Genomic DNA, 922,746 nt, shown 5'->3' with positions numbered 1-922,746 from the left:
GAACCAAAAGTCTATTCTCTTTACTCTATTTTCTTTACTCTTTACTCTATTCTCTATTGCTCAGGAACAAGATTCTACCAAAGTAAATTCTCTTGATGAGGTGTTGGTTTCAGCAGTTCGTGTTACTACAAAAACGCCGGTTACATTTAGTAATTTGGATAAAAAAGATATTAAATACAGAAACCTGGGTCAGGATATTCCAATTTTAATGAATTATCTGCCATCTGTCGTGACAACTTCTGATGCAGGAAACGGAATGGGTTACACCGGAATTCGCGTCCGCGGAAGCGATGCAACACGTGTTAACGTGACTATAAACGGAATTCCATACAATGATGCTGAAAGTCAGGGAACATTTTGGGTAAATATGCCCGATTTTGCTTCTTCTGTAGAGAGTCTGCAATTACAGCGTGGTGTCGGAACATCAACAAACGGTTCTGCTGCTTTTGGCGCCAGTTTAAATATGCTGACAGATAATTATGCTTCAAAAGCAAATGGTGAAATTTCAAGTTCTTATGGAAGTTTCAATTCTCAAAAAAATACAGTAAAATTCAGTACAGGTTTATTAAATGATCATTTTGAATTAGCCGGACGTTTGTCCAGAATTAAATCAGATGGTTATGTAGACAGGGCGAGTTCAGATTTGAAATCTTATTTTTTACAGGGAACTTATGTTGGTAAAACTACTTTAATTAAAGCATTAGTTTTTGGAGGAACAGAAAAAACATACCAATCATGGAATGGGATTGATGCTGAAACCCTAAATTCAAATCGTACTTTCAATTCTGCCGGAATGTATACAGACGAATCTGGAAATGTTCGTTTTTACGATAATGAAACTGATAACTATCAGCAGGATCATTATCAATTGCATTGGAGTGAGGCTTTGTCTGATAAATGGAGCTCAAACTTGGCGGTTCATTATACTAAAGGAAAAGGATATTACGAAAACTACAAGGAAGATGCTGAAATGGCCGACTATAGTTTACTGCCAGTTGGAGTAATAACAACAACCGATTTAGTACGTCAAAAATGGTTGGATAATGATTTCTACGGAACAACATTTTCTGTCAAATATAAGGATGAAAAACTTGATGTTATTTTTGGCGGAGGCTGGAACAAATATGAAGGAGGTCATTTTGGGAAAGTGATTTGGGCGAGATATGCTTCTCAATCAGAATTGGGAGATCATTATTACGATGATTTTTCGACTAAAACGGATGGAAATATTTTTGCGAAAGCCAATTATCAATTTACAGAAAAATTAAGCTTTTATGGCGATTTGCAATATAGAAATGTAAAATACAAAGCCAATAGTGCAGAAACTGGTTTAGTTGATGACAATTTCAATTTCTTTAATCCGAAAGCGGGTTTAAATTACGAAATCAATCAAAAAAACACGCTTTATTTTTCATACGCAAGAGCGAATCGTGAGCCAAACAGAACGGATTACGAAGGCGGAAATGTAAAACCGGAAAAACTAAATGATTTTGAATTAGGCTGGAGATTTAATTCAGAGAAATTTCAACTGAATTCGAATTTCTATTATATGGCTTACAAAGATCAGTTGATCTTAACCGGAACATTAGATGATGTTGGAGCTCCAATTCGTTCAAATACGGATAAAAGTTACCGTTTAGGATTTGAAGTCGATGCAACGATTAAATTATCAGAGAAATTTATGCTTCGACCAAACTTTACTTTAAGCAGTAATAAAAATGTTGATCTGGCTGTTGAAGGTCAGAATTACGGAACGACTAAAATTGCCTATTCACCAGAAGTAATTGCAGGAAATATTATTGTTTATAGCCCACTTGAAAGTTTGCATATTTCATTATTACAGAAATATGTTGGTGAGCAATACATGAATAATATCGAATTGCCATCAGCAAAACTGGCTGATTACTTTGTAAACGATTTGAATGTATCTTATGAAATTAAGCCAAAATCTGTTTTTAAATCGATAATGATTACAGGTTTGGTAAATAATATTTTAGATAAAAAATATGTTTCTAATGGGGCAATGTGGGATATTTATCCTTATTATTATCCACAGGCAGGAATCAATTTCTTAGCCGGACTAACTTTGAAATTCTAAAATATCCTAAAAACAAAAAAGCCTGAAAATTAACTTTCAGGCTTTTTTGTTTTTAATTATAAACGTGAATCAGTGTTCCTGTAACTTCTACTTTGTATTGTTTCAGCGGATATTCCTTACCTCCAAGTCCGGTAAATAAACTGTATGCAGTTTTATCGCAAGAGCAAACGGCATTAATACCATCAATGGTCATAGCTGTGCAGGAATTTAAAGCCTGATTTGGGCACGCAGCATCAAAAGCGTTGTATCCGCTTCCAGCGTTAAAAATGATAACCCCTTTTGCTCCAAAATTCGGAACAATAACACCATTGCTTACAAATTTAAGATTTGAATATGCCGGGAGATTCATATCTACCGATAAATTGACAGAGTAATTAGGTATGTTTGGATTATTATTGCTTCTTTCATTGCCACTACAAGAGAAAAGAACAGAAACAAATACGATTAAGAGCCAGAATTTTTCCATTATTTTAATAAGAATTAGTTAAACAAAAATAAATTATTTAGTTTTGATTTTTATATGATTAACATATAATTATGTACTATTAAAAATAATAGTATATTTGTAATACAAAATCCCGTCCCGATGGGATTTTTTGTATTTATATAAACGATGAAGTTATGAGTAATGTATCTTATTATACAGCAGAAGGATTAAAAAAATTAAAAGAGGAGTTGGAGCATTTAAAAAGTGTAATGCGTCCTAAGGCATCTCAAGATATAGCAGAAGCAAGAGATAAAGGTGATTTATCTGAAAATGCCGAATATGATGCAGCAAAAGAAGCGCAGGGCTTATTAGAAATGAGAATTGCTAAACTGGAAGAAGTGTATTCTAACGCCAGATTAATAGACGAATCACAATTGGATGTTTCGAAAGCATTGGTGCTTTCTAATGTAAAAATTAAGAACCAAAGCAACGGAATGGAAATGAAATATACACTTGTTGCTGAAAGTGAAGCCGACCTTAAAACTGGAAAAATCTCAGTAACATCTCCTATTGGAAAAGGTTTACTTGGAAAATCTGTTGGGGAAGTTGCCGAAATTACGGTTCCAAACGGAGTTCTGAAATTTGAAATTCTTGAAATTTCCAGAGATTAAATTTTTTAGTTTAACTGTTTAATCGTTCAATCGGTTAAACGATTAACCAAATAAATGATTACACAATGAGCTTATTCACGAAAATAGTAAACGGAGAAATTCCTTCTTATAAAATTGCCGAAAACGATAATTATTTGGCTTTTTTAGATGTAAATCCAAATGCAAAAGGGCACACGCTTTGTATTCCAAAACAAGAAATCGACAAGATTTTTGATATGGATGATGAATTGTATTTAGGGCTAATGAAGTTTTCTAAGAAAGTTGCAATTGCTTTAGAAAAAACCGTTCCTTGCAAAAGAGTTGGTATGGCAGTTGTTGGTTTAGAAGTTCCTCACGCACACGTTCATTTGATTCCTTTAAATCATATGGATGAGATGCGTTTTCAAAATAAAGTCTCACTTTCTAAAGAAGAATTTGAAGCTTTGGCTAAAAGCATTCAGGCGAATTTGTAAAAATATAATGTCAGACTGAGCGAAGTCGAAGTCCCGCTTTATCAAAAGGTTTCGACTTCGCTCAACCTGACAAAAATAAAAAAGAGCAGTAAATTTTTACTGCTCTTTTTTATTTAGTAAAATCTGAAATGTAGTTCCTTTTCCAATCTCAGAATGCAAAACTTTTATTTTGCCACGGTGATATTCTTCTACAATTCTTTTGGTTAAAGAAAGCCCTAATCCCCAACCGCGTTTTTTAGTTGTAAAGCCAGGTTCAAAAATGGTTTTGAATTGCTTTTTTAAAATTCCCGTTCCTGAATCTTTGATATTTATTTTAACATGATGCGCATCTTGTTCAATTTGAAGATCTAAAGTTCCTTTTCCTTTCATAGCATCAATGGCATTTTTAACAAGATTCTCAATCGTCCAGCTATGAAGCGTTGGATTTATCATGGCTAAAACAGGTTCCTTTGGAGCGTCATAAGAAAAAGTGACTTGTTTTGAAAATCGTGATTGCAGATATTCATAACTACTTAAAGTTTCAGAAACGATATCATGAACTTCTAAAGCAGGAATAGAACCAATTTTAGAAAAACGATCTGTAATGGTTTGCAATCGGTCAATATCTTTTTCAATTTCCACCGTTATGGATGGATCAATTTCTTCTGTTCTTAAAATTTCAACCCAGCCTATTAAGGAAGAAAGAGGCGTACCAATTTGATGAGCCGTTTCTTTTGCCATACCTGCCCATAGCTTATTTTGCGTAGCCATTTTGGTGCTTTTGTAAAAATTGTAAATCAATGCACCAAACAAAAAGATAATCAGTAGTAAAGCAATCGGATAATATTTGAGTTTATTGATTAACTCAGAGTTTCCATAATATAATTTCTGAAATTTCCCCGGAGCATATTCAATAACAATCGGATCATTTTCTCGCTTTAAATTTTTTAAATAGGACAGTGATTTTTCCTCGTCTTCCATTATTTTTTCCGGCACATTGACAGAGCTGATAATCTTATCGCCATACATCGTTAGCATTACCGGAACTGAGTGATTGTTGTTTAAAATTTCAAGTGGTAAATCTAAGTCTGTGTTTTCATCAGCATTAACTAAAGCCTTCTGTGCATTAGCTAAAAGATTCATTTTTAACCTTTCTTCGTTTTTGAAAACCTGAAAAAAGATATAGGTATTCCAAAGAATCAGAGAAATGATTAAAAAGGAAATGGAAATGATAATCCAGCGGGTAGTATTTCTTCTTTCGGAAAAAGACATAGGTATTTTTTTGAGGTATAAATATAACGAAATAAACACATTTTATATTTTGTTATTTGCTAAAGATTTTTGTTTTTATGTCCTAAAGTATTTCTTTGGATTAAACGATTTCTCTACTTTTGCAGATACCGAAATGAGATTCGGTTAAAAAGAAAAAATATGATTAGCATTAATCCAAAAGAGATTCCAACGGCAAAATTACATGGTTATCTGCAAAGTGCTGTAGGGCCAAGACCAATTGCTTTTGCCAGTACAATAAGCGCAAAAGGAATTCCGAATTTGTCACCCTTTAGTTTCTTTAATGTATTTAGTGCCAATCCCCCAATATTGGTTTTTTCGCCGGCACGACGTGTACGTGACAATACGGTGAAACATACGTTGATTAATGTTGAGGCAACTCGTGAAGTTGTTATAAATGTGGTTAATTATGATTTAGTACAGCAAACTTCATTGGCAAGTACAGAATATGGAGAAGGTGTAAATGAGTTTATAAAGGCAGGATTAACACAGATTCCGTCGGATTTGGTAAAACCATATCGTGTAAAAGAGTCTCCGGTGCAGTTTGAGTGCAAAGTCACGCAGATTATTCCTTTAGGAACAGAAGGTGGAGCTGGAAATCTGATACTTTGTGAAGTGGTGAAAATGCATATTCATGAAGCTGTTTTAGATGAAAATGGAGCTATCGATCAACATAAAATTGATTTGGTTTCAAGACTTGGAAATAATTGGTACTCAAGATCGAACCAGGGACTTTTTGAAGTGCCAAAACCGCTAACGACTTTAGGGGTTGGAGTAGATGTAATTCCTAATTTCATCAAAGAAAGCTCAGTCTTTAACGGAAATGATCTCGGAAAATTAGGCAATATAGAAGCCTTGCCTACAACGGAAGAAGTTAGTATATTTGTGAAAGAAAATTTTTCAGTGAAAGGAGTTTTAAGCTCAGATGATCAGGAAAAGATTCATTTAGAAGCCAAAAAATATCTCAATAAAGATGATATTGCATCGGCCTGGAAAGTGCTTTTAGCCAAAAAATAAGAATAGAAACAATAATTAATATAGACGAAGATGGAAGTTACAGGAAAAGTAAAAGTGGTTAACCCAGAGCAACAAGTTAGTGCTGCATTCAAAAAAAGAGAATTGGTTGTTACTACAGACGAGCAATATCCTCAACACATTTTGATTGAATTTACTCAGGATAAATGTGATTTATTGAGCAGCTACAAACAAGGTGAAGCGGTAAAAGTTTCTATCAATTTAAGAGGAAGAGAATGGGTTAATCCACAAGGAGAAACTAGATATTTTAATAGTATTCAAGGTTGGAGAATCGAAAGATTAGCACCAGAAGGTCCTGGACAAACGCCTCCAATGCCAGCTGCAGAAGCTTTTGCTCCGGCAACAAACTTAAACGAAGACGAACCAGACGATTTGCCTTTCTAAAAGTTTAAATTCCAAAATATAAATTCCAAATTCCAAATCATTCTGTGTATTGGGATTTGGAATTTTTTATATTGATCTCATTTTTGTCATTTCGACCGAAGGGAGAAATCACACAAGTAATTCCGCAAACAAAATCGCCAAACTTTGTAGAGTTTCGAGTGTGATTTCTCCCTTCGGTCGAAATGACAAGATTGTGAAAATTGGAAATTGGAATTTAAAAATTGTTTATTTTTAAAGATGTATTATTTATCTCAAGAACTTTTCTTTCCTCCCGTTTCAGAAGCCGATGAAGATGGCATTCTGGCAATTGGTGGGGATTTAAATACAGAAAGATTAAAGCTGGCTTACAAAAACGGAATTTTCCCTTGGTTTAATGAAGGAGAACCTATTTTGTGGTGGTCGCCAGATCCCAGAATGGTTTTGTTTTTGGATGAATTAATTGTGTCTAAAAGCATGCGTAATATTTTGAATAGAAATCAGTTTAAAGTTACCTTTAATCAAAATTTTACAGCTGTAATTTTGAATTGCCAAAAAATAAAACGCGATGGTCAGGACGGAACCTGGATTTCAAACGAAATGATCGAAGCCTATTGTAAACTGCACAATCAGGGAGTTGCAAAATCTGTTGAGGTTTGGCAGGATGAGGTTTTAGTTGGCGGTTTATACGGAATTGATTTGGGTGATATTTTTTGCGGAGAAAGTATGTTTTCAAAAGTTTCTAATGCCTCAAAAGTTGCTTTTATCGCTTTGGTAAATAAATTAGAAAAAGAAAATTATAAGTTATTAGATTGTCAGGTTTATAATCCGCATTTAGAGAGTTTAGGCTGTCGCGAAATCGATCGTGATGAATTTATAGCTATTTTAAAAAGTAAGTAAAATGAGTGCAATTCATGTTGTAAAAGAAATTTATATTTATCCGATAAAAAGTTTGGCTGGAATTAGCTGTAAAAATGCTAAAGCTGAAGAAATGGGCTTTGAAAATGATCGTCGTTGGATGTTGCTGGATGCAGAAAATCAAATGATAACGCAAAGAGAATATCCTGTTATGAGTCAGTTTTATCCGCAAATTGCTGATGGAAAAATTAGTATTTCTTTTAAAGATCAAAAGCATGAATTTTCTACAACGGAAAATTTAGATAATCCAATACAGGTGAATGTTTGGGATGATAAAAGCGAAGTTGTTGAGGTAAATAAGTCAACTTCAAAATGGTTTAGTGACCAATTGGGTTTCAAATGTAAACTGGTCAAAATCATTAAAAATGGAGATCGCAAACATGAAAGTTCCCGACTAAAAGAAACCTTTAATGTAAGTTTGGCTGATGGTTATCCGTATTTATTAATTGGAACAGAAAGTCTTGAATTTTTGAATAATAAATTGACTGAAAAAATTACAATAAAAAGATTTCGTCCAAACATTGTGATCAGTACTCAAAAAGAACATGAAGAAGATGGATTCGATACATTCAAAATTGGCGAAGTTCAATTTAAAAATGTAAAACCTTGCGGAAGATGTATTATGGTAAATAATGATCCGCAGAAAGGGATCGTCAAAAAAGAACCTTTGAAAACCTTAAGCAAGTATCGAAATGTAAATAACTCTGTTTTATTCGGAACTAATATTGTTAGTTTGAATTCTGGAATAATTACCGTTGGCGATGAGGTGGTTCTTTAGAAATTTAACTTTGTAAAACCCCAATTTAATGTGTTAAAAAGGACCAATTCATTTTTTAGGGTTGGTAATTCTAAAATTAATTTGAGTGTTTCATGCGCCATCATGGTACCAATGATCCCAGGCAATGTTCCTAAAACGCCATTCAAATTACAATTCGGAACCTCTTTTGGATCTGGCATTTCAGGAAATAAATCACGAAGGTTTTTGCTTCCGTTATGATTAAAAACCGCAACCTGGCCTTCAAATTTTAAAATACTTCCGTATACCAATGGTTTTTGAAATAGTACACACGTATCGTTTACTAAATAACGTGTGGCAAAATTATCTGATCCATCAACAATAACATCGTATTGCTGAATGATTCTAGCTGCGTTTTCAGTTGTCAATTTTACATTAATAGCTTCAACCTCTATTAAGGGATTCAATTTAGAAACGACTTCTTTCGCAACAAGCGCTTTTTCTTTTCCAATTTCAGTTTCAGTATATAAAATCTGTCGGTGTAAATTGTGAATTTCGATACTATCAAAATCCATAATTCCAATAAAACCAACTCCGGCCGTTGCAATATATTGTAAAATAGGGCAACCCAAACCACCGGCACCAATAACCAAAACTTTGGATTTTTTGAGTTTTTCCTGACCTTCATCGCCAATTTCAGGAAGGATGGTTTGTCGGTTGTAACGTAGAAATTCTTGTATAATACTCATTTTTTTTTTAGTCTTAAAGTTTGAAAGTTGTAAAGTCGAAAGTCAAAAGGTATACGTCAAAAGTCGATAGACTTTATGACTTGCGACTTTAAGACTTTTGACTAAATGTTCTGTCCCAATCCTTCCAGACTGGTTCGTAGCCTGATTTTTTTATGATTTCTGATATTTCTTTTGCAGATCTTTCATCGCTGATTTCAAATTGCTCTAAGGATTGCGGATCTACCACATAACCACCGGGGTTTGTTTTAGAACCTGCACTCATACTGGTTACTCCAATCGGAATAATATTGTTTCTGAATTTTTCGTTTTCACGGGTCGAAATGGAAATTTCCAGATCTTCATTCCATAGGCGATAAGCACAAATAAGTTGTGTTAAATCTTTATCATCCATAATGAAATTGGGTTCGATAATGCCTTCAGCAGGACGCAATCTTGGAAATGAAACCGAATATTTCGTCTGCCAATATTTTCTCTGTAGATAATCTAAATGCAGCGCGTTGAAAAAACTATCGATTCGCCAATCTTCCAAACCTAATAGAACCCCTAAACCAATTTTATGAATTCCTGCAGTTCCGATTCTGTCTGGGGTTTCTAATCGATAATCGAAATTTGATTTTTTTCCTTTGGTGTGATATTTTTTATAAACTTCCTGATGGTAGGTTTCCTGATACACCAAAACGGAATAAACGCCCGCTTCATGCAAACGTTCATAATCTTCGGTAGATAGCGGCTGAACTTCAACAGAGATAATCGAAAATTGTTCTCGAATTAAAGCAATTGCATTCAGAAAATAATTAATATTTACCGTGTAATTTGCTTCGCCGGTAACTAGTAAAACATGATCAAAACCAACTTTTTTTAATTCTTGGACTTCGAGCTTAATTTCTGCGTCAGTAAGTGTTTTTCGTTTGATTTTATTGTCTAAACTGAAACCACAATAGGTACAAATGTTCTGGCATTCGTTGCTTAAATAAAGCGGAGCATACATCTGAATGGTTTTTCCGAAACGTTTTTTGGTTAGTTTATGACATTGCTGTGCCATTTGCTCCAAATAATTTTGGGCAACAGGAGAAATCAAAACTAAAAAATCATCAAGACTCCGGTTTGTTTTAGCCAACGCACGTTCGACATCCAGAGAAGTTGTCTGGTATATTTTAGATTGAATGGAATCCCAATTGTAATTGTCAAAAACGGATTTAAATGTTTTCATTGGATTGTGTGTTTTTGTTTCACGCAGATTTTGCAGATTTAAGCAGATTAAAATTGATTTAATTTGCTATACTTATACCTTATTTGCAATTCGTTTTATATCATCTAGTATGTTTAGAGTATTGAAATTAACAAGTAGACCTAATTTTTTATTCGAGAGTCTCAAATAAGTAGAAAGCTGTTTATAATGTATTGATGCCAATTCTTCAACAGATTTTAATTCAATTATTACTTTATCTTCAACTAAAAGATCAATTCTAAAAGCAGGATCTAATATTATTTCTCCGTAAGGAATTATAATTTCAACTTGTTTCTGAACTTTTAAATCTGTTTTTGTTAATTCATAAAACAGGGCACTTTCATAAACTGACTCAAATAATCCAGGTCCTAAATTATTATAAACTTTAAAAATTGCTCCTCGAACTACATACGATATTTCATTTTCAGTCAAAATTAAAGAATTTTCTTTCTTTTTTAATTGATTTTTAGTATCCAATTTTTATAGTATTCAACATATAAAAATCATTTTTAATCTGCTTAAATCTGCAAAATCTGCGTGAAATAATTTACTCATATAAAAAAGATGTCAAAGGACTAGAAGCAACAGCATAATTTTGCTGATGAGCAATTTTAGCTTCAAAAGCTTTTCTTCCTGCAATAATAGCTTCTCTAAAAGCTTCAGCCATTAATTTTGGATTTCCGGCGACGGCAATTGCAGTATTAACCAAAACAGCGTCAGCACCAATTTCCATTGCTTTTGCAGCATCTGATGGTGCTCCAATTCCGGCATCTACAATTACCGGAACATTACTTTGTTCGATAATAATTTCAAGGAAATCAATAGTTTTTAAGCCTTTGTTACTTCCAATTGGGGAGCCCAATGGCATTACCGCCGTAGTTCCTGCACTTTCTAAATGTTTGCATAAAACAGGATCGGCATGAATGTACGGTAATACAAAAAATCCCAGTTTTGCTAATTCCTCCGTTGCTTTTAATGTTTCAATCGGATCTGGCATTAAATATTTTGGATCCGGATGAATCTCAAGTTTTATCCAATTTGTTTCGAGTGCTTCTCTTGCTAACTGTGCTGCAAAAACAGCTTCTTTTGCATTTCTTGCGCCAGAAGTATTGGGTAATAAATTAATTTTAGGATGTTTTAAATGCGACAAAATAGCATCGGTATCCGTTTCAAGATCGATACGTTTTAAGGCCACCGTCACCAATTCACTTTCTGATGCCAAAATCGCTTCTTCCATCTGGACATTAGAACCAAATTTTCCTGTTCCTAAGAATAGACGAGATTTAAAAGTTTTATCCCCAATATTAAACAATGACGTTTGCATATAATTTTTCGTTGAGTTGTTGAATTAATTTTTCTTTTTGATCACTTTTTGTAATCATCCCGGAGACAGCTATTCCATGAATTCCGGTTTCCATTATTGGATTGATGTCATTTAATGTAATTCCTCCAATAGCATAAACCGGAGTCTTTATTTTATGATCTTTCATTTTCTGAAGAATTGTATAATAACTGGACAGACCTAAAATTGGGCTTAATTTTTCTTTTGTACTGGTAAATCTAAACGGTCCTAATCCGATATAATCACAACCATTTTTTACGTGATTTTCAACATCTTCAAAGGTGTTGGCTGTTCCTCCAATAATTTTGGTATTTCCTAAAATCGCTCTTGCTTCCGCAATATTCATGTCGGTTAAACCTAAATGCACACCATCTGCTGCGATTTGTTGTGCGAGATATAAATTGTCATTTACAATAAAATTGGCGAGATATTCTTCGCATAAAAATTTTACCGCTTCTGCTAAAGCAAAAGTGTTTTTGGCTGTTTGATTTTTGAAACGCATTTGTATCCAGTCGCACCCGGCATCTAAGGCGTGATGAATATTATACAATTGTTCTTCGATTGTATTTCCTTGCGAAATGTATTGCAGTTTATTGTACATAGTGATATCCGATTAAAGTTGATGTTGAACTCAGGTATTTTTCTATGTAGGTTTTTGCATTTTTACAAGCTTCTTGCAAAGTTTGATCTAATGCCAGATTTGAGGCGATTGCTGCTGATAATACACAGCCGGAACCATGTTTTTCAAAGCATTTTTTTTCTGAAGGGGCTAAATCAATAATTCCGGTTTTTAGGAATAAACGATCAGTACCAATTTCTGATTCGTTATGTCCTCCTTTAAGTAAAATGTTGGTTGGAATTTCATTTTGGAGCCATAGTTTGTTTGGAATAAAACCGGGGAATAAAATTTCAATTTCGTTGTAATTAGGCGTAATCAAATCAATTTTTGAAAGGACTTTATTAAGATCAGAATCTTCTTCGACTTTTAAAAATTCGAATTTTGTTGTGGATTTTAAAACCGGATCCCAAACAATTTTAGTAGTGGGAGACAACAGTTTTATCGTCGAAAGAATCCGGTTTAAGTAATGCAGACTTGGTATAATTCCAATCTTTACCGTTTTGATTTTATAACTTAGAAACAGTGTTTCAATGGAACGGATTACAAAACTCAAATTGATCCATTGAATTTCATAAAAGCCATTTTCTGTCTGAATTGTATTTGCAGTTATAACAGCAAAACCAGTCACCTGATGTTGTTCGAATGTTTTAACATCTGCCAAAACACCCGCGCCACCACAAGGATCAAATCCTGCTATGCTTAATACGATTGGGCGATTTGCTGACATAATTTAAATTGTTTTACAGGGTTTTCACTATTCCAGATGCTTCCTAAAAGGGCGACATCATTAAATCCGTTTTCAAGTGTTTTTTTGATGTTTTCAGAATCGATTCCACCTAAACCGATAACTTTTGTTTTGAAATTTGTTCTCGATTTTAAAGCAGCAAAAAGATCCTTTTCCGGATGATAATTTTCTTTAGAAATGCTTTTAAAAACAGGACTTAAAAAGGCATAGTCAAAATTATTCTCTAAAGAATTGAAATCTTCAATGGAATGAGTTGATGTTGATTTAGAACTACAAGGTTTTGAAAACCTTACAGCAAAGTCATGAGAATGGTTTCTATATTTTTCAGAAAAATGAATTCGGTTAATTCCAAAATCTTCTGCCAATTGATGCTGACTATGTAAAACTAAATTAGATCTAAATTCTACTTTTATCTGATCAATAAATTGCGCCATTTCAACCTCACAAAAATCAGGTTTCCGAATATGAAGCAAAGACAATCCTTCCTCAAATAAAGAATCAATAATGTTGATTTCATTAGAAATGGCAGAAGGATTTGTAATCACAATCATATCTTTTTTCTTTCTTCTTGACTCTGTTTTCTTTTAAATATAAATCTCTTTCCCCTGTTCAATAAATTCTTCTGATTTCTCCTGCATTCCTTTTTCGGCGGCAGCCACATCCCTAATTTCCTGAGATATTTTCATAGAGCAGAATTTCGGACCACACATTGAACAGAAATGAGCCACTTTTGCGCCATCAGCAGGAAGAGTTTCATCATGGAATTCTCGAGCTGTATCAGGATCTAGTGACAAATTGAATTGATCTTCCCAACGGAATTCAAAACGGGCTTTACTCAAGGCATTGTCGCGATATTGTGCTCCCGGATGACCTTTGGCCAAATCTGCAGCATGTGCTGAAATTTTATACGTGATTACACCATCTTTTACATCTTTTTTGTTCGGTAAACCAAGATGTTCTTTTGGCGTTACATAACACAACATTGCGCAGCCGTACCAGCCAATCATAGCAGCTCCAATTGCCGAAGTAATATGATCGTAACCTGGAGCGATATCGGTTGTTAATGGCCCTAAAGTATAAAACGGTGCTTCGTGGCAATGTTCCAATTGTTTGTCCATATTTTCTTTGATCATGTGCATCGGTACATGCCCTGGACCTTCGATAAAAACCTGAACATCATGTTTCCAGGCAATCTTTGTTAATTCACCTAATGTTTCTAATTCGGCAAATTGAGCAGCGTCATTGGCATCGGCAATAGAACCCGGACGTAAACCATCTCCTAGAGAAAAAGCAACATCATATTGTTTCATGATTTCGCAGATTTCTTCGAAATGCGTGTATAAGAAGTTTTCTTTATGATGAAATAAACACCATTTTGCCATGATAGATCCACCACGGGAAACAATTCCGGTAACACGATCAGCCGTTAAATGAATGTAGCGTAGCAAAACTCCGGCGTGAATTGTGAAGTACGAAACACCCTGTTCTGCCTGTTCGATTAAAGTATCGCGGAAAACTTCCCAGGTTAAATCTTCAGCAATTCCTTTTACTTTTTCCAAAGCCTGATAAATAGGAACCGTACCAATTGGAACCGGTGAATTTCGAATAATCCATTCTCTGGTTTCGTGAATGTTTTTCCCTGTTGATAAATCCATTATCGTGTCGGCACCCCAGCGACAAGCCCAAACTGCTTTTTCAACTTCTTCTTCAATGCTTGAAGTCACGGCGCTGTTACCAATATTGGCGTTTATTTTAACTAAAAAATTACGACCAACGATCATTGGTTCGCTTTCAGGATGATTGATGTTGTTTGGGATAATGGCTCTTCCGCAGGCAACCTCAGATCGAACGAATTCGGGTGTGATTTTACTTTTTGGTGTATTTGCTCCAAAACTATGTCCGTTGTGTTGGCATCGCATGGCGCTGGTTTGCTCGTTTAAAAGTTCAATTCGTTGGTTTTCACGAATCGCAATATATTCCATTTCAGGAGTTATAATTCCTTGTTTGGCGTAATACAATTGCGTTACATTTGCACCTTTTTTGGCACGTTTTGGCTGATGTAAATATTCAAATCGAAGATGATTTAAACTTTCGTCTTTCAATCGGTTTTGACCGTAATCGGACGTAATTTCTTCCAGGATTTCGACATCATTTCGATCCAGAATCCAGCTTTCGCGTAAGCGTGGAAGCCCTTTTCTAATGTCAATTTCAATATTTGGATCTGTGTATGGTCCTGAAGTATCGTAAACCGTTACAGGTGGATTTTTCTCGATTCCGCCATTTGAAAGTTTGGTGTCGCTTAAAATGACTTCGCGCATCGCCACTTTTATGGGATGAATTTCGCCATTGACATAAACTTTTTTAGAATTCGGAAAAGGTGTTCTGGAAATTTGTTCTTCTGTTGTCATAGTTTTTTGTTTGCTTCGCCTGTTCGGGCAAAGCTCTCGAGTCAGGTTTCAAGTTGATCTTGATTGTGTTGAATGTTAGATGTAAAAGGTTAGATGGTTCCGTAGAGACGCACAGCAGTGCGTCTAAATTCTGTATATAATTGGAATTTGGTCCCGAAGCTTCGGGATTAAAAAATTGGAATTTATTTCTATCCTCCCTGAGTGGCAGAAATAATCAGAATTTCGTCGGTTTCTTGTACGAAATGTTGGTTCCAATTGATTTTTGGAACAACGGTGTTGTTAATGGCAACGGCAATTCCGTTTTGTTTGTTGGGAATTTCGAGATCGAGCAATGATTGAACGCTTAGCGATTCAGCATTGAACTTTTTGATTTGTTGGTTGATTTTTAGTTCCATTCCATCTGATTTAGAGATTATAAAGATTCACTACAATGAATCTCTACCTTAGGAATGGCTACAAAAACGCATAAAAATGCGCGCAGAAGTCATCTTACTTTTCCCTACGCTAGTATGAACTAGATCAGGTTCAGAGGGTAAAATCTCAGCCTGCTTTTTTAGCAGACACCCCTAAAGTGTGAAGCAAATATATATAATTTTTGTTTAAAAGTTTCAAGTTTTAAGTTTCAAGTTTTGAAAATCTGAAAACTGTGACTGAAAACTGCGACTGTTTATTTACCTCTTTTCCAGCAATCTTCGGCGTGATCATTGACCATTCCGGTGGCTTGCATGTGTGCGTAAATCACGGTTGAACCAACAAATTTAAAACCTCTTTTTTTTAAATCTTTACTGATTTCGTCTGAAAGGGGAGTAGTGGCCGGAGCGTCTTTTGAAGTTTTGAGGTTATTTATAATGGGTTCTCCATTAGTATATTTCCAAATATAATCAGAGAAACTTCCAAATTCTTCCTGTACTTTCATAAAAGCCTGAGCATTGGAAACTGCTGCTTTTATTTTAGTTTATTTCTGATGATTCCGGGATTTTGCATTAATTCTTCGATTTTATCTTCAGAATAATGGGCTATTTTTTTATAATCGAAATGATCAAAAGCGTTTCTGAAATTCTCTCTTTTGTTTAAAATAGTGATCCAGCTTAAACCTGCCTGAAAGGTTTCCAAAATTAAAAATTCGAATAAGGTGGGATCGTCATAAACAGGAACGCCCCATTCTTCATCGTGGTATTTTTTATATAAATCGCTGGAAGTGCACCAGCCACATCGAATTAAATTTTCGTTTTCCATTATTTACCAATTTGCCAATGATACCCTTTTACGCTTGGTATATAAGCGGAATGACCTATAATTATTAAATCATTATAGATTTTTCTGTTGTATTTAATGCCAATTGCTTTGCCGGACATGAACATTTTATTGGCCTGAAATCTAACTTTCATATTGCCATCTTCAAGTTCAGCATCAGATACTTTTTCTACAAGCCAGGTCGAACGCCATTTTACAGCTAGTTCATCGTGAGCCGTTCTGGTAACACTTTTAACGAGTTTAACGGCTTCTTCGGGAATTTTAAAATTTTGAGTTAAATCTTTCTGACTCATGGTTTGACCAATTTTAGTTCCTGAAAAGATTTTGCGTAGATTAACAAAATTCATTAAGTCGTTCTGTTCCTTTTTTGCCGGAGTTAGGGCTTTTCCTGTTGTAGTTGTTTTCACAACAGGAGTTTCTGCTGTTACAATAGGTTTAGTGACAGTAAAAGTCTTTTTTTGATTAAGAGGAGAATTATCATTTCTATCTTTTGCGACTGCTATTTTAGACGGAATTGGATCGAGTGGTTTTTGAGGAACAGGTTTTAAAGAGCTAACAGGATATACTTTTTTATTTGGTTGCTTTTTTTCATCACTACCACAGCTATAAAAGAAACAACTTATTGAAAATAGTACTATTATATTAGCTTTTTTCATAACAATAAATATTTTTAATCCTTATGAGAAATGTCTCCTTCCAAATATTTTTTAATCAAATGATGTCCTGCGTAAATTAATGGTGTCAATAAAATAGCTATGGATAATTTAAATGTATACCCAATTAAAGCTGAGGAAAGAAACGTATCAAAGTCGATTTTTCCCGGTAGCCAAAACGCTATTCCAAGTACAATAAACGAATCAAATAATTGCGAAATTATAGTTGATCCTGTAGTTCGAAGCCATATTTTTTTATCGCCTGTTCGGTTTTTAAAGAACCAAAATATACTCACGTCTATAAGTTGAGAAACCATAAAAGCTATAATACTTCCAACAATAATCCACATACTTTGTCCAAAGACAGCCTGAAATTGTTCGTCATTTACAGGGCTTATTCCTTTTGCTGCAGGAATCACAATTGCCATGAATAAAATCAAAAACGCATATGCAATTAAACAAGCCGTTATAAAAGAAAGTTTTTTAACTCCCTTTTCTCCAAAATATTCATTTATTAAATCGGTTGTCAGGAAAACTATTGGCCATGGTAAAATACCAATACTCATTACAAACGGTCCAATTTGAATTAATTTCCCTCCAATGAGCTCTGCGACAACTGCATTTGTTATAAAAATTCCCGCCAGAATTACAAAAACAATTTCTTTTTTGGTTTTGAACATAAATACGTACTATAAAATCTGATAATTCAAAGTTAACTATTTTATGCTGAAAATTAATTTAATATTCTCCGCCAAGTGATAACTCCTCTTCTTCTTTTTCTTTTTCAAAACTCGCTCTGATATGATCTCCATTCAAAGTTTCATTGATAATAAGAGCATATGTTTTCTCTGGATTTTCTTCAATATTTATTGTTTTTATAGGAGCAGTTTTGTAGGCCAAAGGATTTATTTTTTTGTTTTCGTTTAAAAAAGCAAGAGTATACAATTGTTTTTTGACTGCCTTTGTTTCGTCATTCTTTCTTTGGATTTGATAAAAGTAAAATGAAATTTCATGATTGTCCTTTTCAACAATTTGTTTTTTTAATAAAGTTATAGAATCCTTTTTAGACAAATTTTGAAAATTTAAAGCAGCAGATTTTGCAATCTCATCGTCTGTAAAACGAATCAGTTCTTTTTTATTTTGATTCAACAATAAATTGATTGTTACAAATTTAGTTTTAGGATCGTTTAAAAAACCTTCAATTTCCGAGGTGTTTAATGTGTTATGTGTAATCCCTAATCGGGCTAATTCTATATTTAATTCCGGAATTTCGAGGCTTTTTATTTTTTTTAATACATCTTTTACAGTATTGTCATCGGCATAATTATAGATTAAATTTGTGTAATTTATCAAATCAGTCAATGATGTTGATGCTTCAGAATAAAAATTTACTTCATCTTCTGCTGTTATAGCTTCTTGCGCGGCCTTGTTTTTTTTCATTCCAGCTTGCTACTCTTTTGTATTCGAGTTTTGTGTTGGTCAGGATTATTTTTTTAAATTCTTTTAATTTTTTAACCGAAATCAATTTTTGTTCTAATAATGAATTACAAAAGTTAATGATTGGTCTATTGTATTCTTTGATACTGTAATATTGAAAAATTTCGGGAAATAATTCTTTACTGTTTTCCGGATCTTTTTCAAACGCATAAAAAAGACTTCCTATTTCATATTGTAAATCTGAAATGGGTAAATCGTACTCTAATAATTCATTGATTTTTTTGTACGCTGCTTTTGATTTTTGGTACGAAATACTTTTTAAGATACTAATCTGTACATCTGTTTTAGTTGATTCTTTTTTATAATAATTCTCCAGATACGGAATTACTCTTTCATCATCTATTTTACCAATTTTTTCCAGCAATGAAGTTACAGCATCGGTTTCACTTTCTTTAAAATTAAAAGTGTTGATGAAATTGGTAATAGTTTCAAAATCATTTTTTGTAATATTCAGATTGGCTATTGTGTTTAAAGCCGAATAACGAATGGTGTCTTTTTCACTTTTAGCATCTTCTATAAAAATTTTGACTTTGTCTTCAGCGGTATCCGTTTTGATATTTTCGACAAAATCTAATGAGTTAAAGGCTTTCTCTATAAAAGGATCGTCATTTTTGTAGTTCTTGGTAACCAGCGTATTCAGTAAATAATAAGCATTGTTTTTGTAAAGAACTTTATATTTAACGGCCTGAGTCGCATTTGACTTAGAAACTAAAGCATTAATGGTATAACTATCTTGGTCTTTGTTATAAGTTGTATTTTGGGATAAAAACTCATAATTATCTTTTTGTCAGCAAGAATTTCATCCCATAGGGATCTTGAAAATCCTTTTTTAAGGAATAACTCAGAACTTAATAAAGAAGTTGCAGTTTCATAACTTTCATCATCTTCCGCTTCAAAATAATTTTGTTGAGGATCTTCAACGTATTGATTTAAAAACTCTTTTTTAAGCATACGCTGAACAGAGTCAATAGATAATGTTCGTTCGTATTTTGGAAATTTATGATAAGCCAGTTTAATTTTTCTACCCGTTTCAGAATTAAATGCCTGATAATGATTTACAACCTTAAAAGCATTTTTTGCTTCGCGTTGATTTTTGTTTAATTTTAAAAATAGATTTTCGTTTTCCTTTTCCGGAATTTCGATTTTATAGTTTGCGATTGAATCTATTAAAACTTTAGCTTTAGATTTATAATCAAACGGAGTTAATACAAATGAAGTAAAGAATCGATTGGCGTTCACTGCTGATGCATTTACCGATCCCAACATGTAATATTTGTTTCCGGAAATAACAGTTTTTAATTTGATATTTCGGTCACCAATTTTAGAGGATGAAACAAAAGAATTTTCGATTTTGTTATATTGAGTGGCAGTCGAATCCTGATTTTGTTGCAGATAAAATTGATAGTGAATTTGCTTTTGCTCATATTCAGAATTTTCGAGGAAACTCGTGTCATTCAACGTTTTTTCTCTTAAAAAGTAATACGCTTTTTCCGGATTATCATACGCCTGAATGTCAATATTAGTTCCTTTTTCTACACTGTTTCCAAAGACAAAATTAAACGAAGGAATTTCTGCTTCAAAACCTCCTTTCAAAGGTTTGATCTTTTCCCATTCATTTTTAAAAGGTTTTATTTTAATATTCTCAAAAACTTCATTTTCATATTGTCGAACATAATTTGCAGGTCCGGTCATTGCAATGGAAATGATTTCTAAAGGCGTGATGTAAAATTTAGAATGCTGGGCGTTTCCTGTTTTTGTAATATTTTTTATGTCATAACTCGCATAATTGGCTTGTTCAACATATTTTTTTTCAATAATATCTCCCGGAATTTTTTCGAAAAATAAACTGTCCAATGATTTCGGATTATAAGTAGTAGTGTTGTTTTTTAAGAAATAGTTTAACGGAATTCTCTTTATCGTGATCGCACCACCATTAGTAAAATCTGGAGATCCCATGCTTTCGTTTTCTTCGATAGTGGTTTTGTATAATGGCAATTGTACCATTTTATCTCTGGTGTTCGAAACAGAAAAATTAGGGTTAGGAAAATAATCTTCAATAGTTTTCTTCTGATTTTTTCCGTTTTCAGTAAAAGTGTCAATTATAGGTTTTACTGTATATCCTTTCTGTCTTAAAAGTTCGATTATACCGTCATTTCCTGCTAGATGTGCTGCTCCAACGGCTGAAAACAAACTTCCTGTTTTAGCAATCGAATCAATGCTTTTAGTCATGATTTTGTTGCGATTAACAATAAGGGCATCGTGTGCTTTTTTTGAAAATAGTAGTTTATAAACCGAGTCAAGCATAATAATATCCTTCTCTCTGTAATATTCTTTTAGAACCTCCTGAGGATTTCTGTTTTTTAAGATTTTTACTAAAGCGAGCTTATTTTCTTCCTTTGGTTTTGCGTCCTCATCAATAATTTGTAGTATCGATAGCATGGATTCTTTGGCATCTTCAAGGCCAACAATTTTCTTTTTGTATTTTTTTCCGGTTTGAAAAATAAACATGTCCAATACGGTATCTTCCTGAAAATCTGCCTGATCTCCTTCAGCTCCGGATAACATATTTCTGAAATATTTGGCATTGTCATTAATAAAAATGGTCTGAATATTCTCTTTTGTTGTTGGGAAGAGATAGAATTCAGTATAAAATTTTTTATAAGAATTAAAATCATTGTTCTTCATCAAATCATTCAAATCTCCCCATGTTTCAGGATTACTTTCGTTAGCCACAATATCTGAGTTCAAAAGATTTTTAAAGAACGAATCTGACAGATGAAAAGAGATTTTATCATTGACATGCATTGTGCCGTACAAGTAAGAGTTTTTAGTTAAACCGTTTCCGGAAATTTCCCAAAATAAACTTTTGTTTTGTGCCTGAAGGACCGAAGTTATTAGTAATGAGATATAAAGTAGTTTTTTCAAGAGGATTGGTTTAGTGGTTTTGCTAAACAAATATAAAATACATTGCGGTCTTTTCGTTTATGAATTTTACTTTTTCTTTGTTTTTTATCAGGTATTTTCTTAAAAACCAAAAATGACTTTTGTGAACTGTGATGGTTTATGCAATCAATCTTTTTTAAGGTAATTGAATTTGCTTTGATTGGTAATTTTTAGGTACTTTTGGAATAAGAACAAGTTCTATTATTTAAAATCAAATTAATGAGAATGAAAAAAATAATGTCAATTTTTATCATGGGTACAACCTTTTTTGCGGCTACCGCACAAAACAATTCTGACAACCCGTTGCTTAAACCATGGACTGGCCCTTATGGAGGAGTTCCTGCTTTTAATGAGTACAAGGTGTCAGATTTTAAACCGGCAATTGAATTTGCTATTCAGGAGAAATTAAATGAAGTCGATGCTATTGCCAATAATCCAAAAGCACCAACTTTTGATAATACGATTGTAGCTTTGGAAAATTCTGGTAAAACAATTACGAGAATTTCTACATCTTACGGAATTTACAGATCTACTTTAAGTACCCCGGAATTTAATGCTATTGACAGAGAGATGTCTCCAAAATTTTCTGCGTTTTCTGATAAAATCAATCAAAACAAGAAATTATTTACCAGAATAGAAGCGCTTTACAATTCGAAAGAAAGTAAAAAACTGACGAGTGAGCAGCAACGTCTAATATGGTTGTATTACACTAATTTTGTTCGCCAGGGCGCTAAGCTAAATGATGCGGATAAAGAAAAAGTAACTAAGATTAATCAGGAACTGGCTACGCTTTTTACTCGTTTCAGTCAGAATCTATTAGCTGAAGAACACAATCAATATCTGGCTCTAAAAACAGAAAGTGACTTTGATGGTTTGCCATTAGAAGTAAAAAATGCTGCCATTGCAGAAGCAAAAGATAGAAAATTGGATGTTATGGGATGTATTGCTAATACACGCTCGTCTATTGAACCATTTGTGACTTTCTCAACCCGTAGAGATTTAAGAGAAAAAGCATTTGATATTTTTGTGAAACGTGGAGACAACGGAAATGCAAACGATAACAACTCGACACTAGTTTCTATTTTAGAATTACGTACTCAAAAGGCTAAATTACTTGGATATCCAACTTTTGCGAATTGGAGCTTGTCTAATAAAATGGCAAAAGATCCTCAAAAGACATTAGATTTAATGATGTCAGTTTGGGAGCCAGCTGTAGAAAAAGTACATCAGGATGTCGCTGAAATGCAAAAAATCGTTGATGCAGAAGGAGGGAACTTTAAAATTCAGCCTTGGGATTATCGTTATTATGCTGAAAAAGTTAGAAAAGCAAAATATGATTTAGATCAAAATGAGGTTAAACCATATTTACAATTAGAAAATTTACGTGAAGGGATGTTTTGGGTTGCAGGAGAATTGTTTAATTTAAATTTCAAACAAATTACAAATGTACCAGTATATCATCCTGATGTTCGCGTTTGGGAAGTAAGTAATAAAGTTACCGGAAAAGTAGTTGGATTATGGTATTTTGATCCTTATGCTCGTACTGGAAAACGTTCCGGAGCCTGGATGAATGCGTATCGCGATCAACAAAAGTTAGGTGGAGATGTACTTACTATCGTATCTAACAACTGTAATTTTATTAAAGGAACTGCAAACGAGCCGGTTTTAATCTCATGGACAGATGCAACAACTTTGTTTCATGAATTTGGTCATGCGCTTCACGGGTTGTGTTCAAATGTTACTTATCCAAGTTTAGCCGGAACAGCTGTAGCAAGAGATTATGTTGAGTTTCCTTCGCAATTGTTAGAGCACTGGTTGTCTACTCCTGAAGTATTGAACAAATTTGCTTTGCATTATAAAACAAATCAACCGTTGCCACAGTCTTTAGTTGACAGAATCAAGAAAGCAGCTAATTTTAATGAAGGGTTTTCTACTGTAGAAACCATTTCAAGTTCTTTAGTTGATATGAAGCTGCATTTGACAACAACGCCTATTGATCCTCATAAATTTGAAAAAGAAACCTTAGACGCGCTTCATATGCCGTCAGAAATTGTAATGCGTCACCGTATTCCACAATTTGGGCATATTTTTTCAAGTGATGGATATGCTGCCGGATATTATAGTTATTTATGGGCCGATGTAATCAACGCAGATGCCTGGGAAGCTTTTACAGAAGGAAAAGGAGCTTATGATAAAGCAGTAGCAAAAAGATTGTATGACAATGTTTTCAGCGTTGGAAATACGATTGATCAGGAAAAAGCATATGAGAACTTTAGAGGAAGAGCGCCTAAATCTGATGCTTTAATGCGTGCAAGAGATTTTCCAATTGTGGCGAAAAAGAAATAAGGCAAATATATTCAAATAAAAAAAGAGCCCGAATAAATTAATATTCGGGCTCTTTTATATTGAAATAATAATATATTAACCTAAAGTAACTCTTTTGAAACCTGTAATTTCAACGTTGTATCCTTTAACATAGTCACCAACTTTTTTACTATCATCTTTGATGAAGTTTTGATCTAATAAAGCTTTTTCCTGATCTAAAGTAGTGTTGTCAGAAATGAAACGTTGTACTTTTCCTGGAATAATTTTATCCCAAATTTGTTCTGGTTTACCTTCAGCTTTTAATTCAGCTTTAGCATCTTCTTCAGCTTGTTTTAAAACTTCTTCAGTCAATTGAGAGAAAGAGATATATTTAGGAACATTTTTTAAAGTTTTTCCTAAACGTTTTGCTTCTTCATTATCCTTTTCGATTACAGCAATACGAGCAGCAAGTTCAGATTCAACGAAAGCAGGATCAAAATCTTTGTAAGATAATGTATCAGCTCCCATAGAAGCAACTTGCATAGAAACATCCTTAGTTAAAACGTCAGCGTTAGGAATTGCAGCAGAAATTGCAGTTAATGCAGCAATTTTGTTAACGTGAACATAAGATCCAACAAAAGCACCTTCTAAAATTTCGAAACCACCGATTTCGATTTTTTCACCGATAACACCAGTTTGCTCGATTAATTTTTCAGCAACAGTAATTCCATTGAAATCTGAAGCTAAGAATTCTTCTTTAGAAGAGAAGTTGATAGCTCTTTCTACTAATTCTTTAGCCAAAGTTACGAAAGCCTCATTTTTACCTACGAAATCAGTTTCGCAGTTTAAAGTGATGATAGCTCCTCTAGTATTGTCAGCATTGATAAAAGAAACAGCAGCTCCTTCAGAAGACTCACGGTCAGAACGGTTAGCAGCAACTTTTTGTCCTTTTTCTCTAAGGACTTGTATAGCTTTATCGAAATCTCCGTCAGCCTCAACTAAAGCTTTTTTACAGTCCATCATTCCGGCACCTGTAGTTTGTCTTAATTTATTTACGTCTGCAGCAGTAATTGTTGCCATAATATTTTGAATTTTAATGTTAAAAGTAAAAATTCCATCTTTTAAATCCCAAACTCCAATTTTAATAAATTATCAACATAACGTTTTTAATTATTCTTGGATTTTGGAATTTAAAATTTGGAATTTAAATGTTTATTTATTCTTCAGTTGCAGGTGCAGCAGCCTCAACAGCTGGAGCAGCTTCAACAGCCGGAGCAGCAGCTTCAGTAGCTGGAGCTTCTTCTGTGAAAACTTCAGTTTCTTTGTCAGAACCTCTGTCAGAAAGACCGTCGATTACAGCAGCAGTAACTAAAGATAAAATTTTGTCAATTGATTTAGAAGCATCATCATTTGCAGGAATAACGTAATCAACCTCTCTTGGGTCAGAATTCGTATCAACCATTGCGAAAACTGGAATGTTTAATTTTTGTGCTTCTTTTATTGCGATGTGTTCAGCTTTGATATCTACTACGAACAATGCAGCTGGTAGTCTGGACATGTCAGCGATTGAACCTAAGTTTTTCTCTAATTTAGCACGTAGACGATCAACTTGCAAACGCTCTTTTTTAGATAACGTCATGAAAGTACCATCTTTCTTCATTTTATCAATAGAAGACATTTTTTTCACTGCCTTTCTGATAGTTACGAAGTTAGTTAGCATTCCACCAGGCCATCTTTCAGTGATGTAAGGCATGTTTGCAGCCTTTGCTTTTTCAGCAACGATGTCTTTAGCTTGTTTTTTGGTAGCTACGAATAAGATTTTTCTACCTGATGCAGCGATTTTTTTCAAAGCTTCGTTAGCTTCTTCAATTTTTGCTGCAGTTTTATATAGATTGATAATGTGAATACCATTACGCTCCATATAAATGTAAGGGGCCATGTTCGGATCCCATTTTCTAGTCATGTGTCCAAAGTGAACACCTGCTTCTAGTAAGTCTTTTACTTCTATTTTGTTTGCCATTTTTGTACTAGTTTACGTTCTGTTGATTAGCAATGTATAAATGGCGGTTTCCCAGGCTTTATACATTTAGATGCTAAACTATTTCCTACCTCGATAGGAGAGCAACAACAACTGTGTTTTTTAATTTCAATAAATAATTGATGTCTTGTACCATGTGTACAAGACAGGTAATATTAACGTTTAGAGAATTGGAATCTCTTACGAGCTTTCTTCTGACCGAATTTCTTACGTTCAACCATTCTTGGATCTCTTGTTAATAAACCTTCTGGTTTTAAGATAGCTCTGTTTTCAGCATTTACTTCACACATAACGCGTGCCAATGCCATTCTTACAGCTTCTGCCTGACCAGTTGAACCACCTCCGTAAACGTTTACTTTAACGTCAAAGTTGTTTACATTTTCTGTCATAGACATTGGTTGTAAAACTTTGTATTGTAAAGTTGCAGTTGGAAAGTAAGTTGCGAATTCTTTTTTGTTTACAGTGATTTTTCCTGTTCCTTCAGAAACATAAACACGTGCAACAGCGGTTTTTCTTCTACCGATTTTGTGAATAACTCCCATTACTTAAGATCGTTTAGGTTAACAGTTCTAGGTTTTTGAGCTCCGTGAGTATGCTCAGCACCTACAACAACATTTAGATTTCTAAAAAGTTCAGCTCCTAATTTGTTTTTAGGTAACATTCCTTTTACAGCTTTTTCTACTAATAATGCAGGGTTTTTAGATTGCAATACTTTAGCAGTTAAAGTTCTTTGTCCTCCTGGGTAACCTGTATGACGCATGTAAATTTTGTCATTCATTTTTGTACCTGTAAGGTTAATTTTTTCTGAGTTGATAACAATTACGTTATCTCCACAGTCAACGTGTGGTGTGTAACTTGGTTTGTACTTACCTCTTAAGATCATCGCAACCTTTGAAGCAAGACGACCTAAGTTATGACCCTCAGCGTCTACAACGATCCACTCTTTCGTTACAGTGGCTTTGCTAGCTGAAATTGTCTTGTAGCTTAATGCGTCCATAATATTATTTTAATTAAACATTCCATCCCCAATAAAGGGGATGCAAAAGTACAATTAATTATTTTAAAACCAAATACCTGAAAAGAATATTTTATCTGTTGAAAATCAGGCCTTCAGTTTTTTATTTAAAAGAATAAAAAAAACCACCTTCACAATTACGCGAGGGTGGTTCCGTTTTTGAAAATATTTTTTGCTATACAATAAATATATTGGCGATATCTACAACTTGTTGTGTTGTAAGTGGCTCATCATAAGCTTCTGATCCTGCGGCTGCCCCAAATAAACTGGCAGTATTATAACCCGCCTGCATGGTAACACCTTCGCCGTCATATACTGCTTGTGTGGCTGCGGGCATTCCGGCGCCTCTTTCAGCATTTGAGATCCAGCCTTTTAATCCTCGTAATCTTCGTACTTCTGAAGCGTGTCGCGCTTCAACAGAATGAATCTGCAATGCTGCAGTTAATAAATCCGGAGTTGAAATTAAATTAGCAGCCTGGCCTTTATAAGCTCTCACTCCTGTATCTTCAAAAGCTTGTGCCAATGCCAGAAAGGTTGGATAATCTCCAAAAGGATTAAATGCACCTCCCACAGTGAAATCAAAAGTAGGTTTCGGAACAAAATTAGCACTCATTGTTCCGCCCAATCCTGCAATTAAAAATTTCACATGATCTGATTCGTGTGCCGCAATTTGTTGGAAAACCTTTCTGTCTCGTCCGCCGTTTTCAGAAGCCGGTATTACTCCCGAATCTAAAGCCATCGCATAAAATTCATTTTCAAGATATTCTAAGGTCAGCGCAAATTGCAAAGCTCCTATTGGAGTGGCTGGTGTTGCCGTGATGTCTTTTGCTAATGCCTTATTGGCTAAAGCCGATAATCCGAATGGGATAGAAGCCATTACCAGATTTTTTCCCATATTTCCAAACTGATTAAAACTGTCTCTTCTTGAACCAGTACTATTCATTAAACTATCATCAGTGAAGGTTTCTATAAATTTTAAAATATTCATAATTTCTAAGTTTTAGCTAGTTAAGATTAAGGTAAATATTTGGCAGTAAATTTTGTAGTAATGAAACCTCCGGCAATTGGTAAAATTTTAGAAGGATCACTGGCAACGTCTAAACCTGTAGATGTATTTACAATATCATCTCCGGCAAAGTCACTAGAATTTGGGTTAATCAAACTTCTTATTGCTGAAGCATGTCTGGCTTCTACCGAAACAATTTTTCCGGCCAATAATAAATAGTCGGCACTTTTAATCAGCTTTCCGGCTCCGTTGTACGCGGCAACTCCGGTATCTTCCAAAGCTTTTGCTGTAGCAAGAACTTCGGTACGGCTGTTGAAATTTAAAGAGCCATAATTAAATGCGAGAGAAGGAAGTAATTGTGAACTTGGGTCAGGAAGCGCACCGGTTAAAGCAGCTTTGAAGAAATCTCGATGAATTACTTCATGATGATATAAATCAGTCAGAACTTGTTTTTCGATAGTATTAAAAGTCGAGTTAAAATTTGAGGCATTTACAACTTTGGTATAAAAATCAGCTTCTAGTTGTTCCAGGGCATAAGCATAAGTCAATACTCCAAAATCGCCGGAGCCTAAATCAAATACACCATTTTTTATTCCGGGCAGGGTATTGTCCTGCATATTATCTTCATTATCATTATCGCTGCAGCCAGCTAAAACCAAACCTGCACCAACTAGTGTTAAGCCACTGAGCTTTAGAAAGCTTCTTCTGTTATTCAGTGAAGGGTCAACTTCATGAATTTTAACTTCGTTTTTCATAATCAAGGTCTTTTAAAAGGTTAATAACATATATTAAGGTATTAACGAGATTTAACGACCCACGGTTTTGAAAAACGGATGTATTTTTAATTTATTCTAAAAAGCCTTATAATTTTAAATACTGGTAGGTGTTTTTTGTTTTATTTTAGGTAATTCTACTATATTTGTATTAATTACATAAAATTTTAATAGATGAAAGCTAAAGCAACTCTAAAACAAATTGCGAAAGAACTTGGTGTTTCTGTATCTACGGTGTCTAAGGCATTAAATGATAGTCCGGAAATTAGTGAGCAAACGAAGGTGAAGATTAAGGAGTATGCCAAACTCAAAAATTATAAGCCAAATGTTATTGGTCTGAATCTGAAGAATCGTAAAACCAAAACGATTGGCGTAATTATACCTAATATATTAAACTCCTTTTTTGCTAAGGTTTTTAGTGGTATCGAAAAAGTAGCTGATAAAAAAGGATACAATGTAATTACCTGTATTTCGAACGAATCTTTAGAGAAAGAAATTCATACACTTGAAATGTTGAGCAACGGAACTATTGACGGATTTATTCTGTCAGTTTCAGAAGAAGCTCAAAAATTACAAGATTATAGCCATTTTTCTGCTATTATCAATGACGGAACTCCAATTGTAATGTTTGACCGAATTGCAGATGAAGTAGAATGTGATAAAGTTGTAGTTGATGATTTTGATTCGGCTTTGAATTCGACACAGCATTTAATCAATTTAGGATGTAAAAATATTGCCTTAATTTCTTCAGTAGATAATTTAAGTGTTGGGAAATTAAGAGCTGATGGATATTTGAAAGCTTTAGCAGATAATAATATTCCGGTAAACGAAAAAATTATCCTTCGTACCGATTCGGAAGATGATATGAAAAGTAAAATTGATGCCATTTTTGACAACAAGATTGACGCGATTTTTGCTTTGGATGAAAATGATTCAGTTGCCGCTTTAAGAGTGAGTTTGAAAAAAGGGTATAAAGTTCCGGAAGATATTTCTATAATTGGTTTTGCGGACGGAATTTTAGCTTCAAGACGTTTATCGCCAAGTTTGACAACCGTAAGCCAACACGGAATTGAAATTGGAGAAGTTGCTGCCAAAAAACTAATCGAAAGACTGGAAGAGTCTGAAGATGAAACTTCGGATTACGAAACGATCGTTATTAAAACAAAATTGAAAGAACGAGAGTCTACAAGAAAGGCTTAAATTATAACAAAAAACCATTCGCCGCGGCGAATGGTTTTCTGTTATAATGAATATGGAAATTTAGAATTTTTATACTTTTTTAATTTTTCAAAAGGTACTAAAAAAGATTCTTCACAAGATCTGTCTACTCTGGGAAAGTAAGGCGTGAATTCGATGCCTTTTTCAGTATAGTTCCAGGAAATAAAATCCCAATATTCGGTGTTGGTATAATCGCAGGAATCATCTCCGTCTTTTGGTTTTACAAAATGCTCAATTGAAGTAATAACGGCAAGTAAATTTGGTGCAAAATAAGTCGATCGATATTTTGAAAAGTTTGAAAAATCACTTTGTTTCTCTGTTGTTGCACTTTTGTCAAAAGCAATGATATCATCGATTTCATAGTTTCTTCCGTTGTTCAGATCAATTAGAAAACCATTGCTTCCAAAATCGGGATGAGCACCTCCACAGTCCCAAAATCTTGAAATTTCAAAACCTAATAAATTTTCATTTAAAAAGTTTATGGTCGAATTTCCTTCAATTCCTTTCCCTTCGCTATATTCAAAACTAGACGCGCAATTAAGTTGTGCTAATGTGTTTTCAATATGTATATTTTCTAAAATAGGATTAATGAGAGCTTTGTTTTTCTCTGAGAAATTATTTCCTAATCTAAAGAAATCCGAATTACAATGTTTCTCAGAATACCAGATAAATTCTTTGTGATTGTAGAGGGTAGTTTTTTGCTTTTTGAATTCCAAAAATTTACATTTTACGAGATTTAATTTGTCATCTGCATAATATGGGTCCAGATTTGATTTGTAATTTGAAAAGTTGATAGGTTGTAATTGAACTGGAAGTTGCTTTCCGTCAGTATTATACCAAGATCCTTCAAAGTGGTTATTAGCCACTTTTTTCAAATAAAATTTTTCAGTTATTACATTGTCCGGCTTAAAGAAGAAAGTATAAATGTCGTTTTTTAAAGCAGCTTCTAACTTGATGTCTTTTAGCGAATTCTGATAAAAATAAGTAGCACTTAAGTTTGTTTCTTTCCCATCTTTATAAACCTCAATTTTCATATAGATTTTACTTTTTGCCAAAGTTCCTTCCAAATAAAAGGTTTCCTGACAAAAAGTAATTGTTGAATAAAATACAAAAATCAGGAAAAAAGCTTTCTTCATTATTCGTTTATCATGTAGTGGTTATAAGAAAATCTAAAATTTCTTAATGAGCTGCCAACCAATCTGCACCCAAACCTAATTCAACATCTAAAGGAACGCTCATCATAAAAGCATTTTCCATTTCGTGTTTAATCATCGACTGGATTTTTTCTAACTCGTCGTTGTGCACATCAAATACAAGCTCATCATGAACCTGAAGTAACATTTTAGATTTCCAGTTTTCTTCTGTTAATTTTTTATGGATATTGATCATCGCGATTTTAATCACATCGGCGGCACTTCCCTGAATTGGCGCGTTTACGGCATTTCGTTCCGCGGCACTTCTAACTACAGCATTTGCCGAGTTGATGTCTTTTAAATAACGACGACGACCTAAAATCGTTTGTACGTATCCTTTTTCGCGGGCAAATTCTATTTGTTCATTAATATAGGATCTTAATCTCGGATACGTTTTATAATAGGCTTCAATCAAAGCAGCGCTTTCGCTTCGTGATAATGAAGTTTGATTACTTAATCCAAAAGCAGAAACTCCGTAGATAATTCCGAAGTTTACAGTTTTAGCATTGCTTCTTTGTTCACGTGTTACTTCCTCCAAAGGCACGTCAAAAACTTTTGAAGCTGTTGCTTTATGAATGTCTTCTCCATTTTGAAAAGCGGCAATCATATTTTCCTCACCACTTAAAGCGGCAATAATTCTTAATTCTATCTGAGAGTAATCCGCAGAAATTAAAGTATGATTTTCATCGCGTGCAACAAAAGCTTTACGAATCTGACGACCTCTTTCCGTACGAATCGGAATATTTTGCAAATTCGGATTATTAGAACTCAAACGACCTGTTGCGGCAACGGTTTGCATATAATCGGTATGAACACGTAACGTTTTTTTTGTCTACTTGTTCCGGCAAAGCCAAAATATAAGTGCTTTGTAATTTTACCATTTGACGCCAATCCAAAATTTCTTTTATAATCGGATTGTCATTGGCTAAATAGGTTAAAACATCTTCGCCAGTTGCGTATTGACCGGTTTTGGTTTTCTTTTGTTTGGCACCGCCAATTTTCATTTTATCAAATAAAATATCTCCCAATTGTTTCGGTGAAGCCAAATTGAATTTCTCCCCGGCTGTTTCGTATATTTTTTGTTCCAAAGATTTAATCTCAACCTCCATTTCAGTCGACATTTGCTTCAGAAAATCAACATCCAAACGAATTCCTTCCGTTTCCATAGCGGCTAAAACGCTTACTAACGGAATCTCGATTTCGTCAAATAATTTTTTGGTTTCGGTTTTATCTAATTCGGTTGTGAAGAGCTCTTTTAATTGAAAAGTCACATCAGCATCTTCAGCGGCATATTCCTTAATATCTTCAAGGGCAACATCGCGCATTGTAATTTGATTTTTTCCTTTTTTACCAATTAAAGTTTCAATTGATTTTGGAGAATATTTCAAATAGGTTTCAGATAAAATATCCATATTGTGACGCATATCCGGATTAATCAGATAATGTGCAATCATCGTATCAAAAAGTTTTCCTTTCACAGTAATACCGTAATTAGAAAGGATTTTTAAATCGTATTTTAAATTCTGGCCAATTTTTTCGATGCTTTCATTCTCAAAAAATGGTCTGAATTTTTCAATTAAAACCTGAGCTTCTTCCTGACTTTCCGGAAAAGGAACATAATATCCCTTTCCTTTTTCATATGAAAAAGACATTCCGACTAACTCTGCATTTAAAGCATCCAGACCGGTAGTTTCAGTATCAAAGCAAACAGAAGTTTGTTTTTGTAAATTTTGCAAAAGTAATTTAATTCCTAAATCACCTTCAATAGCCTGATAGGAGTGAGGTGTGTTTTCTAAAGTATTATAAAATGAATTTCTGGAAGCTTCAATATCTTCATCAGAAGTTCCTCCGCCTCCAAAAAGATCAAATTGATCTTCATTTTTAGGTTGTGGTTTTTTGTATAATTTGGCATCAGAAGCAGGAGTTGCTGAAGCAGCTAATTCATTCCCGCCACCTACTTTAAATAAATTATCAAATTGTTCTGCCATTCTTCTGAATTCCAGTTCCTGAAAAATAGCGTCTGTTTTTTCGATATCCGGACGTGAAAGTTCATAGTCGTTTTCATTAAAGACAACATCGCAATCGCAGATAATAGTGGCTAGTTTTTTAGATAAAACTCCTTTTTCTTTATTGGCTTCAATGTTTTCTTTCATTTTGCCTTTCAGTAAATGTGTATTTTCCAAAAGGTTTTCCATTGTACCAAATTCTTTCAGGAACTTTTTGGCTGTCACTTCACCAACACCAGGTAATCCCGGAATATTATCAACAGCGTCTCCCATCATTCCAAGAAAATCGATAACCTGATCTGGTCTTTCGATTTCAAATTTGGCCAAAACTTCAGGAACACCCCAAATTTCTATTCCATTTCCCATTCGGGCTGGTTTGTACATAAATATGTTTTCAGAAACCAATTGTGCGAAATCCTTATCAGGCGTAACCATAAAAACTTTGTAGTTTTCTTTTTCGGCTTGTTTGGCTATGGTTCCAATCAAATCATCAGCTTCACAACCTTCTATTTCAATAATCGGAATATGCATTGCTCTTAACAGTTCCTGAATATAAGGTACAGCAATTTTAATCGCTTCCGGAGTAGCATCACGATTGGCTTTGTATTCGACAAACATTTCGGTTCTCACGTGGCTTCCGCCTTTATCAAAAGCAACGGCCAAATGATCTGGTTTTTCACGTTTAATAACATCCAAAAGCGAATTCATGAATCCCATGATTGCTGATGTATCCATTCCTTTAGAGTTAATTCTCGGGTTTTTTATAAAGGCGTAATAACCACGAAAAATTAGAGCATAAGCATCGAGAAGAAAAAGACGTTTTTGAGTTGACATAAAAAAAATATTAGTCTGTAAAAATAAACAATTGGGTTCTCAAAAATAAACTAAAAAGATTTTTTTTCCACCATATAAATTCATTTTAGTAGAGACGCACAGCAGTGCGTCTTCTCGGCTTAGAAAAAATGTCATGAAGCAGATCTTTTACGATGATCAAAAATACATTCGGGCCAGATTCTGTAAAATTGATTAAATGAACTTATATGGTGGAAAAGTTTTGAATAGTTAATATCAAGTTAAAGTATTTATTATGATAAGATTCTTCATTTTACCTTCATTTTGCAGAGGTACTTTTGATCTGTAAAATAAAAGGTATTAATTTAAAATTTAGAAATCATGAGAAATTTATTGATGTTACTAGTAGCCGTTTTAGGAACAAGTGCAATGGTACATGCATTTCCTCCTGCTGTAAAAGTAGGTCCTGCAAAAGAAGTAAAAGCGCTTCCTGCAAAAGAAGTTAAATCTACGAAACATCCTAAACACAAATCTGAAAAAAAAGCGAAAACTGTGAAAAGTGAAACTTCAAAATCAGAAACAGCAAAAGTGAAAAAATAAGTATTGCTTTTGTTTTGTTTTCAAATCATGGTAGAAGGAAACAAAACAGGAATAATGGTTATGGAATGTGGATGAGAAAGCTGACGAAGAAATTTGTCAGCTTTTTTTGATTCGTTAATTTTTTAATAATACGCATCAACACTTTTTTTAATTGCTTAAATTTAGTTGCGCTTAAACGCTGTTTTTATGAATATTTTAATTGTTGAAGATAATAAGGAGCTTGCCGTAGAAGTTTACGATTTTTTGTGTAACGTGGGTTATATATGTAAAATAGCAAATAGTTGCAGTGATGCTCTTGAAGAAGTGGGAAGTAATGATTATGATGCGATGCTGCTTGATCTTGGTTTGCCTGACGGAGATGGTTTTGAAGTTCTGAAAACCATTCGTAAAACAAAATCTAAAATAGCTGTAATTGTCCTGACAGCTCGCGGAGAATTAGATGACAGAATAAATGGATTGCATTTAGGTGCTGATGATTATTTGACAAAACCATTTGCTTTGACCGAATTAAGCGCAAGATTATTTGCGGTTATTCGCAGAATTCATGGTTTTACTTTGAACAATTTAGAAGTGCATGGTTTCTTACTACAGTTGCAGGATTATAAAGTGAGTTATGATGAAATTCCAATTAATTTGACTAAAAAAGAGTTTGACATTTTTCAATATCTTGTATTGAATAAAAATCGTGTCATCACCCGGCTACAACTTACAGAGCATATTTGGGGAGATATTTTGGAAGTTAATTCCGATTCAAATTTTATTGATGTTCATGTTCGAAATCTCCGAAAAAAACTTGATAAGCACACTCCAATAAATTGGTTTGAAACCGTACGAAATGTAGGTTATCGTATAAATGAGTAAATAAATTTCTGTGAAAATAAAACACCAATTGGCTATTTTTAATGCACTGACAAGATTGTTGGTGATTTTGATTTTATGGCTGATGTTGCCCATTTTAGTCGAAAATGTGGTGTACAGACATATTAATAATGGATTGGTGGAGAAAAAGAAAAAATTTATTGATCATTTGAATCAAAATGAGATCAATGATTTTATCGAAAATTCAGATGATTCTACCGAAACGTATTCGCAGTTTTCTACTTTACACAGCGAATTTTTAGTGCTTTCTAAAATTCTTTTAAAACCAAATCAGAAGAAAACAACTTTCAGCAATGATTATCGGGTGATTGAAGGTGAAGAAAATGAATATCGAATTTTGCAATATCATTTTACCTATGAAAATCAAGGTTATCAGCTGGAAATAGGAAGTAGTTTAAGTGAAGTAAAAGATCTTACTTTCATAATTCGGTTCTTCATTATTATCGTTTTGGTCGTTATTCTTTTAGTGACTTTTTTAGCCGATACAGTTTATATCGAATACCTGCTCAAACCTTTCTATAAAATTATTGATACGAAGATCAGGCGTGTTAACGAACCGGAAGCTTTTGATCATACTCCAATTAATGCAAGATCAAGAGATTTTCGCGAACTGGATTTGGTTTTAAATCAAATGATGGATAGAATTGCGGAACTTTTCAAAAAAGAAAAACAATTTATTTCGAATGTTTCTCATGAATTGTTAACCCCAATTGCTTTGCTGAAAAATAAGTTTGAAAATTTATTGCAGAATGAATCTTTAGACGACAATGCTTTTGATAAAATCGCAGGTGCGTTGAGAACGTTAGACATGCTGAAAAAAATCATCAATAACTTATTGCTGATTTCCAGAATCGAAAATAATCAGTACGAAGCTAATGAAAAAATCAATTTCAAAGATATTTTAAAAAATTTAGAGGATGATTTACAAGATAGAATTGAAGACCGGGAAATTCAGTTTTTAAACAATATAAACCATGATTTTATCTTCACTGGAAATAAAACCCTGATTCATATATTGATTTATAATTTAGTGACGAATGCTATCAAATATAATAAACCAAAAGGGAGTATTATAGTAGAAGATAGGTTTTATAATAATCAATATTGTATAGTCATAAAAGATTCCGGTATTGGAATGAATGCCGCACAAATCGAAAAGATATTCAACAGATTTGCCCGAATAAGTTCTGATCAGGACGGGCAGGGGCTGGGACTTGCTATTGCTGAGAGTATTGCTCTTTTTCATCATATTGAGATTAAAGTTACTTCCGAAATAAATGAAGGAACAAGCTTCACACTTTTGTTTCCTGAAGCGCATTTACACAATTAAAAGTTAAATTTTGAGAACTGCTTCAATCTTCATTTTGTCTTCATTTTCCGATTATATCTTTGGGCTATAAATAATAAGATAATAATCATAAAACTTAAAATCATGAAAAAATTAGTAATGTTAGCAATCGCTGTTCTAGGAACAACTGCAATGGTAAGCGCTCAAACAACTCCAGCTCAAACAGCTCCGGCAAAAGAAGCTAAAGTTTCTAAAAAAGATAAAAAAGCAGATAAAAAAGCTAAAAAAGCAGAAGCTAAGCCAGAAGCGGCAAAAGCTCAAAAATAAGAAAGCATAAGTTTATTTATAGACTTTATTGTGGATTAAAAGGTTTTAAAAAATTTGGTAGAGAAAAAGCTGGTGGAGAAATTCATCAGCTTTTTTTGTTGTTATTTGAGTTAAATTTTTGATAATAAAAAGTGATAAGATTTTCATTCTTTGTTACTTTGCTTAAAACTACACCTACATGATCCTTCGTTTTGTAATTCTATGTGCTCTATTTCTATTTATTGAGTTTTATGCTTATCAGGCTTTCCGAACTTTAATCAAGTTAAGATGGGTTTTGATTAGTTATCAGGTTATAAGTTTACTTCTTCTGCTTTTTATTGTTTACTCATTTACACAGTTTGATCGTTCTGTTGGACAAACTAAGCAAACCATGTTTACAATGGGTTTGATGTTGTTAGTGTATGTGCCAAAAATTGTACTGACACTTGTAATGTTTGGAGAAGATATTTTTAGAATAGGCGCAAGTCTCTTAAATTATTTTATGTACAATGCTCCAAGAAAAGAAATGATGCCAGACAGACGAAAGTTTATCAGTCAGATAGCATTAGGTTTGGCGGCAGTTCCATTTTTATCTCTGATTTACGGAATCTTCGAAGGAAAATATAATTTCAAAGTATTTAAGCAAACCGTTTTTTTTCCTGATTTACCAGATGCTTTTGATGGTTTTAGAATCACTCATATTTCAGATGTTCATAGTGGAAGTTTTGATGACCCCGAAAAGATAAATTACGCCATTGATCTGATAAATGAACAAGAAGCTGATATGATTTTGTTTACGGGAGACATTGTAAATACCCATGCAAAGGAAATGCATCCCTGGCTGGAAACCTTTAATCGAATTAAAGAGTATAAATACGGTAAGTTTTCTGTTTTAGGGAATCATGATTATGGAGAATATGTTACGTGGCCATCTGAAAAACAAAAAAACGAAAATTTTCAGGAGATTAAGAGTCTTTATGGAAAAATAGGGTTTCAACTTTTGCTAAATGAACATACTTATATTCAAAAGGGGGACGATAAAATTGCCTTAATTGGAGTGGAGAATTGGGGAGTTAATTTTAAAAAGGCAGGCGATTTAAATAAAGCATCAGAAAATGTTCATCAGGATGATTTTAAAGTTCTAATGAGTCATGATCCTAGTCATTGGGAAGCTGAAATTAAAGAGCATCCTAAAAACTTCCATTTAACATTGTCAGGCCATACACATGGTATGCAATTTGGAATAGAAATTCCGGGATATTTTAAATGGAGTCTGGCGCAGTATATTTACAAACAATGGGCTGGTCTGTATGAAAATGTTGGCCGATATGTTTACGTGAATCGCGGATTTGGTTTTCATGCATATCCGGGACGAGTTGGTATCATGCCGGAAATAACAGTCATTGAACTAAAAAAAGGCAACAATGTGGCTTAATTCGTTAAAAATGCTACATTTGTATTAATTATCTCTTTTTAATAGATTAAAAGAATTAAATTTTTGGTTTATGTCAAAATTTGGAGAACTTATAAATGCTCAGGTTCCAGTGTTAATAGACTTTTACACAGATTGGAACGAATCATCTGTATCAATGCATCCTGTTATTAAGGATGTAGCTGCTGCACTAGGCGATAAAGCCAAAGTAATTAAAATTGATGTAGATAAAAATCAGGAACTTGCTGAAGCCTTGCGTATAAAAGGACTTCCTACTTTAATGATTTATAAAGAAGGACAAATGATCTGGAGGCAATCAGGAGAACTTGATGCAAATACGATTATAGGAATTGTCCAGGATCAATTTAGTATTTAAAACTCCTCTCAGTTGGTATTGTTAATGAATAATATCAAACGTATATCCATTTTCTTTTAAAAAGTGTAAAGTTTTAGGTAACGCAAATTTTAAATTCTGCGATGCTTTTATACTGTCATGAAAAACGATTACACTTCCAGATGTTACATTTTTAGTTACGTTTTCAAGACATTTTTCAGGTGTAATACTCTGATCAAAATCAGCACTTAAAACATCCCACATTACTATTTTGTAGCCTAAGCTTCGTAAAATTTTAGATTGCGCTTTTTTTATTTTTCCATAAGGGGGGCGAAATAGTAAGCCATTCAGCCTTTTCTCATTTGATAAAATAGAAGCACAAGTTTTTACATTCTCAATATAATCGTTTGTTTGGCTTTTCCATCCATTGATATGGTTCATGGTGTGATTTCCAATAGAATGTCCTTCTGCGATTAATCTTTCAAACAAAGATGAATTTGCGTTAATGTTTTTTCCAATACAAAAGAAAGTGGCTTTTGCATCAAATTTCTTTAATTCAGATAAAACCCAATCTGTAACTTCAGGAGTTGGGCCATCATCAAAAGTGAGGTATATTTTCTTTTCTTGATTTGGAATATCCCAACAATACTTAGAAAACACCCTTTTTATAAATGAATTTGTTTTTACCCAATAAAAGCTCATTGTGAAATGATTTAGAGATATGTAAAAATAAAAAATGCAGCGCTATTTAACTAGAAGCGCTGCATTTTTTTAATCAGTATATTTTCCGTATCTTATTATTCTTTTTCGCGTCCAAAACGTTCGAAAACATTTACATACGTATTAAAAGTAACTTTATTCTTTTCGTAGAATGCCTTGTCTTTGTTGTGCTCCATAACCTGTAGCAGACTTCTGTAACGCTCAATATCAGTAATAATATCCATAGCCAAATCGGTTTGATCGCCTGGAGTCAAGGTTGCATAATAATTTAAGTTCTCTTTGTATTTCTGAACTAATTTATTTAACAAGTCATGTGCTTTCGCAGTTTCACCAACTTTGTAATATCCATTTGCAAAAGGTTCTACTAATGAATAATATCCAAATTTATCCACAGGTAATTTTGTCATAGCCAAATTAATTACATTTTTAGCTTTGTCTATTTTACCTTCTGCAATTAATTGATCACTTAAACGAGATAAATTAGTGCGGTATGTAATGCTGTTTCTTCTGGTTTCAGGGTCATGGTAGATTTTACCACTATCGCTGTTACCCCAGTCCCATTTCATTACAATATTATACATTTTATCTGCATCAATTTGTCCCATATCCATTGGTCCGCCTTCTTTTGAAGGGACATTTCTAATAGGAACTAATTTGTATACCATTCCATCTAATTGTAGATAATCTTTTAACCATAAATAATCTTCATCGTCAAAAGCACCACCACTAAAATAAATTGGTCTTTTCCAGTTGTTATTTGCTAAAATATCAAGCATCATTAAACGATTTTTGTAGATCGCACTTCCTTTAATGTCGATATCCATATACGGAACGATAGAGTCGTTGTATTTAGCATTAACAACTTTGTTCTTGATAATTAGATTTTTATCAACAGGAACTCTAATTTTATTAGTTGGATAAAAATGAATCGTTTGTCCGTTTTGTAAACCTACAGTCGATTTTGGGTTTTTAATAAAACTAATGAAGTCATTTATGTTCCAACGTGTATCAATTTTCTGAATGTAAGCTACATAATCCAGTTTATCACCTACATACTCATCATGAGTGAATGATATTGGTAATGGATCAGATTCATATGATTTTGCCTTCATTTGATCAATATACCAATCCGTCATAAATAGACTTGTATTTACAATTTTCACGTCTGTTCGAATACCTTCGATTTCCTGGGCATACCATAATGGGAAAGTATCATTATCGCCAATGGTAAACAGAATTGCATCTTTATCGCATGAAGTTAAATATGCTTTAGCCATTGCAACTGCAGTATATTTATTTGATCTGTCGTGATCGTCCCAATTTTGAGACGCCATTAAAATAGGCGCCGCTAATAAACTTCCGGCAATAATAATTGGCCCGGCAATTTTAGGAGTAATATAATTTTGAATGGTTTCGTATAGGGAATAAACTCCAAAACCTATCCAAATCGCAAATACATAAAAAGAACCTACCAGGGCATAATCTCTTTCGCGAGGTTCAAAAGGTCTTTCATTTAAATAAATTTTCAAAGCAATACCAGTAAATAAGAACAATGCTAAAAGCACATAAAAGCTTTTAAGATCTTTATTAGCATGATACATTATTCCAATAAGCCCTAAGATAAATGGAAGGAAAAAGTAAACATTTCTTCCTTTGTTGTTTAAAACATCAGAAGGTAAATTGTCCTGAGAACCAAGATGCAATGAATCAAGAGCTTTGATTCCGCTAATCCAGTTTCCGTCTAAATTATCGTATTTTCCTTGTTCGTCACTTTGACGTCCAACAAAATTCCACATCAAATATCTCCAGTACATATATCCAAACTGATATTCGAACATAAAGCTGAAGTTATCTGCAGTTGATGGTTTTTCTATGATTAAATAATCTTTATAACTATTTAAGAACTTAACATAACCTTCATTGTCAATTTGTTTTTGCGCGTAAGCTTTTCTGAATTCAGAAACGGTTTTTTCAACTTCGTTTCTCAATTGAGCTGTAGCTTTATTGTATTCTTCTTCGCTTAATTGACTTGCGTCAATACCGTATTTAGCTAAATCATCTTCATAAGGATAATTTGGGTTTATTTTAAAGGCAGGAGGATTAGTAAAGCTGATGTAATTTTGAATGTGTCCGGTTTCGGTGCTCCACATTCTTGGTAAAATCGTTTTTTGATTGTCATCAGAATTTTGATCTGCGTTTTTATAATTGTTGGTAATGATATACTTGCCAGTTTTATAATCTCTTTCGTAGTTAGGCTTTTTATCTAAATAAGGAGTTTTTTCGTCAAGTCCGGAAAAAACTTCAGTGTATTGAGGACCATAAAATAATGGATTTACTCCATATTGTTCACGGTTGTAATAGGCTAAAACCTCGGTAGCATCTGATGGTTTGTTTTCATTGATAACGGTATTGGCATTTGCACGAACAGGTAGCATTATCCAGGTTGAGAAACCAATCAGGATAAATAAAACACAAAGAATAATAGTATTGTAGAAAACCAAGCCTTTTTGCTTTGTATATTTTAATCCAAAATAAAAGAAAGCAATAAAAAGTAAAGCAACAAAAATGGTTCCTGAATTAAAAGGAAGTCCCATACTGTTTACCATGAAAACTTCTGTTTTTCCAAAGAAAGCCATCGTTAAAGGCAAAAGTAATTTGAAAATGAATAACAAAATAGCAATTACAACAGCATTCGCAATAATGAAATTTTTAACAGTGATTTTTTCGTAATGTTTAAAATAATATAGAAAACCAATTGCAGGAATTGTCAATAAAGCCATAAAGTGAACTCCAAAAGAAAGTCCAATAACAAGAGAAATAATTAATAACCATTTGTTTCCTTTTGGCTGGTCCATATCCTGTTCCCAACGAAGACCAAGCCAGAAAAGCAATGCTATTAATAAAGAAGCCATTGCGTAAACTTCGGCTTCAACAGCATTAAACCAAAAACTATCAGAGAAAGTATAGGCCAGTGCGCCAACAAATGAACTTCCTAAAATAACAATTGAATTGTTTTGATCAATTTCTGCAAAACGAGCTACAATTTTTTTCAAAATCATAGAAGATGACCAAAACATAAATAAAATAGTGAAAGCACTAGAAAAAACAGACATCATATTTACCATCACCGCTACATGTTGATTGTCTATAGCAAACATGGCAAAAAAAGCTCCCATCATCTGGAATAAAGGGGCTCCCGGAGGGTGGCCAACTTCTAGTTTAGCGGCTGTAGCAATATATTCGCCACAATCCCAGAAGCTCATAGTAGGTTCGACAGTCAGTGTATAAGTAGTTAAAGCGATTGCAAATGCAAACCAACCAATAATTGTATTCCATTTATTGAAATTGAATTGTGCCATATTTAGGTGTTAAAATTTTGTATGTTTCTATTCTACAAAGAAAATGTTTTTTTGTGTAAAGAAACGAGCATTAACAAAAAATTCTGCAAAACTATTTGATTAAAGTAACATATTGTTTGTGAAGTACTTGTGTGATTATTACGAGTTTTTGAAGAAAAAAAAAGAGGAAAAAAGATTTTTTTTCGCAAAAAAGTTTGTGTAAACTAAAAAAAGCTTTAAATTTGCACTCGCTTAACAGCATTGCTGGTCTATGGTGTAATGGTAACACAACTGTTTTTGGTGCAGTCTTTCAAGGTTCGAGTCCTTGTAGACCAACATAAAAGCCTCTCATTCGAGAGGCTTTTTTTATGCAAAAAAGTTTTCTTTAAATTTGTATAAACTAAATAAAGTTTTAATTTTGCACTCGCTTAACCGCACTGCTGGTCTATGGTGTAATGGTAACACAACTGTTTTTGGTGCAGTCTTTCAAGGTTCGAGTCCTTGTAGACCAACATAAAAGCCTCTCATTTGAGAGGCTTTTTTTATGGAATAAATTTAAAGAATCCTGATAAATTTGATTTAAATTTTTAAAGTAATAACAGGCCGAACAGCATGATTGACCAAGCCTTCGCTGATACTTCCGTTAAAAAAGTGTGCAAAACCGGTTCTTCCGTGAGTACACATTCCTATGATGTCTGCATTTATACTATTTGCGAAATTGATAATTCCTTTTTCAATATTAGTGTCGTTGTAAATTTGAGTGGTATAATTGGTAATATTGAATTCGGTTATGAAATTTTTCATCGCTTTTTCGATAACATGTGTCGGTTTGAAGCTGTTTGGTGTGCAGATTGTAACCAGGTGTATTTTTGATTCAAAGAATTTGGTGAAGTTTAGGAGTTTTTCGAATGGTTTTTTTGTTTCTGCAGAAAAATCAGAAGCAAAAACAATATTGGATACATTAAAATTAGAAATGTCTTTTTTGATAACCAGAACAGGGATTTCTGAATTCCGAACAACTTTTTCAGTGTTGGAACCAATTAATAATTCTTCAACACCGGAAGAACCATGTGATCCCATGATGATTAAGTCAACATCATAATCCTTGCTAACTTGTGTGATTCCGTGAATGGGTTTGTCCATTTTTACAATTTCAGTCACAGGAATTTCATCTAAGTAAGGCTTTGACGAGATCTTATCAAGCATTTCGTTTGCTTTTTTCATGAAAAGCATAGTTTCCGGAATGCTTGAGCCGCCAAGTATGGCGTCGTTCATTTGGTGTGGTAGTTCAAGCATGTGTAAAATGATGATTTCTGAATCGTTTTTTCTAGCGATTTGAGCGGCAACTTTTAGGGCGTCTTCTGCGTGTTCTGAAAAGTCAGTAGGGACTAAAATTCGTTTCATAATTTTTTGAGGTTAAATTATTTGAATAATCCGTGATTTTAATGCTTCTATAAAGATAAGAAATATTTTTAGAGCAATCAATTTATTTTGATTTATAAAAAAAACACTATATTTGCACCGTTATTTATTAAAATCTAAATAATGAGGGGACTAAGTGTCCCCTCTTTTTATAAAATTATGACATTTAAAGAAAAAGTAAACACATTAATCGCTGAGGCTCTTTTAGAAAAGCCTTCAATCTTTTTGATTGATCTGTCTATTTCGGACTCCTTTAAAATTAGTGTTGGTTTAGACGGAGATAATGGAGTGGCGCTACAGGATTGCATTGATGTTAGTCGTGCAATCGAGAATAATCTGGATCGTGAAGAGCAGGATTTTTCGCTTGAAGTGGCATCGGTTGGAGTAGGTTCTCCTTTAAAATTGACAAGGCAATACATCAAAAATATTGGTAGAACATTGATTGTTACTACAAATACTGAAAAAATTGAAGCAGAATTAGTGGAAGCTAACGATGTTTTTATAATTTTGTCTTGGAAAGCAAGAGAACCGAAAAAAGTAGGAAAAGGAAAAGAAACAGTTCAAAAAGAGCAACAAATACCTTATACAGAAATTAAAGAGGCAATTGTTACAGTAACATTTTAATTAAAGAATTCGCATGGAAAATTTAGCATTAATCGATTCATTCTCAGAGTTTAAAGATAATAAACTTATTGATCGTGTAACGCTTATGGCAATTTTAGAGGACGTGTTTAGAAATGCATTGAAGAAAAAATACGGTTCTGATGATAACTTCGACATTATTATAAATCCTGATAAAGGAGATATGGAGATCTGGAGAAGGAGAGTAATCGTTGCTGACGAAGATCTTGATTTTGAAAATGAAGAAATTACCCTGACTGAAGCTAGAATGATCGAAGCGGATTTTGAAATTGGTGAAGAAGTTTCTGAAGAAGTTAAATTGATTGATTTAGGAAGAAGAGCTATTTTGGCATTACGTCAAAACTTAATATCTAAAATTCACGAACACGATAATACCAATCTTTACAAGCAATTTAAAGATATTATCGGTGATATCTATACTGCCGAAGTGCACCACGTACGCCCTAGAGTAGTCATCTTAGTTGATGATGAAGGAAACGAAATTGTACTTCCGAAAGAAAAACAAATTCCATCTGACTTTTTCCGTAAAGGAGATAATGTTCGTGGAATTATTGAAAGCGTTGAATTAAAGGGAAATAAGCCTCAAATTATTATGTCCAGAACTTCTGAGAAGTTTTTAGAGAAATTATTTGAGCAAGAAATTCCTGAAGTATTCGACGGATTAATTACAGTTAAAAATGTAGTTCGTATTCCTGGTGAAAAAGCAAAAGTAGCGGTAGATTCTTATGATGACAGAATCGATCCTGTTGGAGCTTGTGTAGGTATGAAAGGATCTCGTATTCACGGAATTGTTCGTGAACTAGGAAACGAAAATATTGACGTAATCAATTACACAAGTAATATTCAATTGTTTATTACAAGAGCATTAAGCCCTGCGAAGGTTTCTTCTATCAAAATTGACGAAGAAAACAAAAGAGCTGAAGTTTTCTTGAAATTAGAAGAAGTTTCTAAGGCAATTGGTAGAGGAGGTCACAATATTAAATTAGCAGGTCAGCTAACAGGTTACGAATTAGATGTTATTCGTGAGGGAGATGTTGCAGGAGCAACGGCTGATGAAGACGATGTTGAATTGACAGAGTTTTCAGATGAAATCGAAGACTGGGTAATTGAAGAATTTGCTAAAATAGGTTTAGATACTGCAAAAAGTATTCTAAAACAAGAAGTAGAAGATTTAGTAAGAAGAACGGATTTAGAAGAGGAAACTATTCTTGACGTTATGAAAATACTAAAAGAAGAGTTTGATAACTAATTATCTGCTCTAACAACACAACGAAAAAGGTAATAATAAAAAGGTTATATGTCTGAAGAGAGAGTAATAAGAATAAACAAGGTTTTAAGGGAATTAAATATTTCGTTAGAAAGAGCTGTTGATTATCTAAAAGATAAGGGAATTGCTATTGATGCAAATCCAAATGCGAAAATTTCTGATAGCGAATTTAATATCCTACAAAGCCAATTTGCGGGCGATAAGGGGAATAAGGAAGCTTCTAAAGAGGTAGGAGAAGAGAAAAGAAAAGAAAAAGAGGCTTTGCGTGTTGAACGTGAGAAAGAAATTGAAGACAAACGCAGACAAGACGAAGAACGTCAAAAGCAACAAGAGGTTATAAAAGCGAGAGCTGTTGTAACCGGACCTGTTCAAGTTGGTAAAATTGATTTAAATCCAAAGAAACCTGCAATTGTTTCTACTCCTGTTGAGGAACCTGCTAAAGCAGAAGAGCCAAAAGCAGTTGTTACTCCAGCTCAACCAGAAAAACCTGTTCAAAAAGAAATTGTACAGTCTGAGGCAGTTATTGCTCCTGTCGTTTCTGAAGAAAAAAAGGTAGAAAAGCCTATTATTACAGAGAAAAAAGAAGCAAAAGCTAGTCCGGAAGTTTCAGTGCCAAAAGTAGCGCAAGAGCCTGTTGTTTCAACAGATCCTGCAACTGCTGAAGAGACTATCACTACTCAATATCAAAAATTATCAGGAACTACTTTGACTGGGCAGACAATTGATTTATCTCAATTTAATAAGCCTAAGAAAAAGAAAGAAGATCCAAAAATAACTCCTAATAAACCAGGAGCTCCGGGTGCAAATAATAACGCTAATAAAAATAAGCGTAAAAGAATTGCTCCTAAACCAGGAGCGCCAGGTGCACCAAAACCTGCTACGGGAAATGCACCGGGAACTCCAAATCCTAATAAAATTACACCAAATACTGGTGGAGGAGGCTTTAATGCTAACAGAAGTGCAAGGCCTGGTTTTGTAAAAGGAAACCGTCCTGCAATTGTAGCTAAGGTTGAGCCTACTGAAGAGGAAGTAAAAAACCAAATTAGAGAAACTCTTGAAAAACTTCAAGGGAAAGGTGGAAAATCTAAAGCTGCTAAATATAGAAGAGATAAAAGAGATACGCACCGTCAGAAATCTGATGAGGAGCAAAGAGCTATAGACGAAGGAAGTAAAACTATAAAAGTTACCGAATTTGTTACTGTAGGTGAAATTGCAATAATGATGGATGTGCCGATTACTAAAGTAATTGGAACTTGTATGTCACTTGGTATCATGGTTACCATGAATCAACGTTTAGATGCTGAAACATTAACTATTGTGGCTGATGAATTTGGTTACGAAGTTGAGTTTATCACTGTTGATATCGAAGAAGCTATTGAGGTAGTTGCTGATAGAGAAGAAGATTTAGTTGTTAGAGCGCCTATTGTTACTGTAATGGGTCACGTCGATCACGGTAAAACATCTTTACTGGATTATATTCGTAAAGAAAATGTTATTGCTGGGGAGTCTGGAGGTATTACACAGCATATTGGAGCTTATGGAGTGACTTTAGACAACGGTCAAAAAATCGCATTCTTAGATACACCAGGTCACGAGGCGTTTACTGCGATGCGTGCACGTGGAGCTCAGGTTACCGATATCGCTATTATTGTTGTTGCTGCGGATGATGATATCATGCCACAAACAAAAGAAGCAATTTCTCACGCACAAGCTGCGGGAGTGCCAATTATATTTGCAATCAATAAAATTGATAAACCAAATGCGAATGTTGAGAAAATCAAAGAGCGTTTGGCTGGTATGAATTTACTTGTTGAAGATTGGGGTGGAAAAATTCAGTCACATGATATTTCTGCAAAAGTTGGAACAGGAGTAAAAGAATTGTTAGAAAAAGTTTTATTGGAAGCTGAGATTTTAGATTTAAAATCGAATCCAAACAAAGCAGCTCAGGGAACTGTAGTTGAGGCTTTCTTAGATAAAGGAAAAGGATATGTTTCTACAATTTTAGTTCAACATGGAACTTTAAAAATTGGAGATTATATGTTAGCTGGAAAACATCATGGTAAAATTAAAGCTATGCATGATGAAAGAGGGCATATTGTTTTAGAAGCTGGTCCTTCTACTCCGGTATCTGTTTTAGGTCTTGATGGTGCTGCAACTGCAGGTGATAAATTCAACGTTTTTGAAGACGAAAAAGAAGCAAAACAAATTGCATCTAAACGTTCTCAATTAATGCGTGAACAATCTGTACGTACACAAAGACATATTACGCTTGACGAAATTGGTCGTCGTATCGCTCTTGGTCAGTTTAAAGAACTTAATGTTATTCTTAAAGGAGACGTTGATGGATCTGTTGAAGCATTATCAGATTCGTTCTCTAAACTTTCTACTGAAGAAATCCAAATTAATATTATCCATAAAGGTGTTGGAGCAATTACAGAGACTGACGTTATGTTGGCTTCTGCATCTGATGCAATCATTATCGGATTTAACGTTCGTCCTGCAGGAAATGCGAGACAATTGGCTGATAAGGAAGAAATCGATATCCGTTACTACTCTATTATCTACGCAGCTATCGACGACTTGAAAGATGCAATGGAAGGAATGTTAGCTCCTGAGATGAAAGAAGAAATTTTAGGAACTGCTGAAATTCGTGAGATTTTCAAAATTTCTAAAGTAGGTTCAATTGCAGGATGTATGGTGATGGATGGTAAAATCATGAGAACTTCTAAAATTAGAGTTATCAGAGAAGGAGTAGTGGTGCATACAGGTGAGCTTGTTGCATTGAAACGTTTCAAAGATGATGTGAAAGAAGTTTCTAAAGGTTACGATTGTGGTATTCAGATTAAAGGTTACAACGACATCGAAGAAAGAGATGTTATTGAAGCATACCATGAAGTTGCAATTAAAAAGAAATTGAAATAATATTCAATAATTATATTTTAAAGCCCCAATGAAAATTGGGGCTTTTTTTATAGCACTGTTTTAAGAATGTTTGTTTTTTGGAGAATTGATTGAGCTTAAAAATTATATTTTACTTTTCTCAAATTTTAATATTATTTTTGATGAAATTATTTAAATATGAAAGTATTAGTATATTCAATTATCGTTTTTGTAAGTTTTTCAACTATTTCTTTTGCGCAGGAAGCTGTAGAAAAAGTGTCACCTCCTATGGGTGATGCTATAATTGGGGATTATTATGGTGTAGATATTTCTGAAGTTTCAGAAGGTTCAGCAATCTCAGTTGAGAAATTGGAGAATATATTGCAGAAAGAAAAGAAGGTAGAAAGGGTTGCAGTTAAAGGCGAAGTAACGGACGTCTGTGAAAAAAGAGGGTGTTGGTTAACTGTTAAAACAAAAGATGGAGCTTCTTTTTTTGTGAAAATGAAGGATTATGCATTTTTTGTGCCCACAGCTTTAAAAGGTAAAAATGTTGTTTTAGAGGGTGTTGCTGAGAAAAAAATCACCTCTGTTGCAGAGTTGAAACATTATGCAAAAGATGCCAAAAAATCGCAATCAGAGATAGATGCAATTAAGGGGCCTAAAGAAGAGATTCGGTTTTTAGCAGATGGAATTAAGGTGGTGAATTAAATTAAGCTTTCAGTTTCAACACTCATAATTATATTGAAAGTCTCAATGAAGTTGGGACTTTTTTTTTAGTACTAGTTTCTTCCTGTAATTTTAGTTATGAAAATGACGAAAAGAATGTTTCAGTTCAGGGACAGGGTTCCGAATTAGGAGTATTTAAAACAGTATCATTAAGAATTTGGTTGACTTTTTTACAAAATTAAACAGTGATCTGCTACCGAAGATATAGTGATGATTTTGGTTTGAAAATTGACTTAGAATCATGCCAATAAGTTGATTTAGAAGTCATGGATGCTAAAGTTAATTTAGATGATTTATTATTATGAAAAAATATAAATTTATTGTTTTAGTATTTGTTTGCTTGTTTTTTATGATTGGGTATTCTTTTGCGCAAACAAAATTAATTCCAACTAATAATAAAGGTGGGTATACTGTGACCATAGGTAAAGGGCAATTGAATAATAAACAAGAAACTGTTGAGGTTCTGATAAGGGATGGGAAAAGTGTGACTATTCGTGGACACGTTTTTGATGTTAAAACCGGCAAGCCCCTAAGTAATGTACAATTGACTGATGGTTGTTTTAAATTTTTTACAACAGATGAAGGAGAGTATTCTTTTAGAACCCGAAATCTAGAGGGAAATTCATTTTATATGCGAGCAGTTGTCTATCCATTTTTAGCAGTTGAGACAGATTATATTGATATATACAATAAAAAGGAAGTAATAGTAGATTTTTATTTAATGATGGATGAAAGACCTCTGTTTGATTGTTCGGGAATAGGGAGTGATAGGCATAAACGAATACAAGATGAGCTTAATGATTTAAAATAATACAATTTTTAATCTAATTTAAACAAAAAAGCAACTCAATTGAGTTGCTTTTTTGTTTAAATGATTTTGAGAAATTATTTGCTTGGTTTGATTAAAAATACAAGCTTGTATCTCTTTTTAATTTCAGCTAAATTTCGTTCTGCTTCGATTCTGGTTTTAAAATTTCCAACAATTACTTTATAGTTTGGTGTGTTGAAAATAATAGTACCATCGATGTTGCTATTTTCTCGTTTGAAATCGGATAAGGTTTTTTTAGCCTCATCACTTTTTCCGCTAAAAATTTGAATTTTATAAGTATCGTTTGTGCTTATTGACGTGTTAATTTTGCGCTTGTCATTCAATAACTGGTCAAATTTAGGATCCTGATTTAGTGTTAAATTTTGGTCTTGAGCATTAATGTTATAGGCTAATGTTAACATTGTTAGTGTTAAGAAAACTCGTTTTGAAGGGGTTAAAATTCTCATAATGTGATGGTTTTTATGCAAAAATAGTATTTAAAGTTTGTATGGAAAATTTTAATATTATTTAGAATTGATATAAATTGATATTTAAGACTATTTTAAGGTTTTGAGAATAGTTCATAAGTCGTATTTTTGTGCAAGTTTTAAAAGAGGGTATTCGTTTTTTATTGTTTTACTACAGTAAAAATCATACCAAAAATTAGTAGATAATTATTATACTATATGAAAAAGGTGGGTAACCATAATTCGATCTCAAGAAAATTGCTGCTTAGCTTATCGCTAACGCTTATTTTCTCCCTAACTTCATTTGCTCAAGATGCTGCTGCTCCGGCGGCGCCTGAAGCTGCTGCTCCGGCTGCAACTGCAGGTGGTGATTCAGTAAAAGGGAAGGAACTTTTTAATGCAAATTGCGCTGCATGTCACAAATTAGATGCTAAATCAACAGGTCCTGCTTTAAGAGGTGTTGCTTCAAAGCATGATATGGCTTGGATTTACAAGTGGGTGCACAACAGTTCTGACATGATTAAGTCAGGCGATCCTGTCGCTGTTAAACTTTTTGAAGAAAACAATAAGTCTGTGATGACTTCTTTTCCTCAATTAGCTGAAGCTGATATTGATAATATTATTGCTTATACTTCTGAAGTAAAAGCTGAGCCTGTAGCTGGTGCGCCTGGTTCTGCTGCCCCTCCAGGAACAAAAGTTGAAGAAGGTGGTATTTCTAATAATATCATTTTAGGTGCTCTTGCTCTTGTGATGGCTATTTTGGTTGTCATGTTAGTGATGGTAAATAAGGTGTTGACAAAAGTTGCCAGCAAAAATGGTATTGAGATTCCTGCTAGAGAGGCTAGAACTCCAATTTGGAAAGCTTTTGCTAAAAACCAGTTTTTAGTATTAGTTACGTCTATATTTCTTCTTTTGGCAAGCGGTTATTTTGTTTATGCTTTCTTGATGCAAGTTGGTGTTGATCAAAATTATGAGCCGATTCAGCCAATTCACTATTCTCATAAAATTCACGCTGGAGATAACGAGATCAATTGTAAATATTGTCACTCTGCAGCTCGTGTAAGTAAAAATGCTGGTATTCCTTCTTTGAATGTTTGTATGAACTGTCATAAAAATATTTCTGAAGTTGCTGAATCTACTGCTACTCCAGAGTACAGCAAAGCATTTTATGATGCTCAAATTCAAAAATTATATGATGCTGTTGGATGGGATAAGGCTAAACAGGCTTACACTGGAAAAACGCAGCCAGTTAAATGGGTTCGTATTCATAATTTACCTGATTTCGTGTATTTCAATCACTCTCAGCACGTAAATGTTGCTGGAGTTGAATGTCAGACATGTCACGGTCCGGTACAGGAATTTGAAATCATGAAGCAATATTCTAAATTAACAATGGGATGGTGTGTTGATTGCCATAGAAAAACTGATGTTAAAATGGAAGGAAATGCATACTATGATAAAATTCATGCTGAACTTTCTAAAAAATACGGTGTAGAGAAATTAACTGCAGCGCAAATGGGAGGTTTAGAATGCGGTAAATGCCACTATTAATCGAATTATTAAGATTTTAATATTTATATACAATGTCATCAAACAAAAAATACTGGAAAAGTGTTGAAGAACTAGAGAATAGTTCTATTGTTGAGGCGCTTAGAAATAACGAATTTGTTGAAGAAATTCCTACAGAAGAATTCTTAGGGAATGCAGATGCTTTAGCTCAATCTGGAACTTCACGTCGTGACTTTTTAAAGTACGTAGGGTTTAGTACTGCAGCGGTTACACTTGCTGCTTGCGAAGGTCCTGTTCACAAGTCTATACCTTATGTGTTACAACCAGAACAAATCATTCCTGGTGTTGCAGATTATTATGCAACTACTGTTTTTGATGGTTTTGATTTTGCTAACTTATTAGTAAAAACTCGTGAGGGTCGTCCAATTAAAATTGATAACAACACTATTTCTGGAGCTAAATTTTCGGCCAATGCTAGAATTCATGCGTCTATCTTATCATTGTATGATAGTATGCGTTTGAAAGAGCCTAAATTGGAAGGAAAAAATAGCAGCTGGTCTGCTGTTGATTTAAAAATTAAATCAAGTCTTGCTGATGCAAAAGCAAAAGGTGGACAAGTAGTTTTGTTGACAAATACTTTAGCAAGTCCATCTACTGAAAAGCTAATAGGTGAATTTATCACTAAAAACCCAAATGCAAAACATGTTGTTTATGATGCAGTTTCTTCATCAGACGCATTAGATGCATTTGAAACAGTTTATGGTGAAAGAGCTTTAGTTGATTATGATTTCTCAAAAGCTTCTTTAATTGTTTCTGTTGGAGCTGATTTCTTAGGAGACTGGCAAGGTGGTGGATATGATTCTGGATATGCAAAAGGACGTATTCCTCAAAATGGAAAAATGTCTCGTCACTTTCAGTTTGAATCAAATATGACATTATCCGGAGCTGCTGCTGATAAGCGTGTTCCAATGACTATTGCTGATCAAAAACAAGCATTAGTTCAAATATATAATATAGTTGCAGGTGCTTCTGTTGCCGTTTCTTTAGATGGTAATTTTAAAGCAGAAGTTGTTAAAGCTGCTCAGCAGTTAAAAGCTGCTGGTTCTAAAGGAGTTTTAGTATCTGGAATTGAAGATAAAAATGCACAATTACTAGTTTTGGCTATCAATCAGGTATTGGCTAGTGAAGCTTTTAATACTGCGGGTACAAGACAAATTAGAAAAGGTTCTAATGCGCTTGTATTTCAATTAATAAAAGATATGAATGCTGGAAGTGTTCATACCTTAATCATGAGTGGTATAAATCCAGTTTATACATTAGCTGATTCAGCTTCTTTTGTTTCTGGATTGAAAAAAGTAAAAACTTCAGTTGCTTTCTCTTTAAAAGAAGATGAAACTGCATCGATTACTACAATTGCTGCTCCTGCTCCTCATTACTTAGAATCATGGGGTGATGTTATACTTACTAAAGGAACTTATAGTTTGACTCAGCCAACTATTCGTCCTATATTCAATACAAAACAATTTCAAGACGTTTTATTATCATTAAACGGAGTTCCTGGAAATTTCTACGATTATCTAAAAGCTAGTTCAGCTGGGATTATTGCAGGTTCTTCCTGGAATAAAGTTCTACATGATGGTGTTTTTGTTATTGGTTCTACTGCTTTAGCTGCTGGTTCTTTTGATTATACTGCTGCTGCAAGTGCAGTTTCTAAATCAAGATCTGCTGGAGATTTCGAGTTAGTATTGTATACTAAAACCGGTATGGGTGATGGACAACAAGCAAACAATCCTTGGTTGCAAGAGTTTCCAGATCCAATCACAAGAGTTTCCTGGGATAATTATGTAACTATTTCTAATGCTGATGCTAAAAAGCTTGGTTTAACAAATGAAATTGTTGCTAATGGTGGTTTGAATGGTAGTTATGCTACAATTACAACTGCTGATGGAGCTAAATTAGAAAATGTTCCTGTAATTGTTCAACCTGGACAAGCTATTGGTACAGTTGGTTTAGCTGTAGGATATGGTCGTAAAGCGGCTTTAAAAGATGAAATGCAAGTAGGTTTAAATGCCTATGCTTTATATAAAAACTTCAATAGTGTTCAATCTGTTTCTATTGCGAAAGCAAATGGAGTTCATGAGTTTGCTTGTGTTCAGGGACAGAAAACATTAATGGGTAGAGGAGATATTATTAAAGAAACTACTCTTGAAATCTTTAATACTAAAGATGCTGAACATTGGAATGAAAAACCAATGGTATCTTTAGATCACCAGGAAGTTGAAGCTACAACTGTCGATTTATGGGAATCATTTGATCGTAGTACCGGGCATCACTTTAATCTTTCAATTGACTTAAACGCTTGTACTGGTTGTGGCGCATGTGTTATTGCTTGTCATGCTGAGAACAACGTTCCGGTTGTTGGTAAAGCAGAGGTAAGAAGAAGTCGTGATATGCACTGGTTGCGTATTGACAGATATTATTCTTCTGAAAGTACCTTTGAAGGTGATAATGAAAGAAAAGAAAATATTGCTGGTTTATCTAGTTCATTATCTACATTTAATGAAATGGAAAAAGCTGGGGATAATCCACAAGTTTCATTCCAGCCAGTTATGTGTCAGCATTGTAATCACGCACCATGTGAGACAGTTTGTCCTGTAGCTGCTACATCTCACGGTCGTGAAGGTCAAAACCATATGGCATATAACAGATGTGTTGGAACTCGTTATTGTGCAAATAACTGTCCATATAAAGTACGTCGTTTTAACTGGTTTTTGTACAACAAAAACACAGAATTCGATTACCATATGAATGATGATTTAGGACGTATGGTGTTAAACCCAGACGTAAATGTTCGTTCTCGTGGAGTTATGGAAAAATGTTCTATGTGTATTCAAATGACACAAGCAACTAAGTTAAAAGCTAAAAATGAAGGTCGCCCAGTTGCTGATGGTGAATTCCAAACAGCTTGTTCTAATGCTTGTTCTTCTGGAGCAATGATATTTGGTGATGTTAATGATGCTGATAGTAAAGTTGCTAAATTAGCAGCTGATGAAAGATCATATCACTTGTTAGAGCATGTAGGAACAAAACCAAACGTGGTTTACCATGTTAAAGTTAGAAATACTTAGTAAAATTATTAATTAGAAACAATATAAAGGATTATGTCGTCTCACTACGAAGCACCCATTAGAAAACCTTTAGTTATAGGTGATAAATCTTATCACGACGTAACAGTAGATGTAGCTGCACCTGTTGAGGGGCCTGCAAACAAACAATGGTGGATTGTATTTTCAATCGCATTAATAGCCTTCCTTTGGGGATTAGGTTGTATAATTTACACCGTATCTACCGGTATCGGAACATGGGGATTAAATAAAACAGTTGGTTGGGCCTGGGATATCACGAACTTCGTTTGGTGGGTTGGTATTGGTCACGCTGGAACATTAATTTCTGCGGTATTATTACTTTTCCGTCAACGTTGGAGAATGGCTATTAACCGTTCTGCAGAGGCTATGACCATCTTCTCAGTAGTTCAGGCAGGTTTATTTCCAATTATTCACATGGGACGTCCATGGTTAGCATACTGGGTTTTACCTATTCCAAATCAATTTGGATCTTTATGGGTAAACTTTAACTCACCATTGCTTTGGGACGTATTTGCAATTTCAACTTATCTTTCGGTATCATTAGTTTTCTGGTGGACTGGTTTATTACCTGATTTTGCAATGCTACGTGATAGAGCGGTAACTCCTTTTACAAAAAGAGTATATTCTATCCTAAGTTTTGGATGGAGTGGAAGAGCAAAAGATTGGCAACGTTTTGAAGAAGTATCTTTGGTATTAGCTGGTTTGGCTACTCCTCTTGTACTTTCTGTACACACGATTGTATCGATGGACTTTGCTACTTCTGTAATTCCAGGATGGCATACAACAATTTTCCCTCCATACTTTGTTGCTGGAGCGGTTTTCTCTGGATTTGCAATGGTAAACACATTGTTGATCGTTATGAGAAAAGTTTCTAATCTTGAAGCATATATTACTTTACAACATATCGAACTAATGAATATCATTATTATGATTACTGGTTCTATTGTTGGGGTAGCTTATATTACTGAGTTATTTGTGGCTTGGTATTCAGGAGTAGAGTATGAGCAATATGCGTTCTTAAACAGAGCTACCGGACCTTACTGGTGGGCATATTGGTCAATGATGACTTGTAACGTTTTTTCTCCACAATTTATGTGGTTCAAAAAATTAAGAACTAGTATCATGTTCTCTTTTATTATTTCGATTGTGGTTAACATCGGAATGTGGTTTGAAAGATTCGTAATTATTGTTACTTCTTTACATAGAGATTACCTTCCATCTTCTTGGACAATGTTCTCACCAACATTTGTTGATATTGGAATTTTCATTGGAACAATTGGTTTCTTCTTTGTATTGTTTTTATTATACTCTAGAACATTCCCTGTAATTGCTCAGGCAGAGGTTAAAACAATTTTGAAAGGAACAGGAGATAATTACATTAGAGAAAGAGCAAATAAAGATTCACATCATGAGTAATAAAGTAATATACGCCATTTATAATGACGATGATATTTTGATGGATGCAGTAAAGAAAACCAGAGCTGCTCATCATCATATTGAAGAGGTTTTTACTCCATTCCCAGTTCACGGATTGGATAAAGCTATGGGTTTAGCACCAACAAGATTAGCAATTTGTGCTTTTTTATATGGATGTGTTGGTATTTCTGTTGCAACAACAATGATGAGTTATATTATGATTCATGACTGGCCACAGGATATTGGTGGAAAACCAAGTTTCAGTTTCATTCAGAATATGCCAGCTTTTGTGCCAATTATGTTTGAAATGACTGTGTTTTTCGCTGCCCACTTAATGGTAATCACTTTTTACATGAGAAGTAGATTATGGCCATTTAAGCAGGCTGAAAATCCTGATGTAAGAACAACAGATGACCATTTCTTAATGGAAGTTGCTGTAAACGATAACGAAGCAGAACTAGTTTCTTTTTTCGAAGGTACAGGAGCTGTTGAAGTTAAAGTAATTGAAAAGAATTAATTGTAGCTATGAAAAGGATATATAAAATAACACTTTTAGTTGGTATAACTATTTTAGTTTCATCTTGCCACAATAATTCGGCACCAAACTATCAGTATTTCCCAAATATGTATGAGTCTGTAGGTTATGAAACTTACTCAGAAGCAAAGATATTTAAAGGTGGAAAAGAGGGACAGCTTCCTGTAGAAGGAACGATTAATAGAGGTTTTGAACCTTATGAATATGAAAATTCAACTGCTGGTTATGAATTAGCAAAAGCTAATTTGAAATCACCTTTAAGTGAGGAAGATAGAAATTCTGGAAAAGGAAAAGAACTTTTCGAAATTTACTGTATCAGTTGTCATGGAGCAACTGGAAACGGTAAAGGTAAATTGGTTGAAAGAGAAAAATTTCTTGGAGTACCTAGCTATAAAGACAGAGTAATTACTGAAGGAAGTATCTTTCACGTTGAAACTTATGGTTTAAATGCAATGGGTTCACATGCAAATCAATTAAGTGCCCACGAACGTTGGTTAGTTGCTGACTATGTTCTAAAACTAAAAAGCCAATTATAATTGTTGAACAAACTGATCGTAATAGATATGTATACATTTTCAAGTAAATTAAAAACTTTTTCTATCATCCTAATGGCTCTTGGTATATTAGGAATTGGATATGGTTTTTTAACTGCTCCTAAAAATATTGAAGAGGTAGAAACTCTTCTGGCAAAAGAAGCATCAGAACACGGTGGAGGACATGGTGAGGCCGGTGCAGCACATCATGAAGAAAAAGCTGAAGCAACTCAACACGCAGAAACAGTTGAAGCAGTTCATCATGAGGAAGCTAAAGACGCAAATAGTGTAGAGGCTGTAAGCAAAGACTCAATTGTTGCTAATGAAGAAATTACTCATGAAGTAAAATCTGAGGTAGCACACGAAACTGAAACTGCAGTTGCACATGATATAAAAGCGGATAAACATGCTGATGCATCTCATGAACATGATCCTAAAGCACATGCAGAACACGTTTTGCATCAATTGCAAAACAAACCTTGGTCTGCTTTATATGTAGCTTGTATTTTCTTTTTACTACTTTCTATGGGAGTTTTAGCATTTTATGCTATTCAACAAGTTGCTCAGGCAGGTTGGTCTCCGGTATTGTTTAGAGTTATGCAGGGAATTACAGCTTATTTGCCTGTAGCTTCTGTGATTTTCTTTATCATTTTAATTTTATGTGGATTGCATTTTAATCACATATTTGTATGGTTAGGTGAAGGTGTTACAGATCCTAAAAGTGCAAATTATGATGAGATTATTGCTGGTAAAGCGGGTTATTTAAACTTTCCTTTTTGGATTGTTAGAGCGGGAATCTTTTTATTAGGATGGAACTTATACCGTCACTATTCAAGAAAGAATTGTTTGGCTCAGGACGAAGCAAATGATGATTTAAATTATAAAAAGAACTTCAAGTTATCTGCTGGATTCTTAGTTTTCTTTATCGTATCTGAATCTATTATGTCTTGGGATTGGATTATGTCATTTGATCCACACTGGTTTAGTACTTTATTCGGATGGTATGTTTTTGCTTCTTTCTTTGTAAGTGGTATTACTGCTATTGCATTAGTTACGATATATTTAAAATCTAAAGGATATTTAGAATATGTAAATACAAGTCACATTCACGATTTAGCTAAATTTATGTTTGGTATTAGTGTTTTTTGGACTTATTTATGGTTCTCTCAATTCATGTTAATCTGGTATGCTAACATTCCGGAAGAGGTTACTTACTTTGTAACAAGAATTCAACTATACAATTTACCATTCTTTGGTGCTGTGGTGATGAACTTTGTGTTCCCATTATTAATATTAATCAATACTGACTTTAAACGTCTTAGCTGGGTTATAGTAATGGCTGGTACTGTTATTTTATTGGGTCACTATGTTGATTTCTTTAATATGATTATGCCGGGTACAGTTGGAGATAGATGGTTTATTGGAATTCCTGAAATTGCGTCTATACTTTTCTTCTTAGGTTTGTTTATTTTTGTTGTATTTACTGCATTAACAAAAGCTCCTCTGTTAGCAAAAAGAAATCCTTTCATTGAAGAAAGTAAACATTTTCATTATTAATATTTAAAGAAGTAAACAGATGACAAGTTTGTTGGTAATTATAGTTTTAGTTTTATTAGCAGTTGCATTATGGCAATTGACCAAGATATTTGATCTTACTCAGGTAGGATCTTCTTCGGACGATTCTCAGGTTGCATCAGATAATGATAATAATATTCAGGGATATATTATGTTTGGCTTTTTGGCATTCATCTATATATTTACAATTTACGGTTTACTTAAATGGGGTGGTTTAGCGCTTCATACTCCTGCTTCAGAGCATGGACTTTTAGTAGATAATTTAATGGATATTACTTGGGTTTTAATTTTTGTAGTTCAATTTATTACACAAGGTTTATTATACTGGTTTTCTTTTAAATATAAAGGAAATAAAAATCAAAAAGCTTTGTTTTTTGCTGATAGTAATAAGTTAGAAGCAATTTGGAGTATTATTCCATCTGTAGTTTTGGCTTGTTTAATTCTTTATGGATTGTATGCTTGGAACAACATTATGTTTGTTGATAAAGATGAAGATGTAATTGAAATCGAATTATATGCTCAACAATTTAAATGGACTGCCAGATATGCTGGACAAGATAATGTTTTAGGTAAAGCTAATGTACGTTTAATTGAAGGTATAAATACATTAGGAGTTGATATGTCAGACCCTAATGCTCAGGATGATATTATTGTTAGTGAATTGCATATTCCTAAAGGTAAAAAAATACATTTCAAAATGCGTTCTCAGGACGTATTACACTCAGCTTACATGCCTCACTTTAGAGCGCAAATGAACTGTGTTCCTGGAATGGTTACTGAATTTGCCTTTATTCCAACTTACACTACTTCTGAATACAGAGAATTGCCATTTATGGTTGAAAAAGTGTCAAATATCAATAAACTTAGAGCTGAAAAAAGCGCTGAGTTAGTTGCTAAAGGAGGTACGGCTTTAGATCCTTATACATTTGATTATTTATTACTATGTAATAAAATTTGTGGAGCTTCTCACTATAACATGCAAATGAAAGTAGTTGTTGATACTCCTGAAGATTATAAAAAATGGTTAAGCGAAAAAACAACTTTAGCTCAGGATATTAAAGCGGCAGCCGCTGCTGAAAAACCAGCCGAAGGAGTTGAGCCTACTACAGATAGTACTGCTAAAGATACTGTTAAAGCAGTTATTGATACTGTAAAAGCGGTTGTAGCTAAAGTTGCTATGAGATAATATTTATTAAGAAAATTTAAAGTACACATATATGTCAGCAGAAGCGCACGGTCACGATCACGGTCACGATCACGGACACGATCACGAGCACGAACATCATCATAAAGACACGTTCATTACTAAGTATATCTTTAGTATTGATCACAAAATGATTGCTAAGCAATATTTAATTACCGGTATTATTATGGGTATAATTGGTATTGCAATGTCTTTGCTTTTCAGAATGCAATTAGCATGGCCAGAGGAGTCTTTCAAAATATTTAATGTTTTATTAGGAGATAAATTTGCACCTGATGGTGTAATGGCGAATGATATCTACTTGGCTTTGGTTACAATTCACGGTACTATCATGGTATTCTTTGTGCTGACAGCAGGTTTAAGTGGAACCTTTAGTAATTTACTTATTCCTCTTCAAATTGGAGCTAGAGATATGGCTTCCGGATTTATGAATATGATTTCATATTGGTTGTTTTTCTTATCTGCTGTAATAATGTTAAGTTCATTATTTGTTGAAGCCGGACCAGCTTCTGCAGGTTGGACAATTTATCCACCATTAAGTGCTTTACCACAAGCAATTCCAGGATCTGGAACAGGTATGACTTTATGGTTAGTTTCGATGGCGATCTTTATTGCATCTTCTTTAATGGGATCTTTAAATTACATCGTTACTGTAATCAACTTAAGAACTAAAGGGATGTCTATGACTAGACTTCCACTTACTATCTGGACATTTTTTGTAACAGCTATTATTGGTGTTATTTCTTTTCCAGTATTATTATCTGCTGCATTATTATTGATTTTTGATAGAAGTTTTGGTACTTCATTCTTCTTGTCTGATATTTATATTGCAGGAGAGGTTTTACACTATCAAGGTGGTTCTCCGGTATTGTTCGAACATTTATTCTGGTTCTTAGGACACCCTGAGGTATATATTGTAATTTTACCAGCAATGGGTCTTGTTTCTGAAATTATGGCTACGAACTCTCGTAAACCAATCTTTGGATACAGAGCGATGATTATGTCAGTTCTTGCAATTGCATTCTTATCGACAATTGTTTGGGGTCACCATATGTTTATTTCAGGTATGAATCCTTTCTTAGGATCGGTATTTACTTTTACTACATTATTGATTGCAATTCCATCTGCTGTAAAAGCGTTTAACTGGATTACAACTTTATGGAAAGGTAACTTACAATTCAACCCTGCAATGTTATTCTCTATCGGAATGGTTTCTACTTTCATCACTGGAGGTTTAACTGGAATCATTTTAGGAGATAGTACTTTAGATATTAATGTTCACGATACTTACTTTGTAATTGCTCACTTTCACTTAGTAATGGGTATCTCTGCACTTTACGGAATGTTTGCTGGTATCTACCACTGGTTCCCTAAAATGTACGGAAGAATGTTGAATAAAAATTTAGGTTATATTCACTTTTGGGTAACAGCAGTTTGTGCTTACGGAGTATTTTTCCCAATGCACTTTATTGGATTAGCTGGTTTACCAAGACGTTATTATACAAATACAAACTTCCCATTATTTGATGATTTGCAAAATGTGAATGTTTTAATTACAACATTTGCTCTTGTGGGTGGTGCGTTCCAATTAGTATTCTTATACAACTTCTTTAGCAGTATATTCTACGGTAAGAAAGCTGTTCAGAATCCATGGAAATCGACAACATTAGAGTGGACAACTCCAGTAGAACATATTCACGGTAACTGGCCAGGTGAAATTCCTCATGTATACCGTTGGCCATATGACTACAGTAACCCAAATCATGATGTAGATTTTGTACCGCAAAATGTACCAATGAAAGAAGGTGAAGAAGTTTTACACCACTAAAAATATTTGAAAAGACTATCAGAAATGATAGTCTTTTTTGTTTTAATAAGTTTCAGTGAGAAAGATATCTCAATGTTTTAAAATCCGAATTCCAGGTATTTTTTTTACCTATTGGAATTTGGCTTTTTTGTTTAGAATTAAATCGGAGTGAAAAAGGATATAGAGGCTTCGTCTTACTTTACTCTCATTGTAAGGATTTCTCTTTTGTCGGAAAAACAAACCTGGTGAATTTATCTTTTCATATAATTTATTACTACTTATAAGTTAGACATTGATTATCCTTTCTGATAAAGCAGGATAGGAGTGAAATTTAACAGGAAAGAAATCTGCAGATAACTTGATATTTAATGGAATTGAGCTTAAAGAAATTGAGATTTAAGTGCTGTAACGTGTTGTGTTTTCAGGAGATTAAAAAATATTTAAAAAAAAAGTGCTTTTCTAAGGTAACAAATACTGTAGTGCTGTATCAAAAGATAAACTTTAATCATATAAACATTATGAAAACTAAATCAATTCTAATTATCGTATTCATGCTTCTTATTTCAAAATCTGTTTTTTCTCAAACTGCATTTAAGGTAAATGTTAAAGGAAAAGGGGCTCCGGTTTTATTATTCCCGGGTTTTGGTTGTACCGGTGAAGTATGGAATGAAACTGTAGCTGAGCTCTCTAAAAATTATGAATGCCACATTTTTACTTTCGCGGGATTTGGCAACGTTCCGCCAATTGAAAATCCCTGGCTTTCTACAATTAAGAACCAAGTTATCTCTTATGTTAAAACGAATAAAATAAAAAATGCAACATTAATTGGTCATAGTTTAGGAGGAACTTTAAGTTTGTGGCTGGCTTCAACAGAAACGGATCTATTCAAAAAAGTAATTTTAGTTGATGCATTGCCTGCGACCGCAGCTCTGATGATCCCAAATTACAAAGGAGATGTAATTCCTTATGATAATCCACAAAGTAAAATGATGCTGGACATGAATCAAAATGCATTTGACACAATGAATTCCCAGTCTATCTCTTATATGTGTTTAAACAAAGAAAAGCAAAAGACAATTAGCGAATGGATGAAAATTGCTGATAGAAAGACCTATGTTTATGGTTATATTGATATGCTAAATTTAGATTTGCGTAAAGAAATTGCCAAAATTAAAATTCCGGTCGTAATTTTAGCAGCAACAAATCCGGATCTTAATACCGTGCAAAAAACATATAAAACGCAATATGAAAATCTGCCGTCTGTTAAAATTTATTATGCGGCAAACTCGGCTCATTTTGTAATGTACGATCAGCCGGAGTGGTTCATGGAAAAAGTAAAGTCAGAAATGCAATAAAGTGATCAAAAAAGAACAATTTAACAATATATACGACAAACATTACAGCAAGGTTTTTCGTTTATGCAAAGGTTACTTTTGTGGAGATATAGCATTAGCTTCTGATGCCACTCAGGAAATTTTTATTAAAGTATGGGAGAATTTAGATACATTCCGAAACGAATCGAGTATTAGTACATGGATTTATAGAATAGCGGTAAACACTTGTCTTCTTTATTTGCGAAAATCATCTTCCAAAAAAGAAATTAGAACGGATATTCTTCCTCAGGTTATTTCAGAAACTTATTCAGTAGAAAAAGAAGAGCAGCTTCAGCAGATGTACCAATGCATACAAAAACTCGAAGAAACAAACAAAATGATCATTCTGATGACTTTAGACGGCATAGAATATCCGGAAATAGCTCAAGTAATCGGGTTAACCGAAGAAACACTTCGCGTCAGAATCCATCGAATTAAAAAAAGTTTAACTCAATGTGTACAAAATGAAAACATTTGAAGAATTACAAAATATCTGGGATCAGCAAACAGAATCCAACACAAAACCAGCTGGCGCAGATATTATTAAAAAAGCAGAGGCGTATACCAGAAAAATTAAACGCAATCATTTTTGGACCGGGATAATTTTAGGTCTGACCTCAATTATATTAATCGCTTATTATATCTGGGTTGGAGCTTATAGACAAACACTCTTTAGTTTGGGTTTAGGTATTATGATTGCAATGCTGTTATTCCGTGTGATCTTGGAATGGCTTAGTATCAAAAGATTTAAGGAGTTAAGAACAGATATTTCATTAATGGAATACAGTAAACTGACACATCAATTTTACCAATGGAGAAAAAAAATCCACTATAGCATTACACCTGTAGTTTACCTGACCTATATTGTCGGTTTTGTGATTGTTTTACCCGTTTTTAAGGAAAGCTTCTCTAAAGGTTTTTTCCTTTACATAGTATTGAGCGGATTTGGCTTTTTACTGTTTTTCGGATTATTGATGATCAGAATAATTAAAAAAGAAATCCAGCTTTTAGATTTCTTAAAAAACATTTCTTAGGAAAATTACCTCACGCTTTTATTTTTTGTTGCAAATATATTTTTCTAAAGAAACTTGAAAAATCGAAAAACCAATCTTTAAGGATCGATGAAGTAAGAGAATCCAAATTCCAATAAGATGATGATTATTGTTGGGGTTTGGATTTTTTATTTAAAATTTTACTGTTTTACAAACTGATTTCTTTGTCTATCTTTGTAAAATGAATGAAAACTTAGATCCCACCACAAAAGGATACAATCCGGAAGAACTTGATCTTGAAAAAAGATTACGTCCGCTGTCATTTGATGACTTTGCCGGACAGGATCAGGTTTTAGAAAACTTAAAGGTTTTTGTTGCCGCCGCTAATCAACGTGGTGAGGCGCTAGATCATACTCTTTTTCATGGACCTCCGGGATTAGGAAAAACTACTTTGGCAAATATTCTGGCCAATGAGCTGGAGGTGGGAATTAAAATCACATCGGGGCCAGTATTGGATAAACCGGGTGATTTGGCAGGTTTACTTACTAATCTTGACGAAAGAGACGTTCTGTTTATTGATGAGATTCATCGTTTGAGTCCTATTGTTGAAGAATATTTGTATTCGGCGATGGAAGATTTTAAAATAGATATTATGATTGAATCGGGGCCAAATGCCAGAACGGTGCAAATCAATCTGAATCCTTTTACTCTTATAGGTGCTACAACGCGTTCGGGATTGTTAACCGCTCCAATGCGGGCCCGTTTCGGAATTTCATCACGTTTACAATATTATACTACTGAACTTTTGACCACTATTGTCGAAAGAAGTTCTTCAATTTTGAAAATGCCAATTTCATTAGATGCCGCTATCGAAATAGCCGGCAGAAGCCGTGGTACACCTCGTATTGCGAATGCATTGCTGCGCAGAGTGCGCGATTTTGCACAAATAAAAGGAAATGGAACGATTGACCTTGAAATTGCACGTTATGCCTTAAAAGCACTAAATGTCGATGCACACGGATTGGATGAAATGGATAATAAAATTCTGTTGACAATCATTAATAAATTTAAAGGAGGACCGGTAGGACTTTCAACTTTGGCAACCGCTGTCTCTGAGAGCAGTGAGACGATTGAGGAAGTTTACGAGCCCTTTTTAATTCAGGAAGGATTTATTATGCGAACTCCGCGTGGACGAGAAGTTACGGACAAAGCTTATAAACATTTAGGAAAAATAAACACCAATATTCAGGGCGGCTTATTTTAATATTTTTTCAATGTCTGAAAATAAAAAATATAGTTACCCCAATAAGCTTCCAATTTTCAGATTTTTTTTGGATGCTGAAGGAGTGCGCAGAAATCCTATTCCATTTCATAAAAAGTACTTTGATACATTTGGAGATTCTTTTTCTCTTAAAATTGGATTATCAAAGCATTTAATTTTGTCAAGAGATAATGAAATTGCACAATATATTTTACAAAAAAATCAGAAGAATTATTATAAATCAAAGTTTCAGTCGGTTTATCTTTCTAAATATTTAGGAAAAGGACTTTTGACTCTTGACGGTGATTTATGGCTGAAGCAAAGAAGACTTATTCAACCTGCTTTTCATAAACAAAAGATGAATCAGTTGGTTGAGAACATGAATAAGACTATTATTTCTGAATTAGATGTTTTAGTCGAAGATAAATCAATTGATCTTTTTCCTGTAATGAGCCAATTGGCATTTAATGTTGTGGCTAAATCTTTATTTGAGCTTTCAATTTCGGAAGAAAAATTAAATCGTATAAAAGTTATTATAGAAGAAGTTCAGAATTTCTTAATCAAAGAAATAAGACTTCCTCATAAAGCATGGTGGTTTTCTGCAACTGGCCAGGTTCAAAAACATCTTAAATTGGCAGAAGAAAATAATGGCATTATTAGAGAAATTATTGAAGAGAGAATTTCTTCAAATGCAGAGACTAACGATCTACTCGATATGCTTTTAGAGACCCGTTATGAAGATACAGGTGAAGGAATGTCTGTAAAGCAATTAATAGATGAAATTAAAGTGCTCTTTATTGCCGGACATGAGACAACTGCAAATGCATTAACTTTCACGCTTCATCTTCTGGGAAAAAACCCTGAAATACAACAGAAGGTTTTTAATGAAATTATTGAAATTGAATCAGCAACTGAAAATGTAGTTGAACAACTTCAAAAAATGACTTATACAAATGCGGTTTTAAATGAAGCTATGCGTTTGTATCCTCCGGCATGGATTACAGACAGACAAAATGTCGAAGATGATTACATTGGATCATATCATTTGAAAAAAGGCACTTTAATTGGAGTTTCTTTTTATGAATTGCATAGAAATTCTAAATATTGGGAAAATCCAAATGAATTTATACCTGAAAGATTTTTGGGAGAACAAAAGAAACGTTCAATGCAGTATTTTTATCCTTTTGGTGCCGGACCAAGAATGTGTATTGGTGCTGGATTTGCTATTTATGAGATGTGTCTGACCATTTCTTATATTGTAAAAAAATATACAATTAGATCTGTTAATTTGGATATTAAGCTCAATCCATTAATTACATTGAAACCTGTCGGAGTGGAAGTTATATTCTCTAAAAGATGACAATCAATTCTAAAGAAATATATTCGAAATTTATAAAATCTGAAGCAAAACGACTTGGGTTTCTTTCATGTGGGATATCTAAAGCTGGATTTCTTGAACAAGAAGCGCCCCGACTTGAAAAATGGCTAAATAATAATCAAAATGGCCAAATGGCTTATATGGAAAACCATTTTGATAAGCGATTAGATCCGACCATATTAGTTGATGATGCTAAAAGTGTAGTTTCACTTTTACTAAATTACTATCCTGCGGAAGTACAAAATAAGGAAAGTTTTAAGATTTCTAAATATGCTTATGGTCAGGATTATCATTTTGTAATCAAAGAAAAATTAAAAGAATTTCTTCATTCTATTCAAGAGAACATCGGTGAGGTTTCGGGCCGGGCTTTTGTTGACTCTGCACCCGTGTTAGATAAAGCGTGGGCTGCTAAAAGCGGATTAGGCTGGATTGGTAAAAACAGCAACCTGCTAACTCAAAAAGTAGGTTCTTTTTATTTTATCGCAGAGCTTATTCTTGATTTAGATCTAGAATATGATCACGCTACCACAGATCATTGTGGTTCCTGTACTGCCTGTATTGATGCTTGTCCTACACAGGCGATTGTTGCTCCCTATGTTGTTGATGGAAGTAAATGTATTTCCTATTACACCATTGAGCTAAAAGAGAATATTCCTTATGAAATGAAAGGGAAGTTCGATGAATGGATGTTTGGTTGTGACACTTGTCAGGATGTATGTCCATGGAATCGTTTCTCAAAACCACATTCAGAACCTTTATTTAATCCAAATCCCGAATTGCTCGCTTTTTCAAAAAAAGATTGGATTGAAATAACGGAAGAAACTTTTAAAACAGTTTTTAAAAATTCTCCAATTAAACGAACCAAGTTCGATGGCTTAAAACGCAATGTTAGCTTTTTAGAATAAATAATAGGATGTTTATATTTCTTCTGATTCGCAATATTTAGAAACAAAATTACTTCACATTCAGATGAGCTTTTTTGATTTACGAAAAGCTACAATTAAAAAGACATCTGAACCTCAATTTCAAAACGTCATAGATTATAGGAACCTTCTTTACGATTTAGAGAAGGTTTTTTAATTTGATAAAGTGTTGAAAATCAAATATGATGTATTTTTCACAAAAAAACATTCAAAATCATCCTTTTATTTGTGATAAAAATCTGAAAATATATAATTTCATTTATTATGTTTAAAATGAATGTGTTAACTTTTAAAAATTGTTTTTTATCTGCATTTTTTTTTAACTTTATAGTCCTAAAATTTTTCAGATATGACTGTAAATCAAATACTAAACGCAAAAGGGAAAAATGTTTATTCCGTACGTTCAACAACAACCGTGTATGAAGCACTGAAAGTAATGGGAGAAAAAAACATAGGGGCCATTCTTGTAATTGATGGAACCGACTTAAAAGGGATACTGTCTGAAAGAGATTATGCCCGAAAAATTGTTTTAAAAGATAAATCTTCAAAAGAGACTTATGTTCATGAAATTATGGAAAGTAACGTTTTTTCCGTAAATCTTTCAAATAATATTGAAGATTGTATGGAACTGATGAGCACAAAAAGAATCAGACATTTACCAGTTTTAGAAGAGGGAATTGTGGTGGGGATTATCTCAATTAGCGATGTTGTAAAAGCAATTATAGAAATTCAAAAGGACACAATTAATCATTTAAACTCTTATATTTCACAGTAATTAAAGTTTAAAAATAAAATTTATTAAATAGTCCAAATTGTATTGGACTATTTTTTTTGATCTTTCAAAAATGTTATTTTAAGAAAAGAAAGCTGTAAAAAGACGCCATTTTAAAACAAGACTTATATCTTTGTAAGCTAGAATAAAAGCTAAAAATAATGAACAAAGAGAGTAAAAGAAGAGAAGCGTTACTGTACCATTCAGAACCAACTCCAGGAAAAATTCAGGTAGTTCCAACAAAAAAATACGCGACCCAAAGAGATTTATCTTTGGCCTATTCCCCAGGTGTTGCGGAGCCATGTTTAGAAATTGCAGCAAACGTAGAAGACGTTTATAAATATACAGCAAAAGGAAATTTAGTTGCTGTTATCTCAAACGGTACAGCCGTTTTAGGTTTAGGAAATATTGGTCCGGAAGCCTCCAAGCCAGTAATGGAGGGAAAAGGATTACTCTTTAAGATATTCTCTGATATTGACGTTTTTGATATTGAAGTTAATACAGAAAATGTTGAAGAATTTATTCAGACAGTAAAAAATATTGCTCCAACTTTTGGAGGTATAAACCTGGAAGATATTAAAGCACCGGAATCTTTTGAAATCGAAAGAAGACTGGTTGAAGAATTAGATATTCCGGTAATGCATGACGATCAGCACGGTACAGCAATTATCTCTTCGGCAGCATTAATCAATGCACTTGAATTAGCAGGAAAAAAAGCAGAAGATGTAAAAGTAGTAGTTTCAGGTGCAGGTTCGGCTGCAATAGCCTGTACTGATTTATATGTTTTGTTAGGCGTAAAAGTCGAAAATATACAAATGTTTAATAGTAAAGGACTTTTAACAAAAGATAATCCTGCACTATCAGAATTGCAATTAAAGTATGCCGTCGATGGTCCTAAAATTGAGCTGGCAGAAGCTGTAAAAGGCGCTGATGTTTTCATAGGATTGTCTTCAGGAGGTATTTTGTCGCCTGAAATGTTATTGACAATGAAAGATAATCCGATTGTTTTTGCAATGGCAAATCCAAATCCGGAAATCGATTATAATTTAGCGGTAGAAACACGAAAAGATGTTATTATGGCTACAGGCCGTTCAGATTTTCCTAATCAGGTAAATAACGTTTTAGGTTTCCCATATATTTTTAGAGGAGCACTAGATGTCAGAGCGACAAAAATTAACGAAGCGATGAAAATGGCTGCTGTAAAAGCATTGGCAATTTTGGCCAAAGAACCAGTTCCGGAGCAGGTTAATGTGGCATATGGTGCGACGAAATTAGGTTTTGGTCAGGATTATATTATTCCTAAACCATTTGATCCAAGATTAATTACAATTGTAGCTCCAGCTGTCGCAAAAGCAGCAATGGAATCCGGAGTTGCAAAAAATCCTATTACGGATTGGGCGGCATATGAAGATGTGCTTCGCGAACGTATGGGGAACGATAATAAGATGGTTCGTTTAATGACAAACCGTGCTAAAATGGATCCAAAACGAATTGTTTTTGCAGAAGCAGATCAATTAAACGTTTTAAAAGCGGCACAAATTGTTCACGAAGACGGAATTGGTTTCCCTATTTTATTAGGAAATAAAGAAGTTATCTTAGAACTTAAGGCAGAATTAGGTTTTGATGCTGAACTTGAAATCATAGATCCTAAAACGAACGACGAAGAAGCAAGAAGAAATAGGTTTGCAAAATCATATTGGGAGACAAGAGAACGAAGAGGTGTTTCTTTACTGGATTCCCAAAAATTCATGCGCGAAAGAAATTATTTTGCTGCCATGATGGTTAATGAAGGTGAAGCAGATGCATTGGTAACGGGGCATACAAGAAGTTATCCAAGTGTTGTAAAACCAATGTTACAGTTAATTGAAAAAGCACACGGAGCTTCATTAGTTGCAACCGCAAATATGATGTTGACTTCTCGTGGACCAATGTTCCTGTCAGATACCGCAATTAATATAAATCCATCTTCTGAAGATTTAGTTAATATTGCAATTATGACTGCAAAAACTGCAAAAATGTTTGGAGTTGAACCAGTTATAGCAATGGTTTCGTATTCTAATTTTGGATCTTCAACAAGTCAGAGTGCTTCAAAAGTTAGAGAAGCGGTGGCTTATCTGCATAAAAATCATCCGGACTTGATTGTTGACGGAGAAATCCAGGCAGATTTTGCTTTGAATCAGGAAATGCTTGCCGAAAAATTTCCGTTTTCTAAATTAGCAGGTAAAAAAGTAAATACATTAATTTTCCCTAACTTAGAATCGGCTAATATTACTTATAAATTATTGAAAGAATTATATAAAGTAAATTCAATTGGTCCAATTATGATGGGAATGGGTAAACCGGTTCACATTTTTCAATTAGGAGCAAGTGTTGAAGAAATGGTTAATATGGCTGCAATTGCAGTTATTGATGCTCAGGAAAAAGAGAATAAAAAAAATAAATTAGCTAAATAGTCGATTTAATAAGGATCAAATAATATTGTCTTATTTTTATTGCATTTTTATTATATTTGATACTATAAATTATATTATGATAGCACATTTGCAGGGGAAGTTAGTTGAAAAAAATCCCACAGAGGTTGTAATTGATTGTGGTGGAGTGGGATATCATGTAAATATTTCTTTACACACCTTTTCATTAATTCCCAATGCTGATTTTATAAAATTGTATACGCATCTTCAAATCAAAGAAGATGCGCATACATTATTTGGTTTTGTTGAAAAATCAGAACGCGAAATATTTAGAATGCTATTATCTGTTTCAGGTATAGGTGCTAATATTGCGAGAACAATGTTATCTTCGATTGAGCCCAGACAAATAATAAATGCAATTGCTTCCGGAGATGTTGGTATTATTCAGTCAATTAAAGGGATTGGAAATAAAACCGCTCAGCGGGTTATACTTGATTTAAAAGAAAAAGTGTTAAAGTTATACGATTTAGATGAAGTTTCGGTAGTTCAAAACAATACAAATCGAGATGAAGCGTTATCTGCTTTGGAAGTTTTAGGGTTTATTCGAAAAACTTCAGAAAAAGTTGTCGAAAAGATCGTAAAAGAAGACCCTGAAGCAACCGTTGAAACCATCATCAAAAAAGCCTTAAAAAGTCTATAAATCCAATTAAGACCAATTAATTATATGCGTAAAATTTGTATTTTAGTACTGTTTTTATTTTGCGGTAACTTTTTGCGTGCGCAGGTAAATCAGTCAGTTCAGGATACAACTAAAACGCAGTTTTCTGTAGGTAAAGTAGAGCTTAAAAACCCACCAAGTATTTTATCCGCTTATAAATACGATCCGGTTACGGACCGATATATTTATACCAATTCTGTCGACGGTTTTTCAATTGACTATCCAATTATTTTAACACCTAAAGAATACGAAGATTTAGTTTTGAAAGAATCCAGAAGAGATTATTTCAGAAAAAAAATGGACGCTATCGACGGTAAAAAAACAGGAAGCGAAGCAGCCAAAAAAGATTTGTTGCCCCGCTACTATATCAATTCAAGTCTTTTTGAAAGTGTTTTTGGTAGTAATACTATCGACGTAAAACCCACAGGTTCTGTCGAAATGGATTTAGGAATTCGTTATACGAAACAAGACAATCCTTCATTTTCACCAAGAAACAGATCAAGTCTAACATTCGACTTTGATCAGCGAATTAGTATGAGTTTGATGGGGAAGGTGGGAACGCGTCTTGAAGTAAATGCGAATTATGATACTCAGTCAACATTTGCATTTCAAAACCTATTTAAATTAGCCTATACTCCATCAGAAGATGATATTATTCAAAAAGTAGAAGTCGGAAATGTTAGTATGCCGCTGAATAGTACTTTAATTCGTGGCGCACAAAGTTTGTTTGGTGTTAAGACACAATTGCAATTTGGAAAAACTACTGTTACCGGTGTTTTTTCAGAACAAAAATCGCAAACAAAGAGTATTGTAGCCGAAGGAGGTGGTACCGTTCAAAACTTTGATTTGTATGCTTTGGATTATGATAATGACAGACACTTTTTCTTATCTCAATATTTTAGAAACAAATATGATGCTTCCTTAAAAGGATATCCATTTATTGATAGCCGTGTGCAGATCACCCGAATAGAAGTTTGGGTTACCAATAAACAAAACCGTGTCAGTACAACCAGTAATAATTTAAGAAACATTATTGCACTTCAGGATTTAGGTGAAGGACAAATTACTGGAATTCCAGATAATGAAGTGGTTGTTATTAGTTCGTCAGCAGGATTTTTTAATAATCAAATCGATTCTCCAACAGATAACAATAATAATAAATACGATCCGGAGACCATTGGTCAGGCTGGTTCTTATTTGAACTCCAATATTAGAGAAATTGTAACGGCAAAATCAGGATTTAATAATACCAATGTTAGCGAAGGAACTGATTATTCTATATTAGAGAATGCCAGAAAATTAACTACGAATGAATTTACTTTTAATCCACAATTAGGATATATTTCTTTGCAACAACGTTTGGCAAATGATGAAATTTTAGCAGTTGCTTTTGAATATACCGTTGGAGGTAAAATTTATCAGGTAGGAGAATTTGGTAGTGATGGTGTTGATGCAACTGTTGTTACAGGAAATAACAATTCGAATCAGGCTATTATTTCTCAAAGCTTGGTTTTAAAAATGCTGAAAAGCAATTTGACCAACGTTCAAAATCCGGTTTGGAATTTGATGATGAAAAACGTGTATCAAATTCCACAAGCGTATCAGATAAAACAAGATGATTTCAGATTAAATATTCTCTATACGGATCCTTCTCCAATAAATTATATTACGCCTGTTCAGGGATCAAGTTTTCCGGCAAATCCAACACCAGATAACAAAGTAGATCAAACACCATTATTAAATGTGTTTAATCTGGATCGATTAAATTATAACAATGATCCGCAAACCGGTGGAGATGGTTTCTTTGATTATCTTCCGGGTATAACGGTTGATGTTCAAAATGGTCGAATTATTTTTACTACCAAAGAGCCTTTTGGGGAATTGTTATTCCAAAAATTACAAAATTCAGGTTCTGGCGAAAACTATAATGATCCAAATACATACAATGCGAATCAGCAAAAATATGTGTTTAGAAATATGTATCGCAACACACAATCAGGGGCTTTACAGGATAGTGACAAAAACAAATTCTTATTAAGAGGAAAATATAAATCATCAGGAAGCAATGGTATTCCGATTGGGGCATTTAATGTGCCGCAAGGTTCTGTTGTGGTTATGGCGGCCGGAAGAAGACTGGTAGAAGGAATCGATTATAGTGTCGATTATCAGTTAGGAAGAGTTCAGATTCTTGATCCTTCTCTTCAGGCATCCAATACCCCAATCGAGGTTTCGTTAGAAAATAATTCTATTTTCGGGCAACAAACCCGAAGATTTATGGGGTTCAATGTTGAGCATAAGATTTCAGATAACTTTGTTGTTGGAGGAACTTATCTTAAAATGACCGAACGACCTTTTACACAAAAATCAAGTTATGGTCAGGAATCTGTAAACAATACAATTTTTGGTTTTAATGGAAATTATGCGACAGAAGTTCCCTTCTTTACCAGATTAGTTAATAAACTACCCAATATAGATACAGATGTTCCTTCGAATCTTTCAATTAGAGGTGAAGTTGCATTCTTAAAACCTGATGCTCCAAAAGCAAGTGATTTTGAAGGAGAAGCGACTATTTATGTGGATGATTTTGAAGGTTCGCAATCGACAATTGATATGCGATCTGCATATGCCTGGAGTCTGGCATCAACACCTTATTTAAATTCTATAAACGATAATACTTTTAATGCTAATTCGAATACATTAGAATACGGATATAAACGTTCAAAATTAGCATGGTACACTATTGATCCTATTTTTTATTCTTCAAAACCATCCGGAATTTCAAATGACGATTTGTCTTTAAATACGACAAGAAGAATTTATAGCAGAGAGTTATATCCAAACACGGATATTGCTCAGGGACAGATACAGGTTATTAATACATTAGATTTAACCTATTTCCCTACTGAGCGTGGACCTTATAATAATAATCCAACTTTCGCCGCAGGTCCTGCAGCTTCAAATTTTGGAGGAATTATGCGTTCTTTAAATTCTACTAATTTTGAGCAGGGAAATGTAGAGTACATCCAGTTTTGGGTTCTTGATCCTTATGTTGGAAATGGAGAAGCACAACCAAATAACACCGGAAAAATTTATTTCAATTTAGGAGAAATCTCTGAAGATGTTTTAAAAGACGGAAGAAAACAATATGAAAACGGATTGGGACCTGATCAGGTAGTGGTAAATCCACAACCAATTTGGGGAGATGTTCCTGCATCTCAATCCTTAATTTATGCATTTGATACTAATGCAAACAACCGCCAAAATCAGGATGTTGGTTTAGACGGTCTTCCAAATTCAAAAGAAGCAAGTGTTTACAATAATTATGCAGGAGAAGAAGATCCTGCAGCAGATAATTACACTTATTATTTAAATACAGATGGAGGAGTTTTAGATCGTTATAAAAAATATAATGGAGTTGAAGGAAACTCAGCCGTAAGTATTGATGATCCTAATCGTGGAGCAACGACATTACCAGATGTGGAGGATATCAATCGTGACAATACAATGAGTACAATTAATGCTTATTATGAATATAGTATTGATGTAAGACCGGGAATGCAGGTAGGACAAAATTACATTACAGATATTCGTGAGGTTACGAATGTTGAATTACCAAATGGCGGAACAACTAATGCAAGATGGATTCAGTTTAAAATTCCGGTTTCTCAGCCTCAGAATACAATTGGGAATATTACAGATTTTAGATCTATTCGTTTCATGCGTATGTTTATGACTGGTTTTAATAATCAGATGACCGTGCGTTTTGGAGCATTGGATTTAGTAAGAGGTGAGTGGAGAAGATATACAGGAACACTTGATGCTAATGATACAAACCCTGATGATGACGGTACTGAATTTGATGTCGCAGCTGTTAATATTCAGGAAAACAGTACAAAATGTCCTGTGAATTATGTTATCCCGCCAGGAGTTCAGAGAGAACAACTATATAATAATAATACAATTATCAATCAAAATGAGCAATCATTGGCATTGAGAATTGGAGGGACAGGTTTGCAATATCAGGATTCCAGAGCCGTATTTAAGAATGTTAGTGTTGACATGCGTCAATACAAAAAACTTAAAATGTTCCTGCATACTGAACAATTACCTAACGGAAACACATTACTAGATGATGAAATGGTTGGATTCATTCGTTTTGGAAATGATTTTACGCAGAACTATTATCAGGTCGAAATTCCTTTAAAAGTGACCAGAACAGGAGGCTCATGTTCAATAAGCCCCGATCAGGTGTGGCTTGAAGATAATGACATTGATTTGGCAATGGAACTACTTACCAAAATGAAAATTAAGGCGATGAGTATCGATATTAATTCTACATTAAGAGATATAAATGGGGTTTATTACCCGGATGACGATTTGAGTTTAAACGGAGGTGATGGCGATGGCAGATTAAAATTAGGAATTAAGGGAAATCCTAATTTTGGTTTGGTAAGGAATTTAATGGTAGGTGTAAAAAGTAGAGCAGATCATAAGGATATCACAGGAGAGGTTTGGTTTAATGAACTTCGCATGTCAGATTTGGATAACAAAGGCGGTATGGCTGCTATATTAAATGTTGATACCAATATGGCTGATTTTGCAACAGTTTCTGCGGTTGGAAGAAAAAGTACCATTGGTTTTGGATCTTTGGAACAGGGAGCCAATGAAAGAGATCGTGAAGATATTCAGCAGTATAATATTGTAACAAATCTAAATTTAGGAAAATTATTGCCTCAACGATGGGGGATAAATTTACCTTTTAATTACGCGATTGGAGAAGAAGTAATTACACCGGAGTATGATCCTTTTAATCAGGATATAAAGCTAGACCAGTTGCTAAAAGAAACAACTGATCCGGATGAAAAAGACAATATCAGAACTCGTGCTGTAGATTATACAAAGAGAAAAAGTATCAATTTTATTGGAGTAAGAAAAGATCGTGCACCAGAACAGAAACCACATGTTTATGATGTAGAAAATCTGACGTTCTCGCAATCCTACAATCAGGTAGAACGCCATGATTACGAGGTTGAAGATTACGAAGACGAACAGTCAAATACAGCTGTGAATTATGCTTACACCTTTCAGCCAAAAGAAGTAGTTCCTTTTAAGAATACGAAGTTCATGAAGAAAAGTGAATACTGGAAGATGTTAAGTGATTTCAATTTTAATTATTTACCGTCCAATATAACTTTTAATACCAATGTTTTAAGACAAAGTAATCGCCAGCAATATAGAGATGTGGAGGCACAAGGAATTGGTCTTGACCCGCTTTACAGGCGAAATTTTGCCTTTAATTATCAGTATGGTTTTGGTTATAACCTGACAAAATCATTAAAAATAAATTATAACGCTGCTTCAAATAATATTGTGAAAAATTATTTGAATGAAGATAATTCTCCAAAAGAAGATTTTAATATCTGGGATAGTTATTGGGATGTAGGAACGCCAAATCAACACTTACAGCAATTAGTGTTGAACTACGATATTCCTATTAATAAAATTCCGCTTTTAAGTTTTGTAAAGGCGAGTTATTCCTATACAGCTGATTATAGCTGGCAACGATCTTCAACCGCATTGTCTCAATATGTTGATCCGGATGGTAATATGTTTGATTTAGGGAATACAATTCAAAATGCGAATTCAAACACGCTGACAACTACTCTTAATATGAATTTGTTGTACAAGTATTTAGGTTTAACACCAGGTGCAAAATCTGCTGCAAAACCTAAACCAACAGCACCGCCAAAACCGGGAGAGAAAATTGTTAATACAGCGAAACCAGTAACTAAGAGTAGTCCGTTTTATGACGGTATGATTGGCGTTTTAACGAGTGTAAAAAATATTCAGGTAAATTATACTAAAAACAGCGGTACCGTGTTGCCGGGTTATACACCTGGTGTTGGTTTCTTCGGAACAGCAAAACCATCATTAGGATTCGTATTTGGAAGTCAGGATGACGTACGTTATGAAGCAGCTAAAAATGGCTGGTTGACCAATTATGATAATTTCAATCAGAACTTTACGCAAGTAACTAATAAGCTTTTAAAAATAACAGCCAATATTGATTTGTTCCCTGATTTAAAGATTGATTTAGCAATGGATCGTGCTTATTCTGAAAATTCATCAGAACAATACAGCGTTGTAAACGGAGAATATTTGCCTTTGTCGCCTTACACTTATGGGATGTTTTCTATTTCGACTGTATTGATAAAAACATCTTTTTCGACTAGTAATGAAATTGAGTCTGCTGCATTTGATGAATTTAGAAGTAACCGTTTGATTATTGCGAATCGTCTTGCCGAAGAACATTATGGTTCAGGAGCTGCAATCCCGAGATATGGAGATTCAAATAATCCAATTCCGGCAGAAACAGATCCGAAGTATGCAATTTATGTGGCTAACCAAGGATATCCAATAGGTTTTACAAAAAGTAATCAGGCTGTTCTTTTGCCTTCATTTTTAGCGGCCTATTCCGGAGGAAATGCTTCGAGTACTTCAACAGATATTTTTAGAAGTTTTCCGATTCCAAACTGGAGTGTAAAATATAATGGTTTAATGCGATATAAATTTTTTAAAGATAAATTTAGACGTTTTTCATTACAACATAATTACAGGGCATCCTATACTATAAATCAGTTTAGATCTAATTTTGATTATAATGAAAAACCAGGTGGACAGGATGTAAATACCAATTTCTATAACCAAACCATTATGTCTAATGTCAATTTGGTAGAGCAGTTTAGTCCACTTATCCGTATGGATTTTGAATTGAAAAGCTCTTTAAGAGTATTGACTGAAATTAAAAAGGACAGAGCGTTGTCAATGAGTTTTGATAATAATTTATTGACAGAAGTTAAAGGTTTGGAATATGTAGTAGGTTTAGGATATCGTTTTAAAGATGTTATTTTCTCTTCAAGACTGGCAGACAACCCAACCGGAATTATAAAAAGTGATATCAATATAAAAGCTGATTTCTCTTATAGAAATAATGAAACTATGGTTCGTTATTTAGATTATGATAACAACCAATTAGCAGCAGGACAAAATATTTGGTCACTGAAACTAACGGCTGATTACGCATTTAGTAAAAACCTGACTGCAATATTTTATTACGATCATTCGTTCTCAAAAGCTGTAATATCAACGTCATTTCCGTTAACTAATATTCGATCAGGTTTTACACTTCGATATAACTTCGGAAATTAATTTTTTCGTTTTCTAAACGGGATTTAATTAGAAGATTGTTACATTTGTGGCTTCAAAATTCAATTATCAATTTCAAACATATTATTATGAGCATACCAGCAAATTTAAAGTACACAAAAGATCACGAATGGGTTAGCATCGAAGGAGATGTTGCAACTGTAGGAATTACTCATTTTGCTCAAAAAGAGTTAGGAGATATCGTATATGTTGAAGTAGAAACTTTAGATCAAACACTTGATAAAGATGAGGTTTTCGGTACAGTTGAAGCTGTAAAAACAGTTTCTGATTTGTTTTTACCTTTAACAGGAGAAATTATTGCTTTTAATGAAAGTTTAGAAAGTGCACCGGAAACAGTAAATTCTGATCCTTACGGAGCCGGATGGATGATTAAAATTAAGATTGCTGATGCATCAGAAATAGATTCTTTATTATCTGATGAAGCTTATAAACAACTTATAGGTGCCTAAACAACTTCTTTTAATTTGGGCAATTATTTGTTCAGGTATCATTACTTATTTTTGTTTGACAAATTCAAGTAATATTCCGGCAATAAATTTTCCAAGCGCTGATAAAATTGTTCATTTTTGTTTTCATTTCGGATTTACGGTTTCCTGGATTTTGTTTTTTAAAAAAGAACTAAAAGGAAAACAGGCTAACGATTATAAAGCCTATCTTATTTCGTTTATATTTTCAGTTTTTTTTGGAATTACAATCGAAGTTTTGCAAGGTGTATTAACGACAACCAGAACGCCTGATGTAACTGATGTTTTAGCAAATACAATTGGTGCAACCACCGCTGTTTTTTGTGCTATAGCTTTTAGGAAACAAATAGATAAAATAATAGGAATATAATTACCCACTTCGGTGGGTTTTTTGTTGTCAAAAAATCAAGCTTACTAAGTAATGTTTTTTTACGAATTTTAAATGTATTTTTGTCGAAATTCGATGTAACATCAAGATCATGAATATTAAACAATATTTAGATTCAACCTATTTGAAAACTGCTTCTCAGGCCGGACTTTCGGAAGAGCAAAATAGCGACGTTATTAAAAAGGCGATTAATGACGCAATTATTGAAGGTTTTAAACTAATTATGATAAGGCCTGAGCATGTTGTTTTAGCTAAAGAAATGATTTTAAAAGCCAATTCAAATTTACTTGTTGGTACCGTTATAGATTTTCCCGAAGGTAAATCGTCAATTGAAGATAAAATTAAAGAAGCGAATCAGGCAATAGAAGATGGGGCGGACGATTTAGATTTTGTTTGTAATTATGAAGCTTTTAAAAATGGTGAAATTCCCTTAGTAAAAGAAGAAATTATAATAGGTACACAAATTGGATTGGCCCACAATAAAACAGTAAAATGGATAATTGAAGTTGCTGCTTTAAGCGATAAAGAAATTATCCAACTCTCTGCGTTGATAAAAAATGTTGTTATATCAAATTTTAAAGAAGATGATTATGCCTCTGTTTTTGTAAAGTCATCAACAGGGTTTTATAAAACTGAAAATGATTTGCCAAACGGAGCAACAATCCCTTCTATTATAATGATGCTGGAAAATGCATCACCTTTGCCTGTAAAAGCAGCTGGTGGAGTAAGATCTTATAAAGATGCAATCGAAATGATTCGTTTAGGTGTTAAACGAATTGGAACTTCAGCAGCAATAGAAATTGCAAATGGTGAAAATGCCCCAAATGAATATTAAATGAAAACCAAAATTTACGTGAATAAGATTTTTTTAACCTTTATTTTTACACTAGCTACTTTATTTGTTTTTTTCGCAAGAGACTAATAATTCTTCTGTAAAGCCCGGTTTTACAACAGAACAGTTTCCTGTTTTTCCAAATTGCGAAAATTTAGAATCTAAAAAACTGGAAAATTGTTTTTACAAGGAAGTTCAGGATTTCGTGTTTCAGAATTTTCAGGTTCCTGAAAATTTAAAACAAACCAATTACAAAGGTGAAGTAAAAGTACTTTTTGAAGTTGATGCTACCGGTGTCTTTAAGGTGATTTATGTAAATGCTGCAAATGATGCATTGTCTGAAGAAGCAAAAAGGGTTTTTGGTCAATTTCCCCAGATTAAACCATCAACTTATAATGGAAAACCAACTTATTCAAAATATACAATTTCAATTGGTATTCCGCTAAAAAGCGCAGAACAAATTGCTTCTGAAGCGCTGGAAGCTGCGGAAATTTTAAAACCAGTCGAAAAGCCAATGACAGAACTTGATAGTATAGTGTATAAAAAATACAATAATCCTGAGTTCGAAAGTCATTTAAATATTCCGTTTTCTCATAGTTATTATGCACAATTCGATGGTGCCATGAATCAGGTTGGAAGCAATAACCACACCGCATCAAAACCGTATACTTATGCTGAGGTTTCAAAATATTATAATTTGAAAACAGTTAACGAGTCGCTTCAAAAAAAGGTTTCAACCTGGTTAGGAAGAAAATGGTGGAACGAAAATTTGGTTCAGATTCAGGGTGAGGATTATTGGTTGACTTTAAATCCTGTAGTCGATTTGCAAATGGGTAAAGCATCAGATCTAGATGCCTCCTATACCTATGTGAATACAAGGGCCTTAAATTTCAGAGGTGGTTTAGGAAAACAGATTAATTTTACAACCACGGTTTTTGAAAGTCAGGGAAGGTTTGCAGGTTATTTTAATGATTATGCCGAAACATTAAAACCTTCAGGAGGAAACCCGGCAATTATTCCCGGAGTTGGTATTGCAAAAAGATTTAAAACAGATGCATACGATTTTCCTTTAGCGGAAGCTAATATTACCTATGTACCAAGTAAATTTTTTGATTTACAATTAGGTTACGGGAGGAATTTTATTGGAGATGGTTATCGTTCATTATTAGAAAGTGATGGAGCAAGTCCATATCCTTATTTTAAAATCAACACGACTTTTTGGAAAATAAAATATACGAACACCTATATGTGGTTAAAAGACGTTCGTCCTGACGTTACTGTTGAGAAAACATACGCATCAAAATTCATGGCAAATCATTATTTAAGCTGGAATGTTTCAAATAAATTAAATTTAGGTTTTTTTGAATCTGTAGTTTGGACCGATAGTAATAATAGAGGTTTTGATGTTAATTTTGTAAACCCAATTATCTTTTATCGTACTGTTGAGTTTGCATCGTCTTCTAAAAGTGGTAATGCGCTTTTAGGATTTACTGCTAAATATAAATGGAATAATAATGTTAATTTATACGGTCAGTTTTTGCTGGATGAATTTTCGGTTGGAGATATGGCGGCAGGAGAGCAAAGTTGGAAAAACAAGTTTGGCTACCAATTAGGAGCAAAATACTTCAATGCTTTTAAAGTAAAAGATTTATTAGTGCAATTAGAATACAATCATGTACGTCCTTACGTATATTCGCATAGTGCTGTTATAACAAATTATGGTCATAATAATCAAAGTATTGGGCACCAATGGGGAGGGAATTTTAATGAACTTTTAGTAATTGGCCGATATCATAAAGGGCGTTATTTCGGTGATGCTAAATTTACAATTGGCACCAGAGGTCTTGATTTTGATACCGCTCAGGACAGCTATAATTATGGGAGTAATATTTATAAAAGCTACGATGAAAAACGACCTTACGATAAGGGAGTTGAAGTGGGGCAGGGGAATAAAACAAGTGTTTTTATTGCTGACATTCAAGGAGGATATTTGATAAATCCAATGACAAACCTTAAATTATTTGGTAGTTTTATTTATAGAAATTTTGATCCGACACAAGAAACAGCCACCACATTCAAACAAAGTACAACCTGGTTTACAATCGGATTGCGTACTGATGTCTTTAATTGGTATTTTGACTACTAGTATTTAATAAGATTTTTCGAAATAATTGTGTTAAAGATTTGCAAGTCCTTATTTTATAAAGGTTTTATTGAAAAAAATCTAAATTTATAGTCAGGAATTGTACAATCTAATTTGTACATTTGCACCACTCAAAAAAAACATACAAACAATAACGGTTTGAATACTACAAAAAATACATTTTCATTAAAATCAATATTTCAGGATTTCAAAGAAATAACTAAAGCAGGATTAGCTATTAGTGTTTTGTTTTCTTCAATTGCGGGATATTTGTTGGGTGTAAATGATGAACATCCTTTTAAATGGAGTGTTTTGGCGATTTTGTCAATTGGTGGATATTGTATGGTTGGAGCATCAAATGCTTTTAATCAGGTGATTGAAAAAGATATCGATTCATTAATGGATCGTACTAAAAATCGCCCTGTTCCATCTGGAAGAATGTCTCCAAATATGGCTTTGTTTGTTGCAGGTTTATTGACTATTTTAGGTATTGGCTTATTATATTCAATAAATGCAAAGTCGGCAATGTTTGCTGCGATTTCAATATTTTTATACACAAGTATTTATACGCCATTAAAAACGGTAACTTCGTTATCGGTTTTTGTTGGTGCTTTTCCGGGTGCAATTCCATTTATGTTGGGCTGGGTAGCAGCTACAGGAGAATTCGGTATCGAAGCCGGAACCTTGTTTTTGATTCAGTTTTTCTGGCAGTTTCCTCATTTTTGGGCTATTGGATGGTTTTTGTATGAAGACTATGAAAAAGCGGGAATCTTCATGCTTCCAACAGGTAAAAAGGATAAAGGCACTGCGTTACAGGTTATTTTATATACAGTTTGGTTGATAATAGCTTCGTTGTTGCCTGTTTTAGGTTACACAGGACAGTTGTTTATTAGTCCGATTGCTGCAGTTATAGTTTTTTTATTAGGATTGTGGATGTTGCTTTATGCTGTAAAGCTGTATCAATTAAGAACTGCAAAAGCAGCGAGAACATTAATGCTGGTAAGTGTTTCGTATATATCGTTGCTTCAAATAGTATATATAGTAGATAAATTTTTAAGATAGTTATGGAAATGACAATGACAACAGGCGAGGAACAATTAAAGAAATCAAAATCGGCTAAACTGATTTTGTTATTCGCCATGGTAAGTATGACCATGATGTTTGCCGGACTTACAAGTGCATTTGTGGTAAGTAAATCAAGAGCTGACTGGTTGAAGAATTTTGAATTGCCAACGGCATTTTATTACAGTACAGTAGTTATTATTGGTTGTAGTGTTACTTTTTATTTGGCGAAAAAAGCCATTCAAAAAGATAACAGAAGTGCAACAACGGCATTGCTTTTAGGAACATTAGCGTTAGGCGTTTTATTTGTGATTTTGCAATTTGTTGGTTTCGGACAAATCGTAGAAAGTGGTTATTATTTTACGGGAGAAGGTAGTTCAATTACTACAACTTTCCTTTATGTAGTAACGGTTACACACTTATTACACTTGGCTGGTGGGCTAATTTCACTTTTAATTATAATTTATAATCATTTTAAACAAAAATACAATTCGACTCAAACTCTTGGTATAGAACTAGGTGCGATGTATTGGCACTTTTTGGATTTATTATGGGTATATTTATTTTTATTTTTATATTTCTTTAAATAAGAAAAAAACGTAAATTTGGGAACTTTTTAACGAATATCTTTTATGGAAGCGACAGTTACTACTGCAAATAACGACGAAAAAACTTGGGGAGGCGGAGACATTCAGCCATTAGGAGCAAGTTATGGTAAAATGATGATGTGGTTTTTTATCGTATCAGATGCCCTGACATTCTCTGGATTCCTTGCTGCTTATGGTTTTTCAAGATTTAAATTTATTGAAACATGGCCTTTGGCTGATGAAGTGTTTACTCACTTCCCATTTATGCATGGCGTTTCGGCTCCTATGTATTATGTAGCCTTAATGACTTTTATTTTGATTTTCTCATCTGTAACAATGGTTTTGGCCGTTGATGCAGGTCACCAATTGAAAAAGACAAAGGTTGCTATTTATATGTTCTTAACTATTATTGGAGGTTTGATCTTCGTTGGTTCTCAAGCCTGGGAATGGAAGAACTTCATTAAAGGAGAATATGGTGCAGTAGAAACAGCAGGTGGAAGTTTATTGCAGTTTGTTGATGCACAAGGAAACAGAGTAGCTCTTGAAAAGTTTGCTGTAAAATTACCGGAACAGAGACAAGCGCTTACAAGAGCAGAAGGGATGTGGTTTGTAGAAGATGCAGAAACACAACCTACTTATTCAGTTGCTGAAGTACAGGCTGGTTTTAAAGCACATCCTGAATTATTGATAAGAACTGAGCAGCTTACTGATAAAAAGAAGAAAACAGTATTGACAAGAGCAGAATCTGAGTCTCGTCTAAGTACTGCAAAATATGTAGTAGAAGGAGCTAACTTAACCAGAAACGAATACGGAAGTAAATTATTTGCTGATTTCTTCTTCTTCATTACAGGATTCCACGGATTCCACGTATTTTCTGGAGTTATCATCAATATCATTATTTTCTTTAATGTATTATTGGGAACTTACGAGAAAAGAAGAAGCTACGAAATGGTAGAGAAAGTTGGTTTATACTGGCACTTTGTCGATTTAGTTTGGGTATTTGTATTTACAGTTTTCTACTTAGTTTAATTTTAGATTTTAATTATTATGTCACACGAACACGTATCAAATACAAGAAGAATCTGGTTTGTTTTTGCATTACTTTCAGTAGTAACTACAGTAGAAGTTATTCTTGGTATTGTTAAACCTGGGTTTTTAGAATTTAATCATTTTGTAGGTTTGAATTTGTTGAACTGGATTTTCTATATCCTTACAATTTTCAAAGCTTATTATATAGTATGGGCATTTATGCACATGGAGGGTGAAAAAAGCAGCCTTAGATGGTCTGTTGTATCGCCTGTCATTTTCCTAGTTTTATATTTATTGTTTATTCTATTGACAGAAGGGCATTATATTTATGGGGTTTTTAAAGATTCTACTATTAAATGGAATTTTTAACATGATATTAATTCGAAAAGAAGCTCCGTTTAATGGAGCTTTTTTTATTTTTGTACTTCAATAACTTCCGTTAATAAAATGAAAAAAAATATAGTTCTCTTTGTACTTTTTGTTCTGCCGATTGTAGCTTATTTGTTTTTTGCTTCAGGAGTAAATAGTTTTACCAAACTTCCAACGATAACTCCTAAAATTGCTGATCTTGGTAATTGGAAATCACTAAAAGGCGAAAAAGTAACCTTAAATAATAAGATAACTATTCTTGGTTTTTCTGGTTCTGAAATTTTAAAAAACAGAGGAAACTTTTTCAATCTGAATGAAAAAATCTACCAACGTTATAATGGTTTTAAAGATTTGCAGTTTGTAGTGGTTTGTCCTTTAGGAACAGAAAATGATGCACAAAAAATTGTTGAGTCTCTCGGTGCCTTTACTGATGTTTCAGGCTGGCATTTTGTTTTTGCTTCCCCTGAGGAAATTAAAACCTTCTACGATCAATTGCACTTAAAAGGAAAATTAGATCAAAATCTTGGAACATCAAATGTTTATATAGTAGATAAAGAGCGAAATTTACGAGGGAGAAAAGGCGCTTCAAAAGATAAAAAAGACGAGTACAAAGAAGGTTATAATACTTTTCATCCGTCTGAGTTAAGCAATGAGATGCTGGATGATTTTAAAATCATATTATACGAATATCGGGCAGCTCTTAAAAAGAATCATAATGCCACAAAAGAACTTTAATCTTTAAAATATGTTTAAAAACAAATCATATATCGGAATTTCGTTCATCATTTTAATCTTCGGAATTTACGCAGTGCCAAAAATTGTTGACAGGATAAAAAATGGCGAAGTTGTAAAAGGAAATCGCCTGGATAATGTAGATTTGAAATCTTCAAAATCAGATGCTAAATTACTGACTATAGGTCCGGTTCCTAAGTTTGAATTAACAAATCAGGATAACGCTAAAATATCAAATGAAACTTATAAAGGAAAAGTGTATGTGTTGGAATTTTTCTTCACAACTTGCCCATCTATATGCCCAAAGATGAATTTAAGTATGCTGGAAATTGAGAAAACTTTTTTTGGAAATCCAAACTTTGGAATTGTTTCTATTACAATCGATCCTGCTCATGATACGCCACAGGTTTTAAAAGATCATGCAAAATTATTAGGAGCGAAATCATCGAACTGGAATTTTTTAACAGGTGATAGGGCAACCATCATGGATTTATCAAACAAAGGGTTTAATTTGTATGCTGGTGAAAATGCTAAGGTAAATGGTGGTTTTGAGCATTCTGGTTTATTTGCGTTAATTGATAAAGACGGAAAAATTCGTTGTAGAAAAGATGAATTTGGAAATCCAATTTTATATTACGACGGTTTAGATAAAAAAGGAGTTAGAGATATTCAGGAAGACATTAAAATATTATTAGAAGAATAAAATGGAAGATCATTCATTAGAAAAAAAATACAGCAAGTTTATTGTTGCTGTATCAATTATAATTCCGGTTGTCGTGGCTATATTATTTGGAGTTAAACTTAAAGACTTCGGAATTAATGTTGAACCGCTTTCATTTTTACCTCCAATTTACGCTACGATAAACGGAATTACAGCAATCGTTTTAATATGGGCTGTTTTGGCTATTAAAAATGGAAAGCGTAAACTTCATGAACAATTAATGACTTCAGCAATTGCTTTGTCGGTAGCCTTTTTGGTGATGTATGTTGCGTATCATATGACTGCAGATTCTACTAAATTCGGCGGTGAAGGTGTAATACGTTATGTTTATTTCTTTATTCTAATTACTCACATTTTATTGTCTATTGCAATTATTCCTCTTGTATTAATTACTTACGTAAGAGCTTTAGCGCAACGTTTTGACAGACACAGAAAAATAGCTAAAATAACTTTTCCACTTTGGTTGTATGTTGCGGTGACAGGCGTTGTAGTTTACTTAATGATTTCTCCATATTATGCGTAAAATAGAAAACAGAATAAAGAATAAAGAAAATAGATTGAAAAATAGAAGCGGAGTTGGAAATTTAATCTCAACTAAATGTTTCTATATTCTTTTCTCTATGTTCTTTTCTCTTGCAGCTAATGCTCAATGCGCCATGTGTCGTGCAGCGCTTGCGGGGGATTCTAATACAAAAAAAGCTGAAGCAGTAAATGATGGTATCGTTTATTTGATGGTAATTCCGTATTTACTTGTTGGAATTATTGGTGTTCTGATTTATAGAATGTACCAATCAAAAAAGAAAAAAGCAGTATAAATTTTATACTGCTTTTTTCTTTTTATTCTGACTTCTATTTTAATCCGTCAACAGAAACATTCACTGTTCCGTTTATTTTTATAAAAGCAATAATAGCCTGATTAGTTAACTGTATTTTATCAAACTGAATGTCTTCCATTTTTCCATTTACAAACACACCTGGCATTGGAGAATAGTTTTTAAGATAAGATGCCATGCTTTTTTTGCCTTCTTCTAAATTGGGCTGGATCGAATAGCGACAACTTTGTTCCATTTTTCTTAAAATATAACCTTGACCTAACCAGCTTGCAGTACGCATTAATTTGCTTTTGGTGTCTAAAACATAATCAAGTTTCTCAAAATAGATTTCTTTTGTCTGCGCATTATATTGTGGAAATCCATTTAGATAAAGCGTTCCGTTTATAGATCCCAAAACATCCAGTGCAATCACCATTTTTCCATCCTTATGCCAGATCGTAACATTTTTTACCGTTATTTTTTTGCTTCCTGAACCAAATTCCTGACCTGCAAAATTTTTGGTCATTATTTTAGAAGCATCAATATAAGTTGAAATTGCAGCGATATTCGCTGAAATCTGATTTGGAATTTTAGCAACAGGTTTCAAAACAATTTTATTAGCATTGAATTTAGATTCAGGTTGTTTGCCAACAATAGTTTCCATATTACATTTCACTCCCATATCCAATAAAAACAAATCATTTTTAAGTTTTGCATTGGTTGAATAAATTTCAACAGGAGTAATTCTTAACCAGCTTTCATAAGTATCACTCATTTGAAATGGTGTACATATTTTTTCTAAGGCTGATAAAACATTTGGCTTGAAATCCATTGATTTTTCTATCGCTTCATCAATTTTCTTTTCAATTTTAGATTTAAAAATAGTAATTGCTGGATTAACCAAATAAGTTATCGGCATGCTTTTTCCAAAAACTAACATTGTCGGACTTTCATTCCAGTCTAGAGATTTTAATTCAGTTTTGGTGTTTAATTTCCAATTTGTTAAAGCCACTTCGCTGGATAAAGTTATAACTCCATTCAAATTAAATTCACGAGTATCATAAAGTTCAACGCCTAGTTTTTTGGTTCCAATTCTATATTTAATAGTTGCTTTTAAAGGCAGAATTGTTTTTATCTTTTTATCCGGATTTGCCGGATCATTTTGGATTTTTATTGGAGCCTGTTTCCAAATCTTCATCTCAATATCATCATCTTCGATATTATTGTCTTCATAAATTAATCCTGTTAAAATCGAGTTGGTCTGATTCTCTATATCAGTCAATTTTACCGTTATTGGCAGGTTAATAAAGGATGGATTCGCATCATAAACCAAAGGACTTGCATCATCTGGCTCAGGTTTTAAGGTTTCTAATTTTTGAGATGCTGAGCATCCTGAAAACAGTGCAAGTGCCGTGAATAAAGAGAAAATGGATAAAAACTTCATCATTAAGATTTTTTTGAGTGATACAAAATTAAGAAAACAATTATATTATCTTAAAATGTGTAACATTTGATAAAGAATCGAGTCTTATTGTAATATCAAAACGAAATTATTAACGTTTTCTTACCATAAATTACTTAATAAAAATGTTATTATTGTTTTAAAATTTAACAGTATCATGATCGAAATCAAAGATTTACATAAATCCTATAAAATGGGAAGTTCAGAATTACATGTATTAAAAGGAATAAATTTTAATATTGAAGAAGGCGAGCTAGTTGCTATCATGGGATCTTCTGGTTCAGGTAAATCGACACTTCTTAATATTTTAGGAATTTTGGACGAGGCTGATTCTGGTAGTTATATTTTAGATAAAACTCCTATTAAAAAGCTGAATGAAACGATCGCTTCTAAATACAGAAATAAATTTTTAGGATTTGTTTTTCAATCTTTCAATTTGATCAATTATAAAACTGCACTAGATAATGTGGCGATGCCATTATATTATCAGGGAGTAAAGAGAAAAGAGCGATATGAAATTGCAATGAAATATTTGGAAAAAGTGGGTCTGGGTTCACATTCACACCATTTACCAAATGAACTTTCCGGAGGTCAAAAGCAACGTGTTGCAATCGCCAGGGCATTGGCTTCAAACCCAAAAGTTTTATTGGCAGATGAGCCAACAGGAGCTTTAGATACCAAAACTTCATACGAGGTTATGGAACTTATTCAAGGAATTAACGATGAAGGTAAAACTATTTTGATCGTTACACACGAGCCTGATATTGCCGCAATGTGCAAAAGAAATGTGGTCCTGAAAGATGGATTAATTATCGATGATAAAAAGGTAGAACAAGTTAGAGCTTCATCTTATGTTTAATATTGAGCGTTGGCAAGAAATATTCGAAGCAATTTCTAAAAACAGATTAAGAACATTCCTGACCGGAGTTTCCGTGGCCTCAGGTATTTTTATTTTAGTGATTTTGCTTGGTGCAGGTAAAGGACTTCAGAATGGAATTGAAAAACAATTCGAACGTGACGCCGCCGGAATTATTGAAGTTTGGTCCGGAACAACTACAAAAGAGTATAAAGGGTTGAATCCCGGAAGACAAATTCAGTATAGAGACGCAGACTTTAATCAATCTGTACAGAAATTTGATGATAAACTAGATATGAGAGCATCAACCTATAATTTTTGGGGAGCTCCATTTTCGTACGGAAAAGAATCAGGAAGTTATCAATACAGAGGTGTTACGCCCGATTATGGCGGAATCGAAAATCTAAATATAGTTCAGGGAAGATATGTAAATAGTTCAGATTTGGCCAATAATGAGAAGGTAGCCTGTATCGGGATGAAAATTAAAACGGATCTTTTTAAAGACAAAGATGCTTTAGGTAAAGAAATCATAATCAATGGTATTAATTTTAAAGTAGTTGGCATTTTTACTGATCCTGGAGGAGAAAGAGAAGAAGCGAGAGCTTATTTACCTTTAACGACAGTGCAAAGAGCTTTTGGCGGCGGAGATAAAATAAGCAATTTGTTTTTTACAATGAAAAAAACAAATGATTATGACGAAGCTTTAGCACAATCTAAAAAATTCACACAAGATTTGAAGAATCTGCTGAAAAGTAGAAATATGGTAGCTCCTGAAGATGACGGTGGTGTTGGTGTTTATAATTCGGTTGAAGATGCTAAACAGTTTTATGATTTAAATCTTTATATAAGATTGTTCTTTTGGTGGGTAGGAATTTGTACTATCATTGCCGGGGTTGTTGGTGTGAGTAATATCATGCTTATTATTGTAAAAGAAAGAACAAAAGAAATTGGAATTAGAAAAGCACTTGGTGCATCTCCGTTTTCAATTATTTCAATGATACTTCATGAGTCGATTTTTATTACTACGATTGCTGGTTTTGTTGGGCTTTTGGCAAGTTTGTTATTATTGGAATTTGTTGGCCCGATGGTGCAGAGTGAATATTTTCAACATCCCGAAGTCGATTTCAGCGTGGCATTGACAACACTGGCTCTACTTGTATTTGCCGGAGCAGTGGCAGGATTTTTTCCGGCATACAGAGCCGCCAAAATTAAACCTATTGTAGCACTTAGAGACGAATAATTATGTTTAAGAAAGATAATTGGGACGAGATTTTACAGGCCTTAACAGCCAATGTTTTCAGAACAACTCTAACTGCATTTGGTGTGTTTTGGGGTATATTTATTTTGGTAATATTATTAGCAGCCGGAAATGGATTAGAAAATGGTATCAAAAAAGGTTTTGACGGAATTGCCACAAATACTATGTTTATGTGGAGTCAGACAACATCAAAAGCCTATAAAGGTTTGCCTAAAACCCGTCGTTATGATTTTAGAAATAGTGATGTAGCAGCATTAAAAGCAGCTTTGCCCGATTTATTATATGTTTCACCAAGAAATCAATTAGGCGATTTTAATGGGACAAATAATGTGGTGCGTGGTACAAAAACTTCAGCATTTACGGTTTATGGTGATTATCCGGAGTTGATTAAACAACAACCAATGGATATCATAAAAGGTCGTTTTATCAACCAGCAGGATATTCTTGAGAGAAGAAAAATTGCTGTGATTGGAAAAGGTGTTATTAGTGAATTGTATGGAAAAGAAGAAGAAGCGATTGGGACCTACATAAAAGTAAATGGAATTAATTTCATGGTAGTTGGCGTTTATCATTCTAAACAGCAAGGCGGAAATGCGGAGCAGGAACAAAAGAATATTTTCGTCCCGTTTACGACTTTCCAACAAGCGTTTAATTATGGAGATAAAGTGGGTTGGATGGCGCTTACGGCAAAAGATGAAACTTCAATAACCGATTTAAAACCGAAGATTCTGGAGCTTATAAAATCACTTCATTCCATAAATCCGAAAGATGACAGAGCCGTGGGTAATTTTGATTTGTATGAGCAATTCAACAAAGTACAGAGTTTGTTTAACATCTTAAAAATCATTGCTTATTTCGTGGGAACACTGGTTTTAATTTCAGGTGTGATCGGAATTTCGAATATTATGCTTATTGTAGTTAAAGAACGTACCAAGGAGATTGGAATCCGCAGGGCTTTAGGCGCAACGCCTGGTGCTATTCGTGGACAAATTTTGTCTGAATCTATATTTTTAACTATTATTTCGGGTATGTTTGGAATTGCCGTCGCAACAGGAATCATTGCTATTTTAAATATGGTTTTAGATTCGATGCCCCCCGGAAGTAACACTATGTTTGCTAACCCAAGTGTTGATTTGGGAGTAGTATTTGTAGCATTATTAATATTAGTAGGATCTGGTTTGCTGGCAGGATTTATTCCGGCGCAGACCGCAATTAATGTGAAGCCTGTAGATGCTTTGCGAACAGAATAAATTATCAATCAAAATATAATCGATTAAACCAAAAACAAAATGAAAAAAGGAGTAACCGTAACCATTTTAATCTTTATTGCTTTAGTTTTCTTTGGCGCACTTTACTATTTGTATGCGAAAAATCAAGAGTCTCCAATCGTTTTTAAAACGGAGAAAGCAGAGATTAAAACGATCGTAAAAACCACCATTGCAACTGGTAACATTCAGCCTGACGAAGAGGTCCTAATCAAACCAAATATCTCAGGTATTATTGAAGAAGTATATATCAAAGCTGGTGAGAAAATTAAAGCAGGCGACATGATTGCTAAAATTAGAGTTGTTGCCAATGTATCTAATGTAAGCAGTACTCAAAATCAGGTACAGACAGCTAAAATCGCTTTAGATAATCAGGAGAAAATTTATAAAAGACAAAAAACCTTATTTGAAAAAGAGGTAATCTCCGCTAACGATTTTGATGCAGCTCAATTAGCTTATACTCAGGCGAAACAAAATTATTTAGCTGCAAGACAAAGTTTGGATATTGTAAAAACAGGAACAACAACTTCGTTAGGAAGTTATGCTAATACTTTAATTCGTTCAACTGTAAACGGAATGGTTTTAGCGGTTCCGGTAAAAGTTGGAAATCAGGTTATTGAAAGTAATAACTTTAATGAAGGAACTACAATTGCCAGCGTTGCAGATGTTGGAAGAATGATTTTTATTGGAAAAATAGATGAATCTGAAGTAGGGAAAATCAAAGTTCAGATGCCAATTGAAATTACTGTTGGTGCAATCGAGAATAAAAAATTCGATGCTGTTCTGACGGATATCGCTCCAAAGGGTGTAGTAGAAAATGGTGCAATTCAGTTTGAAATAAAAGCTTCTTTAGAAAACAGAGATGCTACTTTTATCAGAGCCGGATTAAGTGCAAATGCTTCTATTATTTTAGAAAAAGCAGACAAAGTTTTGGCAATTAAAGAATCATTAGTTCAATTTGACAAGAAAACTCAAAAGCCTTATGTTGAAATCGAAACAGCTCCACAGAAGTTTCAGAGAAAAGATTTAGTTCTGGGTGTTAGTGACGGAATATACGTTCAGGTTAAAAGCGGTATCAAAGATTCAGATAAAATTAAAATCTGGAATCAGGGCTTGATCAGTGAAGGAGAGGAAAAAAAATAATTTGAAAGTATAAAGAGTTTTTTGGGTTTATAAAATGTTAAATTTGCATGGTTCATTTACTGTGCTTTGATTCAAAATATATGAAAATAAATAAATATAATAGTCTTGTTTTTGCTATACTTTTAGGGTTTGGATTATCAGCCCAGGCGCAAACAAAACAATGGACACTGGAAGAATGTGTACGATATGCACTAGACAATAATATCACGATAAAATTATCAGAACTAGACGTAAAAAATGCTGATATAGATAAAAAAGATGCTTTTGGAAATTATCTTCCGTCAGTAAATGGAAATGCTTCACACTCTTGGAATATTGGTTTGAATCAAGATGTTACGACAGGTCTTTTGCGTAATCAGACAACTCAATATTCATCAGTAGGTTTAAGTGCCGGAGTTGATATTTACAAAGGTTTACAAATCCAAAATACGTATCGAAGAACGAAACTTTCTATTATTGCATCGCAGTATCAATTATTGAAAATGCAGGAAGATATTTCGCTGAATGTTGCGAATGCTTTTCTTCAAATTTTATCTTATAAAGAAGAGCTAAAAGTAAAAAAAGAACAATTATCGATTGATGAAAAGCGATTAAAACGTTCTGAAGAAATGGTAAATGCAGGAACAATTCCAAGAGGAGATTTGTATGATCTAAAAGCTACTATTGCAACAGACCAACAAGCGATTACTGTTTCAGAGAATAATTTACTGATCTCAAAATTAAGTTTAGCGCAGCTTTTACAATTAAAAGAATTTGCAGATTTTGATGTTATTGATGATACAAATGCTAAAGATGAAAATAATATCATGGCCCAAAGCCCAATTGATATTTACAATAAAGCAAAAGAAACAAGAACAGAATTAAAACTGGCGCAGACTAATCTTGAAATTGCTCAGAAAAATGTAGCCATTGCAAAAGGAGCTTATCAGCCAACTTTAAGTGCTTTTTATAATTTTAATACCAGAGCAAGTTACTCTGATATTGTAATAGGAGCTACTCCAAATACTGCAAATCCAACATCTCAGATTGGTTTTGTTGAAGGAACAAATCAGGCAGTATTACAAGACAATTTTACGCCTGTTTTAGGTGGGCCTCAGCCTATTTTAGATCAATTTAGTGACAATAAAGGACAATCATTTGGTTTTCAGCTTTCTGTTCCAATTTTCAACGGTTTCTCAGTTCGAAATAATGTAGAAAGAAATAAAGTTAATTTAGAAAAATCTAAAATAGATTTAGAGCAAAAAAGTTTAGATTTGCAACGCAACGTTTATACTGCTTTTACAAATGCAAAAGGAGCGTTAAATACATATGAGTCATCAACTGTAACTTTAGAAGCGAGACAGCAGGCTTATAATTATGCTAAAGAAAAATACGATGTAGGTTTAATGAATTCATTCGATTTTACACAAGCTCAAACATTGTTGACGAATGCACAGTCTGATGTTATCAGAACGAAATATGATTATATTTTTAAAATAAAAATACTTGAATTCTACTTTGGAATTCCAATTGTCCCAATTATTACAAAATAATTTATTATGTCAAAAAAAACAGTTTATTTCTTAATAGGAGGCGCCGTAGTTATTATTGCAGTTTTAGTAGGTCTTTCGAAATCGGGAGTAATAGGAAATAAGGATGAAGGAAAAGAGGTAGAAATTTCAAAAGTAGTGGCTTCAACCATTGTAGAGACAGTTTCGGCAACGGGGAAAATTCAGCCGGAAATTGAGGTAAAACTTTCATCAATGGTTTCAGGTGAAATTATTGCATTAAATGTAAAAGAAGGGCAGGTTGTTAAAAAGGGAGATTTATTGGTAAAAATAAATCCGGATTTATATACCTCCGGATTAGATAGATCTGTTGCTAATTTATCTGGAACCAAAGCCAGTTTATCGCAATCTGAAGCAAACTTTAAAGAAGCAAAAGCAAGCTACGAACGTAATAAAACATTATACGATAAAGGTGTAATTTCAAAATCGGATTGGGATAAATCAATTGCAACTTTTGAGGTTGCAAAAGCTACCAAACAAAGTTCTTATTACAATGTTCAAAGTGCCTCGGCGTCTGTAACAGAAGCTAAAGATAATTTAGGTCGTACTTTAATTTATGCTCCTGCAGACGGAACTATTTCTGTCTTAAATGTAGAATTAGGAGAGCGTGTTTTAGGAACGCAACAAATGGCTGGAACAGAGCTTTTGAGAGTGGCAAACCTAAACAACATGGAAGTTGAAGTTGATGTTAATGAAAATGATATTGTGAAAGTAAAAATTGGAGATGAAGCCAATGTTGAAGTAGATGCTTATTTAAAAAAGAAATTTAAAGGAACTGTAACAAGTATTTCTAATTCGGCAAGCTCTACACTAACATCAGATCAGGTTACTAATTTCAAAGTTAAAGTTCGTATTCTAAAAGAATCCTATCAGGATTTGTTAGAAGGCCAGCTAAGCTCTTATTCTCCGTTTAGACCCGGAATGACAGCAACAGTTGATATTTTGACAAAAACAAAAGCAAATGTATTAGCAGTGCCTATTAGTTCAGTAGTTGTAAAATCAGATACAGCATCCGTTAAGGATTTTACAGTAGAAGATCCTAATGAGAAAAAAGTAGTGCCAAAAAGTGATAAAAAATTCGAATGTGTTTTTGTGAAAGTAGGTGATAAAGCTAAAATCAGAATCATTAAAACAGGAATTCAGGACGATACCAATATCGAAGTAATGTCAGGATTAAAATCAGGAGATGTTGTGATAACAGGACCTTATACGACGGTTTCAAAAGAATTGAATTCTGGAGATAAGGTAAAACTTAAAAAAGCAGATGCTCCCAAAAAATAAATATTATAATCTTAAAAAATAAATACTTTGTCTTTTATTCTCAATATCGAAACTGCTACAAAAAACTGTTCTGTAGCAATTGCAAAAAATGGTGAAACAATTTTATGTAAGGAAATTGCAGAAGAAGGGTATTCGCATGCCGAAAAACTCCATGTTTTTATTGAAGAAGCAATTTCAGAAGCAGGAATTACAGTTCGGGATTTAGTTGCAATTGCGGTAAGTCAGGGGCCTGGTTCTTATACAGGTTTACGAATTGGGGTTTCGGCGGCTAAAGGATTATGTTTTGCATTAAATATTCCGTTGATTGCTGTCGATACTTTGAAGACTTTAGCATCGCAAGCTAAAGTTTCTGACGGAAAAATAATTCCAATGCTGGATGCCAGAAGAATGGAGGTTTACAGTGAAATTTTTAATGCCGATCTGGAAGTTGAAAGAGAAATTCTGGCAGAAGTTATTACAGAAGATTCTTTTGCAGCATATACGGATATAATTTATTTTGTTGGAGACTGTGCAGACAAATGCAAACCAATTTTGACGAAAGATAACTTCATTTTTTTAGAAGATATAAAATACCCTTCAGCTTCGGCAATGAGTAAAATCAGTTTCGATAAATATCAAATAAGCGACACTGAAGATGTCGCTTATTTTGAACCTTATTATTTAAAAGATTTTATGATGGCACCTCCATCAAAAAAACAATAAAACCTTTTTATTTTTGAAGCGTATACGGCTGGACTGAAATTCCGGCTTCATCTAAAGCCGTTTTGCAATTCTCCAGAGTTTCAGAGAAAACAGCACCATAGTTTACATTTTTAGCCCACGGACGAACTGCAAATTCTACTGCACTAGCAGTCAGGTTTTTTACAAAAACTTCCGGAGCAGGTTTTTTAAGTACTTTAGGGTTTTTATTTAGAACATCTATAAGTATATCTTTCGCTTTTTTAATATCTGAATCATAAGAAACCGCAAAAGTCAAATCTGCTCTTCTTTCTCCCTGCATAGAGTAATTAATAATTGTACCGTTTGACAAGGCGCCATTTGGTACAAAAACAGTCTGATTATTAGCAGTGAGCATTTTAGTAACAAAAATCTGGATTTCGCTTACAGTTGCAATAACTCCTTGTGCCTCGATAGTATCTCCAACCTTAAAGGGTTTAAAAAGAATAATTAACATTCCGCCGGCAAAGTTAGAAAGTGAGCCCTGCAATGATAAACCCACAGCAAGTCCCATGGCTCCTAAAATGGCTACAAATGAGGAAGTATCAATACCCAGTTTTGAAATAAAAATCACAAACAATAAGATTCTTAGTGCCCATATTAAAATGTCCGACAGGAATTTGGTTAAGGTAGGATCCAGGTTTCGCTGAACCATTACTTTTGTTATAATTCTATTTATAAATCGGATGGCATAAATACCAACAAATAAAATTAGAAATGCCGAAATTAATTTTGCCGAATAATTAACTAATATGTCAACGATTTTTGTGGTATAATCGCTAAGTTGTTCTGGACTCATCATGTTTATTAAATAAAAAAACCTTCTCAAAAGGAGAAGGTGTATTAGTTGTGCAAATATAAAGATATTTCTTCTATAAGAAAAATAAGTATCTATTCTTTGTCAGCAATTTCATCAGTAGCTTTATCTTCGATAGTGGCTGCTGTTTCGCTAGCGTCAACCACAGTTTCTGAGGCAATTGCTTTAGTGTCGCTGGTTAATTCACTTGTTTTTTCTTTTACAGAATCGATTACATCACTTATAGAATCAGTTGCTTTTTCAACATACTCACTAACAATATCCTTAGCCTGACCTGCGTATTCAACTGCGCTGTCAAATATTGGTTCTGAAGCTTCTTTGGCTTTAGCGATCGTCTCTTCTGCAAAAGTCTCTGCTTTTTCAATATAAGGTGTAGCAGCTTCTTTGGCTTGCTCAAAAGTAGTTTCAGCCTGATTGGCTAAGTCTGTCGCAGATTCTTTGGCTGAGCCAAATAAATTCTTGAAAAATGAAGATAATCCCATAGTTTTATAATTGATTGGTTAATAATACAATATTAGACTTTTTTACAGGATTATAGCATTAATGTTAAAATAATTTATTGAAAGTTAAGTAGATAAGAGGTAATAAAAAAAGCGCCCAACAATGGCGAACGCTTTCTGTATTTCCTAATGTTATTTTTTTATGCATTTACAGCTTCAACTTTAATAGCCTCATCATTTAACATGCTTTTTAACATGTTTTCAATACCACTTTTTAGAGTAAAAGTAGAGGATGGACATCCGCTGCAGGCACCTTGCAAAATAACTTTCACTGTCTTGTCATTTTCATTATACGAATCGAATGCGATATTTCCTCCATCGGCAGCAACGGCTGGTTTTACGTATTCCTCTAAGATGTTAATGATTTGTTGTGAAGTTACGTCCAGTTTGTCAAAAGCTTCATCTTTAGTAACATCATTTTTTGTAGTCACTTCAATTAGACTTTCATCTAAAACAGTTCCTCCGTTTTCGATAAATTGTTTGATAAATGTTCTAACTTCCAAAGTGATTTCATCCCAGTCGTTAATATCATATTTGGTAACTGAAATATAATTTTCATCAATAAAAACCTCTTTTACATATGGGAATTTGAATAATTCTTTTGCTAATGGAGAAGAAGCAGTCTGGTCAATATTTTTATATTCTACCGGATTTCTGGTTAACATTCTGCTTACCACAAATTTTAATGCCGCCGGATTTGGAGTTGTTTCTCCATATACAGTAATGGGTTGTTTTTTAGCTTTGTTTTCGTCGATTTTAATAATAACCCCACCTTTGTCTACAAATGCTGCAATTTGTTCCGCAACCGCATCTTGTACATCTTCCCATTCTACAATACTGTATCTTTCGATAGCGATAAAGTTTCCTGAAATGTAAACTGTTTTTACAAACGGTAAATAAAATAATTGTTGTGCTAGTGGTGATTCCTGTGCCTCATCAATATTCTTAAATTCAAAATTTTGATTTTGAGTAATGAAATCTTCAAATTCAAATTTTAATATAGTGGGATTTTGAGTTTCCTTTATGGTGATTTTTGTCATGATTTGTAATTTTTTACAAATTTAGTAAAGTTATTTTCTACTAATAGCTATATTTGGTTTTTTAATAAAATAATTAAGATTCTTATTGTAACTATTCGCATTAAATTTGGAGTCTATAATTTATTCAAACAATATTGGCTTTATGGAATTTAGAATCAGAGTTTTATTTATTTTTTTATTAACTTCATTTTACTCTTTTTCGCAGGAAGGCATTCCTGTTTATTCAGACTATTTATCAGACAATTATTATTTGATTCATCCTTCTATGGCTGGAGCAGCAAATTGTGCGAAAATAAGATTAACAGCCAGAAAACAATGGTTTGGCCAGGATGATGCACCGGAACTTCAAACGTTGAGTTTTAACGGTCGAATAGGCGAGAGATCCGGAGCCGGAATTATTGTTTTTAATGATAAAAATGGATATCATTCTCAAAAAGGAGTAAAGCTTACGTATGCACATCACATTATGTTTTCGAGAGATGAGATCGATTTGAATCAATTATCTTTTGGTATTAGCGGAGGAGTAATTCAAAATCAATTAGACGAAACAACATTTGGAACAACATTTGACCCAATTGTTTCGGGACAGATTCAAAAAGATTCTTATTTTAATGTTGATGTTGGTGCGTCTTATAATTACTTAAATTTTTATGCTCACGCTACAGTTCAGGGGCTGATCGAAACAAGAAGAGAATTGTATACGGATTATGAAAGTGATAATGTTCGAAAATATCTTTTGAGCGCCGGATATGTTTTTGGCAAAAGTGAAAATATTACCTGGGAACCTTCAATATTATTTCAAATGTTTGATCAGACGAAAGAAAAATCGATCGATTTAAACATGAAAGCTTACAAAAACATGGATTTTGGAAGTTTATGGGCGGCGTTATCGTATAGAAGAAGTTTTGATGGTGCACAATATCTTAGCGGAAGCGGAGTTTCATCTCAAAAATTGCAATATTTTACACCAATTATAGGTGTGAATTTTAAAAATTTTATGTTTGCGTACACATACTCTCAAGTAATGGGAGATGTAAAATTTGATACTGGAGGGTACCATCAAATAACTTTAGGAATCAATTTATTTTGTAAAAAGGAACGTTACGATTGTAATTGTCCGGCTATTAATTAATTTTTTATGCTTATTAAATCTGTAAACGGAAAATCACCTTCAATTCCAGAGGATTGTTATGTTGCCGAAAATGCTACCATTGTTGGCGATGTTACATTTGGTGAATCTTGCAGTGTTTGGTTTAATGCTGTAATTCGTGGCGATGTTCACTTCATTAAAATCGGAAACAAAGTTAATATCCAGGATGGAGCAATTATTCATTGTACCTATCAGAAACATCCAACTATTATAGGAAACAATGTTTCAATTGGTCATAATGCAATTGTACATGGTTGTACAATTCATGACAATGTTTTGATAGGAATGGGAGCTATTGTAATGGATAATTGTGTAGTTGAAAGCAATGCAATTGTGGCCGCCGGAGCAGTTGTAACACAAAATACTATTGTGACATCAGGAAGTATTTATGCAGGTGTTCCTGCCAAAAAAGTAAAAGACATTGACCAATCTGATTTTGCAGGTGAAATTGAGCGTATTTCAAACAATTATGTAATGTATTCGGGCTGGTTTAAAAACGAAGAATAAAATAATAAATAATTCAAAAGTAAAAATCCAAATTCCAATGTGTTTTATACTTTATTGGAATTTGGAATTTTATTTTTTTTGGAATTTTAAAAATTTACAGATTGATCTTTTCAAAGAAAGTACTTTTATAACTTTCACTAATCGGAATTCGTTTATCGCTAATCAAAACCTTATTTTTCTGAATTGATTTTACATGTTTTATATTGATAATATAAGACCTGTGAATTCTCGAAAACCCTTTGCTTGACAGTAAGTTTTCCAGTTTTATTAAACTAATTAAGGTTAGGGTAAACTTATTGTCTGTTGTATAGATTTTTACATAATCTTTTAGGCCTTCAATAAATAAAATATCCGCAAAATTCATTTTTACATTCTCATATTCAGCTCTGACGAACATAAAATCCTGTTCTAATTCGGGAGCAGTAGTGTTTTCAGAAATAGCCTGAACCGTAGCTGCAGGATTGAAAATTTGCTGTGCACGTACTACTGATTTTAAAAAACGATGAAACGGAATTGGTTTTACCAAATAATCAACAGCACCAAGATTAAATCCTTCAACAGCATAATCAGAATAGGCTGTTGTAAAAATGATTAAAGGCTTTTTTTCTATGGTGTTTAAAAATTCAATTCCGGAAAAATGAGGCATCTGAATATCCAAAAAAATCAAATCAACATTCGTCTGATTGATAAATGAAACGGCATCGATGGCATTATTAAAAGTGCTAACCAATTCCAGCGAATCTACTTTTCGGACAAAATCTTCTAATAACTCAACTGCTAGAGGTTCATCGTCGATAATTACACATTTCATCTGTTTCAGTATTAGATTGTTAAATTAGTTTTGGTCTTCAAAAGTAGTTTTAAACCAGTAAATTAAGTTCTAAAGTTTTCATAAATTACGGGTTTAAGTTTTAAATTATGCACTCACCGTTATCGTTTTGCTTAAGGTATAGCCATCAGTTAGATTACCGGTCAATGTCGCAAGCTCATCAGCTAAACTATCTGAAAAAACATTGTCTTTCGTGTTTGAAGTATCAGCTTGACCATGAGCAACATAATTTGTACTCGAATACACTTCGCTGGAAACATTTTCAGGAAAAGCAATTTGTGTTACCAACAATGAAGTACCACTTGCCGTCAACACTTCAATATGCACATGTGGCGCTCTGCCCTGGTACCAGCCTGGGAAAATGGAAATAAATGAAACTTCTCCTTTTGCATTGGTAGTTTGCCTTCCTCTTAAAAAATGAACCGTTGTGTAATTAGTTTGCTGCATCGAAGTTCCTCCGTATTCGGAGTAATTTCCATCTTTATCACAATGCCATACATCTACGAGAACACCTTCCAGAGGAGCGCAATTATTGCTCTTATTTTCAATTGTTAAGTTAATAAGTAAAGCAACACCAATCCGGTCTGATTTTATATTCTCTAAAACCAATTGGCTAGGAGTTTTTATCGGAAACGGACCTTTTGTTTCAGTTGGAGAAACAGTGCAGCTTCCGTCAGTTGAAGAATCAGAGTCCGAATCATCATTGTCGCTTTTAGAGCATGATTCCAGTAATTTTGAAGCTGTAGCAAGCGAGGCAATTCCTAAAATGCCATTTCGTATGAATTTTTTTCTGTCCATAATCAATTGTTATTAATTTATTGGTGTTTGAATTTCATCTAATTTTAAATTTAAATGCACACGGTAATACTGATTGTCCTGCGTTATATCTAATTCGTGGGCGTTTGGATAAAGCAAATCCAGACGATTTTTTATATTAGCCAATCCGATTCCTGAATTTTCAGGATCTTTTGTATAATCTTCAATAGTATTTTCTATCCAAAAATCAAGACTGTTTTCATGTATGAAAATTTTAATTTTTACGTGAGCCGCACCTTTATAATCGGTTCCGTATTTAAATGCATTTTCAACAAACGAAATCAGTAACAAAGGTTCTATAAATTTGTTTCGGGTATCACCATGAACGTTTATAACAATGTCTTCAATATCGTTGAGCCTTAGTTTTTGTAGCTCAATGTAATTCTGGATATAATTAATTTCTTTTTCTAAAGCCACCGTTTTATTGTCAGTTTCATACAGCATATAGCGCATTAATTCAGACAATGTTACGATGGCGTCAGGGACCAAATCAGATTTTTTGTGTGCCAGTGAATAAATACTGTTTAAAGAATTAAATAAAAAATGCGGATTTGTTTGCTTACGCAGATAAATTAATTCAGTATTTGTTCGATGTGTTTCGGCAATTAGCTTGTTTTGTTGATTGTTGTAAAATTCTGTTAGCGTTCTAATTATGGCACTTATAGTTAAAATTAATATATAAAATAACGAAGGACCAATTTTAAAAAACAAAGGCTGTCTTCTTGCCATTATAATACGCCTTTCCCCTCTCATAAAATCTGTTGGGCCTTCGGGCATTATTTTAGGAGGCAGCATGTTTGGTGGTCTCACATGATTGAATTCAGGGATGAAATAATTAATCCTGATTATCATAAAAAGAAGAATGAGTGCTAAAACAAAAGCAAAATAAAGCCAGTATTTTTTTTCTAAAAGCAATGCAGGTACCAAATAAAAATAGTTCAGATAAAACAAAACAATCCCTGTAAACCATTGTACATAAAAATCATTGTTGATTCTGAACGGGCTTTCGTAAAATTGAATTAATGAGGTCAAAATAAAGAAAGTCCATATAATACTATGGAACAAAATTTTGTTTGAGCTGGTATTTTTGATGGTATCTATATTCATTTAGAATTTTATTTTTAATAAAATTAAATCATTTTTTGTTACCGTCGGTGATAAGTCTTTATTGAGTTTTTCGATTACCAAATTGCCAACTTTTAAGGCATCTTTTTCTGTTCTAAAGCTTTTTGTTTGGTTTATTACAGGTATAATAGATTGTTTGATTAAAACTCTGTCCCTGGAGGCAATTGTATAACCCCAACCGGTTGTTGTTTTGAATGATCCGATTTTGAATGTGCTCTTTCCTGTACAGGCCGTAACTACCAAAGCCAGTAAAAGAAAGAACAAATTCTTCTGGATTTTATTCCAGAAGAATTGCTTTATTGTATTAATTGTCATCATCATTTTGCTCGTCTAAAGGCTTAAATTCCCAGGCATCATCAAAATAGGTTGAACCTATTCTTCCAAGCATATAAAAGCCACGATTATTTATGGCAAAACCAACAGCGTCTGTTCTGGTAACACCTTCCATTGGTGTTCTTTCAACCCATAAATCTGTAGATGGATTATACTCCCAAACGGTTTTAATACTTTCTCCACCTACAAGATATCCTAATCCATTCATGGCAAAACTTGAGGCATTTGCACGAACAAGCGCATAATCATCATTGAATGATTCATCATCATCATCGTCTTTATCGATATCACGTTTTCTTGTCCAGGTATCTGTAGAAGGATCAAATTCCCAAAAATCTTCCTGATAAGTTCCGTTGTTAATTCCGGTTCCTAAGTAAGCCTTGTCTCCAATTACAAAAACGGTAGCATTACGTCTTTTATTTCCGCTAAATCCGTTTACAAGTGTCCAGGTATTGGCCTGATCATTGTATTGATAAAAATCTTTAAGATAATTTCCATCATATCCGGTGCCAAAGTAAGCTTTTCCGCCAACCTGAAAACCTAACGCGCCATAGCGACCAGTTCCGGCAAAATCTGTTTTTTGAGTCCAGCTGTTACTTGTAGGATCGTATTGATAAAAATCTTTTAATTTGTTAGTTCCGTCATAACCAAGGCCAACATATCCTTTTTCATTTAACGCAAAACTTGAAGCAGAACTTCTTCCTACTCCTGTAAAATCAGCTTTTTGTTCCCAATAATCTCCATTAGAGTTGTAAGCCCATAAATCTTTCAAATAAACATCTCCGGTATAGCCTGTTGCAATATATGCATAATCTCCAATAACAAAACTAGTAGCACTAGATCTCGCAGGTCCGTCAAATGCTGATTTTTTGATCCAGTTTCCTATTAAATCATCATCGTCATCATCGTTGCTACAGCCTATAAAAAAGAGACTTGAAAACAGTGCAGCGAATAATATTCCTTTTTTAAAATTATTCATAGTGTATTAAATTTATTTATTGTTTGTATTTGATGCCAATGCCTAAAATATACCCGTTACCAGTATTAAAATCGTACACTTCGTGATTATCACGATCAATCAGCGTATACTTTTTATTAAAATTATACCCTCCTTTAAAGTTTAAAAACCAATTGCTGTCTACATTTCTTTCGTATTCAAAAGCTGAGGTCATTTGTGATAAACTCACTTTTGTTGCCTCTTTATTTAGATTGATTTGTGAATCTAAATTGTAAAAACTGCCATTAAAAGTGTTGGTGAAGTTGAACTTATTCCGGCTATTATTTGAATATGATATTTTAGAATCCGGAAACCCAATCAGCAAACTACTTCTGTCATTCAGTTGATAGTTTAAAGACAAAACAGGCATGAATTTAGGATATCCAAAAACCATTGTTCTGGCAGCACCAAAATTTAAATCTGTTTTAGAACCTAATTTTTGATGCACTTCGAAACTCCCTAAAATTGTTACATCAGACATATCTAAATTTTGCTGAAAATTGGCAGTTGGTGTAATGGTAAAATTCAATACTGTTGTTTTTGAAATATTCTGCGAAAATTCAAATTGGTTTTGCAATTGATTAAAACGATCCGGATTTTCAAATGATCCGGAACTTCCTAATTGATAATTGATATTCAAATGAGAATATTCTAATGTATTTGTTACTTTACTTTTGGCATTTATTCCTTTATTGATTTTAAAGCTAATATTGGTCTCGTTAAAATTAATTTTATCGGTAGGCTCTGTTTTTAAATTCATATCTACAGATAATTTTTCCTGTGCTTTCATATTATAAAATGAAATTGTAAAAAGCGAACATATTAAAAACAGTATTTTCATTGCTTATTTATTGGTTCAAAAGTATGTTCCTAATGTTTTTAAAAAAAAGAAGATATATGTATGGCATGTTTTGATAGACAAAAGAGCCCTTTTGATGGCTGAATGAACAATTTGGTGCTATAATGCTATTGTAGATGTTTTAATGCTATTTATAGTGTAAAAATGGCGGGCTGTATATGTTATAGTGTAGTGCAGAAGAGTGCATTTTATATTTGTTCAAAAATTTATTATGCACAAGTTTATATTGATGTTGTTTTTCGCTGTCACTATACTTTCATGCGGTACAGATACAGATGCCGGCGAGTTTGTTGTAGGATCAGATTATTTAGCTTTAAATAATAAGGTTGTTTTGATTGATACTGTAACAGTAGATATGTCAACTATAAATTTTGATTCTCTCGTTACGTCTAATCAACAACGAATTTTAATTGGTAATTATGACGATCCTATTTTCGGAAAAATAAAATCAAATAGTTATTTCCAGGTTACACCTAATACTTATAGTTTGAATACTGGTGGTTCAGATACAGAAACAGTAAACTATGTTTTTGATTCTATAGTAATGACATTGAAATATGATAATTACTATTATGGCGATACGACAAAAGTGCAAACTTTTGATATTCATCGTCTGACCCAGAAAGTTAAGCCTAATGTCGATGATAAAAGTTTTTACAATAATTCTTCCTTGACTTATAATGATGAAAGTATTGGATCAATTTCATATAAACCAAGGCCAATCGAAAAGGATTCTATCACAATTAAAATGAGCGATACTTTTGGATCCTCACTTTTTCAAAAAATGAAAAAAAGAGAAGTGACGGACTTTGATAGTTTTACTGAATACTTAAAGGGACTTGTAGTGGTACCTTCCACTTCTAATTCTTCGAGTGTTATCGGTTTTAATGCGGCAACAAGTGTTATACGCTTGTATTATTCAAAATCTCCAAAAGATATCGATGAAGAGCCTTATGAAGTCGAGTTTACAATTTCCGATGTGACAAAACAATTTAATTCTATTTCTTCAGATAAAACAGGAACCTTACTCCAGAATTTACCCGCCTCGAATAGTAAACTGTCAAGTTCACTCACAAATCGACAGGGTTTTATTCAATCTGGTACAGGAGTAGCCTGCAGAATTGATTTTCCAAATATCAAGCAACTCAAATATATAGCAGAGAAAGGTGCTATTGTTGACGCACAATTGCTTTTAAAACCGGTTAATAATTCGTATTCGGAACAATATCCATTGGCAGATTCTCTAAAAATTTATGTGGCAGACAATTTAAATAGAATGAGTGGCTCTTTAGTAAATTCTGCAGGAGCCTCTGTCTATGGTATTTTAAATAAAAAGACCGATGAGTTTAATGAGAATGTTGGATACACGATTCCTATTGGATGGTTTCTACAAAAGGAAATGTGGAAACAGTCTGATTCCAGATCTTCTTTGATTATAACATTACCTGTTATTTCGAAAGCGGTAAACAGAATTGTTCTCGGAGATCAAAAACATCCAAACAATAAAATTCAGTTGAAAATTTATTACATCTCTTATTAAATGAAAAATAAAATAGTTTATTTAAGTTACTTCATATTGATGTCGCTAACTTCATTTTCACAAAGCATTTCAAGTTCTCCTTATTCGCTGTATGGTGTAGGAAGTCTGTACGATTCTGATTTTGGTGTAATTCCATCCATCGGATCATCGGGAATTGCCTTGCCTTCCGCCACATTTATTAATAATCTGAATCCGTCGTCATTAGGTTATTTACCTCAAAATCATTTTATGTTTGATATTGGAGGAAAAGCTATCGCAACAACTTATCAGAGCGGTTCGAGGGCGGAGAATCGTAATAATTTTCAATTTTCACATATTGCTTTTGCTTTTCCTGTCACAAAGAATTCGGGCTTTAGTGTGGCTTTGAGGCCTTATTCAAGTGCAACATTTAAAATTTCTAATTTGAAATTACCAATCGAAAATAGTCAGGAATATTATTATATGACTGCCGCTGGTTCTGGCGGATTAAATAATTTTGATTTCTCATACGGATATCGATTTGGAAAGAAAATATCAGTTGGAGTTTCTGCTGCCTTATTATTTGGGAACACAGTTGATGACCGAAGTTTTTTAATATTAAATTCAATTACAACCATTCATAAAAAAACAGATTATAATGGTTTGCGTGCGACTTTGGGAGCGCAATATAAAATTGATTCAACTTTAACAATTGGTTCAACGTTTAAAATGCCAACCCAAATAAAAGCTTCTAAAGTACAGACGGTTCAAACTATTGCTGATGAGGTTGTGACTAGTATAGAATCAGATGTTGTTTCAGATACAGATGATTATTATATGCCTTTGGAAATTGGAGTGGGGATTAGCAAACGTTTTAAAAATAATTTGAACATGACTTTAGATTATGAAAAAAGTTTATGGAATGATTCCAATCAATCTGAATTATATGGAGATTTCGTGAATCAGGATCGATTTGCACTTGGATTTACTTATAGGGCTAAAAAAAATATTCGGAAATATTGGGATAGCGTTCAATATTCGGCTGGGGCAAATTTTGATACCGGTTATCTTGAAGTTGACGGCAAGCGCGTCAATAACGCAGCTATCTCTATTGGTCTTTCGCTGCCAATAGAAAACACTTTTTCGGCTTTAAATATTTCCTATTCCTATGGACAAAAAGGAAGAATTTCAGATAATCTGATAAAAGAAAACTACCATAAAATATCCCTTAATTTATCACTCGATGGAATTTGGTTCCTTAAACGAAAAATAGAATAGGGGAGCTAAAAATCCTTTTGTATTACCGGATATTTATAATTTAATATGGACTCTAAAACTGCGGGATTTGAATTGACATAAAATTCAGGCTCGCTTTTTTGGTTGTCTGTAAAACCAACTTTTTCACGCAGAATATTTTGCGTTTGACGAGCTACGGCTTCCCCCGAATCAATAATCTGAATGTGATCAGGCAGGATTTTTTTTATTTGCGGAATCAAATAAGGATAATGACTACATCCTAAAACGAGATAATCAATATTGGCATCAATCATCGGTTGTAAATAAGACTCTAGTAATTGTGTCATTTCTGGCGAGTTCAGGTTTCCATCTTCAATAAGCTGAACAAGTCCGTGACCAACCTGCTCAACAATAGTAGTGTGCTGAAACATTTCGGCAGTCTTATTAAACAGTTCACTATTCAATGTTCCTTTAGTAGCTAAAATTCCAATTACTTGTGTTTTAGAATTATTAGCAGCCGGCTTTATAGCGGGTTCGATTCCTATAAACGGGATATCATAAGTAGTACGAAGTTCTCGAATTGCATTTGTTGTAGCGGTATTACAAGCTACAACGATTAATTTGCAGCCCATTCCGAGTAACAAATCAACATTCTTTTTGCTTAAGGCAACAATTTCTTCTTTAGTTCTTTGACCATAAGGAGCATTTTTGCTATCCGCTAAATATATCGTTTTTTCGTTTGGAAGTAGATCATGAATGGCGCTCCAAATGGAAGTTCCTCCAATACCGGAATCAAAAACGCCTATAGGATTGTTGTTCGTCATACTACAAATTTAGTATTTTTTGAAATAGATTTATACTGTTAGTAAACTGAAATTATAGAATACTATTGTTTTTTAATCATAATTTAATATACAAAAAAACTGCCCAAACTTTTTAAAAATTTGAGCAGTCTTGATACTAAGAAATTCATTTTTTAGAATCCTAAATCTTTTTTTACATCAGCAGTAATGTTTGGACCATCAGCTAAGATTAAAGTAGATCCGTCTAATACGTATTGGTATCCTTTAGCTTTTCCAACTTTTTGGATAGAAGCTTTTACTTTTTCCATGATTGGTTTTACGATATCAGAATCTTTTTGTTGTAATTCTTTTTGAGCATTGTCTCTGTAAGAAGTAATTCTACCTTGCATATCCTGAACTTCTTTAGAACGTTCTCCGTTTACAGCTTCAGTTACAGTTGCAGCTTCAGCTTCGTACTTTTTGATTTTAGTTTGATATTCTTCAATCATTTTTTTGTATTCAGCATCATATGTAGCACTTAATTTTTGTAGTTGATTTTGAGCATCAAGCATTGCAGGCATTTTCGACATAATCTCGCTAACATCAACATGGGCTACCTTAGCCTGTGCATTCATTGTGTTACTTGCTCCTAAAATTAGTATGGCAGCAATTAGTAAAGTTTTGATTTGTTTCATCATTTTTAAAAATATTAATTAATTATTGGTCGTATTTGATTTTTGTGTTTCGGCTTCTTTTGCTTTTTTAGCCGCTTCTCTTTCTTCTATTATTTTCTTTCTTCTTTCTTCTAATTCTTTTTTACGTTGCTCGTAAAGTTTTTGTCTTTCTTCTGCCTTATTCACAGTTGGCTCAGCAGGTGGTGTTGTTTCATTTGCTGCAGCTGGTTTAGCAGTTGCATCTGTCTTACCAGTTTCAGTTGTTTTAGCGGCTTCAGTTGTTTTAGCAGATTCAGAAACCGTGCCATTTTTTTTGGCTTCTCTTTCTGCTAATATTGCTTTTCTTCTGTCGTCGTATTCTTTTTTCTTCGCTTCTTGTTCTAATCTTCTGTCTTCAATCAGCTTTTCTCTGGCTGTCTTTTTCTCGTCAAGTGCTTTTTGTCTGTCTGCCATTGCCGGATTTTCGTCAATTGCATTTTCTTTACTTTCTTTAGCTTCCTGATCTTTCAATTGTTTTTTAGTCAATTGCTCACGTTTATCAGTTCGGTTTAAAACACGAATAACCTGATCGCTAATATCAAATTTCTTATTACTGAAAAGCATTGTCAAATCTGATGATTTGTCGAAAATGAAATCATAATTTTTAGCTTCGGCAATATCCTGAACGGCAGTAAAAACCTGATCCTGGATTGGTTTTGCCAATGCTGCTTTTTGATGAATTAAATTTCCATTAGAACCAAATTGCTTTTGCTGATAATCCAGCATTTCATCTTCCAGAAATTTAATTTCTGTTTCTCTTTCATCAATAAGCTCTTTCGTTAATAAAGCTTTTTCAGCTTTAAGACCTTCTTTAAGCGTATTTATGTCTAATTTTTTGGCTTCTATTTCCTGTTTCCATTTTTGAGCTTTTAACTCTAATTGAGCTGTGGCTTCCTTATAATCAGAAACATTTTCCAAAATGTATTCCATGTCGATATAGCCAATTCGCGTCGTTCTTGTCTGAGCCTGACTTGTATTTGCTACAATCAGGGCTAAAAATATAAATAAAAATTGTTTTCTCATAACATTAGTTTATTTTCGAATTTCTAGCCAAATGTACTAAAAATTGGACTAAAATTGCTGACCAATTATAAAGTGCGTTTCCCAACCGTTTGCTTTATTAGTAACAGATCCAGGAAGAGCATCAAACCCATATCCTAAATCAATTCCTAACAATCCAAATGCCGGCATAAATACACGTAAACCAAAACCTGCTGAACGACTTAAGTCAAACGGGTTATAATCTTTAAACGTTGGATAGGATGAACCTGCTTCTAAAAACGTCAAGGCATAGATAGATGCTGATGATTTTAATGTAATTGGATAACGCAACTCCATCGAGAATTTGTTATAAATTGTTGCACCAATTTGTTCTCCTCTAGAGTTTACTGGAGTCAAAGAGTTATTTGGATAACCTCTCAACTGGATTGTTTCTCTACCGTCCATCGAGTAGTTTGCCATTCCGTCTCCACCTAAATAAAAACGTTCGAAAGGTACAACTCCTCTTGCCTGATCATAAGCTCCTAAGAAACCAAATTCTGTCAATGTTCTTAAAACTAATTTGCCATATACTTTAGTATACCAATCAGCTTTAAACTTAATTTTATAATATTCTAACCAATTGTATCTTTTCTGGTCAACTTTACCCTGATCCGTATCAGCACTTGCATAATCAGATCCAACACTATTATATAAAACTTGACCTGATGAGTTTGTACCAGCAGCTTTCATATAATCACCTTTGTTTAAAGGTTGTCCATCAGCACCAGAGGTATTTTCTCCGGTGTATTGCATTTTATATTCTTTTTGATTTGGCAGGTCTGCATAGTTAATACCATTAAACAATGAATATGGAGGTGTTACTTTTGCAGAAATACTAAACTCAGAACCATAAGTCGGGAAAATTGGATTTACCCCTTTGTTACTTCTTGAAAGTCCAATTGTATAGGCTAAGTTTCTTGACGCTCCGTTACCAAATGTAAATAAACCAGTATTGTAATTATTCAAATCATAATGTTGGTAACTTACCGATTGTGATAAAACAAAATAATCATCCGGTACAGTTAACCTTTTTGCTAAACCGACTTGTACAGTAAAAATATTAAAACTTTTGCTTTTGTCTACATCTCTTGTGATATAATTATTCAGGTATTGTGTACTATAAGAGATAGATGAACTGAATTGTACTGGTTTTTTTACCTCCAAACCATGGCTCAGAGAATGATAAACTGTAGGTTTGGAAATAAGTACTTCCTTGCAAACGAAGTGCTACTTTTTGACCATCTCCCATTGGCAGCGGTTTATATGCTTCCTTGTTGAATAGATTTCGTGCAGAAAAGTTATTGAACGAAAGTCCTAACGTTCCAATAAAACCACCTCCGCCGTAACCTCCCTGAAGTTCAACCTGACTAGATCCTTTTTCAACAACCTGGTATTCGATATCAACTGTTCCGGCTCCTGCATCAACATTTCTAAATTCAGGTTTGATCGCTTCAGGATCAAAGAATCCTAGCTGACCAATTTCACGAATAGTTCTAACCAATTGTTCTTTACTGTATTTTTCACCTGGTTTGGTTCTTAATTCGCGGTAAATAACATGGTCATTAGTTTTATCATTTCCTGTAACATATATTTTATTGAAGTATGCAATTGGCCCTTCAGTAACTCTGATTTCAAAATCAATTGTATCATTAACTGTTCTTACCTCTACAGAGTTAATTTTTGAGAATAAATAACCATTGTTTTGATATAGATTGGTAATATCTTCTGCGTCTGGTTTTGTATTATCGGCAATTCTTTTTTCTAATAAAACGCCGTTGTATACTTCACCTTTTTTAATCCCTAAATAACGGTTTAAAAGTTGGTCAGAGTAGACAGTATTTCCTAAGAATTTAATATTTCCAAAGTAGTATTTATTTCCTTCTTCCATATTAATCTTGATAGCCAGCATGTTTTTCTCCTTGTTATAAGTAACAGAGTCATAAATTATACGGGCATCACGATATCCTTTTTCCTTATAAGCGGCGATAACTTTTTCTAAGTCGGTTTTGTATTTTTCAGGAATAAATTTTGATGCTTTTAAAACACGCAAAATATTCTTTTGTTTCGTGTCCTTCATTGCAGATCTCAATTGGGTATCAGTAAGTTGTTTGTTTCCGATGAAATCAATACTGCTGATTTTTACCTTATCACCCTTGTCAATCCGAACGAGCATATTAACCTGATTTCCGGCTGTAGTATCGGGAGTATTTGTTATAGTAACTTTTGTATTATAGAAACCTTCTTTTTTGTATTTGTTTTCGATGTAATTTTTGGTCGTTGTAATTAAGTTTTCGTTGACAATTTTATTCTTTGTCAGGTTATTATCCTTAATTAATCCTTCTACTTTACTCTTTTTAATACCAACAAATTTAACTTCATTTAATTTAGGAAGTTCAACGATATCCAAGTCTAAATAGATACTGTCATTTTCAATTTTATTTACATAAAAAGAAATTTCATCGAATAGGCCAAGTTTACCTAATTTTTTAATAGCGCCACTGATTTCTTCACCAGGTACGGTTATTTCCTGTCCTTTTTGAAGACCGGAAAAAGTAACAACAGTTTGTTCATTGAAGCTTATTTTACCAACAACAGAAACTTTAGCAAGAATATATTTTTTTCCCTGATCAAAAGGAACTCTTTCTTGTGCTTTTATTTGTGAAAAACTACCCAAAAGAAGTAGGGTAAGTACTATTTGTATTCTTTTTTGTAACACTAAAAAATTATTTAATTTGTTCACTGGTTTTTCCAAATCTACGTTCTCTTTTTTGATAACTAATAATAGCCTCATATAAATCTTGATCTTTAAAGTCTGGCCACAAGACATTAGTAAAATATAATTCTGCATAGGCGATCTGCCATAGCAAAAAATTACTTATTCTATGTTCTCCACTTGTTCGTATTAATAAATCTACGTCAGGTAAATTTTGCGTGTAAAGATGCTCATTTATAATTGAATCGTCAATAGCGTCTAATGAAATTATATTATTTTTAACTTTATCACTGATGATTCTAACAGCATTTACCAATTCTTCACGTGATCCGTAGCTTAAGGCGAGAGTTAGAGTGAGACGCGTATTATTTTTTGTCTTATCGATAACGTCTAAAAGTTCCCTTTGAGCTGATTTTGGCAGCTTTTCGAGATTTCCAATAGCGTTAAGTTTTATATTGTTTTCTTGCAGCGTAACAAGTTCTTTTTTTAATGAATTAATCAATATTTTCATTAATGCTTCAACTTCTAGTTTAGGACGATTCCAGTTTTCTGTTGAAAAAGCATAAAGCGTTAAATACTCAATACCAAGTTTGGCGCAAGTAGTAATTGTTTTTTTTTACCGATTTGGTTCCATTTTCATGACCAAAGGCACGTAAAAAGCCTTGTTGTTTGGCCCAACGCCCATTTCCGTCCATGATAATGGCTAAATGTTTGGGTAAATTTGTTTGATCTATAGAGTCTAGTAAGTTCATTTTGTTATTCTGCGCAATAGCAAGGTTTTTGTCCAAAGGTATAGGTTAAAGTAATACCAGAGAAAACATACCAATCATTATTATTTAAATTTCCGAAACGCAACGATTTTAAATTATCATTGCCCGGATTACTTCCGTCCAAATCATCAGTAAAGGTATAACGGGCACCAACCTCTGCTCCAATAACAAAGTGAGGAGTGATGTTTGATTTTATACCTAACGTCATAGGGATAGCAATTGAACTTGAATTTTTATCTTTTCTGGTTTGCCCTCCGCTTATATACAATTCGTCATATAAAAAGTAACTTAATCCCGAATATATATAAGGAGTAACTTTTGGATGATAATCATGAAGATTAAAATCGAAGAAGTTAAATTCTAATCCGGCAGAAAACTCTTTTACAGTATTTTCAAAACTATAACCTCTGTTGCTTCTTCCTGTTTCTTCTGAATCTTTGTCGTTTCCTGCAATTGTAGATTGAGTGTAGGAGAAGCGATACGCATGGCGTGGGCTTTTGTTCCATTTATACAAAATACCAAAAGCTAGTTTTTCAGGAGCAATATAAGTTGTGTTTCCTACGTCGCCTACAAAGTTGCTTCCGCCTAGAAAAACACCTATCTCATTGATTTGAGCATTTAGTGTGATAAAGGGGAAAAAACATAACAATAAATTAAAAATTTTCTTCATTTAATTCAAAATTGCGTGCAAATATAATAATTATCGATACGAATCAACGTTCCTTTGGTTAAATGTGCTTTTTTTTCAATTTACGATATGATTTTGAGACATTTAATGATGATTCACTACATGCAGAACGAGAAAATGTGGTATTATCGTATAGTAGAGAATAAGAAAAAAGCCTAATTCCTTTTATCTTCTCCCCAAAGTAATTTATTTCTAAGGGTTTTTAAGAAAGTTTCGCCTGGAATTTCGACCATTTTTATTTTGTAATCTGTTTTTTTGATGGTTAAAACCGATTCGTTTTTTACAGATGAAATTCTTGAATCTAACGAAATTAAATACTGATCTTCTCTTCCGGAAACACGAAGCTTTATTTCGGTATCATCAGGTATTACTAAGGGTCTTGCTGTTAAGTTGTGTGGTGCAATTGGTGTAATTACTAAACTTGCAACATTAGGAGTTAATATCGGGCCGCCACAACTCAGAGAATATCCGGTAGAACCTGTTGGTGTTGAGATGATTAATCCGTCTGCCCAATAAGAATTTAAATACTCATTATTCAGGTAAGTTTCAACAGTAATCATCGAAGTTGTATCTTTTCGACTGACAGTTACTTCGTTCATGGCAAAATTCATTTCTGCAATTGCATCATTTTGAGGTTCACAAGTCAGACTCAATAATGTTCTTTCTGAGGTAGTGTATTTTTTATCTATTACAAATTGTAAAAAGCTGTCAATTTTTTCTTTTTGAACGGTAGCTAAAAAACCTAATCTTCCAGCGTTGATTCCTAAAATGGGTACTCCCGAATTACGAACTAAAGTTGCTGCTCTCAAAATTGTTCCGTCACCACCAATACTAATCAGCATTTCAAAACTGCTATCCAGAGACGTACTCGATGAAAAAGTTTCATATTCTTTTTTTATCAGCTCTTTTTCGTAAAGCATTTTCAGGAAAGTTTCTTCAATTACCATTTCTACATTATTGGAATTGAAAAACTGAAAAATATCTTTAATAATAGGTTCTGTACTGTTTTGGTAATACTGTCCGTATATGGCTACTTTCATTCTTTTTAATTAGATAATGTGTCAATTAGATAATGTGTCAATTAAAAATAGATCGCATGTCAGCTGTTAAAGAATTATCTAATTGACACATTATCTAATTTTCTAATTTATATGTTCAGGTATTTGTCTAAATAATCAGAGCGTTCTTTTAAACTATTGATATAAGCATCTTCCTGGTGTTCTGAAATGATTTCATAATTGTATCGTCTGAATGTCTGAATAATTTCATTCATTGGTCCAATACCAATTTTTAATGTTATCTGGACATTTTCTAAATCAGCTTCAGATATAAAACAGCCAAGGATTTTACCATTGTTGCTTTCTACGATTTGAGTAACCTGACCCATAGAATAATCTAAAAGTCCTTTTTGAATAATTATAATTCCGCCTTGTTCTTTTAAAAATGGAGTTTCCTGAAAAAATTTCATGATGTCTTCCATTTCATAATAGCCTATATAGGTATTATTTTCATCAATAACCGGAACTGTATTGGTGTGATTTTTCGCAAAAACTTCTAAAACATCTAGCCACATCATAGATTTTCTGGCAAAAAAACGTTCTAAAGTGTATTTGTAGTCAATCGCTTTTTTGTCAGTATCAAAAGTTTCAACATCATCAGAAGCAATACTTCCAATGAAAATACTGTTTTCCAAAACCGGAAAATGCGAAAAATTAACATCGGCAAAAAAGTTCTGAACCGAGGCTATCGTTTCCTGACTATCAATTGCTCGAAAATCGTTTGTGATATAGTTGGTAATTTCTGTCATAAATCAGTTGGAGATATTTGATGCAAAATAATCAAAAAATAGCAAAAACTGCTACGTTTTACTTTGTATTTTTGTCGTAACAAATATAGTGTTACTAGAATTAATTATCTATTTATATGACAAAGTTAAGTGTAAATATCAATAAAATTGCAACCTTACGTAATGCAAGAGGCGGAAATGTTCCTGATTTATTAAAAGTAGCCACCGATATTCAGAAATTTGGCGGACAGGGAATTACCATTCATCCGCGTCCGGACGAGCGTCACATACGTTATCAGGATGCCCGTGATTTAAAACCTATTGTTTATACCGAATATAATATTGAAGGAAATCCGCAGCATAATTTTATTGATTTGGTTTTAGAGTGTAAACCAACTCAGGTTACATTGGTTCCGGATGCAATTGGTGCAATTACCTCTTCGGCAGGTTGGGATACCATAAAAAATCAGGATTATTTGACGGAAGTTATACAGGAATTTCAACAAAACGGAATTAGAACTTCAATTTTTGTTGATCCGGTTTTGGAAATGATAGAAGGTGCAAAAAAAACTGGAACTGACAGAATTGAATTATATACAGAAGCTTTTGCGCATCAATATGATTTGGGGAATAAAAACGGAATTGATCCTTATGTAAAAGCTGCAGAATTAGCAAATGAATTAGGTTTAGGAATCAATGCCGGTCATGATTTAAGTTTGGATAACATTCAGTTTTTTAAACAAAATATTCCTGGTTTATTAGAAGTTTCAATTGGACACGCTTTGATTGCTGAAGCACTTTATCTTGGTTTGGATAATGTGGTGAATATGTATTTGAATAAACTGAAATAAGATTTTGTCTGGCTGTAAAATCTTTGTGGATCTTCGGAAGTAGCTATTACACAAAGTTGCACAAAGATTTCGTGGAGAATCTCAAAGAATAATGGATTTAAAACCAAAATATAAATGTTATACTCAAAAATAGAAGGCGAAGGAAAACCATTTATCATCATGCACGGTTTTCTCGGGATGTCTGATAACTGGAAAACACTTGCCGGACAATATGTTGAAGCCGGATTTCAGGTTCATATTTTAGATTTAAGAAATCATGGTCGCAGTTTTCATTCAGATGAATGGAGTTATGAAGCGATGGTTAAAGATGTATTTGAATATTGTCAGGCAAATCAATTAAATAAAATAGATATTTTAGGACATTCGATGGGTGGAAAAGTAGCAATGCTTTTTGCGACAACGCATTCTGAAATTGTAGATAAACTGGTTGTGGCAGATATTGGTCCGAGATTTTATAAACAACACCATCAGGATATTTTGGCAGGTTTAAATGCAGTTGACTTTTCTGTAAAACCAAGTCGAAATGATGTTGAAGCAATTGTGGCGCAATACGTTCCTGATTTTGGAACACGTCAGTTTCTGTTGAAGAATTTATATTGGAAAGAACCGGGACAATTGGCTTTTAGGTTCAATTTGGAAGTTTTCAATAATAATCTGGAAGCTATTGGAAAAGCTTTGGCAGATGATTTGATTTTTGATAAGCCAACCTTGTTTATTCGTGGAGGAGACTCAGGTTATATTTTAGATTCTGATTTTGACTCGATTCGTCAACATTTCCCAAATGTTACCTTCGAAACGATTCCAAATGCCGGACATTGGCTTCATGCCGAAAATCCTAAAATGTTTTTTGAATTGACAACTGAGTTTTTAAAAGAGTAGTTTTTTTGACAAAAATTTTATTACTTTTATTAAAACTTTTAAATCAAAAACTATGAAATTATTACTCAGACTTCTTGTCACCGCGGCTTTAGTTTTGCTAATTGCTAATTTTCTGCCAGGAGTTCATGTTGCCAGTTTTGCCACGGCTGTAATCGTTGCAGTAGTTCTGGGATTATTAAATCTATTTATAAAACCAATTTTGGTAATCTTAACATTGCCTGTAACATTCATTACTTTAGGATTGTTTTTATTGGTAATTAACGCTATTATTATTTTGCTGTGTACTAATATAGTAGGAGGTTTTGCAGTAGATACATTCTGGACAGCTTTGTTCTTTAGTGTCATCCTGTCTATTCTTCAGTCTATTACTTATAAAATATTAGGAGACGATAAATAAATTGAAATAATAGGAGCTTAAAAAACAGCTTCAAATACAATACATTAAAAACTTGGTTGGGTTGCAAAAATTTTATAATTTTGCAACCCAATTTTATTATGTAAATTAAAGAAGAAGATGGATATTAAAAGAGTAGCAATAGACGCTGTGAATGAAACGATTGTAATGACAGTTGTTCACATGGATTATAAAGGTCAAGTAGCAAAAAGAATAAACGAAAAAATGCCTTTGGCTACCGTTAAAGGTTTTAGAAAAGGACAAGTTCCTAAAGACCTTGTTGAAAAACAATACGGAAAAGCTATCAAACAGGAAGAAGTTAAGAAAGTAGTTGATTTGGCTTTAGAGCGTTTCATTCAATCTGAAAGATTAAATCTTTTAGGAACTCCTCTTGCTAAAGAAAACGAAAACTTTGATTGGGATGCTGAAGAACTAACTTTCGAATACGAAATTGGTTTGGTTCCTAACTTCGAAATTGATTTAGAAGCAAAAAATAATATTGTAAAATATATCGTTACGGCTGATGATAAATTAATCGACGGTCAGGTAGAACGTATCCAAAAACAATTCGGAAAAGCAATTCCACAAGAAGTGGTGTCTGCTGATTCTGATTTGACTGGAACTTTCTCAAACGAAGAAAAAGGGATCAACAATACAACTACAATTTCTGTATCTACATTCAACAAAAAAGCAGGTGATAAATTCATCGGTAAAAAAGTTGGTGATGTTGTAACTGTAAGTACAAAAGGTTTATTTGAAGATGATCACCAATTAATGGATTACTTAAAAGTAGCTCATGATGATGTTCACGGTTTAGATATCGAAGTAAACTTTACTATCGAAGCGATCAACGGAGCTGAATTGGCTGAATTAAACCAGGATTTATTTGACAAACTTTTTGGTGAAGGAAAAGTGGCTTCTTTAGAAGATTTAAAAGCTAAAATTAAAGAAGATGCTGAAGCGCAATTCGCACAGCAAGCTGACCAGAAATTATTATTAGACGTTCAGGATTTCCTGATCGAAAGCACAAAATTTGATTTGCCGGCTGAATTCCTTAAAAAATGGTTGCAAACTGTTGGAGAGAAAAAACTTTCTGCAGAAGAAGCTGAAGTTGAATACGCAAGATCTGAAAAAGGTTTACGTTTTCAATTAATCGAAGGAAAAGCAATGGCTCAAAGTAATATCCAAATTACATTTGAAGATTTGAAAGCTTTTACAACAAACGCTATCAGACAACAAATGGCTCAATTTGGTCAGACAAACCCAACTGACGAAGAAGTTCAGGCAATTGTTGCAAGAGTTTTATCTAACCAGGAAGAGGTAAAAAGATTATCTGAGCAAGTTGTTGCTGAAAAATTATTGGAAGTGTTCAAAGAAAAAGCAAATCCAACAACTAAAGAAGTAACTTACGAAGAATTTATCGCTGCGTCTTACGGAGAATAATTTCTGAAAAAACAAGTATATTTGAGCGTCAAGATATTTTTCTTGGCGCTCTTTTGTTTTAATTTATTTTTGATTACTTTTCAGGAGCTAATCCAGCTATCCGTTACAAGTTTTTTCATGGACACCTTTTTTTGTAAGGCAAAAAAAGAGCTTCCGCTGGTCGCTTTTTTTTACTAACAAAAAATAGTTGTCATTTCAAAAAGCTTTTCACTGCTATCTGGGCTAGAAATAAGACAAATTGACATCCTTTGTAAAGAGGTATAACCTTTGATGGAAGAATATACAGATATAACGTAAAACTTAGAACACTTTAAATATGAACTACGGTAAAGAATTCAAAAAATTTGCTACAAAGCACCAGGGAGTAAACGCAATGTACTACGATAAAATCGTAGCAGCAATGAACCCAACAAACATGACTCCATACATTATCGAAGAGCGTCAGTTGAATGTTTCTCAATTAGATGTTTTTTCAAGATTAATGATGGACAGGATTATCTTTTTAGGAACTGGTATCGACGATCAAATCGCTAATATCGTTCAGGCTCAGTTATTATTTTTAGAAAGTGCTGATGCATCAAAAGATATTCAAATTTATCTAAATTCTCCTGGAGGAAGTGTTTACGCAGGGTTAGGAATTTACGACACCATGCAATACATCAAACCAGACGTAGCGACAATTTGTACAGGTATGGCAGCTTCTATGGGAGCAGTATTATTATGTGCAGGAGCTGCAGGAAAACGTTCGGCTTTACCACATTCAAGAGTAATGATTCACCAGCCATCAGGAGGAGCACAAGGTGTTGCAACTGATATGGAAATCAACTTACGTGAAATGTTGAAATTGAAAGATGAATTATATCATATCATTTCTCAACATTCAGGACAAACTTTTGATAAAGTACACAAAGACAGTGAGCGTGATTACTGGATGAAAGCTGACGAAGCAAAAGAATACGGAATGATTGATGAAGTGTTGAGAAGAAGCTAAAATTTTTAAGGTTCAAAGTTGCAAAGGGACTAAGGTTCAACGGTTAACTTGAAACTTGAAACATTTTAACTTGAAATAAAAAAATAAGTTAATAGGTTGCTAAGTTTTTGAGGTTTTAGTGATAAATCTCAAAAACTTAGTAACTTTGCAACTTAGTAACTAAAAGAGAATGGCTAAAGTAGTATTAGAATGTTCGTTTTGTGGAAGAAAAAAGCCAGAAACTAATTTATTGATTGCTGGTATTAATGCGCATATCTGTGATAAGTGTATTGAACAGGCACACGGAATTGTATTAGAAGAATTAAAATCAAGCGGAAGCGCGAAATTGGTTGGGGACTTAATTTTAAAGAAACCAAAAGAAATCAGAGCTTTCTTAGATCAATATGTTATTGGTCAGGATCAGACTAAAAAAGTAATGTCAGTTGCGGTTTACAATCACTACAAACGTTTAATGCAACAGCAATTAGATGATGAAGTAGAGATTGAAAAAAGTAACATTATTATGGTGGGTCAAACCGGAACCGGAAAAACATTAGTAGCAAAAACTATTGCCAAAATGTTAGATGTTCCTTTGGCTATTGTTGATGCAACTGTATTAACAGAAGCTGGTTATGTAGGAGAAGATGTCGAAAGTATTTTGACACGTCTATTACAAGCTGCTGATTATGACGTAACCAAAGCCGAAAGAGGAATTGTATTTATTGATGAAATTGATAAAATTGCCCGTAAGAGCGATAACCCATCTATAACTCGTGACGTTTCTGGTGAAGGGGTTCAACAAGCTTTATTGAAATTATTAGAAGGAACTGTTGTTAACGTGCCGCCAAAAGGAGGACGTAAACACCCTGACCAAAAATTTGTTGAGGTAAATACTCAAAATATCTTGTTTATTGCCGGAGGTGCTTTTGATGGAGTTGAACGTATTATTTCAAAACGTTTGAACCGTCAGGCTGTTGGATATTCTACTTCTAAAAATGTAGATAATATTGACAAAGACAATTTATTGCAATATATTATTCCAAAAGACATTAAAGATTTTGGTTTGATTCCGGAAATAATTGGTCGTTTACCAGTATTAACACACATGGATCCTTTAGATAAAGAAACTTTGCGTGCGATCTTGACTCAACCTAAAAATGCATTGATAAAACAATATCAAAAATTATTTTTAATGGATGATGTTGAATTTACAATTACAGATGAAGCATTAGATTTTATTGTTGACAAAGCTCTTGAATACAAATTAGGTGCTCGTGGATTGCGTTCGTTATGTGAAGCAATTTTAACTGATGCTATGTACGAATTGCCAAGTTCAGATGATAAAGCTCTTGTTATCGATGAAGATTATGCAAAACATACTCTAAGTAAAAACTTATTGAAAAGAATGGAAATTGCTTCTTAATTAGCAATTGACTTTTATAATAGTTAAAACCTGTTCATTTATTTGGACAGGTTTTTTTTATATCATTTTGGATCTGTTTTTCGTTTCTATTTTTATGTAAATTGTAGGCATGAAAAAAATAATCTTTGGGTTAGTTTGTATTCTTCTGTTTTCTTGTAATAAGAGAAAAGATGTTCAGCAAACGAGTGTTTCGAAAACAAAATATAAGACGGAAAGCATTTCAAATGATAAACCTCGCAGCGAAATTAAAGACATTGATTACAGCCCATATTTTCAGGAAGCAAAACAATATTGCAAAAACAATAATTTGAATCAAAAGAAATTTATTCTGATCGATTTAGGATTGCATTCTGGTTTAAAAAGATTTTTTGTTTATGACTTCAAAAAGAATAAGATTTTAAACTCCTATATGGTAAGTCATGGTTGCGGTGATAACCAATGGGGAAGGACTTCTTCAAAAGAGGATGTGCCGGTAAGTAATGAATCCGATTCACATTGTTCTTCTGTTGGTAAATATATTATTTCAGATCGTGGTGTAAGTCAATGGGGAATTAAAGTGAATTATCTATTGCAGGGCAAAGAAAAAACAAATTCAAATGCTAAAAATCGTGCGATTGTTTTGCATTCCTGGGAAGCAATTCCAAACAATGAAGTTTATCCTGAAGGAACTCCTGAAGGCTGGGGTTGTCCGGCAGTTTCTAATGAAAGTATGTTGGAAATAGATGAAATTTTAAAACAGAATAAAAATGTTTTAATGTGGGTTATAAAGTCTTAACCTTTTTATATTGCAAGTAGCTTTAAAATTATGAAAACGAAATTTCTATTTTAGCCCTGATCGAAACGGTATCCTTTTGCTGTGGGGTTCACAGCAAAAGATATAGTGTAGAGCAGGACTGGACATTATTTTGAAAACTAAAATTGCTGCTTCTGAAAAAATTACTGAACTCTAAATTTTTCGCGATACTCAATCGGTTTCATTCCGACCATTTTATAAAATACTTTCCTAAAAGCTTTCGGGTCATTGTACCCTGTTTTTTCAATAATTTCTGAAATCGAAAGCTGGGTTTGTTCTAAATATTTCTTAGAACTCTCCACTCTAATATTCTGCAAATATTCAATTGGCGGAATCCCGGTAACTTGTTTAAATCTTCGTGTCATGTTTCTGGCACTTGTTGGAATATCTTTTGTGATTTCTTCCAGTTTTTCAATGCTGTGATATTGATTTTCAATTTTTTGTTGCAGCATTGCAACTAAAGTATCATTATGTAAATGATTTGGCCTGAAAGTGCTAAAATAACTTTGCTTGTATCTGTTTAAATCAATAGAAAATATTTTGGCAATCTGAACCGCAATTTCATTTCCACAATATTTCTGAACCAAAAGAATCAGTAAATGAAATGTTGAGGTTGATCCTCCACTAGTGTATAAACTTCCATCTGCCGTTAAGGTTTCTTCTTGTTTTAATTTTACTAACGGAAAAGCTTTTGTAAACGCACTGCAGGCGTCAACATGAGTTGTAGCTAATTTTTCGTTTAATAAACCCGATGCTGCAAACAAAAAAGCTCCTGTGCAAAAACTAGCCAATTCAGCTCCGGATTGATGCTGTTTTTGTAACCACGGAATAAATCTTTTGTTCTTCGAGATCATTTCGCTCATATCATCAGTTGTAAAAGCGGGAATCAAAATCAGTTCCAGATCTATATCCGAAGTTTCAATCGAATTAACCTCATAGCCAAATAAATGTTTTTGTTCGATCTGCTCTGTCGATTGAAATATCATAATTTCAAAAGGTCTTTCAGTTCCTTTTGCCAGTTTATTGGCGGTTTCAAAAACTTCCAAAATCGCAGCTATACTCAATAATTTATAATCATGCGGCACAATTAAAGCTATTTTCTTACTCATGGCTTTTCATTTAAGGTTTACACAAAAATAACTATTTTGTCTTAAATGACCCTAAAGTTGACTTTTAATGTATCAAAAAGCCTATCCTAATATTCTAAATTTGTGTCAGATAATTTGTAATTTTATAAATATGAAAACAAAAATTTTCTTAAATCTTCCTGTGAAAGATTTAAATAAGTCGATATCGTTTTTTAAGCAGTTAGGTTTTTCGTTTGACTCAAAATTCACAAATGAAAAAGGAACTTGCCTGATAATTGGTGAAAATATATTTGTAATGCTTTTGTTAGAAGAATTTTTTAAAACATTTACTCAAAAACAAATTTGCAATACAACGACAAGCACAGAAATGATTACCGCTATTTCTGTTGAAAGTAGGAGCAAGGTTGACGAAATTATTACAGCGGTTGTTACGGCTGGAGGTAAAGTACACAATGAAGCTAAAGATTATGGCTGGATGTATCAAAGAGATTTTTTTGATTTGGACGGACATCATTGGGAGTTTTTTTATATGGATGAAAGTCAGATTCCGACCGAAATGTAATTGATTTAAATTGATACGGAAACATTTGAACCAGAAACAAAGAATTCTGAAAAAATGCAAGAACAATTTTGTAGTGTCGTTATCCAAAATTTTAAAGAATATGCTAAAAACAATAAACACTAAACAGAAATATAATGATCACAGTACAAAACACAATCAACACATCAATAGACAAAGTATGGAATTTCTGGACATTGCCGGAGCATATTACAAAATGGAGTTTTGCTTCGCCGGACTGGCACACGCCTTTTGCAGAAAATGATTTGACAGAAGGCGGGAAATTCAAATCGACTATGGCGGCAAAAGATGGCAGTATGAGTTTTGATTTTGAAGGAGAATATATTTTGGTAAAACAAAATGAAGCCATTGAATATGTGATGGCTGACGGAAGAAAAGTTGAAATTACTTTCAAAGAAACACCAAACGGAGTTGAAGTAATTGAAAGTTTTGATCCTGAAACAGTAAATCCGGAAGAAATGCAACGCGGAGGCTGGCAGGCAATCCTGGATAATTTTAAAAGTTATGCTGAAAAGAATTAATTCTTTTTAGGTTCAAAGCAACATAGGTTCAAAGGTTTAAAAAAAACTTTGTGTCTTAGGGCTTTCGTGGTAAAAAAAATGTTAACGAAAAACAGTAAAAAAATGACAAAACAAATATGGCTGAATTTGCCGGTAAAAGAGGTGGCAAAATCAAAAGCTTTTTTTTCGAAAATAGGATTCTCTTTTAATGAAGAACATGACACGCCAAGCTCAACTTGCATGGTGGTTGGCGAAGGGAAATTTGTTGTAATGCTTTTTGAAGAGTCATTATTTGCCAGTTTTTCTCAAAACAAATTGACGGATACACAATCGAGTTCAGAGATTTTGATTTCAATTGATGCAGAAAGTAAGGAAGAAGTTGATGAATTAGCGAAAAAGGCATCAGAAGCAGGAGGAAATGTTTTTGCTTTGCCCGCTGAAAGCCAGGGCTGGATGTACGGCTGTGCTTTCGCCGATTTAGACGGTCATCGTTGGAATGCTTTATACATGGATTTTAGTAAATTATCATAGTTTATGGAAACAATTGAAACATTAGAATTTAAAATTAGAATTAAAGCTGCTGTAGAAAAAGTTTGGTCCGTTTTATGGGATGACGAAACGTATAAAAAATGGACAGGAGCTTTTTGCGAAGGATCTTATGCAGTAAGTGATTGGAATGAAGGTGATAAAATACATTTCATGTCTCCAAACGGAGAAGGAATGAATAGTATTATCGAAAAGAAAATTCCAAATGAATATATGGCTTTTAAGCATTTAGGAGAAATAAAAGATTTCAAGGAATTGCCTATCGACGACGAAACATTAAAGTGGAGTGGCGCTATGGAAACGTATCGATTAACATCAGACGACGAGTTTACAGATTTGGTTGCTCAGGTTGATGTAGTCGAAAAATATATCGATTATTTTAAAGAAGCTTTCCCGAAAGGATTGGAAACAGTAAAAGAGCTTTCTGAAAAATAGAAGAAAGAAAATAGAAGAAAGAAAATAGAAGAAAGAAAATAGAGGCAAGAGAATAGAAAATAGAACAAAGAATATAGATTAATAACAACAAACAAAAAAACAAAATATCATGGCAACATCAGTAAACCCTTATTTAATTTTTAACGGAAATTGCGAGGAAGCATTTCTGTTTTACAAATCAGTTTTTGGAGGAGAATTTCCGTACATCGGAAAATTTAAAGATATGCCGGCTGCCGAAAACGGAGGCTGCGCTGAATTTTCAGAAAAAGATGCCAACCGAATAATGCACGTTTCATTACCAATTGGAGGCAGTATTTTAATGGGAAGCGACAGTAGTGAACAATCCGGAGATGTGAAATTTGGAGGAAACTTTTCTGTTTCAGTTAATGTCGAAAGCAAGGAAGAAGCAGATAGAATTTTCAACGGACTTTCAGCAGGTGGAAATGTTTTCATGCCTATGGACAACACTTTTTGGGGAGCTTATTTCGGAATGTTTACCGATAAGTTTGGTGTCAATTGGATGGTGAATTTCGATGTGAATGAACCTAATAAGTAATAAAAAAGTTAGGTTATTTTAATACCGGGACATAATTGTTAAATTAATTCAAAAAGCACATGATTATGTACTTTTTGTTTATAAAAAAACAAACATTATTCTTTTTTATCAAGGATAGATTGCCGATTTTTGTCGCTTCAAAACAATAAGCATAAAATGGCAATAGAAGATAAAGAGATTATTTTATTAAAAGTTTCAGGACACGATAAAATAGGGGTTACAGCAGGTTTAACAGCTGTATTGGCGACATATGATGCTAATATTTTAGATATTGGTCAGGCCGATATTCATGACACGCTTTCTTTAGGGATCTTATTCGAGATTGAAGCCGGTTCTTCTTCTGCACCTGTTTTAAAAGACTTGTTGTTTAAAGCTTACGAATTAGAAATTAAAGTTAAGTTTATTCCAATTTCTATTGAAGATTATGAAGTATGGGTAAAATCACAATCGAAACAACGCTACATTATCAATATTTTAGGCGAAAAACTCGCAGCGTCTCAATTGGCTGCCGTGACTAAAATAATGTCAGACCAAAACCTAAATATCGATTCGATTATCCGATTGACAGGCAGAACTTCTGTCGTTGATCTTGAAGAATATCCGCGTTCTTGTATACAATTGTCTGTAACAGGCGAAATTGTAAATAAGATCCTGATGACAGCCAGTTTTATGGAGATTTCCAGAACTTTAAATGTCGATATTTCATTTCAGGAAGACAATATTTACAGAAGAAACAGACGTTTGGTTTGCTTCGATATGGATTCGACTTTAATTCAGACTGAAGTAATCGACGAATTGGCAGAACTAAATGGAGTAGGAGATCAGGTAAGAGCAATCACTGAATCAGCCATGAACGGCGAAATAGATTTCAACGAAAGTTTCAAACAGCGCATGGCGTTGTTGGAAGGTTTGAGTGAAGAAGTTTTACAAAAAGTAGCCGAAAATTTACCGATAACGCAAGGTGCACATCGTTTAATGAAAGCGTTAAAATATTACGGTTACAAAACCGCTATTTTGTCTGGAGGATTTACCTATTTTGGAGAATATCTGCAAAAAGAATTAGGTATCGATTACGTTCATGCCAACCAATTAGAAATTAAAGACGGTAAACTAACCGGAAAATATATAGGAGATATTGTCGATGGTTTAAAGAAAGCCGAACACTTAAAAGCCATTGCCGAAAAAGAAGGAATTCACATCAATCAAACGATCGCAGTTGGCGATGGCGCCAACGATTTACCAATGCTAAACTTAGCTGGCCTCGGAATCGCTTTTCACGCCAAACCCAAAGTAAAAGAAAGTGCTTCTACATCAATTTCAAGCCTTGGTCTTGATGGTGTTTTATACCTTTTAGGATATCACGATAGGTATATTGATATGATGTAATAATCAATTTCACAGTATTTTTGTCATTTCGACGGAAGAGACTCGAGCGATAGCGACAGGCGAAGCAAATCCTCGCAAGTAGCTCGACAATCAAAATAAAAAACAAAACCTTAATTCATGTTCTGAATTAAGGTTTTTTTATGGGCATGTCCCGCCGAAAAAGGCGGGTCGGGCTATCCGTTCCGCACGAGCGATAGCGAACTGACGAAGTAATCTTTTTGTCCGCCGCGGCGGACAAAAAGGATTTCCACTGCTATCCCTCATGCGGTTTAGTGGAGTTATCGTTTTTACAAGAAGTAAAAAAATTTAAAAGAAGTTAGGACTGAATTGCCTCCTGCTTTAGCTGGAGGGATATAATTAAGATTTACAGATTTTCTAAAAGTTAGATTTGTGAAAATCCGTGAAATCTGTGTTTAAAACCTACATCTCCTTCAACTGCTCCAAATAATCCCTCTGATTCGAAAGTCTCGGAATCTTATGTTGTCCTCCCAATTTATCTCTTTCCTTTAACCAATCATAAAATAAATTTTCACGCGCGACATTAATCACTAAAGGATTTAATGTCATATTGTTTTGGCGCTTGGCTTCGTAATCTGAATTTAAAGTTTGTAAAGTTTCATCGAGAACTTTTTGAAAAAGACCAACATCAGCTGGTTTTTTCTTGAATTCGATCATCCATTCGTGTGCACCTTTTTCTTTATCCTGCATAAAAATAGGAGCAACCGTATAATCGATAACTTCAGTTTGAGTAATCTGGCAAGCCTTGGCAATTGCCTGATCCGTGTTTTCTACCATTAATTCTTCCCCAAAAACATTAATATGATGTTTGGTTCTTCCTGTAACTCTAATTCGGTACGGATTTAAAGAGGTAAAACGAATCGTATCTCCAATCAAATAACGCCATAAACCAGAGTTGGTGGTAATTACAATAGCGTAGTTTTTATTCAATTCAACATCGGCTAAGCGAATTACTTTTTGGTTTGGAGTATCAAAAGTGTCCATCGGAATAAATTCGTAGAAAATACCATAATCCAGCATCAGTAACAAATCACTGGAATTATTTAAATCCTGAATGGCAAAAAAACCTTCAGAAGCATTGTATATTTCGTAGTATTTAAAATCTTTGCTAGGCAGAATTTTCTTGTATTGTTCTTTATAAGGAGAAAAACTTACGCCACCATGAAAGTAGACTTCCAGATTTGGCCAAAGTTCAAGCAGGTTACCTTTTCCGGTATCTTCTAAAACCCTATTCATTAAAACGAGCATCCATGATGGAACGCCGGCAAAACTGGTCACGTTTTCGGTTTTAGTTTCATTTATGATAGCGGCAATTTTAGCTTCCCACTCACTCATCAACGAAGTTTTACTGCTTGGCGTACTGCTAAATTCAGCCCAAATAGGCATGTTTTCTATTAATATCGCTGACAAATCTCCGAAGAAAGTATTGTTGTTTTCGTAAATTTGAGAGCTTCCTCCCAGACGAAGACTTTTCCCTAAAAACAATTCAGAATCTTCATTATTATTCAAATACAAACAAAGCAAATCTTTACTTCCTTTATAATGACAATCTTCTAAAGCTTCATTGCTTACCGGGATAAATTTACTTTTGGCATTGGTTGTTCCGCTCGATTTTGCAAACCATTTTATTGGGGTTTCCCAAAAAACACCCTGTTCACCCTGGCGTGTTCGCTCAATTAAAGGTTGTAATTCTTCATACGTAGCAATTGGTACTCTTTCAGTAAATGTCTGGTAGGAATTGATCGATGCAAAATCATATTTTCTTCCTATAACAGTATTTTCTGAGGAGGTCAATAAATTATGCAATAGCTCTTCCTGAACTTCATTCGGGTATTTTAGAAAAAGTTCTATTTGATGTATCCTTTGTTTCAGGACCCAGGATGCGAAAGAGTTAATGATTGATACGGGCATGAATAATTTTAGATTTTAGATTGTTGATTTTAGATTACTGATTTTGTGTTATTGTAAAAATCAAGAATTTAAAATTTGAATATCATTAGACAAAGATTAACTTTGCCTTTGTATCAAAAATAGTCTTTTTTTGTAAAAAACAATTCTATTTAAAGTAAAGATTCCAGTTCGGAAGTGGAATTTTAACAATAAAAGTTCACTATCCTGAGCAAATCTAAAATCTAAAATCAGCAATCTAAAATACAATGACATATCAAGGTGTACTTACAAAAATGCAGACAGAAATCGGGAATCCTATTCAGTATTATCTGGTTTTTGAGGACAGTTTTCTTAGTATGAACCAGTTATTGAATAAGGAGATCGAAATCAATTGTACCGGTTTTCAATGTTTGAATTGTAGTAAAAAGAAAAAGATCTATAGACAGGGTTTTTGTTATGATTGCTTTTATTCAAGTCCGGCTGTGGGTGATTGGATTATGAGACCAGAATTGAGTACGGCTCATTTGGGTATTGCAGATCGTGATTTAGCTTATGAAGAAAAAGTACAATTACAGCCTCATATCGTTTATTTGGCTTTGTCAACCGAGATAAAAGTGGGAGTAACACGCAAAACCCAGATTCCAACCCGATGGATTGATCAGGGCGCAACCCGTGCTATTGCTATTGTCGAGGTTCCAAATCGATATTTGGCCGGAATTACCGAAGTCTCTTTAAAAAATCATTATACGGACAAAACCAATTGGAGAAAAATGCTTCAGGACACTGAAATTGCCTTTGACCTGATTGCTGAAAAAGCAAAAGTCGAAAGTTTACTTCCACTACAAGTTCAGGAGTATTTTTGTACAAAAAGCGACGATTTATTTGAATTGAATTATCCGGTTGTAAGTTACCCGGCTAAAATTGCCAGTTTAAACTTAGACAAGACGCCTACTTTCAGTGGAAAATTAGTTGGAATTAAAGGCCAGTATTTAATTTTCGAAGACGGAACAGTTTTTAATGTTCGTGGTTCAGAAGGTTATGTCGTTACAATAAACGTCTAGATTTATTAGGTATTCGTCTATTTGTATTGGTTAACTGTCTAGTATTTTGTTGTTTGAATAATATTTTTTGTATTTTTATTTCTCTTTCAAGATGTAAATATTGAAACATTTGCTTACAATTTTGTAATAATTGTTTAATCAAAGAATTTACATTTAGAAAAAAATAGAGTCTAGTTTTGAATTAGTTCAAACTTTGTTTTTTTTGAATTTAAATGAAGATTTAATAATACTTTAAGTTATTCGATAAGATGGGTATTTTAAAAAAAGTAAATGTTTTTAGGCGCAGTTTAATGCGCAGTGTTACTAAGAATATTGGAAAAGCAAGCTTACAAAGCGATATTATTTTAGCTGATAAAGCGGCAATAAAAAGAATCCTTATCTGTAGACCAAATGGAAGATTAGGAAATCTATTATTGATTACTCCTCTTATTCAGGAAGTCACCGATATATTTCCAAATTGTAAAGTCGATTTGTTTGTTAAGGGAACATTAGCTCCAATAATCTTTGAGAATTATGAAAGCATTGATAAAGTAATTGATTTGCCTAAAAAGCCGTTTAAAAATTTGCTGAAATACCTTAATGTATGGGTTTCGATAAAAAGACAAAATTATGATATGGCGATCAATGTCGATCAAAATTCTTCTTCAGGACGTTTAGCGGTTCAATTTTCAAATGCTAAATATAAATTCTATGGAGATTCAAATGAAGAAACTCTATTTATAAAAAAGGATTATGCCCATATCGCAAAATATCCCGTTTATAACTTCCGTAATTATTTAACCAAGCTTAGATTTCCAAAAAGAAACAAAATTATACCTCCATTAGATCTTAAATTGTCTTCTGCTGAAATAGCTGAAGGCAAGAAAGTTTTGAATGACCTGATAAAAGATGATAAAAGAACAATTTGCATATTTACCTATGCAACCGGAGAAAAATGTTTATCAGAGGAATGGTGGGATAATTTTTATACAGAACTTACAAAAGAATATAAAAACTATAATATCATTGAAATTTTGCCTGTAGAGAATGTTTCGCAAATAGGATTTAAAGCTCCAACATTTTATAGTAAAGATATTCGCGAAATAGGATCTGTAATTGCCAATACTGATTTATTTATTGGTGCAGATAGTGGTATTATGCATTTGTCAAGTGCTGTACAGACTCCAACAATAGGATTGTTTTCTGTTTCAAACCTAAAAAAATATGAGCCTTATGATAATTGCAGTATTGGAATAGATGTTAATTTATATACAAGTAAGGATTATTTAAAAACAATAAATTCAATTTTGAATAATGGAAAATTAAATATTTATTCAAATGCGATATAACAAGATATCAGTTGAAAGAAAAAAAAGGCATCCGTTATAGGATGCCTTTTTTTTCTTTTAATTTTTCTTCTTAAACAAACCATTTATTAAATCGCTTGCTTTTTTAGTCGTTTCCTGAGTTTTTTGCTCTTTTTCTGTTTTTGCAGCTTGCGTTGTATCTTTCGGTTTGGTGTTTTTATTAATCAAATCATTAAGCGCTGATGTACCTTTTTGAGTTAATTTTTCCTTTTGCTGATTTGCAACCTGCGAAGCTAAACTGCTAACAGCACTTTTCATATCTGTTGAAACTTTCGGATTAGAAAAGTTTCCTGTAATCATCGCGTTAATCGGAATGTTTTGCAGTTTTGCCTGGTCTGCAGGAGACATTTTAGCTAGAAACGCATTAGCTTCACTTCCTAAATATTTAGCAGGAACATCTAATTTTAAGTTGTAATTCATCGTTTGATCAAAACCATGAGTTCCGCCAACTGTGATTTTAATATCCTGATATTTGATGTCAAATGGTTTTACATTTACTTTTCCGTTGTCAAAAGTTAATGCCGCTTTAATATCGTTCAAATTCACCTTATTCATATCAATGAATTTAATATTCGAACCTAAAGCATTCAATAAAGTTGAGTTTTTAGAATTTATGGTAGTCGAAAGTAATTGCCCTAACAAATCTCCTGAAATTGATTTCAGGTCCGGAGTTAATTCATTAGCATCTAAATTTCCATTTAGTTTAATTGTCGAATTCAATTTTCCGTTGATGATTCCTGCTATTGGTGCAATTTTTTTCATCATTTCTAATTGCGTAAATGTCTGTGCAATATCAACCTGATTAAACCCTAAATTCATATCAAAAGTGGGTACTTTTTCTTTTGTAGAAACCGCTCCTGTTAAACCAATTGTTCCTCCGAAGATTGATGTTTTGAAGTTTTGTAAAAATGCTTTTTCATCTTTAATAATCAATTTTCCGGAAACGTCTTTTAGTTTTAAATTGTCATATAAAACAGTGTTTGCTTTTGCATTCAAAGTACAATTTAAGAAAGCTGGAATCTTCATTGCTTCAGTTGGTTTTGCTGCGGTTTTTTCTGTTGCAGGTTCACCTTGGGTCATAAAATCGTCAACAGCCAATTGGTTAGAACTCATATTGAAGTTCCCTCTCAATTCTTGTTTTTTAAACATAAAACCGTAGAAATTTTCCAAAACTCCGTTGATCGCAATATCAGATTTTCCTGTAGTCGCATTAAATTGTTTTAAGTTGATTTTACTCGGATTAAACTCAACCAAAGCTGTGCTAATGTTCATTGACTTATTGTTTTCATCAGTATATTTAAATCCTGATAAACTCATAGTTCCGGCATTTTTAATGTTTTCATATTGGCTTTTTTCTACCGAAGCCATATCAAATTCTGTAGTAACATCCGCTTTTAAAATACCTGCCAAAGGTTTGTCTATTTTTATTGGATACGCTTTTGAAAGGTTAGCTAAATTGATAGTTCCTTTTAAAGCTGCATTTACGTATGGATTTACCGTTATGTTTTTAATATTCGCTTTAGCGCTAAAAACGTCCTGATCAATTCGGAATGAAAGTTTATCTAAATTAACGTAGGTGTCATTTAGAATCCCGGTTTCATTGATGATTTTAGTATCAATTACAATATTCTGAACCGATTTTGGCAAGTTTGGATATTGAAATGATGCATTATTTGATGCAATTGCAATATTGAATTTAGGAACCGTAGTATCTGTTAATTCTCCTTTTGCGAAACCAGCAACAGTAAAGTCTCCGGTTGTTTTTACACCATCTAAACCAGAAGCATAAGCTGAAGGAATTAACCCCAAGAAGTTGGTAAAAGATGAGGTTGGAGTTTTAAATTTCAAATCATAAATCTGACCAGCATCAACCATTTGAATAAATCCGTCAAATTCTAAAGGCAATTGGTTAATTAAAGCTTTATTCTCTTTAAAAGTATATTTGCTTTTTTCTAAGTCAATTCCTAAAACAGCGTCTAAAGTCAGTTTTACATTTTTCATGTAATTGATTTTATCCATATCCAAAGATACTTTTGCAGTAGATTTTGTCGTTAAATCCAATTTTGAATTGGTAAAATCTCCGGTGCCTTCATGATTTAAACTGTCGATTACCATTTTAATTTTCGAACCCTGATCAATGTATCTGAAAGTGAAATTCTCGATTTTGTAGTTCTGAATTTTTAAAGAAAGCGGTTTGCTTTTGTCATCTTTAGTATCTTCTTTTTTGTCTTTCAAAGCAATGTCAAAATTACCAACACCATCTTTATTGAAGATGATATTGATTAATCCATTTGTAGAACTAATTCCCTGAATGTTCAAAGGTTCATCTTTTCCTTTAAAAATTTCTTTGATACTCATTTTAAGGTTCAGTTCACCCAATGAAACCAAAGTATCACCTTCAAAAGGAGCTTTGTTGATAATGACTAATTTTTCAATTCCTACTGTTGCATTAGGAAAATTTTTAAACAAGCTTAAATCGGCATCGGCAAAACTCACTTTGGCATCGACACTTTCGTTGATGGCTTCTGCAATTTTTGCTTTTATCTGATCTTTAAAAAAATAGGGGATGGCAAATAATGCCGCAACAAATACCACGAGAACAATTGCGGTAATCTTTAAAATTTTCTTAAGCATAATTATTTATAGATTTGAGGGTTTATGTTGCTATTAACTGGTTACAAAAATAATTTTTTTATACGAGTTTAATAATAATTTTTTCACAAAAGCATAAGAATGTACAGGCTATTTGTTAAAATTAAAAAATCCGTTTTGACTATATATATCAAACGGATTTTTAATGGTTTTATGATTCTTAATTATTTTTTAATAAATGAAACAATCTTAGTAGTCATGATCTCAGAAAGAGGTAAGCTTTCGTTATTGTAACTTTCTAAATTCGCTTGTTTGTCACCTTCAACAATTTTCATAATATGATTCATTTTATCGACAATCAAAAGTTCAGCATTTTTATTGGATTGTGATAAAGTTTCGGCATCTTTTACAGTTACTTGCAAATCGTTATTTCCTTGTACAATTAAAATTGGAACATTTAATTTTTTAATTTCTGCTTGCGGATTGTATTTAAACCATGAAATCAAATAGGGTTGAATACTAGGTCTGAAAAGAGCATTAAGCATTGGATCTACCTTTTTTACCTTATTTCCACTTTTCAGACTATCAATAATTGGGAAAGTAAGATCGTTCAATTGTTTGTTCGCTTTTGATTCGATTTGTGTTTTGATAAGCTTATCTGCCGATTCACCCGGACCTGCAATAGAAATAAATTTATTTGCTTTCGCTCCGGCAATCATTCCAATCAACGAACCTTCGCTATGCCCGATTATAACAACTTCTGAAAAACGTTTATCCTGTTTCAATAAATTAATCCAGCTTTTTGCATCTTCTGTATAATTTTCAAAAACCAAACTTTGTTCAGAAATGGCAGAAGCTTTGCTTTCTCCAATTCCTCTTTTGTCGTATCTTAATGAGGCGATTCCGTTTTTTGCCAAAACTTCAGCCAGCATTTTCAATGAATTGTTTTTCATCATTGGGTTATTGCCATTTCGGTCTGTTGGCCCGGAACCGGCAATGATTAAGGCTACAGGATATTTCTTTGTTAAATCCGGAGTTGTCAATGTTCCAAAAAGTTGGTCTGTATTAATTTTTAAGATTATCGGAGATTCTTTAAAAGTAACTGCACTTTTATCCTGAGCGTTTACAAAACTCAAAAATAAAATGCTCACAATTAGAAATATCTTTTTCATTTTTTGAATGGAATTACTTAATATTTAATCCGAAAGGAAGCATTGCCTGAACGCCTTGTTGTCTCTGCAATCTTTTCACCTGTTCGATCAAAAGATAGTTTTCTTCGCCAATTTCTTCTTTTATAAAAGCTTCTTTAGATTGTGCAAAAGGCAAATTTGATATAAGATCACCAAATGTTTTTTCATATTCAGGATAATTCTGTGTGCTGTATGATTTTATTTTTGCAATTTTGGCGGCTTCAGCAATAGCGTCATTCAATCCTCCAATTTTATCAACCAAACCAATTTTTAGTGCCTCACTTCCAGACCAAACTCTTCCTTGGGCAATGGCGTCTACTTGTGCAAATGTCATTTTTCGGCCTTGAGCCACATGTGTTACAAAAGTGTTGTAAATGTGTTCAACTCCTTCAAGTGTAAATGCTTTGAATTTTTCGTCAACAGGAACAAATGGACTATAATTAGCTGAATTCTCATGTGTTTTTACTTGTTCGGAATGGATTCCTAATTTAGTAGCCAAAGGAGAAAAATTTGGTAAAATTCCAAATACTCCAATCGAACCTGTAATGGTATTGCTTTCGGCAAAAATTTTATTGGCATTACAAGCAATATAATAACCACCCGAAGCAGCATAATTACCCATAGAAACTACAATAGGTTTTACTTTTTTAGTTATCTCAATTTCTCTCCAAATTAAATCGGAAGTTAAAGCACTTCCTCCAGGGCTGTCAATTCTTAGAACGATTGCTTTTACATCTTCATTTTTTCTGGCTTCCTGTAACGAACGGCGCATTGCACCTTCACCAATTACGTTAACATCGCCTTCTCCGCCTGTAATTTCACCTTGCGCATAAATAATCGCAATCTGGTCGCTGGCAGTATTGGTTAAAGCTGTAGTGATATTATTTTGTGTATAATCTAAAATTGAAATTTTGTTGTAATCGTCATCACCTGTTACTTTTAAAGCTTTTTTGATTGCATTGTGATAAACATCTTCATAAGCAACAATATCTACCAGTCCTTCTTTTTTTGCCATTTCAGGCGTTCTTGCCAATAAACCATTTGCAATTTCATTTAATTTCGGAAGCGGAATATTTCGGCTTTTTGAAATGTCAGTAGAAACAGTTGTCCAGATAGAATTCAAAAGTGCTGTAACCTGTTCTCTATTGGCATCGCTCATTTTATTTTCTAGAAAAGGTTCAACGGCACTTTTATATTTCCCATGACGAATCACTTCCATATGAATACCTGATTTATCCTGAAAATCCTTAAAGAACATTACTTCAGACGAAAGCCCTTTAAAATCTAAATCTCCCGCAGGATTTAAATAAACTGTATTAGCTACTGAATTTAGATAATATTCTTTTTGAGAATAAGTATTGGCGTAAGCCCAAACAAATTTCCCTGATTTTTTGAAACTTTCAAGTGCATTTCTTAAATCTTTATATTGAGCTAATCCTAAAGAAGACTCATCATTTAAGATTGAAATCCCTTTAATATTATCATCTGTTTTTGCCGCTTCAATAGCGTTGATAACATCGCTTAAACCAATTCCTTTTTGTTCAGAAAAAACAGTTACCCAAGGGTCTTTATATTTTCCGGCATAATCATTTTGGATTTCTTTTAAGTTTAATTCGATAACAGAATCATTTTTCACAGAAACTGTATCATCTCCGCCAAAAATAGCTGTGATTAGAATTACTCCGAAGAAGAACAACATAATGAATACAAAAATACCAATCACTGTGGCAATTACATTTCCTAAAAACTTCATAATTATATTTTTTTAATAAGTCGTGAAAAAGGTTGGTTTGTTACAAATATAAACTAAATGGAATTAGTTCTCCTATATGATTTAACGAAATATTTGTTGTTTTTACATTGTCATTTTTCAGTATAATATTTCATTTTTTTAAAATGAATTTAGAAAAATAAAGAAAAAAAGGAGTTTGAAATAATTGGAAACTTCTGATTCTTGAGACAAATAATGTGAGTAATTCTGAAATAGTTTTAGTTAATTTGCATTATGAAGTCACAGCATCAAATCGTTTTATCTATAGGCAGTAACCAGGGAAATCGGTTAGAAAATATTGAGAGTTGTATTGCTCTGATACATCAGGAAGTAGGAACGGTTATTCAGGTTTCAAAATTATATGAAACTCCTGCCTGGGGATTCGAAAGTGATGCTTTTTATAATTGTGCGTTGCTGTTGCATAGTGCTTCATCGGCACACAAAATATTGAATCAGATTTTAAAAGTCGAAAAACAATTGGGTCGTATACGTTCCAATCAGGAAGGTTATCAATCCCGAATTATAGATGTTGATTTGATTGTTTTTGATGATGAAATTATTGATTCAGAAAAGCTTCAGGTTCCGCATCCGTTAATGCAAAACAGAAAATTTGTATTGATGCCGATGGAGGATTTAAAATTAAACTGGAAACATCCTGTTTTTCAAAAATCTATTTCAGAATTAATTGCCGTTACACCAGATGATAGTGTTTGTACAGTTGTTCAGAAGTTAAAAAATCCTTTGCAGGAAATTCCACTGGAAAGGTTTAATTATATTGCTTTTGAAGGAAATATTGGTGCAGGAAAAACAACGTTAGTAAATAAAATTGCAGATGATTTTAATGCCAAAACTGTTCTGGAACGTTTTGCAGATAATCCGTTTTTACCCAAATTTTATAAAGATCAAAATAGATATGCTTTTCCGCTTGAAATGTCTTTTTTGGCCGATCGCTATCAGCAATTATCAGATGATCTGGCTCAATTTGATTTGTTTAAAGATTTCGTAGTAGCCGATTATCATATTTTTAAGTCATTGATTTTTGCTAAAATAACGCTTGCCGAAGATGAATATCGTTTGTACAGAAACTTATTCGACATTATTTATAAAGAAATGCCAAAGCCTGATTTGTATATTTATTTATATCAAAACACGGAGCGTTTGCTTCAGAATATTAAAAAGCGTGGCAGAAATTACGAACAGAATATCGAGGCAGCATATTTGGATAAAATCAATACGGGCTATTTAGATTATATCAAATCCCAGACTGATTTAAATGTTTTAATCATTGATGTTTCCGATCGTGATTTTGTAAAAAAACACGAAGATTATCTTTTTATATTGAATGAAATTCAGAATAAAATAGGATAATGTGTTAATTCGCCAATTAGAAAATTAGATAATTGTTTTAGTATTCCAGGCCATTACCTAATTATCAAATTGACACATTGTCTAATTAGTATCATCTTTTTAAAGAAAAATGACCTCTCAAAACGGGTTGAGTATTATCAATTTTTAAGGCATACCAATAATCAGAAGCTGGTAACGGAGTTTTGTTGAAAGTTCCATCCCAACTCATCCTTGAAATACTTAATTGTGCTAATAATTTTCCGTAACGATCAAAAATAGTGACTTGTGCTTGTGGATAGTTTTCCATTCCGGTTACTTCCCAAAAATCATTAAAAGTATCATTGTTTGGAGTAAAGAATGCAGGAAAAACAAGTACTACGAAGTTTTTAGCAGTACCGCCACATCCACTTTTCTCTCTTACATATGCAGTCTGTAGTCCACCCGGAACATCATAAAAGACATTAGAGTCCTGAAAATTTGTTCCGTCAACAGAATACTCAAAATAATCTTGTTCTTTCTTTAGGTAAATGACAACTCTGGTTCCATTAACATCGATACGATCTATTTGCGGAATTTCATGCTCTTCAACTTTAATTGTTTTTCGGCTAGTACAACCTTCAGGTGCAGGACTTGTAACATCTACAGTATAAGTTCCGCCTGTGCCAACTTCAATAGTTTGAGTTGTAGCTCCTGTAGACCATAAATAAGTCATTCCGGATATTCCGGCATCTATTATTTTCTTTTGATTTTGACATAATGGAACTTCTTCATCGGTAACAACAGGTGGTGTGTAGATACTAATATTAACTGCTGTACGATTGGTGTTGAGACAGCTATTATTTGAAGCCTCTGCGTAATATACAGCATTGGATGAAATGGTAGGTGTTGTAAAATTATTTCCACTGAAAACTGGTATTCCTCCTGTTGCATTGGTGTACCAATTGATAAAGCCAACATTTGTTGTTGCTTGTAGATTTACACTTCCGGGGCCACATCTCGAAACATTAGATGAAGCGACAGCTGGTGTTGTGGGCGTTTTATTTACAACAGCAACAACTGATTTACGATTTGATTCGCAACCAGCATCGACATAATAAGTCGTAGTAGTATTAATTACAGGAGTTGTAAAAGAACTTCCAGTTGCCAAAGGAGTACCTCCTGTTGTCTGATCGTACCAACTAATTGTAGCGCCAGAAGTTGCAGTTGCATTTATGGTAAAACTTCCTGAATCACAAATTGGGTTTGGAGTAAGTGCAGTCGCAACCGGAATTGTAATTTTGGTACTTGCAGCTATTTCTAACGGAAGTTCGCCGGGAGATCCTCCATATTCAACCACATAGCCTTTAGGTTGATAGTTGTCTCCCGGAGTTAATGATCCGCTATTTGATAAGTCATTCCAGGAGCCTCTAATTCCTACTCCTGGTTGTGTAATGTGGGCATAATCTTCATTGCCTAAGTTGTTTGGTTCGTTGGTATTCCAGAAAGTATAGGACATTACTGTTCCGGCTTCAGGGCCGGTTACCCATTTCCAGACACCTTCAGTTTCCTGATCGCTTCCTCCAATCCATCCTGTTCCTGAGGCTTGTTCTCCGCTTAACTTGGCTTCATCAGCTGATAAAAGAGTTGCCAGATATCCTTTCAGACCATAATAATTACTTGTTTCAGCTGCTATTTTTGCAGCCGTCCATGTAATGCCAATACTGGGTACATATAAATAATAATGTCCAGTAGAAGGTAAATAATTGGCTTGGCCAACTGTTATCGAAAAAGTTCTGGTTCCTGAGGCTGTAGCTGATGAATTAGAAAACACTACATCTTTAATAGCAGCTTCTAGGTCAGAATATAAAACATCTCCTCCGCCTACTTTTGATAATGTTAATTTTCCGGCAACAGGATCCCAATCCGTTACGATTGTTGGATGCGCTAAAGTATTAGAAAGTGATAAAATGTCAAAACCACTAGAGTAACCGGAAGAAACTTGAATATAAGCAGCTTGAGTGCCTGTTTCCAGAGGATCATGGGTTAGTGAGAATGTTTCAACAATCTTTATGTTAGTTTGAGGGCAATATAATTGATCTCCGGTTGCTTTAAGTACAGGAGGAGTGACTGCAAAGGTAACTTTTGTATTTTTTCGTTTATTTAATTTAAGGGTATCATTGACAGGTTTTGTCTTGGCCTTATCCAATGTGTTAACTCTTTCATTTGCATGAGATTGATTAAAACATAAAACAAAAAATAAAATGGTTATTTTAAAGAAATTGATAGTTTTCATTTTATAAAAGTATCAATTTTATAATAATAAAAAAATATATTTCAATTTCTAACATTTAAAGGCGAGATATGCTGAAAAATAACATTACTCAACACTTGGCCAGTTTAATTTCTGGAATAAATCCCAAACTACGATTCCCGCACTAACAGCAATGTTTAGGGAGTGTTTAGTTCCTAATTGCGGAATTTCAATACAGCCATCACAAATAGCCACGGCTTCTTGTGCAACGCCATATACTTCGTTCCCAAAAACCAATGCATATTTTTGATTTTTCACAACTTTAAAATCCTGAAGAAAAACGGAACTTTCCACTTGTTCAATGGCGAGCGTCAACACGTTTTCTTTTTTAAGATTTTCAATAACTTCTAGTACATTTTCATGATGTTCCCAAGCTACGGTTTCTGTAGCACCAAGGGCTGTTTTGTGAATTTCTTTGTTTGGAGGAGTTGCAGTAATACCGCATAAAATGATTTTTTCAATCAAAAAAGCATCGGCAGTTCTAAATACAGAACCAATATTGTGCAAACTGCGAATATCATCCAAAACTAAAATTAGAGGTGTTTTGTCTGATTTTTTAAAATCTTCAATCGATTTGCGATCCAGTTCGCTATTTTCAAGTTTTCTCATTGGTGTTGCATTCAGGTCATAAAAAAAGCTTCCAAAGATAAGGAAGCTTTTTCGATTATTTTATTTCTTTTCAGATTAGCTTTTTACCGGATCTGGTAAAACAGTACCTTTGATAGTAAGTACTTTTGTAGGTTGTCCTTCTGCGTTAGAAGTAACTGTTACTGTTTTTGTAAAAGCACCAACTCTGTCAGTAGCATATTTTACACCAATAATACCTTTAGCACCTGGAGCGATTGGCTCTTTTGGTGTTGTAGGTACAGTACAGCCACAAGATCCCTGAGTGTTTGTAATGATTAATGGTTTTGTTCCGTTATTTACAAAAACAAACTGACGGTTACCATCAGCATTGTGAGCGATAGTTCCGTAATCAATTGTTTCGTTTTCAAAAACCATTCCGGCTCCTTCAACTTTAGCAACTTTAGCTTTTTTAGTGCTTTGAGCGTTTGAAGCTGTAATTCCAATTACAGCAACCATAACAAATAAAATTATTTTTTTCATCTTAAAAGAGTCTTTGTTTAATTATGAACAAATCTATATAAAATTCTTATATCTCAACTTAAAAAATTCTTAAAATATTTTAATTTTTGAAGCCCTTCTATATGCCGCTAAAATATTATAAATTCGCTGTCATAAATTTTCATTTAAAACATTACAATTTGGCAGCGAAAGAGAAAGAGGTGAAAGAAACACCCTTAATGAAACAGTACAACGAAATCAAGAGAAAATATCCTGATGCATGTCTGCTTTTCAGAGTAGGTGATTTTTACGAAACGTTTGGAGAAGACGCCATTAGAGCTTCTAAAATTCTTGGAATAACCTTAACTAAAAGAGGTGCAGGTTCTGAAACTGAAACAGCTTTGGCCGGTTTTCCGCATCATTCTATTAATACGTACTTGCCAAAATTAGTCAAAGCCGGACTTCGTGTTGCAATTTGTGATCAGCTTGAAGATCCAAAAATGACTAAAACTATTGTGAAACGTGGTGTTACTGAATTGGTAACCCCAGGAGTTTCTTTAAATGATGAGGTTTTACAATCTAAATCCAACAACTTTTTAGCATCTGTTTATTTTGCTAATAAAAATATCGGAATTTCCTTTTTGGATGTTTCAACAGGAGAGTTTTTAACAGCTCAGGGAAATGCGGAATATATTGATAAACTGTTGCAGAATTTTAATCCGAGTGAGGTTTTAGTTCCGAAGAATAACAAAGGTGATTTTAAAGCTGCTTTTGGAGATGATTTTCATAGCTTTTATTTAGAAGACTGGATTTATAAAGAAGATTATGCTTTAGAAACTTTGACCAAACATTTCCAAACGGTTTCCTTGAAAGGTTTTGGAGTCGAAGAATTAAAAGAAGGAATCATTGCTTCCGGAGCAATTCTGTATTATTTATCCGAGACACAACACAATCGTGTGCAGCATATTACAGCAATTCAGCGTATTGCTGAAGATGCCTATGTTTGGATGGATCGTTTTACCATCAGAAACTTAGAATTATATCATAGTTATAATCCAAACGCCGTAACGCTTTTAGATGTAATTGACAGGACGCTTTCGCCAATGGGTGGGCGTTTGCTGAAACGCTGGCTGGCTCTTCCTTTAAAAGATAGTAATAAAATAAAAGGGCGTCATGATGTGGTTTCATATTTGAAATCAAATCCTGAAGTGCTTCATAATATTCAATATCAAATCAAGCAAATTTCAGATTTAGAGCGTTTGATTTCTAAAATCGCAGCCGGAAAAGTTTCACCTCGCGAAATTGTTTATTTGAAAGAATCTCTCGATGCTATTATTCCGATCAAAACCTTAGCATTGCAAAGTCCGCAGGAAGCGGTAAAAATTATTGGAGACAGTTTGCATGCTTGTGATTTGTTGAGAGAAAAAATCAAAGTAACTTTAAATCAGGATGCACCGGTTGCTATTGCGAAAGGAAATGCTATTGCAAAAGGAATTAGTGAAGAATTAGATGAATTACGTGCAATCTCAACTTCCGGAAAAGAATATTTAGAAGGAATTGAAAAAAGAGAATCGGAACGAACTGGAATTTCGTCTTTGAAAATCTCTTTCAATAATGTTTTTGGATATTACATTGAAGTTCGAAATACGCATAAAGATAAAGTTCCGACAGAATGGATTCGTAAACAGACTTTGGTAAATGCTGAACGTTATATTACAGAAGAATTAAAAGAATATGAAACCAAAATTTTAGGTGCTGAAGAAAGAATCCATAAAATTGAAACAGATCTTTTTGAGCAATTAGTAGCCTGGATTGCGACTTATATCAAACCGGTTCAAATGAATGCTAATTTAGTGGCACAACTGGATTGTTTGTGTTCATTTACACAATTAGCGGTTGAGAATAAATATGTATGTCCTGAAATTGATGAAACTTTTGAGTTAGATATTAAAAATGGAAGGCATCCTGTGATTGAGAAACAATTACCAGTTGGAACGCCTTATATTGCTAATGATGTTTATTTGGATAGAGAAACCCAGCAGCTTATTATGATTACCGGGCCGAATATGTCGGGTAAGTCTGCTATTTTGAGACAAACGGCTCTTATTGTCTTGTTAGCTCAAATGGGTAGTTTTGTTCCTGCAGACAGCGTTCGAATGGGAATTGTAGATAAGATCTTTACAAGAGTAGGAGCGTCAGATAATATTTCGATGGGAGAATCTACTTTTATGGTTGAGATGAATGAAACGGCTTCTATTCTGAATAATATCTCAGATAGAAGTTTGGTTTTATTGGATGAAATCGGAAGAGGAACGAGTACCTATGACGGAATCTCGATTGCCTGGGCTATTGCCGAATTTTTGCACGAGCACCCGGGAAGAGCAAAAACATTGTTTGCGACGCATTATCATGAATTGAATGAGATGACAGAATCACTTCCTAGAATTCAGAATTATAATGTTGCGGTAAAAGAATTAAAAGATACCGTTCTTTTTGTTAGAAAGCTGGTAAAAGGAGGAAGTGCTCACAGTTTTGGAATTCACGTAGCAAAAATGGCAGGAATGCCTCAAACTGTTATTTTGAAAGCACAGAAACTTTTAAAGAAATTGGAGAAGAATCATTCGAGCGATGCCTTAAATGGGATCAAAACTCCTAATGATGAAATGCAGATGAGCTTCTTTAATTTAGATGATCCTTTATTAGAAGAAATAAAAGAAGAGATCTTAAGTCTTGATATAAACTCAATCACACCGGTTGAAGCATTGATGAAACTCAATGAGATTAAAAGGATGATTGTTAAGAAATAAATTTTCAGATTTAAAGTTTAGGTTATCAGAAGGTTATAAAATAAGTATAATTTTTTTTCGAAAAAGGCTTGTATAATTGAATAAATGTCCTAAATTTGCACTCGCAATACGGAACAAGTTAAGTGTTGTAGTTCTTACTAGAATTTGAAACGCGAAAATAGCTCAGTTGGTAGAGCGCGACCTTGCCAAGGTCGAGGTCGCGGGTTCGAGCCCCGTTTTTCGCTCAAAACCATATAATGCTCGGATGGTGAAATTGGTAGACACGCTGGACTTAAAATCCAGTGAACAGCAATGTTCGTGCGGGTTCAAGTCCCGCTCTGAGTACTAAAGCCTCTTCTTTTGAAGAGGCTTTTTTTATTGTGTAAACTTACGTAGTATAAAATAAATTTGCGAAGTAAATTTATTTAGAAGAATCTAAGAATCTATCCCGATGGCTATTGGGGCTAAAATCAACAATCTAAAATCTAAAATCGTAAATGGGTGCTTTTGTAATTAGTAAAAGATTTAATGATGAATATAAATTTGTATTTACTTCCAGGAAAGGGAAAGTGATTTTTACTAGTTTGAGCTATGAGTTGAAATTTGAGTGCGAAGAGGATATTGAGAAATTTAAAGTAAATATTGAGCAGGCTAGATTTTTGAAATTTAAAGGCTCGGGAGGAAAGTATTTTTTTAAATTGATGTTGGGTGAGCTTCACTTCGCTACAAGTCGAAAATATACAACAGAATTGCTTTTGCAAAAGGGAATAAAAGAAATTGTTGCTTATGCTTCGCGATCAGAAATTTTAGATTTCTCTTCCAGTGAATCGATTTTTGAGGATGAAGAAGTGGTTGAAGATGAAATGGAGTGAGAAAATAAATTCCAATATTTAAAAATCCAAATTCCGGTAATACAATGTGTGTAATTGGAATTTGGATTTTTTTTATATTGGAATTTATTAAATTTTGAGCAAAAAAAAACCATCTCTAGGATGGTTTTAAAATTTTTAGAACTAAGTTCTAATTATTTTTTTACTTCTTCTACTTTAGCAGCAGCAGAGTCAACTTTAGCAGCAGCAGAGTCAACAGTTGCAGCAGCAGAATCAACTACAGCAGCAGCAGAATCAACAGCAACAGCAGTAGAGTCTACAGCTGGCTCAGCAGCAGCATCAGCTTTTTTACAAGAAACAACAGTTAAAACAGCAACAACAGCTAAACTTAAAAATACTTTTTTCATCTTACTTTATTATAAAAGGTTAATTATTAATTCGTGGCAAAGATATAAATTTTTTAATATGTAAAATATTTTTTCACTTTTTTTTTAAAATATTTTCCTTACTCACGATTATCTTAGTTATCAAAGAATATGCCAAAATACTAAAAAAATGTTATATTATTGATTTTTTCGTCTTAATTATTTTTTGTTGAATATTCCATAAGAGAATTGGCTATTTCGATTCTCTTATTTACAGTTTATTTTGCTTTTGGTTGATTATTGTATAAGCGTGTGGAGTTAAAATAATGCGATTTAAGCGATTTTTAGGTTGAGTTTGGTACGGAAATCTGTTTTTGTTGCTTTTGGGCTCTTACAAAACGATTTTCATTATGCTTTCGGTGGCGCCTTTGTTGTCTTGAATATATGACTTACAGATTTGGCTTTTTTCTTTTAGATATTTTTCATCTAAAAGTAAACGGTCAAAACTTTGTTTTAACTCTGCATCATTAGAAACTACAATACAACCTCCGATTTTTACCAATTTAACAGCTTCTGCAAAATTCGAATAATTGGGTCCAATTACAATCGGGATTCCAAATGTCGCAGGTTCTAAAATGTTATGAATGCCAGGATTTCCAAATCCTCCACCAACATAAGCGATGGTTCCATAACTATATATTTTTGTCAATAAGCCAATGGTATCTATAATAAAGACATTAAATTTTGATAAGTCGGAAACACTATCTTTTTCAGAGAACAAAACCGTTGCCTTTGTAATTTGAGATTTTAAACTTGAAATCTGGTCTTGTTTGATGTTATGTGGAGCAATAATAAATTTTACATTCTCTGAAGTCTGATTAATATATTCGGCTAATAAAGCTTCATCTTTTGGCCAGGAACTTCCAATAACGATGGTTGGAGTATTGTTTTTGAATTTTTCAATAAAAACGACAGTGTTATCTCTTTCTAAAATTGCTGCAACCCGGTCAAAACGAGTGTCGCCGGAAACAATAACATTTTTAAATCCGATAGCTTCAATTTTTTCTTTTGATTTTTCATTCTGTACAAAAAAATAGGTAAAAGCTGTTAATGCTTTTCGGTAAAAACCGCCATACCATTTAAAAAACATCTGATTGTCTCTGAAAATTCCGGAAATCAAATAAGTTGGAATTTTGTTGTTTTCCAATTCTTTTAAATAATTCAGCCAAAATTCATATTTAATAAAAAAGGCTAATTCAGGATGTGCTAATTGCAGAAATTTTTTGGCGTTACTTTTAGTATCCACTGGCAAATAAATAGTAACATCAGCAACATTGTTGTTTTTGCGGACTTCATAACCCGAAGGAGAGAAAAAAGTAACAATGATTTTATGTGAAGGGTATTTTTCTTTGATTTTTTCGATCACTGGCAAACCTTGTTCATATTCTCCAAGTGACGCAGAATGAAACCATATTGTTTTATCTGTTGGTTTTATTTTTTCTTCTAAGATAGTAAATACATCTTTTCTTCCTTCAACAAAAAGCTTGATTTTCGGACTAAAAAGTGCTACAATTTTCAGAAAAACCCCCGCAATAGAAACGACTAAATTGTATAGAAAAAGCATATATTTAATTTTGGCGCTAAATTACGCTTCTTTCGATTATTTTCATTGCCCAAAGGTATTAAATAACTATTTTTGTTCTTCGTTTTCGAGATTGGTTTTAAAATCTAATCTCAAAGTTTTAAATAAATAAAGACAAATGAAAAAAATTCAAATGGTTGACTTAAAAAGTCAATACGAGAAAATAAAATCTACCGTTGATGCCTCAATTCAGGAAGTTTTAGATACAAATACTTATATAAACGGACCGTTGGTTCATCAGTTTCAAAAAAATCTTGAAGATTATTTAGGGGCAAAACATGTAATTCCGTGTGCAAATGGTACTGATGCATTGCAAATAGCCATGATGGGTCTGGATTTAAAACCGGGTGATGAGGTAATTACTGCCGATTTTACTTTTGCAGCTACTGTTGAGGTAATCGCTTTGTTGCAATTAACGCCAGTTTTAGTTGATGTTGATATGACGAATATGAATATTGATATCGAGGCAATTAAAAAAGCGATTACACCAAAAACAAAAGCAATTGTTCCGGTGCATTTATTTGGCCGTGCAGCGAATATGGATGCAATTATGGAAATTGCTGCCGAACATAATTTATATGTAATTGAAGATAATGCACAGGCAATTGGAGCTGATTATATTTCTAAATCAGGGACAAAAAGCAAAGTTGGTGTAATTGGACACGTTGCTGCAACGTCATTTTTTCCTTCTAAAAACTTAGGTTGTTATGGAGATGGTGGAGCAATTTTTACTAATGATGATAAATTAGCGCACATTATCCGTGGAATTGTAAATCACGGAATGTATGAGCGTTATCATCATGATGTTGTAGGTGTAAATTCACGTTTAGATAGTATTCAGGCAGGGGTTTTAAACGCAAAATTGCCGCTTTTAGATGAATATAATGCAGCACGTCGTTTGGCAGCTTCAAAATACAATGCAGCTTTTGCCGGAAATGCACACATTATCACACCAGAATTTGATGCAAACGAAAATGATCATGTTTTTCATCAATATGTGTTGAGAATTGTTGATGCAGACAGAAATGCTTTAATGCAACATTTGTTGGATAAAGGAATTCCATGTGCAATTTACTATCCAATTCCGTTGCATTCACAAAAAGCTTATGTTGATACTCGTTATAAAGAAGAGCAATTTCCGGTAACCAATCAATTAGTAAAAGAAGTTATTGCTTTACCAATGCACACTGAACTTGATGATGAGCAAATTAAATTTATTACAGATTCTGTTTTAGAATTTTTAAATAAATAAATTATGAAGAAATTAGGTGTTTTAATTTTGATGTTTCTTATTCAGTTTTCGGGCTTTGCCCAAAAATCAAATACCAAAGATGAAACGGCTGTAGGTAATCAGGTTGAAGTTTTGCGTAAAGCAATGATTGATGCTGATGGAACTAAATTAAAATCGCTGACTTCTGAAAAATTGGATTATGTTCATTCGAATGGTAATTTTCAAAATCAGGCAGAATTTATAGATGGAATTGTTAGCGGAAAATCAGATTTTGAAACTATTGAATTTCAGGATCAAACCATAACAATTCAGAATGGTGTTGCGATAGTGAGACATGTCCTTGCAGCGCATACCAAAGATGGAGGCGGTGATAAAGATATTAAAATCGGAATAATGCTTGTTTGGCAAAAACAAAAGAATAATTGGATTCTTATTGCAAGGCAGGCTTACAAATTAACTACATAAAAAACAACCAAAAAAATGAAAGTATTAGTAACAGGAGGATTAGGATTTATTGGTTCTCACACCGTTGTCGAATTGCAAAATGAAGGCTTTGAAGTTGTGATAATTGATAATCTTTCGAATTCTTCAGAAGATGTTTTACAAGGAATTACAAACATTACAGGAAAAACACCTTTATTCGAAAAGTTAGATTTAAGAGAAAAAGCGTCAGTTCAGGATTTCTTTAAAAAACACAGCGATGTTACAGGGGTAATTCATTTTGCAGCTTCAAAAGCGGTTGGAGAAAGTGTTGAAAATCCGTTGTTGTATTACGAAAACAACATCAGCAGTTTGGTTTATCTTTTACAGGAATTACAGCAAAAAACTGAAGCAAGTTTTATTTTCAGTTCGTCTTGTACTGTTTACGGTCAAGCCGAAAAAATGCCAATTACCGAAGATGCTCCCGTGCAGGCAGCAATGTCTCCATATGGAAATACCAAGCAAATTGGAGAAGAAATTATAACAGACACTACTAAAGTAACTAATATAAGCGCAATTTTATTGCGTTATTTTAACCCGGTGGGAGCGCATTCTTCCAATGAAATTGGAGAATTACCATTAGGCGTTCCTCAGAATTTAGTTCCTTTTATTACTCAAACTGGCATGGGACTACGTAAAGAGTTATCTGTTTTTGGAGATGATTATCCAACTCCTGATGGAACTGCAGTTCGTGATTACATTCACGTAGTAGATTTGGCAAAAGCACACGTTATTGCATTACAGCGTTTATTCAATAAAAAGAATTTACAAAAAGTAGAAACTTTTAATTTAGGAACCGGAAAAGGAAGTTCAGTTCTTGAAGTAATCAATAGTTTCGAAAAAGTAAGCGATAAAAAATTACCATACAAAATTATGCCGCGTCGTGAAGGTGATATTACTGAAGCGTATGCTAATACAGATAAAGCAAATAATGTTTTAGGCTGGAAAGCAGAATTAAGTTTAGACGAAGCAATGGCAAGCGCCTGGAAATGGGAACAAAAAGTTCGTTCTTAATTTTTAGTTTTCAGTCTCGGTCGCAGTTTTCAGTCGAAAAACTAACGTAAAAAAATCCCAAATGATTATCATTTGGGATTTTTATTTTGATTCGATTTATTTTGTAAATTTGTAAGATTAAAATGTAGGAATGATGGATTCAGAAAAAAATAATAAAAAAAATAATAAGGTTGAGGAGCCTAGAGTAGAATATGAAGTTCAGAAACCTAAATTTAAAGGAATAGACCGCGAGACTTTTGATTTTGATGCTGAGTTTGCAAAAGGATTAACACCAGAGGAATTTAAAGCTGAAATGTCTAAAAGAATAAAAGCATATCCTTGGAAAAAATAATTTTTGAAAAGGTAGTTCTAGAATATTTTGATGATCTAGTTTTTTCGCTTTTTGAAGACGAATATTTTGGTTTCCCTGAATCGGCACAAAATTATGTCGATAAAATAGTTGGTTTTGTTATTTCGAGTGTTTCCAGTTTTCCTCACAAGAAAACTCCAATTGCACTTCAATATTTAGGTTTGAATTATATTTTTTATAAAACTAATGCCAGAACAACTTGGTATATCTTCTTTGAAAAAAGAAATCAAAATTATTTGATCACTGGAATCGTAAATAATTATTCTATTGAAGCGAAAGAACTTTAGTTAATGTCGGTCAAAAGTTGGTGGGATTTTTTGTGATTCAGTTTCTTTGTCAAATATCCAGGATATAATCCACCATCTATTTTCATCAAAATAAAGCTGAATACTGTTAATTCCTCTTCGGGCAACCGGACCATTCTTTACTAATCTCGTTTCGTATGTACTCCATACATGAGCAATGTTTCCGAATATTTGTACTTCGCGATTGATTTCGTTTTCATAAAACGCAGTTGTTAATACCATATCATCTGTTAATTTATGAAAATCACTGATGGGCATAACGGTCTGTTTAATTTCATCTTCTGAATTTACCGCAGGAAAGCAATAAATTGCCTTTGAATTATGAAGCGAAAGATCTCTTTTCCATTGCCTTTTTTCTCCAATATCTCCTGAAACTACTTCATAAGAAGCTTTTATGATCCCGTCTATTGAAGTTACGTCTTCTTTTAATGGATATTGAATCTCTTGTCCACTTAAGAATGCTGTATTTGCTATCATAATTAATGTGATTTTAAAAATTGATTTTATCATTGCTGCGTTTTTAGGTTCAGGCAAATAAAATCATAGCAAATCGTATAAGAAACTTTTTTATACAGATGTGGGTAAATAGTATGCAGGCACAGTCTTTTTTTATGTTGATAGTTACAGCATGAATTTATTGATTGCTTTTGTTAGGCAATCTTTATAAGTCTTGCCAATAGTTATTTTATTTCCTTTGGCCATAATATGATTGTCTTCTATGCTATCTATATTGGTTAAGTTGATTATAAATGAATTGTGAACCCTCATAAATTCATTAGGTAATACATCTATTAAGTCTTTTAAAGATTTGTAATAGGTGTGTTTGATATTTTCTATTGTTATAATCTGAACATAGTTTCCAAGGCCTTTAATTACCGCTATGGAATCAAAATGTAGTTTTACAATTTTTTTATCCGTTTTTATGAATGTAAATTTTTCTTTCATCATATTTAATCTCATTTTAAGGGATTGAGATTCTGGAGTAAATTTAATTGGTTTTATATAAAAAATCCTCATAAACAAGCTGTTCATGAGGATTTTATTTATATCGTCAATAACTGAAAACTGAAACTGCGACTGATTACTAAAAATTAAGCATTCGCCGTAACCGCTTCCTTGTCGATTTTATTAATCAAACCTGCTAACACTTTTCCGGGACCAACTTCAGTAAATAAAGTAGCGCCGTCAGCAATCATTTGCTGTACAGATTGTGTCCATTTTACAGGAGCAGTCAATTGTATAATTAAGTTCTTTTTGATTTCGTTTGCATCAGAAACTGCATTTGCAGTTACGTTTTGGTAAACGGGACAAATAGGAGTAGAGAAAGTTGTAGCTTCAATTGCAGCTGCTAATTCTTCTCTTGCTGGTTCCATCATTGGAGAGTGAAATGCTCCTCCAACAGGTAAAATTAAAGCACGTTTTGCTCCTGCGGCTTTCATCGCTTCACAAGCTTTTTCAACTGCTGAAGTTTCTCCTGAAATTACTAATTGTCCAGGACAGTTATAATTTGCAGCAACAACAATTCCATCAATAGAAGCACAAACTTCTTCAACGATATTATCAGCTAATCCTAAAACTGCAGCCATTGTAGACGGAGTAATTTCGCAGGCTTTTTGCATTGCCAAAGCACGTTGTGAAACTAATTTCAAACCATCTTCAAAAGATAAAGTTCCGTTGGCAACCAATGCTGAAAATTCACCTAAAGAATGTCCTGCAACCATTTCTGGTTTAAAATCTTCTCCTAAAGTTTTAGCTAAAATTACCGAATGTAAAAATACTGCCGGCTGTGTAACTTTAGTTTCTTTTAGTTCTTCGGCAGTACCTTCAAACATAATATCTGTAATTCTAAAGCCTAAAATTTCGTTAGCTTTTTCGAATAATGCTGCGGCTAAAGCCGATGATTCATATAAGTCTTTGCCCATTCCTGTAAACTGTGCGCCCTGACCTGGAAATACGTATGCCTTCATTTGTCTAATTTATTTTTTTATTTTTTTTGAAATTGAAAATTAGTTTCAATTGAAAGGCAAAAATAGTATTTTTTTAGCTCGTATAATCCTTAAACATATAAATCCATGCTAATCTTGAAAATCGGAGATTGAAAGAAGTGAGTAAGGTAATTACAACAGCAATAATGGGAATGATTCGTAAATCGAATGTTTGGTCGAAGAAAAACTGAGCAATACAATAAGTAGCAATACCTTGTGCAACTGTCAGTCCGTAGTTTACGTACATTGCTCCAAAGAAATACCCTGGTTCTTTTTGGAATTTGTAGTTACAATGACTGCAATATTCATTCATTTTTGGAAGACCAAAATTCAGGAAAATGTTTTTGTCTTTAAAAACTTTTCCTTTATGACAAACTGGACATTCGTTGCTTAAAATATGAGTTAATGTATTTGACATGACTTTGTTGTTTTTAGATATACAAAGGTAATTTGGAGTAGGATAAAAGTCTTTTTTATATCTTCGCTTATTATAGCACAATAAAGACATTTGTCATGAAGAAATATCCCGTTTATAGTGTTCAGAATTTTAGCTGTAATGATGTTCATCGCGATTTTTATGTCAATACTTTTGCTGAACATTTAAAAAGCCACAGTTTTGTAGAAGAACCGCATCGGCATGATTCGTATTTAATGGTGTTTTTTACAAATGGATCCGGATTGCATGAAGTCGATTTTGATCAATTCGAAATAAAAAGAGGAAGTTTGTTTGTTCTTCAGCCGGGACAAATGCATCACTGGAGTCTGTCTGAAGATATTGAAGGTTTTGTGATTATCTTTTCGCAGGAACTTTATAATTTATATTTTGGACAGAAAAAAATCAACGAGTATAATTTTTATCATTCTATTCACAATCGGCCCGAAATGGTTTTTGAAGAAAATGAAATGCTAAAAATCTTACCGTATTTTGATTTACTCATTCAGGAGAATAATCAGAATAATAAATTGCAATTGGATAAAATGCTTAATTTGCTTGATTGTATTCACATTGAAATTTCCCGAAAATACAGTGAAACGTATTCGCATCAAACACATTCGTACAATATTAAAATCAACAAATTTGAATTGCTTTTGGAGCAATATTTCAGACAAGAGAAATTGCCTTCTTTTTATGCAGAAAAATTAAATATCACATTAAAACATTTAAATAGAATCTGCAATGAAATTCTGCAAAAGACAGCCACAGAAGTCATTATGGATCGCGTGATTCTGGAAATAAAACGAATGTTAATCGATAAACAATTGGCTGTAAATGAAGTGGCTTTTGCTGTCGGCTACGAAGATTATTCTTATTTCTCGAGATTTTTCAAAAAACAAACAGGAATGTCTCCCACAGAATTTCGGAATACTTTGCGATGATTTTTTTGTCTGCCACGAATTTCCCGAATTTCCACGAATTAATTTTTTATAGATTTTGTACATAAAAAAATTAGTGAAAATTAGTGAAATTCGTGGCAAACCCAAAAAAAAGAAAAAACCCTGCACTTTCTAAAAAGTACGGGGTTTTTAACTAACCAAATTAAAACCTATTTTTTATAAGATTAAGCTTGTTTTGCAAATTGTAATTCAATGTTCAAACGAACTTCTTCTCCAACTAAAACACCACCAGTTTCAAGAGCTGAGTTCCAGTTTAATCCCCAATCTTTACGATTGATTTTGCCTTCAATGTTTAAACCTACTTTAGTATTTCCCCAAGGATCAGTCATAGTTCCGCTAAATTCTACAGGAAATTTTACTGTTTTTGAAACACCTTTGATAGCTAAATCTCCAGTTAATTCATATTCGCCATCATTGATTTTTTTGAATGATGAACCTTTGAAATTTAATTTTGGATGATTTTCAGCATCAAAGAAATCTCCACTTCTTAAATGACCATCTCTGTCTGCATTTGCAGTGTCAATAGAAGCGATATCTCCGGAAAATTGGATATCAGCATTTTCGAAGTTATCTCCTTCTGTAGTAATTGTTGCGTCGTATGCTCCAAATTTACCTGAAACATTTGTAAACATCATGTGTTTAACTTTAAAACCAATTTCTGAATGTGTTGGGTCAATTGACCATTTTGTAGTTGCCATAATTTTTATTTTTAAATAATTAATTTCATTTTGATAGGACAAAGTTACGGTGGTAGTAAGCGTAACGCACTTAACCTAGATTAAGAAATAAAAAATGTGTTTTTTTATTTCTTAAATTGATTGTCTAAAAAAAAACAATTCTCAATTAGGTTAAAATTATCCTATAGGAAAAGGTTAATAAAAAAAGAAACGATAATAATCTGAATTTCAAATTGATTACCGTTTCTTGAAAAAAAAGTATTAGTTGTGTTGTATGAATTAATAGTTCATCGGAATGTCCATCAATAAGAATTCAGCATCCGTATTTGCTTTTATGTTTAAAACATCAGTACCTGAAATTCCAACAGCATCACGAGTGTTTAATTCCTGACCATTGATAGTTACGTTTCCTTTTAAAATGAAAGCGTAAACGCCATTTCCTTCTTTTTGAATTTTATATTCTGTTGCAATTCCGGCATCAAAATTACCCATATTGAACCAGGCGTCCTGATGAATCCAAACGCCTTCATCGTCAGCATTTGGTGATAAAATTTGAGATAATTTATTGTGTCTGTCCGCCACGTCCAAAGTAATTTGTTGGTAACGAGGTGCAACATTTCTTTTATTTGGAAACAACCAGATTTGCAATAATTTTGTTTGCTGATCTGCATTTGGGTTAAACTCACTGTGTTGAACTCCGGTTCCGGCACTCATAACCTGAATATCACCATTTTTAATGATTTCAGTATTTCCCATGCTGTCTTTATGTGCTAAATCGCCTTCTAACGGAATTGTAATGATTTCCATATTATCGTGCGGATGCGTTCCAAAACCCATTCCGCCCGCAATCGTATCATCGTTCAAAACACGAAGCGCTCCAAACTGAATTCTATCCGGATTGTACCAGCTTGCAAAACTAAAACTGTGATAAGCATTAAGCCATCCGTGATTTGCATTTCCTCTTGTTTCTGCTTTATGTAATACTATATTTTCCATGATGTATGTGTTTTGTTATTTTTATAGTACAAATTTACGATCAACATGGAGGAAAAGCACTTAATGTAGATTAAGAAAAAAGGGGCTAAGGTTCTGAGGGGCTAAGTCGCTTAGGTTTTTCTTTTGACCAAAATAAAAGAAAGTCCCAGCGGGACAATATGTTTATAGAAAATGATTGATTCTAATCATCAAGCCCCATTGGGGCGAAATGTTACTATTGGGAAAAATATCGCTACGCTGAATCTTTGATGTTGCATTGGATATTTTCTAAGGTTTTTTCTGGAGCAGAAATTTTGGTTTTCAAAAGGCGTCTAGTCCCGCTATCCGTTTCAATTTTTTGTGCCGAACCCCGGCACAAAAGGATTTCCACTTCTATCGGGGCTAAATTAGAAGTTTTATTTTTATAAGAAGGTGCAAAGGTTTAAAGTTGCAGAGGTTCAAAGCTTTTTTGTGCTGAATCATTATTTGAAAGTAATAAACCTGAATTATTTAATCCGAATCAATTTGCCTTTTCCAACCACTTCATCAAGGTAATTAGCAGCCGAACTTTGCTTATCATGCATATAAAATGGAATAGTATCTTTTTTGATTTGATCTTTAGAAATACTAATAATTAAATCAGTATTTATGAAATTTTCCAGGAGTATTATATTTCCATAAGAGATTTTTCCTTTTGGCATGTACTTGCTATCAAACACAAAAACACTATCGTTAAAAGTGATTTTATCTCTTTGGACATACGAGTTATTGTCTTCTATTAAATAATTATAACGGCCATTAAGTTTATCTGTTTTCTGGTTTAAGCTAATAGAAAGCAGCGTTACTATTATAAATAAATATTTCATGTTTTCTAACTATATTGGTTAATAAACTGCTGCACAACGGCATCCGTATTCTCGTGGCGTTTTTTCTGTTCTAAAGCAATCGGCGGTGCAGCTCGCTCCAAACAATTTTTTACATCACAGGTTTCACAGGTTACGCCTACAATTCGTTTTACGAGAGGTTTTCCTTCGATGAATTTGAATTTCTTTTTCATTGTCGGATTAATTAAAATACCAACAGAAATACTTCGGATAGTATCGTGTAAAAAAGGATCTTTTGTAGCCGATGAAAAAACCAAATATTCATTACCACTGTGAATATAACTTGAAATTTGGGCGTCAAAGAAATGTGGTTTATTTTGTCTGATGGCCTCGTTTATAGTTTTTACTGAAACCCATCTTCTGCAATAATGCTCATTGGTTTCATTCGCATGCGGTTCTTGCTGATTGGTAATGTGTAATTCTTTTTTGATTTGATAAATATCCGAGCCAAGCGGATGCGACATTCTTAAAAAGAATAAATTTTTTAGCTGAAAGTCTTTTGGAAGCAAATTGGTTAACCTCTGATAAAAGGATTCCGGAGAAACCTCAAAACTTTCAATCAAAGCAACAAATTCCTCTGGATTTGGATTTGCATTTTCAAGGAAACGATTGATTTTGCTGACCATAGATTGTCGCGGCAATAATAAAGCACCTGCAAAATAAGAAGCATAAAAATTGTGTAGAACCTGATCGAAATTTTCAAATTTAATCCAGCTGAAAGTCAGCAGACGATCTGAAATTTTTAAATAATTATAAGCAATTTCCTTAGCTAATATAAAAGCTTTCTGTGGTTCATCTATTTCTGTTGAAAGTAATAAAGTCTTGCTTTTTGGAACATAGATAGAGCGTAAATCTCCCAAAGCTTCCTGATCTGTAAAAGCGATTTCCTTAATTATATAATCGTATTCTTCTTTTAAAATCGCTTCTAATTCTTCAATAGTGATTTTTGAATCTAAATTGATCTGAAAGGATTTCGAAAATGCGATTACCTTCTCTTCTAAATCTTCAAAATAATTACTGTGCGCTTCCTGATAAGAACGCAATGCAGCCAGAAAGAAACTTTCTCTGCTTAAGTTATAATGCTGGGCAATTTCGATAATGGTACTGATAAACGCATTGACCTTGGCTGGAGCATTGGCGATTATATCAATTAAATCGGCTTCCTGAATGCCAAAAAGCTCAAGCGGAATCTCTTTTAAAATTCCGGATTTTAAAATTTCTCCGATCGGAGCGAGGTTATTATCGAGTTTTAGGGATACTAATTGATCGTAAGGAACATCCAAATGTGCGCACAAAAGTAAAATTTTATCTGTTTTTGGATATTTTTTTCCCTTTTCAATTTCGTTTAAATACGATTTTGAAAGATTTGTCAATTTGGCTAAGCCAAAAAGGGAGAGATTTTTTTGAGTTCGAACCTGCTTTAGTTTTAGCCCAAATATCAGCTTTATATAGTCTTTTTCGATATCCATGATTCAAATATAACCATTAAAAAAATAATCGCCAAAAAATTATTTTTAATATTTAGCGAACGTTCGCTTGTTTTGTAGAAAACTTTTTTCTAATATTGTGGTGTAGAAATTATTAGATAACAGATTGTCATAGTTATATCTTTTGAAAAAGATATTAAACGATGCAATTGTTGCTAATTAAAATAAAATTCACAGCTATGAAAAACCAATTAGAGATTACCGAGACGGCAATGGAATTTTTAGCCGAAAAGAACCTTTCTTATCCAAGTATTTGGACAGAAGAAGCAATTGCTTTTATAACCGATTTGCATCGAAAATTCGAATCGCAACGAAAATTGTTGCTGTTGCAACGCGACCAAAAGCAAGTCGCTCTGAATCTTGGTATAATGCCTTCTTTTCCTTCAGAAACTAAAACCGTTAGAGAAAGTAATTGGACAGCTGGAGAAATTCCGAAAGATTTATTAGACAGGAGAGTGGAGATTACCGGACCAGTTGATCGCAAAATGATTATCAACGCATTGAATTCTGGAGCCAAAACCTTTATGGCCGATTTTGAAGACAGCACTTCTCCAACCTGGCAAAATTTGATGGAAGGACAAATGAACTTAATTGATGCTGTAAACAAAACGATTTCTTATACCGATTCGGTTAAAAACAAATCGTATCAGTTAAATGAAAAAATAGCAACGTTGATTGTTCGTCCCAGAGGATTGCATTTGCCTGAAAAACATCTTTTAATTGATGGAAAGGAAGTTTCAGGTTCTTTGGTAGATTTTGGATTGTATGTTTTTCATAATCATAAAAAGCTTTTAGAAAACAATTCAGGACCGTATTTCTATATTCCAAAATTAGAACATTATCTGGAAACGCGTTGGTGGAATACCGTAATTGATTTTACCGAGAATTATTTAAGATTGAAAAGGGGAACTATAAAAGTGACGGTTTTAATTGAAACGATAACGGCAAGTTTTCAATTAGATGAAATTATCTACGAATTGAAAGAACATATTGTTGGCTTGAATTGTGGGCGTTGGGATTATATTTTCTCTTATATCAAGAAATTCGGTAAGAACGCGAAGTTCATTGTTCCGGATCGTGATCAGGTAAATATGACTTCACCTTTTATGAATGCCTATTCAAATTTGGTAATTCAGAGATGTCATAAAAGAGGAATTCATGCTATTGGCGGAATGGCCGCTCAAATTCCTATCAAAAATAATGAAGAAGCCAATGCACTTGCTTTCGCAAAAGTAAAAACCGACAAAGAGCGTGAAGTTCGAAACGGTCATGATGGAACCTGGGTAGCACATCCGGATTTAGTTTCCTTAGCAAAAGCTGTTTTTGATGCCGGAATGCCAACTGCAAATCAAATTCATATTAAAAGAGAACATCTCAAAATAACGGAGTCTGATTTGATCGAACCGCCAATCGGAATCATAACAGAAAACGGCGTTCGAAAAAATATCAACGTAGGTGTTTTGTATTTGGCTTCATGGCTGAACGGGCAAGGCGCAGCAGCGTTACATAATTTGATGGAAGATGCAGCAACCGCCGAAATTTCGAGATCGCAATTGTGGCAATGGCTTCAGCATAAAGTGACTTTAGATAATGACAGAAAATTAGATTTGGCTTATTACCACGAATTGGCTTTAGATGAATATCAAAAAATTAAATCGGAATTGGGAGAGGAAAACTACGAAAAACGTCAATTTCCTTTAGCTGAAAAAATATTGGAAAGATTAGTAGTAAATACTGATTTCGTAGACTTTTTGACTATTCCGTGCTACAAATATTTATAAAACTATTGATCTTATTTTTAAATACATAGAAAAAAAACTTTTTGAGTCTCAGCTGAATACTGAAAACCGAGACTGCAAACTTTACTTACTAACCAACTTAACTATATTATTTATGAAAACAACAGAAGACAGAATTCAGGAATTGATTAACGATTGGATCACGAACCCAAGATGGAAAGGTGTTGAACGTCCTTACACGGCGACAGAAGTAGTTACGCTTCAGGGTTCCTATCAAATTGAGCACTCTATTGCAAAAATGGGAGCGCAAAAATTATGGAGAAAGTTAAAAAGTCAGGATTATGTTGCTGGTTTGGGCGCATTGACAGGAAACCAGGCGATTCAGGAAGTCGATGCTGGTTTAGAAGCGATTTATTTAAGTGGCTGGCAAGTTGCGGCCGATGCAAATTTGGCTGGAGAAATGTACCCGGACCAATCGCTTTATCCGGTGAATAGTGTGCCAATGGTGGTTAAAAAAATTAATAATGCTTTGTTGCGTGCTGATCAAATTCAGACCGTAAATGAAGTTGAAGATAAAAAAGATTACTTAGTTCCTATTGTGGCTGATGCCGAAGCTGGTTTTGGGGGAAACCTAAATGCTTTCGAACTTATGAAATCTATGATTGAAGCTGGGGCTTCCGGAGTTCATTTTGAGGATCAGTTGAGTTCTGCCAAAAAATGTGGCCATTTAGGCGGTAAAGTTTTAGTTCCAACGCAGGAAGCCATTAATAAATTGATTGCCGCTCGTTTGGCAGCAGATGTTATGGGAGTTTCGACTTTAATTGTTGCAAGAACCGATGCTGATGCGGCTAATTTATTAACCAGCGATGCTGACCCAAGAGATGCAAAATTTATTACAGGTGAAAAAACAAACGAAGGTTTTTTCTATGTAAACAGCGGTATCGATCAGGGAATTGCAAGAGGTTTAAGTTATGCTCCTTATGCCGATTTAATTTGGATGGAAACAAGCAATCCGGATTTGGTTTATGCTAAAAAATTCGCTGATGCCATGCGAAAAGAATTCCCGGATAAAATGCTGGCATACAATTGTTCTCCGTCATTCAATTGGGCTGCAAAATTATCAGTTGCTGAAATGGAAACGTTCAGAGAAGATTTGGCAGCAATGGGGTATAAATTCCAGTTCATTACTTTGGCAGGATTCCATGCTTTGAATACCAGCATGTTCGAATTGTCAAAAGCTTACAAAGAACGTGGCATGGCAGGTTACTCTGAATTGCAGGAAAGAGAATTCGCGCTACAGAAAAGCGGATTCAGAGCAGTAAAACATCAGGCTTTTGTAGGGACTTCTTATTTTGATGCTGTACAGAATACGGTTATGATTGGAAAATCAACAATAACAGCGATGGAGCATTCTACGGAGGTTGAGCAATTTTAATTCAATAAAAAACACGGTTCTTGATTGAGCCGTGTTTTTTTTTGCCAAAGATATAAGGATTGAAAAAAGGTTGCCACGAATTTCACGAATTTACACGAATTTTAGTTTGATTATTAAGTCAAATAAATTAGTGTAAATTCGTGAAATTCGTGGCAAACAAATCTTTTTAATCCGTAAAATCTATGGCCATTATTTTTTTAAAAGCCTGGCTTTCATTTTGCTGAAAAATTCTGGCGTAACGCCTATGAAAGAAGCGATTTGCTTTTGAGGAACTTTGTGAACTAGTGTTCCATATTTGGTGGTAAACTTCTCGAAACGTTCTTCGGCGGTTAAACTCAGATTATCCATTAATCTTTGCTGATTGGCAACTAATGAATTTTCAATTAAAATTCTGAAGAAACGCTCTAATTTTGGGATATCGTGATATAACTGTTCCTGGTTTTCTTTTGAAAGAGAAACTACTTCGGCATCTTCTAAAACTTCGATAAAAAGCTGTCCCGGTTTTTGCGAAAAAAAACTATACATATCGCTCATCCACCAGCCTTGACAGGCAAATGATAAAACATGTTCGACAATATTATCGTTGATATTGAAGCTTCTTAAAATTCCGGAATTTACAAAATATGAATGTTTGCAAACTTCGCCGGCATTCAATAAAATGGTTTTGGTTTTATAGGTGTTTGTTTCTAATTTGGATAAAAAATGCGCCTGTTCTTCAGGTGTCAGCGAAACGTGTTTGGCAATATTTTCAAGAATCAATTCCATTATTTTTGTTTTACTAAAGTGAATGAAGTCGCTTTAAAACGATTGTTTTCTACTTTTCCAGTAACGGATGCTTTGCGGATTGCATTGCAAAAACCATCTTTTGCATGTGCGTCACCATGTTCATCAATTGTAGTTCCGTCCACGAAATAAGCTTTTCCGTCAATGCGAACGGCTAAATCACAACCGTTGCCTTTCATTCCAAATTGACATTCGCCACAGGCCGTTTCTACGATTTGAGGTTTTTCGGTTGTTTTTTTATCCTGAGCCTGAGTTGCTATTCCAATAAACAGCAATATAAATAAGATAAGTTTTTTCATTTTTAAGAATTTACAGTTATTAATTTAGAAGTGGTTTTGGCACGTTCTACTATTTCTTCGATGGGTGTTGCTAGTGAATCGTGACTTAAAACAACTCCCATTCTACGATAAGGTCTTGAAGTTGGTTTTCCGAATATTCTGAAATCAGTTTTGGGTAAAGCGGCTACTTTTTCGATTCCGCTAAAAGTTGGGTTCGCTGAATCTTCAGAAGCTAAAATTACAGCGCTTGCTCCGGCTTTTTCTAAAGTGATTTCGAAAATGGGAAGACTTAAAATCGCACGTAAATGTAGTTCGAATTCGTTAAAATTCTGAGTTCCGGCTAAAGTTACCATTCCGGTATCGTGTGGGCGGGGAGAAAGTTCAGAGAAATAAACACCTTCATTGGTTAAGAAAAATTCTACCCCAAAAAGTCCTGCACCGCCAAGCGCTTCGGTAATTTTTTCGGCCATATCCTGCGCTTCGTACAAATCTTTTTCTGAAACTAAAGCCGGCTGCCAGCTTTCCTGATAATCGCCTCGTTCTTGTCTGTGACCTATTGGAGTGCAAAATAAGGTTGGATTATCATTTTGAGTTATTGTCAAAAGCGTAATTTCCGAATGAAAATCAACAAAAGCTTCTACAATTACTTCAATAACATCGCCACGCGAACCTGCAACAGCATACTGCCAGGCTTTTTCGATATCGCTTTCTGCTTTAATCGTCGATTGTCCTTTTCCGGATGAAGACATTAAAGGTTTGACTACACACGGAATTCCGACTTCCTGAACTGCTTTTTGCAATTCCTCTGCTGAAGTTGCATATTCATATTTGGCTGTTTTTAAACCTAATTCTTTTGCTGCTAAATCACGAATAGCTTTACGATTCATGGTAAAGTTTGCCGCTTTCGCTGAAGGAACAACGGTGATTCCTTGTTTTTCGTAATCATAAAAACGTTCGGTGCGAATGGCTTCTATTTCAGGAACTATAAAATCGGGTTTGTGTTTGGCTACGATTCGGTCAAGAGCTTCGGCATCGAGCATATTGATCACCTCAAAACCGTGAGCGACTTGCATGGCCGGAGCATTTTCGTAACTATCAACAGCAATTATAGTTTGTCCGATTCGTTGTGCGGCAATGACAAATTCTTTGCCTAATTCGCCTGAACCGAGGAGTAGTATTTTCATTTTGTTTGATTTAAAGTTTTGGTATTTTGGCATGCTTTAACAATAATTAAACTGCTTATAAAAGTTAAAATCATTAATATAAATGATAGGAATAAAATCATTAATAATGAAAATAAAATTTGATAAGGAATTTGCACGTTAAATACTGATGAAATTCCGTTTACGAATAATCCAATAACATATATTGTAAAAAGTGCGGTTATAATTTTTGAACTTACGCCGAATGAAAATTGAGAACAAGCTTTGAAATAAGTTATTTGATTTAATGAAAAGGTTAGTTTTTTGGCGGTGTTCCAAAAGAGAAAAACAATTAATAAAGGAAATAGGATCCCCCAGAATAGCGGGTTCCAAAAAATACCAAAATCGCATATTTGGATGCATTGAAAAACAAAATAGCTATCTGAAAATATCAATAAAGGAAAAAAAGTGCACACAAATAATCCAGCAATAATTGAATATTTTTGGATGCTATTTTTTGTTTCCATTTAAATTTAGTTTTGAGAGTAAAGATAAAAAAATGGATTTTAATCTCACGCAGATTTTGCGGATTCAACAGATTTAAATTGTTAATAGATACTTTCTCGTTTTACGGTTTGCGTGAGGGATAGAAGTGGAAAGCCCACAGCCGTGAGGAACGAACAGGCGAGGACTTGTAACGGATAGCCCGACCCGGAGGGACACGCCCAAAATAAAAAACCGATACTTCTTTTAAAAGCATCGGTTTGTATTTTAATGAAAATGATCTTCCTCAATTTCAAATTCGGCGTCTTTTTCCCAAATTTCCATTTCACAAGGCTTACAGTTGAATTTTAGTTTGTATTCAAGTTCACCTTGTTTTAATACTAATGGTTCTTTTACCTTGACACCTGCTATGTCTTTTTGGTGTATCGGACATTTTTTTAATTCGTATTTGATGCAATATTTGGTTGTCATTACACGAGATTTTCCCGGATCCCATTGTAATTCGAATGCTTTTTCGATTTCGGTAACACCATGACGTTCGTAGAATTTACGAGCCGTTTTGTTCGAAACGTTGTACATGAAATCTAATTTGGTTTCAGGATACGGATGTGACGTTTTTACCAATTGGTGTTCTTCGCGTTTGTAATTTTTCAAGCGAATTTCGGTTAACTGATCGTAAACCGTTCTTCGCATTTCGTTGATTTTTGAAATAGGAAGGAACCAGTTTTGAGAAAACATGATATTAATTTCATCAGCAGTGTAAGGCGTAAAACCTGTTTTTGCCAATTGTGTTTTGATGTTTTCTTCAATTAATTCACCAGTTTTAGTCTGCTCTTTTACATGTTCTAAATTTACGATGCTTACATTTCCGTCTTCATCGGTAGCGATTAATTCGAAGCCAGTTTCATTTTCTGTAAGCAATAAAGTCGTGCTGATTTTTCGAACTGCACTATCTTCTCTTTCTACAATTTTAATGAAAGCTGCATCATTATTTCTGTAGATAAAAGTTCCGTCTTTTATTTCTTTTAAAACGTTCGGATATATTTTACCGTTTTCTGCTTTGTTTACGTAAATTCCGTCAGCTTCATTGTTTTCGTTGATGAAACAAAGTCCGTCACCGTTGTTTAAGAATTCGCCGTTTTCGATTTCGTAAGCGTTTCCAACAGTTCTGATTAATTTACCAATATATTGACCTTTTGATTTTGGACTTTCCCAAGAACCAATGGAGCTGTGTCTTTCGTTTACAAAATAATCGGTGTAACCGCGGTTGAAAGTTCTGCTCAAAGACGAATCGAAAGTATAAGTGCATTTTCCAGACGAAGCTTTCGTGTATTTATCGCTTCCTTCGCCTTCTAAATAACTATCTAGTTTCTGGCGTAAATACGATACATTGTTTTTTACATAAACAACATCTTTTAATCTTCCTTCGATTTTAAAAGAAACGATTCCTGCTTCAATTAAATTCGGAATCTGCTCTGAAATATCTAAATCTTTTATAGAAAGTAAGTGACTGTTTTTGATTAAAGTTTCTCCGTTTCCGTCGATTAAGTTGTAAGGCAAACGGCAGTTTTGTGCGCAAGAACCGCGATTGGCACTGCGTTCTCCGTTGGCTACACTCATATAGCAGTTTCCGCTGAAGGATACACATAATGCACCTGTCACGAAAAATTCTAACTCAACATCTGCTTCGTCGTAGATTTGTTTTATTTGATGCAGGTTTAATTCGCGGGCTAAAACTACACGTTTGATTCCGGCATCTTTAAGGAATTTAATTTTGTCTGCGTCACGGTTATTGGCTTGTGTGCTGGCATGAAGTACGATAGGAGGAAGCTCCATTTCCATAATCGCCATATCCTGAATGATCAGGGCATCAACACCAATATCGTATAATTCCCAAATCATTTTGCGGCAAGTTTCCAATTCGTTGTCATATAAAATGGTATTCATAACGACAAAAACCTGAGCATTAAATAAATGCGCATATTGTACTAAAGCGGCAACATCTTCAATGGAGTTGTTGGCATTTGAACGGGCGCCAAATTGCGGTGCACCAATATAAACGGCATCGGCGCCACTATTTATGGCAGCCATTCCCCCAATTAAATCTTTTGCTGGAGCTAATATTTCAATCTTCTTCTTCATTTCTAGTGCTTTAGGCTTTTGTGGTATTCACGCAAAAAAGTTTGCAAAGTTCTTATAAATAATTTGAGTTTGCTAATACTGAAGTGGTTTTTTTTGAAATAGTTAGGTAATATGGAATGATGATGGTTAATAATTATGATTATTGATTTAATGGAAAAGTAAGTCCAAAAGCTGCCGCTCCACAATATTGATCTGCTGCTGAATGAAAATAATAGGTAAAAGCAATATCTACATTATGTTTTGGGCCTAATGCTAATCCCAAAGTAAAAGGAACATGCATTAAAATACCACTTTTTTTGATGTTGGTAAAGGGTGTATAAGTTTCGAAAGAACCTATAGAAGCACCAATTCCACTTTCAATATACGGAGCAATCCAAAGAATTGGAGCACAAATTCTGGCTTTTCCACCAAATAAAAAAGCTTTAGAAGTTACCTTATATTCTGGTTGATTTTGATTCTCATTTTTGTCACAGGATGTTACTATAAATCCGGCATAGGGTCTCAAGCCAAACCATTTGGTTAATCCGAAAACATATTCCCCTTGTGCATAAAAACCAGTGCCATCTATATCTGCATTATCATCCGGTGCGCTTAATCCCAGACCTATAGATGCATTTATAAATTCGCCTTTTCTTGGTTGAGCTTTTGCCAGATTAGAAAAAAATAAAGTAAAGATTATAATTAAAAAAGAATTGCGTAAAGTTCGGTTCATAAATAGTTTTTGGTTAAGATTTATTAGTATTGGTTGAAACGAAAATAAAGATTTATTTTTAATTTTTATTAAATAAAAAAAACTACCCGGTTTTACAACCAAGTAGCTTTCTTCTCAAAAAAATAGCATCAATTATTATGACGATCTTTTCGTTTTAATTTTATCCAATGTACTTTGGATGCTGTTTAATTGTTTTGAAACAATGGCAATTTGACTTCCGTCCAATTGATTTTTCTCAAGTGCCATTTTGAATTTTTCAACAGCAGCTTTTTCTCCGGTAATACAAGCATTGATAATAGCTTCAGTATCTCCACCGGTAAATGATGATTTGATGTCAATCCAGGTACGGTGCAAAGCTCCTAATGGACCTCCGCCAGAAGTATCTGTTGATTTTCCCAGTTTGTTGATTTGGTCCTGCAATTCAACTATGAATAAGGCGCGTTCGCGAGCGTACTCTAAAAAATCAGCTTTGATAATAAGATCTTCTGCATGTTCCGCGGCATTGGTATATCCTAGTTTTCCGTCTTCCAAAATAGAAATTAATCCTTCTAAAGTATTAATTGCTTCTGTTGTGGTTTCTTCTGTATGTATCATAACTTTTAATTTTAAATTAATGTATAATACAAAGTTGGGATTTTATAGAGCCGTATGTCTTATAGAATTATAGAGTCATTTTATAAGATTGTGGAATGGGAATTTTGAAAGGTTTAAATTTTGTTTGCTACGAATTTCGCGAATTTTCACGAATTATTCTGTGCTGGATTAAAGTTTAAAATTGTTTGCCCGTCCGCCGCCGCGGAACGTCCATAAAAAAACAGCTTAAAGTATAAAGTGATGAAACTTTGAACCTTAAGCCGTTTTAATAAAACTATCTATATTTTTATACAGTCAAAGCTTCTTTGATTCTGCGTAATGCTTCTTTTAAAATATCATCGCTTGTCGCATAAGAGAAACGAATACAATTTGGATTTCCGAAAGCGTCACCTGTAACAGTTGCTACGTTAGCCTCAGCTAAAAGATACATTGAAACATCGTTTGCATCTTTAATTTCAGTTCCTCTTAAAGTTTTTCCGAAGAAAGAAGAAACGTCTGGGAATACATAAAAAGCTCCTTCCGGAACGTTGATTTTTACACCAGGAATTTCTTTTAATAATCCAACTACCAAATCTCTACGAGTATGGAAAGCCTGAACCATGTGGTTTAATACGCTTGGATCAGCATCTACAGCAGTAATTGTAGCGCGTTGTGCTACAGAATTTGCTCCTGAAGTTACTTGTCCCTGAATTTTTGTACATGCTTTTGCAATGAATTCCGGTGCTCCAATGTAACCAATTCTGTATCCTGTCATGGCGAATGCTTTTGCAACTCCGTTTACAGTGATTGTTTTTTCTAGCATTCCAGGAATTGAACCGATACTGCAGAAAGTACCTGAGAAATTGATGTGCTCATAAATTTCGTCAGCAACTACATATATATTTGGGTGTTTTTCTAGAACTTTTGCAAGCGCTGTTAATTCTTCTCTACTGTAAACAGAACCTGAAGGGTTACATGGAGAACTGAACCACATCATTTTTGTTTTTGGTGTGATAGCAGCTTCTAATTGTTCCGGAGTGATTTTGAAATCAGTATCTACAGAAGTTGGAACCTCAACTGGAATTCCGCCTGAAAGTTTTACAATTTCGAAGTAAGATACCCAGTAAGGTGCTGGTAAGATAACTTCGTCACCATCGTTTAACATTACTTGTGCAATGTTGTATAAAGATTGTTTTGCTCCTGTAGAAACTACGATTTGAGTTGGTTTGTACTCTAATCCGTTGTCTCTTTTGAATTTTCTTGAGATTGCTTCTCTCAATTCCAAATAACCTTCAACTGGAGAATATGTGCTATAATTTTCGTCAACTGCTTTTTTAACTGCTTCTTTAATAAAGTCTGGTGTATTGAAGTCTGGTTCACCTAAACTTAAACTGATAATGTCTTTTCCTTGTGCTTTTAATTCGCGTGCTAAAGCAGCCATTGCTAAGGTTTGTGAGGTCGCTAAGTTGTTAATTCTGTCCGAAAGAATATGATTCATTATAAAAATTTTGAATGTCCTTAATTTCAACTTTAATTAAGGAAGGTTAATTATTAATAGATTTTTTATGCTAGTTCAGGTTTCATTCCAAGTTCTTTTAAGTGCTTGTAATGCGCAATAATGGCACCTCTCATGGTTCTGAATTCATGATAAGGCAAATTGCATTCGATTGCAGTTTGTTTTACAATTTCAGCAATTTTCCCATAATGTATATGACTGATATTTGGAAAAATATGGTGTTCAATTTGGTGATTTAATCCCCCGGTAAACCAATTGATAACTTTGTTTTTTGGCGCAAAGTTAGCAGTTGTGTATAGCTGGTGAATTGCCCAGGTGTTTTCTATTTCACCTTCTTCATTCGGAACAGGGTTTGAAGTTTCTTCCACAACGTGTGCCAATTGAAAAACAATACTTAAAATTAATCCTGCCGTGTAGTGCATTACAAAAAATCCAATCACAACTTTCCACCATGTTACGCCCAAAATCATTGGCAAAGCCATCCAGATTAAAACGTAAATTATTTTTGTAATTACTAAAACAGTCCATAATTTAGTTGGACTTTGAGGAGCTCCGTAAGATAATTTTCTTTTTAAGTAATTTTTCATTTGCTTAAAATCGGTTGTTAATGCCCAATTAAAAGTCAATAGTCCATATAAGAAAAAAGAATAATAATGTTGAAATTTGTGAAAACGGTGCCATTCGGCATTTTGTGTAAAACGAATAATTCTTCCCGCATCCAAATCTTCATCGTGACCGTGAATATTAGTATAAGTATGGTGAAGTACATTGTGTTGTACTTGCCAGTTGTGTACATTTCCGGCTAAAACGTAAATGCTTCCACCCATAATTTTGTTGATCCAGGATTTAGAAGAATAAGATCCATGATTCCCATCATGCATAACGTTCATTCCAATTCCGGCCATTCCAACTCCCATCAGGATGTTTAATAGCAATTGTGCCCAAAAAGGCATATTAAGAGTTAATATCAAAAAGTACGGCGTTAGAAAAACGGCAAAAAGAATAACAGCTTTTAAGTGTAGTTTCCAGTTTCCGGTTTTTTGAATGTTATTCTCCTTGAAGTAATTGTTTACTCGTGAGTTAAGTGTTCTGAAAAACTTCAGATTGTCTTGTTTAGCAAATGTAGGCGCAATGTTATTCATAATTAATTTAAATAGTTTTCAAAGGTAATTATTATAAATTTTCAATTTGCAAAATTGAGTTAAATATTTCAATCGTAAAGTAGTACTTTTGTTAAAAAATTACTACAATGGATGAGATATTGAAATATTTTCCGGATTTGACCGAACTTCAAATCGAACAATTTCAAAAATTAGACTTTTTATACCACGATTGGAATGAAAAAATCAATGTAATTTCAAGAAAAGACATTGATGCCTTATATACAAAACACATATTGCATTCGCTTGGAATTGCAAAAATTATGAAATTCGAACCGGGATCAACCGTTTTGGATGTTGGAACCGGTGGAGGCTTTCCCGGGATTCCGTTAGCGATTCTTTTTCCAGAAACCCGTTTTTATTTGATTGATGTTATTGCAAAGAAAATAAAAGTGGTTCAGGGTGTTGTTGACGCATTAGAATTAAAAAATGTAAAAGCAGAACAAAAACGTGCTGAATTAGTAAAAGGTGATTTCGATTTTATCGTGAGTCGTGCCGTGACCAACATGCCGGATTTTGTTTCGTGGATAAAAGATAAAATTAAAAAACAACACAAGCATACTTTAAAGAACGGAATTCTGTATTTAAAAGGAGGTGATTTGACCGAAGAATTAAAAGATTTTCCGAAAGCGACCTTATACGACTTGTCTGAAATTTTTAAAGATGAGTTTTTTGAAACTAAAAAAGTGGTTCATCTTCCCTTGAAGTTTACTGTGTAACATCCAAAAACTAATAAAAAAACCGAATACTGATGAAGAATTAGTTTTTTTTATTAGTTTTTCGAGTTGATAAAATTCATAAAATATTGTTGGTCAACTGCAAAAGAAAAAATATCTTTTATCAAATAGTAATTTTTAGGATCAGTGCAAGATGTGTAGGCACTTTTTACAAATTTCATCTGATTTTGGGAAAAAGATAATGTTTTAGCAATCTGTGCAATTTGATCTGTTCTTAAACAATTATTTAAAATAATATTTTGAGCGATGGATAATTTCTGATCATCAAAACTCTCTTTTTTTATTGTTGTGATTGCAATTTCAAAATCTTTGGAGTTTAATTCGGGACATCGTTTTTCTATTGATTTTTTGTGATTATCTCTTGATTCGGGTTTACTGTTGTTTATATTAATATTTATACCATTATTAATTATAATATTTGGATTAGAGGGCTGCTCGTGAATTACAAAAACATCTGAGGCGGGTACATAATTAGGAAATATTGGTGCACTGGAAAAATAAATTAATTTCATTTTTTTGTTTTTGTCTACTTTAATTTTATAAGTACTTTCTTCAAAGGTAGCTCCGTCATTGGCAATGACAGAAACATGTTTGTTTATAATATCTTTTAAGCTTTTATTTTCAAAAACAATTCTTACGTTATAATAGCGCTGATTCAAATTTTCTATTCTTACATTAGTTTTTGATTCGCTGTTTTGTAATTCTCCATTTAAATAAACGTAGAACCTTTCAGGATTATCAGAGAATATATTTAGGTTCCCGCTTGCAGGATAATATTGCTGAGCAAATGCAGTAAACGATACAAGAATAAAATAAAGGAAATGTGATTTTTTCATGATAGATTCTTTTTACTAAATGTTATATAATAATGAAGCCAATCATTTCTAGATTGGCTTCATTGTTTAAATACTAATTAGCTTTTAACTCTTTAAACTGTGAAGTGTACATGTCTTTTACCTCAACTTCAGTATTATCTTTTAGCCTGCGTATCTTGTAGGATATAGGAGCAGATGAAGAAACGAGGTCAGCAGAAGTAGGTGCTTTTAGAAACTCAACAAAGCTATTGTAATCGCTTACTTTTCCTCCTAATGCTAATGGGCCTCCCACGATCATAACTTTTATTTTATTTTGTGCAAATAATTTTTTAAACTCTTCTGAGTAGCTTACATCTAAGCCAATATTGACAACTTTAAGAGCAACTCCTACTGATGCTTTTACCATCATATTATTATAAGTTTCATCTTTAGTGGTTTCAATCAATATATAGGCAACTCGTCCATAATCTACATTGCTTACATATACAGGTTCATGTGTGCCAAAATTGTTTGTACTAATATCGCCATCAATCCAATCTGTATAGTATTTTGGATTAATGGTCATGCTGTACAAACGTTGTCTCACTTTTACCATAACGTAAGATTTTGTATTGGTTGATCCGCTATTTTGGGTGTAACCAAAGTTAGCCTTCACTAAACCGCCTAAAACATTAACATTTAAATGCGCATCAAGTGCTTTTTTAAAACTGTTTTCGGTTGTGATCTCATCACTTTGATATTCATAGTAAGTTGGAATAGCTTCGTAATCAATTAAATTTTTATTTTTACTCACTAAACCATTTATAACAGTGTTTATTTCACTAGGATTAGGTAAAGCATTAGCACTAACTGATAGATCCCCTCTTAAAGACATCGATAAAGTAACAGGCTTAAAAGCATTTTTTAAAACAAGAGGGTCGTAAGTTGCATTCATAAAACTAGATCCTCGCAAAATACTTCCAGGATAAATTACATCCAGATTAGCCTCATTGATGATAGAAAGTGGAGACAGTGTGGTTTGTTTTTCGACAGTGGTCAGGTAAACATATTCGTTATTTCCTGTTGTAGGATTTAATTCTTGTGTTCCTGTTTTTACAGAACTTAGTACTTTATCCGGTTTGGCGGTAAAAGTAACTTGCTGTAAGTCATTAAGAGTTTTTTCAGGATTGTTTTTGCTTTCGTCATTGCTACAAGAAATAAGTAATGCACTGGCCGAAAAAAGGAAAAATGCTGTTTTTTTCATAGGGTTTCTCATATTCATTTTTTTAAGATTATTATTTTTGTTGTATACTGACATTATTATAGACAATAATGTTGTCGGGTTCATGATCTCTTTTTTGTATTACTTTGAGTTCACTTAATATCCATTTTGGCACAGTTTGAGGGCCGCTTTCTGTGTCTACTTTATTGCTAAAAGTCATTTTTTCATTAATAAGGATAGTGCCTTCATATTTTTTTTTATTATAAAGGGCGGTGTAAGTATTTTTTTTAGACTCGCTGTTGGTTAAATAAGTGTCATTTGTCTGGTCTCCATCATCTACAGTAAATTCATAGTAACGACTGTGCTCAGATGCTCTAAACATAGTAGGATTCTGAGTTTGTTCACTCCAGGTGTAAAAGTCAAATTGTACTGCCGAGAATAACAATTCTTGCGTGGATCCCGCGAGATATTTGTTTAATTTCATTTTGTGTAATTCATACTGCTGAGTAAAATTTCCTGGTTTTAGGATTAAAACAAAAAAGGAAGAATTTGCTTTTTTGAGGATAATGCTGTCCCTTGTTTTTTTAGTGGGGATACTGTCTTTTCCAACGCCAAATGTGCTTGAAAATGGTATTTTTATTTCTTCCTGAAAATTATAATCAATCTTATTACGCTGGTGTTTCGTTGCATCTGTGGTTATAGGTTTTAAAACATACACTACATCTGGAGCATTGTCGAAATTTTTGATTTTGATATCAAATTTTAAATTTTCACCTACTTGAATATTACCCCAATCTGCTCTTTCAATATTTTTTGACAAATTAAAATTGGCTTCATTTTGCTCAACAGTATGTGATGAGCTGTTATCTTCACTACAAGAGGCTAGTGAAATTAGGATAAAAAACAAATATTTTTTCAGGGCTTAATTTTTTTGCAAGAAACCACTTTACAATATTATTTTCGTTTGCAATAAGTCTTTAAACTATTAAAATAGGATACTTTGCTATGTGCCTTGTGAAGAGAATTTTAGTCAAAAAAATCGATAATTTATTATTATCGGGGCTTTTCATTTTAAATGGTGAATTATAATTAAGATGCTTTATTTTTTAAGCGTAAATACGGATTTGCTTTAGAATCCAGATGCGTAATAAAATCATTTAAGGCATTTTCTGAGTTTTCAATGCTGTACTGAAATTCAGGATCAAAGAAGAATTCACGACAAATTACAGGTTCATTAGAAGAGTCATAAAAGACTTCTTCTTTTTTATTTGCATCGGTATCAGAATAAGGGTAAGGAGATAAATGACCTAATTCATTTATTATAGTAAACCATTTAAACTTGAAACTTGAAATTTTAAACTTGAAACCTCGTTCATCCTCTGATATTTTTCGCTCATGTACTTTTATTTGTTCAATCTGTAATAGACGAATATCTTTACTACAATACTTAAAACTTTTGGATTGAAAATAATTACAAAAATATCGACATACTGGACAATTCAATTAATCGGTTGGATTACAACTTCCTTGTATTGGGGATTTTTGGCTTTTTTTGGCGGTACTTTTATATGGAAAATTGGCATAGCTGATTTAATACTTGATGTGACGATTGGTATTGCACTGACACATATTTACAGAAACTTCGCTTTAAAAAACCGATGGAATAAATTAAGTTTAAAAAAGTTAGTTCCAAGAATTGCAATTAGTGTTTTGGTACTCTCTTTACTCTACATGCTTTTAATTGTTGGTAAACTTTATCTGGTACGTTTAATTGTTTTAAAAAGCAGTCCTGCATCATTTATGGTATTTTTAAAGTCCACACAATTGCAAGTTTTTATCACTGGTACGAGGTTAATGTCTATTTGGGTATTGGCTTACCATCTGTATCATTATTCAAGACTTGAAATAGAAACGGTAAAAGAAAATGCCCGATTATCACTTATAATGAAAGAAACACAACTGAATAATTTGAGTGCTCAGTTAAATCCGCATTTCTTTTTTAACTCATTAAATAATATAAAATTTTTGATCTTAGAAAATCCAGATTCGGCCAGAAGAGCAATTGATTTATTGTCTGAATTGTTGCGAAATTCGTTAAACAATAATGCTGGAAGATTAATACCCTTAAATGAAGAGATTAATCTCATCAGAGATTATTTGGAATTAGAGAAAATTCGGTTTGAGGAACGTTTGCAGGTAAAAATTGAAACTAGTGTGGACTTATTGAAATACTTAATTCTGCCTTTAAGTATTCAGTCTTTGGTTGAGAATGCCATAAAACATGGAATCGAAAAAAGAAAAAGTGGTGGATTTATTACTGTAAAAGTTGAAATGGAGCACAATTTTATAAAGATCAGTGTTCAAAATTCAGGTAAACTAAGTAAGGAAATAAAAGATTCCGGTATCGGGTTGAGTAACCTGAAAGAACGATTGCTGCTGCAGTATAACGGAAATGCTTTTTTTGAAATTAAAGAGATGAATGATGAAACAGTTTTGACAACAATTTTACTTCCAGCGAAATGAAAAAGATTAAAGTTATAATAGTAGATGATGAACGATTATCGCGGGAAGAATTGAAAAGGGCTTTATTGGTTTATAAAGATTTTGTGCTAATAGGTGAAGCAGAAAATGCTGATGATGCAAAAGATTTAATTGAAGCAAATAAGCCTGATCTAATTCTTTTAGATATTCAGATGCCTGAGAAATCCGGCTTCGATTTATTAGAATCTTTAGATTATTTACCAGCCGTGTTATTCACTACCGCTTTTAATCAATACGCGGTGAAGGCATTTGAAGTTAATGCTTTAGATTATTTAATGAAACCTATACGGGAAGAACGATTCACACAAGCAATTGAAAAAATAAGAAATACGATAAACTTAAAATCTTGTTCGAATAATTCATTAACAAGCAATCGAAAAATTTTTATTAAAGATGGAGAGAAACGGTTTTTTGTGCAATTGGATGAAATTTATTTAATCGAATCACTTGAAAATTATACCAGACTTTATTTTCAGGAGAAAAAAGCATTTCAAAGACGTTCTCTTCGTCAATGGGAAGAGATGTTGGATGAAAATATTTTTTTCAGAATAAATAGGACCGAAATTGTAAATATAAATTATATACAGGAAGTAAAAAAGACAGTTGGGGGAGGGCTGGAAGTAAAACTAAAGACAGGTGAATTACTAAAAGTTTCAAACCGTCAATCAGTTAAATTCAAAAACAGCAATGAGATTTAGTGAAACCGTCAATAAAACGATTCAATGAAAACAATTTTAAATTTTGCATTTCTTATTTTATTAATATCAAATACATTCTCACAACAAACAAGTGCAACAAAATTAGGAGATTTAAAAAGCATCTATAATATTCAGGATAGTGTGATGATTAAAACACGAGATGGTGCTTTTATATCGGCAATTGTTGTTAGAAAAAAAGGAGTTTCTGTTCCGAAACCTGTAATACTTCAATATACTATTTATGTCAGGGATAAAGGAAGAGATATTAAATCTTTAAAAGAAGCAGCTGATAAAGATTATATTGGGGTTATTGCCTATTCGCGAGGCAAGCGATTTAGTCCTGCTGAAATATTTCCTTATGAAAACGAAGCCAACGATACCTATGATGTCATCGATTGGATTAGCAAACAAGAATGGTGTAATGGAAGTGTAGGAATGTATGGCGGGAGTTATAACGGATTTACCCAATGGGCGGCCTGTAAAAAAATGCACCCTGCGCTTAAAACAATTGTACCATATGTTGCCAACAGACCCGGAATGGGCCTGCCAATGGAAAGTAATGTTTTTATAAATCCCAATTATGAATGGTCTTTTTATGTTGGGAATAACAAGTACCTGGATACAATAGCGGGAAATGATAGACAGCGTTTTAGAAAGATGCAGTTTAAATGGTGGGAAACCGGAGTAGCTTATAAAAGAATAGATAGTATTGACGGTAGTGCGAACAGACTCTTTCAAAGATGGATAAAACATCCTTCATTTGACGAATATTGGCAGAAAATGGCACCTTATAAAAAAGATTTTGAACAAATAAGCATTCCGGTTTTAGCTTTTGATGGTTATTATAATGATTCTCAAAATTCAAGTTTGTATTATTTAAGAGAACTTCAGAAATACAATCCAAAAACTCCAATGTATTTAATTATTGGACCATATGATCATTTTGGTACTCAAATTGGAGGTAAAATTGATTTACGGGATTACAAAGTTGATTCAACAGCAATAATCGACATCAAAAAAATAACGTATCAATGGTTTGATTATATACTGAAAAATGGAACAAAACCAGAATTTCTGAAAGATAAAATTAACTACGAAGTTATGGGAGCAAACGAGTGGCGAAGTGCTTCTTCTCTGGATAAAATGAATAATGGTTTCTTGCAGCTGTATTTAACAGATAGTAAATCAGGAAAATACTATTCTTTAGATTTCAAAAAGCCAGTTAAAAAAGCTTATTTGTTTCAAGAAGTAGATTTTTCAGACAGGCAAATAGCAAATAACGATTATTATCCGGATCCTATTATAAGAAAAGAAATTGATACAATTAACGGGTATATTTTTATAAGTGAACCGTTAAAAGAACCACTCTTAGTAAATGGTTCGTTCTTTGGAGAAATAAAAGCAAGTATCAATAAAAAAGATATGGATATAGGAGTTACACTATATGAAGTAACGCCAAATGGAGAGTATTTTCATTTGTCTTATTTCATTGGTCGCTCCAGTTATGCCAGAGACATCACAAAAAGAAATTTGTTGAAACCAGATAAAATAGAAGCTATTCCTTTTTCAAATACACATTTAATAAGCAAGCAATTGAGTAAAGGAAGTCGTTTGCTTGTGGTTATTAATGTTAATAAGAATGCATTTTCTCAGTTAAATTATGGAACAGGAAAAGAAGTTAGTGATGAAACTATTCAGGACGCAAAAGAACCATTAAAAGTAAAATGGTACAATGATAGTTTTATAAAAATTCCGATTTGGAAATAAAAAAAAGCAAAAGCCGAATCTAAATTTAGATTCGGCTTTTTATATAGACTTTAAGACTTTCGACTTTCCAACTTTAAGACTATCCTAAAAACGGATATCTGTAATCTTCCGGAGTTACAAAAGTTTCTTTGATCGTTCTTGGAGAAGCCCAACGTAATAAGTTCAATGCAGAACCTGCTTTATCGTTCGTTCCTGAAGCTCTTGCTCCACCAAAAGGCTGCATTCCAACAACTGCTCCGGTTGGTTTATCATTGATGTAGAAGTTACCAGCAGCATTTTGCAATTTCGTAGTCGCTACTTCAATAGCATAACGATCCTGGCTAAATACAGCTCCTGTTAAAGCGTACTCAGAAGTAGTATCAACTAATTCTAAAGTCTCTTCCCATTTTGCATCTTCGTAAACGTAAATAGTAATAACTGGTCCGAATAATTCGGTTTCCATTGTAGTATATTTTGGGTTTGTAGTTACAATAACTGTTGGCTCAATAAAGTAACCTACAGATTTATCGTAATTTCCACCAACAATAATTTCTGCGTCAGCATCTTTTTTAGCCTGATCAATATAACTGGCTAATTTATCAAAAGAACCTTCGTGGATAACTGCAGTAATGAAGTTTCCAAAATCTTCCGGAGAACCCATTTTCATAGATTTTACATCAGCAATTAATTGTTCTTTTACAGCTGGCCATAAACTTTGTGGAATATAAGCTCTTGAAGCTGCAGAACATTTTTGCCCTTGAAATTCAAATGCACCACGAGTAATACCTGTAGTCACTTGTTTTACGTTAGCGCTTGGGTGGGCAATGATAAAATCTTTACCACCCGTTTCTCCAACGATTCTTGGATATGTTTTATAGTTGTGAATGTTTGCACCAATTTTAGCCCAGATATCTTTAAATACATGAGTTGATCCTGTAAAGTGAACACCAGCGAAATCGCGGCTTGCCAAAACAGTATCAGTAATCATTAAAGCATCTCCAAAAACAACATTGATAACGCCATCAGGAACACCCGCTTCTTTGAAAACTTCGATGATGATTTTTGTAGAAAAAACCTGGCTGTCACTTGGTTTCCAAATTACAACGTTCCCCATCATTGCAGCACTTGCAGGAAGGTTTGCAGCGATAGCAGTAAAGTTAAAAGGAGTAATCGCGTAAACAAAACCTTCAAGAGGTCTGTATTCTAAACGATTCCATGTTGTAGAATCAGATTTTGGCTGATCTCCGTAAATTTGGGTCATGAATTCTACGTTGTAACGTAAAAAGTCAATTAATTCACAAGAAGCATCAATTTCTGCCTGGTGAATATTTTTAGATTGTCCAATCATAGTAGCAGCGTTGATACGAGCTCTGTATGGACCTGCAATAAGTTCAGCAGCTTTTAAGAAAATAGCAGCACGCTGTTCCCATGCCATATTTGCCCATGCTTTTCTTGATTCAAGTGCATTGGCGATTGCTTTTTCGATATGTTGTTTTTCAGCTAAATGATACGTCCCAACAATATGTTTGTGATCGTGTGGAGCTGAAATAGTTTTTGTATTTCCAGTTTTGATTTCTTCACTTCCAATGTATAATGGAACATCAATTTTTGAGTTCCACATTGTAGTGTAAGCTGCCTGAACAGCTGCTTTTTCTGGTGAGTTTGGTGCGTAACCTTTTACAGGTTCGTTTACCGCTTTTGGTACATGAAAGAATCCTTTTAACATGGGATAAATTATTTTAAAATTACGAATTGTCTAATTTTTTACAAAAGTACAAATGATAATTTGAATATATCACAATACAATATTAAAAAGTTGTAATTTAATAAACTAATCACGTGAAACTGTAAAACAGCTTGATTGATAAATAGTTAAATTTGATAGAATGTGCCAAAACGGTTTATCAATATTAAAAATGGTAACAACATGAAAATCCCTCTTCTAGCTTTTAATGATAATGGAATTTACTGTCAACAGGCCGATGTTTATCTCGATCCATGGCGGCCGGTAAAAAATGCAATTATTACGCATGGACATTCTGATCACGCGCGTTGGGGACATCAAAATTATATTACTCATCACTCCAATATTCCAATAATCCGACATCGTTTGGGCGAAATAAATGTTACGGGAAAAGACTGGAACGAAACTTTTGTAATTAATAACGTAAAATTCTCTTTTCATCCCGCCGGACATATTATTGGTAGTGCCCAAATTCGGGTTGAACATAAAGGAGAAGTCTGGGTTTTTACAGGAGATTATAAAACAGAAGACGATGGAATTTCTGTTCCTTATGAAGTGGTGAAATGCCACACTTTTATAACCGAATGTACTTTTGGTTTGCCAGCGTTTAACTGGACTCCGCAGGCTGAAGTAATGACAGATATCAATAATTGGTGGGCAGAAAACAAAGCAGAGGGAAAAACTTCTGTTCTTTTTGGATATTCTTTAGGAAAAGCACAACGACTTTTAAAATATTTAGACACAGATCTCGGAACAATTTATACACATGGTGCTATTGAGAATATGACAAATGTTGTCAGGCCTTTAGTGGATCTTCCTCCAACTACTTTAGTGACCTACGAAACCAAAAAAGAAGATTTATTGGGGAATATTGTTCTAGCACCACCAAGTGCGCACGGAAGTGTCTGGATAAGAAAAATGACTCCCTTTGTTACTGGTTCAGCAAGCGGATGGATGGCATTTCGCGGAGCGAGACGCAGACGCGCGATTGACAAAGGTTTTGTTTTGAGCGACCATTGCGATTGGTTTTCTTTGTTGAACAGTATTAAAGCGACGGGCGCCGAAAGAGTAATTTGTACGCACGGCTGTACCGATATTTTTTCTAAATATTTAAGAGAATTGGGTTATGACGCCAGAACGGAGAAAACGCAATACGAAGGTGAAACAATAGAAATGGAAAAGGAAGTTGAAACCGAAAAAGAAATTCGAGAATGAAAAATTTCGCCCAACTCATAAAAGTCCTTGACAGTTCAAACAAAACGAATGTAAAAGTCGATGCACTGACCCTGTATTTTAAAAACGCATCGCCGGAAGACAAAGTGTGGACGATTGCTATTTTATCGCACCGTCGTCCGCCGAGACCTGTTAATACCACTTTATTGCGTAATTGGGCAAATGAATTAGCCAATATTCCGTTATGGCTTTTTGAAGAAAGTTATCATATCGTTGGTGATTTGACCGAAACAATAGCTCTGATTATTCCAACTACAAAAGAACATTCTGATAAAAGTTTAACCGAATATCTTCAGGAGATTATTGCCTTAAAAAAGAAATCTGATCCTGAGAAAAAAGAATATTTGCAGGAAAACTGGTTGGCGTTGAATTATTACGAACGTTTTGTTTTTACGAAATTAATCACTGGAAGTTTCAGAATCGGCGTAAGCCAAAAATTAATGACAAGGGCACTTTCTAAAGCAGAAGATGTTGATGAAGATGCTTTAGCTTATAAATTAATGGGGAATTGGGATCCTAATACAATTACTTTTCAGGAATTGATTTTAGACGAAAAAAGTAGTGATTATTTATCGAAACCGTATCCGTTTTATCTGGCGTATCCAATTGAAGGTGAAGTTAACAATTTAGGAAATCCGGAGGACTGGTCCGTCGAACATAAATGGGATGGAATTCGATCTCAAACGATTATCCGCGAAAGCGAAATTTATGTCTGGTCAAGAGGCGAGGAGTTGGTAACCGATAAATATCCGGAGTTTAAATCTTTTGTCGGTTTAATTCCCAACGGAACTGTTATTGATGCCGAAATTTTAGCTTTTCCCGAAGGAGAAATTGGAACTTTCAATGATTTGCAAACTAGGATTGGTCGCAAAACGATATCAGTCAGTTTGCTCGAAAAAGTTCCAGTAATCTTAAAAGCGTATGATATTTTAGAATGGGAAGGTCAGGATATTAGAAATCTACCGTATTCAGAAAGAAGATTACTATTAGAACAATTATATGATTCGATAAAAGATAAAACTAAAAATTTTCAGTTATCAAAAAGAGTTTTGCTCCATTCCTGGGAAGATGTTGCGGTCGAAAGAATGCGTGCCCGCGAAATGAAAAGCGAAGGTTTGATGATAAAACGCAACAATTCGACTTATCAGGTTGGAAGAAAAAAAGGCGATTGGTGGAAATGGAAAATAGAACCTTTGGTAATTGATGCGGTTTTAACGTACGCCATGCGAGGTCACGGTCGAAGATCGAATTTATTTACCGATTACACTTTCGCACTTTGGCAAACGAATGAAAAAGACGAAAAGGAACTGGTCACTTTCGCAAAAGCCTACTCCGGTTTAACCGATGCCGAATTCCGACAAGTAGATGATTTTATAAAGAAAAACACATTAGAAAGATTTGGTCCGGTTAGAAGTGTAACCCCAAAATTAGTTTTCGAAATTGGTTTTGAAGGGATCGCACTTTCAAAAAGACATAAAAGTGGCGTTGCTACGAGATTTCCAAGAATTCTGAGATGGCGACACGATAAAAAAATTGAAGATGCTAATTCGATTGAAGATTTGAAAAGTATGATTTCATAAAAGGTTCAAAGGGACAAAGCAACAGAGTTTCAAAGAAAAAAACTTTAGGAAACAGCTAAACTTTGTCCCTCTGAACCTTTGAAACTTTGAACCTTATAAAAAAAATGAACAGAGACGAATTATATGTATTAGCGGAAAACTGGTTTAAGGATCAGGGATGGAAATCTTTTCCATTCCAGACTCAAACCTGGACGGCATTTCTGCAAGGCAAAAACGGTTTGTTAAATGCACCAACCGGTAGCGGAAAAACCTATGCCTTATGGTTTCCGATAGTTCTTGATTACATCAAACAAAATCCTGATTATAAAACCACCCGAGGCAAAGCCGAACGGAGCGTAGCTAAACATAAGTCAGGATTGAAAGCCATTTGGATTACACCTCTACGAGCGCTTTCTGTTGAAATAAAACAAGCTGCTGAACGAATTATTACAGATTTAGATTTGTCATTAACAGTGGGAATTCGTTCTGGAGATACTTCGCAAAACGAAAGAACAAAACAGAGCAAAAAAATGCCTGACTTGCTGATTACAACTCCTGAAAGTTTACAATTGCTTTTGGGATCAAAGGAATTTGCAAAAACTTTTGCCAATTGTTCTGCCATTGTTGTTGATGAATGGCATGAATTATTAGGCACAAAACGAGGTGTTCAAATGGAATTGGCTTTGTCAAGATTAAAAACAGTTGCCCCAAAAATGAAAATTTGGGGAATTTCAGCCACCATTGGAAATTTGGAATTGGCACAACAAGTATTGTTAGGTTTGGATTCTGAAGCGTATAAAAATTCAGTTTTGATAAAAGCAAATATCAACAAGAAAATAAAAGTGCTTTCAATTCTTCCGGAGAAAATGGAGAGCTACCCCTGGCGTGGTCACTTAGGTTTGCATTTAATTGATGAGGTGGCCAAAATCATTAGGAGAAGCAAAACCACTTTAATTTTTACCAATGTTCGTTCCGTTTGCGAAATGTGGTATCAGGCAATTCTGGAGAAATATCCTGAATTTGCCGGCGATATGGCCATGCATCACGGAAGTATCAGTAGAGAGGTTCGGCAATGGGTTGAAAATGCGATCAGAAATGAAGAATTAAAAGTGGTAGTTTGTACCTCAAGTCTGGATTTGGGGGTTGACTTTGCACCGGTTGAAACGATTATTCAGATTGGCGGACCAAAAGGCGTTGCACGTTTTCTGCAAAGAGCAGGAAGAAGCGGTCATCAACCGGGGAAAGAGAGTGTTATTTATTTTCTTGCCACACATGCAATTGAATTAATTGAGGCATCGGCACTAAAAAAAGCGGCTGCAAAAACGATTGTCGAAGATCGTATTCCGTACTTGAACAGTTGGGATGTTTTGGTTCAATATTTAAATACGCTGGCCGTTTCTGAAGGATTTTCCCCGGATGAGATTTACAAGGAGATAAAACAAACTTTCTGCTATCAAAATATGACTAAAGAAAATTGGAACTGGATTCTCAATTTTATTACTAACGGAAGTCAGAGTTTACAAGCTTATGATGAATTTAAGAAAGTAGAAATCGAAGAAGACGGACGTTTTAAAATCAATAGCAGATTAATAGCTATGCACCACAGAATGCAAATTGGGACTATTGTTGGAGATGCAGTTCTTAATGTTAAATATTTAAGTGGAGGTTATATTGGAACTATTGAAGAATGGTTTGCCTCTAAACTTAAACCAGGAGATGTTTTTACGTTTGCCGGAAAAAGACTCGAATTATTCCGTGTCAAAAATATGCAGGTTTTGGTTCGGAAAGCAGATCTGAAAAAAAGTTCTAAAACAGTAAGTTGGATGGGAGGCCGTATGGCGTTGTCTGTACAAATGAGTGAATTATTACGTGAAGAATTATATGCGGCAAACACTGACAATCTAACTCCCGAATTAAAAGCATTAAAACCTATTTTTGACAGACAGCGGAAAGAAAGTATTGTTCCTGATGCCAATGAATTTTTAATTGAAACATTTAAAACCAGAGAAGGATTTCATGCTATTTTTTATCCTTTTGAAGGAAGGTTTGTACATGAAGCCTTAGCGAGTATGTTGTCTTACCGAATTAGTCTGTTGTTCTCCATCACGTTTTCATTAGCCTATAATGATTACGGTTTTGAACTACTTTCCGATCAGGAAATTGATATGGAAGCTATTTTTGATAATGATTTATTTTCTACGGAATATGTACATCACGATTTACAAAAAAGTCTGAATTCGACCGAAATGGCAAGAAGAAAATTCAGAGATATTGCTGTAATCGCCGGCCTGGTTTTTACAGGAATGCCTGGCCGACCAGTTAAAACCAAACATTTGCAAAGTGGTTCCCAATTACTTTTTGAAGTCTTTCGGGATTTTGAGCCTGACAATTTATTGCTGCATCAGGCGTTTATAGAAACATTCGAACATCAGTTAGAAGAAGGACGTTTGATTCAGGCTTTAGAAAGAATTAACCGGCAAACGATTGTGTGGAAACAGTGTAATAAACCAACGCCTTTTAGTTTTCCAATCATTACAGATCGACTCAGAGAGAAATTATCAAGTGAAACACTACAAGAAAGAATCAAAAAAATGACAGCCAGTTACATGAAATAATTGTTTATGAGAATATTAATTAATAATCAGAAATTCATTTTACATCAATCTGGTGCCGTTTTTTGGGAAGAAAAAAAGATGCTTTTAATTTCGGATGTTCATTTAGGAAAAGTGACCCATTTTAGAAAACATGGAATCGGAATTCCGAAAGAGGCTATTTTTGAAAATTTTAATCGTTTAAAAACGGTTTTAGAAATATTTGGTTCAGAAACCATTATTTTTTTAGGAGATTTATTTCATAGTAAAATCAATACCGAATGGAATTTTTTCACGGATTGGATAAAAGAGCATTCACAGAAAATAATTTTAGTGGAAGGGAACCACGATATCATTTCAAAAAGTAATTACGAAGACCTGAATATTGAAATTTACAGTGAATTGATTATTGATGATTTCTTGTTAACGCATCATCCAACAGAAAAAGAAGAATTTTTTAATTTTTGCGGACATATTCATCCTGCCATACAATTAAAAGGATTGGGAAGACAGTTTTTAAGTTTGCCTTGTTTTTTTCGAAAACCAAATCAGCTGATTTTTCCCGCTTTTGGAGAGTTTACTGGAAATTCCTATATGACTCCGACAGAAAATGACAAAGCATATGCAATCACAAGAGAGGGTGTAATAGAAATTTCGATAAATTAATTTAAAGCAAATGGAGCACACATTCTAAAAGTCGGAACAATAACTTTGAACGTTTTGGTAGTAGTAAAATTGATCATATTAAAATGACCTTTCATCGCACCATAAGGAGATGAAAGCAAGCAACCAGAACTATAGGTGTGGTTTTCTCCAGGTTTTAAAACTGGTTTTTTTCCAATGACACCTTCTCCATCAACAACTTCTAAGTCGTTAAGAGAATCAAAAATTTCCCAGTGACGAGAAGTTAATTGTACTGAATCTTTACTGTGGTTTTCAATCGTAACTACGTAACTAAAGGCAAAGTGAATCTTATAGTTCTTGAAGTAAGTACCTTCAAAACTAGTCAAAACAGATATTTTTATGCCTCTTGTGATCTGAGAAACCATACTAACGTAGTATATATGTGTGTGTTATAGATGCAAACTTACGAAAAAAAATCGTTCAACGAAATCCTTTAACAATGTTTTAATTAGTGATGTTTATTGAGTTTGCATTTCCTTTTCCGATTACTCTTTCGTATCGATCTGAACTATGTTTGTAATAAACCAGGACAGTGTACTCGTTTTCTGTCTGATAGAAATTACCATCAATAGCATTTTCATAATCAATCATACCTTTTTTATCGGCCACGCGATACTCAAAATTGGTAAAACCTTGTTTGATCATGACTGCTTTTTCGTAGACTCCTTTTTTTTCATTGTAGTCCATTTTGTATTCTGGAGATAAGCTGTAATTGTTGAACATTCCAACAATATAAATGTCTTTATTTAACTGGAAAGCCGGAGCTGAAAGACTAAAATAAACCCAGGCATAATCAGCTTCAATTTCATTATTAGAGGCGTTTATGTTTTTTACAACAAAATTTCCGTCTACATCTTCATATAAGGTATAAATCTGGTTTGCTCTCGCCTGATTGGTATATAAAAAGGAACTGTAAATATCGTTCGCCGAACCTACTTTTGCAACATTATTACTTGCGGCACGAATGTCTTTATTTTCAAAATATAAAAACTCATTTCCTGCCCAAAATTGTGTCTCTTTATCGTATTTATAAACCATTTGATTTCCTATTGTGTATTGTGGAACAATATTTTTGATACTAGTATTAAAATCCCCATTTTGCAATAACAGCACTTTTAAGTTTTGCAAAGGGGTCTGAAAAACAATATCATTTGAAAGCACAGTAAATTCAAGATTTTGCTTGTAATCAATATTGCTGAGGTTTCGGCTTCGTTTTACTAAAGCTCCAACCGTTGAATGATCTTCAAATAAAATGAATTTTCTGGAGAAAACAACTTCTCTGTCTTCATTCAAAATTCTCAGCATATAATTCCCTGAAATTCTCAATTGCGTAGTAAACTGGTTCGGAAAAGAAAGGCGATAATGAGAAAAAGCCTGAAGCGTATTAAAGGAATTAGAGTAATCTGTAATTCTCTGATTGTCAAAACCGCGAACATAATCCGTTTTCGGAATATCAGTTGGAATCCAGTTATAATCGCAATGAATTAAATCAAAATAATAATTGGCTTCATTTCCAAACAAATCATCAAATTGTAATTCAAATGTCGAACCTAATTCGAAAATCGGCACGACATTATTTCCATTCTGAACAAATGAAACGGTTTTGATATTATAGGGAGGAGTAACTTCGGTTTGTACTTCCTGGGCTTTCGCCGAAGTAAAAATGAAAAGTAAAAGTAAACTTTGAAACAAAAATTTTGGCATCTTATTACGTTGTAAGATTGTAAATATAACAATTTATACAACGAAAAATAAGTCGTTTTATTGGTTTTAAGAACAATTTGTTATGAACCAAGTATGTATTTCAAATTAACTTCGATTTCGTCGTTGATATAACTTTCTTCCAAAAGTGAATCAGATAACAGCTTTTTGTTTTCCTGCAGTTTGATTATTTTTTCTTCTACTGTATTTTTCGAAATAAAGCGAATTACATTTACCTTATTTAATTGTCCGATTCGGTGCGCCCTTCCAACTCCTTGTTTTTCTGCAAAAGGATTCCACCACGGATCTAAAAATAAAACATAAGAAGCCTTGGTAATATTCAAACCAACGCCACCTGCTTTAAGTGAAATAAAAAATAACAAAGGCTCTTCTTTTTCCTGAAATAGTTTTACCTGATGTTCTCTTTTACTGGCAGGAGTTTCGCCTGTAATTTCACAATATCCTATTTTATTTTCCTTGCACCAAGTAGTGTAAAAATTCAAATTAGTAACAAAGGAGCTGAAAATAATAGTCTTTTGTTTTCCTTTTACTAAATTTTCCAGATAATTAGTAACTGCAATGTATTTTCCCGAATCAATTTCAGACTCATGATCGATCATTTTTGGATGATTGCTCAACTGTCTCAACTTCATCAAAGTGTTGATAATGCTAATTTTATCAGGACTGGTTCCATCAGTTTTTAATAAAAAATTACGAGCTTTTGACTTTTCTTTCTCATATAATTTTTCCTGTTCAGGATCCATATCGCAATAATAAATCTGCTCTGTCAATTCCGGTAAATCCTTTAAAACCTGTTCTTTTGTTCGTCTTAAAATATAAGGCTGAACCAGATTTTTTAATTCAGCTAAACTATTTTCGTCTTGCTTTTTCTCAATCGGAATTTTAAAATTTTCTGCAAAAAAAGCATAAGTCCCCAAAATATCGGGATTTATAAACTGCATTTGAGACCATAAATCTTCCAGCGAATTTTCGATAGGGGTACCGCTTAGTGCGATTTTATGAGCTGTATTTATTTTATTGATGGCTTTAAAAATCTTAGAATTTTTATTTTTAATGTATTGGCTTTCGTCCAAAATTAAATATCGGAAATTATATTTTTCTAAAATTGAAATATCACGATGAACAATACTGTAGCTGGTAAAAATTAAATCTGTTGATGCTAATCTATTTGTTAACAGTTTTCTGTCGTTACCAATATATTGCATTTTTGAAAAATGCGGTGTAAATTTTGAAGACTCGTTATACCAGTTAAAAACCAATGATGAAGGCAAAACAATCAGGGTTTTTAGAGGCTCTCTTTCAATAGTCGTTTCATTTTGAAACAAATCAAAATTCGTGGTTTTAGTCGTAAATCCTAATTGTTCCTGCACAGCAACCAGAACGGCTAAAGTTTGTAATGTCTTTCCGAGTCCCATATCATCAGCGAGACAAGCACCTAAGTTGGAGTTGAAATGACCTAAAAGCCATTTTACACCCTCAATTTGGTATGGTCTCAAAGTTGCTTTCAGTAAATCAGAAGGGGTATATTCTGCTTTTTGGATTACATCATTTTTAATTTCCGAAATAGTGTCTAAAGCAGTGAAATTACTTTTACGCAAAAGAAGATTTTCATTTTCTGTTTTGGCTAATTTGGCCAGCGAACTGTATTTGCTGAGCCATTCTAGCGGAATCAGGAAATAGTTTCCATCAGGCAATAAAAAGAGTCTTTCTTTGCTTTTTATATTCGGAATGATTTCGCTGAAATTGATGGTAAAAACTCCAATCGTAATCATTATTTTGATGTCAAACCAATCTTCTTTTGTTTCTTCTTTTGAAGCTAAGACAGTATGACTTTCTGTAATGATTTCTTTGCTTTCCAGTTTCAGATTTTGGATGGTAAAACCTAAGTTTTCAAGCTCTTCTTTATGGTCAATAACAAATTGGATATTAGCGTAAGGATCGTGCGTTTCGGCATCTGAATTCGATCCGAATAATTCGTTTTTGATTTTTATCAAACTAAGTTGTAGCAATTTATCTGTATATAAACTTTCGTCAGAACTTCGTTTAAACTGAATTATTTTAGGTTCATTGGCAACGCTGAAATCCACAAACGAATGTGTCTTTTTGGTTTTACTGGCATCAAATGAATATCCATTATAATCAAAATAAAGGTTGAGATAATAACAGTTTTTGAAGAAATCATAAACAGGCTGAATCGTACAGGAAACTATTTTGTCACGAAGTTCAATTTCAAAGCCTGTAGCTTGAATGTCGATTTTTTTAGCTATTTCAGGAATAAAACTTTTAAAGTAATCATCAACTAATTTTGAAGGTATTTCGATCGATTTTTTCTTTAGAAAAGGAGAAAGTTTTTTAGAATTAAGCTCTTTTAATTTTCCTAATTTTTTATCGATAATTAACCAGCCCGGCTCATCCAGCAGCATATCCACGCTACTATTCATTGGTGAAAATGTAGTTTCATTTTCTTTTAAAGAAAGAGTATAGGTAATTCCTTCGGTGTGTTTATCGAATTGAATTTGTGGTTCAAAATACAGTGGACTAATATCAACTTTTGAGCGATAAAAATCCTTTTCAGGTCCGATGTTGATTGACAACGGAAATTGTTCCTGTACAATTAAAGTATAAAAGGAATCTAAATTTAATTTTAAATGCTGACGAATGGCAAAATCAATTTTCGAATCTTTTTGCAAGTCAGCAATTGTCTTGGCCGATTTGATTTTTGCACTGAATTTTTTGAAAATAAAATCAGACTTTAAAGATTCGCAAACCGTCAGTATTTTTTTTGTATTGGAATCTAAATTTTCAAAAATAATTCCGAAACTTTCAAGTATGCTGGCTGTTGCTTTTTTGTCCAGATATTTAATTTCAGTAGTATTCTCAACAATATAAGCAGTTGGAATAAAGGCATTAAGATTTTTGTCAAAACTGATGTCAAAACAAAATTGAAATGATTTTGTAGGTTCCAAGATTTGAGGTTTGGTTTGTATGATTTTGGTTAGGCTTATAAAAGTAAAAAGTTTTCAAAATTGGGCTATTCTGAAAACTTTTTAAATGAACTTATATTACTTATATGGTGGAAAAACTAATTTTCCTGTTTGAAGCAAAGTGGAATAATTTCTCCTTTTGCCAAACAATATTTCTCTACCAATTCTGGTGTAATTTTATTGGTGTAATCTTCTTCGATTACTATGAAACCAATGCTTCTTAATTTGTCAAAATAATCGCGACCATAAATACGAACGTGATCGTATTGACCGAATATTTTAGCACGTTCTTTTTGGTCTGTAATAGAGTCATCAGCAAAAGTAACTTCTCTAGATAAATCCTGTGGGATTTGCAAAACGGCCATTCCACCAGGTTTTAAAACCCGGAATAATTCCTGCATTGCTTTTGTGTCATCCGGAATATGTTCTAAAACGTGATTACACAAAATCACATCATATTCATTGTCTTTAAAAGGCAAATTACATATATCTGCTTTTACATCTGCCAAAGGCGAAAACAAATCGGTTGTAGTATAATCAAGGTTTTTTTGCTTGCGGAATAATTTATAAAAAGCTTGTTCCGGAGCAAAATGAAGAACCTTTTTTGGCGCTGTAAAAAAATCAGTCTGATCGTTTAGATACAGCCAGAGCAAACGGTGTCTTTCTAATGAAAGTGTACTTGGTGAAAGCACATTATTACGTTGTTTTCCATATCCATAAGGCAAAAACGATCTGAAACTTTTCCCATCGATAGGGTCAGTAAATTTGTCTCCTTTTAAAGATAAAGCTAAAATTGGACGAGCCACATAACTCAAACGAATTAATAATGGACGTGGTATTGTATTAAGTACTAATTTGAATAGTTTCTTCACGGTTTAATAGATTTGAACACGAATTTCACAAATTGGCACTAATTAATGTTGTGGTGAAATTTCACGAACCTTTGATTTGGGTTAAAGTATTACTCTTTTATATTTTAAACTGTCTTCACCAAAATTAACCAGTAAACCTAGTTTGTTTTTTGATGCAGCCAGATAATTTAATGTTTGTTTAATTTCGCTACTCGAAAGAGTTGCAATTGCTTTTAGCTCTAAAATGATTTCATTAAAAATCACGAAATCTGCAAAATAGTAACTTGATAATATAATGTCTTTGTAAGCGATATTGTATTTTAATTCTCTACTATAAGGAATTTCATTTCTTTGAAATTCATATTCTAATGCATCACCGTAAACTTTTTCACTATGTCCCTTGCCTAAAATTTTATGGACTTCCATACAAATCCCTATAATTTTATAAGACTCTTCTTTTAAATATAACTCATTCAGCATCATCATAAATCGGTGAAATTTTTAACAATATAGTATTTTCGTGCAAATTTGTGAAATCTGTGTTATAATACTAAAGGCACTTTTCTGAATTCGTCTTCTTCGTTGCTTTCGATTCCTAATGCTTTGTAGATGTATTGAAAAGTCGATAATAATTCTGGTTTTCCATCAATTAGCGCCACATCGTGTTCGAAATGCGCACTTGGTTTTCCGTCAGCAGTTAAGATTGTCCAGCCGTCTTTTAATTGTTTAATGTTTTTGGTTCCCATATTGATCATAGGTTCGATTGCAACGACCATTCCTTCAACGAAAAGTTTTCCACGACCGCGTTTTCCGTAGTTCGGCATTTCTGGTTCTTCGTGCATTTTTTGCCCTACACCATGACCAACTAGTTCACGAACAACGCCGTAACCGTGAGATTCCGTATATTTTTGAATCGCATTTCCAACATCTTCAACGCGATTTCCAGCTTTAAATTCTCTGATACCTACATAAAGAGATTCTTTAGTTACTTTCAAAAGCTTTTTAACTTCCGGAGCAACTTCTCCAATTTCGAAACTATAAGCATGATCACCGTGATATCCGTTTTTGAACGCACCACAATCTACTGAAATAACGTCTCCGCTTTTCAAAGGTGTATTGTTAGGAATTCCGTGTACAACCTGTGCATTTGGACTCATACAAAGAGAATTCGGGAAATCATACAATCCAAGAAAACTTGGTACTGCACCATGATCACGAATAAATTCCTCGGCTAATTTGTCAAGATATAATGTGGTAACTCCTTCTTTAATTTCAGAAGCAATCATTCCTAATGTTTTAGATACGATCAAAGCACTTTCGCGCATTAATTCGATTTCTTCCCTACTTTTTTGGATAATCATATTTTTCAGATTTTCAGTTCGCAAAAGTACAATTTAAATATTATTTTTTTGCCACGAATTTCACGAATTAGCACGAATTCAGTTTTTAGATAAAAACCGAATTCAGAATTTCATTTGTTGAAAATTGCACCAAAATAATTAGTGGAAATTAGTGCAATTCGTGGCAAACCTTTACATGTCATGGATTTCTTTAAAACTAGAAGCTTTTTCAAATTTCTATTTGACAGAAAAACCGTAAATTAGTAATAAAAAGTTTAAATACATGGAAACTTCTACAGATCAGGATATAGTTAAAGTAAAAGCTCTAAAGAAAATGAAGGCAAATGCTTTGTCGCTTTTAGGCATTGCGGTGTTACTGTTTATAATTGCCATTTATTTTAAAATTCCGATGCTTCAGGCATTTAGTGAAGCCGCAATGGTGGGCGGAATTGCTGACTGGTTTGCGGTTGTGGCTTTATTTCGCCATCCGCTTGGAATCCCGATTTGGCATACTGCAATTATTCCAACCAAGAAAAATGAGATAGGAGAAAATTTGGGGAATTTTGTTTCGGAGGAATTTCTGAACCGTGAAAAATTAGAAATTAAATTAGAAGAATTCAACTTTGCAACAAAAGCTTCAGATTGGCTTTCGGAAGTAGAAAATGCCAATAAAATTGCCAATTTGGTTGCTGTAAATATTATTCCGGGCGTTTTAAAAACGATCAAAGATGAAGATATAAAACGATTCATTCAGGTTCAGTTTAAAGAAAAATTAGAAGCAATTAATTTTGGAGATTGGGTAGCACTGGCATTAGAACCTTTGCAAAAAGGAAATGTAAAAGATCAATTGCTAACTAATCTTCTGGAAGTTATGAGTTCAGAATTAGCAAATAATAAAGATCTGATTCGGAAAAAAGTGAAACAATCAACGCCTTTTTTGAGTTTTGGCCTGGCCGATAAAAGCATTTCAGAAGGAATTTTTAAAGGTTTACAAGAGTTTTTAGATGAAGCGAAAAAACCTGAAAGTGAAATCAGAATCAAAATTGATGAATATGTTGCTGATTTTCTGGATAAAGTAAAAAACTCCGAAGAAATGAGAATTAAAATCAATAACTTAATTCTTGGTTTTGCCGGTAAAAAAGAAGTTCAGGATTATATCAACGGAATTTGGGATGAAATAAAACTATCAATTTCAAATGATTTAGAGAAAGGGGATGAATCTTCCATCAAAAATAATATTTCAAGCTTAATTCAACGTTTCGGAAACGGATTAAAACAAGATCCGGTAATGATTGACAAGATTAATAATTTCATCAAAAACGATTTATTATCAGTGCTTCTGAACAATAAAAAAAGTAATTGGAGATTTAATTTCTTCAACCGTAAAAAGCTGGGATGGAAAAGAAGTTTCTGAAAAATTAGAATTAGAAATCGGAAAAGACCTTCAATACATCAGAATTAACGGAACATTAGTGGGAGGCTTAATCGGACTCGTAATTTATGCCGTGGAATGGACGTATCATTATTTTGTAATGTGATTAATTTTATAAACCATATAAGTTATATAAGTAATGCTTTTAAGTGTTCTTTTTAAATGAACTTATATAACTTATATGGTGAAAATCAATAAAACAAAAAAGAGACAAATCCGAAAACTTGTCTCTTTTTCTATTAAAAAAAAGTGGTTTCTATAATAATGAATGACAAGTCATTGCGTTAGGTTGAGGAACTCCCATTAATTCTAAAATAGTTGGGGCAATATCTCCTAAAACACCATTTTGAATGTTTTTCAAATTCTTGTCAACTAAAATAATAGGCACAGGATTCGTTGTGTGAGCTGTATTTGGACTTCCATCAGGATTAATCATTGTTTCACAATTTCCGTGATCGGCAATCACAATTGTAGTATAATCATTGGCAAGAGCTGCTTCAATTACTTGTTTTACACAAGCATCAACTGCTTCACAAGCAAGGATTGCAGCACTCATAATTCCGGTATGACCAACCATATCTCCATTAGCAAAGTTAAGACAAACAAAATCTACTTCGCCTTTGTTTAATTCAGGAACAAGTGCAGTAGTTAGTTCATAGGCGCTCATTTCTGGCTGTAAATCGTAAGTTGCTACTTTAGGAGAATTTCTTAAGATACGAGATTCGCCTTCAAAAGGAGTTTCTCTTCCGCCGGAAAAGAAAAATGTTACGTGCGGATATTTTTCTGTTTCAGCAATACGGATTTGCGTTTTACCCGCTTTCTCTAAAACCTCACCAAGCGTTTCGGTAATATTATCTTTATTATAAACAACTTTTACGTTTTGATATGTTTCGTCGTAGTTGGTAAGCGTTACATAATACAAGTTCAATTTGTGCATGTTTTGCTCGTGGAAATCATGTTGTGAAAGTGCTTCTGTAAGTTCACGGCCTCTGTCAGTTCTGAAATTGAAGAAGATTACAACATCACCTTCAACAATTGTTGCTAGCGGTTTTTGTTCTTCGTCAACCATTACAATAGGTGCAATAAATTCGTCAGTAACATCGTGTGCATAACTGTCAAGAACACTGGCAACTGCACTTTGAGAAGGAATTCCGGTACCGTTAACGACTAAATCGTAAGCTAATTTTACACGCTCCCAACGTTTGTCACGGTCCATTGCATAATAACGACCAATAATTGATGCGATTTTTACCGGAGTATCTTTAATATGCTCTTCTAAGTCGTGAATGTATTTAGCTCCTGATTTTGGATCAACGTCACGTCCGTCTGTAAAAGCATGAATATAAACCTGGTCTAAACCATATTCCTGAGAAGCATCGATCAATCCACGTAAGTGCGAAGTATGAGAGTGAACACCTCCATCAGAAACTAATCCTAAAAAGTGTACTTTTTTATTGTTTTCTTTAGCATATGTAAAAGCATCAACCAAAACTTGTTCTTTGGCTAATGTTTGATGTGCTACGGCTAGGTTAATTTTGGCTAAATCCTGATACACAATTCTTCCGGCACCAAGATTCATATGTCCCACTTCGCTGTTTCCCATCTGACCTTCAGGTAAACCTACGTTTAATCCATCGGTACGAAGTTGAGCGCTTGGGTAATTTTTGTAAAGACTGTTTATAAAAGGAACATTTGCATTGTCTATTGCGGATACTTTAGGGTCAGGAGATTTCCCCCAACCATCTAAAATCATAAGTATTACTTTTTTATTCATCATTTTTGTTTTGCACAAAGATAAGCCATTTCTAAAAACGTGGAAGAAGGAAATGTTACATTTATGTTTAATAAAATGAAGCCTATTAAAAAATATTAATTTAATTGAAGAAGGTCTTATTTTTTAAAATTAATTCACGCTAAGCTCTCTTTCTGAGCTTATTTTTGACAGCATTGTAGTCGATAAAATATTTCACACTGACTGAAAAAATGTGTTTTAAAGCATCATTGTTAAGTAATGCAGTTACATTGCCCTTAAATTCTTTATCGATAATGCGTTCAAAATTGGAAGCGGTATTACGGTATAAAACCGAAACCTGACTTCCCGGGGCAAACCACCATGAATAGGATAAGTCAGCATTCCAGGAATAAAAACTCGAATTTTTGTTCTTAATATATTCAGGGTACGGTGTTAAAGTTCCGTCTTGCTGAAGTTCAAGAATATCTTTGTTTTCAGCATAAGACCAATATTGGCGAAGTGCTAAATTTAAAGTCATCGCACTGTTTAGCGCATATTTTCCGGTAATTGTATTCGAATAGGTAATTACATTTCGATTGGCAAAAACAATAGTTTTCGGAGTGCTTTCATTATCATCATCATCATAACCATCGATATAGCCTTTGTTGTTGTTTTTTCTAAAATAACTAAAAGTATAGACCATTAAAAGTTTATCACTAAAGCGATATCTCGGTCCAATATCAAAGCCATATGCCATTCGTCTATGTTCGTCAGCAATAGCAATTGACGGATTTAGATCTAAAGCAAATTTATGATTGTAATTTGTAGAAATGCTACCCCACGCCTCAACTCTTCTCGGAATAATAACATAACGATTGTCTGCTCTTGGCTCATAATAATCATGAGACACTAAAGGAAAAACTGTGATTCCTCCGCCGTAATAATTATTTTTTACCGTGCTCAGGTTTACATTTGCTTCAATATTATTATCCTGCACTTTTCCGGATTCTTTATTGAATTCTACATACATATTATAGTTTACCTTAAAGCTGTTAAAAAGCTTTGTTGGGTTTAGAATTCTATAATTAGCATTTCCGTAGAAATTGTAATAATTAGTATAAAAGTTAATTCCGAGATCGTTAGGATCGTACCCTTTTGTGACAAAATCGGTACCTACGCTGTAACGGTATTTTCCAGTAGTTTCGGCAAAACCGATAGTGGAGAAGACACCCGTTTTATCTTCAGTTTGATTGATAATACTGTATTTCACATTTCCAGATAAATTATAGGTATTTGCTTTGGTATTTAAATCCCAGGCTAAGCCCGAAACATTGGCATCTCTGTAATGTGCATTTCTTGTAACGTTTGTATTTATAAAGGTCACGGAAGAATTTTTCCGAAAGCGCTGATCTATAACCAAAACATTATAATTAGTCAGGGGTTCAACAACTATTTTTCTTGTGTCTCCTGAAATCGTATCTTTTACAGTGGCAAAAGTTTTTTCGGTAACGGCATTTAAAACTCCAATTCCCAATCCGTTTTTCGTTCTTCCCGAAACCTTCAGAGCATTAATCAGATTCACATTTTGAACAGTTTCAATCACTTCTTCATTATCATTTAATTCAGGATCTATAGAAGGTGCACCTCCAATTCTTCTGGAGTAAAAGATGTTTCCTTTATTAAATAAATCGGTTCCTTCTGTAAAAAAGGCCCTGTTTTCGTTGAATTGCTGTTCGAACGGACTCAAATTCAAAATTTGATCGTCGTATTTTGTTTGCCCAAAGTCAGGAACCAGAATTGCATCCAAAGTAAAGGCGTCTGTAATTCCGTACTTAATGTCCATACCGCCTTTCATTGTTCCGTAGGTTTTTTGACCGTCAGCAGCATTTAAATAATAGGAAGCATACGGCATAAAAAACAATCTGGTAGGAGGTTTGATGTTTTCAATTCCTGTTAATTCACCATTTTGTTGGGTAAATGTTCCTATTTTGGTATTAATTAGTGTCCATGTATATTTCCTGCGTTCTCTTTTTACTTCCCTGAAAAAATTAATTCCCCAGGTTTGCTTATTTTCTGCGGAGAATCGCAAAGCGGCATACGGAATTTTAATCTCCACAATCCAGCCTTTATCGGTTATTTTTGCTTTGCTAATCCAGACAGCATCCCAGGAATAATCTTCTCCAATGACATCTGTCATGATACAATCTCCCTGAACATCGGCTGCTGAAACAAAAAACTCAAAGTTTTGTTGTCCGTCATTAAAGCCGTTGATGAAAACACCAAAAATATCAGCAGTTCCAAAATTATCACGTTGTGAAATCTCTTTTAAAATTTTGTTTGGCTGATCATCATACATCATGGCACCTATGTAAATAGCGTCGTTGTTGTATATAACTTTGATTTCTGTTTTTTGAGATTCAGGAATTGGTTTTCCGTTGTCGGGTTCAAACATGATAAAATCAGAAGCAATCGGGGCATTTTCCCACGCAGTCTCGTCTAGTTTTCCATCAATAATAATAGGTTGCGAGGTAGATTGTGCCTGTAGGGTTTTCTTTTGGCTGTAGCCAAAAGATACACAGAGCAGAAAATAAAGGAAAACTACTTTTTTCATTTTGTATGATGAAGGATGCTTGAGATAATATAGACATTCAAATCTGTTAAATGTTACACTTTAAAAGCTGAAAATTATATCTTTTCAATATTGTAGGTATATCGCTACGCAATAAAAGTTAAAATAATCTCCAAAAATAAGATTTTTACGTCAATATGCCAATATTTTGTTTTTGATCTGTTAAATTTTAAACAAAACGTGCCTGATTTACAGACATTTATTTTGTGTGGAATATTTTTTTTATACTTTTGTCAAACCCAAATTTGTTATTAACCTAAAGAAATTCAATGATTTACAAAATTTATCCACTGCTAGTGTTTTTGTTATTATCTTTTGGTAAAGATTCAACAAGCACTCCCGAAACTAAAAAAGAAGCAACTAAAAGTATCGCCAAAGTTGAAAAACTTACAGTCGAGGCTAAAATTGAAGGTGTATATCATGCCTTGAATCCAAACAATTATCAGTTGCCTGAACTTAGAACTTTTTCTGAAGCCTTAAAAGGATTTTATCTATTAAAGGAAAGAGGAGTTGTTCAAAAAGATATCCTAACATTAATTGATTTCAGTTTGTCATCTAATACCAAGCGTCTTTGGGTAATTGATTTGGCAACAAATACTGTTTTGTTTCAATCTTTGGTTGCTCACGGAAGAAATACTGGTGAAGAATATGCATCTGTTTTTTCAAACAATAATTCATCGAACCAAAGCAGTCTTGGTTTTTATGCTACAGGCGAAATTTATCAGGGAAAACACGGAGTTTCTCTTCGTTTAGATGGTTTGGAAAATGGTGTAAATGATAACGCTCGTGAAAGAGGTGTTGTAATGCATGCTGCTGACTATGTTTCAGAGTCTTTCATCAGAAATAATAAAAGATTAGGTAGAAGCCAGGGTTGTCCTGCAATTCCGTTTGAATTAAGAGACAAAATAATCGAAACTATAAAAAACAAATCGTGTTTGTATATCTACCATCCGTCAAGGAGTTTTGCGATGGAGCAAAAGCTAATTTCTTAATTTAGCATACAAATCCGAATCTAAATTATAAATATCAGCTCTGAAAATGAGCTGATTTTTTTTGCTCCATGCCGTCCAATACCATTGGTATAAAGCGTACTTTTTAATAATTTTGATATAAGTAGTTTTCTTTGAAGCAATAATAGTATCTATTTTCTCTTGCGAATATTTATCAGGATCATTTAAAATGTGTTCCGCCAGTTCTAGCGGATTTTCAATACGAACGCATCCAGAACTCAGTGAACGGTTATTTCTTCCAAAATAATTACGATGGTTGGTGTCGTGCAAATAAACGCTATGATGATTTGGGAATAAAATTTTCATCAATCCCAATGAATTATTATAGCCCGGACTTTGCACATATTTATAATTACCTGGCTTGTTTTCATTCCAGTTACTTGGATCAACTTCATTGCCTGTAGTATCATAAATCGTTATATTTTTATTTTTTAAATAATTACGATTGCGTTTCATCGCAGGAACTACATCTTCTTTTAAAATGGTAGGAGGAACGGTCCAGGTAGGGTTAAAAACAACTGTCTTTAACATCGAAGTAATAATTGGTGTTTTTCTTTTACTGGTTCCAACGACTATATTTCGAGTTAAAGTAGTGTCTTGACTTTCAACAACGTCCAGGCTGTAATTTGGAATGTTGATGATGAAATAATTTTCGGCCAAATCATTACTAAACCATCTCCAACGTTCTAAATTGGCTATTATTTGCTGTTTTCTTTTTTCTTTAGAATAATTTAGTGCGCTTATTGTTCCTTGTCCAATTACCCCATCAGACGCCAAACCATGTCTCTCCTGAAACCTTTTTACCGCTTCAAATGTCTTTCGATTATACGTAGTAGTTAAACTATCTTTTCCGGACATATCGCCCCAAAACAAAAGCCTTTTTTTGATATTAACTAAAGCTTTGTTGCTTTCATTTAAAGATATTTTCTTGGTCAGAGAATCAATAGCAATCATTCCGATATCGTCTTCCGGAAACGTATCAATAATTTCAAGTGCTTTTAAAAGCTGTTTGTAAATGTCTGATTTTGGTTGGATGTTTTCAACAATACTGTCTAATTTGTTTTTATTAAATGCTTTTATCAAAACACTATTGACATCTAGTTTTTTTTCTTGAAGATCCCAGTCCGTGTATAGTTTTTTAGGATCTAGTTTGCCTTTATGCAAATGATTTAGATACAATTCAAAATTATAAGTAAGCAAAATGTCGAAAGTTGCTAATTCTTTATCATTAAGTTTGCTGACTCTCTTTTCGTATTTTTCAAGTACTACAGATTTGTAATCGTCCGGATCCAGACCTAATTTGTCACAATTTTTTAATTGAGACAAAACATAGGTTCTTTTTTTTAGATTTCCCCAAACGGTTTGATTGTTTGAAGAATTATAAAACTCCTGAAGCGTTTTACTTTTAAAAACACCAATTAAAGCAGTATCGATAGAAACTTTTCTTTCATCAGTAAGTATGATCGTTGGGGGTGGGGTTACTTTTACAGGAATAACTTTCGGAGTCTCCTTTTTGCAACTAATAAAAATACATGCGATTATAAGAAAGTAAAGTTTTCTCATTTTATAATTTTTTATACATCAAATAGTGTTCGCCAACATTTTTAATATCAAATGGTTTACCCAGGGGTTGGTATTCCATTTTTTTTGTAAAAGCCTACAGCGGCAGTTCTGGCGTTAAACTAAATCAAATCGACTTTGTTCTCATTGCAGTAGGTTTCACAATGTTTGACTAAAGCCTCTCCAAATTCTTTTTCTGATGCGTTTCTAAAACGGCCATCCTGCGAATTTGTGCTTGATTCTGTTCGGCAAATATAGTATTGATTTTTCCTAGTAGCGAAATAATTCCTATTAAATTTTCATTATCAAAAAGACCAAAATAATATTGTTTCTAAATCCTCTCCCTCGAAGATACAACTTTCTATAAGTTTCCCTTTTCTGAAAACAGGTTGACGAACGATATAAGTTTCTTTTGAAGGTATTTCCTTAATCTGAATCATAATTTATGAAAAATAATTGGCTCTTTAACTTTTTAGTTTTAAATAGGTTATAAGAAAATATTACTTTTAAATCATTTTTTTTGAAAAAAAGCTTGTTTTGAACTGAACTTATTTTTTATATTTGCACCAGTAATGCGAAAGTAGCTCAGTTGGTAGAGCTCCAGCCTTCCAAGCTGGTTGTCGCGAGTTCGAGCCTCGTCTTTCGCTCTAAAAAACCGAAACTTAATTGTTTCGGTTTTTTTATCAAAGTTAAATAATTATTGATTTTTATTTTTTTAAATGATTTAATTATTTATATTTGCACCCTGTTAATGCGAAAGTAGCTCAGTTGGTAGAGCTCCAGCCTTCCAAGCTGGTTGTCGCGAGTTCGAGCCTCGTCTTTCGCTCTTCAAAAATCCTCAAACAATTTGTTTGGGGATTTTTTGTTTTTAGACCGAATGTAAATTCCAAATATTTTAAATTCCAAATTCAAATCTTTGTAACAAAAGTGTTTTTAAAATTGGAATTTGGAATTTAAAAAATTGGAGTTTTTATTTTAAGTTGCTCAAATCGCTTTCCGTTTCTAATTCTGTCGGAATTTCGTTTTGTTTGAACAAACGAGCGGTCAAACTTCCTTTCAAAGTGATTTTGTCGCCTTTTACTTCAAGCCAGCTTCCTTCTCTTAAACCTAAAACTGGGATTGCATTAAAAGCATGAAATTCCTTAATTCTGGTTTCGCGAGTTTCACCCATATGTTTCGATTGTAAATCCGGATCCAGGTAATGTGGATTTAAATTGAAAGGTATTAATCCTAAAGTTTGAAAACTTGGCGGATAAACAATTGGCATATCGTTGGTTGTCTGCATGGATAAACCGCAGATATTGCTTCCTGCGCTGGTTCCTAAATAGGGAGTTCCGTTTTTTACAGTTTCAGAAAGAAGCTGCATGATATTGTGTTTGTATAATTGAGTAACCAGTAAAAAAGTATTTCCACCACCGGTAAATATTCCTTCTGCATTTTTTATGGCATTTTCAGGATTTTCAAACTCATGTATTCCTTTTACAGAAATGTTAATAGTTGCAAATGCCTGTGCTACTTTTTCAGTGTAATCGTTATGTGAGATTCCGCCAGGGCGAGCAAATGGAATAAATAAAATGCTTTTGCATTTTTTAAAATGTACTTGTAAAGTAGGTAATAAATACTCTAAATAACTGCCTTCGTGCAACGTAGAAGTGCTGGCAATAATAATGCTTTTCATAAATTTTGTACTCAGATTGTTTAGGTTAAAGGTATTAAAAACTCTTTTTTTACAAGAAAAAACACGAGTTTAATTAACATATTTTTACCAAGCCGTTAATACTAAATTTGGAACACATTAAGATATTTTTACACTTTTAACTATAATTTAATTTTTTTATTTTGATTAACAAAGTTTTATGCGTTTTGGTTGTTGTTTTGAGTCAGACTGCGTGGTCTCAAAATCAGGATCGTGCTATTGTAAACGGCAAAATCGTTTCGAATACAAATGATTTGGAAGGTGTTTATGTAGTAAACGCGCAAACTGAAGTTATGGTGACTACAGATGCTGAAGGTGCTTTTTCTATCATGGCTAAGCCAGGAGATACACTGGTTTTTTCTTCTATTCAATTTAAAGAAAATCGGGTTTTGTTGACCAGTGAAAACTTTACGGACCTTAATTTTACTGTAAAACTAAGTCTTGTAATGCATCAATTGCAGGAAGTGATTGTAAAACGATACGATAATATCAATGCTGCGGCAATGGGAATTGTTCCGGGAAATCAAAAAACATATACAGAAAGTGAGAGAAAATTACGCACCGCTACCGCGTTAGACGCTACTGCAAGTGCAAGCGGAATGGCAGGTGGCTCGATTTCTGCAGATCCTTTTTTGAATTTTTTATCAGGCAGGACAAAAATGCTTAAAAAAGAACTGGCAGTTGAAAAAAAGGAATTTTTTATGAAGCTTTTAGAGAATATGTTTAGTCTCGATCATTTTGTAAACAGATTAAAGATTCCGAATGAGTATGTGAAAGGCTTCGAGTATTATGCCGTGGAAAATGATAAGTTTACGGTTATTTTAAATTCTAAAAATAAAACTTCAACAGAATTCTTATTAGCTGAATTAGCTGTTAAATACAAAGAAATACTGGCTGGTGAGAACAAATAACACTTTAATAATCCTACTTTTATTAATTGCTCAAATTTCATTTGGACAAACTTCAGGTGCCAAAGAAATTCTGGGGCAGGTATTTGAACAATCGTCTTCCGTTGAAGGTGTGAATATCATCAATAATAATACTCAGGTCACTACTGTTACGGATGAAAACGGAATGTTTTCGATTATGGCGAAAGAAGGAGATGTTTTGGTTTTTTCTTCTGTTAATATGGATCCTTTAAAACGTAGAATTTCTACAGAAGATTTGAATTCTACTTCGATTCAGATCAAAATGACCGCAAAACAAATTGAGCTGAAAGAAGTTGTTGTAAACGACAATGCAGGTATTAATGCTGAAAATCTTGGGATTGTTCCTCATGGGCAAAAGACATATACTCCAGCTGAAAGAAAACTTTATACGGCCAAATCAACTTCGGTAGATAAGTTGCTAAATGCAATGTCGGGGCGAACTTCAATGCTGAAAAAAGAGATAAAAGTAGAGAAAAAGGAGATGCTTTTCAGGAAACTGGAATATCTTTTTGATGAAAATTATTATACAGAAAGATTAAAGATTTCCTTAGAAGATATTAAAGGATTTCAATTATATTGTGTAGAGGATTCTGAATTTGCCGTATCTTTGAATAGTAAAAACAAAACAATGAGTATGTTTTTAATCACTGAATTAGCCAGAAAATATCTTAAAATCCTCGAAAATGAAAAATAGCCTAAGAATACTCGTTTTGTGCCTTTTTTGTCAAATTTCATTCGGACAAAATGCAACAAGGAAATCATTACACGGACAAGTAACAAACACATCGCTTGCTATCGAAAGTGGGTATGTAATGAATATAAATGCCAATGTTAGAACTTTTATTGGTTCTGGCGGATTGTTTGATATTATGGCAAAACCTAAGGATACTTTGCTGTTTACAGGAATGGCATTTCAGTCTAGAAAGATTGTTTTGACAGAAAAAGATTGTGCTCAAATTCTCTTTACTGTTCCGTTAGATTTAGTAAACAATCAACTTAAAGAAGTTTTGGTTCATAAAGATTTAAAAGTAAAAGCACTGGGAGGTGGTTCTCAGGCAATAGTCGATTTGCAGTTTGAAGATGACAAACAGTCGACAGCAAAAAATACTGTAATGTATTCTGATCAAACCATTAAATACGGAACTGATTTTGTCCGAATATTTAAAGATGTTAAGAAACTTTTACGTAAAAATGATGAAGTACAGGAGGAAGTGATAAGTGATATTGCTTTTACGGCTTATGCGAGAGATAATTTTACTCCCGATTTTTTCAATAAAACATTGAATTTAAAAGATGATGAAATAGAGTTGTTTTTAATGTACTGCTCCAATGATCCTGAATCAAAGCGCTATTTAAAACCAGATGATAAATTTCAGTTAATCGATTTTATGATTAACAAGAATAAAGATTTTAAGAATATTACTGTTTCCAAAAATGAAAAATAAATTAATCTACCCCTTAATTGGGGTATTATTTTTATCGCTATCCTCGTTTGCTTTTCACAAATTTTATATGGGTGTTTTTCAGGTGAATTACGCGGCAGAAAAGAAAATGATTCAAATTACATCCCGTATTTTTATTGATGATCTGAATAACGGAATGGAGAAAAAATACCATAAAAAAACCTTCGTCGGAACAGAAAAAGAAACGCCTGAAGATTTAGAATTATTTAAAAAATACCTTTCAGAAAATTTTACAATAAAAGTAAATAGTCAGCCAAAACCAATTACTTTTTTGTCTAAAGAAGTTGAGGCTGGTGATGTATTAGTTTGTTATTCCCGAATAAAAGACATCGATAAATTCAAGACACTTGAAATTTCAAACACTATTTTAGTAGATTGGAATGCTGAACAGCAAAATATTACACATATTTCAGTATTCGGTACTAAAAAGAGTGTTCTCTTTACAGAATCTTCAAGGAAAGAAGTGTTAAAGTATTAATGAATAGATAAAATTATCATTATAATTGTTATTTTCACACCCTGATAAAATTACCTATTGCATTTTATGAAAAAACTTTCATTATTATTAATTTTTCCTGCCTTATTAATGGCTCAGGAAAAAAATACCACAGTTGCCCCAAAACAACAAGGTAAGTACGATACCAACAAATTCAGTCAAATGTACGATTTGCTGGCAACACCAAATATGTTTCGTACGGCGTCCGGAGCACCAGGTCCGGCGTATTACCAACAACAGGCAGACTATAAAATCGATATCGAATTAGACGATAAAAATTCAAAATTAACAGGTTCTGAAGTGATTACGTATTCAAACAATTCTCCGGATAGTTTAGAATATTTATGGATTCAGTTAGATCAAAATCAGGCTAAAGCAAATACTCAGACACCATTGGCTGAGAGCGAAAAAATCAATCAGGTATTGCCGTTGGATGGTTTTTCAAGCAAATATCTGAAGAAAGATCTAGAGCGTGGTTTCAACATTGAGCAGGTAAAAGATGCGAAAGGAAGCCCGATGTCTTATACGATCAATGAAACAATGATGCGTATTAATCTGGCTACTCCTTTAAAACCAGGTGAAAAAATTTCATTGGCTATAAAATGGTGGTACAACATCAATAATTATAGAAAAGAAGGCGGGCGTTCAGGGTATGAATTATTCGAAAAAGGCGGAAATAAATTATATGTGATTGCGCAATTCTATCCAAGAATGGCGGTTTATAATGATGTTGAAGGATGGCAAAATATGCAATTCTGGGGAAGCGGAGAGTTTGCTCTTCCTTTCGGAAACTTCGATGTAAACATTACGGTTCCTGCAGATCATGTTATTGATGCAACAGGAGAATTAACAAACAGAGCTGAAGTTTTTACTGCAGAACAGGTAAAACGTTACGAACAGGCTCAAAAATCATTTGATAAACCTGTTGTAATTGTTACGCAGGCTGAAGCTGAAGCTGCTGAAAAAGGTTTCTCTGAAAAGAAAAAAACATGGAAATTTAGTGCTAAAAATGTACGTGATTTCGGAATCGCTTCTTCAAGAAAATTCATTTACGATGCAATGGCTGTGAAATTGGGTGGTAAAATCGTTATGGCAGAATCTGTTTATCCTAAAGAAGCAAATCCGCTTTGGGGAGAAACTTCTACAATGACAGTAGCGCATACCTTAAAAAGCTATTCATCTCATACTTTTGATTATCCTTATCCAAAAGCGGTTTCAGTTTCGGCAGAAGATCAGGGAATGGAATACCCAATGATTTGTTGGAATTTTGGTCGTCCTGATGAAAATGGAGTGACGAGCAAAGAAGTTAAAAACGGAATGATTGGTGTTGTAATTCACGAAGTAGGACATACTTTCTTCCCAATGATTGTAAATTCAGACGAACGTCAATGGACTTGGATGGATGAAGGATTAAATTCATTTTTAGAATATTTGGCTGAACAGGAATTAGATCCAACTTTCCCTTCAAGACGCGGACCAGCAAAAAACATTGTTCCTTATATGAGTGGGGATCAAAAGTTTTTAGAGCCAATTATGTCTAACTCTGAAACAATTGCGCAATTTGGCAATAATGCGTACGGAAAACCGGCTACAGGTCTTAATATCCTGAGAGAAGTAGTAATGGGAAGAGAATTATTCGATTATGCTTTTAGAACTTATGCCAACAGATGGAAATTCAAGCATCCAACTCCTGAAGATTTCTTCAGAACAATGGAAGATGCATCTGCAGTAGATCTAGATTGGTTTTTCAGAGGATGGTTTTACTCCACTGATTTTGTAGATATCGGAATTAAAGAGGTAAAACAATATTACGTTTCAGATACTCCAACAGCTGATTTAAAAGATGTAAAAGTGAAAAAAGGACGTTTCGGTTTTGATAAAGGACCATTCGTTTATTTAGTTGCAAGTGATAATGCAGAAGTTAACGCTTCAAAGAAAAAAGCTTTGAAAGTTGACGACGTAAAATTATTGGCTGATTATGTAAATCAAAGTTTTACTGCTGAAGAAAAAGCAGGTTTAAAATCACCTAAATATTTCTACGAAGTTGAGTTTAATAAACCTGGCGGAATGATTATGCCAATTTTGGTTGAGATCACTTATGAAGATGGTTCAAAACAAAACTTCCAGTATCCGGCTCAAATCTGGAGAAAAAATAATGATACGGCTAAGAAAGTTTATGCAACTGAAAAAGCAATCAAAAGCATTCAGATAGATCCAAAATTGATGACTGCTGATATTGATGTAACCAATAACTCTTGGCCAAAAACTGACGAAAAATCAAAATTTGATTAAGAATAAAACTAAAAAAGACTCTGAAAAGAGCTACCGTCTGGACACAAATATTTTTTTTAATTATATTTGAGAAAAAGTGCAGACTAGATATTTTGAAAATTTAAAAGACAAGCGATTGTTGAATAGAGGTAATTCTATTCTCAATCGCTTGTTTGCTAATAGTATTTATTCGATAAGACAATTAGCAGAAAGTGACGCTGAAGCCAAAGCGATTTACCGATTTTTGCAAAATGATAATGTCAGTGAGGCTGATATTATAAAGAACATGTCTCTTAATTGTGTAAGCTGCGTTGAAGATAAATCTGTTTTGTGTATTCAGGACAGTAGTGAAATAAACCTTTATAATCACAGAAACAGGATCAAAAAGGATGAGTCAATTGGACTGACCAATGCTTCTGTTGGTGGACTTGGCTTTTTTATTCATCCGAGTTTTATCATAGATGCAGATACTTTAATGCCATATGGTTTTTCAGATGTGAAAATATGGAATAGAAGTCATGAACTGCCACCTAAAATGAAGACCAATACTCACAATCGTATACCCATTGAAGAAAAAGAGTCTTACAGATGGATCGATTCTTCTCTTGAAACTAAGAAAAGACTAAGTAAAGCAAAAGAAATAATCATTATTCAGGACAGAGAGGGAGATATTTTTGAACAATTTTGCCTTGTCCCAGACAGTAAAACACATTTATTGATTAGATCCCGATTTAATCGATTGTTGGGTAATAAAATCAAACTTTTCGATCATCTAAGTTCTCAGCCGCTTCAAGGGATGTACACAATTGAACTAGAAGGAGACAAAAGGAGAAATATCCAGAAAAGAACAGCTACTATAGAAGTACGCTTTTCAGAAATAACAATAGGCAAACATCAATATTCAGGTAAACATCTTCCTGATAAAATCAAGCTTTACGCTATTGAGGCAAAAGAGGTTGGAGAAAACATTGAAAACCCAATACTTTGGAGATTACTAACGACAAAGAAAGTTGAAGATCTGCAAACTGCATTACTTTGTATCCAATGGTATACCTACAGGTGGACTATCGAAGAAGTATTTAGAATTTTAAAGAAAGAGGGCTTCAACATAGAAGCTAGCGAATTATCCCAAGGCAAAGCAGTTCGTAAACTATGTCTTTTGATGCTGGAGACTATTATAAAGCTCTTTATTATGCAAATCGCCTATGGCTGCGAAGAAGAGACTGAACCCAGAAGCTGTTTTTCAGAGCAAGAAATGGAATGTTTAGAATTGCAAATCACACAATTAGAGGGTAAAACAGAAAAACTAAAAAACCCATATAAATCGTCAGATTTGAAACGATATATATGGGCTATTGCTAGATTAGGAGGATGGAAAGGTTATCTTTCAGAAAGAAAACCAGGCATCACAACCTTTTGGATTGGCCTGCAAAAATTCAATTCAGTCATGCAAGGTTGGATACTCTTTAGAGATGTGTCCAGACGGTAGCTCTGAAAAGAGTCTTTTTTTTTTAAGTAAATTTTAAAACAGTCGGCTGCAAAATTTAATATCTTTGTGGCACACAAAAATAAAAGTTATGTTTGGTATAGGAGGAGGAGAATTAGTTTTTATATTGTTTATCGTACTAATGCTTTTTGGTTCTGATAAAGTGCCTGAAATTGCTCGTACAATGGGTAAAGCTATGGCGCAATTAAAAAACGCAACCAACGACATTAAAAGTGAAATTCAAAAAGGAGCAGAGGCAAATGGTTTTGATACAAAATCTTTAACGGATATCACAGGAAATATTAACGCACAAATTAACGATGCAAAATCAAACCTTTTACGTGATACTACCAGTTTATCAGGTAATTTATTAGGCGATACTGCAACAGAAATAGACAAAGTAAAAGAAGACATCGATTCAATTTCCGGACCTGTAAAACGCCAAATGTAATATGCTTGAAAAAATACAAGAATTAGATACCAATCTCTTTGTGTATCTTAATGGTTTAGGTTCTGAAACATACGATAAACTTTGGCTGATTATCACCAATCAACTGTATTGGACACCATTTTTTTTATTCCTGTTTTTTCTTATTTATAAAAAAATAGGTATAAAACAAACTTTATATATTCTTCTTTTCATTGCAGTTTTAATTGCTTTTACAGATCAGATGACTAATTTGTTCAAACATACTTTCGAACGTTTACGCCCATGTAATAATCCAGAAATAAATTCATTTATTCGTGTTGTGCAGGTTCGTACATCTTATAGTTTTTTCTCAGGTCATGCGGCTAACACAATGGCTGTTGCAACCTTTTTATTCCTGATTTTAAAACGCCATTTCAAATATTTAGGATTCTTGTTTTTATGGCCGTTAATCTTCGCTTATAGCCGAATTTATTTAGGATTACATTATCCTGGAGACATTCTTACCGGTTATTTCTTCGGAGCACTTTTCGGATCTTTACTTTATTTGGTTTATCGAAAACTAAAACCTTTATATTTTCCGGGATAATTTTCAGGAGCTATTTCCAGCCATCCGCTGTATCTTTTACGTCCGCCGTGGCGGACACAAAAGGATTTTCCCTTCAATCCGGGCTAGGGCACCTATTTTCAAAAGAAAGTTTAGTTATTAAGGATCGTTTTCTCGCTCCATTCTAATCCATCAGGAAGAATTTGATTGCTAAATTCAATATGAATAACTCTTCGTCTTTCGTTATTAGTCGTTTTGTTTGAAGCATGAAAAAGCAGAGGTTTCATAATCATGATTCCACCCTTCTCAACTTCGCAAATAGTTTCATTTTCAATCTGTAGATTCTCAACTCTAAAAATTCCTTTTGAATGCGAATTGTTAATGACTTTTAGAGCACCGTTATCTTTTGTGGTGTTATCAAGATGTATTCTAATAGTGAAATTATTTTCCAGAATTTTTGTTGGAGGCTGAACCGCAAACTGATTTTGTTTTATAGTCCAGTTTTCGAAGTTTTCGATTTCAATTTTCTTATCAACCGAAATCGTTAAATCCTGGTGATAAGCCACAAACCAATTTGATTTTTCCGGTTTATCGAAATAAATAGACTTGGTTATGAAATAGCCTTCTCCGAAATTATATTTGAGAATATTGTTTAAATTTTGATTGAAAATATGAGGAAGAGTTTCGGGGATTTCTTTATGAAATTGTCTAATAGCGAACAAATCCTGAGATTTTCTGAATGTTGCATTGTCACTATCATTTTTGGTTAGATTTTCAATTAAGGAAATCAATTTTTCAATTTCATTTTCAGTATAAACTTTATTTATAATTGTAAAACCTTCAGTATTTATTTCGTTTAAACAATTCATTTGAAATCAAATTTTATATAATTACAGATTCTAGAAAAAAAACTCAGAACCTCAGTATCTTAGAGCCTTAGCAACTTTTTTTAAAGAACCCTGCTCACAGTAAGCCCATCACGAATTGGCAACAAAACCGTCTCTACTCTTGGATCATTTTTCAAAAGTAAATTATATTCTAAAAGCACTTTTGTACTAACATCATTCGGGTGAACTGGTTCGAGGATTTTTCCACTCCATAAAACATTATCAGATAAAATAATACCGCCTTTATTCATCTTTGGAACAATCATTTTCCAATAATTTAAGTAGTTTTCTTTATCGGCATCAATAAAAACCAAATCAAATTTCACATCCAGAGTCGGAATAATGTCAATTGCTTCTCCTAAGTGCTGAAAAATTTGTTTTCCCCAAGGGGAGGCATCAAAATATTTACGCTGAAAATCAATTAATTCTTCTTTAATATCTATTGTATGCAATTGACCATTTTCCTGCATTCCTTCACACAAACACAAAGCGGCATAACCCGTATAAGTTCCGATTTCCAGAATATTTACCGGACGAATTAATTTGGATAACATGCTTAAAACTCTTCCTTGAAAATGTCCGCTCAACATTCTTGGTAAAAGAATTTTCTGATACGTTTCTTTGTTCAGTTTTGCTAACAATTCTGGTTCGTTTTCAGAATGCTGTTCGATATAATCTTCTAAGTCTTGTGAAATAAAATGCATGTTGTAGTATCTTCTAATTTAAAGCAAAAATACAAAAAATATTCGCTCACTTTTTTGCATAAAAAAACCATCCGCCGTGGGATGGTTTTAGTTTGTGAATTCTTTAACAATTATTTCTTCAATGCCTCATTAACGTCTTTAGCAGTTTTTACTGTTCCGTCTTTGGCAGCTTTTGCAGCAGCTTCTGCCTTGTCTGCAGCTTTTTTAGTGGCTTCTTTTACATCTTGTGCAGCTTTGGTTGTAGCGTCTTTTACATCCTGAGCAGCATTTTGAGAAGCTTCTTTCGCATTTGCGGCAGCATTTTCAGCCTTAATTACAGCACTATCCTTTGCCTGTTCGATATCTGTAGTCAAGGTGTCAACTTTGTTTCCAAGCGTTAATTCATCTTCTCCTGGTTTTGGTTCTTTCTTCTCACAAGATTGAACAGCGAATGCTAACAAAGCAACTACAGCTAAGCTTAAAATTTGTTTTTTCATAATGAATCAATTTTTTTTAGGTTATAAAATTTAAAGGTTATAAAGCTGAAAAATAAAGATACAAATTTTAAAATGATTGCGCGCTTTGTAAGATTATTTTCCTTTTGACTAGAAGACAATTCCCGTGCCAAAAATTATGATTTAAAAGTTTACTCCTAAAGTTTTTTAAGAATTAAAAGGTTTCCATAAATACTTAGTAACTTTGCACCATGCAAATCGAGAAAAAAGACATAAGAGCCTTATCAAAAGATCAATTACGAGATTTTTTTGTCGCAAATAATGACAAAGCTTTTCGTGGAAATCAAGTCTATGAATGGTTGTGGAGCAAGGGAGCACATAGTTTTGAGGATATGACGAATGTTGCCAAAACAACTCGTTCTATGCTTGAAGATAATTTTGTTATCAATCACATTAAGGTTGATACCATGCAGCGTAGTAGTGACGGAACCGTAAAAAATGCAGTTCGTCTTCATGATGGTTTGGTAGTCGAATCGGTTTTGATTCCGACCGACACCAGAACAACAGCTTGTGTTTCTAGTCAGGTGGGTTGTAGTTTAGATTGTAATTTCTGCGCAACTTCAAGATTGAAAAGAATGCGGAATCTGGAGCCAGGCGAAATCTACGATCAGATTTTAGCAATCGATAAAGAAAGTCGTTTATACCACAATCACCCCCTTTCAAATATTGTTTTTATGGGAATGGGAGAACCTTTAATGAATTATAATAATGTCATTAAAGCGATTGATATGGTTACATCAACAGAAGGTTTAGGAATGTCACCAAAAAGAATCATGGTTTCGACTTCCGGAATTCCTAAAATGATTAAGAAAATGGCTGATGATGATGTGAAATTTAAATTAGCCGTTTCATTGCATTCGGCAATTGATGAAATTCGTGCCCGAATCATGCCGTTCAGTAAAAATTTCCCTTTATCCGAATTACGTGAAGCCTTAGAATATTGGTATAGAAAAACCAAAAGTAAAATCTCTTACGAATATGTGGTTTGGAAAGGAATTAACGATGACAAAGCTTCAATTGATGCTTTGGTTAAATTCTGTAAATATGTGCCTTGTAAAGTCAACTTAATTGAATATAACCCAATTGACGATGGCGAGTTTCAACAAGCCTCGGAAGAATCTATTTTGGCTTATATAAAAGCTTTGGAGAACATTGGAATCGTGGTAAAAGTACGTCGCAGTCGCGGAAAAGATATTGACGCTGCTTGTGGGCAATTGGCCAATAAAGAAGCTGATGCATAGTTCGATCGTATAAAACAAGATATACTCCGCCAGGAGTTATAGATTGGTAGTAAGTCGCAGTCGCGGAAAAGATATTGACGCCGCTTGTGGGTAATTAGCAAATAAAGAAGCTGATGCATAGTTCCATCGTATAAAACAGGATATACTCCGCTAGGAGTTATAGATTGGTAGTAGCAGTCGCGGAAAAGATATTGACGCTGCCTGTGGGCAATTAGCAAATAAAGAAGCAGAAATGTAATATTCCGTAGGAATATATCTCATCGATAGAAAAAAAATATTGACAATGCGGATGATGTTCCATAGGAACATTTGATATACAAAAAAGCATTAAAAACGAGAGGTCTTCTTGTTCTTAATGCTTTTTTTCTGGGCAAAAAGGGTTATTATTTTTTTAAATCAACCTCTTCCGTTACTCCGTCTTTTGTGATTTTTGCAAGGGTATCGCAACTTCCATCCCCATAATCAACAACTGCTGAGGCTCCATTTTTAGTTACTGTTACAATTCCTTTTACAGCAAATGATTTTTTACATACTGCTTTAAATTGTAAAGGTGTTGTAATTTCAGCTGTATAAGTATCTCCATTAGGGAAAGTAGTAGTGCCACTTCCAGTTACCAAATAAGCATTATCTTCCCAATTAAACCAGGTATCATAACCTTCTACCATTTCTTTAACCAAGGAGCCTTTTCTGGTGTAAATACCTCCGTCATCAAAAGTAATGGTCATATCAATTGCGGCTGTCAAAACTGGATGTGCCGTTGCTAGTAAATCTGTAGTTTTTACAGTTCGAACAATGCTTTTACTACCCTGAAGTTTTTTGCCATTGTGATAAAATCCATCAAAAGTATAACTAATGGTCTGTGTTGAAGCTGAAAAGTCATTAGAGAATGAAATAACCATTTTTCCTTTTACTGTATTTCCGTTTTCAAGTGTACAGCCTTCAACTCCAAAATCGACAGTTCTTGTCCAGGTACTGTTAGTTAAGATTGTTGTGATAACAGCACAACTCGGAAGGAAATTTTTTACCGGCCCGCTAGGTTTATTCGTTACATTTTGTTGTGCGCTAAATTGATCTTCAGCAATATTCGTTACATCATCTATTGAGGCGTCAATTTTAGAATTTGTAATAATTTCGTCTTTTGTAATTGCTGCGGATGATCCGTTATTTGTTTTTTCATCAGAATTACAGCTGATAAAAAAAGATAAAGCCACTAATGTTCCAATAAATAAAAATTTTGTTTTCATAATAATTCGTTTAAGTGATTTTTAAATTAATGAATTCAAATTAGGCTTTAATCAGATTATGTTTTTTTGGTGATTTTTTAAATTAGTACATATTTATTGATATACTAACTTAAAATACACAACGTTTTTTTATTTAAAATAGTATATTTGGAGTCGAAATGAATATTACTTCTCAAATAAAACAACCCATTTTTAACGAGATGGAACTTTTTGAAAAAAAGTTCCATGAATCGATGACTTCAAAGGTTGCATTACTAAATCGTATCACCTATTACATTGTAAATCGAAAAGGAAAACAAATGCGTCCGATGTTTGTTTTTTTGACTGCAAAGATGGTTTCCGGAGGTATTGTAAACGAAAGAACCTATCGTGGTGCATCTGTAATTGAGTTGATTCATACTGCGACTTTAGTTCATGATGATGTGGTAGACGACAGTAATCGCCGTCGCGGATTTTTCTCAATCAATGCGCTTTGGAAAAATAAAATCGCTGTTTTAGTTGGTGATTATTTACTTTCGAAAGGATTATTGCTTTCTATAGATAATGGCGATTTTGATTTGCTTCGAATCATTTCAGTTGCCGTTCGCGAAATGAGTGAAGGAGAATTGCTTCAGATAGAAAAAGCCCGAAGACTTGATATTACCGAAGATATTTATTATGAAATTATCAGAAAAAAGACCGCTACACTTATTGCGGCTTGTTGCGCGCTAGGTGCAAAATCGGTAATTGAAGACGATATTCAGGTGGAGAATATGCGAAAATTTGGAGAGCTAATCGGAATGGCATTTCAAATAAAAGATGATTTATTCGATTATAGCGAAGAAGCAATCGGTAAACCAACCGGAATCGATATTAAAGAGCAAAAAATGACTTTGCCTTTAATTCACGTTTTAAATACTTGTACCCCGCAAGAAAAAAAGTGGCTGATCAACTCCATCAAAAACCACAACAAAGACAAAAAACGTGTCAAAGAAGTTATTGCTTTTGTAAAAGATAATAATGGTTTGGCTTACGCTGAAGACAAAATGGTCGAATTCCAGCAAGAAGCACTTTCTCTACTTCAAAACTTCGAAGATTCTGAGTTTAAATCTGCACTTATTTTAATGGTGAATTACGTTATTGAAAGAAAAAAATAATTTCCTTAATTAGATAATTAGAAAATTTGTTAATTAGATAATTAGTTTTAATTATCTGTTATTCAATGTTTTGTTTTTGTTTTTGGAATTTGGAGATTAAAAAGTTTTAATTTATTTTATTCTCATGCAACCATTTCTCAACCCAACTCGTCTATGCTAATAGAAGTCTGTTAGTAAACCAAAAAACCAAAAGCTTATAAATGAAAATTATTCATTTACATCAAGAAGAAACCAAACTTATAAAGTTGGCTGTCGAAAATAATCGACAAGCACAACAACAGCTATATAGTCGGTTTTCTTCAAAAATGCTGAGTGTTTGTCGACAGTATATTAAAGACATTCAATTGGCCGAAGATGTAATGATTACGGCTTTCATGAAAGTGTTTACTAATCTAAACAAATTTGAACATAAAGGAAGTTTTGAAGGCTGGATTCGCAGAATTATGGTCAACGAATGCATTTCGTATTTAAGAGTTCAGAAGAAAGTCAAATTTGTTGAAGATGAGATTTATGTCGAAGAAAGTTTCAATGCAACAGACAGTCAATTTTCGATAGATCAGATTCAGTTTTTAATTGATGCATTACCCGATGGTTATAAAATGGTTTTCAATTTATACGCCATTGAAGGTTACAAACACAATGAAATTGCTAAGATGTTAGATATTAATGAAGGAACATCGAAATCGCAATTATCGCACGCCAGAAAAATGCTGCAAACACAAATTACTATTTTAAAAAAACAAGATAATGGAACCGAATAATTTTGAAAAGGATTTCCGTGAAAAGCTAAACGAGCGTAAAATTGAACCAAGCGATAAAGCCTGGGATCGGTTAGATGCCATGTTGAGTGTTGCTGAAGAAAAAAAACAATCTACAGTTCGATTTCGCTCGCTGCAAGCTTCGAAAAATAAATGGATTTATATCGCAGCAAGTGTTGTTGGATTTTTATTGGTTGGTACTTTCTTTTTTAATCAGAAAAAAACAGTCGAAAGCCCTAAAAATTCAGTTGTTGTTGAAGAAAAAACAAAAGAAGATTCAGCAATAAAACCTGCATTGAATATAATAGATTCAGTTAAGACGGAAATTGCCGTTTCTCAAAAAGATGGAACTCAAACTTCAGCCAAAATTTCAATTGCAAAAAAAATAAATCCTCATCAAAACCCAATTATAAGCATTAAAAATGAATCAAATCAAATAGCGGAGTCTTCAATCATCGCCAAAAACAATCAGGAAAAACAATCAATCAATAATCAAACTTCAATTGTCGAAAATTCTAAAAGGGAAAATGTAGATCAAATGCTGAATGCAGCCGACAAAACTGTTGTCGCTGAAAATTCGGCTAAGCCAAAATCAAAAGTAAAAGTAAATGCCAACGATTTATTAAATCAGGTCGATGGCGAATTAGAACTTTCCTTTAGAGAAAAAGTCATTACAAAAGTCAATAAGAATTACCAAACGGTAAAAGTGGCATTGGCAAATCGAAATCAGCAAGAATAAAGAATAAAGAATAAAGAATATAGAATAAAGAATATAGAATATAGAATATAGAATATAGAATATAGAATATAGAATATACCAATTAACAATTACATTTTTTAATTAGACATCATCAATCAACAATCAATTTAAAAAATCAATCATGAAAAATTTTACTATTTATCTCGTAATTCTAATCTTTTTGTTTGTTAGCAAAGTGCTTGGTCAGGAAACTTTTGAATCAAAAGCAAAAGAAATCGCCAATAAAATAGAGAAGATTACCAAAGAAGAAAAAGCAACTTTAAAAGAAGAAGTTGAAGCTGTAAACGTGCAGTTGTCTGAAGGAAAAATTACGCAGGAGCAGGCTGACAAACGTAAAAAGGAATTGGCAGAAGCAAGAGCTGTAATTATTGAAGAAAAAGTGACTTTGTCCCAAAATGAATTAAACGATTTGGTCCAACAAAAAGTGGACGGAAAGATAAAAGAACAGGATTCAACAAGAAAAAATAGATTAGTTATCTACTGGGATGAAAAAAACTGGAATAATAAAAAAAGCAAAGACTCGATTCACGGTGAGAGAAGAACGACTTCGCAGTTTGTATTTGCAATGGGTTTGAATAATATGATTGTCGACGGGAAACTTCAGGATTCGAATTATAGTTTTATAGGTTCGCATTTTTACGAATGGGGTTTTACTTATAATTCAAGATTAATGAAAAACGATAATTTATTGCATGCAAAATACGGGCTTTCATTAATGTACAACAACATTCGTCCAACAGACAATCGCAGTTTTGTAGTTAACGGCGAACAGACAAATTTAGAAGTAAATACTATAAATCTGGATGAATCTCGTTTTCGAAACGTATATATTGTATTACCGGTTCATTTAGAATTTGATTTTACAAAACCTAAAGTAAGTAACGGAAAAACCTATTTCAAGACACATGAAAGCTTCCGTTTCGGAATTGGGGGGTATGCAGGAATCAACGTCAAATCGAAACAAATTTTAAAATACGATCAGGACGATTTAGATTATAAAACAACCATTAAAGGAGATTATAATGTAAATAATTTCATTTATGGATTAAGTTCTTACGTGGGTTACAAAGCTTTAAGTTTGTATGTAAAATACGATTTGAATCCATTATTTCAGGATAATTTAGTGGATGAAAAAAATATCTCCTTAGGATTACGTTTGGATTTAAACTAAGAATAAAGCTTGAGTTTAGTTAGTGGAAAAAGCGCTTTGAGAGAGGCGCTTTTTTTATGATTTTCCCTAAAATTTCTTTTATGGAAAACCATAAATTTCAGGATGGATTTATGTATTTTTACAAGCTTTCAACTTTAAAAATATTTTACGTTTTGATCTCACAAAGTACAATTGATTCTGTTTTTGAAACTGCTCGTGTAGAGGAGGTTATTGGTGATTTTGTTAATTTAAAACGTGCCGGAAGTAATTTTAAAGGTTTGAGTCCTTTCTCAGATGAGCGCTCTCCGTCGTTTATGGTGTCGCCGGCGAAAGGGATTTGGAAAGATTTTAGTACAGGAAAAGGAGGGAACTCAGTTAAATTCCTGATGGAACATTCTCAATTTACCTATCCGGAAGCCATTCGCTATTTAGCTAAAAAATACAATATCGAGATTGAAGAGACCGAACAGACTGATGCTGAAAAAGCCATAACAGATGTTCGCGAAAGTATGTATTTAGTTTCGGAATTTGCAAAAGATTATTTTCATAAAACACTTTTAAATTCAGAGGAAGGAAAAGCAATTGGACTTTCTTATTTTAAAGAGAGAGGCTTTACCAATGAAACCATCAAAAAATTTAGTTTAGGATATTCGCCGGAAACCTGGGATGCTCTTACCAAAGAAGCATTGGGTAAAGGATATAAACTGGAATTTCTGGAAAGCACAGGTTTGACAATTCCTCGGGAAGATCGTCCTTTTGATCGTTTTAAAGGGCGCGTAATGTTTCCGATAGAAAGTATGTCGGGGCGTGTTTTGGGTTTTGGAGGACGTATTTTAACGAATGATAAAAAAGCGGCGAAGTACCTAAACTCGCCGGAAAGTGATATTTACCATAAAAGTAAAGTCCTTTACGGGATTTTTCAGGCCAAACAATCCATCGCAAAACAAAATAATTGTTATTTAGTTGAAGGGTATACGGATGTAATCCAGTTTCATCAGGCCGGAATTGAGAATGTTGTAGCGTCTTCAGGAACAGCATTAACGCCAGATCAGATTCGATTAGTGAATCGTCTAACCAGAAATATTACCGTACTTTTTGATGGTGATGCGGCGGGATTAAGAGCTTCTATCCGTGGAATCGATTTGATTTTGGAAGAAGGAATGAACGTAAGGGTTTGTTCTTTTCCTGATGGAGAAGACCCGGACAGTTTTGCCCGAAAAAATTCTCATGATGATTTAGTAGCTTATTTAGAAGAAAACAGCAAAGACTTTATCCAGTTCAAAGCTTCAATTTTGATGAAAGAAGCCAAGAACGATCCTATTAAAAAAGCAGATTTGATTCGGGATATGGTAACGAGTATTTCTAAAATACCAGACCGTATTCAGCGAGAGGTGTATACCCAGGAATGTGCCCGAATAATGGATATCTCGGAGCAGGTTTTAGTAAGTACATTGGCGCAGTTGATTCAAAAAGATCTTGCAGAAGTTAATAAAAAGCAAAAGCAGGACCAAAAACCTTTTCAGGTTTATAGAAACCAAAACCCAAATGCTGGTTTTTCAGGAGGAGACCCGGAAGATCCACGAACAGGGCCGCCAGAGGGTTATCCTGGAGAGTCAGGATATCCGGAACAGCAACAAGCTGAAAAGGTTGATATATTATATCGTTTAGAGCGAAAAGTAATTGAAATTCTATTGCTTTACGGAGATAAAACCGAAGAATTTGAAGATGTCCTTTTGAAAAGCAATGACGAAGGAGAAATCGAAATGGTTACGGAAAAGAAACAATATAAAGTTCACCAGCGTATTTATTTGAGTTTGCAGGAAGATGAAGTCGAGCTTTCTAATAATTTATTCCGTGATATTTTTACAGATATAATGGCATTTTATCACCAAAATGAAAAATTTAGCCTGGAGCAATATTTAATGCGTTTACAGCCTGATTTTGCTCAGGAAGTAACGGATATTTTGATGGAAGATGAAAAAGTAACACTGCACAACTGGGAGGGGCAGAATATTTTCGCAAAAGATAAACAATCAGGTATAGCGCAATATGTTACTGAAACAATTATGTCTATGCGCTGGTTTTTGGTAGATCGAATTATTGAAGAATTAAAAAGCTCTATACAACCTGATAATTCAGATAATACAGAGCTTTTGTCTATGGTTGTCGATTACTCAAAACTAGTTAATTCATTCTCGAAAAAACTCGGAAGAGTAATGTCGAGATACCATTAAATAATTTCTAAAGTCTTCGCTTTGTTAACTAAGTCAACTAAATTAGTAACATTCAACTTAGTCAATAATCTTAATTTGTAGGTACTGATCGTTTTTTCGTTCAGATTTAAGATTTTAGAGATTTCATTGTTCTTTTTACCATCACTTAAATAACGTAAAACTTCAATCTCGCGATTTGACAGTTTTCTGTACAAACGTTCGCTTTTGCTTTGTTTAGCAATTAGAGCCATGTTTTTACGAACAGTTTCGTTGATGATAATTTTTCCTTCGTGTACTTTAATAATAGAAAGACCTAAAGTTTCAAGTTTTTCTGTTTTGTGCACATACCCGGAAACTCCTGCTTTAATAGCATTTGGAGCATACATTTGTTCAGCGAGGTCACTAAAAATTACAATTTTTGTTTTTGGGAAGTTTTTCAGGATTGATTTAACTTCAAAGATGCTCGAAAGACCTTCTAACTCTAAATCTAGAATTAGGATGTCGATCTCCTTCGTTTGAAGAATATCTCTAACCATTGAAAAATTGCCTACATTGGCAACAATTGAAATTTGATCGTGGTCTTTAAAATAAGACTTAACGCCAAAGTGAGTCACAGGATGATTGTCTGCAAGACATACTTTAATCATAATTTTACCTTTTTAGAATTGTTTTATCATGTTTTTGGAGCTGTAAAATTAATAAATAAATTCTGTAATTAATCGAAGGTAAATGTTAAAAAGTTTTATTTTAACGTTTTTGGTATTATGCAGACCGGTATTGCATCCATTTTATGCTTGTTGCTGGTGTTTAACCTTTTATAAATTTCAAAGACAGATTTTTCTCTCCCATTGAAGTCAGCTACCGTCTTTCCTGACTCCGCCACTAACATGGCCCATTCAAGTTCATCATAACTTGCTCCTAATTGGTCTTCATCGGTTCTGTTGTCACCAAATAATCCATCTGTTGGAGCTGCTGTTAAAATTGATTGCGGAATTGCTAAAAATTCGCCAAGAGCGTAAACATCTGATTTCATTAGATCGGCAATCGGGCTTAAATCGACACCTCCATCGCCATATTTAGTATAAAAACCTACTCCAAAATCTTCGACTTTGTTTCCTGTTCCGGCAACTAATAGTCCATGCAATCCAGCTAAATAATATAATGAAGTCATTCGCAAGCGGGCGCGTGTATTAGCCAAAGACAAGCTTACCTTGGCTTCATCATCAGTTTTTGGAACGGAGCCTTTAAAAGCTTCAAAAGTGGCGGTCAAATCTGTTTTTATATCTGAAACGTTTGGAAAACGTTTTTTTAATTGTTCAATATGCTCTCTTCCTCTCGAAACCTGACTTTCAGCCTGATGAATTGGCATTTCTACACATAAAACCTGTAAGCCGGTTTGAGCACACAAGGTAGAGGTTACTGCCGAATCAACTCCGCCGGAAATTCCGATTACAAAACCATTTACTTTTGCGCTGCTAGCATAATTTTTTAACCACTCTACAATATGGGTATTTACTTTTTCTGTCTGAATAGTGCTTTTTTTAGTCATAATAGTTCAAGTTTTAAGATACAGGGATGTATATTTGCACAAATATTTTAAATAAGTGTTTATTTAAATTTATGCAACACAAATCTAATTAAAATAAAATGAAAATATATCGCTTTGCAGTGGTTCTGTGCTTGTTTTTTTTGTCTTGCGATCAAAAAAGTAAAGTAGAAAAAGAAGTTGAAGAAATTCCTGTTGATATTAAAGTAGAACGTTTTGATAAGGCATTTTTTGAGACAAAACCAGAAGATCTCGCGAAAGTAAAAAGACAATATCCTTTCTTTTTTCCAGCAGGAAATAGCGATGCTGTTTGGTTACAGAAAATGCAGGAACCAATTTGGAGAGAAGTATATGAAGAAGTACAGAAGAAATATTCGAATTTTGAGCCTGTACGCGAGGAGTTCAATTCTCTTTTTCAGCATGTGAAATATTATTTCCCTAAAACTAAAACACCTAAAGTAATTACAGTAATTGGAGAAATGGATTATAATGCCAAAGCAATATATGCAGACAGTCTGGTAATTGTTGCTTTGGAATTGTACTTAGGAAAAGATCATAAGTTTTATGAATTCCCGAATTATCTGAAACAGAATTTTGAAGAAAAGCAAATTATGCCAGATGTGGTTTCAAGTTTTGCCTACAGAAATATTCCAGCTTTTCCGGATAGGAATTTAGTTTCTCAAATGATTTTTGAGGGCAAACAATTGTACGCTAAAGATTTGCTTTTGCCTGCATATTCAGATGCTGATAAAATTGGGTATACACCTGAACAGATAAAATGGTGCGAAGAAAATGAAGCGTATATGTGGCGTTATTTTATGGAAAAGGAAATCTTATACAGTGATGATCCTAAATTAACAACCCGATTTATGAAACCAGCGCCGTTTTCTAAGTTTTATTTAGAAATAGATAATGATTCGCCCGGAAGAGTTGGTGCATGGATTGGATGGCAAATGGTACGCTCGTACATGAAGAACAACAATGTTACTTTGCCGGAATTATTAAAAACAGATAATAAAGAGATTTTTGAAAAGTCAAAATATAAACCTAAGAAATAATGTCAGATACAATAAACTCAGAAATTAAATTCAATATAGAATTAGACGAAAACCGTGTTCCGGAAAAATTAACATGGAGCGCACAAGATGGCGGAGTGCAAGCTGAAGAAGCAAAAGCAATAATGTTGTCTATTTGGGACAGCAAAGCTAAAGAAACAATGCGTATTGATTTGTGGACAAAAGATATGCCGGTTGATGAAATGAAAATTTTCTTTCACCAGACTTTAGTGGCAATGTCAGATACTTTTAAGCGTGCAACAGACGATGAAAAAATGTCGGACACAATGAAAGATTTCTGTGATTATTTTGCAGAAAAACTGGAACTTACGAAGTAAAATTTCTTTAAAATTCCAATATAAAAAAATCCCAAATTCCAAGATTTACAATTGGAATTTGGGATTTTTATTTGATTATTTTCTAATGAATAGACCTTTTATTTAAATCTTTAAAAATTCGTTTTAAAGCCCCCAACATTAGGTTATCGGCATTTTTGTAGAACGTTATATTATCTGCGAGTTTATCTGATTTTTCTGTTTGCCACATCGATTCGGTACTTGCTTTTCCGGTAATGCCTACAATATTTTGTGAGTAAATGATTTGTTGCAGGTTTAAATCATATATTTCAAGAGTTACTTCTGCTTCATTTTTTCCAGATTCACTGTCGTATTGGTAAAGTTCTATAGTAGAAAAATCGTTTTTGTTTTTTTTGGTAGAGATATTAATAAAAAAATCAAAACCGGTTCCGTCTTTGAGTTCTTTTAATTTTACATTATTCGGATTGAGGTGAATTTTCCTTGTAACCAATAACCCATTTACATCATTGATGTAGAATACTCTTTCACCTAAGTTTTTTCTAAAGAATTTCAACGATTCAGCTGTCATTTTTTCTTTAGAGTTTTTCGGAGAATCTACTTCGTTTAAAAGCCATTTTCCGGTTGTAAAATCAACGCCGGTTCTTTGTCCGGTCATAAACATATAATGAGGCGTCTGGCATGAAGATAAAAGTAAAGCAAAAACAATTGATAGTAATTTAAAATTCTTCATAACTGTGATTTTATTATTTCAAATGTACCTTAAAAAATAAAACAAATTCTAAATAAAAAAAATCCCAAATTCCAATCTGTAAAATTGGCATTTGGGATTTTCTATTGATTATTTCCTTTTTATTGAAATTTGGAATTTCTAAATTTGGAATTTTAAAATTGACTATTGTTTTTAAAAACCTCTTGATTTACTTCATCAATATACGATAAAAGATCTTCTTTTCCAGTTGACTCTGTAGATGAGGTTACGAAATATTGAGGCATTTCTTCCCAGTTATTGGCAAACATTTGTTTTTTATATGCTGCAATATGGGAGTCAATTTTGGTCTTACTGATTTTGTCTGCTTTTGTAAAAATAATGCAAAAAGGAATTTCGCTTTCACCCATGTACGACATAAATTCAATATCGATATTTTGAGCTTCGTGGCGAATATCAATCAAAACAAAAGCACAAACCAATTGTTCTCTGGTTTCAAAATAATCAGTAATAAATTGCTGGAAAACTGATTTTGTTTTTTTTGATACCTTGGCGTACCCATAACCGGGTAAATCCACTAAAAACCAATTGTTGTTGATTTTGAAATGGTTTATTAATTGTGTTTTTCCAGGTCTGCCTGATGTTTTTGCTAAATTTTTATGATTGGTAAGCATATTGATCAACGACGACTTGCCCACGTTTGATCTTCCGATAAAAGCATATTCCGGCAAAAATTCTGCAGGGCATTTTGCCACTTCAGAATTGCTGACAATAAATTCGGCGGTTGTAATTTTCATGTTTTTTGTTTTTAAACCTCCTAAAAGTCGAAAGTTAGATGCTATAAATTCTTTTTAACGAGCCATTCTTCAAGAAGTTTGTTGAATTCCTGAGGATGTTCCATCATAGCAGCGTGTCCACATTTGTCTATCCAATACAAAGTTGAATTAGGCAATAATTTATCAAATTCTTCGGCAACATTTGGTGGCGTAACAGCGTCATTTTTACCCCAAATAATACAGGTTTCCACTGTCATTTTTGGTAAATCTTTGGCCATATTGTGACGAATTGCGCTCTTGGCAATCGTTAAGGTTTTAATTAATTTGATACGGTCATTAACAGTTGCGTAAACTTCATCAATAAGTTCGGGAGTAGCAATTGACGGATCATAAAACACATCTTCTGCTTTCTTTTTGATGTATTCATAATCACCTCTTTTTGGGTAACTGTCTCCCATAGCGCTTTCGTAAAGACCAGAACTTCCGGTAATTACAAGTCCCGCCACTTTTTCAGGATATAATTTTGTATGATAAAGTGCAATATGTCCACCTAACGAATTACCTAATAAAATTACCTGATCAAAGCCTTTAAAAGTGATGAAGTCTTTTACGTATTTCGCAAAGCTTTTCACATTGGTTTTCAAAATGCTTTGAGTATATATTGGCAAATCCGGGATGACAACTTTGTATCCTTTTGTTGGGAAATATTCGGCTACAGCATCAAAGTTGCTAAGGCCTCCCATTAAGCCATGTAAAATAACGATAGGAGTTCCTTCTCCAGCTTCATAATAGCTGTATTTGCCTTCTTTTTTGTAGTGTTTGTCCATCTAATTTAATGCCAATTTCAATTTGGACAAATATAGGGTTTAATAAATAAAAATGAATTTTTGCTATCGTTTTTTAACTAGATAATTTTCGTAGAATATCTAAGTGCTTAAAAATCAGATTTTAGAGGTGTTTTTGGTGGAATTGCTAAATGTTAAGAAATATGTATAATAGACATTTTTTTAAGAAAAATGGTGCGTAATTTTTTTGATTGATTAATGTAATTGGGAATTCAGTAATAATTAGCTAAGGGATTGATTGATCGTAATTTAGGCGTAGTGGTAGGAAAGTGGTTAAACTTATTAACAAAGTGGTATATTGTGGTAAAATGTGGTAATATTTTTATATTTTTGTCCTATAACATATTAATTGATTTTTCTTGAACACAATTGTTGGAACATATGAGTGTAAAGTCGATGCTAAAGGAAGGCTAATGATGCCTGCGCCTTTGAAAAAGCAATTGGCTTCTTCTCTTCAGGACGGATTCGTTTTGAAGCGCTCTGTTTTTCAACCGTGTTTAGAATTGTATCCGATGGATGAATGGAATCTGATGATGCAAAAAATAAATAAGCTGAATCGTTTTGTAAAAAAGAACAACGATTTCATTCGAAGATTTACTGCCGGTGTTAAAATGGTAGAAATTGATGCATTAGGAAGATTATTGGTGCCAAAAGATTTGGTAGCTTTTTCAGGTATTGCTAAAGATGTGGTTTTTTCATCTGCGGTTAATATTGTGGAAATTTGGGATAAGGATTTATATGAAAAATCAATAAGCGGCGAAGATATGGATTTTGCAGATTTAGCCGAAGAAGTAATGGGAAATATTAATGACGACGACAATGGAATATCATAATCCGGTTTTACTTCATCCTACAGTTGATGGTTTAAATATTAAACCTGACGGCATTTATGTAGATGTTACGTTTGGAGGCGGTGGTCATTCAAGGGAAATTTTGAAGAGATTGGGACCAAACGGAAAATTATTTGCTTTTGATCAGGATGAAGATGCGCTTGTAAATGCATTGCCGGACGAAAGGTTTACCTTAATTAATGAGAATTTTAGATTTATAAAAAGGTTTTTACGTTTTCACGGAGTAAAAAGTGTTGACGGAATCTTGGCTGATTTAGGGGTTTCATCACATCAGTTTGATGTTCCGGAAAGAGGATTCTCCACAAGATTTGATGCCGAGCTTGATATGCGGATGAGTCAGAAAAATGATTTGAATGCTTACCGGGTGGTTAACGAATATGAAGAACAGGATTTACGTCGTGTTTTTTTTGATTATGGGGAGTTGAAAAATGCACCAGTTTTAGCAAGAACAATTGTAGAAGCAAGAGAGAAATACCCAATCAAAACGACAGATGAATTAAAAGATGTTTTGGCAAAATATTTACCTGAAAGAGTAAAGAATAAAATATTAGCTCAGATTTATCAGGCGATTCGAATTGAAGTAAATCAGGAAATGGATGTTTTAAAAGAGTTTATTGAGCAATCATTAGAAATTTTGAATCCGGGTGGAAGATTTTCAGTTATCTCATATCATTCTTTAGAGGACAGATTGGTAAAAAGATTTATCAAAAACGGAATGTTTGAAGGAGAGCCGGAACGTGATTTTTATGGAAACTTTTCAGTTCCATTTAAAACGATCGGAAAATTGATTGTTCCGGATGATGCAGAGATCAAAATAAACAATAGAGCAAGAAGTGCGAAATTAAGAATTGCAGAGAAGATATAATATTAAGGTAGAAAATGAAAAGTGGAGTATTTGGCATATTAAAGGCAAGATTTCTAATCAATGATGATGCAGTAAAAAACTGGCGCTTCATTGTTTTTATAATTCTGTTAGCTATTCTGATGATTGCCAATACACAGCGTTACGAGCAAAAGGTTTTCGAAATAGCAAAACTGAGCAATGAAGTAAAAGAATTGCGATCTGAATTTGTAGACCGACGTTCAGAATTAATGAAATTGAAAATGGAATCAACGATATCAGATAAAATGTTAGAAAAACAGATTTTTCCATCGACAGTTCCTCCAGTAAAAATAGAAGTTAAAAAAGAAGAAGAAAAAAGTTTCTTTAAAAGAATATGGCAGTAGACGATAAATATATATCCTACAGAATTTACCTCGTAGCAGTTTTCATCTTTGTGATGGCAATTGCTATTGTCGTTAAATTAACCAATATTCAATGGGTTGAAGGAGATTATTACAGAAAACTGGCAAAACAGCGTACGGTTAGAAATTTTGTGATTCCGGCAAACAAAGGAAATATTTACTCGGCAGACGGAAGTTTACTCGCAACATCAATTCCTAACTATGAAATTAGATTTGATGCAAAAGCGCCAAAAACAGAAACTTTCGAGAAATACGTAAAAGCATTATCAGATTCATTGGCTACTGTTTTGGATAGACCGGGAGGTTATTACGAACAGGAATTAAGAAAAGCAAGAGCAAATAAAAATCGTTATTATTTGATTGCCCGTAAGTTAAGTTATACGGAATATGTGAAAATTAAAGGTTTTCCATTATTCAATTTAGGAGCTTTCAAAGGTGGGATTATAATCGAACAGGAAACGGTAAGAAAACACCCGATTGGAAAAATTGCTGAAAGAACGATTGGTTATGACCGAATAGATCCGGCAACTGGAGTAGAAGTTGGAAAAGGAATTGAATGGGCATTTAAAAGTTATCTGAACGGTAAAGACGGTAAAATTCTAAAACAAAAAATTGCAAAAGGGCAATGGAAACCTATTCGTGATGTCAATGAAGTTGATCCTCAGGATGGTTATGATGTAATTTCAACAATTGATGTTTTTATCCAGGATATAGCGCACCACGCTTTATTAAAACAGCTGGAAGATTACGAAGCTGATCACGGTTGTGTGGTGGTAATGGATACAGAAACAGGTCATGTAAAAGCGATTTCGAATTTAGGAAGAGCAGAAGACGGATCATATTTTGAAACTACAAATTATGCGATAGCAGAATCTCATGAACCTGGATCTACTTTTAAATTGGTCGATTTGATGGCAATTTTAGAAGATAAAGTAGCAGATACAAGCACGGTTTATGATAGTCACGGTGGAGAAATCAGATACTACGGACGTGCAGTTCGTGACTCGCATAAAGGTGGTTATGGAAAAGTTTCATTAGCCCGCGGATTCGAACTTTCGTCAAATACAGTAATGGTTCAGGCGGTTTATGAAAATTACAAAAATAACCCCTCTAAGTTTGTAAATCATATTAATGGATACGGATTAAATAAGACATTAGGATTGCATTTTAAAGGAGAAGGAAGGCCTTATATTCCGCAGCCCGGAGACAAACATTGGTCAGGAACTACGCTTCCGTGGATGGCTTTTGGATATAATGTTTCGGTTACGCCAATGCAGACTTTAACATTATATAATGCAGTTGCAAATAATGGCGTAATGGTAAAACCACAATTTGTATCAGAAATTAAAGAATGGAATAAAACCATTAAAAAGTTTGATACAGAAGTGATTAATTCAAAGATTTGTTCGCCTGAAACGCTTAAAAAAGTAAAAGCAGTTTTGCAAAATGTGGTTAAAAAAGGAACAGGTTCTAAGTTATATTCAAAAGATTTTCCGATGGCAGGAAAAACAGGGACAGCCATGGTAAATTATAGTAAGGCAGGAAGAGAAGGAATGTATTATGCTTCTTCTTTTGTTGGATATTTTCCGGCAGATCATCCTAAATATTCATGTATTGTGGTAGTGCATAAACCAAATACATCTAAAAATAATTATTACGGAGCAGATGTTGCGGGACCGGTTTTTAAAAGAATTGCCCAAAAGATTTTTACAGATGCGCCTTCAACCAATAAAATTAAACAGCTGGATTCTAAAATTCCAAAACAGGAAATCAGTTATGATAAGTTTGATAAAGAATCAAATAAAAAAACGAATCAGATTCCGAATTTAAAAGGAATGCCAGGAATGGATGCTATTGCTTTATTAGAAAACTTAGGTTTGAAAGTGAAAGTAAATGGAGTAGGAAAAGTAAAAAAACAGTCTTTACAAGCTGGACAAAATATTAGTAAAAACACAATTATAGTATTAGAATTATCGTGAAAATACTGAAAGACATATTATATAAAGTAGCGATTGAATCTGTAACAGGTTCGACAGAAATCGGAGTGCACAAAATTGATTTTGATTCAAGAAAAATTGAAGATAATGATGTTTTTGTAGCTATTCGCGGATCACTTTCAGATGGACATGATTATATTGAAAAAGCAATTCAGCTTGGGGCGACTGCAATTCTCTGTGATACGCTACCTGAAAATATTGAAAAAGGAATTACCTATATAAAAGTAAAGGATACCAATACGGCTTTGGCTTTTATGGCGGCTAATTATTTTGGAAATCCATCGGAAAAGCTAAAATTGGTAGGAGTTACTGGAACAAATGGAAAAACAACAATTGCATCGTTATTGTTTCAGTTGTTTCAAAAAGCTGGTTTTAAAGTAGGTTTGTTGTCTACCGTAAAAATTATGGTGGATGCAACTGAATATAATGCAACGCACACTACTCCGGATTCAATTACAATTAATCATTATTTAAATGAAATGATTGAAGCTGGTGTTACGCATTGTTTTATGGAAGTGAGTTCGCACGGAATTCATCAAAAAAGAACAGAAGCATTGCATTTTGTTGGAGGGATTTTTACAAATCTTTCGCACGACCATTTAGACTATCATCCAACATTTGCAGAATACAGAGATGTAAAAAAGTCATTTTTTGATTCATTGCCAAAAACAGCTTTCGCCTTATCAAACATTGATGATAAAAATGGAACTGTAATGCTTCAAAATACGGCTGCCAGAAAATTTACATACGCCTTAAAATCTTATGCAGATTTTAAAGCAACAATATTAGAAAGTCAATTGTCTGGTTTATTATTGAAAGTAAATGACAATGAAGTTTGGGTTAAACTGATTGGAACTTTTAACGCTTATAATGTTTTGGCAATTTACGGAACAGCAGTTGAACTAGGAATGGATAGCTTGGAAGCATTGCGTTTACTGTCTGACTTAGAAAGTGTTTCGGGTCGCTTTCAATATATTGTTTCAGAAGGAAACATTACTGCAATTGTAGATTATGCACATACGCCGGATGCATTGGATAATGTTTTAAAAACGATTAATGATATCCGTACCAAAAACGAGCAATTGATTACAGTTGTTGGTTGTGGCGGAAACAGAGATAAAACCAAAAGACCAATTATGGCTAAAATTGCTTCAGACTTGAGTGATAAAGCAATTTTAACTTCTGATAATCCAAGAAACGAAGATCCTGAAGTGATTTTAGATGAAATGGAAAAAGGAGTGGAAGCTCATAATTATAAAAAGATATTGAGAATAACCGACAGAAAACAAGCTATAAAAACGGCTTGTCAATTGGCTCAGCCAAATGATATTATTTTAATTGCCGGAAAAGGCCATGAAACGTATCAGGAAATAAATGGTGTTCGTCATCATTTTGATGATATGGAAACGGTAAAAGAAATTTTAGATCAACTAAGAAAATAACAAAAATGAAAATTCCAAATTCTAAAATTCCAATTGAAATGTTGGAATTTGGAATTTAAAAAATTGGATTTTAAAATAGAAAGATATGCTATACTATTTATTTGAATATTTTGACAAAACATTAGATATACCGGGAACAGGAGTTTTTCAGTACATCACTTTTAGATCGGCTTTAGCATTAATGCTTTCGTTGCTTTTATCTACGATTTACGGTAAGCGAATCATCAACTTTTTGAGAAAACAACAGGTAGGTGAAACGGTTCGTGAACTTGGTCTTCAAGGACAAAATGAAAAAGCGGGAACGCCAACAATGGGGGGACTAATAATCATTTTTGCAACACTTGTGCCTGTTTTGTTATTTGCTCGTTTGCATAATATTTATATCGTATTGCTAATTGTAACCACACTTTGGATGGGAACGATCGGTTTTATTGATGATTATATTAAAATATTCAAAAAAGATAAAGAAGGTCTTAAAGGAATTTTTAAAGTAATTGGTCAGGTTGGTTTGGGACTTATTGTTGGAACAGTACTTTATTTTAATCCGGCTGTAACGGTGCGAACTGATACAGGAAGAACTGACATTTATAAAACCGGAACAAATACAACGGTTGTTCTGCCAACTCCAATTGAAGAGAAATCAACTGCAACTACAATTCCTTTTGTAAAAAACAATGAATTTGATTATGCTGAAATATTAGCCTGGACAGGTGAAGGATATGAGAAATGGGCTTGGTTGATCTTTATTCCGGTTGTGATTTTCATTATTACAGCGGTTTCTAACGGCGCTAATTTAACAGATGGTATTGATGGTCTCGCGGCCGGTACGTCGGCAGTGTCCGTCCTCGCGCTCGGGATATTTACATTCGTTTCGGGAAATATTATTTTTTCTAATTATTTGAATATCATGTATATCCCAAATTCAGGGGAAATGACAGTTTTTATATCTGCTTTTGTGGGAGCTCTAATAGGGTTTCTTTGGTATAATTCGTATCCCGCATCTGTTTTTATGGGTGATACAGGAAGTTTGACCATTGGTGGAATCATTGCAGTTTTAGCTATTGCAGTTCGTAAAGAGTTATTGATTCCGTTATTGTGCGGAATCTTTTTAGTGGAGAATTTCTCAGTTGTTTTACAAGTGAGTTATTTCAAATTCACTAAAAAAAGATACGGTGAAGGACGCAGAATTTTCCTGATGTCGCCATTACATCATCATTATCAGAAAAAAGGATATCACGAAAGTAAAATTGTGACCCGTTTCTGGATTGTTGCCATCATGTTAGCCATATTATCAATCGTTACGTTAAAATTAAGATAGGATTTCAATTAAAAATTGAGAATTAAAAATTAAAAGTTACACGTTCTTGTAAATGAAAGAGAATATTATTCAGGATAAATCATTTGATTTTGCAGTTAGAATAATCAATTTATATAAATATCTGACCAGTACAAAAAAGGAATTTGTTTTAAGTAAACAAATTTTAAGATGTGGAACTTCAATTGGAGCAAATATCGAAGAATCAATTGGAGGACGTTCTGATAAAGAGTTTTTATTTAAGCTTGAGATTTCATATAAGGAAGCAAGAGAAACTATTTATTGGTTGAAATTATTAAAAGCAACAGATTATATCTCTGTAAATGAATTCAACAGTATCTATATGTCGGCTGATGAAATTTGCAGAATATTAGCAAAAATTATAATAACCCTAAAAGGAAAATAAAGAATTAGAATATAAGGTCACAAGTGATTTTTAATTTTTAATTCTCAATTTTTAATTAAATAGAGTATGAGATTAGTTGTTTTAGGAGGAGGAGAAAGTGGTGTAGGTACTGCTATTCTAGGGAAGAAAAAGGGATACGATGTTTTTGTATCCGATTTTGGAAAGATAAAAGAGAGTTATAAAGAAGTTCTTATCATTAATAAAATAGCCTGGGAGGAAGAACAACATACCGAAGATCTGATTTTGAATGCGGATGTGGTTATGAAAAGCCCGGGGATTCCTGAGAAATCTCCCATAGTAAAAAAGCTGATTGAAGCCGGAGTAAAAGTTATTTCGGAAATTGAATTTGCTAAACCTTTTACAGAAGCACTTACAATTGGAATTACAGGAAGTAATGGTAAGACAACAACAACAATGTTGACCTATCATTTATTGAAATCGGCTGGTTTGAATGTAGGTTTAGGAGGAAACATCGGAAAAAGTTTTGCCTGGCAGGTTGCTGAAAATAAATTTGATGCATACGTTCTTGAACTCAGTAGTTTTCAACTTGATGGAATTGTAGATTATAGGCCAGATATTGCCATAATTACAAATATTAGTCCGGATCATTTAGACCGATATGAGTATAAATATCAAAAATATATTGATGCGAAGTTCAGAATAACAATGAATCAGACCGAAAGCGATTATCTTATTTACGATGCAGATGATGAGGCAAGCGCAGAATGGTTAAAAAACAACACAACAAAAGCAAAATTAATTCCTTTCTCGCTGACTAAAAAATTCGATGAAGGGGCTTCTATAAATAACAACAAAATGGAAATAAAGATCAACCAAGAAGAGTTTACAATGGAAACAGAATACATTGCGTTAGAAGGAAAACATAATATGAAAAACGCAATGGCAGCAAGCTCTGTAGCAAAATTGATGCAAATTAGAAATGCAACAATTCGCGAAAGTTTATCTAATTTTCAAGGTGTAGAACACCGCTTAGAAAAAGTATTAAAAATTCAGAATGTTCAATATATCAATGACTCAAAAGCAACAAATGTAAACGCTACTTTCTTTGCTTTAGACAGTATGAACGTTCCAACCGTATGGATTGTTGGTGGTGTTGATAAAGGAAATGATTATAACGAATTGATGTCACTAGTTCGTGAAAAAGTAAAAGCTATCATCTGCTTAGGAATCGATAATCGTAAAATTATTGAAGCTTTTGGCAACGTAGTTGATATCATGGTGGAAGTGAACAATATGAATGATGCTGTAAAAACAGCACAGAAATTAACAGAAAAAGGTGATGCTGTTTTATTGTCTCCAGCCTGCGCAAGTTTCGATTTATTCGAAAACTATGAAGATCGTGGAAAACAATTCAAACAAGCTGTACATAACTTGTAGAAAAAAAGTTTCAAGTTTCAAGTTTCACGTTATGTGGGAACTTGAAACCTGAAACAAGAAAAACTTGAAACTAAGCACTATGAAAGAATTGGTTAACAAATTAAAAGGAGATAGAGTAATATGGTCATTCGTGGCTTTATTAGCGCTGTTTTCGTTTATGCCTGTTTTTAGTGCGAGTAGTAATTTAGCCTACATCGGTCACGGAACCGGAAATACTTTGGGTTATTTGGTAAAACACCTGGCTCATATTTGTATCGGTTTCCTGATTATTTATTGGGTTCATAAAGTGCCTTATCATTATTTCCGGGCGATTTCAAAAATAGCTTTGCCGATTGTTTGGTTTTTGCTTCTTTATACATTGTTGAAAGGAACCGTAATTGCCGGAGCAAATGCAAGTCGTTGGATTCAGGTGCCGTTTATCGGAATCACATTTCAGACTTCAACTTTGGCTGCTATTGTGCTGTTTATTTTTGTAGCACGCTATTTGTCAAAAAAGAAAGAGGAAAATGAACCTTTTCAGGTTTCATTCATACAGCTTTGGGTACCGGTTTTTATCACATTGGTACTTATTTTGCCTGCGAACTTTTCGACCACAGCGTTGATTTTCGCTATGGTTATGATGTTAACATTTATTGGTAAATATCCATTAAAGTATATTGGTTTTATTATAGGTTCAGGAATTGCAATGCTGGCGTTTTTTCTTTTGGTAGCTAAAGCTTTTCCGGATTCAAGATTCTTTAGCAGGGTATCAACCTGGGAAAGTCGTATTACGAACTTTACCACAGACAAGCCTGATGAAGATGATTACCAAATTGAAAAAGCGAAAATTGCGATTGCATCTGGAAGATTAGGCGGATTAGGACCAGGAAAAAGCGTTCAGAAGAACTTTTTGCCACAATCTTCTTCCGATTTTATTTATGCCATTATAGTTGAAGAATATGGTTTAGTGGGAGGGGTTTCGATATTGCTTTTGTATTTATTATTGCTGTTCCGATTTGTCATTGCATCTCATAAAGCAACTACGTTATTTGGGAAGTTAGTCGTCGTTGGGCTCGGTTTTCCAATGATATTTCAGGCGATGATCAATATGGCGGTTGCAGTTGAATTATTACCGGTAACGGGGCAGACACTTCCGCTGATTAGTAGTGGAGGTAGTTCAATTTGGATGACTTGTTTCTCTCTCGGAATTATCATCAGCGTAACTAAAAAAGATGAAGAAATAGCCGAAGAAAAAGAAGAGAAAGAAAGAAGAAAAGAAGCACTTCAAAGATTAATTGATAAAGAATTGGCAGAAGAAGATTTACCTGCTGATGAAAAAACATATGAAGAAGAAGGAATGATGTATTCAATTGAGGACAATTCGAGAAATCCTATTAATGCCGTTTTAAATAAATAAGTTAAGAACAGAATAGTTTTTAAAGAGTAAAATTTTTAAAAGATGACAAATTATAAATTCATACTAAGTGGTGGCGGTACAGGAGGGCATATCTATCCTGCGATTGCGATTGCAAATGAATTAAAATTACAATTTCCTGATGCTGAATTCCTTTTTGTAGGTGCAAAGGATAAAATGGAAATGCAAAAAGTGCCTCAGGCAGGTTATGAAATAAAAGGGCTTTGGATTGCAGGTTTACAAAGAAAGCTGACATTGCAAAATTTGATGTTTCCATTAAAATTGGCAACAAGTTTATTAGAGTCAAGAAGAATCATCAGACAATTTAAGCCAAATGTAGTTATAGGCACAGGCGGTTTTGCCAGTGGGCCTTTATTGCAAGCTGCAGGTCAGGCAGGAATTCCAACAGTGATTCAGGAACAAAATTCTTTTCCTGGAATTACGAATAAATTACTAAGCAAAAGGGCAAATGCCATTTGTGTTGCGTATGAAAATTTAGAACGGTTTTTTCCAAAAGAAAAAATCGTATTGACTGGAAATCCGGTTCGTCAGGATTTAATTGATATCGAAAGTAAAAAGGAGGAAGCAATTGCTTTTTATGGTTTAGATCCGAATAAGAAAACGCTTTTGGTTTTGGGCGGAAGTTTAGGCGCCAGAAGAGTGAATCAGTTAATTGAAAAAGAACTGCAGAGTATGCTTTCGCAGGATGTTCAGATTATTTGGCAATGCGGGAAATTATATTTTGAAGATTATAAAAAACACAATCAGCAAAACGTACGAGTAGTTGATTTCATTGAAAGAATGGATTTTGTTTATGCTGCTGCAGATGTGATTATTTCACGTGCCGGAGCATCATCGGTTTCGGAGTTGTGTATTGTTGGGAAACCAGTAATTTTTATTCCGTCGCCAAATGTAGCCGAAGATCATCAGACAAAAAATGCACAGGCAATTGTAGAAGCAAAAGGCGCTATTTTATTGAAAGAATCAGAATTGGACAGTCAATTTAGTATTGTTTTTGAAGCTCTATTGAAAGATGACGGAAAGCAGAAACAATTAAGTGCAAACATTAAAAAATTGGCAATGCCAAATGCAACAAAAGTTATCGTAGACGAAATTAAAAAGTTGTTATAATATAAATTTTGCCCAAAATTATAGAACACGAGAAAGAAAACAGAATGCTATTTTAGGTATTTTGGGTTATTAAAGAAGATAAAGTACAAAGGCTTAATAGCTAGTTTTTTACAAAATAAAACTAGATGTAAATAGCCCAAAAAATAAAATTAAAATGAATTTAAATCAAATACAGAACGTTTATTTTATTGGCATTGGAGGCATCGGAATGAGTGCGCTGGCCCGTTATTTCAAATATATCGGGAAACAGGTTTCAGGTTACGATAAAACGCCGTCAATGTTGACAAATGAATTAATTGAAAGCGGTATTGATATTCATTTTGAAGATAATATTAATTTGATTCCAAGTGATTATTTTATAGAGAATACGTTGGTGATTTTTACCCCTGCAGTTCCAAAAACACATTCGGAATGGAATTATTTTATCGAAAGAAATTATGAAATTAAAAAGCGCGCTGAAGTTTTAGGAATCATTACTAAAGATACTTTTAGTTTCGCAGTTGCCGGAACACACGGAAAAACAACAACATCAAGTATTCTGGGTCATATTTTATATGAAAGTGGTGCAGATGTAACTGCTTTTGTGGGCGGAATTGTAGAGAATTATAATTCAAATTTAATTGGAACCGGAAAAACAGTAACTGTTGTAGAAGCTGATGAGTTTGACCGTTCATTTTTACATTTGCATCCAAATATTGCCTGTATCACTTCTATGGATGCTGATCATTTAGATATTTACGGAACGAGCGATGCTATTGAGGCTTCGTTTGTAGAATTTGCTTCGAAAGTTGAAGACAAAAGCAAACTCTTTATAACCAAAGAATTGCCTCTTGAAGGAGTTCAATGTGCTATAAATGAAGATGCTGTATATAAGGCGTTCAATGTTCGTATTGAAGATGGAAGTTATGTTTTTGATGTGCAGACACCATCAGAAATCATGAAAGACCTGCATTTTGGATTGCCTGGAAAACACAATTTAATGAATGGACTGATGGCTATTGCAATGGCTAAAACGTTTGGCACCCCGACCGACTCCATTGCAAAAGCCATTGCTTCATTTAACGGAATCAGAAGACGTTTTTCTTACCAGATTAAATCTGATAATTTGGTTTATATAGATGATTATGCACATCATCCAACAGAAATAAATGCTGTGCATCAGGCTGTTACGGAATTGTATCCAGGGCGTAAAGTTTTGGCAATTTTTCAGCCGCATTTATTTAGCAGAACAAGAGATTTTGCTGATGGATTTGCTGAAAGTTTATCACAATTTGATGAAGTGTTTTTAATGGATATTTACCCGGCACGCGAATTACCGATGGAAGGAATTACATCTGATTGGCTGTTAGGAAAAATGACAAGTTCGAACAAAAAAATTGTTGCAAAAAATGATTTATTAGCGGAAATCAAAGCCAGTGATGCGCCAATAATTGTGACAATAGGAGCTGGTGATATTGGTGAAATGGTTCCGTCAATTAAAAAAATGCTAAATGAAAATATTTAATTGGACAAATATTCGATTGATTCTCATTTTTGGGCTTGTACTTTTTTTGTATTCGTTCGCTCAACATCGAAATGGCGATCGAAAATTGAAAAAATCTATGGTTGTTTTTGTGGGAGAAAACACACTGTTTGTTAAGCCGGAATCGGTTAATAAATTGTTAATAGAAAATAAAAGAGACGCTTCCAGTATCCGAAAAGATGAGTTAGATTTGAATAACATAGAAAAAACCCTTGATACGCAAGACATGATTGAGAAGTCAGATGTTTTTGTAAGTATCGACGGGGTTCTAAAAGCGATAGTAAAACAGAAGACACCAATAGCGAGAGTTTATGATGGTGATAACTCTTTTTATATTGACTATGAGGGTAATAAAATGCCTTTATCAGACAATTTTACGGCGCGGGTTCCTCTTGTTTCGGGGGCAATAAATGAAAAAAATAACGAAGATTTAGCTACCTTATTTCGCACAATTTATGACGATGCGTTTTTGAAAAAAAACATCATTGCAATTCAAATTATGCCTAATGGTAGCCTAAAAATGTTTAATAGAAATTATGATTACTTCATCGATTTTGGCAGAACGATGAATGTTGATAAGAAATTTAAAAACTATAAAGCCTTTTTTCAAAAAGCAGTTTTAGATAGTTCGTTATACAAATACAAAAAAATTGACCTTAGGTTTACGGAACAAGTAGTTTGCACAAAATAATAGAAAATGGAAAAAGATAACATTGCAGTAGGTCTAGATATTGGAACAACCAAAATCGTTGCCATGATAGGCAAAAAGAACGAGTATGGCAAGTTGGAAATTTTGGGTATTGGGAAATCCAAAAGTTTGGGTGTTGCGAGAGGTGTTGTAAACAACATTACACAAACTATCCAATCAATTCAACAAGCTATTTTAGAAGCAGAAAACAATTCAGGTTATAAAATAAAAGATGTTGTTGTGGGTATTGCCGGACAACACATCAGAAGTATTCAGCATACAGATTACATCAGCCGTAGCAATCCGGAAGAAGTAATTGGCGAAAAAGATATTCAGCTTTTGATTGACCAGGTAAATAAACTGGCCATGTTACCGGGAGAAGAAATCATTCACGTTTTGCCTCAGGAATTTAAAATTGACGGACAATCTGAAATTAAAGAACCAATCGGAATGTACGGTGGAAGACTGGAATCTAGTTTTCACGTTGTAGTTGGGCAGGCCTCTTCTATCAGAAATGTTGGAAGATGTATTCAGAGTTCAGGAATTGAATTATCAGGATTGACATTAGAACCATTGGCTTCGGCAGATGCTGTTTTGAGTCAGGAAGAAAAAGAAGCTGGTGTTGCGCTTATCGATATTGGTGGCGGAACAACAGATTTAGCCATTTTTAAAGATGGAATCATTCGTCATACTGCTGTAATCCCTTTCGGAGGAAATGTAATTACAGAAGACATCAAAGAAGGATGTTCGATTATTGAAAAACAGGCAGAGCTTTTAAAGATAAAATTTGGATCGGCCTGGCCGGGTGAAAATAAAGACAACGAAATTGTTTCTATTCCAGGATTAAGAGGCAGAGAGCCAAAAGAAATTTCGCTTAAAAACTTATCTAAAATTATCCACGCCCGTGTGGTGGAAATTATTGAACAGGTTTTTGCCGAAATTAAAGCGTACGGACACGAAGATCCTCGTAAAAAATTAATTGCCGGAATCGTTCTTACAGGTGGTGGAGCTCAACTAAAACATATTAAACAATTAGTAGAGTACATTACCGGAATGGACACCAGAATTGGATATCCAAATGAGCATTTAGCAGGAAATTCAAGCGAAGAAATTTCCAGCCCGTTGTTTGCAACTGCAGTTGGTCTGGTAATGAACAGCATCGAAAACAGTACACAAAGCGCTGTTAGAATGGAGTTGGTTAACGAACAGCCAAAAGTGGTTTACAGAAATGTTCCACCTCAGGCACAACAACCGGTACAACAACGATACGAAGTTGAAGAAAACTACGTTGAAAGAGTAGAAACTATAGAGCAGTCAAGAGAAGTTAGAAATAATACTACAGTTGAAGCAGAATCTACCGAAACAAAAATAAGAAGATCATTTTTTGATCGTTATGTCGATAAAATCAAAGATTTTTTAGACAACGCAGAATAAAATAATAATAGACGAAAAGGATTACTATTGGCCCCAAGTCAAGAAGTAAAAAATGTATTTAATAAGAATTTCAAAACCAAAAAGATGATGAGCAACTCAGAATTTGGAAGTATTTCATTTGATTTACCAAAAAACCAATCAAATGTAATCAAAGTAATAGGTGTAGGAGGAGGCGGAAGTAACGCAATCAACCACATGTTTAAACAAGGTATTAAAGGGGTAGATTTTATCGTTTGTAATACAGATTCGCAAGCACTTCAGAATAGTGCTGTACCAAATAAAATTCAGTTAGGGATGAACTTAACAGAGGGTCTTGGAGCAGGAGCAAATCCTGATGTAGGACAACAATCTGCTATTGAAAGTATCGCTGATATCGAAAAAATGTTAGACCGTGGTACTAAGATGGTATTTATTACCGCTGGTATGGGTGGTGGAACAGGTACGGGTGCTGCTCCGGTAATTGCACAATTAGCAAAAGAAAGAGAGATTTTAACGGTTGGTATCGTAACAATTCCGTTTCAGTTTGAAGGGAAAGTTCGTCAGGAACAAGCCCTTTTAGGAATCGAAAAATTACGTAAACAAGTCGATTCGTTAATCGTTATCAATAATAACAAGTTAAGAGAAGTATACGGAAATCTTGGTTTTAAGGCAGGATTCTCTAAAGCGGATGAAGTTTTGGCAACAGCCTCAAGAGGTATTGCTGAAGTAATTACGCACCACTATACTCAAAATATCGATTTACGTGACGCAAAAACTGTTTTGTCAAACAGTGGAACTGCGATCATGGGATCTTCTGTTGCTACAGGTGAAAACAGAGCAAAAGAAGCTATTATTTCAGCATTGGACTCTCCGTTATTAAACGACAACAAAATTACAGGAGCCAAAAACGTATTGTTGCTTATCGTTTCTGGATCTAATGAAATCACGCTTGATGAAATTGGAGAAATCAACGATCACATCCAGGCAGAAGCAGGTTATAATGCTAATATTATCATGGGAGTTGGTGAAGATGAAACTCTTGGCGAGGCTATTGCGGTAACTATTATTGCGACTGGTTTTGATGTTGAACAACAAAATGAAATTGTAAATACAGAACCTAAGAAAATCATTCATACGTTAGAAGATGAACAAAGAAGTGTTCATAATTTAACGAATAAAACGGTTACCTCTTTTGATTTAAATGCTGAAACACCTACTGCGAAATCAGAAGAAAAAGTTGTTTTTGAATTAATGGAAGATGAGCCTTTTGCTAATACGATTGCTCCAATAGTTCCAACTCCTGTTGCTCCAGTTGCAGTTGCTCCAACTATCAATCAGGAAGAGTTAGTAGTGATGTCAGAGTTTATCAAAAATCTTGATGTAACTTTTGAAATCGTTTCGCCAATTACAGATATCGATTTTACTATTTCAGCTCCGGCAGCAGAATTTGTTCAGGAAGTAAAACCAGTTCAGCAAAGGACTTTTGAAAGAGAAGAACAAACAACTTTCTCTTTTGATTTGCCTCTTTTCAGAACTGAGCCAGAAGTAAAAAAAGAACCGGTTGTTGAAGAGACTAAGATTTTATTCGAATTAACAAACGAAACACGTAATATCAAAGTTAACGATCCTGTACAATTCGTACCGGTAACAGAAGTTGCTGAAAACGGAGTTATAAAATATTCTTTAGAAGAATATATGGAGGTTGAAAATGATTTGATGACATCAAAACCAATTGAAAAAGCGGTAGAAGATGTAATTCCTGCTGAATTGAATATTCAGTTGAAACAAAAGGTTGATTTTGCTCAGGAAGCTGATTTCTCAACGACTTCAAATGTTTCTCCAATGGAATTGACTATCGAAGAAACGTTACGTTTAAGAGCTGAAGAAAGAAGAAAGAAACTAAAAGAATTTAACTATAAATTCCATAATAATGTTTCGAGAATTGATGAACTTGAAAAAGAACCTGCTTACAAAAGATTAGGTATTGATCTTTCAAATAATCAGTCGAATACAACCAATTCAAGAATATCTGTTGGTACTGATAGTAATAACGATTTACAATTGCGTTCAAACAATTCATTTTTGCACGACAACGTAGATTAATTTTACATTCATAATATTAGGATAACCCGAAAATTGGATTTAATTTTCGGGTTATTTTTTTTATCTTCGCACAGAATTTTAAAATTTGACTTTTAAAAGAATGTTTTAAAAGAAATATTGTCACCCTGAGCGAAGTCGAAGGCTTACCTTAAAAGGGCTTTGACTCCGCTCAGCCTGACAACTGATCATAGTCAAAACAATTCAAATGATCATAACAATAATATATAAGCCTGGCTTATTTAAATAAAATAAAACAATGAGTTTACAAACATTAATCATGGACGAGATCAAAACTGCCATGAGAGCAAAAGATACAGTAGCATTAGAAGCATTAAGAGCAATTAAATCTGAAATGTTATTGGCTGCAACAGCTTCAGGATCAAAAGAAGAATTAACTGAAGATGATGAAGTTAAATTACTTCAGAGACTGGTTAAAACCCGTAAAGAAAGCGCCAGAATTTTTACAGAGCAAAATCGTCCTGATTTAGCTGAACCAGAATTGGCTCAGGTTGCTGTAATCGAGAAATTTTTGCCAGCTCAATTAAGCGAAGAAGAAGTAGAAGCAGTAGTAGCCAAAATCATTGCTGAAACAGGAGCTTCGGGAATTGCTTCAATGGGTAAAGTTATGGGATTAGCATCTGCTCAATTAGGAGGAACTGCTGAAGGAAAAACCATCTCTGCAATCGTTAAAAAGTTATTGGTTTAAAATTCCAAATTCCAATACACTTTGGAATTTGGAATTTTAAAAAATTGAAAATTTAAGTTTTTGACCGCGTAGTTCAACTGGATAGAATATCAGATTTCGGCTCTGAGGGTTGGGGGTTCGAACCCCTCCGCGGTCACTTTAAAAATGAAAAAGCCTGAGGATATAGATTCTCAGGCTTTTTTAATTGCTACTCTTCACAAATTTCTTTCAGCTTGTCGAGTGCTTTGGGATAGTTATCATTCATATAATCTATAAAATCTTCTGTTGTGTCTAAGTCAACAGTAACGGTTGTAGTCCCATTGTTTTCTTCGAAGGTATAGTTTTCAAATCCGTTTGCCCATTTTTCTACTTCTGGTCCTTCTGTTATTTCCTTATCCGCTTTTAAAAGCCCATAATGTTGAATAGAGACAAACTGATGTGGAACGTTTATAGCTATCTTGGAAACCATGCCTCCTTTTTCTCCTTTTTCATCTACACCAATAAACAGCATTTTACTTCCCTTGTCCCAACTTCCTTCATAGGTTGATGTGGGGTTAAACAAGGAAGTCCATTGTTCGTAAGTTGATTTACTGTTAATGCCAAGCATAAAATCATATATCTTGGTTACAGGGGCATTGATGCTTACTTTAAATTGTAACTTTTTCATAATGTTTAATATTTGGTTAGATTAATCTTTCAAATTGTTATTATCTGTAATACTAGCGGTCGTTTTACATAACATAACTTCCTGCGCTTCAATCGATTTGCGAACTTTGTAGCGGTTAATATGACACAAAACAAATTGAAGGTTAATAGAGTTTTCTATTTCTCAGTTCCCTTTTTAGAATTTTTTACCAGAATAAAAACTGCAAATGCAAAACACAGTAGGTATATAACTGCCAGTGCAGGCTTCTCAAATTTAAAAGTTTCAAAATCGAATTGCTTGAATAATGTTACACCTAAAATGATGGCAACAATCCAAAAGATAAAGTTTACTACTTTTTTATTTTCCATGATTTCAATGTTTTATATATTGTTTCTATATGATTTCAAAGATTAACCAAGTAACGAAGATAAGAAAGAATAAGAAATTATTTATGTTTTGATATACATCTAATTAAAACCAAAAACCTCTAATCTAGCCCCGATAGTCCCGAGGCTTCGGGAGGAAATCCTTTTGTCCGCCGCGGCGGACAAAAGATTGAAAGGGATAGCGGGACCAAACGTGTTTTGAAAACGAAATTCTTCTGCTCCAAATAAAAAACAAAGACAAGAAAAAAGGTCTTAATGACATACTTTCATATGTCAATTAAAACCTTTTTCGGTAAAATGAATTCAATAATTAATCAATCACAACTTCTGCAAGGTTTTGATTTTCTTTGATTTTACCAAGCTGAATCGTTTGTAGTTTTCGCTCTGTAACACCATTTTTAGAGGTGTAAACTTCAACCATAACCGTTGTTGGACCGTTTTCGGTTAGGGTTGTTTCTCCAAAATAATTCGATTTGATGATGTATTTTCCTTTAACTGCATTTCGCAATAAATATTGTTCCGGACCATAACCTTGTGTGAAATCTTTAGAGAAACGAGCGCCAATTTCGGTGTCGCGATGTCCGTAATAACATTCTTCGCTGGTTGGTTCTATGATGTGCAGGTCGATATCCGTATCCATTTGATTCCAGTTTAGAATAATACGGATCGCAACGGGCATTTTATTCAAATATTTTTTATCCAGTTTGTCTGTTTTAATGCCGCTGTGTTCCTGAATCATTCTGTTCAAATCCATTAAAATAATGTCTTCAACACCAGAATATTGTCCGCTCATTTCGCCAAAATAATTTACTTCTAAGGCTTTAATCAATTCATCAAAAGCAGCCTGATATTGTTTGTTGTCTTCCAGAGTCAAAGCTAAATCACGATGTGCCTGCGGTTCCTGTTCTCTCCATTTTGCAACCTGAGAAGCGGTAAACAAGGCATCTTCATACGTTCCCCATTGGCGTAATACATAAGTCAGCGATTTGTAAAGTTGATGATTCTCTAAACCTAAATCGGCAATGTTACTTAATACTAATAAGGCTTTTTCTTTGTCGCCATTATCATAAAAGTAATTGGCAACATCAAAATAAAAATTCGGATTGTTGATTTGGTCGGCACGCAATTCAAGATATACACTGTATCTTTTTTCTGCCGGAGCATTGGCTAAAGCTTTCAAATAAATTCTGTCCGGATTCCAGGTATTGACTTTGGTTTGATTAAAGCCAGAATAACCAACGGTAACATCCAGATTGGAATCTACCACATTTTGATTCTGAATAGTATTATCAGCAACAATTGCGGTACCGGTACCAACAGCAACTCCCGCAACTTGCCCAGCCAATGCTTTTTGAGTGTTTGGAGCTGGAAGTGTAATACTCTCAGAGCGAACCATCATGGCAGAAGAAGTAGTGTAACTTCTTTTTTCTTTTTTATCTGATTCTTCGTCTTCTTCAACATCATCTCGCTGACTACGGCTTATTCCCATTGCAGTAACAACAACAGATTCTAATTGTGCGCCTGCATTATCCGTCATGGTTATTCTATAATTTCGGGTTCTTCCGGCTGTAACTTCCTGAGTATTCATTCCGATATAAGAAAAGACAAGAATTTGTCCGGAAGCTGCGTTAAGACTAAATTTTCCGTCAAAATCTGTCGCTGTACCAAGTTGAGTACCTTTTATAGTAACATTAACACCAGGCAACGGAATACCGCTTTGATCTAAGACAATACCTCTCACGTTCCCATTTACATTAGCTCCTGTTTTTTGGATTCTTTGGCACAGGCATCGGTTTCGGAATATTATATTTAGTGTTTTTATCCCACCATGTTTTAAGCTGTTCGTAATAACTAGCCACATTTTCCCAATTACTAAATTTCTTTGCCTGTGCACTTGCCATTTGCTGTTTCATGACGTTATCAAACTCCGCTCTTAATTCGGCAGGCGGAATAATGTCATATTGAATATAATCGTGCAGGCTTTCTAAAACGATAAGCGAGGTATTTTGCGTTACAATTCCGTATCGTTTTCCAAGGGTTTCAATCTCATCAGCATTTGTTTTGTATTGAATTTCGAGATTGGCAATTTTCTTTTGTGCCCACAATTTTTCGATGCTAATTTCTCCCGAAACCGAAATTGTAGCATCAATATGAATTGTTTTTTCTAAAACAGGTTTCTCATCGTAACCAAAAAGCAATACCACATCATTTTTGCTTTTCAATGAAATTCCGGCAACGCTAAAACTTCCTGAAACCGGCGTTCCGGTCATTGGGTATAAATCGGTTACCAGATAATTTTCTTTGATCCCCAGAAATTTCAAACTCTGATACATCAATTTATCATAAGCCTCTTCAACTTTTAACTGATTCAGATTAATAAAATTTCCACCCGTTTTTATCGCATTATAATTCAAAAAAGCATAATCTGATGAACCCAGAGAACTTATCGTATAAATTGGTTTTTTGGTTGTAGTCAGGAGGTTACTGCTTAAAGAAGATAAGCCATCCGTAAAAAACATATACTCGTCATGAACCGGCAGTTTGATTTTTGAGAACCGGGTACCGCCATCATAAACCACGTTTTCTAAAACAGATTTCAGGGCAGACCAGTCGCCATTCTGAATGACATAAGTATTCTTTTTTTCAAAATTGTAACCCGCAAAATACAAAGTCACTGACACGTTTTTTAACTGATTAAAATACGCTGCAAGCAATTGCAGTTCTTTCTTAACGTTTCGGTTTTTGTAGCTTAGTGAAACATCCCAGATTAAACCAATATTAGCTGGGTTTTTCTTTAGTATTTTGGGATTATCCAAAATCGTATTGGCATAAAAATAATGTTGGTCATTAACACTTTGTGCCACAACACTCTGAATTTCAGCACGAATCGGAATCGTGATTACTAATTTATCCTTAAGCTGATAATTTTCTCTTTTAATAGAAGTCAAATAAGCCTGATTCTGATTTTCTAAAGCCAGAATCCCTTCATCATTGGCAATGGTTGGTGCCGCGGTTGCCCCCAAAACCGCGACATTCAACTCAAAAACATCCAGTTTCCCTGAATAATTGCTCAGCATTTGATACGACAAATGGGTTGCATCAAAACTGCTTAATTCTTGTTCATAGCCAATAATTACAATGCGTTCTTTGCCCGGCATTAGAGGATAAATACGGGTTCTGAAATTATTTCCTTCTACTTTTTCGAGTAATCCCGGATCAACACGACGATGTTCAACGGCTTCAAAAACCTGTTTTCCTTTGTTCTTGTTTACCGGAACCGCTTCACGCATTTTTCCGTTAATATCAATCGCATATCTTGAAACTGAAACCCCTTCCGGTAACGGAAACATAAGTTCGGCTTCCATCTGACGATTGGTTCCGTTATAAAAATGCATTTCAGTTGTTGTGTACGCAATATTGCCCACAATTTTTACAGCGACCTTAAGTTGGTTTAGTCGGACTAAAGAAGAATCTTTACCTTTTACATTCAATTGCGGACTTTGTGCCTGAGTAAAAAATCCGAAGAATAACAGCGAAATTAGAAGTATGTTTTTCATAAAATATAGTTTTAAGTTTTCCATAAGAAACTTCTCTATTACTATAGAGTACTATTTTTATAAAAAGGTTGGGACGAATGAAAAAACTTCTTTATAAAAAGCCTTATAAAGAAGTTTTTTTTAATTTTTAGTAGTTTTTTAAGGAGCTGTTTCCTGCTGTCCTTCCAATCTTTTGTGTCCGCCGCGGCGGACACAAAAGGATTTTCCCTCCCATCAGGGCTAGGGGACTCGTTTTCAAAAGAAATATCATTTTCCTATTTTATAATATTTCGATTTATTTCGAATTTTCCAGAAAAGCATGAATATAATTCACCACCAAATTCACATGCTGATGCTGAGGCGCATGCCCCGTTTGTGGTAAAACAATAAGTTGTGCTGTTGGTAATTGTCGTGTTAGCGGATACCAGTTTTCGACCGCAAAACTAATATCGTGATCTCCACAAATAATCAAAATGGGTGTTTTGGTAGTTTTAAGTTTTCCTTTAAAGTCATCTTTGTCTTCGGTTAAACCTGCGCTGCCCTGAAAATAAAGCTGAAAAACATCCATAGTCGACGGAATTTTAGAAACATCAATTCGCTTTGCAATTCGGTCGTGTGATGCTTTGGCTTCAATTTTACTTGCTTCTGATAGCGGTTCAAAAAACAAAACAATTTCGTCATCAAAATCATTTACTGGTTTTAAAGCCGAGTCCAGAAAAGCCTGCTCTAGCGGAACAACTCTTTCACCCGGAGGCCCTGTTCCTAATAAAACCGTTTGGGTAATAAGATCATCAAATAGGAGAGTGGCAACTTGTGTTACCAATCCTCCGTAAGACCAGCCCATAATGATCGTTTTTTTGATTTTCAGAAAATCTGCCAGATCTTTTACATCTTTGGCAACTTCTTTTAAATCGGTTGCTAAAGTTCCGGTTGAATAACCAATTCCGCTGTAATCAAAAGTAATTACCTGATAGTTTTCGGCCAATTGATCTAAAAATAATGGATCCCACGTATCAAGTGTACCTCTAAAGCGGTTTACCAAAATAATTGGCGTTCCTTGTCCAATAGAACGATACGCAATTTTTCGGCCCGGAACATCGGCAAATTCGGTAGTTGAATTTAGCGCGCTACTCTTTTGTGCATTCATAATAGATAAATTTGTTATAAGCATCAAAAAAACAAATGAAGATGTAAGTGTTCTCATTGCTTTTGAATTTCTGGTTAATGATAAACTTCAGAAACAATTTTAATGCCTTGATTAAAAATATTTATAATCCTGTGTTTTTTGAGATATGGAGCTGTTTAACAGTTTTGTTTTCTGCTTTATTTCGTTAAGTGAAAATGTTTTTTAGCGATATTTAGAAAAATTATATTTCAATTGTACTACCAATTTTTGGTAAATAAAGGTGCAGACTGGCATTTGTAAAAGCAGTTGTTGCTTTTTCATGATCCATTACAATGAAGCCAAAAGTGTCGTAATGAACGCCCAGAATTTTAGTAACTCCAACCAATTTTGAAGCTTCGATAGCTTCTTCAACTCCCATTGTTAATCCGTCGCCAATTGGGAAAACGGCAAAATCAAGTTTGGTGAATTTCGGAATAAGCTGCATGTCTAAAGTCAGGGCTGTATCGCCGCTGTAATAGAAATTTCCGTCTGATGTTGTGAGTACAAAACCGCAGGCAATTCCGCCATAACTTCCATCCATAAAACTACTCGGATGCTGTGCAATCACGCATTTCACGCGTCCAAAATCGAAATCAAATTTTCCACCCGGATTGATCGGATGTGCATTTTCGATGCCGTTTTTTAAGAGCCAGTTATAGATTTCGAAATTCCCCAAAACCTTAGCTCCGGTATTTTTGGCGATCCTTTCGACGTCTAAAATATGATCATAATGCGCGTGGGAGATAAAAATATAATCGGCTTTTATAGCGTCAACATCAATGTCTTTTGCCAGTTCGTTGGGCGTAATAAAAGGGTCGAAAAGAATGTTTTTTCCATTGGCATAAACGGAGAAACAAGAATGCCCGTAATAAGTTACTTTCATAATACATAGCGTTATAAAATTAATAATGGTCTATATTCAAAATAGTTAACTTCTTTTATCCAAAAAATATACCACTGAAATTTCTTCCTGCTATCCTAATAACAAGTGGCTATTCCTCAAATACTTTTTCGGTATCCACAGGATTATTTTCCTGATATAGTTTTTTACCAATTTCACCGCTGTCACCTAAAGCGCGACCTTTAATCAGCCAGGCGATTCCGAAAGCAAAGAGGGCAAGAGCCTCTAAAATTAAAGTGGAATAACGGAAGAATTTAAAAGTCTCAGAAATGGGAACCAGAACCACAAAAACAATAATCGAATAACCGCAAAAGCGATAAATATTGTTTTCGTTTAAAATGCTTTTAGGATCTCGCGTTTCTTTTTCATGACCAATTGTAAAAACATTAATGGCTAATAAAGCCATGATTAAAAAAAGTACAGCCGCAAAAGCATAATGAAGCCAGCCCAGTGCTTTTTCAGCATATGGAATTAGCGTATAAATTTTAGTAGCAAAATCATCGGGGTTCATAGGGAATAATGCTACGCCAATCGCCATAATTCCAGCGATATTGGTCAGCAGATTGTCATTTTTCCAAAAGGAAGCATTGCCGTGGCCTCTGTACCGAATCATAAATAATCCGACAGCGGCCAAAGTTCCGGTAAAAATTTCCCTGAGATTGGTATAATAATAATTGCTTATGGAAGGCTGAAGTGACGTTTTAAAAAAAGAGATATAAGATAACCCAACTAAAAGTATCGGCAGACTAATGCCCAAATAACCAATAGCGCGCCTGATTCTTCTGTAGGTGAAAATATCATAACTTTCAATTTTAACCTCTTTGTTATCTATCCTCATAGCCAATTGATTTGGTTTTTTTAGAAAGATAAAGTTAAGAGATTATTTATTAAGCTTGAAAATTAAAGATTAATAGATTTTGAACCGTTATTTTTTAATCTGTTTGTCATTTCGAGGAACGAGAAATCCTCGCGGGAAGCTCGACAAAGATTGGATTTTCTTTGCGGAGTTACTTGCGAGGATTTCTCGTTCCTCGAAATGACAAGCTTGCGCAAAAAAAATCAAAATAAAAAAACCACCATAACCCGTATCATCCGCGTGCCATCAATCAGTATTCAAAAACCTATTTTCTCGAAAACAAATTCTCCACAACCCAGGCCGGTCCAATCATTAAAAACTGAAGATCTTTTAAGAAAGAAGGTTTTTTGCCTTCAATATTATGTCCGTAGAACTGCCCAATCCAGGCGATTACAAAAACTCCGATGGAGAACATCCACAATGGAACAAATTGGCCGATATAATAATTCACAACCAGACAAATAGCGGAGAAAATAGCAATCTTAATTGCCATCGCAACTGATAATCGAATGTAAAAAATAAGTACAAAAAGCAATACAACAACCGCCCAGTTTTCGATAATTGGCGCGTTTAATTGTAATGTATTGGCAATTATTCCATTCGGAATACTCATCAGTAAACCCACTATAGAAAAGTAAATAGCAGGTACGCAAACATAGTGAATAGCCTTGTTTTTAGGGTTCTGATGACTTACTGCATATTCTTCAAACCATTGTTCTAATGTTCTCATTTTTTTGGATTTAGGTATGTAAATCTAATAAAATTTTCTTCAGTTTATCAGGAGTCTGAAAGAATTGTTCAGGCAATTAAAAGATATTATTACTATCCGTAACCTGAATTAATTTTTTAAATCGGCTTCTGTCATAATCAATTCGGCTGGCTTTAACCGCAATCGGAAAAGAGACGCCTACATTAGATGTCATTTTTAGTTTATTTAAATTGCTTGTCGAGAAATCAAGTTTACCTTCGGCAGTTTCATTTAGGCTGGCAACAAAGGCGGCGTTCAAAGTAAAATCGGTTTCAATATCGACCACCAGATTTTGGGCAAAAACAGTTCCTGTTGTCAATAAAAGATAATTTTGGTTGATATTTCTTAAAAGAGAAGGATTCGGATGCAGGAAATCAGCACTGTAAAAATATTCTTCAAGATTTCCGATCGTATATTCTCTGGTAACCGAATTTCCATAGCTGATCGTTACCGTTTTTCCGGATTGTATTTTTGATGTTATTCCGAATGTTCCGAGTCCAAGTGTTTTCAATATTTCTCCCAAAAGTGTAATCCCGATGTTAAATACGTAATCATCTTTTTTGGTATAATCGACATTCAGGGCTGCGTTCTCGATTTCTGTCAATACAATATCGCTCTTAAAGGCATGGCTGATATTGTCATAGTAAAGCTGAGCCTCATCAAAAGGTTTTTTCAGCCATAATTGCAATGGTTTATGATTTCTAACAGGCCCTTCAATTAAGTCATAACCTTGTTCGCTTAAAAAATTGGTAAGTTTCATTTTAGTGGTATTTAACGTTCTTAGTAGTTTGGGTTATCCGATAAAATTTGCTTTTGGCTACTCTTTTTTAAAAAATTAACTGGCTTGTAATATTCTCATTTATAGGATTTAGCTAGTACAAATTTATTAAATATTTATAAGTTAATTCGCAATTTTGTGATTGTTTTATATGCTATTGTCTGATAAATAGTAACTTGAAAAATAAGAGTTATTCAGAGCCAAAATTTATTAGAAATTGTGAATATCTATTTCACAATTAATCGATTTTATTTCCGTTAAAATCTATCTTTGACATCCTTAAAAATAATAGAAATGAGCGCAGTTTGGTACGAATGCAAGGTAAAATATAGAAAAACAGATGATATTGGAACACAAAAGGTTACGACAGAACCTTATTTGGTAGACGCCGTATCTTATACAGAAGCAGAGAGCAGAATCAACGAAGAAATGGCGGCGTATGTAAGTGAAGAATTTAAAATCACGAACATAAAAGTGGCCAATTATGCTGAGATTCATCCATTCGAAAATGCCGATCGTTGGTTTAAATCAAAAGTTTCTTTAATCGCTTTTGACGAAGAAAGCGGAAAAGAACGCAAAACCAATATGTATTTGCTGGTACAGGCCAATGACGTAAAAGAGGCCTACGACAACACCGTTTCAGTAATGAAAAATACTATGGGAGATTATACAATCCCAGCCATTTCAGAATCGCCAATTATGGATGTTTTTCCTTATTTCAGTGGAGAAGAGGGAGATTTAGAACAAATCGAAAGATTCAATGCATTAAAAGGTTCAAAACCAGAATTAGTAGCCGTAGGAGATATGGGCGAAAATGTAGAAGATTTGATAGAAGCTGATAGTGAGTAAAGCTTTCACAATTATAATAGAGAGAGGACTTGAAAAGTCCTCTTTTTTTGTTTGTCATCCTGAGGAACGAAGGATCGCACTAGAGACTCGACACAGTGCGGTTTGTCATCCTGACAGGAAGGATGACAAAATTGCGATTACCTCAGGATGATAAAGCGGTCTGTATATATGATCGTCTTACATAACCTATAACTCAGGACCCATAACTCATAACTCAAAATTCTCAATTATATTCAAAAACCCCATCCCACAAAGCATCAATGATAACAAGTGCTTTTTCTAACGAAACCACTTTCCATTTTCCATTTGTTTCTACACCAAGACCAGTATTTTTTAGTTTATCCAAAGCATCTTTCACATCAAAATCAAGATCTGTTTTTAATGTTTTTTCAAACCACGATTCAATCTGTGTATCGAGCTCTTCGGCAGTCAGTGGTTTTTCGCTTTTGTATAAAAAAGTATACGCCAGAATCGTTTCCTTAAGCACTTCTTCTTCAGATGAATTTAGTAGCGAATAAAAAGCGCCGCTGTTATTTCCGAGATTCTTGAAATACAAACTATCCGAAAGTATTTTAGAATATCTGATTTTCTTGTTTACAAAATTGTTGTATTGACGGAAGCAATAAATAGATAAGATTCCCAAGGCGATTAATCCCTGATTTAAGGAAGTTTTACTATTCAATAAATCAATCGCTTCGCCGGTTTCATAAGCCTTATACATATTGACTAATGCCGGAATTACTTTCGCGCTTAATAATGAAATTCCACCAAAAATTCCAGGAACCCAAAGTAGCAGTTTATCTTTCAAAGACATTCTCGGAATCGCGTTTGGAAAAATGGTTTCCAAATCATTTTTCGGAACACGTTTAAAGATTTTCAAAACGACTGACCCAGGCTCAATTGGCATCTTTCCTAATTTAACCTTCTTTTCCTTCAGGAAATTCGTGTCATTGTAATGCAGGTAAATCATGACACGGTCGTAGTATTCAATATCAATCTTTTTCTTCCAGAAGAAATAGTTTGAAACCTTTTCTGTAGATTTATGATGTCCGCGAACATACAATTCGTAATCCTTAAAAGCATTAAAATCTATAGAAAGATTTAGCCCAATCAAGTCAGAACCTTTAAATGCCTCCTCTAAAGTTTTCTGATTAATTCGCCTGTAATTACCCTGCTCTAAAACCGTCAGTAATGTTGCCTTAAAGATTGAAAAATCACTTTTGCCAATAAAGCTTTTTCGTTCTTTAACACTCAAATCGGGATCAAACAAAGCATAATTTTGTTTTAGATTTTGGTTTAAATTAAATGCTTCGTAATGAAAATAATGTTCGATAATATCAAACAATTTTTTAAAATCATCAACCTTTTTAGGATCTTCGGCGAAAGAGGCAATTTGTTGCTCGAGTAGGAATTCCTTATTAAAGGGAATGTAATGTTCTCGTGTCATGTGGATTTTGGGCTTCTAATAGGTTGAAGAAAGCAAAGATACAAAAGGTTTTACTTTTTTTTAGGAGTTTATTCTAAGCTTTATAGTAAACATATTTGCAAAGAGGTTTATATAAAAAAAGCTGCAGCTCAAAAGAGTGCAGCTTTTTAGATCCTATTTGATGAAAAATCAGGAAATTAGATTATCTGTTTTGATTAGTCATCAGCATCATTATTCTATTACATTACATTTCATTTTGTCTAACGTTGAACGTTCTGGGTACATTTCCTCTATTGGTAATTATGATTGATGCGCCAGATTTTTTAATGTCGAAATCGAATTGTGTACTACCGCCACCATCTTCGCAATTAACAACTCCAACAGCATTTAAGGAGACAGCATTTCCGCTATTATCAAGAACAGTACTTGTAAAAGGCACATTTCTTGCCTGTCCACCCAAAAAGGCAAGAACATCTCCATTGCAAGTAAAAGTAGTTAGCGCATTTCTCATGCAGAGATTGCTTGATCCTATAATTATAGAGGCATATTGAGGATTAATAATTAAATTTATGGTGGCAGATTCTCCAGGATCTAAATTTGCTGTTCTATAAGTGGCTCTTGAAAATGATGTTTTAACTACACCATTATCATCTATCACCAAAAGTGCATTAGTATCATCTGTTTTTGCAGCCAAACCTTCTATTTTAAGAGGATCTGTTGCAGCCTTAACGTGCAGCGTATTAGTAGGAATCGCTGAACCAATACCAATTCCAACATTATTGGTTGTTTCGCTAATTGTTAAGGCATGAGTGTTTTTCAAACTATTCCAAATTCCAAACAAACCATTATTTTTATTGATTCCAAAATAATTAGTATTACTCGTTATACGATCTGCAAATTGTGCGTCATTTTTAATATACGCATTATTAATATTCAAAATGTTTTTAGATGACATATTCAGATCCTGAGTTGCAATATGATTTCCTAAATTGTCGCCAATTGTAGAAGCATTTACCCATGTTGGGGTTGTTCCTACTGTTTGTAAAACTTGCTTATCTGTACCTGCGGTCAAACTAATATCAGTATTTTTAAATGCATTATTGGCACCTGCAGAAATTGCAATCAGGTTCTTACCTGTTATTGTACCAGCGCCTGTAGTAGGTGCGGCACCAGCAGGCCCTGTTGCTCCAGTCAAACCTTGAATTCCTTGTGCTCCGGTATCACCTTTTGGACCTGTCGCTCCGGTCAAACCTTGAATTCCTTGTACTCCGGTATCACCTTTTGGACCTGTTGCACCTGTTAAACCTTGTATTCCCTGCGCTCCAGTATCACCTTTTGGACCTGTTGCTCCGGTCAAACCCTGAATTCCTTGTGCTCCGGTATCACCTTTTGGACCTGTTGCACCGATCAAACCTTGTATTCCTTGCGATCCTGTATCACCTTTTGGACCTTGTGGTCCCGTGGCTCCTGCAATAGTTGATGGAGCTGCCCATCTAATATTACCATTTGCGTCTGTAGAAACTGCTACTGAACCTGCTGCCGGAATTGATCCGTCTGTACCTTTGGCAATTTGTGCCGAAGTAAGTGTGGTTTTGTTTGTAGTTTCATCAATAGTTAAGGCATTTGTACTTTTTAAATTATTCCAAATACCTAAAGAGCCGTTATTTTTATAGATTCCAAAATAATTAGTATTGCTTGTTATACGGTCTGCAATTTGTGCTTCATTTTTAATATACGCATTGCTGATATTTGTAATGTTTTTAGATGACATATCTAAATTTTGCGTTGCAATATGATTTCCTAAGTTGTCGCCAATTGTAGAAGCATTTACCCATGTTGGGGTTGTGCCTATTGTTTGCAAAACTTGTTTATCTGTACCTGCAGTCAAACTAATATCAGTATTTTTAAATGCATTATTATCACCTGCGGAAATTGCTATCAGGTTCTTGCCTGTTATTGTACCGGCACCTGTTGTAGGTGCAGCACCAGCGGGCCCTGTTGCTCCTGTATCACCTTTTGGACCTGTTGCTCCGGTCAAACCCTGAATTCCTTGTGCTCCGGTATCACCTTTTGGACCTGTTGCACCAATTAAACCTTGTATTCCTTGCGCTCCTGTATCACCTTTTAGACCTGTTGCACCAATCAAACCCTGAATTCCTTGTGCTCCTGGATCACCTTTAGGACCTGTTGCACCGGTCAAACCCTGAATTCCCTGTGCTCCTGTATCACCTTTTGGACCTTGTGGTCCCGTGGCTCCTGCAATAGTTGATGGAGCTGCCCATCTAATATTACCATTTGCGTCTGTAGAAACCGCTACCGAACCTGCTGCTGGAATTGATCCGTCTGTACCTTTGGCAATTTGTGCCGAAGTAAGTGTGGTTTTGTTTGTAGTTTCATCAATAGTTAAGGCATTTGTGCTTTTTAGATTATTCCAAATACCAAAAGAGCCGTTATTTTTATAGATTCCAAAATAATTAGTATTGCTTGTTATACGGTCTGCAACTTGTACTTCATTTTTAATATACGCATTATTAATATTCAAAATGTTTTTAGACGACATATTCAGATCTTGAGTTGCGATATGGTTTCCTAAATTGTCGCCAATTGTAGAAGCATTTACCCATGTTGGAGTTGTGCCTACTGTTTGTAAAACTTGCTTATCTGTACCTGCAGTCAAACTAATATCAGTATTTTTAAATGCATTATTATCACCTGCAGAAATTGCAATCAGGTTCTTACCTGTTATTGTACCAGCACCTGTAGTAGGTGCAGCACCAGCAGGACCTGTTGCTCCTGTATCACCTTTTGGACCTGTCGCTCCGGTCAAACCTTGAATTCCTTGTACTCCGGTATCACCTTTTGGACCTGTTGCACCTGTTAAACCTTGTATTCCCTGCGCTCCAGTATCACCTTTTGGACCTGTTGCTCCGGTCAAACCCTGAATTCCTTGTGCTCCGGTATCACCTTTTGGCCCTGTTGTTCCGGTCAGACCCTGAATTCCCTGCGCTCCTGTATCACCTTTTGGACCTGTTGCACCAGTCAAACCTTGTATTCCTTGTGATCCTTGTGATCCTGTATCACCTTTTGGACCTTGTGGCCCCGTGGCTCCCGCAATAGTTGATGGAGCTGCCCATCTAATATTACCATTTGCATCTGTAGAAACCGCTACCGAACCTGCTGCCGGAATTGATCCGTCTGTACCTTTTGAAATCTGAGCAGAAACCAGAGTAGTCTTATTGGTGCTTTCATCAATTGTTAGTGCATTGGTGTTTTTTGAGTTATTCCAGATGCCAAACAGTCCATTATTTTTATAGATCCCAAAATAGTTTGAATTGGTAGCTACACGATCAAATATTTCTAAGTCATTTTTAATGTAGGCGTTAAAAATATTTGCAATATTTTTATTAGACATATTTAAATCCATTGTAGCAATATGATTTCCCAGATTATCCGCTCCGGAAAAACTAGATCTCAATACAAATTTTAAAACACCGTTTGCATCGCTGACCAAAACGTTGTCTGAAGCGCTTCCCGCCTGTAATCCTGTAATGGCTAAAGTATAAGCTGAGGTTGTAGTTAAAACAGACGCCTTAGTTAAAGCGCCGCCTAATTGGGTGTAACCATTATTTTGTGTTAGTCCGTTGTTGGCAAAAGGGCTGATGGTTACTTTTTCTCCGTGTTGTGTAACGACTGTTTTTGTTTGTGCCATCATAAATCCGCCATGAATTAGCAACAGCATGCAGGTAATTTTTCTCATTTTAAATTATTTTAACTATTATGATTTTTTAAAGTCCTATTTATGAGACAAAAAGGCTTTTTTGAATCCTTTATTTGTTTATCATAAAATCAACTGCAAAATTAATTGCATCATACAGAACCTTTTACCACCAAAAGTTCTAGTTATAATAAAATAGGACTAATCCTTGCTGTTGTGTCTTTGTGCTCCATTTATGCGGCAAAGACAATATTTAAATGCATCTTAGTTAATAATAATTTAGGTATGTACTTCTTTTCTTCTTAGAATAAAGGAAGAAACGGTCTTTTTTAAAAGCTGAAAAATCAAAGTAAAGAACATTATTGGAACAAATAATCTGCTTAATTCTGCTATGGAAAATTTAACGCCTTCAGAAAATAAATTGTGTATAAGATTTTTTACGTTTTGAGGGAAATATAAAATAGAACCAGGATCTTTTATAATCACATAATAAATAAAAGCCGCTAGAAAAGCATAGCTGATTATGCCGTAAAACAGTAAAAAGTAATCCAGTTTTTGCCACTTTATTTCAGGCTTACCTAATTCTTTTATTTTAAATAAGGCATGAAACATCATATTGGGTTTTTCAATAGCATCTGATAATACCCAATACCCATCACTTCTAACAAATGGATTAATGTTGTTTAATGTGGATAATAAGAAAACGCAAGCCAGAATAATTAAAGTCTGATAATTTAAAACTAGTCCTGCACCAATTAAAAAAACAGCATAGATCATTTCAAAATACAGACCGGCTAAATTCACTGTAATTCTTTCTTTTTTTGGCAGCTTCCAAATATCGGTGACGTCAGCAAAATATACGGGCATCAATAAATAGAACCCACCCCCAATTCCGCCATGTTTTGCACCAAAATAATGAGCAGCAGCTGCATGGCCAAACTCGTGAAACGTTACACCAATAAAGCTTAGTAAAAAAAATAAACCCCATTCAGCTTTGCCAATGCCTACATAAAATATCTCATTTCTAAAAATATAAAAAGAGATTGAAAGTACGATTAAAGCCAAAACAGAAACACTTTTTATTATTTTAGGTAAAAAAAGATACTTTAGATATTGCGTTATTTTTGATGCTCTTTTTTCATTGATGAGTATAAAACTTAATTTTAGATAACCGGGTTTTAAGTTTGGTTTTACAACAACATTTTCAGCTTCGATGATTCCGAATTTAGCCAGTTTGTTAAATAAAAACTCATAGGCAAACTCATTGGTCAAAAACGAATTGAACTTGGTATTATAATCTGAAACAAGATTTTTTAATTCCTTTTTATTGTCAATCAATTGCATGAAATCATACAAATCACGAGAAATTTTTACTCTATGATCATAGGTTTCCTGATGAATAAAATAATCCTCACCATTAATGGGATTAAATGTAATGTCATTAGAAAGTATGGGTATTGTATTTATATTCATGAATTGATGTTTTAACTATCGGTATTACTATCTAAGAAGTTAGCGCTTTTAAATAATTGTCAATTTCTAAAATGGCGTGCCTGAATGTGGTTTGGGTATGTACTAAAGTATTTTTCCATTCCGGGACATCTATATTTTCTACAATACTTAATGCTTTGTCACAATATTGAATTCCTAATTGATACATTTCTTTTGATATGCCTCTGATATAAAGATATTTCTCCAATAAATCAGGATCTGTATGGGACAGGTTTTGCTTTTGCAAAAGATATACTGCCCAGTTAAATTGTCCTTTTCTTAAGTCTTCCTTAAAATCCTGAATATCATCATTCAGTTGAAAAGCTACTGAAAAGTATTTATGAGAAAGTAATAGTTTCTGATACAAATCTTCATCTTGATTATCAATAGTAAATAAGCAATCGAGTGCCACTTTTCCAAATGCGGACTTTTTATCAGCTAGTGTTTCATATTCTTCAAGAGCAACATTTTCTTTTTTTTGCAATTCTTTGTCTATAAAAAGAGCTTGTAGATATTCCTCTTTTCGTTTATTCCAGAGTTTCCAAAAGTTACTTTTTAGGCCATAGATACTGGTTAGAATTTTAATGCATTCTTCCTGGCAAATAGTTATTAGTGGAAACTGTTCTATTTCTTTTTCATCTATTAAACAATCTGTAAATAGTGTTGCCTGATAGTATAAATAACCTGCAATATTGAGATAATCGAGATCATTTTTTTTGAACAAAAAAGCTTTTGAAAAAAGGACAGGATAATTTTGATAATAAGCTGGATTACTGTCCCTGAAATTTTGATCTAAAATCAGATTTTTGAAATCTTCAGCAATAGGCAAACTTTTAATATAATCTTCAAATCGCATAAGTACACATTATAAAAAAGCAAAAATTATTTTCGTATTGTTCTTTAATTAAAGAGGGGTAATTTTATACCCCTCTTAAGTTGCAGTTATTTGTAAAGTGAACTTTTGCAGATAAGCGAGAATGTTCACAATATGAATTACTACACGTTAGGTTTTACGACTATAGTAGTTGTAGTTCCTTTTCCGGGAGTAGTACAGCACCAGCAGAATTCGTATCTTTTTTCCAATTCTTCAACTTGGAATTTTTCTAATAATTCATTTTCCTGATTCATTATTTCTATTTTTAAATTAAACAATTACTTTTCTTTCTGTTTCGGCCTATAGTCTCGTCCTTATGTTTTGTTTTTAGGGTTACAAATTATCTGAATCATTCCCTGTATTACAACAATAAACTATCTGAAATTATTGGTGCTTGAAGTTTTTTAAACGCTATAGATAGATTAGTTTTCTTTTCCTGTTTCAAGCTGCCTTTTTTGTTTGACAGTTAATAGCTTGGCTATTTTATCTGAAGTTTCGGTGTTGAGTTTGCCAATCTGTTGCTTAATGTCTTCGTCACTTGTTGAGCTACTATTTATAATTGTCTGCTGTTTATCGAATGATTGTTCACAGATACTTTCTATTTGTTCTTCCTGATTTTGAGATAAATTAATTTTTTGTTTTAATCCACTGGTATAATTTTCTTTCATCTCAAATTTTCTCATCTTAACCTTTTGTATAGGAGATAGTAAATTGTCAATACTGTCTTGTGTGGTTGCCATATTTAACACCAAACTATTTTGAGCCTCAGGAACATCTTTCAGAACTTTCCAATTAGCTTTTCCATTTTTTCTAATAGCTTGCATTTTGACTATTTGTTCTTCGGACAAGTTTAGATATTTAAACATTTTTTCATCATCATTTTTTTGTGATGATATGATTTTATCGCTACTTGTATTGTCCTTGCGTTGTGCATAAATATTGGATTGCATTAAAAGCAATGCAATCATTAGTATTAAAAACTTGCATTTCATAATCCATTTGAATTTTGAGAATATACTTTTTGATTTTTAAATATGATTCTCTATTTATTTTGATTGAGCTTGATTATAAACTTTCAATTTATAGTGTTCAATGCTTATTTGGTAATAAGCATTCCCATTATGGTAGAAGGAGAAGAGTAAGAAGTCCAAGTAAATGTACCAACATAAGCACCTGCGGTGTTTGATTTCCAGACATCTCTTGCTTGCACATTAAAAGTATATGTAGTCCCTTTAATAACAGAAAATTTAGCTATAACAGTAGTGCATTCTGGATTAAATCCTGCTCCGGAAACACCTATTGGTGTTGACATACCATAAGCTACAGCAGTTCCATTAACTGTGAATTGCATTTGGGTATTGGTCATTGCAGGTGTCCCCGCTGAAGGATTTTGATTTAAAGCAGAATATAAAATTATGGTAACAACCATGTCCCCATCTGCCGGAGCTTTATAAGTCATATTTGCAAAACCAGGCACGTTGTTCCATGTTGTTGATCCTTCTGTGCTTTTGCCAGTACTTTGTTGAAAGAATTGGATACTTGAAGTTCCGGAAACTTCAGCTAAAGGCCTCCATACTACATTTCCATTATTGTCATTTGCCATTGCAACATAACCTGCTAGTGGAGCCAAGCCATCTGTGCCTTTTGCAATTTGTGCTGAAGTCAGCGTAGTTTTATTTGTGCTTTCATCAATTGTCAGGGCATTTGTAGATTTTAAATTATTCCAAATTCCAAAAAATCCATTGTTTTTATAAATTCCGAAATAGTTGGTATTTGTAGTTACACGGTCTGATATCTGTGCTTCGTTTTTAATGTAGGCATTTTGTATGTTTAAGATACTTTTGGTTGACATATTCAAGTCCATGGTCGCAATGTGATTACCTAAGTTGTCAGCGCCACCAAAACTTGATCGCGACACATATTTTAAAACACCATTTGCATCGGTTACTAAAACATTGTCTGCAGTGCTGCCAGACTGTAATCCTGTAAAAGCTAAAGTATTGGTCGATGATGTGGCTAAAACAGAAGGCGTAATTAATGAACCTCCTAATTGTATAAAGCCGTTATTTGCTGATAAGCCGTTGTTGGCATAGGGACTAATAGCCAATTTTTCGCCATTTTGCGTAACTACTGTTTTAGTTTGTGCGTTAATAAATCCAAATTGAATTAGTAATAGCAGGCATGTAATTTTTCTCATTTCTTATAATTTAACAATTTTATTTTACTTTATATTTTGATTAAAGAGCAGGACTAAAAAAGTTTTCATTTCATTATTTGTTGTAAATAAAGAGCTACAAAATTAACAATTCATAAAGAGTCCTTTGCCCTTAAAAGTTCTACTTGTATCAGAATACGACCAATACTTACCATTAAACAGAAGGTTATTGTAATCCAGTTTGATTATCCAGAGCAGATTTGATTTTTTTTTCATTGTAATTGATTTGACCTTTTCTGTTAATAAGCCTTATAGTTTATGGATTTTACTTTCTATTGCTTTTTTAGATTCGTTATGTAGCTTATAGTATTCGAACTTTTGTTCTAGTTGTGATGCAATAGGGCTATTTAAAAAAGTTAATAATGAAAAGCTTTATTGATAAGATTAGTAAAGTTTTTGGATACAATTCTTACTATTCAGAAATAAAGTACCCGCTTAGATAAGAGATTGAAGGATGTGATGCAGTGTCTCCTGCTATATTTGTATTTCCCGCAATACCAGAAGCCGTTTTAAAATTATTGAAAAAATTCACACTTACTCGTTGTCCTGCAGTAAGCTTATTGATAGTTGTAATCAGTTGCGGACTCCAATAAAAGGGTTGGATAGAATACATATAAATTTCATTTGTACCGATAATTTCAGAAGTTGTTTCATCAACAAGTTGAATTCTTCCTCGAAACATTCGGGCTGAGACTGTGGTAGTGCTGGACAAGAATTGGTATACGCTGACCGTAATAGCATAATAGCCTGTTTTAGGGACTGTAAATACAGAATACGAACCACTATTATTGACTAACTTGCCAGATGTTACATTGCTTTTATCAACAATTTCTTTATTGAATTTTATTTTTCCGGATTCGGCATTTATACTTATATCTGTTGATAAAGTATATTTAAAAAATGCTGTTCCAACGGGTGCAGCTTCAGATGGCGTGTGCCAGGTAATATTTCCGTTGACATCGGCTGCGGTTGCAAAATCTCCAGGTTTGGGTGCATTGCCATCAGAACCTAAAGCTATGGCTGCTTTTCCTGTACTTGTCTTTCCGGTTGCTGTAATATCATTAGCTGATGCAATGTTGTTCGAATTCATATTCAGATCCTGGGTCGCAATATGATTTCCTAAATTATCAGCACCTGCAAAACTTGATCTAGCAACTGTTTTTAAAACACCATTTTCATCAGTAACCAAAATATTGTCCGCTGTACCGCCGGTCTGTAATCCTTCGATCGCTAAGGTAAAAGCTGAAGTTGTTGTTAAAACAGATGGTTTTGTCAGAGCACCGCCTAATTGTATAAAGCCATTATTTGCTGATAATCCGTTGTTGGCATAGGGGCTAATATCCAATTTTTCGCCATTTTGCGTAACTACTGTTTTTGTTTGTGCGTTAATAAATCCAAATTGAATTAGTAATAGCAGGCATGTAATTTTTCTCATTTTATATTGTTTTAATTTTTCTTTTCGGCTTATAATTTAGTAGCGCGAATCTCTATGGCTTTTATAGATTCATTATTCAGTTTGATGTATTCAGCTTTCAACATATCGCAAATAATACCAACCCGGTCGCCGCGAATGCATTTTCGGATATAATCAAACGAGTAGCCATGTCTGTCTTTTATAATCTTTAGGACTTCTTGATTATAACTTGGTTTTGTTTTTATACTTTTGTCCATTGCTGTGTTTGTATTAATATTAGGACAAACATAGTAAGATATTTCTTAAAATAATAACAGAATAGGACATTTTCTAAAATATTTTTATTTATGACTGAAAACACTTTAAAAAGAATAAAACAATACATTGATTTAAAAGGTATTAAAATTAGCGCATTTGAAAGAGAGATTGGTATGTCTAACGGTTCTTTTGCCAGTCAATTAAAAAATGACAAAACGATTGGTGTCGATAAATTAGAGAAAATCCTAAGAATATATTCAGATATTAATGTCGAATGGCTTTTGACAGGCACCGGAGATATGCTCAAACTGAATATTTTAAATGAAGAAACTGCCCCGTATACTAAAATTGATACGAAAAATCCAGAGGAAGCCCTTAATTATAAAGATCTTGCAGAAGCGAGAAAAGAGACTATTGAAAGTCTTAAAAAAATAATTTTATATCTGGAGACTCAAATTGCAAAAAATAATCAAAAGAAAGACTAAGATTTCATATTGATATAAAGGAGTACTTATATTCTTTTAAAACATACAAAAAGCGCAAATGTCTATGACGTTTGTGCTTTTTTTAAAGAAACTATTTGGAAGTTGGTATGGCATAAAACTAAAAAGTGAGATCTTAAATCGTTGTCGATTGTGATCTCACTTTTTGCCCCAAAAAATAGTATTAAACAATCAAGGTTTCCTACCTACAGAAAAACCATGATAAAAATATGTTCCACCATACTGATAGCAAGTTTAAGAATTAATATGGACTGGGCACCACGTATTTATACGTGTTTTTAATATTAGGCCGTAAATTTAATATTAGGGATGCATTTTATTAAACATAAAAAAGCTACAACTCTGTGCACATACAGTTTTTTGAGGTTTGTTTTAGCCGAATTAACGTGTCTTATCTTTGCGGGCAAGGATTGCAAATCTGCATTATCGGTAGAGACACTTCGCAGAAGTAGATAATTGGAGCAAATCTAAAATCTTCCCAATAAAACTACAATTGTAACAGTAGCCATTTCTATTAGCCTACCTTACAAAAAAACAAATGTCAATAGAAGAGAAGGTTGGGCAGGTTGAAGCATTGTTTGATCGTCTTGAAATTGAAATTACGGCCTTCCAGTCTGAAACGTATTTGCATTGCAAAGCAGGTTGTGGCAAATGCTGTTCGACACCCAACATAGACGCTTCGCCCTTAGAATTTTTACCCTGGGCCTTTCATTTGTTTCTGAATGGCAAAGCTGAGGTAACTTTAAAAGAATTAAGCAGCATTTCGACTAAGAATTGCTTTTTATACCGCTCGCTTTCGGTTTTGGAACATCATAAAGGAAGCTGTAGTAATTATCGTTACCGTGGTTTAATTTGCCGACTTTTTGGTTACGGTGCTACCACAGATAAATTTGGGAAACTGCGATTGGCTACCTGTAATATCATAAAAGAAGAACAACAGGAAAACTTTACTAAAGCGGAAGTAGCGATTAACAAAGGAAAATACGTTCCCATTTTTTCTGATTATTATATGCAGTTGGCCCAAATCGATTTAAGAATGGGTGTTAGCTTGCTTCCTATAAATGAAGCTTTAAAAATAGCTATTGAGGAGGTTTTGCATTATTATGCTTACAGGCCATTTCCGGGTGGGCTGGAGAATATTGCTTAAAGAAATCATATGGTTATTACACAACGATACTGTTAGAAAGTACAAAGTATTTTAGGATTGATTACGTAATTTTGAGATGGAACACTTGTAATAATACACAGACATTCAAATCAAATCGCAACTAAAATATCAACAGATGGAAAATAGGACTACGACCAAAACTCAAAATTTCTTCCGAATCCTTTTGGGAATCTTTATGATAACGGCTGCAATGGGACATTTTACTTTTCAGCGAACTGATTTTCAGGCGCAGGTGCCGAATTGGGTTCCAATGGATAAAGATCTCGTGGTGATACTTTCCGGGATAGTCGAAATGGCAATAGGTTTGGCCCTAATTTTCCTAACCCGTTATAAAATACAAATAGGGATTTTTCTGGGCGTATTTTATGTATTGGTTTTTCCGGGTAATATCGCCCAATATTTAAACGGAACGGACGCTCTGGGCATGAACACAGATCAAGCCCGTTTGATTCGATTGTTTTTTCAGCCTGTTTTGATTTTGTGGGCGTTATGGTCTACGAGGGCGATTGCTGTTCTGTTTAGGAAGAGATGATTTTTGGGGTGAAAACTTTTCGCTAGTGAAGTCAGCGATATTCGCGTAGCATTTTTTTTAATTAGATAATGTGTCAATTAGAAAATAGATTGCGCGCATAATCATTGTCAAATTTTCTAATTCCAGAACTGTCATATTATAAAAGAATCTGATACTTTCTTCCTACAGGGATGATTTCTCCGTTTGAGAGGGTTAATGTCTTGGAGGTTTTGGTGGTTATTTCTTTTTTATTTACAATATAGGAACGGTGTACCTGCACAAAATCTTTGCTGTTGATTTCGTCGCTTAGACTGGAGAGTGAACCGTAAATAATAAGGGGAGATTTTAATTTTTTGCTGTACAATTTCATGTAGTTGCCCAGGCTTTCTATATAGAGAATGTCACTCAAAAGCGTGTCGATCATTTGGCCGTTGGCGCGGTAGGAAAGTGTTCTTTCTGTGCCGGTATTTTCTTTTTTGATGCTATTTCCTGAATAATAGGTTTTGGCTTTTTCTATCGCTTTAGAGAATTTTTCGAACGAAATAGGTTTCAGCAAATAATCAATTGCATCGTTTTGATAGGCCGAAAGTGCAAAATCAGAATAAGCCGTGGTAACAATCGTAAGCGGACGGTTGGGCTGTAATTCCATTAATTCGACTCCGGAAATCACGGGCATATTAATGTCCAGAAAAATAATATCGTATTGGTTTTCGTTGAGCATTTTTACCGCTTCCATTCCGCTGAAAGCACTTCCTGAATGCTCCAGATCATCGCATTTTGCAATATGCGAAGCAAGCGCTTTGTGAGCCGGCGTTTCGTCGTCAATAATCAGGCAACGGTAGGTAAGTCCCATATATTCAGTTTTACTCTATAGGTGTTTTTTTCTTTTTTGCAGCTCAGTTCGTGTTTAAGACCGTAAACTTCTAAACGTCTTTTTAGGTTTTCAATTCCAATTCCGGTGCCCGAAAGTCTTGAACCCGAATCTAAATAATTGTTTTTTAAGGTAAACGATAAATGTTGGCATTTTACTTTTAAATCCACTGCTATAAACGGTTCTTGTGTTTCTCCCGAAAACTTCACAGCATTTTCTACTAAGGGCAAAAAGAATAAAGGAGGAATATCGATGTTTTTAAAATCGCCTTCATAGTTTTGGGTCACTTTTAGTCTTTCGTTTCGAAATCTATAGTATTCAATGTATTTTTTAACAAAGTCAATTTCTTCATCAATCAATACATAATCTTTTTTGGTGGCTTCAATCTGATAACGGAGCATGTCTGAAAGATTCAGAATTCTGTCCGGTAGTTTGTCCGGTTCGGTCAGCGATTCTCCGTACAAATTATTCATGGCATTCAGTAAAAAATGCGGATTGAGCTGTTGTTTTAAAAATGAAAGTTCTGATTTGTAATTCATAATATCCTTGTCTGACTCCGAGACTTTTTTCATGATTACGGCATGCAGGAAATACAGGAAAGTTCCGTTGGAGATTAAAGACAAAATCGATAATGTTTTCATTCTTCCCAACCCAACATAATAGAAATAATAGGTCATGGAAACATAATAACATGCCCAAAAAGCAAGAAATAAAACCCAAAAGGTTTTGATTTTCTTCGTAAAAAGAAATTTCCTGATTATAAAAAGATTACTGAACAAAACACCCATATACATGGGCAGATAACCCAGGCAGATATTTTGTAAAAGCAGCAAGTAATTTTTGCCATTGTAATTGAACTCATCATAGACACAAACAAAAATAATACCTATGACAATGGTATTTACAATGAGGTTGCGGAGGAAAAAGTTCTGGTATATTTTGAGCATCGTCATAACGGCAAAATTAGCGAAATAGTACAGTTTTTGTTTTTTTCTGATCCAAAATTATACAAACGCCATTGGTATAAATAATACGCCACTGGTATAATTAAGTTATTATAATCAAGACTTCACTATTATTTTTGCCTTGAGTTCTAAACGTTTTTCTTCAAAACAATTTTTAAATTTTTATTGGCTTATGAGAACAAAAATCATTTGTGTTTTAGTGGTATGTGCGTCTTTCAAAGCAATGGCACAGGAAAAAGAACCAGCCATGAAAACTTTGGGGAAGGCAATAGTAGATAAATTTCCGACAACGCGAACTTTTGATGTGCAATACGAACAATTGGGACCGTCAAATTACGATTCTGATTTATTTGGAAATAAGTTTGAAAGAGGACGAATTGAAAATCATAGTCGTTTTAAAGCTGCTTTTAATCTGCCTTTTTATGCTTCAGAATCGAAGAGGTTTGTTTTAACGAGTTCCCTTCGGTACAAATATGAACGCTATGATTTTGGAAATATTTACAATTATAATAGCACGCAGACGTATACCAGAAGTACTGAAGATTTTCATTATTGGGCAGGTGCTGTAAGTGCGACTTATATAACATCACTTTTTAAAAAGCCGGTTATTTACAATGCAACGGTAAGTGTGGATGGAAATGAAGATAAACTACAGCGCTTAAAAGGATTTGTCTCAGCAGTTATAGTGGTTAAGCGAAGCCCAAATACTACCATTACCGTTGGTGCACTGGGCATGTTGGATCCGTCGTCAATTGTTCCGATAACGCCGGTCCTGACAATAAACCATAAATTTAAAGATTCAAAATGGGATGTGGATTTCATTTTGCCACAACGACTTTTATTTCGAAGAGAATTGCTGGAAAACGGAAGAATTTCGTTTGGAACCGAATTAAATTCCGAAAGTTTTTATTTGAATTTAAATAACTCCAATTTACAGGGTATTTACGAGCTGAACCAACTGGAACTGAAATCCGGAATTACCTATGAATATTGCTTTACGCCAAAAATAATTGCATTTGTAAAAGCAGGAGCTAATAATGTTTTGAGTACGCGCATTACTGAAAGAGGCGAACGGACCAACCGCTATGTGTATGATCAAAGTGAAGATACGCAAGGTTATTTTAGGGTTGGGATATCGTACAATCTCTTTCAGCGAAAATGATTTAAGAGTAATTAAAATTAATAATTATGGTGGTTGAGATTTTTAAAACAAATGTTGAAAAAGAATCAGATACAAATTATATTATTGCCTTTATTCGGCGACAATTCCCAACGTATAAAGTCAATTTTGATCTGGAAGACTGTGATAAAATATTGCGGATTGAAGGCGTGAATTTACAATTGAATCCTATTATAGAATATGTAAATCGTCTGGGATTTATTTGTATAATACTTGATTAGTTGTGAATTGTAGATCTTAAGTTATAAATTGAATTAATAATTCACAATTCACAAAATCAGGTATAAATACGCAGCTGTTTATCTCGCGGTTATTGATAATTTTGTATCGCGATTTTTTGAAATTAATTCCCAAAATTACATTATGATAAGTTTCATTCTTACCGTTTTAGTTTTTCTTTTGAAACAGTTGACTTAGTACAACAGTTTATCTTCATTATTACTTTTTCTTTGAGGGAAATAGGGTTCCTGTGAATAAAGATCCCGTTGTAATATTTTCCGGAATTGTCGAAAAGGCAAATAGGTTTGGCTCTGATTTTTCTAACACGTTATAAAATAAAAATGAGCTTCTTGAAATAATAATATCATTTCCACATTAGAATAAAATCTAGTAAAGTTTCGACTATTATTTTGAGCCAGTTTTTATTTTTATTTGTTGTTTGAGAGTTTTTCATACTTGTATAATCTTAACGTTTATGGAAATTATGATGGCGCGAATTTGCAAATCGTGCCCGTAAAGTTATTTATAACAAGGTCAAAACGATAACTTCGAGCTCATTAGTTAAATCCGCATAATTTCTAGCCGAGCTAAAATAATAATCTTCAGGCAATGTAACGATTTTGTAAACAACGGGATTATTATAAATGTAATTTACTTTTTGTTTAATAAACCAATTGCTTTCTACAATTTCAGCATGATAACCATTTTGCCACACTTTATATTTTTGATCTCTTTTGAGATGTTCACAGGCTTTCTCGAAATGCGGTAAAAGCCATTCTCTTCGGCTTTCTGGTTCTTCAATTATGGTTTGAATAATTTTCTTCGAGGTAAATTTTTTTAAATCTCTTATGACATCAGATAAAATAAAGCCATCTACTGCCTGACAAAGTAGATGAATATGACTTGACATTATGCAATAGGCATAAATTTCTAAACCTTTATTTTTTTGACAATATTGCAAAGCATTAATTATGGTATAATTTTGATTGACTCGTGTAAAAACGTCAACCCAGCCAACAGTTGTTAAAGTTATAAAATAAGCATTTCCAGATGTAGTAGCTTTGTATTTTGTAGACATGTTTTTTAATTTAACATAGTAAAAAAGCTACAAAAATAATTTTTATCTTTTATTTAACCACAACGATAGCGCGGATTTGTAATCCGTGCCCGCACAGTTTTTCAAGTTTTTTTAATATAATAGTTGAGTCTTTGCGGTAACAAAATATTAAAATGTTTTAGTGTCAATTAGTATATATAATCAATAACTTGATATATGTTATGTTAAAGACACCACTTGCGCACAGATAGCGCGGATTTGCAATCCGTGCCCACACAGTTTGTCAAGATTACTTTGTAAAATACTTGTGTCTTATCTTTGCGGGCACGGATTGCAAATCCGCGCTATCGTCGCGTGGTGATGTCTATATCTGCGCGATCGGGATTTGTAATCCGTGCCCGCATAGTTTTTCAAGTTTTCTTAATATAATAGTTGAGTCTTTGCGGTAACAAAATATTAAAATGCTTTAGTATCAATTAGCATATATAATCAATAACTTGATATATGTTATGTTAAAGACACCACTTGCGCACAGATAGGCACAGATAGCGCGGATTTGCAATCCGTGCCCACACAGTTTGTCAAGATTACTTTGTAAAATACTTTGTGTCTTATCTTTGCGGGCACGGATTGCAAATCCGCGCTATCATCGTGTTGGTTGGGGGTAGATCCGCGCGATCGGGCATAATTTTTTATTTTAATTATTATGCTTGTAAACTTAAAAGGCGGGTTGAGTAAGTAATACTTTGATCAGGTTTAGTTGTGTTAGTTGAGGTTTTTTTTAAAATTAGATAATGGGGCAATTCGAAAATTAGATAATTTTGTTGTTATTTAATCAATTGTAAAATATAGGGCACTAGTGATCATATACATCATGTCTTCATATTTAACCCAAGCCATATTTCTTTCGTCACCCCAGATTTCATAATTGTTTTTTATTAAAAATCGTCCAAAATATTTTGAACTAGAATCGTCATCGTAGCCTATAATACATATGTCGTGTGCCGTTTTAGATTTTTTTTCATGTTTTAAAACAGGTAATGTCTCATTGCAGTTGCGACCAAGTCGTGAAAAATCATCAGTCATATTTAAGACAATTAAAACTGGAGTTTTTTTTGATAATATCTCTTTGATATTTGAAATGGCTTCTTGTGAAGTATCTGGTTTATCCTGAATGTATTTATATTCTTTAAGAGCTGTTTCTTTTGCTTTTTTAAAAACTTCATTGGGAATTTTGGTTGTACAATCCTTACTAAAATCTTTTAGTTTAGGACATCCATATTTTTGAAAAATTTCTATATCAACATCATATGATCCATTCATTCCGCATTTAGGATTAAAAAAAGATTGTTTTCTATGTATGCTGGCAATAAATCCTGAAGAAAAAGCATTTGTTTCTACTAGCTCTCGATCTGTTATATTGTTTTTCACGCAATAACTAATTGATAGAGCTGTATATGCAAATGCGTATGCATAGCATGTTGCTTCAAATTGAGTTTTACTGTACGGGCAGTAGTTTGATAAATCTACCTTATTTAGCTGCTCTTGACTTTTAACAGAAAATATTGAGAAGAATAAAAATAAGATTAAATATGTTTTTTTCATTGTATTTTTTTTAAATTAACAGCACTTAAAGGAATTAGATGTTTATATCCGTTCTAATGTCGTTTTGAGGTAGTTACTTTTATCTGCTCTATTGTGCACCCGTCAGAACAGCAGGATTATCTTTATCGTTTTTAGAATCCTGCAAAATGGCCTCCCCTTTAACTAACCATGAAAATCCAAACGCTTCTACTGCTACAACTTCCATCCAAAACGTTATTGGATAGGAAGAGTATATATCATTAAAAAATTGTTTGCAAATTATGATTGTAAGTATTGCCAAGACTATTAGAACAGCACATGTTCGATATATTCTATTTCTAATTTTTTTTCGCTTTCCTCGCATTTTGGAAGGGACATCTGATTTTGTAAACAAAAAAGCGGACATATAAGCCAGTGCCATGAGAAAAATTCCCGCACATGCGAAATGAAAATACATTCTGAAATCACTTATATTTAGTGTAGTTACCGAGACAGAATAGATTTCTTTATCTAAATTGTCAGTAGGGAATAATAGAAGTAAAAGGGACGATATTCCTGCAATAGCTGAAACATAGAAGTCTTGAGATTTTTCGCCTTTATATATCAAAAGAAAAACAGAAAGCATACTTATTATTATGATGAAAATTCCACATGCCCGAGTGAAATAATAGTGACTAATTGATGGCAAGACAGTCGAGAATCTACTGTCAATTTCTACAAAAAGATATAAAGCAATAGGAAGAAGCATTCCCAAAACACCAACAATTTTGCGTAGTGTATTTTGATTTTTTAAGGCTATATCGCCTGTTTCACTATAATTGAGTTTAAACATTTTTTTTTACTTTTAGTTGCTATGAAATTTAGAATCACTCTTATTCAATTTAAGTATGCATAATTTTTAATTAGGTATAATTGTAAAAGAAATTGTTGCGGGAAAATTTTTGTTTACAAAACTATCTCCATAATAATAATTCCAGCTAATTCTAAATGTAGAATTAAAAGCAATTCCAGCGGAAAGTTGACCAAAAAAGAATGGTTTACTTTCTTTATTAAGATATTTGTAAAACATATCATTACCACCTATGATAGAGCCTTTGAAATTTGTATAAAAAGTTAGAATGTCTAATATTCCTGTATAAAATATACTTCCTTCAAGTCCAGCATCATAATTAATAGAATAATCTTTGTTTTCTGTGCCAAGTATTGGAACGTCACATGAAAGTTTGAGGGGTAAAATAAGTTTAAAGGCAAATGAGTTATTATTGTTTTCATAACCTAGTAAAGGATAGCTACCATTAATAGATATATTGCCACCGCCGCCTAAAAGTCGTTGTACCGCATCTTTTTGAATACTCACGGAATCAATTATGGGAATGCCCACTGAATCTTTTTTTACAGTTGGTTTATTACTAACTAAAGCTCCAATTCCAACACGTACTCCTCCAAAATAATCTGCAAATAATTCGTTATATATAGAAGCGTTTCCTCCATCAGAACTAAAAGATATTACGGAGTTTTTTAGAAATTGAGTTTTTTTATCTTTCGCATAATAGTCATAATATAATTGTGCATCAACAGATGAATTAAATCTCACAGGAAAGCGTTTAAATTTTTCAAGGTTTCTTGATTTATATTCCATTTCTTCTGAAGCTTCTATTAAATTACGTACAATCTTTTTTGCAGCATACATTTCATCATCTAATCCTTCAAGTTGTGTTCTAATTTTTAAAAGTTCTTTTTCATTAAAATCATTTTTTTCTAATGAATCTAACAGTTTCGTTCTTTCATGCTCGTATAACTCATCTATTTCCTTTTCTTTTTGTTTTGCTAGAGTTTCAAATTTATTTTTTAGAATTTTGTAGTAATCTTTTACTGTGTCATTTTGTATTAGTTTTTCGCCTTTATCTCTCAAGCTGTCTTTGTATTTTCTAAAAGCTTTTAGGTCAGGTTGAATGATGTTTTTTTCGTCTCTCGCATTTTTAAATTTAAAAGGAATAGTTTGAGCAATGGAAAAAGCAGACATCAATAAAAAAATAAATAGTAAAGTTTTTTTCATAATCATTAGGTTTTGGTTTGATAAATTTGTTTGGGCAATATTAACATTTGTTTAAGAATTCTGACTAGGTATTTATACGTGTTTTATTACAAAAAAAACAAACATATTATAGTTTAGTTGTTTAGTTTTAGCTGAATATGGTTTGTTTAAATAAAAATCTTGTAAGTATTGCTCCACACAATGTTTTGTCAAGATTTTTGAAGCCTTTGATTATTTAAGTTAGAATAGTTGCCCAACAACACAAATTATCTAATTGCCACATTTTCTCAATTCTCTAATTTCTAACCCCCAAATTCCCTAAATTTGCGCCCGTATGAAAAAAGCTTTCCAACTCTTTGACTTTACTCAAAAAGTCAATTACAAAAACGAAATTTTAGCCGGTTTAACAGTTGCCATGACTATGATTCCAGAATCGTTGTCGTTTGCTATTTTGGCTGGGTTTCCGCCTTTGGTGGGTTTGTATGCTGCTTTTATTGCGGGTTTGGTAACGGCAATTTTTGGAGGAAGACCCGGAATGATTTCGGGTGGGGCAGGAGCTACTATTATTGTTTTGATCGCCCTGATGAAATCGCACGGAATGGAATATGTTTTTGCCGCCGTCGCATTGGGTGGTGTAGTGCAAATTTGTATTGGGCTTTTTAAACTCGGGAAATTTATTCGGTTAGTGCCACAGCCTGTTATGTTTGGTTTTGTAAACGGTTTGGCGGTGGTGATTTTCATGTCGCAATTAGAACAGTTTAAAACTATGTACAATGGACAAGTTGCCTGGTTGCAGGGAACACCTTTATATATTATGTTGGGTTTGGTGGCGTTGACCATTGGTATTGTTTTGCTTTTTCCTAAAATAACTAAAACGGTTCCGGCTTCTTTAGTAGCGATTATGGTGGTTTTTGCCATTGTCCTTATCTTTAATATTGATACTAAAACAGTTCAGGATATCGCTTCTGTTCAGGGCGGTTTTCCACCTTTTCATATTCCGGAGATTCCTTTGTCTTTTGAGACTTTCAAAGTGATTTTTCCGTATTCTGTTATTGTCGCAGCGGTTGGATTGACAGAAGGTTTGTTAACCTTAAATCTTGTAGATGAAATCACCGGAACCCGTGGAAACAGCAACAGGGAATGTATTGCGCAGGGAAGTTCGAATATCTTAAACGGTTTCTTCTTCGGAATGGGAGGCTGCCCCATGATCGCACAGACTTTGGTGAATCTTGGTGCCGGTTCAAGAGCCAGACTTTCGGGAATCATAGCTGCGTTGACTATTTTAGGAATCATTCTGTTTGGAGCGCCTGTAATTGGCAAATTACCTATGGCCGCTTTAGTCGGCGTTATGATGATGGTCGCCATTACAACCTTTGAATGGGCAAGTTTCAAAATCATCAACAAAATGCCAAAACACGATATTTTCGTTGGAATTCTGGTGGCTGTTGTAACTATTTTGCTTCATAATTTAGCTTTGGCCGTATTGATCGGAGTAATAATTTCAGCCTTGGTTTTTGCATGGGAAAGTGCCAAAAGAATCCGCGCGCGTCACTTTATTGATGAAGCAGGAGTGAAGCATTATGAAATTTATGGACCATTATTTTTTGGTTCGATTGCCGCTTTTATGGAAAAGTTTGATATACAAAACGACCCAAATCACGTCATTATAGATTTCAAAGAAAGCCGTGTCGCTGATATGTCCGCAATAGAAGCCCTGAATAATCTAACGAAGAAATACAGTCAGCTTAATAAAGTTGTCGAACTCAAACATCTTAGCGAAGACTGCAGAACTTTACTCAAAAATGCCGAAGCGGTTATAGAAGTGAATGTAATTGAAGATCCTACGTATAAAGTGGTTTCTTAACTGTTGCCACGAATGCTTTGTGAAAAGGTTTGCCACAAATTACACTAATTTCCACTAATTTTTTGCCACAGATTAAAAGATTCACACAGATTATAATCTATTTAATCCTTTAATCTGTGGCAAACTTTTTTTCACAAAGCATTCGTGAAAATTAGTGCAATTTGTGGCAACCTTTATTTCCTATAGATCGGTCCGCATAAGACGCACTGCTGTGCGCCTCTACGATAACCTTTATGTAATAAAATTTATATTACGGTTGCAAATTTTTTGCCACAGATTAAAAGATTCACACAGATTATAATCTATTTAATCCTTTAATCTGTGGCAAACTTTTTTTTACAAAGCATTCGTGAAAATTAATGGAATTAGTGGCAAACCTTTATTTCCTATAGATCGGTCCGCATAAGACGCACAGATGTGCGCCCCTACGATAACCTTTATGTAATAAAATTTATATAGTACGGTTGCAAATAAATTATCTAATTTTCTAATTGCCACATTTTCTAATTAAAAAGATTGATTTTTGTAACTTTGTAAAATGAAGCTAACAGAAACCTTAGAAGATTTTTATACCATTAAAATAAACGGAATGCCCGAGAATCTTAAAAAGGGAATCGGTCATTTTAATGTTTTTAAATTGGATGATTATGTTGGGAGTACTTGTAATCCATTACCTTATACCCGAAAAGACTTTTATAAAATGAGTTTAATCATCGGCAAAAACAAAGTGCATTATGCTGATAAAGTGGTTGCGATTGAAGATCAGGCTTTGTTTTTTGCGAATCCACAAATTCCGTATAGCTGGGAGCATATTGATGAAAATCAAACGGGTTTTTTCTGCATTTTTACCGAAGCTTTTTTTAGTCAGTTTGGGAATTTAAAAGAATATCCTTTATTTCAGCCCGGCGGAAATCCGATTGTTCCAGTCTCAATGGAATTGGCGGAATCCTTAAAAGTGGTGTTTTTAAAAATGTTTGATGAAATCAATTCTGATTATGCTTTTAAATATGATGTGCTGCGAAATCTGGTTTTCGAAATTATTCATTTAGCTTTAAAAACACAAACGGTAACTACTTCATTATATAGTAAATCGAATGCGACGATTCGGGTTTCTTCTTTGTTTTTAGAATTATTAGAAAGACAATTTCCTATTGAATCCATATCGCAACAAATTAATTTCCGTTCCCCTTCAGAATTCGCAAGTCAGTTAAATGTGCATGTAAATCATTTGAATAAAGCGTTGAAAGAAACCACCGGGAAAACAACTTCGCAAATTATTTCTGAAAGAATTGTCCAGGAAGCCATGATTTTACTCAAACAAACCAATTGGAATATTAATGAAATTGCCTGGTGTTTGGGCTTCGAAGAATTGTCTCATTTTATCAATTTCTTTAAGAAAAATGTTCAGGTTTCACCTAAAACCTATCGCGTAACCGAAATTGTTTGATTTTTGTAACTTCTTGTTTGATTGCTTTAAGTTTCTGTGAGCACTTCGCTGATACCTTTGTACCATAATTAAATGTAAAAATTGAAATCATGGAAAATAACAAAGTTTGGTTTATCACAGGTGCTTCAAAAGGACTTGGATTAGAATTAGCTAAAAAATTATTGGCTGAAGGTTATAAAGTAGCCGCAACTTCAAGAAGTGAAGAATCGTTGGTTAAAGCATTAGGAAATCCGTCTGCAAATTTTCTTCCTTTAGAAATGGATTTGACAAACGAGCAAAGTGTTAAAAATGCAATTGAAGTAGCAGTAAGTCATTTTAAAACGATCGATGTTTTGGTAAACAATGCAGGTTATGGTTTGCTTGGGGCACTGGAAGAATTAACAGATGAAGAATCCAGAAAAAATTACGAGGTAAATGTCTTCGGATTATTAAATGTGATCAGAAATACTATGCCTTATATGCGTGCTAACAGATCAGGACATATTTTTAATATTTCTTCAGTTGGAGGCTATAACGGTGGTTTTCCGGGTTGGGGAATTTATTGCTCTACAAAATTTGCTGTTGCTGGTTTAACAGAATCTTTAGCTGCAGAAGTAAAAGAATTTGGCGTGAATGTAACGTTGGTTTATCCGGGCTATTTTAGAACAGATTTCTTAAAAGACAGTTCTTTATTGTTGCCACAAAATCCGATTGCGGAATATAAAGAAGTTAGAGCGTCTGAAGATGCGCATAAGGGTAGCATTAATCAAAATCAGCCAGGAGATCCTGAAAAATTAGCTGTAGCATTAATCAATATGAGTCAGGAAGAAAATCCTGCCTTACATTTGTTTTTAGGGCAAGATGCTTACGATATGGCAAACCAAAAGATTGCTAGCGTTCAGAGTCAATTAGAACAATGGAAAGCCGTTTCCGTTTCGACTGGGTTTTAAGTTAATGTGCCAATGAGTCAATTAGAAAAATAGATAATTCTATAGATTCCGTATAATCATTATCTAATTTTCTATTCTTTCAAAATGAATCAAGTTACCGTAGAGGCGCACAGCAGTGCGTCTAACGTTGCGATTTTCGTTGCGCAGAAGACGTACAGCAGTGCGCCTCTACGGATATACTTTGGGGTAAAAGATTTTATATTTGCGGTTGTAATAGCATTATCTAATTTTCTAATCGACACATTTAATTTAATCAGCAAGCATGTTTTCAACTTCACTAAACTTGCCGTCGACTTCTTCGATTTTTAATCCCAAAATATGCGCTATTAAAGGATAAACCGAAACGTTCTGAAACGTGCCGACTTCTTTATCTACTTTGAATGCTGGTCCTTTCGCATAAAAAATGGCATGCATGTCTTTTTCTTTATTGTCGTAACCGTGTGTTCCACCTTTTATATTTTGCTTTTGTTCACTTACTAAACTGTATCCTTTTTTAGCTTCAATAACAAAATCATGCACACGCGGATTTGTTCCGTAATGCAATCTCTTCGGAACTTCAGCTGATCTCCAGAATTTGATATGTGGTACTTTTTTTAATGCTTTGGCAATAGAATCCTGAAATCCCGGTTTTGCCTGAAGACTCATAATGGGGTTGATCACGGCTTTATATCCTAACCATTCCGGTTTTAGATAATCTAAAATGGCAACTTTTTTATCATTGCTGATGTCGGCCATTCCGTGATCTGAAACAATAATTAAATTGATTTGTTTCCCGATAGCCAATTGATCTAATTTGGAAGATAATTGTCCCATAACGGAATCCATTTTGTGAATCATTTTTTCATTCTCTGGCGAAAGCGGACCAAAGTTATGTCCCGTATGATCCGGTTCATCAAAATACAAAGTAATTAAATGCGGACGTTGTTTTTCCGGAAGTTCTAACCATTTTATAACCGTATCAATTCTGTTTCCGTATGGAATTTTATTGTCGTAATTTTTGTAAATACCAGGTCTTTTTTTATCCGTATCTGATCCCGGCCAGAAAAACGAAGCGGTTTTTACGCCCTGTTGTTCGGCGACATTCCAAATCGGGTTTCCGCCATAAAATCTTGAATCATTTTTAGCAGTTGTTGATAATGAAAAAGATTCGTTTAAAGCGCTGTCATAAAAAACATTATTGATAATCCCATGATGATCCGGATAAAGTCCGGTCACGATTGCGTAATGATTCGGAAAAGTTTTACTCGGATAAGAAGGTCGCATCGATTTGGCATGAACACCTTCTTTGGCAATTCTGTTGAGGTTTTGAAGCTTGAAATGTTTCGCGTAATCCCAACGAAATCCATCCATAGAAACTAAAACGACATAAGCATCTTTACTGGATTGGGAATATGAAAAAGTGGTAAGAAGTAAGAAGGTAAAAGATAAGAGCTGAGTGGTGAATTTTCTCATTGTGCAATTTTAATAGAGCTGCAAAGATATTGATAAAAATAGTCCCAGTTTACAGTCTCAGTCTCAGTTTACAAAAAGATAATATGTGTACCACTGTAGACTGAGACTGTAAACTGGGACTAAAATAAAACGCCAAACAGAAATTTCTGCTTGGCGTTTTATAGTATAAGAAGTTAGAATGAATTACATCATTCCTGGCATACCGCCACCCATTGGCATTCCGCCAGCGCTTTCTTCTTTAATATCAATTAAAGCACATTCTGTAGTAAGGATCATTCCGGCAACAGAAGCAGCATTTTCTAATGCCACACGAGTTACTTTTTTAGGATCGATAATTCCAGCTTTAAGCATGTCTACGTATTCGTCAGTTTTGGCATTGTATCCAAAATCACCAGAACCTTCACCAACTTTTGCTACTACTACAGAACCTTCAAGGCCTGCATTTTCAACAATAGTTCTTAATGGAGATTCAACAGCGCGAGCTACAATCTGGATTCCAGTTGCTTCGTCAGCGTTGTCAGCTTTGATTCCTGCTAATGCAGCTTTTGCTCTTAATAAAGCAACACCACCACCAGCAACAATTCCTTCTTCAACAGCAGCACGAGTAGCGTGTAATGCATCGTCAACTCTGTCTTTTTTCTCTTTCATCTCCACTTCAGAAGCTGCACCAACATAAAGAACAGCAACACCACCAGCTAATTTAGCCAAACGTTCCTGCAATTTTTCTTTATCATAATCAGATGTAGTAGTTTCCATCTGAGCTTTAATTTGGTTTACTCTGTTTTTGATGATATCAGCTTCACCAGCACCACTTACAATTGTAGTGTTGTCTTTGTCGATAGAAACTTTTTTTGCAGTTCCTAACATTTCGATAGTAGTATTTTCAAGTGTATATCCTCTTTCTTCAGAGATTACAGTTCCACCAGTTAAGATTGCGATATCTTCTAACATTGCTTTTCTTCTGTCTCCAAAACCAGGAGCTTTTACAGCAGCAATTTTAAGAGCACCTCTTAATTTGTTTACTACCAAAGTAGAAAGAGCTTCTCCGTCAACATCTTCAGCAATAATCAATAATGGTTTTCCTGATTGAGCAACTGGCTCTAAAACTGGAAGTAATTCTTTTAAAGAAGAAACTTTTTTGTCGTATAATAAGATGTATGGAGAGTCTAGTTCCACTTCCATTTTCTCTGGGTTTGTTACGAAGTAAGGAGAAAGATATCCTCTGTCAAACTGCATACCTTCCACAACATCCACGAAAGTGTCTGTTCCTTTAGCTTCTTCAACAGTGATAACACCTTCTTTACCCACTTTAGCAAAAGCTGTAGCGATTAATTCCCCAATCACTTCGTCATTATTGGCAGAGATAGAAGCAATTTGTTTGATTTTATCAGAATCGCTTCCAACAACTTTAGCTTGTTTAGCCAAGTCAGCAACGATAGCTTCCACAGCTTTGTCGATACCACGTTTCAAATCCATTGGATTTGCACCTGCAGCAACGTTTTTCAAACCTTCTTTAACGATTGCCTGAGCTAAAACTGTAGCAGTTGTAGTTCCGTCACCCGCTAAATCATTAGTTTTAGAAGCAACTTCTTTAACCATTTGCGCGCCCATGTTTTCTAATGGGTCTTTTAATTCGATTTCTTTTGCAACAGAAACACCATCTTTAGTAACAGTAGGTCCACCAAATGATTTTCCGATAATTACGTTACGACCTTTTGGTCCAAGAGTTACTTTTACAGCATTTGCTAATGCATCAACACCACGTTTTAATCCGTCACGTGCTTCAATATCAAATTTTATATCTTTTGCCATTTTTTTTTATTGCTTTAGGCAGTAGGTTTTAGGCTTTAGGCTTTTCTCTACTGCTGATTAGTATTTTTTTTTGCTTTAAGCTATTTTGAAAAAGCTTATTGCTTACGGCTTAAAGCTTATTGCTGCGTAAGCAACTTTTTTAATTTGTAAATTTTGCTTTTTATGCTGTTGATTTTTTCTATTTGATTTTCTGCAATTTCATTATTAAGATATTGCAAATCTTTAGCTAAAATCAAAAGATATTCTGTTTCATTGGCAGAACCTAAAGCTATGTTGAGAAATTGATTAAATTCTTGTCGCTGTTTCTTCCGCATCCTTCGCTAATATTCGTTGGAATTGATGAAGACGCCCTTCTAATCTGACTTGTTAGTCCGTATAATTCTTCTTTCGGAAATATAGAAGTCATTTTATAGATTTCTAAAGTAAAAGAATGACTAAGCTGCCAAATATCGCATTTTTTAAAATCTCTCATTTTTTTGAGCTTTAAGCTTTAGGCTTTTTGTCAAAGCTTAAAGCTTACGGCTTATAGCTTATAGCAATTTAGATAATTGCTAAGATATCATCTTCACGCATAATCAAATAATCAGTTCCTTCCAATTTTAATTCTGTCCCTGCATATTTTCCATAAAGTACAGTATCACCAACTTTTACAGTCATTGTGTGATCTTTAGATCCATTTCCAACAGCTATAACAGTTCCTTTTTGTGGTTTTTCTTTGGCAGTATCTGGAATAAAAATCCCTGACGCAGTTTTAGTCTCAGCTGCTACAGGCTCAATAAGTACGCGGTCTGAAAGCGGTTTAATGTTTAAAGTCATGATTTTATATTATTATTAGTTATACGTTTTTTAATGTTCAAAGAACTTTCAGAAATTGTGCCATGCTCTAAAAACTGACATTTTTTCCTAAAAAAAATGCCAGCTTTGACAGGCTGGCATTTTATATTTATTTTAAAAATATTATTTCGCTGCTGGTGTTGCCGGAGCAGGAGTTTGTTGAACTGGTGTTGCTGGCGTTGTAGTTGCAGGAGCTTCTGTTTTTTCAATAAGTTTAGAGTCAGTATCACTTAACGATCCTGTGAAACTTAAGCTTGAAAGCAAAATTAAAGCAATCAAAATAGTCGCTAGTGTCCAGGTACTTTTGTCTAAAAAGTCAGTTGTTTTTTGTACTCCACCTAACATTTGAGTTCCGCTGATAGTAGACGATAATCCGCCTCCTTTAGGGTTTTGAACCATGATTACTACGATCAATAGAAAACAAACTATTGTGATTAAAACTAAAAAAATTGAAAATGTGCTCATTGCTTAATTATTATTGTTATTTTGTTGTAAAATCTTGATATCCGAAATACGGTCTGCAAAGAAACTAATTTTTTCTGGATATTTCAAAATTAATATTTCATATGCTTGTATGGCTTTTGTATATTTTTTTTGTTCCAAATATACTCTGGCCAAAGTTTCGGTCATTAGGTAAGAATTCTCCTCGTTATTACTGTCCAATTGTACTGCCGGAACTATTGCAGTTTGTTTTATTGGAGAAATTTTTGGGTTTGCTTCAATAAATTTATTGATTATTTCTGCTTTTTTCTTTTTCTCTTTATCAATGGTTTCAGTTTCAGCTATCTTTTCGACTGTATTTTCGACTTTTTGAATTGCTTCTGCTTCTTCCTGCGCCTCTTTGCTACGATCAATAGGTTCGGTTTTAGCTAATTGAAGCCATTCCTGAAACGAATGTTTTTCATTAGCAGAAAAATCCAAAGGTTTTCCGATTTCAAGATTTTCTTCTGCCGTTTTTACGGTTTCTGAAACGGTAATTTCTTTTGGCTCTTCAATTTCTTTTGGTTCTTCAACTACAGGCACTTCTTCAAAAACAACTGTCGAAACTTCTTGTAGTGAATTGTATATTGATTCTTCAATTGGCTCCACTCTTACATCCGGAATTTCTTCCTCTACAACTTCATCAAAAAAAGTTGGAGTTGGTCCTTTTATAATAGGTGTCGATTCCACAATTGGAGTCGTTTCAATAACAGGAGTTTCTTCAATAGTTGAAGTTACTTCTTCAAAAGAATCTAAAGTCGGTTGTTCGATTATCAGATCAATTGGGTTTTCTTCAACTTGCAGGGGTTCTTCAAAAGTAACGGTTGCTGCTTCTTTAAAAGAATCTAAAATAGATTGCTCCGTAACCGAATCAATTGGTCTTTCTTCAATTTTTGGTTCTTCCTCAAATTTAGTTGTTATTACTTCTTCAAAGGAATCTAAAGTTGGTATGATTGTATCAATTGGTTTGTATTCAATTTTTACTGGTTCTTCAAAAGCAGCAGTTGTTGGTTCTTTAAAAGAATCTAAAGTCGGATGTTCAATAATAAAATCAATTGGATTTTCTTCAACTTTTAAAGGTTCTTCAACAGTAATAGTTGTTGGTTCTGTAAAAGAATCTAAAGGCGATTGCTCGATAATTGTATCAATTGAATTTTCTTCCGTTTTTACAGGTTCTTCAAAAGTAACAGTTGTTGGTTCTGAAAAAGAATCTAAAGGCGATTGCTCGATAATTGTATCAATTGAATTTTCTTCCGTTTTTACTGGTTCTTCAAAACTAACGCCTGTAGCTTCCTTAATAGAATTTAAAATAGACTGCTCGATTGGATCAATACGAATTTCTGCCAGTTTCTTCTTTTCTTCTGCTAAGACAATCTCGCTGTCAAAAACAGTAATATTTAAAAGATCCTTAAGTTTTTGATCATAATATTCGCCCTGAATCGCCGTAAAGGCCTCCGAAGTAATAAAATCAAATAAAACCGAGCGATCAGTAGTATGTGCTGCCGTAACTTTTAATGCATAATTATACTTAAAACTATTTTGATTGTAAAGTCCTTTTAATCGCAATGCACGCGCACTTTGAAAATACGGAAATTCATTCAAAACATTGCCTAATGCTTCCGCCTGCTTTTCTGTAATAGCATCGGGTTTGTTCATTAAGTATGTATAATCAGTTACATTCATTTCTTTTTTGTTTAATCGTTTATTTGTTTATCCGTTTAATCGCAAATTTTGTTTAATCGATTTAATGATTAACCGATTAAACAAATAAACAGTTTCTTACCATTTGGCTAATGACTCATTGAAAATATCCTGCGTGATTCTTTCAAAAATAGTTGTAATCGCTGTGTTTAAAACAGAACCTGTTGGTAATGATGTTCCGGCAAAGTCATAATAAAATTCAAATGGTTTCTCGAAATCATCTGTTTCTTTTTTTCTATTCGTAAATCTGACATTTACACGAATCGTCAAGCGGTTTTGTGCTGCCTGCTGATCTGCAGTTGCCGTCATTGGTGTAATCCTGTAATCTACAATTTCGCCTTCGTACATTAAATCACCGCTGTTGCTGACCAGATTCAGGTTGGTTTGATTCATAATCAAATCCTGTAATGCCAATGTAAATTGTCTGTCGATTCCAGGCTCAATCAAATCAGCATTGTTCTGAAAAAAGTTAACCTGAAACGTTTTGGCATCAATTGTTCCTGTTCCGGTAAAGTTGTAAACACTGCAGCCACTCAAAAAAAAGAGGCTGATAAAGGCTAATAAAGAATATATTTTTTTCATAAAATCAATAGTAATAAAATCCAATTTTTAAAATTCCAAATTCCAATCTTTGGCGAAATCCTAAACTTTTAAATTCCAAATTCCAATGAGAGTCATATTTTTTTCAAATATACTAATTTGAAATTTGAGATTTATTTTTTGGAATTTAGTTTTTCAATGTTGGAATTTGGAATTTTCTTTTTTTGGAATTTCCTATTTATAGGTCAAATTGCTTAATTTTTCTATATAAAGTTCTCTCCGAAATTCCTAATTCATCAGCAGCCGCTTTTCGTTTTCCTTTATTTTTTTCTAATGATTTTTTAATCATTTCGATTTCTTTTTGTTCTAAACGCAGAATTTCTTCTTCTTCAATGGTTTCAGCATCTAAATAATTATTGTCATCTTGTATGCGATAACTATCTTCGCGCGTTGCAGGTGTCATTACAGCCGTTCTTGGTTCTTCTTCAAAATCAATTTCGCTGTCATTTTCCTGAGAGCCATAGATTTTCTGAATCAAATTCGGATTAATATCCTGCACTTTTGAGTTGCCGTTTTTCATCAACTCTAATGTGAGTTTTTTCAAATCGTTCAAATCACTTTTCATGTCAAAAAGCACTTTGTATAAAATGTCTCTCTCCGTACTGAAATCGTCTTTTTTCTTATCATTAATTACAGAAGGTAAATTGCTTCCTTCTGTCGGTAAATAAGATCGTAAAGTCGCAAGTGTAATATCGCGATTTGTTTCTAAAACTGAAATCTGCTCAGCAACATTTCGTAATTGACGAATATTACCGTTCCATCTGAATTTCTGCAAAAGCTGAACCGCATCATCGTCTAGTTTTAACGGAGGCATTTTGTATTTGTGCGCAAAATCGGCCACAAATTTTCGGAACAATAAATGAATATCTTCGTTTCTTTCGCGCAAAGGTGGTAAAGTAATTTCGACCGTTGTCAGACGATAATACAAATCCTCACGGAATTTCCCTTTTTCGATTGCATTAAATAAATTGACATTCGTTGCCGCAACAATTCGAACATTCGTTTTTTGGACCTGAGACGAACCAACTTTTATAAATTCACCATTTTCTAAAACACGAAGCAAACGAACCTGAGTGGTTAAAGGCAATTCACCAACTTCATCCAGAAATATGGTTCCGCCGTCAGCAACTTCAAAATAACCTTCACGGGTGCTTGTTGCTCCTGTAAAAGCGCCTTTTTCGTGACCAAAAAGTTCACTGTCAATTGTTCCCTCCGGAATAGCTCCACAGTTTACGGCAATATATTTTCCATGCTTTCTGTGCGAAAGCGAATGGATTATTCGCGGAATATTTTCCTTACCAACACCACTTTCCCCGGTTACCATTACCGAAATATCAGTAGGAGCAACCTGAATGGCTTTTTCAATGGCGCGATTTAATTTCGGGTCATTCCCAATAATCTCAAATCGTTGTTTTATTGCTTGAACTGTTTCCATTTATGTTTCTATCTTTTGCCACGAATTTCACAAATTTTCACAAATTTTTGAAATCGGGTTAATGAATAACTCTTTTATGTTGTAATGACTTTTTATTAAAGTTAATAATAATTCCTAAATCACTATCAGCAAGTTTTAAATAATTAATTGTTTGAGCAGTGTGTTCATCAATTATTTCTTTGGCTGCTTTTATCTCTAAAATGATCTCATCATAAACTACGAAATCAGCATAGAATTTATGTGCTAAAACAATATCTTTATATTTAATGTCATATTCTTTTTCTCGTTCAAATGGTATGTTATGTTTTTTAAATTCATATTCTAACGCATCTTTGTAAACGATTTCAAGAAGTCCGCCGCCAAGTATTCTATGCACTTCCATACAAATTCCAACTACTTTAAAATATTCTTCTTTTCTATATAATTCCATATTTAGTTTTTATACAAACTTATGGATTAATTAAAATAAAGTAAGAAAATTAGTGTGAATTAGTGAAATTCGTGGCAAACAATTTTAGTTCATTTCTGAATAACCAACAGCCGTTCCTTTCAATGTGCCTGAAGTACAGCTTTCAATTTTTACATTTACAAAATCTCCAATTTTATAGTTTTCTTTTGGAAAAACAACCGTGATACTTTGAGAGTTTCTTCCTGAGAATTCTTCTTTTGATTTTTTTGAAACCTTTTCAACTAAAACCTCTACAACCTGCCCTACGTATTCTTCACTTCTAAACCAGGCATGTTTTTGTTGTAAATCGACAATTTCCTGTAATCTTCTGGCTTTGGTTTCTTCCGGAACATCATCTTCCATTTTTCTTCCAGCCAAAGTTCCCGGGCGTTCAGAATACGAATACATATAACCGAAATTATATTTCACATATTCCATTAAACTCATGGTATCCTGATGATCTTCTTCGGTTTCAGTTGGGAAACCGGCAATCATATCTTGCGAAATCGAAGCATTCGGAATAATAGTTCTGATTTTATCAATCAAAGTCATGTATTCTTCACGAGTGTGCAGGCGATTCATTTCTTTTAAAATTCGGTTGCTTCCAGACTGAACCGGCAAGTGAATGTGTTTACAGATATTAGGATATTTCGCAATAACATGCAAAACACTTTCGTGCATATCCTGCGGATTAGAAGTTGAGAATCGAATTCTCATTTTAGGAAAACCAACGGCAACCATTTCCAATAATTGATCGAAATCAACAGCCGTTGCTTTTTGCATTTCAGAAGCATTTACAAAATCCTTTTTCAAGCCACCGCCATACCAAAGGTAACTGTCAACGTTTTGTCCCAAAAGTGTAATTTCTTTAAAGCCTTTATCCCATAAATCCTGAATTTCAGACATAATGCTTTGTGGTTCACGGCTGCGCTCGCGACCACGTGTAAAAGGCACAACGCAAAACGTACACATATTATCGCAACCACGTGTAATCGAAACCAAAGCGGTAATTCCGTTGCTCATTAAACGAACCGGCGAAATATCTCCGTAGGTTTCCTCTTTCGATAAAATTACATTGATGGCGTCGCGACCTTCTTCAACTTCTGCCAATAAATTCGGCAAATCTTTGTAAGCATCAGGTCCAACAACAAGATCGACTATTTTTTCTTCCTCCAGAAACTGACTTTTCAAACGCTCGGCCATACAGCCCAAAACGCCAACTTTCATTTTCGGGTTAATACGTTTCACCGCATTATATTTTTCCAGACGCTTACGAATAGTTTGCTCTGCTTTATCCCGAATCGAGCAGGTGTTAACCAAAACCAAATCGGCTTCTTCAAGGGTTTGTGTAGTATTGTATCCGTTTATCGATAAAATGGAAGCTACGACCTCACTGTCCGAAAAATTCATCGCACAACCGTAACTTTCTATAAAAAGTTTTTTAGTATTCTCAGGTTTATTTTCTAAAACAAGACTTTCGCCCTGTTTGCTTTCTTCAATAATCTTTTCCATTGTATAATTTCAAAGTGCAAAGATAACGCAAAAGGTATAAATGTGACAAGATGGCAGAAAAGAAATTTTAGATTTTGCCAACTCCCATGTTGTAGCGTTAATTTTACCGCAAAGCACGCAAAGTATTTTTTTGTTTGTGTTTGCAATTGACTCCATTAAGTTCGCAAGGCTTTATGTGGCGACCTTTGCGTAAACCCCTGCTTGCTTTGCGGTTAAATTTACCGCAAAGCACGTAAAGTATTTTTTTGTTTGTGTTTGCAATTGGCTCCATTAAGTTCGCAAAGCTTTATGTGGCGATCTTTGCGTAAACCCTTGCGACCTTTGCGGTTAAATTTACCGCACGAAAATGTACGTAGATCAAATAATCTAAAATCTAAAGTCTACAATCTAAAATTTTAAGGAAAAGCACATTCTTGATACATAATCGATTTAAAATTATACCTATATATATAATAGGTGAGAATACAGATAAATCTGCAATTTTTAGAAACATAATATCAAAATAACTCAAAAATGCATTATCAAGGTTGATATTTAAAAAAAACTTCTACTTTTGTTGCAGAAAAATAGATCAATGGCAAAGAATTTAGTAATAGTGGAATCACCTGCAAAGGCGAAAACGATAGAGAAATTTCTAGGGAGTGATTTTCAGGTCGAGTCTAGTTATGGCCACATAGCCGACTTACCATCAAAGGAAATAGGGGTAGATGTAGAAAATGGATTTAAACCTAAATATGAAGTTTCTCCTGATAAAAAAGCCTTAGTAAGTAAACTAAAAACACTATCTAAAAATGCCGAAATGGTTTGGTTAGCAAGTGATGAGGACCGCGAAGGAGAAGCTATTTCATGGCACTTGGCGGAAGAATTAAAACTAGATAGTAAAAAGACCAAAAGAATTGTTTTTCACGAAATTACCAAATCAGCGATTCTTAAAGCAATCGAAAATCCAAGAGAAATTGATTATAATCTAGTAAACGCTCAACAGGCACGACGTGTTTTAGACCGTTTAGTAGGTTACGAATTGTCGCCGGTTTTATGGAGAAAAATTAAAGGAGGACTTTCTGCAGGACGTGTACAGTCTGTTTCTGTTCGTTTGATTGTGGAAAGAGAACGTGAGATTCAGAATTTTAATGCGGTTGCAAGTTATTCAATTGTAGCAGAATTTGTGAATGAAGCGGGAAAAGCTTTCAAAGCTAAATTGCCAAAAAACTTCAATACTAAAAAAGAAGCCGAAGATTTCTTAAAACAAAACATCGGATCAAAATATAAGGTAGCAGATTTAGAAACTAAACCTACCAAAAAATCTCCAACAGCACCATTTACAACTTCAACGCTTCAACAGGAAGCTGCGAGAAAATTGTATTTGCCAGTAGGAATCACTATGCAATTAGCACAGCGTTTATACGAAGCCGGACTTATTACTTATATGAGAACGGATAGTGTGAATCTTTCTAAAGATGCAATGGATGCTGCTGAAGCTGAAATCATAAAATCATACGGAAAAGAATTTTCAAAACCCCGAACTTTCGCTAACAAAAGCAAAGGAGCACAAGAAGCGCACGAAGCAATTCGTCCGACAGATATGTCACGTCATACGGTAAACATTGATCGTGATCAGGCTCGTTTGTATGATTTGATCTGGAAAAGAACATTGGCATCTCAAATGAGCGATGCACAATTAGAAAGAACAAACGTAAAAATTGAAGCGAATAATCACGGTGAAATTTTTACAGCTTCAGGAGAAGTTTTACTTTTTGAAGGTTTCCTTAAAGTGTACCTTGAAGGACATGATGATGACGAGGAAGAGCAAGAAGGAATGTTGCCAGCGTTAAAAGTAAACGAAAAACTGGTTAACAACTATATTACAGCTACAGAACGATATTCAAGACCACCGGCACGTTATACAGAGGCTTCTTTGGTGAAAAAATTAGAAGAATTAGGAATTGGTCGTCCGTCTACGTATGCACCAACTATTTCGACTATTATCAACAGAAATTATGTTGAAAAAGGAACACTCGAAGGTCAGGAACGTAATTATACACAACTTACTTTGCAGGCTGATAAAGTAGGAGAGAAGTTGCTGAAAGAAAATACAGGTTCTGATAAAGGAAAATTAGTTCCTACGGATATCGGAACAATTGTTACTGATTTCTTAGTGAAAAACTTTGGTAACATTCTGGACTATAATTTCACCGCAAAAGTTGAACAGGATTTTGATGAAATTGCCGAAGGAAATATTGACTGGGCAACCATGATGCAGGAATTCTACGATAAGTTTCATCCAAATGTTAAAGATGTTGAGGCAAATGCAGAAAGAGAAAGTGGTGAAAGAATTCTGGGTAAAGATACAGATGGAAGACAAGTATCTGTTCGTTTAGGAAAATTTGGCCCGATGGCTCAAATTGGAGAAGCGGATGATGAAGATAAAAAGTTTGCCAGTTTAATGGCAGATCAAAATATTGGAAATATTACTTTAGAGGAAGCTTTAAATTTATTTTTATTGCCTAAAAACTTAGGTGAATATAAAGGAGAAGAAGTTGAAGTAAGTAATGGACGTTATGGACCTTATGTGCGTCATGGAAGTGTTTTTATTTCGCTGCCAAGAGGAGAAGATCCATTAGCGGTTACAAAAGAAAGAGCTCAGGAATTAATTGACGAAAAAGCACTTGCTGATGCGCCAATTGCAGTTTACAAAGGTGAAGCAGTTCAAAAAGGCGTGGGACGTTTTGGTCCGTTCATCAAATGGAATGGCCTTTTTGTGAATGTAAGTAAGAAATATAATTTTGATAATTTATCACAGGGTGATGTTGAGGAATTAATTGAAGATAAATTACAGAAAAACATTGATAAAGTTCTTCACAATTGGGAAGACGAAGGAATTCTGGTTGAAAAAGCACGTTGGGGTCGCTCGGTTATTACAAAAGGCAAAATCAAAATTGAACTAAGTAAAGATGTTGATGCAACGAAATTAACATTGGCCGAAGTTCAGGAAATGATTGCGAAAAAGACACCAGCTAAAAAAACACCAGCAAAAAAGGCTACAACAGCAAAGAAAGCTCCAGCTAAAAAAACAGCTGCTAAAAAGAAATAATAAATGGAATTTGATTTTCTAGAACCAGTTAACGACGGAATTTTACAATTCATTAGTTCGTTGTCTTCACAAGAATTGGGTAGCAAAATTGTTTTGCATACTCAGGATCAATTTCCTGATATTAGCAAGGTAAACATAGCTATAGTAGGTGTTTTAGAAGATCGAAGAAATATTAACATGGTTAATGAAGTTAACCTGAATGCAGTTAGGAAAAAGTTGTATAGTATGTTTCCTGGCAACTGGGATGCATCTATTGCTGATTTGGGTGATATCCTTGCGGGAGATTCTGTAGAAGATACTTATTTTGCGTTAAAAAAAGTAACTGCTGCTTTAATTAAGAATAAAGTAATTCCTATAGTCGTTGGAGGTTCGCAAGATTTAACCTATGCTTTGTATCGTGCGTATGATGATTTAGAGCAAATGGTAAATATGGTTGCTGTAGATAATCGATTTGATTTTGGTAAGGAAAATGAAACGGTTTCGGCCAATTCGTATCTGACGAAAATCATTATAGATGAACCAAATAACCTGTTTAACTATTGTAATATAGGATATCAAACCTACTATAACTCACAGGAAGAAATTGATTTGATTGAAAAGTTGTTCTTTGATGCTTATCGTTTAGGTGAAATTTCAAATAATATTGCTTTGGCAGAACCCGTTTTTAGGGATGCTGATTTGGTTACTATTGATTTGAATTCGGTAAAATCTTCAGATTCAGGTAACAATATTTCTTTTGAGCCTAATGGTTTCAATGGAAAAGAGATTTGTTCGCTTTCAAGATATGCCGGAATTAGTGATAAAGTTTCATCATTTGGAATCTTTAATCACAATAGTACCGTATATGAGTCGGCAATGATCGCCCAAATTATTTGGTATTTTATTGAAGGATATCATTATCGTTCTAAAGAATATCCATTTGGCAGCAGAACTAACTATCTGAAATACATTGTGCCGCTGGAAGATGAAGAACTTATTTTTTACAAAAGTGATAAGACAGAACGTTGGTGGATCGAAATTCCGTTTGTATCAAATGGGAACAATAAATTGAAAAGAAATACGTTATTACCGTGTTCTTATGAAGAATATTTGTGTGCTTGTAACCAAGAATTGCCGGAAAGATGGTGGAAAGCACAAAGAAAAAATGCTTTATAAAACATAATTTTAATAAAAATCTTAATTCTTTAGAATTATTAAAAATAATTTAAGATAATTTAGTAGGAAAATAAATATATAATATAAAATTTAACGTTTTACGTCGATTTTTTACGCTAGTTTATCGATGAAATATTTTTTTTTTATTTTATTTAACATTATTTTTGAACGGTAAAATAAATTTCGCAACTAGTATTGTTTTTTAGATAAATAATAAATACGTTTACGGACTTATAATAATGAATAGATAATCCCAAATTTATATGAAGAAGTTTTTTGCATTTGCAGCAATATTAACACTAGTAATCGGCTGTGGTAAGTCAGGTGACAAGGGTGAGTTAGTTGGTGTTACAGGAGGGAAATGGCATCCTGAGAAACCTTATGGAATGACATTAGTTCCAGGTGGATCCTTTATCATGGGTAAATCAGATGCTGATTTAGCTAATGTAGAAGACGCTCCAACTAAAACGGTAACAGTTCGTTCATTTTATATGGATGAAACTGAGATCACAAATAGCGAGTATCGTCAGTTTGTGGAGTGGGTAAAAGACTCTACAATGAGAGTTCGTTTGGCTATTTTAGCTGATGAAACAGGACAGAAAGCTGCTGGTGACGGTAAAGGTAAAAAGGCAGGTAGTATTGCTGATTATGCATTTAATGATTCTGAACCGGATAAAATGACGGCATACGATAAATATATGTATGATAATTACTACAGTGTAGGAACGAAAGATGATCCATATGCTGGTAGAAAATTAAACAAAAAAGTTAAGTTAATTAAAGATACTAAAGCTTATCCGGATGAGTATTATACTGAAGTAATGGATTCTATGTATTTGCCAATTGAAGAATCATATAATGGTTTAAGAACAATTGATGTGAATAAATTGAAATTCCGTTATTCATGGATGGATATTCAGGCTGCTGCTAAAGCTAAAGTTGGAAAAAGAAAAGACTTCGTTAAAACAGAACAAATCGGAATTTATCCTGATACAACAGTTTGGATTAAAGATTTCGCTTATTCTTATAATGAGCCAATGCATAATGATTATTTCTGGCACAAAGCTTATGGAGATTATCCTGTAGTTGGTGTTACCTGGAAACAGGCTAAAGCTTTCTGTGCATGGAGAACTTTAAATAAAAATAGTTATATTAAATCTAAGAAAAAAGGACGTGATTTAGTAAATGCTTTCAGATTACCTACAGAGGCAGAATGGGAGTATGCTGCAAGAGGAGGTCTGGAATCTGCAACTTACCCTTGGGGAGGTCCTTACACTAAGAGTGACAGAGGATGTTTCTTAGCAAACTTCAAACCAAGCAGAGGAGATTATGCTGCTGATGAGGCATTATATACAGTAGAAGCTAAATCTTATGATGTAAATGGTTACGGATTGTATAATATGGCAGGAAACGTTTCAGAATGGACTGACTCTGCTTATAATCCAAATGCATATGAATATGTTTCAACGATGAATCCAAACGTTATCGACGGAAACAATCAAAGAAAAGTGGTTCGTGGTGGATCCTGGAAAGACGTTGCTTATTTCCTACAAGTAAGTACACGTGATCACGAATATGCTGACTCTGCAAGAAGTTACATTGGTTTCAGAACTGTACAAGATTACATGGGAACTCAGGTAACTGGCGGAAAAAAGAAAAAGTAAATTATAATTAAATTCAATAACCAAATCAAATCTATTTTATTAAAACCTAAAAAAAAGTATTATGGCATTATTAAGTAAAAAAGCAATGAATTTCGCTTATGGTATGGGAGCGGCAGTAGTAATCATTGGAGCATTATTCAAAATTACTCACTTTGAAATCGGACCATTAACAGGAACGTTAATGCTTTCTGTTGGATTAGTAACTGAGGCGTTAATCTTTGCTCTTTCTGCTTTCGAACCAGTAGATGAAGAATTAGACTGGACTCTTGTTTACCCTGAATTAGCGAATGGCGAGGCTAGAAAAAAATCTGACAAAGTAGAGACTCCAACTGACGCCCAAGGATTGTTGTCTCAAAAATTAGATGCAATGTTGAAAGAAGCTAAAATTGACGGTGAATTAATGTCAAGCTTAGGAAACAGCATCAAAAATTTCGAAGGAGCTGCAAAAGCAATTTCTCCAACGGTAGATTCTATTGCAGGACAAAAGAAATATGCTGAAGAAATGTCTATGGCAGCTGCACAAATGGAATCTTTAAATAGCTTATACAAAGTACAATTAGAAAGTGCTTCAAGGAATGCACAAGCAAATAGCGAAATCGCTGACAATGCTTCTAAATTAAAAGAACAAATGCAATCAATGACTGCAAACATTGCTTCTTTAAACAGTGTTTATGGTGGTATGCTTTCTGCAATGAGTAACAAAGGATAATTAGTTTTTAACTATTATATTAAATTTATTAATAAGAACTAATTAGAAAAAAATGGCAGGAGGAAAATTAACCCCTAGACAGAAGATGATTAACCTGATGTATCTGGTTTTCATCGCAATGTTAGCAATGAATATGTCCAAAGAAGTGTTATCTGCTTTTGGATTAATGAATGAAAAATTTGAAAGCGCTAACACATCTTCAGAACAATCAAATGCTGGATTATTGATGTCGTTAGACCAAAAAGCGGCTGAGGCAAAAGGAGAATTTGCTATTGCTGCAGTTACAGCTCATAAAGTTGAAACAACTTCTAAAGAATTTTATGCATACATCGGTTCATTAAAAGGTGATGTTTTAAAAGGTTTCGAATCTGATAAAGAAACAGGAAAATTACCTTACGAGTCTATGGACAAAGGTGATAATATTGACAACTGGTTTACTGGTGAAGGATATACTCCTAAAGGAAATGAAATCATCTCTAAGATTGAAAAATACAAAGCAGATATGAGAGCTGCTTTAGCAGACAAAAAATATGCTGCAATTTTAGCTGAGGTTGAAAAGAAATTTGATGTTTCTGATGTAAAAAACAAAGAAGGTTTAAAAGATAAGTATTTAGCATACCACTTTAAAGGTTTTCCTGCAGTTGCTTCATTAGCTAAACTTTCGGCTTGGCAGAATGACGTTCAAAAAGCAGAATCTGATGTTTATAGTGCTGCTTTAGGAAAAGCTGCGGTTGCTGCTGCTTCTTACAGTAATTATCAGGCAATCGTTGTTTTAGATAAAAATGCTTATTTCCAAGGTGAGAAAGTTACAGGTAAGGTAGTTTTAGGTCGTTATGATGAAAACACTAAGCCAACTTCATTCCAGGGTCCTGGAAAAATCGTTAACGGACAGGCTGTTATTTCATTAACTGCTGGTGGTGTTGGAGAACAGGATATCAATGGACAATTTACGTTCTTAGAGGATGGAAAAAACATTCCTTTGAAATTTAAAGGAACTTATGTTGTAGTACCAAAACCTAATTCAGCTACTATTTCTGCTGATAAAATGAATGTTGTTTATAGAGGTGTGGTTAACCCAATCTCTGTTTCATTCGCTGGTGTTGATGCTAACAAAATTGTTGCAAGTGCTCCAGGTCTGGCTTCTGCTGGAAAACCTGGTAAATATAACATGAGCCCGGGTTCAGGTACTGAAACTACAATTTCAGTTACAGGAACTTTACCAAACGGTGACAAAGTTACAGATAAGAAATCATTCAGAATTAAAGGTATTCCTGGGCCAACAGGTACAATTAGAGGTGAAATGGGTGTTGTTAAAGGACCTAAATCTAACTTAGAGATTGCTACTATTGGTGCTAAATTACTTGATTTTGATTTTGAAGTTGGTTTGGATGTTGTTGGATTTAACTTAAAAATTGCCGGGCAACCTACAGTTGTTGTTAACGGTAACAGATTAAATGCACAATGTAAATCAGTTCTTTCTAAAGCTGGAAGAGGAGATCAGGTTACTATTTCTGAAATTAAAACTAAACTTGTTGGAGCTGGTAGCTATTTATTGCCACGTACTGCTCCGGTAATTTACGAAATACAATAATAAAGTAGGTAAAACTACGTTCAATATCTTATAATGATATCATGATGAAAGTAAGAAATTTTTTAATAGCTATAGTTTCTATCGCAGGCGGTTTCGCTTCTAACGCGCAATCGAATTTGCTTAATGCAAAAACACCAGATCAGATAGGACTTAAGACTCCTGCACAACTTATCTCAGACAACGATAAGCCATTGGCTTATGGTTATGTAGATGATAGAGATGTCTTGATGGGAAAAACAACTTGGGAGATCATTGATTTGAATGAAAAGATCAACTTTCCATTATATTTTCCAGTAGATACAGCTAATATTGGTTCAGATAGACGTTCACTTTATGACGTTTTGACGAAAGCCATCAAAAGTGGTAAGGTAACTGAGATTTATACTGACAGTTATTTCAATACTAAAAAATCTATGAAGGACATCGAAGGATCATTATCTCGTATTGATACAACTGATGCTGGTAGAGAACTTATTAACCAATATCCGGATGACTACAAAACTCATGTTGTGAAGAAAAAAGTAGTTACTGGTACTGGTAAAAAGAAAGTTGTAACTTATGTTGACGAAACGGTTGGAGCTACAAGAACAGTTCCTTCAGAATATATTCTGAAACAAGATTTAACAGCTCAGGATGTTACACAATATAAAATTAAAGGATACTGGTATTTTGACAAACGTCAAAGTGAATTGAAATATCGTTTACTTGGAATTTGTCCAGTTACCCCTGACGTTTATACGATGAACAGTGATGAAAAAGATTATATTGAGTTATTTTGGGTTTTCTTCCCTAATGCGAGAGAAGCATTACATGAAGCAAAAGCTTTTAACGACAATAATTCAGCATTGCCAATTTCATTTGATCAGATCTTAAATTCAAGACGTTTTAATGCAGTAATCTACAAAGAAGAAAACTTGTACGGAGATCGTGAGATCAAAGAATACATGAAGGATAATGCACAAAATCAGTTGTTAGAATCTGAAAGAGTAAAAGAGAAGATTCGTAATTTCGAACAAGATATGTGGAACTACTAAGTATCTATATTACATTATAACAAAAACTCTTACTACCTTTGTAGTAAGAGTTTTTTTATTTTTTACCTATACTACATGTTAGATTATATAATTGTCGGATCTGGATTAGCAGGGATTTCTTTCGCTGAAATTGCCCTTAAAAACAACAAATCTATTTTAATGATAGATGATAAATCTCAGATATCATCCAGAGTTGCCGGAGGATTATATAATCCTGTTGTTTTAAAGCGTTTTAGCGAAGTTTGGAAAGCACAGGAACAATTAGTTCTAATGGATGATTTTTATAATGAGATAGAGGCTAAATTAAAAACTCAATTTAATTTTAAAATGCCAATTTTAAGAAAGTTTTTTTCTATTGAAGAACAGAACAATTGGTTTGCCGCATCAGATAAAAGGAACTTGGCTCCATTTTTATCTACAAAATTAATTTCCACAAAATATAGAGGTATTGATTCACCATATGATTATGGAGAAGTTTTGCATACTGGCTATGTCGATACGGCTTTATTATTGGATACTTATAAAGAATACTTGCTGAGGAATAATTTACTCTTAGAAGAGTCCTTTGATAGTTCTTATATCGAATTTTTTGATTTTGGAATTCAGTATAAAGATATTCAGGCCCGCCATATTATTTTTGCCGAAGGTTTTGGACTGCATAAAAATCCTTTCTTTAATTATTTACCCTTAGATGGCACAAAGGGTGAATTGTTTGTAATTAAGGCTCCGGACCTAAACTTAGATGTAATTATAAATACCAGTGTTTTTATTTTGCCGATGGGTAATGATTTATTCAAGGTAGGAGCAACTTATAATTGGCAGGACAAAACGGATTTACCTACCGAAGAGGGAAAACGGGAATTGACAGATCGAATTAAGGAGATTATTATCTGCGATTTTGAAATTGTAAAACATTTTGGAGGAGTTCGCCCTACTGTAAAAGACAGGAGACCTCTAATCGGTACGCATCATGAGCATAAATCACTTCACATCCTTAACGGATTAGGGACCCGGGGAGTAATGCTCGGTCCTGCAATGGCAAAAGCTTTATATGACAATATTGAAAGTGATATTGCTTTAGATCGTGAAATTGATATTCAACGATTTCATAAAAGATATTTAAAAACCCTTATTTCTGACCGGCCTTAGGATCATAAGAAACAAACATATTAATGTACAAGTTTCGTGAAAGTCTTAAAACAAATGGAAACAAAACTATCAAAGTAATAACAATCGCTAAAAACGATTGTTCAATAGAAGCTCTAAAAAAAACAAATGAAATAATAAAAGCTGCAATTCCGACCGCAACATTTAGTCCATAACTTACATACATTGCGCCATAAAAAAACGAAGGTTCGATTTGATATTTTAATCCACAATGATTGCAATTTTCGTTCATTTTGAGAACTTTAGTCAAATGAAGCGGATTTTTGTCCGAATACATGCTCTCATTTTGACATTTTGGACAACTTCCTGTTAAAATACTATTTAGTTTGGATCCTTTTTTTAACATTTGCAAAAAATTTAAACAAAGGTACATTTTTTACACCTTTACTGCTCGTAACAATAGTCACAAATTATGCTTAATATACACAATCTTTCAGTTTCTTTTGGTGGAACATATTTATTTGAAGAAGTTACTTTTCGTTTAGGTGCCGGAGACCGCGTTGGTCTTGTTGGTAAAAATGGAGCTGGTAAATCGACAATGCTTAAAATGTTAGCAAGAGATTTTGCTCCTGATTCCGGAGTTATTTCGCAAGAGAAAGATATCAAAATGGGTTTTTTACGTCAGGATATTGATTTTGAACGTGGAAGAACTGTACTAGAAGAAGCTTATGAAGCTTTTACTGAAATTAAGATTGTAGAAAAAAAATTAGAAGAAATCAATCATCAATTGGTTACCAGAACCGATTATGAAAGTGAAGAGTATAGTCAGATTATAGAAGACCTATCTGATTACACGCATCGTTTTGATCTTCTTGGAGGTTATAATTATGTGGGAGATACAGAGAAAATTCTTTTAGGTCTTGGTTTTAAAAGAGAAGTTTTTAATAATCAAACCGAAACATTTTCAGGAGGTTGGAGAATGCGTATCGAATTGGCTAAACTATTATTACAATCAAATGATGTATTGCTTCTGGATGAGCCTACCAACCACTTAGATATTGAAAGTATCATTTGGTTAGAGAGTTTCCTTCGTAATTATCCCGGCGTTGTGGTAATTGTATCGCACGATAAAATGTTTTTGGATAATGTTACCAATCGTACGATTGAAATTTCGTTAGGAAAAGCATACGATTTCAATAAACCTTATTCTCAATATTTAGAATTGCGTCATGAAATTCGCGAAAAGCAATTGGCGACTCAAAAGAATCAGGCCAAAAAGATTGAAGAAACAGAAAAGTTAATCGAGAAATTCCGTGCAAAAGCTTCAAAAGCTTCCATGGCGCAATCGTTGATTAAAAAACTAGATAAGGTAGAACGAATTGAAGTTGATGAAGACGACAATTCGGTTATGAATATATCTTTTCCGGTTTCAAAAGAGCCTGGAAGAGTGGTAGTAGAAGCTGAGCATGTAACAAAGGCTTACGGAGATAAAGTTATTTTAAAAGATATTGATTTATTGGTAGAACGCGGAAGTAAAATTGCTTTTGTGGGTCAAAATGGTCAGGGAAAATCAACTTTTATTAAAGCTATCGTAAATGAATTTGAATATCAGGGGAATATCAAATTAGGTCACAATGTTCAATTGGGTTATTTCGCTCAAAATCAGGCTGAATATTTGGATGGAGAGATCACTTTGCTTCAAACGATGGAAGATGCGGCTATGGACACGAATCGATCTAAAGTTCGTGACATGTTAGGTTCTTTTTTGTTCCGTGGCGATGATGTAGAGAAAAAAGTAAAAGTACTTTCAGGAGGGGAGCGTAATCGTTTGGCACTTTGTAAATTGTTATTACAGCCAATCAACGTTTTGCTGATGGATGAGCCTACGAATCACTTAGATATTAAATCTAAGAATGTATTAAAGGCTGCTCTTCAAAAATTTGGCGGAACCTTATTGTTGGTTTCTCACGACAGGGATTTCCTTCAGGGAATGTCGAATATCGTTTATGAATTTAAAGATCAAAAAATAAAAGAATATTTGGGTGATATCAACTATTTCCTTGAACAGCGTAACCTTGAAAACATGCGTGAAGTAGAGAAAAAAGATGTTGCAAAAGCTGCTGCTCCAAAAGAAACCAACAAAGCGTCTTACGAAGATCAGAAAAAAGGAAAATCACTTCAAAACCGATTGAGTAAAGTTGAAAGCCAGATCAAACAATTAGAAAAAGACATTCAGCACGACGATAAAATGCTGGCTTCTAATTATGATAAACATATCGAAGATGCTTCATTCTTCACCGCATACAACAAAAAGAAAGCAGACCTTGATCAATTGCTTTTAGACTGGGAAATCATTCAGGAAGAGATTGATAATTTTAATGCTTAATTTTAGTTTTCTTTGTTTCAGGTTTCAGGTTACGATAGGAACCTGAAACCTGAAACTTGAAACTTGAAACTTGAAACTTGAAACTTGAAACTTGAAACTTGAAACTTGAAACTTGAAACCTGAAACCTGAAACCTGAAACCTGAAACAAACTACTTAATAATTCCAATAGACTTAGAGTGCATAATCGCCTGACTACTATCCTTAAAATAACAAACCGAAACTTCTAAGTTCTCTAAATTTTTTAAAATAGCCTTTGTAGATTTTTTTTGAAACTTACCTGTTTGCCTTATGTATACCGCTTTTACAGTAACAGGAAATATTTTGCAGATTTGTTCATATAAAAATGGATCATGCTGTGAATCATCTCCCAATAATACATATTTTAGATTCGGATAAAACTCCAAAACATGTTTTATTTTGTCGAATTTGTGATTGTGATTGCCTCTTCCACTCATGAAAAAATCGGTAATTCCACGTCTAATATCTCTCAATAAAATAACTGCCCTTGGCAATTGATGTATTTTGGTGAATTTTACAATAAAATGATACAAGTTCCATTCACTGCTGGAGATGTAAAAAAAAGCATTTTCTTCTCCTTTATTGTTTCGTCCAGCCGAACTTAAAGCCTGGTAATGTGGTACAACGTCTTTAAAAACCTTTCGATCATTTACATTTTTAAAAAGTAAAATGTATATCTTTTTGAAGAAATTATGTGTGTGCGAAATCAGAAATGTGTCATCAATATCAGATATGATTCCCAGATTTCCCTGGTGTGGCCTGATAAAACTTCCTTTAGAAATTAAAATTTCGGTTTTGTATCGAATGCTCACTTCGTACTCCATCCATCCAAAATTAAATTCTTTTTCAAGTGGAATACAGAACTTAAAATAACCATCGTCTAAGGTTTTGGTGTGAATTTCCTGATCTCCAATTTTAAGGTAAACATCAAAATTTTGAATGGTTTTTATCCTAAACTGATTAATAATCGAAGTGGCATTTTTAAAATTTTTCTTCTGAAAATCATATTCATACGTTCTCTTAAATACATGACCCATTACAATTAATTCCTGTTCATTGGCATAACCGCGATATAATTGTAGTATAGGTTTCATTAATTACGTATATTTATATATGTTGTAAATTAATTATTTTAATTGACTTTAAAAATAAAATTGTGAAAAAGAATATCATATTTGTTGTAAACCCTATTTCTGGCGATTTGGATAAATCAGATTTAGTTAACGCTGTTACGGAGTTTGCCATTACAAATCATTTTGATTTAGAGGTTTATGAAACCTCTGGAAAAAATGATATCAAAGAAATACAATCACTATACAGACAATATAATCCAGAACGCATAATTGTTGCAGGAGGTGACGGGACTATAAAGATGGTTGCCGAAGCAATGGAACATCATGATGTAATTATCGGTATCCTTCCGGCAGGTTCTGCAAACGGATTATCAGTTGATTTAAATTTGCCGCCGACGATTGAAGAAAATCTGAAAATTGCTTTTTTGAATCATTATATCGAAATGGATATGATATGTATAAACGGCAAAAAAAGTATTCATTTAAGCGATATCGGAATTAATGCAGATTTGGTAAAAAATTACGAAGAAAGTAATTTGCGGGGATTTTGGGGATATGCCTTGCAGGCATACTCAACAATAAAAGATTTAGACGAACCTTTTATAGCTACTATTTCTGCCAATAATCAAACTGTAGTACATACGGCAAGAATTATTGTAATTGCTAATTCGCAGCGATATGGAACTGGTGTGACTATTAATCCTAATGGTGTTATGAATGATGGGAGATTTGAATTGGTAATTCTTAAAAGTCTTGATATTTTTTTGTTAGGAAAAATTATTACTGGAAACATGCCAATTGATTCAGATGATATTGTTATTATTTCAACAGATAAAGCGACAATCAAAACAGATTATCCGGTGAATTTTCAAATTGATGGAGAATATTGCGGTGAACAAACGGACTTAGAAATTCATATTCTGCACAAGCAGATGAAAATAGCTATCCCTTAAAAATCTTTGTCAAAGCTCTAAACTTTGACAAAGTTGTTATTTAAACGGATTACGTTCCTGCCATTCTGTTTTAGGTTCCAGATAATTAAAAAAGCGAGCAATATTATGATTAATTAAAGTATTGCTGTGTGTAATTAAGCCATACATTTTTAGAGGTTTTGCACCAACAGAACTTTTGATTTCGAGTGCAGTTCTGGCAAAAACAATTTCTCTAAAACCTTGATTTATTGAGTAAGCAATCATGTCGTAAAGCATGTTTAAATATAACATTTTTTCACGTTGAATACTTTCGTCATAACCCAGGAAATACGTATCCATTATAGCTCCATTTTTTATTAAAGTATTGAAGCCAACTAGTTTTCCATTTAAAAAATAACCATATAGTAAAAAATCATCTTTCATAATTTCTTTAAAAAAGCTGAAATGATTTCTGGCTAAAAAGAAAGTATTAAAAGGGGCGTTTTTTGCAACATGAAAATACAGATCATAAATGATATCTTCATATTTTAAAATATCAGTTAAGGACATTTTCTGTTTTATAATTCCATCAGCTTTTTTGCGGGCACGTTTGTATTGATCACGGTATTTCTTAGATAAGGCATCGATATAATCCTGTTCGGTTTTCCAATTTTCATTGATTTCAAAAATCATGTTGGGCTGTGTCGAAAACGTATAATTGTTTTTAAATTCAGCCTGAAGCGGTTTAATTTCTGTTTCCGTAAAATCCTTTATGCTGGTAATATGAACTTTTTTTCCTTTAGTCTTCAGCTCTTTTTTAAGCTGATTAATCGCCTTATGAAGTGTTTTGATTGCTTTTGATTGTTGGATGTTTTCATCAAAAGCAAAAGCATTCTGACCTGTCAGCATATTGTTACCAACGAATAAAACATGTGAAGCGAAGTTTTTAAAAGCAAAATTACGAACTGAAGTTTTTAAACACTGATCGCGGTCTCCAAAAGATTCCAGTTTTTCTGCAAACAAAAATTGAGTTATAGCGATTCCAACAAGTTTTGTTTCTTCAAAAATTCCAATAAAATGACAAATCATATTTACCGGACAGGAATTTTCAAGAACTGTGAGGTATTCTCTAGTCAAAAAAATGTTGTCAGAAGTCAGTGAATTCCACGCTAAGGGTAGCGAGGATGCGCTATTGTATATTTCGAAAGAATAAGTTGTAGTCAAAAGTGAGAGCTAATTTTTTCAAAATTAGATAATATTTATAATAACTGGTCTGGTTTAAGTTATTATTAAGAAAAACCCGTTTGAAATTGGATATCAAACGGGTTTTGTATGTGTAATTTTATGCAAATGCGCAGATAATTCCTCCCATCAAAGTAAGGGTTAACATCCAATATCCTGCATGAACAAAGATATATTTCCATGATTTTCTTTCGAATAAACCATTAATACCAATTACCGGAAATGCAAAAAATAATCCCGACATGAAACCATGAAGGGCTCCGTGTTTAAAAGTACGATACGCCGTTCCGTAATCCGCCATAAAAGCAGCAAATGAAGGTTTCGCACTTTCTAGCATTGGTGGTCCGCCAACCATGCCAACTGCTCCTGATTGATGGATGGTTAGTCCCATCAAAACTACTGTGATCATCAAAGAAAAGATATACGTAAATCCGAAGATTTTAAGCATATTTCCTGTTTGAAGTTCTTCCTGAGTCAGATTATTTTCTTTCATCCAAATCGTTCCGAACACTTTTGGATTGTACCAAATAAAACCAGTAACAAGTGTGACAATTCCAGCAAGTAATAATGCAATAAAGTTAATTTCCATAATATGAGGTTTTTAGGATTAGTTGGTCAAATTTAATCAAAAAATAATACCGTTTGTCGATTTTTATTAAGTAGTATAAATAGTGTTAATTATTTACTTATTAACACTTTATCGACATTTACTGCTTTATATCTATAAAATGTATAATTTTAAACCATAAACAAATCCCAAATTTTGTTATGAAAAGCTTAGCCTCATTTTTTATAGCTTTTATTTTTTCATTGAATATTTATGCAGATACTGTTTCAGATAAAGAAAAAGATGCCTTAATTAAATTTTACCATGCTACTAATGGTGCAAATTGGAAAATTAAATGGGATTTATCTCTTTCTGTCTCAACCTGGCACGGTGTTCAAACTGAAAAAGGAAAAGTAACCGGACTTTATTTAGAAGATAATAATTTGGAAGGGGAATTACCTGCTGAATTTTTTGATTTGATAAATTTAGTAACTATTGATTTTCATAAAAATAATCTGCATGGTAAATTGCCGGCAGAGATTGGAAAATTAAAGCAACTCGAAGTGCTTTCTTTATTTAGTAACGAAATTGAGGGCGATTTACCTGGTTCGATTTATAAGATTCAGACTTTAAAAATATTGCTTTTAAATAATAACAAGCTCTCAGGGACTTTAAGTGCTGAAATAATAAATTTTCACGTCTTACAAAACTTGAGCTTATTTGATAATAATTTTGAAGGTGAAATACCAAAAGGACTTGAAAAATTACATAGTTTATCTGAAATGAATCTTTCTTATAATAAATTTAAAGGGTCTGTTTCTAAAAACCTGGCTTTATTAGATCCGCTTAATATGACTATGCTAGATGAAGACGGAAATCCATTTTTATTAGAAATTAATACTGAAAAAGAAACTACAATTGTTACCCAAAATTAATCGTGCTTATGAATGAAAATTACTCTCGTTAAAAAAGTTGATTAAATATATTTAGTTAATTGTTGAAAACCGTAAGTGATTACGGTTTTTTTGTGTTTTAAATATACTTAAATATTCGCTAAAAAAATAAACCGAATTGTTTACAACTTTGATTTTTTTTATAACTTTAATTCGTCAAATTGAGTATTTGAATAGAAATAAATAACCTTTTTAAAATATAAATTATGGTAGTACAATATCAGGGTGAACAACACGGAAAAGCGACCACTTTTACAATAAGAATTATTGGGAATAACTTGTCTAAAAGTAGTTCTAATTATCAAATAGATTTATTAGTAGGAGATAAGCAGCTTCCAACTTTTACAACAGAGATACATCAAAGTTTATCTAATTGTTTAAAAGAAATCTATTTGTTCAGAAAATACAACGGAATCAAATTTAATGCTTCTTCAGAGAAAATTACATCGCTTTTTGTGCCTTATGATCAGGTGTTATTCAACTATAATAAATATGCTTTGTTTAGAGCTTAAGGTTTAATAATATTGAAAGCAAAAAAGGTCGGTTCTCAAGAACCGACCTTTTTTTTATATAGATATTTTAAAAAAAAGCTCCAGATTTCTCTGAAGCTTTGCGTAAGTAGCCCGTAGCGGAATCGAACCGCTCTTACATGGATGAAAACCATGCGTCCTAACCGATAGACGAACGGGCCTGTTTTTCTAATGCGGATGCAAAAATGCAATTAATTCTAAAATACACAAAAAGATTTTTTAATAGATTGTTTTTTAGTCATTCTGAAAATATCGCATTAAGAAATAATCAATCGTAAATAAACGAGTTAAGTAAAATCTATTTGTTTGATTAATAATTGATTGTTTTACTTTTAAAAAAAGCGATAAAAGATTTTTTTTTTCTTTTATTAAAAAGATAATTTTCAATAAAATTAAATTTATTTGTTTTGAAAGAATATCCTTCTGGTTTTTCCATTACATTTTTTTAAGAGCCTATTATCGAAGAGTTTTAATTACAATGTTTCTGACTTTATGTCTACAATTTTAGTCAATTGGACAAAATAAAAGGGAGTAGTTTTTGTTTTTTTAAATATAAAATATTAAAGCTCCAGATTTCTCTGAAGCTTTAATAAAAAATCCAAAGGATAAAAGACCAAAAAATGCAAATGTGGCAAACGCAATTGGTTTGGAGAATAGATATGGTAAAGTAAAATCTGGATTTCCTGCCAGTTTTGTAAAATTCAATCCTGATTTATCTGAAATAGAAACTTTGGATTTTTCTAAAAATTCAATGATGTGATAGTATCAAAGCGTACTTATTTTTTCAGCGCAAAATCGTAACGTTTGTACTGTCAATTACTACCATGTCTGTATATATAACATTGATTTAGTACTAAAATCAGATTAAATTAAAAATAAATGTAATTATTACAAATAATAACTATCTGAATGTCAATGCAGTAATGTTTTTGTTGGAAAATATATCTAAAAAAAATACTCCAAATGAGGAAAGCCGCAATTTAATCTAATGAATAAGATATATTTTTGAACGCTTTAACAAATAAATAACATTATAAAATACAATTAATTTTCTAAACCAATAATGATATTTTGTTTATCCTGTTAGAAAATAAAAGATGTCATAATATTTTAACATTACTATTTAAAAATAGAATTCAACCAATTAATAATTATTAACTCTGTGAAAAAAAATACCCAAACAATTTTAATTATAATTAACGTCATATTAATACTAATAGTATCATCCTGCCTAATTAAAAATTTTATAAGTACAGGTTCACAAACTGTTTATGTTGACAATGAAAAACTCTTTGATAATTTCAACATGACTAAAGAATTAAAACGCTCAGGAGAGAAAGAATTTAATTCTAAAAAAACGATAACAGATTCTTTATATAAAAAAATCAATTCTTCAGAAATTACACTCTCGGAGAAAAAAGTATTGATGCAAAAGTTTATCCAGTCAAAAGAAGAATTGGAACAATTTAATCAAAATTTTGCAATAGAAGAAACTACTAAAATTTGGTCCCGAATTCACAGTTATACAGCTGAATTTTCTAAAGAAAACAAATATCAATTAGTTATTGGTTCTCAAAACAAACAATCGGTTTTATTTGCAGATGAAAATATCGATGTTACAAACGAATTGATTATTTACATAAACAAAAAGTATGAAGGACTTAAGTAGGTTGTTTTGTTTGCTTTTTGTTTTGCTTTTATTTTCCTGCAAAAAAGAAAAGATAGAAAATTCTGAAATTAGAGACAGGTATTTTAATCTGGAAAAAATAGGCTGGAAATCCCGCTCTTATACTCAAGTTGTGGACGATATTGGTTTTACAGCTACTGAAGTTCCCATTCAATATTATTTACTAAAAGATCAGGGAACTGAAAAACTCGGGCACGTTGATTCTCTTTATGAAGAAAATAAGAGAGAGCGTGTAATAGAGTTTGTATTTCAACAAGATGAAGAGAAAGATTTGCTTAACAACGATTTTACAGGCATGGATTATACCTCGGCTGTAAAGTACATGTCTTTTGGTCTTGATAAAGATTTTTATGTGGTGACTTCAAAGAAAGATACAATTCCATGTTCTGGAGTAAACTTTGAGCGTAATTATAAAATCGCACCATTTCAAAAAGTGCTTTTATTCTTCTCCGGAATAGACCCCAACGATAAAATACAATTGATTTACAATGATTTCCTTTTCAGAAAGGGAATATTAAAATTTAAATTCAAAGATCCTTTTACCCCTGTAGCCTTATGATCAAGCCAAAAAAAATAAGTAAATTAAAAAAAACTGTTGCTATTTATTTAGCAATGATGATCCTTTTGGAAACCTTTCAGCCAATGCAAATGTATGCTTTGACTAGTGGCCCTACACAGCCCGAATTCAATTCTTTTACACCAATTGGCACTTCAGATATGGTAGACCTGGCAAGTGGTGATTTTAATTATAATATTCCAATAATGGATGTAGGTGGCTATCCATTGAATCTTGCATACAATTCAGGAATAACGATGGATCAGGAAGCATCCTGGGTAGGACTTGGCTGGAACCTCAATGTCGGACAAATAGAAAGACAGGTTCGAGGTTTACCAGATGATTTTAGAGGCGATGAAATGGTTTATGAAAACAATTTAAAGCAAAATAGAACAGTTGGTATAAATGTAGGCGTTAATGCTGCTTATACAGGTTTCGACGCTTTGCAATTGGGTGTTGGATTGGGAGTAGAGTCTAATAATTATGAAGGAATATCATTTAAACCTTCTTATGGTATAGGATTTAATTTTAATGGTAATGTATCGGTAGGAATGGACTTTTCGAGTTCTTTAGACGGCGGAGCTACGGTAACTCCCAGAGTTGGTATTTCAGCTAAAATAAATGATACTTACGGTACTACTACTTCATTAGGAAGTTCTATATCCTTAGGGTTTAATAGTCGTAAAGGTGTTGAAAATCTTAACGTCTCGGCAAGTGTAAGCCAAAAAGGAAAAGGCATTCAGGACAATCAGGAAAAACAAATGTCTGAACTAGTGACTTTAAAAGGAGGAGGAAGTATTGGGGGCAGTATTTCTTTCAATAATTTAAGCTACACTCCCACTAAACGAATTGGATTTAGAAATGAAAATTTTTCTTTTAACGGTGCTCTTGGAGGAGAAGTTTTTGGAGTAGAAGGACAAGTACAGGTTACAGGTTATGGCTCCTATCAAACTATTGCCGATGAATATCGCAACAGAAAAGAAAAAAGTTATGGATATGAAAATACTGAATATAAAAAAGTAAATGAATCAGGGGTCTTAGATTTTAATAGAGAAAATGAAAGGACGGTGACTCAAAACACACTGGCCTTACCAGTAACTAATTATACTTATGATACTTACAGTATTGATGGGCAGGGTGTGGCAGGAATGTTTAGACCTTACAGATCAAAAGTAAGCAGTGTGTATAATGATGAGGTCGTAGATCTTGGGAAAAGCCAAAATTTTGGTATTGAAGTTGGTTTGGGGAATTTATTTCATGCCAGTGGTGATTTTAAGAAAGCTCCATCGGAAAGTACCACCGGTGGATGGTTCCAGAACAATAATGTGTTAGCTCATTTTAACGAAAAAAGTACCGACAAAAAATCAGTGGATTATGAAGCGGTTACATTCAAGATGGTAGGAGCTACTATAGTAGATCCGGAGACTATTTATAAAGATAGAATATACGAGACAAAAGCGTTAAGAGTTGATATTGATGGAAATAAAAAAAATACCAACACTAGCACTTATTCATTTGCAGGTGGTAAATACGGAGATGCAGAAATAAAGAGATCTAAACGTTTTTTGCGTAGTCAGGTTATTCAGAAAGTAACGAATTCAGAAGCATCCAAAGATAAATTTATTATAAAAAATAGTAATGCTAAACCACATCATACAGCAGGAATAAAAGTTTTGCAAACAGATGGTACCACATATGTGTATGGAGAAACAGCTTACAACACCAAAAAATCAGAAGCTACTTTTGATGTTTCAGGACAAACTGGTGATAACACAAAAGGACTGGTTGGTTACAACGGTTCTCTTTATGGAAACGGGAATAATACCAGCGATCAATTTGTAAACAGAGTTTTAACTCCTGCATATGCCCATACTTATTTATTATCTACTGTTTTGTCATCAGACTATCAGGATATTGATGATAATGGGCCAACTGTAAACGATTTGGGTGCTTTTACAAAGTTTGAATATACAACAGTACCGGATGCATATAAATGGAGAGTGCCTTTTGAAGGAAATAAAGCAACCTATAATGAAGGTCTTATTTCAAAAAAAGATGATCAGAAAGGAAACTATTTATATGGTGAAAAAGAACTTAAATATCTTGATAAAATAGTTACCAAAACTCATGTGGCCTTTTTTGATCTTGAAGACAGAAAAGATGCTATTGCTGTTGCTGATGAAAATGGTGGTCCAGGTTCGGGAAGAATGAAAAAGCTTAATGCGATTCGATTATATTCCAGACAAGAAGTAACTGATGCCACAGGTGCTATTTTCGATCCGTCAAAAATTGCAGGAAGTATTGTAAAACCAATAAAAACAGCACATTTTGTATACAGCTACAATATATGTAAAGGAATGCCGAATAATGATAAAAGCACTTCTCTTACTCCTACTGAGTTAAGTAATAATGGGGGAAAATTAACGCTTGAAAAAGTATATTTTACTTATCGAGGTTCTAATATGGGAAAATACACCCCATATACTTTTAATTATGGATCAGACATCCCGGCTGATAATCCTGATTATGATATGAAAGGTTTTGACATTTGGGGAAATTATAAAGCAAACCCTGCTAATAGTGGTAATATAAATACACCATTATCTAATACTGAATTTCCTTTTGTTGATCAGAATAAATCAAAAGTTAATACTGATAAAACTAAAAATCAGGCAGATATTAATACTGCTTCATGGAATCTGAAATCCGTTAAATTGCCTTCTGGAGGAGAAATCACAATAGAGACTGAAAGTGATGATTATCAATACGTACAGGATAAAAAAGCGATGCAAATGTATAAGGTTGTTGGTGTAGGTCATAATGTAGTTCCTAATGGTGATGACATAAAAAGCAAAAACATATTATATAATGGCGGTTCTCATAAAAGGTTTTTGTATGTAAAACTAAGTGATGACAATCTTATAACTGGTAATGATGGACTAACAAAACAGCGATTTTTTGATAAATACTTAAGTGAGAATTTAAACAAACCCATTCAGTTTAAATTTATGCTGAATATGTCTGATAATGCACAGCAGTATGAATATGTTTCAGGCTATTTCAAAATAGGCAATGCAGATGAAATTGATGTTAAATATAGTTCTGAATTGGGAGGTACAATAGCCTCTATTCCTGTAGGATTTTTATCAAAGGATAAGGGAAACAGCAATAATGTAAATCCAATTGCCAAAGCTGGATGGGGTTTTGGACGTACCTTTCTAAACAGACTAACATGTGGTATAAATGATGATCCGGCAGCAACAGATTTTGGTTCTATTGTAAAAAATTTAAGAGGTAGTTTAAGTATCATCAAAGAAATATTTGATGGTCCTGATGGTTATTTGCAAAATAAAGGGCGTGCAAGAATTTTTAAGCCTGAAAAATCCTGGATTCGATTAGAAAATTCAGATGGTCATAAGTTTGGAGGAGGACTTCGTGTAAAATCTATAAAATTGAGTGACAATTGGACTCAAATGCTTGAAGGCACAGGAACCAAATTGAATGATATGGAGTATGGTCAAACATATTCTTATAATAATGAAGATGGAAGTTCTAGTGGAGTTGCAACTTTTGAGCCTAATATGTGTGCAGAAAACCCTTTTGTAGAACCTTTTTATAATGCAAAAGGAAACTATGCAGAGACAATAGCGGCTCCTATGGAAAGTAATTATGTAGAAAAACCATTTGGTGCTAATTTTTTTCCTGCAGCAAGAGTCACTTATGGAAGAGTCAAAGTGAAAAATTTGGATAGAAAAGATAATGCAGGAACTATTATAGTTAAAAAGCACGCAACTGGAAGCGTGATAACAAAGCACTTTACCAGCCATGATTTTCCAACAAAAGTACTATACACCGATTTGAAAATGATCAATGGGCTTACCCCAACTAGTATTATTAAGGATATGTTGAAGAATATCATAAGAGGCGGAAATATCGATGTTAGAAATTTACTGACAATGACACAAGGCTTTTCTGTTGAAACCAATGACATGAATGGTAAAATGAAATTGCAGGAAATATATAATGAAGCCAACGAGATAATTTCCTCAGTAGAATACAAATATAATTTAGATGACCAGGGAAATATAGACAATAATATTACTACTATAGATGAAAAAGGTAATGTCTCTAAAAGAATAATTGGTGTTGACTACGATTTAATAAATGATTTTAATCGAAGTTTTGCCAAAACAGAAACCTCTGGTTTTAAAGCAAATGTTGCCGGCTTTTTGATTCCGGTTGGGATATTTCCAATACCTATATTTATCCCTACTGTATTTCCGGAATCTTCTACAAATATTAATGAACTACGTACAGCGGTAACCACAAAGCATGTTCACAAAACAGCCATATTAATCGAAAAAATAGCAACGGATTTAGGTGCTACTGTTTCTACGAAAAACCTTGGATGGGATGCCAGTTCAGGTGAAGTACTGTTGACTGAAACTGTTAATGAGTACAGTGACCATTACTATTCTTTCAACTTCCCAGCTTATTGGATGTATGATGGTATGGGATTAGCCTCTCAAAATATTGGTATTGAAGGAAAATTGATTGCTAATGCGCCAGTAACGGCACCAAATGCATCTTCTAATGCTACGGGTAATCCTTATTTTAAACTAGAGAATTACACAGGAGATGTTTCAAAGATATTTCATGTAGGAGATGAACTTATGGTGGGCGATGAACGCGGAATTGTGCAGTCTTCAGAAGTATTAGGACAAGATTTACCTGCTCAATACAAGTTGTGGGTCGTAGGCTTTAATTCAGGTAATACTGGGGTTTTGCTTATGGATAGAAACGGCGTTTACATTAACAAATGTGAGGATTTAAATAGCTTTTCGTTTAAAATTGTACGATCAGGATATAAGAATATGCAATCAGCTTCTATGGCGTCGATTACCTCTATGATCAATCCTATAAAAAATGGAAAACTAGATCAGGATTCTTTTCAATTTAATGCCAGCTCCAGTTTTAATCCGAGGATTATTAATGCTAATGCGGTGGTTTATAAAGATTATTGGAATACTCAGTTAGAGTCTATTCTTCCTTATTATCCAAATTATAATTCCAGTACTGTTGTCTCACACAGAGATCCAATTACAGGCAACATTATAATTGATAAGGACTTAAATTCGATCAGTCCATCGGGAGACGTAAAATATCCTAATGATGTTAAAGTAAATCCTTTCCTCTGGAATATTAAAGGAAATTGGAGAGCCGAAAAATCGTATGCTTATTTAACGGGCAGAAATAGCAGAAAGGGAGATAGTAATAATCCGAGAAACGAAGGCTTTTTTACCAGTTTCAATCCTTTTTATAAGCTGGATCGTAGTTCTGCTATTCCGGTTTGGAAGATTGATGAAACCAATTGGACCTACGCCAGCAGTGTAAGCCAGTATAGTCCATATGGAGCAGAACTCGAAAATAAAGATGCCTTAGATCGCTACAGTGCGGCACAATATGGTTATGGGTATAAACTACCTATGGCTGTAGCTTCCAATGCGAAATACAGGCAAATAGGTTTCGACGGATTTGAGGAGAAAAAATCGGCAACGGCCAAAAAGCATTTTGGTTTTTTAAGCGACAAAGCGAATATTGATTCCAATCAATCTCACACTGGAAAAAACAGCCTAAAAGTAGCAAAAGGCACTTCCAGTACTATGTCTAGAAATTTATTTTCTACCACTAGAAATATTGAACCAGCTAAATGTTCTACTTCCGATCCTGTAATTGTCAATCCACCTCCAGTAAATAATATTACAATAGAGTGTAAAGACGGAAGAGAGAGTTTTTCAAGAATTGATAATATAATATATCAGGTTACCTATAATGTGCCTTTAAGTATTACTTACCAAAATGCGACAGTAGTTAATTTTTTAAATTCTTCATCTATAGGACAAGCTGAGGCAGGAAAATATAGTATTGAATTAAGCACTGATAAAAAAACCATACTATTTAAAATTAATCCTGCTTATCATGGAACATTAAACTCATCAGACAGAGGTATTTTGATGCAAGCCATTATAGCACCAAATTCACCTGGTTATCTTGGGCGCATTAATTATATGGTTGGCACTACAAGGGGCAACCAGGGAATAAGAGTTGCGTGCGCGAATGGATATGCGACACCTCAGTTTTAGTTTTTTTAGTAAAAGGAAATTATCAAAACAGTTATTATCAATAATAAATTACAGAACCGAAACTAATTTGAAAAATGAGTCTTAGTATCTCAATATTTGAATAAAAAACTAAATAATATTTTTGTAAAAATTTTAAAAATGAAAAAAATAATACTGTTTGTCTTTTTTATATTTTCTAATATATCATTTTGCCAATCATATGCTATCAAATATATGATTTAAATTATGAGATAACTGCAGGAGTAAAAAACAACACTTCATCAAATATAAGAATTACATTATACTACGAAAATGGTACATCTGAAGATATCTATAAAAGAAATATCAATAACAATGGTGATAGAGAGACAAATTTACTCGTATTTTCTGCTGTAAGAACTAAGAAACCAGTAAAAGTCGAATGTTATGCGTTTGTTAATTTCAGAACAGGAACAGATGCAGGTTCTTCTGTTTTCAAGGATTTTGAACCCAATTGTGCAAGTGGTTCATTTTCTGGCCGCTATTCTCCAAGAATGACAGAGGTAACATTCAAGTATACGATAGGTCCTGATCTTAAAATCTTTCAAAATTCTGATACTTACCTAACAATAAATGATAATATTAAAATAACCAGTCAATCAGGATTTATTACTGATTCTTATCGCTGGCAGTATACAATAGATTCAGTAAATTGGATAGATATGCCTCAGTTTAATGGATTGTCAGAGTTGAATATTAATGCTGCTTCAATTTTAGGCAGTGCTGGTATTAATAATTACATAGATAAAACTATTTCAATCAGACAAAAATCATCGTGTGGCTCATTCTCAAACACAGTCTCCTACATTATAAAAGAATATTCTAAAGCGACACTTGAAGAAATGGCTAACGGTTCGTTTATGCCAGAATCAGGCAAATATATTGTTTCAGGCTGGGTTAAAGAAAATGTTGCCAAGCAGCAAATTACTTATACCCAAAGCAATATTACGATTTCTATTGCCAATGGTACTGCTGCACCATTTTATTCACAAATCTTTAATCCTTCGGGAGCAATCATAGATGGTTGGCAACGCATTTTGGGCATTATTGAAATTCCTGCGATAGTTCCCCAAAATAGTCTAAAGTTAGAAATAGCATTAAAATGTACTAACACTACAGCAGATTGCTATTTTGATGACATACGATTTTTCCCTTATAATGGAAATTTAAAAAGTTTTGTTTACGATGAAGATACGGAAAAACTCATGGCAGAATTAGACGAGAACAACTATGCTACGTTTTATGAGTATGACTTAGAAGGAGGACTGGTTAGGGTGAAAAAAGAAACAGAAAAAGGAGTTTATACCATACAAGAGACACGAAGTAGTAGCTTGAAGAGGGAATAGATGAAGTTTGATTAATAATTGTGATTTATATGGCAATTCATCTTTGGTAAACAAAAATGAGTGTTTGAAAATTATTTAAAAATAGTTTTTAAATGCAACCAATTCTATTTAAGTCAATTATTTCAGTATCCAGAATAAAAAGAATCCTTTCATAAGGATTAAAACATATAAGTTAATCACGTTATAATTATAATATGAATATATCATTGAATGTGTTAAGTAAAAAAATAAGTTTAGTTGGTTTATTATTATTTACAATAATACTCAGCGCACAAGTACAAGAAAAAGAGTATAGTAATTTTAAGCCAGTAGCGATTACCAGTTTTGGCAGTGCTCCCATTTCTGTTTTTGATTCAGAAGCCAATCTTCCAAATCAAAATAACTTAGCACCTTATTGCTATTTATCAGTAAATATTGACAATAACCTGGCGCCTTATGTGACTTATGAATTAAAGGCTACTTTTAGAATCACTCCTTTAAAACAAGACGGCTCTACTGATACTTCTTTTAATAAAGAATTGGTAGTGAACTACAATCCAAATCCTGCCAATAGTGGTGGTGCTAACTTTAGCGATCTAAGTTATTTAAAAATCGAAAATAGATTTGGTATCAGAGTACAATTGATTTCCTATAAAGCATTGAATACAAATAATGGAAATGTTGTCCCAAGTAATGCTTTTGTTAATATGGGTTTCAAGAGTAAGAGGTATTATTCAGTATCTGAACAATTACTAAATCCAATAGGCTCAACGAATGCTACAGCAAGTTCAATTACAATTAATTGGGAAAATTTGGCAGGTGCCTTAGAATATGAATTAGAATGGACCTGGATAGATAATTATAGTAACGAAAATATAACAGCTCATTTAACAGGGGATCAAATTCCGCTTACAGAAAGGGACTTTGAACTCAATAATACACGAATCATAACTTCTAAAAATGCCTTTGAAATACCATTAATATACGGAAAGGGATATTTAATATACAGAGTACGAGGCATAAGCCGAAATAGAGAATTTGTTAAATATTACGGAAATTGGAGTTCAGGAACCAGCCCAAAAAACACCATAGCCGACTGGCCTCATCAAAGCGTTATTTCTGAACATGAAACTGGCAAAAACTGGCAATTTCAGGCAAGTTATGCTGAAGACGGAAAGAAAAAAGAAATCGTAAGTTACTTTGATGGCTCATTGAGAAATCGCCAGACCGTAACCAAAATTAATACGGACAACACTACCGTAGTAGGCGAAGTTATTTATGATGGACAGGGAAGGGCAGGTGTAGAAGTATTGCCTACCCCAACAACAGATAATAACATTCATTATTTTAAAAATTACAATTTAAACAGTCAAAACAAATCATATTCTTTCAAAGATTTTGACATAGACGGAGGGAGTTGTACTAGTAATGTTTCTGGTATGTCAGACAGTTCAGGATCCAGCAGGTATTATTCGCCATCAGGATATACTGATTTTTCTTTAAGAACTAACCAGGCCTACGTGCCTGATGCGAAATTATATCCTTTCTCACAAATAGAATATACAGCTGACAATACAGGCAGGATATCCAGAAAAGGAGGAGTTGGTCCAGATCATCAGTTGAGCTCGGCTCATGAAATGAAATATTTTTATACAACACCTTCAGCTCCGGAGTTACATAGATTATTTGGTTATAGCGTAGGTGAATCTTCTCATTATAAAAAAAATATTGTAGTTGATCCTAATAAGCAAGTTTCAGTTAGTTATCTGGATCCGCAAGGACGTACCATTGCTACCGCATTGTCTGGAAAATCACCTGTTAATCTTGTTAATTTGTCAGATGAAAATGTAGAAGATAAGGCAACGGCTGAAGCGAATGGCCATGGTAGCACTACAGCAGATTTACTTAACAAACTTGCACCTGGTGATACAGATACAGTAAAAGACAACAACATTTTACAAACTACAGGTTTATTTCCTCAAAGTAATGATGTCTTGGCTCTTTCGAAATCAATAGAAGTAACAAACGACGGAGAAGGGTACGAGTTTGGATATAGTTTAAATCAGACAAATTCATTTTCTCCCTTTTATTGTCCATCAGGTCTATATCCCTTTGTATATGATGTTAAATTAGGTTTAAAAGACGATTGCGGCAACGAAAAATTAGATACACCTATTTTTGAAACTGTAGGAACGTTTAGTTTAGGGGGAGCTAACATTCCAGCAACTCTATCCCTGGTTAAGCCAAAAACTACCTTAAATACGGGGAGTTATAGTCTGAAAAAAGAAATAAAAATAAATGAAAAAGCATTAAACGATTATGCTAATGATTATATAAAAAAATTGACTACACCTAGTTCTGAATGTTATATTGATCCTGCAGATCCAAAATTTGGATTAGCACCTACTACTCAGTTTATTTATGATTCATGTAATCTAACATGTGAGAGCTGCATAACAAGTATAGGAACCAGATTGTATTATGTTCAAAATGCTTTTGATAAGTTATATGGTAAAGTAGTTCTGGCTGTATCTGAATCAGGGAATACGACAACCATATCATTAAACTCTGGAGCTACAGACTCAGAAAACAATTTAATAGTATTATCTGATGTAAATGCTTTAAATATACGTTTCAATAGAGAATGGGATTTATTAAATAAAGAATGTGAAAGAGTATGTAATCCTACACTCATAGAATTTGAAACTGCTTGCCAAATGAATGAAAATTTGTTGGTATCAGATTTAAGGCCTAATGGACAATACGGAGCTACTGATGCTACTGATATAAATACTATTGATGCCAATGGTAATAGCCAGCCCAATTTAAATTTTGATAAATTAAGTATTTTTAATTCAAATGGAGGTCTTTTTTATAATGGTTCAACTACAGGAAATAACTGGAAACATCCTAGAAAATCAATAAGTCCTACTCAGGATCAGGTGGACACATATAAAGACCCGTATGGAGTTCCCTCATTAATTGAAGTAAGAATAGTAGACAATACAAGTACTCCAAAAAAATATTCACCTGAAGTTGATCCGGCCTTTAGTCCCGTTCTTAGTTCTGTAAAAGGTCCTGACGGTAGCGATATTTGGACTGTAAAACCAGAACAATTATTGAATGTAAAAGATTTTATATCACATTGGGAAGATAGCTGGGCTCAATCTTTATTAATTTACCATCCAGAATATAAGTATTTAGAATATAGTCGTGAAATATGCGCAAGAACAATAAACTTTAATATTGCTAAAAATACAGGAACAGTACCATCAATTGTTGCTACACCTTTATCTTCTGATGGTTATGATTCTTATTTAATGAATACCACAACCTATGCAGAGGCAAATTCAAAAGGATTTGTAGATTTTGATAGCGCAGGAAATTCAGGAAAACTGCAAATTTATAATAACGATCCCTATTTTAAACCAGTACAATCAGCATCACCTTTTGAAGATTCAACTCTATATACTATGAGGGTTGGTACAGGTAGTATTATGTATCAGGCGTTAAATAGTAGTTATATTGGAGAAAACGGAACTAATTTAAGCATGTATCAGGTTGCTTTACAAAGTGTACTGTGTAACTCTTTTTCTGTATGTGACTTAAGTAATGCTACTTTAAGCGATTCTCAAAAAGACGAAGTTTGGAATGTTTATAAGGGCTTGTACATAGGTTTAAAAAATAAAATTAAACATATATTTATCAATATATATGCTATGCAGCGCAAATCGGTTAACGCTTGTGTAGGTACAGGAGGATCAAATGCTGTTGCTGATGTTTTAAGTGATAATTTCCCACAGAAAAAAGCACTAACCAATTATATTCAAAACATAAGTGCTACAGCTTCTTTATGCGAAAGCAGTAGTGCGATATTATACAAGACCAAACAAAAAAATTATCTTCCGGCAGATTTTGGATATAATTCTAGTTTAAGTCCTGCAGATGCTATGGCTAATTTAGTCAAAGAAAATCACTTTGAGTATTATGCTCAGACTGGAAATTGTCCACTTTTGTTCGACTTTGACATGCTTTTGAATGGATTTTTTAAAGATCCTGCTTTTTCTTCTCCGGCATCTTTGAGTAATGTGTCTTTTAATAAGCAATATATCACAAAAGAATTGATTCAGAAATTAATGATTCCAGCAAATAATCAAACTGTCGAGGGATTATTTCAAATAGGATTAAAACCTTTGAATATTACAACGAACACTTCCGGAACAACATTAAATATTAACTTTAGCTCAAGGCCGGGAGGAGACTTTACTACTTGCCCAATTGCAATACAGCTCCCTAAAACTGGAGGCTATACCTGGTCAAATTATGGTTCTACATGGAGCATAAAAAATCTAAAACAACTTTATTATGATTTAGGAAATTCAAAACCTTCAGAAGGGAAATACAAATTCTCGGTAGTAGCTCAAATAGGAGCTGCCGGTAATAGTGACATCTCTAATGAAATTATTTTAACAGGAGAAACTTGCGCACCTATAGGGGAATGTGGTATATCACCAAATGCTATTGGGGAAGTTCTGGATCCAAACCAGGCTACCAATGATCAGGGTGTAGGATGTAACAAAAAATCTAAGTTTGAGAAAGCTTTGATTCCTCTTTTTAATGAGTTAAAAACAAAAGGAACATTTAATAGCAGTACACCTATTGACATAAGCAATTATGCTGCTTATAAAAACTCTTATTTAGAAGAATTTTTTGGAGCTGCTGCAGGTATAACCTGGGAAAGAAATGCACAAAATTTATATTTAAAACAAGGAGTAAATATTATTGCAAACCTTATTTTACAATCAACTACAGGAGCGGATGATGGGAATCATACTGCACCAGTAATTACTCTTATAGATTCCTATACCTTTAAAAAATTTGAATCTATTACGTTTAAAGCCTCTACTACTAATTCTGATAGTTCGTTTAAGTTAGTTACTTCCGGAAATACTAATTTCACTACCGGTACAGCTGTTTTGAATGGTACTTTAAAACTTTTTACTAATAATTTTGATTGTTGTCCTTTTGTTGCTATTATGGACACTGATCATGATGGGGTGCCAAATGATCTGGACAATTGTCCCGACAACCCAAATACGGATCAATTAGATATTAATCCTAAGGATGGTATTGGAGATGCATGTCAAAATGTTATTCCGTGTTGGGGACAATATGTAGACGCCTGCAACAATACTGAGACTGAAGTTACTTTTGAAAATGGTCTGAAAGACTTTATGAATCAAATTGTATCGGATCCTAATTACACAATTACTTATGGAGGAATAGCTCCGCCTGAAACTGCGATTTTTCGTATTTGCAGTGAGTATCCTGCTATGGATAGTTTTATTACCAATTCTAATTTAGTGGAGCGTTTTGAGAAGTATAGAAAAGCAAATTTTCCAAATAGACCGCCAGTCGAACTTTATAAGTTTCATGTTAATTATTCAGGTTTTAGAGATACTATGATTATTGCGTTTAGTGATAGAAATAATGAGGTGCAGGCAGTTTTTTGGTTGGGAATACCTCCTAGTTATCAGGTTACGGAACCATTAATGCATTTTAATAAAGTTGACATTGATGCAAATAATGTAGTACACTTTAATTATGATACTGAGAGCCAAAAATGTGTTGACTTTGAGGGGTCCATATCTATGTATTTAGGAGATGCTAACTTTTGTGACTTTTTATCTGATATGACACCAGTAGATCCAGGAGAAAGCGTTCCTTCATGTGCCCTTAATGAACAGGAAGAATTGAAATATGAGAATAATTTAAAAGACGTTATCAACGAGTCTATACAAAATCGTACAGTATCTACCGCGTTCAACGAATCTGCTCCAAAGTATGATTGTTCTAATAGTCCCGCTGTAAGTCATTTTATAAGTGATTCTAATTTATTAAGTCATTTTCAAAAACTTAGAGATTATGTTACTACGACTTCTTCAAGTACATATAATTTGGAAATAGGACTTACTAAGTTTACCGTATTTTATCCAAGCGATTCGCAAATAAGTCTTAATTTTTATGGCTATGATGATCCAACCTGGGAAGCGGTAATCTATTTTAATATTCCAAATAATAAGAATATTGCCTTAATTAAGAAAATAGATATTATAAATGAAAGTGAGGGGAAAATAACTTATGTAGATATAAATGGTACAATACAAGAGGATGAAATTTCATATATAGATCAGTATATTTTAACAGCTCCAAGTAGAGGTAGTGGTATGGAGTTATGCACATTTATAAGTGAAGGCTATCCTAACATGAATTTAAGAGCAAGAGTTGCTCAAAATACATCATCGTCACCTGTGAGCTCAATAGTAACTATGGATGCTTCCGGAATATATACTAATACAAATGTAAATAGAACTTCGAGCAAAATTTCATCTCGTATTGCCTCCAGTTTTGCAGCAGAAACCTGCTCAACCTGTATCCCTCAAACAGTTTCTCCGGTAGCCTGCGATGAAAAGAAAGCTGCATTTATAAATGAGATGAATAACAGAATAGAGGATTATACAGTGCCACAATCCACGCTTGATAACTTCTGTAATAATGGTTATCAGTATATTTCAGATAGTTATGTTAGGTATTTAAAAGAGCTAAAAGTTACCCAGCTTTATGATATCCGTTTTAGAACACTTGCAGAGTTTGGAGACACTTATTTACACTATGGTTTTAATGGTATCAATGCCGTGATAGACCAATACAAAACCTATTATAAGGAGAATTTAGTGAATAATGAGGTGAATCCTGATACATTAAATTGGAATGATTGGGTAGAGACTGTCTTTAGAACCGCTAATAAAGGAAAAGTTTGCCCTCCGGCAGCTTTAAGTACTTTGGTTTCTCCGAGTTTACCGGAGGAAACAGTATCTACTTGCGAAAAACTGGTTAAAAACATTGCTGAAGCTTTCTCAGCAGATAATTATAATAATTTATTGCAGGCCAAGCGTAAAGAATTTATTACATCCTACATTAAAAAAGCCATGTCTGAGGTAGTTGAAACCCTTGATATGACCTATTATGATCAGGAATATCAATACACGCTTTACTATTATGACCAGGCAGGAAATCTTACTCAAACTGTAGCTCCTGAAGGTGTAAGACGCTTTTCACCAGCTGATATTAAAGCTAAGAACCCACTTATTGAAGCTTATAAAGCAGCTGATGACCCGTTCAAACAGTTTACAGGAGATGTTACTAATTTACAGCCGAATCATCAATTCAAGACAGAATATCGCTATAATTCATTAAACCAATTGGTATGGCAAAGTACCCCGGATGGAGGTATTACCCGTTTTGCGTATGATAAACTGGGCAGAATCATAGCTTCACAAAATAGAAAGCAGCAAACTGCGAGTGTTGCCAAAATGAGCTATACCAACTATGATAGCTTAGGCAGAATAAATCAGGCTGGTGAAATAGATAGTTTTGTGTTCAATGCAGCAAACCCATCTGCAGCTATAAGTTATAGTATATCTCCGGAAGGAAGGCTTGTCCGTACTCCTATACCAAGTGGGGTAACAACAGGAATAGTGGATAGTTTTGATAGTACTTTACCAAGAACTCAAGTCACAAGTACTATTTATGACGAAGATCCGGAAGTAGAGACTGGTATAAAAGCTTCTTCATTATTTGTTACAAATGCTGTGTCTGGTTCTAATCCGGCGTACAACAACCGCAATCGGGTGACTGGAGTATTCTATCATGAAAATTATAGCACTCCAAAAGTTTTTGATAATGCTATCTTATACAATTATGATGTTCATGGAAATGTAAAAGAAATAGTAAATTACTATACAGCTCTAAAAAATCCTAATTGTACGCAAACCGTTATAAATACAACAACAGGACAAACCAATGATTGTGAGGCCCATTTAAAAAGGATTGTATATGATTATGATCTTATTAGTGGAAATGTAAATACGGTTAAATTTCAACCGAACAAAGCCGATCAGTTTACGCATCGTTATAATTATGATGCCGATAATCGTATTGTTAATGTAGAAACTTCTGCCAATGGTGTACTTTGGGAAAAAGACGCCAGCTATGAGTATTATGCGCATGGACCATTAGCGAGAGTTGAACTTGGAGACAAGAAGGTACAGGGTATTGATTATGCCTATACTTTGCAAGGTTGGCTAAAGACAGTAAATGGTGAAAATTTAGCAAATAGTGCAAATGACTTAGGACAGGACGGATCGCTTGCTGGTACGACCAAAACCAAAGATGCTTTTGGCTATTCCTTAAGCTATTATGATAACGACTACAAAGCTATATCCGGAGATACAGGTACTGATTCGTTTAAACCGTTAATGGTGAGTCGTAATACTACAGGAGAAAGCCTTAAAAACTTATATAATGGAAACATCAAGCAAATGACAACAGCTATTCGTAAAGAAGGCGATCAGTTGCTTGCGATACAAAAAAACAATTATACTTACGATCAGCTTAATCGTATCAAAACGATGACTTCTCAGGCTTTTGATGCTTTCTCAATGAAAGCAGCCAAAAGTTATGAATCAAGTTATTCTTATGATAAAAACGGGAATTTACAAACTTTACACAATACGGCACCGGGGTTATATCCCGAGTCAAAAACACCGAATTTACCAAATCCGGAGATGGACAACTTTACCTATAAATACATTCCTGGCACCAACAAGTTGACCAATGTTTTTGATGTAGCCGATGATATATTTACTGAAACAGGTATCGATATCAAGCAAAATTTAATTGAAAAGTCTAATTATAATTTAGGTGATTCTAATACATATAACTATGTGTATGATGCTATAGGACAATTAATACAAGACAAAAATGAAGGATTAACGATCAATTGGCGTGTTGATGGGAAAGTGGAGAAGGTTACTAACAGCAAGTCAGGACTTACTATTGCTTTTGAGTACGATGGACTCGGTAATCGAATTGCTAAACGCGTACAACGTGGGCTTGATATAGTGCGTACGCATTATGCCCGTGATGCACAAGGTAATGTGTTAGGGGTTTATGAAGAAAATTATAAAGTTAACGGACAAGGAATTAGTACTGAATCATTGTATCGCTTAAAAGAACATGACCTTTTTGGCAGCAGCCGTCTTGGATTAGAAGAATCTAATTTGCTTGTGTATAAATACGGAAACAGTTCGATTGCCAGCACAAGCAGAATGGCAGCAAAAACCAGCGCCCTGACTACTAATTCTATATTGACCGGAACAGCTGTTATTAGGGATTATGCGCTTCACTTTGATACCACAACGGCTTCGTCAACCTGGAATCCGTATCCGAATAATTCGCCTGCAATAGATCCGGATATGCAAAGCCTGAATCTGGACACTACTATTAAATTGATTAATACCAATCCTGCTAATGGAACCTATTTCCTGAGTGAATTGCAATACACAGGAATTAAACAGGAATCTGTTACCAAAAGTAAAATAGTAGATATAAAAGGGGTTGCTAACAACTGTGTCAGAAAAGTAGACAACGGCGATGCAATAAATCTTTTTAGAGTATCTGGAGCTAGCTGTACAACGGCCAATGCAGTAAATGTTTTTGGTCCCGAAGAAACAGGAGTGCTAGAATTCAAAACTGCCAGCTCAATTTCAAATAACAACAGAGTAAAAGTGGGACTTACTACTAATAATCTTTTTTATGGTTTCAGAAGTTCGAGACTAAGAGCTGGGATTGCATGGCAGTCAAGATTATATTATTCCAACGGGAGTAGTGAAGTTTCACTTGGAATATTTAGGGCAAACGAGGTTTTGAAAATAGAAAAAACTTTAGAGTCAGGTAGATTTTTTATAACTCTTTATAGAGGAAGTACTGTTATATTCAAAACACAAATGGTACCAGTTGTAGCTGCTACTACTATAGATCTGGTAGTATCTTCTTCCACAACGGCGGCTGTGCAGGATCTTAAGGTTACTAAAAATGTAATTGAAACTCAGACCAAAGAAATTACGAATCAGGTTCAGGTTAACCTGGTTAAAAACAATAATTCTATAACGCCAAAGTTTACAGTTAATCAATATACTAAAATTACATCAGACAGTCCTGTTACTGCAACAGTCAAAAGTTATGATGTAACTTTACAGGCAAACCTATTGACAACACCAGCCAATAGTATAGCAATAAAACTGAATACTACATTTGGCAGCACTCCTACCCAATTGGATGTAAACGGTTTTACGCAAATTGTTGAAAACAGGACTAATTGGATCACACCAAGAACAATTAGCCCAGCCAGCATACCGGCCGAAAACCTTAATAAATTAGGAGGTGTTGGTAACGCCAGAGCTCTGGGCTTTGATATGTGTTATTTTAATTATGGAATCAATACGTTGCAAAACGGGTTTACTTTTGATGATGCAGCCGATGCTTCTAACACTAGTAATCCTCCGGTATCGAGTTTAGGAATAGCGATAAACAATAATGTAACGCGTACTCTGGCACCTTGTCTTCCTGATACGGATGGAGATGGTATATTTGATTTATATGAAGTAAACAATGATCTTAGTTTTATAGATACTGATGGCGATGGTGTAGCCAATCAGGACGATAAAGATGACGATGGTGATGGTATTTATACCCTATATGAAGGAGCAAACCCTGATGGAGATAAAAATCCTGCTACAGGAGCTACTTTAAATACTAACGCAATAGCGTCAGTACAGAATCCTAAAGCGACAATCGATACTATACCAAACTATCTTGATGTTGACGACGACGGTGACGGTTATGCGACCTGGGAAACTTACGAAGGAGGTAAAGGGAGTATTAATGCCACAACAACTGGTACGCCTTATACACTAAATACGGATAACCCTAATGATGCAATAGCGAATTATCTGGACCCAACCAACGGACTTTTTGCACCAACATTACCGATGGTTCAAAAGAGTTTCTTATCTTCGATTGGAGATAAGCGTTACGAGTTATCGAACCATTTAGGTAATGTACTGGCGGTGGTATCGGATAAAAAAATACCAGCTACCACAACAGGAATCTTTAATGCTGAAGTTCTTAGTTATAGTGATTACTATCCTTTTGGACAGTTAGTTCCTACAAGACATAGTTCGGGTGATTACCGTTATGGGTTCCAAGGACAGGAGAAAGATGATGAAATTAAAGGTGGTGATGGGAATTCGTTGAATTATACTTTTAGGATGCATGACCCTAGAATTGGTAGGTTCTTTGCTGTTGACCCGCTTACAAGTAAATATCCTTGGAATTCTCCTTATGCATTTAGTGAAAATAGAATTATGGATGGGGTTGAGTTAGAGGGATTAGAAGTAAGAATGCTTAATGATGGGATAATTATGCAGACTGTTGACATTCAATCACGAAAACCACAATACTCAAAAGAAGATGTGCCTCTTTTAGAAATGGGAGTCATAGTTGAAAAAGATTTTTCTAAAAAAATTGAAACTAAGGATATAATAATTAATGCCAGTGCTAAAATGAGAGTAAAAGTGAGCTATGGAATTTGTATAAATGGCGATAATGCAGAATATGAAGTATCTTTAGGAGATGTTTCAGTTGATGCTAGTGCTTATAACCAAAAGTTTTTTGATGAAAAAGGAACCATATTTAATGCTAACGGGGCATATAATGTTAAAACGGGGCAATATGATTATAAAACAAATGTTTTGACATCTGAAAATGAAATAAATTCTATTACAAAAAGGAAAGAAGAATTATCAAAAGATGATTTCTTTGCTAAGGTTGAGAAATTTGGAGTTTATCTTCAGGTAAACCTTAATCAAGCAGGAAACGGTTTGGCAGATTTTGGTAATCTGGTACAATCTTATTTTGAAGGAGTAGCTAATGATTGGTTTAACAAAGATTCTGAAGGTAACTTCGATCCAGATTATTACAAAACACAAAACTAAAGTTTATGAAAAACTGGGGATTTATTTATTTACTATTTACATTTTTAGTACTTTTTATACTTTCAATATTGAATTTATTTAGTAAAAACTTAGAAATAAAAACATTTTTGTTTTTATTTCTAAGTTTAATTGGAATTATCAGCATATATGGCTATTACACCAAAAAATATTTTATTATTTCATTAACATTATTAAGATTAATAAGTTTCTTTCAGATTTGTATGTTGACTTTCGGAGGATTTAATTATAAATTTTTAACAGGAACTGATTTTACTTTTTATTTAATTTATATTGATGGTATTAAATTTCAATTAAAATTTCAAATATTTAATGCATCAATTCAATTTAATAATTTTGCAGAAAGTGGAGAATTTATATTTGGAATTAATATTGTCCATCTATTGTTGTTTTTGTTTTTATTAAGGCTGTCAAATCAACCACTTGTTAATGATGGTGCCCAGTTTCCAAAGTATTCCTAACGAAAATTGCGCAAATGTCTCAGACTTTGCCAATTTTTTTAATGTTTTTGTGAATGGAAATTTCACAAAAAGCGCCAGACTTTTGCATTTGAGATTAAGAATTGATGATGATATAAAGTAGATCTTCTTACAGAGAATCTCCATTCGGAATGACAAAAAAAGACATTAGTTTATTGCACAAAAGCTGCTGATTTTCTGGCTCCTTGAAGAGTGCAATAGAATAAATTTGAAATCGGCGATGAGTTTGTCTCCCGACTTCACATCTCTAGCAATGAATCATTAGAAGCATCAATAAGATGACTCTTGTATGGCAATGCCAAATTACGCGACAATTATTTCTGTATCCGCAACAATAAGCCCCAAAATATTAAATACTAATAACACAATATTTATTAATTTAAAGTGAAACAAATGAAACAAAAATTACTCAATACCATCTTTTTTTTAAAATTCGATTATTGGAATTTTCCAAATTCTAAAATTCGGCACACAGAAAAAGGGGTGAATCTCAAATTGCTTTTTCTTTTCTTTTCTTTTTTAGTTGGATCTTCAACCGTTATTGCGCAAGCAAGATTATTTAACGCAACTGCAAACACTATTTGTTCTGGAAAAACTGTTACTTTAAAAGTTCAAATAACAGGAACCCAGTATCCTTCGTATACAATTAGATATACATACACAAACGCAGCAACTGGCGTGGTAACGCCAAATACAATTACGGGCTTTAGTACCAGTAATTCTATATTCGTTTCCGGGGCAGGGGAATATAGATTAACTTCCGTAGTAAGTAATACAAATATTTCAATTCCTCTAAATCTTACTCCCGTTATTGTTACAGTAAATCCGGCACCTGCAAAACCAAATGTTCAAACTGTAACGCAACCTTCTTGTTTAGTAAATAAAGGTAGCATCACATTAAATAATTTGCCGGCTACCGGAACCTGGATTATAAACCCGGGTGCTATTTCGGGAACAGGTACTTCTGTAGTGATACCAAATTTGAATCCGGGTAGTTATAGTTTTACTGTCAATCAAAATGGTTGTAATTCCAGTCCCACAAATATTGTTGGTATTAATGGGCAACCAGCAATAACTCCTGCACCAATTTTAGCCACTAATATAACTTTAGGCTGTAATCAAGGATCTTATCTTCAGGAATGGTCAGCAGTCGCAATTGCTACAGGGTATAAATTAGATGTAGCCACCGATGAGGGTTTTACCAATTTCTTAGCAGGCTACCAGGATAAGGAATTAACGAATGTAACATCTGAAACCGTTACAGGGTTGGCTCCCGGCACTGTTTATTATGTGCGTGTTCGGGCTATCAGTGATTGCGGTACAAGTTTAAATTCCGGCACTGGAAAAGTTAATCCTATGCAGTCAACTACTTATAATAGTGGAAGCTGGTCTAACGGACTTCCAGATAGTTCTAAAAATGTTATTTTTAATAGTGATTTTACTATCGCAACTAATACAAACGCTTGTTCATGCCAGGTCAATGCCGGAGCAAATGTAGTTGTTCAATCAGGGATTGACCTAAGAATCGAAAATGGATTAACGATAAATCCGGCAGGAAACCTAACTTTTGAGAACAATGCGAGTTTAGTACAAATTAATGATGTTCCGAATTCAGGGATCGTTACGTATAAACGTACAACAGCTCCAATGAAAAACTTTGATTATACGTATTGGTCATCTCCTGTTTCTAATCAGACACTTTTTAACCTGTCACCAAATACGCTGGCAGACAAATATTTTAGCTATGGACCAACTGGGTGGGTAATACATTATAATGGTACTATTGCGATGCAGCCGGGTATTGGTTATATTATTCGTACACCAAAGGATGGAACATGGCCGGCACCAAATTACGAAGTTGTAAGTTTTCCATACTCGCAACAAGTTAAGTTTATTGGAGTTCCAAACAACGGTAATATTAACGGAGAAACAGTCCCTGCAGATAAGTATCGTTTAGTTGGTAATCCATATCCTTCTGCTCTTGATGCTGATCAATTCATGGCAGAAAACAGTACTATTTTAAGTGGTACACTTTACTTATGGACACACAACACCGTCATTACTAATAACAAATATTCTTCAGATGATTATGCTGCATATAATGGCGTAGGTGGTGTAGCAACCAGACCAGCCATTAATCCCGGAATCAATAATAGTGAACCGACCGGTAAGATAGCAGCAGGACAATCTTTCATGATTGCCTCTATAGCAACCGGAACAATTACTTTTAACAATTCAATGAGAGTTACGGGAAACAATGGACAGTTTTTTAAACAGACAAAAAACAATAAAACAGCCATTGAAAAGCATCGTTTTTGGCTGAACCTTACCAATAAAACAGGTGCGTTTAAACAAATCTTAATCGGATATGTACCGGGCGCAACAAATGAATATGACAATCGTTTTGATGGAGATGGGTTTAATGGAAATTCTTTTATTAATTTTTACAGCAAAACCCAAACTACAAATTTAGTAATCCAGGGCCGTGCCTTGCCTTTAGAAGATACTGATACTATTCAATTAGGTTATAGTTCAACAATAGATGGTGTTTTTTCTTTAGATATTAGTAAATTGGATGGGCAATTCCTGAATAAGGCGATTTATCTGGAAGATAAAAAAACAAATACCTATTTTAATTTAAAAAATGGAGGATACGAATTCAGTACTTTAAAAGGAACATTTGATGATCGTTTTGTAATACATTATATTCCAAATATAATACAAACTCCAATATTAAGTGAGGTACCGGAACTAACTTGTAATCAAACATCGTTTATGCTTAATTGGGACGCTAATGCTAATGCAAGTTCCTATAGATATGATATAGCTACTGATGAAGAATTTATTAACATACTTCCAGATTTTCAGGACAAAGAAGTTGGAGGGTACAATTCAGAAGAGATAACTGGTTTAACAGGAACTCAATACTATATAAGATTAAGAGCAATGTATAATTCTGTTGCCAGTTCAAACTCGAACGTTATAAAGATTTCTGCATCAACAACAGTATATAATGGTGAATGGTCAAATGGTTTGCCTGACAGTAACAAAAATATAATTTTTGATAATGTAAATTACACATTACCGGCAGATATTAGTGCTTGTTCCTGCCAAATTAATGCAACTGCAAAAGTTACAGTACCTGGTGGCATAACTCTAAAATTAGAGAATGGTCTTTCTGTAAAAGAAAATGGATCTTTAACTTTTGAAAACAACGCAAGTTTAGTTCAAATCAATGATGCAGTAAACACTGGAAATATCATTTACAAACGTATTTCGGCTCCAATGAAAACCGCTGATTATTCCTACTGGTCTTCTCCGGTTGCAGAACAAAAACTAAATATAGTATCACCCAATACTTTGTCTAACAGATATTTCAGTTTTTATAATAATAATTGGGTGGCTGAGCAAGGTTCAGCTTCAATGACGGGAGCAAAAGGTTATATTATTGGTGCTCCAAAAAGCGGAAAATGGCCAAATGGTGAAACAGTAAGTTTTCCTTATTCACAACCAGTTCAGTTTACAGGTGTTCCCAACAACGGACACTTTGAGTTTACAGTTGAGAATAATGGTAGTAAGAACTTAATTGGTAATCCTTATCCGTCTGCATTAGACGCTGATGCCTTTTTAGATGCAAATAGTAATGTCTTAGGAGGTACTGTGTATTTTTGGAAAAATAATACATCGCCTAAATTCTTAAAATATTTATTAGATGATTATGCATGTTACAATGCTTTAGGTGGTGTTGCGGCAGCAGCGGCAGGAGAAACCTCAGGAGGGATAAACAGCACAAAACCTACAGGTAAAATTGCTGCCGTTCAATCTTTTATGACAGAGGGCATTGCTTCAGGAACAATTGTTTTTGATAATTACATGCGTTTAGAAGGAGAAAATACGCAATTTTTGAAACCAGGTAAAACAGCTAAAACGGCTTCAACAGAAAAGCACCGTTTTTGGCTGAATTTAACAAACCCATTAGGTGGTTTTGAACAAATCCTTATTGGCTATGCTGACGGAGCAACCAATAATTATGACAATCGTTTTGATGCCCGTGATTGGAGTGGAAATTCTTATACCAGTTTTTATAGTGTCAATCAAAATGAAAAATTGACTATCCAGGGGCGCACGCTGCCATTCGATAATGAAGATGTAGTACCACTAGGTTATCGTTCTCTTTTAGGAGGATATTTCACAATAACGCTGGATAGTGCTGATGGTTTATTTACAGAACAATCTATTTATCTTGAGGATAAAAAACTTAAAGTTTTTCATAATCTAAAAGAGGGTCCGTACAATTTTATTTCATTTCTGGGGACTTATGACAATCGTTTTATTATTCATTATGGATCTGTTAACACAAATAAAACTGCAAAAAAGAATACTTCCGATTCGATTGGATTAGGAAATGAAGTAATAGTTTCTGCAAAAAATAATCAAATAAATGTCAACTCTTTTGAAGAGGTTATAGATAAAGTTTTTGTTTATGATTTAAACGGAAAATTAATTTATGAGAAAGAACAAGTTAACACAAACGAATTCTCTACCCCAACATTAGCTTTGAATAACCAAATGTTAGTGGTTAAAGTAACTTTACAAAATGGAAAAACGCTTATCAAAAAAGCTATCTTTTAAATTGTTTAGTTAGATTTACTTTTAAAAGTCCCATTTTAACGATGGGACTTTTTTATTTACTTGAAATATTTTGTTTTAATACAAAAGCACTTTTTTACTAAATTCTGTCTGGCGGGTTTAGTGTCTAAAAAGAATTTTAAAAACATTGGGTTTTGATAGATTTTACCATTAACATAATGAATTTTACTTTTCGTTGACTGCCCAAATTGAACGCAAAGTAAAAAATAGAATTAATGTTAAATCCTGTAAGGTAAATTAAGGACGAGACAATTTTGAATTTTATGAATTCTTTATATTTAATAAATGTAAAACCTTTGGTGAAACTTTCAAATCGGATCTGAACTTTATAACGCCCTTTATGAAATGTCTTTCTAATTCTTTTCTGTTGCGTATTGAAAATGGGGTATTGAATATAATGGCTTTATAAATTATTGTGTTTCTGGATTTGTCGAAATAATATACACAAATATCAAAACCAACATCTTCTCCCTCAGATAAAACTACATCATAATTTTTGAGATCAGGATTTGGATATAAAGACTCAAAAGTTAGGGATTCAATAATTGTTTCATCTTTATAATGGTGCAAACCATTTTGATCAACTATTACTTTCGTTATTTTATTTTTCCGGATAATAATTTTACCCTTTAATACGGCATATACCAAAAAAGATAAAAGAATTACGGATAGTACGACAGAAGAAATTTTAAATTCAACAGATAGCCTTCCCGATTCAATAACGACTATCTCTAAATTAATTATTGCTAAAATTATACTCACAAAAATAATTGCTCCTAAAGCTTTTACTACAAAAGTTATTTTCGTTGATTTTAACGATTCTATTTTTGAAAATTCATTATTCTGAAAATCCATTTTTGTTAGGAGTTAGAAATTAAAACATTACAGTTATTGAAGCAAATTTAAGAAAGATAAATTTATTATTTAGATTTTTGGAATTGTTGCAGAATTAGAATGGAATTAGATGCATGTTATCATCAACTTTATTGTTTAAAAAAACATAGTTATTAATATTTTTAATAATATATAAAAATTATTAATTTGATTTATAATTGTAAATGTAGCAATTTTGTCCTGTCAATAAGAAATGACAGAAATAAAATTAAAACTTAAATAACAATTAAAACGTAAAAAGATGAAAACCAATTTAAAAACAATCGTAACAACAAGTGCAGTAATTTTCTTATTAGCACTATCAACTGTATTTTCTCAAAGCCAAAGAAAACCGGCAAGCTTAGGAAGAGAAGAATATATTGAAGTAGAAAAAAATGTAAAACTGCATGTAACAGATTTAGGAGAAGGAAAACCGGTAGTATTGATTCACGGATGGCCATTGAGCGACGCAATGTATGAATACCAATATGCAGAACTTATCCAAAAAGGATACCGTGTTATCGGAATCACCTTAAGAGGTTTTGGATTATCAGACAAACCGGGTGGGGCTTATAATTATGATGTGTATGCAGATGATATCAAAGTGATCCTGGACAAGCTTAAAATTGAAGGAGCCACTATTGGCGGATTCTCTATGGGAGGTGCAACAGTGATTCATTATGTGGCCAAATACAATGCAGCGCATGTTTCAAAATTGGCTTTGTTTGGCGCAGCGGCTCCATTATGGACTAAAAGAGCAGACTTTAATTACGGTTTCTGGACAAAAGAAGATGTAAATGGACTTATTGCACTTAATAATACTAACAGACCACAGTTGTTTGAGAATTTTGGAAAAATTTTTCCGGCCAATGAAACAAGTGTTTCAGCAGGGCAAGGTGCATGGCTTGGTACTATTCAGGCGCAAGCATCACCATATGCAATGGCTGAATCTATGAAAGCACTTCGTGATACTGATTTGAGAGAAGATTTGAAAAAAATCAAAATACCAACTCTTATTCTTCATGGTACACAGGACAAAATTTGTTCTTATGAATTAGCTGAGCAAATGCACAAATCAATTGCCAATTCAACTTTGATTCCATTCGAGAAAAGCGGTCATGCTTTATTTATAGAAGAGCTTCCAAAATTCAATGCCGAGTTAATTAAATTCATAAAATAAATAAAAAATCAGGAAAGCTGTCTTTTAGAGATGGCTTTCTTTTTTTTAAAATTATAAGAAGGAACAATGAAAAATATAGTAATGTTTGCATTAGTACTATTGAGTTTTAATTTGTCTGCGCAGACCCCGGAGCAAAAATTAAATCAGTTAGGAATTCAATTGCCAAAAATACCCGAAGCTTTAGGTAGTTATGTGGATTTTGTAAGAGTTGGAAATTTGGTTTTTCTTTCAGGGAGAGGACCGCTTAAAACAGATGGAAAATATAGTACCGGCAAAATAGGGCAGGACTTAAGTATGGAAGAAGGGTATCAGGCTGCCAGGTTAACGGCTATAAATCAGCTGGCGGTACTTAAGCAGGCTTTTGGAAGTCTGGACAAAATAAAACGGATAGTCAAAGTGAACGGTTATGTAAATACTACCGACTCCTTTACGGAGCAATCTAAAGTAATGAATGGTTTTTCGGATTTACTAATTGAAATATTTGGCGAAGAAGGCAGGCATGCCCGTACTTCTGTAGGCGTATTTACACTTCCGCAGAATATGGCAATCGAGGTAGAAATGATTGTAGAAATGAAATAGTTGCTGACAGAATAACCTGCTGCTTTTTCAGAAAGACTCTGTCTAATCAATAGTAAGGTTTACTAAAAACAAAAAAAGCTCCAGATTTCTCTGAAGCTTAGTTATTGTAGAGGGAAGTATTGAAATATCTAATCATTTTATGGATGATTTTTATAAAATTGTTTCCTGATTTTTTTGATACTATTAAATTAAATTTCATTTAGCTTCCTTCAATACTTTCCATTATGTTTATCTCAAGTATTCAATTTTTTCAGTTTGTAATTTACTTTTGATATATTCTAGATTTTTATAGGTGCTTATTAGGAGTTATATTTAAAATGAGGTAATCCGTAATGTTTTTATTATTAAGTTGTTTAGATTAGCACAGTAAAATAATATTCTCGCTGTTTATTTAAAAATACATAACAACCACAACAATGACATTAAAAACATTTCTTCTGAGCCTGCTTTTATCGATTTCTACCTCTAATTTTGGACAAACAAAATCATTGACTTTGTCAGCAAATTTAAATTTGCCTAAAGATAGTATTGTGTCTAATAAGCTTGTTAAATCTTTGAATGATTTTTTGTCTCTAAAAGAAAAATCTAACAAGGAAAATATTTTTGTTGAAAAAGATGACTTATTAGAAACTTCCTTGTTGCTCGATGAAATAAAAAAAATAGAGAGAAATACTAAAACCAAGGAGGATGCTTTTTATAAAGCATATTTAACTAATATAGTACAATTAGACACTAATAATTTTTTAGTTGAATTCTCTTATATGGGAATAAATGAAAAAACTCCGGTTTTAGCAGCCAGTTTTGAAGTTTTAGCGAAACAAAAGGGTAATAAATTTTACTTTTCATCTCCGTTAAAACGAAATACAGTTTCGTGGAAAAGTAAAAAAATTGGAAATTGTACTTTTCATTTCAAAAATACCTTAAATAGCAAAGTAGCTTCTGATTATGTAAAGAGAGTAACTCTTCTCGATAAAAAGCTAAAGACTGCCAATGCACAAATTGAATGGTACGGTTGCAGGGATTTTCCGGATGTTTTGCAAAATATAGGAGTTGATTATAAAATAGATTATAACGGCAAAAGCACTACTAATTTTAGTGCAAATGAAAACAACACTTTAATATTGGTAAGCGGTAATGGCGATGAAAATTTTAATAGTTTTGATCCTCATGATTTGTGGCATGAAAGAGCGCGTTTTGCATATTCCAGGGACTTAATAAACAAGCCGGTCGATGAAGGATGTGCTTACCTTTATGGTGGAAGCTGGGGTATATCATGGCAGGAGATTCTGAAAACATTCAAAGAAAAAGTGGCCTCAAATCCAAAGACTGATTGGCTGACTTTAGCATTATACACACCTCAGGTAAATTTTGGAGAAAGTCAGCAAAAGCATCTAATGGCTGATTATGTAGTTAATGCTTTACTGGTTGAAAAAATTGAAAAAGAAAAAGGATTTTCTGCTGTTATTGAATTTTTATGCAGTGGAAAGAATAAAAAAGGAGGCAGTGAAAATTATTTTGTTGTATTGGAGAAATTGACAGGAATCAACAAGGATAATTTCAACGCAAGGATTTGGGAGCTGATTGCAGAAAGTAAAGTATAAAATGCTATAATTCATGTATAAATTGAACATAAAAAAGCTCCAGATTTCTCTGCGGGCGCATCTAATAAACCAATAACTCAACAAAATTTTTCTGATATTTGAATATGAATGACAACGATACAAAAAGACTTTCACGGCTGACTTCAATTTGGATACAACTGCAAACAAAAAACGAAAAATTTGAACCACATAAACTGACCTTGAAAGAATATTTTGCGCTTTCTGAAAAAAAAATCGACCCCTGACATAGGGATGTCATAACACCATTTTACCTTTGTTGTATAAATAATTAAAAAAATATCGAAATGGAAAAGAAACAAGTTTTAAGAGGTTTAGCAACAGTTAACTTTTATGCAACAGACCATGAAGGTGCTAAAAAATGGTACAGTGAATTTTTAGGTATTGAACCCTACTTTAATGTGCCAGGATACACCGAATTTCGTATTGGCGACTACCAACAAGAATTAGGAATAATTGATAGTAGCTATGCACCAGAAGGTTATTCAATAAAACCATCCGGAGCTATTGCCCATTGGCACGTTGACGATTTAAAAGCTACACTTGACAGATTAATTGCAATGGGAGCAACCCAGTATCAACCCATTACAGACCATAGCCAGGGTAAAGGAACATTTGTAACAGCTTCCGTAGTTGACCCTTTTGGTAATATTCTCGGCATAATGACAAATGTTCATTATCTCGATATTTTAAAACAAAAGAACTCTTAAATAGTTATGGAAACAAAAAAGGGAAAACAAACTGTCTATGCCATAACGAGAAAAAAATGACGAAATTGGCTGAAAAAAACAGCCAAACGACGAAATCTGTTTGGCTAATATTACATCATAAAAAAACCTGCAAAACGAATACTGTGCAGGCTTTTTTATTTTCTTGTGAACTGAAAAGATTCGAACATCAAAATCTCTACTATTTGTGTTAGTTTTATTTATTTGTTTTAGTCAGGTCAAAATTTAAATTGGTATTCAATATTACTCCATTATTGTTTTGAAAAACATTTTGTCCGTCTATTTGTCTTCCCAACTGTACGGTTTGATTTAGGTAACCTCCTTCAATTCTTATATTTTTATTAAACCTGTAGCCTAATAAAATTCCAATTCTGTTTTGATCAAAAACGTTCATATTTACATTTTTTCCAAATCCAATAAAAATTTCGTCATAGAAAGCCAAATATGGTGTTTTGTCTTTTATCTCATTTCCTTTTAAAGGTACCTGAACTCTTATCATATATCGAATTCGGTTTAATAACGGAAATTCGTCTTCTGTTGTCTCATTTATTGAACTGTACCGGCCTACAAATCTTTGTTCTAACATAAATCTATGTGAAAAATCAATGATTCCTTCTTTATGATTCAGCTGTACCATTTCAAAAATTCTATGTTCTGTGAAGTTTCTGCCCATCCCGTTTATAGGTATTTCGCCGTAAGGATATGTTTCTATCCAACCATAACCAACCCGGAATAATACTCTTGAATTTAAGTTATAGTTTATCCCAACTCTTAATAAACTTTGCTGCCACTCGGTAATGATTTCATTTCTACGCCATTGGTATTCGGTATGTATTCCAAATTTTTCTGAGATTTTAAATGTTCCAAAAAAGTTATACCATCCAATACTGTTGTTTGTGTTAATACGATTATTTTGCCCGATTACTGATTGTAAACCGCCAAGCAAAAAAGTGAGTGCCAATAAATAATTTTTCATGCTCATTATTTCAAAAATTCAAGTGTTCCGTCTGTCAAATTATAAAATACACCTACAATTTTTATTTCTCCTTTGTCTTCCATTTCTTTAAGAATAGGACTCTTTTCACGGATTTGATCAATAGCATATCGCACATTATTTTCGGAAACGTATTTTACAAAGTCATCATTTTTAGAAAGTTTTTTACCTGTAAAATCCTGGCTCATTGCTACAGCAGGTTTTATTTTTGAAAGCATGGCTGTAATATTGCCAAGTTTTACATCATCAATTGCACCTTTTATAGCTCCGCAGTGCTGATGTCCCATTACTAAAACCAATTTTGCACCTGACACCTTACAAGCAAATTCCATACTGCCTAATAAATCTTCGTTTACAAAATTTCCTGCTACTCGTCCCACAAAAATATCACCTAAACCCTGGTCAAATACATCTTCGACTGGTACACGACTATCTACACAACTTAATACAACTGCTTTTGGAAACTGTCCCGGTGCTGATTTTCTGGCTTGTTTACTATGGTCGCGAACTGTAGTGGTACCGCTTTGAAAACGTTTGTTTCCTGCTATAAATTCCTGTAAGATAGAATCAGGGGTAAGCCTGGTTTGTTCTTCCTTGGTCATTACATGAGAAATTACAGGTTTTTCATCTTCTTTTATAATGGAAGATGAATTTGATTTTTCTGTTTTTGTTCCATTGTTGCAAGAAACCAATAGCATTGCTGCGAACAGCATTACTACTGATTTAAGTTGATTGTCCATTTCTTTTATTTAATTAAATCTGCCTACTTTGTAAAACGGTGTTCGGCATGTCCGTTTATTTCTTTGAATGCTTATATAAAACAATAAAAGAGGTTGTTTCCCTACCCGGAAACAGCCTCTTATATTTAAAATTTACCTTAACTGTATTAATTTGCCTCAAAATTCGTCTTTCTTTGTTTACAACGTTCTTTTTTGTGCCAATAAAGAGTATTATATAGCGAATAGTAATTTCATCAAAGTTACTGGTTTTGTTTTTAGCTTCATTTAATTTTATTGAAGATTTTCATATACTAGTGATGCACAACTCGTTTATATCTTCATGAAACCTATTTCGTACTGACCTTATAATAATGTAGTTTATTTATCCATTCTTTCCATAAATATTGAGCCTTTTGCTGCAGGTGTTCTGATGCCATTTCAAATTCCGTTCGTGTATCCGACGCATTCGAGTTATAAGCTGTATAGAAAGAGACATAAAAAGTACTGCGCTCCACTATTTTTTTTTGATAAACCTAAAAACCCACTTTCTACATCTTTCCATTCTACAAGTTCATATCTTATACCCAAGTCTTCAGATTTTAAATGGATGTAAAAAAACGAATCGTAAATTTCCTCTGTTTCAGTTCGTTTTTCTCTAAACTCAAAACCAATATACATGTCTTTCTCCACCCATGCAGACGACGAAGGCATTTCATGGTTGGTTACTAAAGTTAAAATCTGCTTTAAATTTTTAAAATATTGAAATAAAATTTATCCCGTAGCGGGAACAGGACTCGAACCTGTGTCTGTCGTGGCCGATATAAGCCCGACCAATTCGATTAAAACAAAAAAAGCTTCAGATTTCTCTGAAGCTTACTTAGTAGCGGGAACAGGACTCGAACCTGTGACCTTCGGGTTATGAGCCCGACGAGCTGCCTACTGCTCTATCCCGCGATGTTTCGGGTGCAAAGATAAGCAGTAAATACGGTTATGGCAAGAAATTATAGAAATATTTTTTTAACTGCGACAAAGTTTAATAACTTGTTAACAAACAGTTGTTTGTGGAATTGGATTGCGCGATTTAGGTAATGGAATTAATTTTATAATTCAGCAATTCTTGATAAGGATCGTTTTTTAAACCCAATAAAAGACCAAATGCAGGCTCGGTTTTGAAACCTTTTTGTTTGAGTTTGATGATTTCTAATCGGAAGTTTTCATCTTTTGATGCCAGGATTTGGTATTCGATAATCATATGTTTATATCCATTTTGATTTTTTGTCGGAATGTTTTGCCCGAAGATTTCAATTTCAAAAGGATCAATTTTAAAATTTGCTACAACAGTTTCCTGATTATCAATTTTCGTTTCCCGAATTTTGAATTCTTTTTCTTTCCCAAAAACAGATTGAATTTTAGTTTTAAAATCGGTTTTGTTTTTCCAATAACAAATAATATCAAGGTCGCTGTTTTCAAGGTCAATATTTAGCGGAATAGTGCCGACTAAAAGAGGCTCAAATTCAGCAATATTCAATAAAACATGATTTTGGGTTAAGATCTTAAAAGCCAAAATCTGTTTTTGATTGCCGGTTTTTAAATATTCAATATTGCTAAAGTCAACCATCTTACTTGCTATAATCTGTTACTTCTTTGATTTCTTGTGCTATTATTGCATTAATATCAACTTTGGCATTTATGAAAGTGAAAATGGAGGTCTTATATTCTCGTGCATATTTATTGGTTATTTGACCCACATAGGCTGAAGATTGAAAATGCTGGCTTGTTTCTTTAAATTCAGCTTCAGCTTCCTCGTATTCTATAACTCGGATCACATTTTTGTATTTCACATTGAGATTAAACCAATTTACATAATCGGCATTAAATGAAACTGCCTTGATACCTTTTTTAGAATAATAATTAATCGCGCCTGCCTGTCCGTAATTATCACAAAGTATTAATGTTTTCTCCGGATTTGGAAGTAAAGTATAAATCGAATCTGTTTTACGGGCAAGTTCCTTCCATCCAAGCATATCGGCAAAATCTTGCGGTAACGCATGATCTTTTCCGTCTTCCCAACGAAGCATTCCCATTTTTTTATATTTTTCGGGATGTTGCACTATAGATTCAGGGCTCTTATTTGGGAAAACCAAATTGTACATCGGGATAAATAACAATAACGGAATCAGAATAAAAATTGGTTTTAAATATTTTTTCCAGCCTGAATTTAAAATATCAGAAAGAAAAACAGCGCCAAAGGCTATATAAATAGGATATAAACCGATCGCATAATATGCTTTTGCTTTGAAATAAATAAATACGATTAATGTAAAAATTATGGAAGCAAAAAAGAACTTATAATTAGCAAAGGGCTTGTAAAGCAACAAAGCGTATAATCCTGAAAGAATAACGAGAAATGAACCAATAAAAAATAACAACTGTTCTTTTAAAAAATCAACACGATCAACGTTAACCAGTTGTGTTTCGGCCAATTCTTTCATATGATGCACAATCGGAAATTGATTGTTGTATTGCCATAACAAATTCGGAAGAATCAATAGTAATCCCAAAATCAATGCGAAATAAAACTTTTTCTCTGCTAAAATCTTTCTTTGATTAGAAAGTAAAAGAGCGGGCAAGAGACCAATAAGTAAAAATAGAATGTTGTATTTGTTTAGAAAACCAAAAGCAAATACAACTGCTCCAATATAGAACCATTTTTTTTCTTCTGTGATTATGTATTGAATAACAACATAGTAAAAAGTGGTCCAGCATAAAACATCTAATGAATTTGGTTGGTATAACGTATTTAGTCGCAATAAACATGAAAACACGATACAGGTCGCACCCAGAATTAAAGCATATAAATTGCCTTTAAGCGTTTCGATGATTTTCCAGACTATTACTAAAGTAAACACACCAAAAAGTGCAGGAAAGAATTTAACCCAGAAAACAGAATTACCAAGTAAAAATATCAAATAGGAAAACCAGGAAGTAACCGGTGGAACTGATAAATATCCCCACGCCAAATGATGTGCCTGGTCGAGATGCAGATATTCATCACGCTGCAAATCATATTCCGGACTTAATAATACAATTTGTAGAACGAATTTTAGGAGGATAAACGCGATTAGAATTATGGTTTTTTTGGTCATAAAGGTTTTACTATAAAAAACTTAAGTGTTATGAATTCTTTAGCTAATATATCATTTATTTTGTATTTGGGATAAATGTTATAATATTAGGTAGTATTAAAAAACATCAATTTTGAAAATACTTATATTAATAAAATAAATATTTTTTAAGATTAAATAATCTGTAATTAACATGAAAGACTAAGTAAAACTAAGAATAGTGTTTTATATTAACTCTAAAAAAACGATTTATTTAAAAAATATTTACAAAATCGTTTTAGTAATTCTATTTTAATATATATTTGTATACATTTAAGGCATAATAAAACTAATTTCTCTCGATGAAAAAGATTACTATAAAGGATATTGCTATAAAGGCTGAAGTCTCAATATCTACTGTGTCTTTTGTCATTAACGGAAAAGGAGAGAAAATGGGAATCAGTGCTGCTGTCATTAAAAAGGTACAGGATATTGCTGCTAAACTTCACTACAGGCCCAGTATGATTGCCACCAGTTTAAGAACCGGGAAAACAAGATCTATTGGACTTATTGTGGAGGATATTTCGAATCAGTTTTTTGCTGATCTGGCAAGAGTCATTGAAGATGAAGCTAAAAACATAGATTACAGGGTTTTTTATTGTAGTACAGGAGATGATGATGAACGTTCTGAAGAATTGATACATAGTCTTTTGCAGGCAAACGTAGATGGTTTTATTATTACACCTACACAAAAACTTGAAGACAAAATTGATCTTCTTTTAAAATTAAAGAAACCTGTCGTATTGATCGATAGGTATTTCCCCAGACAGAGCGTTAGTCATGTTGTAATGGATAATTATGAAGGCTCTCATTCGGCCACAAAATTTCTGATTGATAAAGGTTGTAAAAATATTGCTGTCGTTAATATTACGTCTGAAATGATTCAGATGACCTTAAGAGAAGATGGATACAGAGACGCCTTAAAAGAGGCTGGCATGTACAACGAATCGCTTGTTCTTCATGTTAATTACCATAGCGATGAAGAAACAAGAATTGAAGAACTTGTGAGTTTTTTCAATAAAAACCCTAAGATAGACGCTGTATTGTTTTTAGCAAATTATATGGGATTGGCCGGGCTTCAGGCCTTTAGGTCAATGGGAATTAGAATTCCTGATGATATATCAGTTATAAGTTTTGATGATCATGATAGTTTTAAGTTGCATACGCCTACAATCAGTGTAATTGCACAACCAATCGAAGATATTGCGATTAAATCGATCCAGTTATTGACAAGTCAGATGAATGATATGGAAACATTTGAAGTTGAAAAATGTCTGAAGAAAGGAAATTTGATTATTAGAGAATCAGTATGATTAATACCAACATTAAAAAAAGAAAGAAAAGCGTTTCGCTTTTTTTTAATCATTTTACTAAATCGTTTTAGTAACCCGATTAATATCAATCTTATAGATTGTTTTTTTTAATCTGTTTACTATAACGATTTCTTAAAATACAGAAATATTTAACAGCTATAATTTTAAAGGTAAGAGGCTTTAAATAGCATATTAAATTGAGTTCGAATTTTACTAATTATAAACAATCACGTTAAAACAAACAAAAACCAAACAAAAAGCTTATGAAACGAATATTAGCAGTATTAGGATTGGTCTTGCTGTGTAGCCTTGGAGCTGCAGCACAAAATCGACTAATAACAGGTATAGTGGCTGATGCAGAAAATAAAGGAATTATTGGCGCAACAGTTGAAGTACAAGGAAAACCTTTTGGCGCAACCACAGATGCTGAAGGTAGATTTAAGATGAATGTGCCGGAAGGAAGTATAACATTGAATGTGTCCTATATAGGATTTGTGACTAAGTCAGTGGTTCTTCAGGAGAATGAAAATAGAATTTCAGTTGTATTAAAAGAGGATGTACAGGAATTAAAAGATGTTGTTGTAACTTCATTTGGAGTTAAAAAACAAAAGAAAAGCTTAGGTTATGCAGTGGGAGAACTTAAAGGAGAGGACCTGACAAAAAACAAGGAAATCAATTTAGGGAATGCACTTCAGGGGAAAATTGCAGGTGTGAATGTTTCTGCACCGGTAACAGGACCTTCTGGCTCAAGTCGTGTGGTAATTCGTGGAGCAACGTCGGCTTCAGGGCTTAACCAGCCTCTATATGTAGTAGATGGCATCCCTATAGACAATAGCCAACAAGGAAATGCTAATATGTGGGGGGGTGCTGATAAAGGCGATGGTATGTCCTCTTTTAATCCGGATGATATAGCATCGATGTCAGTATTAAAAGGTAGTGCCGCTTCTGCTCTTTATGGATACAGAGGATCAAACGGTGTTATTTTGATTACGACTAAAAAAGGTAAAAACGGAACAGGAATTGGAGTAGATTTCAATACCAATTCAACTTTCAATACGCCTGTAAGTCTTTTGCGTTGGCAAGATCAATACGGAGCAGGAGCGCCTGTAAATGGTGTTGCTACAAGATTTAGCAACTTGCAGGAACTTAGAGATTCGTACTATTTTGCGTGGGGAGATAAATATGATGGTACCCCTTCTCTTGCCATTGACGGGACTACTAAACCATATCAGGCTTACGGAAAAAATAATGTGGAGAATTTCTATCGAACTGGATATTCTTTTAGCAATACTCTTGCTATTTCAGGAGGCAATGAAACAACCAATTTCAGATTGTCTTTTGGAAACACGAAAGATGAGTCAATTATGCCCGAAACAAATTTTGGAAGAAATAACGTTTCTTTGAGCCTGAATTCTGCTCCAAACAAAAAAGTAAGCATAGAGACTAATGCTCAGTACATTACGGAAAAAAGTCATAACAGACCTTATTTAAATGATTCTCCAAGAAATGCTTCTTTCCCAACTACTTTCATGACTCCGGGTACAGATATTAGATGGATCCGTAACGCATACGATGAAAACGGTGGCGAAGCCGATTATTTTGGTTCAAATACGTATCAGACAAATCCATACTTTGCTACTCAGGAGCCTTTAAATAATGACCTTAGAAAGCGTTTTATTGGTTCTGCAAAAGTAAATTATAATATTACAGAGAAAATTTATGCTAAAGGTGTTATTGGTATCGATGATATTAATTATGAATATACTGAAATTGAACCTACAGGAATCAACTACAATCCAGGCGGATCATATGAGAACAGAGTCGAAGGCCGTTCAGAATATAATGCTTCAGGATATTTAGGATACAAAGGAGATATTGTTAAAAATCTTTCACTAGATGCTTTCGTCGGAGCAAACCGTCAGCATAACAGATATAGCGGTATCAAAATGAAAGGAAATAATTTCATTGTTCCATTCAAATATTTTTACGCGAATACACAGCCGGACAAAACCGAAAAATTATTTTCTGAAAGTGAAGTAAACTCTCTTTTTTACTCAGCCGATTTAGGATATAAAGATTTTCTTTATGTAAGTTTAACAGGTCGTGAAGATTGGTTTTCTACTTTAGACCCAGCAAACAACAGTACCTTTTACCCATCTGTAAGTACGAGTTTTATTTATTCTGAAGTAATCGATTTACCGGAATGGATGTCTTATGGTAAGTTGAGAGCCGGTTGGGGGAATGTAGGGGGAGCTTTGCCAGATGCGTATGCCTTAGCGTTAACTTACACAGCGCCAGATGGTCAGACAGATTCTCAGGGACAGCCAATTTTGGGTGTTAATGGAGAAACAGTACCAAACAGAACTTTAAAACCGTATAATGTTAGTACAATCGAATTTGGTTTTGAAAATACATTCTTCAATAACAGAGTAAGTACAGATTTGACTTTCTACAGCAAAACAACAACAAACGATATTACGGATGCTGATATTTCTCAGGCTTCAGGTTATAGAACTACTAAAATCAACGTGGGAGAAATCCTGAACAAAGGAGTTGAATTTGCAATAAATGTAAAAGCAATAAAAACACCAGGTTTTTCTTGGAATGTTGGGTATAATTTTGCTTACAATGACAGTGAAGTACTCAATCTTTCTGATAAAATTACAACCAAGTCTTTAGAAGGAAACAGAGATTCGAGAGCATCTGTAGTATTAGAAAAAGGACAGCCTTTTGGGGTTATCAAAGCTTACGATTACTTAAGAGATGCCAGCGGCAACATTGTAATCGATACAAACGGTAAATTCATGAGAGGTGATTTAATTATTGCCGGACAAGGTGTAGCACCAACTTCAATGGGACTTTCAAATGATTTTTCATATAAAAACTTTACACTTTCAGTTTTTGTTGATGCGAAATTTGGCGGAGAAATCTATTCTGCAACAAATCAATTAGGAACACGTTACGGATTGTCTGAAACTACACTTCCTGGACGTGAAGGAGGAGTTGCAGTATCAGGTACAGATATTAACGGAAATGCTGTAAATGCAACAGTTTCTGCGTATGACTATTGGAGAAGCTATAGTGATGTTACCTCAAATTTTGTATATGATGCCGATTTTGTAAAGTTAAGAGCGGTTTCTTTTAGCTATAATTTCCCAAAAACATATCTTTCAAAAACACCATTTCAATCGGTCAGTTTAGCATTTTCGGCTCATAACTTATGGACTATTTATGATAAAGTGCCTAACATCGATCCAGAGTCAAACTATTCAAATAGTAATGCACAAGGTCTTGAAAGAGCTTCTATGCCTTTGACAAGAAATTACGGTTTTAGCCTGAATGTCAAATTCTAATTACAAAAATTTAAAGATGAAAAATAGATTTATAAAAATATTTGGTATCACAATCGTTAGTGCATTTGCATTAGCTTCATGTGATAAGGGATTCGAAGAAATGAATAAGAATCCAAATGCTTTAACTGACCCTGCGGTAAAGTCAATGTTTACTCTTGCTGAGATTTATGTTGATGGACAAGATTATTCTAATACAAGAGGAAATAATATATATGCAGCACAAATAGTACAGCATTTTTCTTCATTAGGCGGGCCGGGTTCAAAATATACTTACTCTTCTGAATATTCAGGATCACTTTTTGGTGAATCCTATGGTAAAGGACTGAACCAGATTTTTCAGTTGATGTCTGTTATAGAAAATACTCCTGAAAATACAAATGCCATTCAGGCTTGTAGAATCATGAAGGTTTTCTTGTTTCAAAAACTAACCGATACTTATGGTGAAATTCCATATTTTGAAGCTGGAAAAGGATATAACGGAAATATTTTTGCTCCAAAATATGACACGCAAGAGGCAATTTACAATGACCTTCTGAAAGAGTTAGATGAAGCGGGAGATGCTTTAGATGCTAATAAAGCATTTGTGGGCAACGCCGATTTATATTACCAAAGTAATGTTGGCAAATGGAAAAAACTGGCCAACTCATTAATGTTGAGAGTTGCGATGCGTTTGTCTAAAGTAAATCCTGCAAAGGCAAAACAATATGTTGAGAAAGCTTTTGCCAAAGGTGTCTTTACATCAAATGATGACAGTCTTGTTTTAAAACATGATGCAGGTCCGCAAGGAGTGAAAACAAATCCAATTACTTCTTCATGGGTTAGAAATGACCTGAACGGAGGTGACGCTAATACTAAATTCAGCAAAACGTTTATCGATTTATTAAAAAACAATAATGATCCGCGTTTAAGAATCTATGCTAAACTAGAAGCAACAGGTGATAACACGCCGGCAAATCAACAAGGTCTGGCGAATGATGCAAAAGAATTTCCGGGTGGAGACAAAAAGAAGTTTTCAGATCCTAATACTTCTACCGTATTGCGTTTAGATGCACCAACTTTAATCATGTCGTATGCTGAGGTGCAATTTTTATTGGCAGAAGCGGCTGTAAAAGGTTGGAATGTTGGAGGAACGGCTCAAAAGTATTACGAAGACGGAGTAAGGGCAGCCATGGGAATACTAACTATTTTTGGTGATAAAGTACCAGCGGTTTCAGTAGCTGAATACAATACGTATATTACTGCTCATCCTTTTAAAACTGCGGGAACAGAAGCAGAAAAAATCGAGCAGATTATAACTCAAAAATGGATTGTTTTACTATTCAATGGATTTGAAGCTTTTTCTGAATACAGAAGAACAGGATATCCGGTTTTAGTTCCGGTTAATGATCCTACAGGAGAAACTAAAGGAACAATTCCAAGAAGATTAATTTATGATCAGTCAGAATTGATTACAAATTCGGCTAACTATAAAGAAGCAATATCGCGCCAGGGGTTGGATTTAATGACAACCAGAATTTGGTGGGACAAACAATAGTTTAAGTTTTGGTTAGTTAGTTGAATTAAGCCGGGTAGGAATACCTGTACCACCCGGCTTATTTTTAATTTCAATTGGGATTTTTAATTAAATTAGAGGAGTTTTTATAACAACTACATTCTGTCAGATTTAAATCTTTTTTTTCGTACATGCTAATTTGCCTTGCTGAAAAAAAAGCAATTATTTCAAAAGAATATACAGAAATGATACTGTTTTTATTTAATGATAATTTACAATTTTAGATTAAAGACCTGATTCAAAGATTCAAAGAGGCATAGGTTCAAAGATTTTTCGGTAAAGGCATTATACAGCAATGTATCTGCCTTCAAGTTAAAAATAGCTGTGTAAATCCGTTTAATCCTTGTCATCAGAGTTCCATTATAAGTCAAATAAAAAGTAAAAAAATGATAAAAAAGATTAATAATATAGTAAGCAGCATCTTCGCTTTGAGCATGTTCTTCAGCCTACCTATATTGTCACAAGAAAAAAAACAGAAAACAACTAATCCAGATTACACCCAATATGTAAATCCATTTATAGGTTCAGCAGGTCATGGACATGTTTTTGTGGGTGCCAATGTTCCTTTTGGAGCAGTTCAGTTAGGGCCTGTAAATATTTTTGAAGGCTGGGATTGGTGCAGTGGTTACAATTATGCCAGCAATACTATTTTAGGATTTACACATACACATTTGAGCGGCACCGGAATTGGCGATTTAAATGATATTCTTTTGCTGCCGGTTTCTGGAAAAGTGCCTCTTTTTAAAGGCACAAAAGAGGACATGGTAAACGGTTATGGTTCTTATTTTTCGCATGAAAACGAAGTAAGCAAACCAGGTTATTACAGCGTTTTATTGGATAAATATAAAATTAAAGCCGAATTAACAGCCAGCGAAAGAGTTGGTTTTCATAAATACACTTTCAATTCTGCTACAGATTCTCATGTTTTAGTAGACCTCGCGGATGGTGTAGGCTGGGACAAACCGGTAAAAACATTCATCAAAAAAATAAATGAAACGACACTTGTCGGATATCGTTTTTCAGAAGGATGGGCGACAGATCAGCGTGTTTATTTTGCAATGGAATTTTCTGAACCAATTTCAGGTTTGGCACTTTATGATGATAAAACAGCCGTTCAGGGAAATGAAGGAGAAGGTTTAAAAATGAAAGCTGTTGTGGGTTTTACTACTTTAAAAAACAAACAGGTTTTAGTAAAAGTTGGAATTTCGCCTGTAAGTTATGAAAATGCTGCTGCTAATATAAAAGCAGAGATTCCAAATTGGGATTTTGATAAAACAGTAAAAGAAGCAACTTCAAAATGGAATAAAGAATTAAGCAAAATCCAGATCAAAGCGGATGATAAAACAATGAAAGTTTTTTATACTGCTTTATATCATACTGCCTTTGCACCTTCTATTTTTAATGATGCAAACGGAGATTACAGAGGAACGGATAAAAAAGTGTATGAAAAAGCAAACTTCACCAATTACACTACTTTTTCACTTTGGGATACTTACAGAGGTTTGCATCCACTATATACGATCACACAGCCCGATAAAATTAATGATATTGTAAAATCATTTTTGGCTATTTATCAACAGCAGGGAAGATTGCCGGTTTGGCATTTAATGGGGAATGAAACCAATACGATGAATGGAAATCATTCCATTGCAGTAATTGTGGATGCCTATTTAAAAGGGTACAGAGATTATGATGTTGCCTTAGCATATGAAGCCATCAAAAAAACGGCTATGCAAACGCGTGACGGAATGGATTATGTACAAAAATTAGAATATATTCCTGCTGATAAAATGCTGGAAACTGTTGGAAATGCTTTAGAATATGCGATTGATGATTACTGTGTAGCTCAAATGGCAAAGGCTTTAAACAAAACGGATGATTATACCTATTTCACAAAAAGAGCCAATTTGTATAAACTTTATTTCGATAAAGAAACTACTTTTATGCGTGGTAAATTAACTGATGGAAATTGGAGGACACCCTTTAATCCGCTTTCATCTGCGCATCGTAAAGACGATTATGTAGAAGGAAATGCCTGGCAATATACCTGGCTGGTTCCGCAGGATCCTTATGGCCTAATTGATTTATTTGGAAGCGAAAGTAAATTTTTATCCAAATTAGATTCACTTTTTCTAATAACAGATAAAGTAGAAGGAGAAGAAGTTTCACCGGATATCAGTGGTTTGATTGGGCAATATGCACAAGGAAACGAACCGAATCATCATATTCCGTATTTATATGCCTATGCCGGAGAACCTTGGAAAACAGCCAAATTAATTAGGGAAATTAATGATAAATTCTATTCGACAAAACCAGACGGATTGTGTGGTAATGAAGATCTGGGCCAAATGTCTGCCTGGTATGTTTTATCTTCAATGGGATTTTATTCGGTTAATCCCGCAAATGGAATTTATGTTTTTGGAAGTCCGTTGGTAAACGAAGCAGTAATTCATCAAAAAAAAGGAATTTCATTTACCTTAAAAGCAATAGACAACAGTGCTTCCAATATGTACATCCAGAAAGCAGAATACAATGGAAAAACATACACAAAATCGTATATCACACAGGATATGATTGTAAAAGGTGGTGAATTAAAATTGTATATGGGAAGTAAGCCTTCAGAAACTTTTGGAGTAAAAAAAGAAGATAGACCTCTTTAGGAAGTTTTCAGTTTACAGTCGCAGTTTACAGTTTTCTGCACGGTTAAAAACTTGTAGTTATAAATAAGTCACAGTTTAAAGCTTAAAGCCTATAATTATGAAAATAAAGCATTTAATTTTTTTAGTAGTAACACAATTTTGTCTCGTTGCAAATGCGCAGGATAAAATCCTTGATCCGGTTGAATATGTCAATCCTTTGATGGGAACGCAATCTTTGCACAGTCTTTCGAACGGAAATACGTATCCGGCAATTTGCAGGCCTTGGGGAATGAATTTCTGGACACCGCAAACCGGTAAAATGGGAGATGGATGGGCTTATACCTATACCGCCGAAAAAATTAGAGGTTTTAAACAAACACATCAGCCATCGCCATGGATGAACGATTACGGCCAGTTTTCGATTATGCCGGTAACAGGCAAATTGGCTTTCGCGGAAGCGGACAGGGCAAGCTGGTTTAGTCATAAGGCTGAGGTTTCAAAACCCTATTATTACAGCGTTTATTTGGCTGATTATGATGTTACCACAGAAATTACAGCAACAGAAAGAGCAGCACATTTTCAAATTAAATTTCCTGAAAACGAACAGTCATCCATTGTAATTGATGCTTTTGATAAAGGCTCTTATATTAAAATTATCCCTTCCGAGAATAAAATTATCGGTTATACAACTCGCAACAGTGGAGGTGTTCCAACCAACTTCAAAAACTACTTTGTTTTGGTTTTTGATAAGCCATTTGCATCAAATTCTACCTGGAATGATAAAGGTTTAGAAAAAGACAAATTAGAATTACAAGATGATCATGCAGGAGCTGTGGTTGGTTTTAAAACTAAAAAAGGAGAAATCATAAATGTAAAAGTGGCTTCATCGTTTATTAGTCCGGAACAAGCTGAACTGAATCTAAAATCAGAATTAGGAAATGCCTCCTTTAATGAAACGGTAGCAGCGTCTAAAAAAGAATGGAATAAAGTACTAAATAAAATAGCTGCAGAAAGTGAAAATGTAGACCAATTAAAAACGTTCTATTCCTGCCTGTACCGCGCCACTTGTTTTCCTCAAAAACAATATGAAGTAAATGCAAAAGGAGAAACAGTGCATTACAGCCCTTATAATGGAAATATTTTGCCGGGTTATATGTACGCCGGAACTGGTTTTTGGGATACTTTTCGCGCCCTTTATCCATTGCTGAATTTGGTTTATCCTTCTGTCAATAAAGAAATGCAGGAAGGTTTAATTAATGATTACAAAGAAGGTGGATTTTTACCGGAATGGTCAAGTCCGGGTTTTCGAAATGTAATGGTCGGGAATAATTCAGCTTCTGTGGTTTCTGATGCTTATATGAAAGGTTTACGCGGATATGACATCAATACTTTATACGAAGCTTTAGTTCATGGAGCTAATAATGAAGGCCCGATGGATGCCGTAGGAAGAACGGGCGTTTCTTATTATAATACCTTAGGTTATGTTCCTTATGATGTGAAAATTAATGAAAATGCTGCCAGAACACTTGAATATGCTTATGATGATTTTGCAATTTGGAAATTAGCAAAAGCCTTAAATCGTCCTAAAAAGGAAATCAGTGTATTTGAGAAAAGAATGATGAATTATAAAAATCTTTATAATCCTGAAATTGGTTTAATGAGTGGAAGAAATAAAGACGGAAGTTTTCCAAAAAATTTCAATCCGTTTAAATGGGGAGATGCTTTTACAGAAGGAAATGCATGGCATTACAGCTGGAGTGTATTTCATGACGTTCAGGGCTTAATTGATTTAATGGGCGGACAGAAAAAATTTACAGCGAAACTAGATGCGGTTTTTTCAACACCTCCGGTTTTTGATGATAGTTATTACGGATCCGTTATTCATGAAATCCGCGAAATGCAAATCATGAATATGGGGCAATATGCGCATGGAAATCAGCCTATTCAGCACATGATTTATTTGTATAATTATGCAGGTGAGCCCTGGAAAACACAATACTGGTCAAGAGAAGTAATGAACCGTTTGTACAAACCAACTCCGGATGGCTATTGCGGTGATGAAGATAACGGACAGACCTCAGCCTGGTATATTTTCTCTGCGATGGGATTTTATCCGGTATGCCCGGCGACGGACGAATATGTTTTGGGTGCGCCATTATTTAAGAAATTGACTTTACAATTAGAAAACGGAAAACAACTCATTATAAATGCTCCAAAAAATTCAGAAACCAATAAATATGTTCAGGATTTAAAATGGAATAGTTCGGCTTATACTAAAAATTTCATCAATCATTTTGAGGTGTTAAAAGGTGGCGAACTAAATTTTGATATGACAAGTGAGCCAAATTTACAAAGAGGAACATCAGCAAGTGCCTTTCCATATTCTTATTCAACTTCAAAATAATATTATGCAATCACGTAGAAAATTTATAAAAAATACCGGAATTTTTTCAGCAGGATTATTGGCACTCCAAACAGATGTTTTTGGAATGCAATCGGACACTTTCAATTTTGCCCTTAAAGATTTCATCAGCAAAAGACCTCCATTAGCAGAACGAAAATTTACAAGTCCGGCGATAGAAGCTGCAATTGTTAGAATCAAAAAACAAATTGCAAATCCGGAACTGGCGTGGTTATTTGAAAACTGTTTCCCAAATACGCTGGATACTACAGTAGATTTTGAAATTATAGATGGAAAACCAGATACTTATGTAATCACTGGAGATATTGATGCGATGTGGTTGCGCGATAGTACAGCCCAAATCTGGCCGTATATTCCGTTTGTAAAAGAAGATAAAAAACTGGCAGAATTGGTAAAAGGGGTAATTAACCGCCAAACCAAATGTATTTTGCTGGATCCTTATGCAAATGCTTTTTATAAAGATTTTACCAAAATAAGCGAGTGGAAAAATGATATGACCAAAATGCAACCGGGCATTCACGAACGCAAATGGGAAATCGACAGTTTGTGTTATCCTATTCGATTGGCGCATGGCTATTGGGCAGCAACTGGTGATTTGAGTTTATTTGACAGTAAGTGGAAAGAAGCGATGCTTTTGGTATTGCAGACTTTCAAAGAACAACAACGCTGGCATGATAAAGGGCCTTATACTTTTCAGCGCGAAACTGCCTGGGCAACAGACGGAGTACCTTTAGGTGGTTACGGGTATCCGGTAAAACCTTGCGGATTAATCGTTTCGACTTTCAGACCAAGTGACGACAGTACTTTATTTGGCTATTTGATTCCGAGTAATATGTTTGCGATTGAAGTTTTAGGTTATTTAATCGAAATCTTCTCTTTGCCGGCTCTGTTAGACAAAAATTTAGTGGCTAAAGCCAAAGAATTAAGAGAACAGGTGCAGAAAGGTTTAGAAGAAAACGCAATTATTGATCATCCAAAATTTGGTAAAATCATCGCTTTTGAAGTAAATGGATACGGCAGTTTTCATATGATGGATGATGCCAATGTTCCTTCATTATTGTCTTTGCCTTATTTAGGAGCAATTGAACCGGATAGTCCTCTTTATTTGAATACCCGTAAAGTAGTGCTTTCAGAAAACAATCCTTTTTTCTATAAAGGAAAAGCAGGCGAAGGCGTTGGCGGACCGCATACCGGAGCTGATACAATTTGGCCAATGAGTATTGTTTTGCGAGCCATTACAAGTGTAGACGAAAAGGAGATTAAAGCCTGTATTAGCAATTTAATCAAAACAAATGCAGATACTGGTTTTATGCACGAATCATTTCATAAAGATGATGTGGCTAAGTTTACCCGGAAATGGTTTGCCTGGGCGAATACGCTTTTTGGAGAAATGATTGTTCATACGAGTATCAAATATCCTCAGATTTTAAAAGATAAGAATATCTAAAATTAAAAATATAAAATACACTATTAAAAAATTAGGTATTGATACTTAGTTGTTTAATGGTTCAATTCAAGAAAATAAGATGAATAAAGAATATGCCGTAGGAATTGACATAGGAGGAACACATATTACCGCAGCGATTATAGATATTGTTAATATGAAAGTGATTGATTTTTCGTTACATAAAGAATCATTTGATTCTAATTTGCCTGTGAATGAGGTCATGTCAATTTGGGAAAAAGCGATTCGTATTTCAGTCGAAAATTCGAAAGTAGATGAGATAAAAGGACTTGCGGTATGTATGCCGGGCCCGTTTGATTATACGAACGGACTCTGTTGGATAAAAGACCAGTCAAAATATGAACATTTTTATGGTTTAAATGTTCGTTATTTATTTCAGGGCGGTCTTAATCTTTCCAGTGAATTTCCCATTCTTTTTGAAAATGATGCTGTTTGTTTTGGAAAAGGAGAGGTCTTTAAAGATTCGGCAAATCTTTCGAAAAAAGTAATGGCCGTGACACTTGGAACCGGACTTGGAGCCTGTTTTATAGATAAAGGTGTTTCAATTGTTTCTGGGGAATTGGTTCCTGCAGATGGCGAAATTTACAATATTCCTTATAAAGGTGGTATTGCTGAAGACTATGTTTCTGCGAGAGGTCTTTTGTCGGCTTATAAAAACCTAACTGGGAAAAATCTTAACAATGGATTAGAACTTTTTAATCTGGCTGTTGCCGAAGATGAAGCTGCTATAGAAATATTTGAAAAAATGGGCGAAGATTTAGCCACAGTTGTAATTCCGTGGTTAGAAAAATTTGACGCTGATAGTTTTATTATTGGCGGAAAAATTGCCAACGCAAGCGAATTTTTTCTGAAGAGTTTCAATAAAAAAATCAAGGAATCGGGTCTTGAAATTACGGTTTCTGTTTCTACTGATAATGAAGTTTCGGCTTTATTAGGCGCTGCAAGTATGCTTTATACAGCCTAATTTTCTTTAAAAATAAATTTTAGCAGATTCAAAATCATTGAGAATCTGTTGAAAAATTAGAATGTCTGTAAGTATGATCTTAATTTACGTTAAGCTTCTTTTAAATAAAGAAACATTTTTTGTTTGTAATTTTTGATGGCTGGGTCTATCGTTTCAAGTTTTCGATTGATCAGATTTATAACGCCGAAACAGCATCATGAAACATGATACTGTTTAAGCTCCTAAAAAATGAAAAAAACTCCCCCAAACTATAAATTACTATGATTCTTAAGTTTTTATCTTATTAATAATGTTTTTACTTTTTAGAAGTTCCGACACTTTCCGCTTTTTGGAAACTTTCAATTACTGCCTGATAATTTGGCATTACGGTAGAATACGCCTCTGCAAATTGTAAAGCATCAGGACGATTCCATGTTTTTTGAATTTCGCTGCAAACCGCTGTTGTGCTTATTGGTATTACACCCGCAAGTGATAATCTTGCAAGGGTTGCTTGTGAAGACAAAGTACTCATATCTCCGGAGGCATCAATAACAGCAAAGACTTCGTAACCCTCTGATACAGCTGATATAGATGGAAAAGCCACACAAACGCTGGTTAATACTCCGCCAATGATCAATTTTTTCTTCCCTGTTTTTTTTACAGCTTCAACAAATGCCGGGGTATCCCAGGAGTTGATTTCTCCATTTCTGGGTACATAAACTGCATGTGGAGCATATTTATGAATTTCAGGCATTAAAGGACCGTTTGGACCATTTGGCTCCGAAGCAGTTGTTATTACAGGAATATTCTCGATTGCTGCGATTTTAGCTAATGTGGTCACATTGTTACGTAAGGACGTAACATCAATATCTTTTACGGTTTGAAATAAACCACTTTGATGATCGATAAGCAAGATGGCTACATCATCTGAATTAATTCTGGTTACTACTGACATTTTTTTAAATTTATTTGTTGTTACTAAGTTTCCTATTATTTATGCTAAATGTCCAAACTTGTCCATGTTAACATCGTTAATGGCCTGAATAATTTCTTCCTGCGTATTCATAACAAAAGGGCCGTGAGCAACTATTGGCTCATTGATAGGTTCTCCGCTTAAAATGAGTACTATCGTATCTTGAAGTGCTTTAATGGTGAATTCCTCGCCTTCATTTGCAAATAGTAAAAAATGATCAGTCGGAACATTTTTACTATCATTCACCCTGATACTTCCCTCAATAACAAGAAGAGCAGAATTGTGATTCGCCGGAAAATTAAAACTTGCCGATGCATCTTTGTTTAGCTTAGCATTAAACAAATTAACAGGAGTAAAGGTTGTCGCTGTTCCTGAAGTTCCATTATATTCACCTGCAATGACTTCTATAATTCCACCGTTATCAGTTAGTTTGTATTTATTGATTTCATTGTTCGTAATTCCCTGATATTTTGGTTTTGTCATTTTATCTTTTGCCGGAAGATTAACCCAAAGTTGTACCATTTGAAAATCGCCGCCTTCTTTACTAAACTGCTCTTCGTGGTATTCTTTATGTAGAATTCCGGATGCGGTAGTCATCCATTGTACATCTCCTTCGCCAATTACACCGCTATTTCCGGAACTGTCATGGTGTGCTACTTTTCCTTTATAAGCAATTGTAACCGTTTCAAAACCTCTATGCGGATGTACACCAACGCCTCTTGATTTAGTAGTTGGGGAGAAATAAAATTTAGAATTATAATCCATCATGATAAACGGACTCATTCGTTCCATGCTCATTCCTTTTCCATACGGAATAAAATTATGTACCCTAAAACCATCGCCTACCATATGTGGTGCAGGTGGTGATAATACGTGTTCTATTTTTTTAGTTTTCATTTTGTTGTGATTCTTGATTGTGAAATAATGAATTAGCCTGATACCTGGGATGCCTGTCGATGTACGATTTTATGTAAGGACAATAAGGTTTTACTTTAAGATGATGTTCTTCTGCATAATCCAGAACATATTTGGCTATGTAGGCTGCTATTCCTTTTCCTCCTAATTCAGAAGGAACTTCGGTATGGATATAGGAAATGCCGCCATCAAACAATTTGTATTGTTCAAACGCTATCTTTTCGTCCAGATGAATCTCAAAACGGTTGTCTTTTTCATTGTTTATAACTGTGTAATCCATGGCGTAATTTTTTAGTATTGTAAAATTAGCAAGGATAAAACACGAAGCACTTGACCTATGTTAAGAAATACAGAAAGGGGAAAATGAATGAATTGACAAAAATCAATTTGTACGGATGAAAGAATGCAGTAGCAGCATTAAGGTTTCAAAATCTATTTTGAAACAGAAATAATGGTTGTAACTAATTTACTGTTTGAAGTTTTTTCTGGCAAGTTCTTTACGTACCCTGCTTAAACTTTCAGGAGTAATACCAAGATAAGAAGCGATCATTTGGAGTGGCAATCTAGACGTAATTTCGCGATGGGTTTCTATAAAGTCTAAATATTTTTTTTCGGCTGTGGCTGCTAATAAATAGTTTATTCTTTTCTGCATCTGTCTAATGTTTTTTTGCAATGCGAGACTATTGAAAGAGGCAAAGTTTTTAGAAAGTTTTTCAGCATTTTTAATAAACTCCTTATGGATATAAACGATCTCAGCATCTTCAATTACATCAATAAATAATTCTGAAGGTTCATCAAAATAAAAACTACTTCGGTCTGCAATCCACCAATTTTCAGAAGCAAACTGAATAATATGATTTTTCCCCATTTCATCTACCGTATAGGAGCGCAACATTCCTTTGCAAACAAAAAATGCCCTGTTGCAAATTTGATTTTCCTTTAGTAAAATAGTTCCTTTTTTTGCTTTAAGCGAATACACTAAATGTTCCAATTCTTTATACTCATTTTCTGAGGTGCCCGTATTATCAATGATATATTTTTTAAATTGTTCCAGCATTTGAGTTAGGAGATTTATTTATACAAAATTAATTATGACGATAAAGTCTTTAAAATTTAGAAGTTTTAAAGTACAAAAAATAACTCAATAAATTTCAATGAAGAAAGATATAGACTGTTGTAATTTTATTTGCTTCTTGTTACACTTACGTTATTCCAATTGTTTTAAAGCGTTTAGCTAGATTTATAATATAAAAAAGCTCCAGATTTCTCTGAAGCTTTGTCTGATTCTCTATAGGAATAATTTTAGAGCTATTTTATAGATGATTTGAAGAAGTTAATACAGAATGTTTAGTTGTAAGAGTTCTATAAAAGCAAATCCAGATGTCATTGTAAGAATGGTAAAAACTATACTTTAAAAATTAGTATTAACTTTTTTAGAACGATCTGCAATGTGTGAAATAAGCCAGATTGTTTGTCCATCTTTTACAAAGTATATTTTTTTTGTCTCTAAATTCGGAATACTTTCCAGGCAGCTCACAAGTATGTTATTTGCAGAAATAAGATATTTCTGATCATAAGTACTTAAAACCCTGGCTGCTTCTTTATTAGTTTTAGAAAGAGTAGTAAACTTGGTGAAATTGTTTTTTAGGATTGCATCGTAATTAAGAACGTCTTCCATATTTAAAGAAACATAGTGTTCTTTAATGTTTTCATTATAATATAGGGTTGCAAATGCCCAGACAGCTCCACCTGATAAATATATTTTATCTTTTTTCAATAAAAGAGGGTTTTTGTCAAGCAAATCTTTGATCTTCTTGCGCAGAACGGAGTTAAAGTCAAAAGATTTTTCCTGATATACTGACATATCATTAGCTTGATTTTGTTTGGCAACCGTTTTTTGTACAGCATCGGTAAGTGTCATTGTGCCGAAATCAAGTTCAAGAGGTATAAACTCTAATTTGTCATCTTTAAGTTCGTCAATGTATCCTCCTTTGGTGGTTTGAGCACCGATATCAAGCAGGAAAGCATTAGCATAATCTACTGGTGGAATAGCGCCCTTAACCAACGTTTTAGGTTCTTCATTAACATTAAGTATGTCAAGATTTTTCCTGGTTAAAGAAGTGATTTTATTTTTTAAAACGTCAATGTTACGTGCAGATGCGAAAACCGGAGCGGCAACTATAAATATGTTTTCTTCAAGCAGTTTAAATTCGGCTCTTATTTTTTTCAACTGATCAGCAACTGTAACACCAGCTTTATCAATATCTTCCTGAGTAAGCTCGCCGTTAGCAGTAATATGATCGGCAAAACTAAATCTCTCAGTTGCGAAATACAAAATATCGTAATCAGCTTTTCTGATGTTATTTACATCAAGAACTGAAACTTTTATAGCTCTGCGTCCGATTTCAATTCCGGCATAAAGATTTTTTTGCGCAAATGAATTAATGGAAAAAAATAAAATTAAAAAAATAAAAACTAGAATTTGGGATTTGTTTTTTTTAAGCATTGGATTTAATTGTAGTTATGGTATTATTTATTTACGAATGAAGACGTAAGGAAAAGTCCTATTTATGTGAAAGTCATAATTTTAAATTAGAAATAATGGGTTTCAATACAGGATTGCAAATTTATAAAAACATTTACTAACATAAATGCAGTTGTCAGGAAAACATGTTATTTTATTATTAAGATAGTAATTCAAAGGTAATGCTTAGTGATTTACTATTTCTAATGTATTGAAAAAGAGTAGTAATCGGAAAATAATTGAGGGAAGCGTAAGTAGGTGATGTTCTTTTGTTCTTCGAATGTTTGTACGAAAATCTGCGTAAATATCTCTGACTTTACCCAGTTTTTTTAGCTCTTATGGAAATCAAAACCTGATAAAAGTCTCCGGATTTTTATGATTACTTATCAAAAATCTCTATAATTTATATTAAAGTCGAAGACTTTGAGAGATTTCTGTTTTTCAATTATATTTTTTGAAGTGACGCAAAAGTCAGAGACATTGCAGCAGCGGTAGTGAGAACACTTTGAAGAGCGAGGGGTTTATTCAATTACAATAAATATGCTTGGATTTTATTTGCCCATTGCATAAGTAATACCTCCAAGCAAATGCTGCACAAAAAGAGAATCGCTGTAGCTTTCAGAGCTATGTCCTAAAGCAGTGTAAAACGCTCGGCCGCCATCATACTCATGATACCATGCCAAAGGATGATTGTTACCATGTTTACCGCCTTTATAGGAAGATTCGTCAATTTTTATCAGCACATTTACATCTGGATTTAAATATTTAAAATTGTACCATTCATCTTTTCTTTCCCAAATTTCCGGAAGATGTTTTGTAGAAGGATGTTCAGGATTAACGATTAGTAGTTTAGCATTTTGCGGTTCCGGATGCCCGTCAAAAACACCACCGATCATTTGTGTGTACCAGGACCAGTCTGGTTCGCAGTTTGTAGCCGAGTGAATACCTACAAAACCATTTCCTTTTTGTATAAATTTTTGCAAAGCCAATTTCTGATTTTCGCCTAAAACATGACCAGAAGCACTTAAAAATATGACAACTTGGTATTGTTTTAAGTTTTTTGAATTAATAACAAGAGAATCTTCAGTAGCATCGACCAGAAAATGATTTTCCTGTCCTAATTTTTTTATAGCTGCGATTCCGGCAGTGATACTTTCATGCCTGAAGCCATTAGTTTTAGAAAAAATCAGCACTTTTTTGATTTTATCAGAAGCTGTTTGCTCTGTGTTTTTTTGATAGAAAGAAACTAGAAAATAGCTTGTCAGCAGAATAGCAGTGTATAAAAAATATTTTCTAATTGATGACAGTTGATTCATTTTGCAAAATTTTATTTTGGGAAGATAGAAAAATATCCTTTGAGAAAGATTTTGTGTCATATGAGATTTTATTATGTTTCCTTCCGCTTTGCGAAGTGTTACTCATGAAAAGCTGGCAAACCTCTCTGATTTTGCGCAATTTTTTTGTTTCTTAAAAATTGTAACGTCATAAAAGTCCCTTACTTTTTAGGTTTTATTTAGCTCAAAATAAAAAAGCTCCAGATTTCTCTGAAGCTTTGTCTTAGTAGCGGGAAGTATTTAAATATCTAACCAGATTATTGAGATTATTACGCGATTTTTGCAATATCATCTAAAATTTAATATCACAATACCCTAATTATTTCAATTCTTAGTAATTAGCTATATTAGCCAAATAAAAGTCATCGATATATTATATTTTGTTTGCCATTTATCTAAAAAATATGAAGCAATTCTTTTTGATCTTAATAACCATTACAATTCTGTCTTGTAATGATAAGAAAGCTCCTTACGCAGATGGAGAAAAAGAACATATGGAATTACATAAAGAAATGGAAAAGGTCGATAGGGAATATCAGAAATTTCAAAATATTTTAGTACAGCTCTATATTGCTGGAGAAAAAGATCCTAGAAAAGTGCTTTTACAGATAGACAATTTAATTGCTCTCAATAAGAAAGAAAAAGACAAATATAAGTCTCAAATTAAGTCTAATGTCAACGAAGGTTTTCACAGTCTTAAAGCTGAATTGTATTATAAACTTGGCAAATACAACGAATCAATTAAAGAATTAAATAATAAACAATATAAATCCGGTGATGTCGCAGCCGCTTATGCAGCAAATTACATCAAATTAAAAGATTATAAAAAAGCAAAATCATTTATTGATAGTGTAGGAATAGGTTACTATATTTATGATTATGCTCTGGGAAATTATTATGAATGTGTTGGAAATAAAACCGAAGCATTAAAAATATATAAAGAAATAAAAGAAGACAAAACAATAAAGCATTACGCTTATTACAAATTGGCATTAAATAGGTTCGATAAACTCTATAAAAATGATGGAAAACTTCTAGATGAAATCTATTACCCTACTCAAAACCCAAATTTTGAAACAGCAGATTCTGATAATGAAAATAGAACCAAAATTTTCAATTTAATGAAGGAACTTCCAGAAAATCAAGAATGGGCTGGAACAAGTATTATAGAATCTCCACAAATTAATGATAAGAATTATTACTGGGTTAGAGTTACAAATCAAAATAAGGAAGAATTCAATTATTACATTTATCAAGAAACTTTTGAGATAAAATTTTTCAATCCTAAAAGTAAAAAATTATTATCGCTCGAAGAATGGAGAAAATAAAATAAAAAAACTATCTCTAAATAAAAAATGTTTTAAAGTGACTGTGACGGTACACAATTAGACTACTCAGCTCCTCGAACAGTTCTTATTGGAAGGCTGGCGAATGTCTCCTGACTTCTCACCCGCAATCTAAGTCAAAATAATAAGACTTGTGGAAAAGGGAGTATAAAACAAAAAAGCTCCAGATTTCTCTGAAGCTTTTACTTTGTAGCCCTAACGGGACAATTCTCGAACCATTTTATAGATGATTTGAGAATAATAAATATAATTCAATTATCAATTAATGAATCTACTTTATAGATATCTAATTGGATTTTAAGTTTTTTATTTTTTACTATATTCAAGCTAAGTAGTACATCGAATATAATTTAGTTGATAGAACGTTCATAATTTAAAGTTTTATAATATTTATATAAATGATCATAAATAATTAATTCGTACATCCTTTGTTTAGAAGTATATTGGCGGTTAAGCATCATATGAATATGACTACTTAAAAAATCATCTAATTCAATTTCTAGTTTGTTTTTTATCGTTAAAATGGTTTTACTGTTTTGATTTAGATTTTCATTTATTATTTTGTAAACTTCTGGATAATCTTTTATAGCTTTTCCACATAAAAAATAATGTATTTCTTTAGATGATTCTCTAAAATGGTTATCAATTTCTTTTTTAAAAGCTTTATCGGTATTAAAAGCTTTTTTAAATGAAGTTTGTAGATTATTCATTAGCTTTAATTTGTGAATATTGTCTAATGAAAAGGCATTTAAAAAACTATCAATCAAAATAAAACTAAAAAGAAATTCCATTTCATTATTTTTAAAACTTCGTTTTAGAAATAAATAATTAAGCATCATTTCACTATTGTTAAAGAATAAGGTTTCAGACTCTTCCATCGTTTTATTACCATACCTTTCTAATTCTCTTTGGTAAGTATCTGTTTGAACTTTCCAAATTATATTTTGGTGAAGAAGGGAATTTAAAATAGGCAATAATTTTGAAATAACAATAAATATATTTTCAGGATTGTCACAATAAAAACGAATTCGAATGTGCTGATCAGGATCATTATATCTTATAAAAAACCATTTCTGAATACTATTATTCCTTTTTAATTCCTCAATAATAGGTTGTAATTTTTCGACTAAAATTAAGTCTGCAGTTTTAGTTCCAGTATAAATTTTATAATAAAGCCATTTACTTCCTATGAAAAAATTCCTTTCCATATTCTATATTTGTTTTTTGTAAAATGACATTATGATTTGATTTGAGAAGTAATCTCCATTTTTATTTTTAACAATTGATTCTTCTGTAAATAAAAATTCTTCTAAAATAATGTTACTGAATTTATGTACTGATTTTAAAAATACGCGCACTCCAATTTCTTGTTCAAAATCGAGTAAAAGAGTATTGTCAAAATGAACCCAGTTGGCAAACCGAGGAATGTTTTTCTTTATTCTCCATTCAGTAAATAGTACAAATAGAGAAGAGGCATCGATAAGATAAAAAGGTTCTATTTCATTTTTTGTTAGATGCCATTTTGCTTTCGAAAGTATAATATCTTTGTATATAACTCTTGGAAAATATTGATATTGAGTTTCTAAAACTCCCCAAGAAAAGTTATAAATTGGTTTTAAATTTTGTGATTGTAAATCAGCTAAAAAATGATAAATAGGCAATGATTTGTGAGCGTAATTATGCGCATTAGACAAACAAGGAATAACCTCTTTTTTGAGTTTTTTCGAACGTAAAACAATTGTATTGTTTTTTATAGAAATCATTAAATCATCCAAACCAATTTGAAAATCTTTATCTACTCCGGAATTTGATAAATAAGTAATTTCATAATCTCTTAGCGCAGGTCTTTTTAATATGTTTCCGGTTCTGGATTCTGGAATATGAACTATTTCTGCAAGAATTTTATCGGAATAATATTCATTTTCTTTTTCGATAATTTCATTAGTTAAACCGTGAATTAATGTATTTCCATTGCAAAAACGGCCAAGCAGTTTTGCTGCGCTTATATTGCCTGATGGCTCAATTGAAATAATTTCTTTTTCATCTTTTTTTATGCATTCTATTATAACTGAAAAAGTCGAAGGAGTATTTTTCCAGTTAGCATCAAATTCAGGAAAATCTTCATCAAAAAACGACAATACAGTTTCGCCATTTAAGATCGCTTCTTTCAGTTTATATTCTAAAATAAAATCAAATTCCGTCCTCGGTTTGCTTTCTTTCAAAGATTTATTGTTAAAAGAAAATTTATCCAAGAGTTCGTGTGTATCATTCATTTCCTGATTTTGTACATAGCCAATCCCTGTTTCTGTATCGAGAACGGTGGTTAGCGGCATTTCTTCAAATTCATATCTTTTATTAAAAGCCTTAATAAAACGAACCTGATTATCAAGTTTATTGGGTTTTTGAATGCCATTTAAAAAACGAATAGCCTGAAGCACTTTTTTAGATATAACATTATTTAATTCATTTTCAGTTGTAAATGTGTACAAATCGGTTTGAAAAAGATACTTATCATGATACTTAACTTCTAATTTATTAATCTCTTTTAGAATTAGTTGCTGTTTTTTTAGAGAAGGAGTAAGGTTAGAATCTAAGTCTGAAAGCTGTTCTTTTATTTTTTGTAAAAGTGCAGATGTTGAACTTAAACCTGGAATTTGATTTAGAATAGTAAAAACTCTTTCCCATTCATTTTTTTCGGTTACGGTAGCATCGAGTTCACTTACTAAAAACTGAAAATCAATAAGGTGAGTTATATATTCTAAAGCATCATCTAATTCTGAATCGTCATCAGCCAACATAACGGACATTTCATAAATAGTTAATCCTGATTTACTTTTCGTTAAAATCAAATTCAATAAATCAGACTTTCTAATTGCTGATAAATTATGCTCTCTTTTTGTTTCTACATATTTATATTCAACATATCTATAAAAATCACCCAAAGCGTAAATTGAATTATTTGGAAAATATTTAAGATAAGGAATAACCTCTTTTTTGTTTGCAAAATCTTGTAACAAAGCGACCCAAAATTGCATATCAAATTGAGTATGTCGAGAATACATTTCCGGATCTTCAAGTACAATATGAGTTTGAGAAGTTATTTTGCCCACACCACAACCACTAAATAAGCCAAAAGGAGTGCAACGTGCGGACATTCGGGCTAAATATTTAAGGAAGCTGAGTTCTAAGTTGTGTTTCTTTTTATCAGATATTTTTATCGGATCCAATTTCCATTTATCTAAAGCAGCAAGTAATTCCGGAGAAGCTAAGCTAATAGCTTCCCGAACGTATTTATTTTGCAATTGATGCAACAATTTTTCTTCAGAATAATTGTCTGTCAGATCGCTATAGAATGTTATTGGAAATAAAGGTGTTCTTAAAATATATTGCGAAAAAGGTTCAATTTTATAATTGACCATTACTTTTTAAGTTTAATTACTTTCTCTGCGAGTTGCATAGCATTATATACATTTAAAACTTTTCCTGATTTAGATAATTCAGAGAATGCAATTTTTTTATCGGTCGTTCCTGGAATAATAACTTCCATATTATATGATGTCCCTGAATCCAAAATAATTTGTTTAACCTCTTTTACGGTAAGTTTAGGGTAATAAGACCAGATTAGTGCAGCGGTTCCTACAACCATTGGAGCCGAAAAAGAAGTGCCGGATTCTGTTTTGTATATATTACCCGCACCTGTGGTGTAAATTTCATCCCCAGGAGCAAATAAATCTACGTTTTGTTTACCGTAATTAGAAAAATCAGACACAAATGTTTTATCTAATTTTTGAGTTGTAGATCCCACATTAATGAAGTTGTCAAATATTTCTTTAGAATCATCATAATTGAGGTCATTAGGAAAACTTTTGTTTTCATCTACATTTTGGCTGCTATTTCCGGCACTATGTACAAGAAGAACATTGTGGTCTTCAGCATATTTAAACGCATCTGATACCCAATCTTTATGCATTGAGAACTCTTTTCCAAAAGACATATTAATTATTTTCGCTCCATTATCAACAGCATATCGTATTGCCATGGCAATATCCTTGTCATTTTCATCACCCGAAGGAGAAATATTCAAAGGCATAATTTTTACATTCTCTGTAATACCTTTTATCCCTTTATTATTATTTCTGTTTGCGCTAATAATACCAGATACCATTGTATTATGATCTTGAATGGTTCTAATACCTTTTACGGTATTACAAACTTTATTATTGCCGTATCCTGTTTCAAGAACGCTTGGGTTATCACCTATCGAAAGTCGCTCATTGTAATTTACATTCAAATTTTTATTAACAACAGAATCAAGCTGAGTTTCTCTGTCTTTTACCTCATCATAAGTTTTTTCATCAACTTCAAGACAAACCATCATATAATATATAAGTGCGCCAAGATCTTTATCATTGTCATCCCGCATCTGACGATATTTTTTATCATTAATCTTGTATTTTTTATACATACTGTCTAATTGTTTATATGTATAATTTTCTTTTGGGAAAAAATATTTTAAAGTGTCTTTTACTACAGGATAAATTGAAACAGCGTGTCTCAATGATTTCAGCCAATTGGTGTAGTATTTATTTTTTTGTTCGAATGTTTTTAATGCTCTTTGATATTCTTTGTATTTATATAAATCTTTAGGATCTATTTGAGACTCATTTTTGTCTTTAAATAATTTGCCCCATTCTTGTACGATACGAACATACTCATATTGGTTCCATACCACATAGGCACCGCTTTTTGTTCCGGTAAAACTCCAGCCGTTACAATCATCTATATAGCCATTATGGTCATCATCGATACCATTATCAGGAATCTCTTTTAGATTTTTCCAGATTATTCCTTGTAAATCTTCATGATTTAAATCAATTTGCGTGTCAATTACGGCAACAATAATATTTTTATTTTTTGCTTTCTTTTTGTTTTGAAAATACCACTTGTCTAAAGAAATACCAGGCACATTATCTTGGTGGAAATCCTTTTGATACCATGCATCATTAGCTTCTGTTACAGGAGATGATTCCAAAACGGTATTTGGTTGATTGGCGGACTTACATCCTATAAAAATGATAATTAGAAAAGAGAAAAGATAAAATGTTTTCATTTTAGGAATTATATTTAATTACCCCTATAAAAGATTAATTTATGCTATATCTTTTATAGAGGTGTTTAATTTTTTTAAATGCTTATTAGCATTGTGCGGTAGAACCCCCAGCTTTATGATTCGTATCAACTGGGTCATCACCTCCAACTATCATACGCATGTTCTTTAATTTTGCTACTTCAAATTTTTCCAGATTAAATTTTTCGCTTGGCTGTTTTTTTTTGTTTTTCATAGTTTTTTTTAAATTTATTTGTTTAATATGAAACGCAAATTTATATCCTCTTTCAATTATTCAATCAAAACACTTGGTTTTACTTGTCGGAATTCGGGAATTCCGATCTTTTAGACAGTGTAAAACATTGATTTTATTTATTTTCTAGTTTTTCTAGTTCTTTGATAAAATAGGAAGGTTTAATACCTGTTTTTTTGAAAAATACTGTCGAAAATGATTCAGCATTATTAAACCCAAATTCACTAGCAAGAGCGTGAATAGTATATTTTCGAAGTTTTGGATTCTTTTTTAGGACCTCAATACCATGTTCAATTCGTAAATCATTAATGTACTGAATAAATGTTTTGTCTTTATATGTATTTATAATTTTTGAAATGTACTTACTATTTGTTTTAAATGTAGCAGAAAGTGTTTGTATACTTATATTGGCCTGGAGATATTCTTTTTTATATTCGAAACGATCTAGTTTTTCTAAAATTTGTTTGACCAATTCGTCAGCAATACCAATTTCTGTTTTACTAACGTTTTCAATTTCAACTTCATTTTGTGTATTATTTATTGAAATCTTATTTGATATCTCTTTTTGATTTATAAGTTTTTCGAATCTGAATCTGTATTTGTTTTTTTGTTTCTGTTGATAAATTCCAAAACAGCCAATAGAAATAGAAACTAATAAAAGAGTAGATATACCCCAATATGATTTTTGTTTATCATTTTTCAAGGATCGTATAAGCTCTTCTTTTTCTAAAAACAAGTGTGGAGTATCATATTCTTCTCTGACTATTGCATTAAATTCTTTATAATTTTTCTCAAGAATGCTATCAATTTCCATATATACAGTTATATATTTTAGCTGATTTTCTTTATCTCCTTTGTTTTTGTAAAAATTAATTAAATAAGGATAACCTTCAATAAATTCAGTACTAATTTCTTTGTTTTTTTTATAAATTGAATCTACTTTGATAAAGTTTTTTGAAGCTGTTTCTTTATCTCCCAAACCATCGTATGTTTTTCCTAAATAATAGTATGAGGCCAGTATGTTACCGGTATCATTACTAGTAATTATTTCTGGTAATGCTTTATTTATGCTATCTTTTGCAGCTTTGTAGTTCTTTTTTAGCAATTGATTGGCGCCTTCGTTAAGAATAAAAAGATATTGATATTTTGTATTTTTTGTACTTTTTGATTCATTATAACCTAATTTATTATAATAAGCAGTTGAGTCTGTATTTTTAAGTGATTTATAGCAATCAGCAATGCCAAAGATTATATCCTGATAATAATAAGAGTATTGAGAAGATCTTACGTCTTTTGTTTTATAAAAATTATAGCATTTTTTATACAAAGCCAAAGCTTCATTATATTCTCCTAAATCTTCTGATTTTGTAGTACCAATAAAGTTTAAAACATTATAATAGAAATCCGTATTAGTTTTAAGTGCAACTTTTTCAGCTAAATTATAATTAGCCATTGCCTCTTTAAATTTAAATTGTCTTTTAAGCAAATCGGCCTTTTCACAATAGGCAGAAGCCGGAAAATATTTATCATTAGTGTTTAATGAATATTTTATTACACTGTCTAAATATGCAATAGCCTTATTAGGATTTTTATCGTAATACAAAAGTGCAAATTGATAATTTGCTTTTGCTTTTCTGATAGTTATATTTTCTTTATTAGCTTTAGTTAGATATGCTCTCGCACATTGTAATTGTAATTCCTGATTGTTCGGATTTGCAAAATACAAATCATGTAATTCATCATAAGAAAATTGGGAGAGATTCTTTTTTTGAGATTGTGCTAATAATGAAAATGAAGTTAGGAGTAAAAAAAGAATTTTATTCCATTGTAAATAGGTCATTGATATTCGGCTTTTAGCAAAAATACAGTAAAAGCAATAAACTTTTAATTTAAAACAGCGATTTTTCTTATAAAAAATCAACTAATTGTTTTTCAGTTGTTTATCTTCTTTAAAATCCCAAGATTCAGGAAAACCAAGTCTGAATTCAGGAATCCCGATAGCAATATTTTGTTATACTTAGTTTACTAGTCTAGTTTTGGTTTCAGAAAATCAAAAATAAAAAGGGAATAAATTTTAATATTTAGAATGATAAGAATAATACTTGCTGCTGCCCTGTTTTATAGCTCTTCATTGTTTGCGCAAATAACAGTAAAAGGAAAAGTAATCGATACTAAAAATAATCCTGTAGAACTTGTTGAGATTTTGCTGATAGATAAAGATTCGATTGCAATAAAAAGTGAAATGACTACTAGTAATGGCGATTTTACATTAGTTGCAGAAGCGGGTGACTACCTTTTACAAATAAAACAGATGGGAAATATTTTATGGGAACAAAAAATAAATGTCATTAAAAACATGGATTTGGGTTTTATTAAAATAGTCACAAAAGAAGAAAAACTAACCGAAGTAGTAATAAAGACTCAAAAAAAGATAATAGTTCGAAAGGTAGATCGATTGGTTTTTAATGTAGAGAACTCTATTTCTGCAATAGGAGGTGATGCAATTGATGCTTTAAAAGTAACCCCAGGAATAAAAGTGCAAAACAATTCGATAAAAATGATTGGTAAAAGTGCTATGTCTGTAATGATTAATGATAGAGTAATACAGCTTTCAGGAGATGATTTAATTAATTATTTAAAATCAATTCCTTCAGATAATATTAAAAGTATCGAAGTTATTTCTACACCACCCGCAAAGTATGATGCAGAAGGTAATAGTGGGATATTAAACATTCAATTAAAAAAAGTTCAAATAAATAGATGGAATGCGTCTTTACGTAGCTCATATGCTCAACAAACCTATCCGGCCGGTAGTTTTGGAAGTAACTTTTCGTATAACAAAAATAAGTTAAGCATATTATTTGATGCAAGTTATAGAAAAGGAAGTGCACGAGATAATGAAAATTTAACTTTCTATTATCCAGAAGAACTGTGGAATTCTATTAATAATAATAAACCATCTTATACTTTTTTAAATTCTTCTCTGAATTTGAATTATAAGCTTACTAAAAAAACTGATATAGGTTTACAAGTTTTAGGAGGCTCTGGAAAATTATCTAAAAAGAACTCCAATAAAGCAACAATAAAGAATGCTATTTCAGATGATTATATGTATGAAATTAATACAAATGGTAATGATATTAAGCATAATAACAACACATCAATAAATATTAATTCAACAACGATTATTGACACGTTAGGGAAAAAATTCTCTATAGATTTAGATTACTTTACTTTTAAAGAAGATAAGGACAAACGATTTAATTCATACAATAACAATATTTTACAGAATCCTTCTTTTGTTGGAAATAATATTAGTAATCAGGATATTAGTAATTATTCAGCAAAAATTGATTTTGAATTGCCTTATGAATTTGCAGATTTATCATTTGGGAGTAAAATTAGTTTTATAAATAATTATAGTGATGCATCATTTTATGATTTAACATCTGGAGATGCAGTTTTGGATGCTTCACAAAGTAATATATTTAATTACAAAGAGAATACTCAGGCTTTATATTTTTCCGCTGGTAAAAAGATGGGCAAAAAATGGGAATCAAAATTTGGACTTCGGATGGAAACTACACAGACTAATGGAAATGCTGAAATGCAAAATCAGGTTAATAAAAATAGTTACACGAAATTTTTCCCAAGTGCTTATGTATCCTATCAATTTGATGATAAAAATGTGTTTAATTTAAGTTATAGCAGAAGAGTAGGAAGGCCTTCGTATTGGGAAATGAACCCGTTTCGATGGTACGATAATTCAAATCAGTATGCTGAAGGAAATCCATTTCTACAGCCCTCTTTTACAAATAATTTTCAGATTTCTCATTCTTATAATAATTACTTAAATAGCAGTATATATATATCAAAAATACAGAATGGCTTTGGTCAGTTGGCAACTTTTGAAGAGATTGACGGAAATAAAATTCAAAAATTTATTAGACTTAACTATTTTGATCAGAACGATATAGGTTTAGATGAATCGATAACTTATAATCTTTTTAGCTGGTGGAGCTGTTTTGCAAATTTAACCGTGTACTATAGTGAAACCAACTCAAAATCAAATTATGTTCAGCCTAAATTTTCAGGCTCGGGTGCTAATTTTTTAACTACCAATACAATAACCTTAAATAAGGACAAAACAATTTTTGCAGAGGTAAGCTATATGTATTATTATCCTACTATGTCTGGAATATATACAATTAGTGATTATTCTTCTTTAGATTTTGGATTTAAAATACTGTCACTTAACAAGAAGCTACAAATTTCAGCCAACGCGTATGATGTTTTTAGAAGCAATAAACCTCAATATGCATCCGTAACCGACGGTGTTAAACAACTTTCTAAAAATTATTATGATGAGAGATATTTTAGAATAGCTGTAAAATATAGTTTTGGAAATAATAATATCTCTGTAAATAGTCGTGATCTAGGAAATCAAGACGAGAAAAGCAGAGCCGGAAAATAATAATAGTTGATTTAATTCTCTAAGTATTTTTTCAGTGGCCAATGAAAAGAGAAAAGAAGTTTAAATATCCTCGCTTGCAAGCAAATTAATTAACCTATTTAAGAGAAAAGTTCTTTTAAATTATCTAACAATTGAAAAACATTAATAAAATGAAAAATTCAAATTTAAAAAATAAACTTTCAGGTTTAAAAAACACTACATCTTTCGAAATTATTGAACTAAACGATTCTTTGAGAAAAGTTGTTGGTGGTGCAGTTCCTCCAAGTAATGGATCAGCTTGTAATGGATCAGGTTGTAATCCAAGAGTAACTTCTTAATTATAATTGGGGGATAGGTGAAAGCCTATCCCCTAAAATTAAAATCTAAATTATCATGAAATATAAATTATCCTATTATACTATTATTACAGATCCTATTCCTAATACAGATATCTGTGTTATTTATGGAACGAAAACTTCAAAAGCTTACAATCTCGACAAAAAAATTATTGACCTTTTAAAAGAAGAGGCCTTTGATAAAATTCCTTTAGATATAGTTAATAATTTAATTATCGCTGAAATTATTGTACCTAAAAATTTAAACGAATTAAGCGAGTTTTGTGAGAAGGCAAAATTAGATTCTACAGCAGAAGATGGTTATTTACATGTTACCGTAATGAGCTCTGCAAATTGCCAATTAGGTTGCTCTTATTGTGGGCAAGTTCATTCTAAGAAAAAATTAGAAGATGATACTGTCGATTTAATAGAAAAGAGATTAACTCATTTATTTAGTAAAAAAACTTTTTCGGAATTTCGTATAAGCTGGTTTGGAGGTGAACCACTTATGGCGCTAAATAAAATGAGAGTCGTAAATAATTTTGCCAAAAAGATTGCAGCAAGTAACAATGCGATTTACAGATCTCATATAGTTACAAACGGACTCTCGCTTAAAAGTAATGTTTATGAAGAATTAGCAAATGATTTTAATTGTACTTCTATGGAAATTACTCTCGATGGTGTAAAAGAGTTTCATGATACCAGAAGAGATACAAAAACAAAAGAAGATACATTTGATTTAATATTTAATAATATTCTGGCAATTACAAGTTTAAAAGATTATCCAATTAATGGATGTTTTATTAAAATACGATGCAACGTAGATGACACCAACAAAGATGGTGTAATTCCGTTAATAGAATTACTGGCAGAAAATAATTTGCAAAACAAAGTTGTTTTCTACACAGCTCCTGTTTACAGCTGGGGGAATGATGCACATTTAACTAATAACAAAGAAGAATATGCAGTTAATGAAATCGATTATTTATTAAAACTTCACGAGGTAGGATTCGAAATTCAATCTATACCACAAACAAGAGATATTGTATGCTCTGCAGTTACTCCAAATTATGAATTAATAGATCCTAATGGAAAGATTTTTAATTGTACCGAAATTCCTCTTGTACCAATGTATGGCAAAGAATACGAAATAGGTGATTTAAAAAATAGTTTTTCTGAGATTAAAGAATACGATGACAGACCTTATACTAAATGGTACGATGAAATTCAGGATAAGGATAATGGTTATTGGTGTACCACTTGTAAAATTTTGCCATTGTGCGGAGGGAGATGTCCTAAGTCGTGGAAAGATGGAGTGCCTCCATGTCCTAGTATGAAATTAAATATTGAAGACAGGCTAATGCTTGCCAATTTTTTAATTCAGGAAGATAATAATACTTTAGAAACAGTATAAAATGACCACAAACGACATCTCTTTAGCATTATCAAATATTTTAGAAACTGATTATTATATCGATAATCAGTTTAGTAGTATAAATTTTGATGATTTGTTTACTTCTTTTGTTTTTGATCAATTTGAATTGACAGAAAGGATGGATATTCAATTAATATGGAGTTATTATGCAAAAGCCTTAAATGAATGCAAACAAAACAGATTGTCAAAGGCTGACTTTTACTATAAAAAAGGCCTTGATACGTTAAATTATTCTGATTTAAGCGAAAGAGCTAAATTATATTTGAACGTATATATATACCCAAATTTAGCTTTTAGAATTTATAAGGATAATGATAATAAAAAAGCTTTAGATTTTTTGCTTTTGGCTATTGAAAATATTGAAATCATTGAAAAAGAATATCCTGATATTTATGCCGCTAAGATTCAGCAGATTCATAATATAATTAGAATATTTCAAAAAAGTAATCAAACAGAACAGTATAATAATTTGAATGTTGATATAATAACACATATTCTTTTAAAAACAGAACCGGTAAAAAAATCTTACAATTTGAGAAAGGTGATATTAGATCAAACTAAAATTGAATATAAGGAAGAAATGCTGGTGCAGATTTTTTCGGAATTTTTATTAAACCAAATTATAACTAATTCAGAGTTGTTTGATTTTAATGCATTCTGTAATTCTTTAAATCAGGTAGATGCCAACAGCGAACATAAATACATTAAAGATTGGTTAGCTTTAGTTTGCTTGATGGACAAAAATTCTTTAAATATTGTCCCTCTTCTAAAAACTGTTGTTGCAAAGGATTATAAATTTATCTTTTTTAAAATTTATATTTTACAAACACTTTTAAACAAGAGCTTTCTATATCTAAAAACGGAAGAATCAATACAAAATGTAAAGTTACTATTAAACTCTTTTATAGATTTAATTCAGGATAAAAATCTAGTAGAGAAGATTCAAAAAGTTAATAAAATAGAGTTTAAATGATTTTTACTCCTCAAAAAGATCAAATGGATTGCGGTCCTGCCTGCTTGACCATGGTGGCAGGTATTTACAAAAAAAAATACCCTTTACAGTATTTAAGGGATAACTCTTTTATTACCCGTGAAGGAGTTTCTTTGTTGGGAATTGGAGAGGCTGCAACCAAAATAGGGTTTGAAACTCTTACAGCCAAATTGTCTATTGAGAAACTCGATGAAATGCCTTTGCCTTGCATTCTTCATTGGAATCAAAATCATTTTGTGGTTTTGGAAAAAATAAAAACCAATAGATTTACAGGAAAAAAATCTTACAAAATTGCTGATCCAGGTCATGGTCTTATAGTATTAAATGAAGAAAAATTTGCAAAACCCTGGCTATCTGATGAAGATAGTGGTATTGCTTTGCTTCTTGAACCAACAGAGGAATTCTATAAATTAGATCCCCCAAAAGAAGAAAAATTAGATATTAAATATATTTTAAATTACTTAAAACCATACAAAAAGCAAGTAATCTGGCTTTTCGTAATGCTGTTTTTAGGTAGTGCCTTAACTTTAGTTTTTCCTTTTCTAACTCAAAGTCTTATTGATAATGGTGTAAGCAAGAAAAACTTAAATCTGATATCACTTATTTTATTAGCTCAACTTGGTTTATTTTTTGGATCCATAACGATCGAAATAATTCGTAATTGGTTAATGCTTTATATAGGAACAAAAATAAGTATTAACATTATATCTGATTTTTTAAAGAAATTATTGCAATTACCAATAAAGTTTTTTGATACTAAAATGACCGGCGACTTTAATCAGCGCATACAGGATAATGAACGTATTGAGAATTTTTTGACCTCTCAAAGTTTAGTTACTTTTTTTTCAATGATCACATTTTTAGTGTTTTTTGGAGTTTTATGGTATTATGACGCTGTAATTTTAACGGTTTATTTAGTGCTAACAATAATTTCTATTAGCTGGTCATTCTATTGGCTCAAAAAGAGAAAAATTCTGGATTATTTTCATTTTCAGCAACGAAGTCAAAATCAGGAATCTATTTTGGAAATCATCAATGGAGTAACTGAAATGAAATTAAATCAGTTTGAAGATTTCAAACGAAAAGAATGGGAAGAAATTCAAAGGAAATTATTTAAAATAAATATCAGAATTTTAAAATTAAACCAATTTCAGTTGTCAGGCTTTGAGTTTTTAAATCAATTTAAAAATATTTTGGTCACTTTTTTAGCTGCGTCTTTTGTTATAAAAGGGCAAATGACTTTAGGACAACTTTTAAGTGTATCTTACATTGTTGGGCAAATGAATAGCCCAATAAATCAACTCGTTAGTTTTTTTCGATCTTTTCAGGATGCACGTTTAAGTTTAGAAAGATTAAATGAAGTACAAAATCATCCTAAAGAGGAGGGAGATGATAATTTACTAAAAATAAATAATAATAATCCAGTTAGATCCGGAATTAGAGGAATAAATTTAAGTTTTCAGTACGAGGGGCCTAAATCCCCATATGTACTAAAAGATATTGATTTTGTCATTCCTGAAGGTCAAATTACAGCTATTGTCGGCGCAAGCGGAAGTGGAAAAACTACTTTATTAAAATTATTATTGAAATTTTACGAACCAACAAAAGGAGGATTATCATTTAATTCAGAAAATGTTAGGGATATTTCTGCTAAAAGCTTGCGCGAAAATAGTGGTGTTGTCATGCAGGATGGATTTATTTTTTCAGATACTATTGAAAGAAATATTGCAACGGGTGAAGAAAATATTGATAAAGAAAAAATGAAAAAGGCAGTTGAAATTGCTAATATTGAAAATTTTATTGAAGGATTGCCGCTTGGATATAATACTAAAATAGGTGCTTCGGGAAATGGAATTTCCGGTGGTCAAAAACAGCGTATTTTAATTGCTCGGGCAATTTATAAAAATCCTCAATATATTTTCTTTGATGAGGCAACATCTGCACTTGATGCGGAAAATGAAAAAATTATACATGATAATTTGCAAGAATTTTTTAAAGGAAAAACGGTCATTATTATTGCACATCGTTTAAGTACCGTAAAGAATGCCGATAATATTATAGTATTAAAAAATGGTGAAATCGTAGAGCAGGGAAATCATTCGAAATTGGTTTATAATAAGGCTGCTTACTTTAATTTAGTTAAGAATCAATTGGAATTAGGGAATTAAAATTATCAGTAAGTTATTATATATAGAATATACTTGACCGTTTCGGATTTGACTTTAGGTTCCTGCTCTTTTATTATGAATTAGTCTAACTTAACAGGGCTCGAACCAAATTTCCTTGAAAATGCAGGGTTTAAATTTTTTAAGGAATTGATACAAAATTTACCGAAACACAAAAAAGAGCCTGATAAATCTTGATATATTAGGCTTCTAATTTTTTTTTTGTAGCGGGAACAGGACTCGAACCTGTGTCCGCCTCGGCGGATATGAGCCCGACTATTTATAAGTTTCGGATAATATTTTGAATAGATTCTCTTCCTACTCCGGTTTTTAAATATTTCTCTCTTTTCATAGCGTCAGATTTATTATTGAAAAATTCAACATGAATGACTTTCCAAGGTCTGAATTTTAAAGTGTGTCCTTTTTTGTCTAGACAGTTATGCGACTTGAATCTTTCAATTAAATTAGAAGTATATCCCGTGTAATTTTTATTGAATTTTTCAGAAAAGAGAACATAAACGACAAATTCTTCCATAATACAAATTGCTATAAAACAAAAAACACCAACTTTTTCAAGTGGTGTTTTTGTCTTAGTAGCGGGAACAGGACTCGAACCTGTGTCCGCCGTGGCGGATATGAGCGCGACCTAGATTAAACAAAAAAAGCTCCAGATTTCTCTGAAGCTTTTTCTCTTAGTAGCGGGAACAGGACTCGAACCTGTGACACTTTAGGCTTTGATATCAGTACTTTACAAGGTTTGACAATTTATGTATGCCTATTTGTATACCTTTTTATTCGTAAAACACTCTTATTATTTCAATTTACCTGTGGCACTAGCACTTAAAGATTAGTATAAATTTATAATCTGAAACCTCAAATCTATTTATTGCTATAATATTTCATACTCTAAAATAAGTTCATTTTCATGTTTAAATTTGTAAAGAATTTTATTTAACGTTACTCTGTTATTACTTTAGTTATTCAGTGTAATACATTTTTGGAGACTTTAATTTTCTAGCTTCCTTTATACCTTCTTCATTGCTTAATAACTCAAAGTTTACTCTTGCTTTATTTACTCCCATTTTGGGAACTAATCTCAAATAATAAGTTTTTCCAGCTACAGCATTTATGGTGTAGATTTTTTCAGATTCAGCTTTTACTATAATTTTATTTTCTCCAATTGGAGAATCAAAGCATAAATAGCTTTTTGGACCAACTGCACCAATTAGATTATCCTTGGTGTTTTGATATACATCAAACTTTATAAAACCTCCAAAATTACCAGTTCGGATTAGGTATATTCTTGCTTTGTCTTGTGATATTTGATCTGTTGCTGTAAATTTTTTATATTGTTTTGTTGAAGCACAAGAAATAAGCAATAAGCTTAAGATTGAAAGAGTAATTATTTTCTTCATAGATTCTGTTTTGATTAATTATTAGATTATTATGTTTGATAAAAGTTCTTGAAATTCTATAACATCCGTAAACTCTTTCTCATTAAGTTGGAGTACTATTTTCTTGTAAGGCTCAGGGCTTAGGCTAATTACTATTTCAGAGTCAAAAGGCAAGTTGAGTCCTAGCGCATTAAGATTGGCATTAAATGTCTTAAGCTTTGCTTTATTATTCTTTATTGATTGATATTGAGGAACTAGACCTATTATAAGATATTGCTGTTTTTTATATAAATCATAAGCATTATTTAATTTATAATAAGCTTCAATAAACATGCAATCTTGTTGTCTAATATTACATACACATGGAAATGGTTTTTCATTATTACTCATCCACTTATCCCATTTTCTGCAATGACTATCATTTATAGCATTATGAAATTCATTCTCATGTTTTATTAGCCACAATTGAACATATTCTATATGAAGTATTGGTGACAAACTTAGAAGTTCTTGAATATAGGTTTGATATCTCATTTCTTTTTATAGTTATCTTGAAAATACAGAAAAGCAAAAAGTGCCAATCCTCCTAAAATTAGAAAACCACTATAAGAAATTGATACATTGTTGTAAATTATGTAAATAACTGTTCCTGCAATTCCTAGATACAAAGCTCCATTAAATGAAAAAGGATTAAACCATTTAAAATTATCTTCTTCCTTTTTACAGCTATTACATGTGTTATTACTTATAGTATTAAACAGCTTATTACACTTAATACATCTAAGTGTTTTTGGTTTTGTATCCTCTTCATCAATATCAAAATGAATAATATTTTGTTTTCTATTATCTACTACTAAATTTGAGTCTCTAGCATGCTCTACGATATTATCATTTGCTTTTAAGATTTCTTCAGTGCTCATGACATATCTAGATTCTTCTACATTAAAAAACTCATCATAAACTTCGGAATAATTTGATGTGTCTTTGCCTAATAATGCCCATCCTTCTTTATAATACTCAAAACACTTTTTAACCTCACTTTCTGATGTTGCTATAATTCTATAACTAATCAGATCTCGAAATTCAGGCTCAATTCCCAAATGGTCTTTCATTATCTCATAGTAATCTTGATGTTTTTGATGCTGAAGTTTGTATTCCCATCTTCCCATATGTAAGTTTTTAAAGTTGCCATATATGGCATTAATTAAAACAAATATAACCACTTGATTTGACTTGTCAAATATGTCAAGTGTGGAAAAGTCAGATTTACTTAAAAATGTTGGTAAAAGAATTCAAACCTTAAGATTAAGCAAAGGTTTGTCTCAAGTTGACTTAGTAGGTCAAATTGAAGGAGATATTGACACTACCAATATTTCAAGAATTGAATCAGGGAGAACTAATCCTACCATTTATACTTTGTACAGAATAAGCCAAGCTTTAGAAGTACCATTAGAAGAGCTCGTTAAATTTGAACCTCCTACAGTATAAAATTTGGCTATTTATATATGTATTGTATAAAAGTAAAAAGTGCATTTTATATTAAATACAATCAAGTAATAACACGCATACACTTTTACTTTATAGTAAGACCTCAACATTTCCATATGTCCTAGGAGTTTATAATAGTAGATTATCACTAAAGCTATAATACCCTTGTCTGGTAATAATTAAATGGTCTAGGAGGTTTAAGTCTAATAATTTGCAAGCTTCTTTAAGTTTTTTTGTAATTGATTTATCAGGCTCACTAGGTTCCAAACTCCCACTTGGATGATTATGAGCTATTACAATACTCGAGGCATTACATTTTAACGCTATACCAAGAATTATTTTAATATCTACAACAGTTCCTGACGTACCTCCCTTGGACATTTCATATAGTCCTAGGACTATATTAGCTCTATTAAGAAGTACAATTTTTACTTCTTCTTGAAATTCTATTAGGTCTAAATCCCACTGCTTCAAAACCAGATAATACAAAATTTGGCTATTTGTTACTTTTATCCTTTCAAGATTATTATTTGAATAGGAAACTTTTATTTCTGCTACTTCCATAATGAATGAAAAGTGTCCTTTTTTGTAACTGAGCATATATAGTATAATACAAAAAGGGACACTTTAAATTAGTTTAATCAGATTGACATACTAGCTAAATGACCATTTCTAGAAAATGTTTCTATTTTAGTAGCAAAGTCACTTTCAAATGACTCTCCTTTGGAACTAGTGGGAATAGGATTATTTATCTCTGGTTGATACACATATCTATGTGTTAACATTATGATTTCCCCTGTTTCTCTTACAGTATATTCGTAAGGCTCGGAATCCATTTTTCTAATATTCCCTGGCATATCAGTACCTAATAAAGCTTTGCAGGTTTCTTCATCAAATGTTGAAGAAATATTTGCTCTTTTGGCTGTGGCATAGTATTGACCAGTTTTAGTACTTAATACCATTTCAATTCCACTTTGGATTTCTAATACAAAGAATGGTTTGCCTTCCTCTGTTTGTCTTTTTTGATAGTTTACAATTCTTACCATGTTTTTATTTTTGAGTTGAGAATTCATGATTTAAAACATCATTTAAATCAGAGCAATAAATATGTCATTGCTCAGAATAAGTGAGGGTATTTAGTGAGATAATTAGATGAATTAAGACACTTGAATGGAACCTGACATAAATAGCAAAGTAAACTTAGTACTCTTGAGTGCAGAATAAGCATAGAATAGAAATAAACCTAAAATCATATGTGACATGATTATACTTACTATACTGACCATAAAAGTGCAGTGTGTGCATAGTACAATAATATATTATTCGGGCAATTTTTTATTTTCCCTACAAACAAGTTGGGGGATATTTAAATTGCTACAAAGTGGCGGTGCTCTTTTTGAGGTGGAATACGCTTGAGTAAAGTTGTTGCATCTAATTTTTTTTTATTTTTTTTTGTTAGTAGAATAGGTATTTATACCTGTATTCAATATTAAATAATTGATACATTTGTTTATTAAGAGGTATTTCTTAATAATTTTAAAAAAATACTTTATTGTAAGCTTAATTATTTTCAATTATGGCAACACCATTTAATTCTGAAAAAATCATATCTCATAAAATCAATGAGGTGGAACTTAGTACTTTTTTAGTTGGATTTGATATAAATGATAAAGGAATAAAAGAATATAGAATAAAATCTTTAATTGAGAAATTAACAGATGTTATACATGAATTTGCATTTGGTTATCATGAAGGTACAGAAACTCCTAATACAGAGATTTTATCTAAACTTTCAGAAGCTGCAAAATCAATTTACAAAATTGATTCTTTTCAAAAAATAAAAGATTTATGTGATATAAATAGTAGTATTGATGATGATGTAAATGATAAGTATTTAAGACGGGGTGAGTTTGGGGAATTAATATTGCATCTACTATTGAGAGATTTTCATAAAACAACCCCATTACTTTCTAAAATTTATTTTAAAGATTCGTTTGGTCATACTGTGCACGGTTTTGATGCTGTACATATTCAAGAAGAAACAAAAACTCTTTGGTTAGGGGAATCAAAATTATATTTAGATGGTAAAAGAGGAATAAAAGCTTTAATTAAAGATATCGATGAGCATTTTAAAAGTGATTACTTGAATTCAGAATTCCTTATTATTTCAAAGAAAATTAAACACTTTGATAATATACCTGAAAAAGATTATTGGATTGATTTAATGTCTAAATCAACAAAACTGATTGATCAATTGGACACAATTAATATACCTCTTTTATGTACCTTTAATTCTAATCTTTTTTCTGATTACGATGATGAAACATCAGCAGAGTTTATTGATGCTTATATCAATCAAATGAGAGAATTAAAAGAATATTTTGATAATAATCATAACCATCCACTCAAAACAAAATTAAATATAATTTTAATTCTTTTTCCAGTACAAAATAAAGTTGATTTGGTCAAAGGACTGCATAAAAAATTATCTCTGCTTCAAGCTTTATCTGAATAATGGAAGAACTTATTGAAAATATCGAAATAAAAGACTCATTTAATCTAGAGGAAACATTTGAGGTTTATAAATTGTGCTCTCAGTTCATAGTTGAAGATGAGCAAAAAGCTCAAAAAATAATAATCAATGTTCTTAACAACAGGAATAAATTTGATAAAAAATTAGATTTAATATTAAGCGATTTAGTTGAAGCTGTTGGATTTTATCCATATCTTAAAAAAGAGAATTTGAGTCTAGAATCTACAGATTCGTTAATAAGAAAGGAATATCATTATTCTAACAATGTAGATAAATTTTTACATGAAGATCAAAAGCATTTATTGTCTTTATTGAATTCTGAAAAAAATGTTATTGTTAGTGCACCTACAAGTTTTGGGAAAAGTCTTCTTATTGAAGAATTTGTTGCCTCGAGAAAATTTAAAAATATTATTATAATACAGCCTACTTTAGCTCTTTTAGATGAGACAAGAAGAAAACTTTTAAAATATGATGAATTCTATAAAATCATAGTTAGAACTTCTCAAGAAGCCAGCATTGATAAAGGAAATTTATTTTTATTTACTGCTGAAAGAGTTAATGAATATAAGAGTTTTCCAAATATTGATTTTTTAATTATTGATGAATTTTATAAGCTAAGTACTAATAGAGATGACGAAAGAGCTGATTCTCTAAATAATGCATTCCATTATATTATTAAAAAATTTAATTCTAAATTTTATTTACTTGGACCTAATATAGATGGTATTTCAGATGGATTTGTTGAAAAGTACAATGCAATTTTTTATGTTACTAAATCGAGTTTAGTTGACACAAAGGTCTTTGACTATTACACTCCTAACAAGGAGATTTTTGAGAAAACTACCCATCATCTAAAAAAGGGCTACAAAGAAGCTGTAGAATTTAAGGAAAAAACCCTATTTGATTTATTGATTTCAAAAAAGAATGAACAAACCATAATATATTGTTCCTCTCCAAACAGAGTAAGATCATTATCCATGAAATTTTGTAAATATTTAATTGAAAATGGAGAGTTAGAATCAGATGTTACTTTAGATATAATTGAATGGATTAAAGAAAATATTTCGGAAAATTGGAGTTTAATAAAGTTGCTAAATAATAAAATTGGCATCCATGATGGAGCTTTGCAAAAACATATAACAACGTCAATAATAGATTATTTTAATAATGAATTTTTAAATTTTTTATTTTGTACAACAACTATCATTGAAGGGGTTAATACAAGCGCTAAAAATATTATTTTTTACGATTCAACTAAAGGAAGAAATACAGCAATTGATTTTTTTGACTACTCAAACATAAAAGGCAGAGCAGGAAGACTAATGATTCATTACAAAGGAAATATCTATAATTTTAATCCTATTCCTAAAAACACACAAATAATTATTGATATACCCTTTTTTGAACAAAATCCAATATCTGATGAAATTTTGATAAATTTAGATCAAGATGAAGTAAAAGATATTTATAGTGACCAATACAAATCAATTGTTGATATCCCATATTCAGAAAAAGAAGTTATTAAAAATAACGGTGTTCATGTATCGGGCCAAAGAAGTATTATTGAACAATTGAGGAATGATATAATTTCAAAATATAACATTATAGCATGGAATAGATATCCAAATAAAGAACAATTGAGTTATGTTTTAGAACTTGCTTGGAATAATCTAAGAAAAGAAAGTGAAACTGGAGGACAAATGACTTTAAGAGGATTAATAACAGTAACTCAAATTTATGGGTATAATCAAAGTATTTGGAATTTGGTTGAAAATACTTATAGTTACCTAAGAAAATTAAATATCAATCAGATGAAAAGTGATGAAGAAGTGAGAGATGATGCTATTATGCAGAGTTTCCAAACACTTAAACACTGGTTTGAGTATAAAGTCCCTAAATGGTTAGCAGTTATAAACTCATTGCAAGAGTTTGTTTGCAATGAAAAAGGTTTGCGTTCTGGTAACTACAGTTATTTTTCAAGTTTAATTGAAAATGATTTTTTAGCAGATAATTTAACTATATTGGCTGAATTTGGTGTTCCAAGTTCTGCAATTAGAAAATTAGAAAAACTATTACCTCCTCATCTGTCACAAGATGAGGTTATTAAGAGGATTAAAGAAGACAAAATTTATGAAAACCCCATATTTATTAATTATGAAAGAAATAAGCTAATCAATAATTAATGTCTGCAAATAAAATTATTGTAAAAGATCGTGTTGAGTAAGGATTTTAGTAGGTTAAAATGAACTAAATTACTTTAGCTTAGTATTAATTTTTAAATTGTTTTCAGATTCCTTAATTGAAGATATATAGCCAAAATTCTTTAGGTTTTTTGCAAATTCAATTTCAATGACTGATTTTCCAATTTCTGGTCTTTTACCCTTCTTGGTTATTGTTGAAAATGGTGTTGGCATTAAACTTAGCAACTCATCAATATTTAACTTTGAAAAATATTTGAAATAAATATTGAAGATTTTCAGCCTATTACTAATATGTTTTGATTTAGAAAATAGATTTTTAATGAATTCATACTCAATTTCTAATTTTGAAGTTTCTGAAAGTATTTCGCAAACTTTCTCAGAAGTGCCCACTTTTTCAAATATTAAACTATTATCAACTTTTAAAATAATCTCTATTTTTTGTTTAACTGAAAATGAACTTGAATTTAGTAATGACAATAAATCCATATTATCTATCTCGTATTTTTCAAAATCAGTAATATAAGTTTCTGGTTTTTTACAAAGTAATTCAATGTGGAGGTTTTCAAAATGTTCTCTTAAAAGATTATAATTTTCAACTGTAAGAGTTAGAATAAATTTTACAAGGTCTTTTGCTTTAGAGGCAGATAAATTTTCAAATGCAAGTTTGTCTCTGCTAAAATATACACTTTTAATTATGTTTGAATAGGATTCATCACTTATCTCATTGCAAAGTAAAATATGCTCCCTAAATATAGGATAATCTTCCCCTTTACTAACACTTATCATAGTTTTAGAAAGCTTTTCATAATTGTCCTTATGGTTTAAAAAAATTACTAATGCATCATCCAGTTTCTTGTCATTAGCTTGAAAATACTTATACAAATTATTCCATTCAGGTTTAATTTTAGATTCACTCAAAAGAGTTTTTGAAACACTAGCAACTTTGATTGAAGTAATATCAGTTATTAATGTTTTAATTTTAGTAATTAATGCTATAATTTTTTTTGTTGAAATATCAGTATTGTTAAGTAAATCAATATAATCATCTTCACTTTCTAAATTATTATTAGGAAGTTTTAATGATACCTCAGTTAAATAAAAATCAATTTTTTCTTCAATATAACTCTTAAGTTCTTTGCAATCAGAGTTTTGAATTGTAGTGTAGTTTGCAACTTCAATTTGAGAAATATCTTGTTTAAAGTGTTTTAAAATTGTTGTGATGTTTTTATTGTTTATTAAATATGAATTATTGTTATATATGATCATAAACAATTCTTCATTAATACTTGGATTTTCAATAGTAACTAATTTTATATTGAGTTCAATAATGATTTTTTCAATTTCATCTAGTGGTTGCTCATTATTTATAAAGCTTAAAAAATTATCTTTAGAATTTAAATACTCAACTAATTTAGAATTCTTACTCTGCATTTTAATATCTTCAATGTGTGAATATTTTAATATCAATTTTAAGTATTCATCCTTTTTTTCATCTGTAAATAAACTTTCTTCTTCTATAAAGCCCCAAAATCCTTTCCAACTATTACAGATTTGTTTAATAAACTCCTGTTCATTTTCTCCACTATCTATATATCCTTTTATGAAATTAAATGTATTTTCACTACCATTTGATAATAGCTTAAATATGGATTCAATCCTGTTGGAATTATTTGATTTATTTTTTAACAAATAATCTAATAAATTGAAATTTAAAATTATCTCTCTATCAAATTCTTTATCCGTTATTTTCTTTATCAAATTATCGGGTTTAACTAATTTGTAATCAAATTCAGTACTCATTTGACTTTTTACATTTTGTAAAAATTCCCAATCTTGTTTTGTTATACTACCTTCATGAAAATATGAAATGTAGTCATAGTAATTTTCATCAATAAAACCATTTGCTAATAAATAAGAAATGAGTTTTTTATTTTTTATTTCAATTGTTGAAAAAATACTTGCTACACCTATAGAATTAAGAACCTGTCTTAATGACCAAGTTTTGATTTCGCTTTTTTCAATATTTAACTTTTCAATTTCCTGTTTTAGCTTATTAATTTTGCTTTCTTCCTTATCAATGATTAGTTGCTCCCTTTCATCATAAGTATGTTTTTCATTAACTGCATTTTCAATTTTTTCAAATGAAAAGTCAATAGTATTTTCAGACTTTTGAAATAAATTTGCATTATAATTATAGTTGCTTAAAAATATGTATTTTAACTTTGTCTGCGTTCTTAATAATTCAAAAGCATCTTCATCAAACAACTTTGTAAAATCATAATCTATGTTATTCAATTTTATTGATAATGCTTCTGGCCTTTGTTTTCTAAATTCTTGTATATAGATGGCTTTTAATTCATCAATATCAGCAATTTTTTCATTTTCAATATTTTTTATTTGCGTTCTACATTCAAGTAATGATTTGTCAATATTTACTATTTTATCTTTTATATAGTTTGGTTTATCTGTAATCAATTTATAGATATTGCCCTTTCCATTATGCAATTCAGCAAAATCATCAGGGCATAAATTTTTGTAAATAATTATAGCAAACAGATTATTTTGATTTAATTTTTCACCTAGATTATCTTTGTAGAGTGAGTATTCATTACAGATATTTATAAGTAATCTCATATCTTCAATAAAGATAGAAACATCATCTATAAAATCTTCACTTGGAATGCTTTTAGAATTTAATTTTAAAAGTTTGTTTTTTATAATCTCATTTGAATTTGATGGATTAATTATTGGTATTACCGGAATAATAAAATCAAAAAACTTGGTTCTATCTTTATCTTGAAACATGTTATCTCTAATTGCATATAAGAAAACTATCTTTCTTCCAATTTGTTTAGATCCATTTATCAAATTGTTTAATTCTCTTAACTTGGTAAATATTTCTGTATCATTAAATCTATCCAAATCTTCTATCACAACTGTATCATACTTAGTAACTTCAAAAAAGTAAAGTATCTCATCCAAGTGATGATTTAATATTGATTTATCATTATTATCTCCAATTTCAATATCTGCACTTTGGATATTTAATTTGTTAAGTTTTGAATTATTAAATATTCTAACAAGCTTAATAGCTATGAAATACAATCCTAATAAGCTTATTATTAAGAATGTATATTTAAGATAAGGGCTTTGTAAAATTGTATTTAACTCTGAAAAATCTTTACCTACTTGTTGATGTTTAAACAGATATGCAATTGATAAACACCAAATTAAAAATAGAAATGAATTAAGTAAAACTTTCTTTTTGCTGATATTCTTAATCCTTTTAAACCTGGAATCAGGAATTTCATCATGCTTTTCTTTATAAAAAATCTGTTGAAGTATACTTAATTCAATTAACCGGTTTAAATTTTCTTCATTTTGATCATTTTTTGGCTCAATCTTATCTTTAAAGGATGCTAAAGAAATATTTAAATATTCATACTCATCATAATTTTTTTGAAATGTTTTAATAATACTGCTCTTTCCTGAACCATATGTTCCTGTTAATGCAATATTTTTTACATCATCATTCAATAAGGCTTCTTTAAGGGCAACAAAGTAAAATTCTTTATCAGTTGCATTGTCAGTAGGAGTTAAGGCTTCAAACTTATTTATTTGACTTTTATTATTTTCTTTTTCTAGTTCATTAATTATTTTCTTTATGTATAGATTTATCTTAATCAGGATATTGTATTTAAAACTCTTTTTCATTATATATGGTTTTTACAAAAATAGTAATATAATTATTAAGATTTTTATTAATTAAATCCAACCTCTAATTAAAAAAATTGGGTTCTTCACAATTCAATAGTAAGCAAATCTGTTTAATATAAAATTACTCTTACTTTAAAGTTTCTAATCCTCACTAAATTTTGAAAGTGCTAAGTTATTTATGGTTTGCACATTGAAAAAAAACTTAAAATCCTTATAATTAAATAAATAAGCATAAATAATTCGTAAAAAATATATACCTTAACATTTAATTGCCTAAATTTATTATGAATTGTAATAAAAAGCGTTATACTTGCTAAAATATTGTTAAAATAAATATTGTATGACGTTTAATTTCTCAGAAATTACATCTATTTTAAGTAGAAGTTTTAAACTCAGTTTAAAGTGGACTGTTTGGAAGTTTTTTTTATCTAGTGTTGGATCAGTTGGCGGAACATTATTAATAGGAGAAAAGTTTTTAGGATTAAAATTTCAGACATCACTAATTTTTGGAGTTGTACTTCTATTATTCATCTTTTTAGTTAGATGGGGATTGATTTTTGTGAAAGAGAGTTTGAAATATTTTCATGAAGTTTACACAAATTCAATTTATGGTAATGCAATAATATTACTAAATGAATGTTCTGCTTCATTAAATGAGTATAGAAAAAAGAATACTCATGATGATACAGAATTTTTGAAAGCAATGATTCTTTTATGCAATAATTTAAAAATTATTTTTACTGACATAGTTAAAGACGAATGCGCAGTTTCAATAAAAGTTCCTATTGCCAGTGAATGGAATAATGAAACTCTAGTTATGAATTTAGTTAGAGATAGTGAACATTCTTCACGAGATACAATAGCTTATACTGAAACTAAACACACATTATTAGGTAATACAGCTTTTACATTTTGCCTTAATAAAGTATCATCTAACAATACATCAAAGGCTTACGTAAATAACAGTGTTAATAATTCAAGAAATTATGATAATACAAGCATGGCACTTCATACGGATCAAATACTTCCTTACAACAGTGAGCTTGTATTTCCTATAGTACCAACCAATTTGGATCATCAAAAACATAATTGCGTGGGTTTCATTTGTATTGATTCTATAAAAGAAAATGCATTTGATACTAAATATGAAATAGAAATTGTAAAAGGTGTTGCAGATGCAATTTATGATATTATAAAAGCTAGAAATCAATTTAAACTATCAGAACATGGCGAAAAACAACAAGCTTAGTTTAGATAAATTCAAGAATATTGAATTTATTTCATCAAATGATGAAAATGCGGTTTATAGAATAGCTATTTCTTCCAAAGATCTAACCCTTCAAGAAAGGCATAAAATTCAAAGAAATATTAATGACACTGTCGTCCATTTTTTTGATGTTGATGACTTGAATAACCTCAAACAGATTGAGGCTAAGCTCCATCAAGAAGCGCAAGAGAATAATAAAGAGAGAAATAAAAAATCTCTTTTTGATCTCTTTTAATTAAAAAACTTAAACCCAACTCTTGAAGGAGTTGGGTTTTTTTCAACTCAAAAACCAATGGTAATTACCACTACCATTTAGTGCTTTTGAAATGCCTTTTGAAAAATCAAAGGCATTTACATTCCTGTCTACGAATGTATCAATATAACTGCTTTTATTAGCCTGCGTGAAAAGGTTATACATATTCCATAGATTCAAATCTCCATCTGAATTTCTACTAAAGTTTTCGCTGTCATAGTAATCTTTAGCAACAACATTGATCTGTCCGTCATTAAAATTTAGTGCAGGAATATTTAATTTGTCCTTTTTGGGTAAGTGGTGGTATAATCTAGCTCTGCCTAGCAATTGAGCAAACTGATGTTCTGTAAGAGATTGCTCGGAAAGTTCTTTCATTTGTACTACATGCTTTTCAGCATTATAATTCTGAAGAACTTCGATAATCTTTGACTGTAGTTCCACATAACTAGTTACCCTCATTTCTTCCGTAAAGCCATCAGTACTCACGCATAAATTGCAACAAACCTTGACCTGAAAACCTATAAAGAACTTAAACTTCTCGAAAGATTTCTTGCTGTATAAATTCTCGAGATTATAACTTCGAACCCCACCTATTACAAGAGACATTTCATTGCCATTAATTGTTTCTGTGATACTAGGAATTCTAACAATGAAAGCCATTCTTTCAAAATACTGAGTTCTTTCATGCTCAAGTAAATCCTTTGCTTGCTTTTGTATAGCTTCAGGAATTCTACCTTTTATTTCATGGGAAACTCGTATTTCAGGCTTTTCAAAGACATGATTAGGATACACTTTACTAGCACATCCTATTACAATTTCTATAAATTCCTGATGCGCAATTGTTCTTTCATTATCCTTTGAGAATACTGGTATAACACAATTGTTCTTTAAATGTGCAAGATTAATTTCGGTAGTATTTGCTTCTATAAATGGTTTAACTTCAAAAGGAGGTGCTTTAAATAGAGCAGGAGTCCTAGGCACATTAGGAGTATTCAAGATTAATTGCTGAGGTTCAGTATTAAACTGAATTGTTGGTCTAGATTCTATGCGTAGTAGTTCCATCTGTATTAAAGGATTTAGGATTAATTAATAATTCATTTGTATTTATTTTGTCTTTTTGAACTTTAAAATCATATTCTAATAATTCCCTCCAATTGCTATAGTGGGAGTAAAGCCCTTTCAGAGATTCTATTGAATTACAACTTTTAATCTTCTCTCTAGCATCTTGTAAATTAGTTCCTGAGTTACACCATTCTAAAATTTTCTTTCCAGTATAAGTATTAATGACGAACTCAGGTTTTCCCATGAATAATCCAGTTCTATCCTTAGATGAAACAGCAAAGTGCTTTATGTTTATATCAAAGACTACTGTGAATTCATAATCCAATCCATCTTTTTGTACAGCTTTTAAACCTACTTTTTCAGGAATGTATTTACCATCTTTTTGATTTAGGACATAATCTTGTTTAGTTCTCATAGTGGCAATTACGTGAGCATCACATTGCAATATCTTATCTGTGAATGATTTTTGAAGAGGTGTAATCTTTGCCCAATTTGTAAATGAATTTCCTGCTAGATTTGAATGATAATCCAATAAGTAATCCCAACAATGAGAAATGCTATCTATAATAATTACCTCCATCCCTGCCTTCTCACAAATATCAATAGCTTTGATATAATTTTCTGTAGTAAATGGAGGTGTTAGTGTTAATACATTATATTGTCCTAGGTGTGCGTATAAATCAGCACTCCCATTTTCAGTATCTATAATAGCAACCTTAGAAAAATCTCCATTAGTTAAACCATGTGCTAACAGTAAAGCTGAATATGTTTTACCTGAACCTGCAACACCTTGTATTGCAAGTTTGATTTTAGCTTTTTTCCTTTCAGAATGTCTTAATTGCATAAATAAAATTGTTTAAAATTGTTAATATTGAAATGAATAAAATTATTTTTTTCAAGCACGTAAAGATTTGGCTATTAGCTACAAAATAGCTCTAGCAGTTGAAAATGTCCTGAAAATTTAGTAGCTTTGTGCATCAAAACATTGAAACAAAATCTACTCCTAAAGTAGTCCTCCTCCAAGCTCGTGCGTTGTTAAATCAAAGATTTTTAAGGTTGGGGAGATTTTTAAAGAACCCCTTATGTCAAAATATAAAAAAAGCCAAACTTCAATTTTGAAATTTGGCTTTAGTATTTTATAAAGTGTCCTTTTTTGTTTCTAGTATAATAAGAGAAAAACAAAAAAGGACACTTTTTAATAGGCTAATATCCTGTATTGGTTAGGAGTCTGTTTATTTTGTCTTGATATGCTTCAAAACTTTCATGATGTTGATTCGCAAACTCTATTAACGGGTCAGCTTGTAAAGTATCAATGACTCTGGAAGGGTCTGGCAGTACTTTAATGCTAATAATCCGCTTAACACTTTCTTTACTTTCGTTAATTATTATTCTAGGAGGTTTTCCTGATTCTCCTAATTCTTGTATCTCAAAAAAATCATCAACTAGCATTTTATAAAGTGATTCTACTTTTTTATGTAGTGTACTAGCACTACTATCTGTACTTATAATGTTTCTCCTAAAATTGAAAATGTCATTTTTTACAAAGTCATCAGATTCAATAAGTAATGTGATTGTTTCATCAAATAATGATCTTTCAATTGGGTTAAGGAAACCTTCTAGTAATTTTATAGGTAGATAACTAAAGTTTGTACTTCCACGAGAATGAGTTCCTATTTTTTGTATTAGGACATTACGTATTGAATTAAGATTTTGATATGCTTTTATTTTATTTTTTTGTTCCTCAGAATAATTAACTTCATTTAAATCTATAGTATTAGCAACAGAAATGCATTCTAAGAAATAAGTATCTCTTGTGTACTCAATATCTCTTAATCTGTTTGAGGAACTTCTTGAGTAATAATAATTATCTTTAAAGTATTGATTTGCACAAAAACGAATTAATTGATTTTCAAAAATTCTGTTATAAGGATTAATATCATTCCACACTACATCACTTTTAATTTTTAATTTAAATGAATTGAATAACTTGGTTCTTGTTTCTATGTAAAAATGATTGAAGTTGAAATGTGGCATTAAATTTTCTTCATCTTTAAAGTATTCTTCAAATAATCTAATTAAATTTCTTTGAATTTTTCCTTCTTCAAAGTATAAAACAGGCCTTGTGTTTAAACCAGTAAGTCTACAATTTACAAACTGATTAGTAAAAGCACAATAGGTTAGGTATGAAGAAATATCCTTTCCAAAAAAATAGAATTTTGAGGATAAATATTCTTCTCCTCTGTTTAGCTTAAATTGCTTGTATGGAGGGTATCTTAAAGGTGCTAAATTTTGTCTTTCTAGTGAATTGATATGAGTTATTTCATTACTTACATGCCCATAAAGTTCTTCATTGTAATATCTACTTATTAAATCATCTTGGGTATTTAGTTTTAAGTAATCAATAGTATTAGTAGTCCTATAAGTTACTACTTCGTCATAAAATTTTTTAAATATTGATATTTGATGTTCATTACAACCTGAATTGGTTAAAGAACTATAGTTAAACTTGTAGGGTTCAGGCAAAAGAATATGAATTTCTTCGCGAGTTCGTTGTCTAGCTAAAGCTTGTATTACAGAATTTATACCATCAGAGAAAATTCCAAAATAGTTGCTGAATTTCATCTTAGTTCCTTCAGGAGGCATTATAATAATAAAGGCGTGATTACTTTTAATTATGCTTACTCCAGTTTTAAAATTAGTTCCCACATTACATTTATTATTATCATAAATGTTTTTTGGTTCTTCATTTCCTTGTCTAGAATTATCTTCTAGTTCAGAAGTACAATCATTAATTTCCCCATATTTATCAATTAATAGTTTACCTATCTCTGATTCTTCACTCATGATGTTTTTAGCTAATTTTTTAGAGTAGCATAAAATATCAATCATTTTATCAGCACGAATTAAATTTTTGACTATTTGAATTAGTTCAGGGTTTGTTGCTTTATAGTTAAGAGCAGGATTATAATGAAGATATAATCTACTTTGCTTATCAGGAAAGACAATTCTTTTTGATTCTATAATTTGTATTTTTTTATCTGTAAGCTCTGAAAGGTATTCTATCACAACCTTTGAAGCTTCATTATAAGTAGCACTAAGGATATAGTTTTTAAGAATTATATCCTTCCACTTCCAAAGATTAAAAATGAATTCTTCTTTAAAATTTTGTATAGCATCATGAATTTCATCATAAATAAATACAACTTTAAGATTATTAGTTGTGCAATGGCTTATTAGTGTATTTAAGTATTGTCTTTTCTCATCAGAGTTCTTAAATGCATTATCCCCTGGATTTCCAAGAAGTGCATTTACTGTAGCTACGTGTATTCTCCTTGTCTTATAATCTATATCCAATTCTCTTCCTATCTTACCATAATTAAAAATTTGGCTTTCAGGTATGTTTGCTTTGAAATGTATGTCATCACAATATTGTTTTACAAGGCTGACATAAGGAGAAGCAACAACTATTACAGTATCAGGGTGTTCATTATAATATTTTTCAATGGTTCTTATTATAGCTGTACTCTTTCCTTGTCCTACTGATGCATTTACTACAACAGTATTTTTATGTCTTAGGACTATATGTGTTTGAAAAGCATCATTAATAAACCCCTGTGCATTAGGTTCAATAATAATTTTTTCATTGTTTTCAACTTCAAATTCTGGAAAATCACTTGGATTAATTTCTTTAAACTCGATAGGGAAGTCTTGAAAATGTTGGTTTGGTAGTTCCATAAAATAATTTTAACTGTATTGTAAAAATATACAACACAGTTAAATTATTAAAACTATTTCCTACTCAATTTTTTGTTTAGCTTAGAAACATGCTCACTAACTTTACTTTGAACTACTTTGGCATAATGGGCTTGAGTAACACTCATTTTTGAATGACCTAGTAGCTCACTCACAATTTCCATTGGTACATCATTATATAATAATACTGTAGTGGCAAAAGTCTTTCTTGCTGTATGATGAGTTAGATTCTTTTCAAAACCTAGGATTTCAGCTATTTCTTTGAGGTAGGAATTGAATTTTTGATTGGTAATTATTGGCAATAATTTATTTAGTCTAGTTCCTTCGGTCTTATATTTATCTAGTATTTTTTTAGCCTGTGGTAATAGAGGTATTTTAAACTGCTTTTTAGTTTTTTGCCTATACATATCAATCCATGTATTGTTATCAAATCCTTTAATGATGTTTCTCTGAGTTAAACTTGACATTTCATTATACGGCAAACCACTATAGCAACAAAAAATAAACATGTCACATACTTGTTGAAGTCTAGGTTGTGAGAATTTATGCTCTTCCAATTTCCTTAGTTCTTTAGGAGTAAGGAAAACAACTTGATTCTCAACCCTTTTAGGCTTGTATAAGAGGAAAGGGTCTGTTATTATAAATCCTTCTGAAAGAGCAAGTTTGATTATTTTTCTTAATCTCTGAATGCTCTTATTTATTGTAATTTGTTTATGCTTTTTCTCGGATTTTAGATATAATTCATACTCTAGTAGGAACTTTAAATTGATGTCTATTAAGTTGATATCCTTTTTGTTGTATTTATATTTTAGAAAGTCTGTAGTATGGCTTTTTGCTTCAATGAATTTAGAATATGTACTTTTTGTGTATTCAATACCAATAAGTTTATTCATTGAGTCATTGTGCATATTAAATACTTCTAGCAGTTTTTTTTCTATTTTAATATTCTCTCCTTTGTACTGTAGATAAATATCATCCGTATCAAATGAGCTTTTCTGAACTTTTAGAAATAAAAAAGCCTGATTAACTTCTTGTTTAATCAGGCTTAGTTGTGTATTAATGAAATTATTATCCTCATCTGGAGGTTTAGCAATTTGTTCTTTATTATGCCAGTTATCAGGATTAATAAATAACCCTGTTGCAAATTGTTTTCTTAAATCCATGTATGTTAATCTACATGTGATAGGAGCTTTTGAATCTTTTCTTTTTCTGCTTTTGGATAAAACAAAAAGTATGTTAAGTTTATGAATGTTCATGTTGGTTAGGTTTAAAGTGTTGATTTTTAGTTTTTTAAAGTGCAACCTTTTAGATCTAGGACTGCAACCTTTTTTGTGACCCTTTTTTGCAACCTTTTAAAAAAAATAGGTGCAACCTTTAAGTAAACCTTATTTGTAGAATTTTTTGGAGTTAAGATGAATAGGGAAGTAGTGTAAATCCTTGGTTTTAGGACATAAAAAAAGAGAACTTAAAAATAAGTTCTCTTTGTAGTAGCGGGAACAGGACTCGAACCTGTGACCTTCGGGTTATGAGCCCGACGAGCTGCCTACTGCTCTATCCCGCGATGTTTCGGGTGCAAAGATACGTCGTTTTTTGGGAAATCCAACGAAAACTTTAAAAAATGTTTTATTTTCTGTATTGAGTTGATATGACTACCTTTGCACAATAAATAGTACACAAATGTCACATAAAGCAGGTTTTGTAAACATCATAGGGAATCCAAACGTTGGAAAATCAACATTGATGAACGCCTTTGTTGGAGAAAGATTATCGATCATTACATCAAAAGCACAAACAACTCGTCACCGTATTCTTGGAATCGTGAATGGCGAAGATTTTCAACTTATATTATCGGATACTCCTGGAATCATCAAACCCGCTTATGAAATGCAGGAATCGATGATGAACTTTGTAAAATCGGCTTTTGAAGATGCTGATATCTTGGTTTACATGGTTGAAATAGGGGAGCAGGACTTAAAAGACGAAGCTTTTTTTAATAAAATCATTCACGCTAAAATCCCGGTTTTGTTATTGTTGAATAAAATTGACAATTCGAATCAGGAACAATTAGAAGAACAAGTTGCATTTTGGACAGCAAAAGTGCCAAATGCTGAAATTTTCCCAATTTCAGCTTTACAGAATTTTAATGTACCGGAAGTTTTCAGCAGAATTATTTCTCTATTGCCAGAATCTCCGGCCTATTATCCTAAAGATCAATTAACAGACAAACCAGAACGTTTCTTCGTAAACGAAACTATCCGCGAGAAAATCTTGTTGAATTACAGCAAAGAGATTCCGTATGCAGTTGAAATAGTTACTGAAGAGTTTTTTGAAGATGAAAAAATCATAAGAATACGTTCAATCATTATGGTAGAACGCGAAACTCAAAAAGGAATTATTATCGGACACAAAGGTGCAGCTTTGAAAAAAGTAGGTACCGATGCCCGTGCTGATTTAGAGAAATTCTTCGGAAAACAAATACATATTGAATTAGTGGTGAAAGTGAATAAAAACTGGAGAAGCAATGCGAATATGTTGAAACGTTTCGGATATAATCAATAGTATTTGGGAGTGTCCCTCCGGGTCGGGCTATCCGTTGCAATCTTTTTATTTTTAAAGAAAAAATAAAAAGGATTTTCACTACTATCCCTCACGCAAACAGAATTAAAAAGAACATTATTTTTAAAAAGAAGAAATGAAAGTTAAAAAGACTGCTCTAATCCTAATTTCAGTTTTAGCTTTGGGTTACGCCGGTTTAAAAGTTGTAAAAAAAGTAAATCTAAACCGTAATTATAAGATAGGACAGCCATTAGACAGTTTAAATGGTGTAAAAGTGTATTATAATGGTGGTGTTGATCATGTACTGGAAAGAAACGTTACCAAAGATAATTACAATCTAGGACTTAAATATCAGTGTGTTGAATTCGTAAAAAGATATTATTACGAATATTTAAACCATAAAATGCCCGATGCTTATGGTCATGCAAAAGATTTTTTTGATCCAGAAGTTAAAGATGGAGGTTTAAATTTAAAACGAAATTTAATTCAATATAAAAATCCTGGTACAGCAAAGCCTAAAGTGGGAGATCTGGTCATTTTTTCAGGATCTGTTTTAAATAGATTTGGGCATGTTGCTATAATATCGAAAGTTTCTCAAAATAAAATCGAGATTATTCAGCAAAATCCAGGACCATTTAGTGGCTCAAGAGAAAGTTTTACATTAGAAAATAAAAACGGATATTATAAAATAGAAAATGATAGGTTATTGGGTTGGCTAAGAAAGGAATAAAAGATTTTATGTTTTTTGAATATAAATGTAAAAAGCTTTTGATGCCTCAAGCCCTAGCCCTGATAGAAGTGGAAATCCTTTTTTATTGTTTTTTCTACAATAAAAAAGATTGAAACGGATAGCAGGAAACAGCTCCTTAAAAATACCTCAAAATAACAGGAAAAATAATAAAAAACTTAGGTGCTTATAAACTTGGCAAATTAGCCACTTTTTTACCTACCTTTGCAAAAAATTAAAATAAAGCATTTTGGATTACAAGCGATTAGGTTTTTAGGGAACTAAAAATCTAAAATCTAAAATCTAAAATCTAAAATTCAAAAAAATGAATAACATTGTTGCGATAGTAGGAAGACCTAATGTAGGGAAATCAACCCTTTTTAATAGGCTGATACAAAGAAGAGAAGCTATTGTGGATTCGGTTTCTGGAGTTACCAGAGATAGAAACTACGGTAAAAGCGAGTGGAACGGAAAAGAGTTTTCTGTAATTGATACCGGCGGATATGTTCGCGGATCTGATGACGTATTTGAAGGTGAAATTCGCAAACAAGTGGAGCTTGCTATCGACGAGGCTGATGTTATTATTTTTGTGGTTGATGTAGAAGAAGGAATTACACCAATGGATGATGTTGTTGCGCGCCTATTGCGTAAAGTGACAAAACCAGTTTTATTGGCTGTAAATAAGGTTGACAACGCAATGCGTGAAAAAGATGCGTTGGAGTTTTATAACCTTGGATTGGGAGAGTATTTTACTTTCGCCAGTATTTCAGGAAGTGGAACCGGAGATTTATTGGATGCTTTAATTGAGTCTTTTCCGGTAAAACCAGAACCTGTTCAGGAAGAGGTTATTTTACCTCGTTTTGCTGTTGTAGGACGTCCGAACGCTGGAAAATCTAGTTTTATCAATGCATTAATTGGTAAAGAACGTTTCATGGTAACGGATATTGCAGGAACAACCCGTGATGCAATTGATACAAAATTTGACCGTTTTGGTTTTGAATTTAATTTAGTGGATACTGCTGGAATCCGTCGTAAGGCTAAAGTTAAAGAAGATTTAGAGTTTTACTCGGTAATGCGTTCAGTACGTGCGATTGAGCATGCAGATATCTGTATATTAGTTATCGATGCAACTCGTGGATTTGAAGGGCAAGATCAGAGTATTTTCTGGTTGGCTGAGAAAAACCGTAAAGGTGTTGTAATCCTGGTAAACAAATGGGATTTGGTTGAAAAAGATACCATGTCGACTCGTGATTACGAAGCAAAAATTAAGGAAGAATTAATGCCTTTTACTGATGTGCCAATTTTGTTCGTTTCGGCTTTAACGAAACAACGTTTATTGAAAGCATTGGAAGCTACAGTTCAGGTTTTTGAAAATAGAAAACAAAGAATTCCTACTTCAAAATTTAACGAATTTATGTTGAAAGTGATTGAAGCATATCCACCACCAGCGACAAAAGGTAAATATGTGAAAATTAAATATTGTATGCAGTTGCCAACTTTAACACCTCAGTTTGTGTTTTTTGCTAACATGCCACAATATGTTAAAGAACCATATAAAAGATATCTTGAAAATAAAATTAGAGAAAATTGGGACTTTTCAGGAGTGCCAATCGATATTTATATCAGAGAGAAATAAATGCTCTATATTTTTTAAATAAAAATTAAATCGCTCATCTATGAGCGATTTTTTTATTTTATTGAAACCAAGAATTTAGAAAATGCAATTTTGAACTTTTTAGATTATGATTTGACCAGAATAGCGCTGAGTATATTACAAAACAGGAGTAATAATATTATTAATTTTAGAGAAATGATTTGTATTTAATATTATTTTAGATGAGATTTGCTTAAATAAAAAAATATGAAAAAAATTACATTAGTAGGTATATTGTTATTTAGTTTAATAAGTTGCTCAGAAGATAGCGTAATACATGACGATGTTGCTAGTCAAGAAACGTCAATGAATATTAATCTTAATTCTCAAAAAAGTAATATTACGGGGAAAGATGTAAAGCGCGGAACGCTTCCAGTTACTGTTAACGCGGTTGTGATTAAAGTTCAGCCTTGGAGTTCAGGACAAATTGATCAAAGCAGGGTTGCAAGTACTTTTAATTTCGGTATCGTTTCAGATAATAATGTCGGTGCTGCTGATGGATTTGAGATAAGAAATTTTAGTACAGGAATTTCAAGAATATTTGTTACGGCTAATTCTGGCATTGGAGAAGAATATGTTTATGGTAACTGGACAGGGGAATCCAGCACTTCATCTGTAAATGATTTATTTATAAAATGGGAAGTAAAGTCGGCTGCGGTTAATTATATATCTACTGCACAAACTATAGATGTAGTAGCAGGAGTAAACACTCCGGTTTCATTTACATTACTGCCAACAAATGGTCGCGTAATATCAGTGTTTCAATTATCGAATGAATTAAAGAGCTGGAATTATACCGCTAAAGTTCAAACGAAATATGAGGGAGGTAGCGGTACAGGATTGATAAATGTTGATAAAACTCATAATGGTTTAACCCATCTTGATGGTTATTACGCTTCCCATGGTGCACCATTAAAACATATCGTTAGTATTTTTGATGATAAAGGGGAAAAAGTTGCTGAATATGCTGTCGCAGTAAATATAACAAATGGTGAAAGCACTAATACTATATTTACAATACTTTCTGATCAAATACCTGCAGCTAATAAGTTGCAAACGACGATATTAGTGCCTGATTTTAAATCGCCATTACCAAGCGAGAAAGATATTTAATTGGCTTAAATTGATTAGGTTTTATATATTCAATTTTAGCAAATTTGCATCTATATTTAGAAAAGTCCCGAGTAATTCGGGATTTTTTTATGCTTGATTTCAAATTTACAAAAAATGTCTTTCATGTAATTGTCATATTATTTGAATAAATGTAAAAACTACAATTAAACCTTTTGTGTTTTTTATAGTCTTAACTATTCTAACTAACCAATTTATGACCAGGATTTATTCATTTTTACTGTTTTTTCTTTTTTGTTTTGCCGCCAATGCCCAGAACGATATTATTGTTAAAGGGACTGTAGTTGATATCAATACGCAACTGCCTCTTGAGCTTGCTACCGTTTATTTTACTACTGTAAAAGATTCTACTATAATAGAATATGCTACTACAGATAAAAATGGTGTTTTTAGAATAAACACCAAAAAATATGACAAACCTGTTTTGCTAAAAATAAACTATGTAGGTTATCAGCCGTATATTGAAGAGCAAAAAGGACTTTTAGAAAGCAAAGATTTTGGAAAGTTATATGTCCTTGAAAATGTCAATGCATTAGATAATGTTGTAATTAAAACTGCTGCTCCACCTATTACAATGAAAAAAGATACATTGGAATTTAACGCTGCTTCATATAAAGTGCGCCCGGATTCTAATGTGGAGACTTTACTAAAACAATTACCAGGAGTTGATGTTGATAATGACGGAAAAGTGACCGTAAATGGGCGGGAAGTAACACAGTTTCTTGTCAACGGAAAAACATTTTTTGATAAAGATGGGGCTTTGCTTCTGAAAAATTTACCTGCCGACATTATAAAAAAAATTCAGGTTTCAGATTTTAAGTCTAAGAAAGAGGAGCTGGCCAAACAAGAATCTACTTCAGATTATTCGTCAATTAACCTGACTATTGATGAGAAAAAAAACAAAGGCTATTTTGGAAAAATATTAGGAGGCTACGGTTCTGACGATCGGTATGAAAGTAGTCTGATTATGAACTTCTTCAATAATAAACGGAAGATAAGTGTTTTAGGGTCTTCCAATAATATAAATTCAACCGGTTTTGCTCAGGATGAAGTTTTTGATAATATGGGTGGCGGAAGAAATAATAGCAATAGAAATAGCGGTTCTGCGGGTAACGGAAAAGGAATTACACAATCTAATTTGTTTGGTGTTAATTATACAGATGACTGGAGTGAAAAATTAGCAGCTATGGGAAGCTACAATTTTGCCAATACGATTAATAAAAACGAAAGTAAATCGAATCAGCTTAGTTTTTTGCCAACAGGAAATATTATCACCGAATCTGATGCAAAAACAAGAAATGAAAATACGGGCAACAAAGCCAATTTCGAATTAGAATATAAAATAGACCCGACTACGAGACTTGTTGTGGCTCCAAAATTAAATCAGTCACGATCAAATAGTGATTCATCTTCGTCTACTTCTTCAGTAGATGAAAATGGTGATGCTTTGAACAAAAGCACAGCTAAATCATACAATGAGAGTAAGAATACGAGCTTTGCCAACACGATCAATTTTAATAAAGTATTTAAGAAAAAAAACCGTAATCTAAGTTTTGTTTTTGATAACAATAATTCAAACACTGAATCGGATGGATGGAATCAATCTCAAACTATTTTTTATCAGGATAGTAAACCGGATGATTTGAGAAATCAGAATACTAAAAACAGTAACACAAGTGATTCTTATTCGGCAGATATTGAATATACAGAGCCTATTACAGATTCTTTACGCATAAGATTTGGATCTGATTTTGACTGGAAAAGCGAAGTTAAAGATCAAAAAACATTTGATTTTGATGCTGCTTCACAATCGTATTCTGATCTGAATGAATCGCTGAGTACGTACACAACTTCCAGACAAAATTCGGTTAGCCCTAAAGTGGGAGTTACTTTGCAAAAAAATAAATTCACTTTAAATCTGGACTCTAAAACGTCTATTGTTGGCTTTGATAACTATTCGTTGTACTTAGGAAAAGAAACTGAATTAAATAAGAAATATGCTTTGCCTTTTGCAACCGCACAATTTCGATATAAATTCAGCCGATCAAAAAACCTGACTCTAAAATACGATTATTCAAGCACGCTTCCGGCAGCAAATTACTTAATGCCGATTGCCAATTTAACGAATCCATTGAATACGATTATAGGTAATCCGAATTTAGATCCTGTAGAGAAAAATACAGTAAACTTTAATTTCAGAAATTTTGATTTCAGAACACGTTCAGGTTATAGTTTTATGGCTAAAGGTGATTATTACAGTAATGATATTTATGCGACATCTGTGTATGATGATAGTGGTAAAAGAACAACATCTTACATAAATATATCGGGAACTTATACAGTTTCGGTTGGTGCCAACTGGAGTCAGTCTATAAAAAGAGATGCCCATGTTTTAAGATATGGTTTAGCGCTTAATGGTAGTTATTCTTTTGATAAAGGTTTTACTAACGCCGTGATGTACAATGCAAAATCTACGGCTATTACTCCAAAGGTATATATGACTTATGAATATGGAGAAGTGCTTACCATTTCGCCATCTTATAGTCTGTCTTATAATGAGACTAAATATGAAAATTACAACAGAGACGCGAGTTCAAATGTACTTCATAGAATCAATTTGCAAACGACATCGTATTGGCCGGCAAATCTAATTTTCGGAAATGATTTTAGCTATAGTTACAATTCTAATATTTCAGACGACTTCAAAAAGGATTTCTATTTGTGGAATACCAGTTTGTCTTATGGTTTTTTTGATAAAAAACTTTATGCCAAAGTAAAAGTTTACGATGTTTTGAATCAAAACCAAAGTGCTACCAGAACGATTTCGGCAACTTCTATTCGTGATGAGGAAAATACAGTTCTAAAAAGATATGTGATGTTTTCTCTGGCTTATAAAATTGGAAATTTTTCTGCTAAAGAAAAAGGACAAAGAAGAAGAGGCGGAGGAGAGCGTCAAGGAGGAGAAGAATAGGTTTTAAACTCTAAAGTAATCCCGAAGCTTCGGGACTAAATCTCCAAAATAAAAGTTATTTTTGGTTGAATATTTTTTTCTTGGATAGTTTACTAAATAGTATGCTATTATAGATTTGATTTTTGGGATTGGTCCCGAAGCTTCGGGATTATTTTGGAATTTTTATTTATTCGTTTTTCGATCAATTCTGTGGTAAAGTGTAAAACGAATAATATCACGATCATAAAAATCAACACCGCTGGCACGTCGTTGAAAACTTTTCAAATAACCCACTTCTAAACCAATATTAGGATTAAAATGATAACGTAATGCAGCGTAAAGTCTATTTTGATCAAAAGTATTTCTTTTGTTGTCTTTTCCGAAATTAAGAAGGATTTCATCAGAAATAGTACCTTTTAAACTTCGTTTTTCTTTTTTCCAAAGATCAAAAGTGGATTGTAATCGATATCGGAATCGGAAAGAAAAAGAGAAATCATCCAGCAATTCCGTTTTAGTAGCTTTCTGAATAAAGCGTTCTTCTAACTGAAAACGATTGTGGAAAGTGATTTTCGCAATATCATTAATTAGCGTTATGTCTTGCTGACCGCGATATTCGGGAATTGAATAATCAGGATCAATATGCGGATCTTGTGTATTGGTACTAAAAAAAGCAAATCCTCCCCCTAAATCGACCAGTTTAGTAGCGCGATATCTTCCCTGAACTCTTATTACAAAAAGATTTTCGTGAACAGGATTCAAAAAACTACGGTTGTCAAATTCGGAGTGAAGGGCCCATTTCTCAGTTAAGGGTAAAATATTATAATAACGAATCCAGGTCAGGGTTTGCTGGTCGATATTTCTCTTTGTTTGAGAAAAACCAATTTGACTTATAAGACCAAAAAAGAAAAATATTCTGAGAATTTTCATTTATATAAATTCAGGTTGCGAATATATATAAATCAAAATGTATTTATCGAAGAATAAAATGGGTTTAAAATTCTTTTTTGTGATTATAAAAAAAGCGAGGCAAGTTTAAGAACCTATCTCGCTTTGTATTTCAATTAATTTCTTATAATGAATATTTCAATGTAACTCCATAAGTTCTTTGATCTCCGATTACACCAGCATATTGTCCTGTGTTTCCTCCTGCAGGTAATAATTGTTCGTAATAATCTTTGTTTAATAAGTTACGTCCCCAGAAGTGAATAGATAATCCCTGAGAAGCACGGAAACCTAAACGAGCATTAAAAATTGTATAACCCGGGACTACCAAATATTTTGAAGCAGAAGGGCTTGATGAAAATTCAGAACGTGCGTAAGAATCAAGAGCTAAGAAAATTTTACCAGCATTACCAAAGAATTTGGCATTGTCAGAAAGCTCTCCGCCTAAAGATCCTGCCCATCTTGATGCACCAGGCAAATCAGTTCCTGAAACATCTTTATAAGCTACGGCTGCTCCGGTTTCTTCTAACGGAAGTGGTGCATTTGTAAACTTAACATAAGTACCCTCAGTATAAGTTGCAGCAGCATTTACAGTTAAATGTTGGCTGAATACAAAACTTGCATCTAATTCTGCACCTCTTACACGAACTTTGTCAGCATTCGCAAGATAACCACGGTTCACACCTAATTCAGCTGCCTGAACGTTAGTTTGGAAATCTTTAATTTCTGTATTGAAGAAAGCTAAATTGAATATTGAATTTCTAAAAGGAGAAGTTTTTACTCCAACTTCATAATGATTTACTTTTTCGGGTCTAATTACCGCAAGATCAAGCAAAGGTTGTCCTTTTGAATCTGTTGGTAATCCAGCAACGTTTACACCAACTGGTTTGTAACTTTTAGCATAAGTTGCATAAGCGTTAATTTTATCAGATGCTTTAAAGGTCAAAGTTAAATTTCCTGAAAAATCTGTATTATCAGTACTAGAGTCAAACGCCTGATCAGAGTACACTAGTTTTTTCAAAGCAAGTAATGCAGGATCTGTTGTTTGAAGACCTCCGTATGTTGTACGGGCATAATGCGCGTCTTTTTTATCGAAGTTATATCTTAAACCTGGTAAAATATGTAAACGATCTGTAATAGCCCAGTCTAATTGACCAAATACTGCCGCACTGGATGCTCTGATATTTGCATCCGTTTTGATTCCGTATCCTTCAAAAAGACCCGGAGTTTTCCATAAGTTACTGGTTGTACTTTGTGCAAATCTCCATTGTGCGTTTCCGGATTCTTCTGTACCATCTGTTTGAGAAGTCTGATCGATGAAGAATACACCTGCAACTCCGCTTATTTTTGATGTTAACTGACCAGCATAACGAACCTCTTGCGTGATCTGAGTTTGTCTCGTTGGATTTTGTGATTTAGCTAATACTTGCAATCCTGTAAAATCTCTGTCATTCGATGGATCCCAATTCCAGAATCTCCAAGCTGTTGTTGAGGTAAGTGTTCCGCCTCCAATTTTGGTGTCAATATTAAGAGAAATACCTCCCATATCTTGTCCTGAACGCCATGGAGTATCGTGATCAATTTTACGATCAAATGCATTTAAACTTGGCAATTGATAATTTAAATCTTTAACAATAGCATCAAACTGACGATAAGCAGCTCTTTGAGTAGGAGCAACTCCTGCTACAACCTGTGCATATCCGTCCGGACGTTGTGTTGTAATATCTGCTGCTAAAATAATATTTGTATTTACTGTTGGAGTCCAAAGCAATTGACCTCTGATTCCCTGATTGTTTAAGGTATTAGTTGGTCTTCCTGTAACAACATTATCGATTAAACCGTCACGTTGTGTTCCTGAAAAAGACAAACGCCCTGCCACTTTTTTACCTAAAGCTCCAGTAACCGAAGCTTTTGCTTGTAAAAAGTTATAGTTTCCGTAACTTACTTCAAAATCAGCTCCTGAGGTGAAGCTCGGTTTGCGAGTGGTAATGTTAAATGCTCCTGAAGTTGTGTTTTTACCAAATAAAGATCCTTGTGGTCCACGTAATACTTCGATTTGCTCTACATCAATAAAATCTAGTGTTGTAGCAGCCGGACGAGCATAATAAACACCATCAACATAAAAGCCAACACCCGGATCGATTCCGTCATTTGTAAGTCCAAATGGAGAACCAAGACTACGAATATTAATTCCGGTATTTCTTGGGTTTGATGAATATAGCTGAACTGATGGCACTAATTCTTTAATACGATTCACATTAAAAGCTCCGGTTTGTTCCGCCTGTTTTCCTGTGATAACAGAAATTGCGATTGGCACATCCTGAACTTTTTCGATACGACGTCTTGAAGAAACCACAACTTCTACAAGTTCATTTTCTTCTTTTAATGTTACCAATAATGGAGTTGCCGGAATAGCGTTAAGTTCTATTTCAGTAGTTTTATAACCAACATATTGAACTAGAATTGTTACTGGAAGTTTCCCTTTAGTATCGATTGAGAATTTCCCGCTTGGATCTGTAGTAGTGCTGAAGGTTGTCCCTTTGATAACAACATTAACTGCTTCTAATGGAATGTTTTCTGTAGTTGATACGACACCTTCAATATTTTGTGCGTAAGATGTTGTAAAGGCTAATAGTAAAAAGATACTTGTAAGTGATATTTTATATAGATTTTTCATTTTTATATTAAGTATATGTAATTAGTAGAATTTAAATTAAATTTTTTTACCAACACATGCACATCATAAATGAATTGTTTTTCACAGTTGTGAATTGACTATAATTGTTTTGCAAAAGATTTTTTGTTACACCTGATTTACTGGAATGTACTTTCATGGGTTAAAAATTTGTAAATGATTTGTTAATTATTTTTGGCAAATATATACAAATTCTATTAAACCTATAGGGTTTAGGAAATATTTTTTTATTTCTTCACTAATGAAGCTATAGTAATCCCTTCCATTGCCTTCAAAGTTTTGTCTCTTATAAGAAGCAAACCGTGACGCAGACTGCATTCTGACTCCGTTTTACAATCGGAACAAGGTTCATAAAAATTTAAAGATGCACAAGGTAGAAGTGCAATTGCACCGTCAAATAAACGGTGAATTTCGGCCAAAGTAATCTCATTTTTGGATTTTATCAGATAATAACCGCCAAATTTTCCTTGCTTGCTACTCACAAAACGTCCTCGTTTTAGATCCAATAAAATTTGCTCTAAAAACTTTTTAGGAATGTTGGCGCCATCAGCAATTTCTATCGTTCTTGAAATGTGATTTTCGTCTTGTTCTGCTAAATAAAGTAAGGCCTTAAGGGCGTATTTTGCTTTATGTGATAACATCTATTTTTAATTATGAATTATAAATTGTGAATTATTAATTTTAAAACTGAAAACTGTCACTGAATACTGCGACTTGTTTTACCAGCCTCCGCTAGAACCTCCGCCTGAGAATCCACCTCCGCCAAATCCTCCACCGAAGCCACCGCCTCCGCCACCAAAACCACCTCCGGATGATCCTCCGCCGAAACCACCAAAGCCGCCTCCACCGCTTCTGCCAAGACTACTCAGTAGAATTACGTCCATCAGGCTAGGCCCGCCACCGCCATTGTTGCCGGAATTTCCTCCACCGCCTCTTTTATTTCGGGACAGTAAAATTAATACAATTACAACAATTACAATGAAAGGTAATATCGGAAAACTTTTTCCTTTGGATTGTTGTTTTCTTTCTCCTTTGAATTTTCCTTTAAAAACGTCAATTATAGCATCAGTACCTTTGTCAAGTCCGTTGTAAAAACTTCCTGCTTTGAATTCTGGAATAATAATATTTCGGATTATGGTTCCGCCAATTCCCGCCGTTAAACGGTCTTCAACTCCATATCCGGGATTAATAGCAATTTTTTTCTCGTTTTTTGCCAATAAAATTACAACACCATTATCGTCTTTTGCAGTTCCTCCAATTCCCCAGGTTTGTCCCCATTTTGTAGCCAACTGACTAACATCTTCTCCTTTTAAACTCTCAATAGTTATAATAACGATCTGAGTCGTGGTAGAATCTGAATAGCGAACTAGTTTTTCTTCCAGTTGTGCTTTTTCAGTAGCACTTAAAATATTGGCATAATCATAAACAGAAGTCTGTAAACTTGGTTTCTCTGGAATTGTAAACTGAGCAAAAATGCAATTGGTGGTAAAAAAGGCTATTAAGAGAAAGGACAATGTAAAAATTCCTTTTGACTTTGATATTTTGTTTTGGAAAATTTTCATTATTTATCCTTTTGAGATTTCGTTAGATAATTCATTGATGTCTTCATCAGACCACGGAAAGTATTTTTTCAATTGTTCACCGGCGTTTAATATCCCGTCAACAATTCCTTGCTTAAAATTTCCTGCTTTAAATTGTGCTGTCATTGCGTCTTTGGTACAATCCCAAAAATCATCTGCAACAGCATCATTTATACCTTTGTCACCACAAATGGCAAAGGTTTTGTCTTCAACAGCAAAATAAAATAAAACACCATTTTGTAATTGGGTTTCATCCATTTTTAATTCATGAAAAAGTTCTAAAGCCCTATCAAGAGGAGCTTTAGAACTTGTTTTTTCTATATGTACTCTAATTTCTCCAGAAGTATTTTTTTCGGCCACGCGAATAGCTTCAACAATTATTTGTTCCTCTTCTTTGGATAAAAAATCTTCTACTTTTGACATTGGAGTTATTTTAGATATTAGATTTCAGATTTTAGATTCCAGACTAAACGGAAATCTAAAATCATCAACCAAAAATATTATTTTTTTAGAATTTTACTTCCACTGGTTTGTCTGCTCCTGTAGAAGCTTCAAAATATGGTTTTTCTTTAAGACCATACATTCCAGCTAATATATTTCTTGGAAAAGTATTAATGTTATTGTTATAAGGTTTAACAGCTTCATTAAAACGGGTTCTAGCTGTTAAGATTTGATTTTCTGTACTCGCTAGTTCGTCCTGTAATTTCAAGAAGTTTTCATTTGCTTTCAGGTTTGGATATTGCTCAACACTAACCAATAATTTAGATAATGAAGAGGAAACTCCGGATTGTGCTGAATTAAATGCAGCTAATTGTTCTGGAGTAACGTTTGATGGGTCAATTGTAATTCCAGTGGCCTTAGCACGAGCTTCAATTACAGCTGTTAGAGTGCTTTTTTCATGTTCAGCATATCCCTTTACAGTGCTAACTATATTTGGGATAAGATCATTTCTCCTTTGATATGCAGTGTTAACATTTCCCCAACTTTCTTTCACTTCCTGATCGAGAGTTACTGCTTTATTATAAATTCCAGAAGCCCACATGTATATTCCAATAATAACAACAGCTCCAATAATCCAAGGCAAAAATCTTTTCATGTGTATTTAATTTAAGTTTGTTTCTAATTTTTAATAAATATACTATAATTCGTTCTTAATTTCGTTTAATTGTGTTTTTATGGTCTCTAATTTACGTATTATTTCGAATTTATCTAATGTTTTCTTTTGTCCTTCTTTCAAATGTGTTTTGGCACCTTCTAAAGTAAAACCTCTTTCTTTAACCAAATGATAGATTAGTTGCAGGTTGATAATGTCTTCCGGTGTAAACATTCTGTTGCCCTTGGCATTCTTTTTTGGTTTTAAAATATCAAATTCACTATCCCAAAACCGTATCAATGACGCATTGACATTAAAAGCTTTGGCTACTTCGCCAATGCTGTAATATCTTTTATCCTTTGAAAGCTCAATATGCATGTTTTTTAATTTTCTATTTTATTCCAAAAATAACACTTTTTAAAGTATTAATCTAATGACTGGTTTTCCTGGTTTGCCATTTGTGAAATCGCGACATATTCTACAGCTGAAATATTGCCATAATAGAAATTCAGCGGATTCACGACTTTTCCATCTTTATGCACCTCATAATGACAATGTGGACCTTCAGATCTTCCGGTACTTCCCACATACCCAATAACATCACCTCTTTTTACTTTTTGTCCGGGTCTGCAGTTATATTTGCTCAAATGTGCGTACAAACTTTCGTAGCCAAAACCATGCCTGATTACGACATGATTTCCAAATCCGGAAGCCGAATTATCAGCTCTTGCTACAACACCATCGCCTGTTGCATAAACCGGAGAACCTGTATTGGCGGTAAAGTCCATACCATTGTGCATTTTTCGTACTTTCGTGAAAGGATCAATTCTGTATCCAAATCCGGAAGCAACACGTTTTAAATTCTCATTCTGAACAGGCTGAATAGCCGGAATTGCCAATAATAAATTCCCTTTTACACTCGCTAATTTCAAAATTTCGTCCAATGATTTCGATTGAATCGCCAATTCTTTCGAAAGTTTGTCAATTCGTTTTGTGGTATTCAAAACCAATTGCGAATTGTTATAACCTTCTAAGTCTTTATATCTTTTCGGATCTCTAAAACCAGCTTTTCTGATAGAATCCGGAATTTCGGTTTTATTGAAATAAACCCTGTAAATGTTATTGTCCCGGTCTTCCAAAGCTTCAGTTACAGCATCAATTTCATCCATTTTTTTATTCAAAATGGCATATTGCAATTTCAAATTTTCAATTTCACGTGCCTGTAAACGATCTTTTGGCGTTTCAAAAAAAGGAGTATTAATTAAAAGAACAAAAACCATGAAACCAAACAGCGCTGAGGCCAACAAAAACAGCAACGCATAACCAATTTTTGCTCTTTTTCTGGTTTTTATTTTTGTATAAGCCAGATTTTCTGAGTCGTAATAATATTTTACTTTCGCCATATTTTAAAATACCCTATTTTTGCAGCTTGTAAAATAAGTTAGTCGAACAAATTTAGTAAATGTTTCAGTTGTTGACTGCTTTTTTTCAAGAATAAAATAATTAGATAATGTGTCAATTTGATAATTAGATAATGTATTAAAAACGGAATTTGTTGTTTTAAATTTTACAGTTTTTAATTAAAAATTTAATGGTCAGATTTTCAGATTGATGAATTATCTAATTGACACATTTTCAAATTATCTCATTAATAAACATGAAATCACAAGACGTACGTAAACAATTTTTAGACTTTTTTAAAAGCAATGGACACCTAATTGTTCCATCGGCTCCTATCGTTCTTAAAGACGATCCAACACTTATGTTCAATAATTCGGGAATGGCCCAGTTTAAAGAATATTTTTTAGGAAACGGAACTCCAAAAAGCCCAAGAATTGCCGATACACAAAAATGTCTTCGTGTTTCAGGAAAACATAATGATCTTGAAGATGTAGGTTTTGATACTTATCATCATACCATGTTTGAGATGTTGGGTAACTGGTCTTTTGGAGATTATTTCAAAAAAGAAGCCATCAACTGGGCATGGCAATTACTGACAGAAGTATATAAAATTCCAAAGGAAAATCTTTATGTTTCTGTTTTTGAAGGAAGCAAAGAAGATAATGTACCTTTTGATCAGGAAGCCTGGGATATCTGGAAAACATTAATCGATGAAGACCGAATTATCCTTGGAAATAAAAAAGATAATTTCTGGGAAATGGGAGATCAGGGACCATGCGGACCTTGTTCTGAAATTCATGTTGATTTACGTTCTGAAGAAGAAAAAGCACAAGTTTCAGGTAAAAGTTTAGTAAACAATGATCATCCGCAAGTAGTTGAAATCTGGAATAATGTATTCATGGAATTCAACCGTAAAGCTGATGGATCTTTAGAAAAACTTCCTGCACAACACGTTGATACAGGAATGGGATTTGAGCGTTTGTGTATGGCGTTGCAAGGTAAAACCTCAAATTATGATACCGATGTTTTCACCCCGCTTATCGAAAAACTAGAGCAAATTACAGGCTTAAAATATACTTCTGATGAAATAAAAAACATCAGTGAAGAACAAAATAAAACGAATATTGCCATTCGTGTTGTGGTGGATCACGTTCGTGCGGTTGCTTTTGCAATTGCTGACGGACAGTTGCCATCAAACACTGGAGCTGGTTATGTAATTCGTAGAATTTTACGTCGTGCGATTCGTTACGGATTTACTTTCCTAAATACAAAAGAACCTTTTATCAACAAATTGGTAGAAGTTTTAGCCAATCAAATGGGAGGATTTTTCCCTGAAATCAAAGCGCAGCAACAATTGGTTACGAATGTAATTCGTGAAGAAGAAGCATCATTCTTGAGAACTTTAGATCAGGGATTACAATTATTAGACAATGTAATTGCTCAAACTAAAGGTTCAGAAGTTTCAGGAGCAAAAGCTTTTGAATTGTATGATACTTTCGGTTTTCCTAAAGATTTAACAGCTTTGATTTTAAAAGAAAAAAATATGTCTTTTAATGAAGCTGAATTTGATGCATCAATGCAGGAACAAAAAAATCGTTCACGCGCTGCATCTGAAGTTTCGACGGAAGACTGGTCCGTTTTAATCCCGGGGAATGTAGAAACATTTGTTGGATATGATAAAACAGAAAATGAAGTAAAAATTACCAGAATTAGAAAAGTTGATTCTAAGAAAGACGGAATTCTTTACCAAATCGTTTTAGACAATACGCCATTTTATCCGGAAGGCGGAGGGCAGGTTGGAGATAAGGGAACTTTAGTTTCGGCAAACGAAACGATCGAAATCATTGACACTAAGAAAGAGAATAACTTGATTTTGCATTTTGCAAAACAATTGCCGGAAAATATTGAAGCTGGTTTTGTAGCAAAAGTAAATACCGATTTAAGAGGTTCAACTTCTAAAAATCACTCCGCTACGCATTTAATGCATTTGGCTTTGAGAAACCTTTTAGGAACTCACGTAGAGCAAAAAGGTTCATTGGTAAATCCGAACTATTTGCGTTTTGACTTTTCGCATTTCTCCAAAGTTTCAGAGGAAGAATTACGTCAGGTTGAAGAAAGTGTAAATGCGCAAATTGAAGCACAATTGCAATTGGTAGAACACAGAAATATTCCGATTAAAGAGGCATTAGATAAAGGCGCAATGGCTTTATTTGGAGAGAAATATGGAGATAATGTTCGTATGATTGAATTTGGTGAAAGTAAAGAACTTTGCGGTGGAATTCACGTGAAAAACACGGCAGAAATCTGGCATTTCAAAATTATTTCTGAAGGTGCAGTAGCGGCTGGAATTCGTCGTATTGAAGCGATTACAGGTGATGCGGTAAAAGAATTCTATCAAAATCAGGAGAATACTTTATCTGAAATAAAAGAAACATTAAAAAATCCACAGGATATTTTAAAATCAGTGGCTTCTTTGCAAGAAGATAATGCTAAATTGAAAAAACAGATTGAGCAGTTATTAAAAGAAAAAGTAGGTGCTTTAAAATCAGAATTGGAGAAAGATTTTCAAGAAATCAACGGAGTAAATTTCCTTGCAAAGCAAGTAGATTTAAGCATGGCATCGACTAAAGACTTGGCTTCTGTATTAGGAAGCTCAAAAGCAGATTCATTTGTGTTTTTAGCTTCTATAGAAGATGGCTTACCAAATATTCATTGTTATATCGCTAAAGAATTGGTTGCATCGAAAAGCTTAAATGCAAATGCAGTAATCAAAGAATTAGGAAAATACATTGAAGGAAATGGAGGAGGACAGCCTTTCTTCGCTTCTGGAAAAGGTAAAAACGCTGCTGGAATTGCGGAGGCTTTGGCTAAGACAGTTGAGTTTGTGAAGTAGCAGCTGTTTTTAATCTCGCAAAGACGCAGAGTCGCAAAGTTTTTTTTAAGCTTTGCGATTTTTTTATTTGTAAAATATTTATGTAGGTTTTTTCTTTAAATTTGTAAAAAAACAAAATGACAGAAAATGAAATTTCAGCTGTTGTAGTTGATGTTTGTTATAAAATACATGTAAAACTTGGACCAGGATTATTGGAGTCAGTATATGAGTCAATATTATATCATGAATTAATAAAAAGAGGGTTATCAGTGGAAAGACAGAAACAATTGCCTGTGCTTTGGGATGGAATTCAATTAGATATCGGGTTTAGATCTGATTTAATAGTAGAAAATAAAGTCATTTTGGAAATCAAATCAATCGAACAAATTACAGATATCCACGCAAAGCAAGTTTTAACTTATCTTAAAATTACAAAAATGAAATTAGGTTTACTAATAAACTTTAATGTACCGATCATTAAATTAGGGATCAAAAGAGTAGTTTCTAATCTTTAGGTATCTTAACTTAAAAACTTAAATTATAGAAAAAAGAAAAGTCGCAAAGCTTAAAAAAAAACTTTGCGACTCTGCGTCTTTGCGAGATTTAAAAAAAACTACTTACGCTCCCCAATTTGCTGGCGCCACATAGCGTAATACAAACCTTTTTCCAGAATTAAATCCTCATGTTTTCCTTGCTCGATGATTTTTCCTTGTTCCAATACAAATATTTTATCAGCATGCATTACCGTAGATAAACGATGCGCAATTAAAACTGTAATTCTGTTTTTGTCTGATATATTTCTAATCGTTGCATTAATTTCTTCTTCTGTAATAGAATCTAAAGCCGAAGTAGCTTCATCAAAAATCAATAAATTCGGGTTTCTTAAAATAGCTCTGGCGATTGATAAACGTTGCTTTTCACCTCCGGAAACCTTGATTCCACCTTCACCGATAGTGGTGTTTAAACCGTCTTCGGCTCGTCTTAATAATTTTTCACAGCTTGCTCTTTTTAAGGCATCGTATAAATCGTCATCGGTTGCATTTGGTTTTACAAACAATAAATTTTCACGGATTGTTCCGGAGAATAATTGAGCGTCCTGTGTTACAAAACCTAATTGTTTTCTTAAATCTAATAAATCAATTTCGGTTGAATCAATTTCGTTATACAAAACCTGCCCTTCAGCCGGCGTATATAATCCTACCAATAATTTCACTAAAGTCGTTTTTCCGGAGCCAGATGGTCCAACAAAAGCGATGGTTTCTCCTTGTTTGATTTCAAAATTAATGTTTTCAACCGCTTTAAATTTGGCTGTTTTATGTTTGAAACTTACATTCGAAAATAACAAAGATTGAATTGCTCCAACATGTTTTGGGTTTTTTGGGCGGAATTCCTTCGGAGCACTCAATAAAGTTTTGAAGTTTTCCATAGAAACTTTGGTTTCATTCAAAGCAATAATAAAATTCCCTAATTCCTGTAAAGGCCCAAAAATGAAAAAAGTAAAAAATACCATAGTCAATAAATCACCCACAATAATTTTATTTCCAAATAAGAAATAATACAGAGTAAAAACCACACAGGTTCTTAAAAAGTGAACCGTTGTTCCCTGAATAAAACTTAAACTTCTAATAAAACGAATTTTCTCCAATTCCAAATGCAGAATTTTAAACGTATTTAGATTTAAACGTTTTTCTTCCTGATACGTTAATCCAAGACTTTTTACAAGCTCAATGTTTCTTAAACTTTCAGTTGTTGAACCCGCCAAAGCATTGGTTTGATTTACGATTTTTTTAGAAACAATTTTAATCTTTTTCCCTAAATACGAACTTACTAAAGCAATAATTGGAGCAGTAACTAAAAAGATAAGCGAAATACGATAATCGATTCGGGCAACGTACAGAATAACGAATATGAATCCGATTACAGTTTGAAAAATTAAAGAGATAGAAAGCGTAATTAATTTCTCTGAATCAGAACGTACTTTGGTTAGTTTACTCAAAGTTTCACCGCTACGTTGGTCTTCAAATTCGGCGTAAGGTAAATCAAGCGATTTTTTAATTCCGTCAGTATACATTTGCGCTCCGGTTCGCTGAATAACGACATTGGTAAAATAATCCTGAAAGTTTTTAGTAATTCTCGAAACCATTGCAGCACCAAGCGAAAGCCCGAGCCAGAAGGATAATGATTTAATAAAACCAGTTGGATTTCCTGCATATTTATGCAATCCAACACCGCAATCCTGCATTAATTTACCGGTAATGATAGAGTCAGATAAACTGAAACAGATGTTTATAGAGGCCATAATCAAAGCAAAAAATAAAAGCATTTTGTGTTTGATTATATAAGAATATAATAATTTCATAAGTGAATTTTAATTTATGGAAGATGCAAAAGTAGTGAATAGTTTGACTCCGTAACGGTGGTTTTTGTTATTATAAATGTAATTTTTTTAAAAGGTGAACCTCCGGCATTTTCTGTTTAAGTTTGATTTTTTTAAAATACTTAACTTACCTATGTTATTCTCCTTTAATGTATTGAGAAGTATTTAAATTATTATATGTTTTGGTTGTGGAATCCCGTAAGGTTTTGATTTTGGGTTGTACTACGTTTGCGGTAATTACAAATTTAACCTAATATCAAAATGAAAAAATTTTTATGCCTTTTTAGTGCGTTGTCAATCGTACTAATGTCTTCTTGTTCTAGTGATGATTCACCTTCTAATTCTTCTGATCTTGTATTACTTAAAAAACAAGTTTTAACACATTCTGAAGGAAAACTTACAATCAATTATAAATACGACGGAAATAAGATTGTAAGTGCAATTGATGATTCTGGCGAAGTAAATCTTTTTTATACGTATACAGGTGATCAAATTACTCAAATCGACTTTAAACTTCCAAATGGAACAGTAGAACAGGTAAATACATTTACCTATAGTGCTGATGGTAAATTATCGACTTTTTTAAGAGTTGAAAATGAGACTGTAAATGGAACGACTGTTAAAGTAGGATATAAAGAAGTTTATACTTATAATGCGAATGGAACAATTTCTGTAAAATCATATACTGGAAATAGCACAAGTCAAAGTGCATCGTCAGGTACGTCTACTATAACATTGGTTAATGGAGATGTTAGCGAGATTGTCAGTACAAATTCACCTAACCATAAATATGCGTATGATACTCAAAACAATCCTGCAAAAAATATTTTAGGAATGGATAAAATTGCGATTGTTGATGGTGAAGGAAATGGCGTGTTTCATAATGAAATTTCTGATACAGTTAACGGTAAATTAGGTGATACTCACACTTACTCTTATAACGCTGCTGGTTATCCACAGACAAGTGTTGATCGTGAAGATGGAGAAACTCATACTTCAGAATATTTTTACTAATAGATAAATTTCAGTTTTTTACTTAAAGTCGGCAGCATAAATGTTTCTGGTTTTTTGTTTCTACCGAAAAACACCAAAACCAAATACTTCTGTATTTGGTTTTTTTATTGGTGAAAATTGGTGAAATTCGTGTTTCAATTCAAAGCCATGCAATTCAGAACCCAAATTCCACTATCAAAATCCAAAAATCCGATCGATTATAATTCGAAAGTACTTTCTTTTGGTTCTTGCTTTGCAGAAAACATGGCAGATAAATTTGATTATTTTAAATTTCAGAATGAAACAAATCCATTCGGAATTATTTTTAATCCGGTTTCGATTGAGAAAGTAATTGAGAGAGTGGTTCAGGAAAAATGGTTTACAGAAAAAGACGTTTTTTTTCACAACGAACGCTGGCATTCTTTTGACGTACATTCGGATCTAAGCAATTCAGACAGACAAGAATTACTAGAAACTTTAAATAAAGCTATTTCAGAAACCCATAAGCAATTAAAAGAAGCAACGCATATTATTATCACTTATGGAACATCATGGATTTACAGAAATCTGGAAAGCGATGAAATTGTTGCCAATTGTCATAAAGTCCCTCAAAAACAATTCTCAAAAGAATTATTGCCGGTTGATGTGATCCAGAAAAGTATTCAAAACACAATCGATTTAATTCAGGCTTTAAATCCAGGTATAAACTTCATTTTTACCATTTCGCCAGTACGCCACATCAAAGATGGCTTCGCAGAAAATCAATTGAGTAAATCGCATTTATTTGCGGCAGTTCATCAAGTTTTAAAAATTTACAATTCACAATTTACAATTCACAATTATTTTCCTTCCTACGAAATAATGATGGATGAACTTCGCGATTATCGTTTTTATGCCGAAGATATGTTGCACCCAAATCAGGTTGCAATTGATTTTATCTGGCATAAATTCAGTGAAAATTATATAGCTGAGGAAAGTATTTCTCTAATGCAGGAAGTAGATGAAATTCAAAAAAGCCTACGCCACAGAAGCTTCAATCCAGAATCAGAACAACATCAAAAATTCCTTGCTAAACTTCAGCAAAAAATAAATTCTTTAGGCGAAAGATGGCCTAACATCAAATTTTAAAAAACAAATTTCTTCGTGCTTTAGCGCCTTCGCTGCAAATTTAAAAAAGTAGGAAAATAATTATTTTTCCGTAAAATTCTAGAATATTTGAGCATAATTATGTAAATTGTTAAGGTTTAAATTTTTCAATTTTGTAAGCTGTATAAGTACAGCCTTATAATAACGCAATTTTAATCTAACGTGTTTTATTGACGTATGAATACCAAAACAATTCATTTTCTAAAAAAAACACTACGTATACTGCTTTGGTGCGTGGGTTCTATAATTGCACTTTTACTTCTTGTAATTATTTTAATCCAGGTTCCATCGGTTCAGAATTTCGTTAAGGACAAAGCGATTACCTATCTGCACGATAAGATCAAAACCAAGGTTTCATTAGATTATATTTCGATTAAATTTCCAAAAGATGTAGTCTTGGAAGGTTTCTATTTTGAAGATCAAAAGAAAGATACTTTATTGGCAGGGAAACGTTTAGTTGTAGATGTCGATTTATTTAAATTGGTAAGCAGTGAACTCGAAATCAATTCGGTTTCTTTAGAAAATACAACAGCCAATATTTCCAGAAATAAAGAAGGTGTTTTCAATTTTGATTATATTATAAAAGCTTTTGAATCAAAAGAGCCAAAAGTTGAAGACCCGGACAGCAAACCTTTCAAAATTTCGGTTGTAAAAGTTAATCTTGATAATATCAAATTCAACTTTAAAGATGACTTTGCTAAGAATGATGTCCGCGTTCAATTAACGCATTTTGATACGAAGTTCAATAAATTCGATTTAGATAAAATGGATTTCGATATTCCGAATATTGCTTTAAACGGATTGAAATTAGTTTTAGATCAGGATGTTGTGGAGAAAATTGCGGAAGTCTCGGTAAAAACCGTTGACACCATTTCAAAAAGAAAAGATTTCAAATTGAAATTAGGCAAAATTAGTTTGTCAAAAATTGATATTGCTTATGATAATAAAGATTCAAAACTCGATTCAGGAATAAAACTGGGCAATTTGAATTTAGCGGTTAATAAAATAGATTTGAATAAACAACTTTTGTATTTTGGCACTTTCGAAGTGAAAAATCTAAAGGGAAATTTACGTTTTGGGACTAAAGACAAACAAATTCAAACTCCGGATTTAGATTCCACAGCAATTAAGCAAGCCGGATGGAAAGTAAAATTAGAGGATGTCAATTTAGACAATATTGCTTTTAAATTTGATGATATGAAATCAAAACCTACCCAAAAAGGAATTGATTACAGTCATTTAGATTTGGATAAATTTAATTTTAATGCTGAGAAAATATATTACGGAAACGACACGATTTCAGGAAATATAAAGTCGCTTACCGTAAACGAAAAAAGCGGTCTCCAGATCCAGTCTTTAAAAACTAATTTCTTTTACGGTCCCAAAAATGCATCTTTAAATAATTTGTATTTAAGAACACCGCAAACTCTTCTTCAGAATAAAATTAAAGTCACATATCCTTTGCTTAATGCCTTAAAAAAGGATATTGCCAATCTGAGTCTGGATGCGAATTTAAATCAGTCTAAAATCGGATTTAAAGACATTTTGCTTTTTGCACCGGATCTACAGAAAACAAACCCGTTTAAAAGCAATCCAAATGCGATTTTGTATTTGAATACTCGCTTGAGCGGAAAGGTTAAAGATTTAACAATTCCGCAGTTTGAAATGAGCGGATTAGGAACGACAAAAATTTCCCTTTCGGGGAAGATCAAAGGGTTACCAGATGCTCAAAAAGCGTATTATGATTTAGATATTAAAAAACTTTCCAGCACTTCAAAAGACATTTATTCGTTCGTACCGGCAGAAACAATTCCAAAAAACATTCAATTACCTTCTCAATTGAGTTTGCAGGGAAAATTTAAAGGTTCGGTGCAGAATTTCAAAACAAATTTGGCTTTAAACAGTAGTTTCGGAAATGCAAAAATCGATGCGTTATTTGATCAGCGCGTTAAAAGAAGAGAAAAATACGATGCAACTGTTTATTTATTAGATTTTGATTTAGGCCGATTAATCAAAAACGATTCGATCGGAAAAATTACGCTTAAAGCGAAAGTAAAAGGCAAAGGTTTAGATCCAAAAACGGCTCAGGCAGATTTTGACGGTTTGGTTCAGAAAGCGGTTTTCAATAAATATACCTACAGAGATTTAGCTTTAAAAGGAAACATCGAAAACGGTTCCTTCGCAGTAAAATCTGGAATGAAAGATCCTAATTTGAATTTTGATTTGACGGCTAGCGGAAATACAAAAGATAAATATCCTGCTGTTCAGTTAAAATTAAACCTGGATATAGCCGATTTAGAAAAACTGCATCTTCACGCGGGACCAATGAAATTGCGTGGAAATATCGATGCAGATATCGCCAATAGCAATCCTGATTTTTTAAACGGAAAAGTGTTTCTTTCGAACATTCAGGTTTTACAGAACAAAGAACCAATTGTTTTAGACTCAATAAGAGTTATTGCTTTTTCAGATGAAAGTAGAAATAACATTAAAATATCATCTCAGTTTTTAAAAGCGGAAGTTGACGGAAAATACAAATTGACAACTTTAGCATCGGCCATAAAAAAATCATTGGCAAAATACATTGATTTAAAAAATCCGAAAGTAAATGGAGAATCTGACGAACAACGTTTGGCTTTTACATTGACGGTTGATAACGATCCTGTTCTTTTTAAACTGGTTCCAAAATTAACCGGTTTAGAACCTCTTAAAATTGAAGGAAAATACAATAACGTAACTGATTCTTTAGAAATTAAAGGAACGATTCCGAGAATTGTCTATGCCGATAATACAATCGCCGACGGAAAAATAAACATCGAAGCCAAAGAAAATGCCTTAGAATATCAAATTTCTGTAGCAACGATTGAAAGCGGTTCTTTGAAAATTCCGCTCACGAGTTTGTCAGGAAAAATCGAAAATAATATTTTGGATTATGCGCTTGAAGTAAAAGATGCAAAAGAAAAACAACAGTATTTTATTGCAGGAAATTTCAAAGCCGAAGATTCTAAAAATATCTTTAAAATCAACGCAGAAAATTTTGTCCTCAATTACGATAAATGGAATATCGATCCTGAAAATGCAGTTGAATTTGGAGGAAAAAGACTTTACGTTAATAAATTCTTTTTAGAGAATTCAGGAAATGAACTGAAAATTCAATCGCAAGGTAATCAGGATAATGCACCATTACAAGTCGATTTTGTAAACTTCAAAATCGAGACGATTATGAATATCGTCAAAAAAGATAAATTGTTGATGCAGGGTTTGATCAATGGAAATGCTGTCGCCGAAAATGTAATGACAAAGCCAACTTTTACATCCGACATAAAAATTGATGATTTTGCTTTTAAAGGTGAACCAGTTGGCGATATTGCGGTTAAAGTAGATAATAGAACCAATAATTTATTAAATGCCAACGTCATACTGACTGGAGAAGATAACGACGTAAATCTGACAGGAACTTATAGTATTGCTGATGGAAATCTGGATTTCAATCTTGATTTGAATAAACTGAATATCAAAAGTATCCAGGGGTTTAGTATGGATAATATTAAAGAAGGAACGGGTTACTTATCAGGAGATTTTAAAATTACAGGAAATACCAGCGCACCAAAAGTGAATGGAGAATTGAATTTTAATGAAGCCGGCTTTAGAGTGACCAAATTTGATTCGTATTTTAAAACGGCCAATGAAAAAATTACGCTTCAAAATGATGTAATTACTTTTGATAGCTTTACCCTTAATGATGAAAATGATAATAAGCTAACGATAAACGGAACTATTAAGTCAGCAGATTATACCAATTTTGATTTCGGTCTGACCGTTGTCGCAGACGATTTTAGAGCGATACATTCTAAGGAAAAAGACAACGATTTATTTTATGGTGATTTAATTTTAGATACTAAACTGAATATCAAAGGAACGCTTGAAAATCCTGTCGTTGGCGGTACTATCAAAATCAAGGATGATACGAAATTCTCTGTTGTTTTGCCGCAATCAGATCCTTCAATTGCCGACAGAGAAGGAATAGTCGAGTTTGTAGACGAAGATAATTTGTATCTTAAACAAACGGCTGCGATGAAAGAAAAACTGGATCAGTCAGAGTTACTTGGTATGGATGTGAATGTAGCAATTTCAATAGATAAAGAAGCCGATCTTACCTTAGTAATTGACAAAGGAAACGGAGATTATTTAAATTTAAAAGGAGAAGCGGAATTGACAGGAGGAATTGATCCGTCAGGAAAAACAACTTTAACAGGTAAATATGAATTTTCAGATGGTGCGTATGAAATGAATTTCAATATGATCCGTAGAAAATTCAACATTCAAAAAGGAAGTTATATTATCTGGAATGGCGAGCCAACAATGGCAAATGTGAATATTACAGCCATTTATAAAGTTGAAGCGGCGCCTATCGATTTACTTGGAAATCAGTTAGTGAATGACTCTCAAAAGAATACCTATAAACAAAAAATTCCGTTTCAGACTTTATTGAAAATGAATGGCGAGTTAATGAAGCCTGAAATTACTTTTGATATCGTTTTGCCAGATGGAAATTATGATGTGTCGTCTGCGATCGTAGAAACCACACAGCAAAAACTGGAGCAATTGCGCCAGGAGCCAGCCGAATTAAACAAACAGGTTTTTGCCCTTCTATTGTTGAACAGATTTATTGGCGAAAATCCGTTTGCAAGTGAGAGCGGTGGAACGAGTGCCGAATCATTGGCCAGACAAAGTGTGAGTAAAATTCTTTCTCAACAATTAAATGATTTGGCTGGAGAATTGATCTCTGGAGTTCAATTAGAATTTGATCTCGAATCTACAGATGATTATACAACTGGAACCAGAGAAAACAGAACCGACTTAAATGTTGGGGTTTCAAAAAAGCTTTTAGATGATCGTTTGAAAGTTACTGTTGGAAGTAGTTTCGCCGTTGAAGGCCAGGAAAGAGCTAACGAAGAAAGTACCAATATTGCCGGTGACGTTGCTCTTGATTATCAATTAACCAAAGACGGTCGTTATATGCTTCGCGCTTATCGAAAAAATGAATATCAGGTTGCGGTAGAAGGTCAGGTTATTGAAACTGGAGTTGCTTTTATTATTACGATGAGTTACAATAAATTTAGAGAGCTTTTCCATAGAAGTTTGGCAGAAAAAGAAATGATTAAAGAAGAGAAACTTCGCAAGGAAAAGAAAAAACTTAAAGATAAAGAGAATAAAGAAAAAGACGAAAATCAATTAGAAGGAGATGAGCAAAAAACATAGCAATAGGAGAACGGAATATATCAGGTATTTTATTGCGCTGTCCTTATTTTTTGTTTTTGGATGCAGTAATACAAAATACCTGCCAGAAGGCGAATTACTGTACACAGGAGGTTCTGTCACGATAAAAGATTCTGTTATTAAAAAGAAGGAAAGAAAAGAACTGGAGAAAGAACTGGAAGATTTGTTACGTCCTAAACCTAACAAACAGTTTTTGGGATTACGTCCTAAATTATGGATATATAACATCGCAGGAGAACCTAAAAAAGAAAAAGGAATTCGGTATTGGTTGCGAACTAAAGTGGGTGAACCGCCAGTACTTTTTAGTAAAGTTGATTTGGATTATAATGCATCCGTTTTGCGAAATTTTACTGAAAACCGAGGTTACTTTAAAGCACGTGTAAGCGACGATTCCACAGCTAAAAATAAAAGAGCTACAGCGGAATATACCGTTACACCGAAAAAACAGTATATCATTAAAAGTGTGACTTTTCCTGATGATTCCCTGGCAATGTCAAGAATAATTGGAAGATCAAGTCGAAGAAGCTTGTTGAAAGTAGGAAAACCGTATGATTTGGATGTTATTAAAGCAGAAAGGGAACGTATAGATGCAAGGCTGAAAGAACGCGGCTATTTTTATTTTAATCCTGATTATATTTTAGCGCAGGTCGACAGCAGTAAAGGCGATCATGAAGTAAAAATAAAATTGGTAATAAAAGCCGATGCACCGCCAAAAGCACTTACAGCGTATAAGATCAATAAGATTATTGTATATCCAAATTTTGCGATTTCAAAAGACAGTCTGAAATATAAACCGGAAGATGTTGTTCAGTACAAAGATTTTACGATTATTGATACAGCAAATACTTTTAATCCACGGGTTTTTGACAGGACAATTTACTTTAAAAAAGGAGATTTGTACAACCGAAAAAACCACAATTTAACGTTGAATCGTTTTGTGAATCTGGGAACTTTCAGTTTTGTAAAAAATGAATTCAAACCTTCAGACAGTTTGCCGAAGACTTTAGATTCGTATTATTACTTAACGCTTCTTCCGAAGAAATTTATTCGTGTTGAGGTTTTAGGAAAAACCAATTCGGCAAGTTATACCGGTACAGAATTGAATGTCAATTGGAATAACAGAAATTTGTTTAAAGGAGCCGAATTGCTTACCGTTTCTGTTTTTGGCGGAGCCGATTTTCAGCTTTCCGGAACCAATAATGGCAAGAACATTTACAAAGTAGGAACAGAGACCAGTTTAACCTGGCCGAGATTTATTGTTCCGTTTTTTCATGTGGAAGGCTCGAGTGAATATGTACCAAGAACCAAAGCAACAGTGAGATATGAATATCAAAACAGGACACAATTGTATTCCTTAAATTCGTTCAAAGCCTCTTATGGTTATATGTGGAAAGAAAATGTTCGAAAAGAGCATCAACTCAATATAATGGATATTACTTATGTAAGTCCAAATAATGTAACGCAGGAATATTTGGATGATATTAAAGAAGATGAATCGTTGGGAAAAGTAATCGAGAAACAATTGATTTTTGGTCCAACGTACACTTATACCTACACTAATACGATGCAAAAACGTAAAAAAAATACTTTCTATTTTATCGGAGAAGCAGATCTGGCTGGAAATGTTACAGGTTTAGTGACCGGAGCAAATGTTAAAAAGAATGATACGATCAAAATATTTGACGTTCCTTTTAGTCAATATGCAAAATTTCGAGGCGACTTCAGACATTATTTAAAACTCGGAAAGGAAAGTCAATTAGCGAGTAGACTTATATTAGGTGTTGGAATTCCGTATGGGAATTCAGGTGCCTTGCCAACATCAAAACAATTTGTGGTTGGAGGAACTAACAGTATTCGAGCTTTTAGAGCGCGATCAATTGGACCGGGAAGTTATCTTAATACAGAGACAGAAAACAATTATTTGCCAGATCAGTCGGGAGATTTGAAACTAGAATTTAGTACGGAATACAGGGCAAAACTTTTTAGTATCATAAAAGGTGCTGCATTTATCGATGCCGGAAATATTTGGCTTATGAATGCTGATCCGAATAAATCCGGAGCAGAGATATCCAAAGATTTCATGAAAGAAATTGCAGTGGGTGCCGGAGTGGGTTTACGTTTTGATGTCTCTTTCTTTATTTTAAGAACCGATTTGGCGTTTCCGTTAAGAAAACCCTATTTACCTGATGGCGAAAGATGGGTAATCAAAGACATAGATTTTGGAAGCGGCCCATGGAGAAAAGAAAATCTGATTCTTAATATTGCTATTGGATATCCATTTTAAAAAGCAATCGCCACGAATATTTTTTAGCCACGAATTGCTCGAATTTTCACCAATTCATACTTTGTGGTTACTGGATCAATTTACAAATGTAGAGTTCAGTTTAACTGCATTCCAATTCGTGAAAATTCGTGTAATTAGTGGCAAACTTTTAATAAACCTTTTGAAAAAAAGAAGTAAATTGGTCTAATAAAATAAAGTAATGCAAAATACACTCAAAAGAATTTTAGTTTTAGGTTCAGTCGTTTTCTTAATAATTTTGGCTTTCAAATTCTGCCAATTTAAAAAAGATGATGATAAGGATATTGAATACAATACCAATTTAATTCAACAGCAAATTCTGAATGTGGGTAAACTGGTTGTCACCGAAGGACATTTTTCAGAAGTGATCACGTATAAAAATCAGCAAAAATATTTTCTGGATATGGTTTCTTTTGAGAAGAAAGCATTAGTTGTCGTCAATGCAAATGTTACGGTTGCCTACGATTTGCATAAAATGAAATACGACATCGACGAAAAAAACAAAACCATTACGATTTTAAATATCCCGAAAGAAGAAATAACAATCAACCCGGATATTAAGTTTTATGATGTTGAGCAAAGTCAGTTGAATCCGTTTACGGGAGATGATTACAATAAAATCAACAAATCGGTTAAAGCAAATCTGGCGAAGAAAATTGAAAACTCATCCCTGAAAACAAACGCTCAAAACCGATTGATAAGTGAATTATCTAAGATTTTGATTTTGACGAATTCAATGGGCTGGAAACTGCAATACAACGGCAAAACAATAGAGTCTGAAAAAGAATTTAATGAGGATTTAAAATTGTAAAGAGAGGTTCAAAGGTGCATAGCAACAAAGGCCCAAAGGTTTTACCCAATTTTGTCATTTCGAGGAACGAGAAATCCCCGCGAGAAGCTCGACAAAGATTTGGATCCTCTTTGCGGAGTTACTTGCGGGGATTTCTCGTTCCTCGAAATGACAAAACAGTACGCTTAATTACTGCTTTTAAAAAAAACTTTGTGTCTTCGTGTCTTCGTGTCTTCGTGGCAAATCGTTATACTGCTTCCTTATCGAAAATCAAATCCAATCCGCCGGAAATTAAATGCGCTATTTCAGGACGTTTTTCTTTCAATTGATCCAAATAAACCAATACTTCTTGTAAAAGTTGTTTTTCATCAGAATCTTTCAAAAGTTCTGCGATTTCAACAGAAAGCAACCAGTCGTTCGGATGATTATTTTTCAGTTTTTCAAAAACAGCTTTGAGTTCCGATTTAGAATCTTTATTTTCTCTTATGGAACGAACAGTTTGATAAAGAACTTCTAAATCATCGCGTTCGTCTGTATGTTTTGCTTTTATAGTTTGAGTAGTCGGAACAATATTGATCAAATCAAAGCTATTCACATCGGCAGGGCCGGAAAAAGCAGAAACTACTTTTTTACCAATTGCCATATCGTAATTTCCCCAATCAAGCTGGAATAAAATTGTTTCGCCATGAGTAACAGTACAATTTCTAAAACTGATTAAAATGATTTCTCCGTGTAAGTTTCTGGAACCTGTAATGATTTCTCCTTCAACAATAATATTGCCTTCAAATTCTAATTTTACGGTTTCGTTTTCAACAATACTATAAGCCTGTAAATCCTTTGGACTCATATCTTCAATCGCTAAATTGAAACCTTTTAATTTTCCAATCGGACTTCCAAATCCGTGTGGATGCGTCAAAGTTCCGTGGCCTACTAATTCTTTTTCACGATATGATAAAGCTGTTTTTCCTGTGGTTTGAATGTAAACTGGTTTCCCTTCGTCTTCCAAAACATTGGTAAAAACGCCTGAAATTTGTAAACCGGTACTCAATTCAATAGTTCCTAAAGCATTAGAATGAATCAGTTTCTGAATTCCGGAAAGACCTCCGGTTCTCAATGCCATTTTATTCGCAAACTCTTCTAAAATCAAACTTAAATAAGAGAAAGTAGGCGTTACATACAGTTGCGGCTGCAACTGTGTAATATCAAAATTCTGATTTGCCGCCGAAATATCGTAAGGGATTTTCTTTACGTTATCTGTCATACACCAGGCACTCTCTCCAATGGAAGAAAGTAATCCGGCGCCATAAATTTTTGGATCTTCAACAGTTCCAATTAAACCGTATTCTACTGTCCACCAATGTAAGTTACGAATTTGAGCCATTTCGGATAATTCGCCCATATTGTTTTGCAAATCGGCAACGGCTTTTTCTGCTTCGTCGATTTTTTCCTGAGGCGTATCTTCGGCTTCTTTCAAAATCGAAAGCAAACGAATTGCTTCATACATCTGATAATCCTTGTGAGATGAAATCGCCTTACAGCCAATTTCTCCAAAGCGTCTCAAATATTCAGCATATTCTGGATTCGCAATAATAGGAGCGTGGCCGGCACCTTCGTGAATAATGTCTGGTGCTGGTGTATATTCAAGATGTTCTAATTGTCTGATGTCTGAAGCAATAACCAAAACGTTATAAGCCTGAAATTCCATAAAAGCATTTGGCGGAATAAAACCATCTACCGCAACGGCAGCCCAGCCAATTTCAGTCAGGATTCTATTCATTCCATACATACTCGGAATAGAATCGATTTCGATTCCGGTTTTTTTCAAGCCATCCAAATAAGAGTGATGGGCAACTTTTGATAAATAATCTACGTTTTTGCGCATCACATAACGCCAAACCGCCTGATTAATTGGCGTATAATCGCTATAATCCTGAGGTTTAATAAATTGCTTTAAATGTTTAGGCAAGCGCTCTAATAACGGGTTTGTTTCTATAGATGCATTCATTTCGAAAACGTTGTAGATTAAGAATGTAAAATTACGAATTTAAGGCGCTAATTTTTGCTGTTCATCACAATTTTTTTGTTCGAAAGTGTTTTTTATTGCATTTTTCGTGAGATTGCTTTGTTATGCTTTAAGAAGAAAAACGAGATTAACAATCGTTATTTTCATAATTGACTTTTTCCATTTTAGCTTCGTAAGATTCTGTTTCTTTTTTAGTCATTTTAGCTTCTTTCAGCTCCACTTTCAATTGTTTTTTGCTGTCAGGACTGATCCATAAACCGCTAAAAGAAGTTTCGTCCTTTTTCAAAATCATAACTCCTGAAAAGCCATGCTCTACTAAGACAAATTGGTTTTCATTTTTAGTATTTTGAGTAATGTCCAATTGAATCCAGCCACCTGATTTGTCGTAGCGATACATGGATGTATATAGTAAATCGGCTGTACAAGGGTTTTCTTCTGTCTTAATAAAAAAAGTAACAGCTATTTTTCCATCAATTGTGCCTTTGTATAAATTGCTTTTTGAGGCTTGGGCATTGGAAGAAATAATGATAAAGAGACAAAATAGAATAGAGAGTAATGCTTTTTTCATATTTTATTAAAATTATTTTTTTTCAAATTTAGTTATTTAGAAATGTCATTTGAATTAATTTTTATTGATTCTCTAAATTCCTGAAATAATCAATTTTATGGTTGAACATATAAGCCATATTTTCGGCTCTCATTTTTGCTTCTTCCGTAATTGTTCCTGCAAAAAGTCCATCGATTGAAGAATTAAAAAGTTGAACCCAACGGTCAAAATGAGTTTTATCTACCGGTAATTGTTTGTGCGGTGGAAAAGGAGTTCCGGAATAAGCACGAACATCAAATAAAATAGTTTGCCAAAAGCCATACATTTTTTGTAAATGCATAGGCCAACGATCCTGTAGTTTATCATTAAAAATTGGACCAAGAAGATCATCCTTTCTAACCTTATCATAAAATGTGTCAACCATTAATTTTATGTCTTCTATATTTGAAATATCTTTAAGAGTAGCCATGTTTTCTATATAAAAAAGTGAATTGCAAAAATACGATTAAACTTTATCGCCTATGATGATATTTGTCATTTTAAGGATAATTTATACTATGCAAATAACCAAATGAGATCTGTATTCAGGAGAATGCGATGGTTAATTTGTTGGTTTTTAAAGAATTAGGAATGTTAAAATTTAAAAGTAGGATTTTTGTGCTTTTTTTGTTTTGTAATTAATTGAAAATCAATTTATTGAAAAATTACCAGATAAGTTTTTGTTAGGTAGTTTTTTTAGTTTGATGTGTATTTGTAAAGCTTTGATTTTAATAAATTAATAAAATTTAACATAATATTGTTCCGTATTAATAAAATTAATCTTAAAAAACAAGAAAAATTTAATTTTTAAAAAACCGAAAACTATGCACAAAACTACCCAAAAAAACACAAAAAAGACCAATTTAATTATAATGACACAAGTCCTTATAATGTTGCTGTTTATTACAACGGTAAAAGCACAAACTGTAACCCCATGGATAACCAGTGGTGATCAAACCAAATTACTGCAGCAGCAATCGACTGTCAGTTTTGCAGCCAATTCAGGAACAAATCCTTCTACTGTTACCGTTAATGCAGGCACGACTTACCAAACTATGGATGGATTTGGTTATACATTAACCGAAGGAAGTTGTGAAGTAATCAGCGGTATGGCTGCAACGCAGCAAAACCAACTATTAAATGATTTGTATAATCCTACGACAGGCTTGAACGCAAGTGTCGTTCGAATTAGTATTGGAGCTTCAGATTTAAGCAGTTCTTCTTATAGTTACAATGAAACTTCGGGAGATACAAATATGAATAATTTTAGCCTTAACGGACCGGATTTGACGTATTTAGTTCCGATTATCAAAAAGATAAAGCTTATAAATCCCAATATTAAAATACTAGCGACTCCATGGTCAGCTCCACGTTGGATGAAAACTAATAATTCGTGGGTTGGTGGAAGTTTGCAAACGCAATATTACGCAGCTTACGCTAAATATTTTGTGAAGTATTTTGATGCGATGGCGGCACAAGGAATTTCTATTTGGGGAATTACACCTCAAAACGAACCGGAAAACCCAAATAACGAACCAAGTATGTTGATGAATTCAACAGAACAAAAAAACTTTATTAATAACCAGCTTGGTCCGCAAATGGCAGCAGCCGGATATGGTGGAATTAAAATTATCGCTTTTGACCATAATTGTGATAATACAGCTTATCCAATTGATGTTTTGAATAACAGCAGCTATGTTGATGGTGCAGCATTTCATTTGTATTTAGGAAATATTTCGGCTATGTCAACAGTACGAAATGCAACGAATAAAAACGTTTATTTTACCGAACAATATACCGGATCCGGAGGAAGTTTCAGTGGAGATTTTGGCTGGCACATGCAAAATGTTGTTATTGGCAGTACAAATAACTGGTCTAAAACGGTTCTGGAATGGAATGCAGCAAATAATTCAGGTTTAGGACCACGTACTCCTGGCGGATGTAATACCTGCTTAGGTGCAATTACAGTTAACAATAGTACAAGTTATACTAAAAACGTAGCCTATTATATTATTGGCCAAATCTCGAAATTTGTAAAACCGGGAGCTTTAAGAATTTCTTCTTCAAGTACTAGTGGTACTATTTTTTCTGCTGGATTTAAAAACCCAGATGGCTCGATAGCACTTGTCGTGTACAATTCCGGAGGATCAGCGAATACAATCAAAGTTGTTTCAGGATCATCGGCATTTAATTATTCGGTTCCGGCTTCATCGGCAGTTACTTTTAATTGGGGTGCTGGAACGCCACCAGTTACAGCTCTTCCCGGATATTATAATATTATTTCCAGAAACAGTAATAAAGGTTTGGATGTAGCGGATAACGCGACTACAAGCGGAAGTCGCATTCAGCAATATGATATTACAAATGGAGGAGGAAATAACCAACGCTGGAAGTTTGTTTCTGATGGAAGTGGTAATTACTACATCATTGTAAAATCGACAGGAATGTATCTTGCCCCAGAAAGCAACAGCACCGCAGACGGATTAAAAGTACAGCAAAAAACTTTTTCAGCCTCTAACGAATTTAAATGGACTGTTACAAGTCTTGGAGGAGGTTATTATAAAATTATCAACGTAAATAGTGGAAAATCATTAGACGTTGAAAATGTTTCGACTGCAAATGGTGCAAATATTCAGGTGTGGAGTTATACAGGAGGTTTGAATCAGCAATGGCAATTGGTGCAGGTTGAATCTACAGCCAAAAAAGCTTTGACGATAACAGAAAATGAAAGCCCGAATGATATGGCAATTTTCATTAATTCAACTAACGATTATTTAAAAATCGATACTAATCATGAAGGAAATGGAGAAGTAGAGCTTTTCTCAATCGCAGGACAAAGTGTTTTAAAGAAAACGGTGAGTTTTGTAAAAGGAAGTCAATCTGAAATTGAAATTTCAAGATTACCAAAAGGCGTTTATGTTGTAAGAGTAAATGACAATAAAGGATCTTATTCTAAAAAAGTGTTGAAGCAATAATTACAAATTTAGGATTCAATTAGTAATTTTATATTTGATTTGAAAAGGCTGTCTAAGATTTTTAGACAGCCTTTTTATTGTTTATCCAATTAATTGCGTAAATAAATCCTGATTGTCATTAAGATATTGAAATTCAAAACCATTTTTAGTCATATTCAATTTGATATTCATAATGTCTTTTTTATTTTTCAATTCCAAACCAACCACTACAGAGCCTACTTCGCGATTGTTTTTTTTGTGAAATTGAAAATAAGTGATATCATCATCGGGGCCTAAAATATTATTTACAAATTCTTTTAAAGCTCCGGGACGCTGCGGAAATTGAATCATAAAATAGTGCATCAAACCTTCATACAGTAAAGAGCGTTCTTTTATTTCGGCAGTTCGTTCGATATCATTATTGCTTCCGCTGACCACACAAACAACGGTTTTACCTTTAATTTTATCCTTATAAAAATCCAAAGCAGCAATAGTCAAAGCTCCGGCAGGTTCGACAACCATTGCTTCTTCATTATACAAACGTAAAATGGTAGTGCAGACTTTTCCTTCGGGAACTAGAATTATATCTTCTAAATTATCTTTGCAAATTTCAAAAGTCATATCGCCAACTTGTTTTACAGCTGCACCGTCAACAAATTTATCAATGGTCTTTAAGGCTGTATTTTTGTTTGCAGCAATCGAAGTTTTCATGGAAGGAGCGCCTTTTGGCTCAACGCCGATGATTTTTGTATTCGGACTCAAATGTTTAAAAACTTCAGATAAACCGGAAGCCAGCCCGCCCCCGCCAATCGGAACAAAAACATAATCAATAGGTTCTTTGTAACCTTCAAGTATTTCTAATCCAACAGTTCCTTGTCCCGCAATCACTTTTTCATCGTCAAAAGGATGAATAAATATTTTATGATTTTTGATGGCATCTGCCATTGCTGAAGCATAAGCATCATCAAAAGTATCTCCGGTCAGAATAATTTCTACAAACGATTTTCCGAACAATTGCACCTGTTTTACTTTTTGTTTTGGAGTCGTTTTTGGCATATAAATCTTGCCCTTTATTTGCAGAAGATGACAGGAATAAGCAACTCCTTGCGCATGATTCCCAGCGCTCGCACATACAATTCCGACGGCTTTTTCAGTTTCATTTAACGAAGAAATTTTGTTGTAAGCCCCTCTGATTTTATACGACCGGACAATTTGTAAATCTTCTCTTTTTAATAGAATAGTCGATTTAAATTCGTCTGAAAGATTTAAATTCTGTGTAAGCGGAGTAGCGGCAACTACATTTTCGAGCTGTTTTTTTGCAGCAAGTACTTCGTTAAATAGATTCATGATGTTTTGTTTTTTTAGCCACGACCCGAGCGATATTGAACAGGCGAAGCAATTGCACAAATTTTCTCTAATTTATTTCCTCAAAGACGGGGAAAAATTTGTGAACATTCGTGAAATTCGTGGCAACTTTTTAATTATTTATAAATAAAAAACCTCCCGGTTTGGGAGGTTTAATAAATTGTATTTTGATTACTTAATTTATATAACACCTCGCATTATTGTTCAATTACAATAATGTTAATCGCGATAATAATGTTATTTAAGTTTGTCATCTCTTGTTCTTTGAAAAACAAATGTATTAATTATTTTTGAGAAGAATTCAATAACTGTTTTTAGTTTTTTCTGAAAAACTGAAAACTGTCACTGAAAACTATTTTTTCACAGGCGGATATTGCGCTAAAACTTTGTTTACGATCTCAGCCACTTTCGCATCTTTTTTATCGACGTTTTTCGTTAAGGTTGAAACACCTTCACCTTGCCAGATCATTTCTTTCTTTTTGGCATCAATCAGGTCAATAAATAAAGTTCCTTCTGTAGAGGATGAAACGGTTGTTTGTCCTCCGTACATCATGTAAGGATTCCATCCCCAACCCCAACCGTAGCCCCATCCGGCGCTAAATTGGTTTACGCTTACTTGTTCTCTCGATTTAGTAAAAATATTTACTAATAAATCAGGATTTTCGCTTTTAGTAAAACCTTTGGCTTGTAATTCAGTATCTATGGCGTGTAGAATTCTCCTTTTATCCAAATCAGAAATTTCGACCTTATCAATTCCGGGCTTAAAAAAAGCATATGTTTTATAAGGGGCAAAATCTACGTTTTTATCGTAATCAGAATAAACACTAACCGTGCTGCAAGAGGCTAATAACAAAAGCAAAAAAACGGGTACTAATTTGAATGTTTTCATATTTATAAAAATTTATTGTTCTCAATTCTGATAAATAACTTTAAACTAAAATAGAGTTTCGTCAACTATATTAGGCAAAGTTACTTTTAGTAAAGGCTGAACTTCCATTGCTCTTTTTATGGCAAAAATGGCTTCGTCATTTCGGGCCCAGCTTCTTCTTGAAATTCCGTTGTTAACATCCCAAAAAAGCATTGATGCTAAACGTTTTGAAGCTTCTTTAGAACCATCAAGAACCATACCAAAGCCACCGTTTATAACCTCTCCCCAGCCAACGCCACCACCATTATGAATGGATACCCAGGTTGCTCCTCTAAAGCTGTCTCCAATCACGTTTTGAATCGCCATATCAGCCGTAAAACGAGATCCGTCATAAATATTTGAAGTTTCTCTGTAAGGAGAATCCGTTCCGGAAACGTCATGATGATCGCGTCCTAAAACCACAGTTCCAATCTCGCCTTTTGCAATCGCCTGATTAAAAGCTTCGGCAATTTTAATACGTCCTTCAGCATCAGCGTATAAAATTCTGGCTTGAGAACCTACAACCAATTTGTTTTCCTGTGCGCCTTTGATCCATTTAATGTTATCCTGCATTTGTTGCTGAATTTCATCTGGAGCTGTTTTGGCCATTTCTTCTAAAATCTGACTTGCGATAGTATCTGTTTTTTGTAAATCTTCCGCTTTTCCAGAAGTACAAACCCATCTAAAAGGACCAAATCCGTAATCAAAACACATTGGTCCCATAATATCCTGAACGTAACTTGGATATTTGAAATCAATATTATTTTCGGCCATAACATCCGCACCAGCGCGGGAAGCTTCTAATAAAAAGGCATTTCCATAATCAAAAAAGTATGTTCCCTTAGCGGTATGTTTGTTAATTGCTTTCGCTTGTCTGCGTAACGATTCCTGTACTTTTTCTTTGAATAATTCAGGATTATTGGCCATCATTTCATTGGCTTCTTCGAAAGAAATTCCGACTGGATAATAACCCCCGGCCCAAGGATTATGTAATGAAGTTTGATCAGATCCCAAATCAATTTTGATGTTTTCTTTATCAAAACATTCCCAAACATCAACTACATTTCCTAAATAAGCGATCGAAACCACTTCTTTATTGGCTTTCGCCGAATTTACTCTGGCAACTAATTCTTCTGTCGAAGTAACAACTTCATTAATCCATCCCTGTTCGTGGCGAATTTTAGTGATTTTTGGATTTACTTCGGCGCAGACCGTAATACAACCTGCAATATTTCCTGCCTTAGGCTGAGCACCCGACATTCCGCCCAATCCAGACGTTACAAATAAATTACCTTCTGGATTTAATTTTATTTTTCTGAAACCATTCAAAACCGTAATCGTAGTTCCGTGTACAATTCCTTGTGGACCAATGTACATATAACTACCTGCGGTCATTTGTCCGTATTGTGAAACGCCCAAAGCATTCATTTTTTCCCAGTCGTCCGGTTTAGAATAATTCGGAATTACCATTCCGTTCGTAACCACAACTCTTGGCGCTTCTGAATGCGAAGGAAATAATCCCATCGGATGCCCGGAATACATCGTTAAAGTTTGCTCATCTGTCATTTCAGACAAATATTGCATCGTCAATAAATATTGTGCCCAGTTCTGGAACACGGCTCCGTTGCCACCGTATGTAATCAATTCATGCGGATGTTGCGCCACGGCATAATCCAGATTGTTCTGAATCATGTGCATAATCGCTTTTGCCTGCAAAGATTTTCCGGGATATTCATCAATTGGTCGCGCGTACATCCTATAATCAGGACGCAAACGATACATATAAATACGACCGTATTTTTCTAATTCTTCTGAAAATTCAAGAATTAATTCGGCGTGATGTTGCGGTTCAAAATAACGCAAAGCATTTTTTAATGCCAGTTTTTTTTCTTTAGCCGAAAGAATTTCTTTTCGTTTTGGCGCATGATTAATCGCTAAATCGTACGCTGCCTTTGGAGGTAATATAGAAGGGATTCCTTGTTGTATTTGTTCTTTGAAAGTCATTTCTTTTATTTTAGATTTTAGATTGTTGATTTTAGATTTTTGTAAAACGTAAAATTCAACATCTAAAATTATTATGTGTTTAAATTATGTCGCTCTGATGGAGCTAGATTCTGAATGATCATTGTATTGCTATAAATATTGCACTCCTACGGAGTTTTTGTAGCCTTGGAAAGGCGTCATGTTTATAGAAAATAGAATACATTCGTATGAAAGCTCCATAGGAGCGAAATGTATTATCAATGAAAATTCGACCCGAAATAATTATCTAATTATCTAAATTGACAAATTATCTAATTAAAAAGCTAGGGATAACGAATATCCGACCTGTGATAGGATTTGTGGATCGTAATCCTAAATTTTCGCAAGAGAATATCCATGTATAATTTTAGATTTTAGACTTAAGATTTTAGATTTTGGAATTATCAAATTGACACATTTTCTAATTAGTCTTCCTGATTCGACCAGTATTTTTATCAAACCCATACGGACAATGACGGCAACCGCTTTTACAGCAATAACCACGTTTTAAATGGTGTTTTTCAGTAAAGCATTTATAACCTTCGGGCGTATAGTAAAAATCTTCACCTTCGATTAATTTATTTTCATTACTTTGCTCTTTCATAAATCTGCTTCGGTCGTGTTTGAGTTCTTTAAAAAATCAAAAATAAATAATTGATTGTGATTTTAATGAAATCAAACAATTTTATGTCTACAAATTTATAAATTTTACAGCCAATGTTTCTGATTGTTGCTAAATATTTAATTCCAAAAGGATATCGCGGAATGGCAGTATTTCCGTTTGTTGTTGTAAAGTACGGTTTTGATAAAACGAATGAAACTTTTGTAAATCATGAAAAAATACATTTAAAGCAACAGTTAGAAATGCTGATTCTTCCTTTTTTTATCTGGTATTTTTTTGAATATTTAATCCGATTGATTCAATATAAAAACAAAGACTTAGCATATAGAAATATTAGTTTTGAAAGAGAAGCGTATACAAATGAAGCGGATCGCAATTATCTCAAAAACCGATCTTTTTTTCATTTTCTAAAATATATCACATTAAAATAAAACCGATTTTGAACCAAGAAATTCATATCAATTTTCCGAACAATATTTCTTTGGCAATTAAACGCGAAGACTTGATTCATCTGTTTGTTTCCGGGAATAAATTCAGAAAGCTAAAATACAATTTACTTCAGGCTAAAGCCGAAAATAAAGAAACGATACTGACTTTTGGAGGTGCTTTTTCCAATCATATTGCGGCTGTTGCGTATGCAGGAAAAGAACAGGGTTTTAAAACGATTGGAATTATTCGGGGTGATGAACTTTTTGATAAGATAGAAGAAAATCCAACCTTGAAATTCGCTCAGGAAAACGGAATGCTATTTGAATTTGTTTCGAGAGAAGAGTATCGAAATAAAAACGAAACTTCTTTTTTAACTTTTCTAAAAAAGAAGTTTGGAGACTTTTATTTAGTACCCGAAGGCGGAACAAATGAACTTGCTGTAAAAGGCTGTGAAGAGATTTTAACAGAAGAAGATGCTGTTTTTAATTATGTGTGTTGCGCGGTTGGAACCGGTGGCACGATTTCTGGTTTGATTAATAGTGCATTGCCAAATCAGAAAATTTTAGGGTTTCCAGCGCTAAAAGGTGACTTTCTAAACGATGAAATTCGTATTTTTGCAAAAAAAGATAACTGGAATTTAATTTCTGACTATCATTTTGGAGGTTATGGCAAGGTAAATTTAGAATTAATAGAGTTTATCAATGCTTTTTTGGAAGCAAACAAAGTGCCCTTAGATCCAATTTATACTGGAAAGATGGTTTTTGGCGTTATAGATTTAATCGGCAAAAATTATTTTCCTGCAAATTCAAAAATTTTACTCATTCACACCGGCGGATTACAGGGAATTGAAGGAATGAATATCAAATTGAAGCAGAAAAAATTACCAATACTCAAAAACAATGATTAAAAAGATCCTATTGTTCTTTATAGTTGCAGTTCTGGCAAGCTGTTCCTCCAGCAAACCGGTTGTAGCGACGACCAAAAAACAAGCAGCAGTTCAGAGGCCCCGGACGGTGGCAGCTAAAAAGCAAACTCCTGTTAAGCCAATTGGCAAAAATTACCCTTCTACAAATAATACGACAGAAGTTATTCAGTCGACTTCAAAAACTACCGTTACCAGCAGTTCAATCAATGATTATGTTTTGCAATACAAAGATATTGCGATGGGAAATATGCAGAAATACGGTATTCCTGCCAGTATTATTTTGGCACAGGGAATATTGGAATCTGGTGCAGGAAAAGGCGATTTGGCTGTTGAAGCCAATAATCACTTCGGGATAAAATGCCATAAAGACTGGCTGGGACAAAGTGTTCGCCATGACGATGATTCGGCGCAGGAGTGTTTTAGAAAATATACAGAAGCAGCAGATTCTTATCGTGATCATGCTTTGTTTTTAGTTGGAAAAAACAGATACGCCTCTTTATTCACTTATGAAAAAGACGACTATAAAGCTTGGGCAAAAGGATTAAGAGCTTGTGGTTACGCGACAGATCCGAATTATCCGGATAAATTAATCAGTTATATTGAGCGTTATAATCTGCATCAATATGATTGCCAGATTACTGGGAAAGATTATAAACCTTTTGAGAAATCTGTTGCAGTTTCAACTAGAAATTCTAATTCAAATTCAGGTTCAAATTCAAACGGCCCAAATTTATACGAAGTTCAAAAAGGGGATACGTTATATTCGATAGCCAAAAAATTCAACATATTGGTTGATGAGATAAAACAGAAAAATGATCTTTCAGATAATGCACTTTCGATCGGACAGAAGTTGAAAGTGAAATAATTATTAATTGTTAATTGTCAATTATTAATGAAAAAGATAATCTTGCTTGGAATTTTTATTTTTGCCATTGTTTTCATAATTAGACTTTTTTGCGGGATTTATATACATGATGAATTTGCAGAAAAGCATTTTTTTATAAAACATCGACCAAGTTTGAAATGGACATTTTATTCTCCTATTGGAATGTCAGATAATAAAATAGAGGAGCTTTCAGAAGAAAATCAAATTGAACAAAAATATTTTAATGAGTTTGTAAGAGATCAGGGTTTAAGTAGATAAATCTAAAATCTAAAATCAGAACTCTAAAATCTAAAATCAAAAAATGATCTATAAAAGAAGTAGTCAGCTTTTTGCTGAAGCAGAAAAAGTAATTCCGGGAGGAGTAAATTCACCAGTTCGTGCTTTTAAGGCAGTGGGAGGAACTCCAATTTTTGTAAAAAGTGCCAAAGGTGCTTATTTGTATGACGAAGACGGAAATAAATTAATTGATTATATCAATTCCTGGGGACCAATGGTTTTGGGTCATGCGTATCAGCCAGTTGTTGATGCTGTGATTGAAAAAGCAAAATTGGGAACTTCATTTGGAATGCCAACAGAATTGGAAACTCAAATTGCTGCTTTGGCAGTTTCTATGGTTCCAAATATCGATAAAATCAGATTTGTAAATTCTGGCACAGAAGCTTGTATGAGCGCGATTCGTCTGGCTCGCGGCTTTACAAAAAGAGATAAAATCATAAAATTTGCAGGTTGTTACCACGGGCATTCCGATTCCTTTTTGATTCAGGCCGGAAGTGGAGCCGTAACTTTTGGATCTCCAAACAGTCCCGGCGTTACAGAAGGAACTGCAAAAGATACTTTATTAGCGAAATACAATGATTTAGAGAATGTAAAGACTTTAATCGAAGCCAATAAAAACGAAATTGCAGCAATAATTATTGAACCAGTTGCAGGAAATATGGGCTGTATTCCGCCTCAAAAAGGTTTCTTGCTAGGCCTTAGAGATTTGTGTACAGCAAACGGAATTTTATTAATTTTTGATGAGGTAATGACAGGTTTCCGTTTAGCTCGCGGAGGAGTTCAGGAATTGTTTAATGTTAATGCTGATATTGTTACTTTCGGAAAAGTAATTGGTGGAGGTTTGCCTGTTGGAGCATTTGCGGCACGTGCGGAGATCATGAATTATTTGGCGCCGCTTGGGCCAGTTTATCAGGCGGGAACATTATCTGGAAATCCGTTAGCAATGGCTGCCGGATTAGCTATGCTACAATCTCTTGATAATGACCTTGCGATTTTTACCCGTTTAGAAGAAAAAACGGCTTATTTAGAAGCAGGAATTGATAAGGTTTTAAAAGCAAATAATGTTGTTTTTACGATTAATAGAGTAGGTTCTATGATTTCTGTGCACTTTGATGAAAACCCTGTTGTTGATTTTCAAACAGCAGCAAAAGGAGATAATGAAATGTTTAAAAAGTTCTTTCACGGATTGTTGAACGAAGGTGTTTATATTGCACCATCAGCATATGAAACCTGGTTTATTACTGATGCGTTAACGTATGAAGATTTAGATTTTACAATTAATGCAATTGATAAAGTTTCGAAAACATTTTAGTTTTAAAATCAAAAAATAAATAAAATTTAAGGTTCAGCTTTTTCAAAAAGTTGAGCCTTTTTTATTAGTTAATAAAAAGTTAATGAGGAGATGTTTTCTTGGATTATTGCAATCAAAAATTATTTTTGTTTGTCAAATAACCATTAAACCAAAAATAAATGAAGAAATTTTTCATTTTATCTACTATAGCAGCTTTAATGCTATTTCCTGTTAATCAATTTGCCCAGTCTAAAAAGAAAAAATCTTCAAAAGAAGAAGCTGCAGCTCTTCCGCCAGAAAAAAAACCGGAGTCCGGTATTAAAGAATACAGTAAAGTAATTACGAAAGATGCTGTCTCAGACGAAGGACTCTTTACGGTTCATAAAGTAGATAAAAAGTATTATTTCGAAATTCCGAACAAATATTTAAATAAAGACATGCTGTTAGTAAGCAGATTGTCGAAATTGCCTTCTAATTTAGGGGGTGGTTATGTAAACGCTGGTTCAGAAACCAATGAACAATTGATCGTTTGGCAACGTTTTCAGGATAAAATTCTCATCAAATCTAAATCATATAATGCAGTTGCCAATGATACCTTGCCGATTAGTATTTCGGTAAAATCAAATAATTATGAACCAACATTATTTGCTTTTGACATTGTAGCTTTCAGCAAAGATTCTGCAAATACCGTTATTGATGTAACTAAATTTTACAGCACAGATGTAAAGGCAATCAGTGGAATATCAGCAGAAATGCGAGAAGTATACAAAGTAAAAGCATTGGATGATTCAAGAAGTTTTATCAATACAATCAAAAGTTTTCCGATGAATATTGAAGTGATTCAGGATATGACCTATAATGCTTCAAAACCCTCAATGTTGGAAGAAAGTGAATCCATCAGCATTCAGATGAATCAGTCGATGGTATTATTGCCGGAAGTGCCAATGAAACCAAGATTAGCAGATCCGCGTGTGGGGTGGTTCACGGTTAGTCAATACGATTATGGAAGCAATGAATTAAAATCAGATCTAAAAACATACATCCGTCGTTGGAGATTAGAACCGAAAGACCCTGAAGCGTATGCCAGAGGAGAATTGGTAGAACCAATAAAACCAATTGTTTATTATTTAGATCCGGCAACTCCTGAAAAATTGAGAAAATATATCAAACAAGGAATTGAAGAATGGCAAAAACCTTTTGAAACAGCCGGATTTAAAAATGCGATTATTGCCAAAGACGCTCCAACAAAGAAGGAAGACCCTGATTTTAGCCCGGAGGATGTTCGTTATTCTGTAATTCGTTATGTAGCAAGCACAACCCGAAATGCTGTTGGACCAAGTGTTTCAGATCCAAGAACGGGCGAAATTATCGAAAGTGATGTTATTTGGTATCACAATCATTTGCGTTCGTACAGAAATCGTTATTTGTTAGAAACAGGGGCTGCAAATCCAAAAGCAAGAACTTTGCAAACCAGCGATGAAGAAATGGGAGAGATGATGCGTATGGTAATTGCGCACGAAGTGGGTCACGCCTTAGGATTTCCTCATAATATGGGTGCCAGCTCTTCTTACGATTGCGAAAGTTACAGAAATGGAACCTTTACACAAGAGAATGGAATTGCGGCAAGTATAATGGATTATGCACGATACAATTATATTGCACAGCCGGGAGATCAAAATATTCGTTTTATTCGTAAAATGGGGGCTTACGATCATTATGCTGTAAATTGGGGATACAGAGTGATTCCAAATGCTAAATCTACTCAGGATGAAAAAGCAACCTTAGACAAATTGATTTTAGATAAAGCCGGAAATCCGATTTATAAATTCGGAAAACAAAGCAGTGCTTTTGACCCTTCTTCTCAAACAGAAGATATTGGAAATAATTCGATGAAAGCCAGTACTTACGGTCTGAAAAATCTGGAATATGTTGCTAATCATTTAAGTGAATGGACGAGCAATGTAACGAATGATTATGGAGATTTAGATGAATTATACAAAGAAATGTTAGATGTTTGGAGTCGCTATGTAGGTCATGTTGTAACCAATGTTGGAGGAGTTTACGAAAACACTAAAAACCCAAATCAGGCAGGAAATGTTTATGAAGTCGTTCCGAAAACAAAACAAATTGAAGCGATGAATTGGTTGCAGGCAAATGCCTTTGCATCTCCAACCTGGATTGTGAATGTCAACACATTAAAAAACACCAATTTTGCAGGTTACACAGAAACGTTCAGAAATCTTCAGGTTAGACATTTAAATAACTTATTGAGTCTTGGCCGAATTGGAAGATTAATGGATAATGAAATTTTGGGTGCTGATACGTATAAAGCACTGGATCTATTTAAAGACACCCGAAAAGGAATCTGGAAAGAATCTGGTACAGCAGCTAATGTCACAATTTACCGTAGAAATTTACAAAGAGCTTATATTGATAGGATGGCCTATTTAATGACCGAAGAAATTAAGCCAGCAGACAGGTCAACTGTTTACTACAATGTTTCTCAATCTGATTTAAGAGCTTTAGTGCGTGGTGAATTGAATGTTCTGAAAAAATCACTTGCCACCGCAAAAGCGTTGGGTGTAAACACAGAAACAAAATACCATTATGAAGATTGCATCAAACGAATTGATTTGGTATTAAATCCGATTAAATAAGTTATAAACAAAAAAAAGAGGCTTTTAATTAAAGCCTCTTTTTTTGTTTTGGTACAAAAAGTTAGATTTTTTCTTTTCTGTATTCGTTCATTTTTTCTCTAGCCTTGTCTTTGTTTTGCTCCTGAATTGCTTTCCATTTTGTGTATTGGTCTGCATTCAAAATACCTTTCATTTTAGCATCGTTAGCTTCTTTTTCGGCCATCATTTCTTTTTTGAAGGCTTCTCTTTCCGCAGTTGTGGGTTTTGCGTCACTGTCTTTTTTTGCTTGACGGGCTTCTCTGAATTTTTCAGCTTTGGCACTTCTGTCGGCTAATAATTGTTTTACCTGTGCTTGTTGATTAGCATCTAAGCTTAATTCTGAAGTTAGTTTTTTTAACTGCTTCTCATTACGCTGTTCCGGAGTCATTCTTTCTTTGTGCTCTTTATGATCTTGCGTTGCATTGTTATCCGTGTCTTGTGCAAAACTTGCTACTCCAACGAATAACAAAGCTGCGATAAATAATTTTTTCATGATGTAAGTTTTTTAATTGTTTATATTCTTTAGACTTTATCAAATTCAATAGGTTTAATCTGAGTCTCAGAATTATGTTTTATTTAACAAATTGAAAACTAATTCATTAAAAACGTTTTCATAAGGATAAAATTACAGTTTTAATTGCGTATTTTTAAAGAATCAACGATTTACAACCTAGAAAAAGTTATTATGAATTTAGAATCATCATCAAACAATAATAAAATTGCCTTTTTTTCGACCCAGCCTTACGACAAAACCTTTTTTAATAAATACAATAAAGATTTTGGTTTTGAGCTGGATTTCTTTGAAACACAATTAAATCCTCAAACTGTAATTTTAATCGAAAATGCATCAATCGTTTGTGTTTTTGTAAACGATATTGTCAATGAATCCGTGATTAAACAATTAGCAGAAAAGAATGTAAAAGTTATAGCTTTGCGCTGTGCCGGTTTTAATAATGTCGATTTAGAAGCTGCTAAAAAATACAATTTAAAAGTTTGTCGAGTTCCTGCTTATTCTCCACAGGCTGTTGCAGAACATGCTATGGCAATGATTTTGACTTTAAACCGAAAAACGCACAAAGCCTATAATAGGGTGCGGGAACAAAATTTCTCTTTAAATGGATTATTAGGTTTTGATTTATTCGGAAAAACAATTGGAATCATAGGTACCGGAAATATAGGAAAAGCTTTTGCTAAAATAGCATTGGGTTTTGGATGTAAAGTTTTGGCCTATGATATCGTCACAAATCCCGAAATGGAAAAAGACGGGGTTGAATTCGTATCCTTAGAAACCATTTTTAAGTCGAGTGATATTATCTCGCTTCATTGTCCGCTAAACGAGCAAACCAAACATATTATCAATAAAAAGTCTATTGATGAAATGAAAGACAGCGTCATGATCATCAATACCAGTCGTGGCGGATTAATTGAAACAGCCTGTGTTATTGAAGGTTTAAAAGAAGGTAAAATTGGTTATCTCGGAATTGATGTTTACGAGCAGGAAGAGAAATTGTTTTTTAGAGATCTTTCAGCAGATATTATTCAGGATGATGCGATTCAAAGATTAATGAGTTTTCCAAATGTTTTGGTTACAGCACATCAGGCTTTCTTTACTAACGAAGCTTTAACGCAGATTGCTTTGGTCACTTTTAATAATATTAAAGCGTTAGTAACCCGAAATGATATTGAAAACAAAACGGCGTTGCTTGTATAATTCGAATCAGATTGGTAAACCCGACAGGTTTTTAAACCTGTCGGGTTTCGAAACGTAATCTTAAGGATCTTAAAAAAAAGAAATTATGAAAACGAAAATTTTAATTGCATTTATAGTTCTGGCACTGTTTTCTTGTCAAAACAAAGAAAAGCCAGCATCAAAAAATATCATTAAAACTATTGCTCAGGATACATTATCAAAAACATTGGGAGGTACCGCTAATTTGAGTGATGTTCCGGCTAAAGATGACAAAACGGTTGAACTGATCAGAAAGCAGCTTGCAGTTTTATTGAAAAAAGATTTGCCAGCCATGTCAAAAGACGATAGATTCTTTTACTACGAACCTTATGATTTAAATAATGATAAAAAAAATGAATATTTCGTAGGTTTCTCTAATCCGTATTTCTGCGGAAGCGGAGGCTGTTCAGGCTATATTTTGAATAATGACGGAAGTGTAATCAATTCCTTTACTGTAACCGATTTTCCGATTTTCATTGGAACAACTTCCTCGGAAAATTTTAAAGATTTAATTTTTAAAAGTGGTAATTCATTGCATTCTCTAAAAATGAAAAACGGAAAATATCCATCCAATCCTTCTGTTCAGGAAAAATGGAAAGGAGAGATTTCGAAAGATTCGTCAGTAGTTTTAGATATTTATGCTAAGAAATTGGAGAAGTATTCGTTTTAAAACCTGTCGGGTTTACCTGATTACTTATTTAATATTTTATAAAGTATTTTGGGATTTTTGCGGTTGTCCCAAAATGCCACAACGATTAATTCTTCAGTAGTTATTTTATAAAAGATATTATAGTGACCTAATGTTGAAGTTCGAATATCAGGAAAACTTGTTTTGATATAAATTTAAGGATTAAGAGCTAAAAATTTAACCCTCTCTATAATTTCAGCAATTAACTTTTTTGAATAAGTTGCTGATTTATTTCTTTTCTTCCAGTAATTTAATATTTTTCTTCTTTGTAAAACTGCAGTATTCGTCCAGATTATTTTGACAGCCATTCTAAATCTTCCTTATCTAAATCTTCTTAAGAAATAACTCTGCCATATTTAATATCTTCTTCGCTTTCTTTCAGCATATCCAATTCATATTGCTCAAATTGATAAACTTCAGAAGTATCTGCGTTTTTTAAGAGATTTCTAATTTTTTCAAGTAAACTAACATCTTCAATGTTTTTTAACTTGTCAAATATTTCTAAATTGCTCATAATTATGTGATTTTGAGTGATTTAAAGTTATGTAAATTTAATAAAAAGCCCGACAAGTTTTTAAACCAGTCGGGCTATATTTATAATAAGATAAGATTTTAAAATCTATCCCACCAATTCAACCATCTTAAACTCACCTTCAACAGCAACTTTAGTCAAACCATGTTTAGATAAGTTTTTCATTGACGCATCCCATTTTTTACCACTTAAATTAGCAGTAATTTTTAGTTGCTGAAGATCCATTTTATTTTCATTTCCTTTCAATAAATCAACGATGAATTTTTCTTCATCAGACAATTCAATCTGAGCCTGTTTTTTCTCCGGACGCATTTGTGGGAACAATAAAACTTCCTGAATCGAAGCATTATTCGTTAAATACATAATCAAACGATCCATTCCAATTCCCATTCCAGATGTTGGAGGCATACCATATTCCAAAGCTCTTAAGAAATCCTCATCGATAATTCCGTTAGCTTCATCATCACCTTTTTCAGACAAACGCATTTGATCTTCAAAACGCTCACGTTGATCAATTGGGTCATTCAGTTCAGAATAAGCATTTGCAATTTCTTTACCACAAACCATTAATTCAAAACGCTCAGTAAGTTCAGGATTATCGCGGTGTTCTTTACACAGAGGCGACATTTCTTTAGGATAATCAGTAATGAAAGTTGGCTGAATATAATTTCCTTCACATTTAGCTCCAAAAATCTCATCAATCAATTTTCCTTTACCCATTGTTTTATCCACGTCGATTCCCATTCCTCTTGCAGCTTCAAACAATTCGTCTTCGCTTTTTCCTGAGATATCAAAACCTGTAAAATGTTTAATAGAATCCGTCATGGTAACACGAGCATAAGGCGCTTTAAAATTGATTTTATGTTCGCCAAAAGTAACTTCGCTGGTTCCGTTTACGGCAATCGCACAATGCTCTAGCAAACCTTCAGCAAATTCCATCATCCAGTTGTAGTCTTTGTAGGCTACATATATTTCCATAGCGGTAAATTCAGGATTATGCGTTCTGTCCATTCCTTCATTTCTAAAGTTTTTAGAGAACTCATAAACACCTTCAAAACCACCAACAATTAATCTTTTTAAATACAATTCGTTCGCAATACGCATGTAAAGCGGAATGTCAAGCGAATTATGATGCGTAGTAAAAGGACGCGCCGCAGCACCACCCGGAATAGGTTGTAAAACCGGAGTTTCAACCTCAAGATAACCTGCATCGTTAAAATAACCACGCATAGCGCTAAACAACTTCGTACGTTTGATAAAAGTATCTTTAACGTGTTGATTAACCGTTAAATCTACATAACGCATTCTGTAACGAAGCTCAGGATCATTAAAAGCATCGTGAACGTTTCCTTCTTCATCCGTTTTTGGTAAAGGAAGAGGACGTAAAGTTTTACTTAAAAAAGTAAATCCGTCAACACGAATACATTGTGCACCCACTTTCGTAGTAAACAATTCACCTTCAATACCAATAAAATCACCTAAATCAGTTAATTTTTTAAATACGGTGTTGTATAAAGTTTTATCATCACCAACGCATAAAACATCACGATTCACGTACAATTGCAAACGTCCTTCGCTATCCTGCAATTCAGCAAAACAAGCCTTTCCCTGATCACGAACACTCATCAAACGTCCCGCAACGATCACCTTCTTACCTTCTTCAAAAGACTCCTTCACTTGCTTTGAAGTATGATTTACTGGAAAAAGATTAGCTGGATAAGGATTGATTCCTAAGTTGCGTAAGTTTTGAAGTTTTTCTCTTCTAATGATTTCTTGTTCTGATAATGCCATTTTGTGCTCTTTTTTTAAGTCTGCAAAGATAAAGAAAAGAATGTACATTTCAGAATGCAGTTTTTAGATTTTTTGAAGCAGAAAAATATCATTTTTTAATCACGTTTAGTCCCGCTATCCATTTCAATCTTTTATGCCGAACACCGGCATAAAAGGATTTCCATTACTATCGGGGCTAGATTAGAAGTTTTGGTTTTCAAAAGAGGTTTGAGTTGGAATGTTTGTCATTGCGAGGAACGAAGCAATCACACGATCTAAACCAAATGAAGATAAAAAAGAAATAGACAATCAAAATGAGATTGCTTCGTTCCTCACAATGACAAACAAAAAAAACCTCAGTATCTTAGCAACTCAGAACCTCAGAACCTTCAAGAAAAATGAACGCCATAAAAGCCTTTTTACTCTTAATTTTAGTTTCAAGCTGTCAAATCACCGAAACCATAAAAATCAATCCGGACGGAAGTGGAAGTATTGAAGTTTTTCAATTACGAGACGAAAATAGCTATATGCAATTAGGACGTCCTCTGTCAAGCTCTGAAAAATTTACAGATACAATATTTGTTTTTCAGGATTACATCACAAAATATACAGCAACGTTTGTGAAATTTAATAAATCAGATCAGGCACTTTTTCAGGAACATGCCAACGTTAAAATGCATGTAAAACTAGATCCCATTCAAATGGAAAATTTTAATGTAATTTCTTCCGACTTTAAAAAAATAGAAGAATTACCAAATGTTTATGAAAGTCTTAGTTTAGCAAATTCTTTAAAAGAGAATTATCCGGTTTCAAAAGAATCTTTTAAAATAAAATATACTTTCGACGGATCTGTTTTTAAAAGGTATTTAGTAATTGTTGATCAGCAAAAATTTGATCAGGATAAAAAAATGTTTGAAGAAAGAAAAAAAACGTACTCTAAATATAAATTAGCGCAATCCTACACTTTAAAATATCATTTTCCGGGAAAAATAAAATCAATTTCAAATGAAAAAGCAATTATTAGCCCCGATAAAAAATCATTTACTTTAGAATTTCAGCTTTCAGATTGTTTGCAAAATCCTAAAATAACAAATCTGGAAGTTGTTTTGCAGCTAAACAGCAATTAAACGATTAAACAAATAACCGATTAAACATTTCAAAATAGGATTCGTATCTTTGATAAAAAATTAACCATGATGAAATTATATAAATTACTTAGTTTTTCTTTTTTATTGGTAACACTTACAAGTTGCACTTTTACCGAAAACATGTATATCAATGATAACGGCGCCGGAAAATTTTCTGTAGACATAGACGGCTCAGCTTTGATGGAAATGGCCGGCGATCAGCTTGGCAATCAAATGGGAGCCGATGCAAAGAAAAATGTCGATTCCACTTTCACCTTCAAGCAATTAATTGCAGAAAAGCAAGATAGCATCTCAAAATTATCTCCGGAAGCTCAGAAGGAAATTAAGAAATTAGAAAATTTTGTTTTCAATATAAAAATGAACGGAGAACAAAAACAGTTTTTAATGAACATCTCAACTGATTTTAAAAGTGTAAATGAGTTACAAGATATTTTACAATCAATGAGTTCTCTTCAAAAACTGGAAGGCGGAAATGCTCCTTCAACTCCGTTTGGAGGCTTGGGAGATAATAAAAGTAAATTGAGCTATACATATGACGGAAAGAAATTTACACGTAAAGCAGTCATAGACAAGCAAAAAATCACTGAGAAAGCCGCTGATTCTACAGCAGATATGTCTAAAATGATGTTTGCTTCGTCAAACTATATTATTAAATATCACTTTCCTAAAGCAGTAAAAAAGGTGTCAAACCCAAATGCATTGTTTAGCGACGACAGAAAAACAATTACAATTCAATACCCTTTCACGGATTATATGGAGAATCCTGACAAACTCAACTTTGATGTAGAGTTTGAAAAATAATAAAAATGAATAAAAAAATCCAACTTCAAGATTTAGGAAGTAAAGATTATAAATCGACCTGGGAATATCAGGAAGAACTTTTCAAAGATATAGTCGATTTAAAAATCAAAAACAGAAGAGAAGAACTAGAGTTAGAAACGCCAAATTATTTACTTTTCGTAGAACATCCCCATGTTTATACTTTAGGAAAAAGCGGTGATTTAGAAAACTTATTATTAAACGAAAAACAGCTTGAAGCCAAAGGAGCAACTTTCTACAAAATCAATCGTGGCGGTGATATTACGTATCACGGCCCGGGACAAATTGTAGGCTACCCAATTTTGGATTTAGAAAACTTCTTTACCGATATTCACAAATATTTACGTTTTCTGGAAGAATCTATTATTCTGACTTTAGAAGAATACGGTTTAAAATGCGGTAGAAGTGAAGGTGAAACAGGAGTGTGGCTGGATGTTGGAACTCCGTTTGCACGTAAAATTTGTGCACTTGGTGTACGCGCCTCGCGTTGGGTAACCATGCACGGATTTGCCTTAAATGTAAACGTCGATTTAGGATATTTCGATAACATTATTCCGTGTGGAATTCGTGGAAAAGGCGTTACTTCACTTCAAGTAGAACTTGGCGTTGAAAAAGTGGATGAAGACGAAGTAAAAGCCAAAATCATAAAACATTTAACTCAATTATTTGAAGCCGAATTTGTTTAGAAAACAGCTTTTAAAATATAAAATAGTATGAAAAATGCTGAAGAAAATAACAATTATAGAATTGCCGTTCCTTCAGCATTTGAAACTGTATTTTCTCATTTTTACTTCGCGGAAAATAAAACGGATTACCCCATCACAAAAACTTTATTGCCGAGTTTTCAAACCATTTTAGTTTTTAATTTCGGTACAAAATCGGCTTTAAAATCAAAGCAGAATACTATTCTGGAAGTCGAAAAATGTATTGTTTTAGGCCCAATAAAACAGACTTTCGATTATACTCTGGAACCTAATTCAGAGATTTTAGTAGCTAATTTTAAAGAAGATACTTTTTATAGATTCTTCGGGAATGCATTATTTGATGCTTTGCCAATTCATCCAGATACTTTAATTCACGAAAATTGCTTCAACCTTTTATGGGAGGCACTTCAAAAAATTTCTGATGTTGCAGAGCGTGTCGCTTATATTTTAGATTTCTGCAAACCCTATCTTAGGGAACAAAATGAAATCACAACACTTTTAACCAATTTTCAGGATGAGAATTTAGATCCGATAAAAGCTATTGCTTCTCAGATAAATCAGACCGAAAGAAATATTCAGCTTCATCAGAAAAAGACTTTTGGCTATACCATTAAAGAAGCGAATCGTTATGAAAGGTTTTTAAAAGCGGCAAATCAAATTCAGAAAAACATCCTAAATCAATCAAAGACTGATTGGCTAAATGTTGTTGAAGAATGCGGTTATTACGATCAGAGCCAACTGATTCATGACTTTAAATATTACATGAATATTTCTCCAACGAAATTCTTAAAATTTCAAAACGACATTTGCAGTTCAAAAGTGAAATAAGGCATATTTCGTTTTCTTACAATTGTCTCCCAAGCTTGCATTTTACATTTGTCATGTTCAATCTTAAAAATAGAAAACATGAAAAATTTAATTATTTATGCACATCCAGATCCAGCAAGTTTAAATCATTTCTTCAAACAAACTGTTCTTGAAAGTTTAGAAAAATCAGAGGATGAGGTTATTCTTCGTGATTTAAATGAAATCAATTTTAATCCGGTTCTTTCTTTAGAAGATATGAACGGACAAAGAATAGGAAAAGTTACTGAGGATGTCCAAGTAGAACAAGATTTTATCACTTGGGCAGATCGTATTATTTTATTTACCCAATTTGGTGGACTGGTATGCCGGCAATCATGAAAGGTTATATAGACCGCGTTTTCAGTTACGGATTTGCTTACAGATACGATCTGGGTGTTCAAAAAGGATTGTTATCAGGGAAAAATACAATCATTATCAACTCGCACGGGAAATCGAATGCAGAATATTCAGAAAGTGGATTGGATAAAGCTTTAGCCCTAACTTCTGATACCGGAATTTTTAATTATTGCGGATTAAACATTCAACAGCATTTTTATTTTGATAAAGCGGATAGAGCTTCCGCAGAAAGCATTTCAGAATGGGAAAATCAGATTATAACTATTTTTAAATCCAGTAATAAGCCAGCTGCTTTTGAATAGAAATTTATTATAAAAGAGAATATTGCAAAAAATGTAAAAATGCATTGGTAAAAGACAAGATTTTGAATTGATGGTAAATTATGAAAAGACGGTGATTTTCTAATGTTTTTATGGTAAATTTGGATTAATACTTTTAGGGAAAACCTTAACTAATCTAAATTTTGCAGCTTATGAGAAAAATCTACTTTCTTTGTTTCCTTTTTATCTTAAACAATGTTTTTGCTCAAAAGAAGGATAAATTAAATCCCATTGCAGTTTATGAAAAAGCATGGCAGGAGCATAATAGTGATACCCGACTAAAATTGATAAAAACAATTTGGTTAGACGACAGTACTTTTGAAGATCCTTCAGCATCTATTAAAGGAGCAGTTGCCTTAAATAATGTCATTAATGAATTTTATAAAAAATTCCCAGAAGCTATATTGACTTCAGGTTCAAAAGTAGTAAAAGACAATTATGTAACTTGGGATTGGAAAATTTTAGATTCAAAAAATAAACCTATAATGGCTGGTCGTGATTTTGCCAGATTAAACGGAAAAGGTCAGGTTAGCAAAATTATTGGCTTTTGGGATAAGGAAGTTACTTTGTCAGAGTCTGAAATTCTAAAAAACCTTGAAACTGATAATTTTAAAATTGTAGCAAAATACTATGAATGTTTTTTTAAAACCAGGGATTTTAATACAATGGCAACTATAATTGAAGAAGGCGCTATTTATAATCAGGCAGAAGGTTTGCCTTATGGGGGAACTTATGTGGGTTTTAATGAATGGACAAAAATGTATGCGAAATCAGCAGAGTTTTTTGATTTGGAAATAGAAAAAGAACCAGTTTATTTTAGCGATGCTACCAAAAACGAAGTTGTTATTTATTTCACCATAAAATGCAAAGCAAAAAAATCAGGTAAAACACTTTCAATGCCAATTTCAGAACATTTCGATTTGAAGAATGGAAAAATTACAGCAATCAGACCCTTTTATTTTGATACCAAACAATTTGCGGAATTTTTAAAAAGTAAAAAGTAAAAGTTTAGATAATTATATTTTAAATCAAAGGCTTATCAATTTTGGTAAGCCTTTTATATTTCAAAAAAGTCCAATTCTAATTGATCTGGCAAAAGCCTGAAACTCATTCTATGATATTTTGTAGTACCATGTTTACGAATGGCGTCACGATGTTCTTTGGTTGGGTAGCCTTTGTTTTGTTTCCAGTTGTACATCGGGAACTCTTCATGAATTTGCTCCATATATAGATCACGATACGTTTTTGCTAATATAGAGGCGGCTGCAATACTTAAAAATTTTGCATCACCTTTTATGATACTCTGATTCGGAATTGATTTAAGTAATTCTATTTCTTCAACAGAAAATTGTTTTCCAAAAGTATTTCTTAAACCTAATTTGGCATTTAATGCACGATTTCCATCCACAATAATGAAATCTGGTTTTTGGTTTAATTTTAAGATACATTCCTGCATTCCTTTCATTGAAGCATTTAGAATGTTTATTTCGTCAATTTCATCCGGAAATAAATGTGTCACAGAATAACAGACCGCATGTTGTTCTATGATTGGTTTTAAAAGAAACCTTTCTTTTTCAGACAATTGTTTACTGTCATTTAAAATCTGATTTTCAAAATCAGCAGGTAAGATCACTGCAGCGGCAGTTACTGGTCCGGCCAGACATCCACGGCCAGCTTCATCAGTTCCGGTTTCCAATATATGTCCTGAATAATTAAGTTGAAGCATGCTTTTATTTTGAATAGCAAATATAAATTTTTCTAAAAAATGATTCTGAATAAAATCCCAAAATTTGAATAGAGAATTGTTTTTGGATTTTTCATCTAAGTATTCCTTGATATTTAGTAATTGATATATAGTATTGTTGTGTTTTTTATTAAATTTTCTCGTATTAATTTCTCTTGATGCTGCTTTTTTTGAATTATTTTGAAAGAAATCACAACAATACCTTTAATTAAATTACATGATGGTCTTAAAAAAGCTTGGAATTATCAAAAGTTCAGAATTACTTGTAAAAACCACGATCTTAATAAAAGTTATTCATATTTTTTATGGGTTTGATATTTAAATTTTTCAAATGTTAAAATGTGTTAACTGTTTTTGACTCAAATCTTTAAAATTTTAATTGTTTTCATAGGAATTTATCTACTAAAATAGTTATTTAGTTATATTTTTTAGGGAAACATTAGTGTATTGTTAATAATATTGAAAAAATTTAAATTGAATAGTTTGTTATTTTAAGAAATAATTAAGATGTTTGCGCCATACTAATTCAAAATAAATTAAAATGAAATTAAAATTACAATGGATTTGTACGCTTTTAATAGCGTTGTCTATGCAGTTTTCTTTTGCTCAAGAGAGAACTGTATCTGGAAAAGTTTCAGATAAGACAGGAGTAATTCCAGGAGTAAATGTTGCTGTAAAAGGTAGTAAAGCAAATACTCAAACTGACTTTGACGGAAGTTATTCTGTAAAAGCAAAAACAGGAGATGTATTAGTGTTTTCATATGTAGGTATGAATAACAAACAAGTTACTGTAGGAAGTTCAAATACAGTAAACGTTGAGATGGAATCAGAAGCACAACTAATGAATGAAGTTGTAGTTGTTGGTTACGGTGTTCAGAAAAGAAAAGAAGTAACAGGTTCTATTTCTAAAATTGCAGGAAAAGACATCGCTAACTTGGTTACTCCTTCTTTCGAGGGTGTTTTAGCTGGTAGAGCGACAGGGGTTCAGGTATTAACTAATAGTGGTATTATTGGAGGTGCTCCAAAAATTAGAATTAGAGGTGTTGGATCTATTTCTGGAAGTACTGAGCCATTAATTGTTGTTGATGGTGTGCCTATTTATTCTGGTGATATTGGTGGTGTTTCTGCTACAAATGGTTTAGCGGATATTAACCCAGAAGATATCGAATCTTTTGATGTGTTAAAAGATGGTGCTGCAACTGCTATTTACGGTTCCAGAGCGGCTAATGGTGTAATCTTGATTACTACCAAAAGTGGAAAAAAAGGTACTTTAAAAGTAACTTACTCAAGTGTGTTTGGTGTTGCTAGTGCCGCTAAAACATATGATTTGTTACAAACTCCTGATTTCTTAGTTATTTCTAATGAAAAAAGAACAAACAGAGGACAAGCTCCATGGGCTATTGGTAACACATATAATACAGACTGGCAAGGTGCAGTTTTAAGAAATGCTCCTCAAACTACACATAATCTTAATTTTAGTGGAGGTTCAGAAAAAACAAAGTATTATTTGTCTTTAGGATTAACAGATTTAGATGGTATCAATTTAGCTAATGATATGAAAAAATATTCTGTTAGAGCTAATATTGATCAGGATATTAATAAATGGTTAAGTGTTGGTACCAATGTAGCTGTAAGTAGAACAGAGTATAATGGGTTAAATATTAACGCAAATGGTTTATCAGGTAATATTTTTAATGCTACCAGACAATTGCCTAATACACCAATTTATGATGCAGCTGACCCTACTGGTTATAACATTTCACCAAATGGTAATAACGTTGGTCAATGGGATAATACAGACCCAGCAGGAGATAATATTACAAATATTCTTTATGTTCTTGATCATAATAAATATAAATCTACAACTACAAGAATTTTAGTAAGTGCATTTGCAAATGCAAAAATTACTTCTGACTTAAGTTATAAATTACAGGTAAGTGGAGATAATGCTTCAACAGATGGTTACCAATATTGGAACCCAGTACATGGAGACGGACGTGGAGTTAATGGATCTTTGTATCAGGACAACACTAATCTATTGAGATGGAACTGGCAAAATATTTTGAATTACAAGCATACTTTTGCTGAAGATCATAACTTAGGTTTAACAGGTGTTGCTGAGTATCAAAAATCACGTACTAAAGTATTATGGGGTTCAGGAAGTGATATTTTAAGTGATTTTTACGATCAAAATTTAGTAACAGGTACTTATGCTACTAAAGATTCTGGTGGTAGTGCTTCTGAAAAAGGAATTATATCATACTTGGGTCGTTTTACATACAACTATAAAGAGAAATATTTTGTACAAGCTTCTCTTAGACGTGATGGAATTTCTCAATTTGAGAAAGATGTTAGATATCATAATTTCCCTGGAGTTTCTGCAGGTTGGACTGTTTCTAAGGAAAGTTTTATGGAAGGGATTAGTGGTACTGTTTCTGATTTGAAATTTAGAGGTTCTTACTCTGAAGTTGGTAACGTTGATGTATTAAATAGTGCGGCTTATCCTTCAAAAGGACTTATGATTGGTTCTCCATATGGTTCTTTAAATGGGATTGGTTACTATCAATTTGGTAATGATCAATTACAATGGGAAACTAGTAATAAAGTTGATTTTGGTGTAGATTTAGGCTTATTCAACAATCGTTTGACTGTTGCATTTGACTATTATAAGAATGATATTGACGGTTTAGTTTTAGCGGCTCCTGTGGCTCCTTCATTAGGTGTTCCTAACAGTATTATCAATTCTAACGTTGGTAAAATGTATAATCAAGGATATGAATTTGCTGTAAGTTTCAAAGCAATAAACAATGCTAACTTTACATGGGATGTGTCTTCTAATTTGACCCTTACTAAAAACGTGGTTACTGGTTTAGTTAATGGACAAGATATAACAGGAGGTTCTTCATCTTTTGGTACATCTCAGGATATCGTTAACATTGCACCGAATATCATTATTAGAGAGGGTGAATCTATTAACTCTTTATACGGATTTAAATATTGGGGTGTAAATAAAGCAAATGGTAACCCGGTTTACTATAAAGCTGATGGTACTTTAGTACAAGGAAACTTGGCAACTACTACTTATACTGTTTTTGATCCTGCTAATCCTGGAACAACTGGAGCAGCTGCAACATTAGCTAATTCGGATAAAGCTATTTTAGGAAATACTTTACCAACATATTACGGTTCATTCACATCAAGTATGAAATACAAAAATCTTGATCTTGGTTTCATGATTAGATTTAGTGGAGGAAATAAAATATTTAACGCTACAAGAAGAGAGTTGATGAACCAAAACTTTAACAACAACGGAACAGAGATTTTAGGAAGATGGCAAAGTGTTGATAATCCTGGAGACGGATGGACACCAAGATTATACGCAAGTTCAAATACATTTACAAACCTTTCAGGAAGTGCTAGTACGCGTTTTGTTGAAGATGGTGATTTTATCTCACTTGATAATATTAGTTTAGGTTATACATTACCTAAGATGTTAATGGATAAGATTGGTGTTGATAATTTTAGAGTTTTTGCTCAGGCACAAAATATCTGGTTAATTTCAGATTATAAAGGTATTAACCCTGAAATGGAAACAAATGGAGTAGACATTAATGGTACGCCACGTTCTAAGGTAATATCAGTTGGAATAAATGTAAGTTTATAAAAAAAACATATGAAAAATATAATTAAAACAATTTTACTTTCTGTAGTTGTACTCGGGATGAGCTCATGTACAGAAGAAAAAATATTGGATTTAACTCCAATAAACAATATTGCAGATACAGATGCTTTTACAACTCCTTCATTAATAGAATCTTACATGAATGGTGTTTATAATGCTGCTGCGATTGGACAATATAATGCTGCATCAACCAGCCCAAATGGTGGTCGAGGTTATATCTGGGGAGCTGCTTTTGTTGAACAAGGAGAAGCCAGAGGAGAAGATATTGTTAATATGGCTACTTTTTACCAATTAACTTACACTGCAACTTACGATCCAACAACTGCTAATAATGTATATTACTGGGTTGACGGTTATAGATTAATCGGTAGATGTAATCTTATGATTGAGGGAACTACTGATGCAGTTGCTAAAGGTATTATAACAAAAGCAGTTGGTGATAATTATATCGGACAAGCTAAATTTTTAAGAGCAATTACTCATTTTGAAATTTTAACAAATTTTGCAAGACCGTATAATTTTACAGCTGGTGCAACACACCCTGGAATTATATACAGAGAAGTAGGTGTAAATACAGCTGCTGAAGTAGCAACAGAACAAGTTAAACCAAGAAATACTGTTGCTGAATGTTATGCAAAAGTCTTGGCAGATTTAGATGATGCTGAAAAATTGATTACGTCAAATGGTTTTGCTGGTGGTAGAGTAGTTTCTAAAGCAACAAAATCTGCTGCAATCGCATTCAAAACCAGAGTGTATCTTCAAAAAAGAGACTGGGCAAATGTAATTGCTGAAGGAACTAAATTAACTGGTCTTTATACATTAACAGCTGATCCGGCTACTCCTTTTGTATTGGCAAATAATTTAAGTAATACAGAATCTATATTCTCTATTGCTCACTCTGCAACAATGAATCCTCAGACTAATGCTGCTTTAGCAAGTATATTAAAAAACAGAGCTTTAGTTGCAATTAGCCCAATTCTTTGGAGAGATCCACAATGGTTGGCTGATGACAAGCGTAGAGAAGATGGTAAAATGATTTATACTTCAGCTGGTATAAAATATACAAACAAATATACAGATGTTACAAATATGACAGATGCTGCTCCAGTTATTAGATATGCTGAGGTAGTATTGAATATGGCAGAAGCTCAGGCTCGTTTGTCAAACTTGCCAGCCGCTCTTACTTTATTAAACTCTATTAGAAATAGAGCTTTGGCTAGTCCAGCAACTCAAGCCTATACTGCTGCTTCTTTTACTACAAATGCTACTATGGTGGCTGCTATACTTAAAGAAAGAAGAATTGAATTTTTACAAGAAGGACGTAGATGGGCTGATATTCACAGATTACAAGGTGATGATTTAGCTCCTATCAACGGAATTCCTGCAAAAGTAGCTAATGCTACTCCTGCTACTGCTGCTTATGTACTAGGAAATAGTTATGTTATTACTACTCCTGTTGCTGCAATTCCAGGTTCTGATTTTAAATTCTTATGGCCAATACCACAAACTGAAATAAACACTAATCCAGGTTTAGAAGGAAAAAATAATCCAGGTTGGTAAAAAAGAAATATTTTTATTTTCGAAAACCCTCAATCATTTTTTGATTGAGGGTTTTTTTATTCAATCGTAGTTAGGTATAAAAATTTCTCAATCATAATGATTTGTTTTTTTATACGTTTTTATCTTTTACCTTTGCTTGACAAATTTTGCCGAAATAATTACATATAAAGCTATCAAATGAGAATACTCTTTTTTCTATATCTATTAATTGTACCCACATTATTGTTTTCTCAGGAAAAAACTAGTTCTAAAAACAGTTTAGATATGAATACAAAGTATTCTAGCATAACCGATACAGTAAAAAAGAAAAAGGCCTTAATTGCAAAAATAGATCAGTATAAGATTTATACATTGGAACATGATACAATAATTGCAGATACATCGCTAACATTGAAAAGTGCCTATAAGCAAAACTATTTAAGAAAAGATAATTTCGGACTTTTACCATTTTCTAACATTGGACAAAATTATAACACGCTACAATATAGTTTAACTGATTTTTCTCCCTATCCGGAAATCGGTTTCAAAGGAAAGCATTTTGATTATATGGAGGTCAGTGATATCCGATATTATTCTGTTGCAACTCCCTTAACCGAATTGTTTTTTAACACCACCATAAACAAGGGACAAAACGTAGACTCATTTATTACACTTAATACTTCGAAGAATTTAAATTTTTCTGCAGCATACCGTGGGTTACGTTCTGAAGGTGATTATATAAATCAACTAGTTAGCGCAGGAAATTTTAGATTTACGACAAGTTATTTTACAACCAATAAAAGATATGTTTTAAACGCTCATGTTACATTTCAGGATATTACCAATGAAGAAAACGGTGGAATTACAACACCGGAAAGCTTCGAAAGCGATGATCCGGATTTTAAAAACCGTCAGCGATTGCAAGTGTTTTTGACTGATGCGGAATCCTTATTAAAAGGGAGACGCTTCTTTTTTGATCATGTATTTAGAATAAATCCAAACGATGGGAATAACAATTTGTATGTAACGCATCAATTTAATTATGAGTACAAATATTTTCAATACAAACAGCCAACTCTTCTTTCGACTGTGACGCCAACATCAGGACCAAGTCAACAGGTTGAACGTTTTGGAGAGTCTTATGCTAGTAGTAATATAAATGACGAGACTCGTTTTGAAAGATTATATAATAAAGTTGGACTTGCATATGAAAATTCACTTTTAGGAAAATTTAATTTTTTTGTAGACGATTACAGATCAAATTATAAATACGACAGAATTATCATAAATAGCGATGGAACCTCTATTCCTGATAATTTATTTCTCCAGATTAATAATGTTGGAGGACAATATGAATATCAGAAAAATAAATGGAACGGTCGTTTTTTATATACCAGATCAATTACAAATCAGTCTCTATCTGATTTAGATGCAAAATTGAGATACAATCTGAATGAGAAAATTCAATTTGATTTTAGATATAGAAATTTAAATAAGCTGCCAAATAATAACTATAATTTATATCAAAGCAGTTACGTTGAATATAATTGGTTTAATAATTTTAAGAATGAAAAAATTAACCAACTTGGAGCTAATGTTTTTACGCCTTGGTTAAATGCTGAAGTTCAGTATTCTGTTTTAAAAGACCATTTGTATTTTAAAGATGATTCCAGCCCTGCAGAAGATTTAGTGTATACTCAAATTATCAAACCTGCACAATATGGAAACGTAATTAATTATTTGTCCATAAAAGCTAATAAGGAGTTTAAGTTTGGTCCTTTTGGTTTAGATAATACAATTTTATATCAAAAAGTAGATCAATCAGATTTTATTTTAAATGTTCCTGATTTTGTAACAAGAAATACATTTTATTATTCGAGTTACTTTTTCAAAAAAGCATTATATATGCAGACAGGAGTTGTATTTAATTATTTTACCAAATATTATGGAAATGATTATAATCCTGTTATTGGTGAGTTTTTTGTTCAGGATGCGAAGAAAATTGGAGGTTATCCATTATTCGATCTTTTTGTAAACGCGAGAATTCGCCAGACTCGATTTTATTTTAAAGCAGAACATATTAATGCTTTATTTTCAAAAAGCGATTATTATTCGGCACCTAATAATCCTTATCGTGATTTTGTTATCCGATTTGGTTTGGTTTGGAACTTCTTCCAATAAAATTAGGACTATTTAGATTTTTAGAACCAAATATTAAATAAACATAAAATGGACTTTTCAAAAAATATTTTAGAAACAATTGGTAATACACCTTTAGTAAAACTCAACAAGATTGTTGCTGAAATCGATGCGTTAGTGTTGGCAAAAGTCGAAACTTTTAATCCGGGAAATTCTGTAAAAGACAGAATGGCCGTAAAAATGATTGAAGACGCAGAGGCAGATGGCAGATTAAAACCGGGTGGAACTATTATTGAAGGTACTTCTGGAAATACCGGAATGGGATTGGCACTTGTAGCAATTATCAAAGGATATAAATTAATTTGTGTAATATCAGACAAGCAGTCAAAAGAAAAAATGGATATTTTGCGTGCTGTTGGTGCCAAAGTTGTAGTTTGCCCAACTGATGTTGAACCAACAGATCCACGTTCTTATTATTCAGTTTCAAAACGATTGGCAGAAGAAACACCAAATTCCTGGTACGTAAACCAATATGATAATTTATCAAATTCATTGGCGCATTATGAGCAAACCGGCCCGGAAATCTGGAAACAAACTGACGGGAAAATTACACACTTTGTTGTTGGAGTAGGAACTGGTGGAACTATTTCTGGAGTTGGAAAATACTTAAAAGAGAAAAACCCGAATATTAAAATTTGGGGAATTGATACTTACGGTTCTGTTTTTAAAAAATACCATGAAACCGGAGTTTTTGATGAAAATGAAATTTACTCTTATATAACCGAAGGAATTGGAGAAGATATTTTGCCTAAAAATGTAGACTTTTCTTTAATCGATGGTTTTACAAAGGTAACAGATAAAGATGCTGCCGTTTATACAAGAAAAATTGCTATGGAAGAAGCAATTTTTGTTGGAAATTCAGCCGGTGCTTGTATTAAGGGGCTTTTACAGCTAAAAGAACATTTTAAACCTGAAGATGTTGTTGTAGTTCTTTTTCATGATTCAGGAAGCCGTTATGTCGGTAAAATGTTTAATGATGACTGGATGCGCGAGCGTGGATTTTTAGAAGAAAATGTAACGAAAGCAGAAGATGTAATTAAAGATCATATTGATAAAGAATTGATTGTTGTTCGTACTGAAGAATTGGTATCGCACGCTATCGAACGTATGCGTAAATATAAAATCTCTCAAATTCCGGTAGTAGATATAAATGGATTTGTTGGCTCTGTTGATGAAACAGATTTGTTTAGAAGTTATGTTGCAGATAAAAATGTAGCCGAAAAACCAATTAAGGAAGTAATGGGAAAACCTTTCCCGATTGTGAAATTAGGAACTACAATTGAAGAAGTTTCTAAATTATTTACGAAAGAAAACGATGCGGTTTTGGTAGATCTTGGAAATGGGAAACATCATATTATTACAAAATACGATATTATCGGATCTATAAAATAAGACAATTTTAATAACATTATAAATCCATAAATCAGAGTTAAGGCTTTTGATTTATGGATTTTTTTAGCTGAAATATTTTAAAAATGAATTTTACTGCAATAGATTTTGAAACCGCTACAGGCTATCATCCTTGCTCTGTCGGAATAGTTACTGTACAAAACGGAATTATTGTTGACGAGTTTGTTTCTTTAATTAAACCTCCAAATAATTTATATAATCCTTTTACAATTCAGGTTCATGGTATATATCCTCGAGATACGATTAATGCGAAATCTTTTTCTCAGGTATTTCCCGAAATTGAAAGAAGATTAAAAAATAGAGTCGTTGTTGCACACAATGAAAGTTTTGATCGAAATGTACTGATGAAATCAATGGCGCTTTACGGTTTGCAATACGAAGATTTAAATATTGCACCTCGTTGGGAATGTACGGTTAAAATTTACAAGGCAAAAGGGTTAAAGCCAACTAAACTAAGTGATTGTTGTCGTGAAATGAAAATTCAGTTAAATCATCATGAAGCGTTATCCGATGCTCGTGCATGTGCTAAATTATATATGTTAAAGTAAATAATTTTGTAAGATTAATATTTCTTTTTTTGTTATTTTTAAGCTTTGTAATTTAAATAAAAAGCTAAAAAATGAGAGAAGATTTTCTTCACTATCTCTGGAAATTCAGGAAGTTTGAAACTCTGAATTTAAGAACAACTCAAAATGATCAAATTGTAATTATTAAAACAGGTGATTATTTAGAACTTTCAGGCCCTGATTTTTTCAACGCTCAGATTAAAATTGGAAATCAGAAATGGGCAGGAAATGTTGAAATCCATTTGAAGTCATCGGATTGGTATGTGCATCATCATGAAAAAGACCCCACTTATGAAAATGTAATTTTACACGTCGTTTGGGAACACGATACAGAGATATTCAGTAGAAATAATGCAGAAATTCCTGTTTTAGTCCTGAAAGAATATGTTCCATCAGAAGTAATAAATAATTATAATGCTTTATTGTCACCGAAATCCTGGATTTCATGTGAAAAACAAATTGCTGAAATTGATGAGTTTGTTTTTAAAAATTGGCAGGAAAGATTGTTTTTTGATCGACTTGAAAGAAAATCGAAGTTTATTTATGATTTGTTAGAAGAAACAAATGGTGACTGGGAGTCTGTTCTATTCTCTTTGTTAGCAAAAAATTTTGGATTGAATACAAATGGGAATACCTTTTTGCAAATAGCTAAATCTATTCCGTTTACGATTGTTAGAAAAGAAAGTTTTGAAATTGAAAATCTCGAAGCATTACTTTTTGGAACTTCTGGTTTATTAGATGTATTAAAGGAGGATTTGTATTTTAATGATTTGAAAATTAGATACTTTTATCTTTTACATAAATATCAACTAGATAGGGCTTATACAGATCCATTGCAATTTTTTAAACATCGTCCTGATAATTTTCCAACAATAAGGCTATCTCAATTAGCTAGTTTGTACAATAAACATCAGAATTTATTCTCTAAAGTTATTATGCTAAATTCTGCCAAGGATGCTTATGAGGTATTAAACGTTACAGCAAGTTTATATTGGGAAAATCATTATCAGTTTGATAAGGAAAGCCCGAAGAAGTCAAAACCTTTATCGAGATCATTTATAGATTTGTTAATTGTAAATACCATTATTCCATTGCAATTTGCATATTCAAATAGAATTAGTGAACCTAATGCTGAGGACCTTATTTTATTTATGAATCAAGTGTCTCCGGAAAAAAATGCCATAATTGATAAGTTTGAGAGCTTTGGTCTTCTTCCAAAGAATGCATTTGATACTCAAACTTTACTGGAACTTAAAAATGAGTATTGTAATAATAAAGCCTGTCTAAGATGTGCAATTGGAGTCGAATTACTTAAGAGTAATTAGATAATAAGAAAATGGGGTAATTAGATAATTTTGTATTTTTACCTAAAATCTATCCCGATAAATATCGGGTAAAATCTAAAATAAGAAATGTCAGCTATTTTAAAACTTAAATTTTTCTTTGAAAAATACGGATTTCATGTTTCATCGCGACTAGCTGATAAACTCGGAATGCGTGTTACAAGTGTACGATTATTTTTTATCTATATTTCCTTTGTAACCGCTGGTTTAGGTTTTGGAATCTATTTAACATTAGCGTTCTGGATTCGTCTAAAAGATTTAATTCGGGCTAAACGAACTTCAGTGTTTGATTTGTAAAATAATTTAGGCATAAAAAAAGGATCATAAATTTAAACTTATGATCCTTTTTTAGTTTATATACTCGGAAATATTATTCCGGATTGTTTAATTTACTATTTTTCTTACCGTAAGTAAAATAGAAAATTACTCCTAAAGCCATCCATGCAAAAAGTCTTAGCCAGTTTGTCCAGCCTAGACCGTACATCATAGCGCAACAAACAAGAACTCCTAAAATAGGTACTAAAGGAACAAATGGTGTTTTGAATTCGCGAACCATATTTGGTTCTTTTTTTCTTAAAATAATAACTGAAATACATACCAGGACGAAAGCGAATAATGTTCCGATACTTGTCATATCTCCTACAATGTCACCAGGAATAAAAGCGGCAAATGCACCAACAATTACTAAAATAGCTAGATTTGCTTTGTATGGAGTTTTGTATTTTGGATGAACATCGCTAAAAGCTTTTGGTAACAAACCATCTTTACCCATAGCATAAAACACTCTTGATTGTCCTAATAACATCACTAAAATTACAGAAGAAAAACCTGCAAGGATAGCAACAGTTACTAATTGACCAAGCCACTCGTATCCTATCATATACTTATTGATTGCAAAGGCTACAGAAGCTTCTTTACCACCTGTTCTAAAATCTTCAACAGTTGCGACACCTGTTAATACGTGTGCAAAAAGAATGTATAAAAGGGTACATACAGCTAATGAACCTAAGATACCAATTGGCATTGCTTTCTTAGGATTTTTTGTTTCCTGAGCAGCTGTACTTACAGCGTCAAAACCAATAAAAGCAAAGAAAACAGTTCCTGCCGCTCCTAAAATACCCATAATACCACCGTAGCTATGTCCAACTCCATGCTCATCTGTAAAAATTGAGGATGGCGGGATATAAGGGGTATGATTTGCTGGATTTACAAAGTTCCATCCAATTACAATGATTAAAATTACAATGGCAACCTTAACGATTACAATAATTCCATTAACGAAAGCAGATTCTTGTATACCTTTAATCAATAATAAACTAATAACACTAACAATAAATAATGCCGGTAAATTGATAATACCATGAGTTACTTCATTTGTTGCAGGATCAATTATTTTTTGAAAAGGAGAATGCGAATATTCAAACGGAATGGGACTGACATGAAAGACATTGACCAGAAGATTATTGAGGTATTCGCTCCACGCAATTCCTACTGTTGCAGCACCTACGGCATATTCTAGTATTAAATCCCAGCCAATTATCCAGGCTAAAAATTCACCCATTGTAGCATAAGTGTAAGTATAAGCACTACCTGAAATTGGAATTGATGATGAAAGCTCTGCATAGCATAAACCAGCTAATGCGCAGCCAATTGCTGCTATAATAAAAGCAATAGTTACAGATGGACCAGCATTTTGTGCGGCAGCGGTAGCAGTTCTAACAAATAATCCTGCACCAATGATGGCGCCAATACCTAAAGCTACTAACGACCAAGCGGTTAAAGTTCTTTTTAATCCTTTTTCAGAATCTGCAGCTTCTGCTAAAAGCTGTGCTAATGGTTTTCTTTTCCAAATTGACATATAATTATATTGGTTTATTGTTATTAAGCTCCAAATGTATCGTTTTTTGTAAAAAATAAAAACAATTATCTTCTTTTAAGTTATAAAATATTTAAATAATTACTAAAACCACCAATAAGCCTCTGTAAAGTAGCGTTATTCATAAAATAATTCCTATTTAATAATAGAATAGACATTATGTAAGGTTGATAAAATTATATTATTTTTCTTAATAAATTAATATATTTTCTTTTAATTTATAGCTTTAAATAAAATTATAAATGTATTGAATAATGAATTTTAAAGAGATTGTAGTGTTTTTCAAATTTACAGATCAGCAACGTACAGGGATTTTTTTACTTTTTGTAATTATTATAGTATTGCAATTAGTTTATTTTTATGCTGATTTTAATCCGCCTGAAAAAACGTTTCCCGAAAAAAACGAATGGATGTCTTTGCAGACTGAAATTGATTCTCTTAAATTGATTAAATATAATGAGAAGCCAAAGATGTATCTTTATAATCCAAATTTTATTTCGGACTATAAAGGATATAAACTCGGAATGTCTACAAAGGAAATCGATCGATTGCTGGCATTTCGAAAAGAAAATAAATATGTAAATTCTGCTGAAGAATTTCAGCAGGTTACGAAAGTTTCAGATTCCTTACTAAAAATTATTTCCCCTTATTTTAAATTTCCAGACTGGATTCAAAAAAAGGATAATTTTAAAGCAGAGAAAAAAGAATTAGCTCACAAAGATGATTTAAAAAAGGAAAAGATTGTAATTTTAAATATTAATGAGGCAACTCAAGAAGATTTGATTAAAATATATGGTATTGGTGAAGCTTTGTCCTTACGAATATTAAAACAGAGAGAAATATTAGGAAATTTTGTCTCTATGGATCAAATGAATGACATTTGGGGACTTTCACCTGAAGTTATTGCAGAATTGAATTCTCATTTTAAAGTGATATTGACTGGAAGTTTAAAAAAAATAGCAATAAATGACGCGTCCTTAAAGGAATTATCTCAGTTTTCATATTTCAGATATGCATTATCTAAACAAATTGTAACATATAGAAGTATGAATGGAAATTTTAAAAATATTGAGAATTTGTCAAAAATTAAAGGTTTTCCTGTTGAAAAAGCAAAAATAATTAGTTTATATTTGGAGTTCTAAAAAAAAAACAGCCAACAATGAATTTTGATTATAACGAAACGCAGTCAATGATCGCACAATCTATTAAAGATTTTGCAGAGAAAAACATTAGACCTAATATAATGGAGTGGGATGAAGCGCAGATTTTTCCAATACCTCTTTTTAAAAAATTGGGAGAAATGGGATTTATGGGAGTTTTAGTGCCTGAGGAATATGGTGGATCTGGTTTGGGATACCATGAATATATTACTGTTGTCGAAGAAATTTCAAAAGTGGATCCTTCAATTGGTTTGTCGGTTGCAGCACATAATTCATTATGTACAAATCATATTTTGACTTTTGGTAACGAAGAACAAAAGAAAAAATGGTTGCCTAAATTAGCAACAGCTGAATATATTGGTGCCTGGGGGTTAACAGAGCATAATACAGGTTCTGATGCAGGAGGTATGAATACTACTGCTGTTAAAGATGGTGATTCCTGGATTGTGAATGGTGCTAAAAATTTTATCACGCATGCAATTTCTGGTGATGTAGCAGTGGTTATAGTTCGTACAGGAGAGAAAGGTGATTCAAAAGGAATGACGGCGTTTGTCTTTGAAAAAGGAATGGCTGGATTTTCTTCAGGAAAAAAAGAGAATAAATTAGGAATGCGTGCGAGTGAAACTGCTGAATTGGTTTTTGATAATTGCCGAGTACCTGATGCAAATAGATTAGGAGAAGTTGGTCAGGGATTTGTTCAGGCAATGAAAATATTAGATGGTGGCCGAATTTCTATTGGAGCTTTATCTTTAGGAATTGCAAAAGGAGCCTATGAAGCGGCTTTAAAATATTCTAAAGAAAGATATCAGTTTGGGCAGCCAATTAGTAGTTTTCAAGGAATATCTTTTAAGTTGGCAGATATGGCAACTGAAATTGAAGCTTCAGAATTGTTGCTTCACAAAGCAGCTTTCTTGAAACAACAACACAAACCAGTGACAACGCTTGGCGCAATGGCAAAAATGTATGCGTCAGAAGCCTGCGTAAAAATTGCTAATGAAGCAGTTCAGATCCATGGTGGTTATGGATATACAAAAGATTTTCCTGTAGAGAAATTCTACCGTGATTCTAAATTATGTACAATTGGAGAAGGAACGACGGAAATTCAGAAATTAGTTATATCCAGAAATTTATTGAAAGAGTAAAGAGTAAAGAGTAAAGAGTAAAGAGTAAAGAGTAAAGAGTAAAGAGTAAAGAGTAAAGAGTAAAGAGTAAAGAGTAAAGAGTAAAGAGTAAAGAGTAAAGAGTAAAGAGTAAAGAGTAAAGAGTAAAGAGTAAAGAGTAAAGAGTAAAGAGTAAAGAGTAAAGAGTAAAGAGTAAAGAGTAAAGAGTAAAGAGTAAAGAGTAAAGAATTTGTGCTAAAATCTATTTTCGTTCTTCTATTTTCTTTTTTCTTAAAAAATAATTCAAAATTCATAACTCATAATTCAAAATTAATATATACTTTTGCACTCTTAACGAGAGGAGGTGTCTATATTATGTTAATTATACCAATTAAAGACGGAGAAAATATCGATAGAGCATTAAAGCGCTATAAAAGAAAATTTGATAAAACAGGAACTGTTCGTCAACTAAGAGCACGTACTGCTTTTATTAAGCCTTCTGTTATCAAAAGAGCTCAAATTCAAAAAGCGGCTTACATTCAGAACATGAGAGATGGTTTAGAAAGTTAGTATTAGCTTTTCGCAAATAATTTACCGTTAGTTATCAAAATTTTGATGCTAACGGTTTTTTTATGCTTAATTTTGAGATTATATATAATAGGTGTAATCTTGGAGTAAAAAATATTGTAATGAAGTCGAATAAAGATGCATTTCGTGATTATCTTGAGTTAGAAAAAAAATATTCAACACATACGGTTAATGCTTATTTGAATGATATTGTCTTTTTTGAAGTTTTTAATAAAGGGCATTTTGAACAGGATAATATTGAGAGAGTAAATTACAGTCAAATTAGAAGTTGGATTGTTTCTTTGGTGGATCAAAATATTTCAAATGTTTCTGTGAATAGGAAAATGGCTTCATTGAAAGCTTTTTATAAGTTTCTTTTGAAAACAAAACAAATAGAGTTGAATCCTATGTTGAAGCATAAGGCTTTGAAGACCCCGAAAATTGTTCAAATTCCATTTTCTGAAAAAGAACTTTTTGATTTAATGAATCAGGTAGGTAGTCCTGTTGGTTTTGAAGAAATTCGTGACAAGCTTATTGTGGATATGTTTTATACAACTGGAATGAGGCGTGCGGAATTAATACATTTGATGCTGTATAATGTTGATTTGGTGTCAAATGTAATAAAGGTTCTGGGTAAGCGTAATAAGGAGCGTATTATTCCAATTTTGCCTATTGTTGCTGATCAGTTTAAGTCTTATCTTGATGAGCGTGATTCTGTTGAAAATATCACAGATGCTGATTATTTTTTTATTTCGAAAAAAGGGTTAAAATTGAGTGAATCTTTTGTGTATCGATTAATAAATTCTTACTTTAGTAGGGTCTCAGAAAAGGTAAAAAAGAGTCCGCATGTGCTTCGTCATACTTTTGCGACTCATTTGCTGAATAACGGGGCAGATTTAAATTCAGTTAAGGAGTTATTAGGACATTCTAGTTTGGCATCTACGCAAGTTTATACTCATAATAGTTTAGCGGAGCTTAAAAAAGTATACGGGGATGCTCATCCTAGAAATAAATAATACTTCTGAAATGTTTAACCCTAAAAATAATATTATGAAGGTAGATGTTCATGCAGTTAACTTTACTGTTGACCGAAAATTGGTAGATTTTATTCAAGAGAGAATGGATAAGTTGGAGAAATATTACGATCGAGTTGTCTCGGCTGATGTTTTTTTAAAAGTTGAAAGAACAAGTGATAAGGAGAATAAAGCTGTTGAGATAAAGATTAATGTTCCGGGAGATGATTTTTTGGTTAAAAAACAGTGTAAGACATTTGAGGAAGCGGTCGAACTTTCGGCAGAATCTTTAGAACGTTTGCTGGTAAAAAGGAAAGAAAAAATAAGAGCACACATATAATTGAAAATTTTTTTCAAAAAATGTTTTGATACAAAGATAAAATAGCTACATTTGCAGTCCGTTAGAAATAGCGGACTTTTTTATTGATATTGCCAGCGTAGCTCAGTTGGCTAGAGCAGCTGATTTGTAATCAGCAGGTCGTGGGTTCGAGTCCCTCCGCCGGCTCTAAATATTTCAAATGCGATTTGAAATTGTTCATGCAATTATTGATAAAAAAAGGGGAGATACTCAAGCGGCCAACGAGGGCAGACTGTAAATCTGCTGTGTGAACTTCGCAGGTTCGAATCCTGCTCTCCCCACAATTTTGATTTCGGATTTAATGATTTCAGAATTTAGATTTGTAAAAATAAAGATTTGAATTTGATTCGGGTTTTGTTTTTTAATCTAAAATCAAGGATCTAAATCTGAAATTAGGACTCTGCCGGTGTAGCTCAGGGGTAGAGTGCTTCCTTGGTAAGGAAGAGGTCTCGGGTTCAATTCCCGACATTGGCTCAAGTAAGTAGGAAATTGAAAATTAATATATAACTAAGATTAAAAATTAAGTAAAATGGCAAAGGAGAATTTTAATCGTTCCAAACCGCACTTAAACATAGGTACAATTGGACACGTGGATCACGGAAAAACTACATTAACTGCAGCAATTACAAAAGTATTGTCTGATGCTGGTTACTGTCAAGCAAAATCGTTTGATCAAATCGATAACGCTCCAGAGGAGAAAGAAAGAGGTATTACTATTAATACATCACACGTAGAGTATGAAACAGCTAACCGTCACTACGCTCACGTTGACTGTCCAGGTCACGCGGATTACGTAAAGAACATGGTTACTGGTGCTGCTCAAATGGACGGAGCTATCTTAGTAGTTGCTGCTACAGATGGTCCAATGCCACAAACTCGTGAGCACATCCTTTTAGGTCGCCAAGTTGGTATTCCTAGAATGGTAGTTTTCATGAACAAAGTAGATATGGTTGATGACGCTGAGTTGTTAGAGCTTGTTGAAATGGAAATTAGAGATTTATTATCTTTCTACGAATATGATGGAGATAATGGTCCTGTTGTTCAAGGTTCTGCTTTAGGAGGATTGAATAATGATCCTGCTTGGGTTCCTAAAATTATTGAATTGATGGAAGCTGTAGATTCTTGGATCGAAGAGCCAATTCGTGATACTGCAAAACCATTCTTGATGCCGGTTGAGGATGTATTTACAATTACTGGTCGTGGAACTGTTGCTACAGGTCGTATCGAAACTGGAATTGCTAATACAGGAGATGCTGTTGAAATCATTGGTATGGGAGCTGATAAATTAACTTCTACTATTACAGGAGTTGAGATGTTCCGTAAAATCCTTGATAGAGGAGAAGCTGGAGATAACGTAGGTTTATTGTTAAGAGGTGTTGATAAAGAATCTATCAAAAGAGGAATGGTTATCATTAAGCCAGGATCAGTAAAACCACACGCTACTTTCAAAGCTGAGGTTTATATCTTGAAAAAAGAAGAAGGTGGACGTCATACTCCATTCCATAATAACTACCGTCCACAGTTCTACGTACGTACAACTGACGTAACAGGAGTTATTACTTTACCAGAAGGAGTAGAGATGGTAATGCCAGGAGATAACTTGACTATCAATGTTTCTTTATTGAGCCCAATCGCTATGAGCGTAGGTTTACGTTTCGCTATCCGTGAAGGTGGTAGAACAGTAGGAGCAGGTCAGGTGACTGAAATCGTAGGATAATCCTATAAATATTATAAAAAGCCAGTTGATTTTCTTAACTGAAATCACTGGCTTTTAATTACGGGCGTAGTTCAAGGGTAGAATAGCGGTCTCCAAAACCGTTGATGGGGGTTCGAATCCCTCCGCCCGTGCAATATAAAATATATCAAATGACAAAAGTTACTAATTATTTATCAGAGGCTTTCGAGGAGTTAAAGTCAAATGTTACTTGGCCTGCTTGGGCTGAGGTTCAAAAATTGACAATTGTTGTGGCTGTATTTTCGATTCTGTTCGCTTTGGCAACTTGGGGAGTAGACGAATTTTTTGCAAAAGCTTTGGCTGGATTTTTTAACTGGTTAAAAGGATAATTTTTTTGTGATGGCAGATAATAATGTGAAAAAATGGTATGTAGTTAGAGCTGTAAGCGGACAAGAAAATAAAGTCAAAGCTTATATCGAAACTGAGATTGCCAGACTAGGTATGGGTGATTATGTTTCCCAAGTTTTAGTACCTACTGAAAAAGTGGTTACTGTAAAAGAAGGAAAGAAAATGTCTAAGGATAAAGTTTACTTCCCTGGATATGTTATGATCGAAGCCAATTTAGTTGGTGAGATACCTCATATTATTAAGTCTATTACAAGTGTAATTGGATTTTTAGGTGAGATTAAAGGCGGAGAACCTGTTCCTTTAAGACTTTCTGAAGTAAATAGAATGTTAGGTAAAGTAGATGAGTTAGCTGTGAATACAGATACTCGTGCTATTCCTTTCAACTTAGGAGAAACTGTTAAAGTGATCGATGGTCCTTTTAATGGATTTAACGGAACGGTTGAAAAAATCAATGAAGAAAAGCGTAAACTTGAAGTAATGGTTAAGATTTTCGGTAGAAAAACACCATTAGAATTGAGTTTCATGCAAGTTGAAAAAGTATAATTTTTGTTACATCTATAATAACCACTACAATTGCTTCCAATAATTGTGGTGTTAAATTTTTTAAAAAATGGCTAAAGAAATTAGTAAGGTAGTTAAACTACAAGTTAAGGGAGGTGCTGCGAATCCGTCGCCACCGGTTGGACCTGCTTTAGGAGCTGCTGGGGTTAATATCATGGAGTTCTGTAAGCAGTTCAATGCTAGAACACAAGATAAACCTGGCAAAATATGCCCAGTACAAATTACTGTGTATAAAGACAAATCATTTGATTTTGTTGTTAAGACTCCTCCAGCTGCTGTCCAATTATTGGAAGCTGCAAAGCTAAAGTCTGGATCAGGTGAACCAAATCGTAAAAAAGTAGCTAGTGTTACTTGGGACGTTATCAAAGCAATTGCTGAAGATAAAATGGTAGATTTAAATGCATTCACAATCGAATCTGCAATGAGCATGATCGCTGGAACTGCTAGATCTATGGGTATAACTGTATCAGGAGATGCTCCTTTTTAATTAAGAGAAAGAAATGGCAAAATTAACAAAAAAGCAAAAAGAGGCTGCTTCAAAAATTGAAAAGAACAAACTATACTCTTTAAAAGATGCAGCTGCATTAATTAAAGTTATAGCTTCTGCAAAATTTGATGAGTCTGTTGATATCGCAGTTCGTTTGGGTGTAGATCCAAGAAAAGCGAATCAAATGGTTAGAGGTGTGGTTACATTACCTCACGGAACAGGTAAAGACGTTAAAGTATTAGCATTGGTTACTCCAGATAAAGAAGCGGAAGCTAAAGAAGCCGGAGCAGACTATGTAGGTCTTGATGATTATTTACAAAAAATTAAAGATGGTTGGACAGATGTTGATGTAATTATCACAATGCCAGCTGTTATGGGTAAATTAGGTCCATTAGGTCGTATTTTAGGACCTAGAGGTTTAATGCCTAACCCTAAAACAGGTACAGTAACTATGGATGTTGCTAAAGCTGTTGCAGAGGTTAAAGCTGGTAAAATCGATTTTAAAGTTGATAAAACTGGTATCGTACATGCAGGAATTGGTAAAGTTTCTTTTGGAGCTGAGCAAATTTATGACAATGCACACGAAATTATTCAAACATTAATCAAACTTAAACCAACTGCTGCTAAAGGTACCTATATTAAAGGTATTCACCTTACAAGCACTATGAGTCCTGCTATTGCATTGGACCCTAAAGCAGTATAATTGGTAGTTAATAATTTTTAGTATGACTAGAGAAGAAAAATCAATCGCGATTGAAGATTTAACTGCACAGTTAGCTGGTACAAATATTATTTATGTATCTGATATTTCTGGATTAAATGCAGAAACTACTTCAAGCTTGAGAAGAGCTTGCTTTAAAGCAGGTATAAAATTAGAGGTTGTAAAAAATACTTTGCTTGCAAAAGCAATGGAAGCTTCTGCTAATGACTATGGTGACTTACCTTCAGTACTGACTGGTAATAGTGCTATATTTATTTCAGATGTTGCAAATGCACCTGGAAAAATAATTAAAGATTTCAGAAAAAAATCAGCAAAACCTGTATTAAAAGGTGCTTATATTAATTCTGAAATTTATATTGGAGATGATCAATTAGATGCATTAGCAACTATTAAATCTAAAGAAGAACTTCTTGGAGAACTTATTGGATTATTGCAATCACCAGCACAAAGAATTATTTCTGCTTTACAAAACAAATTCGCTGGTAGCGAAGAAGAAGCTGAAGCATAATAATTCATGCAGGGAATTCTATTTCCTTGTAGCTTAATTAGCGCACAATAAATAAATTATATTTTACAAATCATTTTAAACGATAGAAAAAATGGCAGATTTGAAACAATTCGCAGAACAATTAGTTAACTTAACAGTTAAAGAAGTTAACGAATTAGCAACAATATTAAAAGACGAGTATGGTATCGAGCCTGCTGCTGCAGCTGTAGTAGTTGCTGCTGGTGGTGGAGAAGGTGCTGCTGAAGAAGCACAAACTGAATTTACAGTTGTATTGAAAGAAGCTGGAGCTTCTAAATTAGCAGTTGTAAAATTAGTTAAAGAACTTACAGGTTTAGGTCTTAAAGAAGCTAAAGATGTAGTTGACGGTGCTCCAAGTAACGTTAAAGAAGGTGTTTCTAAAGAAGAGGCTGAAGGTCTTAAAAAATCATTAGAAGAAGCTGGAGCTGTAGTTGAACTTAAATAAGTTTACTAGGTTTTAAGAACTAGGTTTAGGTCTTGAGTGAACGCTCAATGGCCTAAACCATTTTTCGTATAATAAAATATATCCAATTTTATTATCAAATAGTTTAAAATACGAAAAAGTTTTTGATCAATACGAAGAAAAAAAATTGAGCTGAATTTTTCCAGTTTATTTTTAAAGATGTATTGATTATAATAAGAAAGTATAGATTAAACAGTGTGTGTTTACACAAAAAATTACTTTTTTTTAATCAAAATTTTGTCCATTGATGATAACAAATCAGACTGAAAGATTGAATTTTGCCTCTACAAAAAATATCCCTGACTATCCGGATTTCCTAGATGTTCAGGTTAAATCTTTTAAAGATTTCTTTCAATTAGAAACGAAATCTGACGAAAGAGGCAACGAAGGATTGTACAACACCTTCATGGAAAACTTTCCAATCACAGATACAAGAAACAACTTTGTATTGGAATTCCTTGATTATTTTGTAGATCCGCCACGTTATACAATTCAAGAATGTATAGAGAGAGGTCTTACTTATAGTGTGCCTTTAAAAGCCAGGTTAAAACTATATTGTACAGATCCAGAACACGAAGATTTTGAAACTATTGTACAAGATGTTTACCTTGGAACAATACCTTATATGACTCCAAGCGGTACTTTTGTTATCAATGGTGCTGAGCGTGTGGTAGTATCTCAACTACACCGTTCTCCTGGGGTTTTCTTTGGTCAATCATTCCACGCAAATGGAACAAAACTTTATTCTGCCAGAGTAATTCCTTTTAAAGGTTCCTGGATAGAATTTTCTACAGATATCAACAGCGTTATGTATGCTTATATCGATAGAAAGAAAAAATTACCGGTTACAACTTTATTCCGTGCAATTGGGTTCGAAAGAGACAAGGATATCCTTGAGATTTTTGACTTAGCTGAAGAAATTAAAGTTTCTAAAACAGGTATTAAAAAATATATTGGAAGAAGACTTGCTGCTCGTGTATTAAATACATGGCATGAGGATTTCGTTGATGAGGATACTGGAGAAGTAGTTTCTATTGAACGTAACGAAATCATCCTTGATAGAGATACTATTATCGACAAAGATAATGTTGAGGAAATCATCGATTCTAACGTTAAATCTATTTTGTTACACAAAGAGGATAACAATCAGGCAGATTATGCTATTATCCACAATACATTACAAAAAGATCCAACAAACTCTGAAAAAGAAGCTGTAGAGCACATTTACCGTCAGTTGCGTAACGCTGAACCGCCTGATGAGGAAACTGCTCGTGGTATTATAGATAAATTGTTCTTCTCTGATCAACGTTACAACTTAGGTGAAGTTGGTCGTTACAGAATGAACAAAAAACTTGGTTTGGATATCCCAATGGAAAAGCAAGTGCTTACCAAAGAAGATATCATTACCATTGTAAAATATTTGATCGAATTAATTAACTCTAAAGCAGAGATTGATGATATTGATCACTTATCAAACCGTCGTGTTAGAACAGTTGGTGAACAATTGTCTCAACAATTCGGTGTTGGTTTAGCACGTATGGCAAGAACTATTCGTGAGAGAATGAACGTTAGAGATAACGAGGTGTTTACACCAATCGATTTGATTAATGCTAAAACATTATCATCGGTTATCAACTCTTTCTTTGGTACTAACCAGTTATCTCAATTTATGGATCAAACGAATCCATTAGCTGAGATTACACACAAAAGAAGATTATCTGCACTTGGACCTGGTGGACTTTCGAGAGAGAGAGCTGGTTTTGAGGTTCGTGACGTTCACTATACTCATTATGGTCGTTTATGTCCGATTGAAACTCCTGAGGGACCAAACATTGGTTTGATTTCATCTCTTGGTGTTTATGCAAAAGTAAACGGAATGGGTTTCATCGAAACTCCTTACCGTAAAGTAACTAATGGTGTAGTTGATTTAGAAAGTACTCCAATTTACTTAAGTGCTGAAGAAGAAGAAGGAAAAATGATTGCTCAGGCAAACATTGAAATGGATGCTTCAGGTAAAATTACAGCTAGCAATGTTATTGCTCGTGAGGAAGGTGACTTCCCGGTTGTTGAACCATCTGCAGTACATTATACAGACGTTGCTCCTAACCAGATTGCTTCGATTTCGGCTTCATTGATTCCTTTCCTGGAGCATGATGATGCGAACCGTGCGTTGATGGGATCTAACATGATGCGTCAGGCGGTTCCTTTGATCCGTCCGGAAGCGCCGATTGTTGGTACAGGTTTAGAGCGTCAAGTAGCTTCAGATTCCAGAGTATTGATTAATGCTGAGGGAGATGGAACTGTAGAATATGTTGATGCTAACATTATTACTATCAAATACGACCGTACTGAAGACGAAAGAATGGTAAGTTTTGATACTGATGAAAAAACATACAACTTAATTAAATTTAGAAAAACCAATCAAGGTACAAGTATCAACTTGAAACCAATCGTAAGAAAAGGTGACAGAGTTGTTCTTGGTCAGGTATTATCAGAAGGATATGCTACTCAAAATGGTGAATTAGCTTTAGGTAGAAACTTAAAAGTTGCGTTCATGCCATGGAAAGGATATAACTTTGAGGATGCGATTGTAATTTCTGAAAAAGTAGTTCGTGATGATATTTTTACTTCTATCCACGTAGATGATTATTCATTAGAGGTTAGAGATACTAAGTTAGGAAATGAAGAGTTAACAAACGATATTCCTAACGTTTCTGAAGAAGCTACTAAAGATTTAGATGAAAACGGTATGATCAGAATTGGAGCAGAGGTTAAACCTGGCGACATTTTGATCGGAAAAATTACACCAAAAGGAGAATCAGATCCTACTCCGGAAGAGAAATTGCTTCGTGCAATTTTCGGGGATAAAGCAGGTGATGTAAAAGATGCTTCATTAAAAGCTTCTCCATCTTTACATGGTGTAGTTCTTGACAAAAAATTATTTGCAAGAGCCGTAAAAGATAAACGTAAACGTACTCAGGATAAAGATGCTTTAGGCGCTTTAGAAATGGAATTCGAAACTAAATTTGTTGAATTAAAAGACAGATTGGTTGAGAAATTATTCTTGATCGTGAACGGAAAAACATCTCAAGGTGTAATGAATGATTTGGGCGAAGAAGTTTTACCAAAAGGTAAAAAATATACTCAAAAAATGCTTTATGCAGTAGAAGATTTTGCTCACTTAAGCAAAGGTCAATGGGTTGCTGATGATGCTACAAATAAAATGGTTAATGATTTAATTCATAACTATAAAATTAAGCTGAATGACTTACAAGGATCTTTAAGAAGAGAAAAATTCACTATTACAGTTGGAGATGAATTACCATCTGGAATCTTGAAATTAGCGAAAATTTATATCGCTAAAAAACGTAAACTGAAAGTAGGGGATAAAATGGCAGGACGTCACGGTAACAAAGGTATTGTTGCAAGAATCGTTCGTCATGAAGATATGCCTTTCCTTGAAGACGGAACACCTGTAGATATTGTATTGAATCCACTTGGGGTACCTTCACGTATGAATATTGGTCAGATTTATGAAACTGTTCTTGGATGGGCTGGACAAAATTTAGGTAGAAAATTTGCTACTCCAATTTTTGATGGTGCTTCTTTAGATCAAATTAATGAATTAACTGATGAGGCTGGAGTACCACGTTTTGGACATACGTATCTTTATGATGGTGGTACTGGAGAGCGTTTCCATCAAGCAGCAACTGTGGGTGTAATTTACATGCTTAAATTAGGACACATGGTTGATGATAAGATGCACGCACGTTCTATCGGACCATACTCGTTGATTACTCAACAACCACTTGGAGGTAAAGCTCAATTTGGAGGTCAGCGTTTTGGAGAGATGGAGGTTTGGGCACTTGAAGCTTATGGAGCATCTAGTACACTTCGTGAAATCTTGACAGTTAAATCGGATGACGTTATTGGTAGAGCTAAAACTTACGAAGCTATCGTTAAGGGTGAGTCTATGCCAGAACCAGGATTACCAGAATCATTCAATGTATTAATGCATGAATTAAAAGGTCTTGGACTTGACATTCGTTTAGAAGAATAATAAGTTTTAAGTAGTTTTCAGTCCCGATTTTTATCGGGGCTGATTACTCATTTATAGAAGTTTTTAGGATTTATACCCGTAACCCGTTCCGATTTTTTATATAAGCCCTAAGAGTTTTATAATTAGCACTTCAAAATATGAAAGGTTTGAAGTTTAGAGAAGTAACCCGAGGTAGTAGTTTGCTGAGTAACTTTCGCTTAAAGCGGAAAAAATCAGAAATCTAAAATCAATTTTTTAATTGCAAAATAAATCAATAGTAAAAACTATGATGAATAATAGAAATAATAATAAAGATAAAAATCCGGTTAAAAGATTTAATAAAATCTCAATTGGATTGGCTTCACCAGAATCTATCTTGAAAGAATCAAGAGGAGAGGTTTTGAAACCAGAAACTATCAACTATAGAACTCACAAACCAGAGCGTGACGGACTTTTCTGCGAAAGAATCTTCGGACCTGTTAAGGATTTTGAGTGTGCTTGTGGTAAATATAAAAGAATTCGTTACAAAGGTATTATCTGTGACCGTTGTGGTGTTGAAGTTACTGAGAAAAAAGTACGTCGTGACAGAGTAGGACACATCAACCTTGTTGTGCCAATTGCTCACATTTGGTATTTCCGTTCTCTTCCAAACAAAATTGGTTATATCCTTGGTCTTCCATCTAAAAAATTAGATATGATCATTTACTACGAAAGATACGTAGTAATTCAAGCAGGTATTGCTAAAAATGCAGATGGAGAATCATTACAAAGATTAGATTTCTTAACTGAAGAAGAATATTTGAATATTTTAGATACTCTTCCGCAAGAAAATCAATATTTAGATGATATGGATCCTAATAAATTTGTTGCCAAAATGGGAGCAGAGTGTATTATGGACTTATTGGCTCGTATTGACTTAGATGCTTTATCTTATGAATTAAGACACAGCGCTAACAACGAGACATCTAAACAACGTAAAACTGAAGCTTTAAAAAGATTACAAGTTGTAGAGTCTTTCCGTGAGTCTAACTTAAACCGCGAAAATCGTCCTGAGTGGATGATTATGAAAGTGGTTCCTGTTATTCCACCAGAATTACGTCCGCTTGTGCCACTTGATGGAGGTCGTTTTGCAACTTCAGATTTAAATGATTTATACCGTCGTGTAATCATCCGTAACAACCGTTTGAAAAGATTAATGGAGATTAAAGCTCCAGAAGTTATCTTAAGAAACGAAAAACGTATGTTACAGGAATCTGTAGATTCATTATTTGATAACACTCGTAAAGCTTCTGCTGTTAAAACAGAATCTAACAGACCATTAAAATCATTATCGGATTCATTAAAAGGTAAGCAAGGACGTTTCCGTCAAAACTTACTTGGAAAACGTGTGGATTATTCTGCTCGTTCGGTAATTGTTGTTGGTCCTGAATTAAAATTATTCGAATGCGGTTTGCCAAAAGATATGGCTTCTGAATTATACAAACCTTTCGTAATCCGTAAATTGATTGAAAGAGGTATTGTTAAGACAGTAAAATCTGCTAAGAAAATAATCGACAAAAAAGAGCCTGTAGTTTGGGATATCCTTGAAAATGTAATTAAAGGACATCCAGTATTACTTAACCGTGCTCCTACGTTACACAGACTTGGTATTCAAGCTTTCCAACCAAAATTAATTGAAGGAAAAGCGATTCAATTGCACCCATTAGTATGTACGGCTTTCAACGCCGATTTTGATGGGGATCAGATGGCAGTTCACTTGCCATTAGGACCAGAGGCTATTTTAGAGGCACAATTGTTAATGTTGGCTTCTCACAATATTCTTAATCCTGCAAATGGAGCTCCAATTACTGTACCTTCTCAGGATATGGTCTTGGGTCTGTATTATATGACCAAAGAACGTATTTCAACACCAGAACATGTAATTTTAGGTCAAGACTTAACTTTCTATTCTGCTGAAGAAGTAAACATTGCATTAAACGAAGGAAGATTAGAATTGAATGCTCGCGTAAGAATTAGAGCAAAAGATTTTAATGAGGCTGGAGAATTAGTGTTCAAAATTATTCAAACAACTGCAGGGCGTGTATTATTTAACGAGGTAGTACCTGAAGCAGCTGGATATATCAATGATGTATTGACTAAGAAAAACCTTAGAGATATTATCGGGCACATTTTAAGTGTGACTGATGTACCTACAACTGCGGCTTTCTTGGATAATATGAAAGATATGGGTTATAAATTCGCATTTAGAGGAGGTTTATCTTTCTCTCTTGGTGATATTAGAATTCCAGAACAAAAAACAAAATTAATTGCAGATGCCAGAGAACAAGTTGAAGGTATTTCTGTGAATTATAACATGGGTCTTATTACGAATAACGAGCGTTACAACCAGGTTATTGACGTATGGACTTCAGCCAATGCTCAATTAACTGAGTTAGCAATGAAAAATATTAGAGAAGACCAACAAGGTTTCAACTCTGTATATATGATGCTTGACTCTGGAGCTAGGGGTTCTAAAGAACAGATTCGTCAGTTAACTGGTATGCGTGGTTTGATGGCTAAGCCTAAAAAATCTACTGCTGGTGGTGGTGAGATTATTGAAAACCCGATTCTTTCTAACTTTAAGGAAGGTCTTTCGATTCTTGAGTATTTCATTTCTACTCACGGTGCTCGTAAAGGACTTGCGGATACGGCTCTTAAAACTGCCGATGCCGGATACTTGACAAGAAGACTTCATGACGTTTCACAAGATGTTATTGTAAACATCGAAGATTGTGGAACTTTAAGAGGTGTTGAAGTTTCTGCTTTGAAGAAAAATGAGGAAATCGTTGAATCGTTAGGAGAAAGAATTTTAGGACGTGTTGCATTGCAAGATGTTATAAATCCTCTTACTAATGAAGTAATGGTTCAATCTGGACACCAAATTACTGAAGCAATTATGAGAACTATCGAAGCTTCTCCAATTGAAAAAGTAGAGGTTAGATCTCCATTAACTTGTGAGGCTTTAAAAGGTATTTGTGCTAAATGTTACGGTAGAAACTTAGCTACTGGAAAAATGACACAAAGAGGTGAAGCTGTCGGAGTTATTGCAGCTCAGTCTATTGGAGAGCCAGGTACACAGTTGACACTTCGTACGTTCCACGTTGGAGGGGTTGCTGGAGGTATATCTGAAGAATCTAGTATTGTTACAAGATTCAACGGTAGACTTGAGATTGAAGATTTAAAAACTGTTAAAGGTGAGGATAGTGAAGGTAATGCGACTGATATCGTAGTATCACGTTCAACTGAATTGAAATTGGTTGATGAGAAAACCGGAATCGTTTTAAATACACACAATATTCCTTACGGATCTAGTATTTTCGTTAAGGATGGTGAAGTTGTTACTAAAGGATCTGTGATCTGTAAGTGGGATCCATATAATGGTGTAATTGTTTCTGAATTTACTGGTAAAATTGCTTACGAGGATTTAGAGCAAGGACAATCGTTCATGGTTGAAATCGATGAGCAAACAGGATTCCAGGAAAAAGTAATTTCTGAAGCAAGAAATAAAAAATTAATTCCAACTTTATTGGTTTACGGTAAAGAAGGTGAATTGATTCGTTCGTATAACTTACCAGTAGGAGCCCACCTTATGGTTGAGAATGGAGAGAAAATTAAAGCAGGTAAAGTATTGGTTAAAATTCCACGTCGTTCTTCTAAAGCAGGCGATATTACAGGAGGTTTACCAAGAATTACTGAGTTGCTTGAGGCTCGTAACCCTTCAAACCCAGCAGTTGTTTCTGAAATTGACGGTGTTGTTTCTTTTGGAAAAATCAAAAGAGGTAACCGTGAAATTGTTATCGAATCTAAATTTGGTGAGATTAAAAAGTATTTAGTTAAACTTTCAAGCCAAATCTTAGTACAAGAAAATGACTTCGTAAGAGCAGGAGTACCATTGTCTGACGGTGCAATTACACCAGATGATATTTTAAGAATTCAAGGACCGGCTGCTGTTCAACAGTACTTGGTAAATGAAATTCAAGAGGTATACCGTTTACAAGGGGTAAAAATTAATGACAAGCACTTTGAGGTAGTTATTCGTCAAATGATGCGTAAGGTAAGGGTTCAGGATCCAGGGGATACATTATTCCTGGAAGATCAATTAATTCATACTAAAGATTTTATCGTTCAAAATGATAAATTATATGGTATGAAAGTAGTTGAAGATGCTGGAGATTCTGCTGTATTGAAACCAGGTCAGATTATTTCTCCTCGTGATCTACGTGATGAAAACTCATTGCTTAAACGAAATGATAAGAATCTGGTTGTAGCCAGAGATGTAATTACTGCAACTGCAACGCCAGTTTTACAAGGTATTACAAGAGCTTCGCTACAAACTAAATCATTTATCTCTGCTGCTTCTTTCCAGGAAACAACAAAAGTACTTAACGAAGCTGCAGTAGCTGGTAAAGTAGATGATTTAGAAGGATTAAAAGAAAATGTAATTGTTGGACACAGAATTCCTGCGGGAACTGGTATGAGAGAATACGATAATACTATCGTAGGTTCTAAAGACGATTACAATGAAATGATGGCTAATAAAGAAGAATATATTTATTAATTAGGAAACTATGAGTAATCCGAAACAACAACAAGAGCAAATTAATATCGAGTTGGATGAAACTATTGCAGAAGGAATTTATTCTAATCTCGCGATTATCAACCACTCATCATCAGAGTTTGTTTTAGATTTTGTGAGCATTATGCCAGGTATTCCTAAAGCCAAGGTAAAGTCAAGAATTGTCCTGACACCACAACATGCTAAAAGATTATTAAAAGCAATTGGTGAAAATATTCATCGTTTTGAAGTCGCTCATGGCGAAATCAAAGACACTGAACAAGCACCAATCCCGCTTAATTTTGGTCCGGCAGGACAAGCATAAATTTTAAAAGCCCCAGCAATGGGGCTTTTTTTTGCTCTAAATCTAAAAATATTGCACTTTAACCGATTTAAATTTACTTTCATCGACTAAATTTTCACCTTAGGCGACATTATTCTAACTTAGTATCGCCTATAAAAAAGATTTAATTTTTTGGAATATAATTACTTAGTAAAGGTTGATTAATTCAAATTAAAAAAAAGCGCTAATTATATAATTAGCGCTTTTTTTATATGTTCTTTAAAAGAGGATTTAATCAAATTCAGAAGTGAAAAATAATTTCACACTCGGATATTTGCTTTGTGTCATTTGGATTGTAAAATCAGAATCAGCTAAGAATACCAATTGTCCGTACTTATCATGAGCTAAGAACTTTTGTTTGATACGTTTGAATTCTTTAAACTCGTCATTTTTGGCATCATCAGGTTTTACCCAACACGCTTTATGAACCGGGAAGTTTTCATAAGTACATTTTGCACCATACTCATGTTCTAAACGGTACTGAATTACCTCATATTGAAGTGCTCCAACAGTTCCGATAACTTTACGATTATTCATTTCTAATGTAAATAACTGAGCAACACCTTCATCCATCAACTGATCTACACCTTTGTCCAATTGCTTGGCTTTCATAGGGTCCGCATTATTGATGTATCTAAAGTGTTCCGGAGAGAAACTTGGAATTCCCTTGAAACTCATTATTTCTCCTTCTGTTAAAGTGTCTCCAATCTTGAAATTTCCTGTGTCGTGTAAACCTACGATATCACCAGGATATGAAATGTCTACAATTTCTTTTTTCTCAGCAAAGAATGCATTTGGACTAGAAAATTTTAAGTTTTTCTTTTGACGAACGTGGTAATAAGGCTTATTTCTTTCGAAAGTTCCGGAAACAATTTTGATAAAAGCTAGACGATCTCTGTGTTTTGGATCCATATTAGCATGGATTTTAAATACAAAACCTGTCATCTTTTCTTCTTTTGGATCCACTAAACGTGTTTCAGAATCTTTTGGTCTTGGAGATGGTGCGATAGTGACGAAACAATCTAACAATTCACGAACTCCAAAATTATTTAAAGCTGAACCAAAAAATACAGGCTGAATTTTTCCGTCTAAATAATCCTGACGCTCAAATTTTGGATACACTTCATCAATTAATTCTAATTCTTCACGCAATTTATCTGCAGGTTTTTGACCTATTATTTTTTCTAATTCAGGATTTTGAACGTCTGAAAAAGCAATAGTTTCTTCAATATTCTTACGGCTGTCACCGCTAAAAAGATTGATGTTTTGTTCCCATAAATTATAAATTCCCTGAAAGTCATAACCCATTCCTATAGGGAAACTTAAAGGAGTAACTGTCAAACCTAATTTCTGTTCAACTTCATCCATTAAGTCAAAAGCATCCTTTCCTTCACGGTCTAATTTATTGATGAAAACAATCATCGGAATGTTTCTCATTCTACAAACTGCAACCAATTTCTCCGTTTGTTCCTCAACCCCTTTTGCGACATCAATTACAACAATAACACTATCAACAGCAGTTAAAGTTCTAAAAGTATCTTCGGCAAAATCCTTGTGTCCCGGAGTATCAAGAATGTTGATTTTTTTATCTTTATAATTAAAAGCAAGTACAGAAGTCGAAACCGAAATACCTCTTTGGCGTTCGATTTCCATGAAATCACTCGTTGCTCCTTTTTTTATTTTATTATTTTTTACCGCACCAGCTTCCTGAATTGCACCTCCAAATAACAATAATTTTTCAGTTAAAGTTGTTTTACCTGCATCGGGATGCGATATAATTCCGAATGTTCTTCTGCGTTGTATTTCTTTTAAAAAGCTCATATTTTGTATAAATAGGTTTGCAAAAGTACTATTAATTACGGCTTAATAAAAATATTCACTTCTATAATTTAGAAGTCATTACTTTATAAACAGAAACTTTAAAGCAAAAAAAAGACTGTTTTTCCAGAACAGTCTTTTAATTGTTGTTTTTACAAATTATTGATTAATAGACCAAACCGAATATCCTTTTGGAGGACATTGAATTTTTACCCATTTATCCGCTTGTGTAGTTGGATACCAGGTCGAATTACCTGTAAAATCTTTAATTTGAGTATTAGCCCAATTTGTCTGAATCCATCTTTCCTGCCAAACATCAGAATTATTAATGTAAACAACTAATCCTGGATTTCCATTGTATCCATTTCTTCTGGCTACATATTCATCATTGTCTGAGTATAAAATCGACGTTGTCCCTGTTGCTTTGTTATTATGAATCCAAATCAAATTGTTTAGTTTCGTTTTATCAAGCCATTCTTCATAATCTCTGTAGAAGATTGTTGGGTATCCTTCATGCGTTAAAATATATGAATACGCCAATAATTTATTTGAAATCTCATCAGTATCATGATTTGCTACAAATGTTACTGCTTTGTACGGATTTCTTTTCCACATCATATCATCATTCAGAAGCGCAAGATTATTTCCGTCAAAAGCATCATTCATTTTATAATAACAGGCAAAATCAAAGACTGAACTGTTGGCACTATTAGCCCAGTTATTTAATATGTCTACATTAGAATCCCATAATTCACCAACAGAAAATCCACCAACGTTTGCATTCCAATCGTATACAACCCAAGGAGCAAAACCTTTCACATAATCAAATCGCCATCCGTCAAATTTCATGGTGTTTTTATAATATTTACCAACTCCGTCAGCTCTTTTCCATAACCAATCCTGTACATAAGGATCTGCATGGCACAAGTCTGGAAAACCTCCAAAAGAACCTTCGTCGTTGTTTCCATAACTATTTTTATAAAAATTCACATAAGTGCGTTTGAATTTTCCGGAAGCAATTCCATTAAAATTAGTCCACGTATTAGTTCCTGTAAATGGATTTGCTTCAGATTGCCCTCCACTATTGTGATTAATTACAATGTCGGCATATACTTTCATGTTTTCAGTATGTGCTTTTGTAATCAAACTTACCAATTCAGTTTTAGACCCAAATCTCGTTTCTGTAGTTCCATTTTGATTATAATCTCCAAAATCAAAATAATCTGTTGGATCGTATCCCATAGAGAAAGCCCCGTTTTGTGCTTTTGAAGCAGGTGGAAGCCAAATAGAACCTATTCCGGCATTCGACCACGCGGTCACTTTACCATTAACGGTATTCCACCAATTTCCTCCGGCCGGAACATCCCAATAAAAGGCTTGCATCATAACTCCGCCACCTGGATTATCAACATATTTTCCAGTTAGTGATGATTTAGCTCCTGTGCTAAAAGGCTTTCCGTCATGATGTGTCACATTAATAATTTCAAATTGTTGACTTTCAGCTCTTGAGTCAACTTCAGTTGTTTCATTTGGCGAACACGAACAAAAAAATGCTGTGATCGCAGTCATCAAATAAATTTTTGCATTGTGGTTTTTCATAATTAAGATTTGGTTAAAAGGTTAATAAAGTTTTGTAATTATTTATTTTTAAATATTTAAAAGAGATATTCACAATTTTAGCATCTAAAAATTATTAATTACGCATCTAAAGTATATGTTTTTTAATTCGGTTCGTTTTTATAAGAAAATAGTTATACAACGAAAACGTTGTAGTGTTAAAAACTTTTTTTTATTTTATTGAAATTTAGTCGTTTGTGTTTTCGTGTGTTTTCAACCAAGCTATTTCTGAGAAATTTTAGAAGTGAGGTTTTCTTCTCGGTTTAGCGAATAATCATCCGGGAAACGCTTCTATTTGTGAAATCGAAATGCAATCCATATAATTTTTTGTTAATAGTATGGCTGATAGTTGTATTATGTGATTGAATTGTTATTTTTGTTCGTTATAACTTAAAAGGAACTAGATCTTAATTATTTAGTGATTTTTACTTTAAAAAAGAAGTACGAAGGCAAGATCTTTACATTCAAATTAAATTTAAAATAATGTTATTAAAAAAATTACAGCTAAAAACAATTGATTACAAACTAGTGTTGACAATGTGTTTTTTACTTTTTTTCAACTCAATTGTTTCGGCTCAGGAAATTATTCCAGATGTTGTGGCTCAAAAACCAGTTGAAGTTCCTACTGGACAGAAGCTAAAAGTTGACGGTATCATTGCTACTGTTGGAGATTATATTGTTTTAGATTCAGATATTGATAAAGGATTTTTAGAAATTACTGCTCAGGGAGGAAATGTAAAAGATATTACAAGATGTCAGATGCTTGGTAAACTTTTAGAAGATAAACTATATGCACACCAAGCGATTCAGGATAGTATTATAGTAAGTGATGCAGAAGTAAGAAGCATGATGGACGACAGACTGAATTATATGGTAAAACAAGTGGGTGATATCAATAAAGTAGTTGAATATTATAAAAAAAGTTCGGTAGAAGAGTTTAAAACTTATTTTGCAGATATTTTAAAAGAACAAAAATTATCTTCAGAAATGAGAGATAAAATTGTCGATGGCGTACAAATTACACCCGAAGAAGTTCGTAATTTCTTTAAAAAAATACCTAAAGATGAGCTTCCAACTTTTGGAGCAGAAATGGAAGTGGCGCAGATTGTGGTAGAACCAAAAGTTTCAAAAGAAGATGAACAAAAAGTAATTGATAGATTAAATGCTATTAGAAAAGATGTTCTTGAGGGTTCAAGTTTTGCTACAAAAGCAGTTTTGTATTCGCAGGATCCCGGGTCTTCATCAAATGGAGGATATTATAAAATGACCAGAAAAACACCTTTTGTAAAAGAATTTAAAGATGTAGCATTTAGCTTGCAGGAAGGTGAAATTTCAGAGCCTTTTAAAACAAATTTTGGATATCATATTATTATGATAGATAAAATTAAGGGACAAGAAGTTGAGTTACGTCATATTTTAATTTCACCAACGGTTACTGAGGATGCATTGAAAGAAGCAAAAGAAAGAATTACCAACATTAGAAAAAAGATAGAATCTAAAGAAGTAACCTTTGCAGATGCTGCCAGAACAGAGTCTGACGAGAAAGAAACAAGAGCAAATGGGGGTGTATTAATAAATCCTAATACGCAAGACACTCGTTTTGAGTTAACTAAGATGGATCCTACATTGTATAGCCAGGTTTCGAATCTAAAAGATACTGAAGTTTCTCAGCCGCTTTTAAGTACAGATGATAAAGGAAAAAAAACGTATAAATTAATTACTGTTACTAATAGAATTGATGAGCACGTAGCTGATTATGCTAAGGATTATACAAAAATTAAAGATTTAGCATTGAAAGAAAAACAGATTGAAGCAATTGGAAAATGGTTCGATACTAAGATTAAAGATACTTACATTAAAATTATTGGAGAATATAGAGATTGTGCTTTTACGAACAATTGGTTGAAAAAATAATTTTTATTAAATAAATAAAAAGAGTTAGTTTTATGAATTCATAGAGCTAACTCTTTTTCAATTTAAAAACATACTTAAATGTCTGACGTAGCAGCAATTCATAATTTAGTCCAAAAACGAAACGAATTAAAATCAGAAATAGCAAAAATCATTGTAGGCCAGGATGCAGTTGTAGATCAAATTTTATTGTGTATATTTTCAGGAGGACACGCTCTTTTAATTGGAGTTCCGGGCTTGGCAAAAACATTAATGATTAATACTTTGTCTCAGGCTTTAGGTTTAGATTTTAAAAGAATTCAGTTTACGCCGGATTTGATGCCTTCAGATATTTTAGGAAGTGAGATTCTGGATGAAAACAGACAGTTTAAATTCATCAAAGGACCGATCTTTTCAAATATTATTTTGGCAGATGAGATCAATAGAACTCCACCAAAAACACAAGCCGCTTTACTTGAAGCAATGCAGGAACGTTCGGTAACTATTGCAGGACAAAATTATAAATTAGATTTACCATATTTTGTATTAGCAACTCAAAATCCAATTGAGCAAGAGGGAACGTATCCGTTACCGGAAGCTCAGTTAGACCGTTTTATGTTTGCTGTAAAATTAGAATATCCAACTTTTGAAGAAGAAGTTCAGGTTGTTAAACGTACAACATCTGATGTGAAAACAACGATTAATCCATTATTTACGGCACAAGAAATTATTGATTTCCAACATTTGATCCGCAGAATCCCTGTGGCAGATAATGTAATTGAATATGCAGTGACTTTGGTTAGCAAAACTCGTCCTGATAATGCTTTGTCTAATGCTTTTGTGAAAAATTATTTGGACTGGGGTGCTGGGCCAAGAGCTTCTCAAAATTTGATTCTGGCAGCAAAAGCACATGCAGCTTTTCATGGTAAATTTTCACCAGATATTGAAGATGTAAAAGCAGTTGCAACCGGAATTTTACGCCACAGAATTATTAAAAATTATAAAGCAGATGCTGAAGGAATAACAGAAGATATTATTATTCAGAAGTTACTTTAGTGATAGATGAAATTTATAAGAAAGCCTGTCAAATAAACTTGTCAGGTTTTCTTATTTTAAGCTTTACTTGTTTCGTTAATTAGGCGCACAGGTTTGTTGTCGAATAGTTTCATTAAAAGGACGTCAATAAGTGAAGTGTACTTTTTACTATTGCATTCATACCACCAATAAGAGTAATATAGGATTTGATCTTTCTCTATTTTAACCTGCCAAATTTTTTCATTTCCTTTTTTAACTTCCTTCGATTCAATTATTTTATATCCGGCGCCTGTCCAGCAAACTAATGGGTTGTGATTAGAAGTTTTAATATAAATTAGTTTGTCTGATGTCACAATTTTAAATACTTCCTTATTTACCCAAACTCCTTTTTGATTTTTATATTCCGGATTTAGATTTTCAAGTAAATTGTAATACTGTTCTTTTTTTATTTCAAAACTGGTGGCGACTACTACTATTATTGTGGGAATGATAGTGAAGAAAATTGGATAAAAATTCTTCGTTATTTTAATTTCTTCTTTTTTCGGTTTAAAGAAACGGATTAAAAAAAGCATTGGTATAATTTGATAAAAGATAAAACAGAGTATTCCAATAGTATGATGTAGTACATTTTCTTCGGTACAATTAAATAAAATCAACGTGATGATTCTGAAATAATTTGAAATAATATTCAGGACAATTAAGACACAGCAAAAAAGAAGAATTTGTATGATGTTGAAATATTTTTGATGTTTTTTTTCTTCCAATGTCAGTAAAAGTGCGCCAGACAACAAACCCGTTTTAAACATTGACAAACCCATACAGGCAGTGTCAATCGTGATTTTTGCATTATTAATATAAAAATTAACACCTTCTATTTTATTAATTGGGATAAAATTCTTTAAAGTCACATAGACAAAATAGCAAAGAGCTTGTTTTATTTCTGTTGTCAGATAATCGAAAAATGTACTAAAAAGTGAAGAAAACAAAAGGACGCAGATGAAGGCAATGAATGAAAATTTTTGAGTTATGTTATAATATATAAGACATATAAATAAAGCCAAAGCCAGAAAATGTACAGATTTGGTATGAAGTCGGTAGCTGATAAATTCTAATATAAAAATCATTGCAAAAAGAGGGAAGTTTAGGTTTAAGGTTGTTTTTCTTCCCCCAATAAAAAATAATGCTATTGAAAATAGGATTCCAAACAAATTACTGTCTAACCCTGCCAATACAATCTTATAATTAATAATTAAAAGACAGAAAACGATAAAGATGCCAATTGTTTTTTGGTATTTCAATAAATGATTCATTTAGACAGTCTGTTTTTTATTTTTTCTATAATAGAAGTAAAGTGTTCCAGTTCCGATAATAATTAATAACCATTCATGAGGCTCAGGAACAGATCCGTCATTGTTTATGGAGGCATTTCCTAAAGTATTTGTATTTTTCTCAATACCGTTCTTTTTATAATCTTCATTGGTTTCAAGTACAATTAATGAAGAAATTGGAGTTACTATATTGGCATCTTTTGCTAATTCAACATATTGATTGCTGGCCAAAGTGTCAGTCTGAATTTTTACCTGTTCTTCCAGAACTTTTCCAAAAGCATACATTCTGTAAATATGATTTGGACCATTGCTTTTTGAAATACTGTCCTGTGGTTTTTCCTTAATAGAAATATTTGCAGGTTCAATATTTACCAGGTTTTTATCTGTTTTAAATTGTACAAATTGATGTTGCTCAATCATTTTTAAGCTATTCTTCAAAGTCGTCTGAAAGTAATCGACATATTTTTGCTCTTTGACAGTCTGCCAAAACGGATTAATATCTGCCGAGATATTAATAACCTTGATGTTTCGTTGTTTCGTTTGGGTTTTAATTTTCTTTAGATAATTTGAAGCTTCCAATTCTTCAAAATTGGCTGAAAATGTTCCGGATTTTGTAATGACCAAACTGTTTTTTGCTAATTTATATAGAGGTAATAAAGAATAATGGAAGTCTTCAAAATCTAGCTGAATCGCTTTGAAATTCTCTTTATTAATTGCTGTTTTTTGACCATTTACAAAGACGTAAATGTTTCTTTGATTCCCGTTTACAAATGAATCAATTTGTTTGGTAGTCCAATTGGTGTTTAAATCCAAAATAATTTCAGAAGGTGTAAATGGAATAATTGTTTTCTGAATGTCTTTAACTTCATACACTCTGTTTTTCCATACAAATGAATTAGAAAGCACCTTATTCAAAGACATATTTGCATGCCAATCGTCCAGTCCTTTTGATTCATTTATATAAAAGCCATTTTTGAGTTCAAAGTCTTTGCTGGTTTCAATTTTGCTATTTCCCACTATTTGAATTCTTGAAATTGTTTCAGCATTTGAAATATTAGGACCTTTTATAGAAAGACTTTGATATTTCATTTCATTATCCTCAACTTTCAAAGGTGTTGTAAAACCACATTTAAATGTTCTCGGAGTTTTATAATTTACTGGAAAAACTCTCACTACAACTTTGTTCCCTTCTTTCCACTGCATTAATGAGGGATCGCGGCTCTCCACGCCAACAATTTGTGTGTATGCTTTTTTTGCTTTTTCTTTAGTTGTTAAGACACCTTTTCGTTCAATTCCGTTTACCCAAAGTGAAAGCGAAGTTGCAACAGATCCTTCAGGTAATTGAAATGAGTAAATGGCTTCCTGATCTCGCCATGAATCTTCTGCACAAGCAATATTCATTGTGATTTCAGTGTAAGCCAATCGGCTGTCCGGATAGATTTTCACGTCTTCTTTAATGTTTTTGGTAAATAAATCTTCACCACTCCATAGTTGTTCTTCTGTTTCTAATCTTTTATCAAAATTCGATTTTAGGATATTTATTTTATCATCGTTGCTCAGACCAGAATCTTTACAAAATAAATAGGCAATGCTAATAAAAGGGTTATGTGTTTTTCTCTCGTTAAATTGTTGATTGCTAAAAGAATTAAAATTGTCAAATGAAAAAAAATCATCTGGACCAACATAAACAATGTCTTTCTTTAATAGTATTTCATTGAAAAAATTAGGTTTCAGGTTTTGTGAAACAGCTATATAATTTGGTAAATCATCATTCTGGTTAAAAGACTTAACCATTGCAGTTTTTGCTATTTTATTGCTTTCGATGCTTAGTCCTATTGTAAAAACTATTAAACAGATTATTACAATTGAAAATCCTGCGCTGAAAGAAATAAAGTAAATTCTATTTCGGTTTAAATAGCGAAGCACAGTCCAGGTATGGATAGCGATAACCAGAGCGGGAACCAAACCGTAAAAACCTAATCCCAAGGCAATAATTCCGACAAAAGAATAAGGCATAACCGGAATCAGATAAACTGCGAAATAAAGAATCACTGTAAAGGAAAATCCATTAACAAAAAAGTAATAGAAAGTATTAGAATTTCCTTCTGAGTTGTTATAAATGAAAAAATTGGAAATGCAAAAAGCAAACGTTGTGGCGTAAATCCAAATTGGCAAATCCTGAAAAATCGGAATCAAGGTATTCAGGCAAAAACATCCAATAAACCAGTTCAATATTAAAAATGACGTGAGATGTATGTATGTTTCTTTGTCTCTTAAAATTAAAAAAGAGACTACTGTTCCATACACAAACTCAAAGACCAAACTTGGTATAGCAATAGATTCATAATCGTAAAAATGGAATTCTCTACTTACAAGAGAAGTCACAAGGAATATGGTACTGAAGAGCATAACAATTAAACTAATTATTACTCCCGGTTTTTGAGCATAAAAATCTAAAATTTCTGTTTTGTATTTCATAGTTATATTAATTTAAAAGCACTTTGAATTACAAAGTTAATAGAAATATTGAATTACAAGTTTTTTATTTTAATTTTTTAAGAGAAAATTTTTAGGTGAGTTAGTCGCATCGAAAAGAAAGAAAAAACACAACTATAACGTTATAATTCTCTATTTAGAAAGATTCTTTGTGAAAAACGAGGTAAAATCTCACTTCGTTTATAACAACAAATTTCGACTTTGTTAAAGAAAAGATTTTAAAATATCAATAATTCATTATTTTAATACAAAATTGAGGTTTTGGCAAAAACAAGCGGTCAAAATCGTTTTTTAACAATAATAATTTTTGAAAAGGCTAGTTCTATTATATTTTTTTTAATTCTCGGCTTTAATAGCTAAATTTGCGAACAAAAAAATAAAAACACCAAGAAATACTTCTATTTATGAACATTTATAAGGATTACATTAAAGAGATTGAAGAACGAAAAGGTCAGGGACTTCATCCAAAACCAATTGATGGTGCTGAATTATTAAGCGACATAATTGAACAAATTAAAGATTTGAATAACGAGTACAGAGAAGATTCTCTTAACTTTTTTATTTATAATGTTGTACCGGGAACAACCAGTGCTGCTGGTCTTAAAGCTAAGTTTTTAAAGGAAATTATTCTTGGTGAATTCGAAGTTAAAGAAATAACACCAGCTTTTGCTTTTGAGTTATTATCACACATGAAAGGTGGGCCTTCTATTGAGGTATTGCTAGACTTAGCGCTTGGTAATGATGTTGCTATTGCAAAAGAAGCGGCCAATGTCCTTAAATCACAAGTTTATCTTTATGAGGCAGATACAGACCGTTTAAAAGAAGCATTTAAAAATGGTAACCCAATCGCTATAGAGCTTATTAAAAGTTACGCACAAGCAGAATTTTTTACGACACTTCCAGAAGTTGTTGAAGAAATTAAAGTAGTTACTTTTATTGCTGGTGAAGGAGACATCTCAACTGATTTATTATCTCCGGGTAACCAGGCGCACTCACGTTCTGACCGTGAACTTCATGGTAAATGCATGATTACTCCTCAGGCACAAGAGGAAATTAAGGCTTTGCAGGCAAAACATCCTGATGCGAGCGTTATGTTGATTGCTGAGAAAGGTACAATGGGTGTAGGTTCGTCAAGAATGTCAGGAGTAAATAACGTTGCACTTTGGACAGGTAAACAAGCAAGTCCATATGTTCCCTTTATTAATATTGCTCCAATCGTTGCAGGAACAAATGGTATTTCTCCAATTTTTTTAACAACTGTTGATGTTACAGGTGGTATTGGTTTAGACCTTAAAAACTGGGTTAAAAAATTAGATGCAGATGGTAATGTTATTCGTAATGAGAATAATGAGCCTGTTCTGGAAGAAGCATACTCAGTTGCTACAGGAACTGTACTTACAATAAACACAAAAACTAAGAAACTTTATAACGGTGACAAAGAGCTAATTGACATTTCTAAGGCATTCACGCCTCAGAAAATGGAATTTATAAAAGCTGGTGGATCATACGCAATTGTATTTGGTAAAAAACTTCAAACATTAGCGGCAAAAATTTTGGACATCGAGGCTCCTCTTGTATTTGCTCCATCAAAAGAGATTTCTATTGAAGGACAAGGACTTACAGCGGTAGAGAAAATCTTCAATAAAAATGCTGTTGGAATCACTCCGGGTAAAGTATTACACGCTGGTTCAGATGTTCGTGTAGAAGTTAATATCGTAGGTTCGCAAGATACGACTGGTCTTATGACTGCTCAGGAATTGGAATCTATGGCTGCTACTGTAATTTCGCCAATCGTTGATGGTGCATACCAATCTGGTTGTCATACTGCTTCGGTATGGGATAAAAAAGCTCAGGCTAATATTCCAAAATTGATGAAATTTATGAACGATTTCGGTTTAATTACGGCTCGTGACCCGAAAGGCGTTTACCACTCAATGACTGATGTTATTCACAAGGTTTTAAACGATATTACAATAGACGAATGGGCTATCATTATTGGTGGTGACTCTCACACAAGAATGTCTAAAGGTGTTGCTTTTGGTGCTGACTCAGGAACAGTTGCTCTTGCACTTGCTACTGGTGAAGCTTCAATGCCAATTCCGGAATCAGTTAAGGTGACGTTTGTAGGGGAAATGAGAGATTATATGGACTTTCGTGATGTGGTTCACGCTACACAAGCGCAGATGCTTAAGAAGTTTGGTGGAGAAAATGTATTTCAAGGTCGAATTATTGAGGTTCATCTTGGAACTCTTACAGCTGACCAGGCATTTACTTTTACAGACTGGACTGCAGAAATGAAAGCAAAAGCTTCTATTTGTATTTCTGAGGATGATACTTTGATTGAGTCGCTAGAGATTGCAAAAGGCAGAATCCAGATTATGATCGACAAAGGAATGGACAATCATAAACAAGTTCTTCAGGGGTTGATTAATAAAGCAGATAAGAGAATTTCGGAGATTAAATCGGCTGAGAAACCGGCTTTGACTCCAGACTCAAATGCTAAATATTACGCTGAAGTTGTTGTTGATCTTGATCAGATTATTGAACCAATGATTGCTGATCCGGATGTAAATAATGTTGATGTTTCAAAAAGATACACACACGATACCATCAGACCCTTATCTTTTTATGGAGGAGTGAAAAAAGTAGATCTTGGGTTTATTGGATCATGCATGGTGCACAAAGGAGACATGAAAATCCTTGCTCAAATGCTTAAAAATATAGAAAATCTGCATGGTAAAGTTGAGTTTAAAGCACCGCTTGTAGTGGCACCACCAACTTATAACATTGTAGATGAGCTTAAAGCTGAAGGAGATTGGGAAGTTTTACAGAAATACTCAGGTTTCGAATTCGACGATAATGCTCCTAAAGGTGCTGCACGTACAGAATATGAGAAAATGCTGTATTTAGAGCGTCCAGGATGTAACCTTTGTATGGGTAATCAGGAAAAAGCGGCAAAAGGAGATACCGTAATGGCAACTTCGACTCGTCTTTTCCAAGGAAGAGTTGTAGAAGATACTGAGGGTAAAAAAGGAGAGTCACTACTTTCTTCTACGCCGGTTGTAGTTCTGTCTACAATTCTTGGTAGAACTCCTACATTGGATGAATATACGGCTGCAGTAGATGGTATCAATTTGACCAGATTTGCACCTTCGCATAAATTATTAGTTATGTAATAACTAAGATTAGTTAATTATATGCAAAAGCCCGAGTTATTCTCGGGCTTTTTCTTTTCTGGCTGATCAATTATTTGTAACTTGTCATGTTCAAAAATAACAAAAACAAAAACAATTATACTTATGGCTTTTGATATTGAAATGATTAAAAAAGTGTATGAGAACATGCCAGGCCGTGTTGACAAAGCACGCGAGATTGTTGGTCGTCCACTTACTTTAACGGAGAAAATTTTGTACAATCACCTTTGGGACGGAAATCCAACGAAGGCGTTTGGAAGAGGAGTTGATTATGTTGATTTTGCACCGGATCGTGTAGCGTGTCAGGATGCAACTGCTCAAATGGCATTATTACAATTTATGCACGCTGGAAAGAAAACAGTTGCCGTTCCTACAACAGTTCACTGTGATCACCTGATTCAGGCAAAAGTAGATGCTGCAACCGATTTGGCTAGAGCAAAAACACAAAGTAATGAAGTTTTCGATTTCTTATCGTCTGTTTCTAATAAATACGGAATTGGTTTCTGGAAACCCGGAGCTGGAATTATTCATCAGGTAGTACTTGAAAATTATGCGTTCCCGGGTGGAATGATGATTGGTACCGATTCGCACACTGTAAATGCAGGTGGGTTAGGAATGGTGGCTATTGGTGTTGGTGGGGCTGATGCTGTAGATGTTATGTCAGGCATGGCTTGGGAATTAAAATTTCCTAAATTAATTGGAGTAAAATTAACTGGTAAACTATCAGGATGGACCGCTCCTAAGGATGTTATTCTTAAAGTTGCCGGTATTCTTACTGTAAAAGGTGGTACTGGTGCTATCGTTGAATATTTTGGTGAAGGTGCAACTTCTATGTCTTGCACTGGTAAAGGTACTATTTGTAACATGGGTGCTGAAATTGGGGCTACAACTTCAACTTTTGGTTATGATGATTCTATGAGTCGTTACCTGCGTTCTACAAATAGAACGGATGTTGCTGATGCTGCAGACAAAGTAGCGTCTTACTTAACTGGAGATCCTGAAGTTTATGCTAATCCGGAACAATATTTTGATCAGGTTATCGAAATCAATTTATCTGAATTAGAGCCACACTTAAACGGACCTTTTACACCAGATTTAGCTACTCCAATTTCTAAAATGAAAGAAGAAGCAATCAAAAATAACTGGCCTTTACAAATTCAGGTAGGTTTAATAGGTTCTTGTACTAACTCTTCTTATGAAGATATTTCTCGTGCAGCTTCTTTAGCCAGACAAGTAAGTGCTAAAAACTTAAAAACTAAATCTCAGTTTACAATTACTCCGGGTTCAGAGGTTGTTCGTTATACAATTGAAAGAGATGGTTTTATCGATACTTTCGAAAAAATTGGTGCTACTGTTTTTGCTAATGCTTGTGGACCATGTATTGGTATGTGGGACAGAGATGGAGCAGAGAAAGAAGAAAGAAACACCATTGTTCACTCTTTCAACCGTAACTTCTCAAAACGTGCAGATGGTAACCCAAATACTTTAGCCTTCGTAGGTTCTCCGGAATTGGTAACTGCTATGGCAATTGCAGGTGATTTAGGGTTCAATCCATTAACAGATACTTTAATCAACGAAGATGGAGAAGAAGTAAGGCTTGAGGCTCCAACAGGAGACGAATTGCCTCCAAAAGGATTTGATGTTAAAGATCCGGGCTTCCAGGTTCCGGCTGAAGATGGATCAGGAGTTCAGGTTGTTGTAAGCCCAACATCGGAGCGTTTGCAATTATTAGCTCCATTTGATGCCTGGGATGGTAAAAACATTATTGGTGCAAAATTGTTAATTAAAGCATTCGGAAAATGTACGACGGACCACATTTCTATGGCAGGACCATGGTTACGTTTCCGTGGACATTTAGACAATATTTCTAATAATATGTTGATTGGTGCTGTAAATGCATTCAACCAAAAAACAAACTCTGTTAAAAATCAATTAACTGGAGATTACGATGCAGTTCCTGCTGTAGCCCGTGCATATAAAGCGGCTGGAGTTCCGTCTATAGTTGTGGGAGATCACAACTATGGTGAAGGTTCTTCTCGTGAGCATGCTGCTATGGAACCTCGTTTCTTAGGGGTTAAAGCGGTATTAGTGAAATCTTTTGCACGTATCCATGAAACAAACCTTAAAAAACAAGGTCTTTTAGGCTTAACTTTTGCAAAGGAAGCTGATTACGATAAAATTCAGGAGAATGATACTATTAACTTTACTGATTTAACTGAGTTCGCTCCGGGAAAACCATTAACATTAGAGTTTCTTCATGCGGATGGTACAAAAGATATTATCCTGGCAAATCATACTTACAACGCTGGTCAAATTGGCTGGTTCGTTGCCGGTTCTGCATTAAACTTAATTGCTGCCGGAAAAGCTTAATTCTTAAGATTCAATTATACTAAAAGCGCCCTGTGAAAACAGGGCGCTTTTTTCTAATATCAAAATCTAATGCGATGCAAATTATTGATGGAATTTTCAATTTTAAAATATAGGAGTTTAAGTAGATTAACTTTTTGGTAGAATGATTTAATTATTTTTAGCTAAATTTAATCCTTGTGATAAAACTTTTATTCGATTTGGTTTTGTGGTCTCAAATTCATCAATATCAATGCTGTAGATATTCGCTGAAGGAACTGTGGCGTAATTTATAAAAGTAGTTCCTCCTGCAATATATAATTTATTGTCAAAATAATACATAGCTGAAGATTTTACATCTAGTTCGACTAAATATTCTTTGAGCTGTTTTGATTTAGTGTCGTAAACACATATTTTTCTGTTTTCAAAGAAATAGATGATATCATTATTGGACGTTACAGCTGGATGGTCAAAACCGGAAAACAATTCTCCCTCAGTTTGCCATTTTTCAGTTGTTAAATCTAAACTTTCAATAGCTGTCAGAAGCTTACCATTGTTTCCTCCAATTAAATAAATTTTATTGTCGACTATCGTTCCTGAAGTTTCCATTGCAATTGGCATGTTTGTCAGTTCATACCAATAACCAGATGTTATATTATAAAAATGCACTTTATTTGTAAATTCTTTTTCCCCTTTTTCTGTTGATTTTATAGAACCTCCCAGAACAATAATATTATTTTTATGAGTAAAAGAAGCTGCATTCGAAGCTTGGTGGGGGTAAGTTTTGTCAATTGTAATACTTTGTTTATTCAGATCAAATACTTCAATTTCGTTTTCCAAATACTGATACTTTCCAGTTTTAGAAACTCTTTTGCCGCCTAGAACATAAAGTTTATTGTCGTAATAATTAAGGTTGTTAAAAGCTCTTCTTTTGAATTTCGCTTCAGAAGTTTCCCATGAATCTTTTTTAATATCATAAATTAAAAAAGAGCCTTGGTATGAAATTGAAGAATATGAAGATTGAGATGCAATCTCGTCCAGGTATTTTTGTACAAATCTGGGGTCTTCTGAGTTTATATTTTTTGCTTTTAAGGCTTCTAAAGCATTCGATTCATAGCTGTCACTGCCTCCTACAATATAAATTTTACCATCATTAATACAGGATCCAAAAGAGGAAATTGGATGTTTTAAAGGAGATAATTTAGTAAAAGCAAGTTTTGATTTTAGTTTTAACCAAGAATTAGCTGTAATTGTTAACTCTGATAAATTTTCGATTTCTTCTTGAAGTGAAACTTTATAATTTGTTTTCTTTAAATCTTCTAAGCTAATTTTTAAAGTTGTAAGCCCAATATGAGAAAATTCAATAGTATCTTTTTCTTTAAAATTTGAAGGCAATTTTAAGGTAAACTCCCCGTTTTCATTTGTTAATGTAAATGTGTTAAAATTGATTGCCGCTATATTAACATCGTCTATTGGGAGGTTGGTTTTTTCAGAAATGACTTCGCCTTTAATGTTTTGTGCAAACGACAGTAAGGGAAGAAAAAAAAGTAATAGAAGTAATTTTTTCACAATATGTTAGATTAAGGTTGTTTACGAGATTTAAAAATACAACTTTTCGTATAAAAAATGATATTTTGAAAAATGTTGAACCAATTTTTATGCCGTGTTTGTTAATTTCAACAAAATTTGTTGTTAAAAAATGTGCTTTTTTTACTTTAAAAAGTTAAATTCGCCTACCCCAAATATAATTCGTTTTTTAAGTTTGAAATAACAAGACAAGCTTGAGATAACGAATGCAAAATAGAATAAAATGGTTTTTAGATTAATAATAGTATTGTTTTTTTTTAGTGTTGGTGCTTTTTCTCAGGAAAAATATACCAAACATAAAATCTCAAAAGGAGAAAATCTAACTGTAATTGCTAAGAAGTATGGAGTTAAAGCCAAAGATATTTCAGAAGCAAATCCAAATGCTCCTAAAATTTTAAAATTAAATTCAATTTTATTAATACCGAATAACAACCAAACTTCTGAAATTAAACTTCAAGAAACTGTTACAAATACGACTCCGGGTTTACATGAAGTTCAGGCCAAAGAAACACTTTGGGGAATATCAAAAAAATACAATGTCTCAGTTGACGATTTAAAAAAGACAAATCCATCATTAGAAACAGAAGGATTGAAAATTGGACAACAAATTAACATTCCTTCTAATTCAGTAGCAGTCTCAGAAAAACCAATTGACGATCTTAAGATTGTAACCGATGTTGAAGTTGTAGTTGAGGTTCAGCCCAAAGAAACAAAATATGCCATTGCAAAAAGATACGGATTAACGGTTCTCGAATTAGAGAAACAAAATCCATTTATTAAAGGGAAATTACCCGTTGGATATGTTTTAAAGATTCGTACTTCAAAAGAAAAGGCAGATGCTGCTCAGGCATTGCAACCAATAAATACTGCAGTAAAAGATTCTTTGTCAATCCCTAATCAAAATGTTCAGATCGCCGAGAATTCGGAAATCAAAAAAGATTCGTCAACAATCATAAGGGTTAGTAATCATTCAGATTTAATTACTCAGCTCGTAATGAATGCTACCGAAAATATTGGGGTCAGATATCGGTCTGGCGGAACTACAAAAGCTGGTTTTGATTGCTCTGGTTTAATGATTTGTACTTTTAGTAATTTTGATATTAAACTGCCAAGAAGTTCTATCGAACAATCGCGAATTGGTGTGAAAATTAATTCAGATGAGGCGCAAAAAGGTGATCTAATCTTTTTTAGAACAAACGGAAGACGACAAATTAATCACGTTGGAATGGTGATTGAAGCGGTAGATGGAGAAATTAAATTTGTTCACTCTTCAACTCATGGTGGTGTTATGATTTCCTCAACTAAAGAGCCATACTATGAAAGAGCTTTTTCACAAGTAAACCGCGTTTTAGAAAAGATTTAGGCATTCAAATAAATTTTATTTCTAAATTCTTCAATAGGGAAAGGTTTGCCCAGAAAATCGGTAACATAGATACTTTCGCTAATTTCTTTAATTTCATCACAATCTAACGTCGAGGAAAGTACATAGATTTGATTGCCTTTCTTTAGTTCGCTATCTAGTTTGGCGTAAGCATTCAAAAATTCAAAACCATTCATAACAGGCATTTGTACATCGAGAATAATAATAATTGATGGGTAAAGTTTGCCATTAGCCTGAAGCCACTCAATGCCTTCTTTGCCATTATTGGTTATATGTACTTCGTCTATGTAAAGTACTTTTTTAAGTAATTGTTTGATGACAAGCTGGTCGATAAGATTATCTTCAATTAATAGGTATACATTTTTAACTGGCATACGCGTATGGGATTGTTACTATGAATTTACTTCCAATATTACTTTGTGAGCTTACTGAGATGTTCCCTTTAATGTTTTCTACTGCCTCTTTGACTATATAAAGGCCTAATCCTGATCCTTTGTTTTTGTTTGTTCCAAAATACATTTGAAAGATATTGTCTTTGTATTCGTCACGGATGCCAATTCCGTTATCAGCCACTTCAATTTTATTAAAACCATCTATGAAATAAGTTTTAATTGAAATCTGCATTTCTTGTTTATTACTGTCAGCATATTTTATAGCATTTGAGATTAAATTAGAAATGATAATTTTTAATCGTAAGTTATCACTCTGGATTTTATCTACTAATAATTCTTTGGTGAATGTAATTTGGTTTGCATTTTCAATATGCATAAGCTGTGAAATAGCCTCGTCAAATAATTCCTGTAGGCTTACAGCTTCCATAACTACTTCTTTCCGTTTATTTTTAGAATAATCTATAATGTCGTTAATAAAGCGATCTTGTTTAGCGAGGCTTTGATGCATTAAATTCAGATACCTTTTGATCTGATTTGGATCATCTTCCAGTTGTGTTATTTCTATAAGTCCTTTTAATGAAGTAATAGGAGATCGTAAATCATGCGATGCACTATAAACAAAGCGATCAAGTTCATGATTAACAAGTGTTAAATTTTCATTTTTAGCCTCGATTTCTTTTTTAGAAACAATAAGGCGTTTTACCATTATGGAATAATACAAGCAAACACTACAAACAATGACCAGGGTGAAAAAGATATTCGTTATTATAAGTAAGCTTTTTATTTTGCGTGTTCCTTCGCCTAATGTATTCGAAAAATTACGTTCATTAATAGTCAGTTTATCGCTAATTGCACTTATGTCTTTTAAGAATTGTTCGCGATTATCAGGTGTCAATATATCCTTTTTGATTTTGGCATTAATTTGTTGTCCGATAATAAACAATTGAAAAATTAATTTGTCACCTTGTTCCCATTCATGAATGGCTTTTGCTAAAAAGGGAACTTCTTTAAAATTTTCAAAAAGCCAAATAAGATCATCTAAATCCTCTTCGTGATTTCGTCCAACAAGCAATGCCTTTCTGGCTACTTCATTGTCTCCTGCTTTTAAAAGTGTTATTCTTGCGATTCCATCTCCCTGCGGAACTTTTAATTCTTCTAAATATAATTTCCACTGATTTGGGTCTTTGGTATAGAGATAAGTTATCAGATGTCTTGAAGCGTCTTTTTGACCTTTAGAATAATGCGATTCACCATTTATGTAAGCTCTGTTTGCAGATAAGGTTTTGATCGTGAAAAAATTGATGCATATTAATAGAGCACAGGACGCAAATACTATCAATAAAAGAATGAAAACATTCGCGAAGCGTAATTTCTTAAAAAAATGGAACTTAGGCATAGTTTCGTATTTATTGGTTAGTAATTTAGCTTACTGGATTCTGATGAAGATCTGACAAATTATTTATGTTGTAATAATCGATGGGGAATGATTATTTGAAAAAAAATAAACAATTGTTAATGAAATATATGCGTTTTATAGCTTTTATCATCTCTTTCAAATTTAATAAAAAAGAATTGATTTTGACTAAATAGTGCGAATTTTCTTTTAAGTTTGAAATTTTATACTTTTCAAGTAATTGTAAATAAGACACTTATTGTTGTATTTTTTATTGGATGTATAAAAAATAAGATAATCATGACCCTTAGTTAAAAGTAATATGAAGAAAATAAATACTAAAAAACGCTCTGTTTTGTTTAACTATTGAACAAGTGAAAATTGATAATGTTAAAGCAAAGAAGATCGTTCTGTTTATAAAAATACAGAACGATCTTCTTTGAAATGTGAAATTGAAGCTTAAATTATTTTGAAACTAAAGTAGACTTAGTTTAAGAATACAAGACATAATGCAATCATACCGAGCTGAACCAGCTTTTCAAAAATTTTGGGTTTTAATTTTTTTAGTTGTTGAGATAATAAAATAAATAGTAACGTTCTCTAGCTATGCTTTCTTAATTATTTTGGCAAATATTGGCTGGGATCTTCGTTGTCAAATTTATTTGTTACAATTTCTTCTTTTATAAAACTTAATTTGGTCTCAGCATCAGTTTTTTGAAATTGAGAATTCGAAATTGTCGAATTTTTAATTTTAAAAAGAGTAATGCTAAAATAAACTAAACACGCAATTCCTATAAGAATCAAAAAGATATTCAGGTAAAGTTCCGTTCCTTGTTTGTCTAAAGTTTGAGCTAACATAACAAGAGCAAATAAAGGAAATATAATTCCCCAATATTCCATATTAATCCAAAACAAGCCATGATTACTTTTGAAATTTATTTCTTTACCAGTCTCTTTATCAATAAAAACTCTCAAAGTTTTATTCCATTTAATTCCAAAAATATAGCTAAAAATTGCAGCAATATAAAGCGGAATAACAAAACTTTGGGTTATATAGGTTTCTGGTAAAATAGGGATGAATAAAAAAATGGCGATAAATAAAATTAGAAGCGAGAGAAATCCCCTTCCTGACCAAACTATCATATTTGCTAAATTAAATGGATTGCCTACTACTTTTAAAGTCTATTTCGGCTTATTTTGACTGAGCGTTTTTAAATTTTATGAATTAACATTGATAAGTCCTTTAAAAAACTGAATTCCACCAAACAAAATAGCTCCCCAAAAAATAAAGCCAATGTCAGCAAGAGTTAAAATTGTACCGCCACAAAACCACAATGCGCCATAAACCATATCTTTTCTGGCTTTTTCATGTTTTGCTTCTTGTATTTCAATTTCTACGTTCTCTACTATCAATCCGGCAATATCGTTACTTAATCCTTGTTCGACAAGTCGGGCTTTAGTTTCATAAGCCGATTTGTTTTCATTTAAAAGTAAATTTGCTGCGTACTTGTAATGATAATTTGCAACATCTGGCGATTCTACAGTGGTGGTTTCCATAATGGTGGTTGGTTTTTGGTTGGTTAAATTTTTATAGTTTGATTTTCAAATATAAATAGTTGAAATTGTATAATGTTACGGGAAGACGTAAACTGTTAAAATTTTATTTTTGAAGTTGGATTATTCTTTGAGTTGAATTGGTTTTTAGGCGTAAAAAAAGCTGCATATTTTAAGTTTGCAGCTTATTGCTATTTATTTTGAAGTAAATCTTGCTTACTTTATTTTTATAAATTTAAATTCACAACCTTCAAAGCATAATAAATTAATAGGTGACAAATGCATCTTTCCATTTTCTATTTTATAATTTTCAATGAAAGTTCCAGTAGGTTTTTCTTTAGTAGTGGTAAAGCCGGGACATCCATAAATCATGGTTAAAGTTGTGTTTTCCAGTTTATAAATCCCTTTTGTGCATTCTGTAAATTGAGTTGAAGTAAAAGTTCCGTCGCTTTTAAACGTATGAGTATAGCCATTTGTAACAGAAGCCCATTTTGTTGCTGACGCTCCTTCACCCACAAAACTTTCCGCTAATTTCCAAGTCCCCAGTATTCCAGTATCTTTGGGTTTAGTTTCTTTGTCATTATTGCAGCTTATTTGAGATATTAAAATGGCTAGTAAAAGTATTATCTTTTTCATATTTGCTTTTTTTAGTCTGTTAGTTTTTATTCTATTCTTTCGAATCCGCTACCAACTCCATCGTAATTATTATCACTAATCGAAAGTTTATTTTCTTCATAAATTGTAATGATACCTATTGTTACAAAATAGCTGCCTTCTGGGATATTGGTCATATCAAATGTTATGTATTTTTCCATTTCTCCGGTATAAATAGATTTTATCATAGTAAGCTTATATTTTCCCGTTCCGATTTCTTTCCCATCTTTAAGTATAGAGAAAGTGTAATTTTTCATTAAATTCAATTGAAGAGTAGTTCCTGTTGATTCAGGTGTTGCATGACTATTGAAATTAAAACCTCCATGGGTTCCAGTCCAATTCCATTTCCCAACAAATTCTGAATTTCTAACCTTATCGTCCTCATCAGCACTACAAGAAGTAAGACTAATTGCAACAAGTAATAGTGTAATAAATTTTCTCATAATTTTTGGTTTATTATAAGATGAAAGAATTTTGAATTGGTTGCGTTTGGTGTTTAATGTTCTGAAAATAATTTAGTTGAAGTGAAGAAACATTTTTTACGATCATCTTAAATATATAAATCTAAAAGTTTTTTAGAACTGTAACTTTATATGAAATATTATCTTCGTTTTGGAGCACTCCTTGTGTGTGGTTGAACATATGTTCCATTTTTTCTAGTATAACCTTTTACATAAACGGGACCACCATTATAAGATTTAGTTGAAGAACTATGAGATTTGCTAGGAGATAAATTGTAATTGGTATTAACGTTTGTATTTGGACTGTTGCTTAATGTATTTGTATTACTGTATACAGGGTTAATTACCCATCCTTTATAATTTTTCCATTTTATTTTACTGTATGTTTTATCGCTTCTAGTAATATAGACGCTAGATCCTTTTGGTATTGATACTATTGATTCTTTTCCATTTCTAGATGAATAAATTGTAGTGTCTTGGTCAATGGTAACATAATAGTAGTTTGTAACACAAGAATTGAATACAAGTAATAATAGAATGAGTAATTTTTTTTTCATAAGTAATATTTAAGTTAGTTTTTATTTTCTGCTACAAACCAAGAAGCAATGTAGGCTGTAAATGTCCCAAATAATCCAACGCCGGCAGTCATTAGAACAGCAGCGATAATTCTTCCCTCAGTAGTGACTGGGAATTTATCTCCATAACCGACAGTAGTGATTGTTACATAAGCCCACCAAATTGCATCTTCAGCAGTTTTTATGTTGCTATTTGGGGCGTTTTCAACTTGAAGAATTCCAATTGCCGAGAAAATTATTAGTAAAATTGCTATTATTGAAATTGAAGTGAACGCGCCTTTTGCTTTGTTTGCGAAAACATGGTCAACAATATTTTTAGTTGTTTTAAAGGCTCTAACGATTCTTATTAATCTAATAAGTCTTAATAAACGCCCAGCTCGCAGAGCATTAATCATGGGGATACAAGAAATTAAGTCAATCCATCCCCAATGCATAAATTTTAATTTGTTTTCCGCATCTTTAAGACGAATGCAAAACTCAATAAAAAAGAATAAACAAATAACTTTATCAATATAGCTAAGAAGATTGGAAGTTTCTGTTGGAAGAATATAAACAGAATCAATTACTAATGCAGCAAGTACATAAATTGATAGGATTAAAACTAATAGATTTAATAAACTAAGTTTACTGGGAATAGATTCTTGGTAATTTGTCATTTTAAATTATGGAAATTTTGAGTTAGAATTTTTGGTGTTTTATTTTTTCTAAAATACAGTTCTAGAAAAATTTTATTTCTTTCTGGCTCAAATGTAAAGATCTAATTGGTGATAAATTTATGGTAAACCGTAAAACTGAATCAATATTATAAAATCTAATGAAACCGAGATTAGCATGAGGGATAGAGGCGGTATCCTTTTACCAGCGAAGCAAAGTAAAAGATATAGCCGAAAGCCCGACCCGCCTTTTTCGGCGGGACATGCCCAAATTATTATATTAAAGGCTCTTGTCTTTAATTGGAATTTGGAATTTTCAAAATTTGGAATTTGAAATTACGAGATTTCCAAAAAAAGTATATCTTTAACCAACCCAAAACCAAAAAAAATGCAAGAAAACGAACAAGACCAGGAACATTTTAAAAGAGAACTCGGATTACTAGACGGAACCATGCTTGTCGTGGGGTCTATGATAGGCTCCGGGATATTTATTGTAAGTGCCGATATTGCCAGACAAGTAGGATCTGCGGGGTGGCTGACGCTAATTTGGCTTATCTCCGGACTAATTACTATTATTGCTGCCGTAAGTTATGGTGAGCTGAGTGCCATGTTTCCAAAAGCTGGCGGACAATACGTTTACCTTAAAGAAGCTTACAATAAGCTAATTGCCTTTTTGTATGGATGGAGTTTTTTTGCCGTTATTCAAACCGGAACAATTGCCGCCGTTGGAGTAGCTTTCTCAAAGTTTGCAGCTTATATATATGAACCCTTAAGCGACGAAAACATATTATTTGAATTGGGTTCTTTCAAACTCAATGCAGCACAATTAGTTTCCATTTTTACTATTATTTTATTGACTTACATTAATAGCCGTGGCGTAAAAAACGGAAAAATTCTGCAAACCGTTTTGACTATTATAAAGATTCTATCATTACTGGGTTTAATCGTTTTTGGATTAACACTTGCTGCAAAAGCTTCAGTTTGGGATGCCAATTGGACAGATGCGTGGACAACACGTTCGTATAATGCTGAAAGTGGTTCATGGCTTCCAATTAGTGGAACAGCTTTAATTACAGGAATTTCGGCCGCGATGGTGGGGTCTTTATTTTCAAGTGACGCCTGGAACGGTGTGACTTTTATTGCTGGTGAAATTAAAAATCCAAAACGTAATGTTGGTTTCAGTTTGTTTTTAGGAACTTTTATCGTGACGATAATTTATGTTTTAACCAATTTGATGTATTTGGCGGTAATTCCACTTGACGAAATTGCAACAGCAAAATCTGATAGGGTAGCCGTGGTAGCTTCACAATATATTTTTGGAAACATTGGAACACTGATCATAGCCATCATGATTATGATTTCGACTTTCGCCTGCAACAACGGATTAATTATGGCAGGTGCCAGAGTTTATTATACAATGGCTAAAGATGGTTTGTTCTTCAAAAAAGCAGCTGTGTTAAATGAATCTAGCGTTCCTGCATGGGCACTTTGGGCACAATGTATTTGGGCTTCGGCTTTGTGTCTGACAGGAAAATATGGTGATTTATTAGACTTCGTAATCATCATCGTATTGATTTTTTACATTCTGACAATCTACGGAATCTTCATCTTACGTAAAAAAATGCCAGATGTAGAAAGACCCTATAAAGCTTTTGGATACCCGTTTTTACCAATGTTATACATCATTATTGCATCGGCAATTTGTATCTCATTATTATTAACTAAATTCTCAACCTGTGGTTGGGGAGTGTTAATTATGCTAACTGGAATCCCGGTTTATTACCTAACTAAACCAAAGGAGAATTAAAAAGTTGTTTCAGGTTTCAAGTTTGAAAGTTTCAGATTAAATCAACTGTGAAAATAAACAAAGAAAGAAAGCGCCTTGCTAATAACGAGGCGCTTTTTTTGTATAAATCTGCTCCGTCTACACGTCTGGGGGAGAAAATAATCTCGCAAAGTCGCGAAGCCGCAAAGAAAAAATAAACTTTGTGTCTTTGCGTCTTCGTGGCAAAAAAACTAGCGCCCTTTGCGGTTAAATCTTCAGCACATTTCAAAAAAAAAGACACTGCTTATTTCTAACAGTGTCTTTTGATTTAAATAATCCAGAAACATTTTGTTGATTATAACACTTCAGTTTCAGTAGATGATTTTATAGTTGAATTAATAATATTCAAAGTAAGAGGATCTGTTTCTCCAGAGAAAAATGCATCTAATATTTCCTTAAATACAGGATTAGTGTTTTCTACCAAAGAAAAAAGTGTCATTGAAGAGCGTAATTTACGAGCATCTAAATCACCTAAAATTCCATCAGCTGATTTTCTTTTAAAAGTCAAAAACAGTTCAGAAATTTCGATCAGATGTTTTCCTAAAATAGGATGTTCTAAAAATTCGTTAGCTTCTTTAACATCGGTAATCGCATAAAGATTTGCAGTATCACTACTACCTAATCCTTTAATCTGCGGAAAAATGAACCACATCCAGTGTGTCTCTTTTTTTCCTTTTTTGATTTCAGAAAAAGCAGTAAGATAGAGTTTATTTTGCGCATCCAGGAAACGCGATAAATCATTGTTTGAGTAAGCCATTATGGTATTAATTATTAAAAAAGGGTTGCAAAAGTACTAAAAAAGATAAGGTCTGCCTAATAAAAGGTTCACGCAATGAGTAATTTAACTTTTTCCGACAGAATTTTCCTCGTGGTTGTGAAATGTAAAATAATGTCATTTTCATTCCTTTATAAATCATAAACTACGATGAGTTTGCCTAAAAGTTAAATTAATTCTTGGCAAAACATCTCGCGCCGTTTTCGGAACCTGATGTTGCCAAAAACTATTTGTTGTTCCGGCCATTAACAAAAATGAACCATGATGCAGCGGAATTTCGACTTGCGGAATCTCTTTGCTAAATTTATGACGAAGCCTGAACATTCTGGTTTCTCCAAAAGTCACCGAAGCAATAATTGGGTTTGGTCCGGTATTATGTTCTTTGTCGCTGTGCCATCCCACACCATCATTTCCATCCCGGTATAAGTTAAGAAGTACAGTATTAAAATCAAGCTGTGTTTCTTTTTCTATACGACCTCTAATGGTGAGTAATTCATAATTCCAGTCGGGACCATTTTGATCTGCTCCTGGATTATCCTTGTCTTCGTACCAGGCAATCATTCTGGGAACAGTATAGATTTTATCGTAAATTTCCATTTCATATTCTCTCCATTTGGTTTTACGAAGCAGTCTTTCATAAAAACGATCAGACTCTTCTTTCGTGAAGAAATTATCAATCAAAATCAACTCAGAATCAGGAATATCAAATACTTTTTTTCCTGCCAAACCAGTTGCAAATAATTCGGTGTCGTTAAATAATGTCATTTTTCCATTTATTTTTTGTCAATTTCAATCCATACTGGCGCATGATCACTTGTTTTTTCCCAGCCTCGCACATGACGGTCGACGCCGCCGGAGCGTAATACTTTTGCTATTTGCGGACTGAGTAAAAAATGATCAATTCTAAGCCCTGCATCTCGCTGATAAGCATTTCGAAAATAATCCCAAAAGGTGTAAATTTTCTCATCAGGATATAGTTTTCTAATCGCATCTGTCCATCCTTGCGAAACGATATTTTTAAAAGCTTCTCGTACTTCTGGCCTGAAAAGAGCATCTTTTACCCATTTTTCAGGTTTATAAACATCCAATTCCGTTGGCATCACATTATAATCTCCAACAAGTATTACAGGAGTTTTTAAACTCAATAAGGTTTCAGCACGATGCGCCAGACGATCAAACCATTTTAATTTGTATTCGAATTTAGGTCCTGGAGCAGGATTTCCGTTTGGGAGATAAAGACAGGTGATTACAATTCCATTAATCAAAGCTTCAATATAACGGCTTTGAATATCTTCATCATCTCCCGGAAGAATTCGGGTTACTTCTTCAATTTCCATATTACGTGCGAGAATAGCAACGCCATTCCATTGTTTTTGTCCGTGCCAAATAGCATTGTAGCCTGCATCGTTAATCGCTTTAAGCGGGAAATTATCCTGCGGTGCTTTTAATTCCTGTAGACAGACAATATCCGGAACTGCTTCTTCAAGCCAGCGTAATAAAACATTTAAGCGTCCGTTGACTCCGTTTACGTTATATGTTGCTATTTTCATGGTACATTTAATTAATTCTATTCTTAAATTTACTGATTATTAAGCATTTAATGAGATGTGGCTTGTGTTTTTATTTTAGAAACTGCTTGTTAAAGAATACTTTACCCGGATATTTTTCTGCGTAAGCAAAAATTAATTGCACCATGTATTGATTGCTTTTGTAAGGTGTAACAAAGTTTTTTACTTCTGATGGATCAGTAATCGCAACATCTGACGGAATATAACCCATCCCATAAAAGTGCCCGTTTTCAATCCAAATACAGCTGCGTTCCTCTTTTGACCTGCCTTTATCTATAATGGCAAAACTAGGCCTGTTGCTTAATAGAAAATCAATTGCATTGTCGACTTGCTCGTTGTGAAGCAAAACATCCGGCAGACTTTTGACTTCATTATTTTGAAAAAATTCTCCTTCTTCAGGTCGGGAATATTTGCAGAATCTCTGATCAATTTCAAATTGCTCCGCCAGACTTCTCAGCAAATCTATAGCATTATACAAACTATTAAATTCATGGATACAAGTCTGAAATTTGCTTAGTTTTCCAACGGCCAGATATTTGTATCCGTTTCTTGCTTCATATTGATAAATGCCAAATTTTGCTTCAAAACGTTTTAAGGCTCTGTTGTAGGTTGGCCAAAGCTGTTTTATTTCGGTACATTCCAATAAAAGCGCCATTAATTCAGTGGCACAGACTTCAAAGGAAATCCCGTGAATATCCCTCAAAAAATGCTGTCTTTGCGGATTGATTTTATGACCGCTAAAATGAGAAGCTACACGTTTTTTTAAGTTGATTGCTTTTCCCACATACACTACCTTTTTTTGCTGATTATAAAAATAATATACACCTGGTTTTTCGGGTAAATTATTAAAATCTTCCGGAGGCAGATTAGGGGGTAAACGCTGATCTTGTGAAGTCATCTTGACCATTTTTGCTATCTCGCCTTCAGCGTCCCATTCGAGTAATCGGGAAAACAATATTGCGGTAGCATCTGCATCTCCGCCAGCCCGATGTTGGTTCTCTAAAGGTATGTCCAGCGAATAGCAAAGTTTTCCTAAGCTGTAAGAGGACAACCCTGGTTTAATTTTTCTTGCGGCGCGTACGGTGCACAATTTTCTTGCAGTCCATTTGAATCCCGCCTGCTCGAGCTGATGACGCACAAATGAATAATCGAAGTTGACATTATGGGCAACAAAAATACGGTCGGTTAGCATTTCAAGTACTTTCTCTGAAATAGCATCGAAAATGGGTGCATTCGCAACCATTGCATTATTAATACCCGTTAATCCAAAAATAGAAAGAGGAATTTCCTTTTCCGGATTAACAAGCGTTTCGAAGCGGTCGATTACATTTTCGCCGTCATGTATGATTATGGCAATTTCTGTAATGCGGCTGCCACTGGCGTTTCCACCTGTGGTTTCGATATCTACTATGGCATATTCCTGCTTTTTCATCTCTTTACTATAACGCAAAACCTCTTTTTGTTCTTGTAAAATCATCGGTGGTTATTTTTGAAATTTCATTCGGTGTCATTTGGTAAGTTGATTTCATGTCCCTGGGGATACGGTTCCCGATGCGTTGGACTCACATCTTCTTTAATCTGACGCTGTGTTTTAAACTGATCCTTGGCATCCATATACCGCGGATCCGGAATAAAAGGCATTTTAGCCATCTTGATAATAGTAATTGTAGGGAAATGATAATCGACTTCGACATTTCCTAAAAGCAAGTAACAGCCCCCGCCCTGAAAAGGATATTGCGCCAGACAATCAGGAAAATGCGCGGTATCAAAATAAGTGCCTTCGTGATCGATCCAGGTTCCGAAATACATGTTGCCTTTTTTGGTCGGAACTTGTTTTCTGGAGATTAAATACGCGAGCATCCGAACCTGTTTTTTTATGATGCGCCACTAAATCCTTAGCCATAATATCGCCACGGTATTTAATCTGAAGCAAATCAAAAACAGTACAGGAAACAGGAAAACTCAACAATTCAATTTCATCAAAAGCATCTTCAAAAACAGAACGTTCCAACGTTGGAAGTTTGTATTCTTTAACAGGTTCCTGCAAGAGCATTAAACTTTTGTTTTCGGGTTTGAAATTGTTTAAAAGCAAACTCGCAATCACTAAAAGCTGATTTTTAGTTTTTCCTGTAAATCGAAAAGCATCAATAAAAATTAGAATTTTAATGCTTTCAATCCCAATCGGAATACGATTGATGAAATCCTCCAAAGAAAGAAAAGCACCGTTTTTCTCCCGATCTGATTCAATTAACTGAACGATTTTCGATTCTAAACCCTGCAAATGCATAAAGCCCAAATAAATATCATTTCCATAAACCGTAGTTTGATATTCGCTTTTATTCACACACGGATTAAGAATTGTGCCACCAGACATGCGTGCTTCATGGACATAAACTTCAGTTCGGTAAAATCCGCCCTGATTGTTGATGACCGCCACTATAAACTCAACAGGATAATTAATTTTGAGATACAAACTCTGATAACTTTCAACAGCATAAGAAGCCGAGTGTGCTTTGCAGAATGAAAATCCGGCAAACGATTCAATCTGGCGGTAAATTTCCTGACTCAGTGCTTCAGGATGTCCTTTTCTGGCACAAGACGCAAAGAAATTATCTTTTACTTTTTGTAAAGCTTCCTTGGAACGTCCTTTTCCCGACATGGCGCGACGCAGGATATCGCCATCTGCAGCAGGAACTCCCCCGTAATGCTGAGCAATTTTGATAACATCTTCCTGATAGACCATAATGCCATACGTTTCGCCAAGATGTTCTTTGAAGGCTTCATGAAAATACTCGAATTGATCCGGATTATTATGTCTAAAAATATATTCTTTCATCATTCCGGATTGTGCTACGCCGGGACGAATGATTGAAGATGCAGCAACCAGAATTTTATAATTATCACAATTCAATCGGCGTAATAAACCACGCATGGCAGGACTTTCGATATAAAAACAGCCAATAGTTTTGCCTTGCGCCAAATGAACATTGCATACGGCTTCATCTTTAGAAATGGAAGTGTTACGAATGTCCACTTTAATTCCTCTGTTTTTCTCGATCAGTTTTACGCTGTCGTCAATATGACCAATCCCACGCTGACTCAGAATATCGAATTTCTCAAAACCAATTTCTTCAGCGATATGCATATCAAAAAGTACAATTGGAAAACCTTTTGGAGGCATTTCTAAAGGCGTATAATTGGTAATGGGTTCTTCAGAAATAATAATTCCACAAGCGTGCATACTACGTTGGTTTGGATATTTTCCAATCATATCACCATATTTCTGAACCAGTTTTACAATAGAATTGGTTTCGTGTAGCTGTTTCGGATTTTTGGCGAGCATATCTAATTCTTCTTTCGGAAGGCCAAACACTTTTCCAACTTCTCTAAAAATAGATCGGTGTTTAAATTCGACATTAGTTCCACAAAAGGCAACATGATCACGACCGTATTTATCAAATATATATTCTAAAATCGTATTGCGTTCTTTCCAGCTCCAATCAATATCAAAATCGGGTGGGCTCTTTCTATTTAAATTTAAAAAACGCTCAAAATATAAATCTAATTCCAGTGGACAGATATCTGTAATTCCCAGACAATAAGCGATAATACTGTTGGCACCGCTTCCTCGGCCAATGTGCATAAATCCCTTACTTGTGCTGTATCGGGTAATATCCCAGGTAATTAAAAAATAACCGCTGAATTCTAATTCATCAATGACTTTGAGTTCTTTTTCGACACGCTTTTTTGCCAGTTCGTGATTCTCACCATAACGCCAAATCAAGCCTTCATAGGCTAATTCGGTCAGTTTTTTTATATCGTTTTCACGATTTTCAGTAAAAAACTTTTTATTTTTTGGAGTTGTAAAATCATATTGGAAATCGCAAGAATCAATTATTTTCTGTGTGTTGACGATAATTTCCGGGTAATTTTCATAGAAAGGCAAAAGCGATTCTAAAGGCAACATTTTTTCAGAAGTTCTGCAATAATCGGTTTCTGTAAGCTTCGAAAGAATAATATTGGTATCAATTGCACGCAGAATTTTATGCAGATTAAATTCCTTTTTAGTTTTAAAAGTTACCGGTTGAAATACAACCATTTTATTCATTTTGTTTTTATGCTCCGATGTAAAAAGCTTTGAAACTTCATCTGACCGAATTCCGATAAATTCATTTTCACGAAGCGTTTTCGGAGCATTTTCTAAGGTATAAACAACATAAACCGATTTGAATTCGGGAGCAATTAACGGTAAAGGTTCTCCACTGAAATTGTGTTTCGTTAAAAACCGATTCATTTCACCAAGTCCGTTTGCATTTTTAGCTAAACCAATATATCGGAATTGATGATTGCAACGAAACTCCATTCCAACTAAAGGTTTGATTCCGACTTTATCACATTCTCTTATAAAATCATAAATTCCCGTAACGGTATTAATATCTGTCAGTGCCATTGCTTTTACGCCATACAAAACAGCATCGTCAACTAATTCCTTAAGTGGAATTGTGCCGTAGCGTAATGAATGATAGGAATGACAGTTGAGATACATGATTTATTTGATGCGTTTTAAGATTTCGTCTTTATTATTCGGTTTAAAATGAGCTCCGGCACAACGCATTACGGCATCAAAACCATAACGGCTTTTCATTTTATCCATCGCGGCATAAAGTGAAAGCATTTCTTCGGTATCCTCAAAAAGATCAATTTGATACGTACCGCGAACCAATCCGCTAAAACGAATACCAATCAAACGCAATCGCATTCGGCGTTGGTACACTTTTTCAAAAAGCTCCATTACATTTTTGGTCAGAATATGATCTGCTGAGGTGTATGCAATTTTGCATTGTTTGGTTTCGGTATCAAAATTGGCGTAGCGTATTTTAACCGTAATAGTTGAGGTTAGCCATTGTTCTGATCGAAGTTGGAAAGCCAGTTTTTCGACCATTCCTATGAGTATTCTTTTGAGTTTTTCGATGTCTATTGTGTCCTGAGAAAAAGTATGTTCAGTAGAAATTGATTTTCTTTCGGTGTAAGGTTCTACGGGAGTGTTATCGATTCCGTTGGCTTTTTTCCAAATATCCAATCCATTTTTGCCAATCATCTGCTGTAAAACTTCAGGAGGCATTTCAGATAAAGTTTGAATTTTACGGACTCCAATTCGGGATAAAAGCTGAAAAGTAACAGCTCCAACCATAGGAATTTTTTGAATCGACAACGGATTTAAAAATGCTTGTACATCGTTTTCAGGAATTTGTAAATTACCTATTGGTTTGCCTTCGCCCGTAGCAATTTTAGAAACGGTTTTATTGATGGATAATGAAAAACTAATCGGTAATCCGGTTTCTTTAATTACAGATTGTGCCAGTTCATTCGTCCATTTATAACTTCCGTGAAATTTATCCATTCCGGTAATATCAAGATAGAATTCGTCGATGCTGGCTTTCTCCAATACAGGAGCTTTTTCCTGAAGAACATGGGTAACATCATGCGATAATTTTGAATATAATTCCATATCGCCTTTCATTACTTTGGCATCGGGACAAAGTTTCATCGCCATATGAATAGGCATCGCAGAGCGCACTCCAAAGCGTCGGGCTTCATAAGAACAAGAGGCTACAACACCGCGATCGCCACCACCAATAATTAGAGGTTTGCCTCTTAATTCTGAATTAGTTAGCCTTTCGCAGGATACAAAAAAGGTATCCAAATCCATGTGTACAATCGCCCTTGCCATTTCCTTTGTTTTTGTACAACAAAATTAGTACAGATAATAACATTTTTTTGTATATTTGATGTTCCAAATTATAACAAAATAATTATGTCCTTATTTTCAGACAATATCAGAGCATTGAGGGTTAAGCATAAAATATCACAAGAGAAATTAGCTGAAAACCTAAAGATTACCCGAGGTAGATACGTTAAATACGAAGACGGAACTTCAGAAGCACCGTATGATATTTTAAAGCAGATTGCTTTATATTTTCACATGAGTATTGACTTGATACTGTCTGTCGATATACGCAAAATAGATGTAGAAAATTTAATAAAATTAGAAGGAAACCGACTTATTTTGCCCATACAAGTTGATAAATTCGGCGAAAATTTTATAGAAATTGTAAGCCAAAAAGCAAAAGCAGGCTACCTAAACGGATATGCCGATCCGGAATATATCGAAAGTTTACAACAGGTTTCGCTTCCATTTTTAGGGCCAGGCAAGCACAGAGGTTTTCCTGTAGAAGGCGATTCAATGCCGCCCCACGAAGACGGTTCCATTATTATTGGACGTTATGTAGAAAGGCTGGGCGAGGTAATGGACGGCAAAACTTATATCCTGATTACTAAAAATGAAGGAATGGTTTACAAACGTCTCAATAAAAACAAAAAAAATGCTTTGGTTTTAGAATCAGACAATCGTTTTTATCCGAATTATGAAGTGAAAGCGTCTGATATTTTAGAAATCTGGGAATACGAATGCAATATCGGACGAAGCGATAGACGTCATGAACAGACAGAATCGCAAAGTATGAAAGATTTGCTTTTGGAAGTAAAAAGAGAGGTTATGGAGATTAAGAATAATACTTCGAATACGTAAAAAGGTTTTGCCACGAATTACACAAATTTGCACGAATTATATTGATCACATTTTGAATAAATTTGTAAAAATTTGTGTAATTCGTGGCAAACAAACTACACCATTCAAAAAATCCTTTTAATCCTCTCAATCTGTGGCAAAAGATCAAAATACTTTCACAAATCCCAACCCATATTGCTGACCATTATAAAAAGGCATTATCATAGAAGTCGATTTATTTTCAGAAGACGATTTGAATATTTTTTTGGTAATATACGGATTCATCCAATATGCGATTTTGGTACTTAAAATCCCGATTCCGGCTCCGGCAGCGACATCGGTTAGCCAATGACGGTTGTTGTAAATTCTGAAAAGCCCGGTTCCGGTTGCTACGGCGTAACCGGCAATTCCGTACCAAATCGATTTGTCTTTGTATTCCTGCCATAAAAACTCGGCTCCGGCAAAAGCTGTAGCGGTATGTCCGGAAGGAAAAGAGTTATTTGAACTTCTATCAGGTCGTTCTTCATGTACGATCGATTTTAAACCCAAAACGGTTGTGGCCATAATTGCGTACGAAGTCACAAATATTACTGAACGATCTCTCATATTATTCTTGCCTTTTACACCAAAAGCATTCAAAGCATAAACAGAGGCTGCGGGGGCATATTGCGAGAAATCATCAATAGTGATTTTTTCATCAATATCTTCGGTAACTTCTGCTTTTATCTGTGAATTGAAACTCAAAAGCTGATCACTTTCCAGACCAATTATGCCGTAACCAATCAATACAGCGGGAATAATTAATTGCTTGTAGTTGAATTTTAAAGAATTGGAAGTGCTGTCAATTTTAGCAATAGAATCATTTTGTTGTGCATTGGCAGAAAAGAACCCGAATAGAAATACCAGAGAAATCGTTTTGTAAAACATCTTTCGTTATCGTTATAAGTTGCAATGATAACGAATGTGTTAACTAACTATTTTTAGATTAATTGAACCTTAAGCGAATATTAATCAGTTGTGTTTGAATGGAGTAGTTGAGTTAAGATTGGCTAAATATTCAAATATGAAAAGACCAAATTCAAAAAATCAAGCTCAATACAAACTAATTAACAAAATAGTCCCAGCGGACGTTATATTTATAGAAAATTATTATCACATTTTAATAAACCCCATCGGGTGACATATTTGATCGCGATGAATGTCGCTCTGCTGGAGCTTTACTAAAGAATCTATAAATTGGCTATAAATATTATGCTCCGCCGGAGCTTTAATTTTAAGATCTAAACTTTCAACGAAAACCAAAACGTACTTCCCAATCCCAAATTACTTTCTACGCCAACACTTCCGTTTTGAGCTTCAATAAATTCCTTGCTAATCGCTAAACCCAATCCAGTTCCGGATTTTTGACTTCCCGGAACCTGGAAATATTTATCGAAAACTTTGTCTTTGTATCTTGTGTCAATTCCTTTTCCGGTGTCGATAACCTGAAATACGATTTGATTGTTTTCTTTTTTTAATTGGATGACAATCGTACTTTTTTCAGAAGAATATCGGATTGCATTCGACAAATAATTAATCAGAACCCAGCCTGTTTTTTCGCTGTCCGCTTTTACGTCTTCGAGGTTTTCATCAGCATCAATAACCAATTTAATCTGCTTTTGATCTGCTTGAACTTTTACGGCTTCCACAGCATAATTTACAATTTCATGTGGATTGCTTTTTTCGATATTCAGCTGAATATTTCCAGTTTCCAATTGTGATAAATTCAGTAATTCTCCCGTAATTTTTAGTAACCTCTGACTATCATCTTTAATGCTTTCGACCAATTGTTTCTGGTCGTCATTCATATCGCCCGTTTTGGCATTTTCAAGTAATTGAAGGCTTAGTTTTATAGACGCAATTGGCGTTTTTAATTCATGCGAAACGGTTGCAATAAAATTGGTTTTGGCAAAATCAAGTTCTTTAAAAAGGGTAATATTTCGTAGAATAATTACATCACCAATATTGATTTCTTTTTCTTCACCTGTTGGAATTATCGTAATATTTAGAATTTCTTTTTCGAAATAACTTTCCTTTCCGTGTGCATAAATTTTAAGCGGTTGTTTTTTAGGAGAATCGATCTCTTCTTTTACAATCAAAGAACGAATTAAATCATTTGACAAGGCTAGAGTAGAAGCCGATTTCCCAATAACATCCTCCAATTTCATTCCGATAATTTTCAAAGCTTCATCATTCATAAATAAAACAATACCTTCATTATCCAAACCAATAATAGGGTCGTTCATGTTATTGATGAGCGTTTCAAGTCGCTTTTTCTCAAAGAACAACTTATATAAATTACTGTCATTGTATTCCTGAAGTTTCTGTGCCATAGTATTGAACGATTTGGCCAAATCTCCATATTCGCTGTGGCTGGTAAAATGCACACGCTCCGAATAATTTTTATTCGCAATTTCTTTGATACTTTGGGTTAGTTTCCTTAATCGGATTTGCAATGTTATTCGGTAAATTAACCAATAAGTTAAAAGCAATCAAAAAGCACAAACTTCCCACAATGGCAATCCATAAATTGGCATTTTCTGCGGTATGTTTTGCAATATCGCTTTTCTGTTTTATGGCGTCCAGATTCAGTTTCATAATGGCAAAAATATCTTGCCTGATTTGCGCTTTTATGGTTTCATCTGCACTGTTTTTTTCTAAAAGCGAAAAATCATTTTCAAGTTTAGCAGTTGCTTCTTTTTCACCGGGCTCGGTAACATTTTGCGTCTGTTTTTCCAGATATTCCTTAAAAATATGAATCTTAGTGTCTGGACTTTCTTTAATTTCATCCAAAGACAAAATCATATTTCGCGAATATTCCAGCGTATTATAATTCGCTTTCAGAATATTCTCTGTGTCTGCTTTTATCAAAAAAACAGAGTAACCGCTTACCAGCGAAAGTATAATGATCATCAAAAATAACAATCCAACACCCAGATTCAATTTGGTTTTAATTCTCATTTTATAAAACATTTAATTTTTTTTGAACTATATAAGTGATATAAGAAAATATTAGAATTACTTTAATTAACCGCAAAGTTCGCAAAGCTTTATCACTACAAAGCTTTGCAAACTTTGCTTTGTTATCAATTACGCAAGCCTAAAATCTTAGCCCCCTTTGCGGTTAAATTAACGCACCAACTTTAAATGAACTTATATGACTTATATGGTTTAAATATTTTTTTACGATAATATAACAAGGTCGACATTCGATAAAGACAGGCGATTTAATAAACGTCTGAAAATCGTTGTAGACAAAATTACTTTAAATAAATTCAAATGCGGTTTTCCGATGCAGACAGTTGTAATTTGTTTTTCTTCTACCGCAATCAAAATCGCATCGGCAATATTTTTGTGTTCTAATTTGATAACCTCTGCTCCTAATTGCACTGCCAGTTTAAAGTTATTAATTAAATGTCTTTGTTTATCTAATGCAATTTTGGTACTGCTTTCTTTCGGTGTTTCTACATACAAAACATACCAGGCTCCGTTATAATAACTCGCTAATCGTGCGGTTTTTCGAATCACAATTTTAGCCGTTTTATCATTACTGCTAATGCAGGCCAAAAGTTTCTCATGACGTAAAGCATGCAGTTGAGGTACTTCATTTTCCACTTTTCGAACTACCTGGCTCGCCACTTCTTTCAGAGCCAATTCACGTAATTGTAAAATTTGATCCGATTTAAAAAAGTTGGTCAAAGCGGTCTGAATTTTATCAGCCGTATAAATTTTGCCTTCTTTCAAACGCACAATCAAATCTTCCGATGTCAAATCGATATTCACCACTTCATCAGCCAGACGCAAAACATTATCCGGAATCCGTTCCTGAACATCAATATTAGTAATCCGTTTTACAGCTGAATTTAAACTCTCAATATGCTGAATATTAACCGCCGAAATCACATTGATTCCCGCATCTAAAATTTCTAAAACATCTTGCCAGCGTTTTTCATTTTTGCTTCCCTCAACATTAGTGTGCGCTAGTTCATCAACAATAACAACTTCTGGTCTAAGGTTGATAATCGCCTGTACGTCGAGTTCTTCAAGTTGTTTTCCTTTATAGAAAATGGTTCGCCGCGGAATCACAGGCAAACCTGCTAATAATTCATGCGTTTCCTTTCGCATGTGCGTTTCGATGTAACCAATTTTTACATCGATTCCATTCTTCAACAACGAATGCGCTTCCTGAAGCATACGAAAAGTTTTGCCCACACCAGCGCTCATCCCAATGTAGATTTTAAACTTTCCTTTTCGTGATTTCTGAATCAGATCAAGAAAGTGCTGTGCGTTATTTTTCTGTTCCATAAAAATATGCTTTAAGCCATAAGCTGTAAGCTTTAGGCAGTATCACTCTTCAAAAGCTTACTGCCTAAAGCCTATAGCTTAAAGCTAAAATGAAATTGCCAACGAAGTCGTTACAAACGTATTCGTATCCGTTGGAAGATTGTTTTTTGTAAATATTTCATCTTTACTCGATAGATTTCTGGCTTCAATTCTAAACATTACATTATCAGTAACTAAGTAATCAAAGTTAGCTGAAAATCCGTAAGTTTTAAAACCGTTTGGAGTTTCAGTTGCGATGATTACACCTTTTTCATCACTATAATATTCACCACGCGCTGCTAACTGAATTTTATCTGTTGGTTTGTATTGCAGAATCAAAACTGGCGAAAACCAAGTGTCGTATTTGTTACTGCTTTTAGCCGATTGTTGCGAACCAACATCAAAACCAGCTGTAATATTTGTTTTGTCGGTTACTTTAAATTGTCCGTAAAAGTTATTAAAATAACGCCATTTTTTATCGATATCCGGCTGTTCATTTCCAACATAAGTACTCCAGTTTAAAACTATTTTATCAGTTGGTTTATAAGTAATTTGCGTTCCAAAAGCAGGCGTGTGATTTCCGTCTATTTTCTGAATACGTTGCCAGCCATTCAAGTACATTGCCGCCAAATACCATTCACCGGATTCAGATGTGTAACCAATTTTTACTCCCGTTTCATAATAAGGAGAATTTTCAGCCAAAATACTTCGCGTTAGCGTTTGGCAATCTTTTCCAATGGCGCTTTCAAAACCAATATGCGCTGGCATAATTCCCGCATCAATCCACAAATTATGACTTTGCGAAATCTTAACACCAACATTTGCTTCATAAACATTTTTTAATAAATCCTGTTCCGCCGACATATTGTATTGTGCATAAGTTCCGGCCATTAAGGCAAAATTTCCGCGAATATTATCTTTCGAATAATTCACTTTTGCCATACCTAAATTCAGGTTGACTTCATTACTTCTGTTGTAGTTGTAAAAAAATCCCGGGCGCGTATGATTGTCCGGTTTCCCGAAATCATAGCTGTAATAAACATCAACATATCCAGAAAACGTCAACGGACTTTTCGATTCTTCTTGTGCCTGTAAATTGCCAAAACAGAAAGCGATTAAAGCAATAAGTATTATTTTTTTCATTTTTGTTTTTATTATTTGGGGTAAAAAAGGCGTATTAATTTTAGTAGTAGGTTTTTTAAGGAGCTGTTTCCTGCTATCCGCTATATCTTTTTAGGCAGATCGTTTACGGTAAATAAGATATATTTCCAATGCCTAAAAAGGATACCGCTTCTATCAGGGCTAGGGCACTCAGGGTAAAAGGATGTTTTTCGTTCTAATTTTTTCATCCAGTTTGTCATTCCGAGGAACGAGGAATCCCCGCAAGAAACTCCTCAAAGAAACTCGCCAATCTGTGTCGAGCTACTTGTGGGGATTCCTCGTTCCTCGGAATGACATAAAATGCGTTTAAAAAATGCTTATAATCTACTTTAAAGCATCCAAAGCCACATTCAATTCCAACACATTCACAGTTGGAGTCCCCATAACTTTTGGAGTATTGATATTAGCTTCCACCAAAGCTTTCACTTTATCTTCATCCAGTTTTCTTTCTTTAGCAATACGTTTCACCTGAATCAAAGCACCTTCCGGAGAAATATTCGGATCTAAACCACTACCGGAAGCCGTAATCATATCAGATGGAATCTCTGATTTTTTCAAATAAGGATGAACGATTAAAAACGTATCAATTCTTTTTTGAACCAAAGCCAGATACTCAGCATTGCTTGGTCCTTTATTGCTTCCGGCACTTCCGGCCGCGTTATAATCTACAGCCGAAGGTCTTCCCCAGAAATAATTCGGCTTATCGAATTTCTGACCAATTTTTTGGTATCCAACAACTTTTCCGTTAACTGAAAGAGTTTCTCCTTTTCCGTGATTCGGAGCAAACTGTGCAATTCCATAAATTGCAAGTGGGTAAATAACTGCGAATAAGATTAAAGTAAGCGCAGTAAGTTTTAAGAGTGAAAATATGTTTTTCATTTTTTTTCTTTTTAGAGGTTCTAAGGAACTAAGGTTCTGAGGTACTAAGAAAAAAACTTAGCACCTTAGCATCTCAGAACCTTAGCAACTTTTTTTTACATAAATAGAGCAACAACTAAATCAATTAATTTAATTCCGATAAAAGGAACAATCAAACCGCCCAAACCATAGATCAAAAGATTTCTTTTTAATATGGCACTCGCACCAATTGGCTTGTAATCAACACCTCTCAACGCAAGCGGAATCAAGATCGGAATAATAATCGCGTTAAAAATCACTGCTGATAAAATCGCACTTTCAGGACTATGCAAATGCATGATATTTAAACCTTGCAAAGCTGGAATTGCAGTGATAAAAAGCGCAGGAACAATCGCGAAATACTTCGCTACGTCATTGGCAATTGAGAAAGTCGTTAAAGTGCCGCGAGTCATTAAAAGCTGTTTTCCAATTTCGATAATCTCAATAAGTTTTGTTGGATCGTTATCAAGATCGACCATGTTTCCAGCTTCTTTCGCGGCTTGGGTTCCGCTGTTCATGGCAACACCAACATTGGCTTGCGCAAGGGCAGGAGCATCATTAGTTCCGTCACCCATCATGGCGACAAGTTTACCCAGATTTTGCTCGTTTTTGATGTAGTTCATTTTATCCTCCGGTTTTGCTTCGGCAATAAAATCATCTACACCCGCAGCTTCGGCAATAAACTTAGCCGTTAGTGGATTATCTCCGGTAACCATTACTGTTTTTACACCCATTTTTCTCAATCGGTCAAAACGTTCTTTCATTCCGGTTTTAATGATATCCTGTAATTCAATAACACCTTGAACCTGATTGTTTTTAATCACTACCAACGGCGTTCCTCCATTTGTAGAAATGTCAATTACTTTTTGAGCAGTATCTTCGGGAAAACTATTTCCTGCCTGAAGTGCAATGTTTTTTGCAGCATCCTGGGCACCTTTTCGAATATTGGTTCCGTCTTTTAAAACAACTCCGGAAGTTCTGGTTTCTGCGGTAAATTTTATTGTGTGTGAAATGTTATCTGTAAAATGTGAAATGTCTTCTTGCATTTTGCCATTTAAATTGATCGTTTTGCTCAATTCAATAATACTTTTTCCTTCCGGAGTATCATCTGCAAGAGAACTCAACACGGCAGATTTAATAAAATCATCCAAAGAAATTCCTTTTGTTGGATAAAAATTGGTTGCTTTTCTGTTTCCAATGGTGATAGTTCCTGTTTTATCCAAAAGCAAAACATCGATATCTCCGGCAGTTTCAACTGCTTTTCCAGATTTTGTAATTACGTTGGCACGCAAGGCTCTGTCCATTCCAGCAATCCCAATCGCAGAAAGCAAACCACCAATTGTGGTTGGAATCAAACAAACAAATAGTGCAATAAAAGCAGCAATTGTTATCGGTGCATTCGCATAATCAGCAAATGGTTTTAGAGTAACACAAACAATCACGAAGATTAAGGTAAAAGCTGCTAACAAAATTGTCAAAGCTATTTCGTTTGGTGTTTTTTGACGGCTTGCACCTTCAACCAAAGCAATCATTTTATCCAAAAAACTTTCGCCCGGTTCAGAAGTTACGATTACTTTAATTTTATCAGATAGCACTTTTGTTCCGCCGGTTACTGATGATTTATCACCGCCGGCTTCACGGATTACAGGAGCACTTTCTCCGGTAATCGCGCTTTCGTCAATAGTTGCCAATCCTTCAATAATTTCTCCGTCAGTTGCAATTAAGTCACCTGACTCACAAACGAAAATATCTCCTTTTTTTAATTCTGATGAACTAATATTTTTGATTTCTCCGTTTGGTAAAATTTGTCTTGCCGGAGTTTCTTCACGTGTTTTTCTTAAACTGTCTGCTTGTGCTTTTCCTCTGGCTTCGGCAATGGCTTCGGCAAAATTGGCAAACAAAAGCGTTGCCAGTAAAATGAAGAACACAATTAAATTATAAGTAAAACTGCCTTGATCTGTTGCTCCCATCAAAATGGAAACACAAACAGCAAACATAATGGCAGTTCCTATTTCTACGGTAAACATTACCGGATTTTTGATCATCAATTTTGGATTAAGCTTTACAAAAGATTGCACCAAGGCTTCTTTTACCTGTTTGCTTTCAAATAATGATGCGGATTTATTAGTTGTCATTTTCTTGTAAAAAGTTAAATGTTATTTGTTAAATGTTATGCGTTGGATAAACATGTAGATTAGAAAACCATAGCCAACGGTTTCAACCGTTGGAACGCAACGTATATCACAATCTGTGTCCCTGTGGTTGAAAACACAGGTTATGTTTATTGAGCATTATTTTAAAGTAAAATATTCAGCCAATGGGCCTAAAGCCAACGCAGGAAAGAATGATAAGGCAGCAATAATTGCTATTACAGCGAAAACCATTACTCCAAAAATAGAAGTGTCTGTTTTTAAAGTTCCAGCACTTTCCGGAATGTATTTTTTATTAGCCAATAATCCGGCAATTGCCAATGGCCCAATTATCGGAATGAAACGGCTTAACAGCAATACAATTCCAGTCGTAATATTCCAGAACGGATTGTTATCTCCTAAACCTTCAAAGCCAGAACCGTTATTAGCAGCACTCGAAGTATATTCATATAACATTTCAGAGAATCCATGATTACCAGGATTGTTTAGCCAGCCAGTCGCATTTCCGCTGAACCAATAGCCCATTGCGGTGTCATGTGCAGCAAAATAAGAAGCTAATGCTGTTCCTGCTAAAATTAATAAAGGATGAAGAATTGCTATAAAAGCAGCAATTTTAATTTCGCGGGCCTCGATTTTCTTTCCTAAAAATTCAGGAGTTCGACCCACCATTAATCCGGAAATAAATACTGCAAGAATAATGAAAATATAAAAGTTCAGGATTCCGACACCACAACCTCCGTAAAAAGCATTGACCATCATAGCGAGTAATTGCATCGCGCCGGAAATTGGCATAGAACTATCGTGCATACTGTTTACAGAACCTGTAGAAATTACAGTTGTAGCAATACTCCAGAATCCTGAAATGGCTGGACCAAAACGAACTTCTTTTCCTTCCATCGCTCCGGTTGTCTGAGCAATTCCCATTTTTTCTATCGCTGGATTTCCATTAAGCTCACTGACAACAGTCGGAATAACAAGGAGTAAAAAACCAACGGTCATGACGCCGAAGATTACGTAGGATAGTTTTCTTTTCTTTAGATAAAAACCTAAGGCAAAAATCATGGCAAACGGAATGATTAATTGTGCCCAAAGCTCAACTGCATTCGTGAAATAAGTTGGGTTTTCTAAAGGATGTGCCGAATTGGCTCCAAAAAAACCACCGCCGTTTGTGCCAATATGTTTGATAGCGATAAAAGCTGCAGCCGGCCCGCGTGAAACTTGTACCGAATCGCCTTGTAAAGTTGTAATGGTATCTTTTCCTTCAAACGTCATAGGAGTTCCGCTAAATAATAGAGCAACTGCTACAATAGCTGAAAGGGGTAATAAAATACGAGTACAGCTTTTGATGAAATAATTATAGAAATTCCCCAGTTTATCTGTAGTTCTTTCTTTCATTGCTGTAAAAATCATTGCGGCAGCAGCCATTCCAACACCAGCAGAAACAAATTGCAGGAACATTAAGAACATTTGTGATAGGTAAGAAACCCCGCTTTCGCCTGAATAATGCTGCAAATTACAGTTTACCACAAAAGAAATAGCCGTATTAAATGCTAAATCAGGACTCATTGAAGGGTTATTATCGGGATTTAAAAACAACGATCCCTGAAAGAGTAAAATAAAAAAGCAAAGAAAGAACCAAATCATATTGATACTTAAAAGAGCTTTTAAGTGTTGTTTCCAGTTCATTTCTTCAGTGGAATTGATTCCGCTGATTTTAAAAATAAATTTTTCAATTGGATTGAAAATCGGGTCAAAAAGGGTTTTATCTCCTAAATAAACTTTAGCGATATATTTCCCTAAAGGAATGGCTAAAACTATCGAAATGATAAAAATGCTAATGACACCAAATAACTCTGTGTTCATATTTTGTTTGTTAGAAATTAAATAAAATTTGGGCTTTTATAAAAACGCAATAAGCGTTATAAAAGCTAATGTCCAAGCCACAAAAACATATAATAGTAGCTTTTTTCCTGACTGTGACTTTTTCAATTTTAGAATTTTTCAGGTTTAATTAATACGTAAACCAAATAGCCAAAAACGGCGATAGAAATAATAAATAGTACAGTCATGATTTAGATTTTTTCAAAGAATTCAACTGATTTAAAACAAATGGCAAACAGTAAAACTGCCAATGCGAGTAAAAGAAAAGTGATCATAATGTTATTTTAGATTTTAGATTTTTGCGCGATTAACCAATTAACCGATTAAACATTTTTATACGCCTGAAGCATTAACCTGTTTGATATATTCGGCCTTAAGCGTTTGTGGGAAAAGATGTGAAATATTGCAGTGACGCACTTCCATAAAAGAAGAAACGGAGAAAACATACACATTCGAAATGGCATTTTTAGTTTCTATGCTTCCGGTAATAAAGAGACGTTCAGCAAGAGCCAGACATTTTTTTGCACGTACGATATTTCCGGAAATAATAGATTTTTTGGTTATCTCGGCAAAGCGTTCAGCTTGTTTGTAGATTGAGGTTACTTGATTTTTCATACGTAGATAATATTTGTTTTTTAAAGGAATATGGTATCGTCATTCTTTGGTTCAGTTTTTAATTTGAATCATGACGATTTCATGAGAATGAATTTTTATGTTCTCTCTCCTTATGCCAAAATATGTTCCGAAAAAATCAAGTTGTAGTTAAAGTGCTGTAAATAAAAGGAATGTAGTTTTGTGCCAAAAATCAGGCATAAAAAAAGCCTATCAAAATGATAAGCTTTTCTCGTTTTGATAAGCATTGAATATTCAAGTCCAAGAATTTTAGTCCCATCGGGACGTCATATTTATAGAAAAAATAGAGATTAATAGATAGAACCCCATCGGGGGGGGGTGATATATTTGCAACCGATATGTCACTCCGATGGAGCTTCTTCAAAATACGATTGCAATATTCTATAAACATCCTGCTCCGCTGGAGCTTTAAAATTGGTTATTGAATTTTGCAATTGTTATTGAATTCCATACTCTTCTAATTTTCGGTACAAAGTGGCAATTCCAATTTCGAGCAAACGTGCTGTTTCAGCTTTATTTCCCTTGGTATAATTTAAAACCTTCTGAATATGCAGTTTTTCAATACTCTGCATAGAAAAAGCCGACATCGATTTTGTTGCTTTTTCAGGCTGATGCTGCATTTCATAAGGCAGAACATCTGAAGTTAAAGTATCGCCATTACTCAAGATAACCGACCTTTCGATAATATTTTTAAGTTCCCGAATATTTCCCGGCCAGGAATAGTTTTCTAATTTCTGCAGAAAATCATCAGAAATAGTTAAAGTTTTTTTGTTCGTTTTTTCAGAAAATTGCTTGACAAAATAATGCGCTAATACTGAAATATCTTTGATTCTTTCGCGCAAAGAGGGCAATTTGATTTCGAAAATATTCAATCGAAAATACAAGTCAGAACGAAAACGATGTTCATCGCTTTCTGTTTTTAAATCTCTATTAGTTGCCGCAATTAACCTGAAATTTGATTTTTTTGGAGTTGTATCTCCAACCGGAATATATTCGCTGGTTTCTAAAACGCGCAATAATTTAGCCTGCAAATCAATTGGCATTTCACCAATTTCATCCAAAAACAATGTACCGCCATTGGCTTCTTCAATAAAACCTTTTTTATCTTTTAAAGCTCCGGTAAAAGCACCTTGTTTATGTCCGAATAATTCACTTTCAAGAATTTCTTTGCTGAAAGTACTGCAGTTTAAAGCCACAAAAGATTTTCCAACGCGATTACTGTTTTCATGAATGGCTTGCGCAAAAACCTCTTTTCCGGTTCCCGTTTCTCCGGTAAGCAAAACAGTCGAATCTGTTTTTGCAACTTTTTGTGCTAAATCAATAACTTGTTCGATTCCTTTAGATTTTCCTATAATGGTAGTAAAAGAATATTTATCGCCAATCCGTTTTTCGAGTTGTTCTACCTTTTTCTGCAACTGTACTTTTTCGACAGCTTTATAAAGAAGCGGAATAATTTTATCATTATCATCACCTTTTACAATATAATCAAAAGCACCATTTTTCATGGCCTGAACACCATCTGGAATATTCCCGAAAGCAGTTAATAGAACTACTTCTACTAAAGGAAAACTGCTTTTTATATTCTGAAGAAAATCAACGCCATTTCCGTCAGGTAATTTCACATCACACAAAACGACATCAATTTCAGTTTGTTCCAGTTTTTTAAAACCCGATTTTAAATCTTTAGCTTCAAAAACTTCAAATCCTTCCGATTTTATAATACGTGCCAGCAGGCTTCTCAGTTTTTCTTCGTCGTCTATAATTAAAATTTTATGTGTCATTTGTGGGAAAGGCTAAAATCGAAAGTTGTTTTGAAATACAAATTTAGGTTTTAAATCATTTGTCTTTTTTGATTTATCGGAAATTCTTGCGAAAATTCAATTTTTAAAATGGTTCCGTTATTATTTTCCATCGTGAATTTGGCTTCTAAATCATCACTTAAACCTTTTATCAGACTCATGCCAAATGAGTTTGCTTTTGTCTCTGTAAAATCAGTTTCAGCCCCAATTCCGTTATCTGAAATGGTCAATAAATATCTGTTTTCTGTCATTGCTTCAAGGATGATATAAATCATTCCGGTTCGATGACCGGGGAAGGCATATTTTATCGAATTGGTAATGGCTTCATTCAAAATAAGTCCGAGTGGTATAGCTTGCGCCACATCCAATTCTAAAGGGTCAATTTTGACTTCAAAACGAATTCTCTGTCCAAGCGAAAAAGATTCTTTCAAATACTCCACTAGTTCTTTGATGTAATTCGGCATATTAATCGTCGCAATATTTTCAGAATTATATAACTTTTGATGAATCAAAGACATAGAATGAATTCTGTGCTGACTGTTTTTTATAGCCGATAGCGCCATATCATTATCCAGATAAGCCGATTGTGAATTTAGAAGACTTATAACAGTCTGAAGATTGTTTTTTACACGATGATGAATCTCTTTCAAAAGCCATTCTTTCTCATCCAGTAAATGTCTCAAATTGATGTTTTTTTGATTGATTTCTTTTTCTTTCAGCTCCAACTTAACGTTGTTTCGTTGTTTTAATCGGTATCGATTGTAAAGCAAACCAATAGTAATCAACAACAAAAGCAAACTCCAAATGGATAGAGTATTTAAAAGTTTCGATTTTTGAAGCTGACTTTCCTGCAGTTTCGATTGATCGTTTAAAAGCGCAATTTTTTGTTCCTTGTTTTTAGTTTCGTATTGAATTTTCAACTCTTCAATTTGTTTATTTTTAGCGGTTCCGTAAATAGAATCACTTAATTTTTTATAATCTTGAAAATGCTTTAAAGACCCTTTGTAATTCCCATCAATAGAATCTGTTTTATATAATAAAATTTGAAGAATTTGTGAGTTATAGCTTCTTTTATAAGCTTTACAAAGAGCAAAAACTTTAGCGGTGTAAAATTTAGCTTTTTGAACCCTGTTGGTATTCAGGTAAAATAAGGCCATCTCAGTATATTGATGCACAACTTCTCTAAAGGTCTCGGGAGCACTTAATTGTTGCGCATAATAGTCTACTTCCTTAAAATACTTTTCTGCCAGAACATTATCCTTAAGTGCTACATAACAATTCGCTTTAATATAGGCAACACTCATTTTATCAAAAGTATTTGTTGGAGGGTATTCTGCCGTTATTGAATTAACATAGTCAATAGCTTCTTTATTTTTTCCTTTTAGAGATAAAGAGGCGACAGCCCCATAAAAACTTTTGTACCAAGTGCCGCTGTCTATTGTTTGCTGCCCGATTTCAATACTTTTTTTAAACATTTCCAGCGCTTCCTCATAATGTCCATACTGATTATAGACATCACCCAGGCGCATATAAAAAATATCCCCCAGAGTAAAATCCTTTTCAGCTTCCATCCGTTTTACACTTTTTAAAGCATAGTATAAAGCATTTTTTATATTATTCTGGGCTATTTCAACATAAGCAATAGTCGTTTCTGCAAATTGTTGATGCGTGAAATTAATTTTTCGCAAATCAATCAAATTTTGATAAAGTCTCTTTTTGGCTTCATTTATTTTTCCTCCCCAAAAATAAATGGTAGTAATTTTAGTGTAGTTTTCGATTCTTTTTTCTTCTAAACCCAGAGAGGCATAAAGTGAAATGGCTTCCTCAACCATCTTTTCTTTTTCGGGATCAAGGTTGGATAAAAGAGTTGTCTGCGCATCTAAAGCTTCGGCAAGACCAGCCTTATCGTTTTGTTTTCGGCATTCATTTATAACCTGCGAAAAACATTTTTTTCCTTCAATCGGTTTATTGGACTGATAATAATATTTCCCCAATAACAATAAACTTTGATGCTGCCATTTTTTTATTTTAAACTGATTACTTTCTAAAACAGTTTTATCAATATACACTTTTGCTTGCTGAAGATCTTTCGGTTTTGTTCCTGGTTTAAAAAGATAAAAACTTCCTAATTGCAGTAATAACTTAATTCGATTTTCACCTTTAGATCTCTCAAGAATTTTTAATGCAGCATTAATGTTTCCCTTTTCAATTAAATCGCTTCCAATCAGATTACCATCATTATAACCTTCATCATAAGTTAATGAAACGGGTAATCTATAAGCTTTTGAAGCCAGAACAACAGAACTGTCAACATCTATAGCTCCCTGATTTGCATTAAATAAATATACAGAACAAGCGTTTAGCAATAATCTTTTTTTTGGAAGATCATATTTGGCGACTGAAGGTGAAAGCTGTGATAAGGCCATGAAAGGAATTAACAAAATAAAACAGAAAGTAATGGTTTGTTTCATATTTGATGAGAATTAGATTATTGAGATATTCCATTAACAAATATAGAAATAAACGTTTTCGCTATTTTAAAATAATATCAGGAAAATTCATATAAAAGCTCTTTTTTATGATTTATATTTCATGAAATTGCTATTTTACTTCATATAATTAACTAATTTTATACCAATAGATTAGATTTAATATAACACTAAAAATACCACATTTATGGAAACGGTTTTCGACCAGCACCTCAAATCTTCTGAAACCACATCAAAAAAACGAATTTTAATCGTTGAAGATCAATTTATAGAAGCGCATGATTTGCAGTTAATTCTCGAAAAGGCAAATTATGAAGTGGTTGGAATTGCACGTTCGGTTGATCAGGCGTTGGAACAAATTGGGATCGAAAAACCGGATTTGGTTTTTCTGGATATCATGCTAAAAGGAAATCGGAATGGAATTGATTTAGCTAAAATTCTTAAAGAAAATTATATCGGTTTTATATTTATATCAGCTAATTCAAGCAAAACTATTTTAGATCAGGCCAAAATTACACAACCCTACGGATTTATAGTGAAACCCTTTAGAGAGCAGGATGTTTTAACCACTCTCGAAATTGCTTTTTACCGCCAGGAATATAGTTTAGAAACGCAGTTAATGCAGCAAATGCAATTGCAAAAAGATATGAATGAGATTTTAAATTCAAATCTCAAATGGGAAAATGCATTATTGGCATTTGGAAAAATGGTACAAAATTATATTTCTTTTGATTATTTAGAAGTAGGTTTTGCCAACACAACGCATTATGCCAATCTCGGAATTATGCGCAGAAATATTGATGATTACCAAATTATCAACCCGGAAAAATTCTCTAAAATAACAGATATTTCTATTAAGGAATTAGATGAAACTTATAAAAAATCGAAAATTGATTTAGAACCTGTAATTTATAGCGAAGAATCATTGATTAATAATTTTCAGGTAGCACCAATAAAAAGTATGATTTCCCATAATTTCGGAATTAAATCATATTTGGTCTTTCCCGTTTCAATCGAAACAATCAAAAGATTTTATTTTACTTTCTACAGCAGAAATTTTAATATTTATTCGGCAGAAACTTTAAAACTTTTGGTGAACCTCGAAAATACATTTCTGCAATTTGTAACTAAAATGTACCCAAAAACAATTTCCGATACAAATCAAAAAGAAACTATTAAGGAACTAAAACCGTTAAATAATTCGGTTGGCTTTGAAGGGATTATTGGTAATAGCCCTCAAATGATTACGGTTTTTGATTATATCAGAAAAGTGGCGCCATCAGATACATCGGTCTTGGTTTTAGGTGAAAGTGGAACAGGAAAAGAGAAAATTGCCCAAAGTATTCATGCTTTATCCCCAAGAAAAGACAAACCATTGATTATTATTAATTGTGGAGCCATTCCTGAAAATCTCGCTGAATCATTGCTTTTTGGTCATGAAAAAGGTGCTTTTACAGGAGCAGTAGACAAACGAATCGGAAAATTTGAATTGGCTGATGGAGGAACAATTTTTCTGGATGAAATAGGAGAGATGCCTTTAGAACTTCAGGTAAAATTGTTACGTGTACTGCAAGAAAGAGAAATTGAACGAATTGGCGGAAGATCTTCCATGAAAATTGACGTAAGAATTATTGCAGCCACAAATAAAAATCTGGAAGAAGAAGTAGCAGCAGGAAGATTCAGAATGGATTTGTATTATCGTTTGCATGTTTTTCCAATTTTGGTGCCATCACTAAAAAGAAGAAAAGAAGATATCCCAGAATTAGCCAACTATTTTATAAAAATGTACAGTGAAAAAATGGGCAGAAAAGCACCACTTCTTTCTGATAATGCTTTGCAACAAATCATAAATCACAACTGGCCGGGAAATATCAGAGAGCTCGAACATGTAATGCAGCGTGCGATTTTGTTAACTGACGGAAATACAATTAAAGAAATCGAACTTTTTACATCTTCAAAAATGAATGCAGAACAAGCTAATGAATCATTTTCGATAAAAACAATTCTGGAAAACGAAAGAGACTATATATTGTATATTCTGAAAAAATGTAACGGAAAAATATCCGGAATAGGGGGTGCTGCTGAAATCTTAGACATTCATCCTTCGACTTTAAATTCAAAAATTAAAAAATTGGAAATCAAACGAGAATTAAATTAACTAATTTTCTCTAGCCAATTAGCTATAAATTCGGCAACTTCCTGCCAATTATGTTGCCCTAGCACAAAATGATTCCGATCCTGAAACTCTTTATAACAGGTAATGGAATGTATATTGGTATATTTTTTAAAGTTGGAATAATTGAGCGATGATGGAATGAAAGTATCATTAGAACCAGATAAAAACAATAAAGGCTCATGCTTTTTTCTGAAATTTATTTTTGCTGTTTTGGTCAGAACATCTCGTAAAGCTAATTTGGACTCAGGAATTACTAATTTTTCATAAGAATCTTTTTGTTCTTCAAATGACATTCCGTTTGTAAATGAAGTTTGCCATTCCTTAAACGACAATATATATGTTTTTTTGGCAGAAGTAAAAAAGCCCAATGATTTCCAGATTGCTTTATAAAAAGAAAATTTGCCTGTAAGCATGCCTTTCGGCGGAATAGAATGGATACAAATTCCGGCGAAGGCTAATTCTTTTTGAACCAATAACTGAGTGAGCAAACCTCCATACGAATGCCCAATTAGTATTGGTTTTTCAGGTAGTTTTTCGATAATTTCGGTATAATACTCTATTAAACTGGACAAACGAAGTCTGGCAATTTTAGAATCAGGATGTTGATTTCGTAATACTTCAGCAGATTCATTTTTATAAGGCCACGGCGGAGCAACCGTTTTATATCCGTTATCTTCAAAAAAAATAGTCCATTTCTCCCAACAAGAGTGACTTACAAATGCTCCCGTTATAAACACAATGGTTCTTATATTAGATAGGTACATAAAATGTAGTTTGATATTTTTGAATACTAAACGAGAATATTTAAAATACAAAAGACATGCCTGTTTGTAAAGAGTTGATATTGAATCTTTTGTTGAGGTTTTGTGATTCAATAATTATTATATTTCGTTAAAAAGTATTTTAGACTATTGAAATGTCATTTTTTTTAAGGCAGTTTTCTAAAGAAATGGTTCTTCTAAGTTTGAAATTGAATCAAATTCAATTGTAGACAACATTTGTAGTTACAAATATTATAATTCTATTAACATTAGAAAATATAAGACATTGTATAAATGGAGTAATTTTGTAAAAAGCATTTATTTACATGAAAAATCAAATTTCAGTCTCTATACTAGAACTCGCTATCATAACACAAGGGAGCAATGCCACAGAAACATTTCAAAAAACAAAAGACATAGCCCAACTGGCAGACCAATTAGGGTATAAGCGCTTTTGGCTGGCCGAACATCATAATATGGCGCATGTAGCCAGTTCAGCAACCGTAGTTTTAATTGGTTTCATCGCCAGTCAAACCCAGAATATCCGCGTTGGTTCTGGTGGAATCATGTTGCCAAATCATTCTCCTTTAATAGTAGCTGAGCAATTCGGAACACTTGAAACCCTTTATCCAAACCGAATAGACTTAGGTTTAGGAAGAGCTCCGGGAACAGATCAGCCAACCGCTGAAGCCATTCGAAAAGACTTTTTTGAGCAGGCACAACGATTTCCTCAAAACGTAACCAAGCTTCAGGATTATTTTTCTGCAGAAAATGCGACAGCAAAAGTTCGCGCTTTTCCTGCTGAAGGTGCAAATGTTCCTATCTGGATTCTTGGTTCAAGTATGGAAAGTGCTGCACTGGCAGCTGCGTATGGTTTGCCATATGCTTTTGCTGGACATTTCGCCCCACGCCAAATGATTCAGGCTTTTGAGTTCTATCGCGAAAATTTCCAGGCTTCAACTGTTTTAGACAAACCAAAAACAATGGCTTGTGTTAATATCGTCGCTGCAGATACAAATGAAGAAGCCGAATTCCTTTCAACCAGTTTGTATCAGATGTTTCTAAATTTAATACGCAACGACCGCAAAGGGCTGCAACCGCCAGTAGCTTCTTTAGATGATATCATGGGAGAAGAAGAACGTTTCCATGTTGATCAAATGACCGCTTGTACTTTTACCGGAAACAAAGAGCAATTAGAAATCGACCTTAAAAAATTCATCAACTACGCCCGAATAGACGAACTAATGGTGACAAGTCCAATCTACGATCATCAGGCAAAACTAAAAAGCATTCAAATCACAAAAGAAGTTATAGATAGTCTGAATTATAGTATACATATATAAGTGCATTATATATAAGATACATTTTATTGCAACCCGACAGTTTCCGAAAGCTGTCGGGTTTGTTTTTATACATATATATAAGGAGGAAATATTATTATAATATATAAGAGTAGTTTTATTAAGCTGAGCGTAGTGGAAGCTCTTGCAATTGGAATTTGGTATTGCGTTTATTGTAATTTTCAGGAGCTATTCCCGCTATCCGCTTCAATCTTTTGCTTTTTAAAGAAAAAAGCAAAAGGATTTCTGCTTCTATCGGGGCTAGGGGATTCGTTTTCAAAAGAAGATTATTGTTTTGCGGAAGAAAAAAGAGGACTTTTCACCTTACGGAGTATACAAAAACCAGAAAAACACGGAAAAATCCAGCTTTGTGCCTTTTTTAAAAGCAGGCAAAGTCAATAAAAAGGGAAAACCAAACTTTATTTCCTGGCGCCTTTGTGGCAAAAACCACGTAAAATCGCCCCAAACAGGCAAAACCCTGAAACAGGCAAAAAAACTTTGGATTATAAAAACCGCGATACCAGCGACTTATAAAAAAGATTAAAATTATATAATAAAAACCCTTGTAAATGTAAATAAAGGTGTTACTTTTGCACCCGCAACAGCGATAGACGTTCACAGAAATACTGACAGGCATAGGAATAAAGATTGAAAAATTTTTTCAAAAAAAGATTCCAAAAAGCTTGTGAGATTTGAAAACGGATGTTACATTTGCACCCCGCAAACGAAGTTCACCGAACACTTTTTTAGATAAGAGTTAAGTGAGGTAAAACAGGGAAAGTTCATTGATAGATTGGTAGAGTTGAGAAGTAAAAAGGGAATTAAATTTTCTTAAAAAAAAACTTCAAAAAACATTTGCCAGTTAGAAATAAGTTTTCTACTTTTGCACCCGCTTTGAGAGACAAGCGAAACAAGATTGAAACACGTTCGTAGACATATTGAATTGACAGCCGTCTCGTTTTACAACGAGACAAAAGAATAAAGAGTAAGATAATCGAGAGATTAATTAAATGAACCGATAGAGACTGATTCGCATAATAATTAGCTTTAATTGATTAGAGCAAACAATATACGATGAAGAGTTTGATCCTGGCTCAGGATGAACGCTAGCGGCAGGCTTAACACATGCAAGTCGAGGGGTATTTATCTTCGGATAGAGAGACCGGCGCACGGGTGCGTAACGCGTATGCAATCTACCTTTTACAGAGGGATAGCCCAGAGAAATTTGGATTAATACCTCATAGTATAGCTGAATCGCATGATTCTACTATTAAAGTCACAACGGTAAAAGATGAGCATGCGTCCCATTAGCTAGTTGGTAAGGTAACGGCTTACCAAGGCTACGATGGGTAGGGGTCCTGAGAGGGAGATCCCCCACACTGGTACTGAGACACGGACCAGACTCCTACGGGAGGCAGCAGTGAGGAATATTGGACAATGGGCGCAAGCCTGATCCAGCCATGCCGCGTGCAGGATGACGGTCCTATGGATTGTAAACTGCTTTTATACGAGAAGAAACACTGCTTCGTGAAGCAGCTTGACGGTATCGTAAGAATAAGGATCGGCTAACTCCGTGCCAGCAGCCGCGGTAATACGGAGGATCCAAGCGTTATCCGGAATCATTGGGTTTAAAGGGTCCGTAGGCGGTTTAATAAGTCAGTGGTGAAAGCCCATCGCTCAACGGTGGAACGGCCATTGATACTGTTAAACTTGAATTATTAGGAAGTAACTAGAATATGTAGTGTAGCGGTGAAATGCTTAGAGATTACATGGAATACCAATTGCGAAGGCAGGTTACTACTAATGGATTGACGCTGATGGACGAAAGCGTGGGTAGCGAACAGGATTAGATACCCTGGTAGTCCACGCCGTAAACGATGGATACTAGCTGTTGGGTGCAAACTCAGTGGCTAAGCGAAAGTGATAAGTATCCCACCTGGGGAGTACGTTCGCAAGAATGAAACTCAAAGGAATTGACGGGGGCCCGCACAAGCGGTGGAGCATGTGGTTTAATTCGATGATACGCGAGGAACCTTACCAAGGCTTAAATGTAGATTGACCGGTTTGGAAACAGATCTTTCGCAAGACAATTTACAAGGTGCTGCATGGTTGTCGTCAGCTCGTGCCGTGAGGTGTCAGGTTAAGTCCTATAACGAGCGCAACCCCTGTTGTTAGTTGCCAGCGAGTCATGTCGGGAACTCTAACAAGACTGCCAGTGCAAACTGTGAGGAAGGTGGGGATGACGTCAAATCATCACGGCCCTTACGCCTTGGGCTACACACGTGCTACAATGGCCGGTACAGAGAGCAGCCACTGGGCGACCAGGAGCGAATCTATAAAACCGGTCACAGTTCGGATCGGAGTCTGCAACTCGACTCCGTGAAGCTGGAATCGCTAGTAATCGGATATCAGCCATGATCCGGTGAATACGTTCCCGGGCCTTGTACACACCGCCCGTCAAGCCATGGAAGCTGGGGGTGCCTGAAGTCGGTGACCGCAAGGAGCTGCCTAGGGTAAAACTGGTAACTAGGGCTAAGTCGTAACAAGGTAGCCGTACCGGAAGGTGCGGCTGGAACACCTCCTTTCTAGAGCCCCAATTGTTAGTGCTTGCACACGATGGGGAAAAAAGAAGAAGCTCTATAGGATTATAATTTTAAGACTATTTTACTCTTGCTGTTAGTTCAAATAATAAATTTTAAGAATAAGAGTGTCTCGTAGCTCAGCTGGTTAGAGTACTACACTGATAATGTAGGGGTCGACAGTTCGAGTCTGTCCGAGACAACTATTTTAGTCTTAAAAAAAGGAAATTTTAGAAGTTGAGCGTTTATGAGCAAATTCATAACTCATAATTCATAACTCATCATTTAAAAATGGGGGATTAGCTCAGCTGGCTAGAGCGCCTGCCTTGCACGCAGGAGGTCAACGGTTCGACTCCGTTATTCTCCACGATTTTAGTCCTAAAGTCTAAAGTTATAAAGTCCAAAGTGATTCACTTGACGACTTTCGACTTTTGACCTTCGACTAAATAAAGTTCATTGACATATTGAGATAAGAAAATAATAAAAAGTAGAAAGCGTTTTTACAATTTATTGTAGAAAACAAAAAAAAACGGTCGTAATTTATTTTATGATTGGTACAATAAGCAAAATAAGGGCGTATGGGGGATGCCTAGGCTCTCAGAGGCGATGAAAGGCGTGATAAGCTGCGAAAAGCTACGGGGACGGGCACACACCGATTGATCCGTAGATACCTGAATGGGGCAACCCACTATGTTGAAGACATAGTACACCGATAGGTGGGCAAACCCGCTGAACTGAAACATCTAAGTAGGCGGAGGAGAAGAAAACAAAAGTGATTCCGTAAGTAGTGGCGAGCGAACGCGGATTAGCCCAAACCAGTGTTGTTACGGCAATGCTGGGGTTGTAGGACCACGACATTTTATGCACAAGGAACCGGAAGTTACTGGAAAGTGACACCAAAGAGGGTGATAGTCCCGTATGGGTAACAAGTGTAATAGATAGTGGTATCCTGAGTAGGGCGGGGCACGTGAAACCCTGTCTGAATTTGGCGGGACCATCCGCTAAGGCTAAATACTCCTGAGAGACCGATAGTGAACCAGTACCGTGAGGGAAAGGTGAAAAGAACCGTGAATAACGGAGTGAAATAGATCCTGAAACCATACGCTTACAAGCGGTCGGAGCCCTTTCGTGGGGTGACGGCGTGCCTTTTGCATAATGAGCCTACGAGTTAACGTTGCTGGCAAGGTTAAGTGGTTAAGCCACGGATCCGTAGCGAAAGCGAGTCTGAATAGGGCGCTTTAGTCAGTAGTGTTAGACGCGAAACCGTGTGATCTACCCATGGGCAGGATGAAGCTGTGGTAACACACAGTGGAGGTCCGAACCGGTTGACGTTGAAAAGTCTTCGGATGACCTGTGGGTAGGGGTGAAAGGCCAATCAAACTCGGAAATAGCTCGTACTCCCCGAAATGCATTTAGGTGCAGCGCTGAATTAAGTTATATAGAGGTAGAGCTACTGATTGGATGCGGGGGCTTCACCGCCTACCAATTCCTGACAAACTCCGAATGCTATATAATGTTTCTCAGCAGTGAGGGCTTGGGTGCTAAGGTCCAAGTCCGAGAGGGAAAGAACCCAGACCATCAGCTAAGGTCCCCAAATATACGCTAAGTTGAAAGAACGAGGTTTGTCTGCCCAGACAGCTAGGATGTTGGCTTGGAAGCAGCCATTCATTTAAAGAGTGCGTAACAGCTCACTAGTCGAGCGGACGAGCATGGATAATAATCGGGCATAAGCGTATTACCGAAGCTATGGATTTACAGGTAACTGTAAGTGGTAGGGGAGCATTCTAACAGGGTTGAAGGTGTATCGTAAGGTATGCTGGACTGGTTAGAAAAGAAAATGTAGGCATAAGTAACGATAATGCGGGCGAGAAACCCGCACACCGAAAAACTAAGGTTTCCACAGCTATGCTAATCAGCTGTGGGTTAGTCTGGTCCTAAGGCGAACCCGAAAGGGACAGTCGATGGCTAACGGGTTAATATTCCCGTACTACTAATTACTGTGATGGGGTGACGGAGTGATGAAAGCGCCGCGAACTGACGGAATAGTTCGTTGAAGTACCTACCTATAAGATGCGCAGGCAAATCCACGCGTCTTGGGGAAATACGATAGTACTCGGAGTCTTCGGACAAAGAGATAGTGCGCCTAAGGGCTTCCAAGAAAAACCTCTAAACTTCAGGTAATTAGTACCAGTACCGTAAACCGACACAGGTAGTTGAGGAGAGAATCCTAAGGTGCTCGAGAGATTCATGGCTAAGGAATTAGGCAAAATAGACCCGTAACTTCGGGAGAAGGGTCGCCCTGTAGCAATACAGGGCCGCAGTGAAGAGGTCCAGGCGACTGTTTATCAAAAACACAGGGCTCTGCAAAATCGTAAGATGAAGTATAGGGCCTGACACCTGCCCGGTGCTGGAAGGTTAAGAGGAGATGTTATCTTCGGAGAAGCATTGAATTGAAGCCCCAGTAAACGGCGGCCGTAACTATAACGGTCCTAAGGTAGCGAAATTCCTTGTCGGGTAAGTTCCGACCTGCACGAATGGTGTAACGATCTGGACACTGTCTCAGCCATGAGCTCGGTGAAATTGTAGTAACGGTGAAGATGCCGTTTACCCGCAGTGGGACGAAAAGACCCTGTGCACCTTTACTATAGCTTAGTATTGACCTTGGATAAATGATGTGTAGGATAGGTTGGAGACTGTGAAGTGGCGTCGCCAGGCGTTGTGGAGTCATTGTTGAAATACAACCCTTTGTTTATCTGAGGCCTAACCCCGTTTTGCGGGGGACATTGCTTGGTGGGTAGTTTGACTGGGGTGGTCGCCTCCAAAAGAGTAACGGAGGCTTCTAAAGGTTCCCTCAGTACGCTTGGTAACCGTGCGTAGAGTGCAATGGCATAAGGGAGCTTGACTGAGAGACATACAGGTCGATCAGGTACGAAAGTAGAGCATAGTGATCCGGTGGTTCCGCATGGAAGGGCCATCGCTCAAAGGATAAAAGGTACGCCGGGGATAACAGGCTGATCTCCCCCAAGAGCTCATATCGACGGGGGGGTTTGGCACCTCGATGTCGGCTCGTCACATCCTGGGGCTGGAGAAGGTCCCAAGGGTTGGGCTGTTCGCCCATTAAAGTGGCACGCGAGCTGGGTTCAGAACGTCGTGAGACAGTTCGGTCTCTATCTACTGTGGGCGTTAGAAATTTGAGTGGATCTGATTCTAGTACGAGAGGACCGAATTGGACAAACCTCTAGTGTATCTGTTGTCCCGCCAGGGGCACCGCAGAGTAGCTACGTTTGGAAGGGATAAGCGCTGAAAGCATATAAGCGCGAAACCCACCACAAGATGAGATTTCTTTTAAGGATCGTGGAAGATGACCACGTTGATAGGCTATAGATGTAAAGGCAGTAATGTCATAGTCGAGTAGTACTAATAATCCGTAAGCTTATGTACACCCTTTTCTCTCCCGTCCAAAAGACGGGAGAGAAGAAACTTTCTAATAAATAAAAAACTTTCTTTATCTCAGTATGTTAAGATATTTGCTCGACGCAGAGCAGTCTTTAAGTCGAAAGATTAAAGTCCAAAGTCGAAAGACTTTACAACTTTATGACTTTGGACTTTAGACTAACAACCTTAAGGTGGTTATTGCGGCGGGGCTCACCTCTTCCCATCCCGAACAGAGTAGTTAAGCCCGCCTGCGCAGATGGTACTGCAGTTATGTGGGAGAGTATGTCGTCGCCTTTCTTTTGAAGATCCTCATCATTTATTTGATGGGGATTTTTTTGTTTGCAATACTTTGTATTTTTTACCGCAAAGTGCGCAAAGGTTTTTTGTAGTTGTGTTTACAGCTGCCTTTAGTAAGTTCGCAAAGGCTTTTCGTGGTGAACTTTGCGTAATCCCTTGCGCTCTTTGCAGTTAAATAGCAGTTGCTTTACCAAATTTCTTATGAAAGTTAAACTAAGCCTCGACACTTTGGATTGGAATTTGGGATTTAAAAGTTGGAATTTCTTCTGAAAACTAGACTTCTGGTTTATCCTGAACTGCGTTAGGGATGGGAGCGGCATCTCCCACTTAGAAAAAAAAGGCTTTTTTGCCGTAGTTTTTGTTAATCGGGAATACAGCGGAAATTCCGGCCCGCTGCGGCGGGAAACGCCCAAATTATTATTAATAAGTAATGATTTTATTTGTTATTTGTCATTGAAGGTTAGGTGTTTAGATGTATAAGTATGTCTTAATTTATTATGATTGATATGGTGATTTAAATTTTGATCTGGTTTTTAACCACTAAATTTTTCCATTATTAACATCATTTATAAACTGAATAACACCATTCATAAAGACTTTTTGATCATCCCACATCGCTAAATGACTTCCGTTTGGGCAATATAAAAAACGTCCGTTTTGAACTAATTTGCTTTGTTCTTCCATCGCTTTAGGATCCATTGTGTCATATTTGGCACCGATCATTAAAGTTGGAATTTTGATTTCTTTTAGACGATTTTTTATGTCCCATTTTGCTAAACGACCGCTAATTCCGAATTCGCTTGGTCCTTGCATCATGGTGTAAATTTCGCCATTCATGTGCTTACTAGCTCTATTTAAACCATCTGGCCATTCTTTTAGACGACATAAATGCTCTTTGTAAAAATTGGGAATTAGTAATTCCATATAACGTGGATTAGCAAAATCTTTTTTAGCTTCTAACGCTCTAATTTCTGCCAGGATTTCTGGTTTCATTTGTTTTGCCAAAACTTCATCAGCGTATTTGCCATATTCAGGTGCGCTTGCGACCATATTTGAAACTAATAAGCCTTTCAGATTTTTTGATATTTTAATGCATATTCCATTGCCAGAATTCCTCCCCATGAATTTCCTAATACATAAAAATTATTATTGTCTGCTCCAATAGCTTTGCGAACTTGTTCTACCTCTTCTACAAATCGTTCCGTAGTCCATAAACTACTGTCTTTTGGTTGGTCACTATAGTAAGAACCAAGTTGATCATATTCATAGAATTCAAAACCTTCACGCTGAAAAAAAGTCTCAAAACATTCCATATACTCATGTGTCATAGCCGGACCGCCATGTAATAGAAGCACTTTTATTTTGGGATTATTTCCAAATCGTTTAGTCCAGACTTTGAATTCTCCAACTGGTGTTTTGATAGGAATCATCTGTATGCCAGCTGATTCAACCGTATTTTTTTGATTGTAAGTAAAGTAGTCTGAGAGCGTTTCTGATTTGTTTTCTTTTTTGCATGAAACAGCTAAAAAAATGGTTGCTAAGAGAAGGATTGGTCGCATGTTTGAAAATTAAAAGATTTTGTACTGTGTAATTTCTTTTAAACTAAAATACAAATTTAAATTAGATTATAATTTTATTTTTAAACGGGCTATTTTGAAATGGATTTAAGATGTTCCTTTAAAACAAAAGCCCGATGTTAAATTGAACATGCCCCAAAAAGTTAGACACTATTTGGGGCATTTTTTATGGACAGAAAAGCAAAATATGACTATGCATTTAAATTAGAATGTGTAGAATTGGTTTTAAAGAAGCATTATTCAGATGGATATGTTTCAAAATTGAAACAGACTGCAAGATGGAATATTCGTAAGTGGGTCAGTTTTTATAGGACATATGGTAAAATTGGTTTATTGTCACGAATGAATCAAAGCTATTCAGCCGAATTTAAGCTAAAAGTACTCAATATCATAGAAAAGGAATCCCTTACCTTGATGCAGGCTGGTATAAGATTTAATATTCCCGATATTTCCATAGTTTTAAAATGGAAAAAAGATTTTGCTAACTTTGGACTAGTAGGATTACAACCAAAACAAAGAGGCAGACCCGTATCGATGAGTAATAATAAAGGCAAAAAAAGTAAATCAGAGAAACCCCTGACAAGAGAGCAGGAACTGTTAAAAGAAAACGAAAGACTTCGCTGTGAGAATGAATTGCTAAAAAAGTTGCAAGCCTTAATTCAAGCCAGGAAAAATCCAAAGCCATAAACGAATTAAGGCATAAATTTGGTTTGGAATTACTTTTGAACCTTGCAAATATGGCACGCAGCAGTTTTTATTATCATCAAAAACAAAATAAGTCACCTGATAAATATAAAGAAATTAAAGAGTTGATTAAAGTTATTTTTCACAGGCATAAAGGGCGTTATGGTTACAGAAGAATAACCGATGAATTACAAAATAGAGGACTGGTTATCAATCATAAAACAGTTCTCAGATTAATGAATCTATTAGGACTAAAAAGTGTTATTAGAGTAAAAAAGTATAAGTCTTATAAAGGTGAAAATGGTAAAATAGCTCCAAATATACTAGAACGAAATTTTAAAGCAAAAGCTCCAAATCAAAAATGGGCAACTGATATAACAGAGTTCAACATAGCTGGAAACAAATTATATTTATCACCAATAATTGACTTATTTAATCAGGAAATAATCAGCTATGAACTCACAGAGAGACCAGTGTTTAATCAAGTGGTTATGATGCTGAAAAAGGCCTTTAGGAAAATACCAGATAATACAAATTTAATACTTCATTCAGACCAAGGCTGGCAATATCAAATGAATCATTACCAACTTTTATTAAAACAAAAAGGAATCAACAAAGCATGTCAAGAAAAGGAAACTGCTTGGATAATGCAATTATTGAAAACTTCTTTGGAATATTAAAATCTGAAATGTTTTATACCCAAAAATTCAAATCAATAGAACAATTAAAAAAAGAAATTAGTAAGTATATAATCTATTACAATAACGAAAGAATTAAATCAAATTTAAACAAAATGAGCCCGATAAAATATCGAGGTCATTTTTATCAAACTTAATTATAAATTTGTCTAAACTTTTGGGTGCAGTCTAAATCGGGCTTTTGTTTTATTGTCTTGATTTTATAAAAGTGCTTTAATTTTGTTCCGTAATCGTAGATTGGTTAAGCTTAATGACCCTGATTTTTTTATTTGTGTTATCTGATAAAAAAATGCGGTCATTGAATAACGCTGTGCTTAAAACAGTTCCAAAAGGATTTGCTCCCATAATATCATTAGCATTTATTCTAGGAGTATATTTTTTATTCATAAACTCTTCTTTAGGATAAAGGCGTAAATAGTGTAAACTTCCAACGGTTTCTGTTGTAATTGCCCAATCAGCATTAAAAGAGACAGCTATAGGTTTGGCATCAGAAAAAGGCTCTGTTGTCGGTTTTATAGGTTCTGTAAGTGAACTTGCTGCATTGGCTTTAATATTTGCAATGTTGTAATACAAATAACTTTTTGCATCTCTTCCTGCTATGACCAAATTCCCTGCTGCTATATCCATAGAATAGATTTGGTCAAAACCATTTAAAGTATTCAATTTCGCTAATGGTTTTAAATTCCAGTCACTGTTTTCAGTAATTTGTGATGTTTCAAAAACCTTAATAGAGGTTTCCTTTTCTTTCACAAATACCAATCCGTCTTTTACAATAACTCCAAAGACATGTACAAATGTATTCCACCATTGACCATTTCCTACTGTACTTATTCCAACGTTTGTAATTTCATCAAATACAAAAAGTCTTGAGTCGAGACTTCCTAAATAAATACGTCCGTTGTCAATACAAACAGAAGAAAGTTTAGTAAGTGCAATTGTAGAAGTTCCTTTAGTATAGTTTGAAATTGTTTTGATATATTTTAAAGTTGTAGTATCAAAAATTTCCAACACATCACCATTACAGATATATAATTTATTGTTTGCTACTGCGATACCTTTTGGATCAAGTGTTCCAGCTCCAGTTCCAATTTCTCTTGCTGTGATCGCTGTTTCATCGGTAGGATAGTAATAGTTATAAGTTGTACCGTTGTTTTCTCCGTCAGAATCTTTGCTACAATTGGTAAAAAGGCAAAGTAATAAAAGGATATAAGGTATTTTATTCATGCTGATTTTATTTTTTAGTTCCATTTTCCTTCTCCTTTATATTTTAGTAAAAATGGATTTTTTTGATCGATTGTGAAGACAGGTTTTTTGTATGTGCCTGTCAGATAGTTTGTTTTTGTATACGTTTTAAGTATCTCAGGATCTGTAAAAGGAAGATCATTTAGATAAATCAGATATTTGTAAAAATGGGTTAGCATTTCCTGTTGGCCTCCACCTTCGCCACTATTAGCCAAATTACTACTGTGATTGTAACCACTGTGATGTGAATATTCGTGTGACCAAACTGACATTTCTCCTTTCCAATGTCCGGTAACATAACCAGATTCCCATTGAGAAGCTAAAGGTCCTCCACCCCAGGCAGAATCTCCACCAACCATTGCTATATAAAGGGATCGCTTATCAATATAAGTAGTGTAAGTCTGTTCGATTTGCATCTTGGTTAAATAATCATAAACTCCATCGACGTCATCAGCATTTCCATGCCAGTTGATTGCTCCATTTATTGAAGTTCCGGCTGTGGCAGCCTGTTCTTTTTTATATCTGTCAAAATTCATAAATGTATCGTAGTACAATGGATGACTAATGGCATATGAAAAATTAATAATCATAGTGATGGCTTCTTTCGCCAAAACCGGATTCATCGGTAAATACTTGTTAGGATCATCTGCGGGATTATTTAAATGGTAAGAATCGCTAAACTGAACCAATCGTGAAGACTTTATTTTTTTGAATTTCGTAAATAAGGGATCGCTTGATTCAACTGAAAATTCGATACCACCAGAAGAAAAACCTTCAATTTTATCTATCGTGATAGGGCTTCCTGTTTCAGATAAATAATCATTCTTTCCAGCAGTTAGGGGAATTTGATGAAAAGAACGATGAAAGGCAGGGATTTTTATAAAGGTATAAATTACAAATCGTTTGTTATAGTTAGGCAATTTGGCGTAGATTTTTACATCAGTAAGTCCAACTGGGGAATACAATGATATTTGTACCGAATCTTTTCCTTTTTGTATTACTTGTAAAGGCTCATTTACTCTAAACCAGCGATCACTTTTATTATACATTTTTGAAGAACTCTCCGTATCTTCAAACATAGTCATTGGTTTGTTTCCGGCTGGCAAATTTGTAGCATCAATACTTGCTGAATAATTTGGTTTGTAGTTTTCGTCATCATTTCCATCTTCGCAGCTGGTAAAAAAGAAGAGATTTGCTAATAGCAAAATGCTAAACAGCCATTTTTTGGTGTTCTTAATCATGTAGGTTGGTTTAAAATTGTTTTTGCTTTTTCGAATATATTTCAAAAAGAACAAATGTCATAAAAATTCGGTTAAATAAAAAATTGGTTAAAAGTTTTGAAAAATTGTTGTTGTAATAACTATTAATACATGATTTAGTTTGGTGAACTTAGCCACAGTATAAAAAGACAAAACCCATAACAAAGTTAAGGGTTTGAGTTCTGCAGAGAAAGAGGCTCCTTTGTCTGTTTGTTTAATTCTGGATGAACTGACTTAATAATTTAAATTATTTCAAATGTATCATTCTTGTTTCTGAATTAAAATAAACCTCGATTGAATCCTTATATCTTTTTTTAACGATTAATCCATTTACGGGATCGTTCAATTTCAGTTTACGAAGTTTTGAATCTATTGTAAGTAAAACCAAATCTTCATTTCTTTCTTTTGATGCAATGTAACCATGATAAGAAAGATTAGGCCACTGTAGATTTGGATCTCCCTTTGGGACAATAGGAGTAACTATTTTTTTTACAGCTTTATAATGAGAGATTAGAGTTCTTGGAACTGCTACAGCAGTCTGAAATTGCTTATTTAAAAACGGATCCCGATTTATCTTTTCCAGTTCAAAAGTATCTTTATTAATTTGATTAATTGTTGCATTATCAAGTTTACTCTGTTTCTCAAGAATCATTTCATTACCGGCAAATTGACGATTAAGTGCCCGATATCCAACGGTTCCCCAAAGTGCAAGAACAACGACAATCAGAATTATATTTATTTTCTTTTTAGCCATTTTAATTCACAGTAAACTTGAATGCAGTACTATTTGTGCCAATATTTCCTGCGCCATCAATTGCTCGTACTCTCCAATAATAAACACCTGGAGCCGAAAATGCTTGCTGAAGTGTAGTTGTATTACTGTTTTGAGGTTGAATTATTGTACTGAAATCAACGTCGCTTGAAAATTCTACTATGTATGAAATAGGTGATTTTGCACTTCCTGTATCGGCCGCAATACTCCAGGTATAGGTTACACTTGTATTAGCAGTTTGAGTTGAATTATCTGCAGGCAAAGTATTTTTTGGCTGATTAGGAATAGTTTTATCAATATTAAATTTACGAGCTGAATACTGTTTTGTTTCCGTTTCTGCGTTTTTAGCTTTTAACCTCCATTCATATGTTCCATCTGCTAAGGTGGGTAAATCGAGAGTTATTGAAGTATTCGTCAAATCAGTTTTAGGATATACTTCTTGGCTAGTAGCTGTATTAATTACTGTCAGACTATAACTTGATGCATTCTTAAGAGGTTCCCAACTTAAGGTTATATTGGTGAAGTTTACAAATTTATCATTTTCAGGACCTGATAAAATCACTTGTTGATTGGTTAAATCATTGGGAATTGTTGTCGAAAAATTAGACGGAAATGAATAAACAGATTCATAAGCGTAATTTTCAGCGCGCACTCTCCAAACATAACTTCCCGCATTCAAAGGCAATGTAATACTTATTTTAGTAGTTAATGAGTCTAATACTAACACTTGATCTGATTGATATACCTGAATACGATATTTGTCTGCACCTTTAAGACTGTTCCATTTAAAGTTAACTACATTACTCTCAATCTTAGCGTTGTTAGCGGGAGAGAGAATTTGAACTGTGTCGTCGCTAATGTCTTCTTCAAGAATATCTTCACAAGAGTAGGTAAGGATTGCCAAAGCAATAAGTATAATTTTATTTATTGTTTTCATAGTTTTGAAAAATCATTTTTAAATGTAAAACTTCAGATTTATTGTTCTTTTTTGTGGTGTAAAAATTCATGCTTACCATTCTTGAAAGATTAAATTTCTTTTCAAAATTATAAGCCAGATTTAAGAGTTGATTACTATTTCCTGTAACATCCAATTGATTCGTAATAATGTGATAATCCTCTTCAGAAAAGTCATGGATTGGTTTTAAATCGCTGATAGAAACCTGAGGCGAATTTTCTGAAGCAAAACTAACAATGCCCTGCTGGACCATTTCTTTTGAGACACCTTCTTTTCCCATGATCTTGTCTAAATAGGCAATATCTTTGGTCAGACCGTTTGTGTTTTTTGCCTTTTTATTGATGTCATCTGCTTTTTTTGATAGTGTTCGATATTCTGTAACTACATCAAATAAAGCATGAAAGGATCTTTTATATGCCGTAATTGACAATAAAAAAAAGAGCGCAATCAGTGCGTAAAATTTTTGTTTATAAGAATAGTTTTCAAACATTTTTTATTGTTATTTTTATTTCAAATATTGATTTGTTTTTTTTGTCTTTTTTTAGGCTGATAATTTCAAAGCGCTGCAGCCAATCCATTTTTTTTAAATCTTCCAGCCAACTATTAAAAGATGATTCCTGAAAAGTTTCACCTTTGATAATGATAATTTTACTATCGAAAAAAGCTTTTTTGCTTTCTTTATATTCTTCTTTTAAGGGTATAATATTCAATTCATTCAAAGAAATATTTGAAGGAATTGACTTGATGATTTCATAACCATAATAAGAGAGAAATTTTGAGGATAAAACTCCTGACTCCTTTAAAATGTTTAGTTTTTTTTCTTTTTGTGCTTCTAAATCTAATATCAATTGATAGGATTGATTAGAATATACGGTCTGCAGATTCAGTTCTGAATTTTTTGTACCGTAATATTGAATTAGAAAATAGCTTACTAATAAAGTAGTCAGAAAGCCAACAAGCATTGTTATTCCTAAAACGCCAAATGCTTTTTTATAAATTAATTCCTCACTGCTTAAAGAAGCATTAATTGTTTTTGAAACATCTTTTGGTTTTACAAAAAAATGAATAATTGCGCCGTACAGAGGTAAAAAAATGCTTGATACTGTTTCTTCACCAACTTTATAATCCTCAATTTTTACAGTTTCATTTTGTTTAGAAAAACTTAATAGTTTGTCATTTTGAAATTCCAGACGCAAATCGGTTGAAAGTAAAACTTCTTTTTGTAATGCTGTATTAAGCAATGCAGCCAAAAACGATCCAATATAAACGTCTATAACTTCAAATCCATTTTTTTTAAACTTTGAAATCGTTTCTTCAACAATATTTTTTCGGCAAAAACTGATAAAATTCGATTTGGAACCTTTTAAATCAGTATAGTAAATAGCATTATAATCTATGTTTTTTTGCCAGTTTACATCGGCTTCATTTTCATAATCAATTTCTTTATTCAAAACACCTTTACCTTCCATTACTATTAAAAGAGGTATTTTTTTATCTGCTGTTTTGCTTAGTGTTTCAAAGATTTCAAAACTTTGCTGAGAAATAATAGAAATCTTGTTTGCTTTCTTTTTTACAGTAAGCAAATTATAGATTTCGTAATCTTCTTTTTTGATTACGCCAACGACATTTATGTCATTCAGTTTTATGAATTTAGATAAAGTAGCTAACATTAATAAATAACAGTTGGTTTAATAAAAATATGAAGTTTGGAATCGCTTTTCCCTTTTTTTCTACTGCTGAAAAACCATTTTATAATAGGAATTCGTGATATTAAAGGAGTTCCTGATCCTGAATTTTCTTTTTTCAATTCATCCAAACCTCCCAATAAAATCATCTCTCCGTTTTTGACTCTAACTAAAGATTCAAATTTTTGAGTTGCTTTTCCCGGAGGAGCATCTTCACCAACCCTGGCTAAGAAAGAACTTTTTTCAACAGCAATTGTAAGTGTAACATTTTCATCTGTAGAAACATAAGGCTTAATAGAGACACTCAAATTTGCATCTGTAGACTTCCAGGTTCCTGAGTTCAGGATATCATTTCCAATGTTACTGTTTATTAGTCGATTATTTTGTTCAAAGTAGTAACTTGTTTCTCCAATTGATAATTTAGCTTCATGTCCGCTTATTGTCGCAATTTTAGGAGTAGATTCTATTTTTAAAACGGAGTTGTTTTCAAGAAGTTTCAAATTAAGATAAAATGATTCTGTAACTTTTCCGAGTTTAAAAAGGCCAAAACCATTAAAGGCATCTATTAGACTGTTTACAGAAGATCCGTTTAAAGTTACATCGGAACTTGGAAACAGTACACCGCCGGTTTTAACAGAATTTATCTTGTCTAAACCTGCTTTCATTCCGGTTTGGATATCATAAGATTTATTGTATTGAACAATAATAACTTCAATTTGTACCATTGGCACAACTTTGTCAATTTGTTTAATATAAATTTTTAATTCTTCCAGAATAGAACGTGATCCGGAAACAATTAATCCGTTTAACTCAATGAATTCTTTTATTTCTAATTTTTCAGAAAACACTTTAGGCAGTGTACTGATGATGGATTCAATCGACCTGTTTTCTAATTGGATCAGCTCTGTTATTCTCAATCCTTCGGTAGCTTCTTCTCCTATTAAATATAAGTTATCCTGTTTTTTAAAAGTGTATTTTTTTCCTTTAAAAATATGGGCTAAAAGGTCATCAAAAGTGATATTATCTGCTGAAAGTGTCGTTTTTTCGTTTTCAGGTTTATTGTATAAAAAGTAGTTAATATGAAGTTTTTCTGCGGCTTCTGTCAACAAATCTGAGGCATCTGCGATATAGGCATTGACTTGTAAAAAACCGGTTTTGTTGATGTTAACTTCATAAAATCCGGGAACGCCAAGACTAACTTTCGGTTGTTTTGCTTTAGGGCCGCTAGTCTGAATGGCAAGATTTGCTGCGGTATTTTTTTGTAAAAAATAAAAACCGTTATCATCTTTTGTAGCTGATAAATCATTTGATTTTGACATCATTTCAATAACCTGATCAAACGGACGATTTAAAATATAGGCAGAGACCTTGATGTTTTTTATATCCGGTGCTAATACTAAGTTTTTTCCAGATTTGTCTATAATTGCCTTCGCGACTGTTGAAAGCGTATCATTTTCGAGCCTTACAGACAAAAAATCATTCTGCGGATTAAAAGTGACATCAATGATTTTAGGCTGTTTTTTTTCTACAACGGTTATAATTTTTCTTTTTTTGAAAATGATAATATTGTTCATAAAAGAAACTTCCAAATCATATTTTTGGACCAGATGAATAAAAACATCTTTGACCGTTACATCAAAAAAGTTATTGGCAACTGGCTGATTTAATTCCGTATCAATGTCAACATTCAACTGATGTTCTTCGGCAATTGAAGAAATGAAATCATGGAGTGTAAGTCCTGAAACATCAATTTTAATAGTCTCGTTTAATCCCTTTTTTTGTATTGACAATTCGTCAAATTTTCTACTTAATTCAACAATATCTTGCTGTGCTACAATAATATTTGTGAAAAATAACGCAGCTAGTACGTAAACAACCTGTTTAAGCATTATATTTATATGTTTATTAAAATTGAATATATTTCTTCCAGAGAAGTCTCTCCTAGGGCTAAAATCTCAAATGCTTTTTGGGGCAGAGATTTATAATTTTTATCGTTGCTATATAATTTGGTAATGGTATTGTTTTTAATTGCTTCGGTAATTGTGTTATCGATATTTAAAATTTCATAAATGGCGGTTCTGCCTTTATATCCGGTATGAAAGCATTTGTTGCACCCCACAGGTTTGTAATAAGATGAAATTTCATAAGGAAATTTAAAATTCAGCGGAAAGTCTTTTGGATTACAAACGGTCTCTTTTTTGCAGTTTTCACAAAGTTTACGAACCAATCGCTGTGCTACAGATAAGTTTAAGGTTTCGGCAATCAAATAAGACGGCACTCCCATATCAATTAATCTCGAAATTGTTCCTATTGCCGAATTGGTATGTATAGTTGATAAAACCAAATGTCCTGTTAATGAAGCGCGAATAGCCATTAAAGCTGTTTCTGAATCACGAATTTCCCCTAACATAATAACATCAGGATCCTGGCGTAAAAATGATTTTAAGGCAGATGAAAAGGTTAGGCCAATATCTTCTTTTAATTGTACCTGATTAATTCCTTTTAAGGTATATTCAATTGGATCTTCAACGGTAACGATGTTTCTTCGACTATCATTTAATAATCTTAAAGTGGCATAAAGTGTAGTCGTTTTTCCTGAACCGGTTGGACCACTTATCAAAATAATTCCGTTAGGTTTTTTAACTGCTTCTAAATAGCTTTCCAGCTCTTCTTTTTGAAGACCTAAGGTATTCAAATCAATATTTGAAGCATCTTGCCCTAAAAGACGCATTACTATTTTTTCACCAAACAAAGTGGGCAATATTGAAACCCTTATATCAAATGATTCATTAGTAATTCTACCATCTTGCGGCAATCTTTTTTCAGTAATATTTAACTTGGCTTTAATCTTGACTTTATTAACTAATTCAAGATAATTATCGCGTTCTATTTTGTAACGTTCAATTAATTGCCCGTCGATTCTAAAACGAATTCGGGACGAATCTTCATAAACCTCAAAATGAATATCACTGCATTTTAATGATTTTGCTTCCGTTAATAGATTTTCCAGAAAGTCGCCTTTGTCAACATTTAGAGATTTATTAGATGATAAAGCACGTTCTTTTCGATAATAAATAGACAATGCCTTTTCTATTTCGTACGCATCTATAGGATAAAAAATAACGTTTTTTCCTAAAAAAAGCTCCAGTTCCTCTTTTGCATCTTCATTATTATTAGAATCATCAACATATAATTCTAAAGTGTTTTCAGAAAAAGATTTTGGCAATATTCTATATTGATTTGCAAGATCATTAGAGACCATATGCTGCACTTCAGAAAGTATTTCGATATCTTGTGTCATTATAATAAAGTTATTTTTTGAAAAACAAAAAAGCTGTCTTTCAGTATTACAATGAATAAAAATAAAGCCGAGAATCCTGCTAAAGGAACGGTTTCTTCTTTAATGAATTTCTTTAATCCAAATTGCAGGATGATGGCAAACAGAAGTGACAGAATAAAAAAGAGAATGTAATTTTTTAATAAAAATAAAGGAGTAATAGCCACATAGAACAATAAGTCTCCCAATCCAAAATAGTGCTGGAAAGGGTTTAGAAACCTTTTAGATTTCATACTCATATAAATCGTTAAAATGCTTAGTGTGGTTAAAAAGAAACCAGTATTAAAAAGTACGATCTCTAATAAATCGTATTTTTCAATTGCAATTATAAAGAATGAAATTGCAAAAATAACAAGCGGTAAAACCACATGTATTTTTCTGAATTTCCAATCCTGAATAAACACAATTACTAAACAAAGTAACAAAATTGCTGGGGCTGTTTTCAATTTATTCTTTTGTTACTTCGGTTAATATTTTTTTGCTGTCGATTTCCCACGTATTGAAACTACCATCACTATCAAGATCTGAAGTAGCGGTTGCACGAGCTGAAAAGGAATCATTTGAAGCTTCCAGGATTTCGATTTTGTAAACCGCTTGTCCACCTTCGTCAACTGTTTTTTCCTGTTCAAAACCAATTTCTTCTAAATTGCCTGAATATTTTGAATGTCTGTAGAAATAACTTTTTTCTAAACCATAAACCTGATTAAGCATGGCCTGAGCTTCAATTGCTTTGGCTTGTCCAATTACTGAGGTTTGGTTTGGCAATACCATTAGTAAAAGGATCCCAATGATGCATAATACAATTAAAATCTCTGTTAAAGAGTACGCTTTAACAAGCAGTCTTTGGTGTAATTTGTGGTATTTTTTAATCTTACTTAACATTTATATACTTTTTTATTTATTAAAATGTGTTAATTAATTGGCGTAAAAAACAAATTGGATTAACATTCTATTTATTTATTGATGATTTTACTCAGGTCAAACATTGGGGCATACATAGAAACCATAATCACCCCTACGATAGCTCCAATTACGATGATAATCATGGGTTCTAAAATGACTCCAATCATCTTGGTTTGGTGGCTTATTTCCTCATTATATTGCTCTGTTAATCTTTCAAACATGGTTTCAAGCTGGTTCACTTGTTCTGCCACTTCGACCATCGAAACCATTTTGTTTTCAAAGACACTGTGTTTTTTCAAACTTTCATTTAAAGACGCTCCTCTTGTGATGTCTTCTTTTATTTGATGAATGGCGATTTCAATAGGGTAGAAGCCTATCATTTTCGCTGTTAACGTCAATGAATTGATTAAGGTTGTTTTTGATGTAATCAATAAATTCATCGCCTGACAGAAACGCGAAATGTATATTTTACGGATCAGGTTTCCGAAATACGGAATCTTCAGAAGCATTTTAGTGGTAAACGATCTGTAACTATCTTTTTCCTTTAATGCCATGTGTATGACAATTAAAGCTACTATAACCCCAATTACAACAGAAAAAATCATCCCGGAATGATTCGAAATTTTTAAGATAATTTGTGTGCTTTTTGGCAATTCACTACCAAATTGCTTAAAAACAGAACTAAACATCGGAACCACTTTATTCAGCATGAAATACAAAACCAGTATCGTAACCAGCATGACAATTGTCGGATAAGTCATAACCGATATAATTTGTCTTTTCATTTGAATTTTTCGGTTGAAATATTTTTGTAATTCACCTAAAACTTCTTCCAATTTTCTAGTTTCTTCACCAATTTGAATGCTGTAATATTCGTAAGCCGAAAACTGATTAGTTTCACGCATCGATTCGTAAATACTTCTTCCTTCAACAACCTTTTCTTTGATCTCAAGAATTAATTCTTTTTCGAATTTATTAGCAGATTGGTTACTCAAAATTTCCAGTGCTTTTTTAAAATCGACACCAGATCTTAAAAGCATACCAAGCTCTCTGTAAAAAATTTCCTTTTTCTTGTCAGAAAGTTTTTTAGAGAACTGAAAAGAGCCGGTTTCAATTTTGAAATCCTTCTTTTCGGCCTTTGGCGCTTTATATGTGGTTAAATCAAAACTCATTATTTTTTCATTTTTTCTAATAATTCATTCGGATACACTCTTTTGTAAAATCGTAAATCCATTTCTTTTTCGTTTGATTCTATATTTAATTTGATCTTCTGAAAAACAAATTGCTCTGATTTGCTTCTAACAGTATCCACCATCATTTTGTTTAACTTAATTCTGAAAGTATCAATAAAGGTTTCACTGTTTCTTAAAATATAATCGTCTGAAAACTGATAAGAAACCCTTTCTCCTGTATAGCTATTAAAATCAATTTCACTTTCCAGAACCATCATTTTTTCTTTTTCAAAAATATCTTTATTCAAACTGTACGTCAATCGGTTTAAATCATTGACCAATTGATTTTGATTTTTAAAATCCAGCATTCTCCCGGTAATAATCGAAAAAATAACAAACAAAACGCCCATGATAATAGCTGTGATCGCCATACCAACTACAGCCTCAATAATAGAGAAGGCCGGGACTGATTTTGTGTTATTACGGATTTTGAACATAAAAACTTTTCTCGAATTTAAACTGTGTGCTGTCTTTGTATTGTATGGATATTTTTTTCAGATTATCGTTTACGGTTTCTTCCTCTATTAGCATATTTTCATTTTCACCCGATAAGGAATCACTTTTTAATTCAGACAAATAAAACAGTTCGTTGACTTTATTTTGTGTGCCATAAAATTTGACAGATGTTTTGGGTGTATAAACTGATGCAAAAATCATAACAGCAAAATACAGGCAAACCGAAATTATCGTCAATGCAATAACGGATTCTAATATAGAATTGGCTGACAGCTTATAATACCTTTTTGATAACACCATAAGTTGTTTTTTGAGTGTTGAACAATGGGATCGATATAAAATAATCCGGACGTTTTCCGGTATTAATTTCGATATTGCTAATCATGTTGTCATAGCTGGATGCTGCTGTTTTCAGGAAAAAGCGATTGGTATAAACAGAGCCGTAAACATTGCTTTTGAGCATTAGTTTTCCCGAACAATACAAATCACCAAAAAGTAATCCGTCTTCATCAATTTCGATTGTATTTTTGTCAATCAGGTTGTTGGTGTTGCCAAACAAAACGACTGCGCCGGTTATTTGGCATTCTTTTTTTATTTTAATTTTTGATTCGGTTTCGCTTTCATTATAGACACAAATTACTGATGGATAATTTAGCGTTACTTTTTCTTCTAGCTCAATTCCTTTTGTAGCAAATGCCTGTACAGTTCCTCTAAAACCTGCTTCAAAAGTTATTTTTGGCGCAATTAAAATGACATCTTCAAGTACTGTATTTTTTTTCACCCGAATAGAATCTCCAGATCGTAAAATGAAGTTTCCCTTAAATATGATATTCCCTAAATTTGATTGTACCTCAATCTCTTTTGTCGTATTAAAAAAGGAATTGTAATACAAAGAATCTTTAGGTTTTTCTATATCAGAAAGTTTTGTTTTTTCTGATTTTAATCCTTGAAATATCTTTTTGAATTCAGGATTAACTTCAGGTAATTGCGTTTCTGAAATAGTAATTTTTCCTTCTGCCGTTAGCTTATTTAAATCGTTGTTGATGTACGAAGTTTCAATAAAAGTACTTGGCAATTGATTGTTTCCAATAAGTTTTACACTTCCGGAATAAAACAATGATTTTGAGAAATTAGTCAGATAAACGGCATTTTTGTCCAGATTTCGTGCCCCGGCAAAGTGTACGGAAGAAACAGTGTCGTTTGAAATATAAGATTGCACTAAAACCAAAGAAAGTAATCCGTATGGTTTTGTTTCATAGCTGCCTTCGATACCTGAATTTTCGTCTTTTTCAATATCTGCAGAAACCATTTTATTCCCCAAAGCAAAATTTAAAACCGACTGATTCTGAATATAAAGTTCTTCCTGAAGATTATAATACAGATTCAGCTGGTTGTACAAATTGGAAAAGTACAACAATGCCCCGCAAATTATAGATACAATTAAGCACACATAAATGGCATATAACAAACTATGAGCCTTAACCATTTTTTGGAGCTTTATCTTTCTTTTTGAAAAGATTTTTAAAGAAGGTTTCTACTTTAGAATCTTTTTTAGGTTCATTTCTAGTTTGTTTTTTAGCCTCTTTCTTTGCGGCTTTTTGTGCTTTTTTGGCAGCAGCTTCAGCTTCCGCATCTTTTTTAGCTTTTTCTTTTGCTAATGTTTTTTCTTCTTTTGTTTTGGACTTAAGAGCAGCGAGTTTGGCAGCATCAGAAGTGGCTTCTAATTCCTTTTGATTATCTTTACTGTTTTCCAGCTTGATATTTTCTTGTTTGATTCTGTATTTTTCAGATTTGGTAAAAGTTTCTTTTTTCTTGACAATTACACCTTTTTTGTAGGTAGTGATTTCTTTGCTTTCGACATTTGTCCATTTTCCGGTTTTCAAGTCCGAGCAGAATTTTCCATTTTCGACCAAATTACCGTTTTCATCGTATCTAAAATATTTCCCCGAGCGCAAACCTTTGCAATAAGATAGGGTAGTGGCCAAAACACCATTTGAATGCCAGGTTTTCCATAAACCAACACGAAGGCCTTCTTTAAACTGACCTTGTTCTGCCAGTTGATTGCTGTGGTACATTTTGGTGAATTTATCATCAAGCAAATCTCCGGCAATACCGCCCTGAGCTTCGTGAATAAGACCTCCTTTAAACCAATAATAAGTTTTTGCAGTTTTAGGTTTTACTTTTTTATCTGTAGTATAAAATTCATATCTGAAATCTTTGTCAGAAATTCTTTTTATTGTGTAAGGGTCGCCAAAAGAGACCAAAACAAAGGCGAAAAAAACAAGAATATAGCGTGGTATTGTATAGGTTTTCAAGTGGCAGTTTTAATTTTTAAATGTGGGGCAATCTACTTTTATTAAAATTGTTGTTGTTTACATTATTCCGGCAATACTCTTTGTATTTAAGTTATCTCGGATAGGCAAAACTATTTTATATTTTTCTACTTTTTTTACGGTTTCCCACATTTTGGGTTATTTTTTATTTTTGTTCCTTATTAGTTGTTAAGTAGATACTCAAAAAATTGCCTTGCGCATCATGTTTGTAGTAGGTTGTGGTGGTTTTAGTATTGTAGCTACCGTTTTTGCAATTCGGTTTCCTAAACCATCGTACTCAAAGCTAATAACGATTCCGTTACTTTTTGTAACCGATTTTACTTTTCCATCGACACGCCAGTCAATATCAATACCTTCCTGTTTGTCTTTTGTCAACTAACCAATAGAATCTTATTCGTAGTTTTCATCGGCAGTTTGGTTGTCAATATCTAAAGAGGTATCATTAGGGTTTGTTTCACTATTCGAAAATACTTGGCAATAGCATCGTTAATACGTCTTAATTGGTTTGTACCGATTTTCCTTAGTGATGGTTTTAGAGTTTTGGGGCGGTTAAAAAAGAAGAAACCCTTAGCAGAACTAAGGGTTTCTAACGAAAATGCTGAAGCATGCGCGTATGATAAATTAGCAGTTTTTTGGATGTTTTTAATTATGGTTTGAACCATATCGTTCACAAGAATATTGTAAAGCCTGTAAACGGTTGATTTTAACAGGATTTTTTATGCTTTTGATCTAATTTTCAACATTTAAGGTCATAGAAGTATAATCATAAGAAATATTGTCAATTCTAAACATGTCTTTTGTTATACTCAATTGCTCAAAATTCATTTTTTTATAAAGTCTGATCGCTGGAATATTATTTGTCAAAACCTGCAAATCAATCCAACTAATTTTGCGATTATTTCGACAATAGTCAATAATAAATTCTAATAAATTTTGACCAATTTTCAAATTTCTAAAATTACTGTCAACACCCATTCCAAGTAAAACTCTATGTTCTGCATTTAACTGATTTTGAGAACGAATGTCAATGTGTCCAACAATTTTGTTTTCTTCATTTAGTGCAACCCAAATTTTTCTCCATCCAATTCCCTCATTTTTGTTATTCATTCCATCCTCAAATTTTGCTTTCCATTCGTCCGAAAGTTCAGATTGATTTTTAGAAAGCGGTTGAAAAAGTGTTATTCCCTTCTGGCCATTTTCAGAAAGATGAATTTTCAAGTATTGAAAAAAATCGTCAAGTTTGTCTTTATTTAACTCTTTAATTGAAATCATTTACAAATTATTTTGATTAAGTCAATATTGATTTGTGTTGTTATGGTTTAATCATTAACTTGATTAGCTCCAATACAATTGCTAATATATAGTTTTTATATAAGAAGAATTGTTTTTAGTTTTAATTACAGCTATATATAATTGTGTAAATAGATTTGAATAATATTGCCAATGCCATTTAAAAACTAAGAATATTTAGATAGGTAAATCCTTCAATAAAGATTCGAATTTTGTACCTAGAGGCACTATAAATTAAAGACTTCCAAAGTCATTTGATTTTGGAAGTTTTTATTGTAATATTTTTACTAAAAATTATTTCATCAGGCTTATCTGCCTAAATGTTTTTGTTTTCTTTCAAATATACCATTGCCTCTTTTACTGCTTGTATCGAATTTTTTGGATTAAAACCCAATTCTGTCCTTGCTTTTGTGATGTCAAAATCTTGTTGAAGCCCTGAAAACATTGCAATGTCTTTAGTGCTCAATAAAGGTGCTTTACCATTTAGCCAACTGCCAATTTCCATAAACCAGGCGATCGTGAATAATATAGGTTTTGGAACTGCTAAAGGAAGTTTTATTTTCAAGTCTGGAAATAGCTCTTGTGCAATTTGAGTTGTTGCTTTTATGGAAGTACATTTTTCATTTGCTAAAATATAGCGTTCTCCATTTTTTCCTTTTGTGGCTGCTAAATAACAGCCTTCAGCAACGTCTTTTACATCAATCCAATTTAAAGTGATGTTTGTTTCAACGGGTATCTGCTTTTCAAGAATTAAAGAGATAATGTTATAAGAAACACTCAAAGGTTTGAAGGCGCTGCTCCCAATCATTGCAGATGGTAAAACGGCAACTATTTCTATCTTGTATTTTTGGGCCAATTCAAAAGCTAACTTTTCTCCGTCATTTTTTGAATTGTAATACATATCCCGGCGGTCAGGATTTTGTCCATAACTTTCTTTAGTAGGTAGTTTGGAATAATTTAGGGCCGCAATAGAGCTTACATACACAATTCGTTTTACGCCTGCTTCTGCTGCGGCTTCAACAATATTTTTTGTACCTTCAAGATTAACATCATAAATTTCTTTTTTAGGATCTTTGGCCCAAAGTTTAAAGACTGCTCCAACTGCATAAAATGTTTCCACACCTTGCAAAGCGTTTACTAAGGATTGTTTATCCGAAATATCAGATTGAACCACTTCACAATTTAAACCAATAAAAGGTTCTTTATTTTTGATATTGCGAACTGAAGCTCTTACAGGAATACCCTTGCTGATAAGCAATCTTACTAAGTTATTGCCAAGATGCCCATTTGCACCTGTAACCAGGGCTAAATTTTTCTGTACCATTTTGTTTAATTTTTATTACGGCACAAAATTGGGAGATGATTTTTCAAATATGCTTCACAAATGTTACTTAATCATTTGTTTTCTAATTCTACTCAAACTTTTTGGGTTCATTCCTAAAAAAGAAGCAATGTATTGAAGAGGTACATTGTGTAGAATTTGAGGATAATTGTTAATTAACTTTTTGTAACGCTGTTCTGCCGTTAAGGTTGCTAAATCTTTTGAGCGGTTTTCGTTGTACGTAATTGATTGCTGAAATACCCAGGTACTAAAATCCCTAAATACGGAACTATTTTGAACAAGAAAGTCCAGGTCAACTTTAGCAATTCTTAAAAGCACACATTCAGTAATGCATTCTACATTTTCATTAGATTTTGTAAAGTTGATAAAATGGCTATAAGAAGTGATAAATCCTGGGGGACAGTTGATATGGGTTGTAATTTCGTCGCCTGAATTATTGTAGTGAAACAATCGCATAAAACCCGATACAACAAAATAAAGATATTTCGGGACTATGCCTTCTTGTTCAATAATTTTATTTTTTGAAAATGATACAGGTTCAAAATACTTTTCGCATAATTCTTTATCGTAGTCAGCAAGTGCAACTTTTGTAGCTATCAGATTCAATAATTGGTCATGCATTTCTTAAAAATTAGAAGGTCGGTATGATGTTTAGGCTGTTGTCTCAGGATTGTTGCTAAATTGTTTATTGGAGTCATAAAATACCACCAACATACTTTTTTTTCGATTAATGTTGCGTTATAAGCTGTCTCATTCTTGAAGCGAATATAACAAATATTTTTACTGCAGTTAATTGCTTTTTTTAATTGAAATAGAAATATGTTAATGGAGCAGGAGTATAACACCGCGATTGGTGTTAACGCATTTTTTTATTCAGTTTCTGCCTAAAATTTTGCTATCGCTCTCTGTAATTAACCTTTTTCAATGCTGGGTTTATAGCTGCTAAAATAATTCTGTATTGGGCTTAAAATTATAAATGTGTAAGTTTTAATTATAATTTATTAGCAAATTGTATGTAAATTCATCATTAAGCAAGATATAGTGTAAAAAACGGATAATATAGTATTAGCATGTGGTAATATAAACATTTTCGTTAACTCTGATTTAACATAATTTTACAAGTGTCAATAATACACTAACCAATATTGTTAAATTATGAAACCAACCACACAAGCTTTTAAAAGTACAGCAACATCCTGTTACAGAGATAAGATGTTCTATACAATTTTATTTCTGTTTGTTGTTTTTAGCGCTTTCTCGCAACAGAAGATCAGCGGTAAAATCACAGATGCAAATAATGTCCCGCTTCCCGGGGTCTCAGTTTTGGAAAAAAATACAATCAATGGAGTTGCAAGTGATTTCGATGGGAATTTTGAAATAACGACCAAGGGAAATAACGCGATATTAGTTTTTTCCTATTTAGGTTTAAAAACCAAAGAACTAAAAACAGATGGTAAAAAGATTCTGAATGTAATTCTGGAATCGGATGTAAATGAGTTAACAGAAGTTGTTTTAATTGGATATGGTACTCAAAAAAGAGGCGAAGTTACCAGCGCAGTTGCGACAGTAAAAGCAAAAGATTTTACGCAAGGTGCCATTCGTGATGCTTCGGAGTTAATAAAGGGAAAAGTGGCCGGTCTTAGTATTTCAAACGGCTCAGGAGATCCAGGGGCAGGACCATCAGTTTCTTTGCGTGGAATTTCATCTCTGCAGGGAGGGACTGCACCACTTGTTTTAATTAATGGAATTCCAGGAAGTTTAAACAGCGTAGCGCCAGAAGAAATTGCTTCGATAGACGTACTTAAAGATGCATCTGCTGCCGCTATTTATGGAACCAGAGGAGCAAATGGTGTTATTTTGATTACTACAAAAACAGTAGATAAGGATATTCAAACAACAATGACTTTTACCCAGTATACAGCACTATCAAATTTTGCAAAAAGAGCTGATTTTCTTAATGCATCGCAAATGAGACAATTGCTTGCAGATGGTGTAAAAATGCCTTTTAAAGATGAAGGTTATGATACAAATTGGTTAGACGAAATTTCCAGAACAGGTGTAACACTTAATAATAACCTGGGTTTAAAAGGAGGAAATGCGCAGTCAAATTATGTAGCAAACGTAAATTATATTACACAGGAGGGAACCTTTAATAAGTCTTATAATGATGAGTTCAGGGTATCCTTTGATGGTAATCACTCGATGTTCGACAATTTATTAAAAATCAATTTGAACTTATTAAGCGGAAGGCAGAAAATGGGCGCTTTGGGCGATGGGAATTCTTTCAACAGCAACATTTACAGACAAGCGTTAATCAGAAACCCTACAGACAGACCACAAAACGATGACGGCAGCTGGACACAGACCGACAGGTTTCAATACTCAAATCCTGTAGCGATGATAGAGGAAACTGATGGACTGATTGAAAACGATTGGACAAGGCTGAGCTCTACCATTACCCTGAACCTTTTGCCGGGATGGGAAAACAAACTTTTACTGGCAACACAAAGAAATACAAGTTTCAGTGGCTATTCAGAAAGTAAGAAACATTATTCTAATACCAATCAGGGCAGAAACGGTTTTGCCTCTAAAAGTTCAGGTGAAAGCCAAACTGATAACCTTGAATTCACTTCAAGATATGCCAAAACATTAGGGAAACATAGTTTCAGTGTTATGGGAGGATACAGTTACCAATACAATTCTAATGAAGGATTCTGGGCAAATAACTTCGACTTCCCTACAGATGCCTATTCCTATTATAATTTAGGTGCAGGTAAAGCCCTAAAAGACGGACTTGCCGGAATGTCCAGTTTTAAGAACGATAATAAATTAGTGGGTTTCTTTGGAAGGGCAAGCTACGGTTACGATAATAAATACCATTTATTAGCCAGTATCAGAAGGGAAGGTTCTTCCAAATTTGGTACTAACTACAAATGGGGAACGTTTCCTTCTGTGTCTGCCGGATGGACCATCAGCAACGAATCATTTTTAAAAGACATTTCAGTTATCAATAATTTAAAATTTCGTGCAGGATATGGAGAAACCGGTGTAATTCCTAATGATTCTTATTTGTCACAGACTTTGTATCAGTATGAAGGATATTTCTATAATAACGGAGAATGGGTACAAGGTTTAGAACCAGCAAGTAATCCAAATCCTGATTTGCGTTGGGAGAAAACACAAGAGCTAAATTTGGGAGTAGATTTTGCCTTTTTCAATAACAGAATAAGCGGAAGTGTAGATGTTTACAACAAAAAAACAAAAGATATGCTGTGGGATTATACTGTACCAACTCCTCCATACTTATACCCAAGTATTAAAGCCAATGTTGGACAAATGGAAAACAAAGGAATTGAAGTATTATTAAATATTGTACCGGTTAGGACTAAAGATTTTGAGTGGACATCAATAATGACATTTTCTCACAACAAAAACAAATTAACAAGTTTATCCAACGATCTATATGAAATTGAAGGAAATTTTATCAATACAGGTGATGCCGGAGATCCAATTTCATTCTCAACTCACCGTTTAGAAGTAGGGCAGTCAATAGGTAATTTCTGGGGATTAAAATCAGTTGATATTACAGATAATGGTAAATGGATCATCGAAACGAAAGACGGAACAAGAAAAACCTTAACGCCGGATTTATACAATGATGAAAATAAACAATATCTCGGAAACGGTATTCCGGCTTATTATACAGGATGGACCAATACCTTTAAATATAAAAGTTTTGATTTAGGTATTGTTCTTAATGGGGCCTATGATTTCCAAATCCTGAATTTCCAGCGTATGTTTTATGAAAACCCGACGATCAACTATAACATGCTGACTTCTGCGCATGATAAGGTATACGGGAAAACAGAGCTTAATTATTCTCAAACCTATGTAAGTTATTATATAGAAGACGGGGATTATGTGAAACTGGATAACGTTACCTTAGGGTACACTCTTGATCTAAAAGGCTTAAAATTCATCAATTCGGCAAGAGTATATGCGTCAGGCTCAAACCTTGCAACTATTACGGGGTATAAAGGAATTGATCCTGAACTTATAAGAAATCCTCAAGATGTCTTATCATGGGGGAATGACAGGCGTGACAAGTATCCTTCAAGCCGCACCTTTACATTGGGAATTAACGTAACCTTTTAATTAATAGTATTATGAAAAAGTCAAATAACAAATATAAAATTGCGCTCTTCTCTATATTGCTTTCCTGCGCTGCATGTACAGATTTAGATGAAACGCTATACAGTGATATTTCGGCAGAAAAAACACAATTAACGGCAGAGGATTTAACCAATATTATTGGTCCTGCCTTTAGCAAATTCAGAGATGTTTATTGGGGATGGAACGGGCTTTTTGATCTTTATGAAGAGTCATCGGATTTGATTGTAACACCATTCAGAAATGGAATCGGCTGGGGCGATTTGTACATTACCATGCACATGCATACATGGGGACCGACTTTAGGACATATTGATGGTTTATGGTACAATGCTTATGCTGGAATAAACAGTGCCAATAGAGCCATGTATCAAATCGAAAACTTAGAAGGTATTGAAAATAAAGAAATCTATATCAATGAACTTAGGGCTTTAAGAGCCATGTACTACTATTTGTTGTACGATAACTTTAGAAGAGTGCCGCTGGTTACCACTTATGATTTGCCTAAAGGATATTTACCAACCCAAAATACAGATAAGGAAGTGTATGATTTTATCGAAAAAGAACTCCTTGAAACTATGCCAAGTTTAAGTGAGGCCAATACACAGGCAACCTATGGCAGGGTTACCAAATGGACAGCAAAAATGACGCTGGCAAAGTTGTACCTGAATTCTGAGGTATATACTGGAACAGCAAAATGGAACCAGGCATTAAACCAGGTAAATGATATAATCGCAAGCGGAAAATTTAGCCTGGCCAGTAATTATTCTGATCCTTTTTTAATAAAAAACGAGGCATCAGTTGAGGAAATATTTACAATTCCTTTTGATGATAAATTTGCAGGAGGATCTTATTATCCATATAAAACCCTTTACGGGGCAAGTCAGGCTACATTTGATCTCTCTGGATCGCCTTGGGGAGGAAGCGGTGGAATTCCTCAGTTTATCGATACCTATGACTCCGATGATGAACGTTTGAAAGATTCATGGCTTGGAGGTCTGCAATATACTAAGTCTGGAGAACCTTTGATTTTAGAAAGTGGACAGCAGTTGAATTATATCAATTATATGTCTGATGTAAACGGTACAGAATACAATGAAGGATATCGCTTTGTAAAATATGAAATTGGGTCAGGTACTGTTGCCGGTACTGCAAATGATGTACCTTTTTACAGGTACACCGATGCACTGATGATAAAAGCAGAATGCCTCTTAAGAACCGGCAACGCCTCAGGAGCCACCGCTATCGTTACCGAAATAAGACAGCGTGCATTCAAGAGAACAGATCCTGCAAAAGCAAGTGTTTCCGGAACTAAATTATTGGGAGGCAGTGTTTACAAATATGGTGAATATTCCAACGGAACAATTACAAAATTAGAAGGTGGAAGTGATGTTCAATATGGTGGTTTCCTTGATGAATTAGCATGGGAATTTGTCGGTGAGCATCACCGAAAACAAGATTTGATCAGATTTGGTGTATACACTAAAAAATCATGGTTTTCTCATAAACCAAACGGTGGGTTTAGAATTGTATTTCCTATACCTCAAAGCCAAATGGACTCCAATCATAATTTGACACAGAATACAGGATATACAAACTAAGGTTAAAAATATAAAAAATTTACAAGTTGGTTACTTGTAATTATAAGTGTGTGAAAAGCTATTCCTATTCAGGGATGGCTTTTCATTTTAAAGTCATCCCATTATGAAATATAAAATACAAATCATAAAAATCTGTTTTTTTATCATAGTTTCTCAAACCTCGATTTATGGTCAAAAAAGAAATAAAACGGTCAATACAGTAATAAAAATGGATTATTCCGTTGCCTTTCAGGAACCGGAATCTCATTACATTGAAGTGACTTTAAATTTTGATAAGCTTTTGTCTTCGCAAACAAATTTGATACTTCCGGTCTGGACACCGGGCTATTATTTAATTTTAGATACACCAAGATATATTGTAGATTTTGATGTCGCAGATGCTGTTGGAAACAAAATAAAATGGAGTAAAAAAACTAAAAATTGCTGGGTAGTAGAAAACGGTAAAACATCTGCTATACGAGTAAAATACAGGGTTTTTGCCAATAAGAAATCGGTAGCAGAATCCTATGTAGATGCAGATAAAGCATTTTTGATGCCCAACACTATTTTCATGCATGTAGAAAAGGCGCTCAATAACCCGGTAACACTAAGAATCAATCGCTATAAAAACTGGAAAAAAGTGTCCACGGGATTACAGTCAACAGCTCAGGACAGTTTAATTTTTACAGCCAAAAATATCGATACTTTTTATGACAGCCCCATTTATTTAGGCAGTCAAAAAATAATAAATTTTGCACATGAAGGAAAATCCTATTCTTTAGGAATTGTAACTCCACAAGGATTAAAGGAAGGAAAATTCATCTCGGATCTTAAAAAAATAATGACAGCGACAACGGCAATCATGAAAAAGGTACCCTATGATGATTACACTTACATTATGATGGAATCTGGAGGTGGCGGTCTGGAACATTGGAACTCTCAGGCTATTTTTACCAACGGAAATTTCGATTTTAAATCCGATCAGCAGTACACTGATTTTTTAAATTTTGTAACCCATGAGTATTTTCATCTCTACAACGTAAAGGCAATCCGTCCTATAGAATTAGGTCCCTTTGACTATAACAAGGAGAATTATACGTCAATGTTATGGGTTTCGGAAGGATTTACCGTTTACTATGAATATATCATTATGATCAATGCAGGATTACTTGATGGCAAAGAAGCTTTGAAATATATAACAGAATCCATAAAAAGATATGAAAACATTGAAGGAAGCAAGCACATGTCGTTATCAGGATCTAGTTTTGATATCTGGCTGAACTTTTTTAATAATGAAGAGAATGCCAAACAAACTACAATATCCTACTACAACAAAGGTCCCGTAATTGGCTTTTTATTGGATCTTGAAATAAGGAACAACACTCATAACCAAAAAGCATTGGACGATGTGATGCGTTTTTTATACAATGAATATTATGAGAAAAAAGGAAGAGGATTTACCGAAGCCGAATTCTGGCAGGCATCTGAACAAATCGCAGGAAAATCATTAGCAGAAATAAAATCTTATGTTGATACCGTAAAAGAAATAGATTATCAAAATATTTAAAATATGCAGGACTTCAGATCGATTTGAGTCCGATAAATTCTAATTCAAAAAAGAATGATTTAATAGAGAAAAATTTTGAAATAAAGGAATTACCTGATGCTTCTCCTTTAGAAATGGAAATCAGAAAATCTATTTTCAAATTCTAATTTAACTAATTTGGGAACGATAATGCGAAGGAGAGACTCCTTTTAATTCCTTAAACTTTCTGTTGAAATTGGCAATGTCCTGAAATCCGCAAAGCTCAGATATGGAGGCTATCGAGAGATCTTTTTTATGGTGTAGTAATTTGCAGGCATTTTCAATTCTGATTTCAATCAAAAACTGAAAAAAAGTCTTATTGGTGCGTTTTTTAAAATAACGGCAAAATGCATTTTTACTCATATTGGCCTTCTCGGCCACTTCGTCCAAAGTAATATTCTGATGATAATATTCGATTGCATATTCAAAAACGGCGCTCATTCTTCTTCCTTCATCATCGGTATATTTCTTTTTGTAAACAAAGGAGGAAAGAGGTGTTTTTTCTGAAGTAATAATAATGTTTATGATCTTTAAAAATGAAGCAATACGCTGTATTTTATTCTGTTTTCTTAGCTTGGTAAAATGATGAATTATTTTCTTTTGGTTCGATAGTATTTTCATACCATATTCAGATTCCTTAAAAAAATCTTCGAGACTGCTCATATCATTAAGACTGAAAAAATCTTTTCCAAAGGAGGTTTTGGTAAAAAATAAAGTCAGCATCACAGATTCGGGACTGGCCTCAGTATTACTTCTAAAAACATGAGGGATATTCTCACCAATTACCAAAATATCTTCTTCCTTATAATCGTTTATCGAATCTCCAACAATTAAAGTTCCTGAACCTTTTGCAATATAGCTAATCTGAATTTCTTCATGCTGATGCAGCTGATCATAGAAAACACGTTCAATATCTTCCTGATAAATAAGGGCTTCTCTCTCGGTTTTAGGTATTTTAAAAGGTAGAATTTTCAACTTAATGTTTTTAGATATGTAAATATTATCAAAAAAAACAGATTATACAACAGATATGGTAATATAGTATTGATAAAGGCTAATAATGACACAGGAGCTCTTTTGTTTAAGCTTTATTTTTGATAAAAATTGAGAATATGAAAATAAATTGGGATGGCGTAATGCCGGCTGTAACGACAAAGTTTACAGCAGAAGGTCAATTGGACCTTGTAATGTTCGAAAAAAATATTAAAGCACAAATTGATGCTGGAGTTAATGGAATCATACTGGGGGGAACTCTTGGTGAAGCCAGTACATTAACCAAAGAAGAAAAAGAGGTTTTAATAAATAACACTTTACGAATAGTGGAAGGGAAAATTCCCGTTATCGTAAATATTGCAGAACAAACCACAAGCGAAGCGATAACTTTGGCAAAACGCGCTGAAGAATTAGGCGTAAATGGTCTTATGCTTTTGCCGCCAATGCGATACAAAGCAACAGATTATGAAACAGTGGTCTATTTCAAAGAAATTGCAAAAAGTACTTCATTGCCTATTATGATTTACAACAATCCTGTAGATTATAAAATTGAGGTAACACTTGACATGTTCGAAGAACTTTTAAAACTGGAAAATATTCAGGCAGTTAAAGAGTCGACAAGAGACATCAGTAACGTAACGAGAATCAGAAACCGTTTTGGAGACCGATTAAAAGTACTTTGTGGTGTTGATACTTTAGCACTTGAAAGTTTAGTGGCTGGAGCCGATGGCTGGGTTGCCGGTTTGGTAGTGGCCTATCCTGCTGAAACGGTTGCAATTTATAAATTGGTAAAAGCTGGCAAAGTTGCTGAAGCACTAGCTATCTACAGATGGTTCATGCCATTATTAGAATTGGATATTTCTCCGCAATTGGTGCAAAATATCAAACTAGCCGAAGTAGCAACAGGACTTGGAACAGAAAATGTAAGAGCACCAAGATTGCCTTTGCAGGGAGCTGAAAGAGAACGTGTTTTGACCATCATTGATTCAGCAATGAAAAACAGACCGGTTTTGCCAGCGTATAAAAATATTTAATTAAAGTTTAAAAGAAAGCGATGACGACAGGTAAAAATTATATTGGAGACGTGCTTTCCGCAAAAGGTAAAACGACATATAAAACCATAAACCCAGAACAAAATTCTGAAAATGAAACAGTTTTTTATGAAGCTACCGAAGATGAAATTTCTCAGGCCGTACTTTTAGCCGAAGAAGCTTTTAAAACATACGGAACAATTGAAGACGTAAAAAAAGCTAATTTTCTGGAAGCGATAGCAGAAGAAATTGAAGCACTTGGCGAAGATTTATTAGTAAGCTACATTAAGGAATCAGGCCTTCCGGAAGGAAGAGCAAATGGAGAACGCGCAAGAACAACCGGGCAGTTAAGAGCATTTGCAACCATGCTTAGAGAAGGTTCGTGGGTTGAAGCAATCATTAATAAAACAGAAGGCAAACCAGACATCCGAAGATTACAGATTCCAATTGGACCTGTAGTTGTTTTTGGAGCCAGTAATTTTCCTCTTGCCTTTTCTACAGCTGGAGGAGATACTGCAAGCGCACTGGCAGCCGGCTGCCCTGTGGTGGTGAAATCGCATCCGCTTCATGCCGGAACAGGTGAAATGGTAGCTTCGGCAGTTATTAAGGCAGCCAAAAGAACAGGAATGCCAAATGGTGTTTTCTCCAATCTCAACAGCAGCGGTACAGCAGTGGGAACCGCTTTAGTAGAACATCCTTCAATTAAGGCAGTTGGATTTACAGGAAGTACTAAAGGAGGCATAGCGCTTTGCAAAGCTGCAGCAAATAGAGCTATCCCAATTCCGGTTTACGCCGAGATGGGAAGTATTAATCCGGTGATTGTTTTACCCTCTGCTTTGAAAACAGATGTTGAAAAATGGGCTAAAAATTATGCCGGATCGATTGTGGCAGGAACGGGTCAGTTTTGCACAAATCCCGGTCTTATTTTAGGAATAAAAAGCAACGAACTGGATTATTTTATTACTATTTTAGCTTTAGAGATTGATAAATTAGAACCAACTTGCATGCTGAATCCTAATATCAAAAAGCAATATGAAACCCTGAAATCAGAAGTGCTTGGACAGGAAGGATATACACAGCAAACAACTTTAAACAGAGAAGTAAAACCAAATTATGCATTGCAAAATGTAATTACGGTCGATGGCGATACTTTCTTAAAAAACAGAACGTTTCATCAGGAGGTTTTCGGCCCTTTTTCTGTTGTCGTTAAATGTGATGATATTCAGCAGCTCAATGAAATTATTTTGGATTTAGAAGGACAATTGACCGGAACCATTTTAAATGCTGATCTAAAAGAATATGAAGATTTCAAAGAAGTAATTGAAAATCTTAAAAATAAAGTCGGACGCTTAATTTTTAATAATGTTCCTACCGGTGTAGAGGTTTGTTCGGCAATGACACACGGTGGACCTTTTCCCGCAAGTTCAGACAGCAAATTTACCTCAGTAGGATTAACTGCAGTCAAAAGATGGGTTCGGCCGGTAACTTTTCAGGATTGGCCGGATGAGTTGCTTCCACAAGCACTGCAGGATAAAAATCCGTTAGGAATTAATAGAATAGTAAATGATATAGTAACCCAGAACACCATTTAATATATGCCTAGAAAAACCTTTTTTTGCGTAGATGCTCATACCTGTGGAAATCCCGTAAGAGTTGTAGCCGGTGGTGGTCCCAATTTGATTGGAAACAATATGAGCGAGAAACGCCAGTATTTCCTAAAAGAATTCGACTGGATTCGTAAAGGACTTATGTTTGAACCCCGGGGTCATGACATGATGAGTGGCAGTATATTGTATCCGCCCAGTGATCCTGAAAATGATTTCGGAATCTTATTTATAGAGACTTCCGGTTGTCTGCCTATGTGCGGCCACGGAACAATTGGAACTATAACTATTGCTATTGAAGAAGGATTAGTTATCCCTAAAATTCCCGGGAAGATAAAAATGGAAGCTCCGGCAGGTTTGGTTCAAATAGAATACCAACAAACCGGAAAAAAAGTGGATTGGGTTCGATTGACCAACGTAAAATCATATTTAGCAGCTGAAGGTTTGACTGTTGATTGTCCGGAATTAGGCGAAATTGTTTTTGATGTCGCTTATGGCGGAAATTATTACGCTATTGTAGATCCGCAGCAGCATTTTTCAGGCGTTCAGGATTTTACAGCCGGAAAAATTGTGCAGTACAGTCAGGAAGTTCGAAAACGCATTAACGAGAAATATCCAAATCTTTTCATTCATCCTGAAAATGACACCATTCGTGATGTGAGTCATATGCTCTGGACAGGAGATCCTATTGATCCGGCTTCATCCGGTAGAAATGCTGTTTTCTATGGTGACAAAGCGATTGACCGCTCGCCATGCGGAACCGGAACTTCAGCCAGAATAGCGCAGCTTCATGCCAAAGGGAAACTCAAAAAAGGGGAAGACTATATTCATGAAAGTTTTATTGGAAGCAAATTTATCGGACGGGTTGAAGAAGAAACTTCAATAGGAGATATTAAAGCCATTGTACCAAGCATTCAGGGCTGGGCAAAAGTTTACGGATATAATAACATCATTATTGATGAAGATGATGATCCGTACGCATTTGGTTTTCAGGTAATTTAAAAAAATGATAATGTAAAAAAACATTGGTTTACAGAATACTTTCCTGCCAATGATTTGAAATTTATAATACTAATGAAAAAAGTCAGTATAATTGGGGGAGGGATAATAGGTTTGTGTTCAGCTTATTATTTAGCCAAAGAAGGTTTTGAAGTAGTTGTTTTTGATAAATCAGATATGAATGACGGCTGTTCTTACGGAAATGCGGGAATGATTGTTCCTTCGCATATAATTCCCCTGGCACAGCCCGGTATGATTGCACAGGGAATAAAATGGATGTTTGACAGCCAGAGTCCGTTTTATGTGAAACCAAGATTAAGCATGGATTTAATAAAATGGGGATTGCAGTTCTATAAACATGCCAATTTAAAACATGTCGAAAAAGCAATGCCGGCTCTCTGTGATTTATCACTTTTGAGTAAAGAACTTTATCAGGATTTTGCAAGGCAGAACAACTCTTTTTTTTATGAAGAAAAAGGACTTTTAATGCTGTATAAAACGGATAAAACCGCCGAAGAAATTCATCACGAAGGAAAATTGGCAGAAGAATTAGGCTTAGAAGTTGATTTCCTGTCAAAAGATGAGGTCTCAAAATTAGAAACAGGAACGGCTACAAACGTCATTGGCGGTGTACATTATAAAAGCGATGCGCATGTTTATCCTCAAAAATTCATGCAGTTTTTAAAAGAACAATTAAATCACTTAAAAGTACAAATTCATCCTTTGACAACCGTAAGTGATTTTGTTTTAAAGAATAATACCGTTGCTGAAATCATAACAGATAAAGGCAGTTTTGCAACAGATGAGGTTGTTTTGGCAACAGGATCATGGAGCCCGCACATCGCTAAAAAATTGAATGTCAATATATCAATATTACCCGGGAAAGGCTACAGCTTTACGTTAAAAGATCAAAACCACAAACCTTCAATTCCAAGTATTTTGTGTGAAGGAAAAGTCGCGGTTACGCCTATGAATAGCGATATTCGTTTTGGAGGAACAATGGAAATAACACACACCGATGACACCAAAATCAATCAGAACAGATTGCAGGGAATTGTAAATTCCATCAATGATTTTTATCCGGACTTAAAAATTGAAATGCCAAAAGAAGAAGATACATGGTTCGGATTCAGACCTTGTACACCTTCCGGAATGCCAATAATTGCCCGAGATAAAAAACTTAAAAATCTAACTTTGGTTACAGGGCATGCCATGATGGGCTTAAGCCTGGCACCTGCAACAGGAAAAATTGTAACAGAGATTATTTCCGGAAAAACTACTTCTGTAGACATGCAAATGTTTCAACTATAAAAAATCAGTTTCATTTTTTTAAATGAAGCTGATTTTTTTTCAATAATGCTATTGCGATTTTAAATTGTTCATTCAAAAAGGAAATCTAAATATTAACCAAATTTAGAATTTGAATGGATTTTATAATCTGAACCAAATAAACAACAAAAAATGAAAGACCAAAACCACGAAGAATTTAAAAAAGAATTAGGGCTTCTCGACGGAACCATGCTTGTTGTAGGTTCCATGATTGGATCCGGAATATTTATTGTAAGTGCCGATATTGCCAGACAAGTAGGTTCGACCGGATGGCTCATTTTAATATGGCTCATTTCAGGAATTATTACGATGATTGCCGCAGTAAGTTACGGAGAATTAAGTGCCATGTTTCCCAATGCAGGCGGACAATATGTTTACTTAAAAGAAGCCTACAATAAATTAATTGCCTTTTTGTATGGCTGGAGCTTTTTTGCCGTCATTCAAACCGGAACCATTGCGGCAGTGGGAGTGGCATTTTCAAAATTTGCAGCTTATTTGATTCCGGCTGTTAGTGATGAAAATGTTTTATATGAAATAGGCAGTTTTAAACTCAATGTAGCACAGATTGTTTCTATTGTGACCATTATTTTTCTGACCTATTTAAACACGCGAGGAGTAAAAAACAGTAAAATTTTGCAAACCATTTTAACCATTATAAAAATAGTATCTATTTCAGGACTAATCATTTTCGGATTTACCTTGGCTGCTAAAGCTTCTATTTGGAATGCCAACTGGACAGATGCCTGGACGCCACATTCTTTTAACACAGAAACAGGTTCGTGGATGTCAATTAATACTACAGCATTAATTTCCGGAATATCTGCTGCCATGGTTGGGACCTTGTTTTCAAGTGATTCCTGGACTGGTGTAACTTTTATTGCAGGAGAAATTAAGAATCCAAAAAGAAATGTGGGTTTAAGCATGTTTCTCGGAACTTTAATTGTAACCATTATTTATGTATTAACCAATTTAATGTATGTAGCTGTTATTCCGCTTAGCGAAATTGCAACAGCAAAATCTGATAGGGTAGCAGTGGTCGCTTCAGATTATATTTTTGGAGATATTGGAACGCTTATTATTGCCCTTATGATTATGATATCGACCTTTGCCTGTAATAACGGATTAATTATGGCTGGGGCCAGAGTCTATTATACCATGGCAAATGACGGTTTGTTCTTTAAAAAAGCAGCGCTGCTAAACCACGCAAGTGTTCCTGCCTGGGCACTGTGGGCACAATGTATTTGGGCTTCAGTATTATGTCTTACAGGTAAATACGGAGATTTATTAGACTTTGTAATTATCATTGTCCTGATTTTCTACATTCTGACTATTTACGGGATTATGCGTCTTCGTAAAAAAATGCCAGATGCAGTTCGCCCGTACAAAGCAATCGGATATCCATTTTTACCCTTATTGTATATTGTTATTGCCTCGGCTGTTTGTGTTTCTTTATTGTTCACAAAATTTTCAACCTGTGGCTGGGGCGTTTTAATTATGCTGATGGGTATTCCGATTTATTATTTAATTAAAGAAAAAACTTCAAATTAATTTTAGCTTTTAGTTTAAACCTGACAGTTTTTGAAAACCTGTCAGGTTTAATATCGAAAGAATATTTAAAATTTACTTTTTCTTATTTTTATGCTGCTAAGAAAAACTTGATTTCAACCCGTAATTAGTATTTAATAACTGATTTCCCTAACATTTCATTTTCAATGGATAATATAATATTACTATCTGTTAATATTAACCCATAGATGTCAATCAATATTATATATTTTTATTACTATTTAAATTATGAAGACAACTAGCAAAAAAATAAGTGTAATTTTAACACTTTCGTGGTGTTTGATCAGTCACGCGCAAGGTACATTGAAAGAATACAAAAGAGCAAATGCTGTAGATTCTTTATTCAGGAATAAGGTGGTTAATTCTCCCAAAGAATTTCATTGGATTGGGAATGATTATGTTTGGTATAGCAATAATCTGTTGAAAGGAAAAGAATTTCTTTTGGTTGATACCAAACAGCAAAAACAAACAGCTGCTTTTGATCATAATAGATTAGGGCAGTCACTTTCAAAAAATTTAGGAAAAGAGATCAGGTCCAAAGATCTTCCGATCGAGAATTTAGAGTTTGATAAAAGTTTGTCAACATTAGTATTTACAACAGACTCACTTAAGTTTTCCTGTAATTTAAATACATACGAATTAACTAAAGTTGGTCCATATAAAAAGCCCTTGAAAAAAGATGATTATTGGGGTGGAAATTTTGATGAATTAGGAAACAAACCAGTAGGCTCCCCGGATTCGCTGCATATCGCTTTTATACAAAACTATAATTTATATATAAAAAACAAAAAGACGAAAGTAGAAACACAATTAAGCTATGATGGTTCAAAGGGGTTTTATTATTCATCCTATATACAGTGGTCGCCAAACAGCCATGAAATAATGGCCTATAAAGTAAGACCAGGCGAGGAGCATAAAATTTATTTTGTAGAATCAAGCCCGTCAGATCAGTTCCAACCGAAACTGCAGACCAGAGATTATCTAAAGCCTGGAGATCAATTGCCGTTTAAAAGTCCGCAATTGTTTGTAGTGGGTTCAAAGAAACAAATCCCGATTGCGACCGATTTATTTCAACAGCAATATGACCTTTCAGGAATTGAATGGAAAGACGATAGTAGTGCTTTTACTTTTGAATACAATCAAAGAGGACATCAGGTATATCGCGTTTTAGAAGTCAATGCCACAACAGGAAAAGTAAAAGTTATTATTGAAGAAACCAGTCCGACTTTTGTAGAATACAGCGGAAAAAGATACCGTTATGACATCAAAAAAAACAATGAGATCATTTGGGCTTCAGAGCGCGACGGATGGAATCATTTATATTTATATGACGCCCTTACCGGAAAAGTAAAAAACCAGATTACTAAAGAAAACTGGCCAGTTAGGGAAGTAATAAAAGTTGATGAAGAGAAAAAACAAATCTATTTTACCGCAAGTGGGTTAGACAAAGATCAGGATCCCTATTTGCTGCAGTTTTGCCGAATCGATTTTAGCGGAAAAAACTTTACAAGATTAACCACTGAAAATGGCAATCATAAAGTGACTTTTTCGCCGGATTATAAATATTATGTTGATCAATATTCGAGAGTAGATGCAGCGCCAATTACGGTTCTAAAAAGTATAGACTCTCAAAAAACGATTGTAGAAATGCAAAAGGCCGATATTTCGGCATTACAGAAAACAGGCTGGACGGCACCGGAAGTTTTTTCAGCCAAAGGAAGAGATGGCAAAACAGATATTTGGGGAGTTATTGTACGCCCCACTACTTTTGATCCTAGTCATAAATATCCAATTATCGAATATATTTATGCAGGTCCACAGGACTCATTTGTTCCGAAAAATTTCCAGCCTTACTATTGGGCAATGTCTTCTTTAGCCGAATTAGGATTCATTGTGGTTCAGATTGACGGAATGGGAACTTCAAACCGTTCAAAAGCGTTTCATGATGTTTGCTGGAAAAATTTAAAAGACGGAGGTTTCCCGGACAGAAAACTTTGGATAAAAGCTGCGGCTGCCAAATATCCTTATATGAATATTGATAAAGTTGGAATTCACGGAACATCAGCAGGCGGACAAAATGCAGGAGCTGCTTTGGTATTTAACTCTGATTTTTATGATGTAGCCGTAGCATCTTGCGGCTGTCATGATAACCGAATGGATAAAATGTGGTGGAATGAACAATGGATGGGCTACCCGGTTGGACCGGAATATGAAGCCTGTTCCAATACGGCCAACGCGGCACAATTAAAAGGAAACCTGATGTTGATTTTAGGAGAGTTGGATGATAATGTTGATCCGGCTTCAACGATGCAATTTGCAAATGCCCTTGTAAAAGCCAATAAAAACTTCGAATTAGTTACCGTTCCCGGAATGGGACATTCAGCCGGAGGAGATTTTGGAGAACGCAAACGCAGGGATTATTTTGTACAGCATTTGTTAGGAGTTATCCCGCCAACCTGGGAGGAAATTTATAATTAGAAAATTCCTGAAAAGAAGAAAAATTAAGATTTTGTAAATCAGTAGAAAAAGAATTAGTGATGAAAAGATATCAGTTATTTATTTGTGTCGTACTAAGTTTTTGGGCATTGAGTACAACAGTACAGGCTCAAAATGGGGATCAGATTTTAGACGGAATTGGAGAAACAGGATTGATTGCACGATACGTTTTTGATGGCGATGCAAAAGACTGGTCGCGAAATAATTTACATGGTAAAATTCAGAATTCTCAAGCCAGGTTTGTGAATGACGAGCAATTCGGCACTGTGCTTTCTTTGCCGGCAGATAGCAAAGCTTATGTTTCGATTCCTGTTGACGGATTAATTGGAGAAGAATCGTTGAGTATTTCAGGATGGATTTTCTTAAGATCTACACAAAGAGATCAACGATTTTTTGATTTTGGAAAAAATGCTGATTCACATTTGTTTTTTGCACCAGTTGGAACAGAAAATGAAGAAGGAATTCAAACGCAGGTTCTTACTGAAACAGCAAAATATAAAACAAAATCGGCAGCTTTAGAAACAGGAAAATGGAATCATGTTGCAGTTGTTTTGAATATTCCTTCCAAATCGATTAGCACTTATGTGAATGGAATACTGGTAAGCGAAACCAAGAATGCAGCACTGGATTTAGCAAAATTATTTGACTATAATGCAGCAGAAAAAAATAGACTTTACATCGGAAAATCACTGGCAGAAGACAATATTTATCTAAATGCAAAATTGCACGATTTCAGAATTTACAGAGTTCCTTTAACGGACAAACAAATTGCCAGAATCTATAACAATGCTTTGAAAGAAGGTCAGGAAGAAGAATCAGGAGAAGAACAAGCAGCAGATTTGCCAAAGTTTGCTGCAACAACTCCACAACTTTATAATCAGTTCCTGAAGAGCGTCTCTGAAGTAAAAGTAGAAACAGTTGTTGGAACACTTCCAAAATTACCGAGTTATATAAAAGGAGTTTATACTAATGGAATTGAAGGACCGGAGGTAAGAGTGATTTGGCCTTCGCCGAAAGATAATAGTCAAGTACTTAAAAAAGGACAATATACCGTAACCGGAAGCATTTCGGGAACAGATTTAAAACCAAAAGCGATTGTAACTGTCAAAGAAGCAAAAGAAACTGCCACACCTGAACGAAAATTAGAAGTATTCAAACTAGATCAGGTGGTATTGAATACTGATCATGAAGGACACCAAACCAAATTTATAGAGAATCGCGACAAGTTCCTGACAACGCTGGCTACGACAGATCCGGATTCTTTTCTATATATGTTTCGCAATGCTTTTGGACAACAACAGCCAAAAGAAGCAGAACCGCTTGGTGTTTGGGATACTCAGGAAACCAAATTGCGCGGTCATGCTACAGGACATTACTTAACTGCAATTGCTCAGGCTTATGCGAGTACGGGTTATGATAAAACGCTTCAGGCTAATTTTGCCAATAAAATGGAATACATGGTCAACACGCTGTATCAATTAGCACAACTTTCCGGAAATCCAAAAGAAACCGGAGGAAAGTTTGTATCAGATCCAACAGCTGTGCCACCAGGATCCGGTAAAACGACTTATGATTCAGATTTGAGTCCGGAAGGGATTCGCACCGACTATCAAAATTGGGGAAAAGGATTTATCAGTGCTTATCCTCCGGATCAATTTATAATGTTAGAAAATGGAGCAACTTACGGAGGACAGAAAACTCAAATTTGGGCGCCTTATTATACATTACATAAAATTCTTGCAGGTTTAATGGATGTTTACGAAGTCAGTGGTAATGAAAAAGCACTTGAAACGGCCAAAGGAATGGGAGATTGGGTTTATGCCCGTATAAAAAAACTGCCAACGGAAACGCTTATTAGTATGTGGAACCGCTATATCGCCGGAGAATTTGGCGGAATGAACGAGGCTATGGCAAGATTGTACAGAATCACAAAAGACCCTCATTATTTAGAAGTAGCGCAATTATTTGACAATATTAAAGTGTTTTACGGTCATGCCAACCACACACATGGACTGGCTAAAAATGTAGATACGTTCAGAGGATTGCATGCCAACCAGCACATTCCACAAATTATGGGAGCATTAGAAATGTACCGTGATTCTAATACACCTGATTATTACCGTATTGCTAATAATTTCTGGTACAAAACAGTAAACGACTATATGTACAGTATCGGAGGAGTTGCAGGGGCACGTAATCCGGCAAATGCAGAATGTTTTATCAGTCAGCCCGCGACGATTTATGAAAATGGTTTTTCATCTGGCGGTCAAAATGAAACCTGTGCGACTTATAATATGCTGAAATTAACTGGAGATTTATTTCTTTACGATCAGCGTGCAGAGTTAATGGATTATTACGAACGTGGTCTTTACAATCACATTCTTTCTTCTGTGGCTGAAAATAGTCCTGCCAATACCTATCATGTACCGTTGAGACCAGGGTCGGTAAAACAATTTGGAAATGCCCACATGACAGGATTTACATGTTGTAACGGTACAGCAATCGAGAGCAATACAAAATTTCAGAATTCTATTTATTTTAAAAGCGCCGATAACAATGCGTTGTATGTAAATCTGTATGTGCCTTCAACCTTAAATTGGACAGAAAAAAAGATAACCATAGAACAAACCACTGATTTTCCTAACGAAGACTTTACAAAACTAACGATCCAAGGCAATGGTAAATTCGATCTTAAAGTGCGAGTGCCACATTGGGCAACCAAAGGATTTTTTGTGAAGATAAACGGCAAGTCTGAAAAAGTAAAAGCACAGCCCGGAAGTTACCTTACATTGAACAGAAAATGGAAAGACGGCGATGTAATTGAGTTGCGCATGCCATTCCAATTTCACTTAGAACCGGTTATGGATCAGCAAAATATAGCCAGTTTATTTTATGGGCCCATATTATTGGCAGCTCAGGAAACTGAACCACTTAAAGATTGGCGAAAAGTAACTTTAGATGTTAAAGATATAAGCAAATCGATACAAGGAGATCCTAAAAAACTGGAGTTCAATATTGAAGGAGTAGTTTACAAACCTTTCTATGAGACGTATGGACGCCACTCAGTTTATCTGGATGTTACATTAAGATAATAGATTAAAAAATAGCTAAAAAGTTCGCCAAGAATTACACTAATTTACACTAATTAATTCGTGAAAATTCGTGCAATTCGTGGCAAAAGAATATTCAGAACCATCAAACCAAAAGCATGAAAAAATCAATTCTAAGTCTTGTTTTATTTTTATTTATGGTAACGCCCTCTTTTTCCAGCGAACTAATAGATATCGTGAATACTTTTCAGTCAGATAAAACAGCATTGCAAAATTTTTATTCCAATAAAGAGTCGGAAGAGTATTATGTGCGCTTTTCTAAATTTTATGCCGATTGGTCAAAAACAGTAAAAAATATTGATTTTAAAAATTTATCTAAAGATGGAAAAATCGATTATTTATTATTGAAAAACCTGATCAGCAAAGAAGATTATTTTCTGCAGATAGAATATAAAGCCTATAAAGAGGTGGCTTCGGTTTTGGATTTTTCAACCGATATTACGCTGTTTATACAAGAAAGAAGAAGAGGAAAAAAACCGGTTTCCAATCAATTGGCCAAAGCATTTGATGTTGCCGGAAATAGTATTGATAAAAAAACAGAGCTATTAAAAACTAAACCTTTTAAAGATTGGTTTGCAGCAGATAAAGCCGCAAAATCTGTTGCTTCTTTTCAGCAATCCTTAAAAGAAGCTTATGAATTTTATTATAGTTATGATCCTGATTTTACCTGGTGGATGGAAAAACCGTATAAAAAACTATCGGAGAAACTCAAAACGTATGAAGATTTTTTAAAAACAAACTACTCCCAAACAAGTATAAAAGATGATGGAAGCGGGATTGTAGGAAAACCAATTGGAAGAGAGGCTATTATAAAAAGTTTGGCCTATGAATATATTCCATATTCTCCTGAAGAATTGATAGCAGCAGCACAAAATCAATTTGAATGGTGCAAAAAAGAAATGATCAAAGCGGCTACAGAAGTAGGTTATGGAAATGATTGGAAAAAGGCATTAGAACATGTTAAAGATACTTATGTTCCGGCAGGCGAACAGCCACAGGCAATTACCAGTTTATACAATCAATCGGTTAAATTTATAGAAGATAAAGATTTAATCACCTTGCCGGATTTAACAAAAGAAACATGGCAGATGATTATGATGACACCGGAACGACAAAAAATAAATCCATTCTTTACCGGAGGCTGGGAAATCAGTATTTCTTATCCAACAAAAGATATGGATCAGAAAGATAAACTGATGAGTATGCGGGGTAATAATCCAAATTTTTCTTTTGCAACAGTTCAGCATGAATTACTTCCCGGACATAATCTGCAGTTTTCCATGAACAGTCGTTACAAATCGTATCGCCAGCCTTTTGATACGCCATTTTGGATGGAAGGCTGGGCTTTGTATTGGGAAATCATACTTTGGAACAAACAATTTCCGCAAACTCCCGAGCAAAAATTAGGAATGTTATTCTGGAGAATACACCGTTGTGCCCGAATTATATTTTCATTAAAATATCATTTAGGAGAAATGACCCCACAGCAATGTATTGATTTATTAGTAAATGAAGTAGGACATGAAAAAGCCAATGCCGAAGCAGAAGTAAGACGTTCCTTTGCCAGTGGAGACGCACCCTTGTACCAGGTTGCCTACATGACGGGAGGTTTGCAATTTTATGCTTTAAGAAATGAATTGCTGGCCAAAGGATGGACAGAAAAACAGTTTCACGACCGCGTTTTAAAAGAGAATATCATGCCGGTAGAGATGTTACGGGTTTTACTCGAAGATTTGCCAGTTTCAGAAGATTATAAAACGAATTGGAAGTTTTCAACCGATTTCAAATAATTAAAATAGTTAAGATTTTATCATTAAAAAGTATAACAAAGAAGCTAAAACAGACTCTGTTTAGATCTTAAATAATAAGAATTATGAAAAAAATAAAATTTTTGACTTTGATGATTTGTTGCTTCATTGCTTCAAATAATTTGCAGGCACAAGAATATTGGGATAAAATTAAAGCGAAAAAATCAACGCTTGAGGTAGAAAAAGGATTTATTAATTTGAATACAAAATCTTTCGAATTAAAATTATTGAAATCTTCTCAAACTGTTGCGGCTTTGTCTCCTCTTACAGATAAGGGTTTTGATTTTACGCCTGGAGAACGACTTTCTATTCGTGATAAAGATGGTCTTTACCAATTGGGAGATATCAATCTTCGGGTAAAAGCAGCTGATGGAAGCTGGAAAAGTTATTCTACAGCTGCTAAGCGAGCTGCTATTATTCCTTTGAATGTTTCAGGAAATGTTTTGGCTGCTGCTGATCTTTCGAATACATTACCAGCAGAAATTCCTTTAACCATAAAACGTTTTTACGAAGAAAAAGAAGGGAATTTAATATTGCGTTTCGAAATCACAAACAAATCAAATAGCGCTCAGGAAATAGGAGCTTTAGGAGTTCCGATGGTTTTTAATAATATTCTCGAAGGAAAAACATTAGACGAAACACATCTTCACAATGTATTCTTTGATCCTTATATTGGTAAAGACGCAGGTTATCTTGAAGTGAAAAGATTAAGCGGTCATGGCCCGGCATTGTTAGTACTTCCAGAGGCCAATATGCCTTTTGAAGCTTATCGTCCATTGTTGGATGACGAAACACCAAGAAGCATCGTTTTTGAAGGTTTTCATGAATGGATGCCATTAAGTAAAGCTTATGCGGATCAGGAATGGAAAACGGCTGAACAATGGAATACGCCAACTTCATTGGTACTTCAGCCAGGAGAAGCTAAAAGTTTTTCATTGAAGTTTGTTTTGGTTGATCAAATTGAAAATATTCAGTCAGGTTTAATTCAAAACGAACGTCCTGTAGCGGTTGGAGTTCCGGGTTACGTTTTGCCTCAGGATGTAGACGGCCAACTTTTTTTAAAATATAAAAAAGCAGTTAAATCTTTTAAAATCGAGCCAGAGGGTGCTTTAGTTGTAGAAGAAAAATCAAAAAACAAGAATGGATATTTTCAATATGCTGTCCACGGAAAAAAATGGGGAAGAGCAAGGTTAACCGTAATTTATGAAGATGGATTAGAGCAAACAATCAATTATAAAGTGATAAAATCAGAAACCAATGTAGTAACTGATTTTGGACATTTCCTGACAACAGCGCAATGGTTTGATGAAAAAAATGACCCTTTTCATAGAAACCCTTCAGTAATCTCTTATGATTATGAAACTAAGAAACAAGTTGTTCAGGACAGTCGTGTCTGGATTTCAGGTTTAAGTGACGAAGGTGGAGCGGGAGGCTGGCTTGGCGCTATCATGAAACAATTAATAGATCCGAATAAAGAAGAAATAGAAAAATTAGAGCAGTTTGTTGATAAAACTTTATGGGGCGGAATTCAGTATAACACAGCTGACACACTTAAATACGGAGTTAAAAAAAGTGTTTTTTATTACGAACCCAAATTAATGCCAGAAGGAACGTACAGTAAGGATGTTAATTATAAAACATGGGCAGCATGGGACAAAAAAGGTTCTGATGATCCGGGAAGATCCTACAATTATCCGCACGTTGCGGCTGCATATTGGACCATGTATCGCCTGGCCAGATATCATGATGGCCTGGTGACCAATCATGCCTGGGACTGGTACTTAAAAAATGCTTATGAAACCAGTATTGCGATGACAAGATTAGCGCCGTATTATGCGCAGTTTGGACAAATGGAAGGAACGGTCTTTTTATTGATTTTAAAAGATTTAAAAACAGAAGGATATACGGAAATGGCCAATACTTTAGAGGCTAAAATGAAGGAAAGAGCAGATCATTGGAGAACCTTAAATTATCCTTTCGGAAGTGAAATGCCTTGGGATTCAACAGGTCAGGAAGAAGTATATATGTGGTCTGATTATTTTGGGTATACCGATAAAGCGAAAATAACGCTGGACGCTATTTTAGCCTATATGCCTACAATGCCACACTGGGCTTATAATGGAAATGCCCGCAGATATTGGGATTTTTTATATGGAGGAAAATTATCCAGAGTTGAGCGCCAGATTCATCATTATGGCTCTGCTTTAAATGCAATTCCGGTTTTGGAGCAGTTCAGAAAAACCCCTGATGATTTTCATTTGCTAAAAGTAGGTTATGGCGGATTATTAGGCGGAATTTCAAATATTACAGAAGATGGTTTTGGAGCTGCAGCTTTCCATTCTTATCCTGAAACTTTAAGAATTGATTATTTATCCGGAGATTATGGTTCGGGTTTCTTTGGCTATGCTGTCAATACAGCTACTTTTATTACCAATGAAAAAGAGTACGGCTGGGTAGCGTTTGGAGGTAATTTAAAAGAGAAAGGAGATGAGGTTGAAGTAGATGTTACAACAGCTGCAAAATCTAAAATATTCATCGCTCCAAAGAAAATTTGGCTGACATTAGATGCAGGAACTTTTAAAAAAGTAAGCTACAATACTAAAACGGATGCTATTACAATTACTTTAGATGCTAAAACGCCTTATACTCAAAATGCTTACTTAAGAGTAGACAAAGAGGTAAAATTACCTTATGAAAAAATTAGAGGCGCCTATAAAATCGCTTTGAAAAGTAAAACTGTTCAAATTAAATTATAAGTATGAAATGAAGCAAAAATCAAAAAAACACCTTTTCTATAAAATAATATTTATTTTATTTGGAATACTTACCAGTTTAAATTCCAGTGCTCAAAATTTTGACAAATACTTTCCAAAAAAAGACCTGACAACAGTAGGAGTATATTATTACCCTGAACATTGGGACCAGAGTCAGTGGGATCGTGATTTGAAAAAAATTGCTGAAATGGGTTTCGAGTTTACCCATTTTGGCGAATTTGCATGGGCACAATTAGAACCACAAGAAGGTGTTTATGATTTTAAATGGCTGGACAAAGCTGTTGGTATTGCTGCAAAATATAATTTAAAAATTGTCATGTGTACCTCAACGGCTACTCCTCCAGTTTGGCTGGTTCGCCAGCATCCGGATATATTGGCTACTTATGAAGACGGCACTAAAACAGATCACGGTTCAAGACAACATGCGTCATTTTCAAGTAATTATTATCGCGCCTATTCTTTAAAAATGATTGAACAATTGGCGAAAAGATATGGCAACAATAAAAATATTATTGGTTGGCAGGTAGATAATGAGCCTTCGCGTTTTCTGGATTATGGACCAGATGCACTGCAACGCTATCGCAATTGGTTAAAAGAAAAATATGTAACTATTGATGCTTTAAATGAAGCCTGGGGAAACAATTTCTGGAGTGGAATTTACAGCAATTTTGACCAGATTAATATTCCGCTGCACAAGGAATGGGGAATGAATTTACACTCCCAATTAGATCATTATCGATTTGCAGATCAGGAAACGGCAACATTTCTGGATAGTCAGGCGCTTACCATACGCAAATACATAACCAGAGACCAATGGATTACTTCTAATTACAGATCCAATTATGATGAAAGCTTTGTTGGAATGAGCAAGGAATTGGATTTTGACTGTTATACACGGTATTTAGTTTACGGAGGAAGTCCTGGAATTGGTCCGAAAGGATATCGCTTAGGAGACTATACCAGTATCGGAATGTCTAATGATTTTTTTTCGACCTTTAAAAGGAATGTATGGTTGTATGGAACTGCAGCCGGGACAAGTAAACTGGGGAAGTATCAATCCGCAGCCATTACCGGGAAGTATCCGTATGTGGCTGTGGCATGTTTTTGCAGGAGGCAGTAAATTTGCATGTACATATCGTTTTCGGGCTCCTTTGTATGGTTATGAGCAATTTCATTATGGTATTGTCGGTACAGATGGCGTTACACCAACTGTTGGAGGTATAGAATTCAGTCAGTTTATAAAAGAAATTGATACATTAAGAAAAAAGTATGATGCCAAAGCAGTATTACCCGATTACTATTTAAAACGTAAAACCGGAATTTTATTCAATGCGGATAATGTGATGGGCATTGAGTTAAACAAGCAAACAAAAGAGTGGAATACCATAGGACATTTTTTAAAATATTATAAAGCAACAAAATCGATGGGTGCGCCAGTTGATTTTGTTCGGGATACAACAAATTTCTCAAATTACCCTTTTTTGATAGTGCCTGCTTATCAAATGATTGATCAAAATATGATTGATAAACTGACTTTGTATGCTAAAAACGGAGGAAATTTAATCATGAGCTGTCGATCCGGAATTCAAAATCGTAAAGGCCATCTTTGGGAAGCAAAATTCTATGAACCAATGTGGAATTTAATAGGTTCTCAAATAGAATCATATGATTTGTTAATGCCACAGTCTCCGGGTATAATAAAATTTGATAATCGGGAATTTGGCTGGACAAGTTGGGGAGATTTATTAAAGCCAAATAAAGAGACAGAAATTTGGGGAACTTATGACGGCGATTTTTATTCAGGAACTCCCGCTATTATTTCACGTAATTTAGGTAAAGGAACAGTTACCTACATTGGCGTAGATTCCAAAAATGGCGAACTTGAAAAACAAGTATTAAGAAAATTATACCAAAAACAAAATACGCCTATAGAAAATTATCCTGAAGGAATTATGGTAGAGTATCGCGATGGATTTGGTATCGCAGTCAATTATTCAGATAAAATCTACAATGTCAATTTACCAAAAAGTGCTAAAATTATTATTGGAACTACAGCAATAAAAACTGCTGATGTACTGGTTTGGAAATATTAATAGAAATAAGCTATTCAAGTTAATTACAATTGCAATGCTGAAAAAGAAACTATTATACAGTCTTATCATACTTGTTTTTACAGGAACCATTTTTGCTCAAAAGGATGTTGATGTAAATTCTCCCGGTGCAGGAAATCCTGTTTTACCTGGCTGGTTTGCTGACCCCACTATTAAAAAGTTTGGAGATACTTATTACATCTACGCTACTACTGATAACGAAATGCTGGCATCTGGAGCACCGACAGTCTGGTATAGCAAAGACTTTAAAAATTGGTACAATTATATTATGGAAATCCCGTCGTTTTCGGCCAAATCCATAACTAATTTTTGGGCTCCTGATATTGTTCAGGGAGATGATGGTAAGTATTATTTGTATTTTGGAAACTGTGAAATAGGCTGTAATATTTATGGTTATGTTTCCGATTCGCCTGTTGGTCCCTGGAAAAAATTAAGCGATCAGGATGTTCCGGTAATTTCAAACGGATATCCCAGAGAAGGTTTTCCATCTTTGGACGCACAGTTTTTTAAAGATGCCGATGGTAAAATTTATGGCTATTGGGGAACCTGGGTGCATTACAATGGAGGATATGCCGTGGGAGAATTGAATAAAAAAACAATGAGTGATATGATTCATTCAGCCAATATACCGCTAGCACAAACTCCGGCACCTTTTGAAGCTGCTTATATGATGAAGAAAGGTTCTAAATACATCCTGATGTACTCCGGAGCTTCTTGTCATGATGAAACCTACAATGTCCGTTACTCTTATTCCGATTCGCCTTACGGGCCTTTTACGCCAGGAAAAAATAATCCGATTTTGAGTACCAATGAAGATAAAACGGTGCATGGTCCCGGGCATCATTCTATCTTACAGGAAAAAGATGATTACTATATTGTATATCACAAACACGATTATCCTATGACCAGAGGCGGGCTAGCCAGACAGGTTTGTATCGATAAAATGATTTTTCAAAACGATTCGACAATTAAAACGGTTGTACCTTCAAATAAAGGAATATATGATTTGGTAAAGTCTGAAGTTCCTCAGGATATTGCTTTTGGAACAAAAACTACTGCTTCTTCTTTTTATCATTTAAAATCTACTCAGTACGATTATGAATATAAACCTTCTTATGCTACTGATGATAATAATGCCACAATGTGGAAAGCAGCTGATAATACAACTCCTCAATACTTAATTGTCGATTTGGGTTCAGAAAAAAAGATAAAAAGGGTAATGACCCAATTTGAATTTGCCAGTTATTATTACCAATATAAATTGGAGTATTCTTTGAACGGAACTAAATGGCAGCAGTATGCTGATAAATCTAAAAATCGTACAGCGGGAAGTCCAATGATTGATGATAACGATGTGACGGCACGATATATAAAACTAACCGTTTTAGCGACCGAAAAAACAGGACTTTATCCTGCAGTCTGGAACATCAAAGTATATAGTTCCTTATTTGAAATTCCATTACCAGTACAAAATAAAGCATCCAATATAGCTCCTGCAGTAAAAAGTACGAAGAAACTTTTAGTTGATTTAGACGCAAGTAAAATGGCTAACAATTCAGATCTAAACACCATTTCTAATAAAGGTTCTATTGGTGGAATTTTTACAAGAAGCGGCGATATCTCTTTAGAAAATTCTGAAGGGATCAAAGCCTTCAATTTCAAAAATGGCGCTTTTACTTTGGATAAAACAGTGCCAAAATCCTTGGCCTGGAATGGCTCTTATACAGTAGCCACCTGGGTTAAAAATCCTGAAATTGAAAAAGAAGGGGAAATTCTGGCTTCATGGTGTGACAGAACTGCGTTTAGTTTAGCCAATTCATACAATGCTTTGGCTTACAATAGTGGTAATTATGGTGCAGGAGTACATTTAGACGGTCATTTTGATATGAAGTTTAATAAAATACCCGAAGCGAATAAATGGCATTATATTGTTTTAACTTTTGATGGAGTTGTTGAGAAGGTGTATGTAGATGGTATTTTAGATAATTCGCAGAACATGCTATTATCTTCGGCAATTGATAAAGCCAAAATTATAATTGGAGGATCAGATATTGGTGAAAATTTCTCTGGTTTTATTGCCTCATTACGCTTGTATGATTATGCTTTGAATCAGAAAGACTTACTTCAACTGATGAAACAGACAAAACCTAAAATAGAATAAATTAAGATTGATTAATTTTACTGTTTAACGAAAAAATAAAAAAAATGACAATTGGTATTGGCGGTTCTACTGCAGTAATTGAATTAGAAAAAATAGAAAACAGAACTCTGGATGTACAACCTATTCTGCTAACGGAATACTTGGAACGTATACAAAAGGCAGCACAATTGATGAAGAAGTTTTCTGTTAAAGCGATATATCTTAACGCCGGAACAAACCTGTATTATTTTACAGGAACACTTTGGAATGCTTCTGAAAGAATGGTAGGTGCAATACTTTTTGAAGACGGTTCTTTAGAATATATAGTACCAAAATTTGAAGAAGGTACATTTAAAAAATACATGCAGGTAGAATCGACTATTAATTGCTGGGAAGAACACGAATCTCCCTATGTTTTATTTGGAAAGTTACTGAAAGATAAAAAAAATAGCAGTGGATCAATAGCCATTGATGAGTCTTCTCCTTATTTCTTAGTTGATGGAATTGCAAAGGCAAATAATAGCTATGATTTTATAACAGCGCAAAATATTACTTCAGCCTGCCGAATGCAAAAATCAAAAAATGAAATTGCCATTATTCAAAAAGCAAAAGATATCACGATGGAAGTTCAAAGAGCTGCTGCCAGGATACTAAGACCCGGGATTACAGTTAGCGAAGTGACAGATTTTATAAACAAAGCGCATATAAAAGCAGGAATACCTTCTGGTTCTTATTTCTGTATTGTTCTGTTTGCAGATGATACACAATATCCTCATGGTGTTTCGATTCCTCAACCCTTAAAAGAAAATGAAGCCGTTATTATTGATACAGGCTGCAGGTTGCAAGGGTATCTTTCGGATATTACAAGATCGTATGTTTATGGAACTGCTTCGGAGGAATATAAAACGATTTGGAATTTAGAAAAAGAGGTACAACGTGCTGCTTTTGAGGCTGCAAAAATTGGTTCTTCATGCGGATCAGTAGATGATGCAGCCCGAAAAACATTGGCTGAAGCCGGATTAAGCCCGGATTATGATTTACCCGGATTACCCCACAGAGTAGGACACGGAACCGGACTTGATATTCATGAATATCCGTATTTAGTCCGCGGAAGCGAAATAAAACTGTCCGAAGGCGTGGTAGTAAGTAACGAACCTATGATTTGTATTCCCGGAAAATTTGGAATCAGACATGAAGATCATTTTTATATGACTGAAGAAGGAGCAAAATGGTTCACTACACCTATGCAAAGTGTTGATAACCCATTTGGATATTAATTTAGTAATAAAAAACAAAAGATGAAGCGATTCTTACTGTTATTCCTCACAATTGTTTATTGCTCTGTTCAGGCACAGGAAAGTGTTATGATTACTGTTGAAACTGAAAGTTCGGCTTTGGTTTTGAAAGTAGGGAAAAATAAAAAATTGTATCAAACATACTTTGGAACCAAGTTGAATAACAGTTTAGAATATGAATTGATTTCGAAAGAAAATACAAAGAAGTTTGTGGTAAATGATGGAAATCCTCTAATTGATTTGCGTCATGCAGCTTATCCCACTTTTGGTACAGATAATTTATTTGAACCCGCTATCAGGGTAACGCATAACGACGGAAATCCTTCATTAGAATTAGAATATCAAAGTCATACTTCTCAAAAAACAGATGCTAACGCTACAGAAATCATTATCAAATTAAAAGACCCCCAATATCCCGTTTTTGTCAATCTTCATTATAAAATATTTTATAAAGAAGATGTTATTGAGTCCTGGACAGAAATAGAACATCAGGAAAAAAAAGCGATAACACTTTATAACTATGCCTCATCGGCTTTACATCTGGATGCTGATACATATTGGCTTACACAATTTTACAGCGATGTTGTCGAAGAAATGAGAATGGAAGAAAGCCAGCTAACAAGAGGAAGTAAAATCATTGACTCAAAATTAGGAGTTCGAACCAACATGTTTGCATCGCCGAGTTTTTTCTTTCTTTAAATTCAAAATCGGGAGAAAATACAGGCGAAGTCATTGCAGGTTCAATTGCCTGGTCAGGAAATTTTAAATACACATTTGAAATAGACAATAATAACGAACTAAGAATTATTTCAGGAATCAATGAGTTTGCATCAGAATACAATTTAGAACCCGGAAAAATATTCAAAACACCTCCATTTATTTATACATTTTCGAATCACGGAAAAGGGCAGGCCAGCAGAAATTTACATGCCTGGGCAAGAAAATACGGACTTAAAGATGGTGAAAAACCACGTTTAACTTTATTAAATAATTGGGAGACTACATTTTTTGATTTTGATCAGGTTAAATTGACCAAGATGTTTGAAGATGCCAAAACACTGGGAGTTGATATGTTTTTGCTTGACGATGGCTGGTTTGGAAATAAATATCCAAGAAGCGGTTCCGTATCAGGATTGGGTGACTGGCAGGCCACAAAAACAAAGTTGCCTGACGGAATTGGTTATCTGATGGAAAAAGCCATAGAAACCAATGTGAAATTTGGTATTTGGATTGAACCGGAAATGGTCAATGAAAAAAGCGAGCTATATGAAAAACATCCGGATTGGGTTCTAAGTTTGCCTAATCGTGAAAAGAGCATTTATCGCACCCAATTGGTTTTAGATTTATGCAACCCAAAAGTTCAGGATTTTGTATTTAAAGTGGTAGATGATATTATGCAGACCCAGTCTGGTGTGGCCTTTTTTAAATGGGACTGCAACCGAATGATGACCAGTGCCTATTCGACGTATTTAAAAAATCAGCAATCCCATTTATTTATTGAATATACAAAGGGTTTGTATAAGGTTTTAGACAAAATAAAATCCAAATATCCCAACCTTCCCATGATGCTTTGTGCAGGTGGCGGCGGCAGGGTTGATTATGGATTACTGAATTATTTTACTGAGTTTTGGGCCAGCGACAATACAGATCCTTTTGACCGTGTGTTTATTCAATGGGGATATTCTAATTTTTATCCTTCGCTGGCTACTTGTAACCACGTGACCTCCATGGGAAATCAAACCATTAAATTTAAAACCGATGTTGCTATGATGGGAAAATTAGGTTTTGATATTAACGTTGGAGGATTAAAGCCAAACGAATTAAAATTTTGCCAGGACGCTGTTGCTAATTACAAACGATTAAGTCCGGTAATTTGGCAAGGAGATTTGTACCGATTAATCTCGCCTTATGCAGATACCAGAGCTGTATTAATGTATGTAAATAAGGATAAAACACAATCGGTAGTTTTTTCATATACCCTGCATCCGCTGACGGATCCTAATTACAGTCTGGTGCGACTGGAAGGGCTTGACCCTTCAAAAAAGTATAAAGTAAAAGAAATTAATATAATGCCCGAAAGCAGAAATACTTTTGAAGAATCAGGTAGTGTCTTTTCAGGTGATTATCTAATGAAAATTGGATTAAAAGTTTCTTCTTCCAAACAGGAAAGCAGTATTGTCTTAGAGATCATAGATGCAGAACTAAAAAAGTAACGGAGCAAAGTATAAAAATTCGCAGTTTAAAAAATTTTGGTTTGTAACTATTTGTGTAACAGATTCATATATTTAATAAATAGGTAAAATAGTATTAATTGAAGGTAATATTGTCTTATAAAGACTATAATTTCAGAATTATATTTACAAAATAATGCTATTACTTAACCTATTAATTAATATTACTATGAAAAAACTTTTACTACTAGTTGTCGTATTTCTGGCCAGTCATTTTGCAATTGCCCAGAAAACACTTTTTACTCCCACAGAATGGAGTGATCCCAATAATGAGTTTTATAATAAAGTATCCAGCTCCAGAAAGTATGAGTCTACGAACTTTGTACTCTATTGGGGTGATAAAGTAGGTACAAATCCGGCTGTTTATTCTGATGCCGCATTAAGGTTTACACCAAAATCGGTTGCAGATACCCTTGAAACCAGCTTTAAGCGGTATATAACCGATTTGCATTTTATTAATAATGCTCCAACAACAAATTTCGGCAAGTACAAAATCATTATTATGATGATGAACACCTGGAATTCTACAGATCCACGGTTAGAGGCTTTTGCACAGGCTAGTTCATTTAGTAATACCATTGGTGCTATGTTTGTACATCCTGAAGCCACCAGAGACGGAGGGGCATTATCGCATGAGTTTGCACACACGCTGCAGATGATGATGCATATTCAGGAAAATCCAGGCAACGGAACTGCATTCTCCGGCTATGATTGGGCGGGTCCGTTTTTTGAAGGCCATGCTAATTTTATGCGGGCTCAGGCGTATTCTCAATGGTCAGAGATTGATGGTACTTTAACCAGGTGGATACAGACCAAACATTTTATGTGGTCCTCTAATCGACATCACTACACGAATTTTCATTTAATGTATTATGTTCAGGAAAAAGAGGGTTTTGATTTTACAAGACGTATGTGGGCAGAATCTATCAATGAAGAACATCCCCTTGAAACAATTAAGAGACTAAAAGGCTTTACACAGGATCAACTTGATGATTATCTTTGGGGTTATGCACAAAGACAGCCTGCATTCGACTATCCTATTCAATGGAATTCCCAAATAAATACGACCAGTAATTTTGGAAAGACAATCAGAAGCGTTTACAATAGCATAAAGACCAATATGCCGCGTTATACCAGCAGGCAATACACACTGTTAACTAAAGTTACAGGTACAACAGATCAATATTATACCAATAATGACTGGGCTCCGCAGGATTACGGAATGAATGTAATTCCACTATACCCAACATGTGCGGGAACTCAAAAGAAAGTTACAATTAAGTTCAAAGGACATACAGAAGTTAATCCAACTCAGGCAGGCTGGAGATATGGTTTTGTTACCACAAAAACAGATGGTACAATATCTCGTTACAGTCCAATGTATAAAACTGATGGTGAGGCTTCTTTTACTCTTAATACAGCTACAGAAGCAAATATTTTTCTGGTAGTTTTCTCAGCACCGAAAGTTCATGTTAATTACAATATGGATGTGGGTTACCCTAAGCAAAGAAGATATCCTTATGAACTAAAAATTGCAAATGCCACTCCGGAAGGATATCAGCCGGCAGCTAGTTTTAGAAGTTTTCTTAAAACAAATGGACATTTACATACTAACGGAGGAGGATGGGTATCTAATAATGCGACTGTTGCATCAACAGTTTATGTTGGACCTTATGCAGTTGTCAGAGCCGGTACTATTTCAGGAAACGCCCGTATAGATGAATATGCAATGGTAGATGGAGGAACTATAAATGGTAATGCAATTGTAAGAGGAAATGCATGCGTTTATAATGCAACTTTATCCAATAGTGCCATTGTTGAAGGTAATGCCTGGATGGAAGGAGGCTCAGTTTCAAATACAGCTAATATTAAAGGAAATGCCATGCTGTTTGCCGGAAATTTCGGCAGCTCAGTTGTAGTGGGCGGCGATGCAGAAATTGGCAGTTGCGCTACGCCGGGTGTTTATTTGCAATTTCCTTACTGGAGAAACGGCAGAGCAGATTGCGATGGTAAAGGAGCTAGTGATACGTCTAATATCGATATAAATCCAGCATTTACAAATTTTACAGCCGCACAAATGGCTTTTAGTACAACACCAACATGTACAGTAAGTGCGCTTGCCGCCAATAAGGCAATTCCTGATTCAGAAGAGGATTTGAGTATTTACCCTAATCCAACATCGGCAAACATCAATATAACTTTTCTGCAAACTGAGCAGCAAAAGGTTACCATTTCATTATTTGATATGAATGGACGTAAGTTAAATGTTATCACGAATCAGATCTATGAAGTTGGCAGAATTGAAATTCCGTTCAATTGCAGCCATTTGATTAAAGGAGTTTATCTATTACGCATTCAAACCGGAAACACTATTGTAAATAAATCATTTATTAAGCAATAGCTATTTATTATTTTTAGCGTGCCATTTATTTGCCTGGGAGATTTAGTATAAAAACAAAAGCAAATAACATGGTAACGATCGGACAAGGAGCCTGCAAAATATTTATTTTGCAGGCTTTTTTTTAGTTTCTGTAACATCCAATTCATAGTTGTTTTCGGATTTGTATCTAGTGTTATTCAAATTATTTTATTTATCAAAGGCCTGTTGTAAATCTGTTTTGATTTCATCAATTAGATGCAAACGTAATTTTCCATGTGAAATGTTAATACAATGTTTTATAATGGGACTGTTTTATTAATATAAACGTAACCTTATCGACCTACCCTGATTTTAATTTTGAAGACATATTATAAAACAACACACTGTAGAATATGTCATTTTTAAAATTAAGAATACATCGAAAAAAAATAATCAGGATTGGTGATTTAATAACCGCCGTTCATTCACTAAATAATACAAAAGTGACCTATTATGTATAAGAGGTTTACCGATGAAGAGCTTGTTGAATTACTAAGACAAGGAAAAGATAAAGCGTTTGATGAATTGTATTTTCGGTATCGGGATGTATTGGTTCGCTTTGTTTATATGCGAATGAAATCTGTTCCTGTTTCTGAAGAAATTGTTCAGGAGGTTTTTACCACAATTTGGGAACGCCGAAAGATTTTGGTTATTCAAAAGAAATTTTCGGCCTATATCTATACTTCGGTTCGATATACGACTTTAGATTATATAAAATCACACACTATTACCGACCAATATATCAAGGAGGTTGTCGATAGAAGCAATAATAACTACAGCAGTACCAGCACTACTGAAGATGCTATCTATTATGAAGAACTACAAGAAGCGGTAGATAAAGCCACTTTGTTACTTCCAAAAAAATCTAAAGAAGTTTTTATTTTAAGTCGCATCAAACACTACACTAACAAAGAGATAGCCGAAGAACTTAATGTTTCGCACGAAACCGTAAAGTATCATATTGCTTATGCGCTAAAATTTATGCGAAGCTATTTGAGCGAATTCAACTGACAACAGATTTACAAATTTTGATATACGCTTTTTTCTTAACAAAAGCGTAACCTTATCAACCTACCTGAAATTAAGATTTCTAAGACATACTATTAAAGAGATAAATAAATTATAATGCCTGAAAAATTACATCAAGATATAAAACTTTTTTTACAAGGTAAGCCTTCCATAAAAGGAGAAGAAATATGGAATAAGTGGTACGATGACCAAAAAGATATTTTTGACCCAACTCTGATTATTGAATCTGACCGTTCGAAACTAAAAAAAGAAATCAGACAAATAAAGAAATCAGAAAAGGTGTTTTTTCTTCAGAACAGAAATTGGGCTATGGCTGCTTCTCTGTTATTATTAATGGGTTTGTCTTTTTTTGTTTATCAATCATCTATAAACACGATAACGAAACAATACGCTACGAAGCCGGGAGAACACGCTAAAATAATGTTGAGTGATGGAACTAAAATTTGGTTGAATGCCGGAAGCCGTTTAAAATATCCTGCCAAATTTAAAGGAGATACACGAGAAGTTTATTTAACCGGTGAAGCCTTTTTTGATGTTGCCAAAGACAAAAAACATCCTTTTATTATTCATACTGATAAAATGGATACCAAAGTTTTAGGAACGAGCTTTAATGTTCAGGCTTATCCGGATCATGCTACGCAGGAAGTTTCGGTTTTAACCGGACGAGTAAATGTGAAATCGACTGTTACAGAAGAGAATGTGTATGTAACTCCGGGCCAGAAAGTGGTTTTTAAATCGAAAAGTAACAAACTGAAGGCCTTTACTGATATTCCTGTGAATTCTATTTCGTTATGGCGAAAAAACATCATTGTTTTTGAAGATGCTCCTTTACCGGAAGTCATTGCAACAATTAATCGCAATTATAATGTTACGATCGCAATTGGAAACAAGAATTTAAACAATCTAAAAATAAGTGCCTATTTCAAAGAACTTCCTGTCGAACAGGTTGTTGCTTTGGTATGCAATATTATAAATGCTGATTATAAACTGGAATCGGGAACTTACACCATACGATAACTTTTTAAAATCAAACGAATCAATCTACGTAGAAAACCAATCATAATCAAGAACAATTAAAACTCAAAAACATGACTAAAAAACAAATGCGGTATGTCGTAAACTGTCAGAGCATTAAAAAATCCCTATTGACCAAAGCACTTCTTTTTGTGGCTTTATTTTTTATCGGATTAACTGCAAAAGCAGGCAGTGTAGATATAGGCAAAAGAGTTACCTTAAAAGTAGAAAATGAAAGTATCAGGAATGTTTTTCAGAAGATAGAAAAACAAATTGATGTACATTTTATGTACGAAACGAATCAGGTTAATACCAATCAAAAAATTAGTTTAAAACTGAATAATGTTACACTAGAGCAGGCACTAGATAAAATATGCAGCAATTTTTTCCTGAAATATGAAATTGTAAGCAATAATATTGTGATCAAAAAAAGCCAAAAAGTTTCGAATGCCGATCAAAATAAAATCAGCATTTCAGGAACCGTTTATGGCGGTAATGACGGAATGCCGTTGCCAGGCGTAGGGATTAAAGATAAAGGTTCTGATGCAGCAGCAACAACAGATTTTGATGGAACTTTTAAGATTGAAATCAACGCATCTGAGGCCATATTGGTTTTTTCGTATGTTGGTTATGTTGATCAGGAGGTTAAAGTAACGCAAGCGGATAAAAACATCACAATCAAATTAGTAGCCGATATGAAACAACTGCAGGAAGTTGTAGTTATGGGTTATGGAAGTGTAAAAAAGAGTGAAGTTTTAGGATCTGTAGGATCTGTTTCTATGAAGGAAACTTCGAGCAGGACATACAACAGCGCCGCTGAATTACTGCAAGGGACTGTTGCCGGTGTTACGGTGCTTAGTAATGGTGGTGACCCAACGGCTGAACCAACAATTAATATTCGTGGTATTGGTTCTTTGAATGCTGAAACACCATTAATTGTTTTGGACGGAATTATTTACAGTGGTTCTTTGAATACCTTAAATCCAAATGATATTGCTTCGATAAGTGTTTTGAAAGATGCGGCTTCTGCAGCCATTTACGGAGCAAGAGCTTCTGGAGGTGTAATTTTAATTACGTCTAAAAAAGGAGTTTCTGAGAAAGTTAATATAAATGTAAATTATCAGGGAGGTTTCCAGAATGTAGCCAAAAAACTAGATGTTCTTAACGCTGCTGAATATGCTGATGCTATGAACTTAGCGAGAGACAATGCAGGTATGCCAAGAATTCCTGCTTTTGATCCTGCATTTGAACCAACGGCGAGAACTACAAAAACAAACTGGATGGATGAAATTTTCCATACAGGAGAAATTCAGGATTTGTCCCTTTCTATAAACGGTAAAACAGAAAAATCTAATTTCTTTGTTTCAGGAAGTTATAGAAAAAACGAAGGGATTTTATTAAATACTTTTGGTGAGCGTTATACGGCAAGAGCAAACTCTTATTTTAAATTAGCGCCAAATTTTACAATTGGAGAAAATTTATCCTATTCGTTAACTAACGGTCAGAGCGCCAATACATCAAGTGGTTATACAGGAGCAATTTTGGCAGCCATTTTTTATCCGCCAAATGCAACAATATATAGAGAAGATGGTTCAGGACGATTTGGTGGGGTTCCGGAAAAATATATTGGTTCTTATGGAGATGTTATCAATCCTGTTGCTTATTTGAAAAGACTGGATAACAGAAATCCTGTGTCTACTATTTTGATCAATCCTTATGCAGAATGGGAAATTATCAAAGGTTTGAAAGTAAAAACAAACTGGGGTTATACCAGAATCCAGGATAATGCAAAAGATTTTGCAGTAAAAATTACAGAGCCGGGAAAAATATTTGACTTTAACCGATTAACGCAAAAGTCACTTACAACTACAGATTTATTAGGAGAACAAACAATTTCTTACGAAAAATCTTTAGGGAAACACAATTTCAAAGCTTTAGCAGGATATACCTATCAGGAAACAAAAAGAGAATTTTATACGATCGAAGGAACAGGTTTTGATAACGAAGATCCATCGCAACGTTATTTGCTAAATGCGAAATTAATTCAGCAAACGGCAGCAGGATTATCTGACGAAATTATTTCATCTTATGTTGGAAGGTTAAATTACGATTTTAATCAAAAATATTTATTCTCAGGAATCGTTCGTCGTGACGGAACTTCAAAACTTTTGTCAGATAATCGCTGGAAAGTTTATCCCTCTGTTTCTGCAGGATGGCTAATTTCTGAAGAAGAATTTATGAAAAACATCAGCCCAATCATTAGCAATTTAAAACTGCGCGCAAGCTGGGGACAAATAGGAAATTTAGGAAATCTTGGACCATACCAATTTAGTGTTCCATTGAATCAGACTCAGGCTTTAATTGGTTCAACTCCGGTAATTAATTATGGTTATGCGGAAGGTGAATTATCAAATCCTAACTTAAAATGGGAAAGTTCAGAGCAGACAAACATTGGTGTGGATTTTACAATGTTCAACAATACCCTTACAGGATCTGTAGATGCATACGTAAAGAAGAACAAAGACATGTTGGTTCGTGATCAGCTTCCGGGTGTTTCAGGAACTCCGCAAGGTCGAATTGTAAACTCTGGAGATGTTGAAAACAAAGGTATTGAAGCTAGTTTGACGTATCAAAAAACACGTGGAGAATTTAAGTTTGATGTAACGGCAAATGCTGCATTTTTAAGTAACAAAATTGTTTCTATTAAAGATGGTTTAACTTCTCTTGAACCTTTAAACATTAGCCGCGTTCGTAGTTTGCCTTTAGCCAACATTTATCAGGTTGGAAGTCCTGTTGGTGCTTATTATGGATATGCTACAGACGGATTATTTCAAAGTAATGCCGAAGCAAAAGCATATGTAAACACTTCTGGTGCAGTATATCAGCCAAATGCAGTTGCCGGAGATATTAAATTTAAAGATGTAAACGGAGATGGTGTAATTAATAACAGCGATAGAGTAATACTTGGAAATCCGTTTCCAAAAACAACTTACAGCTTAAATGCCAACTTTAGATATAAAGGCTTTGACATGAATATCTTTTTTAATGCAGTAGCAGGAAATAAGATTTTTAATGCCGTAAAATATACAGGTCTAAACGCTTCTTTCCCTGGATATAATTTATTGGCCGATTCTAAAAATGCATGGTCGCCAACAAATACGGATACCAATATTCCGGTTCTTTCCTCGACAGATAATAACAATAACTTCGGGAGAATCTCTGATTTTTATATCGAAGATGCTTCATTCATAAGATTAAAAAATGTTTCGATTGGTTATACTGTTAAGGAAAATTGGCTGAACGGAAAAGCAAAACTTAGATTCTTTATTTCAGGACAAAATTTATTTACAATTACTAATTACTCCGGAATGGATCCTGAAGTTGGACTTAGCAACTTTGGTCTGGACTTAGGAAAATATCCACTTTCCCGTATTTATATGACGGGTGTAAATGCAACTTTTTAAAAAATATAAAACAAATAAAATGAAAAATTTAAGTCTTTTATTATTGAGTTTTGTGCTTTTACTGGGCACTTCGGCTTGCGAAAGTGAACTTGATGTAGTTCCGCAAGGAGCACCGTCAAGCGGAAATTTCTGGAAAACACCGGCTGATGCAAAAGCAGGGGTAAATGCAATTTATGCCTTGTATTCTGATGATAATATGTACGGACGTGGTTTTTTCTGGCTAAATAATGCAAGCGACGATATAGGAACCAAACCAAGACAAAATGCAGAGCGTATCAAGAATTTTATTGTTGATGGAGCCGAGTCTGATACTAAAGATATCTGGAGATTGCACTACGAAGTAATGAAACGTTGTAATGATGTGATTCGTAATATTCCGAAGATTTCTTTAGATGAAAAAACGAAAAATATGATGCTGGGCGAAGCATACTTCAATCATGCGGTAATGCATTTAGAATTAGCGTATCATTATGGAGACGACCGTGCCGGAATCCCAATTCAGGACAGAGAAGATCCAACAAATGTATACGTGCCACGTGCTAAAAATGTGGCTGAAAACTATGCTTATATCGCTGCAGATTTAGTTAAAGCTGCCGATTTATTGCCGTATTTTAATGAGCTTACACCTGACAATTACGGGCGTGCTCATAAAACTGCAGCCTGGGGATATTTAGTGCGCACGTATTTGTATGCAAAAGATTGGGACAATGCTATTAAATACGCCAATATGATTGTTAATAGTGGAAAACACAAGTTGTTGGATAATTTTGAAGATGTGTTTAAAATTAAAAACAATTGGTCTACAGAATATATTTGGTCTGTAACTTCAAGTGCCGAAAATACAGGTTTAGGTTCTATTTTTCCGGGAGTTTGTCTAGAAGATAAAGGTTGGGGAGTTTACAACGGTTGGGGAAATTTTTATCCTACTAAAGAATTGTTTGATACTTATGATCCAACAGATAAAAGACGCAGCGCTACTATTTTGCAAAAAGGAGATAAGTTCCTGTATTTTGGTGAATTAGTGACTTTTAACGAAGGTAAATATATTGTAAGCTCTAGTAACAGAACGGGTTATCAGTTTAAGAAATATATGGAGCCATTCGGTTACCCAAAAACAACTTCGGGAGGAATTGATATTCGTTATGTAAATGCAAACGGAGATAAACCTTCGACAGCTTTAAATTTACCTCTTTTGCGTTACGCCGATGTGATTTTGATGTTGGCAGAAGCCAAATTAATGAAAGGTTTAAGTGCTGACACAGAAATAAATATGATTCGTAATCGTGCTGGTTTACCAAGTATTTCGGGAGCAACATTGACTGATTTAAAAAGAGAAAGACGTTGCGAATTGGCTGGTGAATGGACAGATCGTCATTTCGATTTAGTACGTTGGGGCGATGCTCAGGCGACTTACGCAAAACCTTTACACCATTATAACGGAAGCGTGATTTATCCTGCCCGTAATTTTAATCCTGCAATTCACCATGTTTGGCCAATACCACCAGATGAAATTGCAGTTAGTAAAGGAGCCCTTACGCAAAATAAAGGCTGGTAGTTTGTAGTTTCAGTTTATTTGTTTTGTTTTTTTACGCTGCAAGCTTAGTTGTGGGCTTGCAGTTGTAAAAAAAACGGCAAATGATTTTATATAAAATAGGCCAGTCTTTTTTACGGAAAAGGCTGGTTTATATATTTTTAACCACAGATTAATGGGGTTAAAATGATTTTAATTCTGAGTTAATAATACAGTAAGTCCCGGAGGGACGTTATATTTATAGAAATTTAATTTGTGATAAAAAGAACGCGAACCCCGTCGGGGTGACATAGATATCGCTCTTCTGGAGCTTTAATGCGGGAAAATCTATAATTGCTATAAGTATTGCGCTCTCGCTGGAGCTTTAATAATGAAATTACAGAGAAAGTCACTACAATGTTGTCATTTCGACCGAAGGGAGAAATGACAAATATTATACGTTAAAAAAATAAAACCCCATTTACAATGAAAAAATTAATAGTCCTTTTTTGCCTTCATTTCTTCCTGTTTGCACAAGCACAGGAATACAGTTCTACAAATATTCATTCTCATAATGATTATGATTATGCGGGTAAGCTTCCTTTTTATGAAGCTTATTCTAATGAGACCGGCGTTATCGAAGCCGATGTTTTTATAGTAAATAACGATTTGCCAGTTGCGCATAGTTCAAAGGAAATTACGACTTACAACACGCTTAGAAGCTTGTATCTAGATCCTTTAGCCAATAAACTAAAGAATTTAGGAGGTAAAGCATATCCTGACAATAAACCTTTAATTTTAATGATCGATATTAAGTCAGACGCTGATGCAACCCTGAAATTAATTGTGCAGCAATTAAAAACATATCCAGATCTTATTTCGAACAAAAATCTAAAAGTGGTTATTTCAGGAAACAGACCTTCTCCGGCAAACTGGAAGGATTATCCTGAATTTATTTATTTTGACGGAAGACTGAACGAAAATTATACTTCAGAGCAATTATCCCGTGTCGAAATGATTAGCGAGGATTTAAAAGAAATTACAGTTTGGAATGGCAAAGGTGTAATGACACAAACTGATTCCGAAAAAGTGAAAGCCATCATTAAAAAAGTTCACGATCAGAATAAAAAAATCAGATTCTGGGGAACTCAGGATAATGTAAATACGTGGATGACTTTGATGACTTTAAAAGTGGATTATATAGCTACGGATAATGTTCCGACACTAACACAATTCATCAGTAGTATAAAAACAACTTTTTATCAAAATACCGAGTTTCATCAGGCTTATGTACCTAAAAATGGATCGTCATTTTCTAAAAAGAAACCTAAAAATGTAATTTTATTAATTGGCGACGGAATGGGGCTTACTCAAATTTATGCAGGTTATACGGCAAATAAAGGGCAGTTAAGTTTATTTAATATTCCAACGCAGGGACTTTCTATAACCAAATCTTCGGATAGTTATATTACGGATTCGGCTGCCGGTGCAACGGCAATGGCAACGGGACATAAAACCAATAATAGATTTATTAGTGTTGATGAAAACGGAAAGCGATTGGAGTTAATTACACAACAACTGGCGAAGAAAAATTATAAAACGGCCATTATTTCAGCAGGAAATATTACCGATGCTACTCCGGCTGCTTTTTATGCCCATCAACCAGAGAGAAGTTATAATGAACCTATAGCTCAGGATTTTTTAGCAAATCCGTCAGATATTTTGATTGGAGGAGGACCAAAGGAGTTTTATTCAAGAAAAGATGGTAAAGATTTGTCTAAAATTTTAATTGAAAAAGGGTATACTTTTTCGGATAAATTTAGCAGTCTTGACACGATCAAAAATGCTAAATTTATTGTTTTAGACGATGCTTCGGTAGTTTCTATGAAAGCAGGAAGAGGTGAATTTTTAACTAAATCTTTGGCGAAAGCCACCAGTACTTTCTCAAAGTCTAAAAATCCGTTTTTCATAATGGCTGAAGGTGCACAAATCGATTATGGCGGACATCAAAATAATGTAGAATATGTGGTACGCGAAATGCTGGATTTTGATAAAGTTGTTGGACAAGCAATGGAATTTGTAGACAAAAACCCGGAAACACTTTTAATTGTTACAGCCGATCACGAAACAGGTGGACTTTCCTTAATCGACGGAAATATAGAAAAAGGATATGTACATGGAAGTTTTAGTACAAACGATCATACGGCCGTTTCCGTTCCGGTTTTTGCTTATGGACCGGGAGCTCAAAATTTTATGGGTGTTTACCAAAACATAGAAATTTATACTAAAATACTAGAAGTTCTTTTTGCAAAGTAATTATAGAGTTCTATAGTATCCAGATATATACCCAACCTTTAATGAATAATCAAGGTTTAAAGAGACATTGATTTCCGTTCGAGTTTATTAATGAATATCTGGATGATGTTTTTTGAAAGGTATGCCAAAAAGAAAAAGCCTTTAAACACTAGTGTTTAAAGGCTTTTTCTTTTAAAGTTTCTTTTGAAATTTCTACTGGTGGAGAGAGAGGTTTCGATGCCTTTATTTTGAGCCCGGTAATCACGGGCTTTTACAAGCTTTTCTAAGATCAGATACACCAGTATAAAGTGAAGTAAACAATCAGCTATTCCCATTTTGTTCAAAATTTTAAACTCCTGTTTTTTTTTCAGAATTACACTACGACTTCATAAAAGCAGTTGATATGAAGCATTCTCCATTTTTTTTTAATAGAAGTAATCGTTTTGATTTATGGATTGTAGGGTTATGTAAATACATCATTTGTCGCACATAATGCTTCAAATGTTCTACCCTGATGGCTCAAGGGAAAACTACATTTACCATCTTGAATTTACTGATTTCATGTAAATGAGCTTGTAAAATTATAGTATGCAAAATAAATTATAATCTACTATCAACTACATGATTCAATAACGCTACAAAAAACTAAAAAACTATGATGAAAAGACAAATTAAGAAATATGCATTTTTGCTGCTAATCGTTTTTGGAAATGGATATGCGCAATCAAAAAAACATCTGGATGTCAATAAGCCAATTGAAGACCGGATTTCACTTTTGATGAAAGAAATGACATTAGAAGAAAAGGTAGGGCAAATGAATCAATACAATGGTTCATGGGATGTTACGGGGCCAAAACCAGAATCAGGTTCTAATGAAGAAAAATACAATAATATAAAGAAAGGACTGGTAGGTTCTATGCTGAGCATAAGAGGCGTTAAAGAAGTAAGAGCCGTACAAAAAATAGCTGTTGAAGAGACCCGTCTTGGAATTCCGTTAATTTTTGGTTTTGACGTTATACATGGCTATAAAACACTCAGCCCTATTCCACTGGCAGAAGCTGCAAGTTGGGATCTGGAAGCCATTAAAAATTCGGCGCGTGTTGCTGCTGTTGAAGCTTCTGCTTCCGGATTAAACTGGACTTTTGCACCTAATGTAGATATCTCTAATGATGCAAGATGGGGACGAGTAATGGAAGGTGCCGGAGAAGATCCTTATCTGGGCAGTAAAATTGCTACCGCCCGGGTTAACGGTTTTCAAGGTGAGAGTTTAAGTGCTAATACGGCTATTATTGCCTGCGCCAAACATTTTGCGGGTTATGGTTTTGTAGAAGCAGGCAGGGAGTATAATAGTGTCGACATGAGTAATTCTAAGCTGTACAATAGTGTATTACCACCTTTTAAAGCGGCAGTCGATGCCGGAATTCGTACTTTCATGAATTCATTTAATACATTAAACGGAGTACCCGCAACCGGAAATAGCTTTTTGCAAAGGGATATTTTAAAAGGGGCCTGGAAATTTAATGGTTTTGTGGTTTCTGATTGGGCTTCTATAGCCGAAATGATTACCCACGGTTACGCAGCAGATGGAGCCGATGCAGCTCAAAAAGCTGCTATTGCTGGTTCTGACATGGATATGGAATCAAATGTGTATGTAACAGAATTAGCTCAGCTGGTAAAAAAAGGAGTAGTAAAAGAAAGTGTGATCGACGATGCCGTTCGCAGAATTCTTAGAGTAAAATTTGAATTAGGTTTGTTTGATAATCCATACAAATATTGTGATGAAGCCCGTGAAAAATCAAGTATTGGAAATAAGGCCAATAATGATGCTGTTCTGGATATGGCCAAAAAATCAATTGTTCTGTTGAAGAATACTCTTCCACAGGGGAGGAATGAAAAACTGTTGCCATTAAAAAAAGAAGGAGTAAAAATCGCTTTAATTGGTGCTTTGGCAAATGATAAAACCAGTCCACTCGGAAGTTGGAGAATTGCCGCTGATGATAATACAGCAATATCGGTTCTTGAAGGAATGCAGCAATATAAAAACAATACTTTAGTTTATGAAAAAGGAACTGATGTGGCTCTAAATAAACAGGTATTTGTTGATGAAGTAAAGATTAATACAACTGATTTTTCCGGATTTGAAGCCGCTAAAAAAGCCGCAAAACAAGCGGATGTTGTGGTAATGGTTTTAGGTGAAATTGGTTTTCAAAGTGGAGAAGGACGTAGTAGAACTGAATTAGGTCTGCCTGGTAATCAGCAGCAATTATTAGAGGAAGTCTACAAAGCAAATCCTAATGTTATTTTGGTTTTAAACAATGGGCGTCCGCTTGCATTACCGTGGGCAGCAGAAAATATCCCTGCTATTGTTGAAGCCTGGCAGTTAGGCACCCAATCCGGAAATGCAATTGCACAGGTTTTGTACGGAGATTACAACCCAAGTGGTAAGCTGACAATGTCATTCCCAAGAAACGTAGGGCAGTGCCCAATTTATTACAATTTATACAATACAGGAAGACCAACCAATAAAGATCAAAATGCTTTTTGGTCGCATTATATTGATGTCGAAAAAACACCATTATATCCGTTTGGTTATGGATTAAGCTATACTTCTTTTGAGTATAAAAATCTGAAATTAGCAAAAACCTCCTTCCAGAAAGGAGAGAAAATTGAACTAACTGTAGATGTTACCAATACCGGAAATGTTGATGGCAAAGAAGTAGTTCAATTGTATGTAAATGATGTTGCTGCCAGTGTGGTAAGGCCAGTTAAAGAATTAAAAGGTTTTGAGCTGATTGCATTAAAAAAAGGAGAAACTAAAACCGTTCAGTTTACTTTAACAGATAAAGAGCTTGGATTTTATGACAACAATGGTGAATTTTTAACAGAATCCGGTCTGTTTAATGTTATGGTCGGCTGGAATTCTAATGAAGGACTTACCAGTAAATTTGAACTAAAATAAATGCTGAAGAACTTAAAAACAAGAAGATACGCTTCAGAATTTTAATTTATCAGTAAGCAATTTACAGCCTGAGTACGATTAATCCTTATGAGGTCCTTAATCTGCTCAGGTTTTTAGCAATATGGTAAATCTGGATAAAAAAAGTAAGTGTTCTGTTTAGTTTTATTAATATTGTTTTAGATATGATTAAATAAAACCAGTTATAAATTTTATTTCAAATAGAATTGATAAATATTAAATGTAAATGAAAAATATCAAATATATTCTTCTGTGCTGTTTTGGGCTTATAAATTGTTTGTTTTCTCAGGATAAATTTGAAAACTACCAATTTAGAAGCATACAGGAAACAACTTCAAAAAGGGCTATTTCTTCTATTATTCAGGATAACAATGGTTTTATTTGGATTGGTACAAACGGCGCAGGTTTATATCGATATGACGGGGTAAATTATTTTGGATACAAACATGATAAAAAACCAGGTTCAGTAAACAGTAACTTTGTTTATGCCACTTTTATTGATTCTAAAAATAACTTATGGATTGGTACAGATGAAGGCTTGTGTTTATACAACCGAAATCTGGATAATTTTACCAGAATTAATATTCAGGATGCAATTGTAAAAGGTTATGAGCAGCCAATTACTATAAAAACAATTATTGAGGATAATAACGGCGACCTCATCTTAGGGGCTTATGGTTTTGGAATATTTAAACTTAATATAAAAACCCTAAAAGCTTCTTTAGTTCACTCAAAGGTCCTTGAAAAACCAAATTTTTTAATAAAATGTTCAGTAAAAAATAAGCAGGGAATTATTTATTTAGGAACCAATTATGGCCTTTTAGAGATCGATCTAAATGGAAAAGTGAAGCAGGTTTATAAAGACAAGTTTAAAAGAGAACCTTTATTAGACGATATAGAAAATCTTGTTATAGATAAATTTGGGTATTTATGGCTTGGAACCACTGAAAATGGGTTGATAAAAATTAAACCTGAAACGGATAACTATCAATTTGAGAATTTTTTTATTACTAAAAACAAAATCTTATCTATTATACAAAGCAGTCACGATTATATACTTTGCGGTACTGAAAATGACGGTTTATTAGTTGTAAATTATAAAGGAGAAGTACTGCAAAAATATTTGCACAGTAAATACAATAATTTCAGTTTAAAATCGAATTCCGTTTGGTCATTGTACGAAGACAAGGAAAAAAGACTATGGTTAGGTTATTTCAATAAAGGGCTTGGTGTATTTGATAAGCCTGATAACAAATTTAATTCACTTGAGTCACTTGTGAATAATGATAATTCCTTACAGACTAGCTATGTAACTTCAGTTATAAAAGATAAAAAAGGCAATCTCTTAATAAGTAATGAAGGAGGAGGACTTGATATTTATAATCTTACTGATAAAAGTTATATCCACGTTAACAAAAATAACCAAAATTACTATTCCGGCCTGGATGCTGTTGATATTCAGACCATATTTATAGATAGTAAGCAAAATATCTGGGTAGGAAGCTGGGATCGCGGAATCTATTTTTTGAAAAGTGGAACTACCAGATTCACAAACTACAATACGACAAATACGCCGGGATTAAAATCAAATCGGATTTTTAGTTTTTCTGAAGATTCAAAAGGCCGAATTTGGATTGGAACCTTCATAAAAGGACTTCATTATTTTGACAATAAGAACAGCACATTTGTGCATTGTAACACTAAACCCTTTGCAGATAACGCTTTAGATGAGGCTTTTATTCGTAAAGTTTTTGTAGACTCTGATAATATTTTGTGGGTCGGAACAATCTTAGGATTATATCAGGTAAACTTAAATACCGACTCCGGTTTTAGAGTGATAAATATGCGGGATGAAATGTTCAGGGATAAGACGAAGTATAACAGTATTCAGACTATTTTATCAATTTATGAGTCCAATGATAAAAAAATATGGATAGGGACAGATGGTGAAGGACTGTTTAGTTACAATAAAAAAAATAAGATATTTTCTAATTATGATGATTTTCCAGGTTTTGAAGAAAAATCAGTTCGCGCTATCATTTCTGATAACAATGGATCTTTATGGATAAGCGGTGGATCGGGACTAACAAAACTTGATTTTAAAAACAAACAAAGTACCAATTTTAATAAAGATGACGGTCTTATTGATAACGATTTTAATAATAATGCGGTCTTTAAAGATGGAAATGGTGAACTGTATTTTGGTGGTTACGAGGGAGTAAACTATTTTAATCCGAACGAGATCAAAAAAGCAGAAAAAGCACCAAGGTTATATTTCAGTGATTTCAAATTATTCAATAAATCCGTAAAACCAAATGAAGAAGCTTCGCCGTTAACCAAAGTAATTTCTCAGACAAAAGAAATTATTCTCAATCACGCACAATCCGTTTTTACGATCGAATATGTGGGGATAAACTATAATTATTCTAAAAAAAACCAATATGCCTACTACCTTGAAGGTTTTGAAAAAGACTGGAATTATGTAGGGAATAACAGAACAGCTACCTACACAAACCTGGAGCCCGGTAATTATGTTTTTAAAGTAAAATCAGCCAATGCAGATGGTTCCTGGAGCAATGTTCAGTTAGAATTAAAAATAAAAATCCTGCCTCCCTGGTGGAAAACCTTTTGGGCTTATTTAATATACGCCTCTATTGTAGTTTTCCTGATTATATATCTCAACAAGATTTATCAAAATCGTTTTAAAGCCAGACAGGCCATAATTTTAGAAAGAGAAAAAACGATTCAGTTAGAGAAACTAAATAATAAGAAATTACAGTTTTTTACTAATATTTCGCATGAATTTAGAACACCACTAACCCTGATTATTAATCCGCTGGAAGATATTTTAAGAAGTAAGAACGTATCGCGTGACATACATAATAAATTAAAAATCGTACATAAAAGCTCAGACAGGCTTTCAAGGCTTATCAATGAGCTTATGGATTTTAATAAATTAGAGTTTAACAAAATTTTCCTTCAGGTTAAAAAAATTGAAGTGATCGCATTTGTAAAAGAAATTATCGGCTATTTTGATGAGGAAGCTGCTGCGAGAAACATAACTATTGATTTTGAATCATCACCTGAAGAGCTTGAAGATTGGTTAGATCCTAAAATGCTTGAAAAAATAATATTTAATATCATTTCAAATGCTTTCAAATTTACCCCCGATAATGGCTTTATCGCTATTGCTGTAGATAAATTAGATCAGGATAATGCATTAATAATTAATGGAAGTAAAGTTCCATCCTTTTCAATAACAATTACAGATACAGGTTCAGGAATCCACAAAGAGGATTTGAAAAGAATTTTTGATAGATTTTATCAGGTCAATAACCTAAATAAAGATTACTACGGAAGTACAGGAATTGGCTTAGAGGTGGTAAAAGAATTTGTTGAGTTGCATAAAGGAAAGATTGATGTTGAAAGTAAACCGGGAGAGGGAACAAAATTCATGGTCACATTTCCTTTGGGCAAATCTTTTTATAAGGAAAATGAAATAGTTGATGAGGTTTTTGAGATAGAAAAAAATAAAAATAAATTCTTGTTTGAATCTAATAAAAAGCAAACGGATGATGAAGAGATTACTAATGAGCCAACGATAGAGGTTGTAGAAGAAACTGCAAAAGCATATACTGTTCTGATTGTGGAGGATAATCTTGAATTAAGAAATTATTTGAAACAGGAACTGAGTAAATCCTATAAAGTCATTACGGCCGAAAACGGTAAAAAAGGCTACGAACTTGCCGTTCAGAAATTACCGGACATCATAATCACAGATGTTATTATGCCCGTAATGGACGGTTTGCAATTGTGTAAAAATATAAAGGGAGATTTAAAAACAAGTCATATTCCGTTATTAATGCTCTCTGCAAAAGCAATGGTAAATGACAGGCTTGAAGGAATAGATTCTGGTGCAGATATGTATTTGAGCAAACCATTTGAATTGGATATTTTAAAATCCAGTCTGGCGCAGCTTATTACAAGCAGGCAAATAATGTTTAAGAAATTTTATACAGGTATCACAAAAGACGGGAAAGAAAAAACAACATCCTTAGACAATGATTTCATTCAAAAAATTCTTCATTTTATAAATGAAAATCTAAGTGAATCTGACTTAAGTGTAGAGTTGCTTTCTTCTAAAGTTTTCCTGAGCAGGAGTCAATTGTATCGAAAAATAAAAACACTAACCGGTGTATCGGTAAATGAATTTATTAGAAATGTTCGATTAGAAAAAGCAAAGCAATTGCTCGAACAAGGCAATAAGAATGTTAATATCAATGAGATTAGTTATAAAGTAGGATTTACATCGCCTTCCTATTTCGCCAAATGCTATAAAATTAAATACGGGCATCTTCCTACACAGGAAATAACGGGAAAAGAGTAAAGAGTAAAGAGTAAAGAGTAAAGAGTAAAGAGTAAAGAGTAAAGAGTAAAGAGTAAAGAAGCCCACTAAGGGTCAATGTAATTTTAGAGAGCCCCGATTTTTAAGTCGGGGCTTTTTTTTGTCAGACTATTACCTGAAAATTTTTGTTTTTGAATTTTATTAAAACTTGCGTTTTTAATAAAAATACTACAATATATTTTTTTAAAATATATTTTTATTGCCCATTTTTTGGTAATGCTTCAGTGATGGTTTTACGGGTTTAAGTTGGTTTTTCACGAATACAGGGGGGTGAGATGTTGTTTTTGCATCAAATGGTGCATGATTTGCTTCATCTGTTCTACACTCGCACCCCTGTAGATTTTACTTTCGTTAAGAAATATTTAAGAAATAGTTTTTTCATCATAACTCAAATTATGAGCCTTATAAAAACAACCCCTTAAATGTTTTTACAAACTAAAAACAACTAATTATTTAACTTAAACTAACAACCAAATTTTATGCAGAAAAGAACATTAAAAAAACTATTGTGTTTAATAGTATGTATGTGGGGAAATTTTTTCTTTGCTCAAACTATTAAAGGTAAAGTAACATCAGGAGGAACCAGCCTGCCAGGTGTTAGTGTAATAGTACAAGGAACAAAAAACGCAACTGTCACCGATTTTGACGGTAGTTTTGTCTTAAACAATGTAGAACCAACAGCTTCATTGCTTTTTAGTTATGTAGGATATAAAAATTTAATACTGCCCGCAAAATCAGTCATGCAGGTTGTAATGGTAAATGACCTTGAAAAATTAAATGAGGTCGTGGTGATCGGATACGGAACCTCAAAAAGAAAAGATATAAACGGTGCTGTTTCCTCTATTAAAGCTTCTGAAATTCAGGACAAGCCATTTACTTCTATCGATCAGGCTCTTGTAGGTAAGGCCGCAGGTGTAAACGTTACTCAAAATTCAGGTACTCCCGGAGGCGGAATTTCAGTTCAAATTAGAGGAATAACTTCCATTAATGGTAACGAACCCTTATATGTTATTGACGGAACACCGCTTTTTGCTGATAAAAACAATGATTCCTTTTCATTCAGCGCATTAGGCGGAGGAAACGGACAAACTAAAAATTCCGCTTTGTCTGGTTTGAATATTTCGGATATCGAAACTATTGATATTTTAAAAGATGCATCTGCAACGGCAATATATGGTGCAAATGGTGCAAATGGTGTCGTTTTGATTACAACCAAAAAAGGAAAAAAAGGAAAATCAAAGTTTACCTATGAAACCTATTTAGCTACTCAGGAAGTAACCAATACGGTTGATGTCTTGAACTTACCGCAATATGCTGCCTATCAGGCAAAAATTTTCAAATTAAATGGTGAGCCTGTTCCTTTTCAATATCAAAAGCCTGATTTATTAGGAAACGGAACAAACTGGCAGGATGAACTTTTTAGATCGGCTACAATGTACAATCATCAGCTGTCATTCTCTGGTGAAAAAGAAGGAACACGTTACTACACCTCTTTAAATTATTTCGATCAGGAAGGAATTGTTCTAAACTCAGATTTTAATAGATTATCTATGCGATTAAATGTAGATTCTAATGTTAAATCCTGGCTAAAGATTGGTAATAACTTATCGGTAAGTAAGTCGTCTCAACAGGTAGTAAGAAACGATGACAGAGGCGGTTTAGTTATGAACACCTTAAGACAATCTCCTGAATTACCGGTTAGATACGCTGATGGTTCTTATGCAGGACCAACAAGTGGTTTAGGGTCTTCGGCAAATGAAGCAACTAACCCAATAGCCTTGTCGGAATACAATAATTCAACTACAGAAAGATTTAAAATTAATGGTAATTTATTTGCTGATTTTACGATTATCAAAGGATTAGTTTTTAGATCTGAATTAGGATATGATCTGAATTTTTCAAAAAGCAGTGCCTTTGCACCTAAATATACCTTAGGAAATGTATCTGAACTTTTAAACAAATCATTCAAACAGCAGGATCAAAGCTATTATTGGAACATTAAAAATTATCTGACCTATAATAAAACAATAAACGATAAACACAATTTTACTTTCTTATTAGGCCAGGAAGCGCAGGAAAGCCGCTATGAATATATAAGTGGTTACAGAACGGGTGAGTTTTTAAATAAAGACTTTACGAACTTAAATATAGGTGATATTGATACTGCTTTGAACGGCAATGGTTCTGGCAGATGGTCTATGGCCTCTTATATTTCGAGATTGAACTATAGCTTTTCTGACAGATATTCTTTTTCTGCTTCTTTAAGAGCAGATGCTTCGTCAAACTTTGGACCTAACAACAAATGGGGTTATTTCCCTTCATTTTCAGGAGGATGGACAGTAAGTAACGAAAAGTTTTTTGAGCCTTTATCAAGCAGCATAAATTATTTAAAATTCAGGGCAGGTTACGGTCTTGTGGGAAATCAAAATATTCCGGCAAACAGATATCAAACCATCCTGTCGTTACTTTCATCTCCATTTGGAGGTGTATCTCCAACAATTGATAATTTAGGTAATCCGGATATTAAATGGGAATCACTTAAGTCTTTCAATGCTGGTTTTGAACTAGGATTATTTAATAACAGAGTAAAAATAGATTTTGACTATTATATTAAAAATTCTTCAGATTTCCTGACCAAACAAATTAACGATGAATCGAATCAAAGTGCACTTAATTACTACCTGAATACAGGTGAAATTGTAACTAAAGGAGTTGAATTTACATTGAATACAAGAAATATTGCTACCACTAATTTTACATGGGATAGCACGATCATTCTATCTAAATACAACAATGAGCTGACCAGTTTTCAGGGTCAGGGCAAATCTTTGTTAGGAAAAGTACAATTCGATTTATACAACGTTACCAGAACAACAGAAGGACAACCAGTGGGTCAATTTTATGGCTATGTTACCGATGGGTTATTTAAAAATGCTACCGAATTAGCTGCAGGACCAACTCAGGAAGCAGGAACCGGAATTGGAGATGTTCGTTTTAAGGATCTTAACAGCGATGGAAAAATCGATAGTAAAGACCAAACAGCCATAGGCGATGCAATTCCTGATTTTACGTATGCATTCACCAATAACTTTAAATACAAAAATGTTAGTTTATCTGTTGTTTTAACCGGAAGTGAGGGTAACCAAATTTACAACTTTACACGCCATTATACAGATGGTATTTATCCGGGATTTGGAGACCGTTTTGGAAATGTTAGTACGGAGGCTCTGCAGGCTTTTGAACCTGGAGTAAACGAAAATACAGACGTGCCCCGAATCACACTTAATGATCCAAATGGTAATGGCAGAATTTCGAATCGATTTGTTGAAGATGGCTCTTATTTAAGAATTCAGAATGTTTCATTGAGCTATGATTTGCCAGAGAAAATATTCGAAAAATCTATTTTTTCTAAAATTAGATTATACGCAAATGTTCAAAATTTATACACGTTTACTAAATATTCAGGTTTTGACCCTGCTTTAGGAAATTTAGACCAAAATATAACGCTGAGCGGAATTGATTTAGGGCGATACCCTGTACCAAGAACGACTTCTGTAGGAGTGAATTTAGAGTTCTAAGATTTATAAAAAAAACACATTTAACTTAATGATTCATAATCGTTAACATAAAAAAAATAGTTATGAAAAACTTTTTAAACTTTTTATGATGGGAATGCTAATACCATTGCTGTCTTTATTTTCCTGTTCAGATGATTTTTTGGATGCACCGTCTGAAAATCAATTAACCCCGGCCGACTTACCCGAAGGAATTACAGCTTTTGACGGAATCGCAGAGAGTTTGTACTTTAAGCCGTGGTTTACCTTTAATGATAAATTCCTGATTGCTGTAGGAGATATGTATGCGGGAAATGCTTTTTCATTTGATGGTGCTTATGCGCAATTTAAGGATGCTCAGGTAACCTCGCAAAATCCCATCCTGACAGAAGGATATGTTTCATTATTTTCGGTTGTCGATCAGTCCAATAACCTAATGAGTTTAGTGGAAGAAAGAAAGAGCGAATTGCCTGAAGCATCATATAAAAATGCTATAGCAATATCCAGATTTATGAGAGCCAATGCTTATTTCTATCTTGTTAGAACTTTTGGAGCTGTACCTATTATTAGTAAAGCAGGTTCTGCAGCACAACCGAAGAGAAATCTCGTTTCAGATGTTTATAAATTTATAAAACAGGATTTAGAATATGCGGCTCAAAATTTACCTGAGAGATCATTAAAAAAAGGGTATGTTACTAAATATGTCGCTATGGGTATTCTTGCAAAAGTGCATTTAACCTTAAACGAATATGCTGAATGTTCCGCTTTAACCCAGAAAATTATTGGAAACCAATATACTTTAATTCAGGATTACGGAAACTTATTTAGCAGCCCCGAAAATAATAATAGTGCTGAGAGTATGTTTGCCTTACAATGGAAAGCGATTGCTACAGAATGGGGAACACAAAATACAAACCAGGCTTATATAGTTCCGGGAGGTACAGGAATAACGGGTGGTGGTGATGGTTGGGGAGTTTACCTGCCTTCTATCTCACTACAAGCTGGATTTGAGCCCAAGGATACAAGAAAAAAGAACACGATTATGACAGATGGTGACTTTTATCCGGAATTGTTGAAAACTCAAGGCGGTTTCACATACAAAAAAATCCTTTCTTCTACAGGAGCCAATTTCAGAAAATACATTGTAGGTTCTGCAGCCGAGAGAAACGATGTGTTTTTCATGAGAACATCACAAAACACAATTATATTAAGATATTCTGATGTTTTATTAATGCATGCCGAAGCGATTTTGGCCGGAGCAGGTTCCACTACTTCTGCAGCTGCTTTAAGTGCTTTTAATGAAGTGAGATCAAGAGCCGGATTACCAGCTAAAACGATACTTACAAGGAATGATCTGTTTAACGAAAGAAGAATTGAATTTGCACTGGAAGGACAGTATTTCTTTGATTTAAAACGCCGCGGTCTGGCCGAAGCAACAGCAATTATTTCACAGCAGGAAGTCGGTTTTTATTCTGACGATGCCAGAACGGAATTGGTTTCCAGAAAGATAACTCCGGGAAGTAATTATTTTGAATTGCCATTACCTCAATCGGCTATTGATACTAATCCATCATTATTAGAACCACCGGTTCCTTTTAACTTCAATTAATTTTTATACTATGATCAATAAAATAAAATATAGAATTATAATTCTTTTGACCCTTGCTTTTTTTACAGCTTGTCAAAATGATGATAATAATAGCGCTGCTGCAAATATAGATGCGATGGTTGCTGAACCCGGAGATTTACTTAATCAGGCTTTTCCATTAAATAAAGTTAGAGTGGAAGGTCAGGGATTAACGGGACTAAAAAAAATTACGCTGGATAATAAAATTAATATCACTTTCAATCCTAATTATAATTCAGACAGGGCATTTATTTTTACTGTTCCTTTTGACGAAAAACTGGGGAGCAGATTTGGAGTACAGCCCATTACATTTGTAACTGCTACTGGTTCATTTACAAAAAATATTGAGATATTACAACCTGTTCCGACTATTACAAAGACAACTCCAGCTGTGGCAACTCCTGGATTTCCGCTAGAAATTGAAGGTACATGGTTTTATAATGTTTCTTCTATAACATTAGGAGGAAAACAGTGAGCTATACGCTAAAATCGTCTTCTTCAATCATTATCGGTTTACCGGCAAATGCTGTTTCCGGATCAGAGTTGGTAATCATGACACCGGGAGGTATGGCAAAAAAAACAATAGAGTTTGCCACATTAATTCTTGTATCTGATTTTGACGGAAATGGTGCCAGAACGAGTTGGAATGCTTATGGTGATATTGATAGCTTTAACGCCAATACTACAGGAGGTCCGACAGGAAGTTATGCTGCACTTACATGGTCTGGCTCAACGGCTAATGGTTACAACGGAAGCAGTGCCGGAGGCGGAACTAATTTTCTAAGCGCAACTAATACTGATGCAACAAAAACTTTTATAGATATTGATGTAAGTGCCAACGTAGTTGGTGCTCAATTTGCCATACAATTAAATACTATTGATGGGGTAAATTATGGTTATAATTTTAAAGTAACCGATGTTAATTGGACTACCAAGACCATAAATTTAGCTGATTTTAAAGATAATTATGGGTTTGGTTCAAATTCGGCTGCTACGTTGGATGCTTCTAAAGTTAATGAAATCAAGGTAGGAATCGCTCAGGGAGACACCCCTAATCCTAGTGTAATTAAATTTGATAATATCAAGATTCGTTACCAATAATTGAGTGTTTATGCTCTAACTAAAAAAAAGAGGCTGTCGTTAAAAGCAGCCTCTTTATAAAAGTAAATCATACAATAAATAATAAAAACAGAAATCATAAATAAGCGTATTCTCTCTAACTAAGAGAATATTCTATAATACAAAACAGTATGAAAATTAAATTTTTACTAGTACTCATCAGCCTCTTCTTTTTTATAAGCGCCTGCTCTAAAGACGACAACGAAGTTGCTGATAATTTAGAAACTCCCGTAGCCAACGCACCAAAAGATGTGAACGACGTGGGTTTTAGAGCTAAATGGAATTATGTTTCCAATTCTAAAAGCTATCTCCTGGATGTTTCTACCACCGAAAATTTTACAGCATTTGTACCTAACTACAATTCAAAACCAGTTACGGATTTAAATGAAGTTGTGGTTGGTTTAAAGGGAGGTACGCAATATTATTACAGAGTCAGAGCCAAATCAGAGACACAAATTTCAGATTATTCAAATGTTATTAGCGTGGTAACTACAGGTTCCAGCAATATTCCAGAAGATCCTACTTTTTTGAAGGTAAAAGCCAATAAATTAGCCAACCCATTTTTTGTAGGTATGGCAATAAAAGCTTCGCAGTTAACTACCGGAAGTCCTTATGATTTGATTTTGAAAAATGAATTTAGCAGTATTTCTGCCGAATATGAAATGAAAATGGATCAAATTTCTACAGCGAGCGGTGTTTATAACTGGACTACAGCTGATAAAATTGTGGCTTACGGAAATGCAAACGGTATCAATGTTCACGGTCACGCTTTAGTATGGCATAATTCAGTACCAAAATGGTTAACAGATTTTTCAGGCACTGATGCTGAATTTGCAGCAGAAGTAAAAAAATACATTACTGATGTTGTTACGCATTATGCAGGTAAAGTAAAATCCTGGGATGTGGTAAATGAAGCAGTAGATGATAATGGCGGCAACATGAGAAATACTCTTTTCCTGAAACGAATGGGGCCTAACTACGTAAAAGATTGTTTTCAATGGGCCAGAAATGCTGCAAATAGCGCTGGTGATAAAAACTTATTATTGTTTTATAATGATTATGCAACTTCAACTAATATCGCAAAACAAGATAAAGTTTTTAGCATTGTAGACGATTTAAAAGCAAATAATCTTATTGATGGCCTTGGTTTCCAAATGCATAATACGTATTTAAGTCCAACCAAAACGCAAATAGAAACTGATCTTAACAAAGCGGTGGCAAAAGGATTAAAAATTCACGTTTCCGAGTTAGATATACAAGTAAATCAGTTTAATGACATCTCTACTTTTACAAATGAAAGAAGGTTGGCTCAAAAAGAAAAATACAAGGAAATGGTAAAAATCTATAATGCACTTCCGGCAGTTAATAAATACGCTCTAACAGTTTGGGGAATGAAGGATAATGAATCCTGGATTCCATACAGTACAGATCTGAACCACGTTGGAAACGACTGGCCTTTATTGTATGACTCAAATTTTGTTATTAAAAGTTCGCATACCGGATTTCTGGAAGGTTTAGATTAAATTTTAAAGCATAATACTTTACTATACTATTAATTAACCACAAAAAATTATGAAAAAATTAAATTTGTTATCATTAGCATTATCATGTGTTTTAGGATTTGCATCCTGCTCAGATAGTGCAGCTCCTGTATTGGAAGAAGGCCAATTGGCAAGTGTAAACAACTCTAAAAGTACGGGTAAAATAGCCGCTGCACCCTGGGTGAAACAATTTGAAGATACATTCAATGTCGGTTCTAATCTGTCACAATGGACAAAAGAACAACGAGCGGATTATAATTCCTGGTATTGTGACTATAATAGTTCAGTGCCAACTACGCAATTGAGGGACGGAAGACAATGTTTAGAAATCAAGACTACAAAACTGAGCACATACAAATATCAATCTGGTTTCATTACGTCTCATTACCAATACAAACCAGAAAATAATACAGAGTATATGCTTTCTGCTAATATTAAATTAATAGCGATGGAGGGCGGAACCTACAAATCTTTCTCAGATACTTACGGTGCATGGCCGGCTTTTTGGTCTGTACAGCAAAACGCATGGCCAACCAAAGGAGAAATTGATATTCTGGAAGGCTACTCTTTTGCGCCTAATGCAAGCCGTTATACTTCCAATATTTTTTACGGAACTACTTCCGGAACAAACTTACTTGGAAACTCTGCCGAAAGAAACTATCCTGGTAATTTTAATCTAAACGGAAATAACGGATGGCACTTATATGAATCCTTCTGGAAAATGAAAGACAATGTTGTAACAGTAACCATAAAGGTTGACAATGTAACTGTTGCAACATACACGAACAGTAGTGTAGCTAATCTTAATTTTAATAATTTTGGAACTCATTCGATTATTTTCAATATGAATGTGGGATCTAAAGACTCTAATTTTATCGACCCTAATAAAATTAATTTATTTTCATCTGTAATGATGTGGGTAGATGATGTAACGGTTTACAAAAGACCTATCTAAAATTATATAGCAAAAAGATGATAAGAGCTTAGAAAGAAGGGTTCAAAAAATTATGAATATTTATAATTTATTAAACACAGATAGTTCGAATTTAGTTCTCACTCGCTACTAAAAACAAGGCTTCAGAGAAATCTGGAGCTTTTTCGTTTATTAGTTTGATTTATGCTAGTATACCTATTAAAGGTTTTTTAATATGGTGGATCAAAAATTAAACTAAAAACCCTTATTCAAAAAAAGAATAAGGATTTTTTTATGCTTCTTACTGGTTCCTTGTCCTGGGATTATGCCATAAAATTTTGCTGTAAGTATTAGAAAAATTGACTTAGCTTTTATGGCATAAAAGGTATCAACTCCAAATACTATGTGCCGCGATTTTGCCAAAAACTTAAAACGTCAATTTTTTAAATATTTTTGAGGTTAATTTTGTCGTTTAATTTGTTTAGAATTTATAAGGAGAGAAAGAGGCTCCTCAAAACCTTATTTTAATGTCATTCTATTCAATGCTGTTTTATACACAATAGATTTTATATATTTACTAATAACTATCCACATAATAAAGCAGTTAAATGAAGAAAATGCTTTCAGTTCGTTAACTAACGTAGTAAGAGGTGAGACTTGGTTACTTTGGCGCCCGAGATTATAAGTTTCTAACTTGCCTGCCAATAATGCTAATAATCTCTATCCGTTTATCTTAGAGATAATAGATAGTATCAAAACGACAAACACAATAATATCCCCTTTTAATGTGGTCGGCCTATCATCATCATTTGCACATTTTTGAATAAAAAATATCAGGTGATGAATAATTATCAGCTAAAAATTTTAAATTTAATTTTGATTATTAAAATGAATATTAATGATTACTAAGTACGAAAAATACTTTTTCATGCTTTATTGTTTCATTAAAAATTTACCTTGTAGAAAGTTACATTATTTAAAAGTCTAATTGGCACAGAAGCGAAATGAATAAGCAGAATGAATGATATAGTTAGGATTATAATAATTTGCCTTATTTTTTTAAGCTCTGCAGCCGGTCAGACCAGCGATTTGGTTTTTTCTCCAATCAACGTTTCAGATGGACTAAGTGATAATCAAATACGTTTTATTCTACAGCTTTCTGACGGAAGGATGGTTTTTAAAACCAGCGGTAATATAAATCTTTATGATGGAGAACACTTTAAGTATATTCATTATAATACACGTCACATTTATCCTCTTAAAGGTTATAATGGCTTCTATCGAATTTATCAGGGAAAAGATTCTCTTCTATGGATTAAAGATACACACAAATTAATGTGTGTTGATCTTCGTACAGAAAAATACTTACCAGACCTTGATATTTATTTTAAGAAAAAAGGATTTAAAAAATCTGCTGAAGATCTTTTTCTGGATTCAGGCAAACAGCTATGGTTTCTGTCTTCCGGCAGATTATGGAAATATAATTCTTCTGATTTTATAGATATAAAAGCGAATCATGGCCAATTGCAGGATCTGGATACTCAAAATAACATCTTATATCTATTCTTCAGTAGCGGTGAGGTAGTTTGTTATGATTTAAAAACAGCAAAGAAGCTATACAACAGTGCCGCTTATCCTTCCTCGCAACATGATTTTTTCAATTTTACTTCGATGGTGGTAAAAGGGAAGAATGGCTTTTATCAATTACGCAACGGATCTAAAGGCGGTTTTTTCTTCTTTGATGCTCAAAAAAGAATTTGGAAAAAAATCCTTGAGACCTCCTATACTTTAAATACTCTGGCGGTTACTAAAGATGATATTGCCTATATCAGTTGTACTAATGGGATCTGGATAATTAACTGCCACAGCGAACAAAAACAATATTTCCCAACACTTAAAAAAGTAGATGGAAGTATTTTGAAGACCGAGGTAAGCACGCTTTTTTATGATAAACAAGGTGGCTTGTGGCTGGGGACTTTGAATCAGGGGCTCCTGTATTATCATCCTTCCCGTTACAAGTTCAAACATATTGGACGATCCGGTTTCCAGTCAGAGGAAAGAGGAGATGTTATGGTGCAGTCATTTGCAGAAGACAAAAATGGAAATATTTACATTAAAGCAGGTGCGGTTATTTATCATTATGCTTCCTTGCGTCAAAATGATAAATTGACCCTCATACAACCGTCATCAGTACCATTGGAAATATTAAAAAAGCTTCATAATGCAAATACTTTTACCGGAATCAATAACGAAACTGCATTTCTTAAGGATGTACGCGGCTGGGAATGGAGAGGAACGCAGGACGGGTTAAAACTTTTTTACCCTGAAGACAAAAAAGAAAGGATTTTTTATACAAAAGACGGGTTGTCCAATAATTTTGTACATGCTATAATAGAAGATCGTTATCATAATATCTGGATAACGACAAGTTATGGAATAACAAAACTGCAAATAGATGCTGTAAACAAAAAAATTAGTTTCACTACTTTCGGTTCAGATGAAGGAACGTTACAGGGAGAGTATTCTAATGGAGCGGCATTTGAGTCTGTAGACGGAACATTATATTTTGGAGGGATTAACGGTTTTAATACATTAAAAACAAACCATGTATCATCGGATAAACTACCTTTTAAACCCGTTTTTACAAATTTATTCTTAAAAGGAGAAAAAATCGAACCAGGTACCCGATATGATGGCGGGAGAATTATTATGCCTGAAGCAGCTCCATATACAAAAGAAATAGAACTTTCATATGATCAGAATTTCCTGACCTTCGAGTTCTCAGCATTAAACTATCAAAACCCTTCTCAAACTTATTACAGGTATCAGCTCAAGGGCATAGACAATGACTGGCGGGAAACGTCAACGGGAGGACGAAATGAAAACATAAATGATGGTATTCTGACAACTTCATACACTAATCTTCCTCACGGCACATATACATTTCTAGTGATGTCGTCAGGCAATAATCGAAAATGGAATGGTTTGGTTTCTGAGTTAAGGATTAACATTAAGCCGCCATGGTGGAAAACTACTTCGGCATATGTACTATTTATACTGTTTTTCACAGCATTGATTGGTGCAGGAATTTATTCCTTTCTCTATTATAGCCGTAAAAAACTTGAACAAAATCACAGAGAGGACATCTTGTTAGTTCGCATACGGAACCTAATAGAACAATGTAAATATCTGGAGACAGAAAAGGAGAATTATATTACGCAAACAAAATTACAAACTGTACAATCAGGAGAAAGCAGGAATGAAAACAGGGCTGATGAAATGTTTTTAGCGAAAGCTTTAGAACTGGTAGAAAAAAATCTGGATATACCTGACTATTCTGTTGAACATCTAAGCCGTGACCTTTGTATGGATCGGACAGGGCTATATCGTAAATTGATTGCATTACTAGATAAGCCACCATCTTTGTTTATTCGAAGTATACGTTTACAGAAAGCGTCAGGATTAATTCTTGAAGGCGAACTCACTATTTCAGAAATAACAGAAAAAGTTGGCTTCAGCAGCTCGAGCTATTTCAGTAAATGCTTCCAGGAAATGTACAGCTGCCGACCTTCTGAATACGCAGAAATGATTAAGAAATCAACATGATTGTTATTTGTTTCAACATGAATGCTGTTTAAATTTGGCAGTTCTGGGATACTTTTGGTGTTCTAAATACCAAAAGATAAACAACCATGAAATTTTCTAAAATAACCAGTTTTATGCGGACTCTTGCAGTCTTCATAACAGTAAATTTAAATGCTCAATCTATTGAGGGAACAAGACAGGGAGTAAAATTTGCAACACAGAATATGGATATTCAGATCGAATTCTATTCGAACAATATTGTACGTGTGTTCAAAACTCCACAAGGCTTTCCATACAATAAAAAAAGTCTCTCTGTAGTTAAATCGCCCGAAACGATATCGATTAAAACCACACAAAAAGGAAATAAAACTTTATTAGAGAGCAGTTCGATACAAGTTCAAGTGAACCCTGAAACTGGCGGTATAAGCTTCTACGATCCTAATGGAAAACTTCTTCTTAAAGATAAGGATTTGGGCACGCAGTTTTCCGCTGTAGACGATGCCGGAACACCTTCTTACACCGTGCGGGAAGGTTTTTTGCTTGACAGTGATGAAGCCGTTTATGGTGTAGGACAAATCATGGATAATAAATTCAGTCGACGTAATTCGTCCCATCATATGCAGAATGAAAACATGTCGACGTATTCACCTTATTTTATGTCAGTGAAAGGCTATGCTGTTTTCTGGGATAATTATTCAATTTCTAAGTTCAACGATAATGCGCAGGAACTTTCTTTCGAAGGTCTGGGCCATTGTGCCGATTACTATTTTATGTATGGTAAAAACGCAGATGGTGTTATAGCACAAGTCCGTGATCTTACTGGTAAAGCACCTATGCTTCCTTTATGGGCTTATGGTTTTTTTCAAAGTAAGGAACGTTATCACACAGAAGATGAAAGTCTGGACGTTTTAAAAAAATACCGCGATCTCAAAGTACCTATAGATGTGGTTATCCAGGATTGGAGATACTGGCCTGAATTCAACAAGAGCGACAGTTTATGGAATTCGCAAAGTTTTGACAGGCAGAGATTTCCAAATCCGAAGAAATGGGCTGACGAAATTCACAAGCTGAATGCAAAATTATTAATTGTAACCTGGCCTGGATTTGGTCCCAAAACAGAGCAGCGTAAGGAATTTGACAGTAAAAAAATGATCATCAATTTTGATACCTGGCCGCCAGACAGCGGTGCAAGACCTTATGATGTATATAACCCGGAAGCTTTGGATATTTATTGGCGTTATCTCAACAAAGGCATCTTCAGTTATATTGGAAACGATGGCTGGTGGCTTGATTCAACAGAGCCTGACCACATCAACCGAAAAGACTCAGATTATAATCTTCCAACCCACCTGGGCAGTTATCGCAGTGTAAAGAATGCATACAGTCTTTTACACAATCGCGGTATTGCGGTTAACCAGCGTAAAGCCAACGACAGTAAGAGAGCTGTAATTCTAACGCGTTCAGGATTTATTGGACAACAGCTTTACGGTTCAAATACATGGAGCGGAGATGTAGTTTCTTCATGGGACATGCTGGAGAAGCAAATTCCCGCAGCATTGAATTATACTTTGATGGGGATTCCGAACTGGAATAGCGATATTGGCGGATTCTTTGCAGGAGGTTGGAAAAAAGATGGTGGAAATAAAAACCCGGAATTTCAGGAGTTGTATGTTCGCTGGATGCAGTTTGGTGCTTTTTGTCCTATGATGCGTTCTCATGGGACTGATCTTCCTCGTGAAATTTGGAATTTCGGTGAGCGGGGGACGTGGTGTTTTGATGCTCAGGAAAAAGCAATTAATCTGCGTTACAGCCTGCTTCCTTACATTTACAGCACATCCTGGGATGTCAGCAATAACAACGGGACATTTATGCGTCCGCTCATTATGGATTTTGTATCTGATAAAAAAACGCACAGCATTGGCAATGAGTATTTATTCGGACGTTCGATTCTCGTGGCTCCGGTAACTAAATATGGGGTAAAAGAATGGTCTGTATACCTGCCTAATGGAATTGACTGGTACAACTTCTGGACTAATGCATATATCAAGGGAGGACAAACAATTGTATCTGAATCAGCTGTTGATAAAATTCCACTTTATATTAAAGCAGGTGCAATTCTTCCTTTTGGCCCCAAAGTTCAATATGCGACTGAAAGAAAATGGGATAATCTGGAAATACGGATATATCCTGGTGCTGATGGGGCATTTGTACTATACGAAGATGAGTTTGATAATTATAACTATGAAAAAGGGAAGTACACGGAAATAGAGTTTTTATGGAATGATGCTGCAAAAAAACTTACAATATCTAATCGTAAGGGTGCCTATTCAGGAATGCTGCAAAACAGAAAATTTACTATAGTACTGCCTTCAGGTATAAGTAAGAGTGCTTCGTATAATGGCAAAAAAATAGAAATAAAACTTTAAATAACAAATTTCTGTATAATATAAAACGAACCTGAAAGCCTTTATAATATGGGTTTTTAAGTTCGTTTTTTCTAATTCATTTAATGCTTTGCATGTAACGAAATCTTTTTATTTTGCCATTTATTTGTCCAAATTAGAGATGAACACCGTTTGAAAATTTTTAATAATGTTGTAGATTTCAGCTTTTTGTTCTGATAACACGTGATAAATAGATTCAAATAACACAGAACATGTAGTGTCATCAATGCTAGTTACTGTAAAAATTCCTTCATAATTTTGAATTGGCATAGGCGTAGAAATAATAATAAATTTCATTTCCATTTTATCAGCATTGATTGATGTAAACTTCTCAATTATTTGGCCACCACCTTTTATATGAATTGTTCGTATTGAACCAATACCTGAGCCTTCCACGACAACCCTTTCTATTAGTTCGGGTACAAATTTTTCGGTACCTCCAAATTCAATTAGTTTTTGCCAAATAATTGAACCATTACTTTTTACCATTCCTTGTGATTTTACACTTTCTCTTTCTTTACCCATTTTCTATATTTTTAAAATTCAGGCAAAATTAAGTTGCTTCAAAGGAGTAAAATGTTGTGTAAAATCAATTCTATCGTTTTTAGTTCAAAAAATTAAATATTTTTAGTTAATCTGTTTTGGATAAGAAATTGTTTTGGAGTCAACCCATAATATTTACCAAAAACACTCACGAAATGAGATACGTTTTCGTAACCTACTTCAAGAGCAATTTGCTGAATAGGCTGATTCGAGGAAAGTAAAAGATTTTCTGCTTTTTCAAGTCGTTTTTTTATGAGCCACTTTTTGGGAGATGTATTGAATTGCCTCTGAAAGTCTCTTTTAAATGTAGAGTTGCTTCTTCCCGTTAAGCAAGCGTAATCTTCTATTGATAATGATTTGTCAAAATTTTCAAGCATTAATTCTTCAAGATTTCTTTTTTTCTTATAATTTAACGAATTAAGGATTTGTAAAAAAATCTGTTGCTGTTCAGAGTTATAAATAAGATAAAGTAACTCTAATAATTTAATTTTAGTTAGCTCTTTTTGTACCGTTTCTGTGTATAAATTCAGGATGTTTTCGGTAAAAGCCCTAATCTTATCAGTATATTTGAGCATTAAGGTGAAGTTGTCCTTTGATTCTTTTTGTTCCTTCAGACTTAATGAAAATTGATTTAAGAGTTCATCTTCAAAAAGAAAAATACGGCTTCAAACTCATCATTTTTCGGTATAATATCTGTAATCATATATCTACCTTTGGGTATAAAAACTAATTGATTTTTTGTCACAGAATACCTGGTATCCTCATAGTATATTTCTAACTTTAGTTCGCCTTTAAGTACCACGGATAAAACATGAGAAGAGAGAAAATGATCTGTATTAATGTCTATTGTGTCAATAGTTTTATGTACAATACATGATAGTCCATCAACCATTATTTTCCGAACATTTTTATGTTTGTATAGTAATTGTGGTACTACTTTCATTTGTTAATTTCTTTGTATATATAAGTTCTCCAAAAATGCTTTCAATTTATAATATTTACCAGACTATATAAATCTATTCTTGAAGTATTCTTTATTTGCAGCAAATTTACGGTTTTAATTAACTAAAAGAATAGTCAACATATTCGAAAGCAAATGGTATTTTAACTCTTTAATTGAAAAATCATTTACAAAATTATTTTGATTAAGTCGATATTGATTTGGGGCGTTATAAGCCTAATCATTAACTTGATTATACTAAAATAATTAAATGTAAAAAGGGAAATTATCAATTACTGTCAAGCCAATTTTTCAAAGCGATACCACGTTCCCGGCTCACTAATATAATTTCATTAACAGTGGGAGTCAGTTCAAGTTTAAGCTTATAATCGAAAGATTGGGATAGTTTATGAATTGCTTTTAGGCAAACTATATAGTTTCTTGTTACTTTAAAAAAATCATTGGGATTTAATTCCTGCATTAATTCATCGAGTGTATGTTTGATAACATATTTTTGATTGGAATGAGTTGTGAGATGTACTATTTTATTTTCAGAGCTAAAATAGGCAATATCAGTAGTAGGTATTGTAATAAACAAATCCTTATAGGCAATTAAAAATCGTGATCTGTAAATGACCTTTTGTAAACGCATATTTTTTAATACCTCAATAATACTGGTATCAGGCTGAGGAGTCATAAAACTTTTGATTCTTTTTATACTGGATTCCAGTTTTTTTTGTTCGATAGGTTTTAGAAGATAATCGATACCGTTTACTTCAAATGCCTGCAATGCATATTCATCGTAAGCCGTTGTAAAAATAACATAGGACTTAATATCCACCTGGTTAAAGATTTCAAAACTTAGACCATCGGTGAGCCGTATATCCATAAATATAATATCAGGATTGTCTTCTTTTTCAAGCCATGAAATACTGTCCCGTACAGTTTGTAAAACTCCGGTAATTATAATTTCTTCCTGTGATTGTAAAAGCATTTTTTGTAATCTTGTAGCATTTGCAGCTTCATCTTCAATGATCAAAACGGTTATCATAAAATATTTTTAATTGTTTAATAACGGAACTCTAACTTCAAAAGTAGTTTCCAAATCATGTATAACAGGAATTGTGTTACCTAAGAGCTTGTAACTATGGTGAATATGTGCAAGACCAATTCCTTCACCGGGTTCTTTTGTAAATTTGGCCGATTTGTTATTGTCAACAATTATCCAGTCATTCTGATAATTTATATTAATAATAAGAGGTGTAGTTGTAGAGAAGGAATTATGCTTTATAGCATTTTCAATCAAAAGCTGCAGTGTCAGGGGTGCTATAAATTTATTTAAATTTTGAGTCTCACCTGTAATATTAATAACAATAGACGGCCCATATCTTATTTGGTATAAAAATAAATATTCTTTGATAAAATCGAGTTCTGTTTTTAAAACAATCATATTTTTGTTTCTATTGGACAAAACATAACGATAAACTGCAGAAAGATTGGAGACGTACTGTACGGCAGTCTCCTGATTTTCTTCAATAAGAGAAGTAAGTGTGCTCAGATTGTTAAAAAGGAAGTGCGGATCTAATTGAAGCTTCAGGGCATTGAGTTCAGATTGTAATGCCTGTTTTTTATTTTCACTAGCTTCAAGTTCGCTCTCGTTCCATTTTATGAGAAGTTCCTCGGCAGTAAAACCTGTAGTTATTAATATGGAGAATATGAAACCAATAATTAATGCCCGTCGAACAACCAGGTCATTATACCCATATTTTTGCGGAAAATCAATGTTAAAAAATAAAATAACAAGAATACTTACAATTAGAATATGCAATAGTAACTTAAAAATGAATCGCAGACTGCCATTTTTTTTCAAGACAGATGTAGCGTTAATAATTTTAGATAACCATAGTCCTGTTTCAAATAATGCAATTGTAAAGATCAGACAGAACAATCCTTCAATTACAAAATCAGTATTATTATAAAACTTCCAGTCTTTAATATTGCTCTCATCAGAATTCAAAAGGATAAGAATAAGATTAAGAAAAACAGCAAAAACAGGATATCCATACAAGCGTAAATATTTATAGTGCCTTGTGTACTTCATATAAAATTATAAATAATAATCTATTTGTTAAATCTAAAATAATTCTTCGCAGTGTATTCCAATTTTATGAAGCTCCGTTATTAAAAAACCGGAATAACTTTTTTGGCTTTCCACCCTTAGAATTTTATCACAGTCTTCTAAATCGAAATTCCATTTACAGTTCAAAAGTATTGTATTAAGAACAGGTTTTACTTTTCTTAACTTAGTTTTTGTATTAACATTTGTTTTGTAGACTGAAACTATCATGCATGAAAACTATTTAGAAACTAAAAAGATATGATTTTAATCCGAGCTGAATACTCATACCGCTTAAATGGGTATCAGATCCTGAAGGTATTGTTGGAAGTGTAGAAGCTTGTCCTTCCAGAGAAACAATAAAATATCGGTTAAATATATAATTTACTCCCAGGCTTCCGGACAGATACAAGTAATTACCGGTTTTAGTGGTATAACTTATTGTGTTTTCATTTATTAAGGTTGTTTTAGGAGAATCTATAAAAGAAGTTCCTGATCCTAACATTATAAAAGGCTGCCAGCTTTTTATTTTGTATTGATACCCCAGATTTATCCCAATTGTAGTGCTGTTTGCCTTAGAATCGATTATAGAATTAAAGCCATTAGAATTCTGGATTGATTTGTAAGAGACAGTAGTTTGACCAAACTGTAATTTTGTAAAATAATGTTCTTTGTAATTGAGTTGAAGAAAAGTTACCCCATTGGATCCAAGCTGATTCTTATCATCTGGAAAACCTTTGCTGGAACTTTTAAAAGGGGAGAAGACTCCAAAAGAACCTCCAAAATCCATCGAGAAATTTTTTGATAAATCGGCTTCATTTTGTGCCATTAAAAGCGTTGTGAAAAATAACAAAATTATTGTGTTTAACTTTTTCATTAAGATCAGTTTTTAGGATTAAGCCCGCAAGATAGAGGGAGTTAGATGGTAATCTTTTGAGTATTTAACCCAATCCCCCAATTAAGTCACTGAACTTTAAAATAAGTAAACTCAAATTTTTTTCAGATTCAATTTTGTTTACAATTCACTAATATTTAGTAATCCTGTTTTTACTGGAAATATTGATTCGAAACCCCTCAGGATGTAAATGTTTTTTCGTTTAAAAGTTATGTTTTCCCCCCTTTGTTTATTCTTTTGTTTTCCCATTTGCGAATTTCATCCAGTTATGATATTTCCTGTACTCTTTACTTCTATATATTTAGTAATTTTATCACCTACAAATTTGTTTTTTAATGGATCAACTACTTGGTTTCCTTATTCTGGGAACAACTCTACTGCTTGCCTTTTTAATCTTTGCAAATCTTAATCAGGCTAACAGCAAAGTTAATCGATGGTTTGGTTGTTTTATTTTGTGTATATTTCTTCTTGAGTTTAATGATTTATTGGAAAAAGCCGGTTCTTTGAAAACCAGAATGCTAATAAATGATTTCATTGGTATAACCGATTTTATTATAGCCCCGGTTTTTTATTTTAGCGTTTCTTATTTTATTAAACCCACCAGAAAATGGCGAGTAAGAGATAATCTTCATTTTATTTTTGCCTTCATAATCTTATTTTTGCTTCTGATTTCACTATTCATCGACGTAAAATCACCTACAGTTGCGGATAAAAAAAACGCGGTTATAATCATTAATGTTTTTAATCTAGTTTTTTGTCTTCAAGTGATTATCTATTGTGTAATGGCGTATGGAAAAATTATTGCCTATCAAAAAAAATTATTTTTGTACACTTCAAACATGGATGCAATCGATTTGAAATGGTTAAAGCAAGTGGTAGTTTGTATATTAATCATAACTGGACTTTGGTTAATTGACAATGTTTTTAAACTAGCCAGAAATAATATCTATTTTGACCAATTTGCTAGTCTGATTTATCTTGGCGGCATTTTTTTACATTGCTTATTTTTCATTAAAACAGAAAGAGTTGTTTGATCTTGATAAACAAGAAAAAGAAGAAATTGACGCCATTACAATTGAGAATTCAAGTTTGGAAGAAAATAAGAAAAAACTAATCTCAGATAATGAATTAGAAGCAATGAAATCTGATTTAATTCAATTAATGGACAATAAAAAACCTTTTTTGGATCCTGAATTGAGTTTGTTCAAACTGGCTTCTCAGCTGAATATTTCGTCACATATTCTTTCATACATAATCAATAATAGCTGTGGTGAAAATTTTCATCAATTTATTAATAGATATAGAATCGAAGAAGCAAAAAAAATGATTCAGAATCCCAACATGCAACACTTTAGCTTAATGGGAATCGGTTTTGAAGTTGGCTTCAATTCGAAGACGGTCTTTAACACCACTTTCAAGAAAAGCACCGGTCAAACTCCATCTGAATTTAAAAACAATTCTAAATATTGAAGTAAAATTTTATAATGCAATTTTTAGATTGTAATGGCATCTTTGAGGTATTTTAAAATAGGTTCTGATTCATAAATCAGAACTTTATGAGTATAAATAACAATGATATTTGCATGGAATTTATCTTTAAAAAAATCTAAAAATGTCATTAACAATCTTTAAAAGAACATCAGGAAAAAGCAGTTATACTAAAGCCAGTATAATTAGATTATCAAGTCTTTTAGTATTCACTATTTATGCAGTTTCTTTTGTATCCTGCTCAGACAATAATGAAAATGATAACCCCGAATATCAGGGAACAACTGTAGATCTCGAAACCCATAAACTGATGGCTTATACTGTTTCAAAAAAATCAAAATATTTAGTTGTTTTTGAATCAGGTCACGGAAATGATCATACATCCTGGTACAGCACAGGAAAATCTTCAGAGATTTTATCAATATCCAATTTCCTAAATTCTGATGTTTTATTATACGACAGAGCCGGTTATGGAAAATCAGGTTCCAATACTGAACCTCGTGATATAAATAAATTGAGAATTGAGCTTGAAAAAGTAATAGATCAATTCGCAAATAACAGAAAAGTAATACTTGTTGGACATTCATTAGGAGGATTGATTATTAGGGATTATGCTATAAAAAATCCTTCAAAAGTTGGCGGCTTACTATTTGTTGATGCTACTCATGAAAAGTATAATCATTTTTCGCAGGAACAAATAGATTTGTTTTATGCTACTTATAAAACAGCTTATGGTGCAAATTCCGGAATTGCATTAGAAACCCTGGAATTAATTGAAGATTTAAAATATATGTCCGGATTACCCAATCTGCCTGACGTGCCGGTTATTGCAATAACAAGTATGAAAACTGATGCCGAACATAATGCTGCCGACAGGCAACTATGGTATGAATCTAAAGAATTCCTAAAGTCTGGGGTAACTGATTTTACCCAGATCGCAACAGTAAAATCAGGACATTTTATCCAACTTGAAGAACCTAATCTTGTTTTAGGAAATATTAAATTATTACTATCAAAACTCCCATAAAATACATTTGACGAATCAAGTATTCTGGGAGTTGCTTAGTTTCCAGCTATTATTGTCCTAATTGGAACTGCAATATTCTTAATTTTTTGAATTATTATATCCGATCTTGAAAGAGAGGTCGGAACATCAATTATTGTCCTAATAAAACAAAATTAGAAACATCAGTAATTTCAATTTGCTATTTTCCTAAAACTTAAATTTTTATTATTTAAACTGATTTCAAAAACCAATAATTTAATATCCTTTAAAAAAAATAATTTTTACTTTTTCTAAAATTCATCCATCCTAAACCAATTAATGCTAAATTAAAAATCAATAATGGTAAAAATGCTTTTGAAAAGCTAGTTTCAGAAGAATCATTGAAAGTTTCAACTTTAAATTTAGACCAGTTTTCTTTGCTCACATCAGCATTATCAAATATTTTGGAATAAAAATACAATCGCATTTTTTCGTGAAACTGCTTCGTTTCTTTCAAAAACAAAAGCTGATTTCCTAAATCGGCTTTGGCAATTTCATTAAGCTGAATTTGCGCATGCAAAGTGGGAACAAATTGCGCAATAAGCTGACTTGCTCTATTTCGTTGTTCTAATTTGTTTTCTAATTCCTGAGATTGTTTTACCGAATCGTCATCTCCCGCTTGTTGCATGGCATAATACCAAAGCCAGCTGAACTCTGTATTGGGCAAAGGATAATGTGCAAATTGTGGATAGTGATCATAGAATTGATCCATTGTGATTTTTTTATCCATATCCCATTTTTCGTGATAGGCATTTCGCTGCTTAACGGTTAATTCTAAAGCTTCGGGAATTGGGTATTGATTGACAATATAAGTATTGATAGTAGCAGGCAAAATAATGATTAGAAACAACCAAATCGTTAACAAAATAACGGCATTGAAATTTGAATTTTTATGCAATGAAACAATAAAAAAACAAATTGCAAACCAAAATAAAATGTATAAAAAACCAATGATATAAAAGGTTAGAAGTGATTTGTCAAAAGGAATGTTCAAAAACAATACAGCGATAAAAAGCACAATTGTTAAAAGTGCAATCAGACTTAAAATTCGGATATAAAATAATTTCAGAATGTATAAAAACGTGTTTCCACTTTGAGTCGCCACGATTTTCCAGGTCCCGCTTTCTTTTTCTTCCGAGACTAAATTATAGGAAAACACGATGATTAACAGCGGAAAAAGATAAATCAGAACAAAACTAAAATCGATATTTCCAGATAACAGATTATTCGGATTATTAAGTTCTGAGTCGTATTTCTGTCCTTCTAAACCCCGAATCGTAACACTTTGTATCGACGGGTTTACATCGCGCTGACCAATGGACAAACTATTAATAGGCAACGTTTTATTGATCAGTGAAAATTTAATATAATAGAGCAGAAGTCCCATTTCATCTTTATGAAAGGCTGCATTTCTGGCAATATGTTTTTTTTGATAATTGACAGCTTCAACAATATTGTTTTGTTGTTTTTCCTGAAATTGCTGTCCAATTAAAAGACTTATAAAACAGATTAGTAAAAGAAAAATAAGCCCAATTTTGGTTCCTTTTGATCGTATGAAATTTTTAAAAAGTAATGCTAACATAATTATATGGCTTTAAGGTTTTTGGCTGCAATTCGAATGAAAACAAAAAGCATAATAATCCAGAGAATAATGGAAATAACAGAAATGATTTCAGATTTTAAAACGTCTGTAATTCCTTTTGGTTCATAATGAAATTCGGCTATATCAGCCCAATGTTCTTTGCCAATTGTGAGCGGTTTATCGTTTGGTCCCGGTTTTATATTACTGATGTATTTTACCTGCAGGGCATTCATTTTCTGTGCCATATTATAGCGATATGCTTCGGCTTTTTTCTGGAAATCGATATACGAATCATAATCAGTGTTGGATAACCCCATTGATAAATTCTTGATGGCGATATATGGATCTATAAAAGAAACTGCTTTAGAAAAACTGTTTTGCTTTTCGTAAACCGTAAGTAATTTTTCTAAATGTTCATTGTATATTTTAGAACTTATTTTCTCGCCTTCGGTCATTATAAAACCCGAATAATTAAAAGGAAGTTTCTGTACCGAATCGACTTTATAAGTGCTCAAAAGTGAATCTTTGATCGCTTTATAATGTAAATCGTTTGGGTTATGGCTGTCTCCTTGTTTGAGAATATCTTTTTCGATATTACTCTGAAATTGAATTTTAGAGGGTGCTTCATAAATATAAGCCCCAATTGCCTGAGTCGTTCTTGGCAAAATAATAGTAAAAACTAACCAAATTCCGATTAGCGAAATCAACGCTTTCTTGGGTGTTTTGCCAGAAGCCGAAATCAGAACAGCAATGGCGCAAAAGAAGATCAGATAGATAAAATGAAAGAGAATAAACAAGAACATTTTGATCGTTTCATCTGCCGAAATTGTAAAGTTTTGAAGCAGTAACCAAATGAAAACAAGTATCAGAATGGTCGGAATAAAAAGCATCATAATAACACTTACAATACCTAAAATTTTGCCCATTAAAAGCTGTTTCCAACTGATTCCCTGACTTAAAAGGAGTTTTAAAGTGCCGTTTTCTCTTTCAGCTGCGACCGCATTAAATCCTAAGAAAAAGATCAGTAATGGCATTAGAATTTGTAAAACCATTGCAATACTGATTTCTCCAAATCTGAGCATACTGCTGGAGAATCCGGCTTCAGAGAAATTGGCAGTGTTTTGTTTGTGCGCTTCCAGAAAGATAGCATTTCCGAAAAAAGGTTCCATTCCAAATTCAAAGACACTTAAGGGCGTACTTTTTCTAAAAGCAAAGTTTCCGTAGTGTGCCATTCGGTGTGGGTTTTTATCCGGATTTTTCAGCCAGTCTTCGCGGGATTCGTGCTGGTGTTTTTCGCTGGTTTTGTTTTGGCTGGTGTAATTTTTCCAACCCGATAAAACAGCATACAGTAGGATAAGGCCAATAAAAAGCATAATAATAAAGACAGCCGTATTCTTAAAAACAGAGTTCTTTAAATGTTTGGCAATTAAAATTTCTGTGTGTAATGATTTCATACAGCTTAAAATTTATAAGTTATGGTAAGGTTGAAATTTCTCGGAGCTCCGGGAAATAATCTCAAATAATTTTGAGCGCCTAACCAATAGGTTTTGTTGAATAAATTACCTGCATTCAGGGCAATCTGCATGTTGCTTTTGTTGGGTTTGTAATAAACAGCCGCATCAAAAACAGTAAAATCAGGAAGCGTAAAAGCTCTTGTAAACCAGGGTACTTTGCTGCTTTGGTATTGCATTCCGAAACCAACTCCCAGGTCTTTTAAAAACGAATCGGAGTTGAAGTTGTAGCGTGTCCATAAATTGGCGCTGTTTTTTGGCGTATTTTGTTTTCTTGCACCAATTAACGAAGCGTCGCGATCATTAGTAATTTCAGCATCAATGTAACTGTATGATGCGTTTATTTGCCAATCGGCTGTAATGTAACCTGCCAGATCACATTCAAAACCACGACTTCTTTCTGCACCTCTTGTAACCAATAGATCAGGATTTGCAGGATCATTGGCATTCATCAGAATATTGCGCTGATTGATTTCGTAAAGCGCTGCATTAAAACTCATTGAATTATTAAAGAAAGTAGCTTTTATTCCTGCTTCTTTCAAATTACTTTCAAGCGGATCAAACAAACTTCCGGCCGGTAAAGATCCAGTTTGTGGCATTAAAGTAACTGTATTCGATTGCGGCTGATACCCTTCAAGATAAGTTGTATAAACATTAATTTTATCGTTAATCGCGTAAGTCACACCAACACGGGGCAATAGAGCCGATTTCTTGACGGTCAGTTCATTGTTTGATTCATAATTGGTAATGTCCTCAAACCATTCGTTTCGTAAACCAAGTAAAAAAGTAAATTTTTTCCACTGAATCTGATCCTGAATGTAAATCGCATTTGTAGTAGTTAATGCTGATGGCAATGCAGTTCTCACATTCAGCGTATAATCGTCTGCACTTGTTATCGTATAAGTTGGATTATTTAGATTAAAATAATTGACATTCGGTTTTGGCAGAACAACTCCTTCTACGGTTGTAGTTTGATAATTAGCAGCGTTTGCAGGAACAAACGAGTTGGCTATGGTTCCGTCTTTTAATAAATAACCTCTTGCGGCATTTTGTCCGCCGCCTTTGGTTTTATTCCAACTGCTTAAATCGTAACCCGTTAATAGTTTATGCCTGAGCTTTCCGGTTTTTAAATCAAAATTAAAATAAGTACTCAAATTGTTGATATCCCAATATTGCTGGCGTTGCACAAATTGCATCATTGCTAAACTAGTTACAGGCTGATTGTTCATGTCAACCGCAAAACCGTTTGTCGTTCTGTGTTCCTGAAGATTTTCTGTCCAGGATTGTTTCATATATTGCGCATTAAAACCAATTTTAGAACTGAATTTATGTGCGAAACTGGTTGTGAAAATCATTTCTTTCGACTTAAAGAAATCACCTGGAGCTCCCAGATTTAAGCTAATTGGTGTTTTATTTAAACTGGTTACTCCTGCAACAGCTCCAAAAATAGGCTGTCCGCGATCCAGAATTCCGGTCATATTGCTCAATATCAACTCAGTATTAATAGCCGTTTTTTCATTTGGGATATAACTGAAAGAAGGAGAGATCAAAAATGACTTATTATTCACTAAATCACGAAATGATTTTGCTTCCTGATATGCTCCGTTTACACGATACAAAAGGGTTTTAGATTCATTAAGAGGTCCCGTAAAATCTAAGCTTCCGCGGAAAGTGCTGAAACTCCCCACGCTCAGACTCACTTCTTTTCTATCGACCGCCAAAGGTTTTTTGGTCACCAGATTAATGCTTCCGCCAGGATCTACAGAAGAGAATGTGGCGCTCGACGGACCTTTAATTACTTCAACACGTTCGATATTAGTGGTCAATGGCTGAAGAAAATAGTATTGTCTTGTTCGCATTCCGTTTATGATCTGCCCTTCTTCATTTTGACTAATTCCACGAATTGTGTATTGATTGTAATAACTCGCCGGAATCACACCACTTGCCATCTTCACGGCATCGGCAAGATAAAAAGCGCCTTTGTCAGCAATTAATTCTTTGGTAATCGTTGATATAGATTGTGGAATATCCTTGTTTAATGCTGCAGTTTTTGTGGCAGCAAACGAATAATCGCTGTTGTATTTTTTTGTCGAACGGCCTACAATTTCAACTGTTTGCAATTCATTTCTTGACATCTTTACAGAATCCTGTGCGATGCTGTCTGTGTGTGTGTTATTAATTGTTTGGGATTGTGCTTGTGTACTAATTATTAAAAATATAAAGGAATATAGATGTTTCATTTTTGTGATGGTGGAAATTGGATTTCCTTTTTATACCGTTTGTAAATACAAATTCTCCAGTTCGTTTGCCGAGATTTTATCTGCTTTGATAACCGTTACAAGATTTCCTTGTTTCATGATTCCAATGTGAGAAGCCACTTCTCTGGCTCTGAAAATATCGTGTGTTGCCATTAATATTGCCGTTCCGTCTGCTGAAAGTTCTTTAAGGATCTGAGAGAATTCATTAGAAGCTTTAGGGTCCAAACCGCTTGTTGGCTCGTCTAATAATAGCACTTTTGCTTTCTTGGCAATTGCAATGGCAATTCCTACCTTTTGGCGCATTCCTTTAGAATAACCTCCCAGGTGCTGATCGTGTGCTGCATTTTGCAAACCTGCTTTTGTAAGGAAGTAAGTCAATTCTCCGGTCGAATATTTAAATCCGGCAAGAGAGGAGAAGAATTTTAAGTTCTCTATACCGGTTAAATTTGTGTACAACATTACAGTTTCCGGAATATAAGCAACATATTTTTTGGTTTCCTGAGCGTTATCGATAACCGAGATATCGTTGATTTTCAGTTCTCCGGCTGTTGGCTCTATAAAGCCCAAAAAGAGATTAATAGTAGTTGTTTTTCCTGCGCCATTTTGACCTAAAAGGGCAAAGATTTCGCCTTCTTTAATGGTTAAATTTAATTTGTTTAAAGCAATATGATCGCCATATTTTTTGGTCAGATTTTCAGCTATAAGCATAGTTTTATGTATTTGGATGAATTTTAAAAATAGAAATAGAAATTCTTAGCCGTTGCAAACGCAACAAACCGGATTTTTTTTGTCTTTATTTGGAGAGAAATAATGAAATAATTTACTACGATTCAGCAGTATAACTTTTATTGAAATCTGAAAAATGAAAATGCTTTTTGAATTTTATTAGATACAATTTCTTTAAATAGAATTGTATGTAATAAAATAACAAACAAGTGTCCTTCTGCCGGTAATGAAAGGCAAGAAGTACTTTTTAAATTTTCGAAAAATAAAATGTAGTAAACTAAATTACAGAAGGAGGTGCTCTTAATGCAAAAAGACTGCCTTTAAAAAAAGCAGAAGTAGGTTTTGTATAAAAGAATACATAACAAGTTTCAATGTTTACTTTATGAAATGATAAAGCAGGAAATGTGTTTGGAATAAACGTACTAAAAGCAAAATGACAAATGTGACAATTGTTGTCTGCAGAATGGCTGTGTGTGATTTGCTTTTGTCCGTCAACAGATTGATGGCTGCAATGTTTCTCCGTTAATTGCTTGTAGGCATGCTCATAAGAATGTAGGGTCTGAAACAGCATTGAAAACAATACAGTTAAAGAGGCAAAAAGATTAATTAAGACAATTTTCTTTTTCATTCTTGTTTTGAAAATCTTTGCATAGAAAGGACTTTTTTATACCTAATCTAACGCAACTTTGTTGCAAATATAAAATTCTTATTTAAATATTCCTATGATAGTATTTTTATTTACATTTTATTATAAAAAAAACAGACTCAACTTAAAGAATTGAGTCTGTTTTATAATTTTTTATAAATTAATTGCTGGTTACAGAGTAGCTGTTACAGGTATAATTTACCCCATTTCCATTTGTACCGTAACAGGATGAGATTTCAAACCCATATTGAATATCTCCAACAGTGATATTTCCAAACCATCCTTTGTTTTTTATCCAGTTATAAATTGCTTTTGCATCAATAGTTCCGCTATTGGTTTTTGTTGTACGTAAAAAGGAGTAGACATTATTAGAACCATTGTTTCCTCGGAATACGTTCCAGGTGTGACCACCAATACTTTGGTTTGTATATACCGGAACAGCAGCACCAGTTGATGAATAATTATAAGAAATTGGTTTTACATTCCCCGAACCATCTGAGTTTCCTGTATAATTCAACCACAACATTATTTCATTAGCTTTATTGCTATCCCAAAGATCATAGGCAGATACCCACGCACCTCCGCTAGGTGTAGTGGCGTTAAAACTAGTACTAAGTGTATTGATTGTATTCAGTACTTTACCTATGTATTTGGATGAATTTGGGTATGATTTGATACCCGCTGTATTAGGATGGTTTGCCCAAAGTCCCCAATTACTATAGCTATTTGCCCATATAGATTGGCTTCCGGCGCCAGAACCCCATATGTTGTTGTAAACGGTATAACCACCATTGGACCAGCTGGCATATTGAGCTGACGATGACCATGCTGCTTTAACTTCTGAATCTTTGTTTGTCTCAGTTGTTTCACAACTTATAAACATAAGACTTAATACTACAAATAAAATTGATTTTTTCATAAAAATTTCAGTTTAAGGTTAATTAAAATAGTTGTACTAATATATTGATAATTATATATTTAGCATAATTTTTAATAAAAAACAGATACATTTTTCAATTATAATCATAAAAAAATAATTATAACCTGGTAAAATGTAAAATTTATTTTTACTTATGGTTAAATTGACTATAAATAAAATAAAAAACTGAGAATATTATAATTTATAAAAAATAAAATGGGCTTATTCTTAAATGTGGTAAGAATAATTCTACGAATTTGATTATTTGTGGAGAGAAAAATTGTTTTTACTTCGTTGTTATAGTTAGATAGTAATTAGGTGAAGAAAAGTAGTTTACTTTCCTAGATTGGCTACCCATATATTTCCAGATTTTCCGGCACCCATCTCAACATAAGTGATGCTCATGATAGCTTTACAATGGTCTTCACTATTTTTCCATCCTATTACAACTTCTGCAGGAGTATTATAATTACGGGCAATTACTTCGCCTACGTACATGCCGGTATAACCAAGAGCAAAAGTTCTTTGTATAGGACTTGTACCTTCCGGAGATATGTGCGAAAAAAAATCTCGTACATTCATATCATGGGCATAATTGATCGCAGTTTGTGTTAATATCGAACTGCTTACTAATGGAGGTACAGGAGGCATATCATCGGCACCACATTTACAACCCATCACTCTAAGTTTGTTTATTTCGATCAAAACAGAGCCTGTAACATTTGTATCAATAACAACAGGAGTATCATTATCGTTATCACATGAGATAAATAATAAGGCGGTGAAAGTGATGTAAATAAAATGCTTTAAGGTCATAGCAATCGATTATTATTTATAATGTAAAGATATGGAAAGCTGCTTTTTTCTCCTAAGACAAGGTACATAAAGCGTATAATATTCTTTGATCAATGAGTGATTATTAATAAAAGAGTACTGAAAATATATTACTACATCAATACTACAACCCGATTATAGATTATCCAATTTCGATACAAGACCATTTAAATTTAAAATTGAAATACTTCAGAATTAGTAATTCTGGCCGAAAGTAACAATAAAACATCGAAATAAAATTTTATTATTTGAAAGCCTTTTTTTTAATGTGAGATTTGTATTTCAAAGTTTTGGCTGACCCTTAAATCATCCTTAATAAAAAGGAATTATATTTTAAAATCTATAAAATTTATATTTTAAAATTATCAAAATGATATTTTTGTGACTTATTAATTTATACTATACTAAGTCCATAAAAAAATTATAATATTGCTAAATTCAATTAATAAGTTGTTTTATGTCTTTAAATATTGATTTTAACGAAAATGAACTTCTGCATGAATTAGCAGCTGGCAATGAACGGGCCTTTACCATTTTGTATGACCAGTACAAAAATGTTGTTTACGCATCAGCTTTAAAAATCACCAAATCCAAAACCCTGTCTGAAGAGGTAGTTCAGGATGTATTTATGAAAATTTGGCTCAGAAAAGAAGAACTTAAAGATATAACCGATTTTGAAAGCTATCTCTTTATTTCGGGTAGAAACCATATTTTCAATATGATTAAAAAAATAGCGAGAGAAGATACTTTTAAAAATAACATGAAGCATAATGATTTTTCATTTAACGCAACAGATTCTTTTTTAAAAGACGAGCAGTATAATGTACTTTTAAATCAAATCCTGCTGAAACTTCCTCCACAGCAGCAAAAAATATATCAAATGGCTAAGGTCGAAGGGCTCAGCCACCAAAAAATTGCAGAAATACTTGATATCTCACCTTTAACTGTTAAGAAACATATGGCACAGGCCTTAAAACTAATTCGTATACAGCTTGCTCGTCATATAAATCTTATCGCAGTAAGTTTTAGTTATTTTTTTACTCAAAACTTATAGTGTAACCACTTGTTTTTTAATTGTTTACCTTTTTGTTTAAAATAATTTTACTTTTTTTTAACTTTAGACTACTCCTTACCCTCTTTTAAACTGTCTTTATAATATACGGGCGTCATAATGATAATCTCCAAGATGAATATTATTTTTTCAATTTTGGAATAATGACAAAAGTGCCTGAATAAAAAAATACTATAAATAGTAATTATAAAGTAATGGAAAAAGAAGAGTTTGAAAAATTATTTGATCTTTACCTGCAAAATAAACTTTCAGATCAGGAACTGGAGCAATTCATGCAAGCTGTAAAAACCGATCAATATGATGTTTTTATAAAAAATGAAATTTATACTTCATTGAAAGAAAATGAAGTTTCAGATTTTATGGACGAGCAGCAGGGAGAAATCATTCTTAATAAAATTTTATCCAAACCAAAAAGCGAATCAAAATTAATTTCGCTTGAACCTCAAAGAAGAAATAGAAAAAAGACCCTTCGCTTACTTTTAGCAGCAGCAAGTATTGCTCTACTAGCAGCGATCAGCAGTACTTTTCTGTTTAAGTCAAATCCTGAAGTTCCTCTTCAGGTTGTAGAACACACTGCAGTAGAAGAAAGCACATTAATTGCTTTTAGCGGGAAACAATTGATACATCTTCCTGACGGAAGTACGGTTTTATTAAACGACAACAGCAGTTTAAAATACAGCCATTCTTTTAACGGTAAAACACGTGAAGTTACATTAACGGGAGAAGCTTTTTTTGATATTAAAAGAAACGAAAAAAAGGCTTTTATCGTCCATACAGGTAAGGTGCAAACTAAAGTTTTAGGTACTGCTTTTAATATTAATGCCCGAAACTCTTCTGATGATATTGAAGTTACGGTAGCGCGTGGTAAGGTTCAGGTTGGAGATACCGATAAAATATACGGTATAATCACACCGAATCAACAAATTAAAGTTAACAAAAATACATTGAGTTATCATCAGAATAATGTTAGCGCCGCGGTTGTAACGGAGTGGAAAAGTAATTATCTGATTCTGGATGATATCAATATGGAGGAAGCAGTTGCTCTAATCTCGCAAAAGTATAAAGTGCAGATTTTGTTATCTAATGACAAAATTAAAAATTGCAGAATTACGGCAAGTTTCCTTAATGAAGAGGATTTAGATCATGTTCTTAAAGTAGTCTGTAGTGTTGTTGAAACACAATATCAATATAACAAACCAGACATTATTACCATTGATGGTAAGGGCTGTGAATAAACAGTAATCAATAGATAAGGCTGACTAATCTCCTACTTAGAACGCTTAAAAAAATAAATACTAACCTTTAAAAAACAAATACAACTAACCAAAAACTAAAATAAAAAAGCCATCCAGCTCCTACACCGGATGGCCGAGATTCTTAATAATTAATCCAGTAACCATTAAAAAACATGCAAATTTATGAAATTACGCTGTAACTCAACCATGTTTGACAGGGAAAAGAAATCTTCTTTTTTCCATTTGTCAAAAAAAACCATTATGATCATGCGAATCAGTTTATTCCACATTTTCTTATTAACGTGCGGTACGCATATGGTCTTTGCAACCGAAATGAGCGGTCAAAATTTAGAATCCATATCAGTAGATATTGAACTTCATAATCAGGACATTAAAACCCTGTTTAAAAGTATTGAAAGCAAAACTGGTTTGCTATTTGCTTATCAGCCACAGATCATAAAAGATTTTCCAAAAGTTACCACACCAAGAGGACGAAGAAGTGTAAGTGATATTTTGGATATCGTATTTCAGGGCAGCAATTTAGTTTACAAACAAGTAGATAAAAGTGTCGTGATTTACAAAAAGGAAATGGCAAAAACTGATGTAAATGCCTCAAAAAAAGAAAATTCTGATGATGCCAGTTATATGCTCAACGGAAAAGTTCTGGATGAAAACGGGGGGCCGTTGCCTGGTGTAAGTATATTACTTGTAGGAGGTAATAAACAAGGCGTATCTGATTTTGACGGACAATTTTATATTGAATTACCATCGGGAAAACACGTGTTGAAAATATCTTATTTAGGATACAAAACACAAGAAATTACGGTAGAAAACCAAACTTCGGTTACCATCAAAATGCAGCCCGATTTGGCTAAATTGGATGAAATCGTAATTATTGGTTACGGAACAACAACCAAAAGAACTTCAACGGGATCTGTAGTGAAGATTACTTCTGAAGATATTGAAAAACAACCAATAACCAATATTCTACAGACACTGCAGGGAAGAGCTCCGGGTGTTTTTGTAACACAGACTTCCGGTTATGCAGGAAGTGATATGAACATCAGTATTCGCGGTCGAAATTTTATTGCCGGAAATAATTTACCTCTTTATATTGTAGATGGTGTTCCTTACATTGGAGATGATATTAAAGAACAGGTACAGGATCAAAGTGTTATTAGAGGCGCTCAAAAATCAACAAGTCCGTTAAACATTATTAATCCAAATGATATCGAAAGTATAGAAATCCTAAAAGATGCAGATGCAACGGCAATTTACGGTTCAAGAGGTGCAAATGGCGTTGTGCTTATTAGTACTAAAAAAGGAAAAGCCGGAAAAACTGAGTTTACTATAACAACTAATTCCGGAGTTTCGGAGGTGGCGCATATGGTGAAAACGTTAGGCACTCCTGCTTACCTAAATATGCTGCAAACTGCTTTAGATAATAATGGTGATGTTGCTGATGTTGATAGTAACGGTATTGCTATTACAGACTGGGACCCAAATGCGCAAACAAACTGGCAGAAAAAATTAATAGGCGGTACGGCTAATTTCAATAATTATTCGGCTTCATTAAAAGGCGGTAACGAGACAACAAATTTTCTTTTAAGTGGTGCTTATCATAAAGAAACTACAGTTGTGCCGGGAGATTTTAGCTATGATAAATTTTCTACTAACTTTAATATTAATCACAGTACGCTGGATAAAAAATTAAAAGTTGGGGCTTCTGTAATTTTTGCGACAGATAATAATAAACTTCCGTTTTTTGATATCACAACGTATGCAGTGGGTACTGCTCCTAACCGTCCGTTATACAATGCAGATGGAAGCTATTACTGGTCACCGGATTACTTTAGCGATATAAACCCGCTTGCTGCTTTAGATAAAAGAGTAGAAGATAAAGGATTAAATTTAATTACAAGTTTAAGCCTTCAATATGAAATTGCAAAAGGATTTTCTTTTAAAACAGATTTGGGATACGGACGGGCTCAAATGCAAACAAAACAGTTCATGCCAGCATCGGCAACTAATCATGTGTATGCTGAAGCGAATGGAAATGATTCAAACTTTCAAAGGTCGTATACCGTTTCGACCAATAATACCAATAATTTTACTATCGAGCCTCAGCTTAATTATACAACAGAATTATGGAAAGGAAACTTGACTGCGCTTGTTGGAGGTTCATGGCAGAATAGAAAGTCTGAGATGCCTTCTTACGTTAGTTCAAGTGGGTATAGTTCAGATAATTTAATTGGAAACCTTGGAACTGCAGAAAATGTAACGGCTAATAATGGAAGTGTAGAATATAAATACATTTCTCTTTTTAGCAGACTGAACTATAATATTGCCAATAAATACATTGTCAATGTTAACTTTAGAAGAGATGGTTCATCACGTTTTGGAGCGAATAATCGTTTTGGAAATTTTGGTTCTGTGGGTGGTGCCTGGGTCTTTACGCAGGAAAATTTCCTGAAAGGTCTTAAAGTATTAAGTTTTGGAAAACTGCGCTCTAGTTATGGAGAAATAGGAAGTGACGAAATTGGAGACTATCAATATGCTGAAACTTTTGACACTCGTACTTACGGTAACGGAAATGCTTCTATGGCTGCAGCCAGAATTGCAAACCCTAACATCAAATGGGGATTAACAAAGAAATTTGAAGCTGCACTTGATTTAGGTTTTTTTAACGACCGTATATCTTTTACTGCAGCTTATTATAAAAATACTTCGAGTAATCAATTGGTAAACTATACTCTTAGTGCACAGGCAGGTTTTACGACTTATACGGCAAATTTACCAGCCGAAGTTGAAAACAAAGGATGGGAATTTACTCTTGGTACAACAAATATTCATACTAAAAACTTAAATTGGTCGACCTCTTTTAATATCTCAACCAATTCTAATAAATTAGTATCATTTCCTGGTATAGAGTTCACCAGCTATTATTCTCAATATGTTGTTGGAAGACCTTTAGGTGGCAGATATTTATACAATTATACAGGTGTAAATGCTGCTGGTATTGCTCAATTTGAAGATTTAAACGGAGACGGAAGAATCTCTACCGGATATGCTCAGACGGGCAGAGGAGACAGAAGATATTATGGGCCTTCTTATCCTCAATATTACGGTGGTATCTCAAACACTATTAGCTATAAAGCCTTTACGCTAGACTTTTTGTTTCAATTCGTAAAACAAGATGGTACCACTTTAATGACTGCAACTGGCGCACAGCCAGGTTATCCTTACTCAACTGCTAATTTTCAGGTGGATGAATACAACGATTATATAGCACAAGGAAATGTTTTAAGTTCAGGTTTCCAAAATAGTTTCTTTAACTATTTGGGATCAACTGCTTCTGTTGTAGATGCCTCGTATATAAAACTTAAAAATGTAAGTGCCTCGTACCAAATTCCTTTAGATGAGGCAACGAAGAAATATTTGCAAAGCTTACGTATTTCTCTTCAAGGGCAAAACCTCGTAACCTTTACTAAATACAAAGGCCTTGATCCGGAAACGCAGGGATTGGCATTGCCTCCATTGCGTACAATCACTCTAGGAACTCAGTTTACATTTTAAATCTAAAAATCATGAAAAATATTTCAACTAAATATACCTATATATTTTCGTTTTTTCTTTTACTAGGACTTACAAGCTGTGATGATGCTCTGGATGTTGATCTTCCGAGCAATCAATTATCATCAGAAAGTGTATACTCTACAGAGTCTACAGCCGAGGCTGCTGTAAACGGAATCTACCAAAGCATGGTGGCCGATTTTTATTATAACAGAGTACATTCTGTTCTTGGACAAACTGCTGACGAATTAGTACCAAGAACCGGTATTGCAAATTTTTACAGTTCTAATGAAATTCCGGAAACTGACGGAACTATAAACAGTAATTGGGGCGAATTGTACAAAACTATTTATAACGCTAACAACGTGATCGAAGGAATTACTAAAAGCACTACACTTAATGCTTCCAAAAGCAGACAATGGATTGCCGAAGCAAAATTTCTAAGAGCGTATTCTTATTTTTACCTGACCAATCTCTGGGGTAATGTGCCTTTAGTACTTACTACAAATGTAGATGTGTCTGCGTTGTTACCGCAATCTTCGCAAGAAACGGTGTATGCACAAATTTTGCTGGACTTAACAGATGCTTCAAAAGATCTTCCAACCAATTATGGCAATTATGATGATGAAAGAATCAGAGCTACAAAATGGGCTGCCGAAGCTTTATTAGCAAGAGTAAATCTTTATTTAGGAAAATGGAGTGATGCTGCTGCGCATGCCTCTGCTGTCATAAACGAAACAGGAGCTTATAAAATAATTACTGGTTTAACATCGGCAAACAGTCCGTTTATTACAAATAATCAGGAATCCATCCTTCAAATACCGTATTTTAATGTTAATTATACCTACGAAGGAGGTGCGGTATTTACAACAGGAGGAACTTTACTGCTAAGAAAAGGCAATGCACTTTTTGAAACTGGTGATGCCAGAAAAACAAATTGGACCATTGACATTAGAGATAGAAACGGAGTATTTTTAGGTATTGCACCAAATAAATATAAAAACGCATTTGGTAATTCTCCTATAGAACGCTCAACGATACTTAGATTGGCAGAACTCTATTTAATAAGAGCCGAAGCCAGAGTAAGATCCAATGATATTACCGGAGCTCAGCAGGATATTAACGTCATTAGAAACAGGGCTTTACTAGGCAGTACTGCTTTAACAGATCCAAACCAGCTTCTGGATTTAATTGCTCTGGAAAGACAACGTGAGTTTTTTGCAGAAAACGGGCACAGATGGCTGGATCTTAAGAGAACCGGCAAACTAGATGAAACACTCTCTGTTTTGTCTGATAAAATCTGGAAAACTACCGACAGTTTATTTCCAATACCAGAACCTGCTATGCGTTCTAATCCTTTCTTAATCCAAAATACAGGATATTAAATACTAAAAATACCGCAAGAATGTGTTTCATAAAAATACATTCTTGCGATTTTAAAAAACACTATGGAAACAACAATTGTAAGAGTTGAGGACTTGTCGCATCAATACAGTAAGGATTGGGCGATTCAAAATATAAGTTTTGAAATTAAAACAAATAGAATTTTAGGTCTTTTAGGATCTAATGGCGCAGGAAAATCAACCACAATGAATATTCTTTGCGGCGTTTTAAACCAAACCAGCGGCAATATTTTTATTGACGGAATTAACCTAAAAGAAAACCCTGTTGAAGCCAAAAAACTAATTGGCTTTTTACCCCAAACACCGCCTTTGCATCTGGATTTAACCGTAAATGAATATTTAATTCACTGCGCACAACTTCGTCATGTGAAAAAAGAAGATTTAAAAAATGCCGTTGAAAGAGCCAAAGAACAATGTGGTATTTCGCACTTCAGCAATCGTTTAATTCGTAATCTTTCCGGAGGATATCGTCAGCGTGTGGGAATTGCCCAGGCTATTATTCACGAACCAAAACTGGTAGTTTTAGATGAGCCTACAAACGGACTTGATCCAAATCAAATTTTAGAAGTTAGAAATTTAATTAAAAAGATTTCTAAAGATAAAGCTGTAATATTCTCTTCACATATTCTTTCTGAAGTTCAGGCTACATGTCAGGATATCAGAATGATTGAAAACGGGCACATGGTTTTTTCTGATACTCTGGATGCTTTCAACAACTATATCGAAGCTGATAAATTGACTGCAAGTTTTGAAAACCCGCCAGCAGTTGAGGCCTTACTTGCAATTCCGGAAATAAAAGATGCCGTTTTCCTAACTCCAAAAAAAGTACGGGTCACCTTTACCGGCTCGCAGGATGTTGCTGAAAAAATTATTTCACTAAGCGTTTACAACAATTGGAAACTGCGCGAAATCCAATTCGAAAAAGTATCTCTGGATGAAATTTTTGCCCAGTTATCAAAAAAAGCGCCTTCTAAAAATACTATTCTTTCTTAAAAAATAAACAAATGAAAACAATATACAGAATTGCTAAAACGGAACTCAATACGATGTTCTATTCGCCTGTTGCATGGGTCGTTTTAGTTATATTTTCAATCCAGTCGAGCTGGAAATTTTTCGACTCTGTTGAACGATTTGAAAAAGCGCAAAAAATAGGAGAAGGTCTTAGTAACTTGTCTCAGATTATATTTTCGGGCTTCAACGGTTTATATACAGAAATGCAGAATTATTTATATCTATATGTTCCACTATTGACAATGGGTTTGGTGAGCCGTGAAATAAACAGCGGCTCTATCAAACTGCTGCTATCTTCTCCCATTAAAATTAAAGATATCGTATTAGGGAAATATTTAGCCATAGCAGCTTACTGCCTTTTATTTGTTGGAATATTGGGATTGCAGGTAACAATTGCCTATTTCTCTATTGATAATTTAGATCTTAAATTTGCCATTTCAGGACTAATTGGTTTGTATTTATTAGTATGTACTTATGCCGCAATCGGTCTTTTTATGTCCTGCCTTACCTCTTATCAAGTCGTTGCCGCCATTAGTACATTAGTTGTTTTGGCCGGACTAAATTTTATTGGCAAATTATGGCAGGATATCGAATATGTAAAAGACATCACCTATTTTCTTTCTATCGCCGGACGTGCCAACGAAATGCTCGAAGGTCTATTAATAAGTAAAGATGTATTTTATTTTATTTTAGTAAGCAGTCTTTTTATTGGACTGAGTATTTACAAATTACAAACCGGAAGAGATGCGCAGTCAGTTTCCCAAAGAGTTTTAAAATATACTGCTTTAATAAGTGTAGTTCTTGCACTTGGTTATATTACGTCAACAGCTTCCCTGTCATTGTATTATGATATGACCAGAACAAAAGACAGAACACTGACCCAAACCAGCTTAAATATTGTCAAAAAAATAGACGGTCCAATTAAGTTAACCACTTACGTAAACTTATTAGATATAAACTATTATATGGCCATGCCTTACTCTCAAAATTCAGATATTGCCAGTTTTGAAAATTATACCCGTTTTTTACCCCAAATGGAAATGGAATATGTGTATTATTATGACACGTCAAACAATGAAGCATTGTATGCACAAAATCCGGGACTGAATGATAAACAGCTTGCCGATAAAATGATCGAAACGCAGAATTTAAAATTAAAAAAATTATATTCTCCTGCCGAAATTAAAAAGATTATTGATCTTAAACCAGAGCAAAACCGAGTTGTAAGAACGGTTGAATACAATGGAAAAAAGACCTTTTTAAGAATGTTTGACGATTTGTTTAAAGTTCCCAGCGAAAAAGAAATCTCTGCATCCTTAAAACGATTAGTGGTCCCTGCTCCAAAAATTATTTTTGCAACCGGAAACATGGAGCGCAGCATTGACAAAAACGGAGATAAAAATTACAAAACAGGGTTTAATGAAATAACATTTAGATACTCCTTAATCAATCAGGGGTTTGATGTTTCTACTGTAGATATTAATGCGCAGAATATCCCCGAACAAACAAATATTTTAATTATTGCCGATCCAAAAACACAATTGAGTGAGGGCGCTATTGACCGTATTACTAAATATATCGACCAGGGGAAAAATTTAATGCTTTTGGCAGAACCTGAAACCAATTCAGCTCTTGCTGCTATAACAGATAAATTAGGGTTAACTTATACCAAACAAACCCTTGTGCAGGAAAGCGAAACCAATTCTCCTGATTATTTAGTAACAGATCTTCAAAAAAACACAAACCCTGATATTATTAAATTTAGTAAAACCAGAAACAATAACCCAATTCCGCTTTTAGGAAGCAGCGGAATTAAAACCACTAAAGATGCAGGATTTAAAGTAACACCTCTTTTAAAAACAAATAACCAGCCGGCTTGGGAATCGCAAACAGCAATTACTTCTGTTTCTGAAGATTTAAAGAAACAGCCTTCTGTAACAGCCGTTCCGCTTGTAGTAGCCTTAACGAGAAATATAAATGGTAAATCGCAAAAAATAATAGTTTCCGGTGATGCAGATTTTATGGGCAATGCCGAGTTAAGCCGAGGCGGTTCGGGAACTTTTCAGTTTGTAACCGATATTTTCAGTTGGCTCAACAATTATGAATTTCCTATTGACACGACTCGTCCCGAAAGTATGGATAAGAAAATAACCATCAATGCCAATCAGGTTTTCATTAATAAATTGGTTTTCATCGGACTATTCCCTTTATTGATCATATTAAGTGGCGCTTTTATATTAATTAGAAGAAATAGAAGATAAAAAATATCAAAATGAAAACTACAAAAAATATCATCCTTGGAATTTTGTTTTTGTCTTTTAACGGCGTCTTTGCCCAATTCAAAACCACAATTCCGCTTAATAAAAACGTGACCACCGGAAAATTAAAAAACGGCTTAACGTATTATATCCTGCATAACGAAGAACCAAAAGACAGAGCGAGTTTTTATTTCGTTCAAAATGTGGGCGCTATACTCGAAGACGACAATCAAAACGGCTTGGCGCATTTTCTGGAACATATGGCTTTTAATGGAACAGAACATTTTAAAGGAAAAGGAATCATTAAAATGCTTGAAAAAAACGGAGTCACTTTTGGTAAAGACATCAACGCTTATACCGCTCAGGATGAAACCGTTTACAACATTAGCACAGTTCCTGTAAACAATCAAAAACTAATTGACTCGACGCTTTGGGTTTTACACGACTGGTCTGGCGCTTTGTCTTTGACAGATGCAGAAATTGATGCAGAAAGAGGTGTTATCAGAGAAGAATGGAGAACCCGCAGAACAAGTGATTTCCGTTTAAAAATGCAGACTGATCCCGTTTTATACAAAGGTTCAAAATACAGCAAACGTGATGTAATTGGCGATCTGAATATCATTAATAATTTTAAATATCCAGAATTGCGCAATTACTATAAAAAATGGTACAGGCCAGATTTACAGGCCGTTATTATAGTGGGAGATATCGATGTAAAGCTAATGGAGCAAAAAGTAAAATCGATATTTTCGGGAATTCCGCTTGCAAAAAAAGCAGCAGTCAGAACCTATGAAGCAATTCCAAAACACGATGAATTGTATTTTGGAACTGCTGCAGATAAGGAAGCTTCATCGACGGTAATTACGTTACGCTATATTTTTGATGAACCGCTTTTAAAAGACAATAACGTAACACGCAAAAATGTACTGAACTCATTTTACACTAACATTTTAAACAGTCGTTTTAAAGAATTACTGCTAAAAAACCAAGCCTCTAGTTTAAATTTGAGTACTTATTTTGGTGGCATTTCACGATTAAGCAACACATATAATATTTCGGCATCTGCCAAAAAAGGAAAAACGCTGGAAGCATTTGAAGAAGCCTATACAGAAGCTGCACGTTTAAACCGTTTTGGCGCTTTACAAACTGAATTGGACCGAACCAAAAAGCTTTTTATAAGTTCATACGATGATTTTATCAGCAATAAAGATAAAGTCGACAATGAAACCTGGGCAGATAAATTGACCGATTATTTCTTAAAAGCAAAACCGTTTCTTGCGCCAGAAGATGATTACAAGCAAATCGTAGATATAATAAACAGTATTTCTCTGGAGGAATTAAACGCTCACGCAAAAACGGTACAACAACCAACCAATCAGGTTATTTTAGTTACTGGTTCTGAAGAGGATAAAATCAATTTTCCGACTAAGGAAGCTGTTGTAAACGTAATGAAAAAGGTAGAAAACAAAACGTTGGAACCTTATACTAAAAAAGTAAACAATGCCGCTTTAATCGAAAAAGATTTAAAACCTGCTGCGATTAAAAAAACATATGATGTAACCGGAATTAAGGGAGCAAAAGGATATATTTTAGAAAATGAGGCTAAAATAATTGTATTACCAACAACGTATTCGCAAGATCAGATTGTTTTTTCTGCTTTTTCTAAAGGCGGGAAATCATTGGTAAAAACAGAAGATTTAACATCTGCAGAAATTGCAACCACAATTGCAAGATCATCCGGTTTAGGAAGTTTTGATAATATTGGTTTAAAAGAAAAACTAACAGGGAAAGTAGCGCAGGTAACACCATTTATTGGCGAAAATACGCAGGGTTTTCAAGGAAGTTCAAACAAAGCTGATTTTGAAACGATGCTGCAATTGCTTTATCTTTCTTTTGAAGAGCCGCGTTTTGACCCGAACATTTTCAATATTCTGAAAGAACAGTACCAAAACCGTTTAGAAACAATTAAAAAAGATAATGGAAGCGCGTTTAAAGATTCTATTGATTTAGCAAATTCAAATCACAGTCCAAGAACCTTTCTTTTTAATGAAAAATTTCTTGAAACAATCGATTTGAAAAAAGCAGAAAACATCTACCGCGACCGAATTAAAAATGCGGCAGATTTCACTTTTATTTTTGTTGGAAACATTCCAGAATCAGGATTAGAACTGATTCAGAAATACATCGGAAATATAAATTCAAATCCGGCTTTAAAAGAAAATTTTGTCGATCACAATATTGAACCTGCAAAGGGTAAAACAATAGTTCACTTCAAACGTCCAATGGATGTGCCTAAAACAACTGTTTATCTTAACCTAACCGGAAAAGTAGCGTACAGCAAAGAAAATGTAATGAATATGTATGTTATTGGAGAATTATTAGGCAAACGATTCCTGCAGACTATTAGAGAAGAAGAAGGCGGCAGTTACGGCGTAAATGTGGGCGGAAACCTGGAATTGATTCCTACACCAACTTTTGAACTGGCTCTGACTTTTGACTGTGATCCTGATAAACAAGAAAAACTAATGCAGATTGTCTGGAAAGAAATAAGTGATTTAAAATCAAATCCGATCAACGCCAGCGATTTAGAAGATATTAAAAAAGCACTTCTAAAAAATAGGGAAGAATCACTTAAAACAAATTCTTTCTGGAACAACACTCTTTATAATAACAGCTTAAATCAGATTCCGTTTTTACAGGATGAAGAATATAAAAACTTAATTTCTAAAATTAATCAGAAAACTATTCAGGAGTTTAGTAAGCACGTCTTGGATAGTTCTACAAGTGTCGAAGTAGTTATGAGCCCGGAAAAGCAATCCGGGAAGTAAAATACTTTAGATTCATTTTTTTATTTTATTAGTCATTAAAGGTTGTCTTTACCAAGACAGCCTTTTCTGTTGAATGCTTTACAATGGAATTGCCTTTAATTGTAAAGTTTTACTGTCTGTTGCGAAATAGGGCTAAACAAAGGCAGGGTCTTATTTCTATGAAACTACTATTCAGCTCATTGAAAAAGTGCGGATATTCAAAGTTTAAACTAAATGTAATCTCGCTGGCCGGTAAATTTGTGATCGATAATATCACTTTTGCTTTTTCGATTAACTTTTCATGTATATGCTGCTGCGTATTCTGCCCATAGTGTAAGATGACAAAATCAAAAACCATACATCCGACTTTCTATTTTTGTTAGCATTTAAAGAGAAAATACTCATTGACTTGTTCCTTGACTTAAGGGCATTTATGCTTTCCCAGATATTTCAGAATTTTGGCAGATTTACCCCTGTCAAACATTACAGGCATAATTGAGCCTGTACAAATACCTAGTATCGTCTAAAACCGATGTGAGCTCAATGGTGGTGGGCAATCGCAAACGTCTCTAAAAAGGGGTATCTATAGATGCACTTAGAAAATGGATGAGCTTAATGGTTTGAATCACGCTATAGTCACTTGATGAGACAAAGAAATATTCTTCTTTATCTCATCTTTATTTGAATTTAAATCTTTGAATTGCTTTCAAAATTGAATTTTACTTATAATTCTCAACGAATCCTGCGGGTATCCTTGGCCTGAAAGACTAAAGAGTCGTTTTTTATACCTATTATTTTTGGTATATGATATATTGTTAGATTTGGTTAAAACGTTTCATTATTGCCGACTTTTGTATCATAGTCATTAACCTCGATTCATGGAAATTTGTTTTAATATTAAAACAATAAATATTTTACAATGAAAAAAACAATTTTTATAACAGGTGCTTCTCGCGGTTTAGGCAGAATATGGACAGAAACTTTTCTAAAACGAGGTGATAATGTTGTGGCAGCAGTAAGAAATACAGATTCTTTAAAGGAGCTTGTGGCACAATTTCCAGATAATCTATTGGTTTTACAGCTAGATGTTACCGATAAAAAAGCATCTTTTGAAGTAGTTTCAAAAGCAAAAACACATTTTGGGCAAATTGATGTATTAATAAATAATGCTGGTTACGGTCATTTAGGTGCAATTGAGGAATTAGAAGAACAGCAAATCCGTGCTCAATTTGAAACCAATGTATTTGGTCTAATTTGGTTAACACAGGCTATTATACCTATAATGCGCGAACAAAAATCAGGGCATATCATACAGCTTTCGAGTGCGTTGGGTGTTGTAGCATTGCCTACATTAGGAATTTACAGTGCTTCTAAATTTGCTGTTGAAGGTCTAAGTGAATCTTTGGCATCAGAAGTGGCTGGATTTGGAATTAAAGTAACTATTTTAGAGCCAAATGGTTATGAAACTGATTTCAGTGCATCTTCTGCAATGCAAAGTAAACCGTTAGAACAATATGACGCTGTGAGAGCAGCCCTTCAGGAAGGAAACAAAGCAGAAGATTATGGTGTACCAGAAGCGACTTCAGAAGCTGTTTTGAAACTGGTCGATACAGAAAATCCGCCTTTAAGATTGATTTTAGGCAAGGCAGGAATCCAATGGATTAAATACGCTTACAGCGAACGTATGAAAACCTGGGATGAATGGCAGGAAGTTTCTGTGGCGGCACACGGAAAATAAAGTTTAAATTAGCAGGATCGGATTCGTCGGATTCTGCTTTTCTTTTAAAAATAAAAAAATGAATCACTTCAATAAAATTAGCGCTTTTACTCAGGCTATTGGAATCAAGCCTCCTGAGCATCCGCTTTTCTGCGTTTCACATGGTACCAAATTTACCTGCAATCTGAGTGATGATATAGAATTTACTACTGATTTTTATATTATTGGTTTCCAGAAGCTTGAATCAGGAAGTGTACTTTATGGTAAAACAAAATACGACCACGACCATGGGAAGATGTCATTTATAAAACCGCACCAGATTATAGCGTTTAAAAATATTCGTTTAGACGAAGATTGCTTTGTGATTGCAATTCACGAAGATTTTTTATCTGGTAATATTTTACACCACGAAATGAGGAAATACAGTTTCTTTGAATATGAGGCAAATGAGGCACTGCATCTTTCTCCAAGCGAAGAGAAAACCATATGGAATCTGGTAAAAACAATGGAAAAGGAATATCGTAATAATGTTGATGATTACAGTAAGGTTATAATCCTCAGCCATCTTGATACGATGCTTAAATACGCACAACGCTTTTACAAAAGGCAATTTATTGACCGTACACATTTAAGAGGTGCTACATTTACCAAATTTAATGATTTACTGTCTCTTTACTTCGAAAACAAAACAAATGAGGATTTTGGTCTTCCTACAGTTAGCTATTTGGCAGAAAAACTCCATGTATCATCCAAATATTTAACCGATTTACTCAAACAAGAAACTGGAAAAACTGCTTTAGAACTTATTCATCTCTATCTGATCTCGGAAGCAAAAAATTTATTGAAGGAAGGAAAAATGAACATTACTGAAATTTCTGTTTCTCTGGGGTTTGAAAATGCTACCTATTTTTCTCGTTTGTTTAAAAAAGAAGTTGGAATGACTCCTAATATATTTAGAGATGATAAACGAACTTAAAAAAAATGAAATTTCAGAGAATTTACTGATTTTAATGATAGTGAATTAGAAATTATCATACCTTATTTTGAAACAAAAAAGTTCAAGAAAAAATCTATTCTTCTAACCGCGGGAAAAGCTGCTGTAAATAGCATAGAGGGAAAAATTATCAATACTAAAACGGGAAAAGCTTTTATGCACTAAGAACAGCAGAAGCTTTAAATTTGCTATGATATTAAATCCTTTCAAACGAGTTTCGAGATTTTCTTTTGCAGAAATAAAAATAACCCCTTCGGTTTTATTTTTAGCTTTTAACTCTTTTAAAATATCAAATCCATCACCATCAGGCAGCATAAGATCCAATAAGATCCAGTCATAATCATAAATGTGTATTTTTGTGAGTGCCAATCATAGTTTTCGGCGGTTTCACATTGAATGCCATTGGTTTTAAAGTAGTCTTTGATGCTTTGCGCAATTTCGCGCTCATCTTCAATAGTAAGAATTTTCATGCTGCAATTTACAAATGAATTCTGAAGAAAAACGGAATAAAAGGGGGCTTAATTAAAATTTAATAATCTTAAAATGTTTTAAAATAGCAGATAGTGAAATTTTTACCATCGTATGATGGAGCTATAAATGATGTCGATTTATTTTGTTCACTATGCCAGAGTTTTCTTGAAATATAAGGATTCATCCAATAGGCAATTTTGGTGCTCAGAATTCCAATTCCTGCACCTGCGGCTACATCTGTAAGCCAGTGTCTGTTGTTGTACATGCGAAATATTCCAGTACCGGCAGCAACTGCATACCCCGCCACGCCGTACCATATTGATTTGTCTTTATATTCCTGATATAAAAATTCTGCCCCTGCAAAAGCAATAGCGGTATGACCAGAAGGGAATGAATTATTGGAAGACCCATCCGGGCGTTCTACATTGGTTACTGACTTCAAGGCAAAAACAGATCCTACAGTTATAATTGTTGAAGTCGCCAGAATGACAGAGCGGTCACGCATATTATTTTTTCCTTCGACCCCAAACGCATTAAGTGCATAAACAGAAACAGCAGGAACATATCTTGAAAAATCATCTATTGTAACCTTTTTATCAATGTCCTCTGTAAATTCGTCGCGAATCTGAAAATTGAAACTTTTTATTTGTCCGCTTTCAGCACCCCAAAAGCCATATCCTATTAAAATACCCGGAATGATAAGCTGTTTATAATTAAACTTAATATTTTTAACGGTATCAATTGCTACAGAATCCTTTGCTACAGTATTTTGCCCCAAGGCAAAGTACGGAAAAAGGAGTGAAGTAATTATTATAAACAATTTTTCCATTAAAAAGATTTTATCTTAATTGGCATATTAACAATAATAGTAAGTTTTTAATAAAGTTAATACTATTTTTCAATATTGTAAAAATAGTCTAATTATACTCTGTTCTACCGTTATTTTTGTTTAGTCACTTCATTACACAGTTGCATTTTAAATGCTTTTCTTTTTTATATTATTTAGGTAAAAGGTTTATAAAGGTTTTTATAAAGTTTCGAACCTAATCTCTGTAATGCTTGTTTTTGCTGGATTTCTAGTTTCCAAAAACACAATATGCCACGATTTTACCACAAAACTTTTACAAAGATTGAAAACTGCCTTAAAAGCAAAAAACCTGCGAATCCTAGGATTGGCAGGTTTACCATGTTTTTTATGGGTTTTTGAAAAGATTAAAAAAGTGACCTTTTTATTTCTTTTACCCTTTTAGTGGAGAGAGCAGGATTCGAACCTTAAGTTCGGAACCCGCATATTTCCTGCGTTTTTTTAAATTTTTTAATCTATTTTGCTACGAAACTCAAAATGCTAATCCTTGAAAATTTTTACAGAGAAACTAACAGTTAAGTTGTTTAAAATGAATACTATAATTCATGTGTTGGAGATCAAAATTAAAAAATAAATATGTTAAATCACCCAAATGAATCAAATATCATATTTTGATGGAGTAAGACTACCATAAATTTATACTCGTGGCAATCTTTTGAATCAAAAGCTTTTCATTTTAGAAATTAAATTATTCTAAACTTTAGATTACTTTTTTCAAGTGAAAACCAGTCTATTTGTAAAACCGCTTTAATGAATGATTTTAGCTCGTCGAATGTACTTGGTTTTACAGCATAAAATGTTGCTCCGAGTTTAAAGGCTTTGTCTATAACCAAGGGATCGCTGGAAGTGGAAAGTATGATCACGAATAATTTTTTCAAATTTCCGGGCTGATTTCTTATCTCTTCCAAACATTTAAGGCCATCCTGTTTGGGCATATTAATATCCATGAAAATAATATCGGGCAAAGGATTTGGCTGCTTACAAAGAATATCCATCAACTCTTGACCATCCTGTGCTTGGGTTAAAATTACAGTACTGTCTATTTCAAATAGCGCTTCTGCAAACATGACCCGATCATCATCATCATCATCTGCGAGATAAATATTTTTTTGAATTCGGGTATTTTGTAAAGTCATATCTGTTTTTTTATTATTAGAAGAATACTAATAAGGCAAGGATTTTGAAATCTGCAAAATATTGATGTAAACCTGTTAATTGTTTTATTAATTGGCAATCTAAATAGTGGAGTATCAATTCTGAACGTATGAACTATAATATAAACTTACAGATCAAAACCTAAAGAGAATTGCCAAACCCTATTTTGTGCTTTCCCGTCGTCATATAAATCTCCTAAGCCTAAGTGGTAACGCGCTGCTAAACTTATACCGGAATTGGTTTTAAATCCGCCACCAAAGTTTAGTCCCCAATCGAAACTATTAGGATCATACTCCTGTGAACTGCTGAAAAGTCCGTCATATTCTTCTTTATGTGAAACTGCTAATCCAATTTGTGGACCTGCTTCTAAAAAGAAATTTTCAGAGAGATAGGCTTTAAGCATTAAAGGCAGGTTAATGTAATCTAACTTTTGAGTAAAGGTTCCACTGCTATTTGTTATTTTGTAGCCCTGTTGCGAATAGAGTAATTCGGGTTGTATGGCAAAGCTCTCGCTGATAAAGGACTCACCGTAAATTCCAAAATGAAAACCATGTCGTTGTCCGGTTTCCCCATCTCCGTCAAAGCTTACCGCTGCCAGACTATAACCTCCTTTTATCCCTGCATTGGATTTAGGGATAGTATTATCCTGCGCATTTATTGTTGTTATAGCACCAAAAAGTAGGGCTATTATTGAAAATTTTATTCTCATGTGTTTGATTTTATAATTGTTTATTGATTAAATTTTTATCTTCCTCCATTGGCGCGAAGGTCTGCAATGCATTGCGCATCTAATTGAAGCGTAGTACCAGCTGAAAGCATATCCGAAATACCGGTATTTGATTCTGATAACCAATACATTAAGCATGTTTTTTCAATGCAGTGTTTCGGATGTTCTGTGTCTTCATGATTGCTTTGTAGCGGCGTTCCAAGGTTTGTGAGCCCTAGTATATGCCCAAATTCGTGGGTAATTATTGTGGTCTCTAACAAACTTCTGTTTGGTTCAAATGGACTGTCGCTTAGATCGTGAATAGTTTGTTCGAAAATAACAAAAGAAGTATTTCTGTATGCTGTTCCAAGAATAAGCGATGTTTGAGTGTCTTTCGAAGATTTTCCGTCTGCAAAAAATGCCCAAACTACTATTTGATCAGAATTGTTGTATTTTGTACGATTAGTATTTTCAATATTTACGATTTCCTGATCGGTGTAAGGTGAATTTCCCGGAGATGATATAGCATGTTTTACAATACTGATACCCTTTGGTTTGTATGTTCTTGCGGTAAGAAAGTTTACAAAATTATTGATCGCTGTACTGCTTGGTTCAAAACCGGTTACATACACCACTTCAATAACCATACTCGTAAACTTTTTATCCGATAGTAAATCATTAGCCGAACTTCCGGTTTGCTGTCTGTTTGCACTGGTATTTAGCGCAACTGAATTCTCTGTGGTATCATCCTTTGAACAAGCCCCCATAGAGAAGAGCAAAATAATGGTTAATAGAGAAAATGTTTTTTTCATTATTATTTTCATTAGTGTGTATTTTATTACGGACAGCCAAATTATGCGAGCTGTCCGCAATAAACTACCAGTCAAAATCCAGTTATATTTGTTTCAATACGAGTGTTACCGCAGCATCAGTTGTACTTTGTAAGGTGATTGTTGTAGCGGTAAAACTAGTTACTTTCCAGGTATTATTGAGCAAAGTGAATGAAGCATTACCTGAAAAATTCAGTTGTAGAAGCACATTTAATTCCGAGCTTACTCCATAGGTTCCATTGACAGTTGTATTTAATAAATCCGTAGCTTTTACAAGGAAATTATTTGTAAAATCGATGGTAAAATCTTTATAGTTTATCGCTGAATTTGCCCCTGCACGGACAAAAGACTCTACTTTAAATTTTCCAGCAACTAAAATAGGCTCTAATTTTTTTGCGTTTTGAACTGCCAGGGCTATCGCTTCTTCAGTTTTTGCAGCTGTATTGATAGTGGTTTGTAATTCAGCATCACTAGAAATTGTTGTTTTGGATCCATCTGCAATTGTCGCTGAAATTGGGTAGTTTACAGAAAATAATTCTGTACTACTTAAATTAGACATATAGGTATATAATTGTTGTTCTGATGTAATAACAACACTTGCTGTTTGTTTAAAACTTAAATCAAATGTCAAAATTGTAATGGGAAAGCTGATATTTACAGAAGAAATGGCGTTCTGACCAGAAACTTCGGCTCCTGTACAAGCAGTAAGAATCGCATTATATTCTGTTTGATTATTAACAGTAACCTCATTGTAATTGCTTAATTTAACTTTTAATGGAAATTGTAATACAACAGTATCCTGATCATCGTTAAATTGTCCCAAAATAGAAATAACTTGTTGGTAATCTGCCTGGCTCAGGATAGAAACCTGAACTCCATTAACTTTAGCAGTAACGGGTAATAAAATTGAAGAACATGATGCTCCATCAAGGAAATCATCAAAGGAACCATCGTACATGGAAGCACGTTTAAGGTTGCTTGTTGTAGTTGAATTGGCTGAATTTGTATTTGGATTTTCTCCTTGTTCATTATCAATTTCACTTTGGCATGATGTAAAACCTAAAATAGCCATCAATGCAACTGCGGTAACAATTTTTAATTTTTTCATAATTTTAAAATTTTATATATTTTTATGGTAACCAGCGATGTTTTTAGCGCCTTTCTATTGGTAAGACAACCAGGATTATTTTTACCCTATAAAAAATTTAAAAAAAAATATAATTTTTTACAAATAAAATCATAATGTTATGATAGTTAACATTTTATAATTTTTCATAAAAAAGCAATTATAATCAACTCAGCTCTTTTGAAAAATTAATTTACATTTACAAACTACAAAAAAAAAGAATTAATACTCAATGAGCGACAAAAAAAGTACACTTTGCGAAGAAAATCACTTTAGAGACTTTTATTTAACGCATGTGCAATCGGCAAATAATTTTGCTTATTATAAATGTGGTGATGACCAGGCTGCATTAGATCTGGTACAGGATGCATTTACAAAAATTTGGGAGAATTGTTCTAAAATAGACTTTAGTAAGGTCAAAACGTATTTGTTTACCAGTATTAACAATTTATTTCTAAATACAATAAAACATCAAAAAGTGGTATTAAGGTATGCTAAAGATGCGCCTAATCTGGATATCCATAATCAAAGCCCTGACTATTTGCTTGAAGAAGAAGAATTCAGACTTAAACTAACTAATGCAATCGCATCATTGAGTGAAGTACAAAGGGAAGTTTTTTTATTGAATCGAATAGAGGGAAAAAAATACAGGGAAATTGCTGAGTTGCTCGATATTTCTCAAAAAACAGTAGAAAAAAGAATGTCTGGTGCATTGCAAATATTAAAATCCCAGATAGAAAATATATAATTTAATCATTTAGCTATAGGGTAATTTAAAAGTTAATTGTCTTATAAACACAGAGGTATAAAATGAAAAACGAAAAAGAGATATTAAAATGGTTCAATAATGAGCTTTCAGGTAAAGAAATTGAAGATTTAAAACAATCAGAAGATTTGCAAACGCTTGAAAAGATTAATCATTATGCATCACAATTCGAGACTCCAAAAGTAGATATCCATGCTGCTCTTGAAGCTTTCGAAGTCAGAAACCATTCTAAAAAGAAACAAAAGGTAAGAACTTTAAACTACAAAGTTTTTTACCGCGTAGCAGCCGTGTTGGCTATTGTGTTAACTTCTGCTTATTTCTTGTTTTTCAATAACATTACATCATTTCAAACCCAAATAGCACAAACAAAATCAGTTACACTGCCCGATAGTTCTCAGGTGATCTTGAATTCCGCTTCAAAACTAAGTTTTAATGAAAAAAAATGGGCTGATAAAAGAGACTTAATCTTAGAAGGAGAAGCTTTTTTTAAAGTAAAGAAAGGACAAACGTTTAGTGTAAACACATTTTCCGGAGTGGTAAAAGTTTTAGGAACACAATTTAATGTAAAACAGCGCAAAAACTATTTTGAGGTTAAGTGTTATGAAGGTTTGGTAAGTGTTGCTTATAATCATACAACCGTTAAATTGCCTCCTGGAAAAACCTTCAGGGTTATAAATGGCATAATCGAAACTGTTGAAGATTTTAAGGCTCAAAAACCTTCCTGGCTTGAGCAGGAATCAAGTTTTGATAAAATACCTCTGGATCAGGTTATTGCAGAACTCGAGCGCCAGTATGATATAAAAATAAAAACTGAAGGTGTGGACACCTCAAAACTCTTTACGGGAAGTTTTACTCATACCAATAAACAAATAGCACTTCAAGCCGTTACTATCCCACTTAAACTAAGTTACAGGATCGAGGGGGAAACCATAATATTTTATAATTATGGTGTCAAATAAAGGACTGATTTATTTATTGATTTGTATTGGCAGTTTTTGTTATGGACAAAATACAGCCCAAAAAATGCCTTTAACTGAGGTTATTATTTCAATAGAAAAACAGTTTAATGTTAAGTTTTCATATGCTGTTGAAGATGTGGCAACGGTAAGGGTGGAGAAACCCAATACCTCATTTACCTTAGAGCAGACAATTGAGTATCTAAACCTGAAAACCTTTTTGAATTTTAAGGCTTTAGACGACCGGTATGTTACCGTCTCAGTACTAAACAAAACAATAGCCATTTGCGGAACCGTTTTATCCGACGAGAGCAAATCTGGTCTGCCTGGCGCTTCAGTGTTTGTGGATAACACAGGAAGGCATTCCATAACAGATCAAAACGGTAAATTTAGTGTGCAGGATATTCCAATAAATGCCACAGTGATTGTTTCCTATATGGGTTTTGAATCCAGACACTTTACTGCTAAGGAATTGTTTGCTGCACAAAACAATTGCAGGGAAATAATTCTTTATACTAAAAACCAGGAATTGAATCAGGTTTTGATCAATGTTTATTTAACTCCCGGTTTGCAAAAATATGTGGATGGAAGTACGGTTTTAAATACTAAAAAATTCGGTATCCTTCCCGGATTAACAGAACCTGATATCCTGCAGTCTATTCAGGTGCTGCCCGGAGTTGAAAGTACCAATGAAAGTATCGCAAATATTAATGTACGCGGTGGGACCAATGATCAGAATTTAGTGCTTTGGGACAATATTAAGATGTATCATTCCGGCCATTTTTTTGGCTTGATATCTGCTTATAACCCCAATCTTACCAGTAAAGTTATTGTAAGCAAAAACGGAACAAGTGCTGAATACAGTGATGGTGTTTCCAGTACTATCAATATGTATACAAAAGATTTGGTTTCCAATATCTTTTCGGGTGGTGCAGGTATTAATTGCATTAGCTCTGATGTTTTTTTAGAAATTCCAATAACTAAAAAATTAGAATTTCATATCTCAGGACGTCGTTCCATTACTGATTTGTTTAAATCCCCTACCTACACCAAATATTTTGACCGTAGTTTTCAGGATACTGAAATTAATGCCGATAGCGAGCAGTATGACACCTCTTCTGATTTCTACTTTTATGATTATACGGCTAAATTGCTTTTCGATTTGAATGAAAAACATCAGTTTAGGGCGAATATTATTGGGATTAATAATGCCCTGGATTATTCGGAACGGCTGACAAATTCAAATCAAACCCAATCTAAAATCAGCAATTTATCCCAAAAAAATATTGGTTATGGAGGGAATTGGAAAGCACAGTGGAATTCAAAACTAAGCACAAACTTAATAACCTACTTATCCCGATATAATATTGATGCTACTGATTACAGGGTAGAAACAAATCAGCGCTTAACTGAAGCCAATGAAGTGCTGGAAACAGGAACTAAACTCAATACTTATTACAAAAGCAACGATGACTTGAGTTTTTTGCTTGGTTATCAATTTAATGAAACAGGAATGTTGAACCAAACTGCTGTTACTAATCCATCTTATATTAACACTAAAAAAGATGTCTTATTGAATCATGCCTTATTCTTCGAGACCCAATATAATAAAAAGAATACCTATTTGAGAGTTGGATTACGGTGTAATTATTTTCAAAAGTTTGATAAGTTATTAATAGAGCCCAGAGTAAACATTCGGCAAAAATTATCAGAGCAGTTTGCTTTAAAATTAGAGGGTGAATTTAAAAATCAGTCTACGGCTCAAATTGTGGATTTTGAAGATGATTTTTTGGGCGTCGAAAAAAGACATTGGGTTTTAGTAACCAATAAAGATTTACCGATTGCCACAAGTAAACAAGGCTCTTTTGGGGTAGAATTCAATAAAAACAAACTAAATGTTGAGGCTACAGGATTTTATAAATTTGTTGATGGCATCACAGCTTCGAGCCAGGGTTTCTATAACAACTTTCAGTTTACTAATGCCAGTGGAAGTTATACGGCCAAGGGTTTTGAATTTTTAGCCAATAAAACAGCCCGTCAATATAGTGTCTGGATGAGTTATACATTCAGTACAAATAGCTATGAGTTTGAAACTCTTACACCTTCTGTCTTTCCTAATAATGTAGATATTAGACATTCTGTATCGATTGGTTTTTATTATGAGTTTATAAAAAATGTAAAAATAGCTCTCGGGGGTATTTGGAGAAACGGTCAACCCTACACAAAACCAATTGATGGTGATGAAACAGTACAAAATGGAAATAAGACCCTGGTAAATTATGATGCTCCAAATAGTGAGAATCTGGATAATTTCATGCGTTTAGATGCTTCTTTAAATTATAATTTCAATTTCTCACCCTCAACTGCAGCTTCGCTTACTGCTGGTGTCATTAATCTTACCAATCGGGAGAATGTTATTAATCGCTATTACAAAGTCAATCCAAAGGATTCCAATGATGCTGTTCAGGTAGATAACAAATCACTTGGTTTAACACCAAATATTAGTTTTAGAGTGAATTTTTAATATTAGATGCTATTTTTTTATCTAAGGGATGATATGGTGCGGTACTATAGGCTAGATATTATAATTTCAGTTTGTAAAAATTCAATAAAACAATTAAAGTAGGTTTTGTAGCATCTAGAGTTTGAGTTTTTAATTCTGGGGTAGGATGTGAAAAAAAATCTGTAAAAACTTCTTCGAGTGCATTGTCCGTCTCTTTCTTAAATCTAGGAGTTCGCATATCTCCAATAATTCCATATTTTGCAAAATAAGTTAAAGTAGAATTTACATCTTCGGTAAATTCTTTATTATTAACGAACTGTCTGATTATTTGAGTGTTTTTTGAGAAGTTTTTTTCAAAATAATCATTCAATTCTTTTTCTATAGAGAAATGGTCAACTTCTATCTGCAATATAATATATTCGAACCTAAACTTGTCCAGCCTTAATTTTTCTGGGATTCAAGTTTTGTAAGATGCCTTGTGCCACGATTTTGCCACAAAACTAATGATGCTGACAATTGAAAAATACGGCTTGACAATCTTAACTTTTTGCGGCAGAAAAGGTAGTAGGTCCATTTTGCCATGCCACGAATATACCACAACTCTCAAATGGTCAAATTTTTAAGCTTTCTAAGGTTTAAGCTAATGAGTTTAGATTCATGAAATTATAAAATCCCATTTCTAATGACGTGAATTTTTTTGACGAATAATTTGATATTTTAATTTTGTATAGTTCCTTATAAAAAAGATAATGTCTCGTATTTGATGTTAAAATTTTAATTTATTCTTATTATTATCGATTTAATTACAAACTTTTCATCTATATATATTCTTGATATTTTATTTTAATTATAAATTTAATGCATTGATTGTCAGTATTTTGACTTATATGAATCATTATTCGAATCTTGATTTCTAACATATCTTTTTTTAAATCTCTTTTTTAAATCTAGTTTCGTTAGGTCCTTTTTTCAGGAACTGCCTTACTAATTTAAAACCACAGATTATGAACAATCAATTACATTTTATTTTTTTTAAAGAGAAAAAATATTTCCATATCGTATGGATCTTTTGCATTCTCTTAACCTCAAATTTATACGCACAGCGCGGTTATTATGATGCACAGTATAAAAGGTACGAAGCAAACGCAGGGCAATTGTCGAATGGTGCTGCAACTACTTCAAAGTCATACATTCAGGCAGATCTGCAATCAGAGGCCTCAGATCAGGTATGCGTGAATATGTCTGCAACCAATGCCACAGTACAATGGACACTTACAGAAGCTGCAGACGGACTTGTCATTCGCTACAGCGTTCCTGATGGACAATCGGCTACATTGGGTGTTTACAATGGGAACACAAAAATTACCACACTGACTTTGACTTCAACCTGGTCGTGGGAATATTTGTGGAGCAACGGAAATCCAAATAATAACGGAATCACAAATCAAAATCCGAGAATGCGATTTGACGAAGTGCGTTATAAACTTCCGGCTAAAATTTCAGCATCGGGAACTTTAAAACTGGTAAGAGAATCGGGTAATGTTCATTTGGATTTTGCTGAGATTGAACCAGTTCCAACAAGTGTTACAGCTCCAACGGGTTCAGTAACGTATACCGGAAACGGAAGTGATCTTCAAACCTTTATTGATGCAAACGGTGGTAAAAAAATATTTATTCCGAGTGGAGTTTATAACGTGAATCGGGAATTGTATTTTGGGGTTGCCAATACTTCACTAATTGGTGCCGGAATGTGGTATACTCAGATTAATTTCACCAACACCAGCTCTGGTAACGGTGGACTTCGTGCCAATGCAGCAGGTATTTCATTTACAGATCTTTATTTATCGACAAATTCGACTTCAAGAAGTAATTCTTATAAAGCTATAAATGGTGTTTTTACATCTTCTTCAATAGTAAAAAATATTTGGGCTGAGCATTTTGAATGCGGTGCCTGGATTGCCCAATACAATGTTGGAGGTCCGGCAATTGCGGATGGATTTACAGTATCTCATTGTCGTTTTAGAAATAATTATGCTGACGGAATTAATCTTTGCAAAGGAACTGCAAACTCAATTGTAGAGCATTGCAGTTTTAGAAATAATGGTGATGATGATCAGGCGATTTGGTCTGCAGATGGACTGGAATGTATCAATAATACCTTTAGATACAATACTTCAGAAAATTGCTGGCGTGCCTGTGGTTTAGCTATTTACGGCGGAAAAAATAATAAAGCTTACAATTTAATTATAAAAGACAATCTGGAAGCAGGAATCAGAGTGAGTAATAATTTTCCCGGAGCGCCATTTAACAATGATGGTATGCACGAAATACACGATATTACGGTAACAGCTTGTGGGACTTTCAATGATACTTATAACAATCCTGTAGCGGCGGTAGATATTTTTAGTGCTACTAATGCCGGAACTCAGGTTAAAAATGTTCAGTTGTATAATATCGATATTTTAGATTCGAGAAATGATGCTATTTCGATCAGTAAAAGATCAGGAGACGGAATTTATAATCTTAGTTTTAAAGATATAACGGTTAACGGAACCGGTAAAGAATTTCCAAACAATAATGCCCTGAACAGAAATTGGGGCAGAGGTTATTTTGTACTTATTGCTGGTTCTCCTGCCGGAAATGGAACATATTGCAACATGAATTATTCGTACAGAGGCGGTAATGCAGCAGCAAATGAAGAATTAAGCGCGATTGGTTCCTTTTCGTGGACACAAAGTTCTAATTGTTCCAGTACTTCAATTGCGGTAACAGGTGTTACGGTTTCACCAACAACAGCGACTTTAAGCGTTGGCGCCACACAGCAATTAACACCAACTGTTGCTCCGGCAAATGCTACAAATAAAACAGTAAGTTACAGTTCTAATAATACAGGTGTTGCAACTGTAAATGGCGCAGGTTTAGTAACTGCAATTGCTTCGGGATCGGCAACAATTATGGTGACAACTCAGGATGGAGCGAAAACAGCGACAGCTGTAATTACTGTAAATACATCAAATGTCGCTGTGACAAGTGTGAGTCTTAGTCCGTCATCAGCAACGTTGGCGGCGGGAGGAACGCAGCAATTAACGCCAACAGTTCTTCCATCAAATGCAACGAATAAAGCGGTTAGTTATGCATCCAATAATACGGGCGTAGCAACGGTGAATGCTTCGGGTTTAGTAACTGCAATTTCAAACGGAACCGCAATAATTACGGTAACAACAGCAAGTGGAAATAAAACAAGCACAGCTATAATTACCGTGAGCACGGCAACAGGAAACTATTTTACCATTAAAAATAAATGGACTAATAATTATTTATATGATGCCGGTGCGAATGTAGGGTATGGCGCAACTGTTGCCAATAATAATTACAAGTGGGAAAAAGTCGCTATCGATGCCACTTATTTTGTATTAAAAAATGTAGGCACGGGAGATGTAATGCATATTGAAAACTTAACAGGAGCAGTGCAATGTACAGCTGCCGGATCTGATTGGTGGAGCGCTCAATGGTCAACCGAAAATGTTGATGGTACCTGGGTGAGAATTAAAAACAGATGGCAGACAGGAGGCATGATTCATATCGAAAATCTTAATGGTTCTGCTCAATATGCCGGAGCTCAAAACAATTGGGAAAGCGCACAATGGCAATTTCAAAGCACTTCTACAGCGAAGAAAATTAATGCTAATAAAGAAGTAGCAGCCGAGAACAATTCTCTGGTAAGTATTTATCCAAATCCGTCAACAAATAAAGAATTTAATATTGTCCTTCCGGAACTAAAAACCGGTGAAATAGCATCAGTCATTGTTACAGATATAAACGGAAGAAAAGTTTTGGTAAACCAACTCAGTTCTTCTGCAAAAATCAATCATAATTTAGCTTCGGGAATATATGTTGTTACCATCAGTTCTAATGGTTTTAATGTTTCTAAAAAACTGATTGTTAAATGATAAATTATTAAGAAACGCTAGTTTATAACATTAATAAAAATCATAAAAGCAACTTTCGGGTTGTTTTTATTTTTTATACAATTACATTAGTTAAGAATATTACTTTAATATTGCATTCTTTAGTGTCGTAACTTATAATAATTATAATTCAGTCTTGTTTTCTTAAATAGACTAGCATAATCCTTTGCTGTTTCAGATCTAAATAATCCCAGATATTTCAATATTGATAACATTTAATTGCAATAAAAAATAGATATGAAACTTAATCTTTATCAAATTGATGCTTTTACAGAAAAAACATTCGGAGGTAATCAAGCCTGTGTCGTACCTCTTGAAGAGTGGCTAAGCGACGAAATGCTATTGAAGATTGCTAATGAAAATGCTGTTGCCGAAACGGCCTTCTTTGTAGAGAAAGGAAAGAAAATACATTTGCGCTGGTTCACTCCAGAAATCGAAATGGATCTCTGCGGTCATGCGACCTTAGCCACGGCACACTGCTTAAAACAAATCCTCGGTCATAAAAGTGATAAAATTGTTTTTGAAACCTTAAGCGGAGACCTGACTGTTGCAGTAGAAAACGGTCTCTATAAAATGGATTTCCCTTCAAGAATGCCATTAAAGGCAAATCTTCCGGCAGTGATTGAAAATGCGATAAGTATTAAACCAAAAGAAGTATTTAAGTCTCGGGATTATGTTTTAGTTTATGATAACGAATCTCAAATTAGAAATATAACTGTAGACAGGCAGATATTCGATCAGATAAATCTTGACCCAGGTGGTGTAATTGTTACTGCAAAAGGAGATAAGTCTGATTTTGTTTCCAGATTTTTTACACCTCAGGCATCTATTCTGGAAGACCCAGTCACTGGTTCTGCACATTGCTCGTTAATTCCTTTCTGGGCAGGAAGGCTAAACAAAAAAGAGCTCTATGCCCTTCAGGTATCTGAGCGTCTCGGTGAGCTTTTTTGTGAAGACAGAGGTGAACGGGTTACGATAAGTGGAAGAGCAAAAACCTATTCTATTGGAAATATATGGATTGAGTAAATACTACTATAAAAATAGGAATGTAACCCTATGTTTATACTGAAATATTTGATATTATGATGGTGAATTTACATGGAACTTGTAATATATTCGAACCTAAATTCTCCAGCCCTGATTTTGGTAGTTTTTTTGTTTCAAAACACTCCTGTGCCACGATTTTGCCACAAAACTTACAGCTTCCTGAATTGATCTAACCGTAAACTTAAAAGCCTTAACCTTTGTGACAAAAAGAGGCAGCTCCAAAAATAAAGAATTATTTTATTGCGTCAAGCCATTCTTTTGTAGGCTGTACCAGTTTTCGCCTGTGGGTGTCAAATAATCCGATCTTCATTTCTGTATCTGAGCATATTTTTCCTTCACTGTTGGTAATCCATTGTTTGATAGTACCTATTCTTGAATTATATTCGGTTGTCTGAGAATGAATGGTTATTTTTTTACGCAGGTGCAATTCTCTAATAAATCTTAGATTTATCTCCAGAATTACAGGACCAAGTCCTGTTTCTTTTATTTTATCCAAACCATAACCATTATGGGTAATAAACTCCCATCGGGCTTCTTCATAAATTTGAAGATAGGCGGCATTGTTCACGTGTCCAAATGTGTCAAGATGAAATTCCTTAATGGTCATTTCGTATTTAAAAATTCTGTTTTCCATATGCTTTTTAATATTTTTTTCTTGTTAAGAATAACCATAATTCATTTTAGCCTGCATCATTTTTAGCAGTGTTTTATATATTGGTATTCTTAGAGTTTATATAATGAATTTCAGGGTTTATCTACAAAGATAATTATTAAGATTTAAGTTAGAAAACTCTTAAAAATGTTATCTTTTTTTACATTAGAAAAGTAAAATTATATTGTAAAATCCAGACTGTTACAAATCATATAGATTATTTATAATTAAATCTCATAGAGCAGTATCATCAGGAACTTGTCATTCAAGCCCAATGAATTACGAAACTTCGGAAACTCCCTTAAAAAGGGTTACCTGTAAGCGTACGTAGGTAATTGATAAACAACCTCTATGTAGCGTTCCTGCTGGATTTGTTATTTCTTTTCCAACTATAAACTTAAATTCTATTGATTTATCGTTTATAGAAACAACCGTCCCATTTAGCCATTTAGCGAAAGGAGACGGTCATACTGAAAAATGGTTTACCAATAAAAGTTTTAAGTAATTGAAGCCTTTTATTTTCCATTTTTATTTAGCTAAAAATTCTAATGCTTTTTTTACAAAATCTTCGTGGTTTTGGAATATTGAACCGTGACCTGCATCCTTGTAAATAATTATTTCTGAATTTTTTATACGATTTTTTAATTCGTATGAATTACTAGCAGGAACCATTTTATCGTTTTCACCGTTTACAATTAAGACAGGCTGTATAATTACTGATAAGTCTTGCGGTGCTTGCAATCCCCAAGCCTTTATTGCATCGAGCTGATGTGTCAAGTGTTTCATTTTTAATTTCTCGCCTCTATTTTCTTTTCTTTCTTTTAGCCTTTTAAGATAGCTTTTTGCAGCTTTGTGTCCATTAGCATTCTTGTTGAAGAACAAATAGAATTTCGGATTTCTGAAGGTAAAATTACCTTTGATTACATCTTTGATAACTACGGGTGTCATTTTGCTAATACCAGCACCACTAGCGGGTCCGGTACCAGCAAGAATTACTTTGTGTACAAGTTGTGGCTCACGAAGTAAAATTTCCTGTGTGATGAAACCACCCAGTGAAAACCCGAAAAGGTCAACTTTTTGATAACCGAGTGCTTTTATAAAAGCTATCGCATCTGTAGCCATTTCTGCAACGTTTTTTGGAGTTACTCCTCCTGTAGAACCTATGCCTCGATTATCAAAGCAAATGATTGGATGTTCGGAGGCCAAGCCTTCCATAATTTTTGGGTCACAATCATCCATTGTAGCGGTTAAGTGATTTAGAAAAATTATGGGTAAGCCTGGTTTATCTTCACCAAGTTTGCGATAATAGAAATCTGTTCCTCCAATATTTATGGATTGTGTTTTTACATTTTTGAAGTTCATAATTGTAGTTTTTAGTGAATTATTATAATAATTTTAATTTTTTTAATTTTCAAAAAATTTTATTTTATCACTTTTTCGTAGAAAGCTATTATTGATTTAAACGCCTATACCTCTTCAATTGTTGGCGGAATCAGTTTATACATTACCGGGGTCACGATTCTCGAAAGGATGGTAGAGCTTACAAGTCCTCCGATCAGTACAATTGCCAAAGGCGCGATAAGCGGGTTGGAGTTCAGGGCAAGTGGAATCAATCCGCATATGGCTGTAATGGATGTCAGTACAACGGGAAGAAAACGCGTTTCCCCTGCAATGGCAATCGCTTCATCAATGGAATACCCTTCCTGGCGCAGCTGGTTGGTAAAATCAACGAGCAGCAGTGAGTTCTTCACCTGTATTCCGGAGAGACCGATAAATCCGATAATGGCCACAAGTGACATCGGGCTGCCATCGATCAGTAAAAATACCACCCCTCCTAAAATTCCCAAAGGAATAATAGACAGTACAATGATGATTCCTTTAAAGGTTTTAAATTGTAATAACAGAACAGCTATAAACAAGAAAGTACTTAGTATGATTACTGAAAGGAAATTACCTCCAAGTGAATCGCCTTCTGATTCTTTTTCTCCTGCCAATTTATAATAGTATCCCTTTGGCATTTTTAACTGGTCCAGTTTCGGAACAATTTCTGTAAGTAAATCATTAGCATAATAACCTTCCTGTGATACTGCAGTTACTTTTGAGAATCGTGATTTATTAAAATGATTGATCGCTGTTGGAGAGGTTTCAAAAGAAAGTGCTGCAACCTGGTTCAGAGCAATAGGTGTTCCCTGTATATTATTTACATACAGATTTTTTAAGGCATCCAGATTAGAAAATTTATCACGTGGCAGGGTCAGGGTCACATTTCTGGCATCGCCGCGATCGTCAATATAATCCCCAACGTTCAAACCTGCTACGGCAAGACGGATCACCTTATCGATATCGCTGGTCAGCACGCCCAGTGTTCTGGCTTTCTCTTTATTGATCTTTACTTTTACGTCAGTCTTATAGGTGTTCAATTCATTATTAACGTAAATCGTTCCCTTTTGTCCGCGCAGAATATTTTCTACCTGAAAAGACAGTTTGCGAAGCACATCCTGGTCTTCTCCAAACAATCGTACCACAATATTGGCTTCAAGCGGTGGACCTTGTTCAAAGTCTTTTATTTCTATTTTAGCGTAAGGCATTGTTTTGAATTTTTCTCTCAAAGTTTCAATTAATGCGGTTTTTTCCGAAGGTTTTGCCTCGTCAGACAGCTGAACAAAGACCTGCCCGAAGTCTGGTTTTCTGTCCTGCGGATGTACATTATAATAAATCTGCGGATTTCCCTTGCCGACATTTGCAGTGAAAAAGGCAATTTCTTTATGGTTTTTCAATTCCGCCTCTACCATTTTGGTTACCCTGTTGCTCTCTGAGATACTGGATTGAAGCGGTGTCTTTATATTGATCAGGAACATTGGCTTTTCAGAGGTAGGAAATAATTTAAACCCTGTAAGGGTAAACAATCCAAATGCTGTAAAACTTAAAGCTACTGATATTGCAATAGTTGTTTTTGGATATTTCAATGCTTTTGGCATTATATCTCTATACGATCTGGTAAGGAATTTTTGTAAATATTGCAGAAAGATATTTCCTTCGCCATGTTCGTGTGTTTTTAAAAATCTGCTTCCCAAAAACGGAACTAACGTTAATGCTACAACCATAGAGGCCAAGACACTTGTAATGACTGCCATTGGAAGGCTTCGGATAAATTCACCCGCAACATCGGGAAGGAAAGCCAAAGGTAAAAATGCGATGACTAGGGTAGCGGTACAGCCCACCACAGCAATACCAATCTGTTTAGTGCCTTTTAGTACGGCATCCATTTTAGAATGTCCCTCGCGCAGCCAGCGCTCAATATTTTCTACCACAACAATACTGTCGTCTACCAAAAGTCCCAAAGCAACCACCAGACCAACGATACTCAGCTGATTCAGGGAGTAACCCAGTGCATTCATAACAATTAGCCCTAACGCTAAGGACAGCGGTATGGAGATCATAACAATGATAGAAGCTCTTGAGCCTAATGGAAGCAATGTGATGATCACAAGGAAAATAGCAAGACCGAAGTCAAAACCCAAATGTCCCAAGCGTTCTGAAACCATTTGAGCCTGGTCAAAGTTTTTAACCAGTTTAATATTTGGGGGAAGTTCTTTGGAAAATTCCTCTACAATAGGCAGGTACTGGGCTTCAACATCTGCAATGTTGATATTGTCTTTCATTCCGGCGGTAACCAAAACACAGCGGTGCCCGTTGATACGCGTAATATGATCTACGGTTTCTGACTTGTAGCTTACTTCAGCCACATCTCTCATGTAAATTATTTTTCCGTTCGCATTGTAAATAACCGTATTGGCAACGTCCTGTTCATTTTTAAACTTACCACTTGTTTTTACATTGAATACCTTGGTATCAAGATCAATGCTTCCACCGGGAATATCGGCAGCTTCACTCTGCAGGCTCCCCATAACCGCATTTAAAGGAATCTTTAGCTGCGCCAATTTATCCAGCTGCAAATCAACCCGGATTTCCTGTTCAGGGATTCCGTCATATTCCACATCCTTAAGGTTGGTAATCTTTTCTAATTTTGTTTTTAGCTTATCGGCTTCATCACGCAGTTTCTTGTCCGAAACATTTTCAGAGACCAATGCCACTTGCAGGATTTTTACGTCCGATGAGGCAATTTTCTCGGTCTTGATCAGATAAATATCTTTGGGAAGTTCACTGCTTTTCAGCGCATTTATTTCTGTAGAGATTTCCTGATATTTATTGTCAACATCAACACCGTATTTAAATTTTACCTGAAATGCAGCAACTCCGTCTTCTACGGTGGTCAAAATTTTGTCAATATTTTCAAGGGCGTAAATCTTGCTCTCAATAGGCTTTACGACCTGCTCCTCCATATCTTTCGGGCTGGTGCCCGGATAAATTACCGTAATCAGATATTGGGGCGCATGGGTTGAAGGATCCTCGGAGCGCGGCATTGAAAACAGGGTTATATAACCTACTACGGCAACCAGAAGAAATATAATCAGTGTGAACTGATAATTTTTAACGGCAAAGTTTGTAATTTTCATACTGGTAGTTATTTAATTATTTTGATCGTTGATTGTTCGTTCAGATAGGCACTGTTTGAGATCACTATCTGATCTGTTTTTTGCAGTCCATCTTTTATATAAACCGTTTTGTTTTCAAACTTATAGATGGTTACTGGCTGTCTTTTTACTTTATTGTTTTTCAATAGAAATACAAAGGCTTTGTTACCATCAGCTTCGATGAGCGCATCATATGGGATTGTGATTACATCCTGTGCATTATCAGTATGAATTTCGGCTTTACCAAACATACCCACTGCCGGTTTACTGCTTTTCATATCCAGTTTCAGCTCCACCTGAAAAGAGCCCAGTGCCGCATCTGCTGATTGTGACTTTCGAAAAACTGAAGCATCAAATTGTTTGTCGGGATACCCATCAAGGGTAACAACTGCTTTCTGTCCAATTTTTACAGCTGCCCATTCTGTATCGGTAAGTCCAATTTTTAATAAGTAGTTATTGTTGTGGGAGGTTTCATTAATAGCCAGAATAGGAGAGCCTGGTCCCACGACTTCGCCTACATTGGCTATTTTTTGAGATACAAAACCATCGGCAGCTGCATATATTTTTGCATAACGGGCATTAAAAGCAACTGCATCTTTCTGCTTTTTGGCAATATCCAGGCCCGTTTTTGTATTTTGAAGCTGTTCTAAGGTGTACACGCTGTCTTTATATAAATTGTTGGCACGCGTGTAATCGCGTTCGTATTTTTTTACGTTTAAATCTGTCTGGTTTAAACCCGCACTAATTTCGGTTTCATCCAATGTTGCTAACAGCTGTCCTTTTTTGAAAAACTGTCCTTCTTCCACATAAATGTGATTTACGACACCTCCAATTTTAAAGGCATAATTGGCAGTGTTTTCTGTTGTTACCAGACCTGAAGCGCTTATATTATTGGTAAGTGCTAATGATTCAACTGTTGCTGTTTTAATGGATACCACTTCCGCAGTTTCAAATGTGCTGTGCTCTTTTTTTTCTTCTTTGCAGGCATAAAAAACAGGAAAGGCAAAAAGGCATATTGCTATAGATTTTTTCATAATTATTGTTTTTTGATTTAATTAAAAGTAAAAGTTGCATTGGCTCTTTCTAATTCTGCAAAAGCAATCCACGAATTATAAAGAGATATATTAGTATTGAGCTGGGCATTTACCCACTGGTTTTGTGCATCGAGAAGTTCTATATAAATGGCCTGGCCTTCTTTATATAATTTGGTTATATCCTCATTGTATTTTTTGGCCGACTCTTTTTGACTTTTATCTGCGTTGAATTGTTCCAATGCTGATTTTAGGTTGTTTTGGGTTACCTGAAACTGAAGGAGTAACTGCTGTTTTACATTGTCTGTCTGAGAACTTATTCTCTTACTGTCTTCTTCAACCTGCTTGAGCTTGTATTTGTTTTTGTTGCCTGAGAAAATAGTCCATTCTAAAGCAGCACCTGCAAAGTAATATCGGGATTGTTTGTTGACTTCGAAATCAAAGTCCTGAAAACCAAAATCGGCAAAACCACTCAGCTTTGGATACCAGTAGGATTGTGTTAGCTTGCCTACATTACCGTTTAAATCTTTGGCGAGAGTAAGTTTTGAAAGTTCCTCCCTGTTTGAGGTATTTTCCTGAACCAGTACATTAGGCAGGCTTTCTTTGTCTAAATCCACCTCAATGGCGCTGTCCAATTTTTGATTGATCAGGAAATTAAAATAAGATTTGGCATTGTTACTCGTGTGCTTTGCGGTTTCCAGGTTTGCTTCAATACGAATCACCTCGTTATCACTTCTAAGAACTGCTGTACGATTTATTTTATCATTTTTAAATAAAGACTGGTTTACCCTCTGGTTTTCCCTGACTAATTTTAAAGCATCCTGATAGATAGTAACTCCCTCCATTGACTGGAGATATTTGTAATAGGCTGTTTTTATTTCCTTGACCAGCTCTCTTTTGTATATTTCCAGCTCTATTTTTTGCAGCGAACTCTGCTGGCTCTTGATTCTTTTGTTGTAGATGATTTCGAAATTCAACAGTGGCATGGTTGTGTGAATTCTAGCATCATAGAAATTGTCCGGGTTTATCAAAACGGATTGGTTTTGCAGAGCAGGAAAAGCATTCGAATTTGTAATCTGATTTAAGGTACTGTATACTGGATTCAACATATCGCCAATAGGAATGTCTATTGTTCTTCCGCCATCTGCTTTTGTATAATTTGCATTTAAAGAAACAGTAGGGTAGAATAGGGAACGGGCTTCTTTCAGCGCGTAGATACTTTTGTTGATATCAAAATTGTGCTGTTTGATTACTTCATTGCTTTCTAATCCAATATGGATGTAATTGTCAAGTTTGCTTTGGGAATATCCTAAGATTCCAAAACAGATCATTGCTAGTGTTATTGCATTTTTCATTAGTTTGTACATTGTTTATTAGTTGAACATTGTTCATTTTTTTGGTCAAAAAAATATTAAAGCTTCTCTATTATTTTTAAATATTCGCTATAGCCGTCTAAAAGGATGGTATCAGGATTGGTAAACATAACACCTTTTGTTCTCTGGCGTATTTCAAGACTGCACATACCGTGCATCAGGCTCCAGATCAAAAATGCCAACGGTTCTAAATTGTGCCCCTTGAAATGCCCTGCATTCATACAATCTTCTACAGTAGTCTTTAAGGCTCCAAATGTGGTAGCACCTTCATTCCATTCTGCTTTTTCAGAAGCTTCGATAAATTCCATAGGCGCCTTGACATTAAACATCAGGTCATACATTTCCTGGTTTTCAATAGCGAACTTCATATATATGATTCCCATTTTTCGTAAACGCTCCATAGCATCCTCAACTAATAATAGCTCTCTGAAGTTTCCACCCAGTTCTTGAAATCCAATCGAATGCAGATCGTGCAGGATAGCATTTTTGTCCTTAAAATAGACATAAACAGTTCCAACGCTGTAATCAATTTCATCTGCGATATTTCGAATAGTAGTCTGTTCTATCCCTCTTTCTAAAAAGAGTTTTTTAGCTCCTTTTAGAATCAGTAATTTTAGTGCTTCTTTTTCGCGTGCTTTTCTTTCTGCCGTACTCATATCTGAAATATATTTTGCAAACATACGATTAAATTTTGAACAACGTTCAAAATTTTAAAATATTTCAATAAATATTTTGCAATTTTACATAAAAGGGCTGTTAACTTTGGAAGTACTCTACATTCTAAAATTAAATCGCAAACCATTACCTGTCATAGAGGATGATACAATAAATGGTTATTTCATTAAATTTGAATTTGATTAGTTTTTATTTTACCTAATACATTTCACAATTCTTACAGTAATTTAATTGGTATATAAATGTCAATAATATGAAGATTTTCGGGATGTGATTTAGGGGCATTTAAATGATTTAGAAAGAAATTTCTATTATCTGGCTGGTAACCATTTTCTTCAAACCATACTTCGTAAATGTAATTCCATGTTTTGAAGTATTTAGATATTGGTGCTTCTTTATAGAAAACAGCATATAATCCGCCACTTATTGTTGTGTTGCTAATTAATCCTTCTCCGACTATTCTTTCTAATATTACTCTTACGGGATGCTTTCAAAAAGAATATCAAAGCCGTTCTCTAGCATAATTCAACTTATTAGATTAGTAAATGTAGAATTATAACCTCATTTAAATAAGATGTAAACGTTCTTAACCCCTTTGATATAGGGGCTTAATATGAAATTTTGTGGCACATTTTCGAAATTTTCAAATGTGCCACGAATGCGCCACAAAGTTTTTGAGTGTTTTTATAAATATTGAAAAGCGGTATAAAAGAAAAAACCCTGCAAATCGTTGGATTTGCAGGGTTTACCGCTTTTTTTAGGCTTTTTGAAAACTTTTAAAATCTTGTTTTTCCTTTGTTTTCGGGCCTTCGCGGAGAAAGAGGGATTCGAACCCCCGGACCTGTTACAGTCAACAGTTTTCAAGACTGCCGCATTCGACCGCTCTGCCATTTCTCCAGTATGTTGCGATCATTTGCTGATTGCGAGTGCAAATATAAGACGCTTTTTCGGTTATCAAAACTTTTTTAAAGCTTTTTTACTGATTATTTTAAATTAATTTTTAAGTCATTCATAATCAGTATTTATTTTAAAAACAATTTTACGTTAAATAACGTGATTAGTCCAAAATAGGGACTGGTTTTTTGTTTTCATCGACTGCAACAAACGAAAAAGTTCCTGAAACTACCGTTTCACGAAGCTCTGAATACATTTGTTCCATGAAAATATCGACGTGAATTTTGCAGCTTGTTCTTCCTACACTAATCACTTTGGCTACTAATTCGATTAAAGTTCCCGCCGGAATTGCTTTTTTAAAATCAATTTGTCCGGTTGAAATCGTTACCACTTTCTTTCTGCTGAATCTTGTCGCGCAAATAAAAGCAACTTCATCCATCAAATGAAGTGCGGTTCCTCCAAATAAAGTATCATAATGATTTGTTGTACTTGGAAAAACTGCCTTAAATATATGAGTTTCTGATTTTACGATGCGTTCTTCTAATGTACCCATATTAGTAGTTTACGTAATCAGTAATTTCAAGTCCGTAGCCAATCATTCCCACACGTTTTGTTTGTTCAGTGTTAGATACCAATCTAATTTTAGAAATATCGATATCATGAAGGATTTGGGCACCAATTCCGTAGTCTTTACTGTCAATAATTACTTTTGGAGCTTTCATCGTACCTCCTGCCTGTAATGATTTAAGCTCAGAAATACGGCTTAACAGGTTTACTGCCTGCATATCCTGATTGATAAAAACGACAGCACCTTTTCCGTTTTCATTAATAACTTTAAACATACCGTCTAATTGTTGTTCAGCATTGTTGGTTAAAGTTCCTAATAAATCATTATTTACCTGAGAAGAGTGGATTCTGGTTAAGATTGGTTCTCCAAGATTCCATGTTCCTTTAGTTAAAGCAATATGAATTTGTTTATTGGTAGTTTGCTCGTAAGCTCTAAGTCTGAAAGTTCCGAAACGGGTTTCGATATCAAAATCTTCTTTTTTAACGATAAGGCTATCGTGCTGCATTCTGTAGGCAACAAGATCCTCAATTGAAACCAATTTTAAATTGAATTTCTTTGCCACTTTTACCAATTCAGGTAAACGGGACATTGTTCCATCTTCATTTAAAATCTCGCAGATTACGCCGGCAGATTTAAATCCAGCTAACCTTGCGAAGTCAATAGCGGCTTCTGTGTGCCCCGTTCTTCTTAAAACGCCACCTTGTTTTGCAATCAATGGAAAAATGTGTCCAGGGCGTGCTAAATCATGAGGTTTTGTATTGCCGTCAACTAAAGCTTGTACTGTTTTAGATCGGTCTGCTGCTGAAATTCCGGTCGTAACACCATGTCCTTTTAAATCTACAGAAACGGTAAAAGCGGTTTCCATATGATCTGTATTGTTGCTTACCATTGCACGTAAATCAAGTTCCTTACAGCGGCTTTCAGTAAGTGGTGTACAAATTAAACCGCGTCCGTGAGTAGCCATAAAGTTGATCATTTCCGGAGTTACTTTCTCAGCTGCAGCCAAAAAATCACCTTCGTTTTCACGATCTTCATCATCTACTACAATGATTACTTTACCTTGACGAATATCTTCTATAGCTTCTTCAATGGTGTTCAGTTGTATTTTTGTTGTTGACATAATTATTATTGCTTTTGAGCAGGAATAAACCGCTCAGAAATTTTTTGAAATAGTTGTAAAATCGGAGTTGTGATCGCATCAAAGTTTATTAATCCGTTGTCGTTTGTAGCGCGATAGGTTAATAAAACAGCTAATGGAAGTAATATAAATGAAGACATCCATGATCCCATAAACGGTGTCATTCCACCCTCCTGAGAAAGTCGTTTTCCAAAAGTATTGATGAAATGAAAAGTAATAAAGATTAATACCGCAAAAACAATAGGTAAGCCTAGTCCGCCTTTACGGATGATTGCGCCTAAGGGGGCACCAATAAAAAACATTAAAAAGCAGGCAAAAGCAATTACAAACTTCTCGTATAAAGCGCTGAGATGTTTGTTGATATCTCTTTGTTTGTCTTTTAGTTCCTTTTGAGTAGCATCTATAGAATAGGTATTGCTGGTAACGTTGCTACTGGCCATTTTTAGAATATCCAGTTTTTGCTTATTCGTGTAAAGTGATAAAAGATCGTTAGGCAACGATTTTTTCTTTTTCTCATTTTTTATAACAACAGGAGGTTGTTTTTTTATTCCAACGCGTTGATTTATATTTTCTGAAAATGATAGTATTTCATTGTCCAGGTTTTTATTTAAAGAGTCTAATGTATAACGCAATTCGTTTACATTCAGCATTCCGTTAGTACTGCTAATTTCCTGATTATCGTCAACTTTATTTAATTCAGATAAATCGATATTGATGATTTGCTTTTTAAAAGCGGCTTTGACAAACGGCATTTTAGCGCGGTCTTCGTATTTTTTTGGAGTAACATCCTGATAATAATATCCATCATTTAAAACAAGTTTTAAAATACTGGATTTTTCATTACTGATTAACTTCCCGTTTTTAGCTTTGATAACGGTTTTGTTTTCTCCAACGTTATTCGCTTTTTCGTGAATAGTAACTCCGGTTAGGATATTGCCGTTTTCTCCCGATTTCTTATTTACTTTAATATTGTAAGTTCCAACGTCGTTAAACTGACCTTCGGCAATAGCCATGGCAGGTTTTGCCTGAGCGATGTTTTTTCGGAAATTAACAAACTTATATTCGGCATACGGAATTACATTATTGGCGAACCAAAACGCCACAATACTCAAAACAAAGATGAAAACGATTAAAACCCGCATCGCTCTTTGCAATGATATTCCGGAAGATTTCATAGCTGCGAATTCATAATTCTCAGCCAGATTTCCGAAAGTCATAATAGATGCCAATAAAACCGATAGTGGTAAAACTAACGGAATAATTCTCGGCATTGAGAAAAGAAGGAATTTTACAACCAATATCAAATCAAGGTCTTTACCTGCAAGTTCTGAGATAAAGAGCCATACGGTTTGAAGTATGAATATAAAAAAAAGGATTACGAATACCGTAGTAAACGTAATCAGAAATGTTTTTAGTAAGTATTTGTCTAAAATTTTCAACCCGTAATTAATCTAATTTGTTGATGTAGTATTTTGGATATTTGCTCGCTACAAAGGTAAATTGATTTTTTGATAAAGGCTGATTGGTTTTAAAAGAATTAACGGTTAAAGTGGTTTTTGTTCCATTTTTTCCAGTTTCGATTAAATTATAGATGTGTTTTGTCTGCACGTCAATACCTAAAAGAATCTCTTTTCTTTGATCTTTAGTGTTTGTTGGTGCTAATTTTATGTATTGAATTTTTCTTCCTTTAACATTTTGAACAATGTCCATATTGTATTTGTAACCAGAATTGAAAAAAGTAAGCATTTTTGAAGGCGTGATTGCATTATCATCCTTTTCGTTTACTTTAGAAATGGTAACTTCTTCATCTTCAGGGTTGATTGTGTAGGTTTTTTGACCATCAAATATTTTAGTGACACCCATAAAATTCAATACATATTGATTGCCTTTCATGATAACATTTCCTTTACTGTCCTGATTGATGTTTTCTTTAGCGTTGTTCAAAGAGTATTTAAAATCAATAGAAATATTATCGTAGCTTTTAATTTTTGCTGTAACCTGGTTCAATAAATCTTTGGCTTTTTTATCCTGTGCCTGAATAGAAGTAAAGCTCAAAAGCAATAAAATTGCCATTTGAAAACACTTTTTAGTCATGTTAGTGATAGAATTGTTTTTGATTTCCTGAATTTTCGTTTTCATGATAGGATTAATTTTGTTCATTGTTAAAAAATTGATCAAGAGCACTTAAATCCGAAATATTCACGCTTCTTGCTTTACTGCCTTCAAAGGGACCAACAATTCCAGCTGCTTCCAGCTGATCGATCAAACGACCGGCTCTGTTGTAACCCAATTTTAGTTTTCTTTGCAATAATGAAGCGGAACCTTGTTGTGCATTGACAATAATCTCCGCAGCTTCTCTAAATAAAGTATCTCTTTCCGAAATATCCATATCAAGATTGATGCCAGTTTCTTCTCCAACAAACTCTGGAAGCAAATAAGCCGTGGCATACGCTTTTTGTGAACCAATAAAATCCGTAATTTTTTCAACCTCGGGAGTGTCAATAAAAGCACACTGAACACGAACGACATCATTTCCGTTTGTGTACAATAAATCTCCCCGACCAATTAATTGATCGGCTCCTTGTGTGTCTAAAATTGTTCGAGAGTCAATTTTTGACGTTACCCTAAAAGCAATTCTCGCAGGGAAATTCGCTTTAATCAAACCTGTAATAACGTTTACAGATGGTCTTTGTGTAGCGATAATTAAGTGAATACCAATAGCACGTGCCAACTGAGCTAAACGCGCAATCGGAATTTCGACTTCTTTACCGGCTGTCATAATTAAATCGGCAAACTCATCGACAACCAATATAATGTATGGTAAAAATCGGTGTCCTGCTTCAGGATTTAATTTTCTGGCTTTAAATTTATCATTATATTCCTTAATATTACGAACCATCGCATCCTTTAATAAAGAATAACGATTGTCCATTTCAACACAAAGTGAGTTTAATGTATTAACTACTTTGGCATTGTCTGTAATAATCGCATCTCCTGCGTCAGGAAGTTTGGCTAAATAATGTCTTTCTATTTTATTAAAAAGTGTAAGCTCCACTTTTTTCGGGTCGACCAAAACGAATTTTACTTCCGCTGGATGTTTTTTGTACAAAAGAGAAGTTAAAACTGCATTTAATCCAACAGATTTTCCTTGTCCGGTAGCACCCGCCATTAATAAGTGGGGCATTTTTGCTAAATCGACAACAAAAGTTTCGTTCGAAATTGTTTTACCCAAAGCAATTGGTAACTCCATTTCAGCTTCCTGAAATTTAGCTGATCCAATAACACTTTTCATCGAAACCATAGTTGGGTTCTTGTTCGGAACCTCGATACCAATTGTTCCTTTTCCTGGAATTGGCGCAATAATACGAATTCCTAAAGCAGATAAAGACAAAGCAATATCATCTTCTAAACTCTTAATTTTAGAAATTCTGATTCCGGCTTCCGGTACAATTTCGTATAAAGTTACCGATGGACCAACGGTTGCTTTGATCTGTGCGATTTCAATTTTGTAATTACGAAGTGTATCTACAATTTTGTTTTTGTTTTCTTCTAATTCTTCCTGATTAATCGTAATTCCGCCAGTCGAATATTCTTTTAATAAATCGATGGTTGGGAATTTATAATTCGATAAATCTAAAGTTGGATCGAATAATCCAAAATCAGCAACCAGGCGAGAGGCCAGATTTTCTTCGATAATATCTTCCTCTTCCGCTTTTTCAATAACAAATTCTTCGGTATGAACCGGAGCTGTTACAGTAACCGGATTAATATTCATTTGAACCGGTTTTAAAACCGGATTTAAATCAATTTCTGATGAATTTGAAATCGTTGGTTTTAAAGCTTCTTTGTTAATTTCGAATTGAGTGTCTTCTGTTTTTAAATGAATATTGTCTAATTCAGGATCTTCTGCTTCAATAGCAAATTCTTCTAAATTGTAAGCACTTTCAGGTTGTTGCGGCGTTTTTAGAGCATTCAATTCTGATTTCAATTCATTTTTAGTAGAATCAAAATAGGATTGAATTTTTTCCGGAGATAATTTTATTTTGAAAATTAAATAGACAATTAATCCAAAAAGCAGAGCTAATAAAGTTCCTGTTTTTCCGATATAATCCTGTGAGAATAAATTCAGTTCATATCCAATAGTTCCGCCTAATTCAGGAGCTGAAGTGGCGAAAAATCCAAATAGGATAGAAACAATAATAATGGCAAATAAGTCCCAGAACCAAATACTTTTTAGTCTTTTGGTAGACATTTCCAGCGCCAGAAATAATCCGGTTAAGAAAAATAAGCGTACTAATATAAAAGAAGCAAGACCAAAACCTCTGTATACAATCAGATCGGCAAGATAAGCTCCGAATTTTCCAAGCCAGTTTTGCACTTCTTCAGAACGGTCACCAAGATGGCTTACCGCACTCTGATCTGTTTGCCATTGCCCGTTAACATAAAATGAAATAAATGCAACTAATAATGCAATAGAAAAGAGTACCAAAAGACAGCCCAAAACAAATTTTTGTTGTTTGGTTATCGTCCAGGATCTTTTGTTCCCGGCTTTTGGTTCGTTTTTTTTATCTACAGTTTCTTTTTTGGTTGTTTTTGCCATTCTTGCGTTTAGTATTGCCTATATAAATTTTGGGACATAAATAATCAAACCTATCGCGATTGCTGTCAGTGCGGCAAAAAATACCGCTCCAGCTGCAATATCTTTGATAAAACCGATTCGTTTGCTGTAATCAGGATGAATAAAATCTGCAATTTTTTCAACTGCTGTATTCAATCCTTCAACGCTTAAAACTAAACCGATTGCCAGTGTTTGACAAAGCCATTCGGTTTGTGAAATGTGAAAGTAAAACCCGGCAATGGTCATTACAATTCCCAATGAGAATTGAACCATAATGCTGTGTTCTGTTTTTATAAGTTTTACGGCTCCGTTAAAAGCATATGTCATGCTTTTTAACCGACCTGTAACAAAAGTATTATCTTTTTGAAATTCCATTTAATGGGTATTATAGTGCTGCTAAAGCTGCTTCGTAATTTGGTTCGTTTGCAATTTCAGCAACTTGTTCTGTGTGTGTGATTTTTCCGTTAGCATCAACAACAATAATTGCTCTTGAATGTAAACCTGCTAAGGGTCCGTCAACGATTTCTAAACCGTTTGTTTTACCAAATTCTCCAGCCTGGAAATCTGATAGATTAATCACATTTTCTAAACCTTCTGCACCACAAAAACGTTTTTGAGCGAATGGCAAATCTCTTGAAATACAAAGCACAGTTGTGTTTTCTAAGTTGCTTGCACTTTCGTTGAATTTTCTAACAGAAGTTGCACAAGTTCCTGTATCGATACTTGGGAAAATATTTAAAACTAATTTTTTACCAGCGAAGTTGCTTAATGAAGCTACTGATAAATCGTTTTGTACTAATTTGAAATCAGCTAGTTGTGATCCAACTGTTGGTAATTCTCCTGAAGTATGAATAGGATTTCCTCCTAAAGTTATTGAAGCCATGTTTTTTGTTTAAATTAATGAGGTTCAAAAGTAAGGATTAATATTTGAATCTAAAAGTATTTGTTGTGGGTTGTAAGCACAATTAGGCGAGTTTTAAGACTAACGAAAAAATGTTGTGGTTTAGTATGGAATGGCACACAGATGACACGGATTTGAACGGGTTTGCGCTGGATTTATTCTCCTTTTTGTCATCCTGAGCGGAGTCGAAGGATCACACAAGCGGCTCGACAAAGAAGTTCAATAATGATTGTGGAGTTCTTGTGCGGAGTTTCTAGTGTGATCCCAGTTCCCCGGGATAATATACTTTGATTTTACTTTTTCTATATTCTTTATTCTTGCCTCTATTCTCTTTCTTCCGTTCGTACAAATTATTTTAGATTTTAGAGGGTAGATTTTAGATTTAGTTTGCGTGGGCTTCGACTTCGTTCAGCCTGACAAAGATTACGTGAAAACTGAGACTGAAAACTGAGACTGAAAGCGGTAAACAAAAAAAGCGTCTCTTATCCAGAAACGCTTTTTAGTCATGTTTTTATTTTTCTCAAGAAAAGGCGACGATTTTATTTATCGATAGAACCTAAAACACGTTTCATGAACGCATTCAAAGCTTCTTTTTTATCTGTGCCCTGAACCACCATTTTGTGTACTTCAAGCGCGCCATACATGTTTGAAATCAATTCGCCAATTACATCTAATTCTTCATCTTTTAGAGACGGAATTTCAGTCATCGCTTCCAGAACTTCAATCGTTTCAATGATATAATCCTGATCGTTTTCTTCGATAAATTGGGTAAGTTGCTTTATTACGGGTAATTTCATATTTAGACTTCTTAGATTTTTAGACTACTTAGACTTGTTTAGATTTTTGGACTTCACTAGATTTTGAAACAAAGATTCAGGGAATCTAAATAGTCTAAAAATCTAAGTAAGTCTAACAGTCTAATTTAAGCAATTGCGTTTACCAGGTCGATTAAAACTTCTTGTTTGTTGGTTTGTGTTTCTCCAACCAATTGTCCGTTTACGAAAGTGGCGAAAGTAGGCAGGTTGCTTACGTTGGCTAATTTTCTTGATTCCGGAGCATTTTCAGCATCAACCAAAACAAAAGTGATAGCTTCATTTTCTGTTGCTAATTTTTTGAATTTTGGTTTCATAATACGGCAATTTCCACACCATGAAGCTGAATATTGTACTACTACTTTTTCGTTTTTAGCAACTAAATCTGCTAACGTATCTTCGTTTAAGTCGATTAACATACCTTTTGTTTTTAAATTCCAATATTTTAAATTCCAAATTCCAAAATCTTACGATGGAACTTAGAAAAACAGCTATTGAAATGTTATTGATTTGTAATGAAATTCCAATGTTTTAAAACTCCAAATCCCAAAAACTTAGGATTGAGATTATAGAAATAATATTGAAATTGTATTGATTTTTTGAAATGAAATTTCCAATTTAGAAATTCCAAATCCCAAAATTGGAATTTGGAATTTTAAAATATTGGAATTTTATTTTTTCTTAGTTAGCACTAAGGTACTCAGCTGTACTCAATCTGTCTGCAGACATTGCTTCTTTTCCAGCTTCCCAGTTTGCAGGACAAACTTCACCTTTAGTTTGAATGTGAGTGTAAGCGTCAACCATACGTAAGTATTCGTTTACGTTACGTCCTAATGGCATATCGTTAACACTTTCGTGGAAGATTTTTCCAGTTTCGTCAATTAAGTAAGTTGCTCTGTAAGTTACGTTTGAACCTTCGATGATAACTGAATCAGTTTCTTCGCTATATTCTGTAGATTCGATGTCTAAAATACCTAAAATGTTAGCAAGGTTACGGTTTGTATCCGCTAAAATTGGGTAAGTTACACCTTCGATTCCACCATTATTTTTTGGAGTGTTTAACCACGCAAAGTGTACTTCGTTTGTGTCGCATGAAGCTCCGATTACGATAGTATTTCTTTTTTCAAATTCTGGTAATGCAGCTTGAAAGGCGTGTAATTCAGTTGGGCAAACAAAAGTGAAATCTTTTGGGTACCAAAACAATAATACTTTTTTGTTGTTGTTTACTGCTTCTTCAAAAATGTTGATTTTCAAGTTATCACCCATTTCTGAGATAGCGTCTACTGCAATACTTGGGAATTTTTTTCCTACTAAAGACATATTTTTCGTTTTAAAGTTAAAATTTATTTGTGGTGCAAAAGTAGGGTATAAGTAGAGTTACTTACAATAAGATGTAATTATAAATATTTATTAAGTGATAGTATTTAGTTATGATTCAGGGTAGGTATTTTGTAAGTTATTGAAGGTCAATATTTACGGGTAGATTCCCTTTGCAAACTTTATTTTCAAGAAACTGAATTCCTGCATTTTTTTGAAATTCTTCAAAATCCTGATACACCTGAATTAATCCTGAAGCCTTTGAAAGATTCGGAATAATAGGTAAAACGTACGGATTTCCGAAAACATAAACAATACATTTTTTGGTTTGAAGCAAGTCAGAAAGCAATTCTAAAACTTCGTCATTAATTTCGAAATTGTTCATTGGTTTTGCCTTTGGAACAAATAAGGAAATAAGAATGATCTCGAAATTTTCAAGCTCTTTTTTGATTTTGGAAATAGCAGAAACTTCTAAGTTCTCAAAAGCAAATTCTGGCGACTTTAGTTTTGAATTTATAGTTTGAAAGAAAGTATTTTCGACATTTTTGTATAAACTCAATTTGGCTAACTGATTGTTTTTCTGTGCTTCAAAAGCCAATGCTGAAATTGAATTACCAATGATTTTTGTGATGGAATCCTGAGCGATTTCAAAGTTTAATTCGGATGCTTTTTTGAAGTTTAATTCGCCTGAAGTAAATTGGTTTTCAGATAGGATTCCAACTTTTTCTTTGGCTTTCATGATTCTGTTGAAGCTTTCTTCGATTCTTTCCGGAGAAGCATTTTTAAGAATGGCCTCAATTCCTTCGGGAACATTTTCAGCAAAACATAAAATATCGTTTCCGGCGTTGAATGCTTCCCATTCTAAATCGCCTTTTGTTTCGTATAGTTTGGAAACGCTGTGCATGTTTAAAGCATCAGAAATTACTAAACCATCATAACCTAATTTTTCCCGTAAAAGCGTTTGAATAACTGCTTTTGATAAAGTGGCCGAAGTGTCTTTTCCGTCATTTAAACTTGGAACCGCCAAATGTCCGATCATAATGGAGTCAACATTGTTTTCGATTCCCTTGATGAACGGATATAATTCGTTTTCTAATAATTCTTCTAAAGTTTCTTTTAAAACCGGCAATCCTAAATGCGAATCGACATTGGTATTTCCGTGTCCGGGAAAGTGTTTCAGACAGCCTAAAACACCAACTTCCGACATTCCGTTTAAATATTCTACAGCAAAATTGGCAACCTTTTCTTTGTTTTCACCAAAAGAACGATAGCCAATAACGGGATTATTTGGGTTATTGTTAATATCTGCCAAAGGCGATAAATTATAATGAATTCCGGCTGCTTTTAAGTCTAAACCAATTTGTTTTCCAACCTCGTAAACCAAATCTGATTTGCTTTCCGGTAAAGCGCCAAGGGTAATCGCATAAGGATATTGCGGTGTTTTTTCGATGCGCATGGCTAGACCCCATTCGGCATCAATACTGATTAAAAGTGGCGTCGAAGCGGCTTTTTGATAACGAACAATTAAGGCTTTGATTTTTTGATAACTGTCATCATTAAAGACAACTTTTTTCTTGCTTTCATAATTGGTTGCCGCGCTCGCACGGCTGTGAAAAAAAGTCAGTCCGCCAATGTTGTGTTCTTTGATTAAACGTTCGGTTTCCTGAATATTTTCTTCGGTATCGTTGATGAAAACAGCGGGAAAAAAGAATTGTCCCACTTTTTGTCTTAATGCTTCAGCTGTCATTTTCATTATTATAAAATCTTTTTCATGCAAACACTATTATCCATTGTTTCGTAAGGCGGATAATTTTGAATGATAGTGTAATCTTGTTTTTGGTATAAATTAATCGCTTCCGGCTGGTTTTTTCCGGTTTCGAGAATCGTGTAAGCATAACCTGTTTCTTTTGCCCAAATTTCCAATGCTGCAAGAACGGCAGATGCAATTCCTTTTTTTCGAAAATCCGAATGAACGAACATGCGTTTGATTTCTACTACATCTGATTCTTTTTCTCTAAAAGCGCCACAACCAACTGCGGTATCATTTTCATAAAAAACGATAACGTGTTTTATTTTATCGGTTTTATTAAACTGATTGTAAAAAGCGTGATCTTCTCCGTCTCTGATCGCTAAATCCTGGTCTAATAAAACAATCAGATTTTTAAAATCAGTATCATCAGAGTTTGTTCTTTTTAGCGTAATCATGATGCGTAAAAGTTTATGCTTATTTCAACTTGCTTTTCTTTTGTTTGGCAAGCAATGTTTTAGTGTGTAATGCTTTTTCTAATCGGTTTTTAAAACGGAAAAGTTTCGGCAAACCTTCCAGTCGGTCTTCGAGTGTGATTTCTTCAAAAACAATAATTGCTTTTTCGAGAACCCGAATTTCGTTGTCAATATCATTTTGGTTTTTGTAGATCGTAGCTAATCGATCATAAGGATGATTTCCTTTAAAGCTTTCCGCGACATTTTCTTCATATACTTCAATTGCTTTTTCAAAATCTCCTGTTTTCTCGAACTCAGCTCCTTTTAGGTTGCGTTCGGCTTGCAGATTTTCGTTGAATTCCATATTTAAGATGTTTGATTTGGGGTTAAACTTCTTCAGATTTTTTCCCAAAATCTTTCGGGAAAATTAAAAAACGGGACAGAATCAATCCCGGAATTGTCGCTAGAAAAACCCAGATAAAAAAGTTCTGATAGCCTAAAAATTGTTGTATGTAACCGCTTAACATTCCCGGTAACATCATTCCTAAAGCCATAAATCCGGTTGCCAATGCGTAATGTGCTGTTTTTGATTCTCCTTCGGCAACATGTATTAAAAACATCATAAAGCCAGTAAATCCAAAACCGTATCCAAACTGTTCCAATATAACCGTTATGCAGGTATAGAGATTAAGTGGAGAATTTATTTCGAAAAAATAAAAGTTTAAATGCAGGTGGAAAATTTCTTGCGGCTGAAAATGAGCTAATCCAATAAAACCAATAATTGGTAAATGCATTGCCAAAAACATTGGAAACATCCATTTGGTAAGTCCTTGTTTAGAGATCGCAATACCTCCTAAAATTCCTCCAATTGTTAAAGCGAAAATACCTAAAGTTCCGTAGATAATTCCAACAGCTTCAGTGTCTAATCCCATTCCGCCTATTTCTTTTTTGTCTAATAAAAAAGGGCTCAGCATTTTAAGCAATTGCGATTCTCCTAATCTGAAAACCAGAATAAAAGCCAATACCAAACCGATTTGTTTTTTCTTAAAGAAACTTATAAAGATAGTAGCGAAATTTTGGTGGTGCTCTTTATTGTTTTTTACTGAAAGTATTTCATTTTTTGGAGTAAAAAAGAAATTATAAACGGTAATAAAAGTCATTAATAAACCAACAGCAATCATCGTGTACGACCAGGCTTTGGTATTGTCACCATATTTGTGTTCTAAATATCCGGCAAACAAAACAATTAATCCGTTTCCGGCTAAAAGCGAAAGTCGGTAAAAAGTACTTCTGATTCCGAGGAAAAAAGATTGTTGTTCTTTTGGTAAAACCAACAAATAAAAACCATCACTGGCAATATCATTAGAAGCCGAAGCAAAGGCCGCAACCCAAAAGATAGCTAAAGTCATGATGAAAAAACCGCTTGTCGGAATTGTGAAACCGACTAACAGAAACGCAATCGAAATAAGCAATTGCATCGATAAAAACCATTTTCTTTTGGTTCCGTTCAACTCAATAAACGGGCTCCAAAGTGGTTTGATAACCCAGGGCAGATATAATAAACTGGTGTAAACTCCAATGTCTTCATTAGAGATTCCGAGATTTTTGTACATGATCACCGAAACGGAAATGATGACGGCGTAAGGCAGTCCTGACGCAAAATTTAGAAGCGGAATCCAATACCAGGGTTTATTATCTGTTTTCATTTGGTTGGTTAGGGTAAACGTTTTTAAATGTCGTTTTTAAGTCAATAATAGTAGGCGTACTTTCGTTTGCAAAATAATCAATAAATGTTACAGCGCAAGCTTTATACTGATTCATTTTTGCGGCTGGAACAGAAATTAAAATATCCCCAGTGTTTTCGCGTACTGTCACTTTATCAACGATTTGAGTGGCGTCATTAATGTTGATTTTCGAAATATGTTCAGCACCGTAAACAACCATATAACGCACTTTGGTGTTCAGCGGATCTTTAATATTGAACATATATTTCGTGCTGTCTTTCCCAAATTCATTAACAACCGGAGTGTCAATAATAACATGTTTTAAATTCGGAACAGGAGCCGGAAGCGCCGGATATTTATATTGATTTTCTTCTAAAAGGCGTACAATATCAAAGTTTTTATCTGTAAACCATTTGGCACTGAAATAGGCACTTCCGCCCACTTTTTTGAAGCTTCTTGCATAATCGATCTGGGTTGGAATTTCACTCACAAAGTTCCAGCTTTTATCAGCATCACCTCTGATTTTGTAGGAGGCATGACCAATATAAAGGGCAGTATTATTAGAATTTTCAGACCACCATTTTACCAATTTAGAATAAGAAGCTCTTGGATTATACATACTCCAATACAATTGAGGCATAATATAATCGATCCATTTTTGATCCATCCATAAAACAGGATCTGCGTATAAATCGTCGTAATTGGATGTGGATTGTGTTTCAGAACCTTTTGGATCCTGTGATTTATTTCTCCAAACCCCAAACGGACTGATTCCAAATTGCACCCACGGTTTGCTTGCTTTTATAGTCGAAGAAATCGTGTGTACAAAGTTGCTCACATTCGCGCGACGCCAATCAGCAAGGCTTAAACCTGATCCGTATTTTCGGTATGATGCGTTGTCGTTAAATGTTTTTCCGGGAACGGTATAAGGATAGAAATAATCATCAAAGTGAATGGCGTCGATATCGTACTTGTCAACGACTTCTTTTACGACTTTCGTCAAATGTGCCTGAACTTCAGGCAACGCAGGATCGTAATATATTTTTCCGGCGTATTCGATCATCCATTCCGGATGTTTGAATACGTCGTGAGTCGGACTCAATTGTTGTTTGTTTAAATCGAAAGTCGCACGGTACGGATTCAGCCAGGCGTGAAATTCAAAACCTCTTTTATGCGCTTCTTCGATCATCCAGGCCAATGCATCGTAATACGGGTTTGGAGCCTGACCTTCTTTACCCGTTAAAAAACGCGACCAGGGTGCCAGTTCTGAAGGATAAAAAGCATCGCCTACACTTCGAACCTGAACAATTACCGCATTATAATTTAGTTTTTTATACGCTTCTAAAGTTTCAATATAATCTGCTTTTTCTTTGGCAACACCGTCAGTCGCTGTTTTGGGCCAGTCGATATTTACGACGGTGGCGATCCATACACCTCTAAATTCGTTTTTAGGATGCATTAGTTTTTCCTGCGAGTTGGATGTCCATCCTAAGAAAAGTAAGAATATGATAGAGAATAGTAGTGGCTGATTTTTATGCATTGCAATCTTTTTTAACAGAAACCAAAAATAGTTTTTTTAGCTGATTATCGTAAATAATTAATAGATTATAATTTTAACGGTATTGTTATGTTTTTTGTTGCCACGAATTTCACGAATTTCCACTAATTTTTTATTTCCACTTTTTGATAAAAAAATCTGCCAAATCTGCTAAATCTGCGTGAGATTTTTTTTGCCACAGATTAGAGGATTAAAAAGATCAATGCTGCAAATGCTGGGGCTTAATTTTTTTGCCACGAATTGCACTAATTTTCACTAATTTTTTTAATAATAACGGACGTAAATTTGTTGCTTTATTTTTAACACATAGAAACATAGTTTTTCTTTACGGTTAAAGGCGTTTCACTTGTTTAAATAAATCCCGATGCTTCGGGACTATGTGTGAAAATCTAGATTTTTTAAAAACACCTTTTACAAGCTTTAAAATCTATATTTCTATGTGTTTAAAATTTTATTTTTTTCGCCACTAATTTCACGAATTACATTATACTCAATACTTGGAAAAATAATTCGTGGAAATTCGTGTAATTCGTGGCAAACTTTTTTATCATTTCGTGGCAAACCCTTTTTTTAATCAGGTAAAGAAATTTTTCCCATTGTGACGGAGGGAATTCCTTTTTTTGTACCAAAGTTATAATCACCGCCTGCAACGGTTTCGTTGGCTAAAACGGCAAATAAAACCGCTTCTTTCGCATCGCCTGAAATGCCGAGATCGTCACTTTTTTGAAACGGACACGACAATAATTCCTTTAATCCTTTTACCAATAACGGATTGCTTGCGCCTCCGCCAGACATATAAACCGTAAAATCCTCGATTGGCGTTCCGGTGTTTTTTACGACAAACAGAATCGCTTCTGCAATCGTTTCCGCGCTTAGTCTTGTTAAAGTGGCAAGCAAATCTGGTGCCGAAATGTTTTCGAATTTGGTTTTTACCAAAGCCGAATCGACAAAAGCTTTATTGAATAATTCCTGACCGATGGTTTTTGGGAAGCTTTTCTGGAAGAAAGCATCGCTTTTTAATTCCGTTAAAAGGGTTTGATTTACGGTTCCGGTTTGGGCAATTTCGGCATCTTTATCGTAGCTTTTTTCAGGGAAAAAGTGTTTCGTGAAAATGTCCATTAACGTATTTGCGGTTCCGGTATCGGTTACAAAAACTTCTCCGGCGTTTTGGGATGCGGGTAAATAAGTGAAATTCGCGATGCCGCCCATGTTGAGCATAATGCGGTTTTCACCTTTTTTGCTGAACAATAAATAATCGCCATAAACCGCCAAAGGCGCACCTTCGCCACCGCCAGCCACATGTTTTTGCCTGAAATCGGATAATGTTATAATTCCGGTTTTTACAGCAATATGATCGCCGTCGCCAATTTGCAAAGTCGCATTGGGGAATTTTTCCTGCTGATGCAAAAACTTCGGTGCGTGCAAAACTGTTTGGCCGTGCGAGGCAATTAAGTCGACTTCGTGCGCGGGAATATTCCATTTCTCGAGACAATCGTTGACCATGCCGGCGTGCAAAAGACCGATCCATTCGTTTAATAAAGCCAAATGCTGAAAATCGATCGTTTTCTGGGCAAACACTTTACGGATTTCGGTTTTAATGTCTTCGGTATAATTGATGGTTTCGAACTCCAGAATTTTTACAGCGTTATTTTCGCCCGCGCCAGAAATAGCACAAAGCGCAATGTCAAGCCCGTCAAGGGAAGTTCCGGACATTAAACCTATTATTTTTCGGGTATCTTTTTGAGCGATTTCATAAAGAGCGCTTATATTTTTATTCATTAAAATGAGGTTTTAAGGAAGTGTTTTATTTGCTAATGCTAAAATCAGATTTATTTGCATATAAATATAGTGAAAAAGAAATTTTTACGAATTGTTATGATTCTCTTGTCGATTTATATCTTGAAAAAGATGATAAAGCAAAAGCGATTGAAACTTTCAAAAAGACCTTAAAACTAAAAGCAATTCCGGAAACAAAAGAGAAATTAGAGAAGTTGTTGAAGGAGGAGAAGTAATTTTATTGATTGTATGTGGAAAAACTCAACTGTTTTGGTTGAGCTTTTTTTGTTGACAAAATCAGGTATAAGTACTTGGTTGTTTAGAATTGTTAATTGATATTTTTGAGAAATAAGATTTAAAAACTCTACAAATAAGGTTTTCCGTAAAAAATTTGTAAATCAATAGTCTATATTTGAAAATTACGTTCACGAGCGAGACGCTCGCGCCAGCTGGACAATCATTTTTACTACTGTGTAGAGAATTGAATAAACCCAAATAAAATCAGTACATTTAGAAAGCAATAGAAACACCAATATATTAAAATATGGAAGCAGATTTAAGACTAAAACTTGAACAACTACACCAAAGAGTTGATTCACTAAAAGATCAAATTAACACCGAAGAAGCTACTAAAAATGCATTTGTAATGCCATTTATTCAAATTTTGGGATTTGATATTTTTAATCCTACAGAAGTAATTCCAGAATTTATATGTGACATTGGTACAAAAAAGGGCGAGAAAATAGATTATGTAATTAAGAAAGATGGTGAACCCATTTTAATTATTGAATGTAAACATTGGAAAGAAAATGTTGATGCACATAATTCACAACTTCATAGATATTATCATGTTTCAAAATCTCGTTTCGGAGTTTTAACTAATGGTCATACTTATAATTTTTATGCTGATTTAGAAAAACCAAACATAATGGATGAAAAGCCATTTTTTACATTAGACTTAGCAAATATTTCTGATTCCAGCTTAAAAATTCTTGAAAATTTTACCAAAAGCAGTTATAATTTAGAAAATATTTTAGACTCGGCAGAAGCGTTAAAATACATAAAAGCAATAAGAAATGAATTTGAAAAAGAATTACAAAATCCGTCTGATGAAATTGTGAAACTTCTGGTAAGCAAATTCTTCAATAAACCATTAACTGCATCAAGATTAGTCGCTTTTAAAGAATACACAAAGAAAGCTTTTTCTAACTCTATAAATGAATCAATAAATTTCAGGCTTAAAAACGCATTAAATATTGGTGAAACTATTCCATCAAAAGAAAATCAAAAATTATCTTCTGTAGATGAAGAAATTGAAACTCCAAGATTTATTACAACCGAAGAAGAAATAGAAGGTTCACAAATTATCAAAGCAATTTTAAGAGAATCAATTCCTGCTAATAGAATATTTTTTAGAGACACACAATCTTACTTTGGAATTCTATTAGACGATAATAACAGAAAACCATTATGTAGATTACATTTTAATTCTGCTAACAAATATGTAGAGTTATTTCATAATGGAAAAGATAATGGTGAAAAGCAATCTTTGCAAAGTCTTGATGAAATTTATAAATTCAAAAAAGAATTACTTTCTACTATAAAAAACTATGAATAAGTAATTACTTGATATTTTCGAAGTCTTTTCAATTATCCTGCTCTTCGAAGTCTGCTGGCGCGAGCGTCTCGCTCGTGCGCACAATCTTTATCACTAAACATTCCGTGTGTTCACAAGCGAGACGCTCGCGCCAGCAGGGGAAATATTACTAATTATTTAGAATTAAATTTGAAATGAAAAACGCAATTTCAAAAGCAATAATCTTATTTTTTGTGTTTTCAGCTGGTTGTAGTAAAACAGAAAAAGTTCAAATAGAAGTAAAAAATATTATAAAAAGTGCCGAAATTCTAACCTTTAAAGATTTAAGCGACCAACAAAAGAAAGAATTAGAATATTGTTGTTCTTATTATCCAAGTAATTGGCGTGATGGCGTTAGTTTTGAAAAAGAAAAGGCATATTTTGTGAAGACAAAAATTGATAATAATCTTTTAGCAAGCTTGACAGAATCAAATACATTTTCCAAAATAGAATTGTTAAATAATGGAAATACTTATTTATATGGAAAATACCATAATCGTTGGGGGTTTGTTGATAATAAAAACGATACTATATTCGAAACGGAAAAATTTGAAGGTCATCGAATTATTGCGATCACTAGACGAGGTAATATTGATGAACTTATTGTTGGTCCTTTAGTAGAAAAACCAAAGAAAATGTATATAGAAATTAGTGATTCGAAAAACTACCCTAATCTAACGCCGGAATATATTATTTCTTTGGACTCTTCAAGAAACTGAAAACATTTTTGGAAGTTATATATAGAGAGAAATCTTCTGACTTTATAAATTTAGGGTGAAAAATATTTAATAAAAAAAATGAGTAGATTCAAAAATATAGATTCAAAGCTTTCTGATTTAACAATTAAGCTTAATGGAAGGTTAACTAAAGATAGACCTAGTTACCCAGAATCATTAAGAACATTTGAAGAACGAAGAATTGATTTGATAGAAAATGGCATAATGAAAGCTATTATAATTCAGCCGAATTTTGAAGTAAATGGTGTGAACTCAAATATTTGGAATTTCATAAATCTTGCTATTTATGATGATGGTTTGTCAATTTCAAATCCGAAATGGATGGAGATATTAGTTGATCAAAAAGATTTTAGTTTTATTGATGATAACATTGACAAATTACTCTTAAAGTCTGAAGAGAATTTATCTAATATTTCAATGAAAGATTTAGTTTAAATTTAATATTTGTATACTTATGGTTTTCCGTAAAAAATCTATAAATCAGGTTTTTATATTTGGTTATTATAAATTTAAAAACAAAAAGTATGACAAATTTCGGGAGAGATTCTTTAAGGTTTAATTATTCTTGGACTACTACGGAAGGAGATAGTAAAAAAGTGATTGGTTATCCTGATAATGTATTATTAAATAGAAATGAAGGTTACGAAATCTTGCATTTTATTAATAAGTACATGCTAACAAGAAATCTTAATAGCACAATATCAAATTTCACTGCTATTGAGAATTCGATTAAAACAAGTGTTCCTTCTAATTTAAGAAGTCAGGCACATATTAAAACATGGTTAGATAATAATCTAAAGTAAGATTGTTTAATGTCATAATCTTTGAAAAAAAACCTGTTAAATCGAGGTTTTTCCATTTATTGTAAAATCAAAAATCTTATTCCAAACTCAAATAAGGGTTTAAAACTTCGGCTAATTCATTCAGCCAATAAAAGCTGTTTTCTAAGGTGTTTATTTGGGTTTGAAGGGTTTCATGTTCCCGCATAATTCCTAAAGCGAGTAGATAATTTACTTGCCTTATTGCCTTGGCCATTCCTTCGGGTTCTATTGTGTTGTTGAAAAAATTCATGAGCCTTGTTTCGGCTTCTTTTGAAAGGGTGTTGGTACTCATAATCTTTGTGTTTAGGAAAAGAACCCGCACAGCTAAGGTGTCCTACGCCACAAAGTGCGTTGCAGTTGTTTCCAATACCGCCACCATACCGTACGGGCAAAAGCTTTTTTGATATCATTTTTCTTTGTGTTTAGGACTGCAAAGATATCAAAAAAAATATTTTAAGTAAGAAAAATATTATATTTTAAGAAAGAAAATGTTGTTGCTTGGAGCAAACAATTTCTACGCGGTAAATATAAAACGTTATTTTTACAATCGAGAATATTTTAAATAAATGAAATATATACAAGACGAAAATATTTTCAGTTTAATTGGTAGAATATATGGAAGAAACTCAATCGAAAAAAAGAGAAGAATATTTAAAAGAAGTTAATAAAAGAACTTGGGATGATTTGCGAACTACACATCAAAGGTTTGACTATCTTTTGATTACTGTTGATGGAGCGGGAATTTATCTTTCTTTGGAATTAATGAAATTTTTATATGAGCATCATAAACCTATAGGTGTACCTTTAAAAGCTTTTGGAATGTGTCTGGTCATTTCAATTATATTTAATTTTTTATCTCAATTTTACAGTTTCAATGTATGTCATAATGTTCTTAAAATCGAACAAGATGTTGCATTATATGAAGAACCTGAAATAAAAAAATATAATAAAAAAGTTCAAATCTATAGTTTTTTGGCATCTTTTAGTATGTGGATAAGTATGATACTAATGATAATTGGTGTCATTGGTTTAATGATATTTTTGTATCGTAATTTTTAAAACATAAAATCTTCTTATGGAACCAAGTCCCCTAGCCCTGATAGAAGTGGAAATCCTTTTGTGTCCGCCGCGGCGGACACAAAAGATTGTAACGGATAGCAGGAAATAGCTCCTGATGAAAAATGAAATTCCAATTTTTCACGTTTTCAAAAGCCTTCGACTCCGCTCAGGGTGACAATTCGGTTAAATTCCAATATTAAAATCCCAAATTCCAATCTGCACGTGTTTGTTGAGGTCGAAATTTAGTTTTCAAAAGCCTTCGACTCCGCTCAGGGTGACAATTCGGTTAAATTCCAATATTAAAATCCCAAATTCCAATCTGCACGTGTTTGTTGAGGTCGAAATTTAGTTTTCAAAAGCCTTCGACTCCGCTCAGGATGACAATCATGGAAAAAACCTATGAACCTTTGTCCCTTTGCACCTCTGAACCTGAAAAAAAGCACCTCAGAACCTTAAAAAAATAACTATTTTTGTCAAATCATATTCAGCAAAAATGTCACTACTTAAGGATTTAGAACAATTATCAGCATCGTTGGAAGGAACACTTTTATACGATGATCTTCATAAAACACTTTATTCGACCGATGCTTCGGTGTACCGGATTAAACCAAAAGCGGTTGCCGTGCCTAAATCTATCGCAGATATAAGTAAACTGATTCGGTTTGCGGGGGAACATCAAATTTCGATTACGCCAAGAACGGCGGGAACTTCGCTGGCCGGACAAACGGTGGGTGACGGAATTGTGGTCGATGTTTCGAAGAATTTTACCAAAATCCTGAATTTCGACCCGATTAAAAAAACGGTTACAGTTGAACCCGGCGTGATTCGCGATGAACTGAATTTGTTTCTGAAACCTCATGGCGTGTTTTTTGGTCCTAATACTTCGACTTCCAACCGCTGTATGATTGGCGGAATGGTGGGCAATAATTCTTCGGGAACGACTTCGATTCGCTATGGCGTGACGCGCGATAAAATTGTGGAGATCAAAGCGATTTTGAGCGATGGATCTGAAGTTGTTTTTAAGGAACTGACTTCGGCGGAATTTATCGAGAAAACCAAAGGCGACACCTTAGAAAATAAAATATACAAAAGCGTTTACGACGAACTTTCGGTAAAAGCAACACAGGACGAAATTATAAAAGAGTTTCCGAAACCGGAGATTCACAGAAGAAATACGGGTTATGCGGTTGATATTTTACTGAAATCGGATTTGTTTGGCGGAACGGAACCTACCATAAACCTCGGAAAATTACTCTGCGGAAGCGAAGGAACTTTGGCCTTTACGTATGAAATTACCTTAAAAGTTGACGATTTACCACCCGCTAATAATATTATGGTGGTGGCACATTATCATAGCATTCAGGAATCGCTGGAATCTGTTGTGGTGGCGATGAAACATCATTTGTACACAGCAGAAATGATTGACGATACGATTTTGGATTGTACGAAAACGAATCGCGAACACATTAAAAACCGTTTCTTTTTGGTGGGAGAACCAAAAGCGATTATGATGTTTGAAGTGGCTTCGCACGATGCACAGGATGCCGAAAATCAGGCGAATGCCTTAGTGGCTGATTTAGAAAAAAATAACTTTGGTTACGCGCTCGTAAAAATTTACGGAGCGGATATTGAAAAAGTAAATGAACTTAGAAAAGCCGGCCTCGGGCTTTTGGGAAGTATCGTAGGCGACGACAAAGCAGCCGATTCTATTGAAGATACAGCAGTTGAATTGAGTGATTTACCCGCATATATTGCGGAGTTTTCGGCTATGATGCTGCGTCACGGACAAGGTGCGATTTATTATGCGCATGCGGGTGCGGGCGAACTGCATTTGCGTCCGGTTTTGAATTTGAAGAAAACATCGGACTTAAAACTCTTTAGAACGATCGCGACCGATGTGGCGATTTTGGTTAAGAAATACAGAGGTTCGCTAAGCGGGGAACACGGCGACGGAATTGTGCGCGGCGAGTTTATTCCGTTTATGATTGGCGAGACGAATTATGAATTGCTAAAAAGAATCAAATTGGCGTTTGACCCGAATTCGGTTTTGAATATCGGGAAGATTGTGAACGCTTTAAAGATGGATGAAAACCATCGTGTGGTTTCGGGAAGGGTAGAACCGGATATTAAAACGTTTCAGGATTTCTCAGACAGTTTAGGGATTTTGCGCGCTGCTGAAAAATGCAACGGTTCCGGAGATTGCAGAAAATTGCCATCGGCAGGAGGAGCGATGTGTCCGAGTTATCGTGCGACCAAAAATGAAAAGGAAACCACGCGTGCGAGAGCAAATGCGTTGCGTGAATATTTGACGTATTCTGAGAAAGAAAATAAATTCGACCAGAAAGAATTATACGAAGTTTTTGAGTTGTGTGTGAGCTGTAAAGCCTGTGCCAGCGAATGTCCGAGTAATGTGGACGTTGCAACCTTAAAAGCGGAATTTTTATACCAATACCAAAAAGCAAACGGTTTCTCGACCCGAAATAAAATTTTTGCACACAACGCAAAACTGAATAAAATGGGAAGTTTGTTTCCGTCGATAACCAACTTTATTTCGAATCAGTCGCTGGTTAAAAAAAGCATGGGAATTGCACCGGAAAGACAAGTGCCGCTTTTAGCAAAAAAGACTTTTAGAAAATGGCATGAAAATCATAAACCTGCAGTTACGGATTTTCCGAACGGAAGATTGTATTTGTTTGTAGATGAATTTACCAATTATTACGATGTAAATATAGGAATCGATGCTTTCGAATTATTAACCAAATTAGGTTATCAGGTTCTCGTGATCGACCACGAAGAAAGCGGAAGAACGTATTTGTCAAAAGGATTCCTGGAAGAAGCGAAGAAAATCGCGAATACAAACGTGAATATTTTCAAAGATTTAATTTCTGCGAAAACGCCGCTAATCGGAATCGAACCTTCGGCCATTCTGACTTTTAGAGACGAATATTTGCGTTTGGCAGATGATAGAGAAGTTGCTGAAAAGTTATCACACGATACCTATACAATCGAAGAATTCTTTAAAAAAGAAATTATAGATGGTAAAATCACACCGAATTCTTTTTCGGATGAAAAGAAAGAAATCAAAATTCACGGGCACTGTCATCAGAAATCATTGAGTTCTGTCGAAGCGACTTTTGCAATGCTGAATTTACCAACCAATAATACGGTTACGATTTATAATTCAGGTTGCTGTGGAATGGCGGGATCTTTTGGCTACGAAAAAGAACATTATCAGGTGAGTATGCAAATGGGGGAGGATACCTTATTCCCAAAAGTGCGTGCCACTGCCGAAAACGTAAAAATCGCCGCTGCAGGAACCAGCTGTCGCCATCAAATTTATGACGGAACGAGTAGGGAAGCACAGCATCCGGTGAGTATTTTGAGAGCGTGCCTGAAATGAGAGATGTTTGCCACGAATTTCACTAATTTTCACGAATTTAAAATCATTCGAAAAAAAATTAGTGAAAATTAGTGAAATTCGTGGCTAAAAAACTTTTAACTCAATGAGATTTTCTTTCCGGTCTCGGCGGCTTTATAGATTGCATTTATGACTTTAATGTCTTTAAGTCCTTCTTCGCCGGTAATATGGTTTGGGAGTTTTTTGTTTTCTAATAGTACTTTCGCGATTTCATCCATTTGTGTTTGCTGTTGGTTGATTTCAGGGAATTTTAGAGGTCCTTTTGAGGTTTTTCCTTCGTAGGGGCCGTAACTTAAAGAGGGACTTAATTGAAAATTACCCTCGTCTGCAGTGGCATAAATTCGGTCAATATAATAACCGACAGAAGAATTGCAATTGGCCATTGCACCGCTAGGGAATTCCATTTGCCACGAAATACTTTCCTCTGTTTCTGAAAATCTGTTTTTGTCATTTACAGTTCCGAATTGAGCGGTAACAGCAATCGGTTCTTCTCCTAAAATATATCGGCTTGCCTGGATACAATAAATTCCCAAATCCATTAACGGACCACCGCCGGATAATTTCTTATTTAACCTCCATACGCTTGGATCATTTATATCGACAGGTTTTTTGGCAATTGTATCATAGGTTTTATATCCCAGGGATGTTTCTATATAGCGTACTTTTCCGAAAACTTTCTCTTGCCCCAGTCGTTTAATTTCCATGTGCGTTGGTTCATAATGCAAACGATAACCAACTGCCAATTGTACCTTATTATCGTTGCAGGCTTTGATCATTTCCTCACATTCCTTGACGGTAATTGCCATAGGTTTTTCGGTAATGACATGTTTGCCGGCTTTTGCAGAACGAACAACAAAATCTTTGTGCATGCTATTTGGCAATATCACGTAAACCAAGTCAATATCTTTGTTGTTGATAATCTCATCAAAATTTTGATAGTTATAAATGTTCTTGTCAGGTATGTTATATTTCGCTTTCCATTTGGTCGCTTTTGCCGGAGTACCGGTAACTATTCCGGCAAGTGTACAGTATTCAGAAACTTCTAATCCTTCTGCAACCTTTGTGGCATAAATTCCTAAACCGCAAAGCGCAACATTTAATTTTTTTCCGGTATAGGGTATTTTGTCAGGATCAGGTGCAGTTAAGAAAGAGGGTAGTGTTGTTATGATCACGGAGGCTCCAACGCCAGCTCCAAATTTATTTACAAATGATCGTCTTGAAATTTTTTCCATGTGGTTTGGTTTTATAGTAGTAGTGGTTTATTAATAGGTGTTTTTTGAGAGATATTACATTTGTGATTTTTGTAAAATGCTCATTCAAAAATAATTATAAATTATTTTGTTTCATCCAGATCGTCAGATTAAAACAAATGTAAAAAAAGACGGAAGATTTTTATTAAGGTTTGAAGCGAAAAAAATGGGAGAATTTTTCTAATTTGTGACAAAAAACAGGTGCGTATTTGAAATGAGAAAATGGCACGTGGATGACACGGATTTAGACGGATTGGCGCTGATTTTTTGTTAGTCTTTGTCAATTTTTTCACGCAGATCTAGGAGATTACAGCAGATTTAAAAAAGATTTTATAATCTTAGCAAATAAATAATCTGCGCACATCTGCTAAAATCTTTTTAAATCTGCGTGAAACAAAATTCGGGGAAATTAGTGTAATTCGTGGCTAAAAAAACTTAGTGCCTTAGTGCCTTTGTGGCAAAAAATAATTCCAATTAAAACAAAATGGTTTTATATATTTGAAATCAGGATAATTTTTGCATTATTTGCAAAATAAAACCACAAAGACCGACATAAATTAATTTATAAAAGCAAAACCACATATGGCATTATCAGGTTTATTCCGAAAAAAAACGGTACAAGATATTCTCAAGCAAGTTGCAAAAAACGAAGCAGATGGTCATAATGCATTAGGAAAACATTTAACGACCAGAGATTTAACTGCTTTTGGAATCGCAGCAATCGTTGGAGCGGGAATTTTTAGTACAATCGGAAAAGCAAGTGCCGATGGCGGACCAGCCGTTATTTTCTTGTTTTTATTTACGGCTTTGGCCTGTAGTTTTGCCGCTTTTGCTTATGCCGAATTTGCTTCGATGGTTCCGGTTTCAGGAAGTGCTTATACGTATTCTTATGTAGCTTTTGGAGAACTTATTGCCTGGATTATCGGTTGGGCTTTAATCATGGAATATGCGGTCGGAAATATAACCGTTGCGATATCGTGGAGTGATTATTTTACGGGACTGCTCCAGAGTGGCGGGATTCATTTACCACAATGGATACAAATGGATTACTTGACTGCTTCAAACGGATTTAAAGATGCCACAGCTTTAATGCAGGGCGGAAAAACATATGAAAACTTAGGATCAGGATTACAAGCTGCTTATACGGCATGGACAACGGCGCCAACAATAGGTTCTTTTCATTTTGTTGCCGATTTACCAGCTCTATTCATCATTGTTTTGATTACAGCTTTGGTTTATAGAGGAATGAAAGAGTCGCGTAATGCGAGTAATGCAATGGTTGTTGTAAAACTTTGCATCGTACTTTTAGTTATTGCAGTTGGTGTATTTTATGTAGATACTGCAAACTGGGATCCGTTTGCTCCAAATGGCGTTAGCGGTGTTCTAAAAGGAGTTTCTGCTGTTTTCTTTGCTTATATTGGTTTTGATGCGATTTCGACAACGGCCGAAGAGTGTAAAAATCCACAACGTGATTTACCTCGCGGAATGATGTGGGCGATTATTATTTGTACGATTTTATATATTGCCATTGCCTTGGTTCTAACCGGAATGGTGCGTTATAACGAATTGAATGTTGGAGATCCTCTGGCATTTGTTTTCGATAAATTAAACTTAAAATGGATGTCAGGAATTATTGCCGTAAGTGCAGTAGTGGCTATGGCGAGCGTTTTATTGGTTTTTCAAATGGGACAGCCTCGTATCTGGATGAGTATGAGCCGTGACGGTTTATTGCCAAAGAAATTTTCTACTGTGCATCCGAAATTCAAAACACCTTCATTCGCTACCATTGTAACCGGTTTTGTTGTTGCGGTTCCGGCTTTGTTTTTAAACTTGACAATGGTTACCGATTTATGCAGTATCGGAACTTTATTTGCCTTTGTATTGGTTTGTGCGGGAGTTTTGGTTTTGCAAAATAAAACGGATATTCCAAGAGGAAAATTCAAAACGCCATATGTGAATTCGAAGTATATTTTGCCGGTTTTAATGATTGCCGGAATATATTACGCTTTTGCTTTCAACAATAAAGCGACAATGGCTTTTATTAATAATGAAGCGCAAACAAACGATGCGACGACAATTATTACGTCCTTAGATAAAGAAGAATCTGCAAAAGTTTTCAATTATTTGGAAAGTATCGACGTTAAAAATAAAACGGCCGAAACTTCAGATTTAGAGCATTTGTTAAGCCAGTACCAAGACGACGATGTTAAATATGCTGAAGTTGTAAAAGGTTTACCGATCAATGATTCTCTAAAATACGAATCAGGTTTCAGCTTATTCAAACACAAAATCCCAATGTGGATTTTCCTTTTCGTTTTAGTTGGATTAGCGGTTTGGTCATTCAGACAAAATTTATCTTTAATTCCACTTTTAGGATTAATTTGCTGTTTGTACATGATGGCCGAATTAAGTGTCTGGAACTGGATTTATTTCACGATCTGGTTGTTAATCGGGTTGTTTATTTACTTTACTTATAGCAGGAAGAATAGTAAGCTAAACTTCCCTGAAGAAGTTAGAAGTTAGAAGTCAAAAGTTATATGTAAAAAGCCGTTCTGAGATTATTTTCAGAACGGCTTTTTTATTTTGCCACAGATTAAAGGATTAAAGTGATTTTGTTTCACGCAGATTTTTGCAGATTTAAGCAGATTTAAATAGATTTAAAGAGATTTTTTTAAGCTTACAGAAATAAGTAAATCTGCGCTGATCTGCTTAAATCCTTTTAAATCTGCGTGAAATACCTTAGTGTATCTCTGTGGAAACCTCCGCGAATCTCTGTGAAATAACTCTTATAGAATACCCAATTCCACCATACAAGCTTTCATCATCTCATAAGTACGCTTAATATCATTATCCAACCCAATAGAAAAACGAATTAAACCATCAGTCAGCCCCATTTCAGCTTGTTCTTCTAACGGAATTTCACTCGATGTTGAGGTTCCCGGAGCGCTGAAAAGTGTTTTGTAAAACCCTAAACTTACTGCCAAATAGCCTAAGTTTCTTGCCTGCATCAATTCCATTAATTCATTGGCTTTTTCCAAAGTTCCAACGTCGATCGTCATCATTCCGCCAAAACCATATTCCGGATTAATCATCGTTTTGTAAAGCTCGTGACTCGGGTGACTTTTCAATCCCGGATAAACCGTTTTCAAACCATCCGCCTCAAACTGATCTGCCAGAAAATGTGCGTTATGACTGTGTTGTTTAATTCGGATATGAAGCGTACGAAGATTTTTCATCACAGAAGCCGATCGCAAACTGTCCATTGTTGGTCCCAAAAGCATGCTCGCTCCAGAGTTTACATTTTTCAGCGAATTGATAAATTCTTTTGATGCACAAGTCACACCGCCAACGGTATCACTACTTCCGTTAATGTATTTCGTCAAACTGTGAATCACGATATCGGCTCCTAATTTTGCCGGAGAAACTGATAAAGGTGAAAACGTATTATCAACCACCAACTTTAAATTATGTTTTTTAGCAATTTTAGCCAAGCCAGCTATATCAGCTACTTCCAATAAAGGATTACTAACGGTTTCGCAATAAATAACTTTCGTATTTGGCGTAATAGAAGCTTCCACAACATCTAATTTTGTGATGTCTACAAAACTCGTTTCAATTCCGAATCGAGGTGTAAAATTCTTCAAAAAAGCATACGTTCCACCATAGATTGTTCGGCTTGAAACAATGTGGTCGCCCGCACCGCAAAGCTGCAATAGTGTAGGCGTAATAGCACCCATTCCCGAAGCTGATACGTTTGCTGTTTCTGTTCCTTCCATCGCCGCCAAAGCCTGATCCAAATACAAATTGCTTGGCGAAGAATGACGCGAATACAAATAACAGCCTTCCATGTTTCCTTCAAAAGTATCAAACATAGTTTTCGCCGAAAGGAAAGTATAGGTAGAAGAATCAGAAATCGAAGGATTCACCCCTCCAAATTCCCCAAAATATTGCAAATCCTGAATTTTATCTGCCGGATTAAAGTTTTTCATAAGTTCTTAAATTGATATTTTATTGTTTTTTGATGTTTATTTATTTGTCATCCTGAGCGGAGTCGAAGGAAGGAGCTATTTCCAGCTTTCCGTTTCAAGTCCTCATAAAAAAGGCAAAGTTTCTAATGTTCTAAAAAGAGCTTCTCCCGAAGCCTCGGGAGTCGCTTTTTTAGCCCAAGAAACTTTTGCCTTTTTTACTCCGGGCTTTACTCTTCAATCAGGGCTAGGGCACTCGTTTTCAAAAGAAAATCCATTCAAAATAACATCTTATTAGAAAATTAATCAATGATTATAGTTATAATTGGATTTTAAAACTATAAAATTAATTTGTTGTAGATTTTTAATTTAAATTTGTTTAATAAAATCCAAATCAATAGATTTTTTTTCATAGCAACCACAAACCACAAACCACAAACTTTAAAAAATGATCTTAGACGCCACCGATAAAAAACTTCTGGTTTTACTACAAACCGACAGTAAAAAGACAACCAAAGAATTATCCTTAAAACTGAACCTTTCCGTAACGGCTGTTTATGAAAGAATCAAAAAACTAGAACGCGAAGGAATTATTAAAAACTATGTAGCGTTAGTCGACAAATCAAAAATCGAAAAAGGATTTGTGGTTTTCTGTCATTTAAAACTCATTCAGCACACCAAAGAATTCCTAACCAAATTCGAAAGTGAAGTCATCAAACTAAACGAAGTTTTAGAATGCCATCACGTAAGCGGTGACTACGATTATATCCTGAAAGTGCTGGTAAAAGACATGGAAGCCTACAGAGAATTTTTGGTAACTAAACTTACAACCTTACAGCATATTGGCAGTACGCAAAGTACTTTTATGATTAGTGAGGTGAAGAATTCGACGGTGATTTTCTAAGATACTAAGGTTCTGAGTTGCTGAGGTTCTGAGTTTAGGTTCAAAGGTTCAAAGGAGCTAAGGTTCAAAGGTTTTTTTGTTTCAAGTTTCAAGTTTCAAGTTTCAAGTTTCAAGTTGCTTGCTTTCGTGTCCTTAACTTTGCCAGCAAATTTAAAAGGAGTCTTTGCTAGCTTTGTATTAAAATGTCCAATCCAAAAAAAACTTTGCGACTTCGCGACTTTGCGAGATTAAAAAACAAAAAACTTTGCGTCCCGAAGCTTCGGGATTGCGTAAGTCTCATCGAACTTTGCGATGAAATTCACATGCTAAATTCACAATCCAAAACTAAAAAGCCTTAAATTTGATTTAAAATGAAACGATAATGGAAACGAAAGAATTAAGACGCAAACTCATAAAGGACTTTGGGAAATTCATTGAAGACGATTCTAAATTAGAAATTTTAGAAAGTGTCTTTGATGCTATAAACCATGATGAAAAAAATCAATAGTTTCCGATTCACATTATGATTTAGTTGCTGAAGAAAGAGAAAAGTATATTTCCGGAGAAAATCAGTCAAGTTCGTGGGAAGAAGTAGAAAAACGTCTGAATGCTAAATATTCATATTGCTAAATTCCAATTTTTAAATCCCAAATTCCAAAGCTTTGCGATTTTGCGATACTAAAAAATAAAGCTCTGTGAACCTTAGCGTAACTCTTAGCGTTAAAACCCACTATTAAAAAAACTTTGCGACTTCGCGACTTTGCGAGATTAAAAATAAAAAACTTAGCGAACCTTGCGTAAATCTTAGCGCCCTTTGCGGTTAGACCCTCCCCACAAAATTCACACAAAAAACATTGAAATTTAAACTTTAAACAAAACTTTATTCCTTAATTTTGTATCGCTAAAAATAAAATAGACAAACTATGAGTTCATTTGACGTAGTCATTATAGGTTCAGGTCCTGGCGGATATGTATCAGCAATTCGTTGCGCACAATTAGGTTTCAAAACAGCAATTGTAGAAAAGTATAACTCTTTGGGCGGAACTTGCCTTAACGTAGGTTGTATTCCTTCAAAAGCATTACTTTCTTCTTCTCATCATTATGCGGAAATTGCTCATTTTGCAGATCACGGAATCGAAGTTTCCGGAGATGTGAAAATCAATTTAGAGAAAATGATCGCGCGCAAACAAGCAGTTGTAGATCAAACCGTAGGTGGAATCAACTACTTAATGGATAAAAATAAAATCACTGTTTTCAATGGTTTAGGTTCTTTCGTAGACGCAACGCACATTGCAGTTGCTAAAGCGGACGGAACATCAGAAACTATCGAAGCAAAATATACTGTAATCGCTACAGGTTCAAAACCATCTTCTTTGCCTTTTATCAAAATTGACAAAGAAAGAATCATCACTTCAACTGAAGCATTGGCTTTAAAAGAAGTTCCAAAACACTTAGTAATTATTGGTGGTGGCGTTATCGGAATCGAACTTGGACAAGTTTACCTGCGTTTAGGAGCACAGGTTTCTGTAGTGGAATTTATGGACAGAATTATTCCGGGAATGGATGGTGCTTTGTCTAAAGAATTGACAAAAGTATTGAAAAAACAAGGAATGAAATTCTACGTTTCTCACAAAGTAAAATCAGTGGAAAGAAACGGCGATGCTGTTGTAGTTCAGGCTGAAAATGCAAAAGGAGAAACTATTACTTTAGAAGGAGATTATTCATTAGTCTCTGTTGGTCGTCGTCCTTACACAGATGGATTAAATGCTGACAAAGCAGGAGTGAAAATTTCAGACAGAGGACAAGTTGAAGTAAACGATCATTTACAAACTAACGTTCCGAATATTTACGCAATTGGTGACGTTGTTCGTGGAGCAATGTTGGCGCACAAAGCGGAAGAAGAAGGAACTATGGTTGCTGAAATCTTAGCAGGTCAAAAACCACATATCGATTATAACTTAATTCCTGGTGTTGTTTACACCTGGCCAGAAGTTGCTGCCGTTGGACAAACAGAAGAGCAGGTTAAGGCTTCGGGAACTGAATACAAAGTGGGAAGTTTCCCATTCAAAGCTTTAGGTCGTGCAAGAGCAAGTGGAGATTTGGACGGATTTGTAAAAATTATTGCTGATGCTAAAACTGATGAGGTTTTAGGAGTTCACATGATTGGAGCACGTACAGCTGACTTAATTGCTGAAGCAGTTACTGCAATGGAATTCAAAGCTTCTGCTGAAGATATTTCAAGAATGAGCCACGCGCATCCAACTTTCGCGGAAGCGGTAAAAGAAGCAGCACTAGCCGCTACAGATAATAGAGCATTACACGTATAATTTACGTAAAAGCAACATATTTAAAAACCCTTCAAAAATTAGATTTTTGAAGGGTTTTTCTTTTGCTGTAATTTCTGCCCCATATATTGTAAAAATCAAAAATAATTTTGTAAATTAGATGTGTAATTCAGGTGTTATCTTTACTTCTATAAAAAGATAATATTATGAAAAATAAATATATAGCTCCACTTCTAATAGGAGCAGGAATTGCATTTATACTTTCTTCGTGCAAATCAACGATACCTAAAAAAGCTGTTGCAGTCACCAATTTTGACAAAGCAAAGTATCTGGGAAAATGGTTTGAAATTGCAAGATTAGATTATAAATGGGAGAAAAATTTAAACAACGTTACTGCCGAATATTCCCTTAAGGAAGATGGCACGATTAAAGTTGATAACAGGGGCTATAATGTCAAAAAAGACAAATGGGAAGAAAGCATCGGGAAAGCCAAGTTCGTCAAAAAGGACAACGTTGGTATGCTTAAGGTCTCATTTTTTGGTCCTTTTTATTCCGGTTATAATGTAATTGCCATTGATCCGGATTATAAATATGCACTTGTAGCAGGAGAAAGTTTAAAATACATGTGGATTCTTTCCAGAGAAAAAACTATTCCTGAAAGTGTAAAGGCAGATTATCTTATAAAAGCACAGAAAATTGGTTATACTATTTCTGACCTCGTTTGGGTCGAACATGATAAGGCCAATTAAAAGTAAACCCGACAATTTTAAAGTTGTCGGGTTTATTTGTTTTAATTTGAAAGTGAATTATGCTGTAAAAACACTTTTATAATTATCCCAATATCTGTAAATCAAAAATAAGTTGGCCAGAAATAATAACACTGCAATTGGCAGCCCTTCCGGAGCCAGGAAATAATTGATAAACAAAATGTTTACCGTAATTGGTAAGATTAAAATATTAGCCAATGTTACATAACGTCCCGTTACAAATGCAATACCACAAAGTAATTCGATTGATTTAGCTAAAGGCATTAAATAAGTTGAAGCCATTAAACCTACATTAAAGGCTTTAAAATTACCTGTGGTTTCTGGTTCTGGCATTAGATGGAAAAAATAGCTGATCGATGCAAAAAGCAGTAGAAGACCAATTAAGACACGGACAATAATTGTAGCAATTTTCATAATACTTAGGATTTTTAAGAGGTTAAAAAATATAGTTATCTGCTGGAAATCGTATACGTTGCCTGTCCTAATAAAAATGAAATTTAGTATTTAATGACACTTTATTGAGGATTTTACAATCAAAACAATCCTATTTTGGGATTAATTGAATTGTATATCAAATATAACGCTTTTTTCATTATGATATTACTATTTTATTAACACTTTTCTTATTTCTTGCCGTATTTCTTGTAAAGGAAAAATCCGCCTAAACTGATTAAAATAAAAGGCCAAAGGTTAAGCAGGAAAACCAAAATGGACTGCAATATGTACCAGCCTGTTTTTAATGAATCAATAATTTGAATTCCTAAATTAGGTTTGTAATAAGCACTGTCTTTTTCGCCGGCTGTTATTTCTTGTTTAATCGTTTCGTTTTGATACAACTGTAAAGTAATGGTGCTGAAGTTAACTTGATCCTGTATGGATAAATTTTCGATGGTTTTATTATCATTAGCTTCTTTTTGGTTCGCTAAGGCATTTTCGGCTTCCATAATATCATTTATCTTTTTGCCTTTGGTATCAATTGCTTTTTCAACTCTTTTTTCATTTGTGGTACTTCTTTTTTGAGAGAATTGATTGGCTAACAATTTCAATGAAACATCATCAGCTTTAATGACTCTGAAATCAAGGAAATCAATTTGCTTCGCAATGCTTTTAATTACCGTATCAAGCTGGGTGTTGGGAACGCGAATTGTAATATTATTTTCTACTGAAAATTTGGTAGTCTCCAGTGTGCTGTCCTGACTGATTTTAGTTTTAATCTGATCGTGAATGTTGCTTTGCAGATTGGTGTAAGTAACAAAACCTCCAAATTTCGCCACGACATTTTCAATTGCATAAGTAGATTTGACGACGTTTTTAACCTTGAATTTAATATCAGCGGTTCGAATAAATTTCTGTTTGCTGTTTTTTGGCTCCACTGCTGCTGTTGAGGAAACAGCCGTGCTGTCTGCTGTGGTTTTGTAATCTGCAGATTCTTCAGCTGCGTAATCTGCTTTTTTACAAGAAAATAGTAATGCGATAATTACCAGGGTAGTCACACCTAATTGTGCAATTGTTTTCATAAAGGTTATAAAATTTGATTAATAAATATACTCGCCTGTCTCTCAGGTTAGTTTTGTTTTTAGCCACAGATTATTAGATTTAAATGATTTTTTAATCTTGTTAATCTGTGCAATCCGTGCAATCTGTGGCTTATTTTTTTGAGTAATTTTTTCATCAAATGGCAAGAAAATTTTTAATAATTAGCACTAATTCGATATACTAAAAAGTGTGCCAATAATTTTTCGGGATAATTTTATTGAAGGATTTTTTTTGTCGTAATTTTGAAGTCTAAAATTTATACTTTTTTGAGAGTTTCCATTCATAAACCTATTTCAAATCCAGAGCAGTTTAAACAGCAACTTCTAACATGGTCACAGCAATTTCGTGAGGTTGTTTTTTTAGACAGCAATTCGCATACGCAAGAATATTCGAGTTTTGATTGTGTATTGGCTGTTGATGCTTTCACCTCTTTAAAAACAGATTTCCAAAACGCTTTTGACGATTTAAAACAATATCAGCAAACCACTAAAGACTGGCTTTTTGGTTATTTAACCTATGATTTAAAAAATGATGTTGAAAATTTGAAATCAGCTAATTTTGATGGATTAAATTTCCCTGATTTGTTTTTCTTTCAACCCAAAAAAATATTTTTATTGAAAGGAAACCAGCTTGAAATTCGGTACTTATTGCTTTGCGATGATGAGGTTGAAGAAGATTTTAATGAGATAGCCGAAAGTGAATCCCGAAGTCTCGGGACGAAAGTCGAAAGTGCATTATCTTTAAAGATTGAGCAGCGCATTTCGAAAGACTCCTATATTGAAAAAGTAGATAAAATGCTGGAGCATATTCACATTGGTGATATGTATGAAGCTAATTTCTGTATGGAATTTTATGCTGAAAATGCGATTATCAATCCATTGGAAAAATTTCTGAAACTAAATGAAATTTCAAAAGCACCGTTTTCGGTTTTCTTTAAAAATCATAAACAATATTTACTTTCTGCTTCTCCGGAACGTTATCTGAAAAAAGTGGGTGAAACTATTATCTCCCAGCCGATAAAAGGAACTTCAAAACGATCTTTGGATCCAATTGAAGACGAAAAATCAAAACAATTCCTGGAATCAGATTCGAAAGAACGTGCTGAGAATATTATGATAACCGATTTGGTAAGAAATGATCTGTCGCATACCGCACAAAAAGGATCTGTAGAAGTGGTAGAACTTTGTAAAATCTATTCGTTTCTTCAGGTGCATCAAATGATTTCGACCATAACATCAAAATTAGATGCTCAATATGCTCCAATAGATGTTTTGAGAACAACTTTCCCAATGGGAAGTATGACGGGAGCGCCTAAGATTTCAGTAATGAAAATCATCGAAAATCTGGAAGAAACCAAACGTGGATTATATAGTGGAGCAGTAGGTTATTTTACACCGGAAGGTGATTTTGATTTTAATGTGGTCATCAGAAGTATTTTGTACAATCAGGAAAATCAATACGTTTCATTTTCAGTAGGAAGCGCCATTACAGCGCAATCTGATCCTGAAAAAGAATACGAAGAATGTTTGTTGAAGGCTAAGGCAATGCATGAGGTTTTACGATAAAGGTTTGCCACGAATTACGCTAATTTTCACTAATTTCTATATGCGTTATCTAAAACACTACTGATAAATAAAAATCGTGCTAATTCGTGAAATTCGTGGCAAAAAAAATCTGCAGAATCTGCGAGAAAAATAATTAGTGTAAATTCGTGAAATTGGTGGCAAAAAAAATATTTCACGCTTAACATTTCATTTAAAAATTGATAGAATTTAATTCTTTACATTTATCAAATGTTTTCAAAATTTCAAAATCACATCATTTCGAGGTTTCCATTTCTGGAAAATAAAAAACTATTTCTGGCAGTCAGTGGAGGTTTGGACAGTATGGTTTTATTGCATTTGCTGCAACAATTACCTTTTGAAATAGCCGTTTTACATTGTAATTTTCAGCTGCGTGGATTGGAAAGTTTTGGTGATCAGAGTTTCATTCAAAACTATTGTGATCAAAATAACATTCCAATTTTCACAACTCAATTTGATACCGAAGCTTTTGCAAAAGACTATAAATTATCAACTCAGGTTGCGGCGCGTGAACTAAGATACAGCTGGTTTTATGAACTTCTGGAAACTGAAAATTTCGATTACATTTTGACCGCGCATCACGCCGACGATAATCTGGAAACTTTCATTATCAATTTAACCCGCGGAACCGGTTTAGATGGTTTAACGGGAATTCCGGAACAAAACGATAAAATTATTCGTCCGCTTTTGCCGTTTTCACGAGAAGAAATCCTGAAATACGCCGAAGAAAATAATATCGAATGGCGTGAAGACAGCAGTAATGCCTCTAATAAATACCTGCGAAATAAAATTCGCCATGATTTAGTTCCAATTTTGAAAGAGATTAATCCTAATTTTTTGAATGCTTTTCAGAAAACACAATCGTATTTGCAGGAATCTCAGGAAATGGTTGAAGATGCTTCTATTATGATTTATCAACAGGTCGCAAAAGAAGTCGGTGAGGAAATTCATTTTGATTTAAATCAGCTTGAAAAATTGCCCAATTATAAATCGTATTTGTACCAATGGCTAAATGAATTTGGTTTTTTGGCCTGGAATGATATTTATGATTTAGTGGACGGACAATCCGGAAAACAAGTGTTTTCTGCCGAATTTAGATTGCTGAAAAATCGAAATACGTTGATTTTAAGTCCGCTTTCAGATGAGGATGAAAAGGATGAATATTATATCAATAAAGACGATCAAGACGTTAATTTTCCCTTAAAATTGAGGCTTTGTCCCGTAGACGACATTACATTAAATTCAAATAAAGCTATCTTTGTTGACGCTGAAAAAATCCAATTTCCGTTGGTTTTACGTAAATGGAATGAAGGTGATGTTTTTCATCCGTTTGGAATGAATGGAAAATCTAAAAAAATCAGCAAGCTTTTTAAAGATGAAAAATTATCGCTGATTGAAAAGGAAAAAACATGGCTTTTGTGTTCAGATAATCAGATTGTATGGGTTATCGGAATCAGGCAGGACGAACGTTTTAAAATAGAAAATACCACAAACAGAATACTTAAAATAGAACTACAATAATGAACTTTACTCAATCCTGTCAAACGATAACTTCAAAAAGTGTCTGGAATAAAACCATTGTTTTTTTGTTATTTTTCATTTTTGCTTTTGCAAAAGGTAACGCTCAGATTTTAGAACCAGTAAAATGGACGGCTAAAATTGAAAAGAAATCGGGTACAAATGCCGTTTTAATTTTTGATGGAACAATTGAAAAAGACTGGCATATGTATTCGCAATTTACTCCGGACGGAGGACCACTTCCGTTAGAAATTGTGTTTAAAAATCAAAAAGGAAATTACAATTTGGTTGGAAAAGCCAAAGAAGGAAAAACGAAAACAGCTTTTAACGATGTCTTTGGTGTAAACGAAACATTTTTTGAAGGAAAAGCACACATCGAGCAGGAAATTACAATCACAAATCCGGATTTAAAAACGGTTGATGTCGATTTTGATTTTCAGGTTTGTAAAGAAGTTTGCATCAATTCGAACAAAAAATTCTCTATTGCGATTCCGGCAGCTTTCAAAATGGAAGCGGTAGCAACAGTTTCTGAAGCGAAACATGATGAAACAAAAGTTGAAGGTTTAGCTGTTGATACTGTAGCTAAAACAACAGCTTCAGAAAAAATTGAATTAAGAAAAATAGATAACGCTACTGCGGAAGTTGTAGATGAAATTCCGGCACCAGCTTCTACCAGAAGTTTATGGTCGATCTTTTTTATTGCTTTTATATCTGGATTTGCGGCTTTGTTGACACCTTGCGTTTTCCCGATGATTCCAATGACAGTAAGCTTCTTTACCAAACAAAGTAAAAGCAGAGCAAAAGGAATTCGAAATGCTGTTATTTACGGATTAGCAATTATTGCTATATATGTTATATTAGGTTTGATTGTAACTAAAATATTTGGTGCGGATGCCCTGAACGCTTTGTCTACGGACGTTTGGTTTAATCTGATATTCTTCGTTTTATTGATTGTATTTGCTGTTTCATTTTTGGGTGCGTTCGAGATTATGCTTCCAAATTCATGGGCGAATAAAGCAGATCAGCAAGCGGATAGAGGTGGAATCGTTGGAATATTGTTCATGGCGTTAGCTTTGGCAATTGTGTCATTTTCTTGTACTGGACCAATTGTTGGAACCTTATTAGTTGAAGCCGCTTCAAACGGTGGAATCGCTCCTGTTATTGGAATGTTAGGATTTTCATCAGCTATGGCTTTGCCCTTTATGTTGTTTGCCATGTTTCCGGGTTGGCTGAATTCATTACCAAAATCGGGTGGTTGGCTGAATACGGTAAAAGTAGTTTTAGGATTTTTAGAACTGGCTTTGGCATTCAAATTTTTATCCAATGCCGATTTAGTTTTACAATTGCATTTATTAGAAAGAGAAGTTTTCTTAGCGATCTGGATTGCTATTTTCGGAACTTTAGCATTTTATCTTTTCGGAAAAATTACGTTGCCACATGATAGTCCGACCAATCATATTTCAGTTGGAAGATTATCATTCGGATTATTAGTGTTGACTTTTACGATTTATTTAATTCCGGGACTTTGGGGAGCACCTTTAAAATTAATCAGTGCTTTTCCGCCACCACAAACCTATAGCGAAAGCCCTCTTGGATTTGGAGGTTCGGCTAATTCAAATGTCAATACTGGTGGAATAAAAGGGCTGCCTGAAGGAGCAGAATTAGGGCCACATGGCATCATGGTATTTCACGATTACGAAGATGGATTAGCTTATGCTAAAGAAATAAAAAAACCAATTATGTTAGATTTTACAGGTTATGCGTGCGTAAACTGTAGAAAGATGGAAAACAATGTTTGGTCTGATGAAAGAGTGTTGCCAATCTTAAAAAATGATGTGGTTTTGATTTCGCTTTATGTAGATGATAAACGTGAATTATCAAAAGAAGAACAATTTGTCACTGCAAAAGGAGATAAAATCGAAACGGTTGGTGATAAATGGACCGACTTTATGATCTCAAAATATAAAACAAATACACAGCCTCTATATGTTATTACTGACTTAGAAGGACAAAATCTAAACAATTCAAAACCGACAATCAGTTATGTAGATGTTGAAGAATATTTGACCTGGTTGAAAACGGGGATTTCGAATTTTAAGTAGATTTTTGAGAGACAAGAGCCAAGAATAAAGAGTATAGTAGAATATGGAATATAGAATATAGAATATAGAATATAGAATGAGGAGATTAGAAATCTAAAATCTACAGTCTAAAATCTAAAATAAATTGAGGGGAAAGTTAATTCAAAGCAAAAAGCACTCTAAGTTTAAACTCAGAGTGCTTTTTTATTGATTGGGCAAATCGGAAATTAAATTCTTATAGGTATTCTCCGTGTTGAGAGATATCTAATCCTAATTCTTCTTTCTCTTCAGTAACTCTAAGAGGAGTAATTTTATTTACAACAAAGAATAAAATGTATGAAGCAACAAACGCGAAGACAGAAACGATTACTAAAGCAATTAATTGGTTGATGAATAAAGTTGGAGTTCCGAAAATCAAACCTTGATTGTCACCAACTACAGGGTTAATTGCTTTTGAAGCAAAAACTCCAGTTAACAACATACCTACCATACCACCAACACCGTGACAAGCAAAAACATCTAATGCATCATCAATTTTTCCTTTAGGGAATTTACTTACTACCAAGTTACTTACGATTGCAGCAAAAGCTCCAATGAAAATTCCGTGAGGAATGCTTACGAAACCAGCAGCAGGAGTAATAGCTACAAGACCTACAACAGCTCCAATACAAGCTCCAAGTGCAGATAATTTGTGTCCTAATATTTTGTCAAGGAAAACCCATGCCATTGCAGCAGCAGCAGCAGCTACAGTTGTAGTTCCTAATGCCTGTACAGCTAAACCATTTGATCCTAAAGCAGAACCCGCGTTGAAACCAAACCATCCGAACCATAATAAACCAGTTCCTAATAATACGTAAGTAATTCTTGCAGGATTTACTTTTTGAACTTTTCTTTTTCCTAAGAACATGGCTCCAGCCAATGCAGCCCATCCAGCACTCATGTGTACTACCGTTCCTCCAGCGAAGTCTAATACTCCCATTTTGAAGAAAATTCCATCAGGATGCCACGTCATGTGAGCTAATGGTGAATATATAAATAAGATAAACAAAACCATGAATAACAAATAAGCCCAGAAACGTACACGTTCTGCAAAAGCACCTGTAATTAACGCTGGTGTAATGATGGCAAATTTTGCTTGAAATAATGCGAATAACATAAAAGGAATTGTAGGGGCAAGACTCCAGGCAGTATTTGTACCAACACCCTGAAAGAATAAATTTGGAAGTGGATTTCCAATGATTCCTCCAATAGTAGGACCAAATGCTAAACCAAAAGCAACAACAACCCATAAAATAGTAACAATTACCATTGCCATAAAACTTTGAAGCATAGTACTGATAACGTTTTTCTTACCTACCATACCTCCGTAGAAAAATCCTAAACCTGGCGTCATTAGCAATACAAATGCAGTTGCTACGATCATCCAAGCGGTATCTCCGGTATCAAACTTTACAGCTTCTGCTGGAATTGGGTTGTCTGATAAGATGAAGTTTGATACAAAAGTCAGTACCAAAATAGTGATAAGAATCACACTTAAAATAATTTTTCGCATAGTTATTTAGTTTTAAATTTTTTATAAAAGTATAAAATCATTCGACACCCCTATAAAAAATAGAGTCTATTGTTTAACTTTTGTTAATTTTTAAATTTAACCCCCTAAATTTTGCATGTATTTGTTAAAATCAACTTAAATTTTACAATTTATTAATCTAAAATCTCAAAGATGTAGGTTTTTTCGACTTTGTTAACAAAAAAACATGAAAATGATTCTAATTTTAAGAGTTATTATGCTTAAATATTTATAAAAATAGTCAAATTATTTCATTTTTAAATAAAAAAGGCATCAAATGAAATTTTCACCTGATGCCTTTTTTATAAAATAATTTAAATTATTTCTGTCCGTACTTTGCTTTGAATTTGTCGCTTAGTTTGGTTTGGAAAGTATCTAAATTAATCGTTCGACCCTGAATAAAAGCAGTTGTCAGTTTATTAGTTCGCATGTCTAACGCATCGCCTTCAGAAATAAAGAGTGTTGCATCTTTACCCGTCTCCAAAGTTCCACAGCTTGCATCAATGCCTAATAGTTTTGCTGTATTTGAAGTTATCAATTGTAAAGCTACTTCTTTATCTAAACCAAAAGCAGCACAGGTTCCTGCTAAGAAAGGCAGGTTTCTAACACTCATGCGCTCATGATCTCCGCTGTTTTCAAGCCCAACAACAATACCCTTATCCGTTAGTATTTTTGCCATTTTGTATGGTAAATTCACATCTTCATCATCGCTTGTTGGCATATCATGTACACGTCTTAGTAAAACTCCAACATTGTATTTTTTCAAAACATCAGCTGATTTGTAAGCTTCAAATCCGCCTACTATCACAATTTTTTTGATTTGATGATCTGCCGCAAGCTGAATGGCATCTACAATTTGTTTTTCTTCATCAGCATGAACATATAAGGTTTGTGTCCCATCAAACAATCCTTTTGTAGCTTCTAAAACAATGTTTCTTTCTTTAGATGCAGTTTGATTATAAGCTTTTGCGTTTATCAGGAATGCGTTTATTTCCTCTACTTGTTTAGTATAATCTTTATTGGCTTCAATGACACCCGGTTCAAACCATGACCCTGATCTTTTAAAACCTGATGGGAAATTAAGATGAATACCATCGTTCTCTTTCAAAATAGCATCTTTCCAGCTCCAGGCATCCAATTGCACGACAGATGATGTTCCTGAAATTCTTCCACCGCGTGGCGTAACCTGAGCCATTAAAACACCATTTGGACGAACTGTTTCTACAACTTTCGATTCTGAGTTATAAGCAATAATACTTCTCACATTCGGATTAAAAGTGCCAATTTCTTCCTCGTCAACTGATGATTTCACGGCATCAATTTCTACTAATCCTAAAGTAGAGTTTGGCGCAATGAATCCAGGATAAACATGTTTTCCTGTAGCATCAATGGTAGTATCATAAGCACCTGCTGCGAGTCTGATTGTTGGGGCATCGGCTACTAAAGTAAGTTTTCCGTCTTTAAACCCAATAGCACTATTTTGAATAACAGTTCCGTTACCCAAATGTGCTGTAGCATTTAATATCAAGACTGATTTGGTTTGTTTCGGAGCCGGGATTTGTTGCGCATTTATTTGTATCGAAGCACAAAATATCAACAACAATTTATATATGTTTCTATGTATCATAGTATCTTTTTTTATCATTATGAATTTTCTAAAGTTCTTATAACTGCTCTAAAGTATCACAGTGATATTCTTTTTTCTCTTTTCTGGTTGGTTGTTGCGTTCCGTTTCCTTTATTCTTTTCCTGCAACATTTGTCCAATCAATTCACTTCTTTCTTTAGTAATGGCCAATTGTTTCTGAGCATCTTTTTCAATATCAAAATAAACAACACCTTCAATAATTGTTTTTTCGGCTTTAGTATAAATAGAAAGTGGATTGTCGCTCCATAAAACAACATCGGCATCTTTACCTACTTTTAAACTTCCTACTTTATCATCAATATGTAAAAGTTTCGCAGGATTTAAAGTCACAAATTTCCAGGCATCTTCTTCAGAAATATTTCCGTATTTCACCGCTTTTGCAGCTTCCTGGTTTAATCGGCGAGACATTTCGGCATCATCAGAATTGTAGGCAACTACCAATCCTGCATTGTGCATAATTGGTCCGTTAAACGGAATAGCATCATTAACTTCAAATTTATAAGCCCACCAATCAGAGAAAGTTGAAGCTCCAACACCATGCTCTTTCATTTTATCAGCCACTTTGTAACCTTCTAAAATATGAGTGAAAGTATTTACTCTGAAATTAAATTTATCAGCAACATTCATTAACATCAAAATTTCCGACTCTATATAAGAGTGACAAGTAATGAAACGTTCTTTATTTAAAATTTCAGCAAGTGTTTGCAATTCTAAGTCCACACGTGGTGCTTTTCCTTTTTTAGAACCAGCGTTAAATTTTTTCCAGCTTTCGTCATATTCTTTGGCCAATTGAAAATAATCTGTAAAAACCTGTTCAACTCCCATTCTTGTTTGTGGAAAACGGGTTGGATTATCAATTCCCCAATTGGCTTGTTTTACGTTTTCACCCAAGGCAAATTTGATAAACTTAGGTTGGTTTTTGTATAACATTTCATCTGGAGAAGAGCCCCATTTCCATTTTACGATCGCAGAACGACCTCCAATTGGGTTTGCAGATCCGTGTAATAATTGCGAAATAGTAACACCTCCAGCTAAATCTCTATAGATATTTATGTCTTCAGAGTTAACAACATCCTGAATTGTAACTTCGGCAGTCGAGTTATGACCACTTTCGTTAACTCCTTTAGAAATCGCAATATGCGAATGTTCATCGATGATACCACTTGTAATGTGTTTTCCTTTAGAATCAATAACAGTAGCACCGGCATCAGAAAGGTTTTTACCAACAGCAGCAATTTTTCCGTTTTTGATTAAAACGTCAGTTTCTGTTAGAATTCCGTCTTTTTCATTTGTCCAAACCGTAGCGTTTTTAAATAATAAAGTTTGGGCAGTTTGTTTTTTAGTATCACCAAAAGCAACATTCGGATAGGTAACCGGCATAACTGCAAGTGGTTTTTCTACTTTAGATGAATCTTTTGCAACGACAAACGGACTCGTTTTTACAGCAGTCCAAAGCAATTCGTCTCCGTTTGATAAAACTGCTTTTCCAGATAAAGCGTCTGCTTTTTCGATGAATCCGGTTAAACGTGTATAATTAGATTTGATCGTATCTGCAGGTTTGATCACCAATGAAATCCAGTTTTTAGCAATAGAAAAAGTGCTTTTTACCTTTTTGGCATCAACAGTAGTTACTTCAGATTTTTGAGCATCAGCAGTTCCGTCAATTTTCCATTTATAAGTATCTTTTCCAACGGTTAAGTCGTAATTTCCACGGATATCTTTGGCGCTAAGATCGTTTACAATAAATTTAGATCCCTGAACCCAGTTTTCATATAAAACCGTTTTCTCGTCAAAAACTTCACCGGAAGTAATGATGAAATTGGCATAAGTACCTACTTTCAAACTACCCACTTCGTCGCTTTTTCCTAAAATAGCAGCCGGAATTGTAGTCAAAGCCTCTAAAGCTTTCGTTTTATCAAAACCTAATTTTATGGCTTTTAGAAGATTTGGTTTGAAGTCTTCAATCTTTTTTAATTTGTCTGTCGTCAGGGCAAATACAATTCCATTATCAGAAAGTACTTTAAGATTTGTCGGTGCCTGATTCCAGAAACGCATATCAGTCAATTCGATTTGGTTTGATAAATATGGATTTGAAACATCATAAGCTTCAGGGAAACTTATCGGAATAATGAATTTAGCGTTAGTGGCTTTAATTTCCTCAATTCTTTCAAATTCATTCCCGCTTCCTTTTAAAACATAGTTTAAGCCAAATTCTTTAGCGATTTTGGCCGCTCTTAAACTGTTTAATTTATCTTCAGAAGTAAATATCTGAACCAGTTTTTCATTGTTTGCCAAAGCTTCTAATGATAAGTCTTTAGTTTCAGAATTTCCTTTTTTGTACCAGTCTAAATCTAAATACATCTGACGCAATAAAGCCATAGAACCCATCAAAGAGCTTGGATAGGTCTGATTTGTAAGGGCGCTTTTTGAGAAAGATAAATGATTGGTTAATTTATTTGCGATGATTTGTTTACTGTTGTCCTCATTATTCAGGGCAATCAAAGCTCCGGTTCCTTGCGCAATTCCGTCTGGAATATGAGTTCCAACAACACCAAAACCAGCTTTTAATAATTCATCCGCTTTTGGCTGGTCGTATTTAAAAGTTTCGTAAACATTGATTTCCGGACGAACACTTTCATTCCAGTAATAACCAACTCTTTTTGTATCGTACAACGGATTTCGATTTCGTCCCGGAGTGATATTTGCTTTTGGTTTTTCAATTCCAAAACTGGTATAAATATCAATAAAAGACGGGTAAATTGTTTTTCCTTGTAAATCTATCGTAATAGCATTTTTCGGAATGGATACAGCATTTCCAACTGCAACAACCTTACCGTCCTGGATCAATAAAGTTCCTTTTTCGATTTTTTGAGTTGGGGTAACATAAATGGTGGCATTTGTAAAAACAGTGTAATTTTTGCTTTTGTTATGCACACTTTCATTAACAGGGAAGTAGTCTTGAGCATACGTTTTTGTTAAAAAAACACTCAAAAAGAGTAGGAGTAAGGCTTTTTTCATATGTAATTGGGTAAATTTTTGCTAAAAATATGAAATATATGTTATATCCGTTTTGTTTTTGCTACTCTTTTTTCTCTATTTTAGTAAGCTTGTAAGTTAACCTTTTGATTAGAAGTGTAAAATGGACGTTATGGGAAATAATAATAGAATAAATTGGGGAATTATTGGCTTGGGAAATATAGCAAATCAATTTGCAGCCGATTTAGTATTGATAGAAGATGCTAATTTAGTTGCAGTGGCTTCACGAAGTATCGAAAAAGCAAGGGATTTTGCAAATCAGTACAATTGTCCAAAAGCATACGATTCCTATGAAGCACTTTTTGCTGATGATCAGGTTGATATTGTTTATATCGCAACACCACACGATTCCCATGCCGAATTGTCTATTAAGGCATTAGAAAATGGCAAACATGTTTTATGCGAAAAGCCAATGGCGCTTTCTTATAAAGATGCGGTTCGTATGACTGAAGCCTCTAAAAAGTACAATAGATTTTTTATGGAAGCTTTCTGGACGCGTTTTATTCCGTCTGTAAAAGAAGTTTTAGAAAAAGTAAATCAGGGAATCATCGGCGACGTAAATTATGTAAAGGCTGATTTTAATTTTTATGCTGATGAAAAAGAAGGAGGAAGGCTTTTCGATAAAAAATTAGGTGGAGGAGCTCTTTTTGATATTGGCGTTTATCCCTTATTTCTCTCCTATTTAATGCTCGGAATTCCAAAAGAAATTATTGCGAAATCGGTTTATAGTAATAACGGAATTGATTTGCAGACTTCTATGATTTTGCATTATGAAAAAGCACAGGCTATTTTACACGCGTCAATAAATTCTGAATCTGATATGAAAGCCGTTATAGGAGGAACCCAAGGAAATATTCAACTGAATGCTCCATGGTTTGTGGCTGATGGATATTCGATTGTAAAAAATAATCAGGAGGAAGTGTGTAGTCTTCCAAATCTGGGCAAGGGATATGCTCATGAAGCGATCGAATGTCATAAATGTATTAGAAATAATCAGATTGAAAGCGAACTTTGGTCACATCAGAATAGTTTGGATTTGAGTAAGATTGTGGAAGAAATTAAGGTTCAGATTAAGTTGCCTTTTTAAAAATATATTTTTTTTGTAGTAAAATAGTTACAACATAATTATTTTCATTAGATTTAAAAACATTTAATGAATTTGAAATTATGTTAGTAAAAGTTTACGGAAGTGCGGTTTTTGGAGTAGAAGCAACTACCATCACCATCGAGGTTCATATGGACAAAGGTATTGGTTTACACTTAGTTGGTTTGCCGGATAGTGCTATTAAGGAAAGCAGTTTCAGGATTGCAGCTGCTCTTAAAAATAACGGATTAAATTTTCCTGGAAAAAAGATAACCATTAATATGGCACCCGCCGACCTTCGGAAAGAAGGTTCTGCTTATGATTTACCTTTAGCAATGGGAATATTAGTTGGTTCAGATCAGATCAAAGCGCCCGAAATAGAACAATATATTATTATGGGTGAACTTTCTTTAGACGGAAGTTTGCAGCCTATTCGCGGAGCATTGCCGATTGCCATAAAAGCCAAAGAAGAAGGGTATAAAGGCTTTTTTCTTCCGATCCAGAATGTAAAAGAAGCCGCCATTGTTGCTGGTTTGGATGTGTATGGTGTTACCAATTTGCAGGAAGTAATTAACTTTTTTAATGGAAAAGGAGATCTAAAACCTACAGTTATTGATACCAGAGCCGAGTTTTATAAAACCTTAGATTTTCCCGAATTTGATTTTTCTGATGTTCGTGGACAGGAAAGTATTAAACGTTGCATGGAAATAGCAGCGGCCGGAGGTCATAATATTATTTTAATCGGTCCACCGGGAGCAGGAAAAACAATGTTAGCGAAAAGGGTTCCGAGTATTTTACCACCAATGACCTTGCGTGAAGCTCTTGAAACAACTAAAATTCACAGTGTGGCCGGAAAATTAAAAGAAGTTGGTTTAATGAATCAACGGCCGTTTCGTAGTCCGCATCATACTATTTCAAATGTGGCTTTAGTTGGAGGCGGAAGTTATCCGCAACCCGGCGAAATCTCAATGGCGCATAATGGCGTTTTATTTTTAGATGAATTGCCGGAATTCAAACGCGATGTTTTAGAAGTGATGCGTCAGCCGCTTGAAGATCGTGAAGTAACGATTTCACGTGCAAAATTCACGGTTACATATCCATCGTCATTTATGTTAGTGGCGAGTATGAATCCGAGTCCGAGTGGTTTTTTCAACGATCCAAGTATGCCCAATACTTCTTCTCCACACGAAATGCAACGCTATTTGAGCAAAATTTCCGGCCCCTTATTAGACCGAATCGACATTCATATAGAAGTAACACCTGTTCCATTCGAGAAATTGGCCGATGACCGAAAAGCCGAAAGTAGCGTCGAAATCAGAAAACGTGTTACCGCGGCCAGAGAAATTCAAACCAAACGATTCGAAGAAATCGAAAACATACATTATAATGCACAAATGAGCAGCAAATTAATTCGGGAGTATTGCGCATTAGACGAGCAATCAAAAGAATTATTAAAAACCGCCATGGAACGTCTAAACCTCTCCGCAAGAGCGTACGACAGAATCCTGAAAGTAGCTCGAACCATAGCCGACTTAGACGCCGCACCAACAGTAATCTCTCAACACATAGCCGAGGCCATTCAATACAGAAGTTTGGATCGTGATGGCTGGCTAGGGTAGAAAAAAAATCTCGCAAAGACGCAAAGTCGCAAAGTTTTTCTTTTTAAGTTTTCTTTGCGGCTCTGCGTCTTTGCGAGATTAATTTACGCATAAAGCTTAGCGAACCTTGCGTAAAACTCTTGCGAACTTTGTGGTTAAATCAGCGGTCAGTAAGCTCGACTTTTATTTGGTAATATTCCAGAAACTCATTTTACGTCTTGTACTAAAACCCAGCTTCTCATATAAGGAGACAGCACCGATATTATGTTCTGCAACATGCAAAAATGGAATTTTGTTCTGATCAAAAATAGCATTTACAACATGAGTAATAAGTTGTTTGGCATAACCTTTTCCGGTATGATCAGGATGTGTAATTATCGCACTTAGTTCGGTAAAACAATTCATTTTCATACGCTCACCAGTAATGGCGATTAATTGATTGTCTTTAAAAATTCCGTAATAATCTCCAAGCATCATAGTTTTGTTTTTAAAATAACCAGGCTGTACTAAATTAACCAAATCACATAAAATTTCATTATGCTCTACAGTCAATTTGACGATTTCGGATTCTATTGGAAGTTGAATTTTTTCATTAATAATCATTTGAAGACAAACCAATTCTTTTGCAATCTTTAAAGTAGAAGCTATTTCAGGCTTTTCACCAACAATAAAGAAATTATCGATTAAGGCCGAATATTCTTTGGTTGCAATGGCCGTATTTTCTAAATGGGTAAAGCTTCCAAACGGACAATAATCCGGATTATAAAACTTAGTATTTCCATAATCAATAGCAAATTCCCGATGGTTTTCTGTTAAAGAATACCAAACCGGATTATCTAATTTATTTTCTTCTGAGATTGTCATTGTAATGTTTTTCAAAATTAAAAAGTGAAAGCGAATTTTGAAATATAAATGTAAGGATTTAAAATAAATAGCAAAAAAAATCCCACTTCAATCGAAACGGGATTCCATAAAATATAATAATAAATTTTACTTTCCTCTCGAAGCAAAAATTTCATCCAAACCTTCCATAGCAATAGTGAAGCCTTCTTTGAAACCCATTTCAATGATTTTTTCCAAATCAGAAAGGTTTTCATGTTTAATCGCAATATCAACAATGGTAGAAGTTCCTTGTTCAGAGAAATTTACATTCCAGTCAGAACGCGGAAAATCTTTGTTTAAGTTTCCCTCGCTGTCGCTAAAAGCATCCAGATATTTAAAGTTAGATTTAGGCGTAATCGAAGTAAAATCGGCTATAGCCCAATGCTCTTCGCCCTCAGGGCCAACCATGGCGTACAGTCTTCTTCCGCCTTCCTTGAAATCCATGCTTTTTGTTCTGGCTTTCCACGGAGCCGGCGCCCACCATTGGTCTAATATTTCCGGTTGTGTCCAGGCCGACCAAACATCAGCAAGTGGAGCGTTAAATTCGCGTTTTACGTTTACCGTGCTGTTTTCTTTGTCTACGGTAAAATTCATCAATAGATTAGATTTCATTTTCTTTAGCTTTAAGATTCATTAATACTTGATCTAATTGACTGAAACGGCTTTCCCAAATTTCCTTAAACTGTTCTAACCATTTGTCAATTTCTTTCATTTTGTCAATTTTTAGCTGGTAATAGATTTCTCTTCCGACTTTCTTCTCGGCTAATAATTCGCATTCATTGAGAATTTTAATGTGTTTAGAAACGGCTTGTCTCGTCGTATTAAATTGCTCCGCAATGGCATTTGGTGTCAAAGCGTTTGTGGCAACCAATACTAAAATTGCTCGTCGGGTCGGATCGGCAATGGCCTGAAAAATGTCTCTGTTCATTTTTGAATCATTTATATTTGCAACTAATTAGTTGCAAATATAAGCAACTTTTTGGTTGCGCAAAATATTTTTGTGATTTTTTTAAAATATTTTATTCTTCAGTAAATTTCTAAAGCGTACTTTAAATTTTCTACAAAAAAAAGACGCACAAATTGTACGTCTTAATATATTACTTTTTTTATGCTTCTAAATTACCCCCTAAACCTGTTCTTAACAATAATATCCTTAAGTCTGGCTTTTAAATCTTCACCAGTGTCATAAACCATTTGTTCATTATTCGGAAATGGCACAGCGCGTTTATTAAAATAACTCATATAATTGTCTTCGCAAGCGCTTTTATCTCCTTTGTAAGTCGAATAAATATTCTCAAAAATAAATTCGCTTGTTATCGGAAACGATTGCAGCAAAGCATTTGTCTTACTGTCTACGTAATCCACTTTTGCCGTAACCTGGCACGATTTAAATTGTCTAAACTCGTATATATTGGCACGAAGTGTTCTGTAGTTATCCACTTTTATTTCCTTACCAAGACTATCTTTCACAGGTCTGCCTCTGCTGTCCAAAAGCGTTTTTACACCATCTTTAACTTGTCTTTCTTTGATGAATTCTTTTTCCTTAATTTGCTCAGGCGAGATATTAATTTGTACAAAATTTACAATCAAACTATAATCGTACTTTACATTTTTTGTCTGGCGCTATGATAAACCGTCCATTTATCATTTAATCCGTAAGTCTTAATATCCAATAAATCATCCTGAAGTTGTTTCGGAATCACCATATTGGTTTGATTTTTAGCATAAACATCTACAAAATCAGTTCCTTTAAATTGTGCATCATCCATCAGTTTTTTAGTATTTTGATATCCCGGATTAATACTTTCCAAATAAGATAAGTCATTGTAGGCTTTTCTAAAATCCAGTTTGTTACTCGATTTTAAAAGCGCAGATGCATTTCCATACAAATATTTCGACAATGCATTTTTACTCTTTACAATCTGATCCGAATAATTATCAAATGCAAAAGAAGCATTTTTGCCTTGCTTAAGTAACGGCAAAGGCAGTAAAGGCCTAATTTTCTCCTGACGATTATTCAATTGCAAATACGTATTATAAACACGTTCTGAATTCGCCGGATTGGCATCTTTCGCCAGCAAATCAAGATCACGCAAATCCCTGTCTTTCGCTTTTGCAAACGCCTCTTCGAGCAAATAAACATAATCCTGTTTTCCTTTCGCCTCTTTTTTAGTTTTTAAAGCCTCTACAGCTTTATCTATTGCAGCATCATAATTCCCATCGCTAATTAAGGATTGCGTGGTTTTTACGCCACAAGAAGAAAGCGCTAAAAATAATATTGAAAAGAAAACGGTAATTTTTTTCATTCTAAAGACCTATTGATTTGAAGGCGTAAATATATTAGTTTTGAAATTGTATTACATCTTTTTTTTGAATGAAAAACGACTGGTATTACATTTAGGATTTTAATTTTTAGAAGCAGAAATTTTCGTTTTCATAAGAACGACCCGTCCCGCTGTTCCTTCCAATTTTTTGTGGTGAACCCCACCACAAAAAGATTTTCCCTCCCATCGGGGCTAGTGTAGAAATTTAGTATTTCACAGAAAAAATGGGCATCACTTTGCGAAGAACAAAGTAATTCCGCCAAAATGTCTTGCTATGGTTCCATCTTATTTCGGCCAATACAACACATTAAATTTGTGACCATCAGGATCTGAGAATCCAAAGAAATAGCCTTTTTCAAAATTTTGAGGTTCAGCAAAAATTCTTCCACCGGCATTTTTAACAGCCAATAATCGCTGAAGCACTTCATCTACACTTTCAGCCGAAAGCGAAAATATAATTTCATTGCCCTGCTTTAAATCGGAAGCCTCGTCATTCACCGCCCATTTAAATCTTTCTTTTATAAAAAAATGAATTATAAAATTATCATCTCCAAAACAAAAACTGGTCAATTCTTCGTTTGTACCATTTGGTTTAAAACCCAGTTCGCTATAAAATTTGGTAGTTCGTGCTAAGTCTTCTACTGCCAAATTAGCCCATATTTTTTTAGTTTTCATACCATTAATTTTTAAAAAATTAAACTTAATTCCCACCATTAAATAATAGTCGTGTACTAAATTTACGAATTTTAAATTAAATAGAAGCGAAGACGTATGGCTGTGCACGTCTGCGGATTTATATAGAGGATAATCTCAATAGTTTATTCCGTACAAAGATTATTGTAGAGACGCACAGTAGTGCGTCTAACGTGTAGTATGTTTTCTAATTTTTACCTGATAAACAATTTCCCAAAATATAATCGAGAAAACAGCATTTGCTAGTATTGCGGTTTTAACCTGATAAGGATCGTAATTTAAAAACAGATGTAAATTGGTAAACTTCAAAGCTAAAAATAAGGCTAAAGCCGCAATTGCAATAGCACAGATTACATTTAGTAAAACAGTCCATTTTAAAGCGAAGAAAGCATAAGCAATATTTAATAAAGCAAAACCAAAGCCTAAAGTAATAAAAGGATCGGTTTTTAATTTTTCACCCAACGTTAATAAAAGGGGAGTAGAAGAAAGGTATAAAAAGAATAGTATGGAGTAAATTAGGATTCGAACTTGTGGTTTCATTTTTTATGTTTTTTGATGAGTCGTTTGAAAGTTATAAAAATTATTTTAAACGTTATTTAGCAATTTTATCTCGATTTTAGTAACTGGTAAATTAGGATTATAGTTAAGATAAAGATAAATAAAAGCCAGGAATAAACTTTAGACTTGTTTGAATAATCCTTTTTAATGATTGCATTATCGGTTATATTGAATTCTATATTTTTCAAATACTGAGCTAAATCATCATACTCTGAAATTTCAAATGATGTAAATACTATTTTTTTACCTTTTTGAATTTCAATTGTCATTTTTTCTCCTTTATAAACAGTTATTTTTCGGCTATTAGCTGCCGAATTAATTTCATAATCTTCTTCATGTATATTTTGAATATTTTCTAATGGAATTACAAATTTCAAAAACAATAAAGGCCTCTCAATAACTAAATTTTTGTTTGTCAGAGTAATTGTTTTTATGTTGAAAATCATAAATAAGGACAATAAACCAAAAAAACAAAATACACCAATAAGTATACAAAAAGCAATTAAGTCTCCATTAGTTGAAGATTCAGGTTTTGTGAATCCTGATGATAAATAATATGATATTGCAAAAAAGAAAGATGCACCAATCAAACCAAATCCTATTGGTAAAAAACTTACTGTACTTTTAAAAATGTTTTTTTCCATTTGGTTTTTATAATATTACTATTAACTTGATAATATAGTTTTATTTTTTTGCTTATCGTTGCCACTACCTGAATTCGGTATATCTACCAGAGTAACTTAGTATTAATAAGAGGAATTTGAAGAATTGGTAATCTTATATTTTGTTCTTTATCAATCCAATTACAAGTGTTGCGCTTAATGCAATTAACAATAGAAGGATAGTAACAGGAATGTTATCTTCCACTACAAAATTATGGTTTAGATAAAGTAACGTAAAATCATATAATCCATAAAACAAAAAAATAATGCTTACCAAAACCAAACTAATAATTGTAAACCGCAAAGGATTTCTAATGATATCTTTTGACTGATTATAGTTATTTAAAATAGTTAATAAAATTGCTGTTAGAATTGCAAATCCAATTAATAAATAATCAGTGGTTCTAGTTTCAGTATTATGTCCTGCTGCACCAACCATAACTTTCGCAAATAAAAATAATGGCAAACTAGCAATTAAAATCGCTCTGTAAATCTGGAAGCTTATTTTGTAGATGTTTTTCATTTAGTCTTACAATTATGCTTTTATTGTTTACTGCAAAATCGCATCAATTTTAGCTTCTGATTTTTCTTTAATGGTACTATCTGGATGAAAACTCCAGATAATCAGAAATTTTCCTTTCGCAAGATACTCTTCCGGATGTTCGTCTGTTGGCTGACCGTCTTTTCCCCATAACAATCCTTGCAGAAATTTGTCACCTTTAAATCTGTTTTCAAATTCAATGTACATGATAGAACCGCTGTCTGCTTTGCTTTTGAAACTTTGAATTTCTTTGCTTTTCACCACTCCAACAATGTTGCTGTAAGTGGTAATATCAGTATAGAAATTACAAGCCGCATTAGTAACGCAAATTTGGCCGTCGCTTAAAAAATAGCTTTTGGGAATTTCTTTGGGTTTTAGTTTTAAATCAGCAATAGTCTGGCTGAATAGAGTAGTAGTAAGTAATAGGAATAATGCCGACAAGGGAATCGTAATTTTCATTGGTTTACAGGTTTTAGTTTTGGGGTTGTAGCAAGCTAAAATAATATATTTATTTGAGTTAATTGAATTTCGTTTAATCAGGAAGATTAAAAAGAATTTATTAGCATGCTAGTGCGAGCTTCGTACTCGTCCCTATCATTTTTTTAATTTCAGTTTTGTATAGCTTTTGTTAATTGGGACGTTCTCGCTAACAGGGAAATCTAAATGAAATATTTTTTAAACGCAAACAAGGCTAACTGTAAGAGTTAGCCTTGTTTTATATTTTAAAATACAGTTACCATCTACGAGCTTTTTTAACCAGTTTATACAAAATATATATAATTGCTCCCAATATAATAAAACAGAATATCTGCCATATAAATAACATAATATTAAAATCTTCGATTAACATCATTTCTTCTTTCATAGTTAAAAATTATTATTCCTGTATTTAATTTTTATGTATTTAATCAAATAAAAAATACATCCAATTATCAGTAAAAGTAAAATGGGGAAAGAATAGCTTACAATATAAATTGTATTAGAAATACAAAAATTGAAATTGTATTCTGTGAAGTAGAAGAATACCAATAATAAAGTACCAATTGTTAGAAATGTCAAAAAATTAATTTTCATTTATATTATTGATCTGACCTACTCTCAGATAATGTGCCTTCGCTTCCCTTAGTTAGAATCATTAGTACAATAATTTTAGAATCATTATTTACAATAAAAGGAAAAATCATTTCATCATTAAATTTGACATAATATAATTTTTCCTTCTCTTTAAGTACTATTTTATCTTGTCTATATTTTTTAGCCTCTTCTCGTGAATATATAATTATTTGCTCTTTATTTTTTTTATATTCTTGCTTTATAAAATTAAGCACATAAAGACTCAATATTTTTCCTTTACTAGTATATTTTACATGCTCTTCGATAATATTATCGACATTAGATGTGTTCTTTACTATTTCATTGGAAAATTTTTTAAGAATGTACATATCACTCTCTGTATAAAAATAATATCCAATACAGAAAGTTACAATTAATAGAAATCCTAATAACAATATTTTTTTCATATTTAAATATCTTTTAATTACAAGTACCTTTATTACTTCCTGCATTTCCTCCAGTAGTTTGTTTACTGCCATTGACAGGAGTAATCATACTCCGAATGTTTTGCCCTAATTTCCCTGGATTATTGCCACTTCCGCCAGGCCATGTTCCAGTTGAATCTGAGAAATTTAGCCCACCAAGTCTGCCAATAGCTAATGCAAAATCAGTACAATTGTATGAATTTAAATTATATGTGGTAGGTACATTATCCTTACAATAATTAATTATATTTTTTAGTTGACTTGAACTAATATTATTAGATATACTTACATCAAAATAATGATTTTCGTCATTTCCAAAGGCTTTTTTATCTGAAGGTGATGTTACAGGATTTACTGATGTAGCTGGCCAATAGCCTAATACACGTCTTATTTCTCCTTGCTGAATTGCTATAAATGTGTGGCCAACATCACCTGATAATGTATAAGCATCCGCATTATTAGGGATAGGCTGATCTACATAAATTATTAATTGTGCAGTGTTATTCAAATTAAAACACTTTAAGTATTCCTTTATATCTGTTATTATTTTTGCGGGGCCAACTATAACTATTTTATTTGTGATAGTATTGTTATTCCCCTGGTTGCTACCACCCCCCCCCTCCACTAGGAGAAATATAACCCCCTGTATCAGAACCTCCAATAACAGGACTACGTGGCCCATAATATTCAACAGGTGTACCTTTACTTGGACCATATACAATAACTTCTCTTAACGGAGTTGCAGTATCACCGCCTGACAAACCACCACATCCACCATCACCAAAATCAGCATAAACGCATGGGGCTTCAATCGGAGCTTTATTTGTTATGTTTCTCTGCGTATAATCTACAACTTCTACAGTTCCAGTTTCGACAACCTGATTATTTACAAATTTAGCAGCTCTGACAAAACCGGTTTTTAAATCCCAAACACTCATGAAACCTGTAAAATCACCACCCTCTATTGATTGACTGCTAGGTTGAACTTCTTTATTAGTATATATTTCATAAACAAGTGCCTTGTAATCTTCTTTGCCTGTTTTATAAATATACAATCTTTGTTCCCAAAAGTCGCGTTGGTCTTTTTTCAATTCATTAACAGGAACAATTACCGTTTCTGTTCCATCTTGTGAGGTTGTAATTTTCGCCTCAGTCCAATTGTAATCCAAATTCTGAAATAAAGAATAATTCTCGCTACTGGCTTCATATTGTTTAAACCAACTCTGCACATCTTTAATATTCGCTTGACTTACTTTATGTTCTTCTGAAATTCCATCATTAGCACAATTCGATAATAAGAATGTAATACATGAAATTAGAACAATTCCTAAAATTTTTTTAAATTTTTGCTTCATTTTTTTTTAGTTTTAAAAATTAGTTGAAGCAATTTATTATGCAAAAACGGAATAATAAGTAAGAAAAAGCTTAAAAAATAATAAAATAAGATTTTTCTTTATTTTTTAATGTGTAAATTTAAAAGGTTAAGGATGAAGATAATCATCTGGTTATAGCTGTATTAGCATTGAAGTTATAATAGTTTTTTTATTTCTTCGATGTTTTTGTATGCACTATGTTAATAAAGTTAGTCCCGTTAAATTAGCTTTTCCGTTTTTAAGGAATTCGTAGGTCATTCGGTCAGCATGACAATCAATAAATTGAATACCTTTTAACTTATTGCCTTTAAAAAAAGTATTGATAAGGGTTGCATCCTTAAAAGTCACTTTTGAAAAAGAACAGTTTTCGAAAGAACATTCTTCTATTGTACCATTAAAAACCACATCCGAAATTTGTGATAGTTTAAATGTCGATAGATTCCAAACCGCATTTTCTATAATGCAATTTTTAAATTCTGATGTATTTAATTCAACTCCTGAAAAATTTGCCTGTGAAAAATTACAGTTTTTAATTTCACTGGACGAAAATTCCGTGTCTATGAGTAAACATTCAACAAACTGATTGTTTTGTAAGTCAGAAGTCTGAATTTTACTATTTCTCAAATCTGAATTAGAAAAATCGCAACCAACAATATTGTTGGATTTAAGTATTAAATTCGACAAGTCGGAATCAATTAATTTACAATTCTTCATGTTTGAAGTACTGAATTTGTCTTTAAGGTTGTTTAACCCGGAAAAGTCTGCGTCAACCCAATTTCCTGATGACATATTCCAACTTAAACCTAAATTAGTCTTTGGTTTTGATGATGAAATTTCTGCAGATTGTTTTTTGGTCGTTTCAACTTGGTTTTCTGAAACGTTAGACTTAAATGTTTCAGAAAAATAGTTCAAGTCCACACAGAGAATTTCGGCAAGTCGGTTTAATGTAGCAATATCAGGCATTGACTCACCTCTTTCCCATTTACCAACTGCTTGAGGGCTAATTGACACTTGTTGTGCAAGGTCTGCTTGTGAAAGGTTCATTTTCTTTCTGACTGTAGCAATTTTATTGCCTACTGATTTTGAATTTAGCATCATAATTATATTTTTTATTTGATACTGCAAAGCTATAGTGACCCATAGCTTGTTTGCAAATAAAGTCAGCTACCAATAGTTGTTATTGCGCTACTTATAGTTGTTATTGACAACCCTGTAGTAGTTTTTGATAAGTTTTGGGGTTTGTACCAAGCTAAAATAGGTTTTTATTTTAAATGTTGTGGTGAATTTTTAGTAGCAGCAATTTTCATTTTCAAAAGAACGACCCGTCCCGCTGTCCGCTAAATCTTTTGTGTCCGCCGCGGCGGACACAAAAGGATATCGCTTTCATCGGGGCTAGATTAGAAGTTTTTTTTTCAGAAGTGTATGCAGGTCTTTGTCTCGTCCTGAAAAAAGTTTAGAAAATATTAATTAATAATTTTGGTAGCAATTTCAAAGACTTCTTCTTCGATTTCATCTTTTGTTGGATCTTTTGCAATTCTTTCAATTTCATTCAAAACCATTTTATCTTTAATGATTTCTCCAAAAGTAATAAGAATCCAATATTTCCAAACTTGATCCTCACTTTGTAAAATTTTCAATATTTCAGAAGAAATTTTTTCCGAAAATGGAATTAGAAGTTCTGCAATTGGTCTGCTAATTGGCCAGTTCATATCTTGTAACCATTCGAGTAAATCTGGAATAATAGATTCGATTTCTTCAAATGAACAGTTTTTGAGTTTTTCAACTGTTTCAAAATCAAATTTATCTTTTGGGATTAAGGTTTTGATGCTCATATGATTAAGATCTATTGTCTATATATTGTAAAATATAAATGCAAATAGAGAAAACAAGAATCACAAATACGATATTACAAATTCGGTATCTAATTCTATTTCTTCTTGTTTCACTCTTCCATTCTGCAGTAAAAACGTTGCTTAGTCTTTTATGTATTTTGCGATTGAAATACTCAATTGTCAAGGAAATTATCATAAAAAATGAAAATAAAAAAGGAAAGCTGATATGTACAGTCGGAAATAAGATTTTCTTTAAAATTGCACAAATTGCTAATACAAAAAATGCTTCAAGGCTAGAAAGTGCCAATGTTGGTTTATGCCCTTTACTAGAGCCAGTATGAAGGTAAAAGAATCGGCGATATATTTTATGAATGTCCAAAAGTTATTTTTAGTTAAAAAGGAATATTATGGGGTTAAAAAAAAGCACAAAATCGTAAGATAGTTGTGCTTTGTAGAATTTATATTTCTGAGGAATTATTTCCCTTTCAGTAATTTTTCTAAATACTCGTTTTTGTCTTTTTCAGCCTGAACCAAACGTTCGTAAAGCTCAACTACTTTATCAAGAGGATTGAAATTACAAATATTATTATGACCAAAATTACTATTTGAAACTGACTCATTAAAAGTATTAAAATAGTTAAACACATTTTCTTCTGAAAAACTTTTAATAGCTTCTACCGTAACGCCAAGTGCTTCTGCAATAGTAGCAAGTTTCGTTTCGTCAATAGTTTCGCTTCCTTCGATACCAGAAATAGCTTGTTGGTTTGAACCAATCGCTTGCGCAAGTGCTTCCTGCTTCATACCTCGAAGTTCTCTGATTCGGCTGATATTTCGGCCAATATGTTTTGGTTTTGCTGCTGTGCTCATATTTCAAAGGTATTTAAAATTTTCCGATTTTATAGTGGGTAAATATATGATTTTTCTGAAGTAAACTGCACTATCCTAAAGTGCAGTTTGGAGTATCAATTTTCCACAATCTTGTCATTTCGACGTAAGGAGAAATCCTCGCAAGAAACTCGACAAAGAGCGGAAATGTTGTACGCTAAAATCACGAAAATAAATCATTCAAGAAATCCAGATTTGGATTAATAGTTTTTATCAATTCGATTTTCTTTTCTCTGCGCCAGTCTTTTACTTCTTTTTCGCGAGCAATTGCTTCTTGGATCCAGGAAAACTTTTCGTAATATAGTAAGTATGTAACGTGATATTTTGAGGCGAAAGTTTTGTTTCCAGTTGAGTTATTTTCTGTATGTTGGTTTAAACGAATTTTTAAATTATTTGTAACTCCAGTATAAAAAACAGTTTTATGCTTGTTTGTTATTATGTATATGTAGTAAGTATGATAACCTTCCTGTGATTGCATTTTTAATTTTTGGCTAAAGTTAGAATTAATTTTAAGATTTTTCTTTCTTTTTTTGTTCTGAATTTGATATACTTTGTAGAGCTTCTTGCGAGGATTTCTCCTTCGTCGAAATGACAAGATTGGGGTTACTTTATGTTAGCTTTGATTGAGAAATGACAAACATGGCGGTTATTTTGTAGAGTTTCTTACGCGGATTTTTCCTTACGTCGAAATGACAAGATTGAGCAAAAAAAATCCCGCTTCATAAGAAACGGGATTTTCAACAATTGATATTCTTTTTTTTTTATTTTAAACTGTTGCGGCAACTTCTTGTGGCAACGGAATTTGATTTTTAAGCAAATCTTCGAAAGTTTCGTGTTGACGAATTAAGATTCCTTTTCCGTCTTTCCATAAAACTTCGGCTGGTTTGTATCTTGAATTGTAGTTCGAAGACATAGAGAAACAGTATGCTCCGGCGTTTCTGAAAGCTAAAATGTCACCTTCAGTAATTTCCGAAATTTTGCGGTTGTTGGCAAACGTATCGGTTTCGCAAATGTATCCTACCACAGAGTAAAAACGCTCTTTTCCTTTTGGGTTTGAGATGTTTTCAATATAGTGTTGTGAACCGTAAAACATTGGGCGGATTAAGTGGTTGAAACCACTATCAACTCCGGCGAAAACTGTTGAGGTTGTTTGTTTTACTACGTTTACTTTTGCTAAGAAGAAACCTGCTTCGCTCACCAAAAATTTTCCTGGTTCGAAAATCAGCGTTAAATCTTTACCGTATTCTGCACAGAAAGCATTGAATCTTTTTGATAATTTTTTACCTAATTCTTCAATATCTGTTTCGATATCGTCTTTTTTGTAAGGCACTTTAAATCCACTTCCGAAATCTAAAAATTCTAAATCTTTGAAATGTTTAGCCGTGTCAAACAAGATTTCAGCCGCATACAAGAATACTTCGATATCTAAAATATCAGATCCTGTGTGCATGTGAATTCCAACAATACTCATTTTTGTATTCTCAACAATTCGCAAGATATGCGGTATTTGATGTACCGAAATTCCGAATTTACTATCGATATGTCCAACAGAAATATTAGCATTTCCACCCGCCATTACATGCGGATTGATACGGATACATACCGGAATTTGAGGATATTTTGTCCCGAATTGCTCCAGGATAGATAAGTTATCAATATTGATTTGAACACCCATCGCGGCAACTTCTTCGATTTCTTCCAAAGAAACTCCGTTTGGCGTAAAAAAGATTTTTTCAGGTTCATAGCCAGCATGAAGTCCTAACAAAACTTCTTGAATTGATACAGTATCTAAACCAGACCCCATGTTCTTTAATAACTGAAGAATCGCAACATTAGACAATGCCTTCATGGCGTAATTAACTCTCAAGTTTTCTACCTTAGAGAAAGCTTTGGTTAATCTGTTGTACTGTGATTGGATTTTTTCGGCATCATAAACATATAATGGACTTCCAAATTGGTCTGCTAACTGCAGTAAATCTTTTGCTTGCATTTTTATAAACTATTTTGGGCAAAGTTATTACACTTTTGACTAACGACAAATTAATTGTAGAAAAATAACAAATTGTAACAAATTGTTTGTTTTTGAACAAAAAGTGCTTTATTTCTAATTTTTATAAAATTCTTTTTTAGGTTCTAAGGGACTAAGACTCTAAGGTACTAAGTTTTTGCCACAGATTAAAAGATTAGCGTAGATTTTTTTCGCCACGAATTGCACTAATTTCCACAAATTTTATTCTTTGAATTTTAGGATGCATTCGTTTAATTACTTTGCCTATTGTTGCCAATCAAGAAAAACATAACCAACGGCTTCAACCGTTGGGACGCAATATGATCACAATACATAATCACAATTATATGATCGTAATATACGATCACGATCAGTCTCCCACGGTTGAAACCGCGGGCTATGAATTAAATATTTTTGGTTTTAATGTCCCTTTGTTTTTCTGTGTATTTGAACCTAAAAAGCCCTGACGTTAGTCAAGGCTTTTTGCTGTGTGTTGTTTATCGGAATAAAGACTTAATAAAATTTAATCTTTAAGTTCTTAAGATGTAGATTACAAGAAAACCTTAGCCCCTCAGAATCTTAAAAATTACAAACTAGGTAAATCTCCGTTTCCTTTGGTTGGCAAGTTAGTAGAGCCCATTAAGAACAAATCTACTTCTCTTGCTGCTTCGCGACCTTCTGAAATAGCCCATACAATTAACGATTGTCCTCTTCTCATATCACCAGCGGTGAAAATGTGCGGTACATTCGTTTGATAATTTTTTGCTTTATAGTTACTTCTCATATCCACTTCAAGACCTAATTGCTCGCTTAAAGTTTTCTCAGGACCTGTAAATCCTAAAGCCAATAAAGCTAAATCGCAAGGCCAGATTTTTTCTGAACCTTCTTTTTCGATTAATTCAGGACGCTGACCCGGAGTCATTTTCCATTGCACTTCAACTGTTTTTAATCCCACTAATTCTCCTTTTTCGTTAGCCAGGAATTCTTTAGTATTGATTAACCAGTTTCTGTCACAGCCTTCTTCGTGAGAAGATGACGTTTTCAACTGCAACGGCCAGAAAGGCCAAGGCGTTGACTCGCTTCTTCCAACCGGAGGTTTTGGTAAAATCTCAAAGTTAGTTACTGATTTTGCACCGTGTCTGTTTGATGTTCCAATACAATCTGAACCTGTATCTCCACCACCAATTACGATTACATCTTTTCCAGTTGCCATTACCTGGTCTGGAATTGATTCTCCGTATAAAACTTTAGTTTGCTGTGTTAAGAAATCCATTGCCTGAACAACGCCTTTGCTTTCGATTCCTTTAGTTGGCAAACTTCTTCTTTCAGTTGCTCCACCGCATAATACGATAGAATCAAAAGAGTTTAGTTCTTCAACGCTAAAGTTTACTCCAACATTTACGTTAGTTTTGAAAGTGATTCCTTCTGCTTCAAGGATTAATACACGTCTGTCGATAATTCCTTTTTCTAATTTGAAATTCGGAATTCCGTAACGTAATAAACCTCCAATGGCATTGTCTCTTTCAAAAACAGTTACAGTGTGACCCGCTCTGTTTAATTGTTGAGCTGCTGCCAAACCAGCAGGACCTGAACCAATAACAGCAACCGTTTTTCCAGTTCTCGTTTTTGGTGGCTGTGGTTTGATCCATCCTTCATCAAAACCTCTTTCGATGATATTTTTCTCGATATTTTCAATCGCAACAGGTTCTTTGATGATCCCTAATACACATGATTTCTCACATGGAGCAGGGCATAAGCGACCGGTGAATTCCGGAAAGTTATTAGTAGATTGTAAAATCTCTAAGGCACCTTGCCATTCTTCCTGATGCACCATGTCGTTGAAGTCAGGAATTAAATTACCTAACGGACAAGCACTGTGGCAAAAAGGAATACCACAATCCATACATCTTGAACCTTGTTCTTTTTTCTTTTCTTCAGATAACGGAATAGTAAATTCGTTGTAGTTCGAAACACGTTCTGCAACTGCTAAATTACTTTCGTCAGCTCTGTTATATTCTTTAAATCCGCCTATTTTACCCATGACATTTTTAATTAAAATTCCAATTTCTTAAATTCCAAATTCCAAATCCTTCGACTCCGCTCAGGAAGACATTGCCATTGAAATTGACTTTTGATTTTTGAAATTGATTTTTATTAAGCTATTAATTCTTCTATTTTTTTCTCTTCTGCAATTCGCTGTAATGCTTTTTTGTAATCAGTTGGCATTACTTTTACGAAATGTTTCTGTTCATTTTCCCAGTCTGCTAAAATTCTTTTCGCTAATGGACTGCTGGTGTACAATGAATGGTTTTTGATTAATCGTCTTAGTTTTGTAATATCCTCTTCTTCGATTGGGTCAAATGCAACCATTTCCATGTTACATAAAGTTGAATCGAATTTTTTATTTGGATCATAAACATAAGCCACACCACCGCTCATACCAGCTGCGAAGTTTCTTCCTGTTTTTCCTAAAACAACCACCGTACCACCGGTCATGTACTCGCATCCGTGATCTCCAATTCCTTCAACTACCGCAGTTGCTCCAGAATTTCTCACACAAAAACGCTCTCCGGCCATTCCATTAATATAAGCCTCTCCGGTAATAGCTCCGTAAAGGGCAACGTTACCAATAATGATGTTTTCTTCAGGTTTGAAAGTTGCAGTAGGAGGTACTTTGATAATCAATTTTCCTCCGGAAAGTCCTTTTCCTAAATAATCATTACAGTTTCCGTGAATTTTAAACGACAATCCGTTTGTTGCAAATGCACCAAAACTTTGTCCGGCAGAACCTTCAAAATCAACTAAAATAGTGTCTTCAGGTAAACCTTGTGCGCCATATATTTTTGAGATTTCATTACTCAAAATGGCCCCTACAGAACGGTCTGTATTTTTAATTTTAAATGTAACTCTTGTTTTCTCTTTTCTATAAATAGAAGGAATAGCCTCTTTGATAATTGCGAAATCCAATACATTTTCTAAGTTGTGATCTTGTTCAGTTGTATTGTGATTTGGAACCGTTTTAGCTTTTTCCGGTTTGTATAGAATTGATGATAAATCTAAACCATTGGCTTTGTAATGTTTGATCGCTTTGTTCACATTTAATTTTTGTGACTGACCGACCATTTCTTTCAAGGTTCTGAAACCTAATTGCGCCATGATTTCTCTTAATTCCTCAGCAATAAAATACATGAAGTTGATTACGTGCTCCGGAGTTCCTTTGAAATTTTTTCTCAATTCAGGATCCTGAGTTGCAATACCAACAGGACACGTATTTAAGTGACAAGCTCTCATCATGATACATCCAGAAGCTACAAGCGGAGCAGTAGCAAAACCAAATTCTTCGGCTCCTAATAATGCAGCGATAGCTACGTCACGTCCTGTTTTTAATTGTCCGTCACACTCTAAAACCACACGGCTTCTTAAATCATTTAAGATCAAAGTTTGTTGTGCTTCAGCTAAACCAAGTTCCCACGGAATTCCAGTGTGTTGTAATGAAGTCAATGGCGCAGCACCAGTTCCTCCATCATAACCTGAAATAAGGATAACATCAGCTTTTGCTTTGGCAACACCGGCAGCAATTGTTCCAACACCCACTTCAGAAACTAATTTTACGTTTACACGCGCTTCACGATTTGCATTTTTCAAATCATAAATCAATTGAGATAAATCCTCAATAGAATAAATATCGTGATGAGGTGGAGGCGAAATTAAACCTACATAAGGCGTAGAGTTTCTGGTTTCAGCAATCCAGGGCACCACTTTTTCTCCAGGAAGCTGACCACCTTCACCAGGTTTTGCTCCTTGAGCCATTTTAATCTGAATTTCTTTAGCGTTTGTCAAATAGTTGATCGAAACACCAAAACGTCCAGAAGCAACTTGTTTGATAGCACTGTTTCTTGAATCTCCGTTGATTTCTTTCTGGAAACGTTTAGGATCTTCTCCACCTTCTCCGGAATTACTTTTTCCACCAATTCTGTTCATTGCAATCGCTAAATTCTCGTGTGCTTCTCTACTGATAGATCCGTAAGACATTGCACCTGTTTTGAATTTCTTTACAATTTCTGTCCAAGGTTCTACTTCATCAATAGAAATTGGATCTAAATTATTGAATTCAAACATTCCTCTAATAGTCATTAGGTTTGAGCTTTGCTCGTTAACCATATTAGAATATTCTTTATAGCTTTCAGGGCTGTTTAAACGAACCGCCTGTTGTAATTTAGCAATAGTGGTTGGATTGAACATGTGTTTTTCTCCACCACGTCTCCATCTGTAAATACCTCCAATTTCTAAAGAAAGCAAACTTGCCACTTTTGAATTTGGGAATGCTTTTTGGAAACGTTTTTTTACTTCTTTTTCTACTTCCATCAAACCAATTCCTTCGATTCTTGAAGGTGTGTAAGGGAAATATTTAGAGGTAAATGTTTTGTTTAAACCTAATATCTCGAAAATTTGAGCAGCTCTGTACGAATGTAAAGTAGAGATACCAATTTTGTTCATGATCTTAACGATTCCTTTTGCAATCGCTTTATTGTAATTTACAATTGCATAATCAGCTTTAACACCTTTAATGAATCCCTGGTTAACCTGATCGTGAATGATTTCATTTACCATGTAAGGATTGATTGCACTAGCACCGTATCCGAACAATAAAGCAAAATGATGTGGTTCACGAGGCTCTGCAGATTCGATTATGATTCCAAATTTAGAACGAACCTGTAAAATATTCAAAGAGTGGTGAATGTAAGAACAAGCCAATAACATAGGAATTGGAGCTAATTCTTCGCTTACGCCTCTATCCGATAATATAATTACATTGCACCCTTCAGAAACCGCTTTGTAAGTAGCCTGAACACATTTTTCAAGAGCACGCTCTAAACCGTTAACTCCTTTTTCTATTTTATATAAAGTAGAAATGGTAGCCGATTTGAAATCTGCGTGATCGATGTTTCTGATTTTATCTAAATCCTCGTTAGAAATAACCGGATTCTGGATTTTTAATTTTTTACATTGTTTAGATTCAATTTCAAAAATATTGAAATCTCCACCAACAGCTAAACTGATATCAGTAATGATTTCCTCACGAATACCATCCAAAGGCGGGTTGGTTACCTGGGCAAATAATTGTTTGAAATAGTTATACAACAATTGAGGCTGGTCTGACAATACTGCCAAAGGCGTATCGTTACCCATAGAACTAATTGCTTCAGCTCCCTGACCTCCCATTGGGTTGATGATTGTTTTTAAATCTTCAATGGTATAACCAAATAATTTTTGTCTCGTTAAAAAATCAAGTTTTTCAACCGGAGTTGGGTTATTTGTGTAAGGAACTTTAGATAAAGGCAATAAATTTGCATCTAACCATTCTTTATAAGGACGTTTCGTTACAATTGCTTTTTTTACTTCTTCATCCTCAATAATACGACCTTCGTTCATGTCAACAAGGAACATTTTTCCTGGTTCTAAACGACCGTGCTGAATTACATCTTCCGGATCGATATCCAATACACCAATTTCTGATGACATGATTACGAAACCGCTTTTTGTTAAGGTATAACGGGAAGGACGCAAACCGTTTCTGTCTAATAATGCTCCAATAACATTTCCATCTGTAAACGGAATAGAAGCAGGACCGTCCCAAGGTTCCATGATACAAGCATTAAACTCGTAAAATGCTTTTTTCTCAGGAGACATTGTCTGATGTTTTTCCCAAGCTTCAGGAACTACCATCATCATTGCTTCCGGTAATGAACGACCAGTCATTAATAAAAGTTCAACCACCATATCCATAGAAGCAGAATCTGATTTTCCTTCTAAGATAATTGGGAATAATTTTTTGATATCATCGCCAAAAACTTTGCTTTGCATAAGCTCTTCACGAGCACGCATACGGCTAACGTTTCCGCGAAGTGTGTTGATTTCACCATTATGACACATGTATCTGAATGGCTGTGCTAATTCCCATGAAGGGAAAGTATTTGTAGAGAAACGTTGGTGAACTAGCGCCAAACGAGTCACTAAATCTGGATCTTTTAAGTCAACATAATAACGGCTGATGTCTTCCGGCATCAATAGACCTTTATATATTATGGTAGTTGTCGATAAACTAGAGAAATAAAACATATGGCTTTCAGAGGTTTTAGAGCCTCTAACAGCGTGTTCAGCAATTTTTCTAGCTGCAAAAAGTTTTGCATTAAATTCTTGTTCAGTTAAATTCTGACCGTTTTTGCTAACAAAAACCTGTTTAACTGATGGTTCTTTTTCTGCGGCAATCTGCCCTAAATTTTCCACTTCAACAGGTACATCTCTCCAACCTAAGATCTTTAAGTTCTGATCTTTAATAGTTGCTTCAAAAGTGTTGATACAAAAAGAAACCTGGTTTTTGCTTTTTGGTAAAAACACCATTCCTACTGCATACTCACGTGTTTCAGGGATTTCAAAATCACATACTTTTTTAAAAAAATCATGTGGGATATCGAACAAAATTCCAGCTCCGTCTCCAGTTCGTCCATCAGAACTAACGGCACCACGATGTTCCAATTTTATTAAGATATCCAATGCTTTGTGAATAATATCGTTAGATTTAATACCATTCAAATTACAAATAAATCCTGCACCACAATTGTCGTGTTCAAATTCAGGCAAATAAAGCCCTTGTTCTTTAACTTTCATTCTTGATATTTTTTCTACAAAAATAAAGATTTCGTTAAACATAATGTATTGAAATTGTAATTTGGCTTACATTTTTGTTGTAATATTAGAAAAACGGTTCTTAAATGATAATAATTTTATTTAAACCATTGCTAAATGATAAAATGGCAATATGTTTTAAATTATATTAGGAAAAATCCGTGGTCAGGTATTGTAATTACTGATATTTTTGTTAAATATCAAACGATATAGTGATTTTCTGTTAACATTAACAAAGCATTTGTTTAACGATTTATTTGCTTTCGTAAATAATTATAAAGGAATCTTAAATTGACTCATTTTTAATTGAAAAAGATTTTACTATTAAGTTGAATTTTGCTACTTTTGTCGCACTTTTATTCTGAAATAAATTCAGAACCAGACAAATTCTATATTATGAACATACACGAATATCAAGGAAAAGAAATTTTAGCTAGTTACGGAGTACGCATTCAACGCGGAATTGTGGCTAATAATGCGGTTGAAGCTGTGGCTGCTGCAAAACAATTAACTGCCGAAACTGGTACAGGATGGCACGTAATAAAAGCACAAATTCACGCAGGTGGTCGTGGAAAAGGTGGTGGAGTTAAGTTGGCTAAAAATCTTCAACAAGTTGAAGAAATTGCAGGACAAATTATCGGAATGCAATTGATTACACCTCAAACTTCTGCTGAAGGAAAAAAGGTAAACAAAATTTTAGTTGCTGAAGATGTATACTATCCTGGTGAAAGCGAAACTTCTGAGTTTTATGTTTCTGTTTTATTGAATAGAGGTACAGGACGTAACATGATTATGTATTCTACTGAAGGTGGAATGGATATCGAAGAAGTTGCTGAGCACACTCCACACTTAATCTTTACTGAAGAAGTTGATCCTACTGTTGGATTACAAGGTTTTCAGGCTAGAAGAATTGCCTTTAACTTAGGTCTTTCTGGAAATGCTTTCAAAGAAATGGTTAAATTCATCGATTCATTATACAATGCTTACATTGGTTCTGATGCTTCTATGTTTGAAATCAACCCGGTTTTGAAAACATCTGACAACAAAATTATGGCTGTTGATGCTAAAGTAAATATCGATGATAATGCTTTATACAGACAACCTAAGTACGCTGAAATGAGAGATATCCGTGAGGAGAATCCAATCGAAGTTGAAGCTAAAGAAGTAGGTTTGAACTATGTAGATCTTGACGGTACTGTAGGATGTATGGTAAACGGAGCTGGTCTTGCAATGGCAACTATGGATTTAATTAAATACGCTGGTTTTGAGCCTGCTAACTTCCTTGACGTTGGTGGAACTGCTGATGCAAAACGTGTTGAAACGGCTTTCCGTATTATCTTAAAAGATCCAAACGTAAAAGCAATTTTGATCAATATTTTTGGTGGAATCGTTCGTTGTGACCGTGTGGCGCAAGGAGTTGTTGACGCTTACAAAAATATGGGTGATGCTATTAAAGTGCCAATTATTGTTCGTTTGCAAGGAACAAATGCTGAAATTGCAAAAGAATTAATTGACAATTCAGGTATGCCAATTTTATCAGCTACTCAATTTCAGGAAGCTGCTGATCAGGTTAAAGCTGCATTATCTTAATCAATTAAGAAATCAATTATATAGAAAATCCTTCCGATTTCGGAGGGATTTTTTTTGCAGTCTACTTAACCGCAACGTACGCAAGGCTTTTTATCTATAGGGTTCAATATAAACGCAAAGTTCGCAAAGCTATCTGGTAAAAGATTGGCAAACATAGCCCGCGGTTTCAACCGAGGGGACATAATGTATATCACACAATCTGCATCTTCCGAGCTTTCCCACGGTTGAAATCGTGGGCTATATTTGAAAATAGGAATCTTTTTTAAACACAAAGTTCGCAAAGCTTTATCAATATAGCCTTGCGAACTTTGCGTAAATCTTAGCGCCCTTTGCGGTTAAACTTTATAGGTATTAATTATTTCTTATTCTTACCGTTTTTGTAAACCACTTTTTCTACAACCTGTACTTTAGGAGCTGTTTTGGTGTTGTTTTTCTTGAAAGGTTTTTTAGCTGCAGGTCCCGATTTAGAAGGTGCTTTATCGCCTCTTCCTTTTTCAGCATCTTTAGCGCTTGCTTTAAACTCAGGTCTTTCTTTTGTACTGTCTTTCTTCGGAATTTCTGCTTTATGTTTTGCTAAAACATCATTCGGGTTTTTAGGATTTTCTTTCGTTCCTCTTAAGTGAATTACTAATCCGTTTAAAAAGTTACGTAAAACCTGATCACCGCATTCCATATAATTTTCATGATCTTCTGCTCTGAAAAAAGCTCCTAATTCTGATTTTGTAATTCTAAAATCTACTAATTCTAAAATTTCAACTATTTGGTCGTCACGGAGCATCAAAGCCACGCGAAGTTTTTTTAGGATATCGTTGTTCGTCATCGTTTAATTTTTTACAAAGGTACGTTTTAAAACTAATTTGATTACAATTTATTGAGTTACGAGAAGTTTTTTTGCCACGAATTTCACGAATTTTCACTAATTGTATTGTGTGTAAGTTTTAATTTGTGAAAATTAGTGGAATTCGTGGCCAACTTTTTTTTTGTTTTTACTTAAAATTATAAACGTTTAAGATATTTACTAATTTATCTAAATCTTCCGGCAGATGATTAGCTGTTACTACAATTCTATTTAGATTATCTGCGTTTTGTTTGTATTTAAAACTAGCAATTATAATCTTATTTTCTTTTAATACATCAATAACATTTTTATCTTTCAAATAAATTAAAGGATAACTTTTATCAAATTTGATAGAATCATTTTTGACCAGTTTTTGGTCAATATAAATGAGATTCTCAACTAATTTTTGATGTTGTTTCGGATATAGTTCAGAAGCATCGGCTAAAGTCTGTACAAAAGCAGGATTCATTCCGGCAGCAGAGCCAAAGATTTCTGATTTCTTTATTTGATTGATAAAAGAAACATCACTTGCAATTACACCTCCGGTTAAACCAAAAGCTTTTCCCAAAGAAGAAACCATAATTTTTCTCTTTATCGGAAGATTGATATCAGAATAAATTCCGCAGCCATTTTTGCCTAAAATTCCAAGAGAATGTGATTCATCAATAAGCAACGTGATTTCTTTGTTTTTTGGAATTGCGGCCAAAACTGATAAGTCAATCGGATTGGTTTCAAAAGAAGGAACTCCGTCGGTCAGGATTGTAATTGTCTCTTCTTTGTTATCCAATAACCTGGAATTGATTTTTCCATCTATAAAAACGGGTAAACTTTTATCTACCTGAATCGCCGTATGAACATCATCAAAATGAAAAAAGGTGCCTGTCTGTTTTTTCAATTCATCAATTGCCAGTTTTCCGGCTAGCATTCCGGAAGAAACGGTGACTACAGCTTCTGCTTTAATATAATTTGCTAAAAAAGTTTCGCCGTTTTCATAAGCTTTAACTTTTACATTTGCATTTCTGGAACTTCCGTATGTTGTTCCCCATTTCAGAATGTTTTTTACAACCAATTCCTGAAAAATCTTATTTGTTGGTAATCCTAAATAAGCTGTTCCGCCAAAATACAAATATTGTTCTTGGCCAATTTCGATAATTCGATCTGGGAATTGATTGACATTCATTTTTATTAGATTAAAGTAACTCCGGTTCCGTTAAGTTCAGAATAAGAGACAACGCCGTTTTTTATGCTTACTCCTGTTGCAATATCTTCTGCCAAAAGCAAAGCACCGTCCATATCTACATAATCCAACTGAGGCAATAAATGAGCAATTGCTGAAATTCCAACAGTCGATTCGGTCATACAGCCCACCATTGTTTTTAAACCTAGTTTTTTAGCTTCTTCGATCATTCTTTTGCCTGGCGTTAATCCGCCACATTTCACCAATTTTACATTTACACCGTGAAAATGATTGTGACATTTTGCAACATCTTCTTCAATAATACAGCTTTCGTCGGCAATTATGGGTAAAACGGAATGTTTAAAAACTTCTTTATGTGCTTCCCAATTATCGGCTTTCATAGGTTGTTCCAGAAATTCGACGCCTAATTTCTTTAATTCGATGGCATTGTTTATCGTTTCTTCAACGCCCCAGCCACAATTGGCATCAATTCTAAAAATAGCATTGGTGTGTTTTCTCAGTTCTTTTACAATAGCAATATCTTCTTTGGTTCCGAGTTTAATTTTATAAATAGGCCAAGGCAATTCCTGCATTTTTGAAACCATTTTTTCTATGGAAGCAATTCCGATAGTATAATCCGTAAGCGGATTTCTTTCGGTTGTATAATTCCATAATTCGTATAATTTTTTGCCTTTTTTGCGCGCGTATAAATCATTATAAGCCAAATCTAAAGCGCATAAAGCAAACATATCGTGTTTTAAATACGGATAAATTTTCGCCCAAAAAACGTCAGGAGTTTCATTTTCTGAAGTTTCAATAACAGTTCTGATTTTTTCCAAATCTTTCATCATCATCGGAACTGTCGTTTTATAATATGGATTTGAAGTAGCTTCCCCAAAACCTGAATGTCCATCACTTTTTAATTCAACAATTAATGAAGGCTGAAAATCAATTGATTCCCTTGAAATGGTAAAAGTATGTTTGAGTTTTAAATTGTATTCTCTTAAAATTAATTCCATAGTAAGAAGTAAGTTTTTTAATTTTTTATTTTAATAACCAAGCCAGAGAACTGCGTCTACAAAACCATCACGCCAGAGTTTTTCGTTATGTTCGCCGTCTTTTACAATTTTATCTTTGGAAAGATGAAGACAATAACAACGATTTCGGTCTAAAAGTGTTTCCATCTTTTTCATATCTTTTACCATGTCATCACTTTCCTTGTCACCACATAAAAAATAAATCTTTGTTTTATTTTTAGGCGCTTTTTCGGTTAAAGTAAAAATTTCATTTGAAAACCAAAAGGATGGTGAAAAAACGCCCGCTTTTCCAAAAACTTCCGGATATTTCAGAATGGCATAATAAGAAACCAAACCACCAAGAGAACTTCCCATTATGGTTGTGTTTTTTGCTTTTGTTTTGGTTCTGTAATTTTTATCAATGTAGGGTTTCAGTGTTTTTACGATAAAATCAAGATAATTGTCTGCGTTTCCTCCACCATATTTTTCATTTTTAAAAGGTGTCAATTCATCAATACGTTTGTCGTTTCCGTGTTCAATTCCAACGACAATCACAGGTGCTTTTAAGCTGTCTAGTTTTTCATCGACATTCCATTCCCCAACAAAAGAGGTTTTGGCATCAAATAAATTTTGGGCATCGTGCATATAAATGACATTGTATTTTTTTTTGGCTGAAGCCGAATAACCTTGAGGTAAATAAATCCAGATTTTTTTGGTGGTTTTAAGTTGACGCGCTTCAATCGTAAAAGTCGAAACGTTTTTTGAAGCAGTACTTTGTGCATTTCCAATAGAAGTTACCCACAGAAAAATAAAAAAGAATAATCCTCGAATCATTAGTAATTTTGTGTTTAAATTTGAAAGCAATATTTTAGCTAAAAATAATAAATTGATGAATACAGAAGCAGAAAAGAGAAGTTTACTTTTAGAAATGATAACTTTTTCTACCGTTGATGGAAAGTTGCACAAAAGAGAGTATGATTTTTTGTGGCTTGTCGCCCAGGAATTAAATATTGATTTTGATGTTTTTAATGATTTGTTTCATCAGGAACATACAAAGCAAATTATAAAATCAGAATTTCAGCGTATCCAACAATTTTACAGGCTGGCTTTGATTATGCATTGTGATGGTATTTTGCACGAAAAAGAAGCAACAGGAATACAACAAATCGCCATTGAAATGGGGTTAAATCCGGGAGCTGTAAAAAGAGTTTTAGATTTGATGAAAAAAGCACCAAACGCTATAGTTGATCCTAAAGTTTTGCTGAAAGTTTTTCAGGAACAACACAATTAAGCTAATTGTTCCTGTAATTTTTTAATATCATCACGTAGTTTGGCAGCTTGTAAAAAGTCTAAATCTTTTGCCGCTTTTTCCATTGATTTTCGTTTTTCACGAATCATTTTTTCTAATTCCGATTTTGATAAATAGGCTGTTTCCGGTTCTGCAGCGATAGACAAAGTATGTCCTAATTCATACTCCACTAATGGATTTTTAGTAAACGCACTTTCGATTTTTTTATTTAAAGCTTGTGGTGTAATATTATTTTCAACGTTAAAATTAATCTGTTTGGTTCGGCGGTAATTGGTTTCATCAATTGTTTTTTGCATACTGCCTGTCATTTTATCAGCATATAGAATTGCTTTTCCATTCAAATTTCTTGCAGCACGACCAATAGTTTGCGTTAAAGATTTGTGATTACGTAAAAAACCTTCCTTATCGGCATCTAAAATAGCAACAAGCGAAACTTCTGGTAAATCCAGACCTTCACGCAGTAAGTTTACACCAATTAATACATCAAAAATACCTTTACGTAAATCCTGCATGATTTCAATACGTTCTAATGTATCAACCTCAGAGTGAATATAACGACAACGAATATTTACTTTAGTTAAGTATTTGGCTAGCTCTTCAGCCATTCTTTTAGTTAAGGTAGTCACCAAAACTCTTTCGTCTAATTCACAGCGAACCTGAATTTCTTCAATTAAATCATCGATCTGATTTAAACTAGGTCTTACTTCGATAACCGGGTCTAATAAACCTGTCGGACGAATAATTTGTTCTACATAGATTCCGTCTGATTTTTGCAATTCGTAATCTGCCGGAGTTGCAGACACATAAATAACCTGATTCTGCAAAGCTTCAAATTCTTCAAACTTCAAAGGGCGATTATCCATTGCGGCCGGTAAACGGAAACCGTATTCAACCAGATTTTCTTTACGACTGCGATCGCCTCCGTACATAGCGTGAACTTGCGAAACGGTTACGTGGCTTTCATCTACAATCATTAAAAAATCATTCGGGAAATAATCTAATAAACAGAAAGGTCTCGTGCCGGCCTGTCGTCCGTCAAGATAACGGGAGTAATTTTCAATTCCGGAGCAATAACCTAATTCACGAATCATTTCTAAGTCAAAATTAGTACGTTCTTCCAAACGTTTTGCTTCCAAATGTTTACCTATTTCTTTAAAATAATCAACTTGTTTCACTAAATCTTGTTGGATTTCCCAAATTGCACCTTGCAGTACTTCAGGTGAAGTCACAAACATATTAGCAGGATAAATGGTCAGTCTTTTGAATTTTTCAATGACATGTGAAGTCTTAGCATCAAAAGATTCTATTTCTTCGATTTCATCTCCAAAAAAGTGAATTCTGAAAGCATCATCAGCATAACTCGGATAAACTTCAACCGTATCGCCTTTAATTCTGAATGTTCCCGGATTAAAATCGGCTTCTGTTCTGGCGTATAAACTTTGTACTAAGCTATGTAATAACTTAGTTCTTGAAATGACCTGGTCTCTAAATATTTCAATTACGTTTTTCTTAAATTCAACGGGATTCCCAATACCATACAGACACGAAACTGAAGCGACAACTAATATATCACGTCTTCCTGAAAGCAGGGAAGAGGTAGTGCTCAAACGCATTTTTTCGAGTTCTTCATTGATAGATAAATCTTTTTCGATGAAAACCCCTGTTACGGGCATAAAAGCTTCCGGTTGATAATAATCATAGTAGGAAACGAAATATTCAACGGCATTATTTGGAAAAAACTGTTTGAATTCTGAATACAATTGCGCAGCCAGCGTTTTGTTATGAGCCAACACTAAGGTTGGTCTTTGAACTTCCTCAATGACATTGGCGACTGTAAATGTTTTACCAGATCCGGTAACTCCTAATAAAGTTTGATATTTTTCGCCATCTCGAACACCTTGCGCTAGTTTTTTAATCGCTTGTGGCTGATCGCCTTTCGGACTATATTCTGAGGATACCTGGAAATTCATTTTTAAGTGCTGAAAGATTAAGTTTTGTAAAGATACAAAGTTTGAATTCTATTTAAAAGATAAAATAGTTCGTTACAAACGGCATAAATTTTTATTAAATAATACTGATTAATCTAAAAAATCAACCATTGCATTGTTCACAATTTTAGACTGGTCAATACTTAAAAAATGGCCCGCATCGGTTATTTTCTGAGTTTTACTTTTGATTAAATATTTCTGGGCCCGTTCTAAACTTTCTTCAGAGTTAATGACATCTTGATCGCCAATTAAAACCAAAACTGGATTGGAGATTGATTTTAATTCATCATCTGAAAAAGGCGTCATTTTCAGCATGCTTGAATTTGATTTGGCGTATTTGTTGGCTAAATAAAATTGTCTTTTGTAAACCGGACTAATTTTTTCAGGATGTGTCGAAAATGTCGTTAGCGTTTTGGTGAATTTCTTTTCACTAGGGAAAAGTTTCAGCATTAGAGCGTTACTTGTTTTACCGACCTTATCAATAAATTTAAAGGTTTGTGCCGGACTTAATAAGACAATTTTATCGATAGAATTTGGTTTTTGAACTGCTAGTAATGTTGCAATCCAACCTCCTCGGGAAGCCCCAACTATATCAAATTTCTTCAATTTGTAATGTTGGAAAATTTGATTGTACCATAAAACAATTTCCTCTCGCGAAAGGGGTTTTGCTGTTAAAGTAGATTTTCCAGGTTCCATCAAAAAGTCAATGGCATAAATACGATGATTTTTGGCTAAAGCTTTAATGTTTGGATACCACATGGTAGAACTGGCGTCCATTCCGTGTAGTAAAACAAGATCTTTTCCGTTTTTTGGCCCTGCCATAACAATATGTGCAGTTCCAAAACTGGTTTGAATATTTTCTTCCGTATATGGAATATCCCAAAGTTTTAAAGCTTTATCGTAGGAAGTTTTATAAGCTTGTTTTTCACTTTTTGTTTCAAAAACGTAATCTTCAAATTTTGCTTTTTTAGAAGACGCACAACTTACAATTAATACGAATAATGCGATTCTGAAGAATATTTTTGGTGTAGTCATAAAATTCAATTTACTTTAAAGGTACTGAGAATAATACAGATAAAGTATCAGAATTTTATTTTAAAGTATCAGAATTACAATTTCATATAATTAAGATGAGTAAGCAAGAGTTCATGATTTTGCTTAAAAGAATAATTTTTTTTCAACAAATCTGTCTTTTGAGAGATTTTTTAATTGATCATATGAACTTGATTCATTGTCTTCATGTTTTCTCCAAATAAAATTTGCATACCAATCTGCAAACCAAATCATTTTGTTATTTGTACTTTCTAAAAAATCACAAGTGATATTGATATCGAAACCGCCTCCCCAAATTTCGGTTTTTATATAATCAGGAAAACTTTCCCCATGACTAACTTTTATAGTTCTTTTGTCTAATATAATTGCAGTACTTTGCAATTGAATAATTTCAGACTTTAATAACAAACCCAAAACATAATTGTAAAATATATTTTTGTCTTTTCTAAGTGATTCAAAAACTTTTGATTTATTTACAGTTATCGAAATGATTTTAAATGAATCACTTTTACTAAATATTTTATTTGCAAGTTGAGAAGTAATGAAAGAAGAATGCTCAGGTATAAAGCTAGCTCCTTTCTTTTCAATATTTGGGGTTAGATTATACTTTTTATAGATGTCAGATATGAAACGAGAAATATATTTTTCTTCGTCTTTGGAAATAATTATTCCTGTAATTGTGATAAATTTACTTGAACCACCATGTCTGTTAGGTTTGTCCAGTTTCCAACCTAAATCACCACTTTCATCTATGTATATATTCATGGGCATAAAAAAAAGGGCTATAAAGCCCTTTGGTATTTTTTTAAAAAATAGACCCTCAAAACGATGTATTAACAATACATTTATGGTAGATGTTTCACCGCCACGTTGAATCAGGAATTACCTATTTATATAATGCAAATGTACATAAAAAAAACGAAAAAATAAATTTGTAAGAATTATTTTCATATTTAGTAAGAGTTATAATTTTTTCAGGATTCTTAACTATCAATGATAATCTGCACGATAGCCAAAATCGCATTAGGAATAATAACTGGTAAAAGCCATTGACTAACATCTTTATAGTCTTTTAAAAAGATACTATTAAATTACAAAACACAGATGTATCCAAATAAATTAATAAAACGGATTGATCTAAGGTCTTTCACAGATTTTTAAATCTTCCAGGATTTTTGCTGTGCTTCACTTAAAAAAGTCCATGCTATAATTCGGCTAGTTTTTTGGCCCTGAGCCATATCAATTGTTTTGATTGAAGCTGCGTTTACTTTATTTAGTGTTTTGTAAATGCTTGAAAGATTTTCTCTTTTAGACACCAAAGTCGTAAACCATTGACATTGCATCGCATATTTGGCACTTTCATAAATCATTTGAGTTAAAAAACCAATTTCACCACCGTCACACCATAATTCTGCATTATGACCACCGAAATTTAAAACGGGATTTGTTTTTTTCTTTTCCTTCGGATTTAAGTTAGATACTTTTCGAACCGTACTTTGATTGGCATCTTCAGCAGAAGCATGAAAAGGTGGATTACACATCGTGAAAGTAAAACGATCTTCGGGCGTAATAATATTTTTGAAAATAAATCGGGATTCAGTTTGTTGTTGAAGGCTTATCGCGTCAATCAATTTCGGGTTTTCTTCAATTATTTTTGCGCAGTTTTCAATTGCTTTAAGATCAATGTCTGTTCCTACAAAACTCCAATCGTAAATAGCATTTCCTAATATCGGATAGATACAATTTGCACCCGTTCCGACGTCTAAGCCTAAAACAGATGAACCTGTCGGAATAATTCCGTTATTACTTTCGGCTAATAAATCAGCTAAATAATGAATATAATCGGTTCTTCCCGGAATTGGCGGGCAAAGATAATTTTTAGGAATATCCCAGTTTTGAATGTCGTAATAGGTTTGTAATAAAGCTTTGTTAAGCGCTTTTACTGCATCGGGATTACTGAAATCAATCGTTTCGATTCCGTGAATGTTGATCGCAACGTATTTTTTAAGTTCAGGACAATTCGTAACAAGAAGTTCGAAATCATAACGGGAACGATGAAGATTTCGAGGGTGTAAATTGGTTTTTTCGGAATTGTCTGTTGCTTTCATTTTTTAAATTTGAGTGCAAAGATAGTCATTCCTTTTTTAGAAAGGATTTTATGAAAACTAGTGCCGTCAATTGTCGTGAAGCGTTGGGAGGAAAAATACTTTTGTAAAGATTTTTATTCGGATTTGCGAAATCATCCCAAATACAAAAACAACTTTCCATTAAGCCAATTTGCACAAATCGGTTGTAGTAGTTGTTGGCAGTGATTATTTCTTTGTACCCATTTCTTGTTTTACAAGTTCGTTGACTTTTTCTTCATTAGTTGCAATAACCCATTTTTTTACATTTGCTGGTGGTCTTTTTGATTCAACTTTAGCAATAAAGTATTTAGTTTCAGCAACGTCTTGTGCGTTAGGTTGAAGTTCAACGTATTTTTTATAAGTTTCTAACATTCTGTCAGTTTCTTTATAAGAAACTCCTTCTGTGTAGAGTAAGTTTTTGTAGCATTTTCCAATAAAATAATTTACTGCAAAATATTGTTGAGAACTTTTATTGATATGTGGATATGCTTTTTCAAAATAATTAACTGACTTTCTAAAATTAGGTTTATCACTTGTGAAATTATTAATTCCACCATACCATAAGGCTCCAATATTTAAAGAATCTTTAATCAAAACTTCTTTAATTTCACTTTCTGCTTCGGTGTGCCTTTTTTGGTTTATGAGTGATAATGCCAATTGACATTTATAAGTTAAGTTTGAATTGTCAGATTTAATTCCTTCACGAAATATTTTTTCAGCTTCAATATTTTTATTTTCATTTAAATATTTGTTTCCTTCATTCAAGTAATTAATCTGCCCAAAAATATTTTGAGAAATTAAAATAAGTAGGATTAGTAGTTTATTCACTTGTGTTGTTTTATTAAGATTTTTTGTGATTTTGTGCAATAGTTACTCCCCACGTTTTGGTACTACAGCAGTTTTGGGAGTAAATTAAGCCCATTATCCGGATTTGCCAAAAACTTTCCAAATACAAAACCAATTTTTCATTAAGCCAATTGCCCAAATCCATAGGAGTAGCTGTTATGCCTCGTTTTTTTATAGGCAAACTGTTCTATTTCTTTTAATCTCTTTCGTTCCCTCTATTGGAAAGTCCATAAAATATCTGTCACTCAGATCTGCATTTGTAGTCATGTGAATAAGATTTGAAATAAAATACGAATGAGATAATCCTTCTAACTTATAAATGTTATAAAAATTGGAATTGCAATTTACTTGAATTGGTGGATTCAATCCTTCACTGTCTAACCAATGACGTATGAATATGTTACCACCTAATGAGAAATGATTAATTATTCCTCCTGAAAGTCTTAATGATTCATCAATAATCTTTGAATTTATTCCTCCTTGATAATCAAATGAAATAAGACCTCGAAATATTCGATTGTTATCAGTTCTTGACAATGTTGGAAATCTGACGATCGAGCTGAAATTCTCCACAACTTTATACAAACCATTTTTGTGTCCTCGATTCGATGCTGTTTTCGATTTAACTTCTATTAATGCTTTAACGCTATTTTGTGTAACAATTACAAAGTCTCCTTCACTAAATATTGGAGGTTGAGTATTATCATAAATTAATATATCAATCTGTTTCGAAACAACGTTTCCAGTAGGAGAAATTTGATTCAAAACAAATCCTGTTCCAACAGATAAATTATTTGGTAATCTATTTCTTAAAATGGTTTTAAGTATTTCTTCTTTGTATCTTCCGTCTTCTCCCCAATTAGCGTCCCCGATTAAATTTCGTACTCTATTTTTAATTGTGTCAAGTTCTCTGTTAACTGAGAGTTGATATTCTAATGTGTTAATCATATATTTTGTTGTGTTTTTTTAATGCATTTTCACCTTCAAAATGAGGCATAACGTTCTGGTAATAAAGCGCGTTTGGGACTAAATTAAGCTCATTATTCGGATTTATCAAATATCCCAAATACAAAAAAAAACTTTCTATTAAGCCAATTTTCCAAATACTTTGTAGCAGTTGTTTTATTCAGTTCTTCTCGTTTACTATTCTGCTAAATATTTATCTAACTGAAGAAACAAACTGTGACTATCGCTTGGGCGTTTAGCATTTGATTCAACTATATTTCCTTTTTTGTCAATAATTAAATAATGTGGCATTAAAACAATACTGTCTTTGGTTGAATTTTGATAGAGTTTTTCATATTGTGTCTCATCAACAAAATATGGTATCCCTCAATATTATATTTCTTGATTTGCTCATGCCATAAGTATTTATTTCCCTGACCAATATATAAATATTTGATGTCGCCTCTTTGTTTGTATTTGTCTTTTAGTGGTTTAGTAAAGTTTCTGAATTCTTGTAGACAAGGTCCACAAGTTGTTCCCCAGAAATCAACATACACAACTTTACCTTTGAAGTTGTCATTATATAATTGTTGGAAGGATGAGGCGCTTGGATTAATGGTTAAAAATTTTATATTTTCATTTGTAGTTATTCTGTTAATTAAAAAAAACTTTGTCAGAGTGAAGCAAACTATAATAGCAATTATATAAAATAATGGTTTCAGCAGCTTAGGCCTTTGTTGTTTTTTATAAAGTTTGAAAAAGTAAAAACTACAACTCAACAAAATTAAAATCACAAAACTTTTTAGATAAATAAGAAACATTAAGGTCTGATTTCTCTCGAAAACTTTGTCAAGAATATTTGCTTTTTGTTGTTTGTTGAAAGAGTATAAATCCTGTACAACAGTTATTAATTCTTCTCTTACTTCCTTTTGCCAGTCAAGATAGTGCTGTGTAATATCTATTCCCAGCACGGGGATTATCGCTATCATAATTGCTGCTAACCAAAAATATTTAGATTTAATCATTATAATTTAAAAGATTAGAGTTGTCAAATAAAATTGCATGTAACTTGTACATTTGTGTGACAAAATCATTCAGATCCATTCGATTTTGATTTGAATAAAGTATGACAGACGCCATACTTTGTTCAAATCAAATATATAGATAATTCTTAATAAAGCGTCAAAGGTATTTTTTAATTTGTTGAATACTTTTAATACTTATAGGAGTAAAATTCAGTAGTTTGCTACTGCTACGAAGTAATAATTCTTGTATATAACGCAAATCAGTTCCGCTTTCTAATAAAGGTGTGGCATAGTTGCGACGTAACCAATGAAGAATTACTGGTTTTGTGTCAACTTTTTGAAGAGATAGTTTTAAACACTTTGTCCCAAAAAAATCCTTCTCTCAAAGTAATCAGAATACTCAAAAGAACAATTTAATCAACACACTCCATTAGCAATAAATCGCCATTTTGATGCGTGATCGTTACAAGTCCGTCTTGTGCCACAGAATTACTGCTTCCGGTTCTGTAGCCCATTGTGAGCGTATCGTTTTGCAACGGATACTCTAAATTCGTCGAGTAGATTCCATTTACAACACCAATTGGAATCAAAGAAATAGGTGTTTTTGCCGTGTACCATTTTTCGAATTTGTTGGGTAATAAAAATATTTTGGAATGATCGTCAAGAATTACAATTTTAAGTAAATCACGGTAGCGAACAATATTGGTAAGGTTTGTAATAGTATGATCAGCGCGCTTTCCGGTGGCCCAAACTACGTTTACAGCCGGAATTTTTCGGTCAATTAAATAATCGAAAGCTTTTTCAAGATCTGTTTTGTCCTGATCTGGTGTGTGTACAATTTCAATTGGATATTGTGACGTTTTATAGATTTCAGGATCAAAACCACGATCGAAATCTCCCAAAAGGACATCGACTTTTATATCTAATTCAATCACTCTTTCGATGGCAGAATCCAAAACAACAACAAGTGGTGACCATTCAAGCAATTGTCCTAATAGTTCTGGATTGCAGGCAGCTCCGTTGGCAATAATTAAAGCGGGTTCCTGATCGTCGCGAACTATATGGTGTGATGACATGCTGAATTGTTTTTTTATTTGGGTGCAAAGGTACTGCTGTATTTTAGATTTCAGATTTTAGATTTCAGATTTTTTGCCACAGATTGCACAGATTAAAAGAATTAATCATCCTAGATCCTTTAATCTGTGGTAAAATATTATATATCCAGTAGACGGCGATGGTAATTGATTTGTCCTAAATGGTAGGCTAAATGTGTCGAAAGATGCACTAAAAAGAATTCAGTTGTCATTTCTTTTTCGAAAACAATTTGTGGATAAATAGCTTTTAAATCGGCTTCAGTCAAAGAATCGAAAGTATTATTTACAACTAAAATCGTTTCGTCAATTTTGCTAATTAATTCTGATCTCGGTACATCTTTTAAAGAAAATTCTAAAGGGCGATTTCGTACATAACCTGTTTTTCCTAGTTCAGCACCAATATAAGTATTTAGGTTTCCAATTAAATGTAAACAAAGATTTCCGGCCGAATTTGAAATGTTTTTGTCAATTGACCAGATTTGACTTTCGTTTTGATAGGATTCGATTTCGACTTTTAGTTTGTTTAGATCTCTGTTAAAAAGTGATTTTAGAGTTTCTGTTAGCATATGTTTTTGTTTTAGGGTCTGTTTTTTATCGGAATCCAGATTTCTTCTTCAGAATCAGGATCATCTTTTTTATATCTTTCATCCATTACAGCAAAATGGGGTCTGTCATCTACTGTATATTCAGAATTCGGCAGCCATTCTGTAAAAATTGAATGATATGTTTTGTAACCCTCAGTTGCTGGCCCTCTGTGTATAAAAACTGCATATATTCCCGTTGGTATTATTAAGGACTCCATTTCAGACGGAATGGTATCTAAATCTTTTACTTCGACAGCGGCCCATTTCTGGAATGTTCTGTCGGCATCAAAATTATCGAAATATTCTTGTGGGAAAACTTCAAGCGAATATAAATTAGAATCGACCGTATTTTTTATTTCCTTTCGCCCTGGCATAAAACTGCTCCATAATTGAAATGTTTTATTTTCCATAAAAGACATGATAGTATGTTTGCCGATTAATTTTTTTTCGGTTAAAATTTTAATTTGAGCCTCCATTTTTGTTGGTTTATTTGATGGTATATTTTTTTAAATCGGTTTCGCAAAGCGAGAAATAACCTAAAGGATAATTATTCTTATCAGTTGTGTTGATGATGTTTCCTTTTACGGTTGCCGGAGGAGACTGAAACGGGCCGCCAACGTTACTGCCTGCAATGCTCACTAAAATATTCATGTAATTATAATATTGTTTCGAAATTCCGTAATGTGTTATTTCAATTTCATTTCCAATTTCTAATTCGTCATCATCTGAAAGACTGAAAAATTCATTTCCATTAAAAAATTTATCTTCATCTACATAATAGCTTGATTTGATTTTATTGGAATATACATGGCGGTACAAATAAAAATTATCTACATCTCCGGGATCATTGTAAAAAGCTTTTATTTCAATATCTTTTCCTGTAAAACCGCCTTCATTATTTTGTTCAATTCTGGTGATTGGAGCTACAGATTTTAGAATCTCACTTGCTGTATAAGTACTTCCGCCAGTAATTACGGTCAGTGTGTATTGTTCTTCGATTACAGGTTTGAAATTAGTACATACATATCGGCCCGTTTTTGGAACTTCGATAAAATTAAACCGTTCATTGAGACTATTTTTTATATAAATAGTTGCACCGGAAACGGTTGGGATTACGTTTTCGAAATATCCGGTCGTTGTCGTCAACTTGATGGTTTGTTGTTTACCTGTGGTGCCCTTTTGCCAGTTTATAGCGGCTTCGATTACCAATCTTGGTGGCGCAGTATCTAAATCAACATCAACAACTTCTTCGCAGCTGGTGAAGAAAATCGATATAAAAAATACTATTAATAAAGTTACTTTTTTCATGTTATATATTTTTAATTTCTGATAACAGAAGTAATTTTTAAAATTTAAAATTATAACTCACGGCGGGTACAATTCCGAAAATCGATGTTTTTACCGCTTCATTTTCACCAGTATCTACGTTTTGGCGGAAATTAATTGAAGCTGCATTTTTTCGATTATATAAATTATAAATACTAAAAACCCATTCACCTTTCCAGTTTCTATCTTTGTTCTTTCTTGGAGTTAAAGTTGCCGAAACGTCAAGATGATGATATGCTGGTAAACGGTGTTCATTTCGTAAGCCGTAACTTGGAACTGTAATTCCTAAATATTCGTATTGTCCGTTCGGATAAGTAACTGGTTGTCCGGACTGTAATGCAAAGTTAGCACCAAATGACCATTTTTCGTTCAGATTATAGGCAGATGTTACTGCTAAATTATGCGTTTTATCATACGCAGAACTATACCATTGACCATTATTGATTCCTGTTTCTTCAGGAGTTCTTCCAGGTGTTTGTTGTTCTGATTTTGATAAAGTGTATGAAATCCAGCCATTGAATTTGCCTTCATTTTTTTTGAACATTACTTCTAAACCATAGGCGCGCATTTGACCATTTAGGATCACTTGTTCTATGGCATTGTTTGCAATTAAATCGGCGCCATCAATATAATCCAGACGATTTTGAATTTCTTTATAATAGGTTTCTACCTCTATAGAATAAGCACCGTTTTTAATATTTCTAAAATAACCTAAAGCAACCTGATCAGCAATTTGAGGTTTTATATAAGTATCACTCGGCATCCAGACATCAAGCGGAGTAGGAGATGAGGTATTGGAAATCAATTGAAGATACTGTGCCATTCGGTTATAACTCGCTTTAATAGCTTCATCGTCGTTTAATTGATAAGAAGCTGAAAAACGTGGTTCGAGATTATTGTAACTTTTAATAACCTTGTTTTTTCCGTAATATTTAGTGTCAATTGGAGTTCCCTTTTCGTAAATCTGCAAATCCGAGTTAAAAACAACAGCATCATTATTTTCGTATAGATTAACCGTTGATTCTCCTAAACGATAAAATAAGCTATATCGTAATCCATAAGCAATAGTAAGTTTTTTTGAAAGCTGATTTTCGGCATCGATATAAAAAGAAGGCTCGAATGCATATTTTTTATCTAATTGATCCGAATTAATACCGGATTCAGAATCACTAGGTTTTATAGTTCCCGGATTGAATTCGTAGTAGATTCCGTTTAAACCATAATTCAGTTTGAATTTATCTGAAATGTAATGTTTGAAATCGTATTTGATATTATAGTTTCTAATACCTGAATCCCATTTGAAACCAACAAAGTCCAAATCAAGACCGTAATAATAATCGCTGTAAATCAAAGAAAGATTTGAAAATAATTTTTCAGAAAATAAATGATTCCAACGAAGATTTAAAGTTGAGTTTCCATAAATGTTGGTAAAACTTTTGTTTAAACTAAAGACATCACGCCCAAAATATCCTGATAAATATAAATTGTTATTGTCATTTAATTTGTAGCTCAATTTGGTATTTAAATCATAAAAGTACGCCGAATTATCTTTTTGATCTTCCGATAGTTTAAGGAATAAATGAGCGTAAGAAGCTCTTCCTCCAATTAAAAAGGAACCTCTATCTTTTACAATTGGCCCTTCAGCAAGGATTCTGCTGGAAATTAAACCAATTCCCCCATTTACATGGAAATCTTTACTGCTACCATCTTTCTGATAAATATCCAGAACAGAAGAAGCTCTTCCGCCGTAACGTGCCGGAATTCCACCTTTATATAATTTTAGATCTTTAATAGCATCCGGATTAAAAACGGAAAAGAAACCAAAAACGTGAGACGAATTAAATATTGTTGCTTCATCTAATAAAATTAAATTCTGATCGGCACCGCCGCCGCGAACGTTGAATCCGGACGCACCTTCGCCTGCATTAGTAACTCCCGGAAGTAATAAAATTGATTTTAAAACATCGACTTCGCCCAAAACGACCGGCATTTTTTTGATAGTGGCGATCGAGAGTTTATTGGCGCTCATTTCCGGCGACTTGATATTGATTTTGCCTTTGTTGTCTTTAACGACAACTTCCTGAAGTTCTTCGCCGCCTTCGTTCAACCCAAAATTCATTTTAGTATTTTGATTTAAGTTGACGGTTTTTTGAACAGTTTGAAATCCAAGGTAAGTAATTTCTATTTGATGTTCACCAGCCGGAGCAGTAAGCGAATAAAAGCCATATTCGTTGGTGGTAGTTCCTATTTTTAAAGATGGGATATAAATATTGACTCCAATTAAGGTTTCGTTGTTTTTAAAGTCGGTTATGGTACCGCTTAAAGTAAATTTTTCCTGCGAAAATGAAGTTAAAGTCGTAAAAATTAGAATAAGAAAAATGCTTATTTTTTTTGTAATCATCTTCGTAATTTTGATTTACATAGTTATGAATTCTTACTAAATATTAGGACGTAACGATTGTTAAACATTAGTTAAGATAAAAAAAAGACAACCTTTTGAGGTTGTCTTTTAAATATATAACAATATTCTGCTTATTTTATTTTAGCAATAATTGCATTGAATGTTTCACTAGGACGCATTGCTTTGCTTACTAATGCCGGAGTTGGTTGGTAGTAACCACCAAGTGTTTGAGGTTTTCCTTGTGCACCAATTAATTCAGCATCGATTTTAGCTTCGTTAGCTTCAAATTCAGCAGCGATTGGAGTGAAAATTGCTTTCAATTCTGCATCTTTATTTTGAGCAGCCAAGGCCTGAGCCCAATAGAATGCAAGATAAAAGTGCGATCCGCGGTTGTCAATTTGCCCTATCTTACGGGCTGGAGATTTATCATTAGCTAAGAATTTATCGTTTGCTTCGTCTAAAGTTTCAGATAAAACAATTGCTTTAGAATTATCTAAAGTTTGTCCTAAATGTTCTAATGAAGCACCAAGAGCCAAAAATTCTCCTAATGAATCCCAACGTAAATATCCTTCTTCAGTAAATTGTTCAACGTGTTTAGGAGCAGAACCTCCGGCACCAGTTTCGAACAATCCACCACCATTCATTAACGGAACGATAGATAACATTTTTGCTGAAGTTCCTAATTCTAAAATTGGGAATAAATCAGTTAGATAATCACGTAATACGTTTCCGGTTACAGAGATAGTGTCTAAACCTTTGATGATTCTGTCTAAAGTAAATTCAGTTGCAGCTACAGGGTTTAAAATACGAATATCTAAGTTTACCGTATTATAGTCTTTTAAATATCTTTGAACTTTTACAATTAATTCTCTGTCGTGTGCTCTGTTTTCGTCTAACCAGAAAACAGCAGGAGTATCAGATAAACGAGCTCTGTTTACAGCTAGTTTAACCCAGTCCTGAATAGGAGCATCTTTCGCCTGACACATTCTGAAAATGTCATTTGTCTCAACGTTTTGTTCCATTAAAACATTTCCATTTGTATCAACAACACGAACAACTCCGTCCCCTTTCATTTGGAAAGTTTTGTCATGAGATCCGTATTCTTCCGCTTTTTGAGCCATTAATCCAACGTTAGGAACACTTCCCATGGTTTTAGGATCAAAAGCACCGTGTTTTTTACAGAAATCTATAGTTGCAGTATAAAGTCCCGCGTAAGAACGGTCCGGAATAACAGCGATTGTATCTTGTTGTTTACCTTCTTTATTGTACATCTGTCCAGAAGTACGAATCATAGCTGGCATAGAAGCATCTACGATTACATCAGAAGGAACGTGTAAGTTTGTAATTCCTTTATCAGAATTAACCATTGCCAAAGCTGGTCCGTTTTCGATCGCTTTAGTAATGTCAGCTTCAACTTCAGCCTGTTCAGGTCTTCCTGCAATTTTTGCGTAGATATCACCTAAACCATTTCTTGTATCGATATTTAATTCATTGAATAAGGCTTCGTATTTTTTGAAAAGATCAGCAAAATAAACTTCAACGATAGCGCCAAAGATAATTGGGTCTGAAACTTTCATCATTGTTGCTTTTAAGTGAACAGAAAGCAATAAACCTTCTTTTTTAGCATCAGCAATTGCTTCAGCAGCAAAAGATTTTAATTTAGTCACACTTAAAACAGAACTGTCGATTATTTCTCCAGCTTTTAAAGGAGTGCTTGCTTTAAGAACAGTAGTTGTACCGTCTTTGGCAACGAATTCAATTTTTACATCATTAGCTTCTGCAACCGTAAGTGATTTTTCACTTCCGTAAAAGTCACCATTTGGCATTGAAGCTACCTTAGTTTTTGAGTCAGCAGACCAGGCACCCATAGAGTGTGGATTTGCTTTTGCAAAGTTTTTAACCGCTCTTGGAGCTCTACGATCAGAGTTTCCTTCACGTAAAACAGGGTTTACAGCAGAGCCTAAAACTTTAGAATATTTAGCTTTAATTTCCTTTTCAGCATCATTTTGAGGCTCTTCAGGGAAATCAGGGATTTTGTAACCATGAGACTGTAATTCTGCAATAGCCGCTTTTAATTGCGGTACTGATGCAGAAACGTTTGGTAATTTGATAATGTTAGCTTCAGGTTGTGTTGCTAACTGACCAAGTTCAGCGAGAGCATCTCCGGTTTTTTGAGCATCTGTTAAGACTTCAGGAAAATTAGATAAAATTCTACCTGCTAACGAAATGTCTCTGGTTTCAATAGCAATCCCAGCCGTAGCAGTAAATGCCTGAACAATTGGTAACAAAGAATAAGTCGCTAATAGAGGCGCCTCATCAGTTAAGGTGTAAAAAATTTTTGAATTCTGTGTCATTTTTTTTTTTTTTTTATAATCGTATCGCCAAAGGATGGTGATGGAAAAGGTATAGTCGGCTCAAAATGAGCGGAGCAAATATAATAAAATCAGTCCGAAAACGGTGTAGTTTTGTAGAGAAAAACAGGAATTATGAGATTGTTATTTTGGAATCTTTAAATTGTCAAATCGATGATTTTGATATTAAAATTTTACGGTTTTGATATTTTGAAAATTAGGCACAAAAAAAAACTCGTTTCAAATGATATGAAACGAGTTTTTTATAACAAAGAGATAAATGATTATCTTCTTTTATCTTTAATCTTAGCTTTTTTACCAGTAAGTTCTCTGAAGTAGAAAATTCTAGCTCTACGTACAGCACCTTTCTTGTTGATTTCAATTTTTTGCAAAGCTGGCAAGTTTACCGGGAAGATACGCTCAACTCCAATAGCTCCTGACATTTTACGAATAGTAAAAGTTTCTGTGTTACCAGAACCTCTTCTTTGAATAACAACTCCTTTAAAAAACTGAGTTCTTGTTTTTTCACCCTCTTTAATTTCGTAGAAAACTGTGATAGTATCTCCAGCTCCGAAAACAGGGAAATCTTTTTTAGCAACTAATTCGGTTTGAACGAATTTCATTAAATCTGCCATGATATCTTATAATTATGGTTTTATAATAGAGCAACATTCACGGATCTCGCCAGAGGTTAGTCTAATTCGGGTGCAAATGTAGAAAATAATTATGAATTATAAATTGTAAATTGTAAATTATTTTAACTTGTTGATAAAATGGATGTTAGTCTCAGTTTTCGATCTAAGTTAGCAGATAATCGAATTCACTGAAAACTGAGACTGAGACTGAAAACTACTCCTGAAGTAAATCTGGGCGTCTATTCTTAGTATGTTCGTATGCCATATCCTCACGCCATTTATCGATTTTGGCAAAGTGACCGCTCGTTAAAACTTCCGGGACTTTCCATCCTTTATAGTCTGCCGGTCTTGTGTATATAGGTCCTGAAAGCAAATTATCCTGAAAACTATCTGTCAATGCCGAAGTTTCATCGCTTAAAACTCCAGGAATTAAACGGATTAAAGCATCTGATAAAACCAAAGCGCCTAATTCGCCTCCGGATAAAACATAATCACCAATCGAAATTTCTTTGGTAATAAAATGATCACGTACACGTTGATCCACGCCTTTATAATGGCCGCATAAAATGATAATGTTTTCATACATCGACATGGTGTTGGCCATTTTTTGGTTCAACGTTTCTCCATCTGGCGACATATATATGATTTCATCGTATTCACGTTGACTTTTCAAATGCGTAATGCAGTCATCAATCGGTTGTACGGTCATTACCATTCCGGCACCACCTCCAAACGGATAGTCATCGACACTTTTTTGTTTATTGGTAGTATAATCACGCAAATTATGAAAATGTACTTCAACTAAACCTTTATCAATGGCTCGTTTCATAATCGAAGCCTCAAACGGACTCTTTAATAATTCCGGTAAAATTGTAATAATATCAATTCGCATTTTTTTTCTTCAAAAGTTCTAGGGCTCAAAGATACAAAGTAAATAATTGAGAATTTTAAAAAACAAAAATCAAATATGTAAGTCTCTTATTTAGATGGAATTGCAAATGTTTTGTTTTGGTAAATTCTTTATTTTCAACTAAATACATAATAATTATATAACATTACAATGTTTTTATGTAAATGATTTAGTACTAATTTTAAGTAATCTTACTTACTAATTGAATTCACTCATTCTACCAAAAACTTTAAATGTTAATTTATGAAAAAATATGTTTTATTAATAGCTATAATATTTTTAACTGCCTGTTCAAGTTCAAAAACTACAGGAGATAAATGGATTGGAAAAACGAAACAAAATCTTATGAAAAACTGGGGCACTCCTATAAGAGTATTTGATAACAGTACAAATGGAGAGATATTTGTTTATGCGGACCAGATTTATGATGAATCAAATAGAAATAATTCAAGAGAAGCCGGTTCAAGTTACTGGAATTACACTTATATGTATGTGGATAAAAATGGGAAAGTGTCTTCTTTTAGAAATGAAAAACAAAATTATGCTCCACAAACACTGGATTCTGATAAAATGGCAACAATGAATTTATTGACTGCGAAGTAAATTGTTTAAAATTAGTTTTATAATTTTCTGCTGTCGCGAATATTAAAGTGTATTAATTATCAAAATATCCCACATATTTTTTGATAACTTTCAGCCATACAAATTTGAAATAGGTTGCAATATCTTGTCCCTACGGGACATGGTGGTTAGGTAAACATGTTTTTCGTTACCAATATAAAATTCCTAACGGAATATTTTTTTTATTAATAGTTTCAAACAGAAAAATTAGTTATCAATATATTTAAAATAAGTATATTCTTATAAAAAAATAATACCTTTGTTTGTAGAAATCAACTATAAAATCAAAATAATGATTTTGGATATTTTATATCGTTCCGCTAGGAACAAAATGTTGGTAGTAGAAAAAAGAATATTTTCGCACGAAATTGTCCCATAGGGACGACATATTATGGCAAACACATACACTCAGATACATATTCATTTTGTTTTTGCAGTAAAATTTAGGCAAGCAATAATCGGCAATGAGTGGAAAGAAGAACTCTATAAATATATTGGGGGAATTATTAAAAATAACAATCATAAACTTTTAGCTATAAACGGTGTTTCAGATCATGTTCATATTTTGATTGGAGTAAGACCTGTACAATCAATTTCTGATTTGATGAAAAATATCAAACAAGATTCTTCAAAATGGATTAATGCAAGTAAATTTTTAAAAAACCATTTTGAATGGCAAGAAGGATATGGAGCATTTTCATATAGTAAGTCACAGTTAAATGCAGTAGTTAATTATATTCAAAGTCAAGAATTGCATCATAAAAAGAAAACTTTTAGGGAGGAATATGTAGATTTTCTTGAAAAATTTGAAGTAGATTATGATGAAAAGTTTATTTTTAAGGAATTAATATAAAATTATTTCCAAAAAAATATAATGCCAAAACCAATAAAAATCTTCGCCATAACTGGAAGTACAAGAAAAAACTCGAGCAATTATAAAATCTTAAAATTTATTTCAGAAAGTATTAAAACCCAGTTTGAAGTCGAGATATTTGAAGATTTGAATAAACTTCCACATTTTAACCCTGATTTAGATACAGAAAACCCGCCGGAGAATATTATTTCATTCCGAAATAAAATTGCTCAGGCTGACGGAATCATAATCTGCACGCCAGAATATGTTTTTAGTTTACCCGGCAGTTTAAAAAATGCTTTAGAATGGTGTGTTTCTACCACAATTTTTTCCAAAAAGAAAGTTGGATTAATTACCGCTTCCGCTTCTGGAGAAATGGGGCATGAACAATTAATTTTGATAATGAAAACTTTAGAAGCACAATTCGAAGAAAATCTGCTGCTAATACAAGGTATTCGTGGGAAAATTAATGAAGAAGGGAAAATTATAGATAACGAAACCTTTGTAGCCTTACATCAACTTATAACTAATTTCGAAAATCAATTTTTTACTGAAAAGTGATGTATTTCAATAAAAAGAGTAGATTTACTTTCGGATTTTTTTAAGATAAGAAATGGTCACAAGAAGAAACTTCATTATAAATACAAGCCTGGCTGCAACTGCAGTTTTAGCTTCTCCATCATTTGCATTTACCATGGATAAAAAAGAAATAGGTTTACAGTTATACACCTTGCGTGATGAACTTCCAAAAGATGTAAAATCAACTTTAGAGAAGGTTGCAAAAGCAGGATATACTACAGTCGAAACTTATGGTTTTTCGATAAAAGACCAATTTTGGGGATTGACGCCAATTGAACTTAAAAAAATCTTAGATGCCAATCATTTAAAAGCCGTTAGCGGACATTATAACTTAGGAAGCTTTTTATATGATGGAAATTTAGAAGAAGTAAGAGCAGCCATTGAAGCTGCAAAGATTTTAAAAAACGAATATTTAACCATTCCGTGGGTTGATGAGCCTTTTCGAAATGATTTCCATATCATTGCCGCCCGTTTAAATGAAGCCGGAAAAATGTGTGCAGATGCTGGTTTAAAATTAGCCTATCATAATCATGATTTTGAATTTAAAAAACAGGATGGTGTCACAGGGTATGAGATTTTATTAAAAGAAACAGATAAAAATTTAGTATCTTTTGAATTGGATTTATATTGGGTAGTTCGCTCAGGCAATGATCCGCTTAAATTATTTAAGGAAAATCCGGGGCGCTTTAAATTGTGGCATGTTAAAGATATGGATAAAGCAAATCCTGCTTTAAATACCGAAATTGGTTCAGGCTCTATTGATTTTAAACTCTTTTTTGCAGCAGCAAAACAATCGGGACTGATTCATTTTTTTGTTGAACAGGAAAATAATTATGTTCCAAATTCTTTTGATTCCATTAAAACCAGTTGTGATTTTATTTCGAAAAAATTAATCTAATAATAATTTATGAAGAAACTTCTTTTGCTGTTTTTGTTGATTCTTTGTTCGTGTCACTCAGAAAAAAAAGAAAATTCAGGTACAAAACCACAATCTAATCCGGAAGAAAATTTACCGCCTCAGCCTTATTTTACACACATTAAAAGTAATGATGTTAAGCTTGGCGAACCTGTTTTTGGTGAATGGCTGTATTCTCATAAAGAAAAAGGGCAGAGTTATAAACAATTCATGAAAACACCTCATGTTGTTCCATCCAAAGAAGAGAATATTATCTATTTAAAACCTATCGGAAAATTTAATTCGGTACAATTGAGACAAATTGAATTAGTTCGTCAGTACTTGCAGATTTTTTTTCAATTAGAAACTAAGGTTTTAGAAAATGTTTCAAATGATATTATTCCTGATCATGCCAGACGAATTGGCGATGTTGGACAAGAGCAATTTTTAGCAGGTTATATTTTAGAAAATGTTTTGAAAGAAGAAAAACCTTTTAAAAGAATTGCTTTAATGGCAATAACAGAAAAAGATTTGTATCCCAAACCCGAATGGAATTATGTTTTTGGACTGGCCTCTTACAGAGAAAAAATCGCGGTAAGTTCCATTCACAGAATGCAGGAAGAAGCTGATTTTAATTTATGTTTAGAGCGATTGTTGAAAATATGTTCTCACGAAATTGGACATATGTTTGGCCTGCATCATTGTATTAATGCTAATTGTGTGATGAATGGCACCAATAGTATGCCGGAAACAGATACTCATTCTTTAAGATTGTGTTCACTCTGCCAAAGAAAATTAAATTCAGGATTTAAATACGATAATAAAAAACGGTTAGTAGAATTAGAAAAGTATTTTAAAGAAAACAATTTAGCTGAAGGAATCGAGTTAATGAAGAAAGACTTAAAAAGTATTCAATAAATAAAAAGTTAATTAAAAAGCGTTAGTATGCAAAGTTTCGGAACAAGCAAAGAATTTATAAAAGGGGATGATATAGAATGGGAAGTGGTTGGTGAAGGAATCAAACGTAAAATCCTGGCCTACGATGATCGCGTGATGTTGGTCAATGTTCATTTTGATAAAGGCGGAATTGGCACTTTGCATGAACATTATCATACTCAGGTGACTTATGTTTCAAGCGGTAAATTTGATGTTACGATTTCAGGAGTTACACAAACATTAAAAGAAGGGGATAGTTTCTATATTCCCCCTCACGCGATTCATGGTGTTGTTTGTTTGGAAGAAGGAATGTTAACGGATGTTTTCAGTCCGATTCGTGAAGATTTTATGAAAAAATAAAAGCTTAAAAGTCAATACAATTTCTAAAATACCAATCTGATTTGATCCTAACGTTGAAAAATTTATACTTTTTTTAAAGTTTTGATTACAATTAGATTGGTATTTTTGCAAAATGAATTTATCCAAAACGAATGTCTTATTTATGGCAGCTTGCACTGGACTTATAGTTGCAAATCTTTATTACTGCCAGCCTTTAATTGTTTTAATTGCCAGCGAATTTAAAATTCCTGAAGCCAGCGCGGGAACAATAACCTATCTGACTCAGGCCGGATATGCGATTGGTTTGTTTTTTATGGTACCGCTTGGCGATAAACTGGAGCGTAAAAAACAAATTTTAATGACCACTTTTGCTTCTGTAATTGCCTTAATTATTGCAGCAACGGCAAAAAGTTTCTTCATTTTACAAATTGCTTCTTTGTTAATCGGAATTACTTCGATTGTGCCACAGCTTATTTTACCTTTGGCAGCTTCCTTAAGTTCGGTAGAACAGCGAGGAAAAGTCATCGGAACAATCATGAGCGGATTGCTTGTGGGAATTTTGCTTTCCCGAACTTTGAGCGGTTTTATTGGTCAGGTTTTAGGCTGGAGATCGATGTTTTATATTGCTGCCGGAATTTGTCTTTTGATCTTTTTTGTGATTCAGAAAAAATTCCCCGTTAATAAACCTCAATTTCAGGGAACTTATGGGCAATTAATTCAATCCCTTTTTACTTTAATAAAAACACAACCCATTTTACGTGAAGCGACATTAATTAACGTGTTTAGTTTTGCGCAATTTGGAGCATTTTGGACGACAATGGTTTTGTTGCTTTCGGGAGAACCATTTCATTTTAATAGTGCCACAATTGGTTTATTCGGAATTGTCGGAGCATCGGGAGCCCTGGCAGCACCATTAGTTGGAAGATTAGGAGATAAAGGTGGTTCCAGGGTTGCAGTTGGTTATGGCTGTTTATTGATATTAATTAGTTTTATAATTTTCTATTTTTCAATAGAAAGCGTCATCGGAATTGCAATCGGAATTGTTTTTATCGACATCGGAATTCAGGGTGTTCACATTTCAAATCAAACCAGGGTATATTCATTATTGCCAGAAGCCAGAAACAGATTAAATACTGTTTTTATGTCGTTTAGTTTTCTAGGAACAGCAGCAGGATCTGCTTACGGATTATTATTGTGGAAACTAGGTGGGTGGCATGCGGTAGCTATCGGATGTGTTGGTCTTTCAGTATTGGCATTAACAGTTTACGGACTTACTTATAAATCGAAATCTAAAAAATAGAAAGGACAAATTGATACCGAATTAATTTGTAAATTTGCAATCAAAATTAAAAATAACAACATGGAAAACGGAATATACGCTAAATTCAACACAAGCAAAGGTTCGATTTTAGTAAAACTAACACACGATTTAACACCGGGTACCGTAGGGAATTTTGTAGCTCTTGCAGAAGGAAATATGGAAAATAAAGTAAAACCTCAAGGACAAAAATTCTATGATGGATTAACTTTTCACAGAGTTATTCCTGATTTTATGATTCAGGGTGGATGTCCTAAAGGAACCGGAACTGGAGATCCAGGATACAAATTTGATGATGAATTTCACCCAAGTTTAAAACACGATCGTCCGGGAGTTTTGGCAATGGCAAATTCAGGACCTGCAAGTAACGGTTCTCAATTTTACATTACTCACGTTCCAACTTCTTGGTTAGACGGAAAACATACTGTTTTTGGTCATGTTGTAGAAGGTCAGGATGTAGTTGATGCTGTTGCTCAGGGAGATAATCTTGATGCAGTAGAAATCATCAGAGTTGGTGAGGAAGCTGAAAAATTTAATGCTATTGAAGCTTTTGTTGGTTTAAAAGGCGCACGTCTTAAAAGAGATGCAGCTTTAAAAGCAGAATCTGAAGCAAAAATGGAGCAATTGGCTGCTGGTTTTGATAAAACAGATAGTGGTTTACGTTACAAAATGATTCAAAAAGGAGACGGTAAAAGAGCAGAAGCTGGTAAAACAGTAGCAGTTCATTACGAAGGGTCTTTAGAAAGCGGAAAAGTTTTTGATTCTTCTTATCCACGTAAAAAACCAATCGAATTTAGATTAGGTCAGGGGCAGGTTATCGAAGGATGGGACGAAGGTATTGCTTTATTACAAGTGGGTGACAAAGCTCGTTTTGTAATTCCATCTGATTTGGCTTATGGAGCTGCTGGAGCTGGAGGAGTTATTCCACCAAACGCAACTTTGATTTTCGACGTTGAATTAATGGAAGTAAAATAAGATTTATAAACAATTTAGTTTTGTTTTAAATAGTAATCCCATATGTTTCGGCATATGGGATTTTTTTATATTTACTTTAAAATAAAACAAAAACAATGAAAGTAAAAATCTTAACATTAGCTGCTGTAACATTACTTGTAGTTTCTTGCGGTACAAAAAAAACAGTTGCCGCTACAGCTACGACCGAAACAGTAAAAGCTGTAGAATTGACTCCTGAACTGGCAGCAGGTAAAAATATGTATGAAAATAATTGTACAAAATGCCACAAGCTATATGAGCCAAAGAAATTTACTCAGGAAGAATGGGCACCGATTTTAGTGAAGATGCAGAAAAAAGCACATTTAGATGATACACAAATGGCTTCAATTACAAGTTATATACATTCTCAATTATAGGAGAATCAGGATAAAAGAAATTATAATTAAACTATTCAGTAAATCTTTATTGAATAGTTTTTTTATTTCACAATGGAATAAAAAAAAAACACCTTCAAGATGAGGTGTTTCAAAAATTATGAATTGCTGGAAGATGTGTTTTCAACTGCAATTATTTTTAAGGTTTTAATTCCGGCAGGCAATTCCCAATCGACCTGATCGTTTTCTTTAAATCCAATTATAGCCACGCTTAATGGTGCTAAAATGGATATTTTTCTTTCGGTTACATTGGCTAATGATGGCAGAACAATCTGAATTTTCATTTGCTTGTTTGCCTTTACATCTTCAATGGTAACATGCGAATTGATTCTGATAATTGAATTGTCTAATGTACTTTCTTTACTAATAATAGCGCGATCGAGTTCTTGCGAAAGCTGACCTACTTCTTTAGCGTTTGTCTCATTTTTACTTTTTAAAATCAACTCTCTTAAAAGCTGATAATCTGTTTTACAGAAAATAGGTGTTGGTTTCATATTCTAAATTATTTATTAAATATTGATTTATAAGCAATGTGTGTTGTTCTTTTCAATTTGAACAGACGTGCAAATTGAAATTTGAAAATGTTTTGTTTTTGGAAAATGTGGTAAAAAGAAAATAATTATTTATTTGAAGGAAATGAATAATCTTTCAAATAGAATAAATGGTAAAATTTGGTAAAAATCCCCCGCCTTAAAGAAGAAAATGAAGTAGACGGAGGCCTAATTAATAAAGGCCTTGTTGTGTGAAATGATTATAACAGCAATTGGCTTTCTCCTTAGAGAAAACAACAATATCGAAGCCGTAAATAATAATGTGATCACCATCGGTAAAATGTAATAGAATTGTAAAGATAGGGAAACCAGATTAAAATACTAATCTATTTCCATTTGATACTGCAGCCAATACTTGGTTTTTGCTGTTCATTCAAACTTCGGTTATAAATCAAGGCATCAATGGCACTTCGCAAATCACTTCCGCTTAACGGAATTCCGTTTCCGGGTCTGGAATCATCTAACTGGCCTCGGTAAAATAATCTGTTTTGATTGTCAAATAAATAAAAATCGGGTGTGCAGGCTGCTTCATAAGCTTTGGCAACTTCTTGAGTTTCATCAAATAAATAAGGGAAAACTATTTTGTTTTCAAAAGCAAATTCAGTCATCAATTCTGGAGAATCTTCAGGGTATTTTTCAATATCATTACTCGAAATAGCAATTACTCCCAATCCCTGAACACGGTAATCATTGGCAATCATGATAATTTCTTTGAGAACATGAAGTACAAAAGGAGAATGATTGCACATAAAAATGACAAGAGTTCCTTTTGATCCTTTTAAATCTTCAAACGAATATTCATTATTAGAATTGGTGTCTTTTAGATTAAAGTCTGGAGCAAGTGTTCCAAGCGGAATCATATTTGAAGGAGTTCGTGCCATTTTTTCTAAAGAATTAGTTATTCAAAAATAACTTTTAATTCTGTAAAAGAAAGATCACAAGGATAATTATTTTTTGCCACAGATTACGCAGATTATAAAGATTACCTTAGTCTCAAAATAGATAATAAAATTTTTGAAATCTGTGCAATCTGTGGCATTACTTTATGAGTTTAGAAAGTTTAACAAATCTTCGTTTAAACGATCTTTTGCAGTATAGAATAAGCCGTGTGGTGCGCCTTCATAGACGATAAAAGTATTATTTGCTATGGCCTCGGCGGTTTTTTTTGAACTTACTTCAATAGGAACATTTTTGTCATCATCTCCATGAATAATTAAAGTAGGAACTTTTATAGTATGAAGTTCATCTCTAAAATCTGTATTAGATAAAGATTCGGCACATTTTAGCGTTGCCCTAGGCGAAGCAGCAGAGCAGAGCGTCGTAAAATATTCAAGTAATGGCGTACTCAAAGGTTTGTTAATTATAGTAACGCCAAAAAATATTTTGCCAAAATTTTCAAGAAATCCTATTCTGTCTTCTCTAATTGCAGTTGCTGTAGTTTCTCCCTTTTCTTTTGGACGCCCTTCAGGATTGTCATCCGTTTGTAATAAAAATGGAATTATTGATGAAATTAAAGCGGCTTTTGTGACACCCTTTCCACCGTGACGGCTAAAATAACGAACGACTTCACCTCCTCCCATAGAGAATCCTACAAGTGTTGCATTTTCTAATTGAAGTTGTTCAATGATTTCACTCAAATCATCAGCTAATGTGTCGTAGTCATAACCATCCCAAGGCTGTGATGATTTACCAAAACCACGACGGTCGTACGCAATAACTCTATAATTATTTTGAACCAGGAACTCAATTTGATATTCCCACATCTCGTTAGAAAGTGGCCAGCCGTGAATCAGAATTACAGGTTTTCCTTTCCCGTAATCTTTCACGTAAAGCTGTACATTTTTGGCTGTTTTTATGTATTTATCGGTATTTTGTTCGTGAATATCAAAATCAAAATCTTTTAAAGAGTGATCGCTATTGAGTATCGTATTTTCCATTTCCTATATTTCTTTGTGGATTAGCTTAAACTGTTGTCTTGTAAATTTAGAAATGGAGGTAAAAAAAAGGGTTACAGAATTAAGGATAATAATTACAAAATTAATAGGTTTGTAATTCAACTATATAGAAAACAAAATGGATTTAACCTGGAGTGAATTTGAAAGAACTGAAATGCGAGTAGGGACTATAATCGATATAAATGATTTTCCTGAAGCACGAAAGCCTGCATATCAACTAACAATTGATTTTGGTGTGGAGATTGGTATCCGAAAATCATCGGCACAAATAACAGTTCATTATAAAAAGGAGGATTTAGTAAACCGACAAATTATAGCAGTGGTTAATTTTCCGAAGAAACAAATTGGAAAATTCATGAGCGAATGTCTGGTTCTTGGTGCGATAGGTAAGGAGGGAGATGTAATTTTATTGACTCCCGATTTTAAGATTGAAAATGGATTGAGAATAGGATAACTAGTTTTCAGTCTCAGTCTCAGTATTCAGTCTGGAAACTGAGACTGAGACTGAAAACTATTTTATTTTCTCAATTAACTTGTTTAAAATCAACTGTCCTTCTTCCCAATATTTTAAATCAGAATCAGAGTTGATGTGGCCTTTTTGACCAACGTTTACAAAATCGCTTCCCCATTTTTCAGCCAAATATTGTTTTCTTTCAAAAGTGGCATATGGATCGTTTTCGCTCGCCACTACAATGGAAGGAAAAGGTAATTTAATAGTTGGAATCGGTGAAAAATTGCGTGTACATTCTGGAGTGTGTTGAGGTGAATCTACATCAGCGGGAGCAACTAATAAAGCACCGACAATATTTTTGTTAGTATTAGCTTCTGCCCAGTGCAAAACTAATGAAACAGCTAAGCTATGTGCGACGAGAATAGTAGGTTGATTAAGTTTAGCGATTTCCTCATTTAATCTTGCAAGCCATTCTTCGCGAACAGGTTCATCCCAATTGTCCTGAACTAAACGAATTGAATTTTTGAATTTTTTATGCCAAAAGGTCTGCCAGTGTTTGTCACCGGAATTTCCCAATCCGGGTAATATTAATAAGTTTGTTTCCATTGCCGTGGATTTATTAAATGATTATTTTTTAGTTTGTTTTTCTTTTAAAACTCGGTTTACTTCGTTTACCACTAGTGGAAAAGCCGGATCTGTCATTCCATGGCCGTAACCGTCTAACTCAAAAAGTTTAGTTTGTTTATGTCCTACTAATTTCATCATACGTTCCATATAAGCGTTTTCTTCATAACGGCCTAATATTTCTAATTCGCGGTCTCCTGTTATCAATAATAGGGGTGGAGCATCGGCACGAACATAAAATAAAGGCGCATAGGCATCAATCGTTGGTGTTGTATCCGGAATACCGTTTTCTCTTCTAATTTCAAAATGGGTAATACACTGACTGCTAAGCGGAATAAGTCCTGCAATTTTATTAGCATCAATTCCTTCTTTTTGAAGCCATTTTTTATCTAAGCCATTCATCAAAGCCAAATACGCTCCTGCAGAATGTCCTGAAACAAAAATTTGCTCAGTATCGCCTCCATAACTTGCAATATTGTTAAAAACCCAGGCGATTGCCGCTGCGGCGTCTTCAATACATTTTGCCGCTTTAACTTTTGGAGATAATCTATAGTTTACGCCAATAATAGCGAAACCTTTATTTTTTAAAGTTTCTGGAATTTCTTTGCTGCCACCGGTTAATCCGCCTCCGTGAAACCAAACTATTGTTGCAAAACCTTTGCTGTTTTTAGGATAGTAAATATCCAAAACACATCTTTCATTTATGTAAGAGTCAGATTTATTAATTGCAGTGCTGTAATATTGAATGTTCGATTTGGTTTCGTATTCTAATTTCTGAGCAAAAGAGGTAACTCCAATAAAAAGAAAACTAAGTAAAACGATTATTTTTTTCATATTGTATTAGTTGTGTGTTTAGGACTAAGAATCTAAAATCTGAAGTCTAAAATCTAAAATACTAAATTTATATATAAAAAAAGTCCAAAATGCAGGACAAATTGGACTCGTACTTTTTAAAAAGTTATTGGGGACTAAATATCATCAAAATCAATATCAGTAAAGCTAGATCTTTGTCCTTCAGGTTTATCAGAACTGTAATCTTTTTTAAAATCTTTTTGATGTCTTTCAGAGATTACTTCTTCGCCTTTGTGGTTCAAGACGTATGAAGTCATTTCTTCTAGTATTTCGGCAAAAGCTCCAAAATCTTCTTTATACAAGTAAATTTTGTGTTTTTTAAAATGAAAAGAACCATCTTCCTCAGTGAATTTTTTACTTTCGGTAATTGTGATATAATAATCGTCAGCTTTAGTAGCTCTTACATCAAAGAAATAAGTTCTTCTTCCTGCTCGTAATACTTTAGAAAAAATCTCTTCTTTTTCTAACATGTCATTTTCTCTCATAATACGTTCTATCATTTTTGGAATTAATAGTACTCAAAAATCATAAAAATTTATCTATTACACAACAATTAAAGTAATTCTTTTTCCGAAAGTTGTTTTAAATATAAAGATGAATAATAACCTTCCTGATTTATTAATTGATTATGAGAGCCTTGTTGTATAATTTTACCGTCTTCTAAAATGATAATTTTGTCGGCATTTTTAGCTGAAGAAACACGATGGCTTACAATTATTGTAGTTTTATCTTTACAAATTTCGAATAAATTATTCAGAATTGTTTCTTCGGTTTCAGTATCGACTGCAGAGAGGCAATCGTCAAAAAGTAAAATAGCCGGGTTTTTAATAATAGCCCTCGCAATAGATACACGCTGCTTTTGTCCGCCTGAAAGCGTGATTCCTCTTTCCCCTAAAATGGTATCATATTGTTTGTTAAAGGCAATGATATTATCGTGAACTACAGCATTTTTAGCAGCTTCCATCACTTCTTCGTCAGTAGCATTCTGATTTCCGAATTTGATGTTATTTTTAATTGTATCCGAGAATAAAAAAGCATCCTGAGGCACAATTCCAATATTATTACGGAGATCATTTAAATTCAAAGTGCTGATTTCATTTTGATCGATTGTGATTTTTCCGTCGGTTACATCATACAAACGGGAAATGAGAGATAATATAGTTGATTTTCCAGATCCCGTTTTTCCTAAAATAGCTAATGTTTCTCCTTTTTTTACAGTGAAACTTACATTTTTTAAAGCTTCAATATTGGTGTCTTCATAGGTGTAACTCACATTTTCAAAAGCTATTGAACCTTGAATATCCGATGAATTTTCGTTGTTGTTTTTGATTTCGGGTTCAATTTTCAAAAATTCATTTAAACGTTTCTGAGAAGCTTCAGCCTCTTGAACCATAGATGAAACCCATCCTAATGAAGCCACTGGCCAGGTTAACATGTTTACGTATAAAATAAATTCGGCAATAGTTCCAATATTCGGAATCGTTCCGTTAATATACATAACACCACCAAAATAAATTACTACTAGATTACTAATTCCGATCAGGGCGATCATCAAAGGACCAAATAATGATTGCACTTTAGCTAAATCCAAACTCTTCTTTTTGCTTTCATCGGCAAGAGCCACCATATTATTTTGGTGTTGATTTTCTAATGAATAGGCTTTTATAACACGGATTCCGGAAAATATTTCCTGAGAAAAACTGGATACTTTTGATAAATATTGTTGGAAAGTAGTACTTCGTTTATTGATTTCTGAACTCAGTTTAAAAATACAATACGACAGAATCGGTAAAGGCAAAATCGTATAAAGTGTCAATAAAGGCGAAACATTATACATATATATTATAACGATGGCAAAACGAATAAAGGTATTGATAGTGTACATCACAGCTGGGCCAACATACATGCGAACCTTTGAAACGTCTTCACTGATTCGGTTCATTAAATCTCCCGTTCGGTTTTGTTTGTAAAAGTTCTGTGAAAGATTTTCATATTGTTTGAAAACTTCATTTTTCAAATCAAATTCAATATGACGCGACATAACAATTAAAGTTTGGCGCATTAAAAAAGTTAAAAAACCTGCTACAATTGTAGTGGCTATGATTAGCAGTACGTTATGAATTAAATCCTGACGGTAAGAGTCGATAATTACCTGAGAATTTTGTTGCACTTCTGGTAATTTATCAAAGTTTTCAATAGCATTTAATGACTTGCTGATAAGTTTTGGTGTAAACAGCGAAAAAATTTGTGCGATTATTGTTATTAAAATTCCTAACGAAAAACTGTATTTATATTTGATGAAATATTTGTTTAAATAGCTTAATTCTTTCATTTTTTTAAGAGATTCAATGTTGAAATGTTTTGGAATTGTAAATTATCTTAAATAAAAAGTAATTAAAGATATCATTAAATCCAAACAAATCTATTGTAAAATTGTTATTTTAAAGATAAAAAATTAGCACATGTGTATTTTTTATTTAAGTTTGAGATGTCTTTTTGACAAATTCATAATTTTAACTAATAAATAACTAGCGCTATGGATGCAACTTTCGCAACTGGAAAGGAACTTCAAAAAATGGATCCTGTTTTTGGTCAATTATCTTTTGATGATCACGAACAAATTGTATTTTGCAATGACAAAGATACAGGTTTAAAAGCAATTATTGGTATTCATAACTCAGTTATGGGACCGGCTTTGGGAGGTACCAGAATGTGGAATTACAATACTGAATGGGAGGCTCTGAATGATGTTTTACGTCTTTCAAGAGGAATGACATATAAATCTGCTATTACCGGATTGAATATTGGTGGTGGTAAAGCGGTAATTATTGGTGATGCTAAAACGCAAAAAACACCAGAATTGATGCGTAAGTTTGGTGAATTTGTTCACTCTTTAAGCGGAAGATATATTACTGCTGAAGATGTTGGAATGGAAACTAAAGATATGGATACCGTTAGAGATGTAACGCCTTATGTTACCGGAATCTCTGAAGAAAGAGGTGGTTCTGGAAACCCTTCTCCTGTAACAGCTTACGGTGTTTATTTGGGAATGAAAGCGGCTGCAAAAAGCCAATTTGGCTCTGATGTTTTAGACGGTAAAAAAGTTTTAGTTCAGGGAATTGGTCACGTAGGAGAAGCTTTAGTAGAGTATTTGACTAAAGAAGGTGCAGTAGTTACTATCGCTGATATCAACGAAGAAAAATTATACGAAGTAGCTCAAAAATACAACGCAACAATTTTTACAGGTGAAGATTTGTATAGTGCTGATGTTGATATTTACGCGCCATGTGCAATGGGAGCGACTATCAATGATAATACAGTAAACAAAATTAAAGCTAAAGTTATTGCTGGTGCTGCCAACAATCAGTTAGCTGATGAGAATGTTCACGGTGTAAGATTACAGGAAAGAGGTATTTTATACGCTCCGGATTTCTTAATCAATGCAGGTGGAATCATTAATGTTTATGCTGAATTAGAGCATTACGGAAAAGCTGAAATCATGAGTAAAACCGAAAATATCTATAATACTACTTTAGAAATTATCGATTATGCTGTGAAAAATGGAATGACAACGCATAAAGCGGCTCTTACAATTGCTCAAAATCGTATCGATTTGAGAAAAATTGAAAGCGCTGCTAAGAAATAATTTTTTATAGTTTACAGTCTCAGTCTCAGTTTGCAGTTTTATCTGGAAACTGAGACTTTTTTATACGCGAAAACTGCGACTTTTTTAAGCGGTTTCTACAGCACTGAAAACTGCGACTGAAAACTAGGACTGAAAACAGTGACTTTTTAGTAATTAAATTTTATTATAAGGATTGAAATTCCTAATTTTGCAGACTAATTTTTAAATGTTCTTACAAGGTGGTAAATAGAAGACACATACGCGTTAAAGTAATGCAATCCATTTATGCAATGCATCAAAGCGGTTCTGATAATATGGAAAAAGAAGAGAAGTTTCTTTTTTATAGTATTGATAATATTCAGGATTTATATCTTATAATGCTTTCTTCATTGATTGAAATTTGTAAAAAAGAATCCGTTTTTTTACATCTTTCAAGCAAAAAACATCTTGCAACTGCTGCAGAACGTAATCCGAATGAAAAATTTATCAAAAACAAAATTTTTCAACTACTGGCCGAAAGCAATTCCCTTAGCATCGCTTTAGAAAATCGTAAAATCAATAACTGGTCATTGAATGATGATTATATTTTGTTGCTTTTAAATGATATCAAATCAAGCGATTTGTATGCAAAATACATGACAACTTCAACAAATACTTTCGAAGAAGACAGACAATTTATAATTGATTTGTTTGCCGAAGTTATTGTTCCGAATGAAAAATTATATGAGTATTTAGAAGACGATAAATTAACTTGGGTTGATGATATTCCGGTTGTAAATACACATATTATCAAACAATTGAAAGCAATTAAAACAGAAGATCCGGACGATTTTAGAGTGCCGAAATTGTATAAAGATGTTGAAGATAAAGATTTTGCCAAAGATTTGTTCAGAAGAACAGTTTTGAACGAATCGATCTTAGCAAAAGAATACGATGATAAAACGCCAAATTGGGATAGTGAAAGAATTGCTGAAATTGATACAATTATTTTGAAAATGGCTATTTGCGAATTTTTGAAATTCCCTTCAATTCCTGTAAAAGTTACACTAAACGAATATTTAGAAATTGCTAAAGAATATTCTACTCCAAAAAGTAGTATTTTTATCAACGGAATTTTAGATAACCTTGTTAAAGAACTTACGGCTAACAAAAAACTTATAAAAGTTGGAAGAGGTTTAATGTAAAAATTAGAATTTTCCAATTTTTTAGACTAAAAATCTAAATTTTAAATTTTTAAATATTTAATATTAATAACAAAAATAAAACCCGAATACTATGCAAGATTTAATGAAATTTGCTCCTTATTTACTAATGTTTGTAGTGTTGTATTTCTTCATGATCAGACCACAACAAAAAAGAGCAAAAAACGAAAAAGAATTTGAAAGCGGCCTAAAAGTAGGTGACAAAATAATTACAAAAAGTGGTTTCCACGGTAAAATTATTGAGCTTGCTGAAACAAGTGCAATTATCGAAACGATGTCTGGAAAATTGAAAATTGAGCGTTCAGCTATTTCTATGGAAATGAGTGCTGCTTTGAAAAAAGCTTAAGCTTTTTAAAATTTCAATAAAATTAAAATCCCAAATTCCAATTATGGAGTTTGGGATCTTTTTATGTTTGCGATTAAGCGTAGAGTGTGTCTTTGCGAGGGACGAAGCAATCTCATGCAGTGTTTTACATATCGTAAGCACAATCTTGTCATCCTGAGGAACGAAGGATTACACAAGTAACTCCGCAAAGAGTGTCGACAATCTTTGTCGAGCTTCTAGTGTGATCCTTCCTTCGGATGACAAAAATACGTATAATAAAAAACCTTTGTCAAAATTTTAAATTTTGACAAAGGTTTTAAAAAGATTAGAATCCGGCTCTTCGACTTCGCTCAGAGCGACAATCCATTGGAATTTGGACCCGTGCGCTAGCGAACAGGCGAAGCAATTTTTTTATTGGAATTTCGTTACCTGTATTTATCATTCAAACCAGCATTCCCCAAAATCATCGGAATCACTTTTTCAATTCGGGAAAGTTTAGTTTTCTCTTGTTTTGCGGATTCAATATATTCTAAAAATTCATATTGCTTGTAAGGACTGAATTTTTGAAAAGCTTCTGATAGAGCAGGATTTTGATCCATTTCCTTTTGAAGCAATTCAGAAACTATAGCTTCCTTTTTTGAAGGTTTTATGATTTTCCCCTGCTTTTCATTTTCAATAGCTTCAGCAATATATTCTAAAATTGCTGCCTCGTTTACTTCTTCTTTTGAAGTAAAACGCCATTGTCGCAAAGATTTTGTTTTTTCTTCCTGAGCGTTGATTAATTTCTTTTTTTCATCTTTCAGAAAAACGCCATTGAAAAACCAAATGGTGAAATAATCTTTAAAACCTCCAATTCCGATAACATTTTTCTTGTTGTAAACATAAACCGGACCTCCCCATTTTATGGTTTCTTCCAGTTCAGTTTTGTCAATAATAGATTTAAGAAGAAGTAATTCTTCTTCCCATAAATGATTACTGTGCCAGACATGTTTATTATCAGAGGTTGGTTCCAATTATCTTTTTCTTTTAGGTTTTTCGGTACTTTCAAAAATGCCTTGAATTGCAGTTAATTCGGCAATTTTTACGATAACATCTGTAGCTTTCTGAATACTTTCTGCGGGAACATATTCATATTTTCCGTGGAAGTTATGTCCTCCGGCAAAAATATTTGGACAAGGTAATCCCATAAAAGAAAGTTGAGATCCGTCAGTTCCGCCCCGGATAGGTTTGATGATAGGTTTGATATCTAACTCTCTCATTGCTTTTTCAGCAATATCAACAATGTGTTTTACGGGAAGGACTTTTTCCTTCATATTGTAATACTGGTCTTTTACCTGGGTAATTACAATATCTTCTCCGAATTGTTTAGCGTATTTTTTATTGATTTTCCTGGTAATTTTCCCAATTAACTCTTTTCTTTTTTCGAATTTGATTTTGCTATGATCCCGAATAATCAATTCTAAAACCGTTTCTTCAATGCTTCCTGTTAAGTGATGAACGTGAAAAAATCCTTCGTAACCTTTTGTTTCCTGAGGTGTTTCTCCTTTCGGAAGTTCATTGATAAAATCATTGGCAATCAGCATTGAATTGATCATTTTTCCTTTGGCATAACCAGGATGAACACTTTTTCCTTTGAAAGTAATTTTAGCTCCTGCAGCGTTAAAATTTTCGTATTCTAATTCGCCAATCTGACTTCCGTCCATAGTGTACGCCCATTGAGCACCAAATTTTTCTACATCAAAGTGATGTGCACCACGGCCGATTTCTTCGTCAGGTGTAAATCCAATTCTGATTTTTCCGTGTTTGATTTCAGGATGCTGAACAAGATATTCCATTGCAGAAACAATTTCGGTGATCCCGGCCTTATCATCGGCACCAAGCAAAGTTGTTCCGTCAGTGGTGATAATGGTTTGGCCTTTATATTGTAGTAAATCTTTAAAGTAATTTGGAGATAGAACGATATTTTTCTCTGCATTTAAGATGATATCTTTTCCATCGTAATTCTCGATAATTTGAGGTTTTACATTCGCTCCGCTAAAATCCGGGGAAGTATCAAAATGCGAAACAAAACCGATTGTTGGCACTTCGTGATCTACATTACTTGGTAAAGTAGCCATGATGTAAGCTTTGTCATCTATAGTAACATCTTCAAGACCAATTGTTTTTAGTTCTTCAACTAATTTATTGGCAAGATTCCATTGTTTTGCTGTACTAGGTGTAGTTTGCGAATTTGGGTCCGATTCTGTATCAATTGTTACATAACTGATAAAGCGATCTATGATATGCTGCATTTGTTTGTTTTTTTAGCAAAGATAAACAATTATTCAGGGGATTAAAAGTTCTAAAATTAGGATAAAAAGTTTGCCACTAATTTCACTAATTTAAACTAATAGCAACTAAAAATCCAATTTTAGAATATTTTCTAAAATTGGATTGTATTAAAATTTATTAATGCTAATTCGTGAAATTCGTGACAAAAAAAATTACTGCACGCATCTAAAACCAATGTGATTTGCAGGAGATTGATAATCTCCTTTTCCTCTTGTACCTACCATATAGCGTGTACAATATTGGTCTGTACATAAAAATGATCCTCCCCGTTGTACTTTTTTAGGAAGATTAGGTTCTCCCGGATCGTAAGATGTTTTAGGTCCCTGAGGGTTTTTGACAGCCTTTCCATTCTCATTTACAATGGCGTAATAATCAGCCGTATACCAGTCATTTGTCCATTCCCAAACATTCCCTCCAATATCATACAATCCATACCCATTTGGTTCGAATTGAGCTGTTGGAGCTATCCCAATATACCCATCTTCTCCGGTATCTCCTTTTTCAATAGGAAAGTGTCCCTGATAAATATTAGCCTGAAATTTTCCTTTCGGTTTTAGAGTATTTCCCCAGGCATAAAGTTCCCCTGTTTTTCCACCGCGGGCAGCAAATTCCCATTCAGCTTCCGTAGGTAATCTTTTACCAGCCCATTTTGCATACGCAGCAGCATCGGCATGTGAAACTTGTACAACAGGATAATTACCTCTTCCTTTAATAGAGCTTCCATCTCCTTCAGGATGCCTCCAGTCGGCTCCTTTAACATATGTCCACCATTGCATATAATTGTTCAGATCAACTTTTGCCGGAGTAGGAGTAAAGACCGCTGATCCGGCAACTAAATTTTCTAACGGAGCATCAGGATATTCTTCATGTGTAGGTGCTTTTTCAGCCAATGTTACATATCCGGTAGCTTTAACAAAAGCCTCAAATTGGTCGTTTGTAACTTCCGTTTTATCCATATAATATCCATCAACGTAAACTCTATGAATTGGCGCAGCATCTTTTGTAACACCTTTTATGCTGCATAAGCTTTCATCTTCAACATTACTTCCCATAGAGAATTCGCCACCCGGAATCCAAACCATTCCTTTAGGCGTTTTGCCTGTTGGTTTATTTTTGTTTTCGATTGTAGGTTTAAACAAAGAGGCAGAGTCCGCATTTGGAGTCTCGGCACAATCCATCGCAGCCAATTTTTGTTTAGGAACAATTAGCTTTGTGTAGCCGTAAGCGATTGAAATAATGGAAATTGTTAGTATGGCAAAAATCCAATAGGTCTTATTTTTCATTATAGTAGTTTTAATCTTAAAATAGTTGTCAAATAAAGAGGGATAAAAGTAAAAAAATAACCCAATATAATTCTAGTTATTTTATAGAATTAATGAAATATATTGTTTCTCAATTATTTTTAAAATCAAAATGAAAAAATTGTTTTGAACATATTTCATTTTCAAGGTTTTATGTTGGTTAAAGTTATGTAAAAAAGAATTTCTATGCAAAATTGATTTACCTGTTTCGAATTTTAAAGTGCTTTACAGGGAAATGTCCCATTGTATTCTAAAGTGCCACCCTGCTTCTAAAGACAAGGTTTTATCCTGAAAACTAAAATAAGTTTATAATTTGTTTTTGTAAAAGAGCACCTTTTTAAACTATAATAATTAAATTTGCACCCGAAAAACACACACACAACTATTCTTATGTATAAATTGATAATTCGCCCTATACTTTTTTGTTTTGATCCGGAAGAAGTACATTATTTTACTTTTTCATTTGTTAAATTCATTTCAAAAATTCCGGGAGTTTCATCAATTATAAAATCAATTTACGAAGTAAAAGACAGCCGTTTAGAGCGTGAAGTCTTCGGAATTAAATTTAAGAATCCGGTTGGACTTGCTGCAGGATTTGATAAAGATGCCAAATTATTCAAAGAACTTTCAGACTTTGGTTTTGGTTTTATTGAAATAGGAACTGTAACTCCGATTGGTCAGGAAGGAAATCCAAAAAAGCGTTTGTTTCGTTTAAAAGAAGATCAGGCCATTATTAACCGAATGGGGTTTAATAACGGTGGAGTTCTGGAAGCTGTAGAACGTTTGAAAAAGAATTCAGGTGTTTTAATTGGTGGAAACATCGGAAAAAACAAAGTGACTCCAAACGAAAATGCCGTTGACGATTATATTATTTGTTTTGATGCCTTGTTTGACCATGTAGATTATTTTGTTGTGAATGTAAGTTCGCCAAATACACCAAACTTAAGAGCGTTACAAGATAAAGAACCTTTAACGGCTTTATTGCAAACATTGCAAAACAGAAATGTAGAAAAGCAAAAAACAAGCAATCAAAAAGTAAAACCAATTCTTTTAAAAATTGCTCCCGACTTAACAGACGAGCAATTATTAGATATTATTGATATTGTAAAAACAACTCAGATTGCCGGTGTAATTGCAACAAATACGACAATTTCAAGAGAGGGTTTACAATCTGAAAACCAATCTGAAATGGGAGGGTTGTCCGGAAAACCATTAGAAAAACGTTCAACTGAAGTGATTCGTTTTCTTTCAGAAAAAAGCAATAAGGCGTTCCCAATTATCGGAGTAGGGGGAATTCATTCTGCCGATGATGCAATTGAAAAATTAAATGCAGGAGCAAGTCTAGTGCAATTATACACTGGTTTTATTTATGAAGGGCCGGCTTTAATCAAAGCAATCAATAAAAAGGTCTTAAAGCAGTTCTAAAATTAGGGACTGAACAACAAGACCGGTTACTATCGCAATTCCAAAACTGATCAGAGTACCAATTAAAACGTATTCGGTCAATTTTCGGTCTTTAGCTTCTTGTAAATCTCCAAACCTAAAAATAGACTTTGCAGCCAATAAAAAACCGATTGCTTCAAAATGTCCGGTCAAGATAAAACAGAAGACAAATAATCTTTCTAAAATGCCAATGTAGTTTCCTGCATGGGCAAGCGAATTATCTTGATGTGTGTTTTCATTTTCCGGACTCCAGATAGAAATAATGGTTTTAATAAAAATCGAAGCAGGTTTGGTTACAAATAATATTCCAGTCAATAAAATCCAAAATTCATTGTCCTGCCAAAAATAAATAATGCTTTTGTTCTGATACAGAAGCACAATCCCAATTAAAATTAAAATATGGGCAATTTGGTCCGCAATAAACCAGCTGCGTTTTGTTTTTGGCTTCTGAAAATTTAATTTGATGAGGTCAATAATGCCATGTGTAACGGCTATTAAAACGGCATAAGGAATAAAATTGATTTCCCAAACCAAAATTGCTGCCAAAACTCCGTGTAGCAGTATATGAAGGTACAAGTAAAAACTTTTATGTTTTTTAATTTCTTTATCTGCTACCCATGAAGTTGGCTGCCAGATAAAATCGCCTAATAGATGCGCTAACAATAGTTTTATGAATAAAATCATGGGGCTGTAAGTTGTTTTATTTGTGTTCTAAAATAACGATCTAAATTTATAACCAAATCAAATTGAGCTCGCTTTTGTCTACGGCTCACCGCAGCTTGGTTAATACCTAATTTTTGTCCCAATTCTTCTTGTGATAAAGTTGGGTTTTCTATGGCAATAGCAACAAATTCTGCGGATTGTACCAGCCAATTGTCCATAAAAGTCAAAGCCAGCTGTAGCATCAAATTCATTTTTTCATCAATGTCACTATTTCCGGTTCGGATTGCTAAAGTTACTTTTTGTTTTTTTAAAGTTTCAAAAAGTTCTCCGGAGTGTATAAATGCATCACCATTGCTTTCAGATATTTTTTCGGCATTATGTGTTTTATTTCCAAAACCAATACTCATTCTGGCATCTAATTTTACGGCTCTTAAATGGGCTTTAATTAAAATTGCGGCTAATAGAGCTTCTTTAGGATCTTTTATTTCAATCTGAAATTCATCTCCTCTGTAAACCTCCCACTGGCTTGGAGTTTCGCCAAACGGAGACAGGATTTTTTTTAAATCTTCGACCCAATCTTTTGATTTTTGCTGTCTCGAACCAATTATATCACCAGTAATTACGCTTGTCATAGATTCAAATATAATTAAAAATAAATAAACTTTATATTACAAATATACGTAATATTTTTGATTATTACGCTTTTACGTAATATTTTGTATTATTACGTTTTTCGGTAATATTATAATTTATTACAATATTGAGTAATATTTAATTTAATGAAAATTATAACTTTTATTTCTTTAAAAAAGAAGCTAACTTAGCCTTCACTAAAGAATAAGTTTTGAATAAAGAAATCAAGATTATCGAATGTCCGCGAGATGCCATGCAAGGTATCAAAACCTTTATTCCGACAAAAAATAAGGTTTCGTACATACAGGCGTTGCTTCGGGTAGGCTTTGATACCATTGATTTTGGAAGTTTTGTGTCTCCAAAAGCGATTCCGCAAATGCAGGATACCGCCGAAGTTTTGGCACAATTGGATCTTTCTCAAACTACAAGCAAATTACTGGCGATAATTGCAAATACACAAGGCGCGGCAGCAGCTTCAGAACATGAAGCTATTCAGTATTTGGGATTTCCTTTTTCTATCTCAGAGAATTTTCAAATGCGAAACACCCATAAAACGATTGCTGAATCATTAATCACACTGGAAGAAATTCTTGAAATTGCCGATAACAAAAACAAAGAAGTGGTAACCTATCTTTCAATGGGTTTTGGAAATCCGTACGGAGATCCGTGGAATGTTGAAATAGTAGGAGAGTGGACTGAGAAACTTTCAAAAATGGGGGTTAAAATTTTATCTCTTTCTGATACAGTTGGAAGTTCTACTCCGGAAGTAATCACGTATCTTTTCTCTAATTTAATTCCAAAATATCCTCAAATAGAATTTGGTGCACACTTACATACCACTCCTGATAGTTGGTTCGAAAAAATAGATGCAGCTTCTAAAGCAGGTTGCACTCGTTTTGATGGTGCCATTCAGGGCTTTGGGGGATGTCCAATGGCTACCGATAAGCTGACTGGAAATATGCCTACAGAAAAACTGATTTCCTATTTTACAGCCAATAAAAAAACAACAGGATTAAACTCCTTAAGTTTTGAGAGTGCTTATAACGAAGCTTCAAAATTGTTCGGAAAATTTCATTAAAAAGTAGTATATTTATTATTTATATGTAATAACCATCAATAAATCAGCGTTATTACTGACTATCTAATTCGCTACTCATGAAAGCAAACATCCTAAATAGAGTAATTAAAACTTTAATTTTTGCATTCTTGTGTATTTCGTGCTCGAGTGATTTAGATTTTGATCAGGTTAACGATCTTAAGTTAGAACCTGTTTTTGTGGCCAATCTGGCGCATTTCAATGTTCCCGCCAATCAATTTGCTGTTAACGGTCAGGCACAGCAAATAGCATCTGATGTAGTGGATTTTGATGCTTTTAGAAAGAAATTTTTTAATGAAAATCTGGTTAAGGCTGAATTGAATTTTGAAATTGAAAACACCATAAACAGAGCTTTCACCCTCAATATATTACTTTTAAATGATAATGATGAGGTTCTTCAAACGATTCCGCTTGTGATTCCGGCCTATTCAGGAAGTTCAAATGTTATAAAATATCCCACAGAAGTATTTGAAAACGAAAGGTTAGTACTTTTAAAACAAACTACAAAAGTTGGTTTTTTAATTCAGGTCGCTTCCGGTCCGCCTATAGACGAAAACAGTTTAGGTAATTTAAAATTACGATCAAGTGCAACCGTTTATATGGAGATCGAATGAGAAAAGCCTGCTTAATTTTAATGCTGTTTTTGCAGTCGATTTGTTTTGCCCAAAACAGACAGCTCCTGTATAATTTTACATCAATTCCGCAATCGTCACTTGTAAATCCGGGTGCCGATGTTTCGTATAAATATTACTTTGGAATCCCTATTTTATCCGGAATTTCGGCCAATATGGGTTCCAGCAGTTTCTCAGCTTATGATTTATTTGCCAATAATGGAGTTGATTTTAATGATAAAGTCCGAAATATTATAAACAAATCATCAAACAAAGACAAAGCTCAGGTGAATGAACAATTAGAATTGTTTTCCGGTGGTTTTAGGGTTGGAGGAGAAGACAGTCAATCTTATATTTCATTTGGAGCCTATCAGGAGTTTGATTTCTTAATGTATGTTCCAAAAGACCCTGCTATATTTGTCTTAGACGGTAATCGAGATTATGTCGGAAAATCATTCAATCTGGCTGATATCAATGTAAGAGCCGAAGTACTTTCTGTTCTTCATGTCGGGTTTCATAAAAAACTAAGTGAAAAATTTGTTTTAGGTGGTCGTGCCAAATTGTATTCAAGTGGTGCTAATGCCACCTCTACACGAAATTCCGGATTTATTTATACAGCGCAAAATGCGGGTACACCAAATATTTATACGCAAATAATCTCCTCAAATCTGGAACTTAGAACTTCTGGAATTGCCAAATTTACCAAAGATGAATATGAAGGAAATGTTGCAGAAGATATTGCACACAATACCTTTTTTAACGGGAGTCTGGGTTTGGGTTTTGACGCCGGATTTACTTATTACTTCAGGGAAAACCTTCAGTTTACGACAAGTATTATCGATCTCGGATTTATAAATCAATCCAAAGATATTGAAACCATAACTTATAAGGGAACATATAGATACGAGGGAGCAAATCCTGTTTTTGATTCTTCAAATAATCCTGATGATGTATTTGATGATTTTGAAAAAGCTATTCCACGTGATACACTTTATAATAAATACACTACCTGGCGTCCAACCAAATTATATTCTTCTGTTCAGTATTCTTTCGGAGAATCCAGGTCAGATGAAGAATGCAATTGTAAAGCGTCCGCCAAAAGAAGATATCTTAATGCGGTTGGGGGGCAATTGTTTGCTATGACAATGCCAAACGAACCTTTCATCGCTTTTACGGCTTTTTACAAACGAAGCATTTTTGAGAAATTAGATTTCAAGGCTACTTATACATTCGATTCTTATTCGAATAAGAATATTGGTTTGGGACTTTCCGGAACGATCGGAAAAGTTAATATCTATGCTCTCGTCGACAATGTTCTGGAATATAAAGATGTCTCGAAGGCCAATAGTCTCGCATTTCAATTCGGAATCAATTTTATCGTCCCTGAATCAGGAGATTAAGTTTTTTTCTTTTCACCATATAAGTAATATAAGTTCATATTATTTTATTGCTTGATTAGTGAGATAGAGATCATATAAAAATAAGAGAAAGCCAATTTCTTATATAATTTTAAAAAAAAGACGATTTAAATTATGCGCAAAAAACTTAAATTCCTTCTATGAACTTATATGGTTAAAAAAAGAATTAATTTGTAAGAACATTCTCGGCTATAGAAAATTAAGAAAAAGTTAGTATTCAAGTTTCCAATTTATTCACTATATTTGCACGCAATTCAACTAGAAATTGCAACATGATAGCACACAACTCCAAGATCATCGGCGAAGGTTTAACTTACGATGATGTATTATTAGTACCTAACTACTCTAATGTGCTTCCTCGCGAAGTGAGTATCAAATCAAAATTCTCAAGAAACATAACACTAAACGTTCCTATAGTATCAGCTGCTATGGATACCGTTACTGAGAGTGCAATGGCAATTGCTATGGCGCAAGAGGGCGGAATTGGTGTTTTACATAAAAACATGACCATCGAGCAGCAGGCTGCGAAGGTTAGAAAAGTAAAACGTGCAGAATCCGGAATGATTATCGACCCGGTAACATTACCAATGACTTCAACAATTGCAGATGCAAAAAATGCAATGAAAGAATTCGGAATTGGCGGTATTCCAATCGTTGATGAAAACAGAATCCTAAAAGGAATCGTAACCAATCGTGATTTACGTTTCGAGAAAAACGGAGCAAGACCAATCGTTGAGGTAATGACAAGTAAAAACTTAGTTACTGTTGCCGAAGGAACTTCATTAGAACAAGCAGAAGTAGTTTTGCAAGGTCACAAAATTGAAAAACTACCAGTTGTAAATGCTAATAACGAATTGGTTGGTTTAATTACTTTTAGAGATATCACTAAATTGACTCAAAAACCAATCGCAAATAAAGATGTTTACGGACGTTTAAGAGTTGCTGCTGCTATTGGAGTTACAGGTGATGCAGTTCAAAGAGCTGAAGCATTAGTTACTGCCGGTGTTGATGCTATTATTATTGATACAGCTCATGGGCATACTGAAGGTGTCGTAAACACATTAAAAGAAATAAAAACAAAATTCCCAAATATTGATGTAATTGTTGGAAATATCGCAACTCCTGAAGCAGCTAAATATTTAGTAGCCAATGGTGCTGATGGTGTAAAAGTAGGAATCGGACCTGGTTCTATTTGTACAACTCGTATCGTAGCCGGTGTTGGTTTTCCTCAGTTCTCAGCAGTTTTAGAAGTTGCTGCAGCTATCAAAGGAACTGGAGTTCCAGTTATTGCTGATGGTGGAATTCGTTATACAGGAGATATTCCTAAAGCTATCGCTGCAGGTGCTGACTGTGTAATGTTAGGTTCATTATTAGCCGGAACAAAAGAATCTCCAGGTGAAACTATTATTTTCGAAGGAAGAAAATTCAAATCTTACCGCGGAATGGGTTCTGTTGAAGCAATGCAAACAGGTTCTAAAGACCGTTACTTCCAGGATGTTGAAGATGATGTAAAAAAACTAGTTCCGGAAGGAATTGTGGGACGCGTTCCTTACAAAGGAGAATTAAACGAAAGTATGCTTCAATTTATCGGTGGTCTTCGTGCCGGAATGGGATACTGTGGATCTAAAGATATTCCGACTTTACAGGAAACTGGACGTTTTGTTAGAATCACGTCAAGCGGAATTACAGAAAGTCATCCTCATAACGTAACTATTACAAAAGAAGCTCCAAATTATTCAAGATAATTTTTAGTTTTCGATATAAAACAAAAGGCATAGGATTTTAAATTTTATGCCTTTTTTATTTTTAATCTTAAAACTGAGACTAGTTTTGTTCAATTCGTCAATGAGTTAAATTTAACAGCAAAGTTCGCAAGGTTTTACGCAAAGGGCGCTAACTATTTCGGCAAAGTCGCAAAATCGAAAAGTTAAAGCTCTATGATGTTGGAGTTTGATCTCCTTCTCTAAGTTTTTGATTATCCAATATCTGCTGTAAAAAAGGCTGAACCTGAGTTTCGATTTCAGATTCTGAAATATTTAATGCTTTCGGTTCATTGACTAATTCGAACCATGGTTTTGGTCCGTCAAAATTATAACTTCCAAAAACGATTACCGGCGTTCCTTTTACTTTTACATTTTCTGCATCTTTCAAAATCCATTCGTCTGCCCATTTGTAAAGATATTTTGCATCTTTTTCTAGTAGACGCAGACAAGAATGTGAAGCAGGATATCCTGGTAATTCATATTCATGAAAACCAACACCCAATTTGTTTTCGATATTAAAGTTCCATTTTAAGTCCCATTCGTCATTAAAAGTACTTGTTGTTTTTTCAGCTTTCCAGTTGGTAAAAAATAATCCGGTTGGTGTCTGATCTTTTTTACGTCCCATATTGGTTGGCCCTGTATAAACTAGTTCGCCATTTTCATAGGCAGCAAAAGTTTGAGTAGGATAGGAGAAAATCAAGACTTTAGATACTTCTTCTAAAGTATCAACATGCAAGGGAAAGGGAAGATAATAAACCAAATCACCGCTAAAATCAGTCGGAATTACAACTGAATCCATTTTGGCGAAATTTGCTTTATCGGTTCTGTTGATGGCATAAGCAATATCAAGTTTAGTCGAGTCGCCTTTGATAGAGTCAAGCCACTGTTTTGTTTTTTCAAATTTAAAACTAACAGATGATTCTGGTTTTTTGTATTCAACGGTTTTGTGAGCTTTTGCTTCTGTTTTTCTTATAGTTTTCTTTTGTTCACAAGAAGCTAATAAAACTAAAACAAGTAGAAACAAAACATTTGGTGTGTAATATAACTTTTTCATAAAACTGGTTTTTTATTGATGTAAAGTTATTTTAATAGCGGTTTAAATGAATTACAGAATTTCTTAAATAGTTTATTTGATTATCATTCTTACGAAATAGAATTCATCAGATATAATTCGTCTAAAATTAATTTGAAAAGTTGGAGCAATAATTTTAAAGTCTCAAGATTATGAATTTCGCCATCCATAAAATAAGACAGTTCATATTCGTTTTCAGGAAGTTTATCTCCCCATATTTCTTTATGATCTGATATTTCAAGATTTACTTCCGGCAACGATGCAATAAGATATCTAATTTCCTTGTTTCTTAGTAAAGCTTTTATTTTAAATTCTTTGTTACTTTTAATAATAAAAGCTTTATCAAAATCAGGGTAGCCAATTTCAATGTCTTGAGCTCCAAATAATTTTTCTATTTTACGAATAAATCCTGGGCGATAAATTTCAAATTTAAAACCATCTTTCACAATAATTGGTGTAATAACCCGAACTGTTTCTGTATTATATTTTCCTGAACAAACTGTAAAATTGTCAAAAATGATTTTCCAGTTTTTGTATTCGATTTCTGTTGAATCAGAAATCCAGGAATAACCTACTTTAAAAGTTCCGCCGGTTTCTTCTGCAAATTCTTGCCAGATGTTGATTTTTGAGTTTTCAGACATGTATATAACGATAAATTGATTCTGAATTGATTACTAATAGAAAGCTATTGTAATTTGAAATAAGTTTTTGTCATTGTTCCACAAATTATTTCTGTTCTTCCAGTTTCCGTTTTATCTCCGGTATAAGTTAAGTTTAAATATCCGGTTTTTTCATCTATAGAATATTGCCAAATTTCATTGTTAGAATAAATTAATTCAGAATACGATGAATCGCCACTTAAAGAGTCCGAATAAAGTATTTTTTCAGGTTTGATCAACTTCCAACTCTTAGCATTTTTTATCAATTCGTAAAACTGAATTTCGTTGCTGTTTATTTGGATCATTTTACCAACTATGCTGTCTTCTCGCATAACCCAGGAGGGAATATCATCAAACATTTTCCAATTTCCAGCCAATTCGGTAATTAGATTTTTTCGGAGAATTATTTTTAATGAATCTGCTCTTTTAACAGAAAGATTTCCAATTACTGTTTTTGAATTAAGTCTATTAGCGTAGTAAAATGAATTCATTGCAGTCTTTAAGTAAGAGTTTTTTAGATACTCATTTGCTAAGTTAAATTCATTCTTTTGTAAATCTTCGGTATCACCATTACTTTGACACCATCCTTGAAAAGATAGTAAGAAAGCTATAATAACTATTTTTATTCTAATTAAATACACAAGTATTTTTTATTTTAAAGATATTTAAAATATTCTTAAATCAACCCCTTTATCTTAGCATGCTGCAATAAAATAATAGTTTTGGCATCAACAATTTCACCAGATTCCATCATTGCATAGGCTTCTTCAAAAGTATATTCTAAAACTTCAATATTTTCTTGTTCCGCAGCTAATCCTCCACCATCACTCACTTTCATACTTTCATCATATTCGCCAGTAAACAGATATAAAATTTCGGTTACAGCTCCTGGAGACATATAGGTTTGAGTGACTTTCTCCACTTTTTTAATGCGATATCCTGTTTCTTCCTCAGTTTCACGAATGATGCATTCTTCCGGATTATCTTCGTCTAAAAGTCCTGCGCAAACTTCGATCATCATTCCGGTTTTATTTCCGTTTAAGAAAGTTGGCAAGCGAAATTGTCGTGTCAGGATAACCGTTTTTTTAGAGGTATTGTATAATAAAATTCCGGCACCGTTTCCGCGATCGTACACTTCGCGAACATGAGTCTGAACTTTTTCATTTTCTTTTTGATAACTAAAAGTAACCTTGTTCAGGATGTACCAATTGTCTGATAATAATTTAGTTTCTGTAACTTTAATTTCCGGGTTTTTCATGGCGTAAATATTTGTATAAAAAAACGCCCTGGTTATCAGAGCGTTTAGTAATTGTTATTTTGTTATTGTTTGCTTTCTGTCTGGCCCAACCGATACAATTTTGATTGGCACTCCAACTTCTGCTTCAATAAATTCAATATATTCTTTTAGCTCAATTGGCAATTGATCATAAGTAGTTAATCCTGTTAAGTCAGCTTGCCATCCTTTAAATTCTTTATAAATCGGAGTTACATTTTCTGGCTCGATGTTATAAGGGAAGTGAGAGATGTTTTTTCCTTTGTAGTTGTATTCTGTACACACTTTTAAAGTTTCGAATCCAGAAAGAACGTCACCTTTCATCATCATTAACTGCGTTACTCCGTTTACCTGTACAGCATATTTTAAAGCAACTAAGTCTAACCATCCACAACGTCTTTGTCTTCCTGTAACAGATCCAAATTCGTTACCAACTCTTGCCATTGTAGCACCATCTTCGTCAAAAAGTTCAGTTGGGAAAGGTCCGCTACCTACACGTGTAACATATGCTTTAAAAATTCCGTAAACTTCTTTGATTTTGTTAGGAGCAATTCCTAAACCAGTACAAGCTCCGGCAGCAGTAGTGTTTGATGAAGTTACGAAAGGATAAGTTCCGAAATCAACATCTAATAAAGATCCCTGAGCACCTTCACATAAAATAGATTTACCTGCTTTTTGAGCCTGGTACATATATTCTTCACTGTCAATAAAATCTAATTTTTTTAATTCTTCGATAGCTTCAAAAAACTCTTTTTCAAGTTCAGCTAAATTATATTGAATAGCAACATCATAAAAAGCAATCATGGCTTCATGTTTGTCTGCTAATGCTCTGTAACGTTCTTTGAAATCTTCTAATTCAACATCTCCAACGCGCAATCCGTTTCTACCGGTTTTGTCCATGTAAGTTGGACCAATTCCTTTTAAAGTAGAACCAATTTTTGCTTTTCCTTTTGATGCTTCAGAAGCTGCATCTAATAAACGGTGTGTTGGTAAAATTAAATGTGCTTTTCTTGAAATAATCAATTTACTTTTGATGTCAAGATTAAATTTGGCTAAACCTTCAATTTCTTTTTGAAAAACTACCGGATCTATTACAACACCATTTCCGATGATGTTAATTGAATTTTTATGAAAAATTCCAGAAGGAATGGTTCTTAGTACGTGTTTAATTCCGTCAAATTCTAGTGTATGTCCTGCATTTGGTCCTCCTTGAAAACGTGCAATAATATCATAATTTGAGGTAAGAACGTCAACAATTTTTCCTTTACCTTCATCTCCCCATTGTAATCCTAGTAATAAATCTACGGTCATTCTGTTTTAATTTGCGTTGAGGCAATTTAAGTTGCCCTACTGATTAATGTAGTTAATTTTCTTTTTTTTATTTTTTAAATAATTCCCTTTCCGGATTATTGATTTTGCTTTTTGTTTCCGTAGAAATAAAGTGAATGATTCGTAATTTCGATATCAAATATTTCTTCGATTGTTTTTTTGATGGTTTGAATTCTTGGGTCACAAAATTCGATTACTTCGCCAGAATCAGTCATGATAATATGATCGTGATTTTTATCGAAATACGATTTTTCGTAGTAAGCCTGATTTTGTCCAAATTGATGTTTTCTAACCAAAGCGCAGTCTAACAATAACTCAATCGTGTTGTATAATGTTGCTCTACTCACACGATAGTTTTTGTTTTTCATTTTAATATAAAGATTTTCTATATCAAAATGCTCTTCGCTATCGTAAATTTCCTGAAGTATAGCATAACGCTCAGGAGTTTTGCGATGCCCTTTTTGCTCAAGATACATTGTAAAAACATTTTTTACAATTTCTTGATTCTTAGTGTTGTCAGTTGAAATGAGTGTCATATCCTGCAAAGATAATTTTTTATTTTTAATGAATAAAAGTTTCGGGTTTAAAGTTTAACGTTCGAATCTCGATTTGATTAATAATAATGCAATAAATACAGGCTTTTGAATCAATTATTTTTACGAAGTTCAAACAAACTTAATTAACATAATTATTTTTATTTATGATAAAACTAACAAATTTTTATTTTGTTTTTGACATGTACATGTACCAGTTCCATTCCCAGGTTTTCCCTTTATCTTCAGACATTGCCTGACTCCAAACCGGGTTGTTTGCATCTCTTGCATCCCAACGAAATACCTGTAATACATTTTTACCTTCAAAAGTATCTTCTGAGAAAAAATGCCCGACTTTATTTTCAAATGAACCCACAACCGGCTTATCTAAAGTCCCTGTAGTCGAATCAGCCCAATAAATACTCCACAATTTTGTTTTCGTATTAAATAATCGAACCGTCATTCCTTCAAAAGGTTCGCCGTCAAAAGTAGCCAGGAAATTATCGATATTTCCAATTCCGTTTAGGATTTTGTACATTTCCTGAGTGGATGGAAACTCAATCCACTCCGTACAATTCACAAATCTCTGTTTTAGCTTTTTATTTTTGATAACAGATTTACCCTGAAAAAAATCGAAATCATCTTTTGAAGAAGATTCAGAAGCAACAATTAAAAGCGCTCCATTTTCATCAAACTGTATTTTCGGAATTTCTAAGGAATCTGATTTCATAAATTCAAATATTTAATAAAAAATTAGGTTCTGTATTCTCTGGTTACTTTATCAACGCCATCAACTTTTTTAATAGCATTGATCATTTTTTTCAAGATGGTATTATTTTTAACAATGACTGCAATCTGACCGTGAAAAATTCCGGCATCAGTACTCAATGAAATACTTTGAATATTTACGCTCATATTGTTCGAAATCACTTTTGTTAACTGATTTGTAAGTCCTAAAACATCCATTCCGGTAATATTGATAATGGCTTTGAATTCTTCCTGAGAGGAATCAATCCATTTGGCGCTCATAATACGATACGCGTAGTTAGACTGCATTCCGATGGCGTTTGGACAATCTTTTTTATGCACTTTAATTCCTTCGTTGATGGTCACGAAGCCAAAAACATCATCGCCAGGAATTGGGTTGCAACATTGCGAAAGTTTATAATCTAATTTGTCATGTTCTGTTCCAAAAACCAGCATATCATAATTACTGCTGATGACTGGTTTGTGAATATCTTCATCGGCAGTATCTTTATTTCTTTTAATTTTATTTTTAAAGAAATTGATAATAGAATTGCTTTTTTGCGCCGCATAATCTTTTAACTGCTGATTTTCAATAGCACCAATTCCAACTCTGTAAAATAAATCCAGACTGGTTTTTAGTTTGAAGAAGTTCACCAACTCATTAATAACCTGTTCGTTGATGGTTATTTTTAAATGTTTCAGTTTTCGAGTTAATAATTCTTTTCCTTCTTCTGCAATTTTTTTGGTGTTCTCGTTAAGAACGTTTTTAATTTTATTTTTTGCACGCGAGGTCGTTACATATTCCAGCCAGTTTACAGTTGGTTTTTGGTTGGCAGATGTAATTACTTCGACCTGATCGCCACTTTTAAGTTCGTGATTTAACGGAACCAAACGTCCGTTAACACGAGTCCCTCGAGTTTTGATTCCGATTTCTGAGTGAATACTAAAAGCAAAATCCAGCGAAGTAGCACCTTTCGGTAAAGATTTTATTTCTCCTTTTGGCGTAAAAACGAAGATTTCCTGCGAATATAAATTCATTTTAAAATCCTCAACGAAATCAACAGCATTCGTTTCCGGATTTTCTAATGCTTCGCGAAGTAAATTTAGCCAAACATCAAGGCCACTTTCCTCACTTGCACCATTTTTATATTTATAGTGTGCTGCATAACCTTTTTCGGCAATTTCATCCATTCGCTCACTTCGCACCTGCACTTCAACCCAACGACCTTTTGGTCCCATGACAGTAATGTGCAAAGCTTCGTAACCAGTCGATTTTGGAGATGAAATCCAGTCACGCAAACGGCTCGGGCTTGGTCTGTAATGATCTGTTACAATTGAATAGATTTTCCAGGCGACGAATTTTTCATCATGCGGGTCTGCTTTATAAACAATTCTAAGGGCAAATTTGTCGTACACTTCATCAAAACTCACATTTTGAGAACGCATTTTTCTGCGAATTGAATAAATAGATTTCGGACGCCCTTTTATGATATAGTCGATGTCTTCATTATCTAAAGATTTTTTCAAAACATCTGAAATATCTTTGATATAGGCATCTTGTTCTTCTTTGGTTTCTCTGATTTTGCTTACAATATCATTGTAAACGGCCGGTTCTGTATATTTTAAACCTAAATCTTCGAGTTTGGTTTTTATGTTATAAAGTCCCAAACGATGGGCGAGTGGGGCATAAATATATAAAGTTTCAGATGCGATTTTGGTCTGTTTGTATTCCACCATCGATTCCATCGTCTGCATATTATGAAGACGGTCGGCCAGCTTAATCAGAATTACGCGTACATCATCGTTCAATGTAAGGATCATTTTTCTGAAATTCTCAGCCTGCATGGAAGCATTCAAATCTTTTTGAACCAATGAAATTTTAGTCAAACCTTCGACCAATTGTGCCACTTTTGGGTTGAATAATCGTTCAATATCTTCAACTGTCATAGGGGTATCTTCAACAACATCGTGTAATAAGGCCGCAGCAATAGAGGTCGCTCCCAAACCAATTTCAGAGGCAACAATTTTTGCAACTGCAATAGGATGAAAGATATACGCTTCGCCAGATTTGCGTCGTTGCTCTTTATGGGCATCAACAGCCACATCAAAAGCTTTCCGGATTAGTTTTTTATCAGCTGGTGTTAAAGTCTGGTAACTTATTCGAAGTAATTCTTTATACTCGTGCGCAATTGCTTTGTTTTCTTTTTCAATATCTATTTCTATCATAACGGCATAGTTCAAGTACTAAAAATAAGCATTTGTTTGTATATACGCAAGGGAATCTATAGAATGAAATTATTTTGTTTCAGGTTTCAGGTTTCAAGTTTTTACCGCGGCATTTAACCTGAAACTTGAAACCTGAAACAAAACTATTCTTTAGAAAAATCCAAATCCTGAAAATCGTAACTAAAGTCTGTTAACTCAGAAATGGGAAGCATTTTTAGGTTGATTACGTTTCCATTTGCATCATATTTAAAAAGTAAATGAGCATCGGCATGGAAAAAAGCATTGTTCCATTTTACGACATAGTTGCCCTCTTTGTAGAAAAACACTTCTCCAACTAGTTGTGAAGAACGTTTTGAAGCAAAATATAGTTTTCCTTTTTTCTCTGTTATCGTAATTTCTCCAAACCAATTGTCTTTGTAAGTTCCGGTAATTTTAGAAAAATCGGTTTTTAATTTTTCTTTTTTATTTTTGGCAACAGTTGCCCAAACTTCATCGGTTACTTTATCCGCAGATGCTTCATTGGCTTTCACCCGGTTGCTGTAAACGGTTACATAATCGTCCGATTTAATGCCTAAATAGCTGTCTTTAATCGTATTGGTAATAGCGCTAAAAGCTGCTCCGGATTGTTGATTGGTCAGAACAATAATTCCTAAACCTATTTCCGGAATCAAAGTTGTTTGCGTCACGTTTCCTTCTAAACCCCCGGTGTGCGAAACTTGCTTGTACCCTTTTACATCACTTAAAAACCAGCCTAAACCATATCCTGAAAAATGGGTATTGTAGGGAGGTTTTGTTTTGGTCGGAATAATGGTTTGTAATTGCCACATTTCGTCGTGTTCTTTCTCTGAAAAAAGTTGTTTGTTATCACCGTATTTTCCGTTGTTGATTTGTAAAATCGCCCATTTACTTAAATCATTTACGCTTGAATAAATCCCGGCAGCTCCGTCAAAAAACTGATTTTCATAACGTTTGATCGTTTTTAATTTGCCGTCAATCGGAACGTGAGGTGTAATAACATTCGAAGTGTCTTTTAAGCGTTTTACTGAGGCTACACTTTTATCCATTTCTAATGGTTTCATGATGCGCGTTTCTACAAAATCAGCCCAGGTTTGACCGCTCACAACGTGTACAATTTCACCTGCAATAATGTACATCAGATTATCGTAATCGTATTTGGTTCTAAAACTCGAAACTGGTTTTAAATATCTTAAATTATGAACAATATCAGCTGCTTTAAAATCACTTCCGTCAGGCCAGATCATCAAATCTCCGGCTCCAAGTCCAAGGCCACTTCTATGAGTTAATAAGTCGCGAATGGTGAATTCTTTTGTAACATAATCATCATACATTTTAAAATCCGGAAGATATTGGATTACCTTATCGTCCCATTTTATTTTTTTCTCATCAACCAACATGGCAAGTGCGGCAGTTGTAAAAGCTTTACTGTTGGATGCAATTCCGAAAAGGGTATTTGCATCCACTTTTTCCTTCGTAGTTATCGATTTTACGCCATATCCTTTTGCTAAAACTACTTTTCCGTCTTTCACGATTGCCACAGCAATTCCGGGAACATCAAAAGCTTTTATGGTGCGATTTACCAATACATCTACTTCCTGATTGGTGATTTGGGAAGAAGCCGTAAAACCTAAAAGGAAGAGTATTAGAAGTAATTTATAATTCATAATTTAAAATTTATAATTAATTAAATCCTCTTTGACGTTTGGCTTCAAAAATTAAAATCGCGGCGGCCACCGAAACGTTCATGCTGTCGATTTCGCCCTGCATTGGAATTATGATATTTTGCGTCGCTGCATCACGCCATTCCTGCGTTAAGCCAGTGGCTTCTGTACCCACAACTAATGCTGTTGGAGTAGTGAAATCCTGGGTATGATAAGAGGTTGAATTTTGTAAAGTAGCGCAATAAAAATCAATCTTTTTTTCTTTCAGAAAAGCAATGATTTCATCTGTAGTTCCTGTAGCAATCTGATTGGTAAACAAACAACCTACGCTTGAACGTACAATATTTGGATTGTATAAATCACTTTTCGGATTAGCAATTAAAACCGCATCAAGGTTGGCGGCATCAGCAGTGCGTAAAAGCGCTCCGATATTGCCTGGTTTTTCAGGTGCTTCGGCAACTAAAATTAATGGATTATCAGATAAATTTAAATCAGATAATTGCATTGATTTTGTTTTGGCTACAGCCAAAATTCCTTCCGTAGTATCGCGATAAGCCAGTTTTTGATAAACTTCTTTATTAATTTCAATTAATTGAACAGGAGGATTCACCAGTTTATTAATTTGATTTTCAGTAACCAATTCCGGTAAAAACAAAACAGTTTCTAATTCGTAGCCGCCTTTTAAGGCAATTGAAATTTCACGTAAACCTTCAATCAAAAATGTTCCGGTTTGTTTGCGGGCCTTTGCCTTTTCCTGCAATAAAACAAGTGATTTTATAAACGGATTTTGAATGGAAGTGATTTGTTTCATTTTTTTTAAGGCTCAAAGTTGCAAAGGCTCAAAGGTACTTAGGTTTTTTTCTTCCTGCAAGGTTTTCAAAACCTTGTAGGTTTAAGTAAGGTAAAACAAAAAAGTTTGCCACAAATTACACAAATTTCCACGAATTTTTTATTCGTCAAATGCGAATACTAATTAGTGAAAATTCGTGTAATTGCTTCGCCTGTTCGCTAGCGTTCGAGTTGTGGCAAAAAAAAATAATAATTTATTCTTCAGTAGAAGCAGTTTCCTCTACAAGTTCTTCCTCTTCTTTTGGTCTTGTCATTACCTGTTCTTTTTTACCAAAAAAGAATTTCTTTACAGCAGCAAATGCAGCAATAAGACCGATAACGATGACTTTTCCAAATTTTGCCAAAATAGCAAAGAAGCCCACTTTAGCCAAAACTTTTCCAGCAACTAAACCTCCAATAGTCCATGCTGCGACGGTATCGGTATCGGCATCAAAGTCTAGATATTTGTGTCCATCATTAAATTCAACGCTTTTCAGAATTCCCGGAATACTGGCTTTTACTTCTGCAAGCTCTCCCATGTTGGCTACGGCCGAAATGTTATACATTCCTTTTCTTCCTAAAACTCTTAAGTCATAATTTAAAGTGTTGACTTCGTCTTTGCCAAATTTTAATTCTTTTGCCCAATGCAGGACTTTTAAATTATTATCATAATACGGTTTTGACGCCCAACCAATTAATTGAACTTCTGCATAACCACCTTTTTTTCTTTCTTCATTTGCCGTTTTCATATCTTCCTGCATGGTTTTTAGCAAATCATCATAGTCAATATCGTTTGCATCATCATCTTTTACAAAACCATCTCCCTGATAACTAACTACAAACATCCAGCTATTGCTGTGTGTTACACCTTTTCCGTCCGGAACAAGTGATCCTAAAACCGTTTTGTCTTCAGGATTTCCCCATAAGTCAGTTAAAACATGTTGGGTTTGTTCTCCATTTAAGAATTTAAATCCTTTAGGGACATTTAATATTCCTTCCCCTTCAGTTAAAGTAATTTTTCCGGTTTCATATTTTAAGGATTGCTCAATTTTGTCATAATAAGCTGCAGTTGTATCTGCCTGTGCTATTATCTTCGGAATAAAAATAACGGATAAAAAAAGACTTAGTAGAATTCTTTTCATTGGTTTTGGTTGGTTTAATTGGTTAATTATTAGGGTTGTTAAATTTATTTTTGAAGCAATTCTGGAATTTCATTTGCCACCGGATGTGTTGTAGTGAAATTGTACCCCATAATTTTAGCAATGGTTTGCGCAAATTGCTTTTGATACAATTGCGATTCTGTTTTGATTTCGCCTTTTGCTGCAATCTCTGGTCCAATAGCAGCAAACCAGATTTCAGATGCACCCACTACATCAGCTCCGTGATCTGTCCATTGTGCTTTTGTTTTGTCGCCACGACCATGATCTACGGTGATCAATAAAGTAGTTTTGTTTTTATATTGCGGATCGTTTTGTACAAAATCCCAGATTTCTTTGATCCATTTATCAACTTGGTTAGCAGCGTCAAGATACGATCTGTAATGACCATGATGAGCCCATTCATCTGTTTCTCCATAAGCGATATAAAGTACTTTTGGTTTCTTGGTTTTAAGTTCATCCAAAGCTTCATAATGGGTGAAAACATCCAGACACTCGTCTTCATGAAAGGGCTTATACGAATTATTACGCATCTCATTTAGCAACTTTTGAGTTGCTGTTGGTTTGTTTCCTCCAACTTTATCATATGCCGAGATAACCGGAAAACCACTTCTTTCCTCATTCAAAATTCGGTCAAAAGCATCCCAGGCGCCAAAAGCAGCTGTTTTACCTTTAAGTTTTGGCTGTTGATTTAGAAATTCTAAAATATTCACATTTGGATTCGCTTTATAACCATTTGAATTTATTGCAACATCAACATTTCCAGTCATAATTTCACTATATCCGGGATAACTGAACCAATACGGATTCGAAACATCTACTTTATTGCCAAGATCACGATTGCCATAAATTTGTCCTTTCGAAGCAATTTCTGACCACAAAAAAGGCATTAATTTTTTACGGCTTTCTCTGAAATCAGCACTTGAATATTTCTTATAAATATAAGTACTGTCTCCCTGATTGAATTTTTTATCATTGGCAATTGCCGGATCCATTCCCTTAAACACTTCCTGCCATCTAAAACCGTCTGTGGTAATGATGATGATGTTTTCTGTTTTTTGTGCTGATGACAAAAAGCTTGTGAAAACGAATAGAATTAGAATTACTTTTTTCATTTCTTTTTTTGAGTTACAAAGGTTCATTGGAACAAAGGTTCAAAGATTTTTAATAATTCTTAAATTTAATTTATAAGATGATAGCTTAATAATACTCATTTTACATTTTCACAACATACATTTTACATCTTCTATAAAATCCCTCTCGCCTTAATCTCCAAATACTTATTAATCGCATCCAAAGTCAAATTCTCCGGTTGCGTGAGAACCGAATGGATTCCATATTTTTTAAGTTCGTTTGCGATTAAACGTTTTTCGAACATGAATTTTTCAGCTATGACTTTATCGTAAATTTCCTGAACGGTGTCTGTTTTTTTATTGATGATAGCATTCAGTTCTGTATTGCTAAAGAAAACTACAACTAATAAATGGCTTTTCGCAATTCCTTTTAAATAAGGTAATTGTCTGTTTAAGCCGTCCATGGTTTCAAAGTTGGTATACAAAATAATCAAACTTCTCTGATTGATATTTTTCTTGATATCGACATACAATCGACTGTAATCACTTTCGAAAAAATCAGTTTTTATATTGTATAAGGTTTCGAGAATTTTTTGCATTTGCGAAGATCTTCTTTCTGCAAAAACTCTGTTTTCTACTTTTTTGGAGAAAGCGAAAATCCCGGCTTTGTCTTGTTTTTTCAGAATAACATTTGATAAAACAAGTGTAGAATTTATAGCATAATCTAGTAAACTCAAACCGTCAAAAGGCATTTGCATCACGCGGCCTTTATCTATGGCCATATAAACCGATTGTGATTTTTCGTCCTGAAATTGATTCACCATTAGTGAATTTTTCTTTGCTGTTGCTTTCCAGTTTATCGTTCTCAAATCATCACCCTGAACATATTCCTTAATTTGCTCAAATTCCATGGTGTGACCAATTCGTCGAATTTTCTTGATTCCGTATTGATGCAAATTATTCGAAAAAGCCAATAAATCGTATTTTTTCAACTGAATATACGAAGGGTAAGTCGGTACCATTTGATCTTTATCGAAAGTAAATCTGCGGGAAATTAATTTTAAAGGGGAAGAAACATAGATATTTAAATTCCCAAAAGAATATTCTCCACGTTCCGTTGGACGCAAATCGTAACCAATTTCTTTTTGTGCCGAAGCCGGAATCGTTTTTATGATTTTAAAATCACGAACCTGAAACTGAAAAGGAATTTCATCAATTATCTTAACCGAAACCGGAAAAGTATACTGATTTTTAATCGTAACCTGAATTGGATTTAAATCTCCATTTGAAAGTTTTTCAGGCGTTTTTCTTGAGGCTTCAATTCCTTTTGATAAATATAAAAGCAAAATATCCAGACCTAAAAATGTGGATAAAACCAAAATAATAAACCAAACGCTGTTGTATAAATTTGGAAAAATAAAAGCACAAACGAACATTCCTATAATGCCTAAAAGGATATAGAAGAAGAAGTTATTGAGATAAAGGCTTTTTATGAATTTCATTTTTTATTTAGTTTACAGTCACAGTAACAGTCACAGTTTTTAGTCTCAGTCTCAGTTTAGTACTAAAAACTGCGACTGCGACTGAAAACTAAAATTATCTCGGTATTTCAACTGTTTCAAGAATTTGTTTGACAATTTCTGAGCTTGTAATACCCTCCATTTCACGTTCCGGAGTAACGATAACACGATGTTGTAAAACCGGAATTGCTGCTTCTTTAACATCTTCAGGAGTTACAAAATCGCGACCGCGAATGGCTGCGAAACCTTTGGCTGCATTTAAAATTGCGATTGAGGCACGTGGCGAAGCTCCTAAATATAAAAAGGCATTTTCTCTGGTGTTAACCACGATTCTTGCGATATATTCTAAAAGATTTTGCTCCACTCTGATTTGTTTCACTAAACCTTGATATCCTTTTATTTCTTCGGCAGAAAGTATTGTTTTAATAGCTTCCAGTTTTCCGTGATCCTGTAATAAATGTTCTCTTTGGATGATTAGAATTTCTTCATCTAATTTTGGATAATCGATGGTTATTTTGAATAAAAAACGATCTAATTGTGCTTCAGGCAAACGATACGTTCCTTCCTGCTCAATTGGGTTTTGTGTCGCAATAACCAAAAAAGGAGTTTCAAGTTGAAACGCAGAACCATCAATTGTAATCTGACGTTCTTCCATGACTTCAAAAAGAGCAGCTTGTGTTTTGGCAGGAGCACGATTTATCTCATCAATCAAGATTAGATTGGAGAAAATAGGTCCTTTTTTAAATTCAAATTCGGAAGTTTTTAAATTGAAAATTGAAGTTCCTAAAATATCTGAAGGCATTAAATCTGGCGTAAACTGAATTCGGCTAAAGCCAATATTTAAAGTTTTGGATAATAGTTTTGCCGTAATCGTTTTGGCAACGCCCGGAACACCTTCAAGCAAAACATGTCCGTTTGATAAAATCGCAACCAAAAGCTGATCGATCATTTTTTGCTGACCTACAATAACGGTTTCCAATTCTGTTTTAATAGCATTTACATGCTCTAAAAGTGGTCCTAAATTTATTCTGGTCTCAAAATTCACATTTTCATTTGTGATTTCGGTTTCTGGGGTATTGATATCGTCCATGGTTTGGTATGTTTTCTTTTGTTGAATTTTATTTGTTTTTACCAGCTTAAAGGATTAAACTAATTTTAATTTTGATTCTTGGTCAACTATTTTCTCTCGCAGATTCTGCAGATTTTATTGAATTTTATTTATAAAAATCTGTGTGCATCTGCTAAAATCTTTTTCAATCTGCGTGAAAAATTTAATCATTTTAATCTTTAATCTGTGGCAAAATATTTTTATTTAATGTAAAATTTTCTCGATCGCATTATTAATTCTGATTAAATCTTCTTCGAGACTTCCGTGATAACTATTTCGATGTTCGTTAATTAAAAAAGCCAGTTCCTGAATATCGGTTATATTTTTTCCTGTTTTATGATGTAGTTTTTGAATAAAAACATCATCAAGTTTTGTTGTATCAATCAAGTATTCAGTTCTGATTTTCTCCAGAAAATAAATGATTTTTTTGTCAATTAGATTCTGATGATCGCCTTCCTGATGGTATAAATTTCCGATAGTTTTAGTGAAATCGACCGTTAAATTTGGCAATGGTTTTAATATCGGAACAATTCTTTGTTTTCTCTTGGCATTAAAAATAATAAAAATCAAAATACCGATTAAACTTAAATACCAGGCCCATTTTAGTGCAGGCTGACTGTGGATATAGCGTAAAGGGGAATGCGAAATCGATTTGTCGTTTTGCAATTTGGTATACCAAAAAATATCGCCTTTTGGTATATAGGACAAGACATTTTCAGCATATTGAAAATGGTCTTTTTTTAATAAATGAAAGTTTGTAAAAGCCGCTGGCTGCGTATGAAGATAAAAATTACCGTACTTATAAGGAACTTTTATAAAATTGATGTGTTTCTCTTTTTTAGAATTGCTTTGATATCCTAAAACAGTTGTATTGGCGGTATCAATTTTAGAAAAATAATCTTCAACAGATTGTTGAAAAATGTATTTTTTAGAACTCACGCTTTTATTTGCCATCCAGACCAAATTGTTTTTTGGCTGATGAAAATCAAATTTGACCTCGATTTTTAAACTATCCATTAACGTTTTTGGAAATGTTCTCATGCTTAAAAAAGCATTATTTCCGTGTGAAACAAAATAAAAAAGCTCCTTGATTGATTGCTCGTCAATGTTATCTAATTCTGAAATGCTTAAGAAAGTACCTTTTATTTTATAATTTTCAACCAAAGTATCGGCATCGTATTTTGAATCTAAAAATTCATACGGTGTTACATCAGCAATTCTTTCAATTTTCTGATTTTTTAAAAGAGGTTTAATTTCTTTGTTCAGAATATATAATCCGTACGGAATTTTATCATGTACAGAAAATGTCGGTCGCCAGTCAATAGGTTTTTTCTGGTCGCGATCTGATATCAGAATTAAGGCTAAAACAAAAACCAGAATAGCGATATAAATTTTGATGGATTTATTCATTGCTAAAGGTTTTTATAGATTTCTTAAATCGGTTTTCGGCTTTTGTAAAAGTGGTTTCATCTATTTCAAATTCACCATACCAAATGTAATTGTACAAATAGGAGAGATAGGTAAAATCTTCTCTGTAAACCGGGCTTTTTAGTTCGTATAAATAATCAGAATTGGTTTTTTCGATATCCCATTCGATATAATTATTTTGTGCCATTACTTTTAGTAACCAAAGATAATAGTACCGAATAGCAAGTCGTTTTTCTCCGGTTTGAATACTTTCCTGTATCAATTTTTTAAAATCCAGTAAATGAATATTTTTTTCAATATCAGAATATTGGATGGCTCTTTTATTGGCATTTTTACCAAAAATCCATTGTCCTTCTTTATTTATTAAAGCTTTTACGATCAAATAAATAACTACAATAATCACCAGAACAGCCAATACTCTCAATAAGATAATAGTGAAAGTGATAGAAGTTTTTGCATCAGTAAAAGAGAAAATTCTTCTCAAAACACTGGCAATCCATTCTTTAATATTATCCCAAAGACCTCTTTCGGGCGCTTTTGGTTCGTAAATAAATTCAGGATCGGTATATTTTTTTTTGAAGTTTTTTGAAAATGTTTTGGCTTCAATAGTATCTGAATCGATCTGAATGTCTTTTTCAGTATATTTTACAGCAGCCACTTTTGGAGGTTCAGCTTCCGCCAAAGTATCCTGAGCATGTGCGATACTAAAGCAAAAAAAGAAAGCTAAAATAAGAAAGATTCTGTTCATTATTGGATTCGGTTAAGTCAATTTGGCTGATAATTATTGTACCTTTTTGTGTACTATAAAAGGATAAATTAAATAATAAAATGAGATTAAACTCAGCGTGGATAATATTATAAAAAGGCTTAACCAAATAGGCATATTGATAGAATAGCGTGTAATAAAACCTTCCAGAAAGCCCGCCATAAAAGTAAAAGGAAGCGTGCTTAGGTAAATTTTGAAACTGTTTTTAAATCCGATTTTGAAAGAATTTAATCTCGAAAATGTCTTTGGAAAAAGTATCGAGGCTCCAAAAATAAATCCAGCTGCAGACTCAATTACAATAGCAAAAATTTCCATAGAACCGTGAATCCAGATCCCACGAACGCTCTTCCAGAAAACGCCATGTTCGAAGAAAAAATACTGAAAGGAACCCAGCATAATACAGTTTTGCAACAAATAATAGAAAGTACCAAGTCCGCCAAAAATGCCATAAAAATAACAGGCAGCTCCTACCTGAATATTGTTAACGGTAATACCAATAAAACTTCCCCAGTTGGCTGACGAACCATAAACGGCCATTGGATTTCCCTTTTTTATATTTTCCAATGTCATATTAACGTAGTCGTCGCCCATAATCAATCGGACAAAATCTGAATCGTAGCGAGCAGAAACAACACCAATAGCAACAGTAGCAAAAAACAAAACAAAAGCATACAATAAATATCTTTTGTATTCGTAAACAAGCAACGGAACTTCTGTTTTAAAGAATTCTAAGAGCTTGTTTTTTTCGGTTCGTTTCGTTTTATAAATTTTTTGATATATCTGCGAAGCCAGATGATTTAAGTAAATAACGGTTTTGCTTTTAGGATAATAAGTTTGCGCGTACGCGAGGTCATTCATCATTTGAATGTACAAATTAGCTAACTCATCAGGATTTTTTTTAGCTTTACCAAAAATAGCGAGTTCAAACTCCAGCCATTTTTCTTTATTTTGTTTTATGAAGGCAACTTCTCTCATTGTAGGCTAAAGTATAAAATATGTCAGAATTATCTATTAACACAACACAAAATGTTAAAATAAATTTTATTGCAGCCTCTGTTGGCGAGCGATTGGGCTCTTATTTTATTGATTTGATTATCAAAATCTCTTATGTAGTGGTGGTTGCATTGCTGCTTATCTATTTTTTTCATTTTGATAGGCTATTCGGTGCCTTAGATGTTTGGTCCCAAAGAGCAGTTGTTTTTATTATAGGTCTTCCGGTTTTACTGTATTCAATAACTTTAGAAAGCATTTTTGAAGGACAAACTTTTGGAAAAAAGTTGCTCAAAATAAAAGTGGTTAAAATTGATGGTTACCAGGCCAGTTTTGGCGATTATTTTATCCGTTGGTTTTTTAGATTGATTGATTTTTCGATTCTTGGCGGAACAGTTGCTTTAGTGTCGATAGTTTCAAGTAAAAAAGCACAACGTTTAGGAGATATGGCGGCTGGAACAGCTGTTATTACTTTAAAAAACAGAATAAATATCAGTCATACCATTCTCGAAGAAATTGGAACGTCGTATGTCCCGACGTATCCTTTGGTCATTAAATTATCTGATAATGATATGAGAATCATAAAAGAAACGTTTCATAAAGCGGTAAAGAAAAATGATCATGAAATCATTTATAAATTGGTTGCTAAAATTGAAAGCGTGACCGGAATCAAAAATCAATCAGGTGACAATAGCGATTTTATTCGGGTAGTTTTGAAAGATTACAATTACTATACACAGAATATGTAACTTTTTAAAGTTGCTAAGATTCTAAGGGACTATGGTTCTAAGGTTTTTTATACTGATGTTTCGTAGATTTTTTTCTTTTGACTTTCTATAAATCTTCTTTTAAAAACGAGTGCCCTAGCCCTGATGGGAGCGGCATCCTTTTATGTCCGCCACGGCGGACATAAAAGATACAGTGGACAGCAGGAATAGCTCCTGAAAATTCTTATTCTTATTTGCAATCTATCATGGCATTTGTAAGATGATTTCTTAACTTTGTTAAGAAGCTGAATTTTAATTTAATCTAAATACCATGAAAATAAGGAAAATTATTGCAGTAGTATTGATGTTGTTTGTTTCTGTTTTTGGTTTCGCTCAAGGCGGAAAAAAGCTGGATAAGATTATTAAAAGAGATTATACGATTATTGAATGTACGATTGCGAAAATGTCTGATCAGACGGTTGAATATTCTATGCCGGGTGAAACGCTCCAAATTTCGCTTGATGTTTCTCAAATTGCCAGAATTGATTTTGCCAGCGGGCGTTCACAGACTTTCGACATTTCGCCAGGAGGTACTTCTCAACCAGGTTCAAGTCAAAGTATTACTGCAGCAGAAATGAAACCAAATACGATTGCGGTATTGCCAGTTCCGTATGTGAATTCAGATACACAGCAAGGTTCTGAGGATATGGCGAAATTTGCGCAAAACGATATGTATAACAAATTGTTAGATAAATCTGCCAATATTTTTCCGTTAACTGTTCAGGATTTAAGAACGACAAATAGCTTATTACACAAAGCTGGAATTGATCATACCAATATTGATGAAACTCCAATCGCAGATCTTGAAAAAATTCTTGGAGTAGATAATATTCTGGCAGCCAAAATTTCATATACCATGTCAACCAGTTCAACCGCATCAACTTACGGAAGCGGAAGCACGACAGTGAGCAACAATGATAAAAAGATTAAGTCGAACGATTATTCGACAACAACTGCCAATACGCAAATATATTATTATTACAATGTATATTTTGATATGTACAAAAACACCAATAAAATTTATTCGCAAACCCGTAAACCGTTCCTTAATTTGAAAGACAGCTGGATTGATTCGATTACGTATTTGTTGAAAAGAAGTCCGATTTATACTAAGAAATAGGTTTTAAGAAACGAGAATAAAGAGAATAGAATAAAGAGTAAAGGAGCGAGAATGCAACCTTTGTACCTTTGAGCCTTTGAACCTAAAAAAAGAAAATGTTTCACTTACTAGATATTATCGGGACAATGGCTTTTGCCATGTCCGGCGCTTTAACGGCAATGCATAAAAAACTAGATCCGTTTGGGGTTTTTATTATTGCTTTTGTAACGGCCGTTGGTGGCGGAACACTTCGCGATGTTTTAATTGGCAGAACTCCGGTGGGCTGGATGAAAGATTTGCAATATGTTTATGTGATTATTCTAGGGTTTTTGCTTGCGATTCTATTCCGAAAAAAGTTTGATAAACTGAGAACTTCATTGTTTTTATTTGATACAATCGGCTTGGGCGTTTTTACTTTAATCGGACTTGAAAAAGGAATTTCGATTGGTTTGCATCCTGTAATTTGTATCGCTTTAGGAACAATGACGGCCTGTTTTGGAGGTGTAATTCGTGATATTTTATGTAACGAAATTCCAACCATATTCAGAAGAGAAATTTACGCAACAATTTGCATTTTTGGCGGAATCGTGTTTTTTGCACTAAAAGGACTGAACTTAGATAATGATATTTTATATTTAGTGACTTCGGTTGTGATTATTACCGTACGTTTGATGGCGGTAAAATTCAAATGGTATTTACCTGCATTTAGCCATAAATAAATGTTTGCCACGAATTACACGAATTTTCACGAATTAAAATTTGCTTTAAAACTATATAAGCAACCAAGATAGCGTTAGATTTGTATATTGAATGGAAGAAAATTAGTGAAAATTAGTGAAATTCGTGGCAAGAAAATGAAACAATATACGATTAAAAAATACGATCAAAACGATTACGTAATCTGGAACGATTTTGTCGCTCTGGCGAAAAATGCTACGTTTTTATTTCATCGCGATTTTATGGAATACCATCAGGATCGTTTTGAGGATTTTTCTCTTTTGGTTTTTGAAAATGAAAAACTAAAAGCAGTTTTGCCAGCTAATAAAAAAGGAAATTCGGTGTATTCGCATCAGGGATTAACTTACGGCGGTTTGGTGTTTTCTTCTAAATTGAAAGCAGAAAAAGTAGAATTGATTTTAGATGAAATTTTATCTTTTTTTAAAGAAAATGCGATTGAAGCGTTTCACTATAAACCCATTCCGACTTTTTATTTTCCGAAGGGAAATGAGGAAATGGATTTTTTTTTATTTCAAAGAGGTGCTTTGCCAGAAAGGAAAGAAATGAATTTGGCAGTAAATCTACAATTGCCTTTACATGTTTCGAAAAGCAAAATGAAGCATTTCAGAAGGATTGAAAACCTCGATTTAGATATTATAGAAGAAAAAGATTTTCAGTCTTTTTGGGATTCTATTTTAGCGCCAAGATTATTGGAAAAATTTAATGCAAAACCAGTTCATACCAAAGAAGAAATGGCTTTGTTAAAACAGAAATTCCCTGGAAATATCAGGCAATATTCTGTTTATCAAAAAGATGAAATTATCGCTGGAATAACTATTTTTGAGACCGAAAATGTTGTTAAATCACAATATGGCGCCACATCAGAAAAAGGAGAACAAGTAAGAGCACTGGACTTTTTATTCATCAATCTGCTTCATAAATACAAACGCAAAGGCAAAAAGTTTTTTGATATGGGAATTGTAAATGAAGAAAATGAAAGTGGGTATCATTCAGGTCTTTTGCAACAAAAAGAAGAATTAGGCTGTACAGTGTACAATCAGGATTTTTATAAAATCGATATAAAATGATACGATTTCTGGATCTAAAAAAAATAAACGAACCCTATGAAACTGCTTTTCAGGAAAAACTGAAATTGGTTTTAAACAATGGCTGGTATATTTTAGGAAAAGAACTGGAAACGTTTGAAAAGGCTTTCGCCGAATATAATCAAACGAAATATTGCATTGGAGTAGGGAATGGTTTTGATGCCCTGGTTTTGATTTTTAAAGGTTACATTCAGTTAGGAAAACTCCAGAAAGACGATGAAGTCATCGTTCCGGCAAACACTTATATTGCCAGTATTTTAGCCATTTTACAGGCCGATTTAGTTCCGGTTTTGGTCGAGCCAAAATTAGAAACCTACAATGTAAATCCTGATTTAATTCCGGAAAAAATTACACACAAAACAAAAGCCATTTTAGCCGTTCATTTATATGGACAATTGGCTGAAATGGATAGAATAAATGAAATTGCAGATAAACATAATTTAATTATAGTTGAAGATTGCGCACAATCTCATGGAGCTGTAGAAAATTTCAATAATTTTAAATCCCAAATTCCAAACGCTTCGAATGTCACTCTGAGCGAAGTCGAAGAGCCTTTACGCGCATTTGCTTTCAGTTTTTATCCAGGAAAAAATATCGGTTGTCTGGGCGATGGCGGAGCGATTACGACAAACGATTCAGAATTGGCAAAAGTACTTTTTGCACTTCGGAACTATGGCTCTGAACAGAAGTATTACAACGAATATACTGGTGTAAACTCCAGATTAGATGAAATTCAGGCTTCTTTTTTAAATTTGAAATTACCAAATCTAAATGCTGATAATGATAAACGTCGCACAATTGCAAAACGTTATTTAGCAGAAATCAAAAATGATAAAATAATACTGCCGTTTTGGGATTTATCGAATAATCATGTGTTTCATTTATTCGTAATTAGAACTGAAAATAGAGAGGCTTTACAGGAATATCTAACGCAAAATAATATTCAGACTGTAATTCATTATCCGATTCCGCCACACAAGCAAAAGGCATTTCAAGAATGGAATAATTTATCATTTCCCATTACAGAGAAAATCCATAACGAAGTTTTGAGTTTGCCAATAAGTCCTGTTTTAACGGAAGCTGAAGTCGATTTTATTATTGAAACTTTAAATCAATATTAATTCGTGTCTGATAGTAAATCTTCATATCAGCAAATTCTAAAAACAACTTCACTTTTTGGAGGTGTTCAGTTTTTCAATATTTTAATTTCGATCATTAGAACCAAATTAATCGCGGTTTTTATAGGTCCGGCCGGAATGGGAATTATCGCTTTGCTGAACTCGACTTTAGGTGTAATAAGCAGTATTTCAGGCTTCGGAATCGAAACAAGCGCTGTAAAAAATATTTCAGAAGAGTATAAAAATGACGATTTAAAAACAGTTTCAAAGACGGTTCAAATCGTAAAAAAGATTGTTTTTTTTACGGGGATTTTCGGAATGTTGCTGACGATTCTTTTTTCAAAAGCATTAAGCATCATTACTTTTGGAGATTCAAGCCAGACTTATTCCTTTATACTTATTGCCATAACAGTTCTGTTTAAACAATTGTCATCAGGGCAAATAGCTATTTTGCAAGGTTTGCGACAAATGAAATTACTGGCCAAAGCGAATTTATATGGCAATTTATTTGGATTGCTTTTTTCGATTCCGTTGTATTATTTTTTAAGAATCGATGCTATAATTCCAACTATAATTGTCGCTTCTTTATCAGCTTTAATTTTCTCTTTTTATTATTCGAATAAAATCAAAATTGAAAAAGAAAAAGTTTCTAATTCGGCACTTTTAGTAGAAGGAAAATCAATTGTGAAATTGGGTTTTATGCTGACGATAAGTAGTATTTTGACACTTTTGTCAACTTATTTGGTTCAGATTTATATCGGAAAAAACGGAGGTTTAGAACAAGTCGGATTTTATAACGCGGGTTTTACGTTGCTGAATTCTTATGTCGGAATAATTTTTACGGTTATGAGTACCGATTATTTTCCGAAATTATCTTCAATTAATTCTGATAATGATAAAGTTAGAGAAAGTGTTATTCAGCAGTCTTTTATTTCCATAATCATTATAACGCCGATTATTGTTTTGTTTTTGACTTTGATTTCGGTTATAATTCCAATTATTTATACAACGAATTTCAATGCTATTATTCCAATGGTTTGCTTTGGGATTTTGGGAATGTTGTTCCGGGCGGTTTCCTGGGCAATGGGATTTATTTTAATTGCAAAAGGCGATTCGAAAATGTTTATTAAAACGGCTATTGGTTTTAATGTTTTGTCTTTAATAATGAATATTTCAGGTTATTATTTTTATGGATTGGAAGGTTTAGGATTTAGTTTTTGTCTCTATTTTTTATTCCATTTTATCGGTTTAAAAATCATTATCAAAAACAGATATAATTTTTATTTTAATATCGATTTCTATAAAGCTTATTTTGTTTGTTGTGTATTTTGTGTAAGCACATTTTTGCTTCGCTATATCGAAATTCCGATTTTAAAATACAGTTTAATGACTTTAATGATTTTGATTTCGTTTGCTTTTAGTTTTTATCAATTGAATAAAAAGATGAATTTAAACGAAATTTTCACGTCATTTGTTCAGCGAAAACAAGATAAAAATGATTCAGAACAGTTATAGAAAATGTCGCTCTTTTTATCATAAATTCCAGTTTTACTGCAAAGTAAACTGGATCAAAACGCTGTATTTTAATTTTAAGAAATTCCCTTTTGAAACGGCTAATAAACTTCCGGTTTTCTTTTATGGAAGAGTGAAATTTACTTCGATAAAAGGAGAAATCCAGATTGAAGGAAAGATCCGAAAAGGAATGATTGGTTTTGGCCAGCCTTACGAGTTGAATTCGGCTCATAAAGGCATTGCTGAAGTTTTTATTTTAGGGAAACTGACATTCAAAGGCAAGTTCCAATTTGGAAAAGATTGTTTTGTTTTTGTTGGAGAAAATGCCATTTGCGAACTTGGAAATATGGCTTCAATGGCTTCAAATGGAAAAATAATTTGTACGGAAAAAATTGTTCTCGGAGATTATGCGAGGTTTGGTTCTGAAGCACAAATTATTGATACCAATTTTCATGATTTAATTGATACGCAAACGGACGAAAAATTGCAAAAATCAGCTCCCATTTTTATTGGGAATTACAACTTTGTCAGTAACAGAGTTTCGATTATGAAAGGAACCCAAACGCCAAATTTCTGTACGATCGCTTCGAATAGTTTGTGTACTAAAAATTATAAAACTTTAGGAGAAAATATTTTGATTGGAGGAGTTCCGGCAAAATTGATTAGGAATAATATTGTAAGAGATTGGCAAGGCGAAAAAGAACAATTGGATGATTTTTTGACGATTTGATTTAAGCATTGTTTGAGAAGTAGTCCCATCGGGACGCAATGTTTATAGAAAAATACGGGATGTTTTTCCAAAACCCCATCGGGGTGACATGTTAAATTATGTGCTACGGGATGTCGCTCCGCTGGAGCTTGGCATCTGGACCTGTTAATATGCTATAAACATATTGCTCCTCTGGAGCTTTATTATTCTGATAAAAATGATCTTGTGTTTTATGAGAACAATATGCGAAATCTCTGCTTTGTTTCTAATAAAATGTATTTCAAAAATAACTTATAATCAGCCGTTTTAAAAGCCAGAATCATTTCAAAATGCATTCGTTTTAAAATTGCTTTATGTTCGATTTTAGATCGGTTTAAAGCAATCACTTTCTGAATTATTAAATACGTTGAATAATTTATTTTCTTCGATCTCGGATCACTTTTAATGAAAAAATGTGTTCCGAAAGAAGTGTTCGAAATTCTTTTTTTGATTAAAATTTCATCAATATAATCAAAATCATAAATTCGGGAAGCCCGAATCCAAAGATCTAAATCTTCATAAGCCAGATTTTCATCATAACCATTCAAAGCATCAAAAACTGATTTTTTGACCATAGATGAAACCGAGCAAATACTGTTTCCGCCAGAAATAACACTCAAATAAATATCTCCCGTTGCTCTTTTTTCGATTGTTTTTTTATTAGAATCAACAGGGAAATAATAAAAATAGAAATTACCTTTTTCATTAATTAATTCAGCATTTCCATAAACAATCCCAAGGTCTTTAGACTTACTTTCTTTAAAAGCTTGTAGCTGTAAGGAAATGCAATTAGGTAGTAAAATATCATCACAGGCTAAATCAATGATATAATCGCCTTTCGCTAATTTTAATGCTTTATTGAAGGATTTTGTACTTCCTAAATTGGTTTCATTGGTAATAAATCGAATTTCAGGATAATCAACTAGCCATTTTTGAATTGTTTCTTTGGAATTATCCGTACTAAAATCATCTACAATAATCACTTCAATAAAAGGATAATCCTGATTTATTGCCGAAAATAAACTCTCCACAACATACTTTTCCTGATTGTAACACAAGCAAATAATGGTCACTAATGATTTATCTTGCATATTGTTTTTAAAGAGTTAAAAAAATTAAACACATAGAAACATAGGTTTTATTTGCTGGCATTAGAATATTTGAAAAGGCCAGCTTTCACGCATAGCATAGCTAATGTGTCTTCATGCAAAAGTGAAATGCCTTTATCAGGTTTTAAAACTATGTTTCTATGTGTTTAAAAAAATAGATTTTTAAATAGACTCAACAGTTAAGAGTTATATATTTGATACGAAAATAAGAAATCACGGATGATTATGTCTCACAAAAAAAAGAAAATTGCTTTAATTGGTTATCGCTTAAGCGGAGGCGGAAGCGATAAAGTGATGGCAAATTTGTCTATTTTTTTTGAAAGGCAAGGTTTTGAAGTGGATATTATTATTGTTTTGGATGAAGTTAGTTTTCCTTATTCCGGAAAATTGGTAAATCTGGGATTACTAAAAAATAAAAACAATGACTTCTTTAATAAAGCCAGAAGATTATGGGCTTTGCAAAAATATTTGAACGAAAATAAATTTGATTTTATTATTGATTTTCGCTTTCGAACTAAAATTATTCAGGAACTTATTTTAGCAAGATTGATTTACAAAACCAAAACTATTTTTACCGTTCATAGTTTTTTGATCGATCATTATATGCCGAATAATTCGTGGTTAACGAGATTGATGTATAATCATTGTTATGCAAACGTTGCTATTACGAATGAAATGAAAACATTGATTGAAAATAAACATCAATTAAAAAACGTTGTTACAATTCATAATCCGGTTTATTTAGAGGAAATTCTGGAAAAGCAAAAAGAAAATCTCAAAATAGGATTCGATTTTATTGTAGCTGTTGGGCAATATGAAAACGAAATAAAACAGTTTGATAAACTGATTTCAAGTTATGCGAAATCTGTTTTACCGCAAAAACAAATTCATCTGATTATTGTTGGAGATGGAAATGGCAAAAAACTCAGAAAAACAGTTTCGGAGAATGATATTGAGGAATTTGTTCATCTTGTGGGATATCAAACTAATCCTTTTCAATTTATTATTAAATCTAAATTCTTAGTTTTATGCAGTAAAAATGAAGGATTCCCAAATGTTATTTTAGAAGCATTGGCCTGTAAAGCTCCGGTTGTTTCTTTTGATTGTGATTTTGGCCCCAGAGATATGATTACTTCTTTTGGAAATGGTATTTTAGTAGAAAATCAAAATTGGGAAAAATTGACTGAAGTAATGAATTTATTGGTTTCAGATGAAGTTTTGTATCGAAATTGCAAAGAAAATGCATTTGAAAGTATTCAGCCTTTTTTACTGGAAAAAATTGGAGAAGAATGGCTACATTTACTGAAAGCCAATTAAAGTATGACAACAATTCAGGACATAGCATTAATAAAAATTCCGGTTGTTGAGGACCTAAGCGGAAATTTGGCTTTTATTCAAAATGATATTTTACCATTTGAATTCAAACGCGTTTATTATCTTTTTGATGTACCTAGCAGCGCTTTTCGTGGCGGACACTCACACATAGAACAGAATGAAGTTTTAATCGCTTTAAGTGGAAGTTTTGAAGTGACAGTAAATGATGGAACCAGTAAAAAAAGTTATTTGTTGAATAAACCCAATATTGGTTTACATCTTCCAAAAGGAATTTGGAGAGAGTTAGAAAATTTTTCTTCCGGCGCTGTTTGTTTGGTTTTGGCTTCTGATGTGTTTGAAGAATCCGATTATATTAGGGATTATGATGTTTTTTTGAAATCTAAGAAATGAGACTGCTTTATATTGTTCCAAAAATAAAAACGGCTGGCGGAGTTGCCAGAGTTATTGCTATTAAAGCTAATTATTTTGTGGAACATTTTGGTTATGAAGTTCATGTTTTGTCTCAAAATGAAGAAACTGAAATGCCATTTTATGAGTTCAATTCAGATATTATCTTTCATAATATGATTTTGAATGGCAATCGCTTACGTTTTTTCTATTCGTTTCAAAAGCAAATAAACCAAAAGATTAGCGAGATAAAACCAGATATTATTTTGGTTGCTGATAACGGTTTGAAAGCGTTTGTTTTTCCTTTTATAGTCAAAACAAAAAATCCAATTGTATTCGAGTGCCATGGTTCTAAATTTATTGAAGAAGAAGTTCAAGAGACAAATTTTATCTCGAAATCAATTCGAAAAATAAAATATCGTTTCAAAGATTTTGGTGCTCTAAAATTTACCAAAATAGTGGCTCTTTCTGAAGAAAATTTAAAGGAATGGAATGTTAAAAATGGCTTCGTGATTCCGAATCCTTCCTGGATAAACAGTAAAAAAACAACCAATTTAAAACAGAAAAAAGTAATTGCGATTGCTCGAAATTCCTATGAAAAAGGTTTAGATCGATTGTTATTGATTTGGAAACAAATCGGAGAAAAATATCCGGATTGGACATTAGATATTTATACGGATGATGTTGATTCTTTAGAAAATGAAGCATTAAAATTAGAGATAGAATCTGGAATCAATTATTTACATTTTGTCAAAAAAATTCAGGATAAATATTTAAAAGCTTCTATTTGTGTCATGACTTCCAGAACAGAAGGTTTCCCAATGGTTTTATTGGAAGCAATGGCCTCGGGTTTGCCTTGTATGGCTTACGATTGTCCAACTGGTCCACGAGTGATTATTACAAATGCTGAAAATGGGTTTTTAATTCCGGATGATAATATCGAAATGTATGTTGAAAAGCTTTCCTTTTTAATTGAAAATGAAGAAGTAAGATTGAAATTTGGTTTGGATGCGAAGGAAACTTCTAAGGAATATTTGGTTGAAAAAATAATGGTGCAGTGGCGGGAGTTTTTGGAGAATTTATAAGGTATGAAGTCCCATCGGGACATAATGTTTATAGAAAATAAAGATTTAACATTACATGAACCCCATCGGGGTGGCATATTTTTAGGAGTGATAAATATATCGCTCCGTTGGAGCTTTCTCCTGAAAACATTGTTGATTAGCTATAAATATTTTGCTACGTTATTGGTTAGCTTTTAATTTACAAACTACAAAAATAGCCCAACTTATAAAGATCAAACAAAAACAAAGAAGGATTTTGAGAAAGTAAATTCCGTTCAATTTTGATTTGATTTTTTTTAAAAAGAAAAGTTGAGAACCGGTTTAATTTTAGTTTTTTCAGCAATTCAAAAGTTTTAATTATTTTACTATCTTCTCTGGAAATTTTATTTGAATTATAAAGAAAAACAAGATTTTCTAAAGCTGTTTTCGTTTTGTTTAAAAAAACTTCTGAAGTTTCTAAATTCAAATGATAAGTTGGATTCTCAATTCGGGAAATTTCAAAATGATTCTTCTTCAAAACAGAGAAAAAACACAAATCTTCATAGCCGTATTTTGTGATGGAATCGTCGAAAGGATGTTGACGAAAAACATTTTTTTTAATCAATAAATTAGAAGTTAAAACAGAGGAAGTTTCTCTTTTTTGCCCGTAAATCCAACGCAAAAATTGCTCTTTTTTAGGTTTTTTATCTTCATAAATTATTCCACCGAAAATGATATTTTTTGATGAATCTGAAATTACATCAACATAGTTTTGAATAAAATTAGAATCAGCCGGAAAAGTATCACAATCTAAAATCAATAACCAATCGTGAACTGCTTTTTGAGCTAAGGAATTGATGTTTTTTCCTCTTCCTAAATTGTTTTCATTGATGAAAAAGGAACAATTAGGAAGAAGGTTAACTTCTTGATTTAAAATGTTTTCTTGTGAATTTGAGGCGTCGTCCTGACATAGAATTTCAAAAGTAATTCCACTACAATTACATTGCTTTACTAACTCATTTACAAGTGGCAAAACATTATAATGATAAACCGGAATTAAGATGGAAAGCATTACACAGAGCGTTGCACCACTTCGAAGATTCTTTCATCTTCGCACTTCAGGGTTTTAGATGGGAATTTCATCAACAATGCATAATCGTGCGTTGCCATGATAACTGTTTTTCCGTTAGCGTTGATCTTTTTCAATACTTCAAGAACCTCAGAACTTGTTTGTGGATCAAGATTTCCGGTTGGTTCATCAGCAAGGATAAATTCAGGATCATTCAATAAAGCTCGTGCGATGGCGACACGTTGTTGTTCACCTCCAGAAAGTTGGTGAGGCATTTTGCTTACAAAATCTTTCATTCCAACTTTGTCCAGAACTTCATCAATTTTATGCTCCATTGCTTCTTTTTCTGTCCAGCCTGTTGCTTTCAAAACAAAAAGCATATTGTCTTTTACAGAACGGTCCGGGAGCAATTTAAAATCCTGAAATACGATTCCGATTTTACGTCTCAAATACGGAATTTCGCTTTCTTTTAAAGTTGCCAAATCAAATTCAACTATATGACCTTCACCTTCGCTTAAAGGCAAATCTCCGTACAAAGTTTTCATGAAACTACTTTTTCCAGAACCGGTTTTTCCGATAATGTAGATGAATTCGCCGTGCTGAACATCTAAATTAATATGAGATAAAATTTTTCTTCCTTCCTGATATATAGTGACTTCTTTAAGAGATAGTACGATTTGTGACATAATAAAATTGATTTGATTGGTAAAAGTAAGAAGTTAACGGTTGGATTCAAAATAAATTTCAATCATTTCTGATAAAATATTGAAATGGAAATTTTTCACCATATAAGTGATATAAGGTCATTTTAGCAGATTGTGGAAAACATTTATTGTGAAAAATATTTAACCATATAAGTGATGCAAATGCATTTTAATGGATTGTGGTAAAAGTTTTTTATTTCGAAAAACTTATATGACCTCCAGAGTTGTATACGTTGCTAAAAACCTCTCGCTTATAATTACTTATATGACTTATATGGTGGAAAAATCCCCGCACAGAAGCTATAAAATAACACATGTTATATTTTTTGTTCATAATAAAAGCTCAAAACGTTTCGTTATAGACGGTATAAAATGATACATTTGAATACTAAATATAATTACAATGCGTAAACTTTCCTGGTTCTTTTTACTCCAAATAATCCTCATTTCGACCACGGTTTCGGCACAAAAATCAGCTATATATACTTACGATTTAAAGGATTTTGACAAAGCACTGGCTTTATATAATGACAAACAATACGCTTCGGCACAACATATTTTTGAATATGTGAAAAATAATGCACAAACTGAAGAAGTAAAATCAGATTGCGCTTATTACATCGCCAATTGCGCCATCAGAACCAATCAGCCGAATGCGGATGCATTGATGGAAAAATTTGTGAGCGATTATCCAACAAGTACCAAACAAAATCAGGCTTATATTGAAGTTGCCCAATTTTTCTTTGAGCAAGCGAATTATCCAAAAGCGCTGCAATGGTTTGATAAAGTGGATGAAAGTTATATGAGCAAATCCGATTCGGATAAATTTAATTTTCAGAAAGGATATAGTTATTTCAATGCTAAAAAGAAAAAAGAAGCCACGACTTATTTTAACAAAGTGGTGAACTCTCCTGAATTTGGTTCTCAAGCCAAATATTACCTTGGTTTCATGGCTTATGAAGGTGACGATTATAAAGAAGCAACCAAATATTTTGATGAAGTTTCTGGCGAAGAAAAATACAAAGAAAAGCTTTCTTATTATCAGGCCGACATGAATTTCAAACTTGGTAATTTCCAAAAAGCAATTGATTTAGGCCAGAAAGCAATGGCGAAATCAAATGAATTAGAAAAATCAGAACTGAATAAAATTATCGGAGAAAGTTATTTCAATTTAAAACAATACGGCAAAGCGATTCCGTTTTTAGAGCAATATGCAGGTAAAAAAGGAAAATGGAACAATACCGATTTTTATCAATTAGGTTACGCTTATTATGAGCAGAAAGAATACGAAAAAGCAATTTCTCAATTCAATAAAATTATAGAAGGAAAAGATTTCGTAGCGCAAAATGCCTATTACCATTTAGGTTTAAGTTATTTGAATACAGGCAAAAAACAAGAAGCATTAAACGCTTTTAAAAATGCTTCTGAAATGGAATTTAATGCGCAGATTCAGGAAGATGCAGCATTAAATTATGCTAAGTTGAGTTATGAAATTGGAAACGCATATCAAACTGTTCCGGGAATTCTGCTTGATTTCTTAAAAAAATATCCAAACAATTCAAACAAAGCTGAAGTAGAAAAGTTATTGGTTGATTCATATATTTCTTCTAAAAACTACAAAGAAGCTTTGGTTTTATTAGAAAAAAAACAGATCGGCTGAAAATAAAGCGGCATATCAAAAAGTGCTTTTTTACAGAGGTTTGGAATTGTATAACGAATCTAATTATGCTGAAGCTGGAAAGATGTTTAAAAGTGCTGTTAGCGAACAGAAAACTCCTGAGTTTACAGCACGTGCGACTTTCTGGAAAGCGGAAACAGAATATCTTGCAGATGATTTTCAGAATGCCTTATTGAGTTACAAACAATTTGCCGGTCAGGCTGCCGCGAAATCGACAGAAGAGTATAAAAATGTTAATTATAATATTGGATATACGTATTTTAAATTGAAGGAATACGATCAGGCAGCAACTTCATTTCAGGCTCAAATTGATAGTGCTCCGGGAGATAAAGTTCGTTTGAACGATTCGTATTTGCGTTTGGGAGATTGCCGATTTGTAACTTCAAAATATAGTGCTGCCAATGAAGCATATGCCAAAGCAATTGCGGCAAAAGGAGTTGACGCTGATTATGCACAATTTCAAAAAGCAATTTCGTACGGTTTCATGTCGAAAAATGACAAAAAAGTTGACGAGTTGAATAACTTCCTTCAGATGTACAAAAAATCAGAATATCGCGATGACGCTTTGTATGAGTTAGGAAATACATATGTTGCTGAGAAAAAGAACGATCAGGCGATTAAAACTTATGATCAGCTGATTTCAGAGTATAAAAATGGTTCGTTTACTTCAAAATCTATTTTAAAACAAGGTTTGATTTATTACAATTCCGACCGAGACGAACAGGCTTTGGTAAAATTCAAAAAAGTGGCAGCAGAATTTCCAAAAACACCAGAAGCATTAGAAGCAGTTTCAACAGCCAGATTGATTTATGTTGATTCAGGAAAAGTGGATGAATACGCAACTTGGGTACGTACTTTAGATTTTGTTTCAGTTACAGATGCTGAACTGGATAATGACACTTACGATGCTGCTTTCAAACAATACAGCCAAAATAAAGGTAAACAGGCAATTACTGGTTTTACAGGTTATATAAGTAAATTTCCATCTGGATTACATGCACTTGAAGCTAATTTTTATTTGGCACAATTGCTTTATGCAGAAGGTTCAGAAGTTAAATCAGTTGCTAGTTATCAGTATGTAATCGATCAGCCAAGAAACGAATTTACAGAACAATCGTTAATGAAATTAGCGCAGATTTTCTTAAAAGCAAAAGATTGTGATAAATCGATTCCGATCCTGAAGCGCTTAGATGACGAAGCAGATTCTGCCCAAAACAAAAGTTTTGCACAGGCTAATTTGATGAAATGCTATTATGATAAAAAAGATTACGATAACTCCGTAATTTCTGCCGATAAAGTATTGCAGAATCCAAAAGCTGATGTGAATGTAAAAGCCGATGCCCAAATTATCGTAGCGCGTGCCGCAATCCAGACTGGAGATGAAGATAAAGCTAAAACAGCCTATGCGAAATTAGCATCAACTTCAAAAGGAGAATTAGCTGCCGAAGCTTTGTATTACGATGCTTATTTTAAAACGAAAGAAGGAAAATTTGATGCTTCGAATGTATCGGTCCAAAAACTGGCTAAGAATTATTCGGCTTACAAATATTACGGAGCGAAGAGTTTGGTTTTAATGGCAAAAAATTTCTACGGATTAAAAGACAGTTATCAGGCAACTTACATTTTAGACAACGTAATCAACAATTTTACGGATTTCCCGGATGTTGTTGAAGAAGCCAAAAAAGAATTAAGTGCGATTAAGTTAGAAGAGTCAAAAACGAATTCGTCTATCAGTAAATAAGAATTAAGAATAAGAATAGGAAGTAAAGAAAAAAGAAGCAAGAAGAAAGAAGCAAGAAATCTATTGTCTTGCATCTTGCATCTTTTCTCTAAAAAAAGAAAAAAAATGAGTTTACCTTTTTATATAGTTGATGTTTTTACCGATAAAAAATATGCCGGGAATCAATTGGCAGTTTTTTTAGATGCGGGAAATTTAAGTTCAGAAGAAATGCAAAAGATTGCCCGTGAAATTAATTTTGCGGAAAGTACTTTTATTACAAAGCTTGATGCTGAAAATAATACTGCCGAAATTAAAATTTTTACACCAGAGCAGGAAATGCAGTTTGCAGGTCATCCTATTATTGGAACTTCCTGGATTTTGATGAATAAAGTATTTGAGAATTCCCCTGAGAAAATAAAATTAAATGTTCCGATTGGACCAATTGCAATTCATAAAACAGAAGATTTGATTTGGTTAAAAGCAGCTCAGCCTAAGTTTTGGGATATTTTTTCGAAAGAAGATTTCTCAGTATTCAGTAATCTTAAAAAAGAAGATTTTGAAAATCAATTTCCAATTCAGGAAGTGAGTACCGGAAGTGCCTTTATAATGGTTGGATTAAGTAATAAAAGAGCATTGGAAAATTTGGTTTTGGATAAAGATAAAACGGACCAATGGCTGAAAAGGAATTGCAAAACAACGCACAGAGGTTTGTATTTCTATTATTTAGAAGATTCAAAATTGTTTAGCCGAATGTTATGTGTTGAAAATAATCAATTAGTGGAAGATGCCGCAACTGGAAGTGCAAGTACATGCCTACAGGCTTTTCTATTAAAATATCATAAACCTGAATTTGAAATGATCAATTATCAGGGAGATTATATTGGTCGTCCTTCGCAGATTTATTTTAAAGGAAAATTAGATGATAATCAATTTGATGTTCAGATTGGAGGAAAAGCGCAGTTTGTTGCAAAAGGAGAGTGGGAAGCTTAGATTTTAGAAAATAGAGTCAAGAGCAAAGAAGAAAGATATTAGAAAATTGAAATTAGATATTAGAAAATAGAATATAGAAAATAGAATATAGAAAATAGAGAATAGAATATAGATTGGAAAGCAAAGATTGGCAGTCTATTCTCTTTATTCTTTGTTCTTTTCTCTAAATATTCTCTGAAAAAATAAAGAAGTATGAAAATTAATTGCCAAAATAAAATTATCATTTTACTGCTGTTGTTTGTTTCTCAGCTTTCGTTTTCGCAAAAGAAAAATGAGAGTATCGGAACAGAAACTGTAAATGTGGTAAAACCGTATTCGCCAACCATTTCAGATGCTTTTAAAGTGAAAGAAACTCCTTCGCTTGATGATAGCGGAAATCAGCCGAAGGAAACTATTAAATACAGTATTTTGTCGGTTCCTGTTGCATCAACTTTTACGCCTTCAAAAGGAAATGCGGCGAGTGTTGATAAATCAAAAAAGGAAAGATTGTTTAGTAATTATGCGACTCTGGGAGTTGGGAATTATGGGACTTTGAATGCCGAATTATTCGTTACACAAGATTTAGGAAATAATGATTATGTAGCAGCAATGTTGCGCCATCATTCTTCGCAAGGCGGTATCAAAGATGTGAATTTAAATGATGAATTTTATGATACAGGTGTAAATGTAGGCTATGGCGTAAACAATCGTGATATGTCTTGGGGCTTAGATTTAGGATATCAAAATCAGGTATACAATTGGTACGGTTTACCAACCGATTTTGGAATGACTTTACCTCCGGAAACGCAGGAAGATTTAATTAGAGGAATTAATCCGAATCATTCGTATAATACTATTTCATTAGGGGGAAATGTAGAATTCAACGAAGGGATTTTTAGTAAAATTGATACACGATTTACGCATTTTTCAGATAGCTTCTCCTCTTCAGAAAATCGTTTTTATCTGAAACCTTCTTTCAAAGTAGATGTAATGGATCAATCGATCAACACAAATATTATTGTGGATCACGTAAGCGGATCTTTCGAAAATAATTATATACGAGATAATACAGAGCCATTAAAATACAGCTTGACCAATTTTGGCATTGAGCCAAGTTTTGTTGTTCTTGAAGACGATTGGACACTGGAATTAGGAGCGGGATTGTATTATGGACTGGATTCTGAAAACAGTGGAAATAAGTTCTATATTTATCCAAAAGTGAATGCTTCTTATAAACTGGTAGGTGATTTAATGATTTTCTATACAGGAGTAAACGGTAGTTTAAATCAGAATTCTTATGCTGATTTTGTGACCGAAAATCCGTTTTTATCTCCAACTCTAAATATGAGACCAACAAGCAATCAGTATAATGTTTTTGCTGGTTTAAAAGGAAAATTAGCGAATAATATTAATTATAATCTGACGGGTTCTTATCTGAATGAAAAAGACAAGGCTTTGTTTAAAAGCAATGATTATACAGAGAATTTTAACAACCAGAATTATGCTTTCGGTAACTCATTTGGAGTAGTTTATGATGACGTAAGGACCTTGCGTTTTTATGCAGAATTAAAAGCTGATTTTTCTCAAAATGTTTCTTTCGGAATCAACGGAACTTTCAATAGTTATAAAACAGATGGTTTAGAAGCCTGGAACTTACCTTCAATGAAATTAAGTTCAAATTTGGATGTAAATATTACCAAACAATGGTACGCTGGTTTAAATGTTTTCTTTGTAGGAGAACGTAAAGACATGCAAACCAATTTAGATGTTGCAACACTTGGTGTACCGATTACCTTAAAAAGTTATTTTGATGCGAATGCACATTTAGGATACAAATACAACGAGCGCTTGACTTTCTTCCTAAAACTAAATAATATTGGAAATCAGGCGTACGAAAGATGGCTGAATTACCCGGTTCAGGGATTCCAGGTTTTAGTGGGCGGAAATTATAAATTCGATTTCTAGCTTAACCGCAAGGTTCGCAAAGTTTTTACGCGAGGTTCGCTACGTCTTTTTTAGGATTTAGCGAACCTTGTTTTTTATAATTAGTGGAAATTTGTGTAATTCGTGGCTAACTTTTTTTTTGCGATCTTTGCGTAAAAACTTTGCGCCCCTTGCGGTTAGACCACACTATGGACTTCAAACAAAAAATACATTCTCATTATTTACAAATGGTTCAGGACCGAATAGATGTTTTTAGAGACATGATTTCGGCTTTGACTGAAGATTCTAAAAACGACGCCAAAGGTTCTGCCGGCGATAAGCACGAAACGGCTTTGTCAATGATGCATATCGAACAGGAAAAACTGACCAATAAACTAAAAGAAGCTATAACTCAAAAAGCGATTTTAGATAAAATTGACGCATCTAAAATAACAGAAAACATTATTTCAGGAAGTTTAGTAAAAGCGAATGAAATTCATTTGTATTTGAGTGTCGCGCTTCCTAAAATTACAATTGACGGAATTAATGTTATTGCACTTTCTCCACAATCTCCTTTGGGTTCACATTTAATGGGGAATAAAGTTGGGTTTCAATTTGAAATTAATAAAACACATTATACTATTGAAAGTGTTGAATAACCTAAATTATAGATTCTGAGAACTTTTTCAGAGCCAAATAACCACAAAGTATGTCATTTCGACGAAGGAGACTCAAACGATAGCGACTGGCGAAGCAAATCCCCACAAGTAATTCCGCAACGAGAATCAAATCTTTGTCGAGCTTCTCGCGAGGATTTCTCCTGCGTCGAAATGACAAGATTGAACTTAAAATAATTTAAAGCAAAGATTGTTTCTTCTCATTGAATATTTTTCAATGTTTCTTTAAGATATCAAAATATAGTTCAAAGATCTCTTGAAAACCTTGCGTTTTGCGCTTTATTTAGTCCCGAAATTGAAATTTTCAAGTTCGGAGCTTTTTTTTGTGTTAAAATTTTACATTTTATATGTAAAACATAAATTATGGTTTTAAATTGTAACTGAAATGAATATTTATGTTTTTCAATTATAACCAATACCGCATCTTTGCCTTATCAAAATAAAATTTACAATTTAAAATATATAATTATGTGCGGAATCGTATGTGCCTTTGATCTAAAACAAAAAGCCGAAACTTTAAGACCTCAAGTATTAGAAATGTCTAAAATCATTCGTCACCGTGGACCAGACTGGAGCGGGATTTACAGTAATGATAAAGCGATTCTTTCTCATGAGCGTTTAGCGATTGTTGATCCGGCTTCAGGAAAACAACCTTTATTTACAGAAGATAAAAAGTTGGTTTTGGCTGCAAATGGTGAAATATACAACCACAGAGAATTGCGTAAACAATTTGAAGGAAAATATAACTTTCAAACAGAAAGTGACTGCGAAGTTATTCTTGCTCTTTACAAAGAAAAAGGACCTCACTTTATTGATGAAATGAATGGAATCTTCGGATTTGCAATTTACGATGTTGAGAAAGACGAGTATTTTATTGCCCGTGACCATATGGGAATTATTCCATTATACATTGGTTGGGACCAGCATGGAACTTTTTATGTAGCTTCTGAATTAAAAGCTTTAGAAGGATATTGTACTAAAATTCAGTTGTTTCCTCCAGGACATTACATGACAAGCAAAGACGGAGAATTTGTACAATGGTACAAAAGAGACTGGGTAGATTATGACGCAGTAAAAGATAACGAAACAAGTATTCCTGAAATCAAAAAAGCACTTGAAGCTGCAGTTCACAGACAATTAATGAGTGACGTTCCTTACGGAGTATTACTTTCAGGAGGTTTAGATTCTTCTATTACTTCGGCTGTAGCCAAAAAATTTGCTCAAAAACGTATTGAATCTGATGATACTACTGATGCGTGGTACCCACAATTGCACTCTTTTTCAGTTGGACTTGACGGTTCTCCTGATTTAGCAGCTGCTCAAATTGTTGCAAAGTACATCGGAACAATTCACCACGAAATTAAATTTACAATCCAGGAAGGCTTAGATGCAGTTCGTGATGTAATTTACAACCTGGAGACTTATGATGTAACTACCGTTAGAGCTTCAACTCCAATGTGGTTAATGGCGAGAGTTATTAAATCAATGGGAATTAAAATGGTTCTTTCCGGTGAAGGTGCAGATGAGTTGTTTGGAGGATATTTATACTTCCATAAAGCACCAAACGCAAGAGAATTCCACGAAGAAAACGTTCGTAAATTAGGAAAATTGCATATGTACGATTGTTTGCGTGCCAACAAAAGTTTGGCAGCCTGGGGAATTGAAGGCCGTGTTCCTTTCTTGGATAAAGAATTTATGGATGTTGCGATGCGCATCAATCCACAAGATAAAATGATCAACAAAGAACACCCGATGGAAAAATGGGTAGTTCGTAAAGCTTTTGAAGATATGTTACCGGAAAGTGTAGCATGGAGACAAAAAGAACAATTTTCTGATGGAGTAGGGTACAGCTGGATTGATACTTTGAAAGAAGTGGTAGCTAAAGAAGTTTCAGACGAACAATTGGCAAATGCAAGATATAAGTTCCCGTTACAAACGCCAACTTCTAAAGAAGAATATTACTACCGTTCAATTTTCGCTGAACATTTCCCGAGTGATGCCGCAGCTTTATGTGTGCCTCAGGAAGCAAGTGTTGCTTGTAGTACAAAAATCGCTTTGGAATGGGATGAAGCATTCAAAAACATGAATGATCCTTCTGGTAGAGCAGTGGCAAGTGTGCACGATGATGCTTATGAGAAAGCATAAAAAAATGAATTTTTGAATTTAGTATATATTAAGCAAAGACGTTCTCTATTTTAGAGGACGTTTTTCGTCTTTTAAATTGTTAAATTCATAATTTCAACGACTTATGATTTTTTTTTCGATAATATTTAACTTTCTTTTTATATTTGATGTTTTGTTTAAAGGCAGTTTAAATCTACAAGATTAAGAAAGAATTCAAGAAAATACAGGAATATATTTAGTTTTGCTCAAATGTGAAATTAAAATCAATTTTAAAGTTAATTCGCTTCATGAGGGAAGTGAAAAAAATAATAATAAAAAATAGAATAGTATGTCTGGATTATTGGCAGTTATTGGTAAAGGAAAAGACCCGAAACTTGTAAAAGAACTTTCTAAAAGAATGTCCCATCGTGGTCCTGATGAGAATGATTTGCATATTATGGAGAATGGAAGTATTATTTGTCATGAAAGTTTATCAATTGTTGACTTACAGACAGGTAAACAGCCTATTCAGGGGTCAAATAAAGCCTGGATGGTTCATGATGGCGAGATTTATAACTATCAGGAATTAAAAAATACCGTTTTAAAAGAGCATGTATTCAGAACAAAATCTGATTCAGAAGTTATTGTGCATTTGTACGAAGAATTTGGATATAATTTCTGTAATATGCTTGATGGAGATTTTGCTTTTGTGGTTATTGATGGTGATGACTACATTGCCGGAAGAGACCCAATTGGGGTAAAACCTTTGTATTATGGATTGGACGAAAGAGGAAGAATTTATTTTTCTTCAGAAATGAAATCAATTTCAGATCAGTGTAAATCATTTTCAACTTTTCCTCCGGGGCATTATTATACGGCTAAGACAGGTTTCGTTAAATATTATCGTCCTGATTATGAAGACCACAAAAAAGCTGTAGAAAGCCTGGATTTAGATTTGATTCGTGAGACTTTAGTCGAAGCTACCCGTAAACGTTTAATGAGCGAAGCTCCCCTTGGGGTTTTGTTATCAGGTGGATTAGATTCGTCTTTAACATCGTCTATTGCAGCTCGATTATATGCTGAGAACGGAAAAAAACTACAGTCGTTTTCTATTGGATTAAATGCTGATGCGCCTGATAATATTGCGGCCAGAAAAGCAGCAGAATTTTTAGGAACTGATCATCATGAAATACATTTTAGTGTAGCAGAAGGTGTTGAAATCATAGAAAAAGTAATTTATCATATTGAGACCTATGATATTATTTCTGTAAGAGCCGGAGTTCCGATGTATTTGTTGTCAAAAGCAATAAGTGAAAAAGGAATAAAAGTAATTCTTTCAGGAGAAGGTGCCGATGAGATTTTTGGTGGACATTTGTATTTTAGAAACGCTCCATCATCAGAAGAATTTCAGGATGAAACCATTGAAAGAGTTCAGAAGTTGTTTACTGCCGATTTATTGCGTGCCGATAAAACGACAATGGCAACAGGTTTAGAAGCGAGAATTCCGTTTTTAGATACAGCTTTTCTGGATGTGGCAATCCGAATTAAAACGGAAGAAAAACAGCCAAAAACGTATGATGATATTGAAAAATATATTTTAAGGAAAGCATTTGATACGCCCGAAGATCCATATTTACCGGGAGAAATTTTATGGAGACAAAAAGAGCAATTTTCAGACGGAGTGGGTTATAACTGGGTTGATGAATTAATCAAATATTGTGCTGAACAGGTTTCAGATGAACAATTGGCCGGAGCTGCTGCAGAATTTCCATATAATTCACCAACAACAAAAGAAGCTTATTTTTACAGATCAATATTTCATAAATATTATCCACAAGTTAGTGCTGCTCAAACAGTACGCAAATGGATTCCTAAATGGCAAGACAATCAGGATCCGAGTGGCAGAGCTAATTCAGCTCACGTAAATGCAGGTAAGGAGATTTCGAAATCTGGAGTTGTTGTTTAAAAATTCCAAAAAAGAAATTTAAATTCCAATTTTTGAAATTGACAAATAATATGAATCTGAAACTACATTATAAATGCTAGTTTCAGATTTTTTTATGGTCTGTTTGGAATTTGGAATTTTAAAAAATTAAGATTTAATTTTTATGTAAATTGCTAAAACTTAGTTAATTTCAGATTATCGTATTTAAGAAAAATACTATATTTGATTACCAAGAACAATTAATTCTAATAATCAAATACAATCTATGAGAAACCTATTACTAAGTGGAATTTTGTACTGCTCATTTATTTCGTTGAGTTCAGTTTATGCACAAAAAGCGGAGACACCCAAATACATTACTAATGTAGAAGGTGTTAAAGAATATTCTTTAAATAACGGATTAAAAGTTCTTTTGATTCCAGATGCTTCTCAAAGTAATATGGTAGTCAATATTGTTTACAGTGTAGGTTCCAGAAACGAGGGTTATGGAGAAAAAGGTATGGCGCATTTATTAGAGCATATGCTTTTTAAAAGTACCAAGAATTTGGGTGATATTAAAAAAATGCTTTCTGATAAGGGAGGAGCTGCCAACGGAACCACTTGGTTAGACAGGACTAATTACTACGAAATTTTTCCTTCAAACGATGAAAATTTAAAATGGAGTATTGAAATGGAAGCCGATCGAATGATTAATGCAACTATTTTACAAACAGATCTTGATAAGGAATTCTCAGTAGTAAGAAATGAATTCGAAATAGGTGAAAATAATCCGGATGGTGTTTTGCAGGAAAGAATTCTTTCTACAGCTTATTTATGGCACAATTACGGAAACAGTACGATTGGAAGTAAAGAAGATATTGAACGAGTAAAAGTGAATAGGCTTAGGGTTTTTTATGAGAAATACTATCAGCCGGATAATGCAACTTTAGTTATTGCCGGTAAATTTGACGAACAAAAAGCATTGCAGTATATCGGACAATATTTGGGGTCTATTCCAAGACCAAAAAGGGTTTTAGATAAAACTTATACAATAGAACCGGCACAAGACGGAGAGAAATTTGTTGAGCTTAAAAGAGCTGGTGACAGCAAAAATGTAGGGGCATTATACCATACTGTTCCTTATGCTGATAATGATTTTGCTGCAATTGATGCTTTGGGTGAAATTTTGACTTCTGATCCATCAGGTTATTTATATAAAGCGCTGGTTGAAACTCAAAAAGTATCAAGCTTATATGTTTGGCAACCAAATGTTCGAGATGCAAGTTTTATGTATTTTGGAGTTGCTGTTCCTAATGATAAAGATATTAAAGTAACACAAGGAATTGTTAGGACAGAATTAGATAAAATAACAACTACTAAATATACGGATCAGGATGTAAGCAGGGCTAAAGCAAAGATTATCAAGCAAATTGAAGGCGTTAAGAATAATACTATTTCTTTTGCAATTAATCTAACGGAAATTATTGGTGCGGGAGATTTTAGACTCGGATATTTGTATAGAGATGCTGTTGAAAAATTAACAAAAGAAGACATCCAAAGAGTTGCAGAGAAATATTTTAGAAGTAATAACAGAACAATTGGAGTTTTTATCCCATCAAAAGAGGAGCAGCGACTAAAACCTGTGGAATATACAGATGAGCAAGTAGTTGCTTTGACTAAAGAGTATAAAGGAAAAGCTTTAGAGAAAGAGGCAGCTGCATTTGAAGCTTCTATAAAAAATTTAAAACAAAATTTTGTTGAAGGAAAATTGAGCAATGGTGCGAAATATGGCTTGATTAAAAAAGAAATAAAAGGCGGTAAAGTTCAGGCTAATTTTAAATTTCCGGTGAGTAATGAAAAAGAATTAGCAGGTAAAACAGATACTGGCGGTATTCTTGCGCAATTATTGAAAACAGGAACTAAAACCAGAACAAAAGAACAAATTCAGGATCGATTGGATCAATTAAAGTCTAGTATTTATTTTAATTTTTCAGGACAAACTTTATCAATTAACATCAGTACTTATAAAGAAAGTTTTAAAGAAGTCATGGAAATTTTAAATGACTTGCTTGTTAATTCCACTTTTCCGCAAAATGAACTGACAAAAACGATTACGGAATATAATACTTATTTGGAGTCTAATCTTAATGATCCTCAAACCGTTGCTTTTACGGAACTTACCAGACAGACTACGAAATATGATAAAACGAGTATTTTTTACACGCCAACAATTCAGGAGCAAATAGATGCTTTTAAAAAGATTAAACAAACGGAAATAGTTGATTTTTATCAAAATATTTTAGGAGGAAATAATGGCATTGGAAGTGTTGTAGGGGATTTAGAAGGTAAATCGACAGTACAGATTTTAGAAAACACTTTTGGAAAATGGAATTCTAAATCAAAGTATGAATTGGCTAAACCTACTTATTTTGAAACAAAAGTATTAGATAAGGATTATATAACTCCGGATAAAGAAAATGCTGTAGCAATTGGTAGAATTGGTTTTAAAATGACAAGAACCAGCCCGGATTATCCGGCATTTGTGATGGCTAATGAAATATTAGGGAGTGGTGGTTTTTTAAGTGCAAGAATTCCGATGAGATTAAGAGAAAAAGAGGGAATTAGTTATGGTGCGGGTTCATTTATTGATGTGCCTATTACAAGTGATGTTGCGTCATGGTCATACTATGCTTTTTTAAATCCGACTAAAAAGAATGCAGTTGAAACTGCTACAAAAGAAGAAATTACAAAAGCACTAAAAGATGGTTTTACAGCAGAAGAACTAAAATCAAATTTGGTAAGCTGGCAGAATGAAAGAAAAACAAGATTAGGTAGCGATGATACTTTAATGAACTTAGTTAACACTTATCTGCAATACGGAGTTCCGTTAGAAGATTATGATGATTTAGAAAATAAAGTTAAAGCATTGAAAGTGGAAGAAGTTAATACTGTTTTGAAAAAATATTTAAGTTTAGATAAAATGACTTCTGTTTATGCAGGAGATTTTAATAAAAAATCATAAAAAGGAAACCCCAATTTTTAAATTCCAAATTCCAATTTAGCGTTTGAAATTGTAAAAATAAAAACTTCAAAAACCGAAATGACATTACGATGTTTATTTCGGTTTTTTTGCATAATCAAGTTTTGGAATTTGGAATTTTAAAAAATTGGAATTTAAAATCGATTGTTCCTTTTTTAATTGACTTTTTTTGATAATATGTTAATAACTTAAGTGCTTTAAATGGGAATTTAACGGATATATAATTTGCGTTTTTATATATTTGCGTGTTAGACAATAAATACATTTTTTAGAATAAATTATATGAGCGAAGAAATCAAGAAGAACAATTATTCAGCAGATAGTATTCAGGCATTAGAAGGAATGGAGCACGTAAGAATGCGTCCATCGATGTATATAGGAGATGTGGGGGTTCGAGGGCTACATCATTTGGTTTATGAGGTTGTTGATAACTCTATTGATGAGGCGATGGGAGGACATTGTGATACCATTGGTGTTGCAATTAACGAAGACGGTTCGGTAACAGTTGAAGATAACGGTCGTGGTATTCCAGTTGATTTACATAAAAAAGAGGGAGTTTCTGCACTTGAGGTTGTAATGACTAAAATTGGTGCCGGAGGTAAATTCGATAAAGATTCTTATAAAGTTTCCGGAGGTTTGCACGGTGTTGGAGTTTCAGTTGTAAATGCACTTTCTGTTCATATGAAATCTACCGTTTTTAGAGATGGTAAAATTTATGAACAAGAATACGAAAGAGGAAAATCATTATATCCGGTAAAACAAATCGGAGAAACAGATAAAAGAGGTACACGTCAGACTTTTTATCCTGACAATACCATCTTTACTCAAACTACGGAATTTTCATATGATACTTTATCTGCTCGTATGCGTGAGCTTTCTTATTTAAATAAGGGAATCACAATTACATTTACGGATAAAAGAGAAGTAGATGAGAAAGGGGAGTTTAAAGTTGAAGTTTTTCATTCTGATGAAGGTCTAAAAGAATACATTCGTTATTTAGATGGTAACCGTGAGCCAATTATTTCTCACGTAATTAGCATGGATAATGAAAAAGGTGAAATTCCGGTTGAAGTTGCCTTGATTTATAATACAAGTTATACAGAGAATATTTTCTCTTACGTAAATAACATTAACACTCACGAAGGAGGAACGCATTTGCAAGGTTTTAGAAGTGGTTTGACAAGAACCCTTAAAAAATACGCCGATGCTTCCGGAATGTTAGATAAATTGAAATTCGAAATCGCGGGAGATGACTTCCGTGAAGGATTAACAGCTATTATTTCGGTAAAAGTTGCGGAGCCACAATTCGAAGGTCAGACAAAAACAAAACTTGGAAACAGAGAAGTAGTTTCTCCGGTTTCTCAGGCTGTTGGAGAAATGTTAGAGAATTATTTGGAAGAAAATCCAAATGATGCTCGTATCATTATCCAGAAAGTAATTTTGGCTGCTCAGGCCCGTCACGCTGCTAAAAAAGCACGTGAAATGGTACAACGTAAAACCGTTATGGGTGGTGGTGGATTACCAGGAAAATTATCAGATTGTTCTGAGCAGGATCCGGCAAGATGTGAGGTTTACCTTGTCGAGGGAGATTCGGCTGGTGGAACAGCAAAACAAGGTCGTGATCGTAACTTTCAGGCGATTTTGCCATTGCGTGGTAAGATTTTGAATGTGGAGAAAGCGATGCATCATAAAGTATTCGAAAATGAAGAGATTCGTAATATATTTACTGCTTTAGGGGTTACCATTGGTACTGCAGAAGATAGTAAAGCACTAAATCTTGAAAAACTAAGATATCATAAGGTAATCATCATGTGTGATGCCGATGTCGATGGTAGTCACATTTCTACCTTAATATTAACGTTCTTCTTCCGTTTCATGAAAGAATTGATCGAAGAAGGTCACGTTTACATCGCAGCGCCACCTTTATATTTAGTTAAAAAAGGAAATAAAAAAGAGTATGCATGGAATGATGTTCAACGTGATCAGGCGAATGAAAGAATGGGTGGAAGTGCAGCAATCCAACGTTATAAAGGTCTTGGAGAGATGAACGCGGAGCAATTATGGGAAACTACAATGGATCCGGGCTTCAGAACTTTACGTCAGGTAACTATTGATAGTTTGGCTGAAGCCGACAGAGTTTTCTCAATGTTAATGGGAGACGAGGTGCCACCACGTAGAGAATTCATTGAGAAAAATGCTGTTTACGCAAATATCGATGCATAATAAAAAAGTTTAACCTTCAATTCGTTTAATTGTTTAAATTTACTTAAACGATTAAACGAATTGTCGTTTATAAAATAAATTAATAACCGATAAAGTATAAAATATGAAAGTTACCATTGTAGGAGCAGGAAATGTTGGAGCTACATGTGCAGATGTTATTTCTTATAGAGGAATTGCAAGCGAAGTAGTGTTGTTGGATATTAAAGAAGGTTTTGCCGAAGGGAAAGCGTTGGATATTATGCAATGTGCCACAAATACAGGTTTTAATACCAAAGTATCTGGGGTAACCAATGATTATTCTAAAACTGCCGGAAGTGATGTAGTTGTTATTACATCTGGAATTCCAAGAAAGCCAGGAATGACACGCGAAGAATTAATAGGTATTAATGCAGGAATTGTAAAAACAGTTGCTGAGAATGTATTAAAGCATTCGCCAGATACTATTATTGTTGTTGTTTCGAACCCAATGGATACGATGACGTATTTAGCGTTGAAATCTACCGGATTACCAAAAAACAGAATTATTGGTATGGGCGGTGCTTTAGATAGTTCCCGTTTCAGAACTTATTTGTCTTTGGCTTTAGATAAACCTGCAAATGATATTTCAGCAATGGTAATTGGAGGTCATGGTGATACTACTATGATTCCTTTGACACGTTTAGCGTCTTATAATGGAATTCCAGTAACAGAATTTCTTTCAGAAGAAGCGTTGCAAAAAGTTGCTGCTGATACAATGGTAGGAGGAGCAACACTTACAGGTCTTTTAGGAACATCGGCATGGTACGCACCAGGAGCTTCTGTAGCTTATTTGGTTGATAGTATATTGAATGATCAAAAGAAAATGATTGCCTGTTCTGTTTTTGTTGAAGGAGAATACGGACAAAATGATATTTGTATAGGTGTACCTTGTATAATAGGTAAAAATGGAGTAGAAGAAATTCTGGACATTCAATTAAACGATAATGAAAAGGCTTTGTTTGCTAAAAGTGCAGATGCAGTTAGAGGCATGAATGATGCCCTAAAATCGATTTTAGTATAAAGAATTTGGTAAAAAAAGGAAAAGGCTGCACTTTTGCAGTCTTTTTTTTGAGATTAATTAATAAATAAATTGGTTAATCTTTTCGAGAATTATATATTTGCTCGGTTTAAAAAAAATGCTGTAATTCGTGATCTGGTTTTTTAGTTTTAAAAAATGATGCCAGGGCTTATTTTATGGGACTTTAAAACAAAAACAAACAATAAAACATAATTAATTTTTAGTAATAATGCAGAATAAAGGACTTATTAAATTTTTCGCAATTCTATTTGCATTGGTAAGTATTTACCAACTTTCGTTCACTTTTGTGGCAAACAGCGTCAAAAGTGAAGCTAAAGCTTTTGCAGGAGACAATCCTGATAAAGAGCTAAAATATTTAGATTCTATTGGTAAAGTAGATGTGCTAAATCTTGGTTTTACAAATTTTACTTATAATGAAGTAAAAAACAAACAATTAAATAAAGGTCTTGACTTAGAAGGAGGAATCAACGTTATTCTTCAAATCTCTGTTAAGGATGTATTGAAAGGATTGTCAAACAATTCTAAAAACCCGGTATTTAATAAATCATTAGCTGATGCGACTGCAAATTTAGAAGGAAACAAAACCTATTTAAATAAGTTTTTTGAAGCTTTTGAAGCGAACTCAAACGGAACTACAAAATTAGCTTCACCAGATATTTTTGCAAACAGAAGTTTACAAGGAGAAGGTGGAATTGATTTTCAAATGACTGATGCGCAAGCTCAAAAAGTTATTAAAAGAAAAGTTGATGAGTCTATTGAAAGTGCTTACAAAGTATTAAGAGAGCGTATTGACAAATTTGGTGTAACACAACCAAACATTCAAAAATTAGGAGAAACCGGAAGAATCTTAGTTGAGCTTCCTGGTGCTAAGGATGTTGACAGAATTAAAAAATTATTAGGTGGAAAAGCTCAGTTAGAGTTTTGGGAAACTTATAAAATTGAAGAAATTGGAAACTTCTTAGTTGCTACTAACGAAGCTTTGAAAAAGACTGAAGTAAAGAAAACAGAAACTAAAACTGTTGCTAAAGATTCATTGAATGCTTTATTAACTGATGCTAAAGATTCTGTTGATGTTAAAAAAGGAAACAACCCATTATTTGACAAAATGTTAGGTCAGGGTGGTGGACCAGTTTTAGCTTACTTTGCTCCAAAAGATACTGCTACGATCAATGCTTATTTTAAAAGACCAGAAATTAGAGTTTTATTGGCTGCTGACCAACACAATGCAAAATTTGTGTGGAGTAAACCAACTACTTTAAAAGATGCTAAAGGAAAAGAAGTTGAAGCAGTTGAATTATATGCTTTAAAAGGAAACAGAGATAACGTACCTGCTATGAGCGGAGGTGTTGTTACTGATGCAAAAGATACTTTTGACCAATTAGGAAAACCAGCTGTTTCTATGCAAATGAATAGCCAGGGTGCTAAAGTTTGGGAAGAATTGACAGGTAGAGCTTTTGCTCAAAAAAGTTATATTGCAATTGTTTTAGATAACATTGTGTATTCTGCTCCTGGTGTTACTAGTGGTCCAATCGCTGGAGGAAGATCTGAAATTACAGGTTCTTTTGATGTGGCTGAAACTAAAGATTTAGCAAACGTATTGAATGCAGGTAAATTACCGGCTTCTGCAGATATTATCCAATCAACTGTTGTTGGACCATCTTTAGGTCAGGCTGCAATTGATGCTGGTACAATTTCATCTGTATTAGGATTTTTATTAGTTTGTTTATGGATGGTATTCTATTATGGTAAAGCGGGTTGGTATGCTAACCTTGCCTTATTATTAAACTTACTATTCTTGTTCGGAATTATGGCAAGTTTTGGTTTTGTATTAACATTGCCAGGTATTGCAGGTATCGTATTAACATTAGGTACTGCGGTAGATGCTAACATTATTATATTTGAAAGAGCAAAAGAAGAATTGCGTGAAGGTAAATCATTGTCTGAGGCTGTTGTTGCTTCTTATGGATGGCACGGTGCAATGCGTTCTATTATTGATGCGAACGTAACGCACGTTTTAACTGGAGCAATCTTGTTTATTTTTGGAACAGGACCAATTAAAGGTTTTGCTTTAACATTATTAATTGGTATCGTAACTTCATTGTTTACTTCAATTTTTATTGCAAGAATTTTCATTGACAGAAATATTGCCGGAAAAGGTGATTTAACTTTCTCTACAAATATTACTAAAAACTGGTTTACTAATTTCCACTTTGACTTTATTAAGATTAAAAAATTCACTTATATCTTCTCTTCAATTGTAGTTGTAGTAAGTTTAGTTTCTATCTTCTTCGTTAACGGATTAGACGAAGGTGTTGATTTTGTTGGAGGAAGAACTTTTCAGGTGAAATTTGAAAAATCAGTAGATGCTACTGCTATTTCAGATGAATTATCTGCTGCTTTTGGAACTCCGGTTGAGGCTAAAATTTTAGGTGATGATGATCAGTTGAAAATCACAACTAAATATAAAATTAAAGAAGATGGAGTTGCTGTTGATGAAGAAGTGAACAAAAAATTATATGATGCATTGGCGAAATATTTCCCTAATGTTTCTTATGATAAATTTACTAATACTTTTGATGGTAAAAGAGTTGGAGTTTTACAATCTTCTAAAGTTGGAGCTTCTATCTCTGAAGATATCAAAACAAACTCTTACTGGGCAGTTCTTGGTGCAATGGCAGTTATTTTCTTATACTTAATGATCTCTTTCCGTAAATGGCAATATTCATTAGGTGCGATTGCAGCTGTTGCGCATGACGTAATCTTTGTATTAGGAATTTACTCTTTATGTTATAAATTCATGCCTTTCCACATGGAAATGGATCAGCACTTTATTGCTGCGATTCTTACTGTTATTGGTTACTCTATGAATGATACTGTAATTGTATTTGACAGAATTAGAGAGTTTATCCTTGGAAACCGTAAAGGTAGTTTTGAAGATATTGTAAATGCATCTATTAATACTACATTATCAAGAACATTAAATACTTCATTAATGATGATTATCGTATTATTAACGATGTTTATCTTTGGTGGTGAATCAATCAGAGGATTTATCTTCGCCATGTTAGTAGGTATTGTTGTAGGTACTTATTCTTCATTATTTATCGCAACTCCGGTATTGGTTGATACGATTTCAAGTGATGATAAACATACAATCGAAGACAAGCATAATAAAGCATAAGTAACTGCTAGTTGATATATAGAAAAAGATCCAGTGAAAACTGGATCTTTTTTTGTGCTAATTTTAAGATTTAGTTTAAATGCATTTGAAAACAGTGTTTGTTTTTAGTGTTTGTTTTTATTTTAGAAAAATTGTTAATCTTTTAAAATTTAGCTAGTTATACTGTGTTTGGTGTTGCAGTAGAATTTATAAGTGGTTTTTAACAGTGCTATATTTCTTTTGAAAAATAGACTTCTAATCTAGCCTCGATGGGAGCGGTATCTCCCGATTAACAAAAACTACGGCTAAAGAACCTTGTTTTTCTTAATCGGGAATATAGCGGATAGAGGGACTAAACGTTCTGTTGAAAAAGCTAACCTTCTGCTCCTGAAAATAAAGATTAGAAGAATGAACTTAAAGAAATTAAAGGTGTTGCAAGTTGTAAATGAATTTATCTATTTACTATTAAGGCAAAAAAAAATCGCCCAATACATTTAATATTGGGCGATTTTGTATGTTGTAATTACGTTTTAAGATGTTGCTAATGGGTTTCTTTGTGCTCTAATGATAAAGAAAAGACCGATAATGATAAAAGGTATGCTTAGCCATTGTCCGGTGGAGAAATAGCCTAATTCTTCTTCAATTCCGCCTTGACTTTCTTTTACGAACTCGACAATGAAACGTACAACAAATAAAAGCACTAGAAATAATCCAAATAAGAATCCCGATTTAAGTCTTGCATTTGTTTTCCAGTATAAAAAGAATAAAATGGCAAATACAAAAATATAGCAGAATCCCTCATACAATTGAGTTGGGTGCTTTGCAGGAACCTGGGCTAATAATTCAGCGAATTTTGGATCGTGCGCAATTGCATTATAAGCTTCTTTTGGATCTGCGATTTGAGTTGCGTTAACAGCTTCAGCTTTACTAAATTTGTCGTGTAAAAAACGAATTCCGAATGCAGAAGTTGTTTCGTGTCCAATGATTTCAGAATTGAAAAAATTACCTAACCTAACGAATATTGCACCACTTGCAACCGGAATAACAACACGATCTAAAATCCATAACAATGGACGCTTTAAGATCTTTTTGCTATAATAGTACATAGCGACAATAATTGCAATTGCTGCACCATGACTTGCTAAACCTTGGAAACCTGTGAATTCGAATTTTGGCTCAAATCTAAATGGTAAAAAGATTTCAAGTAAATGATTTCTAAAATACTCCCAATCATAAAATAAAACATGTCCTAAACGAGCGCCTATTAAAGTAGCTAAAACGGTCCAAACAAATAAAGAATCAAGTTTGTCAATTGATTCATTTTCGCGTTCGAAGATCTTTTTCATTAGGTACCATCCTAAACCAAAAGCAATTACGAACATTAAACTGTAGTAGCGAATCATAAAAAATCCTAAATTGATTCCTTCTGAAGGGTTCCAAACGAGGTTTAAGGCGTGTGTCATATAGTATTGTATTTTTTTATTGATTGTAAAAATAAATATTTAAAGCAGAGTAAGTCTTTATTAAAAGTTAATGTTTATGCGAACATTTCTTTTCAGGAACGGGATCGTAGCCTGTTCTTCCCCAAGGGTGACAACTCAAAATACGTTTCATTCCTAAGTAACCGCCATAAAATAATCCATGTTTTTGCAGTGCTTCAATCATGTAACTTGAACATGTTGGCTCGAAACGACAAGACGCTGGTGTAAATGGCGAAATGGCATTTTGATAAAAGCGTACTAATAAAACAAATGGAGTGATTACTTTCATGATTTATTAGAAATGAATGGATTATATTGAAAAGCTTGTACCTTCTTTTCCGTCTTTCAATTGTATGCCTAAACCGATCAATTGATCACGAATTTGGTCAGAAAGTGCAAAGTTTTTATCAGCTCTTGCTTGATTTCTCATTGCAATAAGCATGTTTACAACACCTTCTAATTTATCGTTATTACTGTCAGCAGCTTTGTCATCGCTTAAACCTAAAACGTCAAAAACAAAAGCATTAATTGCAGTTGTAAATGTTTTTAAATCTTCGGCAGAAATGGTTTCTTTTCCTTCTTTCAATAAATTGATATAACGAACGGCTTCAAATAATTGCGCAATTAAAATTGGCGTATTGAAATCGTCGTTCATGGCGTCGTAGCACAATTGTTTCCACGATGAGATATCAATAGAACTTGTTGCGCTTGCTGTAATTCCTGATAAAGAGTCAACAGCTTCCATTAATCTTTTATATCCTTTTTCTGCAGCTACAATCGCATCATCAGAAAAATCCAAGATACTTCTGTAATGTGCCTGTAACATAAAAAATCGTGTTACAGAAGCAGAGAAAGCTTTGCTTAAAATGGTATTGTCTCCGCTTAAAATCTCCCCTGGTAAAATATTATTACCAGTTGATTTTGCCATTTTTTTCCCGTTTAAAGTTAGCATGTTGGCGTGCATCCAGTAATTTACCGGAGACTGACCTGTACAAGCTTCGTTTTGGGCGATTTCGCATTCGTGATGAGGGAATTTTAAATCCATTCCGCCACCATGAATATCAAAGTGATTACCAAGATATTTGGTGCTCATTGCAGTACATTCCAAATGCCATCCCGGGAAACCATCACTCCAGGGTGAAGGCCATCTCATAATATGTTCCGGTTCTGCTTTTTTCCAAAGGGCAAAATCCTGCGGATTTCTTTTGTCTGACTGACCATCAAGATCACGGGTATTGGCTAGCATATCTTCGATATTTCGACCGCTTAAAACTCCGTAATTGTTGGTTTCGTTATATTTTACGACATCAAAATATACAGATCCGTTGGCTTCATAACCAATTCCGGTATCGATAATTTTTTTGATGATTTCGATTTGTTCAATTATATGACCAGTTGCTGTTGGCTCTATACTTGGCGGCAGAAAATTGAATGACTTTAAAATATCATGAAAATCTACGGTATAGCGCTGTACAACTTCCATTGGTTCAAGTTGCTCTAAACGTGCTTTTTTTGCGATTTTATCTTCACCTTCATCAACATCGTCTACAATATGACCAACATCCGTAATATTACGTACATAACGAACTTTATAATCAAGATGTAAAAAATACCTGAATATGACGTCAAACGACATAAAAGTTCTCACATTTCCTAAGTGTACATTACTATAAACTGTAGGTCCGCAAACATACATTCCAACATTTCCTTCATGAATTGGGTTGAAATTTTCTTTTTCACCTGACAGTGAATTGTATATTTTTAGAGGCTGTGTAGTATATAAAGGCATATTTTCTATTACTGTTTAATCGTTGATTTGTTTAACCGTTGATTGTTTTTAGTTTATTGTTTATTGTTTTGCTCGGAATGTTATTTGAATTTGAGTCCTTTGATTTCACAATTGTTTAAGTAATTCATCATGGCTCCAATTTTGTTTTTTTCTAATTCCACGATTTCATTTAACTTTAAATGTTGTTCTTCGGAAATCAATTTTTTATCAAACGCTCTATATGATTGTGATTTTACTTCTCCTGCTGAACCTTTTGCGATGCTTAGAAATTGAATAAATTCCCTATTGCCATTTCGTTCAAAACCTTCAGCAATATTATCCATTATTGATCCTGAACTTCTATCAATTTGATCTTTCAAAGAATAGTTTGTTTTTAAATTTGTGTTTTGTATGAGGAATTCAATCTGTTGGCAGATTGTTCTCGCCATTCTCCAAATTTCGAGATCTTCAAATTTTTGTATTTTCGCCATAGGAACAACAAACTATCAACAACAAACAATAAACTTTTTTAAAATTGTGTGTCTAATTTAATGTAATCCAAAAATTCTCTTTTTGTTTGAGGATCTTTAAATTTTCCACCAAATTCAGAAGTTACTGTACTGCTTTCGATATCTTTAATTCCTCTTGAGTTTACGCAAAGGTGTTTGGCGTCAATAACGCAGGCGACATCTTCAGTTCCTAAAGCTTTTTGTAATTCCTGAACAATTTGCATTGTCAGACGCTCCTGAACCTGAGGTCTTTTTGCATAATATTCTACAATTCTGTTCATTTTTGATAAACCGATAACTCTTCCGCTGGAAATATAAGCTACATGGGCTCTACCAATAATTGGCAGTAAATGGTGTTCGCAGGTAGAATAAACAGTGATATTTTTCTCGACTAACATTTCACCGTATTTGTAATTATTGTCAAAAGTAGAAGCTTTTGGTTGTTTTGAAGGGTTTAAGCCACCAAAAATCTCCTTTACAAACATTTTTGCTACTCTGTTTGGAGTACCTTTTATGCTGTCATCTGTCAAATCCATTCCAAGAGTTTGTAGAATGTTTTCGACATCTTTTTTTATTCTTTCTATTTTTTCATCATCTGTTAAGTCAAAAGCATCCTGTCTTACAGGGTTTTTCGCGTTGCTGCTAAAATGATTGTCTCCTATTTCGTCTAAAAAATCTTCGTTATTTGTCATTAAAAACTACTATTATAATGGGTATATCTTTTTAAGGCGGTAAAGATAATTAATAAAAAGGAAACCTTTTCTATCGTTTTTACTATTTAATTGATCGTTTTTGGATATAGTTTAAATTAGCACTACTTATATATTTTTTAATTTAGTGTTTTTCATTTATTATGTTCATTGATTAAAAAAAGAGGAATAAGTTTTTATAAAATCAATTGAAAAATCTGCAAATGCAAATTTTTCAGCATTAGGTTTTTCTTCAGGAGAAAATTTTTTTACAGATTGGTATTTTGTTATTTCTTTTTCAGGTTTGGTAAATCCATAATTATAGGCAGTTGCAAAAAATCGAATTTTGTCTTGTGTAGTTTTAAAATCGATATTTTGATATTTATATTCGGCAACATACCAAAATACTTTCAGATATCGAAGTTGCCACTGAAAATTTCCTAAGCGGTTTATTCTCTCTTTTCTGGCTTCTGTTTCATTTTTCTTTTGAATAAGAATCCAATTATATGACTTCAAACTTTCTGTATTGGCCACATAATTTTCTAAATCCTCTACAAAGGAAGGTTTCATCTGAAAATAACCCGTTGAAAAATCAGATGCAGTCTTTCCTTCATTCACATATAAAATTTTGTTTGAGGATGTCTCGAGGTAGTCAGAGTAAGAATCGTATCTTAGAATTTCCGGAAAAGCAATAGAAAGAATTTGTGATTTTTCGTTTTTATTGAGCTCTAAATCAATCTTCTTTTTTTGTTTTTTTAATAATGAAAAAGCACGGTTAATTTCTTTTCGATAATATTCTATACCCTCATTTTTATAACTAAAAACAGATTTAATTTTAAAACGATTTTTTGCATCTAAACTATTTTTATTAATAGTAAATGATGCTGATGTCAGAAAAAGAAATGATATTATAATTAACTTTTTCATGAGTAAAAAGTCTATAAAGCTATAGCTAATTTACTAAGAACTAATTATATCAAAGCTTTTTTATGGATTTATTTTTAGAAAAATACAGAGCAAAAAAAATCTGTTTTAACATTTAAGTTAAAACAGATTTTGGAGTAAGTATTTTTGATTTTATCTTTTATTATAAACTAAAAGTGCTTCTTTTAAAACATTTACAGCTTTAATCAAATCTTTTTTATTTAAAACATACGCGATTCTTACCTGATTCAATCCCATTCCCGGAGTTGAATAAAAACCGGCAGCCGGAGCAACCATAACAGTTTCACCATTAAGATCGTAACTTTCTAAAAGCCATTGTGCAAAGTCTTCAGAATTCTCGATTGGCAATTGCGCGATGCAATAAAAAGCACCTTTTGGTTTCGTTACAATTACACCTTCAATTTTATTAAGTTCGGTGATTAAAGTATCACGACGACTTTTATATTCTGATATCACTTCATCAAAATAGCTTTGTGGTGTATCTATAGCAGCTTCACAAGCAATTTGTTCGATAGTTGGCGGACTTAAACGTGCCTGGGCAAATTTCATTACAGTTGCCAAAACAGCTGCATTTTTAGTAACCAGACAGCCAATTCTTGCACCACACATACTGTAACGTTTTGAAACAGAATCTACCATAATTACGTTTTGCTGTACATCATCCAGATTCATCACAGAAAAATGAACGTCATCTCCGTCGTATAAGAATTCGCGATAAACTTCATCTGCGATTAAATACAAATCATGTTTTTTGATTAAACCTGCTAATTGTTTAATTTCTGATTCAGAGTATAAATAACCTGTTGGGTTTCCAGGATTACAGATTAAAATGGCTTTCGTTTTTGAAGTAATTAACTTTTCAACCTCTTCGATACCAGGCAAAGCAAATGCCGTTTCGATAGTCGAAACAAGAGGTATTACTGTTGCACTTGTTGATGATGCAAAGGCATGATAATTAGCGTAAAAAGGCTCAGGGATAATGATTTCATCTCCCGGGTCTGTAATAGTGGCCAATGCAAATAATAAGGCTTCAGATCCACCAGTAGTTATAATGATGTCTTCTGAGTTAACATTTACGTTTTGACGCTGGTAAAATTTTGCTAATTTTTTTCTATAACTTTCATATCCGGCAGACGGACTGTATTCTATAATACTTAAATCAATATTTTTTACCGCCTCGATGGCCACTTCGGGTGTTTTTATATCCGGTTGACCAATGTTTAAGTGATACACTTTATGTCCTTTTTGTTTTGCAATGTCTGCATAAGGAGCTAGTTTGCGTATCGGTGATTCGGGCATGTTTCTGCCTTTGTGTGAAATTGTTGGCATGAGCTTAATTATTGAAGTGCAAATTTGCATTTTTTTTTCCAATTTAACGTAAACATTATAGGGTGTTACGAAAATGTAACAATTATCAATATTTTTATTAATTTTATCCTAAAATATTATCAATGAAAAAATATTTCATGCTGTTTTTTGGGCTTTTCACACCTTTTTTGCTTTTGGCTCAGGAAGATTTCTCGATCGAAGACCACCGTACTAAGGTAGTTATACCTTTTAAACTCATTAATAATCTTGTTTTTATTCCGATAAAAGTCAATGGAATCGAGTTGAATTTCTTGTTAGATTCAGGAGTCGAGGAAACCATCTTGTTTAGTATGGAAGAGAAAAAAGAGGTTAGCTTTAAAAATGTAGAGAAGATAAAGTTAAGAGGGTTAGGAAGTGAAGAAGAAATCGAGGGGCTAAAATCAACCAATAATACATTAGAAACTCATGGATTAAGATCTCATAATCATTTGTTGTATATTATTTTAGATCAAAATTTTAATTTGTCTTCTCATATCGGAATTCCTGTAAATGGTATTATTGGGTATCAATTTTTTAAAAATAATTTAGTTGAAATTAATTATCAGAAGAAAAAAGTCATTATACATACCAACAACGAAAAAAATCAAAAGAGGATAGACAAAAAATTTAAGACAGTTCCTATTACTATCGAAAGGGCGAAGCCTTATATTCTTGCAAATGCTGTTGTTGATAGTGTTAACATTGCTGCTAAATTATTAATTGATATTGGTAATAGTGACGCTTTCTGGATTTTTGACAACAACAAAATTAAATTGCCTAAAAAGAATTTTCCTGATTTTTTAGGAAAAGGATTTAGTGGTGATGTAGAAGGTCATCGGGCTAAAATTAAGAAGTTTTCTGTTGATGAATTTGATTTTAAGAATCCAATTGTTGCTTTTCCTGATTCAACTTCTATTAGAAATGTCAGAATGGTTCCGGGGCGTATTGGTTCAGTAGGTGGTGAAGTTTTAAAGCGATTTACTGTTATTTTAGATTATGAAGATAAAAAGATGTTTCTTAAAAAAAACAGTAAATTTTCAGAACCTTTTACCTACAATAAAAGTGGTATTACGGTACAGCATAATGGTTTGCAATGGGTTCAGGAAACAGTACATTTAGAAACCGTTCGAGTGGTTACTTCACCAAGTGAGGCTGGTTTTAATGATAGTAAGAATAATGATTTCAAATATAAGTTTTCATTAAAACCTGTTTATGAAATCGTAAACATCCGTAAGCATTCTGCAGCAGAAAAATGCGGTTTAAAAGCTGGGGATATTATTGTTAGCATTAATCAGACAACACCATACAAATATTCATTGCAGCAAATTAATATGCTATTAAAATCGGAAGAAGATGTGTGGATTACTTTGGAGGTAGAACGCAATAGTTTAATTTTAAAATTCAGGTTTAAACTGGAAGATGAATTGTAAGAAAATACAATTAAAAAAAGCACACTTTTTTACATTAAGATCGTGATTATCAATAATATTTTTATATTTTGTTTAAATTTTACTAAAATTTTGTTGTTTTAAAAAAATAGTACCTATTCAGCGTTAATATTTATTAAGTTTGCCAACAAATTAATAGTTTATGGTTGAAAAATACACTAATTTCTTACGAGTAATTTTGTTTTTCGTCTTTCTTTCATTTTTTCCTTCGGAAACTTTTGCACAATGTGCCGGTGATGATGGAGAAGTGCCTCCAATTTGTAATGTTGCTGATGTGAGCAACCAAACAATAGATTTATTTGCTTTCTTAAATGGTTTACCACTTACAGGAGGTGAATGGACTGATGATAACGGTTCTGGTGGACTAAATGCAACTACCGGAATTTTAAATGCACATCTTATTCGTCGTAGTGGGACTTTTAATTATACTTACACTGTTGAAGGTTTTGGTCTTTGTCCGGATAATTCAGCTACTGTTAAAGTAACGATAGGAGGATACTCAGGAGTTTCATCTCCAAATGTTTCTGTTTGTAGTGCTGTTGAGACTTTTAATCTTTTCTCTGCTTTTGATGGTGAATACTTAGCACCGCATTCTAACGGACAATGGCATAACGATACTACAAATCAAAATATTGGTCCCAATCTTCCTGTAAAAAATTTGCGTGGAACTTTTCAGTTTACTTATACGATGCCTGCTTTTGGTACTTGTCCTGCCATGTCATCAACCGCAAAGGTTACTGTTATCAGGGCACCTGAGTCAGGAACTGCTAATAGAGTATCATTATGTGGGAGCGATGGTTTAACGGCTTATACAGATTATGATTTGTTTAATTCACTTTCCGGAGAAGATGCAGGTGGCGTTTGGAGAGATAATAGCAATACCGGAGAATTAACCACTGTCGGAGATCATAATATTGATATACAAAAAATATTCAACAGATTGGGAGCAGGGGATTACTCTTTTACTTATACTGTTGCTTCAACAAACCCAATTTGTTCAAATGAGTCGACCTCAATCAGAATCAGACTTGAGCGAAAACTTGATTTTACAGATGCCAAGGTTACAGTTGATTCGGATATATGCGAAACAGAAATCCCAACAGCGACTTATTCTGTAACTATTACTAAAGGCGCTACAACTATTCCTAATGGTAGTTATTATGTCTCGTTTAATGTTTCCGGACCAAATGGAGGATCAGAAACGATAATGGCAAATTTTACGAATGGCGTACTTATTTTCCCAATAAATTCAGATTATTTTCAAGGGGTTGGAAATTTTACTGTAAGTATTAATGATATATATTCTGTAAATAGCGAAAGGGCTTGTAAAAATATCATCAACAATTTATCAGATGTACTAAGTATATATCCAATTCCGGATTTAACAGGAGCAAAAATTGCACCCATAACGACTTGTCAAAATAGCAATACATTAGTTAGTATTTCTGATGCTGCAAGAATTATAAATGGGGATTATGATATTGTATATAATATTTCAGGTGCTAATAATGCATCTTCCCAAATAGCAAGAGTTACATTTGTGGGAGGAAGCGCGAGTTTTACAATGCCTTCGATCTTAAATTCGCAAAGTGGTACAGGAGAAATTAAGATTACGAATATTACTCATGTAATTTCACAATGTACAAACAGTGCAGATTTAAAAGGTACAATTCTTATAAATCCACTTCCTAATGTACCCACTTTAAGAATCCAAATTAATGATGTTTGTTTTGGATCACCTGTTACAGCTTCAGTTTCAGGATTAGGAAGTTTAACTAATGTTACACTGTCTTATGTGCTAACAGGAAGTAATCTGGCAGCAGTACAGACAGTCACTTTAACTGCAACAAATGGTAGTGCAAGTTTTGTAGTTCCGGCGGGGTTACTTATAAACACAGGATCTACAACAGCAACAGTTACCAATTTGATAAATAACACAACAACTTGTGGTATCAATATTACAGGTGTGGCAGATCCTTTTTCATTAAACCCTATTCCTGTCGCACCAACTGCAGGTAATCAGTCTTTTTGCAAGTCAGATTTGGCTACCATTGCTAGTTTAGAGCCAAAAGGAACGCAATACAAATGGTATAATTCCGCAACATTAACAACTCCTCTTGCCAATACTTATGTTTTAAAAGAGGAAAATTATTATGTAACAGAAACAACTTTAAATTGTACATCATCGGCAACTATGATTATAGTTACACTAAAAGATACTCCGGCTCCGGAACTTAATCCGGACGGACAAAATTTCTGCGGATTAGATGCGCCAACAATTGCAGATTTATCAAATAATACAAATGTACCTTCGTCAGTTGTTTGGTATGATGCTCCAAAAAATGGATATCTATTTCCTCCAACAACTGCCTTAGTTGATAAAAAAAAGTATTATGCCTTCGATTTCTCAACAGAAAATTGTCTTTCCTATGATTATACCGAAGTTACGGTATCCTTAACGGATTGCGATGTTGTACCACCAGATTTCTTTATTCCGGATGGATTCTCTCCTAATGGTGATGGGGTAAATGATGTATTTGTTATTACGAATATTGACTTTTTATTTCCGGATTACCAAATTGAAATTTTTAATAGATATGGGAACGGAATGTACAGGGGAGGAAAAGACAAACCGGGCTGGGACGGAATAAATTATGAAACACAGGGGCTTAACCACGGCACTGCACCAAATGGAGTTTATTTTTATGTTATCCATTTTAATAAAGGCAACACGCCTCCTAAACAAGGACGTCTTTATTTAAATCGATAATTCCGTTTTACATTATTTAATATAATTTTCAAATGAAAAAAATAATACTCTTTATAAGTTTTCTCTTTTATATAACCACAGCCTGGGCACAGCAAGACCCTGAATACACACATTATATGTATAATATGAGTGTGATTAATCCCGCATATGCAACAGGAACTCCTTTGATGATGAATTTTGGAGGTTTGTACAGAACGCAATGGGTAGGCGCCGTAGGAGCACCAAAAACGTTTACTTTTTTCGGACATACTGCCTTAAGTGATAAAATCGAAGTGGGTTTATCTTTAGTATCTGATGATATTGGAGACGGAGCCAAAAAAGAAAATAATGTTTATGGTGATTTTGCTTATGTCCTTAATTTAGGTGGGAAAAATAAACTTTCGCTTGGTCTTAAAGCGGGATTCTCAGCCTTGCAAAGCAATTTTAATGGCTTTCTTTTACAAAGCGGAAATGCAGCTACTGATGCCGCTTTCGCAGAAGACATCAATGTAACCAAACCAAATATTGGAATAGGGGCGTATTATTTTAGAGATAATTTTTATATAGGATTGTCTGCTCCAAATTTATTGAAGTCAAAACAGATTGAGGAAAAGTCAGGACTAAACGCTTATGGATCTGAAGAAATTCATACGTATTTAACTGGCGGTTATGTTTTTCAGCTAAATGATATGTGGAAAATCAAACCTGCATCAATGGCAAAATTTGTAAAAGGTGCTCCAGTTGCTGTAGATATTACGGCAAATGTTTTATACAATGAGAAATTTGAAATTGGTGCAGCTTATAGGATAAATGATTCTTTCAGTGCTTTGGCAAATATTAATGTTACACCTTCTTTAAGAATCGGTTATGCATACGATTATACGCTTTCAAATCTGGGACAATTCAATTCGGGAACGCATGAAATTATGTTGCTGTTTGATTTAGATTTATTAGGAAAAGGATATGATAAATCACCTAGATTCTTTTAAAATGATAAATATGAAAAAACTACTTGTTATTATATTCGTATTTTCAATACAGTTTATAAACGCCCAGGATAAAGATTTAGCCAGAGCCAAAAGATTTTTTGATAAGACATTTTATAGTGAAGCCATTATTTTATATGAAAAATTAGCTGAAGAAAAACCTTCTCAGGAAGTAATTAAAAACCTGGCAGATTCTTATTATTACACCAATGATTTAGTCAAAGCACAACGTTATTATAGACTTTTAATAAATAATTATAACAAAGATTTAGATCGAAATTATTATTTCAGATATGCTCAAACGTTAAAAGCTACAAATAGTCCTGCTGATGCTAATGCGGCCTTAAAGAAATATTATAGTACTGCAACAAATGGCAAAGATTCTATCTATTTTGAAAACGAACTTCACGAACTAGAAAATGTTTCTGCAATTGGAAACCGGTTTGATATAAAAAATCTGGCAATCAATACTCCTAATTCAGAGTTTGGAGCTGTAAAATATAAAGGAAATCTTGTTTTTGCAGCAGTTAAACTAAAACCGGGATTGTTTGATAAAAAGTACAAATGGGACAATGAGACTTATTTGAATTTGGTTACCGTTGCTCTAAATGAGATTAATACAACGGAATCGAATGTAAGTTATTTTGCAGACGAATTAAAAACCGGAATGCACGAAGCAAATGCTGTTTTTACTAAAGATGGCAAAACAATGTATTTTACGCGAAATTATTCTAAAAATGGAACGAAAAAGAAAAACGATGAGAAAATTTCGAATCTTCAGATTTTTAAAGCCGAGTTAGTTGATGGAAAATGGACCAATATTACAGCACTTCCGTTTAACAGTCCGAATTATTCTGTAGAACATCCTGCTCTTAGTGCTGATGAAAAAGTATTGTATTTTGCTTCTGATATGCCGGGAAGCCTTGGTTCTTTTGATATTTATTCAGTAAATGTCAATAAAGGAGCATTTGATACACCAAAAAATTTAGGAACAATTGTCAATACAGATAAAAGAGAGCAATTTCCTTTTGTTTCAAATGATAACAAACTTTATTTTTCTTCTGATGGACATTTAGGTTATGGATCGTTGGATGTTTTTGTTTCAGATATTAACGGAAATGAATATTCAGAACCTGTTAATATCGGTTTGCCATTAAATTCTAATTTGGATGATTTCTCTTTTAATATTGATTCAGATACCAAAGAAGGTTATTTTGCATCCAACAGAGATGGCGGAAAAGGAAGCGATGACATCTATCAATTCAAGGAAATTAAAGATTTAATTGTTGAAGATTGTAAACAGTTTATTGCCGGAACAATTACAGATGTTGATACTAAATTAGTACTAGAAAATGCGACTGTAATGTTGCAGGATTCTGCTAAAAAGACTTTAAATACAATTACGACTTCGGCAGATGGGCAATTTAGTTTTACTGTTGCGTGCGAGAGTACGTATACAATTGTTGCTTTTAAAGAAAAATATACTAACGAGTCAAGAACTTTGGAAATTGGAAAAACCAGAAATATAACCAACGATGGTTCATTGGCATTAAAATCTTTAGACGCCATTAAATTGGAAGAACAGAAAAATGCAGAAGATAAACGAAAAGAAGAAATTCGTCTGGAAAAAGAGAAAAAAGATAAAGAAGCTCTGGCTCTTATCGCTTTAAATGAAGCAACAAAAAAGGCTAAAGCCGATGAAATTGCAGCAGGAGAAGCGAAGAAAAAAGAAAAAGAGAATCAAATTATGGCACAGGAAAAAGATGTCGTAAAAGATAAAGACCGATTAATCATTAAAACGGATCCGATTTATTTCGATTATAATATGTGGTACATTCGTAAAGAATCGAAAGTAGTTTTAGGCAGAGTTGTGGCTTTAATGAATAAATATCCGGGAATGGTGATCGAAATTGGATCCCATACTGATTCACGTGGAAATGCGAAATTCAATGAGGAGTTATCTCAAAAAAGAGCCAATTCGACCAGAGAATTTATTATTCAGTCTGGTATCAATGCCAGCAGAGTTTCGGCTAAAGGTTATGGAGAATCTGTGCCAATTATAAAATGTAAAACAGATGATGCCTGTTCAGAAGAAGATCACGAATTGAACAGACGAAGCGAATTTGTAATTAAAAAGTTATAAATATATCTGATCAAAAAATACAATTTTAATTAAGAAGCCTTTTTTTTGGCTTCTTTTTTATTTATTTTTATAGGATAAGAATGAACTTAAAAATTAAACTATGAAAAAAATAATCGCATTATCCTTGGTTATCACTTGTATTGGATTCCAAAGTTGTAAAAATGATGAAAAACAAAAAGAAATTGAAGCCGCTAAAGCCGAAGGTGAAAAGGTTGTAAGTTCTCAGTGTTATAAGGCGATATATGAAAAAGATACGATTGATTTAAAAGTAAACACATTAAAAAATGGAAAGATATCCGGAGATATGGTGATGAAAGTTGCTAATGCACCGGAACGAACTGGTGAAGTAGCAGGAGAATTTAAAGGGGATACTTTGTTTGTTGACTATACATTTGTAGATACTACAAATAAAAACACAAAATTTAAAAATCCTATGGCACTTTTAAAACGAGATAGCCAACTTATCTTAGGAAATGGAACCATGCAAACGACAATGGGCGTTACTTATTTGGTAAAAGATAAACCAATAGATTTCGAAAATGTGAAATATAAATTCACAACTGTTGAGTGTACAGATAAATCAAAATAAATAAAGAAAAAATACAATAAAAAAGCCGTTTCATATGAAACGGCTTTTACTATTTAGTTTAAATTGTTTTTTTATAACACTTCACCTTTAATTTTTAAGGCTACACGACCATCAGGATAATTCACTGCATTGGTTTCAACAGTAATAGTTTTACGAATAGGACCAGCGGCCATATTATATTTTACATCAATTTTTCCTTTTTTCCCTGGTAAAATAGCAGTTGCTGGTTTTGTAACTACGATAGTACTTACTGTAGATTCTGCACCAGTAATTATCAATGGAGCGTCTCCGGTGTTGGTGAATTCGAATGAACGAACTGCATTATCACTCTTAGAAATTTTTCCATAATCAATTGTATTGTCCTGAGCCGAAAATTCAATTTTCGGGCCATTTTGTGCGTAACCCATTGCAGTAAACAATACGATTGCAATAAAAGAGGCAACATTTTTCATTTTGAAATTATTTTAAGTTGTAAGTAAATATACATTCTTTTAATTAACACACAAATTATTAATTCGCTTTTTATAGTGTCTTTAATTATTTACTTTTGCTGTCAGTTATAATTACAAAAATTGAACCAAAGTTTTTATGGTTTATTTGTTTAACTGTTTAATCGTTTAATTGATAACGATTAAGAAAGAGTAAAACAAATTAACGATTAAACAAATTAACGATTAAACATATCCACGATAAAATGACAATTCCAGCACAATTTGACGCTAAAACGATCGAGAATAAATGGTATGATTACTGGATGAAAAACAACTATTTTCATTCGGAGCCAGATCACAGAACACCTTACACAATTGTAATTCCACCGCCAAACGTAACAGGAGTGCTTCATATGGGGCATATGCTGAACAATACAATTCAGGATGTTTTAATTCGTCGCGCACGTCTTAAAGGTTTCAATGCATGCTGGGTTCCGGGAACGGATCACGCATCAATTGCAACTGAGGCGAAAGTTGTAGCAAAATTAAAAGCAGAAGGAATCAATAAAAATGATTTAACACGCGAAGAGTTTTTAGCACACGCCTGGGAATGGACAGATAAATACGGTGGAGTTATCCTTGACCAACTTAAAAAGTTAGGAGCTTCCTGCGACTGGGAAAGAACTAAATTTACCATGGATCCTGATATGTCGGCGTCTGTAATTAAATCGTTTGTTGATTTATATAACAAAGGTTTGATTTATAGAGGATACCGAATGGTAAACTGGGACCCGGAAGCTAAAACAACACTTTCTGACGAAGAAGTTATTTACGAAGAGCAACAAGGAAAATTATTTTTCTTAAAATATAAAATTGAAGGTTCAGAAGATTTCTTAACGATTGCAACAACACGTCCTGAAACTATCTTTGGGGATACTGCAATTTGTATCAACCCAAATGATGCCCGTTTTACTCATTTAAAAGGAAAAAAAGCTATTGTTCCTATTTGTGGCAGAGTAATTCCAATTATCGAAGATGAATATGTAGATGTAGAATTCGGAACCGGATGTTTAAAAGTAACTCCGGCGCACGATATGAATGACAAAACGCTGGGGGAGAAGCACAATCTTGAAATCGTTGATATCTTTAATGAAGATGCTACACTAAATAGTTTCGGATTGCATTATCAGGGAAAAGATCGTTTTGTGGTTCGTACTGAAATTGCAAAAGAATTAGAAGAAATTGGCGCTTTGGCGAAGACCGAAATCCATTTGAATAAAGTAGGAACATCTGAAAGAACCAAAGCGGTAATCGAACCAAGATTGTCAGATCAATGGTTTTTGAAGATGGAAGATTTAGTTAAACCGGCAATTCAATCTGTATTGGTTGATGGCGATATTAAATTGCACCCAAAACGTTTCGAAAACACATATGCACACTGGTTAAATAATATCCGTGATTGGAATATCTCTCGTCAATTATGGTGGGGACAACAAATCCCGGCCTACTATTACGGAGATGGAAAAGAAGACTTTGTAGTTGCAGAAAACATCGAAGATGCCTTAGCTTTAGCTAAAGAAAAAACGAACAACCAACAACTAACAACCAACAACCTGAAGCAGGATGTTGACGCCTTAGACACCTGGTTTTCATCCTGGCTATGGCCGATGTCTGTTTTTGGTGGAATAATGGATCCGGAAAGTGCAGATTATAAATATTATTATCCAACTAATGACCTGGTAACTGGTCCGGATATTTTATTTTTCTGGGTTGCCAGAATGATTATTGCAGGATATGAATATGCTGGCGAAAAACCATTTACAAATGTATATTTGACTGGTTTGGTTCGTGATAAACAACGTCGCAAAATGTCTAAATCATTAGGAAATTCTCCTGATCCTTTAGACCTGATCGAAAAATTCGGTGCCGATGGTGTTCGTGTAGGATTGCTTTTGAGTGCTTCTGCCGGAAACGATATTATGTTTGATGAAGAATTATGTAATCAGGGAAAAGCATTTTCAAACAAGATTTGGAATGCCTTTAAATTGATAAAAGGCTGGGAGGTTTCTGAAACTATTCCACAACCGGAATCATCAAAAGTAGCAATCGAATGGTACGAAGCGAAATTGCAGCAAACCTTAGTTGATATTGAAGATAATTTTGAGAAATACAGAATTTCAGATTCGTTAATGGCCATTTACAAATTGGTTTGGGATGATTTCTGTTCCTGGTTTTTAGAGATGATTAAACCGGCTTACCAACAGCCAATTGACAAAGCAACGTTTGATAAAGCAATTGAAATGTTAGAAAGTAACTTAAAATTGTTACATCCGTTTATGCCATTCTTAACAGAGGAAATTTGGCATTTAATTGCTGACAGAACTGCTGAAGAAGCATTAATTGTTTCAACATGGCCAGAATTAAAACCATTTAATGCGAGTTTAATTACTGATTTTGAAAGTACAATTGAAGTAATTTCTGGAATCAGAACGATTAGAAAAGATAAAAATATTCCATTTAAAGATGCAATCGAATTGAAAGCAATCAACAGCGAGAATATCTCAACTTATTTTGATACAATCGTAACTAAATTAGGAAATATTTCCGCTTTCGAATATGTTTCGGCTAAAGTAGATGGAGCATTATCTTTCCGTGTAAAATCAAATGAATATTTCATTCCGATTTCAGGAGGAAATATCGATGTTGAAGCTGAAATTGCAAAATTAACTGCAGAATTAGTTTACACGCAAGGTTTTTTAAAATCAGTTGAGGCAAAATTGTCTAATGAGAAATTCGTTTCGGGAGCACCAGAAAAAGTTTTGGCTAACGAAAAACAAAAAGAAGCTGATGCCTTGGCGAAAATTGCTACAATCGAGCAGAGTATTGCTGGTTTGAAATAAGAATCTAGCTTACTTTAAATATAAAAAATCCCAATTCTGAATTTTCAGAATTGGGATTTTTTTATTTAATAGAGTACTATTTTACAGGTTCTCTTAATATAGTTTTCAATTTATCGGGAGAAGTTTTTCGAAAATCTGACAAATAGATTTCATGATGGATTCCATTTTTTTGTAAATTGTTTTCAGAAGTAAATTCTTGTATTTTTTTAAGTGTTTCAGGCTCATTGGCAAAAGGACCAACATGAAGAATTTGTATTACTTTGCCTTCTGTCATTTCATAAAATTCGATTGTACTTGCAGCTTTTATTCCTTTTTTATTAATAACAATAGCAGTAGCTTCTTCGACTTGTTCTCTGGTAACAAAATCTGGCATTCTGATCATTAATCTGTAATTCCATTCACTTCGTGGTATTTTTAAGGGCGCTTCCTCCATAGAAATAAGCTTGTATTTTTCTTCATCAAAACTCCATAAGCCTTCTAGTTTTGGTACGACAAAATCATGGTTTAATGCTTTGCACATAAATTTTATAACGTAAGCTGTAGCGTATAATACTTGAATTTTATCCGAAAAAACTTGTTCAGAAGGATCACCCTTACCTGTAATTGACAAATAATGTGTCTCTCCAATATAAAGTATCTGAGGTTTAGTTTTAGCGGTATAATATACCTTGTCGGCCTTTGTTAAATCTAATTTATCCATTTTTGATTTGTTTAGATGGCAAAGTAAATCATACCATGTGACAACCCTATGTCATCAGTAATTCTATTTTTTATTATTTCGATTTAAAACCAAAAACAAAGGATAAGAAATCAAAGTAATTCCAATTATGATTAAAAAGCTTTTAAGATCGCTAAAAATAAAACCAGCAAGTATTGCAATTGAAGCAATAATGGCTAAAATGGTTGCCCAGGGATACCAAATAGATCGATAAGGTCTTGCTAATTCCGGTTCAGAAGATCTTAATTTTAAAAGCGCACAATACGCCAACCCCCAAACAATAATAGAGGTAAAGGCAGCAAACGTAAATAAAACTTCAAAAGAACCAATACAAATTAAAAACAAACTAAAAAGTGATGAAACCAGCAGGGCCGTAATGGGAGTGCCGCCTTTATTAACTTTTGTGCCCTTTTCAATAAAAAAACCATCCCGGCTTAAGCCATATAAAATTCTTGGTGGAATCATCATGAAAGCGTTCAGAATGCTGATTAAAGAGAAAATAGAAATTACTGTTACGATAATAGCGCCATTTTTACCGAAGATAATGTTGGCAACATCGGCGGCAGCCAGATTAGATTTTGCTATGTTTTCCAGCGATAAAACATGGAAAAATGCAACGTTTACCAAAACATAAATAGCAATAACCAGAAGCACACCGCTGTATAATGATTTCGGAATATTTTTACTCGGATTATCATTTTCCTCAGCAAAAAAGCAAACGCTATTCCAGCCATTATAAGTCCCAATGATAAGTTGCAGCGATTTAAAAAAGCCAAATATAAGTCCGATTTGGAAGAATGAATTGTCTTTAGGAATCGGAGCTAATTGCACTCCGGAATACATAAAACACGCCACAACTAAACAAACAAAACAAATAACTTTAAGGAAACTGGTAATTTGCTGAATGGCACTTCCGTTTTTTACACCGCTTAAATGCAACAATACAAATGCAATTAAAAGTGAAATTGCCATTACAGTAGAATAATTTGCTAAACCCGGAAACAAAATAATCAAATATTCACTGATTACAATACAGTAAAAGGCGGGCGGAATCGCATTGGTAATATAATCAAACCAGCCAGATAAGAAACCGGCATAATCTCCAAAAGCTCTTTTAATGTAATTGTAAGATCCTCCTGCTTTTGGAAGCATTGTAGCAAGCTCTGCATACGAATTGGCGCCAATTAAAACATATATTCCACCAAAAAGCCAGGAAGCAATGATCAGCCAATAATTATCTAACATTCCGGCAATTGTTCCCGGTGTTCGCAGAATTCCAACTCCAATTGTTCCTCCAATTAAAACTGCAATATTAAAACTTAATCCAAGCGTTTTTTTTAATTGGTTTGGTTTGGAATCTGACATAGAATTTTGTTTTGTTGAAATTAGAATGCTTGTCGCAAAAGTAAAGATATTTAAAGCACTTTCTTCTCTGAAAATAAAAAACCTCATCTATTGCTAAATGAGGTTTTTTAAAAGGTTTTATAAATTGAGATTCTGTTTTGGTTTATTTTTTTTGTTTGAGATATTTATCTAAAAAAGCAAGTGTTTTTTTAGAAGTAGTGATTTGATTTTCTTTTTTCTGAAAACCATGACCTTCATCAGGGTAAACAACATATTCAACAGGAACACCATTTTTTTTCACACCGGCTACTATTTCATCACTTTCGACAGGCAGGACTCTGACGTCATTTGCACCCTGAAAAACAAGCAATGGTTTGTTTATTTTTTGATAATTAAATAATGGCGATATCTTTTTCAGGCGTATACTATCAGAAGTATATGGATCTCCTAATTCATCATAAAGCGCTGCACGAAAGGATTCCCAATAAGGTGGAATGCTTTTTAAAGTTCTTAACCAGTTGGCAACACCAAACAAGTTTACGCCCACTTTAAATTCCTCAGGATGAAATGCCAATGCACCTAAAACCATGCAGCCACCATAACTTCCTCCGTAAATACCAATTGAAGTTGAATCGATATAATTTTGCTGTGTCAGCCATTTTTTACCCCAAATACAATCCTTCAGATCACCGTTACTATGGTCTTTGTTGTCTAGTTTGTAAAACGTTTTTCCGTAACCGTTGCTGCCACGATTATTGACCGCTAAAACTGCATAGCCATGATTGACCAAATATTGAATACTGTTTGAATATCCAATTCGGCTTTGTCCCCCAGGTCCGCCATGAACCCATATCAATGCTGGTACCTTACTATTTTCTGATGCCTGTAAAGGTTTGTAATAAATTGCCGGGATTTCTTTTCCATCAAAAGATTTAAACCGTACTACTTCTGCTTTTACAAGGTCATTCTGATCAATTTTTTTGCTTAAGGTTGAGGTTAATTGTTTTAAAGTTTTAGTTGGAATATCATATACATATAAATTTGGTGAGCTCGTACTGCTTCCTACTGTCAGTAATAATTTATTTTCACTGTTAGAGATAATTACGTTTTGAACATCACCATCTTTCAAATCAGGAAAATCTATCTTTTTTCCAGATTTATGGTCGAAAAGAATGACCTTGTTTTTACCGTCATCGTTAATAAAAACGATATGATATTTTTCATTTTCGCTTAGACTCATATAATTCACATCCCACTTGTCTTCGAAGATTTTTTCAGATTTACCCGTGTTTAAATTGTATTTTACCAGGTAACTAAATTGACTGTTATCGTTCGTTGAATAGTAAAAGATACTGTCATTTTTTTCGAAAGCCATCGGAATCCAGCTAGCTTCTTTGTCGGAACTGATTTTTTTAGTGGTTTTGGTTTTACTATCGTAAATATGCAGTTCATTTTTATCTGTTGTAATTTCTTTTGTTAACGCTATATATCTTTCAGTTTTACTGATTACCGACGGAGTTAAACCTATCTCGTTTTTATATAAAATGACAGGTTTCCAACTAAGTGTGTCCAATTTAATAATATCAAAATATTTTACATCTCGCTTATTACTGCTTACGTACATATTTTTCTTGTCGAGACTCCAGCCAACAAAACTATTGGCGCTATTGGGCCAGGGTGTAATGTCTTTTACGGAAGCATCGGTTCTATTCATTAAATAGAGGTGTGTATTTTCATTTCCTCCTTTATCAGATGAATAAATAAATTTTGAATTACCAGGCAAATAATCAACAGCATAATTACTTTCTGTTTTAGATTTTGTAAGTGCAACAGAGGAGGTGTCTGCAATATTTAATTCATACAGATTTGCAATTCCGGTAACATTGTTATTAATTAATATTTTAGTTTCATCCTTATTAAAACCAGCTGCACCAATTGCTTTGGTATCATAAAAATCTTCTACAGCATATTGTTTGGGCATTCTTGCTTCTTCTTTGTTTTCTTCTTTTTTGCACGAATTAAGTATTAGCAAAGAAAAAACTCCAATTATAATAAACTTTTTTTTCATTTTATACGGTTTTAAATTATTGGTTATCAGTTGTTAATAATCAAATTTAAACAAAAAAAGTATTGGGTGGAAAATAAAAAACCTCATCTATTGCTAAATGAGGTTTTCTAAGGAAATTTAAAAACCAAAACTTCTTCTGCTTTCAAAGAATGAAGAGACAGAAAAAGCTTTGGATAAAAAAAATCTAATTCAAATTTTTAGAACTTGTATCGTAAACTTGTCATAATTTGACGAGGTGCGATAGGGTTCACACTATAATTTTCGTGAACGGTATAATTCAATTCGTTTGTTATGTTTGATAATCTGCATAAGATGGAGAATTTTTTCCATTCATACCCAAGAGAAGCATCTACAGTAACATAACCTTCCAAAGGAATATCACGATCTCTAATTGTTACCGTATATGTTTTTGGATTGGTTGAAGGTGTGTTTTCTGTCCATAAATAATCATCATTCCAACCTCCGGTACGGTCACCAACATAGTTTCCAATAGCTCCAAAAGTTACCCCTTTTAATAAACCGCTAGGCAATTTGTAGAAAAAGCTCAAATTGGCAGTGTTTTTTGGAGTTCTTGCTAAAACATCTCCAACAACAAGGCTACCGCTTGTGCCAGATGATTTAGATACTTTGGTTTCATTAAAACTATAACCAGCCATAATGTTCAACCCTTCTACAGGTGTTGCTGTAATATCTATTTCGACTCCTTTTCCTTTTGTTGCTCCAACCAATTCTTTTAGATTAGTATTAACGTTTTGTGTAACACCGTCTGATAAATATTGAGCAGTTTGTGCTAAATTATTATTCTTAATTTGATATACAGTTACGTTTGTTGTCAAAAAACCTCTAAAGAAATCTTTTTTCACACCAACTTCATATTGATCTATAATTGATGGATCTAATGGTTTTGAATCTACTGTTGTTCCGGTATTTGGAGTGAAAGAGTTTGAATAACTTGCAAACAAAGACAAATCTTTAGTAGGCTGTACTACCAATCCTGCTTTTGGTGAGAAAGCTTTGTTTATAGCTTTAGCACCAGTTACAGGTAATGCATTTTCGTAAGCAGTTGTAATGACATTTACATTATTCTTTTTCTCTATCACTTCTTTTGTAGTGGTAGCTTCGCTTTGCTGCCATGACCAACGTAATCCCGCCAGAACTTTTATGTATTGATTTATCGAAACTAAATCTTGAAAATAGGCTCCAAAACGTTGCGTTTCTGTACTGGTTAATTGAGTAGTTCTTGTTGGATAAGGAATAATAGTAGTTTGTGTGCTATAATCGTAAGTATATAAGTTTATAGCGGTAGCTTCTGTTGTTAAAAGGTCTGCAGGTTTTCCAGGAGCATAGAATCCAAAAGTATAATTTGGAGCAAGAGAATTTTCGTAATCAACTCCGGTAAATATTTGATGTTTGATGCTTCCTGTTTTAAAATTTCCTTGTAAACTTATTTGATCACCAAAAATTTGTTCTGCACCATCAGCTTTTGTTAAACCACGTTTCCAGTTTCCATTAGCTTCGATTGTACTTAGCTGTGCTGTAGATGTTTGAGTTCTGCGGTAAGATTGATAAGAAGAATTAAAATTTAATTTCCAGTTTTTGTTGAAATCGTGATTAAACAATAGGGAAGCACTAGATGATTTAGTGTTTGCAGTGGACCAAAGTGCTCCGAAAAATTCGTTACGTGGCAGGTCTAAAATTGTTTTTCCATAGATCCCGGTACCAAAATCAGGTGTCCAGTCAGCACTTAAATAATCCCCTTGTAAGGTAATTTGAGTTTTATCTGAGAGATGAAATAAAAAGGAAGGATTGATATAAATACGTTCGTTTTTTACAAAATCCCTAAAACTTTCTGAGTTTTCATAAGATCCTGTAATTCTGTATGCTATAGATTTATTTAATGGTCCGTAAAAATCAATAGACGGTTTGTAGTAAGAATAGCTTCCAATTTGCATAGATACTTCGCCACCACTTGTGAATTTTGGTGTTTTGGTAACCAAATTCATAATTCCACCTGGTGCAACATTTCCGTACAATAAAGCTGAACCTCCTTTTAGGAATTCAACTTTTTCTAAAGAGGAAACTTCTGGTATTGAACCAGCATTATAACGGAAACCATTTTTAAACATATTATTGGCACTCATATCATATCCCCTTGAAAAGAATGATTCTTGCGCACCACCACGAGCAGATCCTACATAAACACCGTTTAGATTTTTTACTACTTCACTCAATCTTATTGCTTGTTGCTGTTCGATTACTTCACTACCAATAACCTGAACGCTTTGTGGTAAGTCCATAACTTTAATACCTGAACGTGCAGCCTCAATTGGTTTTTTAGGTTTATTTGGTGTTATTAATACCTCATTAAGAATTTCTCCTTTTTTGTTTTTAACAGTATCATTTAGAGTAGTATTATTTTCAATACTTGAATATTCCTGACTGTAAGATGCTAAACTTAAAAATGATAATCCGAAGAGTAAAATATATTTCATGTTGTTTATTAAGAATAATTAAAAATAATTTTTGCAAATATAAATAGGTATATGTTCTCTCGCAAAGTTTATTTAGATTAATTATGGTTAATATTATAACTGTTTAAATGTTAATTATTTGTATTTTTAATTAGTAAGTAAATGGTTTCAAATAGTGATGTATTTTAATTTGAAATTTGAAATTGAAACAAAAAAACCTTGCTCAACGAGCAAGGTTTTGAATATAGTAAGTAAAAAATGAATTATTACTTAACTGTAATGAGGTAAGTAGCCATTTTCCAGATTTCATTGTATTTTTTGCCGTTATGTTCTCCTGAAGCTTTCTCAGTATAAGCAAATTCTACCATGTAATTTCCTGGCCAGATTGGTGTAAATGAAACTTCTCCGTTTTCATTACTCCATAATTCTTTTTCCCAACCGTTTGGAGCGATTACTTTCATTTTTTGCTCTTTGGCAATTTTACCTTCATACAAAGCATTTACATTGATTTTTGTGTTTTGTTTTGCCGTTAAAACATCTTTAGAGAATAAACTAATAATGTTTGAGTTTGCAACAGCTTCATTTCCTTTTGCAGCATTACCAACTGTAACGTTAGCACTTGAATTGTAATCTAAAACCATAGTTCCATATACATCTTTTACTTTATGATGCATTGCAATGGTATACACTCCGTCTTCATCAGGTGTAAAGAATGCCTGATATTTATTGTCTAAAGCTTTCGCTGAAAGTTTAATTTCTTTTTTTGATGGACTAATCACAACTAACGAAAAATCTTTTAAATCTGAAAACCATTTATCAGCTTTTGTGATATCATTATCCGAAAATTCTCCAAAATAAACTGAGATTTCCTGTGCCTTTCCTTTTGTTCCTGTCGCTTTAGTTTCGATCCAAAGTGCATGAGCAAATAATTGTGGAGTTGCGACTAACATAAAAAGAAAAAAGGCGATTTTTTTTAAAAGATTTGATTTCATAAGATTAGGATTAATTTGTTAAGTATGATTATACAAATCTAAAGTTTATTTAGAATAATTAAAAATAAAAAGAAATTAATTTTTAAGTAACTTCTTTTTATAAGTTTTTAAAGTGTTGTAATACTTAGAATTTACTTGATTTGATCTACTTTTTGTGATATAATTTTCAATTTGTTTTTTTTGAATATGGTTATTTGAATTTTATTGAAAAATCATAAAAAAGGTAGCAGTTCCTTTCTAAAAGCCTTAATTTTGCAACCGAACAAAATGACACGACTTCATGATCATTCCTTTTTTAAAAAAGATACAAGGTTCCCCAAAAGGATTTAGATTAGCCAATACTGTATTTTTTTTCTTATCCGGATTTGGGTATTCTTCCTGGGTATCCCGAATTCCACATATACAAGCTGAATTACATTTGTCTGAAGCTGAATTTGGAGCTGTTTTATTTGCATTTCCGATTGGCTTAATGTTAACAATGCCTTTCACCGGAATGTTATTAAATAAATATAGCAGTCGTTATATTATGTTGTTAGGTGCAATTATGTTTAATATTGTGCTGTCTTTACCAGGCTTGGTTGCTTTTGTGTGGCAGTTGGTTATAGTGCTTTTAATCTTTGGAGCTTCGCGAAATATTTTTAATCTATCTATTAACGCACAATCTCTCGAAGTTCAAAAATTATATCCTAAATCAATTATAACTCGTTTTCATGCGGTTTGGAGCATCGCTGTTTTTTCAGGAGCTGGTTTGGGCTATGTAATGGTCACACAACATATTGCACCGTCATATCATTTATTGGGAGTTAGCGTTTTTATGATGGGACTTACGGCTTGTTTTTATCCAATGAGTATTCATAATCAGCCTGTACCTGTTAAAAAGAAGTTTTTTTCTATGCCGGAAAAAAACCTGGTCAAGTTTGCCCTGATCTGTTTTGTCTCTATGGCTTGTGAAAATACAATGTACGATTGGAGTGGTATTTATTTTAAAAATATATTGCATGCTTCACCAAAGTTAACCAGTGCCGCATTTGTGTTTTTTGCAACAGCGGTAACTTTAGGACGTTTATTTGGAGATTATGGCGTAATGAAATTTGGTACGAAACGAATTCTGTTTTATAGTGGTATTTTGATCACTGCAGGATTCGGTATCTGTTTTATTCTGCCTTATGCTTATCCAACTATTTTTGGCTATGTTTTAATTGGAGTAGGGGTTTCCTGTGTGGTTCCGCTAGTATTTAGTATCGCCGGAAGATCATCAAAACTAAGCAGTGGTTCTGCCTTAACTTCGATATCTACTATTGGTTATCTTGGATTTTTGCTCGTGCCGCCAATGGTAGGTTTCATCTCTGAATATCTAAGTATGAAATGGGCGTTTTTAATTATGGCGCTTTTAGGAATACTGATGATTTTTATGGTGAATAAGATTGGGGAGAATGAGTAGCTTTTTGGAAGTGGCTAAGATGCTAAGCTTCTGAGGTTCTAAGTTTTTTTTACCACAGGTGTCAACGCAATTTTTTTCTATGCTGGACTTCAGTCCAGCCCTACAAAAGGGGACGAACCTATGGTTCTTTTTATTGTTTTTGCTAAAGAAAATTTAGTTTAAATTACAATTGTTTGTAAAAAGCTCTTTTCCATTTATTTGACCTAAATTAGATATTTCTTTCCACGTTTTACAGGCATTATTTTGATCGCCAGATTCAAAATAAACAGCTGCTTTGTTATAAAGAGCATCTAAATTTTTTGGGTCTAATTTATAAGATTCTGAAAAATATTCAATTGCTTTAATATAGTCTTTCTTCTCGTAAGCCTTTATTGCTTTGTTGAAATAATCAAATGACTTCCTGTTGTTTTCTAAATTACCTGTATAAACAACCTCAAATTCATTCACATCATCAGTAAAAAAAATCACTTTTACTCCTCTATATATTTTTGTTATTTCACTATCAAATACAAATGATAATTCAACGGAATCATATTCTTCAAAATTTCTTAAATTCCATTTATCAAATGAATGATCAATAATTTTTTTTATGGTTTTGATCCTTGCCGAATCTTGCTTTGTAGAATAGGTAATAGATGTTTTAATTCTTTTTTCTTTTGGGAATATTTTGAAATTACCTGCAACTCTAAAATTTGAGTAATTATCTTTAAATGCTTTATTTAAATCTATTTCTATTGTTGAAGAAGTTTTAGGTGTAAATTCTTTTGAAGCCTTAATATGTTTTTTGTTAATATTTTTCTGTTTATAGTATGAAAGAAGTAACTCGTCTCTTATAAAGAAAAATCTCTTTATTTTATCATCAGTTAGATTATCAACTTGTTGGTACATTATTAAAGTATCATTGCTAATTCTTTCAATTACATATTTTGAATATTGAGATGTTCTAAGAGTGTTATTTTCCAATTTAAAATCCAAACAACTTTCATTAGTTTTATGTATTGGACTGGAATTTATACAAAGTTTATTCTTGCTTATGGTATATTCCAAAAAGGTTGAATCTCTTGTAAATCGATCAAAAAGTTTACTTCCATCTTTCATTTCGATCTTATATTTAATCCATTTTCCGTTTAATTCTGAAATATTAATTTGTGCAAAAGTAAAATTGATTAAAAAAAATGCTGATAAGAGGAGTAGGTACTTCATTTTTTAAATTAAATGTTCAAGCTTTTAAATTAATAAATAGGGGGGATAAGTATTAATCTACTTCTTACTCATAACAAACTTTTCCTTCGTCATTTTCCCTTGCAAATTTCCGGAAATTTCAGCAGTCAAAGTATTATTAGCACCTTTTGTATAAGTAATTTTTTGAGGATAATCGTGTGATGGGTTTTCGAAAACCAGTTTGTTTTCGCTTTCTGTAGTCGAACCAAAATCGATGGCTTTGTCGTTGTTTTGCCCGTTTACGGTGGCACTGTACAATAACATTTCGCCTTTTTGTGCTAAAGTTATTTTTTCAGAATGTAAAGTATCATCATTTTTTATAAAATAGGATGTCGCGCTAAAAGTACTGTCGTTTACTTTTTGCCAGCTTTCCGTCAAAACACCTTCTTCTGATTTATTTTCCCAGGTTCCAATAAGCCAATCGGCCAGTTTGATTTTATCTTTTTCGACAGTTTCTGCTTTTTTACAAGAGACAACGGCTAATAAAACAAGTAAAAGAGTGGTTTTTTGGAACATATTTTTGGTTTTTAGGTGTTAAATAGAAGTACTAATGTAAGAATTAATTGTGAATGGTGAATTGTAAATTGTGAAATGTGAATTGTAAAAATTTAATTTGAACATTTAACATTTAACATCTAACGAATAACATCTAACTACATAAAATCGCATAAACCAATTCTTTGCTTGGTTTTTGATCTTTTAGTTTTGCTCTTACCTCATCAAAAGTGACTTTAAAATCACAACCCAATTTATAATCGCTGCAACCATAGGCTGTGTTTCCTTTTATAACTGTACCTTTTTTACATTTTGGACAAGCTAATGCATCTGATTTAACTTCAGATTTTGCTTTTGGAGCTGTTTTTTTTGCTTCTAATTTAAGTTTGTAATTTTCTTCAAAGCGAATTAAACCTTCTACGGCACCGGCTTCGGTTTTAAAGCCTTTTATATTTACGGTTGAGCCTTTTTGAAGCAATCTCATATATTGACTTTCCGTTATCTTTTTATCTGCAAAAACATACGGTAATACAAAATCACAGCCTGATTTATATTCAGAACAGCCGTAAGCAGATTTTCCTTTTATCAGATTTCCTTTTTTACATTTCGGACAGGCTTCTGCCAAAATTCCGGCAGCTTTCTTTTGTTCAACTTTTACCGCTTCTTTCTGTACATTTCCGGCATGCGATATATTGGCGTGTCGGGTTTCGCTTCGCACTTCGGTGACCAGAGCTTCGACCATGCGTTTCATGTTTTTAATAAAGGCACCGGCAGTATAAGTTCCTTTTTCGATATCTTTCAATTGCTTTTCCCAGGAACCCGTCAATTCTGCCGATTTGATTAATTCATTCTGAATCGTTTCAATAAGCTGAATTCCGGTAGGTGTCGGCAAAACTTGCTTTTTGTTTCGAACGATGTATTGACGTTTAAAAAGCGTTTCGATAATATTCGCACGTGTTGACGGACGACCGATACCGTTTTCTTTCATCAATTCGCGTAAATCTTCGTCGTCGACTTGTTTACCGGCAGTTTCCATGGCGCGCAGTAAAGTTGCTTCCGTAAATTGATTCGGTGGTTTGGTTTCTTTTTCTAAAAACGAAGGTTCATGCGGACCTCTTTCACCCACAACAAAACCCGGTAATATATCAGCTTCTTTTTCTTTGGCATTCGGATCTTCAAAAACAACGCGGAAACCTTTTTTCAGGATTTCTTTCCCTGTTGTTTTAAATAGTACATCAGCCGCTTTTCCAATTACTGTGGTGTTGGCCACCAAACAATCGTCATAGAAAACAGCAATAAAACGTTTTACAATTATATCATAAACCTGTTGTTGATTGTATGGCAAATTGATTTCTATTCCGGTTGGAATAATCGCGTGGTGATCGGTAACTTTTTTATCGTTGAAAACCTTTGGTGATTTCTTTATTTTTTTCTCTAAAAGGGGTTGCGTCAAAGTACTGTAATTCGATAATTTTTGCAGAATTCCCGGTACTTTCGGATAAATATCACTAGGTAGAAAAGTCGTATCAACTCTGGGATACGTAACTACTTTTTGCTCGTACAAACTTTGTGCAATTTTAAGTGTCTCATCTGCTGAAAATCCAAATTTTGTATTGCAATATACCTGTAAACCTGTTAAATCAAACAGTTTTGGCGCGAACTCGTTTCCATTCTTTTTTTCGATTGAAACGATTTCGAATTCACTTTCTTTAACTTTATTGGCTAAAAGTTCTCCATCTTCTTTATTTAGAAAACGGCCTTCTTCATAACTAAAAAGTGTTTCTCTGTATAAAGTCTGTAATTCCCAATACGGTTGAGGTTTAAAATTTTCGATTTCTTTAAAACGCTCCACAACCATTGCTAAGGTTGGTGTCTGCACACGGCCAATAGATAATACTTGTTTATAGCCGCCATGTTTTACGGTATACAAACGGGTAGCATTCATTCCGAGTAGCCAGTCGCCAATCGCTCTTGAAAATCCGGCGTAGAATAAATTATCGTAGTTAGCTGAGGGTTTTAAGTTTTCAAAACCTTCTTTTATAGCTTCGGTGGTTAGGGACGAAATCCATAAGCGCTGTACTTCGCCTTTATAGTTGGCTTCGTTCATTACCCAACGCTGAATCAATTCTCCTTCTTGCCCGGCATCCCCGCAGTTTATCACTACTTCGGCTTTGTCGAATAGACTTTTTACAATTTTAAATTGCTTTTGAATACCTGAATTTTCAACCACTTTGGTTTCAAATTTCTCCGGAAGCATCGGCAGATTATTCAAATTCCAGCTTTTCCAGTGCGGTTTGTAATCGTTGGGTTCTTTTAAGGTACACAAATGTCCAAAAGTATAGGTCACGGCATAACCATTGCCTTCATAATAGCCATCGTGCTTGGTATTGGCTCCCAAAACGGATGCGATTTCACGTGCTACACTTGGTTTCTCGGCAATACAGACCTTCATTTTCTCTTTCTTAATTGGAAAGCAAAATTAGGGATTTATTATAAGAAAGTTGAAGGTTCTTAGGAACAAAGGGACAATGGTCTATTTTTTTTAGCTAATTTTTTGTTGAAGGCTGTGTGTTGGTTCTCGCAAAGACACAATGTTTTTTTAATCAATTTTTTAAGCTTGGTGTCTTGGCGACTTTGCGTGAAAATTTTGCATCAACATATTTTTGGTTTAAGGTTTACCATTTCAATTGCTTAATTGGTGGCCCAACTCTCTTAAAACCATGTTCTACCCTAAATTTATCCTGTTCTGCTTCCGACATATTTTTTGACACACCCTGACTGACTTTATTGAAAAATTCTTCCATTTTGCCCGCCGGTTGAAAAAACATCAATAGTTTGGCTTCGCCTTCTCCCACTTTTGCAAAACTATGCGGTATCATTCTGGGGCCAAAAACACTATCTCCTGCTTTTGCTTCATGTATTGTATCACCCACTTTTATAAGAAATTGGCCTTGCAGTACATACCACCATTCATCTTGTTCAAAATGATAATGATGAGATGGCCCGCCTTCTTTTATGCGTTTTGATTCAAATACATAAATGTCGCCATCGCTGTCAATTGATGAAACCTTGCAGTCGAATGTATCGCCTTCAAACAATGAAATGCTTTTGTTATTCCTGTCTTTTCCGGAATCGACTTTAAAACCTTTCTTTTCTCTTAAATTTGATGCTGATTTGGCAATCATTACAAACGGTGCCGCTATCATAGTAATTGAACACAAACATACTTTCAAAAAAATTTCCCTTTTCATAGTCTATAAATATTTTAGTTCGAAAGCATAACTAACTATTTACGAGAGTATTTAGTACTATTTTGAAGCAGTTGTCATACTATCTCAAAGATAGAAATTAATAGCCAAAAAGACTGAGAAAAGACTTTAATTTTCTTTTTTTATCATTTGTAACTATTTTTAATTCAATATGTTGCTTTCTTTTTAAGAGTATCAGATCTTAGAGCCCTAAAAATTAGTGACTAAAAAACTCCAGCATCGTTTTCAATGCGTCTTTAGAATGCATTTTCTTGCCGTTTTCAAGGGATTCTTTTGCTGCTTCTGCTGCTCTTTTACGCATGATGATTTCATAATCAGAAATAGCTTCCTCAACCGTTTTATATTTGTCAGATGTTAGTTTTTCGCTTAATTCCAAAGCATCAAGCATGGCCATATTGGCACCTTCACCTGCAAAAGGAGGCATAACGTGTGCAGCGTCGCCAATGATGGTTGCATTAGGCAAAGCTTCCCAAGTCTGATCTAAAGGCATGCAATTAATAAGGCGCGGAATAAAAGGTACTGAAACATTTTCGAATAATTCATGCCAGACAGTGCTCCATTCCGGATAGGCTTTTTTAAACCATTCTAAAATTTGTTCTTTGTCAGCGTAGTCTAAACCACTGTCGAGGCACCAGTTTTCATCCGCTTTAAAGCTGGCGTAAAAACCAAGAGCGCCGTCACCTTTTTGTCCCATCAATATGTTTTTTTCATTTCCAAAAGCCATTATTTTACCTCCGTTGAGTATCGAATGGATGTGTGGCGCTGCTTGTACAGATTCGTAAATATTGCCCTCCAGCATCGTTATACCTGAATAAAATGGTTTTATGTCTGTGATGTAGGGGCGGATTTTAGAATTGGCACCATCCGAACCAATGACAATATCGGCGTAAACGGATAAACCGTTTTTGAAATGCAGCAACCAGCCTTCGTTTTGTGGCTCCATCGAAATAAAATGACTGTCCCAAGCTATTGTGTCGGGCTGTAAAGATTCCAGTAATATTTTTCGGAGTACACCCCGGTCAATCTCAGGACGAAAATATGCATTGTCAAAATCTTCTTCGAGATTCGTTTCGTGGTCGCTGTAAAATACTTTTGCCTGCTCGTCTAAAAGGAGTGTTTTATCTGCACCAGGCATAAAGTTAGTTCTAAACTCTTCAAATAAATTGGCTTTGCGAATTGCAGCTAAACCTGAGTCATCATGCATATCCAATGGCGAACCCTGTACTCTTGCGTTTTTATTTAAATCTCTTTCATATACTTTTACATTTACGTTTTGTAGTTGTAAAAGTCTTGCCAATGTAAGGCCTCCAGGACCACCGCCTATAATAGCGACTTGTTTATTTTCTAGTAACATTCCGTTCAGTTTTTAAATTAATTTAGTTCCGTTTGGCTTCTCAGCCTTTGGTCGGAACAAAATTATTGTTGTTTTAGAACGGATAATAGTATAAATCGGTCATCTTTATTTTTCAGCAATTCGCTGGGTACAACGCCGGAGAATTTTTTGATCTCTTTTATAAAATGCGTTTGGTCTGTGAAGTTTAATTCCGGAAAAAGTCTGCCTTTTGCAATATGTTCTAATGATGCCTTGAAGCGCAGGATTTTGCAAAACGCATTTAGAGAAAGTCCGAATTGTTTATTAAAATACCGATTGATTTCGCGGCTGCTCCAGGATATTTCTTCTGAAAGCTGTTGTATTTTTATTTCGCCGTTTGATTCATAAACCAGTTTAAAAAGTTTGCGTTTTCTTTCATCAATTTTGGCAGGCAAAAGTTCCTTTAGTTTTCTGGCTATTTTGGAGTGAAATGCATCAAAATCTTTTAAATCATCAGTGGTAAATTCCCAAAAGTCATTAGGTAAAACTTTGGCACTATTTAAAATATCGGCAATAGAAGTCTGTAAAAGATATTCAGCTCCCAAGGGTTTAAAACTAATTTTAAAAGCGATTGTATGGGCGGGAATAATTTGTTGTTCAGGCACATTTTCAAGACCAATAAGTGTAACATGAAAGGGCTCCGATTCAGATTTCATAAAAAATAAATCAATTCTTCCGTCTGGCATTAAGACCACTTCCATGGCTTTGTGCGACGGGTTATGAAACATCCCAATATTTTCTACAAAGTCAGTAAGCGACTTGTCTGGTTCTATAGCTTTATAATAGAAATCATTGTTCATTGTTCATTTTTATTATTGCTGTTTTTATTCCATAAATACCTGGAACTGTTAGTAGCAGTCCAAAGACACTAAATAATACAAAATCCCAATATTTATCATCAGATCGAATAGCATTAACCTCTGACAATTTTAGGTAATCATTCTTTTTTGAGTGTACACTGATAACACTGATCACTTCATTAAAAAAATATTGGTCACTAAATGACAAGGAATCGGTCTTTATTATTTTTGTCCTGTATTCTGTTTTATCAATACCTAAAAAGATGGAATCTCCTGTTTTAATTTCATTTATTAATTCCTCTACAAAAGTAGCTTTTAAATCTTTGCCCTGAATTCTGAAATCGAAGTCAGGATAGGATTCTAATTTTATTAAAACGAAATCATGTTTTCTATTAATATATTGAATGCTTCCAGAAGTTTTGTCGCCAAAAACGATAATGTCTTTATCCTCCAGATCTTTATTTTGTAATTTATTGTATGCACCAACTAAGAATAATATTCCAATTATGGTTAAGACAATACAACCAATCAAAACCGATTTGATTTGGTTTAATTCTTCCAATTTTAAATTGCGTTCCTTATTTTTAGTCAGCTCATTTTTTAGTTCAAAATAATTATCATAGGTATTGCTAGATAGTTTAATTTTTTCGCCCGATTTAAAGTGCAAAATGAAAACTTCATATCTGTCATATTTTCCTTTTATTGGAACTTCAGTCCAGCTTTTAACTTCATTTAAATTATAAGTCTTCTGCGCTCTTTCAAATGAAATTACAATTAATTTGTTGTTTATAACAGTATATGTTTTTATCGAAATTAAAAAGTAGAATAGAAGTAAGGCAATCACTAAAAGCAACACTGAAAATATCAAACCAATATAGTCAGGGTATTTTAAAGCTATAAATTTTGTATAAGAATATACAGACAATGCCAAACAGGCAGCAATGCCAAGAATATAAGGTACCCAATACCCTTTTTTATTTTTTGATTTCAATTCTCTTTCTGACAACTTTTGTTTGATATTAGGAGTTATTTTTTTTGCAGATTGAAGACAGTACCGGAAGGATCCATAATCCAATGCATGTTTTGTGGAATTTCTTCAATTTCATCGCAAGTCGCTACGCCATTTTGTTTTAAATAATCTGTTGCTTTTTCGACATCCGGCACTGTTAATTGTAACCAGGTTTCAGAATGGGTATAATTATTCCATATTTTTTATCAATATTCATTTCGAATTTAGTTTTTTAGAAGTTCAATAATCTCCGTATTCTTCACTTCCTGAGCGGCTTTTAGCGCAGTCATTCCATTCATGTCTTTTGCGTTTTTATCGGCTCCTTTTTTCAATAGCAATTTGGTAAGTTCTACGTTCTGATTGTTTGCAGCCCACATTAAATTGGTCATTTTAAAACCATCGGTTTGATTAATATCAGCTCCGTTTTCAATTAAATATTTCGAGATTTCAAGTTCATCATTTACCACCGCCTGCATTAATACCGGAATATAAAATGATTCATTAATTTTTCTGACGTAGTTTACTAGCGATTTATCTGCTTCAATAATCTTTTTTACGGCATCTAAATTATGCTCAAAAATGGCTTTAAAAAGTTTTTCTCCAGATGATTGAGAATAGCTGTTTATTGAAAATCCTAATAAAATTAAAAGTAATATTTTTTTCATTGAATTGATTTTTGGTGTTGGTTTTCATGTTAGAGATTAAGCGCAGTATGTTCTATCAATACTATTTATATTCGTAAATCCGTATTCTGCCACTATCTCTATTTTCTTTTACAAATAATAGTTTTTCAGTTGAGTAATTTTTTTCTATTTTTAAAGTGTCATTACAGTCAATAATTTTATCATAAAAAGGCGAAAATTTAATTGAAAATTTCTCGCCAATTGTTTTCCTGTTTATTTCAATTTTTTTCAACCCAAAATCTGAATAATTAAAACTATGATATAAGTTCTCATTCAATATTTTTAGGCGCCCATCCGGATATAACCTAAAATCCATATCAATTTTATATACTTTTCCGTCTATTTTAAATGGTTCTTTATCATTATTATCGCTTTTGTCAAATTCTTTTACATTCGTTATGTCATGAATTATTCGTCTGCTTATATTTTCATTTAAGACAATATATTTTGCCGTTATTTTTGATCCAATTGGTATTTCAGGCTTTCTTTCACAACCAATCAGAATGAGAAGAAATGCTAATTTATAAAGAAGTGCTTTCATATCTTAAAAACATCAATTCTCTCCATCCAGAAAATTCCGGACTCCAAAAAAGCAAGTTTCGTTTTAACGATTTTGTCCGACTTATCTCTTGGGTTTTTAGTTACAAATCTGGCAATCGATTTATTAAAATCCAAAGTATATTTTTCATCAAAATCTTCTTGTTTGTTGGAAGAAAAAGTAATCAGATTGTCTTTTGAGGTCCATTTTCCTTTTCCATATTTATTTACTTCTGGCGGAACGCCTCCCTTAATATTCGAATACGAATGAAATACAAATGTTCCGTCTTGATTTAAAGTCAGTTTATGTTCAATTACACTCTTTGTTTGTGTGTCACTAAGTGTTCGTTGATAATCGCCAGCAAATTGATTTGATTGGGCGAATAGGGTTAGATTGAAAATTAAAAGTATGGTGGTGATGAAATGTTTCATTTGATTGTTTTTTTATTTTTCTTTTTATAATATGGAATAACCCATAAATCATAACCATCAGGAGCATAAGTAGGACAATTTTCTATTTTGCATATCTGAAAGGAACGAATTACATTTTCATAGGTAGTTTTTTTACTAAATTTTAGATGAATACCTTTACTTGCATCCTCTTCCTTAATTATTTTTTGAATTTCAAGCTGAAAATTATTTAGAATACTATCATCATATTTTTCATTTCCATTAAGTTGCATAGTAATTATGGATTTTGTTTTTACATGATCTTCTAAAGTGTATCCCATTCTTTTTTCAAAGTCTTTATCCCTATAATAAATATGGGTGGCTTTTTCTGCGAAAGTATCATTTCTTATCATCCATAAAAAACAAGCTGCAACAAAGATGATAAAGAATGCTCCGTAAATATAAAAGGGTTTTACTTTCATTCATAATGTATTAGGTGGATTAAACAATTATTTGCTATGAGAAGTTATTTCCGCAAGATTGTGATCATTATATGGTTACTCAATCTCGAGATATTCAGATCTTCCTTTTCCATTTTCTTCGTCGAGCCATTCCCAATCTAAAATCAATTTAATTTTGCCGTTTTCTGTCCATCTAATTTTTGCTAATGCCTTACCCGCTTTCAATTCATTATCTACTGTTAAACATTGATAAAGCATGTGTAATCTATCATCTTTTAAGTCGGCGATAATTTTACCGTAGGTTATTGTTCCTCCAGAGTAGTCTGCCGTTACAAGATTGCCTTTCTGCTTATAGTGGAAAATTGTTTGTGTGTTTACTTCTCCATTATCGGAATTTTCAATAACTGCAAATCTTTTATTATTAAAGTCAAATTTATTCATTTGGCGTGTTGGTTTAATTTCTGATTTGTTTGCGTATCGCTTAGGAAACAATTTTTAGTTGCTCTTTTTTTGCAAATTAAAAACGATTCGTAAAGGATCCTATTATCCAATGCATGTTTTGCGGAATTTCTTCAATTTCATCGCAAGTCGATCCTCCGTTATGTTTTGGAAGTTTTATTGCAATATTAATTCCTGCTTCAAATTTTGTTTCCATAATTAAAATGTATTTAAATTAATAACTATTCACGAAATGAAATATAAGGAATTACCACTTTAGATAATTAAAAATGATACTTTATCCTTCAATTGTATAAGGAAAATTACCACTCTCCGGAATGGTTAAAAGCCCTTTCTCTTTCATTTCGTTTGTCGCTTGAGTATAAATAAGGTGGTACCACCAGATAAAAAATTCTTCAAAAGTTATTTCTTTATCGTAGCCCAATTGAACGTATATTTTTTTGCTGTAGCCTCTTTCATCTTCTAAGATTTTTAATAGTTCTGGCAAATAGCTTTTGACCATTTTATCAAAAGTTTCGTTGTCTGCAATTGAAACCAGATTTTCAGAAACAGCCATTTTTAAATGATCGCGGTTATTTCCGTAGACACTCACATAACGGCCTTCAATCTGTTCGGTTTGATTGCCATAAATTCCAAATGATTCTATTTGCTGATTGGTATTTTCAGTGATTCTAAAATAATAATGTTTGCCGTTTCTTAAAGGTCTGTCATCCTGTTTAAGAAATTCTTTCTCCACATTATCAATTTGCCAGGAATCTAACAGAACGTCGCTTAAAATAAAAAACGACCACATTTGAAAATCCTGTTTTTTTGATATTTCTGTTTTGCTAAATTGCTTTTTTATTGTGGCTAAATTTTTATGTATAGATTTCGTTATTTTTCCAGAAATTGGTTTTGCATATTTATAAAGCAACTCACCATCTTTTGCATCAGCAATAAAAACGGTAGGTTTGTATTGATTGTTAACTTTATGAAGCCAGTTTTTAGATTCTAAAAGTGCGATTGAACTCGTCATTTTTTCATCACTGAACTTGACATACTCCTGAAAATCTTTTGGTGAGAAACCTTTATGAAGAGCAAATAAAAATTTATCTAAGCTGTCCTTTTTTATTTTAAAATCGGGAAAATTATCTCCTCTCGAGATCATAGCCCTTTCAATTTTAAGTTTAAAAATTTGGTCAATTTTATTTTGCGCTTTTAGATGTTTTCCAAGTAATAGTAAAAAGATAATGATGAATAGGTTTTTTGATTTCAATGGTTTGTATTTTGGTTTGTAATTTGGTTTTGATTTACTTCTGGCTATCTGCTATCGTGAAAGTTGCGCTATCTGGATTTTGCTTTCATTTAGATTGTATTTGGTTAGCCAGAATGATTATTTCTTTACGATCTCGTAAACAATATTTATATTCTCTTCTAATTCTTTTTCCTCAACTTCAAATTTGTCAAATGAAGTTTTCGCACTTGCAGCCATTGCAACAATTGGTTTATTAAATCTCACCTGATCCATTTTCATTGCCGATACAGCTACATCTCGTAAATTATATTTCGAAACTTGTTTGACATTACTAATTTTAACGTCTAATGCTTTTGCAATGTTTTCAGCATTACTTTTAGCGTCTAAAACCGCAATTTGAACCAATTTTTGTCTGGTGGTTTTCTCTAATTCTTCAGACATTTGTGTTTCAAAGTCAACGTCTAAATCTTTCATGTTTTCACTTTGAATTTGCTGATAAAACGCCTCAATAACTTTGTTGTCCAGAGCAAAATCAATTGACAAAGTATTCGTTGCAGCATATTCTTTTTTGTCGTCGCTGTTTTCACTGCTTGATACTTTATAATCTGAAATTTTTATGTTTTTTTCAGTGAAACCAATTTTAAAAAGTGCTTTTTGCAACTTTTCTATTTCTTCATTTAATTCTTTAATAGCTGTTTTTTCAACTAAATTCTCTTTTTCAATTGTTATTCTAAAATTGGCTAGATCAGGTTTTACTTTTGTCCTGGCGCTTCCTTCCGCGGTTATCTCATTTCCACTAGTTGTTTGTGAAAATGCTGAAATGGTAAAGATTGAAAAGAGGAATATTACGATTGTATTTTTCATAGTTATTTACGCTTGTTGGTTTGTTGTTTTGGCTTCGAAAAAAGCCTTCGAAAGGAACACTTCATAAAACAAGGGAAATTACTCTAATTTTTCTAAATTGAAACTAACATTCTTTCCTTCAAAAAAAGCTTTTCCTTTAGCCATATTTCCTATTGTGTCAAATATTTCGATAGACATCGTTTTTCCTAAAAGCTCTTTTATAGGACATTTTGAAAAGGTAAATTCATAATCGCAATTAGATTTCCAGACAATTGTACCTTGAATTACTTCAGTCGATTCTTTAATGGTTTCCGTTTGGATTGTTTTGGTTCGGGTTACTGTTATATCGGGAAGTCCTTCACTGGTATAGAGAAATTTTCCGATTTTAAATTTGTCGCAACTAGATTCCTGAGAAAAACCGATGTTAAAAAGTAAACCGAATAAGAGGAAAAAAAATGCTTTTTTCATAATTGTATTTTATTTTTTCTCAAACATAATCACTTATAATTCAAAAACCTTACGTGAAACCGTAATTATAATTTTAGAACAATTCGTAAAAAAGTCAGTAGACTTCATGATACAATTTAATATCGGTTGTATACAGCCGGTTGAATACAATCACATAGAAATAATCGATTATACATAATTTCGTTTCCGTGGAAAAAGGAAATTGATATTCCAAAATTTTAGAATTATGAGCACAAACACCCTTTCAAAAGAAACCGAAAAAAATCTAATTGATTTTTTCAATAAATCTGTTGATCCAAAAGTAATGGCAAAGGCAATAAGGCAACTAAATTATGTCGTTGCTTTAGGCGTGATGCGAGAACATGAAACCCTCCAAAACAATATAACTAATCTGGAAAATAGCTTTTATTGGTTGAATGAGTTAGCCGAAGTTTTAAATCCTTATTTGGATATGGAGTGATTTTTTGATCATGCTAATCATGTCAGCTTTGGTATGGTTCTTAAATTGATTGTGTTTTACTTTTGCAGGCACGGATTGCAAATCCGCGCTATCGAGTGTAAATATATCCACGTTATCTGATTTAAACAAAAAAAGCCACCTTACAGGCGACTTCTTTTTTAGATTCGTTAATTTATCAGATCTACTTAGTTAATCTAACATACGGGCTCTCGGCACGTTTTGTACCTTCCGAAACAAGCTTACCGTTAAGCCAAACATCTTTAGGATAAATAAAGTTTTTGCCTCTAACAAAAGTAGCTTCAATGGTATCTGTATCTTTTTCGTTCCATTGAATATAGGTGGTTGATTTACCATTTTCGTAGTGATTCAGACCTACTCCAATAATGTATTCTTTTTCACTTTTATAAATCATAATATTTCTAGGATGGTCTAAATGACCTTCAAAAAATTCCTTAGTAACGCCATTTACTACATAAAATAATTTTATTTTGGATTCTTCTAAATGATTTGGAGTTTCTGGATCAAGCAGATCCTCCCCATCGGCATTAAAGACTGAAAAGTCAATACTTGTATTAAGATAAAAACTGCTAACATTGTTGTCATCTTTTGAATCGCATGCGAAAAAAGTTGTACTTGCTAATATAATAAATAGTTTTTTCATAGTCTTATGGTTTTATGTTATACGTCATTACTAGGGCTTCATTGAAAGTATATATACTGGGATTAAAGTTATTGTAGGCATAAAAACCATTATTTTCACCATTTTTCCATCCCCAGTTCATATGAAAATAAAGAGTGCTTGATCCAGTACAATCAGCACTGTAAAAGCTTGAAGCGCTATATCCATCACAAACCCACATATGGGCTCCTGCATTTCCTGCGCCAACTAATAAAACTGGTTTTCCGGCCTCTAAATTTGCTTTAACAGTTGAATAATTATAAGGAGCCGTATCAGCAGATGTGTAATTAAATTTGCTTTTTAGAACTTTTCCCATATCAGCGCTCTTAATTACCCCAGTAGCGTGACAATTGTAATAAAGCTGGCCCTCAAAAATACTTCCAATAGCAGTATGGATATCTGCTATAAAATTTGCAGTTGTAGATGATGCATCTTCCATAGGCATTGCTGACCAGTTATAATTAGTTGGATATTGATAATATCTCATGACTTGTGCCATAGAAATGGGTACACAACCTGCATAAACCTGAAAATCATCCCCGTCACAAGATATGTATTTCAATGCACTGTTAAATCCTTTTGCTTGTTGCCAAGAAGATTGTAAAAAGGGACCTTTGCTTACAGATGTTGTGTGCTCGAAACATTGATCTGCAGGTATTTTGGAAAATATATTATTGTTTGCAAGCATATTTTTAACTTGTCTCCATTGTATTTTTTTTTCTTCTGTTTGTTTTGCACTGGAATTTTGAATACTTGTAATTTGTTTCTTAGTATTATTAAACCAGGTCTTTAAACCAAAATCATTTGCATCTGCATCTAGTACAAACTTGCTGTCTTCTGAGAAAGCTACAATAGGCTGTTCCCTATTATCCGCAGACAATAGAATATAACCTTTAGCTTTATAATTTATTATATAAAATACTGTATTGCCTTGGTCATTCTTTACTTCGGTTATACTTTCGATGTTTTTTTTCGTGATATTAGTGGAAGTACTTTTAGATACTGACGAATTAGTTTCGGTTTTAAATAAAATTTCCGAAGCAATTTCTTTTGCTAATGTTGAGTCTACAAAATTTTCCTGTTGAACATCTTTTAAATTTTCTGATTCATTATCCTTTGAACAGGAAAAAATAGTTACTAATAGTAAAAAAAATAATGAAGTTGTTAATTTTTTTCTGATTGGTTGTTTCATAAATAAATGGTTTTAGGTTTTGATTTAATTTAGTAATGTAAAAGTAATTTCTTACATTTTTGTAAAGTAAAATAAAGCAAGACGCTTAAATAACCAGGAAAAGTTTTTCTTGTAATAAAATAAGGCAAGAGGGAGATTGCTTATAATTCCTAAATACGATAGCGTGGACTTACAGACAAGCAATAGTGAACTGACGAAGTAATCCGTGCCATCAAAGATTGTTTTTTCTCTTTGCAAATAAAAAAACAAAAGCTACATTATTTTGTAGCTTTTTGTTTTAATGATTTGTATTGTGTTTTATTGTTGAGGGCGCGGATTGCAAATCCGCGCTATCGACCGTGATGATATAGCCATCATCTGGAACGAAACTTCTTTTGGAAATGAATGTGAAAGACACGCTGCGCAAATGTCTCTACTTTAACACATTCATGCCTTAAAAATAATAATTCTAAGAATGATTCGTAAAAAGTCGGGAGACTTTTATTAGGTTTATAGTTTCTAAGAAGATAAAAAAAATTACGCAAAGTCAGAGACATTTGCGTAGCGTTTTGGAAGGAAGACTTCGGAGAGCTGGGCACATATTGAAAATACATGTAATCGAGCAATAAATACATATCCCCGCTATCTGGATTATATTATTGTTGAATTGCAGGAATTAATCTTACGGAATTTTCGCCAATAGCCTTCATAACACCAATGAATTTTAGAGGAGTATCTGTAGTGCTTTTAAGCGTAAAACGAATTGGAAAGTTTGGGACAGTTGCTCGATTTACAAAATAGTAAATGCCATTGCATATATAATTTGTTTCGACATTTATATCTTTCATAAATCTATCTCCTGTTGGATTTAGTAATTCTGGTGATGTAACTTTTACCTCATTTTCTGAATTTTCTACCAATAAAATATATTTTGATATAGGTTCAAGATATGTTTCGGCTCTAATTTCTAACTCAATTTCTTTTGCGTCATCCGTTGCAGTAAAATAGGCTCTTACATTTTCATATGTCTGTACTCCTTGGTTGAATGTGTTTTTATTATTAATTACGTCAATAATTTGGCTTAAGCCATATTCAAGCCCTTTACCATAAATGTCTATATATAAAGTTTGAATCAATATTGCAGGCATTAAACAATCATCTAATTTTACAGGAATGAGTTTTACTTTGTTTTGAGTTGCTTTATATAGTGCATTTTGCCATTCTAATTTAACCATATTACTGGCTAAACTATTTTTTGAAACAAAGAAGAAAAAGTATTTGCACTCTTCTAAACCTTGATTCATTCGATCAATAATGCCTTCTCCAGGTTGCATTGACCAACTATCATAAAACACATTTTCCATTCCAAATACTTTTGAAAGATTTATTGCTATAGGCTCGACGATTACTTTGTCTAGATAATTGTGACTTAAAAATATCATGATGTTTTGTATTATATTTGATTTAAAAAAGGTAGTTTTTTGATTTTCGAAGTTTTCTATAATTCTTTTAATGAGTTTATAATATCTTGTATTGTATGAATCGAAGTATTAAGAGCCATTTTGTCAGCTAATGTTGGACTAAATTTCAAAACTTCATCTTTAGAAATTTTGTGCCAAATAGGTAAAATAACTTTATGACCATTCATTTCTCTAGCAACCATACCATTTAATTCATATTCGGTCCAATTTTTTTTGACAAATGATGGAGAAATTATCACTATACCGTATCTAGATTTGGAAAGACCGTTATCAATTTTCTTCCTTAGGCTATCTCCAATTTTTAATTCAAATTCGTCATACCAAACTTCAAAACCATTTTCTTTTAAAGCATCAGCCAAATCTCGAACTATTTCCTCTTTGTCTTCAGAGGCATGAGAAATAAAAAAATCGAATTCCTTATCATTAATTTCACTTTCTGTAATTTTAATTTTAGAAGAGTAATTTTGATTAACTAAAAATTCTAATTGATTTTTTTGGATTTGAATATCTTGTTGAAGCTTTTTTTGAAAATCTAGTTGCTCTTTTTGGATTTTTTTTTGCTCAGTTTCTTCTGCTTTTCTTAAATCTTGTTTTTTTCGACCTAACTCAACTGATTTGCTCGCAATTTGTTTTTGATAATCAGCAATTTTCTTTTTAAAATTATAGATATCGTTTTGATATCCTTGCATTTGTCTTTGCTTACTTTGTAATGTAGAAAGAGATGTGCTTTTATTTATTGATCTGTTTATAGTATCAATTTGTTTAACCTTATCATTTTCTTTTTTATTTTCATCCGCAATTTTTTTCTGTAAGTCAGCAATATCTTTTTCAATTTTACTCACTTGATTTTGATAATAGGATGAATTCATAATATTTGTTTTTTTAGATTAGGAACAACTTTTTATTGCAACTGATATAATGCTTTTATTGGATAATCAAGTTAATTAAATATTTGCTGTTTTTGAAATCGATACTCCTCAAATATATAAATTAACATCGAACAACTTCCAAAATTCGATTTACCAAACATACCCCCTTTAAATCCCAAAACCTTACGGAAATCCGTAAAACCCTCTTCTGAAAACAATTCCCCTAGCCCTGATAGTCCCGAAGTGTTGGGAGGCATCCTTTTTAGGCAAACGAAAACTATCTAAATTAAAAACCAAACCTTCTGCCTAAAAAGATATAGCGGATCCCGAAGTCTCGGGAGGAAACAGCTCCTAAAAACCATCATAATTCCACCAAACAATCTTAAGAAACGAACCCTGAAAAACTCAAAAAGTTAATGATAGAATTTTCAACAAAAATTTCGTAATTTTGCAGTCCAATAAAAAGGAATTAAAAAATGTTAGATAGACTTCAAATAGTAAAACAACGTTTCGACGAGATTTCGGACTTAATTATCCAGCCGGATGTTATTTCTGATCAGAAACGTTATGTGCAATTGAATCAGGAGTACAAAAACCTGAAAGCATTGGCTGAAAAGCGTGATGAATATGTGCTTTTGATGGCTAATATAGATGAGGCAAACGAAATTATTGCGGATGGAAGTGATGCAGATATGACCGAAATGGCCAAAATGCAGCTAGACGAAGCAAAAGAAAGATTGCCTGAACTGGAGGAAGAAATTAAGTTTATGTTGATTCCGAAAGATCCTGAAGATGCTAAAAACGTGATGGTCGAGATTCGTGCCGGAACGGGTGGGGATGAAGCGAGTATTTTTGCCGGAGATTTATTCAGAATGTATACTAAATATTGTGAGAACCAAGGTTGGAGAACTTCGGTTGTTGATATGAACGAAGGAACTTCAGGTGGTTTCAAAGAGGTTATTTTTGAGGTTTCGGGAGAAGATGTTTACGGGACTTTGAAGTTTGAAGCAGGTGTTCACCGTGTACAACGTGTTCCTCAGACTGAAACGCAAGGTCGTGTGCATACATCGGCTGCAACTGTAATGGTTTTACCGGAAGCGGAAGAATTTGATGTACAAATCGATATGAACGACGTTCGTGTCGATTTCTTCTGTTCGTCAGGACCTGGAGGACAATCGGTTAATACAACGAAATCGGCTGTACGTTTAACACACATTCCAACCGGATTGGTGGCGCAATGTCAGGATCAGAAATCACAACACAAGAATAAAGATAAAGCTTTGAACGTTTTACGTTCTCGTTTATACGAACAGGAATTGGCTAAGAAAGAGGCTGAAGATGCTACAAAACGTACTTCTCAGGTAAGTTCTGGTGACCGTTCGGCTAAGATTCGTACCTACAACTATGCTCAGGGTCGTGTAACAGATCACAGAGTTGGTTTGACACTTTATGATTTAGGAAACATCATGAATGGTGATATTCAGAAAATTGTGGCTGAGCTGCAGTTGGTGAATAATATGGAGAAATTGAAGGAAGCTTCGGAGGTTTTTTAAGCTTAGAGCAAAGAATATAGAATAAAGAATAAAGAGAATAGATTAGAGCCGAACTTACGTTCGGCTTTTTTTATGAATATAGCCCACGGTTTCAACCGTGGGAGACGTCGCGTGTTTAAATGTATTTAGTTTTCTTTTTAGAGAATAGAATAAAGAATATAGAAAATAGATTGAAAGCCGGACTACTTTGTAGTTCGGCTTTTTTGCTGGGAAATAGAAAATACACGCGAGGTTTTTATTACAATTTTTGAAATAAAATCAAAAACTTAACTAAAACCTAATCGATTAGACTTTTTTATTTACTTTTTTTGTTAAATATTTGTAAATATTAAAACATGACAAAATAAACCTAACCAATTATTTATGAAGAAAATTTTACTTTTATTTTGCTTCTTAGGGAGCTTTTTTTGTGCCCGTGGGCAATCTTATTTCGGATTTCGGGATGATAATTATGCCGGGATTCAGGGGGCGCTTTTTAATCCGTCTGTTATTGTAGATTCTAAATACAGGGCCGATGTTACTATTTTCTCTGCGAGTTCCACCGCACAGAATGATTTGTATGGCGTTAATTTTGCCGAAGTATTAGACGGCGGTTTTGATCTGCAGGCTGATGCCAGCAAAAACATCAAATCGAATAACAGAGGAAATTTTAATGTCGATATTTTAGGGCCGTCTTTTATGATGAATATAACGCCGGTACATAGTATTGCCCTTTTTTCCAGAGTTAGAAGCATTACCAATCTTGTGGATGTAAATGGTCAGCTTGTTGATGAGGTAAATAAAGACATCGACATGTCGAACAGTTTTTTAATATCAGGAGGGAATCCAAACGGTGTTAGTAATTCCTGGGCTGAGATTGGAGCCAGTTATGCTACTGTATTATTAGATCGTGACATGCATTTTATAAAAGGTGGAATCACAGTAAAATACTTGATGGCCGGAGTAAACGGTTATATTAACGGAAATAACTTAAGCGTGGCTTTTACTAAGAATGAGGCTAATCCTGCTTTGAGTCAATATTACTCAACAGGAACGCTAAAAACGTCTGCAAGCTATGATTATGAGAACGGAAAAGATCCGGAATTTGATGCGACTTCAGCTGGTGTGGGAGTTGATTTGGGTTTTACGTATGAGTATCGTACGAACTGCCATACCTGTACAGGAAATCGATATAAACTGAAAGCCGCAGTAGCTGTAACTGATATTGGTAAGCTGAATTATAAAAATGCCATTGAAAACACGTATAACCTTACTGGTAGTGTTTCGCAAGATGACATTGATAGTGCAGATGATATCTTTGAATTTTTCGATGCCAATTATACCAAAACAGCAACCAGAAAAGGAGTAAAGGCCAATTTGCCAACTGCATTGCACACGAATTTTGACTGGAACATTGACAATAAATTCTATTTAAATTTAAGCACTGATTTTAGTTTGACAGATGCTAAAAAAATAAATTCAACTGCGATCGCAAACTCAGTCACTTTTACTCCGCGATATGAAACAAGACAATTCAGTTTTTATCTTCCGGTAACCTATATGGAATACAGCGGAGTTCAGGTAGGAACTGGTTTTAGGGCTGGTCCGTTGTTTATTGGTTCTGGTTCATTGGTTTCGAATTTGTTTTCGAACAATTCAAAAGCCTGTAATTTGTATGTTGGTTTGAAATTGCCACTTTATCAAAATTACCAATAAAGGGCTCTGAGGTTTTTAAAATTAGAGGGAAAAGGAAAAAGAGGAAAAAGAGGAAAAAGAGGAAAGAAGCAAGAAAATAGAATATAGAAAATAGAATTTAGAGAAAGCCGGACTAGTTTAGTTTGGTTTTTTTGTTTTGGTTAGGGATAATACTAACGGTAATATCTTTTAAAATAAAAAGAGACTATTTCACTAATATGAAATAGTCTCTTTTGTTTAAAGTTGAGGTTTTTACCTAGCAGCTTAGAATCTAATAAACTTAGCATCTTAGCCACTTAGTACCTCAAAACCTTAAAATATAGTGAAGTATTAACCGTTTAACCGTTGTTAAAGTAAAAACGTATAAACGAGTTAGATACCTAGAAATACTCTTGTGAATTCAAAACATTTATATAGATTGGAGTACATGTACACACCATTTTTTATTATTATTTCTTCTATCTTTTCCATAATATTAATATTAAGTTAGACAATTACTCCTCTGATGATTCGTGTTGTGATGATTCCTCCGATGAAGATTCATGTTGTGGTTTTGCGATCAGAGTAGTTACGGCAAGTTGTAATATAGAACCGAGAATATTTTTGAATATAGAGTCGGTTTTTCCTATTACTAATTTTTTTGCCAGAAGGCCTATTCCGATACTGATCGCTGATTGCGCCAGATCGCTTTTAAAACCAACAGTTTCATTGATTTCTGCCACCGTGTTTCGAATTAGATTAAGAGGTTTTAAATTCTCTTTAATTTCATCGATTTCATCTTTAATTGCAACCCATTCAGCATCTTGTTGTGCTTCTAATTGCTTTATCCTCTGATTTAATGCATCAATAGTATAAACGGCTTCCATAACAGTCTTTTTATTAATTAGTTAAATCAGTTTTGTGTTTCTTTTAAAATACTGGAAACAATCATGTTTCCAATAGGCGTTTTTATCAAGGAATGTTGTGCTTTATGCAAAACAATCGCAACGATAAGATAAAAGAGCGCCATGATAAAAAAGCCGTAATAATACTCACCAAGCTCTTTTCCAATCCATAAACTAAGTCCGATATTCAGAAACAAAGTGAAAAATGCAACAACAGCGCCAACCGCAATTTTGGATGTTAACGATGATAATACATCTGCTGAAGCTGCTACTGTTTTCAGCTTGATTAACTCAAGGCTGGTTTTAGTATAGTCCTCAGCTTTTTCATACATATTAAGGTTCTCGGTAGTTGTTGCATTTGTTTCCATGATATAAGGTATTTTTAGGATTGAAAAATTTCACTTTTAATAGTTAGTTTTTACAGTTTTTGCTTCATCTTTAACTTGGTTGAAGTCTTCTTTTGCCTGATTGAATTTTGCTTTTCCTTCATCAATGATATCTTTTCCATTTGAAGTAATTGTGCTTAAAATTCCATCAAATTTGCCTTTTAAATTATCTCCGTAATCTTTTGATTTATCTGAGATTTTTTTTCTTGTGTTTGATCCTTTGTCCGGTGCAAACAATACTCCTAAAAATGCTCCTGCAGCTGCAGCTCCTAAAATTCCTAAAATTGTGTTACTTGTTTTCATAATATTTGATTTAGTGATTAATATAAATTTTTTTATTTTGTTGATTTTTAAATTTCACGACCTTTAATAAGTCTGAATAATATTGCGATAATTGCAATTACTAATAAGATGTGGATAATACTTCCGGCGCTATAGGCAAAGAACCCAATGGCCCAAAGAATAACTAAAATAACTGCTACTGTGTATAATAAATTTGACATGGTTTTTTATTATTTAATGGTTAATAATTTGTTTTTATTTTTAGTTCAGTTTATACGAAACGTATAGGGTAAGATTGCTGTTTTTTGCATCTGGAAACGTATAAGTTGTTCCGCCAACAGTTCTTTCTTTACCAACGGTTGTTAAACCATAATTGTAACGTAGTCCAACACTTATTGGGTTAAAATCTACTCCGACACCAGCTGAAATACCAGCATCAAATTTGTTTAAATCATCAGTGTCAACTTCTTCTTCAAAGTTAAAATCTCCGTCACCTGTTACTTTTGAACTTACCAGGTATGATGCATAACCACCGGCGTGAACATTAAAGTTTTTAGTAATATTGACTCTTACTAATAAAGGAAGCTCAATATAATTTAATTTGAATTTTGCATTTCCGCTTGCAAAAGCATTGTTGTAATCTAATTCAGCACCTTTTGTAGTAAATAATAACTCTGGCTGAATAGCTATAAAATCTGAAACAGGTAGTGTTGCATAAACACCGGCATTAAAACCGTAAAGTACATTCTCGTCATCAGCATCGTTTTGATACAGATTAGACATATTGAATCCTCCTTTTACACCAAACTCGGTATTTACATTATTGTCCTGAGCGTGTAGCATTCCAAAAGAAGCTGTCAAAAAAAGGGTTAAGGCGCATAAAAAATTTGATTGCATTTTCATTGTTAAAAATTTTAGTTGTTAAAAAATATATATATATAAAGACATTTAATTAAATTCACTCTTAATTTGTTCTGTTTCTCGTAAAAGTTGGTACTGTTCGGGTAAATACTCAAGAACTAATTTCAAAATCAACTGATCATTTGTTTTTTTAGAAATCTGTTCCAGCATTTTAATTTGTTGATCTAGTGCTATTGTCATCGAACTTAAATAAGCATTATTAAAATTGGTACCATTTGTATTATTCAACTCTGTTAATTCACCATTATGAGAGGCGTTGATGTCGGTAATGATAATGAGCTTTTTATTTGCCATTTCGGTTACTTTCTGCAACAATTGATTTTGATGATCTGCAATTTTTTTGCTTACTTCCAATATTTTACTTTCAGAACTTTTTTGTTGTGCAACCTGACTTTTTGAAATCATTGAATTGACAATATTTCCCATTTCGATAAAAAAAGAAGTTTCGATTTCTTCAACTTTACTTTTATTAAAAGCTTCTTTTTTAATGGAGTTTTCCCGTTGACTTTTTTTTCCGCAAAACGGAAAACAAATTATTATAATCAATAAGAAAAGAACTTTAAAAAATGGTGCTTTTGTTAATGGCATTGTTTTCATTATTACTTCATAAAGTATTACATTACAAAGATGCTAACGAATAGAATGTTTTGCTTTACAGCATAAAAAAGAAACGTTATATAATTCCCATAACGGCTTTATATAACGATTTTTAAGGTGTTTTTGAGAACATAAAAAAAGCGTTTACTGCAAATGAACTATGTCATTTTTCAGTAAACGCTCTCTTACAATATTATATAGGTTATTCCGGTAGAAAAACTGTAAAAACAGAACCAACATTTGGGGTACTGTCGGCTAAAATATGTCCCTTATGATTTTCGACAATCTTTTTGCAAATCGCTAAACCAATTCCGGTTCCAGGATAATCTGTTTTAGAATGTAAACGTTGAAAAAGTATAAAAATGGTTTCTTTAAATTGAGGGTCGAATCCCATTCCGTTATCTTTAAAAGTTATTTTATGGAATTTTTTTATCGACTGTTCTAATAAATCAGGATAATCGGCTGATAATACTTTTTCGCTTTCAATAGTAATTTCAGGGGAAATTCCGGGTCTGTTATATTTTAAAGAATTTCCGATTAGATTAATAAAAAGCTGTTCGATCTGATAAGGTATAACAGAAAGTTTAGGCAATTTTGAAGCTATAATAATCGCTTTCTTTTCATGCATCACTTCAGTTAACTCAGATTCGGCATTTTGAAGCAAGTCGTTTAGATTTGATTTTATAAATTCTTTTTTAGTAGTATTCGTTCTTGAAAATAAAAGCAAATCATCAATAAGTACACGCATCCTTTTTGCCGAAACTTCAATTTTTGTAATATAATCTCTGGCACTTTGTGACATGGCCGCTTTATCAGCCTCAGAAACTCTCGAAATAAAAGTTTGAATTTTTCGAAGCGGTTCCTGTAAATCGTGACTTGCCACGTGATTAAAAGAAGCTAGTTCTTTATTGCTTTTTTCTAGTTCTCTGTTGCGTTCCTGAAGTTCGATATTAAGTAAATGCTCGTCAGTAATATCAAAATTGATTCCAAGTAGAATTTTGCTTCCCTGTTGATCAGTTAATAATTTTCCGGTTGATTTAAAATACCTGATTTCATTATTTGGACGGACAATTTTATAATAAATAAAGGGAAGATTTTTTTTTGCCATTATTTCGTCCATTGATTTTGAAACAGCTTCTTTGTCATCATGGTGTACAAAATCGAGAAAAGTTTCTATTACAGGCACAAAAGAATTTGGTGTAACTCCTAATAATCGAAACTGATTATCAGAATAAGTAATTTTATTCGAATCTAATTCCCATTGCCAGGTGCTAAATTTTCCAATAATTTCAGATTCGGCCATTAAGCCTCCTGAAATTAAAAGTTGTTTGTTAAAAATTTTCAAACGCTCAAAATCACGACTGATTTGTCTATAGGCTAATAAAATGAAAATTAAGGCTGTTAAAAATAAGGAGATTGAAAAAACCGGACTCAAAGAAATTTCCTGATCATAAATTTCCAGTCTTTTTTTAAGATATTTTTTCTCGATATCATTCATTTTATCCACTTGAAAACGAATGTTTTCCATCAATATTCGCCCTCCAAACATGTAATTGTCAAGTTTGCGTTTATCGTATGTTTTTGGATCGCTGTATTTGAGGCAATTTTCGAACGAAACAAATCGCTGAATTATTAACTTGAAGATATTTTCGAGATTCTTTTGTTGGACCGGATTATCAACAGTTAATTTTTTGAGAGTGATAAAGGAAGCGTTTACTTTGTCGCGCGAATAAAGATACGGAGTTAAAAACCTGTTGTTTCGTGTAATGATGTATCCACGCTGGCCAGTTTCAGCATCTTTAATCGCTGACATTAATCGTTCTAATTGTAGGTTTATTTCATACGTATGCATTGCTAATTTGCTGGATTCATTTAAGTCCTGATTGTGCTTATAAGCAATGGAAGATAGAAATAACAGAATGAAAACTGCGATGACAAAAATAACTCTCAAAGAGTTTGAAGAATTAAAATTTGGTATCCATTTCATTTAGCATGCATATTATTTTAGTCGTAACAAAAAGTTATCACGGTTCAAACCTGATGTATGATAGTGCCAGTTAACGGTCACGACTTCATTGATAATTTTCTTAAGTGTATTAAAATCGCTTGGTTTTTTAATGTAAATATTAGCTCCTTGTACAAAAGTGTCTTCAATATCTTCTTCAGATGATGAAGTAGAGTAGATGGCAATAATAATGTTTTTTAGGCGATCTGTTTTTTTAATTTCAATCAAACATTCTTTACCTGTTTTTTTTGGCATATTCAAATCCAGAAACAAGATATCCGGTAATTTGTTTTCAGGATCCATCAAATGATCCATTAACTGCATTCCATCATGAACAAATTGTACTTTGGTTTGTATTTTGATTTCTTCAAAAGCGTCTTTGAAAAAAAGACGATCATCTTCGTCATCATCAGCCAATAAAATATTTAATGCGTTTTTTTGCATTTTAGTATAGTATTTAGATTTTATTTTAAATTTTCTCTTCGTTTTTTAATGATTCTCTGAAAAGCCGATGGCGTAATTCCGGTAGTGTTTTTAAACTGTGTACTTAAATGTGCTACACTTGAGTAATTTAGTAAAAAAGCAATTTCGGTCAAACTCATTTCATTAATAATAATTAATTGTTTGGCTCTTTCAATTTTTTGTAAAATGATAAAATTTTCGATAGAAGAGTAGGTTACTTCCGAAAAAACATTGGACAAGTATCCATAACTGTGGTTTAATTTTTCTGCTAAAAACACAGAACTTTTATAATTGTTACTGTCTTCCAGGAAAACAAGTTCAATTATCGCATCCTTAATTTTTTGAACCAAAACACTTTTTTGATTTTCAACAACTTCAAAACCATGTGGAGCTAAGTTTTCTTTTAAAGCTTCGAGTTTTTCAACATCCAGATTATCTTCAATTTCAATCTCACCAAACCCCAAAGTTTTAAAATTTACATTTTGCTCTTCAAGATTTTGTTTTAAATAAAGAGAACAAATGGTGTTTATGTCGAACTTTATAAATAATTTCATTTTTAAAAATTTGGTTAAAGATAATTAATTTATTTTTGGTTCTGGGGTAAATTCCCATCCTATACGTCAAGTATTGTAACAATATAGCAAAAAAAATCAAAAAAATACCGTCTAATGTTTTTTTATTAGACGGTATCCTGGCTGACTTAGAAGATTTTACAAATCTGAAATGATTTGTTGAACTTCTTCTTTAGTCTTACCTAATTTTTGCTGAAGTTTTCCATAAATTTCATCTTCTTTACCTTCAGCGTACATTAAATCATCATCTGTAAGATCTGCGTATTTTTGTTTAAGTTTTCCCTTCAACTCGTTCCAGTTCCCTTTAATTTCTGTAGTATTCATAATATTTTTATTTGTATTATTCGGATGTAAAATTGCAAAATGTGAGTTAGTTCTTTGTTACACTTATTCGTTTAACTGTTGTATAATTCACATTTGTATATTTTTTAAACTTGATAACGTCTTAAAATCCAGGCCATTTTTTCATGTTGTTGCAACAGGCCTGTTATAAAATCGGCTGAGCCAATGTCGTTATTTTCATTTTCAAAAACAGGAATGTAATTTCTAAATTCCGTAACTAATTGTTCATGATTCTCTAAGAGTTCTTCCAACATGCTTTTTTGAGAGGCATATTCTTTTGGAGATTCTTTTAAAGTAGAATTTTCAATAAATTCTTTCATGGTTCCAATCGTTTTTTCACCAAGCTGACTAATACGTTCTGCAACCTCATCAATATTGGCCTCTAAAATGCGGTACTGATCTTCAAACAATTTGTGCAATTCCATAAAGCTGTTTCCTGAAATGTTCCAATGAAATTTTCGGGTCTTAACATACAAAGTCATTTCGTTCGATAAAATAGTGGCTAATATGTTCGTGCTCTTTTTTAAATTCTTTGGACTAATTCCGATATTTGGGCTCATAATTGCTTGATTTAAGGTTGTTTTACAAAAATAACTTAGCGGTTCCTTTTTTATCTTATATAATTTTGAGAAGATGTTATAGGAATTCAATGTGCTGGTTGAGAGTTCTCAGGTATAAGTTATGAGTTTCAGGTTTAACATTGACTTTCCTTTCGCTTATAACTTCTAACTCATAACTCAAAACTCATAACTTATTTGTAATTTTGCCGCAATAGTAAAATACAATATGACAACACAACAACTACACGAACAAATTCTACAAAAAAAATCATTTTTATGCGTTGGTCTTGATCCGGATTTAACAAAAATGCCACCTCATTTATTACAAACTGAAGATCCTATTTTCGAATTCAATAAAGCCATAATCGACGCTACACACGATTTGGCTGTGGGATACAAACCTAATACTGCTTTTTTTGAAGCGTATGGCATAAAAGGCTGGATGTCATTGCAAAAAACAATTAATTATATCAATGAAAATTTCCCTGAAATGTTTACCATCGCCGATGCAAAACGTGGCGATATCGGGAATACATCAAGCATGTATGCAAAAGCTTTTTTTGAAGATTTAAATTTTGATAGTGTAACCGTTGCTCCTTATATGGGAAAAGATTCGGTTGAACCTTTTCTGGCTTTCGAAAACAAACATACGATCATGTTGGCCTTAACGTCTAATGAAGGTGCTTTTGATTTCCAAACTATAACTATAAACGGAACTCGAGGCGAAGCCGAACAGAGCGGAGCTAAAGAATTATACAAACAGGTTTTAGAAACCTCTAAAACATGGAAAAATAGCCAAAATTTAATGTACGTGGTCGGTGCTACCAAAGCAGAGTATTTTGCAGACATCAGAAAGATAGTTCCTGACAGTTTCTTATTAGTTCCCGGAATTGGCGCACAAGGCGGAAGTTTATCGGAAGTATGCAGATACGGAATGAATGATAAAGTAGGTTTATTGGTAAACTCTGCAAGAGCGATTATCTACGCCTCAAAAGGAATTGACTTCGCCGAAAAAGCAAGAGAAGAAGCGTTGAAAGCGCAACAGGAAATGGAAGGGATTCTTAGTTTCAGGTTTAAAGTTTTACTTTGAACATAATTTTCTACCACAGAGATTCACAAAGTTTTTTCACAGAGATTCACAAAGTAATTTATTATACTTTGCGAGTAACCTTCGTGAATCTCTGTGGTATAATCCACAGTCCAACAATTTGAAATCGGAAACAAAAAACATGAAACAATTAAAAGATCAGCTTGGTACTTTACATTCTTTTGAAGCGGCTCCAAAACGAATTATTTCGTTAGTTCCTTCTCAAACTGAATTACTGTATGATTTAGGTTTGGAAGAAAAAATCATCGGAATCACGAAGTTTTGTGTGCATCCTTATCATTTAAAGTCGACGAAGAAAATTGTTGGCGGAACCAAGAAGATTCATTTTGAAAAAATAAAATTGCTTCAACCCGATATTATCATTTGCAACAAAGAAGAAAATACAATTGAAATCGTAGAACAATTAAGCGCCATTTGTCCGGTTTGGGTAACAAATATAGTTTCTGTTGAAGATAACTTTCAGATTATTTCAGATTTCGGTCAATTGTTTAATTGCAGAACCGAAGCCCAAAAATGGAACGACAAATTAACTTTCGCCCTGAGCGATTTCAAAAAATATATTCAGGATATTCCAGAGAAAAAAGCAGCGTATTTTATTTGGAAAAACCCATACATGGTGGCAGGAAAAGATACTTATATAAATGAATTATTAAAGCTGAATCATTTTCAGAATATCTACGAAGATAAAGGCCGTTATCCTGAAATTGAGCTAAAAAGAATGCGACTGGAAGGCGATCCCGATTTGGTTTTCCTTTCGTCAGAACCATATCCATTTAAAGAAGAAGATGCCTTCGAAATAGGACGTTTCACGCATCACGCAAAAACCATATTTGTAGACGGCGAAATGTTCTCCTGGCACGGTAGCCGACTTTTAAAGGCTTTCCC

Annotated in this window: 748 protein-coding genes, 17 tRNA genes, 3 rRNA genes, 12 pseudogenes and 1 riboswitch (2 of these 781 running past the window's edge); of the genes and pseudogenes, 375 read left to right on the top strand and 405 right to left on the bottom strand. The window is 33.7% G+C overall.

Annotation, left to right across the window (positions count from 1 at the left end; all coding sequences use genetic code 11):
- A protein-coding gene (locus IHE43_RS23055) for a TonB-dependent receptor (RefSeq protein WP_192186048.1) crosses the window boundary here: on the top strand, positions 1 to 2,098 show its 3' portion. Its footprint begins 53 nt before the window's first position; the window shows 2,098 of its 2,151 coding nt (coding positions 54-2,151); its start codon lies off the left edge, out of view; it ends in the stop codon at positions 2,096 to 2,098.
- 52 nt (positions 2,099 to 2,150) lie between these two features.
- On the opposite strand, the gene IHE43_RS23050 is transcribed toward IHE43_RS23055, so the two are convergent.
- Positions 2,151 to 2,564 carry a hypothetical protein gene (locus IHE43_RS23050; protein WP_192186047.1) on the bottom strand — a complete coding sequence of 138 codons (414 nt, stop codon included), beginning with the start codon at positions 2,562 to 2,564 and terminating at the stop codon, positions 2,151 to 2,153.
- A gap of 155 nt (positions 2,565 to 2,719) precedes the next feature.
- Here IHE43_RS23050 and greA point away from each other — a divergent pair, with 155 nt between their 5' ends.
- Entirely contained in the window at positions 2,720 to 3,196 is a 477-nt protein-coding gene (gene greA / locus IHE43_RS23045; protein WP_192186046.1) for a transcription elongation factor GreA, read from the top strand.
- Between the two features lie 65 nt (positions 3,197 to 3,261).
- Positions 3,262 to 3,648 (top strand): HIT family protein, encoded by a 387-nt coding sequence (locus tag IHE43_RS23040; protein ID WP_192186045.1) that lies wholly within the window; start codon positions 3,262 to 3,264, stop codon positions 3,646 to 3,648.
- 96 nt (positions 3,649 to 3,744) lie between these two features.
- Here the strand turns inward: IHE43_RS23040 and IHE43_RS23035 are convergent, their stop codons facing one another.
- Positions 3,745 to 4,899 carry a PAS domain-containing sensor histidine kinase gene (locus tag IHE43_RS23035; protein ID WP_192186044.1) on the bottom strand — a complete coding sequence of 385 codons (1,155 nt, stop codon included), beginning with the start codon at positions 4,897 to 4,899 and terminating at the stop codon, positions 3,745 to 3,747.
- 159 nt (positions 4,900 to 5,058) lie between these two features.
- Between IHE43_RS23035 and IHE43_RS23030 the strand changes: the two genes are divergently transcribed.
- From IHE43_RS23030 to IHE43_RS23015, 4 genes are all read left to right on the top strand, one after another.
- A complete protein-coding gene (locus tag IHE43_RS23030; RefSeq protein ID WP_192186043.1) occupies positions 5,059 to 5,934 on the top strand; it encodes a flavin reductase family protein in 876 nt (291 codons plus the stop codon).
- A gap of 30 nt (positions 5,935 to 5,964) precedes the next feature.
- Positions 5,965 to 6,336: a DUF3127 domain-containing protein gene (locus IHE43_RS23025; protein ID WP_017497965.1), complete on the top strand. Its 372-nt coding sequence runs from the start codon at positions 5,965 to 5,967 to the stop codon at positions 6,334 to 6,336.
- A 237-nt stretch (positions 6,337 to 6,573) separates the two neighbouring features.
- On the top strand, positions 6,574 to 7,212 hold the full coding sequence (aat, locus tag IHE43_RS23020) for a leucyl/phenylalanyl-tRNA--protein transferase (protein WP_192186042.1): 639 nt from the start codon (positions 6,574 to 6,576) through the stop codon (positions 7,210 to 7,212).
- A gap of 1 nt (position 7,213) precedes the next feature.
- The gene (locus tag IHE43_RS23015) at positions 7,214 to 8,008 is read left to right on the top strand and encodes an MOSC domain-containing protein (RefSeq protein WP_192186041.1); all 795 of its coding nucleotides are present in this window, start codon (positions 7,214 to 7,216) and stop codon (positions 8,006 to 8,008) included.
- Here the strand turns inward: IHE43_RS23015 and IHE43_RS23010 are convergent.
- From IHE43_RS23010 to IHE43_RS22940, 15 genes and pseudogenes are all read right to left on the bottom strand, one after another.
- Positions 8,005 to 8,715 (bottom strand): HesA/MoeB/ThiF family protein, encoded by a 711-nt coding sequence (locus tag IHE43_RS23010; protein WP_192186040.1) that lies wholly within the window; start codon positions 8,713 to 8,715, stop codon positions 8,005 to 8,007. The genes IHE43_RS23015 and IHE43_RS23010 overlap by 4 nt on opposite strands.
- Before the next feature lie 88 nt (positions 8,716 to 8,803).
- Complete coding sequence (thiH, locus tag IHE43_RS23005) at positions 8,804 to 9,925, bottom strand: 2-iminoacetate synthase ThiH (protein ID WP_192186039.1); 1,122 nt, start codon at positions 9,923 to 9,925, stop codon at positions 8,804 to 8,806.
- Between the two features lie 72 nt (positions 9,926 to 9,997).
- Positions 9,998 to 10,375 carry a GxxExxY protein gene (locus IHE43_RS23000; RefSeq protein ID WP_192188281.1) on the bottom strand — a complete coding sequence of 126 codons (378 nt, stop codon included), beginning with the start codon at positions 10,373 to 10,375 and terminating at the stop codon, positions 9,998 to 10,000.
- A gap of 115 nt (positions 10,376 to 10,490) precedes the next feature.
- Complete coding sequence (locus IHE43_RS22995) at positions 10,491 to 11,267, bottom strand: thiazole synthase (RefSeq protein WP_305038530.1); 777 nt, start codon at positions 11,265 to 11,267, stop codon at positions 10,491 to 10,493.
- Positions 11,248 to 11,886, bottom strand: a complete 639-nt coding sequence (locus tag IHE43_RS22990; RefSeq protein WP_192186038.1) for a thiamine phosphate synthase — start codon at positions 11,884 to 11,886, stop codon at positions 11,248 to 11,250. Before IHE43_RS22990 ends, IHE43_RS22995 begins: the two co-directional genes overlap by 20 nt.
- Positions 11,876 to 12,631, bottom strand: coding sequence for a hydroxymethylpyrimidine/phosphomethylpyrimidine kinase (locus IHE43_RS22985; RefSeq protein WP_192186037.1), 756 nt, complete (start codon positions 12,629 to 12,631; stop codon positions 11,876 to 11,878). The genes IHE43_RS22990 and IHE43_RS22985 overlap by 11 nt, the downstream gene beginning before the upstream one ends.
- Positions 12,604 to 13,200, bottom strand: a complete 597-nt coding sequence (locus tag IHE43_RS22980; RefSeq protein WP_192186036.1) for a thiamine phosphate synthase — start codon at positions 13,198 to 13,200, stop codon at positions 12,604 to 12,606. The genes IHE43_RS22985 and IHE43_RS22980 overlap by 28 nt, the downstream gene beginning before the upstream one ends.
- A gap of 33 nt (positions 13,201 to 13,233) precedes the next feature.
- On the bottom strand, positions 13,234 to 15,057 hold the full coding sequence (gene thiC / locus IHE43_RS22975) for a phosphomethylpyrimidine synthase ThiC (protein ID WP_192186035.1): 1,824 nt from the start codon (positions 15,055 to 15,057) through the stop codon (positions 13,234 to 13,236).
- A 188-nt stretch (positions 15,058 to 15,245) separates the two neighbouring features.
- On the bottom strand, positions 15,246 to 15,452 hold the full coding sequence (gene thiS / locus IHE43_RS22970; RefSeq protein ID WP_072970509.1) for a sulfur carrier protein ThiS: 207 nt from the start codon (positions 15,450 to 15,452) through the stop codon (positions 15,246 to 15,248).
- An 84-nt stretch (positions 15,453 to 15,536) separates the two neighbouring features.
- Positions 15,537 to 15,635: riboswitch (TPP riboswitch) on the bottom strand.
- Between the two features lie 89 nt (positions 15,636 to 15,724).
- A pseudogene (locus IHE43_RS22965) lies at positions 15,725 to 16,293 on the bottom strand (DNA-3-methyladenine glycosylase I).
- Positions 16,293 to 16,967 (bottom strand): hypothetical protein, encoded by a 675-nt coding sequence (locus tag IHE43_RS22960; RefSeq protein WP_192186034.1) that lies wholly within the window; start codon positions 16,965 to 16,967, stop codon positions 16,293 to 16,295. The pseudogene IHE43_RS22965 and the gene IHE43_RS22960 overlap by 1 nt, the downstream one beginning before the upstream one ends.
- A 14-nt stretch (positions 16,968 to 16,981) precedes the next feature.
- Positions 16,982 to 17,644 (bottom strand): queuosine precursor transporter, encoded by a 663-nt coding sequence (locus tag IHE43_RS22955; protein WP_192186033.1) that lies wholly within the window; start codon positions 17,642 to 17,644, stop codon positions 16,982 to 16,984.
- Between the two features lie 58 nt (positions 17,645 to 17,702).
- Positions 17,703 to 18,404, bottom strand: a complete 702-nt coding sequence (locus IHE43_RS22950) for a hypothetical protein (protein WP_192186032.1) — start codon at positions 18,402 to 18,404, stop codon at positions 17,703 to 17,705.
- A complete protein-coding gene (locus IHE43_RS22945; RefSeq protein ID WP_192186031.1) occupies positions 18,358 to 18,825 on the bottom strand; it encodes a hypothetical protein in 468 nt (155 codons plus the stop codon). The genes IHE43_RS22950 and IHE43_RS22945 overlap by 47 nt, the downstream gene beginning before the upstream one ends.
- Positions 18,826 to 19,169: 344 nt before the next feature.
- Positions 19,170 to 21,386, bottom strand: a complete 2,217-nt coding sequence (locus tag IHE43_RS22940) for a TraB/GumN family protein (RefSeq protein WP_192186030.1) — start codon at positions 21,384 to 21,386, stop codon at positions 19,170 to 19,172.
- A 243-nt stretch (positions 21,387 to 21,629) separates the two neighbouring features.
- Here IHE43_RS22940 and IHE43_RS22935 point away from each other — a divergent pair, with 243 nt between their 5' ends.
- Positions 21,630 to 23,750, top strand: a complete 2,121-nt coding sequence (locus tag IHE43_RS22935) for a M3 family metallopeptidase (RefSeq protein ID WP_192186029.1) — start codon at positions 21,630 to 21,632, stop codon at positions 23,748 to 23,750.
- A gap of 75 nt (positions 23,751 to 23,825) precedes the next feature.
- Here the strand turns inward: IHE43_RS22935 and tsf are convergent, their stop codons facing one another.
- The 6 genes from tsf to IHE43_RS22905 form a co-directional block, all read right to left on the bottom strand.
- Positions 23,826 to 24,788: a translation elongation factor Ts gene (tsf, locus tag IHE43_RS22930; protein WP_192186028.1), complete on the bottom strand. Its 963-nt coding sequence runs from the start codon at positions 24,786 to 24,788 to the stop codon at positions 23,826 to 23,828.
- Between the two features lie 136 nt (positions 24,789 to 24,924).
- Positions 24,925 to 25,728, bottom strand: coding sequence for a 30S ribosomal protein S2 (rpsB, locus tag IHE43_RS22925; protein ID WP_192186027.1), 804 nt, complete (start codon positions 25,726 to 25,728; stop codon positions 24,925 to 24,927).
- 173 nt (positions 25,729 to 25,901) lie between these two features.
- Positions 25,902 to 26,288, bottom strand: coding sequence for a 30S ribosomal protein S9 (gene rpsI / locus IHE43_RS22920; RefSeq protein ID WP_007808909.1), 387 nt, complete (start codon positions 26,286 to 26,288; stop codon positions 25,902 to 25,904).
- Positions 26,288 to 26,743, bottom strand: coding sequence for a 50S ribosomal protein L13 (gene rplM / locus IHE43_RS22915; protein ID WP_026983738.1), 456 nt, complete (start codon positions 26,741 to 26,743; stop codon positions 26,288 to 26,290). The genes rpsI and rplM overlap by 1 nt, the downstream gene beginning before the upstream one ends.
- 193 nt (positions 26,744 to 26,936) lie before the next feature.
- Positions 26,937 to 27,749, bottom strand: coding sequence for a ferritin-like domain-containing protein (locus tag IHE43_RS22910; protein ID WP_192186026.1), 813 nt, complete (start codon positions 27,747 to 27,749; stop codon positions 26,937 to 26,939).
- 26 nt (positions 27,750 to 27,775) lie between these two features.
- Positions 27,776 to 28,522, bottom strand: coding sequence for a ferritin-like domain-containing protein (locus IHE43_RS22905; RefSeq protein ID WP_192186025.1), 747 nt, complete (start codon positions 28,520 to 28,522; stop codon positions 27,776 to 27,778).
- 192 nt (positions 28,523 to 28,714) lie between these two features.
- On the opposite strand from IHE43_RS22905, the gene IHE43_RS22900 reads away from it, so the two are divergent.
- A complete protein-coding gene (locus IHE43_RS22900; RefSeq protein WP_192186024.1) occupies positions 28,715 to 29,740 on the top strand; it encodes a LacI family DNA-binding transcriptional regulator in 1,026 nt (341 codons plus the stop codon).
- Between the two features lie 41 nt (positions 29,741 to 29,781).
- On the opposite strand, the gene IHE43_RS22895 is transcribed toward IHE43_RS22900, so the two are convergent.
- Together IHE43_RS22895 and polA are read right to left on the bottom strand one after the other, a co-directional pair.
- On the bottom strand, positions 29,782 to 30,894 hold the full coding sequence (locus IHE43_RS22895) for a hypothetical protein (RefSeq protein ID WP_192186023.1): 1,113 nt from the start codon (positions 30,892 to 30,894) through the stop codon (positions 29,782 to 29,784).
- A 43-nt stretch (positions 30,895 to 30,937) separates the two neighbouring features.
- Positions 30,938 to 33,791, bottom strand: a pseudogene (gene polA / locus IHE43_RS22890) (DNA polymerase I).
- Positions 33,792 to 34,130: 339 nt separating this feature from the next.
- Here polA and IHE43_RS22885 point away from each other — a divergent pair.
- The 6 genes from IHE43_RS22885 to IHE43_RS22860 all read left to right on the top strand — a co-directional run bounded on the left by IHE43_RS22885 (position 34,131) and on the right by IHE43_RS22860 (position 38,630).
- Positions 34,131 to 34,349: a hypothetical protein gene (locus IHE43_RS22885; RefSeq protein WP_192186022.1), complete on the top strand. Its 219-nt coding sequence runs from the start codon at positions 34,131 to 34,133 to the stop codon at positions 34,347 to 34,349.
- A gap of 186 nt (positions 34,350 to 34,535) precedes the next feature.
- Positions 34,536 to 35,210: a response regulator transcription factor gene (locus IHE43_RS22880; protein WP_192186021.1), complete on the top strand. Its 675-nt coding sequence runs from the start codon at positions 34,536 to 34,538 to the stop codon at positions 35,208 to 35,210.
- A gap of 10 nt (positions 35,211 to 35,220) precedes the next feature.
- Positions 35,221 to 36,558: a cell wall metabolism sensor histidine kinase WalK gene (locus tag IHE43_RS22875; RefSeq protein ID WP_225585262.1), complete on the top strand. Its 1,338-nt coding sequence runs from the start codon at positions 35,221 to 35,223 to the stop codon at positions 36,556 to 36,558.
- A gap of 102 nt (positions 36,559 to 36,660) precedes the next feature.
- Positions 36,661 to 36,843: a hypothetical protein gene (locus IHE43_RS22870; RefSeq protein WP_192186020.1), complete on the top strand. Its 183-nt coding sequence runs from the start codon at positions 36,661 to 36,663 to the stop codon at positions 36,841 to 36,843.
- A 178-nt stretch (positions 36,844 to 37,021) separates the two neighbouring features.
- Positions 37,022 to 38,257: a metallophosphoesterase gene (locus IHE43_RS22865; RefSeq protein ID WP_192186019.1), complete on the top strand. Its 1,236-nt coding sequence runs from the start codon at positions 37,022 to 37,024 to the stop codon at positions 38,255 to 38,257.
- Positions 38,258 to 38,327: 70 nt separating this feature from the next.
- The gene (locus IHE43_RS22860; RefSeq protein ID WP_056190453.1) at positions 38,328 to 38,630 is read left to right on the top strand and encodes a co-chaperone YbbN; all 303 of its coding nucleotides are present in this window, start codon (positions 38,328 to 38,330) and stop codon (positions 38,628 to 38,630) included.
- 21 nt (positions 38,631 to 38,651) lie between these two features.
- Here IHE43_RS22860 and IHE43_RS22855 read toward each other — a convergent pair whose 3' ends face one another.
- Positions 38,652 to 39,290 (bottom strand): polysaccharide deacetylase family protein, encoded by a 639-nt coding sequence (locus IHE43_RS22855; protein WP_056190455.1) that lies wholly within the window; start codon positions 39,288 to 39,290, stop codon positions 38,652 to 38,654.
- 95 nt (positions 39,291 to 39,385) lie between these two features.
- Positions 39,386 to 42,667, bottom strand: coding sequence for a DUF2723 domain-containing protein (locus tag IHE43_RS22850; protein WP_192186018.1), 3,282 nt, complete (start codon positions 42,665 to 42,667; stop codon positions 39,386 to 39,388).
- A gap of 244 nt (positions 42,668 to 42,911) precedes the next feature.
- On the opposite strand from IHE43_RS22850, the gene IHE43_RS22845 reads away from it, so the two are divergent.
- Positions 42,912 to 42,982, top strand: a tRNA-Gln gene (locus IHE43_RS22845).
- 105 nt (positions 42,983 to 43,087) lie between these two features.
- Positions 43,088 to 43,158: transfer RNA gene (locus IHE43_RS22840), tRNA-Gln, on the top strand.
- A gap of 67 nt (positions 43,159 to 43,225) precedes the next feature.
- Here the strand turns inward: IHE43_RS22840 and IHE43_RS22835 are convergent.
- Complete coding sequence (locus IHE43_RS22835; RefSeq protein WP_192186017.1) at positions 43,226 to 44,050, bottom strand: universal stress protein; 825 nt, start codon at positions 44,048 to 44,050, stop codon at positions 43,226 to 43,228.
- 177 nt (positions 44,051 to 44,227) lie between these two features.
- On the opposite strand from IHE43_RS22835, the gene rimP reads away from it, so the two are divergent.
- The 5 genes from rimP (at position 44,228) to IHE43_RS22810 (ending at position 50,394) form a co-directional block, all read left to right on the top strand.
- The gene (gene rimP, locus IHE43_RS22830) at positions 44,228 to 44,692 is read left to right on the top strand and encodes a ribosome assembly cofactor RimP (RefSeq protein WP_192186016.1); all 465 of its coding nucleotides are present in this window, start codon (positions 44,228 to 44,230) and stop codon (positions 44,690 to 44,692) included.
- Between the two features lie 13 nt (positions 44,693 to 44,705).
- Positions 44,706 to 45,959, top strand: coding sequence for a transcription termination factor NusA (gene nusA, locus IHE43_RS22825; RefSeq protein WP_056190461.1), 1,254 nt, complete (start codon positions 44,706 to 44,708; stop codon positions 45,957 to 45,959).
- Between the two features lie 48 nt (positions 45,960 to 46,007).
- A complete protein-coding gene (gene infB, locus IHE43_RS22820) occupies positions 46,008 to 48,899 on the top strand; it encodes a translation initiation factor IF-2 (protein WP_192186015.1) in 2,892 nt (963 codons plus the stop codon).
- A gap of 156 nt (positions 48,900 to 49,055) precedes the next feature.
- On the top strand, positions 49,056 to 49,565 hold the full coding sequence (locus tag IHE43_RS22815) for a DUF4920 domain-containing protein (RefSeq protein ID WP_192186014.1): 510 nt from the start codon (positions 49,056 to 49,058) through the stop codon (positions 49,563 to 49,565).
- A 319-nt stretch (positions 49,566 to 49,884) separates the two neighbouring features.
- The gene (locus IHE43_RS22810) at positions 49,885 to 50,394 is read left to right on the top strand and encodes a hypothetical protein (RefSeq protein WP_192186013.1); all 510 of its coding nucleotides are present in this window, start codon (positions 49,885 to 49,887) and stop codon (positions 50,392 to 50,394) included.
- 74 nt (positions 50,395 to 50,468) lie between these two features.
- Here the strand turns inward: IHE43_RS22810 and IHE43_RS22805 are convergent, their stop codons facing one another.
- Positions 50,469 to 50,858, bottom strand: a complete 390-nt coding sequence (locus IHE43_RS22805) for an SPOR domain-containing protein (RefSeq protein WP_192186012.1) — start codon at positions 50,856 to 50,858, stop codon at positions 50,469 to 50,471.
- A gap of 219 nt (positions 50,859 to 51,077) precedes the next feature.
- On the opposite strand from IHE43_RS22805, the gene IHE43_RS22800 reads away from it, so the two are divergent.
- From IHE43_RS22800 to IHE43_RS22655, 30 genes are all read left to right on the top strand, one after another.
- Positions 51,078 to 52,409 carry a c-type cytochrome gene (locus IHE43_RS22800; protein ID WP_192186011.1) on the top strand — a complete coding sequence of 444 codons (1,332 nt, stop codon included), beginning with the start codon at positions 51,078 to 51,080 and terminating at the stop codon, positions 52,407 to 52,409.
- A gap of 32 nt (positions 52,410 to 52,441) precedes the next feature.
- On the top strand, positions 52,442 to 55,495 hold the full coding sequence (locus IHE43_RS22795; RefSeq protein WP_192186010.1) for a TAT-variant-translocated molybdopterin oxidoreductase: 3,054 nt from the start codon (positions 52,442 to 52,444) through the stop codon (positions 55,493 to 55,495).
- A gap of 33 nt (positions 55,496 to 55,528) precedes the next feature.
- Entirely contained in the window at positions 55,529 to 56,929 is a 1,401-nt protein-coding gene (gene nrfD, locus IHE43_RS22790) for an NrfD/PsrC family molybdoenzyme membrane anchor subunit (RefSeq protein WP_026983716.1), read from the top strand.
- Positions 56,922 to 57,446 carry a DUF3341 domain-containing protein gene (locus tag IHE43_RS22785; RefSeq protein WP_056245298.1) on the top strand — a complete coding sequence of 175 codons (525 nt, stop codon included), beginning with the start codon at positions 56,922 to 56,924 and terminating at the stop codon, positions 57,444 to 57,446. The genes nrfD and IHE43_RS22785 overlap by 8 nt, the downstream gene beginning before the upstream one ends.
- A gap of 8 nt (positions 57,447 to 57,454) precedes the next feature.
- On the top strand, positions 57,455 to 58,000 hold the full coding sequence (locus tag IHE43_RS22780) for a cytochrome c (protein ID WP_056188342.1): 546 nt from the start codon (positions 57,455 to 57,457) through the stop codon (positions 57,998 to 58,000).
- A 27-nt stretch (positions 58,001 to 58,027) separates the two neighbouring features.
- Positions 58,028 to 59,554 carry a quinol:cytochrome C oxidoreductase gene (locus IHE43_RS22775; RefSeq protein ID WP_192186009.1) on the top strand — a complete coding sequence of 509 codons (1,527 nt, stop codon included), beginning with the start codon at positions 58,028 to 58,030 and terminating at the stop codon, positions 59,552 to 59,554.
- Between the two features lie 19 nt (positions 59,555 to 59,573).
- Complete coding sequence (locus tag IHE43_RS22770) at positions 59,574 to 60,758, top strand: cytochrome c oxidase subunit II (RefSeq protein ID WP_192186008.1); 1,185 nt, start codon at positions 59,574 to 59,576, stop codon at positions 60,756 to 60,758.
- A gap of 31 nt (positions 60,759 to 60,789) precedes the next feature.
- Positions 60,790 to 62,604, top strand: coding sequence for a cbb3-type cytochrome c oxidase subunit I (locus IHE43_RS22765; protein ID WP_192186007.1), 1,815 nt, complete (start codon positions 60,790 to 60,792; stop codon positions 62,602 to 62,604).
- 497 nt (positions 62,605 to 63,101) lie between these two features.
- Positions 63,102 to 63,938, top strand: a complete 837-nt coding sequence (locus tag IHE43_RS22760) for an alpha/beta fold hydrolase (protein WP_192186006.1) — start codon at positions 63,102 to 63,104, stop codon at positions 63,936 to 63,938.
- A gap of 1 nt (position 63,939) precedes the next feature.
- Positions 63,940 to 64,434 carry an RNA polymerase sigma factor gene (locus IHE43_RS22755; RefSeq protein WP_192186005.1) on the top strand — a complete coding sequence of 165 codons (495 nt, stop codon included), beginning with the start codon at positions 63,940 to 63,942 and terminating at the stop codon, positions 64,432 to 64,434.
- The gene (locus IHE43_RS22750; protein ID WP_192186004.1) at positions 64,421 to 64,990 is read left to right on the top strand and encodes a hypothetical protein; all 570 of its coding nucleotides are present in this window, start codon (positions 64,421 to 64,423) and stop codon (positions 64,988 to 64,990) included. The genes IHE43_RS22755 and IHE43_RS22750 overlap by 14 nt, the downstream gene beginning before the upstream one ends.
- Before the next feature lie 199 nt (positions 64,991 to 65,189).
- Complete coding sequence (gene ruvB / locus IHE43_RS22745) at positions 65,190 to 66,212, top strand: Holliday junction branch migration DNA helicase RuvB (protein WP_056188325.1); 1,023 nt, start codon at positions 65,190 to 65,192, stop codon at positions 66,210 to 66,212.
- 10 nt (positions 66,213 to 66,222) lie between these two features.
- On the top strand, positions 66,223 to 67,569 hold the full coding sequence (locus IHE43_RS22740) for a cytochrome P450 (RefSeq protein ID WP_192186003.1): 1,347 nt from the start codon (positions 66,223 to 66,225) through the stop codon (positions 67,567 to 67,569).
- A complete protein-coding gene (gene queG / locus IHE43_RS22735; RefSeq protein WP_192186002.1) occupies positions 67,566 to 68,492 on the top strand; it encodes a tRNA epoxyqueuosine(34) reductase QueG in 927 nt (308 codons plus the stop codon). The genes IHE43_RS22740 and queG overlap by 4 nt, the downstream gene beginning before the upstream one ends.
- A gap of 367 nt (positions 68,493 to 68,859) precedes the next feature.
- Positions 68,860 to 69,285 (top strand): CBS domain-containing protein, encoded by a 426-nt coding sequence (locus tag IHE43_RS22730; RefSeq protein ID WP_192186001.1) that lies wholly within the window; start codon positions 68,860 to 68,862, stop codon positions 69,283 to 69,285.
- Positions 69,286 to 69,443: 158 nt separating this feature from the next.
- Positions 69,444 to 71,735 (top strand): NADP-dependent malic enzyme, encoded by a 2,292-nt coding sequence (locus IHE43_RS22725; protein ID WP_192186000.1) that lies wholly within the window; start codon positions 69,444 to 69,446, stop codon positions 71,733 to 71,735.
- A gap of 76 nt (positions 71,736 to 71,811) precedes the next feature.
- Positions 71,812 to 72,393 carry a Holliday junction branch migration protein RuvA gene (gene ruvA, locus IHE43_RS22720; RefSeq protein WP_192185999.1) on the top strand — a complete coding sequence of 194 codons (582 nt, stop codon included), beginning with the start codon at positions 71,812 to 71,814 and terminating at the stop codon, positions 72,391 to 72,393.
- A gap of 24 nt (positions 72,394 to 72,417) precedes the next feature.
- On the top strand, positions 72,418 to 79,620 hold the full coding sequence (gene sprA / locus IHE43_RS22715) for a cell surface protein SprA (RefSeq protein WP_192185998.1): 7,203 nt from the start codon (positions 72,418 to 72,420) through the stop codon (positions 79,618 to 79,620).
- Positions 79,621 to 79,706: 86 nt separating this feature from the next.
- Positions 79,707 to 80,087 (top strand): glycine cleavage system protein GcvH, encoded by a 381-nt coding sequence (gene gcvH / locus IHE43_RS22710; RefSeq protein ID WP_192185997.1) that lies wholly within the window; start codon positions 79,707 to 79,709, stop codon positions 80,085 to 80,087.
- Complete coding sequence (locus IHE43_RS22705; RefSeq protein ID WP_192185996.1) at positions 80,080 to 80,472, top strand: VanZ family protein; 393 nt, start codon at positions 80,080 to 80,082, stop codon at positions 80,470 to 80,472. The genes gcvH and IHE43_RS22705 overlap by 8 nt, the downstream gene beginning before the upstream one ends.
- 109 nt (positions 80,473 to 80,581) lie before the next feature.
- Entirely contained in the window at positions 80,582 to 81,325 is a 744-nt protein-coding gene (deoC, locus tag IHE43_RS22700) for a deoxyribose-phosphate aldolase (protein WP_192185995.1), read from the top strand.
- Between the two features lie 64 nt (positions 81,326 to 81,389).
- A complete protein-coding gene (locus IHE43_RS22695; RefSeq protein ID WP_192185994.1) occupies positions 81,390 to 83,468 on the top strand; it encodes an energy transducer TonB in 2,079 nt (692 codons plus the stop codon).
- A gap of 156 nt (positions 83,469 to 83,624) precedes the next feature.
- The gene (cyoE, locus tag IHE43_RS22690; RefSeq protein WP_192185993.1) at positions 83,625 to 84,527 is read left to right on the top strand and encodes a heme o synthase; all 903 of its coding nucleotides are present in this window, start codon (positions 83,625 to 83,627) and stop codon (positions 84,525 to 84,527) included.
- Between the two features lie 2 nt (positions 84,528 to 84,529).
- Positions 84,530 to 85,117: a cytochrome c oxidase subunit 3 gene (locus tag IHE43_RS22685; protein WP_192185992.1), complete on the top strand. Its 588-nt coding sequence runs from the start codon at positions 84,530 to 84,532 to the stop codon at positions 85,115 to 85,117.
- A 42-nt stretch (positions 85,118 to 85,159) separates the two neighbouring features.
- Entirely contained in the window at positions 85,160 to 86,143 is a 984-nt protein-coding gene (locus tag IHE43_RS22680) for a cytochrome c oxidase subunit 3 (protein WP_192185991.1), read from the top strand.
- A gap of 18 nt (positions 86,144 to 86,161) precedes the next feature.
- Positions 86,162 to 86,512, top strand: coding sequence for a cytochrome C oxidase subunit IV family protein (locus tag IHE43_RS22675; RefSeq protein WP_192185990.1), 351 nt, complete (start codon positions 86,162 to 86,164; stop codon positions 86,510 to 86,512).
- 78 nt (positions 86,513 to 86,590) lie between these two features.
- A complete protein-coding gene (locus IHE43_RS22670; RefSeq protein WP_192185989.1) occupies positions 86,591 to 87,247 on the top strand; it encodes a hypothetical protein in 657 nt (218 codons plus the stop codon).
- A gap of 10 nt (positions 87,248 to 87,257) precedes the next feature.
- Positions 87,258 to 87,947 carry an SCO family protein gene (locus IHE43_RS22665; protein ID WP_192185988.1) on the top strand — a complete coding sequence of 230 codons (690 nt, stop codon included), beginning with the start codon at positions 87,258 to 87,260 and terminating at the stop codon, positions 87,945 to 87,947.
- A gap of 1 nt (position 87,948) precedes the next feature.
- Entirely contained in the window at positions 87,949 to 88,488 is a 540-nt protein-coding gene (locus IHE43_RS22660; protein WP_192185987.1) for a DUF420 domain-containing protein, read from the top strand.
- Positions 88,481 to 88,780, top strand: coding sequence for a hypothetical protein (locus IHE43_RS22655; RefSeq protein WP_192185986.1), 300 nt, complete (start codon positions 88,481 to 88,483; stop codon positions 88,778 to 88,780). Before IHE43_RS22660 ends, IHE43_RS22655 begins: the two co-directional genes overlap by 8 nt.
- A gap of 34 nt (positions 88,781 to 88,814) precedes the next feature.
- Here the strand turns inward: IHE43_RS22655 and IHE43_RS22650 are convergent, their stop codons facing one another.
- Positions 88,815 to 90,221, bottom strand: coding sequence for a DUF4403 family protein (locus IHE43_RS22650; protein ID WP_192188278.1), 1,407 nt, complete (start codon positions 90,219 to 90,221; stop codon positions 88,815 to 88,817).
- Positions 90,222 to 90,396: 175 nt separating this feature from the next.
- Here IHE43_RS22650 and IHE43_RS22645 point away from each other — a divergent pair, with 175 nt between their 5' ends.
- From IHE43_RS22645 to tsaB, 7 genes are all read left to right on the top strand, one after another.
- Positions 90,397 to 91,098, top strand: coding sequence for an ABC transporter ATP-binding protein (locus IHE43_RS22645; protein WP_192185985.1), 702 nt, complete (start codon positions 90,397 to 90,399; stop codon positions 91,096 to 91,098).
- On the top strand, positions 91,091 to 92,335 hold the full coding sequence (locus IHE43_RS22640) for an ABC transporter permease (protein ID WP_192185984.1): 1,245 nt from the start codon (positions 91,091 to 91,093) through the stop codon (positions 92,333 to 92,335). The genes IHE43_RS22645 and IHE43_RS22640 overlap by 8 nt, the downstream gene beginning before the upstream one ends.
- A gap of 2 nt (positions 92,336 to 92,337) precedes the next feature.
- Entirely contained in the window at positions 92,338 to 93,603 is a 1,266-nt protein-coding gene (locus IHE43_RS22635; RefSeq protein WP_192185983.1) for an ABC transporter permease, read from the top strand.
- Between the two features lie 39 nt (positions 93,604 to 93,642).
- Positions 93,643 to 94,761, top strand: coding sequence for an efflux RND transporter periplasmic adaptor subunit (locus IHE43_RS22630; protein ID WP_192185982.1), 1,119 nt, complete (start codon positions 93,643 to 93,645; stop codon positions 94,759 to 94,761).
- A gap of 80 nt (positions 94,762 to 94,841) precedes the next feature.
- Complete coding sequence (locus tag IHE43_RS22625) at positions 94,842 to 96,293, top strand: TolC family protein (RefSeq protein ID WP_192185981.1); 1,452 nt, start codon at positions 94,842 to 94,844, stop codon at positions 96,291 to 96,293.
- 6 nt (positions 96,294 to 96,299) lie between these two features.
- Positions 96,300 to 97,589: an efflux RND transporter periplasmic adaptor subunit gene (locus IHE43_RS22620; RefSeq protein ID WP_192185980.1), complete on the top strand. Its 1,290-nt coding sequence runs from the start codon at positions 96,300 to 96,302 to the stop codon at positions 97,587 to 97,589.
- Between the two features lie 27 nt (positions 97,590 to 97,616).
- Positions 97,617 to 98,291, top strand: coding sequence for a tRNA (adenosine(37)-N6)-threonylcarbamoyltransferase complex dimerization subunit type 1 TsaB (gene tsaB, locus IHE43_RS22615; protein WP_192185979.1), 675 nt, complete (start codon positions 97,617 to 97,619; stop codon positions 98,289 to 98,291).
- Positions 98,292 to 98,298: 7 nt separating this feature from the next.
- Here tsaB and IHE43_RS22610 read toward each other — a convergent pair whose 3' ends face one another.
- The 3 genes from IHE43_RS22610 to IHE43_RS22600 form a co-directional block, all read right to left on the bottom strand.
- Positions 98,299 to 99,108, bottom strand: a complete 810-nt coding sequence (locus IHE43_RS22610; RefSeq protein ID WP_192185978.1) for a mechanosensitive ion channel family protein — start codon at positions 99,106 to 99,108, stop codon at positions 98,299 to 98,301.
- Positions 99,109 to 99,197: 89 nt separating this feature from the next.
- Positions 99,198 to 99,605 carry a YtxH domain-containing protein gene (locus IHE43_RS22605; RefSeq protein ID WP_192185977.1) on the bottom strand — a complete coding sequence of 136 codons (408 nt, stop codon included), beginning with the start codon at positions 99,603 to 99,605 and terminating at the stop codon, positions 99,198 to 99,200.
- A gap of 158 nt (positions 99,606 to 99,763) precedes the next feature.
- The gene (locus IHE43_RS22600) at positions 99,764 to 100,663 is read right to left on the bottom strand and encodes a NifU family protein (RefSeq protein ID WP_192185976.1); all 900 of its coding nucleotides are present in this window, start codon (positions 100,661 to 100,663) and stop codon (positions 99,764 to 99,766) included.
- Positions 100,664 to 100,805: 142 nt separating this feature from the next.
- On the opposite strand from IHE43_RS22600, the gene IHE43_RS22595 reads away from it, so the two are divergent.
- Together IHE43_RS22595 and IHE43_RS22590 are read left to right on the top strand one after the other, a co-directional pair.
- Complete coding sequence (locus IHE43_RS22595) at positions 100,806 to 101,795, top strand: type IX secretion system membrane protein PorP/SprF (protein WP_192185975.1); 990 nt, start codon at positions 100,806 to 100,808, stop codon at positions 101,793 to 101,795.
- A gap of 6 nt (positions 101,796 to 101,801) precedes the next feature.
- Positions 101,802 to 102,320 (top strand): gamma carbonic anhydrase family protein, encoded by a 519-nt coding sequence (locus tag IHE43_RS22590; RefSeq protein WP_056188236.1) that lies wholly within the window; start codon positions 101,802 to 101,804, stop codon positions 102,318 to 102,320.
- A gap of 94 nt (positions 102,321 to 102,414) precedes the next feature.
- On the opposite strand, the gene IHE43_RS22585 is transcribed toward IHE43_RS22590, so the two are convergent.
- From IHE43_RS22585 to IHE43_RS22560, 6 genes are all read right to left on the bottom strand, one after another.
- Positions 102,415 to 103,131, bottom strand: coding sequence for a LytTR family DNA-binding domain-containing protein (locus IHE43_RS22585; protein ID WP_056188232.1), 717 nt, complete (start codon positions 103,129 to 103,131; stop codon positions 102,415 to 102,417).
- A gap of 105 nt (positions 103,132 to 103,236) precedes the next feature.
- Positions 103,237 to 103,947, bottom strand: a complete 711-nt coding sequence (locus tag IHE43_RS22580) for an intradiol ring-cleavage dioxygenase (RefSeq protein ID WP_192185974.1) — start codon at positions 103,945 to 103,947, stop codon at positions 103,237 to 103,239.
- A gap of 12 nt (positions 103,948 to 103,959) precedes the next feature.
- The gene (locus IHE43_RS22575) at positions 103,960 to 105,072 is read right to left on the bottom strand and encodes a sensor histidine kinase (RefSeq protein ID WP_192185973.1); all 1,113 of its coding nucleotides are present in this window, start codon (positions 105,070 to 105,072) and stop codon (positions 103,960 to 103,962) included.
- Entirely contained in the window at positions 105,073 to 105,408 is a 336-nt protein-coding gene (locus tag IHE43_RS22570; protein ID WP_225585260.1) for a DUF4907 domain-containing protein, read from the bottom strand.
- Entirely contained in the window at positions 105,395 to 106,402 is a 1,008-nt protein-coding gene (locus tag IHE43_RS22565; protein WP_192185972.1) for a kelch repeat-containing protein, read from the bottom strand. Before IHE43_RS22565 ends, IHE43_RS22570 begins: the two co-directional genes overlap by 14 nt.
- 16 nt (positions 106,403 to 106,418) lie before the next feature.
- Positions 106,419 to 107,261: a DUF6268 family outer membrane beta-barrel protein gene (locus IHE43_RS22560; RefSeq protein ID WP_192185971.1), complete on the bottom strand. Its 843-nt coding sequence runs from the start codon at positions 107,259 to 107,261 to the stop codon at positions 106,419 to 106,421.
- A gap of 229 nt (positions 107,262 to 107,490) precedes the next feature.
- Between IHE43_RS22560 and IHE43_RS22555 the strand changes: the two genes are divergently transcribed.
- Positions 107,491 to 108,819 carry a DUF4270 family protein gene (locus tag IHE43_RS22555; RefSeq protein ID WP_192185970.1) on the top strand — a complete coding sequence of 443 codons (1,329 nt, stop codon included), beginning with the start codon at positions 107,491 to 107,493 and terminating at the stop codon, positions 108,817 to 108,819.
- Positions 108,820 to 110,055 carry an aromatic hydrocarbon degradation protein gene (locus IHE43_RS22550; protein ID WP_192185969.1) on the top strand — a complete coding sequence of 412 codons (1,236 nt, stop codon included), beginning with the start codon at positions 108,820 to 108,822 and terminating at the stop codon, positions 110,053 to 110,055. It abuts the gene before it with no gap.
- Positions 110,056 to 110,060: 5 nt separating this feature from the next.
- Here IHE43_RS22550 and murI read toward each other — a convergent pair whose 3' ends face one another.
- The 8 genes and pseudogenes from murI to IHE43_RS22510 all read right to left on the bottom strand — a co-directional run bounded on the left by murI (position 110,061) and on the right by IHE43_RS22510 (position 118,527).
- Complete coding sequence (gene murI, locus IHE43_RS22545) at positions 110,061 to 110,837, bottom strand: glutamate racemase (RefSeq protein ID WP_192185968.1); 777 nt, start codon at positions 110,835 to 110,837, stop codon at positions 110,061 to 110,063.
- Positions 110,838 to 110,989: 152 nt separating this feature from the next.
- On the bottom strand, positions 110,990 to 111,493 hold the full coding sequence (locus IHE43_RS22540) for an OmpH family outer membrane protein (protein ID WP_225585258.1): 504 nt from the start codon (positions 111,491 to 111,493) through the stop codon (positions 110,990 to 110,992).
- Positions 111,494 to 111,508: 15 nt separating this feature from the next.
- Positions 111,509 to 112,531: an OmpH family outer membrane protein gene (locus IHE43_RS22535; protein WP_192185967.1), complete on the bottom strand. Its 1,023-nt coding sequence runs from the start codon at positions 112,529 to 112,531 to the stop codon at positions 111,509 to 111,511.
- Positions 112,532 to 112,579: 48 nt separating this feature from the next.
- A pseudogene (locus IHE43_RS22530) lies at positions 112,580 to 115,340 on the bottom strand (outer membrane protein assembly factor).
- A pseudogene (locus IHE43_RS22525) lies at positions 115,273 to 116,014 on the bottom strand (isoprenyl transferase). Before IHE43_RS22525 ends, IHE43_RS22530 begins: the two co-directional pseudogenes overlap by 68 nt.
- 4 nt (positions 116,015 to 116,018) lie before the next feature.
- Complete coding sequence (locus IHE43_RS22520) at positions 116,019 to 116,702, bottom strand: DUF6089 family protein (RefSeq protein WP_192185966.1); 684 nt, start codon at positions 116,700 to 116,702, stop codon at positions 116,019 to 116,021.
- A 173-nt stretch (positions 116,703 to 116,875) separates the two neighbouring features.
- Positions 116,876 to 117,760, bottom strand: a complete 885-nt coding sequence (locus tag IHE43_RS22515) for an NAD kinase (RefSeq protein WP_192185965.1) — start codon at positions 117,758 to 117,760, stop codon at positions 116,876 to 116,878.
- A gap of 107 nt (positions 117,761 to 117,867) precedes the next feature.
- The gene (locus IHE43_RS22510; RefSeq protein ID WP_192185964.1) at positions 117,868 to 118,527 is read right to left on the bottom strand and encodes a CBS domain-containing protein; all 660 of its coding nucleotides are present in this window, start codon (positions 118,525 to 118,527) and stop codon (positions 117,868 to 117,870) included.
- A 116-nt stretch (positions 118,528 to 118,643) separates the two neighbouring features.
- Between IHE43_RS22510 and IHE43_RS22505 the strand changes: the two genes are divergently transcribed.
- From IHE43_RS22505 to IHE43_RS22475, 7 genes are all read left to right on the top strand, one after another.
- Positions 118,644 to 119,357: a pyridoxine 5'-phosphate synthase gene (locus IHE43_RS22505; protein ID WP_192185963.1), complete on the top strand. Its 714-nt coding sequence runs from the start codon at positions 118,644 to 118,646 to the stop codon at positions 119,355 to 119,357.
- Positions 119,358 to 119,471: 114 nt separating this feature from the next.
- Positions 119,472 to 120,236 carry an alpha/beta fold hydrolase gene (locus IHE43_RS22500; RefSeq protein WP_192185962.1) on the top strand — a complete coding sequence of 255 codons (765 nt, stop codon included), beginning with the start codon at positions 119,472 to 119,474 and terminating at the stop codon, positions 120,234 to 120,236.
- A gap of 52 nt (positions 120,237 to 120,288) precedes the next feature.
- Positions 120,289 to 120,633: a phage holin family protein gene (locus IHE43_RS22495; RefSeq protein ID WP_192185961.1), complete on the top strand. Its 345-nt coding sequence runs from the start codon at positions 120,289 to 120,291 to the stop codon at positions 120,631 to 120,633.
- Positions 120,634 to 120,750: 117 nt separating this feature from the next.
- Positions 120,751 to 122,073, top strand: coding sequence for a trigger factor (locus tag IHE43_RS22490; protein ID WP_192185960.1), 1,323 nt, complete (start codon positions 120,751 to 120,753; stop codon positions 122,071 to 122,073).
- A gap of 316 nt (positions 122,074 to 122,389) precedes the next feature.
- The gene (clpP, locus tag IHE43_RS22485) at positions 122,390 to 123,064 is read left to right on the top strand and encodes an ATP-dependent Clp endopeptidase proteolytic subunit ClpP (protein WP_026985566.1); all 675 of its coding nucleotides are present in this window, start codon (positions 122,390 to 122,392) and stop codon (positions 123,062 to 123,064) included.
- A gap of 169 nt (positions 123,065 to 123,233) precedes the next feature.
- Positions 123,234 to 124,466: an ATP-dependent Clp protease ATP-binding subunit ClpX gene (gene clpX / locus IHE43_RS22480; RefSeq protein ID WP_192185959.1), complete on the top strand. Its 1,233-nt coding sequence runs from the start codon at positions 123,234 to 123,236 to the stop codon at positions 124,464 to 124,466.
- A gap of 109 nt (positions 124,467 to 124,575) precedes the next feature.
- The gene (locus tag IHE43_RS22475) at positions 124,576 to 125,241 is read left to right on the top strand and encodes a murein L,D-transpeptidase catalytic domain-containing protein (protein ID WP_192185958.1); all 666 of its coding nucleotides are present in this window, start codon (positions 124,576 to 124,578) and stop codon (positions 125,239 to 125,241) included.
- A 161-nt stretch (positions 125,242 to 125,402) separates the two neighbouring features.
- On the opposite strand, the gene IHE43_RS22470 is transcribed toward IHE43_RS22475, so the two are convergent.
- Positions 125,403 to 126,368: a GlxA family transcriptional regulator gene (locus IHE43_RS22470; RefSeq protein ID WP_192185957.1), complete on the bottom strand. Its 966-nt coding sequence runs from the start codon at positions 126,366 to 126,368 to the stop codon at positions 125,403 to 125,405.
- 130 nt (positions 126,369 to 126,498) lie between these two features.
- Between IHE43_RS22470 and IHE43_RS22465 the strand changes: the two genes are divergently transcribed.
- The 6 genes from IHE43_RS22465 to serB all read left to right on the top strand — a co-directional run bounded on the left by IHE43_RS22465 (position 126,499) and on the right by serB (position 130,350).
- Positions 126,499 to 126,909, top strand: a complete 411-nt coding sequence (locus IHE43_RS22465; RefSeq protein ID WP_192185956.1) for a VOC family protein — start codon at positions 126,499 to 126,501, stop codon at positions 126,907 to 126,909.
- A 134-nt stretch (positions 126,910 to 127,043) separates the two neighbouring features.
- Entirely contained in the window at positions 127,044 to 127,448 is a 405-nt protein-coding gene (locus tag IHE43_RS22460) for an SRPBCC family protein (RefSeq protein WP_192185955.1), read from the top strand.
- Positions 127,449 to 127,550: 102 nt separating this feature from the next.
- Positions 127,551 to 127,958, top strand: a complete 408-nt coding sequence (locus IHE43_RS22455; protein ID WP_192185954.1) for a VOC family protein — start codon at positions 127,551 to 127,553, stop codon at positions 127,956 to 127,958.
- Between the two features lie 3 nt (positions 127,959 to 127,961).
- A complete protein-coding gene (locus IHE43_RS22450; RefSeq protein WP_225585256.1) occupies positions 127,962 to 128,408 on the top strand; it encodes an SRPBCC domain-containing protein in 447 nt (148 codons plus the stop codon).
- Between the two features lie 109 nt (positions 128,409 to 128,517).
- Positions 128,518 to 128,964 (top strand): VOC family protein, encoded by a 447-nt coding sequence (locus IHE43_RS22445; protein ID WP_192185953.1) that lies wholly within the window; start codon positions 128,518 to 128,520, stop codon positions 128,962 to 128,964.
- A 156-nt stretch (positions 128,965 to 129,120) separates the two neighbouring features.
- A complete protein-coding gene (gene serB, locus IHE43_RS22440) occupies positions 129,121 to 130,350 on the top strand; it encodes a phosphoserine phosphatase SerB (RefSeq protein WP_056188153.1) in 1,230 nt (409 codons plus the stop codon).
- A 420-nt stretch (positions 130,351 to 130,770) separates the two neighbouring features.
- On the opposite strand, the gene IHE43_RS22435 is transcribed toward serB, so the two are convergent.
- The gene (locus IHE43_RS22435) at positions 130,771 to 132,279 is read right to left on the bottom strand and encodes a GH3 auxin-responsive promoter family protein (RefSeq protein ID WP_192185952.1); all 1,509 of its coding nucleotides are present in this window, start codon (positions 132,277 to 132,279) and stop codon (positions 130,771 to 130,773) included.
- A 245-nt stretch (positions 132,280 to 132,524) separates the two neighbouring features.
- Between IHE43_RS22435 and IHE43_RS22430 the strand changes: the two genes are divergently transcribed.
- Positions 132,525 to 133,319: a DUF2797 domain-containing protein gene (locus IHE43_RS22430; RefSeq protein ID WP_192185951.1), complete on the top strand. Its 795-nt coding sequence runs from the start codon at positions 132,525 to 132,527 to the stop codon at positions 133,317 to 133,319.
- Positions 133,320 to 133,567: 248 nt separating this feature from the next.
- Positions 133,568 to 134,647 carry a glycosyltransferase family 9 protein gene (locus tag IHE43_RS22425; RefSeq protein ID WP_192185950.1) on the top strand — a complete coding sequence of 360 codons (1,080 nt, stop codon included), beginning with the start codon at positions 133,568 to 133,570 and terminating at the stop codon, positions 134,645 to 134,647.
- 57 nt (positions 134,648 to 134,704) lie between these two features.
- On the opposite strand, the gene IHE43_RS22420 is transcribed toward IHE43_RS22425, so the two are convergent.
- The 3 genes from IHE43_RS22420 to sppA all read right to left on the bottom strand — a co-directional run bounded on the left by IHE43_RS22420 (position 134,705) and on the right by sppA (position 140,200).
- Positions 134,705 to 137,299, bottom strand: coding sequence for an AsmA-like C-terminal region-containing protein (locus IHE43_RS22420; RefSeq protein ID WP_192185949.1), 2,595 nt, complete (start codon positions 137,297 to 137,299; stop codon positions 134,705 to 134,707).
- Between the two features lie 182 nt (positions 137,300 to 137,481).
- On the bottom strand, positions 137,482 to 138,429 hold the full coding sequence (locus tag IHE43_RS22415) for an alpha/beta hydrolase (RefSeq protein ID WP_192185948.1): 948 nt from the start codon (positions 138,427 to 138,429) through the stop codon (positions 137,482 to 137,484).
- 13 nt (positions 138,430 to 138,442) lie between these two features.
- Positions 138,443 to 140,200: a signal peptide peptidase SppA gene (gene sppA, locus IHE43_RS22410; RefSeq protein ID WP_192185947.1), complete on the bottom strand. Its 1,758-nt coding sequence runs from the start codon at positions 140,198 to 140,200 to the stop codon at positions 138,443 to 138,445.
- Positions 140,201 to 140,452: 252 nt separating this feature from the next.
- Between sppA and folK the strand changes: the two genes are divergently transcribed.
- Positions 140,453 to 141,586, top strand: a complete 1,134-nt coding sequence (gene folK, locus IHE43_RS22405; RefSeq protein WP_192185946.1) for a 2-amino-4-hydroxy-6-hydroxymethyldihydropteridine diphosphokinase — start codon at positions 140,453 to 140,455, stop codon at positions 141,584 to 141,586.
- A gap of 91 nt (positions 141,587 to 141,677) precedes the next feature.
- On the opposite strand, the gene IHE43_RS22400 is transcribed toward folK, so the two are convergent.
- The 3 genes from IHE43_RS22400 to IHE43_RS22390 all read right to left on the bottom strand — a co-directional run bounded on the left by IHE43_RS22400 (position 141,678) and on the right by IHE43_RS22390 (position 144,962).
- Complete coding sequence (locus tag IHE43_RS22400) at positions 141,678 to 143,837, bottom strand: T9SS type B sorting domain-containing protein (protein WP_192185945.1); 2,160 nt, start codon at positions 143,835 to 143,837, stop codon at positions 141,678 to 141,680.
- A gap of 84 nt (positions 143,838 to 143,921) precedes the next feature.
- The gene (locus tag IHE43_RS22395; protein ID WP_192185944.1) at positions 143,922 to 144,464 is read right to left on the bottom strand and encodes an RNA methyltransferase; all 543 of its coding nucleotides are present in this window, start codon (positions 144,462 to 144,464) and stop codon (positions 143,922 to 143,924) included.
- Positions 144,465 to 144,539: 75 nt separating this feature from the next.
- Complete coding sequence (locus tag IHE43_RS22390) at positions 144,540 to 144,962, bottom strand: DUF1573 domain-containing protein (protein WP_192185943.1); 423 nt, start codon at positions 144,960 to 144,962, stop codon at positions 144,540 to 144,542.
- Between the two features lie 158 nt (positions 144,963 to 145,120).
- On the opposite strand from IHE43_RS22390, the gene mutS reads away from it, so the two are divergent.
- The 4 genes from mutS to IHE43_RS22370 all read left to right on the top strand — a co-directional run bounded on the left by mutS (position 145,121) and on the right by IHE43_RS22370 (position 148,578).
- A complete protein-coding gene (gene mutS / locus IHE43_RS22385; RefSeq protein WP_192185942.1) occupies positions 145,121 to 147,727 on the top strand; it encodes a DNA mismatch repair protein MutS in 2,607 nt (868 codons plus the stop codon).
- Between the two features lie 151 nt (positions 147,728 to 147,878).
- Positions 147,879 to 147,951: transfer RNA gene (locus IHE43_RS22380), tRNA-Gly, on the top strand.
- Positions 147,952 to 147,965: 14 nt separating this feature from the next.
- Positions 147,966 to 148,051 (top strand) — tRNA-Leu (locus IHE43_RS22375).
- A 152-nt stretch (positions 148,052 to 148,203) separates the two neighbouring features.
- Positions 148,204 to 148,578 carry a DUF1508 domain-containing protein gene (locus tag IHE43_RS22370; RefSeq protein ID WP_192185941.1) on the top strand — a complete coding sequence of 125 codons (375 nt, stop codon included), beginning with the start codon at positions 148,204 to 148,206 and terminating at the stop codon, positions 148,576 to 148,578.
- Between the two features lie 152 nt (positions 148,579 to 148,730).
- Here the strand turns inward: IHE43_RS22370 and IHE43_RS22365 are convergent, their stop codons facing one another.
- Together IHE43_RS22365 and IHE43_RS22360 are read right to left on the bottom strand one after the other, a co-directional pair.
- Entirely contained in the window at positions 148,731 to 148,943 is a 213-nt protein-coding gene (locus IHE43_RS22365; RefSeq protein WP_026985591.1) for a hypothetical protein, read from the bottom strand.
- A gap of 349 nt (positions 148,944 to 149,292) precedes the next feature.
- Positions 149,293 to 150,525 carry a 3-deoxy-D-manno-octulosonic acid transferase gene (locus IHE43_RS22360; protein WP_192185940.1) on the bottom strand — a complete coding sequence of 411 codons (1,233 nt, stop codon included), beginning with the start codon at positions 150,523 to 150,525 and terminating at the stop codon, positions 149,293 to 149,295.
- Between the two features lie 136 nt (positions 150,526 to 150,661).
- Here IHE43_RS22360 and IHE43_RS22355 point away from each other — a divergent pair, with 136 nt between their 5' ends.
- The 5 genes from IHE43_RS22355 to IHE43_RS22335 all read left to right on the top strand — a co-directional run bounded on the left by IHE43_RS22355 (position 150,662) and on the right by IHE43_RS22335 (position 153,904).
- Positions 150,662 to 151,795, top strand: coding sequence for a DegT/DnrJ/EryC1/StrS aminotransferase family protein (locus tag IHE43_RS22355; RefSeq protein ID WP_192185939.1), 1,134 nt, complete (start codon positions 150,662 to 150,664; stop codon positions 151,793 to 151,795).
- A 3-nt stretch (positions 151,796 to 151,798) separates the two neighbouring features.
- Positions 151,799 to 152,239, top strand: a complete 441-nt coding sequence (locus tag IHE43_RS22350) for a nuclear transport factor 2 family protein (protein ID WP_192185938.1) — start codon at positions 151,799 to 151,801, stop codon at positions 152,237 to 152,239.
- Between the two features lie 15 nt (positions 152,240 to 152,254).
- A complete protein-coding gene (galE, locus tag IHE43_RS22345) occupies positions 152,255 to 153,268 on the top strand; it encodes a UDP-glucose 4-epimerase GalE (protein WP_192185937.1) in 1,014 nt (337 codons plus the stop codon).
- A gap of 130 nt (positions 153,269 to 153,398) precedes the next feature.
- Positions 153,399 to 153,599 (top strand): hypothetical protein, encoded by a 201-nt coding sequence (locus IHE43_RS22340; protein WP_192185936.1) that lies wholly within the window; start codon positions 153,399 to 153,401, stop codon positions 153,597 to 153,599.
- A complete protein-coding gene (locus tag IHE43_RS22335) occupies positions 153,587 to 153,904 on the top strand; it encodes a hypothetical protein (RefSeq protein ID WP_192185935.1) in 318 nt (105 codons plus the stop codon). The genes IHE43_RS22340 and IHE43_RS22335 overlap by 13 nt, the downstream gene beginning before the upstream one ends.
- Here IHE43_RS22335 and IHE43_RS22330 read toward each other — a convergent pair whose 3' ends face one another.
- The 4 genes from IHE43_RS22330 to IHE43_RS22315 all read right to left on the bottom strand — a co-directional run bounded on the left by IHE43_RS22330 (position 153,905) and on the right by IHE43_RS22315 (position 156,325).
- The gene (locus IHE43_RS22330; protein WP_192185934.1) at positions 153,905 to 154,399 is read right to left on the bottom strand and encodes a hypothetical protein; all 495 of its coding nucleotides are present in this window, start codon (positions 154,397 to 154,399) and stop codon (positions 153,905 to 153,907) included.
- A 144-nt stretch (positions 154,400 to 154,543) separates the two neighbouring features.
- Entirely contained in the window at positions 154,544 to 154,870 is a 327-nt protein-coding gene (locus IHE43_RS22325; protein ID WP_192185933.1) for a LytTR family DNA-binding domain-containing protein, read from the bottom strand.
- Between the two features lie 143 nt (positions 154,871 to 155,013).
- Entirely contained in the window at positions 155,014 to 155,889 is an 876-nt protein-coding gene (gene fabD / locus IHE43_RS22320) for an ACP S-malonyltransferase (protein WP_115843444.1), read from the bottom strand.
- A 73-nt stretch (positions 155,890 to 155,962) separates the two neighbouring features.
- Positions 155,963 to 156,325 (bottom strand): DUF983 domain-containing protein, encoded by a 363-nt coding sequence (locus IHE43_RS22315; RefSeq protein ID WP_192185932.1) that lies wholly within the window; start codon positions 156,323 to 156,325, stop codon positions 155,963 to 155,965.
- Between the two features lie 95 nt (positions 156,326 to 156,420).
- Here IHE43_RS22315 and IHE43_RS22310 point away from each other — a divergent pair, with 95 nt between their 5' ends.
- Positions 156,421 to 157,284: a helix-turn-helix domain-containing protein gene (locus IHE43_RS22310; protein ID WP_192185931.1), complete on the top strand. Its 864-nt coding sequence runs from the start codon at positions 156,421 to 156,423 to the stop codon at positions 157,282 to 157,284.
- 182 nt (positions 157,285 to 157,466) lie between these two features.
- On the opposite strand, the gene IHE43_RS22305 is transcribed toward IHE43_RS22310, so the two are convergent.
- From IHE43_RS22305 to IHE43_RS22290, 4 genes are all read right to left on the bottom strand, one after another.
- Complete coding sequence (locus tag IHE43_RS22305) at positions 157,467 to 158,000, bottom strand: YceI family protein (protein WP_192185930.1); 534 nt, start codon at positions 157,998 to 158,000, stop codon at positions 157,467 to 157,469.
- Positions 158,001 to 158,258: 258 nt separating this feature from the next.
- Positions 158,259 to 158,975, bottom strand: a complete 717-nt coding sequence (locus IHE43_RS22300) for a pirin family protein (protein ID WP_192185929.1) — start codon at positions 158,973 to 158,975, stop codon at positions 158,259 to 158,261.
- A 485-nt stretch (positions 158,976 to 159,460) separates the two neighbouring features.
- Positions 159,461 to 159,820 carry a hypothetical protein gene (locus tag IHE43_RS22295; RefSeq protein WP_192185928.1) on the bottom strand — a complete coding sequence of 120 codons (360 nt, stop codon included), beginning with the start codon at positions 159,818 to 159,820 and terminating at the stop codon, positions 159,461 to 159,463.
- A 5-nt stretch (positions 159,821 to 159,825) separates the two neighbouring features.
- Positions 159,826 to 161,307, bottom strand: a complete 1,482-nt coding sequence (locus IHE43_RS22290; protein WP_192185927.1) for a helix-turn-helix domain-containing protein — start codon at positions 161,305 to 161,307, stop codon at positions 159,826 to 159,828.
- A 197-nt stretch (positions 161,308 to 161,504) separates the two neighbouring features.
- Here IHE43_RS22290 and aceB point away from each other — a divergent pair, with 197 nt between their 5' ends.
- On the top strand, positions 161,505 to 163,106 hold the full coding sequence (gene aceB / locus IHE43_RS22285) for a malate synthase A (RefSeq protein ID WP_192185926.1): 1,602 nt from the start codon (positions 161,505 to 161,507) through the stop codon (positions 163,104 to 163,106).
- A gap of 112 nt (positions 163,107 to 163,218) precedes the next feature.
- Complete coding sequence (aceA, locus tag IHE43_RS22280; protein WP_192185925.1) at positions 163,219 to 164,499, top strand: isocitrate lyase; 1,281 nt, start codon at positions 163,219 to 163,221, stop codon at positions 164,497 to 164,499.
- A gap of 189 nt (positions 164,500 to 164,688) precedes the next feature.
- On the opposite strand, the gene IHE43_RS22275 is transcribed toward aceA, so the two are convergent.
- From IHE43_RS22275 to IHE43_RS22240, 8 genes are all read right to left on the bottom strand, one after another.
- On the bottom strand, positions 164,689 to 165,264 hold the full coding sequence (locus tag IHE43_RS22275; RefSeq protein ID WP_072975369.1) for a Crp/Fnr family transcriptional regulator: 576 nt from the start codon (positions 165,262 to 165,264) through the stop codon (positions 164,689 to 164,691).
- A complete protein-coding gene (locus tag IHE43_RS22270; protein WP_192185924.1) occupies positions 165,264 to 165,581 on the bottom strand; it encodes a DUF6370 family protein in 318 nt (105 codons plus the stop codon). The genes IHE43_RS22275 and IHE43_RS22270 overlap by 1 nt, the downstream gene beginning before the upstream one ends.
- A gap of 2 nt (positions 165,582 to 165,583) precedes the next feature.
- Positions 165,584 to 166,777, bottom strand: a complete 1,194-nt coding sequence (gene purT / locus IHE43_RS22265) for a formate-dependent phosphoribosylglycinamide formyltransferase (protein ID WP_370526675.1) — start codon at positions 166,775 to 166,777, stop codon at positions 165,584 to 165,586.
- A gap of 696 nt (positions 166,778 to 167,473) precedes the next feature.
- Complete coding sequence (locus tag IHE43_RS22260) at positions 167,474 to 169,348, bottom strand: U32 family peptidase (RefSeq protein WP_192185922.1); 1,875 nt, start codon at positions 169,346 to 169,348, stop codon at positions 167,474 to 167,476.
- 139 nt (positions 169,349 to 169,487) lie between these two features.
- A complete protein-coding gene (locus IHE43_RS22255) occupies positions 169,488 to 170,060 on the bottom strand; it encodes a hypothetical protein (RefSeq protein WP_192185921.1) in 573 nt (190 codons plus the stop codon).
- 135 nt (positions 170,061 to 170,195) lie between these two features.
- Positions 170,196 to 170,654, bottom strand: a complete 459-nt coding sequence (locus IHE43_RS22250) for a PA2169 family four-helix-bundle protein (protein ID WP_192185920.1) — start codon at positions 170,652 to 170,654, stop codon at positions 170,196 to 170,198.
- Positions 170,655 to 170,940: 286 nt separating this feature from the next.
- On the bottom strand, positions 170,941 to 172,131 hold the full coding sequence (locus IHE43_RS22245) for a pyridoxal phosphate-dependent aminotransferase (protein ID WP_192185919.1): 1,191 nt from the start codon (positions 172,129 to 172,131) through the stop codon (positions 170,941 to 170,943).
- Between the two features lie 65 nt (positions 172,132 to 172,196).
- Positions 172,197 to 173,291, bottom strand: coding sequence for an acyl-CoA desaturase (locus IHE43_RS22240; RefSeq protein WP_192185918.1), 1,095 nt, complete (start codon positions 173,289 to 173,291; stop codon positions 172,197 to 172,199).
- A 107-nt stretch (positions 173,292 to 173,398) separates the two neighbouring features.
- Here IHE43_RS22240 and rsmG point away from each other — a divergent pair, with 107 nt between their 5' ends.
- On the top strand, positions 173,399 to 174,028 hold the full coding sequence (gene rsmG / locus IHE43_RS22235; RefSeq protein WP_192185917.1) for a 16S rRNA (guanine(527)-N(7))-methyltransferase RsmG: 630 nt from the start codon (positions 173,399 to 173,401) through the stop codon (positions 174,026 to 174,028).
- A gap of 53 nt (positions 174,029 to 174,081) precedes the next feature.
- Here the strand turns inward: rsmG and IHE43_RS22230 are convergent, their stop codons facing one another.
- The 3 genes from IHE43_RS22230 to IHE43_RS22220 all read right to left on the bottom strand — a co-directional run bounded on the left by IHE43_RS22230 (position 174,082) and on the right by IHE43_RS22220 (position 176,969).
- Positions 174,082 to 174,882 (bottom strand): DUF4476 domain-containing protein, encoded by an 801-nt coding sequence (locus IHE43_RS22230; protein WP_192185916.1) that lies wholly within the window; start codon positions 174,880 to 174,882, stop codon positions 174,082 to 174,084.
- Between the two features lie 73 nt (positions 174,883 to 174,955).
- Positions 174,956 to 176,116, bottom strand: a complete 1,161-nt coding sequence (locus tag IHE43_RS22225; protein ID WP_192185915.1) for a thiol-activated cytolysin family protein — start codon at positions 176,114 to 176,116, stop codon at positions 174,956 to 174,958.
- Positions 176,117 to 176,135: 19 nt separating this feature from the next.
- On the bottom strand, positions 176,136 to 176,969 hold the full coding sequence (locus tag IHE43_RS22220) for a hypothetical protein (protein WP_192185914.1): 834 nt from the start codon (positions 176,967 to 176,969) through the stop codon (positions 176,136 to 176,138).
- A 554-nt stretch (positions 176,970 to 177,523) separates the two neighbouring features.
- Between IHE43_RS22220 and IHE43_RS22215 the strand changes: the two genes are divergently transcribed.
- Genes IHE43_RS22215 through IHE43_RS22205 form a run of 3 tightly spaced genes read left to right on the top strand, consistent with a single transcriptional unit; the run spans position 177,524 to position 181,068 of the window.
- The gene (locus tag IHE43_RS22215) at positions 177,524 to 178,585 is read left to right on the top strand and encodes a sensor histidine kinase (protein WP_192185913.1); all 1,062 of its coding nucleotides are present in this window, start codon (positions 177,524 to 177,526) and stop codon (positions 178,583 to 178,585) included.
- Positions 178,582 to 179,301, top strand: a complete 720-nt coding sequence (locus IHE43_RS22210; RefSeq protein ID WP_192185912.1) for a LytTR family DNA-binding domain-containing protein — start codon at positions 178,582 to 178,584, stop codon at positions 179,299 to 179,301. Before IHE43_RS22215 ends, IHE43_RS22210 begins: the two co-directional genes overlap by 4 nt.
- Before the next feature lie 24 nt (positions 179,302 to 179,325).
- On the top strand, positions 179,326 to 181,068 hold the full coding sequence (locus IHE43_RS22205; RefSeq protein ID WP_192185911.1) for a CocE/NonD family hydrolase: 1,743 nt from the start codon (positions 179,326 to 179,328) through the stop codon (positions 181,066 to 181,068).
- A gap of 79 nt (positions 181,069 to 181,147) precedes the next feature.
- On the opposite strand, the gene pruA is transcribed toward IHE43_RS22205, so the two are convergent.
- Entirely contained in the window at positions 181,148 to 182,773 is a 1,626-nt protein-coding gene (pruA, locus tag IHE43_RS22200; RefSeq protein WP_192185910.1) for an L-glutamate gamma-semialdehyde dehydrogenase, read from the bottom strand.
- Between the two features lie 201 nt (positions 182,774 to 182,974).
- Here pruA and IHE43_RS22195 point away from each other — a divergent pair, with 201 nt between their 5' ends.
- The 4 genes from IHE43_RS22195 to pdeM all read left to right on the top strand — a co-directional run bounded on the left by IHE43_RS22195 (position 182,975) and on the right by pdeM (position 188,840).
- On the top strand, positions 182,975 to 184,006 hold the full coding sequence (locus tag IHE43_RS22195) for a ligase-associated DNA damage response exonuclease (protein WP_192185909.1): 1,032 nt from the start codon (positions 182,975 to 182,977) through the stop codon (positions 184,004 to 184,006).
- Complete coding sequence (locus IHE43_RS22190) at positions 184,003 to 185,604, top strand: ATP-dependent DNA ligase (protein WP_192185908.1); 1,602 nt, start codon at positions 184,003 to 184,005, stop codon at positions 185,602 to 185,604. The genes IHE43_RS22195 and IHE43_RS22190 overlap by 4 nt, the downstream gene beginning before the upstream one ends.
- 104 nt (positions 185,605 to 185,708) lie before the next feature.
- Complete coding sequence (locus IHE43_RS22185) at positions 185,709 to 188,198, top strand: ligase-associated DNA damage response DEXH box helicase (RefSeq protein WP_192185907.1); 2,490 nt, start codon at positions 185,709 to 185,711, stop codon at positions 188,196 to 188,198.
- A 6-nt stretch (positions 188,199 to 188,204) separates the two neighbouring features.
- Positions 188,205 to 188,840, top strand: a complete 636-nt coding sequence (gene pdeM, locus IHE43_RS22180) for a ligase-associated DNA damage response endonuclease PdeM (RefSeq protein WP_192185906.1) — start codon at positions 188,205 to 188,207, stop codon at positions 188,838 to 188,840.
- On the opposite strand, the gene apaG is transcribed toward pdeM, so the two are convergent.
- The 6 genes from apaG to map form a co-directional block, all read right to left on the bottom strand.
- A complete protein-coding gene (apaG, locus tag IHE43_RS22175; RefSeq protein ID WP_008467225.1) occupies positions 188,837 to 189,223 on the bottom strand; it encodes a Co2+/Mg2+ efflux protein ApaG in 387 nt (128 codons plus the stop codon). The genes pdeM and apaG overlap by 4 nt on opposite strands.
- A gap of 79 nt (positions 189,224 to 189,302) precedes the next feature.
- A complete protein-coding gene (locus tag IHE43_RS22170; RefSeq protein WP_192185905.1) occupies positions 189,303 to 190,562 on the bottom strand; it encodes a DUF5103 domain-containing protein in 1,260 nt (419 codons plus the stop codon).
- An 80-nt stretch (positions 190,563 to 190,642) separates the two neighbouring features.
- Positions 190,643 to 193,546 carry a DEAD/DEAH box helicase gene (locus IHE43_RS22165; protein ID WP_192185904.1) on the bottom strand — a complete coding sequence of 968 codons (2,904 nt, stop codon included), beginning with the start codon at positions 193,544 to 193,546 and terminating at the stop codon, positions 190,643 to 190,645.
- Positions 193,547 to 193,662: 116 nt separating this feature from the next.
- A complete protein-coding gene (locus IHE43_RS22160; RefSeq protein WP_192185903.1) occupies positions 193,663 to 194,436 on the bottom strand; it encodes a class I SAM-dependent methyltransferase in 774 nt (257 codons plus the stop codon).
- An 81-nt stretch (positions 194,437 to 194,517) separates the two neighbouring features.
- Positions 194,518 to 194,892, bottom strand: a complete 375-nt coding sequence (locus tag IHE43_RS22155) for a GxxExxY protein (protein WP_192188274.1) — start codon at positions 194,890 to 194,892, stop codon at positions 194,518 to 194,520.
- Between the two features lie 65 nt (positions 194,893 to 194,957).
- The gene (map, locus tag IHE43_RS22150; protein ID WP_192185902.1) at positions 194,958 to 195,776 is read right to left on the bottom strand and encodes a type I methionyl aminopeptidase; all 819 of its coding nucleotides are present in this window, start codon (positions 195,774 to 195,776) and stop codon (positions 194,958 to 194,960) included.
- 262 nt (positions 195,777 to 196,038) lie between these two features.
- Between map and IHE43_RS22145 the strand changes: the two are divergent.
- Positions 196,039 to 197,293: pseudogene (locus tag IHE43_RS22145) on the top strand (DUF445 domain-containing protein).
- A gap of 150 nt (positions 197,294 to 197,443) precedes the next feature.
- Here IHE43_RS22145 and gpmI read toward each other — a convergent pair.
- Positions 197,444 to 198,961: a 2,3-bisphosphoglycerate-independent phosphoglycerate mutase gene (gene gpmI, locus IHE43_RS22140; protein ID WP_192188273.1), complete on the bottom strand. Its 1,518-nt coding sequence runs from the start codon at positions 198,959 to 198,961 to the stop codon at positions 197,444 to 197,446.
- Positions 198,962 to 199,100: 139 nt separating this feature from the next.
- Entirely contained in the window at positions 199,101 to 201,530 is a 2,430-nt protein-coding gene (locus IHE43_RS22135; protein WP_192185901.1) for a DUF5916 domain-containing protein, read from the bottom strand.
- Between the two features lie 287 nt (positions 201,531 to 201,817).
- On the opposite strand from IHE43_RS22135, the gene IHE43_RS22130 reads away from it, so the two are divergent.
- Complete coding sequence (locus IHE43_RS22130; RefSeq protein ID WP_192185900.1) at positions 201,818 to 202,540, top strand: murein L,D-transpeptidase catalytic domain family protein; 723 nt, start codon at positions 201,818 to 201,820, stop codon at positions 202,538 to 202,540.
- Here the strand turns inward: IHE43_RS22130 and IHE43_RS22125 are convergent.
- On the bottom strand, positions 202,529 to 204,121 hold the full coding sequence (locus IHE43_RS22125) for a murein L,D-transpeptidase (RefSeq protein ID WP_192185899.1): 1,593 nt from the start codon (positions 204,119 to 204,121) through the stop codon (positions 202,529 to 202,531). The two genes, IHE43_RS22130 and IHE43_RS22125, sit on opposite strands and share 12 nt — an antisense overlap.
- 571 nt (positions 204,122 to 204,692) lie before the next feature.
- Here IHE43_RS22125 and IHE43_RS22120 point away from each other — a divergent pair.
- Positions 204,693 to 204,765 (top strand) — tRNA-Gly (locus IHE43_RS22120).
- A 106-nt stretch (positions 204,766 to 204,871) separates the two neighbouring features.
- Positions 204,872 to 204,944, top strand: a tRNA-Gly gene (locus IHE43_RS22115).
- Positions 204,945 to 205,088: 144 nt separating this feature from the next.
- Here IHE43_RS22115 and pepE read toward each other — a convergent pair.
- Complete coding sequence (gene pepE / locus IHE43_RS22110; protein ID WP_192185898.1) at positions 205,089 to 205,796, bottom strand: dipeptidase PepE; 708 nt, start codon at positions 205,794 to 205,796, stop codon at positions 205,089 to 205,091.
- Positions 205,797 to 205,957: 161 nt separating this feature from the next.
- Here pepE and IHE43_RS22105 point away from each other — a divergent pair, with 161 nt between their 5' ends.
- The 8 genes from IHE43_RS22105 to IHE43_RS22070 all read left to right on the top strand — a co-directional run bounded on the left by IHE43_RS22105 (position 205,958) and on the right by IHE43_RS22070 (position 213,475).
- Positions 205,958 to 206,725 carry a carboxypeptidase-like regulatory domain-containing protein gene (locus IHE43_RS22105; RefSeq protein ID WP_192185897.1) on the top strand — a complete coding sequence of 256 codons (768 nt, stop codon included), beginning with the start codon at positions 205,958 to 205,960 and terminating at the stop codon, positions 206,723 to 206,725.
- Positions 206,712 to 207,437, top strand: a complete 726-nt coding sequence (locus IHE43_RS22100; RefSeq protein WP_192185896.1) for a carboxypeptidase-like regulatory domain-containing protein — start codon at positions 206,712 to 206,714, stop codon at positions 207,435 to 207,437. Before IHE43_RS22105 ends, IHE43_RS22100 begins: the two co-directional genes overlap by 14 nt.
- The gene (locus IHE43_RS22095) at positions 207,427 to 208,188 is read left to right on the top strand and encodes a hypothetical protein (protein ID WP_192185895.1); all 762 of its coding nucleotides are present in this window, start codon (positions 207,427 to 207,429) and stop codon (positions 208,186 to 208,188) included. The genes IHE43_RS22100 and IHE43_RS22095 overlap by 11 nt, the downstream gene beginning before the upstream one ends.
- The gene (locus IHE43_RS22090; RefSeq protein ID WP_192185894.1) at positions 208,178 to 208,684 is read left to right on the top strand and encodes a DUF6702 family protein; all 507 of its coding nucleotides are present in this window, start codon (positions 208,178 to 208,180) and stop codon (positions 208,682 to 208,684) included. The genes IHE43_RS22095 and IHE43_RS22090 overlap by 11 nt, the downstream gene beginning before the upstream one ends.
- A 66-nt stretch (positions 208,685 to 208,750) precedes the next feature.
- Complete coding sequence (locus tag IHE43_RS22085; RefSeq protein ID WP_192185893.1) at positions 208,751 to 210,994, top strand: M1 family metallopeptidase; 2,244 nt, start codon at positions 208,751 to 208,753, stop codon at positions 210,992 to 210,994.
- A gap of 76 nt (positions 210,995 to 211,070) precedes the next feature.
- A complete protein-coding gene (locus IHE43_RS22080; RefSeq protein WP_225585084.1) occupies positions 211,071 to 212,462 on the top strand; it encodes an IS4 family transposase in 1,392 nt (463 codons plus the stop codon).
- A gap of 88 nt (positions 212,463 to 212,550) precedes the next feature.
- A complete protein-coding gene (locus IHE43_RS22075) occupies positions 212,551 to 212,910 on the top strand; it encodes a twin-arginine translocase TatA/TatE family subunit (RefSeq protein WP_192185892.1) in 360 nt (119 codons plus the stop codon).
- A 1-nt stretch (position 212,911) separates the two neighbouring features.
- On the top strand, positions 212,912 to 213,475 hold the full coding sequence (locus IHE43_RS22070) for a phosphatase PAP2 family protein (RefSeq protein ID WP_192185891.1): 564 nt from the start codon (positions 212,912 to 212,914) through the stop codon (positions 213,473 to 213,475).
- A 110-nt stretch (positions 213,476 to 213,585) separates the two neighbouring features.
- On the opposite strand, the gene IHE43_RS22065 is transcribed toward IHE43_RS22070, so the two are convergent.
- From IHE43_RS22065 to IHE43_RS22055, 3 genes are all read right to left on the bottom strand, one after another.
- A complete protein-coding gene (locus IHE43_RS22065; RefSeq protein WP_192185890.1) occupies positions 213,586 to 214,302 on the bottom strand; it encodes a phytanoyl-CoA dioxygenase family protein in 717 nt (238 codons plus the stop codon).
- 80 nt (positions 214,303 to 214,382) lie between these two features.
- Positions 214,383 to 215,024, bottom strand: a complete 642-nt coding sequence (locus IHE43_RS22060) for an O-methyltransferase (RefSeq protein ID WP_192185889.1) — start codon at positions 215,022 to 215,024, stop codon at positions 214,383 to 214,385.
- A 110-nt stretch (positions 215,025 to 215,134) separates the two neighbouring features.
- On the bottom strand, positions 215,135 to 215,500 hold the full coding sequence (locus tag IHE43_RS22055) for a hypothetical protein (RefSeq protein WP_192185888.1): 366 nt from the start codon (positions 215,498 to 215,500) through the stop codon (positions 215,135 to 215,137).
- Positions 215,501 to 215,709: 209 nt separating this feature from the next.
- On the opposite strand from IHE43_RS22055, the gene rlmN reads away from it, so the two are divergent.
- A complete protein-coding gene (gene rlmN / locus IHE43_RS22050) occupies positions 215,710 to 216,759 on the top strand; it encodes a 23S rRNA (adenine(2503)-C(2))-methyltransferase RlmN (protein WP_192185887.1) in 1,050 nt (349 codons plus the stop codon).
- Between the two features lie 383 nt (positions 216,760 to 217,142).
- On the opposite strand, the gene IHE43_RS22045 is transcribed toward rlmN, so the two are convergent.
- Positions 217,143 to 218,003 carry a hypothetical protein gene (locus tag IHE43_RS22045; protein WP_192185886.1) on the bottom strand — a complete coding sequence of 287 codons (861 nt, stop codon included), beginning with the start codon at positions 218,001 to 218,003 and terminating at the stop codon, positions 217,143 to 217,145.
- Positions 218,004 to 218,161: 158 nt separating this feature from the next.
- Between IHE43_RS22045 and IHE43_RS22040 the strand changes: the two genes are divergently transcribed.
- The 5 genes from IHE43_RS22040 (at position 218,162) to dnaG (ending at position 224,041) form a co-directional block, all read left to right on the top strand.
- Positions 218,162 to 219,139, top strand: a complete 978-nt coding sequence (locus IHE43_RS22040) for a polyprenyl synthetase family protein (protein WP_192185885.1) — start codon at positions 218,162 to 218,164, stop codon at positions 219,137 to 219,139.
- A 200-nt stretch (positions 219,140 to 219,339) separates the two neighbouring features.
- On the top strand, positions 219,340 to 219,900 hold the full coding sequence (locus IHE43_RS22035) for an RNA polymerase sigma factor (RefSeq protein ID WP_192185884.1): 561 nt from the start codon (positions 219,340 to 219,342) through the stop codon (positions 219,898 to 219,900).
- Positions 219,887 to 220,636 carry a hypothetical protein gene (locus IHE43_RS22030; RefSeq protein ID WP_192185883.1) on the top strand — a complete coding sequence of 250 codons (750 nt, stop codon included), beginning with the start codon at positions 219,887 to 219,889 and terminating at the stop codon, positions 220,634 to 220,636. The genes IHE43_RS22035 and IHE43_RS22030 overlap by 14 nt, the downstream gene beginning before the upstream one ends.
- Positions 220,637 to 220,778: 142 nt before the next feature.
- Positions 220,779 to 221,828 carry a hypothetical protein gene (locus IHE43_RS22025; protein WP_192185882.1) on the top strand — a complete coding sequence of 350 codons (1,050 nt, stop codon included), beginning with the start codon at positions 220,779 to 220,781 and terminating at the stop codon, positions 221,826 to 221,828.
- Positions 221,829 to 221,980: 152 nt separating this feature from the next.
- Complete coding sequence (gene dnaG / locus IHE43_RS22020; RefSeq protein ID WP_192188272.1) at positions 221,981 to 224,041, top strand: DNA primase; 2,061 nt, start codon at positions 221,981 to 221,983, stop codon at positions 224,039 to 224,041.
- On the opposite strand, the gene IHE43_RS22015 is transcribed toward dnaG, so the two are convergent.
- Positions 224,038 to 224,667, bottom strand: coding sequence for a response regulator transcription factor (locus tag IHE43_RS22015; RefSeq protein WP_026730588.1), 630 nt, complete (start codon positions 224,665 to 224,667; stop codon positions 224,038 to 224,040). The two genes, dnaG and IHE43_RS22015, sit on opposite strands and share 4 nt — an antisense overlap.
- A 95-nt stretch (positions 224,668 to 224,762) precedes the next feature.
- On the bottom strand, positions 224,763 to 225,569 hold the full coding sequence (gene nadE / locus IHE43_RS22010) for an NAD(+) synthase (protein WP_192185881.1): 807 nt from the start codon (positions 225,567 to 225,569) through the stop codon (positions 224,763 to 224,765).
- Between the two features lie 98 nt (positions 225,570 to 225,667).
- Here nadE and gldB point away from each other — a divergent pair, with 98 nt between their 5' ends.
- Together gldB and gldC are read left to right on the top strand one after the other, a co-directional pair.
- Positions 225,668 to 226,624, top strand: a complete 957-nt coding sequence (gene gldB, locus IHE43_RS22005; RefSeq protein WP_192185880.1) for a gliding motility lipoprotein GldB — start codon at positions 225,668 to 225,670, stop codon at positions 226,622 to 226,624.
- The gene (gene gldC / locus IHE43_RS22000) at positions 226,624 to 226,959 is read left to right on the top strand and encodes a gliding motility protein GldC (RefSeq protein ID WP_026985662.1); all 336 of its coding nucleotides are present in this window, start codon (positions 226,624 to 226,626) and stop codon (positions 226,957 to 226,959) included. Before gldB ends, gldC begins: the two co-directional genes overlap by 1 nt.
- Positions 226,960 to 227,041: 82 nt before the next feature.
- Here gldC and IHE43_RS21995 read toward each other — a convergent pair whose 3' ends face one another.
- The 3 genes from IHE43_RS21995 to IHE43_RS21985 all read right to left on the bottom strand — a co-directional run bounded on the left by IHE43_RS21995 (position 227,042) and on the right by IHE43_RS21985 (position 229,247).
- Entirely contained in the window at positions 227,042 to 227,668 is a 627-nt protein-coding gene (locus tag IHE43_RS21995; RefSeq protein WP_192185879.1) for a hypothetical protein, read from the bottom strand.
- 152 nt (positions 227,669 to 227,820) lie between these two features.
- Positions 227,821 to 228,441, bottom strand: coding sequence for a ribosome biogenesis GTP-binding protein YihA/YsxC (gene yihA / locus IHE43_RS21990; RefSeq protein WP_026985664.1), 621 nt, complete (start codon positions 228,439 to 228,441; stop codon positions 227,821 to 227,823).
- 41 nt (positions 228,442 to 228,482) lie between these two features.
- Positions 228,483 to 229,247, bottom strand: a complete 765-nt coding sequence (locus tag IHE43_RS21985) for an alpha/beta fold hydrolase (protein WP_192185878.1) — start codon at positions 229,245 to 229,247, stop codon at positions 228,483 to 228,485.
- A gap of 377 nt (positions 229,248 to 229,624) precedes the next feature.
- Between IHE43_RS21985 and mraZ the strand changes: the two genes are divergently transcribed.
- The 16 genes from mraZ to IHE43_RS21905 all read left to right on the top strand — a co-directional run bounded on the left by mraZ (position 229,625) and on the right by IHE43_RS21905 (position 247,011).
- Positions 229,625 to 230,098: a division/cell wall cluster transcriptional repressor MraZ gene (mraZ, locus tag IHE43_RS21980; protein ID WP_056194701.1), complete on the top strand. Its 474-nt coding sequence runs from the start codon at positions 229,625 to 229,627 to the stop codon at positions 230,096 to 230,098.
- On the top strand, positions 230,073 to 230,981 hold the full coding sequence (gene rsmH, locus IHE43_RS21975) for a 16S rRNA (cytosine(1402)-N(4))-methyltransferase RsmH (protein WP_192185877.1): 909 nt from the start codon (positions 230,073 to 230,075) through the stop codon (positions 230,979 to 230,981). Before mraZ ends, rsmH begins: the two co-directional genes overlap by 26 nt.
- A 14-nt stretch (positions 230,982 to 230,995) precedes the next feature.
- Positions 230,996 to 231,343, top strand: a complete 348-nt coding sequence (locus tag IHE43_RS21970; RefSeq protein ID WP_192185876.1) for an FtsL-like putative cell division protein — start codon at positions 230,996 to 230,998, stop codon at positions 231,341 to 231,343.
- The gene (locus IHE43_RS21965) at positions 231,334 to 233,340 is read left to right on the top strand and encodes a penicillin-binding protein (protein WP_192185875.1); all 2,007 of its coding nucleotides are present in this window, start codon (positions 231,334 to 231,336) and stop codon (positions 233,338 to 233,340) included. Before IHE43_RS21970 ends, IHE43_RS21965 begins: the two co-directional genes overlap by 10 nt.
- On the top strand, positions 233,337 to 234,800 hold the full coding sequence (locus tag IHE43_RS21960) for a UDP-N-acetylmuramoyl-L-alanyl-D-glutamate--2,6-diaminopimelate ligase (protein WP_192185874.1): 1,464 nt from the start codon (positions 233,337 to 233,339) through the stop codon (positions 234,798 to 234,800). The genes IHE43_RS21965 and IHE43_RS21960 overlap by 4 nt, the downstream gene beginning before the upstream one ends.
- Positions 234,801 to 234,885: 85 nt before the next feature.
- Entirely contained in the window at positions 234,886 to 236,118 is a 1,233-nt protein-coding gene (gene mraY / locus IHE43_RS21955; RefSeq protein ID WP_192185873.1) for a phospho-N-acetylmuramoyl-pentapeptide-transferase, read from the top strand.
- A gap of 52 nt (positions 236,119 to 236,170) precedes the next feature.
- Positions 236,171 to 236,521, top strand: a complete 351-nt coding sequence (locus tag IHE43_RS21950; RefSeq protein WP_192185872.1) for a four helix bundle protein — start codon at positions 236,171 to 236,173, stop codon at positions 236,519 to 236,521.
- Positions 236,522 to 236,587: 66 nt separating this feature from the next.
- Positions 236,588 to 237,919, top strand: coding sequence for a UDP-N-acetylmuramoyl-L-alanine--D-glutamate ligase (gene murD / locus IHE43_RS21945; protein WP_192185871.1), 1,332 nt, complete (start codon positions 236,588 to 236,590; stop codon positions 237,917 to 237,919).
- Between the two features lie 79 nt (positions 237,920 to 237,998).
- Positions 237,999 to 239,315: an FtsW/RodA/SpoVE family cell cycle protein gene (locus IHE43_RS21940; protein WP_192185870.1), complete on the top strand. Its 1,317-nt coding sequence runs from the start codon at positions 237,999 to 238,001 to the stop codon at positions 239,313 to 239,315.
- A gap of 42 nt (positions 239,316 to 239,357) precedes the next feature.
- Positions 239,358 to 240,443 carry an undecaprenyldiphospho-muramoylpentapeptide beta-N-acetylglucosaminyltransferase gene (gene murG / locus IHE43_RS21935; RefSeq protein ID WP_192185869.1) on the top strand — a complete coding sequence of 362 codons (1,086 nt, stop codon included), beginning with the start codon at positions 239,358 to 239,360 and terminating at the stop codon, positions 240,441 to 240,443.
- A 154-nt stretch (positions 240,444 to 240,597) separates the two neighbouring features.
- A complete protein-coding gene (gene murC, locus IHE43_RS21930; RefSeq protein WP_192185868.1) occupies positions 240,598 to 241,947 on the top strand; it encodes a UDP-N-acetylmuramate--L-alanine ligase in 1,350 nt (449 codons plus the stop codon).
- Positions 241,934 to 242,656: a cell division protein FtsQ/DivIB gene (locus tag IHE43_RS21925; RefSeq protein ID WP_192185867.1), complete on the top strand. Its 723-nt coding sequence runs from the start codon at positions 241,934 to 241,936 to the stop codon at positions 242,654 to 242,656. The genes murC and IHE43_RS21925 overlap by 14 nt, the downstream gene beginning before the upstream one ends.
- Positions 242,657 to 242,662: 6 nt before the next feature.
- Positions 242,663 to 244,087 carry a cell division protein FtsA gene (ftsA, locus tag IHE43_RS21920; protein ID WP_192185866.1) on the top strand — a complete coding sequence of 475 codons (1,425 nt, stop codon included), beginning with the start codon at positions 242,663 to 242,665 and terminating at the stop codon, positions 244,085 to 244,087.
- Between the two features lie 84 nt (positions 244,088 to 244,171).
- Positions 244,172 to 246,169, top strand: a complete 1,998-nt coding sequence (gene ftsZ, locus IHE43_RS21915) for a cell division protein FtsZ (protein ID WP_192185865.1) — start codon at positions 244,172 to 244,174, stop codon at positions 246,167 to 246,169.
- Between the two features lie 256 nt (positions 246,170 to 246,425).
- Positions 246,426 to 246,875, top strand: coding sequence for a GatB/YqeY domain-containing protein (locus tag IHE43_RS21910; RefSeq protein WP_074659845.1), 450 nt, complete (start codon positions 246,426 to 246,428; stop codon positions 246,873 to 246,875).
- A 62-nt stretch (positions 246,876 to 246,937) separates the two neighbouring features.
- Positions 246,938 to 247,011: transfer RNA gene (locus IHE43_RS21905), tRNA-Arg, on the top strand.
- A gap of 51 nt (positions 247,012 to 247,062) precedes the next feature.
- On the opposite strand, the gene IHE43_RS21900 is transcribed toward IHE43_RS21905, so the two are convergent.
- The 9 genes from IHE43_RS21900 to IHE43_RS21860 all read right to left on the bottom strand — a co-directional run bounded on the left by IHE43_RS21900 (position 247,063) and on the right by IHE43_RS21860 (position 255,852).
- Positions 247,063 to 247,521: an SRPBCC domain-containing protein gene (locus IHE43_RS21900; RefSeq protein ID WP_192185864.1), complete on the bottom strand. Its 459-nt coding sequence runs from the start codon at positions 247,519 to 247,521 to the stop codon at positions 247,063 to 247,065.
- A 155-nt stretch (positions 247,522 to 247,676) separates the two neighbouring features.
- Complete coding sequence (locus IHE43_RS21895; RefSeq protein ID WP_192185863.1) at positions 247,677 to 247,868, bottom strand: hypothetical protein; 192 nt, start codon at positions 247,866 to 247,868, stop codon at positions 247,677 to 247,679.
- Positions 247,869 to 248,196: 328 nt separating this feature from the next.
- The gene (locus IHE43_RS21890) at positions 248,197 to 249,627 is read right to left on the bottom strand and encodes a carboxypeptidase-like regulatory domain-containing protein (protein ID WP_192185862.1); all 1,431 of its coding nucleotides are present in this window, start codon (positions 249,625 to 249,627) and stop codon (positions 248,197 to 248,199) included.
- Positions 249,628 to 249,640: 13 nt separating this feature from the next.
- Complete coding sequence (locus IHE43_RS21885; protein ID WP_225585254.1) at positions 249,641 to 251,443, bottom strand: VIT domain-containing protein; 1,803 nt, start codon at positions 251,441 to 251,443, stop codon at positions 249,641 to 249,643.
- A 274-nt stretch (positions 251,444 to 251,717) separates the two neighbouring features.
- The gene (locus IHE43_RS21880; RefSeq protein ID WP_225585252.1) at positions 251,718 to 252,626 is read right to left on the bottom strand and encodes an alpha/beta fold hydrolase; all 909 of its coding nucleotides are present in this window, start codon (positions 252,624 to 252,626) and stop codon (positions 251,718 to 251,720) included.
- A 163-nt stretch (positions 252,627 to 252,789) separates the two neighbouring features.
- Positions 252,790 to 253,470 carry a metal-dependent hydrolase gene (locus IHE43_RS21875; protein ID WP_192185860.1) on the bottom strand — a complete coding sequence of 227 codons (681 nt, stop codon included), beginning with the start codon at positions 253,468 to 253,470 and terminating at the stop codon, positions 252,790 to 252,792.
- Positions 253,471 to 253,579: 109 nt separating this feature from the next.
- Positions 253,580 to 254,326, bottom strand: coding sequence for a hypothetical protein (locus IHE43_RS21870; RefSeq protein ID WP_192185859.1), 747 nt, complete (start codon positions 254,324 to 254,326; stop codon positions 253,580 to 253,582).
- A 283-nt stretch (positions 254,327 to 254,609) separates the two neighbouring features.
- A complete protein-coding gene (locus IHE43_RS21865) occupies positions 254,610 to 255,074 on the bottom strand; it encodes a DUF962 domain-containing protein (RefSeq protein ID WP_192185858.1) in 465 nt (154 codons plus the stop codon).
- A gap of 76 nt (positions 255,075 to 255,150) precedes the next feature.
- Positions 255,151 to 255,852 carry a hypothetical protein gene (locus IHE43_RS21860; RefSeq protein ID WP_192185857.1) on the bottom strand — a complete coding sequence of 234 codons (702 nt, stop codon included), beginning with the start codon at positions 255,850 to 255,852 and terminating at the stop codon, positions 255,151 to 255,153.
- Between the two features lie 312 nt (positions 255,853 to 256,164).
- Here IHE43_RS21860 and IHE43_RS21855 point away from each other — a divergent pair, with 312 nt between their 5' ends.
- Entirely contained in the window at positions 256,165 to 256,719 is a 555-nt protein-coding gene (locus IHE43_RS21855) for a DUF4494 domain-containing protein (RefSeq protein ID WP_192185856.1), read from the top strand.
- 223 nt (positions 256,720 to 256,942) lie between these two features.
- Here the strand turns inward: IHE43_RS21855 and IHE43_RS21850 are convergent, their stop codons facing one another.
- The 9 genes from IHE43_RS21850 to IHE43_RS21805 form a co-directional block, all read right to left on the bottom strand.
- A complete protein-coding gene (locus IHE43_RS21850; protein ID WP_192185855.1) occupies positions 256,943 to 258,166 on the bottom strand; it encodes a TMEM143 family protein in 1,224 nt (407 codons plus the stop codon).
- Between the two features lie 223 nt (positions 258,167 to 258,389).
- Positions 258,390 to 261,902, bottom strand: a complete 3,513-nt coding sequence (locus IHE43_RS23980) for a hypothetical protein (RefSeq protein ID WP_305038529.1) — start codon at positions 261,900 to 261,902, stop codon at positions 258,390 to 258,392.
- 237 nt (positions 261,903 to 262,139) lie between these two features.
- Complete coding sequence (locus tag IHE43_RS21830; RefSeq protein WP_192185854.1) at positions 262,140 to 263,333, bottom strand: peptidase, M50 family protein; 1,194 nt, start codon at positions 263,331 to 263,333, stop codon at positions 262,140 to 262,142.
- A 31-nt stretch (positions 263,334 to 263,364) separates the two neighbouring features.
- The gene (locus tag IHE43_RS21825; RefSeq protein WP_192185853.1) at positions 263,365 to 264,207 is read right to left on the bottom strand and encodes a class 1 isoprenoid biosynthesis enzyme; all 843 of its coding nucleotides are present in this window, start codon (positions 264,205 to 264,207) and stop codon (positions 263,365 to 263,367) included.
- Between the two features lie 140 nt (positions 264,208 to 264,347).
- Positions 264,348 to 264,479 (bottom strand): hypothetical protein, encoded by a 132-nt coding sequence (locus IHE43_RS23945; RefSeq protein ID WP_255513816.1) that lies wholly within the window; start codon positions 264,477 to 264,479, stop codon positions 264,348 to 264,350.
- Between the two features lie 168 nt (positions 264,480 to 264,647).
- The gene (locus IHE43_RS21820; RefSeq protein WP_192185852.1) at positions 264,648 to 265,217 is read right to left on the bottom strand and encodes a hypothetical protein; all 570 of its coding nucleotides are present in this window, start codon (positions 265,215 to 265,217) and stop codon (positions 264,648 to 264,650) included.
- Positions 265,218 to 265,321: 104 nt separating this feature from the next.
- Positions 265,322 to 266,422 (bottom strand): hypothetical protein, encoded by a 1,101-nt coding sequence (locus IHE43_RS21815; protein ID WP_192185851.1) that lies wholly within the window; start codon positions 266,420 to 266,422, stop codon positions 265,322 to 265,324.
- Between the two features lie 430 nt (positions 266,423 to 266,852).
- Positions 266,853 to 267,875 (bottom strand): hypothetical protein, encoded by a 1,023-nt coding sequence (locus IHE43_RS21810; RefSeq protein ID WP_192185850.1) that lies wholly within the window; start codon positions 267,873 to 267,875, stop codon positions 266,853 to 266,855.
- A 29-nt stretch (positions 267,876 to 267,904) separates the two neighbouring features.
- A complete protein-coding gene (locus IHE43_RS21805) occupies positions 267,905 to 268,111 on the bottom strand; it encodes a hypothetical protein (RefSeq protein WP_192185849.1) in 207 nt (68 codons plus the stop codon).
- A 90-nt stretch (positions 268,112 to 268,201) separates the two neighbouring features.
- Between IHE43_RS21805 and IHE43_RS21800 the strand changes: the two genes are divergently transcribed.
- The 3 genes from IHE43_RS21800 to IHE43_RS21790 all read left to right on the top strand — a co-directional run bounded on the left by IHE43_RS21800 (position 268,202) and on the right by IHE43_RS21790 (position 270,315).
- Positions 268,202 to 268,597, top strand: a complete 396-nt coding sequence (locus IHE43_RS21800) for a helix-turn-helix transcriptional regulator (RefSeq protein ID WP_192185848.1) — start codon at positions 268,202 to 268,204, stop codon at positions 268,595 to 268,597.
- Between the two features lie 556 nt (positions 268,598 to 269,153).
- Complete coding sequence (locus IHE43_RS21795; RefSeq protein WP_192185847.1) at positions 269,154 to 269,762, top strand: YkgJ family cysteine cluster protein; 609 nt, start codon at positions 269,154 to 269,156, stop codon at positions 269,760 to 269,762.
- 136 nt (positions 269,763 to 269,898) lie between these two features.
- Entirely contained in the window at positions 269,899 to 270,315 is a 417-nt protein-coding gene (locus IHE43_RS21790; protein ID WP_192185846.1) for a hypothetical protein, read from the top strand.
- Between the two features lie 136 nt (positions 270,316 to 270,451).
- On the opposite strand, the gene IHE43_RS21785 is transcribed toward IHE43_RS21790, so the two are convergent.
- Positions 270,452 to 271,147 (bottom strand): LytTR family DNA-binding domain-containing protein, encoded by a 696-nt coding sequence (locus tag IHE43_RS21785; RefSeq protein ID WP_192185845.1) that lies wholly within the window; start codon positions 271,145 to 271,147, stop codon positions 270,452 to 270,454.
- Positions 271,123 to 271,842, bottom strand: coding sequence for a sensor histidine kinase (locus tag IHE43_RS21780; RefSeq protein ID WP_225585250.1), 720 nt, complete (start codon positions 271,840 to 271,842; stop codon positions 271,123 to 271,125). Before IHE43_RS21780 ends, IHE43_RS21785 begins: the two co-directional genes overlap by 25 nt.
- Before the next feature lie 460 nt (positions 271,843 to 272,302).
- Between IHE43_RS21780 and IHE43_RS21775 the strand changes: the two genes are divergently transcribed.
- Together IHE43_RS21775 and IHE43_RS21770 are read left to right on the top strand one after the other, a co-directional pair.
- Positions 272,303 to 273,292, top strand: a complete 990-nt coding sequence (locus tag IHE43_RS21775; RefSeq protein WP_192185843.1) for a hypothetical protein — start codon at positions 272,303 to 272,305, stop codon at positions 273,290 to 273,292.
- Positions 273,293 to 273,318: 26 nt separating this feature from the next.
- The gene (locus IHE43_RS21770) at positions 273,319 to 273,531 is read left to right on the top strand and encodes a hypothetical protein (RefSeq protein ID WP_192185842.1); all 213 of its coding nucleotides are present in this window, start codon (positions 273,319 to 273,321) and stop codon (positions 273,529 to 273,531) included.
- 521 nt (positions 273,532 to 274,052) lie between these two features.
- On the opposite strand, the gene IHE43_RS21765 is transcribed toward IHE43_RS21770, so the two are convergent.
- The 4 genes from IHE43_RS21765 to IHE43_RS21750 all read right to left on the bottom strand — a co-directional run bounded on the left by IHE43_RS21765 (position 274,053) and on the right by IHE43_RS21750 (position 278,226).
- Positions 274,053 to 274,607: a transposase gene (locus tag IHE43_RS21765; RefSeq protein ID WP_192185841.1), complete on the bottom strand. Its 555-nt coding sequence runs from the start codon at positions 274,605 to 274,607 to the stop codon at positions 274,053 to 274,055.
- Positions 274,608 to 275,417: 810 nt separating this feature from the next.
- On the bottom strand, positions 275,418 to 276,191 hold the full coding sequence (locus tag IHE43_RS21760) for a C1 family peptidase (RefSeq protein ID WP_192185840.1): 774 nt from the start codon (positions 276,189 to 276,191) through the stop codon (positions 275,418 to 275,420).
- 88 nt (positions 276,192 to 276,279) lie between these two features.
- Positions 276,280 to 277,002: a hypothetical protein gene (locus IHE43_RS21755; protein WP_192185839.1), complete on the bottom strand. Its 723-nt coding sequence runs from the start codon at positions 277,000 to 277,002 to the stop codon at positions 276,280 to 276,282.
- Positions 277,003 to 277,068: 66 nt separating this feature from the next.
- Positions 277,069 to 278,226, bottom strand: a complete 1,158-nt coding sequence (locus IHE43_RS21750) for a hypothetical protein (RefSeq protein ID WP_192185838.1) — start codon at positions 278,224 to 278,226, stop codon at positions 277,069 to 277,071.
- A 313-nt stretch (positions 278,227 to 278,539) separates the two neighbouring features.
- Here IHE43_RS21750 and IHE43_RS21745 point away from each other — a divergent pair, with 313 nt between their 5' ends.
- From IHE43_RS21745 to IHE43_RS21735, 3 genes are all read left to right on the top strand, one after another.
- Positions 278,540 to 280,069: a SulP family inorganic anion transporter gene (locus IHE43_RS21745; protein WP_192185837.1), complete on the top strand. Its 1,530-nt coding sequence runs from the start codon at positions 278,540 to 278,542 to the stop codon at positions 280,067 to 280,069.
- A 538-nt stretch (positions 280,070 to 280,607) separates the two neighbouring features.
- On the top strand, positions 280,608 to 281,516 hold the full coding sequence (locus tag IHE43_RS21740) for an AraC family transcriptional regulator (RefSeq protein WP_192185836.1): 909 nt from the start codon (positions 280,608 to 280,610) through the stop codon (positions 281,514 to 281,516).
- An 89-nt stretch (positions 281,517 to 281,605) separates the two neighbouring features.
- Positions 281,606 to 282,445: an oxidoreductase gene (locus tag IHE43_RS21735; protein ID WP_192185835.1), complete on the top strand. Its 840-nt coding sequence runs from the start codon at positions 281,606 to 281,608 to the stop codon at positions 282,443 to 282,445.
- 249 nt (positions 282,446 to 282,694) lie between these two features.
- On the opposite strand, the gene IHE43_RS21730 is transcribed toward IHE43_RS21735, so the two are convergent.
- From IHE43_RS21730 to miaB, 10 genes and pseudogenes are all read right to left on the bottom strand, one after another.
- Positions 282,695 to 283,897 (bottom strand): ectonucleotide pyrophosphatase/phosphodiesterase, encoded by a 1,203-nt coding sequence (locus tag IHE43_RS21730; RefSeq protein ID WP_192185834.1) that lies wholly within the window; start codon positions 283,895 to 283,897, stop codon positions 282,695 to 282,697.
- Positions 283,898 to 284,080: 183 nt separating this feature from the next.
- Positions 284,081 to 285,709, bottom strand: a complete 1,629-nt coding sequence (groL, locus tag IHE43_RS21725) for a chaperonin GroEL (protein ID WP_192185833.1) — start codon at positions 285,707 to 285,709, stop codon at positions 284,081 to 284,083.
- A 116-nt stretch (positions 285,710 to 285,825) separates the two neighbouring features.
- Positions 285,826 to 286,115: pseudogene (locus IHE43_RS21720) on the bottom strand (four helix bundle protein).
- A gap of 134 nt (positions 286,116 to 286,249) precedes the next feature.
- On the bottom strand, positions 286,250 to 286,525 hold the full coding sequence (groES, locus tag IHE43_RS21715; protein WP_192185832.1) for a co-chaperone GroES: 276 nt from the start codon (positions 286,523 to 286,525) through the stop codon (positions 286,250 to 286,252).
- Between the two features lie 141 nt (positions 286,526 to 286,666).
- Complete coding sequence (gene secG, locus IHE43_RS21710) at positions 286,667 to 287,008, bottom strand: preprotein translocase subunit SecG (RefSeq protein WP_192185831.1); 342 nt, start codon at positions 287,006 to 287,008, stop codon at positions 286,667 to 286,669.
- A gap of 3 nt (positions 287,009 to 287,011) precedes the next feature.
- A complete protein-coding gene (locus IHE43_RS21705) occupies positions 287,012 to 288,706 on the bottom strand; it encodes a tetratricopeptide repeat protein (protein WP_192185830.1) in 1,695 nt (564 codons plus the stop codon).
- A 96-nt stretch (positions 288,707 to 288,802) separates the two neighbouring features.
- A complete protein-coding gene (locus IHE43_RS21700; protein WP_192185829.1) occupies positions 288,803 to 289,306 on the bottom strand; it encodes an LptE family protein in 504 nt (167 codons plus the stop codon).
- 196 nt (positions 289,307 to 289,502) lie between these two features.
- Complete coding sequence (locus IHE43_RS21695; protein WP_192185828.1) at positions 289,503 to 290,759, bottom strand: sigma-54-dependent Fis family transcriptional regulator; 1,257 nt, start codon at positions 290,757 to 290,759, stop codon at positions 289,503 to 289,505.
- Between the two features lie 58 nt (positions 290,760 to 290,817).
- On the bottom strand, positions 290,818 to 291,189 hold the full coding sequence (locus tag IHE43_RS21690; RefSeq protein WP_192185827.1) for a GxxExxY protein: 372 nt from the start codon (positions 291,187 to 291,189) through the stop codon (positions 290,818 to 290,820).
- Positions 291,190 to 291,273: 84 nt separating this feature from the next.
- Positions 291,274 to 292,719 carry a tRNA (N6-isopentenyl adenosine(37)-C2)-methylthiotransferase MiaB gene (gene miaB, locus IHE43_RS21685; RefSeq protein ID WP_192185826.1) on the bottom strand — a complete coding sequence of 482 codons (1,446 nt, stop codon included), beginning with the start codon at positions 292,717 to 292,719 and terminating at the stop codon, positions 291,274 to 291,276.
- Positions 292,720 to 293,293: 574 nt separating this feature from the next.
- Between miaB and topA the strand changes: the two genes are divergently transcribed.
- From topA to IHE43_RS21650, 7 genes are all read left to right on the top strand, one after another.
- Positions 293,294 to 295,810 (top strand): type I DNA topoisomerase, encoded by a 2,517-nt coding sequence (topA, locus tag IHE43_RS21680; protein WP_192185825.1) that lies wholly within the window; start codon positions 293,294 to 293,296, stop codon positions 295,808 to 295,810.
- Positions 295,811 to 295,813: 3 nt separating this feature from the next.
- The gene (locus tag IHE43_RS21675) at positions 295,814 to 296,965 is read left to right on the top strand and encodes a formimidoylglutamase (protein WP_192185824.1); all 1,152 of its coding nucleotides are present in this window, start codon (positions 295,814 to 295,816) and stop codon (positions 296,963 to 296,965) included.
- Positions 296,966 to 297,228: 263 nt separating this feature from the next.
- Positions 297,229 to 298,629, top strand: coding sequence for a gliding motility lipoprotein GldK (gene gldK, locus IHE43_RS21670; RefSeq protein ID WP_192185823.1), 1,401 nt, complete (start codon positions 297,229 to 297,231; stop codon positions 298,627 to 298,629).
- A gap of 61 nt (positions 298,630 to 298,690) precedes the next feature.
- Positions 298,691 to 299,338 carry a gliding motility protein GldL gene (gene gldL, locus IHE43_RS21665; protein ID WP_192185822.1) on the top strand — a complete coding sequence of 216 codons (648 nt, stop codon included), beginning with the start codon at positions 298,691 to 298,693 and terminating at the stop codon, positions 299,336 to 299,338.
- A 52-nt stretch (positions 299,339 to 299,390) separates the two neighbouring features.
- Positions 299,391 to 300,929, top strand: coding sequence for a gliding motility protein GldM (gene gldM / locus IHE43_RS21660; RefSeq protein ID WP_192185821.1), 1,539 nt, complete (start codon positions 299,391 to 299,393; stop codon positions 300,927 to 300,929).
- 44 nt (positions 300,930 to 300,973) lie between these two features.
- Positions 300,974 to 301,963: a gliding motility protein GldN gene (gldN, locus tag IHE43_RS21655; protein WP_072975221.1), complete on the top strand. Its 990-nt coding sequence runs from the start codon at positions 300,974 to 300,976 to the stop codon at positions 301,961 to 301,963.
- Between the two features lie 75 nt (positions 301,964 to 302,038).
- Positions 302,039 to 303,112: an FAD-binding oxidoreductase gene (locus IHE43_RS21650; RefSeq protein ID WP_192185820.1), complete on the top strand. Its 1,074-nt coding sequence runs from the start codon at positions 302,039 to 302,041 to the stop codon at positions 303,110 to 303,112.
- Here the strand turns inward: IHE43_RS21650 and IHE43_RS21645 are convergent.
- A complete protein-coding gene (locus IHE43_RS21645) occupies positions 303,093 to 303,476 on the bottom strand; it encodes a DUF983 domain-containing protein (protein ID WP_192185819.1) in 384 nt (127 codons plus the stop codon). The genes IHE43_RS21650 and IHE43_RS21645 overlap by 20 nt on opposite strands.
- Positions 303,477 to 303,542: 66 nt before the next feature.
- Here IHE43_RS21645 and IHE43_RS21640 point away from each other — a divergent pair, with 66 nt between their 5' ends.
- Entirely contained in the window at positions 303,543 to 305,456 is a 1,914-nt protein-coding gene (locus tag IHE43_RS21640; RefSeq protein ID WP_192185818.1) for an ABC-F family ATP-binding cassette domain-containing protein, read from the top strand.
- Between the two features lie 150 nt (positions 305,457 to 305,606).
- On the opposite strand, the gene IHE43_RS21635 is transcribed toward IHE43_RS21640, so the two are convergent.
- The gene (locus tag IHE43_RS21635; RefSeq protein ID WP_192185817.1) at positions 305,607 to 306,569 is read right to left on the bottom strand and encodes an App1 family protein; all 963 of its coding nucleotides are present in this window, start codon (positions 306,567 to 306,569) and stop codon (positions 305,607 to 305,609) included.
- A gap of 62 nt (positions 306,570 to 306,631) precedes the next feature.
- On the opposite strand from IHE43_RS21635, the gene IHE43_RS21630 reads away from it, so the two are divergent.
- Positions 306,632 to 307,501: a diacylglycerol kinase family protein gene (locus tag IHE43_RS21630; RefSeq protein WP_192185816.1), complete on the top strand. Its 870-nt coding sequence runs from the start codon at positions 306,632 to 306,634 to the stop codon at positions 307,499 to 307,501.
- A 36-nt stretch (positions 307,502 to 307,537) separates the two neighbouring features.
- Here the strand turns inward: IHE43_RS21630 and IHE43_RS21625 are convergent, their stop codons facing one another.
- Together IHE43_RS21625 and IHE43_RS21620 are read right to left on the bottom strand one after the other, a co-directional pair.
- A complete protein-coding gene (locus tag IHE43_RS21625; protein WP_192185815.1) occupies positions 307,538 to 308,683 on the bottom strand; it encodes a GNAT family N-acetyltransferase in 1,146 nt (381 codons plus the stop codon).
- 118 nt (positions 308,684 to 308,801) lie between these two features.
- Positions 308,802 to 309,290, bottom strand: coding sequence for a DUF1761 domain-containing protein (locus IHE43_RS21620; RefSeq protein WP_192185814.1), 489 nt, complete (start codon positions 309,288 to 309,290; stop codon positions 308,802 to 308,804).
- A 179-nt stretch (positions 309,291 to 309,469) separates the two neighbouring features.
- On the opposite strand from IHE43_RS21620, the gene IHE43_RS21615 reads away from it, so the two are divergent.
- On the top strand, positions 309,470 to 310,183 hold the full coding sequence (locus IHE43_RS21615) for a Two component regulator three Y domain protein (RefSeq protein ID WP_192185813.1): 714 nt from the start codon (positions 309,470 to 309,472) through the stop codon (positions 310,181 to 310,183).
- Between the two features lie 224 nt (positions 310,184 to 310,407).
- Complete coding sequence (locus IHE43_RS21610; protein ID WP_192185812.1) at positions 310,408 to 310,713, top strand: hypothetical protein; 306 nt, start codon at positions 310,408 to 310,410, stop codon at positions 310,711 to 310,713.
- A 107-nt stretch (positions 310,714 to 310,820) separates the two neighbouring features.
- On the opposite strand, the gene IHE43_RS21605 is transcribed toward IHE43_RS21610, so the two are convergent.
- Positions 310,821 to 310,892: transfer RNA gene (locus IHE43_RS21605), tRNA-Glu, on the bottom strand.
- 467 nt (positions 310,893 to 311,359) lie between these two features.
- Here IHE43_RS21605 and IHE43_RS23940 point away from each other — a divergent pair.
- The 8 genes from IHE43_RS23940 (at position 311,360) to IHE43_RS21565 (ending at position 337,486) form a co-directional block, all read left to right on the top strand.
- On the top strand, positions 311,360 to 311,491 hold the full coding sequence (locus IHE43_RS23940; RefSeq protein ID WP_255513815.1) for a hypothetical protein: 132 nt from the start codon (positions 311,360 to 311,362) through the stop codon (positions 311,489 to 311,491).
- 402 nt (positions 311,492 to 311,893) lie between these two features.
- Positions 311,894 to 312,400 carry an OmpH family outer membrane protein gene (locus IHE43_RS21595; RefSeq protein ID WP_225585248.1) on the top strand — a complete coding sequence of 169 codons (507 nt, stop codon included), beginning with the start codon at positions 311,894 to 311,896 and terminating at the stop codon, positions 312,398 to 312,400.
- Complete coding sequence (locus IHE43_RS21590; RefSeq protein WP_192185810.1) at positions 312,384 to 312,977, top strand: hypothetical protein; 594 nt, start codon at positions 312,384 to 312,386, stop codon at positions 312,975 to 312,977. Before IHE43_RS21595 ends, IHE43_RS21590 begins: the two co-directional genes overlap by 17 nt.
- A complete protein-coding gene (locus tag IHE43_RS21585) occupies positions 312,974 to 319,117 on the top strand; it encodes a hypothetical protein (RefSeq protein ID WP_192185809.1) in 6,144 nt (2,047 codons plus the stop codon). Before IHE43_RS21590 ends, IHE43_RS21585 begins: the two co-directional genes overlap by 4 nt.
- Positions 319,118 to 319,305: 188 nt before the next feature.
- Positions 319,306 to 320,481, top strand: coding sequence for a hypothetical protein (locus IHE43_RS21580; RefSeq protein ID WP_192185808.1), 1,176 nt, complete (start codon positions 319,306 to 319,308; stop codon positions 320,479 to 320,481).
- A 194-nt stretch (positions 320,482 to 320,675) separates the two neighbouring features.
- On the top strand, positions 320,676 to 332,357 hold the full coding sequence (locus tag IHE43_RS21575; RefSeq protein ID WP_192185807.1) for an RHS repeat-associated core domain-containing protein: 11,682 nt from the start codon (positions 320,676 to 320,678) through the stop codon (positions 332,355 to 332,357).
- 5 nt (positions 332,358 to 332,362) lie between these two features.
- A complete protein-coding gene (locus IHE43_RS21570; protein WP_192185806.1) occupies positions 332,363 to 332,836 on the top strand; it encodes a hypothetical protein in 474 nt (157 codons plus the stop codon).
- A gap of 411 nt (positions 332,837 to 333,247) precedes the next feature.
- Complete coding sequence (locus tag IHE43_RS21565; protein WP_192185805.1) at positions 333,248 to 337,486, top strand: T9SS sorting signal type C domain-containing protein; 4,239 nt, start codon at positions 333,248 to 333,250, stop codon at positions 337,484 to 337,486.
- A gap of 279 nt (positions 337,487 to 337,765) precedes the next feature.
- Here the strand turns inward: IHE43_RS21565 and IHE43_RS21560 are convergent, their stop codons facing one another.
- The gene (locus tag IHE43_RS21560; RefSeq protein ID WP_192185804.1) at positions 337,766 to 338,359 is read right to left on the bottom strand and encodes a hypothetical protein; all 594 of its coding nucleotides are present in this window, start codon (positions 338,357 to 338,359) and stop codon (positions 337,766 to 337,768) included.
- Positions 338,360 to 338,639: 280 nt separating this feature from the next.
- Between IHE43_RS21560 and IHE43_RS21555 the strand changes: the two genes are divergently transcribed.
- The 4 genes from IHE43_RS21555 (at position 338,640) to IHE43_RS21540 (ending at position 342,465) form a co-directional block, all read left to right on the top strand.
- On the top strand, positions 338,640 to 339,557 hold the full coding sequence (locus tag IHE43_RS21555; protein WP_192185803.1) for an alpha/beta fold hydrolase: 918 nt from the start codon (positions 338,640 to 338,642) through the stop codon (positions 339,555 to 339,557).
- 66 nt (positions 339,558 to 339,623) lie between these two features.
- Entirely contained in the window at positions 339,624 to 340,136 is a 513-nt protein-coding gene (locus IHE43_RS21550) for a RidA family protein (RefSeq protein WP_192185802.1), read from the top strand.
- Positions 340,137 to 340,552: 416 nt separating this feature from the next.
- On the top strand, positions 340,553 to 341,737 hold the full coding sequence (locus IHE43_RS21545) for a hypothetical protein (RefSeq protein WP_192185801.1): 1,185 nt from the start codon (positions 340,553 to 340,555) through the stop codon (positions 341,735 to 341,737).
- A gap of 305 nt (positions 341,738 to 342,042) precedes the next feature.
- The gene (locus tag IHE43_RS21540) at positions 342,043 to 342,465 is read left to right on the top strand and encodes a VOC family protein (protein ID WP_192185800.1); all 423 of its coding nucleotides are present in this window, start codon (positions 342,043 to 342,045) and stop codon (positions 342,463 to 342,465) included.
- Between the two features lie 214 nt (positions 342,466 to 342,679).
- Here the strand turns inward: IHE43_RS21540 and IHE43_RS21535 are convergent, their stop codons facing one another.
- The 6 genes from IHE43_RS21535 to IHE43_RS21510 form a co-directional block, all read right to left on the bottom strand.
- Positions 342,680 to 343,459: a DUF2490 domain-containing protein gene (locus IHE43_RS21535; RefSeq protein WP_225585246.1), complete on the bottom strand. Its 780-nt coding sequence runs from the start codon at positions 343,457 to 343,459 to the stop codon at positions 342,680 to 342,682.
- Between the two features lie 5 nt (positions 343,460 to 343,464).
- Entirely contained in the window at positions 343,465 to 344,217 is a 753-nt protein-coding gene (locus IHE43_RS21530) for a carbonic anhydrase family protein (protein ID WP_192185798.1), read from the bottom strand.
- A gap of 450 nt (positions 344,218 to 344,667) precedes the next feature.
- The gene (locus IHE43_RS21525; RefSeq protein ID WP_192185797.1) at positions 344,668 to 344,907 is read right to left on the bottom strand and encodes a hypothetical protein; all 240 of its coding nucleotides are present in this window, start codon (positions 344,905 to 344,907) and stop codon (positions 344,668 to 344,670) included.
- A 170-nt stretch (positions 344,908 to 345,077) separates the two neighbouring features.
- A tRNA-Met gene (locus tag IHE43_RS21520) sits at positions 345,078 to 345,150 on the bottom strand.
- 127 nt (positions 345,151 to 345,277) lie between these two features.
- On the bottom strand, positions 345,278 to 345,814 hold the full coding sequence (locus tag IHE43_RS21515; RefSeq protein ID WP_192185796.1) for a DUF4269 domain-containing protein: 537 nt from the start codon (positions 345,812 to 345,814) through the stop codon (positions 345,278 to 345,280).
- Position 345,815: 1 nt separating this feature from the next.
- Positions 345,816 to 347,342 carry a glycosyltransferase family 39 protein gene (locus tag IHE43_RS21510; RefSeq protein ID WP_192185795.1) on the bottom strand — a complete coding sequence of 509 codons (1,527 nt, stop codon included), beginning with the start codon at positions 347,340 to 347,342 and terminating at the stop codon, positions 345,816 to 345,818.
- Positions 347,343 to 347,662: 320 nt separating this feature from the next.
- On the opposite strand from IHE43_RS21510, the gene IHE43_RS21505 reads away from it, so the two are divergent.
- From IHE43_RS21505 to IHE43_RS21475, 7 genes are all read left to right on the top strand, one after another.
- Positions 347,663 to 348,673 carry a LacI family DNA-binding transcriptional regulator gene (locus IHE43_RS21505; protein WP_192185794.1) on the top strand — a complete coding sequence of 337 codons (1,011 nt, stop codon included), beginning with the start codon at positions 347,663 to 347,665 and terminating at the stop codon, positions 348,671 to 348,673.
- A gap of 263 nt (positions 348,674 to 348,936) precedes the next feature.
- Positions 348,937 to 352,026, top strand: a complete 3,090-nt coding sequence (locus tag IHE43_RS21500; protein ID WP_192185793.1) for a SusC/RagA family TonB-linked outer membrane protein — start codon at positions 348,937 to 348,939, stop codon at positions 352,024 to 352,026.
- Positions 352,027 to 352,042: 16 nt separating this feature from the next.
- On the top strand, positions 352,043 to 353,560 hold the full coding sequence (locus IHE43_RS21495; RefSeq protein WP_192185792.1) for a SusD/RagB family nutrient-binding outer membrane lipoprotein: 1,518 nt from the start codon (positions 352,043 to 352,045) through the stop codon (positions 353,558 to 353,560).
- A 404-nt stretch (positions 353,561 to 353,964) separates the two neighbouring features.
- Positions 353,965 to 356,238, top strand: coding sequence for a GH92 family glycosyl hydrolase (locus IHE43_RS21490; protein WP_192185791.1), 2,274 nt, complete (start codon positions 353,965 to 353,967; stop codon positions 356,236 to 356,238).
- A 97-nt stretch (positions 356,239 to 356,335) separates the two neighbouring features.
- Positions 356,336 to 358,621 carry a GH92 family glycosyl hydrolase gene (locus tag IHE43_RS21485; protein ID WP_192185790.1) on the top strand — a complete coding sequence of 762 codons (2,286 nt, stop codon included), beginning with the start codon at positions 356,336 to 356,338 and terminating at the stop codon, positions 358,619 to 358,621.
- A 4-nt stretch (positions 358,622 to 358,625) separates the two neighbouring features.
- A complete protein-coding gene (locus tag IHE43_RS21480; RefSeq protein WP_192185789.1) occupies positions 358,626 to 360,086 on the top strand; it encodes a glycoside hydrolase family 125 protein in 1,461 nt (486 codons plus the stop codon).
- 79 nt (positions 360,087 to 360,165) lie between these two features.
- Positions 360,166 to 361,068 carry an ROK family protein gene (locus tag IHE43_RS21475; protein ID WP_192185788.1) on the top strand — a complete coding sequence of 301 codons (903 nt, stop codon included), beginning with the start codon at positions 360,166 to 360,168 and terminating at the stop codon, positions 361,066 to 361,068.
- 295 nt (positions 361,069 to 361,363) lie between these two features.
- Here the strand turns inward: IHE43_RS21475 and IHE43_RS21470 are convergent, their stop codons facing one another.
- The 6 genes from IHE43_RS21470 to IHE43_RS21445 form a co-directional block, all read right to left on the bottom strand.
- Positions 361,364 to 362,002 (bottom strand): isochorismatase family protein, encoded by a 639-nt coding sequence (locus IHE43_RS21470; RefSeq protein WP_192185787.1) that lies wholly within the window; start codon positions 362,000 to 362,002, stop codon positions 361,364 to 361,366.
- Between the two features lie 39 nt (positions 362,003 to 362,041).
- Entirely contained in the window at positions 362,042 to 362,917 is an 876-nt protein-coding gene (locus IHE43_RS21465) for a pirin family protein (protein ID WP_192185786.1), read from the bottom strand.
- Complete coding sequence (locus IHE43_RS21460; RefSeq protein WP_192185785.1) at positions 362,907 to 363,215, bottom strand: GNAT family N-acetyltransferase; 309 nt, start codon at positions 363,213 to 363,215, stop codon at positions 362,907 to 362,909. The genes IHE43_RS21465 and IHE43_RS21460 overlap by 11 nt, the downstream gene beginning before the upstream one ends.
- Positions 363,216 to 363,401: 186 nt before the next feature.
- Positions 363,402 to 363,992 carry a Crp/Fnr family transcriptional regulator gene (locus IHE43_RS21455; protein WP_192185784.1) on the bottom strand — a complete coding sequence of 197 codons (591 nt, stop codon included), beginning with the start codon at positions 363,990 to 363,992 and terminating at the stop codon, positions 363,402 to 363,404.
- A gap of 354 nt (positions 363,993 to 364,346) precedes the next feature.
- Positions 364,347 to 365,441, bottom strand: coding sequence for an exopolyphosphatase (locus tag IHE43_RS21450; RefSeq protein WP_192185783.1), 1,095 nt, complete (start codon positions 365,439 to 365,441; stop codon positions 364,347 to 364,349).
- Positions 365,442 to 366,010: 569 nt separating this feature from the next.
- Complete coding sequence (locus IHE43_RS21445; RefSeq protein ID WP_192185782.1) at positions 366,011 to 366,775, bottom strand: ThuA domain-containing protein; 765 nt, start codon at positions 366,773 to 366,775, stop codon at positions 366,011 to 366,013.
- A gap of 422 nt (positions 366,776 to 367,197) precedes the next feature.
- Here IHE43_RS21445 and IHE43_RS21440 point away from each other — a divergent pair, with 422 nt between their 5' ends.
- Positions 367,198 to 368,121, top strand: coding sequence for a hypothetical protein (locus IHE43_RS21440; RefSeq protein ID WP_192185781.1), 924 nt, complete (start codon positions 367,198 to 367,200; stop codon positions 368,119 to 368,121).
- A gap of 368 nt (positions 368,122 to 368,489) precedes the next feature.
- Here IHE43_RS21440 and IHE43_RS21435 read toward each other — a convergent pair whose 3' ends face one another.
- From IHE43_RS21435 to IHE43_RS21415, 5 genes are all read right to left on the bottom strand, one after another.
- Positions 368,490 to 369,347: a thiopeptide-type bacteriocin biosynthesis protein gene (locus IHE43_RS21435; protein WP_192185780.1), complete on the bottom strand. Its 858-nt coding sequence runs from the start codon at positions 369,345 to 369,347 to the stop codon at positions 368,490 to 368,492.
- Positions 369,348 to 369,350: 3 nt separating this feature from the next.
- Positions 369,351 to 371,558 carry a lantibiotic dehydratase family protein gene (locus IHE43_RS21430; protein ID WP_192185779.1) on the bottom strand — a complete coding sequence of 736 codons (2,208 nt, stop codon included), beginning with the start codon at positions 371,556 to 371,558 and terminating at the stop codon, positions 369,351 to 369,353.
- On the bottom strand, positions 371,558 to 373,249 hold the full coding sequence (locus tag IHE43_RS21425; RefSeq protein ID WP_192185778.1) for a S8 family peptidase: 1,692 nt from the start codon (positions 373,247 to 373,249) through the stop codon (positions 371,558 to 371,560). The genes IHE43_RS21430 and IHE43_RS21425 overlap by 1 nt, the downstream gene beginning before the upstream one ends.
- A gap of 85 nt (positions 373,250 to 373,334) precedes the next feature.
- Positions 373,335 to 373,481 (bottom strand): hypothetical protein, encoded by a 147-nt coding sequence (locus IHE43_RS21420; RefSeq protein ID WP_192185777.1) that lies wholly within the window; start codon positions 373,479 to 373,481, stop codon positions 373,335 to 373,337.
- Between the two features lie 133 nt (positions 373,482 to 373,614).
- Positions 373,615 to 375,339 carry an AraC family transcriptional regulator gene (locus tag IHE43_RS21415; protein WP_192185776.1) on the bottom strand — a complete coding sequence of 575 codons (1,725 nt, stop codon included), beginning with the start codon at positions 375,337 to 375,339 and terminating at the stop codon, positions 373,615 to 373,617.
- 246 nt (positions 375,340 to 375,585) lie between these two features.
- On the opposite strand from IHE43_RS21415, the gene IHE43_RS21410 reads away from it, so the two are divergent.
- The 5 genes from IHE43_RS21410 (at position 375,586) to IHE43_RS21390 (ending at position 382,881) form a co-directional block, all read left to right on the top strand.
- Entirely contained in the window at positions 375,586 to 377,973 is a 2,388-nt protein-coding gene (locus tag IHE43_RS21410; protein ID WP_192185775.1) for a TonB-dependent receptor, read from the top strand.
- Between the two features lie 149 nt (positions 377,974 to 378,122).
- Entirely contained in the window at positions 378,123 to 378,290 is a 168-nt protein-coding gene (locus IHE43_RS21405) for a hypothetical protein (RefSeq protein WP_192185774.1), read from the top strand.
- Positions 378,291 to 378,345: 55 nt separating this feature from the next.
- Positions 378,346 to 379,701: a radical SAM/SPASM domain-containing protein gene (locus IHE43_RS21400; protein WP_192185773.1), complete on the top strand. Its 1,356-nt coding sequence runs from the start codon at positions 378,346 to 378,348 to the stop codon at positions 379,699 to 379,701.
- A 1-nt stretch (position 379,702) separates the two neighbouring features.
- On the top strand, positions 379,703 to 380,695 hold the full coding sequence (locus tag IHE43_RS21395; RefSeq protein WP_192185772.1) for a hypothetical protein: 993 nt from the start codon (positions 379,703 to 379,705) through the stop codon (positions 380,693 to 380,695).
- On the top strand, positions 380,692 to 382,881 hold the full coding sequence (locus tag IHE43_RS21390) for a peptidase domain-containing ABC transporter (protein WP_192185771.1): 2,190 nt from the start codon (positions 380,692 to 380,694) through the stop codon (positions 382,879 to 382,881). Before IHE43_RS21395 ends, IHE43_RS21390 begins: the two co-directional genes overlap by 4 nt.
- Before the next feature lie 277 nt (positions 382,882 to 383,158).
- On the opposite strand, the gene IHE43_RS21385 is transcribed toward IHE43_RS21390, so the two are convergent.
- The 4 genes from IHE43_RS21385 to IHE43_RS21370 all read right to left on the bottom strand — a co-directional run bounded on the left by IHE43_RS21385 (position 383,159) and on the right by IHE43_RS21370 (position 385,441).
- Positions 383,159 to 383,413 carry a GIY-YIG nuclease family protein gene (locus IHE43_RS21385; RefSeq protein WP_192185770.1) on the bottom strand — a complete coding sequence of 85 codons (255 nt, stop codon included), beginning with the start codon at positions 383,411 to 383,413 and terminating at the stop codon, positions 383,159 to 383,161.
- A gap of 442 nt (positions 383,414 to 383,855) precedes the next feature.
- Positions 383,856 to 384,293: a DUF2846 domain-containing protein gene (locus IHE43_RS21380; RefSeq protein WP_192185769.1), complete on the bottom strand. Its 438-nt coding sequence runs from the start codon at positions 384,291 to 384,293 to the stop codon at positions 383,856 to 383,858.
- A 21-nt stretch (positions 384,294 to 384,314) separates the two neighbouring features.
- On the bottom strand, positions 384,315 to 384,806 hold the full coding sequence (locus IHE43_RS21375; protein WP_192185768.1) for a hypothetical protein: 492 nt from the start codon (positions 384,804 to 384,806) through the stop codon (positions 384,315 to 384,317).
- Positions 384,803 to 385,441: a hypothetical protein gene (locus tag IHE43_RS21370; RefSeq protein ID WP_192185767.1), complete on the bottom strand. Its 639-nt coding sequence runs from the start codon at positions 385,439 to 385,441 to the stop codon at positions 384,803 to 384,805. Before IHE43_RS21370 ends, IHE43_RS21375 begins: the two co-directional genes overlap by 4 nt.
- 82 nt (positions 385,442 to 385,523) lie before the next feature.
- On the opposite strand from IHE43_RS21370, the gene IHE43_RS21365 reads away from it, so the two are divergent.
- Complete coding sequence (locus IHE43_RS21365; RefSeq protein WP_192185766.1) at positions 385,524 to 385,760, top strand: helix-turn-helix domain-containing protein; 237 nt, start codon at positions 385,524 to 385,526, stop codon at positions 385,758 to 385,760.
- 129 nt (positions 385,761 to 385,889) lie between these two features.
- Here the strand turns inward: IHE43_RS21365 and IHE43_RS21360 are convergent, their stop codons facing one another.
- Positions 385,890 to 386,324, bottom strand: a complete 435-nt coding sequence (locus tag IHE43_RS21360; protein WP_192185765.1) for a JAB domain-containing protein — start codon at positions 386,322 to 386,324, stop codon at positions 385,890 to 385,892.
- 77 nt (positions 386,325 to 386,401) lie between these two features.
- Positions 386,402 to 386,833, bottom strand: a complete 432-nt coding sequence (locus tag IHE43_RS21355) for a hypothetical protein (protein ID WP_192185764.1) — start codon at positions 386,831 to 386,833, stop codon at positions 386,402 to 386,404.
- A 503-nt stretch (positions 386,834 to 387,336) separates the two neighbouring features.
- Between IHE43_RS21355 and IHE43_RS21350 the strand changes: the two genes are divergently transcribed.
- Positions 387,337 to 388,275 (top strand): DUF1837 domain-containing protein, encoded by a 939-nt coding sequence (locus tag IHE43_RS21350; RefSeq protein WP_192185763.1) that lies wholly within the window; start codon positions 387,337 to 387,339, stop codon positions 388,273 to 388,275.
- Complete coding sequence (locus IHE43_RS21345) at positions 388,275 to 390,476, top strand: DEAD/DEAH box helicase (protein ID WP_192185762.1); 2,202 nt, start codon at positions 388,275 to 388,277, stop codon at positions 390,474 to 390,476. The genes IHE43_RS21350 and IHE43_RS21345 overlap by 1 nt, the downstream gene beginning before the upstream one ends.
- Before the next feature lie 69 nt (positions 390,477 to 390,545).
- On the opposite strand, the gene IHE43_RS21340 is transcribed toward IHE43_RS21345, so the two are convergent.
- Positions 390,546 to 394,208: a hypothetical protein gene (locus IHE43_RS21340; protein ID WP_192185761.1), complete on the bottom strand. Its 3,663-nt coding sequence runs from the start codon at positions 394,206 to 394,208 to the stop codon at positions 390,546 to 390,548.
- Positions 394,209 to 394,551: 343 nt separating this feature from the next.
- Here IHE43_RS21340 and IHE43_RS21335 point away from each other — a divergent pair, with 343 nt between their 5' ends.
- Positions 394,552 to 395,460 (top strand): hypothetical protein, encoded by a 909-nt coding sequence (locus IHE43_RS21335; RefSeq protein WP_192185760.1) that lies wholly within the window; start codon positions 394,552 to 394,554, stop codon positions 395,458 to 395,460.
- Positions 395,438 to 395,713: a hypothetical protein gene (locus IHE43_RS21330; protein ID WP_192185759.1), complete on the top strand. Its 276-nt coding sequence runs from the start codon at positions 395,438 to 395,440 to the stop codon at positions 395,711 to 395,713. Before IHE43_RS21335 ends, IHE43_RS21330 begins: the two co-directional genes overlap by 23 nt.
- A gap of 42 nt (positions 395,714 to 395,755) precedes the next feature.
- On the opposite strand, the gene IHE43_RS21325 is transcribed toward IHE43_RS21330, so the two are convergent.
- The 5 genes from IHE43_RS21325 to IHE43_RS21305 all read right to left on the bottom strand — a co-directional run bounded on the left by IHE43_RS21325 (position 395,756) and on the right by IHE43_RS21305 (position 402,107).
- Complete coding sequence (locus IHE43_RS21325) at positions 395,756 to 396,793, bottom strand: DUF3871 family protein (RefSeq protein WP_192185758.1); 1,038 nt, start codon at positions 396,791 to 396,793, stop codon at positions 395,756 to 395,758.
- The gene (locus tag IHE43_RS21320) at positions 396,768 to 397,637 is read right to left on the bottom strand and encodes an AAA family ATPase (RefSeq protein ID WP_192185757.1); all 870 of its coding nucleotides are present in this window, start codon (positions 397,635 to 397,637) and stop codon (positions 396,768 to 396,770) included. Before IHE43_RS21320 ends, IHE43_RS21325 begins: the two co-directional genes overlap by 26 nt.
- Positions 397,638 to 397,996: 359 nt before the next feature.
- Positions 397,997 to 400,528, bottom strand: a complete 2,532-nt coding sequence (locus tag IHE43_RS21315) for a DEAD/DEAH box helicase (protein ID WP_192185756.1) — start codon at positions 400,526 to 400,528, stop codon at positions 397,997 to 397,999.
- Between the two features lie 53 nt (positions 400,529 to 400,581).
- A complete protein-coding gene (locus IHE43_RS21310; protein ID WP_192185755.1) occupies positions 400,582 to 401,802 on the bottom strand; it encodes a site-specific integrase in 1,221 nt (406 codons plus the stop codon).
- A gap of 232 nt (positions 401,803 to 402,034) precedes the next feature.
- A tRNA-Met gene (locus tag IHE43_RS21305) sits at positions 402,035 to 402,107 on the bottom strand.
- 116 nt (positions 402,108 to 402,223) lie between these two features.
- Between IHE43_RS21305 and era the strand changes: the two genes are divergently transcribed.
- The 5 genes from era (at position 402,224) to IHE43_RS21280 (ending at position 409,585) form a co-directional block, all read left to right on the top strand.
- Positions 402,224 to 403,105, top strand: a complete 882-nt coding sequence (gene era / locus IHE43_RS21300) for a GTPase Era (RefSeq protein ID WP_026985744.1) — start codon at positions 402,224 to 402,226, stop codon at positions 403,103 to 403,105.
- A gap of 133 nt (positions 403,106 to 403,238) precedes the next feature.
- Entirely contained in the window at positions 403,239 to 403,832 is a 594-nt protein-coding gene (locus IHE43_RS21295; RefSeq protein WP_192185754.1) for a CHAP domain-containing protein, read from the top strand.
- Positions 403,833 to 404,154: 322 nt separating this feature from the next.
- Positions 404,155 to 405,465 carry a ribosome biogenesis GTPase Der gene (der, locus tag IHE43_RS21290; protein ID WP_192185753.1) on the top strand — a complete coding sequence of 437 codons (1,311 nt, stop codon included), beginning with the start codon at positions 404,155 to 404,157 and terminating at the stop codon, positions 405,463 to 405,465.
- 324 nt (positions 405,466 to 405,789) lie between these two features.
- Entirely contained in the window at positions 405,790 to 406,596 is an 807-nt protein-coding gene (locus tag IHE43_RS21285; protein ID WP_192185752.1) for a hypothetical protein, read from the top strand.
- 214 nt (positions 406,597 to 406,810) lie between these two features.
- Positions 406,811 to 409,585 (top strand): outer membrane beta-barrel protein, encoded by a 2,775-nt coding sequence (locus tag IHE43_RS21280; RefSeq protein WP_192185751.1) that lies wholly within the window; start codon positions 406,811 to 406,813, stop codon positions 409,583 to 409,585.
- 162 nt (positions 409,586 to 409,747) lie between these two features.
- Here the strand turns inward: IHE43_RS21280 and IHE43_RS21275 are convergent, their stop codons facing one another.
- The 8 genes from IHE43_RS21275 to IHE43_RS21240 all read right to left on the bottom strand — a co-directional run bounded on the left by IHE43_RS21275 (position 409,748) and on the right by IHE43_RS21240 (position 417,277).
- Positions 409,748 to 410,491 (bottom strand): DUF2490 domain-containing protein, encoded by a 744-nt coding sequence (locus IHE43_RS21275; protein WP_192185750.1) that lies wholly within the window; start codon positions 410,489 to 410,491, stop codon positions 409,748 to 409,750.
- A 142-nt stretch (positions 410,492 to 410,633) separates the two neighbouring features.
- Positions 410,634 to 413,183: a TonB-dependent receptor gene (locus tag IHE43_RS21270; protein ID WP_192185749.1), complete on the bottom strand. Its 2,550-nt coding sequence runs from the start codon at positions 413,181 to 413,183 to the stop codon at positions 410,634 to 410,636.
- A gap of 245 nt (positions 413,184 to 413,428) precedes the next feature.
- Complete coding sequence (locus IHE43_RS21265) at positions 413,429 to 413,842, bottom strand: Rrf2 family transcriptional regulator (RefSeq protein ID WP_056195014.1); 414 nt, start codon at positions 413,840 to 413,842, stop codon at positions 413,429 to 413,431.
- 78 nt (positions 413,843 to 413,920) lie between these two features.
- Entirely contained in the window at positions 413,921 to 414,763 is an 843-nt protein-coding gene (locus tag IHE43_RS21260; RefSeq protein ID WP_192185748.1) for a YgcG family protein, read from the bottom strand.
- Between the two features lie 3 nt (positions 414,764 to 414,766).
- Positions 414,767 to 415,204, bottom strand: coding sequence for a TPM domain-containing protein (locus IHE43_RS21255; protein WP_192185747.1), 438 nt, complete (start codon positions 415,202 to 415,204; stop codon positions 414,767 to 414,769).
- A gap of 85 nt (positions 415,205 to 415,289) precedes the next feature.
- Positions 415,290 to 415,877 (bottom strand): LemA family protein, encoded by a 588-nt coding sequence (locus tag IHE43_RS21250; RefSeq protein WP_072975143.1) that lies wholly within the window; start codon positions 415,875 to 415,877, stop codon positions 415,290 to 415,292.
- A gap of 42 nt (positions 415,878 to 415,919) precedes the next feature.
- On the bottom strand, positions 415,920 to 416,252 hold the full coding sequence (locus IHE43_RS21245; RefSeq protein WP_192185746.1) for a MerR family transcriptional regulator: 333 nt from the start codon (positions 416,250 to 416,252) through the stop codon (positions 415,920 to 415,922).
- Between the two features lie 47 nt (positions 416,253 to 416,299).
- The gene (locus tag IHE43_RS21240; RefSeq protein ID WP_192185745.1) at positions 416,300 to 417,277 is read right to left on the bottom strand and encodes a peptidoglycan DD-metalloendopeptidase family protein; all 978 of its coding nucleotides are present in this window, start codon (positions 417,275 to 417,277) and stop codon (positions 416,300 to 416,302) included.
- Between the two features lie 254 nt (positions 417,278 to 417,531).
- Here IHE43_RS21240 and alaS point away from each other — a divergent pair, with 254 nt between their 5' ends.
- Both alaS and IHE43_RS21230 read left to right on the top strand, forming a co-directional pair.
- On the top strand, positions 417,532 to 420,168 hold the full coding sequence (alaS, locus tag IHE43_RS21235) for an alanine--tRNA ligase (protein WP_192185744.1): 2,637 nt from the start codon (positions 417,532 to 417,534) through the stop codon (positions 420,166 to 420,168).
- A gap of 116 nt (positions 420,169 to 420,284) precedes the next feature.
- Positions 420,285 to 420,662: a GxxExxY protein gene (locus tag IHE43_RS21230; protein WP_192185743.1), complete on the top strand. Its 378-nt coding sequence runs from the start codon at positions 420,285 to 420,287 to the stop codon at positions 420,660 to 420,662.
- 98 nt (positions 420,663 to 420,760) lie between these two features.
- Here the strand turns inward: IHE43_RS21230 and IHE43_RS21225 are convergent, their stop codons facing one another.
- Positions 420,761 to 422,506 carry an ABC transporter ATP-binding protein gene (locus tag IHE43_RS21225; protein ID WP_192185742.1) on the bottom strand — a complete coding sequence of 582 codons (1,746 nt, stop codon included), beginning with the start codon at positions 422,504 to 422,506 and terminating at the stop codon, positions 420,761 to 420,763.
- 279 nt (positions 422,507 to 422,785) lie between these two features.
- Between IHE43_RS21225 and IHE43_RS21220 the strand changes: the two genes are divergently transcribed.
- The 5 genes from IHE43_RS21220 to IHE43_RS21200 all read left to right on the top strand — a co-directional run bounded on the left by IHE43_RS21220 (position 422,786) and on the right by IHE43_RS21200 (position 433,056).
- Positions 422,786 to 423,538: a hypothetical protein gene (locus tag IHE43_RS21220; protein WP_192185741.1), complete on the top strand. Its 753-nt coding sequence runs from the start codon at positions 422,786 to 422,788 to the stop codon at positions 423,536 to 423,538.
- A gap of 147 nt (positions 423,539 to 423,685) precedes the next feature.
- Positions 423,686 to 424,645 (top strand): GSCFA domain-containing protein, encoded by a 960-nt coding sequence (locus IHE43_RS21215; RefSeq protein ID WP_192185740.1) that lies wholly within the window; start codon positions 423,686 to 423,688, stop codon positions 424,643 to 424,645.
- Between the two features lie 195 nt (positions 424,646 to 424,840).
- Positions 424,841 to 429,925 (top strand): translocation/assembly module TamB, encoded by a 5,085-nt coding sequence (locus IHE43_RS21210; RefSeq protein WP_192185739.1) that lies wholly within the window; start codon positions 424,841 to 424,843, stop codon positions 429,923 to 429,925.
- Complete coding sequence (locus IHE43_RS21205; RefSeq protein WP_192185738.1) at positions 429,909 to 432,227, top strand: BamA/TamA family outer membrane protein; 2,319 nt, start codon at positions 429,909 to 429,911, stop codon at positions 432,225 to 432,227. The genes IHE43_RS21210 and IHE43_RS21205 overlap by 17 nt, the downstream gene beginning before the upstream one ends.
- A 199-nt stretch (positions 432,228 to 432,426) precedes the next feature.
- Positions 432,427 to 433,056 (top strand): DUF4230 domain-containing protein, encoded by a 630-nt coding sequence (locus IHE43_RS21200; RefSeq protein WP_192185737.1) that lies wholly within the window; start codon positions 432,427 to 432,429, stop codon positions 433,054 to 433,056.
- Positions 433,057 to 433,282: 226 nt separating this feature from the next.
- Here IHE43_RS21200 and IHE43_RS21195 read toward each other — a convergent pair whose 3' ends face one another.
- The 3 genes from IHE43_RS21195 to IHE43_RS21185 all read right to left on the bottom strand — a co-directional run bounded on the left by IHE43_RS21195 (position 433,283) and on the right by IHE43_RS21185 (position 436,074).
- Entirely contained in the window at positions 433,283 to 435,040 is a 1,758-nt protein-coding gene (locus IHE43_RS21195) for an aromatic amino acid hydroxylase (protein ID WP_192185736.1), read from the bottom strand.
- Between the two features lie 145 nt (positions 435,041 to 435,185).
- The gene (locus tag IHE43_RS21190) at positions 435,186 to 435,626 is read right to left on the bottom strand and encodes a hypothetical protein (RefSeq protein ID WP_192185735.1); all 441 of its coding nucleotides are present in this window, start codon (positions 435,624 to 435,626) and stop codon (positions 435,186 to 435,188) included.
- 61 nt (positions 435,627 to 435,687) lie between these two features.
- Positions 435,688 to 436,074 carry a group III truncated hemoglobin gene (locus IHE43_RS21185; RefSeq protein WP_192185734.1) on the bottom strand — a complete coding sequence of 129 codons (387 nt, stop codon included), beginning with the start codon at positions 436,072 to 436,074 and terminating at the stop codon, positions 435,688 to 435,690.
- Positions 436,075 to 436,468: 394 nt separating this feature from the next.
- On the opposite strand from IHE43_RS21185, the gene IHE43_RS21180 reads away from it, so the two are divergent.
- On the top strand, positions 436,469 to 438,619 hold the full coding sequence (locus tag IHE43_RS21180; protein ID WP_192185733.1) for an RICIN domain-containing protein: 2,151 nt from the start codon (positions 436,469 to 436,471) through the stop codon (positions 438,617 to 438,619).
- Between the two features lie 81 nt (positions 438,620 to 438,700).
- On the opposite strand, the gene ilvA is transcribed toward IHE43_RS21180, so the two are convergent.
- The 4 genes from ilvA to IHE43_RS21160 all read right to left on the bottom strand — a co-directional run bounded on the left by ilvA (position 438,701) and on the right by IHE43_RS21160 (position 443,496).
- A complete protein-coding gene (ilvA, locus tag IHE43_RS21175; protein WP_192185732.1) occupies positions 438,701 to 439,945 on the bottom strand; it encodes a threonine ammonia-lyase IlvA in 1,245 nt (414 codons plus the stop codon).
- A 370-nt stretch (positions 439,946 to 440,315) separates the two neighbouring features.
- Positions 440,316 to 440,852 carry a DUF4136 domain-containing protein gene (locus IHE43_RS21170; RefSeq protein ID WP_192185731.1) on the bottom strand — a complete coding sequence of 179 codons (537 nt, stop codon included), beginning with the start codon at positions 440,850 to 440,852 and terminating at the stop codon, positions 440,316 to 440,318.
- Positions 440,853 to 440,897: 45 nt separating this feature from the next.
- Positions 440,898 to 442,874, bottom strand: a complete 1,977-nt coding sequence (locus IHE43_RS21165) for a urocanate hydratase (protein WP_192185730.1) — start codon at positions 442,872 to 442,874, stop codon at positions 440,898 to 440,900.
- Between the two features lie 439 nt (positions 442,875 to 443,313).
- Complete coding sequence (locus IHE43_RS21160) at positions 443,314 to 443,496, bottom strand: DUF5522 domain-containing protein (RefSeq protein WP_192185729.1); 183 nt, start codon at positions 443,494 to 443,496, stop codon at positions 443,314 to 443,316.
- Between the two features lie 113 nt (positions 443,497 to 443,609).
- Between IHE43_RS21160 and IHE43_RS21155 the strand changes: the two genes are divergently transcribed.
- The 6 genes from IHE43_RS21155 to IHE43_RS21130 all read left to right on the top strand — a co-directional run bounded on the left by IHE43_RS21155 (position 443,610) and on the right by IHE43_RS21130 (position 449,978).
- Complete coding sequence (locus IHE43_RS21155; RefSeq protein WP_192185728.1) at positions 443,610 to 443,945, top strand: hypothetical protein; 336 nt, start codon at positions 443,610 to 443,612, stop codon at positions 443,943 to 443,945.
- A gap of 8 nt (positions 443,946 to 443,953) precedes the next feature.
- Positions 443,954 to 444,850: a 1-aminocyclopropane-1-carboxylate deaminase/D-cysteine desulfhydrase gene (locus IHE43_RS21150; protein ID WP_225585244.1), complete on the top strand. Its 897-nt coding sequence runs from the start codon at positions 443,954 to 443,956 to the stop codon at positions 444,848 to 444,850.
- A complete protein-coding gene (locus IHE43_RS21145) occupies positions 444,843 to 445,733 on the top strand; it encodes a glucosaminidase domain-containing protein (RefSeq protein ID WP_192185727.1) in 891 nt (296 codons plus the stop codon). Before IHE43_RS21150 ends, IHE43_RS21145 begins: the two co-directional genes overlap by 8 nt.
- Positions 445,734 to 445,760: 27 nt before the next feature.
- Positions 445,761 to 446,012 carry a hypothetical protein gene (locus tag IHE43_RS21140; RefSeq protein WP_192185726.1) on the top strand — a complete coding sequence of 84 codons (252 nt, stop codon included), beginning with the start codon at positions 445,761 to 445,763 and terminating at the stop codon, positions 446,010 to 446,012.
- Between the two features lie 43 nt (positions 446,013 to 446,055).
- Positions 446,056 to 447,342 carry a glutamate-1-semialdehyde 2,1-aminomutase gene (hemL, locus tag IHE43_RS21135; protein ID WP_192185725.1) on the top strand — a complete coding sequence of 429 codons (1,287 nt, stop codon included), beginning with the start codon at positions 446,056 to 446,058 and terminating at the stop codon, positions 447,340 to 447,342.
- Between the two features lie 158 nt (positions 447,343 to 447,500).
- A complete protein-coding gene (locus IHE43_RS21130) occupies positions 447,501 to 449,978 on the top strand; it encodes a zinc-dependent metalloprotease (RefSeq protein ID WP_192185724.1) in 2,478 nt (825 codons plus the stop codon).
- A gap of 61 nt (positions 449,979 to 450,039) precedes the next feature.
- Here IHE43_RS21130 and IHE43_RS21125 read toward each other — a convergent pair whose 3' ends face one another.
- Entirely contained in the window at positions 450,040 to 450,489 is a 450-nt protein-coding gene (locus IHE43_RS21125) for a hypothetical protein (protein ID WP_192185723.1), read from the bottom strand.
- Positions 450,490 to 450,681: 192 nt separating this feature from the next.
- On the opposite strand from IHE43_RS21125, the gene IHE43_RS21120 reads away from it, so the two are divergent.
- Both IHE43_RS21120 and IHE43_RS21115 read left to right on the top strand, forming a co-directional pair.
- The gene (locus tag IHE43_RS21120) at positions 450,682 to 451,707 is read left to right on the top strand and encodes a 2-hydroxyacid dehydrogenase (RefSeq protein WP_192185722.1); all 1,026 of its coding nucleotides are present in this window, start codon (positions 450,682 to 450,684) and stop codon (positions 451,705 to 451,707) included.
- Between the two features lie 85 nt (positions 451,708 to 451,792).
- On the top strand, positions 451,793 to 452,395 hold the full coding sequence (locus IHE43_RS21115; protein WP_192185721.1) for a hypothetical protein: 603 nt from the start codon (positions 451,793 to 451,795) through the stop codon (positions 452,393 to 452,395).
- A gap of 352 nt (positions 452,396 to 452,747) precedes the next feature.
- Here IHE43_RS21115 and IHE43_RS21110 read toward each other — a convergent pair whose 3' ends face one another.
- Both IHE43_RS21110 and lysS read right to left on the bottom strand, forming a co-directional pair.
- Positions 452,748 to 452,927, bottom strand: a complete 180-nt coding sequence (locus IHE43_RS21110) for a hypothetical protein (RefSeq protein WP_192185720.1) — start codon at positions 452,925 to 452,927, stop codon at positions 452,748 to 452,750.
- A 105-nt stretch (positions 452,928 to 453,032) separates the two neighbouring features.
- On the bottom strand, positions 453,033 to 454,736 hold the full coding sequence (gene lysS / locus IHE43_RS21105) for a lysine--tRNA ligase (RefSeq protein ID WP_192185719.1): 1,704 nt from the start codon (positions 454,734 to 454,736) through the stop codon (positions 453,033 to 453,035).
- 377 nt (positions 454,737 to 455,113) lie between these two features.
- On the opposite strand from lysS, the gene IHE43_RS21100 reads away from it, so the two are divergent.
- The 6 genes and pseudogenes from IHE43_RS21100 (at position 455,114) to IHE43_RS21075 (ending at position 459,913) form a co-directional block, all read left to right on the top strand.
- The gene (locus IHE43_RS21100) at positions 455,114 to 455,842 is read left to right on the top strand and encodes a hypothetical protein (protein WP_192185718.1); all 729 of its coding nucleotides are present in this window, start codon (positions 455,114 to 455,116) and stop codon (positions 455,840 to 455,842) included.
- Between the two features lie 66 nt (positions 455,843 to 455,908).
- Complete coding sequence (locus IHE43_RS21095; RefSeq protein WP_225585242.1) at positions 455,909 to 456,664, top strand: hypothetical protein; 756 nt, start codon at positions 455,909 to 455,911, stop codon at positions 456,662 to 456,664.
- A 5-nt stretch (positions 456,665 to 456,669) separates the two neighbouring features.
- Positions 456,670 to 457,368, top strand: a complete 699-nt coding sequence (gene lipB, locus IHE43_RS21090) for a lipoyl(octanoyl) transferase LipB (protein ID WP_026985780.1) — start codon at positions 456,670 to 456,672, stop codon at positions 457,366 to 457,368.
- Between the two features lie 27 nt (positions 457,369 to 457,395).
- Entirely contained in the window at positions 457,396 to 458,214 is an 819-nt protein-coding gene (locus IHE43_RS21085) for an AraC family transcriptional regulator (protein ID WP_192185717.1), read from the top strand.
- A 78-nt stretch (positions 458,215 to 458,292) separates the two neighbouring features.
- Positions 458,293 to 458,891, top strand: a pseudogene (locus tag IHE43_RS24100) (NAD(P)H-dependent oxidoreductase).
- Between the two features lie 170 nt (positions 458,892 to 459,061).
- Positions 459,062 to 459,913, top strand: coding sequence for a nuclear transport factor 2 family protein (locus IHE43_RS21075; RefSeq protein ID WP_192185716.1), 852 nt, complete (start codon positions 459,062 to 459,064; stop codon positions 459,911 to 459,913).
- A gap of 53 nt (positions 459,914 to 459,966) precedes the next feature.
- Here IHE43_RS21075 and IHE43_RS21070 read toward each other — a convergent pair whose 3' ends face one another.
- Positions 459,967 to 460,635 carry a ribonuclease HII gene (locus IHE43_RS21070; RefSeq protein ID WP_192185715.1) on the bottom strand — a complete coding sequence of 223 codons (669 nt, stop codon included), beginning with the start codon at positions 460,633 to 460,635 and terminating at the stop codon, positions 459,967 to 459,969.
- Positions 460,636 to 461,194: 559 nt separating this feature from the next.
- On the opposite strand from IHE43_RS21070, the gene IHE43_RS21065 reads away from it, so the two are divergent.
- The 7 genes from IHE43_RS21065 (at position 461,195) to IHE43_RS21035 (ending at position 471,689) form a co-directional block, all read left to right on the top strand.
- The gene (locus IHE43_RS21065) at positions 461,195 to 464,317 is read left to right on the top strand and encodes a TonB-dependent receptor (protein WP_192185714.1); all 3,123 of its coding nucleotides are present in this window, start codon (positions 461,195 to 461,197) and stop codon (positions 464,315 to 464,317) included.
- A 9-nt stretch (positions 464,318 to 464,326) separates the two neighbouring features.
- The gene (locus tag IHE43_RS21060; RefSeq protein WP_192185713.1) at positions 464,327 to 465,895 is read left to right on the top strand and encodes a RagB/SusD family nutrient uptake outer membrane protein; all 1,569 of its coding nucleotides are present in this window, start codon (positions 464,327 to 464,329) and stop codon (positions 465,893 to 465,895) included.
- Positions 465,896 to 466,072: 177 nt separating this feature from the next.
- Positions 466,073 to 468,055: a putative porin gene (locus IHE43_RS21055; RefSeq protein WP_192185712.1), complete on the top strand. Its 1,983-nt coding sequence runs from the start codon at positions 466,073 to 466,075 to the stop codon at positions 468,053 to 468,055.
- 48 nt (positions 468,056 to 468,103) lie between these two features.
- Positions 468,104 to 469,465 (top strand): pyridoxal-phosphate dependent enzyme, encoded by a 1,362-nt coding sequence (locus IHE43_RS21050; RefSeq protein ID WP_192185711.1) that lies wholly within the window; start codon positions 468,104 to 468,106, stop codon positions 469,463 to 469,465.
- Between the two features lie 83 nt (positions 469,466 to 469,548).
- Positions 469,549 to 470,031, top strand: coding sequence for a 3'-5' exonuclease (locus IHE43_RS21045; protein ID WP_192185710.1), 483 nt, complete (start codon positions 469,549 to 469,551; stop codon positions 470,029 to 470,031).
- Positions 470,032 to 470,102: 71 nt separating this feature from the next.
- Positions 470,103 to 471,374 (top strand): DUF2851 family protein, encoded by a 1,272-nt coding sequence (locus IHE43_RS21040; RefSeq protein WP_192185709.1) that lies wholly within the window; start codon positions 470,103 to 470,105, stop codon positions 471,372 to 471,374.
- 87 nt (positions 471,375 to 471,461) lie between these two features.
- A complete protein-coding gene (locus IHE43_RS21035; RefSeq protein ID WP_026985787.1) occupies positions 471,462 to 471,689 on the top strand; it encodes a PspC family transcriptional regulator in 228 nt (75 codons plus the stop codon).
- A gap of 73 nt (positions 471,690 to 471,762) precedes the next feature.
- Here IHE43_RS21035 and IHE43_RS21030 read toward each other — a convergent pair whose 3' ends face one another.
- On the bottom strand, positions 471,763 to 473,250 hold the full coding sequence (locus tag IHE43_RS21030) for an amino acid permease (protein ID WP_192185708.1): 1,488 nt from the start codon (positions 473,248 to 473,250) through the stop codon (positions 471,763 to 471,765).
- Positions 473,251 to 473,522: 272 nt separating this feature from the next.
- Between IHE43_RS21030 and IHE43_RS21025 the strand changes: the two genes are divergently transcribed.
- The 19 genes from IHE43_RS21025 (at position 473,523) to IHE43_RS20935 (ending at position 491,265) form a co-directional block, all read left to right on the top strand.
- The gene (locus IHE43_RS21025) at positions 473,523 to 474,410 is read left to right on the top strand and encodes a helix-hairpin-helix domain-containing protein (RefSeq protein WP_192185707.1); all 888 of its coding nucleotides are present in this window, start codon (positions 473,523 to 473,525) and stop codon (positions 474,408 to 474,410) included.
- A 17-nt stretch (positions 474,411 to 474,427) separates the two neighbouring features.
- Positions 474,428 to 475,570, top strand: coding sequence for an acyl-CoA dehydrogenase family protein (locus IHE43_RS21020; RefSeq protein WP_192185706.1), 1,143 nt, complete (start codon positions 474,428 to 474,430; stop codon positions 475,568 to 475,570).
- A gap of 333 nt (positions 475,571 to 475,903) precedes the next feature.
- Positions 475,904 to 476,098, top strand: a complete 195-nt coding sequence (gene rpsU / locus IHE43_RS21015; RefSeq protein WP_026985791.1) for a 30S ribosomal protein S21 — start codon at positions 475,904 to 475,906, stop codon at positions 476,096 to 476,098.
- Positions 476,099 to 476,217: 119 nt separating this feature from the next.
- Positions 476,218 to 477,111, top strand: a complete 894-nt coding sequence (locus tag IHE43_RS21010; RefSeq protein ID WP_192185705.1) for a tyrosine-type recombinase/integrase — start codon at positions 476,218 to 476,220, stop codon at positions 477,109 to 477,111.
- 34 nt (positions 477,112 to 477,145) lie between these two features.
- Entirely contained in the window at positions 477,146 to 477,448 is a 303-nt protein-coding gene (gene hpf, locus IHE43_RS21005; protein ID WP_017496722.1) for a ribosome hibernation-promoting factor, HPF/YfiA family, read from the top strand.
- Positions 477,449 to 477,539: 91 nt separating this feature from the next.
- Positions 477,540 to 477,613 (top strand) — tRNA-Thr (locus IHE43_RS21000).
- Positions 477,614 to 477,666: 53 nt separating this feature from the next.
- Positions 477,667 to 477,747 (top strand) — tRNA-Tyr (locus tag IHE43_RS20995).
- Positions 477,748 to 477,868: 121 nt separating this feature from the next.
- Positions 477,869 to 477,940: transfer RNA gene (locus IHE43_RS20990), tRNA-Thr, on the top strand.
- A gap of 55 nt (positions 477,941 to 477,995) precedes the next feature.
- A complete protein-coding gene (tuf, locus tag IHE43_RS20985) occupies positions 477,996 to 479,183 on the top strand; it encodes an elongation factor Tu (protein WP_056195151.1) in 1,188 nt (395 codons plus the stop codon).
- A 60-nt stretch (positions 479,184 to 479,243) separates the two neighbouring features.
- Positions 479,244 to 479,314 (top strand) — tRNA-Trp (locus IHE43_RS20980).
- A gap of 18 nt (positions 479,315 to 479,332) precedes the next feature.
- Positions 479,333 to 479,530, top strand: a complete 198-nt coding sequence (secE, locus tag IHE43_RS20975) for a preprotein translocase subunit SecE (RefSeq protein ID WP_008466927.1) — start codon at positions 479,333 to 479,335, stop codon at positions 479,528 to 479,530.
- Positions 479,531 to 479,540: 10 nt separating this feature from the next.
- The gene (gene nusG, locus IHE43_RS20970) at positions 479,541 to 480,092 is read left to right on the top strand and encodes a transcription termination/antitermination protein NusG (RefSeq protein WP_029273444.1); all 552 of its coding nucleotides are present in this window, start codon (positions 479,541 to 479,543) and stop codon (positions 480,090 to 480,092) included.
- A gap of 67 nt (positions 480,093 to 480,159) precedes the next feature.
- Positions 480,160 to 480,597 carry a 50S ribosomal protein L11 gene (gene rplK / locus IHE43_RS20965; protein ID WP_007807442.1) on the top strand — a complete coding sequence of 146 codons (438 nt, stop codon included), beginning with the start codon at positions 480,160 to 480,162 and terminating at the stop codon, positions 480,595 to 480,597.
- Between the two features lie 13 nt (positions 480,598 to 480,610).
- Complete coding sequence (rplA, locus tag IHE43_RS20960; RefSeq protein WP_007807440.1) at positions 480,611 to 481,300, top strand: 50S ribosomal protein L1; 690 nt, start codon at positions 480,611 to 480,613, stop codon at positions 481,298 to 481,300.
- Between the two features lie 22 nt (positions 481,301 to 481,322).
- Positions 481,323 to 481,826, top strand: coding sequence for a 50S ribosomal protein L10 (rplJ, locus tag IHE43_RS20955; protein ID WP_056195154.1), 504 nt, complete (start codon positions 481,323 to 481,325; stop codon positions 481,824 to 481,826).
- 91 nt (positions 481,827 to 481,917) lie between these two features.
- The gene (gene rplL, locus IHE43_RS20950; protein ID WP_007807437.1) at positions 481,918 to 482,289 is read left to right on the top strand and encodes a 50S ribosomal protein L7/L12; all 372 of its coding nucleotides are present in this window, start codon (positions 481,918 to 481,920) and stop codon (positions 482,287 to 482,289) included.
- A 265-nt stretch (positions 482,290 to 482,554) separates the two neighbouring features.
- Positions 482,555 to 486,367: a DNA-directed RNA polymerase subunit beta gene (rpoB, locus tag IHE43_RS20945; RefSeq protein WP_192185704.1), complete on the top strand. Its 3,813-nt coding sequence runs from the start codon at positions 482,555 to 482,557 to the stop codon at positions 486,365 to 486,367.
- Between the two features lie 265 nt (positions 486,368 to 486,632).
- Positions 486,633 to 490,943 carry a DNA-directed RNA polymerase subunit beta' gene (gene rpoC, locus IHE43_RS20940; RefSeq protein ID WP_192185703.1) on the top strand — a complete coding sequence of 1,437 codons (4,311 nt, stop codon included), beginning with the start codon at positions 486,633 to 486,635 and terminating at the stop codon, positions 490,941 to 490,943.
- Positions 490,944 to 490,953: 10 nt separating this feature from the next.
- Positions 490,954 to 491,265, top strand: coding sequence for a DUF3467 domain-containing protein (locus IHE43_RS20935; protein WP_026985797.1), 312 nt, complete (start codon positions 490,954 to 490,956; stop codon positions 491,263 to 491,265).
- Between the two features lie 249 nt (positions 491,266 to 491,514).
- Here the strand turns inward: IHE43_RS20935 and IHE43_RS20930 are convergent, their stop codons facing one another.
- On the bottom strand, positions 491,515 to 493,104 hold the full coding sequence (locus tag IHE43_RS20930; RefSeq protein WP_056190737.1) for a peptide chain release factor 3: 1,590 nt from the start codon (positions 493,102 to 493,104) through the stop codon (positions 491,515 to 491,517).
- A 156-nt stretch (positions 493,105 to 493,260) separates the two neighbouring features.
- Entirely contained in the window at positions 493,261 to 494,700 is a 1,440-nt protein-coding gene (locus IHE43_RS20925) for an alpha-amylase (protein WP_192185702.1), read from the bottom strand.
- Between the two features lie 501 nt (positions 494,701 to 495,201).
- On the opposite strand from IHE43_RS20925, the gene IHE43_RS20920 reads away from it, so the two are divergent.
- On the top strand, positions 495,202 to 496,632 hold the full coding sequence (locus tag IHE43_RS20920; RefSeq protein WP_192185701.1) for a peptidylprolyl isomerase: 1,431 nt from the start codon (positions 495,202 to 495,204) through the stop codon (positions 496,630 to 496,632).
- Between the two features lie 78 nt (positions 496,633 to 496,710).
- Positions 496,711 to 497,664: a MoxR family ATPase gene (locus IHE43_RS20915; protein WP_192185700.1), complete on the top strand. Its 954-nt coding sequence runs from the start codon at positions 496,711 to 496,713 to the stop codon at positions 497,662 to 497,664.
- Between the two features lie 56 nt (positions 497,665 to 497,720).
- On the opposite strand, the gene xrtN is transcribed toward IHE43_RS20915, so the two are convergent.
- Both xrtN and IHE43_RS20905 read right to left on the bottom strand, forming a co-directional pair.
- A complete protein-coding gene (gene xrtN, locus IHE43_RS20910; protein WP_192185699.1) occupies positions 497,721 to 498,953 on the bottom strand; it encodes an exosortase N in 1,233 nt (410 codons plus the stop codon).
- Positions 498,954 to 501,449 (bottom strand): XrtN system VIT domain-containing protein, encoded by a 2,496-nt coding sequence (locus IHE43_RS20905; protein ID WP_192185698.1) that lies wholly within the window; start codon positions 501,447 to 501,449, stop codon positions 498,954 to 498,956.
- A gap of 422 nt (positions 501,450 to 501,871) precedes the next feature.
- Here IHE43_RS20905 and IHE43_RS20900 point away from each other — a divergent pair, with 422 nt between their 5' ends.
- Entirely contained in the window at positions 501,872 to 504,643 is a 2,772-nt protein-coding gene (locus IHE43_RS20900) for a bifunctional aconitate hydratase 2/2-methylisocitrate dehydratase (RefSeq protein WP_192185697.1), read from the top strand.
- Positions 504,644 to 504,766: 123 nt separating this feature from the next.
- Positions 504,767 to 507,031 (top strand): aconitate hydratase, encoded by a 2,265-nt coding sequence (locus IHE43_RS20895; protein WP_192185696.1) that lies wholly within the window; start codon positions 504,767 to 504,769, stop codon positions 507,029 to 507,031.
- Positions 507,032 to 507,178: 147 nt separating this feature from the next.
- On the opposite strand, the gene IHE43_RS20890 is transcribed toward IHE43_RS20895, so the two are convergent.
- Complete coding sequence (locus tag IHE43_RS20890) at positions 507,179 to 508,576, bottom strand: carboxypeptidase-like regulatory domain-containing protein (RefSeq protein WP_192185695.1); 1,398 nt, start codon at positions 508,574 to 508,576, stop codon at positions 507,179 to 507,181.
- Positions 508,577 to 508,817: 241 nt separating this feature from the next.
- Between IHE43_RS20890 and IHE43_RS20885 the strand changes: the two genes are divergently transcribed.
- Complete coding sequence (locus IHE43_RS20885) at positions 508,818 to 509,957, top strand: peptidoglycan endopeptidase (RefSeq protein WP_192185694.1); 1,140 nt, start codon at positions 508,818 to 508,820, stop codon at positions 509,955 to 509,957.
- Here the strand turns inward: IHE43_RS20885 and IHE43_RS20880 are convergent.
- The 8 genes from IHE43_RS20880 to IHE43_RS20845 form a co-directional block, all read right to left on the bottom strand.
- Positions 509,954 to 510,349: a response regulator gene (locus IHE43_RS20880; protein ID WP_192185693.1), complete on the bottom strand. Its 396-nt coding sequence runs from the start codon at positions 510,347 to 510,349 to the stop codon at positions 509,954 to 509,956. The two genes, IHE43_RS20885 and IHE43_RS20880, sit on opposite strands and share 4 nt — an antisense overlap.
- On the bottom strand, positions 510,339 to 511,763 hold the full coding sequence (locus tag IHE43_RS20875) for a HAMP domain-containing sensor histidine kinase (RefSeq protein ID WP_192185692.1): 1,425 nt from the start codon (positions 511,761 to 511,763) through the stop codon (positions 510,339 to 510,341). Before IHE43_RS20875 ends, IHE43_RS20880 begins: the two co-directional genes overlap by 11 nt.
- Before the next feature lie 615 nt (positions 511,764 to 512,378).
- Complete coding sequence (locus IHE43_RS20870; protein ID WP_192185691.1) at positions 512,379 to 512,903, bottom strand: hypothetical protein; 525 nt, start codon at positions 512,901 to 512,903, stop codon at positions 512,379 to 512,381.
- Between the two features lie 75 nt (positions 512,904 to 512,978).
- Positions 512,979 to 513,317 carry a hypothetical protein gene (locus IHE43_RS20865; protein WP_192185690.1) on the bottom strand — a complete coding sequence of 113 codons (339 nt, stop codon included), beginning with the start codon at positions 513,315 to 513,317 and terminating at the stop codon, positions 512,979 to 512,981.
- Positions 513,318 to 513,530: 213 nt separating this feature from the next.
- A complete protein-coding gene (locus IHE43_RS20860; protein ID WP_192185689.1) occupies positions 513,531 to 513,950 on the bottom strand; it encodes a hypothetical protein in 420 nt (139 codons plus the stop codon).
- 26 nt (positions 513,951 to 513,976) lie between these two features.
- On the bottom strand, positions 513,977 to 514,411 hold the full coding sequence (locus IHE43_RS20855; protein WP_192185688.1) for a hypothetical protein: 435 nt from the start codon (positions 514,409 to 514,411) through the stop codon (positions 513,977 to 513,979).
- A 158-nt stretch (positions 514,412 to 514,569) separates the two neighbouring features.
- The gene (locus tag IHE43_RS20850) at positions 514,570 to 514,986 is read right to left on the bottom strand and encodes a hypothetical protein (RefSeq protein ID WP_192185687.1); all 417 of its coding nucleotides are present in this window, start codon (positions 514,984 to 514,986) and stop codon (positions 514,570 to 514,572) included.
- Positions 514,987 to 515,000: 14 nt separating this feature from the next.
- A complete protein-coding gene (locus IHE43_RS20845; protein WP_192185686.1) occupies positions 515,001 to 515,660 on the bottom strand; it encodes a potassium channel family protein in 660 nt (219 codons plus the stop codon).
- A gap of 385 nt (positions 515,661 to 516,045) precedes the next feature.
- Between IHE43_RS20845 and IHE43_RS20840 the strand changes: the two genes are divergently transcribed.
- Entirely contained in the window at positions 516,046 to 517,464 is a 1,419-nt protein-coding gene (locus IHE43_RS20840) for an APC family permease (protein ID WP_192185685.1), read from the top strand.
- Positions 517,465 to 517,777: 313 nt separating this feature from the next.
- Here IHE43_RS20840 and IHE43_RS20835 read toward each other — a convergent pair whose 3' ends face one another.
- The 6 genes and pseudogenes from IHE43_RS20835 to dinB all read right to left on the bottom strand — a co-directional run bounded on the left by IHE43_RS20835 (position 517,778) and on the right by dinB (position 525,556).
- A complete protein-coding gene (locus tag IHE43_RS20835; protein ID WP_192185684.1) occupies positions 517,778 to 518,239 on the bottom strand; it encodes a DUF1810 domain-containing protein in 462 nt (153 codons plus the stop codon).
- A 156-nt stretch (positions 518,240 to 518,395) separates the two neighbouring features.
- The gene (locus IHE43_RS20830; protein ID WP_192185683.1) at positions 518,396 to 519,022 is read right to left on the bottom strand and encodes an alpha-ketoglutarate-dependent dioxygenase AlkB; all 627 of its coding nucleotides are present in this window, start codon (positions 519,020 to 519,022) and stop codon (positions 518,396 to 518,398) included.
- Positions 519,023 to 519,030: 8 nt separating this feature from the next.
- A complete protein-coding gene (gene xth / locus IHE43_RS20825) occupies positions 519,031 to 519,807 on the bottom strand; it encodes an exodeoxyribonuclease III (protein WP_192185682.1) in 777 nt (258 codons plus the stop codon).
- 70 nt (positions 519,808 to 519,877) lie between these two features.
- Positions 519,878 to 521,257: an exonuclease domain-containing protein gene (locus IHE43_RS20820; protein ID WP_192188267.1), complete on the bottom strand. Its 1,380-nt coding sequence runs from the start codon at positions 521,255 to 521,257 to the stop codon at positions 519,878 to 519,880.
- A gap of 65 nt (positions 521,258 to 521,322) precedes the next feature.
- Positions 521,323 to 524,371, bottom strand: a pseudogene (locus IHE43_RS20815) (DNA polymerase III subunit alpha).
- A 3-nt stretch (positions 524,372 to 524,374) separates the two neighbouring features.
- A complete protein-coding gene (gene dinB / locus IHE43_RS20810) occupies positions 524,375 to 525,556 on the bottom strand; it encodes a DNA polymerase IV (protein ID WP_192185681.1) in 1,182 nt (393 codons plus the stop codon).
- Positions 525,557 to 525,640: 84 nt separating this feature from the next.
- Here dinB and IHE43_RS20805 point away from each other — a divergent pair, with 84 nt between their 5' ends.
- Positions 525,641 to 526,414 (top strand): LexA family transcriptional regulator, encoded by a 774-nt coding sequence (locus IHE43_RS20805; RefSeq protein ID WP_192185680.1) that lies wholly within the window; start codon positions 525,641 to 525,643, stop codon positions 526,412 to 526,414.
- Positions 526,415 to 526,558: 144 nt separating this feature from the next.
- On the opposite strand, the gene IHE43_RS20800 is transcribed toward IHE43_RS20805, so the two are convergent.
- From IHE43_RS20800 to IHE43_RS20750, 11 genes and pseudogenes are all read right to left on the bottom strand, one after another.
- Positions 526,559 to 527,320 carry a phosphatase PAP2 family protein gene (locus tag IHE43_RS20800; protein ID WP_192185679.1) on the bottom strand — a complete coding sequence of 254 codons (762 nt, stop codon included), beginning with the start codon at positions 527,318 to 527,320 and terminating at the stop codon, positions 526,559 to 526,561.
- 353 nt (positions 527,321 to 527,673) lie between these two features.
- Positions 527,674 to 529,393: pseudogene (locus IHE43_RS20795) on the bottom strand (ATP-binding protein).
- Positions 529,394 to 529,615: 222 nt separating this feature from the next.
- Positions 529,616 to 530,737 carry a sensor protein KdpD gene (locus IHE43_RS20790; RefSeq protein ID WP_192185678.1) on the bottom strand — a complete coding sequence of 374 codons (1,122 nt, stop codon included), beginning with the start codon at positions 530,735 to 530,737 and terminating at the stop codon, positions 529,616 to 529,618.
- Positions 530,738 to 530,821: 84 nt separating this feature from the next.
- Positions 530,822 to 531,898, bottom strand: a complete 1,077-nt coding sequence (locus IHE43_RS20785) for a porin (protein ID WP_192185677.1) — start codon at positions 531,896 to 531,898, stop codon at positions 530,822 to 530,824.
- Between the two features lie 342 nt (positions 531,899 to 532,240).
- Positions 532,241 to 532,795, bottom strand: coding sequence for a K(+)-transporting ATPase subunit C (locus IHE43_RS20780; RefSeq protein ID WP_192185676.1), 555 nt, complete (start codon positions 532,793 to 532,795; stop codon positions 532,241 to 532,243).
- A gap of 95 nt (positions 532,796 to 532,890) precedes the next feature.
- Positions 532,891 to 534,948, bottom strand: a complete 2,058-nt coding sequence (gene kdpB, locus IHE43_RS20775) for a potassium-transporting ATPase subunit KdpB (protein WP_192185675.1) — start codon at positions 534,946 to 534,948, stop codon at positions 532,891 to 532,893.
- Positions 534,949 to 535,104: 156 nt separating this feature from the next.
- Entirely contained in the window at positions 535,105 to 536,826 is a 1,722-nt protein-coding gene (kdpA, locus tag IHE43_RS20770) for a potassium-transporting ATPase subunit KdpA (protein ID WP_192185674.1), read from the bottom strand.
- Between the two features lie 128 nt (positions 536,827 to 536,954).
- Positions 536,955 to 537,032, bottom strand: a complete 78-nt coding sequence (kdpF, locus tag IHE43_RS20765; RefSeq protein WP_192188266.1) for a K(+)-transporting ATPase subunit F — start codon at positions 537,030 to 537,032, stop codon at positions 536,955 to 536,957.
- Between the two features lie 145 nt (positions 537,033 to 537,177).
- The gene (locus IHE43_RS20760; protein WP_026730398.1) at positions 537,178 to 537,459 is read right to left on the bottom strand and encodes a hypothetical protein; all 282 of its coding nucleotides are present in this window, start codon (positions 537,457 to 537,459) and stop codon (positions 537,178 to 537,180) included.
- A gap of 455 nt (positions 537,460 to 537,914) precedes the next feature.
- Positions 537,915 to 539,258: a sigma-54 dependent transcriptional regulator gene (locus tag IHE43_RS20755; RefSeq protein WP_192185673.1), complete on the bottom strand. Its 1,344-nt coding sequence runs from the start codon at positions 539,256 to 539,258 to the stop codon at positions 537,915 to 537,917.
- A 50-nt stretch (positions 539,259 to 539,308) separates the two neighbouring features.
- Entirely contained in the window at positions 539,309 to 541,747 is a 2,439-nt protein-coding gene (locus tag IHE43_RS20750) for a histidine kinase dimerization/phosphoacceptor domain -containing protein (protein ID WP_192185672.1), read from the bottom strand.
- A gap of 205 nt (positions 541,748 to 541,952) precedes the next feature.
- Here IHE43_RS20750 and IHE43_RS20745 point away from each other — a divergent pair, with 205 nt between their 5' ends.
- Entirely contained in the window at positions 541,953 to 543,923 is a 1,971-nt protein-coding gene (locus IHE43_RS20745; RefSeq protein ID WP_192185671.1) for a sigma 54-interacting response regulator, read from the top strand.
- Here IHE43_RS20745 and IHE43_RS20740 read toward each other — a convergent pair.
- Complete coding sequence (locus IHE43_RS20740) at positions 543,920 to 544,705, bottom strand: alpha/beta hydrolase (protein WP_192185670.1); 786 nt, start codon at positions 544,703 to 544,705, stop codon at positions 543,920 to 543,922. The genes IHE43_RS20745 and IHE43_RS20740 overlap by 4 nt on opposite strands.
- 323 nt (positions 544,706 to 545,028) lie before the next feature.
- Between IHE43_RS20740 and IHE43_RS20735 the strand changes: the two genes are divergently transcribed.
- The 6 genes from IHE43_RS20735 to rrf all read left to right on the top strand — a co-directional run bounded on the left by IHE43_RS20735 (position 545,029) and on the right by rrf (position 552,353).
- Positions 545,029 to 546,045 (top strand): LLM class flavin-dependent oxidoreductase, encoded by a 1,017-nt coding sequence (locus tag IHE43_RS20735; RefSeq protein ID WP_192185669.1) that lies wholly within the window; start codon positions 545,029 to 545,031, stop codon positions 546,043 to 546,045.
- Positions 546,046 to 547,113: 1,068 nt separating this feature from the next.
- Positions 547,114 to 548,627: ribosomal RNA gene (locus IHE43_RS20730) — 16S ribosomal RNA — on the top strand.
- A 123-nt stretch (positions 548,628 to 548,750) separates the two neighbouring features.
- Positions 548,751 to 548,824: transfer RNA gene (locus IHE43_RS20725), tRNA-Ile, on the top strand.
- 90 nt (positions 548,825 to 548,914) lie between these two features.
- Positions 548,915 to 548,988, top strand: a tRNA-Ala gene (locus IHE43_RS20720).
- A gap of 190 nt (positions 548,989 to 549,178) precedes the next feature.
- Positions 549,179 to 552,062, top strand: a 23S ribosomal RNA gene (locus IHE43_RS20715).
- 181 nt (positions 552,063 to 552,243) lie between these two features.
- Positions 552,244 to 552,353 (top strand): 5S ribosomal RNA (rrf, locus tag IHE43_RS20710).
- Together the 16S, 23S and 5S rRNA genes with 2 tRNA genes alongside form the textbook arrangement of a ribosomal RNA operon.
- Positions 552,354 to 552,893: 540 nt before the next feature.
- Here the strand turns inward: rrf and IHE43_RS20705 are convergent.
- Positions 552,894 to 553,912, bottom strand: a pseudogene (locus tag IHE43_RS20705) (proline-specific peptidase family protein).
- Positions 553,913 to 554,098: 186 nt separating this feature from the next.
- Here IHE43_RS20705 and IHE43_RS23770 point away from each other — a divergent pair.
- From IHE43_RS23770 to IHE43_RS24095, 3 genes are read left to right on the top strand one after another with little or no spacing between them, the layout of a single operon-like run.
- On the top strand, positions 554,099 to 554,617 hold the full coding sequence (locus IHE43_RS23770) for a hypothetical protein (RefSeq protein ID WP_225585240.1): 519 nt from the start codon (positions 554,099 to 554,101) through the stop codon (positions 554,615 to 554,617).
- On the top strand, positions 554,563 to 555,294 hold the full coding sequence (locus IHE43_RS23765) for an IS3 family transposase (RefSeq protein WP_225585510.1): 732 nt from the start codon (positions 554,563 to 554,565) through the stop codon (positions 555,292 to 555,294). Before IHE43_RS23770 ends, IHE43_RS23765 begins: the two co-directional genes overlap by 55 nt.
- The gene (locus IHE43_RS24095) at positions 555,234 to 555,449 is read left to right on the top strand and encodes an IS3 family transposase (RefSeq protein ID WP_225585239.1); all 216 of its coding nucleotides are present in this window, start codon (positions 555,234 to 555,236) and stop codon (positions 555,447 to 555,449) included. The genes IHE43_RS23765 and IHE43_RS24095 overlap by 61 nt, the downstream gene beginning before the upstream one ends.
- Positions 555,450 to 555,525: 76 nt before the next feature.
- Here the strand turns inward: IHE43_RS24095 and IHE43_RS20695 are convergent, their stop codons facing one another.
- The 19 genes from IHE43_RS20695 to IHE43_RS20605 form a co-directional block, all read right to left on the bottom strand.
- Positions 555,526 to 556,536, bottom strand: a complete 1,011-nt coding sequence (locus tag IHE43_RS20695) for a hypothetical protein (protein WP_225585238.1) — start codon at positions 556,534 to 556,536, stop codon at positions 555,526 to 555,528.
- Positions 556,537 to 556,550: 14 nt separating this feature from the next.
- Complete coding sequence (locus tag IHE43_RS20690) at positions 556,551 to 557,795, bottom strand: hypothetical protein (RefSeq protein WP_225585232.1); 1,245 nt, start codon at positions 557,793 to 557,795, stop codon at positions 556,551 to 556,553.
- 265 nt (positions 557,796 to 558,060) lie between these two features.
- Entirely contained in the window at positions 558,061 to 558,567 is a 507-nt protein-coding gene (locus tag IHE43_RS20685) for a hypothetical protein (RefSeq protein ID WP_192185667.1), read from the bottom strand.
- Position 558,568: 1 nt separating this feature from the next.
- Positions 558,569 to 559,522 carry a hypothetical protein gene (locus IHE43_RS20680; RefSeq protein WP_192185666.1) on the bottom strand — a complete coding sequence of 318 codons (954 nt, stop codon included), beginning with the start codon at positions 559,520 to 559,522 and terminating at the stop codon, positions 558,569 to 558,571.
- The gene (locus tag IHE43_RS20675; RefSeq protein ID WP_192185665.1) at positions 559,506 to 560,030 is read right to left on the bottom strand and encodes a hypothetical protein; all 525 of its coding nucleotides are present in this window, start codon (positions 560,028 to 560,030) and stop codon (positions 559,506 to 559,508) included. The genes IHE43_RS20680 and IHE43_RS20675 overlap by 17 nt, the downstream gene beginning before the upstream one ends.
- Positions 560,023 to 561,210, bottom strand: coding sequence for a hypothetical protein (locus tag IHE43_RS20670; protein ID WP_192185664.1), 1,188 nt, complete (start codon positions 561,208 to 561,210; stop codon positions 560,023 to 560,025). Before IHE43_RS20670 ends, IHE43_RS20675 begins: the two co-directional genes overlap by 8 nt.
- Complete coding sequence (locus IHE43_RS20665; protein WP_192185663.1) at positions 561,210 to 563,114, bottom strand: type II secretion system protein GspD; 1,905 nt, start codon at positions 563,112 to 563,114, stop codon at positions 561,210 to 561,212. The genes IHE43_RS20670 and IHE43_RS20665 overlap by 1 nt, the downstream gene beginning before the upstream one ends.
- Positions 563,115 to 563,119: 5 nt before the next feature.
- Complete coding sequence (locus tag IHE43_RS20660) at positions 563,120 to 564,526, bottom strand: GspE/PulE family protein (protein ID WP_192185662.1); 1,407 nt, start codon at positions 564,524 to 564,526, stop codon at positions 563,120 to 563,122.
- Entirely contained in the window at positions 564,526 to 565,008 is a 483-nt protein-coding gene (locus IHE43_RS20655) for a hypothetical protein (protein ID WP_192185661.1), read from the bottom strand. Before IHE43_RS20655 ends, IHE43_RS20660 begins: the two co-directional genes overlap by 1 nt.
- A gap of 1 nt (position 565,009) precedes the next feature.
- Complete coding sequence (locus IHE43_RS20650; RefSeq protein WP_192185660.1) at positions 565,010 to 565,444, bottom strand: type IV pilin protein; 435 nt, start codon at positions 565,442 to 565,444, stop codon at positions 565,010 to 565,012.
- A 71-nt stretch (positions 565,445 to 565,515) separates the two neighbouring features.
- On the bottom strand, positions 565,516 to 566,637 hold the full coding sequence (locus IHE43_RS20645; RefSeq protein ID WP_192185659.1) for a type II secretion system F family protein: 1,122 nt from the start codon (positions 566,635 to 566,637) through the stop codon (positions 565,516 to 565,518).
- Positions 566,637 to 567,134: a type II secretion system protein J gene (locus IHE43_RS20640; RefSeq protein ID WP_192185658.1), complete on the bottom strand. Its 498-nt coding sequence runs from the start codon at positions 567,132 to 567,134 to the stop codon at positions 566,637 to 566,639. Before IHE43_RS20640 ends, IHE43_RS20645 begins: the two co-directional genes overlap by 1 nt.
- Positions 567,118 to 567,453 carry a hypothetical protein gene (locus IHE43_RS20635; RefSeq protein WP_192185657.1) on the bottom strand — a complete coding sequence of 112 codons (336 nt, stop codon included), beginning with the start codon at positions 567,451 to 567,453 and terminating at the stop codon, positions 567,118 to 567,120. Before IHE43_RS20635 ends, IHE43_RS20640 begins: the two co-directional genes overlap by 17 nt.
- A complete protein-coding gene (locus tag IHE43_RS20630; RefSeq protein ID WP_192185656.1) occupies positions 567,428 to 568,639 on the bottom strand; it encodes a hypothetical protein in 1,212 nt (403 codons plus the stop codon). The genes IHE43_RS20635 and IHE43_RS20630 overlap by 26 nt, the downstream gene beginning before the upstream one ends.
- A complete protein-coding gene (locus IHE43_RS20625; protein WP_192185655.1) occupies positions 568,632 to 569,468 on the bottom strand; it encodes a toxin-antitoxin system YwqK family antitoxin in 837 nt (278 codons plus the stop codon). Before IHE43_RS20625 ends, IHE43_RS20630 begins: the two co-directional genes overlap by 8 nt.
- Before the next feature lie 198 nt (positions 569,469 to 569,666).
- Positions 569,667 to 569,861, bottom strand: a complete 195-nt coding sequence (locus IHE43_RS20620) for an RHS repeat protein (RefSeq protein WP_192185654.1) — start codon at positions 569,859 to 569,861, stop codon at positions 569,667 to 569,669.
- A 354-nt stretch (positions 569,862 to 570,215) separates the two neighbouring features.
- Positions 570,216 to 570,758, bottom strand: coding sequence for a GNAT family N-acetyltransferase (locus tag IHE43_RS20615; protein ID WP_192185653.1), 543 nt, complete (start codon positions 570,756 to 570,758; stop codon positions 570,216 to 570,218).
- A 334-nt stretch (positions 570,759 to 571,092) separates the two neighbouring features.
- A complete protein-coding gene (locus tag IHE43_RS20610; RefSeq protein WP_192185652.1) occupies positions 571,093 to 572,100 on the bottom strand; it encodes an NAD-dependent epimerase/dehydratase family protein in 1,008 nt (335 codons plus the stop codon).
- A gap of 63 nt (positions 572,101 to 572,163) precedes the next feature.
- Positions 572,164 to 572,739, bottom strand: coding sequence for a Crp/Fnr family transcriptional regulator (locus IHE43_RS20605; RefSeq protein WP_192185651.1), 576 nt, complete (start codon positions 572,737 to 572,739; stop codon positions 572,164 to 572,166).
- A 534-nt stretch (positions 572,740 to 573,273) separates the two neighbouring features.
- Here IHE43_RS20605 and IHE43_RS20600 point away from each other — a divergent pair.
- The 3 genes from IHE43_RS20600 to IHE43_RS20590 all read left to right on the top strand — a co-directional run bounded on the left by IHE43_RS20600 (position 573,274) and on the right by IHE43_RS20590 (position 579,435).
- Positions 573,274 to 576,273 carry a SusC/RagA family TonB-linked outer membrane protein gene (locus IHE43_RS20600; RefSeq protein ID WP_192185650.1) on the top strand — a complete coding sequence of 1,000 codons (3,000 nt, stop codon included), beginning with the start codon at positions 573,274 to 573,276 and terminating at the stop codon, positions 576,271 to 576,273.
- A gap of 11 nt (positions 576,274 to 576,284) precedes the next feature.
- Positions 576,285 to 577,889 (top strand): RagB/SusD family nutrient uptake outer membrane protein, encoded by a 1,605-nt coding sequence (locus IHE43_RS20595; protein WP_192185649.1) that lies wholly within the window; start codon positions 576,285 to 576,287, stop codon positions 577,887 to 577,889.
- 103 nt (positions 577,890 to 577,992) lie between these two features.
- Positions 577,993 to 579,435, top strand: coding sequence for a M61 family metallopeptidase (locus tag IHE43_RS20590; protein WP_192185648.1), 1,443 nt, complete (start codon positions 577,993 to 577,995; stop codon positions 579,433 to 579,435).
- A 147-nt stretch (positions 579,436 to 579,582) separates the two neighbouring features.
- Here the strand turns inward: IHE43_RS20590 and IHE43_RS20585 are convergent, their stop codons facing one another.
- The gene (locus IHE43_RS20585) at positions 579,583 to 580,428 is read right to left on the bottom strand and encodes an AraC family transcriptional regulator (protein WP_192185647.1); all 846 of its coding nucleotides are present in this window, start codon (positions 580,426 to 580,428) and stop codon (positions 579,583 to 579,585) included.
- A 137-nt stretch (positions 580,429 to 580,565) separates the two neighbouring features.
- Between IHE43_RS20585 and IHE43_RS20580 the strand changes: the two genes are divergently transcribed.
- From IHE43_RS20580 to IHE43_RS20445, 31 genes are all read left to right on the top strand, one after another.
- Positions 580,566 to 581,480 (top strand): dihydrodipicolinate synthase family protein, encoded by a 915-nt coding sequence (locus tag IHE43_RS20580; protein WP_192185646.1) that lies wholly within the window; start codon positions 580,566 to 580,568, stop codon positions 581,478 to 581,480.
- 20 nt (positions 581,481 to 581,500) lie between these two features.
- On the top strand, positions 581,501 to 583,069 hold the full coding sequence (locus tag IHE43_RS20575; RefSeq protein WP_192185645.1) for an aldehyde dehydrogenase (NADP(+)): 1,569 nt from the start codon (positions 581,501 to 581,503) through the stop codon (positions 583,067 to 583,069).
- Positions 583,070 to 583,072: 3 nt separating this feature from the next.
- Positions 583,073 to 584,083 carry a 4-hydroxyproline epimerase gene (locus tag IHE43_RS20570; protein ID WP_192185644.1) on the top strand — a complete coding sequence of 337 codons (1,011 nt, stop codon included), beginning with the start codon at positions 583,073 to 583,075 and terminating at the stop codon, positions 584,081 to 584,083.
- A gap of 72 nt (positions 584,084 to 584,155) precedes the next feature.
- On the top strand, positions 584,156 to 585,391 hold the full coding sequence (locus IHE43_RS20565) for an FAD-binding oxidoreductase (RefSeq protein WP_192185643.1): 1,236 nt from the start codon (positions 584,156 to 584,158) through the stop codon (positions 585,389 to 585,391).
- 150 nt (positions 585,392 to 585,541) lie between these two features.
- A complete protein-coding gene (locus IHE43_RS20560) occupies positions 585,542 to 586,957 on the top strand; it encodes an APC family permease (RefSeq protein ID WP_192185642.1) in 1,416 nt (471 codons plus the stop codon).
- A 246-nt stretch (positions 586,958 to 587,203) separates the two neighbouring features.
- Positions 587,204 to 589,453: a S9 family peptidase gene (locus tag IHE43_RS20555; RefSeq protein WP_192185641.1), complete on the top strand. Its 2,250-nt coding sequence runs from the start codon at positions 587,204 to 587,206 to the stop codon at positions 589,451 to 589,453.
- A 59-nt stretch (positions 589,454 to 589,512) separates the two neighbouring features.
- Complete coding sequence (locus tag IHE43_RS20550) at positions 589,513 to 592,563, top strand: beta-L-arabinofuranosidase domain-containing protein (protein WP_192185640.1); 3,051 nt, start codon at positions 589,513 to 589,515, stop codon at positions 592,561 to 592,563.
- A 116-nt stretch (positions 592,564 to 592,679) separates the two neighbouring features.
- Positions 592,680 to 594,371, top strand: a complete 1,692-nt coding sequence (locus IHE43_RS20545; protein WP_192185639.1) for a DUF885 family protein — start codon at positions 592,680 to 592,682, stop codon at positions 594,369 to 594,371.
- Positions 594,372 to 594,454: 83 nt separating this feature from the next.
- Positions 594,455 to 597,145 (top strand): DUF5695 domain-containing protein, encoded by a 2,691-nt coding sequence (locus IHE43_RS20540; RefSeq protein WP_192185638.1) that lies wholly within the window; start codon positions 594,455 to 594,457, stop codon positions 597,143 to 597,145.
- 7 nt (positions 597,146 to 597,152) lie between these two features.
- Positions 597,153 to 598,283 (top strand): beta-galactosidase, encoded by a 1,131-nt coding sequence (locus IHE43_RS23925; RefSeq protein ID WP_255513812.1) that lies wholly within the window; start codon positions 597,153 to 597,155, stop codon positions 598,281 to 598,283.
- Complete coding sequence (locus tag IHE43_RS23920; RefSeq protein ID WP_255513811.1) at positions 598,180 to 599,256, top strand: beta-galactosidase trimerization domain-containing protein; 1,077 nt, start codon at positions 598,180 to 598,182, stop codon at positions 599,254 to 599,256. The genes IHE43_RS23925 and IHE43_RS23920 overlap by 104 nt, the downstream gene beginning before the upstream one ends.
- Before the next feature lie 34 nt (positions 599,257 to 599,290).
- Entirely contained in the window at positions 599,291 to 601,435 is a 2,145-nt protein-coding gene (locus IHE43_RS20530) for a family 43 glycosylhydrolase (RefSeq protein ID WP_192185637.1), read from the top strand.
- A gap of 44 nt (positions 601,436 to 601,479) precedes the next feature.
- The gene (locus IHE43_RS20525; protein ID WP_192185636.1) at positions 601,480 to 602,691 is read left to right on the top strand and encodes a Xaa-Pro peptidase family protein; all 1,212 of its coding nucleotides are present in this window, start codon (positions 601,480 to 601,482) and stop codon (positions 602,689 to 602,691) included.
- Between the two features lie 21 nt (positions 602,692 to 602,712).
- Entirely contained in the window at positions 602,713 to 603,408 is a 696-nt protein-coding gene (locus IHE43_RS23915; protein WP_255513810.1) for a glycoside hydrolase family 36 N-terminal domain-containing protein, read from the top strand.
- Positions 603,357 to 604,922, top strand: coding sequence for an alpha-galactosidase (locus IHE43_RS23910; RefSeq protein WP_370526752.1), 1,566 nt, complete (start codon positions 603,357 to 603,359; stop codon positions 604,920 to 604,922). The genes IHE43_RS23915 and IHE43_RS23910 overlap by 52 nt, the downstream gene beginning before the upstream one ends.
- 187 nt (positions 604,923 to 605,109) lie before the next feature.
- Complete coding sequence (locus IHE43_RS20515; RefSeq protein WP_192185635.1) at positions 605,110 to 607,341, top strand: DUF6055 domain-containing protein; 2,232 nt, start codon at positions 605,110 to 605,112, stop codon at positions 607,339 to 607,341.
- 471 nt (positions 607,342 to 607,812) lie between these two features.
- Entirely contained in the window at positions 607,813 to 608,370 is a 558-nt protein-coding gene (locus tag IHE43_RS20510) for an RNA polymerase sigma-70 factor (RefSeq protein WP_192185634.1), read from the top strand.
- 114 nt (positions 608,371 to 608,484) lie between these two features.
- A complete protein-coding gene (locus IHE43_RS20505; RefSeq protein ID WP_192185633.1) occupies positions 608,485 to 609,405 on the top strand; it encodes a FecR family protein in 921 nt (306 codons plus the stop codon).
- A gap of 71 nt (positions 609,406 to 609,476) precedes the next feature.
- Complete coding sequence (locus IHE43_RS20500; protein ID WP_192185632.1) at positions 609,477 to 612,866, top strand: SusC/RagA family TonB-linked outer membrane protein; 3,390 nt, start codon at positions 609,477 to 609,479, stop codon at positions 612,864 to 612,866.
- 19 nt (positions 612,867 to 612,885) lie between these two features.
- Positions 612,886 to 614,421 carry a RagB/SusD family nutrient uptake outer membrane protein gene (locus IHE43_RS20495; RefSeq protein ID WP_192185631.1) on the top strand — a complete coding sequence of 512 codons (1,536 nt, stop codon included), beginning with the start codon at positions 612,886 to 612,888 and terminating at the stop codon, positions 614,419 to 614,421.
- 441 nt (positions 614,422 to 614,862) lie between these two features.
- Positions 614,863 to 616,692 (top strand): alkaline phosphatase, encoded by a 1,830-nt coding sequence (locus tag IHE43_RS20490; RefSeq protein ID WP_192185630.1) that lies wholly within the window; start codon positions 614,863 to 614,865, stop codon positions 616,690 to 616,692.
- Between the two features lie 637 nt (positions 616,693 to 617,329).
- Positions 617,330 to 619,630 (top strand): beta-glucosidase BglX, encoded by a 2,301-nt coding sequence (gene bglX, locus IHE43_RS20485; protein ID WP_192188264.1) that lies wholly within the window; start codon positions 617,330 to 617,332, stop codon positions 619,628 to 619,630.
- A gap of 244 nt (positions 619,631 to 619,874) precedes the next feature.
- On the top strand, positions 619,875 to 624,035 hold the full coding sequence (locus IHE43_RS20480) for a two-component regulator propeller domain-containing protein (protein ID WP_192185629.1): 4,161 nt from the start codon (positions 619,875 to 619,877) through the stop codon (positions 624,033 to 624,035).
- Positions 624,036 to 624,532: 497 nt separating this feature from the next.
- Positions 624,533 to 627,631, top strand: a complete 3,099-nt coding sequence (locus IHE43_RS20475; protein WP_192185628.1) for a TonB-dependent receptor — start codon at positions 624,533 to 624,535, stop codon at positions 627,629 to 627,631.
- Between the two features lie 88 nt (positions 627,632 to 627,719).
- Complete coding sequence (locus IHE43_RS20470) at positions 627,720 to 629,216, top strand: RagB/SusD family nutrient uptake outer membrane protein (protein ID WP_225585230.1); 1,497 nt, start codon at positions 627,720 to 627,722, stop codon at positions 629,214 to 629,216.
- A 10-nt stretch (positions 629,217 to 629,226) separates the two neighbouring features.
- Positions 629,227 to 629,709 (top strand): hypothetical protein, encoded by a 483-nt coding sequence (locus tag IHE43_RS23745; RefSeq protein WP_225585228.1) that lies wholly within the window; start codon positions 629,227 to 629,229, stop codon positions 629,707 to 629,709.
- Positions 629,706 to 630,335, top strand: coding sequence for a CIA30 family protein (locus tag IHE43_RS23740; RefSeq protein WP_225585227.1), 630 nt, complete (start codon positions 629,706 to 629,708; stop codon positions 630,333 to 630,335). Before IHE43_RS23745 ends, IHE43_RS23740 begins: the two co-directional genes overlap by 4 nt.
- Positions 630,336 to 630,484: 149 nt before the next feature.
- Positions 630,485 to 631,876 (top strand): endo-1,4-beta-xylanase, encoded by a 1,392-nt coding sequence (locus IHE43_RS20460; protein WP_192185626.1) that lies wholly within the window; start codon positions 630,485 to 630,487, stop codon positions 631,874 to 631,876.
- Positions 631,877 to 631,925: 49 nt separating this feature from the next.
- Positions 631,926 to 632,849 (top strand): family 16 glycosylhydrolase, encoded by a 924-nt coding sequence (locus IHE43_RS20455; protein ID WP_192185625.1) that lies wholly within the window; start codon positions 631,926 to 631,928, stop codon positions 632,847 to 632,849.
- Between the two features lie 975 nt (positions 632,850 to 633,824).
- Positions 633,825 to 636,413, top strand: coding sequence for a helix-turn-helix domain-containing protein (locus IHE43_RS20450; RefSeq protein ID WP_192185624.1), 2,589 nt, complete (start codon positions 633,825 to 633,827; stop codon positions 636,411 to 636,413).
- Positions 636,414 to 636,499: 86 nt separating this feature from the next.
- Positions 636,500 to 638,818 (top strand): TIM-barrel domain-containing protein, encoded by a 2,319-nt coding sequence (locus IHE43_RS20445; RefSeq protein WP_225585226.1) that lies wholly within the window; start codon positions 636,500 to 636,502, stop codon positions 638,816 to 638,818.
- Positions 638,819 to 638,938: 120 nt separating this feature from the next.
- Here IHE43_RS20445 and IHE43_RS20440 read toward each other — a convergent pair whose 3' ends face one another.
- The 6 genes from IHE43_RS20440 to IHE43_RS20415 all read right to left on the bottom strand — a co-directional run bounded on the left by IHE43_RS20440 (position 638,939) and on the right by IHE43_RS20415 (position 643,312).
- Positions 638,939 to 639,361 (bottom strand): SRPBCC family protein, encoded by a 423-nt coding sequence (locus tag IHE43_RS20440; RefSeq protein WP_192185623.1) that lies wholly within the window; start codon positions 639,359 to 639,361, stop codon positions 638,939 to 638,941.
- A 92-nt stretch (positions 639,362 to 639,453) separates the two neighbouring features.
- Positions 639,454 to 639,954 (bottom strand): AraC family transcriptional regulator, encoded by a 501-nt coding sequence (locus IHE43_RS20435; protein WP_192185622.1) that lies wholly within the window; start codon positions 639,952 to 639,954, stop codon positions 639,454 to 639,456.
- Positions 639,955 to 640,010: 56 nt separating this feature from the next.
- Entirely contained in the window at positions 640,011 to 640,322 is a 312-nt protein-coding gene (locus IHE43_RS20430) for a hypothetical protein (protein WP_192185621.1), read from the bottom strand.
- Positions 640,323 to 640,608: 286 nt separating this feature from the next.
- A complete protein-coding gene (locus IHE43_RS20425; RefSeq protein ID WP_192185620.1) occupies positions 640,609 to 641,370 on the bottom strand; it encodes a LytTR family DNA-binding domain-containing protein in 762 nt (253 codons plus the stop codon).
- 9 nt (positions 641,371 to 641,379) lie between these two features.
- Positions 641,380 to 642,420: a sensor histidine kinase gene (locus IHE43_RS20420; RefSeq protein ID WP_192185619.1), complete on the bottom strand. Its 1,041-nt coding sequence runs from the start codon at positions 642,418 to 642,420 to the stop codon at positions 641,380 to 641,382.
- A 259-nt stretch (positions 642,421 to 642,679) separates the two neighbouring features.
- Positions 642,680 to 643,312, bottom strand: coding sequence for a hypothetical protein (locus IHE43_RS20415; RefSeq protein ID WP_192185618.1), 633 nt, complete (start codon positions 643,310 to 643,312; stop codon positions 642,680 to 642,682).
- Positions 643,313 to 643,665: 353 nt separating this feature from the next.
- Here IHE43_RS20415 and IHE43_RS20410 point away from each other — a divergent pair, with 353 nt between their 5' ends.
- The 3 genes from IHE43_RS20410 to IHE43_RS20400 all read left to right on the top strand — a co-directional run bounded on the left by IHE43_RS20410 (position 643,666) and on the right by IHE43_RS20400 (position 645,845).
- Positions 643,666 to 644,364, top strand: coding sequence for a hypothetical protein (locus IHE43_RS20410; protein WP_192185617.1), 699 nt, complete (start codon positions 643,666 to 643,668; stop codon positions 644,362 to 644,364).
- The gene (locus IHE43_RS20405) at positions 644,357 to 644,800 is read left to right on the top strand and encodes an AraC family transcriptional regulator (protein WP_192185616.1); all 444 of its coding nucleotides are present in this window, start codon (positions 644,357 to 644,359) and stop codon (positions 644,798 to 644,800) included. Before IHE43_RS20410 ends, IHE43_RS20405 begins: the two co-directional genes overlap by 8 nt.
- 142 nt (positions 644,801 to 644,942) lie before the next feature.
- Entirely contained in the window at positions 644,943 to 645,845 is a 903-nt protein-coding gene (locus tag IHE43_RS20400; RefSeq protein ID WP_192185615.1) for an alpha/beta fold hydrolase, read from the top strand.
- A gap of 244 nt (positions 645,846 to 646,089) precedes the next feature.
- Here IHE43_RS20400 and IHE43_RS20395 read toward each other — a convergent pair whose 3' ends face one another.
- The 7 genes from IHE43_RS20395 to IHE43_RS20365 all read right to left on the bottom strand — a co-directional run bounded on the left by IHE43_RS20395 (position 646,090) and on the right by IHE43_RS20365 (position 654,321).
- Positions 646,090 to 647,445, bottom strand: coding sequence for a DUF3526 domain-containing protein (locus IHE43_RS20395; RefSeq protein WP_192185614.1), 1,356 nt, complete (start codon positions 647,443 to 647,445; stop codon positions 646,090 to 646,092).
- Positions 647,446 to 647,447: 2 nt separating this feature from the next.
- On the bottom strand, positions 647,448 to 648,899 hold the full coding sequence (locus IHE43_RS20390) for a DUF3526 domain-containing protein (RefSeq protein ID WP_192185613.1): 1,452 nt from the start codon (positions 648,897 to 648,899) through the stop codon (positions 647,448 to 647,450).
- Between the two features lie 5 nt (positions 648,900 to 648,904).
- Positions 648,905 to 651,196 carry a TonB-dependent siderophore receptor gene (locus IHE43_RS20385; protein WP_192185612.1) on the bottom strand — a complete coding sequence of 764 codons (2,292 nt, stop codon included), beginning with the start codon at positions 651,194 to 651,196 and terminating at the stop codon, positions 648,905 to 648,907.
- Between the two features lie 30 nt (positions 651,197 to 651,226).
- Positions 651,227 to 651,922: an ABC transporter ATP-binding protein gene (locus tag IHE43_RS20380; protein ID WP_192185611.1), complete on the bottom strand. Its 696-nt coding sequence runs from the start codon at positions 651,920 to 651,922 to the stop codon at positions 651,227 to 651,229.
- 295 nt (positions 651,923 to 652,217) lie between these two features.
- Positions 652,218 to 652,568: a hypothetical protein gene (locus IHE43_RS20375; RefSeq protein WP_192185610.1), complete on the bottom strand. Its 351-nt coding sequence runs from the start codon at positions 652,566 to 652,568 to the stop codon at positions 652,218 to 652,220.
- A gap of 178 nt (positions 652,569 to 652,746) precedes the next feature.
- Complete coding sequence (locus IHE43_RS20370; RefSeq protein WP_192185609.1) at positions 652,747 to 653,505, bottom strand: glycosyl hydrolase; 759 nt, start codon at positions 653,503 to 653,505, stop codon at positions 652,747 to 652,749.
- Between the two features lie 333 nt (positions 653,506 to 653,838).
- A complete protein-coding gene (locus IHE43_RS20365) occupies positions 653,839 to 654,321 on the bottom strand; it encodes a CAP domain-containing protein (protein WP_192185608.1) in 483 nt (160 codons plus the stop codon).
- Positions 654,322 to 654,796: 475 nt separating this feature from the next.
- On the opposite strand from IHE43_RS20365, the gene IHE43_RS20360 reads away from it, so the two are divergent.
- The 9 genes from IHE43_RS20360 (at position 654,797) to IHE43_RS20320 (ending at position 670,391) form a co-directional block, all read left to right on the top strand.
- On the top strand, positions 654,797 to 655,393 hold the full coding sequence (locus IHE43_RS20360; RefSeq protein WP_192185607.1) for an RNA polymerase sigma factor: 597 nt from the start codon (positions 654,797 to 654,799) through the stop codon (positions 655,391 to 655,393).
- Positions 655,394 to 655,605: 212 nt separating this feature from the next.
- Positions 655,606 to 656,646, top strand: coding sequence for a FecR family protein (locus tag IHE43_RS20355; protein WP_192185606.1), 1,041 nt, complete (start codon positions 655,606 to 655,608; stop codon positions 656,644 to 656,646).
- 261 nt (positions 656,647 to 656,907) lie between these two features.
- Positions 656,908 to 660,222, top strand: a complete 3,315-nt coding sequence (locus IHE43_RS20350) for a TonB-dependent receptor (protein WP_192185605.1) — start codon at positions 656,908 to 656,910, stop codon at positions 660,220 to 660,222.
- An 11-nt stretch (positions 660,223 to 660,233) separates the two neighbouring features.
- Complete coding sequence (locus IHE43_RS20345) at positions 660,234 to 661,604, top strand: RagB/SusD family nutrient uptake outer membrane protein (RefSeq protein WP_192185604.1); 1,371 nt, start codon at positions 660,234 to 660,236, stop codon at positions 661,602 to 661,604.
- Positions 661,605 to 661,667: 63 nt separating this feature from the next.
- Positions 661,668 to 662,615, top strand: a complete 948-nt coding sequence (locus tag IHE43_RS20340) for an ABC transporter ATP-binding protein (protein ID WP_192185603.1) — start codon at positions 661,668 to 661,670, stop codon at positions 662,613 to 662,615.
- An 11-nt stretch (positions 662,616 to 662,626) separates the two neighbouring features.
- Positions 662,627 to 664,894, top strand: a complete 2,268-nt coding sequence (locus tag IHE43_RS20335; RefSeq protein ID WP_192185602.1) for a Gldg family protein — start codon at positions 662,627 to 662,629, stop codon at positions 664,892 to 664,894.
- 11 nt (positions 664,895 to 664,905) lie between these two features.
- On the top strand, positions 664,906 to 667,719 hold the full coding sequence (locus tag IHE43_RS20330; RefSeq protein WP_192185601.1) for a pitrilysin family protein: 2,814 nt from the start codon (positions 664,906 to 664,908) through the stop codon (positions 667,717 to 667,719).
- Between the two features lie 898 nt (positions 667,720 to 668,617).
- Positions 668,618 to 669,436, top strand: coding sequence for an SDR family NAD(P)-dependent oxidoreductase (locus IHE43_RS20325; protein WP_192185600.1), 819 nt, complete (start codon positions 668,618 to 668,620; stop codon positions 669,434 to 669,436).
- 58 nt (positions 669,437 to 669,494) lie between these two features.
- On the top strand, positions 669,495 to 670,391 hold the full coding sequence (locus IHE43_RS20320) for an AraC family transcriptional regulator (protein WP_192185599.1): 897 nt from the start codon (positions 669,495 to 669,497) through the stop codon (positions 670,389 to 670,391).
- Between the two features lie 102 nt (positions 670,392 to 670,493).
- On the opposite strand, the gene IHE43_RS23735 is transcribed toward IHE43_RS20320, so the two are convergent.
- The 6 genes from IHE43_RS23735 to IHE43_RS20290 all read right to left on the bottom strand — a co-directional run bounded on the left by IHE43_RS23735 (position 670,494) and on the right by IHE43_RS20290 (position 675,544).
- Complete coding sequence (locus IHE43_RS23735) at positions 670,494 to 670,778, bottom strand: response regulator (protein ID WP_225585225.1); 285 nt, start codon at positions 670,776 to 670,778, stop codon at positions 670,494 to 670,496.
- 169 nt (positions 670,779 to 670,947) lie between these two features.
- Complete coding sequence (locus IHE43_RS20310; RefSeq protein WP_192185598.1) at positions 670,948 to 671,709, bottom strand: phosphatase PAP2 family protein; 762 nt, start codon at positions 671,707 to 671,709, stop codon at positions 670,948 to 670,950.
- Between the two features lie 719 nt (positions 671,710 to 672,428).
- The gene (locus IHE43_RS20305; RefSeq protein ID WP_192185597.1) at positions 672,429 to 672,881 is read right to left on the bottom strand and encodes a response regulator; all 453 of its coding nucleotides are present in this window, start codon (positions 672,879 to 672,881) and stop codon (positions 672,429 to 672,431) included.
- 146 nt (positions 672,882 to 673,027) lie between these two features.
- On the bottom strand, positions 673,028 to 673,609 hold the full coding sequence (locus IHE43_RS20300) for a porin family protein (protein WP_192185596.1): 582 nt from the start codon (positions 673,607 to 673,609) through the stop codon (positions 673,028 to 673,030).
- 35 nt (positions 673,610 to 673,644) lie between these two features.
- Positions 673,645 to 674,430, bottom strand: coding sequence for a membrane metalloprotease (locus IHE43_RS20295; RefSeq protein ID WP_225585223.1), 786 nt, complete (start codon positions 674,428 to 674,430; stop codon positions 673,645 to 673,647).
- Between the two features lie 70 nt (positions 674,431 to 674,500).
- Positions 674,501 to 675,544 (bottom strand): hypothetical protein, encoded by a 1,044-nt coding sequence (locus tag IHE43_RS20290; protein WP_192185595.1) that lies wholly within the window; start codon positions 675,542 to 675,544, stop codon positions 674,501 to 674,503.
- 250 nt (positions 675,545 to 675,794) lie between these two features.
- Between IHE43_RS20290 and IHE43_RS20285 the strand changes: the two genes are divergently transcribed.
- The 3 genes from IHE43_RS20285 to IHE43_RS20275 all read left to right on the top strand — a co-directional run bounded on the left by IHE43_RS20285 (position 675,795) and on the right by IHE43_RS20275 (position 679,808).
- Positions 675,795 to 676,310, top strand: a complete 516-nt coding sequence (locus IHE43_RS20285; protein ID WP_192185594.1) for an RNA polymerase sigma factor — start codon at positions 675,795 to 675,797, stop codon at positions 676,308 to 676,310.
- 62 nt (positions 676,311 to 676,372) lie between these two features.
- Positions 676,373 to 677,287 (top strand): FecR family protein, encoded by a 915-nt coding sequence (locus tag IHE43_RS20280; protein WP_192185593.1) that lies wholly within the window; start codon positions 676,373 to 676,375, stop codon positions 677,285 to 677,287.
- A 64-nt stretch (positions 677,288 to 677,351) separates the two neighbouring features.
- Positions 677,352 to 679,808, top strand: a complete 2,457-nt coding sequence (locus IHE43_RS20275) for a carboxypeptidase-like regulatory domain-containing protein (RefSeq protein WP_370526672.1) — start codon at positions 677,352 to 677,354, stop codon at positions 679,806 to 679,808.
- Between the two features lie 58 nt (positions 679,809 to 679,866).
- Here the strand turns inward: IHE43_RS20275 and IHE43_RS20270 are convergent, their stop codons facing one another.
- Positions 679,867 to 680,196 carry a hypothetical protein gene (locus tag IHE43_RS20270; RefSeq protein WP_192185591.1) on the bottom strand — a complete coding sequence of 110 codons (330 nt, stop codon included), beginning with the start codon at positions 680,194 to 680,196 and terminating at the stop codon, positions 679,867 to 679,869.
- Between the two features lie 595 nt (positions 680,197 to 680,791).
- Between IHE43_RS20270 and IHE43_RS20265 the strand changes: the two genes are divergently transcribed.
- Entirely contained in the window at positions 680,792 to 683,737 is a 2,946-nt protein-coding gene (locus IHE43_RS20265; RefSeq protein WP_192185590.1) for an Ig-like domain-containing protein, read from the top strand.
- A 255-nt stretch (positions 683,738 to 683,992) separates the two neighbouring features.
- Positions 683,993 to 684,781, top strand: a complete 789-nt coding sequence (locus IHE43_RS20260; RefSeq protein ID WP_192185589.1) for a PhzF family phenazine biosynthesis protein — start codon at positions 683,993 to 683,995, stop codon at positions 684,779 to 684,781.
- 253 nt (positions 684,782 to 685,034) lie between these two features.
- Here the strand turns inward: IHE43_RS20260 and IHE43_RS20255 are convergent, their stop codons facing one another.
- From IHE43_RS20255 to IHE43_RS20140, 24 genes are all read right to left on the bottom strand, one after another.
- The gene (locus IHE43_RS20255) at positions 685,035 to 685,436 is read right to left on the bottom strand and encodes a thioesterase family protein (protein WP_192185588.1); all 402 of its coding nucleotides are present in this window, start codon (positions 685,434 to 685,436) and stop codon (positions 685,035 to 685,037) included.
- Positions 685,437 to 685,982: 546 nt separating this feature from the next.
- The gene (locus tag IHE43_RS20250) at positions 685,983 to 686,816 is read right to left on the bottom strand and encodes an alpha/beta fold hydrolase (RefSeq protein ID WP_192185587.1); all 834 of its coding nucleotides are present in this window, start codon (positions 686,814 to 686,816) and stop codon (positions 685,983 to 685,985) included.
- A 104-nt stretch (positions 686,817 to 686,920) separates the two neighbouring features.
- Positions 686,921 to 689,971, bottom strand: coding sequence for an efflux RND transporter permease subunit (locus tag IHE43_RS20245; RefSeq protein ID WP_192185586.1), 3,051 nt, complete (start codon positions 689,969 to 689,971; stop codon positions 686,921 to 686,923).
- An 8-nt stretch (positions 689,972 to 689,979) separates the two neighbouring features.
- Positions 689,980 to 691,023 carry an efflux RND transporter periplasmic adaptor subunit gene (locus IHE43_RS20240; protein WP_192185585.1) on the bottom strand — a complete coding sequence of 348 codons (1,044 nt, stop codon included), beginning with the start codon at positions 691,021 to 691,023 and terminating at the stop codon, positions 689,980 to 689,982.
- A gap of 17 nt (positions 691,024 to 691,040) precedes the next feature.
- Entirely contained in the window at positions 691,041 to 692,375 is a 1,335-nt protein-coding gene (locus IHE43_RS20235) for a TolC family protein (RefSeq protein WP_192185584.1), read from the bottom strand.
- A 56-nt stretch (positions 692,376 to 692,431) separates the two neighbouring features.
- Positions 692,432 to 693,073, bottom strand: coding sequence for a TetR/AcrR family transcriptional regulator (locus IHE43_RS20230; protein ID WP_225585221.1), 642 nt, complete (start codon positions 693,071 to 693,073; stop codon positions 692,432 to 692,434).
- A 212-nt stretch (positions 693,074 to 693,285) separates the two neighbouring features.
- Positions 693,286 to 693,528: a GyrI-like domain-containing protein gene (locus IHE43_RS24090; protein ID WP_370526751.1), complete on the bottom strand. Its 243-nt coding sequence runs from the start codon at positions 693,526 to 693,528 to the stop codon at positions 693,286 to 693,288.
- Positions 693,529 to 693,880: 352 nt separating this feature from the next.
- A tRNA-Ser gene (locus IHE43_RS20220) sits at positions 693,881 to 693,965 on the bottom strand.
- A gap of 160 nt (positions 693,966 to 694,125) precedes the next feature.
- Complete coding sequence (locus IHE43_RS20215; protein ID WP_192185583.1) at positions 694,126 to 694,515, bottom strand: acyl-CoA thioesterase; 390 nt, start codon at positions 694,513 to 694,515, stop codon at positions 694,126 to 694,128.
- Position 694,516: 1 nt separating this feature from the next.
- Positions 694,517 to 695,650, bottom strand: coding sequence for a 3,4-dihydroxy-2-butanone-4-phosphate synthase (gene ribB, locus IHE43_RS20210; RefSeq protein ID WP_192185582.1), 1,134 nt, complete (start codon positions 695,648 to 695,650; stop codon positions 694,517 to 694,519).
- A gap of 5 nt (positions 695,651 to 695,655) precedes the next feature.
- Positions 695,656 to 697,107 carry an LptF/LptG family permease gene (locus IHE43_RS20205; protein WP_192185581.1) on the bottom strand — a complete coding sequence of 484 codons (1,452 nt, stop codon included), beginning with the start codon at positions 697,105 to 697,107 and terminating at the stop codon, positions 695,656 to 695,658.
- Positions 697,108 to 697,114: 7 nt separating this feature from the next.
- Complete coding sequence (locus IHE43_RS20200; protein WP_225585219.1) at positions 697,115 to 697,807, bottom strand: outer membrane lipoprotein carrier protein LolA; 693 nt, start codon at positions 697,805 to 697,807, stop codon at positions 697,115 to 697,117.
- 7 nt (positions 697,808 to 697,814) lie between these two features.
- The gene (locus IHE43_RS20195; RefSeq protein WP_192185580.1) at positions 697,815 to 700,268 is read right to left on the bottom strand and encodes a DNA translocase FtsK; all 2,454 of its coding nucleotides are present in this window, start codon (positions 700,266 to 700,268) and stop codon (positions 697,815 to 697,817) included.
- Between the two features lie 18 nt (positions 700,269 to 700,286).
- Positions 700,287 to 700,661 carry a diacylglycerol kinase gene (locus IHE43_RS20190; RefSeq protein ID WP_192185579.1) on the bottom strand — a complete coding sequence of 125 codons (375 nt, stop codon included), beginning with the start codon at positions 700,659 to 700,661 and terminating at the stop codon, positions 700,287 to 700,289.
- Between the two features lie 10 nt (positions 700,662 to 700,671).
- Positions 700,672 to 701,169, bottom strand: coding sequence for a thiol peroxidase (tpx, locus tag IHE43_RS20185; protein ID WP_192185578.1), 498 nt, complete (start codon positions 701,167 to 701,169; stop codon positions 700,672 to 700,674).
- A gap of 557 nt (positions 701,170 to 701,726) precedes the next feature.
- Complete coding sequence (locus IHE43_RS20180) at positions 701,727 to 701,984, bottom strand: hypothetical protein (RefSeq protein WP_017495510.1); 258 nt, start codon at positions 701,982 to 701,984, stop codon at positions 701,727 to 701,729.
- Positions 701,985 to 702,109: 125 nt separating this feature from the next.
- Positions 702,110 to 702,418, bottom strand: a complete 309-nt coding sequence (locus tag IHE43_RS20175; RefSeq protein ID WP_031453681.1) for a co-chaperone YbbN — start codon at positions 702,416 to 702,418, stop codon at positions 702,110 to 702,112.
- 262 nt (positions 702,419 to 702,680) lie between these two features.
- Entirely contained in the window at positions 702,681 to 703,319 is a 639-nt protein-coding gene (locus tag IHE43_RS20170) for a peroxiredoxin (RefSeq protein ID WP_192185577.1), read from the bottom strand.
- A gap of 136 nt (positions 703,320 to 703,455) precedes the next feature.
- The gene (locus tag IHE43_RS20165) at positions 703,456 to 705,069 is read right to left on the bottom strand and encodes a glycoside hydrolase family 3 protein (protein WP_192185576.1); all 1,614 of its coding nucleotides are present in this window, start codon (positions 705,067 to 705,069) and stop codon (positions 703,456 to 703,458) included.
- 2 nt (positions 705,070 to 705,071) lie between these two features.
- Entirely contained in the window at positions 705,072 to 705,521 is a 450-nt protein-coding gene (locus IHE43_RS20160; protein WP_192185575.1) for a GNAT family N-acetyltransferase, read from the bottom strand.
- 19 nt (positions 705,522 to 705,540) lie between these two features.
- The gene (locus tag IHE43_RS20155; protein ID WP_192185574.1) at positions 705,541 to 705,882 is read right to left on the bottom strand and encodes a hypothetical protein; all 342 of its coding nucleotides are present in this window, start codon (positions 705,880 to 705,882) and stop codon (positions 705,541 to 705,543) included.
- Between the two features lie 22 nt (positions 705,883 to 705,904).
- Positions 705,905 to 707,224 carry an MFS transporter gene (locus IHE43_RS20150; RefSeq protein WP_192185573.1) on the bottom strand — a complete coding sequence of 440 codons (1,320 nt, stop codon included), beginning with the start codon at positions 707,222 to 707,224 and terminating at the stop codon, positions 705,905 to 705,907.
- A complete protein-coding gene (locus IHE43_RS20145; protein ID WP_192185572.1) occupies positions 707,211 to 708,782 on the bottom strand; it encodes a glycoside hydrolase family 10 protein in 1,572 nt (523 codons plus the stop codon). The genes IHE43_RS20150 and IHE43_RS20145 overlap by 14 nt, the downstream gene beginning before the upstream one ends.
- Before the next feature lie 588 nt (positions 708,783 to 709,370).
- Positions 709,371 to 710,579, bottom strand: a complete 1,209-nt coding sequence (locus IHE43_RS20140; protein WP_192185571.1) for an anhydro-N-acetylmuramic acid kinase — start codon at positions 710,577 to 710,579, stop codon at positions 709,371 to 709,373.
- Positions 710,580 to 710,614: 35 nt separating this feature from the next.
- On the opposite strand from IHE43_RS20140, the gene IHE43_RS20135 reads away from it, so the two are divergent.
- The 5 genes from IHE43_RS20135 to IHE43_RS20115 all read left to right on the top strand — a co-directional run bounded on the left by IHE43_RS20135 (position 710,615) and on the right by IHE43_RS20115 (position 713,752).
- Positions 710,615 to 710,812: a hypothetical protein gene (locus tag IHE43_RS20135; RefSeq protein WP_192185570.1), complete on the top strand. Its 198-nt coding sequence runs from the start codon at positions 710,615 to 710,617 to the stop codon at positions 710,810 to 710,812.
- A 308-nt stretch (positions 710,813 to 711,120) separates the two neighbouring features.
- Positions 711,121 to 712,194 carry a type I restriction endonuclease gene (locus tag IHE43_RS20130; protein ID WP_192185569.1) on the top strand — a complete coding sequence of 358 codons (1,074 nt, stop codon included), beginning with the start codon at positions 711,121 to 711,123 and terminating at the stop codon, positions 712,192 to 712,194.
- 173 nt (positions 712,195 to 712,367) lie between these two features.
- On the top strand, positions 712,368 to 712,931 hold the full coding sequence (locus IHE43_RS20125; RefSeq protein WP_192185568.1) for a hypothetical protein: 564 nt from the start codon (positions 712,368 to 712,370) through the stop codon (positions 712,929 to 712,931).
- A 78-nt stretch (positions 712,932 to 713,009) separates the two neighbouring features.
- Entirely contained in the window at positions 713,010 to 713,384 is a 375-nt protein-coding gene (locus tag IHE43_RS20120) for a hypothetical protein (protein ID WP_192185567.1), read from the top strand.
- 89 nt (positions 713,385 to 713,473) lie between these two features.
- On the top strand, positions 713,474 to 713,752 hold the full coding sequence (locus IHE43_RS20115; protein ID WP_192185566.1) for a hypothetical protein: 279 nt from the start codon (positions 713,474 to 713,476) through the stop codon (positions 713,750 to 713,752).
- A 76-nt stretch (positions 713,753 to 713,828) separates the two neighbouring features.
- On the opposite strand, the gene IHE43_RS20110 is transcribed toward IHE43_RS20115, so the two are convergent.
- Positions 713,829 to 714,062: a hypothetical protein gene (locus tag IHE43_RS20110; protein ID WP_192185565.1), complete on the bottom strand. Its 234-nt coding sequence runs from the start codon at positions 714,060 to 714,062 to the stop codon at positions 713,829 to 713,831.
- 323 nt (positions 714,063 to 714,385) lie between these two features.
- On the opposite strand from IHE43_RS20110, the gene IHE43_RS20105 reads away from it, so the two are divergent.
- Both IHE43_RS20105 and IHE43_RS20100 read left to right on the top strand, forming a co-directional pair.
- Complete coding sequence (locus tag IHE43_RS20105; RefSeq protein WP_192185564.1) at positions 714,386 to 714,829, top strand: hypothetical protein; 444 nt, start codon at positions 714,386 to 714,388, stop codon at positions 714,827 to 714,829.
- A gap of 493 nt (positions 714,830 to 715,322) precedes the next feature.
- A complete protein-coding gene (locus tag IHE43_RS20100) occupies positions 715,323 to 718,229 on the top strand; it encodes an FAD-binding and (Fe-S)-binding domain-containing protein (protein WP_192185563.1) in 2,907 nt (968 codons plus the stop codon).
- Between the two features lie 95 nt (positions 718,230 to 718,324).
- On the opposite strand, the gene IHE43_RS20095 is transcribed toward IHE43_RS20100, so the two are convergent.
- Complete coding sequence (locus IHE43_RS20095; RefSeq protein ID WP_192185562.1) at positions 718,325 to 719,479, bottom strand: Gfo/Idh/MocA family protein; 1,155 nt, start codon at positions 719,477 to 719,479, stop codon at positions 718,325 to 718,327.
- Positions 719,480 to 720,079: 600 nt separating this feature from the next.
- Between IHE43_RS20095 and IHE43_RS20090 the strand changes: the two genes are divergently transcribed.
- Positions 720,080 to 722,020, top strand: coding sequence for an amino acid permease (locus IHE43_RS20090; protein WP_192185561.1), 1,941 nt, complete (start codon positions 720,080 to 720,082; stop codon positions 722,018 to 722,020).
- 263 nt (positions 722,021 to 722,283) lie between these two features.
- Here the strand turns inward: IHE43_RS20090 and IHE43_RS20085 are convergent, their stop codons facing one another.
- Positions 722,284 to 723,486: an aminotransferase class I/II-fold pyridoxal phosphate-dependent enzyme gene (locus IHE43_RS20085; protein ID WP_192185560.1), complete on the bottom strand. Its 1,203-nt coding sequence runs from the start codon at positions 723,484 to 723,486 to the stop codon at positions 722,284 to 722,286.
- A 424-nt stretch (positions 723,487 to 723,910) separates the two neighbouring features.
- On the opposite strand from IHE43_RS20085, the gene IHE43_RS20080 reads away from it, so the two are divergent.
- From IHE43_RS20080 to IHE43_RS20070, 4 genes are all read left to right on the top strand, one after another.
- Entirely contained in the window at positions 723,911 to 724,366 is a 456-nt protein-coding gene (locus tag IHE43_RS20080) for an Lrp/AsnC family transcriptional regulator (RefSeq protein ID WP_192185559.1), read from the top strand.
- Positions 724,367 to 724,727: 361 nt separating this feature from the next.
- Entirely contained in the window at positions 724,728 to 724,853 is a 126-nt protein-coding gene (locus tag IHE43_RS23905) for a hypothetical protein (RefSeq protein ID WP_255513809.1), read from the top strand.
- A 415-nt stretch (positions 724,854 to 725,268) separates the two neighbouring features.
- Positions 725,269 to 726,672: a dihydrolipoyl dehydrogenase gene (gene lpdA / locus IHE43_RS20075; protein WP_072975931.1), complete on the top strand. Its 1,404-nt coding sequence runs from the start codon at positions 725,269 to 725,271 to the stop codon at positions 726,670 to 726,672.
- A 164-nt stretch (positions 726,673 to 726,836) separates the two neighbouring features.
- A complete protein-coding gene (locus tag IHE43_RS20070) occupies positions 726,837 to 727,379 on the top strand; it encodes a lipocalin family protein (protein WP_192185558.1) in 543 nt (180 codons plus the stop codon).
- Positions 727,380 to 727,436: 57 nt separating this feature from the next.
- Here IHE43_RS20070 and IHE43_RS20065 read toward each other — a convergent pair whose 3' ends face one another.
- Together IHE43_RS20065 and IHE43_RS20060 are read right to left on the bottom strand one after the other, a co-directional pair.
- Complete coding sequence (locus IHE43_RS20065; protein ID WP_192185557.1) at positions 727,437 to 727,811, bottom strand: DoxX family membrane protein; 375 nt, start codon at positions 727,809 to 727,811, stop codon at positions 727,437 to 727,439.
- Between the two features lie 209 nt (positions 727,812 to 728,020).
- Positions 728,021 to 728,914: a DUF4349 domain-containing protein gene (locus tag IHE43_RS20060; RefSeq protein WP_192185556.1), complete on the bottom strand. Its 894-nt coding sequence runs from the start codon at positions 728,912 to 728,914 to the stop codon at positions 728,021 to 728,023.
- A gap of 285 nt (positions 728,915 to 729,199) precedes the next feature.
- On the opposite strand from IHE43_RS20060, the gene IHE43_RS20055 reads away from it, so the two are divergent.
- From IHE43_RS20055 to IHE43_RS20045, 3 genes are all read left to right on the top strand, one after another.
- Positions 729,200 to 730,498, top strand: a complete 1,299-nt coding sequence (locus tag IHE43_RS20055) for an anthranilate synthase component I family protein (RefSeq protein WP_192185555.1) — start codon at positions 729,200 to 729,202, stop codon at positions 730,496 to 730,498.
- A 228-nt stretch (positions 730,499 to 730,726) separates the two neighbouring features.
- Positions 730,727 to 732,037: a tRNA lysidine(34) synthetase TilS gene (gene tilS, locus IHE43_RS20050; protein ID WP_192185554.1), complete on the top strand. Its 1,311-nt coding sequence runs from the start codon at positions 730,727 to 730,729 to the stop codon at positions 732,035 to 732,037.
- On the top strand, positions 732,037 to 734,136 hold the full coding sequence (locus tag IHE43_RS20045; RefSeq protein WP_192185553.1) for a cytochrome c biogenesis protein CcdA: 2,100 nt from the start codon (positions 732,037 to 732,039) through the stop codon (positions 734,134 to 734,136). The genes tilS and IHE43_RS20045 overlap by 1 nt, the downstream gene beginning before the upstream one ends.
- 214 nt (positions 734,137 to 734,350) lie before the next feature.
- On the opposite strand, the gene IHE43_RS20040 is transcribed toward IHE43_RS20045, so the two are convergent.
- The 3 genes from IHE43_RS20040 to IHE43_RS20030 form a co-directional block, all read right to left on the bottom strand.
- Positions 734,351 to 735,667 (bottom strand): ammonium transporter, encoded by a 1,317-nt coding sequence (locus IHE43_RS20040; protein WP_192185552.1) that lies wholly within the window; start codon positions 735,665 to 735,667, stop codon positions 734,351 to 734,353.
- Positions 735,668 to 736,004: 337 nt separating this feature from the next.
- A complete protein-coding gene (locus IHE43_RS20035; protein WP_192185551.1) occupies positions 736,005 to 737,312 on the bottom strand; it encodes an amidohydrolase family protein in 1,308 nt (435 codons plus the stop codon).
- A 37-nt stretch (positions 737,313 to 737,349) separates the two neighbouring features.
- Positions 737,350 to 740,349, bottom strand: a complete 3,000-nt coding sequence (locus IHE43_RS20030; RefSeq protein ID WP_192185550.1) for an amidohydrolase family protein — start codon at positions 740,347 to 740,349, stop codon at positions 737,350 to 737,352.
- Positions 740,350 to 740,479: 130 nt separating this feature from the next.
- Here IHE43_RS20030 and IHE43_RS20025 point away from each other — a divergent pair, with 130 nt between their 5' ends.
- Entirely contained in the window at positions 740,480 to 741,454 is a 975-nt protein-coding gene (locus tag IHE43_RS20025; protein WP_192185549.1) for a Gfo/Idh/MocA family protein, read from the top strand.
- An 80-nt stretch (positions 741,455 to 741,534) separates the two neighbouring features.
- A complete protein-coding gene (locus tag IHE43_RS20020; protein WP_192185548.1) occupies positions 741,535 to 743,070 on the top strand; it encodes a YifB family Mg chelatase-like AAA ATPase in 1,536 nt (511 codons plus the stop codon).
- Between the two features lie 162 nt (positions 743,071 to 743,232).
- Here the strand turns inward: IHE43_RS20020 and IHE43_RS20015 are convergent, their stop codons facing one another.
- From IHE43_RS20015 to gltB, 19 genes and pseudogenes are all read right to left on the bottom strand, one after another.
- Positions 743,233 to 743,913: a GNAT family N-acetyltransferase gene (locus IHE43_RS20015; protein WP_192185547.1), complete on the bottom strand. Its 681-nt coding sequence runs from the start codon at positions 743,911 to 743,913 to the stop codon at positions 743,233 to 743,235.
- A 126-nt stretch (positions 743,914 to 744,039) separates the two neighbouring features.
- Positions 744,040 to 744,543 carry an SRPBCC domain-containing protein gene (locus IHE43_RS20010; RefSeq protein WP_192185546.1) on the bottom strand — a complete coding sequence of 168 codons (504 nt, stop codon included), beginning with the start codon at positions 744,541 to 744,543 and terminating at the stop codon, positions 744,040 to 744,042.
- Positions 744,533 to 744,859, bottom strand: a complete 327-nt coding sequence (locus IHE43_RS20005; protein ID WP_192185545.1) for a helix-turn-helix transcriptional regulator — start codon at positions 744,857 to 744,859, stop codon at positions 744,533 to 744,535. Before IHE43_RS20005 ends, IHE43_RS20010 begins: the two co-directional genes overlap by 11 nt.
- A gap of 191 nt (positions 744,860 to 745,050) precedes the next feature.
- A pseudogene (locus tag IHE43_RS20000) lies at positions 745,051 to 746,237 on the bottom strand (hypothetical protein).
- Positions 746,238 to 746,540: 303 nt separating this feature from the next.
- The gene (locus IHE43_RS19995) at positions 746,541 to 746,930 is read right to left on the bottom strand and encodes a VOC family protein (RefSeq protein ID WP_192185544.1); all 390 of its coding nucleotides are present in this window, start codon (positions 746,928 to 746,930) and stop codon (positions 746,541 to 746,543) included.
- Positions 746,931 to 747,116: 186 nt separating this feature from the next.
- Entirely contained in the window at positions 747,117 to 747,488 is a 372-nt protein-coding gene (locus IHE43_RS19990; protein ID WP_192185543.1) for a hypothetical protein, read from the bottom strand.
- A 65-nt stretch (positions 747,489 to 747,553) separates the two neighbouring features.
- Entirely contained in the window at positions 747,554 to 748,150 is a 597-nt protein-coding gene (locus IHE43_RS19985) for a hypothetical protein (protein WP_192185542.1), read from the bottom strand.
- A gap of 133 nt (positions 748,151 to 748,283) precedes the next feature.
- Complete coding sequence (locus IHE43_RS19980; RefSeq protein ID WP_192185541.1) at positions 748,284 to 748,691, bottom strand: hypothetical protein; 408 nt, start codon at positions 748,689 to 748,691, stop codon at positions 748,284 to 748,286.
- 27 nt (positions 748,692 to 748,718) lie between these two features.
- Positions 748,719 to 749,168 carry a hypothetical protein gene (locus IHE43_RS19975; protein WP_192185540.1) on the bottom strand — a complete coding sequence of 150 codons (450 nt, stop codon included), beginning with the start codon at positions 749,166 to 749,168 and terminating at the stop codon, positions 748,719 to 748,721.
- 620 nt (positions 749,169 to 749,788) lie between these two features.
- Positions 749,789 to 750,229 carry a hypothetical protein gene (locus IHE43_RS19970; protein ID WP_192185539.1) on the bottom strand — a complete coding sequence of 147 codons (441 nt, stop codon included), beginning with the start codon at positions 750,227 to 750,229 and terminating at the stop codon, positions 749,789 to 749,791.
- 13 nt (positions 750,230 to 750,242) lie between these two features.
- On the bottom strand, positions 750,243 to 750,755 hold the full coding sequence (locus IHE43_RS19965; RefSeq protein WP_192185538.1) for a hypothetical protein: 513 nt from the start codon (positions 750,753 to 750,755) through the stop codon (positions 750,243 to 750,245).
- Between the two features lie 97 nt (positions 750,756 to 750,852).
- Entirely contained in the window at positions 750,853 to 751,602 is a 750-nt protein-coding gene (locus IHE43_RS19960; protein WP_192185537.1) for a hypothetical protein, read from the bottom strand.
- A gap of 213 nt (positions 751,603 to 751,815) precedes the next feature.
- Positions 751,816 to 752,718 carry a pentapeptide repeat-containing protein gene (locus IHE43_RS19955; RefSeq protein WP_225585216.1) on the bottom strand — a complete coding sequence of 301 codons (903 nt, stop codon included), beginning with the start codon at positions 752,716 to 752,718 and terminating at the stop codon, positions 751,816 to 751,818.
- Positions 752,719 to 753,083: 365 nt separating this feature from the next.
- On the bottom strand, positions 753,084 to 753,452 hold the full coding sequence (locus tag IHE43_RS19950; RefSeq protein ID WP_192185536.1) for a DUF5071 domain-containing protein: 369 nt from the start codon (positions 753,450 to 753,452) through the stop codon (positions 753,084 to 753,086).
- A gap of 474 nt (positions 753,453 to 753,926) precedes the next feature.
- Positions 753,927 to 754,319 carry a helix-turn-helix domain-containing protein gene (locus tag IHE43_RS19945; protein WP_192185535.1) on the bottom strand — a complete coding sequence of 131 codons (393 nt, stop codon included), beginning with the start codon at positions 754,317 to 754,319 and terminating at the stop codon, positions 753,927 to 753,929.
- 181 nt (positions 754,320 to 754,500) lie between these two features.
- Complete coding sequence (locus tag IHE43_RS19940; protein WP_192185534.1) at positions 754,501 to 754,815, bottom strand: GIY-YIG nuclease family protein; 315 nt, start codon at positions 754,813 to 754,815, stop codon at positions 754,501 to 754,503.
- Between the two features lie 288 nt (positions 754,816 to 755,103).
- Entirely contained in the window at positions 755,104 to 756,327 is a 1,224-nt protein-coding gene (lysA, locus tag IHE43_RS19935; protein WP_192185533.1) for a diaminopimelate decarboxylase, read from the bottom strand.
- A gap of 604 nt (positions 756,328 to 756,931) precedes the next feature.
- A complete protein-coding gene (locus IHE43_RS19930; protein ID WP_192185532.1) occupies positions 756,932 to 758,386 on the bottom strand; it encodes a glutamate synthase subunit beta in 1,455 nt (484 codons plus the stop codon).
- 113 nt (positions 758,387 to 758,499) lie between these two features.
- Entirely contained in the window at positions 758,500 to 763,014 is a 4,515-nt protein-coding gene (gene gltB / locus IHE43_RS19925) for a glutamate synthase large subunit (protein WP_192185531.1), read from the bottom strand.
- 414 nt (positions 763,015 to 763,428) lie between these two features.
- On the opposite strand from gltB, the gene sucC reads away from it, so the two are divergent.
- Complete coding sequence (gene sucC, locus IHE43_RS19920) at positions 763,429 to 764,622, top strand: ADP-forming succinate--CoA ligase subunit beta (protein WP_192185530.1); 1,194 nt, start codon at positions 763,429 to 763,431, stop codon at positions 764,620 to 764,622.
- Between the two features lie 355 nt (positions 764,623 to 764,977).
- Here sucC and IHE43_RS19915 read toward each other — a convergent pair whose 3' ends face one another.
- The 4 genes from IHE43_RS19915 to IHE43_RS19900 form a co-directional block, all read right to left on the bottom strand.
- Entirely contained in the window at positions 764,978 to 765,442 is a 465-nt protein-coding gene (locus tag IHE43_RS19915; protein ID WP_065448172.1) for a DUF1456 family protein, read from the bottom strand.
- A 166-nt stretch (positions 765,443 to 765,608) separates the two neighbouring features.
- The gene (locus IHE43_RS19910; protein ID WP_192185529.1) at positions 765,609 to 766,640 is read right to left on the bottom strand and encodes an aminotransferase class I/II-fold pyridoxal phosphate-dependent enzyme; all 1,032 of its coding nucleotides are present in this window, start codon (positions 766,638 to 766,640) and stop codon (positions 765,609 to 765,611) included.
- A gap of 5 nt (positions 766,641 to 766,645) precedes the next feature.
- Complete coding sequence (locus IHE43_RS19905; RefSeq protein ID WP_192185528.1) at positions 766,646 to 767,656, bottom strand: dipeptide epimerase; 1,011 nt, start codon at positions 767,654 to 767,656, stop codon at positions 766,646 to 766,648.
- Between the two features lie 30 nt (positions 767,657 to 767,686).
- On the bottom strand, positions 767,687 to 768,487 hold the full coding sequence (locus tag IHE43_RS19900; RefSeq protein ID WP_192185527.1) for an alpha/beta hydrolase: 801 nt from the start codon (positions 768,485 to 768,487) through the stop codon (positions 767,687 to 767,689).
- A gap of 55 nt (positions 768,488 to 768,542) precedes the next feature.
- Here IHE43_RS19900 and IHE43_RS19895 point away from each other — a divergent pair, with 55 nt between their 5' ends.
- A complete protein-coding gene (locus tag IHE43_RS19895) occupies positions 768,543 to 768,944 on the top strand; it encodes an excinuclease ABC subunit B (protein ID WP_192185526.1) in 402 nt (133 codons plus the stop codon).
- Here IHE43_RS19895 and uvrB read toward each other — a convergent pair.
- The 15 genes from uvrB to trmD all read right to left on the bottom strand — a co-directional run bounded on the left by uvrB (position 768,941) and on the right by trmD (position 786,228).
- Entirely contained in the window at positions 768,941 to 770,932 is a 1,992-nt protein-coding gene (gene uvrB / locus IHE43_RS19890; RefSeq protein WP_192185525.1) for an excinuclease ABC subunit UvrB, read from the bottom strand. The two genes, IHE43_RS19895 and uvrB, sit on opposite strands and share 4 nt — an antisense overlap.
- A 108-nt stretch (positions 770,933 to 771,040) precedes the next feature.
- Entirely contained in the window at positions 771,041 to 771,985 is a 945-nt protein-coding gene (locus IHE43_RS19885) for an alpha/beta fold hydrolase (protein ID WP_192185524.1), read from the bottom strand.
- Between the two features lie 123 nt (positions 771,986 to 772,108).
- Positions 772,109 to 772,843 carry a DUF3800 domain-containing protein gene (locus tag IHE43_RS19880; RefSeq protein ID WP_192185523.1) on the bottom strand — a complete coding sequence of 245 codons (735 nt, stop codon included), beginning with the start codon at positions 772,841 to 772,843 and terminating at the stop codon, positions 772,109 to 772,111.
- Positions 772,844 to 773,160: 317 nt separating this feature from the next.
- Entirely contained in the window at positions 773,161 to 774,111 is a 951-nt protein-coding gene (rlmF, locus tag IHE43_RS19875) for a 23S rRNA (adenine(1618)-N(6))-methyltransferase RlmF (protein WP_192185522.1), read from the bottom strand.
- A gap of 204 nt (positions 774,112 to 774,315) precedes the next feature.
- Positions 774,316 to 774,957 (bottom strand): M48 family metallopeptidase, encoded by a 642-nt coding sequence (locus IHE43_RS19870; RefSeq protein ID WP_192185521.1) that lies wholly within the window; start codon positions 774,955 to 774,957, stop codon positions 774,316 to 774,318.
- Positions 774,958 to 775,146: 189 nt separating this feature from the next.
- Positions 775,147 to 775,923, bottom strand: coding sequence for a DUF6602 domain-containing protein (locus IHE43_RS19865; RefSeq protein WP_192185520.1), 777 nt, complete (start codon positions 775,921 to 775,923; stop codon positions 775,147 to 775,149).
- Between the two features lie 308 nt (positions 775,924 to 776,231).
- Positions 776,232 to 776,945, bottom strand: coding sequence for a hypothetical protein (locus IHE43_RS19860; RefSeq protein ID WP_192185519.1), 714 nt, complete (start codon positions 776,943 to 776,945; stop codon positions 776,232 to 776,234).
- A 413-nt stretch (positions 776,946 to 777,358) separates the two neighbouring features.
- On the bottom strand, positions 777,359 to 778,021 hold the full coding sequence (locus IHE43_RS19855; RefSeq protein WP_192185518.1) for a thiamine diphosphokinase: 663 nt from the start codon (positions 778,019 to 778,021) through the stop codon (positions 777,359 to 777,361).
- Between the two features lie 137 nt (positions 778,022 to 778,158).
- Positions 778,159 to 778,605, bottom strand: coding sequence for a DinB family protein (locus IHE43_RS19850; RefSeq protein WP_192185517.1), 447 nt, complete (start codon positions 778,603 to 778,605; stop codon positions 778,159 to 778,161).
- 11 nt (positions 778,606 to 778,616) lie between these two features.
- On the bottom strand, positions 778,617 to 779,099 hold the full coding sequence (locus tag IHE43_RS19845) for a GyrI-like domain-containing protein (RefSeq protein WP_192185516.1): 483 nt from the start codon (positions 779,097 to 779,099) through the stop codon (positions 778,617 to 778,619).
- Positions 779,100 to 779,109: 10 nt separating this feature from the next.
- Positions 779,110 to 779,931 (bottom strand): DUF4249 domain-containing protein, encoded by an 822-nt coding sequence (locus IHE43_RS19840; protein ID WP_192185515.1) that lies wholly within the window; start codon positions 779,929 to 779,931, stop codon positions 779,110 to 779,112.
- Positions 779,932 to 779,968: 37 nt separating this feature from the next.
- A complete protein-coding gene (locus tag IHE43_RS19835; protein ID WP_192185514.1) occupies positions 779,969 to 782,350 on the bottom strand; it encodes a TonB-dependent receptor in 2,382 nt (793 codons plus the stop codon).
- 131 nt (positions 782,351 to 782,481) lie between these two features.
- Positions 782,482 to 784,704 (bottom strand): NADP-dependent isocitrate dehydrogenase, encoded by a 2,223-nt coding sequence (locus tag IHE43_RS19830; RefSeq protein WP_192185513.1) that lies wholly within the window; start codon positions 784,702 to 784,704, stop codon positions 782,482 to 782,484.
- Between the two features lie 281 nt (positions 784,705 to 784,985).
- Complete coding sequence (gene rplS, locus IHE43_RS19825; protein WP_007804248.1) at positions 784,986 to 785,336, bottom strand: 50S ribosomal protein L19; 351 nt, start codon at positions 785,334 to 785,336, stop codon at positions 784,986 to 784,988.
- A 214-nt stretch (positions 785,337 to 785,550) separates the two neighbouring features.
- The gene (trmD, locus tag IHE43_RS19820) at positions 785,551 to 786,228 is read right to left on the bottom strand and encodes a tRNA (guanosine(37)-N1)-methyltransferase TrmD (RefSeq protein ID WP_192185512.1); all 678 of its coding nucleotides are present in this window, start codon (positions 786,226 to 786,228) and stop codon (positions 785,551 to 785,553) included.
- Positions 786,229 to 786,489: 261 nt separating this feature from the next.
- Here trmD and IHE43_RS19815 point away from each other — a divergent pair, with 261 nt between their 5' ends.
- From IHE43_RS19815 to IHE43_RS19775, 9 genes are all read left to right on the top strand, one after another.
- Positions 786,490 to 786,849 (top strand): hypothetical protein, encoded by a 360-nt coding sequence (locus tag IHE43_RS19815; protein WP_192185511.1) that lies wholly within the window; start codon positions 786,490 to 786,492, stop codon positions 786,847 to 786,849.
- A 409-nt stretch (positions 786,850 to 787,258) separates the two neighbouring features.
- Entirely contained in the window at positions 787,259 to 787,720 is a 462-nt protein-coding gene (gene tnpA, locus IHE43_RS19810; RefSeq protein ID WP_192185510.1) for an IS200/IS605 family transposase, read from the top strand.
- A 21-nt stretch (positions 787,721 to 787,741) separates the two neighbouring features.
- Positions 787,742 to 788,281 (top strand): NADPH-dependent FMN reductase, encoded by a 540-nt coding sequence (locus IHE43_RS19805; RefSeq protein WP_192185509.1) that lies wholly within the window; start codon positions 787,742 to 787,744, stop codon positions 788,279 to 788,281.
- Between the two features lie 52 nt (positions 788,282 to 788,333).
- A complete protein-coding gene (locus IHE43_RS19800; protein ID WP_192185508.1) occupies positions 788,334 to 789,197 on the top strand; it encodes a sugar phosphate isomerase/epimerase in 864 nt (287 codons plus the stop codon).
- Between the two features lie 9 nt (positions 789,198 to 789,206).
- The gene (locus IHE43_RS19795; RefSeq protein WP_192185507.1) at positions 789,207 to 790,112 is read left to right on the top strand and encodes an archaemetzincin family Zn-dependent metalloprotease; all 906 of its coding nucleotides are present in this window, start codon (positions 789,207 to 789,209) and stop codon (positions 790,110 to 790,112) included.
- A 27-nt stretch (positions 790,113 to 790,139) separates the two neighbouring features.
- A complete protein-coding gene (locus tag IHE43_RS19790) occupies positions 790,140 to 790,490 on the top strand; it encodes a cupin domain-containing protein (protein ID WP_192185506.1) in 351 nt (116 codons plus the stop codon).
- Positions 790,491 to 790,632: 142 nt separating this feature from the next.
- Positions 790,633 to 791,769: an MFS transporter gene (locus IHE43_RS19785; protein WP_225585214.1), complete on the top strand. Its 1,137-nt coding sequence runs from the start codon at positions 790,633 to 790,635 to the stop codon at positions 791,767 to 791,769.
- A 60-nt stretch (positions 791,770 to 791,829) separates the two neighbouring features.
- Entirely contained in the window at positions 791,830 to 792,762 is a 933-nt protein-coding gene (locus IHE43_RS19780; RefSeq protein ID WP_192185504.1) for a peptidylprolyl isomerase, read from the top strand.
- A gap of 95 nt (positions 792,763 to 792,857) precedes the next feature.
- Positions 792,858 to 793,157 carry a cytochrome c gene (locus IHE43_RS19775; protein ID WP_192185503.1) on the top strand — a complete coding sequence of 100 codons (300 nt, stop codon included), beginning with the start codon at positions 792,858 to 792,860 and terminating at the stop codon, positions 793,155 to 793,157.
- Positions 793,158 to 793,273: 116 nt separating this feature from the next.
- On the opposite strand, the gene IHE43_RS19770 is transcribed toward IHE43_RS19775, so the two are convergent.
- The 3 genes from IHE43_RS19770 to IHE43_RS19760 all read right to left on the bottom strand — a co-directional run bounded on the left by IHE43_RS19770 (position 793,274) and on the right by IHE43_RS19760 (position 795,663).
- Positions 793,274 to 793,669: a GreA/GreB family elongation factor gene (locus IHE43_RS19770; RefSeq protein ID WP_192185502.1), complete on the bottom strand. Its 396-nt coding sequence runs from the start codon at positions 793,667 to 793,669 to the stop codon at positions 793,274 to 793,276.
- Between the two features lie 383 nt (positions 793,670 to 794,052).
- The gene (locus tag IHE43_RS19765) at positions 794,053 to 794,607 is read right to left on the bottom strand and encodes a thioredoxin family protein (RefSeq protein WP_192185501.1); all 555 of its coding nucleotides are present in this window, start codon (positions 794,605 to 794,607) and stop codon (positions 794,053 to 794,055) included.
- 162 nt (positions 794,608 to 794,769) lie between these two features.
- A complete protein-coding gene (locus IHE43_RS19760; protein WP_192185500.1) occupies positions 794,770 to 795,663 on the bottom strand; it encodes an alpha/beta fold hydrolase in 894 nt (297 codons plus the stop codon).
- A 136-nt stretch (positions 795,664 to 795,799) separates the two neighbouring features.
- On the opposite strand from IHE43_RS19760, the gene IHE43_RS19755 reads away from it, so the two are divergent.
- Positions 795,800 to 796,135, top strand: a complete 336-nt coding sequence (locus IHE43_RS19755) for a tRNA-binding protein (RefSeq protein ID WP_192185499.1) — start codon at positions 795,800 to 795,802, stop codon at positions 796,133 to 796,135.
- Positions 796,136 to 796,192: 57 nt separating this feature from the next.
- On the opposite strand, the gene IHE43_RS19750 is transcribed toward IHE43_RS19755, so the two are convergent.
- The 4 genes from IHE43_RS19750 to IHE43_RS19735 form a co-directional block, all read right to left on the bottom strand.
- On the bottom strand, positions 796,193 to 796,738 hold the full coding sequence (locus tag IHE43_RS19750) for an alpha/beta hydrolase (RefSeq protein ID WP_192185498.1): 546 nt from the start codon (positions 796,736 to 796,738) through the stop codon (positions 796,193 to 796,195).
- Positions 796,739 to 796,759: 21 nt separating this feature from the next.
- Positions 796,760 to 797,590, bottom strand: a complete 831-nt coding sequence (locus IHE43_RS19745) for an alpha/beta hydrolase (RefSeq protein WP_192185497.1) — start codon at positions 797,588 to 797,590, stop codon at positions 796,760 to 796,762.
- A gap of 134 nt (positions 797,591 to 797,724) precedes the next feature.
- Complete coding sequence (locus tag IHE43_RS19740) at positions 797,725 to 798,093, bottom strand: PUR family DNA/RNA-binding protein (RefSeq protein ID WP_056186704.1); 369 nt, start codon at positions 798,091 to 798,093, stop codon at positions 797,725 to 797,727.
- A gap of 68 nt (positions 798,094 to 798,161) precedes the next feature.
- Positions 798,162 to 799,940, bottom strand: a complete 1,779-nt coding sequence (locus tag IHE43_RS19735; protein WP_192185496.1) for an ABC transporter ATP-binding protein — start codon at positions 799,938 to 799,940, stop codon at positions 798,162 to 798,164.
- 204 nt (positions 799,941 to 800,144) lie between these two features.
- Here IHE43_RS19735 and IHE43_RS19730 point away from each other — a divergent pair, with 204 nt between their 5' ends.
- The 3 genes from IHE43_RS19730 to yajC all read left to right on the top strand — a co-directional run bounded on the left by IHE43_RS19730 (position 800,145) and on the right by yajC (position 802,781).
- Positions 800,145 to 801,254, top strand: a complete 1,110-nt coding sequence (locus tag IHE43_RS19730; RefSeq protein ID WP_305038525.1) for a Glu/Leu/Phe/Val dehydrogenase — start codon at positions 800,145 to 800,147, stop codon at positions 801,252 to 801,254.
- 251 nt (positions 801,255 to 801,505) lie between these two features.
- Complete coding sequence (gene nusB, locus IHE43_RS19725) at positions 801,506 to 802,417, top strand: transcription antitermination factor NusB (protein WP_192188256.1); 912 nt, start codon at positions 801,506 to 801,508, stop codon at positions 802,415 to 802,417.
- Between the two features lie 91 nt (positions 802,418 to 802,508).
- On the top strand, positions 802,509 to 802,781 hold the full coding sequence (gene yajC / locus IHE43_RS19720) for a preprotein translocase subunit YajC (RefSeq protein ID WP_192185495.1): 273 nt from the start codon (positions 802,509 to 802,511) through the stop codon (positions 802,779 to 802,781).
- Between the two features lie 404 nt (positions 802,782 to 803,185).
- Here yajC and IHE43_RS19715 read toward each other — a convergent pair whose 3' ends face one another.
- The 3 genes from IHE43_RS19715 to IHE43_RS19705 form a co-directional block, all read right to left on the bottom strand.
- Positions 803,186 to 803,773: a YdeI family protein gene (locus IHE43_RS19715; protein WP_192185494.1), complete on the bottom strand. Its 588-nt coding sequence runs from the start codon at positions 803,771 to 803,773 to the stop codon at positions 803,186 to 803,188.
- Positions 803,774 to 805,051 carry a peptidase T gene (gene pepT / locus IHE43_RS19710; RefSeq protein WP_192185493.1) on the bottom strand — a complete coding sequence of 426 codons (1,278 nt, stop codon included), beginning with the start codon at positions 805,049 to 805,051 and terminating at the stop codon, positions 803,774 to 803,776.
- Between the two features lie 192 nt (positions 805,052 to 805,243).
- A complete protein-coding gene (locus IHE43_RS19705; protein WP_192185492.1) occupies positions 805,244 to 806,374 on the bottom strand; it encodes a formylglycine-generating enzyme family protein in 1,131 nt (376 codons plus the stop codon).
- Positions 806,375 to 806,782: 408 nt separating this feature from the next.
- Here IHE43_RS19705 and IHE43_RS19700 point away from each other — a divergent pair, with 408 nt between their 5' ends.
- On the top strand, positions 806,783 to 807,817 hold the full coding sequence (locus IHE43_RS19700; protein ID WP_192185491.1) for a quinone-dependent dihydroorotate dehydrogenase: 1,035 nt from the start codon (positions 806,783 to 806,785) through the stop codon (positions 807,815 to 807,817).
- Here the strand turns inward: IHE43_RS19700 and IHE43_RS19695 are convergent.
- Both IHE43_RS19695 and IHE43_RS19690 read right to left on the bottom strand, forming a co-directional pair.
- Positions 807,803 to 808,519, bottom strand: a complete 717-nt coding sequence (locus tag IHE43_RS19695; RefSeq protein WP_192185490.1) for a DUF3307 domain-containing protein — start codon at positions 808,517 to 808,519, stop codon at positions 807,803 to 807,805. The two genes, IHE43_RS19700 and IHE43_RS19695, sit on opposite strands and share 15 nt — an antisense overlap.
- Positions 808,516 to 809,130 carry a SatD family protein gene (locus IHE43_RS19690; protein ID WP_192185489.1) on the bottom strand — a complete coding sequence of 205 codons (615 nt, stop codon included), beginning with the start codon at positions 809,128 to 809,130 and terminating at the stop codon, positions 808,516 to 808,518. The genes IHE43_RS19695 and IHE43_RS19690 overlap by 4 nt, the downstream gene beginning before the upstream one ends.
- A gap of 212 nt (positions 809,131 to 809,342) precedes the next feature.
- Between IHE43_RS19690 and IHE43_RS19685 the strand changes: the two genes are divergently transcribed.
- The 4 genes from IHE43_RS19685 (at position 809,343) to guaB (ending at position 814,001) form a co-directional block, all read left to right on the top strand.
- Entirely contained in the window at positions 809,343 to 810,209 is an 867-nt protein-coding gene (locus tag IHE43_RS19685; protein ID WP_192185488.1) for a hydroxymethylglutaryl-CoA lyase, read from the top strand.
- Positions 810,210 to 810,286: 77 nt separating this feature from the next.
- Complete coding sequence (locus IHE43_RS19680) at positions 810,287 to 810,841, top strand: hypothetical protein (protein ID WP_192185487.1); 555 nt, start codon at positions 810,287 to 810,289, stop codon at positions 810,839 to 810,841.
- Positions 810,838 to 812,238: a DUF5723 family protein gene (locus IHE43_RS19675; protein ID WP_192185486.1), complete on the top strand. Its 1,401-nt coding sequence runs from the start codon at positions 810,838 to 810,840 to the stop codon at positions 812,236 to 812,238. The genes IHE43_RS19680 and IHE43_RS19675 overlap by 4 nt, the downstream gene beginning before the upstream one ends.
- Before the next feature lie 290 nt (positions 812,239 to 812,528).
- Complete coding sequence (guaB, locus tag IHE43_RS19670; RefSeq protein WP_192185485.1) at positions 812,529 to 814,001, top strand: IMP dehydrogenase; 1,473 nt, start codon at positions 812,529 to 812,531, stop codon at positions 813,999 to 814,001.
- A gap of 190 nt (positions 814,002 to 814,191) precedes the next feature.
- Here the strand turns inward: guaB and IHE43_RS19665 are convergent, their stop codons facing one another.
- From IHE43_RS19665 to IHE43_RS19585, 17 genes are all read right to left on the bottom strand, one after another.
- Positions 814,192 to 815,073: a L,D-transpeptidase gene (locus IHE43_RS19665; RefSeq protein WP_192185484.1), complete on the bottom strand. Its 882-nt coding sequence runs from the start codon at positions 815,071 to 815,073 to the stop codon at positions 814,192 to 814,194.
- An 89-nt stretch (positions 815,074 to 815,162) separates the two neighbouring features.
- Positions 815,163 to 815,732 carry a hypothetical protein gene (locus IHE43_RS19660; protein WP_192185483.1) on the bottom strand — a complete coding sequence of 190 codons (570 nt, stop codon included), beginning with the start codon at positions 815,730 to 815,732 and terminating at the stop codon, positions 815,163 to 815,165.
- 44 nt (positions 815,733 to 815,776) lie between these two features.
- On the bottom strand, positions 815,777 to 816,391 hold the full coding sequence (locus IHE43_RS19655) for a hypothetical protein (protein WP_192185482.1): 615 nt from the start codon (positions 816,389 to 816,391) through the stop codon (positions 815,777 to 815,779).
- 35 nt (positions 816,392 to 816,426) lie between these two features.
- Positions 816,427 to 817,008, bottom strand: a complete 582-nt coding sequence (locus IHE43_RS19650) for an NUDIX domain-containing protein (RefSeq protein WP_192185481.1) — start codon at positions 817,006 to 817,008, stop codon at positions 816,427 to 816,429.
- A gap of 54 nt (positions 817,009 to 817,062) precedes the next feature.
- On the bottom strand, positions 817,063 to 818,334 hold the full coding sequence (locus tag IHE43_RS19645; protein WP_192185480.1) for an adenylosuccinate synthase: 1,272 nt from the start codon (positions 818,332 to 818,334) through the stop codon (positions 817,063 to 817,065).
- 95 nt (positions 818,335 to 818,429) lie between these two features.
- Positions 818,430 to 818,888: a Fur family transcriptional regulator gene (locus IHE43_RS19640; protein ID WP_056186646.1), complete on the bottom strand. Its 459-nt coding sequence runs from the start codon at positions 818,886 to 818,888 to the stop codon at positions 818,430 to 818,432.
- 184 nt (positions 818,889 to 819,072) lie between these two features.
- A complete protein-coding gene (locus tag IHE43_RS19635; RefSeq protein WP_192185479.1) occupies positions 819,073 to 819,615 on the bottom strand; it encodes a hypothetical protein in 543 nt (180 codons plus the stop codon).
- A 23-nt stretch (positions 819,616 to 819,638) separates the two neighbouring features.
- On the bottom strand, positions 819,639 to 821,858 hold the full coding sequence (locus tag IHE43_RS19630; RefSeq protein WP_192185478.1) for a bifunctional (p)ppGpp synthetase/guanosine-3',5'-bis(diphosphate) 3'-pyrophosphohydrolase: 2,220 nt from the start codon (positions 821,856 to 821,858) through the stop codon (positions 819,639 to 819,641).
- A gap of 143 nt (positions 821,859 to 822,001) precedes the next feature.
- Positions 822,002 to 823,540, bottom strand: a complete 1,539-nt coding sequence (locus IHE43_RS19625; RefSeq protein ID WP_192185477.1) for a serine hydrolase — start codon at positions 823,538 to 823,540, stop codon at positions 822,002 to 822,004.
- A 16-nt stretch (positions 823,541 to 823,556) separates the two neighbouring features.
- Positions 823,557 to 824,348, bottom strand: a complete 792-nt coding sequence (locus IHE43_RS19620) for an RNA methyltransferase (RefSeq protein WP_192185476.1) — start codon at positions 824,346 to 824,348, stop codon at positions 823,557 to 823,559.
- 232 nt (positions 824,349 to 824,580) lie between these two features.
- Positions 824,581 to 825,507, bottom strand: a complete 927-nt coding sequence (locus IHE43_RS19615; protein WP_192185475.1) for a DUF2167 domain-containing protein — start codon at positions 825,505 to 825,507, stop codon at positions 824,581 to 824,583.
- A 44-nt stretch (positions 825,508 to 825,551) separates the two neighbouring features.
- Complete coding sequence (locus tag IHE43_RS19610) at positions 825,552 to 826,637, bottom strand: phosphoglyceromutase (RefSeq protein WP_192185474.1); 1,086 nt, start codon at positions 826,635 to 826,637, stop codon at positions 825,552 to 825,554.
- A gap of 131 nt (positions 826,638 to 826,768) precedes the next feature.
- Positions 826,769 to 828,097, bottom strand: coding sequence for a DUF58 domain-containing protein (locus IHE43_RS19605; protein ID WP_192185473.1), 1,329 nt, complete (start codon positions 828,095 to 828,097; stop codon positions 826,769 to 826,771).
- Between the two features lie 94 nt (positions 828,098 to 828,191).
- Positions 828,192 to 829,205 (bottom strand): MoxR family ATPase, encoded by a 1,014-nt coding sequence (locus tag IHE43_RS19600; RefSeq protein ID WP_192185472.1) that lies wholly within the window; start codon positions 829,203 to 829,205, stop codon positions 828,192 to 828,194.
- A gap of 222 nt (positions 829,206 to 829,427) precedes the next feature.
- Positions 829,428 to 830,633, bottom strand: coding sequence for a DUF4350 domain-containing protein (locus tag IHE43_RS19595; protein WP_192185471.1), 1,206 nt, complete (start codon positions 830,631 to 830,633; stop codon positions 829,428 to 829,430).
- Positions 830,626 to 831,399, bottom strand: a complete 774-nt coding sequence (locus IHE43_RS19590; protein WP_192185470.1) for a DUF4129 domain-containing protein — start codon at positions 831,397 to 831,399, stop codon at positions 830,626 to 830,628. The genes IHE43_RS19595 and IHE43_RS19590 overlap by 8 nt, the downstream gene beginning before the upstream one ends.
- A 33-nt stretch (positions 831,400 to 831,432) precedes the next feature.
- Positions 831,433 to 832,392 (bottom strand): stage II sporulation protein M, encoded by a 960-nt coding sequence (locus tag IHE43_RS19585; RefSeq protein WP_192185469.1) that lies wholly within the window; start codon positions 832,390 to 832,392, stop codon positions 831,433 to 831,435.
- Between the two features lie 20 nt (positions 832,393 to 832,412).
- On the opposite strand from IHE43_RS19585, the gene IHE43_RS19580 reads away from it, so the two are divergent.
- The 7 genes from IHE43_RS19580 to IHE43_RS19550 all read left to right on the top strand — a co-directional run bounded on the left by IHE43_RS19580 (position 832,413) and on the right by IHE43_RS19550 (position 839,456).
- Positions 832,413 to 833,156 carry an RDD family protein gene (locus tag IHE43_RS19580; RefSeq protein ID WP_192185468.1) on the top strand — a complete coding sequence of 248 codons (744 nt, stop codon included), beginning with the start codon at positions 832,413 to 832,415 and terminating at the stop codon, positions 833,154 to 833,156.
- 289 nt (positions 833,157 to 833,445) lie between these two features.
- A complete protein-coding gene (locus tag IHE43_RS19575) occupies positions 833,446 to 834,294 on the top strand; it encodes a hypothetical protein (RefSeq protein ID WP_192185467.1) in 849 nt (282 codons plus the stop codon).
- A 95-nt stretch (positions 834,295 to 834,389) separates the two neighbouring features.
- Positions 834,390 to 834,992, top strand: a complete 603-nt coding sequence (locus tag IHE43_RS19570) for a trimeric intracellular cation channel family protein (protein ID WP_192185466.1) — start codon at positions 834,390 to 834,392, stop codon at positions 834,990 to 834,992.
- 135 nt (positions 834,993 to 835,127) lie between these two features.
- Positions 835,128 to 836,078: a GNAT family N-acetyltransferase gene (locus IHE43_RS19565; protein ID WP_192185465.1), complete on the top strand. Its 951-nt coding sequence runs from the start codon at positions 835,128 to 835,130 to the stop codon at positions 836,076 to 836,078.
- Positions 836,075 to 837,217 carry a DegT/DnrJ/EryC1/StrS aminotransferase family protein gene (locus IHE43_RS19560; RefSeq protein ID WP_192185464.1) on the top strand — a complete coding sequence of 381 codons (1,143 nt, stop codon included), beginning with the start codon at positions 836,075 to 836,077 and terminating at the stop codon, positions 837,215 to 837,217. The genes IHE43_RS19565 and IHE43_RS19560 overlap by 4 nt, the downstream gene beginning before the upstream one ends.
- 3 nt (positions 837,218 to 837,220) lie before the next feature.
- Positions 837,221 to 838,729, top strand: coding sequence for an oligosaccharide flippase family protein (locus IHE43_RS19555; RefSeq protein WP_192185463.1), 1,509 nt, complete (start codon positions 837,221 to 837,223; stop codon positions 838,727 to 838,729).
- Positions 838,710 to 839,456: a transferase gene (locus IHE43_RS19550; RefSeq protein ID WP_192185462.1), complete on the top strand. Its 747-nt coding sequence runs from the start codon at positions 838,710 to 838,712 to the stop codon at positions 839,454 to 839,456. Before IHE43_RS19555 ends, IHE43_RS19550 begins: the two co-directional genes overlap by 20 nt.
- Positions 839,457 to 839,665: 209 nt before the next feature.
- Here IHE43_RS19550 and IHE43_RS19545 read toward each other — a convergent pair whose 3' ends face one another.
- A complete protein-coding gene (locus IHE43_RS19545; protein WP_192185461.1) occupies positions 839,666 to 840,565 on the bottom strand; it encodes a glycosyltransferase in 900 nt (299 codons plus the stop codon).
- Positions 840,566 to 840,808: 243 nt separating this feature from the next.
- Between IHE43_RS19545 and IHE43_RS19540 the strand changes: the two genes are divergently transcribed.
- Genes IHE43_RS19540 through IHE43_RS19530 form a run of 3 tightly spaced genes read left to right on the top strand, consistent with a single transcriptional unit; the run spans position 840,809 to position 843,390 of the window.
- Positions 840,809 to 841,900 (top strand): glycosyltransferase, encoded by a 1,092-nt coding sequence (locus IHE43_RS19540; protein ID WP_192185460.1) that lies wholly within the window; start codon positions 840,809 to 840,811, stop codon positions 841,898 to 841,900.
- 3 nt (positions 841,901 to 841,903) lie between these two features.
- A complete protein-coding gene (locus IHE43_RS19535; protein ID WP_192185459.1) occupies positions 841,904 to 842,308 on the top strand; it encodes an FdtA/QdtA family cupin domain-containing protein in 405 nt (134 codons plus the stop codon).
- Positions 842,305 to 843,390, top strand: coding sequence for a glycosyltransferase family 4 protein (locus tag IHE43_RS19530; RefSeq protein ID WP_192185458.1), 1,086 nt, complete (start codon positions 842,305 to 842,307; stop codon positions 843,388 to 843,390). The genes IHE43_RS19535 and IHE43_RS19530 overlap by 4 nt, the downstream gene beginning before the upstream one ends.
- A 178-nt stretch (positions 843,391 to 843,568) precedes the next feature.
- Here IHE43_RS19530 and IHE43_RS19525 read toward each other — a convergent pair whose 3' ends face one another.
- Both IHE43_RS19525 and IHE43_RS19520 read right to left on the bottom strand, forming a co-directional pair.
- Positions 843,569 to 844,420: a glycosyltransferase family 2 protein gene (locus IHE43_RS19525; RefSeq protein ID WP_192185457.1), complete on the bottom strand. Its 852-nt coding sequence runs from the start codon at positions 844,418 to 844,420 to the stop codon at positions 843,569 to 843,571.
- Complete coding sequence (locus IHE43_RS19520) at positions 844,420 to 845,103, bottom strand: cell division ATP-binding protein FtsE (RefSeq protein ID WP_192185456.1); 684 nt, start codon at positions 845,101 to 845,103, stop codon at positions 844,420 to 844,422. The genes IHE43_RS19525 and IHE43_RS19520 overlap by 1 nt, the downstream gene beginning before the upstream one ends.
- A 421-nt stretch (positions 845,104 to 845,524) precedes the next feature.
- On the opposite strand from IHE43_RS19520, the pseudogene IHE43_RS19515 reads away from it, so the two are divergent.
- The 10 genes and pseudogenes from IHE43_RS19515 (at position 845,525) to secDF (ending at position 865,616) form a co-directional block, all read left to right on the top strand.
- Positions 845,525 to 848,540, top strand: a pseudogene (locus tag IHE43_RS19515) (tetratricopeptide repeat protein).
- 105 nt (positions 848,541 to 848,645) lie between these two features.
- Entirely contained in the window at positions 848,646 to 849,509 is an 864-nt protein-coding gene (locus IHE43_RS19510) for a PhzF family phenazine biosynthesis protein (RefSeq protein WP_192185455.1), read from the top strand.
- A gap of 192 nt (positions 849,510 to 849,701) precedes the next feature.
- Positions 849,702 to 851,453 (top strand): TonB-dependent receptor, encoded by a 1,752-nt coding sequence (locus tag IHE43_RS19505; protein ID WP_192185454.1) that lies wholly within the window; start codon positions 849,702 to 849,704, stop codon positions 851,451 to 851,453.
- Positions 851,454 to 851,620: 167 nt separating this feature from the next.
- Positions 851,621 to 852,070 carry a hypothetical protein gene (locus IHE43_RS19500; RefSeq protein ID WP_192185453.1) on the top strand — a complete coding sequence of 150 codons (450 nt, stop codon included), beginning with the start codon at positions 851,621 to 851,623 and terminating at the stop codon, positions 852,068 to 852,070.
- A 486-nt stretch (positions 852,071 to 852,556) separates the two neighbouring features.
- Positions 852,557 to 854,233, top strand: a complete 1,677-nt coding sequence (gene asnB / locus IHE43_RS19495) for an asparagine synthase B (protein WP_192185452.1) — start codon at positions 852,557 to 852,559, stop codon at positions 854,231 to 854,233.
- A 307-nt stretch (positions 854,234 to 854,540) separates the two neighbouring features.
- Positions 854,541 to 856,157, top strand: coding sequence for an asparagine synthase B (gene asnB, locus IHE43_RS19490; RefSeq protein WP_192185451.1), 1,617 nt, complete (start codon positions 854,541 to 854,543; stop codon positions 856,155 to 856,157).
- 244 nt (positions 856,158 to 856,401) lie between these two features.
- Entirely contained in the window at positions 856,402 to 859,137 is a 2,736-nt protein-coding gene (locus IHE43_RS19485; protein ID WP_192185450.1) for a pitrilysin family protein, read from the top strand.
- A 300-nt stretch (positions 859,138 to 859,437) separates the two neighbouring features.
- Complete coding sequence (gene gyrB / locus IHE43_RS19480; protein WP_192185449.1) at positions 859,438 to 861,378, top strand: DNA topoisomerase (ATP-hydrolyzing) subunit B; 1,941 nt, start codon at positions 859,438 to 859,440, stop codon at positions 861,376 to 861,378.
- Positions 861,379 to 861,481: 103 nt separating this feature from the next.
- The gene (gene mdh / locus IHE43_RS19475) at positions 861,482 to 862,417 is read left to right on the top strand and encodes a malate dehydrogenase (protein ID WP_192185448.1); all 936 of its coding nucleotides are present in this window, start codon (positions 861,482 to 861,484) and stop codon (positions 862,415 to 862,417) included.
- A gap of 226 nt (positions 862,418 to 862,643) precedes the next feature.
- Positions 862,644 to 865,616, top strand: coding sequence for a protein translocase subunit SecDF (gene secDF / locus IHE43_RS19470; protein WP_192185447.1), 2,973 nt, complete (start codon positions 862,644 to 862,646; stop codon positions 865,614 to 865,616).
- 509 nt (positions 865,617 to 866,125) lie between these two features.
- Here the strand turns inward: secDF and lgt are convergent.
- The 7 genes from lgt to IHE43_RS19435 all read right to left on the bottom strand — a co-directional run bounded on the left by lgt (position 866,126) and on the right by IHE43_RS19435 (position 872,316).
- A complete protein-coding gene (lgt, locus tag IHE43_RS19465; protein WP_192185446.1) occupies positions 866,126 to 867,058 on the bottom strand; it encodes a prolipoprotein diacylglyceryl transferase in 933 nt (310 codons plus the stop codon).
- 67 nt (positions 867,059 to 867,125) lie between these two features.
- Positions 867,126 to 867,365, bottom strand: a complete 240-nt coding sequence (yidD, locus tag IHE43_RS19460) for a membrane protein insertion efficiency factor YidD (RefSeq protein WP_056186540.1) — start codon at positions 867,363 to 867,365, stop codon at positions 867,126 to 867,128.
- A gap of 21 nt (positions 867,366 to 867,386) precedes the next feature.
- Positions 867,387 to 868,865 (bottom strand): cysteine--tRNA ligase, encoded by a 1,479-nt coding sequence (cysS, locus tag IHE43_RS19455; protein WP_192185445.1) that lies wholly within the window; start codon positions 868,863 to 868,865, stop codon positions 867,387 to 867,389.
- 80 nt (positions 868,866 to 868,945) lie between these two features.
- Complete coding sequence (locus IHE43_RS19450) at positions 868,946 to 869,335, bottom strand: four helix bundle protein (RefSeq protein ID WP_192185444.1); 390 nt, start codon at positions 869,333 to 869,335, stop codon at positions 868,946 to 868,948.
- 38 nt (positions 869,336 to 869,373) lie between these two features.
- Positions 869,374 to 870,045 carry a GTP cyclohydrolase I FolE gene (folE, locus tag IHE43_RS19445; RefSeq protein ID WP_192185443.1) on the bottom strand — a complete coding sequence of 224 codons (672 nt, stop codon included), beginning with the start codon at positions 870,043 to 870,045 and terminating at the stop codon, positions 869,374 to 869,376.
- Positions 870,046 to 870,210: 165 nt separating this feature from the next.
- Positions 870,211 to 870,969, bottom strand: a complete 759-nt coding sequence (locus IHE43_RS19440; RefSeq protein WP_192185442.1) for a hypothetical protein — start codon at positions 870,967 to 870,969, stop codon at positions 870,211 to 870,213.
- Between the two features lie 150 nt (positions 870,970 to 871,119).
- Positions 871,120 to 872,316: a pyridoxal phosphate-dependent aminotransferase gene (locus IHE43_RS19435; protein ID WP_192185441.1), complete on the bottom strand. Its 1,197-nt coding sequence runs from the start codon at positions 872,314 to 872,316 to the stop codon at positions 871,120 to 871,122.
- Between the two features lie 122 nt (positions 872,317 to 872,438).
- On the opposite strand from IHE43_RS19435, the gene IHE43_RS19430 reads away from it, so the two are divergent.
- The 5 genes from IHE43_RS19430 (at position 872,439) to IHE43_RS19410 (ending at position 880,249) form a co-directional block, all read left to right on the top strand.
- A complete protein-coding gene (locus tag IHE43_RS19430) occupies positions 872,439 to 873,764 on the top strand; it encodes a PDZ domain-containing protein (RefSeq protein ID WP_192185440.1) in 1,326 nt (441 codons plus the stop codon).
- Positions 873,765 to 873,924: 160 nt separating this feature from the next.
- A complete protein-coding gene (locus IHE43_RS19425; RefSeq protein ID WP_192185439.1) occupies positions 873,925 to 876,552 on the top strand; it encodes a gliding motility-associated C-terminal domain-containing protein in 2,628 nt (875 codons plus the stop codon).
- Positions 876,553 to 876,584: 32 nt separating this feature from the next.
- Entirely contained in the window at positions 876,585 to 877,520 is a 936-nt protein-coding gene (locus tag IHE43_RS19420; RefSeq protein ID WP_192185438.1) for a type IX secretion system membrane protein PorP/SprF, read from the top strand.
- Between the two features lie 10 nt (positions 877,521 to 877,530).
- Complete coding sequence (locus tag IHE43_RS19415) at positions 877,531 to 879,660, top strand: OmpA family protein (RefSeq protein WP_192185437.1); 2,130 nt, start codon at positions 877,531 to 877,533, stop codon at positions 879,658 to 879,660.
- A 100-nt stretch (positions 879,661 to 879,760) separates the two neighbouring features.
- A complete protein-coding gene (locus tag IHE43_RS19410; RefSeq protein ID WP_192185436.1) occupies positions 879,761 to 880,249 on the top strand; it encodes a hypothetical protein in 489 nt (162 codons plus the stop codon).
- A gap of 71 nt (positions 880,250 to 880,320) precedes the next feature.
- Here the strand turns inward: IHE43_RS19410 and IHE43_RS19405 are convergent, their stop codons facing one another.
- Positions 880,321 to 880,701: a DUF1573 domain-containing protein gene (locus tag IHE43_RS19405; protein WP_192185435.1), complete on the bottom strand. Its 381-nt coding sequence runs from the start codon at positions 880,699 to 880,701 to the stop codon at positions 880,321 to 880,323.
- Between the two features lie 242 nt (positions 880,702 to 880,943).
- Between IHE43_RS19405 and IHE43_RS19400 the strand changes: the two genes are divergently transcribed.
- Positions 880,944 to 883,580: a valine--tRNA ligase gene (locus IHE43_RS19400; protein WP_192185434.1), complete on the top strand. Its 2,637-nt coding sequence runs from the start codon at positions 880,944 to 880,946 to the stop codon at positions 883,578 to 883,580.
- A gap of 76 nt (positions 883,581 to 883,656) precedes the next feature.
- Here the strand turns inward: IHE43_RS19400 and IHE43_RS19395 are convergent, their stop codons facing one another.
- From IHE43_RS19395 to IHE43_RS19375, 5 genes are all read right to left on the bottom strand, one after another.
- Complete coding sequence (locus IHE43_RS19395) at positions 883,657 to 884,280, bottom strand: GyrI-like domain-containing protein (protein WP_192185433.1); 624 nt, start codon at positions 884,278 to 884,280, stop codon at positions 883,657 to 883,659.
- Positions 884,281 to 884,343: 63 nt separating this feature from the next.
- Complete coding sequence (locus IHE43_RS19390) at positions 884,344 to 885,663, bottom strand: APC family permease (RefSeq protein ID WP_192185432.1); 1,320 nt, start codon at positions 885,661 to 885,663, stop codon at positions 884,344 to 884,346.
- Between the two features lie 142 nt (positions 885,664 to 885,805).
- Positions 885,806 to 887,710 carry a S9 family peptidase gene (locus tag IHE43_RS19385; RefSeq protein ID WP_192185431.1) on the bottom strand — a complete coding sequence of 635 codons (1,905 nt, stop codon included), beginning with the start codon at positions 887,708 to 887,710 and terminating at the stop codon, positions 885,806 to 885,808.
- Positions 887,711 to 887,907: 197 nt separating this feature from the next.
- Entirely contained in the window at positions 887,908 to 890,202 is a 2,295-nt protein-coding gene (locus IHE43_RS19380; protein WP_192185430.1) for a TonB-dependent siderophore receptor, read from the bottom strand.
- A 245-nt stretch (positions 890,203 to 890,447) separates the two neighbouring features.
- Positions 890,448 to 891,173, bottom strand: coding sequence for a DUF4198 domain-containing protein (locus IHE43_RS19375; RefSeq protein ID WP_192185429.1), 726 nt, complete (start codon positions 891,171 to 891,173; stop codon positions 890,448 to 890,450).
- Positions 891,174 to 891,453: 280 nt separating this feature from the next.
- Here IHE43_RS19375 and IHE43_RS19370 point away from each other — a divergent pair, with 280 nt between their 5' ends.
- Positions 891,454 to 892,614 carry an MFS transporter gene (locus IHE43_RS19370; protein ID WP_192185428.1) on the top strand — a complete coding sequence of 387 codons (1,161 nt, stop codon included), beginning with the start codon at positions 891,454 to 891,456 and terminating at the stop codon, positions 892,612 to 892,614.
- 153 nt (positions 892,615 to 892,767) lie between these two features.
- Here IHE43_RS19370 and IHE43_RS19365 read toward each other — a convergent pair whose 3' ends face one another.
- The 17 genes from IHE43_RS19365 to IHE43_RS19285 form a co-directional block, all read right to left on the bottom strand.
- A complete protein-coding gene (locus tag IHE43_RS19365; RefSeq protein WP_192185427.1) occupies positions 892,768 to 893,712 on the bottom strand; it encodes a lipopolysaccharide assembly protein LapB in 945 nt (314 codons plus the stop codon).
- 162 nt (positions 893,713 to 893,874) lie between these two features.
- Positions 893,875 to 894,351 (bottom strand): DUF6265 family protein, encoded by a 477-nt coding sequence (locus IHE43_RS19360; protein ID WP_192185426.1) that lies wholly within the window; start codon positions 894,349 to 894,351, stop codon positions 893,875 to 893,877.
- 133 nt (positions 894,352 to 894,484) lie between these two features.
- On the bottom strand, positions 894,485 to 896,782 hold the full coding sequence (locus IHE43_RS19355; protein ID WP_192185425.1) for a type IA DNA topoisomerase: 2,298 nt from the start codon (positions 896,780 to 896,782) through the stop codon (positions 894,485 to 894,487).
- A gap of 223 nt (positions 896,783 to 897,005) precedes the next feature.
- A complete protein-coding gene (locus tag IHE43_RS19350; RefSeq protein WP_192185424.1) occupies positions 897,006 to 897,581 on the bottom strand; it encodes a cupin domain-containing protein in 576 nt (191 codons plus the stop codon).
- Between the two features lie 214 nt (positions 897,582 to 897,795).
- Positions 897,796 to 898,953, bottom strand: coding sequence for an NAD(P)/FAD-dependent oxidoreductase (locus tag IHE43_RS19345; RefSeq protein ID WP_192185423.1), 1,158 nt, complete (start codon positions 898,951 to 898,953; stop codon positions 897,796 to 897,798).
- Between the two features lie 62 nt (positions 898,954 to 899,015).
- Positions 899,016 to 899,771 (bottom strand): AraC family transcriptional regulator, encoded by a 756-nt coding sequence (locus IHE43_RS19340; protein WP_192185422.1) that lies wholly within the window; start codon positions 899,769 to 899,771, stop codon positions 899,016 to 899,018.
- Entirely contained in the window at positions 899,761 to 900,777 is a 1,017-nt protein-coding gene (locus IHE43_RS19335) for a hypothetical protein (RefSeq protein ID WP_192185421.1), read from the bottom strand. Before IHE43_RS19335 ends, IHE43_RS19340 begins: the two co-directional genes overlap by 11 nt.
- Positions 900,778 to 900,797: 20 nt before the next feature.
- On the bottom strand, positions 900,798 to 900,935 hold the full coding sequence (locus IHE43_RS19330; protein WP_192185420.1) for a hypothetical protein: 138 nt from the start codon (positions 900,933 to 900,935) through the stop codon (positions 900,798 to 900,800).
- Positions 900,936 to 901,004: 69 nt separating this feature from the next.
- Positions 901,005 to 901,445: an ankyrin repeat domain-containing protein gene (locus IHE43_RS19325; RefSeq protein WP_192185419.1), complete on the bottom strand. Its 441-nt coding sequence runs from the start codon at positions 901,443 to 901,445 to the stop codon at positions 901,005 to 901,007.
- Positions 901,446 to 901,506: 61 nt separating this feature from the next.
- The gene (locus IHE43_RS19320) at positions 901,507 to 902,004 is read right to left on the bottom strand and encodes a hypothetical protein (protein WP_192185418.1); all 498 of its coding nucleotides are present in this window, start codon (positions 902,002 to 902,004) and stop codon (positions 901,507 to 901,509) included.
- Complete coding sequence (locus tag IHE43_RS19315; RefSeq protein ID WP_192185417.1) at positions 902,001 to 902,432, bottom strand: hypothetical protein; 432 nt, start codon at positions 902,430 to 902,432, stop codon at positions 902,001 to 902,003. The genes IHE43_RS19320 and IHE43_RS19315 overlap by 4 nt, the downstream gene beginning before the upstream one ends.
- Positions 902,429 to 902,872, bottom strand: coding sequence for a hypothetical protein (locus tag IHE43_RS19310; RefSeq protein ID WP_192185416.1), 444 nt, complete (start codon positions 902,870 to 902,872; stop codon positions 902,429 to 902,431). The genes IHE43_RS19315 and IHE43_RS19310 overlap by 4 nt, the downstream gene beginning before the upstream one ends.
- Positions 902,873 to 902,947: 75 nt before the next feature.
- Positions 902,948 to 903,292: a hypothetical protein gene (locus IHE43_RS19305; RefSeq protein WP_192185415.1), complete on the bottom strand. Its 345-nt coding sequence runs from the start codon at positions 903,290 to 903,292 to the stop codon at positions 902,948 to 902,950.
- A gap of 76 nt (positions 903,293 to 903,368) precedes the next feature.
- Positions 903,369 to 903,506 (bottom strand): hypothetical protein, encoded by a 138-nt coding sequence (locus IHE43_RS19300; RefSeq protein WP_192188285.1) that lies wholly within the window; start codon positions 903,504 to 903,506, stop codon positions 903,369 to 903,371.
- A gap of 81 nt (positions 903,507 to 903,587) precedes the next feature.
- Positions 903,588 to 904,565, bottom strand: coding sequence for a hypothetical protein (locus IHE43_RS19295; protein ID WP_192185414.1), 978 nt, complete (start codon positions 904,563 to 904,565; stop codon positions 903,588 to 903,590).
- A 117-nt stretch (positions 904,566 to 904,682) separates the two neighbouring features.
- Positions 904,683 to 905,408 carry an SIMPL domain-containing protein gene (locus IHE43_RS19290; RefSeq protein ID WP_192185413.1) on the bottom strand — a complete coding sequence of 242 codons (726 nt, stop codon included), beginning with the start codon at positions 905,406 to 905,408 and terminating at the stop codon, positions 904,683 to 904,685.
- A gap of 78 nt (positions 905,409 to 905,486) precedes the next feature.
- A complete protein-coding gene (locus IHE43_RS19285; RefSeq protein WP_192185412.1) occupies positions 905,487 to 905,855 on the bottom strand; it encodes a hypothetical protein in 369 nt (122 codons plus the stop codon).
- A gap of 226 nt (positions 905,856 to 906,081) precedes the next feature.
- Here IHE43_RS19285 and IHE43_RS19280 point away from each other — a divergent pair, with 226 nt between their 5' ends.
- Complete coding sequence (locus tag IHE43_RS19280; protein ID WP_192185411.1) at positions 906,082 to 906,315, top strand: hypothetical protein; 234 nt, start codon at positions 906,082 to 906,084, stop codon at positions 906,313 to 906,315.
- A 181-nt stretch (positions 906,316 to 906,496) separates the two neighbouring features.
- Here the strand turns inward: IHE43_RS19280 and IHE43_RS19275 are convergent, their stop codons facing one another.
- The 4 genes from IHE43_RS19275 to IHE43_RS19260 form a co-directional block, all read right to left on the bottom strand.
- Entirely contained in the window at positions 906,497 to 906,976 is a 480-nt protein-coding gene (locus IHE43_RS19275; protein WP_192185410.1) for a hypothetical protein, read from the bottom strand.
- 4 nt (positions 906,977 to 906,980) lie between these two features.
- Entirely contained in the window at positions 906,981 to 908,186 is a 1,206-nt protein-coding gene (locus IHE43_RS19270) for a C10 family peptidase (RefSeq protein ID WP_192185409.1), read from the bottom strand.
- A 635-nt stretch (positions 908,187 to 908,821) separates the two neighbouring features.
- Positions 908,822 to 909,607, bottom strand: coding sequence for a toll/interleukin-1 receptor domain-containing protein (locus IHE43_RS19265; RefSeq protein WP_192185408.1), 786 nt, complete (start codon positions 909,605 to 909,607; stop codon positions 908,822 to 908,824).
- A gap of 56 nt (positions 909,608 to 909,663) precedes the next feature.
- Complete coding sequence (locus IHE43_RS19260) at positions 909,664 to 910,515, bottom strand: toll/interleukin-1 receptor domain-containing protein (RefSeq protein WP_192185407.1); 852 nt, start codon at positions 910,513 to 910,515, stop codon at positions 909,664 to 909,666.
- Between the two features lie 476 nt (positions 910,516 to 910,991).
- Here IHE43_RS19260 and prfA point away from each other — a divergent pair, with 476 nt between their 5' ends.
- Positions 910,992 to 912,068: a peptide chain release factor 1 gene (gene prfA, locus IHE43_RS19255; protein WP_026981929.1), complete on the top strand. Its 1,077-nt coding sequence runs from the start codon at positions 910,992 to 910,994 to the stop codon at positions 912,066 to 912,068.
- 363 nt (positions 912,069 to 912,431) lie between these two features.
- Entirely contained in the window at positions 912,432 to 913,763 is a 1,332-nt protein-coding gene (locus tag IHE43_RS19250; protein WP_192185406.1) for a DUF5723 family protein, read from the top strand.
- 473 nt (positions 913,764 to 914,236) lie between these two features.
- Here the strand turns inward: IHE43_RS19250 and IHE43_RS19245 are convergent, their stop codons facing one another.
- The 11 genes from IHE43_RS19245 to IHE43_RS19195 all read right to left on the bottom strand — a co-directional run bounded on the left by IHE43_RS19245 (position 914,237) and on the right by IHE43_RS19195 (position 920,753).
- Positions 914,237 to 914,608 carry a hypothetical protein gene (locus tag IHE43_RS19245; protein WP_192185405.1) on the bottom strand — a complete coding sequence of 124 codons (372 nt, stop codon included), beginning with the start codon at positions 914,606 to 914,608 and terminating at the stop codon, positions 914,237 to 914,239.
- Positions 914,609 to 914,634: 26 nt separating this feature from the next.
- Positions 914,635 to 914,994, bottom strand: coding sequence for a hypothetical protein (locus tag IHE43_RS19240; RefSeq protein ID WP_192185404.1), 360 nt, complete (start codon positions 914,992 to 914,994; stop codon positions 914,635 to 914,637).
- A gap of 36 nt (positions 914,995 to 915,030) precedes the next feature.
- Positions 915,031 to 915,315, bottom strand: coding sequence for a YtxH domain-containing protein (locus tag IHE43_RS19235; protein WP_192185403.1), 285 nt, complete (start codon positions 915,313 to 915,315; stop codon positions 915,031 to 915,033).
- A 47-nt stretch (positions 915,316 to 915,362) separates the two neighbouring features.
- Entirely contained in the window at positions 915,363 to 915,515 is a 153-nt protein-coding gene (locus tag IHE43_RS19230; RefSeq protein ID WP_139257033.1) for a lmo0937 family membrane protein, read from the bottom strand.
- Positions 915,516 to 915,555: 40 nt separating this feature from the next.
- Positions 915,556 to 916,197, bottom strand: a complete 642-nt coding sequence (locus IHE43_RS19225; RefSeq protein ID WP_192185402.1) for a porin family protein — start codon at positions 916,195 to 916,197, stop codon at positions 915,556 to 915,558.
- A 45-nt stretch (positions 916,198 to 916,242) separates the two neighbouring features.
- A complete protein-coding gene (locus IHE43_RS19220; protein WP_225585213.1) occupies positions 916,243 to 916,803 on the bottom strand; it encodes a DUF4142 domain-containing protein in 561 nt (186 codons plus the stop codon).
- Positions 916,804 to 917,014: 211 nt separating this feature from the next.
- Positions 917,015 to 918,799, bottom strand: a complete 1,785-nt coding sequence (locus IHE43_RS19215; protein ID WP_192185400.1) for a CHASE3 domain-containing protein — start codon at positions 918,797 to 918,799, stop codon at positions 917,015 to 917,017.
- A gap of 12 nt (positions 918,800 to 918,811) precedes the next feature.
- A complete protein-coding gene (locus IHE43_RS19210) occupies positions 918,812 to 919,261 on the bottom strand; it encodes a response regulator (RefSeq protein ID WP_192185399.1) in 450 nt (149 codons plus the stop codon).
- Between the two features lie 20 nt (positions 919,262 to 919,281).
- Complete coding sequence (locus IHE43_RS19205; RefSeq protein WP_192185398.1) at positions 919,282 to 919,833, bottom strand: AraC family transcriptional regulator; 552 nt, start codon at positions 919,831 to 919,833, stop codon at positions 919,282 to 919,284.
- A gap of 156 nt (positions 919,834 to 919,989) precedes the next feature.
- Positions 919,990 to 920,175, bottom strand: a complete 186-nt coding sequence (locus tag IHE43_RS19200) for a CsbD family protein (RefSeq protein WP_192185397.1) — start codon at positions 920,173 to 920,175, stop codon at positions 919,990 to 919,992.
- A gap of 104 nt (positions 920,176 to 920,279) precedes the next feature.
- Positions 920,280 to 920,753: a Dps family protein gene (locus tag IHE43_RS19195; protein WP_192185396.1), complete on the bottom strand. Its 474-nt coding sequence runs from the start codon at positions 920,751 to 920,753 to the stop codon at positions 920,280 to 920,282.
- Between the two features lie 226 nt (positions 920,754 to 920,979).
- On the opposite strand from IHE43_RS19195, the gene pyrF reads away from it, so the two are divergent.
- Both pyrF and IHE43_RS19185 read left to right on the top strand, forming a co-directional pair.
- On the top strand, positions 920,980 to 921,843 hold the full coding sequence (gene pyrF, locus IHE43_RS19190; protein ID WP_192185395.1) for an orotidine-5'-phosphate decarboxylase: 864 nt from the start codon (positions 920,980 to 920,982) through the stop codon (positions 921,841 to 921,843).
- 139 nt (positions 921,844 to 921,982) lie between these two features.
- Positions 921,983 to 922,746: the 5' portion of an ABC transporter substrate-binding protein gene (locus IHE43_RS19185; RefSeq protein WP_192185394.1), read on the top strand. 37 nt of this gene lie beyond the right edge of the window; the window shows 764 of its 801 coding nt (coding positions 1-764); it begins with the start codon at positions 921,983 to 921,985; its stop codon lies off the right edge, out of view.

Origin of the sequence: Flavobacterium sp. MDT1-60 (genome assembly GCF_014844035.1) — a bacterium.
Taxonomy (GTDB): Bacteria; Bacteroidota; Bacteroidia; order Flavobacteriales; family Flavobacteriaceae; genus Flavobacterium.
Note: the sequence above shows the minus strand (reverse complement) of the source record. Positions and strands in the feature narration are given on the sequence as shown.

What these genes read in the sequence shown, in the direction of transcription:
- IHE43_RS23050 (WP_192186047.1), bottom strand. Translation starts at nt 2,564, where the DNA reads ATGGAAAAATTCTGGCTCTTAATCGTATTTGTTTCTGTTCTTTTCTCT.
- greA (WP_192186046.1), top strand. Translation starts at nt 2,720, where the DNA reads ATGAGTAATGTATCTTATTATACAGCAGAAGGATTAAAAAAATTAAAA.
- IHE43_RS23040 (WP_192186045.1), top strand. Translation starts at nt 3,262, where the DNA reads ATGAGCTTATTCACGAAAATAGTAAACGGAGAAATTCCTTCTTATAAA.
- IHE43_RS23035 (WP_192186044.1), bottom strand. Translation starts at nt 4,899, where the DNA reads ATGTCTTTTTCCGAAAGAAGAAATACTACCCGCTGGATTATCATTTCC.
- IHE43_RS23030 (WP_192186043.1), top strand. Translation starts at nt 5,059, where the DNA reads ATGATTAGCATTAATCCAAAAGAGATTCCAACGGCAAAATTACATGGT.
- IHE43_RS23025 (WP_017497965.1), top strand. Translation starts at nt 5,965, where the DNA reads ATGGAAGTTACAGGAAAAGTAAAAGTGGTTAACCCAGAGCAACAAGTT.
- aat (WP_192186042.1), top strand. Translation starts at nt 6,574, where the DNA reads ATGTATTATTTATCTCAAGAACTTTTCTTTCCTCCCGTTTCAGAAGCC.
- IHE43_RS23015 (WP_192186041.1), top strand. Translation starts at nt 7,214, where the DNA reads ATGAGTGCAATTCATGTTGTAAAAGAAATTTATATTTATCCGATAAAA.
- IHE43_RS23010 (WP_192186040.1), bottom strand. Translation starts at nt 8,715, where the DNA reads ATGAGTATTATACAAGAATTTCTACGTTACAACCGACAAACCATCCTT.
- thiH (WP_192186039.1), bottom strand. Translation starts at nt 9,925, where the DNA reads ATGAAAACATTTAAATCCGTTTTTGACAATTACAATTGGGATTCCATT.
- IHE43_RS22995 (WP_305038530.1), bottom strand. Translation starts at nt 11,267, where the DNA reads ATGCAAACGTCATTGTTTAATATTGGGGATAAAACTTTTAAATCTCGT.
- IHE43_RS22990 (WP_192186038.1), bottom strand. Translation starts at nt 11,886, where the DNA reads ATGTACAATAAACTGCAATACATTTCGCAAGGAAATACAATCGAAGAA.
- IHE43_RS22985 (WP_192186037.1), bottom strand. Translation starts at nt 12,631, where the DNA reads ATGTCAGCAAATCGCCCAATCGTATTAAGCATAGCAGGATTTGATCCT.
- IHE43_RS22980 (WP_192186036.1), bottom strand. Translation starts at nt 13,200, where the DNA reads ATGATTGTGATTACAAATCCTTCTGCCATTTCTAATGAAATCAACATT.
- thiC (WP_192186035.1), bottom strand. Translation starts at nt 15,057, where the DNA reads ATGACAACAGAAGAACAAATTTCCAGAACACCTTTTCCGAATTCTAAA.
- thiS (WP_072970509.1), bottom strand. Translation starts at nt 15,452, where the DNA reads ATGGAACTAAAAATCAACCAACAAATCAAAAAGTTCAATGCTGAATCG.
- IHE43_RS22960 (WP_192186034.1), bottom strand. Translation starts at nt 16,967, where the DNA reads ATGAAAAAAGCTAATATAATAGTACTATTTTCAATAAGTTGTTTCTTT.
- IHE43_RS22955 (WP_192186033.1), bottom strand. Translation starts at nt 17,644, where the DNA reads ATGTTCAAAACCAAAAAAGAAATTGTTTTTGTAATTCTGGCGGGAATT.
- IHE43_RS22950 (WP_192186032.1), bottom strand. Translation starts at nt 18,404, where the DNA reads ATGAAAAAAAACAAGGCCGCGCAAGAAGCTATAACAGCAGAAGATGAA.
- IHE43_RS22935 (WP_192186029.1), top strand. Translation starts at nt 21,630, where the DNA reads ATGAAAAAAATAATGTCAATTTTTATCATGGGTACAACCTTTTTTGCG.
- tsf (WP_192186028.1), bottom strand. Translation starts at nt 24,788, where the DNA reads ATGGCAACAATTACTGCTGCAGACGTAAATAAATTAAGACAAACTACA.
- rpsB (WP_192186027.1), bottom strand. Translation starts at nt 25,728, where the DNA reads ATGGCAAACAAAATAGAAGTAAAAGACTTACTAGAAGCAGGTGTTCAC.
- rpsI (WP_007808909.1), bottom strand. Translation starts at nt 26,288, where the DNA reads ATGGGAGTTATTCACAAAATCGGTAGAAGAAAAACCGCTGTTGCACGT.
- rplM (WP_026983738.1), bottom strand. Translation starts at nt 26,743, where the DNA reads ATGGACGCATTAAGCTACAAGACAATTTCAGCTAGCAAAGCCACTGTA.
- IHE43_RS22910 (WP_192186026.1), bottom strand. Translation starts at nt 27,749, where the DNA reads ATGAATATTTTAAAATTTATAGAAACCTTCACTGATGATAGTTTAATG.
- IHE43_RS22905 (WP_192186025.1), bottom strand. Translation starts at nt 28,522, where the DNA reads ATGAAAAACGAAGTTAAAATTCATGAAGTTGACCCTTCACTGAATAAC.
- IHE43_RS22900 (WP_192186024.1), top strand. Translation starts at nt 28,715, where the DNA reads ATGAAAGCTAAAGCAACTCTAAAACAAATTGCGAAAGAACTTGGTGTT.
- IHE43_RS22895 (WP_192186023.1), bottom strand. Translation starts at nt 30,894, where the DNA reads ATGAAGAAAGCTTTTTTCCTGATTTTTGTATTTTATTCAACAATTACT.
- IHE43_RS22885 (WP_192186022.1), top strand. Translation starts at nt 34,131, where the DNA reads ATGAGAAATTTATTGATGTTACTAGTAGCCGTTTTAGGAACAAGTGCA.
- IHE43_RS22880 (WP_192186021.1), top strand. Translation starts at nt 34,536, where the DNA reads ATGAATATTTTAATTGTTGAAGATAATAAGGAGCTTGCCGTAGAAGTT.
- IHE43_RS22870 (WP_192186020.1), top strand. Translation starts at nt 36,661, where the DNA reads ATGAAAAAATTAGTAATGTTAGCAATCGCTGTTCTAGGAACAACTGCA.
- IHE43_RS22865 (WP_192186019.1), top strand. Translation starts at nt 37,022, where the DNA reads ATGATCCTTCGTTTTGTAATTCTATGTGCTCTATTTCTATTTATTGAG.
- IHE43_RS22860 (WP_056190453.1), top strand. Translation starts at nt 38,328, where the DNA reads ATGTCAAAATTTGGAGAACTTATAAATGCTCAGGTTCCAGTGTTAATA.
- IHE43_RS22855 (WP_056190455.1), bottom strand. Translation starts at nt 39,290, where the DNA reads ATGAGCTTTTATTGGGTAAAAACAAATTCATTTATAAAAAGGGTGTTT.
- IHE43_RS22850 (WP_192186018.1), bottom strand. Translation starts at nt 42,667, where the DNA reads ATGGCACAATTCAATTTCAATAAATGGAATACAATTATTGGTTGGTTT.
- IHE43_RS22835 (WP_192186017.1), bottom strand. Translation starts at nt 44,050, where the DNA reads ATGAAACGAATTTTAGTCCCTACTGACTTTTCAGAACACGCAGAAGAC.
- rimP (WP_192186016.1), top strand. Translation starts at nt 44,228, where the DNA reads ATGACATTTAAAGAAAAAGTAAACACATTAATCGCTGAGGCTCTTTTA.
- nusA (WP_056190461.1), top strand. Translation starts at nt 44,706, where the DNA reads ATGGAAAATTTAGCATTAATCGATTCATTCTCAGAGTTTAAAGATAAT.
- infB (WP_192186015.1), top strand. Translation starts at nt 46,008, where the DNA reads ATGTCTGAAGAGAGAGTAATAAGAATAAACAAGGTTTTAAGGGAATTA.
- IHE43_RS22815 (WP_192186014.1), top strand. Translation starts at nt 49,056, where the DNA reads ATGAAAGTATTAGTATATTCAATTATCGTTTTTGTAAGTTTTTCAACT.
- IHE43_RS22810 (WP_192186013.1), top strand. Translation starts at nt 49,885, where the DNA reads ATGAAAAAATATAAATTTATTGTTTTAGTATTTGTTTGCTTGTTTTTT.
- IHE43_RS22805 (WP_192186012.1), bottom strand. Translation starts at nt 50,858, where the DNA reads ATGAGAATTTTAACCCCTTCAAAACGAGTTTTCTTAACACTAACAATG.
- IHE43_RS22800 (WP_192186011.1), top strand. Translation starts at nt 51,078, where the DNA reads ATGAAAAAGGTGGGTAACCATAATTCGATCTCAAGAAAATTGCTGCTT.
- IHE43_RS22795 (WP_192186010.1), top strand. Translation starts at nt 52,442, where the DNA reads ATGTCATCAAACAAAAAATACTGGAAAAGTGTTGAAGAACTAGAGAAT.
- nrfD (WP_026983716.1), top strand. Translation starts at nt 55,529, where the DNA reads ATGTCGTCTCACTACGAAGCACCCATTAGAAAACCTTTAGTTATAGGT.
- IHE43_RS22785 (WP_056245298.1), top strand. Translation starts at nt 56,922, where the DNA reads ATGAGTAATAAAGTAATATACGCCATTTATAATGACGATGATATTTTG.
- IHE43_RS22780 (WP_056188342.1), top strand. Translation starts at nt 57,455, where the DNA reads ATGAAAAGGATATATAAAATAACACTTTTAGTTGGTATAACTATTTTA.
- IHE43_RS22775 (WP_192186009.1), top strand. Translation starts at nt 58,028, where the DNA reads ATGTATACATTTTCAAGTAAATTAAAAACTTTTTCTATCATCCTAATG.
- IHE43_RS22770 (WP_192186008.1), top strand. Translation starts at nt 59,574, where the DNA reads ATGACAAGTTTGTTGGTAATTATAGTTTTAGTTTTATTAGCAGTTGCA.
- IHE43_RS22765 (WP_192186007.1), top strand. Translation starts at nt 60,790, where the DNA reads ATGTCAGCAGAAGCGCACGGTCACGATCACGGTCACGATCACGGACAC.
- IHE43_RS22760 (WP_192186006.1), top strand. Translation starts at nt 63,102, where the DNA reads ATGAAAACTAAATCAATTCTAATTATCGTATTCATGCTTCTTATTTCA.
- IHE43_RS22750 (WP_192186004.1), top strand. Translation starts at nt 64,421, where the DNA reads ATGAAAACATTTGAAGAATTACAAAATATCTGGGATCAGCAAACAGAA.
- ruvB (WP_056188325.1), top strand. Translation starts at nt 65,190, where the DNA reads ATGAATGAAAACTTAGATCCCACCACAAAAGGATACAATCCGGAAGAA.
- IHE43_RS22740 (WP_192186003.1), top strand. Translation starts at nt 66,223, where the DNA reads ATGTCTGAAAATAAAAAATATAGTTACCCCAATAAGCTTCCAATTTTC.
- queG (WP_192186002.1), top strand. Translation starts at nt 67,566, where the DNA reads ATGACAATCAATTCTAAAGAAATATATTCGAAATTTATAAAATCTGAA.
- IHE43_RS22730 (WP_192186001.1), top strand. Translation starts at nt 68,860, where the DNA reads ATGACTGTAAATCAAATACTAAACGCAAAAGGGAAAAATGTTTATTCC.
- IHE43_RS22725 (WP_192186000.1), top strand. Translation starts at nt 69,444, where the DNA reads ATGAACAAAGAGAGTAAAAGAAGAGAAGCGTTACTGTACCATTCAGAA.
- ruvA (WP_192185999.1), top strand. Translation starts at nt 71,812, where the DNA reads ATGATAGCACATTTGCAGGGGAAGTTAGTTGAAAAAAATCCCACAGAG.
- sprA (WP_192185998.1), top strand. Translation starts at nt 72,418, where the DNA reads ATGCGTAAAATTTGTATTTTAGTACTGTTTTTATTTTGCGGTAACTTT.
- gcvH (WP_192185997.1), top strand. Translation starts at nt 79,707, where the DNA reads ATGAGCATACCAGCAAATTTAAAGTACACAAAAGATCACGAATGGGTT.
- deoC (WP_192185995.1), top strand. Translation starts at nt 80,582, where the DNA reads ATGAATATTAAACAATATTTAGATTCAACCTATTTGAAAACTGCTTCT.
- IHE43_RS22685 (WP_192185992.1), top strand. Translation starts at nt 84,530, where the DNA reads ATGGAAATGACAATGACAACAGGCGAGGAACAATTAAAGAAATCAAAA.
- IHE43_RS22680 (WP_192185991.1), top strand. Translation starts at nt 85,160, where the DNA reads ATGGAAGCGACAGTTACTACTGCAAATAACGACGAAAAAACTTGGGGA.
- IHE43_RS22675 (WP_192185990.1), top strand. Translation starts at nt 86,162, where the DNA reads ATGTCACACGAACACGTATCAAATACAAGAAGAATCTGGTTTGTTTTT.
- IHE43_RS22670 (WP_192185989.1), top strand. Translation starts at nt 86,591, where the DNA reads ATGAAAAAAAATATAGTTCTCTTTGTACTTTTTGTTCTGCCGATTGTA.
- IHE43_RS22665 (WP_192185988.1), top strand. Translation starts at nt 87,258, where the DNA reads ATGTTTAAAAACAAATCATATATCGGAATTTCGTTCATCATTTTAATC.
- IHE43_RS22660 (WP_192185987.1), top strand. Translation starts at nt 87,949, where the DNA reads ATGGAAGATCATTCATTAGAAAAAAAATACAGCAAGTTTATTGTTGCT.
- IHE43_RS22655 (WP_192185986.1), top strand. Translation starts at nt 88,481, where the DNA reads ATGCGTAAAATAGAAAACAGAATAAAGAATAAAGAAAATAGATTGAAA.
- IHE43_RS22650 (WP_192188278.1), bottom strand. Translation starts at nt 90,221, where the DNA reads ATGAAGTTTTTATCCATTTTCTCTTTATTCACGGCACTTGCACTGTTT.
- IHE43_RS22645 (WP_192185985.1), top strand. Translation starts at nt 90,397, where the DNA reads ATGATCGAAATCAAAGATTTACATAAATCCTATAAAATGGGAAGTTCA.
- IHE43_RS22640 (WP_192185984.1), top strand. Translation starts at nt 91,091, where the DNA reads ATGTTTAATATTGAGCGTTGGCAAGAAATATTCGAAGCAATTTCTAAA.
- IHE43_RS22635 (WP_192185983.1), top strand. Translation starts at nt 92,338, where the DNA reads ATGTTTAAGAAAGATAATTGGGACGAGATTTTACAGGCCTTAACAGCC.
- IHE43_RS22630 (WP_192185982.1), top strand. Translation starts at nt 93,643, where the DNA reads ATGAAAAAAGGAGTAACCGTAACCATTTTAATCTTTATTGCTTTAGTT.
- IHE43_RS22625 (WP_192185981.1), top strand. Translation starts at nt 94,842, where the DNA reads ATGAAAATAAATAAATATAATAGTCTTGTTTTTGCTATACTTTTAGGG.
- IHE43_RS22620 (WP_192185980.1), top strand. Translation starts at nt 96,300, where the DNA reads ATGTCAAAAAAAACAGTTTATTTCTTAATAGGAGGCGCCGTAGTTATT.
- IHE43_RS22610 (WP_192185978.1), bottom strand. Translation starts at nt 99,108, where the DNA reads ATGATGAGTCCAGAACAACTTAGCGATTATACCACAAAAATCGTTGAC.
- IHE43_RS22605 (WP_192185977.1), bottom strand. Translation starts at nt 99,605, where the DNA reads ATGGGATTATCTTCATTTTTCAAGAATTTATTTGGCTCAGCCAAAGAA.
- IHE43_RS22600 (WP_192185976.1), bottom strand. Translation starts at nt 100,663, where the DNA reads ATGACAAAAATCACCATAAAGGAAACTCAAAATCCCACTATATTAAAA.
- IHE43_RS22595 (WP_192185975.1), top strand. Translation starts at nt 100,806, where the DNA reads ATGGAATTTAGAATCAGAGTTTTATTTATTTTTTTATTAACTTCATTT.
- IHE43_RS22590 (WP_056188236.1), top strand. Translation starts at nt 101,802, where the DNA reads ATGCTTATTAAATCTGTAAACGGAAAATCACCTTCAATTCCAGAGGAT.
- IHE43_RS22585 (WP_056188232.1), bottom strand. Translation starts at nt 103,131, where the DNA reads ATGAAATGTGTAATTATCGACGATGAACCTCTAGCAGTTGAGTTATTA.
- IHE43_RS22580 (WP_192185974.1), bottom strand. Translation starts at nt 103,947, where the DNA reads ATGGACAGAAAAAAATTCATACGAAATGGCATTTTAGGAATTGCCTCG.
- IHE43_RS22575 (WP_192185973.1), bottom strand. Translation starts at nt 105,072, where the DNA reads ATGAATATAGATACCATCAAAAATACCAGCTCAAACAAAATTTTGTTC.
- IHE43_RS22570 (WP_225585260.1), bottom strand. Translation starts at nt 105,408, where the DNA reads ATGATGACAATTAATACAATAAAGCAATTCTTCTGGAATAAAATCCAG.
- IHE43_RS22565 (WP_192185972.1), bottom strand. Translation starts at nt 106,402, where the DNA reads ATGAATAATTTTAAAAAAGGAATATTATTCGCTGCACTGTTTTCAAGT.
- IHE43_RS22560 (WP_192185971.1), bottom strand. Translation starts at nt 107,261, where the DNA reads ATGAAAATACTGTTTTTAATATGTTCGCTTTTTACAATTTCATTTTAT.
- IHE43_RS22555 (WP_192185970.1), top strand. Translation starts at nt 107,491, where the DNA reads ATGCACAAGTTTATATTGATGTTGTTTTTCGCTGTCACTATACTTTCA.
- IHE43_RS22550 (WP_192185969.1), top strand. Translation starts at nt 108,820, where the DNA reads ATGAAAAATAAAATAGTTTATTTAAGTTACTTCATATTGATGTCGCTA.
- murI (WP_192185968.1), bottom strand. Translation starts at nt 110,837, where the DNA reads ATGACGAACAACAATCCTATAGGCGTTTTTGATTCCGGTATTGGAGGA.
- IHE43_RS22540 (WP_225585258.1), bottom strand. Translation starts at nt 111,493, where the DNA reads ATGATGAAACAAATCAAAACTTTACTAATTGCTGCCATACTAATTTTA.
- IHE43_RS22535 (WP_192185967.1), bottom strand. Translation starts at nt 112,531, where the DNA reads ATGAGAAAACAATTTTTATTTATATTTTTAGCCCTGATTGTAGCAAAT.
- IHE43_RS22520 (WP_192185966.1), bottom strand. Translation starts at nt 116,702, where the DNA reads ATGAAGAAAATTTTTAATTTATTGTTATGTTTTTTCCCCTTTATCACA.
- IHE43_RS22515 (WP_192185965.1), bottom strand. Translation starts at nt 117,760, where the DNA reads ATGAAAGTAGCCATATACGGACAGTATTACCAAAACAGTACAGAACCT.
- IHE43_RS22510 (WP_192185964.1), bottom strand. Translation starts at nt 118,527, where the DNA reads ATGACAGAAATTACCAACTATATCACAAACGATTTTCGAGCAATTGAT.
- IHE43_RS22505 (WP_192185963.1), top strand. Translation starts at nt 118,644, where the DNA reads ATGACAAAGTTAAGTGTAAATATCAATAAAATTGCAACCTTACGTAAT.
- IHE43_RS22500 (WP_192185962.1), top strand. Translation starts at nt 119,472, where the DNA reads ATGTTATACTCAAAAATAGAAGGCGAAGGAAAACCATTTATCATCATG.
- IHE43_RS22495 (WP_192185961.1), top strand. Translation starts at nt 120,289, where the DNA reads ATGAAATTATTACTCAGACTTCTTGTCACCGCGGCTTTAGTTTTGCTA.
- IHE43_RS22490 (WP_192185960.1), top strand. Translation starts at nt 120,751, where the DNA reads ATGGATATTAAAAGAGTAGCAATAGACGCTGTGAATGAAACGATTGTA.
- clpP (WP_026985566.1), top strand. Translation starts at nt 122,390, where the DNA reads ATGAACTACGGTAAAGAATTCAAAAAATTTGCTACAAAGCACCAGGGA.
- clpX (WP_192185959.1), top strand. Translation starts at nt 123,234, where the DNA reads ATGGCTAAAGTAGTATTAGAATGTTCGTTTTGTGGAAGAAAAAAGCCA.
- IHE43_RS22475 (WP_192185958.1), top strand. Translation starts at nt 124,576, where the DNA reads ATGAAAAAAATAATCTTTGGGTTAGTTTGTATTCTTCTGTTTTCTTGT.
- IHE43_RS22470 (WP_192185957.1), bottom strand. Translation starts at nt 126,368, where the DNA reads ATGAGTAAGAAAATAGCTTTAATTGTGCCGCATGATTATAAATTATTG.
- IHE43_RS22465 (WP_192185956.1), top strand. Translation starts at nt 126,499, where the DNA reads ATGAAAACAAAAATTTTCTTAAATCTTCCTGTGAAAGATTTAAATAAG.
- IHE43_RS22460 (WP_192185955.1), top strand. Translation starts at nt 127,044, where the DNA reads ATGATCACAGTACAAAACACAATCAACACATCAATAGACAAAGTATGG.
- IHE43_RS22455 (WP_192185954.1), top strand. Translation starts at nt 127,551, where the DNA reads ATGACAAAACAAATATGGCTGAATTTGCCGGTAAAAGAGGTGGCAAAA.
- IHE43_RS22450 (WP_225585256.1), top strand. Translation starts at nt 127,962, where the DNA reads ATGGAAACAATTGAAACATTAGAATTTAAAATTAGAATTAAAGCTGCT.
- IHE43_RS22445 (WP_192185953.1), top strand. Translation starts at nt 128,518, where the DNA reads ATGGCAACATCAGTAAACCCTTATTTAATTTTTAACGGAAATTGCGAG.
- serB (WP_056188153.1), top strand. Translation starts at nt 129,121, where the DNA reads ATGGCAATAGAAGATAAAGAGATTATTTTATTAAAAGTTTCAGGACAC.
- IHE43_RS22435 (WP_192185952.1), bottom strand. Translation starts at nt 132,279, where the DNA reads ATGCCCGTATCAATCATTAACTCTTTCGCATCCTGGGTCCTGAAACAA.
- IHE43_RS22430 (WP_192185951.1), top strand. Translation starts at nt 132,525, where the DNA reads ATGACATATCAAGGTGTACTTACAAAAATGCAGACAGAAATCGGGAAT.
- IHE43_RS22425 (WP_192185950.1), top strand. Translation starts at nt 133,568, where the DNA reads ATGGGTATTTTAAAAAAAGTAAATGTTTTTAGGCGCAGTTTAATGCGC.
- IHE43_RS22420 (WP_192185949.1), bottom strand. Translation starts at nt 137,299, where the DNA reads ATGCTTAAGAAAATTTTAAAGATTACCGCAATTGTTCTCGTGGTATTT.
- IHE43_RS22415 (WP_192185948.1), bottom strand. Translation starts at nt 138,429, where the DNA reads ATGAAAAAGATATTTCTAATTGTGAGCATTTTATTTTTGAGTTTTGTA.
- sppA (WP_192185947.1), bottom strand. Translation starts at nt 140,200, where the DNA reads ATGAAGTTTTTAGGAAATGTAATTGCCACAGTGATTGGTATTTTTGTA.
- folK (WP_192185946.1), top strand. Translation starts at nt 140,453, where the DNA reads ATGAAGTCACAGCATCAAATCGTTTTATCTATAGGCAGTAACCAGGGA.
- IHE43_RS22400 (WP_192185945.1), bottom strand. Translation starts at nt 143,837, where the DNA reads ATGAAAACTATCAATTTCTTTAAAATAACCATTTTATTTTTTGTTTTA.
- IHE43_RS22395 (WP_192185944.1), bottom strand. Translation starts at nt 144,464, where the DNA reads ATGAGAAAACTTGAAAATAGCGAACTGGATCGCAAATCGATTGAAGAT.
- IHE43_RS22390 (WP_192185943.1), bottom strand. Translation starts at nt 144,962, where the DNA reads ATGAAAAAAATAATTTTATTTGTTATGGTTGCTGTAATTGGAATTACA.
- IHE43_RS22370 (WP_192185941.1), top strand. Translation starts at nt 148,204, where the DNA reads ATGGGTGCTTTTGTAATTAGTAAAAGATTTAATGATGAATATAAATTT.
- IHE43_RS22365 (WP_026985591.1), bottom strand. Translation starts at nt 148,943, where the DNA reads ATGAAAAAAGTATTTTTAAGTTTAGCTGTTGTTGCTGTTTTAACTGTT.
- IHE43_RS22360 (WP_192185940.1), bottom strand. Translation starts at nt 150,525, where the DNA reads ATGCTTTTTCTATACAATTTAGTCGTTTCTATTGCGGGGGTTTTTCTG.
- IHE43_RS22355 (WP_192185939.1), top strand. Translation starts at nt 150,662, where the DNA reads ATGAAAAAAATTCAAATGGTTGACTTAAAAAGTCAATACGAGAAAATA.
- IHE43_RS22350 (WP_192185938.1), top strand. Translation starts at nt 151,799, where the DNA reads ATGAAGAAATTAGGTGTTTTAATTTTGATGTTTCTTATTCAGTTTTCG.
- galE (WP_192185937.1), top strand. Translation starts at nt 152,255, where the DNA reads ATGAAAGTATTAGTAACAGGAGGATTAGGATTTATTGGTTCTCACACC.
- IHE43_RS22340 (WP_192185936.1), top strand. Translation starts at nt 153,399, where the DNA reads ATGATGGATTCAGAAAAAAATAATAAAAAAAATAATAAGGTTGAGGAG.
- IHE43_RS22330 (WP_192185934.1), bottom strand. Translation starts at nt 154,399, where the DNA reads ATGATAGCAAATACAGCATTCTTAAGTGGACAAGAGATTCAATATCCA.
- IHE43_RS22325 (WP_192185933.1), bottom strand. Translation starts at nt 154,870, where the DNA reads ATGATGAAAGAAAAATTTACATTCATAAAAACGGATAAAAAAATTGTA.
- fabD (WP_115843444.1), bottom strand. Translation starts at nt 155,889, where the DNA reads ATGAAGGCATACGTATTTCCAGGTCAGGGCGCACAGTTTACAGGAATG.
- IHE43_RS22315 (WP_192185932.1), bottom strand. Translation starts at nt 156,325, where the DNA reads ATGTCAAATACATTAACTCATATTTTAAGCAACGAATGTCCAGTTTGT.
- IHE43_RS22310 (WP_192185931.1), top strand. Translation starts at nt 156,421, where the DNA reads ATGAAGAAATATCCCGTTTATAGTGTTCAGAATTTTAGCTGTAATGAT.
- IHE43_RS22305 (WP_192185930.1), bottom strand. Translation starts at nt 158,000, where the DNA reads ATGGCAACTACAAAATGGTCAATTGACCCAACACATTCAGAAATTGGT.
- IHE43_RS22300 (WP_192185929.1), bottom strand. Translation starts at nt 158,975, where the DNA reads ATGGAAAATATAGTATTACATAAAGCAGAAACAAGAGGAAATGCAAAT.
- IHE43_RS22295 (WP_192185928.1), bottom strand. Translation starts at nt 159,820, where the DNA reads ATGAAATATTTATTTATAATAGTAACGCTGCTTTCTATTAGCTTAAAC.
- IHE43_RS22290 (WP_192185927.1), bottom strand. Translation starts at nt 161,307, where the DNA reads ATGGATATCGAAAAAGACTATATAAAGCTGATATTTGGGCTAAAACTA.
- aceB (WP_192185926.1), top strand. Translation starts at nt 161,505, where the DNA reads ATGAAAAACCAATTAGAGATTACCGAGACGGCAATGGAATTTTTAGCC.
- aceA (WP_192185925.1), top strand. Translation starts at nt 163,219, where the DNA reads ATGAAAACAACAGAAGACAGAATTCAGGAATTGATTAACGATTGGATC.
- IHE43_RS22275 (WP_072975369.1), bottom strand. Translation starts at nt 165,264, where the DNA reads ATGGAATTGATTCTTGAAAATATTGCCAAACACGTTTCGCTGACACCT.
- IHE43_RS22270 (WP_192185924.1), bottom strand. Translation starts at nt 165,581, where the DNA reads ATGAAAAAACTTATCTTATTTATATTGCTGTTTATTGGAATAGCAACT.
- purT (WP_370526675.1), bottom strand. Translation starts at nt 166,777, where the DNA reads ATGCCAAAATACCAAAACTTTAAATCAAACAAAATGAAAATACTACTC.
- IHE43_RS22260 (WP_192185922.1), bottom strand. Translation starts at nt 169,348, where the DNA reads ATGAAGAAGAAGATTGAAATATTAGCTCCAGCAAAAGATTTAATTGGG.
- IHE43_RS22255 (WP_192185921.1), bottom strand. Translation starts at nt 170,060, where the DNA reads ATGAACCGAACTTTACGCAATTCTTTTTTAATTATAATCTTTACTTTA.
- IHE43_RS22250 (WP_192185920.1), bottom strand. Translation starts at nt 170,654, where the DNA reads ATGATACATACAGAAGAAACCACAACAGAAGCAATTAATACTTTAGAA.
- IHE43_RS22245 (WP_192185919.1), bottom strand. Translation starts at nt 172,131, where the DNA reads ATGAATCATATTCTTTCGGACAGAATTAACAACTTAGCGACCTCACAA.
- IHE43_RS22240 (WP_192185918.1), bottom strand. Translation starts at nt 173,291, where the DNA reads ATGAATAACATTGCGCCTACATTTGCTAAACAAGACAATCTGAAGTTT.
- rsmG (WP_192185917.1), top strand. Translation starts at nt 173,399, where the DNA reads ATGGATGAGATATTGAAATATTTTCCGGATTTGACCGAACTTCAAATC.
- IHE43_RS22230 (WP_192185916.1), bottom strand. Translation starts at nt 174,882, where the DNA reads ATGAAAAAATCACATTTCCTTTATTTTATTCTTGTATCGTTTACTGCA.
- IHE43_RS22225 (WP_192185915.1), bottom strand. Translation starts at nt 176,116, where the DNA reads ATGAGAAACCCTATGAAAAAAACAGCATTTTTCCTTTTTTCGGCCAGT.
- IHE43_RS22210 (WP_192185912.1), top strand. Translation starts at nt 178,582, where the DNA reads ATGAAAAAGATTAAAGTTATAATAGTAGATGATGAACGATTATCGCGG.
- IHE43_RS22205 (WP_192185911.1), top strand. Translation starts at nt 179,326, where the DNA reads ATGAAAACAATTTTAAATTTTGCATTTCTTATTTTATTAATATCAAAT.
- pruA (WP_192185910.1), bottom strand. Translation starts at nt 182,773, where the DNA reads ATGTTAAAAGGATTCTTTCATGTACCAAAAGCGGTAAACGAACCTGTA.
- IHE43_RS22195 (WP_192185909.1), top strand. Translation starts at nt 182,975, where the DNA reads ATGAAAATCCCTCTTCTAGCTTTTAATGATAATGGAATTTACTGTCAA.
- IHE43_RS22190 (WP_192185908.1), top strand. Translation starts at nt 184,003, where the DNA reads ATGAAAAATTTCGCCCAACTCATAAAAGTCCTTGACAGTTCAAACAAA.
- IHE43_RS22185 (WP_192185907.1), top strand. Translation starts at nt 185,709, where the DNA reads ATGAACAGAGACGAATTATATGTATTAGCGGAAAACTGGTTTAAGGAT.
- pdeM (WP_192185906.1), top strand. Translation starts at nt 188,205, where the DNA reads ATGAGAATATTAATTAATAATCAGAAATTCATTTTACATCAATCTGGT.
- apaG (WP_008467225.1), bottom strand. Translation starts at nt 189,223, where the DNA reads ATGGTTTCTCAGATCACAAGAGGCATAAAAATATCTGTTTTGACTAGT.
- IHE43_RS22170 (WP_192185905.1), bottom strand. Translation starts at nt 190,562, where the DNA reads ATGCCAAAATTTTTGTTTCAAAGTTTACTTTTACTTTTCATTTTTACT.
- map (WP_192185902.1), bottom strand. Translation starts at nt 195,776, where the DNA reads ATGATTATCCAAAAAAGTAGGGAAGAAATCGAATTAATGCGCGAAAGT.
- gpmI (WP_192188273.1), bottom strand. Translation starts at nt 198,961, where the DNA reads ATGAATAAAAAAGTAATACTTATGATTTTAGATGGTTGGGGGAAATCT.
- IHE43_RS22135 (WP_192185901.1), bottom strand. Translation starts at nt 201,530, where the DNA reads ATGAAAAAAGTAGTTTTCCTTTATTTTCTGCTCTGTGTATCTTTTGGC.
- IHE43_RS22130 (WP_192185900.1), top strand. Translation starts at nt 201,818, where the DNA reads ATGATTTACAAAATTTATCCACTGCTAGTGTTTTTGTTATTATCTTTT.
- IHE43_RS22125 (WP_192185899.1), bottom strand. Translation starts at nt 204,121, where the DNA reads ATGAGAAAACTTTACTTTCTTATAATCGCATGTATTTTTATTAGTTGC.
- pepE (WP_192185898.1), bottom strand. Translation starts at nt 205,796, where the DNA reads ATGAAAAGCATTATTATTGCCAGCACTTCTACGTTGCACGAAGGCAGT.
- IHE43_RS22095 (WP_192185895.1), top strand. Translation starts at nt 207,427, where the DNA reads ATGAAAAATAGCCTAAGAATACTCGTTTTGTGCCTTTTTTGTCAAATT.
- IHE43_RS22090 (WP_192185894.1), top strand. Translation starts at nt 208,178, where the DNA reads ATGAAAAATAAATTAATCTACCCCTTAATTGGGGTATTATTTTTATCG.
- IHE43_RS22085 (WP_192185893.1), top strand. Translation starts at nt 208,751, where the DNA reads ATGAAAAAACTTTCATTATTATTAATTTTTCCTGCCTTATTAATGGCT.
- IHE43_RS22075 (WP_192185892.1), top strand. Translation starts at nt 212,551, where the DNA reads ATGTTTGGTATAGGAGGAGGAGAATTAGTTTTTATATTGTTTATCGTA.
- IHE43_RS22070 (WP_192185891.1), top strand. Translation starts at nt 212,912, where the DNA reads ATGCTTGAAAAAATACAAGAATTAGATACCAATCTCTTTGTGTATCTT.
- IHE43_RS22065 (WP_192185890.1), bottom strand. Translation starts at nt 214,302, where the DNA reads ATGAATTGTTTAAACGAAATAAATACTGAAGGTTTTACAATTATAAAT.
- IHE43_RS22060 (WP_192185889.1), bottom strand. Translation starts at nt 215,024, where the DNA reads ATGCATTTTATTTCACAAGACTTAGAAGATTATATCGAACAGCATTCT.
- IHE43_RS22055 (WP_192185888.1), bottom strand. Translation starts at nt 215,500, where the DNA reads ATGAAAAAACAAATTTTAAGCTTAGCTGTAGTTGCTTTGTTAGCATTC.
- rlmN (WP_192185887.1), top strand. Translation starts at nt 215,710, where the DNA reads ATGCAAATCGAGAAAAAAGACATAAGAGCCTTATCAAAAGATCAATTA.
- IHE43_RS22045 (WP_192185886.1), bottom strand. Translation starts at nt 218,003, where the DNA reads ATGAAAACAAAATTTTTATTTATTGGAACATTAGTGGCTTTATCTTTT.
- IHE43_RS22040 (WP_192185885.1), top strand. Translation starts at nt 218,162, where the DNA reads ATGAATATTACTTCTCAAATAAAACAACCCATTTTTAACGAGATGGAA.
- IHE43_RS22035 (WP_192185884.1), top strand. Translation starts at nt 219,340, where the DNA reads ATGAAAATTATTCATTTACATCAAGAAGAAACCAAACTTATAAAGTTG.
- IHE43_RS22030 (WP_192185883.1), top strand. Translation starts at nt 219,887, where the DNA reads ATGGAACCGAATAATTTTGAAAAGGATTTCCGTGAAAAGCTAAACGAG.
- IHE43_RS22025 (WP_192185882.1), top strand. Translation starts at nt 220,779, where the DNA reads ATGAAAAATTTTACTATTTATCTCGTAATTCTAATCTTTTTGTTTGTT.
- IHE43_RS22015 (WP_026730588.1), bottom strand. Translation starts at nt 224,667, where the DNA reads ATGATTAAAGTATGTCTTGCAGACAATCATCCTGTGACTCACTTTGGC.
- nadE (WP_192185881.1), bottom strand. Translation starts at nt 225,569, where the DNA reads ATGACTAAAAAAAGCACTATTCAGACAGAAAAAGTAAATACCCATATT.
- gldB (WP_192185880.1), top strand. Translation starts at nt 225,668, where the DNA reads ATGAAAATATATCGCTTTGCAGTGGTTCTGTGCTTGTTTTTTTTGTCT.
- gldC (WP_026985662.1), top strand. Translation starts at nt 226,624, where the DNA reads ATGTCAGATACAATAAACTCAGAAATTAAATTCAATATAGAATTAGAC.
- IHE43_RS21995 (WP_192185879.1), bottom strand. Translation starts at nt 227,668, where the DNA reads ATGAAGAATTTTAAATTACTATCAATTGTTTTTGCTTTACTTTTATCT.
- yihA (WP_026985664.1), bottom strand. Translation starts at nt 228,441, where the DNA reads ATGAAAATTACAACCGCCGAATTTATTGTCAGCAATTCTGAAGTGGCA.
- IHE43_RS21985 (WP_192185878.1), bottom strand. Translation starts at nt 229,247, where the DNA reads ATGGACAAACACTACAAAAAAGAAGGCAAATACAGCTATTATGAAGCT.
- rsmH (WP_192185877.1), top strand. Translation starts at nt 230,073, where the DNA reads ATGACGACGACAATGGAATATCATAATCCGGTTTTACTTCATCCTACA.
- IHE43_RS21970 (WP_192185876.1), top strand. Translation starts at nt 230,996, where the DNA reads ATGAAAAGTGGAGTATTTGGCATATTAAAGGCAAGATTTCTAATCAAT.
- IHE43_RS21965 (WP_192185875.1), top strand. Translation starts at nt 231,334, where the DNA reads ATGGCAGTAGACGATAAATATATATCCTACAGAATTTACCTCGTAGCA.
- mraY (WP_192185873.1), top strand. Translation starts at nt 234,886, where the DNA reads ATGCTATACTATTTATTTGAATATTTTGACAAAACATTAGATATACCG.
- IHE43_RS21950 (WP_192185872.1), top strand. Translation starts at nt 236,171, where the DNA reads ATGAAAGAGAATATTATTCAGGATAAATCATTTGATTTTGCAGTTAGA.
- murD (WP_192185871.1), top strand. Translation starts at nt 236,588, where the DNA reads ATGAGATTAGTTGTTTTAGGAGGAGGAGAAAGTGGTGTAGGTACTGCT.
- IHE43_RS21940 (WP_192185870.1), top strand. Translation starts at nt 237,999, where the DNA reads ATGAAAGAATTGGTTAACAAATTAAAAGGAGATAGAGTAATATGGTCA.
- murG (WP_192185869.1), top strand. Translation starts at nt 239,358, where the DNA reads ATGACAAATTATAAATTCATACTAAGTGGTGGCGGTACAGGAGGGCAT.
- murC (WP_192185868.1), top strand. Translation starts at nt 240,598, where the DNA reads ATGAATTTAAATCAAATACAGAACGTTTATTTTATTGGCATTGGAGGC.
- IHE43_RS21925 (WP_192185867.1), top strand. Translation starts at nt 241,934, where the DNA reads ATGAAAATATTTAATTGGACAAATATTCGATTGATTCTCATTTTTGGG.
- ftsA (WP_192185866.1), top strand. Translation starts at nt 242,663, where the DNA reads ATGGAAAAAGATAACATTGCAGTAGGTCTAGATATTGGAACAACCAAA.
- ftsZ (WP_192185865.1), top strand. Translation starts at nt 244,172, where the DNA reads ATGATGAGCAACTCAGAATTTGGAAGTATTTCATTTGATTTACCAAAA.
- IHE43_RS21910 (WP_074659845.1), top strand. Translation starts at nt 246,426, where the DNA reads ATGAGTTTACAAACATTAATCATGGACGAGATCAAAACTGCCATGAGA.
- IHE43_RS21900 (WP_192185864.1), bottom strand. Translation starts at nt 247,521, where the DNA reads ATGAAAAAGTTACAATTTAAAGTAAGCATCAATGCCCCTGTAACCAAG.
- IHE43_RS21895 (WP_192185863.1), bottom strand. Translation starts at nt 247,868, where the DNA reads ATGGAAAATAAAAAAGTAGTAAACTTTATCTTTTGGATTGTTGCCATC.
- IHE43_RS21885 (WP_225585254.1), bottom strand. Translation starts at nt 251,443, where the DNA reads ATGAAAAACATACTTCTAATTTCGCTGTTATTCTTCGGATTTTTTACT.
- IHE43_RS21880 (WP_225585252.1), bottom strand. Translation starts at nt 252,626, where the DNA reads ATGAGAACACTTACATCTTCATTTGTTTTTTTGATGCTTATAACAAAT.
- IHE43_RS21875 (WP_192185860.1), bottom strand. Translation starts at nt 253,470, where the DNA reads ATGAAAGTAACTTATTACGGGCATTCTTGTTTCTCCGTTTATGCCAAT.
- IHE43_RS21870 (WP_192185859.1), bottom strand. Translation starts at nt 254,326, where the DNA reads ATGAGGATAGATAACAAAGAGGTTAAAATTGAAAGTTATGATATTTTC.
- IHE43_RS21865 (WP_192185858.1), bottom strand. Translation starts at nt 255,074, where the DNA reads ATGAGAACATTAGAACAATGGTTTGAAGAATATGCAGTAAGTCATCAG.
- IHE43_RS21860 (WP_192185857.1), bottom strand. Translation starts at nt 255,852, where the DNA reads ATGAAACTTACCAATTTTTTAAGCGAACAAGGTTATGACTTAATTGAA.
- IHE43_RS21855 (WP_192185856.1), top strand. Translation starts at nt 256,165, where the DNA reads ATGAGCGCAGTTTGGTACGAATGCAAGGTAAAATATAGAAAAACAGAT.
- IHE43_RS21850 (WP_192185855.1), bottom strand. Translation starts at nt 258,166, where the DNA reads ATGACACGAGAACATTACATTCCCTTTAATAAGGAATTCCTACTCGAG.
- IHE43_RS23980 (WP_305038529.1), bottom strand. Translation starts at nt 261,902, where the DNA reads ATGAGAAAAATTACCTGCATGCTGTTGCTAATTCATGGCGGATTTATG.
- IHE43_RS21830 (WP_192185854.1), bottom strand. Translation starts at nt 263,333, where the DNA reads ATGAATATAAATACAATACCCATACTTTCTAATGACATTACATTTAAT.
- IHE43_RS21825 (WP_192185853.1), bottom strand. Translation starts at nt 264,207, where the DNA reads ATGCGATTTGAAGATTATATTAAAAGTTTGCCTATTGCTGAAGATTTC.
- IHE43_RS23945 (WP_255513816.1), bottom strand. Translation starts at nt 264,479, where the DNA reads ATGAATCAGGAAAATGAATTATTAGAAAAATTCCAAGTTGAAGAATTG.
- IHE43_RS21820 (WP_192185852.1), bottom strand. Translation starts at nt 265,217, where the DNA reads ATGAAATGCAAGTTTTTAATACTAATGATTGCATTGCTTTTAATGCAA.
- IHE43_RS21815 (WP_192185851.1), bottom strand. Translation starts at nt 266,422, where the DNA reads ATGAGAAAAATTACATGCCTGCTATTACTAATTCAATTTGGATTTATT.
- IHE43_RS21810 (WP_192185850.1), bottom strand. Translation starts at nt 267,875, where the DNA reads ATGAGAAAAATTACATGCCTGCTATTACTAATTCAATTTGGATTTATT.
- IHE43_RS21805 (WP_192185849.1), bottom strand. Translation starts at nt 268,111, where the DNA reads ATGGACAAAAGTATAAAAACAAAACCAAGTTATAATCAAGAAGTCCTA.
- IHE43_RS21800 (WP_192185848.1), top strand. Translation starts at nt 268,202, where the DNA reads ATGACTGAAAACACTTTAAAAAGAATAAAACAATACATTGATTTAAAA.
- IHE43_RS21795 (WP_192185847.1), top strand. Translation starts at nt 269,154, where the DNA reads ATGTCAATAGAAGAGAAGGTTGGGCAGGTTGAAGCATTGTTTGATCGT.
- IHE43_RS21790 (WP_192185846.1), top strand. Translation starts at nt 269,899, where the DNA reads ATGGAAAATAGGACTACGACCAAAACTCAAAATTTCTTCCGAATCCTT.
- IHE43_RS21785 (WP_192185845.1), bottom strand. Translation starts at nt 271,147, where the DNA reads ATGGGACTTACCTACCGTTGCCTGATTATTGACGACGAAACGCCGGCT.
- IHE43_RS21780 (WP_225585250.1), bottom strand. Translation starts at nt 271,842, where the DNA reads ATGACCTATTATTTCTATTATGTTGGGTTGGGAAGAATGAAAACATTA.
- IHE43_RS21775 (WP_192185843.1), top strand. Translation starts at nt 272,303, where the DNA reads ATGAGAACAAAAATCATTTGTGTTTTAGTGGTATGTGCGTCTTTCAAA.
- IHE43_RS21770 (WP_192185842.1), top strand. Translation starts at nt 273,319, where the DNA reads ATGGTGGTTGAGATTTTTAAAACAAATGTTGAAAAAGAATCAGATACA.
- IHE43_RS21765 (WP_192185841.1), bottom strand. Translation starts at nt 274,607, where the DNA reads ATGTCTACAAAATACAAAGCTACTACATCTGGAAATGCTTATTTTATA.
- IHE43_RS21760 (WP_192185840.1), bottom strand. Translation starts at nt 276,191, where the DNA reads ATGAAAAAAACATATTTAATCTTATTTTTATTCTTCTCAATATTTTCT.
- IHE43_RS21755 (WP_192185839.1), bottom strand. Translation starts at nt 277,002, where the DNA reads ATGTTTAAACTCAATTATAGTGAAACAGGCGATATAGCCTTAAAAAAT.
- IHE43_RS21750 (WP_192185838.1), bottom strand. Translation starts at nt 278,226, where the DNA reads ATGAAAAAAACTTTACTATTTATTTTTTTATTGATGTCTGCTTTTTCC.
- IHE43_RS21745 (WP_192185837.1), top strand. Translation starts at nt 278,540, where the DNA reads ATGAAAAAAGCTTTCCAACTCTTTGACTTTACTCAAAAAGTCAATTAC.
- IHE43_RS21740 (WP_192185836.1), top strand. Translation starts at nt 280,608, where the DNA reads ATGAAGCTAACAGAAACCTTAGAAGATTTTTATACCATTAAAATAAAC.
- IHE43_RS21735 (WP_192185835.1), top strand. Translation starts at nt 281,606, where the DNA reads ATGGAAAATAACAAAGTTTGGTTTATCACAGGTGCTTCAAAAGGACTT.
- IHE43_RS21730 (WP_192185834.1), bottom strand. Translation starts at nt 283,897, where the DNA reads ATGAGAAAATTCACCACTCAGCTCTTATCTTTTACCTTCTTACTTCTT.
- groL (WP_192185833.1), bottom strand. Translation starts at nt 285,709, where the DNA reads ATGGCAAAAGATATAAAATTTGATATTGAAGCACGTGACGGATTAAAA.
- groES (WP_192185832.1), bottom strand. Translation starts at nt 286,525, where the DNA reads ATGACTTTAAACATTAAACCGCTTTCAGACCGCGTACTTATTGAGCCT.
- secG (WP_192185831.1), bottom strand. Translation starts at nt 287,008, where the DNA reads ATGAGCACATTTTCAATTTTTTTAGTTTTAATCACAATAGTTTGTTTT.
- IHE43_RS21705 (WP_192185830.1), bottom strand. Translation starts at nt 288,706, where the DNA reads ATGAATGTAACTGATTATACATACTTAATGAACAAACCCGATGCTATT.
- IHE43_RS21700 (WP_192185829.1), bottom strand. Translation starts at nt 289,306, where the DNA reads ATGAAAAAAATATATTCTTTATTAGCCTTTATCAGCCTCTTTTTTTTG.
- IHE43_RS21695 (WP_192185828.1), bottom strand. Translation starts at nt 290,759, where the DNA reads ATGGAAACAGTTCAAGCAATAAAACAACGATTTGAGATTATTGGGAAT.
- IHE43_RS21690 (WP_192185827.1), bottom strand. Translation starts at nt 291,189, where the DNA reads ATGGAATTATATAGAAAAGAAGAATATTTTAAAGTAGTTGGAATTTGT.
- miaB (WP_192185826.1), bottom strand. Translation starts at nt 292,719, where the DNA reads ATGGAAAAGATTATTGAAGAAAGCAAACAGGGCGAAAGTCTTGTTTTA.
- topA (WP_192185825.1), top strand. Translation starts at nt 293,294, where the DNA reads ATGGCAAAGAATTTAGTAATAGTGGAATCACCTGCAAAGGCGAAAACG.
- IHE43_RS21675 (WP_192185824.1), top strand. Translation starts at nt 295,814, where the DNA reads ATGGAATTTGATTTTCTAGAACCAGTTAACGACGGAATTTTACAATTC.
- gldK (WP_192185823.1), top strand. Translation starts at nt 297,229, where the DNA reads ATGAAGAAGTTTTTTGCATTTGCAGCAATATTAACACTAGTAATCGGC.
- gldL (WP_192185822.1), top strand. Translation starts at nt 298,691, where the DNA reads ATGGCATTATTAAGTAAAAAAGCAATGAATTTCGCTTATGGTATGGGA.
- gldM (WP_192185821.1), top strand. Translation starts at nt 299,391, where the DNA reads ATGGCAGGAGGAAAATTAACCCCTAGACAGAAGATGATTAACCTGATG.
- gldN (WP_072975221.1), top strand. Translation starts at nt 300,974, where the DNA reads ATGAAAGTAAGAAATTTTTTAATAGCTATAGTTTCTATCGCAGGCGGT.
- IHE43_RS21650 (WP_192185820.1), top strand. Translation starts at nt 302,039, where the DNA reads ATGTTAGATTATATAATTGTCGGATCTGGATTAGCAGGGATTTCTTTC.
- IHE43_RS21645 (WP_192185819.1), bottom strand. Translation starts at nt 303,476, where the DNA reads ATGTTAAAAAAAGGATCCAAACTAAATAGTATTTTAACAGGAAGTTGT.
- IHE43_RS21640 (WP_192185818.1), top strand. Translation starts at nt 303,543, where the DNA reads ATGCTTAATATACACAATCTTTCAGTTTCTTTTGGTGGAACATATTTA.
- IHE43_RS21635 (WP_192185817.1), bottom strand. Translation starts at nt 306,569, where the DNA reads ATGAAACCTATACTACAATTATATCGCGGTTATGCCAATGAACAGGAA.
- IHE43_RS21620 (WP_192185814.1), bottom strand. Translation starts at nt 309,290, where the DNA reads ATGGAAATTAACTTTATTGCATTATTACTTGCTGGAATTGTCACACTT.
- IHE43_RS21615 (WP_192185813.1), top strand. Translation starts at nt 309,470, where the DNA reads ATGAAAAGCTTAGCCTCATTTTTTATAGCTTTTATTTTTTCATTGAAT.
- IHE43_RS21610 (WP_192185812.1), top strand. Translation starts at nt 310,408, where the DNA reads ATGGTAGTACAATATCAGGGTGAACAACACGGAAAAGCGACCACTTTT.
- IHE43_RS21590 (WP_192185810.1), top strand. Translation starts at nt 312,384, where the DNA reads ATGAAGGACTTAAGTAGGTTGTTTTGTTTGCTTTTTGTTTTGCTTTTA.
- IHE43_RS21585 (WP_192185809.1), top strand. Translation starts at nt 312,974, where the DNA reads ATGATCAAGCCAAAAAAAATAAGTAAATTAAAAAAAACTGTTGCTATT.
- IHE43_RS21575 (WP_192185807.1), top strand. Translation starts at nt 320,676, where the DNA reads ATGAATATATCATTGAATGTGTTAAGTAAAAAAATAAGTTTAGTTGGT.
- IHE43_RS21570 (WP_192185806.1), top strand. Translation starts at nt 332,363, where the DNA reads ATGAAAAACTGGGGATTTATTTATTTACTATTTACATTTTTAGTACTT.
- IHE43_RS21565 (WP_192185805.1), top strand. Translation starts at nt 333,248, where the DNA reads ATGAAACAAAAATTACTCAATACCATCTTTTTTTTAAAATTCGATTAT.
- IHE43_RS21560 (WP_192185804.1), bottom strand. Translation starts at nt 338,359, where the DNA reads ATGGATTTTCAGAATAATGAATTTTCAAAAATAGAATCGTTAAAATCA.
- IHE43_RS21555 (WP_192185803.1), top strand. Translation starts at nt 338,640, where the DNA reads ATGAAAACCAATTTAAAAACAATCGTAACAACAAGTGCAGTAATTTTC.
- IHE43_RS21550 (WP_192185802.1), top strand. Translation starts at nt 339,624, where the DNA reads ATGAAAAATATAGTAATGTTTGCATTAGTACTATTGAGTTTTAATTTG.
- IHE43_RS21545 (WP_192185801.1), top strand. Translation starts at nt 340,553, where the DNA reads ATGACATTAAAAACATTTCTTCTGAGCCTGCTTTTATCGATTTCTACC.
- IHE43_RS21540 (WP_192185800.1), top strand. Translation starts at nt 342,043, where the DNA reads ATGGAAAAGAAACAAGTTTTAAGAGGTTTAGCAACAGTTAACTTTTAT.
- IHE43_RS21535 (WP_225585246.1), bottom strand. Translation starts at nt 343,459, where the DNA reads ATGAAAAATTATTTATTGGCACTCACTTTTTTGCTTGGCGGTTTACAA.
- IHE43_RS21530 (WP_192185798.1), bottom strand. Translation starts at nt 344,217, where the DNA reads ATGGACAATCAACTTAAATCAGTAGTAATGCTGTTCGCAGCAATGCTA.
- IHE43_RS21525 (WP_192185797.1), bottom strand. Translation starts at nt 344,907, where the DNA reads ATGCCTTCGTCGTCTGCATGGGTGGAGAAAGACATGTATATTGGTTTT.
- IHE43_RS21515 (WP_192185796.1), bottom strand. Translation starts at nt 345,814, where the DNA reads ATGGTTGACTTTAGCAATATTGAATATTTAAAAACCGGCAATCAAAAA.
- IHE43_RS21510 (WP_192185795.1), bottom strand. Translation starts at nt 347,342, where the DNA reads ATGACCAAAAAAACCATAATTCTAATCGCGTTTATCCTCCTAAAATTC.
- IHE43_RS21505 (WP_192185794.1), top strand. Translation starts at nt 347,663, where the DNA reads ATGAAAAAGATTACTATAAAGGATATTGCTATAAAGGCTGAAGTCTCA.
- IHE43_RS21500 (WP_192185793.1), top strand. Translation starts at nt 348,937, where the DNA reads ATGAAACGAATATTAGCAGTATTAGGATTGGTCTTGCTGTGTAGCCTT.
- IHE43_RS21495 (WP_192185792.1), top strand. Translation starts at nt 352,043, where the DNA reads ATGAAAAATAGATTTATAAAAATATTTGGTATCACAATCGTTAGTGCA.
- IHE43_RS21490 (WP_192185791.1), top strand. Translation starts at nt 353,965, where the DNA reads ATGATAAAAAAGATTAATAATATAGTAAGCAGCATCTTCGCTTTGAGC.
- IHE43_RS21485 (WP_192185790.1), top strand. Translation starts at nt 356,336, where the DNA reads ATGAAAATAAAGCATTTAATTTTTTTAGTAGTAACACAATTTTGTCTC.
- IHE43_RS21480 (WP_192185789.1), top strand. Translation starts at nt 358,626, where the DNA reads ATGCAATCACGTAGAAAATTTATAAAAAATACCGGAATTTTTTCAGCA.
- IHE43_RS21475 (WP_192185788.1), top strand. Translation starts at nt 360,166, where the DNA reads ATGAATAAAGAATATGCCGTAGGAATTGACATAGGAGGAACACATATT.
- IHE43_RS21470 (WP_192185787.1), bottom strand. Translation starts at nt 362,002, where the DNA reads ATGTCAGTAGTAACCAGAATTAATTCAGATGATGTAGCCATCTTGCTT.
- IHE43_RS21465 (WP_192185786.1), bottom strand. Translation starts at nt 362,917, where the DNA reads ATGAAAACTAAAAAAATAGAACACGTATTATCACCACCTGCACCACAT.
- IHE43_RS21460 (WP_192185785.1), bottom strand. Translation starts at nt 363,215, where the DNA reads ATGGATTACACAGTTATAAACAATGAAAAAGACAACCGTTTTGAGATT.
- IHE43_RS21455 (WP_192185784.1), bottom strand. Translation starts at nt 363,992, where the DNA reads ATGCTGGAACAATTTAAAAAATATATCATTGATAATACGGGCACCTCA.
- IHE43_RS21450 (WP_192185783.1), bottom strand. Translation starts at nt 365,441, where the DNA reads ATGCTTAAAAAAAACAAATCCCAAATTCTAGTTTTTATTTTTTTAATT.
- IHE43_RS21445 (WP_192185782.1), bottom strand. Translation starts at nt 366,775, where the DNA reads ATGAATCAACTGTCATCAATTAGAAAATATTTTTTATACACTGCTATT.
- IHE43_RS21440 (WP_192185781.1), top strand. Translation starts at nt 367,198, where the DNA reads ATGAAGCAATTCTTTTTGATCTTAATAACCATTACAATTCTGTCTTGT.
- IHE43_RS21435 (WP_192185780.1), bottom strand. Translation starts at nt 369,347, where the DNA reads ATGGAAAGGAATTTTTTCATAGGAAGTAAATGGCTTTATTATAAAATT.
- IHE43_RS21430 (WP_192185779.1), bottom strand. Translation starts at nt 371,558, where the DNA reads ATGGTCAATTATAAAATTGAACCTTTTTCGCAATATATTTTAAGAACA.
- IHE43_RS21425 (WP_192185778.1), bottom strand. Translation starts at nt 373,249, where the DNA reads ATGAAAACATTTTATCTTTTCTCTTTTCTAATTATCATTTTTATAGGA.
- IHE43_RS21420 (WP_192185777.1), bottom strand. Translation starts at nt 373,481, where the DNA reads ATGAAAAACAAAAAAAAACAGCCAAGCGAAAAATTTAATCTGGAAAAA.
- IHE43_RS21415 (WP_192185776.1), bottom strand. Translation starts at nt 375,339, where the DNA reads ATGACCTATTTACAATGGAATAAAATTCTTTTTTTACTCCTAACTTCA.
- IHE43_RS21410 (WP_192185775.1), top strand. Translation starts at nt 375,586, where the DNA reads ATGATAAGAATAATACTTGCTGCTGCCCTGTTTTATAGCTCTTCATTG.
- IHE43_RS21405 (WP_192185774.1), top strand. Translation starts at nt 378,123, where the DNA reads ATGAAAAATTCAAATTTAAAAAATAAACTTTCAGGTTTAAAAAACACT.
- IHE43_RS21400 (WP_192185773.1), top strand. Translation starts at nt 378,346, where the DNA reads ATGAAATATAAATTATCCTATTATACTATTATTACAGATCCTATTCCT.
- IHE43_RS21395 (WP_192185772.1), top strand. Translation starts at nt 379,703, where the DNA reads ATGACCACAAACGACATCTCTTTAGCATTATCAAATATTTTAGAAACT.
- IHE43_RS21390 (WP_192185771.1), top strand. Translation starts at nt 380,692, where the DNA reads ATGATTTTTACTCCTCAAAAAGATCAAATGGATTGCGGTCCTGCCTGC.
- IHE43_RS21385 (WP_192185770.1), bottom strand. Translation starts at nt 383,413, where the DNA reads ATGGAAGAATTTGTCGTTTATGTTCTCTTTTCTGAAAAATTCAATAAA.
- IHE43_RS21380 (WP_192185769.1), bottom strand. Translation starts at nt 384,293, where the DNA reads ATGAAGAAAATAATTACTCTTTCAATCTTAAGCTTATTGCTTATTTCT.
- IHE43_RS21375 (WP_192185768.1), bottom strand. Translation starts at nt 384,806, where the DNA reads ATGAGATATCAAACCTATATTCAAGAACTTCTAAGTTTGTCACCAATA.
- IHE43_RS21370 (WP_192185767.1), bottom strand. Translation starts at nt 385,441, where the DNA reads ATGGGAAGATGGGAATACAAACTTCAGCATCAAAAACATCAAGATTAC.
- IHE43_RS21360 (WP_192185765.1), bottom strand. Translation starts at nt 386,324, where the DNA reads ATGGAAGTAGCAGAAATAAAAGTTTCCTATTCAAATAATAATCTTGAA.
- IHE43_RS21355 (WP_192185764.1), bottom strand. Translation starts at nt 386,833, where the DNA reads ATGAATTCTCAACTCAAAAATAAAAACATGGTAAGAATTGTAAACTAT.
- IHE43_RS21350 (WP_192185763.1), top strand. Translation starts at nt 387,337, where the DNA reads ATGGCAACACCATTTAATTCTGAAAAAATCATATCTCATAAAATCAAT.
- IHE43_RS21345 (WP_192185762.1), top strand. Translation starts at nt 388,275, where the DNA reads ATGGAAGAACTTATTGAAAATATCGAAATAAAAGACTCATTTAATCTA.
- IHE43_RS21340 (WP_192185761.1), bottom strand. Translation starts at nt 394,208, where the DNA reads ATGAAAAAGAGTTTTAAATACAATATCCTGATTAAGATAAATCTATAC.
- IHE43_RS21335 (WP_192185760.1), top strand. Translation starts at nt 394,552, where the DNA reads ATGACGTTTAATTTCTCAGAAATTACATCTATTTTAAGTAGAAGTTTT.
- IHE43_RS21330 (WP_192185759.1), top strand. Translation starts at nt 395,438, where the DNA reads ATGGCGAAAAACAACAAGCTTAGTTTAGATAAATTCAAGAATATTGAA.
- IHE43_RS21325 (WP_192185758.1), bottom strand. Translation starts at nt 396,793, where the DNA reads ATGGAACTACTACGCATAGAATCTAGACCAACAATTCAGTTTAATACT.
- IHE43_RS21320 (WP_192185757.1), bottom strand. Translation starts at nt 397,637, where the DNA reads ATGCAATTAAGACATTCTGAAAGGAAAAAAGCTAAAATCAAACTTGCA.
- IHE43_RS21315 (WP_192185756.1), bottom strand. Translation starts at nt 400,528, where the DNA reads ATGGAACTACCAAACCAACATTTTCAAGACTTCCCTATCGAGTTTAAA.
- IHE43_RS21310 (WP_192185755.1), bottom strand. Translation starts at nt 401,802, where the DNA reads ATGAACATTCATAAACTTAACATACTTTTTGTTTTATCCAAAAGCAGA.
- era (WP_026985744.1), top strand. Translation starts at nt 402,224, where the DNA reads ATGTCACATAAAGCAGGTTTTGTAAACATCATAGGGAATCCAAACGTT.
- IHE43_RS21295 (WP_192185754.1), top strand. Translation starts at nt 403,239, where the DNA reads ATGAAAGTTAAAAAGACTGCTCTAATCCTAATTTCAGTTTTAGCTTTG.
- der (WP_192185753.1), top strand. Translation starts at nt 404,155, where the DNA reads ATGAATAACATTGTTGCGATAGTAGGAAGACCTAATGTAGGGAAATCA.
- IHE43_RS21285 (WP_192185752.1), top strand. Translation starts at nt 405,790, where the DNA reads ATGAATATTAATCTTAATTCTCAAAAAAGTAATATTACGGGGAAAGAT.
- IHE43_RS21280 (WP_192185751.1), top strand. Translation starts at nt 406,811, where the DNA reads ATGACCAGGATTTATTCATTTTTACTGTTTTTTCTTTTTTGTTTTGCC.
- IHE43_RS21275 (WP_192185750.1), bottom strand. Translation starts at nt 410,491, where the DNA reads ATGAAAATTCTCAGAATATTTTTCTTTTTTGGTCTTATAAGTCAAATT.
- IHE43_RS21270 (WP_192185749.1), bottom strand. Translation starts at nt 413,183, where the DNA reads ATGAAAAATCTATATAAAATATCACTTACAAGTATCTTTTTACTATTA.
- IHE43_RS21265 (WP_056195014.1), bottom strand. Translation starts at nt 413,842, where the DNA reads ATGTTATCACATAAAGCAAAATACGCCCTTAAGGCCTTACTTTATTTA.
- IHE43_RS21260 (WP_192185748.1), bottom strand. Translation starts at nt 414,763, where the DNA reads ATGAAAATTTTCCAAAACAAAATATCAAAGTCAAAAGGAATTTTTACA.
- IHE43_RS21255 (WP_192185747.1), bottom strand. Translation starts at nt 415,204, where the DNA reads ATGTCAAAAGTAGAAGATTTTTTATCCAAAGAAGAGGAACAAATAATT.
- IHE43_RS21250 (WP_072975143.1), bottom strand. Translation starts at nt 415,877, where the DNA reads ATGAAAAGATTTTTGCCTTGGATTATTGGAGCTGTTGTTATTATTGGA.
- IHE43_RS21245 (WP_192185746.1), bottom strand. Translation starts at nt 416,252, where the DNA reads ATGCATATTGAGCTTTCAAAGGATAAAAGATATTACAGCATTGGCGAA.
- IHE43_RS21240 (WP_192185745.1), bottom strand. Translation starts at nt 417,277, where the DNA reads ATGGCGAAAGTAAAATATTATTACGACTCAGAAAATCTGGCTTATACA.
- alaS (WP_192185744.1), top strand. Translation starts at nt 417,532, where the DNA reads ATGAAATCACAAGACGTACGTAAACAATTTTTAGACTTTTTTAAAAGC.
- IHE43_RS21230 (WP_192185743.1), top strand. Translation starts at nt 420,285, where the DNA reads ATGACAGAAAATGAAATTTCAGCTGTTGTAGTTGATGTTTGTTATAAA.
- IHE43_RS21225 (WP_192185742.1), bottom strand. Translation starts at nt 422,506, where the DNA reads ATGAAATTATTATATTCTTATATAATCAAACACAAAATGCTTTTATTT.
- IHE43_RS21220 (WP_192185741.1), top strand. Translation starts at nt 422,786, where the DNA reads ATGAAAAAATTTTTATGCCTTTTTAGTGCGTTGTCAATCGTACTAATG.
- IHE43_RS21215 (WP_192185740.1), top strand. Translation starts at nt 423,686, where the DNA reads ATGCAATTCAGAACCCAAATTCCACTATCAAAATCCAAAAATCCGATC.
- IHE43_RS21210 (WP_192185739.1), top strand. Translation starts at nt 424,841, where the DNA reads ATGAATACCAAAACAATTCATTTTCTAAAAAAAACACTACGTATACTG.
- IHE43_RS21205 (WP_192185738.1), top strand. Translation starts at nt 429,909, where the DNA reads ATGAGCAAAAAACATAGCAATAGGAGAACGGAATATATCAGGTATTTT.
- IHE43_RS21200 (WP_192185737.1), top strand. Translation starts at nt 432,427, where the DNA reads ATGCAAAATACACTCAAAAGAATTTTAGTTTTAGGTTCAGTCGTTTTC.
- IHE43_RS21195 (WP_192185736.1), bottom strand. Translation starts at nt 435,040, where the DNA reads ATGAATGCATCTATAGAAACAAACCCGTTATTAGAGCGCTTGCCTAAA.
- IHE43_RS21190 (WP_192185735.1), bottom strand. Translation starts at nt 435,626, where the DNA reads ATGAAAAAAGCATTACTCTCTATTCTATTTTGTCTCTTTATCATTATT.
- IHE43_RS21185 (WP_192185734.1), bottom strand. Translation starts at nt 436,074, where the DNA reads ATGGCTACTCTTAAAGATATTTCAAATATAGAAGACATAAAATTAATG.
- IHE43_RS21180 (WP_192185733.1), top strand. Translation starts at nt 436,469, where the DNA reads ATGCACAAAACTACCCAAAAAAACACAAAAAAGACCAATTTAATTATA.
- ilvA (WP_192185732.1), bottom strand. Translation starts at nt 439,945, where the DNA reads ATGAATCTATTTAACGAAGTACTTGCTGCAAAAAAACAGCTCGAAAAT.
- IHE43_RS21170 (WP_192185731.1), bottom strand. Translation starts at nt 440,852, where the DNA reads ATGAAAACATTCAAATTAGTACCCGTTTTTTTGCTTTTGTTATTAGCC.
- IHE43_RS21165 (WP_192185730.1), bottom strand. Translation starts at nt 442,874, where the DNA reads ATGACTTTCAAAGAACAAATACAACAAGGAATCCCTTCTATATTACCT.
- IHE43_RS21160 (WP_192185729.1), bottom strand. Translation starts at nt 443,496, where the DNA reads ATGAAAGAGCAAAGTAATGAAAATAAATTAATCGAAGGTGAAGATTTT.
- IHE43_RS21155 (WP_192185728.1), top strand. Translation starts at nt 443,610, where the DNA reads ATGTTTCTGATTGTTGCTAAATATTTAATTCCAAAAGGATATCGCGGA.
- IHE43_RS21145 (WP_192185727.1), top strand. Translation starts at nt 444,843, where the DNA reads ATGATTAAAAAGATCCTATTGTTCTTTATAGTTGCAGTTCTGGCAAGC.
- IHE43_RS21140 (WP_192185726.1), top strand. Translation starts at nt 445,761, where the DNA reads ATGAAAAAGATAATCTTGCTTGGAATTTTTATTTTTGCCATTGTTTTC.
- hemL (WP_192185725.1), top strand. Translation starts at nt 446,056, where the DNA reads ATGATCTATAAAAGAAGTAGTCAGCTTTTTGCTGAAGCAGAAAAAGTA.
- IHE43_RS21130 (WP_192185724.1), top strand. Translation starts at nt 447,501, where the DNA reads ATGAAGAAATTTTTCATTTTATCTACTATAGCAGCTTTAATGCTATTT.
- IHE43_RS21125 (WP_192185723.1), bottom strand. Translation starts at nt 450,489, where the DNA reads ATGAAAAAATTATTTATCGCAGCTTTGTTATTCGTTGGAGTAGCAAGT.
- IHE43_RS21120 (WP_192185722.1), top strand. Translation starts at nt 450,682, where the DNA reads ATGAATTTAGAATCATCATCAAACAATAATAAAATTGCCTTTTTTTCG.
- IHE43_RS21115 (WP_192185721.1), top strand. Translation starts at nt 451,793, where the DNA reads ATGAAAACGAAAATTTTAATTGCATTTATAGTTCTGGCACTGTTTTCT.
- IHE43_RS21110 (WP_192185720.1), bottom strand. Translation starts at nt 452,927, where the DNA reads ATGAGCAATTTAGAAATATTTGACAAGTTAAAAAACATTGAAGATGTT.
- lysS (WP_192185719.1), bottom strand. Translation starts at nt 454,736, where the DNA reads ATGGCATTATCAGAACAAGAAATCATTAGAAGAGAAAAACTTCAAAAC.
- IHE43_RS21100 (WP_192185718.1), top strand. Translation starts at nt 455,114, where the DNA reads ATGAACGCCATAAAAGCCTTTTTACTCTTAATTTTAGTTTCAAGCTGT.
- IHE43_RS21095 (WP_225585242.1), top strand. Translation starts at nt 455,909, where the DNA reads ATGATGAAATTATATAAATTACTTAGTTTTTCTTTTTTATTGGTAACA.
- lipB (WP_026985780.1), top strand. Translation starts at nt 456,670, where the DNA reads ATGAATAAAAAAATCCAACTTCAAGATTTAGGAAGTAAAGATTATAAA.
- IHE43_RS21085 (WP_192185717.1), top strand. Translation starts at nt 457,396, where the DNA reads ATGAAAAATGCTGAAGAAAATAACAATTATAGAATTGCCGTTCCTTCA.
- IHE43_RS21075 (WP_192185716.1), top strand. Translation starts at nt 459,062, where the DNA reads ATGAGAAAAATCTACTTTCTTTGTTTCCTTTTTATCTTAAACAATGTT.
- IHE43_RS21070 (WP_192185715.1), bottom strand. Translation starts at nt 460,635, where the DNA reads ATGCTTCAACTTAATTATTCAGGACATATATTGGAAACCGGAACTGAT.
- IHE43_RS21065 (WP_192185714.1), top strand. Translation starts at nt 461,195, where the DNA reads ATGAAATTAAAATTACAATGGATTTGTACGCTTTTAATAGCGTTGTCT.
- IHE43_RS21060 (WP_192185713.1), top strand. Translation starts at nt 464,327, where the DNA reads ATGAAAAATATAATTAAAACAATTTTACTTTCTGTAGTTGTACTCGGG.
- IHE43_RS21055 (WP_192185712.1), top strand. Translation starts at nt 466,073, where the DNA reads ATGAGAATACTCTTTTTTCTATATCTATTAATTGTACCCACATTATTG.
- IHE43_RS21050 (WP_192185711.1), top strand. Translation starts at nt 468,104, where the DNA reads ATGGACTTTTCAAAAAATATTTTAGAAACAATTGGTAATACACCTTTA.
- IHE43_RS21045 (WP_192185710.1), top strand. Translation starts at nt 469,549, where the DNA reads ATGAATTTTACTGCAATAGATTTTGAAACCGCTACAGGCTATCATCCT.
- IHE43_RS21040 (WP_192185709.1), top strand. Translation starts at nt 470,103, where the DNA reads ATGAGAGAAGATTTTCTTCACTATCTCTGGAAATTCAGGAAGTTTGAA.
- IHE43_RS21035 (WP_026985787.1), top strand. Translation starts at nt 471,462, where the DNA reads ATGTCAGCTATTTTAAAACTTAAATTTTTCTTTGAAAAATACGGATTT.
- IHE43_RS21030 (WP_192185708.1), bottom strand. Translation starts at nt 473,250, where the DNA reads ATGTCAATTTGGAAAAGAAAACCATTAGCACAGCTTTTAGCAGAAGCT.
- IHE43_RS21025 (WP_192185707.1), top strand. Translation starts at nt 473,523, where the DNA reads ATGAATTTTAAAGAGATTGTAGTGTTTTTCAAATTTACAGATCAGCAA.
- IHE43_RS21020 (WP_192185706.1), top strand. Translation starts at nt 474,428, where the DNA reads ATGAATTTTGATTATAACGAAACGCAGTCAATGATCGCACAATCTATT.
- rpsU (WP_026985791.1), top strand. Translation starts at nt 475,904, where the DNA reads ATGTTAATTATACCAATTAAAGACGGAGAAAATATCGATAGAGCATTA.
- IHE43_RS21010 (WP_192185705.1), top strand. Translation starts at nt 476,218, where the DNA reads ATGAAGTCGAATAAAGATGCATTTCGTGATTATCTTGAGTTAGAAAAA.
- hpf (WP_017496722.1), top strand. Translation starts at nt 477,146, where the DNA reads ATGAAGGTAGATGTTCATGCAGTTAACTTTACTGTTGACCGAAAATTG.
- tuf (WP_056195151.1), top strand. Translation starts at nt 477,996, where the DNA reads ATGGCAAAGGAGAATTTTAATCGTTCCAAACCGCACTTAAACATAGGT.
- secE (WP_008466927.1), top strand. Translation starts at nt 479,333, where the DNA reads ATGACAAAAGTTACTAATTATTTATCAGAGGCTTTCGAGGAGTTAAAG.
- nusG (WP_029273444.1), top strand. Translation starts at nt 479,541, where the DNA reads ATGGCAGATAATAATGTGAAAAAATGGTATGTAGTTAGAGCTGTAAGC.
- rplK (WP_007807442.1), top strand. Translation starts at nt 480,160, where the DNA reads ATGGCTAAAGAAATTAGTAAGGTAGTTAAACTACAAGTTAAGGGAGGT.
- rplA (WP_007807440.1), top strand. Translation starts at nt 480,611, where the DNA reads ATGGCAAAATTAACAAAAAAGCAAAAAGAGGCTGCTTCAAAAATTGAA.
- rplJ (WP_056195154.1), top strand. Translation starts at nt 481,323, where the DNA reads ATGACTAGAGAAGAAAAATCAATCGCGATTGAAGATTTAACTGCACAG.
- rplL (WP_007807437.1), top strand. Translation starts at nt 481,918, where the DNA reads ATGGCAGATTTGAAACAATTCGCAGAACAATTAGTTAACTTAACAGTT.
- rpoB (WP_192185704.1), top strand. Translation starts at nt 482,555, where the DNA reads ATGATAACAAATCAGACTGAAAGATTGAATTTTGCCTCTACAAAAAAT.
- rpoC (WP_192185703.1), top strand. Translation starts at nt 486,633, where the DNA reads ATGATGAATAATAGAAATAATAATAAAGATAAAAATCCGGTTAAAAGA.
- IHE43_RS20935 (WP_026985797.1), top strand. Translation starts at nt 490,954, where the DNA reads ATGAGTAATCCGAAACAACAACAAGAGCAAATTAATATCGAGTTGGAT.
- IHE43_RS20930 (WP_056190737.1), bottom strand. Translation starts at nt 493,104, where the DNA reads ATGAGCTTTTTAAAAGAAATACAACGCAGAAGAACATTCGGAATTATA.
- IHE43_RS20925 (WP_192185702.1), bottom strand. Translation starts at nt 494,700, where the DNA reads ATGAAAAACCACAATGCAAAAATTTATTTGATGACTGCGATCACAGCA.
- IHE43_RS20920 (WP_192185701.1), top strand. Translation starts at nt 495,202, where the DNA reads ATGTTATTAAAAAAATTACAGCTAAAAACAATTGATTACAAACTAGTG.
- IHE43_RS20915 (WP_192185700.1), top strand. Translation starts at nt 496,711, where the DNA reads ATGTCTGACGTAGCAGCAATTCATAATTTAGTCCAAAAACGAAACGAA.
- xrtN (WP_192185699.1), bottom strand. Translation starts at nt 498,953, where the DNA reads ATGAATCATTTATTGAAATACCAAAAAACAATTGGCATCTTTATCGTT.
- IHE43_RS20905 (WP_192185698.1), bottom strand. Translation starts at nt 501,449, where the DNA reads ATGAAATACAAAACAGAAATTTTAGATTTTTATGCTCAAAAACCGGGA.
- IHE43_RS20900 (WP_192185697.1), top strand. Translation starts at nt 501,872, where the DNA reads ATGAACATTTATAAGGATTACATTAAAGAGATTGAAGAACGAAAAGGT.
- IHE43_RS20895 (WP_192185696.1), top strand. Translation starts at nt 504,767, where the DNA reads ATGGCTTTTGATATTGAAATGATTAAAAAAGTGTATGAGAACATGCCA.
- IHE43_RS20885 (WP_192185694.1), top strand. Translation starts at nt 508,818, where the DNA reads ATGGTTTTTAGATTAATAATAGTATTGTTTTTTTTTAGTGTTGGTGCT.
- IHE43_RS20880 (WP_192185693.1), bottom strand. Translation starts at nt 510,349, where the DNA reads ATGCCAGTTAAAAATGTATACCTATTAATTGAAGATAATCTTATCGAC.
- IHE43_RS20875 (WP_192185692.1), bottom strand. Translation starts at nt 511,763, where the DNA reads ATGCCTAAGTTCCATTTTTTTAAGAAATTACGCTTCGCGAATGTTTTC.
- IHE43_RS20870 (WP_192185691.1), bottom strand. Translation starts at nt 512,903, where the DNA reads ATGATAGTTTGGTCAGGAAGGGGATTTCTCTCGCTTCTAATTTTATTT.
- IHE43_RS20865 (WP_192185690.1), bottom strand. Translation starts at nt 513,317, where the DNA reads ATGGAAACCACCACTGTAGAATCGCCAGATGTTGCAAATTATCATTAC.
- IHE43_RS20860 (WP_192185689.1), bottom strand. Translation starts at nt 513,950, where the DNA reads ATGAAAAAGATAATACTTTTACTAGCCATTTTAATATCTCAAATAAGC.
- IHE43_RS20855 (WP_192185688.1), bottom strand. Translation starts at nt 514,411, where the DNA reads ATGAGAAAATTTATTACACTATTACTTGTTGCAATTAGTCTTACTTCT.
- IHE43_RS20850 (WP_192185687.1), bottom strand. Translation starts at nt 514,986, where the DNA reads ATGAAAAAAAAATTACTCATTCTATTATTACTTGTATTCAATTCTTGT.
- IHE43_RS20845 (WP_192185686.1), bottom strand. Translation starts at nt 515,660, where the DNA reads ATGACAAATTACCAAGAATCTATTCCCAGTAAACTTAGTTTATTAAAT.
- IHE43_RS20840 (WP_192185685.1), top strand. Translation starts at nt 516,046, where the DNA reads ATGCAAGAAAACGAACAAGACCAGGAACATTTTAAAAGAGAACTCGGA.
- IHE43_RS20835 (WP_192185684.1), bottom strand. Translation starts at nt 518,239, where the DNA reads ATGGCTTACTCAAACAATGATTTATCGCGTTTCCTGGATGCGCAAAAT.
- IHE43_RS20830 (WP_192185683.1), bottom strand. Translation starts at nt 519,022, where the DNA reads ATGACATTATTTAACGACACCGAATTATTTGCAACTGGTTTGGCAGGA.
- xth (WP_192185682.1), bottom strand. Translation starts at nt 519,807, where the DNA reads ATGAAAATAGCAACATATAACGTAAACGGAGTCAACGGACGCTTAAAT.
- IHE43_RS20820 (WP_192188267.1), bottom strand. Translation starts at nt 521,257, where the DNA reads ATGAAAAAGCAGGAATATGCCATAGTAGATATCGAAACCACAGGTGGA.
- dinB (WP_192185681.1), bottom strand. Translation starts at nt 525,556, where the DNA reads ATGGCAAGGGCGATTGTACACATGGATTTGGATACCTTTTTTGTATCC.
- IHE43_RS20805 (WP_192185680.1), top strand. Translation starts at nt 525,641, where the DNA reads ATGTCCTTATTTTCAGACAATATCAGAGCATTGAGGGTTAAGCATAAA.
- IHE43_RS20800 (WP_192185679.1), bottom strand. Translation starts at nt 527,320, where the DNA reads ATGTTTTACAAAACGATTTCTCTGGTATTTCTATTCGGGTTCTTTTCT.
- IHE43_RS20790 (WP_192185678.1), bottom strand. Translation starts at nt 530,737, where the DNA reads ATGGAACAGAAAAATAACGCACAGCACTTTCTTGATCTGATTCAGAAA.
- IHE43_RS20785 (WP_192185677.1), bottom strand. Translation starts at nt 531,898, where the DNA reads ATGAAAAAAATAATACTTATTGCTTTAATCGCTTTCTGTTTTGGCAAT.
- IHE43_RS20780 (WP_192185676.1), bottom strand. Translation starts at nt 532,795, where the DNA reads ATGAAAAACATATTTTCACTCTTAAAACTTACTGCGCTTACTTTAATC.
- kdpB (WP_192185675.1), bottom strand. Translation starts at nt 534,948, where the DNA reads ATGACAACTAATAAATCCGCATCATTATTTGAAAGCAAACAGGTAAAA.
- kdpA (WP_192185674.1), bottom strand. Translation starts at nt 536,826, where the DNA reads ATGAACACAGAGTTATTTGGTGTCATTAGCATTTTTATCATTTCGATA.
- kdpF (WP_192188266.1), bottom strand. Translation starts at nt 537,032, where the DNA reads ATGACTGTACTATTTATTATTTCTATCGCCGTTTTTGGCTATTTGGTT.
- IHE43_RS20760 (WP_026730398.1), bottom strand. Translation starts at nt 537,459, where the DNA reads ATGAAAAATCAAGTAACCTCAATCTACAAACAAGCTGAACGCTTTGCC.
- IHE43_RS20755 (WP_192185673.1), bottom strand. Translation starts at nt 539,258, where the DNA reads ATGACACATAAAATTTTAATTATAGACGACGAAGAAAAACTGAGAAGC.
- IHE43_RS20750 (WP_192185672.1), bottom strand. Translation starts at nt 541,747, where the DNA reads ATGAAACAAACCATTACTTTCTGTTTTATTTTGTTAATTCCTTTCATG.
- IHE43_RS20745 (WP_192185671.1), top strand. Translation starts at nt 541,953, where the DNA reads ATGGAAACGGTTTTCGACCAGCACCTCAAATCTTCTGAAACCACATCA.
- IHE43_RS20740 (WP_192185670.1), bottom strand. Translation starts at nt 544,705, where the DNA reads ATGTACCTATCTAATATAAGAACCATTGTGTTTATAACGGGAGCATTT.
- IHE43_RS20735 (WP_192185669.1), top strand. Translation starts at nt 545,029, where the DNA reads ATGAAAAATCAAATTTCAGTCTCTATACTAGAACTCGCTATCATAACA.
- IHE43_RS23770 (WP_225585240.1), top strand. Translation starts at nt 554,099, where the DNA reads ATGGACAGAAAAGCAAAATATGACTATGCATTTAAATTAGAATGTGTA.
- IHE43_RS24095 (WP_225585239.1), top strand. Translation starts at nt 555,234, where the DNA reads ATGTCAAGAAAAGGAAACTGCTTGGATAATGCAATTATTGAAAACTTC.
- IHE43_RS20695 (WP_225585238.1), bottom strand. Translation starts at nt 556,536, where the DNA reads ATGAATAAAATACCTTATATCCTTTTATTACTTTGCCTTTTTACCAAT.
- IHE43_RS20690 (WP_225585232.1), bottom strand. Translation starts at nt 557,795, where the DNA reads ATGATTAAGAACACCAAAAAATGGCTGTTTAGCATTTTGCTATTAGCA.
- IHE43_RS20685 (WP_192185667.1), bottom strand. Translation starts at nt 558,567, where the DNA reads ATGGCTAAAAAGAAAATAAATATAATTCTGATTGTCGTTGTTCTTGCA.
- IHE43_RS20680 (WP_192185666.1), bottom strand. Translation starts at nt 559,522, where the DNA reads ATGAAAACAATAAATAAAATTATACTTATTGCTTTGGCAATCCTTACC.
- IHE43_RS20675 (WP_192185665.1), bottom strand. Translation starts at nt 560,030, where the DNA reads ATGTTTGAAAACTATTCTTATAAACAAAAATTTTACGCACTGATTGCG.
- IHE43_RS20670 (WP_192185664.1), bottom strand. Translation starts at nt 561,210, where the DNA reads ATGTTAGCTACTTTATCTAAATTCATAAAACTGAATGACATAAATGTC.
- IHE43_RS20665 (WP_192185663.1), bottom strand. Translation starts at nt 563,114, where the DNA reads ATGCTTAAACAGGTTGTTTACGTACTAGCTGCGTTATTTTTCACAAAT.
- IHE43_RS20660 (WP_192185662.1), bottom strand. Translation starts at nt 564,526, where the DNA reads ATGACACAAGATATCGAAATACTTTCTGAAGTGCAGCATATGGTCTCT.
- IHE43_RS20650 (WP_192185660.1), bottom strand. Translation starts at nt 565,444, where the DNA reads ATGTTAAGTAAGATTAAAAAATACCACAAATTACACCAAAGACTGCTT.
- IHE43_RS20645 (WP_192185659.1), bottom strand. Translation starts at nt 566,637, where the DNA reads ATGAGTTTTGATTTAACCACATATAAAGCGCCAAAGGCCGAAAAGAAG.
- IHE43_RS20640 (WP_192185658.1), bottom strand. Translation starts at nt 567,134, where the DNA reads ATGTTCAAAATCCGTAATAACACAAAATCAGTCCCGGCCTTCTCTATT.
- IHE43_RS20635 (WP_192185657.1), bottom strand. Translation starts at nt 567,453, where the DNA reads ATGGTGTTATCAAAAAGGTATTATAAGCTGTCAGCCAATTCTATATTA.
- IHE43_RS20630 (WP_192185656.1), bottom strand. Translation starts at nt 568,639, where the DNA reads ATGGTTAAGGCTCATAGTTTGTTATATGCCATTTATGTGTGCTTAATT.
- IHE43_RS20615 (WP_192185653.1), bottom strand. Translation starts at nt 570,758, where the DNA reads ATGATTTCAATTAAAGAGTTAAATAAAGACAAACTTGACGATTTTTTT.
- IHE43_RS20610 (WP_192185652.1), bottom strand. Translation starts at nt 572,100, where the DNA reads ATGGTACAGAAAAATTTAGCCCTGGTTACAGGTGCAAATGGGCATCTT.
- IHE43_RS20605 (WP_192185651.1), bottom strand. Translation starts at nt 572,739, where the DNA reads ATGCATGACCAATTATTGAATCTGATAGCTACAAAAGTTGCACTTGCT.
- IHE43_RS20600 (WP_192185650.1), top strand. Translation starts at nt 573,274, where the DNA reads ATGAAACCAACCACACAAGCTTTTAAAAGTACAGCAACATCCTGTTAC.
- IHE43_RS20595 (WP_192185649.1), top strand. Translation starts at nt 576,285, where the DNA reads ATGAAAAAGTCAAATAACAAATATAAAATTGCGCTCTTCTCTATATTG.
- IHE43_RS20590 (WP_192185648.1), top strand. Translation starts at nt 577,993, where the DNA reads ATGAAATATAAAATACAAATCATAAAAATCTGTTTTTTTATCATAGTT.
- IHE43_RS20580 (WP_192185646.1), top strand. Translation starts at nt 580,566, where the DNA reads ATGAAAATAAATTGGGATGGCGTAATGCCGGCTGTAACGACAAAGTTT.
- IHE43_RS20575 (WP_192185645.1), top strand. Translation starts at nt 581,501, where the DNA reads ATGACGACAGGTAAAAATTATATTGGAGACGTGCTTTCCGCAAAAGGT.
- IHE43_RS20570 (WP_192185644.1), top strand. Translation starts at nt 583,073, where the DNA reads ATGCCTAGAAAAACCTTTTTTTGCGTAGATGCTCATACCTGTGGAAAT.
- IHE43_RS20565 (WP_192185643.1), top strand. Translation starts at nt 584,156, where the DNA reads ATGAAAAAAGTCAGTATAATTGGGGGAGGGATAATAGGTTTGTGTTCA.
- IHE43_RS20560 (WP_192185642.1), top strand. Translation starts at nt 585,542, where the DNA reads ATGAAAGACCAAAACCACGAAGAATTTAAAAAAGAATTAGGGCTTCTC.
- IHE43_RS20555 (WP_192185641.1), top strand. Translation starts at nt 587,204, where the DNA reads ATGAAGACAACTAGCAAAAAAATAAGTGTAATTTTAACACTTTCGTGG.
- IHE43_RS20550 (WP_192185640.1), top strand. Translation starts at nt 589,513, where the DNA reads ATGAAAAGATATCAGTTATTTATTTGTGTCGTACTAAGTTTTTGGGCA.
- IHE43_RS20545 (WP_192185639.1), top strand. Translation starts at nt 592,680, where the DNA reads ATGAAAAAATCAATTCTAAGTCTTGTTTTATTTTTATTTATGGTAACG.
- IHE43_RS20540 (WP_192185638.1), top strand. Translation starts at nt 594,455, where the DNA reads ATGAAAAAAATAAAATTTTTGACTTTGATGATTTGTTGCTTCATTGCT.
- IHE43_RS23925 (WP_255513812.1), top strand. Translation starts at nt 597,153, where the DNA reads ATGAAGCAAAAATCAAAAAAACACCTTTTCTATAAAATAATATTTATT.
- IHE43_RS23920 (WP_255513811.1), top strand. Translation starts at nt 598,180, where the DNA reads ATGGAACTGCAGCCGGGACAAGTAAACTGGGGAAGTATCAATCCGCAG.
- IHE43_RS20530 (WP_192185637.1), top strand. Translation starts at nt 599,291, where the DNA reads ATGCTGAAAAAGAAACTATTATACAGTCTTATCATACTTGTTTTTACA.
- IHE43_RS20525 (WP_192185636.1), top strand. Translation starts at nt 601,480, where the DNA reads ATGACAATTGGTATTGGCGGTTCTACTGCAGTAATTGAATTAGAAAAA.
- IHE43_RS23915 (WP_255513810.1), top strand. Translation starts at nt 602,713, where the DNA reads ATGAAGCGATTCTTACTGTTATTCCTCACAATTGTTTATTGCTCTGTT.
- IHE43_RS20515 (WP_192185635.1), top strand. Translation starts at nt 605,110, where the DNA reads ATGAAAAAACTTTTACTACTAGTTGTCGTATTTCTGGCCAGTCATTTT.
- IHE43_RS20510 (WP_192185634.1), top strand. Translation starts at nt 607,813, where the DNA reads ATGTATAAGAGGTTTACCGATGAAGAGCTTGTTGAATTACTAAGACAA.
- IHE43_RS20505 (WP_192185633.1), top strand. Translation starts at nt 608,485, where the DNA reads ATGCCTGAAAAATTACATCAAGATATAAAACTTTTTTTACAAGGTAAG.
- IHE43_RS20500 (WP_192185632.1), top strand. Translation starts at nt 609,477, where the DNA reads ATGACTAAAAAACAAATGCGGTATGTCGTAAACTGTCAGAGCATTAAA.
- IHE43_RS20495 (WP_192185631.1), top strand. Translation starts at nt 612,886, where the DNA reads ATGAAAAATTTAAGTCTTTTATTATTGAGTTTTGTGCTTTTACTGGGC.
- IHE43_RS20490 (WP_192185630.1), top strand. Translation starts at nt 614,863, where the DNA reads ATGAAAAAATTAATAGTCCTTTTTTGCCTTCATTTCTTCCTGTTTGCA.
- bglX (WP_192188264.1), top strand. Translation starts at nt 617,330, where the DNA reads ATGAAAAGACAAATTAAGAAATATGCATTTTTGCTGCTAATCGTTTTT.
- IHE43_RS20480 (WP_192185629.1), top strand. Translation starts at nt 619,875, where the DNA reads ATGAAAAATATCAAATATATTCTTCTGTGCTGTTTTGGGCTTATAAAT.
- IHE43_RS20475 (WP_192185628.1), top strand. Translation starts at nt 624,533, where the DNA reads ATGCAGAAAAGAACATTAAAAAAACTATTGTGTTTAATAGTATGTATG.
- IHE43_RS20470 (WP_225585230.1), top strand. Translation starts at nt 627,720, where the DNA reads ATGGGAATGCTAATACCATTGCTGTCTTTATTTTCCTGTTCAGATGAT.
- IHE43_RS23745 (WP_225585228.1), top strand. Translation starts at nt 629,227, where the DNA reads ATGATCAATAAAATAAAATATAGAATTATAATTCTTTTGACCCTTGCT.
- IHE43_RS20460 (WP_192185626.1), top strand. Translation starts at nt 630,485, where the DNA reads ATGAAAATTAAATTTTTACTAGTACTCATCAGCCTCTTCTTTTTTATA.
- IHE43_RS20455 (WP_192185625.1), top strand. Translation starts at nt 631,926, where the DNA reads ATGAAAAAATTAAATTTGTTATCATTAGCATTATCATGTGTTTTAGGA.
- IHE43_RS20450 (WP_192185624.1), top strand. Translation starts at nt 633,825, where the DNA reads ATGAATGATATAGTTAGGATTATAATAATTTGCCTTATTTTTTTAAGC.
- IHE43_RS20445 (WP_225585226.1), top strand. Translation starts at nt 636,500, where the DNA reads ATGAAATTTTCTAAAATAACCAGTTTTATGCGGACTCTTGCAGTCTTC.
- IHE43_RS20440 (WP_192185623.1), bottom strand. Translation starts at nt 639,361, where the DNA reads ATGGGTAAAGAAAGAGAAAGTGTAAAATCACAAGGAATGGTAAAAAGT.
- IHE43_RS20435 (WP_192185622.1), bottom strand. Translation starts at nt 639,954, where the DNA reads ATGCTCAAATATACTGATAAGATTAGGGCTTTTACCGAAAACATCCTG.
- IHE43_RS20430 (WP_192185621.1), bottom strand. Translation starts at nt 640,322, where the DNA reads ATGAAAGTAGTACCACAATTACTATACAAACATAAAAATGTTCGGAAA.
- IHE43_RS20425 (WP_192185620.1), bottom strand. Translation starts at nt 641,370, where the DNA reads ATGATAACCGTTTTGATCATTGAAGATGAAGCTGCAAATGCTACAAGA.
- IHE43_RS20420 (WP_192185619.1), bottom strand. Translation starts at nt 642,420, where the DNA reads ATGAAGTACACAAGGCACTATAAATATTTACGCTTGTATGGATATCCT.
- IHE43_RS20415 (WP_192185618.1), bottom strand. Translation starts at nt 643,312, where the DNA reads ATGAAAAAGTTAAACACAATAATTTTGTTATTTTTCACAACGCTTTTA.
- IHE43_RS20410 (WP_192185617.1), top strand. Translation starts at nt 643,666, where the DNA reads ATGGATCAACTACTTGGTTTCCTTATTCTGGGAACAACTCTACTGCTT.
- IHE43_RS20400 (WP_192185615.1), top strand. Translation starts at nt 644,943, where the DNA reads ATGTCATTAACAATCTTTAAAAGAACATCAGGAAAAAGCAGTTATACT.
- IHE43_RS20395 (WP_192185614.1), bottom strand. Translation starts at nt 647,445, where the DNA reads ATGTTAGCATTACTTTTTAAAAATTTCATACGATCAAAAGGAACCAAA.
- IHE43_RS20390 (WP_192185613.1), bottom strand. Translation starts at nt 648,899, where the DNA reads ATGAAATCATTACACACAGAAATTTTAATTGCCAAACATTTAAAGAAC.
- IHE43_RS20385 (WP_192185612.1), bottom strand. Translation starts at nt 651,196, where the DNA reads ATGAAACATCTATATTCCTTTATATTTTTAATAATTAGTACACAAGCA.
- IHE43_RS20380 (WP_192185611.1), bottom strand. Translation starts at nt 651,922, where the DNA reads ATGCTTATAGCTGAAAATCTGACCAAAAAATATGGCGATCATATTGCT.
- IHE43_RS20375 (WP_192185610.1), bottom strand. Translation starts at nt 652,568, where the DNA reads ATGAAAAAGAAAATTGTCTTAATTAATCTTTTTGCCTCTTTAACTGTA.
- IHE43_RS20370 (WP_192185609.1), bottom strand. Translation starts at nt 653,505, where the DNA reads ATGAAAAAATCAATTTTATTTGTAGTATTAAGTCTTATGTTTATAAGT.
- IHE43_RS20365 (WP_192185608.1), bottom strand. Translation starts at nt 654,321, where the DNA reads ATGACCTTAAAGCATTTTATTTACATCACTTTCACCGCCTTATTATTT.
- IHE43_RS20360 (WP_192185607.1), top strand. Translation starts at nt 654,797, where the DNA reads ATGTCTTTAAATATTGATTTTAACGAAAATGAACTTCTGCATGAATTA.
- IHE43_RS20355 (WP_192185606.1), top strand. Translation starts at nt 655,606, where the DNA reads ATGGAAAAAGAAGAGTTTGAAAAATTATTTGATCTTTACCTGCAAAAT.
- IHE43_RS20350 (WP_192185605.1), top strand. Translation starts at nt 656,908, where the DNA reads ATGATCATGCGAATCAGTTTATTCCACATTTTCTTATTAACGTGCGGT.
- IHE43_RS20345 (WP_192185604.1), top strand. Translation starts at nt 660,234, where the DNA reads ATGAAAAATATTTCAACTAAATATACCTATATATTTTCGTTTTTTCTT.
- IHE43_RS20340 (WP_192185603.1), top strand. Translation starts at nt 661,668, where the DNA reads ATGGAAACAACAATTGTAAGAGTTGAGGACTTGTCGCATCAATACAGT.
- IHE43_RS20335 (WP_192185602.1), top strand. Translation starts at nt 662,627, where the DNA reads ATGAAAACAATATACAGAATTGCTAAAACGGAACTCAATACGATGTTC.
- IHE43_RS20330 (WP_192185601.1), top strand. Translation starts at nt 664,906, where the DNA reads ATGAAAACTACAAAAAATATCATCCTTGGAATTTTGTTTTTGTCTTTT.
- IHE43_RS20325 (WP_192185600.1), top strand. Translation starts at nt 668,618, where the DNA reads ATGAAAAAAACAATTTTTATAACAGGTGCTTCTCGCGGTTTAGGCAGA.
- IHE43_RS20320 (WP_192185599.1), top strand. Translation starts at nt 669,495, where the DNA reads ATGAATCACTTCAATAAAATTAGCGCTTTTACTCAGGCTATTGGAATC.
- IHE43_RS20310 (WP_192185598.1), bottom strand. Translation starts at nt 671,709, where the DNA reads ATGGAAAAATTGTTTATAATAATTACTTCACTCCTTTTTCCGTACTTT.
- IHE43_RS20305 (WP_192185597.1), bottom strand. Translation starts at nt 672,881, where the DNA reads ATGACTTTACAAAATACCCGAATTCAAAAAAATATTTATCTCGCAGAT.
- IHE43_RS20300 (WP_192185596.1), bottom strand. Translation starts at nt 673,609, where the DNA reads ATGAGAATAAAATTTTCAATAATAGCCCTACTTTTTGGTGCTATAACA.
- IHE43_RS20295 (WP_225585223.1), bottom strand. Translation starts at nt 674,430, where the DNA reads ATGAAAATAATAATGAAAAAAACATTTTCTCTATTAACCATTATTTTG.
- IHE43_RS20290 (WP_192185595.1), bottom strand. Translation starts at nt 675,544, where the DNA reads ATGAAAAAATTAAAAATTGTTACCGCAGTTGCATTGATGGCTATTTTA.
- IHE43_RS20285 (WP_192185594.1), top strand. Translation starts at nt 675,795, where the DNA reads ATGAGCGACAAAAAAAGTACACTTTGCGAAGAAAATCACTTTAGAGAC.
- IHE43_RS20280 (WP_192185593.1), top strand. Translation starts at nt 676,373, where the DNA reads ATGAAAAACGAAAAAGAGATATTAAAATGGTTCAATAATGAGCTTTCA.
- IHE43_RS20275 (WP_370526672.1), top strand. Translation starts at nt 677,352, where the DNA reads ATGCCTTTAACTGAGGTTATTATTTCAATAGAAAAACAGTTTAATGTT.
- IHE43_RS20265 (WP_192185590.1), top strand. Translation starts at nt 680,792, where the DNA reads ATGAACAATCAATTACATTTTATTTTTTTTAAAGAGAAAAAATATTTC.
- IHE43_RS20260 (WP_192185589.1), top strand. Translation starts at nt 683,993, where the DNA reads ATGAAACTTAATCTTTATCAAATTGATGCTTTTACAGAAAAAACATTC.
- IHE43_RS20255 (WP_192185588.1), bottom strand. Translation starts at nt 685,436, where the DNA reads ATGGAAAACAGAATTTTTAAATACGAAATGACCATTAAGGAATTTCAT.
- IHE43_RS20250 (WP_192185587.1), bottom strand. Translation starts at nt 686,816, where the DNA reads ATGAACTTCAAAAATGTAAAAACACAATCCATAAATATTGGAGGAACA.
- IHE43_RS20245 (WP_192185586.1), bottom strand. Translation starts at nt 689,971, where the DNA reads ATGAAAATTACAAACTTTGCCGTTAAAAATTATCAGTTCACACTGATT.
- IHE43_RS20240 (WP_192185585.1), bottom strand. Translation starts at nt 691,023, where the DNA reads ATGAAAAAATCTATAGCAATATGCCTTTTTGCCTTTCCTGTTTTTTAT.
- IHE43_RS20235 (WP_192185584.1), bottom strand. Translation starts at nt 692,375, where the DNA reads ATGAAAAATGCAATAACACTAGCAATGATCTGTTTTGGAATCTTAGGA.
- IHE43_RS20230 (WP_225585221.1), bottom strand. Translation starts at nt 693,073, where the DNA reads ATGTTTGCAAAATATATTTCAGATATGAGTACGGCAGAAAGAAAAGCA.
- IHE43_RS20215 (WP_192185583.1), bottom strand. Translation starts at nt 694,515, where the DNA reads ATGGGTACATTAGAAGAACGCATCGTAAAATCAGAAACTCATATATTT.
- ribB (WP_192185582.1), bottom strand. Translation starts at nt 695,650, where the DNA reads ATGTCAACAACAAAAATACAACTGAACACCATTGAAGAAGCTATAGAA.
- IHE43_RS20200 (WP_225585219.1), bottom strand. Translation starts at nt 697,807, where the DNA reads ATGAAAACGAAAATTCAGGAAATCAAAAACAATTCTATCACTAACATG.
- IHE43_RS20195 (WP_192185580.1), bottom strand. Translation starts at nt 700,268, where the DNA reads ATGGCAAAAACAACCAAAAAAGAAACTGTAGATAAAAAAAACGAACCA.
- IHE43_RS20190 (WP_192185579.1), bottom strand. Translation starts at nt 700,661, where the DNA reads ATGGAATTTCAAAAAGATAATACTTTTGTTACAGGTCGGTTAAAAAGC.
- tpx (WP_192185578.1), bottom strand. Translation starts at nt 701,169, where the DNA reads ATGGCTTCAATAACTTTAGGAGGAAATCCTATTCATACTTCAGGAGAA.
- IHE43_RS20180 (WP_017495510.1), bottom strand. Translation starts at nt 701,984, where the DNA reads ATGAAATTACCCGTAATAAAGCAACTTACCCAATTTATCGAAGAAAAC.
- IHE43_RS20175 (WP_031453681.1), bottom strand. Translation starts at nt 702,418, where the DNA reads ATGTTAATCGACTTAAACGAAGATACGTTAGCAGATTTAGTTGCTAAA.
- IHE43_RS20170 (WP_192185577.1), bottom strand. Translation starts at nt 703,319, where the DNA reads ATGTCTTTAGTAGGAAAAAAATTCCCAAGTATTGCAGTAGACGCTATC.
- IHE43_RS20165 (WP_192185576.1), bottom strand. Translation starts at nt 705,069, where the DNA reads ATGAAAATGACAGCTGAAGCATTAAGACAAAAAGTGGGACAATTCTTT.
- IHE43_RS20160 (WP_192185575.1), bottom strand. Translation starts at nt 705,521, where the DNA reads ATGATTACGCTAAAAAGAACAAACTCTGATGATACTGATTTTAAAAAT.
- IHE43_RS20155 (WP_192185574.1), bottom strand. Translation starts at nt 705,882, where the DNA reads ATGGAATTCAACGAAAATCTGCAAGCCGAACGCAACCTAAAAGGAGCT.
- IHE43_RS20150 (WP_192185573.1), bottom strand. Translation starts at nt 707,224, where the DNA reads ATGAAAACAGATAATAAACCCTGGTATTGGATTCCGCTTCTAAATTTT.
- IHE43_RS20145 (WP_192185572.1), bottom strand. Translation starts at nt 708,782, where the DNA reads ATGCATAAAAATCAGCCACTACTATTCTCTATCATATTCTTACTTTTC.
- IHE43_RS20140 (WP_192185571.1), bottom strand. Translation starts at nt 710,579, where the DNA reads ATGAATAAAAATATAAGCGCTCTTTATGAAATCGCTCAAAAAGATACC.
- IHE43_RS20135 (WP_192185570.1), top strand. Translation starts at nt 710,615, where the DNA reads ATGCTAAAATCAGATTTATTTGCATATAAATATAGTGAAAAAGAAATT.
- IHE43_RS20130 (WP_192185569.1), top strand. Translation starts at nt 711,121, where the DNA reads ATGGAAGCAGATTTAAGACTAAAACTTGAACAACTACACCAAAGAGTT.
- IHE43_RS20125 (WP_192185568.1), top strand. Translation starts at nt 712,368, where the DNA reads ATGAAAAACGCAATTTCAAAAGCAATAATCTTATTTTTTGTGTTTTCA.
- IHE43_RS20120 (WP_192185567.1), top strand. Translation starts at nt 713,010, where the DNA reads ATGAGTAGATTCAAAAATATAGATTCAAAGCTTTCTGATTTAACAATT.
- IHE43_RS20115 (WP_192185566.1), top strand. Translation starts at nt 713,474, where the DNA reads ATGACAAATTTCGGGAGAGATTCTTTAAGGTTTAATTATTCTTGGACT.
- IHE43_RS20110 (WP_192185565.1), bottom strand. Translation starts at nt 714,062, where the DNA reads ATGAGTACCAACACCCTTTCAAAAGAAGCCGAAACAAGGCTCATGAAT.
- IHE43_RS20105 (WP_192185564.1), top strand. Translation starts at nt 714,386, where the DNA reads ATGGAAGAAACTCAATCGAAAAAAAGAGAAGAATATTTAAAAGAAGTT.
- IHE43_RS20100 (WP_192185563.1), top strand. Translation starts at nt 715,323, where the DNA reads ATGTCACTACTTAAGGATTTAGAACAATTATCAGCATCGTTGGAAGGA.
- IHE43_RS20095 (WP_192185562.1), bottom strand. Translation starts at nt 719,479, where the DNA reads ATGGAAAAAATTTCAAGACGATCATTTGTAAATAAATTTGGAGCTGGC.
- IHE43_RS20090 (WP_192185561.1), top strand. Translation starts at nt 720,080, where the DNA reads ATGGCATTATCAGGTTTATTCCGAAAAAAAACGGTACAAGATATTCTC.
- IHE43_RS20085 (WP_192185560.1), bottom strand. Translation starts at nt 723,486, where the DNA reads ATGAAAAACTTTAATCCGGCAGATAAAATTCAGGATTTGCAATATTTT.
- IHE43_RS20080 (WP_192185559.1), top strand. Translation starts at nt 723,911, where the DNA reads ATGATCTTAGACGCCACCGATAAAAAACTTCTGGTTTTACTACAAACC.
- IHE43_RS23905 (WP_255513809.1), top strand. Translation starts at nt 724,728, where the DNA reads ATGGAAACGAAAGAATTAAGACGCAAACTCATAAAGGACTTTGGGAAA.
- lpdA (WP_072975931.1), top strand. Translation starts at nt 725,269, where the DNA reads ATGAGTTCATTTGACGTAGTCATTATAGGTTCAGGTCCTGGCGGATAT.
- IHE43_RS20070 (WP_192185558.1), top strand. Translation starts at nt 726,837, where the DNA reads ATGAAAAATAAATATATAGCTCCACTTCTAATAGGAGCAGGAATTGCA.
- IHE43_RS20065 (WP_192185557.1), bottom strand. Translation starts at nt 727,811, where the DNA reads ATGAAAATTGCTACAATTATTGTCCGTGTCTTAATTGGTCTTCTACTG.
- IHE43_RS20060 (WP_192185556.1), bottom strand. Translation starts at nt 728,914, where the DNA reads ATGAAAACAATTGCACAATTAGGTGTGACTACCCTGGTAATTATCGCA.
- tilS (WP_192185554.1), top strand. Translation starts at nt 730,727, where the DNA reads ATGTTTTCAAAATTTCAAAATCACATCATTTCGAGGTTTCCATTTCTG.
- IHE43_RS20045 (WP_192185553.1), top strand. Translation starts at nt 732,037, where the DNA reads ATGAACTTTACTCAATCCTGTCAAACGATAACTTCAAAAAGTGTCTGG.
- IHE43_RS20040 (WP_192185552.1), bottom strand. Translation starts at nt 735,667, where the DNA reads ATGCGAAAAATTATTTTAAGTGTGATTCTTATCACTATTTTGGTACTG.
- IHE43_RS20035 (WP_192185551.1), bottom strand. Translation starts at nt 737,312, where the DNA reads ATGATACATAGAAACATATATAAATTGTTGTTGATATTTTGTGCTTCG.
- IHE43_RS20030 (WP_192185550.1), bottom strand. Translation starts at nt 740,349, where the DNA reads ATGAAAAAAGCCTTACTCCTACTCTTTTTGAGTGTTTTTTTAACAAAA.
- IHE43_RS20025 (WP_192185549.1), top strand. Translation starts at nt 740,480, where the DNA reads ATGGGAAATAATAATAGAATAAATTGGGGAATTATTGGCTTGGGAAAT.
- IHE43_RS20020 (WP_192185548.1), top strand. Translation starts at nt 741,535, where the DNA reads ATGTTAGTAAAAGTTTACGGAAGTGCGGTTTTTGGAGTAGAAGCAACT.
- IHE43_RS20015 (WP_192185547.1), bottom strand. Translation starts at nt 743,913, where the DNA reads ATGACAATCTCAGAAGAAAATAAATTAGATAATCCGGTTTGGTATTCT.
- IHE43_RS20010 (WP_192185546.1), bottom strand. Translation starts at nt 744,543, where the DNA reads ATGAAATCTAATCTATTGATGAATTTTACCGTAGACAAAGAAAACAGC.
- IHE43_RS20005 (WP_192185545.1), bottom strand. Translation starts at nt 744,859, where the DNA reads ATGAACAGAGACATTTTTCAGGCCATTGCCGATCCGACCCGACGAGCA.
- IHE43_RS19995 (WP_192185544.1), bottom strand. Translation starts at nt 746,930, where the DNA reads ATGAAAACTAAAAAAATATGGGCTAATTTGGCAGTAGAAGACTTAGCA.
- IHE43_RS19990 (WP_192185543.1), bottom strand. Translation starts at nt 747,488, where the DNA reads ATGAAACCACAAGTTCGAATCCTAATTTACTCCATACTATTCTTTTTA.
- IHE43_RS19985 (WP_192185542.1), bottom strand. Translation starts at nt 748,150, where the DNA reads ATGGAAAAAAACATTTTTAAAAGTACAGTAAGTTTTTTACCAATAGGA.
- IHE43_RS19980 (WP_192185541.1), bottom strand. Translation starts at nt 748,691, where the DNA reads ATGAAAAACATCTACAAAATAAGCTTCCAGATTTACAGAGCGATTTTA.
- IHE43_RS19975 (WP_192185540.1), bottom strand. Translation starts at nt 749,168, where the DNA reads ATGAAAATTACGATTCCCTTGTCGGCATTATTCCTATTACTTACTACT.
- IHE43_RS19970 (WP_192185539.1), bottom strand. Translation starts at nt 750,229, where the DNA reads ATGAAAAAAATATTGTTATTAGGATTTCTATTAATTGTAACTTTCTGT.
- IHE43_RS19960 (WP_192185537.1), bottom strand. Translation starts at nt 751,602, where the DNA reads ATGAAGCAAAAATTTAAAAAAATTTTAGGAATTGTTCTAATTTCATGT.
- IHE43_RS19955 (WP_225585216.1), bottom strand. Translation starts at nt 752,718, where the DNA reads ATGATGCTAAATTCAAAATCAGTAGGCAATAAAATTGCTACAGTCAGA.
- IHE43_RS19950 (WP_192185536.1), bottom strand. Translation starts at nt 753,452, where the DNA reads ATGAGCATCAAAACCTTAATCCCAAAAGATAAATTTGATTTTGAAACA.
- IHE43_RS19945 (WP_192185535.1), bottom strand. Translation starts at nt 754,319, where the DNA reads ATGAGCACAGCAGCAAAACCAAAACATATTGGCCGAAATATCAGCCGA.
- IHE43_RS19940 (WP_192185534.1), bottom strand. Translation starts at nt 754,815, where the DNA reads ATGCAATCACAGGAAGGTTATCATACTTACTACATATACATAATAACA.
- lysA (WP_192185533.1), bottom strand. Translation starts at nt 756,327, where the DNA reads ATGCAAGCAAAAGATTTACTGCAGTTAGCAGACCAATTTGGAAGTCCA.
- IHE43_RS19930 (WP_192185532.1), bottom strand. Translation starts at nt 758,386, where the DNA reads ATGGGTAAAATAGGCGGATTTAAAGAATATAACAGAGCTGACGAAAGT.
- gltB (WP_192185531.1), bottom strand. Translation starts at nt 763,014, where the DNA reads ATGAAAGTTAAAGAACAAGGGCTTTATTTGCCTGAATTTGAACACGAC.
- sucC (WP_192185530.1), top strand. Translation starts at nt 763,429, where the DNA reads ATGAACATACACGAATATCAAGGAAAAGAAATTTTAGCTAGTTACGGA.
- IHE43_RS19915 (WP_065448172.1), bottom strand. Translation starts at nt 765,442, where the DNA reads ATGACGAACAACGATATCCTAAAAAAACTTCGCGTGGCTTTGATGCTC.
- IHE43_RS19910 (WP_192185529.1), bottom strand. Translation starts at nt 766,640, where the DNA reads ATGAATGTCAATCAATTCCCAGATCGAATTATCGAAATTGGCCAAGAA.
- IHE43_RS19905 (WP_192185528.1), bottom strand. Translation starts at nt 767,656, where the DNA reads ATGGAATTAATTTTAAGAGAATACAATTTAAAACTCAAACATACTTTT.
- IHE43_RS19900 (WP_192185527.1), bottom strand. Translation starts at nt 768,487, where the DNA reads ATGATTCGAGGATTATTCTTTTTTATTTTTCTGTGGGTAACTTCTATT.
- IHE43_RS19895 (WP_192185526.1), top strand. Translation starts at nt 768,543, where the DNA reads ATGAATACAGAAGCAGAAAAGAGAAGTTTACTTTTAGAAATGATAACT.
- uvrB (WP_192185525.1), bottom strand. Translation starts at nt 770,932, where the DNA reads ATGAATTTCCAGGTATCCTCAGAATATAGTCCGAAAGGCGATCAGCCA.
- IHE43_RS19885 (WP_192185524.1), bottom strand. Translation starts at nt 771,985, where the DNA reads ATGACTACACCAAAAATATTCTTCAGAATCGCATTATTCGTATTAATT.
- rlmF (WP_192185522.1), bottom strand. Translation starts at nt 774,111, where the DNA reads ATGAAAGCAACAGACAATTCCGAAAAAACCAATTTACACCCTCGAAAT.
- IHE43_RS19865 (WP_192185520.1), bottom strand. Translation starts at nt 775,923, where the DNA reads ATGATTAACACATTAGAATATCAACTCTCAGTTAACAGAGAACTTGAC.
- IHE43_RS19860 (WP_192185519.1), bottom strand. Translation starts at nt 776,945, where the DNA reads ATGATTAAATCTAAATATTTTTGGTTAGCAGCAATTATGATAGCGATA.
- IHE43_RS19855 (WP_192185518.1), bottom strand. Translation starts at nt 778,021, where the DNA reads ATGTCATCACACCATATAGTTCGCGACGATCAGGAACCCGCTTTAATT.
- IHE43_RS19850 (WP_192185517.1), bottom strand. Translation starts at nt 778,605, where the DNA reads ATGCTAACAGAAACTCTAAAATCACTTTTTAACAGAGATCTAAACAAA.
- IHE43_RS19845 (WP_192185516.1), bottom strand. Translation starts at nt 779,099, where the DNA reads ATGGAGGCTCAAATTAAAATTTTAACCGAAAAAAAATTAATCGGCAAA.
- IHE43_RS19840 (WP_192185515.1), bottom strand. Translation starts at nt 779,931, where the DNA reads ATGAAAAAAGTAACTTTATTAATAGTATTTTTTATATCGATTTTCTTC.
- IHE43_RS19835 (WP_192185514.1), bottom strand. Translation starts at nt 782,350, where the DNA reads ATGATTACAAAAAAAATAAGCATTTTTCTTATTCTAATTTTTACGACT.
- IHE43_RS19830 (WP_192185513.1), bottom strand. Translation starts at nt 784,704, where the DNA reads ATGACACAGAATTCAAAAATTTTTTACACCTTAACTGATGAGGCGCCT.
- rplS (WP_007804248.1), bottom strand. Translation starts at nt 785,336, where the DNA reads ATGGCAGATTTAATGAAATTCGTTCAAACCGAATTAGTTGCTAAAAAA.
- trmD (WP_192185512.1), bottom strand. Translation starts at nt 786,228, where the DNA reads ATGCGAATTGATATTATTACAATTTTACCGGAATTATTAAAGAGTCCG.
- IHE43_RS19815 (WP_192185511.1), top strand. Translation starts at nt 786,490, where the DNA reads ATGAAAAAATATGTTTTATTAATAGCTATAATATTTTTAACTGCCTGT.
- tnpA (WP_192185510.1), top strand. Translation starts at nt 787,259, where the DNA reads ATGGCAAACACATACACTCAGATACATATTCATTTTGTTTTTGCAGTA.
- IHE43_RS19805 (WP_192185509.1), top strand. Translation starts at nt 787,742, where the DNA reads ATGCCAAAACCAATAAAAATCTTCGCCATAACTGGAAGTACAAGAAAA.
- IHE43_RS19800 (WP_192185508.1), top strand. Translation starts at nt 788,334, where the DNA reads ATGGTCACAAGAAGAAACTTCATTATAAATACAAGCCTGGCTGCAACT.
- IHE43_RS19795 (WP_192185507.1), top strand. Translation starts at nt 789,207, where the DNA reads ATGAAGAAACTTCTTTTGCTGTTTTTGTTGATTCTTTGTTCGTGTCAC.
- IHE43_RS19790 (WP_192185506.1), top strand. Translation starts at nt 790,140, where the DNA reads ATGCAAAGTTTCGGAACAAGCAAAGAATTTATAAAAGGGGATGATATA.
- IHE43_RS19785 (WP_225585214.1), top strand. Translation starts at nt 790,633, where the DNA reads ATGGCAGCTTGCACTGGACTTATAGTTGCAAATCTTTATTACTGCCAG.
- IHE43_RS19780 (WP_192185504.1), top strand. Translation starts at nt 791,830, where the DNA reads ATGGAAAACGGAATATACGCTAAATTCAACACAAGCAAAGGTTCGATT.
- IHE43_RS19775 (WP_192185503.1), top strand. Translation starts at nt 792,858, where the DNA reads ATGAAAGTAAAAATCTTAACATTAGCTGCTGTAACATTACTTGTAGTT.
- IHE43_RS19770 (WP_192185502.1), bottom strand. Translation starts at nt 793,669, where the DNA reads ATGAAACCAACACCTATTTTCTGTAAAACAGATTATCAGCTTTTAAGA.
- IHE43_RS19765 (WP_192185501.1), bottom strand. Translation starts at nt 794,607, where the DNA reads ATGGCACGAACTCCTTCAAATATGATTCCGCTTGGAACACTTGCTCCA.
- IHE43_RS19760 (WP_192185500.1), bottom strand. Translation starts at nt 795,663, where the DNA reads ATGGAAAATACGATACTCAATAGCGATCACTCTTTAAAAGATTTTGAT.
- IHE43_RS19755 (WP_192185499.1), top strand. Translation starts at nt 795,800, where the DNA reads ATGGATTTAACCTGGAGTGAATTTGAAAGAACTGAAATGCGAGTAGGG.
- IHE43_RS19750 (WP_192185498.1), bottom strand. Translation starts at nt 796,738, where the DNA reads ATGGAAACAAACTTATTAATATTACCCGGATTGGGAAATTCCGGTGAC.
- IHE43_RS19745 (WP_192185497.1), bottom strand. Translation starts at nt 797,590, where the DNA reads ATGAAAAAAATAATCGTTTTACTTAGTTTTCTTTTTATTGGAGTTACC.
- IHE43_RS19740 (WP_056186704.1), bottom strand. Translation starts at nt 798,093, where the DNA reads ATGAGAGAAAATGACATGTTAGAAAAAGAAGAGATTTTTTCTAAAGTA.
- IHE43_RS19735 (WP_192185496.1), bottom strand. Translation starts at nt 799,940, where the DNA reads ATGAAAGAATTAAGCTATTTAAACAAATATTTCATCAAATATAAATAC.
- IHE43_RS19730 (WP_305038525.1), top strand. Translation starts at nt 800,145, where the DNA reads ATGGATGCAACTTTCGCAACTGGAAAGGAACTTCAAAAAATGGATCCT.
- nusB (WP_192188256.1), top strand. Translation starts at nt 801,506, where the DNA reads ATGCAATCCATTTATGCAATGCATCAAAGCGGTTCTGATAATATGGAA.
- yajC (WP_192185495.1), top strand. Translation starts at nt 802,509, where the DNA reads ATGCAAGATTTAATGAAATTTGCTCCTTATTTACTAATGTTTGTAGTG.
- pepT (WP_192185493.1), bottom strand. Translation starts at nt 805,051, where the DNA reads ATGCAGCATATCATAGATCGCTTTATCAGTTATGTAACAATTGATACA.
- IHE43_RS19705 (WP_192185492.1), bottom strand. Translation starts at nt 806,374, where the DNA reads ATGAAAAATAAGACCTATTGGATTTTTGCCATACTAACAATTTCCATT.
- IHE43_RS19700 (WP_192185491.1), top strand. Translation starts at nt 806,783, where the DNA reads ATGTATAAATTGATAATTCGCCCTATACTTTTTTGTTTTGATCCGGAA.
- IHE43_RS19695 (WP_192185490.1), bottom strand. Translation starts at nt 808,519, where the DNA reads ATGATTTTATTCATAAAACTATTGTTAGCGCATCTATTAGGCGATTTT.
- IHE43_RS19690 (WP_192185489.1), bottom strand. Translation starts at nt 809,130, where the DNA reads ATGACAAGCGTAATTACTGGTGATATAATTGGTTCGAGACAGCAAAAA.
- IHE43_RS19680 (WP_192185487.1), top strand. Translation starts at nt 810,287, where the DNA reads ATGAAAGCAAACATCCTAAATAGAGTAATTAAAACTTTAATTTTTGCA.
- IHE43_RS19675 (WP_192185486.1), top strand. Translation starts at nt 810,838, where the DNA reads ATGAGAAAAGCCTGCTTAATTTTAATGCTGTTTTTGCAGTCGATTTGT.
- guaB (WP_192185485.1), top strand. Translation starts at nt 812,529, where the DNA reads ATGATAGCACACAACTCCAAGATCATCGGCGAAGGTTTAACTTACGAT.
- IHE43_RS19665 (WP_192185484.1), bottom strand. Translation starts at nt 815,073, where the DNA reads ATGAAAAAGTTATATTACACACCAAATGTTTTGTTTCTACTTGTTTTA.
- IHE43_RS19660 (WP_192185483.1), bottom strand. Translation starts at nt 815,732, where the DNA reads ATGTCTGAAAACTCAAAAATCAACATCTGGCAAGAATTTGCAGAAGAA.
- IHE43_RS19650 (WP_192185481.1), bottom strand. Translation starts at nt 817,008, where the DNA reads ATGAAAAACCCGGAAATTAAAGTTACAGAAACTAAATTATTATCAGAC.
- IHE43_RS19645 (WP_192185480.1), bottom strand. Translation starts at nt 818,334, where the DNA reads ATGACCGTAGATTTATTACTAGGATTACAATGGGGAGATGAAGGTAAA.
- IHE43_RS19640 (WP_056186646.1), bottom strand. Translation starts at nt 818,888, where the DNA reads ATGACACTCATTTCAACTGACAACACTAAGAATCAAGAAATTGTAAAA.
- IHE43_RS19635 (WP_192185479.1), bottom strand. Translation starts at nt 819,615, where the DNA reads ATGAAATCAGATTCCTTAGAAATTCCGAAAATACAGTTTGATGAAAAT.
- IHE43_RS19630 (WP_192185478.1), bottom strand. Translation starts at nt 821,858, where the DNA reads ATGATAGAAATAGATATTGAAAAAGAAAACAAAGCAATTGCGCACGAG.
- IHE43_RS19625 (WP_192185477.1), bottom strand. Translation starts at nt 823,540, where the DNA reads ATGAATTATAAATTACTTCTAATACTCTTCCTTTTAGGTTTTACGGCT.
- IHE43_RS19620 (WP_192185476.1), bottom strand. Translation starts at nt 824,348, where the DNA reads ATGAAACAAATCACTTCCATTCAAAATCCGTTTATAAAATCACTTGTT.
- IHE43_RS19615 (WP_192185475.1), bottom strand. Translation starts at nt 825,507, where the DNA reads ATGAAAAGAATTCTACTAAGTCTTTTTTTATCCGTTATTTTTATTCCG.
- IHE43_RS19610 (WP_192185474.1), bottom strand. Translation starts at nt 826,637, where the DNA reads ATGAAAAAAGTAATTCTAATTCTATTCGTTTTCACAAGCTTTTTGTCA.
- IHE43_RS19605 (WP_192185473.1), bottom strand. Translation starts at nt 828,097, where the DNA reads ATGAAATTCATAAAAAGCCTTTATCTCAATAACTTCTTCTTCTATATC.
- IHE43_RS19600 (WP_192185472.1), bottom strand. Translation starts at nt 829,205, where the DNA reads ATGGACGATATCAATACCCCAGAAACCGAAATCACAAATGAAAATGTG.
- IHE43_RS19595 (WP_192185471.1), bottom strand. Translation starts at nt 830,633, where the DNA reads ATGAATAAATCCATCAAAATTTATATCGCTATTCTGGTTTTTGTTTTA.
- IHE43_RS19590 (WP_192185470.1), bottom strand. Translation starts at nt 831,399, where the DNA reads ATGAACAGAATCTTTCTTATTTTAGCTTTCTTTTTTTGCTTTAGTATC.
- IHE43_RS19585 (WP_192185469.1), bottom strand. Translation starts at nt 832,392, where the DNA reads ATGAGAGAAGTTGCCTTCATAAAACAAAATAAAGAAAAATGGCTGGAG.
- IHE43_RS19580 (WP_192185468.1), top strand. Translation starts at nt 832,413, where the DNA reads ATGTCAGAATTATCTATTAACACAACACAAAATGTTAAAATAAATTTT.
- IHE43_RS19575 (WP_192185467.1), top strand. Translation starts at nt 833,446, where the DNA reads ATGAAAATAAGGAAAATTATTGCAGTAGTATTGATGTTGTTTGTTTCT.
- IHE43_RS19570 (WP_192185466.1), top strand. Translation starts at nt 834,390, where the DNA reads ATGTTTCACTTACTAGATATTATCGGGACAATGGCTTTTGCCATGTCC.
- IHE43_RS19565 (WP_192185465.1), top strand. Translation starts at nt 835,128, where the DNA reads ATGAAACAATATACGATTAAAAAATACGATCAAAACGATTACGTAATC.
- IHE43_RS19560 (WP_192185464.1), top strand. Translation starts at nt 836,075, where the DNA reads ATGATACGATTTCTGGATCTAAAAAAAATAAACGAACCCTATGAAACT.
- IHE43_RS19550 (WP_192185462.1), top strand. Translation starts at nt 838,710, where the DNA reads ATGATTCAGAACAGTTATAGAAAATGTCGCTCTTTTTATCATAAATTC.
- IHE43_RS19545 (WP_192185461.1), bottom strand. Translation starts at nt 840,565, where the DNA reads ATGCAAGATAAATCATTAGTGACCATTATTTGCTTGTGTTACAATCAG.
- IHE43_RS19540 (WP_192185460.1), top strand. Translation starts at nt 840,809, where the DNA reads ATGTCTCACAAAAAAAAGAAAATTGCTTTAATTGGTTATCGCTTAAGC.
- IHE43_RS19535 (WP_192185459.1), top strand. Translation starts at nt 841,904, where the DNA reads ATGACAACAATTCAGGACATAGCATTAATAAAAATTCCGGTTGTTGAG.
- IHE43_RS19530 (WP_192185458.1), top strand. Translation starts at nt 842,305, where the DNA reads ATGAGACTGCTTTATATTGTTCCAAAAATAAAAACGGCTGGCGGAGTT.
- IHE43_RS19525 (WP_192185457.1), bottom strand. Translation starts at nt 844,420, where the DNA reads ATGCTTTCCATCTTAATTCCGGTTTATCATTATAATGTTTTGCCACTT.
- IHE43_RS19520 (WP_192185456.1), bottom strand. Translation starts at nt 845,103, where the DNA reads ATGTCACAAATCGTACTATCTCTTAAAGAAGTCACTATATATCAGGAA.
- IHE43_RS19510 (WP_192185455.1), top strand. Translation starts at nt 848,646, where the DNA reads ATGAGTTTACCTTTTTATATAGTTGATGTTTTTACCGATAAAAAATAT.
- IHE43_RS19505 (WP_192185454.1), top strand. Translation starts at nt 849,702, where the DNA reads ATGAAAATTAATTGCCAAAATAAAATTATCATTTTACTGCTGTTGTTT.
- IHE43_RS19500 (WP_192185453.1), top strand. Translation starts at nt 851,621, where the DNA reads ATGGACTTCAAACAAAAAATACATTCTCATTATTTACAAATGGTTCAG.
- asnB (WP_192185452.1), top strand. Translation starts at nt 852,557, where the DNA reads ATGTGCGGAATCGTATGTGCCTTTGATCTAAAACAAAAAGCCGAAACT.
- asnB (WP_192185451.1), top strand. Translation starts at nt 854,541, where the DNA reads ATGTCTGGATTATTGGCAGTTATTGGTAAAGGAAAAGACCCGAAACTT.
- IHE43_RS19485 (WP_192185450.1), top strand. Translation starts at nt 856,402, where the DNA reads ATGAGAAACCTATTACTAAGTGGAATTTTGTACTGCTCATTTATTTCG.
- gyrB (WP_192185449.1), top strand. Translation starts at nt 859,438, where the DNA reads ATGAGCGAAGAAATCAAGAAGAACAATTATTCAGCAGATAGTATTCAG.
- mdh (WP_192185448.1), top strand. Translation starts at nt 861,482, where the DNA reads ATGAAAGTTACCATTGTAGGAGCAGGAAATGTTGGAGCTACATGTGCA.
- secDF (WP_192185447.1), top strand. Translation starts at nt 862,644, where the DNA reads ATGCAGAATAAAGGACTTATTAAATTTTTCGCAATTCTATTTGCATTG.
- lgt (WP_192185446.1), bottom strand. Translation starts at nt 867,058, where the DNA reads ATGACACACGCCTTAAACCTCGTTTGGAACCCTTCAGAAGGAATCAAT.
- yidD (WP_056186540.1), bottom strand. Translation starts at nt 867,365, where the DNA reads ATGAAAGTAATCACTCCATTTGTTTTATTAGTACGCTTTTATCAAAAT.
- cysS (WP_192185445.1), bottom strand. Translation starts at nt 868,865, where the DNA reads ATGCCTTTATATACTACACAGCCTCTAAAAATATACAATTCACTGTCA.
- IHE43_RS19450 (WP_192185444.1), bottom strand. Translation starts at nt 869,335, where the DNA reads ATGGCGAAAATACAAAAATTTGAAGATCTCGAAATTTGGAGAATGGCG.
- folE (WP_192185443.1), bottom strand. Translation starts at nt 870,045, where the DNA reads ATGACAAATAACGAAGATTTTTTAGACGAAATAGGAGACAATCATTTT.
- IHE43_RS19440 (WP_192185442.1), bottom strand. Translation starts at nt 870,969, where the DNA reads ATGAAAAAGTTAATTATAATATCATTTCTTTTTCTGACATCAGCATCA.
- IHE43_RS19435 (WP_192185441.1), bottom strand. Translation starts at nt 872,316, where the DNA reads ATGCCAACAATTTCACACAAAGGCAGAAACATGCCCGAATCACCGATA.
- IHE43_RS19430 (WP_192185440.1), top strand. Translation starts at nt 872,439, where the DNA reads ATGAAAAAATATTTCATGCTGTTTTTTGGGCTTTTCACACCTTTTTTG.
- IHE43_RS19425 (WP_192185439.1), top strand. Translation starts at nt 873,925, where the DNA reads ATGGTTGAAAAATACACTAATTTCTTACGAGTAATTTTGTTTTTCGTC.
- IHE43_RS19420 (WP_192185438.1), top strand. Translation starts at nt 876,585, where the DNA reads ATGAAAAAAATAATACTCTTTATAAGTTTTCTCTTTTATATAACCACA.
- IHE43_RS19415 (WP_192185437.1), top strand. Translation starts at nt 877,531, where the DNA reads ATGAAAAAACTACTTGTTATTATATTCGTATTTTCAATACAGTTTATA.
- IHE43_RS19410 (WP_192185436.1), top strand. Translation starts at nt 879,761, where the DNA reads ATGAAAAAAATAATCGCATTATCCTTGGTTATCACTTGTATTGGATTC.
- IHE43_RS19405 (WP_192185435.1), bottom strand. Translation starts at nt 880,701, where the DNA reads ATGAAAAATGTTGCCTCTTTTATTGCAATCGTATTGTTTACTGCAATG.
- IHE43_RS19400 (WP_192185434.1), top strand. Translation starts at nt 880,944, where the DNA reads ATGACAATTCCAGCACAATTTGACGCTAAAACGATCGAGAATAAATGG.
- IHE43_RS19395 (WP_192185433.1), bottom strand. Translation starts at nt 884,280, where the DNA reads ATGGATAAATTAGATTTAACAAAGGCCGACAAGGTATATTATACCGCT.
- IHE43_RS19390 (WP_192185432.1), bottom strand. Translation starts at nt 885,663, where the DNA reads ATGTCAGATTCCAAACCAAACCAATTAAAAAAAACGCTTGGATTAAGT.
- IHE43_RS19385 (WP_192185431.1), bottom strand. Translation starts at nt 887,710, where the DNA reads ATGAAAAAAAAGTTTATTATAATTGGAGTTTTTTCTTTGCTAATACTT.
- IHE43_RS19380 (WP_192185430.1), bottom strand. Translation starts at nt 890,202, where the DNA reads ATGAAATATATTTTACTCTTCGGATTATCATTTTTAAGTTTAGCATCT.
- IHE43_RS19375 (WP_192185429.1), bottom strand. Translation starts at nt 891,173, where the DNA reads ATGAAATCAAATCTTTTAAAAAAAATCGCCTTTTTTCTTTTTATGTTA.
- IHE43_RS19370 (WP_192185428.1), top strand. Translation starts at nt 891,454, where the DNA reads ATGATCATTCCTTTTTTAAAAAAGATACAAGGTTCCCCAAAAGGATTT.
- IHE43_RS19365 (WP_192185427.1), bottom strand. Translation starts at nt 893,712, where the DNA reads ATGAAAGATGGAAGTAAACTTTTTGATCGATTTACAAGAGATTCAACC.
- IHE43_RS19360 (WP_192185426.1), bottom strand. Translation starts at nt 894,351, where the DNA reads ATGTTCCAAAAAACCACTCTTTTACTTGTTTTATTAGCCGTTGTCTCT.
- IHE43_RS19355 (WP_192185425.1), bottom strand. Translation starts at nt 896,782, where the DNA reads ATGAAGGTCTGTATTGCCGAGAAACCAAGTGTAGCACGTGAAATCGCA.
- IHE43_RS19350 (WP_192185424.1), bottom strand. Translation starts at nt 897,581, where the DNA reads ATGAAAAGGGAAATTTTTTTGAAAGTATGTTTGTGTTCAATTACTATG.
- IHE43_RS19345 (WP_192185423.1), bottom strand. Translation starts at nt 898,953, where the DNA reads ATGTTACTAGAAAATAAACAAGTCGCTATTATAGGCGGTGGTCCTGGA.
- IHE43_RS19340 (WP_192185422.1), bottom strand. Translation starts at nt 899,771, where the DNA reads ATGAACAATGATTTCTATTATAAAGCTATAGAACCAGACAAGTCGCTT.
- IHE43_RS19325 (WP_192185419.1), bottom strand. Translation starts at nt 901,445, where the DNA reads ATGAAAAAAATATTACTTTTAATTTTATTAGGATTTTCAATAAACAGC.
- IHE43_RS19320 (WP_192185418.1), bottom strand. Translation starts at nt 902,004, where the DNA reads ATGAAAGCACTTCTTTATAAATTAGCATTTCTTCTCATTCTGATTGGT.
- IHE43_RS19315 (WP_192185417.1), bottom strand. Translation starts at nt 902,432, where the DNA reads ATGAAACATTTCATCACCACCATACTTTTAATTTTCAATCTAACCCTA.
- IHE43_RS19310 (WP_192185416.1), bottom strand. Translation starts at nt 902,872, where the DNA reads ATGAAAGTAAAACCCTTTTATATTTACGGAGCATTCTTTATCATCTTT.
- IHE43_RS19305 (WP_192185415.1), bottom strand. Translation starts at nt 903,292, where the DNA reads ATGAATAAATTTGACTTTAATAATAAAAGATTTGCAGTTATTGAAAAT.
- IHE43_RS19300 (WP_192188285.1), bottom strand. Translation starts at nt 903,506, where the DNA reads ATGGAAACAAAATTTGAAGCAGGAATTAATATTGCAATAAAACTTCCA.
- IHE43_RS19290 (WP_192185413.1), bottom strand. Translation starts at nt 905,408, where the DNA reads ATGAAAAATACAATCGTAATATTCCTCTTTTCAATCTTTACCATTTCA.
- IHE43_RS19285 (WP_192185412.1), bottom strand. Translation starts at nt 905,855, where the DNA reads ATGAAAAAAGCATTTTTTTTCCTCTTATTCGGTTTACTTTTTAACATC.
- IHE43_RS19280 (WP_192185411.1), top strand. Translation starts at nt 906,082, where the DNA reads ATGAGCACAAACACCCTTTCAAAAGAAACCGAAAAAAATCTAATTGAT.
- IHE43_RS19275 (WP_192185410.1), bottom strand. Translation starts at nt 906,976, where the DNA reads ATGAAAAAACTATTTATTATATTAGCAAGTACAACTTTTTTCGCATGC.
- IHE43_RS19270 (WP_192185409.1), bottom strand. Translation starts at nt 908,186, where the DNA reads ATGAAACAACCAATCAGAAAAAAATTAACAACTTCATTATTTTTTTTA.
- IHE43_RS19265 (WP_192185408.1), bottom strand. Translation starts at nt 909,607, where the DNA reads ATGATATTTTTAAGTCACAATTATCTAGACAAAGTAATCGTCGAGCCT.
- IHE43_RS19260 (WP_192185407.1), bottom strand. Translation starts at nt 910,515, where the DNA reads ATGAATTCATCCTATTATCAAAATCAAGTGAGTAAAATTGAAAAAGAT.
- prfA (WP_026981929.1), top strand. Translation starts at nt 910,992, where the DNA reads ATGTTAGATAGACTTCAAATAGTAAAACAACGTTTCGACGAGATTTCG.
- IHE43_RS19250 (WP_192185406.1), top strand. Translation starts at nt 912,432, where the DNA reads ATGAAGAAAATTTTACTTTTATTTTGCTTCTTAGGGAGCTTTTTTTGT.
- IHE43_RS19245 (WP_192185405.1), bottom strand. Translation starts at nt 914,608, where the DNA reads ATGGAAGCCGTTTATACTATTGATGCATTAAATCAGAGGATAAAGCAA.
- IHE43_RS19240 (WP_192185404.1), bottom strand. Translation starts at nt 914,994, where the DNA reads ATGGAAACAAATGCAACAACTACCGAGAACCTTAATATGTATGAAAAA.
- IHE43_RS19235 (WP_192185403.1), bottom strand. Translation starts at nt 915,315, where the DNA reads ATGAAAACAAGTAACACAATTTTAGGAATTTTAGGAGCTGCAGCTGCA.
- IHE43_RS19230 (WP_139257033.1), bottom strand. Translation starts at nt 915,515, where the DNA reads ATGTCAAATTTATTATACACAGTAGCAGTTATTTTAGTTATTCTTTGG.
- IHE43_RS19225 (WP_192185402.1), bottom strand. Translation starts at nt 916,197, where the DNA reads ATGAAAATGCAATCAAATTTTTTATGCGCCTTAACCCTTTTTTTGACA.
- IHE43_RS19220 (WP_225585213.1), bottom strand. Translation starts at nt 916,803, where the DNA reads ATGCCATTAACAAAAGCACCATTTTTTAAAGTTCTTTTCTTATTGATT.
- IHE43_RS19215 (WP_192185400.1), bottom strand. Translation starts at nt 918,799, where the DNA reads ATGAAATGGATACCAAATTTTAATTCTTCAAACTCTTTGAGAGTTATT.
- IHE43_RS19210 (WP_192185399.1), bottom strand. Translation starts at nt 919,261, where the DNA reads ATGCAAAAAAACGCATTAAATATTTTATTGGCTGATGATGACGAAGAT.
- IHE43_RS19205 (WP_192185398.1), bottom strand. Translation starts at nt 919,833, where the DNA reads ATGAAATTATTTATAAAGTTCGACATAAACACCATTTGTTCTCTTTAT.
- IHE43_RS19200 (WP_192185397.1), bottom strand. Translation starts at nt 920,175, where the DNA reads ATGAATACTACAGAAATTAAAGGGAACTGGAACGAGTTGAAGGGAAAA.
- IHE43_RS19195 (WP_192185396.1), bottom strand. Translation starts at nt 920,753, where the DNA reads ATGAGCCCAAATATCGGAATTAGTCCAAAGAATTTAAAAAAGAGCACG.
- pyrF (WP_192185395.1), top strand. Translation starts at nt 920,980, where the DNA reads ATGACAACACAACAACTACACGAACAAATTCTACAAAAAAAATCATTT.